General features: G+C 65.4%; 829 protein-coding genes, 4 tRNA genes, 3 pseudogenes and 1 riboswitch (2 of these 837 running past the window's edge). Of the genes and pseudogenes, 358 read left to right on the top strand and 478 right to left on the bottom strand.

Annotated features, from left to right (window positions below; translation table 11 throughout):
• The 4 genes in view from AB3147_RS15155 to AB3147_RS15170 are tightly spaced (at most 23 nt apart) and all read right to left on the bottom strand, a layout consistent with a single transcriptional unit that may run on beyond the window.
• Window positions 1-594, bottom strand: the 5' end (the start) of a protein-coding gene (locus AB3147_RS15155) for an ABC transporter substrate-binding protein (RefSeq protein ID WP_343737189.1). 597 nt of this gene lie to the left of the window's left edge; only the first 594 of its 1,191 coding nucleotides appear in the window; it begins with the start codon at window positions 592-594; its stop codon lies off the left edge, out of view.
• A 23-nt stretch (window positions 595-617) separates the two neighbouring features.
• Window positions 618-1,415: an ABC transporter ATP-binding protein gene (locus tag AB3147_RS15160; protein ID WP_367352310.1), complete on the bottom strand. Its 798-nt coding sequence runs from the start codon at window positions 1,413-1,415 to the stop codon at window positions 618-620.
• Entirely contained in the window at window positions 1,412-2,557 is a 1,146-nt protein-coding gene (locus AB3147_RS15165; RefSeq protein WP_367352311.1) for an acyl-CoA dehydrogenase family protein, read from the bottom strand. Before AB3147_RS15165 ends, AB3147_RS15160 begins: the two co-directional genes overlap by 4 nt.
• Window positions 2,554-3,111, bottom strand: coding sequence for a carboxymuconolactone decarboxylase family protein (locus AB3147_RS15170; RefSeq protein ID WP_175121313.1), 558 nt, complete (start codon window positions 3,109-3,111; stop codon window positions 2,554-2,556). The genes AB3147_RS15165 and AB3147_RS15170 overlap by 4 nt, the downstream gene beginning before the upstream one ends.
• Window positions 3,112-3,245: 134 nt before the next feature.
• Here AB3147_RS15170 and AB3147_RS15175 point away from each other — a divergent pair, with 134 nt between their 5' ends.
• Window positions 3,246-4,175 carry an AraC family transcriptional regulator gene (locus tag AB3147_RS15175; RefSeq protein ID WP_367352312.1) on the top strand — a complete coding sequence of 310 codons (930 nt, stop codon included), beginning with the start codon at window positions 3,246-3,248 and terminating at the stop codon, window positions 4,173-4,175.
• Window positions 4,176-4,212: 37 nt separating this feature from the next.
• Here the strand turns inward: AB3147_RS15175 and AB3147_RS15180 are convergent, their stop codons facing one another.
• Together AB3147_RS15180 and AB3147_RS15185 are read right to left on the bottom strand one after the other, a co-directional pair.
• The gene (locus tag AB3147_RS15180; RefSeq protein WP_367352313.1) at window positions 4,213-5,508 is read right to left on the bottom strand and encodes an O-acetylhomoserine aminocarboxypropyltransferase/cysteine synthase family protein; all 1,296 of its coding nucleotides are present in this window, start codon (window positions 5,506-5,508) and stop codon (window positions 4,213-4,215) included.
• A 36-nt stretch (window positions 5,509-5,544) separates the two neighbouring features.
• On the bottom strand, window positions 5,545-6,684 hold the full coding sequence (locus tag AB3147_RS15185) for an aminotransferase class V-fold PLP-dependent enzyme (protein WP_367352314.1): 1,140 nt from the start codon (window positions 6,682-6,684) through the stop codon (window positions 5,545-5,547).
• A gap of 168 nt (window positions 6,685-6,852) precedes the next feature.
• Between AB3147_RS15185 and AB3147_RS15190 the strand changes: the two genes are divergently transcribed.
• Together AB3147_RS15190 and AB3147_RS15195 are read left to right on the top strand one after the other, a co-directional pair.
• Window positions 6,853-7,875 carry an amino acid ABC transporter substrate-binding protein gene (locus tag AB3147_RS15190; protein WP_367352315.1) on the top strand — a complete coding sequence of 341 codons (1,023 nt, stop codon included), beginning with the start codon at window positions 6,853-6,855 and terminating at the stop codon, window positions 7,873-7,875.
• Between the two features lie 175 nt (window positions 7,876-8,050).
• Window positions 8,051-10,249, top strand: coding sequence for an ABC transporter permease subunit (locus AB3147_RS15195; RefSeq protein WP_367352316.1), 2,199 nt, complete (start codon window positions 8,051-8,053; stop codon window positions 10,247-10,249).
• A gap of 43 nt (window positions 10,250-10,292) precedes the next feature.
• Here AB3147_RS15195 and ubiT read toward each other — a convergent pair whose 3' ends face one another.
• The 15 genes from ubiT to AB3147_RS15270 form a co-directional block, all read right to left on the bottom strand.
• Window positions 10,293-10,760 (bottom strand): ubiquinone anaerobic biosynthesis accessory factor UbiT, encoded by a 468-nt coding sequence (ubiT, locus tag AB3147_RS15200; protein ID WP_239212702.1) that lies wholly within the window; start codon window positions 10,758-10,760, stop codon window positions 10,293-10,295.
• On the bottom strand, window positions 10,757-11,656 hold the full coding sequence (locus AB3147_RS15205; protein ID WP_438860979.1) for a U32 family peptidase: 900 nt from the start codon (window positions 11,654-11,656) through the stop codon (window positions 10,757-10,759). The genes ubiT and AB3147_RS15205 overlap by 4 nt, the downstream gene beginning before the upstream one ends.
• On the bottom strand, window positions 11,647-12,663 hold the full coding sequence (ubiU, locus tag AB3147_RS15210; RefSeq protein WP_105239174.1) for a ubiquinone anaerobic biosynthesis protein UbiU: 1,017 nt from the start codon (window positions 12,661-12,663) through the stop codon (window positions 11,647-11,649). Before ubiU ends, AB3147_RS15205 begins: the two co-directional genes overlap by 10 nt.
• 81 nt (window positions 12,664-12,744) lie before the next feature.
• Entirely contained in the window at window positions 12,745-13,407 is a 663-nt protein-coding gene (locus tag AB3147_RS15215) for a response regulator (RefSeq protein WP_175121305.1), read from the bottom strand.
• A 14-nt stretch (window positions 13,408-13,421) separates the two neighbouring features.
• Window positions 13,422-15,359 (bottom strand): type IV pili methyl-accepting chemotaxis transducer N-terminal domain-containing protein, encoded by a 1,938-nt coding sequence (locus AB3147_RS15220; protein WP_367352317.1) that lies wholly within the window; start codon window positions 15,357-15,359, stop codon window positions 13,422-13,424.
• Window positions 15,360-15,452: 93 nt separating this feature from the next.
• A complete protein-coding gene (gene mobB / locus AB3147_RS15225; RefSeq protein ID WP_367352318.1) occupies window positions 15,453-15,950 on the bottom strand; it encodes a molybdopterin-guanine dinucleotide biosynthesis protein B in 498 nt (165 codons plus the stop codon).
• Window positions 15,947-16,612 carry a carbonic anhydrase gene (locus tag AB3147_RS15230; protein WP_175121302.1) on the bottom strand — a complete coding sequence of 222 codons (666 nt, stop codon included), beginning with the start codon at window positions 16,610-16,612 and terminating at the stop codon, window positions 15,947-15,949. The genes mobB and AB3147_RS15230 overlap by 4 nt, the downstream gene beginning before the upstream one ends.
• A gap of 1 nt (window position 16,613) precedes the next feature.
• Entirely contained in the window at window positions 16,614-17,612 is a 999-nt protein-coding gene (moaA, locus tag AB3147_RS15235; RefSeq protein ID WP_175121301.1) for a GTP 3',8-cyclase MoaA, read from the bottom strand.
• A complete protein-coding gene (locus AB3147_RS15240; RefSeq protein ID WP_175183638.1) occupies window positions 17,609-18,370 on the bottom strand; it encodes a peptidylprolyl isomerase in 762 nt (253 codons plus the stop codon). The genes moaA and AB3147_RS15240 overlap by 4 nt, the downstream gene beginning before the upstream one ends.
• Before the next feature lie 22 nt (window positions 18,371-18,392).
• Entirely contained in the window at window positions 18,393-19,076 is a 684-nt protein-coding gene (narI, locus tag AB3147_RS15245) for a respiratory nitrate reductase subunit gamma (RefSeq protein ID WP_367352319.1), read from the bottom strand.
• A gap of 18 nt (window positions 19,077-19,094) precedes the next feature.
• Window positions 19,095-19,742: a nitrate reductase molybdenum cofactor assembly chaperone gene (narJ, locus tag AB3147_RS15250; protein WP_367352320.1), complete on the bottom strand. Its 648-nt coding sequence runs from the start codon at window positions 19,740-19,742 to the stop codon at window positions 19,095-19,097.
• Window positions 19,743-19,757: 15 nt separating this feature from the next.
• On the bottom strand, window positions 19,758-21,323 hold the full coding sequence (gene narH, locus AB3147_RS15255) for a nitrate reductase subunit beta (RefSeq protein ID WP_175121297.1): 1,566 nt from the start codon (window positions 21,321-21,323) through the stop codon (window positions 19,758-19,760).
• Window positions 21,320-25,063 (bottom strand): nitrate reductase subunit alpha, encoded by a 3,744-nt coding sequence (locus AB3147_RS15260; RefSeq protein WP_175136320.1) that lies wholly within the window; start codon window positions 25,061-25,063, stop codon window positions 21,320-21,322. The genes narH and AB3147_RS15260 overlap by 4 nt, the downstream gene beginning before the upstream one ends.
• A gap of 208 nt (window positions 25,064-25,271) precedes the next feature.
• On the bottom strand, window positions 25,272-26,657 hold the full coding sequence (locus AB3147_RS15265; protein ID WP_175136319.1) for a NarK family nitrate/nitrite MFS transporter: 1,386 nt from the start codon (window positions 26,655-26,657) through the stop codon (window positions 25,272-25,274).
• Between the two features lie 26 nt (window positions 26,658-26,683).
• Window positions 26,684-27,943 carry an MFS transporter gene (locus AB3147_RS15270; protein ID WP_367352321.1) on the bottom strand — a complete coding sequence of 420 codons (1,260 nt, stop codon included), beginning with the start codon at window positions 27,941-27,943 and terminating at the stop codon, window positions 26,684-26,686.
• A 242-nt stretch (window positions 27,944-28,185) separates the two neighbouring features.
• On the opposite strand from AB3147_RS15270, the gene AB3147_RS15275 reads away from it, so the two are divergent.
• The gene (locus AB3147_RS15275) at window positions 28,186-29,436 is read left to right on the top strand and encodes an NnrS family protein (RefSeq protein ID WP_367352322.1); all 1,251 of its coding nucleotides are present in this window, start codon (window positions 28,186-28,188) and stop codon (window positions 29,434-29,436) included.
• A gap of 6 nt (window positions 29,437-29,442) precedes the next feature.
• Here AB3147_RS15275 and AB3147_RS15280 read toward each other — a convergent pair whose 3' ends face one another.
• The gene (locus AB3147_RS15280) at window positions 29,443-30,399 is read right to left on the bottom strand and encodes a molecular chaperone DnaJ (RefSeq protein ID WP_367352323.1); all 957 of its coding nucleotides are present in this window, start codon (window positions 30,397-30,399) and stop codon (window positions 29,443-29,445) included.
• A 151-nt stretch (window positions 30,400-30,550) separates the two neighbouring features.
• On the opposite strand from AB3147_RS15280, the gene AB3147_RS15285 reads away from it, so the two are divergent.
• The 7 genes from AB3147_RS15285 (at window position 30,551) to AB3147_RS15315 (ending at window position 42,510) form a co-directional block, all read left to right on the top strand.
• Complete coding sequence (locus AB3147_RS15285) at window positions 30,551-31,738, top strand: efflux RND transporter periplasmic adaptor subunit (RefSeq protein ID WP_218344101.1); 1,188 nt, start codon at window positions 30,551-30,553, stop codon at window positions 31,736-31,738.
• Window positions 31,735-34,815, top strand: a complete 3,081-nt coding sequence (locus tag AB3147_RS15290) for a multidrug efflux RND transporter permease subunit (RefSeq protein WP_367352324.1) — start codon at window positions 31,735-31,737, stop codon at window positions 34,813-34,815. Before AB3147_RS15285 ends, AB3147_RS15290 begins: the two co-directional genes overlap by 4 nt.
• Window positions 34,812-37,874, top strand: a complete 3,063-nt coding sequence (locus AB3147_RS15295; RefSeq protein WP_367352325.1) for an efflux RND transporter permease subunit — start codon at window positions 34,812-34,814, stop codon at window positions 37,872-37,874. Before AB3147_RS15290 ends, AB3147_RS15295 begins: the two co-directional genes overlap by 4 nt.
• Before the next feature lie 265 nt (window positions 37,875-38,139).
• A complete protein-coding gene (locus AB3147_RS15300) occupies window positions 38,140-39,693 on the top strand; it encodes an efflux transporter outer membrane subunit (protein WP_367352326.1) in 1,554 nt (517 codons plus the stop codon).
• Window positions 39,686-40,894, top strand: coding sequence for an HlyD family secretion protein (locus AB3147_RS15305; RefSeq protein WP_255808822.1), 1,209 nt, complete (start codon window positions 39,686-39,688; stop codon window positions 40,892-40,894). The genes AB3147_RS15300 and AB3147_RS15305 overlap by 8 nt, the downstream gene beginning before the upstream one ends.
• The gene (locus AB3147_RS15310) at window positions 40,884-41,957 is read left to right on the top strand and encodes a DUF2955 domain-containing protein (RefSeq protein ID WP_367352327.1); all 1,074 of its coding nucleotides are present in this window, start codon (window positions 40,884-40,886) and stop codon (window positions 41,955-41,957) included. Before AB3147_RS15305 ends, AB3147_RS15310 begins: the two co-directional genes overlap by 11 nt.
• Window positions 41,958-42,012: 55 nt before the next feature.
• Window positions 42,013-42,510, top strand: coding sequence for a transporter suffix domain-containing protein (locus tag AB3147_RS15315; RefSeq protein WP_367352328.1), 498 nt, complete (start codon window positions 42,013-42,015; stop codon window positions 42,508-42,510).
• Window positions 42,511-42,519: 9 nt separating this feature from the next.
• Here the strand turns inward: AB3147_RS15315 and AB3147_RS15320 are convergent, their stop codons facing one another.
• On the bottom strand, window positions 42,520-43,446 hold the full coding sequence (locus AB3147_RS15320) for a LysR family transcriptional regulator (protein WP_175136309.1): 927 nt from the start codon (window positions 43,444-43,446) through the stop codon (window positions 42,520-42,522).
• Between the two features lie 113 nt (window positions 43,447-43,559).
• On the opposite strand from AB3147_RS15320, the gene AB3147_RS15325 reads away from it, so the two are divergent.
• Window positions 43,560-44,981: a M20 family metallopeptidase gene (locus AB3147_RS15325; protein ID WP_175121284.1), complete on the top strand. Its 1,422-nt coding sequence runs from the start codon at window positions 43,560-43,562 to the stop codon at window positions 44,979-44,981.
• Between the two features lie 17 nt (window positions 44,982-44,998).
• Window positions 44,999-45,967 carry a Bug family tripartite tricarboxylate transporter substrate binding protein gene (locus AB3147_RS15330; RefSeq protein ID WP_175121283.1) on the top strand — a complete coding sequence of 323 codons (969 nt, stop codon included), beginning with the start codon at window positions 44,999-45,001 and terminating at the stop codon, window positions 45,965-45,967.
• A 49-nt stretch (window positions 45,968-46,016) separates the two neighbouring features.
• Here AB3147_RS15330 and AB3147_RS15335 read toward each other — a convergent pair whose 3' ends face one another.
• The 3 genes from AB3147_RS15335 to AB3147_RS15345 all read right to left on the bottom strand — a co-directional run bounded on the left by AB3147_RS15335 (window position 46,017) and on the right by AB3147_RS15345 (window position 49,706).
• Window positions 46,017-46,595 carry a lipid-binding SYLF domain-containing protein gene (locus AB3147_RS15335; protein WP_175121282.1) on the bottom strand — a complete coding sequence of 193 codons (579 nt, stop codon included), beginning with the start codon at window positions 46,593-46,595 and terminating at the stop codon, window positions 46,017-46,019.
• Between the two features lie 117 nt (window positions 46,596-46,712).
• On the bottom strand, window positions 46,713-49,079 hold the full coding sequence (locus tag AB3147_RS15340; RefSeq protein ID WP_367352329.1) for a catalase: 2,367 nt from the start codon (window positions 49,077-49,079) through the stop codon (window positions 46,713-46,715).
• Window positions 49,080-49,091: 12 nt separating this feature from the next.
• Window positions 49,092-49,706 (bottom strand): hypothetical protein, encoded by a 615-nt coding sequence (locus AB3147_RS15345; RefSeq protein ID WP_175136306.1) that lies wholly within the window; start codon window positions 49,704-49,706, stop codon window positions 49,092-49,094.
• Between the two features lie 284 nt (window positions 49,707-49,990).
• Here AB3147_RS15345 and AB3147_RS15350 point away from each other — a divergent pair, with 284 nt between their 5' ends.
• The 4 genes from AB3147_RS15350 to AB3147_RS15365 all read left to right on the top strand — a co-directional run bounded on the left by AB3147_RS15350 (window position 49,991) and on the right by AB3147_RS15365 (window position 53,572).
• Entirely contained in the window at window positions 49,991-50,341 is a 351-nt protein-coding gene (locus AB3147_RS15350; RefSeq protein WP_175121279.1) for a DUF3325 domain-containing protein, read from the top strand.
• A gap of 166 nt (window positions 50,342-50,507) precedes the next feature.
• Entirely contained in the window at window positions 50,508-52,502 is a 1,995-nt protein-coding gene (locus AB3147_RS15355; RefSeq protein ID WP_367352330.1) for a ribonucleoside triphosphate reductase, read from the top strand.
• A gap of 94 nt (window positions 52,503-52,596) precedes the next feature.
• Window positions 52,597-52,779, top strand: coding sequence for an anaerobic ribonucleoside-triphosphate reductase (gene nrdD / locus AB3147_RS15360; RefSeq protein ID WP_175121277.1), 183 nt, complete (start codon window positions 52,597-52,599; stop codon window positions 52,777-52,779).
• Entirely contained in the window at window positions 52,745-53,572 is an 828-nt protein-coding gene (locus tag AB3147_RS15365; RefSeq protein ID WP_367352331.1) for an anaerobic ribonucleoside-triphosphate reductase activating protein, read from the top strand. Before nrdD ends, AB3147_RS15365 begins: the two co-directional genes overlap by 35 nt.
• On the opposite strand, the gene AB3147_RS15370 is transcribed toward AB3147_RS15365, so the two are convergent.
• Complete coding sequence (locus AB3147_RS15370; RefSeq protein ID WP_175136303.1) at window positions 53,563-54,981, bottom strand: aminotransferase-like domain-containing protein; 1,419 nt, start codon at window positions 54,979-54,981, stop codon at window positions 53,563-53,565. The two genes, AB3147_RS15365 and AB3147_RS15370, sit on opposite strands and share 10 nt — an antisense overlap.
• Window positions 54,982-55,111: 130 nt before the next feature.
• Here AB3147_RS15370 and AB3147_RS15375 point away from each other — a divergent pair, with 130 nt between their 5' ends.
• The 4 genes from AB3147_RS15375 (at window position 55,112) to AB3147_RS15390 (ending at window position 59,628) form a co-directional block, all read left to right on the top strand.
• The gene (locus tag AB3147_RS15375; protein ID WP_218344306.1) at window positions 55,112-56,401 is read left to right on the top strand and encodes a hydroxymethylglutaryl-CoA reductase, degradative; all 1,290 of its coding nucleotides are present in this window, start codon (window positions 55,112-55,114) and stop codon (window positions 56,399-56,401) included.
• 69 nt (window positions 56,402-56,470) lie between these two features.
• Complete coding sequence (locus AB3147_RS15380) at window positions 56,471-56,962, top strand: hypothetical protein (RefSeq protein ID WP_175121274.1); 492 nt, start codon at window positions 56,471-56,473, stop codon at window positions 56,960-56,962.
• Window positions 56,959-58,344, top strand: coding sequence for a tripartite tricarboxylate transporter permease (locus tag AB3147_RS15385; protein ID WP_175121273.1), 1,386 nt, complete (start codon window positions 56,959-56,961; stop codon window positions 58,342-58,344). Before AB3147_RS15380 ends, AB3147_RS15385 begins: the two co-directional genes overlap by 4 nt.
• 126 nt (window positions 58,345-58,470) lie before the next feature.
• Entirely contained in the window at window positions 58,471-59,628 is a 1,158-nt protein-coding gene (locus AB3147_RS15390) for an NAD(P)H-dependent flavin oxidoreductase (protein ID WP_218344115.1), read from the top strand.
• A 14-nt stretch (window positions 59,629-59,642) separates the two neighbouring features.
• On the opposite strand, the gene AB3147_RS15395 is transcribed toward AB3147_RS15390, so the two are convergent.
• Both AB3147_RS15395 and AB3147_RS15400 read right to left on the bottom strand, forming a co-directional pair.
• Window positions 59,643-60,311, bottom strand: coding sequence for an HAD family hydrolase (locus AB3147_RS15395; protein WP_218344116.1), 669 nt, complete (start codon window positions 60,309-60,311; stop codon window positions 59,643-59,645).
• Window positions 60,312-60,420: 109 nt separating this feature from the next.
• On the bottom strand, window positions 60,421-61,623 hold the full coding sequence (locus AB3147_RS15400; RefSeq protein WP_367352332.1) for an MFS transporter: 1,203 nt from the start codon (window positions 61,621-61,623) through the stop codon (window positions 60,421-60,423).
• A gap of 106 nt (window positions 61,624-61,729) precedes the next feature.
• Between AB3147_RS15400 and AB3147_RS15405 the strand changes: the two genes are divergently transcribed.
• Window positions 61,730-62,641 carry a LysR family transcriptional regulator gene (locus tag AB3147_RS15405; protein ID WP_286899527.1) on the top strand — a complete coding sequence of 304 codons (912 nt, stop codon included), beginning with the start codon at window positions 61,730-61,732 and terminating at the stop codon, window positions 62,639-62,641.
• Here AB3147_RS15405 and AB3147_RS15410 read toward each other — a convergent pair.
• Both AB3147_RS15410 and AB3147_RS15415 read right to left on the bottom strand, forming a co-directional pair.
• On the bottom strand, window positions 62,632-63,432 hold the full coding sequence (locus tag AB3147_RS15410; protein WP_367352333.1) for a DUF169 domain-containing protein: 801 nt from the start codon (window positions 63,430-63,432) through the stop codon (window positions 62,632-62,634). The two genes, AB3147_RS15405 and AB3147_RS15410, sit on opposite strands and share 10 nt — an antisense overlap.
• Window positions 63,433-63,510: 78 nt before the next feature.
• Complete coding sequence (locus tag AB3147_RS15415) at window positions 63,511-64,428, bottom strand: LysR substrate-binding domain-containing protein (RefSeq protein ID WP_367352334.1); 918 nt, start codon at window positions 64,426-64,428, stop codon at window positions 63,511-63,513.
• Window positions 64,429-64,585: 157 nt separating this feature from the next.
• Between AB3147_RS15415 and AB3147_RS15420 the strand changes: the two genes are divergently transcribed.
• Together AB3147_RS15420 and AB3147_RS15425 are read left to right on the top strand one after the other, a co-directional pair.
• Complete coding sequence (locus tag AB3147_RS15420) at window positions 64,586-65,335, top strand: SDR family oxidoreductase (RefSeq protein ID WP_175183661.1); 750 nt, start codon at window positions 64,586-64,588, stop codon at window positions 65,333-65,335.
• A gap of 43 nt (window positions 65,336-65,378) precedes the next feature.
• Window positions 65,379-66,188, top strand: coding sequence for a nucleotidyltransferase domain-containing protein (locus AB3147_RS15425; protein ID WP_175183662.1), 810 nt, complete (start codon window positions 65,379-65,381; stop codon window positions 66,186-66,188).
• A 72-nt stretch (window positions 66,189-66,260) separates the two neighbouring features.
• Here AB3147_RS15425 and AB3147_RS15430 read toward each other — a convergent pair whose 3' ends face one another.
• On the bottom strand, window positions 66,261-67,082 hold the full coding sequence (locus AB3147_RS15430; protein ID WP_367352335.1) for a HEAT repeat domain-containing protein: 822 nt from the start codon (window positions 67,080-67,082) through the stop codon (window positions 66,261-66,263).
• Window positions 67,079-67,594, bottom strand: coding sequence for a MarR family winged helix-turn-helix transcriptional regulator (locus AB3147_RS15435; RefSeq protein WP_367353545.1), 516 nt, complete (start codon window positions 67,592-67,594; stop codon window positions 67,079-67,081). The genes AB3147_RS15430 and AB3147_RS15435 overlap by 4 nt, the downstream gene beginning before the upstream one ends.
• Window positions 67,595-67,716: 122 nt before the next feature.
• Here AB3147_RS15435 and AB3147_RS15440 point away from each other — a divergent pair, with 122 nt between their 5' ends.
• Together AB3147_RS15440 and AB3147_RS15445 are read left to right on the top strand one after the other, a co-directional pair.
• Window positions 67,717-68,205 (top strand): DUF6882 domain-containing protein, encoded by a 489-nt coding sequence (locus AB3147_RS15440; RefSeq protein WP_286899534.1) that lies wholly within the window; start codon window positions 67,717-67,719, stop codon window positions 68,203-68,205.
• Window positions 68,202-68,885, top strand: coding sequence for a site-2 protease family protein (locus AB3147_RS15445; RefSeq protein WP_367352336.1), 684 nt, complete (start codon window positions 68,202-68,204; stop codon window positions 68,883-68,885). Before AB3147_RS15440 ends, AB3147_RS15445 begins: the two co-directional genes overlap by 4 nt.
• A gap of 113 nt (window positions 68,886-68,998) precedes the next feature.
• Here the strand turns inward: AB3147_RS15445 and AB3147_RS15450 are convergent, their stop codons facing one another.
• The 6 genes from AB3147_RS15450 to AB3147_RS15475 all read right to left on the bottom strand — a co-directional run bounded on the left by AB3147_RS15450 (window position 68,999) and on the right by AB3147_RS15475 (window position 77,043).
• Window positions 68,999-70,987 carry a TRAP transporter large permease gene (locus AB3147_RS15450; RefSeq protein WP_367352337.1) on the bottom strand — a complete coding sequence of 663 codons (1,989 nt, stop codon included), beginning with the start codon at window positions 70,985-70,987 and terminating at the stop codon, window positions 68,999-69,001.
• Window positions 70,984-71,607 (bottom strand): TRAP transporter small permease subunit, encoded by a 624-nt coding sequence (locus AB3147_RS15455; RefSeq protein ID WP_175136290.1) that lies wholly within the window; start codon window positions 71,605-71,607, stop codon window positions 70,984-70,986. Before AB3147_RS15455 ends, AB3147_RS15450 begins: the two co-directional genes overlap by 4 nt.
• A gap of 125 nt (window positions 71,608-71,732) precedes the next feature.
• Window positions 71,733-72,860 carry a TRAP transporter substrate-binding protein gene (locus tag AB3147_RS15460; protein ID WP_175121260.1) on the bottom strand — a complete coding sequence of 376 codons (1,128 nt, stop codon included), beginning with the start codon at window positions 72,858-72,860 and terminating at the stop codon, window positions 71,733-71,735.
• 267 nt (window positions 72,861-73,127) lie between these two features.
• The gene (locus AB3147_RS15465) at window positions 73,128-74,651 is read right to left on the bottom strand and encodes an amidase (protein ID WP_367352338.1); all 1,524 of its coding nucleotides are present in this window, start codon (window positions 74,649-74,651) and stop codon (window positions 73,128-73,130) included.
• Between the two features lie 12 nt (window positions 74,652-74,663).
• Window positions 74,664-75,644, bottom strand: a complete 981-nt coding sequence (locus AB3147_RS15470; RefSeq protein ID WP_175121258.1) for a Bug family tripartite tricarboxylate transporter substrate binding protein — start codon at window positions 75,642-75,644, stop codon at window positions 74,664-74,666.
• A gap of 49 nt (window positions 75,645-75,693) precedes the next feature.
• Window positions 75,694-77,043, bottom strand: coding sequence for a D-serine ammonia-lyase (locus AB3147_RS15475; RefSeq protein WP_367352339.1), 1,350 nt, complete (start codon window positions 77,041-77,043; stop codon window positions 75,694-75,696).
• Between the two features lie 120 nt (window positions 77,044-77,163).
• Here AB3147_RS15475 and AB3147_RS15480 point away from each other — a divergent pair, with 120 nt between their 5' ends.
• On the top strand, window positions 77,164-78,093 hold the full coding sequence (locus tag AB3147_RS15480; RefSeq protein WP_367352340.1) for a LysR family transcriptional regulator: 930 nt from the start codon (window positions 77,164-77,166) through the stop codon (window positions 78,091-78,093).
• An 85-nt stretch (window positions 78,094-78,178) separates the two neighbouring features.
• On the opposite strand, the gene fhuE is transcribed toward AB3147_RS15480, so the two are convergent.
• The 4 genes from fhuE to AB3147_RS15500 all read right to left on the bottom strand — a co-directional run bounded on the left by fhuE (window position 78,179) and on the right by AB3147_RS15500 (window position 83,047).
• A complete protein-coding gene (gene fhuE, locus AB3147_RS15485; protein ID WP_367352341.1) occupies window positions 78,179-80,374 on the bottom strand; it encodes a ferric-rhodotorulic acid/ferric-coprogen receptor FhuE in 2,196 nt (731 codons plus the stop codon).
• 103 nt (window positions 80,375-80,477) lie between these two features.
• Window positions 80,478-81,122, bottom strand: coding sequence for a Vgb family protein (locus AB3147_RS15490; protein WP_367352342.1), 645 nt, complete (start codon window positions 81,120-81,122; stop codon window positions 80,478-80,480).
• A 31-nt stretch (window positions 81,123-81,153) separates the two neighbouring features.
• Entirely contained in the window at window positions 81,154-82,383 is a 1,230-nt protein-coding gene (locus AB3147_RS15495) for a helix-turn-helix domain-containing protein (RefSeq protein ID WP_367352343.1), read from the bottom strand.
• Window positions 82,384-82,459: 76 nt separating this feature from the next.
• Window positions 82,460-83,047 (bottom strand): M23 family metallopeptidase, encoded by a 588-nt coding sequence (locus tag AB3147_RS15500; RefSeq protein WP_367352344.1) that lies wholly within the window; start codon window positions 83,045-83,047, stop codon window positions 82,460-82,462.
• A 188-nt stretch (window positions 83,048-83,235) separates the two neighbouring features.
• Here AB3147_RS15500 and AB3147_RS15505 point away from each other — a divergent pair, with 188 nt between their 5' ends.
• The 7 genes from AB3147_RS15505 to AB3147_RS15535 all read left to right on the top strand — a co-directional run bounded on the left by AB3147_RS15505 (window position 83,236) and on the right by AB3147_RS15535 (window position 91,228).
• Window positions 83,236-84,174 carry a DUF3348 domain-containing protein gene (locus AB3147_RS15505; protein ID WP_367352345.1) on the top strand — a complete coding sequence of 313 codons (939 nt, stop codon included), beginning with the start codon at window positions 83,236-83,238 and terminating at the stop codon, window positions 84,172-84,174.
• A 10-nt stretch (window positions 84,175-84,184) separates the two neighbouring features.
• The gene (locus AB3147_RS15510) at window positions 84,185-87,481 is read left to right on the top strand and encodes a DUF802 domain-containing protein (protein WP_367352346.1); all 3,297 of its coding nucleotides are present in this window, start codon (window positions 84,185-84,187) and stop codon (window positions 87,479-87,481) included.
• Window positions 87,478-88,128: an OmpA family protein gene (locus tag AB3147_RS15515; protein WP_175183673.1), complete on the top strand. Its 651-nt coding sequence runs from the start codon at window positions 87,478-87,480 to the stop codon at window positions 88,126-88,128. Before AB3147_RS15510 ends, AB3147_RS15515 begins: the two co-directional genes overlap by 4 nt.
• Window positions 88,118-88,801 (top strand): DUF2894 domain-containing protein, encoded by a 684-nt coding sequence (locus AB3147_RS15520; RefSeq protein WP_367352347.1) that lies wholly within the window; start codon window positions 88,118-88,120, stop codon window positions 88,799-88,801. Before AB3147_RS15515 ends, AB3147_RS15520 begins: the two co-directional genes overlap by 11 nt.
• A gap of 73 nt (window positions 88,802-88,874) precedes the next feature.
• Complete coding sequence (locus AB3147_RS15525; RefSeq protein WP_175121249.1) at window positions 88,875-89,120, top strand: ParD-like family protein; 246 nt, start codon at window positions 88,875-88,877, stop codon at window positions 89,118-89,120.
• On the top strand, window positions 89,121-89,912 hold the full coding sequence (map, locus tag AB3147_RS15530) for a type I methionyl aminopeptidase (protein ID WP_056318211.1): 792 nt from the start codon (window positions 89,121-89,123) through the stop codon (window positions 89,910-89,912).
• A 95-nt stretch (window positions 89,913-90,007) separates the two neighbouring features.
• On the top strand, window positions 90,008-91,228 hold the full coding sequence (locus AB3147_RS15535; RefSeq protein WP_367352348.1) for an MFS transporter: 1,221 nt from the start codon (window positions 90,008-90,010) through the stop codon (window positions 91,226-91,228).
• A gap of 2 nt (window positions 91,229-91,230) precedes the next feature.
• Here the strand turns inward: AB3147_RS15535 and AB3147_RS15540 are convergent, their stop codons facing one another.
• Window positions 91,231-92,355, bottom strand: coding sequence for a Bug family tripartite tricarboxylate transporter substrate binding protein (locus AB3147_RS15540; protein WP_246282769.1), 1,125 nt, complete (start codon window positions 92,353-92,355; stop codon window positions 91,231-91,233).
• A 143-nt stretch (window positions 92,356-92,498) separates the two neighbouring features.
• Here AB3147_RS15540 and AB3147_RS15545 point away from each other — a divergent pair, with 143 nt between their 5' ends.
• Window positions 92,499-93,485 carry a Bug family tripartite tricarboxylate transporter substrate binding protein gene (locus AB3147_RS15545; RefSeq protein WP_367352349.1) on the top strand — a complete coding sequence of 329 codons (987 nt, stop codon included), beginning with the start codon at window positions 92,499-92,501 and terminating at the stop codon, window positions 93,483-93,485.
• A gap of 9 nt (window positions 93,486-93,494) precedes the next feature.
• Window positions 93,495-94,280 (top strand): SDR family NAD(P)-dependent oxidoreductase, encoded by a 786-nt coding sequence (locus AB3147_RS15550; RefSeq protein WP_367352350.1) that lies wholly within the window; start codon window positions 93,495-93,497, stop codon window positions 94,278-94,280.
• A gap of 55 nt (window positions 94,281-94,335) precedes the next feature.
• Here the strand turns inward: AB3147_RS15550 and AB3147_RS15555 are convergent, their stop codons facing one another.
• Complete coding sequence (locus AB3147_RS15555) at window positions 94,336-95,007, bottom strand: GntR family transcriptional regulator (RefSeq protein WP_218344135.1); 672 nt, start codon at window positions 95,005-95,007, stop codon at window positions 94,336-94,338.
• A 137-nt stretch (window positions 95,008-95,144) separates the two neighbouring features.
• Between AB3147_RS15555 and AB3147_RS15560 the strand changes: the two genes are divergently transcribed.
• From AB3147_RS15560 to AB3147_RS15575, 4 genes are all read left to right on the top strand, one after another.
• Window positions 95,145-95,360 (top strand): rubredoxin, encoded by a 216-nt coding sequence (locus AB3147_RS15560; RefSeq protein WP_175121243.1) that lies wholly within the window; start codon window positions 95,145-95,147, stop codon window positions 95,358-95,360.
• A 20-nt stretch (window positions 95,361-95,380) separates the two neighbouring features.
• Complete coding sequence (locus AB3147_RS15565) at window positions 95,381-96,130, top strand: pirin family protein (protein ID WP_175121242.1); 750 nt, start codon at window positions 95,381-95,383, stop codon at window positions 96,128-96,130.
• An 85-nt stretch (window positions 96,131-96,215) separates the two neighbouring features.
• Window positions 96,216-96,791: a tautomerase family protein gene (locus AB3147_RS15570; protein ID WP_367352351.1), complete on the top strand. Its 576-nt coding sequence runs from the start codon at window positions 96,216-96,218 to the stop codon at window positions 96,789-96,791.
• Between the two features lie 103 nt (window positions 96,792-96,894).
• The gene (locus AB3147_RS15575) at window positions 96,895-97,923 is read left to right on the top strand and encodes an alpha/beta fold hydrolase (RefSeq protein ID WP_367352352.1); all 1,029 of its coding nucleotides are present in this window, start codon (window positions 96,895-96,897) and stop codon (window positions 97,921-97,923) included.
• Here AB3147_RS15575 and AB3147_RS15580 read toward each other — a convergent pair.
• The 6 genes from AB3147_RS15580 to AB3147_RS15605 all read right to left on the bottom strand — a co-directional run bounded on the left by AB3147_RS15580 (window position 97,880) and on the right by AB3147_RS15605 (window position 104,274).
• Entirely contained in the window at window positions 97,880-98,785 is a 906-nt protein-coding gene (locus AB3147_RS15580; protein ID WP_367352353.1) for an alpha/beta hydrolase, read from the bottom strand. The genes AB3147_RS15575 and AB3147_RS15580 overlap by 44 nt on opposite strands.
• Window positions 98,782-99,954, bottom strand: coding sequence for a glycosyltransferase family 4 protein (locus AB3147_RS15585; protein ID WP_367352354.1), 1,173 nt, complete (start codon window positions 99,952-99,954; stop codon window positions 98,782-98,784). Before AB3147_RS15585 ends, AB3147_RS15580 begins: the two co-directional genes overlap by 4 nt.
• Window positions 99,914-100,870: a glycosyltransferase family 9 protein gene (locus AB3147_RS15590; RefSeq protein ID WP_175121238.1), complete on the bottom strand. Its 957-nt coding sequence runs from the start codon at window positions 100,868-100,870 to the stop codon at window positions 99,914-99,916. Before AB3147_RS15590 ends, AB3147_RS15585 begins: the two co-directional genes overlap by 41 nt.
• 172 nt (window positions 100,871-101,042) lie before the next feature.
• Window positions 101,043-102,146: a serine hydrolase domain-containing protein gene (locus AB3147_RS15595; RefSeq protein ID WP_367352355.1), complete on the bottom strand. Its 1,104-nt coding sequence runs from the start codon at window positions 102,144-102,146 to the stop codon at window positions 101,043-101,045.
• Between the two features lie 126 nt (window positions 102,147-102,272).
• Window positions 102,273-103,580 (bottom strand): ATP-binding protein, encoded by a 1,308-nt coding sequence (locus tag AB3147_RS15600; RefSeq protein WP_218344140.1) that lies wholly within the window; start codon window positions 103,578-103,580, stop codon window positions 102,273-102,275.
• Window positions 103,573-104,274, bottom strand: coding sequence for a winged helix-turn-helix domain-containing protein (locus tag AB3147_RS15605; protein ID WP_367353546.1), 702 nt, complete (start codon window positions 104,272-104,274; stop codon window positions 103,573-103,575). Before AB3147_RS15605 ends, AB3147_RS15600 begins: the two co-directional genes overlap by 8 nt.
• A gap of 424 nt (window positions 104,275-104,698) precedes the next feature.
• On the opposite strand from AB3147_RS15605, the gene AB3147_RS15610 reads away from it, so the two are divergent.
• Window positions 104,699-104,995 (top strand): hypothetical protein, encoded by a 297-nt coding sequence (locus AB3147_RS15610; protein ID WP_239212621.1) that lies wholly within the window; start codon window positions 104,699-104,701, stop codon window positions 104,993-104,995.
• Window positions 104,996-105,098: 103 nt separating this feature from the next.
• Here the strand turns inward: AB3147_RS15610 and alaE are convergent, their stop codons facing one another.
• Window positions 105,099-105,560 carry an L-alanine exporter AlaE gene (gene alaE, locus AB3147_RS15615; RefSeq protein ID WP_367352356.1) on the bottom strand — a complete coding sequence of 154 codons (462 nt, stop codon included), beginning with the start codon at window positions 105,558-105,560 and terminating at the stop codon, window positions 105,099-105,101.
• A gap of 125 nt (window positions 105,561-105,685) precedes the next feature.
• Here alaE and AB3147_RS15620 point away from each other — a divergent pair, with 125 nt between their 5' ends.
• Entirely contained in the window at window positions 105,686-106,309 is a 624-nt protein-coding gene (locus AB3147_RS15620) for a glutathione S-transferase family protein (RefSeq protein WP_175121233.1), read from the top strand.
• Window positions 106,310-106,335: 26 nt separating this feature from the next.
• On the opposite strand, the gene sodC is transcribed toward AB3147_RS15620, so the two are convergent.
• The 4 genes from sodC to AB3147_RS15640 form a co-directional block, all read right to left on the bottom strand.
• Entirely contained in the window at window positions 106,336-106,860 is a 525-nt protein-coding gene (gene sodC, locus AB3147_RS15625; RefSeq protein WP_105239237.1) for a superoxide dismutase family protein, read from the bottom strand.
• A 170-nt stretch (window positions 106,861-107,030) separates the two neighbouring features.
• Complete coding sequence (locus tag AB3147_RS15630) at window positions 107,031-108,359, bottom strand: DUF445 domain-containing protein (RefSeq protein ID WP_239212619.1); 1,329 nt, start codon at window positions 108,357-108,359, stop codon at window positions 107,031-107,033.
• Between the two features lie 78 nt (window positions 108,360-108,437).
• Complete coding sequence (locus AB3147_RS15635) at window positions 108,438-109,670, bottom strand: AI-2E family transporter (RefSeq protein WP_175183689.1); 1,233 nt, start codon at window positions 109,668-109,670, stop codon at window positions 108,438-108,440.
• A 56-nt stretch (window positions 109,671-109,726) separates the two neighbouring features.
• The gene (locus tag AB3147_RS15640; protein WP_175121231.1) at window positions 109,727-110,659 is read right to left on the bottom strand and encodes a LysR family transcriptional regulator; all 933 of its coding nucleotides are present in this window, start codon (window positions 110,657-110,659) and stop codon (window positions 109,727-109,729) included.
• Between the two features lie 207 nt (window positions 110,660-110,866).
• Here AB3147_RS15640 and AB3147_RS15645 point away from each other — a divergent pair, with 207 nt between their 5' ends.
• From AB3147_RS15645 to AB3147_RS15675, 7 genes are all read left to right on the top strand, one after another.
• Window positions 110,867-112,987, top strand: a complete 2,121-nt coding sequence (locus tag AB3147_RS15645; RefSeq protein ID WP_367352357.1) for a 3-hydroxyacyl-CoA dehydrogenase NAD-binding domain-containing protein — start codon at window positions 110,867-110,869, stop codon at window positions 112,985-112,987.
• A 24-nt stretch (window positions 112,988-113,011) separates the two neighbouring features.
• Entirely contained in the window at window positions 113,012-114,193 is a 1,182-nt protein-coding gene (locus AB3147_RS15650; protein ID WP_367352358.1) for an acetyl-CoA C-acyltransferase, read from the top strand.
• A gap of 9 nt (window positions 114,194-114,202) precedes the next feature.
• Window positions 114,203-115,399: an acyl-CoA dehydrogenase family protein gene (locus AB3147_RS15655; RefSeq protein WP_367352359.1), complete on the top strand. Its 1,197-nt coding sequence runs from the start codon at window positions 114,203-114,205 to the stop codon at window positions 115,397-115,399.
• 9 nt (window positions 115,400-115,408) lie between these two features.
• Window positions 115,409-116,542, top strand: a complete 1,134-nt coding sequence (locus AB3147_RS15660; RefSeq protein WP_175136260.1) for an acyl-CoA dehydrogenase family protein — start codon at window positions 115,409-115,411, stop codon at window positions 116,540-116,542.
• Window positions 116,543-116,558: 16 nt separating this feature from the next.
• Window positions 116,559-118,487, top strand: coding sequence for an acyl-CoA synthetase (locus AB3147_RS15665; protein WP_367352360.1), 1,929 nt, complete (start codon window positions 116,559-116,561; stop codon window positions 118,485-118,487).
• 48 nt (window positions 118,488-118,535) lie between these two features.
• Window positions 118,536-119,519, top strand: a complete 984-nt coding sequence (locus tag AB3147_RS15670) for a tripartite tricarboxylate transporter substrate binding protein (protein ID WP_279971176.1) — start codon at window positions 118,536-118,538, stop codon at window positions 119,517-119,519.
• A 213-nt stretch (window positions 119,520-119,732) separates the two neighbouring features.
• On the top strand, window positions 119,733-120,419 hold the full coding sequence (locus tag AB3147_RS15675) for a GntR family transcriptional regulator (protein WP_218344152.1): 687 nt from the start codon (window positions 119,733-119,735) through the stop codon (window positions 120,417-120,419).
• Between the two features lie 69 nt (window positions 120,420-120,488).
• Here AB3147_RS15675 and AB3147_RS15680 read toward each other — a convergent pair whose 3' ends face one another.
• Window positions 120,489-121,361 (bottom strand): LysR family transcriptional regulator, encoded by an 873-nt coding sequence (locus tag AB3147_RS15680; RefSeq protein WP_218344153.1) that lies wholly within the window; start codon window positions 121,359-121,361, stop codon window positions 120,489-120,491.
• Window positions 121,362-121,499: 138 nt separating this feature from the next.
• Here AB3147_RS15680 and AB3147_RS15685 point away from each other — a divergent pair, with 138 nt between their 5' ends.
• Window positions 121,500-123,020, top strand: a complete 1,521-nt coding sequence (locus AB3147_RS15685) for an MFS transporter (protein WP_367352361.1) — start codon at window positions 121,500-121,502, stop codon at window positions 123,018-123,020.
• A 57-nt stretch (window positions 123,021-123,077) separates the two neighbouring features.
• Here AB3147_RS15685 and AB3147_RS15690 read toward each other — a convergent pair whose 3' ends face one another.
• From AB3147_RS15690 to AB3147_RS15705, 4 genes are all read right to left on the bottom strand, one after another.
• Window positions 123,078-124,361 carry a cystathionine gamma-synthase family protein gene (locus tag AB3147_RS15690; protein ID WP_175121220.1) on the bottom strand — a complete coding sequence of 428 codons (1,284 nt, stop codon included), beginning with the start codon at window positions 124,359-124,361 and terminating at the stop codon, window positions 123,078-123,080.
• Window positions 124,362-124,508: 147 nt separating this feature from the next.
• The gene (locus AB3147_RS15695) at window positions 124,509-125,498 is read right to left on the bottom strand and encodes a Bug family tripartite tricarboxylate transporter substrate binding protein (RefSeq protein WP_367352362.1); all 990 of its coding nucleotides are present in this window, start codon (window positions 125,496-125,498) and stop codon (window positions 124,509-124,511) included.
• Between the two features lie 105 nt (window positions 125,499-125,603).
• Window positions 125,604-126,023, bottom strand: a complete 420-nt coding sequence (locus tag AB3147_RS15700) for an aconitase X swivel domain-containing protein (RefSeq protein WP_367352363.1) — start codon at window positions 126,021-126,023, stop codon at window positions 125,604-125,606.
• A gap of 3 nt (window positions 126,024-126,026) precedes the next feature.
• A complete protein-coding gene (locus AB3147_RS15705; RefSeq protein ID WP_218344157.1) occupies window positions 126,027-127,268 on the bottom strand; it encodes an aconitase X in 1,242 nt (413 codons plus the stop codon).
• 130 nt (window positions 127,269-127,398) lie between these two features.
• Here AB3147_RS15705 and AB3147_RS15710 point away from each other — a divergent pair, with 130 nt between their 5' ends.
• Window positions 127,399-128,325: a LysR family transcriptional regulator gene (locus tag AB3147_RS15710; protein ID WP_367352364.1), complete on the top strand. Its 927-nt coding sequence runs from the start codon at window positions 127,399-127,401 to the stop codon at window positions 128,323-128,325.
• A 62-nt stretch (window positions 128,326-128,387) separates the two neighbouring features.
• Here AB3147_RS15710 and AB3147_RS15715 read toward each other — a convergent pair whose 3' ends face one another.
• Genes AB3147_RS15715 through AB3147_RS15725 form a run of 3 tightly spaced genes read right to left on the bottom strand, consistent with a single transcriptional unit; the run spans window position 128,388 to window position 131,053 of the window.
• Window positions 128,388-129,866 (bottom strand): aldehyde dehydrogenase, encoded by a 1,479-nt coding sequence (locus AB3147_RS15715; protein WP_367352365.1) that lies wholly within the window; start codon window positions 129,864-129,866, stop codon window positions 128,388-128,390.
• 51 nt (window positions 129,867-129,917) lie between these two features.
• Window positions 129,918-130,517, bottom strand: a complete 600-nt coding sequence (locus AB3147_RS15720) for a thiamine pyrophosphate-dependent enzyme (protein ID WP_367352366.1) — start codon at window positions 130,515-130,517, stop codon at window positions 129,918-129,920.
• Complete coding sequence (locus AB3147_RS15725) at window positions 130,517-131,053, bottom strand: phosphonopyruvate decarboxylase (protein ID WP_105239255.1); 537 nt, start codon at window positions 131,051-131,053, stop codon at window positions 130,517-130,519. Before AB3147_RS15725 ends, AB3147_RS15720 begins: the two co-directional genes overlap by 1 nt.
• Window positions 131,054-131,168: 115 nt before the next feature.
• Between AB3147_RS15725 and AB3147_RS15730 the strand changes: the two genes are divergently transcribed.
• From AB3147_RS15730 to AB3147_RS15745, 4 genes are all read left to right on the top strand, one after another.
• Window positions 131,169-132,101, top strand: a complete 933-nt coding sequence (locus AB3147_RS15730) for a LysR family transcriptional regulator (protein WP_367352367.1) — start codon at window positions 131,169-131,171, stop codon at window positions 132,099-132,101.
• Window positions 132,102-132,236: 135 nt separating this feature from the next.
• Window positions 132,237-132,932 carry an alpha/beta hydrolase gene (locus AB3147_RS15735; RefSeq protein ID WP_367352368.1) on the top strand — a complete coding sequence of 232 codons (696 nt, stop codon included), beginning with the start codon at window positions 132,237-132,239 and terminating at the stop codon, window positions 132,930-132,932.
• A 69-nt stretch (window positions 132,933-133,001) separates the two neighbouring features.
• On the top strand, window positions 133,002-133,970 hold the full coding sequence (locus tag AB3147_RS15740) for a Bug family tripartite tricarboxylate transporter substrate binding protein (protein WP_367352369.1): 969 nt from the start codon (window positions 133,002-133,004) through the stop codon (window positions 133,968-133,970).
• A gap of 38 nt (window positions 133,971-134,008) precedes the next feature.
• A complete protein-coding gene (locus tag AB3147_RS15745; RefSeq protein WP_367352370.1) occupies window positions 134,009-134,965 on the top strand; it encodes a tripartite tricarboxylate transporter substrate binding protein in 957 nt (318 codons plus the stop codon).
• A gap of 39 nt (window positions 134,966-135,004) precedes the next feature.
• On the opposite strand, the gene AB3147_RS15750 is transcribed toward AB3147_RS15745, so the two are convergent.
• Window positions 135,005-135,925, bottom strand: a complete 921-nt coding sequence (locus AB3147_RS15750; protein WP_367352371.1) for a LysR substrate-binding domain-containing protein — start codon at window positions 135,923-135,925, stop codon at window positions 135,005-135,007.
• 129 nt (window positions 135,926-136,054) lie between these two features.
• On the opposite strand from AB3147_RS15750, the gene AB3147_RS15755 reads away from it, so the two are divergent.
• The 11 genes from AB3147_RS15755 to AB3147_RS15805 all read left to right on the top strand — a co-directional run bounded on the left by AB3147_RS15755 (window position 136,055) and on the right by AB3147_RS15805 (window position 146,605).
• Window positions 136,055-136,714, top strand: coding sequence for an RraA family protein (locus AB3147_RS15755; RefSeq protein WP_367352372.1), 660 nt, complete (start codon window positions 136,055-136,057; stop codon window positions 136,712-136,714).
• A gap of 41 nt (window positions 136,715-136,755) precedes the next feature.
• On the top strand, window positions 136,756-137,436 hold the full coding sequence (locus AB3147_RS15760) for an RraA family protein (RefSeq protein ID WP_367352373.1): 681 nt from the start codon (window positions 136,756-136,758) through the stop codon (window positions 137,434-137,436).
• Between the two features lie 109 nt (window positions 137,437-137,545).
• A complete protein-coding gene (locus AB3147_RS15765) occupies window positions 137,546-138,421 on the top strand; it encodes an NAD(P)-binding domain-containing protein (RefSeq protein WP_367352374.1) in 876 nt (291 codons plus the stop codon).
• A gap of 58 nt (window positions 138,422-138,479) precedes the next feature.
• A complete protein-coding gene (locus AB3147_RS15770; protein ID WP_175183700.1) occupies window positions 138,480-139,445 on the top strand; it encodes a Bug family tripartite tricarboxylate transporter substrate binding protein in 966 nt (321 codons plus the stop codon).
• A gap of 36 nt (window positions 139,446-139,481) precedes the next feature.
• Window positions 139,482-140,153, top strand: a complete 672-nt coding sequence (locus AB3147_RS15775; protein WP_056561950.1) for an RraA family protein — start codon at window positions 139,482-139,484, stop codon at window positions 140,151-140,153.
• Between the two features lie 2 nt (window positions 140,154-140,155).
• Window positions 140,156-141,208, top strand: a complete 1,053-nt coding sequence (locus tag AB3147_RS15780; RefSeq protein ID WP_367352375.1) for an NAD(P)-dependent oxidoreductase — start codon at window positions 140,156-140,158, stop codon at window positions 141,206-141,208.
• A gap of 97 nt (window positions 141,209-141,305) precedes the next feature.
• Window positions 141,306-141,965 carry a GntR family transcriptional regulator gene (locus AB3147_RS15785; protein ID WP_175121215.1) on the top strand — a complete coding sequence of 220 codons (660 nt, stop codon included), beginning with the start codon at window positions 141,306-141,308 and terminating at the stop codon, window positions 141,963-141,965.
• A gap of 140 nt (window positions 141,966-142,105) precedes the next feature.
• Window positions 142,106-143,224 (top strand): porin, encoded by a 1,119-nt coding sequence (locus AB3147_RS15790; RefSeq protein ID WP_367352376.1) that lies wholly within the window; start codon window positions 142,106-142,108, stop codon window positions 143,222-143,224.
• Complete coding sequence (locus AB3147_RS15795; protein ID WP_367352377.1) at window positions 143,221-143,931, top strand: ABC transporter ATP-binding protein; 711 nt, start codon at window positions 143,221-143,223, stop codon at window positions 143,929-143,931. The genes AB3147_RS15790 and AB3147_RS15795 overlap by 4 nt, the downstream gene beginning before the upstream one ends.
• 42 nt (window positions 143,932-143,973) lie before the next feature.
• Entirely contained in the window at window positions 143,974-144,909 is a 936-nt protein-coding gene (locus tag AB3147_RS15800; protein WP_367352378.1) for an ABC transporter substrate-binding protein, read from the top strand.
• Between the two features lie 40 nt (window positions 144,910-144,949).
• Window positions 144,950-146,605: an ABC transporter permease gene (locus AB3147_RS15805; RefSeq protein ID WP_367352379.1), complete on the top strand. Its 1,656-nt coding sequence runs from the start codon at window positions 144,950-144,952 to the stop codon at window positions 146,603-146,605.
• A 24-nt stretch (window positions 146,606-146,629) separates the two neighbouring features.
• Here AB3147_RS15805 and AB3147_RS15810 read toward each other — a convergent pair whose 3' ends face one another.
• The 9 genes from AB3147_RS15810 to fes all read right to left on the bottom strand — a co-directional run bounded on the left by AB3147_RS15810 (window position 146,630) and on the right by fes (window position 158,590).
• Complete coding sequence (locus tag AB3147_RS15810) at window positions 146,630-147,643, bottom strand: response regulator (RefSeq protein ID WP_175183722.1); 1,014 nt, start codon at window positions 147,641-147,643, stop codon at window positions 146,630-146,632.
• Between the two features lie 33 nt (window positions 147,644-147,676).
• Window positions 147,677-148,687, bottom strand: coding sequence for a chemotaxis response regulator protein-glutamate methylesterase (locus AB3147_RS15815; protein ID WP_175121209.1), 1,011 nt, complete (start codon window positions 148,685-148,687; stop codon window positions 147,677-147,679).
• Window positions 148,684-151,014 (bottom strand): hybrid sensor histidine kinase/response regulator, encoded by a 2,331-nt coding sequence (locus AB3147_RS15820; RefSeq protein ID WP_367352380.1) that lies wholly within the window; start codon window positions 151,012-151,014, stop codon window positions 148,684-148,686. Before AB3147_RS15820 ends, AB3147_RS15815 begins: the two co-directional genes overlap by 4 nt.
• The gene (locus AB3147_RS15825) at window positions 151,011-151,673 is read right to left on the bottom strand and encodes a chemotaxis protein CheW (RefSeq protein ID WP_239212600.1); all 663 of its coding nucleotides are present in this window, start codon (window positions 151,671-151,673) and stop codon (window positions 151,011-151,013) included. Before AB3147_RS15825 ends, AB3147_RS15820 begins: the two co-directional genes overlap by 4 nt.
• Complete coding sequence (locus tag AB3147_RS15830; RefSeq protein WP_367352381.1) at window positions 151,666-152,961, bottom strand: CheR family methyltransferase; 1,296 nt, start codon at window positions 152,959-152,961, stop codon at window positions 151,666-151,668. Before AB3147_RS15830 ends, AB3147_RS15825 begins: the two co-directional genes overlap by 8 nt.
• A complete protein-coding gene (locus tag AB3147_RS15835; protein ID WP_367352382.1) occupies window positions 152,958-153,500 on the bottom strand; it encodes a chemotaxis protein CheW in 543 nt (180 codons plus the stop codon). The genes AB3147_RS15830 and AB3147_RS15835 overlap by 4 nt, the downstream gene beginning before the upstream one ends.
• A gap of 8 nt (window positions 153,501-153,508) precedes the next feature.
• The gene (locus AB3147_RS15840; RefSeq protein WP_175121204.1) at window positions 153,509-155,128 is read right to left on the bottom strand and encodes a methyl-accepting chemotaxis protein; all 1,620 of its coding nucleotides are present in this window, start codon (window positions 155,126-155,128) and stop codon (window positions 153,509-153,511) included.
• Window positions 155,129-155,439: 311 nt separating this feature from the next.
• Window positions 155,440-156,906, bottom strand: coding sequence for an amidase (locus tag AB3147_RS15845; protein WP_367352383.1), 1,467 nt, complete (start codon window positions 156,904-156,906; stop codon window positions 155,440-155,442).
• A 205-nt stretch (window positions 156,907-157,111) separates the two neighbouring features.
• On the bottom strand, window positions 157,112-158,590 hold the full coding sequence (gene fes, locus AB3147_RS15850) for an enterochelin esterase (RefSeq protein ID WP_367352384.1): 1,479 nt from the start codon (window positions 158,588-158,590) through the stop codon (window positions 157,112-157,114).
• Between the two features lie 301 nt (window positions 158,591-158,891).
• Between fes and AB3147_RS15855 the strand changes: the two genes are divergently transcribed.
• On the top strand, window positions 158,892-159,359 hold the full coding sequence (locus AB3147_RS15855; protein ID WP_254594844.1) for a group III truncated hemoglobin: 468 nt from the start codon (window positions 158,892-158,894) through the stop codon (window positions 159,357-159,359).
• 12 nt (window positions 159,360-159,371) lie between these two features.
• Here the strand turns inward: AB3147_RS15855 and AB3147_RS15860 are convergent, their stop codons facing one another.
• From AB3147_RS15860 to AB3147_RS15885, 6 genes are all read right to left on the bottom strand, one after another.
• Window positions 159,372-161,642 (bottom strand): ATP-dependent DNA helicase, encoded by a 2,271-nt coding sequence (locus tag AB3147_RS15860; protein WP_367352385.1) that lies wholly within the window; start codon window positions 161,640-161,642, stop codon window positions 159,372-159,374.
• Window positions 161,639-163,285: a VRR-NUC domain-containing protein gene (locus AB3147_RS15865; protein WP_367352386.1), complete on the bottom strand. Its 1,647-nt coding sequence runs from the start codon at window positions 163,283-163,285 to the stop codon at window positions 161,639-161,641. The genes AB3147_RS15860 and AB3147_RS15865 overlap by 4 nt, the downstream gene beginning before the upstream one ends.
• Window positions 163,286-163,322: 37 nt before the next feature.
• The gene (locus AB3147_RS15870) at window positions 163,323-163,463 is read right to left on the bottom strand and encodes a hypothetical protein (protein WP_367352387.1); all 141 of its coding nucleotides are present in this window, start codon (window positions 163,461-163,463) and stop codon (window positions 163,323-163,325) included.
• Window positions 163,464-163,554: 91 nt separating this feature from the next.
• Complete coding sequence (locus AB3147_RS15875; RefSeq protein WP_367352388.1) at window positions 163,555-164,874, bottom strand: cytochrome c; 1,320 nt, start codon at window positions 164,872-164,874, stop codon at window positions 163,555-163,557.
• Between the two features lie 12 nt (window positions 164,875-164,886).
• A complete protein-coding gene (locus tag AB3147_RS15880; protein WP_175121199.1) occupies window positions 164,887-166,662 on the bottom strand; it encodes a GMC family oxidoreductase in 1,776 nt (591 codons plus the stop codon).
• A gap of 3 nt (window positions 166,663-166,665) precedes the next feature.
• Window positions 166,666-167,379: a gluconate 2-dehydrogenase subunit 3 family protein gene (locus tag AB3147_RS15885; RefSeq protein ID WP_175121198.1), complete on the bottom strand. Its 714-nt coding sequence runs from the start codon at window positions 167,377-167,379 to the stop codon at window positions 166,666-166,668.
• Between the two features lie 342 nt (window positions 167,380-167,721).
• On the opposite strand from AB3147_RS15885, the gene AB3147_RS15890 reads away from it, so the two are divergent.
• Window positions 167,722-168,513 carry an APH(3')-II family aminoglycoside O-phosphotransferase gene (locus AB3147_RS15890; protein ID WP_367352389.1) on the top strand — a complete coding sequence of 264 codons (792 nt, stop codon included), beginning with the start codon at window positions 167,722-167,724 and terminating at the stop codon, window positions 168,511-168,513.
• A gap of 25 nt (window positions 168,514-168,538) precedes the next feature.
• Here the strand turns inward: AB3147_RS15890 and AB3147_RS15895 are convergent, their stop codons facing one another.
• Complete coding sequence (locus AB3147_RS15895) at window positions 168,539-169,183, bottom strand: TetR/AcrR family transcriptional regulator (protein WP_367352390.1); 645 nt, start codon at window positions 169,181-169,183, stop codon at window positions 168,539-168,541.
• Window positions 169,184-169,293: 110 nt separating this feature from the next.
• Between AB3147_RS15895 and AB3147_RS15900 the strand changes: the two genes are divergently transcribed.
• Window positions 169,294-170,349: an MBL fold metallo-hydrolase gene (locus AB3147_RS15900; protein ID WP_438860980.1), complete on the top strand. Its 1,056-nt coding sequence runs from the start codon at window positions 169,294-169,296 to the stop codon at window positions 170,347-170,349.
• Window positions 170,350-170,454: 105 nt separating this feature from the next.
• Window positions 170,455-172,068 carry an NAD(P)/FAD-dependent oxidoreductase gene (locus tag AB3147_RS15905; protein ID WP_367352392.1) on the top strand — a complete coding sequence of 538 codons (1,614 nt, stop codon included), beginning with the start codon at window positions 170,455-170,457 and terminating at the stop codon, window positions 172,066-172,068.
• 50 nt (window positions 172,069-172,118) lie between these two features.
• Here the strand turns inward: AB3147_RS15905 and AB3147_RS15910 are convergent, their stop codons facing one another.
• The 3 genes from AB3147_RS15910 to AB3147_RS15920 form a co-directional block, all read right to left on the bottom strand.
• Complete coding sequence (locus AB3147_RS15910) at window positions 172,119-174,821, bottom strand: AAA domain-containing protein (protein ID WP_367352393.1); 2,703 nt, start codon at window positions 174,819-174,821, stop codon at window positions 172,119-172,121.
• 58 nt (window positions 174,822-174,879) lie between these two features.
• Complete coding sequence (locus tag AB3147_RS15915) at window positions 174,880-175,500, bottom strand: imm11 family protein (protein WP_367353547.1); 621 nt, start codon at window positions 175,498-175,500, stop codon at window positions 174,880-174,882.
• A gap of 140 nt (window positions 175,501-175,640) precedes the next feature.
• Window positions 175,641-176,453 (bottom strand): SDR family NAD(P)-dependent oxidoreductase, encoded by an 813-nt coding sequence (locus AB3147_RS15920; RefSeq protein WP_367352394.1) that lies wholly within the window; start codon window positions 176,451-176,453, stop codon window positions 175,641-175,643.
• Window positions 176,454-176,663: 210 nt separating this feature from the next.
• Between AB3147_RS15920 and AB3147_RS15925 the strand changes: the two genes are divergently transcribed.
• Entirely contained in the window at window positions 176,664-177,461 is a 798-nt protein-coding gene (locus AB3147_RS15925; RefSeq protein WP_367352395.1) for an aminoglycoside adenylyltransferase family protein, read from the top strand.
• Between the two features lie 142 nt (window positions 177,462-177,603).
• On the opposite strand, the gene AB3147_RS15930 is transcribed toward AB3147_RS15925, so the two are convergent.
• Window positions 177,604-178,740, bottom strand: coding sequence for a hypothetical protein (locus tag AB3147_RS15930; protein ID WP_367352396.1), 1,137 nt, complete (start codon window positions 178,738-178,740; stop codon window positions 177,604-177,606).
• A gap of 341 nt (window positions 178,741-179,081) precedes the next feature.
• Between AB3147_RS15930 and AB3147_RS15935 the strand changes: the two genes are divergently transcribed.
• Entirely contained in the window at window positions 179,082-185,711 is a 6,630-nt protein-coding gene (locus AB3147_RS15935) for a DUF3320 domain-containing protein (protein WP_367352397.1), read from the top strand.
• A 228-nt stretch (window positions 185,712-185,939) separates the two neighbouring features.
• Here the strand turns inward: AB3147_RS15935 and guaA are convergent, their stop codons facing one another.
• Window positions 185,940-187,532: a glutamine-hydrolyzing GMP synthase gene (gene guaA / locus AB3147_RS15940; protein WP_175121190.1), complete on the bottom strand. Its 1,593-nt coding sequence runs from the start codon at window positions 187,530-187,532 to the stop codon at window positions 185,940-185,942.
• Window positions 187,533-187,632: 100 nt separating this feature from the next.
• The gene (gene guaB / locus AB3147_RS15945; RefSeq protein WP_175121189.1) at window positions 187,633-189,093 is read right to left on the bottom strand and encodes an IMP dehydrogenase; all 1,461 of its coding nucleotides are present in this window, start codon (window positions 189,091-189,093) and stop codon (window positions 187,633-187,635) included.
• 194 nt (window positions 189,094-189,287) lie between these two features.
• On the opposite strand from guaB, the gene AB3147_RS15950 reads away from it, so the two are divergent.
• The 4 genes from AB3147_RS15950 to AB3147_RS15965 all read left to right on the top strand — a co-directional run bounded on the left by AB3147_RS15950 (window position 189,288) and on the right by AB3147_RS15965 (window position 191,376).
• Window positions 189,288-189,908: a DUF2239 family protein gene (locus AB3147_RS15950; protein WP_218344185.1), complete on the top strand. Its 621-nt coding sequence runs from the start codon at window positions 189,288-189,290 to the stop codon at window positions 189,906-189,908.
• 131 nt (window positions 189,909-190,039) lie between these two features.
• Complete coding sequence (locus tag AB3147_RS15955; RefSeq protein ID WP_218344186.1) at window positions 190,040-190,249, top strand: hypothetical protein; 210 nt, start codon at window positions 190,040-190,042, stop codon at window positions 190,247-190,249.
• Window positions 190,250-190,374: 125 nt separating this feature from the next.
• Window positions 190,375-190,752: a DCC1-like thiol-disulfide oxidoreductase family protein gene (locus tag AB3147_RS15960; protein WP_056562054.1), complete on the top strand. Its 378-nt coding sequence runs from the start codon at window positions 190,375-190,377 to the stop codon at window positions 190,750-190,752.
• Window positions 190,753-190,875: 123 nt separating this feature from the next.
• Window positions 190,876-191,376 carry a hypothetical protein gene (locus AB3147_RS15965; protein WP_367352398.1) on the top strand — a complete coding sequence of 167 codons (501 nt, stop codon included), beginning with the start codon at window positions 190,876-190,878 and terminating at the stop codon, window positions 191,374-191,376.
• Here AB3147_RS15965 and AB3147_RS15970 read toward each other — a convergent pair.
• From AB3147_RS15970 to AB3147_RS15985, 4 genes are all read right to left on the bottom strand, one after another.
• Window positions 191,366-191,767 (bottom strand): Imm1 family immunity protein, encoded by a 402-nt coding sequence (locus AB3147_RS15970; protein WP_175136215.1) that lies wholly within the window; start codon window positions 191,765-191,767, stop codon window positions 191,366-191,368. The genes AB3147_RS15965 and AB3147_RS15970 overlap by 11 nt on opposite strands.
• A 130-nt stretch (window positions 191,768-191,897) precedes the next feature.
• Window positions 191,898-192,995 (bottom strand): extracellular catalytic domain type 1 short-chain-length polyhydroxyalkanoate depolymerase, encoded by a 1,098-nt coding sequence (locus AB3147_RS15975; protein ID WP_367352399.1) that lies wholly within the window; start codon window positions 192,993-192,995, stop codon window positions 191,898-191,900.
• 28 nt (window positions 192,996-193,023) lie between these two features.
• Window positions 193,024-193,446, bottom strand: a complete 423-nt coding sequence (locus tag AB3147_RS15980) for a CopG family transcriptional regulator (RefSeq protein ID WP_367352400.1) — start codon at window positions 193,444-193,446, stop codon at window positions 193,024-193,026.
• A gap of 246 nt (window positions 193,447-193,692) precedes the next feature.
• Window positions 193,693-194,604 carry a LysR family transcriptional regulator gene (locus AB3147_RS15985; RefSeq protein ID WP_175121181.1) on the bottom strand — a complete coding sequence of 304 codons (912 nt, stop codon included), beginning with the start codon at window positions 194,602-194,604 and terminating at the stop codon, window positions 193,693-193,695.
• Between the two features lie 176 nt (window positions 194,605-194,780).
• On the opposite strand from AB3147_RS15985, the gene AB3147_RS15990 reads away from it, so the two are divergent.
• Together AB3147_RS15990 and AB3147_RS15995 are read left to right on the top strand one after the other, a co-directional pair.
• The gene (locus AB3147_RS15990) at window positions 194,781-195,776 is read left to right on the top strand and encodes a Bug family tripartite tricarboxylate transporter substrate binding protein (RefSeq protein WP_175183743.1); all 996 of its coding nucleotides are present in this window, start codon (window positions 194,781-194,783) and stop codon (window positions 195,774-195,776) included.
• A gap of 57 nt (window positions 195,777-195,833) precedes the next feature.
• Window positions 195,834-196,799, top strand: coding sequence for a 2-hydroxyacid dehydrogenase (locus AB3147_RS15995; RefSeq protein WP_367352401.1), 966 nt, complete (start codon window positions 195,834-195,836; stop codon window positions 196,797-196,799).
• A 60-nt stretch (window positions 196,800-196,859) separates the two neighbouring features.
• Here the strand turns inward: AB3147_RS15995 and AB3147_RS16000 are convergent, their stop codons facing one another.
• Window positions 196,860-197,141: a hypothetical protein gene (locus tag AB3147_RS16000; protein ID WP_255595845.1), complete on the bottom strand. Its 282-nt coding sequence runs from the start codon at window positions 197,139-197,141 to the stop codon at window positions 196,860-196,862.
• Window positions 197,142-197,311: 170 nt separating this feature from the next.
• On the opposite strand from AB3147_RS16000, the gene AB3147_RS16005 reads away from it, so the two are divergent.
• The 14 genes from AB3147_RS16005 to AB3147_RS16070 all read left to right on the top strand — a co-directional run bounded on the left by AB3147_RS16005 (window position 197,312) and on the right by AB3147_RS16070 (window position 210,699).
• Complete coding sequence (locus tag AB3147_RS16005) at window positions 197,312-197,605, top strand: hypothetical protein (RefSeq protein ID WP_175136209.1); 294 nt, start codon at window positions 197,312-197,314, stop codon at window positions 197,603-197,605.
• A gap of 67 nt (window positions 197,606-197,672) precedes the next feature.
• Entirely contained in the window at window positions 197,673-197,975 is a 303-nt protein-coding gene (locus tag AB3147_RS16010; protein ID WP_367352402.1) for a hypothetical protein, read from the top strand.
• Between the two features lie 256 nt (window positions 197,976-198,231).
• Window positions 198,232-199,209, top strand: coding sequence for a LysR family transcriptional regulator (locus AB3147_RS16015; RefSeq protein ID WP_175136208.1), 978 nt, complete (start codon window positions 198,232-198,234; stop codon window positions 199,207-199,209).
• Window positions 199,206-200,681, top strand: coding sequence for a SidA/IucD/PvdA family monooxygenase (locus AB3147_RS16020; protein WP_367352403.1), 1,476 nt, complete (start codon window positions 199,206-199,208; stop codon window positions 200,679-200,681). The genes AB3147_RS16015 and AB3147_RS16020 overlap by 4 nt, the downstream gene beginning before the upstream one ends.
• Window positions 200,678-201,652: an ABC transporter permease gene (locus tag AB3147_RS16025; protein WP_056566643.1), complete on the top strand. Its 975-nt coding sequence runs from the start codon at window positions 200,678-200,680 to the stop codon at window positions 201,650-201,652. The genes AB3147_RS16020 and AB3147_RS16025 overlap by 4 nt, the downstream gene beginning before the upstream one ends.
• Complete coding sequence (locus AB3147_RS16030; protein WP_175136206.1) at window positions 201,649-202,566, top strand: ABC transporter permease; 918 nt, start codon at window positions 201,649-201,651, stop codon at window positions 202,564-202,566. Before AB3147_RS16025 ends, AB3147_RS16030 begins: the two co-directional genes overlap by 4 nt.
• Entirely contained in the window at window positions 202,563-203,576 is a 1,014-nt protein-coding gene (locus AB3147_RS16035) for an ABC transporter ATP-binding protein (RefSeq protein ID WP_175121173.1), read from the top strand. Before AB3147_RS16030 ends, AB3147_RS16035 begins: the two co-directional genes overlap by 4 nt.
• The gene (locus AB3147_RS16040) at window positions 203,573-204,592 is read left to right on the top strand and encodes an ABC transporter ATP-binding protein (protein ID WP_175136204.1); all 1,020 of its coding nucleotides are present in this window, start codon (window positions 203,573-203,575) and stop codon (window positions 204,590-204,592) included. Before AB3147_RS16035 ends, AB3147_RS16040 begins: the two co-directional genes overlap by 4 nt.
• A 74-nt stretch (window positions 204,593-204,666) precedes the next feature.
• Window positions 204,667-206,238, top strand: coding sequence for an ABC transporter substrate-binding protein (locus tag AB3147_RS16045; protein ID WP_367352404.1), 1,572 nt, complete (start codon window positions 204,667-204,669; stop codon window positions 206,236-206,238).
• 4 nt (window positions 206,239-206,242) lie between these two features.
• Window positions 206,243-207,577, top strand: a complete 1,335-nt coding sequence (locus AB3147_RS16050; protein ID WP_367352405.1) for an acyl-CoA thioester hydrolase/BAAT C-terminal domain-containing protein — start codon at window positions 206,243-206,245, stop codon at window positions 207,575-207,577.
• Window positions 207,578-207,601: 24 nt separating this feature from the next.
• A complete protein-coding gene (locus tag AB3147_RS16055; protein WP_367352406.1) occupies window positions 207,602-208,771 on the top strand; it encodes a CMD domain-containing protein in 1,170 nt (389 codons plus the stop codon).
• A 129-nt stretch (window positions 208,772-208,900) separates the two neighbouring features.
• Window positions 208,901-209,749: a class I SAM-dependent methyltransferase gene (locus AB3147_RS16060; protein ID WP_367352407.1), complete on the top strand. Its 849-nt coding sequence runs from the start codon at window positions 208,901-208,903 to the stop codon at window positions 209,747-209,749.
• 24 nt (window positions 209,750-209,773) lie between these two features.
• Entirely contained in the window at window positions 209,774-210,328 is a 555-nt protein-coding gene (locus AB3147_RS16065) for an SMI1/KNR4 family protein (RefSeq protein ID WP_367352408.1), read from the top strand.
• A gap of 38 nt (window positions 210,329-210,366) precedes the next feature.
• On the top strand, window positions 210,367-210,699 hold the full coding sequence (locus AB3147_RS16070; protein ID WP_367352409.1) for a hypothetical protein: 333 nt from the start codon (window positions 210,367-210,369) through the stop codon (window positions 210,697-210,699).
• A gap of 550 nt (window positions 210,700-211,249) precedes the next feature.
• Here the strand turns inward: AB3147_RS16070 and AB3147_RS16075 are convergent.
• Together AB3147_RS16075 and AB3147_RS16080 are read right to left on the bottom strand one after the other, a co-directional pair.
• Window positions 211,250-211,462, bottom strand: coding sequence for a hypothetical protein (locus AB3147_RS16075; RefSeq protein WP_175121166.1), 213 nt, complete (start codon window positions 211,460-211,462; stop codon window positions 211,250-211,252).
• A gap of 139 nt (window positions 211,463-211,601) precedes the next feature.
• Window positions 211,602-212,210, bottom strand: a complete 609-nt coding sequence (locus AB3147_RS16080) for a hypothetical protein (RefSeq protein WP_367352410.1) — start codon at window positions 212,208-212,210, stop codon at window positions 211,602-211,604.
• Window positions 212,211-212,377: 167 nt separating this feature from the next.
• On the opposite strand from AB3147_RS16080, the gene AB3147_RS16085 reads away from it, so the two are divergent.
• The gene (locus AB3147_RS16085) at window positions 212,378-214,267 is read left to right on the top strand and encodes an eCIS core domain-containing protein (RefSeq protein WP_367352411.1); all 1,890 of its coding nucleotides are present in this window, start codon (window positions 212,378-212,380) and stop codon (window positions 214,265-214,267) included.
• Window positions 214,268-214,312: 45 nt separating this feature from the next.
• Window positions 214,313-214,735 carry a hypothetical protein gene (locus AB3147_RS16090; protein WP_279972042.1) on the top strand — a complete coding sequence of 141 codons (423 nt, stop codon included), beginning with the start codon at window positions 214,313-214,315 and terminating at the stop codon, window positions 214,733-214,735.
• A 27-nt stretch (window positions 214,736-214,762) separates the two neighbouring features.
• Here the strand turns inward: AB3147_RS16090 and AB3147_RS16095 are convergent, their stop codons facing one another.
• Entirely contained in the window at window positions 214,763-215,791 is a 1,029-nt protein-coding gene (locus AB3147_RS16095; protein ID WP_218344206.1) for an NADP-dependent oxidoreductase, read from the bottom strand.
• Between the two features lie 112 nt (window positions 215,792-215,903).
• On the opposite strand from AB3147_RS16095, the gene AB3147_RS16100 reads away from it, so the two are divergent.
• The 3 genes from AB3147_RS16100 to AB3147_RS16110 all read left to right on the top strand — a co-directional run bounded on the left by AB3147_RS16100 (window position 215,904) and on the right by AB3147_RS16110 (window position 218,470).
• Window positions 215,904-216,803 (top strand): LysR family transcriptional regulator, encoded by a 900-nt coding sequence (locus tag AB3147_RS16100; protein ID WP_279972044.1) that lies wholly within the window; start codon window positions 215,904-215,906, stop codon window positions 216,801-216,803.
• A 204-nt stretch (window positions 216,804-217,007) separates the two neighbouring features.
• Window positions 217,008-217,751 (top strand): DUF899 family protein, encoded by a 744-nt coding sequence (locus tag AB3147_RS16105; RefSeq protein ID WP_438861022.1) that lies wholly within the window; start codon window positions 217,008-217,010, stop codon window positions 217,749-217,751.
• A gap of 140 nt (window positions 217,752-217,891) precedes the next feature.
• Complete coding sequence (locus AB3147_RS16110) at window positions 217,892-218,470, top strand: hypothetical protein (protein WP_367352413.1); 579 nt, start codon at window positions 217,892-217,894, stop codon at window positions 218,468-218,470.
• A gap of 3 nt (window positions 218,471-218,473) precedes the next feature.
• Here AB3147_RS16110 and AB3147_RS16115 read toward each other — a convergent pair whose 3' ends face one another.
• Window positions 218,474-219,520: a hypothetical protein gene (locus AB3147_RS16115; RefSeq protein ID WP_367352414.1), complete on the bottom strand. Its 1,047-nt coding sequence runs from the start codon at window positions 219,518-219,520 to the stop codon at window positions 218,474-218,476.
• A 214-nt stretch (window positions 219,521-219,734) separates the two neighbouring features.
• Between AB3147_RS16115 and AB3147_RS16120 the strand changes: the two genes are divergently transcribed.
• The 5 genes from AB3147_RS16120 (at window position 219,735) to AB3147_RS16140 (ending at window position 223,374) form a co-directional block, all read left to right on the top strand.
• Window positions 219,735-220,328, top strand: a complete 594-nt coding sequence (locus AB3147_RS16120; RefSeq protein WP_367352415.1) for a BPSL1445 family SYLF domain-containing lipoprotein — start codon at window positions 219,735-219,737, stop codon at window positions 220,326-220,328.
• A 57-nt stretch (window positions 220,329-220,385) separates the two neighbouring features.
• Window positions 220,386-220,868 carry a nucleoside deaminase gene (locus tag AB3147_RS16125; protein ID WP_367352416.1) on the top strand — a complete coding sequence of 161 codons (483 nt, stop codon included), beginning with the start codon at window positions 220,386-220,388 and terminating at the stop codon, window positions 220,866-220,868.
• Between the two features lie 194 nt (window positions 220,869-221,062).
• Window positions 221,063-221,710: a hypothetical protein gene (locus tag AB3147_RS16130; RefSeq protein ID WP_343737250.1), complete on the top strand. Its 648-nt coding sequence runs from the start codon at window positions 221,063-221,065 to the stop codon at window positions 221,708-221,710.
• Between the two features lie 22 nt (window positions 221,711-221,732).
• Window positions 221,733-222,215 (top strand): hypothetical protein, encoded by a 483-nt coding sequence (locus tag AB3147_RS16135; protein WP_175136193.1) that lies wholly within the window; start codon window positions 221,733-221,735, stop codon window positions 222,213-222,215.
• Between the two features lie 325 nt (window positions 222,216-222,540).
• On the top strand, window positions 222,541-223,374 hold the full coding sequence (locus tag AB3147_RS16140; protein ID WP_175183757.1) for a TetR/AcrR family transcriptional regulator: 834 nt from the start codon (window positions 222,541-222,543) through the stop codon (window positions 223,372-223,374).
• Here AB3147_RS16140 and AB3147_RS16145 read toward each other — a convergent pair.
• The 4 genes from AB3147_RS16145 to AB3147_RS16160 form a co-directional block, all read right to left on the bottom strand.
• Complete coding sequence (locus tag AB3147_RS16145) at window positions 223,318-224,163, bottom strand: enoyl-CoA hydratase/isomerase family protein (protein WP_367352417.1); 846 nt, start codon at window positions 224,161-224,163, stop codon at window positions 223,318-223,320. The two genes, AB3147_RS16140 and AB3147_RS16145, sit on opposite strands and share 57 nt — an antisense overlap.
• Before the next feature lie 69 nt (window positions 224,164-224,232).
• The gene (locus AB3147_RS16150) at window positions 224,233-224,997 is read right to left on the bottom strand and encodes an SDR family NAD(P)-dependent oxidoreductase (protein ID WP_367352418.1); all 765 of its coding nucleotides are present in this window, start codon (window positions 224,995-224,997) and stop codon (window positions 224,233-224,235) included.
• Window positions 224,994-226,640: an AMP-binding protein gene (locus AB3147_RS16155; protein WP_367352419.1), complete on the bottom strand. Its 1,647-nt coding sequence runs from the start codon at window positions 226,638-226,640 to the stop codon at window positions 224,994-224,996. Before AB3147_RS16155 ends, AB3147_RS16150 begins: the two co-directional genes overlap by 4 nt.
• A gap of 65 nt (window positions 226,641-226,705) precedes the next feature.
• Complete coding sequence (locus tag AB3147_RS16160; RefSeq protein ID WP_218344215.1) at window positions 226,706-228,364, bottom strand: MFS transporter; 1,659 nt, start codon at window positions 228,362-228,364, stop codon at window positions 226,706-226,708.
• Window positions 228,365-228,651: 287 nt separating this feature from the next.
• Here AB3147_RS16160 and AB3147_RS16165 point away from each other — a divergent pair, with 287 nt between their 5' ends.
• The gene (locus AB3147_RS16165; RefSeq protein ID WP_191575502.1) at window positions 228,652-229,953 is read left to right on the top strand and encodes a UDP-N-acetylglucosamine 1-carboxyvinyltransferase; all 1,302 of its coding nucleotides are present in this window, start codon (window positions 228,652-228,654) and stop codon (window positions 229,951-229,953) included.
• A gap of 208 nt (window positions 229,954-230,161) precedes the next feature.
• Here AB3147_RS16165 and AB3147_RS16170 read toward each other — a convergent pair whose 3' ends face one another.
• On the bottom strand, window positions 230,162-230,596 hold the full coding sequence (locus tag AB3147_RS16170; protein WP_367352420.1) for a cupin domain-containing protein: 435 nt from the start codon (window positions 230,594-230,596) through the stop codon (window positions 230,162-230,164).
• A 96-nt stretch (window positions 230,597-230,692) separates the two neighbouring features.
• Here AB3147_RS16170 and AB3147_RS16175 point away from each other — a divergent pair, with 96 nt between their 5' ends.
• Entirely contained in the window at window positions 230,693-231,157 is a 465-nt protein-coding gene (locus tag AB3147_RS16175) for a MarR family winged helix-turn-helix transcriptional regulator (protein WP_367352421.1), read from the top strand.
• Window positions 231,158-231,303: 146 nt separating this feature from the next.
• Window positions 231,304-231,888, top strand: coding sequence for a YceI family protein (locus tag AB3147_RS16180; protein WP_218344218.1), 585 nt, complete (start codon window positions 231,304-231,306; stop codon window positions 231,886-231,888).
• A 10-nt stretch (window positions 231,889-231,898) separates the two neighbouring features.
• Here AB3147_RS16180 and AB3147_RS16185 read toward each other — a convergent pair whose 3' ends face one another.
• The 5 genes from AB3147_RS16185 to AB3147_RS16205 all read right to left on the bottom strand — a co-directional run bounded on the left by AB3147_RS16185 (window position 231,899) and on the right by AB3147_RS16205 (window position 237,608).
• Complete coding sequence (locus tag AB3147_RS16185) at window positions 231,899-233,194, bottom strand: acyl-CoA thioester hydrolase/BAAT C-terminal domain-containing protein (RefSeq protein ID WP_367352422.1); 1,296 nt, start codon at window positions 233,192-233,194, stop codon at window positions 231,899-231,901.
• A 24-nt stretch (window positions 233,195-233,218) separates the two neighbouring features.
• Window positions 233,219-234,208 (bottom strand): Bug family tripartite tricarboxylate transporter substrate binding protein, encoded by a 990-nt coding sequence (locus tag AB3147_RS16190; protein ID WP_175136183.1) that lies wholly within the window; start codon window positions 234,206-234,208, stop codon window positions 233,219-233,221.
• Between the two features lie 316 nt (window positions 234,209-234,524).
• Window positions 234,525-235,082, bottom strand: a complete 558-nt coding sequence (locus tag AB3147_RS16195) for a DUF1415 domain-containing protein (protein ID WP_175121149.1) — start codon at window positions 235,080-235,082, stop codon at window positions 234,525-234,527.
• Between the two features lie 69 nt (window positions 235,083-235,151).
• The gene (locus tag AB3147_RS16200; protein WP_062841085.1) at window positions 235,152-236,624 is read right to left on the bottom strand and encodes a M20 family metallopeptidase; all 1,473 of its coding nucleotides are present in this window, start codon (window positions 236,622-236,624) and stop codon (window positions 235,152-235,154) included.
• A 66-nt stretch (window positions 236,625-236,690) separates the two neighbouring features.
• Window positions 236,691-237,608: a LysR family transcriptional regulator gene (locus tag AB3147_RS16205; protein ID WP_367352423.1), complete on the bottom strand. Its 918-nt coding sequence runs from the start codon at window positions 237,606-237,608 to the stop codon at window positions 236,691-236,693.
• A gap of 156 nt (window positions 237,609-237,764) precedes the next feature.
• On the opposite strand from AB3147_RS16205, the gene AB3147_RS16210 reads away from it, so the two are divergent.
• Entirely contained in the window at window positions 237,765-238,721 is a 957-nt protein-coding gene (locus tag AB3147_RS16210; protein WP_367352424.1) for an alpha/beta fold hydrolase, read from the top strand.
• A 19-nt stretch (window positions 238,722-238,740) separates the two neighbouring features.
• Entirely contained in the window at window positions 238,741-239,724 is a 984-nt protein-coding gene (locus tag AB3147_RS16215) for a Bug family tripartite tricarboxylate transporter substrate binding protein (RefSeq protein ID WP_175121146.1), read from the top strand.
• Window positions 239,725-239,826: 102 nt separating this feature from the next.
• Here AB3147_RS16215 and AB3147_RS16220 read toward each other — a convergent pair whose 3' ends face one another.
• A complete protein-coding gene (locus AB3147_RS16220) occupies window positions 239,827-241,458 on the bottom strand; it encodes a methyl-accepting chemotaxis protein (protein WP_175121145.1) in 1,632 nt (543 codons plus the stop codon).
• Between the two features lie 245 nt (window positions 241,459-241,703).
• Complete coding sequence (gene purL, locus AB3147_RS16225) at window positions 241,704-245,753, bottom strand: phosphoribosylformylglycinamidine synthase (protein WP_175136178.1); 4,050 nt, start codon at window positions 245,751-245,753, stop codon at window positions 241,704-241,706.
• A 358-nt stretch (window positions 245,754-246,111) separates the two neighbouring features.
• Here purL and AB3147_RS16230 point away from each other — a divergent pair, with 358 nt between their 5' ends.
• The 3 genes from AB3147_RS16230 (at window position 246,112) to AB3147_RS16240 (ending at window position 249,063) form a co-directional block, all read left to right on the top strand.
• Window positions 246,112-246,654, top strand: a complete 543-nt coding sequence (locus tag AB3147_RS16230; RefSeq protein WP_175136177.1) for a TRAP transporter small permease — start codon at window positions 246,112-246,114, stop codon at window positions 246,652-246,654.
• Window positions 246,651-247,949: a TRAP transporter large permease gene (locus tag AB3147_RS16235; protein ID WP_056562218.1), complete on the top strand. Its 1,299-nt coding sequence runs from the start codon at window positions 246,651-246,653 to the stop codon at window positions 247,947-247,949. The genes AB3147_RS16230 and AB3147_RS16235 overlap by 4 nt, the downstream gene beginning before the upstream one ends.
• Window positions 247,950-248,034: 85 nt before the next feature.
• Complete coding sequence (locus AB3147_RS16240; RefSeq protein WP_218344222.1) at window positions 248,035-249,063, top strand: DctP family TRAP transporter solute-binding subunit; 1,029 nt, start codon at window positions 248,035-248,037, stop codon at window positions 249,061-249,063.
• Window positions 249,064-249,215: 152 nt separating this feature from the next.
• On the opposite strand, the gene greB is transcribed toward AB3147_RS16240, so the two are convergent.
• The 3 genes from greB to AB3147_RS16255 all read right to left on the bottom strand — a co-directional run bounded on the left by greB (window position 249,216) and on the right by AB3147_RS16255 (window position 251,682).
• Window positions 249,216-249,767, bottom strand: coding sequence for a transcription elongation factor GreB (greB, locus tag AB3147_RS16245; protein ID WP_056319052.1), 552 nt, complete (start codon window positions 249,765-249,767; stop codon window positions 249,216-249,218).
• Between the two features lie 67 nt (window positions 249,768-249,834).
• A complete protein-coding gene (locus AB3147_RS16250; RefSeq protein ID WP_367352425.1) occupies window positions 249,835-250,680 on the bottom strand; it encodes a 3',5'-nucleoside bisphosphate phosphatase in 846 nt (281 codons plus the stop codon).
• A gap of 69 nt (window positions 250,681-250,749) precedes the next feature.
• Entirely contained in the window at window positions 250,750-251,682 is a 933-nt protein-coding gene (locus tag AB3147_RS16255; protein WP_438861023.1) for an alpha/beta fold hydrolase, read from the bottom strand.
• 296 nt (window positions 251,683-251,978) lie between these two features.
• On the opposite strand from AB3147_RS16255, the gene cfa reads away from it, so the two are divergent.
• Window positions 251,979-253,169, top strand: a complete 1,191-nt coding sequence (gene cfa / locus AB3147_RS16260) for a cyclopropane fatty acyl phospholipid synthase (protein WP_286937155.1) — start codon at window positions 251,979-251,981, stop codon at window positions 253,167-253,169.
• 69 nt (window positions 253,170-253,238) lie between these two features.
• On the opposite strand, the gene AB3147_RS16265 is transcribed toward cfa, so the two are convergent.
• Entirely contained in the window at window positions 253,239-254,861 is a 1,623-nt protein-coding gene (locus AB3147_RS16265) for a GMC family oxidoreductase (RefSeq protein ID WP_367352426.1), read from the bottom strand.
• Window positions 254,862-255,170: 309 nt separating this feature from the next.
• Here AB3147_RS16265 and AB3147_RS16270 point away from each other — a divergent pair, with 309 nt between their 5' ends.
• The 7 genes from AB3147_RS16270 to AB3147_RS16300 all read left to right on the top strand — a co-directional run bounded on the left by AB3147_RS16270 (window position 255,171) and on the right by AB3147_RS16300 (window position 264,032).
• Entirely contained in the window at window positions 255,171-256,061 is an 891-nt protein-coding gene (locus AB3147_RS16270) for a LysR family transcriptional regulator (RefSeq protein ID WP_367352427.1), read from the top strand.
• A gap of 350 nt (window positions 256,062-256,411) precedes the next feature.
• A complete protein-coding gene (gene nirB, locus AB3147_RS16275) occupies window positions 256,412-258,973 on the top strand; it encodes a nitrite reductase large subunit NirB (protein ID WP_175121136.1) in 2,562 nt (853 codons plus the stop codon).
• A complete protein-coding gene (nirD, locus tag AB3147_RS16280; RefSeq protein WP_367352428.1) occupies window positions 258,973-259,323 on the top strand; it encodes a nitrite reductase small subunit NirD in 351 nt (116 codons plus the stop codon). The genes nirB and nirD overlap by 1 nt, the downstream gene beginning before the upstream one ends.
• A gap of 49 nt (window positions 259,324-259,372) precedes the next feature.
• Complete coding sequence (locus AB3147_RS16285; RefSeq protein ID WP_056562246.1) at window positions 259,373-260,185, top strand: formate/nitrite transporter family protein; 813 nt, start codon at window positions 259,373-259,375, stop codon at window positions 260,183-260,185.
• 10 nt (window positions 260,186-260,195) lie between these two features.
• Entirely contained in the window at window positions 260,196-261,941 is a 1,746-nt protein-coding gene (locus AB3147_RS16290) for a protein kinase domain-containing protein (protein WP_367352429.1), read from the top strand.
• Between the two features lie 12 nt (window positions 261,942-261,953).
• Entirely contained in the window at window positions 261,954-262,730 is a 777-nt protein-coding gene (gene cobA / locus AB3147_RS16295; protein ID WP_175121133.1) for a uroporphyrinogen-III C-methyltransferase, read from the top strand.
• 39 nt (window positions 262,731-262,769) lie between these two features.
• Window positions 262,770-264,032, top strand: coding sequence for a nitrate- and nitrite sensing domain-containing protein (locus AB3147_RS16300; protein ID WP_367352430.1), 1,263 nt, complete (start codon window positions 262,770-262,772; stop codon window positions 264,030-264,032).
• 9 nt (window positions 264,033-264,041) lie between these two features.
• On the opposite strand, the gene AB3147_RS16305 is transcribed toward AB3147_RS16300, so the two are convergent.
• From AB3147_RS16305 to AB3147_RS16315, 3 genes are all read right to left on the bottom strand, one after another.
• Window positions 264,042-265,568, bottom strand: a complete 1,527-nt coding sequence (locus AB3147_RS16305; RefSeq protein WP_367352431.1) for an MFS transporter — start codon at window positions 265,566-265,568, stop codon at window positions 264,042-264,044.
• A gap of 63 nt (window positions 265,569-265,631) precedes the next feature.
• The gene (locus tag AB3147_RS16310) at window positions 265,632-266,087 is read right to left on the bottom strand and encodes a MarR family winged helix-turn-helix transcriptional regulator (RefSeq protein ID WP_239212519.1); all 456 of its coding nucleotides are present in this window, start codon (window positions 266,085-266,087) and stop codon (window positions 265,632-265,634) included.
• A gap of 100 nt (window positions 266,088-266,187) precedes the next feature.
• Window positions 266,188-268,305: a transcriptional regulator gene (locus AB3147_RS16315; RefSeq protein ID WP_367352432.1), complete on the bottom strand. Its 2,118-nt coding sequence runs from the start codon at window positions 268,303-268,305 to the stop codon at window positions 266,188-266,190.
• A gap of 161 nt (window positions 268,306-268,466) precedes the next feature.
• Between AB3147_RS16315 and AB3147_RS16320 the strand changes: the two genes are divergently transcribed.
• Window positions 268,467-269,315 (top strand): class I SAM-dependent methyltransferase, encoded by an 849-nt coding sequence (locus AB3147_RS16320; RefSeq protein WP_218344232.1) that lies wholly within the window; start codon window positions 268,467-268,469, stop codon window positions 269,313-269,315.
• Between the two features lie 207 nt (window positions 269,316-269,522).
• Here AB3147_RS16320 and AB3147_RS16325 read toward each other — a convergent pair whose 3' ends face one another.
• A complete protein-coding gene (locus AB3147_RS16325) occupies window positions 269,523-270,584 on the bottom strand; it encodes a LacI family DNA-binding transcriptional regulator (RefSeq protein WP_175121127.1) in 1,062 nt (353 codons plus the stop codon).
• 112 nt (window positions 270,585-270,696) lie between these two features.
• Here AB3147_RS16325 and AB3147_RS16330 point away from each other — a divergent pair, with 112 nt between their 5' ends.
• The 5 genes from AB3147_RS16330 to AB3147_RS16350 all read left to right on the top strand — a co-directional run bounded on the left by AB3147_RS16330 (window position 270,697) and on the right by AB3147_RS16350 (window position 276,895).
• On the top strand, window positions 270,697-271,719 hold the full coding sequence (locus tag AB3147_RS16330) for a TRAP transporter substrate-binding protein (RefSeq protein WP_105239374.1): 1,023 nt from the start codon (window positions 270,697-270,699) through the stop codon (window positions 271,717-271,719).
• An 11-nt stretch (window positions 271,720-271,730) separates the two neighbouring features.
• Entirely contained in the window at window positions 271,731-273,611 is a 1,881-nt protein-coding gene (locus AB3147_RS16335; protein ID WP_175121126.1) for a TRAP transporter large permease, read from the top strand.
• A 66-nt stretch (window positions 273,612-273,677) separates the two neighbouring features.
• A complete protein-coding gene (locus AB3147_RS16340; RefSeq protein ID WP_175121125.1) occupies window positions 273,678-274,217 on the top strand; it encodes a VOC family protein in 540 nt (179 codons plus the stop codon).
• A 24-nt stretch (window positions 274,218-274,241) separates the two neighbouring features.
• Complete coding sequence (locus AB3147_RS16345; protein WP_239212517.1) at window positions 274,242-275,519, top strand: ribulose-bisphosphate carboxylase large subunit family protein; 1,278 nt, start codon at window positions 274,242-274,244, stop codon at window positions 275,517-275,519.
• Window positions 275,516-276,895: a four-carbon acid sugar kinase family protein gene (locus AB3147_RS16350; RefSeq protein ID WP_367352433.1), complete on the top strand. Its 1,380-nt coding sequence runs from the start codon at window positions 275,516-275,518 to the stop codon at window positions 276,893-276,895. The genes AB3147_RS16345 and AB3147_RS16350 overlap by 4 nt, the downstream gene beginning before the upstream one ends.
• A gap of 17 nt (window positions 276,896-276,912) precedes the next feature.
• Here AB3147_RS16350 and AB3147_RS16355 read toward each other — a convergent pair whose 3' ends face one another.
• The 5 genes from AB3147_RS16355 to AB3147_RS16375 all read right to left on the bottom strand — a co-directional run bounded on the left by AB3147_RS16355 (window position 276,913) and on the right by AB3147_RS16375 (window position 281,937).
• Window positions 276,913-278,232 carry an MFS transporter gene (locus AB3147_RS16355; RefSeq protein WP_291386640.1) on the bottom strand — a complete coding sequence of 440 codons (1,320 nt, stop codon included), beginning with the start codon at window positions 278,230-278,232 and terminating at the stop codon, window positions 276,913-276,915.
• 43 nt (window positions 278,233-278,275) lie between these two features.
• A complete protein-coding gene (locus tag AB3147_RS16360; RefSeq protein ID WP_239212511.1) occupies window positions 278,276-278,749 on the bottom strand; it encodes a RidA family protein in 474 nt (157 codons plus the stop codon).
• Window positions 278,746-279,756, bottom strand: a complete 1,011-nt coding sequence (locus AB3147_RS16365; protein WP_367352434.1) for a DUF4392 domain-containing protein — start codon at window positions 279,754-279,756, stop codon at window positions 278,746-278,748. The genes AB3147_RS16360 and AB3147_RS16365 overlap by 4 nt, the downstream gene beginning before the upstream one ends.
• A gap of 63 nt (window positions 279,757-279,819) precedes the next feature.
• Window positions 279,820-280,818: a threonine ammonia-lyase gene (locus AB3147_RS16370; protein WP_367352435.1), complete on the bottom strand. Its 999-nt coding sequence runs from the start codon at window positions 280,816-280,818 to the stop codon at window positions 279,820-279,822.
• 198 nt (window positions 280,819-281,016) lie between these two features.
• A complete protein-coding gene (locus tag AB3147_RS16375) occupies window positions 281,017-281,937 on the bottom strand; it encodes a LysR family transcriptional regulator (protein ID WP_367352436.1) in 921 nt (306 codons plus the stop codon).
• A gap of 215 nt (window positions 281,938-282,152) precedes the next feature.
• Between AB3147_RS16375 and AB3147_RS16380 the strand changes: the two genes are divergently transcribed.
• The gene (locus tag AB3147_RS16380; protein ID WP_367352437.1) at window positions 282,153-282,560 is read left to right on the top strand and encodes a TonB family protein; all 408 of its coding nucleotides are present in this window, start codon (window positions 282,153-282,155) and stop codon (window positions 282,558-282,560) included.
• 116 nt (window positions 282,561-282,676) lie between these two features.
• Here the strand turns inward: AB3147_RS16380 and AB3147_RS16385 are convergent, their stop codons facing one another.
• On the bottom strand, window positions 282,677-285,112 hold the full coding sequence (locus AB3147_RS16385; protein WP_438861024.1) for a DNA internalization-related competence protein ComEC/Rec2: 2,436 nt from the start codon (window positions 285,110-285,112) through the stop codon (window positions 282,677-282,679).
• A gap of 211 nt (window positions 285,113-285,323) precedes the next feature.
• Here AB3147_RS16385 and AB3147_RS16390 point away from each other — a divergent pair, with 211 nt between their 5' ends.
• A complete protein-coding gene (locus tag AB3147_RS16390; protein WP_175138322.1) occupies window positions 285,324-285,773 on the top strand; it encodes a PA2169 family four-helix-bundle protein in 450 nt (149 codons plus the stop codon).
• Between the two features lie 249 nt (window positions 285,774-286,022).
• Here the strand turns inward: AB3147_RS16390 and AB3147_RS16395 are convergent, their stop codons facing one another.
• Window positions 286,023-286,658: a glycoside hydrolase family 19 protein gene (locus tag AB3147_RS16395; RefSeq protein ID WP_367352438.1), complete on the bottom strand. Its 636-nt coding sequence runs from the start codon at window positions 286,656-286,658 to the stop codon at window positions 286,023-286,025.
• 193 nt (window positions 286,659-286,851) lie between these two features.
• A riboswitch (TPP riboswitch) is annotated at window positions 286,852-286,984 on the top strand.
• 31 nt (window positions 286,985-287,015) lie between these two features.
• Here AB3147_RS16395 and thiM point away from each other — a divergent pair.
• A complete protein-coding gene (thiM, locus tag AB3147_RS16400; RefSeq protein WP_367352439.1) occupies window positions 287,016-287,831 on the top strand; it encodes a hydroxyethylthiazole kinase in 816 nt (271 codons plus the stop codon).
• A 74-nt stretch (window positions 287,832-287,905) separates the two neighbouring features.
• Window positions 287,906-290,026, top strand: a complete 2,121-nt coding sequence (locus AB3147_RS16405; RefSeq protein ID WP_367352440.1) for a 5'-nucleotidase C-terminal domain-containing protein — start codon at window positions 287,906-287,908, stop codon at window positions 290,024-290,026.
• A 42-nt stretch (window positions 290,027-290,068) separates the two neighbouring features.
• Here the strand turns inward: AB3147_RS16405 and AB3147_RS16410 are convergent, their stop codons facing one another.
• From AB3147_RS16410 to AB3147_RS16430, 5 genes are all read right to left on the bottom strand, one after another.
• Window positions 290,069-290,827 (bottom strand): iron ABC transporter ATP-binding protein, encoded by a 759-nt coding sequence (locus AB3147_RS16410; RefSeq protein WP_367352441.1) that lies wholly within the window; start codon window positions 290,825-290,827, stop codon window positions 290,069-290,071.
• Window positions 290,824-291,708, bottom strand: a complete 885-nt coding sequence (locus AB3147_RS16415) for an iron chelate uptake ABC transporter family permease subunit (protein ID WP_438861025.1) — start codon at window positions 291,706-291,708, stop codon at window positions 290,824-290,826. The genes AB3147_RS16410 and AB3147_RS16415 overlap by 4 nt, the downstream gene beginning before the upstream one ends.
• Window positions 291,709-291,802: 94 nt before the next feature.
• Window positions 291,803-292,795 (bottom strand): ABC transporter permease, encoded by a 993-nt coding sequence (locus AB3147_RS16420; protein WP_367352443.1) that lies wholly within the window; start codon window positions 292,793-292,795, stop codon window positions 291,803-291,805.
• A gap of 28 nt (window positions 292,796-292,823) precedes the next feature.
• Window positions 292,824-293,774: a siderophore ABC transporter substrate-binding protein gene (locus AB3147_RS16425; protein WP_175123375.1), complete on the bottom strand. Its 951-nt coding sequence runs from the start codon at window positions 293,772-293,774 to the stop codon at window positions 292,824-292,826.
• A 44-nt stretch (window positions 293,775-293,818) separates the two neighbouring features.
• Window positions 293,819-295,840 carry a ligand-gated channel protein gene (locus AB3147_RS16430; RefSeq protein ID WP_367352444.1) on the bottom strand — a complete coding sequence of 674 codons (2,022 nt, stop codon included), beginning with the start codon at window positions 295,838-295,840 and terminating at the stop codon, window positions 293,819-293,821.
• A 210-nt stretch (window positions 295,841-296,050) separates the two neighbouring features.
• On the opposite strand from AB3147_RS16430, the gene AB3147_RS16435 reads away from it, so the two are divergent.
• Window positions 296,051-296,764, top strand: coding sequence for a response regulator (locus AB3147_RS16435; RefSeq protein ID WP_367352445.1), 714 nt, complete (start codon window positions 296,051-296,053; stop codon window positions 296,762-296,764).
• Window positions 296,764-298,185 (top strand): sensor histidine kinase, encoded by a 1,422-nt coding sequence (locus AB3147_RS16440; protein ID WP_367352446.1) that lies wholly within the window; start codon window positions 296,764-296,766, stop codon window positions 298,183-298,185. Before AB3147_RS16435 ends, AB3147_RS16440 begins: the two co-directional genes overlap by 1 nt.
• Window positions 298,186-298,206: 21 nt before the next feature.
• Here the strand turns inward: AB3147_RS16440 and AB3147_RS16445 are convergent, their stop codons facing one another.
• The 4 genes from AB3147_RS16445 to AB3147_RS16460 form a co-directional block, all read right to left on the bottom strand.
• A complete protein-coding gene (locus tag AB3147_RS16445) occupies window positions 298,207-300,456 on the bottom strand; it encodes a TonB-dependent receptor domain-containing protein (protein WP_367352447.1) in 2,250 nt (749 codons plus the stop codon).
• 226 nt (window positions 300,457-300,682) lie between these two features.
• On the bottom strand, window positions 300,683-301,501 hold the full coding sequence (locus tag AB3147_RS16450; RefSeq protein ID WP_218344244.1) for a TatD family hydrolase: 819 nt from the start codon (window positions 301,499-301,501) through the stop codon (window positions 300,683-300,685).
• A gap of 80 nt (window positions 301,502-301,581) precedes the next feature.
• Window positions 301,582-302,295, bottom strand: a complete 714-nt coding sequence (locus AB3147_RS16455) for an ABC transporter ATP-binding protein (protein WP_279972135.1) — start codon at window positions 302,293-302,295, stop codon at window positions 301,582-301,584.
• Window positions 302,288-303,568 (bottom strand): lipoprotein-releasing ABC transporter permease subunit, encoded by a 1,281-nt coding sequence (locus AB3147_RS16460; protein ID WP_056318935.1) that lies wholly within the window; start codon window positions 303,566-303,568, stop codon window positions 302,288-302,290. Before AB3147_RS16460 ends, AB3147_RS16455 begins: the two co-directional genes overlap by 8 nt.
• A gap of 130 nt (window positions 303,569-303,698) precedes the next feature.
• Between AB3147_RS16460 and AB3147_RS16465 the strand changes: the two genes are divergently transcribed.
• Together AB3147_RS16465 and recJ are read left to right on the top strand one after the other, a co-directional pair.
• On the top strand, window positions 303,699-304,649 hold the full coding sequence (locus tag AB3147_RS16465; RefSeq protein ID WP_367352448.1) for a hypothetical protein: 951 nt from the start codon (window positions 303,699-303,701) through the stop codon (window positions 304,647-304,649).
• Window positions 304,631-306,331 carry a single-stranded-DNA-specific exonuclease RecJ gene (gene recJ / locus AB3147_RS16470; protein WP_175183798.1) on the top strand — a complete coding sequence of 567 codons (1,701 nt, stop codon included), beginning with the start codon at window positions 304,631-304,633 and terminating at the stop codon, window positions 306,329-306,331. Before AB3147_RS16465 ends, recJ begins: the two co-directional genes overlap by 19 nt.
• A 46-nt stretch (window positions 306,332-306,377) precedes the next feature.
• Here recJ and AB3147_RS16475 read toward each other — a convergent pair whose 3' ends face one another.
• Window positions 306,378-307,688, bottom strand: coding sequence for an MFS transporter (locus AB3147_RS16475; protein ID WP_313067347.1), 1,311 nt, complete (start codon window positions 307,686-307,688; stop codon window positions 306,378-306,380).
• A gap of 254 nt (window positions 307,689-307,942) precedes the next feature.
• On the opposite strand from AB3147_RS16475, the gene prfB reads away from it, so the two are divergent.
• The 4 genes from prfB (at window position 307,943) to AB3147_RS16495 (ending at window position 311,716) form a co-directional block, all read left to right on the top strand.
• Window positions 307,943-309,047, top strand: a protein-coding gene (gene prfB, locus AB3147_RS16480) for a peptide chain release factor 2 (RefSeq protein WP_175138336.1) whose coding sequence is annotated in 2 segments (ribosomal slippage) — window positions 307,943-308,023 and window positions 308,025-309,047 — 1,104 coding nt in all. Because the reading frame shifts where the segments join, the coding sequence is not laid out codon by codon here.
• Window positions 309,048-309,090: 43 nt separating this feature from the next.
• Entirely contained in the window at window positions 309,091-309,846 is a 756-nt protein-coding gene (locus AB3147_RS16485) for an SDR family oxidoreductase (protein ID WP_367352449.1), read from the top strand.
• A 10-nt stretch (window positions 309,847-309,856) separates the two neighbouring features.
• Window positions 309,857-311,380, top strand: a complete 1,524-nt coding sequence (gene lysS / locus AB3147_RS16490) for a lysine--tRNA ligase (protein ID WP_175123385.1) — start codon at window positions 309,857-309,859, stop codon at window positions 311,378-311,380.
• Between the two features lie 15 nt (window positions 311,381-311,395).
• Window positions 311,396-311,716, top strand: coding sequence for a preprotein translocase subunit TatB (locus AB3147_RS16495; RefSeq protein ID WP_175123386.1), 321 nt, complete (start codon window positions 311,396-311,398; stop codon window positions 311,714-311,716).
• Here AB3147_RS16495 and AB3147_RS16500 read toward each other — a convergent pair.
• From AB3147_RS16500 to AB3147_RS16535, 8 genes are all read right to left on the bottom strand, one after another.
• Window positions 311,700-312,350, bottom strand: a complete 651-nt coding sequence (locus AB3147_RS16500) for a TetR/AcrR family transcriptional regulator (protein ID WP_367352450.1) — start codon at window positions 312,348-312,350, stop codon at window positions 311,700-311,702. The two genes, AB3147_RS16495 and AB3147_RS16500, sit on opposite strands and share 17 nt — an antisense overlap.
• A gap of 6 nt (window positions 312,351-312,356) precedes the next feature.
• Window positions 312,357-313,505, bottom strand: coding sequence for a thiolase family protein (locus AB3147_RS16505; protein WP_367352451.1), 1,149 nt, complete (start codon window positions 313,503-313,505; stop codon window positions 312,357-312,359).
• Window positions 313,502-315,346, bottom strand: coding sequence for an AMP-dependent synthetase/ligase (locus AB3147_RS16510; RefSeq protein WP_367352452.1), 1,845 nt, complete (start codon window positions 315,344-315,346; stop codon window positions 313,502-313,504). The genes AB3147_RS16505 and AB3147_RS16510 overlap by 4 nt, the downstream gene beginning before the upstream one ends.
• Window positions 315,343-316,137 carry an ATP-binding cassette domain-containing protein gene (locus tag AB3147_RS16515; protein WP_438861026.1) on the bottom strand — a complete coding sequence of 265 codons (795 nt, stop codon included), beginning with the start codon at window positions 316,135-316,137 and terminating at the stop codon, window positions 315,343-315,345. The genes AB3147_RS16510 and AB3147_RS16515 overlap by 4 nt, the downstream gene beginning before the upstream one ends.
• 79 nt (window positions 316,138-316,216) lie before the next feature.
• Entirely contained in the window at window positions 316,217-317,398 is a 1,182-nt protein-coding gene (locus AB3147_RS16520) for an ABC transporter substrate-binding protein (RefSeq protein WP_239214060.1), read from the bottom strand.
• 52 nt (window positions 317,399-317,450) lie between these two features.
• Window positions 317,451-318,488, bottom strand: a complete 1,038-nt coding sequence (locus AB3147_RS16525) for a branched-chain amino acid ABC transporter permease (RefSeq protein WP_367352454.1) — start codon at window positions 318,486-318,488, stop codon at window positions 317,451-317,453.
• Between the two features lie 3 nt (window positions 318,489-318,491).
• Window positions 318,492-319,370, bottom strand: a complete 879-nt coding sequence (locus AB3147_RS16530; protein ID WP_175123392.1) for a branched-chain amino acid ABC transporter permease — start codon at window positions 319,368-319,370, stop codon at window positions 318,492-318,494.
• The gene (locus tag AB3147_RS16535) at window positions 319,370-320,194 is read right to left on the bottom strand and encodes an ABC transporter ATP-binding protein (RefSeq protein ID WP_175183803.1); all 825 of its coding nucleotides are present in this window, start codon (window positions 320,192-320,194) and stop codon (window positions 319,370-319,372) included. The genes AB3147_RS16530 and AB3147_RS16535 overlap by 1 nt, the downstream gene beginning before the upstream one ends.
• A 254-nt stretch (window positions 320,195-320,448) precedes the next feature.
• On the opposite strand from AB3147_RS16535, the gene AB3147_RS16540 reads away from it, so the two are divergent.
• Window positions 320,449-321,252 carry an enoyl-CoA hydratase/isomerase family protein gene (locus tag AB3147_RS16540; protein WP_367352455.1) on the top strand — a complete coding sequence of 268 codons (804 nt, stop codon included), beginning with the start codon at window positions 320,449-320,451 and terminating at the stop codon, window positions 321,250-321,252.
• 2 nt (window positions 321,253-321,254) lie between these two features.
• Here AB3147_RS16540 and AB3147_RS16545 read toward each other — a convergent pair whose 3' ends face one another.
• Genes AB3147_RS16545 through AB3147_RS16555 form a run of 3 tightly spaced genes read right to left on the bottom strand, consistent with a single transcriptional unit; the run spans window position 321,255 to window position 324,243 of the window.
• Complete coding sequence (locus AB3147_RS16545) at window positions 321,255-322,040, bottom strand: enoyl-CoA hydratase/isomerase family protein (RefSeq protein ID WP_367352456.1); 786 nt, start codon at window positions 322,038-322,040, stop codon at window positions 321,255-321,257.
• Window positions 322,037-323,248, bottom strand: coding sequence for a CaiB/BaiF CoA transferase family protein (locus AB3147_RS16550; protein WP_286937211.1), 1,212 nt, complete (start codon window positions 323,246-323,248; stop codon window positions 322,037-322,039). The genes AB3147_RS16545 and AB3147_RS16550 overlap by 4 nt, the downstream gene beginning before the upstream one ends.
• Window positions 323,249-323,268: 20 nt before the next feature.
• On the bottom strand, window positions 323,269-324,243 hold the full coding sequence (locus AB3147_RS16555) for a Bug family tripartite tricarboxylate transporter substrate binding protein (RefSeq protein ID WP_367352457.1): 975 nt from the start codon (window positions 324,241-324,243) through the stop codon (window positions 323,269-323,271).
• Between the two features lie 126 nt (window positions 324,244-324,369).
• Here AB3147_RS16555 and AB3147_RS16560 point away from each other — a divergent pair, with 126 nt between their 5' ends.
• A complete protein-coding gene (locus AB3147_RS16560) occupies window positions 324,370-325,311 on the top strand; it encodes a LysR family transcriptional regulator (RefSeq protein ID WP_367352458.1) in 942 nt (313 codons plus the stop codon).
• A 3-nt stretch (window positions 325,312-325,314) separates the two neighbouring features.
• On the opposite strand, the gene AB3147_RS16565 is transcribed toward AB3147_RS16560, so the two are convergent.
• Window positions 325,315-326,199 (bottom strand): methylglyoxal synthase, encoded by an 885-nt coding sequence (locus AB3147_RS16565; protein ID WP_175123398.1) that lies wholly within the window; start codon window positions 326,197-326,199, stop codon window positions 325,315-325,317.
• Between the two features lie 190 nt (window positions 326,200-326,389).
• On the opposite strand from AB3147_RS16565, the gene AB3147_RS16570 reads away from it, so the two are divergent.
• A protein-coding gene (locus AB3147_RS16570; protein ID WP_370633084.1) for an IS3 family transposase occupies window positions 326,390-327,735 on the top strand; the annotation gives its coding sequence in 2 pieces (ribosomal slippage) (window positions 326,390-326,854 and window positions 326,857-327,735; 1,344 coding nt in all).
• A 57-nt stretch (window positions 327,736-327,792) separates the two neighbouring features.
• Here the strand turns inward: AB3147_RS16570 and iscX are convergent.
• The 10 genes from iscX to uvrB all read right to left on the bottom strand — a co-directional run bounded on the left by iscX (window position 327,793) and on the right by uvrB (window position 336,324).
• The gene (gene iscX / locus AB3147_RS16575; protein ID WP_175123399.1) at window positions 327,793-327,987 is read right to left on the bottom strand and encodes a Fe-S cluster assembly protein IscX; all 195 of its coding nucleotides are present in this window, start codon (window positions 327,985-327,987) and stop codon (window positions 327,793-327,795) included.
• Entirely contained in the window at window positions 327,987-328,328 is a 342-nt protein-coding gene (gene fdx / locus AB3147_RS16580; protein WP_013394592.1) for an ISC system 2Fe-2S type ferredoxin, read from the bottom strand. The genes iscX and fdx overlap by 1 nt, the downstream gene beginning before the upstream one ends.
• Window positions 328,329-328,337: 9 nt before the next feature.
• Window positions 328,338-330,200, bottom strand: a complete 1,863-nt coding sequence (gene hscA, locus AB3147_RS16585) for a Fe-S protein assembly chaperone HscA (protein WP_218344766.1) — start codon at window positions 330,198-330,200, stop codon at window positions 328,338-328,340.
• Between the two features lie 72 nt (window positions 330,201-330,272).
• Entirely contained in the window at window positions 330,273-330,785 is a 513-nt protein-coding gene (hscB, locus tag AB3147_RS16590; protein WP_218344765.1) for a Fe-S protein assembly co-chaperone HscB, read from the bottom strand.
• A gap of 3 nt (window positions 330,786-330,788) precedes the next feature.
• Window positions 330,789-331,112, bottom strand: coding sequence for an iron-sulfur cluster assembly protein IscA (gene iscA, locus AB3147_RS16595; RefSeq protein WP_175123402.1), 324 nt, complete (start codon window positions 331,110-331,112; stop codon window positions 330,789-330,791).
• Window positions 331,113-331,114: 2 nt separating this feature from the next.
• On the bottom strand, window positions 331,115-331,519 hold the full coding sequence (gene iscU, locus AB3147_RS16600) for a Fe-S cluster assembly scaffold IscU (RefSeq protein ID WP_175123403.1): 405 nt from the start codon (window positions 331,517-331,519) through the stop codon (window positions 331,115-331,117).
• 33 nt (window positions 331,520-331,552) lie between these two features.
• Window positions 331,553-332,764 carry an IscS subfamily cysteine desulfurase gene (locus tag AB3147_RS16605; RefSeq protein ID WP_175123404.1) on the bottom strand — a complete coding sequence of 404 codons (1,212 nt, stop codon included), beginning with the start codon at window positions 332,762-332,764 and terminating at the stop codon, window positions 331,553-331,555.
• A gap of 18 nt (window positions 332,765-332,782) precedes the next feature.
• The gene (iscR, locus tag AB3147_RS16610) at window positions 332,783-333,322 is read right to left on the bottom strand and encodes a Fe-S cluster assembly transcriptional regulator IscR (RefSeq protein WP_056318865.1); all 540 of its coding nucleotides are present in this window, start codon (window positions 333,320-333,322) and stop codon (window positions 332,783-332,785) included.
• 192 nt (window positions 333,323-333,514) lie between these two features.
• On the bottom strand, window positions 333,515-334,006 hold the full coding sequence (locus tag AB3147_RS16615; protein WP_006386176.1) for a low molecular weight protein-tyrosine-phosphatase: 492 nt from the start codon (window positions 334,004-334,006) through the stop codon (window positions 333,515-333,517).
• Between the two features lie 251 nt (window positions 334,007-334,257).
• Window positions 334,258-336,324 (bottom strand): excinuclease ABC subunit UvrB, encoded by a 2,067-nt coding sequence (uvrB, locus tag AB3147_RS16620; protein WP_367352459.1) that lies wholly within the window; start codon window positions 336,322-336,324, stop codon window positions 334,258-334,260.
• 75 nt (window positions 336,325-336,399) lie between these two features.
• Between uvrB and AB3147_RS16625 the strand changes: the two genes are divergently transcribed.
• Window positions 336,400-337,599, top strand: a complete 1,200-nt coding sequence (locus AB3147_RS16625) for an amino acid aminotransferase (RefSeq protein WP_105239416.1) — start codon at window positions 336,400-336,402, stop codon at window positions 337,597-337,599.
• A 148-nt stretch (window positions 337,600-337,747) separates the two neighbouring features.
• A complete protein-coding gene (gene lexA, locus AB3147_RS16630) occupies window positions 337,748-338,398 on the top strand; it encodes a transcriptional repressor LexA (RefSeq protein WP_175123406.1) in 651 nt (216 codons plus the stop codon).
• A gap of 203 nt (window positions 338,399-338,601) precedes the next feature.
• Here lexA and lon read toward each other — a convergent pair whose 3' ends face one another.
• The 5 genes from lon to AB3147_RS16655 form a co-directional block, all read right to left on the bottom strand.
• On the bottom strand, window positions 338,602-341,052 hold the full coding sequence (gene lon, locus AB3147_RS16635; protein WP_175123407.1) for an endopeptidase La: 2,451 nt from the start codon (window positions 341,050-341,052) through the stop codon (window positions 338,602-338,604).
• A 257-nt stretch (window positions 341,053-341,309) separates the two neighbouring features.
• Window positions 341,310-342,608, bottom strand: a complete 1,299-nt coding sequence (gene clpX, locus AB3147_RS16640; RefSeq protein WP_056562435.1) for an ATP-dependent Clp protease ATP-binding subunit ClpX — start codon at window positions 342,606-342,608, stop codon at window positions 341,310-341,312.
• Between the two features lie 102 nt (window positions 342,609-342,710).
• Window positions 342,711-343,364: an ATP-dependent Clp endopeptidase proteolytic subunit ClpP gene (clpP, locus tag AB3147_RS16645; protein ID WP_175123408.1), complete on the bottom strand. Its 654-nt coding sequence runs from the start codon at window positions 343,362-343,364 to the stop codon at window positions 342,711-342,713.
• A gap of 4 nt (window positions 343,365-343,368) precedes the next feature.
• The gene (gene tig / locus AB3147_RS16650) at window positions 343,369-344,679 is read right to left on the bottom strand and encodes a trigger factor (RefSeq protein ID WP_367352460.1); all 1,311 of its coding nucleotides are present in this window, start codon (window positions 344,677-344,679) and stop codon (window positions 343,369-343,371) included.
• Between the two features lie 163 nt (window positions 344,680-344,842).
• On the bottom strand, window positions 344,843-345,598 hold the full coding sequence (locus AB3147_RS16655; protein WP_367352461.1) for a metalloprotease LoiP: 756 nt from the start codon (window positions 345,596-345,598) through the stop codon (window positions 344,843-344,845).
• Window positions 345,599-345,854: 256 nt separating this feature from the next.
• Here AB3147_RS16655 and AB3147_RS16660 point away from each other — a divergent pair, with 256 nt between their 5' ends.
• Complete coding sequence (locus tag AB3147_RS16660; RefSeq protein ID WP_175123411.1) at window positions 345,855-346,400, top strand: TIGR00645 family protein; 546 nt, start codon at window positions 345,855-345,857, stop codon at window positions 346,398-346,400.
• Between the two features lie 96 nt (window positions 346,401-346,496).
• Here AB3147_RS16660 and AB3147_RS16665 read toward each other — a convergent pair whose 3' ends face one another.
• The 5 genes from AB3147_RS16665 to AB3147_RS16685 form a co-directional block, all read right to left on the bottom strand.
• Window positions 346,497-346,703, bottom strand: coding sequence for a cold-shock protein (locus tag AB3147_RS16665; RefSeq protein ID WP_042794090.1), 207 nt, complete (start codon window positions 346,701-346,703; stop codon window positions 346,497-346,499).
• A 322-nt stretch (window positions 346,704-347,025) separates the two neighbouring features.
• Window positions 347,026-347,589 (bottom strand): DUF924 family protein, encoded by a 564-nt coding sequence (locus tag AB3147_RS16670; RefSeq protein ID WP_367352462.1) that lies wholly within the window; start codon window positions 347,587-347,589, stop codon window positions 347,026-347,028.
• Window positions 347,590-347,724: 135 nt separating this feature from the next.
• Window positions 347,725-347,928: a cold-shock protein gene (locus AB3147_RS16675; RefSeq protein WP_006220190.1), complete on the bottom strand. Its 204-nt coding sequence runs from the start codon at window positions 347,926-347,928 to the stop codon at window positions 347,725-347,727.
• A 371-nt stretch (window positions 347,929-348,299) separates the two neighbouring features.
• Window positions 348,300-348,620 (bottom strand): hypothetical protein, encoded by a 321-nt coding sequence (locus AB3147_RS16680; protein ID WP_175123413.1) that lies wholly within the window; start codon window positions 348,618-348,620, stop codon window positions 348,300-348,302.
• A 93-nt stretch (window positions 348,621-348,713) separates the two neighbouring features.
• The gene (locus tag AB3147_RS16685; RefSeq protein WP_367352463.1) at window positions 348,714-349,112 is read right to left on the bottom strand and encodes a hypothetical protein; all 399 of its coding nucleotides are present in this window, start codon (window positions 349,110-349,112) and stop codon (window positions 348,714-348,716) included.
• 123 nt (window positions 349,113-349,235) lie between these two features.
• On the opposite strand from AB3147_RS16685, the gene AB3147_RS16690 reads away from it, so the two are divergent.
• Window positions 349,236-349,535, top strand: a complete 300-nt coding sequence (locus AB3147_RS16690; RefSeq protein ID WP_191575872.1) for a DUF2513 domain-containing protein — start codon at window positions 349,236-349,238, stop codon at window positions 349,533-349,535.
• A gap of 25 nt (window positions 349,536-349,560) precedes the next feature.
• Here the strand turns inward: AB3147_RS16690 and AB3147_RS16695 are convergent, their stop codons facing one another.
• From AB3147_RS16695 to AB3147_RS16705, 3 genes are all read right to left on the bottom strand, one after another.
• Entirely contained in the window at window positions 349,561-349,866 is a 306-nt protein-coding gene (locus AB3147_RS16695) for a hypothetical protein (RefSeq protein ID WP_367352464.1), read from the bottom strand.
• Window positions 349,867-349,961: 95 nt separating this feature from the next.
• A complete protein-coding gene (locus AB3147_RS16700) occupies window positions 349,962-350,348 on the bottom strand; it encodes a RidA family protein (RefSeq protein WP_367352465.1) in 387 nt (128 codons plus the stop codon).
• A gap of 25 nt (window positions 350,349-350,373) precedes the next feature.
• Window positions 350,374-351,531 carry a DSD1 family PLP-dependent enzyme gene (locus AB3147_RS16705; RefSeq protein ID WP_367352466.1) on the bottom strand — a complete coding sequence of 386 codons (1,158 nt, stop codon included), beginning with the start codon at window positions 351,529-351,531 and terminating at the stop codon, window positions 350,374-350,376.
• 121 nt (window positions 351,532-351,652) lie between these two features.
• On the opposite strand from AB3147_RS16705, the gene AB3147_RS16710 reads away from it, so the two are divergent.
• Window positions 351,653-352,567 (top strand): LysR family transcriptional regulator, encoded by a 915-nt coding sequence (locus tag AB3147_RS16710; protein WP_367352467.1) that lies wholly within the window; start codon window positions 351,653-351,655, stop codon window positions 352,565-352,567.
• Window positions 352,568-352,594: 27 nt separating this feature from the next.
• Here the strand turns inward: AB3147_RS16710 and AB3147_RS16715 are convergent, their stop codons facing one another.
• On the bottom strand, window positions 352,595-352,993 hold the full coding sequence (locus tag AB3147_RS16715) for a RidA family protein (RefSeq protein WP_367353550.1): 399 nt from the start codon (window positions 352,991-352,993) through the stop codon (window positions 352,595-352,597).
• A 157-nt stretch (window positions 352,994-353,150) separates the two neighbouring features.
• Between AB3147_RS16715 and AB3147_RS16720 the strand changes: the two genes are divergently transcribed.
• The gene (locus AB3147_RS16720; protein ID WP_367352468.1) at window positions 353,151-353,459 is read left to right on the top strand and encodes a hypothetical protein; all 309 of its coding nucleotides are present in this window, start codon (window positions 353,151-353,153) and stop codon (window positions 353,457-353,459) included.
• Window positions 353,460-353,469: 10 nt separating this feature from the next.
• On the opposite strand, the gene AB3147_RS16725 is transcribed toward AB3147_RS16720, so the two are convergent.
• Together AB3147_RS16725 and AB3147_RS16730 are read right to left on the bottom strand one after the other, a co-directional pair.
• Window positions 353,470-353,727, bottom strand: coding sequence for a hypothetical protein (locus AB3147_RS16725; RefSeq protein WP_175123422.1), 258 nt, complete (start codon window positions 353,725-353,727; stop codon window positions 353,470-353,472).
• Between the two features lie 195 nt (window positions 353,728-353,922).
• Window positions 353,923-355,572, bottom strand: coding sequence for a PqiB family protein (locus AB3147_RS16730; protein WP_239214032.1), 1,650 nt, complete (start codon window positions 355,570-355,572; stop codon window positions 353,923-353,925).
• A gap of 161 nt (window positions 355,573-355,733) precedes the next feature.
• On the opposite strand from AB3147_RS16730, the gene AB3147_RS16735 reads away from it, so the two are divergent.
• Entirely contained in the window at window positions 355,734-356,219 is a 486-nt protein-coding gene (locus AB3147_RS16735) for a GNAT family N-acetyltransferase (RefSeq protein WP_175123424.1), read from the top strand.
• Window positions 356,220-356,233: 14 nt separating this feature from the next.
• Here AB3147_RS16735 and AB3147_RS16740 read toward each other — a convergent pair whose 3' ends face one another.
• The 3 genes from AB3147_RS16740 to aqpZ form a co-directional block, all read right to left on the bottom strand.
• Entirely contained in the window at window positions 356,234-356,542 is a 309-nt protein-coding gene (locus tag AB3147_RS16740) for a DUF3892 domain-containing protein (protein WP_175123425.1), read from the bottom strand.
• Between the two features lie 68 nt (window positions 356,543-356,610).
• Complete coding sequence (gene kdsA, locus AB3147_RS16745) at window positions 356,611-357,468, bottom strand: 3-deoxy-8-phosphooctulonate synthase (RefSeq protein WP_239214029.1); 858 nt, start codon at window positions 357,466-357,468, stop codon at window positions 356,611-356,613.
• Window positions 357,469-357,604: 136 nt separating this feature from the next.
• Window positions 357,605-358,318, bottom strand: a complete 714-nt coding sequence (aqpZ, locus tag AB3147_RS16750) for an aquaporin Z (RefSeq protein WP_175123427.1) — start codon at window positions 358,316-358,318, stop codon at window positions 357,605-357,607.
• Window positions 358,319-358,580: 262 nt separating this feature from the next.
• Here aqpZ and AB3147_RS16755 point away from each other — a divergent pair, with 262 nt between their 5' ends.
• Window positions 358,581-359,120 (top strand): hypothetical protein, encoded by a 540-nt coding sequence (locus tag AB3147_RS16755; protein ID WP_239214027.1) that lies wholly within the window; start codon window positions 358,581-358,583, stop codon window positions 359,118-359,120.
• 20 nt (window positions 359,121-359,140) lie between these two features.
• On the opposite strand, the gene AB3147_RS16760 is transcribed toward AB3147_RS16755, so the two are convergent.
• A complete protein-coding gene (locus AB3147_RS16760; RefSeq protein ID WP_367352469.1) occupies window positions 359,141-360,361 on the bottom strand; it encodes a diguanylate phosphodiesterase in 1,221 nt (406 codons plus the stop codon).
• A 531-nt stretch (window positions 360,362-360,892) separates the two neighbouring features.
• Between AB3147_RS16760 and AB3147_RS16765 the strand changes: the two genes are divergently transcribed.
• From AB3147_RS16765 to AB3147_RS16780, 4 genes are all read left to right on the top strand, one after another.
• On the top strand, window positions 360,893-361,639 hold the full coding sequence (locus tag AB3147_RS16765) for a DUF4145 domain-containing protein (protein WP_367352470.1): 747 nt from the start codon (window positions 360,893-360,895) through the stop codon (window positions 361,637-361,639).
• Between the two features lie 13 nt (window positions 361,640-361,652).
• Window positions 361,653-362,315, top strand: coding sequence for an SOS response-associated peptidase (locus AB3147_RS16770; RefSeq protein ID WP_367352471.1), 663 nt, complete (start codon window positions 361,653-361,655; stop codon window positions 362,313-362,315).
• 142 nt (window positions 362,316-362,457) lie between these two features.
• Entirely contained in the window at window positions 362,458-362,679 is a 222-nt protein-coding gene (locus AB3147_RS16775; protein WP_367352472.1) for a hypothetical protein, read from the top strand.
• A gap of 185 nt (window positions 362,680-362,864) precedes the next feature.
• Entirely contained in the window at window positions 362,865-363,395 is a 531-nt protein-coding gene (locus AB3147_RS16780; RefSeq protein ID WP_367352473.1) for a hypothetical protein, read from the top strand.
• On the opposite strand, the gene AB3147_RS16785 is transcribed toward AB3147_RS16780, so the two are convergent.
• From AB3147_RS16785 to AB3147_RS16800, 4 genes are all read right to left on the bottom strand, one after another.
• Window positions 363,375-363,944, bottom strand: a complete 570-nt coding sequence (locus AB3147_RS16785) for a DUF2514 domain-containing protein (RefSeq protein WP_367352474.1) — start codon at window positions 363,942-363,944, stop codon at window positions 363,375-363,377. The genes AB3147_RS16780 and AB3147_RS16785 overlap by 21 nt on opposite strands.
• The gene (locus AB3147_RS16790; protein WP_367352475.1) at window positions 363,941-364,468 is read right to left on the bottom strand and encodes a hypothetical protein; all 528 of its coding nucleotides are present in this window, start codon (window positions 364,466-364,468) and stop codon (window positions 363,941-363,943) included. Before AB3147_RS16790 ends, AB3147_RS16785 begins: the two co-directional genes overlap by 4 nt.
• Window positions 364,461-364,916 (bottom strand): hypothetical protein, encoded by a 456-nt coding sequence (locus AB3147_RS16795; protein WP_367352476.1) that lies wholly within the window; start codon window positions 364,914-364,916, stop codon window positions 364,461-364,463. Before AB3147_RS16795 ends, AB3147_RS16790 begins: the two co-directional genes overlap by 8 nt.
• 99 nt (window positions 364,917-365,015) lie before the next feature.
• Entirely contained in the window at window positions 365,016-365,810 is a 795-nt protein-coding gene (locus tag AB3147_RS16800) for a DNA adenine methylase (RefSeq protein WP_367352477.1), read from the bottom strand.
• A gap of 217 nt (window positions 365,811-366,027) precedes the next feature.
• Between AB3147_RS16800 and AB3147_RS16805 the strand changes: the two genes are divergently transcribed.
• On the top strand, window positions 366,028-367,050 hold the full coding sequence (locus AB3147_RS16805) for a tyrosine-type recombinase/integrase (RefSeq protein WP_367352478.1): 1,023 nt from the start codon (window positions 366,028-366,030) through the stop codon (window positions 367,048-367,050).
• Window positions 367,051-367,053: 3 nt separating this feature from the next.
• Here AB3147_RS16805 and AB3147_RS16810 read toward each other — a convergent pair whose 3' ends face one another.
• From AB3147_RS16810 to AB3147_RS16935, 26 genes are all read right to left on the bottom strand, one after another.
• A complete protein-coding gene (locus tag AB3147_RS16810) occupies window positions 367,054-367,410 on the bottom strand; it encodes a phage tail protein (protein WP_367352479.1) in 357 nt (118 codons plus the stop codon).
• A 337-nt stretch (window positions 367,411-367,747) separates the two neighbouring features.
• Entirely contained in the window at window positions 367,748-368,620 is an 873-nt protein-coding gene (locus AB3147_RS16815) for a phage tail protein (protein WP_367352480.1), read from the bottom strand.
• A 7-nt stretch (window positions 368,621-368,627) separates the two neighbouring features.
• A complete protein-coding gene (locus AB3147_RS16820) occupies window positions 368,628-369,224 on the bottom strand; it encodes a YmfQ family protein (protein ID WP_367352481.1) in 597 nt (198 codons plus the stop codon).
• Complete coding sequence (locus AB3147_RS16825; protein ID WP_367352482.1) at window positions 369,215-370,258, bottom strand: baseplate J/gp47 family protein; 1,044 nt, start codon at window positions 370,256-370,258, stop codon at window positions 369,215-369,217. The genes AB3147_RS16820 and AB3147_RS16825 overlap by 10 nt, the downstream gene beginning before the upstream one ends.
• Window positions 370,248-370,658 carry a phage GP46 family protein gene (locus tag AB3147_RS16830; RefSeq protein ID WP_367352483.1) on the bottom strand — a complete coding sequence of 137 codons (411 nt, stop codon included), beginning with the start codon at window positions 370,656-370,658 and terminating at the stop codon, window positions 370,248-370,250. The genes AB3147_RS16825 and AB3147_RS16830 overlap by 11 nt, the downstream gene beginning before the upstream one ends.
• The gene (locus AB3147_RS16835) at window positions 370,658-371,191 is read right to left on the bottom strand and encodes a phage baseplate assembly protein V (protein ID WP_367352484.1); all 534 of its coding nucleotides are present in this window, start codon (window positions 371,189-371,191) and stop codon (window positions 370,658-370,660) included. Before AB3147_RS16835 ends, AB3147_RS16830 begins: the two co-directional genes overlap by 1 nt.
• Window positions 371,192-371,193: 2 nt before the next feature.
• On the bottom strand, window positions 371,194-372,282 hold the full coding sequence (locus AB3147_RS16840; protein ID WP_367352485.1) for a phage baseplate assembly protein: 1,089 nt from the start codon (window positions 372,280-372,282) through the stop codon (window positions 371,194-371,196).
• A gap of 13 nt (window positions 372,283-372,295) precedes the next feature.
• The gene (locus tag AB3147_RS16845; protein ID WP_367352486.1) at window positions 372,296-373,618 is read right to left on the bottom strand and encodes a DNA circularization protein; all 1,323 of its coding nucleotides are present in this window, start codon (window positions 373,616-373,618) and stop codon (window positions 372,296-372,298) included.
• A 1-nt stretch (window position 373,619) separates the two neighbouring features.
• On the bottom strand, window positions 373,620-375,587 hold the full coding sequence (locus tag AB3147_RS16850; protein WP_367352487.1) for a phage tail tape measure protein: 1,968 nt from the start codon (window positions 375,585-375,587) through the stop codon (window positions 373,620-373,622).
• Window positions 375,588-375,688: 101 nt separating this feature from the next.
• Window positions 375,689-376,024, bottom strand: a complete 336-nt coding sequence (locus AB3147_RS16855) for a phage tail assembly protein (protein ID WP_088155650.1) — start codon at window positions 376,022-376,024, stop codon at window positions 375,689-375,691.
• The gene (locus AB3147_RS16860; RefSeq protein WP_312538115.1) at window positions 376,021-376,368 is read right to left on the bottom strand and encodes a phage tail tube protein; all 348 of its coding nucleotides are present in this window, start codon (window positions 376,366-376,368) and stop codon (window positions 376,021-376,023) included. The genes AB3147_RS16855 and AB3147_RS16860 overlap by 4 nt, the downstream gene beginning before the upstream one ends.
• Before the next feature lie 68 nt (window positions 376,369-376,436).
• Window positions 376,437-377,930, bottom strand: coding sequence for a phage tail sheath subtilisin-like domain-containing protein (locus tag AB3147_RS16865; RefSeq protein ID WP_367352488.1), 1,494 nt, complete (start codon window positions 377,928-377,930; stop codon window positions 376,437-376,439).
• Window positions 377,927-378,118 (bottom strand): DUF2635 domain-containing protein, encoded by a 192-nt coding sequence (locus tag AB3147_RS16870; protein ID WP_179216423.1) that lies wholly within the window; start codon window positions 378,116-378,118, stop codon window positions 377,927-377,929. Before AB3147_RS16870 ends, AB3147_RS16865 begins: the two co-directional genes overlap by 4 nt.
• Window positions 378,105-378,719 carry a phage tail terminator protein gene (locus tag AB3147_RS16875; RefSeq protein WP_438860982.1) on the bottom strand — a complete coding sequence of 205 codons (615 nt, stop codon included), beginning with the start codon at window positions 378,717-378,719 and terminating at the stop codon, window positions 378,105-378,107. Before AB3147_RS16875 ends, AB3147_RS16870 begins: the two co-directional genes overlap by 14 nt.
• A gap of 9 nt (window positions 378,720-378,728) precedes the next feature.
• Window positions 378,729-379,193 carry a hypothetical protein gene (locus AB3147_RS16880; protein ID WP_367352490.1) on the bottom strand — a complete coding sequence of 155 codons (465 nt, stop codon included), beginning with the start codon at window positions 379,191-379,193 and terminating at the stop codon, window positions 378,729-378,731.
• Window positions 379,186-379,518 carry a head-tail adaptor protein gene (locus tag AB3147_RS16885; protein ID WP_367352491.1) on the bottom strand — a complete coding sequence of 111 codons (333 nt, stop codon included), beginning with the start codon at window positions 379,516-379,518 and terminating at the stop codon, window positions 379,186-379,188. Before AB3147_RS16885 ends, AB3147_RS16880 begins: the two co-directional genes overlap by 8 nt.
• Window positions 379,519-379,827: a head-tail connector protein gene (locus tag AB3147_RS16890; RefSeq protein WP_367352492.1), complete on the bottom strand. Its 309-nt coding sequence runs from the start codon at window positions 379,825-379,827 to the stop codon at window positions 379,519-379,521. It abuts the gene before it with no gap.
• Window positions 379,811-380,068, bottom strand: coding sequence for a hypothetical protein (locus tag AB3147_RS16895; protein WP_143218558.1), 258 nt, complete (start codon window positions 380,066-380,068; stop codon window positions 379,811-379,813). The genes AB3147_RS16890 and AB3147_RS16895 overlap by 17 nt, the downstream gene beginning before the upstream one ends.
• A gap of 53 nt (window positions 380,069-380,121) precedes the next feature.
• Complete coding sequence (locus AB3147_RS16900; protein WP_367352493.1) at window positions 380,122-381,408, bottom strand: phage major capsid protein; 1,287 nt, start codon at window positions 381,406-381,408, stop codon at window positions 380,122-380,124.
• Between the two features lie 10 nt (window positions 381,409-381,418).
• On the bottom strand, window positions 381,419-382,105 hold the full coding sequence (locus AB3147_RS16905) for an HK97 family phage prohead protease (protein WP_367352494.1): 687 nt from the start codon (window positions 382,103-382,105) through the stop codon (window positions 381,419-381,421).
• Window positions 382,095-383,372: a phage portal protein gene (locus AB3147_RS16910; protein WP_367352495.1), complete on the bottom strand. Its 1,278-nt coding sequence runs from the start codon at window positions 383,370-383,372 to the stop codon at window positions 382,095-382,097. The genes AB3147_RS16905 and AB3147_RS16910 overlap by 11 nt, the downstream gene beginning before the upstream one ends.
• A gap of 11 nt (window positions 383,373-383,383) precedes the next feature.
• The gene (locus AB3147_RS16915; protein WP_367352496.1) at window positions 383,384-385,048 is read right to left on the bottom strand and encodes a terminase large subunit; all 1,665 of its coding nucleotides are present in this window, start codon (window positions 385,046-385,048) and stop codon (window positions 383,384-383,386) included.
• A gap of 50 nt (window positions 385,049-385,098) precedes the next feature.
• Window positions 385,099-385,584: a hypothetical protein gene (locus AB3147_RS16920; RefSeq protein WP_367352497.1), complete on the bottom strand. Its 486-nt coding sequence runs from the start codon at window positions 385,582-385,584 to the stop codon at window positions 385,099-385,101.
• Window positions 385,585-386,365: 781 nt separating this feature from the next.
• Window positions 386,366-386,836: a hypothetical protein gene (locus AB3147_RS16925; RefSeq protein ID WP_367352498.1), complete on the bottom strand. Its 471-nt coding sequence runs from the start codon at window positions 386,834-386,836 to the stop codon at window positions 386,366-386,368.
• Window positions 386,837-387,279: 443 nt separating this feature from the next.
• Window positions 387,280-387,786 carry a hypothetical protein gene (locus AB3147_RS16930; RefSeq protein WP_367352499.1) on the bottom strand — a complete coding sequence of 169 codons (507 nt, stop codon included), beginning with the start codon at window positions 387,784-387,786 and terminating at the stop codon, window positions 387,280-387,282.
• Window positions 387,787-388,761: 975 nt separating this feature from the next.
• Window positions 388,762-389,322, bottom strand: coding sequence for a phage regulatory CII family protein (locus AB3147_RS16935; protein WP_367352500.1), 561 nt, complete (start codon window positions 389,320-389,322; stop codon window positions 388,762-388,764).
• 202 nt (window positions 389,323-389,524) lie between these two features.
• Here AB3147_RS16935 and AB3147_RS16940 point away from each other — a divergent pair, with 202 nt between their 5' ends.
• Window positions 389,525-389,761: a hypothetical protein gene (locus tag AB3147_RS16940; protein WP_367352501.1), complete on the top strand. Its 237-nt coding sequence runs from the start codon at window positions 389,525-389,527 to the stop codon at window positions 389,759-389,761.
• On the opposite strand, the gene AB3147_RS16945 is transcribed toward AB3147_RS16940, so the two are convergent.
• The gene (locus AB3147_RS16945) at window positions 389,748-390,113 is read right to left on the bottom strand and encodes a YdaS family helix-turn-helix protein (RefSeq protein ID WP_367352502.1); all 366 of its coding nucleotides are present in this window, start codon (window positions 390,111-390,113) and stop codon (window positions 389,748-389,750) included. The two genes, AB3147_RS16940 and AB3147_RS16945, sit on opposite strands and share 14 nt — an antisense overlap.
• A gap of 45 nt (window positions 390,114-390,158) precedes the next feature.
• On the opposite strand from AB3147_RS16945, the gene AB3147_RS16950 reads away from it, so the two are divergent.
• The 11 genes from AB3147_RS16950 (at window position 390,159) to AB3147_RS17000 (ending at window position 395,940) form a co-directional block, all read left to right on the top strand.
• Window positions 390,159-390,515 (top strand): helix-turn-helix domain-containing protein, encoded by a 357-nt coding sequence (locus AB3147_RS16950; protein WP_367352503.1) that lies wholly within the window; start codon window positions 390,159-390,161, stop codon window positions 390,513-390,515.
• Between the two features lie 257 nt (window positions 390,516-390,772).
• Complete coding sequence (locus tag AB3147_RS16955) at window positions 390,773-391,087, top strand: hypothetical protein (protein WP_367352504.1); 315 nt, start codon at window positions 390,773-390,775, stop codon at window positions 391,085-391,087.
• 3 nt (window positions 391,088-391,090) lie between these two features.
• Window positions 391,091-391,414: a hypothetical protein gene (locus tag AB3147_RS16960; protein WP_367352505.1), complete on the top strand. Its 324-nt coding sequence runs from the start codon at window positions 391,091-391,093 to the stop codon at window positions 391,412-391,414.
• 82 nt (window positions 391,415-391,496) lie between these two features.
• Window positions 391,497-391,637, top strand: a complete 141-nt coding sequence (locus AB3147_RS16965; protein ID WP_367352506.1) for a hypothetical protein — start codon at window positions 391,497-391,499, stop codon at window positions 391,635-391,637.
• A gap of 13 nt (window positions 391,638-391,650) precedes the next feature.
• Window positions 391,651-392,190: a hypothetical protein gene (locus AB3147_RS16970; protein ID WP_367352507.1), complete on the top strand. Its 540-nt coding sequence runs from the start codon at window positions 391,651-391,653 to the stop codon at window positions 392,188-392,190.
• A complete protein-coding gene (locus AB3147_RS16975; RefSeq protein ID WP_367352508.1) occupies window positions 392,190-392,408 on the top strand; it encodes a hypothetical protein in 219 nt (72 codons plus the stop codon). Before AB3147_RS16970 ends, AB3147_RS16975 begins: the two co-directional genes overlap by 1 nt.
• Before the next feature lie 8 nt (window positions 392,409-392,416).
• On the top strand, window positions 392,417-394,459 hold the full coding sequence (locus tag AB3147_RS16980; protein WP_367352509.1) for a ParB/RepB/Spo0J family partition protein: 2,043 nt from the start codon (window positions 392,417-392,419) through the stop codon (window positions 394,457-394,459).
• Window positions 394,456-394,989, top strand: a complete 534-nt coding sequence (locus tag AB3147_RS16985; protein ID WP_367352510.1) for a hypothetical protein — start codon at window positions 394,456-394,458, stop codon at window positions 394,987-394,989. The genes AB3147_RS16980 and AB3147_RS16985 overlap by 4 nt, the downstream gene beginning before the upstream one ends.
• Window positions 394,990-395,034: 45 nt before the next feature.
• A complete protein-coding gene (locus tag AB3147_RS16990; RefSeq protein WP_367352511.1) occupies window positions 395,035-395,271 on the top strand; it encodes a hypothetical protein in 237 nt (78 codons plus the stop codon).
• A 2-nt stretch (window positions 395,272-395,273) separates the two neighbouring features.
• On the top strand, window positions 395,274-395,501 hold the full coding sequence (locus AB3147_RS16995) for a hypothetical protein (protein ID WP_367352512.1): 228 nt from the start codon (window positions 395,274-395,276) through the stop codon (window positions 395,499-395,501).
• Window positions 395,502-395,706: 205 nt separating this feature from the next.
• The gene (locus AB3147_RS17000; protein WP_367352513.1) at window positions 395,707-395,940 is read left to right on the top strand and encodes a CrpP-related protein; all 234 of its coding nucleotides are present in this window, start codon (window positions 395,707-395,709) and stop codon (window positions 395,938-395,940) included.
• A 6-nt stretch (window positions 395,941-395,946) separates the two neighbouring features.
• Here the strand turns inward: AB3147_RS17000 and AB3147_RS17005 are convergent, their stop codons facing one another.
• The gene (locus AB3147_RS17005) at window positions 395,947-396,930 is read right to left on the bottom strand and encodes a tyrosine-type recombinase/integrase (protein WP_367352514.1); all 984 of its coding nucleotides are present in this window, start codon (window positions 396,928-396,930) and stop codon (window positions 395,947-395,949) included.
• A gap of 411 nt (window positions 396,931-397,341) precedes the next feature.
• Here AB3147_RS17005 and AB3147_RS17010 point away from each other — a divergent pair, with 411 nt between their 5' ends.
• The 3 genes from AB3147_RS17010 to AB3147_RS17020 are packed head-to-tail and all read left to right on the top strand — an operon-like array spanning window position 397,342 to window position 398,915.
• Entirely contained in the window at window positions 397,342-397,881 is a 540-nt protein-coding gene (locus AB3147_RS17010) for a hypothetical protein (protein ID WP_367352515.1), read from the top strand.
• Window positions 397,882-397,891: 10 nt separating this feature from the next.
• Window positions 397,892-398,554 (top strand): SOS response-associated peptidase, encoded by a 663-nt coding sequence (locus AB3147_RS17015; protein WP_367352516.1) that lies wholly within the window; start codon window positions 397,892-397,894, stop codon window positions 398,552-398,554.
• 55 nt (window positions 398,555-398,609) lie between these two features.
• Complete coding sequence (locus tag AB3147_RS17020) at window positions 398,610-398,915, top strand: hypothetical protein (RefSeq protein ID WP_367352517.1); 306 nt, start codon at window positions 398,610-398,612, stop codon at window positions 398,913-398,915.
• A 40-nt stretch (window positions 398,916-398,955) separates the two neighbouring features.
• On the opposite strand, the gene AB3147_RS17025 is transcribed toward AB3147_RS17020, so the two are convergent.
• From AB3147_RS17025 to AB3147_RS17170, 30 genes are all read right to left on the bottom strand, one after another.
• A complete protein-coding gene (locus AB3147_RS17025; RefSeq protein ID WP_367352518.1) occupies window positions 398,956-399,501 on the bottom strand; it encodes a hypothetical protein in 546 nt (181 codons plus the stop codon).
• Window positions 399,491-400,519 (bottom strand): hypothetical protein, encoded by a 1,029-nt coding sequence (locus AB3147_RS17030; protein ID WP_367352519.1) that lies wholly within the window; start codon window positions 400,517-400,519, stop codon window positions 399,491-399,493. Before AB3147_RS17030 ends, AB3147_RS17025 begins: the two co-directional genes overlap by 11 nt.
• Window positions 400,520-400,667: 148 nt before the next feature.
• Entirely contained in the window at window positions 400,668-401,204 is a 537-nt protein-coding gene (locus AB3147_RS17035) for a DUF2514 family protein (RefSeq protein ID WP_367352520.1), read from the bottom strand.
• Window positions 401,183-401,677, bottom strand: coding sequence for a lysozyme (locus AB3147_RS17040; protein WP_367352521.1), 495 nt, complete (start codon window positions 401,675-401,677; stop codon window positions 401,183-401,185). The genes AB3147_RS17035 and AB3147_RS17040 overlap by 22 nt, the downstream gene beginning before the upstream one ends.
• Window positions 401,674-401,958, bottom strand: coding sequence for a hypothetical protein (locus AB3147_RS17045; protein WP_175122336.1), 285 nt, complete (start codon window positions 401,956-401,958; stop codon window positions 401,674-401,676). The genes AB3147_RS17040 and AB3147_RS17045 overlap by 4 nt, the downstream gene beginning before the upstream one ends.
• A 92-nt stretch (window positions 401,959-402,050) precedes the next feature.
• Window positions 402,051-402,719 (bottom strand): hypothetical protein, encoded by a 669-nt coding sequence (locus tag AB3147_RS17050; RefSeq protein WP_291384950.1) that lies wholly within the window; start codon window positions 402,717-402,719, stop codon window positions 402,051-402,053.
• The gene (locus AB3147_RS17055) at window positions 402,719-403,006 is read right to left on the bottom strand and encodes a hypothetical protein (RefSeq protein ID WP_367352522.1); all 288 of its coding nucleotides are present in this window, start codon (window positions 403,004-403,006) and stop codon (window positions 402,719-402,721) included. The genes AB3147_RS17050 and AB3147_RS17055 overlap by 1 nt, the downstream gene beginning before the upstream one ends.
• Before the next feature lie 2 nt (window positions 403,007-403,008).
• Window positions 403,009-406,200 (bottom strand): host specificity protein J, encoded by a 3,192-nt coding sequence (locus AB3147_RS17060; protein WP_367352523.1) that lies wholly within the window; start codon window positions 406,198-406,200, stop codon window positions 403,009-403,011.
• A gap of 8 nt (window positions 406,201-406,208) precedes the next feature.
• Window positions 406,209-406,811: a tail assembly protein gene (locus AB3147_RS17065; RefSeq protein ID WP_367352524.1), complete on the bottom strand. Its 603-nt coding sequence runs from the start codon at window positions 406,809-406,811 to the stop codon at window positions 406,209-406,211.
• Window positions 406,804-407,607, bottom strand: coding sequence for a C40 family peptidase (locus AB3147_RS17070; protein ID WP_367352525.1), 804 nt, complete (start codon window positions 407,605-407,607; stop codon window positions 406,804-406,806). Before AB3147_RS17070 ends, AB3147_RS17065 begins: the two co-directional genes overlap by 8 nt.
• Before the next feature lies 1 nt (window position 407,608).
• Window positions 407,609-408,355 (bottom strand): phage minor tail protein L, encoded by a 747-nt coding sequence (locus AB3147_RS17075; protein ID WP_367352526.1) that lies wholly within the window; start codon window positions 408,353-408,355, stop codon window positions 407,609-407,611.
• A 14-nt stretch (window positions 408,356-408,369) separates the two neighbouring features.
• The gene (locus tag AB3147_RS17080; protein WP_367352527.1) at window positions 408,370-410,403 is read right to left on the bottom strand and encodes a tail fiber domain-containing protein; all 2,034 of its coding nucleotides are present in this window, start codon (window positions 410,401-410,403) and stop codon (window positions 408,370-408,372) included.
• An 8-nt stretch (window positions 410,404-410,411) separates the two neighbouring features.
• Window positions 410,412-410,747 carry a phage tail protein gene (locus AB3147_RS17085; protein ID WP_367352528.1) on the bottom strand — a complete coding sequence of 112 codons (336 nt, stop codon included), beginning with the start codon at window positions 410,745-410,747 and terminating at the stop codon, window positions 410,412-410,414.
• Entirely contained in the window at window positions 410,747-413,548 is a 2,802-nt protein-coding gene (locus tag AB3147_RS17090) for a phage tail tape measure protein (RefSeq protein WP_367352529.1), read from the bottom strand. The genes AB3147_RS17085 and AB3147_RS17090 overlap by 1 nt, the downstream gene beginning before the upstream one ends.
• Before the next feature lie 2 nt (window positions 413,549-413,550).
• Window positions 413,551-413,805, bottom strand: a complete 255-nt coding sequence (locus tag AB3147_RS17095; protein WP_367352530.1) for a DUF1799 domain-containing protein — start codon at window positions 413,803-413,805, stop codon at window positions 413,551-413,553.
• 53 nt (window positions 413,806-413,858) lie between these two features.
• Window positions 413,859-414,170 carry a phage tail assembly chaperone gene (locus AB3147_RS17100; RefSeq protein WP_226848505.1) on the bottom strand — a complete coding sequence of 104 codons (312 nt, stop codon included), beginning with the start codon at window positions 414,168-414,170 and terminating at the stop codon, window positions 413,859-413,861.
• Entirely contained in the window at window positions 414,170-414,823 is a 654-nt protein-coding gene (locus AB3147_RS17105; protein ID WP_367352531.1) for a phage tail protein, read from the bottom strand. Before AB3147_RS17105 ends, AB3147_RS17100 begins: the two co-directional genes overlap by 1 nt.
• Window positions 414,824-414,884: 61 nt before the next feature.
• Window positions 414,885-415,244 carry a DUF3168 domain-containing protein gene (locus AB3147_RS17110; RefSeq protein WP_367352532.1) on the bottom strand — a complete coding sequence of 120 codons (360 nt, stop codon included), beginning with the start codon at window positions 415,242-415,244 and terminating at the stop codon, window positions 414,885-414,887.
• On the bottom strand, window positions 415,234-415,731 hold the full coding sequence (locus AB3147_RS17115; protein WP_367352533.1) for an HK97 gp10 family phage protein: 498 nt from the start codon (window positions 415,729-415,731) through the stop codon (window positions 415,234-415,236). The genes AB3147_RS17110 and AB3147_RS17115 overlap by 11 nt, the downstream gene beginning before the upstream one ends.
• Complete coding sequence (locus AB3147_RS17120; protein ID WP_226848501.1) at window positions 415,724-416,083, bottom strand: head-tail adaptor protein; 360 nt, start codon at window positions 416,081-416,083, stop codon at window positions 415,724-415,726. Before AB3147_RS17120 ends, AB3147_RS17115 begins: the two co-directional genes overlap by 8 nt.
• A complete protein-coding gene (locus AB3147_RS17125) occupies window positions 416,080-416,412 on the bottom strand; it encodes a head-tail connector protein (protein WP_223574997.1) in 333 nt (110 codons plus the stop codon). The genes AB3147_RS17120 and AB3147_RS17125 overlap by 4 nt, the downstream gene beginning before the upstream one ends.
• A complete protein-coding gene (locus tag AB3147_RS17130) occupies window positions 416,413-416,784 on the bottom strand; it encodes a hypothetical protein (protein ID WP_367352534.1) in 372 nt (123 codons plus the stop codon).
• Window positions 416,785-416,844: 60 nt separating this feature from the next.
• The gene (locus AB3147_RS17135; protein ID WP_367352535.1) at window positions 416,845-418,107 is read right to left on the bottom strand and encodes a phage major capsid protein; all 1,263 of its coding nucleotides are present in this window, start codon (window positions 418,105-418,107) and stop codon (window positions 416,845-416,847) included.
• A gap of 10 nt (window positions 418,108-418,117) precedes the next feature.
• Window positions 418,118-418,813, bottom strand: a complete 696-nt coding sequence (locus AB3147_RS17140; RefSeq protein ID WP_367352536.1) for an HK97 family phage prohead protease — start codon at window positions 418,811-418,813, stop codon at window positions 418,118-418,120.
• The gene (locus tag AB3147_RS17145; protein WP_367352537.1) at window positions 418,810-420,153 is read right to left on the bottom strand and encodes a phage portal protein; all 1,344 of its coding nucleotides are present in this window, start codon (window positions 420,151-420,153) and stop codon (window positions 418,810-418,812) included. The genes AB3147_RS17140 and AB3147_RS17145 overlap by 4 nt, the downstream gene beginning before the upstream one ends.
• Window positions 420,143-420,319 (bottom strand): hypothetical protein, encoded by a 177-nt coding sequence (locus AB3147_RS17150; RefSeq protein WP_191578589.1) that lies wholly within the window; start codon window positions 420,317-420,319, stop codon window positions 420,143-420,145. The genes AB3147_RS17145 and AB3147_RS17150 overlap by 11 nt, the downstream gene beginning before the upstream one ends.
• A 4-nt stretch (window positions 420,320-420,323) precedes the next feature.
• The gene (locus AB3147_RS17155; RefSeq protein WP_367352538.1) at window positions 420,324-422,021 is read right to left on the bottom strand and encodes a terminase large subunit; all 1,698 of its coding nucleotides are present in this window, start codon (window positions 422,019-422,021) and stop codon (window positions 420,324-420,326) included.
• 3 nt (window positions 422,022-422,024) lie between these two features.
• Entirely contained in the window at window positions 422,025-422,486 is a 462-nt protein-coding gene (locus AB3147_RS17160) for a terminase small subunit (protein WP_367352539.1), read from the bottom strand.
• A 227-nt stretch (window positions 422,487-422,713) separates the two neighbouring features.
• Window positions 422,714-422,881, bottom strand: coding sequence for a hypothetical protein (locus AB3147_RS17165; protein ID WP_367352540.1), 168 nt, complete (start codon window positions 422,879-422,881; stop codon window positions 422,714-422,716).
• Complete coding sequence (locus AB3147_RS17170) at window positions 422,881-423,213, bottom strand: HNH endonuclease signature motif containing protein (RefSeq protein WP_367352541.1); 333 nt, start codon at window positions 423,211-423,213, stop codon at window positions 422,881-422,883. Before AB3147_RS17170 ends, AB3147_RS17165 begins: the two co-directional genes overlap by 1 nt.
• A 184-nt stretch (window positions 423,214-423,397) precedes the next feature.
• Between AB3147_RS17170 and AB3147_RS17175 the strand changes: the two genes are divergently transcribed.
• Together AB3147_RS17175 and AB3147_RS28285 are read left to right on the top strand one after the other, a co-directional pair.
• A complete protein-coding gene (locus AB3147_RS17175) occupies window positions 423,398-423,664 on the top strand; it encodes a BrnT family toxin (RefSeq protein WP_367352542.1) in 267 nt (88 codons plus the stop codon).
• A complete protein-coding gene (locus tag AB3147_RS28285; RefSeq protein ID WP_438860983.1) occupies window positions 423,651-424,226 on the top strand; it encodes a BrnA antitoxin family protein in 576 nt (191 codons plus the stop codon). The genes AB3147_RS17175 and AB3147_RS28285 overlap by 14 nt, the downstream gene beginning before the upstream one ends.
• 148 nt (window positions 424,227-424,374) lie before the next feature.
• On the opposite strand, the gene AB3147_RS17185 is transcribed toward AB3147_RS28285, so the two are convergent.
• From AB3147_RS17185 to AB3147_RS17225, 9 genes are all read right to left on the bottom strand, one after another.
• A complete protein-coding gene (locus AB3147_RS17185; RefSeq protein ID WP_367352543.1) occupies window positions 424,375-425,022 on the bottom strand; it encodes a hypothetical protein in 648 nt (215 codons plus the stop codon).
• The gene (locus AB3147_RS17190; RefSeq protein WP_367352544.1) at window positions 425,022-425,444 is read right to left on the bottom strand and encodes a putative PDDEXK endonuclease; all 423 of its coding nucleotides are present in this window, start codon (window positions 425,442-425,444) and stop codon (window positions 425,022-425,024) included. Before AB3147_RS17190 ends, AB3147_RS17185 begins: the two co-directional genes overlap by 1 nt.
• On the bottom strand, window positions 425,441-426,199 hold the full coding sequence (locus tag AB3147_RS17195; protein WP_367352545.1) for a replication protein P: 759 nt from the start codon (window positions 426,197-426,199) through the stop codon (window positions 425,441-425,443). Before AB3147_RS17195 ends, AB3147_RS17190 begins: the two co-directional genes overlap by 4 nt.
• Entirely contained in the window at window positions 426,171-427,016 is an 846-nt protein-coding gene (locus AB3147_RS17200) for a helix-turn-helix domain-containing protein (protein WP_367352546.1), read from the bottom strand. Before AB3147_RS17200 ends, AB3147_RS17195 begins: the two co-directional genes overlap by 29 nt.
• Entirely contained in the window at window positions 427,013-427,489 is a 477-nt protein-coding gene (locus AB3147_RS17205) for a nuclease domain-containing protein (RefSeq protein WP_367352547.1), read from the bottom strand. The genes AB3147_RS17200 and AB3147_RS17205 overlap by 4 nt, the downstream gene beginning before the upstream one ends.
• Entirely contained in the window at window positions 427,480-427,785 is a 306-nt protein-coding gene (locus tag AB3147_RS17210; protein WP_367352548.1) for a hypothetical protein, read from the bottom strand. Before AB3147_RS17210 ends, AB3147_RS17205 begins: the two co-directional genes overlap by 10 nt.
• Complete coding sequence (locus AB3147_RS17215) at window positions 427,778-428,077, bottom strand: hypothetical protein (RefSeq protein WP_367352549.1); 300 nt, start codon at window positions 428,075-428,077, stop codon at window positions 427,778-427,780. Before AB3147_RS17215 ends, AB3147_RS17210 begins: the two co-directional genes overlap by 8 nt.
• Window positions 428,077-428,604: a hypothetical protein gene (locus AB3147_RS17220; protein WP_367352550.1), complete on the bottom strand. Its 528-nt coding sequence runs from the start codon at window positions 428,602-428,604 to the stop codon at window positions 428,077-428,079. The genes AB3147_RS17215 and AB3147_RS17220 overlap by 1 nt, the downstream gene beginning before the upstream one ends.
• A gap of 262 nt (window positions 428,605-428,866) precedes the next feature.
• Entirely contained in the window at window positions 428,867-429,172 is a 306-nt protein-coding gene (locus AB3147_RS17225) for a transcriptional regulator (protein WP_367352551.1), read from the bottom strand.
• Window positions 429,173-429,280: 108 nt separating this feature from the next.
• Here AB3147_RS17225 and AB3147_RS17230 point away from each other — a divergent pair, with 108 nt between their 5' ends.
• On the top strand, window positions 429,281-430,021 hold the full coding sequence (locus AB3147_RS17230; protein ID WP_367352552.1) for a S24 family peptidase: 741 nt from the start codon (window positions 429,281-429,283) through the stop codon (window positions 430,019-430,021).
• A 292-nt stretch (window positions 430,022-430,313) separates the two neighbouring features.
• On the opposite strand, the gene AB3147_RS17235 is transcribed toward AB3147_RS17230, so the two are convergent.
• Window positions 430,314-430,661, bottom strand: a complete 348-nt coding sequence (locus tag AB3147_RS17235) for a hypothetical protein (RefSeq protein WP_367352553.1) — start codon at window positions 430,659-430,661, stop codon at window positions 430,314-430,316.
• A 131-nt stretch (window positions 430,662-430,792) separates the two neighbouring features.
• Between AB3147_RS17235 and AB3147_RS17240 the strand changes: the two genes are divergently transcribed.
• The 10 genes from AB3147_RS17240 to AB3147_RS17285 all read left to right on the top strand — a co-directional run bounded on the left by AB3147_RS17240 (window position 430,793) and on the right by AB3147_RS17285 (window position 439,115).
• Window positions 430,793-431,500, top strand: a complete 708-nt coding sequence (locus AB3147_RS17240) for a hypothetical protein (RefSeq protein ID WP_367352554.1) — start codon at window positions 430,793-430,795, stop codon at window positions 431,498-431,500.
• Between the two features lie 1,097 nt (window positions 431,501-432,597).
• Window positions 432,598-432,723 (top strand): hypothetical protein, encoded by a 126-nt coding sequence (locus tag AB3147_RS17245; RefSeq protein WP_255452413.1) that lies wholly within the window; start codon window positions 432,598-432,600, stop codon window positions 432,721-432,723.
• Window positions 432,720-432,953, top strand: coding sequence for a hypothetical protein (locus AB3147_RS17250; RefSeq protein WP_367352555.1), 234 nt, complete (start codon window positions 432,720-432,722; stop codon window positions 432,951-432,953). The genes AB3147_RS17245 and AB3147_RS17250 overlap by 4 nt, the downstream gene beginning before the upstream one ends.
• Window positions 432,950-433,222, top strand: coding sequence for a hypothetical protein (locus AB3147_RS17255; protein ID WP_367352556.1), 273 nt, complete (start codon window positions 432,950-432,952; stop codon window positions 433,220-433,222). The genes AB3147_RS17250 and AB3147_RS17255 overlap by 4 nt, the downstream gene beginning before the upstream one ends.
• A gap of 37 nt (window positions 433,223-433,259) precedes the next feature.
• Window positions 433,260-434,156, top strand: a complete 897-nt coding sequence (locus AB3147_RS17260; protein ID WP_367352557.1) for a recombination-associated protein RdgC — start codon at window positions 433,260-433,262, stop codon at window positions 434,154-434,156.
• 14 nt (window positions 434,157-434,170) lie between these two features.
• Complete coding sequence (locus AB3147_RS17265) at window positions 434,171-435,169, top strand: ParB/RepB/Spo0J family partition protein (protein WP_367352558.1); 999 nt, start codon at window positions 434,171-434,173, stop codon at window positions 435,167-435,169.
• Window positions 435,166-435,702, top strand: coding sequence for a hypothetical protein (locus AB3147_RS17270; protein ID WP_367352559.1), 537 nt, complete (start codon window positions 435,166-435,168; stop codon window positions 435,700-435,702). The genes AB3147_RS17265 and AB3147_RS17270 overlap by 4 nt, the downstream gene beginning before the upstream one ends.
• On the top strand, window positions 435,702-437,114 hold the full coding sequence (locus AB3147_RS17275; protein ID WP_367352560.1) for a DNA cytosine methyltransferase: 1,413 nt from the start codon (window positions 435,702-435,704) through the stop codon (window positions 437,112-437,114). Before AB3147_RS17270 ends, AB3147_RS17275 begins: the two co-directional genes overlap by 1 nt.
• Window positions 437,111-437,677, top strand: coding sequence for a hypothetical protein (locus AB3147_RS17280; RefSeq protein WP_367352561.1), 567 nt, complete (start codon window positions 437,111-437,113; stop codon window positions 437,675-437,677). The genes AB3147_RS17275 and AB3147_RS17280 overlap by 4 nt, the downstream gene beginning before the upstream one ends.
• Before the next feature lie 196 nt (window positions 437,678-437,873).
• Window positions 437,874-439,115 (top strand): Arm DNA-binding domain-containing protein, encoded by a 1,242-nt coding sequence (locus tag AB3147_RS17285; protein ID WP_367352562.1) that lies wholly within the window; start codon window positions 437,874-437,876, stop codon window positions 439,113-439,115.
• A gap of 32 nt (window positions 439,116-439,147) precedes the next feature.
• Here AB3147_RS17285 and AB3147_RS17290 read toward each other — a convergent pair.
• A tRNA-Leu gene (locus AB3147_RS17290) sits at window positions 439,148-439,234 on the bottom strand.
• 47 nt (window positions 439,235-439,281) lie between these two features.
• On the opposite strand from AB3147_RS17290, the gene dapC reads away from it, so the two are divergent.
• From dapC to AB3147_RS17315, 5 genes are all read left to right on the top strand, one after another.
• Window positions 439,282-440,478 (top strand): succinyldiaminopimelate transaminase, encoded by a 1,197-nt coding sequence (gene dapC / locus AB3147_RS17295; protein WP_175123429.1) that lies wholly within the window; start codon window positions 439,282-439,284, stop codon window positions 440,476-440,478.
• A 24-nt stretch (window positions 440,479-440,502) separates the two neighbouring features.
• Window positions 440,503-441,324, top strand: a complete 822-nt coding sequence (gene dapD / locus AB3147_RS17300; protein WP_175123430.1) for a 2,3,4,5-tetrahydropyridine-2,6-dicarboxylate N-succinyltransferase — start codon at window positions 440,503-440,505, stop codon at window positions 441,322-441,324.
• Window positions 441,324-442,463, top strand: a complete 1,140-nt coding sequence (gene dapE, locus AB3147_RS17305) for a succinyl-diaminopimelate desuccinylase (protein ID WP_175123431.1) — start codon at window positions 441,324-441,326, stop codon at window positions 442,461-442,463. Before dapD ends, dapE begins: the two co-directional genes overlap by 1 nt.
• A 94-nt stretch (window positions 442,464-442,557) precedes the next feature.
• Window positions 442,558-443,463 (top strand): 50S ribosomal protein L3 N(5)-glutamine methyltransferase, encoded by a 906-nt coding sequence (gene prmB, locus AB3147_RS17310; RefSeq protein ID WP_175123432.1) that lies wholly within the window; start codon window positions 442,558-442,560, stop codon window positions 443,461-443,463.
• Window positions 443,460-445,394 carry an ABC-F family ATP-binding cassette domain-containing protein gene (locus AB3147_RS17315; RefSeq protein ID WP_367352563.1) on the top strand — a complete coding sequence of 645 codons (1,935 nt, stop codon included), beginning with the start codon at window positions 443,460-443,462 and terminating at the stop codon, window positions 445,392-445,394. Before prmB ends, AB3147_RS17315 begins: the two co-directional genes overlap by 4 nt.
• A gap of 92 nt (window positions 445,395-445,486) precedes the next feature.
• Here AB3147_RS17315 and AB3147_RS17320 read toward each other — a convergent pair whose 3' ends face one another.
• From AB3147_RS17320 to AB3147_RS17330, 3 genes are read right to left on the bottom strand one after another with little or no spacing between them, the layout of a single operon-like run.
• On the bottom strand, window positions 445,487-445,792 hold the full coding sequence (locus tag AB3147_RS17320; RefSeq protein ID WP_175123434.1) for a chorismate mutase: 306 nt from the start codon (window positions 445,790-445,792) through the stop codon (window positions 445,487-445,489).
• A 6-nt stretch (window positions 445,793-445,798) separates the two neighbouring features.
• The gene (locus tag AB3147_RS17325) at window positions 445,799-448,093 is read right to left on the bottom strand and encodes a UvrD-helicase domain-containing protein (protein WP_191575584.1); all 2,295 of its coding nucleotides are present in this window, start codon (window positions 448,091-448,093) and stop codon (window positions 445,799-445,801) included.
• A complete protein-coding gene (locus AB3147_RS17330) occupies window positions 448,090-449,226 on the bottom strand; it encodes a DesA family fatty acid desaturase (protein ID WP_370633069.1) in 1,137 nt (378 codons plus the stop codon). Before AB3147_RS17330 ends, AB3147_RS17325 begins: the two co-directional genes overlap by 4 nt.
• Here AB3147_RS17330 and AB3147_RS28290 point away from each other — a divergent pair.
• Complete coding sequence (locus AB3147_RS28290) at window positions 449,146-449,322, top strand: hypothetical protein (protein ID WP_370633070.1); 177 nt, start codon at window positions 449,146-449,148, stop codon at window positions 449,320-449,322. The two genes, AB3147_RS17330 and AB3147_RS28290, sit on opposite strands and share 81 nt — an antisense overlap.
• A gap of 340 nt (window positions 449,323-449,662) precedes the next feature.
• Window positions 449,663-450,043 carry a hypothetical protein gene (locus AB3147_RS17335; RefSeq protein ID WP_367352564.1) on the top strand — a complete coding sequence of 127 codons (381 nt, stop codon included), beginning with the start codon at window positions 449,663-449,665 and terminating at the stop codon, window positions 450,041-450,043.
• Here the strand turns inward: AB3147_RS17335 and AB3147_RS17340 are convergent.
• A complete protein-coding gene (locus tag AB3147_RS17340) occupies window positions 450,027-451,454 on the bottom strand; it encodes an RsmB/NOP family class I SAM-dependent RNA methyltransferase (RefSeq protein WP_367353551.1) in 1,428 nt (475 codons plus the stop codon). The two genes, AB3147_RS17335 and AB3147_RS17340, sit on opposite strands and share 17 nt — an antisense overlap.
• Window positions 451,455-452,643: 1,189 nt before the next feature.
• The gene (purN, locus tag AB3147_RS17345; RefSeq protein WP_175123438.1) at window positions 452,644-453,309 is read right to left on the bottom strand and encodes a phosphoribosylglycinamide formyltransferase; all 666 of its coding nucleotides are present in this window, start codon (window positions 453,307-453,309) and stop codon (window positions 452,644-452,646) included.
• Window positions 453,310-453,455: 146 nt separating this feature from the next.
• On the opposite strand from purN, the gene AB3147_RS17350 reads away from it, so the two are divergent.
• From AB3147_RS17350 to coaBC, 4 genes are all read left to right on the top strand, one after another.
• Window positions 453,456-454,421 (top strand): bifunctional riboflavin kinase/FAD synthetase, encoded by a 966-nt coding sequence (locus tag AB3147_RS17350; RefSeq protein ID WP_175123439.1) that lies wholly within the window; start codon window positions 453,456-453,458, stop codon window positions 454,419-454,421.
• On the top strand, window positions 454,411-457,278 hold the full coding sequence (gene ileS, locus AB3147_RS17355) for an isoleucine--tRNA ligase (RefSeq protein ID WP_175123440.1): 2,868 nt from the start codon (window positions 454,411-454,413) through the stop codon (window positions 457,276-457,278). The genes AB3147_RS17350 and ileS overlap by 11 nt, the downstream gene beginning before the upstream one ends.
• Before the next feature lie 2 nt (window positions 457,279-457,280).
• Entirely contained in the window at window positions 457,281-457,811 is a 531-nt protein-coding gene (gene lspA, locus AB3147_RS17360; RefSeq protein ID WP_218344749.1) for a signal peptidase II, read from the top strand.
• A gap of 278 nt (window positions 457,812-458,089) precedes the next feature.
• Window positions 458,090-459,286, top strand: a complete 1,197-nt coding sequence (gene coaBC, locus AB3147_RS17365; RefSeq protein ID WP_175123442.1) for a bifunctional phosphopantothenoylcysteine decarboxylase/phosphopantothenate--cysteine ligase CoaBC — start codon at window positions 458,090-458,092, stop codon at window positions 459,284-459,286.
• Window positions 459,287-459,416: 130 nt separating this feature from the next.
• Here coaBC and AB3147_RS17370 read toward each other — a convergent pair whose 3' ends face one another.
• The 6 genes from AB3147_RS17370 to AB3147_RS17395 all read right to left on the bottom strand — a co-directional run bounded on the left by AB3147_RS17370 (window position 459,417) and on the right by AB3147_RS17395 (window position 464,860).
• Window positions 459,417-460,406: a Bug family tripartite tricarboxylate transporter substrate binding protein gene (locus tag AB3147_RS17370; protein ID WP_175183823.1), complete on the bottom strand. Its 990-nt coding sequence runs from the start codon at window positions 460,404-460,406 to the stop codon at window positions 459,417-459,419.
• A 113-nt stretch (window positions 460,407-460,519) separates the two neighbouring features.
• Window positions 460,520-461,209, bottom strand: a complete 690-nt coding sequence (locus tag AB3147_RS17375; protein ID WP_367352565.1) for an AroM family protein — start codon at window positions 461,207-461,209, stop codon at window positions 460,520-460,522.
• Window positions 461,206-462,135, bottom strand: a complete 930-nt coding sequence (locus AB3147_RS17380) for a DUF1177 domain-containing protein (RefSeq protein WP_239214016.1) — start codon at window positions 462,133-462,135, stop codon at window positions 461,206-461,208. Before AB3147_RS17380 ends, AB3147_RS17375 begins: the two co-directional genes overlap by 4 nt.
• Window positions 462,132-462,836 carry a dipeptidase PepE gene (gene pepE / locus AB3147_RS17385; protein WP_367352566.1) on the bottom strand — a complete coding sequence of 235 codons (705 nt, stop codon included), beginning with the start codon at window positions 462,834-462,836 and terminating at the stop codon, window positions 462,132-462,134. Before pepE ends, AB3147_RS17380 begins: the two co-directional genes overlap by 4 nt.
• A gap of 68 nt (window positions 462,837-462,904) precedes the next feature.
• On the bottom strand, window positions 462,905-463,672 hold the full coding sequence (locus AB3147_RS17390) for an IclR family transcriptional regulator (RefSeq protein WP_175183825.1): 768 nt from the start codon (window positions 463,670-463,672) through the stop codon (window positions 462,905-462,907).
• 147 nt (window positions 463,673-463,819) lie between these two features.
• Entirely contained in the window at window positions 463,820-464,860 is a 1,041-nt protein-coding gene (locus AB3147_RS17395; RefSeq protein WP_218344743.1) for a metal-dependent hydrolase, read from the bottom strand.
• 106 nt (window positions 464,861-464,966) lie between these two features.
• Between AB3147_RS17395 and AB3147_RS17400 the strand changes: the two genes are divergently transcribed.
• The 4 genes from AB3147_RS17400 to AB3147_RS17415 all read left to right on the top strand — a co-directional run bounded on the left by AB3147_RS17400 (window position 464,967) and on the right by AB3147_RS17415 (window position 468,397).
• A complete protein-coding gene (locus tag AB3147_RS17400; protein WP_175123449.1) occupies window positions 464,967-465,605 on the top strand; it encodes a DedA family protein in 639 nt (212 codons plus the stop codon).
• Between the two features lie 13 nt (window positions 465,606-465,618).
• Window positions 465,619-466,170 (top strand): hypothetical protein, encoded by a 552-nt coding sequence (locus AB3147_RS17405; protein WP_367352567.1) that lies wholly within the window; start codon window positions 465,619-465,621, stop codon window positions 466,168-466,170.
• A gap of 91 nt (window positions 466,171-466,261) precedes the next feature.
• The gene (locus tag AB3147_RS17410; protein WP_367353552.1) at window positions 466,262-466,912 is read left to right on the top strand and encodes a dUTP diphosphatase; all 651 of its coding nucleotides are present in this window, start codon (window positions 466,262-466,264) and stop codon (window positions 466,910-466,912) included.
• A gap of 139 nt (window positions 466,913-467,051) precedes the next feature.
• Window positions 467,052-468,397, top strand: a protein-coding gene (locus AB3147_RS17415; protein WP_438860984.1) for an IS3 family transposase whose coding sequence is annotated in 2 segments (ribosomal slippage) — window positions 467,052-467,516 and window positions 467,519-468,397 — 1,344 coding nt in all. Because the reading frame shifts where the segments join, the coding sequence is not laid out codon by codon here.
• Window positions 468,398-468,463: 66 nt separating this feature from the next.
• Here the strand turns inward: AB3147_RS17415 and AB3147_RS17420 are convergent.
• The 6 genes from AB3147_RS17420 to AB3147_RS17445 form a co-directional block, all read right to left on the bottom strand.
• Window positions 468,464-469,576, bottom strand: a complete 1,113-nt coding sequence (locus AB3147_RS17420; protein ID WP_367352569.1) for an NADH:flavin oxidoreductase/NADH oxidase — start codon at window positions 469,574-469,576, stop codon at window positions 468,464-468,466.
• Between the two features lie 97 nt (window positions 469,577-469,673).
• A complete protein-coding gene (gene ehuA, locus AB3147_RS17425) occupies window positions 469,674-470,444 on the bottom strand; it encodes an ectoine/hydroxyectoine ABC transporter ATP-binding protein EhuA (protein WP_105239461.1) in 771 nt (256 codons plus the stop codon).
• A complete protein-coding gene (gene ehuD / locus AB3147_RS17430) occupies window positions 470,441-471,112 on the bottom strand; it encodes an ectoine/hydroxyectoine ABC transporter permease subunit EhuD (protein WP_175123452.1) in 672 nt (223 codons plus the stop codon). The genes ehuA and ehuD overlap by 4 nt, the downstream gene beginning before the upstream one ends.
• Complete coding sequence (ehuC, locus tag AB3147_RS17435; RefSeq protein ID WP_105239463.1) at window positions 471,109-471,762, bottom strand: ectoine/hydroxyectoine ABC transporter permease subunit EhuC; 654 nt, start codon at window positions 471,760-471,762, stop codon at window positions 471,109-471,111. Before ehuC ends, ehuD begins: the two co-directional genes overlap by 4 nt.
• Window positions 471,763-471,771: 9 nt before the next feature.
• Window positions 471,772-472,683, bottom strand: coding sequence for an ectoine/hydroxyectoine ABC transporter substrate-binding protein EhuB (gene ehuB / locus AB3147_RS17440; protein ID WP_175123454.1), 912 nt, complete (start codon window positions 472,681-472,683; stop codon window positions 471,772-471,774).
• 178 nt (window positions 472,684-472,861) lie between these two features.
• Entirely contained in the window at window positions 472,862-474,016 is a 1,155-nt protein-coding gene (locus tag AB3147_RS17445; protein ID WP_367352570.1) for an ABC transporter substrate-binding protein, read from the bottom strand.
• Between the two features lie 294 nt (window positions 474,017-474,310).
• On the opposite strand from AB3147_RS17445, the gene AB3147_RS17450 reads away from it, so the two are divergent.
• Both AB3147_RS17450 and AB3147_RS17455 read left to right on the top strand, forming a co-directional pair.
• Window positions 474,311-474,736: an OsmC family protein gene (locus tag AB3147_RS17450; RefSeq protein ID WP_056562575.1), complete on the top strand. Its 426-nt coding sequence runs from the start codon at window positions 474,311-474,313 to the stop codon at window positions 474,734-474,736.
• 129 nt (window positions 474,737-474,865) lie between these two features.
• Entirely contained in the window at window positions 474,866-476,155 is a 1,290-nt protein-coding gene (locus AB3147_RS17455) for an Nramp family divalent metal transporter (RefSeq protein WP_367352571.1), read from the top strand.
• Between the two features lie 78 nt (window positions 476,156-476,233).
• On the opposite strand, the gene AB3147_RS17460 is transcribed toward AB3147_RS17455, so the two are convergent.
• Both AB3147_RS17460 and AB3147_RS17465 read right to left on the bottom strand, forming a co-directional pair.
• Complete coding sequence (locus tag AB3147_RS17460; protein ID WP_105239468.1) at window positions 476,234-476,455, bottom strand: XRE family transcriptional regulator; 222 nt, start codon at window positions 476,453-476,455, stop codon at window positions 476,234-476,236.
• 171 nt (window positions 476,456-476,626) lie between these two features.
• Entirely contained in the window at window positions 476,627-477,259 is a 633-nt protein-coding gene (locus tag AB3147_RS17465; protein ID WP_254594134.1) for a TetR/AcrR family transcriptional regulator, read from the bottom strand.
• 127 nt (window positions 477,260-477,386) lie between these two features.
• Here AB3147_RS17465 and AB3147_RS17470 point away from each other — a divergent pair, with 127 nt between their 5' ends.
• The gene (locus AB3147_RS17470; protein ID WP_367352572.1) at window positions 477,387-478,670 is read left to right on the top strand and encodes an MFS transporter; all 1,284 of its coding nucleotides are present in this window, start codon (window positions 477,387-477,389) and stop codon (window positions 478,668-478,670) included.
• Window positions 478,671-478,705: 35 nt separating this feature from the next.
• On the opposite strand, the gene AB3147_RS17475 is transcribed toward AB3147_RS17470, so the two are convergent.
• A complete protein-coding gene (locus tag AB3147_RS17475) occupies window positions 478,706-479,410 on the bottom strand; it encodes a GntR family transcriptional regulator (RefSeq protein ID WP_239214008.1) in 705 nt (234 codons plus the stop codon).
• Window positions 479,411-479,538: 128 nt separating this feature from the next.
• Here AB3147_RS17475 and AB3147_RS17480 point away from each other — a divergent pair, with 128 nt between their 5' ends.
• The 3 genes from AB3147_RS17480 to AB3147_RS17490 all read left to right on the top strand — a co-directional run bounded on the left by AB3147_RS17480 (window position 479,539) and on the right by AB3147_RS17490 (window position 482,677).
• Complete coding sequence (locus AB3147_RS17480) at window positions 479,539-480,534, top strand: Bug family tripartite tricarboxylate transporter substrate binding protein (protein ID WP_367352573.1); 996 nt, start codon at window positions 479,539-479,541, stop codon at window positions 480,532-480,534.
• A 61-nt stretch (window positions 480,535-480,595) separates the two neighbouring features.
• Window positions 480,596-481,384 (top strand): enoyl-CoA hydratase/isomerase family protein, encoded by a 789-nt coding sequence (locus AB3147_RS17485; protein ID WP_218344735.1) that lies wholly within the window; start codon window positions 480,596-480,598, stop codon window positions 481,382-481,384.
• 21 nt (window positions 481,385-481,405) lie between these two features.
• The gene (locus AB3147_RS17490) at window positions 481,406-482,677 is read left to right on the top strand and encodes a CaiB/BaiF CoA transferase family protein (RefSeq protein WP_367352574.1); all 1,272 of its coding nucleotides are present in this window, start codon (window positions 481,406-481,408) and stop codon (window positions 482,675-482,677) included.
• A 45-nt stretch (window positions 482,678-482,722) separates the two neighbouring features.
• On the opposite strand, the gene AB3147_RS17495 is transcribed toward AB3147_RS17490, so the two are convergent.
• The 13 genes from AB3147_RS17495 to clpS all read right to left on the bottom strand — a co-directional run bounded on the left by AB3147_RS17495 (window position 482,723) and on the right by clpS (window position 505,822).
• Window positions 482,723-483,451: an ABC transporter ATP-binding protein gene (locus tag AB3147_RS17495; RefSeq protein WP_218344733.1), complete on the bottom strand. Its 729-nt coding sequence runs from the start codon at window positions 483,449-483,451 to the stop codon at window positions 482,723-482,725.
• Complete coding sequence (locus AB3147_RS17500; RefSeq protein ID WP_239214004.1) at window positions 483,448-484,251, bottom strand: ABC transporter ATP-binding protein; 804 nt, start codon at window positions 484,249-484,251, stop codon at window positions 483,448-483,450. Before AB3147_RS17500 ends, AB3147_RS17495 begins: the two co-directional genes overlap by 4 nt.
• Window positions 484,248-485,336, bottom strand: coding sequence for an ABC transporter permease subunit (locus tag AB3147_RS17505; RefSeq protein WP_175123463.1), 1,089 nt, complete (start codon window positions 485,334-485,336; stop codon window positions 484,248-484,250). Before AB3147_RS17505 ends, AB3147_RS17500 begins: the two co-directional genes overlap by 4 nt.
• On the bottom strand, window positions 485,333-486,262 hold the full coding sequence (locus tag AB3147_RS17510; protein WP_175138385.1) for a branched-chain amino acid ABC transporter permease: 930 nt from the start codon (window positions 486,260-486,262) through the stop codon (window positions 485,333-485,335). Before AB3147_RS17510 ends, AB3147_RS17505 begins: the two co-directional genes overlap by 4 nt.
• A gap of 181 nt (window positions 486,263-486,443) precedes the next feature.
• Window positions 486,444-487,589 carry a branched-chain amino acid ABC transporter substrate-binding protein gene (locus tag AB3147_RS17515; protein ID WP_367352575.1) on the bottom strand — a complete coding sequence of 382 codons (1,146 nt, stop codon included), beginning with the start codon at window positions 487,587-487,589 and terminating at the stop codon, window positions 486,444-486,446.
• 239 nt (window positions 487,590-487,828) lie between these two features.
• On the bottom strand, window positions 487,829-491,650 hold the full coding sequence (gene putA, locus AB3147_RS17520) for a trifunctional transcriptional regulator/proline dehydrogenase/L-glutamate gamma-semialdehyde dehydrogenase (protein WP_218344732.1): 3,822 nt from the start codon (window positions 491,648-491,650) through the stop codon (window positions 487,829-487,831).
• Between the two features lie 172 nt (window positions 491,651-491,822).
• Window positions 491,823-492,506: a PqiC family protein gene (locus tag AB3147_RS17525; RefSeq protein WP_218344731.1), complete on the bottom strand. Its 684-nt coding sequence runs from the start codon at window positions 492,504-492,506 to the stop codon at window positions 491,823-491,825.
• 6 nt (window positions 492,507-492,512) lie between these two features.
• Entirely contained in the window at window positions 492,513-494,177 is a 1,665-nt protein-coding gene (locus AB3147_RS17530; RefSeq protein ID WP_191575612.1) for a PqiB family protein, read from the bottom strand.
• 46 nt (window positions 494,178-494,223) lie between these two features.
• Window positions 494,224-495,540: a paraquat-inducible protein A gene (locus tag AB3147_RS17535; protein ID WP_191575613.1), complete on the bottom strand. Its 1,317-nt coding sequence runs from the start codon at window positions 495,538-495,540 to the stop codon at window positions 494,224-494,226.
• Window positions 495,540-497,852 carry an ATP-dependent Clp protease ATP-binding subunit ClpA gene (gene clpA, locus AB3147_RS17540; RefSeq protein WP_175138389.1) on the bottom strand — a complete coding sequence of 771 codons (2,313 nt, stop codon included), beginning with the start codon at window positions 497,850-497,852 and terminating at the stop codon, window positions 495,540-495,542. Before clpA ends, AB3147_RS17535 begins: the two co-directional genes overlap by 1 nt.
• A 55-nt stretch (window positions 497,853-497,907) precedes the next feature.
• Window positions 497,908-500,160 carry a penicillin-binding protein 1C gene (gene pbpC, locus AB3147_RS17545; RefSeq protein WP_438860985.1) on the bottom strand — a complete coding sequence of 751 codons (2,253 nt, stop codon included), beginning with the start codon at window positions 500,158-500,160 and terminating at the stop codon, window positions 497,908-497,910.
• A complete protein-coding gene (locus AB3147_RS17550) occupies window positions 500,115-505,337 on the bottom strand; it encodes an alpha-2-macroglobulin family protein (protein WP_438860986.1) in 5,223 nt (1,740 codons plus the stop codon). The genes pbpC and AB3147_RS17550 overlap by 46 nt, the downstream gene beginning before the upstream one ends.
• A gap of 170 nt (window positions 505,338-505,507) precedes the next feature.
• Window positions 505,508-505,822 (bottom strand): ATP-dependent Clp protease adapter ClpS, encoded by a 315-nt coding sequence (gene clpS, locus AB3147_RS17555; RefSeq protein WP_056562630.1) that lies wholly within the window; start codon window positions 505,820-505,822, stop codon window positions 505,508-505,510.
• A gap of 226 nt (window positions 505,823-506,048) precedes the next feature.
• Here clpS and AB3147_RS17560 point away from each other — a divergent pair, with 226 nt between their 5' ends.
• Complete coding sequence (locus AB3147_RS17560) at window positions 506,049-506,294, top strand: cold-shock protein (protein ID WP_006220277.1); 246 nt, start codon at window positions 506,049-506,051, stop codon at window positions 506,292-506,294.
• Between the two features lie 94 nt (window positions 506,295-506,388).
• Window positions 506,389-506,931 carry a DUF192 domain-containing protein gene (locus AB3147_RS17565; RefSeq protein ID WP_175123474.1) on the top strand — a complete coding sequence of 181 codons (543 nt, stop codon included), beginning with the start codon at window positions 506,389-506,391 and terminating at the stop codon, window positions 506,929-506,931.
• A gap of 105 nt (window positions 506,932-507,036) precedes the next feature.
• Here the strand turns inward: AB3147_RS17565 and pcaF are convergent, their stop codons facing one another.
• The 6 genes from pcaF to xseA form a co-directional block, all read right to left on the bottom strand.
• Window positions 507,037-508,242, bottom strand: coding sequence for a 3-oxoadipyl-CoA thiolase (pcaF, locus tag AB3147_RS17570; RefSeq protein ID WP_175123475.1), 1,206 nt, complete (start codon window positions 508,240-508,242; stop codon window positions 507,037-507,039).
• A 167-nt stretch (window positions 508,243-508,409) separates the two neighbouring features.
• Window positions 508,410-509,804: a chloride channel protein gene (locus AB3147_RS17575; protein ID WP_367352577.1), complete on the bottom strand. Its 1,395-nt coding sequence runs from the start codon at window positions 509,802-509,804 to the stop codon at window positions 508,410-508,412.
• A 142-nt stretch (window positions 509,805-509,946) separates the two neighbouring features.
• Window positions 509,947-511,653: a methyl-accepting chemotaxis protein gene (locus AB3147_RS17580; RefSeq protein ID WP_367352578.1), complete on the bottom strand. Its 1,707-nt coding sequence runs from the start codon at window positions 511,651-511,653 to the stop codon at window positions 509,947-509,949.
• 279 nt (window positions 511,654-511,932) lie between these two features.
• Window positions 511,933-512,511 (bottom strand): superoxide dismutase [Fe], encoded by a 579-nt coding sequence (sodB, locus tag AB3147_RS17585; RefSeq protein WP_056324270.1) that lies wholly within the window; start codon window positions 512,509-512,511, stop codon window positions 511,933-511,935.
• Between the two features lie 190 nt (window positions 512,512-512,701).
• Window positions 512,702-515,962, bottom strand: a complete 3,261-nt coding sequence (locus tag AB3147_RS17590) for an ankyrin repeat domain-containing protein (protein WP_367352579.1) — start codon at window positions 515,960-515,962, stop codon at window positions 512,702-512,704.
• Between the two features lie 79 nt (window positions 515,963-516,041).
• Entirely contained in the window at window positions 516,042-517,409 is a 1,368-nt protein-coding gene (xseA, locus tag AB3147_RS17595) for an exodeoxyribonuclease VII large subunit (RefSeq protein ID WP_175123479.1), read from the bottom strand.
• A 352-nt stretch (window positions 517,410-517,761) separates the two neighbouring features.
• On the opposite strand from xseA, the gene AB3147_RS17600 reads away from it, so the two are divergent.
• The 10 genes from AB3147_RS17600 to rpsT all read left to right on the top strand — a co-directional run bounded on the left by AB3147_RS17600 (window position 517,762) and on the right by rpsT (window position 526,008).
• The gene (locus tag AB3147_RS17600) at window positions 517,762-518,385 is read left to right on the top strand and encodes a MotA/TolQ/ExbB proton channel family protein (RefSeq protein WP_175138397.1); all 624 of its coding nucleotides are present in this window, start codon (window positions 517,762-517,764) and stop codon (window positions 518,383-518,385) included.
• Complete coding sequence (locus AB3147_RS17605) at window positions 518,382-518,795, top strand: ExbD/TolR family protein (protein ID WP_175123481.1); 414 nt, start codon at window positions 518,382-518,384, stop codon at window positions 518,793-518,795. Before AB3147_RS17600 ends, AB3147_RS17605 begins: the two co-directional genes overlap by 4 nt.
• A complete protein-coding gene (gene lpxK / locus AB3147_RS17610) occupies window positions 518,792-519,931 on the top strand; it encodes a tetraacyldisaccharide 4'-kinase (protein ID WP_367352580.1) in 1,140 nt (379 codons plus the stop codon). Before AB3147_RS17605 ends, lpxK begins: the two co-directional genes overlap by 4 nt.
• 69 nt (window positions 519,932-520,000) lie before the next feature.
• Window positions 520,001-520,183 (top strand): Trm112 family protein, encoded by a 183-nt coding sequence (locus tag AB3147_RS17615; RefSeq protein WP_175123483.1) that lies wholly within the window; start codon window positions 520,001-520,003, stop codon window positions 520,181-520,183.
• 10 nt (window positions 520,184-520,193) lie between these two features.
• Window positions 520,194-520,958 (top strand): 3-deoxy-manno-octulosonate cytidylyltransferase, encoded by a 765-nt coding sequence (gene kdsB / locus AB3147_RS17620; RefSeq protein WP_175123484.1) that lies wholly within the window; start codon window positions 520,194-520,196, stop codon window positions 520,956-520,958.
• 91 nt (window positions 520,959-521,049) lie between these two features.
• The gene (gene adk / locus AB3147_RS17625; RefSeq protein ID WP_367352581.1) at window positions 521,050-521,706 is read left to right on the top strand and encodes an adenylate kinase; all 657 of its coding nucleotides are present in this window, start codon (window positions 521,050-521,052) and stop codon (window positions 521,704-521,706) included.
• A 134-nt stretch (window positions 521,707-521,840) separates the two neighbouring features.
• Window positions 521,841-522,599 (top strand): 3-hydroxyacyl-CoA dehydrogenase, encoded by a 759-nt coding sequence (locus tag AB3147_RS17630; RefSeq protein WP_367352582.1) that lies wholly within the window; start codon window positions 521,841-521,843, stop codon window positions 522,597-522,599.
• Between the two features lie 132 nt (window positions 522,600-522,731).
• A complete protein-coding gene (gene murJ / locus AB3147_RS17635) occupies window positions 522,732-524,291 on the top strand; it encodes a murein biosynthesis integral membrane protein MurJ (RefSeq protein ID WP_367352583.1) in 1,560 nt (519 codons plus the stop codon).
• A gap of 196 nt (window positions 524,292-524,487) precedes the next feature.
• Complete coding sequence (locus tag AB3147_RS17640) at window positions 524,488-525,456, top strand: FecR domain-containing protein (protein WP_175123488.1); 969 nt, start codon at window positions 524,488-524,490, stop codon at window positions 525,454-525,456.
• Between the two features lie 288 nt (window positions 525,457-525,744).
• Window positions 525,745-526,008 carry a 30S ribosomal protein S20 gene (gene rpsT / locus AB3147_RS17645; protein WP_043542310.1) on the top strand — a complete coding sequence of 88 codons (264 nt, stop codon included), beginning with the start codon at window positions 525,745-525,747 and terminating at the stop codon, window positions 526,006-526,008.
• 197 nt (window positions 526,009-526,205) lie between these two features.
• Here rpsT and AB3147_RS17650 read toward each other — a convergent pair whose 3' ends face one another.
• Window positions 526,206-527,123: a LysR family transcriptional regulator gene (locus tag AB3147_RS17650; protein WP_367352584.1), complete on the bottom strand. Its 918-nt coding sequence runs from the start codon at window positions 527,121-527,123 to the stop codon at window positions 526,206-526,208.
• Between the two features lie 113 nt (window positions 527,124-527,236).
• On the opposite strand from AB3147_RS17650, the gene lysA reads away from it, so the two are divergent.
• Window positions 527,237-528,469, top strand: a complete 1,233-nt coding sequence (gene lysA / locus AB3147_RS17655) for a diaminopimelate decarboxylase (RefSeq protein WP_175138402.1) — start codon at window positions 527,237-527,239, stop codon at window positions 528,467-528,469.
• 108 nt (window positions 528,470-528,577) lie between these two features.
• Here lysA and garL read toward each other — a convergent pair whose 3' ends face one another.
• The 4 genes from garL to AB3147_RS17675 form a co-directional block, all read right to left on the bottom strand.
• A complete protein-coding gene (gene garL, locus AB3147_RS17660) occupies window positions 528,578-529,345 on the bottom strand; it encodes a 2-dehydro-3-deoxyglucarate aldolase (RefSeq protein ID WP_367352585.1) in 768 nt (255 codons plus the stop codon).
• A gap of 92 nt (window positions 529,346-529,437) precedes the next feature.
• Window positions 529,438-530,550: an Ldh family oxidoreductase gene (locus tag AB3147_RS17665; protein ID WP_367352586.1), complete on the bottom strand. Its 1,113-nt coding sequence runs from the start codon at window positions 530,548-530,550 to the stop codon at window positions 529,438-529,440.
• Between the two features lie 48 nt (window positions 530,551-530,598).
• The gene (locus AB3147_RS17670) at window positions 530,599-531,372 is read right to left on the bottom strand and encodes a FadR/GntR family transcriptional regulator (protein ID WP_370633056.1); all 774 of its coding nucleotides are present in this window, start codon (window positions 531,370-531,372) and stop codon (window positions 530,599-530,601) included.
• A gap of 114 nt (window positions 531,373-531,486) precedes the next feature.
• Window positions 531,487-532,416 carry a dihydrodipicolinate synthase family protein gene (locus AB3147_RS17675; protein ID WP_175123492.1) on the bottom strand — a complete coding sequence of 310 codons (930 nt, stop codon included), beginning with the start codon at window positions 532,414-532,416 and terminating at the stop codon, window positions 531,487-531,489.
• A gap of 234 nt (window positions 532,417-532,650) precedes the next feature.
• On the opposite strand from AB3147_RS17675, the gene AB3147_RS17680 reads away from it, so the two are divergent.
• The 3 genes from AB3147_RS17680 to AB3147_RS17690 all read left to right on the top strand — a co-directional run bounded on the left by AB3147_RS17680 (window position 532,651) and on the right by AB3147_RS17690 (window position 535,787).
• Window positions 532,651-533,652 carry a Bug family tripartite tricarboxylate transporter substrate binding protein gene (locus tag AB3147_RS17680; protein WP_175123493.1) on the top strand — a complete coding sequence of 334 codons (1,002 nt, stop codon included), beginning with the start codon at window positions 532,651-532,653 and terminating at the stop codon, window positions 533,650-533,652.
• Window positions 533,653-533,727: 75 nt separating this feature from the next.
• On the top strand, window positions 533,728-534,699 hold the full coding sequence (locus AB3147_RS17685) for a Bug family tripartite tricarboxylate transporter substrate binding protein (protein WP_175123494.1): 972 nt from the start codon (window positions 533,728-533,730) through the stop codon (window positions 534,697-534,699).
• A 131-nt stretch (window positions 534,700-534,830) separates the two neighbouring features.
• Complete coding sequence (locus tag AB3147_RS17690; protein ID WP_175138405.1) at window positions 534,831-535,787, top strand: 2-hydroxyacid dehydrogenase; 957 nt, start codon at window positions 534,831-534,833, stop codon at window positions 535,785-535,787.
• 154 nt (window positions 535,788-535,941) lie between these two features.
• Here AB3147_RS17690 and AB3147_RS17695 read toward each other — a convergent pair whose 3' ends face one another.
• The 3 genes from AB3147_RS17695 to radA all read right to left on the bottom strand — a co-directional run bounded on the left by AB3147_RS17695 (window position 535,942) and on the right by radA (window position 538,475).
• The gene (locus tag AB3147_RS17695; protein WP_175123496.1) at window positions 535,942-536,160 is read right to left on the bottom strand and encodes a hypothetical protein; all 219 of its coding nucleotides are present in this window, start codon (window positions 536,158-536,160) and stop codon (window positions 535,942-535,944) included.
• 145 nt (window positions 536,161-536,305) lie between these two features.
• Window positions 536,306-537,085, bottom strand: coding sequence for a sulfite exporter TauE/SafE family protein (locus tag AB3147_RS17700; RefSeq protein ID WP_175123497.1), 780 nt, complete (start codon window positions 537,083-537,085; stop codon window positions 536,306-536,308).
• 28 nt (window positions 537,086-537,113) lie between these two features.
• A complete protein-coding gene (gene radA, locus AB3147_RS17705) occupies window positions 537,114-538,475 on the bottom strand; it encodes a DNA repair protein RadA (RefSeq protein ID WP_175123498.1) in 1,362 nt (453 codons plus the stop codon).
• Between the two features lie 418 nt (window positions 538,476-538,893).
• Between radA and AB3147_RS17710 the strand changes: the two genes are divergently transcribed.
• The 3 genes from AB3147_RS17710 to hpaI all read left to right on the top strand — a co-directional run bounded on the left by AB3147_RS17710 (window position 538,894) and on the right by hpaI (window position 541,085).
• Window positions 538,894-539,595: a hypothetical protein gene (locus AB3147_RS17710; RefSeq protein WP_175138407.1), complete on the top strand. Its 702-nt coding sequence runs from the start codon at window positions 538,894-538,896 to the stop codon at window positions 539,593-539,595.
• Between the two features lie 187 nt (window positions 539,596-539,782).
• A complete protein-coding gene (hpaR, locus tag AB3147_RS17715) occupies window positions 539,783-540,244 on the top strand; it encodes a homoprotocatechuate degradation operon regulator HpaR (RefSeq protein ID WP_105239511.1) in 462 nt (153 codons plus the stop codon).
• A 40-nt stretch (window positions 540,245-540,284) separates the two neighbouring features.
• Window positions 540,285-541,085 carry a 4-hydroxy-2-oxoheptanedioate aldolase gene (hpaI, locus tag AB3147_RS17720; protein WP_175123500.1) on the top strand — a complete coding sequence of 267 codons (801 nt, stop codon included), beginning with the start codon at window positions 540,285-540,287 and terminating at the stop codon, window positions 541,083-541,085.
• 23 nt (window positions 541,086-541,108) lie between these two features.
• Here hpaI and AB3147_RS17725 read toward each other — a convergent pair.
• The 6 genes and pseudogenes from AB3147_RS17725 to alr form a co-directional block, all read right to left on the bottom strand.
• Window positions 541,109-542,311, bottom strand: a pseudogene (locus AB3147_RS17725) (PepSY-associated TM helix domain-containing protein); the annotation flags it as partial.
• A complete protein-coding gene (locus tag AB3147_RS17730) occupies window positions 542,257-544,683 on the bottom strand; it encodes a TonB-dependent siderophore receptor (protein ID WP_367352587.1) in 2,427 nt (808 codons plus the stop codon). The pseudogene AB3147_RS17725 and the gene AB3147_RS17730, both read right to left, overlap by 55 nt.
• An 87-nt stretch (window positions 544,684-544,770) precedes the next feature.
• Window positions 544,771-545,754, bottom strand: a complete 984-nt coding sequence (locus AB3147_RS17735; RefSeq protein WP_367352588.1) for a FecR domain-containing protein — start codon at window positions 545,752-545,754, stop codon at window positions 544,771-544,773.
• A complete protein-coding gene (locus AB3147_RS17740; RefSeq protein WP_239215806.1) occupies window positions 545,754-546,302 on the bottom strand; it encodes a sigma-70 family RNA polymerase sigma factor in 549 nt (182 codons plus the stop codon). Before AB3147_RS17740 ends, AB3147_RS17735 begins: the two co-directional genes overlap by 1 nt.
• A 125-nt stretch (window positions 546,303-546,427) precedes the next feature.
• Window positions 546,428-547,147, bottom strand: a complete 720-nt coding sequence (locus AB3147_RS17745) for an SDR family oxidoreductase (protein WP_175123506.1) — start codon at window positions 547,145-547,147, stop codon at window positions 546,428-546,430.
• 141 nt (window positions 547,148-547,288) lie between these two features.
• Window positions 547,289-548,416 carry an alanine racemase gene (gene alr, locus AB3147_RS17750; RefSeq protein ID WP_279972284.1) on the bottom strand — a complete coding sequence of 376 codons (1,128 nt, stop codon included), beginning with the start codon at window positions 548,414-548,416 and terminating at the stop codon, window positions 547,289-547,291.
• Between the two features lie 149 nt (window positions 548,417-548,565).
• Here alr and hpnC point away from each other — a divergent pair, with 149 nt between their 5' ends.
• From hpnC to hpnE, 3 genes are read left to right on the top strand one after another with little or no spacing between them, the layout of a single operon-like run.
• Complete coding sequence (hpnC, locus tag AB3147_RS17755; protein ID WP_367352589.1) at window positions 548,566-549,396, top strand: squalene synthase HpnC; 831 nt, start codon at window positions 548,566-548,568, stop codon at window positions 549,394-549,396.
• Between the two features lie 13 nt (window positions 549,397-549,409).
• Window positions 549,410-550,273, top strand: a complete 864-nt coding sequence (gene hpnD / locus AB3147_RS17760; protein WP_175123509.1) for a presqualene diphosphate synthase HpnD — start codon at window positions 549,410-549,412, stop codon at window positions 550,271-550,273.
• A complete protein-coding gene (gene hpnE / locus AB3147_RS17765; RefSeq protein WP_239215799.1) occupies window positions 550,270-551,592 on the top strand; it encodes a hydroxysqualene dehydroxylase HpnE in 1,323 nt (440 codons plus the stop codon). Before hpnD ends, hpnE begins: the two co-directional genes overlap by 4 nt.
• Window positions 551,593-551,633: 41 nt before the next feature.
• On the opposite strand, the gene AB3147_RS17770 is transcribed toward hpnE, so the two are convergent.
• The 5 genes from AB3147_RS17770 to AB3147_RS17790 all read right to left on the bottom strand — a co-directional run bounded on the left by AB3147_RS17770 (window position 551,634) and on the right by AB3147_RS17790 (window position 556,373).
• Window positions 551,634-552,092: a carboxymuconolactone decarboxylase family protein gene (locus AB3147_RS17770; RefSeq protein ID WP_175183867.1), complete on the bottom strand. Its 459-nt coding sequence runs from the start codon at window positions 552,090-552,092 to the stop codon at window positions 551,634-551,636.
• Between the two features lie 66 nt (window positions 552,093-552,158).
• Window positions 552,159-553,145: a Bug family tripartite tricarboxylate transporter substrate binding protein gene (locus tag AB3147_RS17775; RefSeq protein ID WP_191575648.1), complete on the bottom strand. Its 987-nt coding sequence runs from the start codon at window positions 553,143-553,145 to the stop codon at window positions 552,159-552,161.
• A gap of 65 nt (window positions 553,146-553,210) precedes the next feature.
• Window positions 553,211-554,215 (bottom strand): cyclase family protein, encoded by a 1,005-nt coding sequence (locus tag AB3147_RS17780; protein WP_313066360.1) that lies wholly within the window; start codon window positions 554,213-554,215, stop codon window positions 553,211-553,213.
• A 54-nt stretch (window positions 554,216-554,269) separates the two neighbouring features.
• Complete coding sequence (locus tag AB3147_RS17785) at window positions 554,270-555,478, bottom strand: CaiB/BaiF CoA transferase family protein (protein WP_367353554.1); 1,209 nt, start codon at window positions 555,476-555,478, stop codon at window positions 554,270-554,272.
• A 49-nt stretch (window positions 555,479-555,527) separates the two neighbouring features.
• On the bottom strand, window positions 555,528-556,373 hold the full coding sequence (locus AB3147_RS17790) for an HpcH/HpaI aldolase/citrate lyase family protein (protein WP_367352590.1): 846 nt from the start codon (window positions 556,371-556,373) through the stop codon (window positions 555,528-555,530).
• Between the two features lie 85 nt (window positions 556,374-556,458).
• Between AB3147_RS17790 and AB3147_RS17795 the strand changes: the two genes are divergently transcribed.
• The 3 genes from AB3147_RS17795 (at window position 556,459) to AB3147_RS17805 (ending at window position 559,217) form a co-directional block, all read left to right on the top strand.
• Window positions 556,459-557,352 carry a LysR family transcriptional regulator gene (locus tag AB3147_RS17795; RefSeq protein WP_175123515.1) on the top strand — a complete coding sequence of 298 codons (894 nt, stop codon included), beginning with the start codon at window positions 556,459-556,461 and terminating at the stop codon, window positions 557,350-557,352.
• Window positions 557,353-557,441: 89 nt separating this feature from the next.
• A complete protein-coding gene (locus AB3147_RS17800; RefSeq protein WP_367352591.1) occupies window positions 557,442-558,407 on the top strand; it encodes a Bug family tripartite tricarboxylate transporter substrate binding protein in 966 nt (321 codons plus the stop codon).
• A gap of 21 nt (window positions 558,408-558,428) precedes the next feature.
• Window positions 558,429-559,217: a GntR family transcriptional regulator gene (locus AB3147_RS17805; RefSeq protein WP_218344710.1), complete on the top strand. Its 789-nt coding sequence runs from the start codon at window positions 558,429-558,431 to the stop codon at window positions 559,215-559,217.
• Window positions 559,218-559,298: 81 nt separating this feature from the next.
• On the opposite strand, the gene AB3147_RS17810 is transcribed toward AB3147_RS17805, so the two are convergent.
• Both AB3147_RS17810 and AB3147_RS17815 read right to left on the bottom strand, forming a co-directional pair.
• Window positions 559,299-559,691, bottom strand: a complete 393-nt coding sequence (locus AB3147_RS17810) for a fluoride efflux transporter CrcB (protein ID WP_175123518.1) — start codon at window positions 559,689-559,691, stop codon at window positions 559,299-559,301.
• A gap of 5 nt (window positions 559,692-559,696) precedes the next feature.
• Complete coding sequence (locus AB3147_RS17815; protein ID WP_056562763.1) at window positions 559,697-560,251, bottom strand: HdeD family acid-resistance protein; 555 nt, start codon at window positions 560,249-560,251, stop codon at window positions 559,697-559,699.
• A 202-nt stretch (window positions 560,252-560,453) separates the two neighbouring features.
• Here AB3147_RS17815 and AB3147_RS17820 point away from each other — a divergent pair, with 202 nt between their 5' ends.
• The 5 genes from AB3147_RS17820 (at window position 560,454) to AB3147_RS17840 (ending at window position 564,901) form a co-directional block, all read left to right on the top strand.
• A complete protein-coding gene (locus tag AB3147_RS17820; RefSeq protein ID WP_367352592.1) occupies window positions 560,454-561,080 on the top strand; it encodes a PepSY-associated TM helix domain-containing protein in 627 nt (208 codons plus the stop codon).
• A 27-nt stretch (window positions 561,081-561,107) separates the two neighbouring features.
• The gene (locus tag AB3147_RS17825) at window positions 561,108-561,623 is read left to right on the top strand and encodes a DUF2271 domain-containing protein (RefSeq protein WP_367352593.1); all 516 of its coding nucleotides are present in this window, start codon (window positions 561,108-561,110) and stop codon (window positions 561,621-561,623) included.
• Window positions 561,624-561,685: 62 nt separating this feature from the next.
• A complete protein-coding gene (locus AB3147_RS17830; protein WP_367352594.1) occupies window positions 561,686-562,486 on the top strand; it encodes a DUF4198 domain-containing protein in 801 nt (266 codons plus the stop codon).
• A 15-nt stretch (window positions 562,487-562,501) separates the two neighbouring features.
• The gene (locus AB3147_RS17835) at window positions 562,502-563,518 is read left to right on the top strand and encodes an FAD:protein FMN transferase (RefSeq protein ID WP_438860987.1); all 1,017 of its coding nucleotides are present in this window, start codon (window positions 562,502-562,504) and stop codon (window positions 563,516-563,518) included.
• A 6-nt stretch (window positions 563,519-563,524) separates the two neighbouring features.
• The gene (locus tag AB3147_RS17840) at window positions 563,525-564,901 is read left to right on the top strand and encodes a flavodoxin domain-containing protein (RefSeq protein ID WP_438860988.1); all 1,377 of its coding nucleotides are present in this window, start codon (window positions 563,525-563,527) and stop codon (window positions 564,899-564,901) included.
• Between the two features lie 30 nt (window positions 564,902-564,931).
• On the opposite strand, the gene AB3147_RS17845 is transcribed toward AB3147_RS17840, so the two are convergent.
• Window positions 564,932-565,891 carry a tripartite tricarboxylate transporter substrate binding protein BugE gene (locus tag AB3147_RS17845; protein ID WP_175123523.1) on the bottom strand — a complete coding sequence of 320 codons (960 nt, stop codon included), beginning with the start codon at window positions 565,889-565,891 and terminating at the stop codon, window positions 564,932-564,934.
• 28 nt (window positions 565,892-565,919) lie between these two features.
• The gene (locus AB3147_RS17850; RefSeq protein ID WP_367352596.1) at window positions 565,920-567,377 is read right to left on the bottom strand and encodes an N-acyl-D-amino-acid deacylase family protein; all 1,458 of its coding nucleotides are present in this window, start codon (window positions 567,375-567,377) and stop codon (window positions 565,920-565,922) included.
• 89 nt (window positions 567,378-567,466) lie between these two features.
• Between AB3147_RS17850 and AB3147_RS17855 the strand changes: the two genes are divergently transcribed.
• Window positions 567,467-568,432, top strand: a complete 966-nt coding sequence (locus tag AB3147_RS17855) for a LysR family transcriptional regulator (protein ID WP_367352597.1) — start codon at window positions 567,467-567,469, stop codon at window positions 568,430-568,432.
• Window positions 568,433-568,483: 51 nt separating this feature from the next.
• Here the strand turns inward: AB3147_RS17855 and AB3147_RS17860 are convergent, their stop codons facing one another.
• From AB3147_RS17860 to AB3147_RS17870, 3 genes are read right to left on the bottom strand one after another with little or no spacing between them, the layout of a single operon-like run.
• A complete protein-coding gene (locus tag AB3147_RS17860; RefSeq protein WP_175138420.1) occupies window positions 568,484-568,930 on the bottom strand; it encodes an SRPBCC family protein in 447 nt (148 codons plus the stop codon).
• Window positions 568,931-568,987: 57 nt separating this feature from the next.
• On the bottom strand, window positions 568,988-569,818 hold the full coding sequence (locus AB3147_RS17865) for a phosphoenolpyruvate hydrolase family protein (protein WP_175123527.1): 831 nt from the start codon (window positions 569,816-569,818) through the stop codon (window positions 568,988-568,990).
• A 12-nt stretch (window positions 569,819-569,830) separates the two neighbouring features.
• Window positions 569,831-571,042 carry a Tm-1-like ATP-binding domain-containing protein gene (locus AB3147_RS17870; protein WP_367352598.1) on the bottom strand — a complete coding sequence of 404 codons (1,212 nt, stop codon included), beginning with the start codon at window positions 571,040-571,042 and terminating at the stop codon, window positions 569,831-569,833.
• 161 nt (window positions 571,043-571,203) lie between these two features.
• Between AB3147_RS17870 and AB3147_RS17875 the strand changes: the two genes are divergently transcribed.
• Entirely contained in the window at window positions 571,204-571,851 is a 648-nt protein-coding gene (locus AB3147_RS17875; RefSeq protein WP_239215820.1) for a TetR/AcrR family transcriptional regulator, read from the top strand.
• 136 nt (window positions 571,852-571,987) lie between these two features.
• The gene (locus AB3147_RS17880) at window positions 571,988-573,652 is read left to right on the top strand and encodes a CehA/McbA family metallohydrolase domain-containing protein (RefSeq protein ID WP_367352599.1); all 1,665 of its coding nucleotides are present in this window, start codon (window positions 571,988-571,990) and stop codon (window positions 573,650-573,652) included.
• A 112-nt stretch (window positions 573,653-573,764) separates the two neighbouring features.
• Here the strand turns inward: AB3147_RS17880 and clpB are convergent, their stop codons facing one another.
• A complete protein-coding gene (clpB, locus tag AB3147_RS17885; RefSeq protein WP_175123530.1) occupies window positions 573,765-576,371 on the bottom strand; it encodes an ATP-dependent chaperone ClpB in 2,607 nt (868 codons plus the stop codon).
• Window positions 576,372-576,509: 138 nt separating this feature from the next.
• Between clpB and AB3147_RS17890 the strand changes: the two genes are divergently transcribed.
• The 7 genes from AB3147_RS17890 (at window position 576,510) to AB3147_RS17920 (ending at window position 581,106) form a co-directional block, all read left to right on the top strand.
• Window positions 576,510-576,944 (top strand): gamma-glutamylcyclotransferase family protein, encoded by a 435-nt coding sequence (locus AB3147_RS17890; RefSeq protein WP_367352600.1) that lies wholly within the window; start codon window positions 576,510-576,512, stop codon window positions 576,942-576,944.
• A gap of 97 nt (window positions 576,945-577,041) precedes the next feature.
• A complete protein-coding gene (fnr, locus tag AB3147_RS17895; RefSeq protein WP_175123532.1) occupies window positions 577,042-577,770 on the top strand; it encodes a fumarate/nitrate reduction transcriptional regulator Fnr in 729 nt (242 codons plus the stop codon).
• Window positions 577,771-577,784: 14 nt separating this feature from the next.
• Complete coding sequence (locus AB3147_RS17900; RefSeq protein WP_239215773.1) at window positions 577,785-578,954, top strand: hypothetical protein; 1,170 nt, start codon at window positions 577,785-577,787, stop codon at window positions 578,952-578,954.
• A 75-nt stretch (window positions 578,955-579,029) separates the two neighbouring features.
• Window positions 579,030-579,467, top strand: coding sequence for an ArsR/SmtB family transcription factor (locus tag AB3147_RS17905; protein WP_175123534.1), 438 nt, complete (start codon window positions 579,030-579,032; stop codon window positions 579,465-579,467).
• Window positions 579,368-579,817, top strand: a complete 450-nt coding sequence (locus AB3147_RS17910; protein WP_367352601.1) for an SRPBCC family protein — start codon at window positions 579,368-579,370, stop codon at window positions 579,815-579,817. The genes AB3147_RS17905 and AB3147_RS17910 overlap by 100 nt, the downstream gene beginning before the upstream one ends.
• Window positions 579,818-579,896: 79 nt before the next feature.
• Complete coding sequence (locus AB3147_RS17915; protein WP_239215770.1) at window positions 579,897-580,598, top strand: DUF899 domain-containing protein; 702 nt, start codon at window positions 579,897-579,899, stop codon at window positions 580,596-580,598.
• Entirely contained in the window at window positions 580,549-581,106 is a 558-nt protein-coding gene (locus AB3147_RS17920) for a hypothetical protein (RefSeq protein ID WP_367352602.1), read from the top strand. The genes AB3147_RS17915 and AB3147_RS17920 overlap by 50 nt, the downstream gene beginning before the upstream one ends.
• Here AB3147_RS17920 and AB3147_RS17925 read toward each other — a convergent pair.
• From AB3147_RS17925 to AB3147_RS17955, 7 genes are all read right to left on the bottom strand, one after another.
• Window positions 581,087-581,419 (bottom strand): 2Fe-2S iron-sulfur cluster-binding protein, encoded by a 333-nt coding sequence (locus AB3147_RS17925; protein WP_367352603.1) that lies wholly within the window; start codon window positions 581,417-581,419, stop codon window positions 581,087-581,089. The genes AB3147_RS17920 and AB3147_RS17925 overlap by 20 nt on opposite strands.
• A 24-nt stretch (window positions 581,420-581,443) precedes the next feature.
• On the bottom strand, window positions 581,444-582,031 hold the full coding sequence (locus AB3147_RS17930; protein WP_367352604.1) for an NUDIX domain-containing protein: 588 nt from the start codon (window positions 582,029-582,031) through the stop codon (window positions 581,444-581,446).
• Between the two features lie 85 nt (window positions 582,032-582,116).
• Window positions 582,117-583,370 carry an Hsp70 family protein gene (locus AB3147_RS17935; RefSeq protein ID WP_367352605.1) on the bottom strand — a complete coding sequence of 418 codons (1,254 nt, stop codon included), beginning with the start codon at window positions 583,368-583,370 and terminating at the stop codon, window positions 582,117-582,119.
• A gap of 76 nt (window positions 583,371-583,446) precedes the next feature.
• A complete protein-coding gene (locus tag AB3147_RS17940) occupies window positions 583,447-583,770 on the bottom strand; it encodes a hypothetical protein (protein ID WP_175123541.1) in 324 nt (107 codons plus the stop codon).
• Window positions 583,771-583,910: 140 nt separating this feature from the next.
• Entirely contained in the window at window positions 583,911-584,135 is a 225-nt protein-coding gene (locus AB3147_RS17945) for a DUF3820 family protein (protein WP_175138444.1), read from the bottom strand.
• Window positions 584,136-584,140: 5 nt separating this feature from the next.
• The gene (locus AB3147_RS17950; protein ID WP_367352606.1) at window positions 584,141-584,689 is read right to left on the bottom strand and encodes a cysteine hydrolase family protein; all 549 of its coding nucleotides are present in this window, start codon (window positions 584,687-584,689) and stop codon (window positions 584,141-584,143) included.
• Between the two features lie 10 nt (window positions 584,690-584,699).
• Window positions 584,700-585,179, bottom strand: a complete 480-nt coding sequence (locus AB3147_RS17955; RefSeq protein WP_367352607.1) for an OsmC family protein — start codon at window positions 585,177-585,179, stop codon at window positions 584,700-584,702.
• A gap of 301 nt (window positions 585,180-585,480) precedes the next feature.
• Here AB3147_RS17955 and AB3147_RS17960 point away from each other — a divergent pair, with 301 nt between their 5' ends.
• Window positions 585,481-585,906 (top strand): copper resistance protein NlpE, encoded by a 426-nt coding sequence (locus AB3147_RS17960; RefSeq protein ID WP_175123544.1) that lies wholly within the window; start codon window positions 585,481-585,483, stop codon window positions 585,904-585,906.
• An 81-nt stretch (window positions 585,907-585,987) separates the two neighbouring features.
• Window positions 585,988-586,743 (top strand): ABC transporter substrate-binding protein, encoded by a 756-nt coding sequence (locus tag AB3147_RS17965; protein WP_367352608.1) that lies wholly within the window; start codon window positions 585,988-585,990, stop codon window positions 586,741-586,743.
• Window positions 586,744-586,815: 72 nt separating this feature from the next.
• On the opposite strand, the gene AB3147_RS17970 is transcribed toward AB3147_RS17965, so the two are convergent.
• The 3 genes from AB3147_RS17970 to AB3147_RS17980 all read right to left on the bottom strand — a co-directional run bounded on the left by AB3147_RS17970 (window position 586,816) and on the right by AB3147_RS17980 (window position 589,189).
• Window positions 586,816-587,148, bottom strand: coding sequence for a zinc ribbon domain-containing protein (locus AB3147_RS17970; RefSeq protein ID WP_175138432.1), 333 nt, complete (start codon window positions 587,146-587,148; stop codon window positions 586,816-586,818).
• A gap of 9 nt (window positions 587,149-587,157) precedes the next feature.
• Window positions 587,158-588,387 carry a formamidase gene (gene fmdA / locus AB3147_RS17975; RefSeq protein ID WP_175138433.1) on the bottom strand — a complete coding sequence of 410 codons (1,230 nt, stop codon included), beginning with the start codon at window positions 588,385-588,387 and terminating at the stop codon, window positions 587,158-587,160.
• Window positions 588,388-588,643: 256 nt separating this feature from the next.
• Window positions 588,644-589,189: a hypothetical protein gene (locus AB3147_RS17980; protein WP_367352609.1), complete on the bottom strand. Its 546-nt coding sequence runs from the start codon at window positions 589,187-589,189 to the stop codon at window positions 588,644-588,646.
• 24 nt (window positions 589,190-589,213) lie between these two features.
• On the opposite strand from AB3147_RS17980, the gene AB3147_RS17985 reads away from it, so the two are divergent.
• Window positions 589,214-589,582 carry a hypothetical protein gene (locus AB3147_RS17985; protein ID WP_367352610.1) on the top strand — a complete coding sequence of 123 codons (369 nt, stop codon included), beginning with the start codon at window positions 589,214-589,216 and terminating at the stop codon, window positions 589,580-589,582.
• Window positions 589,583-589,741: 159 nt separating this feature from the next.
• Here AB3147_RS17985 and AB3147_RS17990 read toward each other — a convergent pair whose 3' ends face one another.
• A complete protein-coding gene (locus tag AB3147_RS17990; RefSeq protein ID WP_367352611.1) occupies window positions 589,742-591,232 on the bottom strand; it encodes an aminotransferase class V-fold PLP-dependent enzyme in 1,491 nt (496 codons plus the stop codon).
• A gap of 108 nt (window positions 591,233-591,340) precedes the next feature.
• Here AB3147_RS17990 and AB3147_RS17995 point away from each other — a divergent pair, with 108 nt between their 5' ends.
• Together AB3147_RS17995 and AB3147_RS18000 are read left to right on the top strand one after the other, a co-directional pair.
• Complete coding sequence (locus AB3147_RS17995; RefSeq protein WP_255596037.1) at window positions 591,341-591,814, top strand: Lrp/AsnC family transcriptional regulator; 474 nt, start codon at window positions 591,341-591,343, stop codon at window positions 591,812-591,814.
• A 230-nt stretch (window positions 591,815-592,044) separates the two neighbouring features.
• Complete coding sequence (locus tag AB3147_RS18000) at window positions 592,045-593,706, top strand: ABC-F family ATP-binding cassette domain-containing protein (protein ID WP_218344693.1); 1,662 nt, start codon at window positions 592,045-592,047, stop codon at window positions 593,704-593,706.
• A 453-nt stretch (window positions 593,707-594,159) separates the two neighbouring features.
• Here AB3147_RS18000 and AB3147_RS18005 read toward each other — a convergent pair whose 3' ends face one another.
• The 11 genes from AB3147_RS18005 to AB3147_RS18055 form a co-directional block, all read right to left on the bottom strand.
• Complete coding sequence (locus AB3147_RS18005) at window positions 594,160-594,939, bottom strand: tetratricopeptide repeat protein (protein WP_367352612.1); 780 nt, start codon at window positions 594,937-594,939, stop codon at window positions 594,160-594,162.
• On the bottom strand, window positions 594,936-595,601 hold the full coding sequence (locus AB3147_RS18010; RefSeq protein ID WP_218344691.1) for a hypothetical protein: 666 nt from the start codon (window positions 595,599-595,601) through the stop codon (window positions 594,936-594,938). Before AB3147_RS18010 ends, AB3147_RS18005 begins: the two co-directional genes overlap by 4 nt.
• A gap of 232 nt (window positions 595,602-595,833) precedes the next feature.
• Entirely contained in the window at window positions 595,834-596,607 is a 774-nt protein-coding gene (locus AB3147_RS18015) for a hypothetical protein (protein WP_279975018.1), read from the bottom strand.
• A gap of 1,551 nt (window positions 596,608-598,158) precedes the next feature.
• Window positions 598,159-598,884, bottom strand: a complete 726-nt coding sequence (locus tag AB3147_RS18020) for a hemagglutinin repeat-containing protein (protein WP_367352613.1) — start codon at window positions 598,882-598,884, stop codon at window positions 598,159-598,161.
• A gap of 3 nt (window positions 598,885-598,887) precedes the next feature.
• On the bottom strand, window positions 598,888-599,160 hold the full coding sequence (locus tag AB3147_RS18025; RefSeq protein WP_279975019.1) for a colicin immunity domain-containing protein: 273 nt from the start codon (window positions 599,158-599,160) through the stop codon (window positions 598,888-598,890).
• Entirely contained in the window at window positions 599,157-600,146 is a 990-nt protein-coding gene (locus tag AB3147_RS18030) for a colicin D domain-containing protein (protein ID WP_367352614.1), read from the bottom strand. Before AB3147_RS18030 ends, AB3147_RS18025 begins: the two co-directional genes overlap by 4 nt.
• A 639-nt stretch (window positions 600,147-600,785) precedes the next feature.
• Window positions 600,786-601,556 carry a hypothetical protein gene (locus AB3147_RS18035; protein WP_367352615.1) on the bottom strand — a complete coding sequence of 257 codons (771 nt, stop codon included), beginning with the start codon at window positions 601,554-601,556 and terminating at the stop codon, window positions 600,786-600,788.
• A gap of 159 nt (window positions 601,557-601,715) precedes the next feature.
• Window positions 601,716-602,057, bottom strand: coding sequence for a hypothetical protein (locus tag AB3147_RS18040; protein WP_279975022.1), 342 nt, complete (start codon window positions 602,055-602,057; stop codon window positions 601,716-601,718).
• 71 nt (window positions 602,058-602,128) lie between these two features.
• Entirely contained in the window at window positions 602,129-602,566 is a 438-nt protein-coding gene (locus tag AB3147_RS18045; RefSeq protein WP_367352616.1) for a hypothetical protein, read from the bottom strand.
• Window positions 602,563-613,269 (bottom strand): hemagglutinin repeat-containing protein, encoded by a 10,707-nt coding sequence (locus tag AB3147_RS18050; RefSeq protein ID WP_367352617.1) that lies wholly within the window; start codon window positions 613,267-613,269, stop codon window positions 602,563-602,565. Before AB3147_RS18050 ends, AB3147_RS18045 begins: the two co-directional genes overlap by 4 nt.
• Before the next feature lie 46 nt (window positions 613,270-613,315).
• Entirely contained in the window at window positions 613,316-615,034 is a 1,719-nt protein-coding gene (locus AB3147_RS18055; protein ID WP_367352618.1) for a ShlB/FhaC/HecB family hemolysin secretion/activation protein, read from the bottom strand.
• Between the two features lie 391 nt (window positions 615,035-615,425).
• On the opposite strand from AB3147_RS18055, the gene AB3147_RS18060 reads away from it, so the two are divergent.
• The 7 genes from AB3147_RS18060 to AB3147_RS18090 all read left to right on the top strand — a co-directional run bounded on the left by AB3147_RS18060 (window position 615,426) and on the right by AB3147_RS18090 (window position 623,605).
• On the top strand, window positions 615,426-615,938 hold the full coding sequence (locus AB3147_RS18060; protein WP_054415947.1) for a winged helix DNA-binding protein: 513 nt from the start codon (window positions 615,426-615,428) through the stop codon (window positions 615,936-615,938).
• Between the two features lie 9 nt (window positions 615,939-615,947).
• On the top strand, window positions 615,948-617,801 hold the full coding sequence (locus AB3147_RS18065) for an ABC transporter ATP-binding protein (protein ID WP_367352619.1): 1,854 nt from the start codon (window positions 615,948-615,950) through the stop codon (window positions 617,799-617,801).
• A gap of 50 nt (window positions 617,802-617,851) precedes the next feature.
• On the top strand, window positions 617,852-619,378 hold the full coding sequence (locus AB3147_RS18070; RefSeq protein WP_367352620.1) for an ABC transporter substrate-binding protein: 1,527 nt from the start codon (window positions 617,852-617,854) through the stop codon (window positions 619,376-619,378).
• Between the two features lie 178 nt (window positions 619,379-619,556).
• Complete coding sequence (locus AB3147_RS18075) at window positions 619,557-620,480, top strand: ABC transporter permease (protein WP_175183897.1); 924 nt, start codon at window positions 619,557-619,559, stop codon at window positions 620,478-620,480.
• 5 nt (window positions 620,481-620,485) lie between these two features.
• Window positions 620,486-621,352 (top strand): ABC transporter permease, encoded by an 867-nt coding sequence (locus tag AB3147_RS18080; RefSeq protein ID WP_175123556.1) that lies wholly within the window; start codon window positions 620,486-620,488, stop codon window positions 621,350-621,352.
• 39 nt (window positions 621,353-621,391) lie between these two features.
• Window positions 621,392-623,131: a M14 family metallopeptidase gene (locus AB3147_RS18085; protein WP_367352621.1), complete on the top strand. Its 1,740-nt coding sequence runs from the start codon at window positions 621,392-621,394 to the stop codon at window positions 623,129-623,131.
• 36 nt (window positions 623,132-623,167) lie between these two features.
• Window positions 623,168-623,605 (top strand): acetyltransferase, encoded by a 438-nt coding sequence (locus AB3147_RS18090; protein ID WP_175123558.1) that lies wholly within the window; start codon window positions 623,168-623,170, stop codon window positions 623,603-623,605.
• Between the two features lie 10 nt (window positions 623,606-623,615).
• Here the strand turns inward: AB3147_RS18090 and AB3147_RS18095 are convergent, their stop codons facing one another.
• The 6 genes from AB3147_RS18095 to AB3147_RS18120 all read right to left on the bottom strand — a co-directional run bounded on the left by AB3147_RS18095 (window position 623,616) and on the right by AB3147_RS18120 (window position 628,880).
• Window positions 623,616-623,828, bottom strand: a complete 213-nt coding sequence (locus AB3147_RS18095; protein ID WP_175123559.1) for an oxidoreductase-like domain-containing protein — start codon at window positions 623,826-623,828, stop codon at window positions 623,616-623,618.
• A gap of 47 nt (window positions 623,829-623,875) precedes the next feature.
• Window positions 623,876-624,421: a GNAT family N-acetyltransferase gene (locus AB3147_RS18100; protein ID WP_175123560.1), complete on the bottom strand. Its 546-nt coding sequence runs from the start codon at window positions 624,419-624,421 to the stop codon at window positions 623,876-623,878.
• A gap of 223 nt (window positions 624,422-624,644) precedes the next feature.
• On the bottom strand, window positions 624,645-626,198 hold the full coding sequence (locus tag AB3147_RS18105) for a lytic murein transglycosylase (RefSeq protein ID WP_239216483.1): 1,554 nt from the start codon (window positions 626,196-626,198) through the stop codon (window positions 624,645-624,647).
• A gap of 74 nt (window positions 626,199-626,272) precedes the next feature.
• Window positions 626,273-627,631, bottom strand: a complete 1,359-nt coding sequence (locus AB3147_RS18110) for an MATE family efflux transporter (protein WP_367352622.1) — start codon at window positions 627,629-627,631, stop codon at window positions 626,273-626,275.
• A 78-nt stretch (window positions 627,632-627,709) separates the two neighbouring features.
• Window positions 627,710-628,075, bottom strand: a complete 366-nt coding sequence (locus AB3147_RS18115) for an SEL1-like repeat protein (protein ID WP_175183902.1) — start codon at window positions 628,073-628,075, stop codon at window positions 627,710-627,712.
• Between the two features lie 43 nt (window positions 628,076-628,118).
• Window positions 628,119-628,880, bottom strand: a complete 762-nt coding sequence (locus tag AB3147_RS18120; protein ID WP_367352623.1) for a hypothetical protein — start codon at window positions 628,878-628,880, stop codon at window positions 628,119-628,121.
• 124 nt (window positions 628,881-629,004) lie between these two features.
• Here AB3147_RS18120 and AB3147_RS18125 point away from each other — a divergent pair, with 124 nt between their 5' ends.
• From AB3147_RS18125 to AB3147_RS18160, 8 genes are all read left to right on the top strand, one after another.
• Window positions 629,005-629,940: a LysR family transcriptional regulator gene (locus tag AB3147_RS18125; protein ID WP_175123564.1), complete on the top strand. Its 936-nt coding sequence runs from the start codon at window positions 629,005-629,007 to the stop codon at window positions 629,938-629,940.
• A 48-nt stretch (window positions 629,941-629,988) separates the two neighbouring features.
• On the top strand, window positions 629,989-630,939 hold the full coding sequence (locus tag AB3147_RS18130; protein ID WP_367352624.1) for an adenosine deaminase: 951 nt from the start codon (window positions 629,989-629,991) through the stop codon (window positions 630,937-630,939).
• Between the two features lie 186 nt (window positions 630,940-631,125).
• Window positions 631,126-632,394, top strand: coding sequence for a carboxylesterase/lipase family protein (locus tag AB3147_RS18135; protein ID WP_367352625.1), 1,269 nt, complete (start codon window positions 631,126-631,128; stop codon window positions 632,392-632,394).
• 72 nt (window positions 632,395-632,466) lie between these two features.
• Window positions 632,467-633,414, top strand: coding sequence for a Bug family tripartite tricarboxylate transporter substrate binding protein (locus AB3147_RS18140; RefSeq protein WP_175123567.1), 948 nt, complete (start codon window positions 632,467-632,469; stop codon window positions 633,412-633,414).
• Window positions 633,415-633,529: 115 nt separating this feature from the next.
• Entirely contained in the window at window positions 633,530-634,918 is a 1,389-nt protein-coding gene (locus AB3147_RS18145; protein ID WP_367352626.1) for an amidohydrolase, read from the top strand.
• 205 nt (window positions 634,919-635,123) lie between these two features.
• Window positions 635,124-636,101: a Bug family tripartite tricarboxylate transporter substrate binding protein gene (locus AB3147_RS18150; RefSeq protein ID WP_367352627.1), complete on the top strand. Its 978-nt coding sequence runs from the start codon at window positions 635,124-635,126 to the stop codon at window positions 636,099-636,101.
• Complete coding sequence (locus AB3147_RS18155; protein ID WP_367352628.1) at window positions 636,098-637,069, top strand: BMP family lipoprotein; 972 nt, start codon at window positions 636,098-636,100, stop codon at window positions 637,067-637,069. Before AB3147_RS18150 ends, AB3147_RS18155 begins: the two co-directional genes overlap by 4 nt.
• Before the next feature lie 215 nt (window positions 637,070-637,284).
• Entirely contained in the window at window positions 637,285-638,088 is an 804-nt protein-coding gene (locus AB3147_RS18160; RefSeq protein ID WP_367352629.1) for an aspartate dehydrogenase, read from the top strand.
• A 61-nt stretch (window positions 638,089-638,149) separates the two neighbouring features.
• Here the strand turns inward: AB3147_RS18160 and AB3147_RS18165 are convergent, their stop codons facing one another.
• Both AB3147_RS18165 and AB3147_RS18170 read right to left on the bottom strand, forming a co-directional pair.
• A complete protein-coding gene (locus tag AB3147_RS18165; protein WP_367352630.1) occupies window positions 638,150-639,985 on the bottom strand; it encodes an ABC transporter ATP-binding protein/permease in 1,836 nt (611 codons plus the stop codon).
• Between the two features lie 132 nt (window positions 639,986-640,117).
• Window positions 640,118-641,005, bottom strand: a complete 888-nt coding sequence (locus AB3147_RS18170; RefSeq protein WP_175123573.1) for a LysR family transcriptional regulator — start codon at window positions 641,003-641,005, stop codon at window positions 640,118-640,120.
• A gap of 133 nt (window positions 641,006-641,138) precedes the next feature.
• Between AB3147_RS18170 and AB3147_RS18175 the strand changes: the two genes are divergently transcribed.
• The 5 genes from AB3147_RS18175 to AB3147_RS18195 all read left to right on the top strand — a co-directional run bounded on the left by AB3147_RS18175 (window position 641,139) and on the right by AB3147_RS18195 (window position 644,286).
• Window positions 641,139-641,975 carry an amidohydrolase family protein gene (locus AB3147_RS18175; RefSeq protein ID WP_367352631.1) on the top strand — a complete coding sequence of 279 codons (837 nt, stop codon included), beginning with the start codon at window positions 641,139-641,141 and terminating at the stop codon, window positions 641,973-641,975.
• A complete protein-coding gene (locus tag AB3147_RS18180; RefSeq protein ID WP_175123575.1) occupies window positions 641,972-642,961 on the top strand; it encodes a tripartite tricarboxylate transporter substrate binding protein in 990 nt (329 codons plus the stop codon). The genes AB3147_RS18175 and AB3147_RS18180 overlap by 4 nt, the downstream gene beginning before the upstream one ends.
• Window positions 642,962-643,163: 202 nt before the next feature.
• Window positions 643,164-643,547, top strand: a complete 384-nt coding sequence (locus AB3147_RS18185; RefSeq protein ID WP_175123576.1) for an RNA-binding S4 domain-containing protein — start codon at window positions 643,164-643,166, stop codon at window positions 643,545-643,547.
• Complete coding sequence (locus AB3147_RS18190) at window positions 643,547-643,909, top strand: translation initiation factor Sui1 (protein ID WP_175123577.1); 363 nt, start codon at window positions 643,547-643,549, stop codon at window positions 643,907-643,909. The genes AB3147_RS18185 and AB3147_RS18190 overlap by 1 nt, the downstream gene beginning before the upstream one ends.
• Window positions 643,910-643,935: 26 nt before the next feature.
• Window positions 643,936-644,286: a DOPA 4,5-dioxygenase family protein gene (locus AB3147_RS18195; protein WP_367352632.1), complete on the top strand. Its 351-nt coding sequence runs from the start codon at window positions 643,936-643,938 to the stop codon at window positions 644,284-644,286.
• Between the two features lie 4 nt (window positions 644,287-644,290).
• On the opposite strand, the gene ppk2 is transcribed toward AB3147_RS18195, so the two are convergent.
• The gene (gene ppk2, locus AB3147_RS18200) at window positions 644,291-645,487 is read right to left on the bottom strand and encodes a polyphosphate kinase 2 (protein ID WP_367352633.1); all 1,197 of its coding nucleotides are present in this window, start codon (window positions 645,485-645,487) and stop codon (window positions 644,291-644,293) included.
• Between the two features lie 142 nt (window positions 645,488-645,629).
• Between ppk2 and AB3147_RS18205 the strand changes: the two genes are divergently transcribed.
• Window positions 645,630-646,094 carry a hypothetical protein gene (locus AB3147_RS18205; RefSeq protein ID WP_239216470.1) on the top strand — a complete coding sequence of 155 codons (465 nt, stop codon included), beginning with the start codon at window positions 645,630-645,632 and terminating at the stop codon, window positions 646,092-646,094.
• 84 nt (window positions 646,095-646,178) lie between these two features.
• On the opposite strand, the gene AB3147_RS18210 is transcribed toward AB3147_RS18205, so the two are convergent.
• A complete protein-coding gene (locus AB3147_RS18210) occupies window positions 646,179-647,369 on the bottom strand; it encodes a trans-sulfuration enzyme family protein (RefSeq protein ID WP_367352634.1) in 1,191 nt (396 codons plus the stop codon).
• Between the two features lie 140 nt (window positions 647,370-647,509).
• Between AB3147_RS18210 and AB3147_RS18215 the strand changes: the two genes are divergently transcribed.
• Window positions 647,510-648,532, top strand: coding sequence for a hypothetical protein (locus AB3147_RS18215; RefSeq protein ID WP_367352635.1), 1,023 nt, complete (start codon window positions 647,510-647,512; stop codon window positions 648,530-648,532).
• A gap of 33 nt (window positions 648,533-648,565) precedes the next feature.
• On the opposite strand, the gene AB3147_RS18220 is transcribed toward AB3147_RS18215, so the two are convergent.
• From AB3147_RS18220 to AB3147_RS18235, 4 genes are all read right to left on the bottom strand, one after another.
• The gene (locus AB3147_RS18220) at window positions 648,566-649,222 is read right to left on the bottom strand and encodes a methionine ABC transporter permease (protein ID WP_175123583.1); all 657 of its coding nucleotides are present in this window, start codon (window positions 649,220-649,222) and stop codon (window positions 648,566-648,568) included.
• Window positions 649,203-650,306, bottom strand: a complete 1,104-nt coding sequence (locus AB3147_RS18225) for a methionine ABC transporter ATP-binding protein (RefSeq protein WP_367352636.1) — start codon at window positions 650,304-650,306, stop codon at window positions 649,203-649,205. The genes AB3147_RS18220 and AB3147_RS18225 overlap by 20 nt, the downstream gene beginning before the upstream one ends.
• 6 nt (window positions 650,307-650,312) lie before the next feature.
• A complete protein-coding gene (locus AB3147_RS18230) occupies window positions 650,313-651,074 on the bottom strand; it encodes a MetQ/NlpA family ABC transporter substrate-binding protein (protein ID WP_239213300.1) in 762 nt (253 codons plus the stop codon).
• 313 nt (window positions 651,075-651,387) lie between these two features.
• Complete coding sequence (locus tag AB3147_RS18235) at window positions 651,388-651,813, bottom strand: CopD family protein (RefSeq protein WP_239213286.1); 426 nt, start codon at window positions 651,811-651,813, stop codon at window positions 651,388-651,390.
• Here AB3147_RS18235 and AB3147_RS18240 point away from each other — a divergent pair.
• Complete coding sequence (locus AB3147_RS18240) at window positions 651,807-652,127, top strand: pentapeptide repeat-containing protein (RefSeq protein ID WP_367352637.1); 321 nt, start codon at window positions 651,807-651,809, stop codon at window positions 652,125-652,127. The two genes, AB3147_RS18235 and AB3147_RS18240, sit on opposite strands and share 7 nt — an antisense overlap.
• 205 nt (window positions 652,128-652,332) lie before the next feature.
• Here AB3147_RS18240 and AB3147_RS18245 read toward each other — a convergent pair.
• The 5 genes and pseudogenes from AB3147_RS18245 to AB3147_RS18265 form a co-directional block, all read right to left on the bottom strand.
• Window positions 652,333-652,839, bottom strand: a pseudogene (locus AB3147_RS18245) (DUF2242 domain-containing protein); the annotation flags it as partial.
• 302 nt (window positions 652,840-653,141) lie between these two features.
• The gene (gene blaAMZ / locus AB3147_RS18250) at window positions 653,142-654,332 is read right to left on the bottom strand and encodes an AMZ family class C beta-lactamase (RefSeq protein WP_367352638.1); all 1,191 of its coding nucleotides are present in this window, start codon (window positions 654,330-654,332) and stop codon (window positions 653,142-653,144) included.
• Window positions 654,333-654,488: 156 nt separating this feature from the next.
• Window positions 654,489-655,805, bottom strand: a complete 1,317-nt coding sequence (locus AB3147_RS18255) for a metal-dependent hydrolase family protein (protein WP_239213282.1) — start codon at window positions 655,803-655,805, stop codon at window positions 654,489-654,491.
• Between the two features lie 135 nt (window positions 655,806-655,940).
• Window positions 655,941-656,726, bottom strand: a complete 786-nt coding sequence (locus AB3147_RS18260; protein ID WP_367352639.1) for an alpha/beta fold hydrolase — start codon at window positions 656,724-656,726, stop codon at window positions 655,941-655,943.
• Window positions 656,723-657,601, bottom strand: coding sequence for a fumarylacetoacetate hydrolase family protein (locus AB3147_RS18265; protein ID WP_239213278.1), 879 nt, complete (start codon window positions 657,599-657,601; stop codon window positions 656,723-656,725). The genes AB3147_RS18260 and AB3147_RS18265 overlap by 4 nt, the downstream gene beginning before the upstream one ends.
• 264 nt (window positions 657,602-657,865) lie before the next feature.
• On the opposite strand from AB3147_RS18265, the gene AB3147_RS18270 reads away from it, so the two are divergent.
• Complete coding sequence (locus AB3147_RS18270) at window positions 657,866-658,720, top strand: helix-turn-helix domain-containing protein (protein WP_367352640.1); 855 nt, start codon at window positions 657,866-657,868, stop codon at window positions 658,718-658,720.
• Here AB3147_RS18270 and AB3147_RS18275 read toward each other — a convergent pair whose 3' ends face one another.
• Together AB3147_RS18275 and AB3147_RS18280 are read right to left on the bottom strand one after the other, a co-directional pair.
• Entirely contained in the window at window positions 658,721-659,401 is a 681-nt protein-coding gene (locus AB3147_RS18275) for an SMI1/KNR4 family protein (RefSeq protein WP_367352641.1), read from the bottom strand.
• Between the two features lie 16 nt (window positions 659,402-659,417).
• On the bottom strand, window positions 659,418-660,005 hold the full coding sequence (locus tag AB3147_RS18280) for an SUKH-4 family immunity protein (protein WP_367352642.1): 588 nt from the start codon (window positions 660,003-660,005) through the stop codon (window positions 659,418-659,420).
• A gap of 204 nt (window positions 660,006-660,209) precedes the next feature.
• On the opposite strand from AB3147_RS18280, the gene AB3147_RS18285 reads away from it, so the two are divergent.
• Window positions 660,210-660,644 carry a hypothetical protein gene (locus AB3147_RS18285; protein WP_367352643.1) on the top strand — a complete coding sequence of 145 codons (435 nt, stop codon included), beginning with the start codon at window positions 660,210-660,212 and terminating at the stop codon, window positions 660,642-660,644.
• 5 nt (window positions 660,645-660,649) lie between these two features.
• On the opposite strand, the gene AB3147_RS18290 is transcribed toward AB3147_RS18285, so the two are convergent.
• Window positions 660,650-662,272, bottom strand: a complete 1,623-nt coding sequence (locus AB3147_RS18290) for a methyl-accepting chemotaxis protein (RefSeq protein WP_367352644.1) — start codon at window positions 662,270-662,272, stop codon at window positions 660,650-660,652.
• Between the two features lie 188 nt (window positions 662,273-662,460).
• Complete coding sequence (locus AB3147_RS18295) at window positions 662,461-663,435, bottom strand: GlxA family transcriptional regulator (RefSeq protein WP_218344657.1); 975 nt, start codon at window positions 663,433-663,435, stop codon at window positions 662,461-662,463.
• A gap of 171 nt (window positions 663,436-663,606) precedes the next feature.
• Here AB3147_RS18295 and AB3147_RS18300 point away from each other — a divergent pair, with 171 nt between their 5' ends.
• Window positions 663,607-663,963, top strand: a complete 357-nt coding sequence (locus AB3147_RS18300; RefSeq protein WP_175123597.1) for a DUF1428 domain-containing protein — start codon at window positions 663,607-663,609, stop codon at window positions 663,961-663,963.
• Between the two features lie 67 nt (window positions 663,964-664,030).
• Window positions 664,031-664,528, top strand: a complete 498-nt coding sequence (locus AB3147_RS18305; RefSeq protein ID WP_175123598.1) for a VOC family protein — start codon at window positions 664,031-664,033, stop codon at window positions 664,526-664,528.
• 42 nt (window positions 664,529-664,570) lie between these two features.
• Here AB3147_RS18305 and AB3147_RS18310 read toward each other — a convergent pair whose 3' ends face one another.
• Entirely contained in the window at window positions 664,571-665,092 is a 522-nt protein-coding gene (locus tag AB3147_RS18310; RefSeq protein ID WP_175123599.1) for a DUF1993 domain-containing protein, read from the bottom strand.
• Between the two features lie 214 nt (window positions 665,093-665,306).
• On the bottom strand, window positions 665,307-666,368 hold the full coding sequence (locus AB3147_RS18315) for an extracellular catalytic domain type 1 short-chain-length polyhydroxyalkanoate depolymerase (protein ID WP_367352645.1): 1,062 nt from the start codon (window positions 666,366-666,368) through the stop codon (window positions 665,307-665,309).
• Window positions 666,369-666,840: 472 nt separating this feature from the next.
• On the opposite strand from AB3147_RS18315, the gene trhA reads away from it, so the two are divergent.
• Window positions 666,841-667,485: a PAQR family membrane homeostasis protein TrhA gene (trhA, locus tag AB3147_RS18320; RefSeq protein WP_175138118.1), complete on the top strand. Its 645-nt coding sequence runs from the start codon at window positions 666,841-666,843 to the stop codon at window positions 667,483-667,485.
• Between the two features lie 243 nt (window positions 667,486-667,728).
• The gene (locus AB3147_RS18325; protein WP_175123602.1) at window positions 667,729-668,127 is read left to right on the top strand and encodes a DUF4168 domain-containing protein; all 399 of its coding nucleotides are present in this window, start codon (window positions 667,729-667,731) and stop codon (window positions 668,125-668,127) included.
• A gap of 127 nt (window positions 668,128-668,254) precedes the next feature.
• Here AB3147_RS18325 and AB3147_RS18330 read toward each other — a convergent pair whose 3' ends face one another.
• The 11 genes from AB3147_RS18330 to AB3147_RS18380 form a co-directional block, all read right to left on the bottom strand.
• Entirely contained in the window at window positions 668,255-669,016 is a 762-nt protein-coding gene (locus tag AB3147_RS18330) for an ABC transporter permease (protein WP_191575731.1), read from the bottom strand.
• Window positions 669,013-669,936: an ABC transporter ATP-binding protein gene (locus AB3147_RS18335; RefSeq protein WP_175123604.1), complete on the bottom strand. Its 924-nt coding sequence runs from the start codon at window positions 669,934-669,936 to the stop codon at window positions 669,013-669,015. Before AB3147_RS18335 ends, AB3147_RS18330 begins: the two co-directional genes overlap by 4 nt.
• A gap of 103 nt (window positions 669,937-670,039) precedes the next feature.
• Window positions 670,040-670,276 (bottom strand): hypothetical protein, encoded by a 237-nt coding sequence (locus AB3147_RS18340; RefSeq protein ID WP_175138114.1) that lies wholly within the window; start codon window positions 670,274-670,276, stop codon window positions 670,040-670,042.
• A gap of 16 nt (window positions 670,277-670,292) precedes the next feature.
• Complete coding sequence (locus tag AB3147_RS18345) at window positions 670,293-670,565, bottom strand: nitrogen fixation protein FixH (protein ID WP_367352646.1); 273 nt, start codon at window positions 670,563-670,565, stop codon at window positions 670,293-670,295.
• 35 nt (window positions 670,566-670,600) lie between these two features.
• Window positions 670,601-672,091, bottom strand: a complete 1,491-nt coding sequence (gene ccoG, locus AB3147_RS18350; RefSeq protein ID WP_175123607.1) for a cytochrome c oxidase accessory protein CcoG — start codon at window positions 672,089-672,091, stop codon at window positions 670,601-670,603.
• 71 nt (window positions 672,092-672,162) lie between these two features.
• Window positions 672,163-673,128: a cytochrome-c oxidase, cbb3-type subunit III gene (ccoP, locus tag AB3147_RS18355; protein WP_175138112.1), complete on the bottom strand. Its 966-nt coding sequence runs from the start codon at window positions 673,126-673,128 to the stop codon at window positions 672,163-672,165.
• Window positions 673,125-673,301 (bottom strand): cbb3-type cytochrome oxidase subunit 3, encoded by a 177-nt coding sequence (locus AB3147_RS18360; RefSeq protein WP_056563017.1) that lies wholly within the window; start codon window positions 673,299-673,301, stop codon window positions 673,125-673,127. The genes ccoP and AB3147_RS18360 overlap by 4 nt, the downstream gene beginning before the upstream one ends.
• A 2-nt stretch (window positions 673,302-673,303) precedes the next feature.
• On the bottom strand, window positions 673,304-674,053 hold the full coding sequence (gene ccoO, locus AB3147_RS18365) for a cytochrome-c oxidase, cbb3-type subunit II (protein ID WP_367352647.1): 750 nt from the start codon (window positions 674,051-674,053) through the stop codon (window positions 673,304-673,306).
• Window positions 674,054-674,063: 10 nt separating this feature from the next.
• Window positions 674,064-675,551, bottom strand: a complete 1,488-nt coding sequence (ccoN, locus tag AB3147_RS18370; RefSeq protein WP_175123610.1) for a cytochrome-c oxidase, cbb3-type subunit I — start codon at window positions 675,549-675,551, stop codon at window positions 674,064-674,066.
• 215 nt (window positions 675,552-675,766) lie between these two features.
• Entirely contained in the window at window positions 675,767-675,928 is a 162-nt protein-coding gene (gene ccoS, locus AB3147_RS18375; protein ID WP_105239608.1) for a cbb3-type cytochrome oxidase assembly protein CcoS, read from the bottom strand.
• Window positions 675,925-676,902, bottom strand: a complete 978-nt coding sequence (locus AB3147_RS18380) for a P-type ATPase (RefSeq protein ID WP_175138111.1) — start codon at window positions 676,900-676,902, stop codon at window positions 675,925-675,927. Before AB3147_RS18380 ends, ccoS begins: the two co-directional genes overlap by 4 nt.
• Before the next feature lie 280 nt (window positions 676,903-677,182).
• On the opposite strand from AB3147_RS18380, the pseudogene bioD reads away from it, so the two are divergent.
• A pseudogene (gene bioD / locus AB3147_RS18385) lies at window positions 677,183-677,959 on the top strand (dethiobiotin synthase); the annotation flags it as partial.
• Between the two features lie 28 nt (window positions 677,960-677,987).
• Here the strand turns inward: bioD and AB3147_RS18390 are convergent.
• Complete coding sequence (locus tag AB3147_RS18390; RefSeq protein WP_367352648.1) at window positions 677,988-678,872, bottom strand: LysR substrate-binding domain-containing protein; 885 nt, start codon at window positions 678,870-678,872, stop codon at window positions 677,988-677,990.
• Window positions 678,873-678,979: 107 nt separating this feature from the next.
• Between AB3147_RS18390 and AB3147_RS18395 the strand changes: the two genes are divergently transcribed.
• From AB3147_RS18395 to AB3147_RS18410, 3 genes are all read left to right on the top strand, one after another.
• Complete coding sequence (locus AB3147_RS18395; RefSeq protein WP_239213262.1) at window positions 678,980-680,044, top strand: NAD(P)-dependent alcohol dehydrogenase; 1,065 nt, start codon at window positions 678,980-678,982, stop codon at window positions 680,042-680,044.
• A gap of 477 nt (window positions 680,045-680,521) precedes the next feature.
• The gene (locus AB3147_RS18405) at window positions 680,522-684,913 is read left to right on the top strand and encodes a hypothetical protein (RefSeq protein ID WP_438860990.1); all 4,392 of its coding nucleotides are present in this window, start codon (window positions 680,522-680,524) and stop codon (window positions 684,911-684,913) included.
• Between the two features lie 9 nt (window positions 684,914-684,922).
• Window positions 684,923-689,548, top strand: a complete 4,626-nt coding sequence (locus AB3147_RS18410; protein ID WP_367352649.1) for a hypothetical protein — start codon at window positions 684,923-684,925, stop codon at window positions 689,546-689,548.
• A 178-nt stretch (window positions 689,549-689,726) separates the two neighbouring features.
• Here AB3147_RS18410 and aceA read toward each other — a convergent pair whose 3' ends face one another.
• The gene (aceA, locus tag AB3147_RS18415; protein ID WP_175123617.1) at window positions 689,727-691,046 is read right to left on the bottom strand and encodes an isocitrate lyase; all 1,320 of its coding nucleotides are present in this window, start codon (window positions 691,044-691,046) and stop codon (window positions 689,727-689,729) included.
• Between the two features lie 321 nt (window positions 691,047-691,367).
• Here aceA and queF point away from each other — a divergent pair, with 321 nt between their 5' ends.
• On the top strand, window positions 691,368-692,192 hold the full coding sequence (gene queF / locus AB3147_RS18420; RefSeq protein ID WP_175123618.1) for an NADPH-dependent 7-cyano-7-deazaguanine reductase QueF: 825 nt from the start codon (window positions 691,368-691,370) through the stop codon (window positions 692,190-692,192).
• A 113-nt stretch (window positions 692,193-692,305) separates the two neighbouring features.
• Here queF and AB3147_RS18425 read toward each other — a convergent pair whose 3' ends face one another.
• The 13 genes from AB3147_RS18425 to AB3147_RS18485 all read right to left on the bottom strand — a co-directional run bounded on the left by AB3147_RS18425 (window position 692,306) and on the right by AB3147_RS18485 (window position 708,720).
• Window positions 692,306-693,307, bottom strand: a complete 1,002-nt coding sequence (locus AB3147_RS18425; protein WP_367352650.1) for a cytochrome-c peroxidase — start codon at window positions 693,305-693,307, stop codon at window positions 692,306-692,308.
• A gap of 173 nt (window positions 693,308-693,480) precedes the next feature.
• A complete protein-coding gene (locus AB3147_RS18430) occupies window positions 693,481-694,788 on the bottom strand; it encodes an MFS transporter (protein ID WP_367352651.1) in 1,308 nt (435 codons plus the stop codon).
• A gap of 245 nt (window positions 694,789-695,033) precedes the next feature.
• Window positions 695,034-695,606, bottom strand: coding sequence for a CDP-diacylglycerol--glycerol-3-phosphate 3-phosphatidyltransferase (gene pgsA, locus AB3147_RS18435; RefSeq protein ID WP_175123621.1), 573 nt, complete (start codon window positions 695,604-695,606; stop codon window positions 695,034-695,036).
• 277 nt (window positions 695,607-695,883) lie between these two features.
• Entirely contained in the window at window positions 695,884-697,710 is a 1,827-nt protein-coding gene (uvrC, locus tag AB3147_RS18440; protein WP_367352652.1) for an excinuclease ABC subunit UvrC, read from the bottom strand.
• The gene (nagZ, locus tag AB3147_RS18445) at window positions 697,673-698,731 is read right to left on the bottom strand and encodes a beta-N-acetylhexosaminidase (protein WP_367352653.1); all 1,059 of its coding nucleotides are present in this window, start codon (window positions 698,729-698,731) and stop codon (window positions 697,673-697,675) included. The genes uvrC and nagZ overlap by 38 nt, the downstream gene beginning before the upstream one ends.
• Window positions 698,732-698,791: 60 nt before the next feature.
• Window positions 698,792-699,226 (bottom strand): holo-ACP synthase, encoded by a 435-nt coding sequence (gene acpS / locus AB3147_RS18450; protein WP_438861027.1) that lies wholly within the window; start codon window positions 699,224-699,226, stop codon window positions 698,792-698,794.
• Window positions 699,227-699,264: 38 nt separating this feature from the next.
• Window positions 699,265-700,005 (bottom strand): pyridoxine 5'-phosphate synthase, encoded by a 741-nt coding sequence (pdxJ, locus tag AB3147_RS18455; protein WP_175138101.1) that lies wholly within the window; start codon window positions 700,003-700,005, stop codon window positions 699,265-699,267.
• Window positions 700,002-701,495 (bottom strand): efflux transporter outer membrane subunit, encoded by a 1,494-nt coding sequence (locus AB3147_RS18460; RefSeq protein ID WP_175123626.1) that lies wholly within the window; start codon window positions 701,493-701,495, stop codon window positions 700,002-700,004. The genes pdxJ and AB3147_RS18460 overlap by 4 nt, the downstream gene beginning before the upstream one ends.
• Entirely contained in the window at window positions 701,492-704,722 is a 3,231-nt protein-coding gene (locus tag AB3147_RS18465) for a multidrug efflux RND transporter permease subunit (protein WP_239213249.1), read from the bottom strand. The genes AB3147_RS18460 and AB3147_RS18465 overlap by 4 nt, the downstream gene beginning before the upstream one ends.
• A gap of 65 nt (window positions 704,723-704,787) precedes the next feature.
• Entirely contained in the window at window positions 704,788-706,098 is a 1,311-nt protein-coding gene (locus tag AB3147_RS18470; RefSeq protein ID WP_175123628.1) for an efflux RND transporter periplasmic adaptor subunit, read from the bottom strand.
• Between the two features lie 207 nt (window positions 706,099-706,305).
• Window positions 706,306-706,749 carry a helix-turn-helix domain-containing protein gene (locus AB3147_RS18475; RefSeq protein ID WP_239213247.1) on the bottom strand — a complete coding sequence of 148 codons (444 nt, stop codon included), beginning with the start codon at window positions 706,747-706,749 and terminating at the stop codon, window positions 706,306-706,308.
• Between the two features lie 167 nt (window positions 706,750-706,916).
• A complete protein-coding gene (locus AB3147_RS18480; protein ID WP_279974309.1) occupies window positions 706,917-708,113 on the bottom strand; it encodes a patatin-like phospholipase family protein in 1,197 nt (398 codons plus the stop codon).
• Between the two features lie 10 nt (window positions 708,114-708,123).
• Window positions 708,124-708,720 carry a DUF4136 domain-containing protein gene (locus AB3147_RS18485; RefSeq protein ID WP_191575751.1) on the bottom strand — a complete coding sequence of 199 codons (597 nt, stop codon included), beginning with the start codon at window positions 708,718-708,720 and terminating at the stop codon, window positions 708,124-708,126.
• Between the two features lie 270 nt (window positions 708,721-708,990).
• On the opposite strand from AB3147_RS18485, the gene AB3147_RS18490 reads away from it, so the two are divergent.
• Complete coding sequence (locus tag AB3147_RS18490; RefSeq protein WP_175123632.1) at window positions 708,991-709,785, top strand: TOBE domain-containing protein; 795 nt, start codon at window positions 708,991-708,993, stop codon at window positions 709,783-709,785.
• Window positions 709,786-709,853: 68 nt separating this feature from the next.
• Here AB3147_RS18490 and AB3147_RS18495 read toward each other — a convergent pair whose 3' ends face one another.
• The 8 genes from AB3147_RS18495 to AB3147_RS18530 all read right to left on the bottom strand — a co-directional run bounded on the left by AB3147_RS18495 (window position 709,854) and on the right by AB3147_RS18530 (window position 715,613).
• Window positions 709,854-710,540 (bottom strand): sulfate/molybdate ABC transporter ATP-binding protein, encoded by a 687-nt coding sequence (locus tag AB3147_RS18495; RefSeq protein ID WP_367352655.1) that lies wholly within the window; start codon window positions 710,538-710,540, stop codon window positions 709,854-709,856.
• Window positions 710,537-711,223 (bottom strand): molybdate ABC transporter permease subunit, encoded by a 687-nt coding sequence (modB, locus tag AB3147_RS18500; RefSeq protein WP_367352656.1) that lies wholly within the window; start codon window positions 711,221-711,223, stop codon window positions 710,537-710,539. The genes AB3147_RS18495 and modB overlap by 4 nt, the downstream gene beginning before the upstream one ends.
• A gap of 24 nt (window positions 711,224-711,247) precedes the next feature.
• Window positions 711,248-712,003: a molybdate ABC transporter substrate-binding protein gene (modA, locus tag AB3147_RS18505; protein ID WP_367352657.1), complete on the bottom strand. Its 756-nt coding sequence runs from the start codon at window positions 712,001-712,003 to the stop codon at window positions 711,248-711,250.
• 119 nt (window positions 712,004-712,122) lie between these two features.
• Window positions 712,123-712,473 carry an adenosylmethionine decarboxylase gene (gene speD, locus AB3147_RS18510; protein WP_175123636.1) on the bottom strand — a complete coding sequence of 117 codons (351 nt, stop codon included), beginning with the start codon at window positions 712,471-712,473 and terminating at the stop codon, window positions 712,123-712,125.
• The gene (locus tag AB3147_RS18515; RefSeq protein ID WP_367352658.1) at window positions 712,470-712,634 is read right to left on the bottom strand and encodes a hypothetical protein; all 165 of its coding nucleotides are present in this window, start codon (window positions 712,632-712,634) and stop codon (window positions 712,470-712,472) included. Before AB3147_RS18515 ends, speD begins: the two co-directional genes overlap by 4 nt.
• The gene (locus AB3147_RS18520; protein WP_367352659.1) at window positions 712,635-714,110 is read right to left on the bottom strand and encodes a DUF4178 domain-containing protein; all 1,476 of its coding nucleotides are present in this window, start codon (window positions 714,108-714,110) and stop codon (window positions 712,635-712,637) included.
• Between the two features lie 6 nt (window positions 714,111-714,116).
• The gene (locus tag AB3147_RS18525; RefSeq protein WP_367352660.1) at window positions 714,117-715,187 is read right to left on the bottom strand and encodes an SPFH domain-containing protein; all 1,071 of its coding nucleotides are present in this window, start codon (window positions 715,185-715,187) and stop codon (window positions 714,117-714,119) included.
• A 39-nt stretch (window positions 715,188-715,226) separates the two neighbouring features.
• Window positions 715,227-715,613, bottom strand: a complete 387-nt coding sequence (locus AB3147_RS18530) for a DUF350 domain-containing protein (protein WP_175123704.1) — start codon at window positions 715,611-715,613, stop codon at window positions 715,227-715,229.
• A gap of 90 nt (window positions 715,614-715,703) precedes the next feature.
• Here AB3147_RS18530 and AB3147_RS18535 point away from each other — a divergent pair, with 90 nt between their 5' ends.
• Genes AB3147_RS18535 through AB3147_RS18545 form a run of 3 tightly spaced genes read left to right on the top strand, consistent with a single transcriptional unit; the run spans window position 715,704 to window position 720,114 of the window.
• The gene (locus tag AB3147_RS18535) at window positions 715,704-717,215 is read left to right on the top strand and encodes a polyamine aminopropyltransferase (RefSeq protein ID WP_175123640.1); all 1,512 of its coding nucleotides are present in this window, start codon (window positions 715,704-715,706) and stop codon (window positions 717,213-717,215) included.
• Complete coding sequence (locus tag AB3147_RS18540; RefSeq protein ID WP_367352661.1) at window positions 717,215-718,858, top strand: NAD(P)-binding protein; 1,644 nt, start codon at window positions 717,215-717,217, stop codon at window positions 718,856-718,858. Before AB3147_RS18535 ends, AB3147_RS18540 begins: the two co-directional genes overlap by 1 nt.
• Window positions 718,859-718,866: 8 nt before the next feature.
• On the top strand, window positions 718,867-720,114 hold the full coding sequence (locus AB3147_RS18545) for an NAD(P)/FAD-dependent oxidoreductase (protein ID WP_367352662.1): 1,248 nt from the start codon (window positions 718,867-718,869) through the stop codon (window positions 720,112-720,114).
• A gap of 61 nt (window positions 720,115-720,175) precedes the next feature.
• Here the strand turns inward: AB3147_RS18545 and AB3147_RS18550 are convergent, their stop codons facing one another.
• From AB3147_RS18550 to AB3147_RS18560, 3 genes are all read right to left on the bottom strand, one after another.
• Window positions 720,176-720,970 (bottom strand): ABC transporter ATP-binding protein, encoded by a 795-nt coding sequence (locus AB3147_RS18550; RefSeq protein WP_175138088.1) that lies wholly within the window; start codon window positions 720,968-720,970, stop codon window positions 720,176-720,178.
• Between the two features lies 1 nt (window position 720,971).
• Window positions 720,972-721,862 carry an ABC transporter permease gene (locus tag AB3147_RS18555; RefSeq protein WP_056563113.1) on the bottom strand — a complete coding sequence of 297 codons (891 nt, stop codon included), beginning with the start codon at window positions 721,860-721,862 and terminating at the stop codon, window positions 720,972-720,974.
• 319 nt (window positions 721,863-722,181) lie between these two features.
• Window positions 722,182-723,153, bottom strand: a complete 972-nt coding sequence (locus AB3147_RS18560) for an ABC transporter substrate-binding protein (RefSeq protein ID WP_056563116.1) — start codon at window positions 723,151-723,153, stop codon at window positions 722,182-722,184.
• A 280-nt stretch (window positions 723,154-723,433) separates the two neighbouring features.
• Between AB3147_RS18560 and AB3147_RS18565 the strand changes: the two genes are divergently transcribed.
• On the top strand, window positions 723,434-724,390 hold the full coding sequence (locus tag AB3147_RS18565; RefSeq protein ID WP_175138087.1) for an aldo/keto reductase: 957 nt from the start codon (window positions 723,434-723,436) through the stop codon (window positions 724,388-724,390).
• 32 nt (window positions 724,391-724,422) lie between these two features.
• Here AB3147_RS18565 and AB3147_RS18570 read toward each other — a convergent pair whose 3' ends face one another.
• The 5 genes from AB3147_RS18570 to AB3147_RS18590 all read right to left on the bottom strand — a co-directional run bounded on the left by AB3147_RS18570 (window position 724,423) and on the right by AB3147_RS18590 (window position 730,023).
• The gene (locus AB3147_RS18570) at window positions 724,423-725,394 is read right to left on the bottom strand and encodes a Bug family tripartite tricarboxylate transporter substrate binding protein (RefSeq protein WP_175123645.1); all 972 of its coding nucleotides are present in this window, start codon (window positions 725,392-725,394) and stop codon (window positions 724,423-724,425) included.
• 201 nt (window positions 725,395-725,595) lie between these two features.
• Window positions 725,596-727,137: a malonate--CoA ligase gene (locus tag AB3147_RS18575; RefSeq protein ID WP_218344635.1), complete on the bottom strand. Its 1,542-nt coding sequence runs from the start codon at window positions 727,135-727,137 to the stop codon at window positions 725,596-725,598.
• A 4-nt stretch (window positions 727,138-727,141) separates the two neighbouring features.
• Window positions 727,142-727,951 (bottom strand): enoyl-CoA hydratase/isomerase family protein, encoded by an 810-nt coding sequence (locus tag AB3147_RS18580; RefSeq protein WP_367352663.1) that lies wholly within the window; start codon window positions 727,949-727,951, stop codon window positions 727,142-727,144.
• Window positions 727,952-728,003: 52 nt separating this feature from the next.
• Complete coding sequence (locus AB3147_RS18585; RefSeq protein ID WP_343738362.1) at window positions 728,004-729,320, bottom strand: malonyl-CoA decarboxylase domain-containing protein; 1,317 nt, start codon at window positions 729,318-729,320, stop codon at window positions 728,004-728,006.
• The gene (locus AB3147_RS18590) at window positions 729,271-730,023 is read right to left on the bottom strand and encodes a GntR family transcriptional regulator (protein WP_175123649.1); all 753 of its coding nucleotides are present in this window, start codon (window positions 730,021-730,023) and stop codon (window positions 729,271-729,273) included. Before AB3147_RS18590 ends, AB3147_RS18585 begins: the two co-directional genes overlap by 50 nt.
• A gap of 233 nt (window positions 730,024-730,256) precedes the next feature.
• On the opposite strand from AB3147_RS18590, the gene AB3147_RS18595 reads away from it, so the two are divergent.
• Both AB3147_RS18595 and AB3147_RS18600 read left to right on the top strand, forming a co-directional pair.
• Entirely contained in the window at window positions 730,257-730,538 is a 282-nt protein-coding gene (locus tag AB3147_RS18595; protein ID WP_191575764.1) for a type II toxin-antitoxin system Phd/YefM family antitoxin, read from the top strand.
• Window positions 730,535-730,861, top strand: a complete 327-nt coding sequence (locus AB3147_RS18600) for a type II toxin-antitoxin system RelE/ParE family toxin (protein WP_175138081.1) — start codon at window positions 730,535-730,537, stop codon at window positions 730,859-730,861. Before AB3147_RS18595 ends, AB3147_RS18600 begins: the two co-directional genes overlap by 4 nt.
• A 6-nt stretch (window positions 730,862-730,867) precedes the next feature.
• On the opposite strand, the gene AB3147_RS18605 is transcribed toward AB3147_RS18600, so the two are convergent.
• Genes AB3147_RS18605 through AB3147_RS18630 form a run of 6 tightly spaced genes read right to left on the bottom strand, consistent with a single transcriptional unit; the run spans window position 730,868 to window position 737,797 of the window.
• Window positions 730,868-731,638, bottom strand: coding sequence for a class I SAM-dependent methyltransferase (locus tag AB3147_RS18605; RefSeq protein ID WP_367352664.1), 771 nt, complete (start codon window positions 731,636-731,638; stop codon window positions 730,868-730,870).
• Between the two features lie 41 nt (window positions 731,639-731,679).
• On the bottom strand, window positions 731,680-732,699 hold the full coding sequence (locus AB3147_RS18610; RefSeq protein ID WP_367352665.1) for an acyl-CoA dehydrogenase family protein: 1,020 nt from the start codon (window positions 732,697-732,699) through the stop codon (window positions 731,680-731,682).
• Between the two features lie 6 nt (window positions 732,700-732,705).
• Entirely contained in the window at window positions 732,706-733,908 is a 1,203-nt protein-coding gene (locus tag AB3147_RS18615; protein ID WP_367352666.1) for an acyl-CoA dehydrogenase family protein, read from the bottom strand.
• A gap of 3 nt (window positions 733,909-733,911) precedes the next feature.
• A complete protein-coding gene (locus tag AB3147_RS18620) occupies window positions 733,912-734,880 on the bottom strand; it encodes a Bug family tripartite tricarboxylate transporter substrate binding protein (protein WP_175123652.1) in 969 nt (322 codons plus the stop codon).
• A gap of 32 nt (window positions 734,881-734,912) precedes the next feature.
• On the bottom strand, window positions 734,913-736,997 hold the full coding sequence (locus AB3147_RS18625; RefSeq protein WP_367352667.1) for an acetate--CoA ligase family protein: 2,085 nt from the start codon (window positions 736,995-736,997) through the stop codon (window positions 734,913-734,915).
• Window positions 736,994-737,797, bottom strand: coding sequence for an enoyl-CoA hydratase (locus AB3147_RS18630; RefSeq protein WP_175138156.1), 804 nt, complete (start codon window positions 737,795-737,797; stop codon window positions 736,994-736,996). Before AB3147_RS18630 ends, AB3147_RS18625 begins: the two co-directional genes overlap by 4 nt.
• A 149-nt stretch (window positions 737,798-737,946) precedes the next feature.
• Here AB3147_RS18630 and AB3147_RS18635 point away from each other — a divergent pair, with 149 nt between their 5' ends.
• Window positions 737,947-738,690, top strand: a complete 744-nt coding sequence (locus AB3147_RS18635; RefSeq protein ID WP_367352668.1) for an IclR family transcriptional regulator — start codon at window positions 737,947-737,949, stop codon at window positions 738,688-738,690.
• Window positions 738,691-738,747: 57 nt separating this feature from the next.
• Here AB3147_RS18635 and AB3147_RS18640 read toward each other — a convergent pair whose 3' ends face one another.
• From AB3147_RS18640 to AB3147_RS18655, 4 genes are all read right to left on the bottom strand, one after another.
• On the bottom strand, window positions 738,748-739,929 hold the full coding sequence (locus AB3147_RS18640; protein WP_367352669.1) for an acetyl-CoA C-acyltransferase family protein: 1,182 nt from the start codon (window positions 739,927-739,929) through the stop codon (window positions 738,748-738,750).
• A gap of 167 nt (window positions 739,930-740,096) precedes the next feature.
• The gene (locus AB3147_RS18645; RefSeq protein WP_367352670.1) at window positions 740,097-740,441 is read right to left on the bottom strand and encodes a helix-turn-helix domain-containing protein; all 345 of its coding nucleotides are present in this window, start codon (window positions 740,439-740,441) and stop codon (window positions 740,097-740,099) included.
• Window positions 740,431-746,472, bottom strand: coding sequence for a YadA-like family protein (locus AB3147_RS18650; RefSeq protein ID WP_367352671.1), 6,042 nt, complete (start codon window positions 746,470-746,472; stop codon window positions 740,431-740,433). Before AB3147_RS18650 ends, AB3147_RS18645 begins: the two co-directional genes overlap by 11 nt.
• Before the next feature lie 139 nt (window positions 746,473-746,611).
• Window positions 746,612-752,641, bottom strand: a complete 6,030-nt coding sequence (locus AB3147_RS18655) for a YadA-like family protein (protein ID WP_367352672.1) — start codon at window positions 752,639-752,641, stop codon at window positions 746,612-746,614.
• Window positions 752,642-753,282: 641 nt separating this feature from the next.
• On the opposite strand from AB3147_RS18655, the gene AB3147_RS18660 reads away from it, so the two are divergent.
• The 6 genes from AB3147_RS18660 to AB3147_RS18685 all read left to right on the top strand — a co-directional run bounded on the left by AB3147_RS18660 (window position 753,283) and on the right by AB3147_RS18685 (window position 760,673).
• Window positions 753,283-754,437 carry an EAL domain-containing protein gene (locus AB3147_RS18660; RefSeq protein ID WP_367352673.1) on the top strand — a complete coding sequence of 385 codons (1,155 nt, stop codon included), beginning with the start codon at window positions 753,283-753,285 and terminating at the stop codon, window positions 754,435-754,437.
• A 310-nt stretch (window positions 754,438-754,747) separates the two neighbouring features.
• Window positions 754,748-755,407 carry a response regulator gene (locus AB3147_RS18665; RefSeq protein ID WP_367352674.1) on the top strand — a complete coding sequence of 220 codons (660 nt, stop codon included), beginning with the start codon at window positions 754,748-754,750 and terminating at the stop codon, window positions 755,405-755,407.
• Window positions 755,408-755,409: 2 nt separating this feature from the next.
• On the top strand, window positions 755,410-757,821 hold the full coding sequence (locus tag AB3147_RS18670) for an ATP-binding protein (RefSeq protein ID WP_367352675.1): 2,412 nt from the start codon (window positions 755,410-755,412) through the stop codon (window positions 757,819-757,821).
• Window positions 757,822-757,941: 120 nt separating this feature from the next.
• Window positions 757,942-759,096, top strand: coding sequence for an acyl-CoA dehydrogenase family protein (locus AB3147_RS18675; RefSeq protein WP_218344627.1), 1,155 nt, complete (start codon window positions 757,942-757,944; stop codon window positions 759,094-759,096).
• 11 nt (window positions 759,097-759,107) lie between these two features.
• Window positions 759,108-760,112: an acyl-CoA dehydrogenase family protein gene (locus AB3147_RS18680; protein ID WP_367352676.1), complete on the top strand. Its 1,005-nt coding sequence runs from the start codon at window positions 759,108-759,110 to the stop codon at window positions 760,110-760,112.
• A 120-nt stretch (window positions 760,113-760,232) separates the two neighbouring features.
• Window positions 760,233-760,673 carry a CBS domain-containing protein gene (locus tag AB3147_RS18685; RefSeq protein WP_105239654.1) on the top strand — a complete coding sequence of 147 codons (441 nt, stop codon included), beginning with the start codon at window positions 760,233-760,235 and terminating at the stop codon, window positions 760,671-760,673.
• Between the two features lie 121 nt (window positions 760,674-760,794).
• Here AB3147_RS18685 and AB3147_RS18690 read toward each other — a convergent pair whose 3' ends face one another.
• Window positions 760,795-761,559, bottom strand: coding sequence for a TSUP family transporter (locus tag AB3147_RS18690; protein WP_367352677.1), 765 nt, complete (start codon window positions 761,557-761,559; stop codon window positions 760,795-760,797).
• 325 nt (window positions 761,560-761,884) lie between these two features.
• Here AB3147_RS18690 and AB3147_RS18695 point away from each other — a divergent pair, with 325 nt between their 5' ends.
• From AB3147_RS18695 to AB3147_RS18710, 4 genes are all read left to right on the top strand, one after another.
• Window positions 761,885-762,763, top strand: coding sequence for an FxLYD domain-containing protein (locus AB3147_RS18695; RefSeq protein ID WP_367352678.1), 879 nt, complete (start codon window positions 761,885-761,887; stop codon window positions 762,761-762,763).
• Complete coding sequence (locus AB3147_RS18700; protein WP_367352679.1) at window positions 762,753-763,640, top strand: FxLYD domain-containing protein; 888 nt, start codon at window positions 762,753-762,755, stop codon at window positions 763,638-763,640. The genes AB3147_RS18695 and AB3147_RS18700 overlap by 11 nt, the downstream gene beginning before the upstream one ends.
• 338 nt (window positions 763,641-763,978) lie before the next feature.
• Window positions 763,979-766,570 (top strand): bifunctional aconitate hydratase 2/2-methylisocitrate dehydratase, encoded by a 2,592-nt coding sequence (acnB, locus tag AB3147_RS18705; protein WP_218344622.1) that lies wholly within the window; start codon window positions 763,979-763,981, stop codon window positions 766,568-766,570.
• Window positions 766,571-766,776: 206 nt separating this feature from the next.
• On the top strand, window positions 766,777-767,373 hold the full coding sequence (locus tag AB3147_RS18710; RefSeq protein WP_056563184.1) for a transglycosylase SLT domain-containing protein: 597 nt from the start codon (window positions 766,777-766,779) through the stop codon (window positions 767,371-767,373).
• A gap of 173 nt (window positions 767,374-767,546) precedes the next feature.
• Here the strand turns inward: AB3147_RS18710 and AB3147_RS18715 are convergent, their stop codons facing one another.
• The gene (locus AB3147_RS18715; RefSeq protein WP_218344621.1) at window positions 767,547-769,778 is read right to left on the bottom strand and encodes a TonB-dependent receptor; all 2,232 of its coding nucleotides are present in this window, start codon (window positions 769,776-769,778) and stop codon (window positions 767,547-767,549) included.
• 163 nt (window positions 769,779-769,941) lie between these two features.
• Window positions 769,942-770,859 carry a pirin family protein gene (locus AB3147_RS18720; protein ID WP_367352680.1) on the bottom strand — a complete coding sequence of 306 codons (918 nt, stop codon included), beginning with the start codon at window positions 770,857-770,859 and terminating at the stop codon, window positions 769,942-769,944.
• A 151-nt stretch (window positions 770,860-771,010) separates the two neighbouring features.
• Between AB3147_RS18720 and AB3147_RS18725 the strand changes: the two genes are divergently transcribed.
• Together AB3147_RS18725 and acnA are read left to right on the top strand one after the other, a co-directional pair.
• Complete coding sequence (locus tag AB3147_RS18725; RefSeq protein ID WP_175123664.1) at window positions 771,011-771,919, top strand: LysR substrate-binding domain-containing protein; 909 nt, start codon at window positions 771,011-771,013, stop codon at window positions 771,917-771,919.
• 249 nt (window positions 771,920-772,168) lie between these two features.
• Window positions 772,169-774,874 carry an aconitate hydratase AcnA gene (acnA, locus tag AB3147_RS18730; RefSeq protein ID WP_175123665.1) on the top strand — a complete coding sequence of 902 codons (2,706 nt, stop codon included), beginning with the start codon at window positions 772,169-772,171 and terminating at the stop codon, window positions 774,872-774,874.
• Between the two features lie 153 nt (window positions 774,875-775,027).
• Here acnA and AB3147_RS18735 read toward each other — a convergent pair whose 3' ends face one another.
• Complete coding sequence (locus tag AB3147_RS18735) at window positions 775,028-775,801, bottom strand: DODA-type extradiol aromatic ring-opening family dioxygenase (protein WP_286899268.1); 774 nt, start codon at window positions 775,799-775,801, stop codon at window positions 775,028-775,030.
• Window positions 775,802-776,058: 257 nt separating this feature from the next.
• On the opposite strand from AB3147_RS18735, the gene AB3147_RS18740 reads away from it, so the two are divergent.
• The 3 genes from AB3147_RS18740 to efp all read left to right on the top strand — a co-directional run bounded on the left by AB3147_RS18740 (window position 776,059) and on the right by efp (window position 779,069).
• Window positions 776,059-777,261 (top strand): DUF2863 family protein, encoded by a 1,203-nt coding sequence (locus tag AB3147_RS18740; RefSeq protein ID WP_218344617.1) that lies wholly within the window; start codon window positions 776,059-776,061, stop codon window positions 777,259-777,261.
• A 7-nt stretch (window positions 777,262-777,268) separates the two neighbouring features.
• Window positions 777,269-778,381, top strand: coding sequence for an elongation factor P maturation arginine rhamnosyltransferase EarP (earP, locus tag AB3147_RS18745; RefSeq protein ID WP_367352681.1), 1,113 nt, complete (start codon window positions 777,269-777,271; stop codon window positions 778,379-778,381).
• Window positions 778,382-778,508: 127 nt separating this feature from the next.
• Window positions 778,509-779,069 carry an elongation factor P gene (gene efp, locus AB3147_RS18750; protein ID WP_006225610.1) on the top strand — a complete coding sequence of 187 codons (561 nt, stop codon included), beginning with the start codon at window positions 778,509-778,511 and terminating at the stop codon, window positions 779,067-779,069.
• 139 nt (window positions 779,070-779,208) lie between these two features.
• Here efp and AB3147_RS18755 read toward each other — a convergent pair whose 3' ends face one another.
• The 17 genes from AB3147_RS18755 to AB3147_RS18835 all read right to left on the bottom strand — a co-directional run bounded on the left by AB3147_RS18755 (window position 779,209) and on the right by AB3147_RS18835 (window position 795,209).
• The gene (locus tag AB3147_RS18755; RefSeq protein WP_367352682.1) at window positions 779,209-779,667 is read right to left on the bottom strand and encodes a DUF1178 family protein; all 459 of its coding nucleotides are present in this window, start codon (window positions 779,665-779,667) and stop codon (window positions 779,209-779,211) included.
• Between the two features lie 43 nt (window positions 779,668-779,710).
• The gene (locus AB3147_RS18760; protein WP_367352683.1) at window positions 779,711-780,415 is read right to left on the bottom strand and encodes a DUF2968 domain-containing protein; all 705 of its coding nucleotides are present in this window, start codon (window positions 780,413-780,415) and stop codon (window positions 779,711-779,713) included.
• Window positions 780,416-780,532: 117 nt separating this feature from the next.
• Window positions 780,533-781,924, bottom strand: coding sequence for a sigma 54-interacting transcriptional regulator (locus tag AB3147_RS18765; RefSeq protein WP_367352684.1), 1,392 nt, complete (start codon window positions 781,922-781,924; stop codon window positions 780,533-780,535).
• Window positions 781,925-781,973: 49 nt separating this feature from the next.
• On the bottom strand, window positions 781,974-784,016 hold the full coding sequence (locus AB3147_RS18770) for a pilus assembly protein TadG-related protein (protein ID WP_367352685.1): 2,043 nt from the start codon (window positions 784,014-784,016) through the stop codon (window positions 781,974-781,976).
• Window positions 784,017-784,118: 102 nt separating this feature from the next.
• Window positions 784,119-784,559 carry a DUF3613 domain-containing protein gene (locus AB3147_RS18775; protein ID WP_367352686.1) on the bottom strand — a complete coding sequence of 147 codons (441 nt, stop codon included), beginning with the start codon at window positions 784,557-784,559 and terminating at the stop codon, window positions 784,119-784,121.
• A gap of 22 nt (window positions 784,560-784,581) precedes the next feature.
• Window positions 784,582-785,430: a tetratricopeptide repeat protein gene (locus AB3147_RS18780; protein WP_175138155.1), complete on the bottom strand. Its 849-nt coding sequence runs from the start codon at window positions 785,428-785,430 to the stop codon at window positions 784,582-784,584.
• Window positions 785,431-785,441: 11 nt separating this feature from the next.
• Complete coding sequence (locus tag AB3147_RS18785; protein ID WP_367352687.1) at window positions 785,442-786,434, bottom strand: type II secretion system F family protein; 993 nt, start codon at window positions 786,432-786,434, stop codon at window positions 785,442-785,444.
• 13 nt (window positions 786,435-786,447) lie between these two features.
• Complete coding sequence (locus tag AB3147_RS18790) at window positions 786,448-787,371, bottom strand: type II secretion system F family protein (RefSeq protein ID WP_367352688.1); 924 nt, start codon at window positions 787,369-787,371, stop codon at window positions 786,448-786,450.
• Window positions 787,371-788,729, bottom strand: a complete 1,359-nt coding sequence (locus AB3147_RS18795; RefSeq protein WP_218344611.1) for a CpaF family protein — start codon at window positions 788,727-788,729, stop codon at window positions 787,371-787,373. The genes AB3147_RS18790 and AB3147_RS18795 overlap by 1 nt, the downstream gene beginning before the upstream one ends.
• A 50-nt stretch (window positions 788,730-788,779) precedes the next feature.
• Complete coding sequence (locus AB3147_RS18800) at window positions 788,780-790,096, bottom strand: pilus assembly protein CpaE (protein WP_175123677.1); 1,317 nt, start codon at window positions 790,094-790,096, stop codon at window positions 788,780-788,782.
• Window positions 790,093-791,454, bottom strand: coding sequence for a type II and III secretion system protein family protein (locus tag AB3147_RS18805; RefSeq protein WP_438860991.1), 1,362 nt, complete (start codon window positions 791,452-791,454; stop codon window positions 790,093-790,095). The genes AB3147_RS18800 and AB3147_RS18805 overlap by 4 nt, the downstream gene beginning before the upstream one ends.
• Window positions 791,455-791,518: 64 nt before the next feature.
• Window positions 791,519-792,493 carry a Flp pilus assembly protein CpaB gene (gene cpaB / locus AB3147_RS18810; RefSeq protein WP_367352690.1) on the bottom strand — a complete coding sequence of 325 codons (975 nt, stop codon included), beginning with the start codon at window positions 792,491-792,493 and terminating at the stop codon, window positions 791,519-791,521.
• Window positions 792,490-792,981, bottom strand: coding sequence for a TadE family protein (locus AB3147_RS18815; protein WP_367352691.1), 492 nt, complete (start codon window positions 792,979-792,981; stop codon window positions 792,490-792,492). The genes cpaB and AB3147_RS18815 overlap by 4 nt, the downstream gene beginning before the upstream one ends.
• Window position 792,982: 1 nt before the next feature.
• Window positions 792,983-793,444 carry a TadE/TadG family type IV pilus assembly protein gene (locus tag AB3147_RS18820; RefSeq protein WP_175123681.1) on the bottom strand — a complete coding sequence of 154 codons (462 nt, stop codon included), beginning with the start codon at window positions 793,442-793,444 and terminating at the stop codon, window positions 792,983-792,985.
• Complete coding sequence (locus AB3147_RS18825) at window positions 793,390-793,911, bottom strand: A24 family peptidase (RefSeq protein ID WP_367352692.1); 522 nt, start codon at window positions 793,909-793,911, stop codon at window positions 793,390-793,392. The genes AB3147_RS18820 and AB3147_RS18825 overlap by 55 nt, the downstream gene beginning before the upstream one ends.
• Window positions 793,912-794,044: 133 nt before the next feature.
• Complete coding sequence (locus AB3147_RS18830) at window positions 794,045-794,257, bottom strand: Flp family type IVb pilin (RefSeq protein WP_056563247.1); 213 nt, start codon at window positions 794,255-794,257, stop codon at window positions 794,045-794,047.
• A gap of 121 nt (window positions 794,258-794,378) precedes the next feature.
• Window positions 794,379-795,209: an MHYT domain-containing protein gene (locus tag AB3147_RS18835; protein ID WP_367352693.1), complete on the bottom strand. Its 831-nt coding sequence runs from the start codon at window positions 795,207-795,209 to the stop codon at window positions 794,379-794,381.
• A 549-nt stretch (window positions 795,210-795,758) separates the two neighbouring features.
• Here AB3147_RS18835 and AB3147_RS18840 point away from each other — a divergent pair.
• The 3 genes from AB3147_RS18840 to AB3147_RS18850 all read left to right on the top strand — a co-directional run bounded on the left by AB3147_RS18840 (window position 795,759) and on the right by AB3147_RS18850 (window position 800,066).
• Window positions 795,759-797,417 carry a ShlB/FhaC/HecB family hemolysin secretion/activation protein gene (locus AB3147_RS18840; protein WP_367353558.1) on the top strand — a complete coding sequence of 553 codons (1,659 nt, stop codon included), beginning with the start codon at window positions 795,759-795,761 and terminating at the stop codon, window positions 797,415-797,417.
• Window positions 797,418-797,786: 369 nt separating this feature from the next.
• Window positions 797,787-799,493 carry a collagen-like triple helix repeat-containing protein gene (locus tag AB3147_RS18845; RefSeq protein ID WP_367352694.1) on the top strand — a complete coding sequence of 569 codons (1,707 nt, stop codon included), beginning with the start codon at window positions 797,787-797,789 and terminating at the stop codon, window positions 799,491-799,493.
• A gap of 27 nt (window positions 799,494-799,520) precedes the next feature.
• Window positions 799,521-800,066 carry a MarR family winged helix-turn-helix transcriptional regulator gene (locus AB3147_RS18850; RefSeq protein ID WP_367352695.1) on the top strand — a complete coding sequence of 182 codons (546 nt, stop codon included), beginning with the start codon at window positions 799,521-799,523 and terminating at the stop codon, window positions 800,064-800,066.
• Window positions 800,067-800,160: 94 nt separating this feature from the next.
• Here the strand turns inward: AB3147_RS18850 and AB3147_RS18855 are convergent, their stop codons facing one another.
• From AB3147_RS18855 to AB3147_RS18885, 7 genes are all read right to left on the bottom strand, one after another.
• Window positions 800,161-801,852, bottom strand: a complete 1,692-nt coding sequence (locus AB3147_RS18855; RefSeq protein ID WP_367352696.1) for an ABC transporter ATP-binding protein — start codon at window positions 801,850-801,852, stop codon at window positions 800,161-800,163.
• Complete coding sequence (locus AB3147_RS18860) at window positions 801,849-803,360, bottom strand: ABC transporter permease (protein ID WP_367352697.1); 1,512 nt, start codon at window positions 803,358-803,360, stop codon at window positions 801,849-801,851. The genes AB3147_RS18855 and AB3147_RS18860 overlap by 4 nt, the downstream gene beginning before the upstream one ends.
• A 5-nt stretch (window positions 803,361-803,365) precedes the next feature.
• Window positions 803,366-804,343 (bottom strand): ABC transporter permease, encoded by a 978-nt coding sequence (locus AB3147_RS18865; protein WP_056563262.1) that lies wholly within the window; start codon window positions 804,341-804,343, stop codon window positions 803,366-803,368.
• The gene (locus tag AB3147_RS18870) at window positions 804,340-806,577 is read right to left on the bottom strand and encodes an ABC transporter substrate-binding protein (protein WP_367352698.1); all 2,238 of its coding nucleotides are present in this window, start codon (window positions 806,575-806,577) and stop codon (window positions 804,340-804,342) included. The genes AB3147_RS18865 and AB3147_RS18870 overlap by 4 nt, the downstream gene beginning before the upstream one ends.
• A gap of 179 nt (window positions 806,578-806,756) precedes the next feature.
• Window positions 806,757-807,437 carry a thermonuclease family protein gene (locus AB3147_RS18875; protein ID WP_218344600.1) on the bottom strand — a complete coding sequence of 227 codons (681 nt, stop codon included), beginning with the start codon at window positions 807,435-807,437 and terminating at the stop codon, window positions 806,757-806,759.
• 89 nt (window positions 807,438-807,526) lie between these two features.
• Complete coding sequence (locus tag AB3147_RS18880) at window positions 807,527-808,537, bottom strand: magnesium and cobalt transport protein CorA (RefSeq protein WP_175126147.1); 1,011 nt, start codon at window positions 808,535-808,537, stop codon at window positions 807,527-807,529.
• A gap of 84 nt (window positions 808,538-808,621) precedes the next feature.
• A complete protein-coding gene (locus AB3147_RS18885; protein ID WP_367352699.1) occupies window positions 808,622-810,751 on the bottom strand; it encodes an ATP-dependent helicase in 2,130 nt (709 codons plus the stop codon).
• 114 nt (window positions 810,752-810,865) lie between these two features.
• Here AB3147_RS18885 and AB3147_RS18890 point away from each other — a divergent pair, with 114 nt between their 5' ends.
• Window positions 810,866-811,780 (top strand): DUF72 domain-containing protein, encoded by a 915-nt coding sequence (locus tag AB3147_RS18890; RefSeq protein ID WP_175138047.1) that lies wholly within the window; start codon window positions 810,866-810,868, stop codon window positions 811,778-811,780.
• Window positions 811,781-811,786: 6 nt separating this feature from the next.
• Here the strand turns inward: AB3147_RS18890 and AB3147_RS18895 are convergent, their stop codons facing one another.
• Complete coding sequence (locus AB3147_RS18895) at window positions 811,787-813,298, bottom strand: MocR-like pyridoxine biosynthesis transcription factor PdxR (protein WP_367352700.1); 1,512 nt, start codon at window positions 813,296-813,298, stop codon at window positions 811,787-811,789.
• Between the two features lie 96 nt (window positions 813,299-813,394).
• Between AB3147_RS18895 and AB3147_RS18900 the strand changes: the two genes are divergently transcribed.
• From AB3147_RS18900 to AB3147_RS18910, 3 genes are all read left to right on the top strand, one after another.
• Window positions 813,395-814,657, top strand: a complete 1,263-nt coding sequence (locus tag AB3147_RS18900; protein ID WP_312996443.1) for a 4-aminobutyrate--2-oxoglutarate transaminase — start codon at window positions 813,395-813,397, stop codon at window positions 814,655-814,657.
• A gap of 143 nt (window positions 814,658-814,800) precedes the next feature.
• Window positions 814,801-816,270, top strand: coding sequence for an NAD-dependent succinate-semialdehyde dehydrogenase (locus tag AB3147_RS18905; RefSeq protein ID WP_175138046.1), 1,470 nt, complete (start codon window positions 814,801-814,803; stop codon window positions 816,268-816,270).
• 121 nt (window positions 816,271-816,391) lie between these two features.
• Window positions 816,392-817,246: an inositol monophosphatase family protein gene (locus AB3147_RS18910; protein WP_367352701.1), complete on the top strand. Its 855-nt coding sequence runs from the start codon at window positions 816,392-816,394 to the stop codon at window positions 817,244-817,246.
• Between the two features lie 161 nt (window positions 817,247-817,407).
• On the opposite strand, the gene AB3147_RS18915 is transcribed toward AB3147_RS18910, so the two are convergent.
• The 7 genes from AB3147_RS18915 to AB3147_RS18945 form a co-directional block, all read right to left on the bottom strand.
• Window positions 817,408-818,226 carry an NAD-dependent protein deacetylase gene (locus AB3147_RS18915; RefSeq protein WP_367352702.1) on the bottom strand — a complete coding sequence of 273 codons (819 nt, stop codon included), beginning with the start codon at window positions 818,224-818,226 and terminating at the stop codon, window positions 817,408-817,410.
• Window positions 818,227-818,283: 57 nt separating this feature from the next.
• Window positions 818,284-819,231, bottom strand: coding sequence for a serine O-acetyltransferase EpsC (gene epsC, locus AB3147_RS18920; RefSeq protein ID WP_175138044.1), 948 nt, complete (start codon window positions 819,229-819,231; stop codon window positions 818,284-818,286).
• Between the two features lie 182 nt (window positions 819,232-819,413).
• Complete coding sequence (gene galE, locus AB3147_RS18925) at window positions 819,414-820,478, bottom strand: UDP-glucose 4-epimerase GalE (RefSeq protein WP_367352703.1); 1,065 nt, start codon at window positions 820,476-820,478, stop codon at window positions 819,414-819,416.
• A gap of 12 nt (window positions 820,479-820,490) precedes the next feature.
• Window positions 820,491-822,158, bottom strand: a complete 1,668-nt coding sequence (pgi, locus tag AB3147_RS18930; RefSeq protein WP_218344597.1) for a glucose-6-phosphate isomerase — start codon at window positions 822,156-822,158, stop codon at window positions 820,491-820,493.
• Window positions 822,159-822,171: 13 nt separating this feature from the next.
• Window positions 822,172-823,569 carry a phosphomannomutase/phosphoglucomutase gene (locus AB3147_RS18935; RefSeq protein WP_175126157.1) on the bottom strand — a complete coding sequence of 466 codons (1,398 nt, stop codon included), beginning with the start codon at window positions 823,567-823,569 and terminating at the stop codon, window positions 822,172-822,174.
• A gap of 21 nt (window positions 823,570-823,590) precedes the next feature.
• Complete coding sequence (locus tag AB3147_RS18940; RefSeq protein WP_175126158.1) at window positions 823,591-825,852, bottom strand: GNVR domain-containing protein; 2,262 nt, start codon at window positions 825,850-825,852, stop codon at window positions 823,591-823,593.
• A gap of 65 nt (window positions 825,853-825,917) precedes the next feature.
• On the bottom strand, window positions 825,918-827,054 hold the full coding sequence (locus tag AB3147_RS18945; RefSeq protein WP_175126159.1) for a polysaccharide biosynthesis/export family protein: 1,137 nt from the start codon (window positions 827,052-827,054) through the stop codon (window positions 825,918-825,920).
• Between the two features lie 240 nt (window positions 827,055-827,294).
• On the opposite strand from AB3147_RS18945, the gene AB3147_RS18950 reads away from it, so the two are divergent.
• From AB3147_RS18950 to AB3147_RS19010, 13 genes are all read left to right on the top strand, one after another.
• Window positions 827,295-828,704 (top strand): undecaprenyl-phosphate glucose phosphotransferase, encoded by a 1,410-nt coding sequence (locus AB3147_RS18950; RefSeq protein ID WP_175126160.1) that lies wholly within the window; start codon window positions 827,295-827,297, stop codon window positions 828,702-828,704.
• Between the two features lie 46 nt (window positions 828,705-828,750).
• Window positions 828,751-829,203: a GDP-mannose mannosyl hydrolase gene (locus tag AB3147_RS18955; protein WP_175126173.1), complete on the top strand. Its 453-nt coding sequence runs from the start codon at window positions 828,751-828,753 to the stop codon at window positions 829,201-829,203.
• 5 nt (window positions 829,204-829,208) lie between these two features.
• On the top strand, window positions 829,209-830,639 hold the full coding sequence (locus AB3147_RS18960; RefSeq protein ID WP_175138038.1) for a mannose-1-phosphate guanylyltransferase/mannose-6-phosphate isomerase: 1,431 nt from the start codon (window positions 829,209-829,211) through the stop codon (window positions 830,637-830,639).
• Window positions 830,640-830,844: 205 nt separating this feature from the next.
• Entirely contained in the window at window positions 830,845-831,207 is a 363-nt protein-coding gene (locus AB3147_RS18965; RefSeq protein WP_175138037.1) for a VanZ family protein, read from the top strand.
• A gap of 10 nt (window positions 831,208-831,217) precedes the next feature.
• Window positions 831,218-832,327, top strand: a complete 1,110-nt coding sequence (gene gmd / locus AB3147_RS18970; RefSeq protein WP_175126163.1) for a GDP-mannose 4,6-dehydratase — start codon at window positions 831,218-831,220, stop codon at window positions 832,325-832,327.
• Window positions 832,328-832,333: 6 nt separating this feature from the next.
• Window positions 832,334-833,287 carry a GDP-L-fucose synthase family protein gene (locus AB3147_RS18975; RefSeq protein WP_105239707.1) on the top strand — a complete coding sequence of 318 codons (954 nt, stop codon included), beginning with the start codon at window positions 832,334-832,336 and terminating at the stop codon, window positions 833,285-833,287.
• 44 nt (window positions 833,288-833,331) lie between these two features.
• Window positions 833,332-834,636, top strand: a complete 1,305-nt coding sequence (locus tag AB3147_RS18980) for a lipopolysaccharide biosynthesis protein (protein ID WP_224776688.1) — start codon at window positions 833,332-833,334, stop codon at window positions 834,634-834,636.
• A 5-nt stretch (window positions 834,637-834,641) separates the two neighbouring features.
• Window positions 834,642-835,559 carry a glycosyltransferase family 2 protein gene (locus AB3147_RS18985; RefSeq protein WP_224776689.1) on the top strand — a complete coding sequence of 306 codons (918 nt, stop codon included), beginning with the start codon at window positions 834,642-834,644 and terminating at the stop codon, window positions 835,557-835,559.
• Between the two features lie 28 nt (window positions 835,560-835,587).
• Window positions 835,588-836,880 (top strand): O-antigen ligase family protein, encoded by a 1,293-nt coding sequence (locus AB3147_RS18990; RefSeq protein ID WP_175126166.1) that lies wholly within the window; start codon window positions 835,588-835,590, stop codon window positions 836,878-836,880.
• Window positions 836,873-838,003 carry a glycosyltransferase gene (locus tag AB3147_RS18995; RefSeq protein ID WP_239213174.1) on the top strand — a complete coding sequence of 377 codons (1,131 nt, stop codon included), beginning with the start codon at window positions 836,873-836,875 and terminating at the stop codon, window positions 838,001-838,003. Before AB3147_RS18990 ends, AB3147_RS18995 begins: the two co-directional genes overlap by 8 nt.
• 13 nt (window positions 838,004-838,016) lie before the next feature.
• The gene (locus tag AB3147_RS19000) at window positions 838,017-838,904 is read left to right on the top strand and encodes a glycosyltransferase family 2 protein (RefSeq protein WP_343737678.1); all 888 of its coding nucleotides are present in this window, start codon (window positions 838,017-838,019) and stop codon (window positions 838,902-838,904) included.
• Entirely contained in the window at window positions 838,901-839,461 is a 561-nt protein-coding gene (locus tag AB3147_RS19005) for a putative colanic acid biosynthesis acetyltransferase (protein ID WP_056563330.1), read from the top strand. Before AB3147_RS19000 ends, AB3147_RS19005 begins: the two co-directional genes overlap by 4 nt.
• Window positions 839,458-840,729 carry a glycosyltransferase WbuB gene (locus AB3147_RS19010; protein WP_367352704.1) on the top strand — a complete coding sequence of 424 codons (1,272 nt, stop codon included), beginning with the start codon at window positions 839,458-839,460 and terminating at the stop codon, window positions 840,727-840,729. Before AB3147_RS19005 ends, AB3147_RS19010 begins: the two co-directional genes overlap by 4 nt.
• 78 nt (window positions 840,730-840,807) lie before the next feature.
• On the opposite strand, the gene AB3147_RS19015 is transcribed toward AB3147_RS19010, so the two are convergent.
• The 4 genes from AB3147_RS19015 to AB3147_RS19030 all read right to left on the bottom strand — a co-directional run bounded on the left by AB3147_RS19015 (window position 840,808) and on the right by AB3147_RS19030 (window position 846,015).
• A complete protein-coding gene (locus tag AB3147_RS19015; protein WP_367352705.1) occupies window positions 840,808-841,704 on the bottom strand; it encodes a hypothetical protein in 897 nt (298 codons plus the stop codon).
• 371 nt (window positions 841,705-842,075) lie between these two features.
• Window positions 842,076-842,741 (bottom strand): response regulator transcription factor, encoded by a 666-nt coding sequence (locus AB3147_RS19020; protein WP_191575823.1) that lies wholly within the window; start codon window positions 842,739-842,741, stop codon window positions 842,076-842,078.
• Between the two features lie 355 nt (window positions 842,742-843,096).
• The gene (locus tag AB3147_RS19025; RefSeq protein WP_367352706.1) at window positions 843,097-843,846 is read right to left on the bottom strand and encodes a response regulator transcription factor; all 750 of its coding nucleotides are present in this window, start codon (window positions 843,844-843,846) and stop codon (window positions 843,097-843,099) included.
• Between the two features lie 564 nt (window positions 843,847-844,410).
• Entirely contained in the window at window positions 844,411-846,015 is a 1,605-nt protein-coding gene (locus AB3147_RS19030) for a glucosamine inositolphosphorylceramide transferase family protein (RefSeq protein ID WP_175126201.1), read from the bottom strand.
• Window positions 846,016-846,392: 377 nt separating this feature from the next.
• Here AB3147_RS19030 and AB3147_RS19035 point away from each other — a divergent pair, with 377 nt between their 5' ends.
• The 15 genes from AB3147_RS19035 (at window position 846,393) to AB3147_RS19105 (ending at window position 867,011) form a co-directional block, all read left to right on the top strand.
• A complete protein-coding gene (locus tag AB3147_RS19035) occupies window positions 846,393-847,076 on the top strand; it encodes a TetR/AcrR family transcriptional regulator (protein ID WP_239213168.1) in 684 nt (227 codons plus the stop codon).
• A 78-nt stretch (window positions 847,077-847,154) separates the two neighbouring features.
• Window positions 847,155-849,503, top strand: coding sequence for an acyl-CoA dehydrogenase (locus tag AB3147_RS19040; RefSeq protein ID WP_367352707.1), 2,349 nt, complete (start codon window positions 847,155-847,157; stop codon window positions 849,501-849,503).
• A gap of 12 nt (window positions 849,504-849,515) precedes the next feature.
• Window positions 849,516-850,808: an acetyl-CoA C-acetyltransferase gene (locus AB3147_RS19045; RefSeq protein ID WP_367352708.1), complete on the top strand. Its 1,293-nt coding sequence runs from the start codon at window positions 849,516-849,518 to the stop codon at window positions 850,806-850,808.
• Complete coding sequence (locus tag AB3147_RS19050; protein WP_367352709.1) at window positions 850,805-852,766, top strand: 3-hydroxyacyl-CoA dehydrogenase NAD-binding domain-containing protein; 1,962 nt, start codon at window positions 850,805-850,807, stop codon at window positions 852,764-852,766. Before AB3147_RS19045 ends, AB3147_RS19050 begins: the two co-directional genes overlap by 4 nt.
• Window positions 852,767-852,829: 63 nt before the next feature.
• A complete protein-coding gene (locus tag AB3147_RS19055; protein ID WP_175126198.1) occupies window positions 852,830-854,152 on the top strand; it encodes an OmpP1/FadL family transporter in 1,323 nt (440 codons plus the stop codon).
• 54 nt (window positions 854,153-854,206) lie between these two features.
• A complete protein-coding gene (locus AB3147_RS19060; protein ID WP_367352710.1) occupies window positions 854,207-856,597 on the top strand; it encodes a 3-hydroxyacyl-CoA dehydrogenase/enoyl-CoA hydratase family protein in 2,391 nt (796 codons plus the stop codon).
• A 16-nt stretch (window positions 856,598-856,613) separates the two neighbouring features.
• On the top strand, window positions 856,614-857,813 hold the full coding sequence (locus AB3147_RS19065; protein WP_367352711.1) for an acetyl-CoA C-acyltransferase: 1,200 nt from the start codon (window positions 856,614-856,616) through the stop codon (window positions 857,811-857,813).
• Between the two features lie 16 nt (window positions 857,814-857,829).
• The gene (locus AB3147_RS19070) at window positions 857,830-858,375 is read left to right on the top strand and encodes a DUF4442 domain-containing protein (protein WP_367352712.1); all 546 of its coding nucleotides are present in this window, start codon (window positions 857,830-857,832) and stop codon (window positions 858,373-858,375) included.
• A gap of 73 nt (window positions 858,376-858,448) precedes the next feature.
• Window positions 858,449-858,517: a chalcone isomerase family protein gene (locus tag AB3147_RS19075; protein ID WP_438861028.1), complete on the top strand. Its 69-nt coding sequence runs from the start codon at window positions 858,449-858,451 to the stop codon at window positions 858,515-858,517.
• A 29-nt stretch (window positions 858,518-858,546) separates the two neighbouring features.
• A complete protein-coding gene (locus tag AB3147_RS19080; protein WP_367352713.1) occupies window positions 858,547-860,274 on the top strand; it encodes an AMP-binding protein in 1,728 nt (575 codons plus the stop codon).
• Between the two features lie 281 nt (window positions 860,275-860,555).
• Window positions 860,556-862,673: a TonB-dependent siderophore receptor gene (locus tag AB3147_RS19085; protein ID WP_370633054.1), complete on the top strand. Its 2,118-nt coding sequence runs from the start codon at window positions 860,556-860,558 to the stop codon at window positions 862,671-862,673.
• A gap of 192 nt (window positions 862,674-862,865) precedes the next feature.
• Window positions 862,866-863,852 carry a 2-keto-3-deoxygluconate permease gene (locus AB3147_RS19090; RefSeq protein WP_255809193.1) on the top strand — a complete coding sequence of 329 codons (987 nt, stop codon included), beginning with the start codon at window positions 862,866-862,868 and terminating at the stop codon, window positions 863,850-863,852.
• Complete coding sequence (dtnK, locus tag AB3147_RS19095; protein WP_367352714.1) at window positions 863,849-865,066, top strand: D-threonate kinase; 1,218 nt, start codon at window positions 863,849-863,851, stop codon at window positions 865,064-865,066. The genes AB3147_RS19090 and dtnK overlap by 4 nt, the downstream gene beginning before the upstream one ends.
• Window positions 865,063-866,115 carry a 4-hydroxythreonine-4-phosphate dehydrogenase PdxA gene (gene pdxA / locus AB3147_RS19100; protein ID WP_056323631.1) on the top strand — a complete coding sequence of 351 codons (1,053 nt, stop codon included), beginning with the start codon at window positions 865,063-865,065 and terminating at the stop codon, window positions 866,113-866,115. The genes dtnK and pdxA overlap by 4 nt, the downstream gene beginning before the upstream one ends.
• Before the next feature lie 5 nt (window positions 866,116-866,120).
• Complete coding sequence (locus tag AB3147_RS19105) at window positions 866,121-867,011, top strand: GntR family transcriptional regulator (RefSeq protein WP_367352715.1); 891 nt, start codon at window positions 866,121-866,123, stop codon at window positions 867,009-867,011.
• 73 nt (window positions 867,012-867,084) lie between these two features.
• Here AB3147_RS19105 and AB3147_RS19110 read toward each other — a convergent pair whose 3' ends face one another.
• From AB3147_RS19110 to AB3147_RS19140, 7 genes are all read right to left on the bottom strand, one after another.
• Window positions 867,085-868,482, bottom strand: coding sequence for a 3-carboxy-cis,cis-muconate cycloisomerase (locus AB3147_RS19110; protein WP_367352716.1), 1,398 nt, complete (start codon window positions 868,480-868,482; stop codon window positions 867,085-867,087).
• Between the two features lie 25 nt (window positions 868,483-868,507).
• Entirely contained in the window at window positions 868,508-869,077 is a 570-nt protein-coding gene (pcaG, locus tag AB3147_RS19115; protein WP_367352717.1) for a protocatechuate 3,4-dioxygenase subunit alpha, read from the bottom strand.
• Window positions 869,078-869,080: 3 nt separating this feature from the next.
• Window positions 869,081-869,782: a protocatechuate 3,4-dioxygenase subunit beta gene (gene pcaH / locus AB3147_RS19120; RefSeq protein ID WP_175126187.1), complete on the bottom strand. Its 702-nt coding sequence runs from the start codon at window positions 869,780-869,782 to the stop codon at window positions 869,081-869,083.
• A gap of 68 nt (window positions 869,783-869,850) precedes the next feature.
• Window positions 869,851-871,131, bottom strand: a complete 1,281-nt coding sequence (locus AB3147_RS19125; RefSeq protein WP_175138018.1) for a TRAP transporter large permease subunit — start codon at window positions 871,129-871,131, stop codon at window positions 869,851-869,853.
• Window positions 871,128-871,694, bottom strand: coding sequence for a TRAP transporter small permease subunit (locus AB3147_RS19130; protein ID WP_438861029.1), 567 nt, complete (start codon window positions 871,692-871,694; stop codon window positions 871,128-871,130). The genes AB3147_RS19125 and AB3147_RS19130 overlap by 4 nt, the downstream gene beginning before the upstream one ends.
• 49 nt (window positions 871,695-871,743) lie before the next feature.
• On the bottom strand, window positions 871,744-872,187 hold the full coding sequence (locus AB3147_RS19135; RefSeq protein WP_056563405.1) for a type II 3-dehydroquinate dehydratase: 444 nt from the start codon (window positions 872,185-872,187) through the stop codon (window positions 871,744-871,746).
• 19 nt (window positions 872,188-872,206) lie between these two features.
• Window positions 872,207-873,214: a TRAP transporter substrate-binding protein gene (locus AB3147_RS19140; protein ID WP_175138016.1), complete on the bottom strand. Its 1,008-nt coding sequence runs from the start codon at window positions 873,212-873,214 to the stop codon at window positions 872,207-872,209.
• A gap of 127 nt (window positions 873,215-873,341) precedes the next feature.
• Here AB3147_RS19140 and AB3147_RS19145 point away from each other — a divergent pair, with 127 nt between their 5' ends.
• Window positions 873,342-874,169, top strand: coding sequence for an IclR family transcriptional regulator (locus AB3147_RS19145; protein WP_367352719.1), 828 nt, complete (start codon window positions 873,342-873,344; stop codon window positions 874,167-874,169).
• Here AB3147_RS19145 and AB3147_RS19150 read toward each other — a convergent pair.
• Window positions 874,166-874,999 (bottom strand): IclR family transcriptional regulator, encoded by an 834-nt coding sequence (locus tag AB3147_RS19150; protein ID WP_367352720.1) that lies wholly within the window; start codon window positions 874,997-874,999, stop codon window positions 874,166-874,168. The genes AB3147_RS19145 and AB3147_RS19150 overlap by 4 nt on opposite strands.
• Before the next feature lie 171 nt (window positions 875,000-875,170).
• Here AB3147_RS19150 and AB3147_RS19155 point away from each other — a divergent pair, with 171 nt between their 5' ends.
• Together AB3147_RS19155 and AB3147_RS19160 are read left to right on the top strand one after the other, a co-directional pair.
• The gene (locus AB3147_RS19155; RefSeq protein ID WP_367352721.1) at window positions 875,171-876,202 is read left to right on the top strand and encodes a TRAP transporter substrate-binding protein; all 1,032 of its coding nucleotides are present in this window, start codon (window positions 875,171-875,173) and stop codon (window positions 876,200-876,202) included.
• A 2-nt stretch (window positions 876,203-876,204) separates the two neighbouring features.
• Window positions 876,205-876,888 carry a hypothetical protein gene (locus AB3147_RS19160; RefSeq protein ID WP_367352722.1) on the top strand — a complete coding sequence of 228 codons (684 nt, stop codon included), beginning with the start codon at window positions 876,205-876,207 and terminating at the stop codon, window positions 876,886-876,888.
• Window positions 876,889-876,934: 46 nt separating this feature from the next.
• Here the strand turns inward: AB3147_RS19160 and gudD are convergent, their stop codons facing one another.
• Together gudD and AB3147_RS19170 are read right to left on the bottom strand one after the other, a co-directional pair.
• The gene (gene gudD / locus AB3147_RS19165; RefSeq protein ID WP_175126179.1) at window positions 876,935-878,281 is read right to left on the bottom strand and encodes a glucarate dehydratase; all 1,347 of its coding nucleotides are present in this window, start codon (window positions 878,279-878,281) and stop codon (window positions 876,935-876,937) included.
• A 46-nt stretch (window positions 878,282-878,327) separates the two neighbouring features.
• A complete protein-coding gene (locus AB3147_RS19170) occupies window positions 878,328-879,299 on the bottom strand; it encodes a tripartite tricarboxylate transporter substrate-binding protein (RefSeq protein ID WP_438860992.1) in 972 nt (323 codons plus the stop codon).
• Between the two features lie 215 nt (window positions 879,300-879,514).
• On the opposite strand from AB3147_RS19170, the gene AB3147_RS19175 reads away from it, so the two are divergent.
• The 6 genes from AB3147_RS19175 to AB3147_RS19200 all read left to right on the top strand — a co-directional run bounded on the left by AB3147_RS19175 (window position 879,515) and on the right by AB3147_RS19200 (window position 886,129).
• Window positions 879,515-880,540, top strand: a complete 1,026-nt coding sequence (locus AB3147_RS19175; RefSeq protein ID WP_279974418.1) for a LacI family DNA-binding transcriptional regulator — start codon at window positions 879,515-879,517, stop codon at window positions 880,538-880,540.
• 198 nt (window positions 880,541-880,738) lie between these two features.
• Entirely contained in the window at window positions 880,739-881,386 is a 648-nt protein-coding gene (locus AB3147_RS19180; RefSeq protein WP_367352723.1) for a DedA family protein, read from the top strand.
• A gap of 33 nt (window positions 881,387-881,419) precedes the next feature.
• Window positions 881,420-882,421, top strand: a complete 1,002-nt coding sequence (locus tag AB3147_RS19185) for a bestrophin family protein (protein WP_367352724.1) — start codon at window positions 881,420-881,422, stop codon at window positions 882,419-882,421.
• Between the two features lie 115 nt (window positions 882,422-882,536).
• The gene (locus AB3147_RS19190) at window positions 882,537-883,415 is read left to right on the top strand and encodes an RNA polymerase sigma-70 factor (RefSeq protein WP_367352725.1); all 879 of its coding nucleotides are present in this window, start codon (window positions 882,537-882,539) and stop codon (window positions 883,413-883,415) included.
• 1,135 nt (window positions 883,416-884,550) lie between these two features.
• Window positions 884,551-884,985 (top strand): cupin domain-containing protein, encoded by a 435-nt coding sequence (locus AB3147_RS19195; protein ID WP_367352726.1) that lies wholly within the window; start codon window positions 884,551-884,553, stop codon window positions 884,983-884,985.
• A 142-nt stretch (window positions 884,986-885,127) separates the two neighbouring features.
• Window positions 885,128-886,129 (top strand): LysR family transcriptional regulator, encoded by a 1,002-nt coding sequence (locus AB3147_RS19200; protein WP_218344575.1) that lies wholly within the window; start codon window positions 885,128-885,130, stop codon window positions 886,127-886,129.
• A gap of 11 nt (window positions 886,130-886,140) precedes the next feature.
• Here AB3147_RS19200 and AB3147_RS19205 read toward each other — a convergent pair whose 3' ends face one another.
• The 3 genes from AB3147_RS19205 to AB3147_RS19215 are packed head-to-tail and all read right to left on the bottom strand — an operon-like array spanning window position 886,141 to window position 887,900.
• A complete protein-coding gene (locus tag AB3147_RS19205; protein WP_175124209.1) occupies window positions 886,141-886,635 on the bottom strand; it encodes an Ohr family peroxiredoxin in 495 nt (164 codons plus the stop codon).
• 20 nt (window positions 886,636-886,655) lie between these two features.
• Window positions 886,656-887,411: an SDR family oxidoreductase gene (locus AB3147_RS19210; RefSeq protein WP_175124210.1), complete on the bottom strand. Its 756-nt coding sequence runs from the start codon at window positions 887,409-887,411 to the stop codon at window positions 886,656-886,658.
• Between the two features lie 9 nt (window positions 887,412-887,420).
• Window positions 887,421-887,900: a carboxymuconolactone decarboxylase family protein gene (locus AB3147_RS19215; RefSeq protein ID WP_056563450.1), complete on the bottom strand. Its 480-nt coding sequence runs from the start codon at window positions 887,898-887,900 to the stop codon at window positions 887,421-887,423.
• Between the two features lie 204 nt (window positions 887,901-888,104).
• On the opposite strand from AB3147_RS19215, the gene AB3147_RS19220 reads away from it, so the two are divergent.
• Entirely contained in the window at window positions 888,105-888,992 is an 888-nt protein-coding gene (locus AB3147_RS19220; RefSeq protein ID WP_367352727.1) for a LysR family transcriptional regulator, read from the top strand.
• A gap of 11 nt (window positions 888,993-889,003) precedes the next feature.
• On the opposite strand, the gene AB3147_RS19225 is transcribed toward AB3147_RS19220, so the two are convergent.
• Window positions 889,004-889,672: a FadR/GntR family transcriptional regulator gene (locus tag AB3147_RS19225; RefSeq protein ID WP_367352728.1), complete on the bottom strand. Its 669-nt coding sequence runs from the start codon at window positions 889,670-889,672 to the stop codon at window positions 889,004-889,006.
• 196 nt (window positions 889,673-889,868) lie between these two features.
• On the opposite strand from AB3147_RS19225, the gene AB3147_RS19230 reads away from it, so the two are divergent.
• On the top strand, window positions 889,869-890,738 hold the full coding sequence (locus AB3147_RS19230) for a fumarylacetoacetate hydrolase family protein (protein WP_279975933.1): 870 nt from the start codon (window positions 889,869-889,871) through the stop codon (window positions 890,736-890,738).
• A gap of 68 nt (window positions 890,739-890,806) precedes the next feature.
• A complete protein-coding gene (locus tag AB3147_RS19235) occupies window positions 890,807-891,790 on the top strand; it encodes a tripartite tricarboxylate transporter substrate binding protein (protein WP_175124215.1) in 984 nt (327 codons plus the stop codon).
• A 53-nt stretch (window positions 891,791-891,843) separates the two neighbouring features.
• On the opposite strand, the gene AB3147_RS19240 is transcribed toward AB3147_RS19235, so the two are convergent.
• Genes AB3147_RS19240 through AB3147_RS19260 form a run of 5 tightly spaced genes read right to left on the bottom strand, consistent with a single transcriptional unit; the run spans window position 891,844 to window position 896,866 of the window.
• On the bottom strand, window positions 891,844-893,349 hold the full coding sequence (locus tag AB3147_RS19240; RefSeq protein ID WP_367352729.1) for a class I adenylate-forming enzyme family protein: 1,506 nt from the start codon (window positions 893,347-893,349) through the stop codon (window positions 891,844-891,846).
• A 42-nt stretch (window positions 893,350-893,391) separates the two neighbouring features.
• The gene (locus AB3147_RS19245; RefSeq protein ID WP_239215732.1) at window positions 893,392-894,126 is read right to left on the bottom strand and encodes a CoA-transferase subunit beta; all 735 of its coding nucleotides are present in this window, start codon (window positions 894,124-894,126) and stop codon (window positions 893,392-893,394) included.
• The gene (locus tag AB3147_RS19250; RefSeq protein WP_367352730.1) at window positions 894,119-894,952 is read right to left on the bottom strand and encodes a CoA transferase subunit A; all 834 of its coding nucleotides are present in this window, start codon (window positions 894,950-894,952) and stop codon (window positions 894,119-894,121) included. Before AB3147_RS19250 ends, AB3147_RS19245 begins: the two co-directional genes overlap by 8 nt.
• A 28-nt stretch (window positions 894,953-894,980) precedes the next feature.
• Window positions 894,981-895,700 carry an enoyl-CoA hydratase/isomerase family protein gene (locus AB3147_RS19255; protein WP_367352731.1) on the bottom strand — a complete coding sequence of 240 codons (720 nt, stop codon included), beginning with the start codon at window positions 895,698-895,700 and terminating at the stop codon, window positions 894,981-894,983.
• Window positions 895,697-896,866 carry a CaiB/BaiF CoA transferase family protein gene (locus tag AB3147_RS19260; protein WP_239215730.1) on the bottom strand — a complete coding sequence of 390 codons (1,170 nt, stop codon included), beginning with the start codon at window positions 896,864-896,866 and terminating at the stop codon, window positions 895,697-895,699. Before AB3147_RS19260 ends, AB3147_RS19255 begins: the two co-directional genes overlap by 4 nt.
• A gap of 312 nt (window positions 896,867-897,178) precedes the next feature.
• On the opposite strand from AB3147_RS19260, the gene AB3147_RS19265 reads away from it, so the two are divergent.
• Complete coding sequence (locus AB3147_RS19265) at window positions 897,179-898,147, top strand: Bug family tripartite tricarboxylate transporter substrate binding protein (protein ID WP_175138592.1); 969 nt, start codon at window positions 897,179-897,181, stop codon at window positions 898,145-898,147.
• On the top strand, window positions 898,144-899,793 hold the full coding sequence (locus tag AB3147_RS19270) for an FAD/NAD(P)-binding protein (protein WP_367352732.1): 1,650 nt from the start codon (window positions 898,144-898,146) through the stop codon (window positions 899,791-899,793). Before AB3147_RS19265 ends, AB3147_RS19270 begins: the two co-directional genes overlap by 4 nt.
• Here the strand turns inward: AB3147_RS19270 and AB3147_RS19275 are convergent.
• Window positions 899,702-900,466 carry an IclR family transcriptional regulator gene (locus AB3147_RS19275; RefSeq protein WP_175124223.1) on the bottom strand — a complete coding sequence of 255 codons (765 nt, stop codon included), beginning with the start codon at window positions 900,464-900,466 and terminating at the stop codon, window positions 899,702-899,704. The genes AB3147_RS19270 and AB3147_RS19275 overlap by 92 nt on opposite strands.
• Window positions 900,467-900,547: 81 nt before the next feature.
• Window positions 900,548-901,162 carry a cysteine dioxygenase family protein gene (locus tag AB3147_RS19280; RefSeq protein WP_367352733.1) on the bottom strand — a complete coding sequence of 205 codons (615 nt, stop codon included), beginning with the start codon at window positions 901,160-901,162 and terminating at the stop codon, window positions 900,548-900,550.
• Between the two features lie 167 nt (window positions 901,163-901,329).
• On the opposite strand from AB3147_RS19280, the gene AB3147_RS19285 reads away from it, so the two are divergent.
• The 3 genes from AB3147_RS19285 to AB3147_RS19295 all read left to right on the top strand — a co-directional run bounded on the left by AB3147_RS19285 (window position 901,330) and on the right by AB3147_RS19295 (window position 903,164).
• Entirely contained in the window at window positions 901,330-902,118 is a 789-nt protein-coding gene (locus AB3147_RS19285; protein ID WP_367352734.1) for an SIR2 family NAD-dependent protein deacylase, read from the top strand.
• Window positions 902,119-902,216: 98 nt separating this feature from the next.
• The gene (locus tag AB3147_RS19290; RefSeq protein WP_367352735.1) at window positions 902,217-902,819 is read left to right on the top strand and encodes a helix-turn-helix domain-containing protein; all 603 of its coding nucleotides are present in this window, start codon (window positions 902,217-902,219) and stop codon (window positions 902,817-902,819) included.
• Window positions 902,820-902,915: 96 nt separating this feature from the next.
• Window positions 902,916-903,164: a hypothetical protein gene (locus AB3147_RS19295; protein WP_175124227.1), complete on the top strand. Its 249-nt coding sequence runs from the start codon at window positions 902,916-902,918 to the stop codon at window positions 903,162-903,164.
• 48 nt (window positions 903,165-903,212) lie between these two features.
• Here the strand turns inward: AB3147_RS19295 and AB3147_RS19300 are convergent, their stop codons facing one another.
• Window positions 903,213-904,097 carry a LysR family transcriptional regulator gene (locus tag AB3147_RS19300; protein ID WP_367352736.1) on the bottom strand — a complete coding sequence of 295 codons (885 nt, stop codon included), beginning with the start codon at window positions 904,095-904,097 and terminating at the stop codon, window positions 903,213-903,215.
• 128 nt (window positions 904,098-904,225) lie between these two features.
• On the opposite strand from AB3147_RS19300, the gene AB3147_RS19305 reads away from it, so the two are divergent.
• The gene (locus AB3147_RS19305) at window positions 904,226-904,822 is read left to right on the top strand and encodes a short chain dehydrogenase (protein WP_175124229.1); all 597 of its coding nucleotides are present in this window, start codon (window positions 904,226-904,228) and stop codon (window positions 904,820-904,822) included.
• A gap of 149 nt (window positions 904,823-904,971) precedes the next feature.
• On the opposite strand, the gene AB3147_RS19310 is transcribed toward AB3147_RS19305, so the two are convergent.
• Window positions 904,972-905,048: transfer RNA gene (locus tag AB3147_RS19310), tRNA-Arg, on the bottom strand.
• Between the two features lie 165 nt (window positions 905,049-905,213).
• Between AB3147_RS19310 and AB3147_RS19315 the strand changes: the two genes are divergently transcribed.
• Window positions 905,214-905,435 (top strand): DUF3079 domain-containing protein, encoded by a 222-nt coding sequence (locus AB3147_RS19315; RefSeq protein ID WP_175124230.1) that lies wholly within the window; start codon window positions 905,214-905,216, stop codon window positions 905,433-905,435.
• A 212-nt stretch (window positions 905,436-905,647) separates the two neighbouring features.
• On the opposite strand, the gene AB3147_RS19320 is transcribed toward AB3147_RS19315, so the two are convergent.
• Window positions 905,648-905,724, bottom strand: a tRNA-Arg gene (locus tag AB3147_RS19320).
• 161 nt (window positions 905,725-905,885) lie between these two features.
• Window positions 905,886-905,962: transfer RNA gene (locus AB3147_RS19325), tRNA-Arg, on the bottom strand.
• Window positions 905,963-906,179: 217 nt separating this feature from the next.
• On the opposite strand from AB3147_RS19325, the gene acpA reads away from it, so the two are divergent.
• Window positions 906,180-906,748: the start of an acid phosphatase gene (gene acpA / locus AB3147_RS19330; RefSeq protein WP_367352737.1), read on the top strand. Its footprint extends 1,171 nt past the window's final position; only the first 569 of its 1,740 coding nucleotides appear in the window; it begins with the start codon at window positions 906,180-906,182; its stop codon lies beyond the right edge, outside the window.

Genomic DNA, 906,748 nt, shown 5'->3' on the forward strand with positions numbered 1-906,748 from the left:
GCGCTGCTGCGCCAAAGCGGGCGGCATGTCCGCGGGCGCCATGACGACCAGGTTCACTTCATTGGCGGCCGGCGCGCCGTCCTTGCGCGCCACCGGCGTCAGCCCATTTTCGCGCAGCAGGTACTGCAGCATGACGTTGTGGATGGAATACCAGAACGGTATTGCCACCGTCTTGCCGCCCAGTTCCTTCACGCTGTTGACGGCGGGCGCGACGGTCAGGCCGGAGCCGCCAACGTGATTCCAGGCCACCACCTTGGCGGGCACCTTGCTGCCAAAGCGGGCCCACACCGTCATCGGCGACAGCAGATGCACCACGTTCACCTGACCGGAGATGAAGGCTTCGATCACCTGCGCCCAACTGCGCAGCAGCACGGGCTTTTCGGCCTTGACGCCCGCCTTGTCGAACAAGCCATTGTTATGCGCCACAAGCAGCGGCGCAGCGTCGGTGATGGGCAGGTAGCCGATGCGCACGGGCGCGTCCGGCTCGGACTGCGCACGGGCATTGAAGGCCGACAGCAAAGATGCGGCGCCGCCGGCGGTCAGCAGGGCCGAGAGTTTCAACCAGTCGCGACGCGACATGTGTTCAAGGCACATCAGAAAGCTCCTAGCGAGGTGGGTCAGGCAGGCACGGCAGCGCCGCGCGAGGTCCGCAGCGCGGCGCGCAGGCGGGTAAGGATCTCCAGGCGCAGCGCGCCCATTTCCGGCAGCAGATCGGCGCGCGGCTGGGGCAGATCCACCTGCCACACGCCCAGGATGCGCCCTGGCGTGCCGCCCAGCAGCACGATGCGGTCGGCCAGCAGCAGCGCTTCATCGATGTCATGCGTGATCAGGACGGCCGCCGTCTGGAAGTCGGCGACCACCTTGCGCAGCAGTTCCTGCATGTCGCCGCGCGTGACCTCGTCCAGCGCGCCAAAGGGTTCGTCCAGCAGCAGCACCGACGGCTGGCGCGCCAGGCATCGCGCCAGCGCCGTGCGCTGCGCCATGCCGCCCGACAATTGCGCCGGACGCAGATGCCGCGCATGGGCCAGTCCCACTTCGTCGATGGCCTGCGCCACGCGCGCGCGGCGCTGCGCATCCGTCAGCGCCGGCTGATGCTTGAATTCCAGTCCGAAGGAAACATTGCGTTCCAGCGACAGCCAGGGCAACAGGCTCGGATCCTGAAACGCCACCGCCACGCGCGGGTGCACGCCGGTGAGCGGCGCGCCTTCCATCAGCAGCGTCCCGGCGGTGGCGGGCTGCAGGCCGGCCAGGACGCGCAGCAGGCTGGATTTGCCCGCACCGCTGGCGCCCAGCACCGCGACCACTTCGCCGCGCGCCAGATCCAGGTCGACGCCGTCAAAGACGGCGCCGTCCGCGCCGGGGTAGCGCAGCGCCAGGCCCCGGGCCTGCAACACCGGCAGCGGCACCGCCGTCATGAGGCGGCCTGCGCGGCGAGCCGGGCCTGGCGCTTGGCCAGTTCGGTCTTCAACTGCACCAGGCTCGGCGTGACGATGGGCAGGAACGCCGCCTCGCGCCAGCGCCGCGCGAAGCCGGCGCCACCAGGCTTCAGGTAGGCCGCGCCGCCGCTGGCTTGCAGTTCAAGCTGCACCGCCGCGTTCGCCACTTCTGCAAGCGCAATGCGGATTTCGAACAAGGCCCACGGTTCGGCTACAAAACGCTGACTGCGCACGCCTGCGATCAGGCCGGCCGTCAATTCGTCGAGTTGCGCGGACAGGGCCTGCAACGGTTGGCCCAGGATCCCGCGCGACGCCTGGCCCTGCCCCGCTTGCCCGGCCGCCTGCAAGGCCCGGCGGGCGAGGCCAATTGACAGGCCGCATTGCAGGCCGGCGAACGCCGGACGCGCGCCCGGCAGATACTGCCGCGCGTCGGCGTGGATCAGCCATTCAGGACCGATGCGCACGCCGCTCACATCCAGCGCAGCAGTGTTGCTGGACTGCAGCGCCAGCAGCGACAGGTCCGCACTGCGTTCCAGTCCGGCAATATCGTGCGGCAGCGCGACAACCGCGGGCGTGCCGTCGGGCGCAGTGACGGCCGCCGCGACGAGAAAGCCCTGCGGCCGCAGATTCGTCACCCAGGGCATGCGGCCGTCCAGCGTCCACTGTCCGTCGACATCGCGTGCCGCGATCTGCAGCGACTCGATGCCGCTCAGGAACTTCATGGCGTTGGACAGCGCGGTGGCGCCCGCCAGTTCGCCGGCAAGCAACGGCGCGAGCCAGCGCTCGGCCAGCGCCGCATTGGGGCTGGTCAGCAGATACTCGATGAAGACGCGCTGGCCCCACGCGACGAACGCGCTGGCGACCGAGCGTTCAGCCACCTGCGACACCGCCTCGATCGCATCGCCGATATCGGTGCCGGCCAGGCCGCCCTGCGCCTCGGGCACGCCGATGCGGAACAGCCCCGCCGACGCCAGCCGCGGCAGCACCGTGGCGGCGTCAAGGCTGCCGTCGTCCAGCGCCTCGGCATGTTGCGTAAGCCAATCTTGCAGGTCCTGCGGCAGGATCGCGCCGCCGGCCAGGTCGGTCGCGTCAGAATGCCGGGTCGCGGTCCGCGCCGTCATTGCGCGCCGCTCCAGGCGTATTCGCTAAGTTGTTCGTTCAAGGGGGTCTGCGCCAGGTTGTTGGCAAAGTTGCAGATCGTGGCCAGGCCCACGCCCAGAATCACCTCGAGCGCATTGCCCTCGGTGAAGCCCGCATCGCGCAAGGCCTTGAGTTCCGCATCGTCGACGCGGCCGCGCGTGCGGATCACCGCTTGCGTAAATGCCGCCAGCGCCTGCAAGCGCGCGTCGGGCAGCGTGCCCTGCGCGCGCAGCGCGTCCACGACTTCGGGAGACAGCTTGGCCTTGTTGCGCGCCAGCGCGGTGTGGCCCGCCACGCAGAAAGTGCAGCCGTGCAGCGTGCCGGCAACCAGTTGCACGACCTCGCGCTCCTGCAGCGTCAGGCCGGCGCGCGCGTTGATCTGCGACAGCGTCTGGTAGGCCTCGAGCGCAGCAGGCGCGCTGGCCAGCACGCCCAGCAGGTTGGACAGATACCCTGCGCCCTTCTCGGCTGCGGCCAACGCCGCCTGGGTGGGTTCGGGCGCGCTTTGCGCGGTGTGCACGGTCAGACGGGCCATGAAGATCTCCATTGGACTATCGAATGAAAACACCATTTTGCGTGCAGCGCCCCGCAAGCGACAATGCACGAGGATCGCAACTTGATGCTAGATCTTATCGACTTTCAGCTATGCGCTTATAACCGAACTCCACCTTGACCCTCGATTCCGCCCTCACCGATCAAGCCGCCGTGGACGCCGTGCTGCTCTCCAGCCTGGAGGTGCAATCCAGTCTTTATCATCTGGGCCAATACTGCGGCAACTGGACCGCCAGCACCAGCGGGCGCGCCCGCGCCAGTTTTCACCTGATCCTGCACGGCCGTTGCCGCGCGGACATTGCATCGCGCCAGGAATCGCACACATTGGCGGCGGGCGACGGCATCTTCTTCCTGCGAGACATCGCCCATGTGTTGACGCCCCTGCAGCCGTCCGTCAGCACCGGCGCCGTGTGCGGCCCGATGCAACCGCTATCGCCACGTCAGCCTGACGGCACGGGCCTTGCCTGCGGGTTCTTCCAGTTTCGCCCGGGGCTCGCCGATTTGATGGCCGACACCCTGCCCGACTATCTGCTGCTGCGCGCGGACGACGACCGCTTTCGCGCCGCACGCGGTGTGTTCGACCTGATCCTGGACGAAACCGCAAGGGAGCCATCCGCCTCGCCCGTCGTGCTGGAGCGGCTGACGGACCTGCTGATCTTCTTCATGCTGCGCCACCTGGCGATTCAGGACCGCCAGGCGCATGGCCTTTTCGTGCTGGCGCGCGATCCGGCAATGGCCGGACTGCTGCAGGCGATATTGGCCGAACCCGCCGCGCCCTGGAGCATGCAGGACATGGCGGACCGCGTCCACATGTCCAAGGCCACCTTCCACCGCCGCTTCACGCTGCAAAGCGGCACCACGCCCGCGCAGCTATTGCAGTTGCTGCGCATGCGCGTGGCGCGGCGGCTGCTGGATCAGGGCATGGGCATCCAGGAGGCCGCCGAACGCGTGGGTTACCAGTCCCAGGCCGCCTTCAGCCGGGTGTTCCAGCGCACGGAAGGCATGGCGCCGTCCGCCTTGCGACGGCGCCGGCCCGCATCGGTCTGATCGGATTCCAGCCCGGTGCGGCCGTCGGCCCGCGCGCTTACACCTGTGCCAGCGCCTGTTCCAGATCGGCGATCAGGTCGTCGATGTGCTCGATGCCGATGGACAGACGCACGGTTTCCTCGCGCACGCCGGCCTTTTTCAGTTCCTCGGCGTTCAATTGGCGGTGCGTGGTGGATGCCGGGTGCGTTGCCAACGACTTGGAGTCGCCGATGTTGACGAGACGCGTGAAGAGCTGCAGCGCGTCCTGGAAGCGCGCGCCCGCGTCGCGGCCGCCCTTCACGCCGAACGTAAAGAGTCCCGGCACCTTGCCGCCCAGGTACTTCTTGGCCAGCGCATGGTCCGGATGATTCGGCAGGCCCGCGTAATTCACCCATTCCACCTTCGGGTGCTCGCGCAGGTAGCTGGCGATCTTGACTGCGTTTTCCACGATGCGGTCCACGCGCAGCGCCAGCGTCTCGATGCCTTGCAGGATCTGGAATGAATTGAACGGCGAGATCGCCGCGCCGGTGTTGCGCAGCGGCACCACGCGCGCACGGCCGATATACGCGGCGGGACCGAAGGCTTCGGTATAGACCACGCCGTGGTAGCTGACGTCCGGCTCGTTCAGGCGCTTGAAGCGGGCCTTGTGCTCGGCCCACGGGAACTTGCCCGAGTCGATGATGGCGCCGCCCAGGCTGGTGCCGTGTCCGCCCAGATACTTGGTCAGCGACTGCACCACGATGTCAGCGCCGTGCTCGATGGGGCGCAGCAGGTACGGCGACGGCACGGTGTTGTCGACGATCAGCGGCAGGCCGTGGCGATGCGCGATCTCGGCCAACGCGCCGATGTCGGTGATGTTGCCCAGCGGATTGCCGACCGACTCCGCGAAGATGGCCTTGGTGCGGTCGTCGATCTGCGCCTCGAAGGCGGCCAGATCGGTCGGGTCGGCGAAACGCGTGGTGATGCCGTATTGCGGCAGCGTGTGCGCGAACAGGTTGTAGGTGCCGCCGTACAACGTGCTGGACGAAATGATGTTGTCGCCCGCTTCGGCGATGGTGAGGATCGCGTACGTGACGGCGGCCTGGCCCGACGCCAGCGCCAACGCGGCGATGCCGCCTTCCAGGGCCGCCACGCGCTGCTCCAGCACGTCGGTGGTCGGATTCATGATGCGGGTGTAGATGTTGCCCGCGACCTTCAAATCGAAGAGGTCCGCGCCGTGCTGCGTGTCATCGAACGCATAGGCCACGGTCTGGTAGATGGGCACCGCCACCGCGCGTGTGGTCGGATCGGGGCGGTAGCCGCCATGAACGGCCACGGTTTCCAGGCGCCAGTTGGGCTTCTTCGCTTCAGTCATCAGTCTCTCCGGTCAATACGTGATTGAAAATTCAGATCAGGCCGCAAATGCGCGCGCGGCGCGCAGAATGCGTTCGATGTCTTCATGGTTGTTATAGGCGCCCACGGACAGGCGCACGTAACCATACTCCACGACGCTTGCCACGACACCGGCCTGCGTCAAATGCGCCAGCGCGGCCGCAGGATCCGCCACGCGCAGCGCCGTGGTGGTGCTGCGCACGTCATCGCCCGGCGGCGACACGACTTGCGCGCCCAAGCTGCGCAGTCCGTCGCTCAGCGCCTGCGACAGTTCCAGCACCCAGGGCTCGATGCGCTCGGGCCGCGCCTGTTCGATCAGGTCCAGCGCGCCCGCCCAGCCGGCGATGCCGGGATAGTTCAGGTTGCCGGTCTCCAGCCGCCGCGCGTCATTGGCGTCCGACACCGCGGTCTGCCATTGCAGGCCGGACTTGTCCAGCGTGGTCACGCCAGACGGACCGATGTAGAACGGGTCAAGCGCATTGAGCAGCCGCGGCGACACGTGCAGCAGCCCCACGCCAAGCGGACCCAGCATGCCCTTGTGCGCGCCGCACGCAAAGGCGTCGACGTGCCAGTCATCCACCTGGGCGCGCAGCAAGCCCGCGCCCTGGATGCCGTCCACGACAAGCCAGATACCGCGCTCCGCGCAGCGGCGCCCCAGTTCCTGGATGTCGGTGCGCAGCCCCGTGCCGTACTGCACCCACGACACCGCGATCAATCGCGTGCGCGCATCCACGTGCTGCCAGAGGTCATCGACCGTGAAGCGATGCGCGCGCGCCTGCGCCACGCGCACCTGTACGCCACGCCGGCGCAGATTGAGCCACGGCAAGGCGTTCGAGGGATGTTCCTGATCGTCGACGATGAAGTTGTCGCCCTCCTTCCAGGCCAGCCCCTGCGCGACCGTGTTCAACCCTTCGGTGGTGTTCTTGGTGAACGCCAGCCGGCGCGCGTCGCCGCCGATCAAACCGGCCAGCCGCACGCGCAGGGCGTCGGCATCGCGCAGCCATTGCGGCTTGTCGCTGCGCGCATGCGTGATGCTGTCGAAAAAGCCCGCCACTGCGGATGACACATGCGGCGACAAGGGGCTGGTGTACGCGATGTTGGCGTAAGCCTTATCGCGCGTGATGGGAAACAGCCGTCTGAATTCGTCCTGCCAAGCCATGCGCAACCTACTCCGCCAGACCATCTGGCATGCGGGCATTCTAGGTATATGACGCGCATCTGGATAAGGCTTAGTTTTCATATTGATATGAGTATTAAGTCGCTCGGCAAACTGCTACGCGCCCATAGAATTCGTGCCTCTCTTGCACACAACAATCATGGGAACAGCATGCGTTTGAATCATCTATTCAAGGCGGCGGGCATTGCCGCCGCGATGGCGCTTGCCGGCGCATCGCAGGCCGGCACGGTGGACACCATCAAGAAGCGCGGCGAACTGGTGTGCGGTGTCAGCCAGGGGTCGGCAGGGTTGTCGATTGCCGACAAGCAAGGCCGCTGGACCGGCCTTGACGCCGACCTGTGCCGCGCGCTGGCCGCCGCCGTGCTGGGCGATCCGGAAAAGACCCGCTTCGTGCCGCTGAGCTCGCAGCAACGCTTTCCGGCGCTGCAGTCCGGCGAGATCGACGTGCTGAACCGCAACACCACCATCACGTCGGGCCGCGACGCCGGGCTGGGCATCGCGTCGGCCGGCATCGTGTTCTACGACGGCCAAGGCTTCCTGGTGCCGCGCAAGCTGGGCGTCAAGAGCGCCACCGAACTGGAAGGCGCGCAGGTCTGCGTGCAGCCCGGCACGGTGAATGAACAGAACCTGGTCGACTATTTCAAGAAGAACAAGCTCAGCTATCGCCCGGTCGTCATCGAAAACCTGGTCGAGCTGGAGCAGGCCTTCTACGCCGGCCGCTGCGACGTGTATCTGTCGGACGCGTCCACCCTCGCCGCCAGCCGCGCCGCCCGCGCCAGCAAGCCCGACGACTTCGTCATCCTGCCCGAGCGCATCAACAAGTCGCCGCTCGGCCCCTTCGTACGCCAGGACGACCCGAACTGGGCCGCCATCGTGCGCTGGACGGTTAACGCGCTGGTCGCCGCGGAAGAGTTGGGCATCACCGCCCAGAATGCCGACAGCCAGGCGCAAAGCGCCGACGCACAGGTGCGCCGCCTGCTGGGCGTGGACCCCGGCATCGGCAAGAGCTTCGGCCTGGATGAAACGTGGGCCAGGCAGGCCATCAAGGCCGTGGGCAACTACGGCGAGGTGTGGGACCGCAACCTGGGCGCCGCCACGCCGCTCAAGCTGGAACGCGGCTTGAACGCGCAATGGAACAAGGGCGGTTTGTTGTATTCGCCGCCGTTTCAGTGATGCGTTGCGCTTGGTGGGAATCGCTTGGTGAAAATCGTTTGATGCGAATCGCTTAGTGCAGATCGCTCGAAGCAGATCGATTGATGCGCATCGTCTGATGCGCATTTCTCAATGAATCGCGGGCGGGCCACCGTGTCCGCCCTTCTTCTTTTTGATTGATGCCGCACGGCCCGCCATGACTGCCACCTCGCTTCCTTTCCCGTTGACTGCCCCGTGGCGCCGCTGGCTGCCTGCGCTGGCTTGGATCCTGGGATTGGGCGGCATGGCAGCCCTTCTGGTGCTGCACATCGAATCGGTGCAGGCCGCCCGCGGTATCCAGGGCGGATTCGGCTTTCTCTTTCAGCCGGCGGGGTTCCGTATCTCTGAGAGCCTGCTCAACGTCACGCCGGAAGATCCTTACTGGATGTCCCTGGCCGCGGGACTGGTCAATACGCTGACCGTCGCCTTCGTGGCAATACCGCTGGCCACTGTCCTGGGCGTGGGGCTGGGATTCCTGGGGTTGTCGTCAAACCCGCTGGCGGCCCGCGCTGCCGCCTTGGTCATCGCACCGCTGCGCAACACGCCGGTGCTGTTGCAGCTTTTCGTCTGGTATGGCTTGCTGCTGCGGCTGCCGGATCTGCGTCAAGCCTGGTCGCCGCTGCCTTCCGTGCTGCTGTCCAATCGCGGGTTGGCCTTGCCTGCCTTGCATGGGTGGCTGCCTTATGCGGGCGTGGCGGTTGCTGCGCTGGCGGTGGCCTGGTACGCCCGCCGCCGTTGGCGCAGCACCGCGTTGCCCGCTTCGTCTGCCGCAGCATTGGCCGCAGTATTGGCTGCAACACTGGCCGCCGCGACTATCACCTGGGCGCTGTTGCCCCCCATGCAGATCGACCTGCCCGTCAAGCGCGGGCTCGGTTTGCATGGCGGCTGGCAACCCAGCATCGAATTTGCCGCGTTGACCCTCGGTCTCGTCGTCTTTCACGCCGCCTACATCGCCGACATCGTGCGCGGCGCGATCCGTGCGGTTCCCGTGGGCCTGGTCGAAGCCGGCCAGGCTTTGGGCCTCACGCCCATCAAGGTGCTGCGGCTGGTGATCGCGCCCTACGCCACGCGCGTCGCATTGCCGCCCTACGCCAACCAATGCCTGGCGCTCATCAAGAACAGCACGCTCGCCATCGCAATCGGCTACCAGGAGCTGATGGCCGTCATCAACACGGCCATCACGCAAACCGGGCTGGCGCTGGAAGGCATTGCGCTTGCCGTAAGCATTTACCTGACGCTGGCGCTCTGCCTGGGCGGCGGGCTCTCCGCGTGGAACGCGCGCAATACGCGGCACGGCCCCGGCGACACGCACGGCGCGCGCCTGGGTGACCGTGCATTCCGGGATGGCGCTGTTCGTAAGGCCAGGACCCTTCGGCGCAAAGCGATGTCGGCCGTTCTGACGTTGCTGCTGGCCGCCGTGGCCTGGTCACTGCTCGATTGGGCGGTACTTCGAGCCGTGTGGTCAGGCGACCCGAAGACCTGCGCAAATGCGGCGGGCGCCTGCTGGGCCGCCGTGCGCGAGAACCTGCCGTTGTTGTTCTACGGCACCATGTCCGACGTGCACCGGGGGCCCGCGCTGATCGCGTCCCTGGCCCTTCTGGCCGCCATCGCTGTCGCCCTGGGCGCGCGTCGCGTACCGGCGCGCATGCGTATCGTCTTGTTGACCGCGCTGTCTGCCATTGCCGTGGCCGCGCTGACCGGCTGGCCGTGGGGCGGCGATTTCATCGGACCGCAACGCTGGGGAGGACTGCTCGTCACGTTGATCCTGGCGATCGCCGCGCTGGTGGCGGCCGTGCCGCTGGCTTTCGCGCTGGCCCTGCTTCGCCGGTCCGGCAGCCCCGCCGGTTCATTGGCCGCAGCCGGTCTGATCGAAGCGGTGCGCGGCGTGCCGCTGGTGACCCAGTTGCTGTTCGCATCGTTTGTGCTGCCCATGTTGCTTGGCGGCGGCGTCTCCAAATTCAGCATGGCGCTGGCGGTGCTGACGCTGCATACCGCGTGTGTGCTGGCCGAAGTGCTGCGCGGCGCGTTGCAGGCGATTCCGCCCGGCCAGATGATGGCCGCACGCGCCTTGGGCATGCGGCCCGCGCTGGCCTATGCCTGCGTGATCTGGCCGCAGGCCCGTCGCATCGCCGCGCCAGCCGCGCTAGGCGTCTTTGTCGGCGCGGTCAAGGACACATCGCTGGTCAGCATCATCGGCGTGTTCGACGTGCTGGGCGCGGCCAAGGCGGTGGTCGCGGGCACAGAATGGCGGCCCTATCACGTCGAGGTGTATCTGGCGGTGGCGCTGTTGTATCTGGCCGCCAGCCTGGCGCTGTCACGCGTAGCGCGCCGCATGGAGGGGCGCGCTGGAAAATGACGGGATGCCGAGCCGGGCAGAGAAACCGGCTCGGCAGAAAGGATCAGCCGCCCGCCCCGCTCCCGATCCCACCATGCACCGCGCTAATGCGCTGAAGCCATGCCGGCCGCGGCGCGGCATCAAGCCAGTTCTTGACGATCAATCCCAGTTCCGTATCGCCAGCGATACGCAGGCGACGCTGAAAGAACAAGGTATCGGCATCGGTTTCAGCGCGCATGAGCGCCAGAAAATCGGCCAGCTTCGCGCCAAGTTCCAGTTCAGCGGCGGCGGCTTGCGGCCCCTTGTTCCACAGCGGCCGGAAGGCGCCGTCGCGCACCACAAAGCTGCTGCGCAGCCCCAGGTCTTCGACGGTGATGGCAAAGGTGCGTCCGTTCAGTTCGGCGGGCGGTTCCAGCCACTTCAGGCGGCGGGCCAGTTCAAGTCCCGCGACAAAATGCAGGGACACGAAAGGTCCCGGCACGCGCTTGCCCAGCTTGGCCAGCATGGGCGGTAGAGTCAGGGGTGCGCTCATGCGGCGGCCTCCTGCAGGCCAATGCCGGCCTGCCCGTAGTAGTAACCATTGCAGCGGCCAATGCCCGCGGGCGGCGAAACCGCATCAGGTTTGACGCCGCGGCGCGTGGCGTCAAGCGCGGCGATCGCTTCGAGTGTGCCGGCCGATTGCGGGCTGACACGCAGGACGTCGACGCCCATGTCCGCCAATTCCGGCGCTTCGGCCAACAGGTCCAGGCATGCGGCCGATTGCACCTGGATGCCATTGATGCCAAGAAATTCGCGCGATTCGCGGGTGCGCATGTCCAGGCCATCAGGATGCTCGATACAGCGAAAGCCGCAGTCGTCCTTTTTCAAGCGGAAGTGCCGCGCCGTGAAGCAGCGCGCCGAAAACGCCAGCGCCATTCTGCCCCACACCATGACTTCGGCCTGCATGCCGGCGGGACGCTCGCGCAGCAGCCGTTCCAACGTAGGACCGTCCATTTCAAGCGGAGCGACAAAGCGCACGGCGCCGCGGTTCGCCAGCCAGGTCAGCGTGCCGCCGTGATAGGCATTGACGTGCGGGCCGGCAACAAAGCCGCGGCCGCTCAGATGGCGCACTGCGCCCAGTTCGCCGGCCTCGACCATGAAGTCCTGCTGTTCGCATAGCTTCTTCAAGGCGCTGGCCTCGGCGCCGGTCTCGATCAGCGTGCGGCCCGACAGCACCACGGTCTTGCCCACCGCGCGCAGATCACGCGCCAGTTCAAGCCAGTCGTCGGCGCGCAGCTCATGCCGCCGGCTACAGACCGTTTCGCCGATGTAGACGATGTCCGCCGGACTTTCGGCGACGGCGGCGTAGAAATCCATGGTGCGCTGGCGCGGCCAGTAGTACAGCAAGGGGCCGACGGAAATCTGAAAGGGGATTTGGGTCATTTCCATGGACGTTCGAAAGCGCCTTGTGTGACTTGTGAACCCTCGGCATGGCGCGCCAGCATGGCGTTCCATTCGGGGCGCGGAGAAAAGCGCGACGCGTCCGCATGCACGCTGTCCAGCGCGGCGCGCAGCGTGGACACCACCTGCGTGACATACGCCGGGCTGCGCTGGCGTCCTTCGATCTTGATGGCGGATACACCCATTTCGGCCAGCTTGGGCAACAGGCCGATGGCGTTCAGGCTGGTGGGTTCTTCCAGTGCGTGGTCGGCTTGGCCGTCCACTTCGAACCGGCCCTTGCACAGCGTGGGGTACGCGGCCGGTTCGCCGGGTTCGTAGCGGTCGATGAGAATGCCGGACAGGCGCGCATCCATGCGGCCGTCTTCTTCGACCCAGCGCACCGCGTGCGCGGGCGAACAGACGCCCTTGTTGTTGGGAGAGTCGCCAGTGGCGTATGACGACAGCAGGCAGCGGCCTTCGGCCATGACGCACAGGCTGCCAAAACCAAACACCTCGACCTCGACACTGACATTGGCGCAGATGCGCGCGATTTCCGTCAGTGTCAGCACACGCGGCAACACCACGCGGCGGATGCCGAACTGTTCCTTCATGAGTTCGATGGCGTCGGTGTGGGTAGCGGAGCCCTGCACCGACAGATGCAGGCGCAGGTCCGGATAGCGGTCGCTGGCGTAGGCCAGGAGGCCCGGATCGGCCATGATGACGGCGTCGGCGCCGAGGTCGTGGGCGGCATCGACGGCGGCTTGCCATTCGGCCATGCGGCCGGCCTGCACAAACGTATTGATGGCGAACAGCACGTGCCGGTTGTGGCGATGCGCCAGTTCGACGCCTGCGCGGATGTCGGCCTCGGTGAAATTGAGCCCGGCAAAGTTGCGGGCGTTGGTGGCGTTCTTGAGCCCGAGATAGACGGTGTCGGCGCCCGCTTCAATCGCCGCTTTCAAGGCGGCCAGACTGCCTGCCGGGGCCACGAGCTCTATGGGAGAGGTTCGAGTTTGCATGACGGCCAGTCTATGGGCCGCCCGTCCCCCGGGCCTTGTCGAAAATCAAACCGCGCGGCGCGCGCGGCGGCTTTTATAGGACTATTCCTCGGTGTACAGGCCGCGCTCGACCGCATACACCGCAACCTGCACGCGGCTGGTCAGATTGAGCTTTTTCAGCACGTTCTGCACATGGATCTTGACGGTGCTTTCGCTGACATCCAGTTCGCGCGCAATGACCTTGTTGCTGGCCCCGCGCGCCAGCCATTGCACGATCTGCGTTTCGCGTGCGGTAAGGCGGTGACGTTCCGCGGTGCCGGGTGGCGGCGGCGTCTGGCTGGCCTGTCCCCGGAACTGCTCGACCAGCTTGGCCGTCATGCTGTCCGCAATGACGGCTTCGCCGTTGGCGGCGCGCCGGATGGCGGACACCAAGGCGTCCGCGTCGATGTTCTTGACGAGGTAGCCGCGGGCGCCGTCGCGCAGCGCCTGTCCAAGCTCGTCGGCTTCTTCGGACACGGTCAGGATGATGACCGCGCACGTGGGCAGATCCTGCGTCAGGAGCTGCAGCGTTTCCAGCCCCGACAAGCCGGGCAGATTCAGGTCCAGCAGCACGACGTCGGGTTTGAGTTCCTTGGCGCGCTTCAGGCCTTCGACGCCGTCCCCGGCCTCGGCAACGACCTCGAAGTCGGGCTGGCGCTGCAGCAGCAGGCGGACACCGGAGCGGAACAGGGTGTGGTCGTCGATGAGCAGGATGCGGATGGTCATGATGGGCAAGGATGTCAGGCGGCCTGGCGCTCGGCGCCAGGCAAGGTGAGCGCCACGCGCGTGCCGGCGCCGGGCTGCGATTCGAGTTTTATCACGGCGCGCATACGAGCGGCGCGCTCGCGCATGATGTGCAGGCCAACGTGGGATTCGCCGCGCTCGGCGACGTCGGCGGGATCATACCCCTGCCCGTCGTCGGCAATCAGCAGAGTGAAATCCCGGCCGTTTTCCACGGCGATGCGTACGCGGCTGGCCTCGGAATGCTTGCGCACGTTGGACAGCGCTTCCTGCAGGATGAACAGCACCTGCAGTTGCTGCTCGGGCTGCAGCGGCGCGCCTTCGCCTTGGCTGAATGTCAGATCCGTGTCGATGGCGGTCTGGCGGCGGAAACGCGCCACCGTGTCTTCAATGGCCGCCTGCAGGTCGCCCTGCGACAGCTTGCTGCGGAAGTTGGTCAGGAGTTCGCGCACGTCCTGATAGCTTTCGTCTACGCCGGTGCGCAGCAGCGGCAGGATTTCGCTGACTTCTTCTTCGTCGCCGCGCTTGATGGCGGCATCGAGCATCTGCAATTGCAGGTTCAGGAAGTTCAGCCCTTGCGCCAGGCTGTCGTGCAGGCCCTGCGCCACCAGCCCGCGCTCTTGCACCACGGCCAACTGGCGCGCCTGCGCGCTGAGGCGGCGGTTGTCCAGCGCCACCCCCAGGTGCTGCCCCAGCGTTTCCAGCAGCTGCGACTCCGACGCCAGCAGGCGGCGCTGCGTGCGGAAATGCAGCGAATACGACCCCAGGACTTCGTCGCGCGTCACGATACGGAACACCGCCACGCTGGCAAAGCCGTCGCGCTGGCAGTTCAGATCCATGTCGGGCGGCGACTGGCGGAAGTCCTGGATGACGATGACGCCAGCCTGGCGGGTGGCGACGCCGCAATAGCAGTCGTCGACCTTCATGCAGTGTTCGGATTCGACCAGATCGTCGGACAGCCCCACCGACACCACGAGGTTGAGCTTTTCGTTGTTAGGGTCCAGCGCGCGGATGCTGCCGGCGTCCGCATCGAACTGCAGCATGACGCGGCGCAGAAAGCCATCGCACATGGCCTCGATTTCATTTGGCTGGTTCAGGAACGCGGCCATGTCGTAGAGCGCACCGATGTCGCGGTTCTGCGCGGCAAGCTGCGCCGTCTTCTGTTCCACCCGCTGTTCCAGGCTGGTGTACAGGTCTTGAAGCTCGTCAGCCATGCGGTTGTAGCCGCGCGCCAGTACGCCGAACTCGTCCTGGCTTTCCACCGGCAGGCGGGTGCTGAATTCGCGGTCGGCCATGCGCTGCAGGCCGTCGCGCAGGCGCAACACGGGTGAAATGATCCACAGATACAGCAGGTAGATCATGGCAAGCGTGCCCGCGCTGGCAATTGCCGCCAGCACGCCCTGCGACAGGCGCAGCGACGTGGTCTTGCCGGCGTTGTCCTGTTCGATCATGCGCACCAGCGTATCGGCGCGGGCCACGAACTCGGGCAGCGTTTCCAGGTAGCTTGACGCATCCGGCTGGCCGATGGAACGCAGGGCCGCCGGCTTCATGATGTCGCGCCAGTATGCAGCCACGTCGTGCCACTGGGCGCGGATGGCGTTGTCGTTGGGAATGAAAAGCGGCCGCGCGGGATTGCCCCGCGCCAGCCGCGCGATGGTCTCGTCCAGAATCGCGATCTGTTCCGTGGTGCGAACTTCGCGCCCGGCTTGCGGCCGCATCAGCTCGACGGCGACGCGGTTGGCCCGCATGCGCAGGCTGCCGGTATCGTTGATGGCCGCGCCCGCGCCTTCCAGTTGCCAGGACAACCACAGCGTCCAGCTGACCATGGACAGCACGACGATCAGCGCCAGCAGTGAACTTGCCACGATGCGCGTGGACAGGCGGTGCCGGGGCGATGGCAGCGCGTCGGGCTGGGCGGCGGTATCGGTGGACTTCATGAATGTCAGGGCTGGAAGCGCAGTTCGGGTGTCAGTGTAGTCGCTTCCCGCCAGCAATCCGGCGCACGCGTGCCCATTGCGTCACTCACGCGATCAACGCAGTCCAAGCGTGCGGCACAGAAAATCCGCCACCTGGGCAGGATCGTTCAGCGGCAGGCAGGGCAAGTCGATGTCCAGCGGCGCGTCGGTCACGACCGCCAGAAATGCAGGGTCTTCCGTGTGCAGGGGCGGTTTGCCCAACGCCGGGCGGTAGACCTCGATGCGCGGGATCGCGGCCTGCTTGAAGCCTTCGACCAACACCAGATCGGCGGGCGACAGGCGCGCCAGTTGCGCCTCCAGGGTGGGTTCCGGCGCGTCGCGCAGCTCGTGCACGATGGCATACCGGTACGGCGAAGCGATCATGACCTCCTGCGCGCCGGCGGTGCGGAATCGCGCGCTGTCCTTGCCCGGCGGCTCCATCCGGAAGTCGTGATGGCTGTGCTTGATGACGTTCACGCGCAGGCCGCGGGCGCCAAGCAGCGGCAGCATCGCTTCGATCAGGGTGGTTTTGCCGCTGCCGGAGCGGCCGGCGATACCGAATACAGGAGTCATACGAGGGCAGGTTCCGTCAGCAAGGGGCACACGATGGGCAAAAACGTGTCTGCCCGCGGGGAGTATGCCAGCAAAGCGCCCGCCACCAGGTCGAAGTACCAGCCATGCAGTGACAGGCTGCCCGCGTCGACCGCCCGCCTCACGAAAGGCAGGTCTTCAAGATTGCGAAGGGAAATCAGGATGGAAGCCTGTTCGCAGGCGCGCCGGCGCTCTTCTTTCGAGGCATCCGGCATCTGCCGCAGCACCTGCTCGCGCGCCGGTTCTGCGATGTCCATCCAGCGTCCCAGATAGTCGGTTTCACCGTCGCGGCGGATGCGCCGTTCCATCAGGGCGCGGATGCCGCCACATTGCGCGTGGCCCAGCACGATGATGCGGCTGACCTGCAATTGCTCGACGGCAAACTGGATGGCCGCCAGGACGCCCTGCAGGCCGCGGTCCTTGCTGCACGGCGGCACCAGATTCGCCACATTGCGCACGGTGAAGATGTCGCCGGGGTCACACCCCAGCAGCATGGCCGGATCCACCCGGGAATCGCAACAGCCGATCAACAGCGTGCTGGGATGCTGGCCGTCGCGCAGGTTGCGGTACAGCATTGGTGCGTCTTCGTAATATTGCTGCTGAAAGCGCTGGAAGCCGCCGACGAGTCGTTCAAGATCTTGCATATCAGCCTCCCGTTTGCGCCATGAAGCGCACGATGCGTTCGGGCCGGGCGTTGAAGTCATGGCGCTCCGGCTTGGCCGCGATGCCTACCCGGATGGCCTGGATGAGCTCGGCGTCGCTGGCGCCCGCGCGCAGCAGATGTCCGAGCGGCACCTGGTCTTCCTGGCCCAGGCACAGATATAAGGTGCCATCGACGCCCAGCCGCACGCGGTTGCAAGTGGCGCAGAAATGGCGCGACATGGGTGTGATGACGCCCAGCACCGGCGCGCCCTGCCCGCTTGTCCAGTAGCGCGCCGGGCCGTTGCGGGATTCGGACAACGACGGCACCAGGCCAGCATCGGCCGCAAGACGGGCGCCCATCGCGTTCAGATCGGTATGCGTATAGCCGCGACCGCATTCGCCCATGGGCATGGGTTCGATCAGCCGCAGCACGAAGCCCTGCTCCACGGCATACGACAGCAAGCGGCGGACTTCGGATTCCGGCGTGGCCGCATGCACCACGCTATTGAGCTTGATCGGCGAAAAGCCGGCTTGCCGCGCGGCCGCCAGCCCGGCCAGCACGGAATCCAGACAGTCGCGCCCGGTGATCTGCGAGAACGCCGCGGCGTCCAATGTATCCAGGCTGATGTTCAGGCGGCTCACGCCGGCCGCACGCAGCGACTGGGCATGGCGCACAAGCTGGGTGGCGTTGGTGGACACGGACAGGTCGCGCAGTCCGGGCATGGCGGCGATGGTGGCGGCCAGCCCGGCCACGCCCTTGCGCAGCAGCGGTTCGCCGCCGGTGAGTCTGACCTTGGCCACGCCCAGGCCCACGAACAACCCGACCAGCCGCGCCATTTCGTCGTGGGACATCCAGTTGGCCGGCGTCTCAAAGCCCTTGAAGTCCTTGGGCAGGCAATAGCTGCAACGCAGATCACAGCGATCGGTGACGGAGACGCGCAGGTAGTCGATGCGGCGGCCGAAGCCGTCCGCCAATACGGCAGGGGCTGGCTCGTCCATCATGCGGCGCTCCCGGCGAAGACCCGTTCGGGTTCGCCGTCGTCCAGGTCAATGCCGGAGATCTTGGCGCGCCCGACCAGCAGCTTGGTGTATTGCCGCCAGGCGGTGTCGCGGCTCATGGTGGTGAGCGCCGTCGCAATCTGCTTTGCGACGTGCTCGTAAGGCAAGAGGCGGCCTTCAACGCGGCGTGTGACGCGCACGATGTGCAGGCCATGCCGCGTTTGCAGCAACTGCGGCAGCAGCCCACCCGAGGGCAACGCAAACACCGCGCGTTCGAACTCGGGCACGGTGTCGCCGCGGCCGAGTTGACCCAGGTTGCCGCCCACCGCAGCGGACGGGCAATTGGACTGCTCGCGGGCAACCTCCGCGAACCGGGAGGGATCGGCCAGCAGCTCGGTCAGCACCACGTTGGCATGCGCCTTCAGCATGTCCAGGTTCACGTCGGGCGTGACCTGGAACAGGATGTGGTCGGCCTCGACCAGTTCACCCACCATGAAGCGCTCGGGGTGCATCTGATAAAAGCGCCGGCACGCCTGGTCGTCGGCTTCGGGCGCCGGCGCCTGGCTGGCGAGCAGCGCGCCGATCGCGCTTTCCTCGTCGGACACGTCCAGACCTTGCCGGCCGGCCTCGTCCAGCAGCACACGCCGCAGCACCAGGGCCGTGACGGCCTCGCGCATGGGATTGCCGGCCTCGGCGTGCAAGGGAAGTTCACGTTCCAGATCCGCGTCGTTCAGTTCGACGCCATTGACGATGACAGGCATGTTCGGCTCCTAAGACAGTGGATCAGCGCGGACGGACGAGTTGCCAGGCGCGGCCTAGGTAGCCGATCGACGCAAAGCCGCTCCAGACGTGCACCAGGCGGGTGAACGGGAAGATCACGAACAGCGTGAGACCCATGAACAGGTGCGCCTTGAAGAGCAGCGGCACGCCGGCGATGTAGCTGGCGGCGTCGCCCTGGAACGTGACGATGTGCTGCGCCCAGGTCATCAGGTGCACCATCATTTCGCCGTCCATGTGGCCAGCCGACAGCACGATCGTGGACAGGCCCAGCAGCAGGGTCACCAGGATCCAGAGCAGCAGGATCTTGTCGCCCGGGCGCGTGGCGTGTGCAATGCGCGGATCGGTCAGGCGACGGTGAATCAGGATGAGCAGGCCGATCAGGCACAGCCCGCCCATCACGCCGCCGGCCACCATGGCGACGGTCTGCTTGAGCGAGTGCGAGACGCCCAGCGTGTCCCACACGATGACGGGGGTCAACAGGCCGACAAGATGCCCGAAGAACAGGCCGATGATGCCGATGTGGAAAAGGATGTTGCCCAGCCGCAACTGGCCGCGGTGCAGCAGTTGCGAGCTGTCGGACTTCCAGGTGTATTGCTCGCGTTCAAAGCGCGCCAGGCTGCCGAGCAGGAAGATGGTCAGCGCGATGTACGGATAGATGCCGAAAAGAAACTGGTTCAGGGAGTTCATGATGCGTCGTCCTGGGCATTAATGAGTCGCGGCGGAACGGGGATGGAAGTGCACGGGCTGTGCGCCGCCCCCCGAGAACGGCCGCAGCAGCGGTTCCACGCCGTCCGGGCCGGCCCCGAAGGCCTCCATTGCCTCGTCCATGTCGCGCACCGGCGCCTCGGTCTGCACGCGCGGAATGACGCGGGACTGGGCGCGCAGCACGGCAAAGACGCAGGCATAGGAGCTTTCGCTCTTGGCCAGCCGTGCGCCGATGGCCGCCAGCACGTGGATGGCTTCGTCCAGCAATTCCTGGGCCTTGTCGGGGTCGATGACCCCCAGGAATTCCAGGAACAGAGGTACGTGGTCCGGCAGTTCGGACACCATCGGCTCGAAGCCGTGGGCGCGGTAGGTTTCCAGCAGATCCACCATGGCCTGGCCGCGATCGCGGCTTTCGCCGTGCACGTGCTCGAACAGGTGCAGCGAATGCGAGCGGTTGCGGTCAAAGGTGGCGACGTAGTTCTCTTGCAAGGGAATCAGGTCGTTGGAGGCCAGGTAGCTCACCAGGGGCTGCAGGGTTTCCTCGGCGTCCGGATAGGCCGCCAGGGCCTCTTCCAGTTCACCCAGGTAGTCCAGCAGCTCCGGCTCGGGGTAGCACAGCATGGCGGAAAGCAGTCGGTACAGGCTCATGATGTTTTCCTTTCCTCAGGCCGAAACGGCCTTCTTGCGCGACTTGGGCATCTCGATGAAGATCTCGCTGCCCTGCGGCTTGCGGCCGAACAGGGTGCCTTCCGACACGCCGCCCGAGCAGCCGTTGCCAAAGGTGAAGCCGCAACTTCCCTTCTCGTTGAAGCTGTCCTCAACCACTTCCTTGTGGCTGCTGGGGACGACGAAGCGGTCTTCGTAGTTGGCGATGGCCATGATGCGGTACATGTCCTGCACCGTTTCCTCGGTCAGGCCGACCTGATCGAGCAAGGCCGTGTCGCGTTCGCCGTGGACGGTCTCGGACCGCTTGAAGGCGCGCATGGCCAACATGCGTTCCAGGGCCTGCAGCACCGGCGCTTCCTTGCCAGCGGTCAGCAGGTTGGCCAGGTAGCGCACGGGGATGCGCAAGGTCGACACGTCCGGAATCATGCCGCTCTTGCCCACGGTGCGCTGGGGCATCTTGCCCGATTCAGCGGCCGTCTGGATGGGCGACAGCGGCGGGATGTACCAGACCATCGGCAGCGTGCGGTACTCCGGATGCAGCGGGAAGGCGACCTTCCATTCAACGGCCATCTTGTAGACGGGCGAGTTGCGCGCGGCTTCCAGCCACGATTCCGGGATGCCCTGCTCGCGCGCCGCGGCGATCACCTCGGGCGAATGCGGATCCAGGAACAGGTCGAGCTGCGACTGGTAGAGGTCCTGCTCGTTCGCGGTGGACGCGGCGTTCTCGATCTGGTCGGCGTCGTACAGCAGCACGCCCAGGTAGCGGATGCGGCCCACGCAGGTTTCCGAGCACACGGTCGGCTGGCCGGCCTCGATGCGCGGGTAGCAGAACGTGCACTTCTCGGCCTTGCCGCTGTTCCAGTTGTAGTAGATCTTCTTGTACGGGCAGCCCGAGATGCACATGCGCCAGCCGCGGCACTTGTCCTGGTCGACCAGGACGATGCCGTCGTCTTCGCGCTTGTAGATGGAGCCGGACGGGCAGCTGGCGACACAGGCCGGGTTCAGGCAGTGTTCGCACAGGCGCGGCAGGTACATCATGAAGGTGTTCTCGAAGGTCGAGTACATCTCCTTCTGCACGCCTTCAAACAGGGCGTCGCGGCTGCGCGAGCTGAATTCGCCGCCCAGGTCGTCTTCCCAGTTGGGGCCCCAATGGATCTTGTCCATCTTCTTGCCCGTCAGCACCGACACCGGACGCGCGGTGGGCGGCGTTTGCGACAGCGGCGCGTTCTTCAGGTGCTCGTAGTCGTAGGTGAACGGCTCGTAGTAGTCGTCGATGGCGGGCAGGTTCGGGTTGGCGAACAGGTTGGCCAGGATGCGCAGCTTGCCGCCTTGACGCGGTTCCAGCTTGCCGGCGGCCGTGCGGCTCCAGCCGCCCTTCCACTTTTCCTGGTTTTCCCATTCTTTCGGATAGCCGATGCCGGGCTTGGTTTCCACGTTGTTGAACCAGGCATACTCGACACCGTCGCGGCTGGTCCAGACGTTCTTGCAGGTGACCGAGCAAGTGTGGCAGCCAATGCACTTGTCCAGGTTCAGCACCATGCCGATTTGGGCGCGTATCCTCATGATTGCTTCTCTTCTTGTTGCAGTTCTTCGACGAGCGGGCCTTCCAGCCAGTCCACCTTCTTCATCTTGCGCACGACCACGAATTCGTCGCGGTTGGCGCCCACGGTGCCGTAGTAGTTGAAACCGTAGGCCTGCTGGGCGTAGCCGCCGATCATGTGCGTGGGCTTGAGCACCGTGCGCGTGACCGAGTTGTGGATGCCGCCGCGCTTGCCGCTGGTTTCAGCGCCCGGCACGTTCACGATCTTTTCCTGGGCGTGGTACATCAGGCACATGCCGACCGGCACGCGCTGGCTCACGACCACCCGGGCGGTCAGCGTGCCGTTGACGTTGAACACTTCGACCCAGTCGTTGTCGACCAGACCGGCCTGCTTGGCCTCGGCTTCGGACACCCACACGTGGGGGCCGCCGCGGCTCAGGGTCAGCATGCGCAGGTTGTCCGAATACGTGCTGTGGATGCCCCACTTCTGGTGCGGCGTGATCCAGTTCAGGACCAGTTCCTTTTCGCCGTTGGGGTACTTGCCCAGCATGGGCGCAACCGTCTTGGTGTCGATGGCGGGCTTGTACACGCACGAGCCTTCGCCAAAGTCCAGCATCCAGCGGTGATCCTGGTAGAACTGCTGGCGGCCCGTCAGGGTGCGCCATGGGATCAGTTCATGGACGTTGGTATAGCCGGCGTTGTAGCTGACCTCTTCGCTTTCCAGGCCAGACCAGGTGGGCGCCGAAATGATCTTGCGCGGCTGCGCCTGGATGTCGCGGAAGCGGATCTTGTCGTGCTCGCGGCCGACGGCAAGGTGCGTGTGGTCGCGTCCGGTGATTTTGCCCAGCGCTTCCCACGCCTTGACCGACACGTGGCCGTTGGTTTCCGGTGCGAAGGTCAGGATCATTTCAGCGGCATCGATGGCCGTGTCCAGACGCGGACGGCCCTGGCTGACGCCGGCTTCGGTGACGCTGTCGTTGATGCCGGCCAGCTCGTGGACCTCGTGCTGCGTGTTCCAGTTGATGCCCTTGCCGCCGTTGCCCAGCTTGTCCAGCAACGGACCCACCGACGTGAACTTGCGGTAGATGTCGTTGTAATCGCGTTCAACCACCGTCATGGACGGCGCGGTCTTGCCGGGGATCAGGTCGCATTCGCCCAGCTTCCAGTCCTTGGGTTCGAAGGCCTGGCCGAGTTCTCCCGGGGTGTCGTGCATCAGCGGGGTCAGCACCAGATCGCGGCGCTTGCCGAGGTACGGGCCGCCGATGTCGGTGAACTTCTTGGCGAGCAGCTTGTAGATTTCCCAGTCGGTCTTGCTTTCCCAGAGCGGCTGCACGGCTTCGCTGAGCGGGTGGATGAACGGGTGCATGTCGGACGTGTTGAGGTCGTCCTTTTCGTACCAGGTGGCCGTGGGCAGCACGATGTCGCCGTACAGGCACGTGGTGCTCATGCGGAAGTCCAGCACCGTCAGCAGGTCCAGCTTGCCTTCGGCCGCGTCTTCCTCGTAGGTGACTTCGGTGGGCTTGATGGCATCGCCTTCATCGCCGAACACCGCGTTCTGCGTGCCCAGCAGGTACTTCAGGAAATACTCGTGGCCCTTGCCGCTGGAGCCGAGGATGTTGGAGCGCCACACGAACATGTTGCGCGGGAAGTTGGCGGGATCGTCCGGATTTTCGCAGGACATGCGAAGGTCGCCCGACTTCATCTGTTCGACCGCGTGGGCGATGGGATCCTTGCCCAGGCTGTCGGCCTGCGCCACCACGTCCAGCGGATTGGTCCGCAGCTGCGGCGCCGACGGCAGCCAGCCCATGCGCTCGGCGCGGGCGTTCAGGTCGATCATGCTGAGTTCGCCGTACTTGGCGCGGTCGGCGGTGGGGCCGAGCACTTCCTGCACGTTCAGCTTTTCGTGGCGCCATTGGCTGGTGTGGGCGTAGAAGAACGAGGTGCCGTTCATCTGACGCGGCGGGCGGACCCAGTCCGCGGCGAACGCCAGGGGCGCCCAGCCGAACTGCGGACGCAGCTTTTCCTGGCCCACATAGTGCGCCCAGCCGCCGCCGCTCTTGCCGACGCAACCGCACATCATCAGCATGTTGATGATGCCGCGGTAGATCATGTCCATGTGGTACCAGTGGTTCAGGCCGGCGCCGACGATGACCATGGACTTGCCTTCGGTGTCGTGCGCGTTCTGGGCGAATTCGCGCGCCACCTGGATGACCTGCGCGCGCGGCACGCTGGTGTGCTTTTCCTGCCAGGCGGGCGTGTAGGGAACGTCGTCGTCGTACGAAGTTGCGACGTTGCCGCCGCCCAGGCCGCGATCAAGGCCGTAGTTGGCCATTTGCAGGTCATACACCGTGGCGACCAGCGCCTCGGTGCCGTCGGCCAGGCGGATGCGGCGGGCGGGCACGTTGCGCACGAGGAGTTCGTCGTGTTCGCTGCCGAAGTACGGGAAGCCCACGCCGACCACGTCGTCCGACTGGCCCAGGAGGGTCAGCGTCGGGACGATTTCGCGGCCCGAACCGCCGTCCTTGGATTCGAGGTTCCAGCGGCCAACCTTTTCACCGTCGTTGACGGCGCCCTCGCCCCAGCGGAAACCGATGCTGCCGTTGGGCGCGACCAGATCGCCGGTGGACTCGTCCAGGACCAGCGTCTTCCAGTCGGGGTTGTTCTGTTCGCCGAGCGCGTTGTCGAGCTGCGAGGCGCGCAGGAAGTGGTCAGGGGCGTAGAAGCCGTCGCGTTCCTTGAGCTGCACCAGCATCGGCATGTCGGTGTAGCGACGCACGTAGTCCGTGAAGTAGGCCGACTTGCCCGAGAGGTGGAATTCCTTGAGGATGACGTGGCCCATGGCCATGGCAAGCGCGGCGTCGGTGCCCTGCTTGGGCGCCAGCCAGATGTCGCCGAACTTGACCATTTCGCCGAAGTCGCTGGACACGGCCACGGTCTTGGTGCCCTTGTAGCGGACTTCGGTGTAGAAGTGCGCGTCGGGGGTGCGGGTCTGCGGGACGTTCGAGCCCCAGACCATCAGGTAGGTGGAGTTGTACCAGTCGGCCGATTCTGGCACGTCAGTTTGTTCGCCCCAGATCTGGGGGCTGGCGGGGGGAAGATCGCAGTACCAGTCGTAGAAGCTGAGGCAGGCGCCACCCAGGAGGCTCAGGTAGCGGGCGCCGGCGGCGTAACTGACCATCGACATGGCGGGAATCGGCGAGAAGCCGATCACGCGGTCGGGACCGTACTTCTTGATGGTGAGCGCGTTGGCGGCAGCAATGATTTCGGTGGCGGTGTCCCAATCGGCGCGGACAAAGCCGCCCAGGCCGCGTACCGACTTGTAGCGCTTGGCGCGCTTGGGATCCTGGCTGATCCATTCCCAGGCGGCGATGGGATCCATGGTCTTGCGGGCTTCGCGCCACATTTCGATCAGGCGGCCGCGGATCATGGGGTACTTCACGCGTTGCGCCGAGTACACATACCAGCTGTACGAGGCGCCGCGCGGACAGCCACGCGGCTCATGATTGGGCAGATCAGGACGGGTGCGGGGGTAGTCGGTCTGCTGGGTTTCCCAGGTGATCAGGCCGTTCTTGACATAGACCTTCCAGGAGCAGGAGCCGGTGCAGTTCACGCCGTGGGTGGAACGCACCACCTTGTCGTGCTGCCAGCGGGCGCGGTACGCGTTTTCCCACTTGCGGTCCTCGTTGACGGTTTCGCCGTGACCGTTCGCGAAGGTGGACTTCACCCGCGACATGAACTTCAACCGGTCCAGAAAATGACTCATTGTGTTTCTCCAAGAACGCCGGCCTGGCCGGCGCGTACTGCGATCAATGCTGATGAAGCAACTTTAGGACTGGGCTGTCTGGCGGACCATTCGCCGGTGGCACAACCCGGGTTCGGCAGAGTGACTAGTTATCCGCGTAGACCGAACTAGTCGCGCGCCGCCGGCCACACCGCGCGCAACGCGCTGACCGGCCGGCGTATCGGGCAGATCAGCACGGCACGGGCGCATTGCGGCGCGCGTAGAACCACCAGGTGATCAGCATGCAGGTGGCGTAGAAGCCGATGAAGCAAACCAGCGCGGTCTGGACGCTGCCGGTCATGTCGAGCGACGTGCCGAAGCTGCGCGGGATGAAAAAGCCGCCGTAGGCCCCGATGGCGCCGGAAAAGCCCAGCACGGCGGCCGATTCCTTGGCCGCTTCCGTCATGGCCTGCTTTTGCGCGGCCGGGCCCTTGCCCTGCGCGGCCTGCGTGCGCTCACGCAGGAAGATCACGGGGATCATGCGGAACGTCGAGCCGTTGCCCAGGCCCGTCAGCGCGAACAGCACGATGAACATGGCGAGGAACCCGTTGAAGTCGCCCAGGCGGCCTTCGCCAGGCAGGAACACCATGACGCCCGCCACCGCGGCGATCATGGCCGCGAAGGTGAAGAGCGTGACCCGGGCGCCGCCCAGCTTGTCGGAGATCCAGCCGCCCACGGGACGCGTCAGCGATCCGACCAGCGGTCCCAGGAAGGCGTATGCCATGGGATTGACCGTGGGAAACAGCGTCTTGGTCAGCATGGCGAAGCCCGCCGAGAAGCCGATGAACGACCCGAACGTGCCCACGTACAGCCAGCACATCAGCCAGTTGTGCTTGCGCTTGAAGATGACGGCCTGATCGGCGAACGAGGCGCGCGCGTCGGCGATGTCGTTCATGCCGAACCACGCGGCGATGGACGCCAGCGCGATGGGGATCACCCAGATGAAGCCCGCGTTCTGCAGCCACAGGTTCTGCTGGGTGCCATTGGCGTTGATGACCTGGGGTTCGCCGCCAGCGACGCCAAACACGCCCATCGTGATGACAACCGGCACCACGAACTGCACCAGCGACACGCCCAGGTTTCCGATGCCGGCATTCAGGCCCGTGGCCAGGCCCTTCTTTTCCTTGGGGAAGAAGAAGCTGATGTTGGCCATGCTGGAGCTGAAGTTGCCGCCGCCCAGGCCGCACAGCAGCGCCAGGATCAGGAGCGTGGGGAACGAGGTGGTCGGGTCGCGCAGCGCGAAGCCCATGCCCAGCGCCGGAATCAGCAGCGAGGCGGTGGAGATGGCTGTCCATTTGCGCCCGCCGAAGACGGGCACGAGGAACGAGTAGAAGATGCGCAGCGTGGCGCCCGACAGCGCGGGCAGCGCCGTCAGCCAGAACAGCTGGTTCTTGGACAGCATGAAGCCGGCGCGGTCCAGGTTGACCACGACCACGCTCCACAGCATCCAGATGCTGAACGCCAGCATCAGCGCCGGGATCGAGATCCACAGATTGCGGTTGGCGACACGCGCGCCGGTCTGTTTCCAGAAGCCGGGATTATCCGGCTCCCAGCGCGCAAGGACTTGAGTGGACATGAGATTCTCTCAGGATGGTTGGTGGGTCAGGCGGCTTGCTGCCGCGCGATGGCCGCGCTTTCGGGCCGGAAACTGAAGTGCATGAAGATGAGCGAGACGCAGACCGTGCCGTACAGCAGCATGAAGGCGCTGGAGCGGATGCCGGTCAGGTCGAGCAGGACGCCGAACATGATGGGAAGAATGAAGCCGCCCAGGCCGCCAGCCAGCCCGACGATGCCGGACACGGCGCCGATGTTGTCGCTGAACTCGTCAGAAATGAACTTGAAGACGGAGGCCTTGCCGATCGCCATGGCGATGCCGACGATGAACAGCAGGATGGTGAAGGTGACCGGACCGAGCGCGATGCCGAAGGAACGCGGGCCGCCGGCGGTCATGACGGTGAATTCGGTTTGCGGGTAGCTCAGCAGGAAGAACGCGACCCAGCACACCCACATCACCCACCACGTGGTCTTGTAGGCGCCGTAGCGGTCGGAGATCCAGCCGCCGACCGCGCGCAGCACGCCGCCGGGCAGCGAGAAACATGCGGCCAACAGCGCGGCCAGCTTCATGTCGAAGCCGTATTCGCCGATGTAGTACTTGGTCATCCACAGCGCCAGGGCAACGTAGCCGCCGAACACGACCGAGTAGTACTGGCAATAGCGCCAGACGCGCGGGTCCTTCAGCATGGCGAACTGGGCCGACAAGGATGCGCCGCCCGCAACGCGGTGCGAGGGATCGGACGACGAGAACATCCAGAACAGGATCGCGGTGACTAGCAGCGCCACGGCGTACACCTGCGGCACGATGACCCACGATCCGGCGGCCGCGGCGATCAGTGCGGGCGCCACGAATTTGGTGATGGCCGAACCCGAGTTGCCGGCGCCAAAGACGCCCATGGCCAGGCCCTGCTTGTTGCGCGGGAACCAGCGCGCCACGTAGGGCGTACCCACCGAGAACGAGCCGCCGGTCAGGCCGACGAACAGCGCCAGCACCAGGAACTGCCAGTATTCCGTGGCGTACGACAGCAGCCAGATCGGCACCACTGCCAGCAACATCAGCACGAAGAACACGGGACGGCCGCCGTAGCGGTCGGTCCAGATGCCCAGCGGCACGCGCACGAGGGAACCGGTCAGGACCGGCATGGCGGCCAGCAGGCCGAATTGCGTTTCAGACAGGCCGAGCTGGGTTTTTATGGGAATGCCCAGCACGGCGAAGATCATCCACACCGCGAAACAGATGGTGAAGGCAAACGTACTGGATATCAGGACCCGCATCGGCGCGCCGGCCGAGAATTGATGTGCTGCCATGGTTGGTCTCGCTTTTTGCTGACAAATGCGTATGTGGGTAGCCTAAGGAGGCCACCCTTCACTCACCATTCCCCAGCCGACCAAAGGGCCATTTCCGAAGTGCCTAGTCATGCGGGTGTTCCGGACAGCCTTGCGCTGGATCAAGCAGGCAAGTCGCGCCCGGATGCCGCCAGCAGTAATATGTATTTCAAATACACGTTCAAACCCGCAACGCGGCGCACCCTGCGCGCACTGGCTACATCATGAGCACCCTGCTTTCCATTGAAGAACCCGCAAAGAAGCCGCGCCCCGCACCGCCCGAATGGCGCGCTTTCACCGAGATGGGATTTCGCCCGCTGTACCTGGCGGGCTGTTTTTGGGCCCTGTTCTCCGTGCTGCTGTGGGTGCATGCGCCGGCGCGCCTGACCGGCGTGCTGAATGGCATGTTCTGGCACGCGCATGAAATGCTGTGGGGCTTTGTCGCCACCATTGCCGTGGGGTTTCTGCTGACGGCGGGCGCCAACTGGACGGGCAAGAATCCGCTGCGCGGCAACCCGCTGGCGGCCCTGTGCGGGTTATGGATCGTGGCGCGGGTGGGCTATCTGGTGCCGGGCCGCCCGGCATTCGCCGTTGCGGCGGCTGCCGATCTGCTCTTCTTTCTGTGGGCGGCTGGGGCGCTGGGACGCGCCGTCGCCGTGACACGCAACCAGCGCAACTATGGCGTTCCCTTGCTGCTGCTGGCGCTCGGCGCGACCAACGGGCTGTATCTGTGGGCGACGGTACAGGGCGATTACGTCACGTTGATGCGCTTTTTCAATGCCGGACTGCTGTCGATGGCCGTGCTGACGTTGCTGATCGCCCGGCGGGTCATGCCTTTCTTCGCCAAGCGCGCCGTCGCGGGCCTGGACATCCCTCCCCACACCAAGAGCGGCCATTGGCAGCTTGGGTTCGGCGTCATTGCCATCGCCTGCCTGCTGGCCGGGGTGCAGCAAGTGGCCGCGGCGGCGTTGGCGGCCAGCGGCGTGATCGCGCTGGTGCAGTGGGTGTCCTGGAAGCCGTGGGCCGTGCGGCGCGTGCCGCTTCTGTGGATTCTCTATGCCGGGTATCTGGGCCTGGGCATCGGGCTGCTGGTCGGCGCGGCGCAATTGGCGGGCTTCGTCGTCCGGCAGGCGTGGCCGGCGCACGTGATTGGCGTGGCAGGGTTTTCCGTGCTGATCCTGGGCATGGTGACGCGCACCGCGCTGGGCCACCTTGGCCGGCCGCTGCACACGGACCGCAGCATGGTCCTGAGCTACGCGCTGATGATCCTGGCGGCATTGCTGCGGCTGGCGGCGCTGTTGCCCACCGCCGCAACACTGGGACTGCTGCATGCGTCCGCCACCGCGTGGGCGCTGGCGCTGGGACTGTACCTGTGGCGGTTCTTCCCGATGATGATCCGGCCGCGCGCGGATGCGGCGGCCAAGCAGGCCGCGCCGGTCATGCGGGTGATGCCGGTGTCGCGGCCGAAAGGCTGAGACGCGTCAGGACCGATCTTCGCGCCGCTCCATCGCGGCCACTTCCCGGCGCATCGCCTTGATCCACGCCTTGAGCAGGGATTCATCCGAGAACTGCATGATCTCGTGCTCCAGTTCCTGGATGTACTCCTGGATGTCCTTGATGTCGTCGTCCAGTTCGCCCATTACCGTATCGGGTTCGAACGTGGCGAACACGTCCAGTTCGTAGCGCAGCTTGAAGCCTTCTTCGGCGAACTGAAGCTGGCTCAGCACTTCGTCCAGCTCGAGGATCAGCGACGCGTTGACAGAGTCCAGCTCATCGTCGGGAATGTCGCGGTCTCCCAGCAGGTCGATCATCGATTCATCGTTGGCCGTGGACTGCGCCAGGCGCACCTGCTCGGCCTCTTGCAAGGCCTGCCACGCGATGTCATTCGTCACGGCCGGAATCTTGACGACGCGCGCGTACTCCAGCAGTTCTTCCGCGTCCTCGTCGTCATACTGGTCCTGGATGATCTGCAGCAACTGCATGGGCGACATCGAGGCCAGATCGGCAACGTCCAGATCCAGCGCATCGGCGAGTTCCTGGCCCGCGCTTTCCGTCAGTTCGGCCAGGTTGGCGTCGTAATCCGACCCGCGGTGCTTCTTGTAAAGCGTCTTGAGGCGCGCGGTGTCGCAGCCGGCAGGCAGCTCGCTCTTGGTTGCCAGGACCAGCAGTTCTTCCGAAAACTCCGTGACCAGTTCAGAAACGAATTCGCGCTCGGCCTTGGACAGGCCCATTTCCTTGTACGCATGATCAAAGCACAGCACCAGCTTGTAACGAAGCTGGTTGAGCTTTTCTTCGAGGGGCCGCAGCGTCTCGGTGTATTTGCGCTGGTAATCGGCTTCGATCGACTGCCACTGCGCCAAGCGGTCGCGTTCGGACGCCAGCCGTTCCTGCAGGCGCTCGAATAATTCCCGCTGACTTTCGAAGGATTCTTTGCTCATGACCCACTCCTCTTGCAAACCGGGGTATTGAAAACAGCCGCCACTCTAAACGATACGCGCAAACCCTTCTTGAAACTCAGCATCAATAACGCTAATCATTATTATTAATATAGAATCTCGGCTGTCCGCTATCCCTTGCCTGGCAGCCCTGATGTCCCTGCGCTTCCTTGCGGGCCCCACCCCCTCACGCAAACGCCTGATCCTGATCGCGGCCGCCCTGGCGCTGGCCCTGCTGATCGGTGCGGCGGTCTGGCTGGCGGGCAATAAAGGCCCGGCCGCCCCTCCTCCCCCCAACTATGGGAAGCTTCCCGTCGCAGTAAGCGTCGCCGCCGCTCGCACTGGCCCGCTGCAGCGGGACCTGCATGCGTTGGGCACCATCACGCCGCTGGCTCAGGTGACCGTGCGCAGCCAAGTCGATGGCCAGTTGGTGAGACTGCACTACACCGAAGGCCAGGCGGTCTCGCAGGGTCAGTTGCTTGCCGAAATAGACCCCCGCCCCTTCCAGGCTGCGCTGGCGTCCGCCGAAGGCGAGCTGGCGCAAACGCAGGCGTTGCTGGACAACGCCGAAGCGGACCTGCGCCGCTATCGGAAGCTGGCGCGGCAGGAGGCCGTGGCCGGGCAGCAGCTCGATACCGCCGAGGCGCAGGTGCGGATGTACACCGCGCAGCGCCAGAAGAACCAGGCGCAGGTCGCCGACGCCCGCCGCCTGCTCAGTCTTACGCGTATCGTGGCGCCCCACGCCGGCCGCGTGGGCTTGCGGCGCGTGGATGCCGGCAACCACGTGCGCACGACAGACGCAGACGGGCTGACCACGCTGGTGCAGATGGCGCCCACGTCGGCCCTGTTCAGCATCTCGGAGACCCGCCTGGACATCCTGCGTCAGGCGCAGGCGAAGACGCCCGTGTTGCGCGTGCAGGCCTGGGACGCCGACGAGCGCCGCATTCTGGCCGAAGGCACGCTCGAAGCGCTGGACAACCGCATCCAGGCGGCCAGCGGCACGGTGCGGCTGCGCGCGCGCTTCGACAATGCCGACGAGTCGTTGTTTCCCAACCAGTTCGTGAACATCCGGCTGGCCGTCGTGCAGCAGGATGATGTCGTGACCATACCCACCGCCGCCGTGCAGTTCGGTTCTGAAGGATCGTTCGTCTTCGTCATCGGCGACGACAATCGCGCCACCCGCCGCGTGCTGGAACTGGGTCCGGCCAACGCGGGTCGCATCGTCGTGCTGGCGGGCCTGGCCGAGGACGAGCGCGTCGTGGTCGAGGGCGTGGACCGGCTGCATGACGGACGCGATGTGCAGATCGTGGAGCAGCACGATCAGGACAAGGAGCCCGCATGAGCCTGTCACGCCCCTTCATCTTGCGCCCGGTCGCCACATCATTCCTGATGATCGCCCTGCTGTTGTCGGGCATCCTGGCGTGGCGCCTGCTGCCCGTGGCCGCATTGCCTCAGGTCGACTATCCCATCATCCAGGTCACCACGCAGTATCCGGGCGCCAGTCCCAACGTGACGGCGCGCGCGGTGACCGCGCCGCTGGAACGGCGCTTCGGGCAGATACCGGGCTTAAAGCAGATGTCGTCCACCAGCGGCAGCGGCATCTCGGTCATCACCTTGCAGTTCGCACTGGACGTGTCGCTGGGCGTGGCCGAACAGGAAGTGCAGGCTGCCATCAGCTCCAGCGATTCGCTGCTGCCCAACGATCTGCCCACCCCGCCCGTGTACCGCAAGGTCAACCCTGCGGACGTGCCGATCCTGACGCTGGCCGTCACGTCGGACTCCTTGCCCCTGCCCAAGGTCTACGATCTGGTGGATACGCGGATGACGCAGCGGCTGTCGCAGCTGTCGGGCGTGGGCATGGTCAGCCTGGCCGGCGGGCAGCGCCCCGCCGTGCGCGTGCAGGTCAACCCGATGGCGCTGGCCGCGCGCGGCCTGCAGTTGTCGGACGTGCAGGAGGCGATTGCCAAGGCCAACTCCAATCAGCCTAAAGGCAGCTTTGATGGCCCCGTGCGGTCCGTCATCATGGACGCCAATGATCAATTGCAGAGCGCCGAGGAATACCGCGACCTGATCGTCGCCTGGAAGAATGGCGCGCCGGTGCGGCTGGGTCAGATCGCGACGGTGGAGGACGGCGCCGAAGACCGCTATCTGGCCGCGTGGGTGGACAAGCAGCCCGCGGTGCTGGTGAATATCCAGCGCCAGCCGGGCGCCAACGTCATTGCGGTGGCGGACCAGGTCAAGGCGCTGCTGCCGCAACTGACGGCCAGCCTGCCCGCCGCCGTGCAGGTGCGCATCCTGACCGATCGGACGGAGAGCATCCGCGCCTCGGTGCGCGGCGTGCAATGGGAGCTGGCCTTCGCCGTGGGGCTGGTCGTCCTGGTGACCTTTCTGTTCCTGCGCAACCTGCCCGCTACGCTGATCCCCAGCCTGGCCGTGCCGTTGTCCCTGATCGGCACGTTCGGCTTCATGTACCTGGCCGGTTTCTCCACCAACAACCTGACGTTGATGGCGCTGACCATTGGCGCGGGCTTCGTGGTGGATGACGCCATCGTCATGCTGGAGAACATTGCGCGCTACCGCGAACAAGGCCACAGCCCGATGGCGGCCGCGCTCAAGGGCGCGGGGCAGATCGGCTTCACGCTGGTGTCGCTGACGCTGTCGCTGATCGCGGTGCTAATTCCGCTGCTGTTCATGGAAGACGTGGTCGGCCGTTTGTTCCGCGAGTTCGCCATTACGTTGGCCGTCGCCATCCTGATCTCGCTGGCCGTTTCGCTGACGCTGACGCCCATGATGTGCGCGCGCCTGCTCCCGGCGCACGAGCCGTCGCGCCCCGGGTTGCTGGACCGCCTGCAAGTGCGCTACGCCGGCTGGCTGGACGTGACCCTGCGCCACCAGCGGCTGACGCTGCTGGCGATGGTGGCCACCGTGGTGCTGACCGGCCTGCTGTATCTGGCGGTGCCCAAGGGCTTCTTTCCAGCGCAGGACGGCGGCGTCCTGCAAGGCGTGACCCAATCCGCGCAGAGCACGTCGTTTGACGCCATGTCGCGTCGTCAGCAGGCGGTCGCGGAAAGCCTGCTGGCAGATCCCGACGTCGCCACCCTGTCGTCCTTCATCGGCATCGACGGCATGAACGCCACGCTGAACACGGGGCGTCTGCTGATCAATCTGAAGCCCTGGAACGAACGCAGCGCGCCGCTGGCGGACATCATGGCGCGGCTGGACGCGCGGGCGCGTGAGGTGAACGGCATCTCGCTTTACCTGCAACCCGTGCAGGAACTGAACATCGAAGACCGCGTCAGCCGCGGCCAATATCAGTTCAGCCTGACTTCGCCCGACAGCGCCCTGCTGACGCGCTGGACTACCGCGCTGATGCAGCGGCTTGCGCAGGCGCCCCAGCTTGCCGACGTGTCTTCCGACTTGCAGGGCGGCGGGCGCCAGGCCTATCTGGAAGTCTCGCGCGACGCCGCCGCGCGTTTGGGCGTCACGATGGACGACGTGGCACAGGCCCTGTACAACGCATTCGGCCAGCGTCAGGTCGCCACGCTGTTCACGCAATCCAACCAGTACCGTGTAGTGCTGGAGGTGGACCGGACAATGGCGACCAGCCCCGAGGCGCTGGAGCGCGTTCATCTGCAGACGGAAAGCGGGCAGGCCATTCCGCTGTCCGCGCTGGCCACGGTCAGTGAACGCGCCGCACCGCTGGCGGTGAACCACCTGTCGCAGTTCCCCGCGGTGAATCTGTCTTTCAACCTGCCGCCGGGCGGTTCGCTGGGCGAAGCCATCGCTGCCATCGAAGCGGCCAAGCAGGAAATCGGCATGCCCGAAAGCGTCGAGCTGCGGCTGCAAGGCGCGGCGTCGGCGTTCGAGGCGTCGCTGTCCAACACGTTGTGGCTGATGCTGGCCGCGGTGGTGACCATGTACCTGGTGCTGGGCATGCTGTACGAAAGCGCCATCCACCCGGTCACCATCCTGTCCACCCTGCCCTCGGCCACGGTCGGCGCGCTGCTGGCGCTGCTGATCACCGGCCGGCCGCTGGACCTGATTGCCGTGATCGGCATCATTCTGCTGATCGGGCTGGTCAAGAAGAACGGCATCATGATGGTCGACTTTGCGCTGGAGGCTGAGCGCACGCGCGGCCTTGACCCGCAAGCCGCCATCCGCGAGGCCGCGCTGCTGCGCCTGCGCCCCATCCTGATGACGACGCTGGCCGCACTGTTTGGCGCGCTGCCGTTGATGCTGGCGACCGGCTCCGGCGCCGAGCTGCGCCAGCCGCTGGGCTGGGTCATGGTTGGCGGGCTGCTGGTCAGCCAGGTGCTGACCCTGTTCACCACGCCGGCCGTGTACCTGTTCTTTCACCGGCTGGGCCACCGCCGCGCTGATGCCGCACCGGCGCCCAACGCCGAAGGCCCGGTGAAATGATCCGGGCGTTGCTGCACCGGCCGGTCGCCTGCATTTTTCTGGCGCTGGCGCTGACGCTGCTGGGCGCGGTGGCGTGGCGCCTGCTGCCGGTGGCGCCGTTGCCGCAGGTGGATTTTCCGACCATCGAAGTGCGCGCCGATCTGCCCGGCGCCAGCCCCGAAAGCATGGCCAGCACGGTCGCCGCGCCGCTGGAACGGGCGCTGGGCAGCATCGCGGGCGTCAGCTCGATGAGCTCGTCCAGCAACCAGGGTTCGACCCGCGTGCAACTCCAGTTTGAACTGGATCGCAACATCGACGAGGCCGCCCGCGACGTGCAGGCCGCCATCAACGCCGCGCGCGCCGAACTGCCCGCCGGCATGCCGGGCAATCCCAGCTATCGCAAGATCAATCCGTCGCAGGCGCCCATCATGGCGCTGGCGCTCAGTTCCGCCACGCGGCCAGCTGGTCAGCTTTACGACCTGGGTTCCACCGTGCTGGCGCAGAAGCTCTCGCAGATCAGCGGCGTGGGCGAGGTGACGATGGGCGGCAGTTCACTGCCGGCCGTGCGCGTCCAGGTCAATCCCAACGCGCTGGCGCACTACGGCGTGGCGCTGGACGACGTGCGCGAGGCAATTTCGAACGCCGCTCCGATGGGCCCGCAAGGGCAGCTCGATTCGGCCGGCCAGCGCTGGGAGGTCGGCACCCCCGAGCAGCCGCGCCGCGCGCAGGACTACGACAGTCTCATCGTGCGCTACCAGGATGGCGCCGTGATCCGGCTGTCGCAGGTGGCGCGCGTCAGCGATTCGGTCGAAAACCGCTACAGCAGCGGCTTTCACAACCGCAATCCGGCGGTGGTGCTGACCATCAGCCGGCAGCCGGGTTCTAACATCATCGAAACCATCGACGCCATCAACCAGGCCCTCCCGGGCCTGCGCCAGTTGATGCCCGCCGACGTGGACCTGACCGTCGCACTGGACCGCTCGCCGGGCATCAAGGCGACGCTGCGCGAAGCGCACATCACCCTGGCGCTGGCCGCCGGGCTGGTCATCCTGGTGGTGTGGCTGTTTCTGGGCAATGCGCGTGCCGCCGCGATCCCCAGCGTGGCGATTCCGGTCTGCCTGATCGCCACCTTTGCCGTCATGTACGCGTGGGGCTTTTCGCTGAACAACCTGTCGCTCATGGCGCTGATAGTGGCCGCCGGGCTGGTGGTGGACGACGCCATCGTCGTACTGGAGAACATCTCGCGCCATCTGGAGCGCGGCCTCACGCCGGTCAAGGCCGCGCTGCGCGGCGTGCGCGAGGTGGGCTTTACGCTGGTGGCCATGACCGTGGCACTGAGCGTCGTGTTCGTGTCGATCCTGTTCATGGGCGGTCTGGTGGAGCGGCTGTTCCGCGAATTTTCGATCACGCTGGTGGCCGCCACCGTCATCTCGCTGGTCGTGTCGGTGGCCATCATTCCGGCACTGTGCGCGCGCTGGCTGCGGCCCGTCAGCCATGTTGCAGCCAAGCCCTCGCGGATGCAGGCGGTGTTTGCCCGCATCCACGACTGGTATGGCGTGTCGCTGGCGCGCGTGCTTGGCCACGCGCGCCTGACGTTGCTGCTGCTGGCCGGCGTCGTCGGGCTGAACGTCTACCTGTATGTCCAGGCGCCCAAGGGATTTTTGCCGGTGCAGGACACCGGCCAGCTCATGGGCTTCGTGCGCGGCGACGACGGGTTCTCGTTTCAGGTCATGCAGCCCAAGATCGACCAGTACCGGCAACTTGTCCTCAAGCACCCGGCCGTCGATGACGTCATCGGCTACAACGGCGGCGGCCTGGGCATCAGCAATTCGCTGTTCCTCATCCGCTTGAAACCCGCCGCCGAACGCGAGGCGTCGTCCACCGAGGTCATCAACTGGATGCGCACGAACGCGCCGGCGGTGCCGGGCGGCATGTTCTTCCTGAACGTGGACCAGGACCTGCGCATGCCCGGCGGCTTCGGCAATTCCGGCGACCATGAACTGGCCATCATGGCCAGCGACGTGCCGGCGCTGCGGGAATGGTCGCGCAAGATCTCCAAGGCGATGCAGGAGATCCCCGAGCTGCGCGACGTCGACGCGCAAGGCGACGGCGCGACGCAGCAGGTCGTGATCGACATTGACCGCAGCGCGGCGCAGCGGCTGGGCGTCGACATGGACACCATCAGCAGCGTGCTGAGCAATTCGTTCAGCCAGCGGCAGGTCGCGACGCTGTACGACGCGATGAACCAGTATCGCGTCGTGCTGGAACTGGACCCGCGCTACACCGAAGACCCGGAAGTCCTGGAACAGGTGCACGTCGTGGCTGCCGATGGCAACCGCGTTCCGCTGACCGCGTTTGCCACCTACGACAACGGGCTGGTCAACGACCGTGTGTTTCACGATGGCCTGTTTGCAGCGGTGTGGGTCGGCTTCTCGCTGGCGCCCGGCGTGTCGCTGGAACAGGGGTTGGCCGCCATTGACGCGGCGACGGCCAAGCTGATGGTGCCGTCTTACATCCAGACCCGCCTGGGCGGCGATGCGCGCAACTTCCAGCAGAGCCTGCAGGACCAGCCCTGGCTGATCCTGGGGGTCCTGGTCGCCATCTACCTGGTGCTGGGCATCCTGTACGAAAGCGCGCTGCATCCGCTGACCATCCTGTCCACGCTGCCGTCGGCCGGCGTCGGGGCGCTGCTGGCGCTGCGGCTGGCCGGCATCGAGTTCACGCTGATCGCGCTGCTGGGGCTGTTCCTGCTGGTGGGCATCGTCATGAAGAACGCCATCCTCATGATCGACTTCGCCCTGAGTCTGGAGCGGCGCGAGAACCTGACGCCCGAGCAGGCCATCCACCGCGCCGCCATGCTGCGCCTGCGGCCCATTGTCATGACCAACCTGGCGGGTCTTCTGGGCGCCCTGCCCTTGGTGCTTGGAATGGGCGAAGGGTCGGAATTGCGCCGCCCGCTGGGTGTCGCCATTGTCGGCGGGTTGATGATCAGCCAGTTCCTGACGCTGTATACGACGCCGATCGTGTATCTGGCGCTGGAGCGGTTGCGCCGCCTGGGCTGGCGCCGCCGCACCGCCTGACCGGCGCGGCCTGCCGGGCCGCCCTCCGTATCTTCCCGCTAGCCGGAAAATAAAAAGCTCAATAGAATCGGTTGGCACGCTGACGCAAACCGCCCGATCCGGTCCGGCGCTTTTTCGCGCCGCCGGGAACGCGACTGCTGCCCGCGATGCCGGCGCGACCACACAAACACGTTGTCGCTACCGAGCTTTCCGGCGTTCGCGGTGCGGGCACCATCGGGCCGTCACCGGGGACTTGCAGTTTGGCCTCTGACAGACCTGGTGCCCAATGTGGCCGATGACTTGTTTGAATCGACTGCTGCTGACCGGCGTGCTTTGCCTGACCGGTTGCGTGCAAGTGGGACCCGACTTCGCGCCCCAGCGTGTCGACTGGTCCAGCCAATGGGACACGCCGGCGCTGCAACAGGCCACCGTGGAAGCCTCGCAGCCGGACGCCCGGCAGTGGTGGCGTATCTTTGACGACCCCGTTCTTGAATCCCTGATCGCCCAGGCCGACGCGCACAATCCCGGCGTGCAGGTGGCCGGCCTGCAGATCATGGAGGCGCGCGCCCAGCTTGGCATTGCCCGCAGCGGGCTGTATCCGCAATCGCAGGTCGTCGGCGCGGACGCGCTTTATCAGCATCGGTCATCGCGCTCCTCGGAAGGCAATCCGCGGCCCAGCAGCTTCTGGCAATACAGCGCGGGGTTCAACATCGGCTGGGAACTGGACTTCTGGGGCCGTTTCAGCCGCGCCATCGAATCCGCGGATGCCGCCTACTTCGCGGCCGAGGCCAACCGCGAAGACGTGCTGGTGCTGCTGCACGCGCAGGTCGCCGAAAGCTATTACGCGCTGCGCACGGCCGAAGCCCGGCTGCGCATCGCCCGCGACAATGCGGCCATCCAGAAGCGCAGCTACGAGATCACCGAGCGCCTTTTCCAAAGCGGCGAGACCGACGAACTGGACTTGCAGCAGGCGCGCACGCAATACCTTGGCACGCTCAGCACCATTCCGGAGTTCGAAAGCCAGATCGCGCGCACCCGCAACGCGCTGGCGGTGCTGGTCGGCAAGCCGCCGGGCCCGATGCCGGAGCTGCCCGACCTGGCGACACGGGAGGCCGTGATTCCGCTGATCGACCGGGCGGTGCTGCAGGACGTGCCGGCCAACCTGCTGCTGCGGCGACCGGACATCCGTGCCGCCGAGCTGCGGATTGCGGCGCAGTCCGCGCAGGTGGGCGTGGCCAAGGCGGATCTTTACCCTTCGTTGACGCTGCTGGGCAGCATCGCCTGGACCGCCACGTCGCTGGCCGGCACGTCCGGCGGCGCAGCCCTGCTTGCCGGCCCCAGCCTGACCTGGAACGTGTTCGACCACGGCCGGATCACCAACACGGTGCGCCTGCAGGACGCGCGGCTGCAGCAGCTTATCGTCATCTACCAGGACGCCGTGCGCCAGGCCGCGCGCGAGGCCGACGACGCCGCCACGGGACTGGTCAAGGCGCTGGAACGCGACGGGATCCTTTACGACTCGGCGCTGGCGGCCAAGCGCTCGTTGACGCTGGCCTCTGCGCTCTACCGCGAGGGCTATTCCGACTTTCAGCGGGTGCTGGATGCGCAGCGCGCGCTGGCAACGCAACAGGACACCTATCTGGTGAACCGGGGCAATGCCGTGCGCGACCTGATCGCCCTGTACAAGGCAGTGGGCGGCGGCTGGTACAGCGATCAGCCGGTCATCGATCCGGCCACGCAAGAACAGATGCAGCGGCGCACCAATTGGGGCGACCTGCTGTCCGAGGCCGGACGGCCCGCGCCGGCGCTTCCCAAGACCACGAGGCGATCCGATGACTAGTCCCAGGCCCGCGCCCCCGACGGCCAGCGCTGCGCCCGCGGCGAGCCCTGGCTCGCCTGCCCGCGATACGCCGGCACGCCCCGCGCCGTCCGAGCCGCCGCCCGCCCCGCCGGCCGCCCCACCGCCCCCCGCGGATCCCGCCAAAAAGGGGGTCCGCTGGGTCCTCGTCGTCATCGTCATCAGCCTGGTCTGGTATCTGCTGGCGGACCGCTACACGCCGTACACGCAGCAGGCGCGGGTGGAGGCCTTTGTGGTGCCCGTGGCGTCCGAAGTGGCGGGCCGGGTGACGCAGGTACATGTGCGCAACAACCAGGACGTGAAGTCGGGCGCCGTGCTGTTCGACATCGACCCGGAGCATTACCGGATTGCGCTCGACCGCGCCCGGGCCGATCTGGACGCCACGCGCCGGCAGATCGGCGCCAGCACCGCCGGCATCGATGCGGCGCAGGCGTCCCTGCGCGCGGCGCAAGCCAATGAAGTCCGCGCGCGCCAGGACAGCACCCGGCTCGAGCGCCTGTATCGCGACGACCAGGGCACGATATCGCTGCGCCGGCTGGAGATTGCGCGGGCCAATCTGGCGCAGGCGGTCAGCCAGGTGGCGGCCGCGCGTGCCGAGGTGCAGCGGGCGCGCGAACAGGAAGGCGGCAGCGAGGAAGACAACGCCAAGCTGCGCAGCGCCGCCGCCGCCGTGGAAAAGGCTGAACTGGACCTGGCCAACACGCAGGTGCGCGCCCCCGCTGCGGGCCTCGTCACCGACCTGCGGACCGACGCCGGCCAATTCGCCGCGGCGGGAAAGCCCGTGATGACGCTGATCGCCATTCACGACGTGTGGATCAACGCGGAAATGACCGAGAACAACCTGGGGCACGTCGACCCCGGCACGCCGGTCGCCATCATCCTGGACGCGCTGCCCGGGCAGGTGTTCGAGGGCCGCGTGCGCAGCGTGGGCTATGGCGTGAACGTCGGCACGCCCACGCAGCCCGGCAGCCTTCCCACAGTGCAGAACAGCCGCGACTGGCTGCGGCCCGCCCAACGCTTTCCGGTCGCCATCGACCTCGATCCCGGACAGCTTCCGTCCCTCCGCGGCATCCGGGTGGGCGGCCAGGCCGAAGTCATGGCGTTTCCCAACCCCGGCAATCCGCTCAACCCCCTGGGCCGCCTGTACCTGCGGCTGATGAGCTGGCTGTCCTATGCTTACTGACACGGCCCCCGCCCCTCGCGACCCCCGCGGCCAGCGCGCCCTGCGCCTGGGCGTGGGGACGGCGCTGTGCCTGGCCATCAGCTTCGGGCTGGACATGCCGATCCCGATGATCGCGCCGGTGCTCGGGGTGTTCCTGCTGGCGCAGATGAACCGGCCGCTTTCGTTGAAAGCCGGCCTGGGCCTGGCCCTGGTGGCGATGTTCACCACGGGCAGTGGGCTGTTGCTGATTCCGCTGCTTCGCTACTACCCGGCCGGCGGGGTGCTGATCGTCGGCCTGTGCCTGTTTCTGGCGTTTCGCCACGGGCTGCGCGGCGGCAATAATCTGGTGTCGACGTTCCTGATCATCGGCCTGACCATGATTTCCGCGGCAGGCACACTGGACTTCGGCCTGGCGGTAACGGTGATCGAGGCCCTGGTCAAAGCGCTGCTGCTGGCCGCCCTGGTGCTGGGCGTCTGCCACGCGCTGTTTCCCGAACCGCCTGGCCTGCCCGCGCCACCGCCCCCGCCTGTTTTGCCGGCCGCCGAGGCAAGCCGCATGGCCCTGCGCGCGGCGCTGGTCGTGCTGCCGGCCTTTCTGCTGGCCATGACCGATCCGCTGGGCTACATGCCCATCATCCTGAAGGCAGTCAGCCTGGGCCGCCAAAGCTGCGTCACGGCGGCGCATGGCGCGGCGCGCGAGATCCTGGGATCGACGCTGCTGGCCGGCGTGCTTGCGGTGGGGTTCTGGATCGCCCTGCGGCCCTTTCCCAGCCTGTGGATGTATTTCCTGTGGATGCTGCTGTTCGGACTGGTGATGGCCAGAAAGCTGTACCGGCTGAGTCCCACGCCGCATGCGCCCACCTTCTGGCTGAACACCCTGATCACGCTCATCATCCTGCTGGGCCAATCGGTGCAGGACAGCGTGGCGGGCAAGGACGTCTACACCGCCTTCGCCGTGCGCATGGGGCTGTTCATCGCCGTCACCCTGTATGCCTGCCTGATGCTGCAGTTGCTCGAACCCCGGCCGCGTGCGCCCCGCAAGCCGGGCGTATTTTCCTCACGCCGCCGGGTTACCGAAACTTGATTCACATGCCTTGAATCCCCTCGCCTCAAATTCCACCCCTTGCAAGGAGACCGCCATGAGTGTCCAAGACTTGCCAACCCAACCCGCGCCGGCCATGGGCTGGCGCTTCAAGTGCGGAATCGGAATTTTCATCCTGGCCTTCGCGCTCTGGTTCCTGATTCCCATCGGCGCCGCGATGGACATCCCCGGATCGCGCATCGCGGCACTGACCGGCGCCATCTTCATCGCCAACAAGGTGCTGCTCATCACCTGCATCGCCGTCATGGGCAAAGAGGGATTCCAGCAACTCAAGGCCATCATCGGCGGTCACTCGAAGAAGCTGGCGCCCGTGCAGAAGGTCGGCCCCGTGCGCCACGCCATCGGCATGGTGATGTTCGTCCTGCCGCTGCTGACGTCGATGCTGGAACCCTATGTTGACCAGATCTGGCCCGGTTTCCGGCCGCGGCTGTGGCAGGCGCAACTGCTGGGCGACGTCATGCTGGTGGCCAGCTTTTTCGTGCTGGGCGGCGATTTCTGGAACAAGCTGCGCGCACTGTTCGTGCGGTCGGTCTAGTCATCGCCGTCACGCGCCGCCCTTGTCCAGATCCGGCGCGCGCGGCGCCGCAGTGAGCCGCGCCGCCATGAATTCCAGAAACTCCTTGGCCAGCGGCGGCAAGGTGCGCCCTTGCAGCGTCACGGCCTGGATGCTGCGCTGGCGCATTTCCGGGTTGCTGAACGGCACTGCGGCCAGCGCGGTGCCCTGCGGATCCCCCATCAACGTCAGGTAGCCCGTCAGCGCCACGATCCGGCTGCCCGGCAGCATTGGCAGGAAGGCCGCCGAATTGTTGGACACGTAGGCCGGCTCGATATGCAAGCCGGCATTGGCGCACGCGGTATCGAAAAGCTGCCGTACGGTCGTGCCCTTATCGCCAACCGATACCGGCACGTCGGCCAGGTCACGCAAGCTGATCGCACGGCGCGCGGCAAGCGGATGCTGCCGGCACATCACCGCGTAAACCGGCGCGCGCGTCAGCAGTTCGGTCTTCAGGCGATCGTCCTGCGCCACCGTGTAGTGCAGCGCGATCTGGGACATTCCCTCGAGAATCCGGCGAATCACCTCCTCCGGCCGGTCCACCTGGAGATGAAAACGCGTCTCGGGCCGGACCTGCTTGAAGTCGGCCATGCATAGCGGCAGGAATCGGTGTGCGAATCCCTCGCTACAGGCCAGCCGGATCGTGACGTCGCCTAGCGCGCTGCGCCGCCGGATCTCCTTGGTGACGCGTTCGGCCTCCAGCGCGGCCGCCCGGGCGTATGCCGCGAGTTGAAGCCCGGCCTCGCTGAGCGCCATGCCGCGCGCCTGGCGTTCGAACAGCACGATGCCCAGGCTGTCTTCCAGCTTGGCGATCTGCCGGCTGACGGCGGATGCCGCCACGTGCAGGCTGGCCGCCGCGCCTGCGATCGAACCGCAGCGCGCGACTTCCAGGAAATATCTGAGGCCGAGGGAGATCATGGATGGCTCCTGGATGAGATGCCTTTATAGCAACGCAAAGGTGCGAAATATCTAATTGTGGCACGCGTAGAACCGTAATACTTTTGCTTTTCCGTACTGCCCCGAGAACCGCCATGACCCGCGAACAAGCCATTCTCCACGCGACAGAAGCGTATGACAGCGGCGTCCTTCAGGACACCCTCGCGCGCCGCATCGCGTACACCACCGAGAGCGAAGTCTCCACCCAGGGCCCGGCGCAGCATGCCTACCTGTCGATCGAACTGGTCCCGCGCCTGTCGGCACTAGGCTTTTCCTGTGAAGTGCATCGCAACCCTGCCGGGGTGGACCTGCCGATCCTGGTCGCACGCCGCATCGAAGCGGCCGAGTTGCCGACCGTCCTCATGTACGGTCATGGCGACGTGGTGCGAGGCAACGCCGCCAAATGGGACGCCGGCCGGGACCCCTGGCGCCTGCAGGTCGAAGGCGACCGCTGGTACGGGCGCGGCACGGCCGACAACAAGGGCCAGCACTCCATCAACCTTGAAGCGCTGTCGCGCGTCATTGCCGTCCGCGGCGGCGTGCTGGGGTTCAATACGATCTGGCTCATCGAAACCGGCGAAGAAGCGGGCTCGCCCGGCCTGGCCGCGTTCTGCAAGACGCACCGCAATCTTCTGGCCGCCGACGTCTTCATCGCCAGCGACGGGCCGCGCCTGAACGCCGCGCGGCCCACGCTGTTCATGGGCTCGCGCGGCGCGGTCAATTTCGAACTCAAGGTACGGGCTCGGGAACGCGGCTACCATTCCGGCAACTGGGGCGGACTGCTTTCCAACCCGGCCATCCGGCTTACACATGCGATCAGTTCGCTGGTGGACGCGAACGGCCGCATCGCCGTGCCCGGGTTGCGCCCCCCGCCCATCCCCGCTGCGGTCGCCTTGGCGCTGGCAGACCTGGAAGTCGGTGGTGGCGACGACGATCCGGACATCAACGACTGGTGGGGCGAACCCGGCTTGACCTCGCCGGAAAAGGTATTTGGCTGGAACAGTCTCGACGTCCTGACATTCGGCGCCGGCGACCCCGCCAAACCCGTGAACGCCATTCCTCCGGAAGCGTCGGCCTGGTGTCAGTTGCGCTTCGTGGTCGGCACCGACTGGCGTGCCCTGCAGGAACACGTGGTCGAACACCTGCATCAGGGCGGCTTCGACGACGTCGAGGTTCGTGTCGGCATGCAGGCGGGCGCGACGCGCCTGTCGCCCGACACCCCGTGGGTGCGCTGGGCCGCCGCCTCGCTGGAGCGCACCACCGGCAAACGGCCGGCCCTCTTGCCCAACCTGGGCGGCTCCCTGCCCAACGACATTTTTGCCGACCAACTTGGCCTTCCCACCCTGTGGGTGCCTCACTCCTACCCCGCTTGCGCGCAGCACGCGCCCAATGAACACCTGCTGGGCAGCGTCGCCCGGGAAGGCCTGGCCATCATGGCCGGCCTTTTCTGGGACCTCGGCACCCAGGGCGCCGACTTGCTCGAACAAGCCTGCTCCCAATCGTCCACCTACGCCTGATCCGACCGAGCCCCATCATGACCGCCAGACTTCGCACCGCCCTGTTGGCGTTGACACTTGCCGCCGCGAATGCCCACGCCGCGTATCCGGACCAGGCCATCAAGATCGTCGTCCCGTTCACGCCGGGCGGCGCCACCGACGCGGTGGCGCGCCTGCTCGCCACCAAGTTGACGGGCAAGCTGGGTCAGCCCGTCATCGTCGAGAACCGCCCCGGCGCCTCCACGCTTATCGGCGCCGAGGCCGTCGCCCGCGCAGCGCCCGACGGCTACACGCTCATGCTGTCGGGCAGCACCACGTACAGCGTCCTGCCCGCACTCAAACCCTCGCTGCCCTACGATCCCGTGCGCAGCTTCGAGCACATCGGCATCGTCGCCATGGCGCCCGTCGTGCTGCTGGCGCAAAACGCGCTGCCCGCGGCGACGCCACAACAGGCGGCCGAGCTCGCGCGACAGGAAAGCGCCAAGGGCGGACTGATGTACGGCACGTTCGGCTCCGGGTCCGCCCCCCACCTCACCGGCGAGATGTTCGCGCAGGCTGCTGGCGCCAAGATGACGCCAGTGCCGTACAAGGGAAGCGCGCAACTGATGACCGCGCTGATCGGCGGCGAGATCGCGCTGGCCGTCGATACGGTGTCGGCGTCCGCCGCCCACGTGCGCGCCGGCAAGATCCGCGCACTGGCCGTCACCGGCGAGCAACGCATGCCGCAATTGCCGGACGTGCCGACCTTCGCCGAAGCGGGCATGCCGGAGGTATCGTTCGTGGGCTGGTACGGATTGGTCGCGCCGGCGAACACGCCGACTCCGGTCATGCACACCTTGAACCGGGTAATGGCGGAAATCATGCAGGACACTCAGGTGCGCAAGCGCGTATCGGAACTGTCACTGAATCCGGTCTTCCTGCCAGGGCAGGCTTTCCGCGAGCAGATTGCGATAGAAATCGCCACTTTCAGCGCCATCGCCCAGCGTGCCGGCATAACGCTGGAATGACGGCCGGCGGGACGCCAACCGGGGTCCCGCCCCCATTTCTGCAAATGACTCAGTTCGGATCCATGCGGCTGATCTTCGATCCTTGCAGACCCATCCCCGCCATCAGGCCCTGCTCGCCAAACGGCACCGCGTACACGTCTTGCGTCAAGGTGGTGGTCGAGATGCTGGCGGCGTAGCCCTGATCCACCACGACCAGGCTGGGCCCCGCCCCCAGACTCCACCCGTCGCTCTGATCCAGGTACGCCAGTGCCGGCTCATTCATGAAGAACAGCGCGTACGAAAACTGCTGGGCGCCGGCCTGGAACCCGAAAGACAGTGCAGATATCGAATAAAACCCTTCGACCTGGCCGCGGCGGATCAATGCGCCCGAGCCGCGCTCGCCGCCGACCAGGAAGCCGCCCTTGATGATGTCGGGAAACACCAGCACCGCGACAGCCTGCTTGCCCAGTTCACGCATGCGCGGATCCTGGGAGTAAAGCTGCTCCAGCGCCGCCATCGCGTCGGCGCCGATCTCCGCCGCCGACGCGGCCCGCGCGGACGGTGAGACGCTGACCAGGGCGGAAAAAGTCAAAAGGCTGGCGCAGAGCCAGCCAAGGAACTTCACAGGCAACACGGACGCGCGATTCATACGGCCTCCCCGGTTAAGAAGGACGCACGCCGATTGCGCGCGTCCGACCTGCCGGCTCAGTATTCGCAGCCGCCCCGCACGTGTCAATGATCCGTTCTTACCCGTGCGGGCGCGTCCTCATACCTTCGGTGGCGTGGTCTCCCGCTCCGGATGGCGGTGTTTGCCCAGCGCCGCGATGAACGCCTGCGGATCTTCCCCGCCCAGCAGCAGACCGCCATCGTTCGGATCGGGATCGATGCCTGCGGCCACGTAGACCTGCACGCCGTCGCCGATACCCATCAGCGTCTTGCCGTGCCGGTAGGCATCCCGCAGGAACTCAAGCGCCCGACCGTCGGCAGCCAGGAGCGCCGCGGCATCCGCGCCGCCCGCCACCACGGCCCCGTCGAACACGCCGGACGGATGGTTGTCCAGCGACGCATCCGCATCGAACGCGCCGCCGTCGACGGTCTGGACGGGACCGATGCGCTGACCCACCAGCCGCACGACGGCGCCCGCCTGAATCAGCGCGTCGGCCACCGCGGATACGGTTTTGCCATCCACGCCTTCAGCCGCCAGGATGGCGACCTTGCGCGTAGCTATGCTGCCGTCGCCCGGCCGCGCGGTCAGGGACAACGATGGCGACACCTGCACCTCGGGCTTGGGCGGATTCTTTATGGCGCGCGGCAACGGGTCCGGCAGCGCCATGCCGAGCTGATCGGCCACCCCTTGGGCCAACTCGTCGGACACGTTGCGCAGGGACGCCACCATGCGCTGGCGGATCTGCGGCACGGTCACCTTGCTGAGCTCGAACGCGAAGGCATCGACGATGTGCTTGCGCTCCCAGGCGGTCTGGCTGTCGTAGAACAGCGTGGCCTGGTTGTAGTGCTCGGCAAACTTTTCGGGATGCCCGCGCAATTCATCGCTCGTCACCGGTTCCGGGAACGACACGAAGCCGTCCATGCCCGCCTGGAACGGGCAGCCGCCGGCCAGCGAATTGGGCTCATAGGCCACCCGGCCGCGATGGATGGCCTGGCGGTGCATGCCGTCGCGCTGGTTGTTGTGCACCGGCGCCAGCGGCGCGTTGATGGGAATCTCGTGGAAGTTCGGGCCGCCCAAACGCGAGATCTGCGTGTCGACGTAGGAATGGATGCGGCCAGCCAGCAGAGGGTCATTCGTGAAGTCCACGCCGGGCACCACGTGCGCGGCGCAGAACGCCACCTGCTCGGTCTCGGCAAAGAAGTTGTCGGGGTTGCGGTCCAGCACCATGCGGCCAATCGGCACGACCGGCACCAGTTCCTCGGGCACGATCTTGGTGGCGTCCAGCACGTCGAAGCTGAACCCTTCTGCCTGATCCTCGGTGAAGACCTGCACACCCAGTTCCCATTCGGGGCCATGGCCCGCGTCGATCGCTTCCCACAGATCGCGCCGGTGATAGTCCGGATCCGCGCCCGACACCTTGACCGCCTCGTTCCACACCTGCGAGTGCGTGCCCAGGATCGGGTTCCAGTGGAATTTCACCAGCCGCGATTCGCCCTGCGCGTTGACGAAGCGGAACGTGTGCACGCCAAAGCCCTGCATCATCCGGTAGCTGCGCGGAATGGCGCGGTCCGACATCGCCCACATCAGCATGTGCGTCGATTCGGGCATGAGGGACACGAAATCCCAGAAGGTGTCGTGCGCGGAAGCCGCCTGCGGCATGCCATGATGCGGTTCGGGCTTGACCGCGTGAACCAGGTCCGGGAACTTCATTGCGTCCTGGATGAAGAACACCGGCATATTGTTGCCGACCAGGTCCCAGTTGCCCTCGTCCGTGTAGAACTTCACGGCAAAGCCGCGCACGTCGCGCGCCGTATCCTTGGACCCGCGCTCGCCAGCCACGGTCGAAAAGCGCACGAAGACCGGGGTCCGCTTGCCGGCCTCGGCAAACAGCGACGCAGCGGTCAGGTCCGTCAGAGGCTTGTAGCACTCAAAGTAGCCGTGGGCAGCCGAGCCGCGCGCGTGCACGATGCGCTCGGGGATGCGCTCGTGGTCGAAATGCGTGATCTTTTCACGCAGGATGAAGTCCTTCAGCAGTGCCGGCCCGCGCAGCCCTGCTTTCAGCGAGTGCTGGTTGTCGCTGATGCGCACGCCCTGGTTGGTGGTCAGGGCTTGGCCGCCGCCATCCGCGCGCACACGGGGCAACGTACCGTCGTTCTGGTTCACGCCCGGCGTGGCGGCGTCGCCCGTCTTGTCCGAGACTTCCTTCTCGGACAGCGAGCTTGCGCCCACGGCGGGGTCCACCGTGCCCACGTGTGCGCCAGCGTAGGGACAGCGCGCGGCCTGCTCGCCGTACTCCGCTTCCTTGTTGGCGTTATGGGGGATGGCGCCTGTGGTGGCGCCCACGGCAGCCGCGCGCTGGAGCGCGGGGTGGGTCGGCTTGCCGGCGGGACCGGTGGCCGGACCGCTGTCGGTATTCATGTAGGCGGTGTCGAGCGCGCCGCCCTTTGCTGGCTTCTTGCTTGCCATGATTTTTTCTCCTTAATGGGTCAGCATCGTTTCGCGCGCCTGCTCGGCACGGGACGCACCAATGGCGGTTTCCACCTTCTTTACCTCTTCGGGCGGCGGCAGCACGGCCGGGAAGCCCAGCGACTCGATCCACAACTCGCGCGACCAGCCTTGCGTGTGATACAGGTGATGGTCCTCATCGGTAGCCACGGCGTCATAGGCCTGCTTCAGGATCTTGGCTTCTTCGCCCGATTGCTGCTCGGCAATCAGCCCGATCAGCGACCAGTTGGCGTGGTCCTTGGTCTCTGCCAGCACCACGCATTCGGTCGCCACCAGCTGAGCCGCGGCCGGGTCGCCGGCGTTGATGGCCATCTTCATCGCCCGAACCAGCGATTCGCCCAGGTGACGCACTACGTCGCGGCCCGGCGACTTGGCCTGCGGGTCCAGCTTCAGTTGTTCGAACACCGTCAGCAACACACGGCGATGGGTGCGGGTTTCTTCCAGATAGCCCAGCCATTCTTTCTTCAGGTCTTCATTGATGGCACAGCTGACCGCAGTCTCGTAAATGGCAAGGCCGCCGATCTCAGTTTCCAGCGCCTGGTACAGCAGCTCCTTGATCTGGCGGGCGTTTCCGGCTTTGCGTTTCATGGTTGGGCTCCTTGTCGTAGGTCATCAACGATGCGCACGGCGGGCGATCGCTTCCGATGGAGGCGCGAACACAGCAATTCGCGTTCCCGAGGCTGCGTCCGCCGAACCGCACAGGCGATTGCCGCCTTGAGAGCAGTGGCGGCCCGGAAGCTGTGCAGAAAATACAAAGCGCTCCAAAGCCGGACGCCGCGCCGATTCCCGTAGAATCGGGGGCATTACCCACAACAGCGCAAGGGCGTCGCGCCACCCGGCAGGCACAGCGACCCGCGCAACAAAGCAGCCGCATGACCATGAACGACCTCTGCGCCATCGCGATGGCCTTGCTGCTGACCTACGCCGGCATGGCTTGCCTGGCGCTCGCCACCCCCCGTCACTATCACCAGGTCTGGACGCGCAATCCGCACGCCGGCCACACGCGCGTCCTGCGCGGCGCCGGGGTCCTGTTGATGGGGCTGGCCATCCTTCCCTGCGTGGGCCTGTGGGGCGACGTGCTGGGGATGGTGGTCTGGCTGGGCTGGCTGTCCGCAGGCGCGCTGCTGTGGTTCGGCCTGCTGTCATGGGCCCCGCGGCCGGCCGCCGGCACGGCCGCGGTCGCGGTGGCGATTTCCCTGCTGGGCGTGAGCATCGGCTTCTGATCCGGCCGGGCCGGCCGCAGGCGCCGGGTGCGACCGATCGCCGCATTGCGCAAATTCACGACGGTTTTCGGCCATTTGATGCGGGTCAACCGGCATCCACATCCAGCGGTTCCAGCACCATATGTGGTGATAGAGTAGTCGCACTCCACTACATATGGTGCCAACAATGGAAATCCAACACATCCTCAAGCGCGACGGCCGCGTCGTTGCATTCGATAGCGAGAAGATCGCGCAAGCCATGGCGGCGGCGGGCCAAAGCACCGGGGAGTTGGACCTGCAAGGCGCACGCGCGCTGACCGGCACCGTCATCGCAAAGCTGGACGGCAACGTCTGCCCCGGCGTCGAAACCATCCAGAACCGCGTCGAAGACGTGCTGGTCCAGGCAGGCCACTGGCGCACGGCGCGCGCCTACATCGTCCACCGCGAGCAGCACGCCCGCCTGCGTTCGCTGCGCCATACGCTGGTCGACGTCGAAAGCGCCATGGAAGAGTATCTGGAACAGCGCGATTGGCGCGTCAACGCCAACGCCAATCAGGGCTACAGTCTGGGCGGCCTCATCCTGAACGTCGCCGGCAAGGTCACTGCCAACTATTGGCTGTCCAACGTCTTCACGCCGGAAGCCGGCCATGCCCACCGCGAAGGCGACATCCACATCCACGACCTGGACATGCTCAGCGGCTACTGCGCCGGCTGGTCGCTGCGCCAGTTGCTGACCGAAGGCTTCAACGGCATTCCCGGCAAGGTCGAATCCACGCCGCCCAAACACATGTCGGCCGCCATCGGCCAGATCGTCAACTTCCTGGGCACGCTGCAGAACGAATGGGCCGGCGCGCAGGCGTTCAGCTCGTTCGACACCTACATGGCGCCCTTCATCCGCCGCGACGCGATGACCTATGCGGACGTCAAGCAATCCATCCAGGAACTCATCTTCAACCTGAACGTGCCCAGCCGCTGGGGCACACAAACGCCCTTCACCAACCTCACGTTCGACTGGACCTGCCCGGCCGACCTGAAGGACCAGATCCCTTACGTGGGCGGCGAGGAAATGCCGTTTTCCTACGGCGACCTGCAGGCCGAGATGGACATGATCAACCGCGCGTACATCGAGGTCATGATGGCCGGCGACGCGAAGGGCCGCGTGTTCACGTTCCCCATTCCCACCTACAACATCACGCCCGATTTCGACTGGGACCATCCCAATACCGAGCGCCTCTTTGAAATGACGGCGCGCTACGGATTGCCGTACTTCCAGAACTTCCTGAACTCCGACCTGGAGCCGCACATGGTGCGCTCCATGTGCTGCCGCCTGCAGCTCGACCTGCGCGAACTCCTCAAGCGCGGCAACGGCCTGTTCGGTTCGGCCGAGCAGACCGGTTCGGTCGGCGTGGTGACTGTGAACTGCGCCCGTCTGGGCCATACCTGCCGCGGCGACGAAGCGCGGCTGATGGCGCGCCTGGACCACCTGCTGGCGCTGGGCCGCGACGTGCTGGAAACCAAGCGCAAGGTAGTGCAGCGCTACATCGACCAGGGCCTCTACCCCTACACCCGCCGCTACCTGGGCACGCTGCGCAATCACTTCAGCACGCTGGGCGTGAACGGCATCAACGAGATGATCCGCAACTTCACGGACGATGCCGAAGACGTGACCACGCCCGCCGGCCACGCCTTTGCGGTGCGCCTTCTGGACCGCGTGCGCCAGCGCATGACCGAATTCCAGGAAGAAACCGGCCACCTCTACAACCTTGAAGCCACGCCGGCCGAGGGCACCACGTACCGGTTCGCCCGCGAAGACCGCAAGCGCTACCCCGGCATCCTGCAAGCGGGCACGGACGCCCAGCCGTACTACACAAACTCCAGCCAGTTGCCGGTGGGCTACACAGACGATCCCTTCCACGCGCTGCAATTGCAGGAAACGCTGCAAAGCAAGTACACGGGCGGCACCGTGCTGCACCTGTACATGAACGAGGCCGTGTCCACCGCCGAGGCCTGCAAGCAGCTCGTTCGCCGCGCGCTCACCAATTTCCGCCTGCCGTACATCACGGTCACGCCCACTTTCTCCATCTGCCCGAATCACGGCTACCTGGCCGGGCACCACGAGTTCTGCCCCAAGTGCGACGCGGAACTGCTGGCCAAGCAATCGTCTTGCTGCACCCCGGCCTAGCGTTGCCGGAATCCGGGACGGTGCGCAAGCTACCGGCGCGCGCCGTCCTTTACCCGCCGGGCAAGCGTCCGGCATCACTTTCCGAGGAAAACCTATGCAAACCTTGACCGCTCCCGTCGCTGCGTCCGCTCCGGCTGTCCAACTGGACGACAGCCAGCGCGTGCGCTGCGAAGTCTGGACCCGGGTGATGGGCTACCACCGCCCGGTTTCTTCCTTCAACACCGGCAAACAGGGCGAATTCAATGAGCGCCGCTTCTTCGTCGAACGCAGTGCCTGAAGGCGGATCGCCCCAGGGCAACTCGCAGGCCGGCGGCGCCGGCCGGCCCGCCGCCCAGGCCATTCGCCTGCTGGCGGATCGGCCGGCCTATGCCGCACCGCCGCAGCCGGTTATCCAGCCCCTGCCCCGGCACTCGCCCGCCGTGGGCGGGCTGGTGCCTTTTTCCACCGTCGACTGGCCCGGCCAACTGGCCGCGGTCGTCTTCATTTCGGGCTGCCCGTGGCGCTGTCACTATTGCCACAACGTCGAACTCCAGACGCGCGCCGCCCGCTATGACTGGCGCGAGGTCCGCGCCTTCCTCGAAACCCGCAAGGGCCTCCTGGACGCCGTTGTGTTCTCAGGCGGCGAGCCGCTGAGCGAGCCGCGCCTGCCCGCCATGATCCGCGACGTCAAACGCATGGGCTACCGCGTGGGCCTGCACACCGCGGGCATCTACCCGCTACGGCTGGCCGACGTGCTGCGTCATCTGGACTGGGTGGGCATGGACATCAAGGCGGACGCCAAGGCTTACGACGACATCACGGGCCGGCGCGATTCCCAGCGACCGGCGCTGGCGTGCCTGACGCAGTTGCTGTCTGCAGGACTGGATTTCGAATGCCGCATCACGTGGCATCCCGACTGGCTGGACGAATCGCGGCTGATGGCGCTGGCGCGGGAACTGGCCCGCCGCGGCGTGCGCCAATTTGCGGTGCAGGCCGCGCGCGCCGCGCCCGGCGCACCCGTCGCGCGAGCGCTCAGCAACCAGGCGCAGGGCGAGCTGCGGCAGGCCTTTCAGGAATTCTCCTATCGCTGATCCAGATGCGCAGCCAGGGTGGCGTGGAAGCGCGGCGACACCACGGCGCCCACATTGCAGCGGGACCACGGCGACACCGCCGTGGGATCCACGCTGAACACGCGACCCGGCGCCATGATGACCTTCTCGGGCATCAGCGCCGCGGCCAGCGTCAGCGAATCCGCCACGCCGGGAAACGCAGACCACAGATACAACGAACTGGTCGGCCGCGTGAACACCTGCGCGCCCAGCGAATCCAGCACCTGCAACGCCTGGCCGGTCGCAGCTTCCAGCCGCTGCCGCAGACGCACCAGATGCCGCTCGTAATGGCCCTCGCGCAGCATCACGTCCACCATGCGCTCGCAATACTCAGAGCTGCTGACGTGCACCAGCGCCTTCAGATCGGCCAGGTCGCTTGCCAGCGCGGCGTTGCACGCGATGAAACCCACGCGCAACGCCGCCGAGAAAGACTTCGAGAAGCTACCGATGTAGATGGTGCGCTCAAGCTGATCCAGCGCCGACAGCCTGACCGACGACGTGGGCTTGAAGTCCGCCAGGGGGTCGTTTTCGACCACCATCAGGTTGTAGCGCTCTGACAGTTGCAGGATCTTATAGGCCTTGGCCGGCGACATGTCCGAGCCGGTGGGATTGTGCGCGATCGACTGCGTAAAGAAGAGGCGCGGCTTTTCGCGCTGCAGCAACGATTCCAGTGCAACGACGTCCGGCCCGTCAGGCAGGCGCGGCACGCCCAGCATTCGCACGCCGGCCAGCTTCAGCTTGCCAAAGAGCGGGTAGTAGCCGGGATTGTCCACCAGCACCGTCGACCCCGGCGGCAGGAAGTAGCGGATCACCAGATCCATTGCCTCGTTGGCGCCATGCGTCAGCACCAGTTGCGACGGCGCGGTGTTGATGCCCACGTCGCCCAGCTTGCGGACCAGGCTTTCGCGCAGCGGCGCATAGCCAAATCGGCTGCCGTAGCGGAACAGCGCGCCCAGCCCCGTGCGCACCACCTTCTGGTGATAGCGATCCATGCGCATGTCCGCCAGCCACTCCACCGGCGGAAAGCCGTCGCCCACGGCGACCGCATCCGGTTGGGTCTTGAGCTGTTCGCGCATCAGCCACACGATGTCCATCGCCCGGCTCAATTGCCCCGGCTCTTCGTCCGCGGCCGGGCGCGCGTGATCGACGTCCAGCACGTAAAAGCCCGAGCCACGCCGCGGTTCGACCAGCCCGCGCGCCACCAGCATTTCAAACGCCACCACGACTGTGTTCTTGGCGTAGCGGTGCAGTTGCGCCAGCTCGCGCAAGGACGGCAGCTTGTCGCCCGCGCGGTAGACGCCGTCGGCGATCTGCTGGCCGATCAGGTTGGCCAGGCTCTCGGCGATGGGCGCCGCGCGCTGCGGCCTGCCCGGCGAATTGGCGTCATCCACGTTGCGATCCCTGTCTTGTCGTTGCCAAAATTGGTGCAGTGCGATGGTACTGTTTGCCCAAACTGTACCTCTGAATAGCGGTACAGTTTACCTAGAATCAGGCCACTCGATTCTTATACGGAGACACGCCATCGTGGCCGATTCACGCCTGCCCAACTTCCGGGCCCTCACCCCCGCCCAACGCCTGGCCTTCATTGCCGACGCCGCCTCGCTCACCGATGAAGAGCGCCAAATGCTGGCCGAGCCCGGCGCGCTGAACCTGGCCCGCGCCGACGGCATGATCGAAAACGTCCTGGGGACGTTCGAGCTGCCGCTGGGCGTGGCGGGCAACTTCCAGGTCAATGGCCGCGACGTGCTCGTGCCGATGGCCGTGGAAGAGCCGTCCGTGGTAGCGGCCGCGTCTTTCATGGCCAAGCTGGCGCGCGAAGGCGGCGGCTTCGAGACGTCCAGCACCCGCCCGCTGATGCGCGCACAGGTGCAGGTCCTGGGCCTGACCGACCCGCATGGCGCGCGCCTTGCCCTGCTGCGCGAACGCGAACGCATCCTGACGCTGGCCAACAGCCGCGACAAGGTGCTGATCGAACTGGGCGGCGGCTGCCAGGACATCGAGGTCCACGTGTTCCCGGACACGCCGCGCGGCCCGATGATCGTGATGCACCTGATCGTCGACGTGCGCGACGCCATGGGCGCCAACACCGTCAACACCATGGCCGAGGCCGTGGCCCCGCTGGTCGAGGAAATTGTCGGCGGCTCGGTCCGCCTGCGTATCCTATCCAACCTGGCCGACCTGCGGCTGGCCCGCGCCCGAGTGCGCCTGACGCCGCAGACGCTGGACACCAGGGAGCGCAGCGGCGCCGAGATCATCGAAGGCGTGCTGGACGCGTACACGTTCGCCGCCATCGACCCGTACCGCGCCGCGACTCACAACAAGGGCATCATGAACGGCATCGACCCGGTCATCGTCGCCACCGGCAACGATTGGCGCGCGGTCGAGGCCGGCGCGCACGCCTACGCCGCCCGGTCGGGCCGCTACACGTCGCTGACCCACTGGGAAAAGGACACGTCGGGCGCACTGGTCGGCAGCATCGAGATGCCCATGCCCGTGGGCCTGGTCGGCGGCGCCACCAAGACCCATCCGCTGGCGCGGCTTGCGCTCAAGATCATGGACGTGCGCTCCGCGCAGGAGCTGGGCGAAGTCGCCGTGGCCGTCGGCCTGGCGCAGAATCTGGGCGCGCTGCGGGCGCTGGCCACCGAAGGCATCCAGCGCGGCCACATGGCGCTGCACGCCCGCAACATCGCGCTGGTGGCCGGCGCCACGGGCGCGGAGATCGACGAGGTCGCCAAGCGCATGGCCGCGGAAAAAGACGTCCGCACCGACCGCGCGCTGGCCTTGCTGGAGGAACTGCGCGCGTCCCGATAACCCGAACGGCGAGTACCCGAGGCGGCGCCGGTCACCCCGCGCGCCGTCCGATAAACACAGGAGAGAGACATGAAACAAAGCCCACAGGCGCCGTCCACGCGCCTGGCTGAAGTCTGGAGCGACACCGTGGATCTCAGGCATCTGGCCTGGGCCATCGGCATTGGGATCTCGGTCAGCGTGGCCGGCTTCTTTGCCGCCAGCCGCTGGCTGCGCGGCGTGGTGGCGTCACCCGAGCTCGCGCACGCATACGCGATGCTGGCCGGGCTGGCCGGCTGCGTGCTGGCTGGCGTGATCTGCGCCCGACTGTTCCCGCCCAAACGCGAGGTCGTCGAGCACAGCGCCACGCACGATCCTGCCTGGCGCGCCGAAGTGCTGGCCGAGCTGGCCGAACAGCCCGGCGGCCTGGGCACGCTGGCGGACCTGCCCGAGGCCGTGGTGCGCGAGCTGAAGGAACTGGACCTGTACGACCTGTTCGCGCAGCCGGCGGCGCCCGCCGTCTCTGCCGCTGCCGCCGATGTTGCCGCCCCCCGGCGCGGCGCCGCCAAGGAGGCCTTGGCATGAGCCCCGAACTGCTTGAACAAATCATGGTGGCCGCGGGCATGGGCCTGTTGGGCGCGGTCGTGTTTGCGGCCATCGGCCTGGTGTCCGGCACCGATGAAACCACGACGCTCGCGCCGCTGACGCTGCTGGTCGTGCTGCTGGGCGTGCCGCCCGCCGGCGTCTTCACGTTCTTTCTGGCGGGCGCGGTGGCCAAGCACATGACGCACGCCGTGCCGACCGCGCTGCTGGGCATCCCGGGCGACACGCTGGCCACGCCGCTGCTGCAGGACGCGAACATGCTGCGCAAGCTGGGCGTGCCGCACATTGCGCTGCGCAAGATGGTGTCCGGCGCCATCGTCGCCGCCTTTGTCGCGGTGCCGCTGGCGGTGCTGTTCGCCGTGCTGCTGGCGCCGTTCGGCGCCGCCATCACCAAGTCCGCCCCGTGGATCTTCCTGGCGGCCGCATTGCTGATCGCGTATTTTTCCGCGGGACGCTGGGCGGCGGTGGCGCTGCTGGTGCCGTTCGTCATGGTGATCATCGCGCTGCAAAGCCTGACGGCCAAGTACGGCGTCAAGCTCAGCATCAGCTACTTCCTGGGCATCGCCATCGGACCGCTGATCGCCGACCTGTTCACCGTGCTGTCGCCGCAAGGCCGCGGCAAGATGATGCGCGACAAGGTGCGCACGTTCTCGCTGGCGCCTGACGTAAAAGGCTGGTCGGGCTACTTTCCGAACCCGCTGAAAGTCATGGACCGGGTGCAGACGCGCTGGACGCTTGCCACCGCAGCCGTGTCCAGCGCCACCTTCGTGTTCAGCCCGGTCGCCATGACCGTCGTGCTGGGCGAACTGGTGGGCTCGCGCGTCAAGCACGCCTATCACCGGCTGACGACGGTGCTGAGCGCGCGCAACGGCGTGACCGAGGCCACCTACATCGCCGAGGCCCTGATTCCGCTGATCGCCTTCGGCCTGCCCCTGAGCCCCGTGGCGGCGGGACCGGCCGCGCCGCTCTTTAACGCGCCGCCGCGCTTCACGGTGGATTCGGCAACCGGCCAGACGCACAACCTGCACAACCTGCTGAACCATTGGGAATTCCTGGGTTACGGCATGCTGGCGGTGCTGCTGGCGGCAGTGGTGTCCTATCCCTTCGCCATGAACTTCGCGCGCCGCGCCGCGCTGTTCGTATCGCGCCGCGTCAGCCACGAGGCCATCATCGCCACGTTTGTCGGCCTGATCATCGTGATCAGCGTCTGGGAAGGCCAATTCCTGGGCCTGCTCGTCATCCTGACCATGGGCCTCATCGGCGGCCTGCTGTCGCGCCTGTTCGGCTTCAATACCGGCGTGCAGTTCATGGGCTACTACACCGCCGTGCTGTCCGTGCCGGCGATCATCAAGCTGCTGGGATAAAAACGTGACGGATGGGCGGGAGCTGTCTGGCCCCCGCCCATTGCCGCACCACTTGATCCTTCGCAAGGCGGCGCTCCCCACGTTGCTCTAGCCTCTGCTCTCTTGACCAGAGGAAAGACTCATATCATGACGTGGTTCAAATCACTCACCCTCGCCGGACGCGAGTTGCTGCCCATCGTGCAGGGCGGCATGGGCGTTGGCGTATCCGCCCATCGCCTGGCCGGCGCGGTTGCCAGCCAGAACGCCGTGGGCACCATTGCCAGCGTCGATTTGCGCCATCACCACGCCGATCTCGTGGAAAAAACCGAAAAATGCAATGACCGCGACACGATCGACACCGCCAACCGCGAGGCCCTGCATCGGGAGGTCCGCGCCGCGCTCGATACGGCGCAAGGGCGCGGCCTGGTGGCGGTAAACGTCATGAAAGCGGTGCGCGACCATCCCGCGCTGGTGCGCCAGGCCTGCGAAAGCGGCGCCGAGGCCATCGTCATGGGCGCCGGCCTGCCGCTCGACCTGCCTGAAATGACGGCCGACTTCCCCAAAGTGGCGCTGGTGCCCATTCTCTCCGAAGCGCGCGGCGTTGCAGCCGTGCTGAAGAAGTGGATGAAAAAGGGCCGTCTGGCCGACGCCGTCGTCATCGAACACCCGGGTTACGCGGGCGGCCACCTGGGCGCGGCACGAATCGACGACCTGCACAGCGAACGCTTCGATTTCAAAAAGGTGCTGGCCGATTGCCACGCCCTTTTCACTGAACTGCAACTGGGCCGTGACGCCCCCCGCCTGATCGTCGCGGGCGGCGTCGGCAGCCACGAACAGGTCCGCCACTGGCTCAGCAACGGCGCCGATGGCGTGCAGGTCGGCACCGCGTTCGCCGTCACCCACGAAGGCGACGCCCACGAAAACTTCAAGCGCGTCCTGATCGACGCCGACCCCGCCGAACTGGCGGAATTCACCAGCGTGGCCGGCCTGCCGGCACGTGCGGTCGCCACGCCGTGGCTGACGCGCTACCTTCGCCAGGAAGGCACGCTGCAAGCCAACACCCGTGCCGATCCGCGCCGCTGCAGCCAGCGTATGGACTGCCTGACGCAATGCGGCCTGCGCGACGGCATCGCCAAGTTCGGCCAATTCTGCATCGACCTGAAACTCGCGGCCGCGATGCGCGGCGAAGTCAGCCGCGGTCTTTTCTTCCGCGGCGCGTCCAAACTGCCGTTCGGCAATGCCATGCGTTCCGTGCGCGAACTGATGGATTACCTGCTGCACGGCGAGATGCCCGCCGCGGCTTAGGTCGGCAGCCCCTCTTAGATGATCTCCGGCAGCCGCCGCAGATCGTCGATCACTTCAAAGGCGCCCTCGTCCAGCAACCGCTGCCGCTGCTGCGGTCCGTTATGTGAGGCGCCCACAAACCCCACCGCCCTCATGCGCGCCGCACGGGCAGCGCGCACACCCGGCACGCTGTCCTCGACCACGACGCAATCCAGCACCGCGGCCCGCATCTGCCGCGCTGCGTACAGAAAAACGTCCGGCGCCGGCTTGCCCTTGGCCACCTGCGCCGTGCTGAACACATGCGGTGCAAACGTCTCCCATAAACCCACCATCTTGAGCGCGGCCTCCAGCTTGGCCGGCATGCTGCTGGACGCGACGCACAGGTCCAGCCCGCGTTCCTTCAATACATTCAGCGTCTCGTGCACGTGCGGCAAGGGGCGCAGTTCGGTGCGGAACGTGCGATCCAGCCGATCGGCATACTGGCGCGCGAAGCCTTCGGGCAGCGCGCAGGCGTGCTCGGCCTGCAACGTGCGCCACATGTCCGCATCCGGAATGCCGGCAAAGCGCAGCGCGGCCTCTTCGGGCGTGATGGCGATGCCGTGCTCGGCCAAGGCGCTGGATTGGGCGCGCGCGGCGATGATTTCGCTGTCGATCAGGACGCCATCGCAATCAAAAATGACGAGGCGCGGGGCGGGCGTGTGCATGTAACCTCCAACGTGTTCGGCCGCTCCATGATAGGCCAGCCCGGTTACAGCGAAGCGCCCGCCTCATGACCGGCACCGAGTGACCGACGGCGCGCGCTGCCAAGCCTTGTCAAAGATTGGTGCCCCCGACGCGCCTCAGGCGCCAGGCGACGGCCACACCCGCCAGTCCTGCCGCCGCCACGATGAACGACGCGGAGGACCAGCCAAAGCGGTCGATCGCGCCGCCCACCGCCACTGGTCCGATGACCTGCCCCAGATTGCTGCCCTGCATGACCAGCCCCACTGACGCCGCGGTCAACGCCGGACGTGGCGCCACCTGCGGCGCGGTGCCAAGCAGCGTCGCAGGGATCAGCCCGCCCACGGCCGAAAACAGCACGCACAGCAGAAAGGTGGTCATGGCCGGCAGCGCGGAACCGAAGATCAGCAGCGACACGCCCGCCATCACTGCGCTGGCGCAGGCGATCAACGTGGACCGCCGCCAGCCGCGTGCAAGCAGTACGCCCGCCCCCAGATTGCCCACCACGTTGGCGGCGCTGGCAATGGCGCTGTACAGCCCGGCCGCCGCCAGCGTCAGCCCCAGTTGCTCCATGAGCAGCACCGGCAGGAAGGTGAACAGCGCGAAGAACATCAGGCTGTAGAGCGTGAATGACAGCGCCAGCAACATCGGGCCGGCCGCGCCCATGGTGTCGACCGTGTCCTGTCGTAGCCCCTGCCACGACAGGGGCGAGCCGCGAGGCGTGGGCGGCGCCAGCACGGCGATGCTGGCAAGCGCCACGCCTGCAGCGATGCCCGCGCACCACCAATAGGCGTGCCAGTCGTCGAAGGCCTGCGAGGCGAGCATCGCGACTGCCATTCCGGCGGGCATGTAGCAGCTCCAGAGTGCAAAGGCGAAATCGCGGCTGCCGCCGGTGACGATGCGCTGCAGCGCGGCAGGCCCCGCCACCGTAATCATCAGGAAACCCAGTCCCTCGATCACCCGGGAGCCAAGCAGCACGCCATAGCCGGGCGCCAGCGCGCCCACCGCCGTGCCCGCCGCGGTCGCCGCCAGGCCCAGGATCAGCATGCGCCGGGCGCCAAAGCGCGCGATCACCCCGCCCGCCGCGATGCCGCCCACCATGCCCAATATCGAAAACACCGCCGTCAGCGTGCCAATGGACGCGAGGTCCAGCCCCATATCTTTGCGCAGCAGCGGCGCGGCGATGATGACCTTGCCCACCTGCAACGCCGCCACGACGCCCGCGCCCACGATGGCCAGCACCGCGCCCCAATGCGGGTGCCCGATGGCACGTTCCGCCCCTTCGACCTTGTCCATCCCACCCTCGCTTTCACCAAGATTCCGGCATCATGCCTCGCAAAACTGATTCCGCGAAGTGATAACCTTTCGACGATCTTGATCGAACAAATAGATCAACCTTCCCGTGATTGACGCGCTGACCCTGGACCAACTGCGTGTGTTCGCCGCCGTCGCAGATACCGGCAGCTTTCGCGCGGCCGCCCGCCGCTTGTCCCGTGTGCAGTCCGCCGTCAGCCACGCCATTGCCAACATGGAGGCGCAACTGGGCGTGCCGCTGTTCGACCGCACCGGCCATCGTCCCGTCATGACGCCGCAGGGCCAGGCGCTGCTTGCCAATGCCCGCGACATCCTGCTGCGGGTCGATGCGATGCGCGCCCGCGCGCAGGGTCTTGGCGAAGGCGTCGAGCTGGAGCTTTCGCTGGTGGTGGATACGCTCTTTCCGATCGAACGGGCTGGTGCGGCGCTGAACCACATGCGCGCGGCGTATCCCTCGGTGGCGATGCGTGTCTCGGTGCTGCCCTTGGGCGGACCGGTCGACGCGCTGTTGGCCGGCACGCACACATTGGGCATTCTTGCAGGCGAGCATTTCCGGCATCCGCGCATTGCGGTGCAGGCGCTTGGCGCCATCCAGATGGTGGCCGTGGTCGGCGCTTCGCATCCCCTGGCGCAGACTGCGCGCGCCGGCCGCGCGCTTACCGCGGCGGACCTGGCGGATCACCTTCAGATCGTGCAGTCCGATCCCTCGTCGCTGTCCGAGGGCCGCGACTTTGCCGTGCTGTCGCCGCAGACCTGCCGCGTCAGCGGCCAGGACACCAAGCACGCGCTGATCCTGTCCGGGCTCGGCTGGGGCCGGCTGCCGCTGTGGCAGGTCGAGCGCGACCTGGCCGAGGGCCGCCTGCTGCGCGTGCCCACCGCCAGCCTGGGCCGCGACAGCCAGATCACCACCGAAACGTATCTTGCGCACCGCATCGACCGGCCGCTGGGACCGGCCGCGCGCGCGCTGGCCGCGGCGCTGCACGCCGGCATTCACCCCTGAGCCTTGGGCGGCTGCGCGTAGCTCACCCCCATGCCGGCGCGCACGTCGTTCTGGATGCCATAGGGCGCGATGGGATAGCGCAGGCCATTGGCTGCCAGCGCCTTCATGCCCTCGATGGCAATCGGCAGATAGCGGGGAGGCAGCGCCATGAGCATTTCTTCGTCGGGCACGCCGCCATAGCGGCGCTCGGCGAAACAGGGCAAGGACAGGCAGGGCTCGCCGGTGGCAAGCGCCCTGCCCCAGGAATCCGCACAGGCGGTTTCCCCCACGACGCTCCAGTCAAAGCGCCGGTAGTTCTTCCATTGCAAGCCGTTGATCAGGATGATCATCTGACCCGGCGTGGCGTACACGAGGCAGATGTCCGGCGGATCCAGGCGCCCCGATGCCAGCGGCGACACGACCATGGCGCGGTACTTGTCCGCCGGCACACAGGTCAGCGCCTCCTGGCGCGCCCGGGCATCGGCTTCGGTCGCGTGCCAGACCCCCACATATTCCTTGCCGCGCTTCCATGCTTCGTCCTGCGGCCCCAGCCCGATGACCGCGCGGCATTGCGCGCCGACCAGATCGTCACCCGTAATGCCAACCGTCCAGCCCAGCCTTGCCGCCATGCCCACGATCTGGTCCGTGGTGTGCGTGGCCTTGGGCCGGCGCAGGCCCTTCACCCCCGCCATGTCGGCTTCGTGCTCGTAAAGCTTCATGCCGATGACGGTGGTCTTCAGCCGCAGCAGCCGGTTCAGGTCGTCGACCAGCGACGCCCAGTCGAGCGCGGTTTCCTGCCTTGTCTCTTCCATGTTCGTCCTTTGGACTCTTGTTTGCGGTCTGGCGCGCCGGAGGCCCGCGCTGCCGCACGCGGTCAAGACTACAACGCGTCAGGCGAACCCGTCGATGCCCCGCATCAGCGCCGCCGCCATGCGCGGCTGGCGCAACTGGTCCAGCCACCAGCGCAGCGCCCGCCCGTCGTGATCGCCGCGCCAGGCGAGATACAGCAGGTTGGGCTCGCGCGGCGTCTCGGTGGCCATCTCGACCAGTTCGCCTCGCGCCAGCAGCGAGGCCACGCGGTGGCGCGGCACCCAACCCACGCCGAGCCCTTCGCGTTGCGCCAGGATTTTGGCGCGCATGCTGGGCACGGCCAATGTCGCCTGCCCGCCGACCCTGCCGTACCCGCGCGCCGACGAGCCGCGCGCCGTGTCGGCGACGACGACGGCGCGATGTTGCTGGATCTGGTCCTGGCGCAACGGCCCTTTTGCCTTGGCCAGCGGATGGCGCGGTGATACGGCAAACAGCCATTCCATCTCGCCCAACGCCGCCCATTGCAGGTTCGGCATGGTCTGCGGCTCGTTGGTCGCGCCCACGATCAGGTCTGCCCGTCCCTCGCGCAGCGCTTCCCACGTGCCGCCCAGCACCTCGTGCGTGAAGCGCAGCCGGACACCCGAATCCAGCTTGTCGAAGGCCTGGATCAGCGGCGCCATCAGTTCGAATTCCAGGATCTCGTCGCTGACGATGTGCAGGCGGTCTTCCCAGCCGCTGGCCACCTGCCGCACGCGCTGCGTGAGCCGGCTGACATCCTGCGCCAGCCGCGCGGCTTCGTCCGCCAGCAATTGGCCGGCGGGCGTCAGTTGCAGCCGATACCCGCGTCGGTCGAACAAGAGGGCATCGAAGCGTTCCTCCAGTTGCCGCGCGGCGTGCGACACGGAAGACGGCGCCTTGCCCAGCCGGGCGGCCGCCCGGGACAGGCTGCCGCTATCGCGGATGGCTTCCAGCAGTGAGAGTTCATTGGCAGTCAGCATCGCGGGCTCAACATAGTGGGCTGCACCTCTGGGGATACACGTTCCGGGCCAAACATGTGCAATTTCTTCGAACGTGTTTGTGCGTCAGATCGTACGACAAACCACCGGGCCAGGCGCAACATGGCTACACCTCACCTCCACACCAAAGGAACCCGTCATGAACCGTTTTGAACAAAAGACCGTCCTGGTCACCGGTGGCACCAGCGGCATCGGCCTCGCTGCCGCCCAAGCCTTCGCCGCCGAAGGCGCCCGCGTCATCGTTACCGGACGCGACACCGCGGCGCTGGAAAAGACCCGCGTCACCCTGGGCGGCAACGCCTTGGCCATCCAGAACACCGCTGGCGCGCCCGGCGCGGCGGCGGCCCTGGCGGACGCATTGGCCTCGGCAGGCGTGCGCCTGGACGCCGTCTTCGTCAATGCAGGCATCGCCAAATTCGCCACGCTGGCCGACGCCACCGAAGACCTGTGGGACCAGACGTTCGACACCAACGTCAAGGGCGTGTTCTTCCAGTTGCAGGCGCTGGACCCCTTGCTCAACGCGGGCGCGTCCATCGTCCTCAACGGGTCCATCAATGCCCATATCGGCATGCCGGCGTCGTCGATCTACGCGGCCAGCAAGGCGGCGCTGATCTCGCTGGCGAAAACGCTGTCGGCCGAATGGCTGCCGCGTGGCGTCCGGGTCAACGTCGTCAGCCCCGGTCCGGTCACGACGCCGATCTACGGCAAGCTGGGCCTGGACGCCGACACGCTGGAGAAGACAGCCGCCAGCATCCAGTCGCAGATTCCGCTGGGCCGCTTCGGTACGCCGCAGGAAATCGCCGCGACCGTCCTGCATCTGGCTGCGCGCGAATCGGCCTTCATCGTTGGCACGGAGATCATTGCGGACGGCGGGATGAGCCAGCTTTGAGCCGGCGCCGGGCCGATGGCCGGGCGGTGCTAGGATGCGGGGCATGACTTCGATCCTGCACGCCCACCCCATCGACCCCGCCGTCCGCGAACGCGTGATGGCAACCCTGCAAGACATCGAGCAGCGCCACGACGTGCGCGTCCTGCTCGCCTGCGAATCCGGCAGCCGCGGCTGGGGCTTTGCCTCGCCCGACAGCGACTACGACGTGCGCTTTCTGTACGTGCACAAGCTGGACTGGTATTTGCGCGTGGCGCCGCAACGCGACGTGATCGAGCTGCCGATTGACGACGAACTGGACGTCTCGGGCTGGGAGCTGCGCAAATCCCTGCAACTCTTGCGCGGCTCGAACCCCACGCTTTTCGAGTGGCTGGATTCGCCCATCATCTATCGCCAGGACGACGCCGTCAGCGCGTGGCTGCGGCATTTCCGCAGCGCGTACTTCTCCAGCACCAAGGGGCGCTGGCACTACGTTGCCATGGCCGGTCGCAACTTCCGCGAATCGCTGCAGGGCGACACGGTTCGCCTGAAGAAGTATCTGTACGTCCTGCGCCCGGTGCTGGCCGCCCAATGGATCGACAGCGGCCGGGGCGTTCCGCCGATGCGCTTTGCCGATCTGGCCGACGTCATCATCACCGACGCCGCGTTGCGCGCCGAGATCAATGAACTGCTGGCCATCAAGATGGCGGCGGGCGAAGCCGAGCACGGTCCTCGCTTCCCGCTGATCCACGCGTATCTTGAATCGACCTTGGCCGAACTGGAAAAAGCGCCCTACTTCGACCGGCCCGACGGCCAGACCGAGACGCTGGACCGGTTTTTGTATGAGGTCGTCACGGGCGCGCCGCTGACGTATTGAGGGATTGCGCCCCGGGTCAGCGGATCCCGTTCCACTGATGAACCGGCGAAGGCGAACGGAACTTTGCGTCCGCTACGGCCCGATCGAACGCAATGCGCGCCTGCAGATCCGTGCGGTCGCGTCGCTGGGCGAACCCGCCGACCATCGGGCGCACACCTCACGCACCCACTGCGGCTGATCCTTGCTGGCGTCGTTGAGCCAGTTGGCCACCGAGTCCTGTACGTAAACGGACGGATCGGCCCGCAACGGCTCGAGCAGCGGCAGCGCGATGGCCGGATCGGCCTTTAGCGCCGCGATGTGCGTGCACCAGACGCCACGCGGGCGCAGCGATTCGCTGGCAAAACGCCGCACGCGCTCCGACGCATGCCGCGTCCAGGGCCGCAGGCATTTGACCGATGTTTCCAATTCCGCCGCCAATTTCGGCCGGACGGCCAGCCATGCCCATTCCCGCACACCGAAATGCGCATCGTCGGCCAACGGACGAATCAGGTCGAGCCGTTCTTGCACCGCCATCCCCGGTAACGCACCCACCATGAAGCACGCCCAGCCTCGGACGGTATCGGACGGATGCGATTGCAGTTCGGCGATGGCCTGCGGCCCCACGCTGTCCAGCAATATGCCGGCCGCCCGCGCCATCCGCCGGGAGATCCCTGCCGCCTGGTCTGCGCGCATCATTGCAAGGCCCTGAGCCCTTAGCTGGGGCACTGCCGCCTGCATCAGGATCGCGAAGTCCACCGCAAGGCATTCCGTCAGCGTGGCGGCCGGCGCGCCTGCATTCAATTGCGCCAGCCGAGCCGGTGCAATGTCCTTCACGCCTCGGCCTGGCGGTTTGTCCGCAACACGGAGACTTTTACTCGGCGCGGCTGGCCCCTCCTTGCTCGTCGTCTTGCTCATTCTTGACCTTCCTGCCTGGCAAGCCGGCCTGCATCCGTACCGCGCCACACTTTCGTCAGCAACCCGCCAAGCTGCCGTTGCTCCGCACCGGTCAGCCCGTCAAAGAGCGAACCGATCCATGCCGCGTGCTCCTTGAACAGTCTGCCCGCCATCGCCCTGCCCTTGGCGGTCAGCATCACGGCAATCTTGCGGCGATCCGCCTGCCCGCCCTGGCGCTCGACAAACCCGTCCCGCTCCAGCCCATCCACCAAGCCTGTGATCGTTGCGCGCGTCACGCCCGCACGTGTCGCCAGTTCATGCGGCGGCAACCCGTCTGGCTGGCCTTGCAATAGGAACAGCAGCACGAACTTGGCTTCAGACAACTGCTTGGGCGCCAGCCGCATTGCGCAATCCCGGTCGATGGCGCCGGCCAGCGCAAGCACCTGAAAACACAGGCGAACGCCGTCGGCAGACGGCAATTCCCGGCGGGCAACTTCTTCAAGCAAGGCGTGATGTTTGGGTTCCAGCATCATCGGAAATGGAGTATTCATATGTGGCCGTATAGTATGGCGGCTAATCGTTCCACGCAAATGTGCCGCACGGAGCCGGTATGATCGAGGGCTTTTCAACTTCGCCTCGCAAGGAACCCAGCAGCATGTCCGACACCACCAAGCCCTTCGACGTCCAGAACTTCATCGCCCAAAGCATGGAAGGCATGCAGGCCGCCACCACGGCGCATTGCGCGACCTGGCACCTGGACGAGGCCGAGCAATGGTCGGTGGACATGGATAGCGGCCTGATCGTGTTCCAGCTGCCGGGCGGCACCGTCGCGTCCGCGCCGGTGCAGATCATCGGCACGTCCAACAGCGAGGACGGCAGTTTCCTGTGGGGCTGGGACCATCCGTCCGTGCCGGCCGAGCTGGCCGAGCACGCGCAACTGGCGTTGGCATTCGGGCGTGCGCATGGACTGCCCGCTTACACCGAACGCAAGGTCGATTGCGACGACGCCCAGGCCTGGGAGTTCACTGCCGTCGCCATGCGGCTGGGTGAAGCCTCCGGCTCGTATCGCGCGCAGGCGTCGGAGACGGCGCATGTGTGGATGACATTCGGGAAAGTGTCGCTGTCGAAGGCGGAAAGCGAGTGACGGTGGCGTCAGGGGTCATCGGACTGTTGCTGGCCGTCGCGCTTTGCGCGCTGGTGCATGTGGCGGTGATGGCCTTCGCGGGACGTGCGCTGGGCGTGGCGCTGGATGAGCTGTCGTTCGGATTGGGGCCGCGGATGTTGCGACTGGGCAAGGTCAGCATCCGGCTGCTGCCTGTCGGCGGCGCGGTCCGCTTCCAGACGGCGGGCGACACGATGCCGGCGGATGACGCGGACATTCACCCGCAACACCTGGAAGCGCAGCCGCTTTGGGCGCAACTGATCATCGGCGCTTCCGGCTGCCTCGCGCTGATCGCGCTGGCGTGCGCGCTGCTCGGCGGCATGGCCGGTGTGCAGGCGCTGGCGGGTGGATTTGCGAACATCATCATCGGCGCGCTGTCGCCGCTGCACACCGCGCAGGCGCTGCTGGCGCGCGTGGATGCCGCCGCGCACGGTCTGCCATTTTCCACGTTGCTGGGCCTGACCGCCGCCACCACGGCAGCGCTGAACCTGCTGCCTTTGCCGGGCGCGAACGGCGGCTACCTGTTGGGCGCGCTGGGCAAAAGCGCCGGCTTGGGCAAGCATTGGCCGGCATCCGTTACGCAGATCCTGCTGCTGGCTTATGTGGCGCTGGCGGCGTCCTGGCTCGTCGCGGCCGTGGTGTATCTCAGCAATGGTGTCTGACACCCGAGTGATAGCAGGTGTCTGACACCCCGGCGAGATGGCCGTCGGATTGCGACGGCATCTCCTGGGTGTCAGACACCTTGTCCACCTTGCGACGTGCTCTCACCGGCGCCTTACCGATACAGCACCGTCGGCAGCCACATGCCGATCGCCGGGAACATGTACAGCAGGAAGATCGCGACCACCTGGATCCCCATGAACGGCATCATGCCCAGGAAGATCTGATTCAGCGTCACGTGCGGCGGCGACACGCCCTTCAAGTAGAACGCCGACATCGCAACCGGCGGGGACAGGAACGCGGTCTGCAGGTTCAGCGCGACCAGCAAGCCGAAGAACAGCGGATCGATGCCGAAGGTATTGAGCAGCGGCACGAAGATCGGCATGAAGATCACGATGATCTCGGTCCATTCCAGCGGCCAGCCGAGCAGGAAGATGATGATCTGCGCCAGCAGCAGGAACTGAATCTGCGTCAGACCCAGCGACAGCACCCATTCCTCGATGATGCGCTGGCCGCCCAGCAGCGCGAACGCCGCCGAGAAGATCGATGATCCCACGAACAGCCAGCACACCATGGCGCTGGTCTTGGCCGTCAGGAACACTGATTCGCGCAGCACCGGCAGATTCAGCCTGCGATACGCCAGCGCCAGCAACGCCCCGCCCATCGCGCCCATGGCGGCGGCCTCGCTGGGCGTGGCCAGGCCAAAGCCGATCGAACCAAGCACGGCCGCGATCATCACCGCCAGCGGAAAGAACGATGCCATCAGCATCTTGAAGATTTCCAGCCGCGCCCACGTCAGCGCGGCGTAGAACACCGCCAGCATCACTGCGCAGACGCCTGCAAAGATCCAGAAGCCGGTGGGCGCGGGCTTGCGGGCGTCGGCCGTGTCGGGGGCGGCCTGCTGTGCAGGTGCGGCCGCGCCTGCTGGCGGCTGCGCGGCGGGCGTGCCCGGCGGTTCGCTCAAGCCCGACGCGGCGGGCGCGCTACCCGGCGGTTCGGCAAGTTCATTGGACGGCGGTTCGGGCAGGTCATTGGACGGCGGCTCGGCCAAGCCGTCCGTGGGCGGTTCGCTCAACCCAGAGCCGGAATCGAAGCCGCCCGAGCCCAACTGCAGTTCGGCGGGAATCTCGTACTCCACAGCGGGCTTGGTCAGCGCATGATGCACCACCGCCAGCATCAGCACCGTGACCAACAACGGCGACAACGCCATCGCCATATTGCGCGTCAGATAGCCAAACGACACCGCGCTGTTGCGCCGGCCCTTGAACATGGCGGCCAGCATGCCCGATACGGCGCGCGTGTAGGGGCCCGCCGCCAGCGCGGCCGTGTCGGGCGACAGCGGCACGCCGCGTTCGCTCTCGGGCAGCGGCGGCGCCATGTCAGGACGCAGCTTGGCCACGATGATGACGTACACCATGTACAGAATCGCCAGCATGAGCCCGGGAAAGAGCGCACCGGCATACAACTGCACGACCGACACGCCCGTGGTGGCGCCGTACACGATCAGCATCACCGACGGCGGCAGCAGGATGCCCAAACAGCCGCCCGCCGTGATCGAACCGGCCGTCAGGCGCACGCTGTAACCCGCCTTCAGCATGGCCGGCATTGCCAGCAACCCCATCAGCGTGACCACCGCCCCCACAATGCCTGTCGCCGTGGCGAAGATGGCGCACGTCGCCAATGTGGCCACCGCCAGCGCGCCGGGCAGCCGCGCCAGCGCCAGATGCATCGACCGGAAGAGCTTTTCAATCAGGTTGGCGCGTTCGACCAGATAGCCCATGAACACGAACAGCGGAATCGAAATCAGCGAATCGTTCGTCATCGTGGCGTACGTGCGCTGCACCATCAGGTCCAGCGTCTGTCCGAGCGACCGCCCCGGATCCGAACTCTGCATGTAATACGCCAGGAACGTAAACAGCACGCCCATGCCCATCAGCGTGAACGCCGTGGGAAAGCCCAGCATGATCGCCACCACGATCAGGGCCAGCATCAGCAGCCCGATGTGGCCGGTGGTGAGGTTGTCCCACGGCGTCAAAAACGCGATCATTAGCAGCACCAGCGCGATGCACGACAGGCCGAACCACAATGCCTTGTGGATTTTCATCGCTGGGACTCCCCGGAGTTGACGTAACGATCGAGCTTGGCGATGTCTTCGTCCTTCACGTGCACCATCTCCTTGAGCTTGTCGACGTCCACTTCCTCGACGTCCTCTTCACGCGACGGCCACGCGCCCTGCTTCAGGCACAGGATGCAGCGCATGACCTCGGCCACGCCCTGCAACAGCAGCACTGCGCCGGCAGCGGGTATGAAGGCCTTGAATGGATAGATCGGCGGCCCGTTGGCCATCAGCGAGGAATGCTCGCGGATGGCGATGGAATAGCCGGCGTAGTACCAGCCCGCCCACACCAGGGCGATGACGCCCGGAAAGAAAAAGACGATGAAGAGCAGCAGGTCCAGCCCGGCCTGCACACGCGGCGGCAGGAATCCGTACAGGATGTCCCCGCGCACGTGCCCGTTCTTGGCCAGCGTATACGCCCCGGCCATCATGAACAGGATCCCGTAATACATCATCTGCAGGTCGAACGCCCAGGCGCTGGGCTGGTTCAGGATGTAGCGCGCCGCGACTTCCCAGCACACATGCAGCGTCAGCACCACGATCAGCCAGGCAAAGGTCTTGCCCACAAGGGTGGAGATGCTATCTATGAAACGTACGATTCGGATCATCGAAGGTCCTGGAGTCGGATCCGCTCAGGCCGCGGCAAACCTGCCGCCGGCGCGCACGGAACCTGGACGCATGGCGAAACCCCGCGCGCCGGCCAGGCGACGCGCGGGTGCGGCGCAGGACGGCGTCAGGCCGGCTTGGTGCTGCGCGAGAAGTAGTGGTTGTAGGCCATGCGGTAGTTGACGGTGGTGTCGCCGTGCCAGCGCCCCACCCGCTCCGCGAACGCCCGCTGCGATTCCAGCACCTTCTTGAACAGCGGATTCTCGGCCGACCGCTTGGCGATCATCTCGTCCCAGATCTTGAGCTGCTGCTGCAGGATCGCGTCCGGCGTCTTGTAGAACTTGACGTTGTGATCCTTCTGCAGCTTGATGTAGTCCTGCGAATAGCGGTTCGCCGCCTTCCAGGACATGTCCGCGCTGGACGCCTGCGCCGCGTAGCTCAGGATGTGCTTCAGGTGTTCCGGCAAGGCGTCGTACTTCGCCTTGTTGAACAGCACCTCGAATTGCTCCGCACTCTGGTGAAAGCTCTGCAGCATGCAGATCTTGGAGACGTCCTGGAATCCCAGCGCCAGGTCGGAAGACGCGTTGTTGAATTCCGCCCCGTCCAGCAGGCCGCGGTCCAGCGCCGGCACGATTTCCCCGCCGGGCAGCGCATTCACGGCCGCGCCCATCGCGGTGTACATGTCAATGGCCAGGCCCACGGTACGGAACTTCACGCCCTTGACGTCCTCGACCTTGGTGACCGGCCGCTTGAACCAACCGAACGGCTGCGTCGGCATCGGTCCGTACATCAAGGACTGCACGTTCACGTTCATGGCCTTCTGGATCTCGACCAGCAGCTCCTTGCCGCCGCCATATTCATGCCAGGCCAGCAGCATGTTGGCATCCATCCCGAAAGACGGACCGGACCCCCACAGCGCCACCGCCGTGTTCTTGCCGTACCAGTAGGCCACCACGCCGTGGCCGCCATCCAGCGTCCCGGCCGACACCGCATCCAGCAAGTCGAACGCCTTGACCACGGCGCCCGCGGGCAGCACTTCGATCTTCAACTGACCGCCGGCCATCTCGTTGACCTTGTTGGCGTAGTCGCGGGCGAATTCGTGGAAGATGTCGGTCGCGGGCCAGGTGCTCTGGAACCGGAAGGAAATGGGTGCGTTCTGCGCCTTGGCGATGGCGGGAAATCCTAGCGCCGCGACCCCTGCGGCGGCTGCGCCGGAGATGAATTTGCGGCGGCGGGGCTTTGTAACGTGTTGCATGGCTTGTTGTCTCCTGGGGTGGACTACATGGACCAGCGTGTTGTTACTACGGCTGCAAGGGTGTGGCACAGATTGGCTGCTGCGAGCCATCCGATGCCGGTTGATGCGTCTGATGCGCAACTTTGGAGTGATTAAACCTGCCTGACAAACGGCTGACAATCAGCTTTTAGTCAGGAATTACCCTAGAAAACGGACTAGCCTGAAATAGCAAAAGGCCAGCAGGCCGCGTGGCGCGGCGTGCTGGCCCGATGCGCTGAAAGGCGGGGGTTATACCGCCGACACGGAACCCGTCTCTCCCCCGCCCTGCAACTGTGGCGGCGACGTCACGATCGACGTCAACGCCGGCTCGGCAGGACGCAACGCAGCCAGATCCGGCCTTGGGCGCTGCAGCACGTCCGAGTCCGCAAACGCCTGCTCCATCGCCTGCGCCGCGGCCAGCACTTCACGGTCTGCGCGAAAGCGGCCCACGATCTGCAGCCCGAACGGCATGCCCTTGGCATCGCGCCCGCACGGCAGCGTCAGCGCCGGGTGCGTGGTCAGCGTGACCACATACGTCAGTGCCAGCCAGCGGTAGTAGTTCTCTTGCGCAACGCCGTTGATCTTGTCCGCGTACAGCTGCGTCCACGGGAACGGCGACACGGGCGTGGTGGGCGAAAGGATGAGGTCGTAGTCGTCGTAGGCGCGCTGAAAGCGCTTGATCAGGCGCGTCTGCTCGGCCTGCGCCCACGCGCAGTCCTTCAGGCTCATCGCCGCGCCCATTTCGAAATTGGCGCGGGTATTGGGGCCCAGGCTGGACGGATCCTTTTCGTAGGCGTCGCGCATGCCCGCCACGAAGGCTTCGGCGCGCAGCACGTCGAAGCACCGGTGGGCCTCGCCCACATCCAGGTCGATCGGATCGCAGGCGGCAAACAGATGCCGCATCGCGGCGATCTTTTCGCGGAAGGTGGCGCGGATGCCGTCGTCCACGTCGCACGCGCCGAAGTCTTCGGTGTAAGCCACGCGCAGCGAGCCCAGGTCCGCGACGCCGGGGTTCAGGAATTGCAGCGGGTCCAGCGGATAGCTGAGCGGATCGCCGGCATGCATGCCCGCGGACGCCGCCATCTGCAGGCAGGCGTCGGCCACCGTGCGGCCCATCGGCCCGACCACCGAAATCGGCGTCCAGCCCAGCGGCTTGCGCACGCTGGGCACGACGCCCGGCGACGGCCGGAATCCGACCACGCCGCATTTGGACGCGGGAATGCGGAGCGAGCCGCCGGTGTCCGAACCCGTGCAGACCGGCAGCATGTCGGCGGCCAACGCTGCGGCTGAGCCGCCCGACGAACCGCCTGCGTTCAGGTTCGGGTTGAAAGGATTGCCGGTCGCGCCCCACACCGTGTTGCGCGAGTTGGCGCCCGCGCCCATTTCGGGCACGTTGGTCTTGGCAGCGACGATGGCGCCGGCGCGGCGCAGGCGCGCCACCAGCTCGATGTCCTCGTCGGGCACGTGGCCGCGATACAAGGGCGAGCCGTACGTGGTCAGCACACCGGCGGTGGGTTCCAGATCCTTTACCCCCATCGGCAGGCCGTGCAACAGGCCCAGCGGCTCGCCCGCCATCACGGCGCGCTCGGCGGCGCGCGCTTCCGCCCTCGCCCGCTCATAGGCGGTGGCGGTCACCGCGTTGATGTACGGGTTCACGGCCTGGATGCGCGCGATGCAGGCCTCCAGCAATTCCACCGGCGAAAGCTGGCGGGCGCCGATCATGCGCCGCAGCTCGACCGCCGTCAGGGATACCAGGGTGTCGTCCAATGCCATCGTCGTCTTCCTTCAGTCGATCTTGATGTTGGCCCGCTGCGCCACTTCACGCATGACGGGCAGTTCCTGCTGGATCAGCGCCTCGCCTTCAGCGGCGCTGGCGAAGGCGGCTTCGAAGCCTTGCGCCTCCAGGCTCTTGACCACCTCGGGCGATTCGACGGTGGCCTTGAGCGCCTTCTCCAGCCGCGTCTTCACGTCGGCCGGCAGGCCACGCGGCGCGGCGACCATCAGCCACGTATCCATCGCGACCGACGGATAGCCCTGTTCCGCGAACGTGGGCACGTCGGGCAGGAAGGCGGAGCGCTTGGGCGCGGACACTGCCAGGACGCGCACCTTGCCCTGCTTGCTTTGCGGCAGGGCCGCGGCCACGGTGTCGACCGAGAACGGAATCTGTCCGCCGATCAGGTCAGTCATCGCGGGCGAGCTGCCCTTGTACGGCACATGCGTCATCTTCAGCTTGGCGGCCGAGGTAAAGGCCTCGCCCACGAAATGCGCGGTGGTGCCGGTGCCGAACGATCCGTAGGGCGGCTGATCGTGAGCGGGGTCCTTCACATAGGCCACGAACTCCTTCAAGTCCTTGACGGGCACCTTGGGGTTCGCAAGCAGCGCCAGGCCGGTGCGTCCGACAATGCCGATCGGCTCGAAGCTCTTGACCGGGTCGTACGGCAGGTTGGCTTGAATGGCCGGGTTGACCGTGAACGTCGTGCCCGAACTGACCAGCAGCGTGTAGCCGTCCGGCGCAGCCTTGGCGACGAAGCTGGCGCCGATCACCGTGCCAGCGCCCGCGCGGTTTTCCACCACGATCGTGCGCCCCAATTCCTGCCCCAGTTTCTGCGCCACCACGCGGCCCAGCACATCGGTAGCGCCACCCGGCGGGAAAGGCACGACCAGCGTAATCGGCCGGCTGGGGTAGGCGTCCTGGGCCACTGCGGGCGCGACGGCGCCGACGGTGCTGGCAAAAGCGAGGCTGACTGCAAGAAACGAGGTTTTCATGGCGGTGCTCGATGGGGAGGTGGTGGATAAACGGCGCGTCTGTCGGCGCCTAGTTGCCGGCCGCGAGCGAACGCCCGCGGCTCAGGAATCGGTCATATTCTTCGTCAGGCACGAACAGCCCGCCGGTGGTCCAGGCCAGGTGCGTGGCGCGCGGCAGATGCGCGGCAAGGCCGTGCGCGCGCAGCCATGCGCGGCCTGCGTCGGTGCCGCACAGATGGCGCGGACCGCTGAAACCCGCGGCCGCGGACGGTTCGATGCGCAGTCCTTCGCTGTCCTTCAGGCGCGCCAGGTCGGCGTAAAGCGTGTCGTCTTCAACGGTGTAGACGCCGCGCAGTTGCGCGCCGACCGCCGCGTACGCCAGCTCGGACGCCGTCGGAACCGCCAGGCCGTCGGCCTCGGTCACGTTCGTCAGGCCGACGTCGTACACCGACGCGGACGCGGACGCACCCGGCAGCTCGCCTTGGCCGGCCATCATGCGCACCAGGAAACACGGCGACTGCACCGGCTCGGCGAAGAAGCAATGCACGTGCGGGCCGTACAGCTGGGTCAGGCCGAAGGCGATCCCGCCCGGCGCCCCGCCCACGCCGCAAGGCAGGTAGACAAACAGCGGATGCTCCGCATCGACCCGCACGCCCGCCTCGATCAATTGGACGCGCAGGTGCAACGCGGCGGCGGCGTAGCCCATGAACAGGGACGCCGACCGCTCGTCGTCCACGAAATAGCCAAAAGGATCGGCTTCGACCTGCGCCCGGCCCGCGGCCACGGCCTTTTCGTAGTCGCCCGCGTGCTCCACGACCTCGACACCGCGCGCACGCAGACGCGCCTTCTTCCATTCCTTGGCATCGGCAGACATGTGCACGGCCGACCGGAACCCCAGCGCCGATGCAATCACGCCGATGGACAGGCCCAGGTTGCCCGTGGAACCCACGGCGACCTGATACCGGCCGAACACGGCGCGGGCTTCCGGACCGGCCAGCTTGCGGTAATCGTCGCCCGGCAGCAGCAACCCTTCGCGCAGCGCCAGCGATTCGGCAAATTCCAGCACTTCGTGAATGCCGCCGCGCGCCTTGATGGAGCCGGCCACCGGCAATGCGTGATCCGCCTTGATCCACAGCCGGCCGGCGTCCGGCGGCAGGCCGATCGGTACCTGCATGGCCGCGGCAGGGAGCAGCGGCGACTCGATCACGCCTCCCGTCTCGGCCAGCTCGGGAAACAGCTCAGCCAGCAGCGGCGCGAATCGCGTAAAGCGTTCCTGCGCCGACAGCACCTGATCCATCAGGAAATGCGCACCCGGTCCGCTTGCGGGCGCCGGCATGTCCGGGCCGGTCCACAGCACCGGCTTGGCCTGCCGCAGGGAATCCAGAACGGGGGATTGGGAGGGAGCGTCGGATTGAAACATGGCTGTGGTAGCGAATGGGAAGCGCAAATAATGCCCACATCCTAGAGGCGGCCAGCGCTTTGCAGCAATATCAATGGTTAGAATTCTTCTTTGCGTTTTCCGCAAACCTTGGAGCCGACCATGAACCCCCGCGTCCTGCAGGAGATTTCCCTGCGCTATTTCCTGGAAGTCGTGCGCACCGGCTCGGTCAGTGAAGCCGCCGGGCGGCTAAATGTGGCCCCCTCGGCCGTCAGCCGCCAGATTGCCCGCATCGAACGGGAACTTGGCACCTTGCTGTTCGAGCGCCGCGCGCGCGGCATGGTCCCCAACGCCGCCGGCGAACTCCTGGCCGCGCACGCCAAGCGCATGCAGCAGGACGTGGAACGGGTAGCGGGCGACATCCTGGCGCTACGCGGCCTGCGGCAGGGCCATGTGCGCATCGTCAGCACCGAGGGCTATGCGTCGGAGTTCGTGCCGGCGGCCATCGCGGCTTTCCGGCAGCACTACGCGGGCATCCGGTTTTCGCTGGACGTCTGCTCGCAGCAGGAGATCCCCCAGCGCATCCGGGACGGCTCGGCGGATATCGGCATCACCCTCAGCCTCACGTCGCAGCGCGACATCCGCGTGGAAGCGCGCGTGCCGGCGCCGGTGCGCGCGATCCTGGCGGCAGACCATCCGCTGGCCGACCGGCGCGAGATGGCGCTGGCGCAGCTGATCGCCTATCCCCTCGCCCTGCCCAGCCCCGATTCCACGTTGCGCCAGCTGATCGACATCAGTTGCAGCCGCCAGCAACTGCATTGCGAGGCGGCGTTCACCAGCCGCAGCATCGACGCGCTGGTCGGCTTTGCCAGCGCGGGCGGCGGCGTGGCCTTCTGTGGTGAACTGGCCATCCGCAACCGCCTGCAATGGGGAAAGATCGTCGCCGTGCCGCTACGCGACCGCGAAATGAACGAACGTCACTTCGAGGTGCAGACGCTGGCCGGACGCATCATGCCCGAGGCCGCCAAGGCGTTCATCGCCAGCATCGCGGAGGCCGCACGGGCAGCCTCCGGACCGGTCGGGCCGGCTTGAGACCGGGCCGGGCAATGCCGGGCCCGGGTAAGGCCGGGCCGCGTTAGGCCGGGCCGAGCAAGGCCGACCCGCATAACGCCCGCGATCAATACTGGTAGCGCATCGTCAGCATCGCGCTGCGTCCCGCGGCCCACGCGCCCTGGCTGTAGAAGCCGATCTGGCTGTAGTACTTGCGGTCGAACACGTTGTTCACGTTCAACTGCGCCGACAGGCTGCGGTTGAAGCGGTAGCGCGCCATCAGGTTGGTGATGGCGTAGCTGCCCTGGCTGACGCGTTCGTCGCCGTTCGGGCCGCTGGCGATGGTGTAGACATGGCTTTGCCAGTTCACGCCGCCGCCGATCGTGAGGCGGTTCCAGTCGCCCGGCAACTGATACGTCGTGAAGACGCGCACCAGGCTGCGCGGCTGGTCGGTCTGGATCGCGTTGCCCTCGCCGTCGCTGGCCGTCCAATGCGACCATCCGGCCGCCACGTTCCAGCCCGGCGTCACTTCACCCGACATTTCCAGGTCGAAGCCGCGGCTGCGCGTGCCTTGCGCGGCCGTGTAGGCCTGGTTGGTCGTGCCCGGCACTATCTGGCCCGGGTCGACCTGCGCCACGTTGTCCTGGTCGATCTGGAAGATCGCGGCGCTGGCGTTCAGACGGCCCTCCAGCCATTCGCCCTTGATGCCGGCCTCGTACGACTTGCCTTCCAGCGGATCCAACCAGTTGCCGTTGCGGTCCTGGTAGGTCTGCGGATTGAAGATGCCGGTGTAGCTGACGTATGCCGTGTAGGTGTCGTTGATGTCGTACAGCAGGCCGGCGTACGGCGTGAAGGCGTTCTTGTCGAACTCGGTGCGGCCTTCTCCGCCAAAGCCGATCGAGTTCGTCTTCCACGTGCTGTAGCGCCCGCCCACGATGAGCTTGAGCGGATCGGCCAGGTTCAGGCGCAACGCGCCGTACCAGCCGGTCTGGGTGGTGGTGTAGCGGTTGGCGATGATGGAATCGTTCCAGTCCGGTTCGGGATACGAGCCGTTCCAGTTCAGGAAGTTGCCGACCTCGGCCGCATCGATGGCGGACCGGTAGTTGAAATCGCCCTTCTGCCGGTTGAAGCTGGCGCCGACCACGGCTTCGTGGCGGCGGCCAAACAGCGTGAATGGACCGTTGGCCTTCAGGTCCAGCGCATTCTGTTTGCGGTCGCCCAGATACCAGGCGGGCGACGCGCCCATGCCCAGGCCGGTTCCGCGGTCCGGCCAGCCGTACAGATACAGCAGCTTGCCGTCCATTTCGTTCTTGGAATACGAGCCCACGGCCTGAACGCGCCAATCGTTGTCGAAGCGATGCTCCAGGCTGGCAAACGCGCCCTGCGTCGTGCTGCCCCACGAGGTCCACCGCGCGCCGGTATTCAGCGACCGGCGCCAGTCGGTCCGGCCGCCGTCGGCGTACCAGAGCGGAAAGCCGCCCCAACTGCTGCCCTGCGGCTCGTTGTCCTGGTAGTTGTAGCCCACGCTGAGCGTCGTGCGCGAGGTCAGGTCAGCGTCCACCACGCCGTAGAAGACCTTCTTCTTGTTCTGGTAGTAGTCCAGGAACGAATGGTTGTCCTGGTAGGCGGACACAATGCGGCCGCGCACAGTGCCTTCGGCATTGAGCGGCGTGGACAGGTCGGCCGTCACGCGATAGGTGTCCCAGTTGCCCACGCCCGCGCTCAGGTCCGCCTTGAACTCACGGCTGTCGGCGTGCTTGCGCACCAGGTTGATGGAGGCCGACGGATTGCCCGCGCCCGTCATCAGGCCCGTGGCGCCGCGCACGACCTCCACCCGGTCATAGATGATGGGGTCGACGGACGACTCGCCCGCCGCGTAGCCCACGTCGAATGCCGTGGGCACGCCGTCGTACATGTAATTGGTGATGCTGAAGCCGCGCGAATTGAACGTGTAGCGTTCGCTATCGAAGTTCTGCACCGAAATGCCCGGCGTGCTGCCCATGACGTCCGCCAGCGACCGCATGTCTTCGTCATCCATGCGCTGGCGCGTCATCACGGTGACCGACTGCGGCGTCTCGCGCAGCGACAGCGACAACCCGGTGCTGGCCGCCGTGGCGCGCGGCGTGTAGGACCCCGTCCCCTCGGTGGTGTTCGGATTGGCGTTCTCGCCCACCACTTGCACCGAAGGCAGCGTCGACACGTTGGCGTCCTGCGCGGCAACGGCCCCCGAGGCTAACGCCAGGAAAACCGCCGCCGACGTGCGGCGCAGCGTGAAACGTGGGTGAACGATGTGGCCGCGTCGGGCGCGTCTTTCTGCTTGCATTGGGCTTCCTACCGAGTGGGTCAAAAGGGTGACAAATCGGCAGGAAGTTTAAATGCAAATCCTTCTCATCTCCATCTGCTGTTGTTTTTTCCCATGCTTTGCGTCAATCCCGGGTCTTGCCCGGCCGCTGCACCGCGCGCACCTTGCCGCTCTCGCCCCCGCCGCAATAGAAGCGGGCGCCACCGTCGGATTCCAGCCCCGATACGCCAATGCCCGCGGGCATTTCGACGGCCTCCAGCACTTCGCCGGTGCGTGGTTCAAGCCGCCGCAATTCGCTTTCTTCGGCTTCCCACGTGCCGTGCCAGAGCTCGCCGTCCACCCACGTAACGCCCGTGACGTAGCGGTTGGAGTCGATGGTGCGCAACACTTTGCCGGTCTCGGGATCGACCTGGTGGATCTTGCGGTCGCGATAGGCGCCGACCCACAGGCTGCCTTCCGCCCAGGCCAGGCCGGACACGCCCTCGCCGCCGGGCGCCGGGATGGCGGACAGCACCTTGCCGCTTTGCGGATCGACCTTCTGGATCCGGCCATCGGCAATCTGATAGAGGTGCGTGCCGTCGAAGGCCGTGCCCGCATTCGCGGTGATGTCGAGCGAGCGCGACGTCTGTCCGGTGGCCGGGTCCAGGGCAACGAGGCTGTCGCCCGTGGCGAACCACACCTGCTTGCCGTCATAGGTCAGCCCATGGACGGCCTCGACGCCCGGGAACGGGCCATATTCACGGAGGATTTCGGCTTGTGATCGTTTCATGGTGGCTTCCTTTTGTAGGGGTGCTTCCATGCTACTGGGCGGGCAGAATCGCCGGGAGTAACAAGCTTGTCGTGAATCCAGGCACCGGCGGCAGCATCCAGCGCCGCGCGCGCCCCTGGCCGAAGGCCTGCACCCTGCCGGCCTCGGCCAGGGCCTCAAGCGCGCGCTGCACGGTGCGCTGGCTCGATCCGAGCACCAGCGCCAGCGCCGAACTCGACCAGCCCTCGCCGTCAGCCAGAAAGGCCAACAGCGCCCCCTGCTCCGGATCCGCTTCGTCGCCGGCCTGCGCCAGCACCGTAACGTCGCAAGCGCCCGCAGGCGCAAGCGCATAGCCGTGCCGAGTGGCGTGGACACCGGCCAACGGGCGGATCGCGGTGCGCAGGCGGCCCATCTCGACGCGCAGGCGCGCACGATGCGTCTCGTCAAAGTAGCGCGTGCGAAACGCCTGGGCGATCAGCGCGTCGCGCGTCACATCCTCGGGCCAGGCCTGCGCCAACGCCCGCGCCAGCGCAAACAGCACGGGACGGCCAGCCAGCGCGACAGCCGTTTGCCCACCCCGCACAGCGAACCGGCAGGCATCCACGACCAGCGTGCCGGACGCCAGCAAGGCCTCGACCTGGTCCAGCGACAACGTGCACTCGCCGTCGCGTCCGATACGCCGGGCGGCGGGCGCGTCCAATGCCTGCACCGCGTGGTCCACTTCCGCCATCAGCGCCGCAATTCCGGCCCGCTCCGCGCACTGTTCCGCGCGCGCCAGCGCTGCGCGAGCGGCGGCCGCCTGCTGGCGGCGTAGTGCGATGCCCGCGACGATCAGGTCCTGGATGGCCCGCGACGCCCAAGGCAGTGAGCCGGCATCCACCTGCGCGAGGGTGTGCTCCGCGTCTTCCAGCCGCCCCAGCAGCAACTGGCGGCGCGCCGTCAGATGACCGGCATGCGCCGCGTTGACCACGTCGCCGTGCGCCTGCAGCGTGGCGCGCGCCGTATCCAGCGCCTTGTCCGGGTGGCCCAGATCTCGCGAAGCCAGCGCGATCTCGGCTTCGGCAACCACGCAGCGGGCCCGCGCCACCGCTTGCCGCGGACCAAACCCACGGGCGGCGCTACGCAGCAGCGTCCTGGCGCGGGGCAGATCACCCAATTGCGCGAAGGCAATGCCGCGCAAGGCCAGCGCAGGCGCGTCGCTGCGCAGCGCCACCTGGTTCAACGCGCCCAGCGGGTCGCCTGCGGCCAACGCGCGCGCCGCCGTTTCAATCAGAAAGTCCATGGAAAGTGCGGCACTGCCTGCCCCGTTGTTCTGGCCTGGGCACCAATCTACACCGCGCAGCGGGCTGGTTGCAGGGCTATTGCGCGGACGATACGGGCAGAGATGAACCTTGCGTTGCGGGGGGAGCGGTCAACAGCGGATACGGGTTGAGCGCGCCGCCCCCTGCATAGATACCGTAATGCAGATGCGGCGGCGTGCCTTTGGCGTTGCCGGTATTGCCCACAAAGCCCAGCACGTCGCCCGGGGCAACGAGTTGGCCGCGACGGATATCCGCGTAGCCGTCCAGGTGCGCGTAATAGTGCATCTGCCGGCCCGGTCCCATCACCCAGACGACCTGCCCGCCCAGCGTGTTTTCGCCGATGCGCGTGACCACGCCTTCGGTCGCAGACACCACCGGCGTGCCGCGCTTGGCAAAAATATCGATGCCCTGATGCGTGCGCCCGCCCGACCGCGCCGCGCCCCAGGTATCGGCCAGCCGCCGGGGCGCAACGCCCTGCACCGGCACGGACAGCGACACGGGCGCGTCCTGCCAGGACAGCCGCGCCATGTGCCAGGGCGCGCGCGCCGCCTCCGGCAGACGCGGCCAGGCCCAGACCGCCAGGGCGGCCAACGCGGCCAGCATGAGAAGTCGTCGGGCAAATCGCCAGGGGGTGCGGGCATCCATGGAACGTTCGACGGCCATGCGGGCCCAGGGTTCCTGCTCGCTGGGCGGCGACACAGTATTGCAGCGCCTTGGACGCAGCGTCCGTGATGCGGCCCCGTTTTGTGACCCGGACGGCCGCCCGGACCGCCTGTACAGGCCCTCTCGGCCCGTCGCAGCGTGTAAACTCCCCCCTTTTTGACTCTGGTGGTATGTTGCAAGCCCCCCAGCGCACAGGTTTAAGCGGCCCGACGCTCATTCGCTTGCTGACTCGCCTGACGGACGCGGATGTCCAGCAGTCCAGGCAGTCGCTATCCGACCATCTGAGCCAATGGCTTGGCTGGACGGACGCGATCGCCCTGTCGGCGGCCTTGAATACAAGCCCGCCGGTCATTGCGCCCGGCGCCCGCCTGTTCAGCAGCGCCGAAGAACGCGAATGCGTGCGCGTGCGCACCACCCTGGCGGACGCCATCGCCAGTGACACGGCGGCCACGGCCGCCAAGCGGATTGCCCCGGTACCGGCGCCAGCCAAGAAACTGGCTGCCGTCCTGGCCGAGGACGAGTTCGATTACTCGAGTTTTCGCCAGCGGTATCTCTCGTTGCAGCACACGATGGAGACCAGCATTGGCAATCTGCGCAGCCGTCTGCGCGGGATGGTCGCGGCGCGCAATGGCGAATGGACGCGCCTGGCCGTGGTGGACGCGATCATGGACCGCGCGCTGCTGCCCAAGGAGCGGGCCCTGCTCGGCGCGATTCCGAAGCTGCTGCAGACGCACTTTGACCGGCTGCGCAAGGCCGAGGAAGCGGCGCTGGCTGCCGCAGAAGCCCAGGCTGCTGCCGAGGCGCAGGACGTGGCTGACGCCGACGCGCCGGCTGATATCGCGGCGGAGGCGGACGGCAATGCAAGGGCCGACGGCAATGCAAGGGCCGACGGCAATGCAAGGGCCGACGGCAATGCAAGGGCTGACGGCGATGCAGCGGTCGCAGCCCTTGACGCCGCGCCAGCCAACGCGGCGGCGCCCGTCCCGGCAATTACCGCGGGCGCCTGGCTGGACACGTTCCGCGCCGACATGCGCGCCGTGCTGCTGGCCGAATTGGATGTTCGTTTACAACCGGTCGAAGGGTTGCTTGCCGCCCTTCGCACCAGCTAATTAGGACACTATGTCCAAGACTCTGATCAATATCGTGGTTTTCCTGGCCGGACTGGCCGTTGTGGGCTGGATCGGCGCTGGTTACGCGGGAACGAACCCGCTGGCGCTGGCCGTGACGCTGCTGATCGGCGTCTGTTACCTGGCCGGCGCGCTCGAGCTGCTGCGCTACCAGCAGGCAACGACTGCCCTGTCACGCGCCGTGACGGACATCAAGGAAGCGCCCGGCAGCCTGGGCGCCTGGCTGGACAAGGTGCCGGCCGGCCTGCGCAACGCGGCGCGCCTGCGTATCGAAGGCGAGCGCGTGGGCCTGCCCGGCCCGACGCTGGCGCCCTACCTCGTCGGCCTGCTGGTGCTGCTGGGCATGCTGGGCACCTTCCTCGGCATGGTCGTCACGCTGCGCGGCACTGGCCTTGCGCTTGAAAGCTCCACCGATCTGGCCGCGATCCGCGCGTCGCTGGCCGCACCCGTCAAGGGCCTGGGCTTTGCGTTCGGCACCTCGATCGCTGGCGTCGCCGCGTCCGCCATGCTGGGCCTCCTGGCCGCACTGTGCCGCCGCGACCGCGTCCACGCCGCGCAACTGCTGGACACCCAGGCCGCGACCACGTTGCGCGTGTATTCGCAAAGCTACCAGCGCGAAGAATCCTTCAAGCTGCTCCAGCGCCAGGCTGAAGTGATGCAACGTCAGGCCGACGCGATGCCCGCCATCGTCGGCCAGCTGGAATCCATGATGAAGAGCATGGAACAGCAGAATCAGGCGCTGAACGAACGCCAGATCGCCAGTCAGACCGCCTTCCAGGGCAAGGCCGAAGCCGCCTACGCCCGCCTCGCATCCGTGATGGAACAGTCCATGAAGGACAGCGTGGCGCAAAGCGCGCGCTCCGCCGGCGAAGCGCTGCAGCCCGTCGTGCAAGCCACCATGGACAGCCTGTCGCGCGAAACCGCCACGCTGCAGGACACTGTCTCGCAGGCCGTGCGCCAGCAACTGGAAGGCCTGACCGCCGGCCTGCAAGCCGCGACGACCGACGTTGCCGGCATCTGGAGCCAGGCTGTGGCCGGCCAGCAGCGCGCCAGCGAGGCCATGGCCGAAGACCTGCGCGCCTCGCTCGACCGCTTCGCCCAGACCTTCGAGCAACGCTCGGCCAACCTGCTGGACAGCGTGTCGGCGCGCCTGGAAGCGTCGTCCGGCAACATGTCGCAAGCCTGGACCGACGCGCTGTCGCGCCAGCAGCAAGCCGGCGAAAAGCTGGCGGGCGACAACCTGCAGGCGCTCACCGCCGCGGCAGCCAGCTTCGAGCAGCATTCCGCATCGCTGCTGCGCACCCTGAACGCCTCGCACGCCGCGCTGCAAACGGATCTGGCCTCGCGCGATCAGCAGCGCCTGGCCGCCTGGACCGAAACGCTGGGCGCGATGGGCGCCACGCTGCGCCAGGAATGGGAGCAGTCTGGCGCGCAAGCCGCCGCCCGCCAACAGGAAATCAACGACACCTTGGCGCAGACCGTGCGCGACGTGGCCGAACAGGCCGCGGCGCAAGCTGCGCTGATGGAAGGCGTGTCGGCGCGCATAGAGGCCGCCGCCATCGGCGTGTCGGACCAATGGACCCGCGCCCTCGCCCGCCAGGAAGAATCCAGCGGCAAGCTGGCCGCGGGCAACCAGGCGGCGCTCGAAGCCGCCACGGCGGCCTTCGAACAGCACGCCGCCTCGCTGCTGCGCACGCTGGACCAATCGCACACCGAACTTCAGGCCGCCTTGGCCGCCCGCGACGAAGACCGCCTTGCCGTCTGGAGCAGTACGCTGGGCGCCATGACCGCCAAGCTGGGCCAGCAATGGGAACAGGCCGGCGCGAACACCGTGGCCCGTCAGCAGGAAATCAACGACGCACTGGCCGAGACCGCGCGCGGCATCACCGGCCAGACCGAGGCGCAGGCCCGCTTGCTGCAGGACGTGTCCTCTCGCCTGGAAACCGCGGCAGGCAGCGTCACGCAAGCCTGGCGCGACGCGCAAACGCGGCAGGAAGACCTGGGCAAGCAACTGGCCGCCGACAACCAGCGCGCGCTGGAAACCGCCGCGGCCACCTTTGGCCAGCATGCCGACGCGTTGCTGCGCACGCTGGATCAATCGCACGCCGACCTGCAAACCGCGCTGGCCTCGCGCGACGAGGAGCGTCTGGCCGCCTGGTCCGGTTCGCTGACGGCAATGGCCGCCAAGCTGGGCGAGGAATGGGAACAGGCCGGCACCCAGGCCGCCCTGCGCCAGCTCGAAATCAGCGACGCGCTCGCTCAGACCGCCCGCGACATCACTGCCCAGACGCAGCAGCAGGCCGCCCTGCTGGAAAGCGTGTCGACGCGCCTGGAAACGGCAGCCGGCGGCGTCACGCAGGCCTGGACCGATGCGCAGGCCCGCCAGGAAGAAACCGGCCAACAACTCGCCCGCGACAATCGCCAGGCGCTGGAAACCGCGTCCGCCGCCTTCGGCACGCAAGCCGCCGAGCTGCTTCAGACGCTGGAACAATCGCACACTGCCCTGCAAACGGCGCTGGCGGCCAACGACGAGGAACGCCTTACCGCCTGGACCGGCAAGCTGGCGGCCATGGCCGACGCGCTGCGTACCGAATGGCAGCAGGCCGGCGCGCAAGCTGCCGGTTTGCAGCAGGAAATCTGCGACACGCTGAGCCTGACCGCGCAGGACATCACTGCCCAGACGCAGGCCCACGCCAGCGAAACCATCGCCGAGATCGGCCGTCTGGTTCAAGCGGCTTCTGAAGCGCCCCGCGCCGCCGCCGAGGTCATCGGCGAACTGCGCCAGAAGCTGTCTGACAGCATGGTGCGCGACAACGACATGCTGCAGGAGCGCAACCGCCTGCTTGAAACGCTGAGCACGCTGCTGGACGCCGTCAACCATACCGCCGCCGAGCAGCGCACCGCCGTGGACGGGCTGGTCGCCTCGTCGGCCGACATGCTGGAACGCGTGGGCGCGCAGTTCACCGCGCAGGTCGAATCCGAAACCGGCAAGCTGTCCGACGTGGCGTCGCTGGTCACCAGCAGCGCCGTCGAAGTCGCCAGCCTGGGCGAATCCTTTGGCGCGGCAGTGCAGGCCTTCGGCGAATCGAACGACAAGCTTACGGCGCATCTGCAACGCATCGAAGCCGCGCTGGACAAGTCCATCGCGCGCGGCGACGAGCAGCTTTCCTACTACGTGGCGCAGGCCCGTGAGGTCGTCGACCTGAGCCTGATGTCGCAGAAGCAGATCATCGAGAACCTGCAGCAGCTGGCCGCCCAGCGCGCCACCGCCGGAGCGGAAACGGCATGAGCGAGGATATCGACGGCGGCGTGGAGGCAACGGCGCCCGCCTGGGCCGTCTTCGGCGACCTGATGTCCGTGCTGCTGGGCGCCTTCGTCCTCATCCTGGTCAGCGTCGTCGCGGTGCAGTTGCAGCTGTCGACGCAGCTGGAAGAAGAGGTCAAGCAGCGCCAGGAAGAAACCCATCGCCGCGAAACCCTGGAGCAGGCGCTGGCGGGCCCCCTGGCCGCCGGCCGCGTGACGCTCATCAACGGCCGCATCGGCATCAGCGGCAGCGTGCTGTTCGCGCTGAACTCCGACCAGCTCCAGCCCGAGGGCCGCGAGATCCTGAAAACCCTGATCGAGCCGCTGTCCGCCTACCTGAAGACCCACAACGAAATCCTGATGGTCAGCGGCTTTACCGACGACCAGCAGGTGCGCGAAGGCAACCGCCGCTTCGCGGACAACTGGGACCTTTCCGCCCAGCGCGCGCTCACGGTGACGCGCGCCCTGATCGACGAAGGCGTGCCGTCGTCAACGGTGTTTGCCGCGGCATTTGGCGCCGAGCAACCCGTGGCGTCGAACGCCGACGAGGAAGGCCGCGCCAAGAACCGCCGCGTGGAAATCACGCCCATCCCCAAGCCGTCCAACGAAGCGGGTAAGCCCGGTGAGCAGTGACGGCAGCCGCGCTGAGAGCCTGAATGCACGTGCGGTGCTGGACGCCTGGCGCGCCAGCGGCGCGGATCGCGTCAACCCGCTGCGCTTTCACCTGATCGACGCGCTGGACCGCCGCGCGGCCGCGTACGACGGCGCGGTGCGTCAGCGGCTGGACGAGCGGCTGGCGGGTCTGATCGCGGCGTATGAGGGGGAGTTGATCGGTGCGGAGGATGCGGCTGCGGATGCAGGCGCTGAGGCTGATGCAGAGACGCCGCAAGACGCCGTGTCGGGCGGACCGCTGGCCGAGTTGATCGCCTATCTTGGCTCCGACGATATCCGCGACCCGCTAGGCCTGCGCGCCGCCTACCCCGAGCTGCCGCTGCTCGATGAATTCCGCGCGCTCTGGTCCCGCTTCAGCGCCGACCGCCAGGTCCGCCAATCGCAGGAACGGGTCCACAAGAACGCCGGCCCGCTCAACTCGAACCAGCTCGTGCACCGCGCGCTGACCCTGATGCGCGAAATGTCGCCCGGTTACTTGCAGCAGTTCCTGTCGTACACCGACGCGCTGATGTGGATGGAACAGATGACCGCCGCGGCCGCCCCCGCACCGAAGGATGCGCCGCGCGCGGGCGCAGCCAAAAAGTCCACGCGCGCCAAGCCGCGCAAGGAAAGCAAGGAAAGCAAGGAAGCCTGAGGGCCGATTTGCACGCGGCCTCCCGCCGCAGTACGATACGTTCCATATACAAAACATATACGGAACATCCACTATGGGTATCGTCAAGATTTCCGAGCAGATGCATGAGAACCTGCGCGTCGCCAGCGGCGCTCTCAGCCGCTCGATCAATTCCCAGGCCGAACACTGGATGCGCATCGGCATGCTGTCCGAGCTCTATCCCGAACTGCGCCACGCCGACATCTGCCAACTGCTGATCCGCATCGACCAGGCAGAAGGCTTCACCATCGCCTCCCTCTCGCAAGGGTTGCCGCAACCCTTACAGCAGGAGGCCGCATAAATGGCCAAGAAGGTTTCCATCAAATCGGCCGCCGACATCGAAATGGCCCGCAAGGCGGGCGCCATGGCGGCCGAAGTGCTGCACATGATCGGCGAACACGTCCGTCCCGGCGTCACCACCGATGAGCTCGACCGCGTCTGTCACGACTACATCGTCAACGTGCTGAAAGCCACGCCCGCCAACGTCGGCTACCACGGCTTTCCCAAGACCATCTGCGCGTCGGTCAACCACGTCATCTGCCACGGCATCCCGTCGGCCAAGGTGCTCAAGAACGGCGACATCCTGAACATCGACGTGGCCGTCATCAAGGACGGCTGGTTTGGCGACACCAGCCGCATGTACTACGTCGGCCAGCCCAGTCCGCTTGCGCGCCGCCTGGTCAACACCACGTACGAAGCCATGCGCGCCGGCATCATGGCCGTCAAGCCCGGCGCCACGCTGGGCGACATCGGCCACGCCATCCAGACCGTCGCGCATCGCGAGCACTTCAGCATCGTGCGCGAATACTGCGGCCACGGCATCGGCCAGATCTATCACGACGACCCGCAGGTGCTGCACTACGGCCGCCCCGGCGAAGGCCTGGTGCTGCAGCCCGGGATGATGTTCACGATCGAGCCCATGATCAACGCCGGCAAGCCGCAGACCAAGCAACTCCCCGACGGCTGGACGGTCGTCACCAAGGACCGCTCGCTATCCGCGCAATGGGAGCATATGGTCGTCGTCACCGAGACCGGCTACGACGTGCTGACCACCTGGCCTGACGGCTTCGGCGACTACCCCCCGATTCCCTGATCGGGGCGCGTTCGAGCAAGGACCGGAGTGCAGGGCCGCAAGGGTACGATCATCATCGTGCCCTTGCCGTTTCCGCGGCGCCCGCCGCCCCGTCCATGCCCGCCCTGCCCTCCGCTTTCCGCCGCCTCGCGGCGTCGAACCTGGCCGCACAGTTCTCCGAGCAGATCGCGCTCGCCGCCGCGCCGCTGTATGCCGTGCTGGCCTTGGGCGCCACCGCCGCGCAGACCGGCTACCTGCAAACCGCGCAGACGCTGCCGTTCCTATTGCTGTCCCTGCCCGCCGGCGTGCTGGCCGACCGGATGTCGCGCCGCTCGCTGATGACCGCCGCCGAGACCGTGCGCGCGGCAAGCCTGATCGTACTGCTGGCGCTGTTGTGGTCCGGCGGCCTCAGCCTGCAATGGCTCGCCGCGCTGGGCTTCGCCGGGGCAGTGGGCACCGTCGCCTACAACGTGGCGGCGCCTGCGTTGGTGCCCAAGCTGGTTCCGCCTGGTGAACTCTCCAATGCCAACCGCTGGCTGGAACTGGCGCGCAGCGCCGCGTTTTCGGCCGGCCCTGCGGCGGGCGGCGCGCTCGTGGGGTGGATGGGCGCCTCCACCGCCTATGTGCTCGCGACCACACTGTCGCTGCTGGCCGCCGTCTTCCTGGCAGGCCTGCCGCAGGACGCGCCGAAGACGACACAACGCCGTCATCCGCTCACCGAATTGCGCGAAGGGGCGGCCTTCGTCGCCACCCATCCCCTGCTGCGTCCGGTCCTCCTGACCGCCCTCTTTTTCAATACCGCCTGGTTTGTCCTGCTGGCGATCTACGTCGCCTACGCCGTCGACCGCCTCGGCCTGTCCGCTGCGGGCGTGGGGATTACGCTGGGGGTCTACGGCGCGGGCATGCTGGCCGGCGCACTGGCCGCCCCGTGGCTCGCCCGCCGCCTGCCGTTCGGCGCGATGATTGGCGCGGGCCCGCTGTCCGCCTTGCTGGCCAGCTTCTTCCTCTTGTCGACGCTGGTCTATCCGTCAGGGGCATGGGCGGCGGTGGGGTTCTTTCTGTTCGGCGCCGGGCCGATCCTGTGGACCATCACCACCACCACGCTGCGTCAATCGGTGACGCCCAACGCCCTGCTGGGCCGCGTGTCGTCCGTCATCGTGACCGCCAACTTCGGCGCGCGGCCCATCGGCGCGTTGATCGGCGCGGCGCTGGCGGCGCGGTTTGGGGTGGAGGCGTGTCTTTGGGTGTCGACCCTGGGGTTTTTCATTCAGTTCGCCGTGCTGTTTACGTCCCCGGTACTGCGCTTGCGCCAGCAACCGGAAGCCGTGGCCTCCTGAAATCATTCCGCCTTGCGGGCCCGCGCGCTGGCTTCGAATTCCGCAGCCAGGCCCAGAAGCTCTTGCTTGTACTCGTCCAGACTCCCGCTGTATTCGTCCAGGTACAGATCGCGGCGCGCCTTATTCATTTCTTCAGACGCAACCGCCTGCCTGACGAATCCTGCCAGCCTGTCTCTCACCGGTTCAGGAATGCCCGTCCGCACGGCCACGCTGTAGCTGCTGTGAAATACCATGTCCGGCACGCCGAGTTCTGCGAACGTCTTCACGCTGGGCAGATGCGAGGTGCTTCCTGGCCGCCCGGTATACGCCAACACCTTGACGTGAGGATTGTCCTTGACGTTCTGCGTCGTGCCAATCGTGGTGAAGTAGCCGTCGATCTGCCCGCCCAGGATCGCCGTCAGGCCTTCCGCGCCGCCTTTGAAGGGAATGGGACGGTACTGCGTCTGAAGGCCTGATGCCAGTCGCGCGGCCAGCGTGGAATAAGTGCCCACGCCCAGGTCGGCGATGCCGATATCCAATTCGCGCTTTGCCCCCTTCAGGTCCTCGAGACGATTCCAGCCCCTGTCGGCTGGCACGATGAAGGCGTAACTGCTCTGACCTAACGGCGCAAGAATCTCGAAATCCGAAAACGCGTAGCCCGCGCCCGGCGTCGTCAATTTCGCGCTGTAGAACCCTTCGGCATGGACCAACAGCGTGTACCCGTCGGCCGGCCGGCCTTTCACCGCCGTGATGCCGATCGCCGAACCCGCGCCAGGCCGGTTTTCGACGACCACGGGCTGCCCCATGATCGTTCCCAACTGCTGGGCAAACGCGCGCGAGATCGCGTCGGTAGCCGCGCCCGGCGGATACGGCACCACGAGCCGCACCGGTTTCGTCGGATAGTCTGTTTGCGCCGTGGCGGAAAACGAACATAGTGCCGTCAGCACCGCGCTACCCAACAGCAATCGAAATGGCGGGCGGATCGACAGACGAATCGTCTGAAGAAATGGCAAGCGAAGCGGCGACCGGCGGCGAAGTGTGAAAGGCATGGCTGGCTCTTCATATGTTGACCCACAAAAAGTGTATAGAGCACCCATCCGTTGATTCAGCCACCATCCCGAAGAACTCTCCTGCAGAAAACGCAGCACTGCGTCATCGCCGTTGCCGACAACGGTGGCCGCGACTTCTTCGTTTCGCGCAGTTCTGAACTGCGGTTTCAGCTATAGCCAATCCGGTACGGCTACCTAGAATTTGAAAGCTCCAATAAATCAAAAATTATGGAGACGCTGCAATGACCCATCCTTTACCCACACGACGCGCCATCCTGCTCGGCGGCATGCTGATGGGCCTGGGTGTGAACGCTTTTGCCGCCCAAGGCGGGTGGCCGGAGCGCCCCGTCCGCCTTGTCGTCGCCGGCTCGTCCGGCGCGGGCGGCGACATCTTCGCGCGCCTGATCGCCGCGCCGCTTGCCAAGGCGCTGAACCAGCCGGTGGTCGTGGAAGCCAAGCCCGGCGCTAACGGCATGATTGCGTGCGACACGGTGGCAAAGGCGGCGCCAGACGGCTACACCCTGCTGTTCGCCCCCTCCTCCGCCATCCTGCTCAATCCAGTCGTGCTTCCCTCGCTGCCGTACGATCCGGAAAAAGACCTGCTCCCTATCGCCCAGGTCGGGGCCGCCGGAATCCTGCTGGTCGCCAATCCGACCACCGGCTTCAAGAACCTGGCCGACATGGTCGCGTACGCCAAGGCCAATCCTGGCAAACTCGCCTATGGTTCGTGGGGCACCGGCTCGTCCGGCAACCTGGCCATGGAAGGCATCAAGGCGCACTACGGCCTGGACATGCCGCACGTGCCCTACAAGCAGTTGGTTACCGAGAGCACCGACCTGATCGCCAACAACATCAGCGTCGGCTTCATGGACATCGCCTCGCCCATTCCCCACATGCGCAGCGGCAAGCTGGTCGCCCTGGGCCAGACCGGATCAAGGCGCTGGCCCGCGTCGATGGACGTCCCGACGCTGGGGGAACAAGGCTACAGATTTGAGGCGGACGGCTGGTACGGCGTCTTCGCCCCCGCCGGCACGCCGGCCGAGATCATCGACAAGCTCAACGCCGAGGTCTATCGCGCGCAGCACACGCCGGACGTGCGGGAAAAAATCGAAGGCCAGAACATGATCGTGCCGGCGGACATGTCTGCAAAGGAATTCGCAGCATCCATCAAACGCGACGCCGTCATCTGGCAAGGGTTGGCGAAAGTGGCCGACCTGAAGAACAAATAGGAAGCGCGCATGGACACGCCTTTCAAACTTCCTTTTTCCTCCGATGCCTTGCAGGACCGCGTGGCGGTGGTAACCGGCGCGACCGGCGGAATCGGTCTTGCCATTTGCGAGCACCTGCATGCGATGGGCGCCGCCGTCGTCCAGGTGGATGTCAACGCATGCCCTGCCGGCTCGGATGTCGATGGCCGCCTGAACGTGCGTTGTGATGTCTCCGATTCCGCCTCGGTTGAAGAAATGGCCAACCAGGTGCGAACCCGATTTGGGCGGTGCGACATACTGGTCAACAACGCCGCCGTCAGCGCGGCGCCGGTGGGACTGGAGGCGCTGCCGCTTGAACTTTGGGACCGCATCTTCCGCATCAATCTGCGCGGCGCGTTGCTGTGCGCGCAGGCCGTGTTTCCGTTGATGCGGGATCAACAGGGCGGCAGCATCATCAATGTGTCATCGATCTCCGCCCAGACGCCAACCCGGCTCGGCGCTTACGGCACGACCAAGGCGGCGCTGCAGGCACTGACGCGCCAGATGGCCGTGGAGTGGGGACCGCTGGGCATACGCGCGAATTCCATCAGCCCCGGCATGATACGCACGCCACTGTCCGAACCGCACTATCGAAATGAAGGTGTGCTGCACAAGCGCATTGCAAGCATTCCTGCTCGGCGGATCGGGCGGCCGGCGGACATTGGCGGCGCGGTCGCGTTTCTTGCCAGCGATGCGTCGTCGTATGTGAATGGACAGGATCTCGTGGTGGATGGAGGTTTCGTCAAGGCATCGTTGACGAATCTCTATGCGACGTGAGGCGGCGGCGGGAAGGCATTCCGCCAACCGCCGTGCACGGGGCGCCGGGCGCTGATCAGGCTCGGGCCCTCGCACTCCCCGCCGACACGTCCTGCAGCGCGGCCGTCAGCAGCGGCTTCCAGGATTCGATATGCCGGGTGATCAACGCGGCAATTGCCTCGGTCTGCCGCGTTTGCGCCAACTCGATCATTTCGTAGTGCTCCGACACGGACGCGCGCTGCCGCTCCAGACCCTCCGGCGAATTGATTCCATACAGGCGCATGTCGGCTCTCAGGTCCATGATCATTCGTGTCAGCAGCGGATTGTTCGCGCGCGACACCAACGCTTCATGGAACCGGCGGTCCGTTTCGATGTAATCGGCGACATTGCCTGCCTTGACGGCGGCGGCAACCGCATCGGCCAGCTCAATCAGCGGCGCCGCGTCGGTGAGACCCGCCCGCGCAACTGCGACGAGCGCCCCCGATTCGAGCATGATGCGCACGTCAAAATGGTTCTCCAGGTCCTTGGGCGTAGCCGCTTCCACACGGAACCCCCGATTGCGCAGCGGCGCGACCAGGCCCGTGCGGCTCAGCTCCAGCAATGCCTCGCGTACCGGGGTCGTGGACATCCCCATCTCGGTCGCCACTGCCGGCACGGAATAAATGGTGCCCGGCGCCGCTTCGCCCGACACGATGCGGGAGCGCAGTTGCGCCAGCACCATTTCCCGCAAATTGGTGACGCTTTCCATCGAGATCCCCTGGAAAAAATCGAACCGTCACTATATCAAATCCCTTGCAGTAGCGCGTGACGCGCTATATAAATGCGTCACGCGCTACCTGATGCGCTCGCCCCGGGCCGAGGCGAATTGGCCCAATGGAGACATCTATGGATGAACCTTTGAAGCGCCACGTCTGCCTTGGCTGTGGCTTTCTGTACGACGAAGCCCTGGGGCTGCCCGAACACGGCATTGCGCCAGGAACCCGATGGGCCGACATTCCCCACGATTGGGTCTGCCCCGACTGCGGCACCCCAAAGAGCCGGTTCGAAATGGTCGAACTTCCGTACGCCAGCGCCGAAGCCGCCGCGCACGCCCTCGTCTGAACGCCTGCCGAGAACTCATCATGAACAAAGACTTTGTGCTGCGCGCGCACGACCGCGGCTTTGAAAAATTTCTGTCGACGGGCGAAGCGTCCAGCTATATCGCCGGCCACCCCGAAGGCATGGTGACCCGCCATTCCAGCTTCAACTTTGGCGCTTACCAAAGCGGCATTCCCGGATTCGGCCGGATCCGCGTTTTTGGCGAAGAAGTATTCAGTGGCACCGGTAGCGGCTACAACATGCACCGCCACCATGACTTCATCATTTGCGCGTTCGTTCTGGCGGGCACGTTGACGCACGTGAACACGGTAGGCAACATCGATCAACTTGGACCGAATGACTTCTACGCCTTCTCTGCCGGCTCCGGCGGCAAGCATTCCGAATTGAATCTGGCCAGCACCGATATGCAAGTGCTGTATCTGTGGCTCTTGCCCGACCGCCTGCTGACGCCGCCCTCCTATACGCGCAGCCACTTCGATGCGAGCACGCGCCGCAACCAGCTTACGCAACTGGTGGGCAACGCCGACGGCGCCTTGCGAATCAGCCAGGACGTATCGGTTTCAAGGTTGGTGGCCGACCAGGCAATGCACCTGCAATACACGCCCAAATCAAATCGTCATGGCGTTTATGTGTTCATGCTGGACGGAGAGGCCAGTGTCGATGACATCACGCTGGCGCGCCGCGATAGCCGAGGCGTTTGGGGCGATCGCCCCATCACGATTCAGACGGACGGTGAAGGCGCCGATCTCCTCATTATTGAAACCATCCAGTAACGCCGTCCAGATCAACCTGCGTTGCAAGCGGCGCTTGTACTCACACGCCGCTTGCCCCCCGTCTGGGGGATGCGAGGAGAATGTCATGCCAGTGATTCAGCTGTATTACGCAAAGGGGATGCTCGACCCCGCCAGCAAGAACGAAACGGGCAAGCGGCTGACGGAGGTGCTGTTGACGATGGAAGGCGGCGCCCGCACCCCGGGCGGCTTGGCCTTCGCGTCGGTGCTGTTCACCGAAGTGCCCGCCGAAGACTGGTGGGTTGGCGGTAAGATCGACGACACGCCCATACGCACCCACGGCCGCCTGCTCGCCCGCGTCAGCATTCCTGAAGGCTACATGAGCCAGCAGCACAAGTCTGAGGTCCACGCGTCGGTACACGCAGCCATGATGGAAAGCCTGGGCGCCACGCGCCAAGACGGCAGCGGCGCATTGGTCATCATCGAGGAAGTGTCGGAAGGCAATTGGGGCGCGGGCGGACACACCATCAGCCTCGCCGCCATTGCAAACACCGTCGGGCTTGCCAAGGACGGCGAACGTTTCAAGTGGGTCGAAGCCTACTTCCAGGCCAAGGCCAGACAATATGCAGCGTCGCATTACCCGCCAGGAACCGGCGGCCTGCTGCCGGCACCGTCCGCCACCCCCGCGACGCAGGGAGAATGACGATGGCCTTCGAGTTCACCCCCTGCGGAACCCAGGCCCCATTTTTGCTGTCCCTGTTGTACAGCGCCGGCAGCGGGCCGGCGTCATAACAGGAGTCACATGAATGACACGATCCCAACATCTCCGGCTGAGCGTACTCTGCGCGGGCGTGGCGCTTGCCGGCAGCGCCATCGCGGCAGACGCCCCCAAGGTGCCGGACTACGGTCCTAACCTGGAGCGCTTTGAGTATCCGCACGAGGTCAAGCGGCTGGCGCTGGACGCGCAAGGCCAGAAGCTGTCGATGGCCTACATGGACGTCGCCGCCGCCAAGCCCAACGGCAAGACCGTCGTGCTCATGCACGGCAAGAATTTCTGCGGCGCCACCTGGGACGCCAGCATCGCCGCCCTGAGCCAGGCCGGATACCGCGTCGTCGTGCCCGACCAGATCGGCTTCTGCAAATCCGACAAGCCGCAGGCCTACCAGTTTTCGTTTCATCAACTGGCCGCCAACACCCACGCCCTGCTCGATCATTTGAAAATCGACCGCGCCAGCATCGTCGGCCACTCCATGGGCGGCATGCTCGCCGCGCGCTACGCGCTGATGTACGGCCCGCAAACCGACGCCCTGGTGCTCGTCAATCCCATCGGCCTCGAAGACTGGAAACAGAAAGGCGTGCCCTACCGCAGCATCGACGACTGGTATCAGCGCGAGCTCAAGGCCAACTTCGAGGGCATGAAGAAGTACCAGCTGGGCACCTACTACGCCGGCCAATGGCGCGACGACTACGACAAGTGGGTCCTCATGGCCGCCGGCATGCTGCAAGGCGAAGGCCGCGAACGTGTTGCGTGGAACCAGGCGCTGACCTACGACATGCTCTACACGCAGCCCGTCGTGCACGAGTTCGGTCAGATCGCCGTGCCCACCACGCTGCTCATCGGGGAAAAGGACAACACCGCCCCCGGCAAGGACGCCGCGGCGCCCGAGGTGGCAAAACAGCTCGGCAACTATCCTGAGCTGGGCCCGAAGGCGGCCAAGGCCATCCCGAATGCAAAGCTCGTCACGTGGCCGGAGCTTGGCCATTCCCCGCAGGTACAGGATCCGAAGCGGTTCAACGAAGCGTTGCTGAAGGCGCTGCCCGCGGCGAAGGGTTAAGGCATGTGTTGCTGACAAACGCCGCCACCCGCGAGACCACATCCCCGCATCCGCGGCCCATCGTGACCACGTGACGGCGATCTGTCAGCAACTGCAGCTGCACATTCGTGTTGCACGCCCTCTTCACGATCTTGAACGCGTCCGATGCGGGCGCAACGTCATCCTGCCGCGCATGAATGACAAGGCAGGGAGCGCGCAGCATGTCCAGGCGGCGCGATACCGAGGCCGCCAGTTTGCGCATCTCGGCAAGCGACCCCCAGGGGAGGCGCGGCAAGCCCGCCGCGCGCTCCCGGCGCAGAAGCGCCCGATGCCGGCCTATGCCCAGTGCCCTCGCGGCCACTAGCCGTAAGGCCACCCTCACCCGTTGCGGAACCGTCCGGCCGTCATGATGCAATACGGGCGACAGCGCCAGCACACCGGCCACGTGGAACGGACGTTCCTGCGCAAGGGCGAGCGCCAGCACGGCCCCCGTCGAAACGCCGCCGACGATCACGCGATCAACCCGGCTCGCCAGCACACCCGCGCCACGCCGCACGCTGGCCAACCAATCCAGCCACCCTGCGCCCGCCAGATCCTGCACAGAGCCGCAGTGCCCCGCCAGCTTGACCACGAGCACCGCGTAGCCGTACCGATTCAGCCCGCGCGCCAGCTCGTGCAGCTCGCTTGGCAGGCCGCCCACCCGATGAATCAGAAGGATGCCCGTGCGTCCGTGCTCGCCATGGCCCGCCAACAGATGCTCGCCGGCCATGGGTTCCAAAGGCTGCGGCGTTTCACCGTACGCCGGGATCGGGCCATCGGCCGGCCGCGCGCACCCCACCGGCCCACCTTCCGCCACCTTGCAGGTTGCGTCGACCACATTCATGCAGACGCCTCCTCGCACTTGTGGCCGTCAGAGGGCAAGCTGGCGCCCATGGCGCGTCGATACGCCGCGAGCGTGCGTAGCATCTGTTCGCCCAGGCGCAGGTGCGTATCCGCGAACGCCCGCGCATTGGCAACGATGGCGTGGGTACGCCAGGGCCGGTTTCGAATTTGCATGATGCAGTCGGCATAGCCCGCTATATCGCCGGGCGCAGCAAGCCAGCCTGTCTGGCCGGGCACGACGATCTCCGGCAATCCGCCCACATCGCTGGCAACGACAGGCCGGGCTGCGGCAAACGACTCGGGCACGATACGCGACCAGGCTTCCGTTGCGGATGGAACCAGCACGACATCCGCCGCGCGGATCATGTCAGGCACATCGGTGCGGTGACCGGCAAACACCACATAGTCCGAAATGCCAAGATCGATCGCCAGACGGTAAAGCGCATAGGCATAGGGTTGAGTGCGAGCGGTCGCCATGCCCACGACGAGCGCCACCGCCGGCACCCCTCGGATGCGCAGGCGTTGCACGACGTGAAGCAGATCAGCCTGCCCTTTTTCTGGCCGCAGCATCCCGATGGTGGCGACGACGTATGCGGCTCTGGGCGTGGGCACCCCGAGGGCGCGACGGATGTGCAGGCTGGCATCGAGCGCATCATTGGACGAAAAGAACTTGTCCGCGGCCCACTCCCCGACAACGCTGATCCTGTCTTCAGCGGCCAACCGGGCCGCCAGCAGCTCCTGTTTGCCGACTTCGCTGGTTGCGATGACGTGATCGCACCCAATCGCCCATTCCAGCCGGCGACGCAGGGAGGAACGCATAGGTTTGGCGAAGTGACGCGTCCGGACGACGGCGCACAGGTCACGGCAGAGCGCGGCGGTCTTCGCGTCGGCACGGCTGTGACTGTCGATGACCTCAATACGAAGGGATCGGATGGCCCGGCGAAGCGCCAAGACGGTCCGAATCGAGTACGCGGGATTGAAATCGATGTCTATGGTCGTCAGCTTGCGCTCGCGCGCGGCGTGGCTGACGGCACTGTTCGAGGGCGAGGCGATCGCGACTTCGTAGCCACGGTCGTGCAGCCAGCTAGCCTGCTCCAGCGTGCGGAACTCCAGGCCGCCGAGGCTGCGCTCAGCGAGCGTATGCAGAATGCGCATGATGATCCAGTACATCCAGGCAGGCGGGAAGCACTTCACCGGGCGTGATCGAGTTGATGCCGCTCTGGGGGTGCCGTGGAACGACGAACGCCGACCCGGGCCTTTGCCAGAACCACTCGGGATTCGCCTCGTTGAAGATGCCGACATAGGGCACACAAGCGCCCTGCGCGATATGCGAGGGACCGCAGTCATTGGCCACCACCAGGCGCGCGCGCAACATGATGGCGCTCAATTCCGAAATGGGCCGGCAATAGGCAATGGAAAAATCGGGCCGTTGCATCGCCTGCAGGGCTTCCCGCTCGGCGCTTTCCTGTTGCCCAAGCACGAACAGAAAGCGGGCGCCGGCGCCCAGCAGCGGCTTGAGCCTGTCGGCCAGCCTCACGTAGTTTGCAAGGCTCCAACGCTTGAAAGCGCCCGCGCCGCCCCCGGGGATCATCACCACGTCGGCGCCCAGCACCGAGTGCACATGTGGACGAGCGAGCATCTGGAAGCACGCGCGCGTCGCGCCTTGCAGGTCGAACGGCCGATATGCGGCCAGCACGCGCAGATTGGCCTGGCCGATGTATTCCGTGACGTCCTTGCGGTGGCAATGCGTCCAGGCCAGGTCGCTGATCCGGGCGTTGCGGAACCCCAAACGGATCGACGGCGGGCGCAGCAGGTTGACCACGCCGAAGCGCTCGCTGCTGTGATGCAGGCTGACGGACAGGCGCGTTTCTTTTCTCAGACTGCGCAGATAGTCGAAGAACGTAGCCGCGCGCACGAACTCATCGACCCAGGGCAACGCGCGGTAGAAGCTGCCCACATCGTCACGCGCGACCACCTTGATCCGGCGCGACGGCCACCATGTCTTGAGCTGATACAGCGTCGGCATGGCGACGATCTGGTCGCCAAGCTGCGGCTTGCTTCTGACATACACAACGATTTCCGACACCTGCGGCCTCCCTGCTGATTGCACGGCCGGTCGGCCGCTGGCGGGCAATGTATCGGCAGGTGGCCGGCATAATTCCGGCGTCCTTTGAACAATTGTGAAGAAGTTTGCACTGCCCTTCGAACAACTTCACAAGTTGTCCGCGGCACATTGCGATAGCCGCACCGGGCGGCGACTACATGCCATGCCTGGCCTGGCGCATCAGGCGCATCGTCAGCGTCGCAACCGAGCCGACCAGCGCCTCGCCCGAATCCGCATTGCTCATGACCATCACGGCAAGTCTGTCCTGCGGCGCAACGACCCACCGCGAGTGGAACGCTTCCGTCGCACCGCTATGGTCGCGTAGCGATGTCGCGCTAACCAATTCGTCGCCGCAGGGCGCGGCCAGCCATGACAAGGCAAGGCGGCAATCCAGATCCATGCTGCTAACGGCCACGGTTGCCAAACCCAGCAACGTCTGCGCGGATCGCTCGGACAGCACCTGCCCGGCCCCGGATCCGGCGCCGGCTCTGCCTTGCCCGAACAGCATGCTGGAAAAGCGCGCCATCTCGGACGCGCTCATCCACAGGCCATCTGCCGCCGCGTTAGGCTGTGGCGCTTCCGCCCAGGGCTGGCCGCGCCGGTAGCCGGCCGCCCGATGCCCCTTCATGCGCTCGTGCGGATGAAATCCCGCGCGCGGCATGTTCAGGGGTCGAAGAACGGTGCGCCTCACGTACGCGTCAAGCGGTTCTTGTGCCGCATGCGCCACCATGTCGCCCAGCAAGGCATACGCCATGTCGGCACGGGCTCGGCCCATCGTGTCTTCCAGCGTGGCCGGATGCACGTCCAGCAGCGTGCGGGCGGTGAACGGCGCAGCATCCATCCACTGCGCGGCGTCGCGGCGCGGTTCGAGGCGCCCGTACGTCAAGGCGTCGTCAGCCGGCCGGTCCAGCGACAGCAAGCCGTCGTCCGCGGCGCGAAGCACGGCCGCCGCCGTGACGACCTTGCTGATGGCGCCCACGCGATACAGCGTGTCGCCGGTCGCCCGTCGATGCCGTGCCGTGTCCGCGTACCCGAAACCCGTGCTCCAGACGATGCGCTGATCGTCCACGACCGCAATGGAGAGGCCGGGAACCTTGGACACGCCCATTTCGTAAGGGATGCGCTCGGTCAGGTAGTCGACCACCGCCGCATAGTCCCCTTTCTGAATCGTCGCGGGCGCGGCGGGTGGCAACCCCTGGCAACCGCCCACAGCGACGAAGAGCGATCCGATGGCAATCAGGCGGGCAAGCGAGAACATGGATGACGGCAACCCCGTGAAAGAGAAATGCCGAGATGCTATCGATGCGCCACCGCGCGATCCTTCCTGCTTTGTAGGGAGTTTGTGAAGATCTTTGCGCGTGCGTTGCGCGCGCGCCAGGTCGAGTCAGGCGGCATGCCAACGGATAACGAAGCGGGCGCCGCCCAGCGGACTGTCGGACACCAGCGCCTCGCCGTTGTGCCATCGGGCCACACGGCGCACGATGGCCAATCCCAGTCCCGTTCCTCCGGTGCCGCGCGCGCGGCTCTCGTCGAGCCGGATGAAGGGATCGAAAACCCGCTCACGATCCGCAGGCGGCACGCCGGGTCCGTCGTCATCCACCGTCAGCACGTAATGCAGAGGCTCTGGACTGGCCAGTCCAACCTGAACGTTTCCGCCGGCATGCCGGATGGCATTCTGCAGCAGGTTCAGCAACGCGCGCGTCATGTAACGCGGATGCAGCCGGACTTCGCCCGCATCACAGTGCGTCACCTCGCAATGCACACGCGCCCGCTCAGCCTCAAACGACGCGTGCTGCACAACGGAATCGAGCCAGCCGCGGGCATCCTGGGGCTGGAGCGGGATGTCGTCGCGCTTGTGCTCCAAGCGGGCGTACATCAGCAACTCCGATGCCATACTGTCCAGCTCGGCGACATCGTTCTTCATTTCCTCGACAAGACGCTTGCGCGCAGCGGCGTCGGCCTCTTGCTCGATCATGTCCAGTTCGAACGACAACCGGGCGATGGGCGTTCGCAGTTCGTGCGACACCGCGTTGGTCAGCTCGCGCTGATTGCTGATCAGCGCACTGATGCGATCGGCCATCTGGTTGAACGTGTCGCCCAGCCCACGGATGCTGGAAAACCGCGACAATTCGGCGCGCACACGCAGGTCGCCCTGTCCCATCCGTTGCGCGGCGGTCTTCAGCGCTTCCAGATCGCGCCAGACCGGCAGCGCCCACACCAGCATGAATCCACACAACATCACGCCCAGGGCGGCGTAGATGGCGACGATCACCCACGTGCCGACCAGCGGCTCGGGCGGCAGCTTGACCATCAGCCACTGCGCGCCCGGACCGGGTATGGCGGCCACGAAGCTCATCTGGTCGTCGCGCAGGAAGAATCCGCCGGCGTCGATGGTGCGGCGTTCCACATCGGTCAGCGCAAATTCCGCCGCGTTGTAGTCGGCCGGATTCAGGACCTGCAACGCCAAGCCGTAATGGGGCGCCAACGTGTTGCGCACGTAGTCGGGGCGCGCCTCGGGCGGCACATGGGCCAGTTCCTGCTTCAGGCTGTGCAGCTGACCGCGCACGGCTTCACGCGTGTAGTTGGTTGTCTCGGACTCAAAGAGATAGTTCGCCGCCCGGTCCACCACCTCGTTCGACAGCACGAACCCGATGGCCAGCACCACGAAAATGCGCAGGACGAACCTAAGCATTGCCCAGCTCGTGGACCTTGGGCGAGAACAGGTAGCCCTTGCCCCAAATGGTCTTGATGCGCGCCGGGTCACGCGGATCGTCGTCCAGCTTGCGGCGCAACTTGCTGATGCACACGTCCACGGTGCGATCGAGCCCGTTGAACTCGATGCCGCGCACGGCGTTGAGCAGATCGTCGCGCGTCAGCACTTGGCCGGCCTGGCTAGCCAACGCCCACAACATTTCAAATTCCAGCGTCGTCAGGTCGACCTCGGCGCCGGCCAGCACGACCGCGCGGGTCTGACGGTCGATCGACAACGGTCCGAACACCAGGAGTTCAGGCTGCAGTTCAGCCTGGTTGTGACGACGCATCAGGGCGCGGATCCGCGCCAGCAGAACACGCGGCTCCACGGGCTTGATGACGTAATCGTCTGCGCCGGATTCCAGACCCAGGATTTGATCCACGTCGTCTTCGCGGGCAGTCAGCATCAGGATCGGCGCAGACGAGAACGCCCGCAGATCCCGGCAGACCTGCAGGCCGTCTCGGCCAGGCAGCATCAGATCCAGAATGGTGATGGCCGGCTCGTGACGACGAAACGCATCCACCGCATGATCACCACGATACGCCTGAACAACATTGAATCCGTGTTGTTCCAGAAACTGCGCGATCAGGCGCGCCAGCTTCGCATCGTCTTCGACTAACAAGGCCTTGGTCATGGTGTGGAGACAGAGTTTCACGCACCGGCACAGTGCATTTTGGCGGCAAGCATACACCGAAAGAATTTCGGGTCGCGTGTGCGCTGTTGAGGGCAATGGGCGGAGCGGCATGCGCTGAACACCCCGCGCGCCGCAAACGTGGCGGGGCTTGCAGGCCATACATACCGTCAGAATTGTTACCGGTCGCCCGTGTACCTTTCTGATACATTGGCGCCTCAAAAATCATGAAAAAGCGAGGCCAGCCTCACCGCGCGGCAGCCGCCGTGCGTGAGACATGCACGCACAACGTCAAGCAACAACGTGCCGCGTTCAGGCGCCTCAGTCTCAATCGTCGATCTTCGGGGTAACAATCAAAATGAGAAAAATTGCACTGCTTGTGGTTTTGCCTGCGCTGCTCGCGGGTTGCACTTCCGCGCAGATGAGCATGATTACCGGCAAGCGGAACAAGACCTACAACGACGTCAATGCAGCATGGGTGGGCAGCACCGAAGAGCAACTGGTTTCCAAGTGGGGACCGCCCAAGAAGAGCTACACGCTTGAAAGCGGTGCAAGAATTATTTCGTACGAAGAAATCTGGGGCCCGATTTCGGCTTATCACGTGTGCGTCGAGAAGTTCATGATCGAAAAGGGCATCGTGACGAAGTGGGGTCTGTCGGGTTGCCCGGCGCGCATGACGGGCTCGATGCCGGCGGAAACGCCGATTCCGCAACCGACGATGTAAAACCCGCGTCGCAGATTCAATACCACCGACGCTCGAAGTACCCGGCACACTTCAAGTCCGGGTACTCGTCGAGCGGCAATCACGACAGGCCCAAGCGCACGGCTTACTCGTTAAGCGACATCGGCCGCGATCCTCCCGGCGGCAGGCCGAACACGCGCCTGATCGCATTCAAAAACGCGCCGTAAGGCCGGCCCAGCACCAGCATCATCACGGCCGCGCCCAATATCCCTCGCAACAGGCCCTCGCCCGATGCCCCGCTGATCGCGATGATCGCGGCGTAAATAGGCACCTGGAAAGTCATCAGCGCCACGCTATCCCAAAGCAGCCGGGACACGCGCGTGTCCTTCGCGCGCCGCATTATCCAATCGCGCCAGAGACCGTAAGGCCTACCTACCGGAATCATCAGCGCACCGCCGAACAGCCGCGCGTGGAACACCTGTTCCCACGTCATTCCCGCGATCCAGCGCTCATTGATGATGCCTGTCGTCGTAAAGAACAGGATCAGCGCAACGGTGTCGGCAATATAGGAGCGCGTGGATAGCGGCGAGGTGGTCTTGTCCGTCACGTGCCGTTCCCCCGGCATCTGTTCTGCCTGCCGGCGCCCGAATCTGTATATGGCGGCACGTTCCCCGGCCCGCTAGACTGCGACGACCTTCGACTCCGAAAAGCGCCCTGCCCGCGGTAGCCAACATGCTGAAAATATTGGGAAAAGCCTCGTCCATCAACGTGCGTAAAGTGCTGTGGACGTGCGCTGAACTGAATTTGCCGTTTGATCGCGAAGACTGGGGCAGCGGTTTCCGGCCCACGTCCGAACCGGAGTTTCTGGCGCGCAATCCCAATGCCATGGTGCCCGTGATCCAGGATGGCGATTTCGTGCTGTGGGAGTCGAACACCATCATCCGCTATCTGGCGGGCCAGTATCAGGGGCAACACCTGTATCCGGCCGAGCCGAAGCTGCGGGCGCGGGTGGACCAGTGGATGGATTGGCAGGCAACCGACTTGAACCGGTCCTGGAGCTACGCCTTCATGGCGTTGGCGCGGCAGTCGCCCGCGCACCGGGACGAGGCCGCCATCGAGGCGTCGTGCCGCGACTGGGCCCGGTTCATGGGGATTCTGGACCAGCGGCTGGCCGCCACCGGCGCTTATGTGGCCGGCGATGCATTCACGCTGGCCGACATTCCGGTGGGGCTGTCGGTGAACCGCTGGTTCGAGACGCCGTTCGAAAAGCCCGCGCTGCCAGCCGTGGCGGCGTACTACGACCGGCTGGCGCAGCGCGACGGCTACCGGCAGTACGGCCGCAACGGCACGGCTTGAGGAAAGCGCCCGCGGGCGCACTCCCCCTATTTCACGACGCCGCAAACGATACGTCCGCCTCCGCCGCCCAGCGGCTCGGGCTTGTCGCTGTAGTTGTCGCCGCCAGCGTGGATCATCAACGCCCGGCCCTTCACGTCAGCCAGCTTCAGGTGCGGCGCAAGCACGGTTTTCGTCGCGCTGCCATCGGCCGCGACGGTGAGGAACGGCAGGTCACCCTGATGTCCGTCGGTCGCCATCGGCCCCTTGTGCGCCTTGGTGCCCTTGGGATCCAGGTGCCCGCCCGCACCGCCGCCCGGCGCGGTCTTGCCGCTTACCGGGCCGGGCTCGCACGAGCCTTTCTCGTGCACATGAAAGCCGCGCTCGCCGGGCGGCAGGCCTTTGAGGTGGGGCGTGAATTGCAGCCCTTCCTTGGTGTCTTTCAGGGTGATGGTGCCGGCGCTCTTGCCGACGCCATCGGGCGTCAGGAACGACATCGAGACGTCTTCGGCCAGCGCCGCGCTGGACGCGCCCGCCAATGCCAGCGCCGTGACAAGCATCGAGAATTTCTTCATGAATTGCCTCCGGGAAAGATGCCCGCAAGCTGCGGGCGGCCATCGGTAAGGCGCGCCTCGCGCAGCCGGCGGCGCAGATGAAGATAGCACCGGGGCCGGGCGGTCCGCCAGAAAACTTCGTTCCTGATACAAGGTTGTGACACGGTGTGGGGAAAGGCCGAAGCCCCTGCCTAGCCGTTCACGATCAGGACCACCGCATGCAGCAGCACGCCGATCAGGCCGCCCACCAGCGTGCCGTTGAAGCGGATGTACTGAAGATCGCGCCCCACACTGAGTTCCAGTTCGTCGACCAGATGACGTTCGTCCCAGTTCTTGACGGTGCGCGAAATGTGCTCGGTGACGCCAACACGCAGCCGTCCCGTCAGACGCCGCGCGCCGCCCAGGATGTGGTTGTTGATGGCTTCTCGCAGGCCGGGGTCTTCGCCAAGCTTGCGCGCCAGCGCCAGCAGCGCGCTTTCCAGATGCGCGGCCAGCGCGGAATGTTCGTCCGCCAGGTCGCGCCGCAGCGCAGCATGGATGTCGTCCCACAGGCCTTGAACGTATTCCTGGACCTTGGGGTGGTCGATGGCGCGCTGCTTCAGGGCTTCGACCTGGCTGGCCAGCGCCGGGTCGGTCTTCAGGCGTTCGATGTAGTTCATCACCCACGCCTCGTAGTCGCGGCGCACGGGGTGGTCGGGCTCGGACAGCACGTCGCGCAGCTCTTCGACCAGCGCGCGCGCCAGGCGGTCGGCCAGGTTGTCGGCGATGTTGTCGACGGACTTGACCACGTCAACGGCGGCGATGATGCGCGGCCATTCCTTGCGGGCGAACTTCACGAGCAGGGTCGACGCGCGCTCCTTGACGTCTTCCTCGGCCAGGTAGCCGCCCAGGCGTTCCATCGCGGCGTCCAGCAGCTCCTGGTGCCGCCCGTCGCGGGTCAACAGGCCCAGCACCTCGCCGGCGGTGCCCGCCGCATCCCAGCGGCGCAGATTGCTGACGACGAATTCCTGGATGACACCGCGCACGGCCCGATCGTCCAGCAGGTCCAGCGTCTGCAGCGCCACGCGGCGGGCCCCATCGCTCAGGGCGTGCGCCTGCGCGGGCCGGGCCAGCCAGCGGCTCAGCCGCGCGGCGGGATCGAAGACGCGCAGCTTTTCAATGAGGGTGTCGGGGTCCAGGAAGTGATCGCGCACGAAGATCGCCAGGCTGTCGCCGATGCGGTCCTTGTTGCTGGGGATGATGGCGGTGTGCGGAATGGGCAGACCCATCGGCCGCCGGAAGAGCGCAACCACGGCGAACCAGTCGGCCAACGCGCCAACGGTGGCTGCCTCGCAAAACGCCCGCACCCAGGCCCACGCGCCCTGCCCGCCCATGACGTGACTGGTGATGAAACCGCTGACCATGGCGACCAGCAGCGCCAGCGCCCCGATCTTCATGCGGCGCAATTGCGCGCGCCGCGCATCGGCATCCAGTGCGGTGTGCGCGCCGGCGATTCGTTGGGGTTGGGTAGTGTCGGTCATGAAGGATCCGGTGATGCAAGCCCCGAGCATACCAATCGATGGCGGCCCGGCCATTTCACCCGGAAACCGCCATCGGCCCTACTCGCTCAGGAACTCCGACAACGCCTCCAACCCTTCGATATGATCGGCCACCACCTTCGCGATGAAGGCAATGGGCACGGACAACAGCGTTCCCCAGATGCCCCACAGCCACGTGAAAAGCAGCAGCAGGATGAACACGGCCACGGCGTTCATCCGTGCGATGCGGCCAGACATCCAGGTCGTGACGACGACGCCCATCAACAACGCAATGGCGACGGAACTCATGGAGATGGCCAGTGCGGGACCGAGCTCACCGAACTGCACCAGTCCCGCGACGCCAGTGCCGACCGCCGTCATCAGCGGGCCGAAGTACGGGATGATGTGCAGCGCGCCCGCCACCACCGCCCAGGTCGCAGCGTTTTCCAATCCCAGCAGGCGGAAGGCGCCCCATGACAGCAGCCCCAGCGCCACATTGGTCACCAGCATCATCGCCATGTACATGTGGATCGAGTTGTTGATCTGGTCCAGCATGTGCACGCTGATCTTCTTTTGCGACAACGTCTTGCCGGCCATCTTTACGAACTTGCGCTTGAACGCGTTGCCCGACAGCAGCAGGAAGAAAACCAGGAACACGCACATGGTGGCCTGCCCGACGAAGGTGGCCAGCCCCTTGGAGCCCCACAGCAGGATGTCGCTCAGCCCGCCGTCCGACTTGGCCACGACGACGCGACCGCCGGGCTTGGGCGCACCCGACTCCTGCAGGATGCTTGCTGCGTTGCGCAATTTTTCCATCAGGGAGCCGTCGCCGCTCAAGAGGCCGCCCAGCGTGCGGGACAGCTTGCTTGATATCTCGGGGAGCGCATTGATGATGTCGGCGACCTGGTCCTGCGTGACGTAGATGACGCCCACGATCCCGACGGCGATGGCCGACATCACGATGACGGTGCCCAGCGAGCGCGGCACGCGATATCGCTCCATCAAGGCGACGACGGGATCCAAGGTATAGGCGACCACAATCGCCATCACCACCGGAACGATGAATTCCTGCCCCGCCTTCAGGCCAAACAACACGGCAAGGACAGTCAGCGTCACCAGACAAAAGCCGCTGACGCGCACGAGCGGCGTGGGCGACGGCGGCTTGATGAGACCGGCGTCCTGCGCCGTGACTTTTTCCTCGGAAGGATCGGGCTTTGCCGCCGCCGGCTCGGCCTTTTTTTCGGCGGCCTCGGCCGCTACGGGTTCCGGGCCTTCCCTCTGCGGCGAAGTGACCACTGGCGTCGCGCTGTCCATCTTTCCCCTCACATCCGTTTTGCGAAGGCCGTCAGCAAGTTGCGTGCCCGGCAGGTTCAGCCGCTGCTGATTGCCAGCAGACCCGGCTCGCCCTCGTGCTGCCGCTGCGCCCGCTCCAGGATGAATTCAATGATCATTGCGAGCGCCCGCGGATGGTGGCGATTCGGCATGTACAGCATATACATGCCGCGCCCAAAAATGCTCAAGCGCCAGTCGGTCAGCGCGGGGACAAGCTCGCCGCGCGCAATGTCCTCGTGCACCACATAATCCGGCACCACGCCGACGCCCAGGCCCGCGCGGATGGCGTCGCGCAGGAAGGCATAGTTGCGGGAAATGACGGTGGGTTCCAGGACGACATGCTGGCGGGGCTGGCCGCCGTAGTACGCCGACAGGCGCAGCGGCCGGCCGATCACGGCGGCGCTGATGACGGGCGTGCCGGCCAGATCTTCGGGCCGCTGGGGAAGCCCGCGGCTTTCCGCGTAGTCCCTGGACGCACAGGCCACGTAGCGGACCTGGCCGAGTTCGCGCGCGACCAGATGCTGCGGCGGTTCGGACATGATGCGCACGGCAATGTCGACTTCGTCGCGCAGCAGGTCTTCGACGCTGTTTTCAAACAGCACGTCCAGCACGATGTCGGGATAGGTTTTCTTGAACTCAAGCAGCCAGGGCGTCATCACGAACTGCCCGTAGCCGCTGGGCACGCTCAGGCGCACCTTGCCCTGCGGTGTCTTGCCCAGTGTTTCGATCGATTCGCGCGCGGCTGCGAGCTCATCCTGGATGCTGCGCCCGTGCTTGTACAGCTTCAGGCCGATCTCGGTGGGTTCCACGCGCCGCGTCGTGCGCCGCACCAGCTGCATGCCGACCGAACGCTCCAATTGGCTCAGGTGATAGCTGACGTTGGCGCGCGTCATCTTCAGGCGGCGCGCGGCCTCGCTGAGATTGCCCGCGTCCAGGATTTCAACCAGCAGGGTGAGGGATTTGGTGTCCATGGCGGCGCTCCTTGCCGTGCATTGTCAAATTTTCTTGTCCGGAGTGTCAATTATCGATGTCATTGTCAAGACATCTTTGCTGCGGAAGAATAAAGCCATAAGAGACGGGCCACCCCTGGCCCGCCAAGGCTCCGTTCGCGCCAGGCGTCGGCGCACCGGCATGCCGGCGCGGCGCGCGAGCAGGAAGCATCATTGGAGACACTGTCCATGACAGACAGCGCAAGCACCGGCGCGGCCCAGACGCGCCGCTACGAAGACATTCTGGTCATCGTCATCGACCATCCCCCCGTGAATGCACTGAGCGCCGCCGTGCGTCGAGACTTGTCCGACGCCATCGCACAGGCGCAGACGGACGCGCGGGTCCGCGCGATTCTGCTGATGGGCGCTGGCAAGAACTTTATCGCGGGCGCGGACATCCGCGAGTTCGGCAAGCCGCCGCAACCGCCCCTGCTGCCCGACCTATGCAACCAGATCGAAGCCAGCGCCAAGCCGGTCGTCGCGGCGCTGCACGGCGCAACGCTGGGCGGCGGGCTGGAGATTGCCTTGGCGGCGCACTATCGCGTGGCGCTGGCCACTGCCAAGCTGGGCCTGCCCGAAGTGAACCTGGGCCTGTTGCCCGGCGCGGGCGGCACGCAGCGCGCGCCGCGCCTCATGGGCGCACAGGCCGCGCTGGACCTGATGCTGACCGGCAAGCACTTGCCCGCCGAAGCCGCCCTGGCTTCGGGGCTGGTCGACGCGCTGTCCACTGAGGAAGATCCGCTGGACGCAGGCCTTGCCTACACGCGCGAACTGCTGGCGCTGAACGCCGGCCCGCGCCGCACGCGTGATGCGGCCGAGGCCCTCGCAGACCGGCAAGCGCAACTGGCGGTGGTGGATGCCGCCGCCGAACGCGTCGCCGCTACCACCCGCGGCCTGTACTCGCCTGCAAAGATTGTCGACGCGGTGCGCGCAGCCATCGAACAGCCCTTCGACGAAGGCCTGCGCATCGAGCGCGCGCTCTTCCTGCAATGCCTGGACAGCCCGCAGCGCGCGGCTCTGGTCCACGCGTTCTTTGCCGAGCGCGAAACCGCGAAGATCCCCGAGCTGAAGGAAGCGCGCCCGCGTCGTCTTGAGCGCGTGGGCATCGTCGGCGGCGGCACCATGGGCGCGGGCATCGCCGTGGCGGTGCTGGATGCGGGGCTGCCGGTCGTGATGGTGGAACAGGACGAGGCCGCGCTGGCGCGGGGCCGGGCGCGCGTCGAACAGGTGTACGACCTGCTGGTCAAGAAAGGCCGGATCACCGCCGACGACCGCGCAGCGCGCATGGCGCGCTACACCGGAGCCACCAGCTATGACGCGCTGGGCGAGGCCGACCTCATCATCGAAGCCGTGTTCGAGGACATGGCCGTCAAGCAGGCCGTCTTCGCGCAACTGGATCGCGTTGCCAAGCCCGGCGCCGTGCTGGCCACCAACACCTCTTACCTGGATGTGGACCGCATCGCCGAAGCGACGCGCGGACCGGCCGACGTGCTGGGGCTGCACTTCTTCTCGCCGGCCAACATCATGAAGCTCATGGAGATCGTGGTCGGCCGCCACACCGCGCCGGACACCGTGGCAACCGGCTTCGAGCTGGCACGACGGCTGCGCAAGATTCCCGTGCGCGCGGGCGTGTGCGATGGCTTCATCGGCAACCGCATCCTGGCCGTGCACCGGCAGGCGGCGGACATGATGATGGAGGATGGCGCCTCGCCTTATGACATCGACGCCGCCGTGCGCGCGTTTGGCTATCCGATGGGTCCGTACCAGATGGCCGATCTGGCCGGCGGAGACATCGGCTGGGCGACGCGCAAACGCCGCGCCGCCACCCGCGACCCGGCGCTGCGCTACGTGCAGATTCCTGACCGCCTCTGCGAGCGCGGCTGGTTTGGTCAGAAGACCGGCCGCGGCTTTTATCTGTATCCCGACGGGGCGCGCCAGGGCACGCCGGACCCGGAAGTGCTTGCCATCATCGACGAAGAACGCCGACGCGCCGGTGTCACGCCGCGGCCGTTCACGCAGGAAGACATCCTGCGCCGCTACCTGGCCGCGATGGTCAACGAAGCGGCGAACGTGCTGCACCAGGGCATCGCGCTGCGACCGTCCGACATCGACGTCGTGTTCCTGTCCGGCTATGGCTTTCCGCGCCACCGCGGCGGCCCGATGCACTACGCCGACAGCGTGGGCCTGCAAAGCATTCTTGCCGACATCCGCAGTTATGCGAAGGAAGACCCCGCGTTCTGGAAGCCGTCGCCGCTGCTCGTGGAACTGGCCGAGTCCGGCCGCACCTTCGGCAGCCTGAACGCCGCCTGATCCGAATTCATCCTAGGAACCCTCATGCGTGAAGCCGTCATCGTTTCCACTGCCCGCACCCCCATCACCAAGGCGGGGCGCGGCGAATTCAACCTGATTGCCGGGCCCACGCTGGCCGCGCACGCCGTGCGCGCCGCCGTGGACCGCGCCGGCATCGACCCCGCGCTGATCGAAGACGCGTTCATCGGCTGCGGCTATCCGGAAGGCGCCACCGGGCGCAACATCGGCCGCCAGGCCGTGATCCGCGCGGAGCTGCCCGTCAGCGTCGGCGGCGCCACCATCAACCGCTATTGCGCATCCGGCCTGCAGGCGATCGCGTCGGCCGCGAGCCGCATCGTGATGGACGGCGCACCCGCCGTGATTGCGGGCGGCGTCGAGCTGGTGTCGCAGATCCGCACCCGCGACGATGGCGTCAGCGGCATGGACCCGTGGATCGTCGCCAACAAGCCCGAGCTCTATCTGCCCATGATCGAGACCGCCGACATCGTGGCTGCCCGCTACGGCATCAGCCGCGAGGCGCAGGACCGCTTTGCCGCGCAAAGCCAGGCGCGCACCGAGGCCGCGCAAGCCGCGGGCCGCTACCGCGAGGAAATCATTCCGGTCACCACCACCATGTCCGTCACGGACCGCGCCACCGGGGTGGTCACCGAACGCGAAGTGACGGTGGACAAGGACACCTGCAACCGTCCCGGCACGACTTACGAGGCGCTGGCCGGCCTGGCGCCCGTGCGCGGCGACGGCCAATTCGTCACGGCGGGCAATGCCTCGCAGTTGTCCGACGGCGCGGCCGCCTGCGTGCTGATGGAAGCGGCCGAGGCGCAGCGCGCCGGCATCCGTCCGCTGGGCGCCTTCCGCGGCCTTGCCATCGCCGGCTGCGAGCCGGACGAAATGGGCATCGGCCCGGTCTACGCGGTGCCCAAGCTGCTGGCGCGCCACGGCCTGAAAGTGCAGGACATCGACCTGTGGGAGCTGAACGAGGCCTTTGCCTCGCAGGCCCTGTATTGCCAGGAAAAGCTGGGCATCCCCATGGACCGCCTGAACGTGGACGGCGGTTCCATTGCGCTGGGTCACCCCTTCGGCGTCACCGGCGCGCGGCTGGCTGGCCATGTCCTGATCGAAGGCCGCCGCCGCGGCGCCCGCTATGCCGTCGTCACGATGTGCATTGGTGGCGGCATGGGCGCGGCCGGCCTGTTTGAAATCTACTGAGAGACCCGCATGGATCTGGAATTCACCCCCGAAGAAATCGCCTTCCGCGACGAAGTGCGCGCCTTTCTGGACGCCAGGCTGCCCCGGCGTCTGGCGGACAAGGTTGGCGAAGGCAAGCTGCTGACGCGTGACGACATGACCAAATGGCACGCGATCCTGAACGCGCAAGGCTGGCTGGCCACGCACTGGCCCGAGGAATACGGCGGCACCGGCTGGACGGCTGCGCAGAAGTACATTTTCGACAACGAATGCGCACTGGCCAACGCCCCGCGCATCGTGCCGTTCGGCCTGAGCATGCTGGGGCCCGTGCTGATCAAGTACGGCACCGAGGCGCAGCGCCGGTACTGGCTGCCGCGCATTCTCGACGGCTCGGACTGGTGGTGCCAGGGCTACTCCGAACCCGGCGCGGGCTCGGACCTGGCGTCGCTGAAAACCACCGCCGTGCGCGATGGCGACAGCTACGTCGTCAACGGCCAGAAGACGTGGACCACGCTGGGCCAGTACGCCAACATGATCTTCTGCCTGGTGCGAACCTCGCAGGAGGGCCGGCGCCAGGAAGGCATCAGCTTTCTCCTGATCGACATGAACAGCCCGGGCATCGAAGTGCGCCCCATCATCACGCTGGACGGTGAACACGAAGTCAATGAAGTGTTCTTCTCGGACGTGCGCGTGCCCGTCGAAAACCTGGTGGGCGAAGAGAACCGCGGCTGGACGTGCGCCAAATATCTGCTGACCTATGAGCGCACCAATATTGCGGGCGTGGGCCAGTCCACGGCCGCGCTGGAACGCCTGAAGGCCGTGGCCGCGCGGCAAAAGCGGCATGGCCGCCCGCTGACCGAAGACCCGGATTTTGCCGCGCGGCTGGCGCGCGTCGAGATCGAGCTGGCCAACATGCGCACGACCAACCTGCGCGTGGTCGCGGCCGTGGCCGGCGGCGGCGCGCCTGGCGCGGAGAGTTCGATGCTGAAGATCCGCGGCACCCAGATCCGCCAGGAGATCAGCGCCTTGAACCGCCGCGCCATGGGACCGTACGCACGCCCCTTTGTGCCCGAGGCGCTGCACGATGGCTACGATGCGCCGCCCATCGGCCCGGACGGCGCCAACAGCGCCGCAGCGCAGTACTTCAACAACCGCAAGCTGTCGATCTTCGGCGGCTCCAATGAAATCCAGAAGAACATCATCTCCAAGATGATCCTGGGACTGTAAGGGCTGGCCATGAATTTCGAACACACCGAAGACCGGCGCATGCTCTCGGACATGCTGCGCCGCTTTGTCGCCGAGCAATACGACTTTGCCACCCGCATGCGCCACGCCGAATCGCCGCAGGGGTACAGCCCTGAATTCTGGCATCGCTACGCAGAGCTGGGCGCCATCGGCGCGCTGTTCACCGAGGCGGACGGCGGGCTGGGCGGCGCGGGCTTTGACATCTCTGTCGTCTTTGAAGCGCTGGGCCGCGGCATGGTCGTGGAACCCTTCCTGGATGCGGTGATGGTGGGAAGCGCGATCGCATCAAAGGGCACGCCCCAACAGCGCGAGGCGCTGGAAGGCCTGATCGCCGGCAGCCTGACCGCCGCGCTGGCCCACGCCGAGCCGCAATCCGGCTACGACCTCAACCAGGTGCAGGCGCGTGCGCAACGCAGCGCCGACGGCTGGGTGCTCAATGGCGCCAAGGCCGTCGTCTACGCGGGCGAACACGCGGATCTATTCCTGGTGTCGGCGCGTACGTCGGGCGCTGATGACGATGAGGCCGGCATCAGCCTCTTTCTGGTGACCAGGGCCACGCCCGGCCTGAGCCTGCGGGGCTACGGACTGATCGACGGCGGGCGCGCCGCGGAGCTTGTGCTGGACAACGTGCAGCTTGGACCCGGCGCGTTGCTGGGCGAGGCGGACGCCGGTTACCCGCTGCTGGAGCGCGCCGTGGGACGCGGCATCCTGGCGCTGTGCGCGGAGGCCGTCGGCGCCATGGACTGCGCGCGCGACGCCACGCTGGAATACCTGCGCACGCGCCGCCAGTTTGGCGCACCGCTCGGCAGCTTCCAGGCCTTGCAGCATCGCATGGCCGACGTGCTGCTGGAGATCGAACAGGCGCGCTCGGCCGTCATCAACGCCGCCGCCGCCGTCGACCACCCCGACCGCGTCACACGCGAACGCGCGCTGTCGGCCGCCAAGGTCACCATCGGGCGCATCGGCACGCTGGTGGCCGAAGAATGCATCCAGCTGCATGGCGGCATCGGCATGACCTGGGAGTTGCCGCTGGCGCACTACGCCAAGCGCCTGGTCATGATCGACCATCAGTTGGGCGACGAAGACCACCACCTGCGCCGCTACATTGCGCTGGGGCAGGCATGAACGCGGACGCACGGCCATGATCGAATCCCGTTCCGCCACCCTCTCCCGCGCCTTCGCCGCGCCGTTCCCGGTGCGCACCGCAGAGGACGTCCAGCGGCTGCAGGCGCGGCCGCTGGAAGAAACGCTGACGGTGCAGAGCACCTACGAAATTTTCTGCAATTCCGCGGCCGCGTTCGGTGAACGGCGCGCGCTGACCTTCCTGCGCAGCGCGGATCCCGCCGACGACGCCATCAGCTGGACCTATCAGGACCTGCTGGCCGGCATCCACCAGACCGCCAACCTGCTGCACAGCCTGGGCATCCGGGAAGGCGACGCCGTGGGCGTGCTGCTGCCCGGCTGCCTGGAATACCACCTTGCCCTCTGGGGCGGCGAGGCGGCCGGCATCGTTCAACCGCTCAATCCGCTGCTCACCGAAGACAAGCTGGCATCGCTGATGAAGACGGCCGGCGCCAAGGCGCTGATCGCCTATGGATCCGACGTGGAGTGCGGCTCGTGGTCCAAGGCGCTGCGTCTGATGGAGCGCGTGCCGACCCTGAAGTCGCTGTTGCGCGTGGCGCCGTGGCATGAAGCCGAAGCGGACCGCCCCACGCTGCCAGACTTCGCGCTGGATTTCAATGCCGCGCGCGCGGCCCAGCCTTCCGACCGGCTGGTCAGCGAACGCGTCATCCGCGCCAGCGACGTGGCCGCCTATTTCCACACGGGCGGCACCACGGGCGCGCCCAAGCTGGCGATCCACACGCACGCCAATCAGGTGTTTTCCGCCTGGGCGGCCGTGCAACTGCAAAACGCAGGTCCCGGCGATGTGGTCATCAATGGCTATCCGCTGTTTCATGTGGCGGGCGTGCTGCCGGCATCGCTGGCGGCGTTGTCGTCCGGCGTCGAAACCGTCATTCCCACCACCCTGCTGCTGCGCAACCGCGACGTGCTGCGCAATTACTGGCGCCTTGTCGAAAAGCACCGCGCGACCTCCCTGCAGGGCGTGCCGACCATCCTGGCCGCGTTGGCGGAGGTGCCGCTGGCCGGCGCCGACATTTCATCGCTCCGTTACTGCCGCACCGGCGCCGCACCCCTGCCCGCCGAGCTGGCCGCGCGCTTCAAGCGCCTCTTCGGCCTGCACGTCAGCGAAAGCCTGGGCATGACCGAAATGGCGGGCATCACCTCGATCTCGCCCCCCGGCTGCGAATTCCCCGTCAACTGCGTGGGGTTCCCGCTGCCGTATGTGCAAATCCGCATCGTCAGCCTGGACATGCCCGCGGGCCAGCCCGCGCGCGATCTGCCGCCCGGCACGCCGGGCATGGTGCTGATCAAGGCGCCGAACGTCATCCCCGGTTTTCTGGACCCCGACGACACCGCACGCGCCTTCACCGAAGACGGCTGGCTCATCAGCGGCGACGTCGGCCTGATGGATGCCGAAGGCCGCCTGCATCTGCAGGGCCGCGCCAAGGATCTGATCATCCGCGGCGGCCACAACATCGACCCCAAGACCATCGAGGACGCGCTTGCCAGACACCCGGCGGTACAGCTTTGCGCGGCAGTCGGCGCCCCCGATGCCTACGCGGGCGAATTGCCCATCGCCTTCGTCACGCTGGCCGAAGGCAGCGAGGTGACCGAGGCGGAATTGGTGGCTTACGCCGCTGAGCACGTGGACGAAGGCCCCGCACGGCCCAAGCGGGTCGTCGTGCTGGAGACCATGCCGATGACCAACGTGGGCAAGATCTACAAACCCGATTTGCGCCGCTTGGCGACCGCCGTGTCGGTCGAGGCCGTGGTGGCGCGCACCCTGCAAGCGGCTGGCCGCGCGCAAGACGATCCCGTCTTCCGCGTGCTGGCCGATGCGCAACCGGATGTCGCCGTAGAAGCCGGCGCCGGTGCGCCCGCGCCGCTGAAAGCCCAGCTGCGCGAAGCGCTGTCCCGGCTGCCCGTCAAGGTCGACTTGCGCGACTGACCGGCCGCCCATAACAACCATCAGGCAAACCACCAGGAGACAAACAATATGAACCGACTTCCCCTGCGACGCGCTGTCCTTACCGCCCTGACGCTCACGCTGGCAAGCGCCGCGTTGCCCTTTTCGGCCAGCGCCCAGACGGACTTTCCCACCAAGCCCATTACCCTGATCGTGCCTTTCCCGGCCGGCGGTTCCACCGACCGCCACCTGCGGATCGTGGCGCAGGACGCCTCGAAACACCTGGGCCAGCCCGTCATCGTGGAAAACCGGCCAGGCGCCGGCGGCACGCTGGGCACCGCGACCATGGCCAAGACCGCCAAGCCGGACGGCTACACCATCGCGCTGTACACGCTGGCGATGCTGCGCATGCCCTACATGCAGAAAAGCAGCTGGGATCCGATCAACGATTTCACCTTCATCCTGGGCCTGTCGGGCTACACCTTCGGCTTCACGGTGCGCTCCGATTCGCCGTACAAGACCTTCAACGAATACATCGAAGCGGCGCGCAAGGCGCCCGGCAAGATCGATTACGGCTCCACCGGCATCGGCTCGTCGCCGCATTTGATCATCGAAGAGATCGCCATCAACGCCAACGTCAAGCTCAACCACGTGCCGTTCAAGGGCAACGCCGACATGCAGCAGGCGCTGCTGGGCGGCCATGTCATGGCGCAGAGCGACGCCACCGGCTGGGACCAGTTCGTCGATTCCGGCAAGATGCGCCTGCTGGTCACCTTTGGCGAAAAGCGCACCACGCGCTGGCCTGACGTGCCGACCGCGCAAGAGCTGGGCTACAAGGTTGTGTCCACGTCGCCGTATGGTCTGGCCGGTCCGAAGGGCATGGACCCGGCGGTCGTGAAGATCCTGCATGACGCGTTCAAGAAGGCGCTGTTCGACCAGGCCAGCATGGACGTCATGAAGCAGCTCAATCAGGAACCGGCCTACCGCAGCAGCGAGGACTACAAGGCCTGGGCGCAGGCCACCTTCGTCAAGGAAAAGGCATTGATCGAAAACCTGGGGCTGATGGCCAAGTAGCGGGCAAGCTGGCGGGACGAGCAAGTGGGACGGACGCCGGGAGGACAGGGGCAGGCCGGCAGGCGCTGGTGCCCCGGTCCCCGCGCAGCGCGCAGCCCCGCACCCTTAGCGTGCAGACAGATTTTGTATGCAAGAAATGTCTGCCGCCCCGGCCGCCTTTTGTTAGACTGGCTGCCCGACGATTTCCCGCTACCGGCAGCCCTGCCGCGCCTCATGAATCAGGACGTCCAGCCAGACCCCAGCGCCGACGACATCGCCCAGGAAGTGTCCGCCGCCATCGTGGCGCACAAGCTTCCGCCCGGCACCCGGCTGCGCGAGGAGGCCCTGGCCCGGGTCTACAAGGTCAGCCGCACCAAGATCCGCGCCGCGCTCCTGATGCTGTCCAAGGACAAGCTCATCAACATCGTTCCGGACAAGGGCGCCTTCGTCAGCAAGCCCGACGCGAACGAGGCGCGCGAGGTCTACGCCGTGCGCCGCATCCTGGAAGCGGCATTGGCCCGGGAATTCGTGGCCTGCGCCAAGACCGCCGACTTCCGCCGCATCGATGCGCATCTGGCCGAGGAACGCCGGGCCCTGGAAAGCGGCGACGTGCAGGCGAGAAACCGGTTGCTCAGCCAGTTCCACATCCTGCTTGCCGAAACCGTGGGCAACTCGGTGCTGACCGGCATGCTGCGCGAATTGTCGGCGCGCAGCGCGGTGATCACCGTGCTGTATCAAAGCTCTCACGACGCCAATTGCTCGTCGCGCGAGCATCACGCCTTCATCGAGGCGGCGCGCGCCGGCGACGCCGATCGCGCCTGCGCGCTGATGGACGAACATCTGGAGCACGTGCTGGCCGCGCTGGATTTCAGCGGTGACCGGCAGGCGGGCAGCGATCTGGTCGCCGCACTGCTGAGCTGAGACGCGGCTGAGCTGACGCGCTGCGGACCTGAGACGCGGCTGGCCTGACGCGCTTTCCGCTCCGCAGCGCTATCCCGCCCGCAGCAATTGCTCCATGCGCTGCTGAAGCCAGCGCTCCGTCTCGTTCAACACGGCCCCTTGCAGCCATAACGTCCGCACGGACAGCATCGGCAACGCCAGTTCCGCGCACGGCACCGGCGTCAGCGTGGTGCTGAAACTCTCGTATTCCGCGATATTCAGCGGCAGGATCGCAAAGCCCAGGCCGTCGGCCACCATGCCCGCGATGCTGTAGAAGCTGTCGGTGCGCCACACCGTGGGACTGAGCACCATGTCCTCCACGCCTTCCATCTGCATGACAAGCTGGCGGTGCCGCGCCAGGTCTTCGCGCGACACCTGCGGCAGCGCAGCCAGCGGATGGCCAGACGCCACGAAGATCCCTTGCGCCACGTTGCCCAGCGAACGGTGCGCAAAGTCGCTGCCGGGGTCGCCCCGGTCGAAGTGGAACGCGATGCTGGCCCGGCCCTGCCGCACGTAATCGGCGACCTCGGTAGCGGTGCCGTTCAACTGCGTCAGCTCAAGCGCCGGGAATCGCTCGGCCAGTTCCAGCGCCAGCGCGCCTAGCACCAGATACGGCAAGGCCTCGTCCAGCGCAATCGACAGTCGCGCCTCCTGGCCACCGGCAAACGCCAGCGCGCGCTGCGACAGCCCGCCCGCCTGCCGCAGCAGTTCTTTCGCTTCCCGCAGCATCACCTCGCCGGCCGGCGTCAGCACCGCATTGCGGCGCGACCGGTCAAAGAGTTCCACGCCCAGATCCGCCTCCAGCAGGCCCACCGCCGTACTGACCGCGGACTGGGCGCGGCCGATGCGGCGCGCCGCCGCCGAGAACGATCCGGCCTCAGCCGCCGCCACGAATTGCCGTAATTGGTCCAAGGTCCATTGCATGGTGACCTCCTTTCAATCCATCGATTTTATAGATGCAATCCAACTTTTTATGGCGGATATGTAGATGGATAATGCCAACCCGTGATCCCGAGCGCGCACGCCGCCCCCGGAATCACGGTCTTCAAAAGGAGTAGAACCATGCAGCGGACTCATTCGAACGCTGTTGCCGCGGCCACCCCCGGCCGCTGGCTGGTGCTGGCCATCGTGTCCAGCGCCTTGCTGCTGATCGTCGTCGACATGACGGTCCTGTACACCGCCCTGCCGCGGCTCACCCACGAACTGGGCGTCACCGCATCCGCCAAGCTGTGGATCGTGAACGTATACGCGTTGGTCGTGTCCGGCCTGTTGCTGGGCATGGGCACGCTGGGCGACCGGCTGGGCCACAAGCGCCTTTTCATGATGGGGCTGGCCGTATTCGGCGCGGCGTCGCTCGCCGCCGCCTATTCGCCCGGCGCGGTCGTCCTGATCGCGGCCCGCGCGCTGCTGGGTGTGGGCGCGGCGATGATGATGCCCGCCACGCTGTCCATCCTGCGCCTGGCGTTTGCCGACGAGCGCGAGCGCGCCGTGGCGATTGGCGTCTGGGCGTCGGTCGCCTCGGGCGGCGCCGCGCTCGGACCCGTCGTGGGCGGCCTGCTGCTGGAGCATTTCTGGTGGGGCTCGGTGTTTCTCATCAACGTCCCCATCGTGCTGCTGGCGCTGCCGCTGGCCTGGCGGTTCATCCCGGCAAGCCAGCCCGACGCATCGCGGCCGTGGGATCTGGTCGGCTCCTTGCAGGTGATGGCGGGCATGATCCTGTGTGCCTATGCGCTCAAGGAACTGGGCCGCGCGTCGCCGTCGTGGCTGCACGCCTTCGTGGCCTGCGCGGCGGGCGCCTCCATGCTGGCCGTTTTCGTGCGCCGTCAGCGGCGGCGGCCGTATCCGCTGATCGACTTCGCCCTCTTCCGCAACGCGTCCTTCAGTTCGGCCGTCGCCGCCGCGCTGTTTGCGGCCGCGGCGCTGCTGGGCATGGAGCTGGTGTTCAGCCAACGCCTGCAACTGGTGCTGGGCATGTCGCCGATCCAGTCCGCGCTGTTCATCCTGCCGCTGCCGCTGGCCGCCTTCGTCGCCGGGCCGCTCGCGGGTCTTCTGCTCGGGCGCGTGGGCAGCCGGCGCATGCTGTTCCTGTCGCTGCTGGTGTCAGGCGCGGGTATGGGCGGGTACCTCCTGACCTATGATGCGGCGGTCATCCCGCAGATGATCAGCCTGTGCGTGCTGGGACTGGGCATCGGCGCCACCATGACCGCCGCCTCCAGCACCATCATGCAAAGCGCCACGCCCGAGCGCGCCGGCCTGGCGGCGTCGATCGAGGAAGTCTCGTATGAGCTGGGCGGCGCGCTGGGCGTGACGCTGATGGGTTCGATCCTGTCGGGCGTGTATGCGCAGTCGCTGTCGGTGCCGGCGGGGGTGGCAGCGACCGGCGCGGCGCGCGACAGCCTGGACGAGGCGCTTGTCGTCGCCGAAACCCTGCCCGCCGAGTTGGCCGCCACGCTGACCGAGATGGCACGTGGCGCCTTCGAGACAGGCTACGCGGCGGTGATCGCCACCGCCACGATCATGCTGCTGGGCACCGCCGCCTTCGTGCTGCTGAACCGCGCCCGCCGGGCGGTTCAGCCGGGCTGAAATCCCGGGACGCGCCGGAAGCGGTCTGTCTACGTGCGGGCGCTCTGCCTGTACCGATCAGCCGTTGCGGAATGCGTGGTCCATGTCCGCGATCAGGTCTTCCTCGTGCTCCAGGCCGATCGACACCCGGATCAGGCCTTCGGACACGCCCGCGGCATCACGCTCCGCCGCGGGCACGCCGGAATGCGTGGTCGACGCCGGATGGCACACCAGCGTCTCCGTGCCGCCCAGGCTGACCGCCGAACGGAACAGATGCAGCGCATTGATGAAGCGGAAGGCGCGCTCGCGGCCGCCGTCCAGCACGAAGGCGAACGTCGAACCCGGCCCGGTGCATTGCCGCTTGTACACCTCCTGGTAGGCGCGATCGGCGATCAGTTCCGGATGGAATACCTGCACCTTTTCGTGCGGATTGCCCGCCAGCCATTCCGCCACGCGGGTTGCCGTGCGTGCCGCCTGCTTCATGCGCAGGACCACCGTTTCCATCGACCGCGTGATCATCCAGCAAGAATGCGGATCCAGTTGCGACCCGAAGGCGCTGCGGATCGCGCGCACCTTCTTGATGAGCTCCTTGCTGCCGGTGACCGCCCCCGCCACCAGATCGCTATGGCCGCCAACATACTTGGTCAGCGAATACACCGACAGATCCACCCCGTGCTCCGCCGGCTTCTGGAAGATCGGCCCGAGCAGCGTGTTGTCGCACACCGAGATCGGCCGGTAGCCGTGGCGCGTTTCAAACGCGTCCAGCTCGTTTTTCATGGCCTCGAAATCGAACAGCGCGTTGGTGGGATTGGCGGGCGTTTCGACATAGAAAAGCTTTACCGGCCCCTTGGCTGCGGCCTCTTCCAGCGCGGTGCGCATGTTGCGCGGCGACAGCCCGTCCGCCACGGGATGCGAACCCACGCCCCACTCCGGAAAGATCTTTCCGATCAGCGTCTCGGTGCCGCCATAGAGCGGCACGGACTGCACCAGCTGGTCGCCCGGCCGCAGAAACGCCATCAGCACTGCGCTGATCGCAGACATGCCACTGGAAGTGACGGCGGCATCCTGCGAACCGTCCAGCAGCGAGAGCCGGTCTTCCACGATTTCCAGGTTCGGATGGTTGAACCGGCTGTACACCAGCCCCGCCGTCTCGCCCTGCGGCAAGGGCTTGCGGCCCGACACCAAGTCAAAGAACGCCGCGCCGTCCTCGGCGGTGCGGAACGCGAAGGTGGACGTCAGAAACACCGGCGGCTTGACCGCCCCCTCGGACAGATAGGGATCGTAGCCATAGGACATCATCTGCGTCTCGGCATGCAAGGGGCGGCCGAAGATGTCCTTCTTGTGATAGCTCGAGTAAGTCATGGTGTGCCTCATTCTGGTGTTCCAGCCGACCGGGCGGGCGCGTCACGCATCTTCCAGACAATAACGCCGAGGCGCGAGGGAGATATTGCAGGTTGTGACGTGCGCGCCGGCAGCAGCCGAAGCATTTCCGAGAGGCGGCGCCCGGCCTCAGTCCACCGTTGCCCCAGATAGCTTCACCAGCTTGGCCCACTTGTCGATTTCCTGGTCCAGGAAGGCCTTGAACTCCGCAGGCGACTGGCTCGTGGGCGCGGAACCCTGATCCAGCAGCACCTTGCGGAACGCCGGGTCTTGCGTCACCGACTTCAGGGCCCGGGCGAGCCCATCGACGACGGCGGGCGGGGTGCCGGCCGGCACGAACACACCGTTCCACAGCGAGACGTCGAATCCAGGCAGCGCTTCACCCACCGCCGGCACATCGGGCAGGCGCGGCGAGCGCTCCGGGGTGGTCACGCCCAATGCGCGCAGCTTGCCGCTTTCCAGGTACGACAGCACTTCCACCAACGGTGAAAACACCGCCTGCACCTGGCCGCCCATCAGGTCCACGTTCGCCGGCGCCCCGCCCTTGTACGCCACATGGACCATGTCGCCCTTGGCCATCGCGTTGAACAGCGCGCCGGACAGATGCGAGGCCGACCCGTTGCCCGCGGAACCGTAGTTCACCGGCGCGTCCTTCTTCTGAACCAGCGTGATGAACTCCGTGAGCGACTTGGCCGGCACGTTGTTGTTCACGGTCAGCACGTTTGGAATGGACGCGATCTGCGACACGGGAATCAGGTCACGGCGCAGGTCAAAGCCCATGTTCTTGTACAGCGTCACGTTGGTGGCGATCGTGCTGGTGGCCAGCAGCAGCGTGTAGCCGTCGGGCGTGGCGCGCGCCGCCACGCTCGATCCCAGGTTGCTGCCCGCCCCCGCGCGGTTCTCCACGACCACCTGTTGCTTGAGTTGCCGGGACAGATGTTCGGCGAGCAGCCGCGCGGTCGCATCCGTGCTGCCGCCGGCCGCAAAAGGAACGATCATCGTGATGGCCTTGCGGGTCGGCCAGTCGGCGCCCGCGTCGGGCTGAGCCGCGTGCGCTGCCGGGGCGCCCGCGCCAAGACAGGCGCCCAAGGCAAGGGCGATGATTGCGCGTGAAGTCATGGTTGTCTCCTTGATTGGAATAAGCACGGCCGATCCGGGCGTCGCGTCGTCTGCGCAACTACCCGAAGGCCGGTGAAGGGTGCGGCTGACGCCGCGAGCGGACTGCTATTGCGGTGTGACCACGACGGTGCCCGCTTCGGCATCCACGTCCAGCCAATCGCCCGTGGCGATGGCCTTGGTCGGGTCTTCGTCCAGCCCGGCCACGACAGGAATGGCGCCGATGATCGCCCCGATCGTCGTGATCGGTTCCGGCGTCACCTGCACGAACGCCAGTGGCGCCGTTCCGCGCGAGACCATGTCGTAGATCTTGTAGGAGCCGCCGGTCGATCCCTTGCCGGTTAGAAACACAAGCACCTTGCCGGCGATGTTCACGCCTTCCAGTTCGTGCCCGGGTTCCGTGACGATGCCCGTCATGTTGTCGACGCCGCCGTTGAAGCTGATCGCCTCTGCCGTCACGACGGCCTGTCCGCTGGTCTTGCCCTTGACAATCTTGCGCCCGGTGAGGATGCGTTTGGCTTGGATCATGGCTTACCTCCAGACGCCGCTGACTGCGGCCTGCATGACGCGATCGAGATTGCCGTAATGGGTGGGCAGTCCGAACTGACCGGGGGCATAGAACGCCATCTTGGCGGAGTTGGTGGTCAACGTCCGATAGCCCTTCGCCGGCGCGATCACGCGGCTGCGCGCCAGGAATGGGCACGTTTCCCGCACGACCGTCCCGCCCGCGTCCTTGATCGTCTGGATGTACCCCATGCGCTCGGCCATGGCATACATGGCGCCGGCCGTGGTGACCCACAACGCGACCTCCGGGTGCACGCTTTTGCCTTCCAGCGCCTCGGCCACCTCGCGGATCTCCTGCACCGAGGCATTCGGACAGCCCACCAGAATCCAGTCCACGTGATCCGAGGGCTCCTTGTTCAGCGCCGCCTCGGCCTTCTTCTTTTCGGCGTCGTCAAACACCAGCACTTTTTCAGGCGCGTTGCCGCCGAAGGCCGCCTCAAGCGTGGGCGCTTCGGGCGTGACGCCGACCGCATGGAACATGCTCACCGCACCGGAAGCCGCCAACGCGGCGCTCAGCGCCTTCAACTGCTCCAGCGTAGGATCGGAAGGAATGCCCGTGAAGACCGGCGTGTCCTGCCCGGCGATGCGGCCGGCAAAGTAGCCCAACGTGCCGTAATCGGTCATGTCGTCGAGCGTGGTCTCGACCTTGACCAGCAGTTTTCCGTAGCGGTTCTCCGTCAGGTGAAATCCGTACTCCGGCGTGCGTCCGGTCAGCGCCGTTGCCAGGCCGCTGGGGCCCCCCTCACGATTTGTGCGCGCGCCGCACACCGAATTGGCGTACACCACGGCCGACGACTCGCCCCAGGCCATGTGCTCGCCGAAGCGCGGGCTGTTGCCGACCAGATAGGGAATACAGGTGTTGCAGGTGTTGGCGCCCATGCCGGCGTAGGCGTCCGTCAGGCGCGTCTGCAGCGCGCTGTCCGATTCGGGGATGCCGATCTCGCGCCACTGCACCGGGTCGACCGCCGTCGGGTTCGTCGTCACCCGGGTGACGAACGTGCCGCCCTGCCGCTTGATGTCTTCGACAAAACGCGTGCCGGCTTCCTCCGCGACGAGGACGGACGAACCCGCCATATGAACGTTGCTGACCTGCAGCAGGCGCTTGGCGCCAAAGCTCTCGCCTAACGCCACCAGGATTTCCATGGCCTTCTGCACGGCTGGTCCCTTGCCGCCCGTCAGCATCGCCGACTCTTCTTCCGTAAGAAACATATGTACGCCTCCAATGCGTTCGAATCCTCAGGCACAAATTCTGAGCGCGGCGTTAAATCAATAAAAGCGATAAATTGGAATCCGATCGGATTCCTGAATTCGATCTATTCTGGCCACGAAGGAGGCGCCGTTGATCACGTTCAAGCAACTCGAAGCCGTGTATTGGGTCGTCCAGCTTGGCGGCTTTGCACCAGCGGCCAACCGGCTGCACACGACGCAATCGGCCGTGTCCAAGCGCGTGCAGGAACTGGAAGCGCTCTTCGACACGCCGCTCTTTGACCGCACGTTGCGGACGGCCCGGCTGACGGAGAAAGGCGAAGAGATGTTCCTGCTGGCGAAACGGCTGCTGGAACAGCGCGATGCGGCGATCGAGCAGTTCCAGCGCCCGGACGTCATGGAGCGCCACGTTCGCATCGGCATCACGGAACTGACGGCCATGACCTGGTTGCCAAGACTGGTAAGCGCAATCCAGGCGCGCTATCCCCGGGTCATCATCGAGCCGCACGTCGATACCAGCGCCATCCTGCGCGACAAGCTCCTCGCCGACGAAGTGGACCTGATGATCGTGCCGGACGTCTTCGACGACCAGCGTTTCGTGTCGCGCCGGGTCGGGCAGGTCGTCAACTCATGGATGTGCAAGCCGGGGCTGGCGCCGCGGCGGCGCCTCAAGGTGCAGGACCTCGTCAAGCACCGGCTGCTGACGCAGGACGAGCGTTCCGGCACGGGCCAGCTCTACAACCGGTGGTTTCGTTCGGTGGGCGTGCAGCCCGAGCAGACCGTGCTGAGCAACAGCCTGGTGGCGTTGATCGGCCTGGCGATCTCAGGCATGGGCATCAGCTATCTGCCCAAGACCTTTCTGGCGCCCATGGTGGAGTCGGGCGCGCTGGAAATCTTGACGGTGACGCCCGCCCTGCCACCTGCCGCCTACGCGGCGGTCTTTCGCGGCGACCGTCCCAGCAACCTGATTTCAGCCATCGCGGCGCTGGCGCAGGAACAATGCGATTTCGGCAAGATCTTCCAGTCGGATGCACAGTCGACGCGCGGCGGCGGCGCGTAGCGCGGCGGCGGGCATCGAAGAAGCAGGCAGGCGAGCCACGGTCCGTGGCCGCCAATGCCAGTTCAACGCAGCACAAACGGGTTGCTGGCGGTCGCCCCGCTATTGAGCCAGACGCTCTTGACCTGCAGGAACTCCTTGACGGCGTCCATGCCGTTCTCGCGCCCCAGCCCCGAATCCTTGTAGCCGCCAAAGGGCGCCATGAAGCTGACCGCACGGTAGGTGTTCACCCATACCGTGCCGGCCTTCAAGCGCTCCGACATCCGAATGGCTCGGGCGATGTCCTGGGTCCACACCGCGGCGGCCAGTCCGAAGCGGACATCATTGGCGATCCGCAGCGCCTCGGCTTCGTCCTTGAAGCGGATGATGGACAGCACCGGCCCGAACACCTCTTCCTGGGCGATGCGCATGTCGTTGCGCACGTCGCCGAAGATGGTCGGTTCCACGAACCACCCCTTGCCGCATTCCGGCCGTTGCGCGGCCTTGCCGCCCAACAGCAGGGTTGCGCCCTCGTCCCGCGCGATGCGGATGTAATCCAGCACCTTCTGGTATTGGGGCGGCGTCGTGACGGGCCCGACCTGCGTGGCCGGATCCATTGGATCCCCCATGCGCGCGGCACCCGCCAGCGACAGCAGCTTTTCGACAAAGCGATCGTAGATGCTGTCCTGGAGCAACAGGCGCGAGCCCGCAATGCAGGTTTGCCCGCTTGCCGCGAAGATGCCCGAGATCGCGCCGAACACGGCCTGTTCCAGGTCCGCGTCCTCGAAGACGATGTTGGGTGACTTGCCGCCCAGTTCCAGCGAGGTGTGCTTTAGCAGACGCGCGGCCTGCTCGTTGATCAGGCGGCCGGTCTGGTCCGACCCGGTGAAGGTGACCTTTTGCACGAGCGGGTGCTGGACGAGCGCGGCCCCCACCTCCTGGCCATAGCCTGTCACCACGTTCATCACGCCCGGCGGAAACCCTGCCTCGTCGAACAGTTCCGCGAATTCCAGCGTGGAGGCGGACGTGAACTCCGACGGTTTCACGACCACCGTGCAGCCGGCTGCCAACGCCGGCGCAATCTTCCAGCCCAGCAGCAGCAAGGGCGAATTCCACGGCGTGATCGCCGCCACCACGCCCAGCGGTTCGTGACGCGTGTAGGTGAAATAGCCCTTCTTGTCCAAGGGCAGCGTCGACCCGTGGATCTTGTCCGCCAGGCCGCCGTAGTAGCGGAACCATTGCGGCAGGTACGTCAGCTGTCCCAGCATCTCGGCGTACAGCTTGCCGTTGTCCCGGACCTCCGTTGCCGCGAGTTTGCGTGCATCGCGTTCGATGAGATCAGCCAGTCGATACAGCAACCGGCCGCGTTCGGTGGCGGTCAGCTCTGCCCACGGTCCTTCCGAAAAAGCGAAATGGGCGGCCTGCACCGCCACATCGACGTCTTGCGCGGCCCCGCGCGCGACCCGCGCCCAGGCCTCGCCGGTATAGGGGTTCTGCGTCTCGAACCATTCGCCCGAGATCGCTGCGGCCGGCGCCCCCGCAATCCGCATTGAGTAAGTCTTCATCACAGCCTCCTGGCCTGAATGCAGCATGACAGCCCAAGGGGCTGCCGCTGCTCAGAACGTCGAAAATCCCAGGGCGGCCCGGAAGCGGTTCTTGACGTACACACCGTCGCGCGGCGGCAGCGCGCGCGGCGGTTCGTCCGGATTGATGAACACCTGGGCGAAGGCGACGCCACGGCGCGCCATCACGCGCTCGGCGACCTCGCCCGCCCTGCCCGTTTCTTTGACGGCAAACGCGTCCTTGATGCCAAACCCCTGCGCCACGGCCACCAGGTCTGTGCCCAGGCTGGTGTGGCTGCGCTGCATCCCGGTCTCGCCGAAGTGGCCGTTGTCCAGCACCACGATGGTCAGGTTCCTGGGCTGCTTGGCGCCGACGGTGCCCAGCGTGCCCACGCCCATCAACTGTTCGCCGTCGCCGGTGATGACAAGCACCGGCCGGTCGGGTTGCGCCAGCGCCAGGCCCAGCCCCAGCGCCGCGGCGCCGCCCATGGCGCCCCATAGATAAAAATTCTTGTCCCGGTCGCCCGCGGCATAGACGTCATAGGATGGCGAGCCCAGGCCCGAGACGATCAGCGCGTCCGGCGAAGCCGCGATCAGTTGCGACACGAAGGCGCGGCGGTCCACGGCGCCCGAAGCATTCAAGGTGGTCGACATCAGTTGCGCTCCCACTTCTTACGTCCAATCAAGGTTTGCGACAGCAGGACGGCCACCTGCTCGCCGGCCAGAAATGCGGAATCGGCAGCGGCACTGACGATCTCTCCGACCTCGTCGGGGTTCGACGCCCGCAGCACCGTGATGCCCATCAGTTCAAGCGCCTGCTGGGTGGTCTTGCCCATCGGCCCCTGCCACGGATTGAATTCCGCGTACTCGCCCCGCATCGTCACCAGCGTGAGGAAGGGAAAGTTGCAGCTGCGCAGCAGCGAGAACATGTTCACGCAATTGCCCACGCCGCTGCTTTGCATCAGCAGCGCGGCGCGCTGGCCGCCCAGCCACGCGCCGCTGACGACGGCGACGCCCTCTTCTTCGGTGGTCAGGACCACGTCGGTGATTTCCGGATCTAGTTGCGCCTGCCGGATGGCATAGGAATGGCCGGCGTCCGGCACGTAGGCGATCTGGCGGATGCCGCCGGCTTTCAGCGCGTCGAACGCGGCTTGCTGCCAGGCAGGGGCCTCGGTGGTAGTTGAAGTCATGAGTGGGTTTCCCGGTGGCTAAGTGCTGCGAGGTATCTTATGTCGCTATAGAATCGCCAACTAAATAGAATTTCGTGATGGAAATCATCACCCTTGCGCATACCCGGAGCCGCAGATGGATTTGAAGCAACTAAAGGCGTTCGTCACCGTGGCCGAGACCGGCAGCGTGACCAGCGCCGCCCGCTTGCTGAACATCGTGCAGCCGGCGGTTTCCCGGCAATTGAAGCTGCTGGAAGACGATATCGGCACGCCGCTCTTCACGCGCGGACGCCTCGGCATGGAACTGACCGACGCCGGCAAGACGCTCGAGGACTATGCGCGGCGTGCGCTGAACGAACTGGACCGCGCCCGCGCCGAGATCCGGCCGTCCAGCGGCACGGTGGGCGGCATCGTCACCGTGGGCCTCTTGCCCAGCACGGCAGACATGCTGTCCAGCGCGCTGCTGTCCGCCGTGGCGGCGCACTTCCCCGGCATCCGCCTGCGGCTGACGTCGGGGTATGCCGGGCACCTGCAGTCGTGGCTGGAGACCGGCGACGTTGACATCGCGCTGCTGTACGACTCCAAGCCGAATCCCGCGCTGAAGTTCCGCACCTTGCTGGAAGAGAGCCTGTGGTTCGTGGGACCGCCGGACAGCGGACTTGATACCCGCACGCCCGTTCGCATGGCCGACATCATCGGCCGGCCGCTTGTGCTGCCGGGCGCGCCGCATGGACTGCGGTCGCTGGTCGAGCAGGCTGCACGTACACAAGAGACCGAGTTGCACATCGTGGCCGAGACCAATGCGATGAGCGTGCAGAAGCGCCTGGTGCTGGACGGGCACGGCTACACCATCCTGCCGTCGATCGCCGTGGCCGACGACGTCGATCGCGCAATCCTGGCCGCTGCCCCGGTCGTGGATCCGCTGCTGGTGCGGCGCATCGTGCTGGCGCAACCCGCCACCCGCCCCATCGCCAATTCGGTGCATTGCGTCATGAACGAATTGATCCAATGCGCCCGCGATGCAGTGCGCAATGCACGCTGGCCTTCCGCTCGCTGGTTGGCCAAGTAGTCCCGTGGCCCGCCGGATAGATCGCGCGCCGGCCGGGCCATCTCCCGCCGTGATGAATTCCATCACGAAATTCTATTTATTCGGCCTTTTCATAACGGATTAATCTGGGACACCCGAAAGCGCTATCTGGCCGACATGTCCCACCTGATTGATATCGAACTCCCCGCCGGCGCAAGGACGGAAACACGGCTTATCCCCGGTCCGGCCGGTCCGCTGGAATTGCTGATTGACCGCCCCGCGACGTCGCGCGTTGGGGTGGCCATCATCACCCATCCACAACCGCTGTTGGGCGGCACGCCGCGCCACAAGATCCCGCACCGACTGGCGCACGGCGTCCGCGACGCCGGATGGCTTGCGATACGGCCCAGCTTTCGGGGCGTGGGCGCCAGCGCCGGCGTGTACGACCACGGTCTGGGCGAAGCCGACGACATACTTGCCGTCGTGCGTGCCGTGCGTGCCGAAGCCCCCGATACGCCGCTGGCGCTCATTGGCTTTTCGTTCGGCGCTTACGCCCTGGCCCACGCGATTCGCGCGCTGGCCGACCAGGACGCCGCGCCTGCCGCCTTCATCCTGGCCGGGCTGCCGGTTGGCGCCGTCGAGGCAGACCGGGTCTACGACACGCCCCCCTTGCCCGCCGACGTGGTGCTGATCCATGGCGAATCGGACACGCAGGCGCCCTTGGCGCCGCTGCTGGCGTGGGCACGGCCCACGTCTCATCCGATCATCGTCGTGCCGGGCGCGGACCACTTTTTCAGCCATTCGCAAGACCTGCTGCTGTCACTCGTCCTTGCGCATCTTCCCAAGGAGGCCGCCAAGGCTCGTACAGATTGATCGCGGCGCCTTTTCACACCTCCCCGACACGCCACCGAGCAAGAGGGAGGGTTCAACAAGGAGACAACCATGCGCTTTCCCATCAAGCGTTGGGCGTGCGGCGCCCTCGTATCCGCGTTCAGCGCGGCCGTCATGGCGGCCGCCCCGTATCCGGACAAACCGATACGCCTCATCGTGCCGTGGCCCGCGGGCGGCTCGGCGGACACCATTGGCCGCTCGCTGGGCGATGCCTTGGGCAAGCGCCTGAATGCGACGGTCGTGGTCGAAAACGTGGCGGGCGCTTCCGGCACCATCGCAACCACTCAATTCGCCCGCGCCGCGCCGGACGGCTACACCCTCCTGCTGGCCAGCAGCTCGGCCAACGTCTCGGCGCCCAATCTGTATGCCAAGGTGCATTTCGATCCGATCAAGGACTTCACGCCGATAGGTGAAGTCGCGCTGGTGCCCAGCGTGCTCATCGTCCCCGAGAACTCGCCGTTCAAGCGTCCGGCCGACATCGTGGCGGCGGCGCGCAAGCAACCCGGCAAACTGACCTACGGCTCCGGCGGCACCGGCAACTCGGGACATCTGTCGGGCGAACTGTTTCGCGCGATCAACAAGATCGAGGTCACGCATGTGCCGTACAAGGGCAACAACCCTGCCTTGACCGACCTGATGGGCGGACGGCTGGACTACATGTTCGACAACGGCGCGATCGGGCACATCCAGAGCCAGCGCGTCCGCGCGTTGGCGGTTGCCTCAGACGCCCGGCTCAAGGCCATCCCCGACGTGCCCACGTTCGAGGAACTGGGCATGGCCGGCATGCAATTGACCACCTGGTTCGGCCTGGCGGCGCCGGCAGGCACGCCCGCGCCCATCGTGGACAAGCTGAGCAGCGCCCTGAACGCCGTGATGTCCGATCCCGCCTATTCGCAACGGCTCATCGCCATGGGCGTGGAACTGCGTCAAAGCACGCCCGCAGCGTTCACGGCGTTCTGGGCGGAGGAACTGGACCGCTATCGCCAGCTCATCCAATCCGCAGGCATCCAGGTCAACTGACGCGCGAGGGCGCACGACAGCCATTCAAGGAGACAGGCATGAAGGCAAACGAATTTCAGCGGGTTCTCGTGGCCGGGGCGCTTGCCCTGGCGGCCAACGTGGCGCATGCCGCGTGGCCGGACGACCGTCCGATCGAACTGGTGGTGGGTTTCGCCCCCGGCGGCGGTACGGACGTGATGGCGCGGCTGGTGGCCCAGCACATGGAAAAGCGTTTGGGCGACAAGGCGCGGATCATCGTGATCAACAAGCCCGGCGCGGGCGGAGAAATCGCGGTGCGCTACGTGGCCGCCGCGAAGCCGGACGGCTACACGCTGGGCATGATCAACGCGCCCGGCTTCGTGTACCTGCCCGTCAGCAAGGGCGCGAAGTACAAGCCCGACGACGTCCGGCTCATCGCCCGTCTGGTCGACGACCCGCTGCTCTTCATCAAGCGCCGCGGATCCAGCGCGCCGGATGACCTGCCGGCGCTCGTCGCGAAGCTGAAGCAGTCGCCCGAATCGCTGTCGTTCGGTCATAGCGGCGACGGCACGACCGGACATCTGGCGCTGATGGACATGGAGCGCAGCCAGAACGTGCGAGGCACCAGCGTGCCGTTCAAGGGCGGCGGCGACATCCGCCTGGGGATCCTGGGCGATCACATCAACTACGGCCTGATCACCGTGAGCGAGGTGCCGGAACTCGCCGACCCGAAAGGCCCCTTCGAGGCCATCGCCATCGCCAGCGACAAGCGCCATAACGCCATCCCCACCGCGACGGAATCCGGGGTGCCGCTGCTGTATTCGTCCGAGCGCGGCATGGGCGGCCCGGCAACCTTGCCGGACGCCATTCGCGACAAGCTGGAACAGGCGCTCCAGGACACCCTCCAGGACCCCGCCTTCCTGGCGGCATCCGGGCGCGACGCGGCCGTGCTGGCCTTTCAGCCGGGCGAGGAATGGCGGGCCAGCCTGGCCCGGCAGACACGCGCCTTCGAGCAAGAAGCCGCCGCAAAAAAGTAGGCGGCCGACGCCGGGCAGCGCTTGCCGCGCCGCCTGGCATCACCCTTCCGGACGCCGCTTGCGATGCGTCTTTTCAAGCCACTGCACCGCCACCTCGACCAGCGGGTGAAAGCGCGCCGCATTCCACGCCAACGCGGCGGTAACCACCATGATCTTTTCCTTCAACGGCCGGATGACGACGTTCGCCGGCGCCAGCTTCTTCATGGACGCCGGCACCAGCGCCACGCCCTGGCCGCATCCCACATAGGCGACCTGCGAGGCCACCGACCGCACCTCGTGCAGCACGCGGGGCGTGAAGCCGTGGGCGCGGCAGATCGCGGTGAGCATGTCGAAATACACGGGGCTCACCTGCCGGGACGACATAACAAGCTGCTCCGCCGCCAACGACTGAAGACGCACGCGAGGCAGCGCCGCCAGCTTGTGGTCGTCAGGCAGCGCCACGGCCAGCCGGTCCTCGGTCAACGGCAGCGTCGAGATGCCCTCGCCGACGTCGCCATCGATGCGCACGAACGCCATGTCCAGTTCTCCCGACAGCAGCGCCGGCACCGCCTCGACACTGTCGATCTCCCGCACGAAGACCGTCAGGCTCGGGTGCGCCCGCTTCAGCTCATTGAGCAGCGGCGGAACGGTGTCCAGCATCGCCGAGGTGATCGCGCCCACATGCAGCACGCCCGACTGGCCCGACGCGACCTCCCGCACGACGCGCTCCAGGTGTTCGACCTGACCGGCAAACTGGCGCACCGCGGGCAGGATCGCCGCGCCCGCCGCCGACAACTGCGTACCCCGGCGCGAGCGTTCGAAGAGTTGGAGTTTCAGCGATTGTTCCAACACCTTGATCTGCTCGGTCAGCGGCGGCTGCGACATGCCCAGCCGCGCTGCCGCCCGTCCGAAATGCCGTTCCTCGGCCACCGCCAGAAACATCCACAGTTGCCGTATCAGCCTGAAGTCGATCGTGCTCATGCCCTGCCCTCGTTGCCGGTTGCGCGCTGCCGCGCTGATCCTGAAACCGTATCACAGAGATACTTGAAAACGAATTTATCTATCACGACGCGCTTCCCATAATGAAGCCTTCACTCAGGAGGTTTCCCCATGTCCCAAGCATCCACGCTCGACCGCCTTGCCTCGCTGGACACCAATACCGTCTCGGACGCCCTGGACTTTCTGGGACTGCCCGGCGCCACCTACGGCCTGCGGCCGCTGTGGGACTGCCCGAAGATCGTGGGCCGCGCCAGCACCATCCAACTGGGTCCCAAGACGGACGCCAAGCCGGCCGTGCATCTGATCTCTCCCGTCATCGACGCCGTGCAGACCGGCGACCGCGTGCTGGTCATCGCCGGCGGCGCCGAGGGCATTTCCTGCTGGGGCGACATTCTGGCCAATGCGGCGCGTGTCAAACACGTGCGAGGATCGGTCATCGACGGCCTGAGCCGCGACATCGAAGGCAGCGAATCGATCGGCTATCCCGTCTATGGACGCGGCGTCACCATGATCAGCGCCCGCAACCGCGTCATCCAGATCGATGCCGGCAAGCCCGTGCAGATGGCCGGCGTGACGGTGCATGAAGACGATTACGTCATCGCGGACCGGTGCGGCGCCGTGTTCGTGCTGGCCGCCCGAATCGATGAAGTGCTGGATCTTGCCGAACGCATTGCAAAGCGGCAGGACGGCATGGTCGCCGCCGTGCGCGCGGGCCGCTCGGTCGCCGAGGTCATGCACGACAAGGAATTCGAAGCCATCCACGCGAAGTGATCCAACGCGCCCTCGCTGCCCCACTCACCCAAGGAACGACGATGACAAACCCCAAGAGAGCCGCCGCACACGACCAGGAGCTGGTCGCCCTATTCGAAGGACTGGATACGCCGGGCGTGTCCGACGCCATGGACAAGCTGGGCCTGCACGGCCAGGCGCTTGGCATCATGCCGCTGGACAACTATGCCCGCCCGGTTGTCGGCCCCGCCTTCACGGTCAGGTACGTTCCTGCCGCGACGCCCGCCGGCACCGTTGGCGACTTCATCGACGAGGTCGCCGAAGGCGACATCGTGGTGATCGACAACGATGGCCGCACCGACTGCACGGTGTGGGGCGACATCATGACGCAATACGCCGGCCTGCGCGGCATCGCCGGCACCGTGATTGACGGCGTGTGCCGCGACGTGGGCAAGGCGCTGGGCGACGGCTATCCGGTTTTCAGCGCCGGCCGCTTCATGCGCACCGGCAAGGACCGGGTGGAGGTGGAGTCGGTCAACACCACCGTCGCGGTGGGGACCGTGCGCGTGGCCGCGCGTGACATCGTGGTGGCCGACGCCAACGGTGTGGTGATCGTTCCGCGCGAGCGCGCCCGTGAAGTGGCCGAGACCGCGCGCAAGATCGAAGCCGTGGAGGCCGCGATCCGCGAGCGGATCAGCCAGGGGGCGACCATCCGCGAAGCGCGCGCCGCGCTGGGCTATCACCTGCTGCAACGCAAGGCCTGATTGTTTTTTTAATGTACTTTGCACATGAAAAACCTAGGGTAAACACCTCCTTTCGCCCCATAAATTGCCGATCTATAAACACGTATTGTTTTTTTTATGTGTTTCTAAGATGAAAATCGCACTGATTGGATGCGGCGAGGTCGGCCACTGCTACACCCGTGCCTGGATCGCCGCAGGACATCGCATCGTCGGCATCTGCGACCTGCGCTCGGACGCGGAAATGGCGGATCGCGCCAAGGCCGCGGACGCGGCCTTGCATGCCGAACCGGGCGCCTGGCTGGCCGAGGCCGACGTCGTGGTCTCGGCCGTGTACGGCTACAGCGCGGCGGAAGTCGCCGCGCAGGCCTTTCCCCACATGCGCGCCGGCGCCGTCTACGCCGACTTCACCACGGCCAGCGCGCCCGACATGCAGAAGGCGGCCGCCGCCGCTGCCGCGAGCGCCATCCCGTTCATGGACGTGGCCATCATGGGCGCCATCGCCCTGCTCGCCGAAAAGACGCCACTGCTATGCGCCGGCGAGGGCGCGGCAGTGGTGACGGCGCTGGGCGAAAGCGCGGGCGCCACGGTCCGGATCATCGAAGGCAAGCCCGGCGACGCGGTGCGTTTGAAGCTCTTGCGCAGCATCATGACCAAAGGCATGGAAAGCCTGGCCGTCGAATGCCTGGTGGCGGCCGAGCGCATGGGTCTGCGCGAATCGCTGTACGAAGTGCTGGCCGACATCGACCGCACGCCGTTGACCGCGTTCATGGACTCGTTCGTGCGCTCGCACGTGCTGCATGCGCCGCGCCGGCTGGCCGAAGTGCGCGAAGCGCGCGACCAGTTGCAGGAAGCGGGCCTTGAGCCGCTGGTGCTTGATGGCGTCGAACAGCTCTTTGCGCGATCCACCCGTGGCATCGAGGCCGCGCGCGCCAAGGGCGAAGCCCCGGCGCCCGATACGGTCGAGGCGCGCCTGGCCTGGCTGACCACGCTGGCCCGCCAGTCCTGACACCCCCACCGCGCCACAGAGCGCGGACCGAATCTGCAAACACTTCGTGAGGAAGACAATGAAACTGTTCAAGAAACTGCTGGCCGCAACGCTCGTGCTGGGCTGCGCCGCCGCGCATGGCGCCGACCTGGGCAAGTCCCCCATCACCCTGATCTCGCCGTTTCCCCCCGGCGGCGGCACCGACACCCTGACGCGCATGATCGGCAGCGCCATCAGTCAGGACGCCGGCTGGAACATCGTCGTCGAGAACAAGCCCGGCGCCGGCGGCAACCTGGCGCTGGACGCCACGGCGCGCGCTCAACCCGACGGCCATACGCTGGTCATGGCGCAGACCGACAACATCGTGCTGAACCCCTGGCTCTACAGCAAGCTCAGCTACGACACCTTCAAAGACTTCAAGCCGGTCGGCCCCGTGGCGTCTTCGCCCAGCGTCTTCGTCGTGGTGCCCGATTCGCCGTTCAAGACCATCGCCGACGTCGTCAAGGCCGCGCAGGCGCGCCCCAACCAGGTTTCGCTCGGCATTCCCGGCATCGGCGGCACGGGCGACCTGACCGGCTACTTGTGGCGCAAGGCCGCCAACATGGAACTGATGCACGTGCCGTACCGCGGCTGGAGCCAGGCGTTCCCCGACCTGGCCAGCGGCCGGATCGACATCTACGTGGGCTCCGTCGCGTCGCTGCTGCCGCAGATCCGCGGCGGCAAGGTGCGCGCGCTGGGCGTCGTCGCGAGCGAGCGTTCGCCCGCCCTGCCCGACGTGCCGACCTTTCCTGAAAGCGGTTTTCCGACCATCAACCAGTCGATCTGGTGGGGCCTGATGGCCCCGGGCAAGACGCCCGATGACGTGATCGCCGCGCTGAACAGCGAGCTGCAGAAGGTGCAGTCCAACCCCGAACTGATCAAGAAGCTTGAAGACGCCGGCTACAGCGTGCTCAAGGGCTCGCCCGAAGACCTGGCGCGCCGCCACCGCACGGACCACGACGCCTTCGGCAAGGTCGTGCAGGAAGCCGGCATTCCCAAGCAGTGAACCCGATTTTTAGCTATTCCGCTATCAGGAGCAGTGATGACAGGTTTTGAAATCCACGCCCGCCAACGCGCGGTCAGCAAGGAACTGGTCGACAAATTCCGCCAGGTGCCGGTCGCCAACGTCAGCGACTGCATGTCGCGCATGACGGCCGGCGGCGCGCGCCTGCGGCCCATGCACGACGGCACGCCACTGGCCGGCCCGGCCCTCACCGTGCGCACGCGTCCTGGCGACAACCTGCTGGTGCACAAGGCGCTGAGCCTGGCGCAACCGGGCGACGTCATCGTGGTCGACGCCGGCGGCGATCTGACCAACGCGATCATCGGCGAGATCATGACGACCTACGCCGAGTCGCGCGGCATCGCGGGCATCATCATCAACGGCGCCATCCGCGACTGCGGCACCATCCGCCGCAGCGCGTTTCCCGTCTATGCGGCCGGCGTCACGCACCGCGGCCCGTACAAGGACGGCCCCGGCGAGATCAACTGCGTGGTCGCGCTGGACGGCATGACCATCGCCCCGGGCGATCTGATCCTGGGCGACGACGACGGGCTGCTTGCCGTGCCGTTCGATCAGGCGCAGGCCATTTTTGAGGCCGCAGCGGCAAAGCACGACGTGGAAACCAAGATGCTGGCGGACATTGCTGCGGGCACGCTGGATACGTCGTGGGTCGACGCCCGTCTGCGCGCGTTGGGTTGCACGGGAGTCTAGCCATGAGCGGTGCGGCACTCAGCAGGCCTCAGTTGCGCGTGGCGCGTCTGGATCTGTGGATCGATCCGGTGTTCGACGAGACCATTGCGCGGGACGGCACGCTGGACCTGCGCGTGCTGCCGGCCGGCGGCGACGCGGTGACGGCGGCCGGCCTGGCCGGCGCGCATGCATACCACGTCAGTGCGGCCAAGGACGAGGTGCCGGCACGCTGGCAAGTGTCGGCGGACCTGCTGGCCCAGTGTCCGCAATTGTTGTGCGTGTCGTCGGGCGGCGCGGGTTACGACACGGTGGACGTGGCCGCATGCACCCGCGCGGGCGTGGCGGTCGTCAACCAGGCCGGCGCCAATGCCGCATCGGTCGCAGAAATGACCTTTGCCCTGCTGCTGTCGCTGGTCAAGCGGCTGGGCGAATCGGAAGCCGCACTGCGCGCGGGCACCGCCGTCAGCCGCGAAGCCCTGATGGGTCACGAGATCGAAGGCCGCGTCATCGGCATCGTGGGCATCGGCGAGATCGGACGCAGGGTGGCGCGGATCGCAACGGGCTTCGGTATGAAGGTCATTGCGTACGACCCGCTGCTGACGGACGCACAGATCGCCGAACGCGGCGCCGCGCCCGTCTCGTTCGATGCGCTGCTGGAACAGGCAGACATCGTCAGCCTGCACTGCCCGCTGAACGCCGTCACGCGAGGGATGGTCGACGCCGCCGCCTTGCGCCGGATGAAGCGCGGCGCGCTGTTCGTCTCCACCGCACGCGGCGGCATCCATGAGGAAGACGCCCTGCTCGCGGCGCTGGAATCTGGTCATATTGCGGGTGCTGGCCTGGACGTCTGGCAGGTGGAACCGCCGCCTCCGCGCAGCGGCCTGTTGCAGCGGCCGGACGTGGCCGCCGCCTTCCACACGGGCGGCGTCACGCACGAAGGCCGCCGCAAGGTGGCGCAGGGTTCGGCCACGCAGATCCTGGACATGCTCGCCGGGCGCAAGCCGGCGCGTCTGCTCAATCCCGAGGTCTGGCCGCGCTTTCTGGCGCGTCTGGCGGAGCACGGGGTGAAGGTGTAGAACCCGCCTGCGCGGCGGCCAACGCCTCGGCGCCCATGGTCCCGCGCGCCGTTGTTATAGTCCCAGCTTCCAAATCCGAGAAGAGCCAAGCCGCGTCATGTCGAGCGCCAGTGATTACGTATACGGAGAGTTGCGCCGCCGCCTGATGGCCGGCTCGTTCCTGCCCGGCGAACCGCTGCGCGAGGAGCACATCGCCGCGCAGCTTTCCGTCAGCCGCACGCCCGTGCGCAACGCGATCGAACGCCTGATCGCGGACGGCCTGGTCACCCGCGAAGGCCGGCGCGGCGCGGTCGTGCTGGGCTGGCAGGACCGCGACATCGACGAGGCCTTCGAGCTGCGCATGCTGCTCGAACCCTATTCCGCCAAGGCCGCCGCCGAGCGCGCCACGCCCGAACAGATCGACGAACTGGACCGCATCAACCAGTGCATGCTCGACGCCGTGAACTCCGGCGCGCCCGATCATGTGGCCCAGGTCCAGCACTACAACAATCTGTTCCACCACGCCCTGCTCAACGCCGCGCAGTCCGCGCGGGTGCGGTCCCTGGTCGAGAACCTGCTGGACATGCCGATCATCATCGGCTCGTTCTACTTCTACGGCCGCGACGACATGCTGCGCAGCGTGGAACACCACCGCCAGATCATCGCCGCCATCCGCGCGCGCGATCCCGAATGCGCGGAGATCGCCGTGCGCTTTCATCTGGCGACGACCCATCTTCTGTTCCGGTCGCATCGCAAGGACGGCAAGACGGGCGGGTAGCCTGCGGCGGGATCATCGAAGGCCATTTGCCGCGACTCACCCGCGAGGCAGTGGCAAATGCATCGGGGCAGTGTCATCGACGTGTAGCAACCCGCCCCTAGAGTGTCGGCTCCGATTGAATCCCAAAGAGGACTCTCATTTTGAAATCGACACTCCGCATTGCGGCGGCTGGCGCCTGCCTGTCCGCTTTCTCCCTGGCAGCGCCCGCCGCGCTCGCCGCCACCGCCACCTCGGTCCAGCTTTATGGCCTGATCGACACCGGCCTGCAGTACCTCAGCAACGGTCCCGACGGCAACAGCAAGACGGGCATGAGCGCAGGCAATCTGAACGGTTCGCGTTGGGGTCTGAAGGGTTCCGAGGACCTGGGCGACGGCGTTTCCGCCATCTTCGTGCTTGAAAACGGCTTTGACTCCAGCAACGGCACCACGCTGCAAGGCGGACGGCTGTTCGGGCGCCAGGCCTACGTGGGCTTTTCCAGCAACTCGTGGGGCCGCCTGACGCTGGGGCGCCACAACACGCTGATGATCGAATGGATGAGCAAGTACAACCCGTTCGACAACGCCAACTTCTCGATCAAGCGGCCTGACGCCGCGTTCTCGGACCGTACCGACAACGCCGTCATGTATGTCGGCAAGCTGGGTCCCGTGTCCGTCGGCGGCTACTACAGCTTTGGCTGGAACAACGAACAGTCGTTCGATGACAGCAAGCTCGGACGCATGGTGGGCGGCGGTCTGCGCTACAAGTCGGGCGGTCTGGACGCCGCGGTGCTGTATCACTCGAAGAACGCTGACAAGCCCAAGACGGGCGCCAACAGCGGCAACCGCGAAGACCGCGTGGTCGCGGGCGCGTCGTACGACTTCGAGGACGTCAAGGTCTACGCCGGCTACCGCTGGCTGGACCAGAAGCTGACGCAGCGCAGCTACAAGAACAACATGACGTGGCTGGGCGCCAGCTACAAGCCGCAGGGCAACATGCGCCTGTCGGCTGCCGTCTACCACCTGAACGACTCGGTGTGCGACGACATGAACAATGCCGCCTGCCCCGCCGTACAGGCCGCCGGCACGGGCCAGAAGTCCACCATGATCGTGCTCGGCAATGAATACGATCTGTCCAAGCGCACCACGCTGTACGCGGTGGCGGCTTACGCCATCAACGACGACAAATCGTCCTTGAGCGTGGTCGGCGGCAAGTATGGCGCCAACGTCGAACCGGGCAAGAACCAGTTCGGCCTGAACCTCGGCATGCGGCATCGGTTTTGAACGCGCCCGCCTCCAATGCCGGCGGCACGGCCATCGCCGTGCGCGGCCTGCGGCATGCGTTCAACGGCCATACGGTGCTGGACGGCGTGGACCTGGACGTGTCTGCGGGCACGGTCCTGGCGCTGCTTGGGCCGTCCGGTTGCGGCAAGAGCACGCTGCTCAAGGCGCTGGCCGGCCTCTTGCGGCCGCAGCACGGCGACATCCGGTTCGGCGGCGCGGTGGTCAGCGGCGCGGGCCAGCACGAGCCGCCGGAGCGCCGGGGCCTGGGCATGGTGTTTCAGGACTACGCCCTCTGGCCGCACATGAGCGTGGCCAGCAACGTGGGCTTTCCGCTTGAAATGCGGGGCGTCTCGCGCCGCGAGCGCCCCGCGCTCGTGCGCGACGCCCTTGCCATGGTCGGCCTGCACGAACATGCCGAACGCCGCCCTGCCGACCTGTCCGGCGGCCAGCAGCAGCGCGTGGCGCTGGCGCGCGCCATTGTCGCCCGCCCGCGCGTGCTGCTGTTCGACGAACCCCTCTCCAACCTGGACCGGACGCTGCGCGAAACGCTATGCGCCGAGATCGGCGCGCTGCTGCGCCGCATCGGCACGACCGCCGTCTACGTCACCCACGACCACGAGGAAGCCCATGCGCTGGCGCACACGATCGCCCGCATGCAAAACGGCCGCATCGCCGAACTCGTGTCGGTCAACAAGGACTCTGCTTAAATGTCACTCGCACCTTCTTCCCAACTACTCGCAACGCTCTTCATGACGCTTTCTATCGGATTGGCCTCGGGCCAGGCCAAGGCGCTGACCGTCTACACCGCCGGACCGGGCGGCCTCATCAAGCAACTGGCAGCCGGCTTCCAGGACAAGACCGGCATCAAGGTGGACGTGTTCCAGGCCACCACGGGCAAGGTCATGGCGCGCCTGGAGGCCGAAGCGGCCAACCCGCGCGCCGACGTGCTGATCTCGGCCTCCTGGGACACCGCCCAGGACCTGGACCAGCGCGGCTGGCTGATGGCCTACGAAAGCCCGAACGCCGCGCAGGTGCCTGCGCGCTTCAAGGCGCCCACCTATGTCGCGCAAGGCATCTCGGCGCTGGGCATCGTCTGGAACACGAAGAGAGGCACGCCCGAACCGCGCGACTGGTCAGATCTGACCGCCCCCCAATTCAAGCAGTTGGTCACCATGCCGGATCCGGCCCTGTCAGGCGCGTCGCTCGACCTGCTGCTGGGTCTGCAAAACGCCCAGGGCGAGGCCGCGTGGAAGCTGTTCGAAACGCTGCGCGACAACGGCATGACCATCTCCGGCCCCAATGCCCAAGCGTTGACGCCAGTGCTGCAAGGCGCCAAGGCGGCGGTGTTCGGCGCGGTGGATTACGTGTCGTATGCCAGCGTCGCCAAGGGCGAATCGGTGAAGGTCATCTTCCCGTCCAGCGGCACCGCGATCGCTCCGCGTCCCATGATGATCCTGAAGACCGCGCGCCAGGCCGACGAGGCGCGCAAGTTCGTGGATTACGTGCTGTCCGAAGAAGGCCAGCGCGCCGTCGCGGACGCCTGGCTGATGCCCGCGCGTCAGGACGTGGCGGCCAAGCGGCCCGTGTTCAAGGACCTGGCCCTGCTTCCCGATACCGCCACCGAATCCGGCGCCAGCCGGGCCGAGGTGCTGACCCGCTTCGGCCGGATCTTCGGCCAACACTGACAGGCCGGGATGCCGGCCTGCCCGGCATCCGATCCCCTCCATGAAAAGCATCTATCTCCTGGCGGCCGCCACCCTGGCCGCCCTGGCGGTGCTCGTCGCCTTGCCCATGGCGTTCGTGGCGCTGCAAGCCGTGTTTCCCCATCTGGGCGAAGGTTCGCTACGCGATCCGTTCGGCGCCTGGCCTGCGACGCTGGGCAGTCCCGGCACGCTCAGCCTGATCGGCGGCACGCTGAAACTGGGCCTTGGCGTGGCGGCGGTCAGCGCGGCCATCGGCATTCCGCTTGGTGCCCTGCGCGGGCTTTTCCGCGTGCCGCTGGCGCGGATGTGGGACCTGCTGTTCCTGGTTCCCTTTCTGCTTCCGCCGTACATCGCCGCGTTGTCGTGGACGATGGCATTGCAGCCGCGCGGCTATCTGGAACAGCTGACGGGCTTCAATCTTGGCCCGCTGCTGTTTTCGCCGACCGGCGTGACGTTGGCCATGGGCCTGGCGATCTTTCCCGTCGTGTACTTCGCCGTCTCGCGCAGCATGGCGGCCACCGGCGCGCGGATGGCGGACGTGGCACGCGTATTCGGCGCGGGTCCGTGGCGCGCCTTCGTGCGCGTCACGCTGCCGCTGGCGCTGCCTGCCATTGCCGCCAGCCTGCTGCTTGCGTTCACGCTCGCCATCGAGGAGTACGGCGTACCCGCGGCGCTCGGCTCGCAATCGGGCGTTGCCGTGCTGACTACCGCCATCGAACGCCGGCTGGCCGACTGGCCCATCGACCTGCCCGGCGCATCGCTGCTGTCGCTGGTGCTGGTGGCGCTGGCCCTGACCGCCTACGCCGTCCAACGCGCCGCGCTGGCGGGCCGGGGTTTCGAAACCACGACGGGCAAGCCTGCGCCGCTGGCGCGCGTTGAACTCGGCCCATGGCGCGCCCCCGTGCTGCTGGGTTTTGCCACGGTGGCGTTGATTGCGGTGGCGGCGCCCCTGGCGTCGATGCTGGCTGCCGCGCTGACGCGCAACGTGTCGGGCGGCCTGTCGGCCGGCAATCTGACGCTAGCCAACTTTGCCGCGCTGTTCGATGCGCGTGGCGACGCGTGGGAAGCCTTGTCGACCAGCCTGTCGCTGGCGAGCGGGACCGCCTTGCTGGCGGGCGCGGTCGGCCTGCTGGCGGCGTGGTGCATCGCGGGGCGGCACGTTCGCGGGGCCGCGCTGATCGACGCGCTGGCTTTGTTGCCTGCGGCATTGCCCGGCGTGGTGGTCGGCGTCGGCCTGATCCTGGCGTGGAACCAGCCGTTCTGGCCGGCCACGCCTTACGGGACCTGGGGCATCCTGCTGCTGTCGTACACCTGCCTGCTTCTGCCCTACCCGGTGCGGTATGTCGGCGCGGCCTTGGCGCAGATCGGCGCCAACCTGGAAGCGGCGGCGCGGGTCCACGGCGCCAGCGCAGCGCGCGCGCTGCGGCGCATCGTCCTGCCGCTGGTGTTGCCCGGGCTGGCGGCGTCGATGCTGATGGTGTTTGCGGTGGCGTCCCGGGAATTGGTGACGTCGCTGCTGCTGGCGCCGGCCGGCGTGCAGACCGTGTCGATCTTCGTGTGGCGGCAGTTCGAGCAGGGATCAGTGGGAGAAGGCATGGCGATGGCCGCGGTGGCCGTTGCCGTCAGCCTGTTGCTGATGCTGGCCGCTTCCGGCATCAGCCGCCGCCAACCCCGCTAGCAGGCGGGGCGGCGGGCACGCGCATCAGAGCTGTCCGGGCACCACCCGGTTGCGCCCCTGCCGCTTTGCTTCATACAGGCCCCGGTCGGCGGCCTGGATCAGTTCGGTGCACGGCTGCCCCTCTTGCGGCACCGCCGTCGCCAGCCCGATGCTGACCGTCAGCCACGGGCCAAAGCCCGCGTCGCGCTGGGGAATCTGCATGGCTTCCACTGCGCGGCGCAGCTTTTCGGCCGCCAGCCGCGCGCTGCCGCCCGGCGTGCCCGGCAGCACCAGCGCAAACTCCTCGCCGCCAAAACGCGCCGCCAGGTCGGTGGAACGGTCGCAACTGGCGAAGATGGTGTTGGCCACGCGCTTGAGCGCTTCGTCGCCCGCAATGTGGCCATAGGTGTCGTTGTAGGACTTGAAGTGGTCCACGTCGATCATCAGCATGCTGATCTCGCGGCTGTCCCGTCCCGCGCGCTGCCATTCGGCATTCAGGTATTCATCGAAGTAACGCCGGTTGCCCAGACCAGTCAGGCCATCCGAGTTGGTCAGCCGGCGCAGCTCCATATTGCTTTCCAGCAGTTGCTGCTGGCTTTGGCGAAGCGCCTGATAGGCTTCGTCGCGCTGCACCAGCGCCATGTACGAACGCGAGTGGTAGCGGATGCGCGCGATCAGCTCGATGGAGTCCGGCAGCTTGACCAGGTAGTCGTTGGCGCCCGCCGCGAAGGCTGCGCTCTTGATGGCGGGATCTTCCTTGGTAGACAAGACAATGATGGGGATGTCGCGCGTGACGGGATGGGCGCGGTATTCGCGCACCAGGCTCAGGCCGTCCACGCCGGGCAGCACCAGATCCTGCAGGATGACCGTGGGCCGGGTCTGGATCGCCACGCTCAAGGCCTTGTAAGGGTCCGAGCAATAGTGAAAATCGATGTTGCCCTCGGGCACGAGCGCGCGCCGGATCGCTTCTCCAACCATGACCTGGTCGTCGACGAGCAACACCATCGCCCCATGCGAATTGAGATCCGCGGAGACCGTGTCGTCGGGGGATGGGAGCATAGTGAGTCCTTGATGCTAACGATGTCCCGCGGCTCAGGCGAAAGCCTGAATGACGCGGGACGCGATTTGTTCGAGCGGCCGGATTTCCACCGCGGCCTGCATGGCCGCGGCCGCCTTCGGCATGCCATAGACGGCGCTGGTGGCCTGGTCTTGTGCGATGGTCAGGCATCCACGCTCGCGCAGCGCCTTCAGGCCGCGCGCGCCATCCTGGCCCATGCCGGTCAGCAGCACGCCGACCGCGACGCCGCGCCAGTGCTGCGCGACGCTATGAAAGAAGACATCGATGGAGGGCCGATACAGGCTTTCGCGCGGGCAATCCGTGTACCGGAGGGTACCATCCTCCAGCAACGTCAGATGGTCATCCGTGCCCGCCAGCAGGATCTGGCCGGGCAAGGGCCGTTCGCCTTCGCGCGCCAGCCTGACCGGCAGCGGCACCTGATCATTGAGCCAGTCCGCCATACCCGCCGCAAACGACGCGTCCACGTGCTGCACCAGCACGATGCCGGCCGGAAAATCCAGGGGAATGTCGCGCAGCAGTTGGGCCAGCGTCGCCGGGCCGCCGGCGGACGCGCCCACCGCGAGCAGCCGGCGCGTGCTCGCGGGCGCCGCAGGCTTGCTGACCGGTGTCAATGCGGCACGATTGCCGTAACGGCCGATCAGCCAGCCGATGTTGCGGATCTTGCGCAGCAGCGGGGCCGCCGCCGTGCGCATGTCGGCGGCGCCGACCACCGGCGTGTCCACCGCATCCAACGCCCCGTGACCCATGGCGTCAAAAACGCGCGACGTATGGCCCGCCACGTCGGAGGTGACCACAACGATTGCGCAGGGGGTTTCGGCCATGATGCGGCGCGTGGCCTCGACGCCATCCATGACGGGCATGATGAGATCCATCAGCACGACATCGGGACGGTCGCGGGCGCATTGCTGGACGGCCTCCAGACCGTCGGACGCCGTCCAGGCGACCTCCAGGCCGGGTTCCAATGTAATGACTCGCCGCAGGACTTCGACGGCGAGGGGCATATCGTTGACGATCCCGATTCTCACGTCCGTGCCTTCCCGATGAGGTCTTCAACGGCGTCGAGCAGCGCATCATCATGGAAGCTGCCCTTGGCCAGATAGTAGTCCGCGCCGGCATCCAGCCCGCGCTGCCTGTCCTCTTCCCGGTCCTTGTACGACACCACCATGACGGGCAGGGTCTGCAGCCTGGGATCCGCCTTGATCCGCGACACCAGCTCGATACCGTCCATGCGCGGCATGTCGACGTCGGTCACGATCAGATCGAAGTCCTCGCTGCGGAGCATGTTCCAGCCATCCATGCCGTCCACGGCGACCGCCACATCGAAGCCGCGGTTCAACAGGAGCTTGCGCTCAAGCTCGCGAACCGTCAATGAATCATCCACCACCAGCACGCGCTTGCGGCGGCGCGTGGCCGCCGCGCCCGACCCGCTGTCGACCCGCGACAGCCGCCCGCCCTCGATCAGCTTCTGGACGGACACCAGCATGTCCTCGACGTCCAGGATCAGGAGCGGCGTGCCGTCATCCATGAGCGATCCCGCCATCACGTCCTGCACCTTGCCCAGGCGGGGATCCAGCGGCTGCACGACCAGCGTGCGCTCGCCCACGTAGCGGTCCACGGCAATGCCGTAGAGCCGGTCATGGTCGCCCACCACCACCACGGACAAGGTATCCGTGGCTGGCGCGGCCTCGCCGGCGCGCAGGATCTGGCGCGCCGACACCAGGCCGATCTGCCGGTCCTGGAACCGGAAATGCTGCTGGCCTTCGAGCTGCTCGATGTCCTGGGCGTCCACTTGCAACGCGTGGCTGACGTACGCCAGCGGAAACGCGTAGATCTCGTTCTGCACCTCGACCAGCAGACTGCGCACCACCGACAGCGACAGCGGCATCTCCAGCACAAAGCGCGTGCCCCGCCCCTGCTGCTGGTAGACCCGTACTGCGCCGCGCAACTGGCGCACCATCGTCTGGACCACGTCCAGCCCAACGCCGCGCCCGGATATCTCGGTCACCTCGTCGCGCGTGCTGAAACCCGACAGGAACAGGAATTCCAGCAACTCGGCTTCGCTCAGGCGCGACGCGGTCTCGGCATTGGTGAGCTTGCGTTCGACGACTTCTTCACGCAGGTGGTCCAGCGAAATGCCGGTGCCGTCGTCGGCCAGTTCGACCAGCAGCATGCCCGCCGAATGGCGCGCCGACAGCGTGATCAGGCCCTCGGCCGGCTTGCCCGCGCGTTCGCGGACGTCGGGCGCCTCGATGCCGTGATCCACGGCGTTGCGCAGCAGGTGCATGAGCGGCGCATCCAGCTTTTCGAGGATGTCCCGGTCCACCTGCGTGTTTTCGCCCTCGATTTCAAGGCGAACCTGCTTGCCCAGCGAACGGCCCAGATCGCGCACCATGCGCGGCATGCCGCCCACGCCGTCGCCAAAGGGCCGCATGCGGCAGGCGAGCGCGGTGTCATAAAGGCGCCGCGTCAGATGATTCATGCGCCAGCCGAATTCGTCGACTTCACTGGCGCGCTGCGTCAGCTCGCGCTGGCATTGTTCAAGGATGCGCTGGGCGTCGTCCAGTGCGGCCTGGCCGCGCGCGTCCAGTTCCTGATCGGCCAGCACGGCCCGCAGGCCGTCCAACGCGTGCGCCGCGCCCGTCTGCATCCGCCGCAGCCGCAGCATGGCCGTGCTGAAAGGCCCCACCCATTGCGATTCGACCAGGGTTTCGCTGGACAAGCCCAGCAGGCGGTTCAGCGTGTCGGCGGTCACGCGCAGCACCCGCTCGCCCTCGCCCACGCTGCCGTCCGAACTGCGGCGCGAGGGCACGGTGGCGGGTGCGGACGGCTTTGGGGCGGCAGCCGGCGCGGCGGCGGCAGGCTCGTCTTCGATCCGCACGATGGGCGGCAGGTAGTCCGACGGCCGCCCCGCGCGCGGGCCCGGCGCCGGCGGCGTGCCGGACGTGCTGGGCGCCTTGGAGGCGTTGGGCAGATTGGGCGCGCTGCTCAGCCGCGCCACCAGATCGCCGATCTCGGCGTCCAGTTCCACGCCCGGCGTCGCGACACGCTGCAGCAGGTCGGTGCCCAGCAGCAAGGCATCGATGTCGGCGGCTTGCAAAAGCAGACGGCCTTCCTGCGCGGCCACCAGGCAGTCCTCCATGGCATGCGCGATGCGCACCGCCGGATGCAGGTCCACGATGCGCGCCGCGCCCTTGAGCGAATGCGCGGCACGCATGCAGGCTTCAAGGTGCGGCGCGGACGTGGGGTTCTTTTCCAGGGCAAGCAGCCCGTCGTTCAAGACCTGCACCTGGGTGCGGGTCTCGATCTGGAACAGTTCGAGGAGCGAGGCGTCGCGCATCTGATCGGGATTCAAGCGAGGCTCCGTTCCAATGCCTGCATCAGCAGGGTTTCGTCCAGCACCCCGACGGCGCGGCCGCCGCAGCGCGCCACGCCGCGCGAATACTTCAGGCTTGCGCCCTGCACCGTCGACGGCAGCGGCTCCAGCGCCTCCAGGTCCACTTCGTGCATGCCTTCGACCTCGTCCACGGGCAGCACCACGGCGCGGCCCGCGCCGCCGAAAATCAGCATGCGGGCGGTGGCAGGACGCTCGCGCGCCTGCGGCGCCGCGGCATCCAGGCCCAACAGGCGCGGCAGCGACACGCACACCGTCAACGTGCCGCGCACGTTGGTCACGCCCAGCACCGCCGGATCGCGCCGGTGCGGCAGGCTGATGATGCCGCGCGTGCCGGCCACCTCGTCCAGCGACCGGGTCGGCAGGCCCATCCATTCGCGGTGCAGCCGGAACACCAGCAGCGAGGACAGATTGGCCGAATGCTGCGGCGGAGCGGCCTCGTCGGCCGCTTCCATCGCGGGCGGCAGACGGTCCAGGATACGCTTGGCCGCCGCGGCATACACCGGACAGTTGCGGCAATGCACATGCTCGGCAAGCTGCGGGCAGCTTTTGTCGCCGCGTATCCCGATGCGGTTCCAGCAGTCGTCCACGCCGGACAGGGCTTCGATCGCGTCAGTCACGTCGCGCCTCCCCGCGCGCCGCGCGCGCCTGCAGGCGGCGGGCGCCCTCGTGATCGCCATCCGACGCCACCAGCGCGGCCAGATGCAGCAACGCCTCGCGGTGGTTCGGGTCCAGATACAACGCCTTGCGGTAGGCGGCCTGCGCCTGCCGCGACTGCCCTTCCGCATCCAGCAGCAGACCTTGCAGATGCAGCGCGTCGGCGCTGGCGCCGTGGATATCGATGTGCGCCTGGCATTTCGCCATCGCATCGCGCACCCGGCCCAGATCGGCCAGCGCGGCGATCTCGCGCAGCGACGTCTGCGCGGCCTGCCCCGTTGCGGCGGCGGGCGGTGCGGATGGCGTATCGGCAATCGCCGCATGTGGCACCGGCAGCCGCGGCGCGGGCGTCTGCGCGACCGGGCGGCGCGGCGGCGTCCAGGCGTGAACGATGGGACCCTGGCCGGACAGCGGCGCGCGCGCGGCAGCCGGCATCTCTGCCGGCGCTGGCGCAGGCTTGGCGCGGAAGGCAAAGGACCGCGCGAGCGGCACGGCAGGCAGGCGGCGGCCGGTCAGGAGACTGGTCTCGGCCGGTCCCACGAACAGCACACCGTCATCGCGCGCAAACCGGCGCAGCACCTGCACTGCCCGTTCCTGCGTCGCCAGGTCGAAATAGATCAACAGGTTGCGGCAGAACACGAAGTCATACGGCGCAGCGCCCGCCAACAGGTTCGGATCAAACAGGTTGCCCGGCTGGAACCGGACCTGCCCGCGCACGCGCGCAGCCAATTGATGGCCGTCCGGCACCTCTGAAAAATGGCGATCGCGGAACGCCAGATCGCCTCCGCGAAACGAATTGCGGCCGTACACGGCGCGCTGGGCGAATTCCACCATGCGCACGCTGATGTCGATGGCATCCACATGAAACCGATGCGGCGGAACGCCCGCATCCAGCAGCGCCATGGCAATCGAATACGGTTCTTCGCCGCTGGAACACGGCACGCTCAGCACGCGCAACATGCGCCCTTCACAGCCAGGCGCGAACAACCGCTCGCGTGCCAGCGCCGCCATCGCATCCTGCGATTCCGGATACCGGAAGAACCAGGTCTCGGGCACGATCACGGCTTCGATCAACTGCTGCATTTCTTCAGGCCAGGCCTGCACGCGCATCAGATAGTCCTGCTCATCGTCCACGCCGGCCGCATGCATCCGGTGCCGCACCGCGCGCTCGACGGCCGCCTGGCCAATGGAGCCGCTGTCCAGTCCCATGCGGCGCTTGAGCAGCCCGCTGAATTCCTCGACCAGGCTCATGGCTGCGCCTCGGCTGCCGACGCGTTGCCGTCAGACGGAAACAGCAGCGCCCGCACGTAGGCGGGCAGCAGATCATTGACCGAAACGGCCTGCACCATGCCTTGCGCGTCGGTCAGGACCGGACCGAGATAACGCGCCTCGGCATTGTCCAGCGCATGCGGCTGAAACCCCGACGGATCGTAGTGGACGGTTTCGGTGGCCTGTTCCAGGATCAGCCCAAGCAGCCGCTCGGCGTCAGAGTGTTCCGGCCGGTATCGCACCAACGCCACGCGCGTGCTGGTGACGGCGGCGAACGTGTCCGCGCCGGCCAGCGCGCTCATGTCGAGGACCGGCACGGCAACGCCGCGGCGCTCCATCAAGCCCGCCACCCAATGCGGCGCACCCGGCACCTGCTTGAAGACGCGCAGCCCCAGCACTTCGGCAATATCCCCGGCGTCCAGCGCATAGCGATCCGCGCCAATTCTGAAAAGCAGGTACAGCCGGCGAGCGGAGCCGGCGTGGCTCGCGGCAGCGCGGGCGCGGACGGCAGGAGCAGTCATGGACGCGATCACACCTTGAAGCGCGACACGCCGCTGCGCAGGTCGTTGGCCACCAGTGTCAGCTCTTCAATCGCAAGGCTGGACTGCCGCAGCGACTCCACCGTCTGCTGGGCCGCGTCGCTGAGCTGCTGCAGGGCCTGGTTAATCTGCTCGGCCCCGGTGGCTTGCGCCTGCATGCCTTCGTTGACCATCTGCACGCGCGGCGCAAGCGTCTGCACCTGCTGGATGATCTGCGAGAGCTGGTCGCCCACCTGCTGCATGTCGGCCATGCCGCGGCGCACTTCCTCGGAAAACTTGTCCATGCCCATGACACCGGCCGACACCGACGACTGGATCTCGCGCACCATCTGCTCGATGTCGTAGGTCGCCACCGCGGTCTGGTCGGCAAGGCGGCGGATCTCGGTGGCCACCACCACGAAGCCGCGGCCGTACTCGCCCGCCTTCTCGGCCTCGATCGCCGCGTTCAGCGACAAGAGGTTGGTCTGATCGGCCACCTTCGTGATGGTCGTCACCACTTGCGTGATATTGCCGGCCTTTTCATTCAGCACCGCCAGCTTGGCGTTGACCGAGCCCGCCGCGCCCACCACGTTGCGCATGGTGTCTTCCATGCGCGCCAGGCCCACCTGACCGCTGCCGGCCAGCGTGGCGGTCTGCTCAGCCGCGCTGGAGACTTCGGTCATGGTGCGCACCAGCTCGCGGGAGGTAGCCGAGATCTCGCGCGACGTTGCGCCGATTTCGGTGGTGGTGGCGGCGACTTCCGACGCGGTGGCCTGCTGCTGTTTGGACGTGGCGGCAATTTCGGTCACCGACGTGGCCACCTGCACGGCCGAGCGCTGCGTCCGGCCGACCAGGCCGGTCAGCTCGTCGACCATGCCGTTGAAGCCGGTCTCGATGGCGTTGAATTCGTCGTTGCGCGCCAGCTTCAGCCGCCGCGTCAGGTCGCCTCCGCCCGTCGCTTCCAGCGTCTTCACGATGTCGTGCATGGGGTTGGCAATGGCGCGCATCAGCAGGTAGCCGCACACGATGGACGCGGCAATCGCCATCAGCAGAGACACCAGCATTCCGGTCTCAGCCGACTCCACGGATTTCTGGATGCTCACCGCAGCATCATCCGCCTGCTTCTTGTTTTCGATCACCATCCTGGCCAGGATGTCGCGTCCCCGGTAGAACGACGGCCGCAACTCGGTCAGGATCCGCGTCTGCGCCCGCGCCGGATCCGCCAGCAGGGCCGGCGTCAGGATGTCGGCGCGGATGCGCTTGTACTCCAGCAATTCCTTCTGGAAGTCGTCGAACATCTGCTGGTCGTCCTGCCGGGCGATGGTGCGCCGGTAGAAGTCGATGTGTTCTTCAAGCTGCTGGTCGTTGCGCGGCAGGGCTTCCAGCGCGGCGCGGCGCTCGGCCTCGGTCGGCGCATTGAAGGCGTCCTGCACGACGACGAAGCCGGCGAACCATGCTGCCCGGATCGACGTGCTGTAGTAGATGCCCGGCACGGCGTCGGTGTTGATCATCTGGGCTTCCGCTTCGACATCCAGAAGCCGCCGGTAGTCCACCACCACCATCAACGTCATGATGGCAAGAATGGCCAGAAAACTGGCCATGATTCTTTGGCGGAGCGTCACATTCTTCATACCGGGAGACCTTTGTACTGTATCGACTCGTCGACGCCCTGCCGGGACGCCCCTGGGTATTTCCCCGCCGGCAATCAGCGCATTCCTGCTCGAATGTGGGAAATTTCGACAATTATTACAAAGGTGCCGCATCACAGCCACGAAAAACGCAGGAAAACGCAAAACATGGCTAGCTTGTCGGGAAAATGCAAAGTTCTATTACATAAAATCAAGCGGTCTTTGTTAGCGGTGGTCCGCCGGCGGATGAACCGGCGATGCTGCCGGAGCGGCCGGCAGGTCAGCCGGCGAAGGTTGCAGACGCGGCAGGCGGGTCAGCCCGCAGCCTCCCACAGCGCAACCGGCGGCCGATCCTGCACCCAATCGCGCGCCTTTTCGTACGCATGGGCCAGTTGCAGCACGGCAAGGTCGCCGCGCGGCGGACCGATAAGCTGCATGCCCATCGGCAGCCCTTCGGCGTTAAAGCCCACGGGCACGCTAATGACCGGGCAACCGGCCAGCGTCCACGGCGTGACGGTCTCCATCCAACGGTGATACGTATCCATCGGCCGGCCCGCGATCTCCTTGGGCCAATCCAGGTTCACGTCGAACGGAAACACCTGCGCTGACGGCACCGCCAGGAAGTCGACGTCTTCAAACATGCGCAGCACCGTCTGATACCACGCGCTGCGTTCCTCGGTCGCCTGATAGATCTGGCGGGCGGTCAAGCCCTCCAGTCCCTCGACCTCCCAGATCAGCGCGGGCTTGACCAGCTTGCGCGTCTCGGGATTGTTGACCAGGGCATGGAACTGCCCGCCCACCATCAGGTGGCGGTGCGCCAGCCAGATACGCCATAGCCGGTCGCCCGCAAAAGGCACCTGGTAGTCATCGACCTGGCAGCCCGCGGTCTCCAGATCCTTCAAGGCCGCTTCGCAGAGATCCAGGATGCCGGGTTCCATCGCCAGGTAGCCGCCCCAATCGCCCAGCCAGCCCACGCGCTTGCCGGACAAGTCCGCATCCAGCGGCTGCGCGTATTGCGCCGGATCGTCCGTCAGCGACAGCGGCGCGCGCTTGTCGTGGCCGGCGATCACCGACAGCAGCAAGGCCACGTCGCGCGGCGTGCGCCCCATGGGGCCTTCGTAGGAAAGCTGCTTCAGGAAGACTTCGGGCGACGGACCGGACGGCACACGCCCGGCCGACGGGCGCATGCCATACACATTGCAGAACGCGGCGGGATTGCGCAACGAGCCGCCGAAGTCGCTGCCGTCGGCCACGGGCAGCATGCGCGCCGCCAGCGCCGCCGCCGCGCCGCCGCTGCTGCCGCCGGCGGTCTTGGTGGCGTCATACGGATTGCCCGTGGCGCCATAAACCTTGTTGTAGGTGTGCGAGCCCAGGCCGAATTCCGGCACATTGCTGCGGCCGATGAAGATCGCGCCGGCGGCGCGCATGCGCTCGACCAGAATCGAATCGTGCGCCGTCACCACGTCCTTGTAGACCAGCGACCCCATCGACGTGACCATGCCCCGCACGGCGGTCAGGTCCTTGGGGGCCTGCGGCATGCCGTGCAGCCATCCCTGCCACTGTCCCGCGGCCAACTGCGCATCCCGCGCATCGGCCTCGCGCAGCAGCTCGTCGCTATCGCGGCGCGCGACGATGGCGTTCAGCTTGGGATTGACCCGGTCGATATGCGCCAGGTACGCCTGCATCACTTCACGGCAGGACACCCGGCGGCTGCGGATGGCATCCGACAGCGCGTGCGCGGGCATAGCGACGATGTCATTGAGCGGGGCGGGGATAGGCATGGGCGTTCGTCTCCTTGGCGCGCGCCGCGGATCCGCCGGGCGCATATTGTCATTGGGCGCAGCGCGGCGGCCAGCCGCGCGCATCGCGACAATACTACGCAAATCGGCGGCCCCGCGCGCAGGAAGCGAAGGCTGCCGCGCGCCGTGGACACCGGCAGGGCAACGGCAGGACGACGGCAGCATGCCGCGCCGCCCGGCGCCCCGTCTACTGCCGCGCCAGACCGTTCTTGCCGATCAATTCCAGCAATCCGTCCGACAAGGTTCCGCGCCAGCTCAGGTAATCGTGGCCACCCGCCACCTCGCGATGGGTCACGAGATAACCCTTGGCTCGCAGCACGTCGCGCAGATGGCGGTTGGTCTCCAGAATGCCGGGCTGGCCGCCGCGCCCCGATTCAAACAGGCCCGCGCCCAGGAAAAACCGCACCGGCAGCGTGCGCACCGCCACGAATTGCCGCGTCAGCCACTGGTCTTCCTCGCCGGGCGGCGACCACCAGTACGAGCCGGACTGGCTCAGCACATTGCCGAAGACTTCGGGATGACGCAACGCCGCATACGACGACGCCAGGCCACCATAACTTGACCCGCCAATCACCGTGCGTGCCGCGGGCGCTGCAATGCCCTGCTTGCGCGCCCACGGCATGAGCTCGCGCGCCAGGAAGTCGGCGAAATCCGGATTGGGCGGCAACTCGCGGCCGCGCGAGTCTGCGGTGGGGTTGTCGATCAGCACGGCCGCAGTCGGGGGAATGACGCCGGCCGCGATCATGTTGTCCAGGATGGTGGGCGTAGGCACGCGCCCCAGATAGGCGCCCGCGTCGAACAGCACCAGCACGTGGTTGTCCGGGCCAGCGGGCTTCCAGCCCGCCGGCCGGTACAGATGAATCGTGCGCGTATTGCCCAGGATGTCGCTACGCAGTTCCAGCGCCTCGACACTGCCGGCGGGCACGCCCGCGCGCGGCTCGACCCACGGCTGCGGCGGCGCGTCCGCCAGTTCCAGCACCGAATAGGTCTGGAACGCGTCGATGCCGCGTTCGGGATAGACCTTGGGATTGTTGGGGTCGGCCTGCGCCGTGGCGAGAATCGCGCGCCGCCGCGCCCTGCCAGTCCCCGGCAGTTCCGGCACATCGGGCGCCAGCCGGTACGACAGGCGCGCCGTCTTGGGCACCAGGAAGCTCACGTACCAGACGTCGGAATCGCCCAGCCGCGACAGCTGCGCGTGGTCCGTTGACGGACCGCCGAAGAGGCGCACGTTACGTTCCGCGCCCTGCCACAGGAAGGTCACACGGTCGTGCGTGGCGTTTGCCGGCTCGATCAGCGGCGTGCCCTGCCGCTTCATCTCTTCCCAGAACGTGGCCGTCGTGCCGCCCTGCGACAACGTCTGGGCCAGCGCGGCCAGGCGCGGGCTGTCCAGCGTGGGCGCCGGCGCATGCTGTTCGGCCAGCGGCAGGCGTTCGGTCACGGACCATTCATACGCACCCTGCCCCTGCGCCCGTACGGTATAGACGCCATCGGCCGGCCCCACCAGCATCAGCACGCCGGCCGGCTTTTCGCGGTCGCTCAGGCGGCGGACATGGCGCCCTTGCGGGTCCAGCAGATCCAGCGTCACGCCGCTGTCCGCCGACCACGTTCCCGCCACGAATTCACCCTTTTGCATGGGGAGCGGCTTGTCGGCATGGCCCTGCGGCATGACCGCGCCTTGCGCTGACTGTGCAACCGCCACGCCCGGCGCTGTCGCAGCTAGCGCAGCCGTTAATGCCGCTTTCAACGCAACGGCCATTGCCGTCGAAGTCAGGCCATTGCGCCGCCCGTTCATCTGTCGCATATCCATCCGCCTTAATAAGAATGGATATCATTATTGCCGAAAACGGATCCCGATCCCGTCCGAGCACGCGTCCGAATAAATTACGCCGCGCCGCTTGAGCCATATCAACCCGCGTGCTTCCACCCTCGCCCTAAGATCGCCTCCTGCCCCCCGCCCGGAGACCATCTTGACCACGCACGACATCGCCACCGATACCGCCCCCGCCGACATCTGCACCGAAGCCGAAATCCAGGACCTGGTCCATACCTTCTACGCCAAGGCGCGCGCCGACGAAGCGCTCGGGCCCATCTTCAACGGCATGGTCCACGACTGGGACGAACACCTGGCCACGCTCTCGGACTTCTGGTCAGCCGTTATCCTGGGCACGCGGCGGTTCACCGGCATGCCCATGCCCAAACACGCGGCGATGCCCAACCTGAAAGCCGAGCTTTTCGAACGCTGGCTGGTCCTCTTTGGCGAGACCACCGACGCCCTGCCGAATCGCGCCCTGGCCGATGCCGCGCAGGAAATGGCCAAGCGCATGGCGCGCAGCCTCTGGTACGGCTATCAGTTGTCGCGCGATCCCAACCAGCCGCTGACCGAACTCCGCTCGCCGGCGCATCCCGAACCACATCCCGAAGCGCGCCCCGCCTAGCGGCTCGCGCGATCAGTCCACCCGCCACCACCCCGGCAACAGCCCGCGCACCTTGGCGCGCCGATAGCGGTCATCGATGAGGTGCACGGTGCCCTCATCGTGTTCGGTGCGGATGACCCGGCCCGCCGCCTGCACCACCTTTTGCATGCCCGGGTACAGATACGTATAGTCGTACCCGTTCTCTTCGCCATAACGCATGTCCATGGCGCGCTTCATGTTTTCATTCACGGGGTTGACCTGCGGCAGTCCCAGCGTGGCGATGAACGCGCCGATCAGCCGCTTGCCCGGCAGGTCCACGCCTTCCGAGAATGCGCCGCCCAGCACCGCGAATCCCACGCCCTGCCCCGTTTCGGTAAACCGCGCCAGAAAGGCCGCCCGCCCTGGCTCGTCCATGCCGGGCGTCTGCAGCCAGATCGGCACTTGCGGATGGCGCTCCCGCATCAGATCCGTCACGCGCTTCAGATAGTCAAAGCTGCTCAGAAAGCCCAAGTAATTTCCCGGCCGCTCGTCGTACTGGCGCGCGATCAGGTCCGCGATGGGCGCCAGCGAACGCTCGCGATCGCGAAAGCGCGTGGATACGTTGCCCACCACGCGCACGGCCAGCTGCCCCGCCTGAAACGGCGCGGCCACGTCGATCCAGGGCGCGTCCTTGGGCAGCCCCAGCGTGTCCCGGTAGAACTGCTGCGGACTGAGCGTGCCGGAAAACAGCACCGTCGCATGCGCCGTCGCGTAGCGCGCCGCCAGATACGGCGCGGGAATCACATTGCGCACGCACAGCGTCGACGGCGGCGTCTTGGCGCTGCTGACACCCGCCTCGCCCAGCGTCACGTCAAACAGCGCGTGGGAGCCGAACTGTTCCGCCAGCCGCATGAAATGCAGTGCCTCGAAATAGAACCCCAGCAAGGGATCATCCTGCGCCAGCGGCGTCTGCCCGATGAACTCGGTGATGGCCGCCACCGCCTTTTGTACTGCCGTCAGCACGCCGGCTGGCGCCGCGTCGTATGCCTGATAGCGTTCCGTCTGCTTTTTGTTCAGCGCGTTCCACGACCGGTGCAGCCCGTCCAGCGGCTTTTTAAGCGCCTTGGGCGCCGCATACCGCGCGGCGGTCAGCCGGTTCTGGTCAAGCTCGCCCGTGTACATGCGGCGCGCGCGGTCAACCAGGTTGTGCGCCTCGTCGACCAGCACGGCCACCTTCCACTGATGCGCCTGCGTCAGCGCATGCAGCATGGCCGTGGCGTCGTAGTAATAGTTGTAGTCGCCCACCACCACGTCGCTCCAGCGGATCAGCTCTTGCGACAGGTAATACGGACACACCTCGTGTTCCAGCGCGATGGCGCGCACGGTAGGCGCGTCCAGCCGCGTGTGTTCAACCGCTGCGGCGCGGGCCTGCGGCAGACGGTCGTAGAAGCCGCGCGCCAGCGGGCAGGAATCGCCGTGGCAGGCCAGATCCGGATGCACGCAGCTCTTGTCACGCGCTTGCATATCCAGAATCCGCAAGCCTGGCTTGGCGGGCTGCGCATTGATGGTTTCCAGCGCCTCGACCGCCAGACCGCGGCCCGATCCTTTGGCCGCCAAAAAAAACACCTTGTCCAGGCCCGTACCCGGACTGGCCTTGAGCAGCGGAAATATCGTGCCCAGCGTCTTGCCGATGCCCGTAGGAGCCTGCGCCATCAGACAGCGGCCATCGCGCGCCGTGCGGTAGACGGCCACCGCCAGATCGCGCTGCCCGGCTCGGAACTCGCCATGCGGAAATGCCAGCGCCTCAAGCGCCGCATCGCGCGCCTGCCGGTGCGCCAGTTCCGTCTTGGCCCACGCCAGAAACCGTTCGCATTGCAATTGGAAGAACGCAGCCAAGTCCGCAGCCTCGTGCGTTTCCACCAGCACGGTTTCTTCCTCGGTCGCGACGTTGTAGTACACCAGCGCCACCCGCACGTTCGCCAGGCCGCGCGCCTGGCACAGCAGATGGCCGTACACCTTTGCCTGCGCCCAATGCACCACGCGGTGATTCTCGCGCACGCTGTCGAACTGCCCGCGGTAGGTCTTGATCTCTTCGAGCTGATTGGCCGCCGGGTCGTAGCCGTCGGCCCGCCCGCGCACCAGCAGATCGCCAAACACGCCGGACAAAGACACTTCGGTTTCGTAGTCCGGCCCGCGCCGCCCTGTCACTGCCGCGTGCCCCGCCATGCCTTCCAGGCCGCTGGGCGCAGGGGTAAAGCGCAGGTCAAGATCGCCGGCCCGCGCCGTGAACTCGCACAACGCCCGCACTGCCACCGCGTAGCTCATGCGGCCTCCTGCAACCAGCTCACGTGGCATACGCGCACCGGCATGCCGTGCGCCACGCAGTACTGGAGCCAGCGGATCTGGTTGTCCTGCAGCTTGTCGCCGGGTCCCTTCACCTCGATCAGTTCATAACGGCGCTCGGCCGGCCAAAACCGCACCAGGTCCGGCAGACCGGTCCGGTTGCCCTTCACGTCGCGCAACAGGCGCGTAAAGAACAGCTTCAGATGCGCAGCCGGCAGGCAGTCCAGCGCCTGCGCCAGCAAGGTTTCGGACAAGGCGCCCCAGAACACGAACGGCGACTGCAAACCCGCCTTGTCAGCGTACCGCTGCAGAATGACGTCGCGATAGGCGGGCGTATCCAGCTGCGCCAAACAGGCCGCGAAGTGCGCCTGCCGCCGCGCGTGGAAATCGGGTGCTTCCAGGTCGGCGGGCCCGCGTTGAAAAGGATGAAAGAACGCCCCTGGCAACGGCGCGAACACGGCCGGCCAGCACAGCAAACCGAACAGCGAATTGATCAGCGCGTTCTCGACGTAATGCACCGGCGCGTCGGCGTGATGCAGGTGATCGCGCGTCACGTACTCGACCGAGGACGGATGCGCCGGGCGGACCAGCGCCAATTCCGTGCGCGGCAGGATGGGCGCTGCCGCACGCGCCGCCGCGCCCTGCCCCAGCCCGCGACGCAGCCGCGGCATCATGCGCGCTACGCGTTGGCTTTCCTCTTCGCTTTCGGGCGCGTTCGCCGCCGTCATGGCCAGCGCCATCGCGTCTTCAAACCGCTGCATCCGCTCATACACCCGGATGCGACGATGCCGCGCGCCGGGATAGCCGCAGGCCGCGTACACGCGCTGGGCGGCTTCCCAATCCTGCGCGCGCTCGCAGGCTTGTCCGATGCGCAGCAACACCTTGGCGCGGCGCTTTTCCAGCCAGGCGTTGCCACTGATGCAATCCTCTGCCGCGCGCAGCAGGTCGTCCACGGCCACGCCGTCGTCCAGCGCCTGCCTGCACGCATGCAATGCGAGATAACAGTCCACGTCCGCCCGCGTCTGAAACGCCCGCGACGCCGCATCGAACGGCACGGTCTCGTATTGGAATACGCCCAGGTCCGCCAGCACGAACTCCGACCAATCCTGATGCAGATTGCCGAAAAACATAAGGCGCAGCCGTTCGCAGCGGTCCGCCACCATCACGCGCCAGACGGCTTCCAAGGAATCAGGCGCCCAGCCGCAGAACGGCCGGGCGTCGGGCATGTCCGCCCGCAGCGTCGCCAGCATGTCGGACTTGCGCAGGCCCGGCCTGGCTGCCGCCTGCGATGCGAACACACGGCACAGTTCGGGCTTGGTCAATAATGCAAACAGTTCATCCAGCGACATCGGCGCCCGCGTGTCCAGCCACCCTAGCGCTTCCAACGCCGCGGCCGCCTCTTCGACGGCCGGGATCTCTTCGTACACCAGCCGGCTGGCCCGAAACCACGGCCCGCGCCGCATCAGCATGCGTACCATCAAGGCCTGCGACGCCTGCGGCAACGCCGCGAAATCCGCCAGAAAGCGGCAATCGTCATCGTCCAGCAGGTCGGCGTAGCGGTCCGAGACCCACGCCAGCGCGCGCTGGAAATTGTGCAGATAGTAGTAACGGTGGGCGGGCAACATCGGCGGCGGCCGGACGGACTGTTTATTTATCCAGTAATCATAGCAGGCCGGCCTGTCCGGATTCTGTCGAAGCGTGACGCACGATGGTCAGCCCCTCTTCTTCTTCGGGCTCCACGAAATACGCCGTGATGGCGTCGTACCCGGCGTCGCTGGTGAGCCCCGCAAGAAACCCGCGCATGAAAAACGGCGCCGGAAAGCCTCAAGCCCTCCGGCGCCGTTTGCCATCCCGCCGGCAAAGCGGCGGGACCGTCGATCATGACATCGTCACATCACTGCGCGCGCACCGGCTGCGGGGCCGCGCCGATGTCCTTACGCACCTTGGCCACGTCGGACGCGCTGACTGCCGCGCCCTTGTTGCCCCAGCTCGACCGCACGAAGCTCACCACGTCGGCGACTTCCTTGTCGGTCATGCGCCAGTCAAAGCCCGGCATCGCGTACGCGGTCGGGGCCGACGCCGTGCCCGGCATCTGCGCGCCCTTGAGCACGATGTGAATCAACGAGGCCGGATCGGCCGAGTTGACCGTCGAGCTCAACGCGAGCTGCGGGAAGGTCTCGGTATAGCCCTTGCCCGTGCTGCGATGGCAAGCCGCGCAGTTGTTCAGGAAGGCCATGGCGCCGTCGCTCTTGTCCTTGCCGGTACGCAGCGCCTGGGCCACGGACTCGTCATAGGCCAGCGGTTTGGTGGCGTCCTTGTTCACCGGCGGCAGACTCTTCAGATACACCGCGATGGCGTTCAGGTCGTCGTCGGTCAGGTGCTGCGTGCTTTCCTCGACCACTTGCGCCATGCCGCCGAACGCCGCCGAATGCCCGTTGCGTCCGGACTTCAGGAAGGCCGTAATGTCTTCCTTGCTCCAGGCGCCCAGACCGTCGGTTGTGTCGCCGCGCAGGTTCTTGGCCAGCCAGCCTTCGACCACGCCGCCCGACAGGAAGGCCGAGCCGTCCGCGTCCGTCAGCGCCTTTTCCTGCAACGCCACGCCGCGCGGCGTGTGGCAGGTGCTGCAATGGCCCAGGCCTTCAACGAGGTACTGGCCGCGCAGCAGCGCCTGCTTGTCCGCGCCGCTCGTGTTCACCGTGACAGGCGCCGTCGCCACATCCGGCGCGAACATCCAGCGCCACACCGTCAACGGCCAGCGCATCGACATCGGCCAGACGATGTCGGTGTCCTTGTTTTCCTGCTTCACCGGCTCGACGCCGTGCATGAAGTAGGCATACAGGGCCTTCACATCCTCCGGCGTGACCTTGGCGTACGCGGTGTACGGCATGGCCGGGTAAAGCGAATGTCCGTCCTTGGCCACGCCGTGGCGCACGGCCCGGTCGAAGTCCTCGTACGAATAATTGCCGATACCCGTTTCCTTATCCGGCGTGATGTTCGTCGAATAGATCATGCCCAGCGGCGAATCGATGCCCAGACCGCCGGCAAAGGGCTTGCCGCCCGAGGCCGTATGGCAGGCGATACAGTCGCCGGCGCGCGACAGGTACTCGCCCTGCTTGATCATCTGCGCGTCGGTCGATGCGGGCGTGCCGTCGGCCGCGAACGCGGCGCTGGCAACGAGGGCCGAGACGGCCGCAACAATGGTGTGCTTGATCATTGTTCCGTCTCCTTAAGCCTGGACCAGCGGGCCGGGGTTCTTCAGGTACTGCTCGCGGATCGCCTGTGCCGCCCAGTAGGCCAGCGCGCCGACCAGGCCGGTCGGGTTGTAGCCCATGTTCTGCGGGAACACGCAGGCGCCCATCACGAACACGTTCGGCACGTCCCAGCTCTGCAGGTACTTGTTGACCACGCTTTCCTTGGGGTTCGAGCCCATGATGGCGCCGCCCGTGTTGTGCGTGCTCTGGTAGACGCGCGTGTCGTAGCGCGCGCCCTTCTTACGCACGGCCACGAAGTGCTTTTCAGGATTCATGGCCTTGGCCACGGTCTCCATGCGCTTGCCCATGTAACCCAGCATGTCGAACTCGTTGTCGTGCCAGTCGAACGTCATGCGCAAGAGCGGCTGGCCGTAAGCGTCCTTATAGGTCGGATCGAGCGACAGGTAGGCATCGCGGTACGACATCACCGAACCGGAAATGCCGATCGTCATGAAGCGCTGATACGCATCCTGCACGCCCGCCTTCCAGGCCGTGCCCCACGTCGGGGTGCCCGGCGTCGTCGGCGTCTGCTTGATCGGACGGCCACCGTAGCGCACGTGGCGGATGCTGGCGCCGCCCACAAAGCCCAGCGGGCCGTGGTCGAACTGGTCGCCGTTCAAGTCGTCCATGCCCACGCCGCCGGCGCCGGTGCCGACAAACGGGTTCAGCTGCGTGCCCTTGGGCAGCAGCACGTTGACCGCGCCGTTCATCTGGTAGGCGTAGTTCTTGCCAACCACGCCTTCGTTGGTCTTCGGGTCATACGGCTTGCCGATACCCGACAGCAGCAGCAGACGCACGTTGTGCATCTGGTAAGCCGACAGGATCACCAGATCGGCAGGCTGATCGACCTCGTTGCCGTCTGCGTCGATGTACGTCACGCCAACGGCCTTCTTGCCGGTCGAATCCAGATTGACCTTGATGACCTGCGAACGCGTGCGCAGCTCGAAGTTCGGCTTCTTCAGCAGCACCGGCAGAATCGTGGTCTGCGGCGAGGCCTTCGAATACATGTAGCAGCCGTAGTTCTCGCAGAAGCCACAGAAATTGCAGGGGCCAAGGCGCACGCCGTACGGGTTGGTGTACGGACCCGACGCGTTGGCCGCGGGCGTGGGATACGGGTTGAAGCCGACTTCGCGCGCGGCCTTCTCGAACAGCGAAGCGCCGTAGGTCGTGGCCAGCGGCGGCAGCGGGAATTCCTTGCTGCGCTTGCCTTCCAGCGGATTGCCGCCTTCGACGATCTTGCCGTTCAGGTTGCCGGCCTTGCCCGACGTGCCGCACACGTATTCGAACTTCGAGAAGTACGGTTCCAGTTCGTCGTAGGTCACGCCGAAGTCCTGGATCGTCATGCCTTCCGGAATGAACTTCTTGCCGTAGCGCGTTTCATAGCGCGTGCGCAGTTCCAGTTCTTCGGGCAGCACACGGTAGTGCATGCCGTTCCAGTGAAAGCCCGCGCCGCCCACGCCCGTGCCCAGCAGGAACGAGCCGTTCTGGCGGTACGGCACGGCCACGTCATCCACGCCGTGGCGGATCGTCACGGTTTCCTTGGACAGGTCCTGGAACAGATAACCGCGCACCGAATACTTCAGCTCGTCGATCACCTTGGGGTATTCGGCGTCCTTCGGCGTATCCTGCATGCCACCGCGCTCCAGCGCCAGCACCTGCAGCCCCGCTTCGGTCAGTTCCTGACCCAGGATCGCGCCGGTCCAGCCGAATCCGACCAGCACCGCATCAACTTTGTCTTTCTTGATCGCCATGATTTAACCCTTCTCCCCAGAGATCGACACGGGGCCATAGGGATACTTCACGTTGGGCTGGTCGACCCAGTCCATGAAATCGGCGCGCGCGCCGGGAAAGCCCACCATCTTCCAGCCCACCATGTTCTTGTTGCCGCCGTAGATCGGGTCGGCAAAGAAACCTTCCTTGGTGTTGGCCAAGAGGAAACTGAAGAACGTCTTGGACGGCACGGATTCGAATGCGATCTTGCCCGACTGCAGGTCCTTCAGGATCTGTTCCTGCAAGGCCTTGTCGAGTTCGGCGTAGGCCTTGCCGTGCGTCTTCACGCACCAGGCATCACAGGCCTCGATGCCATTGCGATAGACCTGGCGGGGATTCTGATCGAGCTGGTAACCCAGTTCCGGCACCTGATCGGTGTGGAACGGCCCGTCCATGTACCACAGCTTGCCGTGGCCAAAGGGCGTTTCCATCTGACGGTCGATGAACTCGGGCACACCGGCCACGATGGCGCCAGGGCCGTACTCGTCGGCGGGAATCAGGTGATCCACCGCGGCAACGATGAAGGCCCATTCGGCCTTGGTGAAATAGGTGGGCTCGTAGGGCTTGGCCGCTTTTGCGGCGTTGCCGTCGGCGGCGTTGGTACAGCCGACGGTCAGGCCGCCGATCGCCAGCGTCGACGCTGGCACAATGGCCATCGTTTGCAAAAACCGCCGGCGCGGTTGTGCGTCATCAGTCATGGACATCTCCGTGAATACTCCAAGTTGTCCTAGCGCGCTACCGAACATGAAACCTGGAAACACGAACTGCCCGAGCTAGTGACAACACGCTCTTTTCTTGCTCAAAATCAACACTGCTCTTTGAAAAGGGACGTAAGAGCAGGTGCCGGCATTATGCGCTTCTGATCTGCTCATTCGACCGTATCAGATGGAATTTCTTGACGTGGGAAAGTCTTTTGCATTAAGGACAACGTAAGAACCTTGGAAATGCCGCGCTTTCTGACAGCAAGGTGAACGAAAAGCCTTGATTCATGCGGCCCGCAGACGCGTGATGTACCGCGCGCAATCCCTGAAATGAACCCCATGCACGCTCAATACAGCATTCACGACAGCCTTCCGTTGCAGTGGCAACCGCGCCTTGCCGGAGCGCGCCTCGAGCAGCAATCCATCGGTGAGTCGCGCGCGGACGTCTATCGCATTCGCAGCGCAAATCAGCCTGATCGCTATCTGAAATCCGAGCACACGGGCACGCTGCCCGAACTGCCAGACGAAATCGAGCGCCTGCAATGGATGGCCGCGCACGGCCTGCCGTGCCCCACCGTGATCGACGCGGCCGCCACACCCACGCGGCACTGGCTGCTGATGAGCGCCGTAGCTGGCCAGGATCTGGCCAGCGCGGGTCTGCCGCCTGCGCAGGTGATCGCCATCATGGCCGATGCGCTGCATCGTCTGCACTGCATTCCCATCGACCAATGCCCTTTCGATCACACCCTTGAACGGCGTATCGCCGAGGCCAGACGGACGCTGGACGCCGGCCTGGTGGACGAATCGGATTTCGATGACGAGAGAATTGGACGCACCGCCGAAGACGCGTTTGCGGAACTCCTTGCGACGCGGCCCACCACGCACGATCTCGTCGTGGCGCACGGCGATGCGTGCCTGCCCAACTTCATGGCTGATGGCGGCGTATTCACCGGCTACATCGACTGCGGCCGCCTTGGCGTCAGCGACCGCCACCAGGACCTTGCATTGGCCGCGCGCAGCATCGAACGCAATCTGGGACGCGAGTGGATCGAGCCGTTCTTTCGCAGCTATGGCGTCGAACCGGATGACCGCCGTCTTGCGTTTTACTGCCTGCTCGACGAGTTCTTCTAAGAGTTAGGCGCGCACGCGCGGCGGGCTACGCGCCTCGGCCGTAATACCCCAAAAACATCCCAACCGCTGAATCCGCCACGCGCTCGCGCTCCGCCTTTTTCAACGGTGGTTGCCCCAGCGTGACCTGCGGCCAGAACGCAAAGCCCTTGACCAGTCCCTCGAGCTGATGGCCCGCAAATACGGGATCCACCTCGGCCAGGCGACCATCGGCAATCGCCGCCTGAATCCACGCCGTCACCCCGCTGCCCTTCTCGTCCATCCGGCACACGATGTCCTGCGCGCGGTCCGGCGAATGAATGATCTCCGCCATGGCGACCCGCGCCAGATCAATGAAGCTGGCGTCGCCCAGCAACTCCAGTTTCTGCATCAACAACAGTCGCAATTGCTGCGCCAGCGGAAGATCGGGCCGGTAGGCCATGTCGACGCTGGCCGCGCTGCTGGCCCACAACTGCTCCAGCATCAGCGCGAACAGCGCCTCCTTGCTCGGGAAATGGTTGTAGACCGTGCGCTTGGACACGCCAGCAGCCTGAGCGATGCGGTCCATGCTGGTGGCCTCGAACCCCGCAATGCGGAATTCCTCCACCGCCGCGCGCACGATGTCCTCGCGCTTGCGGTCGGTCAGGCGTTTGGGCGGGCGTTCCTTGGCGGAATCGGGAGCTTTCGTCGACATGGGCGAAATTCTACACCGGACGGTGTACTTTTCTGATTTTGGAAACTACACTGTGCAGTGTAATTTTTGGCGCGAGCGGTTTGCCGCCGTCGCGCCATTTTTCGAATCTCATGGGAACACCCGCCGTGACCGTCCTCTCCGCCTGCAACCGCCGCGCCTTGCCGCTTTATCCGCAATCCCCCCAACAGCGCGACGGACGTTTCAGCAATCCGCGACCGCGCCCCGCCATGGGCTTCTGGAAAGGCCTCAAACTCGCCTGGACCGTCCTCTTCGCCAAGCCAAGCGGCACGGTTCCCGACATCGCCATCCCCCTGCGCGCGCTGGACCGCGCAGCCCTGGAAGCCGCCCCCGACCGTAGCCTTTACCGGCTTGGACATTCCACCATCCTCATGAAACTGCGCGGCCGCTTCTGGCTGACCGACCCCGTCTTCTCCGAACGCGCTTCACCCGTGCAATGGGCCGGCCCCGCCCGCTTTCATGCGCCGCCCATCAGCATCGACGACCTGCCTCCGATCGCAGGCGTCATCCTGTCCCACAACCATTACGACCACCTCGACCGCGCCGCCATCGCACAGCTTGCGAGCAAGACCGCGCACTTCATCGCGCCGCTGGGGGTCGGCGACCAACTGGTAGCCTGGGGCATCGACCCCGCCCGCGTCGAGCAATTGGACTGGTGGCAGTCCACTGAGGTCGACGGCCTGCGACTGACCGCCACGCCCGCCCAGCACTTCTCCGGCCGCGGTCTCACCGACAGCGACCGCAGCCTGTGGGCCTCGTGGGTCATCCAGGACGCCGACCTGCGCGTCTTCTTCAGCGGCGACACCGGCTACTTCGACGGCTTCAAGGCCATCGGCGACGCTTACGGCCCCTTCGACCTGACCCTCATGGAAACCGGCGCGTACGACACGCGCTGGGCCTTCGTCCACATGCAGCCTGAAGAAACCCTGCAGGCACACCTGGACCTGCGCGGCCGCTGGCTGCTGCCGATTCACAACGGCACCTTCGACCTGGCCATGCACCCGTGGGAACAGCCGTTCGAGCGCATCACGGCATTGGCACGGGACCATGGCGTCGATCTGGCCACACCGGTCATGGGAGAGCGCGTCGATATCGGGGCGCCGCAAGCGGGAACGGCTTGGTGGCGCGCCGGGCAGGCGCAGCGGTAAAAACGGGCCGGCCCGGTTGCGCAAGCCGGGCTTACCCACGGCGGCCGTCCAGTACAATCCGCGTTTGGCGACGTTGTGATCGCCCCCCCTGTCTGGACCCCAAGCATGTTGCGTCTGTCTGAAATCAAGCTGCCGTTGAACCACACGCCCGAGGACCTGCCCGCGGCAATCCTCAAGAAACTGGGCATTCCGGCCAGCGACCTGAACGGCTTCACCATCTTCCTGCGCAGCTACGATGCGCGCAAAAAGCACAACATCCTGCTCATCTACGCGCTGGATGTCGACGTCGCCGACGAAGCCGCGATCCTCAAACGCTTTCATGACGACCGCAACGTCAAGCCGTCTCCGGACACCGAATACAAATTCGTCGCCCAGGCGCCCGCCACCCTCACCAAGCGCCCCATCGTCATCGGCACCGGCCCCTGTGGCCTCTTTGCCGGCCTCGTGCTGGCGCAGATGGGCTTCAAGCCCATCATCCTGGAACGCGGCAAGGCCGTGCGCGAGCGCACCAAGGACACCTGGGGTCTGTGGCGCAAGCGCATCCTGAATCCGGACTCCAATGTCCAGTTCGGCGAAGGCGGCGCCGGCACGTTTTCGGACGGCAAGCTGTATAGCCAGATCAAAGACCCCAAGCACTACGGTGAAAAGGTCTTGAAGGAATTCGTTTTGGCCGGCGCGCCCGAGGAAATCCTCTACGTCAGCAAGCCCCACATCGGCACATTCCGCCTGGTCGGCATGGTCGAAGTCATGCGCGACACCATCACCAAGCTGGGCGGCGAAGTCCGCTTCTCCAGCCGGGTTGAAACGCTGCACCGCGAAAACGGCAAGGTCACCGGCGTCACGCTGGCAAACGGCGAACACATCGAAGCCGACCACGTCGTCCTCGCCATCGGCCACAGCGCGCGCGACACTTTCCAGATGTTGCTCGACCAGGGCGTATTCATGGAAGCCAAGCCCTTCTCCATCGGCTTCCGGATCGAACATCCGCAGTCCCTCATCGACCGGGCGCGCTTCGGCCCCAATGCTGGCCACCCGATCCTGGGCGCCGCCGACTACAAGCTGGTGCACCACGCCAGCAACGGCCGCTCCGTCTACAGCTTCTGCATGTGCCCCGGCGGCACGGTCGTCGCGGCCACGTCTGAACCCAACCGCGTCGTCACCAACGGCATGAGCCAGTACTCGCGCAACGAACGCAACGCCAACGCGGGCATCGTTGTGGGGATTTCGCCTGAGGTCGACTATCCGGAGCATGTGCTGGCCGGTGTCGACTTCCAGCGCAAGTGGGAATCGCAGGCTTTCGAGCTGGGCGGCCGCAACTACAGCGCGCCGGGTCAGCTGGTGGGGGATTTTCTGGAAGGCAAGGCCTCGACGGAGTTCGGCGCGGTGCAGCCGTCCTACACGCCCGGCGTCCACCTGACCGACCTGGCCACCGCCCTCCCCGACTTCGCCATCACCGCCATTCGCGAGGCATTGCCGGCGTTCGACAAGACGATCAAGGGCTTCAACATGCCCGATGCGGTGCTGACAGGCGTAGAAACGCGGACGTCGTCGCCGATTCGTATCAAGCGGGATAACGAGACGCTGGAGAGCATCAACACGCAGGGCTTGTTTCCCGCGGGTGAAGGCGCGGGTTATGCGGGCGGGATTCTGTCGGCGGGTGTGGACGGGATCAAGATTGCCGAGGCTGTGGCGCTGAGCATTATGGGGCGGGGGGGTTAAGTCGCGACCAAACCGCCAGCCGGCCCCCGGGCCGGCTACCCTACCCTGACTTACGCAGCCTCGCGCATCGCCCAGGGCAAGAGAAACTGTCCAATCCGTTCTTCGATGCGGCTCTCCACGGTCTTGAGCCGCAGCACGGCAACGCCGCTTTTTTCCAAAATGCTGTCCTTCAACGCATCCCGCTCCGATTGCTCGAGCGTGCCATGCGTCCCGCCGTCGACTTCGATCACGCCGACCGGCGCTTTCCCCACCCTGAAATAAATCACGAAATCGCAGCTTGCGCCCTGTCGCATGAACTCGCGTTCGCGGGCCGTCAGGCCTGGATTGGACATCGCCGCGACTTGATTCAGCGGGACCTGCGAATGGCACATCAGCGCCGCGCAGGCTGGTTCAGACAGCGCGTCCCGCAGCAACGCAGCCACGATACGCTCGGACCGGTATGCCGAATCTTTCAGCTGCAAGCGAGAGGCAAGCCGATCAAGCGACTTGTCGTATTCGCTATATAACAAGTCAAAGGCCGACACCACGGGCGCGCGCAGGATCTGCTTTTCGTCTGCGTAGTACTCCATATAGCGGATCAATGCAGCAATCGGACCATTCCCAGCCGTAAAGACATCGTCTCCCGTCACCAATGTGAACCGCTTCTTGGCACGCGACACCGCCACATTGACCATGCGCGCATCGTCAACAAAATTGATCCGCTTTTCGTTCTCGCGCTTTTTATCAAGCACTGTGGAAAAGACGATCTCGTCGCACTCCCGACCTTGAAACTTGTGTACGGTGTCTCGCACAAAATCGCTGGGCAGATGCGATCCGGACAAGACAACCTGGGCTCTGAACGGTGCGATGAACCCTCTTCCTTCATCCTGCCACGCGCCATCCGAGCTCGGCGCTTCCAGGGACGCCATCATGGAATCCAGTTCGCGAAGATTGGTATTTCCGCGCGAATGGTTTCCCTTGGCGGTAACGACAAGCCTTAACGCCCCGTCGCTTGCGTCGCTGTTCATCGGTATGAGTTCGTTGCCGTAAAACTGCTGATTGCAGAACTGGATGATTCTGGAATGACAGCGATAGTGTTCCTTCAGCAGCGTCCTGGGCAACGCCCCCTTGAACACATCAATGGCCGAATTCAGAAAGCTGTGCTTCTCGCAGTCGTAAGCGGCCGCGGGAGCTGCTACTGCAACACCCGACGGGATGTGCGCGAGCTGTTTGCTGTCGCCAACGATGACGGCGTTCTTCGCGCATCCCAGCGCCAAGATTCCCGGCACGATGTCTTGCTGGGAGGCCTCATCAATGATGACGTAGTCAAGGACCGCGCCCGACTCGATGGAATTGACGATTGAATGCGTGCTGCTGGTAAGGATCGGAAAGCGCTTGAGAAAGGCGTCGAAGTGGCGGCGGTACGTATCCGGTTCAAAAGGCGCAGTGTCTTGCACCTGCCGATGAAGATGCGCTTTCAGATATGTCATCGACCCCGTGGTCATGTCCTTTAGCAGCGCATCGAAGTTTCCGCCGGCCAATACGGCTTCGCAGGCGGCCAACTCCGCGTTCTTCTCGTTGAGCAAGCGGTCGTAATACCGCATCTGCAAGTCGTGGACGGCTGCGCGACGCAGTTCACCGTTCCCAAAGGCTTTGACGCGAATTATCTTGAAGTGCACAAACAGGTCAAACCGATTTCTTAACCCGATGCGCCCGTCGCCGAGGTGCCTCAGATAGGCCATCAGATCCGCCATCTTCTGCGCAGACAGCTTGAGTTTACGCAGGGATTCGACGCGCTGGCTTGGATTTTCTTCCTGCCATTGCTTCAGGTAACGCTGCTCCACCGACACCTCGTCGATTTCCGCCCTGAGCCTTGCCGCGGCGTTGTGCGCGGCCAGGAACTGCTTTAGCTGCGCGAGCGTCTTCTGCAACGACTCCATGTTTGGCGGCAACGCTGGCTCCCCCGCCGGTACCGCAGGCTGAGCCGCAAAAAAATCCTCTCGGTTCTGTTTGCTTCCAAGGCAAGCCACCAGATAGTCCAGCCCGCACTTTCCGAGCTTTTCAAAGACGTTTCCCACGGCCGAATTGTTGTTGGAAAGGATGGCTACCGTTTGGCCTCGCAAAAGGATATTCGCGATGATATTGAGGATGGTCTGCGTCTTGCCCGTTCCCGGCGGCCCTTCGATCACACTTACCTGCGCTTCAAACGCGCGGTTCACTGCCGCCAACTGGCTTTCATTGACGCCAAAGGGAAAGATCAGGTCGCCTGCAGGCTGTTGCCGCGCATTCTGCCCCGTGCAGTAGGCATGCAAAGCAGTGTCTCCGCGAGGCGGCAATCGACCCAGCTGCCGGGTCACATTCGCCGCAACGATCTTCTGGTCCCCGATTGCCGCGTCCTCGCGGCCAGTTGCCACCGAAACGAAATACTGGAATACGTCACCGCCGTGCAACGGGGCCTGAGGAACGAGTTCGATGTCCGCAAGCTTCTCCACATAAATTCTGGAAGCGCCTGCGTACTCGATGGCGACATATTTCTCACCGTAGACCATCGCCCTCTCGACAGGCTTGGCCACGGCGCTTCCCTTCTTCATGCGCAGCACGTCGTTCAACTCACGAGTCGGCTCGACCCGGCAATCGCTGATGGGGCGGCTAAAGGACTTGCCCGAGGGAAAATGGCACGTCAGCACCAGGTTCTGGTGCTTGTCGCTCCAGTGGAGTGTCCAATCGCGGATCTGCCGCGTTTTATCTTCGCCAAGAACGAATACCGATGCCATAGCTTTGCTACCCGACACTCCAAGCCAATTGCCGATTTAACAACGCCGATCTGAATGATCACAAATCCGCCGCGTCCCGCAGCCGCACGCCATCCAAATCCGCGGCACACAGCGCGTCATACATCTCCCGGTCGACCACCGGGTCGATCGACATCAGCGTCTGGCGGAATATGTGCGCATTGCCGACGCGCTCGTCTCGAAATACGAGATTGGCGCCGCCCACGACGCTGTAATACAGCTCGTCTTCACCGGTCAGGAAATTCCGGTCGTACTTTTTCTTGACCCGCGACGCGTCCACATCCAGCGCGTCGAGCGTGCGCATCACATTACAAAAATAGTATTGCGGCCCCGGCGAGCCGTCGGCCTGCGTATAGTCGCAAGCACTGAACACAAAGGCCTCAGGATCGACCGACTCGAAGACCTGCCTCAACGGCTCCGAGACGATCCAGATGCCGCACCACTGCTCGAATTGCCGAAGCGCTCCGCCTTCTTCCGGCACATGGACGATGTGCGGCCGTTCGCAGTATTGCAAAGGATCGCCGTCGGGCGCTTCCATCGTGTACATGCCGGGCCGAATCAGCTTTTCCTCGTTGGCGATTACCAGGCCCGGGCCAATGCCATCGCTCCAGAGGCTTGCGCTAAGGACGAAGTATTTTCCCTTCTGCGATTCAAACGTCATCACGTGAGCATTCTCCGGGGCAAGCCTCGCGCGTCTGAACGGCCAGGCATTGGAAGTCGGTAGCGGCATACCGGCCAGTCAGGCCGGCATGCGAGGGAACTCAAGGCTCACAATCGTAACGCCAACAAGCGCCACCGCGATTATGCAGACGGCCGCGTCTGCGTCAGCCCCGTGGGCGGCCCGTCGATCGCCGTCCATCCCGCATCCACCGCCAGGCTGCTGCCCGAAATGTAGCTCGCGGCATCCGACGCCAGAAACGCCACCGCAGCGCCCACCTCGGAAGGCTGGCCCCAGCGGTTCAATACCGTGTGGCCGGCGTAGGTGTTGTAGATCTCGGGACGTTCCTTCAGCGGCTCGGTCAGACGGGTCTCGATGATGCTCGGCATCACCGCATTGACGCGCACGCCGTAGCTGCCGACCTCGGCCGCAAACGCCTTGACCATCTGCTCGATGCCCGCCTTGGTGGCGGCATAGATGCCAAGCCCCGGTTCGATCGTCACGGCGCGCATCGACGAACACAGGATCAGGCTGCCCGCGCCCTGCTTCATCATCGGCCGGCCGAAGTGGCGCATGAAGTGAAACGCGCCGCGCAGGTTCAGGTTCACGACCTGGTCGAACTCTTCTTCCGTGTAATCAACGATCAGCTTGCGGATGTTCAGCGCCGGCGTCGCCACCGCAATGTCTATCCTCTTTCGCTCGCCCAAAACGCTGGCGGCCAATTGCGCGATGGAATCGCCGCTGGCGGCATCGGTCTGCATCCAGTTGGCCGCACCGCCGCCGTCGATGATCTGCTGCGCCGTGGTCTGCGCGCCTCCCTCGTCGCGGTCCGCGCACATCACATAGGCGCCCATCGCGCCCAGCGCGTGCGCCGACGCTTGACCGATGCCGGACGCCGCGCCCAGCACGACGGCGATCTTGCCTTGAAGACTGAAAAGTTGGGGATAGTTGGTCATGAAACTTCGGGAAGGACTGTTATAGGAACGGACTGGCTCGTTGCGACCAACGAACTGCTCTGGAGGGATACGGAATCGTCGTTGCGGCCATCGGACTGCCGAAGGATACGGATCGCTCGACGCGCTCGTCCGACAGCGCGAGATGGATACGGACCGCTCACCCGGGTCAACCGTCTACCGAACGAGTGGACGCTTGGCTATTATCCTTGCATGACCCAAGCCCCGCCTATCGCAATCGCACCGCAGATCGATGACGCCAGACGGCTCATCGAACGCCAGCTCGGAACGCGCCTCGTCGCCATCCATCTGTTCGGCTCCGCCGTCGACGGCGGTCTGCAAGCTCATAGCGATATCGACTTGCTCGTCACCGTTACCGAGCCGCCCGATGCGGCCACGCTCCGGACCTTGGCGATGCAACTGCTGACGGTCTCCGCGCCGCCTGGCCAGTCGCCCAGTTTGCGCGCGCTCGAAGTCACCGTGATGACGCTTCGGGATGCCGTGCCGTGGCGCCACCCGGCCCGCCGAGAACTTCAGTTTGGCGAATGGCTGCGCCAGGATTTGCTGGCGGGCATCGTGGAGCCGCCCATGCTGGACCACGACCTCGCCATCGTTCTGACCAAGGTGTTGGGCCACAGCATCCCGGTCGTCGGACCGCCCGCAAATCAGATCTTTGACGCCGTTCCGCGCCAAGATCTGACGCGCGCTCTGCTGGATACCGTCGCCCAATGGAACCAGCCGGAAGACTGGGCTGGCGACGAGCGAAACATCATCCTGGCGCTGGCACGTATCTGGTATACGGCGGTTTCTGGGGAGATCGCATCAAAGTCGGACGCGGCAACGTGGCTGCTGGAGCGGATCGAACCTGTGTATCGACCGGTTCTCAGCCACGCACTGGCGATTTATCTCGGGCAAGCGCAGGACGATTTGGCGCATCGGCATGCGGCTGAAACCGAGGCGTTCATCATTTACGCACGTGGAGCCATCGAGGGTCTTTGTGACGCCCATTGATGGCGAACCGGCGGATGGCATTCATTGCACGGCACGTTGACAGCCGGTGCTAGCGACACGGCATGCCGCCTGTGCCAACCACTCCGTGCACGGATCGCCGAATCTGCAGATCAAGTCGCAGATTCGGCAAGCGGCTAGCTACTTACTGCGACGTACCAATCTGCAGAACGGAAGCGTCGCGCTGCATGTAGCGGTTCATGATCTGGCTAAGAATCGGATTGCCCGCATTCTCAGCCTTTGCCGCGGTCAAGGTGACGACCGCCGCGCACAGTTTGCCAGCCTGGACGGTACGTCCCTTCACATCAGCTTGAACAGTAGCGGCCATGCCCTGCTTCCACGCAGCGCCAACACCATCGACCGCCTGCTGGGCGCCAGCGCAATCTGCGTAGGACAGAGAAATCACAACGGCAGGCACATCCTTGACCTGCACGTCCGCAATGATGCCCGCAAAATAAGGCGGAATGCCGCGCCCGCTAGCTGCCGCGGCGGCTTGAAGCTTCTGCTTCGCGCTTTCCAGATCGCCGGGCGAACCCGACAACACCTTGGCCGGGTCAACACCCTGCAACCCGAATACGGACGAGATGACAGCCGCCTGCACGATCCGGCCGCCATCCGAAGGCACCGCATCCTTCAACCCGGTCACAGCCGCACCAACAATCTCGCTGTCCGCAACGGACGGCGCGGTCTGGGACAGCGTCTTCATTCCCGTCGGCCCTGCCGCCTGCACCAACGCCGTATCAAGCGGCAAGACAAACGTCGGCATGCCCATCGTGCCCCGCCATGGCTGCTGCCCCGTGGCTTTGGTCATATCGGGCTTATTGGGCTCGCCGTTTGCCAAAAGACCGGCCACATCGCCGTCGACTGGCTTGAACCCGGCTTGCTTCAGGCGATCGGCAAACTTTGCAGCGGATGGTTTGTCCTTCAGCCCCCAGTAGGTGACATTGCTGGGAGACTGACCGAAGCCGGCGAAATAGGATAACTCGTCGAACGGGATATGCGCGTTGGCGGACCATTTGTCCAGACCGAAGCCGATGGACTGTAGCGGAGTGATCGCCTGCGAGATGGACAACCGGCGCATGGCGTCGGCGGAGGGACCGGCCTTTTCAAGGTCGCGCCAGGCTTGCACGTCGAGGAAGGATATTTGTATCGCTTCAGGGGCGCTCAAAACCACCTGCGGTACTTGCTTCAAGGCATGCTGTAAGGTTTGAGTGCTGTCCTGCGCAGCCACCGATGCCCCCCAAACCGTCATCAAGCCAAGTGCAAGTGCCCTCAAGCGCATCCGATATCTCCAGTTGGTTGTTAACTAAATGAGATCGGGCAGTATATCAATGGTCAGTCACCATTTAAGCAACCCGCCATGAATGCATTGCGCTTCGTCGCAACCTACGATTCGAGCGGGGTGGCGACCGATACTAAGGGGACGGAAGCCGTGGAAAGAAAGGCATCCTAAATATAAGTAATTATTAGCAACTATTGAGATCGCCGAAAAATCTATGTGACTCGCGTAGTTAACGCTGCCGTGAGTCCCTCATTTTCAGTTTCTTAACGAATGAAGCTAATATGCCTGCGAGTTAGTAACAGCTCGCAATGCTGTTACTGAAGATCGTTACGGGGAGCTCTATGGACGAGACACAACTGGCGGGTTCGGAGAGTGCGCCCGAACTTAAGATCGACGTCACTCTGATCGCCAAGCTAAATCTGGCGGATTTTCAGAATGCGGTCCCTCTCCTGCGGGATCTCTCGCTTATCAACGAGACAGAAACGACGTATGAGCAGGTGGAGCTGGTACTTAGTTCGGATCCGCCTTTTATCAAGCCGCGCCGGTGGCGCATCGACGCGCTGGCAGCGGGTTCGCGATATCCCATCCGCGATCTCGACTTGAGTCTGGACGGCGGATTACTAGCCCGTCTGACCGAAGCCGAGACGGCGACGGTTTCACTGGCATTGCAACCCCTAGGCGGGAATGCCTCCACTCCAGTCCTGACGCAACGAGCTGTCCAGCTGGAATTGCTGCCACGTAATCAATGGGGCGGCATTTCGCACCTGCCCGACTTGGTCGCCGCATTTGTCCAACCAAACGACCCGGCCATAGATCGACTGCTCAAGCGCACAGCGGATGTGCTACGCAAGAACGATCGAAATCCCGCATTGGACGGCTATGCAGGAGGAGCGAAGCGGGCTTGGGAACTGGCCTCGGCAGTATGGGGCGCAGTGGCGAGCATGCAACTCGACTACGCCCTGCCTCCAGCCAGTTTCGAACGGTCGGGCCAGAAGGTACGTAGTCCTGGCCAAATTGAAAGCTCGGGTCTAGGAACCTGCTTCGACCTCGCGCTGCTGTTCTGCGCGGCGCTCGAGCAAGCGGGTCTGAACCCCCTGCTCATCTTCACCGACGGTCATGCATTTGCTGGTGTGTGGCTGCAGCCTGAGGAGTTTTCGGCCACGGTAGTCGACGATGTGACTGCCCTGCGCAAGCGCCTCCGGCTCAAGGAACTGGTCCTCTTCGAAACGACGCTGATTACCCAGCGCCCCATCGTTCCCTTCAGCTACGCCACGGAACGTGGCACTCAGCAGGTAGACGAATCTCAAGATGCGCGGTTCCGATTGGCTGTGGACATTCGTCGGGCACGATTGCAGCGCATCAAGCCCCTGGCCAGTGCGGAAGCGGCAATTGCTACGACGTCGGAAAGCGAAGTATCGCCGTCTACACCAGTGCTGCCAAAGTTTGAAGACGCGCCAGACCTTCCCGACAGCGCCCCGGCCAATGCAGAAGATGTCAGCCAGATTGATCCCAAAGACCGGCTGCTTCGCTGGCAACGCAAGCTGCTAGACCTCTCGCTTCGCAATAATCTGCTCAACTTCAAGAGTGGTAGGAAGGCGCTTAGGCTGGAGGCGCCAGATGCCGGCGCGCTGGAAGACCTGCTGGCCAGCGGCCAGCCCTTAAAGCTACGCCCACGCCCGGATTTGATGGACGGCATCGATCCACGTGATCAAGCCATCTACGAAGCACGCGAACGTGAAAACGTGCGGCGCGCACACGCACTCGAAGCCCTGCAAAAACGCGAAGTTTTCGTAAGCGTTCCAGAAATCGAGCTTGATGCACGCCTAACCGATCTGTTCCGCGGCGCACGCACAACGTTGCAGGAAGGTGGCGCCAACACGCTTTATCTCGCCCTCGGCTTCCTGTCCTGGACACGCGAGGACCGAGACGGTCAGCGCTACCGCGCTCCCTTGATCCTAGTTCCAGTCAGTCTACAGCGCAAAAGTGCTCGATCGGGATTCACACTTACGTTGCACGACGATGAGCCTCGCTTCAATCCGACCTTGATCGAGATGTTGCGGCAGGACTTCGAACTGAGCCTGGGCACGTTAGAAGGTGAACTACCGCGGGACGATACCGGTCTGGACGTCGCTGCCGTTTGGAAAGCAGTCGGCCAAGCCATCAAGGACATCAAAGGCTGGGAAGTAACCGAGGACGTGGTGCTGTCCATGTTCTCTTTCGCCAAGTATCTGATGTGGAAAGACCTGGCTGAACACAGTGAAAAATTGCGCGAGAATCCGGTCGTTCGCCACCTGCTAGACACCCCACGCGATGCCTATCCGTCCGGCGTTCCGTTCCCGCAAGTACGTGAACTGGACAAGAATTTCGATCCCAAACAAGTTTTCTGCCCCTTGCCTGCGGACTCCTCGCAGTTGTCGGCAGTGCTGGCCGCATCGCAAGGCAAGGACTTTGTCCTGATTGGCCCGCCAGGCACCGGCAAGAGTCAGACCATTGCCAACCTGATCGCTCAGTCCCTGGCGCAGGGGCGGCGCGTGCTTTTTGTGTCCGAGAAGATTGCGGCGCTTGACGTCGTATACCGGCGCCTGCGCGAAGTCGGCTTGGGCGAGTTCTGCTTGGAATTGCACTCGAGCAAAGCTCGCAAGCTCGACGTACTAGCACAGTTGCAATCTGCCTGGTCCAGCAGCGCACACGCCAATGCAGAGCAATGGCAGGCCGAAGCGCAAAAACTCAAGCAGCTGCGCGATGCGCTAAATATTTATGTGGAACGTCTCCACCAGCGTCGCCGCAATGGTCTAACCCTGTTCGACGCCATCGGCACTGTCAGCGAGGGAAGCGGTATCCCGCCCTTCGCGCTCGCCTGGCCCTCCGCTGATCAGCACGACCATGCAGGCCTCGAGCAGTTGCGCAATGCCGTAGAACGTCTGGAAGTCAATGCACAAGCCATTGGCCATGCTGCGTTGGCGCAGCACCCCTTGGCCCTGGTTGGCAACGGAGACTGGTCGCCCACATGGCAACAGCATTTGATCGCTGCGGCACGTGACGTGCTTCCTGCCGCCCAGGCAGCCATAGAATCTGCCCAGGCGTTTGTCCAAGCCATCGGCCTGCCCTCGCCGGCATTGACGCCCGAAACCTGCGACGCATTGCTTATCCTCGCCGAACGCCTGCCGTCCGCCGCAGGACACGATTGGCGCTTCGTCCTACGCCCCGATGCCCGTTCCCTAAGCCAACGCCTGGAGGAAGGCGCGTCATTGGTGCGCCAACACAAGGCGTTGAACAATCAGCTTTCCACACCGTGGCCCAACTCCGTGCTGAGCGCCTGCACCGACGGACTAACGCTGCTCAGCGAGCATCGTCAGACTCATGCCGAGCTCGGCGCGCCCTGGCCTGAAAGTACTACCGTTCAGCTCAACCACGGATTGGATCTGCTATGCCAACTTGGCGAACACCAAGCAGCGCTTTCCGTTTCCTATGGCAAAACGATCGATCAGCTCGACGTCAACCAATTGCAGCAGATGTGGGAACAGGCCGAGCAGGCAGTCTGGCCCAAGTCTTGGCTGATCAAGCGCAAGGTCACCGCGCAGTTGACCAGCGCCGCCGCAGCCTCCTCGCAACCCGATGTCGCCAACGATTTGCGGCGATGGAATGCCATACGCGCCTTGCAGCAGCAGATCCAAGCCATCGATCCAGGCCAACAGTGTTCTGACGTTTGGGCGGGTTTGGAGACAATCGAGGACAAGGTGCGCGTGTCTCTGCGATGGCAAGCCGCCCTGTCAGCCGTACGCCAAGGCCAGACTTGGGAAGACGACAATTTTGACGCGATCGCCAATGGTCAGTGTGGGGCGATCCTGCAGGCCGATCTGCAACGTGCACGGCGCCTGCGCCATCTCGACCAGAGCATTGCTGCACATGCATCGCTGGCACCGGCGACCGACAACCTCTGGGCAGGCCATGACACCCATGTCGACCGCCTGCATGCCGCACTCGACTTCCTGAGCGATTGGCGAAACCATGCCCACCAAGGCGCATTGGGCGACCATACCCTGGTGGAAGAAGGCGCATGCGGTTCCACGCTGGCGGGCGACTACCAGACGCTTCGACAGCGTACCGACACAGAACAGGCGCTGGCCACCCTGGATGACTTGCGCGAGTCCACCGCAGGCTTGTGGAAAGGTCTCGTCACTAACCTCGCTCACCTTGAGCGGGCCTGCCAGCTTCGGGAGGATCTAGCTGCCGTGCTGACCCGCTTGGCCAACACACCCGAACAGATCATTGCCTGCAAGACTCCTCTGCTTGCGCTATTGGGCGATGCCAACGCGTTGCTGGAGCCAGGCGGCCGCATCGCGCTGTCCGGGGCTCAGTTTCTGGAGAAATGGAAGCAACTGCTGCCGCGGCGCGAGGCGCTCGCGATAACCGGACATTTTGCAGAGACCTGCCAGACGCAGTGGCAGTCCATGTCCCTCGACGGACTGATCGAGCAAAGCCAGGCTATCGTACGAGCCGAACACGGACTTCGCAGTTGGTGCGCATGGCTTCACGCGCGCGAGCAAGCACTGACACTCGGCCTGTCCTCCCTGGCGCACGGCATCGAGCAGGGCCAGGTTGCTCCGGGCCAGGCACGTCGAACCTTTGAGACTAACTACGCACGCTGGTGGCTCAACGCCGTGGTAGACCACGAACCGATCATTCGCGGATTTGTCAGCGCCGAGCACGAACAGCGTATCCGCGACTTCCGTGAAATCGACGAGCGCTTCACTGCTCTGACCCGAGACTGGTTACGAGCCCGTCTATGCGCCGATCTGCCATCGCAGGACAACGTCAGCCGGAACTCCGAATGGGGACTGCTCCGCCATGAAATGGGCAAGAAGCGCGCTCACCTTCCCTTGCGCGAACTGATGGCCCAGATTCCCGGGGCGCTTACCAAACTTACGCCCTGCCTGCTGATGAGTCCTTTGTCCATAGCGCAGTATCTTCAGGCCGGAGCCAATGCGTTCGACCTAGTGATCTTCGACGAAGCTTCACAGATCCCAGTCTGGGACGCGATTGGCGCCATCGCTCGCGGCCGCCAGGTGGTCATGGTCGGCGACCCCAAGCAGCTTCCGCCGACCTCCTTCTTCGACCGCGCGGAATCGGGGTTGGATGACGAAGACGTCGAGGCCGACCTCGAAAGCATTCTCGACGAGTGCATCGGCGCCAACCTGCCGACACGGAATCTAAACTGGCACTACCGTTCCCGACATGAAAGCCTGATCGCGTTCTCCAACCATGCCTACTACGACGGCGGACTGGTCACCTTTCCGTCCCCCGTCACCAACGATCGCGCGGTCAGCTTGCAATTGATATCGGGAGCCTATCAAAAGGGAGGCACCCGGACCAACCCCGCAGAAGCGAAGGCGCTGGTCGCCGACGTCGTGGCGCGCCTGACAACACCTGGTTTTCGCGAAAGTGGATTGACGATCGGCGTCGTCACCTTCAACTCCGAGCAACAGAAGCTGATTGAGGACCTGCTCGACGACGCACGACGCAAGGATCCACGCCTGGAATCCTACTTCGCGGATGACGAGCTGGAGCCGCTGTTCATCAAGAATCTGGAGAGTGTGCAGGGCGACGAACGCGATCTCATCTATTTCTCCGTCACCTACGGCCCGGATCCCGCAGGCCAATTGGCCATGAACTTCGGTCCGCTCAACCGTCAGGGCGGCGAGCGTCGGCTGAATGTAGCCATTACCCGCGCACGGCACGAATTGCGCGTGTTCGCCAGTTTCCGCGGCGAGCAAATGGATTTGGCACGCACCCAGGCCATCGGAGTGCGCGATCTCAAGCATTTCTTGGAATTCGCCGAACGCGGCGCCCGCGCGCTGGCTGAGGCCAACCGCGGCAGCGTGGGCGGGTTCGACAGTCCCTTCGAACAAGCCGTAGCCACCGCTCTCTCTCAGCGAGGTTGGCGCGTTGAGTCACAAATCGGCGCATCATCTTTCCGAGTTGACCTTGGGATCGTCGATCCTGACGCGCCTGGACGTTACCTCGCGGGCGTCGAATGTGACGGTGCCACATACCATCGCAGCGCAACAGCGCGTGATCGCGACAAATTGCGCGAGCAAGTCTTGCGGGGTCTGGGATGGGAGATTGTGCGGGTCTGGTCCACCGACTGGTGGGTAGATCCACGCGGCACGCTCGACAAAGTGGATGCCCGTCTGCAAGACATGCTCAAAGCTCAGCGCGAGCACCGTGCCGAAGAGGCAGAACGCCAAGCCGAGTCTGAGCGGCTAGCGCAAGCGGCGATCGCGCAAGCCATGGCTTCTACAAAGTCGGATGACGAGTCGGAAGCTCCAGTCCAAGTGGTACAACCGAACGCCCCCGCACTCCCGACGTCGGCGCCTCCGCAGGAAGTTGAGGAAGTTTTTGCCCGCCAGATATCTGCATCGCCGGCTCATGTCGATACCGCCGAAACAGCGCCATCGAAGATATCTCTATATCAAATTACCGATCCTTCTGACGCAGTCACGGGAGTTGATGCCAATCGCTTTTTTGACGAAGACTACACCAGCATCCTGACGGCCATGATAGCTCACGTCGTCGATCATGAAGGCCCTGTTCTCGACGCGCTGTTGGCGCGCCGCATTGCCCGCGCGCACGGCTGGCTGCGTACCGGCGGACGCATCCGAGAACGCGTTTTCCGAATAGCACGTGCCCGCTATCAGACTACCGATGAAGAAGTTGGCACGTTCTACTGGCCCGAGCATCTAGACACCGCAGCGGAGCCTCCATTTCGTGCGCCTGTCGACGAGGACAGCGTGCGTGCGGCCGACGAGATCAGTATTCCGGAACTGGCTTCGCTCGCCCGCGCCGTGATCGCACAAGGGTCTGAAGGTGAAGCCACGTATCACGCGATGGCGCGAAAGCTGGGCCTCCAGCAGCTGCGAGCCTCCAGCCGACTGCGTTTGGAACAAGCCGTGCATTCGACAGCTCCATAGCGGCCGCATGGCGGGGACCCGCCGCTGTCGCGAATACGGTAGCGGTATCGGATGGGTGACGGTAACGCAAAGCGCTGCCGTCACGTGAATTTCATCTCGGTCAGAAGCTATGGTTTTTGAGTTTTCCACGCGACAGTCTGTCAGACAACGCCAAGAAGAATGCCCGCGTTTAAGCGGGCTTTCGGCGTAATGCTTACTGCTTGATGCCGGTCTGTGCCGGCCGCAGGATCACTCCCACTCAATCGTCGCCGGCGGCTTGCTAGACACGTCGTACACCACCCGATTGATCCCGCGCACTTCGTTGATAATCCGCGAAGAAACGCGAGCCAACAACGGATGCGGCAGCGGCGCCCAATCAGCAGTCATGAAGTCAAACGTCTGCACCGCACGCAGCGCCACGACATACTCATAAGTACGCCCGTCGCCCATCACCCCCACCGACTTCACCGGCAGGAAAACCGCAAACGCCTGCGAGGTCAGCTCGTACCAAGTCAGACCACTAGCCTCGTCCTTGGTATTACGCAGCTCTTCAATAAAGATCGCGTCGGCACGGCGCAGCAGTTCGGCATATTCATGCTTCACTTCGCCCAGAATCCGCACGCCCAGCCCCGGACCCGGGAACGGATGGCGGTAGACCATCTGCGGCGGCAGACCCAGCGCGACGCCCAGTTCGCGGACTTCGTCCTTGAACAGTTCGCGCAGGGGCTCCAGCAGTTGCAGGTTCAGCGTGTCCGGCAGGCCGCCCACGTTGTGGTGCGACTTGATCGACGTGGCCTTGCCCGTCTTCGCGCCAGCGGATTCGATGACGTCGGGGTAGATCGTGCCCTGAGCCAGCCACTTGGCGCTCTTCTGCTTGCCAGCTTGTTCCTGGAAGACTTCGACGAATTCGCGGCCGATGATCTTGCGCTTGGCTTCGGGGTCGGCGACGCCGGCCAGTTTGCCCATGAATTGCGCGGTGGCGTCGACGTGAATGATCTTCACGCCCATGTTTTCGGCGAAGGTCTGCATGACCTGCTTGCCTTCGTCCAGACGCAGCAGGCCGTGGTCGACGAAAACGCAGGTGAGCTGGTCGCCGATGGCCTTGTGAATCAGTGCAGCGGCAACCGAGGAGTCCACGCCGCCGGACAGGCCCAGAATGACCTCGTCGGTGCCGACCTGTTCGCGGATGCGGGCGACGGCTTCGGAGACGTAGTCGGGCATGTTCCAGTCGCCCGTGCATTCGCAGATTTCGTTCACAAAGCGGGCCAGCATGGCCTTGCCCTGAACGGTGTGCGTGACTTCGGGGTGGAACTGGACGGCGTAGAAGCGGCGGTCTTCGTCGGCCATGCCGGCGATGGGGCAGGAAGGCGTGGAGGCCATCAGCTTGAAGCCGGGGGGCAGTTCGGTGACCTTGTCGCCGTGGCTCATCCAGACCTTGAGCATGCCGTGGCCTTCGGGCGTGCTGAAGTCTTCCAGGCCTTCCAGCAGCTTGGTGTGACCGTGAGCGCGGACTTCGGCGTAGCCGAATTCGCGGTGGTCGGAGAAGCTGACCACGCCGCCCAGTTGCTGCGCCATGGACTGCATGCCGTAGCAGATGCCCAGCACGGGAACGCCCAGCTCGAACACGGCGTGCGGCACGCGCATGGAGCCCTCTTCGTAGGCCGAAGCGTGGCTGCCGGACAGGATGATGCCCTTCAGACCCTGCGCCTGCTGTTCGCGCACGAAGGCGTCGTCGACGTCGCCAGGGTGGACTTCGGAATAGACGCCGGCTTCGCGGACGCGGCGGGCGATCAGCTGGGTGACTTGCGAACCGTAGTCGAGGATAAGAATGCGCTGGTGCATGGAGACTCTACCCGTTGGAAATAAAACCGCACCGGCAGACCCGCTGTTCTTTGCGGATCTGCCGGTGCGTGATGCATGACATTGTAGTTGACTGTGCGGATCAGTCGGCGCGGTAGTTGGGCGCTTCCTTGGTGATCTGCACGTCGTGCACGTGGGACTCGCGCACGCCCGCGGAGGTGATCTCCACGAACTCGGTCTTGGTGCGCATGTCGTCGATGGTGGCGGCGCCGCAGTAGCCCATGGAGGCGCGGATGCCGCCGACCAGTTGGTAAATGATGGCGAGCACGCTGCCCTTGTAGGGGACGCGGCCTTCGATGCCTTCGGGGACCAGCTTGTCGGCGTTGTTGGCCGGGTCCTGGAAGTAACGGTCGGCCGAACCTTCCGTCATGGCGCCCAGGCTGCCCATGCCGCGGTACGACTTGTACGACCGGCCCTGGAACAGCACGACTTCGCCGGGGGCTTCTTCGGTGCCGGCGAACATGCCGCCCATCATGCATGCGAATGCGCCGGCGGCCAGCGCCTTGGCGACGTCGCCCGAGTAGCGGATGCCGCCGTCGGCGATGAGCGGAACGCCCGTGCCTTCCAGCGCCTTGGCCACTTCGGAGATGGCGTGGATTTGCGGCACGCCGACGCCGGCCACGATACGCGTGGTGCAGATGGAGCCCGGGCCGATGCCGACCTTGACGCCGTCGGCGCCGTGCTCGACCAGCGCGCGCGCGGCGGCTGCGGTGGCGATGTTGCCGCCGATGACTTCAACCTTGGGGTAGTTCTGCTTGACCCAGCGCACGCCTTCGAGCACGCCCTTGGAGTGGCCGTGCGCGGTGTCGACGATGAGAACGTCGACGCCAGCGGCGACCAGCTTTTCAACGCGTTCTTCGGTGTTGCCGCCTACGCCCACCGCCGCGCCAACGCGCAATTGGCCTTGGGCGTCCTTGCTGGCCATCGGGTGTTCGGTGTTCTTGACGATGTCCTTGACGGTGGCCAAGCCACGCAGTTCAAAGCCGTCGTTCACGATCAGCACGCGTTCCAGACGGTGCTTGTGCATCAGGGCCTGCGCTTCGTCGAGCGTGGCGCCTTCCTTCATGGTGACCAGGCGTTCCTGCGGCGTCATGATGTTGCGCAGGGGCTGATCCAGGTTTTCTTCGAAGCGCAGATCGCGGTTGGTGACGATACCGACCAGCTTGCGGCCTTCAACGACCGGCAGGCCCGAGATGCCATGCTGGCGCTGCAACGCAATGGCGTCGCGCACTTTCATCTGGGGGGTGACGGTGACCGGATCGATCACGATGCCGAATTCGTGGCGCTTGACGCGAGCCACTTCACGCGCTTGGGCGTCGGCGGAGAGATTCTTGTGGATGATCCCGATGCCGCCTTCTTGCGCCATGGCGATGGCCAGACGCGATTCGGTGACGGTGTCCATGGCGGCGGACACGAGGGGGATGTTCAGGCTGATGTTGCGAGTCAGGCGCGTGGCCAGGGAGGTGTCGCGCGGCAACACCTCGGAATACGCAGGCACCAACAACACATCGTCGAAGGTGAGCGCTTTTTGAACGAGACGCATGGGTAACTCCGGGCGCAAAGCGAGATTATACGCCGTCGGCATGTTTTGACTAGGTGTTGACCCTAGGTTGGGATGGATATTTATGACACTGCCTAACGACGTGGTTCACGCGCCTTAGCGTTTTATCCGGATTCTATTGACAGCTGTTTTTACCCGGGCAATAATCCTCCCCATCAAATTACCCGGATATAAATATGCCTTCCCCCCTCCCCGATTCCCACACCGCCTTCGAAGGCCATCGGATGCTGGCGGCCGGCGCCCTCGCCGACGTGGCGCTGGCCGTCAGGCAGGCGCTGAACGCGCGCCGCAACGACGCGGTGCTGGTTTTCGAGGACACGACCGGCAAGCAGATCGACCTCGACCTTCGCGGCGACGACGCGCAGATCGTCGCCCGCCATACGCCAACGGACGTTGTTGCCCCCGCGATTGACGACGCGCAACCCGGCGACACCCCGCGAGGCCGAGGCCGGCCGAAGCTCGGCGTAGTGCCCCGCGAAGTGACCTTGTTGCCTCGCCATTGGGATTGGCTAAGCGCCCAACCCGGCGGCGCGTCGGTGGCGCTGCGCAAGCTGGTGGAGCAAGCCCGCCGCGACAACGAGGCGCAGGATGCGCGGCGCCAACGCCAGGAAGCCGCCTACCGGTTCATGTCGAGCCTGGCCGGCGACCTGCCGGGTTTCGAGGATGCGACGCGTGCGCTCTATGCCGATGACCGCGATGCGTACGCCCGGCACGTCGCACAGTGGCCGAAGGATGTGCGCCGCTATGCGGCAGAACTGGCGTGGGGCGCACACGAAGGGTCTTCCGAAAGCGCTTGATCCCGGCACGGGTCCGCGCCGCGCTACGGCAAGACTTGCCAAGCTGTTGCAATTGAAGCCTGGAGAATCGCGGACCGCGGGCGTAACGTGAAAACGCGGCATATGCCGCGTTGCCTTTGCAGGTGCGCACCATGACGCCCACGACTTCCCGCCCCGATCCCCACCAAGCGGCCCCGGCTGCCGCGCCCGACACACATGCGCCGCCGCACGCGGAAAAAGAGCGCGCAAAGTCCGATCACCAGCACGAAGAAGCCCGGCGCAAGGCGCTGGTCGGTTCCCAGCACAAGGAGAACACGCGCGCCGTTGCGGCGCCGCGCTATCACGGACATCGGGGCGGCTGAAGGCGCCGGTTCCCGCGCTTGCCGGCCGCGCCCATTTCGACAGCGCGCTCGTCGGCAACGCGCCCCGCGGACCGCTCGAACGGGTTTTTGCGGTATGTTTCTGCAACCCCCGACGGATCCCGACGATGCAGTCCGACGAAAACTACCTTCTCTATGACGGCGATTGCCCCTTCTGCTCGAACTACGTGCGGATGATGCGGCTGCGCAAGGCCGCTGGGCCTATCGCCATGCTGAACATGCGCGACCATCCCGATCTGGCCGCGCACCATCGCGCGCAAGGCTATGACTTGAACCAGGGGATGCTGTTGCACCTGGATGGCCGCGACTACTGGGGCGCGGACGCGATCCACCGGCTGGCCTTGCTCAGCACGGGCAGCGATGTGTTCAATCGCCTGAACGCCACCATATTCAGCAACGCGTGCCTGTCCAAGGCGCTCTATCCTTTCATGCGCACCGGCCGCAGCCTGACGCTGACGTTGCTGGGCAAGAAAAAGATGCCTTGACACGCTTGCGGCGCAATTTCCGCACAATGCTGACGGCCAGGCGCACGCCTGCGGAACGCTCGTCCGCAAGTAGCAGGCCGGCCACCCGCAAGCCTATACACCCTGACAAACGGAACTGACCTGATGATCTATTTCTTTGGCGCCCTGCTTCTCGCGTCTACGCTGGCCGCTGCCGTCTACCGCCGCATGCAGCGCAGACCCGAGGACTCCGGCCGCGCCATGTCGCGCGACATGCTGTCGGGCGCCGCGATCTTCGCGTTCATGGGACCGGCCGTCGCCATAGTGCCCATCGCTGTGACCATGTCGATCGGCGCCCAGGATCCGGAACTGCTCCTGTTCGGTCTCTATGGGCTGCCGTGGGCGTATCTGTTTGGCGGTGTGCCGGCGCTCTTTTGCGGGATGACGGCGGGCGCGCTCAAGCCGGTCGCGCCGTCCTGGCTGGCCGTCCTGCGCATGGGGCTCATTGGCGCGGCGTATGCCTTTGTCTTTTTGCTGACGTTCGGCAGCCGCGACAGATCGTTGGCAGCGCTGGGATTTCCGCTGTTCATGGGCGCCCTGCCCGCCGGAGTCGCCGGTCTGCTGTGCGCGCGGGTTTTCTACGGCAAGCCGGTGACTATTCGCTAGCCCAATTCAAATCCGGCGACGCGGCGCCGTGCGCATGAAAGTACAACAGCGCGGACGCCGCCTTGGAACGGTCCACGCACTGGTACTGCGGATAACTGCCTGATTGGCCACCCGCCACCAGGTCCTGGTCGTGATCTTCGGATTTGGCGGGGTCGATCAGCGTGTGGATTCGCGTGTCGCCGCCGGAGGAGATGAACACGACATAGGCGCCATCACCGCCGCCGATCGACATGACCGTGTCGTCATCAATCACGAAGGCGGTCGAACTGAAGACCGCGCCATCCAGCCTGTCCAGGGCGGCGAGCAGGTCGCCCTCGGTCGGGGATTCATGCGCGCGGGTCTGTTCCTGGTCGCCTTGACGCATTTCTTCGATGATTCTGACGATTTTCACGGTGCTCCATTCGCCGGCTAGCGGCGCGTTGAGGGGTGGATGCATGCAAGGAACATGCAAGGGGAATCACGGCCGATACTACATTGGCCGCGATCCAAGCCGCCATTGACCACGCTGGAACGCTAGCGAATCACTGAGCGCGCGACGTGCGCGCGAAGAAGAATCGCAGCATCTCGGCCGTCGCATCCGGACCGGTCCGATCCGTGTAGGACCCTTGATCCGATCCGCCTGCCCAGGCATGGCCGGCGCCGTGGACATCCCAGCGTTCGGCGACGATGTTGCCCGCCGCATCGCGGTATACATGCTGCGTGCTGTCGCGCTTGCTGCCCGCGCCCCCCACGCGAACGGTTTCGACACGCGCGTTGGGCCCCACGCTGGCCGCGATCACGTTGCCGGCATTGGCGGGATTGACGGTGGCGTCGCGATCGCCATGAAACACGATGACCGGCACGCCGTTGCCGGCGGGTGCGGCGGGTTTCAGGCCCACGCCCTTCATGGCGGACAGCGCCGAAGGCAGGTCCGTCGCCGCGCCCGCGGCCAACCCCGAATGCACACCTGCCGCCGCATACAGTTCGGGATAAGCGCCCGCCAGAATCGCTGCCATCGCCCCGCCCGCCGACAGTCCCGCGACATACACGCGCGTGGGATCAATGTTGTGGGCGGCGATCACCTCGCGCGTCATGCCCGCAAGGATGGACGGCTCGCCCCGGCCTGGCTGCTGATGGTTGTGCTTGAACCAGTTCCAGCACTTCTGCGGATTGGCGTCGCTCGATTGCACGGGGTACAGCACATGAAAGCCCTGCTCGCGCGCGGCCGCATTCATGGCGGTGCCCGCCGCGAAATCGTCGGCATCCTGCGTGCAGCCGTGCAGCATGACGACCAGCGGGCGCGGGGCGCCATCCGGGTTGGGCGGCACATACAGCTTGTAGCCGCGCTGCCCGGACGAATTGCGGAATGACCCCGCCGTGAACGTATCGCCCGCGGCGGCAGGTTTTGGGGCGGATTGGGCAGCGTCGCCGGAAACGTGCGGCGCCGCGCTGGAAGCTTGGGCGGAATCCGGAACTTCCCAAGCCTCCACGTCGATGACGTCGGCATCGTCCTGCCGGGCAGGCGCGGCAGCCAGGCCGTTTCGCAGGGCAGCCTGGATGGCGGCAGTTGCCGCCGTCAGATCGCCGGCCTGGGTGAGTTGGGTAGCCCGGTGCATGAGGTGCTGAAAATCAGGGTGCATGGCGTGACCTTTTTTTGCGCCGCGAGGGTCAGCGGATGCGCTGACGCAGGGCGGCTTTGACGGCGGGGCTGGCATGTAGCGCCCCCAGTACCGTCAGGGATTCGATCGTGGCGAGCGCAAGCGCGGGCGTGACGTCGGAGGCAATGGTTGCCAGGCCCAGCACCCGGATCTGAAGCATTTCGCCCGCGGTCTGGACCGCGAGCAAATCCTGGGCGGTGTAGTGCTGGATGCCCAGCACCAGCGTCTTGCGGCTGACGGCCTGGCGCACGGCGTCGCCGTGGGTGGCAAGTTGATTGCGGATGGCCGTGCGGATGAGGTCCGTGCGGTTGGCGTAGAACCCTTCCTGGACGAGCAAATCAATCTGGCCCAGGTCGACATAACCCAGGTTGATGGTGATTTTTTCGTCCGCAGGCTTGGGCGTGGAGGCGAGTTGAGAGGTGCGAGGCGGCATGGATCGAATAATAGACCATCCACTTGGATGGTCTATGGATGTTTCAACTTGATATATCCACGAATGGACAACCCAGGGAATGGACACCCCCAGGATTACGGCGACACCCGCAACTTGCTCATTGTGGAATTCGGCAAGGACTGGGCCGCCCGCCGGACGACAAGATCGAACACCGGTTGGCCAGCCACGTCGGCGCGCCGTTGTCCGCGCCGAACCGCCCCAAGCGCCGCTAGATAGAAGTCTGGCTCACGCCTGTCCGGGGCTTCCGACAGTTTCCGGGCTGTTTCGCTTGGCCACGCGCTGCAGAAATGCATCCAGCGCCGGATTATCGTGCTGCGCGTGCCAGGCAAGGTACATGTCCGCGTAGAGATCGCGCTGGCCAATCGGCCGGAACACGACACCTTCAAACCGCAGCTCGCGGGCGGAATCCGGCACGAGGCCCACGCCCAGCCCGGCTCGCACCAGCGCCAGCAAGGTATGCGTCTGCCCGGCGCGCTGCACATACTGCGGCTGCACGTCCGCCAGGCCGAAAGCGCCCACGATGCGGTCGTAGAAATACTTGCCTTCGCGGGGCGAATACAGCACGAATGGCTGCCCCTGCAGCAACCGCAGGGGCACGATGGCGTGCTCGCACAAGGGCGAATCGGCGGGCAGCGCCAGCACCAGCGGTTCACGCTCGAGCAGGCGCGACTCGATGCCTGCCTGTTGCGGCACGCTGCGCGCCAGGATGGCGTCCAGCTCGTGGGCCAGCAGCAGGCGGCTCAGCTCGGTCGTCACGGTTTCGCGCAACTGGATCTCCACGCCCGGCAGCAGCTTGCGCGCCTGCACGATAAGCGACGGCATCAGGCGATACGAAGCCACGGCCGTGAAGCCCAGCCTGATGTGGCCGGCTTCGCCGCCGGACGTGCGGCGCGCGGTGGCGGCGGCCTGCGCCGAAAACTCAAGCAAATGGCGTGCATCGCGCAGAAAGCGCCGGCCGGCGGCGCTAAGCACCACCTGCCGGCTGTTGCGCTCGAACAGGGTCACGCCCAGGTCCTGCTCCAGCAGCTGGATCTGGCGCGAGAGCGGAGGTTGCGTCATGCACAGGCGCTCGGCGGCGCGGCCGAAGTGCAATTCTTCGGCAACCGCAATGAAGCACTCGAGCTGGCGGAATTCCATCGATTCAATCCTTGAATTGATTGATGCTATTTATAGCTCGAACGGCTATCCATGGACAGGCATCCCTATACTCGGCTGCAGGGCTGGATTCCGGCCCGCGAAGCATCAGGATGCCTTACCCGCAGCACCATTTTTTTGCGGCCTCGCCGCCATCAACGCCATAAAAGAGAAAATCCATGGAGACAAAGAACACCGCCCGGATTCGCGTCCGGCTCCTCGCCGCGGCGCTGGCCCTGGCTGCTACCGCCGCCTTGCCGCACGCGGCCAGCGCCGCAGGGTATCCGGAACGCCCGATCAATCTGATCGTCCCCTTCTCACCCGGCGGCGGCACCGACATCTCGGCGCGCCTGCTGGCCGCGGCCCTGGGTGAAAAATTCTCGTCGTCGGTGGTGGTGGACAACCGCCCGGGCGCCGGCGGCCAGATCGCCGCCGACCTGGTGGCCCGTTCGCAGCCCGATGGCTACACGCTGCTGTTCGCAAACTCGGGCATGCTGGCGATCAACCCCTGGATCTACAAGCTGCATTCCGACCCGGTGAAGGCGTTTGCGCCCGTGTCGCTGTTTTCGGACCTGCCGTTCGTGCTGGTGGTGCCTGCCAGTCTGCCGGCCAAGAACGTCGCGGAGCTGGTGACGCTGACCAAGTCCCAGCCCGGCAAGCACACCTTTGCCAGCTCGGGCACGGGCGGCGCGCCCCACCTGTCCGGCGAGATCTTCCAGGAAGCCACCGGCGTGGATCTGGTGCACGTGCCCTACAAGGGCGGCGGCCCGGCGATGACCGATCTGATGGCCGGACGCGTCGACATGCTGTTCGCGTCAGTCCTGGAGACCATGCCGTATGTCACGGCCGGCAAGCTGCGCGCGCTGGCCGTGACCGGCGCGACTCGCTCGCCCGCGATGCCGGACGTGCCCACCATCGACGAAGCCGGCGTCAAGAACGCGCAGAGCGGCTCGTGGACGGCGGTACTGGCGCCGGCCGGCACGCCGCAGGCCGTGATCGACAAGCTGTCCGAGGCGATCCGCGCCGTGGCGGCCGATCCCGCGGTCAAAGCCAAGCTCGAATCGCAGGGCGCCGTCGCCCACGGATCTACACCCAAGGAGCTGCAGGATCTGGCCGCTAGCGAGCGCGAACGCTATGGGCAGATAATCAAGTCCCGCAACATCCAGACCAACTGATTCCGGTCCCGGCCCGCCTCGGCGGGCCTTTCCTTCTTACCTATATAAGCCGTATCCATGACTGCATCCCTTCCCGCCTCCGCCGCCGATCTGCTGATGGTCGGTCCCCTGCTGCCTGAACTGGTGGCCGACCTGGAATCGCGCTACCGCGTTCATCGCCTCTGGGAGGCCCAGGACAAGGCGGCGCTGCTGCGCGAACATGGCGCCGCCATCCGCGGCATCGCCACCAGTGGCCGCTTCGGCGCGACAAAGGAATTGATCGACGCCCTTCCCGCTCTGGAAGGCATCTTCAGTTTTGGCGTCGGGTACGACACCATCGACATCGCGGCGGCCAAGGCGCGCAACGTCGTGGTCACCAACACGCCGGGCGTGCTGGACGCCTGCGTGGCCGATACCGCGCTGGCCCTGATGCTGGCCGTCTCGCGCCGCATCGCGGAAGCCGACCGCTTCGTGCGCGCCGGCCGCTGGCCCACCGAAGGATTCGGCCTGGGTTCGCGCATGACCGGCAAACGCTGCGGCATCGTCGGCCTGGGCAACATCGGCCTGCAGATCGCCCGCCGCGCGCAGGCCTTCGACATGGAGATCCTGTACACCAACCGCAAACCGCGCCCCGACGCGCCCGAGGGCTACCGTTATTGCCCGGACATCCTCGAGCTCGCCGCGCAATGCGACTTCCTGGTGCTGGCCGTGCCGGGCGGCGGCGCGACGCGCCACATGGTGAACGCACAGGTGCTGGACGCCCTGGGTCCGGACGGCTGGCTGATCAATATTGCGCGCGGCACGGTGGTCGACGAAGCCGCACTGGTAGCGGCGCTGCAGAACAAACGCATTGCCGGCGCCGGCCTGGACGTGTTCGAACACGAACCGGCCACGCCCCCGGAACTGAACGCCATGGACAACGTGGTGATGCTGCCGCACATTGCCAGCGGCACCCACGAAACACGCCGCGCGATGGCGGACCTGATGCGCGCAAGTCTGGATTCGTGGTTCCGCGAAGGCCAGGTGCATACGCGCGTGGTGTAACGCGCAACTGCTGACTTCTGAGGCTTGCGCGGCCTGCCGGGTTGACCGGCAGGCCATTTTTCAGGCGGCTTCCACCGCCGGCGGATCGATGGACCGTTGCGGGGCGGGCAAGGTGCGATCACAAAGTGCCCAACCCGATGCCGGGTTGCGCCGGTCGTGCAGATAATCCCAATTGGCGCCGCATTCGCCGCACGTGAATGCCTCGTGCGTGACGCCGCGTTGCGCCAGGGGCAACGAGCGGACATGGCCCAGGCTGATCAGGTTTTTATGCCCCGGCGCCCCCGCCTGATCCACGGTGATGGCCGCGCATTGGCCGCACAGCATCGCTCCACTCCCTTTCATTTTGCTTTCACGGAATGGTACGGACGACGGAGCTCCAAAGGCTCAACAATTCTCACATTCTGTATTGCGGAGTTACCCGTTCCCACGAAGCGGGCGCCATTGCTGTAAACACCGACGCCTGCCTTTCATCCCGGCGGACTATACTGGATAAATAAACAGTATTTTCCGCCATGCCGTTCAAAAACCCCCTTTCCCACGCCGACCTGCGGTGCATCCGCGAGCGTCAGCCCTGGAACCCCGATGTGATCACCCTGCTTTGGGAGGTCAAGCGGCTGCGTTCGATCTTGCTGCGCGCCTATCAGCTATCCGGCGACTTCAAGCGCCCGGCCGGCATCACCGGCGAGCTCTACGACGATTTCATACGCGACCTGCACCGCGAACCCTGCGTGCTGGAGCGCGACGACATGAAAGACGCGCTGCTGGAACCTTCCAACCGGTTGCGCAAGGGGATGGCTCCCAGATAGCGCTGGAGCGCAGACGGGCGCGGGAGTATCGTCAAAGGCGCATCTTGGCCCAGAACGGAGATGTCCCATGTCTGACCATTCGCAAGCAGAACTGGAAAACGGCGCGTCGCAACAGGGCAACCTCGTGCAATTCCTGCTGTGGATTGCGGCGCGTCCTCGCACCTACGCAGAGACCATGGAAGCGTGGCGTACCCACTGCCCCAGGCTGTCGGCCTGGGAAGACGCCACGGCGAATGGCCTGATCGACATGACGCAGGAGCAAAGCACCGTGAAAGGCGAAGCCGTCCTGGTGCTGACGGAAAAAGGCCGTGCGCTCCTGGCCTCCCATGCGCCGGTTCAGGGCGCGCAAGCCGGACCCGACGGGTCCTAGCGCTTCTCCCCGGCCCACCCCATTTCCATCGCTGGAATCGCGCCTGCGCGGCGCTGAATCGTCCTTCAGCGGCTGCGCCTTCTCTTGGCGCGCCGGACCGGGCCCACCTCCGGACTTACCCTAAGTCCTTGAAATAACTCGCGGTAATTAAAAATGCGCGGTCATTCGCATCTAGGGAATTTACTTATGCCTTTTTAGTATTTGTAGGGTGCATACTCGAGCGGCCAGAATTCGTCCTTGGCATAAATCAAGACCAATGGAACTCCGTCAACTCGAGGCCTTTGCGGCCGTCATGTCCACCGGCAGCGTCACCGCGGCCGGACGGCTGCTGGGACGCTCGCAGCCGGCGATCAGCCGGTTGTTGCAGGAACTGGAGGCCGAAATCGGCTATCCCCTGTTCGCGCGCAGCGGTCCCCGCGTGACGCCGACCGAACAGGGGTTCCTGCTGTATGACGACGTTGAACGCGCACTGACCAGCCTGCAGCAGATCCGCGGCCGGGCCGATGAAATCGCGCGCGGCCAGGCGCAGCCGCTCCTGGTGACCGCCACGTCCGCCCTCGCCGCCGGTCTGGTGCCCGCTGCCCTCAAACGCATCGAAGACCGCCTCGGCGCCGCACGCGTGCAGTTGCGCAGCGCCTCGCCGGAACGCGTGGTGCACGCCGTGCTGTCGGGCGCCGCGCAACTGGGCGTGACCAGCCTGCCGCTGGAACACCGCGGCCTGACCGTGCACTGGATTGCCCAGGCGCCTTGCGTCGTCGCCCTGCCCGAAGACGATCCTGTGGCGCAGCATGCCGTGGTGCCGGTGTCGGCCCTTGCCGGCCGCCGTCTCATCACCATGGCCAATCCCTATCGCCTGCGCCGCCGTCTGGACGCGGCCCTCTCGCACAACGTACAGGCGCTGGGCACCATCGAAACCAATTCGTCCGTCAATGCCCTGGCCGCCGTCCGCGCCGGGCTTGGCGTGTCGGTGCTGGAACCCGTGACTGCCTACGGCTCGCCGGTGGCGGGCGTGGCGATCCGGCCCATCGACCTGGATATCCCCTTCTTTTTTGGGGTCATCACCCCGCAGTCGCAAACGCTGACGCCGGCCTGCCAGGCCATGGCGGACGCGCTGGCCGAAGCTGCCGCAGCCCTGCTGCCGGGCTTTGTGCTGCACGACGCCTGCGAGCATTCGGCGCTGTTGCAGTCGATCTACGGCGATGACGCCCCTGTTATGGAAACACCCGCATCATGAATCTGCCCATTGCCACCCCGCCGCAAGGCCTGCCCGCCCTGGAGGCGCGCCTTCGGCAAGATCTGTCCTGGCTGGAACTGCCCGCCAAGAACTGGGTGACGCCCCGGCTGGTCGATGGCCAGCAGGTGCTGGACGTGGCCATCGTCGGCGGCGGCATGGGCGGTCTTGCGGCGGCCGCGTCGTTGAAGCATCTGGGCATCGACGCGCCGATTTTCGATCAGGCGCCCGAAGGCTTCGAAGGCCCGTGGGCCACGACGGCCCGCATGGAGACGCTGCGCTCGCCCAAGCAACTGACCGGTCCCGCACTCGGCCTGCCCGCCCTGACCTTCCGCGCCTGGTTCGAAGCGCAATTCGGCCTGGACGCATGGGAAGCGCTGGACAAGATCCCGCGCCTGCAATGGATGGACTACCTGCGCTGGTACCGCCGCGTGCTGAACCTGGACGTGCGCAACGAACACCGCATCCTGTCCGTGCAGCCGCGCGCCGACAAGCTGGTGGAACTGGACATCCAGTCGCCCGCCGGGCGCAGCACCGTCCTGGCCCGCCGTGTCGTGCTGGCCACTGGCCGCGACGGCCTGGGCGGCGCCTATGTGCCTGACTTTGCAAAGAAACTGCCGCGCGACCGTTGGGCGCATTCGTCCGACGTGATGGACTACAACACGCTGGCCGGCAAGCGCGTCGGCGTCGTGGGCGCGGGCGCATCCGCCATGGACAGCGCGGCGACCGCGCTGGAAGCCGGCGCGGCCAGCGTCGACCTGCTGATCCGCCGCAACGACATCCCCCGCATCAACAAGGGCAAGGGCGCGGGCAATCCCGGCCTGACCCACGGCCACCTGACGCTGCCCGACGAATGGAAGTGGAAGATCCGCCACTACATCAACGCCGCGCAAGTGCCGCCCCCGCGCGGCAGCACGCTGCGCGTGTCGCGCCACCCGAACGCCTTCTTCAACCTGGGCTGTGGCGTGCTGGACCTGGCGCTGATCGATGACGATATCCACGTCACCACGCCCAAGGGCGTGTTCGTGCTGGACTTCCTGATCTTCTCCACGGGCTTCCGAATCGACTGGACCGTGCGCCCGGAATTCGCGCCTCTCGCGCCTCACGTGCGCGCCTGGGGCGACCGCTACACGCCACCCGCCGGCGAGGAAGACCAGGAACTGCATGATTCGCCCGACCTGGGCCCCGTCTTCGAACTGCAGGAAAAAGTGCCCGGCGCCTGCCCCGGCCTGGATCGCGTGCACTGCTTCTCGTACCCCGCCGCGCTGACGCAAGGCACGATCTCGGGCGACATCCCCGCCATCAGCGAAGGCGCCAAGCGCCTGGCGCAAGGCATCGCAGGTCTGTTCTACCGCGAAGACGTGGCCACGCACTACGCCAACATGGAAGCGTTTGCTGAGCCCGAAGTGTTAGGCGATGAATGGACCCCAGCCCCGGCGCCGGCGACCGCTTCGCAGGCGGAGACCGCGCAATGACCGCATGGCTGCTACGCCGCGTGGCGCAAGCCGCCGTGGTCGTGTTCCTGATGACGCTCATCGTCTTCGTGGGGCTGCACGCCATCGGCAACCCCGTGGACATCCTGATCGGCCAGGACGTGGACCAAGTCGACCGCGCACGCATCATCGCCGAACTCGGCCTGGACAAGCCCCTGTGGCAGCAGTACCTGGCCTTCCTGAATGGCGCGCTGCATGGCAACCTGGGCAACAGTTTCGTCTACAACATTCCGGCGATCGAACTGGTGATCCAGCGCCTGCCGGCCACGCTTGAATTGGCGATCACCGCCCTGTCGTTTGCCGTCATCGTCGGCCTGCCGCTGGGCCTGTTCGCCGGCCTGTACCCCGACAGCCGCGCGTCCAAGATGATCATGGCAGGCAGCATCGTCGGCTTCTCGCTGCCCACGTTCTGGGTGGCGCTGATGCTCATCATGGCATTCAGCGTGTCGCTCGGCTGGCTGCCGGCCAGCGGCCGCGGCCAGACGGTGGAGTTCCTGGGCTTCCAGTGGTCGTGGCTGACGGCCGACGGCTGGCGCCACCTGATTCTGCCGGCGTTCAACCTGTCGCTCTTCAAGATCTCGCTGGTCATCCGCCTGACCCGCGCCGGCGTGCGCGACGTGATGCCGCTGGACTTCGTGAAGTTCGCGCGCGCCAAGGGCCTGTCGCCGTTCCGCGTGGTCTGTGTGCACGTGCTGCGCAACACCATGATCCCGCTGGTGACGGTGCTGGGTCTTGAACTGGGTTCGACCATCGCCTTTGCCGTCATCACCGAAAGCATCTTTGCCTGGCCCGGCGCCGGCAAGCTGATCCTGGACAGCCTGAACGCGCTGGACCGCCCCGTGATCGTGGCCTACCTGATCGTGGTGGTGTGCCTGTTCGTGACGCTGAACCTGATCGTCGACATTCTGTACAAAGTGCTGGACCCCCGGGTGCGGCTGGAGGCCACGGCATGAGTTCCGTATCCAATACCGCGCAGGCGCCTGCCCTGCGCCGCGAGTCGCCGTGGCGCCGCAACCTGACCGAGTTCCTGTCGTCCAAGACGGCGGTGCTGGGCCTGGTAGTGGCCACGCTGCTGATCCTGGCTGCCGTGCTGGCGCCCTGGATCTCGCCGCAGAACCCGTATGACCTGCTGCAGATCGACGTGCTGGACTCGCGCCTGCCGCCCGGCACCATGAACGGCCTGGAGACCTTTCACTACTGGCTGGGCACCGACGGCCAGGGCCGCGACCTGTTGTCCGGCATCCTGTACGGCCTGCGCATCAGCCTGATGGTGGGCGTGGGCTCGGCGCTGATCGCCGGCATCATCGGCACGCTGCTGGGTCTGTTGGCCGCCTACGCCGGCGGCAAGGTCGACGCCTTCATCATGCGTCTCGTGGACCTGATCCTGTCGTTCCCGTCGATCCTGGTGGCCATGATGATCCTGGCCTATCTGGGCAAGGGCGTGGGCAACGTGGTGCTGACGCTCGTGATCCTGGAATGGGCCTACTACGCCCGCACCGCGCGCGGCCAGGCCCTGGTCGAACGCCGCCGCGAATACGTCGAAGCCGCCCGCTGCCTGGACATTCCCAACTGGCGGATCATGTTGAAGCACATCCTGCCCAACTGCCTGCCGCCGCTGATCGTCATCGGCACGCTGCAGATCGCGCGCGCCATCACGCTGGAAGCCACGCTGAGCTTTCTGGGCCTGGGCGTGCCGGTGACCGAACCGTCGCTGGGCCTGCTGATTTCCAACGGCTTTCAATACATGCTGTCCGGCGAATACTGGATCAGCTTCTACCCCGGCATCGCGCTGCTCATCACCATCGTGGCGATCAACCTGGTGGGCGACCGCCTGCGCGACGTGCTGAACCCGAGGACCCACAAATGACCGACCGCACCGCCTCGGCTGGCGCGCCGGCCACGCTTGAAGTGCGCAACCTGCGCACGCAGTTCCATACCCGCGCGGGCGTGCTGCCCGCAGTGGATGGCGTCTCTTTTAAGCTGGAACGCGGCAAGATTCTGGGCCTGGTCGGCGAATCCGGCTCGGGCAAGTCCGTGACGGGCTTCTCCATCATGGGTCTGGTCGATGCGCCGGGCCGCATCGCCGGCGGCGAGGTCCTGTTCCAGGGCCGCGACCTGACCAAGCTGGCGCCGCGCGAGCTGCGCAAGTTGCAGGGCAACCGCATCGCGATGATCTTCCAGGATCCGATGATGACGCTGAATCCCGTGCTGCGGGTGGACGTGCAGATGATCGAGACCGTGCGCGCCCATAACAAGATGAGCAAGGCCGAGGCCCGCATCCTGGCGCGCGACACGCTGGGCATGATGGGCATTCCCAGCCCCGAGGAACGCCTGCTGGCCTACCCGCATCAACTGTCCGGCGGCATGCGCCAGCGCGTGGCCATTGCCATTGCCATGCTGCACCGCCCGGATCTCATCATTGCCGACGAACCCACCACCGCGCTGGACGTCACCATCCAGGCGCAGATCCTGTCCGAAGTGCAGAAGCTCGCGCAGCAGCACGGCACCAGCCTCATCTGGATCACGCACGATCTTTCCGTGGTAGCCGGCCTGGCCGACGACGTGGCCGTCATGTATGCCGGCCGCATCGTCGAACACGGCAAGGTCGACGACGTGCTGGACCGTCCGCAGCACCCGTACACCGTGGGCCTGATCGACAGCCTGCCCAGCAACAACCAGCGCGGGCAGCGCCTGCGCCAGATTCCCGGCATGACGCCGAACCTGCTGCACCTGCCGGCCGGCTGTGCGTTCGCGGCGCGTTGCGCGCGCGCCACCGCCGCCTGCGGCCAGCAACCCGGCATTACCCAAGCCTTACCCGACCACGACGTGCGTTGCTTCCATCCTTCCATTCAGATCCACCGCGAGGTGGCGGCATGAGCGCAACCGCCAACGCCCCCACCCCGCTGATCGACCTGCGCCAGGTCAGCAAGCGCTTCGGTGAACGCAAGATCGGCGCCGCCGGCCGCGCGATGCAATCGCTGGGCCTGTCCAAGCCGCCCGCCATCACGCGTGCCGTGGACCATGTCGATCTCATCGTGAACCCCGGCGAAGTCGTCGGCCTGGTCGGCGAATCCGGCTGCGGCAAGTCCACGCTGGGCCGCATCGCGGCCGGCCTGCTCACGCCGTCGGGCGGCGAGGTCCGCATCAACGGCGTGCGCCCGGCCGACATGAACGCGGCCGAAGCCCACGCCGCGCGCCTGAAGGTGCAGATGATCTTCCAGGACCCCTATGCCAGCCTCAACCCGCGCCTGCGCGTGGACGAGATCGTCGGCGAAGCGGCGCGCATTCATGGCCTGGTCGGCAACGGCGACTTCGACGACTACGTCAGCGCGCAACTCGAGCGCGCGGGCCTGGACCCCGCCCTGCGCCAGCGCTATCCGCACCAGTTCAGCGGCGGCCAGCGCCAACGCATCGGCATTGCCCGCGCGCTGGCCGTGCAGCCGTCCATGCTGGTCTGCGACGAGGCCGTGGCCGCGCTGGATGTGTCGATCCAGGCGCAGATCCTGAACCTGTTCATGGACCTGCGCGAAGAGCTGAACCTGACGTATCTCTTCATCAGCCATGACCTGGGCGTGGTCGAACACCTGTCCGACCGCGTCGTCATCATGTACCTGGGCCGCGTCGTGGAAACGGCGACGGTGGAAGAAGTCTTCCAGCGTCCCAACCACCCGTACACCCAGGCGCTGCTGGCCGAGATTCCCACCCTGAAGTCGCGCCACAAGACCTTTACCGCGATCAAGGGCGAGATCCCCAGCCCGCTCAACCCGCCTACCGGCTGCCATTTCCATCCGCGATGTCCGCACGCGATGCCGCGCTGCAAGACCGAGGTTCCCACATTGAAGGGAATCGCCATCAACCACCTGAGCGCCTGTCACCTGAACGACATGGCCTGACGATCAATGACTGCGGCACGACCGCCGCGGTCAATGGACCCACTCCGTTCCCCCTCTACCAAGGATCCCGGACAATGAAACGCCTGATTCTCTCGACCCTCACCGCCGCCATCCTGGGCGCCTCGGCCGCGGCCTCCGCCGACAACCTGTCGATCGGTTTTGCCGACCCGCTGTCGTCGCTGGACCCGCAGTTGAACAACCACGCCGGCGACCGCTCGGTGGCCCTGCACTTCTGGGACCTCCTGATCGAGAACAAGTGGAACAAGCTGCAGCCGGGTCTGGCCGTGAGCTGGAAGCCGCTGGACAACACCACCTGGGAATTCAAGCTGCGTGAAGGCGTCAAGTGGCAGGACGGCACGCCGTTCACGGCCGACGACCTGATCTACTCCTACACCCGCGCCCGCGGCGTGCCCGGCAGCGTCGCCACCTACGCCGGCTACCTGCGCACCATCGACACGATGACCGCCAAGGATCCGCTGACGCTCATCGTCAAGACCAAGGCCCCGAACCCCGACCTGCCCCTGAACCTGGCGTCCATCCACGTCGTCAGCAAGCACGTCGGCGAAAAGTCGTCGACCGAAGACTACAACTCGGGCAAGGCCGTCGTCGGCACCGGTCCCTACAAGTTCGTGTCCTACACCCCCGGCGACCGCGTCCTGATGGAACGCAACGACGCCTACTGGGGCGACAAGCAGATCTGGGAAAAGGTCAACTACCGCTACATCAACAACGCCGCCGCCCGCACCGCCGCCCTCTTGGCCGGCGACGTGGACGTGATCGACAAGGTCTCGGTGTCCGACCTGGCCAAGCTGCAAAAGGCCTCGAACATCTCGGTCTACCCGTACGACGGCCTGCGCGTCATGCTGCTGCAACCCAGCTTCAACCCCGCGCCCAACCAGTACATCACCGACAACAACGGCAAGCCGCTGGACAAGAACCCGCTCCTGGACGTGCGCGTGCGCCAGGCGCTGAACCTGGCCATCAATCGCAAGGCCATCGCCGACCGCATCCTGCAAGGCGCCGCCACCGAAGCCAACCAGTGGATGCCCAAGGGCACCTTCGGCTACAACCCCGAAATCAAGGACATCCCGAACGACCTCGCGCAAGCCAAGAAGCTGCTGGCTGAAGCGGGCTTCCCGGATGGCTTCAAGCTGACCATGCACGTCCCCAACGACCGCTACCCGCAAGGCCCGGAAACGGCCCAGGCGGTCGCGCAGTTCTGGACCCGCGTGGGCGTGAAGACCCAGGTGGAAGTCGTGCCGTGGGCTGTGTACTCGGGCCGCGCCAACAAGAACGAATTCGCCGTCAGCATGTTGGCGTGGGGCAACGGCACGGGTGAAGCCAGCTACGCGCTGGTCAACATCCTGGCCACGGTCGACGCCAAGAAGGGCCTGGGCGCGTCCAACTGGGGTCACTACAGCAACGCCAAGGTCGACACCGCGCTGGAGCAATCCACCTCGGAATTCGACGTGGCCAAGCGTGAAGCCATCCTGCGCGACTCGGTCAAGCTCGTGTCCGATGACGTCGGCATCATCCCGCTGTTCCACTACAAGAACATCTGGGCAACCAAGAAGGGCCTGAAGGTCACGCCGATGACCAGCGACCGCACGGCCGCCATGATGGTCACCAAGGTTTCGGACAAGTAAAGCCATGGCGCCGACCCTGACCATCACCCCCGCGGACGCCCTCATCGACGTCCCGCGCCAGATCCGCGTCGAACACGTGGCGCCCGGCGCGACCGTCGAGATCACCGCCCTCACCGGCCGCAACGGCGTGGTCTGGCAAGCCCAGGCCGCCTACACGGCGGGCGAGGACGGCGTGGTTGACCTGACCCGCGAAGCGCCCGATTCCGGCGACTACACCGGCTTGTCCCCGATGGGGCTGATCTGGGCGCAGTCCCCCGAGGACGGCAAGAGCCGTGAATACTTCAACCACCCGGTGACCGACGCGTTGGTCACCGACGTGGTGGCTCGCGTGGAAGGCGCCGAAGCGCGCGCCAGCTTCACGCAACGCCTGGCGTCCGACGGCGTCACGCGCGTCGAGGTCCGCGAGGAAGGTCTGGTCGGCACCCTGTACCTACCCGCCGGCAGCGCGCCGGGATCGCATCCCGCCGTCATGATCCTGAACGGGTCCGGCGGCGGCATCAATGAACCGCGCGCCGCCCTGTACGCCTCGCGCGGCTACGCCGCCTTTGCGCTGGCGTACTTCAAGGCGCCCGGCCTGTCGGACTACATCTCCAACACCCCGCTCGAATACTTCCAGACCGGACTGCGCTGGCTGCGCAAGAAGGTCCGGCCCAAGCACGACTTCGTCGCCATCAGCGGCCAGTCGCGCGGCGGCGAACTGGTGCTGCTGTTGGGCGCCACCTTCCCCAAGGAAGTGTCGGCGGTCGTGGCCTACGTGCCCGGCGCTGTCGTGCACAGCGGCCAGAACGCCTGCGACCCCAAGATCGGCCGCGAAGGCCCGACGTGGCTGCTGGGCGGCAAGCCCGTTCCCCACGTCTGGGAAAACAACCGTACCGCCACGTGGGCCCCGTTCGATGAAGGCCCCGCGCCGCATCGCCACGAAAAGGCCATCCTGACCGCGCTGCAAGACCCCGACGCCGTCGCCCGCGCCCGCATCCGCGTGGAAGACATCGAAGGCCCGGTCATGCTGCTGTCCGGCACCGACGACGGCTCGTGGCCGTCCAGCCTGTATTCGAAGATGGTGCAGGACAAGCTGGTCGAGGTGCAGCACCCGTACCCGGTCAAGTGGCTGGATTACGAGAACGGCGGCCACTCGATCCTGTTCCCCTACGTGCCCACCACGCAGCTTGTGTATGCCCACCCGGTGTCGGGCAAGATCAGCACCAGCGGCGGCAACCCCAAGGACAACGCCCGCGCCGACCAGGAATCCTGGGAAGGCGTGACGTCGTTCCTGGATGCGGCGGTGAAGGCCAAGGGTGCGGCGGCTGCGACTGCGGTCGACAAGCGCAACGCCGGTTGAAAGAAACTTTAGGAGAATTCCTCAATGGCACAACAACCCATCGTCTACGACATCAACAAAGACCTTGTCGACCAGCTCGTGGGCCTGACGCCCGGCACGCAGACCTTTGACGTGCGCCACAAGCGCGACAAGGTCGCCGCCGCCACGCAAGGCAGCTACGACGCCCTGTTCGACCCGGCCCTGCCCGGCCTGTCGCTGGCCGACCGGCTGCTGGTCGCGCTGTATGCCACGCGCATCACGCCGTCGCCGCTGCTGGCTGCGCACTATCGCGCCCGCGCCGTGGAAGCCGGCGCCGCGGCAGCGGACATCGCCGTCGCCGAATCGGGCAAGCCGGCTGACGCCGCCAACCCGCAACTGGCCGCCGTGCTGGAATTCACGCGCAAGCTGATTGAAAAGCCTGTCGAAGGCGACGAGGCGGCGCTGAAGACGCTGCCGGCGGCGGGGGTTTCGACGCCCGCTGTAGTCACCCTGTCGCAGCTGATCGCCTTCCTGTCGTATCAGACGCGTCTGGTGGCGGGGTTGGTGGCGATGAAAGCCGCTGAGGGTCAAGGCGCCGGTTCTGCTGCCGCGGAAGCGACTGCCGTCATCAACCCCGGCAACACCGAACCCGGCGACGTCATCAAGGCCCACGGTTTCACGAACGAAGTCCTGGAGTGGAAGGCCTGGCTCGACGTCGTCAACGTCGACACCGCCACGCCAGAACAGATCGCCGTCCTGGAAGAAAGCCACCCCAAGGCCAAGGTCTCGGACTACTACCTGTTCCTGGTTCACCAGCCGGAAATCCTGCGCCAACGCTCCACGGCCTTCAACGCCATCATGTATGCCCCGGGCGGCATGTCGCGCGCCGAACGCGAGCTGGGCGCCACCGTGGTGTCGCGCGTCAACGGCTGCGTGTACTGCGCGTCGGTGCATGCGCAGCGGTTCGAGCAACTGGCCAAGCGCAATGACGTGATTGGGCAGGTGTTCGAGGATCCGATCACGGCTGGCACGACCAAGCGTGAACAGGCTATTGGCAAGTTCTCGATTCAAATCACCGAAGCGCAGGCTGACGTGAACGCGGCCAGCATCCAGGCGCTGAAGGACGTTGGATTGAATGAAGGCGAGATCCTGGATCTGCTGCATTCGGACGCGATCTTTGCGTGGGCGAATCGGTTGATGCTGAATCTGGGTGAGCCTGTCCTCGTGACGGTCTGAGGCGCTCCCTTGACCTGCGTGTCTGGCGCCGGCGCTCAGGAAGAGCCGGAGTCAAACACGCAGAGAGGTAAAATGCCTCTTTCCGCACCTCTACGCGCCCCGCCCCAGCGGGGCGCTTTGCCTTTCCCCATGTCCGAAAAAACCCACGACATCCGCCCCGGCCAGTCGATCGAACTGCTCAAGGCTCTGCACATCCTGACCCGCGACGGCAAGATGAACCAGGACAGCCGCCGCAAGCTCAAGCAGGTCTACCACCTGTTCCAGTTCATCGAGCCGCTGCTCAAGGACGTCCAAGCGCAACGCGGCGCCGTCACGCTGGCCGACCACGGCGCGGGCAAGTCGTATCTCGGTTTCATCCTGTACGACCTGTTCTTCAAGGATCAGCCCGAGGCGCTGAAGAACGGCTCGCACATCTTCGGCATCGAAACGCGGGAAGAACTGGTGAAGTCGTCGGAGGAACTGGCCAAGCGGCTGGGCTTTGGCGGCATGTCGTTTCTGAACCTCTCGGTTGCAGAATCGATCACCTCGAACAAGCTTCCCGCATCGATCGACGTCGTTACCGCCCTGCACGCCTGCAATACCGCCACCGACGACGCAATTCATTTTGCGTTGGAGAAGAAGGCCAAATACATCGTGGTCGTGCCGTGCTGCCAGGCGGAAGTGGCTTCGGTGCTGCGGAGAAACAAGGCAAAAGCGCTGGCCGATCCGCTGGCAGAGATCTGGCGGCATCCGCTGCACACGCGGGAGTTCGGTAGCCAGATTACGAATGTGCTGCGGTGCCTGCAGCTCGAAGCCCATGGGTATCAGGTCAGCGTGACCGAACTGGTCGGCTGGGAACACTCGATGAAGAATGAGCTGATCATTGCGCAACACAAGAATCTGCCGACTCGCAAGCCGGCTGAGCGGTTGACCGAGATGTTGGACAGGATCGGCCTGCAGGAACTGAAAGATCGATTTTTCTTGCCGCAAGCTGCGTAACACGCAAAAGGACCACCAGCGGCGATGAATTTTTCCCACTACCTTGATCGGGTTCGAGCGGTATGCGACGCGCACGGTCACGCGCTAAACCTCAACCCGGGCGCGGCGGAATCGGTCCTGGAAGCGGTAGAGGCGGAACTTGGCTTCCTTATCGCTGCGGACGCCCGGCAGGCTTGGCTTCGTGCCAATGGGGCCGAGCGCGATGTGCCGGTGTTCATGCAGCCGGGCTATTTGACGGCTTACGATTTTCTGCCGTTGGAAAAGGCGATTGCGGCACGAGCGCGTATGGCAGACCGAGCGCCGCGATATGTCGGATACGCTGAACCGGAGCCGCGAGATGCGCGCATCAGGGACGGCTGGTTTCACCAGGGCTGGCTGCCCTTCGCCAGTTTCGGCGGCGCAACACTGCTGATGATGATCGACCACTCGCCCACCGAGGCTGGCACACCGGGGCAGATCATCGCCTTCACCCATGACCCGGACCAGATCACCTGGGTGGCGCCGAGCTTTGAGGCGCTATTGATGGGGTCGATTGCCGAGATCGAAGCCGATCCGGAGGAGTTTCTGGGGGAGTATTAAGCAGTATCTATGAGCCCCGACGAGACAGAGCGCGCGAAATGCTGATGATCCTTATCTTTCCCCTTGTATTCGTGGGCGTCCTGACGATCTGGCTGGCTTGTGTGGTGAAGGGACGCTCGGTCAAAAGAGCGCCGCCTGCGCTTACCGTTACCCTCTTCGCGTTAGTACTTTGCTATGCCATGGGATTGATACTGATAGCACTTGACCCATGGTTTGACGACAACGGCGTACCGGAATTCATCTCCTGGAAATATCGTTGGGCATGGGCGGCGTCGATCGCAGGCTGGCTCGCAATTGTTGTCTTGCCTGCGATGCTCGGACTTCGGGCAGTCTTCCTTTCGCGTGCTCGGAAGCAGTTTCCGCTTGCATGAATGCCACCGGGTTCAAGTTTGAGAGGATGCAAAAGAAAGGCCGTGACTTGCGCCACGGCCCCAGGCATCGGCTAACTGCGTCACCCTACCTATGCCCCAACTTTTAACGCCATTTAGCCGCCGCTGCTTTATCCAGATTACTCGCCGCAGACCATCATGAGATCTGAAGCTGCCGTCCTACAGCGAGCGCTCGCTGGGAACGGAATATGGATTTATCAGCGGTTCCACCTGCAGCACATCGCATGCTGCAGGCGTATGAAACCACCGCGGCAATCATTACGGAAATAAGACTACTTCGAATCTTTTGGGAAACTTGGCTGACTGGCCGTGATGAATGATCGGCTCCGGTAGATAAAACGCCGAGCGCGTTATTCAGAATGAGAGCATTTTGAAATTCTGCCCAGCACCACGCTGACCGGGCGCTGGGCATTCTATCGGGGCGAGACGTCAGGTATTCGACGATCCCGGCCGCGTCGCGTTCAAGTACCCGCGCAGCTGCACCGCGGCGGGATCAGGACGCCTTTCCCAATTCAGACAAGCCGCGGCCGCGTCAGTCTCCTGAGCTTCGACGCAAGCGATCGGAAGACTGTTTATTCAACCGTTTGGCTTCGTCTTCCGCGTAATCTTCCTCGCCCGATTCGTACTGGCCTTCATAGCCGCAGCTGCTGCGAAGCAATCCGCACTCGCCCACGACCGAGCAGCCCGAACTCATGGCGGCAAGAAACAACACAACACCGTAGCGGCTTAACGTTTGAATCGACATATCGCTCCTTGGGAATGGGTCTGGCATTCGTCACACATAGGATGCCATTGTGCAGGGGCGAAGATGTGTCGGCAGGCGCGCTGCGGCGTTTCGAATTGTCTCTGGCTGTAGGCTGACGATTGTCCACGCCCCTGCGCAGTCATAGATGCCGATGGCTGCAGCCCATGACCTGACCCGTCAGTTCGCCGATCAAGCCCGCCAATCCTTCCGCACTCTCACGATCCAGTCCTCCGCATTGCACCACCCGGAATCCCATCGCCAGGCTGTAATGCCAATCGAGTTCAAGGATGCGATAACTGCGTCCGCTTTCCTCGCATTGCCATTGGACGGCCGGGTTCTCGTAGGCTTCGCCGATGAAGTCGATGTGCGACTCGGCGGGCATCGGCATGGCGGGTTCGTTTGATCCCGGCACGCTCGGCGCGAAAAGATTTTCGCCGACCATGACGCGGGGATTCGGCCCATCGAAGGCCAGCAACATGAGCGGAAAGTGTCTGGGATCGGCGTCGTAATCCTCTCTGACAGCATCGCTCAGGTAGGGTCTGGCCGCCGGGCCGAGGCAGTATTGGACGCTGCGCCATGACGCGTCATCTCCGTCGAAACCGTCGTCGTTGTTGGCGCGGTAGGGAATGGCGCCGCCATGCGCCGGCAGGACATAACCCCCTTCCAGCAGCCGCGCTTCCAACGCGGGCCAATTGGGTGGCGGCAGATGGAAGTCACGGGGGAAAATGAACTGATGGTGTTCAGACATGGGCGGAATCCGAAAGCCGTGAGGGTTTGGCGATGTCAGTTAATGACGGGCGCGTACTGAAACGGTGATGCTGGAGTATTACAGAAATAGGTGCCGGACCAAACCCGCCCGTATTCAGCCGCCCCGCAAAGGAGGACAATAATCGCCGGAACGAACGGAGCGAATCCATGCGCGCTTTCGTGCAGAAGCCCAAGGCGGCGGTTCACAAAGTGCCGGCCGCAAGCCGCAAACGAGACGCGGCGGATAAGCGTGCAGCGTCGCGCACGCCGCCAGATGAGGCTGCGCGCGATACGAAACTTCAGCGGTGGCGTCCGGTTCACGCGGTCACCACGATATCCGTGCATCCCCCCGGCACGCACCTTGAGATCAGCCATCCCGGCGACGCGTCAGAGCAGGAAGCGCATCGCATGTCCGAACGCGTGATGCGCATGCCGCAGTCTCAAGACGATCAGGCGCACGGCGCCGTGCCGTCCACCTTGCAACCCACACCGGTTCCACCGCCTCCGCTTTTGCGGCCGCCTGACCCGCACAACGCCGCATCGCTCGATGACGTTCCCGGCCTGCGCGACGTGCTATCCATGCAAGGCCGTCCCCTCGACGCCCATACCCGCGCCTTCATGGAGTTTCGTTTCCAGCGCGACTTCAGCCACGTCCAGCTGCATTCCGATGCGCTGGCGACTGATTCTGCAAGGGCCGTTGAAGCCCGCGCCTATACCGTCGGCCATCACATCGTTCTGAACGCGGGTCAGTACGCGCCGGGCACGACCGCAGGCCGAGCGCTGCTGGCGCATGAGCTGGCGCACGTGGTTCAGCAATCGTCGATGAGCACGCACGGCGCCCGTCTTCTCCAGCGCGACGCAAGCGGTCCGACCTATGGCAATCTGCCCAGGGATCTGCCGGCGCCGGGATCGTCGGGCGAAGTCGTCCGGCTCAGGAACGTCAACGGCACGTGGAAGGAGGTCGGCACAAAGTACGTCCGCACGGCGCGCGGCAACTATGACTTTGTAGTGAAAGACGGCGAGATCTTCGCCGTCAAGTCGAAGAGGACGGTCGGCGGCGGATATGGTCACACCGAAGCGGCGCGCGGCGAACGCGTCAACTGGGCGGGCCAGGTGGATTTCGAGAGCGGCAAGGTCAAGACCTGGAACGATGGTACGGGTCACTATCGATCCTTATCGACCATGCGCGACCCCGCCGTGCGAGCCGGGCTACCCGACGAAAAGTTCGTTCAGCACCCGGATAACGTGGGACGCCCCCGGCCAAGAGGGTCCCTGCCCCAACTCCCCGTCGAACAACCCGCCACCAAACCCCGCATTCCCGGCGAACAGCCCAAGGTCCCCGCCGGCCCGCCTCGGATGGAGGAATTTGAACAACGCTTCGGCAAGAAAGCTGCGTCCGCGCCCGCCACCACCGCCGCCCTGGCCGAAGAAGCCGGATCGGTCCTGAAAGTCCAAGGCCGCGCGGCCTCAGCGTTGAGCAAGATCGGCAGCGCCGCCGGCTGGGTGGCGGACTTCCTGATGCCCGGCCCGCAGGACGCGATCATGCTGATGGTGCAATTTGCGATGACCTACGCCGAGGCGCAGGAAGCGGCGCGCGCGGAAGGGATGCGCACGGGCTTCGGCCACGGTCTTAGCGCTGGATTGCTGCGGTTAAGCCGAAGCTGGATCCGCGACAACCTGGCGCCCAGGGTCATCAGCCGCAGCGTCGCGAGCGAGGTGGCGGCTACCACCGGGTATCGGGAAAAAGGCATGGTCCAGGGCCTGGTGGCGGGCATCTCGTTTGCCGAGCGGCTCAATGCGGATCAGCGCAAGGCCCTGCTGAAAGAAGCGACGCGTGCCATGCGGGCCAAGGGCGATGACGTGACGTTACGCGCACGCTGGGAGCGTGGCTACACCGCCAACGACATCATCGACCTGTCCGTCGCACTGGCGCCGCGAATCGACGAAATCCTGGAGGAGGCGCGCAAGAACGAGGAACTGCGCCAGGCGGCCGAGGAGTGGGAAAAGCTGAAGAAGTATGGGCCGCTTCTGCCACTGGTGCCGTTGTTCGAGCAGTAGCCGCTGTGGCATAGTCGCTGTGCCCTGCCCGACCGCTTCTTATCCATGCGCAACTCGCCCGATCCCTTCGCCCCACCTCGCAAACAGCGTGCTGCAAAATCCAATTCGCTGCTGTGGATTCTTGAGCCGCTCGAAAGCGACGCAAGCTTCACGCATCGCAAGATGTTCGGCGCCGACGCCGCGTATCTGGACGGCTTGCTGTATCTGATCGTCGCCGATCGGGAGGACCCGTGGAATGGGGTCATGGTCTGCACGTCGCAGGAACGTCATGCGGCGTTGCTGGCGGACATTCCCGACCTCTTGCCGCATCCGGTGCTGGGAAAGTGGCTGTACTTGCCGCAGTCGAGCGAGTCCTTCGAATCGACTGCGGCAACGCTGGCGGCATTGGCCGTGGCGCGCGATCCGCGCCTGGGGGTGGCGCCCAAGCCGAAGGCGCGGCGCAGCAAGGCGCGCACGATCGGCCAATAGGCCGCCTGAACGCCAGACGCCGGTGCGTCAGTCCCCCACCCGCACCACCAGCTTCCCGAAGTTCTTGCCTTCGAGCAGACCGATCAGCGCTTCGGGCGCATTTTCAAGGCCCTCGACCACATCCTCGCGCCACCGCAGCTTGCCCTCGCGGATCCACTGCCCGGCCACGTTCAGGAACTCGTCTTCCTGTTCCTTCGGGAAATCGAACACGATGAACCCCTTCATGGTGATACGCCGCGAAAGGATCTCGCGCATGGTGGCGGGCAGGCGGTCGGGACCGCTCCGGTCGGCGGGGCCGTCGTTGTAGTTGGCGATCAGGCCGCACACCGGCACGCGGGCGAAGTCGTTCAGCAGCGGCAGCACGGCATCCCACACATGGCCGCTGACGTTCTCAAAGTACACGTCGATGCCGTCGGGGCAGGCTTCGGCCAGCTTCTGCGCAAAGTCCGGCGCATGGTGGTCCACGACCACGTCAAAGCCCAGCTCTTCCTTCACAAAGGCGCACTTCTCAGGCCCGCCCGCGATGCCCACGACGCGCGCGCCCTTGATGCGTGCAATCTGGCCGACGACCGAACCCACCGCGCCGCTCGCGGCTGCGACGACGACGGTTTCACCTGGCTTGGGCTGGCCGATGTTCAGCAGCCCGACATAGGCCGTCAGCCCGGGCATGCCCAGCACGCCCAGCGCGGTCGAGGGCGGCGCGTTCGCGGGATCGAGCCGGCGCAGGCCGGTACCGTCGGACAGCGCGTAGCGTTGCCAACCGGCAGACGACAGAACGATGTCGCCTTCGCGCCAGTCGGGATGGCGCGACGTATGAACACGGGCAACGGTGCCGCCGACCATCACATCGCCGATTTCCATGGGCGTGGCGTAGGATTTTTCGTCGCTGACGCGCCAGCGCATGTAGGGATCGAGCGACAGGGTCTGGACTTCCAGCAGCACCTGGCCGTCGGCCGGTTCGGGAACAGGCACGCGTTCGACGCGGAAATCGGTGGCTTTGGGGCGGCCGACGGGCCGGGAGGCGAGGACGACGCGCAGGTTTTGGGGGTGTGTCATGGTGGATGGTTCCTTGAGTTGAGTCGGACATTTCGCGACAAGGGTCATCCTAGGCACGCGGCAGGGTTACAGCTAGACTGATATCTCGTAAACCAGATTTCAGGTATTGATAATGTCAGCCGATTTCGACCCCGCCCTGCTCCGCACCTTTGTCGCCGTCTGCCGATACGGCAGCCTGAGCCGCGCAGCGGACCAATCCGGCCGCGCGCAATCGGCGCTCAGTACGCAGATCCGCCGTCTGGAGGAAATGGTGGGCAAGCGGCTGCTGCATCGAACCGGCCGCGGCATGGCGCCCACCACCGAGGGCGAGGTGCTGCTCAGTTACGCCAACCGCATCCTCGCGCTGGGCGAGGCGGCCGCAGCGCGGCTGCGCGAGCGCGCGGTGGCCGGCAGCGTTCGCATCGGGCTGTCCGAGGACGTGGCGGTGGCCGCCTTGCCGGCGGCGCTGGGCCGGTTGCGGCGCTCGTGTCCCAATCTGCATCTGGACGTTGTCATCGACGACGGCGAGCGGCTTGCCGCGCGTTGGCAGGACGGCACGCTGGATGTGGCCGTGGGCGCCTGCGTGGGCTTTGTCGATGAACCCATCGAGTCCTGGACCGTGGATCTGCATTGGGTTTGCGGCATCGACGAAACCCTGGACCCGGACCAGCCGCTGGACGTGATCGTCTATGCCGAACCGTGCTCCTGGCGCCGGCTGGCATTCGATGCGCTGACGGCGTCGGGGCGGGATTTTCGGGTGTCGCTGACCAGTCACAACGTGGGCGCCACGATCGCGGCTGTCGAGAACGGCCTGGGCGTGGCCTTGCTGACGACCGAGTGTCTGCGGCCCGACACCATGCGCGTGATTTCCATCGGCGATGAAGGCGCGTTGCCGCTGAGCGCGCAATTTGGCCTGTACGCGGCGCATCGTCTGAACGAAAGCGGCCAGGCCGCCGTGTCGCTGTTGCGCGAAAGCCTGCGGGGATGGACGGCACAGGCCATGCCGCGGGAGGCGGCGCTCATCACCGCCTGACGCAGAACGAACGGATCGCGCAAATCGTGCGGCACCAGTCTGGCGAAGTTTCGCGCCAGATTTGTTACTCCTATACCGCCCTTCCCGGTGCCACACTGTTCCCATTCCCCCCGCCCGAACAGAGCGCACGGTAACTAAAGACACCAGGAGGATCACCCCATGACCACACCCCCCGCCTCCGCAGGCAACGGCGCCCGCGCCGCCATGCAGACGCCCCCGGTCGTATCCGCTGAAGACTGGGAAGCCGCCCGCCAACAACTGCTCATCAAGGAAAAGGCCCACACCCGCGCCCGCGACGCGCTGGCTGCCGAGCGCCGCCGCATGCCCTGGACGGCGGTGGACAAGGAATACGTCTTTGATGGCCCGTCCGGCAAGGTCACGCTGCGCGACCTGTTCGACGGCCGCCGGCAACTCATCGTCTACCGAGCGTTTCACGAGCCGGGCGTATTCGGCTGGCCGGACCACGCATGCCGAGGCTGTTCGATGGTCGCGGACCAGGTTGCGCATCTGGCACACCTGAACGCCCGCGACACGACGCTGGTCTTCGTGTCCCGCGCGCCGCAGGAGGACATTGAACGGCTGAAGGCGCGCATGGGCTGGACGATGCCGTGGTTCACGCTGACCGACAGCTTCGATGCGGACTTCGGCGTGGACGAATGGCACGGCACCAACGTGTTCTTTCGCGACGGCGACCGCATTTATCGCACTTACTTCCTGAACAACCGTGGCGACGAGCAGATGGGCGGCACGTGGAACTACCTGGACATCACGCCGCTGGGACGGCAGGAGACCTGGGAGGATTCCCCCGCGGGCTATCCGCAGACGCCGCCGTACAAGTGGTGGAACTGGCACGACAGCTATGTGCAGGATGCGCCGCCGGATCAGAAGTGGGTCGAGGTGTCCGACGCCGGCGAGAAGGCGTTCCGGAATCACTGCGATCCGAAGTAGGAAGGCGTCGCAGCAGCGCGCGTGATTCAACGCTTGCTTCAGCGCCTGTTTAAAATCAGCGCTCGCAAATTCTGCAGCGCGCGTCATGAAAATCGACCAAGGCCTCAACAACCGCCGTCCGCGTTCCCGAGTCAGCCAGCATGAGCAGTGAGCTGGCTGACTGGAAACGCGCCCTCCTGCCTTGCCGACTTCCCGCAATTGCCGCGCTGGTGCTCGTCGGTATCGCCATCTACTGCTTCAACGCGGCAAAAGACGTCCGTCTGCCCTATGACCCCGCGAAGCTGAACACGATCAGCCTGCGGGTGGACAAGGTGGCAAGCTGCGACACCAGGGCGAAGATTCGCGGGCGGTGGGAGCACTATGGCGCGCTCTGCGTGTATTCAGGCAACTACCCCTACATGGTGTTCAAGTTCTATGAAGCGACCTACAAAGTTCCGTATACCGAGGGAGAGCAAGTAGAGTTTGCGGTGCAGGAAAACGATGCGCAGCTTGCCGACAGCACGATTGCGCTTCAGTACAACATGGCAATTCCCGTCCGGGTTTATGGCGTGCGCAAGAACGGTGAAACGCTGGTCGATGCAAAGCTGGTGCACGACGCGAACTACGCGCGCAAGATGAAGTTCAACATGAACGGGTGGATCGCGCTGATTCTCGCGGCCGGCGCAGCGGTCATCACGTTCAAGCGGGCCCGGAAGATCCTGAACGAATCGATGTGGTGAATCTCAAGCGCGCTCGCTTTCACGCCTGAGCACGCGGGTCCAGGCCTGCAGCAACATGACCGCGTCCTCGTCGGACACATACTGCGGCGCGGCGCGCGCCATTGCAGCAAACAGCAGCGCATCGCAAGCCGCTTGCCACATCGGCTTCAACACCTGTTCGGTCTCGCCGTCTTCCTCGATCAAGGTAAACGCGTTGCCGCCGTCCAGTTGCTCGGCGCGCTGCCGCAGTTGGCTGTGGATCAGCAGAAAGCCGGAGTGAACCGGCGACCGGGCTTTGTCGCCCCGGCGCGTGGCGGCCAGCGCGCCGCGCCAATTGCTTTCTTCATCCGCAGCCGGCTCGCCGTCCTCTTGCGACCAGCGCATCCACGCGCGGCTGTACGCCATCCAGGCGTTCTCCGGCAGGTTGTCGGCCAGCGCCTGCGCCTCGCTGCGCGACAGCGTATTGATCTGCGCGATGATCTCCAGCACCGCCTCGCCCTTCGGGCCGAACAGCACCGACAACGGCAACGCTTCCAGCAATTCGATGGCACTGGCGCGCCAGTAGCCCGGCTCCGCAACCAGATCGGACATATCACTCTGCTTCACGACACGCACGCGCCAAAGCTTTCCGGGCCAGCGGCTGCCGATGACGATGGAGTCAAGCGACTGGTCCACCACGATCCACGGCGGAACAGGCTTTATCAACGCCACGCGGTCCGCCGTCCGCATCAGCTTGAATGCGGGGTCGGGCAGGTCGAACCAGTACCCGACAGGCATCGCTTGCCGCACGGCCGTCAGACCCGCGTCGGTCACGTCGCCGCCGCAATGCCGGCACACGCGCGCCTCACGCAAAATACGCTCGCCGCAATGCAGGCATTCGATATGCGTCGAAAGGAGCGGCTGGCTGGCAAGCGGCGACCGGTTGGGAATGCGCTTGAGGAAAATGCCCGCGACCGGCGCACTGATCAGGCCGGCAAGCAAGGCCCACCCAATGCCATTGCGCCCGCGACGCTTGGCCATGAAGCCGACCACGATCGCGAGTGCGATCCAGAGAAAGATGATGAGGAGCATGGCGCGATGTTAAACCGAGGGGATTCGGTCTTGCGCTGAGTGGATTCGACGCCGGCAGAACCGGGCACCGTAAGCGCGCGCGACCGACCCGGAAGCAAACACTTTTTCACCCCGAACGACCTACACCCGTCGCCTCCTCGCGCGAGCCGGGGTAATCTCCAGCCAGGAGATGATTTGATGTACCTCGTTGGTCACCCACAAAAAGGAAGCGCAAATGCTTGATATCACTTCGAAATTCCGCAGGACTGCCGTCGCCGCCGTCACGTTGGGCATGGCAGGTTATCTTTTTGCGGGCTGCACCACGACGGATTCGCGCGCTACGGCCACCGCCGCCGAAAAGCGTCAGGAACTGGATGCCGCCACGGCGGCCACGCTGTCCAAGCTGTATGAATCCTCGCCGCAATCACGGCAGCTGCTGGAACGCGCTCGGGGCGTCCTGGTGTTTCCGGCGGTGCTGAGCGCCAGCTTCATCGTGGGCGCCCAGCATGGGACAGGCGTGCTGCAGGTCAGCGGTCAGGACAAGGGCTACTACAGCATTACGGGCGGCTCCATCGGCTTTCAGGCGGGCGCGCAGTCCAAGGCGATGGTGCTGCTTTTCATGACGGACGACGCGCTGGCCAAGTTCCGCGCCAGCAGCGGCTGGACCATCGGCGCGGACGCCACCGTCGCCGTGGCCAACGTGGGTGTCAACGGCAGCATCGATTCCAACACCGCGCAGCAACCCATCGTCGGCTTCGTGATGAACAACGGCGGCCTGATGGCGGGCGTGTCGGTGGATGGCAGCAAGATTTCGCCGCTGCTGCTGTAGCGACTGCGCCGGCGCGGGAGGTCCGCGCCGGCCTCGATTTTGACAAGGAGATCACGCGTGATTACCGAAGAGGACAAGAAGCACCTGGCACGCTGCGTCGAGCTGGCCCGACAGGCGCTCGATGCGGGCGACCAGCCGTTTGGATCGGTGCTGGTGTCGGGCGACGGGCGGGTGCTGTTTGAAGACCACAACCACATCTCCAGCGGCGACCGTACGCGGCATCCGGAATTCGAGATTGCCCGATGGGCTGCCAACAATGTGCCGGAAGCAGAGCGTGCGGCCTGCACGGTGTACACCTCCGGCGAGCACTGTTCGATGTGTTCCGCAGCGCACGGCTGGGTGGGACTTGGCCGAATCGTCTACGCCGTGTCGTCGGCCCAGTACGCCGAGTGGATGCGCGGTTGGGGTGTGCCACCTTCGGCCGTGCGGCCTCTGCCCATCTACGAAGTCGTCGACGGCATCCAGGCTGAAGGGCCCGTGCCGGAGTTCGTCGAACAGGTCCGGGCACTGCATGAAGAGAATGTGCGGCGCAGGGCGTGAACACCTTCAGATCACGGCAGGGTGAAGCATTCTGTTTTCCGCCTAACGAATGGATACAGCTACGGTAAACCCCGCAATTATTTGCGCGCACGGGCGTGATAAGTTGGCGCCCGTGCCGTAATCGGGGTCAGGGTCGACGACCGGTCCCATCAAGACGAAAGACGGCGCATCCCTCTCCTCTCTTGATACAGACCATGCAAACTCACGTTGCCCGCGCCTCGGGAATCAAACGCAAGTCCGGAACGCTGCTTCTCGCGCTGGGCCTGGCCTTCGCCTCTGCCGCCGCCTTCGCGCAGAAGGATCCTGGCGCAGCCATCCTCCCCCCGCGCGCCAATTCGGGCAACCAGGCGCCGGCCCCGCAGCAGGCTCCGGCTCAACAGGCCCCGATGCAGCAGGCGCCCGCGCAACGCGCGCCCGCTCAACAAGCGCCCGCACAGCAGGCGCCGGCCGGCGGCGCCCTGGCGCCCGTGCAAAAAACCCAGATCAACGACCAGGCCGCCTACGAACGGCTCCTGAACAACAGCGGCGTCACGCTGCAATGGCTGTGGTCCGCCAAGCGCGGCAAGATGAACGCGATCGACGACAACGACGTGGTGCGCCTGGAAGGCACGCAGGCCAACCATGAAGGCACCTTGAAGGTCAAAGGCGAGGTCGTCTCCATTGGCCGCGACAGCTTCGTGCTGCGCGGCACGATCCTCATCCTGGACGCGCCGGACAAGGGCCGCCGCTGCGAACGCACCGGCGACTACGAGTTCAAGGCGACCGGAAAGCGCAAGTACTGGCGCCTGCAGCAGATGGAAGCGTGCGGCGGCCTGACCGATTACGTCGACATCTACTACTGACCTTTCAGAAGCGACCCGCCCCATGCCTCCTACCGCGATCAAATGGCTCGTCAGCATCGTCTTCGGATTGTTGATCGGTAGCGCCAGCTTTGGCATCACCAATCCACTGTTGTTGGCGGTGTTCGGCGTATATCCGAGCGCGGGGGCAGGCGCTGACCCACTGGATTCGGCTTTGCTGGATCGGGTCGCAATGGCCAGCGTGGTTCTTTATGTCCTGGTGGCCGTCGTGTCGGCCGTGGCGCTGGCGCGCATTGCCAACCTGCGCCGTCTGTTCGGCTGGGGATGCGCGACGCTGGGCGTGATGTTGCTGCTAACTGCCGCGATTGCCATGCTGCAGATCGATCCCGCGATGCACACCGGCGGCGGCCCCGGCGCGCGGGATGCCAATACGGCGCTGTTCTTCACCCTGTTGATCTTTGGCCTGCCGTACATCGGCGGCGGTCTGGTGCTGACGATCGGCGGCGCGGTGCTGATTCGGAAGAATCGGGACAAGCCGGCCGCCTGAACGCGCCCGACACCGCTTAAAGCACCGGCAGCTTCAACCACCTGCGCTTGCGTTAACTCATCCACGAACGTTTCGTCCATGCTTGCCAGTGCAGCCCGATCCAGGCTGTTTTGGTCGACCACGCCCCGTCGGTCCGTTCCAGATCCCGGGTCGCGCAGCGTCCTCGGCCACGATGACGTCCAACTGGTCGGCGTGATCCATCAGGGGATCGCCACGCGACGCTCGGAACAGCGCTACAACGCGCCCCCCGGACTCCCTATCGGCGCGTAAATTGTGCAAGAATTGGAATCCTTTTTTTGTGATTTACACAGGGAGCGCGTAACCAATGGCTGATGAGCGGCATTCCGCTGTTGGAGGTCGGATCAGTATCTATCGCCGGCCGAACAGCAGATTCTGGCAATGCCAAGGCACGTTTGACGGCAAGAGCCAGCGCGTCAGCACCAAGACTGACGATCTAACCCAGGCCCGGCATTTTGCGGAGAACTGGTATCTGGCCAAGACAGACGACGCATCCATTGCGGTGGGACAAACCACGGCCTCGCGCACGAATCCCCGCGCCGACCGGCCGACCTACAACTTGCCACAGCACGACAAGCGTGCGCGATTTCTGGCGGCCGCCATTGATCTGGTCGCAAGCGTGGGGTTTCGCGAAACACAGGTCAACGCCATCGCTGAGCGCGCGGGTATGTCGCCGGCGACGCTATACCGATACTTCAAGTCGCGCGAAAGCCTGCTGGTCGAGGTCGTAGCGCACGTTTCGCAGCACGAGGTCAATGTCGTGGCCGGCGTTGCGATGGGCGACGACACCCCGGCAAATCTGTTGAAGGAGTGCGCGTACACCTTCGGCAGCCGCGCCATCCGCGCCAAGCAGCTGGGCTATGCCTTGGTCGCGGAGCCTGTCGATTCGGCCATCGAGATCGAGCGGCTCAAGTACCGCAGCAAACTGATGCGCGTGTTCGAAACGATCATCGAGCGCGGCATCCGTGGCGGGGAGTTTGCCGACCAGAACCCGGAAGTCTCGTCGGCGTGCATTGTCGGATCGCTGTTTGAAGCGCTGGTGGGTCCGCTTGCGCGTAACAACGACGTTCATGACCGGCTGCGCCTAGATCGCGTCAGGGACATTGCGGATTTTTGCGTGCGGGGCGTTTCGCGGCGATGACGAGTGCGTGCGGCCGACGAACTGCGCCAGTCCCGTCTGCATGACCGGCGTACCGGCGTGCAGCTCAAGTGTCCTTATTTCGTTTTCCAACGCGTCCGCCTTGCCAAGCGTGTAAGACGCGACGAGCAACGACTTGGCCCTCGCAAGGGTGTCCCTATGCGCGACGGACATCTCTTGCGCAAGCGCGAGGGCGGAATGCGTCAAATCCTCTGCGGGTACGACGGAATGCAGAATGCCCCAGTCCACCGCCTGCGTTGCCGTGATGGATTGGCCCGACAGGATCATCCACTTGGCTCTTTGCACACCGATGGTCCTCGGCAGACGGACGCTGCTTCCCCCGCCTGGCAGCAACTCGCGCAAGGCGTGCGCATCGCCAATGGTGGCGTCTTGCGACGCGATCACTGCGTCGCAGCACAGCAACAACTCCAGTCCCCCCGCCCGCACGGCGCCGTGAGCCATGCCCACGACAGGCAGCCGGGAGGTCTCGAATCGCCGGCATACCTCGCGGAACCGGTCCAGCAGGGTACGGACAGCCGTGCGTCCGCCTTCCAGCAGCTCACCGAGATCGGCGCCCGCGCAGAAATTGCGACCGGCTCCGGAGAATATGATCGCCTTTACGTCCGGCGCCGACTCTGCCGCCTCGATTGCGGCCAGCACCTCATCCAGCAGACCGGAACTGACAGCATTTGCCTTTTCGGGCCGGTTCAGCGTGATCCACGCCATGCCAGCCTGCACGATGCAAATGGGCGTCAGCCGCTGCCCCGTGCCATTCAATCCTGCGTCGCTCATCACATCACCTTGGTTTCTCATCGGCATTCACATTGCGGCGGCTCTGCGCCCCGCGCTCGCGTCGGCTCGTCATGGCGCAAACCGGGTTCCGCCGTCAAGCCGATAGCACGTCCCATTGACGTACGGATTGGCGAGAATGGACTGCACCATGGCAGCAAACTCCGCCGGCAGGCCGCAGCGCTTCGGAAAGAGAAAGCCTTTCTCCATGGCTTCCATCCCCTTTTGCGGCACGTTCATCGTGAGCTCGGTCCCGAAAACGCCTGGTGCGATAGCCATGCAGCGGATCCCATACTCGGCCAGGTCACGCGCGATCGGCAGCGTCATTCCGGCGATCGCGGCCTTGCTGGCGCTGTAGGCGGCTTGTCCTTTCAGTCCGTCGAAAGCGGCGATCGAACTGGTGTTGACGATCACGCCGCGCTGCCCGTCGGCGTCAGGGGGGTTATGGATCATCCTTTCAGCCGCCAGTCGCAAAACGTTGAATGATCCCGTCAGGTTGATGGCCAGGACCCGGTTCCAGACGTCCAGGTCGTGTGCCACGCCACGCGAGACCGTTTTGGCGGCCGACGGCACGCCCGCACAATTGACAACGAACCGAAGGTCTCCGAAAGCTGCCGCGCCGGCGTCCACGCAGGCTTTCACCTCCTGCGCATCGCACACGTCGGCGCGAAGGGCCACATGCTTGCCGGGTAATTCCGATCGCGTGCGTTCCAGCCCGTCGTCGTTCATATCGAGCAGGACAAGCCTGGCGCCGTGCCTGGCCAACAATTCCGCGGTCGCCCGCCCCAGTCCGGAGGCCGCGCCGGTCACAATTCCAGCCGCGCCAGCAATGTTCATGCCTTTACCTCCACACTGCCGCGCAGCTCGTTGCGCAGCACGAATCGTTGGGTTTTTCCGGACGGGGTCTTGGGCAGTTCGTCGCGGTAGTGAATGCGGCGCGGATAAGCGTGCGCCGCGTAATCGGCGCGCACCTTCTGCCTGAGGGCCTCGGACAGTTCTTCGGTGGCGACGTAGCCGTGGTTCAGCACCACGACGGCTTCGAGGACCTCACCCCTGATCGCGTCGGGAACCGCAACGACCGCCACGTCCCGCACCGCCGGATGCGAGGCGATGACAGACTCCACATCGAAGGGGCCGATGCGATAGCCCGCCATGATGATCACGTCATCATCCCGTGACGAAAAGCGGAAGTAGCCCTCGCCGTCATACGAGGCCAAATCTCCCGTCAAATACCATCGCCCGCAGGGCGTCAGCCGGTCAGCGTTCTTTTCAGGAGTGCGGGCATAGCCGTCAAACCACGCCAACGGACTGTCGGAGAGCCGCGCGGCCAGCAGCCCGGACTGGTTTGGACCCAACTCTTCATGCGTCGCCGGGTCGATGACCGTCATGTCCCAGCCCGGCAGCGCGCGACCCATGGAGCCCGGCTTGATCGGCATTGCAAGGTCGGGATGATGATGATTGTTAAGCAGCATCCCGGCTTCGGTCTGCCCGAAGTGATCATGCACCTGCGCGCCCAGACCAGCTGGCGCCCACAGATTCACGTCCGGCGTAAGCGGCTCACCCGCGCTGGATGCGCAACGCAAAGCGACATGTCCATCCGGCACGCCATGCGCCTTCAGGCTGCGGTACACCGTGGGCGCCGCGGTGAAGTTGGTGACGCCTTGGCGCGTGAGGACAGCCAAGGTCCCCTCGGGCGTGAACTTCTCGACGTGCATGATGGACTCCACGCCCGTCGACAGCGAAACCAACACGCCAAAATAAAGGCCATAAGCCCAGCCCGGATCGGCTGCATTCCAGAAGATATCGTCCGAAACGAGTCCAAGACCAAATTCCCCATAGGCCTGAAAGCCCGCGACTGCCCGCAGCGGCACCACGACGCCCTTGGGCTTGCCCGTGGTACCGGACGTGTAGACCTCAATGACGGCCCCACCGCCCGACGTGACGTGGGCGGGGAAGTCGGCTTCGCCGCTCATCTCGATGTCGGCAAGGGTCAGCTCACTATCCGTCGCGCCCCCCGCCACGGCCAGCGACAGCCCGGGAAGCTCGCCAACCAACGCATCGAGCTTAGGCTTCTGAGCCGCGTCGCAAACCACCAGCTTTGTCCCGCTGCTTGCCAGCCGCATCTCAATGGCCGGCTTGGCAAACGCCGTGAAGAGCGGCACATACACCGCGCCCAGCCGCCAGATGGCAAGCAGCGTGACGAGATAATCCTCTCCCTTGGACATCAGCGACGCAATGCGATCGCCGACGCCGTAACCACGCTTTTTCAAGCCCGACGCGAGCCTTTCGGAGCGCTCGCGCAGTTGGCCATAGGTGAGGATCACTGCTTCGCCATTGCTTGTGACGATGCGATAGGCGATGGCCTTCGGATCGTGGCGGTCGCAAAGCAGATAACTCGCGCACGCGTTCTCGCCTCCGTAGGCGTCGATAAGGCTCGCAAGCCGTTGTCTTATCGCCGGGCTGTATTCCCCTGCCTTCATGGTTGTCTCCTGTCGTATGTCTTTTCATGCGTGCGCCAAAAGCCAGGCGCGCGCGGCCACCTATATCACCCGCGTGAGATGTCGGTCCCTTTGGTTTCGCGCGCAAAGATCAGGCTGAGCACTGTGCAGGCCACCGCAATGCCGACCGGGTAATACAAACCCGCGTAGATGTTTCCGGTGGCCGCCACGATCGCGAATGCGGTCGCCGGCAGAAAGCCGCCGAACCACGCTGCGCTCAGGTGATACGGAAACGACATGGCGGTGTAGCGGATGCGCGACGGGAACATCTCCAGTAGCGACGTCGTGGACGGTGCAAAGGTGATGGTGCCGAAGCTGAGGAGCACCATCAGCAGCAAAACAATGACCGGCGCATTGACGTCCTGCGGGTTGGCCGTGCCAAGCGGATAACCTTTGTCGACCAACGCTGCGCGCAACTCGGCATCGAACCGCTGCTTCTCTTGCGCCGCGTTCGGCGCATCCGCCTGATACGACACGATCACCTTATCGCCCACCCGAATCTCGGCAAGGGCCGTGTTCGCACTGGCAAGGCTCGTGTAGTTCAGCCCGAGCCCCGTCATGGCGTTGGTTGCTACGTCGCAGGACGATGTGAATTTTTTCGTGCCCAGCAGGTTGAACTGGACGGAGCAATCCGCGGGGTTGGACGCGACAGAGATGGGCGCGGCGCGTTGGGCGCGTTCCAGCGCGGGGTTGGCAAAGTGCGTCAGCCCTTGAAAGATCGGAATGGTCAATACCGCCGCGAGCACGTAGCCGCCGATGTAGACCGGGCGTCTGCCAATACGGTCCGAAAGATTGGCAAAGACGATGTAGAGCGGCGCCGTGAGCAGCGTCGCAACGATCAACATGAAGTTCGCCGTCAGCGTTTCGACCTTGAGCACCTTGGTCAGGAAGAACAGCGAATAAAACTGCCCCGTGTACCAAAGCACTGCTTGCGCGGGCAGGATGCACAATGCACCGATCAGAATGAGGCGCACGTTTTTCCAGGTGCCGAACGTTTCGGCAAGGGGAGACTTCGACGCCCGGCCTTCGGCCTTCATCTTCTTGAATTCGGGAGACTCGTCCAACTTCAGTCGGATCCACAACGAGATCAGAAGCAGCGCGATGGAAATGATGAACGGAATCCGCCAGCCCCACGCGCCGAACGCTTCCTGCCCCATCGTGAGCCGAAGCGGAATGATGACGGCCACGGCAAGCAGGAAGCCAACCGCCGCCGTCAGGATCACCCATGCCGTCCAGGTTGCGCGTTTGTTCGCTGGGGCATGTTCGGCCACATAAATCATCGCACCGCCGAATTCCCCCCCCAGTGCCAGACCCTGGATCATGCGCATCACGACAAAGCCTATGGGAGCGATGAGGCCGGCGGTCTCATACGAGGGCAGCACGCCGATCAGGAACGTCGAACCACCCATCAGTACGATGGTGACCAGAAACGTGTACTTGCGTCCCACCAAGTCGCCCAACCGGCCAAAGACGATGGCGCCGAACGGACGAAGCATGAATCCCGCCGCGAACCCCAGCAGCGTGAAGATGAATCCCGCCGTGGGATTCACGCCAGAAAAGAACACGCGGGCGATCTCTGCCGCCAGCAGCCCGATCAAAAAGAAATCGTAGAACTCGAACACCGTGCCCAGGGATGCAGCGACGATGACGCGCTTGTCCCTTTTTGACATGGACGATGAACGCGGTGCAGTTGCGGTAGCTTCCATTTCCCCTCCTCCTGTGTGAAGGCCTTCATCTGTTAATGCTGAGGATTCACCTTTATTGCGGAGCGGATTCGCCGTGCGAACGCACTTCCGCTTTATGTGCAGGAATAATATTTTCAATTATCGTATTTGTCCATATATGTGAAAACCCTCATATCGTGGCGACGCTCGGAAGCACGCGGGGTGCGTATCCTCAAGCGGCACGGCCCAGCCGGCCCCGAGCGGTCTGGACGTTCGCCAGTACAATCCCCGCGCTCTCCCCTATTTCTTTCCCGGCAGTCCCCATCCCCATGTCCAACCTCATCGTCCACGGCGGCACGCCTTTGCGCGGCCGCGTCGTCCCTTCGGCCAATAAGAACGCGGTGCTGCCGATCCTGTGCGCCACGCTGCTGACCGATCAGCCGTTGACATTGCATGGGGTGCCGGATATCACCGATGTGCGCAAGATCCTGGACATCTTTCGCACACTGGGCAGTGACGTCCGGCTGGACGATGCGACGCGCACGCTGGCGCTGCATCACAAGAACACCGTCTTCGATGCGGCAAACCACCGGCTGCCCGAGGAGATGCGTTCGTCGATCATGCTGGTGCCGCCGCTGCTGGCGCGCTTTGGCGTGGCGCGGCTGGAGGACAACGTCAAGGGATGCACGCTGGGGGTGCGCGAGATCGATCCCCACGTGGACATCTTCCGATCATTCGGCGGCCAGGTGGAACGCGCCAGCGGGTCACTGCTGGTGCGCGCGAGCGGTCCGCTCAAGCCCACGCATCATTGGCTGGACTATGCGTCCGTGACCACGACCGAGAACTTCGTGTTGTGCGCGGCCGCGGCAGAAGGCGAGTCGTCGTTGACCAATGCAGCGTCCGAGCCGCACGTGCAGGAGTTCTGCCGGTTCATGGCAATGATGGGCGCCGATATCGACGGCATCGGCACGTCGCGGCTGGTGGTGCGCGGCGGCAAGCGTCTGGGCGGCGGCGAGTTCACGTTTGAAGAAGATTTCCACGAGATCACGACCTTCCTCGCGCTGGGCGCGATCACGGGTGGCGACGTGGTGGTGCGCAATCGCACGCCGGGCAATTTTCCGCTTATCGACCGCACGTTCGCCAAGTTCGGCGTGCGAATCGAGCACAAGGACGGCTGGTCCCGCGCGCTGCGCGACGGGCCTTTGAAGGTGCAGACGCCGTTCACCAGCAATGTGCTGACCAAGGTCGAGGCGGCGCCCTGGCCTTACTTTCCGGTGGACCTGTTGCCGATTTTCATTGCGCTGGGCGTGTGCGCCGAGGGCAATGCGATGTTCTGGAACAAGGTCTATGACGGTGCGCTGGGCTGGACGGGCGAGCTGTCCAAATTTGGTGCGCACGTGTTCTCGTCGGACCCGCACCGCGTGGTGACGTTTGGCGGCAATCCGCTGACGCCGGGCGTGGTCGAAAGCCCCTACATCATCCGCGTGGCGATCGCGCTGTTCATGGTGGCCAGCAGCATCAAGGGACGTTCGGAGATTCGCAACGCCACGCCGATCCGACGCGCCCATCCGAGCTTTGTCGAGAACCTGCGCAGCCTGGGCGTGCAGGTCGAGTGGGCGAACGACGAGTAAGCCGAGGATTCATCAGCCGAAGCTGTAGCGACTGAGGCGATAGCGACCGTAGCGATAGCGACCAAAGCTGAAGCAATCGAAGCTGAAGCGATCGAAGTCGAATCAACCGAAATAAGGGCGTCCTGGCGACGCCCCTTTTTGCGCGCTCACTGGCCGCCTTCGGATGCCGGCGATGCGGCCCGGAACGCTGCGCCGATCACGCGCGCGGTCAACCTGCCGCCGCCACAGCAGGCGCCGATGCCGGCGCCGGCGCGATCGGCGTCAGGCCGAACCGCTTCATCGTCTCCATCATCCGAGCCTTGTCCGGCGGCCCGCCGCCGTTGATCAGCGCCGCCATCTCGCGGAAGTAATCCGCGCTGATTTCCGGCGTGTTGATCACCAGCGCCTTGGCCATGACCGCGTGCGGGTTGCTGAACGCATGGGCCACACCGGTCGGCGTGGTCATCGAATCGCCGGGACGAAGGTCGCGCGTTTCTGCGCCGACGGTAAAGCGCAGCGTGCCTTCAAGCACGTAGATCAATTCCTCGTTGTCGTGGCTGTGCGGCGGCGGCACGTTCGAGCCCGGCGGCACACACAATTCAAACGCCCCCATGCGGTTGCCCCGCCCGCTTGGCTGGAGATAGCGGATTTCCAGTTGGCCCACGCGGATCACTTCTTCTTCATCGAATGCTTGCGCTACGTTCATGGCATACTCCCGTGTAAAGTTACTTTACGTTCCAGTGTACAAATTTTTTACGCCATGTCCAGCAGAAAAAATAGCGCCGCATCCGAACCGCAAACCGGCCTGCCGATGATCGGTTCCTTGCTGCGGCTGCCTCGCGAGCACGTGGTCGCGCGCATGTTGTCCGCCGTCAACGCGCAGGGATTTGACGTGTCATTGACCGAACTGGGCGTCTTCATGTATCCCGGCCCGCACGGCCGGCGGCCAATCGAGCTGGCCCGCCAATGCAACATGTCGCGCCAGGCGATGAACTACGTGCTGGCCGAACTGGAGCGGCGCGGCTATCTGCTGCGCCGGCCCGGCGCCACATCGAATTCCACCGAATTGCAGCTCACCGCCCGCGGTCAGGAGATGTACGTGCTGATGCGCCGATGCGTGGCGGCCGTTGAATTGGAATGGAAAGCGCACCTGGGTGAACAGCGCTTCAACGCCCTGCGTGAGACCTTGCAGGATCTGTCGGCATGGCTGGGCAAAGTGGATTGATGCCATCGGACGGTGCGCCGCGCAGCGCCCCGGATTTTTGATTTACGCCGCACTGCTGACACAGAACTGAATGTTATTGTCTTGTCTTTCCGGCACGCAGGCGACCCGTCGCCGGCGTGCTTGAACGCCATCCACAAGGAGCCGCAATGAAGTTGATCCCGTCCCTGTTGCTGGGCGCAAGTGCGCTGTCGATGACCTTCGCCGCGACCGCTGCGCCGGTCACGTATGACCTTGATCCCTCGCACACGTACCCCAGTTTCGAGGCCGATCACTTTGGCGGCCTGTCGACCTGGCGGGGCAAGTTCAACCAGTCCAGCGGCGTGGTCGTGCTGGACCGCGCGGCGCGCACCGGCACCCTGGAAGTCACCGTGGACATCAAGTCGGTGGACTTCGGCCACGACGAAATGAACCAGCACGCGATCGCGCCGGATATCTTCGACGCAGCCAAGTACCCCACCGCCACGTTCAAGGGCAAGTTCACCAAGTTCGACGGCGACAAGCCGGAGGAAGCCACGGGCGACCTGACGCTGCGCGGCGTCACGCGCCAGGTGAAGCTCGATATCGACGACTTCAAATGCATCGATCATCCGATGGTCAAGCGCGAGGTCTGCGGCGCCGATGCTTCCACCGAGTTCAGCCGCAAGGATTTCGGCATGAACTTCGGGCTGGACATGGGCTTCAAGCCCGAGGTCAAGCTGAAGATCCAGGTCGAGGCCATCCGCCGGCAATAAGGCTCGCGCCCTACCCTTGCCCGCCTCGCGCTTGCGCCAGAAAGTCCAGCACCGCGCGATACGACCCTTCGTTCCCAGCCGCGTTGGCGGACGGCGTGCCGCCCGCATCCAGCAGCAGTCCGGACATCGCGTGCGGCTTGTTGATCAGCGTGGCCGGCAGGCAGGGATAGTGGACATGGTGGCCCGCCCCGGCGCAAACGTAGTGGTTCGTGGGCAGATCAAACGCCTGCCGCTGCCTCACCACCATTTCGGAATACGCGGTGCTGGGCCAGAAGCCGTCGTCGGACGCGCTGACCAGCATGACCGGTCCGGGGTAGTTTTCGACGGGAATGCGCGCGCGCTCGAAGGCCGAAGCATCGCGCGTGGCGCTCAGGAATGCCAGGGTCTGGCGATACGGCGGCTCGGAGGCATAGGCGGCGTTCCAGTCGGCCGTGGCGTTGTCTTGCCACAGGTGCGGCAAGGGCTCGCCATGCCGGGTCCAGACCTGGGCATCGCGGCCCGTGCCCGGCGCGCCGGCGCTGACCACGCCGTGCATCACGGGCGACGGCACGTAGGCCACGACCGCGCTGACCAGGTCGGGGAAATGCGAGGCAACAAGCAACGATGTCTCGCCGCCCCGGCTGATGCCCGACACCGCCACGAAGCCGTCGCGCGGCTGCAGCGATTTGCGGACCCATTTCAGGGCGGCTTCGAAGTATTCGAGCGGCATGTCGTTCAAGTACTTCGGACGGCCGTCGTAGTTGAAGATCGCCAACGCCAGGCATTGATAGCCGCGAGCGGCAAACAGCGCGGCGCGGGGCGCGTTGACGCCACCCGACGAGCCGTTCATGTAGACCACGACGGGATGCGGGCCGGGTCCGGCCGGCACGAATAGTTCGCCGGACAGCGACATGCCGTCCACCTCTTCGCGCACGGACCGGTGCGTGACACCGTCCGCCAGGAAGTCCTGCACCAAAGTGGCCTCTGCCGACAGCGCGCCATTCGTGGCGTGAAGGTGCACGGTCAGCGCATCGGTGCTGTCGGGCGGAAACACCACGCGGTCCATGTCCTGGCACACCATGGACCAGACGATGCCCATGGCCGACGGCTCGGCGTACGAGCCGGACACGGGGCTATCGCGCCGCAAGTCCAGGCGTCCGTCGTGGCCGGCCACGAACACGGCCTCCGAGCGCCACGCCGCGCCGCACATGTGCATGCTGGCCGTGACGGTGATAAAGGCATAAGCCGGAAAGCCTTCGATGCGGATGTCGCGCTCGACGTCGATCAGCGCGCGTTCGGGCGTTACGGTGATACGGGGCTGTGTCACTGTCGTCTCCTTGCCGTCGCGGCCTTATGCCTTCAGGTCGGTCTTGGGCACGCCGTTGGCCTTGATGACCTGCGCCCACATGGCGGATTCGTCGGCGATGACCTTGTCCAGATCTGCGGACGACGTGAACTCCACGGCCACGCCCTGCTCCGCGAATTGTTGCACCAGGCTGGGATCGCGCGTGCCTTCGCGCACGGCGTGCTCCAGCGTCTTCACGACGTCGGCGGGCATGGCGGCGGGGCCGGAGATCATCATGCGGGTGTAGAGCTCGAAGTCGTCGACGCCCGCTTCCTTCATCGTCGGCACATCGGGCAGGCTGGACAGCCGCTTGTCCGCAGTGACGGCCAGCACCTTCAGCTTGCCGGACTTGATGTTGGGCAGCGCCGAGGTCGGAAAGTCGAACGTGCTTTGCACGGTGCCCGCCATCAGGTCCAGCAGCGCCGGACCGCTGCCCTTGTAGGGCACGTCCTGGAATTGCGTCCCGGTCTTCGACTGGAAATGCAGCAGCGCCAGATGATTGATGACGCCGCGGCCGGCATGCGCGCAGGTGATGTCGTTGGGCTTCTTCTTGGCCAGGTCAATGAACTCCTGCACGGTGTTCACGCCCAGGTCGGGATGCACGATCAGCAGCATGGGCGATTTGCCCATGGATCCCAATTGCTTGAAGTCCGATGGCTGGTACGGCAGATTGTTGTAGAGCAAGGGGTTGAGAATCATGCCGTTGGTGCCGGCAAAGCCCAGCGTGTAGCCGTCGGGCTCGGCCCGCGCCACTGCGACGGTGGCGATGATGGCCTGCCCGCCGGGGCGGTTTTCAACGACGACGTTCTGCTTGAGCGTCTTGCCCATGCGGTCGGCCAGCGCGCGCGCGGCAATGTCGGTCAGCCCGCCGGGCGCAAAGCCCACCAGCAGACGCACGGGACGCGTCGGAAAGGCGTTCTGCTGGGCCCAGGCCGGGCGCGAGATCAACGGCAAGGCGGCGAGCGCGCCCAGGGCATGACGGCGGGTGAATCGCATACGGCTCTCCAGACAAAGGCAAAGGCCAACGCGCGGCCGACGGGGGCCGCGAGGCAAGACAATGAAAAGGGGAAGGACGTACAGGCCGCCGCCGATCGGCGACGGTCACAATGATCGTATGTTGTATGCAATACAACCGACGGGCTATCTAGGGATATCCCGGTAACTGCCTGGGTGATGGACGCGATACGGGGCCCGATGCGGGACCCGATGCCGAACCCGATGCGGGGACTTGATGTGGGCCGAGTCGCGGCCCGATCAAGGCCCGATCAAGGCCCGATCAAGGCCTGATCAAGGCCCGATCAAGACCCGCCGATCAGGCCTTCGTCATCAGCTTTTTCCACCCTTCCAGCCCGAGCTTGTTCATCGTGTCGATGTTCTTCTCGTAAATCTCGGCGGCATCCGGGAACGACTCCACCGCGCGGTCGATGCTGTCTTCACGCAATAGATGCAGGATGGGATACGGCGAGCGGTTGGTGTAGTTCTCGATGTCGTCCGGCTGCGTGTCGGCGAACTGGAATTGCGGATGAAAGGTGGCGACTTGCAGTTCGCCCACCAGACGCATGCGCTTGAGCAGGCGGTCGGACAGGTCTTCGAAGTCGTTGAACTCCATGAAGTCGTCCAGCGCGTCGGGGATGATGAGCAGCGTGGTGTCGATCTTGTCGGGGTCGGTTTCGGCCAGCAGCGCCAGCTCGTCCTGCAGGTCGGTCAGCACGCCCTCGGCGTCGGTGGCGTCGCTGACGGCAAAGCGGATCTGGTCCTTGACCTGCACCGCCTTGGCGAAGGGACAGAGGTTCAGGCCGATCACCGCCTGGTTCAGCCAGTGGCGGGTTTCTGCGACCACGTTGGCGTAGGCGTCGGAAGTGGAAATCATGGAATCAGTCCTGGAAATAGAAAGAGCGCAAGGCCGAAGGCCCCGCGCTCTGCATGGCAAGCGTGCAGGTCAAGCGGCCGGCATGGCGGCCATGGTCTGAGCCACGGCGGCGGTGAGCTTCTTGCCGTACGGCACGTGCAGGAATTCGTTGGGGCCGTGCGCGTTGGACTTGGGACCCAGCACGCCGCACACCATGAACTGCGCCTGCGGGAAGCCCTTTTGCAGGATGCTCATCAGCGGAATCGTGCCGCCCTGGCCGATGTAGCCGCAAGGCGCGCCGTAGTACTGCTGCGAAGCGGCGTCCAGGGCCTGCGTCAGCCACGGCACCGTGGCGGGCGCATTCCAGCCGGTGGCGGCGCCTTCGTTGGCCTTGAAGATGACCTTGGCGTTGTAGGGCGCGTCGGCTTCGAGCAGTTCCTTGATTTCCTGCGAGGCGGCCACCGCGTCCACCAGCGGCGGCAGACGCAGCGACAGCTTGAAGGCGGTGCGCGGGCGCAGCACGTTGCCGGCGCTGGACAGCGGCGGCAAGCCTTCGGCGCCGGTCACGGACAACGTGGGGCGCCACGTGCGGTTCAGCAGCGCCTGTTCAGGTTCAGTGGTCATGGGCAGCACGAAGCCGCCGTCGGCGCCGCAGCTCCAGGGGAAACGGCGCCACACTTCGTCGCCCAGGATGCGCGCAGTGGCGCTGACCTGTTCGATGCGTTCGGCGGGGATTTCGCAGTGCAGGCTTTGCGGCAGCAGGCGGCCGGTGCCGCTGTCTTCCAGGCGGTCCAGCAAGTGACGCAGAATGCGGAACGAGGACGGCACGACGCCGCTGGAGTCGCCGGAATGGACGCCTTCGTCCAGGACCTGGACTTCCAGCGTGCCGGACACCATGCCGCGCAGCGACGTGGTCATCCAGAGCTGGTCGTAGTTGCCGGCGCCGGAATCCAGGCACACCACCAGGGCCACGTTGCCCAGGCGATCGCGCAGCGCGTCGACGTAGGGCAACAGGTCGTAGCTGCCGGATTCTTCACAGGTCTCGACGATGCCGACGCAGCGCGGACGCGGGATGCCTTGCTTGTCCAGCGCCATGATGGCGGTCAGCGAAGCGTACACGGCGTAGCCGTCGTCGGCGCCGCCGCGGCCGTAGAGCTTGCCGTCTTCGTACTTGGGCGTCCACGGACCGAGTCCGGCGCGCCAGCCCGAGAATTCAGGTTGCTTGTCCAGGTGGCCGTAGAGCAACACGGTGTCGCCGTTGTCGCTGCGGGTGGCGGGCGCGTCAAAGAAGATGACGGGCGTGCGGCCCGGCAGGCGCACCACTTCCAGCTTCAGGCCGGAGACCTTCTGCGCTTCGACCCACTGCGCCGCATCGCGCACCACGCGCTCGATGAACGCGTTCTTTTCCCAGTCGGCGTCAAAGGCCGGGCTCTTGGCGGGAATGGCGATGTAGTCGGTCAGCGCGGGGATGATCTCGTTGTCCCACTTGTCGTCCACGAAGTCCTGGAGGGCTTTGGGATCAAGGGTGGGCGGCAATGCGTCTTCGGGGATGCGTGCGTTCATGGCGCTGGCTTCCTGTGTGCGGGAAAGGGGCAAACCGCTATTTTATGCCTGCGCGGGCAAACGGCGTTATTTGGCTGCGTAAGCCTCGATGCGGCTCCACACCTCGCGGGCCAGGGGCTTGGTGTTGCCGACCGACTGGTACAGGCGGATTTCCATATGGATGTCGTTGCGGGCGCCGTCGGCGCGGACCAGCCGGCCGTCACGCAGGTCGGGTTCGACGAGCGTGTGCGGCAGCCAGGCCAGGCCGAAACCCTGGCGCGCCATGGCGTGCAGCGCGTCGGCCAGGTCGGACTCGTAGGTGGTTTGCAGCAGCGGCACCTCGCACAGGCCGCGCAGTTTGTCGTGCAGGATGCGACCCAGCGACATGCTGTCGGCGTAGGCCAGGAAAGGCACGGGCGGGTCGGACGCCAGCTTGGGCACCGCGTACCGGGGGTGACGGCCGCCGGGCGCCACGGGCGCGCTCACGGCCACCAGCTTGTCGGCGCCCACGCGCCGGCAACGGTAATTGGGATTGTCGATCTTGGCGTACAGCGGTTCGTGGGCATGGCACAAAAGGAAATCGACCTCGCCATCCCCCAGCATATCCACGCCGTAATTCAGCGTCGTGGTGATCACCTTCAACTGAAACGCGGGCAGGCTGCGCTGCACGCCGGCCATCAGCCCCGGCAGCACCGAGTGCGCCAGCGTCTTGCCTGATGCGATGGTGATCTTGCGGGCGCGTTCCTGTTCGGGCTTCTGCAGTGCTTCGCGCGTCTCGTGCAGGATGTCCAGCACGTCGATGGCGGCGGCCAGCACGCTGCGGCCGGCGGCGTTCAGCGTGGACACCTGGTGGCCGCGTTCGACCAGCGGCACACCCGCCCAATCCTCAAGCGCCTTGATGCGGCGCCCGAACGCCGGGTGCGTCACGTTGCGCGACTCCGCGGCCTGAAACAGGTTGCGCGACTTCGACAGCGCGACGAAGTCTTCCAGCCATTTGATGTCCATGCGTCTTCTCCTGCCCCGCCCCATGTCTGTCCGGGGCTGGATGCGTGTTGGCCAGCGGCTCATCGGCTGTGCCTTCTCGGCACAACGAGTGCGCATTTTGCACAAGACAGAAACACCTTGCAACTAATATCCCCGCATCCACTCCTGGAAAACCCTATGTCCGACATCCCTGTCCAGCTCAAGTCCATCCGCAGCCATTACCTGGGCGGCGTCGAAGTCGTGGCCGGCGGACTGCCGATGCAGCAGCAAAAGGTGGTTGGCAATGCGTCGCCCCGGCTCATCGACATGAACGGCGGCTACAGCGTCGGCCAGTTGTATGTCCAGGAGTACCGCCTCGCGCAGCCGACGCGGCCTTACCCCGTCCTGCTATGGCATGGCGGCGGCATGACCGGCGCGCAATGGGAAAGCACGCCGGATGGCCGCGACGGCTGGTTGTGGCGCCTGCTGCAGGCCGGCTACGACGTCTTCGTGTCCGACGCGCCGGAACGCGGCCGCGCCTCGTGGGCGATGTTTCCCGAGGTCTACGATTCGGCCCCCATCTTCCGATCCAAGGAAGAAGCGTGGCGGCTGTTCCGCATCGGCCCGGCCTCGGGCTATGCGCCGGCCGGCGAACCGCGCCAGGCGTATCCGGGACAGCAGTTTCCCGTCGAGGCGTTCGACACCTTTTCCAAACAGTTCGTCCCGCGCTGGCTGACGCACGGCGACATGGCGCTGGACGCCTATCGCGCGCTGCTCGACTTCGTGGGCCCTTGCATCCTGGTCGGCCATAGCCAGGGCGGCGGCTTTGTCACGCAGCTGGCGCAGGAATATGCCGCGACCGTGCGCGCCGTCGTGGCCGTCGAACCCACCGGCACCCCGGCCCAGGCCTCCTGTCAGTTGCCCCCGCAACTGCTGGTCTGGGGCGATCACTTCACCGCGGACGACACCTGGCAGCGCTATCGCGCCCAGACGGACGCCTATTGGAACGCCCTGCGCGCGGCCGGACAACGCGCCGACGTGCTGGACCTGCCCGCTGCCGGCATCGCCGGCAACTCGCATTTCTGCATGCTGGATCGCAACAGCGACCACCTTGCCGGATTGATCGTCGATTGGCTCGATCGCAGCCTCGACTAACCTTCTCGTGGAGATACAGATGACCCTGAAGAAAACCACCATCGCCCTGGCGCTCCTGACCGGCGCCACGCTGGCGGCCGGCGCTTCGGCCCAGCAGTCCGACTACCCGAGCAAGCCCATCCGCATGATCGTGCCGTTCGCCCCGGGCGGCACCGCCGACATCATCGGCCGCGTCTTCGCCGCGCAACTGGGCACCGAACTCGGCGTCACGGTGGTGGTCGAGAACAAGGCCGGCGCAGGCGGTTCGATCGGCACGCGCTACGTCGCCGACGCCGCACCCGACGGCTACACCATCCTGCTGGCCTCCTCCAGCACCCACGGCACGAACCCCGCCGTCTACAAGAACCTGACGTACGACGCATCGCAGGATTTCACGGCCATCACGCAACTGGTCACCGTGCCCGGCGTGCTGAGCGTCACCAAGGACTTCCCCGCCGCCGACCTGAACGCGCTGATCGCGCAATCGAAGGCCAATCCGGACAAGTACACGTACGCGTCGTCCGGCGCGGGCGGCCTGGGTAACCTGGCGATGGAACTGATGAAGTCGATGACGGGTTCGCACCTGATGCACATCGCCTACCGCGGCGCGGGCCCCGCTTTCACCGACGTGATCAGCGGCCAGGTGTCGATGATCTGGGAACCGGTGCCGGCCTCGCTGCCCTACATCAAGAGCGGCCAGATCCGCCCGATCGCCATCGCCGCCGACGTGCGTTCGCCGGAACTGCCCGACACGCCGACCTTCAAGGAAGCCGGCCTGACGCGCTACGAAGCCAACGCGTGGAACGGCCTGCTGGCCCCGAAGAACCTGCCGGAAGCCGTGAAGACCAAGCTGCACGACGCCTCGGTCAAGGCGCTGAACACGCCGGAAGTGAAGGCCAAGATGGCCAGCCTGGGCGGCACCGTGGTGGCCGGTTCGTCGGACGCCTTCCAGCAAGTGATCGCCAGCGACGTGAAGAAGTGGAAGAACGTCGCCAACGACGCCAAGATCCAGCTCGACCAGTAATGCGAAAGGCCCCGGCGCGTCATGCGTCGGGGCCTTGCGTGGTACATGCAAGCCGGCCTTCGGGGCCGGCTTTTTATTGGCGCGTAACTTTGGCGGGCGGAATCAGGCGCCGATGAGCGCCGGTTCAGCGCCGCGGTTGTCCAGCGCGGGAGCTTCAGCGTCGATCACCCGGCCGGATTGCAGCTTGAACACCGCAACCGCGTCGCGCAGGCGCTGGGCCTGCGTTTCCAGCGATGCCGCCGAGGCCGCGGCCTCTTCGACCAGCGCCGCGTTCTGCTGCGTCACGCTGTCCATCTGCGACACGGCCTGGTTCACCTGCTCGATGCCCTGCGACTGCTCCTCGGACGCGCTGGAGATCTCGTTGATGATGTCCGCCACGCGGCGCACCGACGTCACGATCTCCTGCATGGTGGCGCCGGCGGCCTCCACCTGGTCCGAACCCACCGAGACCTTCTGCACGGAGTCGTCGATCAGGCCCTTGATCTCCTTGGCGGCGGCGGCGCTGCGCTGCGCCAGCGCGCGCACTTCGCTGGCCACCACGGCGAAACCCTTGCCCTGCTCGCCCGCGCGCGCGGCCTCGACCGCGGCGTTCAGCGCCAGGATGTTGGTCTGGAAGGCAATGCCGTCGATCACGCCGACGATGTCGGAGATGCGATGCGAGCTGTCGGCAATGCCGCGCATCGTGCCGACCACGTCGCCGACCGCCTGGCCGCCGCGCGTGGCGACTTCCGATGCCGCCATCGCCAGTTGCGCCGCGCTGCGCGAGCTGTCGGCATTGTTCTTCACGGTGGAGGACAGTTCGTCCATGCTGGCGGCGGTTTCTTCCAGCGACGCGGCCTGCTGCTCGGTGCGCGAGGACAGGTCGATGTTGCCGGCGGCGATCTCGCGCGAGCCGGTGTGGATCTCTTCCACGCCCAGGCGGACGGCCGACACCGTGCGCGCCAGGCTGTCCTGCATGCGCTTGACGGCGCCGTACAGGACGCCGATCTCGTTGTTGCCGCGCTGCTCGATGCGGTTGGTCAGGTCGCCGCTGGCGATGCGGTCGAACAGGCGCCCGGCTTCATGCAACGGACGGAAGACGGCGCGGCCGAAGACCACATACAGGCCCACGACCAGTGCGGCCACCACGACCAGCAGACAGATCAGGAAGACGATCGCGGTATTGATGCGCGCGGCGGAATCGCGCGCCACGCGCTGGCCGACTTCGTCGGCGAAGTCCACATATTGCTGGTTGGCCTGGGTGAACTTGGTGCCCAGCGGGCTGACCTTTTCCTGATTGATGCGGCCGGCCTCCTTGGCGTCGCCGGCGCGAATGGCGGCGATCATCGGGCCGATGGCCTCGCGCACGTAGACGTCGTAGGCGGCCAGCGCCGCCTCGAACAGAGGCTTGCCCTGCGGCGACGTTTCCGGCAGCTTGCGCGCGGCTTCGATCTGACCGGTGGCCTTAGTGACGTAGCTGTCCATGCGCTGCATGTTGCTGGCCGTCGTGTCCAGGCTCTTGCCTTCGAGCAGCGCGCTATGCGCCGCGAGCAGCACCACGCGGGCGCGCAGCAGGTCCGACGCCGCGTCGTCCAGCGAATTGGCGCGGACCAGGTTGGTGTCCAGCATCACCTCGATCGAGGTGCGGTTGGAGGTCAGTTGCTGGTAGACCGCGATGCCAGTCACCAGAAAGAGTGCAAAGAAGACGGCCAAGGCGGTCGTCAGGATTGCGCGGATACTTAAATTCTTGAACATTGAAAGCCACTCCGGGGGTTGCGTAACGCTTTCCCCTTAACGGCGCAATGCAATGAAAAGTTAAATATTTCACCGGGTTACATGCGTTGAGCGAACCGCGTGGCGGACAGCTTGTGCGCCTGCCGCCAGAGCCCCCCCTTCGGCAGCGGGATCTCGCCGCCGCGGCAAGGCCGTCAACGCAAAACCGCCGCGGACGAGCCGCGGCGGTTTCGGTGGCCAGGGGTTCGGGGCTTAGCCCGAAACGCTTACTTCAGCCAGGCGCGCGCGTTGCGGAAGATGCGCATCCACGGGCTGAACGCACCGCCCGAGTCCGCATTGCCCCACTTCTCGGGCGCCCACGACATCATGACGTTGCGGGTCACGCGTTCCGGGTGCGGCATCATCACCGTGAAGCGGCCGTCGGCCGTGGTGACCGAGGTCAGGCCGCCCGGGCTGCCGTTCGGGTTGAACGGATAGGCTTCGGTGGCTTGGCCATAGTTGTCGATGAAGCGCGCGCCGGCCAGCACGCGGCTGGCGTCGCCCTGCTGCGAGAAGTCGGCAAAGCCTTCGCCATGGGCCACGGCGACCGGCACGCGGGCGCCTTCCATGCCGGCAAAGAAGATGGACGGCGACTTGGCGATTTCCACCATCGACAGACGGGCTTCGTACTTTTCGGACTGGTTGCGCGTGAAGCGCGGCCAGTGCTCGGCGCCCGGGATCATGGGCGCCAGCGCGGCCATCATCTGGCAGCCGTTGCACACACCCAGCGCGAAGGTATCGGGACGCGCGAAGTACGCGGCGAACTGATCCGACAGCTTGCTATTGAAGCGGATGGTGCGCGCCCAGCCTTCGCCGGCGCCCAGCACGTCGCCGTAGCTGAAGCCGCCGACGGCGACCAGGCCCTGCATCTGGGCCAGGTCCAGGCGACCGGACAGAAGGTCGGTCATGTGGACGTCGATGGCCTCGAAGCCCGAGGTATCGAAGGCCCAGGCCATTTCGACCTGGCTGTTGCAGCCCTGCTCGCGCAGGATGGCCACGCGCGGACGCTTGCCGGTATTGATGAACGGCGCGGCCACGTCCTCTTGCGGGTCGAAGGCCACGGTCGGGCTCATGCCCGGATCCTTGGTGTCGTTCCAGACGTCCAGTTCAGCCTGGGCGCACGCGGGATTGTCGCGGCGCGCCATGATGCGGTGCGAGACTTCGGACCATGCGCGGCCAAGATCGGCGCGCGGCTGGCCCCAGACCTTGCGGCCGTCGCGGTAGAACTCGACTTCGTCGGCGCCGTTCAGGCCGCCGATGACGTGCGAGTGGGCCGACAGGCCCGCGCCGCGCAGCACCTGCATGACGGCGTCGCGCTGCGAAGCCGGCACCTGGATGACGGCACCCGCTTCTTCCGAGAACAAGGCCTTGAGCGTCAGTTCGTCGCGCTGCACCGCGACCTGTTCCGGACGGATCTTGTAGTCGCCCCAATCGGCCGACTGCGGATCGAAGGTCAGCATGTCCAGGTTGACCGAGATGCCGGTACGGCCAGCGAAGGCCATTTCGACCAGCGTGGCGAACAGGCCGCCATCGGAACGGTCGTGATAGGACAGGATGGTGCCGGCTTCGGCCAGCGTGCGGATGGTGACGAAGAAGGCGCGCAGGTCTTGCGGCGCGTCGATGTCCGGCACGGTCTGGCCGACCTGGTTGTAGGTCTGCGCCAGGATCGAGCCGCCCATGCGGTGACGGCCGCGGCCCAAGTCGATCAGGATCAGGACGCTGTCGCCGGCGTCGGTGCGCAGTTGCGGCGTCAGGCTGGCGCGGACATCAGCAACGGGTGCGAACGCCGTGATGATCAGCGACACGGGCGCCACGACCTGGCGCTGCTCGCCATCCTGTTCCCAGGAGGTCTTCATGGACAGCGAGTCCTTGCCGACCGGGATGGACAGGCCGGTGGCCTGGCACAACTCGCTGACGGCGGACACGGTGTCGTACAGCGCGGCGTCTTGCCCGGCCACGCCGCAGGCGGCCATCCAGTTGGCCGACAGCTTGATGTCTTCAAGGCGCGCCACGTCGGCGGCGGCCAGGTTGGTCAGGGCTTCGGCCACGGCCATGCGGCCCGAGGCCGGGGCGTCCAGCATGGCGATGGGGGTGCGTTCGCCCATCGACATGGCTTCGCCGCGGAAGCCTTCGTAGTCGGCCAGCGTGACGGCGCAGTCGGCGACAGGCACTTGCCACGGACCGACCATCTGGTCGCGGCTGGACAGACCGCCAACGGTGCGGTCGCCGATGGTGATGAGGAAGGACTTGTTGGCCACGGTGGGGTGGCGCAGCACGCGGTAGGCGGCTTCGGTCAGGTCGATGCCGGCCAGATCCAGCGGCTCGGACACGCCGGGCAGGCGGGTGACGTCGCGCGTCATGCGCGGCGGCTTGCCCAGGATGACGTCGATGGGCACGTCCACGGGGCGCACTTCGGCATCGCCTTGCGGGCGGATCGTGTCCAGGCCGGGCAGGCCTTCGCCGTCCACCACGCGCAGCTGGCGCTCTTCGGTGGCCACGCCCACCACCGCGTACGGGCAGCGTTCGCGGCGGGCGATGGCGTCAAAGCGTTCGAGGTCTTGCGGGAGGATCGACAGGACGTAGCGTTCCTGCGATTCGTTGCTCCAGATTTCGGCGGGCGACAGGCCCGATTCTTCGAGAGGCACGCGCTTCAGGTCAAAGATGGCGCCGCGGCCGGCGTCGTTGACCAGTTCGGGGAATGCGTTGGACAGGCCGCCCGCGCCCACGTCGTGGATCGCGATGATGGGGTTGTTTTCGGCCTGTTGCCAGCAGCGGTCGATGACCTCTTGGGCGCGGCGTTCGATTTCGGGGTTGCCGCGCTGGACGGAGTCGAAGTCCAGTTCAGCCGAGTTGCTGCCCATGCTGATGCTGGAGGCGGCGCCGCCGCCCATGCCGATGCGGAAGCCCGGGCCGCCCAATTGGATCAGCAGCGCGCCGGGGGGAATCACATCCTTGTGCGTGAGGCCGGCGTCGATGCTGCCCAGGCCGCCCGCGATCATGATGGGCTTGTGATAGCCCCAGCGCGTGCCGCCGGCGGTCTGCTCGAACGAGCGGAAATAACCCAGCAGGTTGGGACGGCCGAATTCGTTGTTGAACGCGGCGCCGCCGATGGGGCCGTCGATCATGATGGACAGCGGCGAAGCGATGCGGTCCGGCAGGCCGTGGTGGTCGGCTTCCCAGGGTTGCAGTGCGTCGTCAAAGCGCAGGTGCGACACGGTGAAGCCCGTGAGGCCCGCCTTGGGCTTGGAGCCGCGGCCGGTGGCGCCTTCGTCGCGGATTTCGCCGCCGTTGCCGGTGGACGCACCGGGGAACGGGGCGATGGCGGTCGGGTGGTTGTGCGTTTCCACCTTCATGAGCGTATGCACGGTGGTGTCGCGGCGGATGTACTTGGCGCTGTCGGCGCCCTGGCCTGCCAGGCCCGGCACGCCGGCCTGGAAGCGCTGCGCAGGGCCGCCTTCCATGATGGCGGCGTTGTCCGAGTACGCGACGACGGTGCCTTGCGGCTGCGCCTTGTGCGTGGCGCGGATCATGCCGAACAGCGTGTTGGGCTGCGACTGGCCGTCGATGACCCATTCGGCGTTGAAGATCTTGTGGCGGCAGTGTTCGCTGTTGGCCTGCGCGAACATCATCAGCTCGACGTCGGTGGGATCGCGGCCCAGGTCGGTGAAGGACTTGGCCAGGTATTCGATCTCGTCGTCGGACAGGGCCAGGCCCAGCGTGGTGTTGGCTTCGACCAGCGCATCGGCGCCGCGCGTCTGGACGTCGACCGTGCGCATGGGCTTGCCGGCCAGCGGCTGGAACAGCGCTTGGCCGTCGAAGCTGGCGTCCACCACGGTTTCGGTCATGCGGTCGTGCAGGCAGTCGGCCGCGCGCGCCAGCATGGCTTCGTCGAGCGACTTGGCGCCGAGCAGGCCGCGTTCGGGCGTAATGACATAGCGCACGCCGCGTTCAATGCGATGCACCGACGACAGGCCGCAGTTGTGGGCGATGTCCGTGGCCTTGCTGGCCCAGGGGGAGATCGTGCCGAGGCGCGGGATGACCAGCAGCGAGACGCTCTTGGCGGGCGCGTCACCCGTGGCGGGCGTACCGTAGTCGAGCAGTTGCGACAGTTGCTGCTGCTGTTCGGCCGTCAGGGCGGCGTCGGTGCTGACGAAGTGCTCGTAGCGGGCGGATATGTCGGCCACCGGCAGGCCGGCTTCCTTCAATTGCGCCAGAAGGCGATCACGTCGAAAGGAGGACAGGACGGAGGAACCAGGCAGATGCTGAACTAGGGACACGATGCGGGCGCCGTATAAAGAGGGTGCAAAGCAGGGATTTTACCCGTTTAAGGGGTTTTCCCGGAGCCGAAGTTCGTGGCGCGTTCCAGCGGTCCGATTTGGCCATTGTTACAAAAGAATTCCGCACACCGCGCACTGGCATGGTGCAAAGCAATATCGCCGGCGCCACGGGACGGAAGGCGGCCCTTTTGCCCTCCCGGCGGCGTTCCCGCCCCGCCACGTTGATGCGGCGCAGCATGTTGCTTCGACCCCGCATTGCGGGAAAACACGAAGACCTGGCCCGGCAGCGCAACGGTAGGATGCAGCGACCCTTCCAACAAGAAAAGCGCCTTTCGGCGCCCGCTGGCCGCCGCCTCACATGTCCCGCCCCGAAGCCCCCGCCGAGCCCGTAGAACCGATCATCCCCGTAGAAGCAGATCCCGCCGTGAAGGTGCCGCTGGCCGTCGAGGACTGGCTGGCCGTGATCCTGCTGGCGACGTTGGCCATCATCACTTTCCTGAATGTGCTGGTGCGCTACTTCACCGATCAGTCGTTCGCCTGGACGGAAGAGATTTCCGTGTTCCTCTTGATCGTGCTGACGATGGCCGGCGGCAGTGTGGCGTTCGTGCGCAATCATCACATCCGCATCGAGATCCTGGCGGACTCGGGCTCGCCGCGCCGCCAGCGCATCATGGCGCTGATCTCGAACGGCTGCGTGCTGGGATTCTTCGTGCTGCTGACCGTGCTGTCGGTCAAACTGGTTTACGACGAATACATCTACGAGGAAACCTCGCCGGCCATCGGCGTGCCGACCTGGTGGTATTCGATCTGGCTGCCGGTCATGGCCGCCGCGATTTCGCTGCGCACGCTCGGCACGCTGCGCCGCCTCGTGCGCGCGCCGGGCCAGGAAGCCCAGCGATGATCGCCGCCATCCTCTTTACCGTCTTCATCGTCCTGATGATCATCGGCGTGCCCGTTGGGGTGGCGCTGGGCATTGGCGGCACGGTGGCGATCGTGCTGACCAACCTGGATACGCCCTGGTATGGCCTGCTGACGGTGCCGCAGAACTTCTATGCCGGGCTGGCGAAGTACCCGCTGCTCGCGATTCCGATGTTCGTGCTGGTGGGTTCCATCTTCGACCGCTCGGGCGTGGCCAAGCGGCTGGTGGACTTTGCGATTGCCATCGTCGGACGCGGTCCGGGCATGCTGCCGCTGGTGTCGATTGCGGTGGCCATGTTTCTGGGCGGCATCTCGGGCTCGGGACCGGCCTGCGCCGCGGCCGTGGGCGCGGTGATGATCACCGCAATGTCGCGCGCCGGCTATCCGGGATCGTTCTCGGCGTCCGTGGTGGCCGCCGGCGCCGCCACCGACATCCTGATCCCGCCGTCCGTGGCCTTCATCATCTATTCCGTGCTGGTGCCGGGCGCGTCGGTGCCCGCGCTGTTTGCGGCCGGCATGATCCCAGGCATCCTGGCTGGCTTTGCGCTGATCATTCCGGCCGTGTGGCTGAGCCGCAAGTACAAGATGGGTGCGTTGGAAGCGCACCTGCCCCGCCCGCCGTTCTGGAAGAGCCTGCGCGAGGCGTCGTGGGGCCTGGCCGCGCCGGTGCTGATTTTGGGCGGCATGCGGATGGGCTGGTTCACGCCGACCGAGGCTGCCGTCGTCGCGGTGTTCTATGGCCTGTTCGTCGGCGGCTTCATCCACCGCACCATCAAGTTCCGCGACCTCTACAAAATCCTGCGCGAAGCCGCCGAGCTGTCCGCCGTGATCATGCTGGTGGTGACGCTGGCCGGGATCTTTGCGTGGGCCCTGTCGACGCTGAGCGTGATCGACCCGATCACGCATGCCATCGTCAATTCCGGCCTCGGCGAATGGGGCGTGCTGGCGCTGCTGATCCTGCTGCTGATGACCGTGGGCATGTTCCTGGACGGCATCTCGATCTTTCTGATTTTCGTGCCGCTGCTCATGCCGATCGCCAATGCCTACGGCTGGGATCCGGTGTGGTTTGGCGTGATCCTGACCTTGAAGGTGGCGCTGGGCCAGTTCACCCCGCCGCTGGCCGTGAACCTGATGGTGTCGTGCCGCATCGCGCGCGTGCCGATGGAATCGACCGTGCGCTGGGTGGTGTGGCTGCTGGGCGCGATGTTCATGGTGCTGGTCGCGGTGCTGGTGTTTCCCGAACTGGCGCTGTGGCTGCCGCGCAAACTGGGTTATTGAGAGAGGCTGGACGGGGCCGGCCCGGCAAGGGTTCCCGGCCATGGATGACAACAACAGAAAGACTCGCAGAGAGAGGAGACGCAACATGAAATTCCGCAACCTGATCGGCGCGGCGCTGTGCGCGGCAGCCGTGGTGGGCATGGCGCCCGTGCATGCGCAGAACTACAAGCCCGAGTACAAGCTCTCCATCGTCGTGGGCACCACGTTCCCGTGGGGCCAGGGCGCCGAGATCTGGTCGAACCTGGTGCGCGAGCGCACCGAAGGCCGCATCAACATCAAGGTCTACCCCGGCACCTCGCTGGTCCAGGGCGACCAGACCCGCGAGTTCACGGCGATCCGCCAGGGCGTGATCGACATGGCCGTGGGCTCGACCATCAACTGGTCGCCGCAGGTCAAGCAGCTGAACCTGTTCTCCCTGCCCTTCCTGATGCCCGACTACGCCGCCATCGACGCGCTGGTGCAAGGCGACGTGGGCAAGGACATGTTCAAGCTCATCGAAAAGGCCGGCGTGGTGCCGCTGGCCTGGGGCGAAAACGGCTACCGCCAGGTCAGCAATTCCAAGCGTGAGATCAAGCGGCCCGAGGACATGAAGGGCATGAAGCTGCGCGTGGTCGGGTCGCCGCTGTACATCGACACGTTCACCGCACTGGGCGCCAATCCCACGCAGATGAGCTGGGCGGACGCGCAGCCCGCGCTGGCCAGCGGCGCGGTCGACGGCCAGGAGAATCCGCTGTCGATCTACACGGGCTCCAAGCTCTACACCGTGGGTCAGAAGTACCTGACGCTGTGGAACTACGTGGCCGATCCGCTGATCTTCGTGGTCAACCGCGAAGTCTGGAATTCCTGGTCGGAAAAGGATCGCGACATCGTGCGCCAGGCCGCGCTGGACGCCGGCAAGCAGCAGATCGTGATCGCGCGCAAGGGCGTCACGCCCGAAGACCCGTCGCTGCTCAAGGAAATCGCCGGCCACGGCGTGACGGTGACGACGCTGTCGCAGGCCGATCACGACGCGTTCGTGAAGGCCACCAAGCCGGTCTATGAAAAGTGGAAGAAGCAGATCGGCGAGGACCTGGTCAACAAGGCCGAAAAGTCGATCGCAGAACGCAAGAAGTAACCCGCAAGAAGCAAACCGCGAAAGTTTCGCAGCAAGCCCCAGGGGAACCGGCGGCGCAAGCCGCCAACCGAGGCAGGGACGCTAGAATCCCGCCCACCAAACGGGCGCCGGCCACAACCGGCGCCCGTTATCTTTTTGGGCGTCTGACTTCCCTATTCCGGATAGCTGACTTCCAGAATATCCAGCTCATCGATGCCAGCCGGCGTGCGCAGCACCACCGTGTCGCCTTCCCGCGCCTTGATCAGCGCCCGCGCCACCGGCGAGATCCAGCTGATCTTGCCGGCCAGGGGTTCGGCCTCGTCCACGCCGACGATGGTGACGGTGTGTTCCTCGCCGGCCTTGTCCACGTAGACCACCGTGGCGCCAAAGAACGCCTGGTCGCGGTTGGGTTGGGCCTTGGGGTCCACGACTTCGGCAATATCCAGCCGCTTGGTCAGGAACCGCATGCGGCGGTCGATCTCGCGCAGGCGCTTCTTGCCGTAAAGGTAGTCGCCGTTTTCCGAGCGGTCGCCGTTGGACGCGGCCCACGACACCACCTGCACGACGGCCGGACGTTCCACGTTCATAAGCTGGGTCAGTTCGCCACGCAGGCGCTCGTAACCCTCGGGCGTCATGTAGTTCTTGGTGCCGGCCGGCAACGCTTGGGCCTGCGGCAGATCGTCGTCGTCCTCGTGGTCGGACTCTTTAACAAAGGCTTTATTCATGGCGGTTGCATCGCGATGGCGCGATCACTGTCGAAGCTTTCGGAATGAGCGGCGCGGGCCGCCCGCGTCAGAACCAGTCGTGCCAGACCGGCTTCAGGTCGGATGGCAGCGGCGGCAGTTGGCCCAGGTCCATCCGGCTTTCCTTGGGACTGTGGAAGTCCGAGCCGCGCGAGGCCAGAAAGCCGTAGCGGCGCGCCACCTCGGCATACTGGCGGGCTTCTTCCACGGTATGGCTGCCCGTGTTGACCTCGATGCCCACGCCACCCAATTGCAGGAATTCGTCGAACAGCGCGGCAAACTGCAGGGGCGTGTACTTGTAGCGGCCCGGGTGGGCGATGACGGCCTGGCCGCCCGCGCCGCGGATCCAGCCCACGGCGTCGGCCAGCGTGGCCCATTGCATGGGCACATGGCCGGGGCAGTCGTCGCCCAGATGCTTGTTGAAAACGGTTTGCACGTCGGGGCAATAACCGGCTTGCACCAGGTATCGCGCAAAGTGCGTGCGGCTGATCAGTTCGGGATTGCCGGCAAACGGCAGCGCGCCTTCGTAGGCGCCGGGCATGCCCATGTCTGCCAGGCGGTCGCCGATGCGCTTGGCGCGGGCCGCGCGTCCCGAGCGGGTCTTGCGCAGGCCTTCGACCAGCGCCGCGTTGGTGTGATCAAACCGCAGGCCGACGATATGCACGGTCAGGCCGGCCCAGGTGACGGAGACTTCGACGCCGGTGGCAAAGCGCATGCCCAGCTCTTCTGCCGCGGCGGAAGCTTCGGCGATGCCGCCCACCTCGTCGTGATCGGTCAGTGCCCAGACATCGACGCCATTGGCGAACGCCCGCTGCGCCACGTCCCGGGGCGCGAGCGCGCCGTCCGAAACGGTGGAATGGCAATGCAGGTCGATGTTCAGGGTGGGCGATTTCATGCGGCTATTGTAGAGAAGGCCCGGCGGCACGCCTAGCGCGGTGCCGTCCCCACATTGCCGCCTGGCCGTTCAGGCCAGCAGAAACTCCGCCACCGGGTTCACCTGATCGTCCGCGATCAGCGTGGGCGCGTGTCCCACGCCCGCCACCTCAAGCGCCTGTGCACGCGGATTGCGCTGGCGCATTTCGTCGACGGTGGCGCGCGTCAGCAGGTCCGACAGTTCGCCGCGCACAATCAGGATCGGGCAGTCCAGCGCGTCATACGACCGCCACAGGATCTGCTCGCCCGCCGCCAGTTCTTCGGGCGTCTGGGCCGCCAGCGCCTGGGCGATGGCCAGGTCGTAGTGCTTGACCCACTTGCCTCCCTGCGCCGGGTACAGGTATTTGGCCAGCTCGGCCCATTGGGCGTCGGTATGCGGACCGAAGGTTTCCGAATTGGCGCGCATCGTCGCCACGGCCTCTTCGAAGGTGGCGAATTCACCAGGCGCGCCCACGTACTGGCCGATGCGCGACAGGGCGCCGTTTTCCAGACGCGGGCCCACGTCGTTGAGCACCAGTTTGTCCAGGCGCAGCCCCTGGTCAGGCGGCAGCATGCCGGCATGCGGGCGCATTGCCAGCATGGCCTTGGCGAACGCGGCGGCGCCTGACAACGCCATGCCGATCAACCCGCCCATCGACGTGCCGACCCACGACAGGCTGGCCGGGCGCAGGCGCGCGATAAGCGTCACCATGTCGGACACGTATTGGGGCACGGTGTAGAACGCCGGATTGACCAGCCAATCCGACCGGCCGCGGCCGACCACGTCGGGGCAGACCACGCGGTACGTGCCCGCCAGCCGGCGCGCCAGCGCATCAAAGTCGCGCCCGCTGCGGGTCAGACCGTGCACGCAGAGCAGCACGCGGTCATTGGCGGGATCGCCCCATTCCCAATAGGCCATGCGATGCAGGCCCGCCGGGCTGGCGCACGTGACGAATTCCAAACGGGGTTCCAGGCTGGCATCCACTTCGATAGGCTCCACGATCGGCGCGCGCCGGCACGGCCGCGCCACTTTGGCCGCTATCTTATCGGTTATGCAACGCCGGTGCGGCCTGCTCTGGACTATCCCGGCGGTCGTGGCTACGATCCTTGCATTCTCCGAGCGTCCGTCCTTCGCCCGCTTTCCGCCCGGCCCGCCGCGCATTGCCGTTGGCTATGGGCCCGATGCAATCATTAAATTGGAGTTGCATACCTTTCAAGGCGCACAGTAAAAAGCTTCAGGCATTGCCAGATCAGTCATCCCAAAATTGATATGGAGTCCGTATGCAGCAAAGCAGTCCCATCACTCCGCTGACCGAGCAGCCTGCCGGTCAACCCAGCGTCATTCCCCCTCCCCCCGCCCCCCCGAAAATCCTGCAGGACCTGATGGCGCGCGCCGACGTGCAAATCAACGGTTCGCGGCCCTGGGACATGCAGGTGCATGACAAGCATATGTACGAGCGGGTGTTCGCCAGCTGGTCGTTGGGGCTGGGCGAGTCGTACATGGACGGCGAGTGGGACTGCGACCAATTGGACGAGCTCTTCACCCGCCTGCTGCGTGCAGACATGGGATCGGCGGCGCTGGGCGTGGCGCGCATCAAGCTGATTGCCGAGCACCTGCGCCACAAGCTGTTCAATCTTCAGTCCAAGCATCGGGCGTTTGAAGTCGGTGAGCAGCATTATGACGCCGGCAACGACGTGTTCGAGGCGATGCTGGACAGCCGGATGATCTACTCCTGCGCGTATTGGGAACACGCCCAGACGCTGGAGGAGGCGCAGGTCGCCAAGCTGGACATGATCTGCCGCAAGCTGCAACTGAAGGAAGGCGAGACGCTGCTGGACATCGGCTGCGGCTGGGGCGGACTGGCCAAGTTCGCGGCCGAGCGCTACGGCGTCAAGGTCACGGGCGTGACCGTATCCAAGGAGCAACTGGCCCTGGCGCAGGAACGCGTCAAAGGCCTGCCCGTGGAGCTGCTGCTGCAGGACTACCGCGATCTGCAAGGCCGCTTCGACAAGGTGGTGTCGGTCGGGATGTTCGAGCACGTCGGGCCGAAGAACTACGACACGTACTTCACCAACGTGCAGCGGCTGATGGCGCCCGAAGGCATTTTCCTGCTGCACACCATCGGTATCGCGGCCACCAGCCAGAGCACCGATCCGTGGATCGACCGCTACGTGTTTCCCAACGGCAAGCTGCCGTCGGCGCGCGAAATCGCGACGGCCGTCGAAGGCCGGTTCATCGTCGAGGACTGGCACAACTTCGGGGCAGACTACGATCGCACGCTGATGGCATGGTGGGACCGCTTCGAGCAGGCCTGGCCCACGCTGGAGTCGCGCTACGGCACCCGCTTCTACCGGATGTGGAAGTACTACCTGATGTGCTGCGCGGGCTTTTTCCGGTCGCGCGAAGGGCAGCTTTGGCAGGTGATCCTGACGCATCCGCAGCGTCAGGAGACGTACCGGTCGCTGCGTTAGACCCGCCGTATTCGCGCGTGTCCAGGCAAGCCGCCCCTGACCGGGCGGCTTGTTGTCATTGGCGGACGGCTATCGCGCCGCCCCCGCCTCTTCCCGGATCATGTCCGCCGCGCGCTCCGCAATCATGATCGTCGGCGAATTGGTGTTGCCCGAGGTGATGCGCGGCATGATCGACGCGTCGGCGATGCGCAGGCCTTGCAGCCCATGCACGCGCAGCCGCGCGTCCACCACCGCGCCGCTGTCGGCGTCCCGGCCCATCGCGCAGGTGCCCACCGGGTGGAAGATGGTGGTGCCGATCTTGCCCGCCGCCTGGCGCAATTCTTCTTCGGTCTGGAATGCCGGTCCCGGCAGCCATTCGTCCGGCCGGTATCGCTGCAAGGCGGGCGCGGCGGCAATGCGGCGCACCAGGCGAATGGAATCGGCAGCCACGCGCAGGTCGTCGCCGGTGCTCAGGTAGTTGGGGCGGATGAGGGGGGCTTCGCTGCCCTTCTGCCCCGCCGGTCCTTGCGCGTGCACGCTGCCGCGCGACGTGGGGCGCAGGTTGCAGACACTGGCGGTGAAGGCGTCGAAACCATGCAGGGGTTCGCCGAACGCCCCCAACGACAGCGGCTGCACGTGGAATTCGACGTTGGCGCGGTCCTGGCCGGGATCGGATTTGGCGAACAGGCCCAATTGCGACGGCGCCATGCTCATCGGACCGCTGCGGCTCACCAGATACTCCAGCCCGATGCCCGCCCTGCCCAGCCACGTGGACGCGATACGGTTCAGCGTCTTGACGCCGTTCACCTTGATGATGACGCGCAATTGCAGATGGTCCTGCAGGTTCTCGCCCACGCCGGGCAAGGCGTGGCGCAGCGTGATGCCGGCTTCGCGCAGGCGCGCGGGCTCGCCGATGCCGGAGACTTCCAGAAGGTGCGGCGAGTTCACCGCGCCGGCCGCCAGCACCACTTCGCGCCGCGCGCGCAACGACGTCGCGCGGCCGTTCTGGTTGACGCGCACGCCGACGCAGTGCTTTTCATCGAATTCAAGCTGTTCGGCCAGCGCGCCAGTCATCACATGCAGGTTCGGGCGCTTGCGCACCGGCCGCAGAAACGCTTTGGACGTATTCCAGCGCCAGCCGCTGCGCTGGTTGACCTCGAAATAGCCGCTGCCGAAGTTGTCGCCGCGGTTGAAATCCTGCACGCGCGGGATGCCTTCCTGTTCGGCCGCCGAAGCGAAGGCTTCCAGGATGTCCCACCGCAGGCGCTGCGACTCCACGCGCCATTCGCCGCCCGCGCCGTGGAATTCATCAGCGCCCCGGTGATAGTCCTCGCTGCGCTTGAAGACCGGCAACACCTGATCCCAGCTCCAGGCCGCGTCGCCCGACAGCGCGGCCCAGTCCTCATAGTCCTGCTTCTGGCCCCGCATGTAGATCATGCCGTTGATGGACGAACATCCGCCCAGCACGCGGCCGCGCGGATAGATAAGCGAGCGCCCGCCCAGCCCCGGCTCTTCAGCGGTTCGGTACATCCAGTCCGTACGCGGGTTGCCGATGCAGTGCAGGTAACCGACGGGGATGTGAATCCAGTGATAGTTGTCGCGCCCGCCGGCTTCCAGCAACAGCACCTGCACGGCAGGGTCGCGGCTCAGGCGGTTGGCCAGCACGCAGCCGGCCGAACCCGCGCCCACGATGATGTAGTCGTATGTCTCCATAAGCTCTTCTTATCAAGTCGCGGATCCGAATCGGACGCCGGCACGGTGAGCCGCCCCGGCTACGACGTTGGACGCGCGCCGGGAATCTGGCAAGACTCTGGCGCAGGACGGGGCGGCTGTCCAATGAAATGTTGAAAAGGGGGTTATTAGCGTCTCTAATAATGCTCGGCAGTTTCCACGCTTGGTCGGGTGCGGGTGGGTGTCAGACACCCCTGATTTTGTAGGACTGAATGAGGTGTCTGACACCACCGGTTTTGTAGGACGAAATGAGGTGTCTGACACCCTCCAACGCGATTTCCGGGAGCATTCATGGACCTGAAGCACATCCGCACGTTTGCCGCCGTCGCGCGCGAAGGTAATTTGACGCGCGCGGCCGAGCATCTGCATCTGACGCAGCCTGCGCTCAGCCTGCAGCTCAAAAATTTTCAGGAGTCGCTGGACCTGACGCTTTTTGCGCGGACGGCGCAAGGGTTGGCGCCTAACGCGGATGGACGGGCGCTGTTGCCGTCGGCGCAGCGGGTGCTGGATGCGCTGGACGACTTTCAGCGCGCTATCGGCGCGTTGCGCGATACCGTTCAGGGCGAATTGCGCATCGGGACGATCCTGGACCCGGAATTCCTGCGGCTAGGTGCCACGCTGCAGTATCTGGTCGAGCACTACCCGAAGATCCGCCCCACCCTGCGGCACGGCATGTCGGGATCGGTGGGCCGGCAAGTGCGCGCCGGAGAATTGGACGTGGGGTTCTTTCTGGGGCCACACGCCCGGGACGGCAGCCAGCCCTCCGGCCTGAACGCCCAACCGCTTGCTTCCTTTTCCTATTACGTCGGCGCCCCGAAAAGCTGGAGCGCGCAGGTCGCGGGCCGGGGCTGGGCGGAAATCGCGGCGCTGCCGTGGATCTGGACCCCGCCAGATTCAGTTCACCACCGCCTGCTGTCCGACAAGTTCGACGCCCTGGGCATTACGCCGCACGCGGTGGCCGAGGTGGATCAAGAGGCTTCGATGCTGGATCTGGTGCGCTCGGGCGTGGGCCTGTCCCTCGCGCGCGACGCCATCGCGCTGCGCGAATCGCAATCCAGCGGCCTGCAACTCGTGAAAGGCCTGTCAATCCAGGCGGAGCTGTCCTTCATCACCCAGGCGGCGCGGCGCGACGATCCGCTCGTCGCTGCCGCCTTTGCCGCGGTGCAGGCGGCATTCGCCTGATTTGGCTGTCGGCCGCCGCACGTCCCGACGGCCATTCATGCTGCGCTGCGCCAAACGGGTGCAGGGCGCACACGGATATGCACCGATACGAAGCATGCGCGCGGATCCGCGCGGATCGGCCGCTGCACCTCATCGCGGCTTCGCACCGCCCTCCTTCCCTATGAATCGCAAGGGAATTTCCCCCGACACATCGCGCCTCGACATACCTGGCATGGACTTTGCTTAATTGCCTATGTGCGGGTGCAAACCCGGCAAGACAACGTGAGCAGTACCGGCAATGGCGCCCCGACCGAAAGGTCCAGGGCGCCGTTTGTCTTTTGAAACCGAAAATCCAAGCCTGGGGAAATCCCATGAATGCAGCGGCCACTTCCGATTCCTTGCAGACGCTGATTGTCATCGGCAACGGCATGGTGGGCCATCATTGCGTCGAGCAATTGATCGCCCGCGGCGCCCTCGAGCGCTATCGCATCACCATCTTTGGCGAAGAAACCCGCCGCGCCTATGACCGCGTCCATCTGTCCGAGTACCTGAACGGGCGCGACGCCGAGTCGATGGCGCTGGGCGAGGCCTCGCTGTATGAGCAGGACGGCGTGACGCTGCGCCTGGGCGAGCCCGTGCTGGACATCGACAGCCACGCCCGGGAAGTCATCACCGCCAATGGCCGCTTCGCCTACGACAAGCTGGTGCTGGCGACGGGCTCCTATCCCTTCGTGCCGCCCATCGCGGGCGCCGAGGGCAATTCGCGCCTGGTGTATCGCAGCATCGACGACCTGGACCTGATCCGCGAAGCCGCCAGCGGCGCGCGGCGCGGCGTGGTTGTCGGCGGCGGGCTCTTGGGGCTGGAAGCGGCCAACGCGCTCAAGTCGCTGAATCTGGAAGCGCACGTGGTCGAGTTCGCGCCGCGCCTGATGCCGGTGCAATTGGACGAGGCCGGCGGCGCGGCGCTGAAGGCGCGCATCGAGGCGCTGGGCGTGGGCGTGCACCTGTCGCGCGCCACGCAGGACATCAAGCCGGGCACGCAATACCGCTACCGCATGCGCTTTGCCGAAGGCGCCCCGCTGGAAACCGACCTGATCGTGTTCTCGGCAGGGATCCGCCCGCAGGTGTTCCTGGCGCGCAAGGCCGGGCTGGCGCTGGCCGAGCGCGGCGGCGTCGCCATCGACGACCGCTGCCGCAGCAGCGATGAACACATCTACGCCATCGGCGAATGCGCGTCGTGGAACGGAACCGTCTTCGGCTTGGTCGCCCCCGGCTATCAGATGGCCCGCATTGTCGCCGCCGAACTGTGCGGCGCGCCGGAACAGGCGTTTTCGGGCGCCGACATGTCCACGAAGCTCAAGCTGTTGGGCGTGGACGTGGGGTCGATTGGCGACGCGCACGGGGCCACGCCCGGCTCGCGCAGCTACCGTTTCATCGATGAGGCCGGCTCCAGCTACCGCCGCCTGGTGATCTCCGAGGACGGCAAGCGTGTCCTGGGCGCGGTACTGGTGGGCGACAACAGCTACTACGACACGCTGCTGCAATACGCGCAGAACGGCATCGCACCGCCCGCCGATCCGTCCAGCCTGATCCTGCCGCAAGGCCAGGCCGCGCCGCTGCTGGGCGTGGACGCCCTGCCCGCCACCGCCACGATCTGCTCCTGCCACAACGTCAGCAAGGGCGCCGTCTGCGACGCCATCGACGGCGGCTGTACGGACCTGGCGGGCGTCAAGGCCTGCACCAAGGCGGCCTCGGGCTGCGGCGGCTGCGCGGGCCTGCTCAAGCAGGTGGTCGAACACGAACTGGCCAGCCGCGGTGTCGTGGTGGACAAGAGCCTGTGCGAGCACTTTGCCTACACCCGCCAGGAGCTGTACGCGATCGTGCGCGTGAGCGGCGCCGAGACCTTCGAAGAAATCCTGGCCAGCCACGGCCGTGGTCACGTCGGCTGCGAGATCTGCAAGCCCGCCATCGGCTCGATCCTGGCGTCCTGCTGGAACCGGCCCATCCAGGACCCGCACCTGGTGCCGCTGCAGGACACCAACGACACCTTCATGGCCAACATGCAGAAAAACGGCACCTATTCGGTGGTGCCGCGCATGCCGGCCGGCGAAGTCACGCCGGACGGCCTGATCGCCGTCGGCATGGTCGCCAAGAAATACAACCTGTACGTCAAGGTGACGGGCGGCCAGCGCATCGACCTGTTCGGCGCGCAACTACACGAGCTGCCCGGCATCTGGTCGGAACTCATCGCCGCCGGCTTCGAGACGGGCCACGCCTACGGCAAGTCCACCCGCACCGTGAAGTCCTGCGTCGGCAGCACCTGGTGCCGCTTCGGCGTGCAGGACAGCGTGAAGATGGCGCTGGACATCGAGCACCGCTACAAGGGCCTGCGCGCCCCGCACAAGCTGAAGTTCGCCGTGTCCGGCTGCACCCGCGAATGCGCCGAGGCGCAAAGCAAGGACATCGGCGTCATCGCCACCGAGAACGGCTGGAACCTGTACGTGTGCGGCAACGGCGGCATGCGTCCGCGCCATGCCGAGCTCTTTGCCACCGACCTGGACGACGCCACCCTCATCCGCTACATCGACCGCCTCTTGATGTTCTACATCCGCACGGCCGACAAGCTGCAGCGCACGTCGGTGTGGCGCGAGTCGCTGGAAGGCGGCCTGGACTACTTGAAGGCGGTCGTGATCGACGACAGCCTGGGCCTGGGCGCCGAGCTTGAAGCGCAGATGCAACTGGTGGTGGACCGCTACGAATGCGAATGGGCCAACGCCCTCAGCGACCCCGAAAAGCTCAAGCGCTTCCGCACCTTCGTCAACGACAGCCAGGGCGACCCCGACATCCAGTTCGTTCAGGAACGCGGCCAGCCCCGTCCGGCCCCGGCGCGCGCCGTCCAGCGCGTCATCCCGATTGCCGAGGAGATCGTCTGATGGCCGCCCTGCCCAACACCTCCCCCGCCTGGCGCCACGCGTGCAACCGCCAGGACCTCGTCGCCAACTCCGGCGTCGTCGCCCTGGTCGACGGCGCGCAAGTCGCGCTGTTCTACCTGCCCGACGCCGAGGGTCAGACCTTGTACGCCGTGTCGAACCGCGACCCGAAGTCCGGCGCCAACGTCATCGGCCGTGGAATCGTGGGCCAGCTGGCCGGCGACCTGGTGGTGGCGTCTCCGCTCTACAAGCAGCACTTCCGGCTGGCGGACGGCAGCTGCGTGCAATTTCCCGAGCAGCGCCTGCAGACCTGGCAGGTGCGCTTGAACGGCGACGCGGTCGAAATCGCCTGACGGCCGCCGCAAACGTATTCATCACATCAGCACAGCAACAGGAAACATTATGTCCTATCTCGCTCCCTCCGAGTTCGTCACCAAGATGGTGGATGCCGGCGAATCGAAGCTCTACATGGCAACCCGCGACGTCCTGATCCGCGCCTTCATGGCCGGCGCCATCCTCGCGATTGCCGCAGTATTCGCCGTCACCGTCACGGTGCAGACCGGCTCGCCCATCCTGGGCGCCGCGCTCTTTCCCGTCGGGTTCTGCATCCTGTACCTGATGGGCTTCGACCTCCTGACGGGCGTATTCGTGCTGACCCCGCTGGCGCTCTTTGACAAGCGGCCCGGCGTGACGATGGGCGGCATCCTCAAGCACTGGGGCAAGGTCTTCGTGGGCAACTTCCTGGGCGCGCTGACCGTCGCCGTGCTGATGGCCATCGTCTTCACGTACGGCTTTTCGGTGCCGCCCAACAAGGTCGGCCAGGTCATCTCGCACATCGGCGAAGACCGCACGCTGGGCTACAAGGAATACGGTGCAGGCGGCATGCTGACCATCTTCATCCGCGGCGTGCTGTGCAACTGGATGGTGTCGCTGGGCGTCGTGGGCGCCATGATCTCGACCACCGTCAGCGGCAAGGTCATCGCCATGTGGATGCCCGTCATGCTGTTCTTCGCGATGGGCTTCGAGCACTCCATCGTCAACATGTTTCTGTTCCCGTCGGCCATGATCATGGGCGGCAATTTCTCGATCATGGACTACATGATCTGGAACGAAATCCCGGTGGTGCTGGGCAACCTGATCGGCGGCATCTCGCTGACGGGCCTGACGCTCTACACCACGCACATGAAGACCGCGCCCAAGCGCCGCTTCAACTGATCGCGTCGGCATGGACGGCTACTCCCCCGGCGCGCCCGCCGCCTCGCTGAAAGTGGCGGTGGGACAGCACACCGATCCCGGCGTCAAGTCCGTCAACCAGGACTTCCACGGGCTGTGCGTGCCGGGCGAGCCGCTGCTGGGCGCCAAGGGCATCGCCATCGCGCTGGCCGACGGCATCAGCAGCAGCAACGTCAGCCACATCGCCAGCGAGACGGCGGTGGCCAGCTTTCTGGAAGACTATTACTGCACGCCCGAGACCTGGTCCGTGAAGAAGTCGGCTCAGAAGGTGCTCAGCGCGGCCAACGCCTGGCTGCATTCGCAAAGCCGCCAGCGCCATGGGCAGGACCAGGACAGCGGCTACGTCTGCACGCTGACCGTGATGGTGCTCAAGGGCGCCACCGCGCACATCCTGCATATCGGCGACGCGCGCATCTATCGCCTGCGGGATGGCGCGATCGAGCAGCTGACCGAGGATCACCGCGTCTGGGTCGCGCACGACAAAAGTTACCTGGGCCGCGCGCTGGGCCTGGCGCCGCATCTGGAAATCGACTATCACACCCAGGCCGTGGAACCGGGCGACGTGTTCCTGCTGGCGACCGATGGCGTGTACGAGCATGTCGGCGACGACGATCTGCGCGAGGCCGTGGCCGCCAACGCCAGCGATCTGGACGCCGCCGCGCGCGCATTGGTCGCGCTGGCGCTTGCCCGCGGCAGCGACGACAACCTGACCATGCAAATAGTGCGCGTCGACGCCCTGCCCGCGCGCCAGGCCGCTGAGATGGCGCAGTATTCCGGCAGCCTGCCCTGTCCGCCGTTGCTGGACGTGGCTCAGACGTTCGAAGGCTTTCGCATCACGGACGAGCTGCGCGCCAGCAGCCGCAGCCACGTTTACCTGGCCGAAGACCTCGACAGCGGCGACACCGTCGTCATCAAGATCCCGTCCTTGGACCTGCGGCACGACCCCGCCTATCTGGAACGCCTTTTGACCGAGGAATGGCTGGCGCGCCGCATCGACAGCCGCCACGTCGTGCGCGCCTGGCCGCGCACGCGGCAGCGCCGCTCGCTCTACACCGTCAGCGAGTACATCGAAGGGCGCACGCTGACGCAATGGATGGCGGCCAATCCGCGTCCGGCGCTGGAACCGACAATCGCCATCATCGAGCAGATCGCACGCGGCCTGCAGGCGTTTCACCGGCTGGAGATCGTGCATCAGGATCTGCGGCCGGACAACATTCTGATCACGCCCGACGGCACGGCAAAGATCATCGATCTGGGCTCGGCCCGGACGGCCGGCATCCAGGAACTGGGCGCCGATGGCGACGACGCCATGCCGGTGCTGGGCACCGCCCAATATGCGGCGCCCGAGTACTTCCTGGGCGAAGCCGGCACGGCGCGGTCCGACATCTATTCGCTGGCCGCGATCCTGTACCAGATGCTGTCCGGCCGCCTGCCGTATGGCGCCGATGTCGCGCGATCGCGCAGCCGCGCCGCGCAACTACGGCTGACCTACGTGTCGGTGCTGGACCGGGAACGCGAAATCCCGGCGTGGATCGACAGCGTGCTCAGCCGGGCCCTGCATCCCGACCCGCAGCACCGCACGCCCGAGCTGTCCGAATTCACGCACGCGCTGCGCAATCCGCCCGACGTGCGCGGCGGCGAACGCCTGCCCCTCTTGGAACGCAATCCGGTGGCTTTCTGGAAAGGCCTGTGCCTGATCCTGGCCATCGTGATCGTGATCCAGGCCCTGACCTCCTGAAACGAGACGACCATGCCCGCCACGAATCCCACCGTGTCCCTGATCGGCGCCGGCCCCGGCGATCCCGAGCTGCTGACCTTGAAAGCCGTCAAGGCGCTTGCCCGGGCCGACGTGGTCCTGGTCGACGACCTGGTCAACCCCGAGATCCTGCAGCACTGCCCCAACGCCCGCATCGTGCGCGTGGGCAAGCGCGGGGGCTGCCGCTCCACGCCGCAGGACTTCATCCAGCGCCTGATGCTTCGCTACGCCCGTCAGGGCCTGCGCGTGGCGCGGCTTAAGGGTGGCGATCCCTGCATCTTTGGCCGTGGCGGCGAGGAAGCGCAGTGGCTCAGCGACCACGGCGTCGCCTGCGAAATCGTAAACGGCATCACCGCCGGGCTGGCCGCGGCAACGTCGGCCGGGATCCCGCTGACGCAGCGTGGCATGGCCCAGGGCGTTACACTCATCACCGCGCATTCGCAGGACGGCGCAACGCCCGACTGGTCCGGCTTGGCACGCAGCGGCACGACGCTCGTGGTCTACATGGGCGTGGCAAAGGTTCACGACATGACCGCCCAGTTGCTGGCTGCCGGCATGGCGCCGGACACGCCGGTAGCGATGATCGAGCGCGCGTCGCTTCCCGGCCAGCGGGTCTGTCCGTCGACGCTGGCCAGCATGGCGTCCGATGCCCAGACCTTCCGGTTGCGCAGCCCTGCCGTGCTGGTCATCGGCGAAGTCGCCGCCTGCCGGATGTTCGGCGTGCTGGACGACGCGGGCGGCGTGCTTGCGCCGCAACGCCGGACGGCCTGATTTCCGCGAACACGCGCCTCACCCCGCACAGAGATACCGATGGCCGAACGCCACATGCCGCCGCCGCTGCGCTTCCTGCTCGCCGCCCGCCGTAGCGAGCTTCAGGGACTGGAAGTCCTGGCCGCCACCTGCGACCTGGTGCTGCGCATCAGCGCGTTGGTGCACGCGCTGCAAAAGGAGCGCGGCTACTCCAACCTGACCCTGTGCAGCGCCGCGGACCGGCTGCAGCCGGTGCTGGCCGGCCTGTCGAGCGACGCGCAGGCCGTGGAAGCCGGCGTACGCACATTTCTAGATGGGCTGGAATCCGACCCCGCGGCCGGCAGCGGCCGGGCACGCCTGCTCAATTGCATCGCCTACGCCCTCTTCCGGCTGGACGAGCTGCCGGCCTTGCGCCGCGAGGTCCGCGACCGGCGCGTGGCGGTGGAAGACGCCGATACCCGATTCACCCAGGTGATCGGCAGCCTGCTTGCAGTGGTCTTCGAAGCCGCCGACTCTTCACTCGATCCGGATGTCACGCGCCTGTTGGTGGCGCTGCTGAATTTCATGCAAGGCAAGGAACTGAGCGGCCAGGAGCGCGCCTGCGGCGTCATGGGCTTTACAGCCGGCTGGTTCGACGACGCCCGCAAGGCGCGCATGCTGGGCCTCGCGGCCAACCAGGCCCGCAGCTTCGGCGTCTACTCGCAGTATGTGCAGGGCGCGCCACTGCAGGCGTGGGACCAGATCCAGCAGCAGGCGCAACCCGTGCAACGCATGCGCGACATGGCGCAGCACACGTCGGACGCGCAGCGCGTCGACAGCGGCCTGGCCGAGCTGTGGTTCGACCTGTGTACGGCGCGCATCGACGCCATGCGCAACGTTGAAACCCAATTGGCGCAGGAACTGGCGCAGCAGTGCGCCCGGCGCATCGCCGACACCCGCCAGGAACTGGACGACCGCCGCCTCCTGCTCAGCCGCTACACCGATCATGCCAGCGGCCGCGTCCCCAGCATGGTGTTCAGCGTGCAGAGCCGCATCCTGGACGTGCCGCCCGAGGACGGCGTGGGCGGCGAGCTGGAACGGTCGATTCTGGACATGATGCGCGAGCAGACGCTGCGCATGCAGCAGGCCGACGATGCGCTGACCAGCGTGCGTGGCGCGCTGGACGACAGGAAGCGCATCGACCGCGCCAAGCTGCTGTTGATCAGCCGCTACGGCCTGACCGAGCAGACGGCGCATGAACGCCTGCAACGCGCGGCGATGGACGGCGGCCTGTCGCTGGCGGACGTGGCGCGGCAGATCATCGCGCAGTTGGGCGGCAACTGAACCCTGCTCCTAGCGGAACACGCGCTGCACCAGGCTGACTACGGCCGCTGCCAGCGCCACGCCCGCCACGATTCGGAAATGATCCAGGCTGGCCAGCAGCACCGACTGCTGGTCCACCAGTTGCGCGATCTGCGCCGTGGCAAGCTGCCGCGCCTGTGCAGGCCCCGCCGCCGCGCTGAAATAGGCGGTCAGCTGCACCATCGCCGCCTCGAACTGCGCGTTGCCGGTCGCAATGCTTTCCCGCAGCACCGTGTAGTGCCGCAACGTGAACCACTGCTGCCCGATGGTGGCCAACATGATCCCCAGCGCCTGGCCGACCTGCGCCAGCATGTTCTTGACCTGCTGCGCATGGGCGAACACCGCCGGGTCGCCCGTCAGGCCGGTAAAGGTCTGCATCGCGGTCGTCGGCATGAGCGTCATGATGAACATGCCGTAGCAGGCCAGCGCGGGAAACACGTCGGTCCACATGTTGGCCGTGGGCGTCAGGCGCGACATCCACACCCCGAACACCGCCAGCGCCAGGAAGCCGGTCACGAAAAACTTGCGCGGCGAAGGCCACCGCGGCAGCAATTGCGACATCACGGCCCAGGTCAGCACGCCCGCCCCCAATCCCAGCGCGAAGAATTTGCCCGCGGTGACCCAGGCCTGCCCGAGCGCACGCTGCAGCATCACCGGCACCAGGTAGCCGTTGGCGCCAAGCATCACGTAGCAGACCGTGAAAAGCGCCAGTCCGCAGAGGAACCGCGCTTCGTTCATGCCGCCCAGCCGGAGCAGCGGCGCGCCGTTGCGCGTTTCCGACCACACGAAGTAACCCAGCGCGGCCACCCCCGCCGCAGCCGACAGCGCCAGGAGGCTGCCGTGGCTGAAGAAGTCGTAATAGGCGCGCTGCAACGCATGCAGCACCAGGAAGCTGCCCGCCCCCAGCGCGGCGATCGGCAGCAGGCGCACGTTGCCGGCCAGGACCGATCCCGCCTCGCGCCCCGGCATCGCCAGCAGGACGGGCGCCATTGCCAGCACCGACAGCGCCGCGATCAGCCAGAACATCAACGGCCAGCCATCGTGCTCGACCGCCATCGCGGCCAGCCAGGGCGCCAGCGCGGTCCCCAGGCACAGACCGGTCGCCAAGGCCTTGATGCCCAGGAAGCGCGCAGGGCTGGGTGGAATCAGGTTGACGGTCAGCCGGGACGAAGTAAGCATCGCTGCGCAGCCCAGCGCCATCAACACGCGCCCCAACAGGAATTGCGCCGGGTCCTGTGCCAGCGCGCAGACCGCCGCGCCCATGCCCGCGGCGGCCAGCGAGGCCAGCAGGTAGGCGCGCAAGCCCAGCCGATGCGTAAGCCAGCCCTGCAACGCGATCATCATGACCGCCACGCAGGCGTAGATGAGCGCGATGTGGGTGTATTCCTCGGGGCTGGCGCCGATTTCTCCCATGATGGGCGCTGCGCCAAAGGTGGCCATGCCGTTCTGCAGGAAGTCGATGAACGTCAGCGCGCCGATGACGAGGAGCAGCGGGACGGAAGGCTTAGGGTGGGACATGGTTCACAGCCCAGGCTGTATATGCCTAGGCAGATAAATGGATAAAAAAAAACGCCCGGCAAATTACGCCGGCCGCGCGTTGATCAGGATCCGGGATAGCAGCTTGTGCAGCACTTGCGCCTCTGCCTCGGAAAAGCCGTCCAGCAGCCGGCGAAACGCCACTTCGGTGGCTTGGCGCGCCTGCGGAAAAGCCGCCTTGCCCTGTTCGGTCAGCTCGATCAGCGAACTGCGGCGGTCGGCTTCGTTTTCGACCCGGCGAATGAAGCCCTTGGCCACGATCCGATCCAGCAGTCGGGTCATGGCGCCCGAGTCATAGGACAGCACCCGGCAGAAGTCGCTGAGCGTGCGTCCCCACCCCTTGACGATGCAATTGAGCACGACGTACTGCTGCACGGTGATCTGCAACGGGGCCAGATCGCGGTCCAGTGCGTCCAGAATGCCGTTGCGCACCGACGTCACCAGGAATCCCAGTTCGCCGGTGCACAGTTCGTCCAGCACAGAAGGAGTTGCGTTGCTCATGATGGGCCCGGCGCGCCGCCGTCGATATCAATGACGGGATATTAGCTGCCTAGGCAGCTACCTAGCAAGCGGAATCTGGCGAAGCGTGGCGAATGCTGCACTATCCGATTCCGATCCGCCGCGCGCCCTCGCGGAACAGCGCCTGCGTGTCGGGCTCCAGCCGGAATGACGCCAGGAAGTCGTCGACCCGGTAGGTCGCCTGCGCCTTGCGGATGGCGGGCAGAAACCCCAGCGCCTCGTCAGTTCGGCCGGCCAGCGACAGGCAGCAGGCGGCAATCGCCAGGATGTGCACGTGCGCGTTGGGGCGCGCGGCGGCCTTGATCGCCCATCCGGCCGCCTCCTCGATCCGGCCCAGCCGCACCAGCGCCAGTGCGCGCACGGCCAGCATGCCGAACAGCAGCGGATCGAAAGGGCTCAGGTGGCGCGAGTGATCGGATGCGCCGATGGCGGCTTGCGCATCGCCCATCTGGCAGTCGACAAAGCCCAGCGTGTAATGGCCCAGCGCGAAGTTCGGGCTGAGGTCCACGGCGATCCGCAGTTCACTGACCGACTGATCCTGGCTGCCGCGCAGCCACAGCGCCCGCCCCATCGCCCAATGCGCCGCCGGATCGCGGTCATCGGCGATCAGGCTCTGGCCGGCGGTTTCGAACGCCCGATCGATGGCATCGCCCTGCTCGTCCCAACGCTGGAACGCGGTCTGCCAATGCGTGAACGACAAGCCCGCATAGGCCCGCGAAAATGTCGGATCCAGCCGCACCGCCATCTCGAAGAAATGCCGGGCCTGCTCATTGTCGGTACGGTTGAACCGGTACATATGCCACAGGCCGCGGTGATGCGCCTGCCACGCGTCCAGCGAATTGGGCGGCGTCAGGATCGCGCGGTTGCGCTCCGCCGCCTCGATCTCGATGTCGACAGACGCCACGATCCGGTTGCCGATCTCGTCCAGCGCCAGCAAGGCGTCATCGAACGGGTGATCCAGGACATCGGCCCAGACGATCCGCGCCGTGCGGGAATCGACCAGTTGCACGTCCACGGCAAGTCGCTGACCGTGGCGCCGCAGCGAGCCGCTGACGACATAATCCACGTTGAGCGTGCGGCCCGCTTCCTCCGGTCCGACGCTGCGCTGATCCAGCGCAAACACGGTGCCCTGCGCAATGACGAACAGGCTGCGCAGCTTTGCCAGCCGCGCGATAACGTCAAAGACCAGGCCGTCCGCCAATCCGCCCCGTACACCGGCCTGCGCGGACCGGTCCACGAACGGCATGACCGCGATGGATGCCCGTCCGCGCCGGTCCGGCGGGAGCTCGGAAAGGCGGGAAAGCAGATCCGCTTCAGGCAGCGGCTGGAACGGCGGGTCGGCCGTGATCTGCGCGCCTGTCTCGGCCGTGATCGTCGCCCCCGCCTCTCCAGGCCGCGGCGCCACCGCAAAAGCCGGATCCAGCGCTTGACCCAAGCCCTGCCCCAACGTCTGCACGCCGCCCGCCCGCCGGGCGCGCACGTCACGCCACGCCTCGCGCAGCAGCCGCCCATCCAGCCCCTCGGCCTCAAACGCGCGCACGGCCGCAGCCAGATGTTCCTCGCCCTCGCGCCACTGCCCGCGCAGGCCCAGCGCGTCCAGCATCAATTCATGCGCCTGCGCATCGAACGGCGCCAATTGCAGCCACTTGTCCAGGCAGGCGAAGCGTTCTTCCGCGCCCGCCGGCAGGCTTGCGGCCTGGTGCGCCAGCACGGCCGCATGGCAGGCGCGCAGGCGCCGCCGCTGCGCGGTCTGCCAACTATGGAAGAACGGACTGCGGCCGATCTCAAGCCCTTCCAGGAAATCGCCCTGGAACAGCGCCAACAGGGCGCGCAGCCTGTCGGGACCCGCCTTGTCGATGCCGTCCTGCATCGCCGCGCCGATGTCCAGGACATCCACGCGGCAATCGGACAGGTCGAGGCGCACCGCGTCCTGCACCGTCTCGACCCGGCGGCGGCCCGGCTCATCCAGCAGGCCGCGCGCCTTGCTCAGGCACCAGCGCAGCTCGCCGCGCGGATCGTTCGGAATATCCCACAGCAATTCGCACAGGTGCGCCCGCATCACGGCGTTCGGGGCCAACGCCAGGTAGGCGATCAGCGCCCGCAGCTTGCGCGACGGCGGCAACGCCAGCGGCGCGCCCCCGCGGCTGATCGCCAGCGGTCCCAGCATGCGCACGTGGATGCCCGCGCCGGTCGAATCCACGGCAGATTCCACGCCCGCTACCACGCTCGCCTCCACGCCTGGTTTTTATCGTTGTTTCCGGGGCGCACGGCACGCGAATTCCTTCTCGGCGCTGGTTGCACTACCCCGGCGCGCTGGCAATGGATGCTGTCGCGCACCCCACGCAATAACGGAGAGTCACCATGTCCATTTCCTCCCTTGCCACCAGTGACGTGCGCGAAACCGCACAGCCCGACCTGGCCGCCTTGAAGACCCGCCAGCAGGGCACCTGGTCCTCCGGGGACTACGCCGTCGTCGGCACCACGCTGCAGATCGTAGGAGAACAGCTTTGCGAAGCCCTTGATGTCCGCGCCGGGCAGAAGGTGCTGGACGTTGCCGCCGGCAACGGCAATGCCACGCTGGCCGCCGCCCGCCGCTGGTGCGACGTCACGTCGACCGACTACGTGCCCGCGCTGCTTAGCCGCGGCCGCGAGCGCGCCGCCGCAGAACGCCTGAAGATCGAATTCCAGGAGGCCGACGCCGAGGCGCTGCCCTTCCCCGACGCCGCGTTCGACGTCGTCATGTCGACCTTCGGGGTGATGTTCACGGCAGACCAGGACAAGGCCGCGTCCGAGCTGATGCGCGTGTGCAAGCACGGCGGCAAGATCGGCCTGGCCAACTGGACGCCCGACGGCTTCATCGGCCAGATCTTCAAGACCATCGGCAAGCACCTGCCCCCGCCCGCCGGCGTCAAGTCGCCCGCGCTGTGGGGAACCAAGGCGCGCATCGAAGAGATGTTCGGATCGCAAGCCGCGTCGATTCAGTGCGAACCGCGCCACTTCGTGTTCCGCTACCGCTCGCCCGAGCACTGGATGCAGGTTTTCAAGACCTACTACGGCCCGCTGCTCAAGGCCTTCGGCGCGCTGGAACCCGCGGCGCAGACGGCGCTGACCGCCGATATCACCGCGCAGATCGAACGCTTCAACCGCTCCGGCGATTCGGCGGTCGTGGTGCCCAGCGAGTACATGGAAATCGTGATCACCCGCCGGTGATCGCGCGGCAGACCCCGCCTCGCAAGCGGCGGGATCGGCCTGGCGGTCGGCTGTGTGGTCCATGGCGCAGCGCCTTCACGGCCGTCCGCCGGCAAGCGCCGGGCAACCGTTGTAGAGGAACCATCCGTTGAAGTAGGCAGCGGCGTGCCCCGCCGCTGCCGCACTGGGTGCGAGCCCATAGCCGAAATAATACGCCCGCCCCTACCCCTACGGCAGGTTCTCCCGGAATATCACCTGGCTGCGCGCCAATTCCACCCCATTCATCGCGCTGCGCTTATCCCGCAGATTGCTGAAAATGCGCACGCAGCTCATCAGCGCTTCCATCGGGCTTTGCGTGATCACGGCGTCCATCGTGCCGTCGATCAGCAGCGAACGCGTGTCGGGCGTCAGTCCATGCCCGATGAAAACAACCCGGTGCTGCTGCCCTGCTTCTTTCAGCGCGCGGGCCACACCATCTGACGCGCCGCCGATGTTGTAAATCCCGGCAAGCTGCGGATACTGCTCCAGCAACTGCCGCGTCTGTTCGTAGTTGCGCTGCGCGTCGTCATAGCCTTCGCGCAAGTCCACCACCTGCATGGCTTGGAATTGTTCGGCGTAGAGCTGCAGAAATCCGCTTTCCCGCTCTTCATGGGCGCGGTAATGCCGCGACCCCGCGATCAGCGCCACATGCGCCGCGCGCATCCCGATAAAGCGCGCGATCAGATAGCCGGCCGTGCGCCCGGCGGCCCGATTGTCCAACCCCACGTAAGCCGTGCGCGCACTGTTGGCGATGTCGGAGATCAGCGTCACCGTCGGCACGCCCTGCTGCGCCAGCGCATTCACGGCCTCGCGCACCACGGGGTGCTCCAGCGCCATGAACGCAATTCCGTCGGCCCGCTTGCCATGTTTGGCCAGCGCCTGCGCCAGCGCATCGGGATTGAAGCTTTCCACGTACTCGACATGGCACTTGGCATTTAACGGCGCAAAGTGCTCGTGCGCAAAGTTGACGGTATCGCCCAGCATGCGCAGATAGCGATTGCTGCCGCGCGGCAGCAGGAACACCAGCCGCATCGGCTCGGGCGCGGGGGCCGCGTACGCCTCTTCGTCCGGCAGGTAATCCAGTTCGATGGCGGCCTTGAAGACCTTTTGCGCCGTGGCCGGGCGCACGCCAGGCCGGCGATTGAGCACGCGATCGGCCGTGGCCGTCGACACGCCCGCGCGGGCAGCCACGTCCGCCAGCTTGGCGAGTCCACGAGAGGAGGCGCTTCTATTCACATCAAAAACCATCATGAATAAGATTTGACGATGATAGCGCCTATTCACTATTGTCCACAGTGCCGCAGGGCTAAGGCGGTTTTGTGGCACATCAAAAAACATCATAAGCAAGACAACGGAGACAACCATGAAGCTGCTTACTCGCCGCAGTGCCCTGCGCCGCCTTTGCGCGGTTCCCGCCCTCGCCGTCGCCGGCACCGGCTTTCCGCTGATCGCCCGCGCCGCCGATTACTCGCTCAAGTACGGCAACAACCTGCCGGTGACGCATCCGCTGAACATCCGCGCCCAGGAAGCGGCCGAACGCATCCTCAAGGAAAGCAACGGCCGCGTCGACATCAAGATCTTCCCGAACAACCAGCTGGGCGGCGACACCGACATGCTGGCCCAGGTGCGTTCCGGCGGCATCGACTTCTTCACGCCGTCCGCCCTGGTGATCGCCACGCTGGTGCCGGTGGCCGCCATCAACGCCGTCGGCTTCGCGTTCAAGGACTACGACCAGGTCTGGAACGCCATGGACGGCGCGCTGGGCGCCCACGTGCGCGCCGCCATCGCGCAGCGCAAGCTCTACGCCTTTGAAAAGATGTGGGACAACGGCTTCCGCCAGACCACCAGCAGCAAGGGTCCGGTCAATACGGCCGCCGACATGGACGGCCTGAAGATCCGCGTGCCGGTGAGCTCGCTGCCGATCTCCATGTTCAAGGGCCTGGGCGCCGCGCCCGCCAGCCTGCAGTTCAGCGAGGTCTACTCGTCGCTGCAGACCAAGGTGGTGGACGCGCAGGAAAACCCCCTGCCCATCATCCAGGTCGCCAAACTGTACGAAGTGCAGAAGTACTGCTCGCTGACCAAGCACATCTGGGACGGCTACTGGTTCATCGCCAACGGCCGCATGTGGGAAGGCCTGCCCGCCGACCTGAAGACGGTGGTGGCGCGCGGCATCAACGAAGCCGGCCTGGCCCAGCGCGAAGACATCAAGAAGCTCAACGCCTCGGTGCAGGCAGACCTGGAATCCAAGGGCCTGGTGTTCAACCAGCCGTCCGCCGACAGCTTCCGCGAACAACTGCGCACCGCGGGCTTCTACAAGGAATGGCAAGGCCGGTTCGGCAATGAGGCCTGGGGCCTCCTGGAGCAGTCCGTCGGCAAGCTGGCCTGAGGTCGCGCGCCATGTCCTCCCTGTCCGCTCCCCACGCCGCGGCGCCCGCGCTGCCGGCCAATCCCCTGCGCCGGGCGGCCGGCGCGCTCGACAGCGTGTTGGGCACCGTGGTCGAACACGTTGCCGCAGCCATCGTGCTGGTCGAGATCCTCGTCCTGTTTGCGGGCGTGGTGGCGCGCTACGCGTTCCACAGCCCGCTGGTCTGGTCCGATGAACTGGCGTCGATCCTGTTCCTCTGGCTGTCCATGCTGGGCGCCGTCGTGGCGTTGCGGCGCGGCGAGCACATGCGCATGACGGCGCTGGTGAACAACGTCAGCCCGGCGCGTCGCGCGCAGCTTGAAACCGCAGCGCTTGCGGCGTCGCTGGCGTTCCTGGTGCTGATCCTGGCGCCCGCCATCGAGTACGCGCATGAAGAACACTTCATCATCACGCCGGCGCTGGAACTGAGCAACGCGTGGCGTGCCTCGGCAATTCCGGTTGGCATGGGCCTGATGGGCGTCATTGCGCTGCTGCGCCTCTTGCGCACGCAGCCGCTGCCGCAGGTGGCGATGGCGCTGGCGGGCGTGGCGGCGGTCGTCGGCCTGTTCTGGCTGGCGCAGCCCCTGTTCTCCGGACTGGGCAAGCTGAACCTGGTGATCTTCTTCGTGGGCATCGTCGCCGCAACCGTGTTTTCGGGCGTGCCGATCGCATTCTCGTTCGCGCTGGCCACCTTCTCGTACCTGGCGCTGACCACCAACACGCCGATGGTCGTCATGGTAGGCCGGCTGGACGAAGGCATGTCGCACCTGATGCTGCTCGCGGTGCCGCTCTTCATCTTCCTGGGCTCGCTGATCGAAATGACCGGAATGGCGCGCGCCATGATCCAGTTCCTGGCCAGCCTGCTCGGCCACGTGCGCGGCGGACTGTCCTACGTGCTGATCGGCGCCATGTATCTGGTGTCCGGCATCTCGGGCTCGAAGATCGCCGACATGGCGGCCATCGCGCCCGTGCTGTTCCCCGAAATGAAAAAGCGCGGCGCCAAGCCCGGCGATCTGGTCGCCTTGCTGTCCGCCACCGGCGCGCAGACCGAGACGATTCCGCCGTCCATCGTGCTCATCACCATCGGGTCGGTGACGGGCGTGTCGATCGCCGCGCTGTTTACGGGAGGCCTGCTGCCCGCCGTCGTGCTGGGCCTGGCTCTGTGCGGCGTCGTCTGGTGGCGCTACCGCAAAGAAGACCTGAGCCTCGTCCAGCGCTTCACCTTCAAGGAGATCGGCCGGTTCTTCATGATCGCGCTGCCCGCCGTGGCCCTGCCGTTCGTGATCCGCGCCGCCGTCGTCGAAGGCGTGGCCACCGCCACCGAGGTCTCCACCATCGGCATCGTGTACTCCGTCGTCGTGGGCCTTGTGATCTACCGCTGCTTCGACTGGGCGCGTGTCAAGCCCATGCTGATCGAAACTGCCTCCCTGTCCGGCGCCATCATGCTGATCGTGGGCTGCGCCACCGCCATGGCGTGGGCGTTGACGCAATCGGGCTTCTCGGGCGATCTGGCCAAGCTGATGGCGGGCATGCCCGGCGGCAGCTACGGCTTCCTGGCCGTCTCCATCGTGGCCTTCATCATCCTGGGCAGCGTGCTGGAAGGCATCCCCGCCATCGTGCTGTTCGGCCCGCTGCTGTTCCCGATCGCGGTGCAGGCCGGCGTGCATGAAGTCCATTACGCGATGGTCGTGATCTTCGCCATGGGCATCGGCCTGTTCGCACCGCCCTTCGGTGTCGGCTACTACGGCGCCTGCGCCATCAGCCGCGTCGATCCCAACGAAGGCATCCGCCCGATCTGGGGCTATATCGGCGCGCTGCTGATCGGCCTGATCGTCGTCGCCGCCTTCCCCTGGTTCTCCATCGGTTTCCTGTGACGCGGCGCGGCCCCTTGCGGGCCGCGCCCTTCCCGTCTCTCAGCCACCCTTTTATAAAGATCCAACATGAGTCGTTTCCTGGGCGAGATCCGCCAACTCGGTTATGTCGTGCACGACATCGAAGCCGCCATGGACTACTGGAGCACCAAGCTCGGCGTGGGTCCCTGGTACTACAACCCGCGCGTGCCCATCGTCAATTACCAATACGACGGCAAGGGCTATGAACCGCACAACTCCGTCGCCCTGGCCAACTCCGGCTACGTGCAGGTCGAACTGATCCAGACCCGCAACGACGTGCCCTCCATGTACCGAGACTTCCTGCAAGCCGGCCGCACCGGCCTGCAGCACGTCGCCTACTGGACCGAAAGCTACGACGCCGACCTGGAACGCCTGTTGGCGCAAGGCTTCAAGCCCAAGATGAGCGGTGAAGTCGGCGAAAAAGGCCGCTTCATCTACTTCGACACCGAATACCACCCCGGCACCGTCATCGAGCTCTCGGAAGTGGCCGGCCCCAAAGGCCGCCTCTTCGACCTGATCCGCGAAAGCTCGGTGAACTGGGACGGCAAGGACCCCGTCCGCGCCTTCCCCGACCTGAGCCGCCTCTGATACACCCCTGCCGCACACGCCACCATGAATTCCCAATCGTTTACCGCCACCTACCTGATTGAGACCCCCGTCGACCCCGCCAAGGTTGCGGAGGTCATGGCCGGCGAGCAGTCCTGCGGCACCTTCACGCGCGTGCAGGGCGAAACGGACGAACTGCGCGCCCGCGCCCGCGCCCGGATCGAATCCATCGAAACGCTGGAAACGGTCGACACGCCCAGCCTGCCCAATGCGTATCTCGCGCGCCAACCGGGTGGCATGCCGGGCAAATTCCAGCGCGCGCGGATTCGCATCGCGTTTCCCGTCGCCAACGTGGGCGCCAACCTGCCCACGCTGGCCGCCACCGTCGGCGGCAATCTGTACGACCTGGGCGAAGTCACCGGCCTCCGGCTCGAAAGCATGGAGCTGCCCGCCAACTACCGCGCGCAATTCGACCTGCCCCAGGTCGGCATCGCCGGCACCCGCGCGCTGACCGGCGTGGACAAGGGTCCGCTGGTCGGCACCATCATCAAGCCAAACGTCGGCCTCTCGCCCGAGCAGACCGCGCACCTGGTGGCGCAGCTTTGCGCGGCCGGCGTGGACTTCATCAAGGACGACGAGGTGTGCGCCAACCCGGCCCACGCCCCGCTCGCCCAGCGCGTCGCCGCCGTGATGGCCGTAGTGCGCGCGCACCGCGAACGCACCGGCCGCAACGTGATGGTTGCGTTCAACATCACCGATGAAACCGACGCCATGCGCCGCCACGCCGAACTGATCGAACGCGAAGGCGGCACCTGCGTCATGGCCAGCCTGAACTGGTGCGGCTATTCGGCTATCCAGACCCTGCGCCGCAGCACGCCGCTGGCGTTGCATGGTCATCGCAATGGGTTCGGCGCGCTATCGCGCCATCCGCTGCTGGGCATGGGATTCCAGGCGTATCAGACGCTGTGGCGGCTGGCCGGTGTGGACCACATGCACGTGCATGGGTTGCAAGGCAAGTTTTCGCAGGAAGACAGCGAAGTCGTGGACTCGGCGCGCGATTGCCTGGCGTCGCTGACCCCGGGAATCGACGACGCCGTCATGCCTGCTTTCTCGTCGGGTCAGTGGGCCGGGACCGTGCCCGCGACCTGGGCGGCCGTGCGCAGCGACGATCTGCTGTTCATGTCGGGCGGGGGCATTCTGGCGCATCCGGATGGTCCGGCGGCTGGGGTGCAGAGCATTCGTCAGGCGTGGCACGCCGTGCGGGACAACCAGCAGCTGGAAGACTACGCCCGCAACGCGCCTGAGTTGCAGCGCGCGCTGGAGTTTTTTGGAAGCCGCGCATGATTGGCGGCACCGCGCCTCAGGTGTGCTGGTATGGCGACGACTTCACCGGCGCCACTGACACGCTCGCGGAGGTCGCCCGGGCGGGCCTGCGCAGCCTGCTGTTTTTGGGCGTGCCTTCTTCTTCGCAACTGGAACGTGCCGGGCCGTTGGATGCCATCGGCATCGCGGGCGCCGCGCGTGGGATGGCCCCGGCGGAGATGGTCGAGGAACTGCGCGCGGTTGGCGCGTTCATGGCAAGCACCGGCGCGCGCGTGCTGCATTACAAGTGCTGTTCCACCTTCGACAGCGCGCCGCACGTCGGCAGCATCGGGGTGGCGGTGCGGGAGCTGCGCCGGCATTTTGCGAACCCCATCGTGCCGATCGTTGGCGGGCAGCCCAGCATTGGCCGGTATTGCAGCTTTGGAAACCTGTTTGCGCGCGCGGGGTCTGCGCCGGAGATTCATCGCATCGATCGCCATCCCGTGATGAGCGTGCATCCCGTCACGCCGATGCACGAGGCGGATTTGCGGCGGCATCTGGAGGCGCAGGGGTTGGAGGGCGTGCGGTCGGTGCCGCATGTTGCTTATCCCCCGATTGCGAAATTGGCAGTGAACGCGGGCGCCGACCCCGCCGTGAATTCCGGTACGAACATCGCCGAGCTCGATGGGTGGATCGATCAGGTCATGGAAAACGCGGACGGACCGCTGCTCCTGGATCTGGTGGACGAATCGCAGCTCGCCGTGATCGGCCGCCTGATTCAACGCGAGGCAGCCCGCGCCCCGCTCGTGGCCGTCGGCCCGAGCAGCGTGCAGCAAGCCCTGGCCCGCGTCCGGCCCGCCGGACAAGCCCCCGCTACACAACCGGCCCCGCTCGGCCCGTCGGACGGCCCGGTGCTGGTCGTCGCGGGCAGCCTGTCGCCCGTCACCGCGCGACAGATCGCTGCGTGCGAAAGCTATACGCGCCAACCGCTGCAAGTCGTGCGGCTGCTGGCTGATGCCGGCTATGCCGCGCAACAGATCGCGTTGGCCGCCGCGACATTGGCCGAAGGCCGCAACGTCCTGGTGTATACCGACAGGCCTGCCGGCTCGGTCAGCGCGGACCAGACCGCCGCAACAGCCCGCGCCACCGCCAGCCTCGTCGCGGACATCGTGCGCGCCAGCGCAAAGACCGGTCATCGGCTGAACCGCATTGGCATCGCGGGCGGAGACACTTCAAGCCAGGCGACGCTTGCCTTGGGATTGTGGGGGTTGGCGTTTCGCTGCGTGCTGGCGCCGGGGGTGACGGTCAGCGTTGCACGCAGCGACGACCCCGTGATCGACGGAATTGAACTGATGCTCAAGGGCGGGCAAATGGGCGGGGATCGCTTGTTTGATGCGTTGGCCGCAGGCAATGCGTGAGCGGCCAATGCATCGGATCAACGGTTCACCAGCTTCTTGGGCAGCGTCAACGTAAGGGCCGCACCGATCATCGCCACGCAGGCGATAAATATCACGCCATTATCGGTGCTGCCTGTGACATCCTTGACGACGCCGACGACATACGGGCTGACAAATCCGCCCAGTCCGCCAAAGCAGTTGATCAGTGCCACGCCCGCTGCCATGCCGACGCCCGAAAGAAACAGTCCGGGAATCGTGAACAGCATGGACGTCGTGCTGTAGGCGCCAACCGCGGCGATCGTCAGCGACAGAAGCGCCAGCCCCATCGACCCATGGAACCAGACACTGCCAATCAAGCCGACGCACACGCAGGTGAACGGTCCAACCAGATGCCAGCGGCGCTCGCGCATGCGATCAGAACTACGGCCGATCAGATACATCACCACGAAAGCCGCGGTGAACGGCACTGCGGTGTAAAGACCCACGTGCATGACGTCCCCCACGTTCAGCTGCTGCACAAGCGTGGGTAGCCAGAACGACACGCCGTAAGAGCAGATGGCCGAGCAGAAGCAGATGCTGGTCATCTTCCACACCCGCCGATCTTTCAGCGTGGCCGCGAGCGACACGGTGGACTTGTCGTGACGCGTGAGCTCGCGCTCGGCCTGGAGTTCGCCTTCCACCAGCTCGCGCTCGCCCTGGGTAAGCCACGGGGCAACCGCGGGGCTGTCGGCCAGGTATTTCAGGCACAACAGGCCGAGGATCAGCGACGGCACGGCTTCGATAAGGAACATCCATTGCCAGCCAGCCAACGAGTGCGCTCCGTGGCCCCATTCGATGATGGCGCCGGAAAGCGGCGCGCCGATCATGCCTGACAACGGCACCGCCCCCACAAAAAGCGCCACCATCTTCGCTCGCTTGTTTGCGGGAAACCAATAGGTCAGATACAGGATCACGCCAGGATAGAAGCCGGCTTCGGCCGCGCCCAGCAGGAAGCGCAACACGTAGAACTGCGTCGGCGTCTCGACAAAGGCAAAGCAGGCCGAAATGATGCCCCACAGAATCATGATGCGGGAAATCGTCCGCTTGGCGCCGATGCGCATCATCAGCAGATTGCTGGGCACCTCGAAGATCAGATACCCGATAAAGAACAGTCCCGCGCCCAAGCCATAAACGGCATCGCTGAAGCCCAGGTCGTTCAGCATGTGCAGCTTGGCAAAGCCGATATTGATGCGGTCCAGATACGCCGCCACGTAGCACAACATGAGAAACGGCATGATGTGCAGCGCCACCTTGCGGTAGACGGCATTCCGGTCCGGCGCATTTCCCGCGTAGGCGGGCTGAGTCAGAGTTGCTTGCACGGATTTTCCCCTTGCGGATGTCAGGCGGACGCCCCGCCCTGACTTATGGTTTGAGTTGGAATATGGCTTCGACTTCCACCGCCATGCCCGACGGCAACGACGAAGCGCCGGTGGCGATGCGCGCATGCAGGCCGCGCTCGCCCAGGACAGCGGTCAGCAGATCCGAAGCGCCGTCCAGCACCTTTGAATGCGCATCAAAGTCCTCGGCGCAATTGACCACACCGGCCAGCCGCACCGAGCCGGCGACGCGCGCCAGATCGTCCCCGCAGGCCTGAGCGAGATGGCCGAGCACATTGAGCGCGCACAGCGCCGCAGCATCGCGGCCTTGCTCGACGCTCAGATCGCGCCCCACGCGGCCCGAGAACTCCAGCACGCCGTTGCGCCGCGGCGCTTGTCCCGCGACGAACAGCAAGTCTCCGGCGCGCACGGCCGGAACGTAGCTGCCGCGCGGCGGATTGACGGTTGGCAATGCAAGTCCTAGTTCGGCCAGCCGGCCGGAGATGGTGGTTGCGCTCATTTCAGTTGCCTCCAGTCGCCCTGATGCCCCTGCCAGTTGATCGAATGACCCAGCGCACGCATCACACTGCCACGCAGTGCGCGAACCATCCCTGCGTACTCCTGCATGGCAATGCCGTCGTGCGCCGGTTCGGGCGCCATGAACATGCCGTCCACCCCGCCGCTGGCGACGCACAGCTCGGTGCTCCGGGTTTCCAGTTCAGGTTCGTGGAACACCACCGGGTTTTCTAGCAAGGCGGCAAGTGCCGCCACCACGCCCGTTGCACCAAAATTGGAGATGTTCGACACCACGAGCCAGTCGGCAGCCGTGACAGCGGCGACCCCGCCCCGTCCCGGCGTGCCGGTATCCGCGGCCTTGGGTGAAAACCGCGGCAAATCCTCGGCAATCACGCCCATGCCCAATTCGTTGCCACCGTCACCGATGCCGATGAACGGGATCTGTGCCGCCTGGATTTTCTCGAACAGATAGTCCAGATTGGCGACCAACCCATCCAGCGGGCGACCGCCCAACCCGTGGTACAGGCCCTTGGCATTTTTTCCGGGCCGCTCGATTGCGATCGCGGCGCAGGGACGCGTTATTGTCACCAGCGCGTCGCAAACCGCGTGGGCGCCGCGATCGTCCTTGGGGACCGTCTTGATATACACCGGCCGCAAGAAATCGAAGGGCTTGATGACGCCATCTTCCGGAAACGGCATCGGCGCCAGGCCCGCGCCGCGGCAGGTGGCGATCATCATCTCTTCCCAGTCTGCGTCGATGACGATGACGGTCTCGCGACGCAACCCCAGGAAGAAGGCCCGGGCCATCAGCGCGGCACCGATCGGGCCATCGGTTTCGGGCGCACCGCCGCCTTCCGGAAAACCTGTCGCAATCAGGATCGGGCCGGCGCTTTCCTGGGCGGCCTTCTGCAACCGCTCGGCAGCGCCCATGCACGCATATCCAGGCTGTCGCGTCTGCAGCGCCTCGTAGAGATTGCCGATCAGTCCCACGCCGGTGTAGTCGACGCGCATGAAGTCGTCGATGGTGCGTGCAACGCGGTGATATGTCTTGGATTCGGAATTCAGCATGATAGGTCAGGCGTTCAACGCCTCGATGAACACAGGGGTATCGACGTTGCCGCCGCTCAGTACGACGACAACGGTCTTGCCCGCAACGTCAATTTTTCCCGCCAGCACGGCGGCAAGTGGCACGGCGCCGCCCGGCTCCACCACCAGGCGCAGGTGCTGATACGCGGCTTTCATTGCACGCCTGACCTCGTCGTCGGTGACGACAAGGCTGCCGGAAAGCAGATCCAGGTTGATCGGAAAGGTCAGCTTGCCCGGCTTCACCACCTGCAGTGCGTCGCAGATTGACTTGGCGCCGGGCGCATTGCTTTCAGGCTGGCCGGATGCCAGCGATCGCGCCAGTTCGTCAAAGCCCGCAGGCTCACCGGCATACACAGCCGTTTCGGGCGACAGCGACTTGACGGCCGTCGCCACGCCAGCAACCAGACCGCCGCCGCTGGACGCCGCAATCACGATGTCCAGCGACGCGCCCATGTCGCGGGCTTGCTCGACGATTTCCAGGCCGACGGTGCCTTGTCCGGCCATGATGTGGGGGTCGTCATAGGGCGGGACGATTACTGCGCCGGTCCTGCCTGCGATTTCCGCGCCAATTGCTTCGCGGTCGTCCTTCTGGCGGTCGTACAGCACCACCTCCGCACCATTCGCGCGTGCGCCCTCAATCTTGGCGCGGGGCGCGTCGGCCGGCATGATGATCGACGCCGAAATGCCTAACGTGCGTGCCACCAACGACGTGGCCAGCGCATGGTTGCCGGATGAAAAGGCCACCACGCCTGCTCGCTTTTCTGCGTCGCTCAGTTGCAGCAACCGATTGACCGCGCCGCGGAACTTGAAGGCGCCGGCGTTTTGCAAGGATTCGGCTTTGACCAACACCCGCGCCCCCGTCAATGCATTGAGCGATGCGCTCTCCAGCAAAGGGGTACGCACGATGTGGGAACGAATGCGTTCGTGTGCTTGCTGCACGTCACCAAGCGTGATGGCAAAGGCGGATGTGGGATCTGCGGTATTCAAGGCTGCTCCTGGCTGAATGGGATTTTGCGCACCCATTACATCCCGGTCGTTTCATAACAACCAATCCTATCTTTGGATAGAAATCAATAAGGCAGCCTTATGGATCGCAGTTTTCCCAGGCGCGTGGACTTTCAGCGGGCGCACCAAGCCCGCGGTTATCAGGGAAACCACTAATACGTTGACGAGGTGAAAGAACTGCTACGGGCGGCCTTTTTTCCGCCCACGCGGATTGCCATCGGATGAAGCGCGCGCAATTTCGCCGGCAAGCTCGGACAACGCCTCTTTCGTCTGTTGGTCACTGCCTGGCGCATAAGCCACGGCAAATGACAGATCACGCAGTTGCATCTGCGCCCGCCGAACCTTTAACCGCCCCTGCGCCACTTCTTTCGCTACCGCCAAACGCGGGACGACGCATACGCCATAGCCGTCCTCTGCCATGCGAACGATGGTGGATAGGGACCAGTTGGTGAAGATCCGAGGCGCGCCATGCTCGGGGGTGGTCAGTTCCCGATGCAGAAACGTATACGGGTAGGTCCGCTTGGGGAAAGTGATCAGAGGATGTCGCGCTACCTCGCTATTCGACAAAGGTTCTTTCCCCACTTTCAGCGAAGGCGCCGAAAGAAAGTTGAGTTCGTAGCTGCAAAGCGGCTTTTCAATCAGCACATCGTCATTCAAAGGCCCGAGCAGGAAGGCCATGTCCAACTCGCCCGACTTCAAGTTTTCGCGCAGGGTGGGCGTGATATCCACGACAAAATCGATGATCACATTGGGATAGCGTTTGCGGCATTGCTCCAGGAACTCCACCAGCCAGGTATGAACGATGGTTTCCGCAACGCCCAAGCGAATGACTCCGCTGATCGCCTGCTCTTCGGCGACCTTCAGCATCATTTCCGAATGCAGCGCCATGAAACGCTCGGCGTACCCATACAGGACGCGGCCCTTCGCGGTGAGCTTTACCGCGCGAGACGTCCGGTCCAACGCCTTGATACCCAGTTCCTTCTCCAACGCCGCAATGCGTTGTGAGACTGCTGGCTGAGTGGTGTGCAGCTTTGCCGCAGCTTTGTTGAAGCTGCTGAAGTTGACCACCCAGTAAAAGACCTCAAGGCTTTTGAAATTCATTTGGATTTTGCGTCAGCGGGAGAGTTCGGCGGCGCCGATTCGACGGCTATTGTGCAGCCCGCGGCACGAGCACAGGCGCATGGCTCGAATTTTATATTCCCGGGTGTCTGGCACCCTGGTGATGCCGGGCAACGGCCAGGCGCTTGCCAGCGCGTTATGCTCCATGGCGGAAGATCCCGCTTTTCGCCGGATCCGGTCAAACAGGAGCCCGCGCAATGAATTGGCGAGTCCGCGCGGCCAGCATGGCTGCCCTTTTGCTTTGCCTTGCAGCGCCTGCCTCGGCGCAATCGCCGGCCACTCAGGCCGAATGGCAAAAGGCTGTCAGTCAAAAGATCCTGCGCGGCATCAGGCTCCCGGCGGCTACCCGCGAGATGAGCTCTCCTGTGGTGCTCAAGGTTCGAATCGCCGTCCTTCGCGACGGGGCGATCGACACGGTCGAGTTGGTGGAATCTTCGGGCAGCGCCGCCGTGGATGAGGCGACGCTCGGCATGATCCGGCGCAACGGCACGTTACTGCCCTTCTCTGCCGACATGGCAGAAGACCGGAAGGACCTGACGCTGCCCATCCGGTTTCATTTCAATGGCGACGCGCCACCAGGATTCCCCGCCACACGAACCCGGTAGCATCGACTCTTCGCTTGCGGCCCGCCGACTCTTCCGATGTGGGGCGCATCAATGCTTGCCGCGTCGCGGCGCACTCGGTGCATGGCGAATGCCCTGACGACCTTTGCATGCGATATCTACCTGCCGTACCAGTACCGCTTCGCCGATTCCCGCTGGCCCCACACAGTCAACCCCCGCGGCGTCGCTTCCGCCATCACCGCCCCGTCCTTGTCGCTGCGCCAGAACCTTCCGCCAGCCCGCATCCACCGCAACTCCACCGCCCGCGCCGGATGCTTGAATCGATTCAGGTGCCCGGCCTGCGCGATGACGTGTTTGGCCTGCGCCGCCGCCACCAATTCACGGCTCGACGATGACGACGAACCGTGATGCGGCGCCAGGACGACGTCGGCATTCGCGAGCCCTTGCTCGACCAGCGCCCGCTCCTGCGCCACACCAACATCTCCCGTCAGCAACAGCGAATGCTCCTTGCCGTCCACGCGCAGCACACAACTGTCGGCATTGCGGTCATCCGCCTTTCCTGTGCGTTCTGACGGCCCCGGATGCAGGAAGGTGAATACCACCCCATCGGCCTCCCAGCGCCCTCCCCGTTCGCACCGCACCATCTCATCGGGCAAGACCGGCTGCGCGTTGCCCACGTCCGGCCACATGCGGGCGTCCCGCCGCACGTAGGCCGGCAGATCGAAAGACGTATAACTGCGCGCTACCGGCACCGCCGCCAGCACCGCACGCGTGCCGCCAACATGATCCATATCCGCGTGCGACAGCACTAGCACGTCCAGCCGTCCGATCCCCCGGGACTGCAGGAATGGCGCGACCACCCGTTCGCCCGCATCGCTGCCGCCATAGCTGCGCGGCCCGGCGTCAAACAGCAGCGATTGATTGGCCGTCTCCACCAGGATCGCGCTGCCCTGCCCTACGTCCATCGCGCTCATGCGCCAGTAGCCGGGTTCGGGCTTGTCCGGCCGCCAGAACAGCAACGGCAACATGCAGACCCATCCCAGATGACGCCCCGGCCACCCGCGTGCCTGCAACGCCCACGCCATGCCCGCGACCGCCAGCAGCAGCCACATCCACCCAGCGGCCGCAACCGGCACGCTGGCCCAGCTTGCGTTGCCCACCCACGCCACGGGCACCATGGTGAGGTCGAAAGCGTCCAGTCCTGCCTGCCCCGCCCACGCCGCCAACGTCTCGGCACCCGGCAGGCACGACAGCGCCGCGCACAGCAACGCCAGCGGCGTCACGATAAAGGTCACAACGGGTATGGCCACGGCATTGGCCAAAGGCGAGCCCAGCGACACCTGATGCACCAGATATGCCAGCAACGGCATCAGCCCAATCGTCACCAGCAATTGCACGCGCACGGCCTGCCCCAACCGCGTCGCGCAGCGCGCGCGCCAGCCGGCGTCGACATCAATCGGCGCGGCTGCGATGCGCAAGAGCACCGCCACCGCGCCGAACGACAACCAGAAGCCCGCTGCCATTGGCGCCCACGGGTCCAGCGCCACGACGGCGGCCGCTGCACAAGCCAGCACACGGCCGCCCGACAACGGCAGCCGAGACAACGCCGCCGCCAGCACCACTAGCAACATGAAGAACGTGCGGCGCGCCGGCACGCCCCACCCCGCAAGCAGGCAATACAACAGCGCAACCAACGCGGCCACCGCCCCGCCGGCGATGCGGGCCGGCATGCGCTCCGCCATTCCCACTCCCCGCCAGCGCAGACGTCGCCACAGCGCCGACGCGAGCAGACCGCCAATGCCCGCAATCGATGTCACATGCATGCCGCTGATCGACACAAGATGCGTGATGCCGCTGCGGTTGAATATCCGCCAGTCGTCGCGCGACACACCAGCCTGATCGCCAATTGCCAACGCAATCAGCACCGGCGCATAACGATGCGCGCCCAGCGCCGCACGCATGCCTTCGCGCACGTGATGCCGCGCACGTTCAATTGCGACGCCGGGCGACGCCCAAGGCCGGTCGTCCAGCAACACAGGTTGTCCACGCACGGTGCCGGTTGCCCGCACGCCGCTGGCAAACATGCGCCCTTCCGTGTCGGGTCCGGCCGGGTTGAGCAGGCCATGTGGTCTGCGCAGCACCAGCGCCATCCGCCAGACCTGCCCCGGCAGCACCTGCGGCACACGTTGGTTGGCGCCGGCGCCCGCCTGCCAGGTGACCTGGATCCGATTCGGGATGCCCGATCGTGCCGGCTCAGCCAGTTCGGCCAGAAAGCGCTGACGCTGCGCGTCGCCGTCTGGCAACGCCACCACGCGCAAGACTAGACGCGACACCTCATCCTGGTGAACGTCCGCCAGCGCATCGTCAAGGCGATGCTGTGCTTGCAGCGCGGCATTCAGCACGCCCGCCAACAACCCCGCCATCACCGCTGCCCCGGTCGCCGTGAGGGGACGCGTTGCCCCCGCCGTGAACAAAAGCGCCCCTGCACAACCGCATGCGAGGATCCACAGCGCGTACGCCGGCGGCAGGGCAGGCAGAATCTGCACCCACGCAGCGCCCGCCACGAATGCCAGACAGAATGATCGCCCGTTGATGTCGGCCTCCCGAAAGCCCACAGCTTAGGGGGGACAGATACGCAGCTGATCGCGCAGTGAACGCACTTGTCCACCGCGGCTGACCGCAAGGATTGCGCCGAGACCCTTACCCCGCTGATTGCGCCGCACCCCACCCAGGCACGCCACTTGCTGAGTCTCCAATTCCCAGGCGGCCTGCGCCGCCTGTTCCTTCCAAACCAAGGAGACCAACATGGCTGAACATGTAATCAAGGTGCTGAACAATCTGATCGAAACGTCGAAGAACGGCGAAAAGGGCTTTGCCGCGGCGGCTGAAGATGCGAAGGCGCCCGAGATGCAGGAGCTGTTCCGCAACCGTTCGCGCGACTGCGCGGCCGGCGCCACGGAGTTGCAAACCCTGGTGACCCAACTGGGCGGCGAGCCCGAGGACAGCGGCACGGTGGCCGGCGCCATGCATCGTGGCTGGACGAACATCAAGGCGGCGGTATCCAGCCGCACCGATCTGACGCTGCTCGAGGAATGCGAGAAAGGCGAGGACGTGGCCAAGGCGGACTACGAAAAGGCGCTCAAGGAAACGCTGCCTGACAACGTGCGCGCTGTTGTCGAACGCCAATATCAGGGCGTGCTGCGCAACCACGACCAGATCCGTGATCTGCGCAATCGTTTCCGCGCCGCGACGTAAGCACCTCAAGCTGCAATACGCGTGGTATTGAAGCCGCCCGCCCGCCGCACCCTGCGCCGGGCGGGCGTTGTATTGCATGGCTTCGGCTACGTAAGCAGGCCGGACTAATAATGCGCCGGCGCATGACGTGCAATTTCTTCAATGCGTCCGCAAACCCTAGTCACGCTGGCCATACGTGATCTGACGATTCCGGATGTCCCAACTGCCGCCGAACAAGGCTGTCCCAAGCGCCGGCGCGGACCAGCACCTTCACCGCATCAGCTCCGCATAAACCTGCTTGAACAACGCGAAACGATCCTTCAGACCCACCAGCCCGCCATTGATCCGCCGTGTGATCCTGGCGAAATCCTCCAGGTCATCGTCGTGCGTACGGTCGTCCGCCAACTCATTCAGCCCGCGCGACTGCCAATACCACCCGGCGCTCAGCGCAGCCCATTTCGGATCGGACAGCAACTCGGGCGTCTCAAGCAAATTGACGCCCATGGCGTCGCCGGCCGAGTCGTAATTGCTGCGCCCCGTCAGCTGGATGATGCCCCTGCCCCGATACCGGAAGCCGTCGTTGCTTTGCGCATCGCCATTGCCCATCCGGTTCGCATACACCAGATTCGCCAGTCCTTGCGGATTGTTCACATACGGCATGGCCGACGCCTCATCGGGAAATCGCTTTGGCCACACCTTGGTCAACCGCGCGGCAGTTGAGTAATTGAGGTTTTCCTCGATCCGGTTGTACTGGCCCGACTCATCCCCCGTTTGTGCCAGAAAGCTGGCGATGCGATCCGGCGTTTCGATTTCGTATTTCTGAAATGCGGGAGCCAATGCGTCGGCCCACGCAGCGGGGGCTTTGCAGTTGGGAAAAATGCGTTGGAGTTGTTCTGCACTCAGCATGGCGGTCACCTGCTTGCATAGGGAGTCATGGCGCCCCGCCGATATCGTCGCGTGTGCGTTCATCAAGGCGATCAGAGGCGGGTCAATGATTGTGAACCAGGCATAGCACCCGCCAATACCTCAAATTGAGTATGCAAAGCGATCCGGCACGAATTGGCCGCTTGACACCTCCCCGGTTCCGCCGGGAACATACGCCATCCACCCGGGGAGCTTCGCCAAGAAGCTGAGAATCCGTTGGCCTGCCATCACCATGGCAGGCGATGCACGGCGACCCGTCGAACCTGATCCAGATAACGCTGGCGTAGGGATGGTGCGTGTGCCTTCGCATGCGCGTCCCACGCCCCGAGACCGCCCGGCATGACGCATCCCGACCTGCATTCCCTCGCCCACCAGTCTCAGGACCTGCTCGCCGCCGTCCGCCGCGACGCGCCGCTGGTGCAGTGCCTGACCAATTTCGTCTCCATGAACTACGCGGCCAATGCGGTGCTCGCCATCGGCGCATCGCCTGCCATGGTGCATGCCGAGGAAGAAGCGCCCGAGTTCGCCCGCTTTGCCGGCGCGGTGGTCATCAACATCGGCACGCTGTCTTCGCCCTGGCTGCGCAGCATGCTGTTGACCGCGCAAGCTGCGGCAGAAGCCGGCACCCCCTGGGTCCTGGATCCCGTGGCGCATCACGCCACCGCCTTTCGCCGCGATGCCATCCAACAACTGCTGGACCTTGAACCCGCCATCATCCGGGGCAACGCATCCGAGATCATCGCCTTGGCCGGCGGCCACAGCGCCGGCAAGGGCGTGGACGCCCGCGACGCCGTGGCGCAGGCCGAGCAGTCAGCCCACGACATCGCCGCGCGCCGCAAAACCGTGGTGGCGGTCACCGGCGAAGCCGATTACGTCACGGACGGCACGCGCGCGGTACGTATTGCGGGCGGGTCGCCGCTGATGCCCCGCGTGACGGCCACCGGCTGCGCGCTCAGCGCGGTGGTCGGGGCCTTTGCCGCCGTATCGAAGGACGATCCTTATGTGGCGGCGATGGCCGCCCTGTCGTGCTTTGGCATCGCAGGCGAGCGCGCCGCGGTGCACGCCGACGGGCCGGGTTCTTTCGCCTGGCGGTTCCTGGATGCGCTGGCGGCGCTGGACGCGGATTGCCTGACTCTCGAATCCCCGCTTCGTTGATTTGACCCCGTGCATGTCACGGGTAGGTCATACACCGTCCCCAAAATTCCTCCCTTCAACACGGAGGAAAGACGGTGAAGCCAAACCTACGCAAGATCTTTGCAGTGACCGCCAGCTTTGCGCTGGTGGCCGGCCTGTCCGCCTGCGGCGGCGATGACGATGACGACGACACCACCGCGCCCGAGACCCCGCCGCAGGCCAGCGTGCCCCAAGGCACGACGCTGGACCTCGCGATTCTGGGCACGACCGACCTGCACGCCAATGTGCTGGGTTACGACTACTACAAGCTTGCCGAAGACAAGAGCTACGGCATGGACCGCACGGCCACGCTGATCGCCAATGCGCGCAAGCAGTATCCGAACACGCTGCTGCTGGACAACGGCGATACGGTGCAGGGCACGGCGCTGTCGGACTACCAGGCGCTGGTGTCGCCGGTGCAGTGTTCCGACATGATCGCGATCTACAAGCAGATGAAGCTGCTGTCGTACGACGCGGCCACGATGGGCAATCACGAGTTCAACTACGGCCTGCCCTATCTGTCGCAGATCACCAATGTGGACTTCGGTCTGGCCGGCATCACCAAGGGCACTGCGCAGACCAACCCGGCGGGCGCCAAGGATTGCGCGGCGCCGGCGTTCCCGTTCGTGTCGGCCAACGTCGTCTCGGCGGCCTCCAAGCAGCCGATCTTCAAGCCTTATGTGCTGCTTGAAAAGACCTTCACCGCCACCGACAGCGCGGGCAAGTCCATCGACGTGCCGCTCAAGGTGGGCGTGATCGGCTTCGCACCGCCGCCCATCATGCAGTGGGACAAGGCGAATCTGGAAGGCCACGTGGAAGTCACGGGCTGGAAGGAGACCGCAGCGCGCTACGTGCCGGAAATGAAGGCCGCGGGCGCGGACCTGGTGGTGGCGCTGGCGCACGGCGGCATCGACCTGGCCACGCCCTACAGCCCCGACATGGAAAACGGCGCGGGCTATCTCAGCCAGGTGCCCGGCATCGACGCGCTCATCACGGGCCACCAGCATCTGCTGTTCCCCGACACGAACGAGAAATCGCAGTTCGCGGGGCAACCCGGTGTCGAGCTGGCAAAGGGCCTGATCAATGGCGTGCCGACCGTGCAGGCCGGCCAGTGGGGCAACAACCTCGGCCAGATCACGCTGAAGCTCGCGTATGACCAGGGCTGGAAGGTGCAGAAGGAGGCGACGCAGGTGCAGCGCATCTCCACTCGCCTGACCGCGCAAAGCGGATCCACGCCGGCGACCTACGTGGCGCCCGACGCGGCCGCACAGCAGCTGGTTCAAGCCGAGCACGCCGCGACGATCGACTACGTGAAGACGCCGATCGGCCAGAGCCAGTTCGACATGGCCACGTACTACGCGTTGGCCGGCGACGTGTCCGCGCTGCAGATCGTCAACATGGCGCAGATCGATTACCTGACGGACTACATCGCCAAGAACAGCCCGTCGTACGCGGGCCTGCCGATCCTGTCGGCCGCCGCGCCGTTCAAGGGCGGGCGCAACGGTCCCGGCGACTTCACGTATGTGAAGCAAGGCAACGTCGCGATCAACAACGCGGCCGACCTGTACCTGTACCCCAACACGCTGCAAGTCGTGCGGGTCAGCGGCGACATAGTGCGCCAATGGCTGGAAAAGACGGCCGAGCAGTTCAAGCAGATCGACCCCGCACAGGTCGCACCGCAGGATCTGATCGACACCGGCTTTCCGACGTTCAACTTCGACGTGCTGTATGCGGCCGGCAATGCGCTGCAGTATGAAATCGACGTGACCAAGCCGAAGGGCTCGCGCATCACGGCGCTGACGTACAACGGCGCACCGCTGGATCTGAATGCGCAATTCCTGGTGGTGACCAACAACTACCGCGCCAGCGGTGGCGGCGACTTCCCCGGTCTGGCCGGCGGCAAGGGCGACATCGTGCTGCAGGCGCCGGACGCCAGCCGCGACGTGTTGATCAGCTACATCAAGAAGAACCCCACGCTCGACCTGGCCACCTACGGCCTGGACCGCAGCTGGCGTTTCGCGCAGGTCAGTTCGCTGGCCGGACCGGTGGTGTTTTCGTCGGTGCCGGGCACGCTGGCGATGGCCACGGCGCATGATGTGACCAACGTGTCGGTGTTTGATGCCACGCCCGATCCCGTGACGCAGCTGTCGCGTTACGCGATCGATCTGACGCAGTAAGCGGTTCGATCCGGCGGGCGCCCTGTAGTGGGGCGCCCCGCCTCAGCGGTAGTACACGCAGATGCGCTTGCCGCCGATCTCATGCACGTCGATCGGCAGTTCGTACAGATCGCTCAGCACGTCGGACCGGATCAATTCCGCCGGCGTGCCGTGCCGGGCGATCCGCCCCTGCCGCATTGCCACGATGCGGTCCGCGTAGCTGGACGCAAAGTTGATGTCGTGCAGCACCAGCACCACCGTCTTGCCCAGTTCATCGGCCGCGCGCCGCAAGGTGCCCATCATGGCGACGGCATGCTTCATGTCCAGGCTGTTCAAGGGCTCGTCCAGCAGCACGTAGCGCGTGTCCTGGCACAGCACCATCGCCACGAACGCCCGCTGGCGCTGGCCGCCGGACATCTCATCCAGATAGCGGTCCGCCAGCGGCTCCAGGTTCAGGTACGCAATGGCCTGATCGATGTGGACCTTGTCATCCATCGTCAGCCGCCCGCCCGTGTGGGGGTAGCGGCCGAACGCCACCAGGTCTTTCACCGCCAGCCGCAGCGGCAGGTGGTTGTCCTGGCGCAGGATGGCCAGGCGCCGCGCCAGTTCCCGGCTGTCGGCACGCGTGACGTCCAGGCCTTCCACCAGCACGCGTCCCGCGCTCATCGGCAGCAGCCGGCTCACCATCGACAGCAACGTCGACTTGCCCGCCCCGTTCGGCCCGATGATGGCGGTGACGCCGCCGGCCGGCAGGTCCAGGCTGACATCGTCGATCACGACGGTGTCGCCGTATTGTTTGCTGACGTTCTGGATTTCTATCATCGGCGCCCCCTGCGCAAGATCAGGACGAGGAACATCACGCCGCCCACGAATTCAATTACAACGCTCACCGTGGTGTTCAGCCCCAGCACGCGCTCCAGCAGCGTCTGGCCGCCCACCAGGAAAATGACGCTGAGCAACGTCGCGGCCGGCACGGTGTAGCGGTGCCTGTCCGAACCCATCGCTTGGTACGCCAGGTTGCTGACCAGCAAACCGAAGAACGTCACAGGACCGACCAGCGCCGTCGACACGGACACCAGCACCGCAATCGCCGCCAACGTCACCATCAGCGTGCGGCGATAGTTCACGCCCAGGTTCAATGCCATGTCGCGGCCCAGCGCCAGCACGTCGTAGCGCAGGCGCATGCGCCAGACGAAAAGCGACGCGGCGCAGACTGCCCCGAAAGCGATTGGCAGCAACTCCACGCGCACCGAATTGAAGCTGGCGAACATGCGGTCCTGCAGCACCAGGAACTCATTCGGATCGATCAACCGCACGACGAAACTCGACAGGCTGCGAAACAGCAGTCCGAAGATGATGCCCACCAGCATCATCAAATGCAGGCTGCGCACAGCGTCGGAGAACAGCCAGCGGAACAGCAGGCACGCGAACGCCGTCATCGCGCACACTTCCAGCAGGAATGCGGCGACAGGATGATTGGCAGTCGCCGCCGCCTGCCCGAAGCCGAACACCACCACGGCCTGGATCAGCAGATACAGGGCGTCGAAGCCCATGATGGCGGGCGTAAGGATCCGGTTGTGCGTGATGGTCTGGAACAGCACGGACGACACCGCCACCGCATACGCCACCAGCAGCATGGCCAGCAGCTTGCCGCCGCGGAACGGAATGACGAACGACCACTGGCCATTTGCGCCCAGCGTCATGAAGGCGACGATGCAGAGCAGCGCCCCAGCGCCCAGCGCGGCGAGACGCCACGTCTGCGGCGGGCGTGCGGCCACGCGAGAAAGCGAAGAGACTTCAGCCAAGGCGGTTCCTCCGCGTGCGCAGCAGCCACAGGAACAGGATGCTGCCCAGCACGCCCACCACAGTGCCGATAGGAATCTCGTAAGGGTGGATGACCAGCCGGCCGATGATGTCGCAGGCCAGCACGAACACGCCGCCCAGCAATGCCACCCACGGAATGGCGCGTCGCATGTTGTCGCCCAGCACCAGGCTGACGGCATTGGGCACGATGAGGCCCAGGAACGGAATGCTGCCGGCCGTCACCACTACCACGGCCGAGATGGCGGAAACGATCAACAGGCCGACCAGCGTCAGCCGCGCATGGTTCAGTCCCAGGTTGGACGCGAACTCGCGGCCCATGCCCGCCACCGTATAACGGTCGGCGGCGGCATACGCGGCGCACGCCAGCGCAAAGCCGATCCACAGCAGTTCATACCTGCCGCGCAGCACACCGGAGAAGTCGCCGGTGGTCCACGCATGCAGGGACTGCAACAGGTCGAAGCGGTACGCCATGAAGGTGGTGACCGCCTGGATCACGCCGCCCAGGATCAATCCGATCAGCGGCACGATGAATGGCGTGCGCAGCGGCACGCGGCGCAATAGCGCCAGAAACAGCAAGGTGCCCGCCAGCGCAAAACCCGTGGCCGTCAGCATCTTGCCGATGACGGACGTATTTGGCGCCAGCAAGGTGACGACCAGGATGCCGAGAGTGGCGGATTCGACGGTGCCGGCCGTCGTGGGCTCAACAAACCGGTTGCGCACCAGCATCTGCATGATGAGACCGGCGACGGCCAGCGCAGTGCCTGCCAGCAGCAGCGCAAGGGTGCGCGGGACGCGGCTGACCAGCAGCAGCCGCCACGCGCGCTCGCCCTCTTCGCCGCCGTTCCATAGCGCGGCCCAATGCATCTGGCCCGCGCCCAGGCTGATGCTGGCCACGCACAACAGCAGCAACACCACCACCACGGCCGTCAGGCCACCCCACCCGCTGATTGCGCGCCGCCAGTTCACCGGCAGCCCTTCCCGTCTTGCATGCTGCTTACTTTCCTTGCGACAGCGCCGCGGCGATCTGATCCACGTTCTGCTGCATGGCCGTCAGGCCCGCGCTGCCGAGCAGATACCAGTTGAAGCCGTTCAGGTAGACCACGCGCTGGTTCTTCCACGCCTTGGTGGGACGCACCAGTTCGTTGTCCAGCATGCGCTGCGCCGACACGCCTTCACGGCCGATGGCGGCGTCGCGGTCGATGACGAACAGCCAGTCCGGATCGGTCTGGGCAATGAACTCGAACGAAATCGCCTGGCCGTGGTTGGACACGTTCAGGCCCGTCGCGGCGGGCTTCACGCCAAAGGCGTCGTGAATCACGCCAAAGCGCGAGCCCGGACCGTAGGCGCTCATCTTGCCGCCGGTCGTCAGCACGATCAACGCGGTGCCGGCGTTGGCGGCCTTGCCTTTCAGCGACGCGATGGACGCGTCCAGCGCGGCCAGCTTCTCCTTGGCCACGCCTTCTTTGCCGTAAAGCGCGGCCAGCGTTTCGGTGTTGCGCCGGACGCTGCCGACCAGATCCTTGGCGTCGACCGTCAGGTCCACGGTCGGTGCGATCTTGGACAGCTCGTCGTACTTGGGCGCGGAGCGGCCGGCCACGAAGATGACTTGCGGCGCAGCGGCGTGGATGACTTCGTAGTTCGGCTCGAACATCGTGCCCGCCTTCAGATACCGCTTGTCGGCGAACTGGCTGAGCTGCGGCGGCAGCTTGGCGGCGCTGGGCACGCCGATGGGGTCCACGCCGAGCGTGTGCAGGGTGTCCAGCACGGCCAGATCCAGCACGATCGTCTTGGACGGATTGGCCGGCACGGCGGTTTCGCCGCGTGCGTGCTTGACCGGCGTGGTGGACTGCGCGGCGCTCACGGCGGCCGCGGCGCTCAGTGCCAGCGCCACGCCGGCCCGGGTTGCCCAGCGGCGGGCGGCGCCCGCCTGTTTTCCATTGTTCATGCAAACCTCTCTGTGGTGGGACGCCAACGGCGCCCCGTCATAATTCAGAACTTCACGCCCACGCCCAGCCAGTAACGGCGGCCGTCTTCGACGTAGCCGAAGTCGTCGTAGGCGACCTGCTTGTCGAACAGGTTGTAGATGCCGGCATACACCGACACGGTCTTGTTGACGGCGTACGAACCCCCCAGGTCCACGAACGTGTAGGACGGCGCGACCAGCGCGTCCGACGACGGGCCCGTGGTGGGCTGGCTTTCGCGGCCGCGGAAGTTCACGCGCGCCCACGCCTGCAGCGCGTCGGACGGCTGCCAATTGACCGTGGTCGTGAACAGATGCTTGGGCAACTGATTCAGCGGCTCGCCCTTGTACTGGCCGGACTTCTGCTCGGACTTCGTGAACGTATAGCTGCTGGTCATCGACCAGTCGGCCGCCAGCGGCAGCTTCAGGCTGGCTTCCACGCCGCGCGACACGGCCTTGTCCACGTTCATGTACGTGGTGGGATCCGAACCGAATTGATTGGGACCGTCCGTGCACTGCGTCAAGGGGCAAGCCACGCGGGTGATCTTGTCCTTGAAGTCGTTGTTGAACAGCGTGACGCCGGCGCTCATGCCTTCGCCGTCGTCATACAGCAGGCCAATTTCCTGGGTCACCGACTTTTCGGGCGTCAGGTCCGGGTTGCCGTACATGTTCCCGCCGCGGCTGGTCTGGCCCCAGCCGGCCACGGTCTGGCGCAGGTCCGGCGCGCGGAAACCGGTGGACACGCCGCCTTTCAGCGTCCAGCGTTCGGCCATGTGCCACACGCCGTACAGGCGGGGGCTGAAGTGGCTGCCGAAATTCTCGTCCTCGTCCATGCGCAGGCCGGTCGTGACGGCAAAGCTTTCGGTCAGGCGCCATTCGTCCTCGGCGAACAGTGCCCACTGATAGCGGTCCACCTTGCTCGGGCCGTTGGGCAACTGGTTGCCATTCTGGTCATGCAGACGCTGGCTGAGGTAGCTGCCGCCCAACGTCAGCATGTGCGAACCCAGGGGGAGCGACCAGCTCGTCTGCAGGTCCAGATTCTTGATCTTCATCTGGCGCGAGCGGTTGTCGAACTCTTCCTGCTGCACATAGCTGTCGGACACGCCCCAACCCCAGCGGCCGGTGTGCGACAACGCCCACTTGCTGCTGCGGTAATCGGTTTCGGACGACGCCGGGCAACCCGTGCGCGGGCACGCCGTGCCAGGCGGCAGCGGCTCGACCGTCTTGCCCAGGGTGTCCTGGAACTTCTGACGCATCGTGGTCGCTTCCAGCACGATGTCGTGATCGCGGTTGGGCGTAAGCGCCAGCTTTGCGGTCACGCTTTCGGCGTTGCGCTTGCGGTAGCCGTTGTAGATGTTGTCTTCGTCGCGCTGCGTGGCCTGGCCGTAGATCTGCAGACCCAGCAGGTCGTTCTTGATCGGCCCGGCCAGGTAGAAGTTGCCCTGGTAGATGTCGCCTGACTTGCTGCTCTCCTGGATCGTCGTATCCATGCGGATTTCGCCGTGCCATTCGTCGGGGACTTTGCGCGTGATGATGTTGATCACCCCGCCCATGGCGTCAGACCCGTACAGCGACGACATCGGACCGCGCACCACTTCAATGCGCTCGATGGCCGACAGCGGCGGCGTCCAGCCGCCCTCCACGCCCGTGGAGTCCGAGTTGGTGCGGGTTTCGCGCGAGCTCTGGCGCTTGCCGTCGATCAGGATCAACGTGTACTTCGGCCCCATGCCGCGCAGGCTGATGTCCTGGCGATCGCCACCGCCCGTGACGATGACGCCCGGCACTTCCACCAGCGCGTCGTTCAAGTCGCGGTAGAACTTCTTGTCCAGATCTTCACGCGTGATGACGCTGATCGAGGCCGGCGCATCCTGGATGCGTTGCTCGAAACCGCTGGCCGTAACGACCACCGTGTCCATCGTCGTGGTGGCGTCCGCGGCCTGCGCCCAGACGGCGGACGGCCCCAGGCCGAAACCCGCGGCGCACAAGGCGGCGGCCAGTTGCGTGCGCGACGCGGTGATGCGCTGGCCGGCGGCCAGATCTTTCCTGCTCATGATTCCAACTTCTCCCGTCCCCGGTTTGCACTGCGCCCCACGCGCCGCACTACCCGGCTCCCACTTATTAATGAAAACCATTCTCATATTAGAATTGGGGCTTGCAGCACGCCGCAACACGCTTTCCGCAACTTTTATCTTCTTTGCACTTCTTGACACTCCGGCGCGCAGCGTTCGGCCAAACTGCCGGATGCTCGACGCCCAACACGCATGCCTTTCACTCATTCAGCGGTGGCGCGCCGCATCCTGCTGATCGACGACGACGTCGAGCTGGCGCAGATGCTGCGCGAATACCTGGAACCCCATCAATGCCAGCTGACGCTGGCGCATACCGGCTCGCAAGGCTTGTCCTTGCTGGCGCAGGACGATTTCGACCTGGTGCTGCTTGATCTGATGCTGCCCGACGGCAATGGGCTGGACCTGCTCAAGCACTATCGCCAGCGCTCTCGCCGCCCGGTCATCATGTTCACCGCGCACGGCGGCGAGACCGACCGCGTGCTGGGTCTGGAGTTCGGCGCCGACGATTACCTGGCCAAGCCCTTCAGCCCGCGTGAACTCAAGGCCCGCGTCACGGCCGTGCTGCGCCGCTTTGAAGAAACGCCCGTCCCTGCCGGTCCTTCGCTGAGCCTGGGCGCCCTGTCGCTGGACCCGGCCACCGGCCGCGCGCGCATGGGCGCCGACGAAGTGATGCTGACCGGCGCCGAACAGCGCATCCTGGAAATCCTGATGCGCACGCCCGGCCAGGTGATCGCGCGCGACCAGATCGGCCTGTACGCGCTGGGCCGAGCCCCCGACCGCTACGACCGCAGCATCGACACGCACATCAGCAGCCTGCGCAAGAAGCTGCGCCTGGATCAACACGCCGACACGCTGTCCATCCGCAATCTGCGCGGCTTGGGCTACGTGCTGGCGGGCGCTGCGTGATGACGTTGCTGCCCGCCCGTTCGCTCTTCTGGCGCGCGTTCCTGACGTTCTGGGGCGCCATGGCGGTCATCCTGGTCTGCGGCATGGTGCTGACGGCGTCGGTGGCCTGGTACCGCTTCAATTCGCTGGATGGCCTGAATCCCGGCAACCTCACGCGCGACGCCGCGCAGGTCGCGCGCACGCAGGGCGCAGAAGGCCTGGAACGTTGGGTCCGCGCCATGGACGACAACTATTCGGCACTGAAGATCTACGTCCTGGACGCGCAGGACCAGGAGATCCTGGGCCGGCGCCTGCCCACGCGCCTGTATGACTGGCTGGTGGCGTACCGCGCCGCGTCTGACCGGTCGCCGCAGTCCGACTATGTGCCGGCCGATCCCGCGGGCGAACGCGTGTCGTGGTGGGAGCCGCAGATCCTGATCCTGCCGGACGGCTCGGAACTGCTGATGCTGTTCCTGCCGTTCGATTCGTCGCGCTGGGAGGTGCTGGCGCTGTCGCCCGTCGCGCTGGCGCTGCTGCTGTTCGCGCTGGCGGTGACTGCGCCCTTCTGCTGGGCATTGACGCGCCACATCACCGCGCCGCTGGCGCAATTGCGCGAGACCACGCACGCCTTGGCGGCTGGGCAACTGGATACACAAACACCGCCGAAGCTCGCCACGCGCCAGGACGAACTTGGCCTGCTGGCGCGCGACTTCAACGCGATGGCCGTGCGTCTGAAAGCGCTGGTCGATACGCGCGAACAACTGCTGCACAACGTGGCGCATGAACTCCGGTCACCGCTTGCGCGCCTGCGCCTGGCTTCCGAACTGGCGCGGCGCAACGACGAACGCCGGGATCTGCAGCTTGACCGCATCGAACGCGAATGCGAGCGGCTGGACGCCCTGGTGGGCAACACGCTGCGGCTTGCCCGCGTGGGTGCGTTGCCCGTGCCGACCGATCCGCTGGACCTGTCGGACGTGGTGGCCGGCGTCGTGGACGATGCCCGCTATGAGGCCGAGGGGCGGCATCTGCAGATCGATTGGGACACGCCCGCGCCGATCCTCATCGCCGGCGACCGCGCCAGCCTGGCCAGCGCCATCGAGAACGTGCTGCGCAACGCCCTGCGCTTTGCGCCTGCGCACAGCGTCATCCGTGTGCGGCTTCTGACGAGCGCCAGCGAAGCCAGCCTGGAGATCGAAGACCGCGGCCCGGGTGTCGCCACGCAGGAGCTGGCCTCGCTTTTCGAGCCGTTCTATCGCGCGGGCTCTGCCAGCGCCGCCAACACGCCAGGCGGCGGCGCGGGACTGGGTCTATCCATCGCGCAGGCCGCGATCGCCGCGCACAAAGGATCGATATCGGCCCGCAACGTCGCCCCGCACGGCTTGAGCGTGCGCATGGATCTGCCGCTGTTATCCGCCGCCGTGGCGCGTCCCGTTTCGGGTTGACGCCACGGACAGCGCCCTGCATCAGAACGTGATGTTCGCCGACATCCACAGCCGGCGGCCTTCCAGTACCTGCCGGTACGAATTGCTCCAGCTGGCGTTGGCCGCGGGCGCCGTCGCGCCGGTCTTGGCCGGACCGTAGTCCACGAAGTTCTTGTCGAACAGATTCAGCACCGAGGCCGACAACGTCACGTTCTTGCTGACCACGTACGAGCCGCCCAAGCTGGCCAGCCAGTACGGGCTGTAGAACACCTGCTTCTTCTCCCAGTTCATGTCGTTGAACTGACCCGCGCGGTATTCGCCGCGGACCCAGGTGTTGAACTGATCGTTGATGCGCCAGTTCAACCCCAGATTCACCGCGTGTCGCGGCTGCGAACCCAGGGGCTGGCCGCGCCGGGCGCCGGAGGTGACCTCGCTGGCGGTCAGCGTATAGTTGCCATTGAAAGACAGCCCCGCGTACAGCGGAATCCGGCCGCCGAGTTCAAAGCCCTGGATGGTGGCCGAGTCGATGTTCACGCGTTGCGAGAAGTTGGCCACGGGCACGCCGTTGCGTTCCCACACGCCCAGATCCAGGCAGCCCGGCGCGGGGCCGCCCGCCGCCAGGCAATTGGGCACGCTCTGGCTGTCGATCTTGTCCTTGAACTTGGTGTGAAAGGCGGTCAGGTTGCCGGACAGCCCTTCGCCATCGTCAAACAACACGCCCAATTCCGACGAGGTGCTGGTTTCCGGCTTGAGCTGCGCATTGCCCAGCAGCGGCATGGTGCCTTGCGCGCCCAGGCCGATGATGCCGTCGGTCATCAGGTTGATATCGGGCGTCTTGTAGCCCTTGCTGACGCCGCCTTTGAACGTCCACGTGGGCGTGGCATTCCAGACCAGGTAGCCGCGCGGACTCCACTTGCCGCCGAACTGCTCGTTGCGGTCGTAACGCACGCCGGCGGTCAGCGCCACGCTATCCACGATGCGCCATTCGTCTTCCGCAAACAGCGCCCACTGGTACTGCCGCAGGTTCAGCGGCGCCGACACCAGCGTGTCCTTGAACTGCTGTTCGCGCCACTGGCCGCCCAAGGTCAGGTTGTGGCGGTTATCGAACAACGGCATCGTCCACTTGGTGTCGAACACCCAGTTGTCGTATTCCAGGTCGCGGCTGGCCCCGTCGGTGGGTTGGCGCGGCGTGCTCATCGGATTCGTGCGGCCGATGGTCTCGGTGGTGTCGTAGACCAGGCTGGTGTCCGAACTGACCGAACTGCCGTAGCGGCCCAGATGCGTCAACGCATAGCGCTGCCGGTTGAATTTCATTTCGGGCTCGTAGCCGCCGCCCTGGCGATTCGGCGCCACGGCGGCGTTCAACGTGCCAAGCTCCCCGTTGCTGTTGTCGAAGGTCTGCCAGTTGCTGTCCACGTCGAACAGGATGTCGTGGTTGCGGTTTGGCGTCAGCGACAGGCGCAGGCCCACGTTCTGCTGTGTGCTGTCGCCCAGCCCACTGAAACTCGCCAGGTCGCCGGTGTAGTGGCCGCTGTCGTAGTCGGCTTGGGTGGCGGGATAGCTGCCGGTCGCGCTCAGGCGCCGGTAATGGCCGCCGCGCAGGCTAAGGCCAAACTTGTCGGTCTTCAAGGGGCCGCTCAGGTAGAAGCCCGCGCCGTAGGTGTTGCCGAAGCGGTTGTCGCCCTGCAGCGTGCCGTCCAGCGTCAGTTGGCCCGTCCATTCGCGAGCGACCTTGCGCGTGATGATGTTGATGACGCCGCCCATTGCGTCCGAGCCGTACAGCGTGGACATCGGGCCTCGCACCACTTCGATGCGCTCGATGGCGGCCATCGGCGGAATGAAGTTGGTGTCGACGTCGCCGAAGCCATTGGCGCGCGCCCCCGAACTGTTCTGGTTCATGCGCTTGCCGTCCACAAGCACTAGCGTGTAGTCGCTGGGCATGCCGCGGATGCTGATGTTCATGCCGCCCGCCTTGCCGCCGCGCTCCACCGACACGCCCTCCACGTCGCGCACCGCGTCGGCCAGGTTATGGAAAGGCCGCGCTTCCAGCTGTTCGCGCGTGATGACCGAAATGGACGCGGGCGCGTTGCGGATCTCTTGCTCAAACCCAGACGCTGTGACCACGACGGTGTCCAGTTGCGTCACGCCCATCGTGTCTTCCAGCCCGGCCGTGCCGGTCTGCGCCTGAGCGCCGGCAGCGGCAAGCGCCAGCGCGATGGGCAAAAGACGGAATCGCGCGCCGGGTGTTGAAGCGGCCCGCGCAGAGCCGTTAAAGCGTTTCTGAGTCGACATGGGAATCAAATAAAAAAGCCGCCCGATCAGGGCGGCCGCGCTGTGCGCTGATTGACGTGCTTAGGGACGCCAATGATAGGTATTCCCATTACCCCAACTCAATGCCACGAAGGCGTTTTCGAAGAATCGTTAGAAGCGTTGAATGGCATTTCGGACGGGTCCGACGGACGCAGCAATCGCGCACGACAACGTCGGCATCGTGCGCACATCGCCGAATGCCGAAAGCTCAGTCCGCGTCGGCCAGAATTGCTGCCGGCAACCTCGGCAACACCCGCATCGCGTTCGCGGTGGTGGCGTGCGCCACCTGCGCTGGCGTGATGCCGCGCAGATCCGCCAGCACCTGCGCAATGCGCGCCAGTTCGCCGGGACGATTGCGCCGATCGGGTTCATGCAGCCAGGCGGGCGGAATGTCCGGTGCATCGGTCTCCAGCACCAGATGCTCCAGCCCCACGTCCACCGCGTGACGGCGAATCTGCAGCGCCCGCTCGAACGTCATCGCGCCGCCCATTCCCAGGGCAAAGCCATGGTCGATGAAGGCCTGCGCCTGCTGCGCGCTGCCATTGAACGCATGCGCGATGCCGCCGATGCGCGGATGGCGGCGCAGGTACTTCAGCAGGATGTCCTGGGATTTACGCACGTGCAGCAGCACGGGCAGGCCAAACTCGACGGCCATGTCCAGTTGCGCAGCGTAGAACCGTTCCTGACGTTCGCGCGGCGGGCCGGACGCGATCTCCGGCACGAAGAAGTCCAGCCCGATTTCGCCGATGGCGACAAAGCGCGGATCGCCCAGGGATTCCTTGATGGTCTGTCGCAGCACGTCCAGATCGCCGTCGTCGGCACGCGCGACGTACAGCGGGTGGATGCCCAGCGCATACGCGCCGCCGGCGATGCTGGCGGCCAGGTCGCGCACGACCGCGAAATTGGCGCGCTCGATGGCAGGGATCACGATGGCCTGGACGTCCGCATGGGCGGCGTGGTCCGCGACCTCGGTGCGATCGGCATCGAATTCAGCGGCGTCCAGATGGCAATGGGTGTCGATGAGCATGGGCGTGTCCTCCTTATGCGGATTATCCGCCCCGCGGCCGTCGCGCGGACCCGCGCTGACGGCTTTCGCTGCGGACCGGGCTAGCCTGACACCAGGCGGCCGTTTTCCATCAGCAACTGACGGTCGGCGCGGGCGGCAAGCTCGGGATCGTGGGTGACGATCGCAAATGCCGTGCCCGACTCCTGGTTCACCCGCGTCAGCAGTTCGAACATGTTGTGGGCAGTGTGCCGGTCCAGGTTGCCCGTGGGCTCGTCCGCCAGCACGCACACCGGCCGCGTCACCAGCGCACGCGCCAGCGCCACGCGCTGCCGTTCGCCGCCGGACAATTGGCCGGGAAAGTGCCCTTCCCGGGCGGAAAGGCCGACCAATCCGAGCACTTCTCGTGCCGCCTCGCGGGCCTTGTCGCGGTTCTCGCGGCGCACGATCAGCGGCATCGCCACGTTGTCCAGCGCCGAAAACTCGGCCAGCAGGTGGTGGAACTGGTAGACGAAGCCCAGGCTGCGGTTGCGCACCGCGCTTTTCTTGGACTCGGACAGCCCGATGCCCACCTGGCCGTCAACCGATACCGAGCCGCTGGTCGGGACGTCGAGCAGCCCCAGAATGTGCAGCAAGGTGCTTTTGCCGGACCCCGACGCGCCCACGATGGCGACCATCTCGCCGCGCGCGACGGACAGGCTGACATTGCTGAGCACTTCGATCCGGGCGGGGCCTTCGTCGTAGACCTTGACGATGTTTTCGGCCTGCAGCGCCGGCGTCGTGCCGGACTGCGGTTTCTGCGTCGGGGTATCAATCATGGCGCAGCACCTGTGCGGGTTGCAGGCGCGAGGCACGCCAGCTCGGATACAAGGTCGCCAGCAGCGACAGCACCAGCGAGGTCACGCCGATGGTGACGATGTCGCCCACTTGCGGATCGGACGGCAGCGCGCTGATGAAGTAGATTTCGCGCGGCAGGAAATGCACGCCCAGCATGCGTTCGATGAACGGCACGATCACGTCCACGTTGTAGGCAATGGCGATGCCGCCGGCCACGCCCAGCAAGGTGCCGATCACGCCGATCAGCGCGCCTTGCACCAGGAAGATGCGGGCCACTTCGCCGGGACCCGCGCCCAGCGTGCGAAGGATGGCGATGTCGGATTGCTTGTCCTTGACGGCCATGACCAGCGAGGACAGCAGGTTGAAGGCCGCCACGGCCACTATCAGCGCCAGGATCAGGAACATCATGCGCTTTTCGGTCTGCACCGCGGCGAACCACGTGCGGTTGTTGCGCGACCAGTCGCTGGCCATGACGTACGGCGGCAGGACGTTGCGCAGTTCGGCCGCCACTTCGGGGGCTTTTTGCATGTCGGCAATGCGCAGACGCACGCCGGCGGTGCCGCTTTCGCGGAAGACGCGCGCCGCATCTTCGTTGTCCACGAACGCCAGCGAAGAATCGTATTCGTAGTGGCCCGACGAGAACACGCCCACCACGGTGAACTGGCGCATGCGCGGGGCAAACCCGGCCGGGCTGATCGAGCCCTGCGGCGCCATCATCAGCAGCGTGTCGCCGACCTTGACGCCCATGCCGTCGGCCAGCTCGTTGCCCAGCACGACGCCGAAGCCGCCGGGTTTCAGGTCGGTCAGCTTGCCCGACACCATCTGGCGCGGCAGGTCCGACACGTTGCCCTCGGTGGCGGGGTCGATGCCCCGCACCTGCACGCCACGCAGCGCCTGCCCCCGGACCAGCATGCCCTGCGCTGCCACGAAGGGCGCGCCGGCCTTGACCTCGGGATTGCGCTCGGCGGCGGTGGCGAACTGCTGCCACTGCTCAAGCACCCGTTCGGGCGATGCGCCGGGAAGATAGAGTTCGATGTGCGGCAGCACCGACAACATGCGGTCGCGCACTTCTTTCTGGAACCCGTTCATCACGGACAGCACCACGATCAGGGCGGCGACGCCCAGCGCGATGCCTGCCATGGAACTGGCGGCGATGAAGGAGATGAAGCGATCGCGGCGGCCGCGTCGCTGGCGGATCCGGGCAAGCCCCGCATAGCGGGCGCCGATCCATAGTTCGTAGGGTATTTTCAGCACGTGCGCATTATTGCATTAACCGCCCGTAAATCGCCCCGCGGATGTGCGGATCCTAGACCAGGCGTGACAACGTATGGCAGTTGGCCGCGGCGCTAAGTTCCCCATCCCGGCGCGGACTACAATCGCCGCCATGCTGATCGTCATTCCGGGCGCCTTGCCCGCCCTTCCCGTCGCCGCCGAACTGGCCAAGCTTCTGCCCGAGCGCGCGCCCACCCTGCACGGCTGGCTACAGGCTGCGACCGCTCGTCCCCAGGCCTACGACCTGCGCGCCCACGGTTGCACCGCCTTCGAATCGTGGCAGCTGGAGCGCGCCGGGTATGCGCCCGAACCTGGCCTGCTGCAAAGCGCCGGGCTCGGCCCGCTGCTGGCCGGGCAACAATCCCACACACTGGCTGACGAACCCGTCTGGCTTTGCGAACTGGTCCACCTTGCGCTGGGCGCGGATCAGGCGTCGCTGCTGGATCCGGATTCGATGGACCTGACCGAATCGGAAACGGCCGCCCTGCTCGACACTGCGCGCCCTATCTTCGAAGGCACCGGATTCTCGGTCGAGCCGCTGTCGCCGCAGCGCTGGCGCCTGCGCCTGCCGGCGGACCTGCGCCCCCAGACCGCCAGTCCGTTGGCCGTGGCCGGAAAGCGCCTGAACGACTGGTGGCGCCAGGATGCCGAAACGCGCCCGTGGCGGCGCCTGCTGAACGAAATCCAGATGGCGTGGCACGAACACCCGGTCAACGACGTCCGGGCCGCCCGCGGCCTGCCACCCGTCAACGCGCTGTGGCTGTATGGCGGCGGCACGCCCTGGACGGCGGCGCCCGCCGGCCCGGCGCAAGTGTTGACGCAACTGGACGCGCCGCAACGCGCCGGCGACTGGGCCGCGTGGCTCGACGCGCTGACCGAACTCGATACGCAGCATCTGCGTCCGCTGGCCGCCGCCAAAGGCCTGCCCGCCACGCCGGTGCAACTGCTGCTGCTGGGCGATGACCGCAAAGTCGCCCTTGACCTGAAACCGCGCGGGGGCTTGCTTGGCTTGCTGCCCGCGCCCAAGAAGAACTGGAGCGCCTGGTGGTCTCACCCCGCTTAACCATCCGTCCGGCCGACCTGGCCGCCTGCCACGTCCTCGAATCCTCCGGCATCCACCCCCTGCTGGCCCGCCTGTGGGCCGCGCGCGGCGTGACGCATCCGGACCAGACCCGCCTCGCCTGGCCGTCCTTGCTGCCGCCGGCTGGATTGACCCATTCGGCCCACGCGGCCGCCGTCCTGGCCGACGCCATCCAGGCCGGCAAAAAGCTGCTGATCGTGGCCGACTACGATTGCGACGGCGCCACCGCCTGCGCCGTCGGCCTGCGCGCGCTGTCCGCAATGGGCGCCGACGTCGACTTCCTGGTGCCTAATCGTTTCGAGACCGGTTACGGCCTTTCCCCGGCCGTGGTCGAACTGGCCTGCCGCCACCGCGCGGGCAAGCCCGACATCATCATCACGGTCGACAACGGCATCGCCAGCGTCGACGGCGTGGCCGCGGCCAATGACGCCGGCATCGGCGTGGTCATCACCGATCACCACCTGCCCGGCGACACCCTGCCGGACGCGCTGGCCATCGTGAACCCCAACCAGCCCGGCTGCGGCTTTCCGTCCAAGAACCTGGCCGGCGTGGGCGTCATCTTCTACATGATGCTGGCGCTTCGCGCCGAACTGCGCCGCCGCGGCGTCTACGCGCCGGACGGCGGACCGCGCCTGGACGCGCTGTCCGACCTGGTTGCGCTGGGCACGGTGGCCGACGTCGTCAAACTGGACGCCAACAATCGCCTCCTGGTCACGCAGGGCCTGCAGCGCATGCGCAGCGGCCGTCTGCAACCTGGGCTGCGCGCGCTCTTTGCCGTCGCCGGCCGCGAGCCGCGCAGCGCCAATGGCTTCGACCTGGGCTTTGCGCTCGGACCGCGCATCAACGCCGCGGGCCGCCTGGCGGACATGAGCCTGGGCATCGCCTGCCTGACCACGGACGACGAGGCGCAGGCGCTGGAGATGGCGCGCGAGCTGGACAACATCAACCGCGAACGCCGCACGATCGAAGCCGAGATGCGCGAGCAGGCGCTGGCCGCCATGGAAGCGCCCGATGCCACCGCCGGCGCCACCGTCTGCGTGTTCGACCCGGGCTGGCACCAGGGCGTCGTGGGGCTGGTCGCCTCACGCCTGAAAGAGAAATTCTGGCGCCCCACCCTCGCCTTCGCGCCGGCCGGCGACGACGAGATTCGCGGCTCCGGCCGATCGATCCCGGACGTGCACCTGCGCGATGCGCTGGACCTCGTATCCAAGCGCCATCCCAACCTGATCCGCAAGTTCGGCGGCCACGCCATGGCGGCCGGCCTGACGCTGGGCAAGTCCGATTTCCCGGCCTTCGCCCCCGCCTTCGACGCCGCCGTGCGCGAGCTGACCGGACGCGATTCCTTCGAGCCCGTCATCGAAACCGACGGCTCGCTGGAAACCGGCTACGCCAACGCCGACGTGGCCGGGATGCTGCAACAGCAGGTCTGGGGCGCAGGCTTCGCCGCCCCCCTGTTCCTGGACGAGTTTGTCGTGCGCAACCAGCGTCTGGTCGGCGAAAAGCACCTGAAGCTGTCCCTGGAACGCGGCCACCAACGTTTCGACGCCATCTGGTTCGGCCACGACCAGTCCCTGCCGGAACACATCCAGGCGGCGTACCGCCTGGAACAGAACGTCTGGAATGGGATGGTGTCGGTGCAGCTGGTGATCGAACACGCCGGATAATGCGCGACGGTGTCTGACACCCATCAGACACCGTCCGCCAGCGGTCTTATTTATTCACCAGCTTCGCCGGCTGCGCCAGCGCCACCAGCGCACCCACCACCAGGCAGCCGGCCAGCATGTACAGCCCGGTATTCGTCGTCCCGGTCAGATCCTTCAGCCAGCCCACCAGATACGGGCTGACAAAGCCGGCCAGGTTCCCCACCGAATTGATCAGCGCAATCCCCGCGGCGGCGGCCGTGCCGCCCAGTAGCGCCGTCGGCAGGCTCCAGAACAGCGGCAGCACCGTGCAGATGCCGATGTTGGCCACCGTCAGCGCCAGAATCGCCAGCACGGTGTTACCGCTCCACACCGCCGACAGGAACAGCCCCACCGCGCCGAACAGCGCCGGCAAGGCCACGTGCCAGCGGCGCTCGCGCTGCCGGTCGGAATTGCGCGAGATCAGGATCATGCCGATCACGGCGAACAGGTTGGGCACCGCCGTCAGCAGGCCAATCGCCAGCGGGCTCTGCACCCCGGTGTTCTTGATGAGGCTCGGCATCCAGAACCCCACGCCGTACAGGCCCATCACGAACGAAAAATAGATCAGCGCCATCGCCCACACGCGCGGCTTGGTCAGCGCGGCGCGGATCGGCGGATCCTCCTTCTGCTGCTCCTCGGCTGCGATATTGCGGATCAGCACGGCCTTTTCATTGGCCGTCAGCCACTTGGCCTTGTTGATGCGGTCGTCCAGATAGATCAGCACCAGCACGCCGATCACCACTGACGGAATCCCCTCCAGCAGGAACAGCCATTGCCAGCCCGACAGGCCGTGGTCACCGTGAAAGGTCGCCATGATCCATCCCGAGATCGGGCCGCCGATCAGGCCGGACATGGGCACCGCGGTCATGAAGAACGTCGTGATGCGGCCGCGCCGGGCGGCCGGATACCAGTAAGTCAGGTACAGGATGATGCCGGGAAAGAACCCGGCCTCGGCCGCGCCCAGCAGAAAGCGCAGCAGATAGAACATATGCACGCTGGTCACGAACATCATGCAAGCCGAAATGATGCCCCACGTGATCATGATCCGGGCGATCCAGATCCGCGCCCCCACCTTGTGCAGGATGATGTTGCTGGGAATCTCGAAGATGAAATAGCCGATGAAGAAAATCCCGGCACCCAGCCCGTACACCGTCTCGCTGAACTGCAGTTCCTGCAGCATCTGCAGCTTGGCGAACCCCACGTTGACGCGGTCCAGGTACGCCACCACATAGCAGACCACCAACAGCGGCACCAGCCGCCAGCCCACCTTGCGGTAGATCCGGTCCTCTTCGCTGGCGTCAAGCGCCGGCGAGACCCCGGGGGTCATCGTGTTTTCCATCTCTGTCTCCATTCCTCTGGCGGGATAGGCCGGCGCGGGGCCGGCGTTTTCGGGGTCGGCGGTTCCAAACGGGGACATCGCAGCCACCCGCCAAGGCTAGAGCCGTCGGGTTGACAAAAAACTGAACAACTTGGAACCGCGCCGCCGGGCGGCCGAAATCGGGCCCGTCCTCCATCTGCCGCCGTGCGCCCGCGCAGTCGGTCCAACCACGGTAAAATGCCAGGTTTCGCACAAAAGTCATCACAGGATCAATCATGGAAGCCGAACGTCAGAACCAGCTCGCAGCCCGCCTCGCCGACTACGCGGAGCGCGAACAGGCTCTACGGAGGTATCTTTGACTACGATGCCAAAGCTGAACGCCTCCAGGTCGTAAACGCCGAACTCGAAGACCCGGCCGTCTGGAACGACCCCAAGCACGCCCAGGACCTGGGCCGTGAAAAGAAATCGCTCGAGGACGTGGTGGAAACACTGACGAGCCTGGGCGCCGGCGTGGCCGATTCCCAGGAACTCTTCGAAATGGCCGCCGCCGACGATGACGGCGACACCCTCGAAGCGATCGAACTGGACGCCAACGCCTTCCAGGAAAAGCTCGAAGCCCTGGAATTCCGCCGCATGTTCTCCAATCCGGCCGATCCCCTGAACTGCTTCCTGGACATCCAGGCGGGCGCGGGCGGCACGGAAGCGCAGGACTGGGCGTCGATGCTGCTACGCCAGTACCTCAAGTACGCCGAACGCAAGGGCTTCAAGGCCGAGATCCTTGAAGAATCCGACGGTGAAGTCGCGGGCATCAAGTCGGCCACGATCAAGATCGAAGGCGACTACGCCTTCGGCTACCTGCGCACCGAAACCGGCGTGCATCGCCTGGTCCGCAAGAGCCCCTTCGACTCGTCGGGCGGCCGCCACACGTCGTTCGCCAGCGTTTTCGTGTACCCGGAAGTCGACGATTCCTTCGAAGTCGAAGTGAACCCCGCCGACCTGCGCGTCGACACCTACCGCGCCTCGGGCGCGGGCGGCCAGCACATCAACAAGACCGACTCGGCCGTGCGTCTGACGCACATCCCCACCGGCATCGTCGTGCAGTGCCAGAACGACCGTTCGCAGCACCGCAACCGCGCCGAAGCCATGCAGATGCTGAAGTCCAAGCTCTACGAACTGGAAATGCGCAACCGCATGGCCGAGCAGCAGAAGCTGGAAGACTCCAAGACCGACGTGGGCTGGGGCCATCAGATCCGTTCGTACGTGCTGGACCAGAGCCGCATCAAGGACCTGCGCACGAACGTCGAAATCTCCAACACGCAGAAGGTGCTGGACGGCGACCTGGATCCCTTCATCCAGGCCAGCCTGAAGCAAAACGTCTAAGTTCCGCGATTCTTCACGCTTTCACGCACCCAGAGGTCCACGAATGTCCGACACCATTGCAATTCTCACCGGCGCCTCGCGCGGCATCGGCGCCGCCATGGCGCGCGGCCTGGTCAAACCCGGCACCCGCCTCATCACGCTGGCGCGCCGCGAAGACCCCGAGCTCGCCGCCCACGCGCGCTCGCAGGATGTGCAGCTGGAACAACTGTCCGTGGACCTCTCGGACCTGAAAGCGGCCGAATCCGCGGCTGAACGCATCTGCGCCACGCTCCCGCGCGACGCCAAGCGCTATCTGCTGATCAACAACGCTGGCACGGTGCATCCCGTGGCGCGCACCGACGAACTCACCGACGGCGCGGCCATCACCGCCGCCTTCAACCTGAACGTCACCGCCGTCATGCTGCTCACGGCGCGCTTCCTCGCCGCCGTCGCCGACATCAAGGCCGACCGCCGCGTGCTGAACATCTCCTCCGGCGCGGGCCGCAACCCGAACGCGGGCTGGGGCGTGTACTGCGCCACCAAGGCCGCGCTCGACATGCACGCCCGCGTCGTCAAGCAGGAACAAGGCGCCGACGGCGCGCGCATCGTCGCGCTGGCCCCCGGCATCGTCGACACCGACATGCAGGCTGCCATCCGCGCCAGCTCCGTCGAAAGCTTCCCCGCGCTGGCCAAGTTCCAGGACTTCCATGCCACCGGCAAGCTGTCCTCGCCCGCCAACGTAGCCTCCCGCATCCTCGCCTACCTGGATCGCGAAGATTTCGGCACGACCGAAATCGACGACATCCGCAATTACGACTGATCCCCCGACCATGACCGACCACTCGACCACTCCGGCTCCCGCCCAGGATGAAAACCGCTTGATCGCCGAACGGCGCGCCAAGCTGGCCAAACTGCGCGAAACCGGGGTCGCGTACCCCAACGATTTCGTCCCGGACGCCCGCGCCGCGGCCCTGCATGACAAGTACGACGGCGAGGAGCAGGAAGCCCTGGCCGCCGCCGCCGTCACCGTCAAGGTCGCCGGCCGCATGATGCTCAAGCGCGTCATGGGCAAGGCCAGCTTCGCCACGCTGCAGGACAGCACTGGCCGCATCCAGATCTACCTGGACCGCGGCACGCTCGGCGAAGACGTCTACGCCGCGTTCAAGCAATGGGACATCGGCGACATCATCGCGATCGAAGGGTCGGTCTTCAAGACCAACAAGGGCGAACTCTCGGTGCACGCCGCGTCCGCGCGCCTCCTGTCCAAGTCGCTGCGTCCGCTGCCCGACAAGTTCCACGGCGTCGCCGACCAGGAACTGCGCTACCGCCAGCGCTATGTCGACCTCATCATGACCGACGCCACGCGCCGCACGTTTGAAGCGCGCAGCAAGGCCGTGGGCAGCATCCGCCAGTTCATGCTGAACGCGGGCTTCCTCGAAGTCGAAACGCCCATGCTGCACCCGATCCCGGGCGGCGCGGCGGCCAAGCCCTTCGTCACGCATCACAATGCGCTGGACATGGAAATGTTCCTGCGCATCGCGCCCGAGCTCTACCTCAAGCGCCTGATCGTCGGCGGCTTCGAACGCGTGTTCGAAGTCAACCGCAACTTCCGCAACGAAGGCGTCAGCCCGCGTCACAACCCCGAATTCACGATGATGGAGTTCTACGCAGCCTTCGCGGACTACCGCTGGCTCATGGACTTCACCGAAGAACTGATCCGCCAGGCCGCCATCTCGGCCAGCGGCAGCGCCGTCCTGACCTACCAGGAACGCGAGCTGGACCTGTCCAAGCCCTTCGACCGCCTGACCATCTGCGAAGCCATCCTCAAGTACGCCGACGGCTACACGCAGGCCCAGCTGGATGACCCGGCCTTCGTGCGCGCCGAACTGAAGAAGCTGGGCGCGGACGCCGACGGCCCCGTGCTGTCGCGCGCCGGCCTGGGTGCGCTGCAACTGGCGCTGTTCGAAGAGACCGCCGAAGCCAAGCTCTGGAACCCCACCTACATCATCGACTACCCGGTCGAAGTCTCGCCGCTGGCGCGCGCCTCCGATACCCGTGAAGGCATCACCGAGCGCTTCGAACTCTTCATGACCGGCCGCGAAATCGCCAACGGCTTCTCGGAGTTGAACGACCCCGAAGACCAGGCCGAACGCTTCCGCTCGCAGGTCGAAGCCAAGGACGCCGGCGACGAGGAAGCCATGTTCTATGACGCGGACTACATCCGCGCCCTGGAATACGGCATGCCCCCGACGGGTGGTTGCGGTATCGGCATCGACCGCCTGGTCATGCTGCTGACCGACAGCCCCAGCATCCGCGACGTCATCCTCTTCCCGCACCTGCGCCGTGAAGACTGATCCCCTGAGCGCATCATGATCTTCAAGATCCTGATGCTGCTGCTGGTCGTGGCGGGGCTGGTCTACTGGATCAAGCAACCCCGCCGCATCCAGCCGGGCGCGCCCTACCGGACCATCCCCGCGCGGCGGCCGGTATTCATCGTCCTGTGCGTCGCCACCGCCATCTCGCTGATCGCGGCCATTCTGACCGCCTTGCTCTGGATGGGCGGCGTGGCAGGCGGCGTCACCGGCGGCGGCTATCACGGCGAAGCCGATTTCCTGCTGCCGGTTGCGGCCTCGCTGCTGGCCTTGTCGGTGGCCTGCGCCGTCGGCGCATTCCTCAAGCGGCGGGGTTAGGGTCCACGGGCCACCTGCCCGCACCCGCCGGCAACGCCGGCAATGACGCCTGCAGCATGGCGTCGATGAACGCGGCGGGCGCCAGCCTGCCGCCCGGCTTGTACCACTGCACCGTCAAGTTCATTGCGCCCAGCACGCATCGCTTGATGACGCGTGCGTCCCCCTGCAGCAATCCCGCCTCCACCGCCCCCGCGACCACCGACTGCCACATCGCCTCGTAGCGATCGCTCAGCCCCTTCACGGCCGCCTGACTGGTCGCGGACAGGCTGCGCCATTCGTACACCAGTGCGTTCATCGCGTCCCCGCCCGCGCCGTGCAGCATGCTCCACATGTGCACGCGAAACAGCGCCGCCAGGCGGTCCTCCGGCTCAACATAGCTGGCCAGCGCCTTGCCGCCCAGGTCGATCACTTCCTGGATGCCGTTGTTCATGACGGCGACCAGGATCTCCTCCTTGCTGCGAAAGTGATGGAACAGGCTGCCCGATTGCAGCCCCACGGCCTTGGCCAGTTCGCGCACCGTCGTGCGCTCGTAGCCATGCTTGCTGAAAAGCCGGCCGGCGGCCAGGACCAGTTCCCGCCGCCGCTCGGTCTCCGCGCCATCATCCCGCGGCGCGGCGGTCCCGGTCTTGTCCATGGCGCCTCAAACCCTCTGGATGATGGTCGCGGTCGCCATGCCGTGGCCGATGCACATGAGCTGCATGCCCAGCTCGCCTTCGGTCGCCTCCAGTCCCGCCAGCATCTTGGCCATCAAACCCGCGCCCGTGGCGCCCAGCGGATGGCCATGCGCGATCGCGCCGCCCCACGGATTCACACGCGCCAGGTCGGCGCCCATTTCGCGCTGCCAGGCCAGCACCACGCTCGCAAAGGCCTCGTTGATCTCGATCCAGTCGATGTCCTCCAGCGCCAGGCCCGCGCGCGACAGCGCCTGCCGCGCCGCCGGGATCACACCCGTCAGCTGCATCACGGGATCCGACCCCACCACGACACGCGCCAGGAATCGCGCCCGCGGCCGCAAGCCATCGGCCAGGGCCGTATCCTTGTCAGCCAGCAGCACCGCCGCTGCGCCGTCGGCGAGCTGGCTCGCATTGGCCGCGGTGACGCCCCCCTGACCCGGCGGCCGCAACGCCGGCGCCATGGCCGCCATGCGGACCGCGTCCGTGGTCTCGCGGATGCCCTCGTCGCGCGGCGCCGGCGTGCCGGGCAGCAACTCCGCATGAAGTCCGGCGCTGGCAGCCGCCCAGGCACGCGCGTGACTCTCCCGCGCCCATTGGTCCATCTCGGCCTGCGACAGTCCCCAATGGCTGGCAATACGTTCCGCGCTCTCTATCTGGTGAATCAGCGGATACCGCGCCAGCAGCGCCGGGTTCAGCGATTCAAAGCCGCGGAATTCCGTCTGGCCCAGCGTCACGTCCAGGAACATGGGCACGCGGCTCATACTCTCGACGCCGCCCGCGACCACGTAGCGCATGTCGCCCGCGGCGATGGCCTGCGCACCGAAATGCACGGCCTGCTGGCTGGACCCGCACATGCGGTTAAGCGCCACGCCCGGCACGCTCTCCGGCAGCCCGGCCAACATGGCCGCCAGCCGACCGATGTTGGCGCCCTGCTCCCCCGCCTGGCTGACGCATCCGGCGATCAGGTCCTCGACCTTGTCGCCGGGCAGCGCCGCGCGCGCCAGCAGTCCCTGCACGGTCTCGGCCAGCAGCGCGTCCGGCCGCGTCTGCGCCCACCATCCGCCGCGCCGCCCGAACGGCGTGCGCACGGCTTCCAGGATCACGGCTTGATTCATGCCGTCGTCTCCTCAACGTAGAGCGTTTCAATTTCGTTGGCGTACGCGCGGTAGATGCTGGCGCGCCGCACCTTCATCGTCGCCGTCACCTCGCCGTCGTCGTGGTCCAGTTCCTTGGTCAGCAGATGAAAGCGCTTGATCTGCGAGACCGGCGCCAACCCGGCGTTGGCGCGCGCGACCTCCTGCTGCACCAGCTCGCGCACTTGCGGGCATTCGGCCAGCGACCGGAAATGCGTGAATGCGATGCGCCGCGATTCGGCCCACTTGCCCACCGTGTCGAACTCCAGCTGGATCAGCGCGGACACGTACTTCCTGCCGTCGGCGATGACGATGCATTCCTTGACGTACGGGCTGCCCTTGACCGCGTTCTCGATTTCGGACGGCGTGAGGTTTTTGCCGCCTGCGGTGATCATGATGTCCTTGAGCCGGTCCACGATGCGCACGCGCCCGGCCTCCTCGGCCACGACATCGCCCGTGTGCAACCAGCCGTCGCGCACGGTGTCGGCCGTCGCTTCAGGGTTCTTGTAATAACCCTGGAACACCATGTCGCCGCGCACCAGGAGTTCACCGGCCTCACCGATGCGCCATTCCACGCCGAGGATCGGCTCGCCCACCGTGCCCACCTTCACGCGGTCCGGATGCTGGCCAAAGATCATCCCGGTCGACTCCGTCAGGCCGTACACCTCGACCAGCGGCACGCCCAGTGTGCGAAAGTAGCGCACCACGTCCGGCGGGATCGGCGCCGCGCCCGTCATCGCCACCCGCACGCGCCGCAGCCCGATGAAATTCTGCAAGGCGCGCAGCACCAGCCAATACCACATCCAGTGCGTCAGCCGCTCGCCCAGCCGGTACTGCGCGGGGGACTTTTCCAGGAACGGCGCGCATTGCGCCAGCGCGCGGCCGTACAGCCACCGCTGCACCGCGCCGGCCTCCTGCATCTTGATCGAAATTGCGGCGTGCAGCTTTTCCCAGATGCGCGGCACACCCAGGAAAATCGTCGGCGCGACTTCGCGCAGGTCTTCCTGCACGGTGCGCAGCGACTCGCCAAAATTCACCTGCGAGCCCAAATAGATGGGCACGAACGTGGACAACATCTGCTCGGCGACGTGACACAGCGGCAGGTACGACAGGTGCACGCTGGACGCATCCATCGACAGGCGATCGGCAATGCCGGGCGCCACGCCGCGCATGTTGCGATAGCTCAGCATCGCGCCCTTCGGCTTGCCGGTCGATCCAGACGTGTAGATCATCAACCCGGTGTCGTCCAGTTGCTGTCCGTCCAGCATCGTGTTCAGCGCGGTCAGTTCCACCGCCTCGCGCTGGCCGCCATCGGCCTCGACCTCGGCGAAGGTCACGATGCGCGCCCGATCCGCGTCGGAATACGAACGCAACCCCTTGGTCTCGATCACCACAATGCGGCGCAGATGGGGCAGCCTGTCCGCCACCTGCAGCACCTTGTCCGTCTGCTCCTGGTCCTCGCACACCACCAGTTCGACATCCGCATGCGCCAGCACGTAGCCCATTTCCTCGGCCGGGCTGGTGGAATAGACGCCCACCGCCACGCCGCCCGCCGCGCAGGCGCCCATCTGCGTCAGCAGCCATTCCACCCGGTTGTCCGAGACGATGGCAACCCGCCCGCCCACGCTAAGCCCCAGCGCGCGCAGTCCCAGGCCGACGTGGCAGGCGCGCTGCCAGTACTGATCCCACGTCATGGGCTTCCAGATACCGAAGTCCTTTTGCCGGATCGCTACCAAGGACGGCTGACGGCGCGCCTGCTCGCGCAGCATCTGCGGCAGCGTCAGCGGCGGCCAGCCGCCCGGATCGGTATGCGCGTCCTTCATGACAGCCAGCGCTTGCGGCGCTTGTAATGCTTGATGTCCCGAAAGCCCCGGGCCTCGCCCGAGCCGCCGATGCCCAGATAGAACTCGCGCACGTCGGGATCCGCCGCCAGCTTGTCCGCGGAACCGTCGATCACCACCTTGCCGGTCTCCATGATGTAGCCGTAATGCGCCACTGCCAGCGCCACGGACGCGTTCTGCTCCACCAGCAGCATCGACACCCCCTGTTCGCTATTGATGCGCGCGATGATCGAAAAGATGCTTTCGACCAGCATCGGCGACAGTCCCAGCGACGGCTCGTCCAGCAGCATCAGCGTCGGCTGGGCGATCAGCGCGCGGCCGATCGCCAGCATCTGCTGCTCGCCGCCGGACAGATAACCCGCCAGCCCGCGCCGCCGTTCGAACAGCCGCGGGAAATAGCCGTAGACCAGATCGAAGTCCGCGCGTGCCGCCTTCCGTCCGGTCAGCGCATACGTCGCCGCCACCAGGTTCTCTTCCACCGTCAGGTCCTCGAACACGCGCCGCCCTTCCATCACGTGCGCCAGGCCCGATCGCACCAGGTTCTGCGGCTTGATGCCCGCCGTGTCGCCGCCGCCGAACACGATCTGGCCGCGCACCAGCTCGCCGTCCTCCAGGTCCAGCAGGCCGGAGACGGCCTTCAGCGTGGTGGACTTGCCGGCCCCGTTGCTGCCCAGGAGCGCCACGATGCTGCCGGCCGGCACCGACAGGGACAAGCCGCGCAGCACCTGCACCGCCTTGTTGTAGACGACCTCGATGTTGTTGATGTCGAGCACCGCCTTGGGCGGCGCCGTGGCGGTCACGCCCGCTCGCACCTCTGGTCCCCGCGCGTCATGTCCCGGATTCACGGCTGCCTCACTTGAGCACGATCCAGTCGGACGCCGGCACCATCTGCTTCTGCTTGACGTCCGCGCGGTAGATCCGGCCCACGGGTATCGAGTTGCCCTTGATGGTGATCGGCACGCCGATCAGCCCGCCCGTATCGAAGTCCTTGATGCCATCCAGCGACGCCTTCATGTTGGCCGCGGTCAGTTCCTTGCCGGCATCCAGCGTACGCTTGGCGACCTCGGAGAACAGCATGGCGGCCAGAAAGCCCTGCATGTAGCCCGTGCTTTGGTACTGCGGCCGCATCTCGCGGATCTTCTTGAGCATCGGCGCGTCGGCCGCCTGGTCGTAGTAATAGCGGTACGGCATCACACCCATGAAGCCTTCGGCATCCTCGCCCATCTGCATCACGGTCGAGTTGTCCATCGTCCAGAATGTGCCCATGTAGCGCGTCTTCAGCCCCATGCGCTTGCCCTGCCCCACGAACTCGGGAATCGGCGCCAGCACGTAGCCATGGAAGATGGTGAAGTCCGGATCCGCGCGGCGCAGCTTGATGACTTCTGTCGACACGTCCACGCTGCCCGGCGGCGTCATGATTTCGGTCGCCACCTTCAGGCCCAGCTTCTCGGCTACCGCGCGCGAACTGGCAATCGGGTCGCGGCCGAACTCCGTGTCCGAATACACAAACGCCACCTTGGCGCCCGGCTGCTCCTTGGCGATGTAGCGCAGCAGGATGCCGAACATCTCGGTGTAATCCGGCCCCAGCATGAACTGGGCGGGATACTTGGCCGGGTCGTTGAGTTCGGTCGCAAAGGACGCGCCCGTCATCAGGATGTCGCCCGTTCGGTTCAGCTCGGCGTTGATGGTCTTGGAAAAGCCCGTCGAATCGCCGTAGTAGAAATTCACCTTGTTCTGGCTGGTGATCTTCTTGAACGCCGCCACCGACGCGTCCACCTTGTACGCGGTGTCCTCCGGCACGTAACGCAGCTTGCGGCCCTTGATGCCGCCCTGGTCGTTGATGATCTTCACGTAGTCCGTGATCCCGGCGTGGATGCCCTGCCCGGCAAAGGCGAACACGCCGCTCAGCGGGATCGAGCCGCCCAGCACCAGATCCTCGGCCGCCTGCGCGGCGGGCGACGCCGCCAGTGCCGCCGCCAGGCCCAACGGGGCCAACAATCTCGATAAACCGCTGCCTATCCGGATGCGCTTCATGGTTTGTCTCCTGGGTCTTATAGGTGGCCGCCGTCACGCCGCACGCATCGCGCTACGTGCGAAATGGCCATAGGTGAAAGAATCGGCGCACGCGCCGCCAGATTTCCGCGAGCCCGTGCGGCTCGAAGATCAGGAAGCCCACGATCAGCAGGCCGAAAACAATGGTGCGCACCGGCGATATCAGCCGCAGTGCGTCGCCGCCCACCGGCAGCCAGCCGACAACCAGCTTCAGGAACTCGGGCACCATCGTCATGAAGATGGCGCCCAGGATGGATCCCAGAATCGAGCCCATGCCGCCCACGATGATGGCCGCCAGAAAGAAGATCGACATGATGAGCGGAAAGCTCTCGGGCGTGACCACGCGGAAAAAGTAGGCCCACAGGCCCCCCGCCACGCCGGCGTAGAACGAGGACAGTCCGAAGGAAAGCAGTTTGTAGCGCAAGAGCCGGATGCCCAGCACCTCGGCGGAAATGTCACGGTCGCGAATCGCAATGAACGCCCGGCCGATGCGCGTGCGGAACAGATTGGCCGCGCCCAGCACCATCAGCACCGTCACCGGCACGATCAGCCAATAGATCTTGAACGAGGTGTCCAGGTCCATGCCCAGGATGCGAGCCGGCGGCACCTGCAGGCCGCTTGTGCCGCCGGTGAATTGCCAGTTTGCAAAGATGAAATGCGCGATGAAGGACGCGGCGATCGTGGAAATCGCCAGGTACAGTCCTTTCACCCGCAACGAGGGTATGCCGACCAGCAGCCCGCCCAGCATTGCCACGATGCCGCCGGCCAGCAGGTTGACGAGAACCGGCGTGCCCAGGTGCAGCTCCATCACCGCCACGGTGTACGCGCCCAGGCCCATGAACGCCGCCTGCCCCAGGCTGACCAGCCCCGTATAGCCGGTCAGGATGTTCAGCCCCGTCGCGCTGGCGATGTTGATGGCGACCAGGCAAGCCAGATACAGCCAATAGGCGTTCGCCATAAAGGGAAACAGCACCAGCGAGGCCGCCAGCAGCGCCAGCCACACGTGCTGCGTGCGCGTGTCAAAAAGCGCCTCGTCGGCCAGGTAAGTCTGCTTGGCAGTCGCGATGCGCATGGATCAAAGCCTCTCGATTTCACGGGTGCCGAACAAGCCATAGGGCCTTGCCATCAGCACGACCACCAGCACGACGAACGTGGCCAGCAGCTTGTACTCGCCCCCCAGATACGCGCCGGCCCACGCTTCCAGCAGGCCGATGAAGATGCCGCCAACCAGCGCGCCGGCAACGCTGTCCAGGCCGCCCACGATCACCACCACCAGCACCGACAGCCCGAACACGCCCATCGACGACGAAATGCCGCCGATCGCGCCCACAATCACGCCTGACACCGCGGCAATGGCGCCCGCCGTCACCCACGCCAGCGAAAACACGCGCGGCACGTTGATGCCCATCGCATAGGCCGCGCCCTGATCCGACGCGGTCGCGCGCAGCGCCACGCCGCCGCGCCAGTAGCGGAACACCACCAGCACCAGCAGCGCCAGCACCACCGCCACCCAGAAGCCGTAGAACACCTTGGGCGCCACGAACGCCTCGCCCACCATGACGGGCGCGCGCGGCATGAACTCCGGCAGGCGCCGCTGGTCAGCCGTCCAGATGAGTTCGACCGCGCCGACCAGAATCGATGCGAGGCCCACAGTGATCATGAAGACGGAGATCGGCGATTCGCCCAGCATCGGCCGTATCGTCAGGCGCTCGACGACAGCGCCCAGCGCGCCGGACACGACGACCGCGCCGACGATGGCCAGCCAGATCGGCCACTCCATGCCCGTTGCAAACGCATAGAACACGTAGGCGCCCAGCATCAGGAACTCGCCGATGGCGATGTTGACCACGCGGGTCGCCTTGTACACGATCACGAACGCCAGCGCGGCCAGGGCATACAGGCCGCCGCTGCCCAGCCCGGCCAGCGACACCTCCAGCAGGAACAGCCAGTCCATCAGGCGGCCTCCCGCAACCGCCGGCGCAGATCGCCCACGTCGCCCGCGCCCAGATACGCCTTGATGACCTCGGGATTGGCCTGCACCTCTCCCGGCGTGCCATGGGCGATCACCTGCCCAAAGTTCAGCACCACGACGTGATCCGACAGGTCCATCACCATGCCCATGTCGTGCTCCACCATCAGCACGGTCACGCCCCATTCGGAGCGCGCATCCAGGATGAAGCGCGCCATGTCGTCCGTCTCTTCGCGGTTCATGCCGGCAACCGGCTCGTCCAGCATCAGCACCTTCGGTTGCATCGCCAGCGCCCGCGCCAGCTCCACCCGCTTTTGCAGCCCATACGACAGCGCCGCGACCGGCGCGTGGCGGATATGGTCGATCTCCAGGAAGTCGATGATGCGTTCTTCGATGTCCGCCCGCAGCGCCATTTCCTCGCGGCGCGCGCGGCCCAGGTAGAACAGCGCATCCAGCACGTTGGTGCGCAGATGCGCGTGGCGGCCCAGCTTGATGTTGTCCAGCACCGTCATACCGCGGAACAACGCAATGTTCTGGAAGCTGCGCGCCAGCCCAAGCCTGGCGCGTTCCGGCGCATGCACGCGCGTGATGTCGCGGCCCTCGAAGCGAATGCGTCCGGCGGCCGGTTTGTAGAACCCGGAGATCGTGTTGAACAGCGAGGTCTTGCCGGCGCCGTTCGGGCCGATGACCGTGGTGATGGAGCCGGGCGCGACGCGAAAGCCCACATTGGTGAGCGCCTTCACCCCGCCGAACGCCAGCGTCACCCCCTCGGCCTCCAGCAACGCAGGCCTGTCGGACTGATCCACCATTTGTCTCCCCGCTTTTGATGCGAAGTTTTTTTGCCGCCTGTGGCGGGCATTTTTTACGACGGTGAACCTGGCGACCCTGCGAGGCAGGTGATGCAACGAACCTGTCTTTACCTTCGCCAGTACAGCGCCGGAAAATCGTTCTATGCGTTACGCTAAGCGTGCTCAAACCCCAACCAAGCAAGCGCTCGGTTCAGACCATAGCATCGCGGTTTTTTGATCGACAGTTGGTATTTACCCGACAACGGAGACACGCCATGACCCAGGAACTACCGGAGTTCCAGACGCTGTTGCTGGAGACCGACGGCGCCCTCGCCACCCTGACGCTGAACCGCGCGGACGCGCTCAACGCCATCGATGTCGCCATGGCCCGCGACCTGCTGCGGGCCGCGCAGTGGCTCGAAACGCGCGACGCCGTGAAGGTCGTGCTGTTGCGCGGCGTGGGCAAGGCCTTCTGCGCGGGCGGCGACATCAGCATGTTCACGGGCGACACCGCAACGGTGCGCGCCACGCTGTCGGATCTCTTCACGCCGCTCAATGATTTCGTCGCGCGCATTCCGCGCATGGACAAGGTCTGGCTCGCGCAGGTGCACGGCGTGGCGGCGGGCGCAGGCCTGTCACTGGTGCTGGCTTGCGATCTGGCCATCGCCGAAGCCGGCGCGCGCTTCATGACGGCCTACCTGAAGCTGGGCGCCACGCCCGATGCCGGCATGACGCACGGTCTCATCCGCGCCGCCGGCCCGAAGCGCGCGCTTGATCTTCTGTTGCGGCACGACGCGTTCACCGCTGACGAGGCGCAGGCGTCGGGCATCATCACGCGCACCGCGCCGGCCGGTGAACTGGCGGCTGCGGCGCAGGCTTATGCGCAGGATCTCGCCCGCCACGCACCGCACGGCATCGCAGGCGCCAAGGCATTGCTGCGCAGCGCCGCGCACGCGCCGCTGGAAACGCAGCTTGCCGAAGAGACCGCACGCTTTCTGCAGTCGGCCGCACGGGCGGACTTCGCGGAGGGCGTCGCGGCGTTCCGCGAAAAGCGCCCTCCCCGTTTCACCGGCCAGTAGCGCTAGCGCGCGTCGGCTACGCTGGCCCAGTCGGGCGCGCGCTTCTGCACAAAGGCGCTCAAGCCTTCGTGCGCTTCCGGCGTGGCAGCGGCGCTGCAGAACACCTCCACCGCCGTCGCCACCCGGCGCCGGTACTCGTTGTCGTTGCTGTACACGAATGCACGCCGTCCCATCGCCAGGACTTCCGGGGGCTTGGCGGCCAGCGACCGCGCGAGCGCGCGCGCTTGATCCAGCAGCTCGGCCTCCGGCGCCACGCGCGTCACCAGACCCATCGCGTGCGCCTCGTGCGCGTCGAAGGTGCGGCCGGTGAACAGCAGATCGAACGCTCGGTGCTTGCCCACGATGGCCGGCAGATGCACGTAATGAATGGCGGGCAGCACACCCACGTCGATCTCCGGATAACCGAACGTCGCGGTGTCGGCGGCTACGATCATGTCGCTGGAAATCGCCACGGTCATGCCGCCGCCGCGCACCGCGCCCGACACGACGGATATCGACGCCTTGGTCAGATTGAACTGCGCGTCATACAGCTTGATGTAGAGCCGCGTCAGCAACTCGCGCACGCGCGCCGGCGTGCTTTGCAGCAGCTGCTTCATATCCAGCCCCGCGCAGAATCGGCCCGGCAGACCGCTTGCCAGCAGCACCGCGCGCACGGACGGATCCGCATTGGCCTCGTCCAGCGCGCCGATCAGCGCGTCCAGCACGTCCACGTCCAGCGCGTTGACGGGCGCATGGCACAGATGAATTTCCGCAATGCCGTCGCGGACCTCATAACGCAAGGGACTCATATCGCATCTCCGTGGGCGGCGTGTTGCTGCACGCTGCCAGTTGCCAGCATCGTTGCGACCTCCGATTCGTCAAAGCCCAGTTCCGCAAGGATCTCGCGACTGTGCTCGCCCAGCATCGGCGCGGGCCGCGCAGCGACGCGCGGCTGCCGTCCGAAGCGCACAGGCAGGCCTACGTTGCGAACCTCGCCCAGGACCGGATGCTGGCTCGTCACGATCAGCTCACGCGACGCGACCTGCGGATGCGCCAGCGCCTGGTCCAACGTGTGAATGGCGGAACAAGCAATGCCCGCCGGCTTGAGCACGTCCAGCCATTGCGCCACCGTGCGCGTCTCGATGCACGACTGCACCAGGGCAACCGTCGCATCAAAGTTGCGGACACGTTCGGCATTGGTCGCAAACGCCGGCGCATCCACATAATCCTGCAGCCCCGCCGCCGCGCAGAAACGCCGCCACTGCGCGTCGTTGCCCACCCCCAGCATCAGATCGCCATCGGATGCGCGAAAGGCCTGGTAAGGACACATGGCCGGATGCCCGGTGCCCATGCGGCGCGGCACCTTGCCCGTGCGCCAATAATTCTGCGCCATGTAGGACATCAGGCCCAACGACGTATCCAGCAGCGACACGTCAAGATACTGCCCCTTACCCGTCTGGCCGCGCTCCAGCAGCGCCGCCAGAATCCCGCTCAACGCGAACGATCCGGTACCCAGATCCACCGGCGAAAAGCTCGCACGCGCAAAATTGCCGCCCGGATCGCCCATCGTGCTGATCATGCCGCTGAAGGCTTGCAGCATGACGTCGTAGCCGGGCTCCTCGCCCATCGGGCCCTCACGGCCATAGCCCGAGATCTCGCAATACACGAGGCGCGGGTTGATGCCAGCGAGCGTCTCGTAATCCACGCCCAGCCGCGCGGCGGTCTTGCCGCCAAAGCCCTGCAGTACGACGTCGGCCTGCGCGGCCAGGCGATGCACCACCGCCCGCCCCGCCTCGGACTTCAAGTCCACCGCCAGGCTGCGCTTGTTGTGATTGACGGCCAGAAAGGTCGCGGATTGGCCTGCATCCTGCGGCAGCCACGCCCGCGTATCGTCGCCGGTGCCCACCGGTTCGACCTTGATCACGCGCGCGCCCAGCTCGCCCAGATACTGCCCGCACAGCGGTCCCGCCAGCACCTTGCTCAGGTCCAGGACCGTGATGTTCTTCAATGGAGTCATGCGATGCCCGCCTGCCGTGTTCACTGTTCCGCCTTCAGCCCGATGGTGTTCGCGGCCTGCGTCCACTGCGCGGTTTCCTGCTTGAAGAAGTCATCCAGCTTGGCCGGCGCCACCTGAAAGGCCTCGGCCCCGCGCTCCTGCATCGCTTTGCGGTACGCGTCGCTGCCCACCACCTTGGCGACCGCGGCGCGCAGCTTCTGCACGACGTCGTCCGGCGTGCCCGCGGGCGTCTGCAACGAGAACCAGAACTTCAAATCCAGACTGGGGTAGCCCGCTTCCTTCAAGGTGGGCACGTTCGGCAGCAACGGCGATCGTTCGGCGGACGTAATGGCCAGCGCCTTCAACCGGCCGCCTTGCACCTGCCCGATGCTGGTGGACATGCTGTCGAACAGAAAGTCGACCTGCCCGCCGATCACATCGGTCACGGCATTGGCGCTGCCCTTGTAGGCCACACCCACAGCCTGAAAATTGGCCAGCTTCTGCAGCGACGCGCCGTACACGTGCGGCGAGCTGCCAGGACCGAACGTCGCGTAGCTCAGGCCGTGCGGCGCGCTGCGCCCGCGCTCGACCAGCTCGGCCAGCGTGTTGACGGGCGTGCGCTCGGGGTTCACCACCAGCAGGTTCGGCATCGCGCCCGTCGTGCCGACCGGCACATAATCCTTCAGCGGATGCATCTTGGCGCTGGGATACATCAGCGGATTGATGGCCTGCATGGCCACCGTGTTGTGCATCAGCGTGTAGCCATCGGCCGGACCATTGAGCACGCTCTGGTAGCCCACGTTGCCGCTCGCGCCCGGCTTGTTCTGCACGATGACCTGCTGGCCCAGTTCACGCGCCAGCGGCTCGGCCACCAGACGCGCGATGAAATCCGTTGGCCCGCCCGCTGAAAACGGCACCACCAGCGTGATGGGCTTGGAGGGCCACGCTTCCGCAAACGCGGGCGCGGACAGCGCCGAACAAGCGAGGCAGGCGGCAAACAGTTTGTTGAGCGTCATGATGTCTCCTGTGGTTCTTCTTGGATGACGCCCATTATCGGAAGCGGATTGCTATATTAGAAATACCGTTTAAATATGCGGGCCATAACAAAAAAATGATGGCCCGCCTTTTTCTTGGGATCCTTCATGTCCATGTCCATACGCGCGATGCAATGCTTTGTCGCGGTGGTGTCAACGGGTTCGATCAGCCGCGCCGCCACGGCGCTGCATGTGGCCCAGCCTGCGCTCAGTTTGCAGATCCGCAATCTTGAAGAAGACCTGGGCGTCGTCCTGCTGCAACGCAGCGCCCGCGGCGTCACGCCCACCGCGGCGGGCACGCGCCTGTTGGCGCACGCGCGTGAAATCCTCGGCCGCATCGACGCGGCGCGTGCCGATGTGCGTGAAGACGTCAACGCGCCGCGTGGCACGGTGTCGCTGGCCATGTCGATGTCCATGGCCAAGCTGCTGACGGTGCCGCTGCTGCGGTTCAGCCTCGCCCACTGGCCGGGCGTCTACTTGAAGATCATCGAGTCCAGCACGGGCTACATCCCCGGCTTCGTCAGCTCGGGCCATGCCGATCTGGGGCTGACATTCAGCGATGAAGCGTCCGTCGATCTGCGTTTCCAGCATCTGATCGACGAGGAGCTGGTGGTCGTGTCACCGCCCCAGGCAAAACGCGGCAAACGCGCATCATCAGAGCTGGCTGCGCTGCCGACCATCAGCCTGCGCGCCCTGTCCGCGTTGCCTTTGGTGCTGCCGGGCAATCCGCACAGCCTGCGACGCTTACTGGATCAATATCAGCAGCGCGAACAGGTTGAATTCCGCGTCATTGCCGAAGCCAACGCCATCCCGCAGCTGATCGAGCTGGCGCAGGCCGGCGTCGCCCATACGATCCTGTCGTTTGAAGCCGTACGCCAGGAGGCCGAGCGCGGCCTCGTGCAATTGCGGCGGATCAGCCGGCCCCGTCTGACCCGCCCGGTATTCCTGTGCCGTTCCGACGTGCTGCCGCTGTCGCTGGCGGCCGCAGCCGTCGCGGACCGCGTCGCCCGCATCATCACCGATGCAAAGCCTGCCGCGGCGCGCGCGTAGCGCTCAGACGATCCGCTTTTCGACCGCTTGCGCCCAGCGGCGCGCGACCGTGGGCGACGTGGCGCAGGTGGCGGACTCAGTGACGACGCGCACCGCGCGTTCCAGCAGCTGGATATCGGCCTCGTGCTGGCGTGCGACGTGGGGGTCTTCAAAGAAGATGACGCGCTGGCATTGGTGCTCAAGCACCAGCTCCGCAATCTGCGCATCGCCGCCCAGCGGGCCGCTCAGGTAGCGATGCACCCACGGCGTGTCCTTGGGCCAGCCGCGCGACCACGCCAGCTCATTGAGCCGGCCGCCGGTTGTGCCGGTGGCCACGCGCCGGGCAAAGCGCGACAGCACATCGAAATGCTCGCTGGCAAACGCCACCATCTCGTCCTTGAGCGCGTCGTGGGCAATCATCGCCAGCGTCTGACCCGAGAAATTGAAATGGCGCGACACGGATGCATCCGGCGCCAGCCCGGCGTGTATGCGTTCGACCTCCATCCATTCGATGGCGCCCGCCAGCGTCGAAATGAACGGACGGCCATGCGTGATGCACTGCCGCTTGAGCGCCAGCGCTTCGGGAAAAATCGACGACGGGTCAACGGGATCGATCAGGTAGATCGCGCCATCAAACGGCGCCTGGCCGTCACGACCTTCGGTCACGCGCGCCACCAGCTTCATCAGGCCGCCCTCGCGGCCGTACGGGTAACGGATCAGACCGGGATAACCCTGCAGCATGCCCTCGCGCACGATCGCATCATGGGTGCGCCCCACCGTGTGCAACTGCACGCCCAGCTCGCGGATGGTGGACGAACACGCACGCAGCCAGGTGAACAGGGCAGCGTCGGGGGTTTCATGGTGCAAACGATTGGCGGCCAGGCCAAAACGCAATTGGGCAGCGGGCATCGGTGGACTCGGCTGGAAAGGACAAACAAACGGATCCCCGATAATACCGTGGCGCGCGCGACGCGAGCATGTCATGCGCGAGACCGCGCCCGACGCTGCCCGCAGCCTGGCCGCTTCGCCCAAAAAAAACGCTCCCTACTGAACTGACCCCCGAAAGTTGGACATTGATCCAACCTTCGGGGGTTTTTACATGGCGAAGTACGAAGAGCAATTCAAGATCAAAGTGGTGCAGGCGTACCTGCAAGGCACGGACGGCTTCAAATCGGTGGCGCGCCGATACGAAGTGCCGCACTCGATGGTGCGGCGCTGGGTCGGGAGTTTTCGAGCGCATGGCGTTAACGGGTTGCGCAGGCAATCTGGCTCGTATAGCGCGGCCTTCAAACAATCGGTGCTGATCAAGATCCGGCGCGAAGGTCTATCGGACACGCAGGCAGCGGTGTTGCTGGGGATTCGTCATACAGGGCACATTACGAAATGGCGCGCCCAGTATGATGCTGGGGGTATAGAGGCGCTGGCGCGCAAGCGCCGAGGAGCAAGCATGCCGCATAAGTACCCCCCAGAGCCGGTGTCCAAGGACATGACCAAGGAAGAACTCGAGCAAGAGCTGGCCTATCTGCGCGCGGAGAACGATTACCTAAAAAAAATGAAGGCCTTGATCGAAGCGGAGAAGACCCGGGCGCTGGTTGGAAAGCGCAAGTGGTCCAAGGATTAAGGCCCAAGCATCCGCTGGCACTACTGCTACGCGTAGCCAAGCTGTCGCGCAGCACGTTTTATTACCACCTGAAGTCGTTCGGAGCCGTGGACCCGTACACCGAGCTCAAGCAGCGCATCAGCGCGGTTTATGCCCGTCACAAGGGCCGCTACGGCTACCGCCGCATTACCGCGGTCTTGCGCCAGGCCGGTGAGCTAGTGAACCACAAGACCGTGCAGAAGCTGATGCAGGCGCTAGGCTTGAAGTCGCTGGTGCGCGCCAAGAAGTACCGGTCCTACCGAGGCCAATCGCACCACGTGGCGGCCAACGTGTTGGCGCGCGACTTCGAGGCGGCGCGTCCGAACCAGAAGTGGGTCACCGATGTGACCGAGTTCAACGTGCGTGGCGAGAAACTGTACCTGTCGCCGGTGATGGACCTGTACAACGGCGAGATCGTGGCCTACGAGACCAGCCGCCGGCCGGTGTTCAGGCTCGTGGGCAGCATGCTGAAGAAGGCGCTGGCGCGGCTGCTGCCGACGGAGCGTCCAGTGCTGCACTCCGATCAGGGCTGGCAGTACCAGCAGCAGAGCTACAGGCGGATGCTGGTAGATAGATCGGTGACGCAAAGCATGTCACGCAAGGGAAACTGCCTGGACAATGCCGCTATGGAAAGCTTCTTCGGCACGCTCAAGGCTGAGTTCTTCCACTTGAATCGCTTCGAAAGCATCGAGCAGTTGCAAGCCGGCATCCGACAGTACATCCGTTACTACAATCATGATCGCATCAAGCTCAAGCTAAAAGGCCTGAGCCCGGTGCAATACCGAGCTCAGGCCTTCGGGCTTTAGCTGACCGTCCAACTTCTGGGGGTCAGTTCATACAGGGAGCGTCTTGTGCAGCCACGATCAGTCGGCTTCTTCGATCCAGGCCATCTGAATGGCCTCCAGGATCTTCTCGCCGCTGTGGGCGGGATCGTCGCTGAAGCCCGGCAAGGCCATGACCCATTCGCGCAACTGCGTAAAACGCAGCACCTTCGGGTCCACGTCAGGGTGCGCGTCGTACAGCGCAGCCGCAATCTCGTAGGTGTCGGTCCACTTCATCAATGGCCCTCTTTGGCGTGATTGATCGTGTACTTGGGAATCTCGACCGTCAGGTCGGCATCGGTCACCAGGGCCTGGCACGACAGACGCGACGTGGGGGTCAGGCCCCAAGCCTTGTCCAGCAGGTCTTCCTCGTCGTCCGTGGCGTCTTCCAGCGAAGAATAACCCTGCTTGACCACCACATGACAGGTCGTGCAGGCGCACGACAGTTCGCAGGCGTGCTCGATATCGATGTGGTTATCCAGCAGCACGCGGCAGATCGACACGCCCTTGGGCGCATCTTCGATCACCGCGCCTTCGGGACAGTAGTCGGGATGGGGCAATACAGTCAGTTTCGGCATAACTTCTTATCAGGCGATTTCGTCTAGTTTGCGGCCGGCCAACGCGGCGCGGATGCTGCGGTCCATGCGGCGCGCGGCAAAGTCGTCGGTCGCGGCGGACAGGGCCTGCACGGCTTGGGTGACGGTGACCACGTCCTGCGCCTGCTGCGCCGCGATCGCGGCGTCCAGGCACTCGTCCACCCGCTTGCGTTCTTCCGGCTCGAGCAGGTCGCCGTCAACGGCCAGCGCCGCCTGCACCGATTCCACCAACTGGCGCGCGTCAACCTGCTGCTCGCGCAACATGCGCGCCTTGGCATCCGTGTCGGCCTGCGCCACGCTATCGGCCAACATCTGCGCGATCTCGTCGTCGGACAGACCGTAAGACGGCTTGACGGACACCATTGCCTCGACGCCCTGGCTCTGCTCGCGCGCCGTGACGCTGAGCAGGCCATCCGCGTCGACCTGGAAGGTCACGCGGATACGTGCGGCGCCCGCCACCATCGGCGGAATGCCGCGCAGTTCAAAGCGCGCCAGTGAACGGGAATCCGCCACCAGGTCGCGCTCGCCCTGCACCACGTGGATGCTCATGGCCGTCTGGCCGTCCTTGAACGTCGTGAATTCCTGCGCGCGCGCCACAGGGATGGTGCTGTTGCGCGGAATGATGCGTTCGACCAGGCCGCCCATCGTTTCCAGGCCCAGCGACAGCGGAATCACGTCCAGCAGCAGCCAGTCTTCGCCCGGCGCCCGGTTGCCCGCCAACAGATTGGCCTGCAGCGCGGCGCCCAGCGCCACGACCTGATCCGGATCCAGATCGGTCAGCGGTTCCGTGCCGAACACCTTGGCCACCGCGGCGCGCACGACAGGCATGCGCGTCGCACCGCCCACCATCACCACGCCGCGCACGTCGGCCGGCTTGAGCGCCGCATCGCGCAGCGCGCGGCGCGCCGTGTCCAGCGTGCGCTCGATCAGCGGCTGGGCCAGCGATTCAAATTCATCACGGGTAAGCGTCAGATCGACGTCGCGTCCGCCCGACAGCGTCAGCTTCAGGCTCGTCACGTCGGCGTCCGACAGCGTTTCACGCGCGGCGCGCGCGGCCATCAGTAAACCGCGGCGCTCGGCGGGCGACAGTTCGCCCAAGCCCAGCTTCGCCACGGCATGATCCGCGATCCGGACATCGAAGTCGTCGCCGCCAAGCGCCGTATCGCCGCCCGTGGAAATCACTTCGAACACACCCTGCGTCAGGCGCAGGATGGAAATATCGAACGTGCCGCCGCCCAGGTCATAAACCGCGTAGACACCCTCGGCGGCATTGTCCAGCCCGTAGGCAATGGCGGCCGCGGTCGGTTCATTCAACAGACGCAGCACGTTCAGGCCCGCCAGGCGCGCGGCATCGCGCGTGGCCTGACGCTGCGCGTCGTCAAAATACGCGGGCACGGTAATGACCGCGCCCACCAGCTCGTCGCCCAGCACGTCTTCGGCACGCTGGCGCAGCACTGCCAGGATCTGCGCGGACACCTCTACCGGGCTCAGATCGCCCTGCGCCGTGCGGATCCGGACCATGCCGGGTGCATCGACAAACTCATAAGGCGCGCGCGTTGCCTGCGCCTCTTCCAGCGACCGGCCCATGAAACGCTTCACGGACACAACCGTGTTCAGGGGATCTTCGGCCTGCTGGGCCAGCGGCTCGCGGCCCGTCGCGACCTTGCCGCCGGGGAAATAGCGCACCGCCGACGGCAGCAAGGCATGGCCTTGCGCATCGGGCAGCACTTCAGCCACGCTGCTGCGCACGGCAGCGACCAGCGAATTGGTGGTGCCCAGGTCAATCCCGACCGCCAGCTTGCGCTGGTGCGGCGCGGGCGACTCACCGGGCTCGGAAATCTGCAATAAGGCCATGATTCTGTTTTTCTGGTCAGTAGGCCGCGCCGGACAGGCGCCCTTGACGGGAACGCCCCAGCGCGCCGTTGGCTATCCCGCGGGCTGCACGTGGGCCAGCTCCTGCGCCAGCTTTTCCACGAACATCCATTCCCGCACCTTGCGCCCGGCCGCCGCGTAATCGCGTTCGTCATCCAGAAGGCGCGTCAGCGTGGCGCGCATCTCGGCACGCGCCTCGTCCAGTTCGGCTTGCAACGCGTTCAGAACGTTGGCGTCGTCGCGCCCGTCATCCAGCATCTCGCGCCAGGTCATCTGCTGCATCAGGAAAGCGCCGTCCATGGACGTGTTGCTTTCGGTCTGCAGGTCCACGCCGGCCTGCTCGCACAGGTAGCGGGCCCGCAGCAGCGGATCCTTCAATTCGCGATAGGCCTCGTTGGCCCGTGCCGCCCATTGCATCGCCACGCGGCGTTCCGCGGGGCTGGCCGTGGCAAAACGGTCGGGGTGCACCTTCGCGGCGACGGTGCGCCAGGCGTGCTCAAGCGCCTGGCCGTCCAGGTCGAATCGTGCCGGCAAGCCAAACAGGCTGAAGTGATCGTCACCAGCCAAGACTTACACCGTGAACGACTCGCCGCAGCCGCAGGTCGCCTTCTCGTTGGGGTTGCGGAACTTGAAGCCTTCGTTCAGGCCCTCGCGGGCGTAGTCCAGCTCCGTGCCATCGAGATACGACAGGCTCTTGGGGTCAATGAAGACCTTCACGCCAAAGCTCTCGAAGACGACATCTTCCGCCTCGACCGCGTCGACATACTCCAACTTGTAGGCCATGCCGGAGCAGCCCGTCGTCCTAACGCCGAGCCGCAAGCCGATACCCTTTCCGCGCTTCTGCAAGTAGCGGCCGATGTGGGTGGCAGCCTGTTGGGTCAGGGTAACGGACATGATCAGCCCGCCACAGCTTCGGCGGTGGCCGAATGCTTTTCTTTGTAGTTCTGCACCGCGGCCTTGATCGCGTCTTCGGCCAGGATGGAACAGTGCACCTTCACCGGCGGCAGCGCCAGTTCTTCGGCGATCTGCGTGTTGCGGATGTTCATGGCTTGGTCCAGCGTCTTGCCCTTGACCCATTCGGTCACGAGCGAGCTGGAGGCGATGGCCGAGCCACAGCCGTAGGTCTTGAAGCGCGCGTCTTCAATAACGCCAGCTTCGTTCACCTTGATCTGCAGCTTCATCACGTCGCCACAGGCCGGCGCGCCGACCATGCCGGTGCCCACCGAGTCGTCCGACTTGTCGAACGAACCGACGTTGCGGGGGTTTTCGTAGTGATCCAGAACTTTGGTGCTGTAAGACATGTTAATTCTCCACGTATATCAAGGCGCGGGCGCTTAGTGCGCGGCCCACTGCACGGTGTTCAAGTCGATGCCTTCCTTGGCCATTTCCCAAAGCGGCGACATATCGCGCAGCTTGCCAACCCGGCTCTTGATCAGTTCGACCGCAAAGTCCACTTCCTTCTCGGTCGTGAAACGACCCAGCGTGAAGCGGATCGAGCTGTGCGCCAGTTCATCGTTGCGGCCCAGGGCGCGCAGCACGTACGAAGGCTCCAGGCTGGCCGAGGTGCAGGCCGAACCGCTGGAAACCGCAAGCTCCTTGATCGCCATGATCAGGGACTCGCCTTCGACGTAGTTGAAGCTCACGTTCAGGTTGTGCGGCACGCGCTGGTCCATGTCGCCGTTCAGGTAGACCTCTTCGATCTCCGACAGGCCATTCCACAGGCGATCACGCAGCATGCGGATGCGCTCGTTCTCGGTGCCCATTTCTTCGCGCGCCAGGCGGAAGGCTTCGCCCATGCCGACGATCTGGTGCGTGGCCAGCGTGCCCGAGCGGAAACCGCGCTCATGACCGCCGCCATGCATCTGCGCTTCGATACGGATACGCGGCTTGCGGCGCACGTACAACGCACCAATGCCCTTGGGGCCGTAAGTCTTGTGGGCCGAGAACGACATCAGGTCGACCTTGAGCTTTTGCAGGTCGATTTCCACCTTGCCGGTCGCCTGAGCGGCGTCAACGTGGAAAATGATGCCCTTTTCGCGGCAGATTTCACCCAGCGTTTCCACGTCCTGGATCACGCCGATTTCGTTGTTCACCATCATCACGGACACCAGCACGGTGTCGGGACGCAGCGCAGCCTTGAAGACATCCAGGTCGATCAGGCCATTGTCCTTGACGTTCAGGTAGGTGACTTCGAAGCCCTGGCGCTCCAGCTCACGACAGGTGTCCAGAACCGCCTTGTGTTCGGTCTTGACCGTGATGATGTGCTTGCCGCGCTCGGCATAGAAGTTTGCCGCGCCCTTGATGGCGAGGTTGTTGGATTCGGTGGCGCCGGAGGTCCAGACGATTTCGCGCGGGTCGGCATTGACCAGCTTGGCGACTTGTTCGCGGGCGCGTTCGACGGCCTCTTCGGATTCCCAGCCAAACGCATGGCTGCGCGACGCCGGGTTGCCGAAGTTTTCGTACAGCCACGGCACCATGGCATCAACAACGCGGGGATCGACAGGCGTCGTGGCCGAATAATCCAGATAGATCGGACGGGTGGTCATTTCTACAACTCCTACTTCTTATACGGTGGCGTTGGCAGCAACAGTGGTGGTCGGGGCGTTGGCGGCGGTTGCGCCTCCCACCCGGTTCACGCGCACTGCGCAGGCCTGCGCTTGATTGGTCGCTTCCTGCAATTGGCGCACACGCTGCTGGTCGACGAGATCCTGCAGGGACACCGAATCCAGGTAATCCACCATCTTGCGATTCAACGTAGCCCAGAGTTCATGCGTCATGCACTTGCCGGGCTTGCCGTCGTTGCCGCTCGTACAGTCCCGCTTGCCGCCACAGCTCGTGGCGTCCAGCGGTTCGTCGACGGCGAAGATGATGTCTGCAACAGTCACGTTGCGCGCCAGGCGCGCAAGCGAATAACCGCCGCCCGGGCCGCGGACGCTGTCCACGAGCTCGTGACGACGGAGTTTTCCGAAGAGCTGTTCCAGATACGAAAGCGAAATGTTCTGACGCTGGCTGATGGCCGCAAGAGTGACCGGGCCGCTATGCTGCCGCATAGCCAAGTCGATCATGGCAGTCACGGCGAAACGCCCTTTGGTAGTTAGCCGCATGGTGAATTCCCTGTGATTCCGGCAGTGGCCGCCAGCGAATCCAGCGGTCAATACCCGAGTAATTGGCTCAAGTATAGCCTATTCCCGACTAATTTGGTATGGCTCCCGGCTACAAAAAACCGCGCATCTGCGCGGTTTTTTACTGCCTTCTGCCCTGAGAGCCGCTCTGCGAGCGACTCTGCAACCGGCCGATCAGGCAGCCTGGTACTGGGTAGCGCGCTTGCGGACCAGTTCGAGAACACCCTGACAGGCATCTTCGAGGTAGTCCAGGACTTTGCCGAAACCGTCGGCGCCACCGTAGTACGGATCGGGCACGGTGGCTTCTTCGAACTCATTGGCAAAGCGCATCAGGAGCATCAGCTTGTGCTGGTACGCCTTGGGGCATTGCTGCTGCATGGCGGACAGATTGTCCCAGTCCATGGCGAGGATAAGATCGAAGTCACGGAAGTCTTCCGCGGTGACCTGACGCGCCTCGCAGTGAGTGATCTCGTAGCCGCGCTTACGTGCCGCAGCCTGCGCCCGGGCATCAGGCGCCTCGCCGATATGAAACGCGTGCGTGCCCGCGGAGTCGATGCGCACAACATCGCCCAAACCCGCGTCATTCACCAAATGGCGAAACACGCCCTCTGCGCTCGGCGAGCGACAGATATTGCCCATGCAAACGAAAAGTACCTTGGTCATCATGGAAGCAAGTGTGCGGGAAAACCCGAGATAAGGCAAGCTTTTTTTGCACCTGCGCAATTGACGTAGCGCAAATTAATGGGGCACATAATCCCAAAGAAATCATGGAGTTGCAAGCTTGTATTCAGGTAACCCATGAGACGCAACGCGTGCAAAATTCCGGAATGGTTACACCATGATGGCAGCGCACCACTTTTGCGCATTTTCAGCTTACCGTAAGCGAACAGACATGAATTGAAACATTTGGCCCTGCCCTACACCGCCCCGTCCAGCAGCACACGCTGCTTGAGGGCATTGAGCGAGTCTCGGGCGGCAGCAGCCTGTTCGAATTCGAGATTGCGGGCGTGGTCCATCATCAGCTTTTCCAGTCGCTTGATCTCGCGCGCCAGGGCCTTCTCATCCTTCAACAATTCCGCGGGAACTGCCGCTTCCAGCGTGTCGTGTTGGGCAGGGGCCACGATACCGTCGATCAATTCACGCACCGCCTTGTGCACGCCGCGCGCAGTGATGCCGTTGTCGACGTTGAATTGAAGCTGCTTCGTGCGCCGGCGGGCAGTCTCGTCCATGGCGCGTTTCATCGAATCCGTGATGCGGTCGGCATAGAGAATTGCGTGACCGTTCAGGTTGCGGGCCGCGCGGCCGATGGTCTGAATGAGGCTGCGCTCTGAGCGCAGGAAGCCCTCCTTGTCGGCATCCAGGATGGCCACCAGCGACACCTCCGGAATATCCAGCCCCTCGCGCAGCAGGTTGATCCCCACCAGGACGTCGAACGTGCCCAAGCGCAGGTCCCGCAGGATTTCGACGCGCTCGACCGTGTCGATGTCCGAGTGCAGGTAGCGCACTTTCACGCCGTGCTCGCTCAGGAAGTCCGTCAGGTCTTCGGCCATCCGCTTGGTCAGCGTCGTGACCAGCACGCGGTCGCCTTGAGAAACTCGCGCCTTGATCTGGCCCAGCAGGTCGTCCACCTGCGTGCGAGCGGGCAACACCTGGACGATAGGATCGACAAGGCCCGTGGGACGCACCACTTGCTCCACGACGTTGTCCGCGTGCTCCTGTTCGTACGCGGCAGGCGTTGCCGACACGAATACGCACTGGCGCATCCGCGTCTCGAACTCCTCGAGCTTGAGCGGACGGTTGTCCAGCGCCGACGGCAGGCGGAAACCGTACTGCACCAGCGTTTCCTTGCGGGACCGGTCGCCGCGGTACATGGCGCTGAGCTGGCCGATCGTGACGTGGCTCTCGTCGATGAACATCAGCGCGTCGGACGGCAGGTAATCAATCAGGGTCGGTGGCGGGTCTCCCGGCGCGGCGCCTGACAAATGACGCGAGTAGTTCTCGATGCCCTTGCAGAACCCAAGCTCCTGCAGCATTTCCAGATCGAAGCGGGTGCGTTGCTCAAGACGCTGAGCCTCGACCAGGTGGCCATCGTCGACGAACCGCTTGACGCGTTCGCGCAGCTCTTCCTTGATGGTTTCGATGGCGCGCAGCACGGTGTCGCGCGGCGTCACATAATGCGAGCCGGGATAGACGGTGAAGCGCGGCAGCTTCTGGCGGATGCGACCCGTCAGCGGATCGAACAGTTCGAGCGTTTCGATTTCGTCATCGAACAACGTCACGCGCAACGCGAGCTCGGCGCTTTCTGCCGGGAAAATGTCGATGGTCTCGCCGCGCACGCGGAAGACCCCACGCGTGAACTCGGCGTCATTACGGGTGTACTGCATGGCGACCAGGCGCGCGAGGATCTCGCGTCGGGCGATCTGGTCGCCCGCGCGAAGGATCAACACCATCGCGTGATAGTCGCCCGGGTTGCCGATACCGTAGATGCACGACACCGTGCCCACGATGATCGTGTCGCGCCGTTCGAGCAGGCTTTTGGTGGCCGACAGCCGCATCTGCTCGATGTGTTCGTTGATGGACGAGTCTTTTTCAATGAACAGGTCGCGCGTCGGCACATAGGCCTCGGGCTGGTAGTAATCGTAGTAAGAAACGAAATACTCCACCGCGTTCTTCGGGAAGAACTCGCGCATTTCGGCGTAGAGCTGCGCGGCCAATGTCTTGTTGGGCGCAAGGACCAGCGCCGGGCGGCCCATGCGCGCGATCACGTTGGCCATGGTGTAGGTTTTGCCTGACCCGGTCACGCCCAGAAGCGTCTGGTACATGAGGCCGTCTTCGACACCCTGCGTCAGCCCTGCGATGGCCGTGGGCTGGTCCCCCGCCGGCGGATAGGGTTGATAGAGGTGAAACGGGCTGTCAGGGAAATCGACGAATCCCGGACCTGCGGCGGGAACCCCCGCGCTCGGGTCTATTGCGCTCTTAGGCATGCTAGACTGTTCCAGGGTAAACCCCCCATTATCCACAGCACTTCGTACTGCGTCCACCCACCTCATCAGAGTCCCATGAGCACCCTATTCGATTCCGTCGAGCTCGCGCCGCGCGACCCCATTCTTGGCCTGAACGAACAATACAACGCGGACACCCGCCCCGGTAAAGTGAACCTGGGCGTGGGCGTGTATTACGATGATCAGGGACGGATCCCGCTCCTGGGCGCAGTGCGCAAGGCCGAAACCGCCCGCATCGAAGCCGCCGCCGCTCGCGGCTATCTGCCGATCGAAGGCATCGCCGGCTACAACGCCGGTGCTCAGGCGCTGCTGCTGGGCAAGGATTCCGCGCTGGCTGCCGCTGGTCGCGTGCTGACCACGCAAGCACTGGGCGGCACTGGCGCTCTGAAGATCGGCGCCGATTTCCTGCGCCAATTGCTGCCGGGCTCCAAGGTCCTGATCAGCGACCCCAGCTGGGAAAACCACCGCGCCCTGTTCGAACGCGCCGGTTTTGAAGTCGGCACCTATGCCTACTACGACGCCACCACCCGCGGCCTGAACTTCGAAGCCATGCTGGCCGACCTGAAGGCCGCGCCCGCCAAGACCGTCGTCGTGCTGCATGCGTGCTGCCACAACCCAACGGGCGCGGATCCCACCCCCGACCAGTGGAAGCAGATCGCCGCTGTCGTCAAGGAAAACAACCTGGTCCCGTTCCTGGACATCGCCTACCAAGGGTTTGGCGACGGCCTGACGGAAGACGCCTCGGTCGTGCGCCTGTTCGCGGACCTGGACATGACCATGTTCATCAGCTCGTCGTTCTCGAAGTCGTTCTCGCTGTACGGCGAGCGCGTCGGCGCGCTGACCGTCGTGGCCGGCAGCAAGGACGAAGCCACGCGCGTGCTGAGCCAGCTCAAGCGTGTCATCCGCACCAACTACTCCAACCCGCCCACGCACGGCGGCACGGTGGTCTCCACGGTGCTGAACACGCCCGAGCTGTTCGCCCTCTGGGAAGAAGAACTGGCCGGCATGCGTGATCGCATCCGCCTGATGCGCGCGCAACTGGTCGACAAGATCAAAGAGCACGGCGGCAAGCAGGACTTCAGCTTCGTGCTGAAGCAGCGCGGCATGTTCTCGTACTCGGGCCTCTCCGCCGCTCAGGTGGACCGTCTGCGTGAAGAACATGGCGTCTACGCCGTGTCCAGCGGACGCATCTGCGTGGCCGCATTGAACAGCGGCAACATCGACAAGGTGGCAGCCGGCATCGCAGCTGTGCTGTAAATCACCAGGCGGCCCAAGCCGTCTTCAGCCAGAAACGGGACCTGCGGGTCCCGTTTTTGCTGGCTTCGAGACCGGCTTGCTTTTTTGCGCTGCGTCCCCCAGAATGGCGCTGTATATATGTACAGTCCGCTCGCACCGGATCATCGCCATGGCCAGCAAACTCACGGATCGCCAACAACAAATCCTGGACCTCATCAGGCAAACGGTCACGCGCACCGGCTTTCCGCCGACGCGTGCCGAGATCGCCCAGGCCCTGGGTTTTCGCTCTCCCAACGCCGCCGAAGACCACCTCAAGGCGTTGGCACGCAAGGGCGCCATCGAGCTCACGGCCGGCGCCTCGCGGGGCATCCGTCTGAAGGACGCCGCCACCGCGCCCGCCCAGGCCTCACTCCCCATCCCTGCCCTCGCCCAGCTTCTCTTGCCGCTGGTCGGCCGTGTTGCGGCGGGTAGCCCGATTCTTGCGGCCGAGCATGTCGAACGCGAAGTCGGCGTGGACCCCAGCCTCTTTGCCCAGGCGCCCGATTATCTGCTCAAAGTCCGCGGCATGAGCATGCGCGACGCAGGCATCCTTGAAGGCGATCTGCTGGCTGTCAAAAAGGCATCTGAAGCCCGCAATGGCCAGATCGTGGTGGCTCGTATCGGCGACGATGTCACGGTCAAGCGCCTTCAACGCCAGAACGGCCATATCGAGCTCCTGCCTGAAAATCCCGACTTCGAAACCATCGTGGTCAAGGCCGATCAGGAATTCGCGCTGGAAGGCATTGCGGTGGGTCTTATCCGCACGCAAGCGCTGCACTAAGCCGGGGACCTTGTCCTGCACATAGCCAAGCCCTGCAGGCGGCTTACGCCGCCTACGCCATACCTCGCTACCGGTATGCCACATCCAAAAGAAAACCCCGCTCACTGAGCGGGGTTTTTTGCTTTGGGGCGGTCCGTAAGACTTTAGACACCCTTGGGCTTCGGGCGCCCTCTTTCGAGAGCGCCCTGGCGTTCAAGACGCCATCAGTGCTTCATGACCGGGTCGGTAGAGCCGGGTTCAGCCGGCTTGGCAACCAGGGGCTCCTTGACGGCTTCTTCCTCGGCCAACGGCTCCGGCAGACGCTCCAAGGCCAGTTCCAGCACCTTGTCGATCCAACGCACCGGCACGATCTCGAGGTGGTTCTTGACGTTGTCCGGGATCTCCGCCAAATCCTTGACGTTTTCTTCCGGAATCAGAACCGTCTTGATACCGCCACGGTGAGCCGCGAGCAGCTTTTCCTTCAGGCCGCCGATCGGCAGCACTTCGCCGCGCAGCGTGATCTCGCCCGTCATGGCGACGTCGGCGCGCACCGGGATGCGCGACAGGGCCGACACCATGGCCGTGGTGATCGCGATACCCGCGGACGGACCGTCCTTGGGCGTCGCACCTTCCGGCACGTGCACGTGCATGTCGTGCTTTTCGAAGACGCTGTCGGCAAAGCCCAGGCGGCGAGCCCGCGAACGCACAACGGTGCGCGCCGCTTCGACCGATTCCTTCATCACGTCGCCGAGCGAACCCGTACGTTGGATGACGCCCTTGCCGGGCATGTCCGCGACTTCGATCGTCAGCAGGTCGCCGCCGACTTCCGTCCACGCCAGGCCGGTCACCTGACCGATCTGGTTTTCCTTTTCGGCCATGCCAAACGCGTAGCGGCGCACACCGAGGTAATCGCTGAGGTTGTCGGCCGTGACGTTGACCGCCTTGACCTCGAGCGTCTTGCCCTCAGCCTTGGCGCGATCGCTTTGGGTCAGCAATTGCTTGATGACCTTGCGGCAGATCTTGCCCACTTCGCGCTCGAGCGCACGGACACCGGCTTCGCGGGTGTAGTAACGCACGATATCGCGCAGCGCGCTGTCGTCGACAGTCAGCTCGGTATCCTTCACGCCGTTGTTCTTCATCAGCTTGGGCAGCAGATGGTCGCGGGCGATGTGGATCTTTTCTTCCTCGGTGTAACCCGACAGGCGGATCACTTCCATACGATCCAGCAGGGCCGGCGGAATGTTCAGCGTGTTGCTGGTCGCCACGAACATGACGTCGGAGAGATCGAAGTCGACCTCGATGTAGTGGTCCTGGAATGTGTGGTTCTGTTCCGGGTCCAGCACTTCGAGCAAGGCCGACGAGGGATCGCCGCGGAAATCCATGCCCAGCTTGTCGATTTCATCAAGCAGGAACAGCGGATTGCGCACGCCAACCTTCGACATGTTCTGCACGATCTTGCCGGGCATCGAGCCGATGTACGTACGACGGTGACCGCGGATCTCGGCTTCGTCGCGCACGCCGCCCAGGGCCATACGCACGAACTTGCGGTTCGTGGCCTTGGCGATCGACTGACCAAGCGAGGTTTTACCGACGCCCGGAGGGCCGACCAGGCACAGGATCGGCGCCTTCACCTTGTCCACGCGCTGTTGCACGGCAAGATATTCGAGGATCCGTTCCTTGACCTTTTCGAGACCGTAGTGGTCGTTGTCCAGCACCGTCTCGGCGTTGCTGATCGAGTTGTTGATCTTGCTCTTCTTTCTCCAGGGGAGATTGATGAGCGTGTCGATATAGTTGCGCACCACAGTGGCTTCGGCCGACATGGGCGACATGAGCTTGAGCTTCTTGAGCTCGGCATCGGCTTTCTTGCGCGCCTCTTTGGGCATGTGGGCAGCGATGATCTTCTTTTCAAGCTCTTCGATGTCCGCGCCCTCTTCGCCTTCGCCCAACTCTTTCTGAATGGCCTTGACCTGCTCATTCAGGTAGTAGTCGCGCTGGCTCTTTTCCATCTGCTTCTTCACGCGGCCACGAATCCGCTTCTCGACCTGGAGGATGTCGATTTCGGTTTCGAGTTGCGTGAGCAAGCCTTCGAGGCGTTCGGAGGTGCCGGTGATCTCGAGCATCTTCTGCTTCTGCTCGAGCTTCAGGGGAAGATGCGCGGCGATCGTGTCGGCCAGGCGGCCAGCATCGTCGATGCCAGCCAGCGAGGTCAGGATCTCCGGGGGGATCTTCTTGTTGAGCTTTACGTACTGCTCGAACTGCGCAACGATGGCGCGGCGCAAGGCTTCTGTTTCGGAGCCCTGCATGGCGTCCGGTTCGATAGGCGACACCTGGCAGGTGAAGTGCGAATCGGCGTCTTCGATGGTGTTGATGCGCGCGCGCTGCGTGCCTTCAACCAGCACCTTCACGGTGCCGTCGGGCAGCTTGAGCATTTGCAGGATGCCGGCGACGCAGCCAATTTCGTATACGTCTTCAGGCGTGGGGTCATCTTTGCCGGCGGACTTTTGAGCCACCAGCATGATGCTTTTGCCCGCTTCCATCGCGACCTCGAGCGCGCGGATGGAGCGCGGACGGCCGACGAACAGCGGGATGACCATATGCGGGAACACTACGACGTCGCGCAGCGGCAGCAGGGGAAGGTCGATCGGGTCGGAAGGCAGGGTCTGGCTGGCAGACATATGAGGTTCCTCGGTATGACTCGGCGTATGGGGACGGGAACCCGGGTAATACCCGAGCAAACTCGTCAATTACGTCTGTTATGGGAACAATAGCCGAAAATTCAAGATCTCGGCCGCCTGGATCACCAAAAGGCCCCAAAAAGGCCCTGGAACCGTCTTCAGTATGCGGCCATGGCGGCCGGCTGAAAAGCGTGATCGTGGATGGAGAAGCGCCCTAGGCAAAAAAACCCGTTACGAGAACGGGCTTTTTTGAAATATCAGGCGGCGGCGTCGCGGACTTCTCCGCGCTCCGGCTTCTCTGGCGCGGCGTTTTCATCCGCGTAGATCAGCAAGGGCTTGCCCTCGCCTTCGATGGCGTTTTCGTCGAGCACCACACGCTTGACGTTGCCCTGCGACGGCAGGTCGTACATGGTGTCGAGTAGCGCCTGCTCGATGATGGAGCGCAGACCGCGAGCACCCGTCTTGCGACGCAGCGCCTTGCGGGCGATGGCCTTCAGTGCGGCGGGGCGCACGTCGAGCTCGGCGCCTTCCATGGCAAACAGCTTCTGGAATTGCTTGAGCAGGGCGTTCTTGGGTTCGGTCAGAATCTGGACCAGCGCGGCTTCGTCCAGCTCGTCCAGCGTGGCGACCACGGGCAGACGGCCGACCAATTCGGGGATGAGACCGAACTTGATGAGGTCTTCGGGCTCGACTTCGGAGAACAGTTCACCGACGCCGCGCTCGGACTTGGCGCGCACGGACGCCGAGAAACCGATACCGGACTTTTCAGTGCGGTCGCGGATGACCTTTTCCAGTCCGTCGAAGGCGCCGCCCACGATGAACAGGATGTTGGTCGTGTCGACCTGCACGAAATCCTGGTTGGGGTGCTTGCGCCCGCCCTGCGGGGGCACCGACGCCACCGTGCCTTCGATCAGCTTCAGCAAGGCCTGCTGCACGCCCTCGCCCGACACGTCGCGGGTGATGGACGGGTTGTCGGACTTGCGCGAAATCTTGTCGATCTCGTCGATGTAGATGATGGCGCGCTGGGCTTTTTCGACTTCATAGTTGCAGTTCTGCAGCAACTTCTGAATGATGTTTTCGACGTCTTCACCCACATAACCGGCTTCGGTCAGCGTGGTGGCGTCGGCCATGACGAAGGGCACGTTCAGCATGCGAGCCAGCGTCTGGGCCAGGAGCGTCTTGCCGGAGCCGGTGGGCCCGATCAGCATGATGTTGCTCTTGGAGAGTTCGACTTCGTCGCCCTTGATTTCGCCGTGGCGAATGCGCTTGTAGTGGTTGTAGACGGCCACGGCCAGCATGCGCTTGGGCGACGATTGCCCAATGACGTACTGGTCGAGGAAAGTCTTGATTTCAGCCGGAGTGGGCAGCTCGGAACGAATCGCCGCGCGCGCGGTGGCCTGCGCCTCTTCGCGGATGATGTCGTTGCACAGATCTATGCATTCATCGCAGATGAATACCGACGGACCCGCGATCAGCTTGCGGACTTCGTGCTGGCTTTTATTGCAAAACGAGCAATGCAGCACCTTAGCGTCTGCCGATCCCTTTTTTTCAGGCATATTTCTTTCGTATCTCAGGTAAAGATGCGCCAGGCCGGGTAAATGGCCTAGCGCATGCGCTTACTCAAACATGATGGCAGCGGGTCTGGTTCAACCGGGAAGTCAGCCTTCGGACCGGGAGGCCATGACCTTGTCCACCAGGCCATACGATACCGCATCTTCGGCCGACATGAAGTTGTCACGTTCCGTGTCCAGTTCGATGCGCTCCATGCTCTGTCCGGTGTTGTTGGACAGGATGCGGTTGAGGCGCTCGCGCAGGTCCAGGATTTCGCGGGCCTGGATCTGGATGTCGGAAGCCTGGCCCTGGGCGCCGCCCGAGGGCTGGTGAATCATGATGCGCGAGTTGGGCAGGGTGAAACGCTTGCCCTTCTTGCCAGCCGCCAGCAGGAACGCGCCCATGCTGGCCGCGAGGCCGGTGCACAGGGTGGACACGTCCGGTTTGACGAACTGCATGGTGTCAAAAATGGCCATTCCCGCGTACACCGACCCGCCGGGCGAGTTGATGTACAGGGAAATGTCCTTGTCAGGATTCTCCGATTCCAGGAACAGCAACTGAGCCACGACCAGGTTGGCCGTGGCGTCGTTCACCGGACCCACCAGGAAAATGAGCCGTTCGCGGAGCAGACGCGAATAGATGTCGTAGGCGCGCTCGCCGCGCCCCGACTGCTCGATCACCATGGGAATGTAGCCCAGGCCGGTGGGGGTCACCGAAGACCCGCCATTCATTGCCGCATAGAAATCGGTGAATCTCTGCATAGTGTTACGCCATCCCCATCAACTGATCGAAAGCCACCTTTTCGTCGGTGACCTTGGCCTTTTCCAGAACATGCGCGACGACGTTGTCTTCGAGCACGATAGCCTCGATTTCAGCACGACGCTGGCGGTCTGCCAGGTAATAGCTGACAACCTGGGCGGGTTGTTCGTAGTTCTGGGCGAACTCTTCGATGCGTGCGCGCACCTGTTCCGGCTTGGCTTGCAGCTGAGCTTGCTTGACCAGTTCGGACACCAGCAGGCCAAGGCGGACGCGGCGCTCGGATTCGGTCGAGAAAGCCTCGGCCGGGATCGGCACGGATTCGGCGTTGGGCACGCCGCGCTGCTTCAGTTCTTCGCGGGCAGCGGCGATACGGCCTTGCACGTCGTTGTCGATCAGGGCCTTCGGCACGTCGAACTTGCCGGCTTCGACCAGGGCGTCCATGACGCTGGCCTTGGTGCGGCCTTGCGAACGGACCTTGACTTCGCGCTCGATGTTGCTGCGGATGTCGGCCTTGAGCTTTTCGACGTCGCCTTCCGCTTGGCCGAGCGACTTGGCGAATTCGCCGTTCAGTTCGGGCAGGACGCCTTCAGCCACTTCCTTGATGGTGATGGTGAATTCGGCGGTCTTGCCGGCGACTTCAACGCCTTGGTAGTCATCCGGGAACTTGAGCTGGAAAACCTTGGTTTCGCCAGCCTTCAGGCCGCGGGCGGCTTCTTCGAATTCCGGCAGCATGCGGCCTTGGCCGAGCACGAACGGGAAGTCTTCGGCCTTGCCGCCTTCGAACGGCACGCCGTCGATGGCGCCGGCGAAGTCGAGGGTGACGCGGTCGCCGTCGGCGCTGGCGCGGCCTTCACGGGCTTCGAACGTGGCGCGTTGCTTACGCAGCACGTCCAGCGTCTGCTGGACTTCCGCGTCGGTGACGGCGGTTTCGTAGCGGGTGACGGCCAGTTCGGACAGGTCCGGCACGGCGACTTCGGGGTAGACCTCGAACGTGGCGGTGAACGCCAGCGTGTCGTCGGAAACGCCTTCCGTCTTGGGCTCGAGGTTCGGGGCGCCGGCAACGCGCAACTTGGCGCCGTCGATGGCTTGTTCAAAGGCACGGCCAACTTGGCTATTGATCACGTCGTAGCGGATGCTGGGGCCATGGCTGCGCTCGAGCATGGCGAGCGGCGCCTTGCCCGGACGGAAGCCGGGGACCTTGGCGGTCCGAGCCACGCGCTTCAATTGCGCCTGGACTTCCTTTTCGACGTCGGCCACCGAGACGGCCAGATCAACACGGCGCTCCAGGCCGGAGAGGGTTTCAACCACAGGCTGCATTAAAAGACCTATTTTCCGAGAGATGAGATTACGGGCGGATAAACGCGGCATTTTACCGGAACTTCCGGAACCCTGACGCAAAGGGGCGCGAGCCCCGGATTTGCCCGGATGCTCGCGCCCCGTTTATCGCCCAAAAAGCGAGGACGGACGCCTAGCCGAGAGGTTACTTGGCCTTGGCGATGCGGTCTTCGATGTGTTGTGCACGCTTGGCCGAGGACGGGTGGGAGCTCATCATATCGCTCTTGCCGCCGTCCAGCTCGGCCAGCTTCTGGAACGCGGTCACGAGGCCACGCGTATTCTGTTTCTTGGACTGCAGCAGGTCGAACGAATAATCGTCCGCCGCACTTTCCTGCGATTGCGAGAACTGCGCATTGATGAACTTCTCGGTCAGGTCGCCCAGTTGCGAGGAGCTCAACTGAGCCACCGTCGCGCCGCCAGCCGCGCCCGCCGCATCACGCGCAGCCGACACCGTGTAGGCGGTCTGCATCGCCTTCTTGGTGTGGCCCAGCGCCACGTGACCGATTTCGTGGCCGACCACGCCCATCACTTCGTCGTCCGTCATCATGTCCATGAGACCGCTATACACGCGGATGCAGCCGTTGGCCATTGCCCACGCGTTGACGTCCTTGGTGACATAGACCTTGTAGCTGGCCTTCTGGCCATTGACCGTGCTGCCCAGCGCCTTGGCGATCTTCTGCAGACGGGCGTCGTACTTGCTGCCCGGCGCGGCGGTCTTTTCCTGCGAATCGCTTTGCGCGCACGCCTTGTCCGACAGGGTCTTGATCTCGGCATCGCTCAGCGTGGCCGCCTGGACGACCTTGGCGCCGGCGCCGACGAGCCCACCGATGTCCAACGCATGTGCGGCCGAGTAAGGGGCGAGCGCAACGGCCAACGCGGCGACGGTGTAGCGGATCTTCATGGGAACAAACTCCTATTGACTTGTTCTATGCAAACGAGGCGGCAATTCTATATACGCCCACAGCTTTCGAAGCATTCCGGCACAGAGTTTCGCAAATGCGATTTTCTCTTACCAAATAGCCGAGCAATTCGAAGGCTGCCATGCTAAGCATCGCGAGGCCCTTTTAAAGCCGGTCAAAAGAGATGTCCGCTGTCCCATGGCGTTGATAGAATTGCCGCCGCGCTTTTTTCCGCAAACCCAACGGCTCGCACCCAACATGATCCCGAATCCCCCTCCCCGCCTAGGCCTGCTTCCCAGCCTCATCTTCAGTTCGCGCTGGCTGCAGCTACCGCTATACCTGGGCCTCATCGTCGCGCAGGGCGTCTACGTGATGCTGTTCCTCAAGGAACTCTGGCATTTGGTCACCCACGCCACCAGCTTCGGCGAAATGGAAATCATGCTGATCGTGCTGGGACTGATCGACGTGGTCATGATCTCCAACCTGCTGGTGATGGTCATCGTGGGCGGCTACGAGACGTTCGTGTCGCGCCTGCGCCTGCAGAACCATCCGGACCAGCCGGAGTGGCTTAGCCACGTCAATGCCAGCGTGCTGAAAGTGAAGCTTGCGATGGCCATCATCGGCATCTCGTCGATCCACCTGCTGCGCACCTTCATCGAAGCCGGCACCATCGGCACGCCGAACGCGCGCTTCACCGAAGCCGGCGTGATGTGGCAGACCATCATCCACGCCATCTTCATCCTGTCGGCGCTGGGGATCGCCTTGGTCGACAAGCTGTCGACCGGCAGCTCAGCCAAGCACTAAGCCAAGCCAGGACAAAAAAAGCCCCCACGCGCAAAACGTGGGGGCTTTTTTATGGATAGAACACCGGGTCAGAACCCGGAGCACTACCCAAGAAGCTCAGGCCGCGACCTTGATGTTCTTGGCGCTGGGACCCTTGGGGCCGGTACCAACGTCGAAAGTGACCCGCTGGTTTTCTTGTAGCGACTTATAGCCTTCGCTACGGATTTCGGAGTAGTGAGCGAAAAGATCCTTGCTGCCGTCGTCGGGCATGATGAAGCCATAACCCTTTTCGGCGTTGAACCACTTGACGATGCCGGTTGCCATGGGATGTCCTTGACCTAAAAAGCGATTGCTCGCGGGACGCCAGATCTTCAAGGATGGGAGAGGATAGCAACCGCGGCACCACTGACGGCGACCAAGGAGAACGCAGACCGCGTCGCTTGAGAATCTCGCTGAAACCAGTTTATTGGTGAACCCGGAAAAACGTCAAATGTCCGAAAGGGCTGGATTCGCGCCCCGAAAAGCCCGCTACACCCGCTAAAGAGCGCAAGCCGGCCCCCACGGCACGCTCAACATTTTCAACTTGCCACGTACCGATACACGTGGACACTGCGCCATTTTGAAAGCTCTGTGCGTGCCGCGCGCCCTACCCTGCGAAACCACCCGATTCCAGGAACTCGCGTTCGGCCTGGGTCGTCTGCCGTGCCAATGCCGCGTTCCGGTGCGGGAAGCGCCCGAACCGCTTGATGATGTCGCGATGCAGGACGGCCCATCGCACGGCTTCCGCGCCCAGCGGCTCCATCAACGCGATGGCCCGATTCTGCGCCGCCAGGTTCTCGGCGTGTTCGAACGGCATGTAGAAAAACTGGCGCAGCGAGGCGTCGACCGCAAGATCATGGCCCGCCGCGATGGCGCGTTCGGCAAAATGCAGCGCCAACGCGTCAGTGGCGAACATATGCCCGGTATCGCGGTAGGCGTTGCGAGGAAACTGGTCCAACAGGATCATCAACGCGATCGCGCCGGCGGGTTCGTCCAGCCAGGCATCGAGCCGGCGGGAAGCGGCCGCCATATGAGCGTCTTCGAAGCGCGCCCGAAAGGCCGCATCGAACTGGGCGCTTTTGCTGAACCACTGCGAGGGACCCGCGTCCAGCCAGAATACGACTACATCGTCGGGTTGCAGGGCGAACGGCTTTGGCGGTGTGGTGGTCATGGCGGCGATGGCTCGGGGGATTTGGACGCGCTGCCGCCGCCGAAGCGTTGGCCGCGAGGAGAATCGGCCGTCAAGGATACCGCGCAGAAAACAAAAAAGGCCCCGCGAGGGGCCTTCTTGAGAAAACTCAGATCCTTACAGGACTTGAATCTTCGTGGCTTGCGGGCCCTTGGGGCCATTGGCCGTCACAAAGCTGACGCGCTGGTTCTCTTCCAGAGACTTGAAGCCCGAGCCCTGAATTTCGGAGAAGTGAGCGAAGAGGTCCTTGCCGCCCGCTTCCGGGGTGATGAAGCCATAACCCTTTTCCGAATTGAACCACTTAACGACGCCGGTTTCCATACTGTATTTCCTAGAGATAATGGGCAAATGCCCGGAGGTCACGAATCAATCAAGGAGGGGACAGTAGAACAATAACGCTGAGCCGGAAAAGGCACGGCACTGATCGAAAATCGCAACGCTTGTGATCGTGTGCCGACACTATCGTTATGTTCCCCTCACAAGTCAACATAATCCTAAAAAATACGTGCCAATAATGCAACAAAGAGAAACTGCGCAGTTATTTCGCACGTTTTTAAAGGGTAAACGAGTCCCTGCATTGGTGTTAACACCAATACATCATAAAAAAACAAACAAGGCTTATATAAATGCCATCAAAAGCGCGTACGACCTGCAATACGCCGTTTGGATGACACTATGGTTTGCCGTCAGGCTTACTCGTCGATAGGTAAACCCAACAAGTCGAGCGCCGCGCCAAAAGCATCGGGACCCGAGCAAAGGAAAACCGCCACGTCGCCGGGATTCATATTTTCCAGCACTTGGTCGATCTGTTCTTGCGCATTATCAACATTGTCGACATTGGCGGCGTGTATGTCCGCTCCTGCATCGACTTTTTCGCGCGGCACGATGTCTGCGATCGCATTGAGATCATCTATGCCCATCACGACATAGACGCTGATGCTTTCGCCATCCAGCGTGGTGTGCAGCTCGACGCCGCCCGCTACGTCGGCAACGTGCCGACTGAGTATTTCCATTTCCATCTTCCTTGATTTGCGGGCTGAGCCCGCCAGGGCGCTGCACCATGCAGGTGCTCACGCACGCCCAGGCGCGACTATAACAGCCTTAGGCTAACGTTTCTTGGACAGGGGCCCCAGAGACTGGCGGGCGGCCCCGGACGTGGCCGCCACGCTACGGCAGCGCACCCCGGCTTCGGCCAACACGCGGGCCAGCGGCTTTTGTGCAGCCAGGAAGGCGGTCTTCTCGTCACCGGCCAGCTTGCACAGGAAAAGCTGGGCCTGGAGCTGCGTGCGGCGGGCCTTACGGTTGTCGGCCTCTTTGGCGAGCCATTCGCCCACCCAGGCGGCGGCGGCCTCGGCGTCGCCATGCTGCTTGACGTGGCCGAGCAGGTCGTAGACGGTCACGCCGTCGATGCGCTCATCCTCGCCGCGCGAGAGGAACAGCTTGGCGGACTGGCCCGTGTAGCCGGGGACGACCGCCAGGCAATCCCGTTCTGCGGGTTTTTTCATGGTGTTTTCGAATGTGGTTTAGCAAGAACCCCGGACTGTAACGCAGGCGCGCGCACAGTCCTATTGCTGCAGCCGAAGTCTGCTATCGTCGGCGTGTTCTTTTACCCCTACATGGTGAACAACATGCAACGCGATTTCGACTTGGTCGTCACGATTCTGGGCGCCCTGCGCGACGCCCCCGGCCCCAACCTCAGCACGCACGACATCAAGAACGCCGCGCTGGCGCCGCATCCCGAAGAGCAAGGCCTGCAGGTCATCGCGCATCACCTGGACCTGCTGGAAGACGCTGGCTTGGTCAAGCAGGTCAGCGAGACTTCGGCGAACGCCGGTGCGACGCGCTGGCGCATTACCTGGAAGGGTTACGACGCCCTCGAGCAGGATGAGGACGACGAAGAGGATGAGGACTTCGACGCGGAAGAATGAAAGGCCCGGCCGGCCGCTCTGCGCGTCATTGGCGCAACGATTGAGGCATTTGCTGTTGTTGACGGTGTAGCCGGATACGCCGCGTCAGCAGCGCCGCCGCGGTGCCGATCACCAGACTGAACATGAAGGCGGCGATGGACAGCATCGCCGCCAGTTCATCGAACCCGCCCTGGCGCGCCAGCAGCAGCACCACCGCGAAGATTGCCGCCGCCCACCCCAGCAAGCCGATCACCAGTTGCTTGACGGACTGCAGGCGGCCGCACAAGGCGCCGCCGGCAAGTGCGGCGGCCACCGTGGCAGCCATGGACCAGAACAGATACTCGTAGTGCATGTGGACGGTCTCCGCCAAGGGCATTGAGGCGCTCGCATTATAGGCGCCGCCTGTTTGCCGGCCTCTCGCGTCTGTCCTTGCCCCTCAGAACCCGGTCAGCCCACCGCCACGACACTGATTTCCACCAGCGCGCCGTAATGGAGTTCGCGCGTGGGCACGATGGCGCGCGCGGGGCGGTGGCTGCCAAAGCACGCTTCGTACACCGCGTTGACCTCATCCCACAGACTGACGTCCGGGATGTAAACGGTGACGTTGACCACGGACGATACCGACGAGCCTGCGGCTTCGAGAATGGCCCGCACGCTGCGCAGCGCTTCCCTTGTCTGGCCGGCCGCGTCCGCCGCCAGCACGGGGCGCACTCCGGGTCCGGCCGGCGGCAAAAAACCCAACTGCCCCGATACGAAGACGAAGCCGTTGGCGCGAACCGCCTGGGAATAATGCCCGGCCGGCGGCGTGGCATCGGGCGTTTGAATGAAGTCCATGCCGAAATCCTTTTTGATGCGCGGCTCACCAGCCACGGAAGCGTTCCCAGCGTGCCACCACGCCCGGCTCGCCGGGGCGCACGACCTCGTAGGCGTCGTGCTGCGCGCACGTCGCGCAGGCGTGATTCGGGACAATGCGCAGTTTGGCGCCGATGGGCAGGTCCGGCAGGACCGCGTTGCTGCCAGGGCGCACCTTGATGATCCCCTGCTCCTGGTTGGTTTCGGCCAGCAGCACGTCCGGATAGACCTTGCCGTCCACATCGCACACCAGCCCGTACAACTGATCCACCGGCTGCTTGGCGGTGCCACGATCCCGCGACATGGCCATCCATCCCGCGTCGACCAGAATCCAGCCCTTCTCGGGCTGATGGCCGATGACGGTGGTCAGCACCGTCGCAGCGATGTCGTCCACGCTGCACACGCCCAACCCGGCCATGACCAAGTCGAAGAAGACGTACACGCCGGCGCGGACTTCCGTCACGCCATCCAGATTGCGCGCAAAATGCGCGGTGGGCGTGGAGCCGACGCTGACGACCGGGCACGGCAGGCCCGCGCCGCGGATCGCCTTTGCGCAGCTCACGGCGGCCCAGCGTTCCTGTTCGGCCATGTCCGCAATCGCCTCGACGCTGCGGCAGCCATAGGATTCGCCCGCGTGCGTCATGACGCCGCGCAGGCACGCGCCGTCTTCGTGCAACACGCGCGCGATTGCCAGCAGTTGGTCCGTGTCCTTGGGCTGCACGCCGGCACGGTGGCCGTCGCAATCGATCTCGATGAGCGCCGGGATGGGATCGCCGGCAGCCTTGGCACGCGCCGACACCGCGCGCGCGGCCTCGATGCTGTCGACGACAACGGTCAGGTCGACGCCGCGCTGTCGCAAAGCCAGCACGCGGTTGAGCTTCGACGGCGACACGCCCACCGCATACAGCAGATCCGTGACGCCAGCGGCGGCGAACTGTTCGGCCTCCTGCAAGGTCGAGACGGCGGCTGGCCCTTGCGGCGTCGTCATCAGCCGGCGGGCGACCTCGATGGACTTGGGCGTTTTCAGATGGGGCCGCAAACGGACGCCGTGGCCGGCCATCAGGGCGTTCAGCCGCGCGATATTGCGCATCATGCGCGTTTCATCGAGCAGCAGACAGGGCGTTTCCAGGGCATCCAGCGTGGATACGACGGTTTCCAGGGTCATGGCAATCTCTTTGCGAGTGAGCGGCAGGCAGGACGGGCCTGCGGGAATCAGCACGCAGTATGGCGCGGAAGGCGCTTACCTTGTTTAATGGCAACTTAATATCCCATTAAGCCGTAACTGAATGATTGCCACTGACGACCTGCGCTTTTTCCTGAGCCTTTCGACCGCCGGCTCGCTTGCGCAAGCAGCGCGCGCGCTGGACGTAACGCCACCCGCGATCACGCAGCGCCTGAACGCGCTGGAAAAGCGGCTGGGCGTACGGCTGGTCAATCGGCCGGCCCGAGGCATCGCGCTGACCGAAGAAGGCCGTCTGTTGGCCATGCGGGCCGCGCAGATCTGCAATGACCTGACCTTGCTGGCCGACGAACTTGCGGGACGCCGCGGCGTCGTGGCGGGACACCTGCGGGTGGTTGCACCGCTGGGCTTCGGGCAACGTTACATCGCCGGATTGGTCGCGGATTTCCGGTCGCGCAGCGAAGACGTCACGGCCAGTCTGACATTGTCGGACGGCCCTCCCCGGCTGGCGTCGGATAACTGGGACGTGATGATTCATATCGGCGAGTTGCGCGACTCCACGCTGGTCGCCTACCCGCTGGCGCCCAACCGGCGCATCCTGTGCGCATCGCCCGCCTACCTGGCGCGCCGTGGCTCGCCGACCACGCCGGAGGACCTGCGCAACCACGACTGCATCGCCTTGCGCGAAAACGACGAGGACGTGACGCTGTGGCGGTTCAGGCGTGCCCGCGGCGCGGGGGTCGCCGTGCGCATCGCGCCCGTCATGTCGTGCAATGCCGGCGCGACGGCGTTGGAATGGGCGCGGGCTGGACACGGCATCATTGCGCGGTCGGAATGGGACGTGACCGCGCACACGCGCACGGGTGAACTCGTGCCGTTGCTGGCGGGTTGGAATCTGCCCGACGCGAATGTCGTGGCGTTGGTGAAGTCCCGGCAGGAGTTGTCCGCGCGCACGGCGGGATTTCTGGCGTCCCTGCGCGCAGCTTTTGCCCAGCCGCCATGGCGCGAGGCGTCAGCCTAGCAGGAATGGAAAGCCGCAACCCGCTGCTCAGTCGAGCATCGCTTCCGCTTCGATCTCGATCAACCATTCCGGCAGCGACAGCCCGCTGACGATGATCCAGGAAGAAGGCGGCGGATCGACCTTGAAGCGGTCCCGCAACGCCTGCGCCACGACTTCCTGTTCGGTGCTCACCGAATCGCAGATGTAGATGCGCAGCATGATGACCTGCGACAGTTTGCCGCCGGCCGCCGCCAGCACGCGCTCGATGTTGTCCAGCGCGGCCTCGGTTTGCACCTGAAGCCCCGGACCGACCGTCTTCTCATTGGCGTCCACGCCGACCTGGCCGGACAGCAGCATACGGCGCTGCCCGGTCACGATAACCGCCTGACTGAATCCATACTGCACAGAATTGAATACCGTATCGGGATTGACGACGATTCGGGACATGTGGATCTCCTGAGCAAGACGGCGCTGGGCGGCCGGCCATTCTATCAACCGGTCATACGTCAGGACTCGGGCGCTGCGTTGAATCGACCAAACGCGGTATGGATGCTCGGCACGGCGTTTGCTACGCTGGCTCATCTGTTCAGCCAGGGTGGTGGCCATGAGCGATAAGATTCGAGTGCTGTGCATTCAACCCGCTTCTGCATCCGCGCGTTTCGCGTTCTTGTTGATCGCGCTGAAGTGGTCGGTGGGCGCAACCCCCCGGCCGTCGCGGCTGCAGATCGGGCCGCATGACCTGGCGCCAGAAGGCTCGGAAGGCGCGTTCTGGCAGTTTGCGCTTCGTCACGCTTTTTCAAGTCAATCCATTCTGGTCACCCGAGGCGACCACTGGGATGTGGCGGCATCGGTGGACGGCGACGAGGTCCGCGCGTTTGGCAGGACCTTTGCCTTGAGGCAGTGCCTTTTTTGAAGCGCGCCCCTCAGGCGTCTGCAGGCGCCTTGCGGTGATAGGCAGCCAGTTCCTCGGCCGTCCAGCGCTGGCGCGCCTCGTCCTGACAGCAGGTCCGATACACCAGCGCGCCCACGTCCAGAAAGCGCTTCACATCGGCTTCCGTGAGCTTTCCCTGCACCTGCATAAGGCAGTCCGCAAGGGTTGACAGCACGCCGTCCCACCCGTCGAATCTGCCCGGCGACACCGGCAACGTAATCATGCGCGCCATCATTTCACTATGGTCCATGCTGAGTCTCCGCTCTGACGGGGAACCGCTCGGTCCGCAACCCACCGGCGCCCCGGCGTCATACAGCAAGTCGCGTTCCCGATGGAAACCGGTGTCAGACACCAAAGGTGGCCGCCGGCACTTTGATGCGGCAGGCGGTCCGGGGTATTGGACACCTGCGGGTTAGGAAACTCGATGCAAGGCTGCTTACGCCCATTACCGGGCCGTCGATCGACCCGTCACCGGATCCGGCGCGCGCCCTCGCAGCAGTGACCCCGGGTGAGCCTGCAGGTAGTCTGCCAACTCCCGTAGCGACCTCGCCGTGCGCGCCAGTTCCTGCAGCAATGCGCTCGTGTTGACGGGCAGGCCGGCATCGGGGCTGAGCAGCCCACCGACGGCGGCGAGCGACCGGCTTGCCTGACGCAACGTCGCGGTCGCCTCGGGCGCAAGCTGTGTGTCCAGCCGCTTCACCAGCTTGGATGTGCCCTGCAGCAGGTTATTGAGTTCAGCGCCCAGACCTTCAAAGGGAATCCTGTCCAGCTTGGTCAGGATGCTGTTGATCTGCAGCTGCAACTGGTCCAGATTGTTCGGCACCGTGGGAATGAAAGGCGCCTCCTCCATCTTGAACGTCACGGGCTCGGCGTCCGGGAAGACCGCAAAGGCGACATACAACTGGCCTGTCAGGAGATTGCCGATGCGCAATTGCGCCCGTAATCCCTGGTCGATCAAGGCCGCCATCAGCTTGCCGCTGGGATGCGTGACCGTAGAGCCCGAAAACTCCTTGATCTCTTCAAACGTTTTGGCGCCCAGCCGTTCCGGATAGAGGGTGGCATCCACCAGGGCATAGAACTGCTGCGTGGTGCGATCGAGTTCCAGTCCGATGGCATCCACCTGTCCGACCGACGCGCCAAACGCGTCAATGGGCGCGCCCACGGACAGTCCGCGCACCGATTGGTCGAACCGCATGCGGATGCGCAGCGGCGTGCCGTCCGGCTGCGCGCGCGCCGCAGTCTCTGAGGGATAGATGACGAACGCGGCGTCCGGCTTGGCTGCGGTGTGTAAACGGGTCTCAACCGAGTCGAAGGCGACGCCGCCCACGATCACCGACACCAACGACTGAGACCGCACTTGCAGCCCGCCTGCGTCCACCGAGAAGTCCACCCCGCTGGCGTTCCAGAAACGCGTGCCTTCGTTGACGAAGGCGTCGTTGGGCGCATCGACAAACACCTGGATATCGACGCCCTGGCCGGTGGCATCCAGGCGATAGCTCACCACCTGCCCTACCGCGATGCGCCGGAAATAGACAGGCGATCCGATGTCCAGCGAACCGAGGTCGTGGCCCTTGAGGGTGAAGCGCTTGCCCGGCCTGTCCTGCGTCACCTCGGGCGGGACTTCCAGACCGACGAAAGCGAACTTGGTCGCCTTGCGCGGATCGCTGTCGCCATTACGGCCGGCGGGATCCAGGCCAATGTAGGCGCCGGACAGCAACGTGTTCAGGCCTGAAACGCCACTGAGCGTCAGGCGCGGCCGCACCACCCAGAACACGGTGCCCTCCTGCAGGAGCCCGGCCGCGTCCTTGTTGAGCTGCACCGTCGCAATCACGCCGGTCCGGTCCTCGTTGAGCGCCACGCGCTGGACGGTGCCGACGTTGACTTCCTTGTAGCGCACCTGTGTCTTGCCGGCCTCCAGCCCTTCCGCCGTCTGGAAGCTGATCGTGGCCTCGGGCCCTGCGTCCATCCAGACCTTCAGCACCAGCAGCAGGCCACCCAGCGCCGCAACAATAGGCACCAGCCAGATCCAGGAAAACCGCCGTCTGCGGCCGGCGGGCGGCGGCTTGTGTGCGACAGCAGGAGCAGTCTCGGGCATTGAAGGCATCCTTCGTGAGCACGCGTCTGGACTCTGGGTGCAATCCCGATAAAGCGTCGCGCCGGGCGGTCCGCCGCGCAACAAGGGTATTCCCCACGTTCCGGCCTGCCCGCTGCGCCAATAGCGAGTAGGATAGCCATCCCAACAAACAGGAAAGATCCGTGAATATCGAAATTCGTCCTGCCGCACCGTCGGACGCGGCCCAGATCCATGCCTTCATTACCGAACTGGCCGTCTATGAACGCGCTGCGCACGAGGTGATCGCCAGCGCCGACGACGTCGAACGCACCTTGTTTGCCGAAGGCGCCCCCGCCCGGGCGTTGATGTGCCTGCTGGACGGCAAGGCCATAGGCTACGCCGTCTATTTCTACAGCTACTCCACCTGGCTCGGAAAAAACGGCATCTATCTCGAGGACCTGTACGTCACGCCCGAGCACCGTGGAATCGGCGCGGGACGCGACCTGCTGCGCCATCTGGCACGCGAGGCCGTGGCGAACGGCTGCGGACGGCTCGAGTGGAGTGTGCTGGACTGGAATCAGCCCGCCATCGACTTCTATCAATCCATCGGCGCGCTGCCGCAGGATGAGTGGGTGCGCTATCGGATGGCCGGCGACGCGTTGGTCAACTTTGCCGAGGGCCGCCGCTAGGGCAGCCGCACCGGTTAGAACTCCGGCAGGTCGAACAGCGTGTGCAAGGTGGAACTGGGCACCGGCACCGATGCAAGGTGTTCACGCCCGCCGGCGTCCACCAGCACACGCACCGCGCGCGAAGCGACGGTGAGGCCGTCGACACTGATCGCGGTCTCGACCTCGGCGCCTTCCTTGATGAGTTCAATGACTTCGGCGGCTGCGGCCGTCGTGGGCTCCGAGATCCAGCCGGGAACGCCGCGCACGGCCTGCCCCCAGCGCACGTAGGCGATATGGCCACTTCCGGCCTCTTTGCGCACGGCGACGATCACATACAAAGACATCCAGGCCTCCCTAACGTTTGGCCTGGATCGTATAACAGCTTGGCGGCCGTGTGATGACCGCGCGCGCGTCAGGGTTCGATGTCGATCGGCGCAAAGGACTTCACCAGGTCGTCGAGCTGCTTGAGTTGCGTCAGGAAGGGCTCGAGCTTGTCCAGCGGCAACGCGCTGGGGCCATCGCATTTCGCGTTCTTGGGATCGGGGTGGGCTTCCAGGAAAAGGCCCGCCAGCCCGACCGCCATGCCGGCGCGCGCCAGGTCTGCGACCTGTTCACGACGACCGCCGGATGCCGCGTCCAGCGACGAACGCTGCTGCAGCGCGTGGGTGACGTCGAAGATCAGCGGGCGGTTGCTGGACACCTTTTTCATGACGCCGAAACCCAGCATGTCGACGACCAGATTGTCGTAGCCAAAGCTGGTGCCGCGATCACACAGAATCAGCTTGTCGTTGCCGGCCTCGGTGAACTTCTCGACGATGTTCAGCATCTGCGCGGGGCTGAGGAACTGCGGCTTCTTGATGTTGACCACGCGCTGCGTCTTGGCAAGCGCGACGACCAGATCGGTCTGGCGCGCCAGAAAGGCCGGCAGTTGCAGGATATCGGCAACTTCGGCCACCGGCGCCGCCTGCCACGGTTCGTGGACGTCGGTGATGACCGGCACACCGAATTCCTTTTTCACGGCTTCGAAGATCTTCATGCCTTCTTCGAGGCCTGGGCCGCGGTACGAATGGATGGACGAGCGATTGGCCTTGTCGAACGACGCCTTGAATACGTAGGGAATGCCCAGTTTGCGGGTGACGCGTTGGTATTCCTCGCACGCGCGCAGCGCCAGATCCTTGGATTCCAGCACATTAATGCCGCCGAACAGCACGAAGGGCCGGTCGTTCGCGCAGGCGATCGAGGGGGAGATAACGACTTCTGGGGCGGTCATGATGGGCGATCCTGTAAAGGTGAAGCAGGTGATAGTGCGTAATGTACAACCTGCTTCCTCGCGCCATCATCTGACCGGCCCCATTTTCAGCTCACAGGGGCTCTGAAGTGATCCCTCGCGCCGCGTTTCCGCCCTGTCAGGCGCGTTCGATCGCCGGGTCGCTGACCAGCCGGTAGGCCACCGCGCCGATGACCGCGCCGACGATAGGCGCCAGCCAGAACAGCCACAACTGTTCCAACGCCCAGCCACCCACGAACAGCGCCGGTCCGGTCGAGCGTGCCGGGTTCACCGACGTGTTGGTGACCGGGATGCTGATGAGGTGAATAAGGGTCAGCGCAAAGCCGATGGGAATGGCCGCAAAGCCGGCCGGCGCCCGCCTGCTGGTGGCGCCGAGAATCACGAAGATAAAGCCGGCCGTCAGCACCACTTCGGTCACCATCGCGGCCAGCAGCGTGTACTTGCCCGGTGAATAGGCGCCATAGCCATTGGCGGCGAAGTGGCTGGCCCTCAGGTCGAAACCCAGCTTGCCGTTGGCGATGCAGGCCAGGACTGCCGCAGCGGCGATGGCGCCCAGGACCTGAACGATGACGTACGGCAGGATTTCTCGGGCGGGGAAGCGTCCGCCGGCCACCAGGCCGACTGTGACAGCAGGATTGAAGTGCCCGCCAGATATGTGGCCCACAGCGAAGACCATCGTCAGGACGGTCAGGCCGAACGCCAGCGCAACGCCCGCGAATCCGATGCCCAGTTGGGGAAAACCGGCGGCAAGCACCGCCGCGCCGCAACCGCCCAGCACCAGCCAGAAGGTGCCGAAGAACTCTGCGCCGCAACGCTTGGGTAGTGAATACATGTCCATCCCTCAGTAACGAAAGCCCTAAGGTATCGGCAAGCGCGCGAGGCAATATTCAAGAATCGAAAATCTTGACGATTCTTGTACGCCGGCACGTCAGGCGTGACGCTGCTCGACAACATAGCCGGGGCGCACGCCGCTTGGGATCGTTCGGATGGCGGATGGGACTGCATTCGCTGGCTGAGTTGGCGAGCGCGATTTCGTTGGCGGAAACAAACAGCGGATGCTAATTTCAGCGGGACGCCTTCGCCGGAGGATCACCGTGAAACTGCTGCTCGCCTTTGTTCCCTTCATCACCTTTGCGCTGTTGGAGCACCGGGTCGGCACCCACGCCGCGCTCGTGGCCGCCACGGCCGTTTCCGCCCTGCTGGTCATCCGGGACCGGTTCGTTCTTCACGTTTCGCCCAAGACACTCGAGGTCGGATCGCTGATCCTGTTCGGGGCGCTTGCCTTCGCGACCCGCTTCCCGGCGTTCAGTCCGTCGCTGTTGAGCGTTCGGCTGCTGGTGGACGCGGGGCTGCTGGCCATCGTGCTGGGTTCGATCTTTGCCGGCCGCCCCTTCACGCTTCAGTACGCGATGGAACGGGTGACGCCCGAAGTGGCCGCCCGCCCGGCGTTCCGGCGCACCGCGGAACGGATCGCGTGGGCTTGGGCAGGCGCGTTCGTCGTCATCGTGCTGGCGGATCTGGCGATGATGTACGTGCCGGCTTTCACCACCACCGTGGGCACGGTGGTCATCCTGGCGGCGCTTGGCGCAGCGGCCCGGTTCACGGCGTGGTTGCCCAAAGCGGGCAGGCGGTAAAGTGCGCTGTCTGAGCCGAATCAGTCCAGCCGGACGCGTTCAGGCCACTGCACTTCAGGAACGGCATTGAGCGCTGGTTTGGCAAACAGATAGCCCTGGAACCGTTCGATTCCAGCAGCCTGCAACCAGCACCACTCCTCGATCCGCTCCACGCCTTCGGCGACGGGCGTGATGCCCATTGCGCTGCACGTGCGGGCAATGCCGCAGACGATTGCCTGGCGCGGTCCGTCCTGATGAATGTTCTGAATGAGCTGCCGGTCGATCTTGAGCTTGTCCGGCTGAAACTCGGCCAGCAGCGACAGGCCCGCATAGCCAGCCCCGAAATCATCGATCGCAACGCCGATGCCGGCGCGGCGCAGCCGTTCGATCGCATCCCTGAAGGCGCGCGGCCGCTCGATCGCTTCCTGTTCGGTGATTTCGACGATCACATGCTGTGGCAACAGCGCGCACGCCGCAATCTGATCCACCAGGCGGTCGACCGCGGCCGGATCTTCAATCAACGACATGGGCAACAGATTGACCGACAGCTTTACATCGGTCAGGCCCAGCCGCCGCGCCAGCTCGAATGCCGAGGCCTTGGATTCCAGATCCACGCGATAACGGTCCGCGGGATCCAGGCTGGCGAACAACTGTTCCGGCGATCCGCCCGATTGACCGCGGATCAGGAATTCAAGGGAGGTTATCTCACGCCGCAGGGGATCGACGATGGGTTGCAGCGCAAAGGGATATGGCCGCGCAGGCGCTGCGGGATCTTCATGCGCCAACCGAACACCGCTGGCCGCAAACCGCCAGTTGGCCGCGTCGTCGCCTTCGACGATATGGTCCGTGCCATGCGCATCGGCATACCAGCCAAGAATCTTTACCACCCGGTCGTCACCGCCCGGCCAGCGCGTCGGCTTTTTCATCTTGGCCAGAATGCGCGCGGAAACCTGTTGGGGATCGAGCGCTCGCAGGTCAAGCAGCGCCATCGCATCCCCTCCAAACCGGCGGGTAGGCCCGTGATCCTGCATGAGCAGCACGACGTTCTTGTGGGCATCGTCGCGCCGGATGGCATCGAATATCAGGTTGACCGCCTCGTCGGGGCCTTCCAGCAACTGGACGAAATGAACGCCGTCAAAGAGCAATATGCCGGTCACCTGCAGGGCGGCGTTGCGAGCTCGGGCGGGCGTCAGCAGGTCGGTCAGATCCTGCGCGTTCATCGAAGTGACAGCACGGCTGCGGTATATCAGTGTCGATAGCATGGCGTGCTCTATGCAAACGGGTCGGACGGGGAAAGGCTCGCGGCAAGGCTAATGTTCAAGCGAGCAGGCGTGATCTGTGCGGAATCTGTTCGATCGGGCCGTCACTGCGGCACGTCGATGGATCGGCGGTCAACGCGGCGCATGAATCGCTGCCGACGGACTGCGTGGATGGGGCCACGGCTTAATGGCGCCACTGGGTGCCACTGTCGCCTGGGAATTCCAGAGTGGGTCTGGACGAATCGGCCTGAAAAGCTCAGGGAAACCGGCGGGTAACCGGACACTTTCCACGAACTGAAGCGGGCTTGGCCTGACCGCCCAATCATTCAGGAAATGATAGGTTTAAAACCTAAATCATTGAAATCATGGGGGGATTTGGTGGTGCGAAGGAGGGGACTCGGAAAGCGTTTATTTTAGCCCCTTCGGAAAGATTTTGGGGCCAGCTTGGGGCCAAAACTGTCATCTCCAGTTCTTTCCCGACTCGAATCAGCAATGGTATTCTCGGAGCGATTACAAAGCGTAACCGGACGAGATATGGACCTATTCAATGCAACCTCTCCTTTTCAATGGAAGTGCCCCGTATGTGCGCATGCAGTCATCATTGGCGATAGTTCTTTCCAAAGACAGGACATTGTGCTGACCACGGAAAAGTCGCCCGAAGGCCAACGCGCGATTATAGGTGGCATGCTCATCCACTGTCCTAATGGTACTTGTGGCAGCAATTTTGTTGCGGTGCGCGCGTCATGGGGGCAACGGAAACTGGTCAACAGCGTCTTTAGAGTTGTTCACACGCAACCGATCGGAATTGGCACATTCGTGTTTGCCCCTGCGACTCCCGAGCCGCTTTCGCCGACAGTCCCACAATTCGTCAAGGACGACTACAACGAAGCGTACCTCATTCGCTCACTCAGTCCAAAAGCCTCGGCTACGTTGTCCCGACGCGCTCTGCAAGGCATGCTAAGAGATCGCTGGCATGTAGCAGAGAAGACACTGCACGCGGAGCTTGTCGCGGTAAAGGATCGTTGCGATTCCGATCTCTATGACGCGATGATGGCTCTGAAGGCCATAGGCAACATCGGAGCCCATCCCGAAAAGGATGCCGACGCGATGTTGGATATAGATGACGACGAGGCTGACGAGCTTCTGCAGCTGCTAAAACTGCTCGATGACGAATGGTACGTCGCACGCGCACGGCGCGCCAAAACGATCGCCGCTGTAGTTGAGATGAAAGACAGAAAGGAGCTCGCGAAAGGGGCCCCGCATCCTGCTGCGAATGCCTGACATGTAGGACGACATGTGTAGCCACTACCAAACGCTGAAAGACGCCGAGCTGCTGCTAAAGAAGTTTGGCGTCACCCGGCCAGGCGTGCTTGGCAAGTACGACATGTGGCCGCGGTATCAGGGCGTGTTCGTCCGCCGACCGCCAGAGCATGACGCCGGCGACGAAGCGGTACCCGACATCGAAGCCGTCACGGGTCGATGGGGCTTGATCTCTGGATCGAGCCGCCCGGAAGCGCTGGCTGGCGCCGAGAAGCTGTCCACCTTCAACGCGCGCGACGACCGCGTCGCCAACGCCTTCACCTTCCGCAATGCCTGGCGCCGGGCGCAGCACTGCATCATCCCTGCCGATGCGATCTTCGAACCCGACTGGCGATCCGGCAAGGCCGTAGCAACGCGCTTCACCCGGGCCGACGGTGCGCCGCTGGGCATCGCTGGCCTGTGGGACCGTTACCGTGACGCGACAGGTGCGTGGAGGGAGAGCTTCACGATGCTCACCATCAACGCCGATCAGGACCCGCTGTTTCGCGACTACCACCAACCCAACAAGGAAAAGCGCATGGTGGTAATCCTGCCCGAGGGCGCGTACGGAGACTGGCTTACCGCTAGCGCCCAACAAAGCCCGGATTTCCTTGTGCCCTTCCCCTCTGAAAAGCTGGTCGCTGTACCGGTGAGCTGACCCCGTTTCTACTGCCTTATACTGTACAGATATACAGTATTATCGCAGCAGAACCATGCATTGCTCCGTCGTACGCACTCACTACCTCGGCCAAAGGCGCCGAGACAATGACCCCGCGCCAGCCGTCACCGGCACCGTGCGGATGTACTCGATCACTCGGCAAGACATGCGCCGTCAAGTGCGGGTGATGACCATGGACGGATTGGCCAAGTTTGGCGCGACGGAGAAGGGCCCCATCCCCGACCTGCTTGAGCCGGAGCTACTAACCTTTTGTTCGGACAGAGGAATGATGGTCTGCGGCTTCGAGGAGATCGACGGTCGACGCTACTACCAGGGGTGGTGGATGCAGTGGATGACAGGGTAAATTCAGAGCCGCCCCAAGTCACACCGCGACACGGCCTTCAGGATAGAAAGCCAAAAGCGCTATGATGCCCGCCGTTATGGGCACTTAGACGGCACAGGGAGGGCTCGATGCAAGTCAATAGCGAAGCGGAGGCCCGAACTGTGGGCCGGCGGTGGGCTTATGAGCATGGGCACGACCTTGATCGAATGTCCGAATTCGCAGCGGCTGTGTTTCAGGAAGCCAAGGAGCCAGCGCTACCTCATCACTTCATGGTCGACCAACTAAAACGCTTTGTCGACGCGGGCGCGGGTGTGCATGAGCAATGGCGCGACTATGGGGCTCAAGAGTGGAAGTTGCGAGACGACTGGATACTGGAAACCGTTAAACATTTGGCGATCGTCAACATAGCCGGACTGGCCGGCGCCACCGCGCTCTATGGTGCCGATAAGGGCTTCGCTCTCAAGATTTCCATCGGGTCATTTGGCATTGGCTTACTCCTCGCACTCATCGACCTGTTCACCAACGCGAAAGCGCATTACTTGAACGGACTCCGCGCAAATAAATACCGCCTTGAGGCGAAGACAGCAAAGTCGTGGAGTGAGCTGACCGCCGCAGCCACAGCCAAATGGACAAGCGACGCCGGGGACCGATGCACAGAGTGCGCTGAAGTCGCCGGCGTCATGTCCGCGATATTTGCTATCGCGGGTATGGTTTCCCTAGTCTGGCACCTGACCTAGATCCCCGTATCGCAATACGTCATACGCGCGCTCGCATGTCAGTCCTGCGATCCGGGCACGGTCCGCAACAGCCGCAAGTTCTGTAGCTCGGACGCTAACGCGGCCGAGCATGAAGGCGAGCAAGTCGACGGCAGAGGATCCTGCCGCGCTTCCGACGGCAGCGGAGGGATCGCGATCGACTGCGGCGCGAGCCAGCGTGTTGGCGTGGACGAGCAGCCGGCTATGCTCAGAACGAGCGTGGGCAGCATCAGCAACCGCAAGAGCGGCTTGTTTCGTTGCATCATCACGAGCTTTCTCCACGGCAGCTACGCGCCGCCTTTCTTCCGTTCGGGCCGCTTCAACTGCAGCGACAGTGGCTTGTGCTTGTTTCGCAAGCTCGTGTGCATGCGCTTTCGTCACCCTGGCCAGCTTCACGTCACCACGCCAGCCCTGGACGGTCCAGGCGCCCCCCCCAGCCGCCAATGCGCCAGCAGCCAACCCTGCGCCCACCGCAACTGCATACCCTTTCCAGCCGGTCAGGCTGACGAGAGTGTTTCTGAAGAGGCTCATCCGACCACCTCATCCATCGCCAGCGCATAGTTGCGACCCCACTTGGCGCGGAGCGCAGCTCGCTGCGCAGGCGTGCCTCGCGCATAAGCACCCGGCCGCCAAGTACGCAAGTACAGAGCCCAAGCATCCTCCTCGGCCCCGACCTTCGGCAAGGGCAGCGGATCCGTCCAGAGCAGCAAACGAGCCAACGCCGCAGCGAGCACGTCGTCATTCTCGATCGCATACCATATGTCGCGGTTCGTGGGAACCACTTCACGCGCGCTGTATAGCTGCGCGGCAATGTCCTTAGTCGCGGCATGCGTCCGGACTCCCTTCACCATGCCCCCACCCTCCTCCCCTTGCCAAAAGCTCTTGGCCGGCCCCACAGGCCTCGGCGGGCTGCCGACGAGCTGCCGGCGTTTCGTGAATCGGCTCTCCTGCAGGCCGATGGCCAGGAGCATGATGCGCGCGGCCGGGGTATCCATGTTCGCGGGCAGAAGCTGCAGCGCGGGAATGACCGCCCTTTCTAAAATGGCATTAAGCATCGTGCTTGCCCCCCTGCTCTGCTTGAACTCCGAGCACCTTACGGCGGATCTCGACCGCCCAATCGACCAGGTCCTGGCTCTGCAGCTTTGCGGTCAGTCGCAGATACGCGCCGAGCACCCACCACGCGGGCAGGCCCGCAAGCAGCATGCACGGCCCCAACACATAAAACATCGCGAGCAAGCCGTCCTCGCCCAGGCCGGTACGCACGGCCATCCAATGCGCAGCGTCCATCAAGCTCGGCATCCACGAGATCGCCGCCATCGCGAGCAGCGGACCGAACAAGAACGAGCTGACGACCGTGCACGCAGTGCGCGCTACAAATTCCCTCGGCGTTTTCGGCGGCATCAGCAACATGCCAATCAGCGCTGCCATCGCCGCCGGCACGCCAAACGCCAGGGCAATTTTTATGGCGGCAAACCCGCCCAATCCTGCGGAACTTGGTTCCATCTCGGTACTGCTCCTAGTGAGGGTCCGCATTGCTGCCTCCCGTATTTGGTTCGAGAAAAAACCCGCAATCGCGGGTCACGTGGTGTATGTGCGCGGTCATCAAAACAACCCCGCTGGCTCGGACTGGACGTCCCAGCTGAAGATGATGACTTCGGAGCGCTCCACTCCGCCTGCGCCGCCCACCGTGTATCGCAGCTTCGTCGATTCGATTCGGAAGTTCGAGAAAGCCTCCCGAATGTCGGGATGGTCGTTCAGCGTCACGATCGCCTTTCCCTTCAGCTTTCCCAGCCGCTCAGCCAGGTCGACATACTGTTCGAAACCAAACTCAACGCCATATCCTTCCGTCTGCCAATACGGCGGATCAATGAAGAAAAAGGTGTGCTCGCGGTCGTACATCTCCATGCACCGTTGCCATGGCAGGTGCTCGATGTATGCGTTCGCGAGGCGCAGGTGTGCCTGCGACAGCGTCTCCTCAAGTCGTAGGAGATTCAGGCCGGGAGGCGCTGTTGTGGCCGTACCAAAGCTCCGGCCGTCGACCTTCGCGCCGAATGAAAGCTGCTGCAGGTAGTAGAACCGCGCCGCCGCCTGGATGTCAGTCAGCGTCTCCGGCCTGGTCATCTGCATCCAACTGAAAATCTGACGACTGCTGAGCGCCCACTTGAACTGTCGGACAAACTCCTCCAAGTGGTTCTGCACCACGCGGTACAGCCTAATCAAGTCGCCGTTTATGTCGTTGAGAACCTCCGTATCGGCCGGCGTCGGCCGCAGGAAAAAGAGCGCAGCGCCGCCCGCGAACGGTTCGACGTAGCAGCTATGCCTCGGAAAATAGGGAATCAGCTTCTTTGCAAGACGTCGCTTGCCCCCAATCCAGGGGATGATCGGCTGAGAATGCATGCAAACCTCAAATCTGGTAGCCTCTGCCCCGCTCATGCATGAGTGAAGGGCCTCGGCCGGCTTGCAGGCTACGACTGCTGGCGGGTACCGGCTCGACGTGTTAGCGCACGCCGGGCCGGTGCCCTTCTTAACTGCTTGGCCCCTAGGTGATCGAATGCGGTTCTGATCCACCTCCTTATCAAATTGCGCTCAATCGGCGACACTCGTGGCTTTTGCCATGAAACCTTGGTCCCGCCGTCAGCCCCGCCGAAAGCCTGCCCCCACCCTCGCAGACGCACTCACGCGCTACCTGGCCGAGGTTTCATCCACCAAGAAGGGGCACGCGGCAGAGCAGTCCATCGCTCGCGTCTGGCGTGCTACGCGCATCGCCATCCGCCCGGTCGACCGGATCCGCAGCTCAGACCTAACCGAGCTGCGCGACGAATGGCTTAAGGATCGCGCGCCGGCGACCGTGGTGCGTCGCATGGCCTTCCTGTCTCACGTCTTCACCGTTATCCGCAAAGACTGGGGGTTTGACCAATTGGCGAACCCCGTCCAACTTGTGCGGCGACCGGCGGTCGACGACGCGCGCGACCGCCGTCTCTTTGATCGCATCACATTGCGGGGCGTCTCCGATGAGGACTGTCCGCGAAAAGAACTTGAATGGATCATTCGCGCGACCAGGTCGGCCGAGTTGCCGACCATCCTGATCGTCGCCAAAGAAACCGGCATGCGCCGGTCTGAGGTCGTCGGCATCCATCGCGAGCGCCTCGACCTGATGCACGGCGTCGTACATCTACCTCACACGAAGAACGGACGTTCCCGCGACGTACCTCTGACGCCGAGAGCGCGTGAAGCTCTTCGGCGCTGGGTCACAGCCAAGCCCATGCGAGGGCGCATCTTCACAATGCAGCCCGGGTCGGTCACGCGCGCGTTTATTCGCGCACGTCGCCGAGCTCGCCTGCGATACGAAGCGATGTGCCGACACTATGGACGTCGCCCGAACGCAGCCTACTTCCGAGACCTGCGATTTCACGACCTGCGCCACGAAGGCACGTCGCAGCTTGCAACCGTGTTTCAGATTCACGAGCTGGCAAAGGTCAACGGGAACGTCGACACCCGCATGCTGTTGCGCTACTACCATCCGCACGGCCGAGAACTCGCGCATAAGCTGACGCACAGCCCACTGGGCCGGCGTCAGCTCGAAGAAATGCGCCGCGAACGCGAGCTCGAGCTCGAAGCGATGCCTTTGGCCGCGTAGCACTTAGGACTCGGGCGAGGCCTCGGCGACGGGGCGCGCCGGCTCCACCGTAGTAAGCCATACCGGCAGTTCACCCCAACCGGGATAACTGAGCTTTCCGCTTGAACCCTCGAGCTCGGAACCTACAGAGTACGAGTCGCCGGTCTCCACCACCCACAGCTGCGTGTTGCGATAGTCGTCGACCAGCGTCCAGGCGTCGCCCACCCGGCGCGGCCATTTCCCCGCCAGCGGCGTCGGAGGGGCGTCCTCATATGCACCGTATGGGACATTGAAGGCCCCGGGCGTAAGAGCGAGCTCGTTCGCGATCGACTTGTACATGAACAGGCCGTGATCGTCGGTTTGAAATACGTCTTTCTGCATACTGATTTCTCCTAAAGAAATGTAATTTGCACTGCAAATGCGAGGGCATTGGGATCCATACAATCCGACGAGATCAGGCGGCAACAGCCGACGTTCGATGCGTCGATCAGCGGCACGTCCCCTTGGAGCGTTAGACGGGCCGCTTTGGACGTTAATACCGCATCCTCTGGTAGTACCGGCACGACGAACATCGGTATGCGAGTCACAACCGCGAACGTCAACAACATTGGCGCAGGCTGGGACGGCGTAGGCGCCTACGGTCTGCGCGTTACGCCCTTCGGCGGAGCAGAGACACGCCCCGTCAACGTCGCTTTCCTTCCGAGAATCCACGCGTAGCCTATGCGTGAATTCTGGGGTGAAACGCGACGTTCTGCGTCCTGACCATGGCGGACATGCTGACGGTAGTAGTCGTGGTGTATCCGCCCGTCGTGATGGTAGTAATCAGCGCGGGATAACGCGACAGGTCAGCGCGCTCCGCACCGATTGAGGAGACCGAGTTCGGGTTCGCGCAACCGATGGCAGTCACTCCCTCGCCGTCCCCGGTGAAGGGGTCGTAGGTTGTCAGAGTTCCACGCTGCCAACTTCCGAGTGCTCTTGCATTTGCAGTGTCAGCGTCAGTTCCGCTAAAACGGCGGAACATATCGCGCAAATCCGGCAACCGAAAATTGGTACTGTCGACGTCGACGAAGTAATGCGCGCCCCGGTTCGCGGTCCATACCGCCTGCGTCACAACCAGGCCGTTTTCCTGCGCGTAGCCCCACAAGCCCGGGTATGCCGACTTCCTGACCACGCCGCCTACCGCGTCGACTTCGCTGGGCAACGGCGTGACGGTATGTCCGTCCAAGGGCCGACCGCACAGCGGAGACCGATAGCCGGTGTACGCCGCCGATGTGGACCAGATCCACACCTCAGCGCATTCGGCCACCACGATCGGTCCTACATTCTGCGTCGGCAGAGCGCTGATGGGATACACCAACGGCCGGCCCTTCACGGCCAGCCCGACAAGGCTGTTGATGGCCTTGAGCAACTGGCCGTTGTCCGACTCGCTGGGCAGGAGCTCCGCCGCCGCAATCACGGTCAGCATCTCGTCCGTTACCGCATTGCCCCACTCAGCCGGAATCAATGACCCCGCGCGGCCGGCGATCGGGTCCTCGTTAACAAACCGACCCGCAACCAATCCCACACCGGGGACACTCTTCGGATAATCCATCGTTACCTCACTGATATTCGAAAATGACGTGCGTGTGTGCGGGCCGGTAGCGCCGCACAATGCACTCAATGATGTTGTTCGGGTTCGCGCCGAAGCGCTCGCCCCACTGCGTGACGCCAAACCGCGCCCCGCCAGCTCGGCGGGCGCCGAGGTGGAACTTCCACAGGAACTGCTGCCGCCGCGTGCCAAAACGCGCCTGGCCAAAGATCGACCGGCCGAACCGCGGCGCCCTGAATTCCTCTATCCAGGCGTCCGGATAACCCAGCTTGCGTGCGATTTCTACGAAGTAAAGCGGGTCTTGCCGGCCCACCTCTCCGAAGCGCCTTACGACCTCCGCCCGGCGCTCGGCGAACCCGCCCTCCGCGCCGAGGCACGGATCAGGCAGACCGAGCACCCGTTCCCAATCCTGCAAGAGCGCGCGCACGCCGGACGGCACCATCTCGCCGAGCAGATCCACCGCGCGCGCATCGACGCGCGAAAACTCTCTCGCGAGGGCTCGTAGAACCGCGATCAGCTCGGGCACCGCTTCGTCGTCCCAAGCCGGGCCCGGCGGCAGCAAGGCGAGGAGCTGCGAGCTGTAATCCTGTTCAGATCTCACAGCCATTCAACACCCCCGAACGTTGGCAACTGATGCTCCGCCGGCACCACGTCCGCCGCCGGAGCCACGAGGCGGTGATCCTCTTCGCCCGGCGTTGCGCTGATCGCCTCCCCGATATGCGTCCAGAGAAGCCGTTGCCCTAAGTCCGCCTCTCTCAGATGCAGATCGCGGAGCGCCGCCTCCACCCTTGCGCGAAGCATCGCGCTATCCGGCGTCAGCGAGATCCGATACTGGACCGGTAGCGGCTGCGGGGCGAGGACATACACCTCCGCAGTAACCGGCCGCTTGGCCTCCAAGTGCGCCTGCACGGCGTCGATCGCCTCCGAGCCCGGTATTGGGTCGGCATCGTTGTCCCGTACGAAGAACACCGCGACAGTGCCTAGCCCCAGATGATTGCCACGCGCCCATGCCCGTGTGACACCCGGCACCTCCATAGCCCAGCTTTCGTAGTCCTCCTCATCGCCGCCGTGCGGCACGCGTCGAAAGTCCGCAATCACACGAGCCCGCCACGCCTCGAGACGCTCCTCGTCGGTCCCGGCCGTCAGCCCACCGACCCCGACCTCGCCCTGGTCTTGGACCCCGACATTCGGCGACACCAAGGACAGCGGTAGCCCGGCCGGCGCGTTACCGGCCACACCGGCCACCACGGCACGGACGGGTACGGTTTCCCGATCGGACCCGAATACGACAGTCTGCGTCGTGCGGTACTGGCGACCATCCTGCGCCTGGAGCAGCGCGCCGGCGTCGAGCACCGAATGGACCGCACCCCGCATGACCACACCGCCAGCAGCGCTCGAGGCCGGCGTCCTCGGTACCACCTTCATCGCCGCCCAGCGCGCAAGGACGTCCTCGTCGCAAGTGTCAGGCAGGATCTGCCGAGACAGCCATCCCAGGAATCCGTAGAGCCCGTATGTCGCCCCTGCATGGCAACGGGATAGAACCTGTTGATCGGAACGGCGCAGTGCCGTGTCAGCAAGCGCGGTCAAATCGCTTTCCGTGCGAGTGACCAAGACCGGTAGCGAAGGAATTTCAAAAGGCATTTGTTATCACCTGCCATATATCGTTGAAGTCCGCGAGCAGCTCCCTCGCACCATCGGCATGCACTCCGACGACGCGCATCGCCAGTCGCTCTCGCCCCTGACGCTCCACTTCGATCTCAACCCGCGTCAAGATTCCGTCGTCGATCATCCACTGCAGGGACTCGTGCGCATACGCGATTGCGTCCAGGCGCGTCTGCTCCGTCAGCGTGCGGCGCCGAAGCAGCCACAAGCGCGACCCGATGCGATCGTCAGTGATCGCCGGAAAGGAGTCACCCCACCATCCCTGCAGGTCCGCGTCGTCGACCGGGTCGCTATCCAGTGCCCGCCGCCAAGTGAATAGGCTGATAACGACCGCCCGGCCGAGCGGGGTAGTCACCCCGGTTACGTATCGAATGTCCATCAGACCGGCCCCCCGCTCGTGCCAGAGCCAGGCTGCACGTCCCTATGCCGATGGCCCTGGACGCTGGTCTGGCCGGCGACAATGTCCTGTTCGGCCTTGATGCCTCCCGATGCCGAAACAACCCCTGCATTCAGCACGATGCCTTCTGGCGCGTTCAGCTCGCAGCGCTTGGCGTTCAATCGGAAGACCTCCGTAGTGACCTCGACGGTCCGTCCGCGTTTTAGAACAACCGAATCGCCTTCGTCTGAATAAATGGCGACCTCGCCGGCCTCGAGCCCAACGACCCTGTACCTCCGATCGGCCGCACAGATAACGACGCCGTGCGATCGGTCTCCGCCGATAAACGCGACCACAGTCTCCGCACCAGGGTGCGGGTGAGATGTCCATCCGTACGGTTCAAAGTGCTCGACGTCGCCCTTTACCTCTCCCGCAGTAAGCCGCACCTGGATAGCCTGCAGCTTGCGCCCAGCATCCACCACGGCCACCACACCACGGGCCACAACATTGCGCACCGCATTACCCAAGGCGCTCATGACTATTCCTCCCAATCTTCGGGCAACAGGTACTCGAAGGCGTCGCCGCCTTTACCCTTCTTGCGCTTTCTTCCCTTCTTGTGCGTGGGCTCCGGGACATACCCCTCTGGCGGCGCCAGGGTCATACGCGACACCATTCCGCCATCCCCGAGCACATAGGAAACTTCGACGACGAGCATGTCGCGATCGAAGCCAATCAGATCGTCCCGCACCCTCGCGACGAGGTTTGGCCGCCACAGCGAGCCATCGCTCTGACGCCAACCCTGGACCACATACGAAACTTTCAGCGCCCGACTCAGCCGGTAATCCCGCTCCCACTCGACGCGGCGCTGCGCCAGCGCAGGCGTGAGCTGCCCGCTCGGATTTACCTTGAGCATCCGGCGGCGCTCGACACGTCCGTCGGTCACGCGAGCGGACACTTCAGAGGCGGCAGCCGCGAACTCGTCATCAGATCCTGACCGCTGTCCGACGCACCGGTACTCGGAGTACAAGTTCGCGAAGTCGAGCGCGGCGTCACCCTCCTTGATGTTTTGGCCCAGGATCAGGGCATCGGCCGCCCGTCCTTCACTGCCTGGCCGAGCCATCACCAACCGGCCGCGCCCGTCATCGGTCGCGAACAGCTCAGACAAACTGAGAAGCCGGTCGATCGACTCGAACACCGTTTCCGTCGGCTCGACGCTATGGTCCGCGACCACGGCGCCGTCGCGAATCTCATCGACCACCGCGACACCGTACGAGCCGGCCAGCGCTCGCACGATCTCCGCCACGGACTGACCGCGCCATTGCCCCGGCTTTTCGTCCACCGTGCAATCAATCAAATCCGCCGTGAGAGACCGCCCCGTAACGGATACGGTCACCTCCGTAGCGGAATACCGGATCGGCGTCGCAAAGACATAGCCGGTTAGCACCAGATCTCGCCCGATCCTGACCTCACAGCGCGCTCCCTGTCGTATTCGCACCGGCTGCTCAGCACTTCCCGGCCACCGCCACGTAACGGACAGCGAGAAGTCCCGCGCGAGCCGTTCAATGCCGGCGCCGATCTGTATCTCCTTCCATCCGTTGTAGTCCTGGCCATCGACCGTCAGCGTCACTACGTTTTCTGGATCAACCTGTTCCGCCACGTCCACCCCCAATCAGCATAAGTTCGCGCGCGGGTAAAAACCCCGGATGCTGGACACGGTTGCGCGTCACGATTTCGCCCGCACGCGTCGCGTCGGCGTATTCCCGGTACGCCAGGACGAGCCCGGGCATAACCGCGACCGGCGAATAACTCTTCAGCCGCAGCCCCTTTAAACCGACTGCATCCAGATGACGGCCTGCGGCCTGGCGGGCGGTCGCGAGCGCTTCGTAATGCTCGGGCGGCGCCTCCAGGGCGGCGCTCCAGATCGCTGCCTTCAACTCATCCCGTACGCTCCGCACGTCATCCACGACCGGTAGGTCGCGCGCCTGGTCGCCGAGCATCGTCTCCGCCACCTCGAGGCCGTTGCTTGCATCGACCAGCACGGCCTGTTGCTTTGCCGAGTCGACTGCAACCATCGCAGACGGGCGCCTCGGCGGGCTACCTGTCGGAAGGACCGACACATCGCGCACAGCGTCCACTATCAACGCATCACGGGTCAGATCCACAATCCCGCCCACCAGCGCGGCGGTCACCGGCTCATTGGAGCGGTTTACGCCGGCTAGGCCGCGAGCCGCATCGCTCTTGCCGAAAACGCCCTGCAGGGAGATCAGGCCGCCGCCCTTCGCAGAACTGCCAAAGCCGCCGAACTCCCTCGGAACTTCGTTCACGAGCGAGAACAGCATCGCGGCAAACTTATCGGGCGCCGTCACAATGTCCGAGTAAACCTGCTGGACCGTCTGAAAGGCGGATCGCAACGGCGACGTCGTCCGGTCGAGGAAGCCGCGTACCTCGCTCAGCGCTCCGAGGGCAACCTTGGATTGGGCCTTAGCCATATCAAGCGCGCTCGTGACGTCCGAGAATCGCGACAGTGCAGACGTCTGCACGCCGGACGCGGCCAGGTCGGCGCGTACCGCCGAGTTAGCCGTGCCCACCGGGAAAGCGGTCGCGGCACCCTTGATGAATTCCAGATCGAAGCGGACCACGCCGCCCTCAGACTCCGAGTGCGAAACGTCGACGCTCGTGCAGACCACTTCCACACGCCCATACCAGGGATGCACGAGCTCCCCGGCGCCAGGATCCTCCAGCACCTTCAGCAGCGCATCTCGCTGAGTGAAGCAATCAGGTCCTGCCACCCACGCAACCATATTGTAGTTGCGAGTTGCGAGGCCCATGTCTTCGACCATCGGTACATCCCGCTTCGGGTACTCGTGGAGCACCGTGCGTCTACCGCGCCGACCGCTGTCCGCGTCGACAAGAAACGGCACCCCGCGAAAGGACGCCTTTTGCTTTTCTTCTTTCCAGCCCATATCAGCCCACCTCACCCAGCGTTCGATAACCGACGGATGGGCTCACGCTCAGGCCGGATTGATTGGTCTTCACGCTTTCCACCCGCATACCCTGCGGTGCGCCGTCGAAACGAATGCGCAAGTCCCCGTCCAGCTTGGCCGGTTGAACAGCACCGGCAGAAGACGCCAAGCCGGCGCCGCCGCCGCTATCACGAGCAGCCTCATACGCCGCCATGCTCTCGCCTATCCCGCGTCCCACCAGCCCGCCTGCAGCTGGCCCTGCCACGTCGGCGCCTGCTGGCGGAGCGGCGGGCTTTGAATCTCCACCGCCGAACACCCCGCCGACCTTGTCTTTGAGCCATTGCAGGCCTCCCGTAATCGGCTCGATGTAAGCCTTGACGCGCTCCCATAAGTTCTTAAACCAATCCACGAGCGGCTCCCAGTTCTTCATTACCAGGCCGAGCGGCGTTGCGTTCAGAAAGGCCCCTTTCAGACCCTCCCAAGCCACCGAGGCGCCCGCAACGACTGCCGTCCAGATCCCGTCAAAGAATCCCGTCACCGTTGACCAGACGCCCTGTATTCCCTGCCATGCGGCATTGCCCCAGTTTTCGATACTCCCCCACAGCTCGCGAAACCACGGACCAACCGTGGACCAATTGGCGAGCAGGAAGCCCGCCGCCAACGCCATCCCCCGAACGACCATGCCCAGCGGGCTCATCGCGACAACGGCGTTGAGCGCCTTCATGGCAAACGCTGCGCCGACCATCGCCACGCGGATCGCACCGAAGGCCAGCGCAGCACCCAAGACACCCTTGACGAGCCAAGGATTCAGTTGGATCAGACCGGTCACCCGATCAATCATCGGACCTGCCGCACCGATAAAGCCGTTGATGGGCGGCAGGAGCGTCGAGCCGATGGCGTTCCCAAGCGCAACAGCTCGGTTCTGCAGGAGCTGGATGTTGTTGGCCGTCGTCGCTGCTCGCGCCTCGTACTCTTTGTTCATCGAGCCGGCATACTCCGTCTCGGCAGCGACGTTGGCGAGGTTGCGCTTGAGCAGGTCCAGGTTGTTCAGCATCGGGGCAATCGCGCCGATGGATTCACGCCCGAACAGTGACTGCAGCACGGAGGCCTGCTTCGTCTTATCGACCTTACTGATCGCGGTCAGGATGCGCACGATCGTTCCCTGCGCGTCCTTCTGCATGTCGACGGCGACCTTCTTTGCATCCATGCGCAGCGCCTTGAACACCTGCTGCTGTTGCTTGGTTGCGGAGGCGCCCGAGGTGAGTGTAAGCATGAAATTTTTCATGCCGGTCGCTGCGACCTCCTCCTGCACGCCCATGCCGGCCAACGTCGCGCCCATCGCCGCAATTTGCCCAGACGCCAGCCCTGCAACCTCACCGAGCGGACCAATGCGAGTCACAATCGAGGAGATCTGCTTCGCGGAGGCTGGCCCGTTGTTGCTGAGATAGTTGATCTTGTCAGCCAGCGCCACGACCTCGTCCTGCGTCATGCGGAACGAGGTGCGCCACTTCGCCATCATGTCGCCCGATTCCTCAGCAGTGCTGTCGAATGCAACCCCCATCTTGACCGCGTCCTCCGCGAACCGGGTCAGCTCACCCCTCGCGAGGCCGGCCTGCCCGCCCGCAGCCACAATTGCAGCGATATCTTTCGCTGCCATGGGCAGCCGCGTTGACATGCGGATGACGTCTTGGCCCATCTCCTTAAACTGCGTCGGCGTGTCGAAGTCGACGACCTTGCGCACGTCGGCCATGGCCGATTCAAACTCGATCGCCGCCTTCGCGCCCGCGATGAACGGTGCCGCAAAGGCACCGCCTTGCGCGATATCACCCAGGCTAAAGCCCTTCGCGAGACTGCTCGATTCGAGCGTCTTGCGAAACCCAGCCACGCTCTTTCGTGCGCCAGCAAGTGTGGGCGACAGCTTGTCGACGCCCGTAATCAACGCCTTTAGCTGGAACTTTTCTCCGGCCATGTGTTATCCCTCCTGCTGCCCTCGCGACTGCGCGATTCGATCGCACTCCTGCGCCTGCTCGAACAGCAGCTCGAGCGGGCGGGACATGGTCACTTCCGGGTCTATCCGCCAGAAGTACGCGACGTTGTAGACGAGGCGCCGGAGCTCGCCGTAGTCTGCGACTCCGAACCCAAGAAAAAACCAGCCACCTTCCAGGCCAACGCGTTGAAGTCGGTCAGCTCAAGCTGATCGACAGCGCCAAGCGGGATGCCGGCCATACGCACGATGTACTTGGACGCCGCGTCCGCGTCGATGCGCACCGACTCATCGGTCGCAACGTGGTACGGGAGCGCCTTAACGGCGCGAGCGTCAGCCGGTGTCAACTTACGCAGCGTGAGAGTCGTCAGCTCTTCGTTGTGGGCCTTGATCGGGCTGGACAGCGGGTATTCTTCCGTCATTGCCAGACTCCTTTCACGCCGTCGAACTGCAGCTGCACCTTGCCGTCATCGCCGGTGGATACCGGTTCGCCCACCTGGTAGGCCTCCGACAGAACATACGTACGCCCGTTCTTGAATTCGCAGGTCACGGTCATGCTCGTCGCGTCCTGCAGCTTCTTCAACGAAAGCGCCGGCGTATGCAGCGCATCGACCTTCAGGTAAGGGATTCGATCCGTTTCCGAGTAATACCCCGGGCGCAGACTTTCGCGCGTGACGTCCGTGGTCGGCGCTTCCGCCGCGCCTGTTACTTCAATCTGCTCCCCGTCCACTTTGAAATAGACGGTGCCGGCAACCTTTTGCCCCATGACTTAACTCCTTTCTCGAATGAAAAAGGCCCGCACGTGGCGGGCCTTCTGCTTGGTACTGCCTGCGGTTACGACGCGTCGGGATACTGCTGTCGGAACTGATTGAGCAGCGCCACGACGCGCAGCTGGTTGACGTAGTCTGGCGGGAACAGGATGTTGACGCGGTTCGGATTCTGAGCGTCGCGCTCGACGATCAGATGCTCCTGAAACGCTTCCATGTTCTCCACGATCCCCTCGCGCTCGAGCGCGCTGTACGCCGCGATCAACTCGTTGCGAATGATGCTGGGTGTCACGATGGCCTGGCCGGCACCAAATCGGGTGCCGTCGTTCGCGAGCTTGTGCCGACCGTACTTGCTCGTGATACGCCCCTTCAGGAAGCGGATGATGTACGCCGACTGGTGCATCGTCTCGCTGTCGAGGTAGGAATCATCCGGCTGTCCGTACGCGTTGCGCTGATAGGTCGTGACCGCCCGCTCGATCCGTACGCCGTCCACCGTGCAATACGACGTCGCAATCCCGGACCACAGGAGCGATTGCCGCTCGACCAGCAAGTACCGCTTACCCTCAGCGGGCGGCGCGATACCGGTCAGCTCGCCAGTCTGCGTCGGACGCGCGGGATCAGCGGAGATGAATACCGCCTGCCGAGCCGCGTATGCCGCGCCGACTTTCCATGCCGGTGCAGACGTCTGCACTTCGAACCCATGAACCGTGTGATGCTGGTCATTGCGCGTGCGGCCTTCCGTGACCAACTCCCCCACCGTCCCACGCCGAGCTGTGTAGACATGGCCGTACAACATCTTGCTCCACGACCAGCGACCGCTGCTGTCATCCATCCACGCCTTGAACGCATCGAGCGAGGCGGTGTCGGTGAAGGTGTGATAGATGAACTCGAACTCCGCGTCCCCCACCTTTGCGAGCAGGTCTTCCATGTCAGGCACGCCGGCGCCGCCAGTGAGCTGGGTGATATCGAGAACCAGGCCGCTCGGCGTTCGCTCACCGCCGGCGCTGCCGCGAAGATTCACGCCGAGGCGAACGTCGTTTCCGAGCAAGCCCTTGAAGGTCGCAGTCAGCGTGACCTCCGAGCTGGTCTCGGGCAACGCAGCCGCCCGCACGCTCAGACCCTTGTCGTTTACTGCGGCGGCGATCGCGCTACCGACCGCTGCCGCAGTCATGCCGCTGGCGACCGTGATCTGGACGCGGTCGTCGCCGACGTAGAAGCTCAGCACCCCTGCTTCCGTCGCCACGCCCGACACAACCACCTTGCCGGCCGCAGCAGTGCCCGCAGCAAGTTTGACCGGCAGGATCCAGACCTCCCCCATCGGATCGCTGCGGCGCCACGCCGAATAGGCTTGCGCGAGCGGGGATCCGACACCGGCCAGGGCGCGGACTTCGCTATCCTGGCTGGCAAGCACGAGCTCGGCAGGTGCTGCGGAGCTGTCGTTGGCGGGCGCCATGATGAGGCGGCGCAGCTGGGTCGACCCGCTGTTCGCCTGGGAGTTGTCCATCTCCGCGTAGAACAACGGTACGCGCAGATCACCCGGGATCGAATTAAAGGAGATCATTTCGTGCTGCCCCCTGCCTTCTTGACCGACCCCTGCTCGGCGACGGTCACGTCCTTGTCTTCGATGCGACGGATCCAGTACGGATCGCGCACCACCTTGCGCCCTTCGCTGGGCAACACATCGCCGCGCGCGGGATCCGGCACAGTCCGGCCAGGCGCGGGCACCACGTGAATTTCAGGTTTCGCCATGTGGCAACTCCATTCTTGCTTCGTGTTCAATCCGGCCGTCAGGGCCGGGCTTCTTGAGGTTCGGATCGGCCATCGGGTCAATCGCATCCAGGCGCAGCGTGCCCCCGGCGAATGCCGGCAGCCGGTCCCGTTCGTACTCTTCCCATGTTTCGGCGGGCTTTCCGGGTGAGTCGTCATACGCAGCGCGACCGAGCGTGAAGCCGGCAGAGAAGGAAAATCGGTAGACGCAGCGCGAGCGGTCCAACCGCACCAGATCGCCGCCGTTGTAGATCAGACCTTCGTACTCGTCGTCAGGCTCCCACCCTGCCAACGCGAGGAGTAGTTGCCGCCGAATCTCATGCAGCAGATCGGCGTCCCCGAACCCTTGCTCGTCTTGGGTTTTCAGGACCACGACCACGTCGATCGAATCCCGGATCTCCTGAAGATACGAAGTCTGCGACTGCGTGTCGGCAGCGTCGTCATCGGTCTGGATGACGTATGCCGCCGGCGGCTTCATGTGAGCCGATCCCATCACCACTTCCGTGTCCAGCCCTCCGGCTACGCGCCCCTCAAACGCAGGCACGTACCGCCTTATGTGCTCGACCACCGGAGATATCCGCATTTCGCCTCCCTACTTGAGTGCTTGAGCCAGCGCCGCCGAGAGCACCGACCGGATGTTGCCCGCCTGCTCTTCCAGGGCATCCGTCATGTAGTTTCCGCGCGGCTTGATGCGCCACTTTCCGTTTTTGACTTGAGCGTGGCGGTCCTTGCGCCGGGGCTTGCCCGTCACCCCGTAGAACAGATATGCGGGGTAGAAGTCTTCGCCCATTGCCGGCGTCTTGAATGGCGCCACACGCACGAAAAAGCCGGACCGACTTACCTTGGCAGAGATGCTGCGCGCCAGCGTTCCACGCCGGCCAGCCGGATAGTCTTGAAGCGCTGCGCCTTTCCGGATCCTCTTGCGAGCGGCGATCTGCACGAGCCGACCCACGCGCCTAAACCCCTTCCGCACCTCCTTGCGATCAAAGTCCAGGCGCCTGTAGCTATCCCAACCGTCCACGTGTAAGGCGGCGCGAACTCCGGCGACCTTAGCCATGGCCCAACAGCTCCACCTCGAAGACGGTAAAGTCGCGGCCGCCTTTAAGCGGTGCGCTTCGCTCGACTCGATAGGTAGAGCCCCTGTGTACGATTTGAAAGTCGCGCTCTACGCCTTCCAGAAAGCGCACCACAACCCGATGCGTCACCTTCGCGTCGATCTGCATGCCAGCCAGATAGGCAGCCGTCCCGACCGGCGTGATCTTCGCCCAGCGATCAAACGAAGCGGGGAATTCATCTGCCAACCCACCGCCCGCAGCGGGCATGTGCCGCAGCCTGCGAAAAGTCACCCTCTTGTCTAGTTCGCCTGCCTCGGGATAGTCCATCTACACCCCCATGTCGATGCGATAAGGAGTGAGCAGCGCCAATACAGCGCGACTGTTCACATCCGGAGAGCTGCCCTTCGGCCCGTAAAGGGCCTCCACTTGCAGGAGGATCGCGGCAGCGACAGCGTCGGGGCACGTCACAACCTCAACGCCCTGGTCGTTGAGCGCAGTCCACGGCACCGGCCGCCCCAAGGTCTGCGCCACACTACCGATCGCCGCAGCTAATAGGCGGGTGAGAATGCGGTCCAGATCCGTCCCGTCGATTCGGAGGTGCTCCTTGACTTCGTTGAGATCAGGAACTCCCGCCATTGCGCGCCCCTCCGCGGCTCTTGTTCTGCGGCACGGGCGCTTGCTTGTCTGCGTGCGCCTGAGCACGTTTCGGCAGCGCCTGACCGGCCTCGAGCTTTTTGCGGCCGGGCTCCACCTCGTCCACCAAGCCAGCGAGTTGAAGCGCCTTGAAGCGCCGCGTGTCGAGATCCTCCAGCACTGACCCTCGGCGCACCAGGCCCTCGGTTTCGTTCTCGAACGTACTGAGTGCGATAGCTTTCATCGTTGCTGCGGCGGCCCAGCCGCCGCCCTCCATGTTGTGACGTTGATTCCGGATTACTCGCCCGAGGGCGGCGCGACCGCCGTCGACGGGAACGTGCCATGCACGAACGAGGCGGGCCGGTACACAGCCAATGCAGCGCGCTCCTCGGCGCGGATGGTGAGCATGTTCTTGATGAAGTTGTCGCGGTCCTCTGCCGAGATCTCGACGGTGGCATCCTCACGATCGAACAGCTGCGCGCCGGCGTTGAACGCCCCGACGAGAAAGTCGCCCGGCGCCATTGCCATGGATTCCACGACCGGATATCCCCACAGGTTCTTTCCGTTGTAGAGAGTCGGATTCGACCAGATGTAATTGCCGTTCTTGTCCTTGGTGAGCTCGATCGCCTCCCACTCCTCCGGGTGCATGATGATGGCGCTGGGACGGTACAGCGACAGTCGCACCTGCAGCAGCGCATGGCGCACCACGTCGATCATGGTGTCGCCATCCTTGTTGCGCGCCACCTGGTAGGCCGCAGCTTGAGGGATGATCCCCAGCATGTTGGCGCCGGTACCGTCGCCCAGCAGGATCTGCTGCTCTTCCTTGAGCTGCAGGCCGTACAGCATGCGCATGTCGATATAGGACTGCAGCTGCGGAGCATCATCGAGGATCTGCTTGCTGGCCGGGATCCAGTGGGCAATCGTCTTCACGCCAGCATTCGCGAGCTCGAACGTGATATCGCTCTCGGGCTTCTGTGCGCCCTCGGCCACCGGTGCGGCATTGTTGGTGAACACATCCTCACGCACGTACTCGACGGAGTTGCTGGTCGTGCGACCCGGCAGGAGCAGGTCACGGACGACCAGCTCGCGCAGCGGTGCGACCACTACGCCAGGCAGACGGTCCGCCGGGACCATGACGCCTGCGGACGTAACTGCGCTCGTGACCGCCTTGACAGCGATTCGACCGGACCGAGCGGCGCGGCCTTCGGCAACGCTCTTGTAGCCATCGGACTCGGCGACGACCTCACCCCAGGTCTTGACCCGGGGCTGTTCGGCGGCGCCGCGACGGGCCATCTTCTGTTCCAGATCGAACAGACGTTGCTGCACTTCAAGACCTTCGGTGGCGATCTTCTCGAGAGCGCTCTTGGTCTCGGCCGAGATCTGGCCCAGCGACTTGATCTCTTCGCCGGCCTTTTCAGCGAACTTCTTGATCGTCTCGTCGCGCTTGGCGAGGTCCTCGAGCAGGCTCTTGATCTCGAGGCGCTCGGGATCATTGCCAGCGCCGCCGCTCTTGCGAGCCATTTCGCCCATCGCGCCGGCCACCGCGCCCATCAGCGCGCCTTGTTCAGACAGATTGGATTGCATAGTTTTCCCTTCAAAGTTGGGGGAGAGTGAAGTTGCGCAGCTGCTCGGCGAGCGGCTGCAGGTCCGTCACAAGCCCGCCCTCGGACTCGCTCCGGAGCAGATGCTTGAATCCGTGGCTTGCGATGGCCACGGCCTGGGACTTGGAGAATCCTGCCTCGCGCAGGAGTCGCTCAAATCCCGGAAGATCAGGCAGGGTGCCTTGACTGAGTGCAAACTTGACCGCGTCGACGCGCGACTCTTCGTTCGCCGGAAACGTGACGAGACTGACCTCGACCAGCTCGAGCTGCTTGAGCCGGCGGACGCCCGCCTTCTGGTCAAATGAGTCGTCGCGCACGTAGTAGCCGATGGAGAGCCCAGACACGGCGCCGGCCCGCAGGAGCGCGTACGCTTCCTTGGCCTGCTGGACTTCGTCCTTGAGCAGACGGCCCTCGACCCAGAGGCCGTGGCTGTCTTCCTTCATGGTCGTGTAAACACCGATCGGCTGGCCGCTGCGGTGCTGCCACAGCACGGGCACGGCACGACCTTTGGCTGCGATCGTCGCGAGTGTCTCGGTGAAGGCGCCGCGCTCGACCACTTCGCCGTAGCTGTCGACCACATCAAACACGCTGCCGTAGCCAGAAAAAAGGCCGTCATCACTGACGGCCTTGATTTCGAGATTGAAGTCCCTGATCTTCAAGGACGCGTTTTTACGTTTCATCGTGAATTTCCTGTTTGGGTCTCCCCAGCCAATCAAGCAGCGCCTCGCGCGCCTTTCCCTCCGTCGCGTCCCCCTTCCCGATCTGATCGACCGGCACCAAGTTCGCCTGTATGAAATGACGGTCACCACCTTCGTACGGCTCACCATCCTCCAGTTCGATGATCTCGTTCGGGCTGAGATAGGCGTTTTGCAGGCCGGACGAATACAGCGCCGCACGGCCCTTCGCATCCGCGCGCAGCAACGCCTGCAAACTGAATTTGACGTAGTACCGGTCCCGCTCATTGGCAGGAAAGAGGCCGTTGAGCGCCTGTTCAATCTTGATAATCAGCGGGTTAAGCCCGGTGACTTTCCAGCCCATCAGCAGTTGCTCAACACCCGAGCCCCACATCGTTTGACCTTGGGCGGCGTGCCCGATCAGCACCGGCGGCACATTGCACATCCACCGGCACAACTGCTCAATGGAGAAGGCCCGGCTCTGCAGGAGCTGTGCGTCCTCGGGATTCATGGCGACCGGCGCGTACTTCATGCCGGCCTCAAGCACGAGCGTTCGCCCCGACTCCGAACCGCTGGCGACCTGAGTGACGACGCTCTCACGCACCTCCTCGCGGTTCGACTTGGTGAGGACCTGGTCCGTGGTCACATATCCGGATGGGCGCAAACCGTTTTTGAATATAGTGGCGGCCGTTTCCTCCTGCGCCATTGCCGCGCCCAGCGTATGACGCGCGTAAGAGATCGGAGATAGCCCCATCCGGCCGTCGAGGGTAAAGCCCTTCAGGTGCAGGATCTCGAGCTCGCTGTATTCGAACCGATGACCATTCTGATCGACATAAACGAACAGCATCGATCCGTCGCGCTGCAGCTTCGGCGCCATGCGCTCCGGCCGCAACGGCTCGAGGGCGATGATTTTGCTGGCGCCATTGCGCACGATCAGCGCGTAAGCGTTTCCCCAAAGCAGAATGGACGTCAGCAACGACTCCCAGAAGTCCGCCGCCGTCATGTCTGCATTGGGCGCAGCCGCAATGACCTTATGCAACCAATGTTCGCTCGCGCTTCGCCGCCGGCCCTCCTTCTTTTCATACACCGACAACGGAAGCGTTGCCACCAGTTGCGAGATCAGCTTCACGCACGCCCAGACAACGTCGAGCTGCAGCGCCGTCTGGGCAGATACGCTCTTGCCTGAGTAGTTCGTCGTGGATGCGTAGTAACGCCAGAATCCGGGGTGGCGGAGGCTTATTACCCTCCCCAGCCAAGATGCGGCGGCCTTCATTGAGATTTTCATCAGAACACGATCGGGTTGCGCAGGAAGTCAGACAGGTCCTGCTGGTTGTGCGCACTCGCGCGTGATAGAGCCATGACGACCGCAACAATCGGGTCGATCCGGCCTTTCTGCTTGGACCGCTTCTTGTCCGGACGGAAGTTGCCATTGGAGTCGTAGAGAAGTGCGACGTTGCCCGCCGCCCACCGCAGCACCGGATTGCCCCCGTGGATCAGACGCCCGCTGTACACCAACTCCTCGAGCTTCTTGGACCCGGGATACATCCCATGCGTGTTTTGCGGCACCTCAACTAAGTTGATCCCCTCATCCGCAAGCTCATTGGTCAGATGCGTCGAGTTCCACGTGTCGTACGCCAGCTCAGCTAGGTCAAAGGTCTGCGCTGCCCACAACACCTGTTCCTGCATGGGCCGGTAGTCGACCACCTCACCCTCAGTCACCACCAGGGAGCCGCCCGCCTCCCATTTCCCGTAAGGCGCGGCGTCGGCTTTGGACTGCTCCTCGACCTTGGACCTCGGGCAGTACGTCCACACCAGCACGTACCATCGCGGATCATCGTCAGTCGGCGGGAACACCAAAGCGAACGACGTGAGATCTCGCGTGGATGAGAGGTCCAAGCCGCCGAAGCACCTCCGGCCCCGCAGCTGCTCAATCGTCACAGCGGCTGCGCCTCGGTCCCACTGGATCAGGTCGAGCCAACCTTCGGCGTCGTTGCACCAGAGGTTCAGATCCTTCGTCTTGAAGTTGGCAAGCGCCGATGGCAGCGCCTTCGCCTTGCGCGCCATGTCCCGCATATAGTCAATCGTCTTTGACCGACCCAGGCCAGGATTCGCCTTTACCCACACCTCCTCATCAAAAGGGTCGTCGCCGGCGTCAAGCGTATAGACATAGCCGAAAAAGCTGTCATCCTCCCGCTCGCCTCGAAGCACCGAGATAAGGTACGAACGCACCTCTGTGCAAATGCCGTCGAGGATAAAGCCCGCCGTCGTGATCGCGGACAGCAATGGCTGCTCGCGCGCGCCGAATCCTGACTCGAGCACGTCCCACTGCTCCCGCGATCGCTGCGCGTGCAGCTCGTCGTACAGCACCGCTGAAGGGTTAAAGCCGTCCTGGGCGTCCGCGTTGCTGGCTATTGGCTTGAACACGGACGCGCCCGCTTCGATGCGCTCTTGATTTTGCCCCTCGAAGATTCGAAACGAGCGTTTCACGCCCGCCGACTTCCTCGCCCAACGACGGAAGTTTTCGAAGGCAGGCCGAAATACCGTCATGGCCTGCTCTCGCGTCGTCGCGACAGCGTAAACCTCTGCGCCTGGCTCCCCATCCATCATGAACAGGTAGGCACCCTGCGGTGCCTTCCATGTCGACTTGCCGTTCTTGCGTGCGACCTCCTCATAGGCGCGGGTGAATCGTCGGCGCCCGGTTCCGCTCCTGCGCCAACCGTACAGCACGGCAGTCCAAAATCTCTGCCACGGGTCCAGCAGGATGGGCTGGCCTGCGAGCCGCCCCTTCACATGAACGAAGTACTTCTCTATGTACTCGATCATGTGCCAGCCGTGAGCAGCGCTGAAGTACAAGCCCCGCTTTGCAGACGTCTGCAAATCCCGGTAGTGCCGCTCCACGGCCAGCATCACCAACTCGCCAACAACCAGCTCCCCGCGCAGGACCGGCACGCCATACTCGCGGTCCCAGGTCTCCCAGCTGTCCTCGGGAGGGACGAGCTTTAGGCGGCGCTTGGGCGGCTTCGGCCGTGCTCGACGAGATCGCCGAACAGATCGTCCTGGCCGCCCTCCCCGATCTTGCTCTCCTTGAGCCGCGCCTCGACTTGAGACATTACCGTCATACATGCTTCAGGCAGATCCCGTTTGAGTTGCTCGGCGTTCTTACGCTCGTTGTAGCTGTGCGGGAGTTCGTAGCGATTTCCGTTTTCGGAGATCGCATATCGGCCTTCCTTCTCACACAGCGCCCGGTCCGACACCCATGCGCGAATGCACTCGACCAGCAGCGTGAGCTGCATGCCCGCTGCGGTGATATCCCGCTTGCTGGCGATGAGCTGGTCGCACAACCAGATGTAGATGCGCCGCCAATCGGCGTCGACTTCCATTGAGGGAGGCGGCATCGGCAGGTCGACGTTGAACTTCGGTGAGCGCCAGACCTTGGACCCTCCCCCGCCTTGAATGACCCCCAAGGGAGGCTTTGATTGATCCATCGTGACTCCAATTGTTGATGAGGGGCCACGCGAAGCGTCTGATCTGCTTTCGATGCGTCAGAGGGGCTGCTATTTCACCCCTCCCCCCCTTTTCCGAACCTTTCCCATAAAAATGCAGCTGGGCGCTCGGTCCCGACGCAAATCGCCGCGACTTTTGCCCCCCCTACCCCTCCCGGATCGCCCCGTGCAGACGTCTGCACCCCACTCGCCTACCCGACTCGCCTCCGGTTGCCGAACGCGCCGTCCTCGCGCGCTGTCTTGCGCGAGTGACACCGCCAGCACAGCGGCTGCCAGTTGGCGCGGTCCCAGAACAGAGCGCGCGCCGTTGCGATGCGGTCCGCATCTTCCGAGGCCAGCGCCTCCGCCAGCCGGTGCGGCACGATGTGGTCAGTAACCTCTGCGGCAGTCACCCGGCCCCGAGCGGAGCATTCACAACACAACGGGTTTTTTCGCAGAAAGCCCTGGCTGGTCTTCGCCCAGCGATAACCGTACCCCCGGCTGGCGGCGCTTCCCCGCTCGCGGTCTTTCTCGCGCGCGGCTTCCTGCTGGGCTGGCGCATGGCGCTCGCAGTAGCCGCCGCCGCGCACAAGCGATGCACACCCCGGATGCAGGCAGGGACGAGGACGAGCTACAGGCATGGAAGCACCAAAAGAAAAGGCCCGGCGTGAGGGCCGGGCCTTGATGGTGGAGCGTTTATGACGCAAGCTCCGCAGGAATGTAGCGAATTATCCCGATTTGGGTATACGTCATTTAATTCTGTTTGTTACTCGGCCGAAGCCGCTTACTTCACTGTCAGCATCACGGGAGTCAACTGAGCAATGAATGTGTCGAAGTAAAAGGCCTTAGTGAATGGCCTGTCCCCAGCATTCTCCCAGAGGTGTTTCGCATCGCGAACGGCGTCCGACGTGGTCACGTATTCAGGCTGAATCGAACGCATGAGGGCTATGGTTGCGCACAGCATGTCCTGCAGCGCGCTCTCATTGCGATCCAATGCGGTCACCTCGATCTGCCGAATCTGCTGTCCATCAGCGAGAACTCGCACTTCAAGCTCAGCGGAATTTTTGAACTGGTAGAGCCAACCGCCTGCCCCAGCCTTGCCCGCAGAGAGCTTCGCCCCGGCACACTGCGGAACTTCTTTCACATACGCCCGGAGCCCGCTCTCAAACTTAGACTTCGTCAGCTCAATTGCATGGGCGCCAAACGGAAACAGGCTTGCACCGGCAACCACAGCGAAGGCCCAAATTCTCCTCATCTCTATCCCCTGAAATTCTGGTTCAGAGGCGAGTATACAAATGCCGGTGAAGCCCGGTCAGGCCGCCGCCCCTCGCCGCGTGGGACCGGTTGTGGGAACCCGGCTGCGACGCAATTCGAGCCACTGCGCGATCGCCTCGTCCGCAGCGCGCAGGCGCCGGCACAATGTCATTCGCGAAATTTTGAGCCTTTTCGCAGCCGCCTCGAGGGTGCCATCGTTCATATGCCAATCCGCGACGGCGTGCTTTAACTCCATAGGAAGCCGCGACACGGCGTCGTCTGTAACGGAGCATTCAATTGAGTCTACCGGCACCCACGGCCTGTATCCGTCGCTCACCCATTCCAACGACGCTAGTGGACTCGACCCGCAGCCCGTGGATCCTGTTCTCAACCATATGGCCCAGGAATCCAAGCGTGCGCGAATTTCGGGAATCCGCGCGGTGGTCATTTGCCACCACCGAACCTGTCGCACTCGACCAGGGCCTGCTGAATGCGCGCTCGATACTGCTCAGTCGATTCGCCAGGGCGAGCGGACCCCACCCCGACCTCGCGCCCCTTTTGATCCATCAGCACATGGGACGTCCACCAGGCTGGGCCGCGTGTCGCCGGCGCGCTTTTCTGCGGCTCTGGAAGGTCGATCTCGTCTTCCCACCGCGCACCGTTTAGCCAAGTCGCCGCATGTGGAATGAAGTGCGCAGCGACTCGCGTCGCGTTCCAGAATCGCACATGCTTCGGCACGGCCTCGAGCGCCGCTTGCCGCTGTCGGGCGTTTAGCTTGGACCATGCCCGTTCCGCGTCTTTCTTGGACACCTTCCTCGGCCACAGCGACCAGAACGCCGCGAAGTCCAAGGCTTCCGCTGCGGAAGTTCGGCCCGCACTCGCGGAATTTTCTTGCATGCTCAGAATAAATGCTGTCATGTAATATCTCAGCAGGTGTGAGGTTTCGGTCATTGCTTCGTTGGTGAGATGGGTGCGAATGGGCAGAGCTCCCCCTACCCGCCTGTGGATAACAGGAGCAATGCCCACCCTTGCATTTGCCTCGCCGGAGCCGACGGTATGCATCAGGGCGCCCTGGCGGATGTACGCCCCAGGACTTGGCCAGACTGTCAGCACCCGTACAGGCACTCCTACCCGCGCTCTAGCCTTTCGCACCCACGCTGCCCCTTGGGATCGGTTTGGGGCACTGCACCGAGGGATAACCGCGTATTCAGCCTCTTCGTCCCTCGGCTGGAGCCGCTCAGGGCGGCTGACTTTGCTTTTTGATGTGCATGACTTCTCCATGTCGCCAGAAAGGCTGGCGGGCAGGGTCCGGGCGCCCGTGGGCGTCCAGTCTTGACGGGTGGTTTCGCGGGAGCGCAACAAGGTAGGCGTGCGAACGACCGTCGACCGTCTCGACAACAATGATCAAATCGTGGTCGGGCAGGCGTCGGCATGCGCCCTCGAAGTCGACGAGGCGCATAAGCTCATCACGGCTGTAATTGCGTGTTCCGCAGTGGTAGTACCGCAACGGACCGGGCGGTCCGCGCCCCAGAGGCGGAGGGTCGCGTGCCTGCGCGCGCGGCTCACTCTGCGGCCTAACTTCTAGCCGCGTGGTGCGGGCCTGCACAGGCGCGTTGCCGAATAGATCCCGCGTCATCTCCAAACTCCGGCCAGGTCGACATAGTCGGCCCGCATAGCAGCTTGCGGTAACGCATAGCGAGCCACAGGCCGTCTACAGCGGTCGTTGCGCCGCGAGTCGAGCATGACAATCCGCCCGGAAACACACAGGCGATAGCAGACATGCCGGAGCTCGGCAATGGTCAGGGAGGTGGAAGCCGAGAGAGCTGCCATCGAAAGCGGCCCGCTCGCCAGCGCGTCAAGCACAGCACGTGCCGAAGGACCCATGGGGCGCGCCATCTTCATTGTGGTCCGCGAGTGGCTGCGCATCTAGTCATCACCACGACCCTCAATCGTCCGCAGCGTTGAACCTTCGTCAGCCGCTCGTTCCACGTTACGGAGGAGGCGTAGCAGGATTTGGATCTCTGCATACGCGTGCTCGCGAATATCCTCAGCCTCTCGCTGGGAGATGCGCCTATCTGCAATGGCCTTTCCAAGGACACCGGCGACAAGCCCCCCCTGCTCGGCCAGCTTGAAGCCCTTTTCCATGATGGCGGTGATCTCGCACGGCCACCTGCCCGCCGATGGCGGCGCATCCAGCTCGATGGCCACAAGGTTGAACCTGGTACAAAGTGCCTTCAGCCAGTCGAGTGCGTACTCGTCGGCGGCGCGATCTCGGAGCAGATACTCGGTTATCAGCTCAGCGTCCTCAATCGGCATACGCTCACTCGGTGTGGTGCCGTCTAGCCGCTTGTAAAGCGTCTTAGCCGCGATCTTGCGATCGCGATTCCCAGCTGCCCACACGCAAAATCCCTGGACGCCGTCTGACGCGCGCCGCAGGGCGTTGTAGAGAGCTCCGCGCCAATGGCCGTTGCTGTGTCGCTTAGTCATGGCGCTTCCCGCTAACCGACACAAACCGACGCCGGCGGAATGACGGCACATCGTCCGAAGGGACAGCGCCAGCGAACCGCCATAGGTGGATGGCGGGCGGACGCCCACTCACCCGAAAATCAACCTTTTTTCTCGTATCCGGCGCTGATGGGCCCGCGTACTCTTCATCCCACAGCCTTACACGCAGCGAGGGAGACACGAAGTGACCAGCACCTTTAGAAGCAGCATGGATGCGGCGGAGCAACCGAACGACTACGCCGCCATTGAGCGCCAGTTGCGTAACCGGCTGCGGCTCGCTCAACGCATCGTGGTGGAGGAGACTGGCAGCAGTGCCGCTGAAATAGTGGCGACGGTCTTCGAGCAGCTCTGCTTTCGATACGACGAAACTACAAGCCACGGGGATTCCACGCCAAACGGAGACAGGGTCAAGGCGCATTGATCGCCTCTTCGCGTCGCACACCGCGTTGTGGAGCGGCTTCGAACAGTTCGCGTTGAGCAACCGCCCCGCCGCACCCTCGGCAAGCGGTGCCTCGAACGACGGACCAGTCCACATCAGGGCACGTGTCCTCACATCGAGCCTGTCCACCGGACAACTGCTCAATCACGACGGCTCGCTTCGCCGGCACGTAGCCGTTTTCGATCCAGCCATACACGGAGATTCGACTGATGCCGAACGCCGCAGCGACGCGCAAAACGCCGCCCGCTTGATCTATCGCGCACCTCACGCGCGCCACGCGCTCGTCCTTTGGATCCACAGAATGCCCCTTTCTTTGTAAGGTGATGCACGACATTCTATGTCAACCAATACCTCTCAAGCAAATGTTAGGCTTTCCCTTATGACTTTGGGGAACCGAATCCGCCAGTGCCGGACTGCTCGCGGCCTGACTCTTCAGCAGGTTGGCGACACGTTTGGCATCAGCCGCACGTCCGTTTCAGGATGGGAGCGGGATCTCGCACGCCCCGACATAGAAAAGCTCGTCGAGCTGGCCCGCTTACTCGGCACCAGCACCGATTTCCTGCTCGTGGGGAGAAACCCGGGCACCGCCGCCAATCAGGACACATGGCCCTTTACGCGCGTTAGCCTCGAGGAATTCGAGGCACTGCCTGCTTCCGAACGGCTTATCATCGAGGGCTATATCCTCCGTGCGGTGGAGGACCACCGCAATAAAAGCCGCGCCCGTTCGGCAGCCTGAACCGCGCCCGCGACCACATCTGCGCATCGTCGGGCCCGACTTTGACCCTGCTAGTAACTAAACGAAGGCGGAAGCAAGCGTTTGCATGCTGGGTCACGTGAGCGCGGCCTCAGCGCACGCGCGCTTAACCGTAGACCGCCAAGCCCTCCCACCCGAGGGCTTTTGTTTGCGCTGAATGTAGTGTGATTCTTGACAGTACGTAAGTTGATAACTTACTCTCCGTGTCGTGCAGTGCTTAACACAACCGGAGCATAAGCGTGAACCCCTTCAACGCCCCTGACGTCCCGATTTCTGCCGAGTGGTTGGCAAGCGAATTCGCAGTCGAGATCCGCTCGTACCTTTTCCTGGTCCAGCGCCATTGCCTGGCCTGCCGCCTGGTCGGCAGCATCCCCCACACCTTTCGCGACTCAGAAACCCAGGCATACCTGTCTGCTCTGGTCGAATTCGCTGCGCGCGTCCTCCCGGCCGCCAGTCTCCGCGATATCGAATGCGCAGCCCTTGGCGCTCACCACGAAGCCCGGTTTCTGCTCCGCCGTACGTGGGCAGCAGTCAACGAACGCCGGAGGGGCTGAGCCATGGGCACCAAGATCAAAGCAACCGCCTGCCTCTCACTCGCCGCAGCCGCCGTTGTTACTGGCATTGCTGCCCTGTTCTCGCTCGCGCAGATCACGGTCACCAACGACGAGCGCTTGCTCAAGGCGGACGACGACCGGCGCGAGCGCATGATCGCTCGCGCATGCGAACCGAGGGGCAAGCTCTACCGCGAGCCCAGCTCCGGATCCTACGCCTGCGTCTTCACCAATCCCGACGGGGAATCGCTCATTCAAAACCTCCCTGACGCGCCCTATCTGGATGCGTGGGAGCCGGCGACTCCTGGCGCATACGTCGCACGCAGGTGATCCCATGCGATCGCAACCGTCCCGGGAAGACCTCCTCCTTGCCCTGCGCGAGGCCAACTGCCATCTCGACCTTGAGACGGCCATGTCTATCCCCGCCCTTGCGATCGCCCTGACCAACACGGCGGAATCGTTGGCCCGCCGCAGAGCTGCCCCCATCAGGGACAGGCTCAAGCGCTACGTCGGCAAGGCCGACTGGCGCTCCCTCGCCGCCAATGACGACTAGAACCGGATCAATCATGACTACCTCACTCTCCGAGAAGATTCTGCAGGCGCTCGCTCAGCACGGTCGCCTCAACACTCGCCAACTCGCAGCAAAGATCAGTTCCGACACGAAGAAGACGACGCAACTGGTGAGCTTTATGCGCACCAGCAAGAAGCTCAAGACCGACGGCGAGATCGACGGGCTCGCGGCCTACAGCCTTACCGACCTCGGCCAGTCCATGATCCGGCTCGACAGCCCGGCACTGGCATCGAGCCCGCGCTCGATCGACGACCTCGCAGATGCTCAGATGCGTCCGCCCAAGGTCGCAACCAGCAAGCAGCAGCCGATCGAACCCACGCCTTCCAGCCCCGCGCAACCGGAACGCGTCGCGGAGACATGGACGCAAAGCACGCGCCCTCCGATGCATCCCGGCCGGGCGAAGGCGATGAAGTTCGGCCTGCTCAGCACTGGCGAATTTCTCATTCTGATCGACGAGCAGCCGATCACCATCCCTGCCGCGGACGTGCCCCTCATGCGCGCGCAACTCAATGCTGCACCGGCCGGGATCGCTTAATGAACGCCCGCCCGATCGAAATGCGCGCACAGGCAAAGCGCCAGATCTCCGCTGCACGTGCCTTTATCTCTTCCCTGCAGACCCTCGCGCTGCGCTCCGGCGCTGCCGCCCATGACCGCGACGAGCTCGCCCAGCAGCTGCGGCGCCTGGAAGCAGAGACCGAGGGACTCGCCCGCATCGTCTACACCGGCGCCGTGCCGGATAACCACCAAGCCTAGGACACACCATGACCGCCGAAACCACCGTCGCTGTTGCCACCGAGACTGCGCAATCCGCCGATTGGGAACTCACGGAAGATTCGCCCCGCGAGTATGTCGAGGCCGTGTATTCGCGCGACGACGTCATCCCGTCCAAGACCAACCCGCGCAAGCGCTTCGATCAGGAGGCACTGCAGGAGCTCGCGGGCAGCCTCCGTAAGCACGGCATCCTGCAACCGATCCTCTGCCGCGCCCACCCCAGCGAGCCCGGCAAGCTGGAGCTCATCGCGGGGGAGCGCCGCTGGCGCGCGGCAGGAATAGCCAAGCTGGCACAGGTGCCGGTCCGCATCATCGTCGTCGACGACCTCGAAATGCTTGAACTGCAGGTGATTGAAAACCTGCAGCGTCAGGACCTGCACCCGATTGAAGAAGCGGAGAGCTACGAGGCTTTGCTCGCGGCGAACAAGGACAACCCCGAGTACGGCGTTAACGAAATGGCGCTGCGCCTCAAAAAGTCCCGCGCCTATATCTACGCCCGCCTGAAGCTGTGCGACTTGCAGCCGGAGGCACGCACCGCGTTCTACGAGGATAAGGTCAGCGCATCTGTTGCGCTGCTCGTCGCGCGTATCCCGGTTCGTGAGCTCCAGCTCAAAGCACTTGAGGAAGTCATCACGGGCGAAGTCGAGGACTACTACTCGCGGACCAATGGTCCTATGTCCGCCCGCCAAGCTGCCGAGCACATTCAAGAAAACTACATGCTCGAACTGAAACGTGCGGTGTTCCCCATCGCGCAGGCCGACCTTGTTGCGACGGCCGGGCCTTGCACCACGTGCATCAAGCGCACGGGAGCGCAGCCTGAATTGTTCTCGGATGTAGAAAGTGCAGACGTCTGCACGGACCCTTCCTGCTTCGACCAAAAGAAGCAGGCACACGTCGCAAAGCTGGCTGAAGCCGCTAAGCAGGCCGGGCAGAAGGTCATCCAGGGGAAGGAGGCGGAGAAGATTTTCCCGGGAGAGCACTCCCAGCCACGCGGCTTTGTTAAGCCGGAGCACAGCTCCTGGCAGCACAGCACCGGGGGCAAGTCATACGTCGAACTCCTGGGCGATGACATGCCTCCGACGGTCATGGTCGAGAATCCGCACAGCGGCGAGCTGATTGCGATGGTTCCCGAGAAGGCGGTTTTCAAGGCACTTGCGGAGAAGGGCATCAAATCTGGCGCGGACGAACGTCGGGAACGGGCGAAGAAGGAAGAAGACAAGGCCAAGCTCGAGCGGAACTCACGCCGCGTGACGCTTGAGAGCATTCACGAGGCTGTCACCGAGCGCATCAACGCCGGCGAGACGCTCCAACATGACGATCTGCTCATGATCGCCCAGGCGTCGATGACTCGTCTATGGCACGACCACCGCCCGACCGTGTGCAAGCTGTGGGGATGGGATGCAAAGGACCATCAAGCGGTTCGTGCAGCAATCGACGGTATGTCAGCCGGCGAGCTTGGCCTACTCCTGATGGAAATTGCGATCGCGCCAGAGCTGGCCGTCAACTCCTACTCCACGAATGAACCGACCTATCTTGTCGCCACGGCGGAGCGATACGGCGTCGACGCGAACGCGGCCAAGAAGGAACTCCGTGCTGCCGCGCGGGCGAAGGGTAAGCCCAAGTCGCCGAAGACTGAGAAGCCTGCGACCAAGAAAGAAGCGCCGAAGCCGAACCAGGCCGAAAAGACGGCAACTGAACAGAGCGACGCCGCAGCGCCGACGACAGCAGGCAGGCGCGCAAAGAACACTACCCCGCGCACCAAGAAATCCTCGCCGGCCCCAACCGTTGGTGACACCACGACGGATCAGATGGAAGCACAGCCGGACGTCAGCACTACCGCCACCGCTGCGGGCGAGCAATCGGCCAAGCCGGCGAAAACCTCCGCTAAGCGCTCGCGCAAGGCGACCACGTCGCCGCCGTCCAGTGACGACAAACCGCAAGGTGCTGCCGGGGAGCCGGGCATCGCAGCCTATGACGACAGCCACTGGCCCTATCCGAAAAATGAATTTAAACGAATGGGAGACGAATCTTGAACCGCGAACGCTTCCTCGCCACCAATTGGGTCCTGTTGCTTGCAGCGCTTGTTTGGTTCGCCTGCGCCATCGTCGCGATCATTGCCGGAAATCCCCTCCACGCCTCCATAGCCGTAGCGGCCATGATCGGCGCAAGCGCGTTGGCATGGCACGCTTGGCACCAGCAAATGCCCGGCTCCGATGGCTGCGACGTGATCCCGCCCGCAATCGCTATCCACGCGGCGCCGGTGCAGCGGGATGAAGATGGCTACTGGACCCACCCGAGCATGCCCCAGTTCGAGGAAACCGAGGCAGCAAAGGGCAGCGCTTGGCTTGCCGCGACGGGCCTGGAAACGCACGTTGCGTACTTGGAGGATGAGGAACTCGACCATCCCGCAGCCGCACGGTACTGGGGAGACGAAGGATCTCCGGACGTCAGCGACTGGGAACCGCCCAGACCTGAGGGATACGGCTGGTTTGTGCTGTCGATCCATGACACCGAAGACTGGGGCCCGATCTGCGCCTGGGCACGTCACAAGGAGACAACATGAACGATCTGAAGATCGCCAGCCAGGCCGTCACACGAGAGCAAACCCATGGCTAATGCGACCGATGTGTCGATCCCTTTCACCCATCCGGCCGGGTACGAAGCCGTGCTCAAGCTTGAGCATGGGGAACGAGATGTAGCAGCGTACTTGTCAATCATCGCCGTCGACGTCGGCCTGTACGCCTCCGCGCGCCTTGAAGTGGAAGCCTTGCGTCGTCTGGTTGACGGATCGCTCGACGCGATAGATGCGATCGAGCGCAATCGCCGCCTTAAGCTAGGGGGTTAGGAATGGTCACGCTGCATGAGGACCAACTGCGCGAGCTACTCGAGGAGGCTGCTCGACGCGGCGCACACACGGCGTTTGAGGAGCTGACGCTGTACCACTTGAAGGACGCCTGCGCCAGACTCGGGATGAGCTACAACACTCTGAAGAAGCGGATTTGCGAGGGTAAGATCCGCAGCATCGACGGGCGCATTACTGGCGCCGAAATCAGACGGTACCTTTCGTTGGACTAGCGCTAGCTCGGCCGAAGCCAAGCCCCCGCAATGGCTCAAAACCCGTCGGCGTGGGGCGTACTCGAGGACACCTGGGAGGCGGCCGGGGGACGGAGCGACGGCCGGCGGGTGCGCCTGCATCTGCGTCCCGGTGTCCCGGCACTATTGCCACAATGTCGCCTCCCGACGCATACTTGTGGCTCCAACGTTGGTGGAGGTGTCTGCCATGTATGAAGACATCCAAAGACGGGGTGCTATCGCCGCGCGCCAGGGCAAAACCCTTCTTGACTGCCCATTCTTCGTAGCAAACGCAATGCCTAGCCACACCGGAGAGCCCATAGACGAATGGCATGCACGGGTCGACGCATGGGAATCCGGATGGCGACAGGCTACCTGGGAGCGAGCTGCAAGACGGCCGATCAAGGAGCATCTGTGGGTCAGATTGCCGCCAGATAGCTGAATCACTTTATCCCAGGCGAGCGGCAATGCTGGACGCGTGCGGATTGTAGTAAACCATGGCCATCTTTGGATCGGTCCAGCCGAACATTTTGCACAGGTCAAGCACGTCGATCTTCTTGGAGATCATCGTTGCTGCAGTATGTCGAGTGTCATGGAAAGTGAAGCCGTCTAACTCGGCCCGCTTGCGGTATTTTCGGAACAGCGCATCCAAGGAAGCAGCGCGGACACCAAACACCAGCTCATCATCCCATCCCCTCATCCGCGCCAGAATCGCCAGCGCTCGGGTCGACAAGGGTACATCGCGAGGCCGATCGCTTTTCGTGTCAGGCAAATGAGCATGCTGATCATGCACGTTTGCCCAGGTGAGCCCGCATAACTCCCCGGCCCGCATGCCGGTGCGAAGTGCTAACAGCATGCAGTTGGCCACGGCTTGGCCCATACTCGCAACACGCGCGCGCCGGCTATAGCCCATCGTGCGCAGCATGGCCCGCACCTCCGACATACTGATGACGCGATCGCGGTGTTTTCCCTTCGAAGGCTTGCGGATCCCTCGGCACGGGTTGACGTCGACCCACTCCCACTCGAGACGTGCGGCTTCGAACACGGACGCTAGCAAACTGAGCTCGCGAAGCACGGACGAGGGACCGATTTTCTTCGACCGAGCATCTCGGAATGCGGCTACGTGTTGGGAGGTCACCTTAGAAATTGGCAAATTCAGCGGCAGAAGGTAGCTCTCGAACGCCGCCAGGCGGACCTGTTCCCACCTCTCCCCCTTCCGGTGGGGAGATACCTCATCGCTGTATTTGCGCAACGCTTCGCGCAGCGTATGTAGATCGCCGGCGGGCTTCGTAGCGTGGTCGCGTATCTCCGCCTCCCGCCGCGCCGCCCACTCGACCGCCTCGCGTCGTGTTGGGAAGGTATCGCTGTCGCGAACACCGGCTAATTTAATTTGAGCGCGATAGCCTTTTGCGGTCTTCTGGATGCTTGCCATTTGGGGCCAGGAGCGGGGCCGGGATGGGGCCGATGACTGCGAATTCTTGCTTTTTGGCAGTCAACCGATCACCCACCCACCCCGCCAAACCGTTGATTTGAAAGGCTTTGATGATAGCCTATCAACGGTTTTCAATAAGTTGGTGCGAAGGAGGGGACTCGAACCCCTACTAGAGTCAATGTTTGTGCGGCTTTCCGGTCGAATGTTGGCGTCAGGCTGTCATTGTACGCGGAAAGCCCTCTTTGAATGCCGCTCACAAGACAGGCCCGCACACCGTTGCGGGCCTTTTTATTTGGCCTCCACTGGATGGACCATCAGCGGTCCCAGATTGTTCCACTCGTTGCGGGTGACCCTTCCTTGTTCACCAAGGGCTACGCTATAACGGAGCTTCCCAGATGAAGGGTCCGGCCCATGGCGACTTACACCCACAGCCCTACGAAACGCTTTTTTGAACACCTTCCGCCGAACGGCGACCTTGAGTTGACGTTGCTGAAGTGTCATCTTCTCGTAGAGGAAGTGTTGATTGCGCTCATTGAGTCTAGGTTTCTAAAGCCGGAACGCCTTGAATTAGGAACCACGCCCTTCTCTACCAAAGCAATGTTGGCGCGCGCCGCCTTTCCCGGTGAAGACGATCCCTGGATTTGGGGTGCGGTCAACCTGCTTAACAAGGCCAGGGTCTCGCTCGCCCATGGGCTACAGGTAGACAAGACGGCGAACCTCATAAATAAGTTCATCGAACACGTCGAGAGCGCACAGCACTACCCTCTTGGAAACCCTGAAGGCCCTGGATTTGGGCGATTTCATTGGGCGGCGTTCGAAGTTTTCACTCACCTTGTGATCGTTGGCGGTGTCGCCGAACCCACTCGCAATTTAAACCGGTTGGCAGCGGCTCTACTCGCTTACCCACCTCTCGATACGTCAAAACAACCATACGTCGCCCCCGCGCCGTGAAAGTGCAGACATGTGCAGTCACTACCAAACACTGAAAGACGCCGAGCTGCTGCTCAAGCGGTTCGGCGTGACCAGGCCGGGCGTCCTCAGCAAGTACGACATGTGGCCGCGCTACCACGGCGTATTCGTACGCCGGCCGCCGGAGCATGACGCCGGCGACGAGGCCGTGCCCGGTGTGGAATCCGTGGTCGGGCGTTGGGGGCTGATCAGCGCAATGACCAAAGCCGACGGCCTGGACAAAGCGGGCAAACTATCGACGTTCAACGCACGCAGCGAGACGGCCCCGAAGTCCTTCACCTTTAGCAACGCCTGGCGCCGCGCCCAGCACTGCATAATCCCTGCCGATGCCATCTTTGAACCCGACTGGCGATCCGGGAAGGCTGTCGCCACCCGCTTCGCCCGAGCCGACGGCGCGCCCCTGGGCGTTGCGGGCCTCTGGGATCGCTACCGCGATGCGGCCGGCCAGTGGCAGGAGAGCTACACGATGCTCACCATCAACGCCGACCAGGATCCGCTCTTCCGAGACTACCACCAGCCCAACAAAGAAAAACGCATGGTGGTGATCCTTCCCGAGGGCGCTTACGGTGACTGGCTGACCGCGGGCGCCGATCAAAGCCGCGACTTCCTCATCCCCTTCCCTTCCGACAAGCTGGTCGCGACACCGGAGACCTGACCCCAATTCTGCTGCAATATACTGTATATCCATACAGCCATGTCGCAGCAGAATCATGCTTTGCTCAGTCGTCAGAACCCATTACCTCGGGCAGAAGCGCCGAGACAACGACCCCGCGCCCGCGGTCAGCGGCACCGTGCGGATGTACTCCATCACGCGCGAGGACATGCGTCGCCAGGTACGGGTGATGACCATGGACGGCTTGGCGAAGTTCGGCGCGACCGCGAAAGGTCCCATTCCCGATCTGCTTGAGCCAGAGCTCCTCACGTTCTGTTCTGAACGCGGCATGATGGTCTGCGGCTTCGAAGAGATCGACGGCCGGCGCTACTACCAAGGCTGGTGGATGCGCTGGACTCGCTGACCAACCGTGACACCGTCAAAGCACACTTCGAAAAAAGACACTAAGGCTTTTGATGATGGCTACCGTAGCTCTTCGAAATCTCCTCTTGCGCGATCTCTTTCGAAACTTGGTTTAGCAGGAACTCGACGGGCATGATGGCTATGAACACGATGACAACCTGCCAGATGGTGAGCATCATCAAGAAAGCAAACGAAATACCTCTAAAGAATTCCAAACGCTCTAGGACGAACGGCATCTGCTTAAAGACCGGGGCCAAAACGCCGACCATGAGGACTATCATCAGGATGAAGGTAGAGCTCACCGCAGGGGTGAGCAAAAGCAGCAGCTTTGCACTTGACCCCTTTGTCTCAGCAGGAGCTCCAAACGACAACTTGAGCCGTTCGGGATAGATGATTGCGAGCCACGCTCCGACAACGGCAAAAATTATCGCCGCAGTGTTCCTTAGCGCTTCGTATAGAGGCCATTGATTGACAAAGGGCACTGATTGACCGAACTGGAAGCCCAGAACCACCAACGCCACCGTCGCGCCCGCGCCAAGCGTCAGAACACCGTTTCGCAAAAGGATCCGCTTCTTGTCACCCATCATGATCCAGTGTTTTAAAAAGGTCGCGCCGCCGGGCGGCCAATTCGCGGCCGATCTCCCCGAGATCGTACACGCCGCCCTGAGCGTCCGGTAGATCGAATGTGGGGGAGTCGCCAGCGACCGCCCTGCCTACCCAATGGGTGGTACTCATGTCCCCAGCCAATTGAAATCCTAAATCGTCCCAGGCTGAAACAGCATCTGCTTCGAGTTCGGCCTCGATCATTGCATCAAGCTCGTCGGCCGACGGCGTGAAATCTAGCTCTAACTTCACGCGTCGGTGATCAACCAGTTGATGGTCCCGTCGAGCACCTCTGAACCAAGCAAATAGCCCCTGAGCAACTTGGCGCTCCTGCGCGTTGGCCGCCTCCAAGTGTCCGGTTCGGATCACTCGCACAATCTGCTCCCGATGTCGTCGGATGTAATTTATAGGGCCCGGCTTAACGAAAGGACTAAGCCGAAACATCGGCCGGACCTTCAAAATGTCGCCTCGTTTGTCCAAAGCGCGATAACCCACGACTCCCCTCTCGGCTTCCGAAACGACATACCCGCTCTCCGTTTCCAAAAATCGCTCAACGTAGCCGCGCATAGCATCCTTTCCCGTTGCGCGGGTCTCAATCCGGACCGTAGCCACTACATCATGTTCGGGGACAACCCAAAAATACGTCGCGAATCCTGGGATCGTGTCTTCCTGGATCTCATTGAGATGGATCTGTGGACGGTCACCAACCACTGAGTTCATGCTAATCGACGGAATTTTCCCCTCCGCGTCCGGAACGCGGTTCCACGTCGCGAACACCCAATCTCGTCCAACCTGCTCGATACCGAGGAGATAGACCGGGAGATCCTCTTCCCCACGCCTATCGACTAAGCGCGTGAGAGAAAAGCGCTTACCGCGCCCCCATTGACGCAATGCCTCGAACGTCTCGTTGAGATCACCCAGCACCCTGTTCCGACGTCCCCAGGGGTAAAAGCCGGCCTGCTCAACTCGGTGGAACACTACGGAAACCTTTTTTGCGCCCATGGATTAGTTCGTCTGGTGATGGATGTAACGTCATCCTACAACATCCTCCATTTGACTAACTCTCGGCTCGAGGAAGCGCGCGCAATAACTGTATATTTATACAGCTATTTGACTGGCGAGTATATCGAACTTCACAAGTTCCTTTCTACTAGTGAACTGCGCCGGGCCTTCGCACTTCGTCGTAGGATCGTTCGCAGGTCAGCCCGGCGATGCGGGCACGGTCGGCAATTCCCGCAAGTTTCTCAGCTCGTTCGCTAACGCGTCCGAGCATGTAGGCGAGCAGATCGACGGCGTCGGCCCCTGCCGGGCTTCCGTCGGTAAAGGTGGAATCGCGACCTGCTGCGGCGCTAGCCAGCGCGTCGGCGCGCTCGAGCAGCCTGCGGCGCTCATCACGAGCGCGAGCAGCATCCCCAGCCGCAGCAGCGGCCAATTTCTGAGCATCATCTCGTTGTTTCTCCACGGCAGCAGTACGCCGTTTCTCTTCCGTCCTCGCCGCTTCGACGGCGGTGACCGTGGCCTGAGCTTGGCTAACCCACGCCTTGGCGTGATCACGCTCAATTTCGGCAATCTGTGCGCCGTAGCGCCATCCCTGCGCCGTCCAGGCGCCGCCGCCCGCGAGCAACGCGCCAACGACCACCGCCGCGGTGTAGCCCTTCCACCCCGTCATTCCTGCAAGCAAACCCATCTGTTTGCCTCCCTTCGCGTGACGAGGCCGGGCAGCGTCACCAGCGCGCCGTTCTGGCGCCCCTTGACCCACCGGTTAAGCTCCGCACATCCGCCAACGTAATCGCGCGCGTTGAACTTGCGCCGCATGGTCGACGATGCCAGGTTGCCGGCGCCCAGGTTGTAGGTGAAGTCGATCAGTGCAGCGCGCTGCCAGGCGTTCAGCGGGACCTTGATCAGGCGTCGCACCGCGGCGTCCGCCTCAGCCAGGTCGGCGTCGCGCCAGGCATCGCACTCCGCATCCGTGTAGATCCGCTTCGGGTCGATGTCCGGCCCCGTGTGTCCGTCGCATACAGTCAGCACCCCGACGGGGTCAATGTACGGCTTGCCGCGCACCTTGCCCGGTTCGAAGTGCGCGACCAGAACGCCGGCGATGGCGATCGCGCCGGCGCTGCCCGCCGCCAGCAGCTTCCGTTTCAGGCTGTCCAAGATCATTTGATTCCCCTCCATGCTGAATAGGCCGTGATGATTGCCGTGCCCAACCCCACGATGTAGGCCAGGGGCTTTGCCACTCTGCCAAGTCCCTGCAGCACCTTGAACCCACCAGACAGCGCCTGGAACGTGTCAACGATGTCCTGTGTGTTCTGCCGGATCGTCTCGATCGAGGATGTGTTCCGGGCGGTTGCTTCTGCATTGCTTGCCATGTCCTGCTCCATCTGCACGACGCGAGCGTGCAGCGACTTTATGAAGGCGTCCGACAGATGTTCGTCAGCCATAGGACTTCCTTTGAAGCGACAACATCGCGTCTCCTTGAGACGAAAAAAATGCCCGCACATGGCGGGCTGAATATGAATACGATGGGTAGCGGCTATTGCCACCCTGTCACGTCAATCACGGCGATGTCGTTCTCCTCCGCATCACTCACGAAGCGCGTGTTGAAGAGCGGCGCCCATCCGTAGAATGCGCCAACCTGATCCTGCATCTTGGAATAGACGCCGGTGCTGCGTGCGGCGTAATTCTCGCCCCACAGCACAGAACTCCAGCCGCCCCCTGGCACGGGATAGCACTGATACCCGCGCCGGTTGAACGACGGACAGTAGGCCCATTTGCGCGCTGGTAGGCCGCCCACCTCCATGCCGTCGATGTAGCCGCTCCCCGTGCCGTCTGAGTTCCAATATCGGGGGATGCGCAGGTTGCCGTAAACGTTCATCGGCCTGGCGGTACTCATGAAGATGTGCCGGCCGTCCTGCGCCCATATGTCCATCGGGCCGCCTGTGACCCATGGCCAATCGAATATGTAGTATTCGACGGCCACCCCCACAAACGTCACGGTGAATGTGCCGTTCCCGTTGTTCAGCAGGCTCCGCATTGTTGCGAAGCCGCCTCCGGTGGGCACGAAGAAAACCACAGGCCGTACAGCAGCGAACGAAAACGCACCGCTGGCAGTGCCCATGTACCGCAGGAACATGTTGACGTTGCGACTATCGCAAAGCAGGTTTCCGGCTTGATCCCACAGCTCGAATGCAGCATCCGCCATCACTTCACCCCCCACAGCACCAGCATGTTTGCCCGCTGCGTGTTGGGCTCCGTGACAAACGACCAGGAGATAACTGCGCCGCTTCGCTTGATAGTCGGATAGTTGGTTCCACCGCTTGCCGCGGTGGCCAGAAACCACGAGTTTCCAGTGTCAGCGAGCTGCGGAATGCTAACGCTCCCGCTACTCGTGCCGGTGTAAAACTCGCCAAGCTGGCGGGCAATCCGCATTCCTGCGCTGAACAGCAGGACTCCAGAGGGGGACCACAATTCAAGGGGCATGACTGCCATGTCTACGACCCTCCAAAGCGCGCGCCGAGGACGCCATTGGGGTAGTAGTACCGCATGCCCCGGTTGTTGATCTCCGTCCGCGATCCGTCCGCCTCCGTGCCGTTGAACGACATAAGGCCGGAGCGCATGTTCAGGTTGAACACGGGCACACCGCTGGGATTGAGAGCATCGGAGCTGAGGTTGTCCTTGAGGTTGAGGGCCCCAATGGTGGCGCGGCCGATGATTGCCTCGTTCATGAACACCTGCCCGCCCTGCACCACAAAAGGCGCCTTCACGGATCCGGTGGATTCGTCCAGGATGGCCACGCGCGCCGCAGCCAGCAGAATCTGCGACGTGATGACGCCCTGGTTGTTCTCGACGCCCACGCCGATGCCGGCGAGGTACGGCACACCGCCCACCGTGAGCTGGGTTTTGATCGTGTACATGGCCGCCAGGGAATTTACGATGGCGTCGATCTGCACCTGAGCATCGCCGGCTTCGTCAATCCGATCCAGCAGCGCCTGGGCGAGCTGGGTTTCGGTGATCTGGCCGGTGAGATATTCCAGGATCTCGTCCGCGCTGTTGCTGGACGTGCCAATGACGCCCGGATTGCCCACGGGGAAAAAGTCTCCTGGGATGCCGGTGCGATCCACCAGCCGGGCCCAAAAATAAAGTCGCTTGCCGGCAGACAGCCCCATCAGGTCATGGGTGTTTTGCGGGAACGCGAACTCGCCCATCTTGATCGCGCTGCCCTGGTTCTGCGATTCCGAATACCAGATTTCCGTCCGCTCGATGATGTAGTTGCCGGCCGGAAAACCCCAATTGAGCCGGATGCCGAACACCATCCCTTGGGCGGTCAGGTGCGTCACCTGCGGCGGCGGAAGGACGTTGCCCTCCAAGTCGGTGGACGCGGACATTCCCCATGCAGAAGGGATGTTCGCTGCGTTGATGGCGCGCACCCGCGCGAGGTATCGGCCGGTGCTGATGCCCCGGATCTCGACGGACGCGGACGCCGTGCGCCCCGCCTCAATCCAGTCCGAACTGTTACGCCGCCACTGGACTTGATACTCCACCGCGTCCTGCACCTTGTCCCAAGTGATGAGGGCGTTGTGGGTTGCAATCGTCTGATCGAGCGTCGAATAGGATGACAACGCCACGTTCTGCGGCGCCGGCATGACCATGGGCGGTATGACCGTGATCGGCGGATTCTCCAGACGCGTGCCATAGTCCACGGCGTCGTACTTGCCCGGGACGTGCTGCACGGCCGTGATCGTGGCATTGAGGACGTTTTCCCGCGTGATGCTCACCACGCGGAAAAGCTGGGTTGAAAGCTCCTCAGACTCGATAGTCCACACTGCCTCAGCCTCCGGGATCTCGGTAAAGGGCTGGGTGACTGTAATTTCCAGGGTTGCGCCCTGGATCCCGATCATGTCGGCGGTGATCTCGGTGCTATCAGCAGTCCATATCGTCTGGTCTGCCGTAATCATCGTGCCCACCGCGCCCTGGATGATCCTGGTTTGCGTGAGCCCGTTGGGCATGTTCAGGATCAGGCGATCTCCGGACCGCACCCCCACGGCCAGATCCACCACGATGGTGGTAGCAGTTGCGGAATGAATCCGACCGCCGATACGGCGCCCGGCGCGATTCTTGTCCGCGATGCGTATGACGGAGCCAGGTTTCACAACGGCCTGCTCCAGCCCCACGCCGAACGTCACGCCCTGCGTTTCGCGCTGCGACGAGACGAGAGCCCACTTTCCGGCGCGCACGGCCTGGCCGCGGGACGTGCAGCCGAACGCCGTCATCTGGTACATGCGAACGCCATAGCGGGAAATCGCATCCCGGTCTTCCACCGCCTCCATCTTGGCGATGCCCTGATTGCTGCTGTCGTTCCAGGACACCTGCACCACCGTGTACCGAGTTCGGCGCGGGCTGCCGGCGTAGCCGAACCGACCATCCAGCACATTCGCATTGGTGAAGTTGTAGACGGGGTCCGAAGGAATGTCGGCGGACGCGGCAATGGAGCCATTCATCTCGTAGACGATTCCGCGGAACACGCTGGCCAGATCCGACATTACGCGGTAGGCGTCCGCCGCCTGTTGGATGTACACGTTGCAGGTGAACCGAGGCTCCATGCCGCCGAAGCCGTCGGGCACCTGCTCATCGCAATATTGGGAGACGGGGTAGAGCTGCCATTTGGCCATGGACAGCCGCGCGGGATCCAAGAACGCGCCGGCGCCATAGCGCTGATTCGTCACCATGTCATACCAGATCCACACCGGGTTATTGGTCCACGCCTGCTTAAACGTCCCATCCCAAACGCCGGTATAGGTCCGCGTCTCCGGATCGTAGTTGCTGGGCACTGCGATGACGCGGCCGCGGAATCGGTACGCGCGTGTGGGAATCGCCGAAAACTGGCTGGCATCAATTTGGATGCCGACCGCGGCGGACATCGGCATGCGCAGCTTCGCATCCAGCACGTTGGTGATGGATTGGATCCAGGTGGCGTTTGTTAGCGTATCCGTGGCGGAGTCGATGGAGAGCCGGCGCACGCGAACAACCCACCCCGTCTGCGCGCCCTGCGGCAAGTCAATGCGGTGGGTCCGCGCGTAGGTCTGCGTCGTCTTCCCATCGAATGCCGACACGACAACCTCCTGGAACGGCCCGCCATCGGTCTGCAGGTCAATGGCGTAATCCACGCGCGCTCCCCCGCGGTCCCCATTGCCGGTATCCACCTGGAGGAGCCCCCTCACCTCCAGCGTGATGCGGATGGCCGACAGCGAGCGATCCGTGACCGTCTGGACCCAGGGGACGCCATACTTCAGTTCGACGCCCAGACCGGTAGTGCTCTCTGCGGCCGGGAAACCCTGGATGTAGTCCTGCGCCTGCGTGCCGTTTCGAAAATCCACGCGGACGCCCTGGAAGTTGAGCGAACCGTCTTCGTTCTCTATGGGCGTTCCATCCAGGTAGATGCTGCGCAGGATGGAGTTCAGGCCCGTCACAGGGCCCACGATGGGCCCCTCGCTGATCAGGTCCAGGACCTTGGCGTAAGAGATGCTGTGCAGGCTGTCAGGAGCCTCCACGGGAGAGCGAGCGCCGCCCCCGCCCTTGCCGCCCTTGCGGCCGACAATCGTGATCCCGCCTTGGCGTGCAATGTGGCGCATGGGCCCATCAATAGAAAACCCGCCGGCTTCGGCGGGTGAAAGTAGACGTTGCATTGTTGCCTCTACGCTTGGTCTTCGGCATAGATGCCGGCGGAAACTACCGCGCTCCCCGCCCAGCATTCACCGTAATGGAGAGGTACGCAGTTCCCTTGCGCGGTGGTGTTGACCGCACCATTGAAGTTGTAGGACGCGCCGTTGTTGGGACTATCCTTGGTCGAAAGCCCGGTCTGCGTGGGGCTCAGCATCTGGATAGCCCCACCCAACCCAATGACGGCGCCCATTTTCATAAGCGAAGTCCCGAAGGCGGCCATCGTGCCCGAACTGAGTACGTTGATCACTGCGCCCACTGCCACCATGGCCGCGCCTAAGATGGTCTGAAACACGCCCCCGCGCTTCGCCCCCTGAATGACAGGCGCGAATCGGATTTCCTCACCGTCAGCGGGCGCGTGCTGAAGGTCCTGCTCCGCGATGTTGCGCCGGCCCAGAAACACCGCGTATCGAACGCCGCGGCTGCCGGAGGAGATCATCTCCTTCTCGAATCCCGGAAGAATCGCGCAAAGAGCCTGCACAGCCTCAGCCGCACTTCGCACGGCGAGGCGGTGAACCCGACCAAACCGCGCGCCCAGCAGGCCGTAAAGCCGGATAGTGCAGATCCGGTCATCCATTCGGCGCCTCCCGATGTCGCAGTAGCAGGCGCGTGATCTCTTGCCAGTAGCCGCCATACACCTCGCGAGTGGATAGCCGGCCGTACAGGTGATGGAGCATGGTCCCCTGCATAGGGAACAGGTCCGGGCGCTCGGAAAGCCGGCCGTCGCCCAGGTAGACGGCGCCGTGGTTGGTCCGCTTGGCCAGGTGATTCATGAGGATCACGTCCCCACGCCGCACGGCTTCGCCCGGGGCCAGCGGCCGGAAACCCGCGGAGGCGAAGTTATCCAGGTAGATCTCCTCCTCGCCCTCCCACCAGCCATCGGCGCGGTGGAAATCAGGAATGGATATCCCCATTTCCCTCGCAAGAAAGTCGCGGATCACGCTGTAGCAGTCCAGGACGCCGTGATGAAACGTGCGCCCCAGCAGCGGCGCTTGATAACCCGCGGGGGAAAACGCCTCGATGGCGAGCGCTTGGGGCGCGTCCTGACCAATGTCCTTGCGCACCTCTACGATGTACCAGGGTATCGCCCCTACCCGCTCGGCCATGGTTTCGCAGGCCACGAGATCCGCCTCCGATGGGAAGGCCGTGTTATCCGGGTGCGAATGGACAAAGGCCACCACCGCGCCCATATCCTCAGCTGCTGCCCAATCGTCCGGGCGCGTTACGAAGCCGGCATCCGGCGCATCGGCCACGTTCTGGCCGCGCACATAGATTTCGCGGCCGTCCGAATGGGACACGACGAAGCCAACACATTCCGCGGGATACGCCTCCTCGGCGTGACGGCGCATGGCTGAGAAAGTTGCTTTCTTCATGCTATCGAACCCGATCAGCAGCGGGGAACCCGCCAAAGTTGATGACCGCCGCCACCGGCTCCACGCCCTGCTCTGCGCCGAAACGGAGCTGACACGAGCGCACCAGGCCGGCGCAGTTGTCCTGGTCAGGGCTGGACACGGGTCGGTCCTGGCCGTCGAAATATGCGGACCCCGTGTACTGGCAGTACGGGCCGCGATAACCACCTATCCATTTCCACGGGCAGATGGTCGCCACGATCTGGCGCCCTGGTAGCTGGCGCCCATCGAACGCCAGGCCCGTCGCAAGTTCGAACTCAACCACCTCCGGCGTTTCGTTCAGCTTCTGCTCGACCAGCCACACCTCAAGCGGCAACTCCTCGCCGGGGTCATAGTTCGGGTTGCCGTCCGGAAAGTTCGCCGGGTCGAGATACTTGGCAAGCGTCTCGCGCACGGTCAGCACGCAGCCCACCAGATCGTCCATGGCAATGCACAGCGACGAGATCACGCCGGCCACGGGCTCGCCGTTCTCATCCTCGCCGATGTTGCCCACTGAGAGAGTCGGCGACGGCTGTGACGTTTCGCCAGTGCGTTGAAAGTCGCGGGCTTCCAACGCCCAGGGCGTGTACTCCTGTCCCTTCCAGAAGATCGGGCCGCTTTGGTTGTGGTTGTGAAAGCGGAGAATGGGCCCGCCCTGGTTGCTGGTGTCCAGCTCGAACAGACGTACCGAATCGCCCGGCTCCAGTTTCTGGATGTCGGTGATGATGCTCATGACGGGATTTCCTTCTAGTATGCGGAGCCGCCGGCGGCCTCCAGCGCTTCCAGGCGCTGCGTCAGGCGGTCAATCTGGCCCTGCTTGGCGTCCAGCTGGCGCTGCTGCTCCTGAATGGCGGCGATCAGATCGGGAACCAGCTTCGAGTAATCCACACCCTGCGGCATGATCTGCGACTCAAACCCCGGCATTTCCAGCATGGCGTCCTTTTCGCCACTCACCGCATTGGGGTGGGTCTCGGCCAGCTCATGCGCAAGCACGCCCCGATCCTCACGGCCGTCTGCATTCCAGGTGAATTCCCGAACCCTCACCTGCATAAGCCGCGCGATTGCCGCCCATCCGTCCGAGTCTCCCGTAACGGTCTTGAGCCGGTAATCCGACGATGTGTTGTAGACGGTGGCGCTGCCAGACGTGGTGATGCTGCCCACCACAGTGCCGCCCGAATTCTGAAAGGCAATAGCCGCCGCGCCGTCAGCACGCGGGCACATCAGTTGCCCCCATTGCGTACCGCCGCCCGCGTATGCAACGCGGCATTGCGCCTGCGCCGCTACCGCTGTCGGATGTACGCCAAGAGTCCACGATCCATCCTGATAGACTCGCCCGGCCTCGGAGAGTGCGGACTGGAATCGTAGGTAGGTTGGAGCGGGGCCGCTGCCGTGCCGGCTGAACGTAATTTCAGCGATGCCGGAACCCACGCCCGCCGCCAAAAATCCGCTATTCGCATCAGCGGCGGTACGGCAGATAACGTAAGCACTCGACCCACCAGCCGGCGGCACAATCGGGACGTAGGTAACAGTGGTTGACGCCTGACCCTGCCGAAAACTCATGGTGGTTGAGGCATGCACTCCATCGAAATTTCCGAGGATGAACCGGCCGCCGGGCATGAGGTTGAGCGTGGTTCCATCCCACAGTGCCTCAGTGACCGGAGGCAGGCGGTTAGCGGGCAGGCGACCCGTAGCGGCGTCAAACACCGCTACCTCTTGCCAGGATCCCCAGGTGCCGGCCGTGCCAAAGCGAATGCGGACAAAACGCCGAATCACGCCGCCGGTGCCGTTGCGAGTGGTATAGGTCTGCGTGACTTGCAGGTTCCCCGCTCCGGCGGCCTCCACCTGCAATGTCCCGGCAAGCATCACCGGCCAATTGAGGGCTGCTGTAGCCTGGGCGTCCGAATTGAGGTAATAAAAACCCGGGAACACCGCCACATTCGCGTCTGTGCCTGCGGTCAGAACAGACGAAAACGCATGCGGCTGCACCAGCCGCCCATTGCCGTCCAGCGTGGCCACGCCATTAAGCGCGCCCAGCAGCGAGGAGCGGACAACCTCGTCCCATGCCGACCACGCGCCGCCGACCAGCGAGCGGAAAAACTGCCGGTTTCCGTTGCTGCCGATATACACCTGATTGACGTTCGTACCGGCAGGAGCGCCGGCGGCCGCTTCGCAATAGACTAGGAGCCAGCCCGAGTTTGCAATGGGAAAGTTCGCTCCGCCGGCTGCCGTGGAGGACGCTGAGATTGCCCACATGCCCCGGTTGGCGTAATTGTTCAAATCCGCGCCCGCCTCGACGCGGCCCAGGTATGGCAGCGAGTTGCCGGCCGTGTGGACCTCTTGCCACGGCGACCACGACGCATTGATGGAAAAGCGCCAATACTGGCGAGTCCCGCTGGTTGGCGACACGCTGCCTGTGGACGCCACCGTGTAGCGCTGGAGAGCCTGCCCGGATGTCCCGGTGCCGACCACCTCAAGCAGCCCGCCCGTGGCCTGCGGATAGTTCGTGCCCGCCTGCGCGCCAGCGGTGGACGCTTGGCGATAGCTTCCGGGCGTCTGGTACGTGTTCAGGTCGTGCGCTGTCGTCGGTAGCGTCTGCACCGCCGGAGCCTGCGCAGGGAGAAGCCGGCCATCCGCGCCCAGGGCAGCAATGCCGCTCGGCGCGCCGATGGCGGCTGCAACGGTGTCTACGTTCTTGTTGACCTTGATAAAGGCGTCCCGGAGCGGGTCTCCGGTACCATCATTGGGGCCAGAGCCCACGTTCACTTTTACGAGCGAATCCACAGTTCCCTCTACGGTTTGAATACTTGCTGGAAGGTGGCGGACACTCGGTAAACGTCCCCGCCTATGTGGGCAAGGTTGAAACTCGGCGCCTCGTACAGCCCTTCTTCGCCGAGCGGAGGAGTCCAGAAGAACGATCGAACGCCGGCATGCCTGCGCAAAAACGTGGCCACGGCTTGCATTTCCTGCCTGCTGCCTGCGAACGTGAGCGGCCAGGACTGGACCTCAGTATTGATACCGTCACCGACCACCTGGCGATAGCCGTCTCCGAACTGCGCGGTCAGCCGTCTGAATGTGACGCTGCCGGTAGGCTCGCCCGTGGCCCGCCATGTAAATCGCTCAGTCATCAGGACCTCCCATTCCTCGCATTCCAAGCCGCTCCGCCCTGCCGATGCGAACGATCCACCACGCGCTGCGCGACTACTTCCATCTGCCTGAGCATTTCGCGCCCGAGGGCATCGTCCTGGCCGGACTCGCGTGACTCGCGCCCGCCGTCGCTAAAAATCACTTGGTTGGTGATCTGGTAGTTGGCCCCGCCGCCACCAAAGCCGCCAGTCGCGCTGTTCTTCAGAGGCGTGACGTAGCCACCGTTCTCACCGCTCATCAGATAGGTTTGGCCGCCTTCGGTGTACAACTCAGGACCTAACTCCCTGACGCGGTAGAGCGAATTCGCCGCGGTCGGGCCACCAGATGCGCGGGCGCCGGCCACCGCTGCCCAACTGCCGGTCATGCCCTCGGTACTACCGACAGCCGCCATGCCGGAGCCCTGATACCCGGCGCCGGCCGTAATGCCGCCCACCACCGCCCCCGCAGCCGCGCTAAAGACGCTCCCTAGCAGGCCCGCCGCGGTCTGACGTGTCGCGATACGTGCCATATCAGCGATGACCGACGTGGCGAAGTCCTTGAACGACAGCTTGCCGGTAGACGCGAACCTCACGATCGCGTCTTCCATCCCCCGGAAAGCATTGGAGAACAAGGTCTTCGTCTGGCCGGCGACGTTGGCGGCGGAGTCCAGATAGTTGTCCAGCGCAGAAGTGGCCCCGTTCTTCCAATTGCCCTGCGCATCCCGCACCTGGTCGAAGTACTGCTGCTGCATCGACATGCGAAGATTTAGGTGTTCCTGCAGGAGCGCGGTCTGGCTTTGGTAGGTCTCCTGCGAGATCTGACCCGACGCCATCGAGCGGTCAAACTGCGACTGCTGGCGCTGGTAGTCCCGCAAGATTGCCTGACGTGCCCGAAGCTCCTCCTGCGCGCGGTCACCCAGCCCCACGCCGGCCACTTGGTCGGCGTACTGCTGCTGCTCCAGGTCTCGCGTCGCGGCCAGGCTGGCGCGCAGGGCTTCGATCTTGGCAGTCTCCTGCTTAGTGCGTAGCTCCTTCTCTGCGGCGACATTCAGATCAAGCTGGCGGCGCAGCAGGTCCTGCTGAGCGAGCAGGCTCTTTTGATCCGCCGTCAGGACCTTCTTGTCCTTCAGGTCTGCAATCTGCTGCTCGAACTCGGCCCGCTTCTGGCCCCAGCTGGCCAGCTTGCCTTCGCTGGTGATCTGAGCCCGAAGAGAGGCCTCCGCCTCGCGAAACTGCTGCAAGAGCTTGGCCGCGGCGTCTTCCGTGTACGCCTTAACCGCCGGGTCCTTGTACTTGTCGTTGATCTGGTCGATCAGCTTCTTCTGTGTCTCAAGGGACGCCCCGGTGATATCGGCGTCCTTCTTGACCTGGGCAATCTCGCGTTCGCGCTTTTGCCGGTTGGTCTCGGTCTCCTTGGCCAGAGACGACAGGCGGGCCGCAGCGGCGATCTTCTCGGCCTCCTGGCGCTTCTGCAGGCCCACAATCGCCGCCTCATCGGCCTGCTGCTGAAGCATTGCCGCTTCAGCGGTCAGGCGGCGGCTCTCTTGCTCCAGCGGGCGGGCGCGCCGGCGGCCTCCGCGTCCGCCGTCTCCGAAGAACGCTTGCGATTCGTCCGTCTGCGGAGTCGCATTCGCCCGCATCTGCACCAGTTCGGCATTGACGGCGCGCAGCTTGTTGGTGAGGTCGTCAAAGCTGGGGGCACGCCCCAGGCTTTTCATCGCCTCCCAGGCGCTGCTGGCGCCTTGCTTGACAGCATCCCACGCCGTCTCCAGCGCCCCCAGATTCTCCCGCACTGCCGCGGCTTGCTGCTTCACGGCGTCCGCATATGTACGTTGCGCCAGCGCCGCCGCTTCCTGGCTGCGCCCCTGCCGCTCCAGGCTTGCGATCTGCTGACAGATCTCCAGCGTAAGGAAGTGCTGCTGCTCGTTCAGTGCGGCGATTGCCTCCGCCGGCTTGCCGCGCAGCGTTTCGAACTCCTTCACCGTGTCGGCAATGGCCTTTCCTGTGGTGCGGTTCATCGCAACCGCCGATTCTCCGACCACCGCGAAGTTCTGCCCGGCAATCTTGCCCGAAGCCGCGATCAGGTTGAGCGCATCTACGGCCTTCCCGCGAGACCCCGCCACGTCCGCGATGCGCGTGGCCAGGTTGGACATACCGGCGGCAGTCTGCCCGGCTGCGTTGCCGCTCAGAATCAGAGTGTCGGTGAATTCTTGCTGCTCGCCCTTGCCCGAAGCGAGAGCGGTAGAAAAGACGGCGACCGCCGTGGCGGCGACTGTCCATGGGTTCACCAGACCCATGATCGTGGAGCCCAAGGCACGCGCAGCCGGCACGATGCCGCCGAACATATCCTTCAACTGGCCGCCCTGCTGCAGCAACACCGTAAGGGGCTGCTGGCCGCCCTGCAACGAAACCACAATGTCCGTGAGCTGCGCCGGCACGCCGCGAAGCGCTGCAGCCTGCTGTGCAGCGCTCACCCCATACTGATTCATCTGCTTGGTGGCGCCGGCTGCGGCCGCCCCCGTCGCCGACAGTTTGGTCTTGAGTTCGTCCAGAATCGACGTGGGCACACCGCGCAGGGCAGCGTTGTAAAGGATCTGCTCCTTGCGCGTCATGCCGATGGTGTTGGCCTGGTTCACCAGGGCGTCAATACGGCGGCGCTCAGCGGCTGCCAGCTTCGTATAGTCCGCCTGCGCGGACTGAGACATGTCGCTGGTACCGCGCTTGGCCGAAGCAATCGCGGCGTCGAATTGCGAGGTATCTACGACGATGTCTAGCCGCGCAGTGCCAATGCTTTCCTGTGCCATGTTCAACTCTTATGGAAGATTTCCAGGGCCGCCCGCTCGATGATCCGGAGAACGTCCATGATTTCCTGCTGCTCCGCCCTGGGAAGCTCTTGACGGTCCAGGTCGTGATACAGGACCGCGTAATCCAGCCCTATCGGCCCTCCCGCCCCCACACGCCACTGCGTGTAGTTGCGCGTGAACAGGTTGAACGCCGGCACGTGCTCCTGCCAGAGTTCGGCGCAAGGCCGGGGAAAATCGCTGAGCTTTAACCCGGCCATCGCTAACGTTGCGGCTGATGGCGGCTCCCAAAGGAACGCCGCCACAGCCTCGGTCAGTTTTTTTTGCGCTCGACCCGGATGGCGTCGTTGAAAGCGCTCGCGATCGCCAGATCGGCGCCGGGCTGATGCTCGCAGAGCAAGTCGATCGACTCCTTGCTCACGGCCATGTCGGCGTCCCACTTTTCGATCAGCAGGAGAAGCAGGTCGGCGGTCGAAATTTCATCGGCCGCCAATTGCTTCATCAACGCGTCGTACTCCTTGCCGGTCATGTGGCGGTACGTGACGTTCAGTTGCTGCTCGCGCCCCTGGCCGACGATGGTGATGCTGGCGTCGATGGTCGGGTTGGATTTGATCTTGAACGTCATTACGCGGCCTCGTAGCGGATGGGATCGGCGATGAGGGAGAAAACCGCCGTGTTCTGAAGGTTCTCATTCACTTGGCCGACGGGGACCTTGTTGAACGAGGGATAGGCGTAGTAGAAGAGCGTCGAGCCGTTGGGCAGCACGCCGCGCACGACGACGGGCTCGCGCAAGCGGTCCGCCTCGATCAGCGCCGCATACCAAGGCTTGTCCGGGTCGTAGTCCAGCGAGACCGTCATTGTCATCGCGTTCTTGAACGTCGGCTTCTGGCGCTGGCGGCTGGTCGGATCTTCGACGTACTGATAGTTGAAGAACTGCTGATCGCCGCCGGCCATCACCACGTCGCGCACCTGGTCCAGATCCACCCAGGAACTGACTTTCTGATAGGAGCCAGCGCCCCCGCCTGCCGGGAACAGGACGGCGCTCGTGGTGTCCACGCCTTCCAGCTCGAAGCTGTCGGCGTCTGCATTGGCGCTGCGCGCCACGGTCTCGCTCAGATTGGTCCACGCCGATTTCAGAACCAGGATGGAGCCGTCTTCCGGCGGGGCAACCGCGGAGGCAACGGCCGGATTCGCATTGGAGATGGCCGAGATGGCGGCGGCCGCGGCGAGCGCCGTCGAGATGGAATACCGCGTGCCGTTGATGAAGATGGAAGACATTTGTGTTCCTCAAATGAAAAACCCGGCGCGCGGCCGGGTTCGATGTAGAAGCGGGGGAAAGTCAGGAGGGAAGGAACCAGATACCGAAGTCCTGGCGGGTGCCGTACTTCTTTATGGCCTCTTCGTAGAGGCTGGTGGGCGAGCCATACGGCTCAACAGCAGGAAAGTCGCTTTCACACAAGGCGGTGCCGATCTGGTCCGCGATGTCACTTGCCTGCGCCCGCGTGGCGGCCCATACGAAGACCTGCACGCGCTGATGCCGCTTCTCGCGGCGTTTGCGCTCCACGTACCACTGTTCTTGCCCGCCGGCGCCTTGGTAGACGATGAGCGGGAACACGGGCTTGTCGGGCGTGACATCCGCATAAATGCGATCTTCGACCAGCACGCCCAGCAGAGCTTTCAACTGCGCCTCAAGCGTCATCACTCACCTCCTGCCCCGCGAGAAGCTCGGGCAAGCGTTGCCGCCCGCGCTGAATCATTGCTGCCTGCGCACGTGCCGACGCAGCCTCATACGCCGGCCGCAGGAACGGATAGGCAGGCACCCACTTGGGCGTTGCAAGCTTGCGGCGCTTGTCGGTCACATAGGTTCCGTCGGCCTTCTTGATCACCGGATAGATCTGCCAGTGTCCAAACTCCACCAGGTGGCCGTGCGGCGCCTTACGCTTGTTCCAGGTGACGGCGTACTGGACTTCCTGCTCTGTCGAATACCGCTCCCGGAACGCAAGGTAGATGGCGGCGCCCAGAACGCCGTTGTGCGTGTTCACCCGCGCCTTGGCCTCATCTCGCAGCACCTCGCCACCAGCAACGGCCATTGAACGCGCCAGGCTGACCCGTGCGGGTCCCAGCAAACGATCAAGGCCCGCAGACCAGCCGGAGGTGTCAAACGTCGCCTGCAGCCCCTTAGCCATCGCCGCCACCCTGTTCGCAGATCACGTCCGTCCATTCGCGGCCCGCCAGATCCATGCGAACGTTCTTGATGTCGAATGGGTCGCCAACCGGGACACCGTCCTCGAGTTCGAGCAGGCGCATCCCCTGGTCAAGCCCGCGGCGAAAGCGGATCCGGAAGCTATAGGCGTTGATCGATGCCCCCACGTTCTCCTGGTTGCGCGTGATGGAACCCATCCCGGTCTGGCCGCGAGGGTCCGCCCACACGGTGGCCACTTCCACCCATGCGCCATTTGGCTGGCCCGCGTCATCCGTTCCGGTCTCGCGGCGTTCGATTCGCACGAGGCGCCGCAGACTTCCAGCAGCGATGCTCATACGCCCAACCCCACTCGGTTAGGCTGCAGCAGCGCCTGGGCGCCGACCGGCAGCGTGCGAGAGTCGGGGCCTTCCTCGCGGTTTCGGTACAAGCTGCCGGCGATCAGTAGCACGGCGGCACGGATTGCAGGGGTCACCACCATCGGATCGTCGCCCGCAGATCCCGCCAGGACTGCCGCAGCCAGCGCGTCCGCAGTCGGGTACACGCGGCGATTCAGATACGCCTGCGCGTTCTCTTCCGCAGTCGATCCGTAGACCTCGAGCAGAGGATCATCCGTAGAGTCCGCGCGGCAATGCGAGCGCAGCAGTTCGATGGTGACCAGTTCCATTCATGCCCCCGTGGACGAGATGGCCGCTTGGATCGCCTCCAGGACCGACTTGCGCGCCTTGCCGGACTGCTCAGCAGCCAGAAGCGACGGCAGCAGGGCCGGATCAGCGATTTCCGCGAGTGCCCCGATGATCTCGGGCGCGTTCTGCGACAGCAAGGCAGTGTGATCTGCTGCCGGCGGTTCGCCCGCCCCCTTGTTCTGCGGCGGCGGGTTCATCTTGTTCTGCGGCGCCGGCGCGGCCTTGTCTCCCACCTCAGCGATCAGGCCGAGCCGAAGCAGTTCTCGCGCGCGTTCGCCCGACACATCAATCGGGCGCCCGCGTCGCTGGTATTCGCTCCCGTTGAGGAAGCCTTTGCGTGCGATAAACGACATGACTTGCTCCTATTGAGCGGGCCGCGGCTGGGCCCGACCCGCTCATCTGCTGGCGCCGCCTTACGGCGTGGTGTCGGCAAACTCGCCGTGGACGAACGACTCGGGGCGGTAGACCGCCATTGCCAAGCGTTCTTCGGCGCGGATCGTCACCATGTTCTTGCGGAAGTTGTCGCTGTCTTCCGTCGAGACTTCCACGGCGGCGTCTTCACGGTCGAACACCTGGGCGGCGATGTTGAAGGCGCCGACCAGGAATTCACCTTCGGGCACGGCGGTCGTGTCCACAACCGGCAGCTTCCAGAGGCGCGGCACGCCACCTTCCACCACGTTGACCCAGATGTAGCGGCCTTGCTCGTCCTTCTGGAGTTCGATGTCGGCCCAGTCCACGGGGTTGAGCACGATGCCGCTGGCGCGGTATTCGGCGATGCGGACCTGCAGGATCGCGCGGCGCAACAGGTCGATCTTGGTGTCGCCGGCCTGGCGCAGCGATTCGTTGAACGGCGTAGCCTGCGGGATCAGGCCCAGCAGGTTCTGACCGGTGCCGTCGCCGGCAAGGATCTGGTTTTCCTCGACGTACTTCAGGCCGAAGATCGCGCGACCGTTGATGTAGCTCTGCAGCAGCGGGATATCGGCCAGAACCTGCTTGGAAGCCAGGAACCAGTGAGCGATCGTCTTGACCGTCGTGGTCTTCAGCTCGAAGGACAGGTCCGATTGCGGCTTGAGCGCCGTTTCGGCCACGGGAGCCGCCATGTTCTGGAAGCCCGACTCCTGCACGAACTCGACCGAGTTCGAACCGGTACGGCCCGGCATGATCAGGTCACGGATGGTGAAGGGGCGATCCGGGCCCGAGATGATGCCAGGCACGCGCGTCGGCTGAATCGCGGCGCCCACGCCACCGGTGCCCGTGGTCGAGCTGGTGATGCTGGTGACCGCCTTGACGTTCATGCGAGCGATGCCGCGGCCCTTCGCAGCCAGGCCGGTGAAGTCGTCGGACTCGGTGAACTGCTCGCCGATGGACTTTTCGGCCTGGTCGTCATTGGCGGCGCCGCGGCGGGCGAGCTTCTGTTCGACCTCGACCAGACGTTCCGTCAGAGCGATGCCGCTCTTCGACAGAGTTTCCAGGATGTTCTTGGTGTCGTCCAGGACCTTGCCATGTTCCTTGATTTCGGCCGACGCCTTTTCGGCGAACGCTTTGATTTCGTCGTCGCGCTCGTTCAGCGCCTTGACCAAACCCTTCAGTTCGAGGGTGTCATCCAGACGCCCTGCGTTGTCGGCGGACTTGCGGCCGAATTCGTGCTTGTGTGCCAGATTGGTATAGCGGCCCATTTGTGTACCTTTAAAAAGTCGGGAGTTGAAGCCGGCCGATCTGCTTGATCAGTCCAGCGGTTGCTTCTTTCGCCTCGCCCCCGGACTCGCTCCGGTCAAGCAGGTGTTTCAGGCCACGGTTGGCGATCACCGCGGACTGAGATTTCGAGAAGCCTGCCTCGCGCAGGAACCGCTCAAAATCGGGGAGGTCCGGCATGCCCCCGTGGGCGATCCGGGCCTTGATTGCGTCAACGCGTGCTTCCTCGTTCGCCGGCGCCGTCACGATGGAGATTTCCACCAGATCCAGGCGCTTGAGCGTGCGGATGCGCGTCTTCTCGTCGTAGCTGTCCTCGCGCACGTAGTAGCCGATGGACAGGCCCGTGATCGCGCGCGTCTTCATGCCGCGGTATGCGGTCTTGGCGTAGGTAGCGTCATCGAGCCAAAGCTGACCGGTGCCGTGCAGCCCGTGATCGTCTTCCTTCAACTGGTCGATGTCCCAGTTGCCGATGGGTTCGCCGCTGCGGTGCTGCCATAGCACCGGAAACGTTCGCCCCTTCGCGCGCGTTTGCTCGATGCTGTCCGTGAACGCGCCCGGGGCGACCACCTCGTTGTACGAATCGACGACGCCAAAGACCGAGCCGTAGCCGGAAAAAAGGCCGTCATCCTGGACGGCCTTCACGTCGTAATCGAACGAGCGGATGTGCATCGCTGCGTCTTTGCGCTTCATGTCTTGTCCTCAAATGTCGGAAGGCCCAGCCAGGCAGAGATCGCGGACTTGGCTTGTTCCGCGCCGGCTGTCTCGCCGAGCTTGTCGATCGGCAGCAGGTTGGATTGCACGGTCAACACGTCGGCATTGCCGCCGCGCGCCGGCAGGTTCTCCTTTAGCCGGCAGTCATCGCGCGTGTAGATGCCGTTCTGCGTCATCACGGAATAGAACGCCGCGCGCGCCGCACTGTCGGCCCGCAGCAGGCCTTCGACGTTGAACTTGGCGAAGTACTGCGGCCGTTCTGCCGGCGCCAGCAGGGATTTGCGTATGGACTGCTCGATTCGCGTCAGCCAAGGCCGGAGCGAGAACGACAGGAACGCGATCATCTGTTGTTCGATCCCCGTTCCCCAGCTACTTGATTTCTCGGTGTGCCCGACCATCCAGGGCGGCACGCGGAACCAGCGGCAGATCTCCTCGACGTTGAACGCGCGGGTGGCGAGCAGTTGCGCATCCTCGGGGTTCATGGGCACCTGCTGGTACTTCATGCCAGCCTCGAGCACCATCGTTTTGCCCGAGTTCATCGCGCCAGCGAACTTGGCCGACAGGCTGTCGCCCAGCTGTGTGCGCTGGTCCGGGTTCAGGATCTTGTCCGTGGAGAGGACGCCTCCCACATTCAACCCATTGGCGAAGATCTTCGCGCTTGCCTCGTCAGCCGCCAGGGAAGCCCCGATCACGTTGGCGCCGTACCGGATCGTCGACATGCCCAACAAGCCGTCCAGGCTGAAAGCGGCGATATGCCACATTCGCTCCTCGGGAATCACCCGATGCGTGCCGTCTATGTCGTTGTATCGGTATTCAATCGATCCATCGGCCAGCCGCCGGACCTGCATCCGCCACGGATAGAGCAGATCGATTGCAATGACCCGCCTCTTGCTCATTCGCTTCTCGGCGAAGGAGTTGCCCCACAGCAGTAAGCAAGCAACCAGCACTTCCCAGAACTGCACCGACGTCATATCGGCGTTGGGCTGGTGGCGCAAAAGCGCATACAGCTCCATGTTCGTCGCCTCAACCGCTTCGCGCCCTTCCCTGCGGTACAAATCGAATGGCAGCGTGGCGATTGTCTCCGCCAGGAGCCTGACGCAACTCCAAACGGCCGACAGCGTCAGCGCCGACTGAGCCGTCACCGCCTTGCCGCTGGCAGATCCTCCGCCGCCCCACGCGGCCCAGAATGACGTGTCCGTCAGTCCAAACTTGCGTCCGATCCAGTCGCTTACGCTCGATTTCACGCCGTCCGGCGCCGCCGACCTGACAGCGGGAGCAATGCTGCGGGCCAAAACCTTCGAAAACGAGCTATTGGCCATGCGTCACCCCTCGGATGCCGCGAAGCAGGTAGATCGCTACAACAAAAGTCACGACCGCCCCGCTGATGAGGCACCAACCAGGGCCGGCCAGCAGGTAAACACCGCCGGCGAGCATGGCAACGCCTGCCAGGAGCAAGAGCACCAGCAGAATGATTGCTGCCTTCATAGATTTATCCGATAACGATAGGGTTTGCGAAGAACCCGTCCAGGCTCTGAAGCCCTCGTGGCTCCGGGTTGAGCGCCAGAAGAAACACGGCATCAAAGAGCGCCATGAGCGGGTCGATTTTTGCGGTGCCGGAAACCTGCTTGTTGATGGCGAGCGCGTTGCCCTGCTGGACGGTCCTCGCATTGCCAACGCACCAAGCCATCAGCGGGCGTCCCCCGTGCAGCATTTCCCGCCCCGCGACCTTGCGCTCAGTTGTCTTGATAGCGCCGTTCAGGCGCCAGCCTTGCGAAATGGCGGTGATCTCTTCCAATGTGAAATCCCGGCCGGGGCTGGTCAGCTCGTCCACGATGTCGCCGATTCCAGATCCGTCCACGCCGATGCACAGCTTTTCCGGAAGAAGACCGCGATCGCGCACGCGACAAACGATGTCAGCCACCTCGGCAACGTCGTCACCGGGGCGCTCGACAATCCGCAGGTCGCCCTGTTTCTCGAAGTCCTGCAGCGCTGGTGCAATCTCGGCTCTGCGTTCTAGGACAATCTTGTGCGCCCAGGCGCGCCCCCAGTGCAGCCAGCGGCGCGTACCCGTTTCGCGACCGACCAGGGCGAAGCCCAGCAAGTCGTCCAAGCCCCCCCCGTCGATGCCGACCACGACCACTTCGCAGCGGTCGAGAAACTCATCCAGGTCTGCCAAGGCTGGATCACCTTGAGCCAGCCAAAAGTCGGCGCCGGCCCAGCGGTCTGATCGTAAGTTCAGCCCGATCTGCACATTCAGGTGCTTAGCCAGAAACTTCTGGCTGGACCCGTCGGTTTTGCCGAGGTTCTTCTTGAGTTCGTCTTGCAACCACTCCGCGCTGACAGAGCGGCCAAGATTCGGATTGGTGATGTAGAAGTTCTCCGGCAGCTGGTAGGCCTTCGCCTTTACCATTTCATCCGGGAATTCGTACAGAACCCCCAGCGTCTTCCGATCCTCGATCTTCCCGTCGCGGACATCGCGCCAGTAGTCGAGTTTCTCCTTGAACACCCCAGCTGGCGGATCATCGCTCTGCGTGGTCAGGTAGATCACCCATCCCTCATCACGAGAGACCTGGCCGCCCAACGCCTCCATGAACATCGCTGCGGCATTCGCTCGTTTGCCGAACACCCACAGCTCGTCCACCAGCACGCGGCCGGACTTCTTGCCCGATACCGTGTCGGTGTCAGCAGCAACGACCTTCAGGCTGTTGCGCGTCACGCGGTGCGTAATGGTTCGGATGTGTTCCTGGATGTGGAACATGTCCGACAGCTCTTCATCCGCGCGAATCATGCTCGCTGCGGGCTTGAAGCTGTTGTCGGCGACCTCTTTTGTCGGAGCCAGGATCAGGTGTTCCTCTTCCTCGCGCCAGCACATGACAAGGGCCGTCAGCATGATGCCGGCCGCAATGGTGGACTTCGTGTTCTTTTTGCTGATGAGCAGTCCGTACTCGCGGATCAACTGCTTCCCCGTTGCCGCCTCATACCCGCCGAAGATGGCGCGCACAAAGGCAAACACCCATTCTTCGCTGCACTCGCCAAAAGTGGGTTTACCGGGCAGGTCGACAACGCGCAATTGCTTAAAGATGTTCAGCGCGTATTCGGCCTGGTCTGCAAAGATGGGCGCCGGAATGATCGAACGGCGTTCGCGCAAGCGTGCCGCCCAATCCGGGCATGCGGTTGTCCAGGACATGGATTAATCCTTCCCCACCACTCGCAGATGGGTGGGCGGTGGCGGCGGAGCAAATCGTCCGCCGCTTGCCGCCTTGTCCGCTGCTTGTTTCCTCGCGTCCTTTTTTCCTTGTTCCCCCATCTTTCCATGTACGTACGGGACCCAAGCCTTTGCGGCCTCCACGCGCAGCTTCATGTCCTGCTCGGGATCGTTTGCGACTGCCTTGAGAAATTCCAGGGGATCGGAGTACAGCTTGCCCAGATCCGGGAGCGAAACCTCCTTCCCTGCGGCTGCGGCATCTTCCTTCAGTTTGTTAACCTGGTTAACACGGCCCAGGGCTTCCTGGACGTCCTTGTCTTTCATCAGCCGGGACGCTGCAACGGCCGCCCCTTTTTCGCTGTAGCCCGCATGGATAGCGGCTTTAGCACCGGACAGGCCCGACTGCAACGCCTGCACAAAGCGGCGCTTTTTGTCGGTTAATGCCATTAACAATCTCGGTTAACAAATCCGGTTGAGGGGAAATTTTCTGCGCATGAGGGAACAGGTGGTTTCCAGTGTCGAGCCGCCCCAGACTTTCGACCCGCCCCCCCTGCCAGCCGCCCGACCACCGGCCGCCGCCCCTCTGCCGATGCCCCAGGGAGCCGCGCAGAGGCCCTGCAGAATGCCACGACGGACCGGGCGCGCCTCGGACTCGGCCTCGATGCAGAGGCGCCCTACGGCTTTCTGCTGGCGTGGACGGACAAACCGCGCCTGATCCAACGTTCCACCTTCGTCATGTCCGGCGTTGCGCCGGTCAGGCCTTCCGCGATGACGACGCCGACCAAGTACCAGCGCACCCACCACGCCACGCGAATGGAAAGCGTGACCGTGATCTGTGCCATTACGTCCGGCTCCTGTATCCCATGTCCTGCCGCGTCTTGGCGTCATGGCATCCGACCTTGCGGCCGTGCGCATCGCGCAAGACGCACAACACTTGCGAGTTCTCGTCGGTGTCGGCTCCACCATCGTTCAGGCTGACTTTGTGGTCCAGCTCGAACCCATACGGGTACACGGTCAGCGCGCCGCAGTGGGCGCAGTGTGGGTCAGCAGACCAGACGCGCAACCGGCGGTCTTGTAGCTTGCGACCCGTCATCCGCTTGGCGCTAACCGTGGGCGCAGCGGCCAGCCTGGGACCGGCCATTGCGAGGCGCGGCTTGAGTGTCGTGAGTTTCATGCCAACTCCCTCTGAGATCTAGGCCGGTGATATCCGCTACACACCCGTTCGACAGCGATGAGCGAACCTCGCACGCCATCCGATCCCGAGCCACCAAAAGACCCTAAACGGGGGGCATCAACACAAGTAAATGTATGTACAAAAAGTCCTTGCACACGCGACTTATTGTGCATACAATAACTGCATGGACATCACATTCGACCCCGCTAAAGACCTGAGCAACCAGCGTAAACATGGCGTTTCGCTCGCCGAGGCCAAAGGATTCGAATGGGATGACGCCCTAGTGCGCGAAGACATGCGCCGCGAGTACGGTGAGCGGCGCATGATCGCGCTGGGCTATATCGACGTGCGTCTGTACTGCGTCGTGTACGTGGACCGCAGTAACGAACGGCGCATCATCAGCCTGCGCAAGGCAAATTCGAGAGAGGTGAACCTTTATGCCGAAGCTTAAGCCGGGGACCATGGTCCCCACCCCCGAAGAAGACCAGGTCATCAACCGCGGCATCGCCGCCGACCCGGACACCTATGAACTTGGCTCCGCCGATCTGAAGCAGATGAAGAAGATCGGCAGGCCGAAGGCTGAGGTCACGAAGGAGCGCATCACCATCCGCCTGTCGCCCGACGTTCTGACATCAGCCAAACAGGAGGGCGACGGTTGGCAAACTCGCATGGACCAGAAATTGCGGGTCGTGTACAAGCCGCTGATCGCATACATCGGCGGCTCCATGGACGGCCTTCAACTGCACGTGGCCGGTTTCCCCCAAACCGCCATGGTTCAGTATCGGAACAGCGAAGATTTCCCGACGGATCCGATGCGGCGTGAAGAGTACGTGCGCAAATCTATCAGCCGGAAAGTTGGCGACCGCGAAGAAACCCGCGATTTTTTCGTGCTCAAGGGCATGAAAGCTAGCGAAGCGGCACGGCTGGCGAAAACGCGCCCCCTGCTGTGGCTTGACGAAGAATTGCAGGTTCACGAGGAAGACGGCGTGGCTGTCGTTCATGTCGATTTCTAGCACGGTGCCTGCTTTACCAGCCGCTCCCTTGGGCATCCGTGAACAAAAAACCCGCCAGCTGTCGCTTGGCGGGTTTCGGTGTACGCACTTATTCAAAGTGACTAAACAGGGTGGACTTTAGCAGAGAAAATTCAACCTTGCAACATGTTCAGTCGCATAGCCCCTTTGCCGACAGCAGATCGGCTGCGTACTCCATCGCCAGCGCTTCAACACCCTTCTGCCCCGCGCCACGCTCGCCCCCCTTCTGCTTGGTTGTCCGCGTGCCGTATAGCCAGAGCTTGATCTTTCCGTTGTGGTTCGTGGCGGTGGCCGCGCTCACCTGGGCGTGCGCCGCTGCCTCGGACAGCTTCACGTCTTTGCCGAAGTACCGCGCCACGATTGCGTCGCGCAGCACTCGCGGCGTGGGGTGAGATGAGAGTGCGCCACACACCGCAGCGTCGGAAATCTCGCGCACGGCTGCCAACCAGTCATGGCGATCCACTGTGCCCTGGCAGCACTTGCAGCGGTCTGACCGGGGCGCGAAGCGCGCGACGAGAATTGCACGGTAAAGGCGCGGCAGCTTTTCAAGCGCGCTGAAGATGTACGCCGCTTGTCCTGCGCCGTCGGTGCCGCCCAGCCCTTTTCCGGCCGCACCGCCCGGCGTCTCGGCCATACGCGCCATCATAGGTTTGTCGTACACCTGGTCCGTATGGTTGTAGGCGAACGTCAGCGCCGCATGGGCCGTCTTGAAAAGTCGGCTCTGCTGCTCTTCATAGGTCGCAGTCGAGGGGACGCGAGAAAGAGTCAAGGTAGTCATCAGATAATCCCCGGGGAATAAGTCACTTTCGCGGGCAGCATTTCCCGCATCCATTGCATAGCTGCTTCCCATCCCAGGGTGACGGTGTGCCGCCCCCGGACAGGAAAAATCTTCGGGTTCACGTCGTGCGCATCGACCATCACCGCTTCGCCGCGCGCCCCCGTCTGTCTGTAGATCAGCACCGGCACGCCCGCTGCCCCCGCCTGCTCCATGGCCTGACGCCACCAGGCAGGAAGGCAAAGCACGTTTGCGTGCTTGCATTCGATGCTGATACGCGCGAAGGCCGGTTCGTCGGCCACCACGTCGCTATCGCCGGCCTGATTGCGCACGCGACGGCGCCAGGTCGTTCCGGTCGCTTCCGTAAGCAGGTTGGCCACCTTGCGTTCATACAAGGCGCCTTTAGTTCTCTGCATCGCACTCATGCCCCGCCCCCGGCGTCCATCGGCGCGCCCAATGCGGCCTGCGCCATGCTCAGCACCGCCAGGGACGGCACCCGCCCGCCTTTCCGCTGTGCCTCGGCCAGGATGCGCTTTGCCCAGCGGCGCGGATCGCGGCCAGAGTCGTTCAAGATCGCGCCCGCGCCTATCGCCTTCAGTGCCTTCGCCGCCTCTTCGGGCGTGGCTTGCGTGGCCCCGGGAGCAGGCAGAGCAACGGCCGGCGCGGGGATGGCAGCCCATTCGCTTCGACTCAGTTCCTCCGAAAGCGCACGCTCCCAGCGGGACTGCATGACCGAATAGCCGCAGTTCAGCAGGTCATGCGACCCGACGCGTACAGCCGCCCAGTACACCGCCGGATGAGTCCATCGCCCCATTTCCCCACGGCGGCGCGCGGTCATCCCTGCAACGGCGTCGTGAAACGCGTTTTCCGGGATCAGGCCCGGCCGGCACGCCCGGATGAACTCGCCCACTGCGGGCGGCCAGTCGGGGAACATGCGGCGGCACGTGCGCAGCCCTTCGGCCACTTCCTGCGGCGTCACGCGATCTTCGTCCAGCGCCTCGGCCCACGCGGTCTTCCAGTTCTCGATACTCTGCATGTCCGGGAAGTCCTTCACCCAGCGCCCCCCGTACGTGCCCGAGAGCCGATTCCACAGGTGATCGATGAGGGAAATGCCTTCCAGCTTCGCCAGCGGCACGGCCCAGCCGGTCCGCTCACTCGTCGATTGTGCGACCATCGTCATAGTCGGAGCCTCCATGGGTGCGATTGCGGTTTACGTAGTCGGTCGGGTTGAACTTGCCGGGACGCTGGGCGCCCCCTGATGCCGTACCGCTGGGGGCGAACAGGCCTTGCCAGCTTTTGCCGATGGCGTTTTCGATGACCGCGGCGGGCGTGTGCCCCTGCTGGCGAAAGGTCGCCAGGTCCTTGACCTGCTGCCGTGCTGCTTCCTCGGTCAGTGGTTTGCGCAACTGCACGCGGTGGCGTACCCAGCGCTCCCACAGTTCCGAGTCCAACCAGGCGGGCAACTCCACACGCATCGGATCGAATCCAGACGAGCGCTTGCGCGCGGGTGACGGTTCTTGACGGTTCTTCTTTTGGTTCTTGACGGTTATATGCGGGTGCAACCCACTGCACCCTTTCACGTCGTCGTTTGCACCCTTTGCGCCGTCAGTTGCACCCTTTGTGCTGCCGTTTGCACCCTTTTCCGTGCCATCCGAAAAGGGTGCAATTTTTTCGTCTGCCCCTTTTTCGTCTTTCTTTGCGGGTGGAATTGCTTCTCCCCCGGCAAGCCACTCCGGCGAAATCCGATACTCCGAAGCTTGGCTGCGCCCACCGTTCCCAGAGTTCACAGCAATCAGCCAGCCGGCTTCGCGCATGCTCTTCAGTTGATACTGCACCGCGCGGACGGACTGGCGGGTCTTGACGGCCAAGGTCTCCACATAGGGAAAAATGTGCGTCCCGTCATCGTGCGCGTGGTCCGCCAGGGCAAGAGCAAGCAGCAACTCGCCCCCTCCGTTGCGGTAGCGCTCGAACACAGCGCCGAATACCTTTGCGCTCATTGCGCACCTCCATACAAAAGTTGATACCCGCGCTCCGCCTCTTCGGGCCACTTGCCCATAGCGATGATTCGCAAGCGCGTAAGGCGCAAGCCGGGGATGAAATAGGTGAGCTTCTGTTCCAGCGGTGCCGGCGATTGGTCTATGAACCAGTGGCAAGCGCCGCAGCCGAACGCAATGGCCCAGTCGTGCGCCTTGATGCCCTTTCCCTTGCCGTCGCGCAGCAGGTTGGAATGGCAGGCCACAGTGGTATCCGTGCCGCCCTGGCAGTACCTGGGCACGCGCAGCAAGCATTCCTCGCCTTTGGCAAGGTCCAGCAGCGACTGATTGCGATACACGGTCTTGGGCGGTTTCTTGCCCTTCTTGCGTGCCTTCATGGCCGCACGTGGTGGAGGCATCGGCGTTGCGCGCATCATCGGCGCACCACGCTTCAGCGGTGTCTTCTGCTTGAGGGGCGTCTTGCGTGTCAGCGACATTCCGCCCCCGCCTGCTTCTTGACGCGCCACCACGACGGAAACTTCCAGCCGTTCATGTGCCGCGTGACCAATCCGGCGCGTACTGCGTCGAACAGGAACGAATCGACGGCGCAGGCGGCAGCGTCGGCCCGGGACGTGCTCGGCCACGGGTCTACGGGCTTCAGAGCAGACTCTACAAGGGCGCGGAGCGATCCCAATTCAACACGACCGCGCGTGTCGATGATGGCCTGCTTGACCTGCTCCACCGTCTCAGGCGGCACGCGGTAGCCCCGGAACATATGCAGGCAGTCAGCCATAGATACCGCTCCACTTCACGAACGGCTTGCGCACGGCCTCATGGAACAGATTGGCCGCCTGGGCGTTGTGGTCCAGCTGGGCGCGGCTGGTGATGCCGCAGATGTCGCGGACGTACTGCGCCGCGTGCTGGCTCGCCGACACGCCGTCAGGGGCGGCGCCGATGCGGGAAACGACCCACCGCTGGAATTTCGCGCCGTTGCACATCATTGCAGCCGCGCGCGACAGCGCCGCCCCCTTGCGCTCCGTGGACGGCACACGCGGCCGTACAGCCGCCCCCGAAGTTCCGCGCATCAGCATGCCGCCCTCGCCTTATCCTGGGCGGCGCGGACAACATTGCGCTTGAGGCGTTGCGCCTTTTCAATGATCTTGTCGCACTCGATCATGATGGCGGCCGAATCATCGTCGCAGATACTGCCGTCGGCCACCGCCTCAACGGCCACCGCGGACAAGCGCCCATTCAGGCTGGACATCTCCAAAACCTTCGTGCGCACCGCCTCCACTTCATCGGCATGACGCGGAGCCGGCGGCAAGATGCTGGCGGCAACGCCGTAGCGCACGTTCAACGCCATCAGCCAGTCACGCGCGTGCTGCGCCCCCTCGGCCTTCTCCATCATCCATTCAGTCGATAGCTCGATCAGGTCCAAGGACATAGACTGGCCTTTGACCCGGCGCATCTTGGCTCGCAGCGTTTCGGGATGAATCGACACGCCTCGGCGGCTCGCCAGGAACATCGCCAGTTCCTCAACGCCCCCGGGGGTCTTCGTCACGCCGATGTACAGGGCATCATGCGGGTCAATCGGGTTGTATTTGCAGGTCATAGGGTCGTACCTTGAAATGCTGTGCGTATCAGGGTTTTGCTATTGCTCCGCTGCCCCTAAGATGCGCAGCATGAAAAGCAATCTTCAAACGTCCAAGGGTCCGATCTGGACCTTATCGATAGGCTTAGGCGACGCAGGCTCCGGCGCCGGTGGGTCTGTTGATTCGTGCGGATCATTGAAGAACCATGCCGCTTCGCCAGCCGCCAACTGGCGACTCGCCAAGCGCGCTCCGAAGGTGGCGGGCGCAACTCCGCGCGCGAAATCAGGCATGGTCCGGCCCCTCCATCTCAATGCCGCCCTCGTCCTCTGCGTCCGACTCATACGGCTGGCCGATCAGCTCGGGCCAAATTTCGCGCCAGTCATCGGGCCGCAATTCCTGCCGCCGGACTTTCCTGCCAAGAGCCAGTTCGATTCGTGAGCAGTACAGCTCCGGAATCTGCTTGTCCCGGCTCAGCCAATTCTTGATGCGTTGGGCCGATACGCCTATGAGTGAAGCGAGCGCAGCCTGGGAGCCGGCAACGCGGCAAGCGCGTCGTAAGGCGGGACGGTGGTCAGATTTCTTTTGCATTGGGCTCTTGTGCGACCGAAAGAGGAAAGCCCAAAGGTAAACGATTGTTGGAAATTGGTCAACGCTCGTTTATGGAAAATATAAACAATAGTTGATAAGGTGCGGGCCATGGCAATGGGCAACAACATCCGATTTCTCCGCTTGGCGCGGGGGCTCTCCCACGACTCTCTCGGCGAACTAGCTGGCACGAGCGGGCAGACCATCGTTCAATTGGAAAAGCGCGACAGTAAGAAGTCGGCTTACGCAGCCGCAATCGCGCGAGCGTTCAATCTTTCGCTCGAAGAACTGCAAGACGCTGAAATCGATGGATTGGACGCTGCGAAACGCGTGCTTGAGCAGGCAGATAGCCGCGCCCTCAATCCATTCGTGTATAGCCCCACTCTCCCCAGCCCCCCCTTGTCCGTTCAAGAACCGCAGCCCGAATACATAGGTCGGCGCCCTCCAACCAGGCTGTTGCCTGTTGTTGGTACGGCGCGACTCGGCGAGAACGGTTATTACGAACAATTGGCCTATCCGGCCGGGCATGGAGATGGATACGTGGAACACTCATCATCGGACCCTGACGCATACGTGCTTCAGGTGAGGGGCGACAGCATGGCCCCCGCGATCCGAAATCGTTGGTATGTGGCCGTTGAGCCGAACAGCGCCATCACTCCTGGCGAGTACGTTGCTGTGCAACTGAAAGACGGCAGGAAGATGGTGAAAGAGCTGCTCCTGCGCGACAAGGATGGCGGCGTAGAACTCATGTCTGTGAACGGGGGCACGCGCCTCAGCTTCCACCGGGACCAGATCGAATGCATTCAGGCAATCGGTGCTGTGATTCCGCCGAGCAAGCACCGCGAACACTAGCTCGCGCCCGCACGAAATAAACCCGCCCTCCACGGCGGGTTTTTTTTCGCCCTAAACAAACTTTTGATTGAAAGCACAAACAGTTGTTGACTAGCCCCGAACACGTGTTTACTATTCAAACCAACAAGTGTTTACCGCTCTTTAACAACTGAGGCCGCCCGCCCCCGCGAGGGAGGACGGGCGAAACAGGACAACCAACCAGGTGCCATCGCGCCCCCCGGTCCCTGTGTGCTTGGGCTTCCACAGCCAGGCAACGCCCAGCCGGGCGTGGCGACGATAACCCCGGCAAGCTTTACTTCTGCGAGGTCCTGTCCTTGGCCCTCTGGTAGCAGGCTCTGTACACCTCGTTTTCAAAGTCCCTAATCGCACGCTCTTTTGCCTCTTCAGAGGAATACCTGGGATCTTCAAAGGCCCATTCCACCAATGTTCTGCCGAACTCTCCATCGTCCGCCCTGCCCGGCTTCGAAAAGACGTCCATCAGCTCTGACATAGGCATGCCCGCCTGACGAGCCTGCATCACAGTTTTCCCCAGACTGGCCGAGACCGAGCATGCCTTCCGGTCCTCGGCGCTGACCGAAGCGCCGAACACGGTCGAAGTAGCAGCCAAAGCCACTGCCGCTGAAATCAGTCTTAAGTACACATCCGCTCCCCAAAGTTGCATTCATGCGGGAGTGTAACCAGCCGCTGCAAAGCGGGTTTCGGCCAGCGCTGCGAGTCAGCGCTTACCGAAGCATTCCCCCCATCCAGCGCATGCCCGCGCAAAGGAATCCCATGGAACTGAAAGTCAGTATCGACCTGGAAGCAGTTGTCGCCCAGGCAGTCGCCCCCGAAAAGCTCCAGCCCATCCTGGACAAGCACATCACCGAAGCGATCACCAGCGCCATCAGAGACGCAACGGGCTATCGCAGCAAGTTCAGAGAGGCCGTTGAAGTGCAGTTGGTGGAGGCGATGCCTCACGGGCTCCGTCTCGATGACGTGGCGAAGTTCCAGCAAGTGCTGAACGCGGCGCTTCAATCGGCAGTACACGGGCAAAACTCAGAAGCTGTGTGCGCAGCCCTCGCCGAAGCAGCGAAAGCCGCCCTCCCGGAAGTGCCTCCCGTCGTCAAGATGTCGGAACTGATGACCGCCGCACGCGAAGGCATGCTTTATTCCGATGAGCGGAAGGCCTTTTACGCCCATTTCGAACAATCAAGTTCCGGCGGCGGCTGGCTGTACCTGGACGAAAACGAAAAGCCCGGCAAGGGCTACGGTCTTGACGGTGGAAAGTACAGCGCGAAGTACCACCTCGCATTTCAAAAGGACGGCAGCGTCTATGCCTTGCGACTCGGCGAGCAACAGATCACACCAGCGAGCCGGCCGGACGTCATCAGCTATTTCGACGCAATGCTCATGTCCATGTACGTCGGCCGCACCCGCCTGGAACTGGACATGTCCCCCGATGATGTGGAGTCGGCCGCTTCCGAGCAGTACGACGACTGATCCCCGCGGGTCGAATGCGGCGCACTCTAAGAATCTCGGCGAACGCGGCAAGGCTCCAAACGTACCGGGTGCGGGCAGTCACCATGTGACTGTAGGTCCCAACCGATGCCAACCATGCACTTGCCCGCCAGTATCTCAAGAGACTTGGGACGGTCTATCACCCGTCCCACGCGCACTCTCGTTCGCGGGTTAGCCGCGTTCAAGTTGGTGCTTCCTGGCGTTTGCGTTCTAGGTTCCCTTTAGGCTGGCGCTCATCCGTGATAGCGAATGCGCTGGATAGGGAAGTCCAAAAATTGGGTCAAGAAGGCCTCCTTTTTGGGTCCCAAGTGAACCCTGATCGCTTTTTTAACCGTAGTGCCAATGGCGGTCAATCGCCCCTGTCTCTATCCACCACCACCGGAGCAATGCCATGCTCGAAGCACTCGTACGCATCATCGAAGAACTGATCGACGTCTTTAACTTCGGTAGCTCGATCAATAAGTAGCCGACGTACCAACGAGATTGCCTTTCTGTTTCAACAAACGTTCGCCACGGGCCAGCGACAACTTGAAGAACTATTTCTCGTGCGGGCCGCCGGTCAGCGCAATTAGGTACTGCTGCAACCGCGTGTCGTGTTTATCAATCTCTAGCCTCAATATGTCGGGATTCGGCGGAGCTGCACGCATTTCATAAACGTAATGATTAAGCCGGGCGGGCGCTTGGGCTTCCTTCAGCTGTTGGGCTAGCCCAGCCCTCCGCGCACTAGACAGAGTTTGGAAGGAGCGGAGTACGCGGTCTTGCGCCTCCGTGGGCATTTCTTCGACGACCGACTGCAGGAGAGCGAAAAGTAGCTCAATTTGGCAATCGATATCTATATCTCGGCTAGTTCGCACAAGAGTCTCCGCTAAATCAAGTTTCGTTGAGAGCTGGCAACGTAACACAGACGCGAATTTTGCAGCAGCAGGGGATATCAAGGCGCTGCCGCTTTCCTCCAAAGCGGATTCCGAACGTGTGCCGGCGCCGAGACGCCACCGGCGCTGAAAGTGACTTTCAGGATCTACCCGGGCTTCCGACCCGCTTCCCCGAGCTGACCACCGCGCAACTCTGCGCAGATCCCCATGACCTTGACAGAAACCCTCGCCTGGGGCCTGGGCCTGCTCGCGTTCGCGCGGCTGGTGCTGGCACCGCTCGGCGACTACCTCTCCCGCCGCCACGCCGCGGCAGATCCCTGGAACCCGACATGAACACCATCAGCGCAAGCGCGCCCCAGGTGCGCCATCGCCACCCCATCACTATCAAGCAGGCGGCCCGCAAGCTGGGCGCCCTGATCGCTCCCCGCGACCACGCCGGCAAGGGCAACTGGAACGACGACGCGGATATCCCGCTGTGGGCATGGCCCGCCAGCTGGGCGCTGGCCGCGTTCTTCCTCTTCGGCCCGACGGTCCTGGGCTGGTTGCTGCGGGCGGTCACATGAACGGGATCGACTTCATTCTGAGGGATCGAACCGGCTGGACACCGTCGGTCCCGGCGCCCCGCCGCCGGTTGCGCTGGGCCACGCCGAAGCGCGAAGCCATGCGACCCGAGGAAGTCGCGTTCATCAAGGGCGCGAAGGGCCGCCTTACCGCGAAGGAGCTGGGCGATTGCTGCGGCGTTTCTGCGCAGACCATCAGCAACATTTGGAGCGGTCGCTGCCCTGCCGTTCCTGTCCTCCGCCCCATCCCCGTCCGGCCGAAGCGCAAGTAGCCGCTGCCGCACTCAAACCCAATCGAAGGTCGCACCTATGTGGTTCAGAAATCTGAAGATTTACCGCCTGTCCGCTCCCCTTTCCGACTATGCAGAACAGCTGCAGGCGGGCCTCAAGCGCCACGCGTTCCAGTCCGGCAACAACCTCGAAATGCAGTCCATCGGCTGGATCGCACCACGCGAAGGCGGCGAGCTCGCCCACCCCGTGGCCGGCCGGTTCCTGCTCACCATGCGAGCCGAGAAGAAGCTGCTGCCCGGCACCGTGATCAACCAAGTCGCCAAGGCCCGCGCCCAGGAAATCGAAGAGCAGCAAGGCTACAAGCCCGGCCGCAAGCAGATGAAGGAAATTAAGGAACGCGCCATGGATGAACTCCTGCCGCGCGCCTTCAGTATCTACCGCGATACCCGCGTGTGGATCGATCCGGTGGGCCGCTGGCTGGTGATCGACACCGCCTCATCGGCTAAGGCAGACGAGGTCATAGGCCTGCTGGCGAAGACGGTTGACCCCATGCCGTTGGAAAACCTGTACGTCGCGCAGTCGCCCGCCTCTGCAATGACGGGTTGGCTGGCCGAGGACGAAGCGCCGTCCAACTTCACCATCGACCAGGACACCGAGCTGCGCTCGTCTGGCACGAGCGGCGCGGCGGTCCGCTACCTCAAGCATTCCATCGACGCGGAGGACGCGCGCCGGCACATCCAGTCCGGCAAGCAATGCACCCGCCTCGCCATGACCTGGGCCGACCGCATTTCGTTCGTTCTGACCGAAAGCCTCGATATCCGCCGTGTCTCGCCACTGGACGTGCTGAAGGAAGGCACGGACTACGCGCAGAACGATGACGAGAAGTTCGACTCCGACATGGTTCTTATGACCGGCGAGCTCGCCAAAATGCTTGCCGAGCTGGTGGAAGCGCTCGGCGGCGAGATGAAATTCTGATTCCTGGAGACCCCATGACCGAATCCACCGCCCCCGTTTCCTTCCGGCAGAAGATCCTCTCGAAAGAAATCAAGCGCGCCCACGCAATGCAGGTTCGGTATGAGGATCTGCATATCGAGCCCGGTTTCAACCTGCGCACCCCTATCGAACTTTTGGACGGCGAAGAGCGCGAACAGGCCGAGGCTGACGACGAGGCGCTGTTTCAACACATCATGTCGGGCGGCAAGATTCCGCCGCTTGAAGTCCGCCCCCGGCCCGCGGGTGGCGTGTGGCTGGTAGACGGCCACCGTCGCCATGCTCAGATCGGCCGAGCGATTGCCGCTGGCGCGCCACTGCACGACAAGGACGGCGATGTCTGGATCGACGTGGCCGCATTCGAAGGCAACGACGCCGACCGCACCGCCCGCGTCATCAGCAGCGCTCAGGGCCGGCACCTGACCCCGCTCGAAACCGCCTTCGGCTACGCCAAGCTGGCGGGCTTCAAATGGGACAACGAACGCATCAGCCGCCTGGAACACGTGTCGCCCCAATGGGTCGGCAAGATGATCGCGCTGGCCCACGCCAACAGCGATGTGCATGCCCTGGTGCGGTCCGGCGCGGTAAAGGCGTCCACCGCCATCGAAGCAGTTGCCAAGTATGGCGAAGGTGCTGGCGCCTTCCTGCAAGGCGAGTTTGAGAAAGCCAAGGCTTCCGGCAAGTCCCGCGTGACGCCCAGCACCATCCACGGCCGCGCTCTGCCGCGCAAGGTGCTCTCCCCGCTCATCAGCGGCGTGGACACGTTCATGCAGGGCCTCGACGCCAACCAGCGCGCAACCCTTCTGGACATCCAAGAAGGCCGCGTAGCCGCCGAAACCATCACCATCCCCGCCGCCGCCCTGCTCGACCTGTTCCAGGCGCATGGAGCGGTCGAAACTGTCCGCGCCAAGCAGGCGGAGAAGCAACGCCGTCAGGCCGAGGCCGCGGCAACCGCCAGCCAAGCCGAAATCCCCACCGCAGAGGATGCCCACGCATGAACGCCCCCGACAACCTTGACGACCTGGACGACGTCGACCTGGCCGCCCTCTCGACCCGCGTCCTCCATGACATCGTCGCCAAGATGACCCCGGAAGACCGCCAGCGCTATCGCGACGCCCTCGACGCCGCGGACGCGCCCCTCCGCAGTTTCCTGGGCGCCGCCCTGGGTACGCCTGACACGTCGCCTTCCGCCCCCGGCCAAAAATGCGCAATCTGCCGCGGCGCATTCTCCGGCATGTCTTGGGACACGCTCTGCCCTTCGTGCTGGGAAGCGAACCTCAGGAAGGATTCGGCCGCACGCCGTGCCCGCGTCGGCAGTGATACACGGAAGCCGGATTTCGCCCGTGCTGAGCAGGTCATGCAGGATTACGTGGCCGGCTATGAAATGTGCGGTGAAGATCAGGGCGGCAGGGACGCCATCCATACGCCCACAGAAGGCGAGCGTGCGCTGATCATTGACGCGATCCGCGGTCTGATGGCCGAACCGGAGTTCGTCGCCGCGCTTTCCGACCCTCAGCAGCAGGAGGGGTGATGCGGTTCCTCAGCGTGTGCAGCGGCATCGAGGCAGCAAGCGTGGCGTGGAACCCGCTGGGATGGAAGGCCGTCGCCTTCAGCGAAATCGAACCCTTCCCCTGCGCCGTCCTCGCCCACCACTACCCCGACACGCCCAACTGGGGCGATATGACCAAGTACAAGGAATGGCCTGATGTCGCAATTGACCTTCTTTGCGGAGGAACCCCCTGCCAATCCTTCAGCGTTGCAGGACTTCGAAAGGGACTGGATGACCCGCGTGGCAACCTCATGCTTACCTTTGGTGCCATTGCTGCAAAGTACCGCCCCAAATGGCTGGTATGGGAGAACGTCCCCGGTGTCTTGTCGAGCAACAAAGGCAAGGATTTTGGAACCTTCCTCGGGATGCTGGGCGAACTCGGGTATGGGTTCGCCTACCGAGTTCTTGACGCTCAGTTCTTTGGAGTACCCCAGCGACGCCGTCGTGTGTTCGTTGTCGGATGTCTTGGAGACTGGCGTAGTGCCGCAGCGGTACTTTTTGAGCGCCACGGCTTGTCGGGGGATCCTGCGCCGGGCAGAAAAACGCGGCAAGGCCTTGCCCCAACCCTTAGCGCACGCACTAAAGGCGGTGGCGGGCTCGGAACCGACTTCGATTGCGACGGCGGATTAATCGCCCGTTGCTTGACGCGCGGATCAGGCGGCGGTCAGAGGTATGACGCTGAGAGCGAGACGCTGATCGCCCACACGCTGCTTGGAAAACCCAACAGTTCGCACGCAGCAGACCAAGACACGTACATAGCCCACAGCTTGCGCGGCGAAGGCTTTGATGCGCGCGAAGATGGCACGGGTCGTGGCACGTGTCGTGGCACACCTTTGGTCCCGGTGGCATTTGCGCAGAACCAGCGCGACGAAGTGCGGTTGATGAACGTGGCTGGAGCTCTTGCTGCCGAACCGGGCGCCAAACAGCAGACCTACGTTGCAACACCGACGATCGGCTTCGACTGCAAGTCCAGCGGGCAGAACGGCTTCGGCATCGGGCTGGAGGTGGCCGGGACGCAGCGCGCGATGTCACACGCAGACAGCCACACCAACGGAGGCGGCCATCAAGCGGTCGCATACAGCACTAAGCTGCACACCACGCAGAGCAATCAGGCCGGCAAGGTCTACCAGGAATACACCGCCGGACTTGACCGGAACAGCCCGCCACCAGCGCTGCTCACCGCAATGCAGGTCCGGCGCCTGACGCCCGAAGAATGCGAAGCGCTACAAGCATACCCGCGCAATTACACCCGCATTGGCTGGCGCGGCAAGCCGCCACAAGATTGCCCAGACGGCCCTCGCTACAAAGCGCTTGGCAATTCCTGGTGCGTGACCAACGTGCGATGGATCGGCGAACGGATTGATCGCGTGAATCAAATCATGGAGGCAGCATGACCACCAACACCCCCGCCCCGGCGCAGGAGGCCGTCCAAGCCCTGCGCGACCTGCGCCTAGGCGTAGAAATGGACCGCCACAATCTGGACGACGGCGACATCAAGATCCGCGCCCTTGATGCCGCTATCGAAGCGCTGTCTAAGCTGCGCGCCACTGTAGCCGCGCCCGAGGGTAACGCTGACGCGTGGCTCACCCTGGACGAAGAGGACAGCCCGTGCATGCTTTTCTTCCGCAAGGAGGAAGCGCGGACCTATTGCAACCCGGACGAAGAACCGATTGCTCTGGTCCGCGCGGACAGACCACGCCCCCAAGATACCGGCGGAGCTGTGCGCATTCCATTTCCGACACACCTTCGCAAGATGTGGTCGGGCGGCGAGGTGCAAGCCTGGCTGGACGAGCATCAGGGCGTGACCGCCCCCAAGCCCAGCGCCAAGGGCAGCTTGGAGCGCTACGGGAAGTGGCTAGCGGCGCAGGCCAGCGAGGCGCAATGTTCCTGCCCCAGCGGCGACGGCTCCCTAAGCTGGCCGTGCGCGAAACACCCGCAGGCAACGCATCATGAATGAAGCATTACCGCATCGAATGCACCATTAAAGGAGCACTAATGGCAAGGTTCGTGACCATTGAAAAGGCGGCCGAGCTTACCGGATACTCTCCCGATGCGATCCGCTCCAAGAAGCGCGACGGCATCTGGCGGGAAGGACACGAATGGGTGGAAGCCCCAGACGGCCGAATTCTCATCGACATGGAAGGATATGAAAAATGGGTAGAGACGGACGGGGTGTTAAAGCCGCCTCGGAAAGCAGCATCGAAATCACGTTTCAATACAAGGGCCGTCGGTGCCGTGAGCGTATCCCGCTCAAGCCCACTCCCGCTAACCTGAAGCGCGCCGAGCAGCACCGCGCCGCCATCCTGCATGCCATAGCGACCGGAGTTTTCGACTACGCCGCTACCTTTCCGAACAGCCAACGCGCCGGAGTGTTCGCGGAAAGCCCGGCGCAGGTCTTGTCAGTGGAAAAGTACCTGGAGGGCTGGTTGGACGTGCGCAAGCCTACGCTCAAATCCAGCACATACCAGGGATATCGCAGCATCGTCGACGGGCAGCTAATCCCTCAGTTCGGGGCCTGCATGCTAGCCGGCCTCAAATGGCAGGCGATCAAAGCATGGTTGGCAGGTCTCGGCGGCGACAAGCCTGTCACCAACAAGAGACTGACGAACATCCAAAGCTGCCTGCGCTCAGCCCTCAACGATGCAGTTGAAGACGAGGTATTGGCCGAGAATTGCATGCGCGGGCGCCACTACCGCCGCCAAGAGCAGCCAGCGGAGGAAGGGGAAGACGATGATGTGGACCCATTCACCCCGGAAGAACAGGCGGCCATTCTTGCGAAACTCCCTGACCAGACGCGCAACTATGCGCGCTTCGCTTTGTGGACTGGGCTCCGACCAAGCGAACAGATCGCGTTGAATTGGTCCGATATCGACTTCGCCCGTGGTGTCATCCTGGTTCGCAAGGCGATCACCCGAGCGGCGAAGGGCGTTGCCGAAGTGCCCAAAACGAGGTCCAGTCGGCGAGAGGTGAAGCTGCTGGCGCCGGCCTTGCAGGCGATCAATGATCAGAAGGCGCACACATGGGTCGGAGCCGAACCGCATGGAGAGATTTTCCGCAATCCGGGCACCGGTGAACGGTGGTCTAGCAGCCAAGGGGTTCAGAAGATATGGGCCACGGCTCTCAAGCGCGCCTGCGTGCGCTACCGTCGCCCCTATCAGATGCGACACACGTTCGCCAGCATGATGCTGTCTGCGGGGGAACATCCGATGTGGGTCGCGCAGCAGATGGGGCACAAAGACTGGGCCATGATCATCCGCGTTTACGGAAAGTGGATGCCGTCTGCGGATCCGGATGCCGGCGGCAAGGCGGTCGATCTGTTTGGCGAAAAGCTGGCATTAAGCCGTCATTCCGTAGCCAAAACAGCCCCAAAAAGCCCCAAAACAATGACAGGCTAAAAACCTAAATAATTGATTTTATTGGGGTTTAGTGGTGCGAAGGAGGGGACTCGAACCCCTACACCTGTTACGGCGTCAGGACCTAAACCTGGTGCGTCTACCAATTTCGCCACCTTCGCAATAGGCCAAGCCCGCTATTGTAGCTTGCTTGTTAAAATCTTGCGTCATGAATCCGCGCCTCGATGCCCTACACCCCTACCCGTTCGAAAAACTGCGGGCTTTGCTGGCCTCCGCCAGCTCGCAACCGGACGGTATTGCGCCCATCAACCTGTCGATCGGCGAGCCCAAACACGCCGCGCCGGAGCGCGTCGCGCAAGCCATCCGCGACAGCATGGCCGGGCTGTCGGTCTACCCCTCCACGAAGGGCGATCCGGCATTGCGCCGCGCGATTTCCGAATGGCTGGCGCGCCGCTACAGCATCCCGGCGCCTGATGCCGACACGCAGGTGCTGCCGGCACTCGGATCGCGCGAGGCGCTGTTTGCATTCACCCAGACCGTGATCGATCCGTCGGCAGGTTCGGTGGTGATCTGCCCCAATCCGTTCTATCAGATCTACGAAGGCGCCACGCTGCTGGCGGGCGCAACGCCCTACTTCGTCAACGCCGATCCGGTGCGCAATTTCGGCAGCGACTGGAACCAGGTGCCGGACGACATCTGGAAGAAGACGCGCCTGGTGTTCGTGTGTTCGCCGGGCAATCCCGCGGGCAACGTGATGTCGCTGGAAGAATGGAAAACCCTGTTCGAATTGTCCGACCGCTACGGCTTCGTGATTGCGTCGGACGAGTGTTATTCCGAGATCTACCTGGACGAAGGCGATCCCCCGCTGGGCGGTTTGCAGGCGGCGCGCCGCCTGGGCCGGGACGACTACCGCAATCTGGTGGCGTTTTCCAGCCTGTCCAAGCGCTCCAACGTGCCGGGTTTGCGCTCCGGGTTCGTGGCCGGCGATGCCGCGCTGATCGGCCGTTTTCTGCTGTATCGCACGTATCATGGCAGTGCGATGAGCCCGATCGTGTCCGCGGCCAGTATTGCCGCGTGGACGGACGAGACCCACGTGAAGGAAAACCGGCGCCAGTACCGCGAGAAATTCGATGCGGTCGTGCCCATCCTGCAGAAGGTGCTGGATGTGTCACGGCCGCAAGCTTCGTTTTATCTGTGGGCGGCAACGCCCGGTTCGGATACGGCGTTCGTGCGCGACCTCTATGGCCGCACCGGTGTTACCGTGCTGCCGGGCAGTTTCCTGGCGCGCGAGGCCCATGGCTTCAATCCGGGCCAGGGACGCATCCGCATCGCCCTGGTGGCGCCTTTGGCCGACTGCGTGCAGGCGGCCGAGCGCATCGCCCATTTTGTACATACCTCTGTTTGACCAACCTTTAAAAGCTGAGCCGATATGACTCTCGACCTGCAGACCACCATTGAACAAGCCTGGGAAAACCGGACCAACCTGTCGCCCGTCGACGCCAGCGCCGAAGTGCGCGAAGCCGTCGAGCACACCATCGACGGTCTGGATCTGGGCCGCCTGCGCGTGGCCGAGAAGATCAATGACGACTGGGTCGTGCACCAGTGGATCAAAAAGGCCGTGCTGCTGTCGTTCCGTCTGAACGAGAACGCCATCATGGGCCAGGCGCCCCTGCAGTTCTACGACAAGGTGCCGCTCAAGTTTTCGGAATTCGGCGACAACGCGTTCAAGCAAGGCGGCTACCGCGTGGTGCCGCCGGCCGTCGCCCGCCGCGGCTCGTTCATTGGTCGCAACGTGGTGCTGATGCCCTCGTACGTGAACATCGGCGCCTACGTTGACGAAGGCACCATGGTCGACACGTGGGCCACCGTCGGTTCGTGCGCCCAGATCGGCAAGAACGTCCACCTGTCGGGCGGCGTCGGCATCGGCGGCGTGCTCGAGCCCCTGCAGGCCAACCCCACCATCATCGAAGACAACTGCTTCATCGGCGCGCGCTCCGAAGTCGTGGAAGGCGTCGTGGTCGAAGAGAACTCGGTGCTGGCCATGGGCGTGTTCCTGTCGCAAAGCACCAAGATCTATGACCGCGCCACCGGCAAGATCACGTACGGCCGCGTGCCGTCCGGCTCGGTCGTGGTGCCCGGTTCGCTGCCGTCGGCTGACGGTTCGCACAGCCTGGCCTGCGCCGTGATCGTCAAGCGTGTCGATGCGCAGACCCGCGCCAAGACCAGCATCAACGATCTGCTGAGGGCTTGATGAGCAATTCGGCCGTACTGGATCTGGTCAAGGACCTGATCGCCCGTCCCTCGGTGACGCCCGCGGACGAAGACTGCCAGGCGGCGCTTGCCGCCCGGCTCGAACGCATCGGCTTCACCTGCGAGACCATCGCGCAGGGCGGCGTGACCAATCTGTGGGCCCGGCGCGGCAGCGCCGCCCCGCTGACGGTCTTTGCCGGCCACACCGACGTGGTGCCCCCGGGCCCGCGCGAAAAGTGGAACAGCGATCCCTTCGTTCCTACCGAACGCGATGGCTGGCTGTATGGCCGCGGCGCGGCCGACATGAAAAGCTCGATCGCCGCCTTTGTGGTGGCGGCCGAGGAGTTCGTGGCGGCCCATCCGGACCATGGCGGCTCGATCGCGCTGCTGATCACGTCCGACGAGGAAGGCCCGTCCATCGATGGCACCGCCATCGTCTGCGACGCTTTGAAAGCGCGCGGCGAGCAGCTGGATTACTGCATCGTCGGCGAGCCTACGTCGGGCGACGTGCTGGGCGACACCTGCAAGAACGGCCGCCGCGGCTCGTTGTCGGGCAAGCTCACGGTCAAGGGCATCCAGGGCCACGTGGCCTACCCGCATCTGGCGCGCAACCCCGTGCACCAGCTTGCGCCCGCGCTGGCCGACATCGTGAACATCGAATGGGACCAGGGCAATGAGTACTTCCCGCCCACGACGTTCCAGGTGTCGAATCTGAACTCCGGTACGGGCGCCACGAACGTTGTGCCGGGCGAGGCAGTGGCGTTGTTCAACTTCCGCTTCTCGACCGCCAGCACGCCGGAAAGCCTGAAGCAGCGGGTTCATGCCGTGCTGGACAAGCATGGCCTGGAATACGACCTGGAGTGGGAACTGGGCGGCGAGCCGTTCCTGACCCCGCGCGGATCGTTGACGGATGCACTGGTCAAGGCGATCCATGCCGAAACCGGCGTGACCGCCGAGCTGTCGACCACGGGCGGCACGTCGGATGGCCGCTTCATCGCCAAGATCTGCCCGCAGGTCATCGAGTTCGGTCCCGGCAACGCCACGATCCACAAGGTGAACGAGCGCATCGAGGTCGCCTCGCTGGAACCGCTCAAGAACATCTATCGGCGCACGCTGGAAAACCTGCTGTTGCCCGCATGATGCAGCGCCGGCGGGATGCAAGTCCCGCCGCGCGATCTTTTTAGCCCCCCTCCCGGGGGCGTTTTTCCGTTTTCCCCCTGGGGCGGTGAATTGAATGCCTGATACGAACGCAACCTCCCGCGAAGAACTGCAGACCGTGCGCGACCTGATCCGCTACGGCGTGTCGCGCCTGAATGGCGCCCAGGTCTCGCTGGGACACGGCAGCGACAATGCCTGGGACGAGGCGGTCTACCTGACACTGCACGCGCTGCACCTGCCGCTGGACACGCTGGATCCGTTCCTGGATGCCCGAGTGGTGCGCGAAGAGCGCGAGCGCGTCCTCGACCTGCTGGACCGCCGCGTGACCGAGCGCGTGCCCGCCGCCTACCTGACCAACGAAGCGTGGCTTCGCGGCCATCGGTTCTACGTCGACAAGCGGGTCATCGTGCCGCGCTCGCCCATCGCCGAGCTGTTGGACCAGGGGCTGTCGCCGTGGGTGCAGGATGCGCTGGCGGTCGAGAACGTGCTGGACATGTGCACCGGCTCGGGCTGCCTGGCGATCCTGTCGGCGCTGGCCTTTCCCTACGCGCACGTGGACGCCGTGGATGTTTCCGCCGACGCGCTGGAAGTCGCCCGCCGCAACGTCGACGACTACGGGCTTTCCGATCGCCTGGACCTGCACGCCAGCAATCTCTTCGACAACCTGCCCGCGCGCGAATACGACGTGATCGTCTGCAATCCGCCCTACGTGAACAGCGGTTCGATGCGCGCCCTGCCCCAGGAGTATCTGCACGAACCGCAACTGGCGCTGGCCGGCGGCGACGACGGCATGGACCTCGTGCGCCGCATCCTGGACGCCGCGCCACGCTACCTGTCGGAAAACGGCGTGCTGGTGCTGGAAATCGGCCACGAGCGCGATTTCTTCGAGGCCGCCTTCCCGCAGCTTTCGCCCGTCTGGCTGGACACCGAGGAAGCCTCGGACCAGCTTCTGCTGCTTACCCGCGAGCAACTGAGCCTGTGATACGCGCCTCTGGATTGACCCTGCGCCGCGGCACGAAAGTGCTGCTGGACGGCGCCGAATTCGTTGTAAACCCCGGTGAACGGGTCGGCATCGTAGGCAAGAACGGCGCGGGCAAGTCCTCGCTGTTCGCGCTGCTGACCGGCGCGCTGGACCTGGACGCCGGCACCTTGTCGCTGCCCGCCGGCTGGCGCATCGCCAGCGTGGAGCAGGAACTTCACGCCGACGACCGCCCTGCCCGCGAGTTCGTCATCGACGGCGACACGCACCTGCGCGCGTTGCAGGCGCAGCGCGCGACGCTGTCCGACGACCAGGGCACGCAGATCGCGGAAGTGGAAGCCGCGTTGGTGGAAGCCGGCGCCTGGAGCGCCTCCTCGCGCGCCGAGCAACTGCTGGCCGGCTTGGGCTTCAAGCCTGCCGAATGGACGCAGCCCGTCGAGAGCTTTTCCGGCGGCTGGCGCATGCGTCTAGCGCTGGCCCGCGCGCTGATGGCTCCGTCCGAATTGCTGCTGCTGGACGAGCCCACCAACCACTTGGACCTGGACGCCATGTTGTGGCTGGAGAAGTGGCTCGGCGCCTACGAAGGCACCGTCATGCTGATCTCCCATGACACCGAATTCCTGGATGCCGTCGCGCGGTCCATTCTGCATTTCGACCATGCCAAGCTGACGCGGTATCGCGGCGGTTATGGCGACTTCCTGACGCAACGCGCCGAGCGCCTGCGTCAATCCAACATTGCCTATGAGCGCCAGACGCGCGAGACGGCCCGGCTGCAAGGCTTCATCGACCGCTTCAAGGCCAAGGCCTCCAAGGCCAAGCAGGCGCAGAGCCGCGTGAAGGCGCTGGCGCGCATGCAGGTGCTGGCGCCGCTGCAGGCCGAAGCGGGCATCGACATCCGCATTCCGTCACCCGAACAGGTGCCCGATCCGCTGATGACGCTGGAACACCTGTCCGCGGGCTACACGGACGCCGAAGGCAACGCGGTGCCCATCCTGCGCGACGTGACGCTGATGGTGCGCGCCGGCAGCCGCGTGGGCGTGTTGGGCGCCAACGGGGCAGGCAAGAGCACGCTGATCAAGACCCTGGCCGAAGAGATCCCCGTGCAGGCGGGCGAGCGTCGCGCCTCGCGTGGCCTGGCTATCGGGTATTTCCACCAGCACCAGCTGGACATGCTGGACGTGGACAGCACGCCGATCGCGCACCTGGCCCGCCTTGCGCCCGAGGCGCGCGAGCAGGAGCTGCGCAATTACCTTGGGGGGTTCGGGTTTTCGGGCGACACGGTCACCAGCAAGGTCGGCCCGATGTCGGGCGGCGAAAAGGCGCGGCTGGCGCTGTCGCTGATCGTCTGGCAAAAGCCCAACCTGCTGCTGCTGGACGAACCCAGCAACCACTTGGACGTGGAGACGCGCGAGGCCCTGGCCACCGCGCTGGCGGACTTCGGCGGCAGCATGCTGCTGGTGTCGCACGACCGGCACCTCTTGCGGACTACGGTGGACAGCTTCTGGATCGTGGCGGACGGTGCGGTGCGCGAGTTCGACGGCGACCTTGAGGACTACCGCGACTGGCTGGCCGCGCGCAACGCGGACGAGCGGGCCGAGGCGCGTGAAAACGCTGAAAGCAGCGGCGAGCCTGTCGTGGATCGCAAGGCGCAACGCCGCGCCGAGGCCGAACAGCGGCAACGCCTGTCTGCACTGCGCAAGCCGCTGGAGTCCAAGCTGGCCAAGGTCGAAACCGAGATGGAAAAGCTGCGCGGCAAATTGGCCGCCCTGGATGCGGTGATCGCCGATCCGGACCTGTATTCCGACGCACGTCGCGCCGAACGTCAGAAGGTCATGGCGGAACATGGCGAACACGGCAAGCGGATGGGGGAACTGGAAGAGCAGTGGCTTGAGCTGCAAGGCTCGCTGGAAGAGATAGACCAGAGCGAAGCCTGATCCAAATGAAATCGGCCCCAATCCGGGGCCGATTTCTTTGGGCTTGAGCGTGCCGCGCGCTTGCGTGGGAAGCGCTGGGCGCGCGCCTGCCGTTACGAGTACGGACGCTCGCGCAGGCGGGTATGGTTGTCGATTACCGTGTCGATGACTTCGCGCAGGATGGTTTCAGCCAGATCGGGCGGAACGCCCGCTTCCAGCGCCAAACGGCGGATGCGCTCGACCTGCTGGGCTTCGCGCTTGGGATCGACCAGGTCCATGCCGTGGTTGGTCTTGAGTTCGCCGATCATGTCGGTGCAACGGAATCGCACGCCAAGCAGCAACATGATCTGCTGATCGATCTCGTCGACTTCGGCGCGCAGGGCCGCCAGCTCGGCTTTGGGGGAATCGTTGGTAGCCATATGTAGTCAACCCTGAACAATGTCGAGCTTGGCGATGCCCAGCGCCAACGTTTTGGCGCCTACGTCGCGGAAGTGGATTTCCGCCTGTGCGTCCTGACCCGCGCCGCTCAGACCGATGATGGTGCCGTCGCCGAAACGCGCGTGACGGACGCCCTGACCCACACGATACTGCTTGTCGCCCACCGTGACGCCGGTTGCGACGCCACGGGGTTGACGCGGCGCAATGGTGTTGGTCGGCTTGCGGCCGAAGGCATCGCCCCGGTTGCCGCCACCCCAGCCCGCGCCCGTGGCGCTGATCGGCGCCAGTCCAGCCTTGGGCGTCAGCCACTTCAGATGCTGCTCGGGAATTTCGTCCAGGAAGCGCGAGCGCATCGCATAGCGCGTCTGGCCATGCAGCATCCGGCTTTGCGCCAGGCTGATGTACAGGCGCTGGCGCGCGCGGGTGATCGCCACATACATCAGGCGGCGTTCTTCTTCGAGGCCGGCGGGCTCGAGGATGCTGTTCTCGTGCGGGAACAGTCCTTCCTCCAGACCGGTGATAAACACGGCGTCGAACTCCAGGCCCTTCGCGGCATGCACCGTCATGAGCTGGACGGCGTCCTGGCCTTGTTGGGCCTGGTTGTCGCCGGCCTCGAGCGCCGCATGTGACAGGAACGCGGCCAGCGGCGTCAGGTTGTCTCCCGCAACCGCCGGCGCGTCCACCACGCCCGGCATGAGCGTCGACGACGTGTCTTGATCGGGCACCACGCCGGCGGGCATGCCGTCGTAGTTTTCCTCGGACGCGAACACGGCCGCGGCCGTGATCAGTTCGTTCAGGTTCTCCAGCCGCTCGGCGCCTTCGCGCTCGGCCTTGTAGTGCGCATTCAGGCCACTGGCTTCGAGCATGTGCTCGACCATTTCGGGCAGCGGCAGCTCGCGCGTTTCTTCGATCAGACGATGAATCAGTTGCGCAAACTGCGCCAGATTCGAACCGCCCTTGCCGCCGACCAGCGCCACCGCGCCATACAGGCTGGTGTCATGCTGCCGGGCGGCGTCGGCCAACTGCTCGAGCGTGCGCGCCCCGATGCCGCGCGTCGGGAAGTTGACCACCCGCATCCACGACGTGTCGTCGTGCGGATTGGCCATTAGGCGCAGGTAGGCGAGCGCGTGCTTGATTTCCTGGCGTTCAAAGAAGCGCAGGCCGCCGTAGACCTTGTACGGAATGCCGGCGGAAAAGATGGCGTGTTCGATGACGCGCGACTGCGCGTTGCTGCGATACAGCACGGCGATTTCGCGGCGGTCGCTGCCTTCGTGGATGAGCGAACGGATTTCGTCCACGATCCACTGCGCTTCCATGCCATCGGACGGCTGTTCGATGACGCGGACCGGCTCGCCTTCGCCCTGGTCGGTCCAGAGATTCTTGCCCAGGCGGCCCGAGTTGTGACCGATGAGCGCGTTGGCCGAATCCAGGATGTGACCGTAGGACCGGTAGTTCTGCTCCAGGCGGATGACGGTGCCATGCGCGTAGTCGCGCTCGAAGTCGGCCATGTTGCCGACGTTCGCGCCGCGGAACGCGTAGATGGACTGGTCGTCGTCGCCCACGGCAAAAATGGCCGCGCCGCCGCCGGCCAACAGGCGCAGCCACTTGTACTGCAGCGTGTTGGTGTCCTGGAACTCGTCGACCAGGATATGACGGAAGCGGCGCTGATAGTGTTCGCGTACGGGCGCGTTGCGCGACAGCAGCTCGTAGGCACGCAGCAGCAGCTCGGCGAAGTCGACCACGCCTTCGCGCTGGCACTGGGCTTCGTAGAGCTGGTAGATCTCGATCAGGCGGCGGCGATGGGCGTCGTAGGCTTCGACGTCCGGCGGACGCAGGCCCTCTTCCTTGGCGCCGTTGATGAAGCGCTGCACATCGCGGGGCGGGTACTTTTCGTCGTCGACGCCGTTGGCCTTCATTAGGCGCTTGATGGCCGCAAGCTGGTCCGTGACGTCGAGGATCTGAAAGCTCTGGGGCAGACCGGCGTCGCGATGATGCGCGCGCAGCATGCGGTTGCACAGGCCGTGGAACGTGCCGATCCAGAGGCCGCGCGTATCGATCGGCAGGATCGCCGACATGCGCGCCAGCATCTCGCGGGCGGCCTTGTTGGTGAACGTAACCGCCAGCAGCCCAAAAGGCGAAGCCTGGCCGGTTTGAATCAGCCAGGCCATGCGGGTGGTGAGCACCCGGGTCTTCCCGCTGCCCGCCCCGGCCAAGACCAGGGCGTGCTGCGGTTCTAACGTTACTGCGGCGCGTTGTTCAGGATTTAGCTTCTCTAGCATCATGCCGCGTAGCGGCGCAGATGTTGAGCGAACTGCTCAAGCCCAGCGATGCCGCTTTGCTGGGCGCGCTGGCACCAGGCCTGCAGGTCGTGAAGAAGCTGTTCGCTGCTGGCGCTGGAGCTTTCCCAGATGCGGCCGAGTTCGCGGCGCATCTGCACCAGCGTCGACAGCGACTTGTTCTGGGCGATGGCCTTGTCCACGGCAGCCAGTTGCTCGGGCTGCAGGATATCTTCGTTGCGATGGATGGCGCGACGCACGCTGTGCAGCTTGGTGTAGCCGCATTCGGCGTTGCCTTCCTGACGCGAAGCCTTCAGCTTGGCGAGTTCTTCGCGGGCGGCGCTCTTGATCACGTCCGCATAGCGGGCCATGACTTCGTAGCGGTGCGTGATCACGCCTTGCAGCGTGCGCAGGTCGATGCCCGTGCGGGAGTCGTCCAGCTTGAGCTTGGGCGCAACCTTTTTGATCTTGGCCAGGCCAAAGAACTTCAGGATGTTGATGTAGCACCAGCCGATGTCGAACTCGTACCACTTGGCCGAAAACTTGGCCGACGTGCCGTGAGCGTGGTGGTTGTTGTGCAGCTCTTCGCCGCCGATCACGATGCCCCACGGGAACACGTTGGTGCTGGTGTCCGGGCTGTTGTAGTTGCGGTAGCCCCAGAAGTGGCCGATGCCGTTGACGACGCCGGCGGCCCAGAAGGGAATCCAGGCCATCTGGACAGCCCAGACCGTGACGCCGATCGCGCCGAACAGGGCGACGTCGATGGCGAGCATGGTCAGCACGCCCCACAGGCTGTGCTTGCTGTAGACGTTGCGCTCGAGCCAGTCGTCAGGCGTGCCGTGGCCGAACTTGGCCATGGTTTCCTTGTTGTTCGATTCTTCGCGGTACAGCTCGGCGCCGCGGAACAGAACCTTCCAGATGCCGAACAGCATGGGCGAGTGCGGGTCACCTTCCTTTTCGCATTTGGCGTGATGCTTGCGGTGAATAGCCACCCATTCCTTGGTGACCATACCGGTCGTCATCCAGAGCCAGAAGCGGAAGAAGTGCATGACAGCCGGATGGAGATCCAGACCGCGGTGCGCTTGGCTGCGATGGAGAAAAACCGTGACCGCAACAATCGTGATGTGCGTCACGACCAAAGTGAAAACGACGATCTGCCACCAAGTCGCTTGGGTCAGGCCGCCGGCAATGAAGGAGAGGATGTAATCCATAAAGCTGTTATGAGCCTCGCATGAGAAGGTGGCTGAAAGTTTAGCGTACCTTAGCCGTCTGATGACAATCTAGTTTCAAAATAGTTATTGAGAGAAATCAAGGACTAAGGCGCGGTTTTGAGCCAAAAAGCCGCCCTGCGAGCGCTTTGAGCGCGCGCAGAGGCTTTACTTGTGCGGTTGCGGCGGCTTTACCCAGAGGGGGACGGCCTGAAAATCGCAGTCGCACCGGGTTTTGGCACCATTTGGCGTTTAAAGTTCCAGTCAGGCAAACCCGCAGTCTTGAAGGCGCCACGATACCGGGGCACACTGCACCCCGTTCCGCCCGCCCACTGTCTCTTTTCTCCCACGAATGTCGCCCACCACAATGCGTCACCGTTTTTTAACCGTCTTGGCCGCGCTCGGTGTGGCGATATCCGCCCCGGCTTCAGCGCAAACGCTCAAGTCTGGGGACGTCGCCGTCCTGGCTTCCTACTATGAGATCCGCGGGTCGGACTGCCTGGCGCTGCGGGCGCCGCGCGTGTCGATCACCCAGATGCCGACGCTGGGCAAGGCCACCATCCAGCAGACACGCGGGCAGTCCAATAATTCCGGGCGCTGCGCGTACAAATCGGTGCCGGTGGCGCAGATTGTCTACCAGGCCGACCAGCCGGGTTCCGATACCCTGTCCTGGGAAGTGAAGTACCAGAACAAGACCATCGGAACCCGCCGCTACAGCGCAACGGTGGGCGTTACGCCGGGTCCTTGACCGCGGTTTCCGTTTCTTTGACGTCAGAAGCTTTTACTTCGGCTTCCTCGACGGCGGTTTCCTCGGCAGTATCGGTCTGAGCGTCGGCGCCCGCTTGGGCTTCGGCCTCAGCGCCATCGGCCGCGTCGATCTGGTCGTCCTCGTCGGCGAGGTTGGCTTCAGCAGCCTCGGCGGCATCCGTCCCGGCGCCCTTCTTCTTGCGTTCGAACACAGCGGCAAAGAAGCCGTCGGTGCCGTGCAGATCCGGACGCAGTTGCACGTACGGGCCTTCCAGTTTCAGGGACTCGCAACGGGCGCCCAGGATTTCGGCGGCATCCACACGTTCGAAGTCCGGATGGCTGGCCAGGAAGCGGTCAGCCTGGACTTCGTTTTCCTCGGCCAGCAGGCTGCACGTGGCGTAGACCAGGCGGCCGCCGGGCGCAACGCAGCGCGCGGCGCTGTTCAGGATGCGTTCCTGGAGCTGCCCCAGTTCCGCCAGCGCCTCGGGGTGCTGGCGCCACTTCAGGTCCGGATTGCGGCGCAGGGTGCCGATGCCGCTGCAAGGCGCGTCGACCAGCACGCGCTGGGCTTTGCCGGCCAGGCGCTTCACACGGGCGTCGTTCTCGTTGTCGATCACCACCGGGACCACATTCGAGAGGCCGCTACGGGCAAAGCGCGGCTTGGCGCGCGCCAGGCGGGCCGCCGAGACGTCGAAGGCGTACAGCCGGCCGGTCGACCGCATCAGTGCGCCCAGCAGCAGCGTCTTGCCGCCGGCGCCTGCGCAGAAATCGATGATCATTTCGCCACGGCGCGGGGCGACCAGCAGGGCCAGCAGCTGGCTGCCTTCGTCCTGGACCTCGATGCTGCCGTTTTCGAACTGGGGCCACCGGTTGATGGCGGGGCGGCCTTCCATCCGGATGCCCCAGGGCGAAAACGGCATGGCCGTGGGCTCATACCGGCCCGCGCCTTGTTGCAGTTCCGCCAGCATGGCGTCGCGCTCGGCCTTGAGCGGGTTCACGCGCAGGTCCAGGCTGGCCTGGCGGTTCAGGGCTTCCACCAGCGTTTCGGGGCTTTCCATGGCGCTCAGGCGCTCGTCCAGCCAGTCGGGGATGCTGCCGCGCACGGCACGGGGCAAGGTCGCGACGTCGATACGCGTCACGCGCTGCAGCCACTCTGCCTCGGCGGCGTCCATGCCCTCCTGCAGGAACTCGGCGCCCAGGGTCGCGTTCAGGCCCAGGATGGCAAGACGGCGCGACGCGGGGCCGACACCGCTTTCGCCGTACTGGCGGTAGCGGCGCAGGTGGCGTAGCACGTCATACACGGCCTCGGCGACTTCGGAACGGTCGCGCGCGCCCAGGTTCGGGTGATGGCGTAGCCAGTGCGAGAGCGCGGCGTCGGCCGGATAGGTCCATTGCAGGATTTCGCCCAGCACGCGCTGCACCTGATCGATGCGGATGGCCGCGTGCGACAGGCGGGGTCGATTGGACTGGGGCTTTTGCGGGGCGTGATCGCGCTCGCCGCCACGCGAGTCGCCGCGCTGGCCGCCGAAGGAGGAGCGGGCATCCGAACGTCCCTGCTCTTCGCGACGGTCCTGGCCGTACGGATTGCGTTCACCGCCTCGGCTTTCGCTGCGATCCTGTACATACGAACCGCGTTCGCCGCCACGGGCACCGCCGCGATCTTGTCCATAGGAGCCGCGACCTTCGCCTCGCTGGCCGCCGAACGACGAGCGCGAGTCCGGGCGTCCCTGACCTTCACGGCGGTCCTGGCTGTAAGAACTGCGTTCGCCGCCACGGCCTTCGCCGCGATCCTGGCCGAAGGAGCCGCGACCTTCGCCGCGCTGGCCACCGAACGACGAGCGCGAGTCCGCGCGTCCCTGACCTTCACGGCGGTCCTGGCTGTACGAACCGCGTTCGCCGCCACGGCTTTCGCCGCGATCCTGGCCGAAGGAGCCGCGACCTTCGCCGCGCTGGCCGCCGAACGACGAGCGCGAGTCCGGGCGCCCCTGACCTCCACGGCGATCCTGGCTGTACGACCCGCGTTCGCCGCCACGGCCTTCGCCGCGATCCTGACCAAAGGAGCCCCGGCCTTCGCCACGCTGGCCGCCGAACGACGAGCGGGAGTCCGGGCGTCCCTGGCCTTCACGGCGGTCCTGGCTGTACGAACCGCGCTCGCTGCCTCGGCCTTCGCCGCGATCCTGTCCATAGGAACCACGCCCTTCGCCACGCTGACCGCCAAACGACGAACGCGAATCCGGGCGTCCCTGCCCTTCGCGGCGGTCCTGGCTGTACGAACCGCGTTCGCTGCCGCGCCCTTCATTGCGCTGTCCGCCAAACGACGAGCGGGAGTCGGGGCGGCCCCGGCCCTCGCCGCGGTCCTGGCCATAGCCGCCGCGATCGCTCGTGCGCTCGTCGCGCGCGCGGTCGCCGGATTCGGCCCGGTCACGCGGCGCCGGTTTGCGGGCGTCGCCCTTGGGACGCGAGAAAAAAGACCGGCCGTCGCGGCCTTCCGAGGCGGCGCCGAAGGAGCCGGCCGGGCGGGAACGCGGGGATTGGGGTTTAGTCATGGTGTATTCCAGTAGGGCGGAAGCGTTCCGCCCGAAAAATGCTTTTCAGGGCCGTTCAAGCGGCCGGCGACCAGGAAAAAAGGCGCACGGGGTCGCCCTGGACGGCCACGCGGTGATCGTTTGTCAGGGTAACCCGGCCTTCGGCAAGCCAGCGAACGGCAGCCGGAAAGGCCTGGTGCTCGACGGCCAGCACGCGCTCGGCCAGCAATTCAGGCGTGTCGCCCGCCAGGACCGGCACGCAGCCCTGGGCGATGATGGGCCCGTGGTCCAGCACCGGGGTGACGAAATGCACCGTGCAGCCATGCACGCGCACGCCGGTGGCCAGCGCCTGCGCATGGGTGTGCAGGCCGGGGAATGCGGGCAGCAGCGAGGGGTGGATGTTGACCAGACGGCCGGCGTAATGATTGACGAAGCCGGGCGTCAGCACGCGCATGAACCCGGCCAGGATGACGTAGTCGGGCGCATAGCGATCGATTTCGGCGGCCAGCGCGGTATCGAAGGCTTCGCGGCTGGCGTAGTCCTTGTGATACAGGGCCGCTGTGGGAATGCCCTGCGCGGCGGCCCATTCGAGGCCGCCGGCGTCGGGACGGCTGGCGATCACGGCGGCGATTTCCGCCGGCCAGTGTTCGTCGCGGCAGGCCTCGGCCAGCGCCTGCATGTTGCTGCCCCGCCCCGAGATCAGGATGACGAGGCGGCGCTTAATAGAAGAAGTTTCCGGCAAGATGAACAATTCCAAGGGAAAACGGGCGGTTCCGGTCCCGAAATCAGGCGCGCGCCCTGCGCACGCCGTGCCCGCAAAGGCGGCTGAGCACCCCCTGCGGGCGGGATACGAACAAACCCGTAATCCAAAATTGTAAACTCTCGCTCGTGAAACCATCGCTGCGCATCTACCGATCCCTGCCCCCGCCCGAACGGCGCGCCCCTTGCGCGCTGACAATCGGCAATTTCGACGGCGTCCATCGCGGGCACCAGGCCATGCTTGCCCGCGTCTGCCAGGTGGCCCGCGAACGCGGGCTGACGCCGGCCGTGATGACGTTCGAGCCGCACCCGCGGGAGTATTTCGCCACCCTCAACCAGCGTCCGGAACTGGCGCCGACCCGCATTTCGGGGTTGCGCGACAAGCTGGCCGCGCTGGCGCGCTACGGCATATCGCAGGTCGTGGTCGAGCGGTTCAATGCCCGGCTGGCTGAAATGTCGGCCAACGCCTTCATCGAGCACCTTCTGGTGCAGGGCCTGCAGACCAAATGGCTGCTCGTGGGCGAAGATTTTCGCTTCGGGCACAAGCGCAGCGGCGATATCGACCTGCTGCGCGAAGCCGGCATGGTGCATGGCTTCGAGGTCCAGACGCTGGCGGACGTGACCGACCGTCAAGGTCACCGCATTTCCAGTTCCGAGGTGCGCACCGCGCTGGCCGTGGGCGACCTGGAACGCGCGCGCCATCTGCTGGGCCACCCGTTCCATATCAGCGGGCACGTGATCCACGGCCAGAAGCTCGGCCGCACGCTGGGCTATCCCACCATGAACCTGCGTGTGGCCGAACGATGCGCCGCGCGGTCGGGCATCTACGTGGTGCAGGTTCATGGGCTGGCCGACCGCGCACTTCCGGCGGTGGCGAGCCTGGGCGTGCGCCCGACGGTCGAGGACCGCGGCAGAGTGCTGCTTGAGTCACACCTGCTCGACGAGTCCGTCAACGCTTACGGTAAACTCGTACGCGTTGAATTCCTGCAAAAGCTGCGGGACGAAGAAAAATTTCCTGATCTCCCTTCCCTGACTGCCGCCATCGCCGAAGACGCGCGAAACGCGCGCGCCTATTTTGCCGTTCATGGACTATAAAAAGACCCTCAACCTGCCCGATACCCCCTTCCCCATGCGGGGCGACCTCGCCAAGCGCGAGCCCGCCTGGATTGCGCAATGGGAGGAAAACCACGTCTACCAGGCGATCCGTGCGGCCAGCCGCGGCCGGCCGCGCTTCGTGCTGCATGACGGCCCGCCCTATGCGAACGGCGACATCCACATCGGCCACGCGGTCAACAAGATCCTGAAGGACATCATCGTCAAGAGCCGCAACATGGCCGGCTATGACGCGCACTACGTGCCGGGCTGGGACTGCCACGGCATGCCCATCGAGATCCAGATCGAAAAGAAGTACGGAAAGCACCTGCCCGTGGCGGAAGTGCAGTCCAAGGCCCGCGCCTACGCCCTCGAACAGATCGATCGCCAGCGCAAGGACTTCAAGCGCCTGGGCGTGCTGGGCGAGTGGGATCGTCCGTACATGACGATGAACTACAGCAACGAGGCCGACGAGATCCGTGCGCTGGGCCGCATCCTGGACAAGGGCTACGTGTTCCGTGGCCTGAAGCCGGTGAACTGGTGTTTTGACTGTGGCTCGGCGCTGGCCGAGGCTGAAGTCGAATACGCGGATCGCGTGGATCCCGCCGTCGACGTCGCGTTCCCGTTCGCCGACCACAAGCGGCTGGCCCAAGCCTTCGGCCTGGATTCGGTGGACGACGGCGCCATCGTGATCTGGACGACCACGCCCTGGACCATTCCGTCCAACCAGGCGCTGAACGTCCATCCCGAAATTGAATACGCGCTGGTGCGGGTCACTTCGGCTGCCACGCCCAAGTTCGGTCCCCTGCTGCTCATCGCCAAGGAACGCGTCGAAGCCTGCCTGAAATCGTGGGACCTCGAAGGCGAAGTCATCGCGACGGCGCCCGGCGAGGCCCTGTCAGGCATCGAGTTCCGACATCCGCTGGCGCAGTTCAACGCCGCCTACGATCGCAAGGCGCCCGTGTACCTGGGCGACTACGTGACGGCAGACTCCGGCACCGGCGTGGTGCACTCGGCGCCGGCTTACGGTATCGAAGACTTTGTGTCGTGCAAGGAGCACGGCATGAAGGACACCGACTTCATCAGCCCGGTGATGGGCGACGGCAAGTACGTGGACAGCCTGGCGCTTTTTGGCGGCCTGTCGATCTGGGACGCAAACCCCAAGATCGTCGAAGCGCTCAAGGAAGCCGGCGCGCTGATGCACGTCGAAAAGCACAAGCACAGCTATATGCACTGCTGGCGCCACAAGACGCCGATCATCTACCGCGCGACCAGCCAATGGTTCGCGGGCATGGATGTCGCGCCCAAGGACGGCAGCCCGACCCTGCGCGAATCGGCGCTGGCCGGCATCGACGCCACGGCGTTTTACCCCGCCTGGGGCCGCGCCCGTCTGCATGCCATGATCGCCAACCGTCCGGACTGGACCCTGTCGCGCCAGCGCCAGTGGGGCGTCCCGATGGCGTTCTTCGTGCACAAGGAAACCGGCGAACTGCATCCGCGCACGTCCGAATTGCTGGAACAGGTGGCGCAGCGCGTCGAACAGGGCGGCATCGAGGCCTGGCAGGCGCTCGATCCCCGCGAGCTTCTCGGCGACGAAGCCGACCAGTACGAAAAGAACCGCGACACGCTGGACGTATGGTTCGACTCGGGCAGCACGCACGCCACGGTGCTGGGCGGCAAGGACGGCGAATTCGCCGGTTCGCATGGCGCTGAACTCGCCTGGCCCGCCGACCTCTACCTGGAAGGCTCGGACCAGCATCGCGGCTGGTTCCATTCGTCGCTCCTGACCGGCTGCATGCTGTACGGCCAGCCGCCCTACAAGGCCCTGCTGACGCACGGCTTCGTGGTGGACGGCCAGGGCCGGAAGATGAGCAAGTCGGTTGGCAACGTGATTGCCCCGCAGAAGGTCTCCGATTCCCTGGGCGCCGAAATCCTGCGCCTGTGGGTGGCCTCCACCGACTACTCGGGTGAGCTGTCGATCTCGGACGAGATCCTCAAGCGTGTGGTGGAAGGCTATCGCCGCATCCGCAACACCCTGCGCTTCCTGTTGGCCAACCTGGCCGACTTCGACGCCGTGTCGCAATCGGTGCCTTACGGCGAACTCTTCGAGATCGACCGCTACGCGCTGGCCATGACGGCGCAGATGCAGTCGGAAGTACAGGCCAACTACGAACGCTACGATTTCCATCCGGCCGTCTCGCGGTTGCAGACGTTCTGCTCGGAAGACCTGGGCGCGTTCTACCTGGACATCCTGAAAGATCGCCTCTACACGTCGGCCCCCGACAGCCGCGCCCGCCGCTCGGCGCAGACGGCCCTGCTGGACATCACGCAGACGCTGCTCAAGCTGATGGCGCCCATCCTGTCGTTCACGGCGGAAGAGGCCTGGAAGGAACTGGTTGCCTCCGCCCTGAAGAACCAGGCCGACGCAGCCCGCGCCACGATCTTCACCGAGGTCTATCACGTGCTGCCGCCGTTTGCGGACGCCGATGCCCTGACCGCCAAGTGGACGCGCCTGCGCGCCATCCGCGCCGAGGTCCAGCGCAAGCTGGAAGAAGTGCGTACGGCGGGCGATATCGGTTCGTCGCTGCAGGCCGAAGTCGACCTGTACGCCAACGGCGAAGACCAGCAACTGCTGGCCAGCCTGGGCGACGACCTGCGCTTCGTCCTGATCGTCTCGCGCGCCGCGGTGCACGCGGGCGAAGGTGACACCCGCATCGAGGTCACGCCGTCGGCCCACAAGAAGTGCGAACGTTGCTGGCACTGGCGTCTTGACGTCGGCCAGGACGCCGATCATCCCGAGATCTGCGGCCGCTGCGTGTCCAACCTGTTCGGCTCGGGCGAAGCCCGCGACAAGGCTTGAACATGGCCCGCCCCGCCGAACCCGGAGTGACGGGCACCGCCCCCGCCCGCGCCGCGCCCGCACGCGTGGGTGGCTGGCTGGCGCTGGCGTTGCTGATCATCGTGCTGGACCAGTTGACGAAGGTCTACTTCAACACGTCATTCCAGTACGGCGAGCGCGTCAACATCCTGCCCTTCTTCGACTTCACGCTGGTGTTCAACCGCGGCGCCGCCTTCAGCTTCCTCGCTTCCGAAGAAGGCTGGCAGCGCTGGCTGTTCACCGGCCTCGGTGTCGTGGCGGCGGTGGTCATCGTGTGGATGCTGCGCCGCACGCACGGCCAACCGCGTTTCAGCCTGGCGCTCACGCTCATCCTGGGCGGCGCCATCGGCAACGTCATCGACCGCGTGGTGTATGGCCACGTGGTGGACTTTCTGCTCTTCTACTGGAACGACTGGCAGTTCCCCGCTTTCAACATTGCGGACGTCGGTATCACCTGCGGCGCCGTGCTGCTGGTGCTGGACGAACTGCTTCGTGCCCGCAAGCCGCAAGCGTGACGAGACAAGGGGGGGGGCAACGCCCCCCCCTTTTTTCACCGCCTTTTTGCAGTGCCTCTTTGCAACGCCTTTTCGAAGCGCCTGTTTGCGCCCCCATTCAGCGGCCCTCTTTGCGCCCCTTTCTGCTTTCGTCAGGCCTACCCCATGCTGCGCCTTCCGCGGCTTTCGTCCGGTTTGATGCCCCCTCTAATGCATGACGAACGGCGCATTGCGGCAATGCAGAATAAAATCCCTCTCACTTCCACGATTACGCGGCGCTAACCCGCCGCCCCGTCCTCATGCTCGATCTCGCCCGCAAACGCATCGTCCTCGGTCTGACCGGGGGCATCGCCTGCTACAAAATCGCCGAGCTGGTGCGGCGCATGACCGAACAAGGCGCCACGGTGGACGTGGTGATGACCGAGGCGGCCACGCACTTCATCACGCCGGTCACCATGCAGGCACTGTCGGGCCGACCCGTGTTCGTGGACGCCTGGGATGCGCGCGTGCCCAACAACATGGCGCACATCGACCTGACGCGCGGGGCGGACGCCGTGTTGATCGCGCCCGCCAGCGCCGACTTCATGGCCAAGGTGGCACACGGCATGGCCGACGACCTGTTGTCCACGCTGTGCGTGGCCCGCGCCTGTCCGCTGCTGGTGGCGCCCGCCATGAACCGCGAAATGTGGGCTAACCCCGCTACGCAGCGCAACGTCGAAACCCTGCGCGGAGACGGCGTCACCGTGCTGGGCCCCTCGGCGGGCGAACAGGCCTGCGGCGAAACCGGCGACGGCCGGATGCTCGAAGCCCATGAGATCCTGACCGACCTGATCGCCTTCTTCCAGCCCAAGCTCTTGGCCGGCCGCCACGTGCTGCTGACCGCAGGCCCCACCTCTGAACCCGTGGACCCGGTGCGTGTGCTGAGCAACCGGTCTTCCGGCAAGACGGGCTATGCACTGGCGCGCGCCGCCCGCGAGGCCGGCGCCCGCGTCACCCTCATCACCGGTGCCACATTCCTGCCCATCCCGCGAGGCGTAACCGCCCTGCCCGTCACCACCGCGCGCCAGATGCACGACGCCGTGATGGCCAGTGTGGGCGATGCCGATATCTTCATCGCCGTCGCCGCCGTGGCCGATTGGCGCGTCAAGAACGTCAGCACGCAGAAGCTGAAGAAAACCAGCGAAGGCGGCGGCGCGCCGCTGATGGAATTCGAACCCAATCCGGACATCCTGGCCGAAGTGGCCAAGCTCGAAAATGGCCCCTGGTGCGTGGGCTTTGCCGCCGAAACGGAAAAGCTGGCCGAGCACGCCGAAGCCAAGCGCACGCGCAAAGGCATCCCGCTGCTGGTCGGCAATCTGGCGCACAAGGTCATGGACGCCGACACCACCGAACTGGTGCTGTTCGACGCGCAAGGCACACACCCGCTGCCCGCCGGCAACAAGCTGGATGCCGCGCGCCGTCTCATCGCGGAGATCGCGGCGCGCATGCCGGCCTGACGCGGTGGCGCATTGCCGCGCGTCATGCTCCGACAAGCCGCCGCCTCTTCTCCGGCGCTCCAATAAAAAACGCCAGGCCCTCTCGGGTCTGGCGTTTTGCTTTGCAGCGGTTCAAGCCGCTTGCGGCGCCTTACTGCTCCAGGCTGATGTTCGCGGCCTTGACGATGTCCGCCCATTGCTTGCGGTCGTTTTCAAGAAACTCGCTGAACTTCTCGGGCGTCATGCCGGTGACGGGCTCCGAACCCAGGCCGGCCATCTTCTCGATCAGCGCGGGTTGCTTCAGCACGTCCTGCAGTGCGGCGTAATAGGCGGCCAGCACGTCGGCGGGCAGACCGGCGGGCGCGAACACGCCTTGCCACGTCGGCATGTCAAAGCCCTTCAGGCCTTGCTCGTCCAGCGTCGGCACGTTGGGCAATTGCGCGGCGCGCTTGATCGACGCTACCGCAATTGCCTTGACCTTGCCTTGCGACGCCAACGGCGCAGCGGTCGAGATGTTGTCCATCGTCATGGCGATGTGGCCGCCGAGCAGGTCGGTGATCACGGGCGCGGCGCCGCGGTAGGCGGCGTGCGGCACCTTGACGCCCAGCTTGTACAGCATGGTCTCGGCGATCAGGTGGTTGGAGATGCCGACGCCCGCGGTGCCGTACGTGGCCGTCGGCGTCTTCTGGAAATATTCCTTCAGTTCGGCCAGGTTGTTGGCCGGCACGTCCTTGTTCACGATGACCACATTGGGCTGCACTGCGGCCAGCGTGATGGGCGTGAAGTCGGCGGGCTTGTAGTTCGTGCCCTTGGGATTCAGGACATGGGTGATGGCCATGGAACCGGCCGCGGCGATACCGATGGTGTAGCCGTCGGCGGGCGCCTGGCTCAGGCGGTACGCCATGATGTTGCCGCCGGCGCCGGCCAGGTTCTCGACGACGACCGGTTGGCCCAGGCGGGCCGACAGCGGCTCGGCCAGCAGGCGGGCCAGCGTATCGGCCGAACCGCCCGGCGCGAAGCCCACGAGCAGGCGCACGGGTTTGGCGGGCTTCCAGGCGTCGGCGGCATACGCCGAAGTGGCCGACAGCGCGGCGACGGCGAATAGAGCGCCAGCGGCGCGGTGCAAGGTACGGCTGATCATAAAAAAACTCCCAACGATTGATTGACGAAGTCGGCTTCGTCTCCTCTCGCCGCTCGCCCGGACCGGCCGCGCGAACCTGTGCGGCCGGAACTTCGGGATTGCGTCCGGCGGCGTTATTCCAGTATTTGTGCCAGGGCCTGCGCGACCAGGCGGTTGGACAACAGCACGGGGCGGCCCGATGCCTGCGCCACGGCTTGGCGCATGGACTGCGCGTAGCCCATGCAGTGCATGACGATCAGATCGCACGACGCCAGCTCGCGTCCGGCGGACTCGAAGTTGCGGGCGGCCTGCTGCGCGTCGGCCTCGTACGGCGACGCGTGCACGACCTGCGTTTCGCATTCCAGCGGCACGGCCATATGAAAAGCGTCGACCTGCGCTTCCAGCGGAACCACCAGCCCGACCTTGCGGCAATGCTGCGCCAGGCCCGCGACCAGGTGATCCACGACCTGCTGCGGCTCGACCACCAGGGTGCGCATCGGCGCGATGGCCGTGCCGGTGCACAGCGGAACCAGGATGTCGTAGCCCTGGCCGTCCGCCTGGCGCATCACGTCGGCCAAGCGCGCCTCGGCAGCGGCTGCGTCCAGTTCGATCTGGGAACCGTCGCGCATGCGCGTGGCGAAGCGGTATTCGCGCGGTCGCGGCGCCAGCGCGGCCAAAGCGGCGGCGTCCAGGCCATCGAGCGCGCCGAACTCATCGATGCGCACATGGGCGCCGAGCACGGGCGCCATCTCCGGCACCACGTCGCTACGCGGCGATTGACCGATGGTGAAGAACGCGACGCGGCGCGGTGTGAGGGCGCTCATTGCGCGGCTCCGTCTTCGCGGCCGACCGTCTGCAGGTGCGCCATCGAACCGTAGCGGGCCTGCAGCGCGCCCCACTCGGCGTCGTCGAAGAAGGTCATGGCGCGCTGCCCGTAGAGCTTGGCGACCTCGATGCAAAAGCGCATGGCGACGTCGGCATCCACGGCGTTGGTGACGCCCGTGGCGCAACCCGGCACGGTGGTCTGCGCCGTCAAGGCCACGCCGACGACCGGCGCGTCCGTGACGATGGCCGGCTGCATCAGGGAGTTCACGTGCCACAACCCGTTTTCGTAGGGCGTGATGTCCTGCGTGGTCAAGGGCAGCGTCACCGGCAGTTCGCCGCTGACCCAACCCATGACGTCGAGCATGGTCTCGGGAATGCGCAGCAGGTAGCCCTGCTTGGCGACCGGCGTGAGCGCCACGCCGCGCTTGTTGACCAGGCGGTTGCCGCGCGTCGTGTCCACCGACAGGATCGCGTCCATGCGCGGATCCACTTCGTGCGACATCATCTCGCGCATGGGGAACGGCGACCGCATCATCGGCACCGGATGATGCGGGCGCGTGCCGGCGCGCGGGCAGATGTGGGTGCGGATGCGCACCGTGCCGGGCAGCACGTCGCCCTGCTTCGCCATCGCCATCAGCTTGAGCGCGGCGGCAATCGCCACGACCGCACCGTCGCTGTCGGACACCAGGCCCGTCACCGCGGGGCGCGCACCGATGCCGCCCAGCCGGCCGACGATGCCCAATTGCGGAGCCGAATCATCCAGGCCGGGAATGACAATGGACAGGAAATCCGTGGCCAAGCCATCACGCGCAAGAGGCGTGACCTCGACTTCGCAATTGCCCGCGTCTCGTAGCACCCGTGCCACGGATTCGCCCGTGACGTGCGCGGACGACAGCAATTCGATGGCGTCGATCACCTGCTTCATGCCGGGATCTCCACCGGGCCGGGACGGAACATGCGCGGTTCTTCGCGGCCCAGGAAGAGCGGCGCGTCGTACGGGCCAACCAGCGCGATCTTGGCGCCGCGCACGCGCAGGCCTGCGCCTTCGGGCAGGCCCAGCACCGGCATGGCCGGATTCAGCGTGCAGAACTCGGCAAGGCGCTGGGCGCGCGTTTCGCCGCGGTGGCCGGGAGGATGCGCGTTGGTGTAGTGCGGATTGATCTGGAAGGACACCAGCCCCAGCGCGTCGAAGCCTTTCGGGTCGGTGATGGGCATGTCGTTCGTCGTGCAGATGGTGGGGCACGTCAGGTTGGAACCCGCGCTCCAGCCCAGGTAGGCCGCGCCCTCGCGCACGCGGCGCGCCACGACGTCGAGCAGGCCCTGGCGGCGCAATTCGCCCAGCAGGTTGAACGTGTTGCCGCCGCCCACGATGATGACGGATGCGCCTTCCAGTGCCGCGACCGGATCCTGCGCGGTGTGCAGGCCCTGGATGGCCAGGCCCGTGTCGGCCAATGCCGACGTGACCAGCGCCGTGTAGTCGTCCCAGTTGCGCGTGACCCCCGCGAACGGCACGAACACGGCCGGCGCGCCTTGCGGCAGGGATTCGATCAGTTCGCGGATGTCGGCCATGGCGTGCACCAGATAGCCGGCGTCGCTGCTGGAATTGCTGAGGAGCAGAAGGTTCATGAATGAAGTCCGATAGATGATGGTTCTGGTTGCGGCGGCGGCGAGGCCGCCACAAGGCATTCAGTAGGTCAGTTCAGCCAGTAGGGATCGTTGAGCTCGCGCCCAAGCGCACCGACGTGCTGCAGCACGGATTCGCGCAGCACCGCCACGCGCGCGGCATCAGCCTGGAACGAGACAAACGACAGGCAAAGGCCGCGCAGTTCGCCGGTGGCGGGGTCCCGCACGGCCGCCGCGACGGCGCCGATGCCCGGCATAGCCTGGTCGATCGCCACGCCGCAGTGGTCCGCGCGCGTCTGCGCCACCAACGCGGCCAGGTCGCCGACGGTGGCTGGACAGTCTCGTCCTTCCATCGGCAGCGACTGGGCGGGATCGGCGCCATACAGGGTCTGGAATTCGGTGTCGGTCAGCCGCGACAGCAGCGCGCGGCCCATCGCCGTGCCCGACGCGGCGCGGCGCGATCCGGGCGGCGACAGCACCTGCACGGGGTGCGAGCCATTCAGCCGTTGCAGCACGACGGTCTCGCGCTGATTCAGCGTGGACAGATACGCCGTGAGTCCGCTGTCGTCCGACAGCCGGGCCAGGACGGCGCGGCAGGCCTCGTCCAGCGGCGTGGCGGCCATACCGGCACGCACGGCCTGCGCGAGCAGCGCGCCAGGCCGATAGCGGCGCGTGGCGGCGTCCTGATCGAGCATGCCGTAGTTCTGCATCTGGTTCAGCAGACGCGAAGCCGTGCTTTTGGGCATGGCCAGCCTAGCGGCGACCTCGGTAAAGCTCAGTTCCGCCGCGCCCTCTGCGTACAGCGACAGCACGCGTTGAACACCGTCAAGAATACTCATGCATGTTCCATTTAACGGAACCGAAGTTCCTTATTAGCGAACAAGAATAATGCAAGCAGCGGAAACAGGTCAATACGGCCGCGCAAGAAAAAAGGCTCCTGGGTCGCGGGAGCCTTGTTCGTGCGAGCCGTCAGCCCGACTTTCAGCCTACTGCTTCGTCAGCTCGGACCACTCGGCCAGCGGCAGCGGCGGTTGCGCATGCAGGATGCGACCCAGCACCAGCTTCATCTCATTCCAGCCGCCGCGGCTGGTCGGCCAGACGGACGGCGTAACCGCGCGCCACGTGCCATCCGTCGCACGCTCCGCCATCTTGAACCGGAAGGTGTAGTGACCCGCCATGCCCATGCGCAGGTCCGACACGACCAGCGCATCGCCGATCACGTCATACCGCAGCCAGTCATCCGTAAACCAACGCAGCCGTTCGTGCAGCGGCTCGCCCGCCAGCACGCGTCCGGCGTCCAGATTGAGCGGCAAACGCACCCATTCCGGCGGATCGCGGTCGAACAGGCTGCTGACCGATTCGTAATAGTCGCCATCGCCGGTCTTGGCAAACACCCGCCACACCAAGGTGTTGAACGGCATGGGGACCGCGCGCAATTGCGTCACCGTAACGCCTTGTTCCTGCATGGCGTCCCGCACGCGATGCTCGGCCGCCATGCGGCCAGCCAGCCCGAAACCAAGGTATAGCGTGCTGAAGACCAGCGCCCCCACCATGAAGCGGCGCGCGTTGCGGGTCATTCCGACCGCGATGGCAAACAGGACACCCAACAGCAGCGGCACGGTGTAGACCGGATCGATGATGAACACGGTCGACCAGCTTTCCGGCGTGAGGGCCAGCGGCCAGAACAACTGGGTGCCATAGACGGTGAACGCATCCAGGATGGGATGCGTCACCAGCACCAGCCATATCGTCAGGAACAGCCTTCGCCCGCCGTAGGGCGCATTGGGCCAATACTTGCGTATCAGCCAGGCCAGCAGCATCGCCAGGCCGGTCAGCACGAAAACGGAATGCGAGAAGCCGCGGTGATAGGTCATGAGCGACACCGGGTCCGGGTAGCTCATCAAGACATCCAGATCCGGCAAGGTGGCCAGAGCCGCGCCATAGATGAGGGCGCGTCTGCCCTGCACGCGCCCCAGCATGGCGCCTTGAATGCTGGCGCCCAGCACCGCTTGTGTAACTGAATCCATGTTTCTCCAACGTCGAGCGTTCCGCCAAATGGCCTAGCCGCCTCACGGCCGGCCGCGCAGGCGTTAACATACCCGATTGCGTTCAGCTAATTTTCAACTTTGCATCATGGATGAATACATCACCCAGATCGGCCAGTTCATCGAAGCCAACCAGGCTTGGGCCGGGCCGATCACCTTCCTGCTCACGCTGGGCGAGTCCATGGTACTCCTGGGACTTTTCATTCCCGCGACCGCCCTGATGCTGCTGACGGGCGGCCTGATCGGCGCCGGCACGCTCGCGCCCTGGGGCGTGATCGCCTGGGGCATCGCCGGCGCGATCGTGGGCGACGCGCTCTCTTACTATCTGGGCCGCTGGGCGGGACCCAGCGTGCTGCGGCGCTGGCCGCTCAAGCAGCAGCGCACCGGCGTGGCACGGGCTCGGCTGTTCTTCTACCGCTACGGCTTTGCGTCGGTGCTGATCGGCCGCTTTCTGGGCCCCATCCGCTCCACCATTCCCACGGTGGCGGGCGTGATGGGCATGGCGCATGGCCGCTTCCAGCTGGCCAACGTGCTGTCGGCAGTGCTGTGGATGCCGCTGATGCTGGCGCCCGGCTACATCACCGCGCGCAGCCTGGGCACGGCGCAGAATGCGCAGCAGATCGCCATGATGATCGGCGCGGGGCTCTCGGTTTTGCTAGGATGCGGGCTTCTCCTCGCCATGGTGCGCAAGCGCCGCCAACCGGTGCGCGCGCGGCGGGGCAATTGATCCGGAGAGCGTCATGGCCATCGATGCCGAGCCCAAGAACGGCGATTTCGCGCGCTATATCAAAGAGTTGACCAACGCGAAAGGCGCCTCGCCGGGCCGCATCGCCAGCCGGCGCGAAACGCGCAGGCAGACGGCGCCGGTTGCCGTGCCGATGCCCGTGGCCGTCCCGCCCTCCCCGACGCCCGGTTCGCTGTCCGACGCGCCTTGGGGCAATACCGCGTCGCCAACCCCGCGTGCGCGTTCGGCATCCGAAGCGCCCCTGGCGACGTTCCCGGGCCAGCCCGACGAGGCCAACATCACGCTCGCCCGGCAGGCGCGGTCACGCAAGATCGGCGCCGTGCTGACGGTGGCCGGCATCATGGCAGGCTGGGCCGCGGCCAACATCGCTTTCCGCGCGTTTCACAGCCCCCGGTTTGAACTGGACGAACTGATGCCCGCCGTGTTCCTGGCCTTCTTTGCCTTCATGCTGTTCAAGGCGGCCAGCAGCGCGCGCAACCCGCGCAAGTCGCCGCTGAACAAGCTGCCGCCCCTGACGCCGTCGTCATACCGCAAAGACGGCGCCTGACACGCTGCGGCTTGGCTGGTTGGCGTTGGTGCTAACATTTCCGGCCATTGAACCAGCCCCTCCCGGAGTGAAAGTGAACAACGTAGTCGGATTGAACCAGGCCCAGGCGGCCACGATGCTGAAGCTGCAAGGCCATCTGAACAGCATGATCAATCCGGACTGGGTCAACGGCGGCGCTCGCTTCCTGCGCGCCGCGTTCGTCGAATCTGCCGAAGCCCTGGAGCACTACGGCTGGAAGTGGTGGAAGAAGCAGACCATCGACCTGCCGCAGGTCCAGATGGAACTGGTCGACATCCTGCACTTCTATCTGTCGCACACCATTGTCCAGTCGGCTGGCGACGTCGAAGCCGCCGCACGCGCGCTGGTCGCCGACCTGGCCTCACCCGCCCGCGTCGAGCTGGACGGCAAGGCTTACGCCCTGGACGCGCTGAACGTGCCGGAACTGCTTGAGCTGATCGGCGGACTGGCCGTGTGCGGACGCGCCAGCTTCAAGGTCCTGGAGCAGACGATGACCGCCTGCGAGATGACCTGGAACGACGCCTACACGCAATACGTGTCCAAGAACGTGTTGAACATCTTCCGCCAGCAGCACGGCTACAAGGAAGGCACCTACATCAAGATCTGGAACGGCGAGGAAGACAACGTCGTGCTGGCGCGCCTGCTGTCGCAGCAGGATCCCGCCAGCGCGGACTTTGCCGACGTGTTGCATCGCGAGCTGGAAGCCGCATACGCCAAGCTGTAGGCGGCGTGGCCGATGACGGCCGGCGCTGCTCGCAAACCGTTGGCGCGAAAAGCTGCCCGCAGAATTCTGACGAAAAAAACGCCGCGATTGAACTGCCCCCCGAAAGTTGGACATCAATCCAACCTTCGGGGGTTTTTACATGGCGAAGTACGAAGAGCAGTTCAAGATCAAAGTGGTGCAGGCGTACCTGCAAGGCACGGACGGATTCAAATCGGTGGCGCGCCGATACGAAGTGCCGCACTCAATGGTGCGGCGCTGGGTCGGGAGTTTTCGAGCGCATGGCGTTAACGGGTTGCGCAGGCAATCTGGCTCGTATAGCGCGGCCTTCAAACAATCGGTGCTGATCAAGATCCGGCGCGAAGGTCTATCGGACACGCAGGCAGCGGTGTTGCTGGGGATTCGTCATACAGGGCACATTACGAAATGGCGCGCCCAGTATGATGCTGGGGGTATAGAGGCGCTGGCGCGCAAGCGCCGAGGAGCAAGCATGCCGCATAAGTACCCCTCAGAGCCGGTGTCCAAGGACATGACCAAGGAAGAACTCGAGCAAGAGCTGGCCTATCTGCGCGCGGAGAACGATTACCTAAAAAAAATGAAGGCCTTGATCGAAGCGGAGAAGACCCGGGCGCTGGTTGGAAAGCGCAAGTGGTCCAAGGATTAAGGCCCAAGCATCCGCTGGCACTACTGCTACGCGTAGCCAAGCTGTCGCGCAGCACGTTTTATTACCACCTGAAGTCGTTCGGAGCCGTGGACCCGTACACCGAGCTCAAGCAGCGCATCAGCGCGGTTTATGCCCGTCACAAGGGCCGCTACGGCTACCGCCGCATTACGGCGGTCTTGCGCCAGGCCGGTGAGCTAGTGAACCACAAGACCGTGCAGAAGCTGATGCAGGCGCTAGGCTTGAAGTCGCTGGTGCGCGCCAAGAAGTACCGGTCCTACCGAGGCCAATCGCACCACGTGGCGGCCAACGTGTTGGCGCGCGACTTCGAGGCGGCGCGTCCGAACCAGAAGTGGGTCACCGATGTGACCGAGTTCAACGTACGTGGCGAGAAACTGTACCTGTCGCCGGTGATGGACCTGTACAACGGCGAGATCGTGGCCTACGAGACCAGCCGCCGGCCGGTGTTCAAGCTCGTGGGCAGCATGCTGAAGAAGGCGCTGGCGCGGCTGCTGCCGACGGAGCGTCCAGTGCTGCACTCCGATCAGGGCTGGCAGTACCAGCAGCAGAACTACAGGCGGATGCTGGTAGATAGATCGGTGACGCAAAGCATGTCACGCAAGGGAAACTGCCTGGACAATGCCGCTATGGAAAGCTTCTTCGGCACGCTCAAGGCTGAGTTCTTCCACTTGAATCGCTTCGAAAGCATCGAGCAGTTGCAAGCCGGCATCCGACAGTACATCCGTTACTACAATCACGATCGCATCAAGCTCAAGCTAAAAGGCCTGAGCCCGGTGCAATACCGAGCTCAGGCCTTCGGGCTTTAGCTGACCGTCCAACTTCTGGGGGTCAGTTCAGATCGCGGCGTTTTTTCATTGACCTTGCCTGGCAGCCTATCGCTGTCCGAAGCGCGTCTCGCCAAACAGCGCCTTCAGCTCACGCGGCTGCGACCGCCAGTATTGCTTCGGCGCGCTGACCTGGCCGTCCAGTTCGGCCGCCGCATGCCACGGCCAGCGCGGGTCGTAGAGCATGCCGCGCGCGAGCGCGACCATGTCTGCCTTGCCCTGCGCCAGGATGTCCTCGGCCTGCTGGGCCTCGGTGATCAATCCCACCGTGATGGTCGGCATGCCGATCCGGCGCTTGATCTCTTCGGCGAACGGGACCTGGTAATTCGGCCCCACCGGAATCTTCTGCTGCGGCGACACGCCGCCGCTGGACACGTCGATGAATTCACAGCCGCGCGCCTTCAGCGCCTCGGCGAACACCAGGGTCTGCTCAAGGTCCCAGCCGCCCTCCACCCAGTCCGTCGCCGATACGCGCACGCCCAGCGCCACGGAAGGCGGCGTGATGTCGCGCAGGGCCTGGAAGATTTCCAGCGGAAAGCGCATGCGGTTTTCCAGCGATCCCCCGTACGCGTCGTCGCGCCGATTCGATAGCGGCGACAGGAACTGATGCAGCAGATAACCGTGCGCGGCGTGCACCTCGATGGCATCGAAACCCAGGCGCAGCGCGCGGTGGGCACTGTCGACAAACGCATTGCGGACGCGCTCAAGACCCGCTTCGTCCAGTGCATGCGGCGCGGGCTCGTGCGCGTTGTGCGGCACAGCCGACGGCGCCCAGCCCAGCCAGCCGCCGTCGCTTTCGGGCACCAGTTGCCCGCCGTTCCAGGGCGCATCGCTGGATGCCTTGCGGCCGGCGTGTCCCAATTGGATGCCCAGTTTGATCGGCGAGTAGCGGCGCACGGCGGCGACCACCTTGCCCAGTGCGGCTTCGGTTTCGTCGGACCACAGGCCCAGGTCTCCCGGCGAGATGCGGCCATCGGCCTCGACCGCGGTGGCTTCGGTAAACAGGAGCGCCGCGCCCGATAGCGCCAGATGTCCCAGGTGAATCATGTGCCAGTCGGTGGCACGGCCCTCTTCCGCCGAGTATTCGCACATGGGCGCGATGACGATGCGGTTGGGCAGTTCGACGTTGCCGATTGACGTGGGGCTGAACAGATGGCTCATGCTAGGGGGCTCCGGGAGCGTTGGACGACACAGCATAGCGCCCGGACATGCAAACGCCCCCAAATCCCAACGCCCCCGGCAGGGTTTAAGCGCGCGCCTACTGCCCTTCGATCACGGAATCCAGGAACTGGCGCGTGCGCGCCTCCTTGGGCTGGCTGAACAGCACCGACGATTCGGCGTCTTCGACGATGTTGCCCTGGTCAAAGAACAGCGTGCGGTCCGAGCTGCGTTCGGCGAACTTCATCTGGTGCGTGACGATGATCATCGTCATGCTGCGGCGGGCGGACAGGTCGCGCAGGATCTGCAGGATGCCGCCGACCAGCTCCGGATCCAGCGCGGATGTGACCTCATCGAAGAGCATGACCTGCGGACACATCGCCAGCGCGCGCGCGATGCCGACGCGCTGCTTCTGCCCGCCCGACAGTTGCGCCGGATAGACGTCCAGCTTGTCGCCCAGCCCCACCATCTCAAGGTATTCGACGGCGCGATCGCGCGCCTGGTCGCGCGGCATGCCCAGCACGTGAAGCGGCGCCTCCATGGCGTTGCCCAGCGCCGTCATGTGCGGGAACAGGTTGAAATGCTGGAACACCATGCCGATCTTGCCGCGCACGTTGCGCAGGTGTTCGGAGTTGACGCCCGCGGGGCGGCCCTGCGCATCGGTCCACATGGGTTCGCCGTCGATCTCGATCTCGCCGCTCGTGGGCGGGTCCAGCGTCATCAGCACGCGCAGCAACGTGGATTTGCCCGAGCCCGACGGCCCGATGACGGCCACCGTCTGCCCCGCCGGAATCTCGAGATTGATGCCGCGCAGGACTTCCACGTCTCCAAAACGCTTGTGCAGATTCTTGATGCTTACGCTGGCGCTCATCGCTTTCCTCCAAATCGTTGCAGGCGAGCCTCCAGGCCGCGCACGCCCCAGGCCGCGACCAGGCTCAGCGCCAGGAACAGCAGGCCCACCAGGGTCAGGGGTTCGGTGTACCGGAACGTCGCCGATCCGATCATCTTGCTTTGCTGCAGCAGTTCGACCACCGTGATGGCCGACAGCAGCGGGGTGTCTTTGAACATGGCCACCAGGTAGTTGCCCAGCGCGGGCACCACGGGCGGAATCGCCTGCGGCAGCACCACGCCCACCGTCGTGCGCCAGCGCGACATGTTCAATGCCGTGGCGGCTTCCCATTGGCCGCGCGGCACGGCCTCGATGCCGGCGCGGTAGACCTCGGCGCAATAGGTGGCATAGTGCAACCCCAGCGCCACGATCCCCGTCATCAGCGGCGACATCTGCGCCCCCGTCAGCGGCAGGACATAGAACAGGAAGTACATCTGCACCAGCAGCGGCGTGCTGCGCACGAACTCGATGAAGAACGCCGTGGGCAGCGACACGATGCGCAGCTTCGATCGGCGAAGCATCGCAAGCACCAGGCCCAACGTGACCGCCACCAGCATGCCGAGCACGGTGGCCTGGATGGTGATGACGAGCGCCGAACCCAGCGTGGGCAGGATTTCCAGTGCGAAAGACCAGTCGAATATTGGTGTCATCGGACTCGGACCCTCCGCTCAAGCAGGCGCACGCCCGCGGTGATCAGCAGCGCCACGCCGAAGTACATCAGCAGCATCAGCGTGAAGATCTCGGTCGTGCGCAGCGTTTCGCTGCGCAGCAACTGCCCGCGGAAGGTCAGGTCGGTGATGGTGATCAGCGACACCAGCGCGGTGTTCTTCAACAGCTCGATGAGCAGGTTGCCCGCCGGCGGCAACATGGCGGGCACCGCTTGCGGCAGCACGATGCGCTGCATGATCTGGCGGCGCGTCAGGTTAAGCGCCACGCCCGCTTCACGCTGCCCGGGCGGAACGGCCCGGATGGCGCCGCGCACCACTTCCGCGCCGTACGCGCCCGCGTTCAGCGCCAGCACCACGATGCCGACCAGCATGGCCGGCAGTTGCACGCCAAACAGCGGCAGCACGAAGTAGAACCAGAAGAGCTGCACCAGGGCGGACGTGCCGCGAAAGACCTCGACGTACACCGACGCCGTCCACCGCACCGGCCGCAGGGAAGACAGCCGCCCGATCCCGGACAGCAGCGCAAGCGGCACCGCCAGGACCACCGCGCCCGCCATGATCTGGAGCGTGACGGCCAGCCCCTCGAGCAGGGGCGGCACCAGCTCGGCGATATGTTCAGACATCAGCTGCATCGGCGCCCCTTACTGTCCGCTGCAGAGCTTGTCCGCGGTCACCCCTTGGGGCAGTTCGTCGGCGGTAAAGCCGAAAGGCGCCACAAGCTGCTTGTGCTCGTCGGTGCCGATGAACTTGGCCAGTTCGGCGTTGAAGGCATCCGCGAAGGCCTTGTCGTCCGTGCGGAAGGCATAGGCGCCGTAGCCGCGCACGCCCTTGCCGTCGATGACCGGATCGGTGAACGGATCGGCCTTCTCCAGCCCGCTGCCCTCCTGCGTCTTGCCCATCAGGTCGTTGACGGTGAGCGCGGTGGCGGCATAGGCATCGGCGCGGCCCGCCTGCACGCCGGACAACGCACTGACGGCATCCGGGAACACGACCACCTGGCCGGCCGGAATCTTGACCTTTTCGGCGTACTCGCCCTCGATCGCGCCAACCACGACGCCCAGCTTGGCGTCCGGATTCTTGAGCACGTCTTCGTAGCTGTGGAGGTTCTTGGGATTGCCCTGCTTGACCAGGAACGCTTCGCCAACGCCATACGTCGGGTTGGAAAACGCGACCTGCTGGCAGCGGCTGGGTGTGACGTACATGCCGGCCGCGATGATATCGAAGCGCTTGGCGGCCAGGCCGGGGATCAGCGATCCGAACTCGGTCAGGACGCCTTCGACTTCGTTGATGCCCATGCGCTTGAGCACCACGCGAGCAATCTCCACGGATTCCCCGGTGACCTTGGCCTCTTTGCTATCCATGTACGCGAACGGCGCCTCATTGGCATAGCCGATGCGGATCTTGCCCGCTGCCTTCGCCGCTTCCAGGGTGCTGGCGTTACTGGCGGTCTCGCCGCCGCCGGCCGCGGACTTGTCGCCGCCCGAGTCCGAACATGCGGCAAGCACGCCCAGGCTCAGGGCCAGCAACAGTCGTCTGGATTGGATGAGGGTCATGAATTATTTCTCCCGAATTTATTTCTAGGTGCATGGCTTCACTAAAAATAATACGCTAAGAAATGATTCGGACACGAATGATATAGGCATGAAAAAGCAGGCCTAAGCCTGCTTTTGTCGTCCGTTGCCCTATGGAGCGTTAGAACACGTTACGAACGGTACAGAGATATGGCACCAATTATTCTGCGTACGAAAAACGCCCGTTTTTGACCGTGCCCATCACGCGGGCGCGCTCGTCGAAGCCCTGGTGATTGTCCTTGGTGATGTTCAGGACGCCATTGGGCACGACCAGATCGCGGGTGTTTTCCAGCGCGTCTCGCAGCGCCAGGCGGAATTCCGGCGTGCCGGGCTTGGCGCCGGTTTTCAAGGCGCGCGACACGGCCGAGTCCAGCAGCATCCAGGCGCCGTAGGCATCACCGGCGAACTGCGTCAGCGTGTTCGGGCCGTATTGCTGTTCATACTTGTCGGCAAATTCCACGGCCACCTTCTTGACCGGATTGGAATCGGGCAGCTCGCGCGCCACGACGCCCGGGCCCGTGGGGAACAACGTCCCTTCCACGTCCTTGCCGCCCACCTGCAGGAACTCGAGTGTGCCGATGCCGTGCGTCTGGTAGACAGCGCCGGTGAAACCGCGCTCCAGCAGCGTCTTTTGCGGCAGCGCCGCGGGCGTGCCGGAGCCGGCAATCAGCACCGCGTCGGGCTTGGCGGCAATGACCTTGAGCACCTGCCCGACGACCGAGGCGTCGGTGCGCTGGAAACGTTCCTGCGCCACGATCTTCAGGTCCGAGCCGGCGGCGGCCGAAAACTCTTTCCACCAGCTATCGCCGTAGGAATCCGCAAAGCCGATGAAGGCCACGTTCTTCAGGCCTTTTTTCTTCATGTCCTCGACCAGCACGGTCGCCATGAGCGAGTCGTTCTGCGGCATCTTGAAGGCCCAGGTGCGCTTGGGATCCGACTGCGGCTCGACGATGACGCTGGACGCCGCCAACGCAATCATCGGCGTCTTGGTCTCGGCCAGCACGTCCAGTCCGGCCAATGCAGACGCCGTAATGTTGGGGCCGACGATGGCGTCTACCTTGTCTTCGGACGTCAGCTTGCGCATGTTCTTGACCGCGCGGCTCACGTCAGTGCTGTCGTCCAGCACCACGTAACGAGCAGGCTCGCCGCCCAGCGTGTTGGGCCACAGCCGGATCGCGTTGTTGGTCTGGATGCCGATGGCGGCGGCGGGGCCCGTGGTGGACACGTCCACGCCGATCACGATTTCGGCTTGAGCGGACAGGACGGGAACAGCCAGCGCGACAGCGCAGGCGTAGCGGGCAAGGATGCGAGGCATGACTACGGCTCTTGGGTAGGAGTGAAGGAGATGCCGCTATTTTGCCTGATGCGCTCACGCGGGCTCTTGATGTTGGCGGCCCATCTCAATCGGGCGGGCGCGCGACAGGCACGCGTGGCCGACCTGCCGTTACATCGGCTTGCCGTTGCGTACCGGCGTTTTCCGCGCCGGGCGGGGTGACGGGCCGTATCATCGACGGTGCCGCCTGAGGCAAGGCGCGCCGTCCGCGAGACGGCGCCTCTCACCCACCCCGGACGCGCCGCGCACGGCCGCGTTCCCACACAGGAGTCCTGTATGAAGAAAACCGCATCCGCCGCCTGGTCGGGCGATCTGAAGACTGGCAAAGGCACGATTTCCACGCAGAGCGGCGCGCTCAAGAGCCAACCCTACGGTTTCAATACCCGCTTCGGCGACACGCCGGGCACCAACCCCGAAGAACTGCTGGGCGCGGCGCACGCCGGCTGCTTCACCATGGCGCTGTCCAACATTCTTTCCGAAGCCGGCCTGGTCGCGGACAGCCTGGACACCAAGGCCGAAGTCACGCTGGACAAGCTCGACGATGGGTTTGCCATCACCGCCGTCCATCTGACCGTCGAGGCGGTCATTCCGGGCGCCTCCGCCGAGGCCTTCGAGGACGCCGCGCGCAAGGCCGAAAAGGGCTGCCCGGTTTCCAAGGTGCTGAACGCCAAGATCTCGATGGACGCCAAGCTCAAGTCCTGATCAGCGCGGGCGATCCGGCCTCTGAACCGGGGCCGGATCATTGGCGCGCCCTATTCCGGGCGTGGTCAAAATCAATTGGACGATGCAAAGTCGCTTCCGGACAATGAGAACCATTCTCAGGAGCGACGCATGACCGGATTCATCTACGCGATTTCAGGCGGCAATGCCGCCCTGGCGCAGGACGCGCGGACTTCCGCCAACCTGCGCCGCATGGTCGGGTCCGGCATTCTCGTGGCCGTCGGCTACATCGACCCGGGCAACTGGGCCACCGACATCGCCGGCGGCAGCGGCTTCGGCTATGGGCTGTTGATGGTCGTCATCACATCGGCCTTTCTGGCACTGGGCTTTCAAGTGCTGGTGTCGCGTCTGGCGCTGGCAACCGGCCAGGATCTGGCCACCCTCACCGCCCGCCATCTGTCGCCCCGTCTGGCCAAAGCCGCCTGGCTGGCCGGCGAGGCCGCCATCCTGGCCACCGCGCTGGCCGAACTGATTGGCGGCGCGATTGCACTGCGGCTGCTGTTCAATCTGCCGCTCATCGCAGGGGTTGCCGTCACGGGCATCGGCACCTTCGCCGTGCTGGCCATGACGCGTGGCAATGCCGATCGGCACGAACGCGTGATCGCCCTGCTCTTGTCCGTGGTGGCGCTGTCGTTCATATTTTTGCTGTTCAAGGCCAATCCGGCCTGGACAGAAGTGGCGCATGGCGTGAGCGAGACCGGCAAGGCACTGCGCGATCCGCAAGGTTTCCTGATTGCGCTGGGGATTCTTGGCGCGACCCTTATGCCGCACAACCTTTACCTGCATTCCGGCACGCTGGCGCAACGGGCGCAAGGCTTGCCCCAGCAGGCGCGCGGCATGGCGATGCGCGTGGCGCGCAACGACACCATCGTGTCCTTGGGCGTGGCGATGCTGATCAACGCGGCGATCATGATCGTCGCTGCGGCGTCGCTGTCCGGTTCCGGGATGGTGGTGTCCAGCCTGGACGACGCCCACGCGGTGATCGGCCATACGTTAGGGATCGGCGCAGCGGTGGTGTTCGCCGTGGCCTTGTATGCCGCCGGACAAAGCTCCACCATCACGGGCGTGCTGGCTGGCCGCATCCTGTCGCAGGGCTTCCAGGTGGGCAGCAACTGGTCGGACCGGCGCCGTGCGTTGATGACGCGCGTGGTGGCAGGCGCCGCCGCCGTGGGCCTGCTTGCGTTCACGGGTGGCAAGGATCCGGACGGATTGCTGGTGCTCAGCCAGGTCATCCTGAGCCTGGCGTTGCCCTTCGCCCTGGGACCGCTGGTGGTGCTGGCATGCCGCAAACGCCTGATGGGCGCCTATGTGCTGCGGGGCGCCTGGGCCTGGGCCGCGATCGGGGCAACCGTGGGCATCATCGTGCTGGACGGCTACCTGCTGCTTGATCTCGTCGCCTGAAAGGGCCACACCGCCCTCTGCGGCGGACACAAAAAAAACGCCAGCGATCAAAGCTGGCGTTTTTTCTGGCGGGGTACTTCAGTGGTAGGCGGAGACTACCGGATGCTGACGACGGCCGGCGTCCATATTGTGCAGGACCTCGCCGACGGCACCGCCCAGTGCGGCCATGCGCAGCTTCAGGCGCAACCAGCGCGAGCCTGCGTGGGGGCCGGACAGGGTTTCCGCCTTGATGGCCTCGCGGATCAGGGACCGCTCCAGCGCATCCGACATACGGGCATTTTTCAACGCGGTATCGCTCATGATTCTCTCCTTGAGAAAAGCGATGTGGAACAACGTGAAGCCATCTTAGATCCACGTATGCTGCGTTGCAATAAAAATCACAAACATTTTTTTCGGCGTTGCGCAATGGGGACAAACACCACCAAAACGGTGCGCGCCGCACAGGGTTACGCACCGCTTTTGTGCGATGACCTAGCCCGTCCGGCGGGGCAGATGCGCCTGGATCAGCTTGTCGGCCATCGCCGCCACCCTGCCCGCCGGTCCGCCTTCACCAAAAAGCTGGCTTGAGACGAACGCGCCCTCGATCAACAGCAGCAATCCGTCTGCCAACGCTTCCGGGTCCTCCGCCCCCATCCCGGCAGCCATGGCGTTCAGCCGGCGGCGCAGTTCGCGCTTGTGTTCCACGGCGACGGCGCGGGCGGGATGCTCCGATTCCGGGTACTCGACGGCCGCGTTCGTCAGCCCGCAACCCCGATAGCCGTTCTGCACCGCGCGGCCGGCCATGCCGGTCAGATAGTCGAGCAACTGGGCGCGCGGGTCGCCCGGATGCGCGGCGCAGGCGGCGTCAAAGCGTGCCCAGAATTCGGCGTCGTAGTCGCGCAGGTACGCAGCGGCCAGTTCGTCCTTCGAGGAAAAGCTGCGGTACAGGCTGGGCTTGGTCACGCCCGCCTGGGTGACGATGGCGTCCACACCCACCGCGCGGATGCCGTCGCGGTAGAACATCTCGCGAGCGGTCTTGCGGATGCGGTCGGCCGCCAGAAGCGGCTTGGACGCGGATTTGCCGGCCTTGCCGGTGGCGGCGGCGGAAGGGGTCTTGCTGGCCATACAGGGGCTCCTTTTTTGCGGAACGACACGCACGGCCGCTCCGGAAACAGGGTCGCCAAAAAACGCTTGACGATGTTACTGACCGGTACGTACTATTCGCGAACCTTAATACGTACCGGTCAGTAACATGAGTATAGCCCAGCCTCCCTTTCCCTTCCGCCGCGCCGGCCAGAAGTATGCGTTCGTGGTCGTCGGCGTGATCTTTCTGTCACTGCTGGTCGCGGCCGGCTTGCGGTCTTCGCCCAGTGTGCTGCTGGTGCCGCTGGAAGAGACGTTCGGATGGAGCCGAAGCTCCATTTCGTTTGCCGCGGCGCTGGGCATTTTTCTGTACGGATTGGTGGGCCCGTTCGCGGCCGCCGCGATGGAACGCTTTGGGCTGCGGCGCGTGCTGATCACCGCGCTGATCCTGATGTCGGCGTCCAGCGCCGTCAGTGCCTATATGACCGAGCCCTGGCATTTGATCATGACCTGGGGCGTGTTCTCGGGCCTGAGTTCGGGCGCCGTGGCGATCGTGATGGGCGCCACCGTGGTCAACCGCTGGTTCGTCAAGCACCGCGGGCTGATGATGGGCCTGCTGACCGCCAGCGCCGCCACCGGCACGCTTGTGTTTCTGCCCGTGCTGGCCGCGCTGGCCTCGTCGGGCGATTGGACGCGCGTGGTCTGGACGGTGGCGGGCGCCGCAGCCGCGCTGGTGCCATTGGCCTGGTGGCTGGTGCCCGACCGTCCGTCCAGCGTGGGCCTCGTGCCGTTCGGCAGCGATCCGCACGCACCGCCCGCGCCCGCCGCGCCGCGCACCGGCATGGTGGCCGCCACGTTCGGCACGCTGGCCCGGGCGGCCAAGACCCGCACGTTCTGGTATCTGTTCGCCACGTTTTTCGTGTGCGGCTTCACGACGAACGGCTTGGTCGGCACGCACCTGATCGCGCTTTGCGGCGACCACGGCATGCCCGAGGTGCAGGCGGCCGGACTGCTGGCCATGATGGGCATCTTTGACCTGCTCGGCACCACGGCATCCGGGTGGCTGACCGACCGCTACGACCCGCGCAAGCTGCTGTTCGTTTACTACGCCTTGCGCGGCCTGTCGCTCATGTACCTGCCCTACTCCGATTTCTCGTTCTACAGCCTGTCGATCTTCGCGATCTTCTTCGGCCTTGACTGGATCGCCACGGTGCCGCCGACGCTGCGCCTGACGACGGAAGCGTTCGGCGAACGCGACGCGTCGATCGTCTTCGGGTGGATCGTGGCGGGTCACCAGATGGGCGCGGCCAGCGCCGCCTGGATGGCGGGCGCGCTGCGCGAGGCACAGGGCAACTACCTGATGGCTTTCGTGGTGTCAGGCGCGACGGGCATCATCGCCGCCGTGCTTGCCTTGATGATCGGCCGAAAGCGCGTGCTCGTGCAGCCCGCCTGATTCCCAACCGCATGGCGGCGCAGGCCGCCATGCCGTCAGGCCACGCCGTTCCCGGACCGGCCGCGCAGGTTGTAGGCTTTCTTGCCGCCGACATGCTTGCGAATCAGCGCTTCGGCGCGTTCGCCATCGCGCGCCAACAGTGCCCGCACGAAGGCCTCGTGGTCGGCCACCGCCGTCGTCCATTCATCCAGGTCGAAATTGGACTTGTAGCGCAGCGCCTGCACCTGCAGGTTCAACCGATCGTAGGAATGCGACAACGCCGGATTGTGCGCGGCGCGGTTGATTGCGATGTGCGTGCCCATGCTGGCCGCGAAATACGCGCGGATATCGCGTTTCTCATAGTTTTCAAGCATCTGCGCATGCAGACGCGCGATCTGGGCGAGCTCCGCCTCGGACGCGCGCTCGGCGGCGCTGCGCACCGCCAGCCCCTCCAGCACCGACAACACGTCGAAGATGTTTTCGATGTCTTCGGCTGACAGCTCGATCACCATCGCCCCGCGCTTGGGCTGCAAGGTCACCAGGCCATCCGAGGCCAGCATCCGGTACGCCTCGCGTAGCGGCGTGCGGGAAATCTTCAGTTGATCGCACAGATCCCGTTCGTTCAGCCAGGTGCCCGGCTTCAGGGTGCCATCGATGATCAATTGGCGTAGCCGTTCCGCCACGACCGCCGGCAAGGTGGGATGGTGGATGGCCAAATCGGGGACGGACACGTCGGCAATCAGGGGTTCAGGGTTAGCCATGGGTTGTTCATGCTCGCGACTTCGACTATTTTTGTATCTGGTATACCAAACACCAACGGCATACCAACCTGACCCAAATCATAGAGCAAGCAGCCCCTGGGCAGGATTCATCCACCAAAGGAGACCCTATGAAAAAGCATGCTCGCGCCTGGATCGGCGTATTGACGCTGTCCGCCGGACTGTCGGCCGTCACCCCCGCCCTGGCGCAGGACTACTCGAAATGGCCGGAACGTCCGATTCGCCTGGTCGTCGGTTTCGTTCCCGGCGGCGGCACCGACGTGTCGGCCCGGATTCTGTCGGCACGGCTCTCCTCCCTGCTCGGCCAGCAGGTCGTGGTCGAGAACAAGCCGGGCGCCTCCGGCCTGATCGCGGCCGATTACGTGGTGAAGGCCGACCCGGACGGCTACACGCTGCTCCTGGCCAACATGCAATCCACTGTCGCGGCCCCCTATGTCGTGCAGTCCAACATCGACCCCAACAAGGATTTCACGGCGGTGCGGTACATCGGATCCGTGCCCAACGTACTGGTCGTAAACCCCACCAAGCATGCCTACACCACCGTGCAGAATCTGGTGGACGACGCCCGGGCCAAGCCCAAGCAACTGCTGTACGCCTCATCCGGCATGGGAAGTCCGCAGCACCTGAGCGCCGCACGGTTTTCGCAGATTGCCGGCGTGTCCATGGAGCACGTGCCCTACAAAGGCAGCGGTCAGGCCATGACCGACCTGCTCGGCGGCAACGTCGACCTGAACTTCGACACGCTGCCCGGCGCAATCAACCAGATCCAGGCGGGCAAGCTGCGTCCGCTGGCCGTGACCAGCCCCGAACGCAGCAAGCGGCTGCCCGACGTGCCGACGCTGGCCGAATCCGGCATCAAGGGTCTGGACGTCGTGCAGTGGTACGCCGTCCTCGCGCCTGCCCAACTGCCCCGTCCGATCATGGACAAGCTGGATCGGGCACTCGCCCAGACGCTCGCGGACCCCGAGATCGCCGCCAAGTTGGCCGATCAGGGCATGGACCTGGGCGGCGGCCCGCAAACCCCCGCGGCCTTCGCGTCCTACGTGCGGGATGAATGGAGCAAGTACGGCAAGCTCACCGCGAGCCTGGGCCTGAAGAAGCAATAAGCCTCGACGCTGAACCCGATCCATCCGGCGGGGACCGCCCCGCGCAAGCAAAAGGAACCTCATGACTGCTACCGCTACCCCCATCCTGCTCGAGCGCAACGGCGACATCGCGACCGTGGTGCTGAACCGGCCCGAAAAGCTCAACGCGTTCACCATCGACAGTTGGCGGCTGCTGGGCGACACGTTTCTCGAACTGGACCGCGACGACGGCGTGCGCTGCGTGCTGCTGCGCGGCGCGGGTGAGAAGGCGTTTTCGCCCGGCAACGACATCGGCGAATTCGAGACCGCGCGCAGCAACAAGCGCCAGGCGGTGGAATACGGCGCCGTCATGCGCCGCACGATCGAGGCGATCGGCGGCTGCCGTCACCCCGTGGTCGCGCAGATCCACGGCATCTGCGTGGGCGGCGGGCTGGAGATCGCCAGCCTGGCCGACCTGCGCATCTGCGGCGAAAGCTCGCGGTTCGGCGTGCCCATCAAGAATCTGGGTCTCGTGATGTCGTACTCGGAGCTGGCCCCGCTGGTTCGGCTGGTCGGTCCGACCGTCGCGCTGCAGGTCTTGCTGGAAGGCAACATCTTCGACGCCGCCGAAGCCTTGCGCCTGGGCGTCGTCTCGCGCGTGGTCGCGGACGACAAGGTGGCCGACGAGGCGCAGGCGGCCGCACGCCGGATCGCCGATGGCGCGCCGCTGGTGGCCCGCTGGCACAAGAAGTTCGTGCGCAATCTGGTGCAGGGCAAGACGCTGACGGACGCCGACCGCGACGAGGCTTTCGACTGCTTCGACACCGAAGACTTCCGCGCGGGCTATCGCGCCTTCCTGGCCAAGGCCAAGCCGCAATTTACCGGCCGCTGAACGAGAGATCGAGGAATACGCATGCACAACGACACCCGCGGCTCCGGCCGCCCGCCCTTCCCTGGTTCTGATGCCCCCGCCGGCGCGCTGGCCGGCATGCGCGTCATCGAGCTGTCCCAGATCATGGCTGGCCCCACCTGCGGCATGATGCTGGCCGACTTGGGGGCCGACGTCATCAAGGTCGAAAAGATCGACGGTGGCGACGATTCGCGCCAGTATCGCGACCCGCAGATCAACGGCATCTCGGCGCCATACCTGATGCTCAACCGCAACAAGCGCGCCATCGCGCTGGACCTCAAACATCCGGAAGGCAAGAAGGTCCTGTTGCGCATGATCCGCGACGCCGACGTGGTGACCGAGAACTTCCGCAAGGGCACGATGGAGAAGCTGGGCCTGGGCTACGAGACGCTGCGCAAGGAGAACCCGGGCCTGATCTATTGCGCCGTGTCCGGCTACGGCACGACCGGCCCCTTTGCGGATAAAGGCGGCTTCGATCTCGTGGCGCAGGGGTTTTCAGGCTTGATGGCCATCACCGGTGAGCCTGGCGGCCCGCCGCTGCGCACCGGCAATTCGGTGGCCGACATCAACGCGGGCCTGCTGGCGGCCTTCGGCGTGCTGGCCGCGTACCAGCACAAGCAACGCACCGGCGAAGGCCAGATCGTGGAAACTTCGTTGCTGGAAGCCAGCCTGCAGCAGCTCTACTGGCACGCCGCCATCTATTTCGGCAGCGGCGTCTCGCCCGGTCCCACGGGATCGGCGCATGTGCTGAGCGCGCCGTACCAGGCGTTTCCCACGCGCACGGACTGGATCATCATCGGCGGCGCCAATGAAAAGAACTGGCAGCGCATCGCGCAGGCGCTGGACCGGCCCGAGTGGGCGGAAGATCCGCGCTTTGCCCGCAATCGCGACCGCATGCAGAACCGCGATGAATTGGTGGAGGAAATCTCCGCCATCCTGAAGACCCGTGATGCGCAGGAATGGCTGGACATCTTCGACGACGCGGGTGTTCCGGCGGGCCCCGTGCACTCGATCGCGCAGGCGTTATCGCACCCGCAGACGCTGGCGCGTGAAATGGTGGTGGAACAGGATCATCCGGTGGCCGGCAAGGTCCGCACCGTGGGGATGCCCGTGAAACTGTCCGCCACGCCCGCCCGCTACCATCGCGCCGCGCCGCGGCTGGGCGAGGACTCCATCGCGATCCTGGGGGAATTCGGCTACGGCAAGGAAGAGATCGACGCGCTGATCGGCGCCGGGGTGGTCGCGGCCGTGGACCGTGAACCGGTGCAGGCCTGAAGCAGAAAGAACGCAAGGCGGCAAGACCGCCTTGCGTCCGCCTGATTACTCCACTTCGCCCAGGTACGCCGCGCGCACCTTGGGATCGTGCAGCATGTCGCGCGCGGGGCCGGACAAGGTGATCTCGCCCGACTCCATCACGTAGCCGCGATGGCTGTTTTCCAGGGCCAGGCGCGCGTTCTGCTCGATGAGCAGAATGGTGACGCCTTCGCTGGCGATGGTGCGAACCACTTCGAACACCTTTTCCACCATCAAGGGCGCCAAGCCCATCGACGGCTCGTCCAGCAGCAGCAGCTTGGGACGGGCGATCATCGCGCGTCCCATCGCCACCATCTGCTGCTCGCCGCCCGACAGCGTGCCGGCGGCCTGCTTGCGGCGTTCGGCCAGACGCGGGAACAAGGTGAAGACGCGATCCGTGTCCTGGCGGATCTGGGCCGCGTCGCGGCGGATGTAGCCGCCCATCGCCAGATTTTCTTCGATCGTCAGCTGCCCGAAAATGCCGCGGCCTTCGGGCACCATGACGAGACCCTTGCGGACCAGCTCATGCGACTTCTGGCCGCCGATGGATTGCCCGGCGTAGACGACTTCGCCGCCGGCCAGCGGCACCAGTCCGCAGATGGCGCGCAGCGTCGTGCTCTTGCCCGCGCCGTTGGCGCCGATCAGGCAGACCAGTTCGCCTTCGTCCACGCGCAGGTCGATGCCGCGCACTGCACGGATGCCGCCGTAGGACACTTGCAGGCCCCGCAGCTCGAGCAGGGGTTGGGATGCCGTCATGTTGCCTGGCCCTCGTTGTGGATGAGCGGATCCTGCGCGGCGCCCGCGCCCAGATACGCTTCAATGACCTTGGGATCGCGCTGCACCTGGGCGGGTTTGCCCATCGCCAGCACTTTCCCGTACTCCAGCACCAGCACGCGATCGCACAGGCCCATGACGAGCTTCATGTCGTGTTCGATCAGCAGCACGGTGACACCGTCCGCGCGGATCTTTTCGACCAGCTTGCGCAGCACTACCGTTTCCGAGGCATTCATGCCCGCGGCCGGTTCGTCCAGCGCCAGCAACTTGGGATCCGTCGCCAGCGCACGCGCGATCTCCAGGCGCCGCTGGTCGCCATACGGCAGCGACCGCGCGACGTCGTTGGCGCGATGGCCGATGCCGACGTAGTCCAGCAGTTCCTGAGCGCGCGCCTCGATGGCGGCCTCTTCGGCACGCGTTGCGCGCGTGCGCAGCACCGCGCCCAGCACGCCGGCGCGGGTGCGCATGTGGCGGCCGATCATCACGTTTTCGATCGCGCTCAGGTTGGCGAACAGGCGGATGTTCTGGAAGGTGCGCGCCAGGCCCGCGTAGGCGACCTCGTGCGGCTTCTTGCCCGCCATGGATTCGCCGTTGAACGTGCAGGTGCCTTCCTCTGGGATGTAGAGGCCGGTCAGCACGTTGAACAGCGTGGTTTTGCCCGCGCCGTTCGGGCCGATCAGGCCGTAGATCTCGCCCTGTTCGATATCGAAACTGACGCCCGACAAGGCCTGCAGGCCGCCAAAGCGCTTGCCCAGTCCCTGGGCTTGCAGCAGTTTGCTCATGCCGCGCCTCCTTGCGTCTTGGTCGCCAGTTCGCGCTTGCGCACCGCCGACGGCCAAAGGCCCGCCGGACGGAACAGCATCACGCACACCATGGCCAGGCCGAACAGCAGCATGCGGATGCCTTCCGGATCCAGCACCACGGCGCCGAACAGCATGTGCTGCACGGGCTCCACGACGGCGCGCAGAAACTCCGGCAACGCAGCCAGGATCAGCGCGCCCAGGATGACGCCCGGAATGTGGCCCATGCCGCCCAGCACCACCATGCACAGGATCGAAATGGACTCCATGAGCGAGAAGCTTTCGGGGCTGACGAAACCTTGCATCGACGCGAACAGCGCGCCGGCCACGCCACCGAACGATGCGCCCATCGCGAAGGCCAGCAGCTTGATGTTGCGGGTGTTGATGCCCATCGCCTTGGCGGCGATTTCATCTTCGCGAATGGCTTCCCACGCACGGCCGATGCGGGAATTCTGCAGGCGCACGCAGACCACGATGATGATGAGCGTCAGCGCGAGCAGCAGGTAGTAGTACTTTTCCGGCCCGGTGAAGCGGATGCCCAGCAGGTTCTGGGTACGCCCAAACGCAAACTCGCCAACCTTGAACGTGTCGATGCGGTTGATGCCCTGTGGCCCGTTGGTGATGTTGATGGGCGCGTTCAGGTTGTTCAGGAAGATGCGGATGATCTCGCCGAACCCTAACGTGACGATGGCCAGGTAGTCGCCTCGCAACTTCAATGTCGGCGCCCCCAACAGCACGCCGAACAGGCATGCCACCGCCAGCGCGATCGGCAGGATCGCCCAGAACGGCAGGTGCAGCCCGAAATGCGGCGACGCAAGCAATGCCCAGGTGTAGGCGCCCACCGCGTAGAACGCGATGTAGCCCAGGTCCAGCAGACCCGCAAAGCCGACCACGATGTTCAGGCCCAACGCCAACATCACGTACAGCAGCGCAAAGTTCAGGATGCGAACCCAGCTTTGGCCGGCCATGCCGATCACGAACGGCAGTACCGCGAGCACGACGCCGATCAGCGCGATGCCGATCAGCGTGCGGGTGGAGAACCCGCTTTTCTTCAGATGCGTGCTCATGCGCGATCCCCCACCCGTTCACCCAGCAGACCCGAGGGACGGAAGATCAGGACCAGCACCAGCACGAAGAACGCGAACACGTCCTGGTAATGGCTGCCCAGGAAGCCGCCCGTCAGGTCGCCGATGTAGCCCGCGCCCAGCGACTCGATGATGCCCAGCAGCAGACCGCCAGCCATCGCGCCCACCAGATTGCCGATGCCGCCCAGCACCGCGGCGGTGAAGGCCTTCAGGCCCAGCATGAAGCCCATCGTGTATTGCGACACGCCGTAATACGTGGCGACCATCATGCCGGCCACGGCTGCGAGCGCCGAGCCGATCAGGAAGGCGGCCGAGATCACGGTATTGATGTTCACGCCCATCAGACCCGCAACCTCGCGGTTCTGCGCGGTGGCGCGCATCGCGGTGCCGAGGCGGGTCTTGTGCACGACCGCCAGCAGTCCGCCCATGATCAGCGCCGCAATCACCACGATGGCGATCTGCAGCGAACTCATGCGCGCGCCGCCAAACTCGAACACTTGCGGCGACAGCACCTGCGGGAAGTTCAGGTAGTTGCGGCCCCAGGCCATCATCGCGACGTTCTGCAGGATGATGGACACGCCGATCGCGGTGATCAGCGCTGCCAGACGCGGCGCGCGGCGCAGCGGCCGGTAGGCCACGCGTTCGGCCGTCCAGCCCACCGCCATGCACAGCGGGACGGAGACCAGCAGGCCGACGCCGAGCACCACGAAGGCCGAGGCGCCGGGATCGCCGCCCACCAGCGTGATGGCGACCGTGGTGGCCGCCATTGCGCCAATCATGACGACGTCGCCATGCGCGAAGTTGATCAGCCCGATGATGCCGTACACCATGGTGTAGCCAAGGGCGACCAGGGCGTACACGCTGCCGAGCGTGACGCCGTTAATCAGTTGTTGAATGAAGATATCCATAGGGGCCGCTGAATAAGCCTGGAAGAATCGCGCGGGGCGGCCAGGGCGCAAAGGCCTGGCCGCGCGTCGCGCGCCGCTGCGCCGGACGGCGCGTGCGGAAAAGAGCGGGCGGAACGTGGCGCGCGGCTAGCGGCGCGCGGCTAGCGGCGCGCGGCCAGCTCCGCCCTGGTTTCAAGCCGGCTTAGTTAGCCTGGCTGACCATCGTTTCAACCATCTCCCACTTGCCGTTCTTGACTTCGTAGATGGTGACCGAGATTTCCTTCAGATCGCCCTTGTCGTCGTAGGAAATGTGCTCGCTCGTCGCGCCCTTGCGGTTCAGCTTGGCCAGCTTGGGCAGGTACTTTTCGGGGTCGGCGGAACCGGCCTCTTCGATGGCCGTGATCATGTTCCAGGCGCCGTCGTAGGCGTAAGGCGCGTACACGCCGGGGGCCTTCTTGAAGCGGGCCTGGTATTTCTGATCGAAGTCCTTGCCCGCGGCCATCTTGTCCAGCGGCACGCCGGCCAGCGAGGCATAGGTGCCGTCGGCGGCGTCGCCCGCCAGCTTGATGAAGGTGTCGCTACGCGTCATTTCGCCGGACACCAGCGGGGCCTTCAGGCCCAGCGTGGCGAGCTGGCGCTTCATCGGGCCGGACTGGGCGTCCAGGCCGCCGTAGAAGATGGCGTCAGGCGCGGAACCCTTGATGTTGGTCAGGATGGCCGTGAAGTCGTTGGCCTTGTCGGTGGTGTATTCGCGGCGCACGACCTGGCCGCCGGCGGCCTTGACGGCCTTCTCGACTTCGTCCGCCAGACCCTGGCCGTAGGCGGTGCGGTCATCGATGATCGCGACCTTCTTGGCCTTCAGGTTCTGCACGATGAACTTGCCGACCGCGGCGCCCTGCTGGGTGTCGCTGGTCATCATGCGGAACGTGGTTTCGTAGCCCTGCTTGGTGTATTCGGGCGAGGTCGCCATGGCGATCTGCGGCAGGCCGGCTTCGTGGTAGACGCGCGACGCGGGAATCGTGGTGCCCGAGTTGAAGTGACCCAGGATGCCCACGACGTCCTGGTCGACGAGTTGCTGGGCGACCTGCACGCCCACGCGCGGATCAGCCTGGTCGTCGCGCGAAACCAGCACGAACTTGGCCGTCTCGCCATCAATCTTGATGCCCTTCTTGTTCGCTTCTTCGAGGGCCAGGTTCAGGCCATTCTGCATGTCCTCGCCGTAGTGCGATTGCGGACCGGTCAGCGGGGCTGCGAAGCCGAACTTGACGTCGGCGGCCTGCGCGGCGGCCGTCATGCCGGCGGCGGCGATGCTTGCAGCGAGAAGCTTCAAAGTGGTGCGGAACTTCATGGGGAATCCTCCGAAATATCGGACTAAGGCCTTGTTATACCTGAGCTTTTAGCCAGGCTTTTGGTTTTTTACTACCGCGGGCCCAGTGATATCCGGGTCCCGCGCATGCATTTTCTGCAGAGCCTGAATGCCGGATTGCGGCAGCCAGACCAGAGGTGCGACCGGATTTTCGTTCCAGTGCAACCTAGCCCGATATTGGAGATAACCCTCAGTTTGCTGAGGGTTACCCCTGGTCACGCTTAACCGATGGTCATGAGGCTGGCGTTGCCGCCCGCGGCCGCCGTGTTGACGCTGACGGAACGCTCGGTCAGGAGGCGTTCAGGCACGTAGCTGGCGCCCGCCGCCAAGGCGTCGGAGGTCAGGCCGTGCACCGCCAGGATGGGACCCGGACGCCGCGCGATGCGCTGGTTCAGCGCCTTGAGCGCGTCGCCGTCGCCTTCGAACAGCACGGCCTGGTAGTCGGCCTCGTCCACGTCAGCATCCGACAGGATGCCGGCCTGGCCCTGCTGATCGGCATCCAGCGTCGCCAGCAGCGCCTGCGCGGCCGGCGTGTCCGCAAACCACGCGTGGTTGCCGGTCAGACGGGCCACGGACCATTGCGCCCGCGCGCCGGCCTCGGTGGCGGCCACGCAGTACACGGCGCCTCGCGGCTCGACCATATAGGTGTTGGTCTCGCCCGTCGGGCCGGGCAGCGCGATGCGCTGCGGCAGCGGCGCCGCGGCGTCCAGCGCCGGCGGCAGGCCTGCGGGGCGCGTACCCAGCAGGCGGTACATGTACAACGGACCGCCCGCCTTCGGACCCGTGCCCGACAGCGCTTCGCCGCCGAACGGCTGCACGCCCACCACGGCGCCCACGATGTTGCGGTTGACGTAGACGTTGCCGGCGTGGACCTGGCCCGTCACGTGCGCGATGGTCTCGTCGATACGCGTGTGCACGCCAAACGTCAGTCCGTAACCCGTGCCGTTGACGGCGTCGAGCAGCGCGTCGAGTTCGTCGCGTTTGTAGCGCACCACGTGCAGCACCGGCCCGAAGACTTCACGGGTCAGCTCGCTGACGTTGTCGATTTCGATGATGGTCGGCGGCACGAAGGTGCCGTGGCGGCATTCGCCGTTCAGTTCGACCTGGTCGACGCGATGACCGGCCGTGCGCATGGACTCGATGTGACGCTGGATGCCGTTGCGGGCCTCGGTGTCGATCACGGGACCCACGTCAACCGACAGGCGATCCGGATTGCCGACGGCCAGCTCGCGCATCGCGCCGCGCAGCATCGTCAGCACGTGATCCGCGTTGTCTTCCTGCACGCACAGCACGCGCAGCGCCGAGCAACGCTGGCCGGCCGAATCGAAGGCCGAACTGAGCACGTCGAACACAACCTGCTCGGACAAGGCCGACGAATCCACCACCATGGCGTTCTGGCCACCGGTTTCTGCGATCAGCGGGATGGTGTGGCCGTTATCGTCCAGGCGGTCGGCCAGGGTGCGCGCGATGATGCGGGCGACGTCGGTCGAACCCGTGAACATCACGCCGCGTACACCAGGATTGGCCACCAGTTGCGCACCGATGGTTTCGCCGCGGCCCGGCAGCAGCTGCACGGCGCCGGCGGGCACGCCGGCCGCGCGCAGGATGGCCACGGCTTGCGCCGCGATCAGCGGCGTCTGCTCGGCCGGCTTGGCCAGCACGGTGTTGCCCGCCGCCAGCGCGGCCGCCACTTGACCGGTGAAGATCGCCAGCGGGAAGTTCCACGGGCTGATGCACAGCACGGTGCCCAGCGGACGGTGCGTGTCGTTGCTGAATTCCTGCTCGGCCTGGTCGGCGTAGTAGCGCAGGAAGTCCACGGCCTCGCGCACTTCCGCGATGGCGTTCGGCAGCGATTTGCCGGCTTCGCGCACGATGAGGCCCAGCAGGGTCTGCATCTGCTCTTCCAGCAATTGCGCCGCGCGGCGCAAGCACTGCGCGCGCTCCGCAACCGGCGTGGACTGCCAGATCGGCGCGGCATTGGCGGCGGCGCGCAGGGCGACTTCGGCGTCGGCCGAATCGGCTTCGATGACATGGCCGACCACATCGCGCAGATTGGCCGGGTTGCGCACTTCGATTGCCTTGGCGGCATCCCAGTGTTCACCGCCTTCGCCCAACATGGGACCGGCGCGCCACGGCGTGCCGGCGCTGGCCAGGAGCGCCGCCGACAGCGAGCCCAGGCGATGTTCGTTGCTGAGGTCCAGACCCGCCGAGTTGGCACGGGCGCCGTCCTGCGGATTGCCGTAAAGCTCGCGCGGCAGCGGAATCTTCTCGTGCGGGGCGCCCAGCGGCGTGATGCGCGAGGCGGCTTCCACCGGGTCGGCAACCAGCGTTTCGACCGGGATGGTCTCATCGCCGATCAGGTTCACGAACGAGGTGTTGGCGCCGTTTTCCAGCAGGCGGCGCACCAGGTACGCCAGCAGCGTTTCGTGCGTGCCCACCGGCGCGTAGATGCGGCACGGACGGTTGAGCTTGCCCTGGGTCAGCGGGCCGACCACTTCTTCGTACAGCGGCTCGCCCATGCCGTGCAGGCACTGGAACTCGTATTGACCGGGGTAGTAGTTCTGGCCGGCAAGCTGGTAGATCGCTGCCAGCGTGTAGGCGTTGTGCGTGGCGAATTGCGGATACACGGCTTCGGGCGCGGCCAGCAGCTTGCGGGCGCAGGCAATGTACGCCACGTCCGTGTACAACTTGCGGGTGTAGACCGGATAGCCTTCCAGGCCGTCGACCTGGGCGCGCTTGATTTCGCTATCCCAGTACGCGCCCTTCACCAGTCGCACCATCACGCGATGGCGGCTGCGGCGGGCCAGGTCGATCACGTAATCGATGACGAACGGCGCGCGCTTCTGGTAAGCCTGGATGACGAAGCCGATGCCGCTCCAGCCTTCGAGTTCAGGCGTGAAGCACAGCGCTTCCAGCAGGTCCAGCGAGATCTCCAGGCGGTCGGCTTCTTCGGCGTCGATGTTCAGGCCGATGTCGTAGCTGCGCGCCAGGATGGTCAGCGCCTTCACGCGCGGCAGCAGTTCCGCCATGACGCGCTCGCGCTGGGCACGCGAATAACGCGGATGCAGGGCGGACAGCTTGATCGAGATCCCGGGGCCTTCGTAGATGCCGCGGCCCGCAGCGGCCTTGCCGATCGCGTGGATGGCCTGCTCATACGAGGCGTAGTAGCGCTCGGCGTCTTCCGCCGTGGTCGCCGCTTCGCCGAGCATGTCGTACGAATAGCGGAAACCGCGCGATTCCATCTTGCGGTTGTTGGCCAGGGCTTCGGAAATCGTCTGACCGGACACGAACTGTTCGCCCATCATGCGCATGGCCATGTTCACGCCCTTGCGCACCAGCGGCTCACCGCCCTTGCCGATCAGGCGCGTCAGCGCCTTGGACAGCGACTGCTCGCTGCTCACGGCCACCAGCTTGCCCGTGATCATCAGACCCCAGGTGGCCGCGTTGACGAACAGCGACTGCGAACCCCCCATATGCGACTTCCAGTCGCCGCGGGCGACCTTATCGCGGATCAGCGCGTCTCGCGTGGCGCGGTCGGGAATGCGCAGCAGCGCTTCGGCCAGGCACATCAGCGCCACGCCTTCCTGGCTGGACAGCGAGAATTCCTGGATCAGGCCTTCGACCCCGCCACCGGTGCGCTTGCCGCGCAGCTTCTTGACCAGGCCGGCCGCCATCGCGTGCACCTTTTCCAGGTTGGGCACGCGGGCCTGGCCCAGCAGCAGCGGCACGCACTCGGGTTCGGGGCGGCGATAGGCCGCCGTGATGGCGGCGCGCAGCACGGATTGCGGCTGCACGTCCTGGCCGAATTCGTAGAACGGCGGCGTGGGTGCGGCATGGGATTCGGCCGCATCCTCTTCGCCCGCGGCATCCGCGCTCAGGTGGGACATCTCGGCGGGCAGATGGCCGCGCTCGATCTTGTCCAGATAGGACAGGATCGCCTGCTTATGCAGCCAGTGCGGCGTGCAGTTGAGCTTGGTGGCGGCGGCTTTCAGGCGGTCGCGGAGTGCGTCGTCGACTTTGACGCCGAGGGTCGTGCTGGCCATAAGAGATTGCTTCCTGTCGCATGGCAAAGGTGTAACTGGGCCCGGACGGGACCCAGTATGGGTAGGACCGTATGCTAGACAGGTTGCAACCGCGTTTGTATTAAGGTTAACCCTAGGTTGAACCCAGTTAACCGCTTGAGATCGCGAGGTTTATCCGGGAAATCCGGAAGGATCATTCCTTCAGCGCGGAACATCCCATCATCTGGACCGAGCCGGAACCCGCCGGATTCTGGCCGCGAATGGCAGCCGCCATGACGCCCGCCAGGCTCACCACCGCGCGCTGCTGCGCCGCGATCAGGCTGCCGACGGCCTCGTCCGGCACGTTTTCGGTGACGACGCTGCGGCACAAGAGGCCCCTGCCCTTGGTGTCGACGGGCCGTACCCGCCAGGTGGCGTCCAGTTGCGCCATGCTGCCCGACACCATCTCGAAGCGTTGCACGTCGGTCTGGACGCGCCAGATCGGCGCCCCCGGACCCGGCTTGACCATCTGCACGTCGAGTGCGCCAAGGTCACGCTTGAGCGCATCGGACAAGGCATTGCGCAACTCGTCGCCCAGCGGCGAACTCCAGCGTTCGGAATACAAGGCAGAAATGCTGCCGTCGCCGGTGCGGACCATCAACTGCGGCTGGTCGGCTTGCGTGGACAGCGTGACGGGCTGCACCTCGATCAGGAACGAGGCGGAACCCGGTGCCGCGGCGGGCGCACCCGACCGCTCGGGCGTCTGCAGCGTGTAGTAGTGGACGGGCGGCGACGACCCGCACGCGGCCAGCGCGCCGGACAGCGCCAGCACGGTCAGCGCGGCGCGGGCGCGTTTGCTGCGGGACGGGGTTGCGGAGCAAGAGAGTCGGCTTTTCATGAGCGTCTAGTTCCTGACTGGGCCGGCGCCCGGGATGGGGTCTTCGCCTCTGCCGCGCAGCAGGGCTTCGGGATTCGATTGCAGGAAGTCGGCCAGCGCGCGCAGCGAACGCGCCGCGCGGCTCAGTTCCTGCATCGCCCGTTCGGTATTGACCGGCAGCGAGGCGTCAGAGGCCAGCAGCGAATTGATGTTCGCCATCGAGTCCTTGGCTGCCTTGAGCGCCTTCTGGGCTTCGGGCGCCACCTGCTTGTCCAGACGATTCATCAGCTTGGACGTGCTGGCCAGCGTGGCGCGCAGGTCCTCGCCGATCTTGTCGAACGGAATCTTCTCGATCTTGGTGACGATGTTGGTGACCTGCTGCTGGAGCTGATCCAGGTTGCCCGGCACCGTCGGGATGATCGCCGGTTCCGACATCTCGAATTCAACCGGCTTGGCGTTCGGCACGTTGTCCAGCACCACGTAGAGCTGGCCGGTCAGCAGGTTGGCCGTGCGCAGTTGCGCGCGCAGGCCATGCTTGATCATCACGCCCAGCAAGCGGCCGCCTGCCACGTCGCCTTCCTTGATCGCTCGTTCGCGGACTTCTTCGTAGACGCGGCCCAGCCGTTCCGGATACAGGGTGGCGTCCACCAGCGAATAGAAGCGCTTGGTGGCGGGATCGAAGTCCAGCGTGATCTGCGTGACGTCGCCCAGCGTGATGCCGTTGAAGTCGATCGGCGCCCCCACGGTCAGCCCGCGGATCGACTGGTCAAAGCGCATGCGGATCGGGAAGGCCTCGCCGTCAGGGTTGGCCTTGGCTGCGGCCTCGGTGGCGTACAGGTCGAACTCGGTGTCGGCCTTGGCCGCCGCATCGCCGTCGCGGGCGTTCTGCACGGTTGCGAACGCCACGCCGCCCACCGCCATCGAGACGAGCGACTGCGTGCGCACCTTCAGGCCATCGGCATTGACGCTGAAGTCCACGCCGCTGGCGTTCCAGAAGCGGGTGCCGTTGGTGACGAATTTGTCGTTGGGCGCATCGACGAACACCTCGACATTCACGGCGCTGCCGTTCTCGTCCAGGGCGTAACCGATCACGCGGCCCACGTTGATGCGGCGGTAATAGACGGGCGAGCCGATATCCAGAGAGCCCAGGTCCGAGGCCTTGAGCATGAAGCGCTTGCCCGCGCGGTCGTGGGTCACGGCGGGCGGGGTTTCCAGACCTTCAAAAGACAGCTTCGTGGCGCGGTTGCTGTTGTCCTTGCCCTCTTCCGCGTCCACGCCGATATAGGCGCCCGACAGCAGAGTGCCCAGGCCCGACACGCCGCTTACGTCCAGCCGCGGCCGCACCACCCAGAAGTTGGTGCCTTCGCGCGCCAGGTCGGAGACCTGCTTGGAGAGCTCGGCTTTCACGACCACCTTGCTGCGGTCGGCATTGAAGCCGATGGACTTGACCGTGCCGATGTTCACGTCCTTGTAGCGAAGCTGGGTCTTGCCCACTTCCAGGCCTTCGGCAGTGTTGAAAGAAATGGAAATGTCGGGTCCGGCCTGCATCCAGGTCCGCACGACCAGCGACAGGCCCATCAATGCGGCCACGACAGGGACCAGCCAGATCCAGGAGATCCGGCTCTTCTTCTTGCGCGAGATCGCGGGCGACGCGAATTTCTCTTCACCAGATCCGGGGGCTTGCTCGGACATCTACTTTTTCCTTTTCTGAGCGGAAAACAACGGCGGGAGGCCTTTCCTAGCCCACTTGCTTGCCGGAGACGGACGCCGGCGCATGCCGGCCCTCCACCGGCGCTGATTCGATTTCGGTCTGACCTTCAAGGTCCCAGCTACGACGCAGGTCGAAGCTCATGGCAGCCAGCATAGTCAGGATGACAACCACGCCGAATGCGGCGGCGCCGGCACCGGCGCTGATTTCCATCAAGCCCTGAAAGTCGGCCAGGGCCGCCAGCAATATAACGACAAATACATCCAGCATGGACCACTGGCCAATGAATTCAACCATCTGATACAACCGCGTACGCGCCCCCAGATTGGTTGTGCTACGCCATTGCTCAGTCAGCAGCAGCAAGATAAGTGCCAGCAGCTTGGTCAGCGGCACCGCCACACTGGCGATGAACACGATCAGCGCAATGTCCCACGAGCCCATCTGCCAGAGTTCCACCACGCCACCCAGAATGGTGTGCGCGCTGTCGCCCAGCAGCGAATTGACGTTCATGACCGGCAGCACATTAGCAGGGATGTAGAAGACGACGGCCGCAAGCAGCAGCGCCCAGGTGCGCGCCACATGGTCGGGCTTGCGGTAATGCACCACCGCGTCGCAGCGCACGCAGTGATGATGCGCCTCGGGGTCGGCGTCCTTCGGCAGCGCCTGCACCTGGCCGCAGACGTGGCACCCGGTCAACACGACGTCGGGCCCGGCTTCGGGCACATGCACGGGCACCACGCCGACGGATTCGGCATACCGCCACAGCACATGGGGCGACAGTTTGCCGAGCATCGTCAGCAGCACAGTCAGGATGCCAAACGCTGCCAGACCGATGCCGGGCGCCACCGCGGCCATCCCGGCCAGTTTCACGACCGCAACCAGCACGCCAAGCAGGAAAACCGGCACCATGCACCACGGCCGCAGCACACCCAAAAGACGCATGGCGGCGTGGAAATCCGCAGGCTCGCGGCCCCGCGACAGCGGACCCAGCACCCACAGCAGCACGATCAGTTGCAACAGAGGCAGCGCGAAGCCCGCCAGGCCGGTCATGATGGAGACGACCCAATGGCCCTGACGCCAGGTAATGGAGATGGAATCCAGCAGGGAAGCTTCTTGGACCATGCCCTGCACGGACATCGAAGCGACCGGGTAGGCGTTGGCCACCCCGAAGACGATCAGGGCAGTGATGGCGAGCGCCAGCCAATTGGACAAAGTAAGCCCGCTGTAGCGCCAGAGCACGGCGCCGCAGCGGGCACAATTGGCGGTCTCGCCAGGTTCAAGCTGATGTCGGCGATAGATGCTTGCGCAATGTTCGCATTCGATCAGCGGCTGGCGGTCCGCGGTCATCAGTCGACGAGTTCGACTTCCTGCTTATCCGGCGCGTCCGACGAAGGCGGCTTGCCGCTATCGTCAAAGTCCAGCGTAACCTTGCCCGACTCGTCCAGATCCACCGTGACCGAACCGCCGTCGACCAGCTTGCCGAACAGCAGCTCGTCGGCCAGCGCGCGCCGGATGGTGTCCTGAATAAGACGTTGCATGGGACGCGCGCCCATGAGCGGATCGAACCCCTCCTTGGCAAGGTGTTCACGCAGGCGCGTGGTGAATACGGCCTCCACGCGGCGCTCGTGCAACTGGTCTTCAAGCTGCATGAGGAACTTGTCCACCACGCGCATGATGACCTCGTGGTCCAGCGCGGCAAAGGGAATGATCGCGTCCAGGCGGTTGCGGAATTCGGGCGTGAACATGCGGCGGATTTCCGCCATTTCGTCGCCGACCATCCGCGAGTTCGCAAAACCGATCGACGGACGGTTCAAGGTCTCGGCGCCCGCGTTGGTCGTCATGATGAGGATGACGTTGCGGAAGTCTGCCTTGCGGCCGTTGTTGTCGGTCAGCGTGCCGTGGTCCATGACCTGCAGCAGGATGTTGAACACATCCGGGTGCGCCTTTTCGATTTCGTCGAGCAGCAGCACGCAATGCGGCTGCTTGGTGATTGCCTCGGTAAGCAGGCCGCCCTGGTCGAAACCCACGTATCCGGGCGGCGCGCCGATCAGGCGCGATACCGCGTGGCGCTCCATGTATTCGGACATGTCGAAGCGCAGCAGTTCGACACCCAGCGTGAACGCCAGCTGGCGTGCAACTTCGGTCTTGCCGACGCCCGTGGGGCCGGACAACAGGAAGGCGCCGATCGGCTTTTCCGGCTTGCCCAGGCCCGAGCGCGCCATCTTGATGGCGGCCGACAGCGCGTCGATGGCGCCGTCCTGGCCGAACACCACCGTCTTCAAGTCGCGGTCCAGCGTGGCGAGCTTGCTGCGGTCGTCGTTGGAGACGGACTGCGGCGGAATGCGCGCGATCTTGGAAACGATGTTTTCGATATCGACCTTGCCGATCACCTTCTTCTGGCGCGAACGCGGCAACAGGCGTTGCGCGGCGCCGGCCTCGTCGATCACGTCGATGGCCTTATCGGGCAGGTGGCGATCATTGATGAAGCGCGCCGACAGCTCGGCGGCAGCCGACAGCGCCGCGGCCGAATAGCGCACGCTGTGGTGCTCTTCGAAGCGGCTTTTCAGGCCCCGCAGGATCTGCACGGTCTGTTCGATGCTGGGCTCGGGCACGTCGATCTTCTGGAACCGGCGCGACAGCGCGTGATCCTTTTCGAAGACGCCGCGGTATTCGGTGTAGGTGGTGGCGCCGATGCACTTGAGCTGCCCCGACGACAACGCCGGCTTGAGCAGGTTGGAGGCATCCAGCGTACCGCCCGACGCCGAACCGGCGCCGATCAGCGTGTGGATTTCGTCGATGAACAGGATCGCGTCGGGGTTGCCGCGGATCTGCTTGAGCACGCCTTTCAGACGCTGTTCGAAATCGCCGCGGTACTTGGTGCCGGCCAGCAGCGCGCCCATGTCCAGCGAATAGACCTGAGCGGCCTGCAGGACTTCGGGCACTTCGCCGCGCGTAATGCGCCAGGCCAGGCCTTCCGCGATGGCGGTCTTGCCAACGCCGGCCTCGCCCACCAGCAGCGGGTTGTTCTTGCGGCGGCGGCACAGCACCTGGATGACGCGCTCGACTTCGTGCTCGCGGCCGATCAGGGGATCGATGCGGCCGGCCAGCGCGGCGGCGTTCAGGTCGGTGGCGTACTGATCCAGCGGCGACTGACGCGAGTCGCCCTGCTCTTCACCATTGGGCTGTTGCTCTTTCTGCACGGCGGCGGACTCCACCTGCGGCTGTTTGGTAATGCCATGGGACAGGAAATTGACCACGTCCAGGCGTGTGACGCCCTGCTGTTGCAGGTAGTACACGGCGTGCGAGTCCTTTTCGCCAAAAATGGCCACCAGCACGTTCGCGCCCGTCACAGGCTTCTTGCCCGTGCCACCGGCGGAAACGTGCATGATCGCGCGCTGAATGACGCGCTGGAAACCCAACGTGGGTTGCGTGTCGACTTCGGCGCCGCTGGGGATCACCGGGGTGTTTTCCGATACGAACTGGCGCAGGTTGCGACGCAGGTCGTCCAGGTTGGCCGCGCAGGCGCGCAGGACCTCGACCGCCGAAGCGTTGTCGAGCAACGCCAACAGCAGGTGCTCGACGGTAATAAATTCGTGCCGGGCCGAACGGGCCTCGACGAAAGCCATATGCAGGCTGACTTCAAGCTCTTGAGAAATCACGCTTCCTCCGTAACGCATCGAAGCGGGCTAATACACGATTCATATTCTATGCCGATCATGGCGTAACGCCAGCGATTTCAAAAACCACGCTGTCGTGCCGGCCATGTGTATCCATGACGGTTAGCGTATACCGGCCGTCGTGCGCCAGCACCAAATTAAACGGATGACCCGCGGCGCCATGACTTGCGACACGACCATCGAGCATCCACCAGACTTCGCCTTCAGCGCCCTGGACGTCGACGTCCAGCGCAACTTGCCGCATGCCGGGCACGGGCCGCAGCACCGAGCCGTTGGCCACACCCCCGAGCCGAAGCGGTCCCTGGGTGGCATCGGCATAGCCGGCAAACGAGGGCGGCGCCGTTTCATTGAGCATCCAGGCCGCCCGCTGTTCGGGACACGCGCCCGAGGGCTCGCTGCCCAGCCTGTAACCCAAGGGCCAGCATGTCACCACCGCCTGCACCGTTTCGGGCCTGACGCGGACCTGCTGGGCGCCTTCCGGCAATGCCGCCACGATATCCTGCAGTAGCGGCGCCGCCACAATCGCCCCAAAAAATCCTGGATTCGGCGTACCGTCGGGCCTGCCGACCCATACGCCGATCGTCCATCTGTCGGTCACGCCGACCGCCCAGGCATCCCGGAATCCGAAACTGGTCCCGGTTTTCCAGGCCAGTTGCCGGCCGGGGTTGCCCGACTGGTAAAACGGCCGGTCCGGGTGTCCACCGCCTTCGAGGATGTCCCGGACGATCCAGGCCGCGCCAGGACTCATCATACGGGACTCGACAACCGGCTGCTCCGCCGTCAAGCGGGGCCGCCCCGAGATGCCGTCCCGGGCCAGCGCACGATACGCGCCGACCAGTTCTTCCAATGTGGTGCCACCCCCGCCCAAAATCAAGCTCAGATTTGGCTCGGCGCCCGCGGGCATTCGTAACTTCACGCCGCCCGTCAGCATAACCGAGGCAAAACTGGCCGGTCCGACCCGGTCCAGCAGGTCCACCGCAGGCACGTTGAGCGACCGCTGCAACGCCTGCGCCACGCTGATCGGCCCGGCGAAGGCCGCCTGGAAATTCCCGGGTGCGTAGCCGCCGAACGACATGGGCGCGTCGATCAGCAGGCTTTCCGAATGGATCAGTCCCTCGTCCAGGGCCTGGGCATACAGAAACGGCTTGAGCGTCGACCCCGGCGATCGCACGCCGCGCACCATGTCCACATGCGAGTACCGGGAATCGTCGGAAAAATCTGCCGACCCGGCGTAAGCCTTGACCTCCAGGGAATCGTTATCCATCACAAGCACGGCCATCGACACCTTGGGCGGAAGGTTATCGACCCGGTCCAGCAACATTTGTTCCACCGACGCCTGCATGTCCGCATCCAGCGTTGAGGTGACCAGCGGTGGCCGACCGCCCGCGCGGCGCGCGCCGCCCGCTTCCAGCAGCAGGCGCTGCGCCGCCAGGGGCGCCAGCCAGCGCGCCCGCAACGGCGGCGCGATGACGGTTTCTATCTTGGCGTCAGCCACCTCGGCCGGAGTCCAGCGGCCGAGTTCGGCCATGCGATCCAGCACCTTGTCGCGGGCGGCCTGCGCGGACTCGGGGTGACGGTCGGGACGCAGCCGTGACGGGGCCTGCGGCAAGGCGGTCAGCATCGCCGCTTCTGCCGGGCCCAGGTCGCGGGCCGGCTTGCCCAGCCACAGCCGCGAGCCCATCTCGACGCCCTCGACGATGCCGCCCATCGGCGCGTGGGTCAGATAAAGGGAAAGGATCTCGTCCTTGCTGTAGTGCATTTCCAGCTGCACGGCGCGCCACGCCTGCCGCAGCTTGGCCGACATCGTGCGCGACGGCTTGCCCGCCAGTTGCGGATCGATCAGCCGCGCCACCTGCATGGTCAGCGTGGAGCCGCCGGACACGATGCGGCGGTTGGTGGCCCACTGCCAGCCCGCACGCGCGAGCGCCACGGGGTTCACCCCGGGGTGCCAGTAGAACCAGCGGTCCTCGTAGGTGAGCAGCGTCTCCAGGTAGCGGGGCGAAACCTGATCGGGCTGGACCGGATAGCGCCAGATGCCGTCTCGGCTGGGATAGTTGCGCAGCGGCGTGCCATCGGCGGCGACGACAACCGCCGCCCCGCCCGAATCGATGGGAGGCAGCGGATACAGACGGTCGAGCGCGAATAACAACGCGGCCAGCGCAGACAACGCGCTGGCCGCGAAGATGCCGCGCCGCCGCCAGCGGCGGGCGCGCGATGCGCCCGACTGGCAAGCAGCGGCGGCGTTCAAGGACGCTTGGCGCCGCGATCGCGGATTTCGACCGTGCTCCATTGCTCACCCACGCCGCGGATTTCGGGGCGGTACATGTCCTCGGCCACCGTCGACGGCACCGCGTAGCGGCCCGGCGTCACGACGCGCACCAGATAGAACACGTCCACCTTGCCACGGCCCAGCGACACCGCGGCGACGTAGCGGTCGTCGCGGAACTCGCGATGCTTGATGTTGGAATCCGACATGGCGTCGGCCACGCGGCGCCCGCCGATCTTCCAGTCCTGCATTTCCGGGCTCTGCGACAGGTTGAGGTTTTCGACTTCGAAGCCTGCCGGCACGCGGTCAACCAGCAGACCATCGGGGATGTTCTGGTTGGCGCTGGCCTGGACCCACACCACCAGCATGTCGCCGGTCTGCAGGGTGCCGCCGTCCCACGGGCGGCCGTCCGGACGGTACCAGCCACGCTTGAGCTGGATGATGTCGTTGCGCGGCGCGGGCGTCGCGGTCGGGCTGCCCTGGATGTCGTATTCGACAAACAGCGATTGGCTGCCCGTGTTCTGCAACTGCGTGCCCGCCAGATCCGCGGCCGACAGCGACACGGTCTGGTCGCTCTTGCCGCCCGTCAGCGGCTTGCGCTCGCCATTGACGGTCAGCACCGCTTCCCACGGCGTGTTCTTGTTGCCGCCCGCGGCGCGCGCGGCCAGCAGCAAAGCCATCTGCTCCTGCGTGGACAGATACGAACGGTTGCCCAGGCGGCTGGAGAGCTGATTCAGCAGGTTCTCGCTGCGTTCGTGGCGCAGCTCGTATTGCGAGACCAGCGCGTAGGACAACGCGTAGTCGCGCACGCTGCTGCCGTAGTCGCCCATCCATTCGTCGTAGTAGGCGCTGCTGCGGTTGTTGATGTTGATGCCATAGGTGCGCGTCATGGCCAGGTCAAGCGCCTGCTTCATGCGCCCTTCGTCGCCCATCAGTTTGAACGCGGCGGCCAGTTGCACCAGCGGCAGCGGCGAGCGCGCGCGCTCCTGATAGTTGTCGAACAGCTGACGCACGGTCGACAACGGCGCCTTCTTGTCGCGCGCCAGCACCAGCGCGGCGGTGGCCAAGCCGGCAAAGCGGCGATGGTCTTCGCGCAGCACGTTGGCGTCGCTGCTGTCGATGCGGTTGGCCTCGACGTTGCGGCGCAGGTTGGCCGACCACGTGCCGAATGCGCCGGCGCTCTGCTGCACCTGCTCCAGCAGCCACGTCCGCGAACGATCCAGCGACGCCTCGGGCACATCGAAGCCACGATCGCGTGCGTCCTGCATGAAGCCCACGGCGTAGGCCGTCAGCCACACGTCGCGCGAGGACGCGCCGCTCCAGAGGTTGTACGAACCGACCGAGTTGCGCATGCCCGACAGGCGACTGATGGCGCCGGCGACCTTGGCGGCGCGTTCGGCCTCGGTGCGCGGCTTCAGGCCGAACTGCTTGGCGGCGTCTTCATCCAGCATCACCCACGGCATGGCCGCGCTGATGGTCTGCTCGGTGCATCCATACGGATAGTTGAGCAGGTCCTCGACCAGACGGTTGACGTTGAACGGCGGACGATTGGACACGGTCAGGCTGACGGTCGTCGAGTCCGGGTAATAGGAAGCGACCCACGACGCCTGCGCCGGTTGCGACTCGCCCGGATTCAGGCGCAGACGCCGCACCTGGCGCTCCGGCGCATGCGCGGGCTGCACCTGCAGCACGGACTCGCGCACGATGCGGATCGGCTTGGCGCCGCCCTGCCCGTCCACGGTCAGACGCATCAGGCCCAGGCCGTACGAACCGGTGGTGGTCGCCGTGAACCGCAGCGTCGTGCGCTGCTTGTCTTTCAACGTGACCGTGCGCACGCCGTCGACGATGGCCAGCGGATCCAGGGCCTCGAGCTTGACCGAGATCTTCTGTTCGGCGCCGCTCATGTTGGTAACGTCCAGCGCAATGGCGGCCTGGTCGCCCGGCGTGATGAAACGCGGGGTGTTCAGTTCCGCCACGATGGGCGCTGCCACGACCATTTCGGCGTCGGTGCTGCCGTAGTTGTCTGGCGTGAACGCGACGGCCATCAGGCGCAGCGTGCCATTGAAGTCCGGCAGGTCCAGCGGGATGTCCGCTTCGCCCTGCGCGTTGAGCGCAACCGGTCCTGAGAACAGATCCACCAGCTTGACCTTCTTGGGCAGGCTCTTGCTGTCGCCGCGCATCGCGGCGTCGCCGCCCCACTTCAGCTTGCCCTTCGTGCCGTCCATCTTCTCGATGAGCTTGCCGTACATGTCCAGCAACTCGGGCGCGTAGCGGTGCTTGCCGAAGAAGTAATCCAGCGGATCGGGCGTGGCGTACTGGTTGATGTTGAGAATGCCCACGTCGACCGCGGACAGCGTCACCATCGCCTGCTTGCCCTGCGCGCCATCGACCTTGACGCGCACGGTCGTCTTGGTCTCCGGCACGGCCTTGGGCGCGGCGGTGAGCTTGACGTCCAGCTTGCGGTCGGCGCTGGCGATCGGCAGGAACGCCAGGCCCAGCGCGCGGGCCGGCGTGACGCGGTCGCCTTCGCTGCCGGGGCGGAACACCGCCGCGGCCACGTACAGGTCGTGACGCTTCCATTCCTTGTCGACCGGAATCTCGACCTCGGTGCCCGTTGCCTTCACGGCCACCCACTTGGACCACAGCATGCGGTCGCCTTCGACGGTGATGAGCGCCTGGCCATCATGCGGCGGCGTCAGCGTCAGCTTGACGGTGTCGCCCGGCTTGGCGGGCACGCCTTCCAGCTTCATCTGCACGCGGTCGGGACGGTTGCCCATGGCATCGGCGTCCTGCGCGTTCCAGCCGGCATAGAAGCGATAGCGCATCGTTTCGCCGGTTTCCGGATCCGTGATTTCCAGACGGTAGCGGCCCCACTTGACCGGCACGGTCAGCTGGGTGCGATCGTTCAGCGCGATTTCGCGCGAGTCGACCAGTTCTTCGGTTTCGGTATAGCCGCTGTTCCAGCCGCGCTGGTCGTCGAATCGCCAGTAGTACTGACGCTCTTCGCGGAACAGACGCATCTGCGCCTGCGCGAGCGGTTCGATCTTGCCTTGCGCGTTGGCGCGGATGACTTCGAAACCGGCCGGCGCGTTCTCGCGGGCCACGTCGCTGTCGAACTGCGGACGGACGGCGATCAGCTTGTCGGCGGGCCAGACGGTGCGTTCGATGGAGCGGACCACCGGGCGGCCGCCGGATTCCAGCAGGCTGGCGGACACTCGGACCTTCATGGGCGAATGCGTGCCGGCGGCGTTCGGGTTCACGTCGAGCTGCGCGCGGCCCTTGTCGTCCAGCGCGGATTCCGGCAGTTCACCGAAGCTGCGGCGCGTATCGTCGGCCACGTCGCCAAAGATGAAGCCGGGCCATTGCTGGGCCAGCGCAAAACGATCACGTTTGACCTGGAAGGTGGCCAGCAGACGGTTGCCGGCAGCCGGCGCGCCATACAGGTAGTCGCCCTGCACATCGACGGTCAGCTCCTCGTCGGGGGACAACACGTCCTGGCCCGAGGTCAGCGCCATCTTCATGCGTTCGGGCAGGAACTCTTCGACCTGGAACTTCCACGAGGCATCCGGCGCGCGCGAGGACGGATCGACGCGCAGTTCCAGCAGCCACGTGCCGGTCTGGGCATCCAGCGGCAGATCGATCGCGCGTTCGACGTAACCGGGCAGATCCTTCTGCGGTTGCCACAGCGCGGTCTGCATCGTGCGGCCATCCGGACGCTTGATGGTGGCAGTCAGCGGCGACGGCGTCAGCACGCGGCCGTCGAGGTCGCGCGGCAGCACCGATACGTGGAAGGTTTCGCCGGGGCGATACAGGTTGCGGCCGGCGTAGACGAACAGATTGTTGGCGCGCGACGCATGGCCGCCCGTATCGAATTCGGACAGATCCAGGGCCGGTTCGCCCAGCGCCAGCACGGTCATTTCCTTGTCGCGCGAGGCGCGGATGACGCGGGCATTGGCAAAGCTGCCGTCAAAGCGGACATGGCCCTGCGCATCGGCGGCCGCCTTGGCCAGCGGCTTGCCGGCGCCGTCCACCAGTTCAAACACCGCGCCGGAAATGGCCTGGCCGGACTTCAGCGACACCGAATACGCTTCGATGCGGTCGCTGTAGCGGCGGGCGTGCAGCCCGATGTCGCTGACGTAGAAATAGGTGACCTGGTACTCATAGCGGAAACGGCCAGGTTGGCTCATGACCGCAACGTAGATGCCCGGCTCCTGCAGTTCTTTGATGCCCTCGACGGGCAGGAACGTGACGTGACGGCGGTTCGGCTTGTCGTCGGTGACGAAGCGGCCCTGATAGACGCTGGTCGTCAGCGAATTCAGCCGGTCCAGGTCCCAGTTGCTGACCGAGCCCTTCAGGCTGCGGTTACCGGCGTAGCGCCAGTCGTTCTCGTCATAGTTGCCGTCGTCCTCGTCTTCCGAGGCGGCCGGCGTGCGGCCCACGCCCAGCACGGTGTCGAAGAGTTCGGGCACGCGGTCGGGGGACACGCGCAGGAACTGCACGTCAACCTCGGGCACATTGACCGTGGCCACCGGCAGACCGCCGTTCTGGCCGGCGGGCAGCACGACGCCGCGGCTGGCGAAGTAAAACGACGGCGGCATGGCCTGCGTGCTGACTTCGCAATGCGAAGCCTCGGTCAGCGCGACCTTTTCGCCCGCGCCTGGCAGGCCCGAGCGAACCGTGATCGCGTAGGAGCGCTGCGGCTGCACATACGGGAAGTACACCACGCGCGGGTTGTCGCCGACGACCCAGTTGCCCTTGAGGATCTTGCCCTTGGGCGCGGAATCGCCAGGACGCACCGAGGCCGGCTGCTGGCCCGGCGCGGCGGCCGATTCGCTGTCCTCGTCGGCCTTGCCGGCCGTCGAACCCGTATCGGTCACCTGAAGGAAAGCGTCCAGATTGCTCTTGGCATCCACCGGCTGCGTGAAGGTCACGGCCAGCGACAAGGCATCGTTGTATTGGCGGGGTTGGCAATTCAAGGCCGCGAAGGGATCCGCAGCACCCACGGTTGCGGTGGCAGGCAGTGCTGGCGCCGCGTTGTTCGCCGCCTGCGGAGCCGCGGCTGTCGCTGTCTGCGCCGCCGGAACCGCTGCCGGACTTGCCGGCTGCTGCCCCTTGCCCATCCACCAGCCCGCGCCAATTGCGCCGGCCACCACCGCGATCCCGGCTACAGCCAGCCAGGTCTTGTTGAACTTTCCACTCACGGCGAAACCTCCCCGCCCACTAGAACGCAACGCTCCTTAGCGGCGGAGCTGCCGACCCGCATGTGCCGCGCGCTTCCCGTTACGCGGCAAAACCGTTCATCCCTGTGCCCGGGATGCAACCGGCAGCACAACGCCGCCATTGCTGGCGGCGCCATTGTGTTTTGTCGAGATCAAACCGGTTCCATCACGCACTGCAGCGGGTGTTGACGCGCCCGCGCATACTGACCGACCTGCGCGATCCGTGTGGCGGCGAGGTCACGGGGGTAAACCCCGCAGACGCCTCGGCCTTCGTGATGCACTTGCAGCATGATGCGCGTCGCCTCTTCCTGGTTTTTATTGAAGAATTTCTGCAGCACTTTCACGACGAACTCCATCGGGGTGTAGTCGTCATTAAGCAGCAACACCTGGTACATCGGCGGCGGCGCAGTACGTGCCGGCGCCTTCTCGACGACCAAGTCATGCTGGGAATCCAAGGTAGAACTCATAGGGCGGGTATTCTATTTAAACTGGGGACGGCAACCACTCAACTTACTGAAAATTACACGCAGAAATACGTAGTATCCATACTTGACTAGGTCAAGAAAAGCGGCGCATTATCCACGCATTCTGGGGTTTTCAATTTACCGAAAATCTGCCAGGAAGCCGGAGGGGGGACAGGGGTCTAGACCACAATGCCCTTCTGTCAACATACGATTCAATGAGGCAGGCCGCATGTCTGATACGACCGCAACCGCCGTCCAAGGGGACAATCCCAAATCGACGGGCACCGTCAAATGGTTCAACGATGCAAAGGGGTTTGGCTTCATTACGCCCGACGATGGCGGTGAAGATCTGTTCGCCCACTTCTCGTCCATCCAGATGAATGGTTTTAAAACCCTGAAAGAAGGCCAGAAAGTGGCCTTCGAGATTATCCAGGGGCCTAAAGGAAAACAGGCGCTCAATATTACGGCTGCCTGAGTTACCCTTTAAAGCGCAACGGTAAGGTTGCGCCATTATCCAGGCGGGGCTTTCGGGCCCCGCCTTGTTATTTTTCTTAATACTCCGCCGGGCCATGCTGAAGATTGCCGTTTTGTTTCCCATTGTTCGTACGCTGTTCAAAACCACCTTCACCAAGGCATCGTCAGCGGCAAACGCGGGCGGCCGCAAGGCGCCGGTGATCGCCGCCGCCGCCATCGCGATCGCAGCCGCCCTGCCCCTGCCCGCCAGCGCCCAGCAACAGACCGGCCCGCAGCCGCGTCTGCCCACGACGCAATTGTCGGCCGGAATCCATATTATCCGCGCAGAAGTTGCAAACACGGACGCCACGCGGCGCGACGGTCTGATGTTCCGCAGGGAGCTGCCGGGCAACGACGGCATGCTGTTCGTCTTCGACCAGCCGGACGTGCAGTGCTTCTGGATGCGCAACACGCTGCTGCCCCTGTCGATTGCCTTTATCGCCGACGACGGCACGATCGTCAACATTGAAGACATGGCGCCGCAGACCGAAGACCCGCATTGCGCAAAGAAGCCGGTGCGCTACGCGCTGGAAATGGCGCAAGGGTGGTTCGGCAAGCACGGCATCACTGCTGGGAAAAAGCTCGACGGCCTGCCCTGACGCCTTCGGGCAGACCGCCCCAGCAGGTAATGACAAAGGGAGCCCGAGGGCTCCCTTGTTGTTTGCCGGACAGCGCGACGCGCGCCGCCGGCCGTACCACGCGCCTTACACGCGTTCGATGATCAGCGCGATGCCTTGGCCGACGCCGATGCACATCGTGCACAGCGCATAGCGGCCGCCGGTGCGATGCAGCTGGTTGATGGCCGTGGTGGCCAGACGCGCGCCGCTGGCGCCCAGCGGGTGGCCCAGGGCGATCGCGCCGCCGTTGGGGTTCACGCGCGGATCGTTGTCGGCGATGCCAAGCTGGCGCAGCACGGCCAGGCCTTGCGCGGCGAACGCTTCGTTCAGTTCGATCACGTCCATCTGATCCAGCGTCAGGCCGGTCTGAGCCAGCACCTTCTGCGTGGCGGGCGCCGGACCGATGCCCATGATGCGCGGCGCGACGCCGGCGGTCGCCATGCCGACGACGCGGGCACGCGGGGTCAGGCCGTGGCGGGCGGCAGCCTTTTCATCGGCCAGCAGCAACGCGGCGGCGCCGTCGTTCACGCCCGACGCGTTGCCGGCCGTGACGCTGCCGCCTTCGCGGACCACGCCCTTGAGCTTGGCCAGCGATTCCAGCGACGTTTCACGCGGGTGCTCGTCCTTGGAGACGATGATCGGGTCACCCTTTTTCTGGGCGATCGACACGGGCACGATCTCGGCGTCGAAGAATCCTTCCTTCTGGGCGCGCGCGGTCTTTTCCTGGCTGGCCAGCGCGAACAGATCCTGGTCGGCGCGGCTGATGTTGAAATCGTCGGCGACGTTTTCGGCGGTCTCGGGCATCGAGTCCACGCCGTACTGTGCCTTCATCAGCTTGTTGATGAAACGCCAGCCGATGGTGGTGTCATAGATGGCGGCGCTGCGCGAGAAGGCGCTGTCGGCCTTGCCCATGACGAACGGGGCGCGGCTCATGCTTTCCACGCCGCCGGCCAGCATCAGGCCGGCTTCTCCGGCGCGGATGGCGCGCGCGGCGGTGCCGATGGCGTCCAGACCCGAGCCGCACAAACGGTTGACCGTGGCGCCGGGCACTTCGACCGGCAGGCCGGCCAACAGCGTGGCCATGCGGGCCACGTTGCGGTTGTCTTCGCCCGCCTGGTTGGCGCAACCCATGATGGCGTCGTCGAGTTCTTCCCAGCGCACGCCAGGATTGCGCGCCGCCAGCGCCTTGATGGCTACGGCAGCCAGATCGTCGGGCCGCACGGAAGCCAGCGCACCGCCGTAGCGGCCGAAGGGGGTACGAATCGCATCACAGATAAAGGCATTCACGGTCATGGGAAGCTCGAAGTGAAGTGAAAGAACTCGGGATCGGACGATGTTAACGCAGCGGTTTCGCGCCAAGTTGGTGCGTTACCCGGATGTCCGCAGAACGGACAGTGTCCAGTAGACGTTCACATTGGACCGGCGCGCGCGTGCACGGAACCGGGCCGCCATGCCCGGGATCAGTGCGCGCCGGCCTTGGCCGCGCGGCCCGCGTCGACGATGGCCTGACGGCGGAAACGGCCGGCCGCCAGGTGGTAGAACGGTTGCGGGCAGAACTGGCGCGACACGCCCGAAGCCAGCAACGACCCGACCAGCAGCCAGAACAGCATCGGCTGGCTGCCCGTCATTTCCATCACCACGACGCTCGCCGTCAAGGGCGCCTGGGTAGCGGCCGCCAGAAAGGCCGCCATGGACAGCAGCACCAGCACGCGCTGGTCGACGCCCTCGCCTGCCAACTCCCAGATGTGATGGCCGATGCCCGCGCCCGTGGTCAGCGCCGGCGTGAAGATGCCGCCGGGAATGCCCGCCCAATAGGACGCGACGGTGGCCGCCAGCTTGGCCAGGCCAAAGCCGTCCGGCACCGCGTCCTTGCCGTTGAGCAGGTCAGCCGCGACGGCGTAGCCGGTGCCGTACACGCTGCCCGCGGTGCACAGGCCGATCACCGCCAGCGCCAGGCCCATGATGAACGCCGTCCAGATCGGATGCATCCGGATCCACGCGCGCCACGACTGCGGCGCCGCGCCGATCGGGCCCTTGCCCAGCAGGCGGGCGAAGATGCCGCCCAGCGCGCCGTTGAGGGCGCCGCAGATGACGATCCACATCACCATGTTCTGCGACAGGGGCGCGCCGGCAAAGACGCCGAAATAAGGATTGTTGCCTTCCACCGCCACCACCAGGAAGCCGGCGGCCAGCACGCCGATCAGCACCAGCCGCTGCCAGCGCAGCACGGTGCCGCGCCCCAGTTCCTCGATGGCGAAGATGACGCCGGCCAGCGGCGCGTTGAAGGCCGCCGCCAGGCCGCCGGCGGCGCCCGCTGCGATCAGCTCGTTGGCGTGAAAGCCGCGCAGCTGCAAACCGCGGCGTTTCCAGAAATCGCCCCACGCCAGCATCAGCGCCGCGCCGACCTGCACGGAAGGACCCTCGCGGCCGATCGACGCGCCGCACAGCATGCCGAAGAACGCCAGCGGTATCTTCCAAAGGCTTTGGGCCAGCGACACCAGGCTGTTCTGGCTGGGACCTGGCGGCAGCGACAAGGCGCCGATGACTTGCGGAATGCCGCTGCCGGAAGCGTTGGGCGCGAAACGCAGCGTGAGCCAGCGCAGCGCGGCCAGCCCAAACGGCATGACCAGCAACGCCAGCCAGCCGTTGTAGGCGACCCACTGGCGGTTCCAGGCCAGCGCCTTGTCGGCCAGATAGGCAAAGCCCAGCGACATGAGCGCCACCAACGCGGCGCCGCCGAGCAACAGCCCGAGCTGCACGCTCTTCCTGGACAGACGGTTGATCTGGCGCACCTTGCGGCGCGCCAGCCGGCGTGTTCGGGCGATGACGCGACGGACGGGGTCGGGCAGACTCATGGACGGGGACAGGGCGGCGTGGGGAGGTTGCCAACCTTACCATCCCATCCTGACCCGTAGCCGAAAGAATGCAGCGTTGCGCACGCGCAAGCGCGGACGGGAACGGCCGGTCAACGGCCGTCCATCACCACGCGGCAAGGCTTCAGAACGACGACCATTCGTCCTGCGAAGCGCCTGCCAGCGCGGGCCGGGCCTGCGACGCACGGGCTGCCGGCGCGGCGGGCATGCGCACCGCCACGCGTTCGGCCGGCAGCAGCCGGGCTTGCGCCTGAACCGCAGATCCACTGCCTGCATCCACCTTGAAGCGGCGCACTTCCTGCGCCAGACGCGTGGCCTGCTCCTGCATGCTGGCCGCGGCGGCCGCGGCTTCCTCGACCAGGGCGGCGTTCTGCTGGGTCACCGTGTCCATCTGCGAGACGGCCTGGTTCACCTGCCCGATGCCGGTCGATTGCTCTTCCGATGCGCCCGAGATCTCGCGCACCAGCGTCGCGACCTGGCGCACGCTGTCCACCACTTCGCGCATCGTGCGTCCGGCCTCGTCGACCTGACGCGAGCCGCCTTCGACGCGCGTCACGGATTCGTCGATCAGGGCCTTGATTTCCTTTGCAGCCACAGCGGAACGCTGGGCCAGCGTGCGCACCTCGCCCGCCACGACCGCGAAGCCGCGGCCCTGCTCGCCCGCGCGCGCCGCTTCCACGGCGGCATTGAGCGCGAGGATGTTGGTCTGGAACGCGATGCCGTCGATCACGCCCGTGATGTCGGCGATGCGGCGCGAACTGTCCGAGATCGCGCTCATGGTCTGCACCACGCCCTCGACCACCTCGCCGCCGCGCACGGCGACGTTCGACGCCTGGCTGACCAGGCGGTCGGCCTCGCTGGCGTTGTTGGCGTTCTGCTGCACCGTGCTGGTCAGCTCTTCCATCGAGGCCGCGGTTTCTTCGAGCGAGGAGGCCTGCTCTTCCGTGCGTTGCGACAGATCGGCGTTGCCCTGCGCGATCTGCGACGACGCCGAGGCGATGTTTTCACAGCCGTCACGCACGTCCTTGACGATACGGGCCAGGCTTTCGTTCATGGCCTTGAGCGCGCCCATCAGGTCGCCGGTCTCGTCGCGCGTGACCACGCGGATATCGGCGGTCAGGTCGCCGGCAGCCACCTGGCGTGCGGCCGATACGGCCTCGGTCAGCGGGCGAACGATGCCGCGCGTCACCAGCCATCCCAACAGCATGCCAACCGCTACGCCCGCGATCGCCAGGGCGATCATGATGGCGCGAACCGTGTTGTAAAGCGCCGTGCCTTCCGCCACCGAGCGCTCGGCGGCCTTTTCCTTGCTGATGGCCAGATTGGTCATCAGGTCATCGAGCTTCTGCGACGAGGCGATGACGCGCTTTTCGGCCTCGGCCACGCGCGGATCGGTCTGCGTCATGGGCTGCGACTTGGCCGCATCGAAGAATGCGGCCGCCTCGCGCTTCCACACCTGTTCGGTTTCGCCGAACTGCGCGAGCAGGTGCTTGGTCTGTTCTTCGTAGAAATTGGCGGCTGCCTTCTCGCGCAGCACGTCCATGTTCTTGACCGCGTCGTCAAACTGCTTGCGCAGCGCCAGACGCTCCTGGTCGGTCGACGCCCCCAGATACGCATTGCGCGCACGACCTGCGTAGATCAGATTGATGTTGGCTTCCTTCAGATCCGAAATGCCGCGCAATTCGGTGTCGTAAAGCCTGTCATTCATTTCATTGATACGCGACAGCCCCCATACGCCGAAGGCCCCGATCGCACCGCCTATCACCGCCACCAGCAAAAACGCCCCTGTCAGGCGAGCGCCGATGCGCATCCCCGAAAATAACCGCAACATGCTTCCCTTCCCTGTGTGTGCCCCGGCTTGTGGCGGCTTTGCCGCAGCCATGCGCTTCGGGGTGCAAGCGCTGACCGGGGAGGAACGATATCGACGTTTGGGCTAGGGCTTACCCTGAGAAAAAGCCAGTTCAGGCGTCAGTTCCGTGTAATGAACGCGACTGTCGACAGGGTTTTCTAAACTGACTTTTTGCTGAACAAAAGAAAACCCCTCGCCGGGGCGAGGGGTCGTGTTTCCAGGCATGCGGCGCTAAGACCGCATGCGTGCCGGAACCGCCGATCAGGCGAAGTTCTTGGCAGCGAAATCCCAGTTCGCCAGGGCCCAGAAGTTTTCCAGGTACTTGGGACGCGCGTTACGGTAGTCGATGTAGTACGCGTGTTCCCAGACATCACAGGTGAGCAGCGGCTTGTCGGCCGTCGTGAGCGGGGTGGCGGCGTTGCTGGTGTTGACGATGTCAACCGAACCGTCGGCCTTCTTGACCAGCCAGGTCCAGCCCGAACCGAAGTTGCCGGCAGCCGACTTGTTGAAGGCTTCCTTGAAGGCGTCGAAGCTGCCCCACTTGGCGTTGATGGCGTCTGCCAGCGCGCCCGTCGGTGCGCCGCCGGCCTTGGGAGCCAGGCTGTTCCAGTAGAACGTGTGGTTCCAGACCTGGGCTGCGTTGTTGAAGATGCCGCCCGAGGACTTCTTCACGATGTCTTCCAGCGACAGCGTTTCGAATTCCGTACCCGGGATCAGGTTGTTCAGATTCGTGACGTACGTCTGGTGATGCTTGCCGTAGTGGAACTCCAGCGTTTCCTTGGAGATGTGCGGCGCCAGAGCGTCAAGTTCGTAAGGCAGGGGGGGAAGAGTATGTGCCATGTGATGGTTCCTTCTGTTGAGAGCACGATCAAGCCGGTCAATTGTATCGGCAACTCCTGAGGATACCGTGTTAACCCCGCGCTGGCGCGGGGTTAACGGGCACATGCTTATGACCGCGCGTTGTTGCGCCCGCGCGCGGCGGCGCGCACGGCGTGACCGCATGGCCTCACCACATGGCGTCACCATGGCGTCACTTCACGTAACGCAGCTCCTGCCCGTTGCCGGTTTCGACCAGCGCGCCGTCCTTATCCATGGCCAGGACCTTGTGCAGCGGCGCGCTGGCCGCGTCATCGGGCACGTCGACGTCGATGCGCACGGCCCGCGTGGCGGCGTCGATGCGGGCCACGTCCACCTCGTGCCAACGTCCACCAGACGGCGCCGGCACGAAGACGGCCAGCGCCTTCAACGCGCCTGCCGCGATGGGCACGGAGACGCCGTCCGCCCCTTCCGATTGGCGCGGCCCGCCGCCGTAGTCCTGATCGGCCGATGACACCGCCACGTCGATATTGACCGGGCGGCCGCGGTGATACACGCGCACCGTCAGCATGCCGGCCTTGGCCGGCCTGGTGTCCGCGCGCACGTTCGCGATGGCGGAGTACGGCCGCAGCGGCGGCGTGTCCAGGAACACTTGCTTGCCGTCGCTGCGCCAGGCGCCCCGCGCGTTGATGTCGACAGCGCCATAGCTCAGGAAGTATTCGAAGCTGCCGTCTTCCAGAAGCAGCAATTCGCTGCCGACTTCCCGCACGCCGCGAAGGTAGTAATGGCCCGGAATGCGCACGGCTTCCGAAGACTTGCTGGCGGCTTTGGATCCCACGCGCCGGCCTTGCGCGGGCGGCGGCGCGCAGTCCGCCCGCAGCGTGATGCCCGCATCCTGCAGGACGCGCGCAAAGGCCGGATCGGATTGGCAGGCAAGCGCCGTGCGGAACGACTGGCCCGGCGGCGCCACCGCCGCGTCAAAGCGCGCGTGGTGCTGCGCCAATAAGGACAGCATGGCGGGCTGGCCGGTTTCAAGTGCGATCCACGCAGGACCGCGGCCCGAGCCGTCGCCGGCATCAGGGCTGGCGCCGGCGTCGAGCAACGCTTGGGCGAGGTCCCGGCGTCCCAGCCGGATGGCGGCGTTCAGGGGCGTATCGCCGTCGGGCAGCGGCGCATCCAGATCGGTGCCCGACGCCTTCAACAGACGCAATACCTGCACCACAGTGTCATGCCGCGCGGTGACCAGCTCCCGGCTATGCAGCAGCATCGACACGATGCGATCGGGCAAGGCACGTCCATCCCGCGCGCATGACGATGGCTGACCGGTGAAACCGGCCGCATGCAGTGCTGCAAAGTAGCCAGGCTTGTCGATCAGCACGAACTCCCCGTTGTCTGGCATGCACGCTTGCGCAACCGACTGGCGGTTCGCCGCGCTCACGCGGCGCACCGTTTCCATGTCGCCGGACGCCACGGCGGCGTTAAGCAGTGCGTACGGGTTGGGCGCGACCGGCAGCCGCGGGTCGTCCAACCGCGCGCCGGCGGGCAGCAGCCGATCCAGCATGGCGGTGTCCTGACGACCGATCAGCCAATACAAAGCGCTCTCGCCGTCCGGCGCGATGGCGGCGGGGTCCGCACCCTTGGCCAGCAATGCATCGACGACCGCCACCTGGCCCGAGGTCGCCGCCAGGAGTAGCGGCGGCGTGCCGCGCGGATCGTCCAGGCTTGGCGGCCAGGCATTGCGGCCGGCCCCGTCCCCGGACGCTTTATCGTCCGCCGTTACCGCGGGGTCCACGTACGGATTCACCGGCACGCCCGCCTCGATCAGCATCAAGGCCAGCGCCGTATCGCGGCTTTCGAGCGCCTGGCGAATGGCGCTTGCGTCCAGCGTCTTCATATCGAAACCGGCGTCCGCGAACATGCGCAGCACTGCCGCGCCCTGCCCGCCCGGCTGCCGCAGCAGTTGCGCGACAGGCGAGTCGGCGGGGTTCTGCAGCGCCGCGCGCAGCGCGTCGGGTTTCATCGCCGCCAACAGGGTGCGCAGCAGCGCGGTGTCTCCGGCCCGCACCGCAACCTCCAGCGCCGACCGGCGGTCATAGCCTTCGCGCCGCAAGCCCGGATCGGCGCCCCCGGCCAGCAGCGCCTTCACGACGCCGGAATTGCCGGCTTCGACGGCATCGGCCAGCGGCGTGTTGCCATACGGTTCCGCGGGATCGCCGTCGACCGGCGCACCGAGGGCCAGGAGGCGCTGCACGGTCTGCGTGTCGCCGCGCTGGGCCGCCAGGTTCATGATCGGCCGGTTGCCCATCTGGGGCTTGGCGAATATCAGGCCGCCCGAGCCCACTTGCGGGCCGCGTTGCGCGAAGGGCATGCCCGCGCGCAGCAAATGTTCGGCGATTGCGGGGTGTCCGCCTTCGACCGCTGCTTGCGCCGCATCCAGCCACACGTCACGGTCGCCGGTTTCTCCGTACGCCGTGGCCGGGATCGTGCGAGGGCCCTCCTCCATCAGGTACGACACGGCCTGCGCATCGCCTTCGTAGGCGGCGAACGCCAGGGCGGTCAGTTCCTCTTCATAGGCAGGCCGGCTGCCCGTGGCGGTCAGCGCTCGCAGCGCCTCTGCACCTTCCGTCAGTTCCACCAGGGGCAACCACGCAAGGAAGTCCGCCGCGGGCCGCGTCTTGCCCTGTCCGTCCTTCAAGACACTTGACGCTGCGGTATCGGCGTCGAGCGCCGCATACGGGCGGCTGGCGCCGGCACCGAACAGGGCCACCACCATGCGCGTCAGGCTCTTGCGGTCGACGAGGCGCGGCAGGTAGGTCTGGCGCACTGCGAATTCGAAATCGCGGTGCAGCAGGAATTCCAGCGGGGTGTTGTTCTGGTCACCCCGCTGGTCGGGGTTGGCGCCCGCGGCCAGCAACGCCTCCATGATGGCCGGCGTGCCGTACAACAGCGCCAGGTGGAGCGGTGGCCGGCGCGATTCGTACGTGATGTCGTTCAGGTCCGGCTTGGTGGCCAGCAGCGCGGCCAGCATGCGCGCGCGGGCCGGCAGGCCGGCCTCGTGCGCCTGGCGCAACCGCGCCGCGTCTTCCGGCGTCATGTCCCAATACACGTACTGCGACCGCAGATCACGTGGCGGCATCACCAAGGCGTGCAGCAAGGGGACGCCGTCACGGGCATAGTCGCCGGGCCGTTCGACCTGCGCCAGCGCGCCCAGGAATGCCGCCTCGTCGTTGCGGCCGACTGCTGCGAACAGGGCCTCAGTCTCCGGCGTATCGGCGCTTTTGTATTCGCGGTACGGCGACGTGCAGTTGCAATCGGCGGCTGCGGCTGAGGGTGGTGTGACTGAGGGTGCGGTGGCTGATGCCGCTGCGGGGGAAACGGCTGCGTTTTCCGCGTAGGCCACGGAGCCCACCCCGGTCGCCCATATCGCCGCGGCCAGTCCGGTGGCCGCCCATTTCAGATTTCTGTCGTGGAACATCCTGCCGCCATGATTCGGGTGGAGAGGATTTGCGTGCGATCGCGCCGCGCGCCGTCCCCTGTCGGGGCTCGCGGAAAAACTAGCTTGGGTCGCGCGTGGAACGCGTGGATTGCACCTGGACCTGCGCCCCGCCCTGCGCGAAGCTCAGGTCGAGCGGCTGGCCCGCCGACAGCGCGGCCGCGTCACGAACAATGCGGCCCTCCGCGTCGCGGGCGATCGCGTAACCGCGCGCCAGCGTATTGCCCGGATCCAGGGCGCGCAGTTGCGCCGAGGCGGCGGCAAGGCGATTACGCCGCTGCACCAGCAGGCGGGCATGGGCCTGCCCCAGTTGACGCACGGCGCCCGCCAGACGTTCGGCGGCCCTGCCCGTATCCGGCACGCGATGGCTAAGGCGCTGCGCCAGCAGATTGACGCGCGCGGCGCGCCGGCCTTGCGGCGCGGACCAGGCCGACGCCAGTCGGTATTGCAGGCTGTTCAAGCGCTCGCGCTGGTGTTGCAGGCGTTGTGCCGGGGACACCAACTGCGCGGTGGCGCGGTCCAGGCGCTGCGCTGCCCGCTCCAGCCGGCGCTGCTGGCCGCGCACCATGGTTTGCAGTGTCTGCATGACGCGGCCCAGCAATTCGGCGCGCGGCGCGCAGGCCAGTTCGGCCGCGGCGGTGGGCGTGGGCGCCCGCAGGTCGGACACGAAGTCCACGATGGTGAAGTCGGTTTCGTGACCCACGCCGCTGATGACGGGAATCTCACTGACCGCCACCTGGCGCGCCAGGTCTTCGTCGTTGAAGCTCCAGAGGTCTTCGATGCTGCCGCCGCCCCGCACCAGCAGGAGCGTATCGACCTCGGCCCGCTCGTTGGCCAGACGCAACTGCGCGGCCAGCTTGTTGGCGGCATCCGCCCCCTGAACCGGGGCCGGATAGATGATGACCGGCACCTGCGGCGCCCGCCGGGCCAGGGCCGACAGCACGTCGCGCAGCGCTGCCGCATGCAGCGAGGTGATCACCCCGATCGCGCGGGGCAGACGGACGGGCTCGCGCTTGCGGGCCGGATCGAACAGCCCCTCGGAGGCCAGTTGCTCTTTGAGGCGCAAAAAAGCCTCGTACAGATTCCCTAATCCTGCCCGCCGCATGGCGTCAGCCTGGAGCTGATAGTCGCCCCGCGGTTCGTACAGGGAAACGCGCGCCCGGATCTCGACCTGGTCGCCCGCCCGGGGCACGAAGCCCACGGCGCTAGCGCGGCTGCGGAACATGACGGCCCGCACGGAGGCCCGGCTGTCCTTGAGCGTGAAGTACCAATGCCCGGACGCCGCCTGCGTGAAGTTGGAAATCTCGCCGCGAACCCACAGCGCCGGGATGCTGCGTTCCAGCAACTGCCCCACTGCTTGGTTTAGCTGGGCAACTGTAAGGATTTCCCGCGCAAATGCGTTGTTTGTGACTGGGAGCTCAATTGTCATGGGGCTTTCCGATGCGAACCTGTCCACAGGGCAGGCGGAGCGGGGCGCAATGATACCGCGTTCGCAGAAATTTGCACGAACTGCCCAGAAAGCCAGCAAATTCGGTGCAAGTCATTGATTTATAAGGGCTTATATAGGACACGGCAGTGCGCGCATTTGAAGCAAACAAGCGCAAGCCCCGTGCCCATAAGCCTTCCGGCTGAGTTCTACACAGAATTATCCACAGATTCTGTGGATAATTCGGGTCTTCCCCTGCCTTGCCACATACGCGCCGCACCGTTACAGTTTCGGCTTATTCAGATGCCACTGTGCGCCGCTTGCGGCGCCTTCGGCTCCTCAGGAGTTGACCGCTTTGCTTTCCATTCTGCGCGAGGCCGGCTGGCCCATCTGGCCCCTGCTGGCGACATCCGTGCTGGGCCTGGCGCTGATCTTCGAGCGCTTTTTGTCCCTGCGCCGAAACCTGGTGATGCCGCGCGGCCTGAACGAGCAGGTCGCCGAAATGCTGCGCAATCACCAGGACACGCCAGACTCGATCCACCGGCTGGAACGCAATTCGCCGCTGGGCCGCGTGCTGGCCGAAGTGATGCGCCACCGCCACTTGCCGCGCGAAGAATTGCGCAACGTGGTCGAAGACACTGGCCGCGCCGTCGCGCATGATCTCAGCCGCTACATTTCCGCCATCGGCACCATCGCCGTCGTCGCCCCGCTGATGGGCCTGTTCGGCACGGTCGTCGGCATGATCGAAATCTTCGGCTCCTACACGCCCGGCGGCGGCGACCCCGCCCAACTGGCGCGCGGCATTTCGATCGCGCTCTACAACACCGGTTTCGGCATTCTGATCGCCATTCCCGCCATGATTGCGCACCGCTATCTGCGCGGCCGCGTGGACGGCTACCTCAACGCCATGGAACAGGCTGCATCGCGCCTGATCCGTGCCCTTGCGCCGGCGCGCGCCTCCCGCGAGGCCCGCCCATGAATTTCCGCGGTTCCCGGGGCGACCGCGATGAGCTGGACATCAACCTGATTCCGCTCATCGACGTCCTGCTGGTCATCCTCATCTTTCTGGCGGCCACCACGTCGTTCACCCGGTTCACGCAGTTGAAGGTGACGTTGCCCCAGGCATCGTCCGAACAGGACACGCCGCCCGCGCTGGAAGTCGCGGTCAGCCAGGATGGCCGCTACGCCCTGAACGGGACCCTGATCGACGTCTCCACGCCGCCCGAAATCGCCGACGCCCTGCGCCAGGCCGCGGCCGGCAAGACCGAGCCGCTCGTCATCATCAATGCCGACGCCCAGGCCACCCACCAGTCCGTGATCAACATCATGGAAGCCGCGCGCCTTGCCGGCATCGGCCGCGTCAATTTCGCCGCCCAGACCAACCGTTGAAAACCCGACGCGCATCACTGCTGGCCCGCCAATGGCAGCGCGGCGGCTGGCTGTCCACCGCCCTGCGCCCGCTGTCCGCGCTGACCGCCTGGGCGGTCGAGCGCAAGCGCGCGCGCTACGCCAGCGGCGCCAAGGTGTCCTACCGGCCGCCCGTGCCCGTGGTCGTGATCGGCAATATCTTCGTGGGCGGCACAGGCAAGACGCCCATGGTGATCGCCACCGTCGAGAACCTGCGGGCCCGCGGCTACACGCCCGGTGTGGTCAGCCGGGGTTATGGCGTCAAGGTCGGTCCCCATCCGCGGGTGGGGCTGGGCGACCTGGAAGCCGCTCGATTCGGCGACGAACCCGCGCTGATCGCGCGCGCCACCGGCGCCCCCGTGTGCATCCACCCCAAGCGCGCCCTCGCCGCCCAGGTGTTGCTGCAGGCGCATCCGAAGGTCGATGTCATCGTCTCGGACGACGGCCTGCAACATCTGGCGTTAGCACGGGACATCGAAATCGTGGTGCAGGACCAGCGCGGCGTGGGCAACCGGCGCCTGCTGCCCGCCGGCCCGCTGCGCGAACCCGCCAGCCGTCTGGCCGACGTGGACGCCGTGGTCACGAATATCGGCACGCCCGGCGCCTCGACTGCAGTGTCTGACACCGTTGAGGCGCCTTCGCAGCATGACGGCCGCCTCCCAACGGTGGCAGACACCCGGCCGCGCCATATCCAGATGTGGCTCGAACCCAGCCTGGCGCGCCATATCGGGGGACAGGCCACGCAGCCGCTGTCCGCCTTTGCCGGCCAGCCCCGCATCGCGGCCGCAGCCGGCATCGGCAATCCGGAGCGCTTTTTCACCACGCTGCGATCAGCCGGCATCACGCTGTCCGCAACGCTTCCCCTGCCCGATCACCACGACTACGCTACGTCACCCTTCCAGGCGCTGGACGCCGACATCATCCTGGTGACCGCTAAGGACGCCATCAAATGCGGCGCCTTGAACGATCCCCGCTTGTGGGAAGTGCCGGTGCAAGCCGCGTTCTCCGACCCAAGGCTCTTTGATTGGCTGGCCGACGCGCTGCGCGCTTGCAAAGAGCGCCCGGGTCGTGAGCAGAACGGTGCAAGCGAAAACCGGGGCCGCAGCCCAACGGCGTAACAGGCCGCTTGCCGCAACCCCGACGCGCCGCACGCTGCCCGGCGGCAAAACTGTTTTAGAATCGCGGTCATGGAATCCCGCCTTCTCGACATCCTCGTTTGCCCCTTGTGCAAGGGCCGCCTCGAACACGACCGGCAGCAGGCCGAACTGGTCTGCCGTGCGGACCGGCTGGCCTTCCCGCTGCGCGACGGCATTCCGGTCATGCTGGAATCCGAGGCCCGCGCGCTGGACGACACCGCCGCCCCTCGCTGAACGCCGCATCGTGAGCTTCATCGCCATCATCCCGGCACGCACCGCGTCGACCCGGTTGCCCGACAAGCCGCTGGCCGACATCGCCGGCAAGCCCATGGTCGTGCGCACCGCCGACCGTGCTGCCCTGTCCCGCGCCTCGCAGATCTTCATCGCCACCGATGACGGGCGCGTGCAGCAGGCGGCGCAGGCGCACGGCTTGCGCGCCCTGATGACCCGTGGCGATCACCCCACCGGCACCGACCGGTTGGCCGAAGCGGTCGAGCAGCTTGGCCTGCCCGACGACGCCATCGTGGTGAACGTGCAGGGCGACGAGCCCCTGATCGAACCCGAACTCATCGACGCGGTGGCGGCCAAGCTGCAAGCGTATCCGCAGGCTGACATCGCCACCTGTGCCTGCCCCCTGGCCGACGCCGAGGCGCTGTTCAATCCCAACGTCGTCAAGCTGGTCTGCGCCGCGGACGACCGCGCGCTGTATTTTTCGCGCGCCCCCATTCCCTGGGCGCGGGACGCGCTGGCCGGCGGCGAACGTGTGCTGGCGCAGGGGCTGCCTGCCTGGCATCACATCGGCCTGTACGCCTACCGCGCGTCGTTCCTGCGCCGCTTCCCGACCCTGCCGCAAGGCGCGCTGGAACGCTTCGAATCGCTGGAGCAATTGCGAGCCATGGAACACGGCCACGTCATCGTCGTCCATCGGGCGTCGACGCCTCCTGCAGGTGGGGTAGATACCCCGGCCGATCTCGAGCGCGTCCGCTTGATCTACAGCAATCAGATATAAGGGTTATTTCCCATGGCGCAGCCCCGCATTGGCTGCTGCGTTGCGGCATAATCCCCCGGATCACAAAAAATAAACCCCTTCAGGAGCACTCATGCGTCTCATCTTGCTCGGACCCCCCGGCGCCGGCAAAGGCACCCAGGCCGCGTTTCTAACGCAGCACTTCGGCATTCCCCAGATTTCCACCGGCGACATGCTGCGCGCCGCGGTGAAGGCGGGCACCCCGCTGGGTATTGAAGCCAAGAAGGTCATGGACGCCGGCGGCCTGGTTTCCGACGAGATCATCATCGGCCTGGTGCAAGACCGCCTGACGCAGCCCGACTGCGCCAACGGTTACCTGTTCGACGGTTTTCCCCGCACCATCCCGCAGGCCGACGCGCTCAAGAGCGCCGGCGTCAAGCTGGACTACGTCGTGGAAATCGCCGTCCCCGAAGAAGACATCATCGAACGCATGAGCGGACGCCGCGTGCACCAGCCCAGCGGCCGCAGCTACCACGTGCGCTTCAACCCGCCCAAGACCGAAGGCAAGGACGACGTCACCGGCGAAGACCTCGTCCAGCGTGACGACGACCGCGAGGAAACCGTGCGCCACCGCCTGTCGGTGTACCGCGAGCAGACGCGGCCCCTGGTCGACTACTACTCGGCCTGGGCGCAGCAAGATTCCGTTGCTGCCCCGAAGTACCGCAAGATCTCGGGCGTGGGCGCCGTCGACGAAATCAAGTCGCGCCTTTTCGAAGCCGTTCAAAGCTGATCGGCGTCTCGATGGCCCAAAGGCCTTCGGCGCCGGCCGGACGCAGCGCGTCCCGGCCCAGGCCCGAAGGCCTTGTTGCATCCGGCGCCCGGCGCGCCGCCTTCCTTCCCTTGAACTGATCTGGTGGTACACACATGGAAATCGCGAACAAGGTATTCATCGTTACCGGCGGCGCATCCGGCCTGGGCGCCGGCACCGCCCGCATGCTGGTCGAACATGGCGCCCAGGTCGTCATTGCCGACCTGCAGGACGAGCCGGGCGAAGCCCTCGCCAAGGAACTCGGCCAGCGCTACGTGCACTGCGACGTGACGCAGGAAGCCGACGGCAAGAAGGTCGTGGCCGCCGCGCTGGAACTGGGCTCGCTGTTTGGTCTGGTCAACTGCGCGGGTGTGGCTCCCGCCGCCAAGATCGTCGGCAAGAATGGCGCACACCCGCTGGAACTCTTTCAGAAGGTCGTGTCGATCAACCTGATCGGCAGCTTCAACATGATGCGTCTGGCCGCCGAGGCCATGAGCGCCAATACGCCCGAGCCCACCGGCGAACGCGGCGTGATGATCAACACGGCATCCGTCGCTGCCTTTGACGGCCAGATCGGCCAGGCGGCCTATGCCGCGTCCAAGGCAGGCGTTGCGGGCATGACGCTGCCGATCGCGCGCGACCTGTCCAAGACCGGCATCCGCTGCATGACCATCGCCCCGGGCATCTTCGGCACCCCGATGATCTTCGGCATGCCGCAGGAAGTGCAGGACTCGCTGGCCGCCAGCATCCCCTTCCCCGCGCGCCTGGGCCGCCCGGAAGACTACGCCAAGCTGGTCCACAGCATCATCACCAACGACATGCTGAACGGCGAAACCATCCGTCTCGACGGCGCCATCCGCATGCCGCCGAAGTAACTCAGCTTCATGGCCGGTCCGTACGGGCCGGTCCAAAGGGGCCGGCCTTGCAATGCCGGCCCTGCAGATGGCCGGCATTCCGTCCCCATCAACGCGGCGATCCGGCCCGCTTTTCACTTCAGTAGTCCACCCATGAGCCTGTTCCGTTCGGCGGCCACGGTCAGCAGTTTCACCTTGCTGTCCCGCATTTCCGGCCTGATCCGCGACATCCTGGTGGCCCGCGCGTTTGGCGCCGGCCCTATTACCGACGCCTTCTGGGTCGCTTTCCGCATTCCCAATCTGCTGCGCCGCCTGTTCGCCGAGGGCGCCTTCGCCCAGGCCTTCGTCCCCATCCTGGGCGCCGCGCGCAACAACCGCTCCGAAGAAGAAGTCCGCACACTGCTGGACCGCGTGGCCCTGCTGTTGACCGCCGCCTTGATGCTGGTCACGCTGATCGGCATCGTCGCGGCGCCCTGGGTGGTGTCCGCCATGGCCAGCGGCCTGCGGGGTGCGGCGCGCGACACCGAATTCGGCGCGGCGGTCTGGATGACGCGGATGATGTTCCCGTACATCCTCTGCATGTCGCTGATCGCCTTCGCGTCCGGCGTGCTCAATACGTGGCGGCGCTTTGCAGTGCCCGCTTTCACGCCCGTGCTGCTGAACCTGTCCATGATCGGCGCCTGCATCTGGCTTGCGCCGCGCATGGACGTCCCGGTCTACGCGCTGGCCGTCGGCGTCATGATCGGCGGGGTGCTGCAATTGGCCGTGCAATGGATGGCCCTGGCGCGCCTGGGCCTGACGCCACGTTTTTCGCTGCGCTTTGGGCAGGCCTGGGCCGATCCGACCGTGCAGCGCATCCTCAAGCAGATGGCGCCCGCCACGCTGGGCGTGTCGGTGGCGCAGATCTCGCTCTTGATCAACACCAATATCGCGACGTGGCTCACGCCGGGCAGCGTGACGTGGCTGTCGTTCGCCGACCGCCTCATGGAATTTCCCACGGCGCTGCTGGGCGTGGCGCTGGGCACCGTCCTGCTGCCCAGCCTGTCCGCGGCGCATGCCCGCGACGACCACGGCGGCTACAGCGCGCTGCTCGACTGGGGCCTGCGCCTGGTACTGCTGCTGGGGCTGCCCGCGGCGGTGGGCATGGCAATGCTGTCGGACGGCCTTGTCGCCACGCTGTTTCATTACGGCGCCTTCAGCGCCCAGGACGTGCTGCAGACGCGCCTGGCCGTCATCTCCTACTCTGCCGGGCTGATTGGCCTGCTGGCGGTCAAGATCCTGGCCCCCGGCTTCTATGCCAAGCAGGACATCCGCACGCCCGTGAAGATTGCCATCGCCGTGCTGGTGGTGACGCAGCTGCTGAACGTGATGCTGGTGCCGACGCTGGCCCACGCGGGGCTCGCCTTGGCCATTGGCCTGGGCGCCTGCCTGAACGCGCTGGCGCTCCTGATCGGGCTGCGGCGGCGGGGCGTGTACATGCCGGGTGCCGGCTGGACTGCGTTTGCCCTGCGCCTGGTGCCCGCGCTGGCCGGGCTGGCGGCGCTGCTCTGGTATGCGGACACACGGATCGACTGGATCTCGCTGCAAACGCACTCCGGCCAGCGTGTCCTCTTGCTGGCCGGCGTGCTGGCGGCAAGCGGCGTGGTGTACTTCGGAATGTTGTTACTGTTTGGATTTCGCCCCAGGGACTTCGGACGACGCCCGAAGCAGTAATTCCGCCTGTTCGGGCTACATTGCCTTCAAAAAGCCGGCCAAACGCCGGCTTTTCGCATTAATTTCTTCAAGAATTGACAACCACCCCGTAATCTTTGGTAAAAAACCTTTATGATTTAAAAATTGCCACTGAGAGGACCCCCTGTAGGCCCCTGCCTGCGGGAAGCATGAATTGAAGTACGCCCAAGGACAACCCATGGCGGACCAGGTGATCAATTGGCTGCTGCTGCTGCGCTCCGGCAAGGCAACGGCCCAAGACTACAACGACTTCCTGGCTTGGCGAGCGGCTGACCCTGTCCATGAAAACGCCTGGCAGCAACTGACGGGCACCCTGGCAGGATCGTCGTTTGGCCGGCTTGGCGACGCCTATGCCACCGGCAGTGGCGACGCCGCGGCCGCTGCCCAGTCGCTGATCCCGCCCCCACCCGCCGCCATCGTGCCGCCCCGCCGCCGTTTTCTGACTGGCGCGCTTGCGCTCGCCAGCACCGGCGCGGCCGCTGCCTATGTCGGCAATGCGTTCTACCCGCTGAACAACGTTGCCGCCGACGCGGCCACCGCAACGGGCGAGCGCCGCCGCTACCTGCTGTCGGACGGCAGCCAGCTTTTGCTCGACGCGCGCAGCCGCGTCAACCTGGACTTCACGCCTGCGTATCGTCAGGTCCGTCTGCTGGATGGCGCCGTGACGGTGTCGGTCGCACCCGATTCCCGCCGTCCTTTCCTGGTGCAGACTGCCCAGGGCACGGTCCGCGCGCTCGGCACCCGCTACATGGTGCGCCAGCAGGCGCAGCGTACGGTCGTCGTGGTGCACGAACACGAAGTCGAAGTCGAGACCATGTCCGGGGCGCACGGCACCATTCGCGCCGGCACCGGTGCCCGCTTCGACAATGCCCGCATGGACACGCCGCGCGCCGAGCTCATGGCCGAAGCCGCTTGGGAATCGGGCTGGGTTGAGGCCCGTGGCCGTCCCCTGGGCGAAGTCATCGCGGCGCTGCGCCCCTATCGCAGCGGCACCTTGCGCGTGTCCATGGCCGCAGGCGGCTTGCCCGTGTCCGGCCATTTTCCGTTGGACGACACCGACGCCGCGCTGGACAGCCTGCAAGACCAGATGCCCATCCAGGTGCGCCGTTTCACGCCCTGGTTCGTCTCCATCAACGTCGCCGCCTGACAACGTCCGCCCCGAAGGTATGCCGGGCGGCGCGGTTTCCGTTGTATACTCGACACCTAGTTTTTATCCAGTGGTTTGTCCATTGGTTTTATCGATAGGCGCCGCGAATTTTCCTCATGTTTTCAAGAGGATCTGACGCAAGGGTTCTCCAACCCGGGAATTCTTCCCAGCAGCGCCCTCCCGCCCGGTTGACGGGCGCTCCATCGGTTAAAGCGACATTAAAAGCTTGCATTCCCCACGGGGCTTGCTACAATGTTCGACTTTGCCGAATTCAACTTACAAAGCAACATGGCCAATACCGCCCAAGCCCGCAAGCGCGCTCGCCAATCCGTTGAGCGCAACAAGCACAATTCCAGCCTGCGCTCGATGCTGCGCACCGCCATCAAGCGCGTTCGCCAATCCATCGCCGCTGGCGACAAGGCTGCGGCTGGCGAAGTGTTCCAGAAGGCCACCAGCGTGATCGATCGCGTGGCTGACAAGAACATCATCCACAAGAACAAGGCCGCTCGCCACAAGAGCCGCCTGGCTGCCGCCATCAAGGCGCTGGCCTAAGCCATTCTGCCGCCCTTTTCTTCCGGGGCGACACGAATACGGCAAATAAAGAAGGATGCCCACGGGCATCCTTTTTTGTTGTCTGCGCCGATTGACTGAACGGTTCGCTGAGCGGTTCGCTGCGCCCCCCAAGGTCCAGAACCTGCGCTCAGCCTGCCTACCGGGCCGCCCCCCTCTCGGGCTTGCCCTCCCCCGCTTCATGCGGATTCTGCTGCCGCCAGCCTGCCCTTGATGGCTGCCGCGGCGTCTCGCAGCGATTCCATGAACGCGCCGACCAGCGGATTACCGGGACGGTGTTCAGGAAACACCACATTCACGCGGAACGGAAACGACCGTGTCAGCGGCCGAATGTGCAGCCCTCGTCCCACGAAGTCCAGCGCGGTCAGCGGATTGACGATCGCCAGGCCCAGTCCTTGCCGCACGAATGTGCAAACCGACACCGCAGTAGGCGTTTCCACAATGGAGCGGGGCAAGACGCCCGCCTGGGCGAACGCTTCGTCGATCTGGACGCGGTAGGGATCGCTGGCGGACAGACTGACGAAGGAATGCCCTTCAAAATCCGCCAGCTCGACCGCCGCGCGCGCCAGCAGCGGATGGCCGTCAGGCAGCACGCAGACCTCGTCAACCTGCACCAGCAATTCCAGCCGGGTGCCGGCGGGCGCGGCATCGTGTTCGGTCAAGCCAAGGTCATAGCGCTGTGCTGTCAGCCACTCTTCGAGCAGCGGAGACTCCTGGGTTTCGACTGACAGACTCACACCGGGGTGTTGGCCATGAAAACGCTGAAACGCATCAGGCAGTATCGAATGCGAAAACGCCGGCAGGGTGATCACCGACAGCTGCCCTTCGCGAAACGCCCGCAGACGGGCCGCGGCGGACGCCACGCGCTCAAGACCGGCGTAGGACTGCCGCACCTCTTCAAAGAGCGCCAACGCCGGCATCGTGGCCCGCAGGCGCCCCGCAATCCGTTCGAAGAGAGCGAAACCGATCGTTTGCTCCATCCGAGCCAGTTCGCGGCTGACGGTGGGCTGCGACGTGTTGAGCAGATCGGCGGCCTTCGTCACGCTGCCTGCGATCATCACCGCGCGGAAGACTTCGATATGCCGATGCGTGAGCATCGCGCCCCCCATATCAGGAATGAATCGGTGTCGAAAATCAAAGCATTTTACTGGATGGACCAACGCAGGCATCATGCCGCCTTCGCTTCACTTCCCACAGGGTTCCTTTCATCATGACCTTCGATCCGCGCCAGCTCACCCAACTTGCCGCCGAACACGGCACGCCGCTTTGGGTGTACGACGCCGCCGTCATCCGCGAACGCATCGCCCAACTGCGCCGCTTCGACACGATCCGCTACGCGCAGAAGGCGTGCTCGAACCTGCACATCCTGCGCCTGATGCGCGCGCAAGGTGTGGTGGTGGATGCGGTGTCCCTGGGCGAGATCGAAAGAAGCCTGGCCGCCGGTTTCGACCCGCGCAGCGAACCGGAAGGCATCGTCTTCACGGCCGACCTGATCGACCACGCCACGCTGGCTACCGCGCTCAAGCACGGCATCACGGTCAACGCCGGGTCGCTGGACATGCTGTCGCGTGTCGGCCAGGCGTCACCGGGCCATCGCGTCTGGTTGCGCATCAACCCGGGCTTTGGCCACGGCCATAGCAACAAGACCAACACCGGCGGCCCGCAAAGCAAGCACGGCATCTGGATCGACGATGTGGCCGAGGCGATCTCCATCGTGCGCCGCCACGGCCTGAAGCTGGTGGGCGTGCACATGCACATCGGTTCGGGCGTGGACTACGGCCATCTTTCCAGCGTGTGCGACGCCATGGTGGACGTGGTGAAGTCGCTGGATCACGACATCGAAGCTATTTCGGCGGGCGGCGGGCTGTCTATCCCCTACCGTGACGGCGAGCCGCGCATCGACTGCGATCACTACTTCGAGCAATGGGATGCCGCGCGTCAGCGCATTGCCCAGTATCTGGGTCATGAGATCCGCCTGGAGATCGAACCCGGCCGCTTCCTGATCGCCGAGTCCGGCGTGCTGGTCGCCGAAGTGCATTCGATCAACCGGCGTCCCGAGCGCGACTTCGCGCTGGTTGACGCCGGCTTCAACGATCTGATGCGCCCGGCCATGTATGGCAGCTATCACCGGATCTCGGTGCATGCGCCGGACGGCAGCGACCCGCAGGACGCGCCGCAGACGCGCATCGCGGTGGCCGGCCCGCTGTGCGAATCGGGCGACGTATTCACGCAGAACGAAGGCGGCGTCATGACCGACCAGTTGCTGCCTCGTCCGCGCATCGGCGACTTCATGGTCTTTCACAACGCAGGTGCTTACGGTTCGTCGATGTCCTCGAACTACAACAGCCGACCGCTCGCACCGGAGGTCCTGCTGGACCAGGGCGAGGCACGCCTGATCCGGCGCCGCCAGACCGTGGCCGAGCTGCTCGCGCTGGAAGAGTAAGCCGCCTGTAAATGCAGACGGCGCCGGACAGTTTGCCTGTCCGGCGCCGGCGTAGCGGTTTCGCTCGCAACGGCCAGCGCCCCCACGGGGGCCTGGCGCATCAAGACATCAGGTCGGGAACGCCTCGCGCAATGCGAAGGTCGCCTGCTTGAATACGCCCAGGTCGGTCCCCACGGCCACGAAGTGCATCCCCATGTCCAGATAACGGCGCGCGTCGGCATGCACGGGCGCCAGAATGCCCACCGCCTTGCCTTGCGCAGTCACGCGCTGATGCAGGTGGCGGATCGCCTCCTGCACCTCGGGGTGGCCGGGGTTGCCAATATGACCCAATCCCGCAGCAAGGTCCGACGGGCCAATGAACACGCCGTCCACGCCTTCGACGGCGGCGATCTCGTCCACCGCCTCGATGCCCGGACGGCTTTCGATCTGCAGCAGCACGCAGATGTTGTCGTTGATGGTGTGCAGATAGTCCGGCACCGTGCCGTAGCGGTTGCTGCGCATCGCGCCCGCCACGCCGCGAATGCCTTGCGGCGGGTAGCGCGTGGCGGCCACCGCGCGGCGCGCATCTTCTTCGGATTCGATGAAGGGAATCAAGAGGTTATAGAAGCCGATATCCAGCAGGCGCTTGATCTCGACCGGATCATTCCAGGACGGACGCCCCACGGCCGCGCTGGCGCTGCCCTGCAGGGCCTGGAGCTGCTGCAGGAACATCGGCACCTCGTTGGGCGAGTGTTCGCCATCCAGAAGCAGCCAGTCGAAATCCGCCAGGCCGACGAGTTCGGCGGTGATGTGGCTGGACATGCACATCCAGAATCCGATGAGCCGCTCGCGGGCCAGGATGCGTTGCCGGAAGCGATTGGGAAGAGGTGAATTCATTGCTGACCTCATGTCTTGAAAAGTGAACTTGGAATCCGATGGCCACGGGACCGCAAAGCGCCCCGGGCTTCTTGCGCGCGGGCCACGACCGGTCAGGCGGGATCCAGCAGATACGGCGTGCCAGCGCGCTCGCAGATGCCGCGCAGGCGTTCGGCCAGCGCTGCGGGAATCGGGATGCCCTCGCGCAGCCGGCGCATGCGCTCGGCCGCTTCGGGCTCGCCCGCCACCAGCACGGGTTCGGCGGGATCGGCGGGCGGCGTGTCGTGCATGGCGTCGATCATGTCGTCCATGTCGGTTTCGAACGACCCGGCCGCGCGGAAGGCGTCGGGGTTGAGCGCCAGGAAGAAATGTCCGACGTCGTCGGGCTCGCCGGGGCCGCGCGTACCCGCACGCCGCGCAGCGAACGCGCTGCCGCTGAGCGTGCCGCCCAGGATCTGCGCCATCATCGCCAGGCCATAGCCTTTGTGGCTGCTCATGGCGGTGGTGCCGCCCAACGGCGTGAGGCCGCCCTCGGGGCGCTTGAAGATGTACTGCATGGCCGCATCCGCGTCCGTGACCGGCGCGCCCTGCCCGTCCACCGCCCAGCCCGGCGGCAGCGGCTTGTCCAGGAAGTCGTAGACCTTGACCTTGTTGGCCGCGACGGTCGTCGTCGCCATGTCGAGCACGAAGGGTTCGTTGTAGGCGGCGGGCGCACCGAACGCGATGGGATTGGTGCCCAGCATCGGCATCGCGCCGCGCGTGGGCACCATGATGACGCCGTTGGCGCTGCTGGTGACCAGTCCCACCACGCCGCGCTCGACGGCGATGCGCGCATAGACGCCGGCCGCGCCGAAGTGGTGCGAGTTGCAGACCGAGACAGCGCCCACGCCGTGTTCCAGCGCCTTGTCCACGGCCAGGTTCATGGCCTGCGCGGCGACCGGATAGCCCAGGCCGCCCATGCCGTCGATCAGCGCGCTGGCGCCGCCGTCGCGCACCACGCGGGCCCGTGCGTCCAGCCGCAACGTGCCGGCGCGCCATTTGTCCTCATAGGCGGGCAGCATGGAGATGCCATGCGAATCGATGCCCAGTAGGTCCGTGCGCGCCATCAGGCCCGCGGTGATGTGGGCAAGGTCTTCGGCCATGCCCCATGCCATCAGCACCTGCAGGATCTGTTCTCGCACCTGCTCCACCGGCACGGCCGTGGCGTTTGCTCCGTTCCCTGACACTGTCTGTCTCCTGTCGTCTTGTAGGTGTGGCGGGCGTCGGCAGCGGGGTCAGTCCCGGTCGCGGTCGACCAGTCTGTGCCGCGCCTGACCCAGATGGAATTGCATGGCGACGCGCGCGCGTTCGCCGTCCTGTTCGCGGATGGCGTCCAGGATGGTGGCATGTTCGTCCACAACGCGCTGCGCGCGCTGGCGCGAGCCGGTGCGCGTCAGGTTGAGCGTCAGGCGCATGAATCCGCTGATGGACTCATGGATGCTTTCCAGCACGCCCAGATAGAAGTCGTTGCCGCTGGCCTCGGCAATGCTGGCATGAAAGGCCAGATCCGCTTCGGCGGACACCTGTCCCTTTGCCAGCGTGTCGGCAAACGCGGCGTGAGCGTCGGCAATCTTTCCAAGCTGATCGTCGGTGCGCCGCAGCGCCGCCAGACGCGCGGCATCGCCCTCCAGCGCCACACGCACCTCCTGGGCGCGCAGATAGGCGCTGACATTCTGCACATCGTTGAAGGCCTTCAGGCGCGGCGCAGGCTGGTGGCTGACAAACGTACCCAGGCCCTGGTGCGCGGTGATGAGGCCGTCGGCGCGCAGGCGCAGCAAGGCTTCGCGCACGACGGGCCGCGACACGCCGAAGCGTTCGGAGATTTCGTTTTCGGACGGCAGCTTGTCGCCAACGTTCAGTCCGCCGGACACGATCTGTTCGAAGATCTGCCCGTAAAGCTGGTCCGCCAGCCGCACCCGGTGCCCGCGTTCCAGCACCGGCGCGGCGGGCGCTTGTGCCTCGTCGGGCGCGTGCGGCGTGGATGAGGGGGATGCTTTGGGTCGAGCCACGGAAACTCCTGGTAGTAGGGCCTGTCCTCGCGCGGAGAACAGGCCCTGAAAGACTGCTGCGATGCGCGGACGGCGCTCATCGTAACCGCATTGCGTCCGCTGCGCCGCACGCGGTCATGCCGTGGCGGTTTCGCGATCCCAGGCGGCCAGCGCGCGCGCCACGGGCGCTACGCGTTCGCGTTCGGTGCTGGAGATGCCGGTCAGGAGCGGCAGCATCGGGCCCATGTCCGCCACGCCCGACAGCGTCACAGCATCGTGCAGCACGCGAATGGGGCTGATGCCGTCGCGGCAGTCTTCCAGGCCCATGTACTGCTCACGCACGGCTTCGGCTTCGTCGAAGCGGCCTTCTTGCAAGAGATGCAGGAGGCGCATCGAACCGCGCGGCGCCACGCAGACGGATCCGGACGTAAAGCTCTTCAGGCCGAATTCGCGGTAGTGGACAATGGCCGGGCGCTCGCCGATGCCGCTGACGACCCAGCGCGAATCCACGGCTTGCAGCAGCGCGGACAGGTAGGCGTCCTCGGACGGGTTGTCGCGCACGACGGCGTACTTGAAGGCGACGAGACGGCCTTCCTCGATCAGACGTGCCGCGGTTTCCGGGGCCAGGTAGTCGGCCGACTTGATGTAGACCACCGCAGGCTTGCCCAGCGCATCCGTGAAGCGGCGCACGCCGTCGGCCAGCCCGGCGTCGGTATAGGGGAAGGACATGGGCAGCAGCATCGCGGTCGGAAAGGCGCGCGATCGCAGGATGGCGGCCTGGTCCATCATCTTGCCGTAGTCGGGCCCCACCGAGGGCAGGATCCAGGTGTCCGGACCCGCCAGGCTTGCCAGCATGTCCACGATGCGTGCATATTCGCTCACACCCACGTTGTAGAAGTTGGCGTTGCCGCCATACATGACGTTGCGCACGCCGCCCGCTTCCAGGTGGCCGAGCAGCGTCTTGTTGGCCGCTTCGTTCAGCGAGAGATCGGCGTTGCGGGCCAGCGGCGGCACGGCGATGACCGAGCGCTGCAGATCCTGGGCGGTGACCGGGGTGGTTTTCATGGAAGGGGCTCCTGGCGGGTGGGTTGTCAGTGCGGTTGTCAGATAAGTAAGGTGAAAAAAGTATACTTGGTTGACAAGCTATAGCTCAATACCTATATTTGTTTTACAAGTAGTTCGGCAGCACACAGTCGCATGAGGCGCGGGCCGCATGCGGCTTTGAGCTCCCGGCTCGCCGGGAGCGGAATACCCCCAGAAACGATGCGCGGCCACGCGCACACCGAGGAGACGAATTCCATGCATGCAGCCCCTGTGCGAGGCCGGTTTATTGCGGCCGCCCTGCTGACGGCCACCGCCTTTGCCCTGCCGGCCTCGCCGGCCTTCGCGGACTACCCCGAACGCGAAGTCAAGATCATCGTGCCCTTCCCCGCCGGCGGCACTGCCGACATCGCCGCGCGCGTCGTGGCGGCCGAATTGGGCAAGAGCTGGAACAAGCCCGTGGTGGTCGACAACAAGGCGGGCGCCGGCGGCAATGTCGGCTCGGCCGAAGCCGCGCGCGCCACGCCCGACGGCTATACCTTCCTGATGGGCACGGTCAGCACCCACGCCATCAATCAGTCCGTGTACGCCAAGCTGCCCTATGACCCGGTCAAGGACTTCGTGCCGGTGACGCTGGTGATCCCGGTGCCCAACATCCTGGAGGTCAACCCCAAGTTCGCCGACAAGCACGGCATCCGCAACGTGGCGGACCTGATCAAATACCTGAAGGCCAATCCCGACAGCGTCAACATGGCGTCCACGGGCAACGGCACGTCCACGCATCTGTCGGGCGAACTCTTCCAGAGCATGACCGGCACGCGCATGACGCACGTGCCCTACAAGGGCAGCAGTCCCGCCCTCACCGACGTGATGGCCGGGCAGGCGGACCTGATCTTCGACAATCTCCCCTCGTCCATGGGCTTCATCAAGGCCGGCAAACTGCGCCCGCTGGCCGTGACGACCGCCAACCGTTCCCCCGCCCTGCCCGACGTGCCCACGATGGCTGAAGCCGGCGTGAAGGGCTACGAGGCCTCGAGCTGGTTCGGTCTGCTGGCGCCGGCCGGCACGCCGCCCGCCATCGTGGAAAAGGTCCAGCGCGACGTGGCGGCGGCCTTGCAGCAGGAGCCCGTGCGCGCACAGCTTCAGGCGCAAGGCGCGACCCCATCAGGCAACACGCCCGCCCAGTTCAAGCAGTTCATGGCCCAGGAAACCGTCAAGTGGGCCGACGTTGTGAAGAAATCCGGCGCCAAGGTCGACTGACCCTGCGCCGATCCGGGGCCCGTCCGCAACGCGTGAGCGGCGGGCTCTTCATCATCACGCGAACCAGGAGACACCATGAACAAACTGATCAGCGCCGTACTCGCGGCGGGCGCCGTTGTGCTTGGGTCGCCGGCGGCCCTTGCCGCCGGTTACCCGGAAAAGCCCGTCACCATGATCGTGCCCTTCGTGCCAGGCGGATCTTCCGACATCACCGGGCGCTCGGTCACGCCGGCGCTGGCGAAGATCCTGGGGCAGACCTTCGTCGTCGAGAACAAGCCGGGCGCAAACAGCGCGATCGGCGCGCAGGCGCTGGCCCGCTCCACGCCAGACGGCTACACCATGATGGTCGGATCCATCGGCACCTTCGCCATCAACGAAGCCCTGTACAAGAACCTGTCGTACAACCCCAGCAAGGACTTCACCTACCTGACGCAAGCGGTGCGCAACCCCAACGTGCTGGTCGCGGCGACGTCGTTCCCGGCCAGCACCGTGGCCGAACTGGTCGACTACGCCAAGAAGAATCCGAACCGCGTGTCTTACGCCTCGTCCGGCACGGGATCGTCGGACCACCTGTCGGCCGTGCTGTTCCGGCAGCGCACGCAGAGCACCGGCGTCGACGTGCCGTACAAGGGCGGCGGCGCCGCCATCGCGGACCTGATCGGCGGCCAGGTCAACGTGTCCTTCCAGAATCTGGGCGCGGTGCAGAACCACATCAAGGCGGGCAAGCTGAAGGCGCTGGCCATCACGGGCGACACGCGCGCGACCGACCTGCCCGACGTGCCGACGCTGGCCGAGGCCGGCATCAAGGATATGGTCGTGTATTCCTGGCAGGGCTTTGCCGTGCCCAAGGGTACGCCGCAGCCGGTCGTCGACAAGCTGGCCGAGGCCTTGCGCACCGCGCTGCGCGAACCGCAGACGCAGAAGACGCTGCAAGGCCTGGGCTTTGAAGTGGTCGCCAACACGCCGCAGCAGTTCGCGGAGTTCCAGCAGGCCGAGGTCAAGCGCTGGAAGGACGTGATCCAGAAAGCCAACATCCAGCTCGAGTAAAGCGACGGGATGCCCGAAGGCGGGCATCTTTTGTCCGCGGCCCGTCCCGATCCCGCGGATGCGGGGCGGGCCCGCGGTCTTGCGCATGAATCAAGTAGCATGAACCCTTCGCCACCCAACCGTACGACAACATGACCACCAAGCAACGCATCATCCAGGTCGGCTCGCTGGCCGGCTCTCCCTCCGCCAACAAGCGCCTGGCCGACGGCTATGACGTCATCGAATTGTGGAAGTATCCGGATCGCAAGGCGGCGCTTGCCGAACATGGCAAGGGCGTCACCGCCGTCGTCACGTCCGCGAATTTCGGCGCCAATGCCGAACTCATCAACGCGCTGCCGGACCTGAAGGCCATCTGCAGTTGGGGCGTGGGCTACGAGACGATCGATGTCGACGCCGCGCGCAAGCGTGGCGTGCTGGTCAGCAATACGCCGGACGTGTTGACGGATTGCGTGGCCGATCTGGCCTGGGGCCTGTTGATCGCAGGCGCGCGCCGCATGGGCCAGGGCGAACGCTTCGTGCGTGCCGGCCAATGGGGTCAGGTGCACGGCAGCATTCCGCTGGGGCTGCGCGTCAGCGGCAAGAAACTGGGCATCGTGGGTCTGGGCCGCATCGGCGAAGCCATCGCCAAGCGCGGTACGGGCTTTGACATGGACGTGCGCTATCACAACCGCAGAAAGCGCGACGACGTCGATTACGGCTACGAGGCCTCGCTGACGGACCTGGCCAAGTGGGCCGATTTCCTGATCGTGGCGACCGTTGGCGGACCGAGCACGCGCCACCTGGTGAACCGCGAAGTGCTCGAGGCGTTGGGACCCAAGGGCATCATCGTCAACATTGCACGCGGGCCGGTCATCGACGAGACGGCGCTGGTCGCCGCGCTTGAAGACGGCAAGCTGGGCTGCGCCGCGCTCGACGTCTTCGAGCACGAGCCCAAGGTGCCGGAAGCACTGATAAAGAGCGACAAGGCCGTGCTGCTGCCGCACATCGGCAGCGCCACCGAAGAAACGCGTCTGGCAATGGAAGACATGATGCTGGAGAACCTGCAGTCGTTCTTCGAGAACGGCCGCGTGATCACGCCGGTGGAATAAGCGAATGCGGCCGCCGCCGGCACGGCGCGCGGCTTGAAGCAGAAATGAAAAAGCCTCTCGGCGCCCATACCGAGAGGCTTTCGACTTTCCGGCCCCCGCGTGTCCGGTCAGTCTTTGTCGCGCAAAGGAACGTGGGCGTCGCCGCCCGGCGCGGTTACTTGGTCGGCGTCGTGGCGCCGGACTTGTGGTTGGTCGCTGCGCCTGCTGAATGCTTGGCGGACGACTTGTCAGCCTTGTGATGCTTGTGATGCGCCTGGGTCTTGGTGTCGCCGGTCTTGCTGGCGCCAGCCGCGAACGCCGACGGCGCGGCAGCGAGGCCAAGGCACAGGGCCGAAGTGGAAAGAAACGCAGCAATGCGGGAGTGAGTCGTCATGTAAGTACTCCTGGTTGGTGAAGGGCAGACGCCCTTTTCCGTTACGGGGCGGCACGATGCCGCTAGGCCCGTATGCGGTTGGAAGCTTGCCCAACCAGAAGGTTCAACGCCGAACCACAATTTTTCGGTCTCTCAAGATTTGTTGCTAGCCCTCAAACGCCAACAACGCCACCGTCGCAAACAGCATCAGCGCAAAGCAAGCTCTCAGCTTGCGTTCAGGAAGCCGGTACGCAAGCCGCACGCCGATGGGCACGAAGATGAGGCTGCCGATCGCGAGCGGCGCGCCGACCATCCAGTTGGCCTGCCCTGCCCACGTGTAGGTGACGAGCGCGATCATCGAGCCCGGAATCACCATGCTGAGCGCGAGCGCTTGCGCGGCGGTCTGCGGCAGGCGAAAGACCGATGTGATGATGGGAACGGCCAGCACCGCGCCGCCCACGCCGAAGAACCCGCCAAGCGTGCCGCACAGCATGCCCAGCACGCTGGCGCGCCGCGGCGTGAAGACGGGCGTGGCGCGTGTCGGCCGCGGTGCGTGGTGGGCCGCCGGGCGCGAGGCGCGCCACGTCTGCCAGACGTAGAACAGCGCTATGAAGAACAGGAACACCGCGAAGCTCTGACGCAGCAAGGTCGAGTCGATGCCCAGCGCCATCTGCGCGCCCACCCACGTGAACACCACGGCGCCCGCCGCACCGGCCAACGCGACGCGCTTGTCGATGCGCGTCTGCTGGTTGTATTTGCGCACGGCCATCATGATGGTCGGCAAGACCATGATGAGCGCCGTGCCCTGCGCGAGCTGCTGCGACATGCCCATCAGCAGGACCAGGGCCGGAATGGCGATCAGCCCGCCCCCGATGCCCAGCACGCCGCCCATGAAACCGATCATGCAGCCGGCGGCCAGGCATGCGGCGATGACGAACAGACTCACGTATTGCTCCAACCAACGACGCCACGCATCAGCGCAGCTTTTCCAGTGCCGCGTCCAGCCGGTCCACCGCCCAGATCTCCAGGCCCTCGATGGGCTGGCGCGGCGCGTTGGCCTTGGGGATGAGGGCCACCGAAAAGCCGAGCTTGGCGGCTTCGCGCAGACGCTCCTGCCCGCGCGGGGCGGGACGGATCTCGCCGGCCAGACCGACTTCGCCGAACGCGATCAGACCGCGCGGCAGCGGCCGGTCGCGCAGCGAAGACATGATGGCCAGCAGCACCGGCAGGTCGGCCGCGGGTTCGGTGATGCGCACGCCGCCCACCGCGTTGACGAACACGTCCTGGTCGAAGGTGGACACGCCCGCATGCCGGTGCAGCACGGCCAGCAGCATGGCAAGCCGGTTGCCTTCCAGGCCGACCGTCAGGCGGCGCGGATTGGGCGCATGGGAACTGTCGACGAGCGCCTGGATTTCGACCAGCAACGGGCGTGTGCCTTCCTGCGTGGCCATGACGCACGAGCCCGCGACCTGCTGTTCGTGTTGAGACAGGAACAAGGCGGACGGATTGGCCACGCCGCGCAGGCCGCGGTCGGTCATGGCGAACACGCCCAGTTCGTTGACGGCGCCAAAGCGGTTCTTGAACGCGCGCACCAGGCGGAACGACGAATGCGTGTCGCCCTCGAAATACAGCACGGTATCCACGATGTGTTCCAGCACGCGCGGGCCGGCCAGCGCGCCGTCTTTGGTGACATGGCCGATCATGACGATCGCGATGCCCGTCTGCTTGGCCAGCCGCGTCAGTTGCGCGGCACATTCGCGCACCTGCGAGACCGAGCCCGGCGCCGCGGTGAGTTCGCCGCTGTACAGCGTCTGGATCGAGTCGATGACGGCAACCGACGGCTTCTGTTCCGACACCGCGGCCTGGATGGCTTCAAGGCGGATTTCGGCCAGCAAATTGACGTTGCCGGTTTGCAGGCCAAGCCGGCGCGCGCGCAGCGCGACCTGTTCGGCGGACTCTTCGCCCGTGACGTACAGCACGTTGGTGGACTCTGACAGCGAAGCCAGCGCCTGCAATAGCAGCGTCGACTTGCCGATGCCGGGGTCGCCGCCGATCAGCACCACCGCGCCGGCCACCAGGCCGCCACCGAGCACGCGGTCGAATTCGTCCAGGCCGGTGGGCGTGCGCGGGGTTTCGCGGGCCTCGATTTCGGACAGGCTGCGCACCGGGCTGGACGAGGCCAGCGGCGCATAACGATGGGCAGCGGCCGCGGGCGCGGACGATTCCACCGTTTCTTCAAGCGTGTTCCACGCGTTGCAATGCGGGCATTTTCCCTGCCACTTGGGGGTGGTGCCGCCGCAATCGGCGCACACATATACGGTTCGGGTTTTTGCCATGCGCGAAAGTGTACCCGGCAACCTGCGGGCGCTGCGCCAGTACCGAGATCGTTTTGGCACACCGATTGCGCACGGGCGAAAGGCATTTCTTTCAGACAGCTTTCACAAACCGCCCAGCGCAGTGGTTACATGATGCAAACAGAAGAAATTTCCTGCCCGATCCGTTTCAAATCGCGCATAATCGCCAGGTGCAGCGCATATTGTCGAACCGTCCCGACCGGACGGCATACTCCACGACGGACGTCCTTGCGACGCACTGCGTGGGGAATCGCGGCGCAATCACTCGCGGCCTTTCACGAGACCGCTCAAACCGGAACATGACCCCAGCACGACCAGACGCCGGACCACCGGCGCGGCGCTCGCAAAGGTCGAACGCGGATACGCTGTGCCACCCGGCGTATGTGCGAGGAGTACGCGCATGAGCATTACTTATCGCCCCCCTTTTGACGAAGACGATGAACGGGATCTGCGCGCCCTGTACCGCAAGCCGGGTCCCGGCGCCAATCCGGAACTGGATGCCGCGGTACGACGCAGATGGCACCCCGGCCATAGCTGGCATCCCGGTTGGGGCGCCGCCGCCTGCGCCGTGATGGTCGCAGGCCTGTTTGCATGGACCGACATGCGCGAGGCCATCGAGGACACCGAGCCTCAGATGCAACTGGTGGCTGTACAGGAAAGCGACGCCGCGCAGACTGCGCCTTCCGCGTCCGCCGCGCCGGCCAGCGATCCGTCGCCTCTGCGCCGCGTCGTCGCCCTGCAACAGGAACCAGCCGTCCCGGCACAGCCGGCGGTGTCGCAGCCTGCATCGACCCAACCCGTATCGACCCATCCTGCAGCGGCGCAATCCGCCGCGGCCGCAGCACCCGCCGAGCCCGCGGCCCCTGAAACGGCTGCGCAGGAATCCGCGCAAGCAGCCGCGCAGGAGGCCCCGGCGCAAGCACAGCAGGTTGCAGCCTTTACCGAGCAGGACATCGAGGCGCGCGTGGCCCAGATCCGCGGCCTGATCGTGGACGACCGTGAAGAAGACGCCGTGCAGGCATTGCGCGAGCTGCAGCGGGGCGCGCCCGATTTTGCCCTGCCTGACGACCTGCAGGAACTGTCCCGCCAGAACCCGGCGTGACGTCCGGGACTGGCCCTCGCCAGTCCCAATGCGGCCTTGGCTTTGCCTCCTGACTGCGGCCTGACTGCGCCGCTGGTCCGCCCCCCTGACCTGCCCCTGCCCCGGCCCGCCGCCGCGCCGGGGCAGGCCGCGTTCAGGCCTGAATAGTTGAGCATTTTTTGGGCGGCTTCTTGCTAACATAGCCGCCATGAGTCCGAGCTTCCACCACCGCAATCTTCCCCATTTGCTGCTCTACGCGCGCGAAACGCTGATGGCGCATTTCCGCCCCATCCTGCACGCAGCCGGCGTCACCGAACAGCAATGGCGGGTCTTGCGCACGCTGAGCGAGGTAGGCTCGCTGGAACCCAATCAGATCGCCCGGGCCTGTCAGATCCTGAGCCCCAGCCTCACGCGCATGCTGGCCGGCATGGAAGAGCAAGGGCTCATCAAGCGCACGCGGTCCAGCGCCGACCAGCGCCGCCAGGAAATCTCCCTGACCGCCAAAAGCAACAAGCTCATCGACCGCATGCGGCCCCAGGTCGACGCGAAGTACCAGGAAATCGAAGAAAGGATCGGCAAGGAATTGCTGGAGCGCCTGTACACCGATGTGGACGCCATGGTCGACCTCATCAAGCGCGACGGCCCCACCCGCGATGCCGGTACGCCCTGAACGTCAATCCCCTCTCCTCCCTCCACGCGATCCCCAGTCCATGGACCTCCTGACCAATACGTTCAAGCAAGCCCTGCGCGACGGCAAACCCCAGATCGGCCTGTGGGCCGGCCTGGCCAGCGCCTACACCTCGGAAATCCTTGCGGGCGCCGGGTTCGACTGGCTGCTGATCGACGGCGAGCACGCGCCCAATACGCTCGACTCCACCCTCGCCCAATTGCAGTCCGTGGCGGCGTATCCGGTTGCCCCCGTGGTGCGTCCGGCCTGGAATGACCCCGTCCAGATCAAGCAGATCCTGGACACCGGCGCGCAGACCGTGCTGGTGCCCATGATCCAATCGGCACAGGAAGCGGCCGCCGCGGTTGCTGCCGTGCGCTATCCGCCGCAGGGCATCCGCGGCGTGGGCAGTGCGCTGGCGCGCGCGTCGCGCTGGAATCGCATTCCCAACTACCTTGAACGCGCCAACGACCAGATGTGCGTGCTGGTGCAGATCGAAACCCCGGACGGCATCGCGGCGCTTGACGAGATCCTGGCCGTGGACGGCGTGGATGGTGTCTTTATCGGACCCGCCGACCTGTCGGCCAGCATGGGCTACCTGGGCCAGCCGGAGCATCCCGTGGTCGAGAAGACCATCGACGATGCCATCGCGCGCATTGTGCGGTCCGGCAAGGCGGCAGGCATCCTGCACAGCGGCGTGACGCAGGCCAAGCATTACCTGTCCTTGGGCGCGACCTTCGTGGCGGTGGGCGTGGACGCCGTACTGCTGGCGCGCGCGGCCGAGGCGCTGGCCGGCGAGTTCAAGGAACTGGCCGCCGTCGGCGCAAGCAAGGGTCCGTACTGACGTGCGCGGCGGCGCGTCCACCACAGCCAGACCCCGGTCACGCTTAGCGCCAGCGTAACCACGCCGACCAGCGCCACCGTCAGTTGCAACGGCCAGCCCCAGAACGCCGCCATGTGCAGGCTGGTCAGCCAATGCTTGGCGGTATCGCCGGCGGCCCTGCCCGTTGGAAGATGGCTGCCCACGAGCTGCCCATTCACCGCATTGAACACGACCGACGTCGCGCCGCTGCGCGTGCGCAGATCCCGGCTGCTGCGCACGCTGTAGCGATACAGCTTGCGGCGCGCATCCAGCGCCAGCCAGTGTTCGCCGAGCACGACGAAGCCTTCGCGGGCAGCCAGTTCCGCCATCAGCCGCCGCCCGGCGTCGCGGGCCTGCGCGGGCGGCATCGGGTCACCGGCCGCCACGGCCGCGCCGCGCCGGGGATCGGCCTGATAGCTCAGACCGGCACGCATCACCGGATCGTAAATGGAGGGCAGGTTCAGCGCGACGCTGCTCCATGCCATCAGCGTCAGCGCTGCCCATAGCCACAGCCCGCCGGCACGATGCAGATCGTAGTTGCGCTTATGCGGACCACCCTGCCAGCGGATGCGCCAGGCGGGTGCCCAGCGCTGCCACGCGGAGGACGCCGGCTTGCGCGCTCGGGGCCGGGCAGGCAGCGTGAGCCACGCGCCGACGAATCCGTCCAGCGTCCACGCCAAGGCGACGATGCCGAGCAACAGCTCGCCGATGCCCTCGAACAGCAGGGCCGTGTGGATCCGATGCAGGAACGGCATCAGGTTGCGCAGCCCTTCCCGCAGATCGCCCCAGCGGCGCTGGCCCAGGATGGCGCCGGAGTACGGGTCGACGAAGACCTCGTGCAGCACCGGCGCGCCCGCGCCTTCCTCGTGCAGCCAGACCGGGAACGGCACGCTGCGGCCGTCCTGACCGCCGAGCGGCGTGGCGGGCATCGCCGCGGCTGGCGCGAGCCGGGCGACGTGTTCCCGCAGGGTCAACGCGTCCAGCCGCGTGGCATCCGCCGAAGGCGGCGCCACGCGATGCAAGGCCGGCGCGGTGGCGGCGTCCAGCGTGTCATACCACGCCAGCGGGATGCCGGTCAGCGCCACCAGGCAAAGAAAGCCGGCCAGCACCAGGCCGGTCCAGCGATGCAGCCGCAGCAGCGCGGCGCGCACGTTCACCAGCGGTAGCTCACCGTGCCGATGATGCGGCGCGGCTCGCCGTAGTCGCACACGCCGCCGTAGCAGATCGACGGAATGTAGGTCTTGTCCGTCAGGTTGGTGACGTTGAGCGCGTAGAGCCACGGGCCGCTTTCATAACTGACGCGCGCATCGATCAGCGTGTAGCCGGCGCCGCCGAGCGAACCGCTGGACGGCCGGTCGGGACGCGCCGAGACATAGCGCACGCCGGCGCCGGCCTTGAGTCCCATCAGCACCCACTCCGACAGGTTCACATCGGTCCACAGGGAAGCAGCGTGCAGAGGCGTGTTGAAGCGCTCGCCCTCTTCGCCCGGCAGATTGCTCTTGACCACGCGGGCGTCGGTGTAGGTGTAGGCGGCAATCACATCGATTTGCGGCGTGACGCGTGCGCGCGCCTCGAGCTCCAGGCCGCGCGAGCGCACCTTGCCGGTCTGCACCAGAAAGGTCGGATCCACCGGATCCGGCGTGAGCACGTTCTTGCGCTCCAGGTTGAACAGCGCCGCGCTCAGCATGATGTCTTGTCCGGCGGGCTGATATCGGATGCCGACTTCGTACTGCGTCCCGCGGCTGGGCTCGAAGGCGCCTTCGGTGCGGTCGCGCCCGCTGGTGGGTTCGAACGACTGGCTGAAGCTGACGTACGGCGCCAGGCCATTGTCCGCCAGATACACCACGCCGGCGCGGCCGGTGAAGGCGGTGTCCTTGTCGTTCGAATTGGTGGACGGCGCGTGCAAGGCGCGGTTCTCGGCGCGCACGTTGTCATACCGTCCACCCAGCAGCACCACCACCTTGTCCGCAATCTTCAACTGATCCTGAAGGTAGATGCCAAGGCGATGCTCGGTGTTGCGGCGCTGCTGCCAGGGCAGGACCACGACATCGCCGGGCATGTACACCGGATCGAAGACGTCGATGGGCCGCAGATTGCCGCGCAGGCGGTCGCTGTTGTAGGTGGAGCGTGTGTAATCGAAGCCCGCAAGAATCGTCTGCGTCACGGGCCCCGTTTCAAATCGCTTTTCGATGTTGGTATCGATCGTCTGCACCGTGGTGCGGTCATCGAAACCGCGTGCCGAACGCGCCACCCTGCGCTGCGTCGCGGCGTCCACGTCGCCTTGCAGCAGCACGTAGCGCATCGTCAGGTCCGCGTCGTAGTAGCGCATCGACTGGCGGAATTTCAGCGTGTCATTGAACGCATGTTCGATCAGCACGGCCAACGACGTCGATTCGACATCGAAGCGGTTGTTGTTGGGCTCACCCAGAAAGCGCGAACGCGGAACCTGTCCGTTCGGGTTGGTCCAGAGCGAGCCGGTGACCGGCACCTCCGTCGGATTGATCGTCTTGCTGCGCTGATAGTTGGCCAGCAGCGTGACCGAGGTGGCCGCTGACGGACGCCACGTCAACGCGGGCGCGATGTAGGTGCGATCGTCGGCGCTGTAGTCGATGAATTGCTTGCTCTCGCGGAACAGGCCGGTCAGGCGATAGGACCACACCCCGGCCTCATCGATCGGACCGCCGATGTCCGCCGACACCTGACGGCGGTCGAAACTGCCGCCGTCCAGATTGATCTCGCCCATTGTTTCGCCGGGCGGACGCTTCGTCACGGTGTTGACGATGCCACCCGGCGCTGCGGCGCCATACAGCACGGATGACGGTCCGCGCAGCACTTCCACCCGCTCCAGTCCGTACGGCTCCTGCTTGCCGTTGTACTGATTGATCATGTAGCGCATGCCGTCGCGGTAATAGCTGCCGGTCTGCGGGTTGGCTTCGAAGCCGCGGATGCTCATCGTGTCTTCGAACATCGAGCTCTTGGCGACGATGCCGGGCATGATGCCGGGCGTATAGCCCAGCGCCTGCTGCAGGTTCTGCGCCTTCTGATCGCTGATCTGCGCGGCGCTCACCACCGAGATCGACTGCGGCGTTTCGATGATCGGCGTATCGGTCTTGGTGGCCGTGGCGCTGTTCGTGGCGGCGATGCCCAGCACCGGGCCATCCGGGCGTTCGATCTGGGCGGTCACCGCAATCGGCTCCAGCAGCGTCACGTCCTGGCGGCCTTGCCGCAGGACGAAGCCGCCATCGGGCAGACGTTCCGCCACGAGACCAGTACCGGTCAGCAACGCGGCCATCCCGGCCTCGGGCGTATACCGGCCGCGCACGCCGGGGCTCTGCCGGCCGCTGCTCAGATCGCCGTGGCCGCTGACGAAGAGGCCGGCTTCGGCGGAAAACAGGTTGAGCACCTGGCTCAACGGACCGGCCGGGATGTCGTAGTCGCGGACCTGCGTCTGGACAGACTGCGCGTACACGACGCCCAGGGGCGCCGCGCCGCTCAGCATCACGCCGATGGCAAGCGCCAGCGGGGCGATGCGCGCGCGGCGGCTCGGAAGGTTGGGGAAAACAGTGAGGGGGTTGGTCATGCCACGAATCCGCGATATGGGTGTTGAATTGCCCATAGGCCGGATGAGCGCGGCAAAAGCGGCAAACTATTTTGTAACAGCGAGGGTTCAGCGGGCTTGGAGGGTCGTCCACCACGGCAGCGGCTGGCTGATGCGCACGGGCAGTGCCTGGCTCAGCAGGCGCAGCGCGCGATCGCTGTCATGCAGCGGAAACGTGCCCGTCACGGGCAGCGCCGCCACGTCATCGGCATAACCGAGATGCCCGCGGCGGTAACGCGCAAGTTCCGCGACCACCTGCGCCAACGGCGCCTCCTCGAACTGCACGATGCCGCGTGTCCAGTTGTGGTCGTCGGCCCGCAGCGCTGCCGGCGCATCCATGCCTTGCGATCCGCCACGCATCCGCATGCCGGCATCGACCCGAATCCCGGCGGGCGGCGCCCCCGCAAAATGCGCCTGCACCGCCCCCTCCAGCACGGCGAGCGTGGTTTCGCCGTCAAGGCTGCGCACGTTGAACCGCGTACCCAGCGCCTGCAACCGCCCTTGTGGCGTGTCCACCACGAAGGTGCGCCCGGGGTCGGGCGCGGTGGCGATCATGATCTCGCCGCGCAGCAGCACCAGGCGGCGCTGGTCGCGGGTGTAGTCGACCTTCACTGCGGTATCGGTATTGAGTTGGATCAGCGTGCCGTCGGCAAGCCGGATTTCTTTCGATCCGCCCACCGGCGTGACCAGGTCCGCCTGCCAGACCGCCCAGGTTCGACGGCCGGCTGGCGACTGCGCAATGCCCAGGCCCAGCAATCCCGTCGCGCCTGCAATCAGCGCAACCGTCAGCAGCCGGCGGCGCTCGCGCCGGCCCTGCGCGGCGGCATTAAGGCTGGCCAGGCTGGCCTCACGTCCCATCGGCTGGGCGACCAGCGCATCGAACTGCGCGCCCACATCCTCGACGCGTTGCCACGCCCGGCGATGCGCGTTGTCGGCGTCCATCCACGCCTGCCAGCGTGCGCGCTCCTGCTCGCTGGCCGCCCCCGAGCTCAGCAGCGCATACCACTGCGCGGCAGCCTCAAGAATGCGCGGATCGACGGCGGCGGCGCCCATCAACGTCCAGCCTCTTCGCCATACACACCAGCGGGTTGCAGGTCGGTATCGAGCAAAAAGCACAGCATGGCCTGCGCGATGTCGTTGCGCACCGTCCGCTCGGACACGCGCAGCTCTGCCGCAATGGCGGGATGCGTCATGCCGTGGATGCGGTGCATCAGGAAAGCGGCGCGCGCGCGCACGCCCAGGCGATGCAGTTTGCGGTCGATCTCGACCAGCGCCTGGAGCGCCTGGACTTGCACTTCGGGGGATGGGTGGGTGATCTCGGGACGCGCGGCCAGCGTTTCGGCCCAGGCCAGTTCAATGTCCCGGCGCCGCCAGAAATCGATCAGCAGACCGCGCGCGATGGTGGTCAGGAATGCCCGAGGCTCGCGCACGTCCGCGATGGCGTGCCGGCGCACCAGCAAGGTCAGAAAGGTGTCCTGGGTCAGGTCGGCGGCCTGGTGATTGTCCTGAAGACGGCGATTCAGCCAATTCTGCAACCAGCCGCAATGCGCGGTGTACAGGGCGGAAAGCGATGCGCCAACTGCGTGCTCTCGGTCCGACACGGCGAGCATCCAAAATGGAAATGATAGTTATTATTATACAAGCCCGGCTGAACGCCGCCATGCTTGCGCCAGCCAAAAAAAACGCACCCCGTGGGGTGCGTTGTTCACACTTGCAGCGGCGATATTCAGGAGCGGCCAGCCAGGCTGCCGCCGCCGTCCACGCCCAGCACCTGTCCGGTGATGAAACCGGCGTCGTCCGACAGCAGGAAGGCGATGGCCGCGGCCACTTCGGCCGGGGTGCCCAGGCGCTTCATGGGCACGGAAGCCAGCGCGCGCTTTTCGTTGTCGCTGCCGGCGGGCCGGGTGGCGCGGAACATTTCGGTTTCGATGGGACCCGGCGCGACCGCGTTGGCGGTGACGCCGTATTCGGCCAATTCCAGCGCCCACGTTCGGGTGCAACCCACCAGCGCGCTCTTGGCGGCGGAATACGCCGTGCGGTCCAGCGCGCCGTGGATGGAGCGGCTGACCACGTTGACGATGCGGCCGGCGCGGCGCACCTTCATGGATTCGATGAAGGCCTGCGTGACCTGCACCGCCACGCGCACGTTCAGGTCCAGCACGTTATACAGGGTGGCCAGATCGATCTCGCCCAGCGGCTGGGGCGACACGATGCCGACATTATTGACAACGGCGTCGACCGGGAATTTTTCGCGGATTTCGCGCAGGACCTCTTCGGTGCGGCCGGCGTCGGCCAGATCACAGGCGTACAGGTAGCCCGGGAAATCGACGTCGGTCGTGTTGCGCGCGATACCAACCACGTGACAGCCCATGTCGGACAACCGCTGAGTAAGCGCCCAGCCTATGCCTTTGGTGGCGCCCGTAATGAGCACGCATTTGTCCTTCATGGATTGAAACCTCGCAGTCTGTTTTCTTGGTCAAAAACGGGCGCCTGAGCGCCCGGTTTCCAAAGTAGACACCATCCGGCGCCGCGTGTCTTGTAATTTGCGTAGCAATTCTTGCCCCCTGGACGCCGTGGCGCGGGGGGATCAGACGTCCCGGGTGACCGGCACGCGCGGCGCCAGGGCGCACAGCAGTTCATAGCCGATGGTTCCGGCCGCGCTGGCGACTTCGTCCACCGAGGGGCCGTCTTCGCCCCATAGCGACACGGGCGAACCGACGCCGGCGGACGGCACGGGCCCCAGATCCACGACCAGCATGTCCATGGACACCCGTCCCAACAGCTGAGTCCGGATACCCGCCACCACGACCGGGGTGCCGGTGGAGGCGTGACGCGGATAGCCGTCGGCGTAGCCGCAGGCCACGATGCCGATGCGCATGGCGCGTTCGGCTCGGAACAGTGCGCCGTAGCCGACGGAGTCGCCGGCCTTGATTTCCTGGACCCCAATGATTTCCGAGCGGAGCGACATGGCGGGCTTCAGGCCGAAAGAGGACGCTTCGGCATCCGCGAAAGGCGACGCGCCGTAGAGGCAGATGCCCGGCCGCACCCAATGCGCCTGGCTTTCGGAGCCGACGGCGATATCGGCAAAGCGCAGGGCGGCGGCCGAGTTGCACACGCTGATCGCGCCGGGCAGCTTATGCGTCACCGAATTGAAGACGCTGAGCTGTTCGTTCACGCCTTGCGGACCATCCGCGCAGGCAAAGTGGGTCATCTTGCCGACCGAGCCCAGCGTGCCCTGCTGTTGCAGCAGCGCGGCGCGCTCGTAGGCGGCGGGAAACGCCGCCGGGCTGAACCCCAGCCGGTTCATGCCGCTGTTGAGTTTGAGCATGATGTCCACGCGCCGGGACAGGCGGGCTCGGGCCAGCATGTCGAGCTGGTCGCGGTGGTGGACCGTGCTGCTGAGATGGTAGCGGTCGACGATGTCGAGGTCGGACGGGTTGAAGAAGCCTTCCAGCAGCAGGATCGGCCCGCCCCAGCCGGCCTCGCGGCAACGCACGGCTTCTTCGAGGTCCAGCATGGCCAGGCCCTGCGCCTTGGAAAAGCCCGCCACCGCCTGCTCGATACCGTGGCCGTAGGCGTTGGCCTTGATGACGGCCCAGATCGACGGCGGCAGCCCGGCGGCCGCGGCGGCGGTCTGGTCCAGGTGGCGGCGCACGGTGGCCAGATTGTGCGCAAGGGCGGAAACGGAAACGGTGGCGGATATTGGGCGCGGCATGGTGTGGGATCCTGTGGCGTCCAAGTCTAACTGATCGCCGCCCCCGGCGGCTGCGCGCCGGATCAAGCGCGGGCGACTACTCTAAAATGAGACCGTTTTCCGCTTTACGCCGTCTTTGCAGGTCCATTCCTGCCCACTGGCCTCTTTTTATGTCCATCGATCACTACGAGAACTTTCCCGTTGCCTCGCTGCTGTTGCCGCGCAGGCTGCGCGGCGCCGTGACCGATATCTACCGGTTCGCCCGCGCCGCGGACGACATTGCCGACGAAGGCAGCGCGACCGACGAGGAGCGCCTGGCCCAGCTCGCCACGTTCCGCACCGAGCTGCACCGCATCGGCGCCGAACCCGGCACGCCCCCGGCGCCCGGCCTGCCGCCCCTGTCCGACATCTTCGGGCCGCTGGCGCAGACGATCGCCCGCCACCAGTTGCCGATCACGCCGTTCTACGACCTCCTGTCCGCCTTCGAGCAGGACCTGACGGTCAAGCGCTACGAGGACTACACCACCCTCATGGATTACTGCAGCCGCTCGGCCAACCCGGTCGGGCGCCTGATGCTGCACCTGTTCGATGCCAGCGCGCCGCAGAACATCACCGAGTCCGACGCCATCTGCACCGGCCTGCAGCAGGTGAACTTCTGGCAGGACGTGCGGGTGGACTGGCACAAGCACCGCGTCTACCTGCCGCAGGAAGACCTGCGCCGCCACGGCGTGTCGGATGAAGACCTGGCCGCCTGCCGGCTTACGCCGGCGTGGCGCGAGCTGATGGCCTTCCAGGTTGACCGCACACGCGCGCTGCTACACTTCGGCGCTCCGCTGGCGCGCCGCCTGCCGGGCCGCATCGGCCTGGAGTTGCGCCTGGTGGTGCAAGGCGGGCTGCGCGTCCTGGAGCGGATCGAGGCGAGCGGCTACGATGTATTCATGAATCGCCCCGAATTGGGCGCCAAAGACTGGGCCATCATGTTGTGGCGCTCCATCAAGTAACAGGCCGTGCCTAATGACCCCTGACGAGTATTGCCAGGAAAAAGCCGCCAAAAGCGGCTCCAGCTTCTACTACTCCTTCCTGTTCCTGCCTCCCGAGCGCCGGCGCGCCATCACGGCCCTGTATGCGTACTGCCGCGAAGTCGACGACGTGGTCGACGAATGCACCGATCCGTCGCTGGCGCGCATCAAGCTCGCCTGGTGGCGCACGCAGATCGACCAGATGTTCGACGGCAAGCCCGACCATCCCGTCACGCGCGCGTTGCAGCCGCACCTGGAAAGCTGTTCGATCACCCGCGCCCGGCTGCTGGCCGTGATCGACGGCATGGAAATGGACCTGGACCAGACCCGTTATCTGGACTGGCCCGGCCTGCGCAAGTATTGCTGGCACGCGGCCGGCGTCGTGGGCGAGCTGTCCGCCGGCGTGTTCGGCTATTCCGATCCCAAGACGCTGGTCTACGCCGAAAAGCTGGGCCTGGCGTTCCAGATGACCAACATCATCCGCGACGTGGGCGACGACGCCCGCCGCGGCCGCATCTATATCCCGGTCAACGACATGCAGCAGTTCGAGGTCAAGGCCTCGGACATCCTGAATGGCGAGTATTCCGACCGCTTCAGCGCGCTGATGAAGTTCCAGGCCGACCGCGCCCGCGAACTCTACCGCGAGGCGATGAGCAACCTGCCCGAGGCCGACCGCCGCGCGCAGCGTCCGGGACTCATGATGGCCGCCATCTACCATGCGCTGCTCGACGAGATCGAGCGCGACAACTGGCAGGTGCTGCACCAGCGCATTTCGCTCACCCCGTTGCGCAAACTCTGGCTCGCCTGGAAAACCTGGGTGGGCGGCGGACGCGGCCTGGTCCGCCGGTTGGCCCGGTGAAGGCGGCGGTCATTGGCGCAGGCTGGGCCGGCTTGGCGGCCAGCGTCGCCCTGCGGGAAGCCGGCGCCAAGGTCACGGTGTTCGAGGCCGGGCACACCCCCGGCGGCCGCGCGCGGCGCGTGTTCCATGGCGATTTTGAAGCACCGCTCGACAACGGCCAGCATCTCTTGTGCGGCGCCTACAAGGAAACCCTGGCGCTGATGCGCCGCGTGGGCCGCAACCCCGACGCCCTGCTGATGCGGCGCCCCTTGCGGCTGGCAAGCCTGGACGGCCGCTTCAACCTGTCCGCCCCGCGCCTGCCGGCGCCGCTGCACATGGCCATGGCCGTCCTGCGCGCACGTGGCCTGTCTTGGTCCGACCGGCTTGCGATGCTGCGCCTGATGCGCGGCTTGAAGACCATGTCCTGGTCGCCCCCGCGCGACTGGACCGTGCTGCAGTTGCTGCACTATCACGCGCAATCCGATGTGCTGATCCGGCAGATGTGGGAACCGCTTTGCCTGGCCGCGTTGAACACGCCGATCGCCACCGCCAGCGCGGTGCTGTTCGCCCGCGTGCTGCGCGATAGCCTGGCCGGCGCGCGTGAAGACAGCGATCTGCTGCTGCCATGCACGGACCTGTCGGCGCTATGGCCGGACGCCGCCGCGCGACAGGTCACCATGCGCTATGGCAGCACGGTGCGCCAGCTGCATCCGTCCGCCGACGGCATCGACATCAACCAGGAACGTTTTGACGCGGCCGTGCTGGCCGTGCCGCCCACCTTCGCCGCGCGTCTCCTGGATGGTCCGCTGCGCGAGGCCGGCGCCACGGGGCTGCTTGATGCGCTCAAGGCCTTCGACTATCTGCCCATCGCCACGCTGAACATACGGCTGGCTGGCCCGTGGCGGCTGCCCGAGCCAATGATGATGCTGCGCGAGGATGCGGCCCGCGGCCATGCCGGCCAGTGGCTGTTCGACCGCGCCCAGCTCGCGGGCGACACCAAGGCCGGGGAACTGGCGGTGGTGGCCAGCGCTGCCATCGGCATGAGCGAACGCAACCGGCGGCAAACCATTGAAGCCCTGATCGATCAGGTGGCCGAACAGGCAGCCGCGCATCCGCTGCGGCTGCCGCCGATGCCCGAGGTGGCAGCGGCTGAACTGTTCATTGAAAAGCGCGCGACGTTTGCCGCGGTGCCGGGCCTGACCCGCCCGCTGAATACGACGCCGTGGCCCACGCTGGCATTGGCGGGCGACTGGACCGATACCGGCTATCCCGGCGTGCTGGAAGGCGCGGTGCGCAGCGGCCTGCAGGCGGCTCGCGTGCTGAATCCCCGCGCGGACTGAACAGCGTCAGGCGGGCATGCCGCCCGCCTGACGCAGACCGGTCAAGCCGGCTTTGTCCCGAACAGGTCGGCCTGGCGCGGGTCTGCCGCGGCGAGCTCATAGCCGATCTGTCCCGCGACCTCGCGCAGGATGTTCTGCGCAAGATTGAAGGCCGTGTTGGCCGCCGGCACGCCCGCGTAGATCGCGTTCTGCAGCAGCACTTCCTTGAGTTCGTCGGGTGTCAGGCGCGAGGCGTCCTGCGCCGTCAATGCGGCGCGCACGTGCAGTTCAAATTCTTCCCAGCGGCCCAGTGACAACGTCACCGCCAGCACCATCATGCGGCGCGCCTTGTGCGGCAGTCCGGGGCGGCTCCAGATATCGTGCCAGGCATAACGCGTGATCATGTTCTGGTAGTCGGCGGTGAACGTGGTGGCGCGATCCAGCGAACGCTGCACCCATTCATCGCCCAGCACGGCGCGGCGGTTTTCCAGGCCGCGCTCGAAATCGTCTTCCCGGCTCATCTGGTCAATCTCCATTCGGATCGGGGGCTGGCGCGTGCAAACGTTGCCGCGCCCGCCCCCGGATGATCAATTCACCTGGATGTTATTGGTTTTCACGACCTCGGCCCAGCGGGTCTGTTCCGCGTCGACAAACTTGGCGAAGTCCGTGGCGCTGCTGCCGACCGGCGTCAGGCCCAGCTTGGCGAGCTTCTCGCGGGTATCGGGACGCGCCAGCGCCTTTTGCACGAGGTCCTGCAGCTTGGCCACCACTTCAGGGCTGGCGCCGGCCGGCAGGAAGAAGCCGTTCCACTCGACCACGTTGAAGTTCTTGATGCCGGCTTCACCCACGGTCGCCACGTTGGGCAGTTCGGGCATGCGCTGCGACGACGAGACCGCCAGCGCCTTCAGCTTGCCGCCGGTGACGTAGTTCAGGCTGGACGCGGCGTTGGCAAAGTACACGTCGACCTGACCGCCCATGACGTCCACGATGGCCGGTGCGCCACCCTTGTAGGGCACGTGCACCATATCCAGATTCGCATCCTTCTTGAGCAGCTCGGCGGCCATCTGGGCCAGGCTGCCCGGTCCATACGACGCGAACGTCAGGCGGCCGGGCTTGGCGCGCGCGGCATCGATGAAGTCCTGCAGGTTGTTGAAGCTGGAACCGGGCGCGGCCACCAGGATGTTGGGCACGCTGACGGCCTGCGAGACCGGAACGAAGTCCTTCTTGGCGTCATAGGGCAGCTTGCGCAGCACCGGATTGATCGAGAAGGACGACGCGTCGTACAGCACGGTGTAGCCGTCGGGCTTGGCCCGCGCCACGAACGCCGCGCCGATGGAACCGCTGGCGCCGCCCTTGTTCTCGATCACGACGCTCTGGCCGGCGACTTCGCCCATGCCTTGCGCGATGATGCGCGCGGCGTTGTCCGCGCCGCCGCCGGCGGAATACGGCACCACCACGGTGATGGGCTGCTCGGGGTAGCCGGCTGCGTGCGCGGCGCCAAATGCGGTGGCCAGACCGATGGCGGCGGCCAGCGGACGAATTGCGGCCAGGGCCGTGCGACGGGTTTTCTTCATGTGTGCTCCTCGGGTCTCCCCTGCGGGGATGTTCGATCGGTCAAGGGTCGTGGCGCGAGCCGTCGTCAGACGGTCGCGATGGGGTTGACCGGCGCGCCGACCAGACCGGGCACGTACATGGGCGCCGCGGTCAGGAAAAAGGCATGCCGGCCGTGCTGGCGCAACCATTGCGCCAGCGGGGTCAGGTGCCAGAGCTCGCCCAAGGGCAGGCCCAGCTTGAACAGACATTGCTCGTGCAGGGGCAGCAGCGCGCCCTTGCCCGAGTCCAGGTGATGGTTGCGCAGTTCGACCGCGTGGTTGTCGGCGGCGATGGCCGCGATCCGGCTGTCCTTGATCCACGCCAGGAGATCCGCGTCGGCGCCGTTCAGCACGCAGCAGCTCGTCCTGAGCCGCTCCTGCTCGTCGTCGCCCAGTGTCAGCGCCAGGTCGGCCAGCCCGGTGTGCAGGCACAGCACGTCGCCCGGCCGGACTTCCACGCCATCGGCGCGCATCACGTCCATCAGCTCGCGGTGGGACACCTTGCGCTGCGCATCACCGAAATGGGCGCGCAGATCCACCAAGACGCCGCGCCCCTGGATGCCGTGGCGCGCCATCGGCGCGATGGACAGGTCGCGGGTGCCGGTAAAGCCCTCAGTGGCGGGCTCGCTGACGGCGAAGCCGTTGTAGCCGGTGGGCTGCGGCTGGCCGGTGCCGTGGGCGTCGTACATCGACCCCACGTGCCCCAGCGCGTCCCATTGCGTGGAATATTGCGGCGACAGCGTGACGCGGTCGTCGCTGATGACATCGGTGGCGCCCGGCACGTCGCGGTCCAGCGGATAGCGGTAGACCGGCACCCCGTTCTTTTCGGCGGGCTGGATCACCGGGCCCTTGCGGCGCGGATTCAGCACCGGCGCGCGCGGCACGGTCAGCGGCAGGCTCAGCGAAAACGAGATCCCGGTGCGGATTTCGGCCACTGCGGCCAGCCGCGCCTGGGCGTCCAGGTGGTTGAGGGTGCCCAGCTGGTCATCGTGTCCGAAATCGCCCCAGTTCGATCCGTCCGGGCGGCGCACATAGCGTTGCGCTTGATTCATGATTCCTGTCTCCTAGCCCTTTTGCCGGACGATGCTTATCTTGGTTGTTACTGCTTATTGCACCACGGAGGTGTGCAGCAATTGGTCGATTTCGCTCGTTGTGTATCCCAGGGCGGACAGAATGGTGCGACTGTGTTCACCCAGACCCGGCGCGGCGCGCACGGCGCCGGCATTGTCTTCGTCTTGCGCGGCGGCTCCGCCAAACTGCGCCCATTGCGCCAGACCGAGGTAATTGCCCGCCTTCTCGCTGTGATACGGGCGCATGAATCCCATCGCCTCCACCTGCGGGTGGTCGAACATGTCCTCGACCGGCCGCACCTCCGCGCAAGGCACGCTCTGGCCGAAGCGCTCGGCCCATTCACGGGCCGATGCGCGCGCCAGGGCCTCGCGCACCAGCGGGATCAGCACCGCTGCCTGCGCCGCGCGCTTTTTCACGGTGTCGTAGTCGGGATGGTCCGCCAGATCCTGCAGGTCCAGGTGATCGCACAGCGCACGCCAGAAATGCGGCGTGTTGGCCGAGATGTAGAGATGACCTTCGCGCGTGGGATGGATGCCCGTGATGCCCCCCGAACGCATGTCGCGTTCGATGCGGCGCGGCTCGCCTTCGGCCCAGACCAGGCGGGCGGACTGCATGGCCAGCGCGCTGCCCAGCAGCGACACTTCGATGGCCTGCCCGCGCCCGGTCTTTTCGCGCTGATAGAGCGCGGCGGACACGCTGTTGGAGATCAGCGCGGCGCCGTAGTAGTCGACCACCGATCCGTACAGCACCTCGGGCGGGCCGTCGGGCTTGGCCTGCGCCGCGCACATGCCGGTCATGGACTGCAGCACCTGGTCGTAGCCCGCGTGGCGCGCCATCGGACCGGCCGCGCCGTAGCCCGTCATGGCGCAATAGATCAGGCGCGGGTTGATGGCGGCCAGCGTGGCAAAGTCGATGCGCAGGCGCTCCGGCACGCCGGGGCGGAAATTGTGGACCAGCACATCAGCCTCGCGCACCAGCCTGACCAGCACCTCGTAACCCGCTTCGTCTTTCAGATTGAGGCACAGGCCTCGCTTGTTGCGGTTGATGCCCAGAAAGGCGCGGCTCTCGGCCGGCAGCGTCGACGGGTACTTGCGCAGGTTGTCGCCTTCGGGCGGCTCGACCTTGATCACGTCGGCGCCCATGTCGCCCAGCAAGGCGCAGCCGTACGGACCCGCGATGTAGGCGCTGAGGTCCAGCACCTTGACGCCGGCCAGCGGCAACTGAGCGGAGGTTTCAATTTCCATCATGCAATTCATCCGATAAAAAGCTCGGCCGCGATTCGCGCGGGCCGTTTCAGGCGGCGCGTCCTGCGGCCAGCAGGACGTCGCGGGCGCGCCGCACGAAGGGCGCGTCGATCATCTTGCCGTCCAGCAGAAAAGCGCCCACCCCTTCATGCGCCTCGCTTGCGGCGACGATCCGTTCGGCCGTATCGATCTCTTCGGCACTGAATCCGAAGACCTCGTTGGCGATGGCGATCTGGCTGGGATGCACGCAGGATTTGCCCAGGAAACCCAGCGAGCGCGCCAGTTGCGCCTCGGCCTGGAAGCCCTCGCCGTCGCGCACGCGGGCATAGGCGGCGTCCATGGCGTACTTGCCCGCGGAACCGGCGCCCAGCCGCAACGCCAGCATCACCGCGCGCAGGGTCTCGGGCTGGTAACGGTCGATGCCCAGGGGTTCGAACAGGTCGGCCAGCCCCAATTGCAGGCCTGCCACGCGCGGGTGCGCCGCCGCCAGCTCGGCCGCGCGGGCCAGCGCCAGCGGCGTTTCAACGGTGACCAGCAGCTCGCCCTCGAAACCGGCCTGGCCGGCGCGATCCGCGGCCTCGCGCAGCGCGTCGGCGGACTCGACCTTGGGCAGATTCAGCATGTCGATCGGCGATCGTCCCAGCGCGTCCAGGTCGTCCGCGAAATAAGGGGTGTCCGACGCATTGACGCGAACGATAATTTTCTTGGGATGTTGAGCCTGCGCCGTTTGAAAGGCGGGCGACCCGAGCCAGCTGGCCAGCTCGGCACGCGCGGCCGCCTTGCGAGGCGGCGCGACCGCGTCCTCCAGATCGAAGGACAGCGCATCGGCAGCGCTGGCCATGGCTTTGTCGAATAGTTCCGGGCGTGACGCCGGCACGAAAAGCTTGCTTCTCATTGTGGTCTCCTGGCCGCATTGTGACCGCGCTGCACGCCGCCAGGGGAAAGCCGCCATACGATAAGAAGATAGAATCCCTATCATCATGAACACCGACTTTCTTCACACGCTGTCCGCCGTGGCGCAGCACGGCTCCATGGCCGAGGCCGCCCGCCGCCTGGGACTGACACACGGCGCCGTCGCCCAGCAGCTACGCAAGCTGGAACAGGAGCTGGGCGTACCGCTGGTCGCGCGCGCCGGCCGCACCGTGCACCTCACGGCCAAGGCAATCGAACTGATCGGACCGATGCGCGAGGTCCTGGAGCGGATCGAAAAGATCCGCTACCTGGCGCGGTCGGGCGAGATGATGGGCGAGCTTCGGCTGGGCGCCGGCAACACCGCGCTGAACTCCATGGTGCCGGCCATTCTTGAACATCTGGTCGGACGCCATCCGCTGATCAGCGTGGAGATCCAGCCCGGCCACAGCGCCCGCTTCTATCCGGCCATTGAAAGCGGCGAACTCGATGCGGCCATCGCGCTGGAAGCGCCCTATCCGCTGTCCAAAAGCCTGGGCTGGCAGTTGCTGCGCGAAGAACCTTATGTGCTGGCGGCGGCCCCGCGCCACGCCGGCCGTCATCCGCACAGCCTGCTCACCGCGGAGCCGTTCATCCGTTACCAGCGCAACGACTGGAGCGGGCGGCATGTCGACGAGTATCTGCGCCGCGTCGGCATCACGCCGCGGGACCGGTTCGAGCTGAACGCGATCGAATCGATTGCGGTCATGGTGAGCCGGGATCTGGGCGTGGCGATCCTGCCCCGGTCCACCAACGGCACGATCGAACGGCTGGGTCTGCTCGCCCTGCCGCTGCCCGCGCACTGCGAACCGCGCCGCTTCGGACTGATCTGGTCGCGCGTGTCGCCGCGGCTGGCGTTGATCCAGGCGTTCCGGGACATCGCCATCGTGGAGTACGCGAAGGCGGCAGGCGCGCCGGACAATTGACGCCTTTCTACGGGGAAACGATCTGGCGTGCCCGGGAGCGTCTTCCTATACTTGTATTGTCCTCAATACAACATATCAGGAGACAACTCATGCCGGGACTTCATCGGATCGCCGCGGGCTGCGCGCTGCTGGCGGCGTTTGCCATGCCAACCGCCCCCGCCTTCGCGCAGGCAGACGCCATCAGGCTGGTCGTCGGCGCACCGCCGGGCGGCACCACCGACACCGTGGCGCGCAGCATCGCGCAGCACATGACAGTGGACTTGAAGCGCCCCGTCGTGGTCGAGAACAAGCCGGGCGCGGGCGGCAACATCGCCGCCGACTACGTCGCCAAGAGCAATCCCGACGGCAACACCTTGCTGGTCACCTTCACCAGCTTTTCCATCAACGCCACGCTGTACCGGAACCTGCCTTTCGACCCCGTGGCCGATTTCACGCCGATCAGCATGCTGGCCAACGTGCCCAGCGTGCTGGTCGTGCGCAAGGATTTCCCGGCGCGCACCATGCCGGAGTTCGTCTCGCTGGTCAAAGCCAGCCCCGGCAAGCACACGATGGCGCTGGGCGCGATCGGGTCGTCGCTGCACATGGCGGGTGAACGCATGAAGATGATGGCGGGCCTGGACATCCTGAACGTGCCGTACAAGGGCACGGCGCCGGCCATCACCGACCTGCTGGGCGGCCAGGTGGACATGATGTTCGCCAGTTCGCTGAACGCGCTGCCGCACATCAAGAGCGGCGCGCTGCGGGCGCTGGGGGTGACCAGTCCGCAGGCGCTGCCGCAGTTTCCCGGCGTGCCGCCCATCGGCGATACCATCAAGGGTTTCGAATCGAACGCGTGGTTCGCGCTGTTTGGTCCGGCCAAGATGCCGGCCGACAAGCTGGCGGCCCTGAACGCCGCGGCGCGCAAGGCGGTCGACACGCCATCGTTCCGCAAGCTGCTCGAAGGCGAGGCCGCCAGCGCGGTCAGCAGCAGCCCCGAGGAACTGGGCGTCTTCGTGCGCGAGGACATCGCGCGCTATGCCGAGATCGTCAAGTTCACCGGCGCGACCGTCGACTGAACGTCAACCAGGAGCCCCACCGTGCCCGACAGTCCGCTGCCGCTTTATCACAAGGTCTATCTGCTGCTGAAGCAACGGCTCGAAGCCGGCGGGTTCGCCACGGACAGGGCGATGCCCGGCGAAAACGCGCTGGCCGCCGAATACGGCGTGTCCCGCCTGACGATACGGCGCTCGCTCGATGCGCTGGCGGCCGATGGCCTCATCGAGCGGCGGCAGGGGCGCGGCACGTTCGCGGCCCCGCCGGCGCAGTTTCCGGGCCCGCAGCACGGTGCGGGTATCGACGCGCTGATGGCGCACCTGGCCCGCATGGGCATGCACACGCAGGTGCGCCTGCTGGAACTGGAAACCGCGCCCGCCCCGCCGCCAGTGGCGGCGCGCCTGGAACTGCCGCCCGGCGCACCCGTGCAGCGCGCCGTGCGCGTGCGCAGCCACGAAGGCCAGCCGTTTTCCTACTTGACCACGTTTGTGCCGGATGACATCGGCCAACGCATCCGCCGTCAGGATCTGGACGCCAAACCGCTCTTGGCCATCTTCCGCGATCTGGGCGTGCGCGTGGCGCGGGCCGAACAGTCGATTTCAGCCGTGCTGGCCGAGCCCGGCATCGCCGAATTGCTGGAGGTGCCGGTGGGGTCGGCCCTGCTCAGCTTGCACCGTGTGGTGCGCGACGAGTCCGGGCGGCCGGTAGAGTGGTTGCATGCCCGCTATCGGCCAGACCGCTACGAATACCGCATGAACATGCAGGCGCACGACATGCCCGGCCAGCCGACGTGGCTGCCCGCGGCGGTCGCCACGCGTGCTGACGGGGCCTGATCGGCGCCGCACGCGCAAGACATCAATGGCGGCGGCACGCCCGCAGCTTCAATCGCCACTTAGGCACATGCGACAACGTGCCTAGCGCAGCAGACTGACCGTGGCCAGCCCCGCCGCCGTCAACGCCAGCGACCCGGCCAGACTGAACCCGGCATAGCCCAGCGCGCTGACATATGCGCCACGCTCCAGCATCGCGACGGTCTCGGCCGAGAAGGTCGAGAACGTGGTCAGCCCGCCCATGAAACCGGTGATGGCCCCAAGCCGCACCCAGGCGGGCCACTCGGGATGCCCGGCCACCAGCGCCAGCACCACGCCCACCAGATATCCGCCCGCCAGATTGACCGCCAGCGTGCCCCACGGCCACGAGCCCGCATTCAGCCACAGACCGACCAGCCAGCGGGACCACGCGCCAAGGATCGCGCCCAGGCCCACGGCCAGGAAATTCAGGGGAACCAGCGTTTGATAGGCGGACATGGAGGTCAGACGGTGCCGTGTTGTTTGAGACGCAGGGAAAAGACCAGCAGCAGTATGCCGAAGAACACGGCATAGATCCCGATCACCCACACCAGCGCCAGCGCACCCGCGCCCGGCTGCATGACCAGCATGGCGCCGAAGGCCACCGACACCAGCCCGGAAAGGCCCAGCAGCCATTCGTTGCGGATGGCCTTGCGAAAGCGCACGGCGGCGATGATCTGGAACACGCCCGCCACGATCGCCCAGATCGCGATGATGTAGAGCAGGATCAGCGCGGTCAGCCCCGGCCAGAGAAAGGTGACGATACCCGCCGCCACGCCCAGCAGGCCCACGATGATCAGCGCCCATAGCGGTTTGCCGTTGTCGCGGATGCGGAATCCGGCGATCAGCGCCAGCACCCCGTCCACCAGCGCGAAAGCGCCCCACACCAGCACCAGCGCCGACAAGGTGATGGCCGGCATGAACATGGCCATGAACCCGAACAGGATGGCGACGACGCCGCGAAGCGCCACCCATCCCCAATGACGACCGATTTGATCCACGACTTGCTGTTGCAGCATGACGACCTCCGGTGTTTGCAAAGGGTGGCCTATCTTAGTCCCGCTGGTCGGCCGGCGCACCCGTTCAGCCTGCATTCAGCTTCGGCAAACAAGGCGCTTTCCGCCGAAATCGATTGAAATTTCCGTGCGCGAAAAGGCCTCGCTTTTTTAAGAGTAATTCTCATTAAATGCTAGAATCCGGCCGCTTCCTGCCCGACATTCCATGGACACCCAACCCGCTCCCCGCCGCCGCGCCTACTGGCTCAAGACACTGCATCAGTGGCACTGGATCAGTTCTGCGCTTTGCCTGCTGGGCATGCTGTTGTTCGCGGTGACGGGGCTGACGCTGAACAACGCGTCACACATCGAATCGAAGGCCGTGGTGACCAGCCGCGAGGCCCATCTGCCCGAAGCCCAACTCCAGCAGCTTGCCGCCGCGCCCGCGGAAAAAAAGGCGCCCTTGCCCGCCTCGGTCGCCGCCTGGCTGGACGAGACGCTGGACGCCTCGACGGCCGGCAAGACGGCCGAGTGGTCCCCCGACGAGGTCTACCTGTCGCTGCCCCGCGCGGGCGGCGATGCCTGGCTGTCCATCGACCGCGCCAGCGGCGATATCGAATACGAACGTACTGACCGCGGCTGGATCTCGTACCTGAACGACCTGCACAAGGGCCGCAACACGGGTCTGGCCTGGAGCTGGTTCCTGGACATCTTCGCCGTCGCCTGTCTGGTGTTCTCGCTGACCGGACTGGTGCTGCTCAAGATGCACGCCGGCAACCGCAGCGCAACCTGGCCCATGGTGGGGCTGGGCGTTGTGATTCCGCTGGTGCTGGCGCTGCTTTTCATCCACTGATTCCATCGATACGCCCTGGAGATTTCCATGCGCAAGTTGCTGTTGCCGGCGCTGCTCGCCGGCCTGATCGCCCGAACGGCCCACGCCGCAGACATCGGCCTGTCCATCGAGGTGCCGCGCCTGGACGTGGCCGAATACCACCGCCCGTACGTGGCGATCTGGATCGAGAACCCCGACCAGAGCGTGGCCACCGACCTGGCGGTCTGGTACGACGTGGCCAAGAAGAACAACGAAGGCACCGAGTGGCTCAAAGACATGCGCCAGTGGTGGCGCCGCAGCGGCCGCAATCAGCAGTTCCCCGTGGACGGCGTCAGCGGCGCCACCAAGCCCGTGGGCAAGCACGCGCTGTCGTTCGACGCGGCCAGCAAGCCGCTCGCGCAGCTAAAGCCCGGCCAGTACGCGGTGGTGGTCGAAGCCGCGCGGGAAGTGGGCGGCCGCGAACTGGTGCGCATCCCCTTCCAATGGCCGCCGCAAAAGCCCGAGCAACTGAGCGCGCGCGGCGAACACGAACTGGGCGCCATCGCGCTCGACCTCAAACCCTGACCGGCCTCGTGACCAGCCCCTTTAGCAACGCAAGCAACGCAAGAAACGCAAGGAACGCAACGATGAAATCCGCCGCCAAACTGGCCGCCGCCCTGGCGCTGTGCCTGCCCTTTGCCGCTCACGCCCATGACGTCTGGATCGTGCCGTCCTCGACGGTGCTGTCGGGCACCGACAGCTGGATCACCGTGGACGCCGCGGTCGGCAACGACAAGTTCTACTTCAACCACGCGCCGCTGCGCCTGGACGGCCTGACCGTCACCGCGCCGGACGGCAATGCCGCCGAAGCCGAGAACATCAACCGCGGCAAGCTGCGCAGCACGTTCGACCTGCAGTTGAAACAAGCCGGCACCTACCGCGTTGCCGTGGTCAACGACGGCGTGTTCGCGCGCTGGAAGGAAGACGGCAAGAACAAGCGCTACTTCGGCAAGGTGGAAGGCATGGCGCAGGCCGTGCCGGCCAAGGCCGACGAGCTTGAAGTCTCGCAAAGCCTGGGCCGGGTCGAGACCTTCGTCACCGCCGGCAAGCCCTCGGCCGTCAAGCCCGTGGGCCGTGGCCTGGAGCTGGCGCCCGTGACGCACCCGAACGACCTCTTCACGGACGAAGCGGCCACGTTCCAGATGCTGCTGGACGGCAAGCCCGCCGCCGACCTGGAGGTAAACGTCGTGCCCGGCGGCAGCCGCTATCGCGACAAGGTCGGCGAAATCCAGATCAAGACCGACAAGGACGGCAAGTTCTCGGTGAAGTGGCCGCAGCCTGGCCTGTACTGGATCGAAGCCGGCCTGGAAGACGCCAAGGTCACCGTGCCGCAGGCCAAGAAGCGCCGCCTGTCGTACGCCGGCACCGTCGAAGTGCTGCAACCGTAAGGCACAGGCGCGCGCGTGGCGACCTCTCCTTCCTTCGCACCGCGCAACGCGGCGGCCCCGGCCGTTCGCGTCGCCTATGGCGCAATGCCAGCGCGCCCGGCCGCGTTGGCCGGCGCCACCATGGGCACCACCTGGTCCGCGCGCCTGGCGCTGCCGGCGGGCGTGACCGAAGCGTCAGCGCGGCAAGGCATCCAGGCCGCGCTGGACCAGGTCGTCGCGCAAATGAGCACCTGGGAAGCAGACTCGGACATCACCCGCTACAACCGCGCCGAGTCCGGCTGGCAGACGCTGCCGCCCGATTTTTTCCATGTGCTGCATCATGCGCTGATGCTGGCCGAGGACAGCGGCGGCGCCTACGACCCCACCGTCGGGCCGCTGGTCAATGCCTGGGGTTTCGGGCCGCACCAGCGCGCCTTTGAACCGCCCTCTCCGGCCGCCATCCAGACCGCGCTTGATCGTTGCGGCTGGCGGCGCGTGCCGCTGGACCAAGACCGCCGCGCGGCCTGGCAGCCCGGCGGCGTCTATCTGGACCTGTCGTCGATCGCCAAGGGGTACGGCGTGGACCGCGCGGCGATGGCGCTCGATGCCTTGGGCATCACCGATTACCTGGTCGAAGTCGGCGGCGAGTTGCGCGCCCGCGGCAAGCGTCCCGACGGACAATCCTGGCGCGTGGCCATCGAAGTCCCCGACGCCAGCGATGACCATGCGCTGGCCTTGCCGCTGCACAACTGCAGCATCGCCACGTCGGGCGACTACCGGCGCCACGCCGGCGACGGCGATGCGCGCTACGCCCACACGATCGACCCCCGCACCGGCCACCCGGTACGCAACGCGGTCGCATCGGTAACCGTGCTGCACCCCGTCTGCATGCAGGCCGACGCGCTGGCCACCGTGCTGACGGTGCTGGGCGAAGCCGAGGGGCTGGCCTATGCGCGCCGCCATGCCCTCGCCGCGCTGTTCATCGTGCGCAGCGAAGACGCCTGGCGCGTCGTCGCCACCCCGCAGTTTGAAGCCCTGGCCCTGGCCACCTGAATGCCCATGTTGCACACCCGATTGATCGCGGCAACGTGCGTGGTGCTGACCTGGCTGCTGCTGTGCCTGTGGGCCTGGCAACGCGCCCGCCGCCAGCATGCGCAACACGCGCTGGCGCTGCAGGCGCTGAGCGCACCCGCGCCCGAAGACGCGGTGCTGGTGGCCTACGCCAGCCAGACCGGCTATGCCGAGTCGCTGGCCATGCAAACTGCGGAATCTCTGCGCGCCGGCGGTCTGACCGTGCGCGTCGCCTCGCTGGACCAACTGGACCTTCAACGCCTGGCCGCCTGCCGGCGCATGCTGTTTGTCGTCAGCACCTACGGCGAGGGCGATCCGCCCGATGCGGCCGCGGCGTTTGCCGGCCAGATGCAGCAGACGCCACAGGGCGCCGCGCTGGCCGGCGCGCAATATGCCGTCCTGGCGCTCGGCGACAGCGAGTACGCGCAGTTCTGCGGCTTTGGCCACCGGTTGAACGACTGGCTGCACGCGCAAGGCGCGACGCCGTTGTTCGATCTGGTCGAGGTCGACAACGACGACGCGGCCGCGCTACGCCACTGGCAGCATCATCTGGGCCTGCTGGCCGGCCGCAGCGATTTGCCCGATTGGGAAGCGCCCGTCTACGACACTTGGCGCCTGGCGAGCCGGACACTGCTGAATCCCGGCAGCCAGGGCGGCCCTTGCTATCTGCTGACGTTGTCGCCGCCGCCCGAGAGCACGACAGCATGGCAGGCGGGCGACATCGCCGAAATCGGCCCCCGGCGCGAACGCGGCGGCGCGCTGGAGGCGCATCGTGAATACTCCATCGCTTCGCTGCCCGCTGACGGCGCCATTCAGTTGCTGGTGCGCCAGATGCAAGGCGCCGACGGCGTGCTGGGTCTGGGCAGCGGCTGGCTCACGCACATTGCGCAGACTGGCGACGAGATCGCCTTGCGTGTACGCACGAACCGAAATTTCCACCCGCCGGCTGACGACCGCCCGCTGATTCTGATCGGCAACGGCACCGGCCTTGCGGGCCTGCGCGCGCTGATCAAAGCGCGCCGCGCTGCCGGCCACCGCCGCAACTGGCTGGTCTTCGGCGAGCGCAACGCCGCTTGCGACGGGTTCTGCCGCGATGAGATCGACGCGTGGCGGCAAGACGGCACATTGGAACGCGTGGATGCGGTGTTTTCCCGCGACCAGCCCGAGCGCCGCTATGTGCAGCACTGCCTGCGCGACCAGGCGGACGCCGTGCGCGCCTGGGTGGATGCCGGCGCCGCCGTATATGTCTGCGGCAGCCTGCAAGGCATGGCGGGTGGCGTGGATGCCGCGCTGCAGGACATCCTGGGCGCGGACCGCCTGCAAGCCCTGCAGCATACGGGCCGCTACCGGCGCGACGTGTATTGACGACGCACGCGGCCCGCGTTTCCCGAGTCCCTACTGCAGCTTGATCTGCGCCCGCTCGATCACCGTCTTCCAGCGATCGCGTTCGGTGCTGATCTGCTCACCAAACTGCGCCGGCGTGTTGCCCAGCGGGAACGCGCCGGTCTCTTCCATCTTTGCCGCGGTCGCCGGATCGCGCACCGCACGCGCAAAGGCATCGGCCAGCTTGTCGCGCACGTCGGCCGGCATGTTGGCCGGCCCCACCACGCCGTACCAGGCGGTCACGTCGTAATCCTTGTAGCCCTGCTCGGCAAAGGTCGGCACGTCGGGCAGTCGCGGATTGCGCGCCGTTCCGGTAATCGCCAGGGGTTTCAGGTGATTGCTCTTGACGTACGGCAGCGACGACGGAAAGTTGTCGAAGATCACCGGCACCACGCCGCCCACCGTGTCGGTCAGCGCCGGCGCCGAACCACGATAGGAAATGCTGTTCATCTTGCCGCCGATGATCTGCAGGAACCAGATCATGCCCAGGTCGTTCACGCCGCCTGCACCCGCGTTCGCGTAGCCGTCCTTGCCCGGATTGGCGCGCACGTGGGTCACGAACTCGGCCAGCGTCTTGGCCGGGAAGTTCGGATTCACGCTCAGGATGTTGGGGCTGGTCACCAGGTTGCTGATGGGCGTGAAGTCCTTGACCGGGTCATAGGCCAGGTTGGGAAACAGGTGCGGCGCCGTGCCGTGCGTGCTGACGGTGGCCAGGCCCACGGTGTAGCCGTCCGGCTTGGCGCGCGCGGTGGCCGTCATGCCGATGGTGCCCGACGCGCCCGTGCGGTTCTCTACGACAATCTGCTGGCCCAGAATTTCGCCTGCCTTGGCCGCGGCCACGCGGCCGACGATGTCCGTGGGACCGCCCGCCGGGAACGGCACGATCAGCGTGATGGGGCGGTCGGGAAAGGCGGCGTGAGCGGCCGGCAGCGCGGCGGCCAGCGCCAGGGCGGCGCAAGTCTTGCGGATCATGATGTTGGGTCTCCTGGTACGGCTGTTGTTATGGAAGGGTTTGGGCCGCGGCCTGATCGCGGCGAAGAATGCGGCCGGGCCGCGGGGTGTCTGCCGTGGCCGGAAAAACCGGCGTGCCATTGACCAGCACGTGCTCCACGCCGGCAGACGCGAGCGTCGGCGCTTCCCAGGTGGCGCGATCGATCACCGTATCGGCATCGAACACCACAATGTCCGCCCACGCGCCCACGGCAATCCGGCCACGGTCCGCCAGCCCGAAGACGCGGGCCGGCAGCGCGGTCATCTTGGCCACCGCCGCCTCCAGCGTGACAAGCTGCGCCTCGCGCACGTAGCGCCCCAGCACGCGCGTGAAACTGCCCCACAGCCGGGGATGCGGATGCGCGTCATTGGGCAGGCCATCGGACCCGACCATGCAGCATTCGTGCTGAAAGATGCGGCGGACCTCGTTCTCGTCCATCGCGAAATAGATCGCCCCGGCCGGGCACAGGCGTTCGGCCGCCGTGGTCTTGTCGCAGCCCCAGCGCGCCGCAATGTCGCTCAGGTACTCGCCGTTGCATTCGGGGTGCGGCGTCGACCACGTGATGCGGATGTCGTCGATGGTGTCGGCGCGCTCCGGGATCAGGATGGTGGAGCTGCCGGGATACGGGTAGATATCCAGCGCCACGTCCACGCCCTCGGCGCGGGCACGGTCGATGTTGGCCAGCGTGGCGACGCTTTTGCCCCAGTTGCGCGGCATCATGCACTTGTGATGCGACAGCACGGTCGCGCAGCCGGTGTTGCGGCCGATGGCCAGCACCTCGTCGACGGCCGCCTCGACCGCGTCGCCCTCATTGCGGATGTGGCTGGTATGCATCGCGCCGCGCGCCGCCGCCACGCGGGCCAGCCCTTCCAGTTCGGGCGGCTGCGCCACCCCTCCGGGTTGATACGCCAGACCGGTACTGAAGCCCACGGCGCCCGCGTCCAGCGCGTCGGCCAGCATCTGCTGCATGGCGGCTTGTTCGTCGGGCGTGGGCTGAGCAGTCGGATCGCGCATTGCGGCAAGACGCAGGTTCGCGTGGCCCACCAGCGCGGCCACATTGATGACCGGCTGACGCTCGCGCAGCTCGTCGAAGTAGTGCGTCATGCTGGCAAAGAGCGGCGTCTCGCCCAGCAGCGCCAGCGCCGCCGCGGTGTTGCCCGGCAGCGGTGCGGGCGCACCGCTGACGCCGCAATTGCCCACGACAACCGAGGTGATGCCCTGGCTCGTCTTCCACGCCAGATCGGGCTTTTCCACGAACATCAGGTCGTCGTGACCGTGCACATCGATGAAGCCGGGCGCCACGATCTTGCCCGCGACGTTCACGCGCGTGGCCGCGGGCACCTTCGACAGGTCCCCGATCGCCGCAATGCGTTCGCCCGCCACGCCCACATCGGCGCGCCTGCGCGGACCGCCTAGCCCGTCGATGAGCCAGCCGCCTTCGATGATCAGATCCAAAGTCTCCTGCATGGTGTTCCTGCCTTGGTGAAGGACCTAGTATCGTCCGCGCGATCAATCTGGAAAAATTGTTTTTATTGATCCATCTATCGCGTTTTGAAATGCATCGCCTGCCCAAGCACGTCACCTTGAAGCACCTGACCGCCTTTGTGGCGGTAGCCCAGGAGTCCAGCTTCACGCATGCCGCCAAACGCCTGTTCCAGACGCAGTCGTCCGTCACCAGCCTGGTGCGCCAGCTTGAAGACGCGCTGGGCACCCAGCTCTTTGCGCGCACCAGCCGGCGCGTGCTGCTGACGCCGGCCGGCGAGGAATTCCTGCCGCGCGTCATGCGGCTGCTGGCGGATTTTGATGGCGTGATCGAAGACGTGGTGCGTTTTGGCGCGCTGGAACGCGGCCGGGTGGGCGTGGCGGCCGCGCCGTCGGCCATCACGCAGCTCATCGCGCCCGCCGCCGCCGTGTTCGCGGCGCAGTATCCGGCGGTGCGGCTTTATCTCAGCGACGACAACTCCGGCCGCATCCAACGCAAAGTGGCCGCGCGCGAGGTCGATTTCGGGCTGACCAGCCGCTGGGCCGACGCCCCCGGCCTGCAGTTCGACGCCTTGCTCGAAGACCGCTTCGGCGTGCTCTACCGCCAGGACGACACCACGCTGCGCCCGGGGCGCGACGGCGCCATGCGCTGGTCCGACCTGACCGGCCGCAAGCTGGTTGGGGTGGTGGATGAAACGGGCATCATGGCCCTGCTGCGCGCCCGCGCCGACCTGCCCATCGAGGCGGCGGCGCCGTTCTATGAAGCATCGAGCACCACGTCGCAGGCCGCGCTGGTCAAGGCAGGCATGGGCGTCGCGCTGCTGCCGGCGCTGGCCGCGCAACGCGTGATGGAGCCGGGGCTGGCCTACGCGCTGCTGGCCCGGCCCACGGTGGTGCGCACGCTATGCATCATCCGCAATAAGGAATATCCACTGAGCCCGGCCGCGCAGGCGTTGATCGCATCGATCCACGACTACCTGCGCACGGCCCAACTGCCCGCAGGCTGCCGCCGCCTGTCCGCCACACGGTGGAAGCACTAGGTGCGCGGGTGTCACCCGCGTGCTGACCGGCGCCGCCCCTGCGATCGGGTATCAGACACCCGCGCGCAGCTTTTCGTCCAACGCGGCCAATCCCGCCGCGAACACGTTCTGCCCGACCGCCGCAGCCACATCGTTCAACGCTGCCCCCTCGACGCGGAAATCGGCCCACCATTGCACCAGCGTGCCGCCGCCCTCGGTGACCGGATGCAGCGACACCCCCGCGACATAATCGCGCATCGGAAGATCCGTCTCGATGATCGAATACCGCAGCTCGGTATTGGGATCGTCCAGCATCAAAAGCTGCTCCCGCACGAAACCGGAAGGCTTGAGCGTCAGATGCCGCACCGAGCCCACGGCGTCATGGCGGCCGCCCGCTTCCAGCCGGCTCTCTGCGACGCCGGGATGCCAGCCTGCCAGGCCGTTGAAATCCCGGAACAGCGGCCAGACCTTGTTCAATGGCGCGTGGACGACAGCGGTGATGTGTACGGTATGCGGCATACGGGCTCCGTTAAACGCAATGCGTGTCGAATAAGCCGAAAACTGCGGCGATGGGGATCAGAAGGTCAGGTTCTTGAATTCACGCGTGGCGGCCGTCAGGGCCTGTTCGGTCGGCAGGCGTTCCATCGAGCTGGCGCCATAGAAGCCGTGGCAATGCTTGCACGCGCGCAGCACGTGGGCCGCATCGTCGGGCGTCGCGATCGGGCCGCCGTGGCACAGCACGATGATATCCGGGCGCACCGCCAGCGCGGCCTCGGCAATACGGTCGATGGCGCCCACGCAATCATCCAGCGTCAGCGCCGTTTCAGCGCCAATGGACCCGCCGGTGGTCAGCCCCATGTGCGCCACGATGATGTCCGCGCCTGCGCGGGCCATGGCGACGGCGTCGTCCTCGTTGAAGACGTACGGCGTCGTCAGCATGCCCTTTTGATGCGCCAGACGGATCATGTCGACTTCCAGCGCATAGCCCATGCCGGTCTCTTCAAGATTGGCGCGGAAGTTGCCGTCGATGAGGCCGACAGTGGGAAAGTTCTGCACGCCGGCAAAGCCCTGCCGTTTCAGGTCGTCCAGGAACACGTCGAAGTCGCAGAACGGATCGGTGCCGTTCACGCCGGCCAGCACCGGCGTCTTCTTGACCACCGGCAGCACTTCGCGGCCCATGTCCACGACGATCTCGTTCGCGTTGCCGTAGGCCAGCAGGCCCGCGAGCGAGCCGCGGCCCGCCATGCGGTAGCGGCCCGAGTTGTAGATCACGATGAGGTCGATGCCGCCCGCTTCCTCGCACTTGGCCGACAGCCCGGTGCCCGCGCCCCCGCCCACGATGGGCGTGCGCGCGCGCACCATGGCGCGAAACTTGTCCAGCAGTTCGTTACGGTCAAAACGCGGCATGGCGGCAGTCCTTCAATGTCCGGCAATTTCAAGAAAGTGGTCGACCGCCGTCCTGGCGAACAGCGGATCGTTGATGTGGCAAGGCACGCGGATCAGGCGGCGGTCCGCCGTCTGCCGCAGGTTGGCCTCCAGCGCGGCAAACAGCGCCGCGTCGGCCTCGGGATCCCAGAACGCCTGGCCCGGCGCATCCAGCGCGGACACGCCGCCCTCGGGAATCAGGAAGCGCACCGGGCCGTCGCAACGGTTCAGCCGGTCGGCGATCCATTCGCCCTGCCGCGTGTTTTCCTCTGCGGTCGTGCGCATCAGCGTGACCTGCGGGTTGTGGGGATAGAAGCGTCGGGCGCGGTAGCGTTCGGGCACGGTGTCCATCGCGCCGAAGTTCACCATGTCCAGCGCGCCGCACGACCCGACATAGGGCGCGCCCGTGCGCGCCACCGCGCCAAAGCGGTCATCGGTGCAGGCCAGCACGCCGCCGAACAGCAGGTCGCAGACCTCAGTCGTGGTCAGGTCCAGCACACCGGCAAGCAGGCGGCTGTCCAGCAGCTTTTCCATCGACTGCCCGCCCGTGCCAGTGGCATGGAACACCAGGCAATCAAACTGCGACTCCAGGAGCGGCGTGACTTGCTGCACGCAGGCCGTGGTGACGCCGAACATGGTGATGCCCACCGCCGGCCGGCCATCGTCAGCCGCCGCGGCCGACGACTGGCGGAACGCGCCGCCGATCGCGCCGGCCGCATTGGCCAGCACGCGGCGCGAGATGCGGTTCAGGCCCGCCACGTCGGTCACGGAATACATCATCGCGATGTCCGACGGCCCCACATACGGCGCGACATTGCCGGACGCCATCGTGGACACCATCACCTTGGGCGTGCCGATGGGCAGCGCGCGCATGGCCGGCGTGATGAGCGCCGTGCCACCCGAGCCGCCCAGGCCCAGCAGCGCGCCGATTTCCGCGTTACCGGCGGCGTAGCGCTCGAACGCAAGAGCCATGGCCGCAATCGCCGTGCCCCGGTCGCCCGTGAAGACCGCCGCGGCGCCGTCCGGGTGGCTGCGCGCGACCTCTTGCGCCGAGACCTGCGCGGCGCTGGGCGCGCCCGAGGTCGAGACATCCACCGACACCACGTCCAGCCCCTCGCGCCGGAGCAGATCCGCCACGTAGTCGGCCTCGTGGCCCTTGGTGTCGTAGGTCGCGGCGACAAAGACCCGCTGCTTGGTATGCGTCATGACTCCTCCGCGGGCGGCTACACTGCGTGCGCGCCTCGATATGTGAGGCCAAAGGCCCGTAGAATCCAGAAATGAGACGAAAGAATCATACTGAGACACCTGTCTCACGTCAATCCGAATCCCCCGCCCGCAAGGCGTCCTCGGCAGCGGCCGGCACGAAGCTGATCGCCCCCGCCAGCCCGCAGGCAGCCGCCAGCGGCGAACCTCCGCACGGGCCGCGCGCCCGGATGCGCAAGACCCTGCTCGACGCCGCCCAGCAATTGATGGCGCAAGGCGTCACGCCCTCGGTCGCCGAGCTGGCCGAACACGCGCAAGTCTCGCGCGCCACCGCCTACCGCTACTTTCCCAGTCAGAGCGCGCTGATCGCCGCCGTGGTGGACGAAAGCCTGGGCCCCATCCTCGCGTGGAATTCCGATGCGCCCGACGCGGCGGCGCGCGTCGACGAGCTGTTGCGCTTTGCGTATCCGCGGCTGGCGGCGCACGAGGCGCCGCTGCGCGCTGCCATTCAGGTGTCGCTGCAACAGCATGCGCAGGCCAGCGCCGGCAAGGCCGGCGCCGAGCCCCAACTGGTGCGCGGCCACCGCGTCGACATCCTCAGGCGCGCCATCGCACCCCTGGCCGCCGACCTGACACCGGCGCAGCAGGACCGCGTCGCGCAGGCGCTGTCGCTGGTATACGGCACCGAGGTGTTCCTGGTGCTCAAGGACATCTGGAAGCTCGACCTGCCCGAGGTCACCGATGTGGTGCGCTGGACCGCGAACGCCATCATCACGCAGGCGCTGGCCGAAGGCCGAGCCGCAAAAAAATAGCTGCTGAAGACAACGCCAGGCGCACGGAAAACGACATCCGGCGCGCCACTGTCATTCCCACGTCATTCCCCGCCCGCATAGTTGCGCGCTTTGCGGCATGCGCGTTGCATGCCGACATGACGTTGGAGTGTTGTAGATGCAGTTCGAAGTATCCCGCCTGCGGCGAGCCCTCATGCCCTTGTCGCTGGCTTGCGTGACCCTGCTGAGCGCTTGCGGTGGCAGCGATGACGATGACGAGGTGGTCACCCCTGAGCCGACGCCGCCCGTCGTGACCGACCCGACGCCGCCCGCAGAGCAACCCAAGCCGGTCGAAACGGGTGCGTGGTCCACGGGCGATCTGCACGTGCACACGTTCCAGTCGGACGACGCGCAGGTCAGCCTGGAAAGCGCGCTGGATCAGGCGTTCGACCGCTACAAGCTGGACTGGGCCGCCATCTCGAACCATCTGCGCCTGTCCGCCCGCGACCATACCGGCGTCAACCTGCCCGGCGGATCGATCCCGTTCTCGCAAGGCATGGCGCAGTACGAAGTGCCCTACATCAAGCAGGCGCAGGCCGCGGGCCGCTACGCCGGCAAGATCATCTTCTCGTCGTTCGAATGGGACATGCCGACGCATGACCACGTGAACATCGGCATCGGCTACAACGATCCGCAGTCGCCCAAGTCGCTGGAGGCCGTGGCCGAGTTCGAGTACCTGTTCACCAACCGTGATCCCAACCTGTTCGACCCGCTGCTGGTCTCGCGCCTGTCCGGCGAAACGCGCGCGTTCACCACGCACGCCGACTCGCTGGCCGCGCTGAAGTGGCTGCGCGACAAGTACCCCGACAGCTACATGCTGCTGAACCACCCGTCGCGCTACGCGGGCAAGTACACGATCGCCCAGCTGCGCGAGATGAACGACCTGGCCCCGAGCGTCTTCTTCGCGATCGAAGGCATGGTCGGCAACCAGATGGAGCCGGACCGTGGCGGCTACGCCACCGCCTACACCAACGCCTTCCTGCCCAACCGCACCTATGGCGGCGCCGATTACCTGGTCGCGCACCTGGGCGGCACGTGGGACGCGCTGCTGGGCGAAGGCCGACGCATCTGGAACGTGGCCGATTCGGACTACCACTTCCGCACGAGCCAGGGTCTGTACAGCAGCGGCTACGCGCCCGGCGAATACTCGAAGACGTACGTCTGGAAGGACGGCGACGACATGGCGGCCGTGGTCACGGGCCTGAAAAGCGGCCGCATGTTCGGTGTCTTCGGCGACCTGATCGACGCGCTGGACTTCCAGGCCAAGGGCGCGGCCGGCGCCGTGCACATGGGCGGCGAACTGCAGGCGGCCAAGGGTGAAACCGTCGAGGTCACGATCCGCTTCCGCAGCCCCGAGCGCAACAACTACGAGTACCCGATCGAAAGCGGCAACCCCACCTACGTCAAGCCCACCGTCAACCACGTGGACCTGATCGTCGGCGACGTGACCGAACGCGCCGCACCCGGCACCCCGGAATACGACGCCGACACCAACCCCACGACGCGCGTGCTGGCCCGCTTCACCAAGGCCGACTGGAAGGTCGACGAAGATGGCTACAACGTCATCACGACCACGATCAAAGCCGACAAGAGCCAATACCTGCGCCTGCGCGGCACCAATCTTGGCGTGGACGTGGCAGGCGAAACCGCAGCGGGCGAACCGCTGCCGGACGCCAAGGTCGATTTTGCCGACAACGCGGCGCGCTTCAACGCCATCAACGCCCGCAACTACAACGATCTGTGGTTCTATTCGAACCCGGTGTTCGTGACGGTCGCGAAGTGATGTGATTGCCCAGCGCCGCGCCGATCTGTTCGGAGCGGCGGCGCTGCGGCGCTACGGCGCAGACAAAAAAATGCCCGGCTACGCGCCGGGCATTTTGCTTATTGCAGCGCGATCACTGCAACGTGCGGGTGAAGACGAACTGGCCATCCTGCCAATCCACCGGGACCACGTCGCGCGGACCGAACCTGCCTTCCAGGATCAGGCGCGCCACCGGGTTCTCGATCTGCTGCTGGATCGCACGCTTCAAGGGGCGCGCGCCAAACACCGGATCGAAGCCGGAGCGGGCCAGTTCGGCCAGGGCCGGTTCCGTCACCTCCAGCCGCATCTCCTGCTTTTCCAGGCGCTCGCCCAGACGGCGAAGCTGGATGCGGGCGATGGACTCGATGTGCTGCGCTTCCAGGCCATGGAACACCACCACTTCGTCGATGCGGTTCAGGAATTCGGGCCGCAGCGTCTGCTTCAGTTCATCCCACACCACTTCCTTGACCACGTCGTACGGCTGGCCAGCCAGCGTCTGGATATGGTGCGAACCCAGGTTCGACGTCATGACGATCACCGTGTTGCGGAAGTCGACGGTGCGGCCCTGGCCATCGGTCAGGCGGCCGTCGTCCAGCACTTGCAGCAGCACGTTGAACACGTCCGGGTGCGCCTTTTCGACTTCATCGAGCAGCACCACGCTGTAGGGCTTGCGCCGCACGGCCTCGGTCAGATAGCCGCCCTCTTCGTAGCCCACGTATCCGGGCGGCGCGCCGATCAGCCGCGCCACCGAATGCTTCTCCATGAACTCGCTCATGTCGATGCGGATCATGTGCTCTTCAGAGTCGAACAGGAACTCAGCCAGCGCGCGCGTCAGCTCGGTCTTGCCCACGCCGGTGGGGCCCAGGAACAGGAACGAGCCATACGGCCGCGCCGGATCCGCCAGCCCCGCACGCGAACGGCGGATGGCGTCGGATACGAGGCGCACGGCCTCGTCCTGACCCACCACGCGCTTGTGCAGGAACTCTTCCATGTGCAGCAGCTTTTCGCGTTCGCCCTGCATCATCTTCGACACCGGAATGCCGGTGGCGCGCGACACGACTTCGGCGATTTCCTCGGCGCCGACACGCGTGCGCAACAGGCGCGGACGCGATTCGTCGCCTTCGGCGTTTTCGGCGGCCTCGGCAGCGCCCACCTCGGCGGCCTTCAGACGTGCCTCAAGATCCGGCAGCTTGCCGTATTGCAGCTCGGCCAGCTTGTCGAATTGGCCCTTGCGCTGCAGTTCCGCCATTTCGGCGCGGACGCTGTCGATCTCTTCCTTGATGGCTTGCGTGCCTTGCACCGCGGCCTTCTCGGCCTTCCAGATTTCCTCGAAGTCGTTGTACTCGCGCTGCAGCTTTTGCAGCTCGTCCTCGATGACGCCCAGGCGGCGCTTGGAGGCGTCGTCCGTTTCCTTCTTGACGGCCTCGCGCTCGATCTTGAGCTGGATGATGCGGCGGTCCAGCTTGTCCATCACTTCCGGCTTGGAGTCGATTTCCATGCGGATGCGCGCACCGGCTTCGTCGATCAGGTCGATGGCCTTGTCGGGCAGGAAGCGGTCGGTGATGTAGCGATGCGACAGCTCGGCGGCCGCGACGATGGCCGGGTCGGTGATCTCGACGCCGTGGTGGATTTCGTAGCGCTCCTGCAAGCCGCGCAGGATGGCGATGGTGGATTCCACGTCGGGCTCGTCGACCAGCACCTTCTGGAAGCGCCGCTCAAGCGCCGCGTCCTTCTCGATGTACTTGCGGTATTCGTCCAGCGTGGTGGCGCCGATGCAATGCAGCTCGCCGCGCGCGAGCGCCGGCTTGAGCATGTTGCCCGCATCCATCGCGCCTTCGGCCTTGCCCGCACCCACCATGGTGTGCAGCTCGTCGATGAACACGATGTTGCGGCCGTCGTCCTGGCCCAGCTCTTTCAGCACGGCCTTCAGGCGCTCTTCGAACTCGCCGCGGAACTTGGCGCCCGCCAGCAGCGCCGCCAGGTCCAGCGACAGCACGCGCTTGCCGCGCAGGGTCTCGGGCACTTCGTCGTTGACGATGCGCTGCGCCAGGCCTTCGACGATGGCGGTCTTGCCGACGCCGGGTTCGCCGATCAGCACGGGGTTGTTCTTGGTCCGGCGCTGCAGGATCTGGATGGTGCGGCGGATTTCGTCGTCGCGGCCGATGACCGGATCCAGCTTGCCCTGGCGGGCGCGCTCGGTCAGGTCCAGCGTGTACTTGGAAAGGGCCTCGCGGTTGGCTTCGCCTTCCGCGCCCGACACGTTCTCGCCGCCGCGCACGGCGTCGATCGCCGCTTCCAGGGCCTTTTTCTGCAGGCCCGCGTCGCGCAGAATGCGGCCGGCTTCACCCTTGTCGTCGGCCAGCGCGAGCAGGAAGAGTTCGCTGGCGATATAGGTGTCACCGCGGCGGGAGGCTTCCTTGTCGGTACGGGTCAGCACGCCCTGCAGGTCGCGGCCCACCTGCACGTTGTCTTCGCCCTGCACCTGCGGCAAGCCCTTCAGGGCGGACTCCAGGGCCGGGCCCAGTCGGTTGACCGCCACGCCGGCACGCGCCAGCAAACTGCCCGCGCCGCTGTCGGAATCCGACAACAGGGCGGACAGCACGTGGACAGGTTCGATGTAGGGGTGGTCGTTGCGGGCGGCCAGACTTTGGGCGTCTGCCAACGCTTGTTGAAACTTGGTCGTCAGTTTGTCGAATCGCATAATGGTCGTATTGGCTTGTGGGGAGCCTGACCGATCCGTGCCGGCTGGCTCGATAACCTGAATATGTGGCCGGGTGAGACAATTTCAACACCCGGCGCCTCTCATGGTCTTCTTCGACGTGCACCAGCAAACAGAGCAATGAGCATATACGTTTTTGTGTACGGCACCCTACGGGCCGGCGAAATCAACGACCTCGCCCGGGCGGCCGCAGCGCGCGGTTTGCCGGCCGCCAGCCACGTCGGCGCGGCCAGCGTGCCCGGCATGCTGGTCGATTTTGGCGACTGGCCCGGGCTCATCCCCGTGCAGGACGGCCGGCGCGTGCGCGGCGACGTTTTCCAGGTGGAACCGGCGTTGATCGCCCTGATGGACGAGATCGAAGAATACCAGCCCGGCAAGCCCTGCTGCTTCGTGCGCCGCACGGTTACCGCCCGTCTGGAAGGCGCCGGCCCGACCAGTCTGCTGCCCTGCGAGTACTATCCGATCGACCCCGCGTTTCGGGCCGCGGCGGTCGATATCGCCGGGGAAGACTGGATTGCTCATCGCCTTTCCAGAACAAAGCAGGACGCCCGGTAAGACACCCGTAGTAACAACGGACTACAATAGACGCCTGTCTCGTGCTTCACACCCGTTCCGGCGCCCGCCGTGCAATGGGCACTCTAAAGGTCATCGTATGCAAAAACGGGTCCCCATTGCCCCTGATGCCGCCCACTGTTCCACGTGCATGCTGGGTCACGTCTGCGTTCCCGTGGGCATGGCAGCCGCCGAAGTCGAAAAGCTGGACGAACTGGTCAAAGAGCGCGTCCGCGTGGAAAAAGGCAAGACGCTCTTTTCGCTGGATCATCCGCTCGACGCCGTCTACGGCGTGCGCTTCGGCAGCTTGAAAACGCAACTTGAAGACGCCACCGGCCAGATCCAGATCACCGGCTTCCATCTGCCCGGCGAGATCGTCGGCATGGACGGCATGCTGGATGGCAAGCACGTGTCGGCCGCCGTGGCGCTCGAAGATTCCGAGGTCTGCGTCATCCGCCTGAACGAAGTCGATCGCGTCGCGTCGCACCTGCCGTCGCTGCAACAGCAATTCCGCCGCCTCATGAGCCGCGAGATCACCCGCTCGCACCAGATGCTGGCGTCGCTGGGCTCCATGCGGTCGGAACAGCGCCTGGCCGCATTCCTGTTGAACCTCTCGCAGCGCTATGCGTCGCTGGGCTACTCGTCCACCGAGTTCGTGCTGCGCATGAGCCGCGAAGAAATCGGCAACTATCTGGGCCTGACGCTGGAAACGGTCAGCCGTCTGTTCTCGCGCTTTGCCCGCGACGGCCTCATCAAGATCAACCAGCGCGAAGTCCGCATCCTGGACCTGCCCGCGCTCAAGCAACTGCTGGGACTCGAAAGCTGCTGAGGGGTCGCCGCGCCATGCGCCGCGCGCCTGCCACATCCCTGACCCGCACGGCGCTGGCGGCCTCGCTCGCCCTGGCCACCCTGCTGGCTTGCGGCGCTGCGCATGCGCAGACGCCGCTGCCCGACCCCTACGACTACGACGAAGCCACGCCCGTGCCCAAGCGCGCGGCGCCGCTGCGCTGGCAGGCGGTTGAATTGGGCCGCCCCGGAAACCGGTACAAGATGCCGGTCTACGCCAACCGGGATCTGGCCAAGGACGACCTGCGCGGCATCAAGCAAGTGCTCATCGTCATCCACGGCGTCAAGCGCGACGCCGACAACTACTACGAAACCGCCGCCGCGCTGGTCGCCGCCGACCCGGCGCGCGCCGGCGACACGCTGGTGCTGGCCCCGCGGTTTTCCGGCTCGATCGACTCGGGCTTCGCGGGCATGGCCGCCTGGCGCAAGGCCAGCTGGGAAGACGGCCAGGAAAGCGTCCAGGCCACGGGCCGGCCCGCCCCCGTCACCTCGTTCCAGGTTCTGGACGACCTGCTGCGCAGCCTGGACGACCGCAAGCGCCTGCCGTCGCTCGCCGGCCTGGTGCTTGCCGGCCATTCGGCCGGCGCGCAGTTAGTGCACCGGTATGCCGTGCTGAACAACGTGGACGGGGTGTTGCGCCGCGACGGCCTGACCCTGCGGTACGTGGTCGCCAACCCCTCTTCCTACCTGTACCTGACCAACGAACGGCCACGCGCCGACGGCAAAGGCTACGCGCCCTACGAGCGCGGCATCTGCCCCACCTACAACCAGTACAAGTACGGCACGGACAAGCTGCCCGCCTACGCCGGCGAATCCGACGATTCCCGCCTCTTCGTGCGCTACGCGGCGCGCGATGTGGTCTACCTGCTGGGCGGCGCGGACAACAACCCGGAGCACCGGCTGCTGGACAAAGCCTGCGGCGCCGAAGCCCAGGGCGCCACCCGGCTCGCGCGCGGCACCGGCTATGTCCAGTACGAGCACGTGCTGGCCGCCCGAGGCTCCAAGCCCGTCCCCCTGCGTCACAGCGCCTTCGAAGTCGGCGGCGTGGGCCACGACGGCAAGCGCATGTTCGGCTCGGTCTGCGGCGTGCGAGCGCTGCTGGGCGGCGACGCCCCGGCCAGCAACACCGCCGCGGCCTGCGACATCATCAAGCCGCGCGGCAAGTAACGCGCTTCACCCCTAGGGAAAGTCCGAAGCCATCGCGCTTGACACGCGCTGGTGGCAGACCTAAAACTTAACCTTATGGTTAAGTTAAATGATGATGCTCTCGATGCCATCTTCTCCGCGCTGGCGGATGGCACGCGCCGCCGGGTGCTGGCGGACCTGGAACAGGGCTCGGCCTCGGTCAGCACGCTGGCCCGACCCCACGCCATGTCCCTGCCCGCCTTTATGAAACACCTGCGGGTGCTGGAAGAGGCCGGCCTCATCGCGCGCGCCAAGGACGGGCGGGTCGTGCGCTGCACGTTGTCTCCCGAACCCATGCGCGCCGCCGCCGGCTGGCTGGCACGGTACGAAAGGTTCTGGACCGGCCAACTGGATTCGCTGGCGCGATATCTCTATCACGAAGAGGAAATCCACCCATGGAAAACCGAATCTCCCCCCTCGAGCTGCGGCTCCAGCGCCGCTTCGACTCCCCCGTCGAACGCGTCTGGCGAGCCTGGACCGACCCGCAAGCGCTGATGCGCTGGTTCGGCCCGGCGGGCACGCAACGCGTGTTGCTGGCCGAAACCGATGTGCGGGTGGGCGGCGCTTATGAAGTCGGCTTCATCACCGCAGACGGCGGGGAACACTACGCCAGCGGCCGCTACCAGGAAGTCGCGCTGCATCGCCGTCTGGTGTTCACCTGGGCATGGCGCGACACGCCGCAGGAAACCTCACTGATCACGCTGGACTTCACCTCGGCAGACGGGGGCACCGAGCTTGCCTTCCTGCAGACACCGTTCGTCGACGAGCCCACCCGCGACGGCCACGAGAATGGCTGGTCCGGCGCCATGGACCGGCTGGCGGACCACCTGGCCGGCAAGGCCTGAACCTGGCGCCCCGGACCTGTCCGCCGGATCCGAACTTGACCCCCGGGTCCAAGCGCCCGGCACGCAAAGGAGACGCACGATGCAAACCGATCATCCCGTCGTATCCCGCCCCCAATGGACCGTTGCCCGCGAGGCGCTGTTGCGGCGCGAAAAGGAACTGACCCACGCCTCGGACGCCCTGGCCCGCGACCGCATGGCGCTGCCGTGGGTGCGAGTGGACAAGCCCTACGCCTTTGAAGGCGCGCACGGCATGCAAGGTCTGGATGCCCTGTTCCAAGGCAGGCGCCAGCTCATCGTCTATCACTTCATGTTCAGTCCGGACTGGGAGGACGGGTGCGTGGGCTGCTCGCTCCTGGCCGATCACCTGGACAGCGCGCTCATGCACCTGCGGCACCACGACGTGACGGTGGTGGCTGTCTCGCGCGCGCCGTATGCCCGCCTGGCCGCCTTCCAGGCCCGCATGGGCTGGCAGTTTGACTGGTACTCGTCAGCGGACAGCGATTTCAATTTCGACTTCGAAGCCTCCGTGCCGCAGGCGGATGGCGCCGTCGAGGAACGTCCAGGGGCCAGCGCGTTCTTCCGTGATCCCGACGGCGAAATCTTTCACACCTACTCGGCCTTCGAACGCGGCGTGGAGCGCCTGGCGGGGGCCTACAACTACCTCGACATCGCGCCGCTGGGCCGCAACGAAAACGGCCCGTACTTCGATGTTCGCGACTGGGTGCGCCACCATGACCGATACGGCGACACCCCGCGCCAAGCCTGCCACGACCACCGCTAGGCCGCGGGCCACGGCCGGCATGGCTGGCCTGTGGCTGGCGTGCCTGGCGGCCATGGGCGCCGGACTGATTGTGGACACGTGGCGCACGCCCGCCGCGCTGTTGGCCAGCGAGTGCGGTGCGCCGGGAACGCTGGCGCAACTGGCATGGCGGCACGTCGAGCTGATGCCGGCCAGCTCGGCCGCGATGGCGCTGGCGGCGCTGCTGCCCTGGTCCCAGCTGTCCGGGACTCGATGGCCCTGGGTTCAATTGCTTTGGTCCCGCGTGCCTCAGACCCGATGGCTCTGGCTGCGGCTGCAAGCCGGCGAACCGCCGCTGGCAAGCCGGGTGCTCTGCCTGGTCCTCATGGCGATCGGTATGGTGCTGGGCGCGCGCCTGGGCGTTCAGACAGCGCAGGCGCTGGGCGCTGCGCCGTTTTGGGGAATGGTGCTGGGCATGGCGGCAGGAATGGCCGCAGGCATGGCGGCGACCCTGTTGCCGGTCGCCGCGGTCAGCGCCTGGCGCCGGTAAGCGGGCGAACCGCGGGCGGCGCCGTCTCGATCAACGCAGCGCCGGGGGCCTGGATTTCCAGCGCCGACGTCGCCTGGGCCACGCACGGCAGGATCCAGCCCTCTTCCTTTTCGTCGCGCGACAGGCCGGGCCATTCGATGCCGTACACGATCGATCCTTCCAGCATCAGGCACATGCAGGCGCGGCAGGTGCCATTGCGGCACGAACTGGGCAGCTTGATGCCCGCAGCCTGCGCCGCCAACAGCACGGACGTGCCGGCCGGCGCGTCAAAGCGCAGGCCCGAGGGCTGGACGAGAACCGGGTGCGAGCACATCGTCGTCAGACTGCCCGACGCCGCTCAGGCGACGTTGTCCTGCCAGTCCAGCTTCCAGGCGCCGGACAGCACATTCTGCATCCACAGTACGCAGGTCAGCGTCTTGGCGTCGGTGACCTCGCCCTGGCTGCACGCCGCCAGCAGCTCCTCGGGCTGCTTGCTGATGACATCCAGAAATTCATCCTGGTCGAGCTGGCGCTCGCCTGCCCGCAGGCCACGCGCAAAGAAGATGTGAATGATTTCAGTGGAATAGGCGATGGCCAGATGCAGGGCGCCCGCGTGGGCCCATTGGCCGGCGGTGTAGCCCGTTTCCTCCAGCAGTTCCCGCTTGGCGCACACCAGCGGATCCTCGCCCGGATCCAGCTTGCCCGCGGGAAATTCCGTCATCACGCGGCCGACGGGATATCGGAACTGCCGCTCGAGCAGCACCCGGCCATCGTCGAGCAGCGGAATCACCACCACCGCCCCCGGGTGCACCACGTACTCGCGGATACCGGTATGGCCGTTGGGCAGGCTGACGGTATCGCGGCGGATCTTCAGGAAGCTGCCGTCATACGGGGCCTCGCTTTGGAGGAGCGTTTCGACGAGATGGGTATCGGCGGGTCGGGTCATGAGGACGTCTGGATCGGAAACTGAGAGGGGCGGCGAGCCGTTGCCGGCTCGCCTGGCAGCTTACCACCGCCCCGCCGGCGGCCGGTCAGCCGAACTTGCGCGCGGCATCCAGCGCAAGACCCGCGCCGATGCTGCCGAACAGGTCACCTTCCACGCTGCGCGCCTCGGGCACCAGCCGGGACACGCTTTCGCGCAGGCGCGGCACACGGCTTGAGCCGCCCGTGAAGAACACGGTATCCACGTCCGCCGTCGACACGCCCGCATCGCGCAGCAACTGGCCCACGGTGGTCTCGACCTTGTCGATCAAGCGTCCCACGCTCGCGTCGAACGAGGGGCGCGTCACCTCGACACCCAGATCCGGCGCGATGCGCGACAAGTCGATGCGCGCGGCGGGCGCCTCGGACAGCGCGATCTTGGCTTCTTCCACCTGCACCGCCACCCAGTGTCCCGCACGCTCCTTCACCAGGTTCAGCAGCAAATCGATCTTCTGGCGGTCGCCGGCCTCGGCGCGGATATAGGCAAAATGCTCGGCCGCCTTGCGCGTGTAGGCCTGGTTGATGGTGTGCCAGCAGGCCAGGTTGCCGTATTGCGTCGACGGCACGTCCTTGCCGCTGCGCAACTGGCTGCCCAGGCCCAGCAGCGGCATCACGTGCGCCAGGCTCAATTGCTTGTCAAAATCCACCCCGCCGATATGCACGCCGCCGTAGGCCAGGATGTCGTCGCGGCGGTCCGGCTTGGCCGCGCGGTCCGGCCCCAGCCGGATCAGCGAAAAGTCCGACGTCCCCCCGCCGATGTCGATCACCAGCACCAGTTCCTCGCGGCTGATCTGCGATTCATAGTGGAAGGCGGCGGCCATCGGCTCGAACTGGAACTCGATGTCGGTAAACCCGACGTTGCGCGCGATCTCTTCCAGCGTGTCCTGCGCCGTCTTGTCGGACGCGGGATGGTCATCCACGAAAAACACCGGACGGCCCAGCACGGCACGGGTAAAGCCGCGCCCGGCGGCGGTCTCGGCGCGCGCCTTCAATTCAGCGATGAAGCGCGTAAGCAGGACACGGAAAGGGATGGAACGGCCCTGCACTTCCGTCGAGCCGTCGATGAGCGAGCTGCCCAAGAGGCTTTTCATCGAGCGCATCAGGCGCCCGTCGTAGCCCGCCAGGTAGTCGGAGATGGCCGCGCGGCCATAGCTGACCTCGGCGTCCTCGTCGTGAAAGAAGATGGCCGACGGCAAGGTGGTCTTGCCGTCCTCCAGCGCGAGGAGCGCGTGTTGGTCGGGACGGCTCCAGCCGACGGTGGAATTGGAGGTGCCGAAGTCGACGCCGCAGGCGGTGGAAATCATGGGAATTCAGGCGCTTAGAGCAAAACGGCGCACAAGTGTACCCGCTCTGGCTCCGGCCCTGGATTCCCCTGGGGGCTTATTGCTGCTGGCGGCGCTGTTCCAGTTCGCGCAGGCATTGCTCGACGCCGGCCTGCATTTGCGCATTCGACGTGGCTGCGCGGTCCGACACCGTACGGCAGCGCTGGAATTCGGCCTGGCTTTGGGGCGTGTCGCGGATCGGCGCGGGCGGCGGGGCTTCGGGCGTCACGGTCATGCGCAGCGTCGAGGGTGGCGACAGGCTGCCCTGGGCCGAGGGAAACTGCATCTCCTGCGTGGCGCCGGGCGCGACGTTCTGAGCCTGGGCAGCGCCCGCCGCGCACAAGGCGGCAAACAGGAAAGCGGATACGTGTTTTTTGTTCATGGCGACCTCGGTTAGATGAGTCAGCGCCCGGGCCGAGGGCCGGGCGCACCGCCTAATCGTATCCCCGGTGGATGGCAGGCGTCGTGCCAAGACGCAACATCATCCCCGCCAGTTGTTTCCTGCGGTTTCCGCGGCGGGTCTCAGGATGCGCGCCGGGTCTTGCGCAGCGGATCCAGCAGCGATGACAAGCCGTTGTGATCCAGTTCGTGCATCAAGGCCAGCAAGCGGCCCAGCTCTCCCGGCGGAAAGCCCTTGCGCGCGAACCACGCCAGATACGGTCCGGGCAGGTCGGCGATCAACCTGCCCTTGTACTTGCCAAACGGCATGTCGCGCGTCACCAGCAGCGCCAGCAGTTCGGGATCCATCACATTCATCGCGACGCACCGCCGGTAAAGAGATCAGCGGCCGCCACAGCGGCGATCTTCACACCGAAGCTGGAAATGGCCGGCAACGTGGCGTTGTGATGCGCCCGGATCTGGCCGCCGTCCGCATGAGGCTTGTCGTGCGTGGTATGCGCGTCGGCCGCCAGCGTGACCGCCAGCCCCAACCCCGCCGCCCGCCGCACGGTCGTGTCCACGCAGAACTCTGTGGCGTACCCGCACACCACCAGATGCGTAACGCCCCGCTCCGCCAACACCTGCCCCAATTCCGTTCGCAGAAACGAATCAGGTGTCGTCTTGCGGACACGGAAGTCGTCGGCGGCCGGCGCGAGGCGCGTATCCAGGTCCCACCCCGGCTCTCCATGCGCCAGTTCGGACCCGGGACTTTCATGCTGGACGTAAACGACCGGCGCAGCGGCCGCACGGGCACGTTCGGCCAACGCATTGATGCGGGCCAGCACCTGCGCGGCCTCGAAGGGCGGCGGCGAGGTTTCGAACAACGCGCGTTGCACGTCGATCACGATCAGGGCGGATGTCATGGGAATGGCGTCAGGTGGAGGACTGGATCACAATGCGCGGCTCGCACCGTACCGGAAAATTCACCGAATTGGCAATGAAGCAGAAGTGGTGCGCGCGTTCGTGCAGCTGTTCCGCCAGCGCGGCGTCGTCACCCGCGCCGATGGTGACCTGGGGCCGCAACGTGACCGATGCAAACGCGCCGCCGCGTTCGGGATCTTCCTGCATGACGCCTTCGGCCTCGTCCCGATAGGCCTGCACGGTCACTCCTTCCACCGCGCACAGGTGCAGATACCAGAGCTTGTGACACGCCGATAGCGAGGCCACCAGCATGTCTTCGGGATTCCAGCGCGAAGCATCGCCACGGAAGGCGGGGTCCGACGATCCCGGCACGTCGGGCTTGCCCGCGGCCTGGATGACGTGGTCGCGGGAATAGGCCGCGTAGCCGGCCGTACCGGCGCCGGTGTTGCCGGTCCATTCGACGGTAACGCTGTAGTGATGTTGGCCTTTCATGCTGTAGTCCTGTTGCCTTGTGGTTCCGTTGCCTGGTGGTTCTGTTGCCTCGTGGTTCTGTTGCCTTGCGCCTGGCGGCCCTGTCGCCTTGTGCCGCTATCGCTGCGCCGGCAGCCTAATGCCGCCTCACGCGCAAGGAAGGCCGAGCTTAGCGCACGCCTGGCCGCGTCGGTTGGATGTTTATGACACGCATCGGCCTTACATCCCGTTTCAGCATGGGCCCGTTACTGTCCGTATCGTGAGGACGCGTCTGGCCATCTGAGATCAGCCAATAAGCCAGTCCGTCACACAGGAGCTCGCCATGATGAAAACCACCCTGACCTGCACCCTGAGTCTTGCGCTGCTCGCCGGCTGCGCCCCGTCAAAGCCCATCACCGCCCGATCGGTGCCGGTAGACCACCACACCTCCCGCGACTCCCTGGACTGGCCCGGCAGCTACGAAGGCACCCTGCCCTGCGCCGACTGCCCCGGCATCCGCGCCCGCCTGACGCTGATGAAGGATGGCCGCTACGAAAAGCTGACCCAGTACCTGGACCGCCAGCCGCAGCCCGAGATCGTGACGGGCACCTTCAGTTGGGAGTCTGACGGCAGCACGATCCGGCTGGACGCCGCAGGCGATAGCCAGCGTTACTTCGTCGGCGAGAACCAGGTAACGATGCTCTACCGTGACGGCACGCGCCCCACCGGCCCGCTCGCGGCGCATTACGTGCTGCGCCGCGTGCAATAAGCCATCGCGCCGCCGCCAGCTTTGGGGCTATCCTCTGGCATCGACCGCGCCCGGCGGCGCGTTTCATCCAGCAAGGAAGCCATGAAGACCGATCACGAAATGCTGTCTGCCTTCGCCCCGACGGGCGCGCTGCGCGCGTCCATCAACCTGGGCAATCCCATCCTCGCCAACACCGATCCCGCCACCGGCCAGCCTGGTGGCGTGTCGGTGGACCTGGCCACTGAACTCGCGCGCCGGCTCGACGTGAAGCTGGAACTGGTGGTCTTCAAGTCCGCCGGCGAATCCGTCAATGCCGTCGCCGCCGAACAGGCCGACGTAGGCTTTTTCGCGATCGACCCGCTGCGCGGCGAACAGATCGCCTTCACCGCGCCGTATGTCGTTATCGAAGGCGCTTACCTGGTGCGCCAGGACTCGCCCATCGTCAACAAGGACGAGGTCGACCGCGCCGGCCACCGCGTCGTGGTCGGCAAGGGCAGCGCCTATGACCTGTACCTGACGCGCGAACTCAAGCAGGCCGAGATCTTTCGCGCCCCTACCTCGCCCGCCGTCGTCGACACCTTCGTGCAGGAAAACATGGAGGTCGCCGCGGGCGTCAAGCAACAGCTCGAAGCCGACGGGCAGCGTCTGGGCGGGCTGCGCCTTCTGGACGGTCACTTCATGCTGATCCGCCAGGCCATGGGCGTGCCCAAGAGCCGCGGCGCCAAGGCCAGCGCCTACCTGGCCGCCTACGTGGAAGCCATGAAGAAATCCGGCTTTGTCGCCGAAGCGCTGGCGCGCCACAAGATCCAGGGCGCCGCCGTGGCGCCGCTGGAACCGGCGGCGCAGGCCCAGGCCTAGGCTGCCTCGCGACAACCTGCCGCACCGCAGGCCGGGCGCCTTCATGCAGAGGCACCCGGGCCGCAGCGTGCGTTAGTGGCTGATCATCCAGGGCCGCGCGCCCGCGAATGACTTTGCGCCATCTCGCGATGTGCGCGTTCTTCCCCGCGAACGCCCACTGCCGCAACACCCGCAGTTCATGCCGTGCCCCGCCCGCGTGCTGCGCGGCTCATTGGCGCTGCGCTCGTTCGCCGCGTGCGCCCGGTTCATGGCCGAGGACAGCGCCGACACCGCTGGGGCACCGCCCACAATGCGGTCCGACAACGCCCCGCACTGCGGGCAGGCCGCCGGATCCCGCCACTGCGCCAACCGCCGCAGCGCGGCAAAAGCGCCGCAATCCGCGCACGCATAGTCATACATCGGCATCGTCGTCTCCTACAGATCGCGCGACAGCGGCATGTCCACATCGCCCTTGATGTGCTTGACGGGACCGCTCGCGGACGGCTGGATGTCGAAGTCGAAGATCTCGGTGGGCAGCCAGAGCGTGGCGCACGAATTGGGAATGTCCACCACGCCGCTGATGTGCCCCTGCACCGGCGCGCACCCCAGCAGCGAATAAGCCTGCGCGCCCGAATAGCCGAACTTCTTCAGGTATTCGATGGCGTTCAGGCACGCCTGCCGGTAGGCCACATTCACGTCCAGATAATGCTGCTTGCCCGCTTCATCGACGGAAATTCCCTCGAAGATCAGAAAGTCCTTATAGGCCGGCGTGATCGGACTGGGCTTGAAGATGGGGTTGCGGATCGCATACTTGTCCATGCCGCCCTTGATCAGCGATACGCGCATGTGCACCCAGCCGGCCATTTCGATGGCGCCGCAAAACGTGATCTCGCCATCGCCCTGCGAAAAATGCAGATCCCCCACCGACAGGCCGCCGCCCTTCACATACACCGGAAAGAACACCCGCGCCCCGCGCGACAAATCCTTGATGTCGCAATTGCCGCCATGCTCGCGCGGCGGAACCGTGCGCGCCCCCTCGCCCGCTGCGCGGTCGCGGTCGGCGCCCTGCAAGGCCCCCATGTGCGCGGTCTTGGGTGCTGGCGGATTGGCCAGCGGCGGCACGCGATCTGGATTGGTATCGATCAGGGCCTGCTCGCGCCGGTTCCATTCGTCCAGCAGCTTTCTGTCAGGCAGGCAGCCGATCAGCCCAGGATGGATCAGGCCCGCGAAATTGACGCCAGGGATGTGCCGGGACGACGTGAACATGCCGTGAAAGTCCCAGATCGATTTCTGCGCGTGCGGAAAATGATCGGTCAGAAAGCCGCCGCCATTGTTGCGGCTGAAAAATCCGTTGAATCCCCACAGACTGTCCGGCTTGGCGCCGATATCCAGCAGATCAACCACCAGCAGATCGCCCGGCTCTGCACCCTCCACCCCCACGGGCCCGGACAGAAAATGCACGGTCGACAAATCCACGTCCCTCACGTCATCGGCACTGTCGTCATTCTTGATCGCGCCGCCCGTCCAGTCATAGGTTTCCAAAATGAAATCGTCCCCGGGCTTCACCCACACCGCCATCGGAATATCCGGATGCCAGCGGTTGTGGATCTGCTTGTTTTCGTAGGGGGATTGTTCCAGATCGACACTGATAAGCGTGTTTGTCATTCTCTTTCATCTCCGTCGTCAAGCGTTGATAAAACAGAAGGGGTGACCGCTGGCTGTCTGAATAGAAGCAGCAACTCAGGCTTCGAGAGCCATTGATCTGTTAAGGACGGTAGGACAGATTTTCAGAGCGGTAAACTGGCTTTTTGCACAGTGACTGATGCCTGTGCCGCAGCTGCGTTGCGCAGCCCGCCGAGTATTACGCCGTAGGCAGGGTCCCATACGCGCCACGCGTCGTATGGGACCCGCCGATCACGCTTCAGCCCTGCAGAAGAATTCCCAGCCGGCTATTCCACGTGTCGCCATAACCCTTGCCAGCAACAGGAATGCGGATCAATGGCCGCTTCAGGTCGTTGGTGGAAAAGTCGAAGTGCACGTTCAGGAACGACAGGTTTCCGCTGCCCGACTTTTCAGTCCATTTGAGCTGCCACTTGCGGATGTATGAAAAGTCCAGAACTTCGCCCGGATCCTTCGCGCCATCCACCATGCACAGTTTCTGGCTTTGGGGGTCGAACGCGATGACGACCTTCTTGTCCTTGTCGCTCAGAATCAATTCGCTGTCGACACTGTCTTCCGGAAACGCCGTGCCCAACCGTTGATTGTGGTCGCGAAACTTCGCCAACAATGCCTTGTGGCGCTTCTGCTGACGACGCACCGCCCAGGCGATCACTGCAACGATCGTCAGGACAATGGAAATGAAATTGAACATGGTGCTGGCCCCCTGATGGCCGATAAATGCTGTAACGGCGTTAACGGCCGCAAAGGCAAGAAACTTTAGCCAGCAGTTATGATGCAAGCCATTCATTGCGCTCCACGAAGGTTCTTCCGCATGGCCGTCTTGCACCGCCCGTCCCTCGCCGCTGTTCTCATCATCGCCGCGTGCGCCAGCGCGCCCGCATTTGCCGACGACGGCTGCATCGCACGCGTCGATGCCGAGCTGGCCCGCATCAAACAGGCTCAGGACGTCCAACGCACGCGCGAGGCCTCAAATAATCTGGAACTGAATCGGGAGCTGTGCCAGGGCCGGCTGGACCTGCTGGACGCGCGCTTTGCCTTAAGCGACGACTTCGAGGCGTGCCGCCGCGACGGCGTGCAGTTTTCGGATCAGGTCACGCGCACGTTGACGGGCGCGTCTGAAGATCTTAGCGGCATGAAAGCCTCGTGGATCCGGACCTGCGGGCTGCACATGAAGGACTGATGACGGTATTGAAATACCGGCCGGGCATTGCGCCCGCGTTCTCATTCCCGTCGGCGGATACCGGTGCGATTCGCGCCATCGCTGCCGCCGTGTCCTGAAAAGACATCGCGATCGTGGCCGATCCAGCGGCCTCAATCGCGATCATCAACTACCTGGTTCCTATGCCGCCTGCTGGGCGGCATCGCGCGGAAAGAAAATCGCGCGGCTGGGATCAAAGCCATACAGGGACTCGTACTCCGGCGCGTCGGCCGCCAACGCAAGCACCGACTCCAGAATGAAATCCGCCTTCGCGTCCGACAGCAGCGCACTGAAGTTCAACCGCACAAAGCCGGGCTTCTCGATCTCGCGGCCCTCGAGAATGGCCTGCCGCATCTGCAGCGACTGCGCGTCGTCGATATCCAGCAGACGATGCACGTAAGGCCCCGCACACGCGCATCCGCCGCGCGCCTGAATCCCGAAGCGATCGCTCAGCATGCGCGTCACCAGTTGCTGATGCACAAACCCGCCCTTGCCGTCGCGCACCCGGAACGAAAAGATCGGCAGCCGGTTCGCCGTCAGCGAGCCCAGCAGCTCCAGACGCTCCGCGCCCTTCCAGGCCGCTAGCGCGCGCTGCACGAAGTGTGCATGGCGCTGCTGCATGAACTCGGCGCCCAGCGCTTCCTTCACCAGCACCACCAGCGCGGCGCGGATATCGCCCACCACATTCGGCGTACCCGCTTCTTCGCGCGATTCCAGACTGCCGCTGTAATCATGACCAACGGGCGATACGAACTTCACCGTGCCGCCACCCGGCCAGGTCGGTGTCGTGTCCAGCACCGCATCGCGACGCACGATCAGCACGCCCGAGGAGCCCGGGCCGCCGATGAACTTGTGCGGTGAAAACACGATGGCGTCGATCTGCGCATCGCTCGCAGGCGACATCCGGATGGGCAGGTACGGCGCGCCGCCCGCATAGTCCCACAGCATCTTCGCCCCGGCAGCCTTCACGCGCCGCGTGATGCCTTCCACATCCGCCACGATGCCCGTCACATTCGACGCCGCCGACAGCGCGCAGACGACCAGCGTCTCTTTCGGCGCATCCAGCGCCAGCGCCAACTGCGCCAGATCGGGCCCGCCTTCGCGGCTTTCTGCCAGCTCGACAATGTCAGCGCCGCATTCGCGCCAAGGCAGGATGTTCGAATGATGCTCGTACGGCCCGATGATGACCCGAACCTTCCGGCCGGCAGCCACGGCCGCCTTTACGCCGAACAGATTCACAAGCCGGTTGATCCCCGCCGTTGCGCCCGACCCCGAGAAAATCACCGCATGCTCATCGCCGGCGCCGCAGCATCGCGCAATGGCTGCGCGCGCCTCGCGCCGCAGCCGCGTAATGAAGCCCCCGCAGAACGAAGCCTCGGTGTGCGAATTGGCGTAATACGGCAGCACCTGTTCAAGCACAAAGCGTTCGACCTGCATCAGCGCCCGGCCCGACGCGACGTAGTCCGCGTAAACCAGAGGCTTCGAACCAAAAGGCCCGTCAATGCAGGCATCCTTGCCGATAAGCCCGTCGGCAAGCGCCGCCGGGATATCAGAAGTCTTCAGGCTGTCTTGGAACTGCTGCAACGGCGAAGCCGAGACGCGTACGGGCGCCTCGGCAAAAGGCATATTCATGGCGAGAGGGATCCGAAAAGTACGCAAATATCATACGATGGATGCCTTGATGAAACATCACCGTTTTTTTGCCATAAGCACGTGAAAACGGGTCATATGATCGAATCCATGGAAAAAATCGACAAGCTTGATCTAAGCATCATCTCTTGCCTGCAAAAAGACGGCGCGCTCTCGCAACGCGAGCTTGCCGACAGGGTCGGCTTGTCGCAGAACGCCTGCTGGCGCCGGCTTCAACGATTGAACGCCTGCGGCATCATCCGCGGCACCCGGGCCGAAGTCAGCCTGGTTGCGCTGGGTCTGGACCTCACTGTCTTCGTCATGATCCGCACCAGCCACCACGCCAAGGCCTGGGCCGATGGATTCCGAAAGCACGTCGAGCGTCTGCCCGAGGTCACGGAGTTCTATCGCATCGGCGGCGACTGGGACTATCTGATCAAAGTCGTGTGCCGCGGCATGGTCGGGTACGACCGGTTCTATCAGAAGCTGATCACGGACTTTGAGCTGTCCACGGTGACGGGGTTCTTCAGCATGGAAGCGATCATCGAAAACCGGCCGCCGGATCTGCGAATGCTGGAGGATTGAGGCGCGCGCGCGGGGTATCGATGGCGTTGCGTTCTGGTCGCTGGATTTCCTCGGCCTCGCTTTGAAATACACTGCTCGCGATGCGCCTAGGAACTTTCCTTTGGCACATTGCTCGAACCAACCTCATTCCCTCATCGCGGAGACCCGTCCGGCCATGACCCTCTAAGCCCTCCCCCAGATCACCGCTTGCGCTGCGCGCAACGCGTCTTATCGAATCCGGAGAGCTTCATATGGCCCAGTCTTCCCGCGCGCTCGCACCAGCGCATTCCCAGCCGCAATCCTCGGCGCCTTTCCTCAGCCTGCGTCACGTCAGCCACGCGCTGCCGGATGGACGCATCCTGCTCAACGACGTCAGCCACGACTTTGACGGCAGCAACCGCTATGGCCTTATCGGCCGCAACGGTGCGGGCAAATCCGTGCTGCTGCGTTTGGCGAACGGCGCTATGGAAACGCAATCCGGCCGAATTGTCCGCAGCGGCCGCATCGCCTACGTGCCTCAAGAACAACCGCGAACCGACGGCACCACATTGGCGGACATCGCAGGCATTGTGCTGATTCTGCGGGCCTTGTCCAGCATCGAAGCCGGCAGCACTTGCCAGTCAGACTTCGATCTGACCGACGGCCATTGGCGCATCCGCGATGAATGGACCCGCATGCTCGCCGACGCCGGCTTGCCCGCGTGGCAGCCCGATCACCCCGCCTCGATTGCCAGTGGCGGCGAGCTCACTCGCGTCGCGCTCGCTGGCGCCCTGATGCAGACCCCCGATGCCTTGCTGCTGGACGAACCCAGCAATCACCTGGACGCAGGCGCCCGCCGCTGGCTCATGGACCAGATCGACGCCTGGCGCGGCGGCTTGATCGTCGTCAGCCATGACAGAACGCTGCTGGACGCCATGTCCTGCATCGTCGAACTGGATCGCGGCACCCTCTCCGTGCATTCCGGCAACTACACAGCCTACCGTGACCATCGGGACCGTCTGAACGCCGCGCACGAAGCGTCTCTCGCTCACGCACGCAACGAACGCACTGCGACCCTGCGCACGCTGCGCCAACAGCACGACGCCCAACAACAACGTAACGCCCGCGACGCCCGCAAGGCCCGGGATGCGAACCAGGCGCCGATTCTGCTGGGGATGAAGAAGGCGAATGCCGAAGCTCATGCGGGCCGAGAGAACGTGCGGCGGCAGGACACCGTTGCCGCGTTGGACGATGCGGTAAGGCAGGCTGCTGCACAGATCGATCAATCGGCAGGCATTGCGCTCGCGCTGCCCGAAACTGCCGTGCCGCCGGGTCGCCGCGTTCTGCATCTGGAGCATGCGAAACCGCCCTATCCAGCGGACGTATGTGCGCTGACGATGACGCTGTCTGGCCCGTTCCGGTTGGCCATTCGCGGGCCGAACGGGTGCGGCAAGAGTACGTTGCTGTCTATGCTGGCTGGGGAGTTGGCTCCGCACGCGGGTGTATGCGACGTCCGTGTGCCGACGGCCATGCTGGATCAGCGGGCGTCCGTTATTCCGGAAGACAAATCGCTGCTGGAGACGCTGCAGGTGCTGGGCGCCACGTTAGCGGAAGGCGAGCTTCGCAGTCGATTGGCGTTGCTGGGCCTAGGGCCTGAGCTGGTCAATGCGCCCGCAGCGACATTGAGCGGCGGGGAGCGCCTCAAGGCGGCGCTGGCGTGCGCGTTGTGGCGGAAGACGCCTGCGCAGTTGCTATTGCTGGATGAGCCGACGAATCATCTGGATATTGAGTCGGCGGAGGCGATGGAGAAGGCGCTGCGAGCGTATCCCGGGGCGATGGTCGTGGTGTCGCATGATGAGGCGTTTTTGGAAGGGATTGCGCCTACGCATGAAATGGTTTGGGGGATCCAAGGCTGGCGGGTGACTGCGGAATGACGCATCGGCCGATGACGGATCCGTTAGAACCGATGGCCCCGATATGAGCGGGGTGAGGTTGCACTTACTCGCCACGCCTGACATCCCGAGAACAGACGCCAAACCCTCAATTGGAAGAGGAACGATTCAGACGCCACGAGTGGTACGAAAAGAATTGCTCAGGCGAGCGCGTATCAAACGAGTTCGCCTTGTGCGACTTCCTTTGCAGCACGTTTGACTACAGATCTGGTTTTGCCATGGCCCGGTAGCATCGAACACCTCAACGACGGTGAAGAACTCTTCTTAGTCGCAGCGGAAGGTGTCGATGCGTTCGTCCTTGTCCTCGCGGAGTTATCGAATGGACGCAGCAGCCAGAATAAAATCGACCGTCGGGACGTTCTTAACCTTCGAAAAAAGGCCGAGAGCATCTCATTCGCAGAAAACGGCTCGGAACAAGTCGCTCGACGACATCGATTAATCCTGCTTTACCTGAGACGGGGAAGCTTCAGGATACTTCGTCGATAATTCGGTGAACGGCGGCTCCTGAAAAACCTTTTGGTCACGCTCGCGCGCATCTGGTTTGGACTCCCTGATCAACGAGCGAACTTTGTCGACATCCGCCCGCGCCATTTCCGTCTGCTTCATCCGGTCGTAAGCGAGACCACGATAGGCATATGCCCATACATAGTCCGGTTGGTATCTCATGCCCTCAGAAAGCGCTTCTGCGGCACTCGACCAGTGCTGCAGCGCAATGAGCGAGCGTCCGAGATGGTAATAACTCGGCATGCCGGGGGTAGTGCCCTTTCCTCTAAGACCCATGTTGTTTTGGAGCATTGTCCGAAGCAACTCGACCGCCCGTTCCGGTTGTCCATCCTCCCGATAATCGCTGGCAAGTGAGATGATGTCCCAGCCCGTGCGGGAAGGCATCAAGCGCATTGATTCCTCACGGTCTGCGATGGCACGGGTGTAGTCCTTCTTTTGCGCGTGGGCAGCGGCACGCATTTGCAGCGACATCGCCCGAAATTTTGTCGGCGCGTCGGGCCAGCCCGAAAGACAATCGGACAGCAGCCGTATGACCTGGTCCGGATCCTCGAATCCTTCGCCGTCCTTGGTCAATTTAATGTTGCTTGTTTGCATGCAGGTGCGAGCGTGGCTAGTCGGTGAGCCTTCCGCTAAAGCCACCCTCGGCGTGACGGCGCATACCGAAAATAGAGCCAGGGGGACAACCAAGGTTGCTAAGTTGAGGAGTTTCATTGCGGATACTCGGCGTTGGTCAGGTCGGGACGCAACACTTGGAGCAAAGCTGGCGTCACCGAACCCTGAAGCGTGCAAAAGACGTTCGTTTGGTTGGCGGTGCCACTCTCAAGGAAAAGTACGCGCTCGACGCTTCCATTTGCAGTCACCGTACCAGTCCCAGTGTTATTCGGCCGCCATGAATCTACCGGATCGCCAATCCTACGAATTTCAGCACGAGCCCAGGTATTTCCCGCATCGACGAGTTTCTCCGACGTAGGCAGAACGCTATTTATTTTCTTGGCTACCGCGTTGAGGCTACCCTCCGCGCGGAACCCCCAGAATACGAAACCGCCAAAGTCGATATCATAGGACACTTCGTCGTGCCATGCGATAAGACGTAGCCCGTCAATAATGATTGGCTCGCTAAAGACCTGATCCCGCCCCTTTTCAGCAAGCGGATTTTCCACCGCGATGGTCGCAGCCTTTCCGCGAGTTTTTACCTTTACGCCTGTTCCTAACAAATTAGGATTTTCCTTTAGCGCATTAAAAAGCGAAGCATCGCACCTCGCGAACAGACGGAGCGCCTCAGTTGGCGACACGTGGGAATTAGTTGCCGCAGAAGCTAAGTCGGTAGTAAACAGAAGAGTCGAGGCAAGCAGTGTCGATACAAGTCTGAACATTGAAAATTCTCTTAAATTAATTATTTAATTGGTCCTGCATTAAGAGGTCACTAGCTTCCCATCTTGGCCATCCCACATCAACCCAGCAGTTCGTAAAAACCTCCAGCTCTTCTCGCAAAGACGAAAGTGTTATCTTGGCAAGAGCCAAGCCTTACGGCCTTTGTGATCGCTTGACGACTGTCGGGTACGACGACCTACAGCCTTCAGGCATTCAACCAGACAGTTGCGGTTTCTACTGAGGAAATTGAAAAGTGGGAGTTTTGTAAACGTGATCTGCAGAATTACCAGGCCTAAAAAATATATTGTCATCCAAATGATTCTTTACACGGTCTCGCACAGCATCCACCTCGGCATAGCGATCGTGCAAATCAAATAGGGATTCGGTAAGTTGAATATATACCGTTTCCGGCCCCAATTGCTCCACTCGGTATGCTGGTGCCGATAACAGTTTTTCCAGGCCGAAAAGGTTGACGTATGCCGGACCAAATATCTGAGCCCAAAGAATGTCCGGAAGTTTCTTAGACAAGGTGTGGGTAAAGACATGAATATTCCCCGCTGTTGGCGCGAACCCATTTTCGAATCCGACCATTTTGTACTCGGCCGCAACGCTATCGCAAAATGCATACTGCACACCGAACCGAACCGCTAGATGTTGAAGATAGCGAATTAACGCATCCACAGATTTTTGCGTTTCAGCTTTCACGTACATACCATGATTGGCAGACTGAGGTCCGCGCAACGGGTATGTTCTTTTTTTAAAACCACCCCACCCTTTTGGAGTGGACTTGCGTTTCCACATTATTGAATTTTCGGTATCGCCCAAGAGGTTGCGCACCTCCGCCATTGTTAGCTGCAGATTAATTGGCTCCACGAACCCCCAGCGTTCAGGACGAAATTCGGGCAAGTTTTCTAAAAAATCCTCAATAAGTCCGGAGAAAGCATCTGCATCCGCGAAGGAAGGCGTCAACAAAGCCGAACAATCGACATCTATAAAACGGGTTTTCATTTTAGATTTCCTGAGCTTGCTAGCCCATGTTGGAAAGCCATCGCTAGCATCTTCCACCAATTCAAGCATACCAGGCCGCAATGAGGAACCCGAATACTGCGGAACTGGCCCATAAATAAATCCAGTGCCGACGAAAACGCATTTCCCGCCGACCCTCCCCGCCCGCCAAAAGCCACTCCCTACCCGTTTCGGGTAGCACCTTCTGGATTGTGTTTACCTTGAAATAGTGCGCCCTGGATGCATTCTCCATGTGATACGAAAAGTAGTGACGTCACGAGTTTGCTCCCATGGGCAAACGTGTCCTATTTACCGTCACGTTTTCGCACGCTCTAAATTTCGTGACGGCCGCGGGGTCGTATTCTTTTGGCAAGTACGAACTTTTCGGAGCACACCCAGCCACAAGACCGGACAGAACAATCATCGCCAACTTTGTTTTAATTGCCGACCGACATTTCATACGCCACCTTTCATCGCAAACATTAGTAGAATCGTGTTCGCAAAAAACCATCCGCACTTGCGGTGTGCCTCACTTCCCGTACGCATCCCTTGGCGCGGCAAAGCGCAACGCCCCAATCTTTTCGCACTGATACGGGTACTCTTCAGTACACCGCTGTAACATAGTTCGGGCCAACTTGTTCGCAATGCTTGCTGCAATGTTCTGCGCTGCCTTAGAAGGACCTCGATTGGAAAATTCGCGCAGTGATATCTGGTATGTGTCTTCGGCAAGGCCCCGATACCCCCGGTCTCTGCGTCGTACAGTCGAATGTTGACGCCAACGCTGGGCGGGTACTGTTGATATCCGGCGAATCCGTTGGGTTCCCCAACGGCCACAACATACTTTGCGCCGTTAATTGCAGCGTCTTCTTTCATTGTGCTCGGCCTAGCCGTTTTCGGGTCCGACTTGCGGGTCCTAATCGTCGCCGCAATTCCCGCTGCATCCATTGCGCTTGGAAGTACGTTGTTCAACGCTGTGCATACCGCCTCGCCTGCATAAGCCGCTGGATAGGCTGTTCTCGCACCCAATATGCCAACCCCGTCGATTTTCTTTTTGAAATCGCAATCCGACGTATAAATCAACACTGGGCTGATTTTCTCTTCCGGCGCTGGATTCGAGGTTAAAGCTGCAGGCGGCGAACCCATAATGAATGAGCAGCCAGACCAGAAAGAGCGAATAAAGCAATCACAGCAAAAGTCTTCGATTTACTAAACATTGCAAGCCCATCTTAAAATTAACACCGCGGCGTGTTCAAAACAATTACCCAAGCAGAATTAATCATCGCAACCCCTAGGGAATTAACAGCCCGACGTGCGATTTACATAAGTTTAATAATGCACCGCAGCATAAAGCTATAAGTGCCGCATACCCCACCTCTAATTCCGGAAGCCTGTACATCAGCCACACCAACAAGACTGCAGTGGTGAACAATGTCGATTTCAGCCAAAACGCAAATTTTTCCCATTTTCCCGCCTTCTCCGGCCGTCCAAGCACGAGCCACGCTACAAACATTGACACCAATCCGAGCAAGACGATTCCAACACCCGTAGTCATATTTATTGTCCACCTACCCTTTTTACTAAATTCGACAAACCCCACCGACGATTCAAAACAGGATCAAAGAGTGGATCCACAGACGCTCCAAGTGAGGTGCCATTACCAATTGGAATTGCAATTTGCTTACCCGCGAATACGGGGGCATCCTTCCCGCCACCGCTGCCGCTATCGGACACGCCGATGCCGACCGTCCAGCCGCTGTTCTTGTTGGTTGAGGTGTCGGTCGAAGTCTGCGCCTGGCCAAGAAGGTGCAGGTCGTCGGTCGTGGCCAGCAGGACGTTCTCGCCGGTGACCTCGCTTCCCACGATCGACAAATTCCCGGAACAGGCGACATTCTTTTCGCCCAAGACAACGATGGAGACATTGCCGCGGCCATGATGGAAGATCCAAACGCGGTGTCTTGCGTGCGTTTGCTCCCGCTGACGGACTTGCTGGAGCTCACGCTGATCTGGATCTGTGCGCTGGCGGCCTCCGTCTGTGCGGTCGTAGCCTCTTCGCTCTTCGCCGCGTCCATCGTTCGGTTTGTCTGCACCGCCTGGTATACGGCCTGCCCGACCTTGACGGCTGCGAGACGCCCGCTCTTGGCTTCTCCAGCCTGTTGAAGCGTGCCGTGAATCTGTTGAGCCGCGCCCAGCATGCCGCCGGCCACGCTGATCTTGATTCCCGATTTCTGACGATTGAGAATGATTTGCGGCACTCCGCCTACACACCGGCCCCTTTTGCACCAATTAATCAGCGGCTATATTTGTCAGCAACCTCGCGACTTCAGATTTAAGCATTTCATCGTCAAGCTCATACTCTGCCCGTGACTCATCTGGTTCGTACATATCCGCGGCACAAAAAATACTAGACAAACACTCGTTGAGCTCAGGTTCATCAAGCTGAAGAAGCCTCCTATCTCGCTCAATTTTCCAAAGTTCAACATATGCCACAGAAAAAATCTCGGCTGTCAACCTTCCCGCCACATACGACCTTGCAAACTCCAAAATAGTCAGGCTCATCGAAGCACTCCATTTTTAATAAAATTTTCAAACTGCTGAGTGCCGGGCGAGAGCTTAAATCCTGTCACAAAATTCCCGGACGAGTCCAGCACGACAGCGTTGTTAGTCGTCGAATTAAAGAATACTTTAGAGTCTTTTACAAATCCGTATGTACCTTGTTGAGTCGTGGAATCAGAAGCCATTTGAGCTTTGATCGCAGATTCATACTGAGCAAGCGTTTCAGGATTTTTCTTTGTAGTCATCACGCCAAAATCAGATGCATGCTTGAATTTTTTATCGAGCCGTTTCTGGGTAACATTAGTCAAGGCCTCAGCAACACCATTACCTTTTGCTCCCTTAATCATGCCAGCAACGGCGCTACCCACCAGCACAGCCCTTTCGGCCACCTCCGGACTCACGCCATATCGCTTTTGGAGATCAGCGGCAATTTCAGTGTGAATAACTATGCTAGCTGCTTCGGCGTTCTGCATGAAATAAACGCCCAAGTCCCCCTTGAGAGCATCTGGAATGTCCATGCCGAGCAGTTTGTCTAACTGCTTTCGGTACTCGGTAGACTGCTCAACAAACTCGCCAAAACGTTCCCTGCAGGCGGTCGGATCGTCGGCACATACAGCTATCATGACTTCCCGAGTCTCCATGCTGAGCTCGCGAAACTTTTGCTGTACCTGATCACAATTGCCGATCGCTTCGCAGACAGACGCTTCTGCTTCAAATTGCTTAAGCTGGGACAGAGTTAGAGCGTTATTCGTCAACTCAGTCACCGCAGCAATAGTGCTCGTGGAGGGGTCCACAGAAATTGCTTCGGACATACCAGCCACAATACTGGCAATCAAGTTTCCCCGTGCTTCTCGTTCCTCCGACGACAGATCATCTCCCGAAGCCGCGCTTATCAGTTTGGCCAGCACTGAACTTGCCGCAGCTCCCATGGCACCAGCGGCATGGCACCAGCGGCACAATTTCCGCTGCTTGCCGAGGCTCCCGCGCACGCCACAACTCCATGCAGAAGGGCGCGCGCCGCATCAGAACCTGCCCCAGAGCCCATGGAATCGGCGAGCCTCTTCACCTGCGACACGCCCAAACTCTGGAGATAATTCACAGCTGCAGCTTGCACGAAGCCGGCACCGCTACCTGTCACATTACCGCTTGCCGCCGCCGAGATTGCCCCAACAATGCGGCGACAAGTACCAGACGGTCCCCACTCTCTCTAAGGCGTTATTACGTCGTCCCATCGGGGTCCAATGATCGTCAGCCGTTTCGTTTCAAACTACTGCACCATTAGTCCCCAATCCCGCCATTGTGCCCGCAGGCAGCACATGGCGTTCTTGCCCCCTATGGAATTAGGCTTTGCCCTTTGAGGGCACTTCATTTTTGATCGATTTGATCGTTAGCGTCTATCTCGGCATGCGTCGCAGAATCGCGTTAACACCAGCCACAGGTTGACCGCGCGCATTGATACTGCAAATCCTCTTTCCTTTCACTTCGAACATAACCTCCAGCCCTTCCCGCAAGGACGAAAGGCTTAACTCGGCAAGAGCCAAGCCCTGCGCCCTTTGTGAACGCGTGACGACTGTCGGGTACGACAACCTATAGACTTGAGGCATTCGGCCAGACAGTTGCGCTCCCTACTAAGGAAATTGAAAAGTGGGAATTTTGTAGACGTGATCTGCGGAATTACAAGGCTTGAAGAATATATTGTCGTCCAAATGATTTTTTACACGGTCTCGCACAGCATCAACCTCAGCATAGCGATCATGCGAATCAAATAGAGATTCGGTAAGTTGAATATATACCGTTTCCGGCCCCAGTTGCTCCACTCGGTATGCTGGTGCCGACATTAGTTTTTTCAGGCCGAAAAGTTTGACGTATGCCGGACCAAGTATCTGAGCCCAAAGAATGTCCGGAAGCGTCTTAGACAAGGTGTGGGTGAAGACGTAAATATTTCCCGCGGATGGTGCGAACCCGTTCTTGAATCCGATCATTTTGTACTCGGCCGCAACGCTATCGCAAAATGCATACTCCACGCCAAACCGAACCGCTAGATGTTGAAGATAGCGAATTAACGCATCCACAGATTTTTGCGTGTCAACTTTCACGTACATACCATGATTGGCAGACTGAGGTCCGCGCAACGGGTATGTTCTCTTTTTAAAACACCCCCATCCTTTGGGAGCGGACTTGCGTTTCCACATTATGGTATTTTCGGTATCACCTAGAAGGGTGCGCACCTCCGCCATTGTTAGTTGAAGATTTATTGGTTCCACAAACCCCCAATGTCCAGGACGAAATTCGGGCAAGTTTTCCCAAAAATCCTCGATAAGTTCGGAGAAAGCATCTGCGCCCGCGAAGGAAGGCGTGAACAAAGCCGAACAATCAACATCTATAAAGCGACCTTTCATCTAAGTTTTCCAGTTTCTGTACACCACCTCAGCATGGCACCCTCAGCTTATTCTTAACCTTATGTCCGCCCGCTATTGATAATCAACAACACGCAAGCCCCTCCCAATAATGCCGATTGCGGCATTTCTCGCGGCGCGAGCCTGCGAATCGAGAATATTTTAATGATTACCTGAAAGATCTAGGGCAACCAACAACATGATCTTTTGCAGGCGATAACGAAGCGACTTTTCATATTCTTTTACGCTAGTGACTTGGAAGTCCACCAGCTCGCCAGTGGGCCTTAACACTTCAAGGTAGACCACATCAGTACCGTTGACCAAGATCGTGTAGAAGTCCTCACTTTGATCAGGAGTCCAACCCAGTGCGAAAGCGCTGTCGATTCGACCTAACCTATTCTCCAAATTAGAGAAAATGCTATTTCCTGGCTCCCTGAACTCCTCCCACGATCTGCGGAGCTGCTGTCGGAAAGACTGTTCGGTGAGGCTTCCAATTAGTTTCATTTAATGAGTTCTGGAGTGGTACCGCAGCGCCTCTTCGGCATCCAGAGAACGCCAAACAAACTCCCTTTGCCTCAGAGCGATTTATAAAAATTCAACACGGATTTGCGACTCACACTCCACTGAGAAATAGCTGCCCCGTCCTCGTTGACTTCTGACCGAGCAGCAACATACCTATTAATGGAGTTGGGGTCAAATTCGCCGTGCAATTCGCTTAAAAACAGAACACTATTCTGCACATATGCAACCTCCCCCTCAAAATAAATGGCCCAGTAGAATACAAAATTTGACGAGGCCGGATTATGCATTGATGTGATTAATGCGCAACACCCCCAACCCGAAAAACCTTCAGCTAAAGATTTCTTCCAATTTTCCAAATAATCATTTCTAGACCAGAAATCAGCAGAAGCAAAAAAATCTTCTGAATAATCATCGATTTCTACCTTACCTCTCAGGACGGGCCCGCCAAACTCCGTCGAAGTCTCATGCTGAAGGAAAATTCCGAAACTCATTTTTTCACCCAATTTAGTTCTTTGTCATAAGTGCCAATTCTATTACCACGCCGATCAAACATCTTCCAACCTTCCGACACGTTATGGCCATCAACATCAGGCGTTATATAATTTTTCCCATTCCAAAAAACCGGTTGCCCGTGTGAGTTAAACGGTGCTTTTGGGGGAGAAATTCTCTGCCCGTAACCTAAGTTCTCTGCTTTCTGCTGTAGGTCTTTGCCAACGCTAAAGATCGGCTCAACTACGATAGGCCCGTCGTTGGGCGTATTGACTAGTTCTCCACCCTCTTCCAACCTATCTCGCCCAGGTATTACAGCCGGTTTTTCCGGATCTGCCGGTAACACCGGGATTTCAGGGCCATATTTCCCTTCATCCGGAATTGAAGGAGGCAGAGCAGTCACATGCACCACGCTCCCCGGCTTTCCAGGCAGCGCCGCCTCCTTTCCAGCAATGTCGCTCACAAGTTCTGCTGCCCAATTACCCAAAGCTCCGGCGGCAATGCCCGACACTGCGGCGGTAACCACGTAGGTGACGCCATCCTTCGTTTGCATCCAAAGAGTTGTCGACTTCTCCGACACTACAGTGACGACTCGCTGGCAACTCGTCGTTGTCGCACACTTAGCTGCCGCCGCAGCTGCAACCGGCGCCAAGAACCCCCAGTTCTGTGATGTCTCCAGCGTGGCGGCCATCCCGGCCGTTGCTGCATCACCGCCTGCTGCAGCCGCTATGCCCGCTACTAAGCTGGTGACCATATTGCGCCGAGCTTCGACTTGCTCAGGCGTAAGGCCCTCCGCCGAACCCATCAGGCTATTCAGGATGCTTCCCGCCCCCGCGCCCAATGCGCCGGATGCGCAAGCGGCACCCTTTCCTGCAGCACCCGCACATCCCAAGATACCGTGCAGAGCCGCGCGCGCTCCCTCGGCCTCGTTGCCGGTACCCAGCAGGTCGGCGATCTGTTTCACCTGCGATGCCGCCATGCCCTGGAGATAGTTGACTGCGGCCGATTGGACAAATGCGCTGGTGGAACCCGTCACATTCGCGCCGGCGGCTCCCGACAACGCCACCAAGATCAGCCCATACTTGCCACCGGCACTCCAGTCCTGCGCATGCTGCAACTGATCCAGAAGCGACGTCATCTGCGCAGCATCAATTGCCTTGCCGTTCTTAACCGCATCGGTTAAGGCCTTTTCCGCCGCTTGCTTTTCCTTCGCACGATTCGTCAAAAACTGCCCCATCTGCCGCTGGGCTTCTGACGCGATCTCAAACCCTGCTTCGATCTTCTCCTTATCAAAGATCGGCTTAAGCGCATTCAAGGTATCCGATGTATCTCGGTTCAAAGACGCAATCGTCTCCGCGGCCGTCTTTCCGGTCAGCGCGACCTGCCCCGCCTCATCACGAATAACGATCGTGCCGCCACTGATGCCGCTTTGCGTTGTTGAACTGCTGTTGCCGCTGGCTGCGACCACGATCGGTGTGCCCATTCCAAAGCCGCTACTGCCCGTGGAAATGGACGTGCCCGCATCTTTGCTCGCGCCGCCGGCGACCTCGCCGCCCTTGGTTGTGCCCAGGCCTGAATCGCCCGCTTTAGCGCCGCCAAACCCGAACCCGCCTCCGATCGAGACCTGGCTGCCGCTGTAGCGCGCCGTATTCTTGAGATCTTCGGTGACCAACGTCCCAGTCGTCAGTTTGTTGAGACCGTCGGCGACCGCCTTGTCGCTGCTGGCGATGACGCTGCCGATGAGCGTGGTGTTGTTCTTGACGTCGATCAGGAAGCCGCCGTCGCCCGCCCACAAGCCCGTCTGCTCCGTCACGGTCTTGAAGTTGCTGTTCATCTTGCCCGTGCTGGCGTTGGCCGAGACGCTGCTCGAGCCCGCGCAGTACGGAGGGATGCACAGCGTCAGGCCGAAGCCCGCGCTCTTGTTCTTGGAGTCGTATTTGCTGCTGTCCTGCAAGCTCTCCAGCAACAGATTGCCGCCAACCGACGCGATGATCTGGTCGGCCTTGCCGGAGGCGCCTTTAAGCGTTGTGTCGCCGCCGGACTGGATCGCCAAGACCTTTCCTGCGGTGACGTTGGTGTTGGTCCAGCTTTCGTCCTTGCCGTTGGCGTTGCCTCTTCCCACGGACGCACCCAATTCGAGCGTGAAGCCGTTTTGCTGCCCGCCAGTTGTGTAGCCGATACCGACGCTCGCGCTGCTGCTCTTGCTGGTGGTCTTTTGCTCGAAGGCGTTGCGCGCGGCTTCCAGCACGATGTCGCCTTCGGCTTTAAGCACCGCGTTGTTGCCGGCCGACAGCGTAGAGCCGGTGACAGTGATGTCCGAGTCCTTGCCCGCGCCTTGCGCAACGATGGTCAGGTCCTTGCCTGCGGCGACGGTCGACCCGAAAGCGTTTGATGCGTTGCGATCGGTCGTGCTGCTGCTCTTGCTGGTGCCCAGGCTGAGTTTGATGCTGACGCCGCCAACCTTGTCGATTTGGTTGGAGGAGCCCGGCTTGGCGGCTTCAGCCGCAGCGGCCGCCTTGGAAGACGCTTGCACCGCGTCGCAGGCATTGACTGCCGCCAATCCTGTGGTGACTCCCGCCAGGCCCTGCATGACGGCGTTGTCTGACTTGCCCGCCGCATCGGCCATGCGCACGCCAGTCTGCACGGCGCTGACGATAGGGTTGCTCGCCGTGAGCGTCAGCCCCGACTGCTTGATCTCATGGAATTCGCGCTCCTGGGTCGTATCCAACGCCGCGCCGATGTTGACTTCCTTGCCGATCAGCGTGATGTCGCCTTGGCGCGCGATGACGTTGCTGCCGGTGATGTTCAGCGCGTTGCCGGCGTTGATCAGGACATCGCCTTCTACGCTGCCGACGGTGCTGGCGTTGTGGAAGACTTTTTTGCTGTCCAGCGAGTCGGTCTGTTTGCTGGTGCCAAAGCTGAACCCGCCCATGGCGCCAAAGCCGGACTTCTTGACCATCTTGTAGTCGTAGCTGTCCTGGGCATTTTGGCCGGGCAGGATGTTGACGTCGCGCTCGGCCGACATCACCAGGTCCTTCTGCGCGCCGACATTCGAGCCCGATACGTTCAAGTCGCGGCCCGCCATCAGTACGGCGGTATCGCCGGTGAAGGTGGTGGCCAGGGATTGCTCCCAGTCGCGGGCCGTCTTGGTGTGCGTCGTCTTCGACGACATGAACCCTTTGGTTTTGTAATAGGTCTCGTCGTACGCCGAGCCGGTCTGCACGCCCGCCGTCAGGTTGATATCCCGACCCGCCCCAACGGCAAGCTGTTCGCCTGCCGTGACATCCGCGGCGCGGGCATTGACGTCCTGCCCTGCGATCAGCGTAAGGTTGCCGTCTGCCGCGATGGATGAACCGACTTCCGAGCTGGTGCTCAGGTCGTGCCGGTTCTTCTTGTTGCGGACCAGCGATTCGCCATGGCTTTCCTGCAGCGCGGCCAGGTTGATGTCGCGGCCTGCTTGCAAGCGCGCATCTTCCGTGGCCGTGACTTGTGCTGCCGTCAGGTTGATGTCGCGGCCGGCTTGCAGGCTGAGGTCGCCGGCGTCTACGCGGGAGACGCCCGAGACGTAGGAACCCCAGGTGGCGCCATTGTTTTCGGACGCGGACGTGGAAGTCAGCGCGATGTCGCGGCCGGCCGACAGGGCAACGTTGTCGCCCTTGATGAGCGAGACCAGATTGGTCAGGTCTTCGCGCGCGGCGAGGTCGACGATGGCGCCCTGGATCAAGCCGCCAGCCTGGTTGACGATGTTGGAGGCAGTCATGACGGTGGCGTCGCGGGCGCCGATGGTGCCGCTGTTGGTGATGTCGCCGTCGGCGGCGAGTTTGACGTCGCGGCCGGCCATGAGGGTGCCGTCGCCCTGCAGGTCGCCTTCGCGCACCAGGAGGTAGACCTGCGGGACCAGCACCGTCTCGGTGGTGCCGTCGGGCAGTGTGACGGTCTGCTCGACGAGCCAGACGAGGTCGGTGGTGAGTTGGCGTTGCTGCGCTTCGGTCAGCGCGGCACCGAGCTTGATGCCGTTGTTCAGCGCGAACTGCGCGCCGTTGGCGAGCAGCTGCTTGTACTGGCTGTCGTTGTCGCCAAAGCCTTCCAGGAAGCGCTGGCCAGTGGTGGCCAGGATTTGGTCAGCGACGAGCTTTTGTTCGTAGAAGCCGTCGCCCAGGCGACGGGGCTCACCGGACGGGGTCAGAAATTTGGCGCCGGCGGGGATCAGGGCGTTCAGGCCGCCGGGAGTGTTGCCCAGGCCTGTATTGATGGCGCCGGATGCGCCGGCGTTGCCGACGGGCGCGCCGGGTTGTCGCAGAAGCCCGAACAGGTAGTCGCTGGAGACGGACTCGCGGTTGCCGATGAAGCGCGGATCGGTCGCGACGACGTAGGGTGCACCGGGCGTGCCGTTGACGGCGAACAGTTGGCTGTCGGGGATCGTTGCCGGGTTGGAGACAGTCCGCACGACGTTGCCGCCAGGCAGACCGAGGCTGGCGATCAGGACCGGGCCGGTTGCGGTGGCGCCGTTGGCGCCGGGCGCCGCGCCGCTGAGGGAGACCGACACGTTGCCGCCGGACGTGCCGACTGGCAGCTCGATGGATTCGGCGGTCAGGGTGCGGTTGTAGGGCTCGGAGTATTCTTTGCGGTCGCTGTCTCGAGGCTGGGTGACCGTGGCGGTGCCGATGCGTGTGATGATCCGCTGGCCGCCAGCGCCGATATTGTTGATGGCGGGGCCGCTAACCGACAGCGTGCCGCCCGCCGCGATCTGGCTCTTATCGTTGGTGACGGTACCAATAAGCGTCATCGCGCCGCCGGACAGGATCTTGCCGGGATCGGAGGAGACGGTACGGGTTTCGGTGATGGTCTCTTCGACTTCGTAGTATGTGAAGGTGCCGACCAAACGGCTATTGAAGTCTGCGTTGAACTCCCGGATGCGAGCGTCCAGCAGGTCATGCCTGCCCTTGTCTCGCGCAATAGCGGCGTCACGCTCCGGCGGAGACACCATCTCGCAGAGGGCCCCCCGGCAGACTTCGACCATTGGAGGGATATTTCCTTCGGGTGGGGGCACGCCAAAAACGGACCATATCCGATCCCCTGCCACGTAACGTGTGGTCCCCACGCAGTCCTCGGAGGCAATTCCCGCCATGAGACATTCGCGCAGATTTGCGACACGCGCCGGAGCAATGGGCGCATCCACACCCGCTTTCCCCTTGTACGACGGCGCATAATCGAACGGAGGACCATATTGGGATGGGGGGTACTTTGTCGAAGGCAACAGGAATCTGCGTTCGGGGTCGTCATCTAGCCACGCCGGCGCATTACCGCATGTGGGCGTCACTTGATCGCAGAACCAGTTGGTCTCCATGTCGTACATGTCGGTCGTGCCAGCCGGCGTCACATACAACTTGGGGACCTTCTGAACCGGCACCACTTCGCTGGCGTAATTCGTATTGATGTTCTGCACCGAAGCCGCAGAAATCACGGCATTGCCCGCCGCCTCGATCGTGGCCGATGCATTGACGAGCGAAGCCGCCTGCCCGACAGCCTTGCCATTCGCATCCAGCGCGCCGCCGATGCGCAGATCCGCGCCGGCATAAACCAAACCGTGCTCTTTGTTCACGAGCGACCCGACGCCGATATCCAGATCACCACGCGACGCAATCACCGCGCCGCCGCCCGGCCCCGAACCGTTGACCAGTTCTCCAGCGCGGATGGCTATGGCGTTGCCATAAATGCGGCCGAAATTGTCGACCCGGCCTGCGTTGATGGTGGTCGTGCCGCCGTCGATGAGGCCGGAGTTGGTCAGCCCGTTGGTGACGTTGATGGTGTTGTTGCGTCCGGCCAGCAGTTCACCGCTGGCCTGGTTGTTGAGCGAGTTGGCCGTGATGGATAGGTCGCGGCCGGCGCTGACGGTGGCGCTGTTGTCCATGTTGCCGCCCACCGACATCGTCAGGTCGCGGCCCGCGGCGATGTCGCCGGTCTGGTTGAGCGAACCGGTGTAGGTGAACGCGAGATCCTGCGCGGATTGCAGCAGGCCCAGGCCTTGCAGCGCCTGGATCGTGACGGCGAGGCGTTCGCCCGCCAACACCTTCCCCTGGGCGTTCTTCAGCACCGCCGCCTTGACCGTCGCGTAGCGCCCGGCCGCGATTTCGCCGCCGGTGTTGTCGAGCTCTCCGGTGTCGAGGGTCAGGTCTTGGCTGGCGCTGATGGAGCCGGCCTGGTTGTTGATCCCGCCCGCAACGATGGTGGCGGTTTTGGCGAGCACGCCTTTGGGCGGTGCTCCGGCTGCGGTCAGCGTGGCGTGGTTGTCCAGGCTGGCGGCGTTCAGGGTCAGGGTGTCGTCGGCCTGGATCAGGCCGCCTTGATTGTTGACGGCGCCGGTCGCGACGAGGGTCACGTTCGAACCCGCGAGCGTGCCGCCGGCATTGCCGATGCGCGCGGCGTCGATGCGGGTGTCGCCCGCGGCGGCGATCAGGCCGTTGATGTTGTCGAGTTCACCGCCCAGTTTCAGCGTGGCGTCGCCCGCGGAGGTCAGCTTGCCGTCTTGGTTGCGCAGGTTGACGGCGTCGATGTCGAGGCTGCCGCCGTGCAGCACCGCGTTGCGCGTGGTGATGTCTCCGGGCGAGGAAAGCGCGAGCGTGGCGATGTCTCCCGGCGATGTCAGCGCGAGCTTGCCGATGGACGACAGGTTGCCGTCGGACAGGTCCATGCCGCCTGCCGTCAGCGTCATGTTCTTGCCGGCCGCGCTGATGCCGGGGTGGGTGATAAAGGCTGCGGTGAGTTTGACGCTGCCGGGCAGGCTGAGCGTGCCATCATCGCCGACGCCGGCGATTAAGCGGCCGCTGTTAGTCAGCGCGCCAGGCGCCGTGGCGTTGACGTCGCCGCCCGCAAGCACGGAGCCGGTGTTGTTCAGACCGGTGTCTGACACCAGATTGGCGACGCCGACCGCGGAAATGACGCCTGCGTTCTGCAGCAGACCACCGGATTGCAGGTCGATGTTTGCGGCGGATTGGATGCGGCCATCGGCCGTTGTGGTCAACGCACCTTTGGCGTCGACGGTGACATTGCCGGCCTGGGAGGCGGCGATGCCGCCGAGCGTGGCATCGGTGCCAGCGCGCAGCGTCATCCCTTGGCCGGCGGCAGCGGAACCCATTGCTTTCAGAGCGCCGCCTGCGGAGGCGGTCAATGCCGCGCCGGCCTGTTGGGTCGACGCGGCGCCCATGACGAGGTCGCCGCGCAGCGCGTTGAGCGTCAGGTCGCCCTGCAATGCGGCGACGGTGCCGTCGATGGTCATGCCGTCGCCCGCGGTGAGCGTCTGCGCGACTCCGGCCAGCATGCTGCCGGCGGCAAGCAACGTGCCTTGCGCGGTGGACGTGAGCGTGCCGGCAGCCTGTGCCAAACCTGCTGCGCCAACGGCGACGTTGCGGCCGGTAAGCGTGAGGTTCGCGTCGCTGGCGGTCGTGCCGTCCACGCGTGCATCGCGCGCGGCGGCCAGCATCATGTCGCCGACCGACGCCAGTGCGCCGGCAGCGGCCAGGTCGCGTTGGGCTTGCGCGGTAAATGTGCCTGCGGCCTGCACCTGGCCGCCTTGCTTGACGGACACGTCGCGGCCGGTGAGCAGCAGGTTGCCCGTGCCCGCCTCGCCGAGTGCGGCGGCGGTGCCGCCAAGACGGGCATCACCTATGGCCGCGAGTGTCAGGCCGCCGCCCGCGACGATGGCGCCGTCGGACGCCAGGTCGCCGCCGGATGCCGCAGTCAGGTTCTGTGCGGCTTGCATGCGTCCGGTGGCGCCGACTCGCAATTGTCCGCCCGCGCCGGCCGTCAGGTCACCCACAAGCGCCGCGACCGTGCCGTCAATGCCGACATTCCGCGCGGCTGAGAGGCTCGCGGGCGTGCCCGCTGTGACGAGGCCGGTCACGAAGAGATCGCGGCCCGCCTCGGCCCGCAGCATGCCGCCTGCGCCTGCCGCCGATTGGGCGGTGCCGACGCTTGCCGCCGATTGGGCGGTGCCGACGCCTGCCGCCGATTGCGCGGTACCTGCACCTGTCGCCGATTGCGCGGTGCCTGCACCTGTCGCCGATTGCGCGGTGCCTGCACCTGTCGCCGATTGCGCAGTGCCTGCACCTGCCGCCGATTGCGCAGTGCCTGCACCTGCCGCCGATTGCGCAGTGCCTGCACCTGCCGCCGATTGCGCGGTACCGGCCGTGCCTGCGACGCGCAGGTCCTGGCCCGCGCCCAGATGCAGATTCGCGCTGCCCTGCGCGAGTCCGTCCTGGCCTACCGTCAGGTCACCGCCCGCGTCGGCGCGGAGCGTGCCGTTGGCGACCGTCTTGCCGTTCAGTTGGGCGTCGGTTCCGGCGGAAAGCTGGACGTCGGTTTCACCAGAGATGGTGCCGTTTGCGATCAGCTTGCCGCCCGCCTGGCCAGTGAGTTGCTGCGCGGACTGCAGGACGCTGTCCTTGCCGAGCATCATGTCGCCGCCGCTGACGGCTTTCAACGTGCCGGCGTCGGCCAGCACCGTGCCGTCCACGCGCAGAATGCCTTGTGTGTTGAGCTGCGCGGAATGCCCTGCGATCAATGCGCCCGCGAGCGACGCCTCGCCAGCCGCGATTGTGACCGAGCCGTCCGCTTGATTGCGCGATGCGGACGACGCCGTCAGGGTCTTGCCCGCCTGCAGCCGCAGATTGCCGGTGGCGAGCGTTGCGCCGTCGAGCTGGACGTTGCGCGCGGCCTGCAGCGACAGGTCTTTCAGGGAGGTGACCTCGCCCGTGCTTTGCAGATCGCCGCCGGCGTTTAGGGCAACGTTACCGGCCGCCGCCACCTGGGCTTTCGAACCGATGGAGACGTGGCCTCCTGCCGAGATACTCATGTTGCCGGACGCGGCCGAGACCGTGCCGTCGACCGCCAATGTTTCGCCTGCCGTGAGCGTGGTGTCGCCGTTGGCGCGGAGCGTGCCGGCCAGCGCCAAGTCGCCGCCTGCCTTTGCTGCCACCGCGCCTTCGGCGTCCCACTGCGCGGGCGCGTCGATGCGCAGGTCGCGCGTGGCGTCGATGGCGATGCGGCCGGTGGACGATCCCTTGCCCGTCACCCGCGCGTCGCGCCCCGCCATCAACGAGACGTCGCCGCGCGCGCCAACCAGGCCGCCAAGGCTGAGATCCGCGCCCGCGTGGATCTGGGCGGGTCCGCCCGATTGCAGTTGCGCGGTCGCGCCTGCTGTCAGATCGCCGGCAGCCTGTGCGTGCAGTGCGCCGACTGCGGTGACCTGTCCGGGTAGCACGACGTCACGTCCGGCCTTCAACGCAATGGCGCCTTTGGCCGTGACCAGACCGCTGGCGTTCGTGCCGGCCTGCGCCGCGCCGCTTGCGGCGTTCGACGCGCCGCCTTCCGTACCCGCGCCGCCGCCAGCGGCAGCATTGGAGCCGCCTGAATTGGAACCGCCCGAATTCGAACCGCCCGAATTCGAACCAACCTCATTCAAACCGCCCGAGCCAGCGCCGCCCGAATTGCCCCCACCTTCCGTACCCAATCCACCTGTGGGCGGTGTGCCGCCGGGCGGCGTATCCCCCCCGATCCACAGATCGCGTCCGGACTCAACCCGCACATCCCGCCCGCCCATCAGCAGCGAACCGCCCAGCGCCAAATCCTGACCCGCCGCGACACGCAGCGCACCTTGCGTCTGCAATGCCCCTTGCGCGGCCACCTTCACATCGCCCGCCGCATTCACATCAACCGAACCGCCCGCCCCCACGACGCCCGTGATCCCAACATCCCGGCCGGCCACAAGTGCCACGTTGCCTGCGGCCTGCACCGCGCCGTCCACCGCCACATCGCGCCCCGACCCCAGCCGCAGATCGCGTCCGGCCTGCATAGCCGCGCTGGGTGCGATGCGCACGTCGCCGGATGCGCTGACTTCCAAGTCGCCGGTAAGCGCAATCAGGTCGCCGCCCACGTTCACGCCGACGCCCGCCTCGGTGCCGATCAACCGGATGCTGTTGGCGTACATGCCGCCCAGCGCCGCCGTGTCCAGCGCCACGACGGGCGCAGGGCTTTCACCAGCGCGGGCCGTCGCGTTACCTGTCCCATAATCGACGAGCGCCGCGCCTGCCGTGACGTTGAGCCGGTCGGCCCACACGCCGGCGTTGATCTCCAGCGTGCGGGCGATGAGGTCTACCTGGCTGGCGGCGGTGCCGTTCAGCCCCTCGCCTTCGACGCGCAGCTTGCCACCGGCAACGTCCAGCGCGATGTTGCCGTCAGGGCCGACGTGCGGGCGGCCCGTGGTCAGCGTGGCGCGGTCCGCGTTCAGGAAGCCGCAGCCATCGCAGGTGATGCCTGCCGGGTTGGCGACGATGACGTTGGCGCGGTTGCCGGCGACTTCCAGCGTGCCCATCAGTTGCGACGGGTTGGCCGCGGTGACTTGATTCAGGATGGTGGTGGCGCGCTGGTTGCCCAGCATGACGTTGCCGGCTACCTGGCCGGCCAATTGCGTCTGGCTGGCGCCACCGCTGTTGTTCAGCACCACGCCCGACGGCCCCACGTTGAACTGCGTGTAGCGGTTGTTGGAGACCCCCCCGGCGGACGGCGGCGCGATGTTCACGACGGGCACGCCGTTGCTGACGCCCACGATCGGTTTCTGCCCGGGCACGCGCTTGTCCACCGAAATCGGCAGCGTCTGCGCCAGCACGGGCGTCCAGACTTGCGTGAAGACGATGGACCAGACGATCAACGAACGAAGCTTGGACATCATGCGTACCTGACGGGGAACAGCGGATTCAGAACTCGAGCATCAAGGCCATCGCGATGACGGTCGATGCGGTGTCGAGAGTTTCGGGTTTCTTGAGCGGCCAGCCCGCGGATAGGTCGTAGCTGGCGTTGACGTTCGGGATGGAGAACTGTCCGCGCAGACCGGCGACGGCGCCGACCAGCGTTCGGCCCGACAGATAGGCGGCGGAGGGGCCGCCCACTCGGCCGACGTCGATGCCGGCATAGAGCTGCTGTCCGGGTAACCCGGTCAGCGCGTCAAGGTTGAACGACAGATCGTTGCGCAGCGTCCAGCCGTCTTCGGCAGCGAGCGTCATCTGGCCGTCAAAGCCGCGCACGGCGTAACGGTTTCCGATCGTGAAATAGTCGGCGGGCACGACGGCTGTTTTGGCGTGCTGGATCTGCCAGTTGGCGTGATAGGCCAGGGAGTGCTCGGCGATCTGGAACGGCAGATACAGCCCCGCATTGCCGGTGAGGATGGTGCTGCGCCCATTCCAGTCAGGATCGCCGTAGACGTAGCCGGGTGCGTCGGAAAACTGCGGCAGCGTGCCACGCACGCCGCCGCCAATGTCGAGCACCGCGCGCCCGGCGTAGTGGCGATGCCCGTAGGCGATTGCGTACCCGGTGACGTCGCGGCGCTGAACGTCGATGGCCACATCGTTCAGGGTGCTGTCGGCGCGCTTGCGCAGCATGGTGAACGACAGGTTGCCCTTGTAGGCGGTGCCGCGATACGGCACAACCGACGCGCCCGCCTGGATCTGCCTGGTGGTGCCGCCATAGACGATGGGTTCTTCGAAGCCCGCAACCGTCTGGCGGTACGTGGATTTGCTGGCGCCCGCGAAGACGGTCCAGTAGCCAAACGGCAGGCTGTAGTTGACGGAGGCCGCGCGTGTGTTGGAGTCGGCGTCGCGCCAGTGCGCATTGCTGTTCCACGAGACCGACAGCTGGTCGTACAGGAACAGCGGGGAATCCAGCGTCAGGCCGGCATTGATCTGGTATTTGCCGACGGTGTCCATGCCGCCGTTGTCGCCGCCCAGATAGCCATGCCAGCGCTTGCCCGTGCCGGGCTTGATGAGGATGTCGGAGTCGCCCAGTTCAGGCCCCGGCGCGATGTCGATGGCGGCGTCGGCCTGGCTGCCGAGACGGCGGATGTTCTCAAGCGCCTGGTCCAGGTCGCGTTGGTTCAGTTCGCCGCCCGGGCCGGTGGGCAGCGCCGTGCGCCACCAGCCAATGGCGTCCTGGCTCTGGACGGCTGAGATGCGGCCCGGCAGATACTTCAACGTCAACGTCCCGGCCGCCAGCGACTGCTCAGGTACGACGACGCGCGCGGTGACAAGGCCGTCGTCGATCAGTAAGCCGATCAGGTGTTCCTGCAGCGCCCGCAGCCCGCGGCCGCCGATGCATTCGCCCAGGACGGCCGCCGTGGCGCTGGCCAGGCGTTCTGAAGGTTCTGCGCCCTCCCAGATCACTTCCCGAATGGCAAAGCAGGGCGTTTCAGCGGGCAGGACCAGGCCACGCGCGGGATCGGCAGACGGCGCCGACAGCACGTCGGGCCGCTCGGCTGCGCGGGTGCGTTGCGCGTCGATTTCCTGCTCTTGCCGGCGCTGGATTTCGGCGGCGCGCTGGGCCGCTTCGGGCGCCGATTGGGCCGATGCTGACCCTGCGGACGCCAGCGCGATGATCGCCGCCAATATCAACCCTGCCTGCTGAAAGTGCTGCGATCCGCTCATACGACTGGACGCCAACGGCCATCCGCCGAGCGTCATCTCCTGATATCCGAATTGGGTGGTGATTTTGCCGATCAATACGTTTTATGACAATGTATATCTATTGTTTCAGCATTGATTTTGGCGTCCAAGCCACTTGGTTGTTGTACGTAAGGCTCACGTTGCCAGCATTTATTGATATTTCTCAGAAGCGGAACTCGCTTCCGTAACAAAACGAGATCGAAATCGAACCCACGCGTTTACATCAAGCGCCTTTGTAATTCGCGGCAAGGACCGCACAAATCAGAGAAATCCGAAAGCTCAGACCGGGTTAACCCGAATGCACCCATATCAACAAATCGTCAATAATTCACCAACGTTTTGTCGCCGATCCGTCCCTTTGCCTGACTCACCCATGCCTGTATCCGTCCGGGACGCCATCGTTTCGTCTTCCCACCTCGCCTCGTCCGCTCCTGAGCTGTCCGAGGTCGAATTCGGCCTGATCATCGCGTCGCATGCGTTCAATCGCTGGATGGTGCGTTGCATGGCCTGCGCGGGACTGCCCGAACTCACGTCGCTGGACATCCTGGTGCTCAACCACGTGTTCCATCGGGGCCGGGGCAAGAAACTGGCGGACATCTGCTTCACCCTGAATGTCGAAGACACCCATCTGGTGAACTACTCGCTCAAGAAGCTGGAGCGTCTGGGCGTCGTTCAAAGCGCCAAGACCGGCAAGGAAGTGATCTACACCACGACCGACGCCGGCGCGGCCGCGATCCAGCGCTACGCCGAGGTGCGCGAGCAGTGCCTCGTCAAGCCGTTCATCGACTCCCCAGCCGCAGACGACGCCAGCCATCAGTTGGCCAACACCCTGCGCGCCCTCTCGGGCCTGTACGACCAGGCTGCCCGCGCCGCCACCTCGCTGTGAGAATCCACGTTGTCTAGCACCACCGCTTCTTCTTCCGCTCCGCTGCTGTCCGTGCGCGGCGTCTCGGTCGACTTCAATACCGACACCGGCGGCTTTCGCGCCGTCGACAACCTGGATTTCGACGTGCGGCCCGGCCGCACGCTGGCGATCGTGGGCGAGTCCGGTTCGGGCAAGTCCGTCACGTCGATGGCGATCATGCGCCTGACCGATTACAACGGCGGGCGCATTTCGACCGGCCAGATCCTGTTCCGTGACGGCGACGATCGCGAGGTCGATCTGACCCAGGCCAGCGACGAACAGATGCGGGCGATTCGCGGCAACGACATCGCGATGATCTTCCAGGAGCCGATGACGTCGTTGAACCCGGTGTTCACGATCGGCGACCAGATCGTCGAAGCCATCATGCTGCACCAGCAGCTGTCACGCTCCGCGGCGCGCCAGTCCGCACGCAAACTGCTGGAAAAGGTGCGCCTGCCCGACGCCGAACAACTGCTGGACCGTTATCCGCACCAGTTGTCCGGCGGCATGCGCCAGCGCGTGATGATTGCGATGGCGCTGTCGTGCCAGCCGCGTCTGTTGATTGCCGACGAGCCGACGACGGCGCTGGACGTCACCATCCAGGCGCAGATCCTGAACACCATCCGCGAGTTGCAACGCGACCTGGGCACGGCCGTGATCTTCATCACCCACGACATGGGCGTGGTGGCCGAGATGGCCGACGATGTGGTCGTGATGCTGCGCGGCAAGAAGGTCGAGCAAGGCACCGTTCAAGACATCTTCAACAAGCCCAAGCATCCGTACACGCGCGCGCTGCTGGCCGCCGTGCCGCGTCTGGGCAGCCTGACTGGCCGCGACCTGCCGCTGCGCACGCCGCAGACCGTGCTGGAAGGCGACACGCTGCGCGAGGTGGGCGAGACCCGCGAGCAGGACACGGCCAGCTACGACGAACCCGTGCTGCGCGTGGACAAGCTGACCACGCGTTTTGACGTGGGCCACAACCTGTTCGGCCGCGTGACGCACCGCGTGCATGCGGTGGAGCAGGTCAGCTTTGACGTCTACCCCGGCGAGACCCTGGCGCTGGTGGGCGAATCCGGCAGCGGCAAGTCCACCATCGGCAAGACCTTGCAGCAGCTGGTGGCGCCGACGTCCGGTGCGGTTCGCTACAACGGGCAGGATATTTTTTCGATGGACAGCGCGGGCCGGCAGCGCCTGCGCCAGGAAATCCAGTACATCTTCCAGGATCCGTATGCGTCGCTGGATCCGCGCAAGACCGTGGCCTTCAGCATCGCCGAACCGATCCGCACGCACGGCCTGCTGACCGGCGAAGACGCCATCGCGCGCCGCGTGGGCGAGCTGCTGGAACAGGTGGGACTGAAGCCCGAACACGCCACGCGCTATCCCCATGAATTCTCGGGCGGCCAGCGCCAGCGGGTGTGCATCGCGCGCGCATTGGCCAGCAATCCCAAATTGATCATTGCGGACGAATCGGTGTCGGCGCTGGACGTGTCGATCCAGGCGCAGATCCTGAACCTGCTGATGGATCTGCAAAAGGATCGCGGGCTGTCGTATCTGTTCATCACGCACGACATGGCGGTGGTGGAAAAGGTCAGCCACCGGGTCGCGGTGCTGTACCTGGGCCAGATCGTCGAGCTGGGCACGCGCCGCCAGATCTTTGAATCGCCGCAGCATGCCTACACGCGCAAGCTGCTGGCTGCGGTCCCGGTGGCCGAGCCCGGCCGCCACATCGACACGTCCCTGATCGAAGGCGAGATCCCCAGCCCGGTGCGCCGGGTTGGCGATGAGCCTGCCATCGTTCCCCTCTTCGAGTTCGCGCCCGGCCATCAGGTCGCCCGCGCCGCCTGAACCTCTTTCATCCGTCGGTCCGACCCGATTTCCCGTCCCTGGAGGCGACCATGCAATTCCTTCGCACCACCCTCTCCGCCACCGCGCTGACCCTGGCCCTCGCCGCCGCGCTGCCCATTTCGACGGCGCAGGCCGCCGGCACCCTGAACGTGGCCATCAACCAGGATCCGGGCAGCTGGGATCCGATCGACACCTTCGTGACGTTCTGGGGATCGGTCGGCAGCAATCTGTATGACGGCCTGACCATGCGCGGTGCAGACCTCAAGCTGCAGCCGGGTCTTGCCACCAGCTGGGAATACCTGGACGACAACAAGCGTCTGCGCTTCAAGCTGCGCGAAGGCGTCAAGTTCCACAACGGCGAGCCCTTTAACGCCGAAGCCGTCAAGTTCACCTTCGAGCGCCTGCTGGGCGCGGAAGGCGCCAAGGGCCCGCAGAAGTCGAACTACGACTCGATCGGCGAGGTCAAGGTGGTGGACGAGTATACGGTCGACTTCATCCTGAAGCAGCCGGATCCGGTGCTGCTGACCAAGCTGGCAGGCTACGGCGCGATGATCGTGCCGCCCAAGTACATCACCGAGAAAGGCGAAGACAACTTCAACACGCACCCGGTCGGCACGGGCCCGTTCAAGTTCGACAGCTACCAGCCCAAGGTCAACGTGACGCTGGCGCGTAACGATGACTACTGGGGCGGCAAGCCGAAGCTGGACAAGGTCGTGTACCGCTTCATCGGCGAACCCGGCACGCAGGTCGCCGAGCTGCAGGCAGGCCGCATCGACATCGCCACGCTGATCCCGCTGGGCCTGATCGAGACGGTGAAGAAGTCCGGCAATGCCGACGTGATCTCCACCGGCGGTCCGGTGGCCTTCGCGCTGCGCTACAACACCAAGAACGGCATCACGCAGCACCGCGACGTGCGCCGTGCGCTGATCATGGCGGTCGATCGCGATGCCATCGTCAAGCAGCTGCTGCTGGGCCAGGCCAAGACGATCGCCAGCTTCCAGGGCCCGCAGTCGTTTGGCTTCAACCCCGAGCAAAAGCCCCTGCCCTTCAATCCCGCCGAAGCCAAGAAGCTGCTGGCCGCCGCCGGCGTGAAGCCGGGCGCCACGGTGCAGATCGACGTGCGCGGCAGCGATTCGAACTTCCGCGAAGTCGCGCAGGCCGTGTCGGGCTACCTGCAGGGCGTGGGCGTGCGCGCCACCATCAAGCCGTATGAAACCGGCGTGCTGCTCAACGACATCATCCCCGGCGGCAAGACCGGCGAAATGTGGCAGAACCAATGGGGCGGCTGGACTTACGACTACGACAACACCGCGTACCTGATGTACCACTCGGGCCAGAAGTGGAATCCGTACGACAACGACCCCAAGCTGAACGCCATGCTGGAAGCGCAGCGCACGGTCTATGACGTGAAGAAGCGCGAAGGCATGCTGCAGGAGATCGCCGCGTACGTGGCCGATCAGGCGCTGGAATTGCCGCTGTACAGCCTGAACACGATCGTGGGCGTGAACAAGCGCGTGAAGAACCTGGAAGTCCCCGGCGACATCCGCTTCCGTTTCGTCGAAACCGCCATTGAGTAAGTCCCCGAATAGTAAGTCCCCCCCGAGCGCTTCGCGCTTCCCCCAGGGGCATGCCTGCGGACCGGCGGAGCCCGGATCCGCGGCATCCCGCTGGGATGTGCTCCGTTGAGGCATCGGTGCGAATCGATGCCGCGTTAACACCCTTTTCCCGCACCGGTGCAAGCCGGGGCGGCGCCTTATGACCGGATTTCTCATCAAACGCGTGTTGCAGGCCGTCTTCGTGATCGTGGCCGTGACGCTGCTTGTTTCTTATGCCGTGCGCCTAACCGGCGACCCTGCTCTGATGCTGAGCCAGGGGTCGGGCAGCGTGACCGAACAGGACCTGGCCAACATCCGGCAGGCGCTCGGGTTGAACCGGCCGTTCCACGAACAATATCTGTCGTATATGCAGGGGCTGCTGCATGGCGATTTCGGGCGCAGCTTCATGGGCGGCACGCCGGTCGCCAAGCTGATCGGCGATGCGCTGCCCGCGACGCTGATGCTGGCGTTCACGTCGCTCCTCGTGTCCATCCTGATTTCGCTGCCGCTGGGCATCCAGGCGGCGATCAAGCGCGGCAAGGCGACCGACCAGGCCATCCGCATCTTGTCGCTGGTGGGCCTGTCCTTCCCCAATTTCTGGCTGGCGCTGATGCTGGTGCTGCTGCTGTCGATTACTTTCCCGCTGCTGCCGCCGTCCGGCTGGAGCGGGCCGGCCAGCCTGGTGCTGCCGTCGCTGACCATGGCGATCATTCTCAGCGCCACCAATATCCGGCTGGTGCGCACGACGATGCTGGAGACGCTCTCGGCGCAATACATCATGGTGGCGCGCAGCAAGGGCCTGAAAGAACGCATCGTGCTGTACAAGCATGCGCTGCGCAATTGCGCCATTCCGCTGATCACGTATCTGGGCCTGCAATTCGGCGGCCTGATCGGCGGCATCGTCGTGATTGAGATGGTCTTCAACTGGCCCGGGCTGGGCACGCTGGCCTTCGACGCCATTTCCGGCCGCGACTATCCCGTGCTGCAAGGCACCGTCACGGTGCTGGCCACCGTCATCGTCCTGGTCAACCTGATCGTCGACATCGCCTACGGCATTGTCGATCCCCGTATTCGCACGCGCTGAGCATCATGCAGACAACCACTTCCCCCGCCGCCCCCAAGGCCATGAAGCCGCGCAGCCGCTACCGCTCGCTGGAATTCGTGCTGGGCGCGCTTCTGACCGGCGTCATGGTCCTGCTGGTGCTGGCATCCGGCTGGCTGTTTCCGGACGGCGGCGAATCGATGGACCTGGCCGCCCGCCTGATGGCCCCGTTCTCGTCGGCCGCCCATCCCTTCGGCACCGATCCGCTGGGCCGCGATGTACTGGCCCGCGTGATCGTCGGCGGCAAGATTTCGCTGCTGGTGGGTTTTGCCTCGGTGCTGGGCGGCGCGCTGCTGGGCATCGTGATGGGTCTCATCGCCGGGTACTACCGCGGCTTCTGGGACATGATCGTGATGCGCTTTGCCGACGTGCAGCTGGCGCTGCCCTTCATCCTGGTGGCAATCACGTTCATCGCCATCCTGGGCGGCGGGCTGTTCAACGTCATCTTCTTCATGATCGTGTCGCAATGGGTGCAGTACGCTCGCCTGGTGCGGGCGCAGGTGCTGGCGTTGCGCGAGCGCGAGTTCGTGCTGGCCGCGCGCGCCTTCGGGGTGCGCGACCTGGCGATGATCCGCCACCACATCGTGCCCAACCTGCTGGGTCCGCTGGTGATCCTGATGACGCTGAACGTGGCCAACAACATCCTGCTGGAAAGCAGCCTGACCTTTCTGGGCCTGGGCGTGGATCCCATGATCCCGAGCTGGGGCGGTATGCTTGCCGACGGCCGCACGTACATGCAGACGGCCTGGTGGGTCAGCGTGTTTCCCGGGCTGGCCATCATGCTGACGGTGCTGGGCCTGAACCTGCTGGGCGACTGGCTGCGCGACCGCCTGGACCCGACCGGCAAGGTCTGAAGAATCGATCCGCGCCACGGGCCGGAAGGAATGTTGAGTATGTCGTTGCTGGACAAGAGTTTCGATCGCACGCTGGACGCCTGGACACACGCCTACATGGCGCCGGCATGGCGTGGCGCTGTCGTGGAAGGCTGGGTGTTCGAAGGCGTGGACGCCCGGCGCGCCGCGCAGGCCAAGCTTGAGCAGGCGGGCGTGACGGCGCGCTTTCGCAGCGCGTACAAACCGCTCGTGCACTATTTCCTTGAAGAGGTGGATCGCGAGGGCCTGGTCTCGGCCGAGATCCGCTATCCGCTGCACGAACACGCGCAGGCCAAGCGCTTCACGCTGGAGGCCTACCCGCTCGTGGCGTTGCTGAAAGACGTGCGCGTGACGATGCTGCCCGGCGCCGACGACCTGCACTACGACGTGCGCCTGGCGTATGCCGACGGGCGCACGCTCGCCACCCGCGTGTTCGCGCCGAACCAGCTTGGGCATGCGCCGGACGGCACGCCGGAGCTGTCGCCTACCGGCTGGCTGCGCGTGCAGGACGCCAGCGGCGCCGTGCAGACCGATGCCGCGCAGGCCACCGAGTACCAGTTGCTCTTTCGCAGCATCCTGGACACGGTTCGCAACCACACGTGGGGTGCGCACGAGCCGTATTTCGACCGGCTGGAAATCCGCGTGGATCTGCCCGGCATCGACTTCGCCCTGCCGGTGGACGAGGAAATCGTCAGCACGTTCGAAGCGCTGCACGAGGACATCTACTTCTCGCTGCTGGAGCACTTCCAGCAGCATTCCGGCCGCCCCTCCGGCGACCGCGGCCTGCAACCCGGCCAGATCATTCCCGACATCCGCCGCCACGACGGCGCGCCGCGCGTGCAGATCTCGGTGGAGCCCTTCGCCCCGGTCGCTCCTGTGACGCCGGCCGCGCTTCCCGGTCCGCTGGCGCAAGCCCGAGAGCCGTTGTCGGCCGCGCAGATCGCCGGCTGCATGGCGGCCTTTGGCGGCGACACCTTCCAAGCCGTGTCACGTCAAGGCCGACCCGTGTTGGGCACCTATGTGCGCGGGTCGGGCCCGGCCGTCTTCATTTCCGGCGCGCAGCATGCCAACGAAACCTCTGGTGTCGTGGGCGCCTTGCGTGCGGCCGAGGCGTTGGCCGCACGCGGCGACGCGCATTTCGCATTGATTGCCTCCGAGAACCCGGACGGCTATGCGCTCTTTAACCGGCTGCGCGAGCACCACCCGCGCCACATGCTGCACGCGTCGCGCTACAGCGCGCTGGGCGACGACATCGCTTACCGCGAACGCGCGCCGTTCTTCGAACGGGACGGCCGTCACCAGGCGCATGCGATCAGCGGCGCGCAGTTGCATATCAACCTGCATGGCTATCCCGCGCACGAATGGACGCGTCCGCTGTCGGGTTACCTGCCGCGCCACTTCGAGCTGTGGACCATTCCCAAGGGGTTCTTCCTGGTCCTGCGCCATCATCCGGGATGGGCCGACCGCGCTCATCGGTTGATCGAAGGCGTCACCGCGCGGCTGGCGCGCAACGTGCCGGGCCTGGTGGAGTTCAACTCGCGGCAGTTGGAACTCTTTCACGCCCATGCGCTCGAAAAGGGGTTTGACGTGCTCAACGGCATCCCTGTGCAGGTCACGGAGACCGATCGCGAGGAACTACCCATGGCGCTGATTTCGGAGTTTCCGGATGAAACGGTCTACGGAGACCGATTCGTTTTCGCGCATACTGTGCAGATGGAAACCGTCCTGGCAGCCACGGACCTGTATCGCGCCGGGCTTTAGCGGCTTACCGGTGTCTGACACCCAAGCAACAAGAAAATGAAAATCCGAGAACGCAACCACGGCGACGATCTGGCCCTGGTGGACATCTGGCTCCGTTCGGTGCGCGCCACCCACACTTTTCTGACTGAAAAGGAAATCCAGGCCATGTACCCGCAGGTGCTGAACACGTACCTGCCGTCCGTCAGGGTCTGGGTCTGTGAGGACGATGCCGGCGAAGTGGCCGGCTTCATGGGTCTGACCGGCAACAAGGTCGAGATGCTGTTCGTGGATGCCAACAAGCGAGGCAAAGGCGCTGGCCGCCGCCTGCTGAATTTTGCGCGATCGCTGCACGGCACGCTGCTGGTGGACGTGAACGAGCAGAATCCGCAGGCGCATGGCTTCTACAAGCACTACGGATTTCAGGACGTGGGCCGCTCGGCCTACGACGACTCGGGCCGTCCCTTTCCCATCATTCACATGAAGCTTGCCGGCTGAAGCATCCGCTTCAGTTGCCGTGCGCCTCGTGCCGCGCGCGCCATGCCTTCAGCGCTTCGCGGTAGCGGTCCATCGCTTCGTCGTAAAGGTCATAGACGCAGGGAATGCACCCGCTGTTGCAGCATTCGTCAGGCGCGGGACGCTCGGGCGGAACAGGCGGCGGGTCGTCGTTGGATGTTGCGGCGGGGCTCGACTTGCCGCCAGTCGGTTTCTTCGTGCTCATCGCGTCATGTTAGCGCCGCGCACCCAGCTCGGGCACGTCGCGCGCGCTCACACGCCTTCCCGCTTGCGCCAGTCCGCGCGGCGGATTTCGTAGCAGACCTTGGGCTCCGGCGCGTCGCCGGTCATGCCGACATAACGCAACCCGGTCTTTTCCATGACGCGTTGCGACGCCAGGTTTGAACGCAGCGCCACGGCGCCCAGCACGTCGACGGGCAACAGCCGAAACCCCAGCCCGATCAGCGCACGCGAAATCTCCGGCGCGAAACCCTTGCCCCAGCAGTCGGGATGCAAGGCATAGGCCAGTTCAACGCTGGCCCGCCCCGGCGCAGTGGACACCTTCAACCCCGCGCGGCCCGCGGGCCGGCCCGTGTCGCGGTCTTGCAGCACATACATGCCATAGCCATGCTCGGTCCAGTGGACGATGTTCTGTGCCACGTAGCGCCGGCTGGCCGCCGCATCGCGCGTGCCTCCCATGGACTGCATCAGGTCGGCATTGGCGTGCATTTCGATCATGAACGGCAAATGCGCCTGGGACATCCGGCTGGCGGACAGGCGCAGGGTCTGGAAATCGTCGGGAAACTCGGCGGACGGCATGGGAGTCGGAGGCGATGGCGGACGAAGTTCGGGGACGGGCTGGCCGTCCGGATGACGGACCCGCCGATCATACCGGCCGGCACGGTCTTGCACACTTGCGCCTAACCCTCACCCGCGCTGCAGCCCCACGAGACTCCAAAGGAAAACCGCAGCGTGCTCGCAGAGGCCGGCCAAGGCCGCAGCGGATTCGCCGCGGCCCGCCGCTGCGCCATCGGCGCCCCGCTTATTGCTCGGGATACGCACGCATGGCGGCGGGCTGTTCCGCCACCAGCGCGTCCAGGATACGCTTGCCCACCCGGCCGTCCTGCGGCAGGTTCAGGCGCGCCTGCTCTGCCCGCACGGCATCGCGCGTCTTGCCGCCCGGGATGCCGTCGGCCACCCCGATGTCATGGCCGCGGCCATAAAGCTGCTTCTGCAGTTCCTTGATCTGCGCGCGGGACAGGCCGGGATCGTCGGTCGGCCATGCGGTCACCAGCGCCGGGCCGCCTTGCAGGCGGTTCAGCAACAGCGACACGGCCAGGCCATAGCGGCGCGACTGGTTGTAGTGCAGGATGGCGTCGAAATTGACCGTGGCCAGGAACACCGGTCCGCGCGCGCCGGTCGGCGCAAACAGGTACGCCTGCTGGTCGTTGCCCGAAGGCAGCTTCAACACCGAGCCGTCTCCTTGCTTGACGCCGGCCTGCGCCCATTGGGCGATCGTGCGGCGGTCCTTGGACCCCACGTACTCGGCGTCGGGCTCGGGCGGGATCGCGGCGGCCAGCTCGGCCGGCACGCGCACTTCCACGACGGCGGGCAACCCATGCGTCCATTGGGCGCGGCGCTTGCGCAGATGGTTTGCCGTGGAGGCCAGCGCGTCGGGCAGCGAGTTGTAGAGGTCGATGCGGCCATCGCCATCGCCGTCGGCAGCCAGTTCGTAGAACGAAGTCGGAATGAACTGGGTCATGCCGAACGCGCCGCTCCAGGATCCGACGAACTTGTCGGCGGGCACGGTGCCGTCGCGCAAGAGGCGCACGGACGCGTAGGCGTTCTTTTCCCAGAGCGGCTTGTTCTCGGTGCAGGCGCGCGTCAGCCAGGCATTGAGGACATCGGTCTTGCCGACCTGGCGGCCGTAGTTGGTTTCGATGCCGAAGATGGCGACCAGCGTGGCGGGATCAACCTGGTACTGCTGGCTGATGGCGCCAAGCTCCTTGCCGTATTTGGAGAGCACGGCCTTGCCGTCCTGCACGCGCTCGTCGTCGACCGTCTTGGCGATGTAGTCCCACCAGCTTTCGCGGCCCTCGGGCTGACCCTTGGCCGACGCGACGGTCGTGGGCAGCAGCGTGGCGTTGGCCGTGTACTTGTCCCAGTCGGCGACGGTCAGGCCGTTGGCCGTGGCGCCCTTGCGCAGCTTGTCGATGCAGGCCTTGGTGTCGAGCTCGGTCGGGACGATGACGGTCGGCGCGGCGGCAGCGGCGGGCGCGGCAGACGCAGCAGGTGCAGCCGGAGCAGCGGCAGCAGCAGGCGCGGCAGACGGAGCCGGCGCGGCGGCGGGGGCCACAGAAGCGGCGGGTGCCGCAGCGGGCGCGGCATGCGCGGCCGGCGCCGGCGTGTCGTCAAAGCTGCGTTTGGGTTTGAGCACGGGCTGTTGCTGTTCCGGCGCGGGCGTCTGGACACGCGATCCTGTGGCCGATCCGGGCGACTGCGCCTGCGCGGCGCTGGCGGCAGCGGCGGTCAGTGCCGCGGCCAGCAGCACGCGGGAAAGGCTGTCGATTCGAGGACGGGAGAAACTCTGGCGCATGGCTTTCCTGAAAAATCGAAGTCAGCCGGGATCGTACCGCGACCAGCCGCCGAAATCGAACGCGCCCCCCCCTGCTAGGCCGCCGCGCCGTGCTGGAATCCCGCCGGTGGCGCGCGCAGCACGCGCCGGCAAAGCCACATCGCAATCAGGCTGAAAATCGCAAAGCCGCCCATCTGCCCCAGCATCACGCCCTCGGGCCCGCCCAGGTGCGCGCCCAGCCACACGAAGGGTATGGTGCCCACCGTGGCGCGCAGCCAGCCGATAGCGGTGGAATACGTGGCGTATCCCAGGTTGTTGAACACCGAGATCGCGACGAAGAACAGGCTGTTCAGCGCCCACGCAAAGCTGCCGACACGGCAGAAGAAGACGATCAGGTCGCGCCCGGGCCCCGTGACCCTGAAGACATCCGGCATCCACGGCGCCAGCACTGCCAGCACGACGGCCGCCGAGAACCCATACAGCAACGCCCAGCGCGTCGTAAGCGCCACGGTGGCCTTCACGCGGTCCCAGTGGCCGGCCCCCAGGTTCTGCCCGAGGATCGGGCCGATGGCGCCGGGCAGCACGAAGAACAGCGAATAGGCCAGTTGCAGCAGCCGGTCGACCACCGTGGCGCCCGCCAGCACGCTGGGACCGAAGCTGGAATAGGTAGAGACGGTAAAGATGACCGCCGCCGGCGTGGCCAGGGTGGTCAGCGCCGCAGGCAAGGCGATGTTGCCGATGGCGCCCAGGTGCTCGCGTAGTTCCCGCGCGAGCGGCCAGGTCACCAGCCGGTGCTTGCAAAACACCAGCCAGGCGCCCAGCACCACGGTGGCGACGCGCCCCACCCCGCCGGCCCAGGCAATGCCCTCCATGCCGCCGTCCAGCACGAAGATGACGATGGGGTCGAGCACGGCGACCGTGCCGGTGCCGGCCAGCAGCACCCACATCGACTGCCGACCCTGGCCGGCCGCGCGCAGCAGATTCGACAGCATCATTCCGATACCCATGACCACCGCGAACGGCGTGGTGATGAGGACATACGACAGCAAATGGTCGCGCACGTCTTCGGCCAGGCCAATGGCGGCGGTGAACGGGCCGATCGCCGCCAGAAACATCGCGCCCGCCGCCACCGCGGCGGCGGCCATCAGGATCAGCGACGCGCCCGCAAGCGTGCGCGCCCGGCCGGCGTCCTGGGCGCCAAGCGCACGCGAGACCAGCGCCGCGCCGCCCACCGTGACGCCGATGCAGACGGACGTGATGGTGAATTGCGTCATGGACCCGAAGCCCACCGCGCCCAATACGGCTTCGTCCTCGAGCGTGCCCAGGTAAAGCAGCGACAGGAACTCCACGGCGAAGACGGCCAGCATGCTGGCCCAGCCGGTCAGGATCATCTCGAGCACGTGCCCGCCGAGCGGGCCGGTCACGAAGCGGGCGTGGGATGCGGGTGCGTTCAAGGCATGTCTGCCATTGCGCGACGAGGCGTGAGCGGCATTACTGGCGTGGGGCCATTGCGCGGCGTTGTTTGCGTGCCGTTATTGCGCAGCCTGCGGCGCGTCGCGCAATTGCGCCAGGCGCTGCACCGCCAGTTCATAACCCTGGGCCGCGGCGGCCTCGTACCAGCGCAACGCTTCCTTCATGTCGAAGTGCTCCATGACGAGGCCCTGCATGTATTGGGCGCCCGGCTCGCCGCGCTGCGCCGCAGCCAGCATCGCCCGTTCGGCCATGCCGTCCTGGCGCGGCGATTCGCCATAGATGTGGGCATTGCCGCCCTCGATGGTGCCGCCCAGCTCGCGCAGCGAGGGCGGGGTTTGTATGAACAACTGGCGCCAGAACAGCGCGACCAGCACCACGAATAGCGCAAAAAAGAAGGTCCAGGTAAAAAGCCGTTTGGCGGTCATGTTTTTCTCGGTCTCGATGAAGGCAGGCTCGCGCCCGCGGAATTCAGGGATGATCGTTGGCGGGCGCAAACCAGTATTGGAACAAATCGCCGCGATTGGTGTACCAGGGCAGCAGCATTCCGATGCTGTCGGACTCGCGTTGCACCGTCAGCAGCAGCCCGCCTGCGTCCTTGCGCAGAACGGCAACGTGGCGCCGCACGCCCATGGATTCATGCTGGCGCCAGTCATGCCGCACGCTGATCCATAGCCGGCCTTGCGTGCACCCGGCAGCGCGCCAGATGGCGTTGCCGGGGCGCATGGGTTCGCCGCCCGAGGCCATGGAGCTGGCGCCGTCGTCGTGGCCGGCAAGCAACGCGGCCTCGCGCGCACCTTGCCCATCGTGCGTCTCGATCTGCCAACCGCGCGCATCAGCCACGAACGAAACGGTCGAGCGGGGTGACGGCTTCCACGCCGGAAGCGGCGCATCGCGCATGCCCGGCAGGTCCAAGGGGTAAAGCAAAAATCCACGCAGGTCTTCGAGCAGGACAGCGTCGGCATCGCCCGCGCGGCGTTCGCCCTGGGCGCGATAAGTGCCGGTCAGGTCGGGACATTGCGCCGGATCCGACGGCAACAGGACTTGCGTGTTGTCTTTGAAGGCCGGCCACCTCACGGCGACCTCGTCCACGCGCGACGCGGTGCAGCCGGCCAGCGCCGCGGCCAGCAAGGTGATCGTTGCGAGGACGCCGGCGCGTTTAGCGTTAGGCCAGCCTTCACGCTGGGTGACGCATTGCGCGGCACACCAGCCGCCCCGCTCCTTCAAAGTCAATGCCGCTCTCCCGTTGCAAGCCGAAGCCCATGCAGGCGTCGAACTATATCCCGAATCCCGCACTGCGTTGCCAAGCGCCCGGCACGGGAGAATAATCGGCAAATCGCTTCCGCTCCCCTGCGCCATGACACCGTTCCGAGGCAAACTTCGCATCCGGCACCTGGAGATCGTGCTGACCGTCTCCGAATTGGGCAACCTGTCCAAGGCGGCGGCGCAGTTGCACAGCACGCAATCGGGCCTGTCCCGCGCGATCGCCGAGATCGAGGAGCTGGTGGGTGCGCGGCTGTTCGAGCGCACGGCAAAGGGCACGACCTGCACGCCGCTGGGCGACGCCATGTGCCGCCACGCGCGGCAGTTGCTGACCGGTTTTCGCAAGGCCGAGGTCGACCTGGCTGCCGTCTCGCGCGGTGAAGAAGGCAGCCTGACCGTGGGCTGCTTTTCCATGTTTGCGGGCTGGCCGGTGGCGCAGGCCGCGCGCGACTACCGCGAGGCGCATCCGCGCATCACGCTCACCATCGAGATCGGCACGCACGAGCGGCTGATCGAGGACCTGGACGCCGGCGCGCTGGACGTATTGATCAGCCGTTTCTCGTCCACCGTGAATCCGGAGATCTACCGGTCGACCACCCTGCTGGAGGATCCGGTGGTGCTGGCCTGCGCCACGCACCATCCGCTGACGCGCCTGCCGCAGGCCACGCTGGCCGATTACGTGGCCTATCCGTGGATCACCGCCCTGCCCGGCAGCCGCATCCGCGGCGAGCTGGAATTGTCCCTGCGCCAGGCCGGTCTGGCGATTCCGGATATGATCGGCGTCCTGTCGCTGGAATTCGGCCGCGAATTACTCGTGGACGGACACTACCTGTGGATGCTGCCCGGCAGCGTCGCAGCCGTCCGGCAGGCGCGCGGCGAACTCGCCGTGCTGCCGGCCCGTCCCGCCCTGCGCAGGTCGCCCCTTGCCGCCATCTGGCGCCGCGACCGCCCCAGCACCCGTCAGGCGCGCGCCTTCGCCGCCCAGCTCGAACGCACCATCCAGGCCGATGGCATCGCGCTGGCCGCATGAACCGCGCGCCGCATCCCGAACACGCACCTCATTCATACCGGAGCACCCATGTACGACTGGCTCAACGCATTGCCCAAGGCGGAATTGCACCTGCATCTGGAGGGCACGCTCGAACCCGAGCTGCTCTTCAAGCTGGCGCAGCGCAACGGCGTGGCGCTGCCCTGGCCCGATATCGACGCCCTGCGCGGCGCCTACAACTACAACAACCTGCAGGAATTCCTGGACCTGTACTACATGGGCGCGGACGTCCTGCGCACCGAGCAGGACTTCTACGACCTGACGTGGGCCTACCTGCTCAAATGCCACGAGCAGAACGTGGTGCACACCGAACCCTTCTTCGATCCGCAGACCCACACCGACCGCGGCGTGCCGTTTGAAACCGTGCTGAATGGCATCAGCCAGGCGCTGGCTGACGGCCGCAAGCAACTGGGCGTGACCAGCGGGCTGATCCTCAGCTTTCTGCGCCACCTGCCCGAAGAACAGGCGATGCGTACGCTGGAGCAGGCATTGCCGTATCGCGACGCCTTCATCGCCGTGGGCCTGGACAGCAGCGAGCAAGGCTTTCCGCCGCGCCTCTTCCAGCGGGTGTTCGACCGTGCGCGCGCCGAAGGCCTGCCGGCCGTGGCGCATGCGGGCGAGGAAGGCCCGCCCGAGTACATCTGGGAGGCGCTGGATCTGCTGAAGGTGCTGCGTATCGACCACGGCGTGCGCGCCGCCGAAGATCCCAAATTGATCGCGCGCCTGATCGACGAGCAGATTCCGCTGACCGTCTGTCCGCTGTCCAACACCCGGCTGCGCGTGTTCGATCACATGCGCGAGCACAACATCCTGTCGCTGCTGGATGCCGGGGTGAAGGTCACGGTCAACTCCGACGATCCCGCCTACTTCGGCGGCTATGTCACCGAGAATTTCCAAGCGCTCCACGAACACCTGGGCATGACGCGTGAACAGGCGCAAGCGCTGGCGGACAACAGCCTGGACGCACGCATCGCCAGATAGCGGACGGTTCCGATGGCGGGATCCGGGTCGCCACGGTCCGGACAGCCCCCATCCAGCCATGCGTGTTGCGCATGGCTATGTTCAAAACCGGAATGCCCGGCGCGGCACTTTCCTCCCTACCATTAGTCCGGCGGCAGCACAGATTGCCGCCGCTGGACGATGAACAACGATACAAGGGGCAGGAATATGAGTGAACGCGTAAAGGCGGCGCTGCGCACTGGCACGCTGGTTGGCGTGCGCGACGGCGGCGTGTGCCGCTATGGCGCCATTCCGTATGCGCAGGCGCCCGTGGGCGAACTGCGCTTTGCACCGCCGCAACCGGCGGACATTCGCGGCGAATTCGACGCTACGGGTACCGGCCCCGTCCCGCCGCAGTTGCCCTCGCGCCTGCGCGGCGCCATGGGCGATTTCGACGCCGAACAATCCGAAGACTGCCTGCACCTGACGGTCTGGACGCCGGCCGCGGACGGCAAGCGCCGCCCCGTGGTCGTCTGGCTGCACGGCGGCGCCTGGCAAAGCGGCGGCGGCGCGCTGGACTGGTACGACGGCGCCCGCCTGGCCGAACGCGGCAACGTAGTGGTCGTGGCCGTCAACTACCGGCTGGCCGCGCTGGGCTGGCTGTACGTGCCCGGGCAAACGGCCAACGTCGGCTTGCTGGATCAGGAACTGGCGATCGACTGGGTGCTGGACCACATCCAGGATCTGGGCGGCGATCCGGCGCGCATCACAGTCATGGGCCAATCGGCAGGCGCCTCGTCGATCTGCGCCGTGCTGGCGCGCCAGCCGCGCTTCTCCCGCGCCATCCTGCAAAGCGCCGCGCTGGGCCGCGGCTTTCGCAGCGCCCAGCAGGCCGACGCGCTGGGACAGGTCTTTCTGCGCGCGGCCGGCGCCGACTCGCTTTCGACGGCGCGCGAGCTGCCGGTGTCCGCGTTGCTGGCGGCGCAGCAAGCGCCCGAGGTCGTGCAGGCCCTGCGGGCCGAAGGCAGCAGCCGCAGCCTGTTCTCGCCGGTGCTGGACGGCCAGGTGCTGCCGAAAGAGATCGCCCCGGCGCTCTTGACCGCCGCGGGCCGCGCGGACGTACTGGTCTGCTACACGCGCGACGAAATGGCCGCGTTCCCGGACCACGGCACCGACGCCGCCAGCCAGGAGATGGGCGACGCCGTCTTCGGCGCGCCCTCCCGGCTTTGGGCCCGGCAGGCCGTGGCCCAAGGCCGCAACGCCTGGCTGGCGCGCTTTGATGTCGCGCCGACGGACAGCTTCGGCGCCTGCCACTGCATTGAATTGCCGTTCGTGTTCGACACGCTGCAGGCATTTGCCGACGCCCCGATGCTGGCAGGACTACCTGCCGCGCAGGGCGAGCAACTGGCGCGCCAGACGCAGACCGCATGGCTGGCGTTCATCCACGGCGATGCGCCGGATTGGCCGCAAGCGCCACACATGCAGATCCTGGCCTGAGCCCGCTACGCCACACGACAGGCGCCGGCCTTGCCGCCGCGCCCCGCATACCAACAACACAAGGGGAATTCCATGTTCAAGCAAACCTTCCTGGCGCTGGCGCTTGCCCTGCCGCTTGCCGCCACCGCCGCCTATCCCGACAAGCCGGTCAAGATCATCGTGTCCAATCCGCCCGGCGGTCCGGTCGACGTCATGCTGCGCGTCCTCGCCAGCAAACTCGGCGCGGCCTGGGGCCAGCCCGTGGTCGTGGAAAACAAGCCGGGCGCCTCGGGCATCATCAGCACCGGCGCACTGGTCAAGTCCGCGCCAGACGGCTACACGCTCGGCATGGTCGTCGCGTCGTCCGTGACCATCGTGCCGTTTGCGGTGGACAGCCTGCCGTTCGACACGCAAAAGGACTTGCAGCCCATCTCGCTGGTGGCGCGCACGCCGTTCATCTTCATCGTGCCCAAGGACAGTCCCCTCAAGACCTGGGAAGACTTCGTGCGCGAAAGCAAGACGCGAAACTTGAGCGTGGGCTCGTTCTCGATCGGCACCGCGTTTCACCTGGTCTGGGAACAGACGGCGCGGCGCGCCGGCATCAAGGCGCTGTACGTGCCGTCATCCTCGTCGGGAAAAACGCAGAATGACCTGATCGGCGGGCAGCTCGACGTGGGCCTGGACGCCCCGTCCAGCTCGAAAGGCCTGATCGACAGCGGACGGCTGCGGGCGTTGGCAATCACCAGTCCGCAACGCTTTGGCGGCCTGCCCGACACGCCCACGTTGAAGGAGTCGGGACTGGACTACGCACCGCAGCCGTGGATCGGCCTCATGGGACCGGCCGGCATCCCCAAGGACCGCGTCGCGCAGATCCAGAAGGCGGTGACCGACATCCTGAAAGACCCTGCGATGAAAGCGCAGATGGAAACGCTGGGCATGATTCCGATCGGCAGTTCGCCCGAGGAACTGGCGGCCACCATCGAGGCCGATCGCGCCGAAATGGGACCGCTGATCAAGGAACTGGGCATCAAGCTGCAGTAGCGCCGGCGCGCGGTAAATTCCGCGCAACGTAAGCACTGGAAACAGGACCCCTTGCGCTGGGGCCCTCGGGTAAGATCCTTGTCAATAACAAGTTAACTACCCTGAGGAGGAGAGCATGCCGCAACGCAATTCCCTGTTCCGTCTGGCGCCCTTGGCGCTGGCCGCCCACCTGATCTTTTCCGGCCCGGCGGCCGCGCAAGGCGCACCCGGCACGCAAGGCACGGTGCAACCCGCCGCCAACCCCGCGCTGGCCGCGCAGATTGACGAACGCGCCAAGGCCATCGAAGACAAGCTTATCGCGTGGCGCCGCGACATCCATCAGCATCCGGAGCTCGGCAACCAGGAACACCGCACGTCCAAACTGGTCGCCGATCATCTGCGCGCGCTGGGCATGGACGTGAAGACCGGCGTTGCGGGCACCGGCGTGGTCGCGGCCCTCAAGGGCGGCAAGCCGGGGCCCGTGGTGGCGCTGCGCGCGGACATGGACGCCCTGCCCGTCAAAGAACAGGTAGACGTGCCGTTCGCGTCCAAGGCCAAGGGCACGTACCTCGGCAAGGAAGTCGACGTCATGCACGCGTGCGGCCACGATGCGCACACGGCGATCCTGATGGCGGCCGCCGAAGTGCTGGCCGGCATGAAGGACGAGCTGCCCGGCACGGTCAAGTTCATCTTCCAGCCCGCCGAGGAAAGCCCCGCGGACTTCGAGCCCGACGGCAAGAAGGTCTGGGGCGCGAAGATGATGGTGCAGGAAGGCGTGCTGGACAATCCCAAGGTCGACGCGATCTTCGGTCTGCACGTGTCCAGCGCTTACCCGGCCGGCTGGCTGGCATGGCGCGCAGGTCCCGCAATGGCCGCCGCCGACCAGTTCTGGATCGACGTGACCGGCAAGCAGACGCACGGCGCGCGCCCGTGGTCCGGGATCGACCCCATCGTGGTCAGCTCGCAGATCATCCTGGGTTTGCAGACCATTCCCAGCCGACAGATCAACAGCATGCTGGAACCGGCGGTGATCACGGTGGGCGCCATCCACGGCGGCAACCGCATGAACATCGTGCCCGACAGCGTTGCGATGACCGGCACCATCCGGACATACGACGAAGGCATGAAGAAGGACATCCATCAACGCATCGCGCGCACCGCGGACATGATCGCGCAAAGCGCGGGCGCCAAGGCGGACGTGCGAGTCGTCGAGCTTTACAACGCCACCGTCAATCCGCCGGCGCTGGCCGAGCAGATGGGTCCCACGCTGCGGCGCGTGGCGGGCGAAGGCAACTATGGCTTGCAACCCAAGTCGACGGCGTCCGAGGACTTTTCGTTCTATCAGGAGAAGGTGCCCGGCATGTTCTTCTACCTGGGCGTAACGCCCAAGGGAACGGATGTCGACAAGGCCGCACCGAACCATTCGCCGCGCTTTCACGTTGACGAGTCGGGGCTCATCAACGGCGTGCGCGCGCTGTCGAACCTGACGGTCGACTACATGGCGAGCGCGCGCAAGGGCAGTTGATCGTTCTTGCCCGGATCGCCGATGCACGCGCCGCGTCCATCGCGGAACGTGCATCGGCAACGGTGGCGACAGGCTTCACGCCTGCTATCGCTTCGGCTACCAGGACGGCATAAGCAAACGGCTACAAATTCTTTGTCAGCCGCCGCCCCGCTTCTTACAGTGTGCGCCTTTGCCGCCATGCGGCCGCACGACAGAAGCTTTCGCCATGCCGATCTCCCGACGCAAATTCCTGCTTGCCAGCACGCTGGCGCTGCCGCTGGCTCGGCCTCGCCTGGCGCGCGCGTCAGACTGGCCCGCGCGTCCCATCCGTCTTGTCGTCACGTTTCCGCCCGGTGGCGCAAGCGACATCGCCGCGCGCATCATTGCGCCCGTGCTGGCCGAACGGCTGGGTCAGTCCATCGTCATCGAAAACAAGCCGGGCGCGGGCTCGACCATCGGCGCAAACCTTGTCGCACAGTCGCCCGCCGACGGCTACACGTTGCTGATGTCGAACTCGGCGCCCCTGTCGATCTCGCCGGCGCTGATGCCGCAAGGCGGGTACGACGCGCTGGCAAGCTTCCGCCATGTCGCCTACCTGGGCGCAGTGCCCACGGTGTTTGTCGTGCACCCGTCCGTGCCGGTGTCCAGCCTTGCCGAGCTGACCGCCTGGATCAAGGCGCAGGACCAGCCGGTGCAATACGGCAGCGGCGGGCTGGCGTCCGTGGGGCAGATCGTGGGCGAGCTGTATTCGCGGCAGACGGGCGCGCCGCTGCAGCACATCCCGTACAAGGGCTCCGGCGCCATGCGCAACGACCTGCTGGGCGGACAGATCCGCGTGGCGGTGGATGCCCTGCCGCAGAACCTGCCCTTCCTGCGTTCAGGGCAACTGCGTCTGTTGGCCGTCACCACGCAGCAGCGCGTGCCGCAGGCGCCCAGCATCGCTTCAGTGGGCGAACTGGGCTATCCGGGCCTGGTCGCGGAAAACTTCATCGGACTCTCCGCCCCCGCGGGCCTGCCCGACGCGGTCGCCGTGCGGCTGCACGCGGAGGTCGGATCCGTGCTGGACAATCCGGACATTCGGGCCAAGCTCGAGGGCCAGGGCTTCGTGCTGGCGCAGAAGACGCCGGCGGAGTTCACCGATTTCGTGCGCCGGCAGGCCGATAGCTGGGGGCCGGTGGTGCGCGCGACGGGAGCCAGCCTGTGAGCGCCCGCCGTCTGCTCGTGCTGTTCGGCTTTCCCGGCCGCGGCGGCTTCAACGAGGCGGCATTGCAGGGCGCCGAGCGCGCGGCGCGTGCGGGCCATGCGCTGCACGAGGAATGGGTCGCGGCCACTGATCCGGCCGCGCGTGCCGAGCGCCTTGCGCAGTTGTGCAACGGCAACCCGGATCTGGTGATCGTGCACGGCGGCCAGGGCGACGTGCCCGTGGCCGAGGTGGCGCCGCATTTTCCGCGCATGCAGTTCGCCATCACCCAAGGCAGTCATACGGCGGCCAACGTCGCGAGCTATGAGATTCTGCAGGAGCATTCCGCGTTTCTTGCCGGGATTCTGGCCGGCTTGCGGGCGGAGGGAGACGGCGCGGGCGGCCTGGTCGCGGATGGCCGCCCCGCGGGTGGCCGCCCCGCGGATGGCCGCCCCGCACACCTCTCCGGCGAGCGCGTCCGGCCCGGTCTGAAGGGCCGCGCCGCCTTTGCCGACGGCGTGCGCCGCGTGACAGGCCGGGATCCGCTCACGGGTTTTTGCGGCAATCAGCACGACCCCGACCTGGGTGAGGCCTGGACACGTGCGCTCGCCGCACAACGCGCCCGCGTGCTGTTCGCGATGATGGATGGCGGCCGCGACGGCGTCACGCGCGCCTGCCGCGAGGCCGGCATCTGGCAGATCGGCAACGTGCTGGATTGGGTAGCCCGCGATCCGGAGGTCTATCTGGCATCGGCGCTGGCGGACTCCGGCCTGTGCGTGGAGCGAGCAACCGCGGACCACGCCGCGGGCGCGCTGGCCGTGGGACGCATCACGCGTTTTGGCCTGGAGGCTGCGGCCTCGTTGCGGCTCGTGCTTGGCGCAGACGTCACTGCCTACGAGCGGCGCGAGCTGGACGCCTGGTCTGGGCGCCTGGCGTCCGGCGAGATCGAGATTGCCAGCCACTACGACGGCGAGGAATTCGCGCTGTCGTAGATGCCCTCGCAGCGACACCGCGCCGGCAACATGTGGCGCGTTGCGGGCGACGTGACCCACGGCCCTGCGCACACGTCTTCCCAGCCTTGCGGGCATCCCGCATTGACGCCTCGCGATGCCGTGGCTACAGTGGCCGGCAGTCTTGCGGCATGGCCTTTGCGCCGCATTCCCGAACCGCCCGCGGTCCCGCCGTTGGCCCAACACTCCGGATACCCATGAACAGCTTCCGCGTCGGCATCGCCGGCTTCGGCGCCATCGGCCAGGCCGTGGCGCAATCCCTGGATGCGGGCCTGCCCGGCCTGACCCTCGCCGCCGTCGCGGTGCGCGATCCCAACGCCCCGCCCGCCTTCGACTGGAAGAACGGCACGCCCACCTTCACCACTATCGACGGGCTTGCCGAGCACTGCGACGTGGTCGTGGAATGCGCGCCCGCTGCCGTGTTCCGCGACATCGCCGAACCCGTGCTGCGTGCCGGCAAGAAGATGGTGGTGCTCAGTTCGGGCGCGTTGCTGCGCCACGAAGACCTGATCGGCATCGCGGGCCAGCATGGTGGCCAGGTCATCGTGCCGTCGGGCGCCATTCTTGGACTGGACGCCATCACCGCCGCCGCGGAAGGCGTCATCCACTCGGTCACGATGATCACCCGCAAACCGGTGCGCGGCCTGCTTGGCGCGCCCTACCTTACCGAAAACAACATCGACATCGAAGGCATCACCGAACCGCGCCTGATCTTCCGCGGCTCGCCGCGCGAGGCCGCCGTGGGCTTTCCGGCCAACCTCAACGTGGCCGTCAGCGTGTCGCTGGCGGGCATCGGCCCGGACCGCACCACGCTGGAAATCTGGGCAGATCCCTCACTCGAACGCAACGTGCATCGCGTCGAGGTCGTGTCGGATTCCGCCTCGTTCTCGGTGGAAATCCAGAACATTCCTTCCGCCAATCCGAAGACCGGGCGCATCACCGCGCAAAGCGTGATCGCCGCGTTGCGCAAGCTGACGGGTCCGCTGCGCGTAGGGACCTGATTTTCGACAAGACGTGCAAAAGGCCGCTACGTGCGGTCTTTTGCATCTGCAGCGCAGTCCCTCAGGCCGCCGCCCTGCGCAACGCCTCGCCGAGGTGCGACACCGGCATCGGGCCGACCTTCCAACGGCCCGTTCCATCCAGATCCAGCCGCTGCGTATGGAAAGCATCCAGCGTGCTGCGATGGCCCACGCTGACCAGCATGCTGTCCGGCAACGCGTCGCGCAGCAGGCTGTACAGCATGTGTTCCAGTCCTTCGTCCGTGGCCGAAGTGGCCTCGTCCAGAAACACCAGCGCCGGCCGGTTGTACAGCACGCGCGCAAACGCGATGCGCTGCTGCTCGCCCAGCGACAACACGCGCGACCAGTCGTGCACCTCGTCGAGCCGGCTGGCCAGATGCGCCAGGTTGACCTGCCTGAGCGCGTCGGCCAGACGCGCGTCGTCGGCCGGCTGCGCCAGTCCCGGATACGCCACCGCGCCTCGCAGGTCGCCCAGCGGCAGATAAGGCCGCTGCGACAGGAACAACGCAGACTCGCCTTGCGGCCGCCGCACCTCGCCGCTGGCATACGGCCACAGGCCCGCCAGCGCGCGCAGCAAGGTCGTTTTGCCGCTACCCGACGGCCCCTTGATCAGCAGGGCCTGACCGGGGTGCAGGCGCAGGTTCAGGCTTTCCAGGAGACGCGCGCCATCCGGGCGCGAGACGTCCAGGCCTTCGATCTGCAGGCCGTCCGGCAGGGCTTGCGTCTGCACCTGTGGCAGCGCGCGGGCGGCCTCGTTGGCGTCCAGGAATCCGTTCAGACGATCCAGCGTGGCGCGGTACTGCGCGAAGGTGTCGTACGAACTGCGAAAGAACGACAGCGATTCCTGGACCTGCCCGAACGCCTGCGACGTCTGCATGACATCGCCCAGTTTGATTGCCCCGCTGAAGAAACGCGGCGCCTGCAGGATGAACGGAAACACCACTGCGATCTGGCTGACCGACAGGTTGAAGCCGTCGAACTTCAAGCCCCGGTACACGCGCTGCCAGAGATTGGCGATGTAGGAGGTGAAGCGGGTCCACAGGGTCGCGCACTCGACTTCCTCGCCCTGGTAGAACGCGACGTTCTCGGCGTTCTCGCGCAGGCGCACCAGCGCATAACGGAAGTTGGCGGTCAGACGCTCGGACAGGAAGTTCAGCTTGATGAGCGGACGCCCGATCTTGAAGGCCAGCCACGTGGCGACGATGACGTACAGATACACCACGAACACCATGGCGCGCGGGATTTCGACGCCGCCGAGTGTCAACGGACCCGACAACCCCCACAGGATCGACGTGAAGGCCACCAGCGACACAATCGCGCTCAGCGCGCCGATGGCCAGCGTGCGCGAGCCCGTCACGAACTGCGCGATGTCCTGCTCGATCCGCTGGTCAGGATTGTCGACGGGTTCGGCCAGGAAGTGTCCGCGGTAGTAGGCGCCCGCGCCCAGCCAGTCGCGCGTCAGCCGATCATTCAGCCAGACGCGCCAATGGATGTCGAAGGCCTGCCCCACATAGCTGTCGGCCAGGCTGCGCACCACATGCACCGTGGCGAGCACGGCGAAAATGCCCAGAAAGTGCCAGAAGACGGCCTGATCCAGCGCCTGCAGGGCGCTGTAGAAGCCGTTGTACCAAAACGAGAACAGCACGGTCATGCGCACTGCGAACATCGCCAGGAACAGCAGCAGCGCCAGCGTCAGCATCGGACGCCAACTGCGGCGCGGCGTGAGATACGGCCAGGCCAGCCGCCAGAATTTGCGGCCCCAGACGGTGGTGCGGGTCAGGACGAGCGTGACGAGCGCCAGCGCGACGGCGGAGATGCCGAATGCGCGCACGAGCCACAGGGCGCTTTCCGCGAGTTGCTGCTGCCAATTCAGATCCATGAGCCCGGAACCTCGCAAAGAAGTTCCTGGTTAGACGGCGGGATCGACGGCAGTTCCGGCAAAAACGCGGTTTTAAGCCTCGCTTAAGCCTGATTGAAGGACGTTGAAGGGCCGTTGAAAGACGTGACGCTCTTATTCGGATCTGAGATCCAGATTGGCGAACAGATCCGCCAGCGTCGGCACGCTGCGCGCCGGCCAGATCGCGCTCAAGTCGAAGCTGGGGAGACGCTCGCCATCGCGCACCTCGCAAAAGCGGACGCCTCGAAATCCCATGGACCGGATCCAGCTGGGCAGCAAGGCCACGCCGCAACCGCCCGCCACGCACGACAGCACCGTCAGCGTGAGGCTGGCCTCCTGGTTCACGTGCGCATCGTGGCCGCCCTTGCGCATGGCATCCAGGATGGCCGCATAAAATGCCGGCAGTTGCGTCTGCGGGTACATCACCAGGCCGGCCTGCGCGATCTGCGCCATCGACACCTGGCCGTCGGCATCGACCTCGAATTCGTCGGGCACGGCGGCCACCAGCCGGTCGCGCAACAACTGGCGCTCGCGCATGCGGCCGCCGACGGCGACGGGCGTGTGCATCAGGCCGATGTCGATGTCGCCGGTCTGCAAAGCCTCGGCCTGTTGGGCATTGCTCATTTCACGCAGGATGATGCGCACGCCGGGCGCCTGCTTGCGCATCTGTCGCAGCGCGCGGGGCAAGGTGTCAAAGAGCGCCGAGGACACCAGCCCGACCGTCAACTGGCCCGCGCTGCCCCGCCCGATCTCCCTGGCGCGCCGGGCCGCCGCGTCAATGCGGGCGACGCTGGCGCGCACGTCCTCCAGGATGGCCTGCGCGGCGGGCGTGGGCGTCGTGCCCTGTCGCGACCGCTCGAACAGGCGCACGCCCAGGTCTTTCTCCATGCGCGTCAACGCCTGGCTCAGCGCCGGCTGCGCGATGCCCAGCCAGTCCGAGGCGCGGCTCACGCTGCCGTGGTCAACCACTGCCAGGAAGTACCGCAGATGCCGGGTTTCCATATCGTTCCAATATATTTAATGCGCCTTTCCAGAATGGAAAACTATACCCCGACTTCCTAGAATCCCGACTTACAGAACACTACATAGCGCGTCGCCGTTCCGAGAGAGCGGTGCGCCGCATGAGGAGACCGCTTTGCCCCCGCCGATTCCAGGCGCCGCCGTCGACACCCACGCCCACGTGTTTCACCAAGGCCTCGCCTTGGCCAACACGCGCCGTCACACGCCCGACTACGACGCCACGCTGGCCGAGTACCTGGGGCTGCTGGACGCGCACGGTTTGACCCACGGCGTCCTGGTGCAGCCCAGTTTCCTGGGCACGGACAACAGCCATCTGGTCGAGGCGCTGCGTGGCGCCCCCGCCCGCCTGCGCGGCGTGGCCGTCGTGGCGCAGGATGCCAGCGAATCCGAACTGCAGGCCCTGGCCGACGCCGGCGTGGTCGGCATCCGTCTGAACCTTTTCGGCCTGGACGCGCCCGCGCTGCAGACGCCGGCGTGGCAGGTGCTGCTGGCCCGCGTCAATGCCCTGAACTGGCACGTTGAAGTGCACTTGCAAGCCGCGCGCCTGGACGGCGTGTTGCCGGCCTTGCTGGCGGCCGGCTGCCGCATCGTGGTCGACCATTTCGGCCGCCCGGATCCCGCGCTCGGCGTCCTGGACGCAGGCTTCCAATACCTGCTGCGCCAGGCGGACAGCGGCCGGATCTGGGTCAAGCTGGCCGCGCCGTACCGCAACTGGGCGGCGCCGGCCTGCGCCGCGGCCGGCCGTCTGGCCACGCAGCAATTGCTGGACGCCTACACCCCTGAACGCCTGATGTGGGGCAGCGACTGGCCCCATACCGAACATCGCCACCTGGCGTCCTATCCCGCCGCGACGCAGTGGCTGGACGCCTGGATCGACGACCCCGCGCAACGGCGCACCGTACTCGCCGACACGCCGTTGCGGCTATTCCAATTCCAAGGAGACGCTCCATGACCCCTCTGTTCAAACGCCTGGCGCACCGTAGCGCGCTGTTCGCCGCCGCCGGCCTGCTGGCTGGCGCTGCTGGCGCCGCGCACGCCGCCTACCCCGAACGCGCCGTCACGCTGGTCGTGACCTACCCGCCCGGCGGCACCGTGGACGTGGTCGCCCGCCTGATCGGCCCGAAGCTCGCGGCTGAACTCGGCCAGCCCGTCGTCATTGAAAACCGCGGCGGCGCCGGCGGCATGATCGGCGGCGCCGTCGTCGCCAAGGCCCAGCCCGACGGCTACACGCTGATGCTGGACGCTTCCAACCACGCGCAGAACCCCGCGCTGCACAGCAAGATGCAGTTCGACACGCTGTCGGCCTTCGCGCCCGTGTCGCTGCTGCTGCGCGTGCCCAACGTGCTGGTCGTGACGCCGTCGTATGAAGTGAAGTCGGTCGGCGACCTGATCAAGCTCGGTCAGCCCGATGCCAAGGAGCCGGTGTACTTCGCGTCGGCCGGCCCCGGCTCCGCCCAGCACCTGGCGGGTGAACTGTTCAACCTGCTGGCCAAGACGCAGTTGCAGCACGTCGCGTACAAGGGCGGCGGCCCGGCCATGATCGACGTGATGTCGGGCCAGGTCCCCGTCATGTTCGCGAGCATGGGCTCGGCCTGGCAGCACGTGAAGAACGGCAAGCTGCGCGCCGTGGCCGTCGGCGGGCTGGAACGCTCCAAGACCGCGCCCGAATTGCCCACCATCGCCGAGTCGGGCGTGCCGGGCTACGAGACCTACGAATGGAACGCCGTGTTCGCCCCGGCCGGCACGCCGCCCGCCATCGTCGAGCAAGTCTCGCAGGCGTTGGCCAAGGTGCTGAAGGATCCTACGATTGCCGAGCAGCTTGCCGGCATCGGCGCCGAGCCCATCGGCTCCACGCCCGCCGAACTGGACACGTTCCGCCGCGCCGAAATCGAGAAGTGGCAGCGCGTCGTGAAGGAAGCTGGATTGAAGCTGGATTGAGTACTGCCGGGCCCCACGGCCCGGACACCGCGTAGCCGGTTTGCGGCGCTCTTCGGGGCGCCGCTTTTTTTGCCCTGCGCGGTCGCAATTGGGCAACGGTTGGCGACGCGCGCGCGGGTGCATGCCATGCCCGCCGGCGCTTCCGGTCTCCGGGCGGCGCTATCATGACGCCTTGACCAGCTTCACCGCAGGAACCCGCAGGATGGACAAGATCCGGCTCGACAAATGGCTTTGGGCGGCGCGCTTCTACAAGACGCGCAGCCTGGCTTCGGATGAAATCGGCAAGGGCCGCGTGTTCGTGAACGGACAGCCCGCCAAGCCCGCGCGCGAGGTCGGCGCGGGCGACGTGATCACGGTACGCAAGGAAGACCCCGCCGTGCAGGTGCGCGTCGTGGCCGTCAGCGGCGTGCGCGGGCCTGCCCCGGTTGCGCGCCAACTGTACGAAGAGACGCCCGAAAGCGTGGCCGCCCGCGAACGCGCCGCCGAAATGCGCCGACTCGCGCCGGAGCCGGCACTGGGCATCGAAGCGGGGCGCCCCACCAAGCGTGACCGCCGTCTCATCGACCAGATACGGGGCAAATCCTGATGAAGCGCGCCGCAACCGGCGGGCTGGTGTATTCCACCGAAACCGGGCGCATGTGCCCGCAATGCCGTCAGCCCGTCGCGCAATGTCAATGCAAGGCGGCGGCCGCGAAAGTCCCGGCAGGTGACGGCGTGGCGCGCGTCTCGCGTGAAACCAAGGGGCGCGGCGGCAAGAGCGTGACGCTGGTGCGCGGACTGGCGCTGGCGCCCGACGCCTTGAACGCGCTGGGCAAGCAGCTGCGGACCGCGTGCGGTTCGGGCGGCACCGTCAAGGACGGCGTGATCGAGGTGCAGGGCGACCACTGCGACCGCATCCTCGAGGCGCTGACGAAGCAGGGCCACCGCGCCAAGCGCGCGGGCGGCTGAACCGTATCAGGTATCAGGACAGAACAATGGAAATTTCCGTGACGGACGTCGCGAGCTGGCATGCCCATGTGTACTTCGACACGGCAAGCCGCGACACCGCGTTCGCCCTGCGCGAACGGATTGTCGCGACGTTTGACGGCAAGATGGACATGGGGCGCTTCCATGAGCGCCCCGTGGGCCCGCATCCGCAATGGAGCTACCAGATTGCCTTTGACCCGCAGCACCTGGCCGAGATCGCAACGTGGCTTACGCTGAACCACGGCGCGCTGGATGTTTTCATGCACCCGAACACCGGCCATTCGCTGCGCGACCACCGCGACTGCGCGGTGTGGATCGGACGCAGCCACGTATTGAACCTGGCTGCGCTGGGCGGCTGAAGCCTTACAGCGCCCGGCCCACGATCAGCGAGTCGATCGCCATATGCGGGTCGTCGCTCTTGCCCTCGTAAGGCAGGCGGCTCAGCACATAACGCATGGCGTTCAGACGGGCGCGCTTCTTGCAGTCGGACTTGACCACGATCCACGGCGCGTCGGCGGTGTCGGTGTGGGCAAACATGGCTTCCTTGGCGCGCGTGTAGTCGTCCCACTTGTCCAGCGACGCCAGATCGACCGGGCTCAGCTTCCATTGCTTGAGCGGATGCACCTTGCGTTGCTGGAAGCGGCTGCGCTGTTCTTCCTGGCTGACCGAAAACCACAGCTTGATCAGCGTGATGCCGCTGCTGACCAGATGGCGCTCGAAATCTGGCGTCTGGCGCAGGAACGCCAGGTATTCGTCCTGCGAGCAAAAGCCCATCACGCGTTCGACGCCGGCGCGGTTGTACCAGGAGCGATCGAACATGACGATCTCGCCGGCGGTCGGCAGGTGTTGCACGTAACGCTGGAAGTACCACTGGCCCTTTTCGGTATCGGACGGCTTTTCCAGTGCGACCACGCGCGCGCCGCGCGGATTCAGGTGTTCCATCATGCGCTTGATCGTGCCGCCCTTGCCCGCGGCGTCGCGCCCCTCGAACAGGATCACGACGCGCTGGCCGGTGGCCTTGACCCACGCCTGCAGCTTCAGCAGTTCGACCTGCAGCTTGTACTTCTGCTTTTCGTAATTGCGCCGCAGCATGCGGTGACGATACGGGTAGACGCCCTCGCGCCAATCTCCCGCCAGCTCGTCGTCGGGATTGCGGCGCGCGCCCGGGGTCTGACGGTTGGCCTCCAGCAGCGCACGATGCACCGCCTGCGCGTCGTCGGGCGACAGCGCGTCGATGACGGTGCGCAGCGCCGCGTGCGCCTCGCCCGGATTGCCGATGGTGTAGCGGCTGGCGATATCGGCCAGCACCGCCGCGGTCTCCTGCCGCGCCGCGTCCTGCCGCGCGGCCACGCGCTTGCGCAATTCAAGGGCCGGTTCAACGGCGGGGTCGATGGCTGCCCCTGCAACGCCGGCCGGCTTCGCTACACCCTTGGCGGCGCGCGTGACGGGCGCGCGGCGCGTGCTTGCCGTACGCTTGGCGGCGCCTTGGCCGCTGCTGGACCGCTTGGAGGGCGCCGGCGGGGCGTCTTGATCGGGGGCTGGCGATGTCTTGTCGGTCATTGGTCCTGTCCTTGCTGCGCAAACGTCAAACCCTAACGTGCGCCACGGCACGCCGCGTTGATGGGGATCAACGGTTGTAACATTTTTTCACGAACCCGGCCCCATTACACTGCACGTCCCTCATCCCCTCATTCGCGACGCCATGTGGTCACGCATCAAGCGATGGTTTGCCGGTCCGCCACCGGCCGAAGATCCCTTGCAGGAAATCGTGCGCTTTGATGACGCCGGCCTCACGCGGTCGGGCGAGCTGGCACGCGCCATGGGACTGCAGCAGTTCTGGCCCTGGCGCGACGTGCACGAGTTCGGCTTCGCGTTCACCCAGGCGATCTATCCGGATCCCTGGTTTGGCGACTACATGGAAAGCCTGTGGTTCGTTCGCGTGGCCAACGAAGACGGCGGGCTGATGCGGATGGAGTTCGACGAGCGCGTGCTGGATATCAACGACTTGCCGCCCGCCCTGCTTCGCAACATGCCGGGACTCGACATGGACGTGCTGCGGGCGGGACTGGCGACCGCCGCGCGGGGGCTGCGCCATTACGAAGGCGAAGGCGAATGGGTGGCATGGCGGCGCGACGTTTCCGAGGAACAGCCGTCATCGCCGGCCTGATCGCCGCCCCCTCGACGTCGTGATTGCCGCCCTTTGCGTCTCGTTGATCGCTCCCCTCGACGGCAGATCCGATGCCCGGCCCGGCTACACGCGATCCAGCCCCTGCTTGAGATCCGCCAAAATATCCGCCGGCGTTTCCAGCCCGACCGACAGCCGCAGCAGGCCTTCCGACAGCCCATAGCGTTCGCGGTCCTCGGCCGAGTAGCTGGCATGCGTCATCGACGCCGGATGCTGGATCAGCGTCTCGGGATCGCCCAGGCTGACCGCGATGCGCGCCAGCTTCAGGCTGTTCAGCAGCGTCTTTCCCGCCGCAAGGCCGCCCTTCAGCTCAAAAGCCACCAGCCCGCCGCCCGCCGCCTGCTGGCGCTGCGCAATGTCGGCGCCCGCCGTGCCGGACAGGCCCGGATAGAACACGTCGGCCACCGCCGGATGCTCGCGCAGCAGCTTGGCCACCTTCAGCGCGGACTCGCTATGGCGCTGCACCCGCAGCTCCAGCGTCTTGATCCCGCGCAGCACCAGGAACGCCGTGAACGGCGACAGCGTCGCGCCCGTGAAATAGCGCAGGCCTTGCAGCCGGATGGCGTCGATGTGCTGCTTGCGGCCCACCACCGCGCCCGCCAGCAGGTCGCCGTGCCCGCCCAGGTACTTGGTGGCCGAATGCAGCACGATGTCCGCACCGTGCTCAAGCGGCCGCTGCAGCACCGGCGTGGCGAAGGTGTTGTCGACGATGGTCAGCAGCCCCTTGCCACGCGCGATGGCCGAGATGGCCGCAATGTCCACCAGGCGCAGATTCGGGTTGGCGGGGGTCTCGAAGTACACCGCCCGGGTCTTGGGGCCGATGGCCGCGGCCACGGACTGCGGCTGGGTGAAATCCGCGAATACGGCGCGCACGCCGAATCGGGACAGCCCCTGCGTGAACAGCGTGAAGGCCGTGCCGTAGACGATCTGGTCGACCACGATCTCGTCCCCGCTTTTCAGCAGCGAGAACAGGGTGGCCGAAATGGCCGCCATGCCCGACGCCGTGACCAGGCCGGCCTCGGCGCCTTCCAGCGATGCCAGCCGCTCTTCCAGCAGCGCCTGCGTCGGATTCCGCGTCCGGCCGTAGACATAGCCTTGGGCCTCGCCGAGCCGGATCCGGTCGAAGGCCTCGATGCTGTCCTGCGTGTAGGTGGACGTCAGATACAGCGGCGGCGACAGCGCGCCCTGTTCGTCCAGCGGGTCGTAGCCCAGGTGGATGGCGCGGGTCGCAAATCCCTGCTGCGCGTGGTCGGTCATGGTGTTCACTCCTGTCATGGGTGGGTGCAGGGGCGCATCGCGCCTGCCTGGAAATCGGAAATTGCCGCCAGCCCGCGGCATTGACGGGGCCGAAGCGAGTCTTTACAGTCAAACGCCGTATCCCCGTTTTCGTGCGCGACATGAACGACCCGCAAGCGCCCGCCACGGCCGCCGGCCCGGCGGTTCCCCCCGCGACACCGCCCCAACCCGGCTGGCTGCTCAAGGCCGCCACCTGTCTGGTCTATTCCGGGGTGCTGGCGTGGGCGGTCTACAGCAGCCGGCCCGCCACCATGCTGGACGTGGCCAAGCTGGCCTTCGGCGGGGCCATCCTGCTGGGCCTCCTGCCGTTTGTCGTCCTGGGGGTCTTTTCGATCTGGAAGCGCTTTCGCACGCCGCGCAACCGCTTGCGCATCATGCTGGGCACGGGGGTATTTCTGCTGGCCGCCGTGGCCGGGCCGCTTGCCGAACGCAACCACGACAACCGCCAGCGCGACATTGCCAACACCGAAATCCGCAAAGCCATCGACGCGCTGCGCCTGCAGGCCGGCGGCGGCAGTGGCGCGCCCGAAGACGTGCCCGCCATCGACCCCTCGCCCAAAGCCACCGGCCCGTACGGCGAAATGGAACGGGCCATGAAGACCATCGCGGGCAAACGGCTGGCGCAGCATCGCGCCTACCTGCAGGAACTCAAGGAAATCGGCCTGCCCAAGCTGTTCGACGCCCGGCGGCTGGCGCGCGACTCGGGCCTGATCGAAAGCCGCCTGATCCTGGAACAGGCCGAAAAGCTCGTGCCGGGGTACCGCGAACAAAGCATGGAAGTGCTGAACGGCATGCCGGCGCTGGTGCGTTCGCTGACCATCGCAGAGCCGGAAAAGGACAAGATCCTGAAAGCGCTGCAGGACTCGCGGACGGCCAGCACCGAAAAGCTGGCGCGCGTCTGGGACCTGGAAACGCAGATCCTGCACGAGTTCGGGATGATGATCACGCTGCTCGATGACAACCGGCAGTTCTGGTACGCGGACCGCGACGAGCTGATGTTCGGCCGCGACGCCGACCTGGCGCGCTTTCATCAGCATCAGGACGCCGTCAACCGGCTGGCCGGCGAGCAGGAGAAGCTGGCGACGCAGTCCCTGGCCGCCATGCCGCAAGCGCCGTTGCGCTGAACCGGATGATGTCTCGCGCGCGGCTCGCATCGTTCACCGCTTGTGGTCGGCGCGGCGCGACAGCCACTCGCCGGTGAACTGCACGATCGACACCAGCGCGATCAGGATGACGATCACCTCGAACATCACCCGGGTCTCGTAGCGCTCGTAGCCATAGCGGATCGCCAGGTCGCCCAGGCCGCCCGCCCCCACCGCGCCCGCCATCGCCGACGCGTTGATCATGGCGATGACGCTGACCGTCATGCCGCCGATGATGCCCGGCAGCGCCTCGGGCAGCAGCACGTGCCGCACGATGTGCCAGCGCCGGCAGCCCATTGCGCGCGCCGCCTCGACCAGACCGGGGTCCACGTCGTTCAGGCTGACCTGCGCAATGCGCGCAAAGAACGGAATCAGGTTGGCCGACAGCGGCACGATCGCGGCCCATGTGCCCAGCGTCGTGCCGACCAGAAAGCGCGTAAACGGCAGCATCGCCACCAGCAGGATGATGAACGGGATGGCGCGGAACGTGTTCACCGTGATCGACAGCGCCTTGTTGAACCGCGGACGCGGGTAGAGATTGCCGGGCGCCGTGATGGTCAGAACCACGGCCAGCGCCAGTCCGGTCGCGATGGCGATGGCGGCGGAAATGCTCACCATCGTCAGGGTCTGCAGGAATGCCTGCAGGTACTTGTCAAGCATCGGTAGCGACATAGCCCAGCACCTTGATCTGATCGGCCACCAGCGCGGCGCGCGCGGCCTCTTCCTGTAGCGCGTGCGCGGGCACGGACACCAGCAGACTGCCCTGCGCATGGCCGCGCAGCCGGTCCAGTCCGCCGTGCAGCAGCGTGGCGCCCGGCCCCATTGCCGCCAGCGCCTGAAGCGACACGCCCTCCGGCCGGTCCTGTCCGGTGAAGCGCAGGCGCAGCACCGCGACGCCGGGGCGTCCTTGCAGATCCGGCACCAGCTTGGCCGCCAGGTCCGCGGGCAGGTCGTGCTGCAACGGCCGCAGCAGGGCGCGCGTGGCGTCGGCCTGCGGGTTGCCGAACACGCGCCACACTTCGCCCAGTTCGACGTTGCGGCCGCCGTCCAGCACCAGCACGTTGTGGCAGACCTCGCGGATCACGGCCATGTCGTGCGTGATCAGCACGACAGTCAGGCCCAGCTTGCGGTTGATGTCCAGCAGCAGGCCCAGGATCGACTGCGTGGTTTCGGGATCGAGCGCGGAGGTCGCCTCGTCGCACAGCAGGATCTCGGGCTCGTGGACCAGCGCCCGCGCAATGCCCACGCGCTGCTTCTGGCCGCCGGACAGCTTTGACGGATACACGTTGGCCTTGTCCCGCAGGCCCACCATCTCAAGCAGCGCTTCGACCCGCGCCCGCGCGGCGGCGGGCTTCACGCCGGCCACGCGTAGCGGCAGCGCGACGTTCTCGGCCACCGTCTTGGCGGACAACAGATTGAAGTGCTGGAAGATCATGCCGATCCGGCGGCGCAGGCCGACGAGCGCATCCTCGTCCAGGCTGCCCACGTCCACGCCGTCCACCCGCACACGGCCGGCGCTGGGACGTTCCAGCATGTTGATCGAGCGCAGCAGCGTCGACTTGCCTGCGCCGCTGCGGCCGATGATGCCGAACACCTCGCCGCGCGCGATCGAGAACGACACGTCCGACAGCGCCGCGACGGGGCCCGCGGGCCCATGATATTGCTTTTGCAGGCCCTCGAACACGATGTGCGCGTCGCGCCCCGGCGATGGCGCTGCGCCGGCCGCGTCCGCGGCCAGGGAAAGTTCGCGTTGCATCTTGGCTTAGAAGACCGGAATCACCGAACCTTCGAACTTGGTCAGGATGAACTGGCGAACCTCTTCCGAGTGATACGCCTTGACCAGCGCGGGCACCCACGGCGCGTCCTTGTCCTTCTCGCGCACGACGATGATGTTCACGTATGGATTGTTTTCTTTCTTCTCGACCGCGATGCCGTCGCGCGTGGCGATCAGCCCGGCCTGGTACGCGAAGCTGTTGACGATGGCCGCGGTGTCCACGTCGGGCAGCGAACGCGCCAGCACGACCGATGCGCTTTCCACGAAGTTGAGCTTCTTGGGATTGGACGTCACATCGGCCAGCGTGGCGGTGCCGGTGGCCGGGTCGAAACCGTCTTTCAGCGTGATCAGGCCCTGGTCGCGCAGGATGACCAGCGCGCGCGTCTGGTTGCTGGGGTCATTGGGAATGCCGACCTTCGCGCCCTCCGGCAAGTCCTTGAGCGACTTGTATTTCTTCGAATAGAACGCGATGGGCGAGATCAGCGTGTTCGCGACCGGCACCAGCTTGTAGCCGCGCTGTTTGATCTGGTCGTTCAGGAAGGGAATGTGCTGGAAGGCGTTGGCTTCCAGGTCGCCGTTGTTCAGCGCTTCGTTCGGGCTGGCGGTGCCGGTGATGACGACGGGCTCGACGGCCAGGCCGTTTTTCTTGGCCACCTGCGTCACCACTTCCCAGATCTGCTCGTCCACGCCGCCGCGCACACCCACCTTGAGCGGCTTCGGGTCTGCCGAGAACGCCGGGCCGTGGAACATGGCGGCCGAGGCCAGCACGGCGCCCAAGAGGCGCTTGAACAGCGGCGTCCATGCCATGCGCGATTGCTGCGCGCCTTGGGAAACGCCTGCATCCGCGGAAGCCCCGGCGGCAAGAATACGGATAGTCATGATGGAATCGCCTCTAAGTCAACGCAGTTATGAGAGAGACGATTCTAGGGACGGGGCTTATGCGCGCGAACGAATAGTTGGTTGAGTCGTTATTACGGGGTTTTTTGGATATGGCGCGTTGGCATATGGCGCGCCGGCGCGGTGCCGAACGCGCAATCAGGCCGGGTCGATCAGGCCGGGTCGATCAGAACGGCTTGACCACGGCCAGCGTCACGATGGCCGTCGCCGCCAGCACGACATAAGGCGCCTGCAGATCGATCAGGGGCGGCCGCTTGCCGCTGCCGCCGGCCATGCGCCGCAGCGATGCGCTTTGCATGCCGAGCAACCCCGACAGGCTCAGCGCAAAGGCCACCTTGATCCAGATCCAGTTCATCGCGAACCACCCGAACGTCATGGCCAGGTGCAGGCCGATGAGCCAGGTGATGACCATGGCCGGCGTGGTGACGTAGAGCGTCCAGCGGCGCAGCGCGTGGAGCATCTTGCGTTCCTTCGGCGCGTCTTCGCCTTCCTGCGGCTGCGAGGTCAGAAGAAACAGGGCAACGAAGAGCGAGCCGCAAAGCCAAGCGACCGCGGCCGCGACGTGGGCCATTTTGAGGAGTTGATATGTCATGCGCGGCATTATCGCCGCTCGCCGGAAGACCCGTGCGGCGCGTGCGCGCAGGCAGTTTGCGATACGGCAAACCGGGCGGCGGTCGATGCGCCAGGGTGTGGGGCGTTAGTTGCCGGACTGCGGCGCGGGCGGCGTGGCGGGTGCGGCGGGCGAACCCGTATCGGGCGTCGCTGCCGCGGGCGCTTTTTCCGTGGCCGATCCGGCAGCCGGCGCCCCTTGGACAGGCGAACCTGCGGCAGGCGAACCTGCGGCAGGCGATCCTGCGGCAGGCGACCCTGCGGCAGGCGACCCTGCGGCGGGCGCTCCCCCCGTAGGCGTCTTCGCAGGCGCTGCATCGCCAGCCGGGGCCGGCTTGTCACCGCCAGCCTCCGTCGGATTCAACGTATCCGCCGGCGCATTCGGCGCCACCACCGGGTCTGCAGGCGCGGGCGCCGGGGCGGACTTGGGCGCGGCGCCCTTCGTCCGCACGGGCGGCTCATGCGGCGCGGCAGCCGCCTGGGCATCCGGCAGGAACCGCTGCAGCAACTGGAAGAACCCGTCATAGAACTTGGGCCGCGTCACCGTCTGGCTGGCGGTCTTGACCAGCGAATCGTCGCTGCCCCCAAACGGCATGGACACCTGGCCCAACACGCTGACGCCCACGCTGGCCGAGTTGCCGGTGCGTTTGATTGAATAGCGGTCCTGCACGGCATTCGCAAATACGGTGGTGCGGTCGCTCGCACCGCCGTCCGATGCACATTCGACGTTGAAGCTGATCTGGGTATGCTGCCCGTCCTCGCCCTCGAAGTTCTTGTGGCCGGTGACGCGAGACGGCTCGTACTTGTCGATGAGATAGCCCTGGCTGAGCAAGGCGCGCCGGCCCGCGTCGCACGCGGCGCTGCTGGCCGCCGGAACGCTGCGCGAATAAGTATCCGTTTGCGCGAAGTCCTCGCGCTCGTAGACGGGCTTGGGGGAAGAGCATCCGGCCAGGACGGCCGTCAGGGTGGCAAACAACGGAAAACCGATACGGCGGGTGACGCGAGGCATGAGAGGTCCGGCGTGGGGCGACGACCTGCATTATCGGACAAGAAATCCGTTTATTTATTGGGGACAGGATACGCCGGAGATATGTTGAAACAGGTTCGAGCGGTCCGTCATGACCGCCAAAGCGGTTCCTCCTGCGTGCCGGCGGGCGCATCCCGTACCGGCACACGTCGTAATTCGTATCGAAATCGGCGCGCCATTCCATGGCCCGCGCGCAACACCCTTCGCAACGCGTCAGTGCACACGTTCCTGAACCATGCCGATGCGCCGCGGGCCTGCTGCCGGCGTGCGGCGCAAACCCGCAATCAACGCGCGGCGCGGGCCGAGGACGGCTGCTCGTCCAGCTCGCCCAGGATTTCCGCCGCCAAGCGCACACGCGCCTCGTTCGGATAGTTGCGATTGGCCAGAATGACGATGCCCAACTTGCGCGCGGGCACAAACGCCACATAGGCGCCAAAGCCGTTGGTCGAGCCCGTCTTATTGATCCAACTCTCGGCCAGCGGCGCCAACGGCGGTTGCAGCGCCTGGGCCGGATGGCTCTGGCTGTTCAGCGTGCCGGCGTTGGCCGTCAGCAGCGTGTCCAGCGCCACCGGATACGGAAACTGTTCCCACGCCATGTCCTGCGTCATGCCGCCCACCTGGTAATAGCCGACGTGGGTGTCGGCGAGCGCGCGGCGGATGTCCTTGTCCAGCACGTCCATGTCCATGCTGGCTTCAACGTAGCGCAGCATGTCGCGCGCGCTGGACTTGACGCCATAGGCCTCGGCCGCGAGCACGCCGGGATTCACGCGCACCGGCGCGCCCTGCTTGTTGTAGCCCTGCGCATAGCGCGACATCTTGGCGGCGGGCACGTTGATGTACGTGCTGGACAGACCCAGCTTCGGAAAAAGGTCCTTTTCCATCGCCTGCGCGAACGGCTGCTTCATGCTGGCGGCGGCCACGACGCCCAGCATGCCGATGCTGGGGTTGGCATACGTCCGATACGTGCCCGGCGCGTGTTCGGGCTTCCATGCCTTCAGATATTGCATCAGTTGCGCGTTGTCGCGCACGTCGTCGGGCACCTGCAACGGGAAGCCGCCCGTGGTGTGCGTGGCCAGGTTCACCAGCGTCAGCTTGGCGAACGCGGTGCCGGCAAGCTCAGGCACGAACCGCGCCGGGCTGTCGGTCAGCGTCAGCAGCCCCTTGGCCTGCGCGTAGGTGGCGAGCGTCGCGGTGAAGGTCTTGCTGATCGACCCCAGCTCGAAGAGCGTGTCCCGAGTGACCGCGCGCCGCGTTTCCAGCGATTCGACGCCGTAGGTATAGAAGCGCTGGCGGCCCTGATGCGTGACGGCGATCACCATGCCCGCGATGTCGTGCTGCCGCATGACCGCGCGGGCCGCCTCGTTCACGACGCTGTCGATGTAGGGCAATTCGGAGCGGCCGAGGGCGGGACCGGACACGGCGGTAAGAAGGCCGGCGCAAATCAGGCCGGCGCAGAGGTGTCTACGGGTATTCATGCAGCGTTCTCAGGGAGGGGGGACAAACGAGCCGGCAGGACGGGCCGCGCGGCGATGCCGAATCGTACCGCGACGCGCGTCCGACGAGGCGCATTTTTCCCTCCCTGCCGTGGCCTCAGGGCCTGGCGCAGGCGCGCCTTCGCCCTGCGCCCTGCGTCAGGCTAAGGCCGGCTCCGCGCGCAGCGGCTGAGCCGCATTCCCGATCCCCGTGCCGTCCTGCACCGTGCCGACTATGTCTTTGCAGACTTTCCCCTCCTTCATCACCAGAACGATCCGCGCGGGATCTACCAGCAGCGACAGATCGTGCAGCGGGTTGCCGTCCACCATGACGACGTCGGCCAGATACCCCGCCCGCAGCATCCCCAGCTCGTCAGGCCGCTGCATGATTTGCCCGCCCAGCCGCGTGGCCGCGACCAGCGCCTCGACCGGCGTCATGCCGATGTAGTCAACGAAGTATTGGAGGTCGTTGGCATTCGTGCCGTGCGGCATCCAGGCGAATCCGTAGTCGCCGCCCGGCAGGATGCGTATGCCGCGCTTGTGCATCTTGCGCAGGCTCTCCGCGGCGATTTCCAGCTCGCGCTTGTAGCCCATGCTTTCGGCTATGGCGGGCGTGATGCCGTAGTCGGACGCATGATAAGCGGTACGGACCAGCCAGCCGATGCCCGGCGCGACGAAATGCTTGTCCTTGTTGGCCTCCAGCATGTCCAGCGCTTCGTCGTCCGCGAAGCTGGCGTGATACACCATTTCGATGCCGTGGCGCACGCATTGCTTGACCGATTCGCTGGACCGCGCGTGGGCCGCGATCCGCTTGCCGTACCGCTTGGCCTCCGACGCCAGCATGGCGATCTCGTCTTCCGCGAAGGGCGACATTTCGGCCGGCAGGCCGGCGATGTATTCGCCCGACAGATTGATCTTCAGATGGTCGACGCCGTACTTGATGAACGTCCGGACCGAGCGGCGAATCTCTTCGGGACCGCTGCAGACGCTGCCAAAGCTCAGCTCCTCGAAGTGCATGTGCGGCAAGGTGTTGTCGCCCAGCGCGCCGATGGTCGTGATCTCCTGGCTGCCAGCCAGGTAGCGCGGCCCCGGGCACTCGCCGGCCTCGATCGCGTTGCGCAGCACCACGTCCAGCCGCGGCTTGGCCGCCGCCGCGCCAATGGCGGACGTCCACCCCATTTCCAGATAGCGCTTGGCCACGCGGACACACCAGAGGATGTGCTCCTCGGGCGGCATGAACTGAATAGCCGCCAGCGTGGGCTGGTCATTCCACGAGAAATGCGTGTGCGCCTCAGTCATGCCCGGCATCAGGAACCGGCCTTTGCCATCGATGACGCGGGCGCCGTCCCGGTTGACGCGTTCGGGCTGGCGCGCCACCTCGGCGATGCGGCCGCCGTCGATGAGTATCTCTCCGTCAAAGACGTCGTCGCCGCTTCCGTCAAAGATGACGGCATTGGTAATTGCGATTTTGGACATGCGTAGTCTCCTCCTGGCCCGCGCAGGGCCGGAATTTTTTTATGAAAAGTGTTGATGCGAAATCGGTGCTGCGGATCGATGCTGCGAAGCCGGTGCTGCGGACCAGGTACGGCGAGCCTGGCAGTCAGCCGCGCCTCACCGGACCAGGCCCGAATGAAACGCCTGGAACGCTTCGATGCAGGCACCCGGCTGCTCAAACGTGGTCCAGTGCCCGCAGTCCGGCACGATGGTGCAGCGGCTGCCCGGGATACGCCCTGCCATCACCTGCACGTGCGCTGGCGGCGCCACGCCGTCCTCTTCCCCCGTCACCAACAGCACCGGCACGTCCAGGCGTTCAAGATCGGCAGACTTCGCGTCGGCCAGCGCTTCGCAGCTTTGCGCATACCCGTCCGGCGGCTGCCGCATCACGCTTTCGCGGACCAGGGCCAGCACCGCCGGCAGATCCGCCTTGGTGCGGCGGCTGGTGGCGCCTTTGACGATGGCATCGGCGATCTCCTGCATGGCAGGCGCGCCCTGCCGGGCCAGCGCCGCGCGTGCCCGGATGCCCGGCCTCCCCGCCTCCGGCGGTTCGGCCAGCGGCCCGAACAGCACCAGCGACCGGACCCGGGCCGGTTCCTTCAACGCCAGATGCTGCGCGACGATGGTCCCCAACGAATGCGCCGCAACGTGCACCGCGCCGCAGTCCAGCGCTTTCAGCACCGCGACCAGCGCATCGACATAGCCCGCGATGGACAGTTCGCCATCCGGCAAAGGCGACCTGGCGCTGCCGGGCAGATCCGGGCGGATGACGCGATACCCCGTCAACGCGCCCATCAGCGGCGTCCAGGTGTTGGACGAGCCGCCCAGCCCGTGGATGCACAGCAATGCGGGCCCGTCGCCGTCGACTTCCACCGTCAGGCCATTGATCGTCGTTGTCGTCATGACGCCTTCTCCACGAATTCGTTCTCGATGCTGCCCAGCCCTTCGACCTCCACGCGCACCACGTCGCCGGTTGCCAGATACCGGGGCGGCGTCATGCCCATGCCGACACCCGCCGGCGTCCCGGTGGCAATCACGTCGCCCGGGTACAGCGTGATGCCGCGCGAGATCGTTTCGATCAAAGCCGGGATGTCGAAGATCATGTTTTCCGTGGGACCGTCCTGCCGGAGTTCGCCGTTGACCCAGCAGCGCACGCGCGTTCTCGTCCCATCGAACGCATCCGCGGTGACGATCCACGGCCCCATCGGACAGAAGGTATCAAACGACTTGCCCATGTCCCATTGCTGGTGCCGCATCTGCACGTCGCGGGCGGTGACGTCGTTGATGACGGTGTAGCCGAAGACGTGATCCATGGCGGCGCCGCGCGCGATGTTCTTGCCCGTCTTGCCGATGACCACGCCCAGCTCGGCCTCGTAGTCGATCTGCGCGGACACGCCGACCGGCAGCAGGACCTGCGCACGCGGCCCCACCACGCATTCCGGCACCTTGGTGAAGACGATGGGCCACGATTCCGGATTGGCGTCGTTGTCCTTGAAGACGGACGCAGACAACTCCTTTGCATGCGCGTGGTAGTTGCGCCCCACGCACCAGACGTTGCGCCGAGGCCGGGGCAGCGGCGCCCGCAGGTCGACGTCGGACAGGCGCAGCGGCGCCAACGTGCCGGGCAGCGGGCGGCCCGCCGTCAACAGGTCGATCACGGCCTGCGCGCCGAGCTGCCTACCCGCGTCGTCAAGCGCCAGCGGCGCGACCGTCAGGCCGTCGTCCGAGACCAGGCCGACGCCGGGCTCTCCATTCATCAAGTAACTTGCAATGCGCACCGCAGTCTCCTTCGTGCTTCGGAAAATCGGCGAGCGGTTCATGCCTCGCCGTCAGCACGACTTTAGGAGCGCCGGCGTGGCCGCGCTTATCGTTCGGTGCGGGAACTTATCGCAGAGTCAGATGGCGTGATAGGTGTATACACCTAGAGCCCGGCAATGCCCGAAACCACGCCCATAAAATTCCCGCAGAAGGCCCCGGCGGACAGGTGGCCCCGGCGAGGCGAGCGCGCGCTCATCGCCCGATCAGAAACTGGGAGACAGATCATGCAAGAGACTTACGCCTTGCACGAAGGCGCGTTCGGCCGCGCGGTCGTGCTGGAGCTGCGCGGGGATTTGATTGCGCATGCGCATGCGGAAGTGCAGCTTGCCCTGTGGCTGGGCGGCGCAAGAGCCGAGGCGCACGTCGGCTCGAAACTGGTGCCTTACAGCGAACACCTGGCGTTGGGCACCAACACCTACGAATCCCATGACGCCCGCCTGCTCGACCGCTCGGGTCCGGCCGTCTTCCTTGTCCTGTACATCGCCAAGCCCTGGCTGGACGAGCGCCGCGCCGCCACCGGCCGCCCGTTTCATTTCACCGCGCCCGGCGTGCCAATCGATCCGGCCGTGCGCCAGGGCTGTTGGAGCCTGCTGGACAAGATCGTCGCGCCGCAGGACCATCCGCGCGCCGACATCGACGCCGAGGTCGAAGCGCTGCTGCAGGCGGCGATCGAATCGTCCTCCCAGGCCAGGCGCCCGCCCGGCGCGGCCTCCCGCCCGCAGACGCTGGACCGGCGGCTTCGCACTGCCATCCTGTACATGCGCGAAAACGTCCACGAACCGGTTGCCGTGGAAGATATCGCCAGCAAGGTGGGGCTGTCGCGAGGCCACTTCTTTGCGCTCTTCCGGGACCAGCTCAACACCACGCCGCAGGTGTTCTGGAGCGCGGTGCGCGTGGAGGAAGCCGTGCGCAGGCTGGTCCAGCAGGAACAGCCGCTGACCTCGGTGGCGATGGACCTGGGGTTTTCGACGCCCGGCAACTTCTCGCGGTTCTTTCGCGATCACATGGGCGTGTCGCCGTCGCGCTTCCGGCGCGCGGCCTCCGGGTCTGCGCCGAATCTGCTGACGGGGATTCCCTGACTACGCTTCTCCGCACTCCCAACGCGGAACCACCTCGAAAGGCGCATCCTCGGCCGGCGGCAACAGCGCCAATGCCGCGTCCACGGACGCCTCACTGATCCAAACCGTCGCCCCGGCCGCCGGCGCTGGCGGGGCATCCGCCATCAACCGGTCCAGTTCAGCCTGCATCACCGGCGGCAGGTATTCCTTCAATGCGTTGATGTTCGCCCCGACACAAGCCACCGCCTCGGCCGCCGTGAAGCCATCCTCGACAAGATGCCCCACGTCCGCTGCGCTACGCACCAGCGCGTCGAACACGAACGCCTCGAATGACGCCCACTCCACGCGCGCATCGCCGCTGTCATGCCAGACGAGCGCAACGCCCACGCCGCCGCCCGCCGTGGGCGTCAGGCAATAGGCATCGCCCGCGCCGGACTCTGCAAACGGCAGAAAGCGCCTGCCGTGCTGATAACCCGGATTGAGCCATTCCTCGGCGGTTTCCCGCGCCTGATGCGCATCGATCCACTCCAGGTCATCCATGCAGGACAGCACGGGCCGCGCGGCCAGCGTATTGCCCTCCCAGTCGGCGCGCCACACTGCGCTGTCCTCGCCATAGCCGGTGCGCCCGGCGTCGATCAGCCGGGCCAGCATCCCGGGCAATGCCACGCCGCAATCCTCGGCCAGTTCGGCAAACGTTGCCATTCGTCTTTTTCCTTCGTCAGAACTCAAGCACATCCAGAAAGCACTCGGCCTCGACGGGGTCGCCCAGCACAATGGTCAGCGCCTGCAACGCACGCGCCCGATGCTCGGGCCTGATTTCCCAGTCATCGTTGCGCAGGTCTTCGTCGGCCTCCAGGCAGACGACGGCCACCGCGGCCAGCGCGGCCGCGAACGTCGGCAGATCGGGCGCCACCACGGCGGCGTCCCATGCGCCCGTGCCGTGCATGGCGTAGAGAATCTCGCCGGTCCCGGTGTCCAGGATGAAGGGGTCCGCGTTCTGGTCGGCAATCACCAGCCAGTTGTCCTGCCATTCTGCAACGCGTTCGCCGTTCGAAGCGTCCCAGCGATAGCCGGCCTGCCGTTCCCACAGCTTGTAGAGCGGCGGAAAGCTGATGTTGGTTTCGGAAAGCGTGATGCCGACCGGTCCCACGTTCTGGTGATAGGTGGCGCCCCACGGCCCCACCTGTTCGTAGAAGTCGGCGAGCACCTGTGGCAGCGCAATGTCGCCCTGCCACGCGTTGCGCGGCTGCGGGCGCAGTTCGCCAAACCGGGCGAACTGCGCCCGGAGGGATTCAAAGGAATTCATGTTGATGCGTATCTGGACAACGAATTAGCGATAAATCTTGCCGCGCCGTCAGCGCGGACGGTAGCGCGGGTGGTAGCAACTGAACTTCGCACGCGGCGCCAGACCGCATTTTGCTACATTTGAACGCCCTGCTCCGAGGCGACGCACGATTGAAGCGCCACAGGGCGGCGGCAGAAGAAAACCGCTTTCGACCACGGACAATCCATGCGCCTACCGTTTGCAGTTTCCGCCTTAACCTTTGCCGCACTCCTCGCCGGCTCCGGCGCTCACGCGCAGCAATGGTTCGACGTGCCGCCGCGTCCCGATCACCCCAACGTCTCGATCCGGATCGGGAGCCTGCCCAACACACAGCAAGCGTCGGGCAACGCCCGGGGCAGGATGGAACTGCGCTACACCGCTGCGCAGACCATTCCGGGCGCGGACAAACAGCCCGTGCGCTATGACCGTTCGGTGACCGAGGTGCTGTTCGATTGCCGCCGGTCGCAGGTCGGCTTCTTGCCGGCCACCAGCTACTTCCTGAACGACACCCTGGTCACCACCATCAAGGACGAGACACTGGACGAAAGCCAGGTTCAGTTCGTGCGCTTTGCGCAAGGCAGCCCGCAGATGAAGGCGTTGCAGGCCGCCTGCGGAAAATAGCGGCGCTAAGCAAGCATCAACGTGCCCGGGGCGCGAGTGGGATCTTGCTCCGGTCCGCGCCGCGTGGCGTCTTCGGACAACCGGAACACGCCCACCGCCCGCACCAGCTCGCGTGCCTGGTCCTGCATCGAGCCGGCGGCCGCGGCGGCTTCCTCGACCAGCGCCGCGTTCTGCTGCGTCACCTCGTCCATCTGCGCCACGGCAAGGTTCACCTGATCGATACCGCTGGCCTGCTCGTGCGACGCGGCGGCGATCTCGCCCATGATGTCCGTCACGTGCTGCACGGCGGTGACGATCTCTTGCATGGTAGCGCCCGCGCCCTCGGCCTGACGCGCGCCCGCGCCCACCTTGCCGGCGGAATCCTCGATCAAGGCCTTGATCTCGCGCGCGGCCTGCGCGCAGCGCTGCGCCAGCGAGCGGACTTCGCCCGCCACCACGGCAAAGCCCTTGCCCTCCTCGCCCGCACGGGCCGCTTCGACCGCCGCGTTGAGCGCAAGGATGTTGGTCTGGAACGCGATGCCGTCGATCACCGACACGATGTCGGAAATCTTGTGCGAGCTGGCCGAGATCTCCTGCATGGTGCCGACCACCGCGGACACCGCCGCCCCGCCGCGCAGCGCGATTTCCGATGCGCTGGCTGCAAGGTGGTTGGCCTGGCGCGCGTTATCCGCGTTCTGCTTCACGGTCGAGGCCAGCTCCTCCATCGACGCCGCGGTTTGCTCAAGCGATGCCGCCTGTTCTTCGGTGCGGCTTGAGAGATCGGCGTTGCCCGCCGCGATCTGGCTCGAGGCGCTGGAAATCGTTTCCGACCCGTGCCGGATCGCACGGACGGCGCCCGCCAGCCGCTCCTGCATGTCCTGCAAGGCGTGAAGCAGGCGCCCGGTCTCATCGCGGGAGCCCGCTTCGATCCGCTGGCCCAGGTCGCCGCCCGCCACGGTTTCGGCGGCCTTGACCGCACGCGCCAGCGGACGGGTGATCGACCGGCTGACCCGCCACGCGAGCAACGCGCCCAAGGCGAGCGCCAGGCCGGCCAGGCCCACGTTCAGGCGCTCGGCTTCCTGGATGACGGCCTGGCTTGCAATGCCTGCCTCGTCCATGTCGGCCGACTGTTCCCGGGACAACGCGATGATGTGATCCTGCAGGCTGTCCAGAATGGGCAACGTCTCTTGCAGCATGCGCTGGCGGGCGCCGTCGCGATCAGCGCTCCTGAGCAGGGCGCCCACCGACTGGAAGGACTTCACGTAGCGGCCCCGAGCCTCTTCCAGCGTACGCAGCCGGGCGCTGGCATCGGCCGTCGCCATCAATGGCCGCAGGGTGGCCAGGGCGTCGTCGATGCGTTTACGGTTGGCCTCGATCTGCTGGAACAGCGTGTCCATCGCGGCCGGGTCGGCATTGACGATCAGTTCCAGATTGACGCGGGCGTTGGCGCGCGTCGTGACGTCGACCACCGAGATCGCGTTGGCCTTCACCCAGGTTTCCTGCGTGATGGCGCGGTTGATGTTGCCGATGCGTGTCAATTCAAAATGCGACACGCCGGCCAGGGCCAGCAGCAGGGCCAGCACGACGCCGAAGCCCAGGCCCAGTTTGGTGCCGATGGAGAGATTGCCGAAATGGGTGCGGAGCTTCATAGGGGGGCCTCAGGGAAAACCCCAGTCTATGTTTCCCGACACATTTCGCAAACATTTGCGCGCGGCGTTGTTTGCGATTCCACAAAGACAACGAAGATAAGGCATGGCGCAGCAACACTGCTGAAACAAGCTTGACGTCGGCCCGCGTGCGGCAGGGTTCAAGCGGAGTTTGCCGCGCAATCGCGGTGCTATTGATACCGCTCGCGATATCCCACGGGCGACATGCCGCAGTATTTGTTGAAGATGTCGCGGAAGGCCTTGGTGTCGTTGTAGCCGACTTCGTACATGACTTCGGCGACGCTCTTGCGCGAGCTTTCCAGCCGCTGTTTGGCGGCTTCGACGCGAACACGCTGCACGTATTCGACGATGCTGTTGCCGGTGGCCTGGCGGAAGCGCCGCTCCAGCGTGCGGCGGCCCAGTGCGTGGCGGCCGGCCAGTTCCTCGACGGTGATCTTTTCCTGGTAGCGGCCTTCAATGTATTCCTGCACCGCCCGCACGATCTCGTCCGCGTGCGACTTCTGACCCATGAAGACGGAGAACGGCAACTGGCTTTGGCGGCTCCAGTCCAGCTGGAAGTACTTGGCGCACCAGATCGCGGTATCGCGGTCGGTGTACTTCTCGATCAGGTGCAGCACGAGATGCGCGGCCGAAAATGCGCCGCCGCTCGTATAAACGCCGTTTTCTGCCATGACGACGCGATCGCTGGTCCATCGCACCGTCGGAAAAAGGCTGGCGTACAGGTTTTGCGCAACCCAGTGCACCACCGCCTGCTGCCCGTCGAGCACGCCGCCCGCGGCGAGCAGCGCGGCGCCCATGCACAGGCTGGCGACCTCGCCGCCTTCGCGGTGATGGCGCGACAGCCATTCGATGAGTTCGCGGTTGGACAGGACCGCGTCCGATACCGAACCCAGAAGCGGCGGCGCAATGCAGATATGGATGTCGGTGGCGTCGGCCAGCACCATGTCGGCCTGCACCTTGATGCGTCCGTCGTCCAGGCTGACCTCGCGCGTCAGCGCAAGCGTGCGCACATGGAACCGCGGCTCGCGGCCGTGCGCGCGCAGGTATTCGTTGGCCACCATGAAGCCGTGGCGCGCGGTTTCCAGGGACGCAATATTGGTCCCCTTGGGCAGCAGGAACGCGACGTTTTTCATGTTGCCAAGCATACGCCTGCAGGCTGACGCAATCCACCCGCAAGATTGTCGCAATTGCCTATCTGAAAGCCGCGCGGATCCCGATAAAGTGGTTCCTGCCGATCCAGGAATCCGGACGGCGGCCGGAACGGATTGCGGACGTGCCGGCCCAAACCAGAACAACACGGACGTGAGGAGTGATCGATGGACAAGTACATAGACGGTTTCCTGCTGTGCGTACCCAAGGCCAACCTGGAGACGTACAAGAAAATGGCCACGCACGCCGAGGGCATCTGGCGCGAGCACGGCGCGCTGGACTACCGCGAAGGCGTGGCTGATGACATCGACGGAGAAGGCTTCGCGTCGTTCAGCGCGGCAGCCGGCGCGCGCGAAGGCGAAGTCGTGGTCTTTGCGTGGATCCTGTACCCCAGCAAGGAAGCGCGCAACAGCATCAACGCCAAGGTGATGTCCGATCCGCGCCTGGCGGAAATGTGCTGCGAGGGCGTGTTCGACGTCAAGCGCATGTGCTGGGGCGGCTTTGCCACGCTGGTCGGCAACTAGCGCGCGCGGCCACGCCCCGAGCGCAACCATTCAACCCGCAGCCGTTCAATAAACCTGGAGACACATCATGGCCACCAAAGCAGCCAAGCCCATTCCCGACGGCATGCACACGCTGACGCCGCATATCATTTGCGAGGGCGCCTCCGACGCCCTCGCCTTCTACAAGAAAGCCTTCAATGCCGAGGAGCTGATGCGGCTGCCCGGACCCAACGGCAAGATCATGCACGCGGCCATCCGGATCGGCGATTCGGTCCTGATGCTGATGGATGATTTTCCGGAATGGGGCAGCCTGGGACCGAAGGCGCTCAAGGGCACGCCCGCGGTGCTGCATTTGTATGTGACCGACGCAGACGCCGCGATCCAGCAGGCGGTCGCGGCGGGCGCGCAAGTCACGATGCCCGCTGCCGACATGTTCTGGGGCGACCGCTACGGGCAGGTGGTGGACCCATTCGGCCACCGCTGGTCCATCGCCACGCACATGCAGGACCTCACGCCCGAAGAGATCCAGCAGAACATGGCGAAGATGGGGCCGATGGATGGCTGCGGGGACCCGTCAAAAAAATGAGGCTGTGGCGCGACGCGGGCGACACCGCGTCGCCTGGTTTCATCAGGGGGCCAGTTGCGGGTACGGTCCCAGAAAATCCAGCTTGCCGATCGGCACGCCGGCCTGGCGCAGGATGCCGTAGGCGGTGGTCACGTGGAAGTAGAAGTTGGGCAGCGCGAACGTCAGCAGATACTCGTCGCCCTGGAATTCAGGCTTGAAGTTGCCAAAGCTAAGCGTGATGCGGCGGCCTTCGGCGCCGTCGACCTGCTCGGGCTTGACGCTTTCCAGATACGCGATCGTGTCCGCGACGCGCTGCTGCAATTGCGCAAGCGTGGTCTCGGTGTCGGCGAATTTCGGGGCGTCGCCTTGCGACAGCCGCTGTGCCGCGAACTTGGACGCATCGCTGGCACGTTGCACTTGGCCCGACAGCGGATACATGTCGGGCGCGAGGCGCGCGTTAACGAGTTCCGCAGGGTCGATGCCGGTGGCTTGCGCATGCGCGGCAGCCTTTTCCAGCAGCGCGGCCAGCACGTTCAGGCCGCGGATGAAGACAGGCACGGACGCCTGGTACATGGACAGGGGCATATCGACGATTTCCGTAAAAATGGGGTTGGCGAAGGGTGTCAACGGGCGCCAGGCGCTTTGAGATTGCAGCGATGTTACGCCGCCACGGAGTCGCCCGGACGCCGGTGGCGGCGACAACATCATTCTGGATGCCCGGACAATGGCGCACCGCAGCCGCCCAGCTGCCTGCCGCTCACCGCCAGCCACCGGCCAAAGTCTGTGATGCCGGTGGCCGTCATTGCGCAGCGGCAATCGCGCCCGCACGCCGCTGACTCTGAAAGAACCGCCACACCAGCGCGGAGGCATCGGGACCGCTGCGCGCGTGATACCGGATGGCAGGATCCCCGCCACTCCAGGCATGTTCAAGCCGCGTGATCTCGCACAGCCGCAGCACCGTCTTGCGGCCGCGCAGCACATCCACCCGGCGGTACGCTTTTTCGGTGCCCAACCCCAGCACGCGCTCGATCGGCAACGCGTGCGGATCGGCGGCATTCAGGTTGCGGAACTGTTCGAACAACTGCCTGGCATTGCGCGGCGCCACGGCCGGATCAAGCTGGCCGTGCAGGATCAGTGCCGGCATGCCCAGGTCGAAAACGGCGGGGTCCGCCACGGCTTGCACCAGCGGCGCCAACGGCTTGATACTGCCGCGCCGCATCGTGCTCAGGCCATTGCCCGCGTTATGCGCGTCGCCCACGACCGGCCCCGAGTGCATGGCCACCGCGGCGATCAGGCTTGGATGACGCAGGGCGACCAGGGCCGCCATCCCCGCCCCTGCCGACAGGCCCGCCACGTAGACGCGTTCGGGGTCCAGACCGTGGCGCACGACTTCCGACCGGATCAGGGCCGCGATCAGATCAGCCTCGGCCCCGCCATGATCGTCGTCCGGCTGAAACCAGCGCCAGCAGCGCTGCACCTGACGCGCCAGGGATTGCTGCGGATACAGCACCATGAAATCCCCGGCGTCCGCCCACTGGTTCATGCGCGATCCACGCGCGAAAGCCTCGGCTGTCTGTCGGCATCCGTGCAGCATCACGACCAGCGGCATGCCGGCGGCTGTGGCACTTACGGAAGCGGGGGTGTAGCGGGCAAAGGCCAGCCGGCGGCCGGTCTTGTCCGTGAACTGGCGGGAGGCTTCCCAGCGGCCGGCGCCAAGCGACGCCGCCTCGGGCGCCGCTGCCCTGCCCGCGCCCGCCGTCCCGCCCGGCCGCGCCGTCTTGACCGCCCGCCCCGCCGTGGAGCCGGCGGCCGTCTTGCGCGCCGGCGTGGCGCGCTTGCGGGCTGGTTTGGGGGCCGCCATGCGCATTGCCGTGCGCTGGAGGCGGGTGATCTTTTTTGCCGCTTTGAAAAACAGACTGCTGAAACTGCGCGCCATTGTTAGGGCCTGTTCGGAAGTTCCTGTTTGCCGCGCCGCCCGGGGTGCCGGGGTTGGCAGCGCCGGACGGCGGTCGCCGCGGCTACGCCGCTCCGCAAGGCGGATGCCTGTCGTCTGATGCGCACGCGTGGACGGGCGGAAAGGACGCCCCAACCGAAAGACCTGGAGCCGGATTCATTGAGTGCTTCCCCTAAGAGTGTCGATCACGGCAGCGCCTGGCGCGGCCGACGTGCAAGCCCGGAGTGAAGAACATGCGACGCCTCTTTGGGCGGTTCGTTCGCGGGACGAATGTATCACAGCGTAACGACGTTGCGATCGGTCAAGCCTACTCGACGCGCGCCTTGAGCGCGCATGCCAAAAAGCCTAAGGTGGAAAACTTGTCATCAACAGGCTCCCCATGTTTCCCAACGACCGACCCCAGACCCTGGGCGAAGAAATCGCCAACAGCATCAGCCACGGCCTGGGCGCCGTGGGCGCGCTGGCCGGCACGCCGCTCCTGATTGCCGCCGCCGTGCGCCAGGGCGATGCCGCCTTCATCGCTGGCGCCGCCGTGTTTGCCGCGTCAATGTGCCTGCTGTACCTCGCGTCCGCCATCTATCACGCCCTGCCCCGCTGCCGCGCCAAGCAGATCTTCAATGTGCTGGACCACTCGGCCATCTACCTGCTCATCGCGGGCACCTACACCCCGTTCGCGCTGGGCGCGCTGCGTGGCCCTTGGGGGTGGACCCTCTTCGGACTGGTGTGGGGCCTGGCGCTGCTGGGCGTGGGCCTGAAGGCCAGCAAGCGGCTCAACCGGCCCGCGCTATCCACGGGCCTGTATCTGGCGATGGGCTGGATCGTCGTTATCGCGGTCAAACCCTTGCTTGAACTGGTGCCGACCGGCGGCCTGTGGTGGCTGGTGGCTGGCGGCCTCGCCTACACCGGCGGTGTGGTCTTCTTTGTGTTCGACAACCGCTGGCGCTACAGCCATTTCATCTGGCATCTGTTCGTGCTGGCCGGCACCGTCTGCCATTTCTTCGCGGTGTTCTGGTACGCGGCGTAAGCCCGCAAAGGCGCCCGATCCGCTTCCGAAGGACAAACCTAAGGACACATCGCGGCCAGCAGCGACTACGAAACCGCGCAAAACGTTTCGAGCGCACGGGGCCGGCGTCCCCCGGGGCTGCCCCCGCACCGCGCGTCGGGGATCTCGTGGTCTGCCGACACAGGAAAACACATCGCGAAACTTGTCCCACGGCGGTCCGGCTGGTCATCATGGTCGGACTTTCAACCGGAACAAGGAGTTTTGATGCAGCGTTCCAAATATGCATTCCTATCCGCCGCCATTCTGACGACGGCGCTGTCCGGTGCCCCTGCCCTGGCTCAACAGGCCGCCCAGGCTCCGGCGCAGACGCAAGCTCAGCCGGGCATGGCGCCCGCCGTGCAGAAGCCGACGGATCAGCAATTGCAGAAATTCGCTTCGGCGTCGCAGAAGATCTCTGGCGTCGTTGACGAATACCGTCCGAAGGTCGAAGCCGCCAAGACCGACGACGCCAAGCAGAAGGTCGTCAAGGAAGCGGACGAAAAAATGGTCAAGCTGGTCCGCGCGGACGGGCTGTCGGTCGAGGAATTCAACGGCATCGGCCAGGCCGTGCAGCAGGATCCCCAGCTTCGTGATCGCCTGATGAAGATGCAGCCGGCGCGGTAAGCCCGGGCGCTGACGGGCACGCAGTCACGCCGCCCACGACGGCCGCCTCGTAAAGACAAGGCGCCGCATGTCCTGAACGGAAATGCGGCGCCTTGCGCATTTTGCGCGGCCTGACGCTGCTGTTGTATCAGGTCTTCAGGCGGTAGCCCGTCTTGAAAATCCACCGCACGCCGATCAGGCATGCAACCAGGAAGGCCAGCGTCATGCCCACGCTGACGCCGATGCTGACGTCCGCCACGCCAAAGAACGCCCAGCGGAAACCGCTGACCAGGTAGACCACCGGATTGAACAGCGTGACGGTCTGCCAGAACGGCGGCAGCATGTTGATCGAATAGAACGTGCCGCCCAGAAAGGTAAGCGGCGTGATGATCATCAACGGAATGATCTGCAGCTTTTCAAACCCGTCGGCCCAGATCCCGATGATGAAACCGAACAGGCTGAACGTGACGGCGGTCAGCACCAGGAACGACAGCATCCAGAACGGATGGGCCACGTCGAACGTCACGAACAGGCGCGCGGTGGCCAGCATGATGAGGCCCAGGATGATGGACTTGCTGGCAGCTGCCCCCACATACCCCGCCAGGATTTCCACGTAGGAAATGGGCGCCGAATGGATTTCGTAGATCGTGCCTGAAAAGCGCGGCATGTAGATGCCGAACGAGGCGTTGGCCACGCTCTGCGTCAGCAGCGACAGCATGATCATGCCGGGCACGATGAACGCGCCGTAGCTCACGCCGTCAATCTCGACCATGTGCGAACCGATGGCGGAGCCGAACACGACGAAGTAAAGAGACGTTGAAATCACCGGCGACAGCACGCTTTGCATCAGCGTGCGCCAGGCGCGGGCCATTTCGAAAAGGTAGATGGCGCGGATGGCGTAGAAGTTCATGATTGACCGTGCACCAGGCTGACAAAGATGTCCTCGAGCGAGCTTTCCGAGGTGTTCAAATCTGCAAATTCGATCTGCAGGCGGCTCAGGTCCTGCAGCAGACGCGAAATATCGCCGCCGCGCTCGTTGTCGTAGGTATAGACGAGCTTGTAGCCGTCGGGCGAAAGCTCAAGCTGGTAGGCGTCCAGCGCTGTCGGGATGCCGGGCAGCGGCGCCTTCAGTGTCAGCGCAAGCTGGCGTTTGCCCAGCTTGGCCATCAGCGCATTCTTTTCCTCGACCAGGATGATTTCGCCCTTGCGGATCACGCCGATGCGGTCCGCCATTTCCTGGGCTTCTTCGATGTAGTGCGTGGTGAGGATGATGGTGACGCCGCTTTCGCGCAGCCGTCGCACCATTTCCCACATGCCGCGCCGCAATTCGACGTCGACACCCGCGGTGGGTTCGTCCAGGAACAGGATGGCCGGTTCGTGCGACAGCGCCTTGGCGATCATGACGCGCCGCTTCATGCCGCCGGACAGCGCCATGATGCGGCTGTCCTTCTTGTCCCACAGCGACAATTCGCGCAAGACCTTTTCGATATAGGCGGGGTCCGCCGGCTTGCCGAACAGGCCGCGGCTGAAGGTGACCGTGTTCCAGACGCTTTCGAAGGCGTCCGTGGAGATTTCCTGTGGCACCAAACCGATCTTGGACCGGGCGGCGCGGAAATCGGACACGATGTCGTGGCCGTCAGCCAGCACCGTGCCATGGGTGGGATTGACGATGCCGCAGATGATGCTGATCAGCGTCGTCTTGCCCGCGCCGTTCGGCCCGAGCAACGCGAAGATTTCGCCGCGCTGGATGTCCAGACTGACATTTTTGAGCGCCTGGAATCCCGACGCATATTGCTTGGATAAGCCTTGTACTGAAATGACTGGCTGCACGCGAGCCCCCAACTTGACCATAGCCGGAGGATTTTACCCGTCGCGCGGCCCGCGCTTGTTCAACCTGGCGGAACGGTGTGTTTTCTTTTTGGGAACACTGGAACTAGAAGTCGTCGTCTTCTTCAACCTTGGGCATCAGGTACGCCGTCAGCGCGCTGGACAGGCCGGCCATCACCCACAAGACAAAGAACGACACCGTATAGAAGCCCATTCTGCCGGTTGGGACATAGCCGAAAATGGCCACGTCCAGCGGGTCGATCAGGGCGAAGATCAGTGCGCTACCCGCAGCGGCCGCCATGAACGACGGCCACAGGATCCACATCAAAGATCGCAATCCCATGCGTGAACTCCCCCGATCAAGGTTTGGCGGCTGCAGAGCCGGCGGGCGTCGATGCCGGGCTCGCGGTCGCGCCGGACGCCGTTTGTTCAATGACCAGACCGCGTTTGACCACACCCTCCTGGATGGGCTGGCTGGCGAATTGGGTCATTGCGAAGTAGATCGTGATGAAGCAGCCGACCATGGCGGCGAACGGACCCGCCATCAGGATCCACGGCCAGGGCTCGCGGTACCAGGGCTTGGCGGGATGCGCCGCGTCGGCGGCGTCAACGGTGATTTGTGCAGCGTTCATGAAGATTCCTTTTGGTGACCAGGGCGGTGTCTGCCCTACTCGGGCACGTAGAAACTGGCAGCCTCGTCGGTTTCAACCTGCCGGTTCTCGCCATCCTGCCCCTTGGCGCGCAGCGTGATGGGATGGGCGCCGGGCGCTGCGCCCGCCGGGGCGCGGATGACCATCGGCACCAGTTTGTTGGCGGCGGGTTCGACCTCGACCACGTCCGATCCCTGTTGGCCCGCCAGCACCGCCAGGTCGGGCATGCCTTCGGCCGTCAGGCGCAGCCGCATGGGCGCGTCCGACGTGTTGATGATCTGCAGGCGATACACGTTTTCGATCATGCCCCCTGCCACCTCGCGGCCCAGCACGCCGCGGTCGCGGATCACATCGACGCGCAGCGGGTTGCGGACCACCAGCGAGACGACGAAGGCGATCGCCAGCAACAGGATCAACGTGCCGTAGATCAGGACGCGGGGCCGCAGCAGATGCGACCGCGCGCTCTTCGTGGACAGACCATCCAGCATGGCGCGCTCGGACGTGTAGCGGATAAGGCCCGGCTCGTATTGCATCTTGTCCATCACCTGGTCACAGGCGTCGATGCAGGCCCCGCACCCGATGCACATGTACTGCAGGCCATCGCGGATATCGATGCCGGTCGGGCAGACCTGCACGCAGAGACTGCAATCGACGCAGTCGCCCAGCCCCTTCGCCTTGTGGTCCACCTTGCGCGAGCGGCCGCCACGCGGATCGCCGCGGCGCTTGTCGTAGGTGACGACGAAGGTGTCCGGGTCGACCATCACGCTCTGGAAGCGGGCGTACGGGCACATGTATTTGCACACCGATTCGCGCATGAAGCCGGCGTTGCCCCAGGTGGCGAAACCGTAGAACAGCATCCAGAACCACTGCCAGGGTCCGAGCTGCAGCGCGAAGAGTTCGTGGCCGAGCTCGCGGATGGGCGCGAAGTAGCCGATGAACGTAGAGCCGGTCCACCAGGCCAACGCGATCCACAGGAAGTGCTTGGTGAACTTCAGGCGGAACTTGCGCCAGCTCCAGGGGGATTCGTCCAGCCGGATGCGCGCGATGCGGTCGCCTTCGACCTTGCGCTCGATCCACATGAAGATTTCGGTGTAGACGGTCTGGGGACAGGCGTAGCCGCAGAACAGGCGCCCGGCCACCGCGGTGAAGAGAAACAGCGCCAATGCCGAAATGACCAGCAGCACGGCAAGGTACACGACGTCCTGCGGCCAAAGCACCAGGCCGAAGATGTAAAACTTGCGCGCGCCCAGGTCGAACAGCACCGCCTGGCGGCCGTTCCATTCCAGCCAGGGCAAGCCGTAGAAGATGATCTGCGTGATAAAGACGAACGCGATACGCCAGCGGGCAAAGATGCCACTGACGGATCGCGGATAGATCTTGCTGCGCACCCCCGCCAACGTCTGCTCCAGGGTCTCCTGGCCAGGACGCGGCGGCCGCGTATGCGGCCGCCAGGGCGGCGGGTCACCGCCAGGCGAACTGCTGACGCTTGCGGTTGACCCATCTTCCATTTGCTGCTCCGTGCTTGTAAGTGCTTAGTGATATGGGAGGCCGCGCGGCCTCCCATTTACGTGCTGCCGGTTCACTGCTTGGCAGTGCTGCCCTCGGCCGGCGCGGCAGCGGTCTGCGTAGACGCGTCGGGCTTGTTGGACAGTCCCCAGACCCACGCAGTCAGGATCTTGATCTGCTCGGGACTCAGGATGTGTTCGTGCGCCGGCATGCGGTTGTCGCGGCCATCAAGAATGGTCTTGACGATGCTGGCTTCCGAACTGCCGTAGAGCCACACGTCGTCCGTCAGGTTCGGCGCGCCGACAAGCTGGTTGCCCTTGCCATCGACACCGTGACAGGCGACGCAGAAGTTGGCGAATTCGCGCTTGCCGCGGAACACGCGGACCGGATCGGCGGTCAGGCCAGACAGCGAACGCACGTATTGCGCGATGTCGCCGGCCATCTTGGGATCGATCGAAGCCTTCCAGGGCGGCATGATGCCGTGGCGGCCTTCTTTGATGGTCTGCATGATGGCTTCGGGCGAACCGCCGTGCAGCCAGTCGCCGTCCGTCAGGTTGGGAAAGCTGGGCGCACCCTTGGCGTCGGAGCCGTGGCACTGCGCGCAGGTGTTCAGGAAGAGACGCTGGCCGATTTCACGGGCGCCCGGATCCTGCGCAATCTGCGGCACCGTCATGGTCTCGAAGCGCGCATAGATGGGACGCACGGCTTCAGCCATCTTGGCCTGCTGCTGCGCCACTTCGTCGGCGCTGCTGTAGCCCAGCTTGCCCTTGTATTCGCCCAGGCCCGGCATCAGGAAGAGGTATCCCAGTGCAAAGGCGCAGGCCAGCAGGTACATCCACGTCCACCAGGTGGGGACCGGGTTGTTGAGTTCGGTCAGGTCGCCGTCCCAGACGTGCCCGGTGTCCTCGACCTGGCCGCTGGCCGGCTTGGCGGTGAGCCAGCGGCGTTGCGTGTACAGCAGCCACACGCACCACACCACCCCGCCCACGGCGACGATCGAGATGAAATACCCCCAGAAGCCATTGACGAAATCGCTCATGACCGATTCGCTCCATCTTGTTGTGCCTGCCCGAATTCATCGGGCAGTGCGAACGGCAGCATGGCCGATTCGCGGTTGGCGCCCTGGCGGCCGCGCGAGCAGGCCCACCAGACGATGCCGAAAAAGGTTGCCATCGAGATGGCGGTGACGATTGCGCTCAGGTAGCCGACCATGATCAGCCTCCCGTGGCCGCTTGCGCGGCGGGTTGGACGGCGGGTTGCACGGCGGATTGGGCAGCGGGTTGCTGAGCCTTTCTGGCCGCTTCCGCCTTGGCCTCTTCGGCCTGCTTGGCAAGCTGCGCCTTGCGCACGCCGACACCCAGGCCTTGCAGATAGGCCACCAGCGCGTCTTCTTCCGTCTTGCCTTCGATTGCCTTGGGCGCGGCGGCGATTTCCTCGTCGGTGTAAGGCACGCCCAGGGCACGCAGGGCACGCATGCGCTGGTCGACGTTCTGGCCGGTGATGACCGTCTTTTCCAGCCACGGATAGGCGGGCATGTTGGATTCGGGCACGACCTTGCGCGGATCGCGCAAGTGGATGCGGTGCCAGTCGTCGGAGTAGCGCTCGCCGACGCGCGCCAGGTCCGGACCCGTGCGCTTGGAGCCCCACAGGAACGGGTGATCGAACACCGATTCGGACGCCAGCGAGTACGACCCGTAGCGCTGGACTTCAGCGGCGAGCACGCGCACCTGCTGCGAGTGGCAGCCCACGCAGCCTTCGCGGATGTAGACGTCGCGGCCCATCAGCCGCAGCGGGCTGTAGGGTTCGACGCCCGCCACGGGCTGGGTGGTGCTGTGCTGGAAGAACAGCGGGATGATTTGCACCAGGCCTGCGAAGGAGACCACCAGGATGCTGGCGATGATCATCCAGCCGATGTTCTTCTCGAGGGTCTGATGAGAAAAGAAGCCGTGATTCTTGTTGGCCATGATGTCCTCGTCAAACAGTGGCCGGCACGGCGGTCGCGGGGACCGACGGACGGGCGGCATGGGGATCGTCTTGCGGAATGGCGGGATTGACCGCGGTCGCGCCGCTCACCGTCTTCCATACGTTCCAGGCCATGACGAACACACCGCACAAGAACAGGGTTCCACCCAGCAAACGGATCAGGTAGTACGGAACGCGCGTCTTCAGTTCTTCGACGAAGCTGTAGACCAGGGTGCCGTCCGGCGCCGTGTCGCGCCACATCAGGCCCTGCTGCACGCCGGCGATCCACATGGCGGCGATGTACAGCACCACGCCGATGGTCGCGATCCAGAAGTGCAGTTCGATGGCCTTGACGCTGTACATCTTTTCGCGGCCATAGAGGCGCGGGATCAGGTAGTAGAGCGAGCCGAACGAAATCATGGCGACCCAGCCCAGCGCGCCGGAGTGCACGTGGCCGATGGTCCAGTCCGTGTAGTGCGACAGCGCGTTCACGGTGCGGATCGACATCATCGAGCCTTCGAACGTGGACATGCCGTAGAACGACAGCGCGGTGACCATGAACTTCAGGATCGGGTCGGTGCGCAGCTTGTACCAGGCGCCCTGCAGGGTCATGATGCCGTTGATCATGCCGCCCCAGGAAGGCGCCAGCAGGATCAGCGAGAAGGTCATGCCCAGCGACTGGGTCCAGTCGGGCAGCGAGGTATACAGCAGATGGTGCGGGCCCGCCCACATGTACGTGAAGGCCAGCGCCCAGAAGTGGACGATGGACAGGCGGTAAGAGTAGATGGGACGGCCGGCCTGCTTGGGCACGAAGTAATACATCATGCCCAGGAAGCTGGTGGTCAGGAAGAAGCCCACCGCGTTGTGGCCGTACCACCACTGCACCATGGCGTCCTGCACGCCCGCGTAGGCGGAGTAGGACTTCCACATCGACACCGGCATTTCAATGTTGTTGAAAATGTGCAGGATGGCGATGGTGAGGATGTACGAGCCGAAGAACCAGTTGGCCACATAGATGTGCTTGGACCGGCGCTTGATGATGGTGCCGAAGAACACGATGGCGTAGGCGACCCAGACCAGCGTAATCAGGATGTCGATGGGCCATTCGAGTTCGGCGTATTCCTTGCTGCTGGTAAAACCCATGGGCAAGGTGATGGCGGCTGCGACGATGACGACCTGCCAGCCCCAGAACGTGAAGGCGGCGAGCTTGTCGCAGAAGAGGCGCGCCTGACAGGTGCGCTGGACGACGTAATAGGACGTCGCGAAAAGTGCGCTGCCGCCGAAGGCGAAGATCACGGCGTTGGTGTGCAGCGGGCGCAGGCGGCCGTAGCTGAGCCATGCGGTGTCGAAATTCAATTGAGGCCAAATTAGCTGAGCGGCCAGAAAAACACCGACAGCCATGCCGACAATGCCCCAGACCACGGTCATGATGGCGAACTGCCGCACGACCTTGTAGTTGAAGGTATCGGACTTGCTTGCGATTGCGGGGCAATCGTTCATCACCCATCCCCTAAAGTAACAAGAACTTCCAGGCTTCGATGATGGGACTAGTCACTCAAGGAGGCGTTGATTTGGATCAACCGGGTTGCGACGCCTTGGACATCGCTGCATAACCGCAACGCTATTAGGGGTATCGGGCCGTGAAAAGACCTGGCCGATGCGCTGCGGCGGGGTCCGCAGAGGCGCATCGGCGGCGGTAATTTTCGCCGCGGCGATCAGCGGCGGCCGGCGGCGCCGCTGTCGTCGTCGCGCAGGATGGCCGTGCCGGCGCTGTCGGTGTCGTCGTACTGACCGTTGAAGACGGCCCACCACAGCGACACGCCGATCGCCAGCACGAAAAGCAGCGACAGCGGCAGTAGCAGGTAGAGGATGGTCATGGCGCGGCTCCCAGTGCGGCGCCAGCGGCCAGACGGCCCGACCAGTCGCGGCGGCACAGGCGCCAGGAGTTGTAGGCCACGGCCAGCGACGACACCAGCATGGTGATGGCGGCAAGCCAGGGCGTGACCCAGCCCACCAGGGCCAGCGGCGTCATCAGCAGATGCCAGACGAGCGAGCCGTAAAGATTCTGCCGCGCCTTGCGCCGGGCTTCGGCAAGCAGCGCGTCAAGCGCGGCCTCGGGCATGTCGGGATGCGCCGCCAGCGCGCTGTGCGCGGAAGCCATGGCGGTGGGAACGGCCATGGACATGGCACAGGGACAGCTCATGACCAGCAGCGCCACCATGACGGGAATGCTGTGGGCGGGATCGATGTAGGCCCAGCCCGCCGCGGCGGCCAATGCCAGCGCGACCTGCACCATGACGAAACGCGACGCCACGCGGTCGGCGCGCGTGCCGAGCAACAGGCGCTGGTCTTCGACGCGGGCGTGGCGGCGGCCGGCGGAACCCGCGCCGCCGAAGGATTGGCGGGCGCACAGTTCCAGATAGCGCGCGGTCAGCAGGAACGCGACGAACATCGTGACCGAGTCGAAGTAGACTTCGCCCCGCCCCGTATACGTGGCGTGGACGCTGGGGATGAAGGCGGCGATGATGCCGAGCGCCACCGGCACATCCATGCCGGCGCGGCCCTGCCGCAGATTGGCGCCCGCGTGGCGCCAGATAGGCCATGCCGAATACAGGACGACGGGCACGGTCAGCGCGAAGCTGGCCCAGTTCATGAGGACGATGGCCCAGTCCAGGGTTTCCAGCGCGTCGGCGGGCATGGATTCATGGCGCAGATAGCCGGGCCAGGCGAACATCATGACCTGCATCATTGCCAGCCAGGCCAGCGACAGACGCACCAGCGCATGGCGGCGTTGCTGGCGGTCGGCATCGGGCAGGCTGGCCGGGACGGCGAAAATCGATTTGGCACGCATGTTGCCGATGGTAGTCAGGCCTGTCCCCGACCGCCTTGATCTGAATCAAGACGCCAAAGACGATTTGCCACTGCCCCGCCGCCGCGCCGCCTCCCCGCCTCGCCTCCCCGCCTCGCCTCCCCGCCTCGCCTCCCCGCCTCGCCTCGCCTCGCCGCCTCCCCATCATGCCGCCCGCCCATCCTCCGGCACTGATCTATGTGACGGGTGGCGCGCGGACGGGGCAACTGATAAAACGGTGCTCTGGCCGCTGCGGTTGTCCATTGCGCTGCCGCAGCCGCCTCCCCTTCGCCCGCGGCACGTCCGCAGGTTCCGGCGCTGTCCGGCCGCGCTCGACCAACATGGGGCCGTGGTGTCCATTCACCTGGCTTGCGGTATGCAGAAGACATCGACGCGGCGCCCCGTCGGGGTTTTTGTAACCGGCACCGATACTGGTATCGGCAAGACGCTGGTGTCGGCCATCCTCACCCGCGCCTGGAACGCCGACTACTGGAAACCCGTGCAGACGGGTGTCGCCGAGGATCCGGGCGATACCGACACCGTGGCCCAGCTGGCGCAGTTGCCGCCCCACCGCCTGCATTTACCTGCCTACGTCCTCCAGGCGCCGCTATCGCCATGGGCGGCAGCCACGCTGGAAGAGACCGTGGTCGATGCCACCAGCATCGTGCCGCCCCCGACACGCGCGCCGCTGATCGTGGAAGGCGCGGGCGGCCTGTACGTGCCGATCGACGATACGCACATGATGATCGACCTGATCGCGCGCTTGGGCATGCCGGTGGTGTTGGCGGCGCGCAGCGGACTGGGCACCATCAACCACACCTTGCTCAGCCTCGCGGCGCTGCAGCGGCGCGGCATTCCGGTGCTTGGCGTGGTCATGAGCGGACCGCCCTCCGCGGGCAACAAGGAAGCCATCGAACGCTTTGGCGGCGTGCGGGTGCTGGCCGAGATACCGCCGCTGCCGCGTGTGGACGCTGCCGCGGTCGACGAACTAGCCAAGGGCATTGCGCCGCTGACCGAATGTCTGGCGTCGCTGTACGGCGCCGAGGCCGAAGCGAACTAGCCGGGCCAGCGGCTTCGTGCGCGGCGCGTCACTGCCGCGCCATGTCGATGAACGCCCGCAGCGCGGATGACACACGGCGTTGGCGGGGGTAATACAACATGAATCCGGGGATCGTCGGGCACCAGTCCTCCAGCAGCCGCACCAGCTTGCCGGATGCCAACAGTCCGGCAACGTAGTTTTCCGGCACGTAGCCGATGCCGATGCCGTCGGCGGCCGCCCGCACCTCGGCATGCACGTCGCTCAGGGCCAGACGCCCCGGCACGTCGAACTCCAGCACCTCGCCGTCCCGCTTGAATTCCCACTTGAAGTACCGGCCACTGGGGAAACGATAGCGGACGCATTCGTGCCTCATCAGGTCAGCCGGATGCCGGGGCGGCTCGCGCTCCCGCAGGTAATCCGGCGAGGCCACCACCACGGAACGCAGCGCCGGGCCGATGGGAACGGCCACCATGTCCTCGGGCACCGCTTCGAGCAGACGCACACCTGCGTCGAAGCCGGACTTCACGATGTCGACAAAGCTGTCGTCTTCGCCGATCTCCAGGCGGATGTCCGGGTAGGCGGCCAGGAACTGAGCCGCCATCGGCATCAGCAGCAGGTACGACGCCGCGCGCGACGTATTGATGCGCAGCGTGCCGGAGGCGGAGCCGCGAAAGTGGTTCATTTCGTCCAGCGCATCGTCCAGACCGTGCAGTACCGGCTGCAGGCGCTCGGCCAGGCGGTGGCCGGCTTCGGTCAGGGCGACGCTGCGCGTGGTCCGGTTGAACAGGTTCACGCCCAACCGCTCTTCGAGGTTGCGGATGGCATAGCTGACCGCCGACGTGGACAGGCTGAGCTCTTCGGCCGCTTTGCGGAAACTGCCCAGGCGGGCCACCGCGGAGAACGCGGCAAGGTGGGACAGGTTGTCGAGCGCCATGATTGTGCAAATTTGCTCAATAAATCATGCCGAAATTCTAGCTTGAACCGCAAAGCAGCCCGGGATTATTGTGAACGCCTGCTCAATAAACATCCCAAGAGGCCGTCATGATCCAAGCCCAAGGCTACGCCGCCCACAGCGCCGACACCCCGCTCGTCCCCTTCAGCTTCACGCGCCGTGAACCCGGCGATGACGATGTGCTGATCGACATCCTGTATAGCGGCATCTGCCACTCCGACCTGCACCAGGCGCGCGGCGACTGGGGCAATTCCATGTACCCCATGGTGCCCGGCCACGAGATCATCGGCCGCGTCGCACAAGTGGGCAAGAACGTGTCGAAGTTCAAGGTGGGCGATTACGCCGGCGTGGGTTGCATGGTGGACTCGTGCCGCCATTGCAAGGCATGCCAACTGAACCTTGAACAGTACTGCGAGGAAAACGCCACGCTGACCTACAACGACAAGGAACGCGGCAGCGAACAGCTGACGTTTGGCGGGTATTCCGATCGCATCGTGGTCCGCGAGCATTTTGTCGTGAAGGTGTCCGACAAGCTCGACCTGAAGGCCGTCGCGCCGCTGCTGTGCGCCGGCATCACCACCTACTCTCCGCTGCGCCACTGGAAGGTCGGCCCCGGCAAGAAGGTGGGCGTCATCGGTCTGGGCGGCCTGGGCCACATGGGCGTCAAGTTTGCACACGCGATGGGCGCTCACGTGGTGATGATCACGACGTCTGCCGACAAGGCGCGCGACGCCAAGCGTCTGGGCGCGGATGAAGTGCTGGTGTCGCGCGATGCCGACGCCATGGCGGCGCACGCCGGCACGTTCGACTTTCTGTTGAACACCGTTCCCGTCAGCCACGACGTCAATCCCTACATGGCGCTGCTGGCGCTGGACGGCACCATGGCGCTGGTGGGCGCATTGACGCCGCTGGATCCTATCCCCGGCGCCAACCTCATCATGGGCCGCAAGTCGCTGGCGGGCTCGGCGATCGGCGGCATGGAAGAGACCCAGGAGATGATGGACTTCTGCGCCGAACACAACATCGTCAGCGATGTCGAGATGGTGCCGATACAGGCCGTCAACGAGGCCTACGAGCGGCTGGTGAAGAACGACGTCAAATACCGCTTCGTGATCGACATGGCTTCGCTGAAGGAAGAACGCGCCGCCGCGTAGGTCAGCACACACGCAAGGCAAAGCGGGGCCGGGTTCGTTACGGATGCAAACAAAAAAAAGCGGACCCGGATTCACGTCGTCAATCGGGATGGCGGCCAACCTGCGCGCCGCAGACCTACACCGCATCGCTTAGGACAAAAGGTTGAGAATTCACTTCAACCGTTCCTCTGGCCTCATCCTTCCTACAACCTTCGTTCACATCCATCCGGCTTTTCCGGCCGTTGCTGCGGTCGCTCGTGGAATCGCGTGCGGGCGCAGCCGGGGCACGCGCGGCCTCCCGTCACGACATTGACGGCAGACGCGGCGGGCGGATAGATTTTCGCCACTTGCACCGTTCGATTCAGATCGGGCAAATCAAGCAGTCCGACATTCAAGCAGTTCGCTGTGCGCAGTTCGATTCGCAGGTAGCTGGACCATCGCCCGTACACGGGCATGGGCAGGGATTTGTTTCCCGGGTTCCTTGTTTGGAGAACTGGCATGGCCACGAAAAAGCCTCGTCCGGCCGCGAAGACCGACACCGTGAAACGCCGCGAACCTGCGGCAGGCGGACCTGCGGCAGGCGAACCTGCGGCAGGCGGACCTGCGGCAGGCGAACCTGCGGCAGGCGGCCCGGCGGCGGGCAAACCTGCAACGGGCGGACCCGCCGCAGGCGGACCAAGGGTGGTGATCGATGGCGGCGTTGTCCGCATCCCGCCCATCCTTCCCCTCTTTCCGCCCGATCACAACCGCAACTTCTTCGACGGCTCGCGGCCCGGCCATCCGGTATTGCGCGCCGACGATCTGCTGGCCTTGCGCATCGAACTGCGCAACCTGACCATCACGCCGGGACAGCCGCCGCGGCTGCAAAAAACCGCCAGCGGCGCCGCGACGTTGATCCTGCACTTTCCGCCGCAGTCCATCGCCGAGGAAACGTTCTTCGAGACTGCGGCCGCCGGCACGAAGAACCCCGACCCGCCGCGTCCCGGCACGCCCGCCAAGCCCGAGCCGTCCGGCGGCGGCGCCGAGCCGCCGACCGGCCCGCCGGTGCGCGCCCGCATCGCCAACGAGTCCCGGCTGGCCTTTACCGTGCCGGACGGCTTTGACGTGCCGTACACGCTGGAAGGCGTGCTGCAGGCCGTCGAGTCGCTGCCGTTGGCCGTACCCGCCAACGCACGGCCGCCCACGGCCAAGGCGCCGCGCCCCCCGCTTCGCTGGCACGACCTGCTGGAGATCGGTTTTGACAAGCGCGTGGCCAAGCTGCCCCCGGCGCAGCGCGCGGCGCTGTCGAGCTTTGCCTTGCGCAACGCGCGCATCGCCATGCAGCCCGACGCCCCCGGCGCCAATCTGCTGCTGCGGCAGGCAAGCGGCAGTCCGGGACTGCGGGCCTACCGCCTGCCGGCCGTCCGGACCGACGTACCGCCGCTGCGCGCCGGCGACATCGCCATCCCCGTGCCGCGTGGGCCGCGCCCCGCGCCGCCAACGGCGCAGCAGACGGCGATTGAACTGCCGTGGCGGCTGATCCTCAGCCCATATGCACAGGAGCGCTGGCGCCACGCGAAATCCCCCGCCACGTCAGCAGCCACGCTGCATACGGAGCTGTGGCACTCGCGGCTGCTGGCGCCGGCGTCGTCCGATCCCGACGTCGAACCGCCGCAGGCCGACGCCCAGCGCACCGTGCGCGCGGTCTGGGCATTGGGCGGCGAAGGCACCACGAAGCCCATGCAATCGGCCTTTCCCGTGCCGGCCAGCACGTATCTGCCCGCCCCCGGCATCAGCCCCTTCCGCATGCCGATGGACGACTTCGACCGGTTCCAGATCGCGCATCTGTCTTCCAACTTCTCGGTCGCCAATTACGCGCCGCAGGCCATCGGCACGAACCTGCTGATGCTGTCCGCGCTGGGCGCGTGGCTGGACTCGCGCGGCAACTGGGATGCGCCCGGGCTGTCGCTGGAAGAATGGACGCATCGCGGCGCGATGGGCCGGGACCACTATGTGCGCGTGGTCTACAAAGGCCTGCTGTTTCCGTTCGGCCATCGCGTCTCGCTCATCAAGGTCAGCGAACGCAAGTTCCATCGCGATCGCAGCGGCAATCCGGCGTACCTGCGCCAACGCCTTTTCATCGTCGTGCGCGAGCGCGAAAAAGTCTTTGCGCATCCCGACTACGTGACGCGCGATCCGGCGGGCAACACCGTATTCCTGCACCGTCAGATGCCGTTGACCAGCGTGCGCATCCTGACCTCGTCCACGCCCAACCTGGATTCGCCGCTGGCATCGCCCGGCGGCGTCTTGGGCCAACTGCTGTTCTGGCCCTACGTGGGCGGGGCACCGTTCCGCTTCGCCTGCGCAGCCACGGACATCGACGGCCGCGTCATGCAGTTCGACCTGCCCATGATCTTCATGGACGGCGGCGAGGCCTGCCCGCGCAAGCAATCCGGGCAATGGCTGACGCCCATGTTCGACAAGGCGGAGGACTTTGCCGAAACCGCCCGGACCGCGTGGCGAAACGCCCCGCTGTCGCAGCGCAGCGCGCCCATGAACCAGCAGCAGGTAACGCTGGCGCCCAGCCAGAAGGCGGGCGACACCGCTGCGCAGGCCGACTCGCTGGAATTCGACGCGGTCGTCGACAAGGGCAACGTCCAATTGCGGGCCTACAGCGACGACCTGACCGGCCCCGTCTTCTATCCGTACATCCGGCGCGCCGCCATCCGCATCGCCGCTCTGGCCAAGCTGACCGGCGGCGCAAAGAACAGCACGCTGACATGGAATCCGTATTACCTGGCGCACGGCTTTGACGGCAATGCCGGACAGGTGTTCGGCGACATCGATGCGGAGCCCGGCTACCAGGGCGGCGCGTCCCTGGACTTCTCGGCGCAGGGCGACCGCTCGGGCGGCTTCGTGCAGCCGAATCTGCGGCCCACGGCGCTGTCGCGGCTGGCGGGCCCGATCAGCGGCAAGGCCGACGACTTCATCGCCGGGCGCATGATCGGCGCCGACGTGTTCCCCGCGTCGGGCGGCGGGCTGCCGTTGCCGCTGTTGTTTGGCTGCATTCCGCTGGGCGACGTGATCCAGGTCGTGGAGGACGTGGCCGGGCAGGCGGACAAGGTGCCGCGCTTCGTGGCCGAGGCCTGCTCGCAGCTCGAAAGCCTGGTGAACGACGCGGGCCGGCTGTACGGGCTGGTGGCGGGCATGGTGCAGGAACCGGGCCGCATCGCGCAAGGCGCCCTCACCGCGCTGGACGACACGTTGGACGACCTGCAGGCGCAGGCCGAGGCGTACGCGCAACCCCTGGTGCAGAACGCGCGCGACCAGGTGGACGCGCTGGCGGCGGCGGCCACGGCGATCAGCGCGCAGGTGGCGCAGCTGGCCGGCATGTCGTTCGACACGGCGCCCGCCCTGCCCGGCCTGCCAGCGGCGTTGACCGCGGCGCAAGGCGCCATCACCAACTTGCGGGGCGCGGCGGACGCCAAGGTCGGCGGCGTCTCGCTGCCGTCGGGTCTGCGCCAGTCGCTGCTGGAAGCGGCACGGACAGCCGAGATCCTGGTCAACGGCCTGGGCGTCGTGCCCGTGCTGCTGACGCAAGGCAAGACGCTGTACGACGCGCTGGATGCGCTGGTCGGGCAGCCCGATCAACTGGGCGCGATCTTCTCGGACCCCACGGTGCTCAAGCCCCGGCTGCAGGCCGTCTCCGCGGCGGTGCAGCCGCTGTCCGACACGATTGCCGCATCCGTACTGCTGGACGGCGCGCCGCGCCAATTGCTGACCACCGCGCTGCGCGCCGTGAAAACCGCCATGGACGCGGTGCTGGCCAGCGCCGAGCTGCTGGAGATGCTGACCGGCGACGAATTGACACTGCGCTTTGACTGGAACCCCGCGATCAAGAGCTGGTCGCTGGTCGCGGGCGAACCGCCGCTCTTTCGCGCCAATGACCCGCAGGGCTTTCGCGTGGCCGTGGAAGCCAAGGTGCGCAAGAACGGCCAGAGCGCGCCCAAGCTGTCGGTGACGTGTTCGCTCAAGAGCTTTGACCTGGTGCTGATCGCGCCGGCCAGCTTTCTGGAACTGAATTTCGAGAAGATCGAGTTTCGCGTGGACACCGCGTCCAAGATGAACGTGGACGTGCTGCTGACGGGCATCAAGTTCGTCGGGCCGCTGTCGTTCGTGGAAACGCTGCGCGACCTGATTCCGCTGGACGGCTTCTCCGATCCGCCGCATCTGGACATCACGCCGCAAGGCATCGACGCAGGCTACAACGTGGCGCTGCCGGCCATCGCCATCGGCGTGTTCAACCTGTCCAACCTGAGCCTGGGCGCGGGCTTCACGGTGCCCTTCATCGGCCAGCCGCTGTCGGTGCGCTTCAACTTCTGCACACGCGAGCAGCCCTTCAACCTGTCCGTCTGCATGTTCGGCGGCGGGGGCTTTTTCGGCATCACTCTGGATCCGAAGGGCGTGCAGATCATGGAGGCGGCGTTCGAGTTCGGCGCCAGCGTGTCCGTGAACCTGGGCGTGGCCTCGGGCGGCGTGCACGTCATGGCGGGCATCTATTTCCGCATGGAGCAGACCGCGTGCTCGCTGACCGGCTATTTCCGCATGGGCGGATACGTCAGCGTGCTGGGCCTGATCAGCGTGTCGATCGAGCTGTACCTGGAGATGCGCTACGAGTTCGAAAGCGGCAAGTGCGCCGGACGCGCCACGCTGACGATCGAAATCGAGATCTTCATGTTTTCCAAGACCGTGGAGATCAGTTGCGAGCGCAAGTTCGCGGGCGCCAACGGCGACCCGGGATTCCGCGACCTGATGGGCCCGCGTCCCGACCTGCCGCTGGACGAGGAACTGGCGCTCATCGACGACGACAGCCGCTACGCCTGGCGCGAATACGCCGAAGCCTTTGCCTGAGGACTGCCCATGCCCAAGCAAACCATCCTGTGGACCGTCATTCCCAACGGCCGCGTGCCGGACGGTGAATTCGCCGGCCGTCTGCGCGTGTCCATCGTGGCGTCGCCCCGGCTCACGCCGCAGGCCGCCGACGAGCAGCGGCTGGATGCCTACGCGGACTGGGTGGACTGGCCCGCCACGCTTGCCCGCGCGCGCTTCACGCTGAACGCCGATGGCGAGGATATCCCGCTGGAAACGCTGCCGCAGGCCGATTCGCAGCTCTGGACGCGGCTCCTGCCGCCCGCAACGCCCGTGGCGGGCTTTGTGTTCCGCGACATGAGCCGCGTGAACCTGTTTTCGTTTTCCGTCGCCAGCGTACTGAGCCTGACGCGCGAGCATTATGGAAACCTGGCGCTCAACGCCACCACCACGCACCCGACGCTGCTGCCATGGCGCAACGCGCATCCCGGGTTGCGCGGCCTGCTGGAAGCCTGCGGCACCCGGACCGAACACGTGCGCGGCGACGGCCGCGAGCGCGTCGAACAGCTGGTGCCGGGCCTGGACCGGTTCTTCGGCGATCGCGAAGGCGGCATCGACCGCGCGCTGCGCGGACAGGTCTATGGCGAGCACAGCGTGTATCCCGGCAAGACCACTGCCCCTGGCGGCGAGGCCGATGGCAAGCCGCAGGCCGGCCCCACGTTTGCGCTGCGCGCCATGCCGGGCCGGTGGCAGGACCCGGCGCATCAAGGCGTGGACCAGAGCCTGATGGCGAGCTGGCGCTCGCAGGGCGAGTACACGCTCTTCATGGCCAACCGCTTCTATCGCCGCGATCCGCCCACTGCCGCCCAGCGCGCGATCCGGCGGCCCGACGGCAAGAACGTACCGCCTCCGCCCAAGCAGCCCGAGATGGATTTCCACGCCATCGTGGCCTCGTATGGCGATTACCCGGCGCTGATGCGGCGGCTGGGGCTGGTGATCGACTGCGTGCTGCCTGCCGATTCGCCGCTGGACAAGCGGATTGCCGCCGGGCAGCAAGCCCAGGGCCGAATCTTTTTGGTGCCCCGCTGGGACGGCGGACAGGCCGAAGGTGGCGCCTTTCCCGCGACGGCCTGGCGGGGCGATGCCGAGCGCTTCACGACGCGGCCGCGCAGCCCCGACCATGAGCGCGGCATGCTGCGGCTGCGCAGCGCCGACGACCGGTGGAATCTTACTGAGCCGCGCAATCCGCTGTTCGACGTCTACCAGCTGGATCCGGACGGGGCGGCGCTCAAGACGGTGGACTTCGTCCTGACGGCCCAGAACCTGATCGGCCGCAGCCTGAAGCACGGCGCCGACGGCGAGGTGACCTACAGCACCGGAGACAAGCAGCCGGTGGCGGCGCTGCGTTCCGGCGGCCTGGGCATTTCTCGCCGCGACCGTGCGCGCGAAGTCGCGCAGAATGCGGCCTCGGCGGCGCTCAAGAATGCGGCGCTGGAGGGTGCCCCCGGCAGCATGCTGCTCTACACGGAAGACCTGCTGCGCGGCTACCGTATCGACGTCCAGCCCTACCCGGCCAATGACCCGCAAAAGTGGCAATCGCTCTGTCATCGCCACGGCGTGTACCGCTGCACCGACGGCGGCCCGGACCTGGATCTGCCGGATGACGAAGGCTACGTCAAAGGCGCGGCCGCCACCGGCGGCGGGCAGCCCGACGATCAATACCTGCACGAATCGCTGTTCCGCTGGACGGGCTGGAGCCTTGTCGCCCCGCGCCCCGGGCGCACGCTGCGCGACCAGACGGACCCGGCAAGCGGCGTGCAGGGCGAACGGCCCGAGGACGTGCAGGACACGGTCACGGACAAGGGCAACGGCCTGGCGGTGACCTTCAGCGCGGTCAAGGGCAGCCTGCCGCGGCTGCGCTACGGCATGCCCTACCGGCTGCGTGCGCGTCTGGTCGACCTGGCGGGCAACAGCCTGTCGCCGGACGATCCGTCGCTGGAAAAGGACGACAACGTCACGCAGCCGGTGACCTATTGGCGCTTCGAACCCGTGGACCCGCCCGCGCTGGTGCATCGCACGCGGACCAGCGAAGGCGAATCGCTGGAACGCCTGGTGATCCGCAGCAACCGCGGTCAGGATCCGCAGGTCTATCTGGCCAGCCCGGATTTCCTGGCGTCGGTGACCACCACCGATTTCACCTACAGTCCGGTCAACGAACGGCATGTGGTGCCACCGAAAGCCGCCCAGCTGCAATGCGAAACGCATGGCCTGTTCGACAGCATGTTCGGCACCGCGGATGGCATCAAGAAGGCGTACGAGATTTCGGCGCGCGACATCGGCACGCTGTTCGACAAACTGCCCGGTTCGCAGGTGGAGCTGATTACCCCGCAAGCGCTTGCCGAGGTCGCCCGGACGGACCAGGTGCCGCCGCAGCAGCCCAGCGCCGAGGAACCCACGGGCCAGCGCCTGGCCGCGGGCCAATACGTGATCCACGGCGAGGCGCAGGTCCGCACGCCCTATCTGCCCGACGCGGCCGCCTGGGGCATCTGCCTGCGCGCGCAACCCGGCTACAGCCTGCCGGGCGTCACGGGACCGGCATTACTGGGTGAAGGCGTCGCCGTGCTGGCCACGCCGTCCGCCGGTGAACTGGTGCTGCTGGTCACCTATGCGGGCCAATGGCCCGACACGCAGGGCTTGCGCATTGCGCTGGCCGAACGCCCCGCGACCCTGACCGATCCGCCCTGCTCCGAAAGCTATCCGGACGACGGCATGCCCAAGTGGGACAAGGACAACCGGATCCTGACGTTCTTCCTGCCCAAGGGCATGATTGCGCGGCTGCGCTACTCCAGCTTCGTGCACCACGGCCTGCTCAACACGTTCGGCCTGCCGGAATGGACCGGCACCGACGCCGGCCGCAAGACCCTGCAGACCGCCGCCATCCTGGGCAATTGCTGGATGCTGACGCCGTACCGCCCGCTCGTGCTAGTGCATGCCACCCAGCAGCCCGTCTGCGACCCGCTCCTGCTGCTGCCCGGCCAACCGCAGCGCGAATCCGGCGCGGCGCATGTCGATCTGGAAGCGCGCGTGCGGCTGCACGGGCCGACGACCGGCAAGATCGAGATCGAGGCCGACTGGCACGAATGGGAAGACGATCCGGCGCGGCCGCGTCCAAGACGGCTCGACGGTCACGGCGTGCTGGCCGAAATGCCGCTGGCCGAAAACTATCCCAACCTCTTCAGCCTGAGCCACATCATCGCGGAACAGTCGTTCAACGGCACACGCCAGCGCGCGCCGGGCAACCGCCACGAATTCGGCGATACGCGCTTCCGGCTGATCCGGTACCGGCTGCGCGCCACCACGCGGTTCCGCGAGTACCTGCCGCCCGCGCTCTACGACCAGACGGACAAGGTGACCGTGTTGGGGCCCATCGCGCAGGGGCCGCTGGTGCAGGAAGGCGCCCCGGACGACCCCGGCGCACCCGTGCTGGCGCAGGCCGGCGAGGCGCCCAACACCATCGTGCCGGCCAGCGCACCGCCCGATGCGCCGCGCCTCATGTACGTGCTGCCCACCTTCCGCTGGCAGCAGACCGCCGGCGACGGCACGCTGGACATCACGCGCCTGGGCAACGGGCTGCGCGTGTGGCTGGAGCGCCCGTGGTTCTCGTCGGGCGACGGCGAACTGTTGGGCGTGGTGATCTACGGTGAAAACAAGAACTTCACCGACGTGCCCGACGCCTTGACGCCGCTGGTCACGCAGTGGGGCATGGATCCGCTGTGGGACGCGCCGCTGCCCAAGCACCGCACCCGCGCCGCCGACTTTCCGGCGCGCGTCATCGACGAGGACGTGCCGTTGCAGGAAATGCCCGGCCAGCGCGTGCGCGTGGTCGGTCACCGCGTGCGATGGGACGACGAGCGTGCGCGCTGGTACTGCGACATCGAGCTGGACCCGGGCCGCAGCTATATGCCGTTTGCGCGGCTGGCGCTGGCGCGGTATCAACCCAACGCGATCGACAGCGCCAAGCTCTCGCGCGTCGTGCTGGCCGAGTTCTCGCAGGTGCTGCCGCGCCGCCGTGCCGTCTTCACCCGCCAGCGCGGCCGGCTGGCGTTCACGCTGCGCGGCGTCGTCCCGGCGCACGGGCCGATGCAATTCCCGATGGAGTCCGAGTATCTGGACATCTCGTTCATCCCCGGCCCCGGCCAGACCGGCGAAACCGGCCGCAACCGGGTCGAGCTCGTGCTGCAGACCCGCGACCCGGCGCTCGACACCGACCTGGCGTGGACCGATGCCAACGTGCTGGCCTCCAGCCTGCTCAGTCCAGCCAGCGGGGGCATCGCGCAGACGATCAGTCCGGCGGTCACCGATGTGGCGCGCCGGTTGACCCCGCGCGACGTGTCGTTGCACGAGGCGCCGGCCCGGCTCGGCGAGATCGTTGCCGGTCCGGTGGTGCGTTTTCCGCCGGTGTTCGAAGGCCCCGTCCTGGGCGAGCTGCTGGACCCCGTCATCTGGAGCGCGGGCGTCCCCCTGCCCGAGCTTGGCGGCAAACCGGCACGGGTCGCGGTGCGCGAGTACGAGCGCTATTACACCGACAGCACCGTGCCCGAGCAGCGCGCGGGCGCCGTCCGGCAGCGGCGCGTGGTGGAGGAGCGGCTGGTGTATTCGGCCGTGTTCGATCTGTGAGTTCGATTTGTGAGTTCGATCTGTAATGCGGCGGCGCGGACGGGTGGTGCGGGCAAAAAAAGAGGGTGCCCGCAGGCACCCTTGAATCCACCCTACAACAGCACCTGCAACTACACACCTGCGCGCGGCGTCCGGCATCCCATGCGGGAACCGGGCGCCGCCGGCCGACACCGCCGCGTTATGCGGCCTTCTGCGTCTTGCCGTGTTCGAACTGCGCTTCTTCGGTCGAGCCGGTCAGCGCGGTCGTGGACGACTTGCCGCCCTCGATCGTCTGCGTCACGGCGTCGAAGTAGCCCGTACCCACTTCGCGCTGGTGCTTCACGGCGGTGAAGCCCATTTCGGCAGCGGCGAATTCCTTCTGCTGCAGTTCCACGAAGGCGCTCATCTGGCGGCGGGCGTAGCCGTGGGCCAGCTCGAACATGCCGTAGTTCAGCGCGTGGAAACCGGCCAGCGTGATGAACTGGAACTTGTAGCCCATGGCGCCCAGCTCACGCTGGAACTTGGCGATGGTGCCGTCGTCCAGGTTCTTCTTCCAGTTGAAGGACGGCGAGCAGTTGTAGGCCAGCAGCTTGCCCGGGAACTGGCGATGGATGGCGTCCGCGAACTTGCGGGCGTATTCCAGGTTGGGCGTGGACGTTTCGCACCAGATCAGGTCGGCGTACGGCGCGTAGGCCAGGCCGCGGGAAATGGCCTGATCGATGCCGGCGCGGGTGCGGAAGAAGCCTTCCACCGTGCGATCGCCCGTGATGAAGGGACGGTCGTTTTCGTCGACGTCGCTGGTCACCAGGTCGGCGGCGTCGGCGTCGGTGCGCGCCAGCAGCAGCGTGGGCGTGCCCATCGTGTCGGCGGCCAGGCGGGCCGACACCAGCTTGGCCACGGCTTCGCGGGTCGGCACCAGCACCTTGCCGCCCATGTGGCCGCACTTCTTCACGGAAGCCAGTTGATCCTCGAAGTGGACACCCGACGCGCCGGCCTCGATCATGGCCTTCATCAGTTCATACGCGTTGAGCACGCCGCCAAAGCCGGCCTCGGCGTCCGCCACGATGGGCGCGAAGAAATCGATGTAGCCCTCGTCGCCGGGGTTCTTGCCTTCCATCCACTGAATCTGGTCGCAGCGCGTCAGCGAATTGTTGATGCGGCGAACCACTTGCGGCACGGAGTTGGCGGGGTAAAGCGACTGGTCGGGATACATTTCGCCGGCCAGGTTGGCGTCGCCGGCGACCTGCCAGCCCGAAAGATAGATGGCCTTCAGGCCGGCCTTGACCTGCTGCATGGCCTGGTTGCCGGTCAGGGCGCCCAGCGAATTGACGAACGGCTCGCTGTGCAGGAGCTCCCAAAGACGCGTGGCGCCGCGGCGGGCAAGCGTGTGTTCGACGCTGATCGAGCCACGCAGGCGGATGACGTCTTCGGCGCTGTAGTCGCGCTTGATGCCCTGCCAGCGGCTGTTTTCGGCCCAATCTTTCTGAAGATTGCGGATTTCGGTTTCGCGATTGCTCATTGTGATGCTCCTGGTCAGTGATAAGAGACTTCAAAAGATTCGCGTCTGGCTTTGCGTGAATCGATGGGAGAAAGTCTATGCCTGTGCTGCGGAGCAATGTGACGCCGGGTCTTATACAAGAGGAAAAATCTTAGTCAGATAAATCAATGGGTTACAGACGGGATTTTGTATAATGAAACGCCATTGTCGTTTGTGAAATGCCGTCCCGCTGCTGCGCAGCACGCACTTTCACATCCCGAGAATTACGTTTCACATTGCGGAAAATCGGCCGCTTTTTAAGCGCCTACAATGCCGCCATTCCCCGTTCTATTTGTCTCTGCTATGACCCTGTCTCACGGCCCGCTTGGGCAGAGCGTGGCCTACGCCTCGCAATACGATCCCTCGCTGCTGTTTCCCATTGCGCGTTCGCACAACCGCGCAGCGCTCAATCTGACCGCCGGCAACCTGCCTTTCACGGGCGTGGACCTGTGGAACGCCTATGAGCTGTCGTGGCTGGATGCCAAGGGCAAGCCGCGGGTGGCGATGGCGACGTTTTCGGTGCCGGCCGACAGCCCCAACATCATCGAATCCAAGTCGTTCAAGCTGTACCTGAATTCGTTCAACCAGACCCGCCTGGTCAATTCGGCAGCCCTGCGCGGCCGGCTGGAACGCGACCTGAGCGCAGCCGCGGGCGCGCCGGTCGGCCTGGACTTCTTCCTGCCGCAGCGGTTTTCCGAGCTGCAGATGGGCGAGCTGGACGGCATCTATATAGACAAGCTGGATATCGAGATCGACACCTACGAGCCCGCGCCCGAACTGCTGCGTACCCGGGCGGGCGATGTGGTCGAAGAAACGCTGGCGTCGCGCCTGTTGAAGTCGAACTGCCCGGTGACGGGCCAGCCCGATTGGGCGACGGTGCAGATCCGCTACCGGGGCAAGCCGATCGATCGCGAATCCCTGCTGCGGTATGTGGTGTCGTTCCGCCAGCACGCGGAGTTCCACGAGCACTGCGTCGAGCGCATCTTCAGCGACATCATGCAGGCCTGCGGGCCGGAGCAGTTGACGGTGTATGCGCGGTATACCCGGCGCGGCGGGCTGGACATCAATCCGTGGCGCAGCAACTTTGAAGCGGCGCCGCCCGCGGACGTGCGCACGGTTCGGCAGTAAGCATTCCAGCAAGCAGATACGCGCCGATATCGGTTATCGATAGCCGGCGCTTACCGCAAACGGCCTTCCCGGGAACTGACCCGGGAAGGCCGTTTTGTTTCACCGTTGTCGCATCACTTCACGAACGGTTCGGGCCGCGGCGTATCGTCTTCGGACGGCGGCAGGAACGGGTACTGAATGACCGGCTGGTCGCCCGTCAGCGTCTTCAGGAACGCGACGATCTGGCCGTTTTCCTCGGCCGTGAACGTGCGGCTCAGTTGGAGGCGGCCCATCACGTCGACGGCCTGCGTCAGCGTCGCCGCTTCGCCGTCGTGGAAGTACGGATAGGTCAGCGCCACGTTGCGCAGCGTCGGCACCTTGAAGTTGAAGCGGTCCGCGTCCTTGCCAGTGACCGCGGCGCGGCCTTCGGCCTTGTTCTCGGTGACGTAGGGCGTGACCAGACCCATCTTCTGGAACGAGTTGCCGCCCACCGCCACGCCGTTGTGGCAGGCCACGCAGCCGCTGTTCTTGAAGAGCTCATAGCCCGCCAGCTCGCGCACCGTCAGCGCGTTCTTGTCGCCCTTGAGCCATTGGTCGAAGCGCGAATTCGGCGTGACCAGCGTTTCTTCAAACGCGGCCAGCGCGCTGGTGACCTCGTCAATGGTGATCTTGTCCTTGCCGAAGACTTGTTTGAATTCGGCGCGGTAACCGGGGATGGAATTGAGCACCTGTACCGCCAGCTCGTGCGTGGAGGCCATTTCCATCGGGTTTTCGATCGGGCCGCCGGCTTGCTCGCGCAGGTCCTTCGCGCGGCCGTCCCAGAATTGGGCAATGTTCAGGCTGGAATTGAGCACGGTGGGCGAGTTGATGCCGCCCTGCTGCCACTTGTGTCCGATGGAGGCCTTCAGGTTGTCCGAACCGCCCATGGCCAGGTTGTGGCACGAATTACAGGAGATTGCGCCGGAGCGCGACAGTCGGGGATCGAAGAAGAGCTTCTTGCCCAGCTCGACCTTGGCCGGCTCTTTGATGACCGCCGGTTCGATGGGCTGGATGGGCTCTTGCGATGCGCTCCAGACCTGCCCTGCCCACAGTCCGAGTACCAGCCCCGCAGCCAGCAACGTTGTTTTCTTTCTCATTTGCTTCTCCTGTGAATAACCAGACCAACCATGTGGTTATTACAGCGAGGAAGCCATGCCGTGACCTTGCGAGGCGTCAATCGGCGCCGGCCGGCGCCAGAGGCCGAAACCGGAGCTTGACGGCGCGCAACGTGGCGTCGGCGCCGTCAAGGCGGATCAAGGGTGTCCAGCGGTCAGGGGCGAGCGGCGGCCACCGCGGCGGGCGGTTCGGCGCGGCGCGCCTGCACCGCGATCCACTGCGCCAGGAAGGCGGCCACGGCGAACGCCACGCCCGCGCCCACCCACGGCCCCTGCCGCAAGCCGGCGTCCAGCAGCAGACCGAAGGCCAGCGGCCCCAGGGCCGAGCCGACGTCCATCCCCGAATACACCAGGCCGTACACCGACCCCGTCGAACCCTTGGGCGTCACGCGGCGGATCAGCATGTCGCGCGACGGCGCGGCCACGCCCGAGCAGAAGCCCGCCAGCCCCACGACCGGCGCAGCCAGCACGGCGGGCACAAGGCCCAGCGCCAGCACGACCAGCGTCAGACCGGCCAGGATGAGCGCGACCATGACGGTGCGCTCGGTACGCGGATTGGCCGACACCAGGAAGCCGCCCGCCGCCATGCCGACGGCCGAGGCGACCATGTAACCGGACAGCGCCGAGCTGGCCGTGACCTTGGACAGGTCGTACAGCTGACCCAGCAGCGGAATCGTGTAGTTCTGCACCGACGACAGCGCGATGGACGTGCAGGCAAAGAAGAGGAATGCGCCCCAGAGCGCGGGCTTGGCCAGCAGCGCCGACAGCGTCGCCAGCACGCCCTCTTGCGGCTTGGCGGCGGGCTTGGGCGCAATTCCCGCGTCCTTGGCGTCGCCGCCCGCGTCCACGGGGGACGGGCCGCCCAGCAGGTTGCGGCCCAGCACCGTCAACAGCAGCACCAGCGCCACGAGGCCGGCGGCGCTGTAAGCCGCGACGCGCCAGTTGGCGAGCAGCGTGATGGTGGTGATGAACACGGGCGTCAGCGCCCAACCCAGGTTGCCGGTCAGCCCGTGCGTGGAGAAGGCGTGACCCAGCCGCGGCGCGGTGATGCGGTGGTTGATGATGGAGTAGTCCGCCGGGTGGAACACCGAATTGCCGATGCCGCCCACGACGGCCGCGGCCATCAGCATGACGTAGCCCGTGGCTGAGCCGATCAGCACGCCAGACAGCACGAAGCAGGCCAGCCCGAACCACAACACGGGACGCGCGCCGATGCGGTCGACCACGAAGCCCGACGATGCCTGGCCGATGCCGGACACCACGTAGAACGTGGACACCAGGAGGCCCAGCCGCGCGAAGTCCAGTCCGAATTCCTGGCCCAGCGCGACGTACAGCGACGGCAGGACCAGCTGGAAGAAGTGGGACGAGGCATGCGCCACGCCGATGAGCAGGATGATTTTCCAGTCGCGACGGCGTACGTCGGCGTCCGAGAGCGAGGGGGTGGCGGCGGTAGCGGTGTTCATTGCACAAGGCCGCGCATGGGCGGCAGGTTGCGGGCCGCCTTGGGCGGATCGCGGGTTGTCTCCGGCGTCGCGCAGACTTGTGTCCGGGCGACGTATTCATGGCGATTGCGGCGCGCGTGCCGTGCCGGATCGAGCCGGCGTATCGCTCTTGAAGTGACACGGCGGCCGTCTTGCGCGAGCCGGGCCGCCGTGCGGTGTTGCAACTGCACCGGGCCGGCTGTTGCGCAGCCGGCCCGGCAAATCGGTCACATGGCCTTTTCGCGAATCGCGGGCCAGGCGCGCTGCAGGTAATACAGCATCGACCAGACCGTCAGCACCGCGGCCACGATGATCAGGATGTCACCCAGCAGCTTGGTGTTGATGCCGTAGATGGACTGGTTATACAGCAGGCACGGAATTGCGATCATCTGCGCGGCGGTCTTGAACTTGCCCAAGCGGTGCACGGCCACGCTGGCGCTGGCGCCGATCTTGGCCATCCATTCGCGCAGCGCGGAAATGGTGATTTCGCGGCCGATGATGATGAGGGAGATGAAGGCATCGACGCGGCTCAGGTCGAGCAGCACGATGAGGGCGGCGCAGACCATCAGCTTGTCGGCGACGGGATCCAGGAAGGCGCCAAATGCCGATGTCTGGTTCCAGCGCCGGGCGAGCCAGCCGTCAAACCAGTCGGTCAGCGCGGCAATGATGAATGCCCATGCCGCCAGCGTGTCGCGCATGGGAACAGACATCCAGCTTTCGGGCAGATAAAACAGCCCGACCACCAGCGGAATCATGGCGATACGCAGCCACGTCAGAATAATGGGAACGTTAATTGGCATAGTGTCCGTATCCTAACAGAGGGCGGTCCCCCCCGAAGCGCCTTTGGCGCCTCCCCCAGGGGCGCCGCAGCGGACCGGCGGAGCCGGATCCGCGCGGCCCGGATTGCTCGTCGGGGCGGGTGGTTGAAATTTGGGGGCGGGTTGATGAGGGAGGTTTGGATTGGAGCGTTCGCCCTGGCGCGTCGTCGAGCTTATCGGCGAGGCTGAACGCTCTGGCGTCTTGTTGGCCGGCGGCGAGGGTGACACAAGTTCGTGACATCTGGGCGATTCCGGGGCGTCAGCGCAGCGCCTCGTAGATGCGGATTGCCAGGTCTTGCGAGATGCCGTCCACCGATGCCAGGTCCTCGACGCTGGCGCGGGCGACGCCGGAGAAGCCGCCGAAGCGGGCCAGGAGGCGTTGGCGGCGGCGGGCGCCTACGCCTTCGATTTCTTCCAGGCGTGAGACGTTGCGCGTCTTGGCGCGGCGGGCGCGCATGCCGGTGATCGCGAAGCGGTGGGCTTCGTCGCGCACCTGGGCGATCAGCATCAGGGCGGCGGATTCGCCGCCTAGCGCGACGGGCGGGCGGCCGTCGGCGAAGACCAGGGTTTCCAGGCCGACCTTGCGCCCTTCTCCTTTTGCCACGCCGACCAGCGTCTGGATGTCCAGGCCCAGTTCCGCGAAGACCTTGCGTGCGACCTCGACCTGGCCCTTGCCGCCGTCGATCAGGACGAGGCCCGGCATCTGCGCGTCGCCGTCGGCGACCTTGGCAAAGCGGCGGGTCAGCACCTGGCGCATCGCGGCGTAGTCGTCGCCGGGCGTGATGCCGGCGATGTTGTAGCGGCGGTACAGCGAGGGCTGCATGTCGTGGTGTTCAAACACCACACAGGACGCCTGGGTGGCTTCGCCGGCAGTGTGGCTGATGTCGAAGCATTCGATGCGCAGGGCGTCCAGCGCGGCTTCGTCCGTGTCCAGATCCAGGGCTTCGGCCAGCGCCAGTGTTCGGGCGGCGCGGGCGCCGGATTCGGTCAGCGCGCGGGCGAGCGCCATCTCGGCGTTCTTGGAGGCCTGTTCCAGCCAGGACCGGCGAGTGCCTTGCGGACGCGTCAGCACGCGGGACGGCCGGCCGCCGGATTGCTCGACCAGCAGCGTAATCAGCTCAGGATCGGGCAAGGTATGCGAACAGACCAGGATGGGGGGCATCGCGTTGTCGGTGTAATGCTGGGCCACGAACGCTTCCAGCACCTGCGGCGCGGCCTCGCCCTCGGCGTGCGACGGAAAGAACGGCTTGTCGCCCAGATGGCGGCCGCCGCGCACCATGGCCAGGTTCACGCAGACCTTGCCGCCGGCGATGGCCACCGCAATGATGTCGGTGTCCTCGCCGCTGACGTTTTCCATGGTCTGCTGATGCAGCACGCGCGCCAGCGACCCCATCTGGTCGCGCAGCGCCGCGGCTTCCTCGAAGCGCAGTTCCATCGAGGCCTGCAGCATGCGGGCCTCGATCTCGCCCATGACGTCCTTGGCCTCGCCGTTCAGAAAGCGCACGGCGCGATGCACGTCGCGGTCGTATTCGGCCGCCTCGATCGCACCGACGCACGGCGCGGAGCAGCGCCCGATCTGATGCAGCAGACAGGGGCGCGAGCGGTTGGCGAAGACGCTGTCTTCGCAGGTGCGCAGGCGAAACACCTTCTGCAGGATCTGGATGGTTTCGCGCACCGCCCAGGCGTTGGGGAACGGGCCGAAGAATTGTCCGCGCTTGTTGGTGGCGCCGCGGTAATACGCGATGCGCGGCCATTCATGCCCGGTGATGTGCAGGTATGGATAGGACTTGTCGTCGCGAAACAGGATGTTGTAGCGCGGCTTCAGGCTCTTGATGAGGTTGTTTTCCAGGATCAGCGCTTCGGCTTCCGAGCGCGTCACCGTGACCTCAAGCCGCGCCACCTTCGCCACCATCTGGGCGATGCGCGGGCTGGACAGCGTCTTCTGGAAATACGACGAGACGCGCTTCTTCAGGTCGCGCGCCTTGCCGACATACATGACCTCGCCGGCCGCATCCAGGTGCCGGTAGACACCCGGCAGATGCGGCAGGTCAGACAGGAATGATTTGAGATTGAAGTCGTCGGGCATTCTGGTAACGGCTTTCGGCTTGCAGGGTGTCCCAATCGGGCGCATCGAAACGCGGCATCAGGCGCCGGATGCGCGCCACGGACTCGGGCGCATGGTCGAATTCCAGGCGCGCCAGCAGGTCGTCGGCCAGGTCCGGGCGGTTGCACACCAGCACCATGTCGCAGCCGGCGCGCAGCGCGGCGTTGGCGCGGTCCAGGATGTCGCCCGCGACCGAGGCGCCTTCCATCGTCAGGTCGTCCGAGAACACGACGCCATCGTAGCCCAGGCGCTTGCGCAGGATGTCCTGCACCCAGCGCTTGGAAAAACCGGCGGGATGCTTGTCCACCTTGGGGTAGATGACGTGCGCGGGCATGACGGACGGCAGCACGGCGTCGCCCAGCCATGCATAGGGCGCGGCGTCGTCCTTCAGGATTTCATCGAGCGTGCGCGGATCGACCGGGATCTCGTGGTGCGAGTCGGCGGCCACGTAACCGTGACCGGGGAAGTGCTTGCCGCAGGACGACATGCCGGCCAGGGACAGGCCCTGAACCAGGGCGCGCGACAGCATCGTCACCACGCGGGGATCGTGGTGGAAGGCGCGGTTGCCGATCACCTTGCTGACGCCGTAGTCCAGGTCTAGGACCGGGGTGAAGCTCATGTCCACGCCGCAGGCGCGCAGCTCGGCGGCCAGGACGTAACCGGCCTCGGTCGCCAGGCGCATGGCCTGCAGGGGATCGGTGTCCCACAGTTCGCCCAGCGCGCGCATCGGGGGCAAGGGCGTGAAGCCGTCCTCGCGGAAGCGCTGCACGCGGCCGCCTTCGTGATCCACCAGGATCAGCAGCGGCTCCTTGCGGGCCTTGTGGATCTGGCGCGTCAACGCGGTGAGCTGGGCGCGGTTATCGAAATTGCGGGCAAATAGGATGACGCCGCCCACCAGCGGGTGGCGCAGGCGCTTCTTTTCCGCCTTGGTGAGCGAATATCCCGCCACATCGACCATCACGGGGCCGGGGGGCAGGACCGCCTTGGATTTTTTCTTGGCCATGGAGGCTGTCCTTGTAACTTGGGTGCGGCAAGCCGGCGGGGATGGCCCCGAGTGAAGGGCTTAGGGCTTGCGCTCGACCACCACATACGCGGCGGCCATGTCGGATTCATCGGTAATGGAAACGTGGGCCGCGCCAAACCGGGCAGCGTACCAGCTCAGCAGTTCGGGTGCGATCACCAGCACGGGGCGGCCGCCCGGCGCGTTCAGTGTCTGCACGCGCCGCCACGTCATCGGCATGCGCATGCCCAGCCCGATCGCCTTGGAAAACGCTTCCTTGGCGGCAAAGCGCGTCGCCAGAAAGCGCAGCCCGCGCACCGGGTCGCGGGCGCGGCGGGCGTGGAATTTCAGGAGTTCCTCGGGGCCGAGGATCTTTTCGGCAAACCGGTCGCCGTGGCGGGCGAGCGCGCGCTCGATGCGGTAGATGCGCAGAAGGTCCATGCCGATGCCGGCAATGGCGCCGGCGGGCGTGGCGGAAGAAGAGTCGGACATCGGCATCGCCTGGCTAGCGGTCAAAACGCGTCATCGGCCCGCGTTCAAAGCCCGCGCAGCGCGTGCAGGCGCGCCTGCACCATCAGCGCCTTCATATCGCGCACGGCCTTTTCCCAGCCGTCGAAGATAGCCTGCGCGACGATGGCGTGGCCGATGTTGAGTTCGGAAATGCCGTCCAGCGCGGCCACCGGCTTGACGTTGCCATAGTGCAGGCCATGACCGGCGTTCACGCGCAGTCCGTGGCGCAGCCCTTCGGCCACGGCCAGGCGGATGCGTTGCAGTTCCGCTTCGGCGGCTTCGCCCTCGGCTTCGGCGTAGGCGCCGGTGTGCAGTTCGATGACGGGTGCGCCGGCCTTGGCGGCAGCGGCAATCTGGACCGGGTCCGGATCGATGAACAGCGACACGCGGATGCCGGCTTCGGCCAGCAGCGCCACGGCGTCGGATACGGGGCCAAAGGCGCCGGCCACTTCCAGCCCGCCTTCGGTCGTGAGCTCGGTGCGCTTTTCGGGCACCAGGCAGACGTCGCTGGGCTTGACCGCGCAGGCGATCTCCAGCATTTCCGGCGTGACCGCGCATTCCAGGTTCATGCGGGTGCGCAGTTGCGGGCGGATCGCGTAAACGTCGGCGTCCTGGATGTGGCGCCGGTCTTCGCGCAGATGCAGCGTGATCAGGTCGGCGCCAGCATCTTCGGCGCGCAGCGCCGCGGCGATCGGGTCGGGATAAGCCGTATGGCGCTGCTGCCGCAGCGTGGCGACGTGATCAATATTTACACCGAGTTCTATCATTGCACTTTCGTTGTTTCTTCCCAGCCGCCGCCCAGCGCCTTGTACAGCTCCACGCGGTTGATCAGCGCGGCCAGGCCGGTTTGCACGAGCGACAGCTGGGCGTTGAAAAAGTCCACCTGCGCGGTCTGCACCTGCAGGTAGCTGTCGATACCGTTGGTATAACGCAAATTCGACAACTCCAGCGTCCGCGCCGACGAATCCTGCAGCGCGCGCTGGGCGTCGAGCTGCGCCCCGTAGGTGGCCTCGCCCGCCAGCGCGTCCGACACTTCGCGGAACGCCTGCTGGATGGTCTGTTCGTACTGCGCGACCGCGATATTGTCGCGCGCCTTGGCCAGGCTCAGTCCCTCGCGGATGCTGCCGCCGGCAAATAGCGGCGTCGTGATCGACGGCGAGAAGCTCCAGTAGCCCTGCCCGCCCTTGAAGAGGTCGCCCAGCGACGGACTGGCCACGCCCAAGAGGCCGGTCAGCGAGATGGTCGGGAAAAACGCCGCGCGCGCCGCGCCGATGTTGGCATTGGCGGACAGCAACTGGTTTTCGGCGGCCGCGATGTCGGGACGGCGTTCCAGCAGGTCGGACGGCAGGCCGGACGGCACCGTGGCCAGCAACTGGTCGCGGCCGAACGTGGCCGGCGGGGGCAGCGTGTCGGGCAGCGGCGTGCCCACCACCAGCACCAGCGCATTCATGGCTTGCGACCGGGCGCGGGCCAGTTGCGCCAGGTCGGCGGAGGCCGTGTCCAGCAGCGATTTCGACTGGTTCAGGTCCAGTTCGGACGCGACGCCGCCATCGAAGCGGCGTTTGACCAGGTCATAGGATTCCTGGCGCGAGGCCAGCGTGCGCTGCGTCAGTTCCAGCTGGACCTCGGCCGCGCGCAGATTGAAATACGACTGCGCGACGGATCCGACCAGCGTGATGTGCACGCTTTTTTGTGCCTGTTCCGTCGACAGGTACTGCTGGTACGCGGCTTCGGACAGGTTGCGCAGGCGGCCGAACAGGTCGATTTCGAAGGTCGTCAGACCAATCCCGGCCTGGTACGAACTGCTGATGGAACTGGAATCGGGGCCGCCGGCCCGCATGTTGGCCGGCAGATGCTGACGCTGGCCCTGGATGCCGGCGCCGATGCTGGGCCACTGCGCGCCGCGCTGGATGCCGTACTGCGCCCTGGCTTCTTCGACACGCTGGACCGCGACACGCAGGTCGCGATTGTTGACCAGCGACAGTTCGATCAACGCCTGCAGGCGCGGGTCGCGGAAAAATTCGCGCCAGCCCAGGTCCGCGGCGGGCGTGCCGGCTTGCGGCATCACGTCGGCGGCGGGCTGCGAGCCCAGCGTGGTGGCGCGCGTATACGCGCCGTACTGCACCTTGGGCTGGTCGGGCCACGCCGGGCTGACCGGCGCGTCGGGACGCTTGTAATCGGGAGCCAGCGAGCAGCCGGCCAACGCCACCGCCACAAAGGCGGACAAGGCGGTCTGTCTGAACATCAGGGCTTTCATTCCTTGCCCTCCTGGCCACCAGTGGGTTGTGCGGGCTGCGGCGTTCCGGGCAAGGACGCCTTTTCGGCCTCCGCCTTCTTGGCAGCCTGTTCTTCCTCGAAGAGACGCTTTTCGGCGCCCAACAGGCGCGGGCGGGTCTTGAAGAGACCCAGCACCACCACGAAGAACGTCGGCACGAAGATCACGGCGAACGGCGTGGCGGCCAGCATGCCACCCAGCACGCCCAGGCCCACTGCGCGCTGGCTGGCCGCACCGGCGCCGGTGGCCATCGCCAGCGGGATCACGCCCAGGATGAACGCCAGCGACGTCATCAGAATCGGACGGAAACGCAGTCGCGCCGCCTCGACCGCGGATTCATAAAGACCCATGCCGCGGGCGTACTGGTCCTTGGCGAACTCCACGATAAGAATGGCGTTCTTGGCCGCCAAGCCGATCACGGTCACCATCCCGACCTGGAAGTACACGTCGTTGGACATGCCCAGCGCGCTGACCAGCGCCACCGCGCCCAGCATGCCCAGCGGTACCACCAGCATGACGGAAATGGGGATGGCCCAGCTTTCGTACAGCGCGGCCAGCACCAGGAACACGACCAGCAGCGACAGGCCCATCAGGATCGGGGCCTGGTTGCCGGCCTGCAATTCCTGGTAGGACAGCCCCGTCCACTCGTAGCCGAAGCCTTGCGGCAACTGGGCGACCAGACGCTGCATTTCTTCCATGGCCTGGCCGGTGGAGTAGCCCGGCGCCGAGGCGCCGCCGATACGCATGGACTCGTAGCTGTTGTAGCGCACGACCTGCACCGGCCCCTGAACCCATTCCGCCGACACGAACGTCGACAGCGGCACCATCCCGCCCTGCCCGTTGCGCGCGTTCAGCTTGAGCACGTCGGACAACTGCATGCGGTACGGCGCATCGGCCTGGACCCAGATGTTCTGCATCCGGCCCATGTTGGGGAACTTGCTGAGATACGCCGAGCCGACGGCGGTGGAAATGAGCGAGGCGGCTTCATTGAAGTCCACGCCCAACGCGGCCGCCTTGTCGCGGTCGATGTTCAGCGTGAGCTGCGTGCCCGCCGACAGGCCCGTGATGCGGACCTGCGACAGGATCGGGCTCTTCATGGCCTCGCCCATCAGCTGGGCGGTGGCCGCGGCCAGCGCCTCGGTGCCGGCCGCGCCGCGGTCCTGCAGGCGCAGGTCGAAGCCCGTGGCGTTGCCCAGCGACGAAATGGCCGGCGGCACCAGCGTGAACACCTGCGCATCATGGATGCCCATGAGCTGCTTCTCGAAGGCGGTGAAAGCAATGGCGCCGGCGGAATCCTGGCGCTCCTTGCGGTCCTTGAAGTCCTTGAGCGTGGTGAACGCAATGGCGGCGTTCAGGCCGTTGCCGTTGAAGCTGTAGCCCTGCACGGCGATGATGTTCTCGACGGCGGGAATGCTCTGGAAGTATTTTTCGACCTGCTCGATGACCTCGACCGTGCGATTGGCGCTGGCGCCGGTGGGCAGCTCGATGTTGCTGACCACATAGCCCTGGTCTTCCTCGGGCAGGAACGACGACGGCAGACGCAGGTACAGCCAGCCCAGCAAGAGGACCAGCACCAGGAACACCAGCATCATCCGGCCGCCCTTGTGCAGGATGCGCGACACCCAGTTCTGGTAGCCGTGGGTGGTGGCGTCGAACTTGCGGTTGAACCAGCCGAAGAAACCCTTCTTGTCCTCGTGATGGCCCTTGGCCACCGGCTTGAGGATGGTGGCGCACAGCGCCGGCGTGAAGGTCAGCGCCAGCAGTGCCGAGAAGAAGATGGACACGGCCATTGCCACCGAGAACTGACGGTAGATCACGCCCACCGACCCGCTCATGAAGGCCAGCGGCAGGAACACTGTCACCAGCACCAGCGTGATCCCGATGATGGCGCCGCTGATCTGCGGCATGGCCTTCTTGGTGGCCTCTTTGGGCGGCAAACCCTCGGTCGCCATGATCCGTTCAACGTTCTCGACGACCACGATGGCATCGTCCACCAGAATCCCGATGGCAAGCACCATCGCGAACATGGTCAGCACGTTGATCGAGAACCCAAGCGCCAGCATCACCGCGAACGCTCCCAGCATGGCCACCGGAACGACCAGCGCCGGGATCAGCGTGTAGCGCACGTTCTGCAGGAACAGATACATGACCAGGAACACCAGCACCATGGCTTCAGCCAGCGTGTGCAGCACCTGTTCGATGGACACCTTGACGTAGGGCGCGGTGTCGTACGGCACCGAGTACTGGATGTTGTCCGGGAAGTACTTGGACAGCTCCTGCATCTGGTTGCGCACGCCTTGCGCCGTGGCCAGCGCGTTGGCGTTGGGCGACAGCACAATGGCGAAGGCGGCTGTCGGCTTGCCGTTCAGGCGGGCGCCGAACTGGTAGTTGTCGGCGCCGACCTCGATGCGGGCGACGTCGCGCAGCAGCACCTTGGAGCCGTCGGTATTGGCGCGCAGGACGATCCGGCCGAAGCCGTCGACCGTGCTGAGCTGGCCGTTGGCCGTGACCGTGGCAGTGATGCGCTGCGAATCCGGATTGGGCGGCGCGCCGATGCTGCCGCCGGAAATCAGCACGTTCTGGCCGGCGATGGCGTTGTTGACCTCTGACATGCTGAGGTTGAAACCCACGAGCTTGGCCGGGTCCACCCAGATGCGCATCGCGCGCGGCGCGGCAAAGAGCTGGAACTGGCCCACGCCCGGCACCCGGGACACCGGGTTCTTCACGTTGCGGGTGATGTAGTCGGCCAGGGCCGTCTGGTCCAGCGTGCCGTCCGTGGACGACAGCGTCACAATCATCAGAAAGCCGGTGCTGGTCTGCTCATACTGCAGGCCCTGCTGCTGCACGGCGGCGGGCAACTGGGCGATCACGTTGGACACGCGGTTCTGCACGTCCACCTGTGCCAGGTCGGGATTGGTGCCGGGCGCAAACGTGGCGGTGATGGTCGACGTGCCGTAGGAATCGCTGACCGACTCGTAATAGATCAGGCCCTTGGCGCCGTTGAGCTGGTCTTCGATGATGCTGGTGACCGACTCGGCTACTTCCGGGGCGGACGCGCCCGGGTAGGTGGCCGTGATCGTGATGGCGGGCGGCGCCACATCGGGGTACTGCGCGACCGGCATGTTCGGGATGGCCAACACCCCTGCCAGCAGAATGAAAAGGGCGACTACCCAGGCGAAGATTGGTCGATCGATAAAAAATTGCGGCATGTGGGCTGACTCTGAAAGCGATGCTCACCAAAGAGGAACGCGGCGCTTGCTGCGCCGCGTGCCGCTTACGATTTCTGGCCTGCGGCCTTGTCCTGCTGGGCAGGTTCGGCCGGCTTGGCGCCGGGCTGCGGGGCGGATTCGGCGGGCTTGGCGGCGGGGGCTGCACCGGGGGCTGCGGCACCCTCAGCGGGCTTGGCGCCAGGCTGCGCGGCTGGCGCGCCGCCCTGTGCGGGCGCCCCGCCCTGTTTCCATTGGCTGACCTGCACCGGCGCGCCGGGACGGATCTTCTGGAAGCCCTCGACCACCACCACGTCGCCGGCCTTCAGGCCGCTGGTGATCAACCAGTTGTTCTGGAAGGCGCCACCGGTGGTGACCGGCGACTGCGCAATCTTGTTGTCGCGCACCAGCATCAGGCTCTGCTTGCCGTCGGCCGTGCGTTGCAGCGCCTGCTGGGGAACCATCAGGGCAACGTCGTCAAAGCCCTGCTCCAGCCGGACGCGCACATACATGCCGGGCAGCAGGATGCCGTCGGGATTGGGGACTTCGGCCCGCAGGTTCACCTGGCCCGTGCTGGGATCCACGGTGATGCCCGTGAACAGCAGCTTGCCGGGGTGATCGTATTCGGAGCCGTCTTCGAGCACGACGGTGGCGCGGGCCGCGTCCTTGCCCACCTGCTGCAGCCGGCCGCTGGCAAAGGCGCGGCGCAGCGCGGCCAGGTCGGCGGTGGACTGCGTGAAGTCGACGTAGATGGGGTCCAGCTGCTGCACCGTGGCCATCTGCGTGGCGGAGGTGGATTCGACCAGCGCGCCTTCGGTGACCAGCGGCTTGCCGATGCGGCCGGTGATCGGCGAGGTGACGTCCGTGTAGCTCAGGTTGATCGCGGCGTTGTCCTGCGCGGCCTTGGCGGCGGCGACGGTGGCGTCGGCCTGGCGGAAGGATGCCACGGCGTTGTCATATTCCTGCTTGCTGACGGCGTTGGCCTTGACCAGCGGGGCGTAGCGGTCGGCCAGCAGCTTGGCGCTGAACAGGTTGGCCTGCGCCTGCTTCAACTGCGCCGTTGCCTGATCGTAGGCGGCCTTGTAGGGCGCCGGATCGATCTTGAACAGCAGCTGGTTTTCTTTCACATCGCCGCCCTGCTCGAACGTGATGCGCTGCACGATGCCGGTGACACGGGCGCGGATCTGCGCGTCGCGCACGGCGTCCACGCGGCCGGGCAGTTCAGAGACGATGGGTGCGCGCTGCGGCTGCACGGTGACGACGCTGACCTGGGGCATGCCAGGATTCATCTGGGGCTTTTCACCACAACCCGCCAATATCAGCGCGAGGACGCCACCGGAAACAGCCAGACCCGAAAATCGTTTAGGCGAAAACCGCATTGAAACCCCCGCGTAGCGTAATGAATCGCGTCGTGAAATCGCGTCAGGAACCGCAGCAATCCGAACGTGCCAGGAGGCAGCGATCAAATCATGACCAAGCGTCACCAACGACACGTGAATAGCCCAGTAATGTAACTCAGATATTGGGGAAATCACGTACTTTCGGGCAGTTCGGGGGAACTTTCGGGAGTAATTCCGCAACAATTTTTAGCCGGTGGCGAGCTCCCGCAGATTGCCCAGGAATGCGTAGCCCACGCCATGCACCGTGTGCAGCGGCAGCCGTGCGCCCGCAAGGCGGACCTTGGTGCGAAGCCGGCAGATAGCGACGTTGAGCGACCGCATGTTCATGCCGCCCCGCAAGGATTTCACTTCGCTGCGGGCCAGTTCGCGGCGCGGGTTCTTCAACAGGCACGCAAAGCAGGCGCGCTCGACCTCGGTGAGATCCAGCCGCACGCCGTTGGGCAGTTGCAGCGTCCAGCCCCAATAGAGCAGGCTCCACCAGCCGTCGACGGGTTCGTGCGCCTGGCTGGAAGACCACGGGCCGGAAGCATTAACACCGGCAGCAACGCCAGCCGTCATGCCAGGCGCAACGCTGGCAGAAACGCCGGCGTGAACGGAAGCGATACCGGGATCAGGAAAGGGAGCGTTCAAGGCGGATCTCCACCAGGACGGCCGGTGGCACGCTTTGGGGCGGCCCGTCCCGGAACAAGGTTGCGGTTTGTCCCGGAAGGCTACCCTCACGGCGGGGTTCTGCGCCCGTCGCCGCTCATCTATCAGACCAATCCGACTTTTACGCCGCCGGATGATCCCGCCGCCAGCTACGAATGATGGGTGCCGTTGCGATGAATGTCGTGCGTGACGAAGCAGCTGTCCTGCGTCGGACGGGCCAGGATGCCCGGCTTTTCAAGCGTGCGGCGGATGTCCGTCAATCCCGACTCCCAGTGCTCGCGCATGGCTTCGGTGCCGAACTCGTAGTCCTTGGAGTACCGCTCGCGGTGCTTGGCCTCGTAGATGAGGTTGATGATGTTGGTGGCCGGCGTGTGCGAAAGCTTGCGGATGTCGGCCAGGTCCGGCGCGTCGCGTTCGCTTTCCGGCAGGCGCTCAAGCAGCCGCTGCAGCCCGTGCCGCAGTTTCAGCACGCGCCGCAACTGATCGGTGACCAGACGGGTGCGGCTGGAATACTGGATATCCTTTTGCCGCTCGGCCACCTCTTCGAGCGACGTGGGCAGTTCGCCGCGCGCCGGCCAGAGGTCGACCTGGAACGCGAGCGTGTCACGCATGTTTTCGGTGGTCAGCACTTGCGCCAGCGGCGTGTTGGAGACCACGCCGCCGTCCCAATAGTGCTCGCCGCCGATCTCCACCGACGGGAACCCCGGCGGCAAGGCGCCCGAGGCCATGACGTGCTCGGGCCCCAGCGTGTGATGCAGGGTGTCGAAATACGCGAAGTTGCCCGAGCGCACGTTCACGGCGCCGAAGCTGGCCCGCACCGCGCCGCTGTTGAGCAGCTTGAAATCCACGAACTGGCGCAGGGTGTCGGCCAGCGGCGTGGTGTCGTAGAAGCTGGTGGAAGCGGCGCCGCGGCCCCGCACCAGATAGGGCGGCGGAAAGCGCGGCTTAAAGAAACCGGGCTGGCCGGTCAACAGGGCCTGCATTGCCGAGACCTGCCCGTTCATCGCGGGCGAGCCAAAGCCAAACGGCTGGCCCTCGAACATGCGGGTGAAGGCATCACCCCAGGGCAACGAGGCAAAACCGGTAGGCCGGCAGATACTTTCCCAGAAGCCGCGCAGCCGGTCGACCCGCTCGTCTTCCGGGGATCCTGCGATGATGGCGGCGTTGATCGACCCGATGGAAATGCCGGAAATCCAGTTGGGCCGGATGCCGGCTTCGTGCAGGCCCTGGTACACCCCCGCCTGGTAGGAACCGAGCGCGCCGCCGCCCTGCAGCACGAGCGCGACGGTATCGTAGGGCGGCGTATCGCCGGTGTCTTCAGCCAGGGCCTTGCGGCGAGCGGTCATGCGGCGTCCTCTATCGCTTGGTCTTGTCCGGCACCTGCGGCGTGCCGACACCGGCGCGGAACGGGTATTTGGCGAAGACCTCCGCCACCACCTTGTCCACGTTCTCCGCCGAACCCGCGCTGTCGGGATTCTGGACCTCGCCCACGGCGACGCCCTCCCAGACCAGTTGCCGCCGCCGCGCATCCACCAGGTCGACGCTCAGCGTGCCTTCGGTGTATTGGTAGACGTCGTCGCCCCAGCCGTAGCCGGGCCAGCCGCCGTAGAAACCGGTGCGATACCCGTAATACGGGCCCATGGGCGCGAAGCCGGGCGTGACTTCGGTCTGCTGCTGGAGCTTCGCGCCGAAATTCAGAAGCAGATCGGGATTGGTGGCGCTGTAGGTATAGCCGCGCATTTCCATCTGGCCGCGGGCCGCGCTCTTGAGCCGTTCGGTCAGCAGCGTGTTGTAGCCGGCCTTGTCCGTCCCCAGCGGAGACATGTAGCCGAACGTCTGGTACTGCGCAAAATTTGCCTGGTGGTCGTAATCGCTCTTGACCGTTGGGCCTGAGGCGCAGGCCGCCAGTAATGCCGTCATGGAACCCGCCGTCAGCAATTTCAACGCTTTCATGTCGATCTCTCCGTGAGTTCAAGGCGACCACATAGTGCCGCGAAGCCATCAAAGTTTCAACAGAATCTCATTCGCAACCACCAAAATTCCAGGCAAGATCACGCGATGCCGCGCGTGCCGCCAGATTGGGGGTGCCTGTTCACCGGCGCGTCCGGACTGCCGTGGCCGTGCAGGACGACTTCCACGCCGCGCAGGACCACTTCCCCAACGCCCCGCGCGCCGGGTCCATTACACTTCCGGTCGCTTCCGGCCATCCCTACAGACACGCCCATGCTTGAACTCGACGGCTCCATTTGGTTTCGCTCCGGCGCCCAGACCTGGGGCGGCAAGAACCGCATTGATCTGCTGGCGCAGATCGACGCGACCGGATCGATCACGGCGGCGGCGCGCGCCGTGGGCATGAGCTACAAGGGCGCGTGGGACGCCATCGACGCCATGAACAACCTGGCCGGCGAACCGCTGGTGCTGCGTGCGGCGGGCGGCAAGGGCGGCGGCGGCACGCAGCTGACTGACCGGGCGCGCCGCCTGATCACGACCTTCCGGGCGCTTGAAGTCGAACATCGCAAGTTCATGGACAACCTGACGCGCGCGGGGCTGGATGCCAGCGGCGACATCGACCTGATGAGGCGTTTCATGCTCAAGACCAGCGCACGCAACAAGTTTCTGGGCACCGTCATCGAGATCCGCGAAGGCGCCGTCAACGATGAAGTGGTGCTGCGCATCGCCGGCGGCCACACGGTCACGGCCACCATCACCCGCGAAAGCACCAAAGAGCTGGGCCTTGCGCCCGGCAAGGAAGCCATCGCGCTGGTCAAGGCGTCGTCGGTCATCGTCGGCGCGCCGGGGCCTGGTCTGCGCCTGTCGGCGCGCAACCAGTTGCAGGGGCGCATTACTGATCTGCGCCCGGGCGCCGTCAACAGCGAAATCCTGATTGCCATGGACGGCGGCGCCACGCTGGCGGCCATCGTCACGAACGAGAGCGCCGCAGACCTGAAGCTGGATGTCGGCGCCGAGGCGGTGGCGATCTTCAAGGCGTCCAGCGTGATTCTCGGCGTGCTGGACTGACTTCTGCAGTCGCGGCGGCCTTCACCCAAGTCCGGGCGTCAGGTGGATCAGGCCTTTCACCATGTTGATTACAGCCCCACGTTCTCGTCGTGGCGCCCCACCCTGCCCTCGCGCACCTCGAACACCTCGTCGGCCAGGGCCTCCACGTCCGCGGGATCGTGCGTGATCAGCAGCATCGGCACATCCAGTTGCCGCTGCAACGCATCCAGTTCCTGCCGCATCTTGCCGCGCAACTGCGAGTCCAGCGCGGAAAACGGTTCGTCCAGCAGCAGGATGTCGGGCTGCAGCATCAGCGCCCGCGCCAGCGCGACGCGCTGCTTCTGCCCGCCCGAAATCTCGTTGGGATAGCTGCCGACGATGGCGCCCAGTTCAAAAGCGTCGACCCAGCGCTGCGCCTCGCGCGTCACCTCGCGGCGTGGCGGATTGAGCCAACCGCCGCGCAGGCCGAATGCGATGTTCTGCGCCACGGTCAGATGGGGAAACAGCGCGTAGTCCTGGAACAGGTACGCCACGCGGCGCGATCGCGCCGGCAGGTTCATGCCCGACTCGCTGTCGAACAGCACCCGTCCATTGATGACGATGCGCCCGGCGTCGGGGCGCAGCAATCCGGCCACGGCCCGCAAGGTCAGGCTCTTGCCCGCGCCCGAGGGCCCGAACAGCGCGATGCGTTTGGCGGCCGACCTGAACTGCACGTCGAGTTCAAATTTGCGGTCGCCCGACACCATATGCTTGCGCACGGCAAGGTCGATACTCATCGCCCGCCTCCGTTGCGCTGGCCAGCGCCGATGGGCACCAGCTTGCCGGCGACCAGCAGCACGACGATGCAGGTGATGGATGTGACCAGCACCAGCATGTTGGCGGTGGCGTCATCGCCCGCCTGCACCGCTTCATAGATGGCGACCGACAGCGTCTGCGTGCGGCCCGGCAGGTTGCCGGCGATCATCAGCGTGGCGCCGAATTCGCCCAGCGCCCGCGCAAACGCCAGCAGCACACCGGCCGCGATGCCGCGGGCAGCCAGCGGCAAGGTGACACGAAAGAACACGCCCGCCTCGCCCACGCCCAGCACGCGTGCCGCGTTTTCAAGCTGGCCATCCACGTTTTCAAACGCGGCCCGCGCCGACTTGAACACAAGCGGAAAAGCCACCACCGACGCTGCGATCACGGCGCCCTGCCACGTGAAGACCAGCTCGATATTCCAGCGCGCCAGCGTCTCGCCAATGATGCCGCGCCGGCCCAGCAGCACAAGCAGGTAGTAACCCAGCACGGTCGGCGGCAGCACCAGCGGCAGCGTGAGGATGGCGTCCAGCAGGTCGCGGCCGGGCCAGCGCCAGCGCGACAGGCCGTACGCCGCAGCCGTGCCGGCCACGGTCGCCAAAAGCGTCGCCCAACCGGCCACTTTCAGGGAAAGCAGCAGCGGGACCCAGACCGGATCACTCATCGATACCTACGATTCAACAAAGACTCAGGGCTTCTGAAAGCCGAAACGCGACAGTATCGCCTGCCCGGCGGGCGACATGACATAGGCCACGAAGCTCTCGGCCTCCTTGGCCGCGGCCTCGCGCGTGGTCAACGCAATGGGATAGGTCACGGGCGTGGTCGACGGCACGCGCACGGCGACATTGACCTTGCCCGGCATGATGGCCGCGTCGGTCGCGAACACGAAGCCCGCATCGACCTCGCCGCGCGCCACGTAGTCCAGGCTTTGGCGCACGTTCTGCGCCAGCACGCTCTTGGCCTGCACGGCGTCCCACAGACCCTCGGCCTGCAGCGCGGCCTGCGTATAGCGGCCGACCGGCACCGAGGCCGGATTGCCGTAAGCAATGCGCTTGACCTCGTCGCGCTCCAGGTCCTTGAGCGATTTGATGCCCGCCTTGCTGTCGGTCGGAACGATCAGCACGATCTGGTTGGCCGCGAAGTCCACGCGGGTGGCGGGCTTGACGGCCTTTTCCTCGACCGCCTTGTCCATCGCCTTCTGGTCGGCGGACGCGAATACATCCGCGGGCGCGCCCTTCACGATCTGCTGCAAGAGCACGTCGGAGGCGCCGAAGTTCAGGACCACCTTTGTGCCGGCATGTTCCTTTTCAAAGCCCTGCGCCACTTCCTTGAAGGCATTGGTCAGGCTGGCGGCGGCCGACACCACGATTTCTCCGGCGCTGGCATTGGCGCTCCAGGCGGCGAACGCCACGGTCAGCGCCACGAGCGGGCGTTTGTGCAACATGTATTTCTCCTGTGGATGGCGGCGGGTCAGGATCGAAATATATCCAGGTATATAACGGTCGTCAATTTCGCTTGCCACAGGGGTTTATGAAATATCAAGGGAGACGCCGGGCGGCGGAATCAGCCGCGGTCGACAGTGGTGACGTGCACGGACTCGGGCGCCAGCGCGACGCGCAGAAAGTCCAACGCGGTTTCGGGCCGGGCCGCGCCGCACATGAAGATGTCCAGGGCCGCGAAGCAGTGCTCCGGCCAGGAATGGATGCTGATATGGGATTCGCTGAGCAGGATCACGCCGGTTACCCCCGCCCCTTCCCCGAAATGATGGAAATGGGTGCTCAGCACCTGCGCCCCGGCCGCGCGCGCCGCCGCGGTCATGTGCCGTTCCAGCGCCTGCGCGTCGGTCAGGAGGTCTGGCGCCACGCCGCGGAAGTCCGCCAGCACGTGCCGGCCGGGTGTCCCGTACACGGTCACTTGTGGGATCCGCCCGAGGACCAGCCCGAGCCGCCCGAGGAGCTGCTGCCCCAACTGCTGCTACTGCTGCCGCCGGAGATGCGCGTGCCCGGCGCACTGGCGCTGGTGGTGGCCAGCACGACCACCATCGCGTACATGGCATACAACAACTTGCCCTTCATCTATTCGTCCTCGCCTGTCAGCATGTCGGCCAGCATGGCCGGTAGCCAGAGAAACACCATCCCGATCAGAACCGGAATGAAGCGGCCGGCAAAAATATTGTTGAAGTTCAGGAACACCATCGCGATCAGCGCGCCCTTGGCCCATTTGCGATAGCCGCCCCCGCCCTTGGCCGACGCCACCCGCATCGCCTTCTGGCGATTGAGCTCCGGGCGGTCGAACCACTGGGCCAGTTGCGCCGGCGACACCGGCGCCGACGCCGACCAGCCCAGTTCCTTGTCGGCCAGTTCGCGGGTCAGCTTCAACGTGCCTACCTGGTAATCCGTGATCTGCGTGCTGTCGCCCACCTTGACGCGCCAGTTGAACGCGCCTAGCGCCATTTCAACGCGCGAGGTGTAGTCGTACAGCTTCTGGTACACCCGGTTGCGCCAGCGCACGCTGGTGGCGTTGTTGTGGCTGGGCCAGGTGTCGCAGACGTGCACGCGTTCCCAACCCTCGTCGGACTCCACCAGCCAGACGAACCCCTTGGCCGGGTTGAACAGCAGGTATTCCATCCAGCTTGAAGGTTCTTCGGGATCGGGATCGGCGCACTTCATCATGCCGATCAGCGTGAAGTCGGCGCCTTCCATCTTGGCGACCGAGCCCAGCGGCAACGTGGCGCGGATCTTCTGCACCTTGCGCGCCTTTTCGATGACCTCGGCGGTGGGGCCCGAGCAGTCGACGGCGGCGGCGCACGACGGGCAGACGACATTCGTGGCCATGGCGGCCACGAAGGAGATCGGCGCGCCGCAGTTCGGGCAGTCCAGCGCCTTGATCTGGCCGCGGAAGCGTCCCGCGGTTTCCTCGACCTGTTCTTTGGTGCGCAACGAGCCCGCCTGCATGGCGGACAGGTCGAACGCCTTGCCGATATAAAGTTCGGGCTGCGGACCGTCGGAGAAATCCAGCGTCAGGAACGCGTCCAGGCTGCGGTAGTCGGCCACCTTGGCCTGCCAGCCGTCGCCCGGCACGAAGGGCAGCTCGCCCTGCGCGCCGCCTGCCTGGCTGGTGCGCACGTCCGCCGCCACGAAGCGCTGGCCGTCGAGCTTCAGTTCGTCGCCGGGCGAGATGCTGTCGAACGCCGGCATCTCCTGCACGGACTTGACCTTGCGCCGCCGCGTGACGGCATACTGGCCCGAGGCGTCCGACAGCCAGCCGTCGGACGCGTCATCGAACCACACGTACCACTCGTTCCAGAAACCCTCGTCAAAGCGCATCTGGATGCGGCCGATGACGTCAAAGCGCTTGCCGTCATAGGTGCCCGTCGCGCCCAGGCACAGCGGCGAATAGTCCTCAAGGACGTCGGCCGCCTCGCCGATGCGCCTGACCGACTCGGCATCCTTGAGCAAGGTGCTGCGGCAGGCGCCGCAGACCGCCATGACGGAGGCCGCGGACGTGAACTTGACTGGGGCGCCGCACTGCGGACACAGAACCTGCTGCATGGGGCCTTAGCTGGTGAGTTTCTTCAGCACCTCGGCCTTGGCCGAGTCGTAGTCCGCCGCCGTGATGAGGCCCTTGTCCAGCAGGTCTTTCAATTGCTGCAGGCGCTGCACCGGATCGGCCTGCGCGGGCTGAGCGGCGGGTTGTTGCGTCGGCTGCTGCGGCTGCTGCGGCTGCTGTTGGGCCGGCTGCTGTGGGGCCGGCTGCTGCGGCTGGCCCTGAGATACGCCCAGTCCCTGCGCCATCGTCTGGCCCAGCGCCGCGCCGGCCGCCAGGCCCGCGCCGATGCCCGCAATGCCGCCTTCGTTCTGCGCGGCCAGCGGAATCGACGTCGCCGTCTGATACTGCGTGAACTTGCCCAGGTCGCCGGCCATGCCCATCGAGATCCGGGTGTCGAGCGCCTTTTGCAGCTCTTCAGGCAACGACACGTTCTCGACCGTGAAGTTGTCCAGCTTGACGCCGTAGCGGTCGAACACGGGCGCGAGCTGTTCGGCGATGCTCTGCGACATCAGGCCCTGGTTGCCGGCGATGTCCAGGAACGGCACCTTGGAACTGCCCAGGGCGGTCGTCATGGCGGCCACGACCATATTGCGCAGTTGCGCTTCAAGGTCGTCCACCGTGTACACGTCGCGCGTGCCGCTGATTTCGCGGTAGAACTTGCCGGGATCGGATATCTGGTACGAATACACGCCAAACGCACGCAGACGCACCATGCCGAATTCGCTGTCGCGCAACGTCACCGGCTGCGCCGTGCCCCAGCGCCGGCCCAACTGCAGGCGGGTGCTGAAGAAGATGACGTCCGACTTGAAGGGCGACTCGAACAGCTTGTCCCAGTTCTTCAGGTAGGTCAGGATCGGCAGCGTCTGCGTCGTCAGCTTGTACATGCCGGGGCCGAACACGTCGGCCACCTTGCCTTCGTTGACGAACACCGCCATCTGCGATTCCCGCACGGTCAGGCTGGCGCCGTACTGGATTTCGAAATCCTGCATCGGATGGCGCCAGGCGAGCACGCCGTCGCGATCCTCGTTCCATTGCAGGATGTCGATGAACTGCTTGCGAATGAATGAACCGAGACTCATGGAAAGTCCTCCTGTGTCAGATCGGAGAGTGCGCGCCGCTCAGGTCAGGCAGGCGGCGTTGACGATGCCGGCCGACAGCGAAATCGCGCCGATCAGGCCGCCCATGGCGATGTTGTTTTCGGCGATGGCGTCGGTCATGCCGCGTATGGCCTTGGACACCACCGCGTAGACGACGATCTGCACGATCATCGCCGCCACGCCCCAGACCACGAACATGACGAAGCTGGCGTGGACCGCGATGCTGGAACACAGGGTCAGGCTGAAGCCGACCAGCGCGCCGCCATAGGACAGGGCGGCGGCAATGTTGCCCTCGCGGATGAGGTCGAATTCCTTGTAGTGCGTGATGGCCGTGTAGACCGCCGTAAAAACGCCCAGCATGACAAGCGCCGAGACGATATAGATCAGATAGGTCACCGCCGGATGCATTGCTTCTCCCATTGCCAGCCTCCCAATTGCGCGCAGTATATACGTCGCGTTCGATATACTGCGAACGCATTTTTTGGCTCGGACACTCCCATGCGCGACCGCGTTCTCATTCTCTCGGTATTGATCGTTGCGTCCTGCGGGTTGGGCTACGAGCTCATCAGCAGCGCGCTCGCCAGCTATTTGCTTGGGGATTCGATCCTTCAGTTCTCTTCCGTGATCGGGTGCTATCTCTTCGCGATGGGCATCGGTTCATGGTTGTCAAAATATGTAAGAGACGAAGACGTTCTGAATCGCTTCATCGACGTCGAGCTGCTGGTGGCGTTGTTGGGCGGCGTGTCGGCCGCAGTCCTGTTCCTGGTGTTCGCGTGGCTGTCCGCGCCCTTTCGCGCGGCGCTGTATGTCGGCGTCTTCATCATCGGACTGATGGTCGGCATGGAGATCCCGCTGGTGATGCGGGTCTTCAACCAGCGCAAGGCCGAATTCCGCGAAATCGTCAGCCGCGTGCTGACCTTCGACTACCTGGGCGCGCTGGCCGTGTCGCTGGTGTTCCCATTGCTGCTGGCGCCCAAGCTGGGGCTGCTGCGCACCAGCTTCCTGTTCGGCATCCTGAACGCCAGCGTCGCGCTGTGGACCACTTGGCTGTTCCGCGCCGAAGTCACCCGCCCCGGCGAAAAAGCCGTGCGCGCCGGCGTGGTGCTGGGGATTCTGGGCCTGGGATTCGTCTATTCCGGCAGCATGACCGCCTGGGCCGAAAAAGGCCTGTATGGCGACGACATCATCCACGCCGAGACCACGCAGTATCAGCGCCTGGCCGTGACGCGCTGGCACGACGACCTGCGCCTGTACATCAACGGCAACCTGCAGTTCTCGTCGCGCGACGAGCACCGGTATCACGAATCGCTGGTGCATCCCGGCCTGCAGGTGCTGCCGTGGGCGCGCAACGTGCTGGTGCTGGGCGGCGGCGACGGCCTGGCCGTGCGCGAGATCCTGAAATACAAGAACGTCGAGCACGTCACGCTGGTGGATCTGGATCCGGCCATGACGAATCTGTTTTCGCGATCGGACCCGCTGGTTGCGCTGAACGCGGGCGCGCTCAAGGACCCGCGCGTCACCGTCATCAATGACGACGCGGGGCGGTGGCTGGAGACACACGCCGAGGTCTACGACTTCATCGTGGTGGACTTTCCCGATCCGTCCAACTTCGGTTTGGGACGGCTGTATTCCGTGCCGGTCTATCACCTGATGGCGCGGCACCTGGCGGAAAACGGCTACATGGTCGTGCAGTCCACCTCGCCCTACTTCGCGCCGCGTTCGTTCTGGAGCGTGGACGCAACCCTGAAGGAAGCGGGCCTGAACACCTGGCCGTATCACACCTACGTGCCGTCGTTCGGCGACTGGGGTTTCATCCTGGCCAGCAAGCGGCGCGACTACGCGCCACCCGAAAAAATCACCGTGCCCACGCGCTATCTGGACGCCGTCACCGTGCGCGAGCTCTTTCATTTTCCCGCCGACATGCCGGCGCTGGCCATGCCGCCGAACCGCCTGAACGAACAATCGCTCGTGCGCTACTTCGACGAGGACTGGCGCAAGGTCATCCGCTGATGCGGCGCCGCAGCTTCCTGTTGGGCGCTGCCACGGCCGCCGCGGCGGGCTCGGTCGGCTATTGGCGCGCGCGCGTCGTCGAGACGACGCCCGACGTGCACTTTCCCGGCATGCAAGCCGGCCACGCGCTGCGCGACAAGGCCGCCCTGCCGCAGCCGTCGGCCACGCGGCAGCATGAAGTCGCAATCCTGGGCGCCGGCGTGGCGGGTCTTTCCTGCGCGTGGAAACTGGCCCGCGAAGGGTTCACCGATTTTGTCGTGGTGCAGGGCCCCGAGTTCGCGGGCAACGCCGCGGCGGGCGTGCGCGATGGCCTGGACTATCCGCTGGGCGCGCACTACCTGCCCTTGCCCTCGCTGGCGTCTACCCACGTGCGTGAAATGCTGGCCGACTTCGGCATCATCGAGCGCGGCGCGGGCGACGCGCGTCCCTACTACGACGAAGCCGTCCTGGTGCATTCCCCGCAGGAAAGACTGCTGCGCAACGGGCGCTGGGAAGAACACCTGCTGCCGATGACGGACGTGCCGGATGCCGACGCCGCCCAGCACCAGCGCTTTCTGGCGCTGGTCGATCAGCTGCGCACACAGGTCGGCAGCGACGGCCGCAAGGTGTTCTGCATTCCGCTCGACCTGTCGTCGCGCGATCCGGCGTGGCGCGCGCTGGACGCGCTGACGTTCAAGGACTGGCTGGCGCGTGAAGGCTATACCTCGCCCGCGCTGCATTGGTATCTGAACTACTGCTGCCGGGACGACTACGGCGCGGGAATCGAGGTCGTCTCCGCGTGGGCGGGGCTGCATTACTTTGCCAGCCGCGACGGCCATGCCGCCAATGCCGGCGAAGGCGCTGTGCTGACCTGGCCGGGCGGGCTGGCGACGCTGGCCGAACGGATGCGCGCGGCCATCACGCAAAAGCTCGGCCACGCAGACTGGCTGCTGCCGGGCACGGCGGTGCGTATCGAAGAACTGGCCGCCGGCCCGCGCGTCCTGTGCGTCGAAGATTCTGCGCACGGCGCGCCTCGCGCCTATGCCGTGCAGACGCGCCGCACCGTCTGCGCCATGCCGCTGTTTGTGGCGCAGCGCCTGCTGCCGGACATCCGCGCGTACGGCTACGACCCGGCCACGCATGCCGCGCCGCACGCGGCCTGGATGGTGTCGAACTTCGTCATGGAGGGCTATCCCCTGGAATCGCCCGGCGAGCCCCTGTCGTGGGACAACGTCGTCTACGAAGGCCAGGCGCTGGGCTACGTCGTATCCACCCATCAATTGCTGCGCGTGGCGCGCGCGCCCCGCAGCGTCTTCACCGCCTATCACGCGCTGAGCGGCCAGACGCCGCAGGCCGCGCGCGATTGGCTGACGCGCGCCAGCCCGCAAGACCTGCGCGACGTGGCCGCGGTGGATCTGGTGGCGGCGTATGGCAAGGAGTTCTGGCGCAATGCGCGCCAGTTGGAGATCACGGTGCGTGGCCACGCCATGGCTACGCCGGTGTGCGGCTACCTGTCCAATCCGGGCCTGGCTGCCCTGCGTGCGGTGGACGGTCCGGTGCTGTTCGCGCACGCCGACCTGTCGGGGTATTCGGTTTTTGAAGAAGCCTCATGGTGGGGCGTGACGGCAGCAGCGCGTATTCTGGGCGGCCATCGACAAGGATGAGACAAGACATGGGTAATCACGTCATCGTGCTGGGCGCCGGCATCATCGGCGTCTGCTGCGCGCTGGAACTGCAGCGGCGTGGCATGTCGGTCACGCTTGTGGATCGGCAGGCGCCCGGGATGGAAACGTCGATGGGCAACGCCGGGGGGCTGGCCCGCAGTTCACTGATGCCGTTCAATCACCCTGGCCTCTGGGGACAACTGCCGCGTCTCTTGAAGAACGACACCGTCCAGTTCCGATACCGCTGGCCCTACCTGGCGTCGAACCTGGGCTGGGCAGCGCGATTCCTCATGAGCGCGCGGCCTTCCGTCTTCCAGGAGACTGCCCGCGCGTTGGACGGCCTGATCCGGCTGTCCGCGCCCCAACACCTGAAGCTGCTGGATGAAAGCGGCGCGCGCCACCGGCTGCGCGACACCGGCTGGATCTTCCTGTACCGCACGGCGGCGGCCTGGAACGCGGGCGCATTGGCGCGCCGCACCTTCGCGCAGTACGACGTGCCGACCCGCGAACTGAACCCTGCGGAACTTGCCGAGGTCGAACCCGCCCTGTCGCCGATCTTTCACCGCGCATTGTGGATTCAGGGTTCGTATTCGGTGGATGATCCGCACGAGGTCGTCGCCGCGTACGCCCGCCTGTTCCAGCGCGAGGGCGGCACGTTCAAGCGGATGGACGCCGCCGCCATCCGCCGCGACGGCAATGGTTGGGCGGTGCAAGGGACAAGCGCATCGGAATCGGTGTCGGCCGACCGGCTGGTCGTCGCGCTGGGGCCGTGGTCCAAGGCGTTGCTCAAGACCACCGGTATCGACCTGCCCATGGCGTTCGAACGCGGGTATCACATGCACTACAGCGGCCGCGAGGGCGCGCGCGTCACGCGGCCGGTTTACGACACCGGCGGCGGCTACGTGCTGTCGCCCATGGCGCGCGGGCTGCGCCTGTCGACGGGCGTCGAGCTGAACGCTTGCGAGGTGCCCGCGCGTCCCGAGCAGCTGGATCTCGCGGAACAGCGCGCCCGCGAGGCCTTCCCGCTGGGCGACCGGCTGGACGCCGCCGCCTGGCTGGGCCGCCGCCCCACCCTGCCCGACAGCCGCCCGATGATCGGCGAAGCGCCGCGCCATCCCGGCCTGTGGCTGGCGCTGGGGCACCAGCACATCGGCTTCAGCACCGCGCCGGGCACGGCAAAGGTGCTGGCGGAACTGATGCTGGACGGCGCCGCCGCATCTCGACACGCGGCCTTCCGGCCCGGCCGGTTCATCTAGGCAAACGCGGTCCTTGAAGGACCGCGTTGTTGACCGCGCTATTTACCGCGCCTTTTCGTCTTCAGCCCAGCAAAAGCGCATCGTCCGACAGCTTCTCGCCCCGCACCCGCTCGAACATGGCCAGCAGGTCCGGCACGTCCATGCCGCGGCGCTCGTCGCCGGACACGTCCAGCACGACCTGGCCCTGGTGCAGCATGACGGTGCGGTCGCCTACATCCAGCGCCTGGCGCATGCTGTGCGTGACCATCATGGTGGTGAGCTTGTTTTCCGCCACGATGCGCGCCGTCAGTTGCAGCACGAAGTCCGCAGTGCGCGGGTCGAGCGCGGCGGTGTGCTCATCCAGCAGCAGGATGCGCGAGGGTTGCAGCGCCGCCATCAGCAGGCTGACCGCCTGGCGCTGGCCGCCGGACAACAGGCCGATGCGGTCGGTCAGGCGGTTTTCCAGGCCCAGACCCAGCGTGGCAAGGCGCTCGCGAAAGCCCGCTTTCATCGAGGCCTTTACGGCGCGGCTGTAGCCGCGCGAGGCGCCGCGCATCTGCGCCAGCGCCATGTTTTCCTCGATGGTCAGGTCTTCGCAGGTGCCCGCCATCGGGTCCTGGAACACGCGGGCCACGCTGCCGGCGCGCGCCCACACGGGCTTGCGCGTCACGTCCACACCATTGATGTCGATGCGTCCCGAATCGATGGGCAGGTCGCCCGACACGGCATTCAGGAACGTGGACTTGCCCGCGCCGTTGGAACCGATCACGGTAACGAATTGGCCCGACGGGATTTCCAGCGTGAGGCCGCGCAGGGCGCGGGTCTCGATGGGCGTACCCGCGTTGAAGGTGATTTTCAGGTCTTTTGCGGACAACATATCAGCGCCCCTTCTTGCCGACCAGGCGGCGCTTGAGCATGGGGATGACCAGGGCGATCGTGACGAGCACCGCGGTGACGAGGTTCAGGTCCTGCGCCTTCAGGCCGATGAAATCGCTGTTGAGCGCCAGGGCGATGAAGAAGCGGTAGACGATGGCGCCGATGATGACGGCCAGCGTGGCCAGCACCAGCTTGCGCGACGGCAGGATGCTTTCGCCGACGATCACCGCGGCCAGGCCGATCACGATGGTGCCGATGCCCATCGAGATGTCCGAACCGCCCTGCGTCTGCGCGAACAGCGCGCCGGCCAGTGCAACCAGCGCGTTCGACAGCGCCATGCCGCCCAGGATCATGCGGCCGGTGTTCACGCCTTGCGCGCGGGCCATGCGGCCGTTGGAACCGGTGGCGCGCACGGCCAGGCCGGTTTGCGTCGCGAAGAACCAGTCCAGCGCCAGCTTGCAGAGAATGACGATGACGATCAGCAGCAGCGGGCGGGCGACATAGTCGGAAATCCACGCAGGCTGCAGGATCGTGAAGACGGTGGGTTCGGTGATCAGCGGCACGTTGGGCTTGCCCATGATGCGCAGGTTGATCGAATACAACGCGATCATCATCAGGATGCTGGCGAGCAGATCCATGATCTTGAGCTTGACGTTCAGCCAGCCGGTGACCAGCCCGGCGGCCGCGCCGGCGATGGTGGCGATGATGGTCGCGGAAAACGGATCGGTGCCCGAGGCGATCAGCGTCGCACAGACTGCGCCGCCAAGCGGAAAGCTGCCGTCCACGGTCAGGTCCGGAAAGCGCAGCAGGCGAAAGGAGATGAACACGCCCAAGGCCACCAGACTGAAGATCAAGCCGATCTCCAGCGCGCCTAACAACGAGAACAATGACATGGGTCAGATCCAATCAAGATAAGAAACGAGCATATTAAAGAAGTGAAACGTACGATTTCTTGCGTTCGCGGGTCAGTTTTACCCGAGCTTTCGCAATGAACGTTTCCCGGCATGGATTTTCTCTCGTTTCCCGCCCGCGTGCCTACACGCCGGCGCTGCCAGCGAAAGCACGAGACCTGTCAAGGAAGCAACAACGCCGGGCCGCGAGCATCTTGTGAACGCTGCCGCCCTGTGGAACATCGGGTAAGCACACCACGAAAAACGCAAGAAAAACCCCGCGCACGCCGGATAAGCATGGCGGGGCCGATTTCGCGCCGTATTATTTCACGACCACCGCGGCGGACTTGATCAGCGCCTCGGGCAGGGTCACGCCCTGCTTGGCGGCCGCGCCCGGATTCACGTACAGCTCGAGCTTGGAGCTGGTTTCAGACGGAATCGCGCCGGGCTTCTCGCCCTTCAGGATGCGCACGACGACCTTGCCGGTCTGCACGCCCAGGTCGCGGTAGTTGATGCCCAGGGCGGCAATGCCGCCGCGCTTGACGCTGTCGGTATCCGACGCGATCAGCGGGATCTTGGCGTCGTTGCCCACCTTGACCAGCGATTCGTACGCCGACACGACGTTGTTGTCGGTGTTGGTGTAGATGACGTCGACCTTGCCGATCAGGCTGCGGGCGGCGGACGCCACGTCCACCGAGCGCGGGGCGGCGGCTTCGACCAGGCTCATGCCCGACTTGGGCAGGATTTCCTGGAGTTTCTTGACGACGACGACCGAGTTGGCCTCGCCCGGGTTGTAGACGATGCCGACGCGCTTGGCGTTGGGCAGGATCTTCTTGATGAGTTCAACCTGCTTGTCCAGCGCCAGCAGGTCCGACACGCCGGTCACGTTGGTGCCCGAGGCGTCCATGCTGGACACGAGTTGCGCGGCAACCGGATCGGTCACGGCGGAATACACCACCGGCACGTCCTTGGTGGCGGCCACGACGGCCTGCGCCGACGGCGTGGCGATCGCGACGATGGCATCCGGGCGGTCGCCGACGAACTTGCGGGCGATCTGCGCGGCCGTGCCGTTGTTGCCTTGCGCGCTTTGATACTGCCACTTCAGGTTCTTGCCCGGCTCGTAGCCGGCTTGCTTGAGGGCGTCTTGCACCCCGTCACGCACGGCGTCCAGCGCCGGATGCTCGACGATGGCGGTCACCGCGACGGACTTTTGCTGCGCGGCGACCGGTGCGGCGATAGCCATCGCCAGCGCCATCGCGCCAACCGTCAGAAAATGTTTTTTTCCGATCAGCATATGTTTGCTCCTTGAACCCTGGGTGTTGCTTGTTGAATTTGCCGGTTTCTTCATGGCGGGCGCGGGTTTTTGATCCGTTTGTCCTGCCACAAAGCCGTATAGTCTAACGTGCCGTCCACCAAATGGACTTGGGGGGAATCCCTGTAATGGTGCATCCATACAGGCGCGCCCCGACCCGGGGCATCGGCCCCCGGTGCGACGGCGTGAATATACTGACAACCGCCGGGCAAACGCCGTTCATCCCGTTCCGCGTGCCCGCCGACGGCATCCCGAGGCCACCATGATTAAACGCGCATTGGGCCGATCCGGCCTGCAGGTTCCCCCGCTCACTTTCGGCGGCAACGTCTTCGGCTGGACCGTCGACGAGGCCGGCACCTTTTCTTTGCTGGATGCGCTGGTGGACGCCGGCCTGAATTTCATCGACACGGCCGACATGTACTCGCGCTGGGTTCCCGGCAACCAGGGTGGCGAATCCGAAACCCTGATCGGCAAGTGGCTCAAGCGATCGGGCAAGCGCGACCAGGTGCTGATCGCCACCAAGGTCGGCATGGAGATGGGTCCGGGCCAGAAAGGCCTGTCGCCCGCCTACATCCGGCGCTCCTTGGACGCATCGCTGGCGCGCCTGCAGACGGACTACGTGGACCTGTACCAATCGCACCAGGACGACCCGGACACGCCGCTGACCGACACGCTGGCCGAATACGCCAAGCACATCGAAGCCGGCAAGGTGCGCGCGATCGGCGCGTCCAACTACACGGCGGTGCGGCTGTCGGAAGCCCTGATCGCCAGCGAGCGGCACAGCCTGCCGCGCTACGAAAGCATCCAGCCCGAGTACAACCTGTACACCCGCGAACCCTTCGAATCCGGTCTGCAAAGCCTGGTGAAGACCCAGCAGATGGGCACGATCAATTACTTCGCGCTGGCAAGCGGGTTTCTCAGCGGCAAGTATCGCGGTCCCGAAGATGCAGGCAAGAGCGCGCGCGGCAAGAAGATCGTGGATACGTATCTGAATGATCGTGGCTACCGCATCCTGAAGGCGCTGGACGAGGTGGCCGAGGACGCCGGCTGCACGCCCGCACAGGCCGCGCTGGCCTGGCAGATCGCGCAGCCGGGCATTACGTCGCCCATCGTCAGCGCCACCTCTCTCGCCCAGCTGGACGAACTGGTCAAGGCCGCCAGCCTGACGCTGACGCGCGACCAGCTGGCCCGGCTGAGCCAGGCCAGCGATTGGCGCTGAAGTTGCTTAGTTCAGCCGCTTAGTCCAACCGCTTAGTCCAACGTTACGCCGGAGTCCTTGACGACCTTGGCCCAGCGCTGGACTTCGCTGTCGACGAACTTGCCGAACTCGGCGCCGGTCAGCGTGGGCACGCCCGTGCCGTTGCCCGCCCAGGTCTCCTTCAGCTTGGGCGTGTTGAGCGCCTTCGTGATCTCGGCGGCCATTCTTTCCGTGGCTTCCTTCGGCGTGCCCGCGGGCGCCCAGATCGCATACCAGGTCGACACCACGTAGTTCGGCACGCCGGCTTCGGCAGCCGTGGGCACGTCGGGCAGGGATTGCGAACGCTCCGTGGCGGCCACCGCCAGCGGCTTGATCGCGCCGGCGCGGATGTGCCCGGCCGACGAGCCCAGCCCATCAAACGCCAGATCCACCTGACCGCCAATCAGCGCCGACAGCATGGGACCCGCGCCCTGATACGGCACGTCCACCAGCTTGACCCCCGTCTGCATCGCGAACAGCTCGCCGGCCAGGTGGTGCGTGCTGCCCTTGCCTGCCGTGCCGAAGTTGATTTCGCCGGGGCGTTTCTTTGCGTAATCGATGAACTCCTGCAAGGTCTTTACCGGCAGCTTGCTTGCGTTGATGACGACGACCTGCGGCGGCTGCGCCACCAGGGCGACCGGCACGAAATCCTTCTGAATGTTGTAGCTCAGGCTCTTGTACAGGGAAGGCGCCAGCGCATGGTGCGCGCCGCCCATGAAGAACGTGTAGCCGTCGGGCTTGGCCTTGGCCGCCACGCCGGCGCCCACGGTGCCGCCCGCGCCGCCCTTGTTGTCGATGACCACCGTCTGGCCAAGCTGCGTGGTGAGCTGCGCGGCCAGCGGACGGGCGAACGTGTCCGTGCCGCCGCCGGCGGGAAACGGAACGATCAGCGTGATGGGGCGTTCGGGCCATTGCGCGGCGGCAACGCCGCCGAAACCCAGGGCTGCCACGGCGAACACGGCCGCGGCGGTGGTGCGATAAGTCATTTTGTCTCCTCTTGCTGCATCGGGGTACGGCGCCTGTTTTCTGGCGTCTCGTCGCTGAGATATTTTTTTCTTCTGAATGCGGCGGGCAGGTCTTATCGGGGCATTGGATGGGGATGCTTCTCCTTGGCTGCTGTAAATGAACGCGGTGAAAGAATTCGGTGATAAAAAAGCCGGCCCCACGGGGACCGGCTTCGGTATGGACTACAGCGCCTTGTAGGTGTCGCGCAGCACGTTCTTCTGAACCTTGCCCATCGTATTGCGCGGCAGTTGGTCGATGATATGAACGCGCTTGGGCACCTTGAAGTTGGCGATGCGGCTCTTCAACTCGGCTTGCATGGCGGAGGCGTCCAGCGTCGCGCCGTCCTTGGGCACCACCACCGCCACGACGGCCTCGCCGAAGTCCGGATGCGGCACGCCGATCACCGCCGACTCCGACACGCCCGGCATGTCGTCGATGAGCGTCTCGATCTCCTTGGGGTACACGTTGTAGCCGCCGGAGATGATCAGGTCCTTGCTGCGGCCGACGATCGACAGATAGTCGGCCGGCGCCGTGCGGCCGGCGGACTCGCCGCCCCAGCGGCCCACGTCGCCGGTCTTGAACCAGCCGTCGTCGGTGAATTCTTCGCGCGTCTTTTCCGGCATGCGCCAGTAGCCCGAGAACACGTTGGGACCGCGCACCTGCACGTTGCCGATCTCGCCCGGTGCGAGCGGCTTGCCGGCGTCGTCGACCACCCGGACATCCACACCCGGCAAGGCGCGGCCGACGGTGCCCGCCAGGCGCTCGCCCAGCGCGGCGTCGTACGGATTGGAGGTCAGCATAACGGTTTCGCTCATGCCGTAGCGCTCAAGAATGGGATGGCCGCTGCGTTCCTTGAAGTCGGAGAACGTTTCGGCCAGCAGGGGCGCGGAGCCCGAGATGAACAGGCGCATGTTGGCGCAGACGTCCCGATTGAAGCGCGGATCGGCCAGCAGACGCACATAGTAGGTCGGCACGCCCATCATCACGGTGCTTTGCGGCAGATAGTGCAGCGCCTGGTCGGCGTCCAGCTTGGGCAGCCAGATCATCCGGGCGCCCGCCAGCAGCGCGCCGTGCGACGCGACGAACAGGCCGTGCACGTGGAAGATCGGCAGCATGTGCAGCAGCACGTCGTCCTCGCGCCAGCCCCAGTATTCGTGCAGGGTGCGCGCGTTGGCCGCCAGATTGCCGTGAGAGAGCATCGCGCCCTTGCTGCGGCCCGTGGTGCCCGACGTGTACAGGATGGCGGCCAGGTCGTCCGGCTTGCTTTCAACGGTCTTGAACGTCTGCGACAGGCCGCCGGCCGCGTCCAGCAGCGTGCCGGTGCGGTCCTCGTCCAGCGTGTAGACGTGCGGGCAGTTGGCCTTGTCGGCGGCGCGCTTGACCCAGTCCAGGTTCTTGCTGGCGCAGACCACGACGGACGGCTCGGCGTTGCCCAGGAAGTATTCGATTTCGGATTCGCGGTACGCGGTGTTCAGCGGCAGGTACACGAGGCCGGCGCGCAGCGTGGCCAGGTACAGCAGCAGCGCCTCGGGCGACTTTTCGACCTGCACGGCGACGCGCGCGCCGTCGGGCAGGTTCAGCGATTGCAGCAGGTTCGCCAGGCACGCGGTCGCGCGGTCGATGTCGTCCCAGGTGTATTGGAGGTCGGGCGTTTCCAGCGCGACTTTGCTGCGGTCTTTGGGAAAGCCGCCTTGCAGGACAGCGTATAGGTTGGCGTTGCTCACCTGTCTAGTCTCCGGTAAAGGAAGGGTCTTCGCCGGCCAGGAAGGCGCGCACGCCCTCTCTGTGGTCCCGGCTTTCGGCATAGGAGAAATAATCGCGATACTCGTCCTCGGTCAAGGCGGCGCCGGTGGCGAGCCTGGCGGACAAGCGTTTGTTGATGCGGGCGGCCAGCGGCGCGCCCTGGGCGATGCGGTCGGCGCTGCGGCGGGCGGACGTGGCCACGTCGCCGTCGTCGACGATGCGGGTCAAGAGACCCAGGTCTTTGGCTTCGGCGGCGCCGAACACCCGGCCTTCCAGCAGAATGGCCAGCGTGGCGGCCCTGCCCGCCAGCGCCAGCAGGCCGCGCATTTCGTCCGGGGCCATCGGAAAACCCAGGCGATTGATCGGCACGCCGAAGCGGGCCGACGCGCCGGCGATGCGCAGGTCGCACTGGCAGGCGATTTCCAGCCCGCCGCCGACGCACACGCCGTCGATCTGGGCGATGACCGGTTGCGGGCATCCGGCCACGGCGCGCAGGGCGGGCGCCAGGATCTCGCGGTGATAGCGCTGCACGCCGGCCATGTCGGCGCGTTCGGCGGGGAACTCGCGGATGTCGGCGCCGGCGGCGAAGTTGCCGCCCTCGCCACGCACGATCACGCAGCGCACGGCGTCATCCTGCGCGATGCGCGTGAAGACATCGCGCAGTTCGCGCCACATGCCCACCGTGATCGCATTCAGGCGTCCCGGGTGCGACAGCGTCACCCAGGCCAGATGCCCGTCGCGATCGAGCCGCACACTGCCTTGGCCTTGGCTCTGGCCTGCCACGTTCTCCGTCATGTCCCCTGCCCTTGTTGTGATTGTCAGGAACCCGCCGCCGTGTTTCCGGCGGTCAGGCCACGCGCCCCACGCCGCGGCTGATCTGCGGCTTGCCCTCGTTCAGGCGCTGAAGGTTGGTGTCCAGTTCGTCAAGGTCATACAGGTAATTGACCATCATGGCGCACGACTGCTTGAGCCCCTTGGGCGAGGTGTCCGCCGCCCAGTTCAGGCGTTCGATGCGCGCGCCGTTGCCCAGATGAAAGCGCGCCACGGGATCGACCGGCAGACCGTTCTTCATCGACTGCAGATAGCAGGCCGCCAGCCGGAAGCCGGCGCGCTTGACCACGTCGGGCGCCTTGCCCTGCGCGGCCTTGGCCAGACGCGCGACCCAGCGCTGCCCGTCCGGCACGCCTTCACGCTGGCGGTCCTTGGCACGCGTCTTGTCTTCGCGCACGATCGCCTCGACGGCCTGCGCGTCCTGCTTGCCCAGCCAATCGGTAAAGCCCGGAATCGGCGACAAGGTGGCAAAGGCCTTCAGCTTGGGCAGTTCTTCCAGCAGCTGCTCGACCACGCGCTTGAGCAGGAAATTGCCGAAGCTGATGCCCTTGAGGCCCGGTTGCGTGTTCGAGATGGAGTAGAAGATCGCCCAGCGCGCCCTGTCCAGGTCCTGCGGCGGCAGCGTGCTGTCCAGCAGCACCTGCACGTTGTCGGCCATCTGGCTGGCAAAGGCCACTTCCACGAAGATCAGCGGCACGCCCGGCATCTGCGGATGAAAGTACGCATAGCAGCGGCGGTCGGGCGCCACGCGGTGGCGCAGGTCGTCCCAGGACTTGATCTCGTGGACGGCCTCGTAAAGGATCAGCTTTTCCAGCAGCGACGCGGGCGAATCCCAGGTCAGCGGACGCAGTTCAAGCAGACCCACGTCGAACCACGCAGACAGGAGGCCTTCCAATTCCTTGTCCAGCGACTGGATGCCCGATACCTGCTTGCGCCAGCGCAGCATGTCCGCGCGCAGTTCCACCAGAAAGCGCAGGCCTTGCGGCTGGGCGTTGAAGCGCTTGAAGAGGCGCACCCCCTCGCCGCCATCGCCCGCATAGGTGGCGCGGATCTGCGCCAGCGCGGCCAGCATCAGGCGGCGATCCTTGCCGTCGGCGGCGGCGTATTGCTCGCACCAGCGGCGCGCCAGCTTGTTGGCGGCCACGTCGGTCAGGCGCGCCTCGAACAGGCGGCGGACTTCGGATTCGCTGGGCAGGCGCCCGCGCTCCCACAGCCGGCCCAGCCGCGTGATCAGGCTGGCGCTTTCGGCCGCGGCGGCGGCATCGACCAGATCGGCCTCGGGCTCAGGCGTGCGTGCGCCGCGCGCGGGCGCGAGATTGGCGGGTGCGGACATGGGCGGGCTCCTCGATGACGATGGGATCGGACGGCGCCGCGTCGGCGGCGTCTTCGTTGCTAAGGACGCGCAGCGCTTCAAGCTGGCGCATCAGATGGGTGTGCGCCAGCGCCTGCGCGGCGTCGGAATCATGGGCCTTCAGGGCCTCGAAGATGGCAAGGTGTTCGGCGCAGGATTGCTCGATGCGGCCGGGCCGCGACAGGCTGCGATGGCGCGACAGGCTCAGCACCTTGCGCAGATTGCCCACCATGTCGGACAGCCATTGGTTGCCGGCCAGCGCCTGGACGGCTTCGTGAATGAGGTAATTGGTCTTGTAGTAGGCGTCGATGCGGCCCGCCTTCGCATGGCCGGCCAGCGCGGCGTGCAGCGGTTCCAGTTCGGCCAACTGCGCGTCGGTGGCCTTGCGCGCGGCCTCGAAGGCGCAGCGCCCTTCCAGCATGGCCATCAGCGGGAAAATGTCTTCCAGGTCCTGGGCGGACAGTTCGTTGACGAAGCAGCCCCGGCGGGGTTCCAGCCGGACCAGCCCTTCGGTGGCCAGCACTTTCAACGCTTCGCGCAGCGGCGTGCGAGAAATGCCCATTTCGCCAGCCAGGCGGAGTTCATCGATCCATTCGCCGTTACGCAGCGACCGCGCATGGATCATGCCGCGCAGGCGGTCCGCGACTTCCAGATACAGGGCTTGCCGGACGATGGGTAGGGTCATGGGCAGACGGCGGGGAAATGCCGTAATTCATAATTATGAATAAGCCGATGATAGACCCGGGTTTGGCGAAAGGTAAAGCCGGGGCGGGTTGGGAGCTTCCCTAATAAGAAGGGGCTGCGACGTCGGACGGCATAGTTATGGACACGGACCACGATCCCGAAAGCTGGTCGGAAATAGGACTGAATTACGACTAAACTTAGTCCGATCAAGCCTATGATTTGGGAGTCCTACCCATGAAATACTCCACTCAAGTGAAGCCGATCTCATACCTCAAGAGTCACGCCGCCGAGATCGTGACCACGCTGACCGAAACCCGCGAACCCATGCTGATCACCCAGAACGGAGAGGCCAAACTCGTCGTCATGGACGTACGAAGCTTCGAGGAGCAGGAGCAAGCCATGGCCCTGCTTCAACTGCTTGCGGGCGGCCGCAAAGACATCGAAGAAGGACGCGTCATTCCGGCGGCGGATGTATTCGCGCAGATTGAAGCGATGGATCGGGACGATTCCGAATGAGTCGAACGGTGGTCTTTTTGCAGACAGCCGCAGATGATCTCCAGGAGATACGCCGCTACATCAGAAAGAACTTCTCGCAGCAGGTCTGGCTCGATTCATACGCCCGGATCAACAAAGCCATTCTGAATCTCGAACAATTCCCGTACGCGGGGCACCCCCTCCCGGAGCTGCCTGCCACCCACTTCATGCAAATAGTCGCGGTCAAAAATCGGGTCATTTATGAAGTTGTTGCAGACAAGGTATATATCCACCTCATCTGCGATAGCCGGCAGGACTTCAAGATCAAACTCGCCCGCCGGCCGCTCAGGACGCTGCGCTTCTGAATCGCTTCAAAAATGCAGTACCCCGTCTACTGCATGCCGCGTCAACGAGCGCGCCCAGCGGCGAGCAGGCAGCCCGTACTTGCCTTCCACGACCTCGGCGCGCGTCAGCAGTTCCGCCGGAGTAATTGCCAGGCTCGGGCCGGAAAACGCCAGAACGATCTGGTTTCCGGCCTCGACTTCGGCCAGCAGCACGATGCGGTCGTCGAAGGCCTTGGACAGGTTGTCGATGTTCTTGCCGAAGCTTTCGTGCCGGCCGAACAGGTTCACCGCGAGGATGCCGACTTCGCCCAGCACGCGGCGGCAGTCGCGGTAGAACTTCACGCTGTCGCGTACCGGGCCCTCGGCGGCGGCGTCGTACAGGTCCACCATCAGCACCGGGCAGCGTCCGGCGTTCAGCGGATCGGCCACCCACGCGCCGGCGTCGGCGTGCTCGACCTGCAAGCGGTTCGCCCCGGGCAGGCGGAAGAACATGTGGCAGGCGGCGGTGACGCGCGGATTCCATTCCACGGCCAGCAGCGGGCCGCGCGTGTGCTTGGCGCAGAAGCGCGCCAGCGACCCGGCGCCCAGGCCCAGCATGCCGATGGCCTCTTCCTTCGGCGGCTCCAGGAACAGCAGCCAGGCCATCATCTGCGCGGTGTATTCCAGCACCAGATCGGCGGGGCTCTTGATGTTCATCGCGCCCTGCACCCATTCGGTGTTGAAGTGCAGATAGCGGACGCCGTCGGCTTCGGAAAGCGTCGGCTGGTCGAGTTCGGAGGGGAAGTTGGATTTGTACATGGGCGCGATTGTAGGCCGGCCGCCCCTCCCCCGGCCGCCGATTACGCCGCCGCTTCCCAGATGCGCTCGAGCAGGTCCGGGCCGGACACTTCGGCCTCCAGGCTGGCCGACAGCCGCAGGACGCGCTTCAGGTACAGATGCGCATCGCACTCCCAGGTCACGCCCAGCGCACCATGCGTCTGGATCGCGTTCTGGGTGGCGCGGCGGCTGGCTTCCACGGCCAGCAGCGGCGCGAACAGGCAATCGGTTGCCGCTGACGCCGCACGGTCATCGAGGGCCGTTGCCGCCGCCCAGCCCGCGAGTCGTGCATCGTCCAGCGCCATCCAGTCCTCGGCCAGCCGATGCTTGATCGCCTGATTGGCGCCGATAGGGCGGCCGAACTGCTGGCGCTCGCGGGCGTACCCCGCTGCCATGTCCAGCGCCGCCGAGGCCGCACCCAACATTTCCGCCGACCGCAACAGGCGCAGACGCGTGCGCAGCAGATGCCACGTGCCCGGCTTGACCTGGACATCGGTGCTTTCCAGGACCGCGGGATGCGCCGCCACCCCGACCGGCATGGTCGGATCCAATCCCCCCACGCCCGCCACAGGCGACAGCAGATCCAGACGCACGGACGCCGGACCGGCCTCGCGCACGGCAAGCGCGCGCACGCCCTCGCCGGCGCCTTCGATGAAGACCGACCCGTCGGGGCGCAGTGCCGCATCGGCGTACCAGGTATCGCCGGCCATCATGTCGCCGGCCCATTGCGCGATAGCCCCACCCGCCTCGCACAACGTCGGCAGCATCACCATGTTGGATACGAGCGGCAGGCTCAGCAGATGGCGCCCCGCTTCCTCGGCGACGATCCAGGCCTCGCGCATGCCCAAGCCGAGTCCGCCTTGTGCCTCGGGCGCCAGCAAGGCGGGCCAGCCCTGATCGGCCAGATCGCGCCACAGCGCCTGGCGGGCCGGCGCATCTTGATGACAAGCGCCGCGCGCCACGGCCACCGGATGGCGCTGCGACAGGAAACGGTGCGCGGCGTCGCGCAGCATGCGCTGGTCTTCACTCAGATGCAGATTCATTTACGGTCAGCCCTTGGCCAGGCCGAGCATCTGCTCGGCGATGATGTTGCGCTGGATCTCGGAGGTGCCGGCCAGGATGGTTTCGGCCCGCGACCATAGATAGGCGTGCGTCAGCGACGCCGCGCGGGTGTCGGCTGCGTCCACGCCGAGGCAGGCGTCCTCGCCCAGTAGTTGCATGGACAGTTCGAGCAGTCGCTGGTGCGCCTCGCTCCAGTGGATCTTGGTGGACGATCCTTCCGGTCCGGGCGGATCACCCCGCGTCGCGGCGGCCAGCGCGCGCTGCGATTTCAGCGCCAGCACGTGACTGTCGGCCGCCAGCCGCGCCCAGCGGTGGCGCACCGATGCCGATGACGCCGGCACGCGGCCCTGCTTGTCCGCCTGCAGCGCCAGCGCGCGCACCTGACGCAGCTCCTGCGAGAAACGCACGAGTCGCGGGATGAAATACGTGCCGCGCTCGAAGCTTGCGGCCGCCATCGCGATGCGCCAGCCCTGGTTCAATCCGCCCAGCAGCGCGTCCTGCGGCACGAACACGTCCTCGAAAAAGACCTCGCAGAACTCAGCTTCGCCCGTGAGCTGGCGGATGGGTTCGACCCGCACGCCGGGACTGCGCATATCCACGAGCAGAAAGCTCAGGCCTTTGTGCCTGGACGCGCCCGGATCGGTGCGCGCCAGCACGAAGCACCACTGCGCCCGGTCCGCAAACGAGGTCCAGATCTTGTGGCCGTTCACGCGGAAGCCGCCCGGCGCCGGTTCCGCCCGCGTACGCACGGCGGCCAGGTCGGACCCGGCGCCCGGCTCTGAATATCCCTGGCACCACACCTCGCGGTTCAACAGGATGCCGGGCAGGAAGCGCTGCTTTTGCGCCTCGGACCCGAAATGCAGCAGGGTGGGCGCCAGGATGCCGTGGCCGATCAGGTTCACGCCCAGCGGCGCGCCGCAACGCGCGTGCTCTTCATGGAAGACCGCCTGGCGCGACAGCGGCAACGCCTTGCCGCCGTATGCCGCCGGCCAGCCCAGCCCGGACCAGCCGTTTGCGCACAGCGTGTCTTCCCAGGCGCGCCGGTAGTCCAGGTTGCGCGGGTCGGCCCCGCCGGGCCAGGACCGTGCAAACGCTGCGTAGGCCGTGTCGAGCCAGCCCCGAAGCGTCTGCCGGAACGCCTCGTCGTCCAGCGCCGCGCTGTCGGGCACGGCGGTTTGCTGCATCGTCATGCCTCACTCCAGCCGGATGTTCGAGTCGCGCGCCACCTTGGCCCAGGTCGCGACGTCTTTCTGGATGAACGCGCCGAAGGCTTTGGGATCACTGCCGATGATGTCCAGCCCCAGCCCCTCGAACTGCTTCTTCACGTCGGGCTGCTGCAGGATCTGCGCCAGGTTCTGGTAGAGCTTGTCGATCACGGGCTGCGGCGTGCGCGCGGGCGCGACCAGACCCAGCCACGGCATGGCCGAATAGCCCGGCAGGCCGGACGCATCCACCGTGGGCAACTCGGGCAATGACGCCGAAGGCTTGGCCGTCGTGACCGCCAGCGCGCGCAGCTTGCCGTCCTTGACGAAGGGGCCCGACGAGGCCCACGCATCGAACATCACCTGCAGACGCCCCGCAACCAGGTCGTTGAGCGCGGGCGCGCTGCCCTTGTAGGGAATGTGCGCCATCTGCACGCCGGCCATGCTGTTGAAGAGTTCGGCCTCCAGGTGGGTTGAACTGCCCGTGCCGACGGAGCCGTAGCTCACCTTGCCCGGATTGGCCTTCAGGTAGGCGATCAGCTCGCCGACATTCTTGGCCGGCACCGACGGGTGGACACCCAGCACGTGAACCACCGACGCGACTTGCGTGATCGGAGCGAAGTCCTTCACCGGGTCGTAGTTGACCTTGGTGTAGATGCTGGGCGCGATGCCCAGCGACGACGCGGCCATCAGCAGCGTGTAACCGTCGGGCTCGGCGCGGGACACGTAATCGGACGCGATCATGGTGCCGCCGCCCGGCTTGTTTTCCACGATCACCGGCTGGCCTAGCTTTCCGCTCAACTTCTCGGCCAGCAGACGGCTCATGATGTCGGTCGCGCCGCCGGGCGAGAACGGCACCACGATACGCACGGGGCGCGCGGGGTAGTTGTCCTGGGCTTGCGCGACGCTCGTGGCGCCGATGCAGGCCAGTGCGACGCCGGCCAATATTGTCTTGATCATGCTTGTCTCCTCCTGAGGAATGCGCAGACGCGCTACGGGGTTGCGGGCAGGATCAGCGCGTCCAGCACCGCAACGCCCTGTCCCGCCTCTTTGATCAGCAAGGGATTCACTTCTATTTGCGCCACATGCGCGGGAGCGGCAAGCAAGGCGTTGCCCACGGCCACGATGCTCCTGCACGCCGCCGCCAGATCGCCCCGGGGCTTGCCCCGGAAACCGTCCAGCAGCGCAAACGCCTTGAGCTCCTGCAACATCTGCAAGGCGATGTCCTCGTCCACCGGCAGGAGCCGGTGGCTGGTGTCCTGGTAGATCTCGGTCAGCACCCCGCCCAGGCCCACCGTCAGCACGGGGCCGAAGACCGGATCGCGCGTGGCGCCAACGATGATCTCCGCCACACCGCGCTCCATCTTCTGGACCATGACGCCGTCGATACGCGCATTGGGCTGCGCGCGCGTCACCGCCTGCGTCACGGTGGCATGGGCGACGCGCACCGCCTCGTCGTCCGCAAGGTTCAGCGCGACGCCGCCCGCTTCGGTCTTGTGCGCGATGTCGGGGCTCAGGATCTTCAGGGCGACGGGATAGCCTGCAATGCGCGCATCGCGCACGGCCTCGTCCGCACTGCGCGCCACCGCGGTGGCAGCCTGGGGCAGACCGAATGCGGCCACGAAGGCGCGAGCGTCCGCTTCGTTGCATGGCAGAGCCGGCGCGCTGGCCATCTCCAATGCGGGCGCCGCCGCCTGCCGCCGGGCCGTGCGCGCGTCACACCACAGCAAATATGGCGCCAGCGCCGCGACGGCCAGCCCCAGATCCTCGAACACCGCGACTTCCGCCTCGCGCAGCGCGGCACGGCTTTGCGCGAGGCCCGTATCGATGGCGACGAACAACCGCGGGTGCTCCCGGGACGCTTCGGCCAACGCGTCGGCCATGCGGTCCAGCATGTAGCCGGGCGCATATACGACCACGGCATCAATGGCGTCCGACGTGCCCAGCGCTTGCAGCACGGTGCGCACAAAGGCGGGATCGTTGACCACGTTGCCGGTCACGTCCACCGGATTCCCCACCATGCCGTAATCCGGAATGCCGCCGCGCAGCACCTCCTGCAGATCCGGCGGCAGGTCTGGCAGCTCCAGCCCCGCACCGATGAACTTGTCGGCCAGGATGGCCCCCAGCGCCCCCGACATCGTCAGCACCGCCACGCGCTTGCCGGCCGTGCGGTGGCGCAGCGTCGCCAGACTGGCCAGATGCGCCATCTGCGCGAAGTCCGTGGCCTCGATGACGTTCAACTGGCGAAAGGCAGCCGCATACACGCGGCGATCGCCGGCCAGCGCCGACGTGTGCGACTGCACGGCCCGCGCGCCCTTGTCGGTGGCGCCTGCCTTCAAGGCAATCAGCAGCTTGCCCTGGCGTTCCAGCTCGCGGCACGCGCGCACGAAGCGGCCGCCATCGCGCAACTGTTCGATGTAGCCGAGCACGATTTCCGTCTGCGGGTCCGCCGCCAGGTATTCCAGGTACTGCGAAAAATCCAGGCAGGCCTCGTTGCCGGTGTTGATGAAGTGCGAGAACGGCAGCCCCAGCCGGCGCGCGATCGCATACACCGCCGCGCACACGTTGCCGCTTTGGGTCAGCAGACTGACCGAGCCCGGTCCCTCCTGCGCCGGCGCGGTCTTGAAGACCGACGCGAAGGCGGTATGCGCCTGCGTGTTCAGGTTTGCGAAGCCCATGCAATTCGGGCCCGCGACCGCCATGCCGCTTTCCGACACGAAGGCCTCCAGTTCGTCCTGCAAACGCGCGCCCTCGCCGCCCGCCTCGGCAAAGCCCGCGGCATACACGATGGCCGCGGGGATGCCCCTGGCATGGCAGCGCCGCAGCATGGGCGTGACGTCGGCCGCGGCGATGGCCAGCACCGCCAGGTCCACCGGCTCGGGCACGGCTTCAATGTCGGGCCAGCACCGCAGGCCGAAGACCTCCTGGTATTTCGGGTTGACGGGATAGATGCCGCCCGAAAAGCCAAAGCGCGTCAGCAGTTCCAGCGGCATGCCGCCAATGCGGCCCGGGTTGGCGCTGGCGCCGATCATGGCGATCGAGCGCGGATTCAGCAGCGGTTCAAGGCGTGAAGTCATGCGGCTTCGCCTTTCTTGTTGCGCTGGATGGCCTGCGCCAGGCCGCGCTCGCGCACCGCCTGGAATTCCTCGCTCAGGTGCGACAACTGATGCGTGTCGAAGTGCGCCGACAGCGCCGTGCGAAAGCCCTGCGCGTCCGCCGTGCGGTTCAGCGACCGCTTGATCAGGCGCAGTCCGAACGGCGGCGCCTGCGCGATGCGCTGGGCCAGCGCCAGCGTGGCGGCATCCAGTTCGGCTTCGGGCACCACCCGGTTCACCATGCCGATGCGCAATGCCTCCTGCGCATCGACCTTCTCGCCGGTGTAGAGCATTTCCTTGGCCTTGCGCAGCCCCATGACCCAGGGATGAATCAGCACCTCGGTGGCGGCCGCGGCCAGGGTGTGCCCGACCGGGTCCGAGAAGTACGCCGTGTCCGAACACACCACCAGGTCGCACATGTTGGCGATCATGAATCCGCCCGCCACGCACGCGCCCTGCACCTGCGCCACGGTGGGCTTGGGGAAGTCCCAGATGCGCAGGCAATACCCGTAGTAGCGGCGGGACTCGTAATCCCAGCGTTCCTCGACCGTGAAGTCGGCGCGCTTGGCCTGGGCTTCCTTCAGGTCATGCCCGGCCGAGAAATGCGCGCCGCGACCGGCCAGGATGACCACCCGCACCGCATCGTCCTGCTCGGCGCGCGAGAGGGCGTCATCCAGTTCATCCAGCATCTGCTGGCTCTGGGCATTGCGCGCGGATTCGCGGGCCAGACTGATGCGGCATACCGCGTCGTGCCGTTCGACGGCCAGGGTGGCGTATTCCATGGTCTCCTCGTCCTTGTCATGCCGCGCCGTCGGATGCAGCGCGATCTCCATGCATTGAATTAACGCACCGCAAATCCTAAAATACAAAATATTCGAACCATTTTTCCCACAATATGAACAACCTAGGATCCACCGGCGGCACGCAGAGCATGCGTCGCGCGCTCGGCCTGTTGCGCGTGCTGGCGCAGCACCAGGAAGACGGCATCGACCTGCAGGGCGTCATGGCCGCCACCGGCCTGGAGCGTTCCACGGCGCACCGCCTCCTCAGTTGCCTGCTGGAAGAACAGTTCGCCGAACGCGACCGCGCCACCCGCCGTTATCGGCTGGGCGTGGATTCGATGCAACTGGGGTTTGCCGCGTTGCGGCGCACGCCTTTGCTGGACGCCCTGCGCCCGTTCGCGCAGAAGCTGGCACGCCTGTCTGGCGACACCGTGTTCCTGGTGATCCGCCAGGGCGACTACGCGCTATGTTTGCTGCGCGAGGCCGGCTCATTTCCGGTCAAGGTGTTCACTATCGACCAGGGGGAACGGCGGCTCTTGGGCGTGGGCGCAGGCGGCCTGGCGCTGATGGCGGCCCTGCCGGACGACGAGATCGCCGCGCTGTACGCAAGGCATGCGGCCAGCTACGCGCAGATCCGCGTCTCCAGCACCGCGCTGATGAAGGCGGTCAGGCAGACGCGCAATGCGGGATATTCCGAGATCGTAGATACCATCACGCCCGGCGTGTCGGGTGTGGGCGTGGCGTTTCCCGTGTCGGAGCTGACCTGGGTGGCGTTCAGTTTTGGGGCGATCAGCAGCCGGCTCGACGCGCCGCGGCGGGCGCAGATGGGCACAATGCTTCATGCCGAATGCCAGGCGTGGGCTCAGGACTATCTGGGCCACAACGCCCAATGAAAAACCCGCGAGGATCCGGCGCAGCCGGAACTTCGCGGGCTTGCCGAGCCGAACGAATCAGATCCGTTCGAAGATCGCGGCGATGCCCTGCCCGCCGCCGATGCACATGGTCACGAGCGCATAGCGTCCGCCCACGCGCTGCAGTTCATGCAGGGCCTTGGTGGTGATGATGGCGCCGGTCGCGCCGATCGGGTGGCCCAGGCCGATCCCGCTGCCGTTGGGGTTCACCTTGGCGGCGTCCAGCTTCAGTTCGCGCGACACCGCGCACGCCTGCGCGGCGAACGCCTCGTTGGCCTCGATGACGTCCAGCTGATCGACCGTCAGGCCAGCCCGCTTGAGCGCCGCCTGCGTCGCCGGCACCGGGCCGATGCCCATGATGTTGGGGTCCACGCCCGCATGCGCGTAGGCCACCAGACGCGCCAGCGGCTTGACGCCGCGCTTGGCCGCGACAGACGCGTTCATCAGCACCAGCGCGCCCGCGCCGTCGTTCAACCCGGACGCATTGCCCGCCGTGACGGTGCCGTTTTCCTTCTGGAACACCGGCTTGAGCGTCGCCAGGCTGTCGGCCGTGACGTCGCGGCGCACGTGCTCATCAGTGTCGAACACGATCTCGCCTTTGCGCGACTTGATCTTCACGGGCACGATCTGGTCGCGGAAGTAGCCCGCATCGATCGCGGCGGCGGCGCGGCGGTGCGATTCCGCGGCCGTGGCGTCCTGGTCCTGCCGGTTGATGCCGAACTTGGCGGCCACGTTTTCCGCCGTGACGCCCATGTGCATCTTGCCGAAGGGGTCGGACAGCGCGCCGGTCATCATGTCCAGCATGACGCTGTCGCCCATGCGCGCACCCCAGCGCTGGGCCGGGGCGATGTACGGCGCGCGGCTCATGCTTTCGGCGCCGGCGCCCACGGCAATGTCGGCATCGCCCAGCATGATGGTTTGCGCCGCGGACACGATGGCCTGCAGGCCCGAACCGCACAGGCGGTTGACGTTGAACGCGGGCGTTTCCTTGGAGATGCCGGCATTCATGGCGGCCACGCGCGACAGGTACATGTCGCGCGGCTCGGTGTTGATCACGTGTCCAACGGCGACATGGCCGACTTCGTCGCCCGAGACGCCTGCGCGTTCCAGCGCGGCCCGGATGATGGTGGCGCCCAGATCGCAGGGGGGCACATCCTTGAGCGCGCCGCCGAAATCTCCAATGGCGGTGCGGACGGCCGAAGCGACGATGACTTCATTCATGGTGTTTCCTCCTTGTAGTGCGTTGTGGTTCGTGCGTTGTGGGTCGCGCGATGCGGTCCATGAAGTGCGTTCCATCATACTGCCGGGCCGCAATCTCCTGTCTCATCCTTGCGACGTGCGCGCGGCGTTCCGCCGCAATGGCAACGCGCACCACCAAGACCCTCTCTCTAGTCCAGCAGCAGCAATTCCACAGCAGGCTGCAGCCAACACCCGAGATCCACCGTGCCGTCTTCGATGAGTTCGTACGACGCCAAGTGCACGCCCAGGCGTCTGGCGACCTCGGCTCTGGAATAACCGGCCCAATGCCGCCAGGCGCGCAAACATGTCCAGCCATGCGCACTCATCAGCGCCTGGATCACGGCGGAGGGCGCGCGCTGTCCGCCCCGTTCGAGGATCCACATGGACAAGCGGGCCGAGGTGTTCAAACTGTCCGTGTCGGCCAGCGGATCCGCCCCGACCGTGGCGAACCCGGTCCCATCCGGACCGCCACGGCGTACCCACCTACCATTCATACCCCACTCCCACGGCGGCGCCAATGTTGCCGTCCGTTGTGCTGGAGCTGGAAGCCCGGTAAGCCCACGCGCCATTGTGCGAGCGTCCCGACAACCCCATCGCGATGGCGGACTGGCCGCTGTACAGCGCCGTTCCCAGAGAGAACATGGACTTGCCCGGCGTGGACGTGGCCGGAAGCGTCGCCATGGCCATGGCCGACGCGATGCCCGCGTTGGTCTCGCTGCGAAGTTGCCCTATTTGGCTGTCGGTATAGCGGTTGGCCTGTTCCAGCGCGCGGCCGGCCTCCTGCCGCGAGATCCCGGTTGCCTGGCGCAGGTTCACCGCGTCGGTGTCGTGCGTGGCCGGCGCAACGTGGGTGATCTGGCGTTCGGCGCCAGCCGAACCCACCGACACGGTGTTGGCACGGGTGGCTTGCGCGCCCTCGCCGATCGCCACGCTGCCCGGCGCCGATGCCGTGGCGTTCGCGCCGACCGCCGTGCTTCCCGCGGCCTGCGCTTTCGCGCCGGCACCGATCGCGCTGCTGTCCGCGCCCTGGGCGGTGGCGCCCGAGCCGGTCGCGAGACTGTGGGCGCCCGTTGCCTGGGCATTTGCGCCCACCGCGACCGCGCCGCTGCCCGGCGTAACGACTGCGCGGTCGCTGCCATCGCCCCGGCTGTCAACCGCGATACCCGCGGCCTGCTTGTCCAGCCGGTTGATGCGCTCGGTCACCGCGTTCATCTGCCCGCCCGTCACCGCATCGGAGCTGCCGGCCTGAATGCGGCCGTCCTGCACGCCTGTGACTTGACGAGTCCCTTCCGTGCCGGACACGTCCAGGGTCTTGCCACCGCGATCCGCCGCCAGCGATACCGCATTGCTGGACGGGTCGTGCCGCGTCAGGCCCACATTGCCGCTGTCAACCAGATCCGCCAACGCACCCAGCGCCACGCCTTGCTGGCCCGTCAACGCCTCAAGGCTGCCCACCGCCTGGCTGTTCTTGAGCAGATCCCGGTTCACCGTGAACAACTGCGACCCCACCACCGCTTCCGTACTGGTTCCGCTGACCTCCCCCGCCTTCACACCGGACAGCGTGCGTGCGCCCGATACGCCATCCAGCGTGACGCGCGTGCCGTCCGCCGGTTTCGCAACAGTGATGTCGCGCGTTACGGCGTCCTGCTGAACCAGGCCCAACTGGCCCGCGTTCAACTGGTCTCGCATCGTGGACACCTCCGCACCCACCCTGTTCACGTTGTCGTTCACCGCCACCACGCTGCCGTCGATCGTCTTGATGGCGTCGGAGACATTGCCCGCCGCAGCGGATTGGGGGGAACCACCGCTTCCGGAACCGATGGCCGTCACCGCGAACGCCGGCGCCTGCACCGTGCCATCGGCGCGCACGGCGGCGCCGCCGCCCAGCACCTCCGCCAGCGACTGGCCGGCCGCCCGCGCCGCCTGGTCGATGCGACCAGCCACGGTCTCGCCGTCCCCGATCCCCGCCAGTCTGGCATTGGCGGCGTCCGCCGCTCGTTGCGCGTTCGTGGCCGCCCCTTGCGCCGTTTGCGCGGTCTGTTGCGCCTGCGTCGCCGCGCCCTGCGCGATATTGGCGCTTCGCTGCGCCGTCGCCGCCTCGGACTGCGCCGTGTCCGCAACCTGCGCCACCGTATCGAGCTGGCCCTTGTTCACGGCATCGGTGGCGGCCTGGCCCGCCGCCACGTTCACGATGCGGTTGGACGCGGTGGCGCCGCGCGCCGCGCTGAACGCTCCCGCCTGCTCATCCCACAGCAGGCTGTCACCACGCAGGTCGCTTAAATCTTGCGTCAAGCCGCTCATCCTGGTGTCCTGCGCCAGCACGCGATCGTTCACCTTGATGACGTTGGCGTCGATGGCCGCCATCGCATCACCCACATTGTTGGCCGACTGCCCTTGCGCGGCCACCTGCCCGTCCGCCCCAATTTGACTGACGCCGTACGCGGGTGCGCTTGCCTTGCCGTCCGCGCCGACCGAGGAGCCGCCGCCCAGCGCGTCCGCCAGCGACTGGCCCGCCGCGCGCCCCGCAGCCTGCGTCGCGGCCTGGGCCGCCTGCGCGATGTGTCCGGCAACGGTCTCGCCGTCGCCGATGCCCGCCAGCTTGGCATTGGCCGCGTCCGCCGACTGTTGCGCACCGGCGGCCGTCCCTTGCGCCGCGTCGGCCGTGCGCTGCGCACCGGTCGCCGTTTCTTGTGCGGCCGTGGCCGCCTGCCGCGCACCGGTGGCCGTGTCTTGCGCCGCATCGGCCGTGCGCTGCGCGGCAACGGCCGCCCCTTGAGCGGCCGACGCGGTCTGCGCCACGCCGTCAAGCTGGCCCTTGTTCACCGCATCGTTGGCGTTCACGCCGTCGGCCACACCCGTCAGCGTACGGCTCGCCGGCGCCATGACGACGTTTCCGCCCGCGTCCAGCACCGGGTTGCCATTCGCATCGCGCTGCGGGGCGCTGCCCGCCAGATTGATCGTCATGGCCGCCGAGGCCGCGCCCACCTGCAACTGGCCGTCGCGCTCCTGCAGCAGCCCCGCGCCCTGCGACCGCAGATCCGCCACTGCCTGATCCAGCTGTTCCTTGTTCACCGCGTCCGTCGCCGCCTGGCCCGCCGCCAGGTTCACGATCCGGTTGGGTGCATCCGCGCCATGGGCCGCGCTGAACGCGCCCGCCCCCTGGTCCCACAGCAGACTGTCGCCACGCAGGTCGCTCAGGTCCTGCGTCAGGCGGCTCACCGTGCTGTCCTGCGCCCGCACGCGCTCGTTCACCTTGATGACGTTGGCATCGATAGCCGCCACCGCATCGCCCACGTTGGTCGCCGTCTGGACTTGTGCGGCCACCTGGCCGTCGGCGCCGATCTGGCTCACGCCGTAGGCTGGCGCGGCGGGCTTGCCATCCGCCCCCACCGTGGACCCGCCGCCCAGCGCGTCGGCCAGCGTCTGGGCGGTTGCCCGGCCCACCACCTCCGCCGCGTCCCGTGCAGCCTGTTCGATACGCCCGGCCACGGTCTCGCCGTCGCGGATGCCAGCCAGCTTCGCATTGGCCACGTCTGCCGCTTGCCGCGCACCGTCAGCGGCAACCTGCGCCGCATCTGCCGTGCGCTGCGCGCCGGCCGCCGCATCTTGCGCGGTCATGGCCGCCTGCTGGGCGCCGGTCGCCGTGCCTTGCGCGGCATCGGCCGCCTGCCGCGCCTGCGAAGCTGTCGCTTGCGCGGCCTGAGCCGTTTGCTGGGCGCCGATCGCCGTGTCTTGCGCTGCCCCGGCAGTCTGTTGCGCCTGCGTCGCCGTTGTCTGGGCGCCTTGCGCCACCTGTTGCGCACCCAGCGCCGTGTCCTGCGCCGCTTGTGCGGTCTCCCGGGCGTCGGCTGCCGCGCTCTGTGCGGCGGTAGCCGTCTGCTGGGCGCTGGCGGCCGTGGTTTGCGCCGCCACTGCCGCGCTTTGCGCGTTTTCTGCGGTCTGCTGCGCATCACTCGCCGCTCGCGCCACCGTATCGAGCTGGCCTTTGTTCACCGCGTCGGAAGCCGCCACGCCCGCCGCCACGTTCACGATGCGGTTCGGCGCCGCGGCGTCGTGCGCGGCGCTGAACGCCTGCGCGCCTTCATCCCACAGCAGGCTGTCGCTGCGCAGGTCGCTCAGGTCTTGCGTCAAGCCCCCAATCTTCGTGTCTTGCGCCCGCACCCGATCGTTCACCTTGATGACGTTGGCGTCGATGGCGGCCAGCGCGTCACCCACGTTGGTGGCCGTCTGGCGTTGCGCCGCCACTTGCCCCTCGTTCCCGATCTGGCTCACGCCATAGGCCGGCGCGCCCGCTTTGCCGTCCGCGCCCACCGTGGAACCGCCGCCGAGCGCGTCCGCCAGTGACTGGCCCGCTGCCCGGCCCGCCGCATCGGTCGCCGCCTGCGCGGCCTGCGCGATGCGCCCCGCCACGGTCTCGCTGTCGCCGATGCCCGTCAACTTGGCATTGGCCGTGTCTGCCGATTGTTGCGCGCCGGCAGCGGCAACTTGCGCCGCGTCGGCGGTGCGTTGCGCACCGGTCGCCGTATCCTGCGCGGCCGCGGCCGCCTGCCGGGCCCCGATGGAGGCGCCTTGCGCCGCGTCGGCCGTCTGCTGCGCAGCTGCGGCTGCGCGCTGCGCCCCCGCGGCGGTCTGGGCCACGCCATCGAGCTGTCCCTTGTTGACCGCATCATTGGCACTCGCGCCGTCAGCCACGCCCGTCAACGTTCGATTCGCAGGCACCATGACCGCGTTGCCGCCGGCGTCCAGCACCGGGTTGCCTTGCGCATCGCGCTGCGGCGTCGCGCCGGCCAGATTGACCGTCGTGGCCGCCGAACCCGTGCCCACCTGCAACTGGCCGTCGCGCTCCCGCAGCAGGCCTTCGCCCTGCGTCTTCAATGCCGACACCGCCTGATCCAATTGCCCCTTGTTCACCGCATCGGAGGCCGCCTCGCCTGCCGCAAGGTTCACGATCCGGTTCTGCGCGCCCGAATCATTCGTCGCGTTGTATACGCCTTGCCCCGGATCCCACTGCAAGCTGTTGCGCCTGACGTCGTCGATGCGGCCGGCCACCGTCTCATCGGGGCCAAATCCCTGCAGTTGGCGGGCGGCAGCGTCGGCCTTGGCGTTCGCGTCCTCGGCGATCTGTGAAACGTCCTGCAGCGCCGCCGCATGACTCGCGAGGCTCCGATCCATCGCGTTGACCGCGCCCATCAGTGTCGTCGGCTGCGACTGCCCGGCGCCCGTGCTCGACAGCGCCAGCGTGGGCAAGACGATCCGGCCTTGGCCGTCGACGGACGCTCCTCCGCCGATCGCCTGCGCCACCGATTGGGTCGCTGCGGCCTGGCTGGCCCGCGTCGCGGCCACGTCGGTGATGTTCCTGTCGACCAGGTCCGCAAGCCTGTGGTCCACGACGCCCAGTTCATTGATGGCGTCATAGGCGGCGAACAGCTGCGATCCGTTCACCGCGTCCGTGCTTTGCGCGCTGACGACGCCCGGCGCCACATTGATGATCTGGCGAGTCAGGAGGGAGCCATCCGCTTGCGGGCCCCCGACGCTCACGACGCCTTGCAAATAGCTGGAATCAATCGTGTAGGTCTTGCCATTGAGCACCACCGGAGCCGGTGCCTGGACCGCCCGCGTGCTCGAGCCGCTACCTAGAGCGACGGACAGATTGTGGGACGCCGTGGCGCCCGTTCCGATCGCTACGCTGTCAGCGTTCCGGGCCTTCGCGCCGAACCCGGCCGCGAAGGCATTGTTGGCGGACGCCTCCGCCGTGTGGCCCAATGCCAGCGAACCATCAGCGGTCGCCTGCGCCATTGCACCCAACGCGGTGGATCGATCGCCGGAAGACACGGAATCCGCGCCCACCGCCACCGTGTAAAAGCCGGTGGCGGCCGCGTTGTTTCCAACTGCCGTAGCGGCCTCCGATCCCGTGGCCCTCGCACCGGTGCCGACACTCACGCTCAAACGTGTCGATTGGGCGCCATTGCCAATCGAAAGCCCCTCCGGGGCGGCTTGGGTAGTGGCGTCGCCAATCCGCTGGCCCGTCGTGTGATCTCCCAGCTTGAGATAACCGCCATTGATGTACAACTCGCCGCCAAGCGTCAGTGACGTGGCGCCCGTACCGGCGACGCCGCTGGGACGATAGAACAGCACATGATCTTTTTGGTTCGGCGCATTGGCGTTGCAACGCGCGTTCGAATCGGAAAAGTTGATGCTTCCTGGTGTTTGCTGATTTCCGGACGTGGTGGGCGCGGTGATGCTGACGCAATTGCCCGTGGCTTCCGCATTGATGTGTATGCCGTTGGCGGCATGCGCGGACGTGCCCGCCATCAGGACGACGCTGGACGCGCCCAGCAAAGTTAGGCCCATGCCCTTGCGGCGCTTCAACCCCAACACGCGGCACGCCAGGCGCAGCATCGCACTGACGCGTTTGCGCAGCGAACGGCTTGGGGCTTGCGCGGCCAGACCGGCGCCGGCCTGACGCGCGCCCGCGCATGGGGAGTAGGCGCCGAACATATCGGCCGCAATGGAGTTGGTCTTCACAATACGCTCACTTGCTGATTCAAATTCATCATGATCAGAACTCTATCGGCAGCGATCTCGGGCCGAAATCGGACTGCTCCTAAATCTGGAATCGCCCGGCGACGGCAGCGTCTGTCTCCGGGCTTAAGCGGACCGGCTGCTACCACGCATAGGTCAGGCCGATGGACGCGCCGGTCTGGCCGCCCGTCGTGCCGGAGAGCGAAGCCCGGTATACCCAGGTGCCGCTTCCCGAACGCGCGGACACCCCCAGCGCGACAGCGGATTGGCTGTCGTACGTGGCGGCGCCGAGCGCGAACATGGACTTGCCCGGCGTGGCCGTGGACGGCAGGGTCGCCATGGCCATGGCCGATGCGATGCCCGCGTTGTTGTCGCGGCGCAGCTGCGACACGCGGCTGTCGGTATGGCGCTTGGCCTGCGCGCGAGCCTGGTTGGCGTCCCGCCGCGAGAGGTCGATCGCCTGGCGCAGGTTCACCGCGTCCGCGCCGTAGGTGGCCGGGGCAACGTGCGTGATCTGGCGTCCGGCGCCAGCCGATCCCACCGATACGGTGTTGGCGCGCGTGGCCTGCGCGCCCTGGCCGATCGCCACGCTGCCCGCGGCCGACGCCTTGGCGTTCGCGCCCACCGCCGTGCTGGCCGGAGCTTGCGCCTGAGCGCCAGCGCCCATCGCGCTGCCATCCGCGCCCCGGGCTGTGGCGCCCGAGCCGGTCGCGATGCTATTGGCGCCCGTGGCCTGGGCATTTGCGCCCATCGCGACCCCACGGCTGCCCGGCCTGACTACCGCGCGGTCGCTGCCGTCGCCCCGGCTGTCGACTGCGACGCTGGCGCCCCGCACGTCCAGCCGGTTGATGCGCTCGGTCACCGCATTCATCTGCCCGCCCGTCACCGCATCGGTGCTGCCGGCCTGGATGCGGCCGTCCTGCAAGCCCGTGACTTGACGCGTGCCGTCCTTGCCGGACACGTCCACGGTGTCGCCACCTCGGTCTGCGGCCAGCGACACTGTATTGCTCGACGGGTCATGCCGCGTGAGACCCACATTGCCGCTGTCGACCAGCGCCGACAGCGAGCCCAGCGCCGCGCCCTGCTGGCTGGTCAGCGCCTCCAGGCTGCCCACCGCATGGCTGTTCTTGAGCAGGTCCTGGTTCACCGTGAACAGCTGCGAACCCACCACCGCTTCCGTGCTGGTTCCGCTGATTTCGCCCGCCTTCACGCCGGACAGCGTGCGCGCGCCTGACGCACCTTCCAGCGTGATGCGCGTGCCGTCCGTCTGTTTGGCAACCGTAATGTCGTGCGTGACAGGGTCCTGCTGCACCAGGCCCAACTGGCCCGCGTTCAGCTGGTCGCGCATCGTTAACGCATCCGCACCCACTCTGTTGACGTTGTCGTTCACCGCCGCCACGCTGCCGTCGATCGTCTTGATGGCATCGGCGACATTGCCCGCTGGCGAGGGCTGAGCGTTTGCGCCGCCGGCGGACCCGATGGCCGTCACGGCTAACACCGGTCCCTGCACCGTGCCGTCGTCGCGAACCGCTGCGCCGCCGCCCAGCGCGTCCGCCAGCGACTGACCGGCGGCCCGCGCCGCTTCATCAATGCGACCGGCCACGGTCTCGCCATCGCCGATGCCGGCCAGCTTGGCGTTTGCGTCGCCCGCCGAGTGCTGTGCGCCGCGGGCAGTGCGTTGCGCGGCCTCGGCGCCTCGTTGGCCGTCGATTGCAATGCCTTGTGCGGCTTCGGCGACCTGTTGCGCATCCGCCGCCACCGCCTGGGCCTCGTCGGCAGTCAGCGTCACCGTGTCGAGCTGGCCCTTGTTCACCGCGTCCGTTGCCGCCTGACCCGGAGCCACGTTCACGATCCGGTTGGGCGCATCCGCGCCGTGGGCCGCGCTGAATGCCTGCGCGCCCTCGTCCCAAAGCAGGCTGTCGCTGCGCAAATCGCTCAGGTCCTGGGTCAGGCCCCCTACCTTGGCATCCTGCGCCAGCACGCGGTCGTTCACCTTGATGACGTTGGCGTCGATAGCCGCCAGCGCGTCGCCAACGTTATTTGCCGTCTGGTCTTGCGCGGCGATCCGGCCGTCCGCATCGAACTGGCTGATGGCATAGGCTGGCGCGCTGGGCTTGCCGTCTGCGCCCAACACGGACCCGCCACCCAGCGCGTCCGCCAGCGATTGGCCCGCTGCCCGGCCAGCCGCTTCCGTCGCGGCGTGCGCAGCCTGCTCGATGCGCCCGGCCACCGTCTCTCCGTCGCCGATGCCCACCAACTTTGCATTGGCCGCATTGGCCGCTTGTTGCGCGCCGCTCGCCGCACCTTGCGCCGTGGCGGCCGACTGCTGCGCAATGGATGCCGCATTTTGCGCGGCCGTGGCTGACTGCTGCGCGCCGGTGGCCGTGACGTGCGCGGCGTCGGCCCTCTGCTGTGCCGTGACAGCAGCGTCCTGCGCGGCCGAGGCGGTTTGCGCCACCCCGTCGAGTTGCCCCTTGTTCACGGCATCATTGCCGTTCACGCCGTCAGCCACACCCGTCACCGTCCGGTTTACCGGCGCCATGACCGGATTGCCGCCGGCATCCAGCACCGGATTGCCATCCGCATCGCGCTCGGGCGTGCCGCCCGCCAGATTGACGGTCTTGGCCGTCGAATCCGCGCCTGCCAGCAACTGGCCGTCGCGCTCCTGCAGCAAGCCCGCGCCCTGCGCCTTCAGATCCGCCACCGCCTGGTCCAACTGCCCCTTGTTCACCGCGTCCGTTGCCGCCTGGCCCGCCGCCAGGTTCACGATCCGGTTGGGCGCATCCGCGCCGTGGGCCGCGCTGAACGCGCCGGCGCCCTGGTCCCACCGCAGGCTGTCGCTGCGCAGATCGGCAAGGTCTTGCGTCAGCCCGGCCGCCTGCGCTTCCTGCGCGAGCACACGATCGTTCACCTTGATGACGTTGGCGTCGAGGGCGGACAGCGCATCGCCGACATTGGTGGCCGTCTGAGCTTGGGCGGCCACTTGGCCGTCGGTCCCGATTTGGCTCACGCCATAGGCTGGTGCGCCCGGCGTGCCGTCCGCGCCCACCGTGGCCCCGCCGCCCAGCGCGTCGGCCAGTGACTGGCCCGCTGCCCGGCCCGCCGCATCGGCCGCGTCCCGGGCAGCCTGCGCGATGCGCCCGGCCACCGTCTCGCCGTCGCCGATACCCGCCAGCTTCGCATTGGCCGCATCCGCCGCTTGCTGAGCGCCGGCGGCGGCAACTTGCGCCGCACCGGCCGTCCCCTGCGCACGGGTTGCCGCGGCTTGCGCAGCCGTGGCTGCCTGCTGGGCGCCCGTCGCCGTGCCTTGCGCCGCGTCAGCCACCTGCCGGGCTCCCGTTGCGGCGCTTTGCGCCGCATCGGCCGCCTGCCGGGCGTCCACCGCCGCAGCCCGGCCAGCCTGTGCAGCCTGCTGCGCGCCGGTCGCCGCGCGCTCAGACGACAACGCGGCCTGTCGCGCGCCCGCAGCCGTTACCTGCGCCGCCTCCGCGGCAAGCCGCGCTCCCGATACCGTGTCGCGGGCCGCCCGAGCCGCCTGATCGGCAGCGCTGGCCACGCCCTGGGCGGCTTCTGCTGCCGTCCCGGCGCCCGACGCGGCATCCTGCGCGGCGGTCACTGCCTGCGTCACGTTCTCGAGTTGACCCTTGTTCACCGCGTCCGTTGCCGCCTGGCCGGCCGCCACGTTCACGATCCGGTTGGGCGCATCCCCGCCGTGGGCCGCGCTGAATGCGCCGGCCTGCTCGTTCCACTGCAAGCTGTCGCTGCGCAGGTCACTCAGGTCCTGCGTCAGGCCATTCACTTTGGCGTCCTGCGCCAGCACGCGGTCATTCACCTTGATGACGTTGGCGTCGAGGGCGGACAGCGCATCGCCCACGTTGGTGGCCGTCTGGCTTTGCGCAGCCACTTGGCCGTCCGCGCCGATCTGGCTCACGCCATAGGCGGGCGCGCCCAGCTTGCCGTCAGCGCCCATCGTCGCTCCACCGCCCAGCGCGTCCGCCAGCGACTGGCCGGCAGCCCGGCCCGCCGCATCCGTCGCAGCCTGGGCCGCCTGCGCGATGCGCCCAGCCACGGTTTCGTTGTCACCAATGCCCGCCAGCTTGGCATCGGCCGCGCCTGCCGATTGCTGCGCGCCGGCAGCCGCAATCTGCGCGGCATCGGCCGACCGTTGCGCGGCAGTCGCCGCGCCTTGCGCAGCGGTGGCCACTGGCTGCGCGCCAGCAGCTGCGTCTTGCGCCGCATCGGCCGCACGCTGCGCGGCCGTAGCCGCAGCCTGCGCGACGGTGACGGCCTGCGCCACGCCGTCAAGCTGCCTCTTGTTTGCCACGTCATGGACATTCACGCCGTCGGCCACGCCCGTCAACGTCCGGTTCACCGGCGTCATGACCGGATTGCCGCCAGCGTCCAACACCGGATTGCCCTGCGCATCGCGCTGCGGCGTGTTGCCGGCCAGATTGACCGTCGTGGCCGCCGAGCCCGCGCCCACCTGCAACTGGCCGTCACGTTCGCGCAGCAGGCCCTCGCCATGCGCCTTCAGATCCGCCGCGGCGCGGTCCAGTTGACCCTTGTTCACCGCGTCCGTCGCCGCCTGGCCCGCCGCCAGGCTCGCGATCCGGTGCTGCGCGCCGGTGCCGTTCGTCGCGTTGTAGACGCCTTGCGCCGCATCCCACGCCAACGTGTTCCGCTTCACGTCGTCAATACGCGCCGCGACGGTCTCGCCAGGCCCAATGCCCCGCAACTGGTCCTCGGCAACACTCGTCTTACCGTGGGCGTCAAACGCCTGATCGAACACCTCGCCCAACCTGACGTCTTCGGTCTTCAAGCGGCGATCGACGGCGACGAGCGAGCCGACCACGGTGGCTGCCTGTCCCTGGCCCTCGCCCTGGCCGCCTGCCTGCTGGTTGGGCATGACAATCAGGCCATCGGCGCCCACGGACGCGCCGCCGCCGATCGCCTGCGCCGTCGAGGCCGTCATGGCTGCCTGGCCTGCGCGCGCCGCCCTCAAGCCCGCCGCGTTATCGTCCAAGGCAGTCTGCTGCCGCCGGTCCGACGTCCCCAGCACATTAATGGCGTCATAGCCCGCGAAGAGTTGCGCGCCAGTCACCGCGTCACGGCTTTGCGCATTCACCATGCCGTGCGCCACATTGACGAATTGCCGGTTTCGAAAGGCGGTTCCCGCACTGACAACACCGGCAAGCCCGGTGCTATCGAAGCTGTAGGACACGCCATTGAGGACCACCGGTTGCGCCGTCTGGTAGTCACTCGTCCCCGATCCAGCGCCTAACGCGACGGATTGGCTGTGGGAAACGGCAGCTTCCATACCCAACGCCACGCTGTCCGTCTGCCTCGAAACGGTCGCCCGGCCCAATGCCAACGAGCGGGTCCCGGGTGACTGCGAAAATCGGCCCGCGGCCGTGGAACTTTCCCCTACCGCAACAGCGCTGGGCCCCAGGACGGTCATGTAATGGGTGTTGGACAGGCGGGTTGGCGCGTCCAGGACAGACACCCGGGATGCCGTGCCGACGATCGTGGAATAGTTACCGGCAGCGGTTGTCTTGTTGCCGAGCGCCGTCGCTGCCACCATCCCCGTGGCCCTGGCCAGACTGCCCAGACCGAGCCCGCCCCCCTGCGCGATGGCGCCATCGCCAATCGCCAGACCCAACGCGGCAGCCGTGGTGTTGACGTTGCCGATGCGTTGGCCCGTCGTCGCATCGCCCAATTTAATGAACCCGCCATTCACGGCCAGTTCCCCGCCGAGCATCAGCGACGTCGCCCCCACTCCGCTGACGGTCGAGGGACGGTAGAACAACACGGAGTCCCGTTGGCCGGTATAGCCCGAATTGCAGGCTTCTGAGGTATCTCGCGTATTGAACTCGGCCCGCATGTGCTCGGCATTGGACACGGGGAAGAACCACGGCCGCGGGTCATTGATGCCGACGCAGGGGCCGGCCGCGCTTGCGTTGATGTGTATGCCGTTTGCCGCATGCGCGGGCGTGCCCGACATCAAGACCACCGAGGCCGCACCCAGCAATGCCAAGCCCGAACCTTTGCGGCGCTTGATGCCCAGCACGCGGCAGGCCAGGCGCAGCATCGCGCTGACGCGCCTGCGCAGCGAACGGCTGCAAGCCTGCGCCGCCATGCCGGCGCGGGACTGCAGCGCAACGCTGTTGTCCAAGGAAACGCCAGGAACGGCGGCCGCAATCGAATGGGTCTTCACAATACGCTCACTTGCTGGTTCATGTACGCACAGCCCTGTGATTCAACGGGCTGGATGGGGAATTTCCGCGTGACGATGCCCAGCGCGGGTCTGGAAGCTGCTCTCTGCCATCGTTATTCGAAGGGACGCGATGCAACGGGATGCATGTTGCGGGCCGTGGAGTCGGCAGGTGCGCCCGGTTGCCGGGCGCGCGTCGAACGAGGAGACATCATGGCCAGGACTTTATCGGCGTCGGTTTCCCGCCGAAATCGGACTGCTCCGAAAAAGACCGTGCGCTTTCAAAGCATCCCTATGCCTGCGATCTTCGCGATCTTCTCGCGCCTTGCCATCGCATTTAGTCCTACTCCGATACCCGGCTCGAAATCGCATTGCTACATTTTTCGGACAGAAAAACGAACTCGAGATATGAAGTGAGCACAAGCGACACCCCCGCACCCGCGCCCTTCCCCCGCGCCCGGCCGCTGATTCTGGCGCGGGAGGGGCCATTCGCCGTGCGGATGGGAAAGGCGCTGGACAGCATCGGTACCCATCGGCCGGTGCGCGCGGCCACCCTGCACGCGGCCGCCAGCCTGGTCCGTAGCCAGGACATTGACGTTGTCGTGGCCGAGATCCATTCCGGATTCAGCGACGGCCTGAAGCTGCCAAGCATGTTGAAAACGCTGAGCACGGCGGGTCACGACAGGCGGATTCCGCATGTGCTGTGGGCCGGCGATGAGGCCCCGAGCGCGCGGGCCGCCTTACACAAAGCCGGCAACGCGTTGCCCGGCCATCAGCGCGGCGGGCATGACCAGTTTTGCGGCATATCGCTGGCGTCGCTGGAATCCCATGCGCGCCTGGCTCGCGAATGGGGCATTCAAGTGGGCATCGCCACCGACTCGCGGACGGAGGCCTTGCGCGCCTATCTTGGGCAACTGCTTGCCGCGCCCATTCGTGGCTTGTCGCTGGAACATGCCGACGTCCCACTGCCGTCCGAAGAAGACGTGATTGCCGCCTTGACCTCCGGCAATGGGTTGCGCGTGGTCATCCAGCCGCAGTTCGATCTCCGGGACGGGACGATGGTGGGCGGCGAGGTCCTGATTCGCTGGCGCCACGCAAAACTGGGCGACGTGCCACCGGCCGTTCTCCTGCCCATCGTGAACCGGCTGGGTCTGGACCTGCTGCTGTTCAGCTATATCAAACGCCGCGCAATCGAAACCTTGCATGCGCTCGACAAGGCGGGGCTGGCCCTGACGCTGGCGGTGAATGCGTCTCCCAACACGATTTGCGCGCCCGGACTGCCGGAAATCCTGGCAATGAAGATGGCACGCGCGGGACTACCGGCCAGCCGGCTGATCATCGAACTGACCGAGGAATCGCCTGCCTATGACGCGCTGTGCCTTTCGGCATCCATTACGGCTTTGCGCGCAAATGGGTTCCAGGTATCGCTGGACGATTTTGGCGCCGGCACCGCCACCTTGGCTTTGCTTTCGCAGATGCCGTTCGACGAACTCAAGATCGATGGCTCATTGGTCCGATCCGCGCTTCCCGCCTCCCGATCGCGGGAAATCATCGCCGGCATCGTGGACCTGGCGCGCTCGTTCGACCTGCGCCTGGTTGCTGAAGGGATTGAAGACCCCTCCACGATCGACCAGCTCTACGGCTTGGGTTGCCATGTCGGGCAGGGCTACGCCCTCGCCCGGCCGATGGAAACGTCAGACTTCCTGCAGCTCGCCGCCGTGAAGCGGCGCTCCGTCGCGCCCGGCGGGTCCGACTAGCCCGCGGTGCGCCGGCCAAGCGTCTTTGCCTTTCTTGACATTTCCGCCCCCGCCTCTAGGAGCAGTCTGATATTCAGCCATGCTCCCCATTCCTATAATTTTTTCGTTATCAACCCCGACCCGATGCAGGTCGGCCAGGAAGTGACGCCGGAGCATAGGGCAATTGCAATCGTCGGCGCAGCCTATAAAAAGGGCCGCACCACGCCAAAAAGATTACAAACAATTGCCATTCATGACGATGCAGTGTTATCAATAGGAATAGTCCTAAAACGCTGATCATCCTGGTGTTTCTCCTGGTCCCTGGCCCCCTATGAAGCGCTTGCGTATCGCCTTACTTGACGACCACCCGGTTGTACGGCACGGACTTGTCACTCACCTGCTGGCGGAACCCGACATTGAACTGGTGGGCGCCTACGAGACAAGCCGCGAGCTCATGCGCGGCATGGCGCAACTGCCGGCCGACGTGCTGCTGCTGGACTTTTCGCTCGGCCGAGACGAAGTCGATGGCGTCTCGCTGATTCGTGCGCTACGAGCCAAGTTTCCCGATTGCCGCATTCTTGTTCTGTCGGCCCATCATGAGTCGGCCACCGTCGCGCTGTCACTGCGGGTCGGCGCGCGGGGCTTCATGGGCAAGGAAGAGGATATGGGAGACCTGATGAAGGCCATCCGCACCGTGGCTTCTGGGGCCATCTACCTGAGCGCGGACATGTCCTATCAGGTTGCCGACGCCACCACCTCGTCTGACCAGCCAAACCACGAGGTCGCGGAAGATGCGCTGCGGCAAGCGTCGCTATCTGCACGCGAACAGGAAGTGATCCGATGCTTTCTGGAGGGCATGACGGTGTCCGAGATTGCTGAAAAATTTCATCGCAGCATCAAGACGATCAGTTCGCAAAAGGCGGCCGCATTCAGAAAACTGGGCGTGACGTCCGATAACGGCTTGTTCAAGATTCGCCAGACATTAGACTGACCATGTACGCCGGGGTGCTCCTGCGCATCGTCCTGATCGCCGCTCTCGGCCTGACGGCGGGGTGGGCGCACGCCCAATCAAACCCAACCGGCTTGGCGCTGACTGACGAAGAACGCGCCTGGATTGCCAGGAATCCCGTGCTCAGCGTGAGCGTTCTGGACAATCTGGATCCCATCGAATACTTGCGGGGTAACCGCGCGGAAGGGCTGTCGGCGGGGTTTCTTAACGAAATCTCGCGCAAGACCGGACTGAAGTTCACGTTCCGTCAGGCGCCCACCCGGCAGGAACGGGTGGACCTGCTTCGCCGCGGAGAAGTCGATGTGATTTCGGCGATGCGCGTCAACGGCGAAGTGGCTGCGATGCCGGGCATGTTGCACACGGCCCCCTATCACGTCAGCGCCGGCATCATCATCACGCGCACGAATAAACCCTTTGTGATCGAAGCGGATCAACTGAACGGCATGACCGTGACCCTGCCCGTCCTGTCCCTGTACGCGGAAGAATTGAAACGGAAAGCGCCCAACGTGAATCTGATCGTCGGCGGCTCCGCACGAACGATGCTGCAGCAAGTGCTGGACGGGGAAGCCGACGCGGCGGTGGGTACAGAGGCCTATCTCGTTCCGTATCTGTACCGCGAGTATCGAGGACAGCTTCAGATTTCAGGCGTCTTGCCCGCCATGACGACCGAAATCGGCATGACCGTTCGCGACGATCAGCCTGTATTGCATTCGATCCTGCAAAAGGCGTTGGCTGCGATCACGCCGGCCGAGCTCCGGCAATTGCACGATGAATGGCTCGGCATCCACCTAAAGGAAGAGCCGACGCTCGTCAATCTCGTCGAAGACTATCCGCATGAACTGGTTTTGGTGGGTGTCGTGCTTCTCCTGCTCTCCGCGGTGGCCGTGCAGATGCATCGCACACGACAACGGGCCGAACGCAATGAACGCGAAAAGACGATGTTCCTGGCGGTGATGAGCCACGAAATCCGTTCCCCCATGAATTCCGTGCTGGCCGCCGTGGAGCTGCTGCGCAATACGCCATTGGGCGAGCAGCAGCGGCATTATGCCGATCTCGCGAATAATGGCGCGCAATCGCTTTTGGCGTTGATTGACGACGTGCTGGACGTCACAAAACTGGAGGCGGGCCAGCTCAAGCTCGAGCTGGATCCCGTGGATATCTCGGCGCTGGTGCGCAATACCGTCGAACTGCATCAACTTCGCGCGCGGGAACGGCATTTGTCCCTGAGTTATCAAGGCGACCCCGATCCTCCCTTGCTCATGCTGGACGATGCGCGGCTCGGGCAGGTTCTGCATAACCTCGTCTCCAATGCCATCAAATTCACCGAGACGGGCGGCGTCACGGTGCGATATTCCGTGTCCGAGAGCGCGATTCCCAAGCATGTCGCGTTGGTGATTTCCGTCAGTGACACGGGCATCGGGATTTCCGACGAGGCGCAACTCAAGCTGTTCCAACCTTACGCGCAGGTGACCCGCACCTACCGGCGATCCGGCGGAACGGGACTGGGGCTTGCGATCAGCCGGGATCTGGTCACGCTGATGCAGGGGCGGATTTCCCTGCGCAGTACGGTCGGAGAGGGAACGACGTTCGAGATTCATCTTCCGGTGCTGCTGGCGCCCAAAGGCGCCGCGATTCAAACCGAAGCGGCACAGCCAGTGCCTAACGGTGCGAAGCCGGCGAGCGGGCTGCGCGTGCTGGTCGTGGAAGACACCGCGGCGAATCAGGCGGTGTTGCAGGCACAGCTGGAAAGTTTCGGCTGCACCGCCGTGATCGCGCAGAACGGCACGCAGGCGCTCGACTGCTTTTCCCAAGGCACTTACGATGTGGTGTTGATGGATTGCGATCTGCCGGACTGCGACGGCTACACGCTGACCGCTGATTTTCGAAAAATGGAAGAAGCTGCGGGGCAGGCGCATTGCCCCATCATCGCGATATCCGCTTCAACCGGAAGTGAACACGTCGCGAGATGTTTTGACGCGGGCATGGACGGGATACTGAGCAAGCCCATCCGGTCAGGGAAGCTGCAGGACACGATCGAGTTGTGGTGCGGGGTAGTCCTGGAAAAAATTGTTCCGCCCACCGGGAGCAACGTGGGCCTGAGCATGGAGCAAGTCATTGAAAGCCTGAGGCAGGACGTATTCGCGATCCTTGAATCGGCGGCATTGCGCGACACCGACGCCACGCTCAGGGCCACGCACCGGCTCCGCGGCGCGGCCCTCGCGGTGGAATGGACTGAGGTCGCGCAGGCGGTCGATGCCATCGCTGCTCTGTTGGAGGCGGAGCTTGATTGGAGCGATCCGCAGTTGTCCGATGCCCTGCACGATCTGGTGAACCGTTTTTCGCGGTCTCACGCGCTTCCTGAAGCAGTGGAGGAGGAGCCTCGGATTCTCGTCTGACGTTTCGATAAGAATCACATATCGCAAACCCGCAAAATAATATTGGACAGCTATCAGCGCATTCCCGGATAGTGGCCGTCGGCGCCTGTCGCGGCGCCCTTGCCTGACCCGGAGCGACTGATGATCGACACGCTGGAACTCACTGCCATTCCTCCCGAGGATGAAGCTTTGCGCACCGAGGTGCGCGCCTTCCTGGCCGATGCGCTGGACGGCCTGGAGCCGGATGAGCGCGCCCGTTCATGGATGGGTTTTGACGCGGGCTTCAGCCGCCAGCTTGCCGAACGCGGCTGGCTGGGCCTGACGCTGCCGCGCGAATACGGCGGCGCGGCGCGCGGCCACTTTGCGCGATTCGTGTTGTCCGAAGAATTGCTGGGCGCGGGCGCGCCGGTGTCGGCGCACTGGATTGCCGACCGCCAGAGCGCGCCGCTCATCCTGAAATACGGCACGCCAGCGCAAAAGGACTTTTATCTGCCGCGCATCTGCGCCGCGCAGGCCTTCTTCTGCATCGGCATGAGCGAGCCGGGCTCCGGCTCGGACCTGGCAAGCATCCGCACCCGAGCCGAACCCTTCGCTGGCGGCTGGCGGCTGAACGGCAACAAGATCTGGACGACGAACGCGCACCGTTCGCACTACATGATTGCGCTGGTTCGCACGTCCGGCACCGCGGACGACCGGCATCAGGGGCTGTCGCAGGTGATCGTGGACCTGTCGTTGCCCGGCGTGTCGGTGCGCCCGATCGAAGACCTGGCGGGCGATGCGCACTTTTCGGAAGTCTTCTTCGACAACGTCGAATTGCCCGACGAGGCGCTGATCGGCGAAGAAGGCGGCGGCTGGGCCCAGGTAAATGCGGAACTGGCCTTCGAGCGCAGCGGCCCCGAGCGCCTGTACTCCAGCATCGCCCTGCTGGAGTGCTGGCTGGCGCATTGCCGCGATGGCGGTGGCGATGCCGATGCCGCCAGCCGGACAGCGCTGGGCAGCATCCTGTCGCAGATGGCGGTGCTGCGCGCGATGTCGCTGGCCGTGGCCGGCAAGCTGGCGGCGGGCCTGAGCCCCGCCACGGAGGCGTCGCTGGTCAAGGATCTGGGCACCGAGCTTGAACAGGCGATTCCGCGCCTGATCGGCGATACGCTGGGCAGGCACCCCGACCGCCCCGTGCCGCTGCCACTGCTGCGCACGCTGGCCTATCTGGAACAGGTCGCGCCGACGTTCTCGCTGCGCGGCGGCACCCGCGAAATCCTGCGCGGCATCATTGCCCGCGGCCTTGGCCTTCGATAAGGACGACCGTCATGGACAACATTTTTGGCGACGCCGCCGAACGCCTTTTTGCCCAGACCTGCACCCCGGATGTGATCCGGCGCATGGAGCGGGGCCAGCCGTCCGGTGACGCGTGGCAGGCCTGCGAGGATGCGGGATTCGCGGATGCGCTGGTGCGGGAAGATCATGGCGGCGCGGGCCTGGGCCTGGCCGATGTGCTGCCCGTCGTGCTGGCGGCGGGGCGCCATCTGTGCCCCTACCCCCTTGCTCATACGCTGCTGGCGCGCGCGTGGCTGAGCCGCGTGCAGCGGCCGCAGGCGGCGGGGGCCATCGCGCTTGCACCGGGCGGCCTTGCCATCGACGGCGGGCGTATCGCGGGCGTGAGCGTAGCGTGGGCGCGCAGCGCTGACTACGTGCTGGCCGGCATTGATGGCCAGACCTGGCTGCTGCCCATGCAGGCGGCGCGCGTCGAATCCAACGGGGTGCACGGCAGCCTGGACGGCGGCGTTTCCTGCGCGCTGTCCGACGCCGAACGCCTCGACGGTCCGGCGCCGCTGGATACGATGGCGGCCGCCGCCTACGCGGGGTTGATCGCCGGCGCCATGGATCGCGTGCTGGCGATGACGCTGGACTATGCAAACCAGCGCGCGCAGTTCGGCAAGCCCATCGGGCGCTTTCAGGCCGTGCAGCAGCAGATCAGCGAGATGGCCGAACACGTGTGGGCCGCGCGCATGGCGGCGCAACTGGCCTTTCAGGGCGATGACGGCCTGCCCCGTCCGCTGCTCGCCGCGCTGGGCAAGGCCCGCGCCAGCCTGGCCGTGCCGCGTGTGGCCGACATCGCGCACGCGGTGCACGGCGCCATTGGCGTCACCGAGGAGTACGACCTGCAGTTGTATACGCGCAGGCTGCGCGAATGGCGGCTCGCGGCGGGATCGGAATCGCATTGGCATTACCGCATCGGGGCTGACGCCCTCAGCAGCCGCAGCGACGCGCTGACCTATCTGCGTACGGCGTTGTACGGCAAGGAAACGGCATGAAGGCCGATCCGCGCCAGCGATTCGCGTCAAAAACACGATGTAACGCGCCCTGCTTGCGGCAATGCCGCAGGCAGGCTTAGGATGGTGCTTCGATCCTCACCACCGATTCGGGAGCACATCGTGAAGACAGTTGCTGAGCTTCTCAGGGAAAAGGCCAATCACGCCGTCGTAACGGTTTCGCCGGATTCGTCGGTCTTCGACGCGATCAAGACGATGGCCGACCGCAGCATCGGGGCGGTGGTGGTGGTGGAGGGCGACGTGGTGCTGGGCATGCTGACCGAACGCGACTACGCGCGCAAGATCGTGCTGCAGGACCGGTCGTCGCGCACGACCAAGGTGCGCGACATCATGACGGACTCGGTGTATTACGTCAGCCCCACCGACACGCGGGAACACTGTATGGCCATGATGACCGAACGGCATTTTCGCCATCTGCCGGTCATCGACAACGACAAGCTGATCGGATTGCTGTCCATCGGCGACCTGGTCAAGGACGTGATGAGCGAGCAGAAATTCATCATTCATGAACTCGAGCGCTACATCACGGGGGAGCGTGGCTGACGGGAGAGTGAGGCCGGCGGTATCTCGCCGGCTGCGCCCGATGGGCCTCGCTTAGCCGGCAGCGCGTAGCCGGCAGCACCTAGCCGGCCGCACCTAGCCGGCCGCGCCTAACCGGCCGTACCTAGCCGGCCGCCAATATCCTCGTCGCCGGCACGATGAGCCCCAACCCGGCTGCCAGCAGCAGCACGAACACCATCCGCTTGACCTTCTTCATCGAATTCTCGGTGCTGTAGCGGCGCGCAAACCACGTCACGCCGATCACGACCGGCAGCGCTTGCACGCTCAACCAGAACGACGACACCATGAACGCGCCCTGCCCGGTCACGAGCGCCAGGCGCACCGTGGCGTTCAGCGAGAAGAGAATCAGCAGGCTGTTGCGGATGGTGGCCAACGGCAGCGGCTGGCGGTACAGGTGATAGACCATGGGCGGACCGGCGCTGGAAAACAGGCCGCCCAGCACGCCCGAAACGCCACCGAAAAATACGCTGGAAGTGCGGGACGACAACTGCGCCAGCGGCTGGGTTCGCGTCACGAGCAAAATGGCGCACGCCAGGATGGTGACGCCCAGCAGCAATTGCAGCAACACCGCCATGGACCCGCTGATCCACGTCAGCGCGGCCACGCCCACCCCGACGCCGGCCAGGCTGCTGACCGCGGCGGGGGTCAGCAGCGACCAGTTCACCTGCGGCCTGGCGCGCAGCAACGTGACGCCCGCATTGACCAGGGACAGCACGCTGACCACGTTGGCCACCTCGGACACCGAGGCAAGCTGGAACACGCCCGACAGGCCCAGCAGCACCAGGCCGAACGCAAAGCCCGTCATCGTCTGGGCATAGGTGGCAAGCGCCACGCAGGCCAGAAAAAGCAGATGTTGATAGATGCTCATACAGGAGAGCCAGACCTCGGCTCTGCCCGGCTGCGCGCCAATTGGGGCGGCATGAGAGCGGATCGACGGGAAACGGCAGCGTAATAGTTGATGTGACAACGATTTTTCGCCGGGGATGATAGCACCGGGTTCGGCACGCATTCCGGCCCCGATATCGCCGATTCCACACATATGGTCACAAACTGATGCGCTCATGCACCCCGGGTGCGGCCGACGGCCGCTATCCTTGCCGCCCGGTAAGCCCTTCACGCCGATCCCGCCGCGCCGTCCCGGATCGCGGCGCGCGGCCGGACCGCCTGCGTAGCGCAAAAGACGCCCAGCGAGAATGACGCCCAAACAGACCACTATCAACACGGTGACGCTGACCTGCTCCACGTGCGGCAGCGCCAGTTTCACCAAGCTGGACACCAACGAATACCAGTGCAGCCACTGCCATGCGGTGACGCTGGTCGAAGACAACGTCGCGCAGCGGCTGGAAAAGATCCTGCGCAACATCCAGCAGCCCAAGCCTGCGCCCATCAAGCCCGCCGCCATCGCGGCGATCTCGGCGGCGATCCTTGCCGCCGTCGTCATTCCGCTGGTCGTCTCATCGCTGGGTTCGCGCCCGTCGCCCCTGCCCGCCCGCATTGTCGAACCGCCCATCGACGCCTCGCTGGTCAAGCTGACGGACGTGCAGGAGATCAAGACGCGCGGGCGCAACGAGCTGGTCATGATCGTGCGCAACGAGACCGGCCGGAAGATCGACGTGCCGCGCGTGACGGCATCGTTCTTCCAGGGCGACCTGTCGCTGTCCACCGTGTCGGGCTCGGCGCCCGCGCGCTCGCTGGAACCGGGGGAGTACACGCCGCTGAAGATATCGTTGCCGTCCAAGGCGTACAGCCGCTACGACTTGCAGGTCGGCACGCCGTCGCCCGCGCGCGGCAAGAACAACGACGTGGCTGCCAGCCGCGTTCAGCTTGTGCGCAATGACGGCAATTACCGTCTGGTCGGCCTGATCCGCAACCAGGGCACCAACCCTGCCAGCAGCACGCAGATCACCGTCATGCTCTACGGCGCGGACGGCGGCCTGATCGGCACGGGCAACGGCTACGCGACCGCCAGCCCGCTGGCCCCCGACGCGCTGACGTCCTTCGACGTGCGCTGCGAAATGCTGCGCGATGGCGAGGTCGCCTCCTACGATTACATGGTGCAAAGTGAAAGCTGATCCCTCCTCCTCCCGGCGCCTGTCGCGGCCGGCCCTGGCAGGGCTGGCGCTGATCCTGTTTGGCGCGGGCGGGTATGCCGCGTGGAAATACACCGCGCTGGGATCCGCCAGTCCTCCCCCGGCGCAGGCCGTGGCCAAATCCGCCGAGCCCGAGGCCAAGCCGCCCGTCAGCCGCATCGTGCGCGTCAGCCCGGCCAACACGCGGGTCATCGACCACGTCCGTCTGACCACCGAAGAACTGCTGGACCCGGATTTCGCCCTGTTTGAAGCCGGGGCGTTGAAGCTGTCCGCACCTCGCCGGCTGCTGGACGAAATCGAACGCCCGGTGCTGTATGCCGAACTGGTCAACACCAGCGACCAGTTCGTAGCGCTGTCGCCCCGGGCGGAAATCGCGGTGTTCGACGGGTCGCGTCCGCTCGAGCTGCGCCAGGCCTGGAGCCTGCCGACGCATCTGTACCCTGGCGAGCGCGTGCCCGTGGCGCTGACCGGGCGCGTCGAACGCTTTACGGAAGTGAAAACCAACTGGCTGCCCGCCAAACGCGCTGCCCTGCCCGGCCCGCGTCCGCAGTTGGCCGTGACGGTGGAAAACACCGAAGCCGCCATCGGCACCGGCACGCTGAACTTTACCTACCGCTTCCGTTACAAGTACGTGACGGTGCACGGCCGGGTGCGCAACGACAGCAGCAGCGAGGTCGAAAAGGTGCGCGTGTGGGTCAGCCTGTATGACGCGCAGGATCAGCTCACGGGCGCCACGTTCCAGGAACTGCGGGTGCCGCGGCTGCCGCCGGGCGACAGTGCGCCGTTCCAGGTGGACGTCAAGCAATACGGCGGCAACTTTGCCCGCGTCGGCGTGGTGTACGACGCCACGGCGCCCTGATCGGCTGGCGGTGGGCTTTTTTACCGAAGCGGCCCACGGGGCCGCTTTTTCTTTGCGGGGCGCCTGGGCCATTGTCGTCCAGGCGCCCCCACCTCCCCACCCCGCTGCCGCGTGCCCGACTCCTGCCGCACGACTCCTGCCGCACGACTCCAGCCGCCCGAGGCCCGCAGCCGACGACCAACGTCGGACGCCCGTCGCCCGGCCAAGGCGTCGCCACCGAACAACAGCTATCGACTCAAGTCTTATATAAGATATAAGACATTTGCTACCGGCCCCCACTTGCTTCTACAATTCCGGCCGACAACCCTTCTTCCAACCCGACTTTGAGCAGGCCTCACATGCTGGATACTTACCGCCAACACGTCGCCGAACGCGCGGCTCTGGGGATTCCCCCGCTGCCCCTTACGGCCAAACAAACCGCTGAACTGATCGAACTGCTGAAGAACCCGCCCGCTGGCGAGGAGCAGAACCTGGTCGAGCTGCTGACGCATCGCGTGCCGGCCGGCGTGGACGATGCCGCCAAGGTCAAGGCCTCCTACCTGGCCGCCGTGGCGCTGGGCAAGGAAGCTTGTGCGCTGATCAGCCGTGCCAAGGCGACTGAACTGCTGGGCACGATGCTCGGCGGCTACAACATTGGCCCGCTGGTCGACCTGCTGGATGATGCGGAAATCGGCACCATCGCCGCCGATGCGCTCAAGAAGACCCTGTTGATGTTCGACGCCTTCCACGACGTGAAGGAAAAGGCCGACAAGGGCAACGCCAACGCCAAGTCCGTGCTGCAAAGCTGGGCCGACGCCGAATGGTTCACCAGCCGTCCGGAACTGCCGGAAAGCCTGACCATCACGGTCTTCAAGGTCCCTGGCGAAACCAACACCGACGACCTGTCGCCCGCCCCTGACGCCACCACGCGTCCCGACATCCCGATGCACGCCCTGGCGATGCTCAAGAACAAGCGCGACGGCGCTGCGTTCGAACCGGAAGAAGACGGCAAGCGCGGCCCGGTCAAGTTCATCGAATCCCTGAAGGAAAAGGGCCACCTGGTTGCCTACGTGGGCGACGTGGTCGGCACGGGATCGTCGCGCAAGTCGGCCACCAACTCGGTGCTGTGGTTCACGGGCGAAGACATCCCCTTCGTGCCGAACAAGCGCTTTGGCGGCGTGTGCCTGGGCAACAAGATCGCCCCGATCTTCTACAACACGATGGAAGACGCTGGCGCCCTGCCGATCGAACTCGACGTTTCCAAGATGGAAATGGGCGACGTGGTCGAACTGCGCCCCTACGACGGCAAGGCCATCAAGAACGGTGAAGTCATCGCCGAATTCGAGGTCAAGTCCGACGTGCTGTTCGACGAAGTGCGCGCCGGCGGCCGCATTCCGCTGATCATCGGCCGCGGCCTGACCGCGAAGGCCCGCGAAGCGCTGGGTCTGGCGCCCTCGACGCTGTTCCGCCTGCCCAAGGATCCGGTCGACTCCGGCCGCGGCTACACGCTGGCCCAGAAGATGGTCGGCCGCGCCTGCGGCCTGCCGGAAGGCAAGGGTATCCGCCCGGGCACCTACTGCGAACCGAAGATGACCTCGGTCGGCAGCCAGGACACCACCGGCCCGATGACCCGCGACGAACTGAAGGACCTGGCCTGCCTGGGCTTCTCGTCCGACCTGGTGATGCAGTCGTTCTGCCACACCGCCGCCTACCCCAAGCCCGTCGACGTCAAGACGCACCACACGCTGCCTGAGTTCATCAGCACGCGCGGCGGCGTGTCGCTGCGTCCCGGCGACGGCGTGATCCACTCGTGGCTGAACCGCATGCTGCTGCCCGACACCGTCGGCACCGGCGGCGACTCGCACACCCGCTTCCCCATCGGCATCTCGTTCCCCGCCGGCTCGGGCCTGGTGGCCTTTGCCGCCGCCACCGGCGTCATGCCGCTGGACATGCCGGAATCGGTGCTGGTCCGCTTCAAGGGCAAGCTGCAACCCGGCGTCACGCTCCGCGATCTGGTCAACGCCATCCCGCTGTACGCCATCAAGCAAGGCCTGCTGACGGTTGCCAAGCAAGGCAAGAAGAACATCTTCTCCGGCCGCATCCTCGAAATCGAAGGCCTGCCCGACCTGAAGGTCGAACAAGCCTTTGAACTGTCGGACGCCTCGGCCGAACGCTCGGCCGCCGGTTGCTCGGTGTTCCTGAACAAGGAACCGATCATCGAGTACATCAACAGCAACATCGTGATGCTCAAGTGGATGATCGCCAACGGCTACGAAGACGAGCGCACGCTGGGCCGCCGCATCAAGGCCATGGAAGCCTGGCTGGCCGATCCCAAGCTGCTGGAGCCGGACGCCGACGCCGAATACGCCGCGGTCATCGAGATCGACCTGGCCGACGTGCATGAGCCCATCGTTGCCTGCCCGAACGACCCCGACGACGTCAAGACGCTGTCGGAAGTCGCCGGCGCCAAGATCGACGAAGTGTTCATCGGCAGTTGCATGACCAACATCGGCCACTTCCGCGCAGCGTCCAAGCTGCTCGAAGGCAAGCGCGACATTCCGGTCAAGCTGTGGGTCGCTCCCCCGACCAAGATGGACGCCACGCAGCTGACCGAGGAAGGCCACTACGGCGTGTTCGGCACCGCCGGCGCCCGCACCGAAATGCCGGGCTGCTCGCTGTGCATGGGCAACCAGGCGCAGGTCCGCGAAGGCGCCACGGTCATGTCGACCAGCACCCGCAACTTCCCGAACCGCCTGGGCAAGAACACGAACGTGTACCTGGGTTCGGCCGAACTGGCCGCCATCTGCTCGAAGCTTGGCCGCATCCCGACCAAGGACGAGTACATGGCCGACATGGGCGTCATCAACAAGAGCGGCGACCAAATCTACCAGTACCTGAACTTCGACAAGATCGCCGACTACAAGGACGTGGCGGACGTGATCGAGGTCTGATCCCGACTCCCCTGCCAGGCCTCGCGGCCTGAACAACGGCCCCGTGCAATCGCCCGGGGCCGTTTTTTTTGCCTTTATCCGGGCAATTCGGATCGGCGCGCAGCCTGTATAACGAAACGTTTCAATACAATCCAGGCATGCCGGTGAGACGTCGGCCGCCAACGCCGGGAAAGCCCCGGCGCATTTTTCCTGGAGGAAGCCTGCCAATGATCCGGCTATTGCCGCCGACGCTGTTGCTGACGCTAGCCGGCTGCGCCACCGCGCCGCCCTCGAATCCCGACAACATCTGCGCCATCTTCCGAGAGAAACCGGAATGGCACGACGCGGCGCTGGACGTGCAGAAGAAATGGGGCGCCCCGGTGCCGGTGCCCATCGCGATGATGTACCAGGAGTCTTCCTTCAAGCACGACGCTTTGCCGCCGCGCTATTACTTTCTGGGCTTCATCCCGTGGGGCCGCGTCAGTTCCGCCTATGGGTATGCGCAGGCCAAGGACGAAACCTGGGCCGACTACAAGCGCGAAGCGGGCGGCTGGACGTCCAGCCGGGACAATTTTGCCGATGCGCTCGACTTCATGGGCTGGTACATGAGCAAGACGCAGCGCATCAACGGCATCTCGAAGTGGGATGCGTATGGGCAGTACCTGAACTATCACGAAGGCTGGACCGGATACCGCAACCGTAGTTATGACCGCAAGGCGTGGTTGAAAACCGTGTCGCAGAAAGTGCAGGCGCGCGCCGAGAAATTTACCGCGCAGTACAAGAGCTGCGAGTCGAGCCTGTCGCGGGGCGGATGGTTCTGGTAAGGCGGCGCCTGTCGGGTGTCTGACACCCCGCAGAGACGGCGGTACAGGCTGAGGATCGTCTCCCGAGGGTGTCAGACACCGTTTTGCACTTGCGCGGCGACAGGTCAAAAAAAATCCCCCGGGCCGCGAGGCTTTCGGGGGATTTTTTAGGTACGGGCATCAGCCCGCAGCGATCAGAAGTCCATGCTGGCCGACAGCGAGAACGTGCGCGGGCCGCCCAGGACGAGGTAGCCGTTGCCCGGGTAACCGCCCACCGACGACCAGTAGTTGCGATTGGCGATGTTGTCGACGCGGGCGCGCAGCGTCACGACGTGGCCGTCGACGTCCATCATGTAGCGCAGGCCGGCGTCAAAGCGCGTCCAGCCGGGAACCTTGAGCGTGTTGGCGTCATCGGCATACGACGAGCCGGTGTAGACCACGCGGCCATCGATGGCCAGGCCTTCCACGCCCGGGATGTCCCATTCCACGCCCATGTTGGCCTGGAAGCGCGGCACGCCGATCACGCGGTTGCCGTTCAGCGAGGCGGTGCCGGTCTTGACCTGCTTGGCATCCAGCCAGGTCAGGCCGCCAAGGAGACGCACGCTGCGCACGGGCTCGCCGAAGACGGTCAGTTCGACGCCTTGGTGGCGGTCTTCGCCCGAGTTGGTCAGCTCGTTGCTGGCGTTGTAGGCCGCGCGCGGCTTGTCGGTCGAGAAGAACGCCAGGCCGCCACCGAGGCTCTCGCCTTCATACTTCACGCCCACTTCCTTCTGCTTGGACACGAAGGGCGGCAGGCTCTGGCCCACGTTCGGCACCGGACGGCCGCCAGCGGTCGCAGGCGCGGTCGGGCCCGCTACCAGGGCTTCGATGTAGTTGGCATACAGCGAAACGCTCGGCGCCACCTTGAACACCAGACCGAAGGCCGGCGAATTGTGGCTGGCGTCGTAGGCGCCGCTTTCCGCGCCGGTGTTGTAGGCGTAGTCACGTTGCGACATGCGCTGATGACGGATGCCGGCGGTGAACAGCACCTTGTCGTCAAGGAAGGACATCGTGTCGCCGATGGCATAGCTGCTCAGGCGGGTACGGCCCTGCAACGCGGGGTTGTCCAGGTCGTTGCCGCGCAGCGCGCCGGCACTGAATGCAGGCTTGTCGTATGAGATGGGATCGTAGATGTTCGTGGGGAACGTGTTGCGGAAGTCCATCACGTACGCGTTCTTCTTCTTCAGGTCGAACCACGAGGCCGACACGACGAATTCGTGACCAACGGGACCGGTGCGCAACTTGCCGCGCAGGCCGATTTCTCCCGTGTTGACGCTGTCTTCGCGGGTGTTGTCGAAGCGGTAGAAGTTGCCAGCGCCGGTGCTGCCATTGGTGAGCGTGATGTTGCCGAGCGAATTGGCTTCGTCGCTACGGCGCATGCCGAACGCGCCGTACGCGGTCAGCTTGTCGCTGAAGTCATGTTCGGCGCGCAACGTGCCGAAGACGTCGCGCTCGTTGGAATAGGTCCACGGCTGCGCGTAGTTCGAGCTGGCGTCCGGCGCATCGGGCACGGTCGTGACCCCGGCGCCCAGCGTCACGTTGGGACGCGGACGCTTGAGCTTGTTTTCCTGCCAGCCGATGTCGGCGGACAGGCGCGTGTCGGCCGACCGCCAGTCCAGGCCCAGCGAAACGACGCTGGTGCGGCTGTGCTCGTCATCGATCGCCGTGTCGCCGCTGCGTTGTGCGGCGTTCAGACGGATGCCGGTGCTGTCATCCGGGCCGAAGCGGCGCGCGATGTCGGTGGAAAGCTGGAATTGGCCGCCGCTGGAAACGCCCGTGGTGACGCGCGTCAGCGGTTCGTTCGGCGCGCGCTTGGGCACCAGGTTGATCACGCCGCCGATGCCGCCGCCGCCGGGCGTCGCGCCGGTCAGAAAGGCGGTTGCGCCGCGCAGCACTTCCACGCGCTCGAACAGCTCGGTGGCGATGTATTGGCGGGGAAGCAGGCTGTAGAGGCCGTTGTAGGCCACATCATCCGAGCTCAGGATGAAGCCGCGAATGAAGTACGACTCCTGGAAATTGCCGAAGCCGCGCGCCACGCGCACGCCCGAGTCATTCTGCAGCACATCGCCCACGCTCTTCGCCTGACGATCCTGGATCAGCTCATTCGTGTAGCTGGTCACGCTGAACGGCGTGTTCATGAAATCCTCGGTGCCGAGGATGCCGACACGGCCGCCGCGGGCCACCTGGCCGCCCGCGAACGGCGCCGACAGGCCGCCGGCGGACGCGTCAGCGCTCGCCTCGACCCGGATGGCGTCCATCGAGGTCACGGGACCGCTGGTCGTGGCGGGCTGGGTCGTCTGGGGGGCTGTCTGGGGCGCGGTCTGGGCGTGGACGGCGCCAAAGCACGGCAGCGCGGCGGCCATGCAAGCGAGAGTTCTGATTTTCATATGGGGACGCTGGTGGTGCGGAAACAAGCTCCGCGGTGCGGTGGGGAGATCCGCTTGAGAGATCTGACGCGCTAGATGTTACCAAAAGAGAATCGTTCTCATTGCGTCCCTCAAGAAGAATCCGTGTCCAACGTTGCGGTTGAACAACAGATTCCGTCCTAAATCAGCAGATGCTCAATGCATCTTCCGCCGCCGGGCTCTCCACGGCGTCGTATGCCGTCAGCGCCTCGGCAAGGGCCGCATCGACAGCCGGCGTGATGCCGGCGCCCTGCTTCGACGCCGCCACGACGGCGGGGCCGGCCACCAGCACAAAATGAACGGGCACCTTGCCTGCCATCAGCAGCAGCACGCCTTCTTCACCATCCGGCGTGGCGCTGGCGGCAGCGGCGGAACCGGCGGGCAACACCGCAAAGTCCGGATCGCCCCCCGCCACCTTGGGCAGCGGCGGCCCGCCCTTGCTGCGGTGCCGGGCGCGCACGCCCAGGTCGCCCTGCACCGCATAGAACCAGGCATTCCAGCCAGGCGGCATGGGCAGGAGCGTCGTCGCGCCCGGCCGCAGCCAGCCGTCCAGGATCAGCAGCGGTTCGGGCGTGCACAAGGGCGATTCAAGACCGGCATAGCTGCCCGCCACCACGCGGACCTTGCCCGAGGGGGTCTGGATGACCGGCATGTCCGCAGCGCGCAGCAACGACGTAGACGGCGGCAGGGACTTCAGATGCGCCGGGTGGTCGATGAAGATCTGCAGCCCGTGCAGCGTGGCATCGCCTGCCGGCCGTTGCGCGTGCACGATGCCTCGCCCGGCTTGTGTCCACTGCAGGTCGCCCGCGCGGATTTCGCGATTGTTCTCGATGCCTTCCAGGCTCTGCATGACGCCCGTACTGTCTTCCAGCAGCAGCGTCGCGGCGCTGACGCCGGCGTGCGTATGTGGCTCAAACGTGGGACCCGTCATGACGAAGTGGTCCACCAGCACCACGGGCGACATGCACCCCGAAAAATCGGTATGGCGGAACTGACGGATGGTGCAGGCGTCGCCCAGGTAGCGGCTGGATCCGGCGATGACGGCGCTGAGATGAAGAGTCAAAAAGTGCTGCCTTGCTGTTTGCTGAACATGTATTGCGGCGACAGCTTATGAGGTCGGCCCGCCGGACAGTAGGGGCCAATTTCAGGAATAATTGTCCCGGCTGTCAGGACAATGCCATCAAATTTTCGAATTTCTCCTATTAAAACGCTGTATGCCTAACTACGTTCATCGCCTTGAAGACCTGCTGCTTTTCAGTGAAGTAGTCGAAAAAGGTGGCTTCTCGGCGGCCGCACGTGTGTTGAATATGCAACGTTCCAAGCTCAGCCGCCGGGTTGCGGAGCTTGAAGCGCGCCTGGGCGTGCGGCTGCTTCAACGCAATACGCGCCGTGTGTCGCTGACGCCGATGGGCGAACAGATACATGCCCACGCCCAGGCGCTGGCCCGCGAGGCGCGCAGCGTCTTCGATCTGGCTGCGTCGATGGGCGACGCGCCGGCCGGCATGCTGCGCATCACCGCGCCGGCGCCGCTCGCGACGCGGGTGTTGGGCGGGCTGGTCGCCCGCTTCTGCGCGGACCATCCGCGCGTGCGGGTGCTGCTGGATACCCGCGACCAGATCATCGATCTGGTCGGTGAAGGCTACGACCTGGCGTTCCGCGCCCAGGCGTCTTCGCTCACGGATGCCAAGCTCAATGCGCTGGAAATTGCCCCTGTGCCGCTGGCGCTGGTGTGCAGCCCTGCGATGGCCAGATCCGCACCGCGCCACCCGCGAGACCTGGCCGCCCTGCCCCTGCTGGCCCACGGCACGCAGGACGGCCCGCACACCTGGCGGCTGACCGGGCCAGCGGGCGAGATGGAATCGGTGGAGTTCCAGCCGCGCAGCCTGAGCAGCAATATGGACACGCTGCGCGCAATGGCCGGCGCGGGGCTGGGCGTGGCGCTGGTCCCGCGCTATCTGTGCGGCCCTGAACTCGACCAGGGCGGTCTGGCGCATATCCTACCCAGCTGGTCGGCGGCGCCCGCGCGGATCTACGCCGTCATGCCCGCGCGCTGCGGTGAGCCGCTGGCGTTGAAACGATTTCTTGAATACGTGGCCGCGGAGCTGCCGGCGCGCCTGATCTAAGGGCCATTCTTGCGCGCGCAGGGTCTTGCAGGCTTGGCGCGCGTCCGCCAAAGTAAGGGTTTCGCCGAATCCGGACCGGTCTGGGTCGATAAAGGGCCGGAACTTTGACGCGTCGCCCAGGTCTTATATAAGATATAAGACATAAACCAAGATATAGACCCTCGGCAAACTTGTCCAAGAGACAATGACAAACCTGCCGAAACGCCTGAAAATGCCGCCTTCAGCCTGGGCAAAACCACGGAGTCCATCATGCCGCACAACACCCTAGACACACTCAAGAATTTCAAGATCGGCAACAAGTCCTGTCAGTTCTACTCGCTGCCGGCGCTGGGCAAATCGCTCGGCATCGACGTGCAGCGGCTGCCGGTCTCCATCCGCATCGTGCTGGAATCCGTGCTGCGCAACTGCGATGGCAAGAAAGTCACCGAAGAACACGTGCGGCAGCTCGCCAACTGGCAGGCCAACGCCAAGCGCGAAGATGAAATTCCCTTTGTGGTCGCCCGGGTCGTGCTGCAGGACTTCACCGGCGTGCCGCTCTTGGCCGACATCGCGGCCATGCGCTCGGTTGCCGACAAGATGGGCAAGAGCCCCAAGAGCATCGAACCCCTGGTGCCCGTGGACCTGGTGGTGGACCACTCGGTCATGATCGACTACTTCGGCACCAAGAACGCGCTGGACCTGAACATGAAGCTGGAGTTCAAGCGCAACCAGGAGCGCTACCAGTTCATGAAGTGGGGCATGCAGGCGTTCGACACCTTCGGCGTCGTGCCGCCGGGCTTCGGCATCGTCCACCAGGTCAACCTGGAATACCTGGCGCGCGGTGTGCACCAAGACAAAAAGAACAACGTCTTCTACCCCGATTCGCTGGTGGGCACCGACAGCCACACCACCATGATCAACGGCATCGGCGTGGTCGGCTGGGGCGTGGGCGGCATCGAAGCCGAAGCCGGCATGCTGGGCCAGCCCGTGTACTTCCTGACGCCCGATGTGGTGGGTGTCGAGCTCAAGGGCCAACTGCGCGGCGGCGTCACTGCCACCGACCTGGTGCTGACCATCACCGAAATGCTGCGCCGTGAAAAGGTGGTGGGCAAGTTCGTCGAATTCTGCGGCGAAGGCACCGCCAGCCTGACCGTGGCCGAACGCGCCACCATCGGCAACATGGCGCCCGAGTACGGCGCCACCATGGGCTTCTTCCCGGTCGACGAACGCACCATCGACTACTTCCGCGGCACCGGCCGCACCGAAGAGGAAATCGCTGCCTTCGAGGCCTATTTCAAGGCGCAGAAGATGTTCGGCGTTCCCGCGGCCCAGGACATCAATTTCACCAAGCTGTTGACGCTGGACCTGTCCACCGTCGCCCCGTCGCTGGCTGGCCCCAAGCGTCCGCAGGACCGCATCGAGATCGGCAACGTCAAGAACACGTTCATCGACCTGTTCTCCAAGCCGGTCGCCGAAAACGGCTTCAACCAGCCCGCCGAAAAGCTGGATCAGACCTTCACCACCAGCACCGGCACCAAGGTTAAGAACGGCGACATCCTGATCGCCGCCATCACGTCCTGCACCAACACGTCCAACCCCAGCGTGCTGCTGGCGGCGGGCCTGTTGGCCAAGAAGGCCGTGGAAGCCGGCCTGACGGTGCCCAAGCACATCAAGACCTCGCTGGCCCCCGGATCGCGCGTGGTCACCGAATACCTGACCAAGACGGGCCTCTTGCCCTACCTGGAAAAGCTGGGCTTCGACGTGGCGGCCTACGGCTGCACGACCTGCATCGGCAACGCCGGCGACCTGACGGCTGACTTGAACGAAGCCATCACCAGCAACGACCTCGTTTGCTCGGCAGTGCTCTCAGGCAACCGCAACTTCGAGGCGCGCATCCACCCGAACATCAAGGCCAACTTCCTGGCTTCGCCGCCGCTGGTCGTGGCCTACGCCCTGGCCGGCACCGTCACGCGCGACCTGATGACCGAGCCCGTGGGCCGCGGCAAGAATGGCGACGTGTGGCTGGGCAACATCTGGCCGACCACCGAGGAAATCGACGCACTGCTGAAGTACGCGCTGGACCCCGAGGCCTTCGAGGCCAACTACGGCCAGGTCAAGAGCAACCCCGGCAAGCTGTGGGAAAACATCAAGGGCGTCACGGGCGATACCTACAACTGGCCCGACTCCACGTACATCGCCGAACCGCCCTTCTTCGAAGGTTTCGGCATGACGCCGGGCGCGATGCCCACGGTCAAGGGCGCGCGCGCGCTGGGCGTCTTCGGCGACTCGGTCACCACCGACCACATCTCGCCCGCCGGCTCCATCAAGGAAAGCTCGCCCGCCGGCAAGTGGCTGAAGGAAAACGGCGTCATGAAGGCCGACTTCAACAGCTACGGTTCGCGCCGCGGCAACCATGAAATCATGATGCGCGGCACCTTCGCCAACGTGCGCATCAAGAACCTCATGATTCCCGCGCTGCCGGACGGCAGCCGCTTCGAAGGCGGCGAAACCCTGTTCCAGCCCACCGGCGAACAGATGTCGATCTACGACGCCGCCATGAAGTACGTCGCGGCCGGCACGCCCACCGTGGTGTTCGGCGGCGAAGAATACGGCACCGGCTCGTCGCGCGACTGGGCCGCCAAGGGCACCCAGCTGCTCGGGGTCAAGGCGGTCATCACGCGCAGCTTCGAGCGCATCCACCGCAGCAACCTGGTGGGGATGGGCGTGCTGCCCCTGCAGTTCAAGGGCAACGACAGCGTGCAGTCGCTGGGAATCACCGGCGAAGAAACGTACGACATCTCGGGCCTGGAAAACGGCATCAAGCCGATGCAGGACGTGACGTTGACGATCACGCGCAAGGACGGTTCGAAGCAGGATGTGACCGTGCTGCTGCGTATCGACACCCCGATCGAGGTCGATTATTACCAGCACGGCGGGATCCTGCCGTTTGTGTTGCGCCAGCTGCTTGCTGCCTGATCGGCGACGGTCGCAGCTTAGTAAATACGCCCCGGGACCTTGCGGTTCCGGGGCGTTTTTCATGGGCGGCAGAGGTGTCTGACCCCCTCCAGAGATGTCTTCGGCTTGCCGCCGTTTCTCAACGGGTGTCAGACACCGGGTAACGGCGCGGGCTTAATCAAACTGATAGGCGTCCATCGCCAACGCCGCATACGACACTTCGTCATTCAGCCGCCGCGCCTTCGTGCCGCCCGCGCCCAATGCCACATACAGCGGCATCAGATGATCGTCATGCGGATGCGCCTGCATCGCGCCAGGCGCCTGCGCCTGCCAATCCAGCAGCGCAGGCACGTCGTGATGCGCCAGCTTGTCCGCGTACCACGCCTGAAAGCCCGGTACATAGTCGGCCGCCGGCGCGTTCTGCGGCATGCGGACGTGGCGCAGGTTGTGCGTCAGCGACCCCGAACCGATGATCAGGATGTCTTCGTCGCGCAGGCGCGCCAGCGCGCGGCCCAGTTCCATCTGTCCCGCCGCGTCGCGCCCCATGTCCAGTGACAGTTGCACAACCGGCACATCCACATCCGGGTACAGATAACGCAGCGGCACCCAGGCCCCGTGGTCCAACGGGCGCCGCGGATCACGATCGGCGGCGATGCCCGATTCGGCCAGCAGCGCCTGCACGCGCGCGGCCAGTTCGGGCGACCCGGGCGCGGCGTACTGCAGCGCGTAAAGCTCCTGCGGGAAGCCGCCGAAGTCGTGCCAGGCGACCTGCTGATCGCGGGTCGAGAGCGCCAGCCCCTCGCCCATCCAGTGCGGCGAAACGACCAGGATGCCGCGCGGCTTGCGGCCCTGCGCGGCGCTCCAGTCCGCTAGTGCGGGGCCGGTGCGGCCGGGCTCGACGGCGAGCATGGGAGAACCGTGGGATACGAAAAGCGTAGGCCAACGCATGGCTGTGCCTCCAGAAACAATAACGATGCCGCCATTGTCGGCCGATTCAAACGAGCAATAAACCCCCGGCCTCGGGATAATCTGTTGCCCGATAAGCATCAATGAAGATCGTGCGCGCTTGGGAAGTCTGCCGTGGTCACGCCCCTACCGGACCGCGGCGGGGTCAGTCAGGTCGGCGCGCAATGGGCCGTCACCCCGCCGAGGGTGCCGGGCGTTAAACTACGTCGTTACACACTGAATGGACGTTCCCCGAAGTTATGGCCCGATCCCGCAGCCAATCCGCTCCCCGCATGACCCGTGACGCTACCCGGCTGGTCGCGCTTGCCCAGGCGCTGAACCGCTCGGGCAGCCGCGTCGAAGACGTCTTCTGGGAGACCCAGCTTGGCGAAGCGATCCCGAAGCTGCTCAAGGCTGGCCAGGACGCCCCGCTCGAAGCGGCGCTGGACCACCTTGCCCAAAGCGACGTGGGCGCCTACGAGGTTCTGATCGAACAGGCCGAAACCCTGTCCGAATCGATGAAGATCGAGAAAAGCGGCGTTCGCTACGACATCCTGCTGATCGTCGCGCCCATCGTCGCCTGGACCCGCTACGCCATTCCCACCGGCCCCATTTCGGCCAGCGCGCAGCAAGCCCTGCTGGCCCAGCTTCACGGGCATGTCCTGTCGAGCAATGCGCGCACCACATTGATGCCGCTGCTGGTCAGCGTGGACCAGATGCCGCGCACGTTCTCCGAGACCTGGCAATGGCTGCAACGCCTGGGCTCGCAGGCGCTGGGCGCCGAGACCACCAAGCCGGCGCTGAACACCGACACCGAAACCGCGAACATGCTGGCCGACACGCGCTACATCGTCGGCACGGTCGCCGTGCCCGAAGGCGAGCCGATCTTCCGCTGGCAGGAAAAGCTGGGCGATGCCGACGCCAGCCGTGATGCCTGCCTGGCGCAATGGGCCGCGCAAGCGCAGCCCACGCTGGCCGCGCTGCTGCCGGGGTGCGGTTTCGAGGCCCTGCTGCCCGACGCCTACTACGTCAGCAACCGCGAAGCCGACCGTCAGGTGCGCCCGCTGTCGCTGCGCGCGGCGGTCAGCTGGCTGGAAGGCGCCGTCAACCTTGAAGCCTCGCAGCTCCGGGCCGTGGTGGCCGGCTGCGGCGAAGGCCGCATCGACGAATACCGCATCGGCTTTACCGCACGTAGTAGCAACGACGTGTATTACGGCTGCGTGTGGCCGCTGTACGGCCGCGAGGAAGACCTCGTCATGGACGAAGGCCAGCCCGACGTGGTCGACGAAATCGCGGCACTGCTGAAGGAATACGGGGTCACCGACGTCCGCCGCATCCCCGGCGTGCTGCCGCCCGAGTACTGCGAGGACTGCGGCGCGCCCTACTTCCCGAATCCCCTGGGCGAACTGGTGCACGCCGAACTGCCGGAGGACGCCGAGGCCGCCCCCGCCCAGTTCCACTAGGCCAGCCATGCAAGCGGACATTTTCTGCCGGGTCGTCGACAACTACGGCGATATCGGCGTCTGCTGGCGCCTTGCGCGCCAGCTCGCGCGCGATTTCCAGTGGGATGTCCGCCTGTGGGTCGATGATCTGGCCAGCTTCTCGCACATCCAGCCCGGCATCTCGGCCGACGCCGCGCGCCAGCAGTTGTCGGGCGTCGACATCGTGCATTGGTCCGATGCACCCGACGCCACGCTGCAGGCGCGCGACGTCGTGATCGAGGCGTTCGCGTGCGATCCGCCCGAGGCCTTCGTCGCGTCCATGCGCCGCCGCCACCCCGTCTGGATCAACCTGGAATATCTGAGCGCCGAAGCGTGGGTCGAAAGCTGCCACGGGCTGCCGTCACAGCGGCCGGACGGCCTGGTGAAGCACTTCTTTTTTCCGGGCTTTACGCCGGCCACGGGCGGCCTGCTGCGCGAACCGGCCCTGGCCGTGGAGCGCGAAGCGCTGCAGGGCTCGGCGGACATGCGGGACGCCTTCCTGCGGTCGGCCGGCGTGCCGGACGATGCCCTGGCGCTGCGGCGTAGTGGCGCGCGCACCGTGTCCCTGTTTTGCTATCCGTCGGCGCCGGTGGCCGAACTGGCCCAGGCCCTGGCGGCCGACACGCGCCCCACCCTGCTGCTGGCGCCGCAGGGCGTCGCGCCCGCGCTGGAAGCGGCCTGCCAGTCGGCTGGCGCGCCGCGCGTCGTCCGGTTGCCTTTTCTGGCGCAGCCCGATTACGACCGCCTGCTGTGGTGCGCGGACCTCAATTTCGTGCGTGGCGAGGATTCCTTCGTGCGGGCCGCCTGGGCCGCCCGGCCGCTGGTCTGGCAGATCTATCCCCAGGACGAAAACGTCCATCTTGAAAAGCTGGAAGCCTGGCTGGCGCGCTATCCGGCCCCCGAAACGGCGCATGCGCTGATCCGTGCCTGGAACGAGTCCGAACCCGGCCGCACGGCCCCGGCCGTCAGCGCCGCGCTGGCGCCCGACGCCTGGCGCGCGTGGTCCGACGCAGCCCTAGCCTGGAACGCCAGCCAGTCGGCCCTGCCCGGCCTGGCCGAAAATCTGGCCACGTTTTGCGCAGAGTTGGCCAAGAAACGTTAGAATAGAGAGTTTTCTGAGTTGCCCTGAATCTGTCGGGCCTCAACTATGACGCCTCCCGGGGTGTGCAAAGCCTCACGCGGCTTATGCAAGCACGGCGAGTGCACCCATCACCCCCGGAGTTTTATCGATGAAAACCGCTCAGGAATTGCGAGTCGGAAACGTGGTCATGGTCGGCAAGGATCCCCTCGTGGTCCAGAAGGCCGAATACAACAAGTCTGGCCGTAACGCCGCCGTGGTCAAGCTGAAGTTCAAGAACCTCTTGACCGCCTCGGCCAGCGAATCGGTCTACAAGGCCGACGAAAAGTTCGAAGTCGTTCAACTGGATCGCAAGGAATGCACGTATTCCTACTTCGGCGACCCGATGTACGTCTTCATGGACGAAGAGTACAACCAGTACGAAATCGAAGCCGAAAGCATGGGCGACGCGCTCAACTACCTGGAAGAAGCGATGCCCGTGGAAGTGGTCTTCTACGACGGCCGCGCCATCTCGGTTGAACTGCCCACCACGCTCGTGCGCGAAATCACCTACACCGAACCCGCCGTCCGTGGCGATACCTCGGGCAAGGTGACCAAGCCGGCCAAGATCAACACCGGCTACGAACTGAACGTGCCGCTGTTCTGCGCCATCGGCGACAAGATCGAAATCGACACCCGCACCAACGAATACCGCAGCCGCGTCAACAACTGATCCGGCCCAGCGCAAAAAAGCCAGACCTATTTCGGTCTGGCTTTTTTTTGGGCGGTGGGTGGCAAGGTGTTTGACACCCTTTGAGACGCTGCTTCAAACTGCAGATCATCTAGCCAGGAGAGCCGGACACCTCAGCCCGCTATTGCAATCGTTCGTCGTCCAGAAAATCCGGGACCGCCATGACTTCGATGCCGTCCTCGGCCAGGGCTTCGCGTTCTTCCACCGTGGCGGTGCCGCGGATGGGGCGGTCGTCGGCGTCGCCTTCGTGGATGCGGCGCGCTTCTTCGGCGAAGCGGGGGCCGACGTTTTCGGTGCTGCGCACCAGCGCACGAACCTGGCGCAGGACGGCGGCCTGCAGGGCCGCCATCTTTTCCGCGTCGGACGCGCCGGCCGGCACGAGCGGCTGGGCCGCGGGCGCGTGCAGGTGGGCAACATTCAAACGCGGAGCGGACAGGCGCTTGGTGATGGTGGCCGACCCGCAGACGGGGCACGTGACAAGGCCGCGCGCTTGCTGCGCGTCGTAGTCTTCGTGCGACCCGAACCACCCTTCAAAGATGTGGTCGTGGTCGCACTGGAGGTCAAAAACTTTCAGAGCCATGGCGTCTATATGGGGTGCAACGCCCAGAGTACAAGAAGGCGTGCTACTTGGCCCGGGTTTGCGCTGCCGGATTGCCGACCTGTGCCTGTTGCGCCTGCAAGGCGTCGATCTGGCGCTGCAGGTCGCGCAGTTGCTCGCGCACGTCCTTCTGCTGTTCGGCCAGCGCCGTGGCTTCCTCGCGCGATTGCTGCTGACGCGCCGCGACCTGCTCTTCCTGCTGCACCCGCACGGTGCGGTCAGCTTGCAGCGCGCTCAGTTCGGCGCTGCGGCTGGCCAGCAATTTTTCGGCATGCGCGTTTTCGGCCTGCATCTTGATGCGCTTGATGTCCACTTCGGCGAGCTCGGCGGACTGCGCAACGAACGCACGGTACGTGGCTTCGGCCTGCTTGTCGGACTTGGTCTTGATCACACGCCAGAAGTCTTTCTGCTGGAACAACGCGACGTAATAAGTCAGGTCATCGGGCTTGAACAACAGGCTGGCGCCGTAGGTGCCGTTATAGGCCGTGCGCAGCTCCGACACCTGGCGGTTCTGGATCAGGCTTTGCAGCTCCGACACCGTGGAGGCCGGACGCGCAGCCGGCGGCGGCGCGGGAGGTGTCACGGGCGTGGAGGCGGCCTGCGTGTCCTCGACCTGTTTAACCGTGGGCCGGGGCGGTTCCGGCTGCGCGCTGGCGCAAGCGGCCAGACTTGTCAGGACCGAGCCCAACAACGCCACGCGGGTGGCGCCACGGATAAATTGGACGTTCATATTCACCCCAAAAAAACGGTTGCGGAACTATATCAATTTATTTCTGCCGACAGAGCAACGCTCGTCTGATTCGGCTTCGAAACTGTGGCCCCGTACGGGCCATTCCCTATTGCGGGTTCAAGTCGTCTCGGCAAGGCCGTCGGCCGATTCGTTCTGCGCGGCGCCCAAGTGCAGCTTGCGCATCTTTTCCCATAGCACCTTGCGGCTGATGCCGAGCGTGTGCGCGGTGTCCTGACGGCGCCAGCCATTGGCTTCCAGCGCCGCGAGCACGCGTTCGCGTTCGGCGCGTTCGGCATCGGTGAAGCTGGCGGGATCGAATCGCACAGCCGCCGTGCCGGCCAGCCGAAGCGGTTCGGCCAATTGATCGAAGATGCGCTCGATGCGCGGCTGGTCCCAGGCCTGAAACTGTCGCCGCACGATGGCGACGCGCTCGGCCACGTTGGACAGTTCGCGCACGTTGCCCTCGTAGCGCGTGCGCGCCACGCGGTCCAGCAGCCATGGCGGGGGCTCGTCCTGCACGCCCTGGCTCAGCAGCAAGGCGCGAAAGATCGCCGCCTTCTCGTGCGGACCGCGCTGCTCCAGATTGGGAATGCGCAGCTCGATGACCGCCAGCCGGTAATACAGATCCGCGCGGAATTCGCCCTGCCCCACCAGCATCCGAAGATCCTTGTTGGTGGCGGCAACCAGACGAAAGTCCACCGGCACCTCCGCCGTTGAACCCAGCCGCGTCACCGTGTTCTGTTCCAGCACCCGCAACAGCTTGACCTGCTGGTACAGCGGCAGATCGCCGATCTCGTCCAGGAACAGCGTGCCGCCGTGCGCCTGCTCGAAATAGCCTTTGTGCGCACCGATTGCACCTGTGAACGCGCCCTTCGCGTGGCCAAAGAAATGCGCTTCGAAGAGGCCTTCGGGGATGGCGCCGCAATTGACCGCCACGAACGGACCCGCGCGCCATGCGGTCTCGTCATGCAGCAGGCGCGCGATACGCTCCTTGCCCACGCCGGTTTCGCCGTGGATCAGCACGTTGCTGCGGCAGTCCGCGTAGACCTCGGCTTCGGCCAGCAGGTCCTGCATGGCCGCGGATACTGCGATCAGCGGCTGCTCGCGCCGGGGCGCCGCGCGGTCCAGCTGGTTCAGCGCGCCCAGCAATTCCGTCAGAAGCTTGCGCAGGTCCGCGCTGGTAAAGGACAACGGCAGCGTGTACGAGTACTCCGGCGGGTAGAAGCGCGGATCGCGCCCTCGCGCCTCCGCCGCCACCCAGATGACCGGCATGCCTTGCGCCGCCAGCCAGTCGTAGCCGCCGAAGCGCTTGTCGCCCATCACGGACACGGACACCAGCGCCACCGCGCGCCGCGACACGTCGCGCGGCGGCGGGAACGCCGTGCCGGCGTCAGCCCGGATCAGCGACACGTCCATGCCGGCCAGACAGCGTTCGGCGCGGCTGGCGATGTCGGAGGCGCCTTCCCAGACGTACACGTCAAAATCTTCGCGCGCGAAATTCTCGCTCATCGCTTGGCCCATGCGAGGGGGAAGGAAATGGAATTCAGGAGCGTTGTCATCAGTACACCAGGCGGGGTTTGCCGCAATCCACGGATATCAGGGCGACGTCGGTCTGGCCCACGCTCAGGCCCAGCACGTCGAGCAATTGCTGCAGCGCCACGGACAGCGAGCTGAGCAAGGGGTCCAGCAGCACCATGACGACCGACAGCACGCCTCCGACCTGGCCGCTGCCGTTCAGGGCGAGCGTGCCGACCGCGTTGACCCGGCACTGCCGGATCGCATCCGGCGTCAGCGCCAGCGCGCACGTCACATCGCTGATGGGCGCCAGCAGCAGCGAGTTCAGAATGCCGCCCACCAGTTGCAGCGTGCCGCCCAGCACCCCGGTCAGGCCGCCGGTGGTCAGGCGCGCGCTCAACTGGTCCATCGCGGTCTTGGACCACTGCATGTCGTTGACCACCTTGGAGATCGTCTTGCCCGCGTTGTTCTTGTCGCCGCCCACCAACTGGGTCGCCAGGTCCTTGCGCTGCGCTTCGGTCAATGGCGTGCCGGTGTTGAAGAGGTCGCCCAGGATGCCGCCGATCAGCGCGTCCGTGAGGTTGGCGGCCAGCTTGGACAGGTTTACGTTCGTGGCGTTGATGGTGGCCGTGGCGTTGGGCGATGGCGGCTCGGTCAGCGTGACCGAAACGGGCGCCGTCGAACTGAACACCGGCAGCGTTACCCGCGCCGTGAGCGGCAGGATGCCCAGCACGTTCAGGACCTGATGGCGGCCGATTGCGGTGAACGCGCTCGGTTCGCAGCGATTGGTAAGCGACTGGAAGTTTGCGGCGCTGCTGTCCGTGGCCGACGTCATGCCGGGAAAGCGCCCCAGGCAGACGCTGGCTGCGGCCGACGTTACGTCGATCACCGCCTGGTTTTCCTGCAGCGGCGCCTCGCACAGCTTGCGCAGCGTGCCCGTCGATTGCGCCACGTCGATGATGATGGGCAGGTCCACCTTGGTGTTCAGGGTGTTGGCCAGCAAGGGGCCGACCAGCGGAATGTTGGTGGTGTTGACGCGCAGATAGACGCGAATCCCGGCGCTGATCGCCTGCGTGCCCACGCCGCCCACGCCCACGGACGGCGGCTCGACGATGCGAACACGTGCGTCCAGGCCAAGCAAGGGCACACTCAGTCCCAGATTGATCAGGTTGCTGCCGTTGGCGATGACCAAGGCGGTTTCCAGGATGTTGAGCGCGTTAACCTCGGCCTGCAACGCGGCGCTGGCGTCGCCGCCCGCGACGTGCAGATCCAGCACACCGCCGTCGCCCAGCAGTTTCACCGGCAGGTTCAGCGGCATCACGGCCAAGACGGTGTTGATGGCGTTGCGCAGCAGCGCCACGTCGGCGGTGGCCGTTGCCTGTTTGTCTATGACGCTGAGCGTCGCGTTCAGCAACTGGCCCAGCGTCAGGGTGTTGAGCGCGGCCAATTGTTCGGGCGTGCCCACGCCGGCCACGGCCGACAGCGGCAGGCCCAGCGCTTCCAGCAGACCGGCCGGCGTGATGTTGACGTTGGCCAGCCCCGCGGCATCCAGCACGTCCAGTTGCGACGGCGAAGCACCCGCCGTCGCCAACAGCTGCGACAGCAACCCGCCGCGCTCCAGCCGCAGGAGGCGCGATCCCACCGTGAAGGCGGCCACCGGCGGCGTGCGGGTCGCCACCGCCGCGGCCGACGCCGTGACGCCGTCCACGCCGGGAACCAGATTGGCCAGCTGCTTGCGCACCGCCACCCGCACCGCGTTGTAGGCCTGCCCGCCCGCCGCGTCGAACACGTGCATGCCGCTGGCGTCGAACCGCGCCGGATCCCACACCTTGCACTCCACCGTCAGGTCGGCGGCCGTGAACGTGTCAAGAATGTCGGGCAGATTGGCCAGGGCGGATGCGCGGCCTGCGGCGGCGGCGCGCGTGCAGTCCGCGCTGGCGCCCAGACTCAGGACCTGCACCGCCGACAACGCGGCCAGATCCGCCGCCTTCTGCATCTCGCGCTTCATGTAGGCCCCGTAGCCCAACTGCAGCACGCCCAGCAACACCACCGCCACCAGCACCGCGAACACGGCGGCGACGGTCATGCTGCCGCGTTGCCGCGGCGGCGGAGGGAAACGTTGATGGCCGGCTGACATGCGCTTGCGACTCCGTCTGGGCATGCGGCGGGAGCGCCCCGCCGAGGGGAGCTATTGGACGTTGGGGATTTCCACGTTCCGGTCGAACCACACGGGAATGGGCTGCTTGAAGCTTTCCACGTAGCGGTTCCACGCGGCCGTGGAGACCGGCCCCAGCACGGGCAACGCATTGCCGGCCCGCCGTCCGTCGGCCTGCGCGGCAAGCAGCCCGCGCGTCACGTCGCCGAAGGCCTCCGGCGCGGCGGGGGCCGAAGAAGCGGCCGATGCCGTCGTCGCCGTTGCCGCAGTTGGCGCCGGCGGCATCGGCGTCTGCACCTGCTGCACCACCGGCCTGTCCGGCATGGCGTCCGGCACGGCTGCGCCCGGCGCAGCGGCGCCCGGCGCAGCGGACATGCCGCCCGTCAACGGCGCATTCGTCTGCGCGTGTGCCGCAGAAGGCGCCATCGCGGCGCAGGCCAGCATCAAAAGCGCGTGCGGAAGGGAACGGATCATGGCGGATTTCCTGAACATTGGGTTAACGCACGATGGGACCATTGCCCAGCCCGTCCATCAGCGGGCTCATCCTGGGCAGCACAACCTGTTCGCCGCTGGACACCCGGGTGGCCGACGCGGAAGACGCGCTGGGCGCCGGCGCCAACTGGCCACGAATCTCGGCGGCCATGCGCAGCACCTGCCCACGCGCCTCCTCGCCCAGTTGCGCGCGCGCCATCACCTGCTGCGCGCGCAGCGCATCGCCCTCGACCAGCAGCAGCACCGCCAGATTCGCCAGCACCTTGCCGCTATCGGGCGTCAACTCGGCCGCCTGCCCCAGCGGCACGCGCGCGCCCGCCGGATCGCCCGCCCGCAGCCGCGCATAGCCCAGGTCGCCGAGGATCCGCGCGTCCATGGGCGACTGCCGGGCCGCCCGCCCCAGGTAGTCCGCCGCCTGGTCGAACTGCCCGCGCCCGCCGGCGATGAGGCCCAGGCCATGCCAGCCCTCGGCCGCCTGATCGGTGGTGGTCAGCGCGCGGTAGGCCGCTTCGCTTAACGCGGTCTGGCCGGTCTGGCGCAGCGCCTCGGCGCGCAGGACGGCCACGCGCGGATCATTGCCGAACTTCTGCTGAAAGCCATCGATATACGCCAGCGACGCGAAGTAGCGGTCCTGCCGCTGCGCCTCGACGATCAGGGACAGCATCAGCTCCGGCTCCTTGGGCCGCCGCTTGTTCTCGGCCTCGTCCTCCTGCTGCCGCATCAGCGCCTGCTCCTGCTGCTGTTGCTGGATCAGTTGCCAGGCGGATTCCGCCTTGTTGGTCTGGCATCCGGCAAGACCCGCGCCAATGACCAGCACCGTGACCACAAGCCCCCAGCGCGACCGGTTTTCCATTCTTCCGTCCATCACATCCCTCCCATGCGCGACAAGCCGCGCAACACCGCGATAAACCCCGCGCCGCCCGTCACGATCAACAGGGCGGGCAGCAGCGTCACGATCATGACGCCGGTCATCTTGACCGTGGTCTTGCCCACCTTCTCTTTCAGCTCCAGGCGCCGCTTGTCCCGCAGGCGCTCGCCGAAGCGGTTCAGCGGCTCCTGCACGGCGCCTCCGTGCTGATCCACCTGCGCGATCAGGCGGCAGATGGCGGACAGGTCGTCGTTGTCAAAACCCGTGGCCATGCGGGCCAGCGATTGTTCGCGCGTGCGCCCGCGCACATACAGTTCCGAAGCCAGCCGCAATTCCGAAGCCAGCACGGGCAGCACCTGGCCGAACTCCTTGACCAGCACCTGCAGGCTCTGGTCGATCGACAAGCCGACGCCCTGCAAGAGACGCAACAGGTCGATCAGCAAAGGCAGCTCGTCGGCGGCCTGACGGCGGCGGCGCGCCAGGCGGCGCTGCACGATCCACTTGGGCAGCATGTAGCCGATGGCAAACGCCACGAATCCCGCGACAAACGCGCGCAACGGCATCTGCGGCAACTGCTTGTGCCAGTCCAGCAGAATCACAGCCACCGGCAAGAGCAGCGCCAGGCCAAACCTGACCAGCACGAAGCGCGAACGCGCGGTGCCGGGCTGGGAGTAGCCAGCCAGGTCGACCAGCTTGCGGTCTTCGGCGGCCAGCAGCGCGTCGGCGAGGCGGCCTTCGCTCAGGCGCTTGCCGAACGTATCGGCCACACGCGCCGCCGCGGCCAGCCTGCCGCGTCTTTCTTCTCTAGGCGCCGCGGATGCCGCTGCGCCTTCCCGCGCCGCCAGCGCCTGATCCACCACCTGGCGGCTGCGATCCTGGCTGCGCAGACGCCGCGCCATGCCCAGGCCCAGCACCACCAGACCCGCCGCCACCAGCATCAGCGCCATCGCCAGCACGGTGTTCGCGTTCAAGGATTGGAGGGTGTCCATGCGCCGCCTCCCCTCAGATGGCCTTGGCCATGCGATACAGCCAATAGCAGCCGCCGATCTGCAGGCAGACCGCGGTCAGCAGCATCTTGAAGCCCTGCGGGTCTTCCCACAGGCCCATGAACAGGTTGTTGTTGGCGACGATGATGAAGCCGGCCACGCCCACGGGCAGCAGCGCCAGGATCCAGGCGGACAGCCGGACCTCTGCCGAGCTTGCCGTCAGCTCATTGCGTGCCTGGGCGACATCGCGTATGAAGGCCGCCATGCGCTCCAGCACCTGATCGCTGCGCCCGCCAAAGCGCATCGCCAGCGACACCACCGCCGCCACCATGTACAGCTCCTTCAGCCCGTACATGCGGGACACGTGCGCCAGCGCCGCGTCCAGTTCTTTCGAGCTGCTCAGGCTGGCGGCCGTCTCCACCACTTCGCGCAGCGGCTCATCGGTGGCGGCCGCCGCCGTGCGGAATGCCGCGGCGATGCTGTTGCCGATGGTCAAGAGGCGCACGATGTTGTCCAGGAACGCGGGCAACTGCGAAATCATCCGGCGCTGACGCTTGTCGGCCCTCAGCCATAGCAGGAAGTACGCAAACACGGCCAGCAGCAGGAACGTCACAGCGCCCGACAGCGGTCCCAGAAAGGCCCACGCCAGCACCCCGCCCGCGACGACAGGCAGCGCGATGCGCAGGTAAAGGCCGACGCTTTGCCGCAGGCCGGCCAGCCGCAGCAGACGGTCCCAGCCGGCGTGGCCGCTGCGGAACTCGCGCGCGTTCTCGGCAAAGGGCGCGTCTCCCGCCGTCTCTTCGCGGCCGCGCGCCAACTGGCTATCCAGAAACGCGGAACTGGCGGCCCGGCGCGCGCTGCGGTCGGCGTGGCGCCACAGCAGCACCGCGCCCACGGCCAGCACCGCCGCCAGACTCAACAGCGCCATCACGTCCTGCATCAGCGCCTCCGGCTCCAGAAGCCGCCGCCGCCATCGCGGTCGTCCGGCGCGTTGTCGTTGGCGCGCGCCTCGTTGCGCAGCTTGGCCAGCTTGGGCGTATGGGGATGGATGCCCAGCCAGTTCCACCGATCCCGTTCCTCCCCATCCGGCGTCGCAAACGGGTCGTGGCGGTATAGCTCCTGCGTGGAGATGACGTTGTCGCCCATGCCGGTGATCTCGGTCACCGACAGCACGCGGCGCTTGCCGTTGGACAGGCGGCCGATCTGCACAATGAAATCCAGCGCGCTGGCAATCTGGCGCCGCAGACTGTCCTCGCTGCCCTGGAATCCGGCAAAGCCGGCCAGCATCTCGATCCGGTACAGGCATTCGCGCGGCGAGTTCGCGTGAATGGTCGCCATCGACCCTTCGTGGCCCGTGTTCATGGCCTGCAACATGTCCATGACCTCGGCCCCGCGCACTTCGCCCACTACCACGCGGTCCGGCCGCATCCGCAGGCTGTTGCGGATGAGTTCGCGGATGGTGACTGCGCCGCTGCCGTCAAAGCCGCCCTGGCGCGATTCCAGCCGCACCACGTGCGGATGGTTGAGCGACAGTTCCGCGGTGTCCTCCACCGTCACCACGCGTTCGTTCTCAGGGATGAAGAACGCCAGCGCGTTCAGCAGCGACGTCTTGCCCGAGCTGGTGCCGCCGGACACCAGGATGTTGCAGCGGTTCTTCACGGCCTCGTTCAGCAGCCGGTAGATCGCTTCGTCGAAGGTGCCCAGCGTCAGCAAGTCCGCCGGCTTCAGCGGGTCCTGCCGGAACTTGCGGATCGACACCATGGGACCGTCCACCGCCAGCGGCTCGATCACCACGTTCAGCCGGCCGCCGTCGGGCAGGCGCGCATCCACCATCGGGCTGGACTCGTCCAGCCGGCGGCCGATGGGCGCCAGGATTCGGCGCACGATGCGCAGCACATGCTGGTTGTCGGTAAAGCGCAGCGACTCGCGGGCCAGCACGCCGCGGCGCGAGACAAAGACGTTGTCGTAGCCGTTGATCAGGATGTCTTCCACGGCCGGATCCGCGAGCAGGTCTTCCAGCGGCCCCAGGCCCGCCAGCTCCTTGGTCAGCGCCTCCGCGATGGCGCGCATTTCGCTTTCGTTGATCGCGACGCGGCGCATCCGCACGAAGCTCGCGACCTCGATGTCCACGAATTCCTGAATGGCCGATCGCGCCCACCGGCCGAATTCCGCACCCAGTTCCTCGATGCGGGACAGCAGATGCTCGTAGGCCGCCGTCTTCACTTCCTGGTAGCGGTCTGACGTCGAGAAGCCTTTGTCGCCGTCGCCGCCGAACTCTATCGTCGCTGTCATGATCATGTCGGATTCCGTAACCGTCCGTCTGTTTCGCCGTCAGGCGCTGTTGGCCTTCAGCCGATCACCATGCGGCGATGCACGCCGGGCAGCCAGGTCGCCAGCCAGCTTGCGTGCCCGCCGGGCGAGGTTTCCTCGGCGCACAGGCGTTCGGCCAGCGTCTGCACCGCGCGCACGTAGACGTCGCGCTCGGCCTCTTCGTGCAGCAGATGGCCGCGGTTGGTGCACACCATCAGCGGCAACGTGCGGTCCGGCAGCGTGCCCACGAGTTCCAGGTTGAAGCGCTCAGAAATCTGCTTGGCCGTCATGCCGTAGCGCTCGTCATAGCGGTTGACGATGAGGCCAAGGGTGGAACGGTCCACGTGTAGTTGCTCCAGCTCCTGCAGCAGCCCGGCCAGCGACACCAGCGCGCCCACGCTCTGGTCGGTCACGATCCAGTTCAGCTGCGAGTTGCGCGCCAGGCCCGACACGAACTCGGCATTGGTGAAGCCGCCCGCGTCGGCCACGACCACCGAGAAATGCTGGCGCATGCGTTCAAACACCAGCAGCGAATCCGACTGCGACACCTCGCGCATCTGCCCCAGATCGCGCGGCAGCGACAGCACGCTCAGGCCATTGGCCGTGTGCGCCATCGCCGACCCGAGCAGCGTGGAATCCAGGCGGCGCAGATTGCGCGCCGCTTCGGCGAAATCGAAGTCGCCACCGATGTTCAGGTACAGCTGGCAATCGCCTACCGGCCAGCCCAGGTCCATCAGCGCCACGCGGCTGGACAACGGCAGCGGCTCGCCCGGCGGTTGGGAAGCCTTGGCGGCGCGCTGGTTGTGCGCCAGCTTCAGGCGGTCCTGCACCATGCCCGCCAGATGGACGGACAAGGTGCTGGTGCCCACGCCGGGACGCGCGCCCATCAGCACGACGCTGCGGCGCGTGCCGTCCGTGCGCCCGCCCGACGGCCGGTCGAGCACGCGCAGCACCACTTCCCGAACTTCCTGCGGCGCCACGGACGGATCGACGAAATCAACCGCGCCCGCACGCAGCGCGGCGATCGCGCCCTCAGGCTGGCTGACGTAGCCGACCGCCACGCGCGGCAGCGTTGGCGCGATGCGCGCCAGAAGGCGCGCCAGTTCGGCGGACTTGAACAGCTTGCCGGGTTCGTCGTCGCTCAGTGAGAAATCCAGGAACACCACCTGCGGCGCCAACTCGGTCAGGCGCCGCGCCAGTTCCTCGATGCGCGGCGACTCCTGGGTCAGCACGCCCAGGTCACCCAACGCCATTCCCAATTGCGCGGCGATCGCACTGCCCTGAGAACAAAACAGGAACCGCGTGCCGTTCTGCAGGCCCACTCCTTCGCTGGCATGTGTCTTCATATTGGTCACCGTGAGAATCCCGGCATCTGTTGGCCGCTTGCCGGGCCGGTCAGGTAATAACCCCAGGCATTGAACGCCGTGTCGGTCTGCTCCTGCCGCGCGCCCGGCAGCGGCAGGGCCACGCCGCGCGCGATCGGGCGCACCAGGCGCGGCGTCACGACGATGACCAGTTCGGTGTCTTCCTGGGAATAGTCGACGCTGCGAAAGAACGCGCCGATGATGGGCAGGTCGCCCAGCATCGGCACCTTGTTGACCATCGCTTTCGTCTGGCGCGACACCAGGCCGCTGATCACGAAGCTTTCGCCATCGCCCAGTTCGACCATCGTGTCGGCGCGCCGTGTGCGCAGCGCCGGAATGATAGTGCTGGTGTCTTCGCTGGTGTTGATGGCGATGCCGTTGGTGTAGTCGAGCTCGCTGGCCTCGGGCGCCACCTTCAGCGCAATGCGGTCGCGCGACAGCACGGTGGGCGTGACGGTCAGGCCGATGCCGAAGGGCTTGAAGGTTACGTTGACGGTTCCCAGTCCGCCGGCCTGCGGAATCGGCAGCTCGCCGCCCGCCAGGAAGCTGGCGCTCTGCCCTGTCAGCGCGACAAGCGTCGGTTCGGCCAGTACACGCGCCATGCCGTTGGTCTGCAAGAGGCGCAGGCGCGCCGCAAAGTTGTTGGAGTCATAGAACAGCGAGAACCCGGACGCCAGCGCGCCGCCCAGGCTGGCGGGCATGGTGGAGCTGCCGCCGCTCCAGGGGCCGTTGCTGGCCGTGAAGCTGATGCCGGCCGCCTTCATCACCGAACGCGATACTTCCACGACCTTCACTTCCACCTGCACGACGCCGCCCGTGCCGGCGGTGGACAGGTCCACCACATTCTTGTCGCCGCCCCCGGCGGCGGCCGCCATGGTGGCCGAGGCGATCTGCCCGAGCGGCGATTCGGCGTGGCCCGACACGACCGCGTGGCCGTCCGCGATGTCCACGTTGGCGCCGCCGCCCAACCCACGGCTGGCCAGTGCGCCCTGCACGCCGCTACCGACGCGCACGGTCCATACCTGCGGCGCGGCATTGCCGCCCGTCCAGACCTGCAGCCGCGTGGTGCCGGGCTTCTTGCCGTACAGCAGCACGGCGCCCGCGCGGTTGCCGGTAGCCGGCAGCACCTTCACATCCGCCACGTCCGGATCGCCGATGGCGATGCGCGACGGCGCGCCGTGGTCGAGCATGACGGTCTGCTGCTCTCTGACCGCCATTGAAATATCACGGGCCGGCGCGTTTGCGCCGGTCGCTGGGGCCGCGGTTTGTGCCAGGCTGATTCCTTCGTGTGTCATTGCCGCGGCGGCCGACAGAAGGCAGATCATGGTAGTGCGCTGAAGTTTCTTCATAGTGCCGGATCTGATGATGGGATTCTTCGGCTGCGGGCCGCGCCTGGTGCGCCCGCCGCCCCGTTCAGTAGCGCACGTGCTCGGATTTGTCTCCTCGAATGATTTCCACCGTCCGGCCGCCGCCGGTCCCTTGGGGCCGGGCTGCCGGCCGGGCTGCGGGACCACGCGCGGCGGGCGCCAGAGCGGCGGCCGTGCTGCCATCGAGCTGTACCAAACTTTCGCCCGCGAAGGCGCGGTTCGGGCCCGTCAGCAGCGACTCGCGCTGCGCGGGTGTCAGATCCGCCCGCACCGGCAACACCGTGCCGCGCGGGGCGAACAGGGCCACATCCGGCATGCTGTCGTCGCCCACGGGCCGCAGGGCCAGCTGCAGGCGGCCCGCGCGGCTGGCCAGCATCAATTCGTTCACGCGATCCACCGGCACCGCCAGCACCGCGGTGCGCGCCGGCTGGCCAGGACCGCCTTGCTGCAAGGCAGGCTTCTCGTCCGGTCCTTCCACCGTGGCCTGGCCATAGGCCAGCACGCGCACCTGCGACTGCAACAGGCGCGCCTGGCCCGAGGCGACTTCGGGGCTTTTCTCGATCATGAAGAACACGTCCACCATGTCGCCCGGGACAATGCGGTTGCCGCCGCCGACAACCTCGTCCACCGCGATGGCGACGGCGCGCTCGCCCGTCTTGAGCTGGCGCGCCAGCCCCTGCGTCAGCAGGCTGGGCACGATCGGATCGCCCACGGCAATGTCCACTCTTGTCACCGCGCCATCCAGCGGCGCGATGTCGGCAAAGCCGCCGGACAACGCAGCCTGCCACTGCACCACCGTCAGCATGCGTGCGCTGTCGATGCGTGAACCGGCCGGGATCGCCTCGCGCGCCACAACCACCGGATACAGCTTGACCGGCTCGGCCGGCGCAACAGCCACCGGCGCCGGCGCCACGGTGGCCGCCGGGCGCGGCGGCGCCGACGCCAGACGCCAGGCCACGAACGCAAGCGCGACGCCCGCCACCAGCAACAATCCCGCGACGATCTTGCTCAGACTGCTCATGGCGTCCCCTGCGATATCTGCACGACAGCCTGCGAATGCAGCCTGCTTGGAATCCAGTTGCGGTTTGCGCCCGGCAAGGCGGTGACCAGGCCACGCACGGTCTCCAGCAGCGGCCAGGTCTGCGTGTTGTAGGTCATGGCGACGGTGGCGCAGTCGGCCTGCGCCCCGCCTGCCCCGCTCCACGCGCACGGCGCGCGCGTAGCGCTGCACAGCACCGCCGATCCGGCGGAAAACGTTCGCATTGCCGCCACGCAGGCGATGGCCGGCACGTCGGACTGGCCGCTGAACCGCGCATGGACGGCGGCGCGCGCGCCGTCAGCGGCGGCGGCGGCCAATTGCTGCTGCATCCAGAACAGCGCACCGAATCCGACCACGCCGCAGATGAAGAGCAGCAGCACCGTGAGCGTCAGCGAAAACTCCAGCGCCGCGATGCCGCGCTGGCGCGCGCGGGTCTTGATGCGGTTGAGGGTTTGCGGCGTCGCGCACATGTCAGCTACCCCCGCCCAGAGCGTCGCCCAGATGCACCGTGGCACGGGCGCTCAGCACGCTGGAAGCCGGCATCAGCGCCGTGTTCAAAAATGGCACGGCCGGCAGGAGCGGATGGGCGCCGTACGCGTACGACACGTTGACTTCGACCTGATCCTGCGCCAGCGGCAAGCCGCTGCACGCGCCGCCGGCCGCGCTGGTCAGGGCGCCCGCACTGCCGCAGACCGCAACCTGTACGGGTCCGGCGGACATGGCGCTGATCCACGCCGCCTGCGACAGCGCCGATTCTCGTCCCGCTTCCGCCCGCGCCGAGAGCGACGCGGTGCCCGGCTGCCACTGCAGGATCTTGCGCGCGCCGTCCTGCGCGGCGAGCGTCACGGAATGCTGCGCGGCGACCACCAGGGAATACGTCAGGATCCCGTAGAACACCAGGAAGAACACCACGAATACCAGGGCGAATTCCACGGAATAAGCGCCGCGCTGAAGGCGGCCAGGCCCACATATGCGGCATAGGGAATCTGGCGCGCGCGGTTGCTCAGTGCCCAGACGCCCGACACGGCCAGATACAGCAAGCTGTGCAGACCGGCCAGCACGCTGGCCAGCACCAGTGTCACCATCAGCGGCGCAAAGCCCAGCAGCAATCCGAGCACGGCAATGGCCTTGATATCGCCGGCCCCCATCAGACGCCAGCGCCACAGCGGCAGGAAAAGCGCCGCCGTCAGAAATCCGGCCAGCGTCGGCAGCCATCCGCTCCAACGCGGCGGATAGGCCCAGCCGGGCGCCAGCAAGGCCGCCAGCAGCCAAAGCAATTGGGCCGCGAATCCCACGACGATCAGCCGGTTGGGGACGCGGCGATGACGCAGATCGCCGTGGATCAGCGCCAGAATCCAGCATGTGAACAACAGCCACCACAGCAGCACCCCTGGATACAAGGCTAGACCTTCCAAAAATCCGGTAACACGACAGGCGCGCCATGGCGGACGCTGCCCCCATCAATCAAACAAGGCCGGGTTGCGGCGTCGCGCTGCGGTGGCCGGACCACCGCAGCGCGATTCCGCTTGCACCTCAGCCGGCGCCGCCAGCCGGCGGCGTGGTGCCGGTACCTGCCTTGGCGTTGTCCAGCTTGGTGCCAAGGTCCTCGAACATGCCTTTCAAGGAACCGGTAAAGGCGCCCACCGCCACAATGAGGGCCACCGCCACCATGCCTGCGATCAGCCCGTACTCCAGGGCGGTGATGCCGTCTTCGTCATTCCAGAACTGCGCAAGTGTTGCTTTCATAACAAGCTCCATGAGCATCGATTGACGACCGAGGCCGTTGTTGCGTGAACAGAACCAGCCCCTTCAAATCCTGAACCGCCCGCACGCCACTGCACTGCCGCGGCGGGGACCCAGGGACCTGCTAACCCGGCCCAGGTGAGGCGCCGGGAGATCTGTGCGGCGCCTCAGCAGGCGCCGATTCAATGATCGAGTCGATGCGCTGCGCCATGCGCGCGCGAAAGCGTTGGGAAGCCCGCTGTAAATGCCAGCGCATGAGCAGCAAGGTGATGATGGACAAAGCGAATGCGATATACGGCAGCATGGCGCCCCCGATATACCCGCCGGCGGCGTCATTGGCGACGGTGCAGATAACCGCGCCGGCGGCCGCGCCCGTGTAATGCATGCCGCATACCGCGACGGCCATCAATATGGCGGCGCCGATGCGCTGGCGTTCATTCTGCGTATTGAATGCAAGCCAGAGTGCGGCGGTGGCCGCAATGACGGCAATCAGCACCGACAAGACCACCAGGGGAAGATTCCAGAGCAGAACCGCCGGCATGCGCGCGGCACTCATACCGACATAATGCATGGATGCCACGCCGAAGCCTGCGGCGCACCCGCCGATCAGGCACCGGATAAACGTGAATCGGTCGCGGCCGACATACCAGAAGGACCAACCGGAAAACCCGGCGGCAACCAGAAAGCTGAGTAGGGTCAGCCCCATCTGATAACCGACTTCAAACGGCAGGTTCTGTGCCAGCATGCCGATGAAATGCATGCTCCAGATACCCACGCCGCCCATCGCCACCGCGCCGATGACGACATAGCCGAGGCGGATCTCGCCGTCCTGCGTTTCGGCGCGGATGCCCGCCGCCGCCAGCAGGGCGACGTACGAGCCCAGGGCCGCGATCAGGAACGACAGCGCAACCAGGCCGCTATCGAAGGAGAGCGGGACGATGTCGCCCGGGCTCATGAAAGCTCCTTGTGTGGTGACCGGCAGCGGTTATGTGCGGCCGGCGGGTAATTGCAGTGCATCTCGCAGTAATTCCCAGCCATATGAATCTCCGGGAGGGTCCACACATTTTGCGTATTTTTGATACGTGACCTCAGTTTATATATTGCCAAATCATACGCATCAGGGTTTTCACTGAATTTCGCAATGTTGCGACACACCAGTTGTAACGGATACTCCCAACTTCGAGGGAATCGTATAAAAAACACCCCAATCTCGCCTATCTTTCAACCAACGAATTAATGGGGACATCGGGATAATTGAGCGCGGAAGACATATTGCACGTCGTACAACCGCAGTTTGAAATCGATTGTCATTGTTCAGACAATACTGGCACCATATAAACGGCGTTAATCGAAACTTTCCATTACTGGTGACGCAACCCCTATTCCACTCGACACGCGATCTTTATCGGCTCGGCATTCACATGAGCAAGCAGAAATGAAAGATAAAAAAGGCACACGAGTGAAAATTCAGGGCGGGCCATTGGCCCTTGCCCTCTTTTGCCTGATGGCAACGGCCTCGCCCTCTCGAGCGGAGGGACCGTTACGAGGCAATCCGGTGGATGCCCTGCCAAGGCCGGAACGTCCGCCATCGGCAAGGCAGCCGCCGCCGGTGGTCCAGACCGCCACCCCGGAGCAACTGGCCTTGCAGGCCCGGCTGGCGCAACGGATCGTGCCGCGTAACTTCGACGTCACCGGGGTGCGCGCCATTCCGTTCGAGGAAGTGTCCGCAATACTCGCCCCGCTGGCGGGCAAGGAAATCAGCCTGGGCGAACTGGTCGCTCAGGTGGACAAGATCACGCAGCTCTACCGCGACAAGGGCTATCCCCTGTCATTTGCGCTGGTGCAGAACCAGACGTTCGCAAATGGCCTGGTCGTCGTGACGGTGGTCGAAGGCTATATCGCCAATGTTCGGATCGACGGCGACATCGGCAATGCGCAGGACCGCCTTGAAGCGCTGGCCGCGCCGATGCTCGCGGAACGGCCGCTCAGCCAGGTCACGCTAGAGCGCCAGCTGAACCTCATGCGTACCGTGCCAGGCGTCAGGTTCACGCCCAGCCTGGACCTGCCCCGCCGCGCAGACGGCGCCACCGAATTGTCGCTGACGGCCAGCCGCCAGCCCGTCAACCTTAGCGGCGACATTGCGGACCTGGGCACCGGCATGCAACCCGTGGTGAATGTCACGACGAATAGCCTGACGCCATTGGGCGAACAAGTGAAGCTCACTGCGGCAGTGCCCTTCAATACCGATGACGTCAAATACGTGTCCGGCGAAATCCGGGTGCCGATCGGCGCGGATGGCCTGTCGGTCAAGGTTGACGGTTATTACTACGATGCTCGCCCGCAGGACGACGCGATCGAGCTGCTGGGTTTTGATCGGCGAGTCAAAAACGACCGTATCGGCGTCGGCGTCAGTTATCCGTTCCTGTTGAACAACCGGCGTTCGCTGACCGGGACATTGGGGGTATATGCCGCCAATTCCAAGGACCGGTACGAAGCCCGCGATTCCGACCGGTGGTTGCAGCAAGACGCGCAGGTGCGCGCCGCGACGGCCGAGATGCGCTATATCCAGGTTTCAGAAACCAAAGCGACGGACGTCACGCTGACGGCCGCCAAGGGGTTTGACGCCGCAGGCGCAAAAAAGGATATCTCGACCAACTACGGTTATTCCGCGACGCCACGGCTGGATCTGGACTTCACGCGCTACAACCTGAATGCCCGGCAGACATTCGCGCTGCCCCACCAGTTCGGACTCGTGTTCTCCGGCGCGGGGCAGTATTCCAGCAATATCCTGCCCTCTTCCGAGCAGATCTCCTTTGGCAGCTGGCGGTTTGCCATGGGTTATCCGCAGGGCGAGCAAAGCGGGGACAAAGGCGTCGGCGTGTCGGCCGAAATCAATCGCCGCTTCGGCGTGGGCTGGACATACCTTTCCAGCGTGCAGCCCTACGCCTTGGTCGACTACGCGCGCACCTGGTACAACAACAAGGACCTGCAGACGCTGAATAACCGGCACCTGTCATCCGTAGCGCTGGGCGTGCGGATCACCGACGACAAGCATTATCTTTTCGACTTCAACGTGGCCAAGCCGGTGGGATCGGCCACCGTCAATAACGACCGTGACCTGCGTTTCAACGCCAATTATTCGCTCTTCTGGGACGCGCTATAACTGCCGAACCCTGCCCCGCGCGGTTGTGCCAATGGTTTAAAGACGCCCGTTTCGACGGGCGTTTTTAATGCGGGAAAGGCGCCGATGTTACGTAACGCGCGACGTAACGTCGGCCGTAACGTTACGGCCGATGACCGGCTTTCCGTAACAGTCGCAGGGTCGCCGACATCCCAAAACAACGATTATCAGGAACCAGGGAAAAACCCTTAAAGCTCTGGATATGGGCCTGATAACAAAGGGGATTTTTAGGTACAGCATTACCGAAACTGGTGTTTTGCGTCGGTTCTGAAAAATCTTGGCATGGTTTGTGCATCAGGAAGCGTACCGGGTTGTTTCAGGACCCGATTCTTCCAGCCAAAGGAGTTCGTCATGCAGATCCATTCCGAAAAGCGCCGCCTCCATCGCGTCCTCTCCGCCACCGTCCTGGCCACCGCGCTTGTAGGCGCACTGAGCGCCTGCGGAGGAAACGGCGGCAGCGGGAAGAAAACCGCAGGCCTCCCAGGAACCGATATCCCGACCAACCCCGGCGGAGGCGGCCTGGATCCCGGCCTGAACCCCGGCGGGGGCACGAACCCCGGGGGAGGCACCAACCCGGGCGGCGGTACGAACCCCGGCGGGGGCACCAACCCCGGTGGGGGCACCAACCCGGGAGGCGGCACCAATCCCGGCGGTGGCGGCACCGACCCCGGCACCAACCCGCCCCGCGTCATCGGCGTGCTGGAAACGACGCTGGGCAACACCGGCGGCGCAGTCGACAACGCCCTGCCTCTGAACCTGGACTCGACCCTTGGCGGCGTGGGCAAGGCGCTGGATCCCACCATCAAGCCGGTCGCGGACACCGTGGTCGGGCTGACGCAGCAGGTGGGCGCCACAACCGGCCTGGGCCAGCCCCTGGACGGCATCGTCAGGCAGGTGGGAGGCGCGGTCAGCGACCTCGGCACGGACGTCAAGGGCGCGGGCCTGCCCGGCGGCTTGTCGGTTGGCGTGGGCGGGCTGGTGGATGGTTTGGGCAAGACAGTGGCCAGCACCGGCGGCCTGCTGCATGCGGACGCGAACAATCCCAATCCCCTGACGACGGTGCTGGGCAATGCCACCGGCGCGGTGGGCGCGCTGACCGGCCCGCTGGCTGGCCAGGGCGGTCTGCTGCAACCGATTACCCAGGTCGTGGCTGGCGTGACGGGCGGAGTGCTCAACGGCCCGACCACGCCGCTGCTCGAGCCCGCGCTGGGCAATGTCGGCAAGACCGTCGACAACGTGCTGCCGCTGGGCCTGCAGACGACACTGGCAGGCGTGGGCGGCGCGCTCGACCCCACCGCCAGCCCGTTGGCCGCCAACGTGGTGGGCCTGACTCAGCAAGTGGGCGACACGACGAAGCTGGGCGCACCGGTCGCCAACCTGTTGACCAGCCTGGGCGGCACGGTCACGAATCTGGGCGGCTCGTTGCCGGGTGCTGCACCCGGCTTGAACGGCGTGCTGCAAGGACTGGGCGGAGCCGTCGCCAGCGCAGGCGGATTGGTCCATGCCACGCCGGGCAACGCGAATCCGCTGGGCTCGACGCTGGCCAACGCCACGGGCGCGGTTGCGTCGCTGACGGGAGGCCTGGGCGGCGTGACCGGCGACGCCAATGGCGCGGGTGGCTTGCTGGCGCCCGTGACGGGACTGCTGGGCGGTGTGACGGGCGCCCTGAATGGCGCGGCGGGCGGCGCGGCGGGTGGCGGTCTGCTGGGTGGGGTGACCGGCGGACTGACTGGTGGCGCCGGCGCCACCGCCGGTGCGGGCGCCTCGGCTGGTGCAGGCGCCTCGGCCGGCACGAACGGCGGCGGCCTGCTGGGTGGGCTGCTGGGTGGCGTGAACGTCGCGGCGGGTGCGGGCGCGGGCGCGGGCGCAGGTGTCACCACCGGCGCGCCGGCCAGCTCGGGAGGATCGGGCGGAACGACGGGTGGCGCAACCAACGGCGGCCTGCTCGGCGGTCTGCTGGTGGGGGTGACGGGCGCCACGACAGGTGGCACGACGGGCGGTGCGCCCAACGGCGGCTTGCTCGGCGGGTTGCTCGGCGGCCTGGCCGGCAAGAAGTAATCCCCCTAATCGCCAGGAAACCACATCATGCTGCAACAACAGACCTACCATCACCACGAGCCCATGACCGGCATGGTCGAGCCATCAAAGAGCAGCCGGCGGTCCGGGATGCTGGACGAGATCGGCCTGCTGCTCGGCCGGCAGTTTGCCGCCTACAACACCGCCTGCCAATCGGCCTTGGCCGAGAAGCTGGGCACGACGGTGGCGGACCTGAAGGCCCTGGAGCTGGTCATGGCGTTCGATGCCCTGCCCACGGGGCATCTGGCGCGGTTGATGGGCATCAGTTCGGGTGGCGCCACCGCGCTCATCAACCGGCTGGAAGCGGCCGGCTATGTGGAACGCGGCCGCCACCCGCTTGACCGCCGGATCATCGTGATCCGGCCGGTCGAGGCTCAGTGCCGGGTGCTCGCGCAGGAGCGGCAGTGGATCGCCGAAACCATTGCGATGACGTCATGCAACTTCGACACCGCGGACCTGGAGGCCGTGCACGGTTTCCTGACGCGTTGCGGCCGCGGCGTGAAGCGCGACACGCTGGACTGGCTGGAGACGGGCGGCGCGCATCAGCCTGGGTAGGCGGCGGCAGGGCCTAAACCCTGCTGCCGCTTCAACCGGATCCGGCCACATCGGCCGGATCCGGCTTCAACCCATTCACGCGGCATTAGACGGATCAATCCGCGTCAGGCGGCCCGAAGTGCAGACGCGGCACCGCGGCCAGCAGCCGGCGCGTGACTTCCTGGCGCGGCGCCAGCAAGACCGATTCGGCCTGACCCAGCTCGACGATGCGGCCCTTGTCCATGACGGCGATACGGTCCGCCAGATACTCGACCACGCCGAAGTTGTGGGTGATGAAGAGATACGCGATGCCCAGATCGGCCTGCAATTCGCGCAGCAGATCCAGAATCTGCGCCTGCACCGACACATCCAGCGCCGACGTGGGCTCGTCGCAGATCAGCACCTTGGGTTCGACCGCCAGCGCGCGCGCGATGGCGATCCGCTGGCGCTGTCCGCCCGAGAATTCATGCGGATAGCGCGTCAGCGTGTTGGCGGGCAGCCCGACGCGCTCGATGAGCTGCGCGGCGTGCTTTTCGCGGTCCTGCCGGCTCATGCCGCGCTTGAGCGACGCCAGTCCCTCGTCCAGGATCTCGCCGATGCGCATGCGCGGATCCAGCGATGCGTACGGGTCCTGGAACACGATCTGGATGTCCTGCCGCAGCCGCTGCAGCTGGCGGCGGTCGGCCGTCAGCAGGTCGTGACCTTGCAGCATGGCGCGGCCCGAGATGCGCGCGCCGTCGATCAGCCGCAGCAAGGCCTTGCCGGTGGTGGTCTTGCCGCAGCCGGATTCGCCCAGCAGCGCCAGCGTTTCGCCCGCGCGCAGCGTGAAGGTCACGCCGTCCACGGCCTTGACCCACGACACGATGCGGCGCAGCGGCCCCTTGCGTACCGGGTAATGGACTTTCAGATCCTGCACATCCAGCACCACGCCTGCCGTGCGATCCGGCCCGGCCTGCTGGCGCTGCTGCGCGGCCACGGCGCGGCCCTGTTCGGTCAGCGGCACGCCACGCTTATCGAAGGTGGGGATCGCTTCGAAGAGCTGCTTGGCATACGGATGGCGCGGCGCGCGGAAGAATTCCTCGGCGCTGGCGCTTTCGACGATCTCGCCGCTGCGCATCAATGCGACGTGATGCGCCACGTTCTTGACCACGGCCAGGTCGTGCGTGATCAGGAGGACGGCCATGCCCATTTCCTGCTGGATGCTGGCCAGAAGGTCCAGCACCTGCGCCTGCACCGTCACGTCCAGCGCGGTGGTCGGCTCGTCGGCGATCAGGAGAACGGGCTCGGCCGCCAGCGCGATGGCGATCATGACGCGCTGCTTCTGGCCACCGGAAAACTGGAACGGATAGTCGTCGATGCGGCGGTCGGGATCGGGAATGCCGACCCGGCGCAGCCAGTCGATGGCCCGCGCGCGCGCTGCGGCTCCGCGCAGCGGCGTGTGCGCGGTCAGCGTCTCGATGATCTGGTCGCCCACGCGCATGACCGGATTCAGGCTGGTGGACGGTTCCTGGAAGATGATGCCGATGCGCCCGCCGCGCACGCCGCGCATGGCGCTTTCCGGCAGGCGGTTCAGGTCTTCGCCGTCCAGGTCGATCTGCCCGCCCACGATACGTCCGGCGTCCGGCAACAGCCGCAACAGCGCCAGCGCCGTCATGCTCTTGCCGCAGCCCGATTCGCCCACCAGCGCGAAGGTCTCGCGCTGCGAGATCGCCAGTTGCAGGCGCTTGACCGCATGCGTCATGCCGCTTTCGCCCGCGACGTCGACGTCCAGGCCGTTTACGGTCAGCAAGGGAGTGTCGTAGCTCATGGCGCCTCCCCGGTCTTGGAGGCGCGGCCGTCCGCCGCCAGCATGGCTTCCGGACGGCGGCCAAGAAAGCCGAGGCGCGCCAGGCGGCTGGGCTTGTAGCGCCGCGTGCGCGGGTCGAAGGCGTCGCGCACCGCATCCGCAAACAGGTTGGCCGCCAGCACCAGCGCCAGCATGAAAAGGAAAGCGGTCATGAGGTTCCACCAGATCATGGGGTCGCGCGACATTTCCAGCCGCGCGCCGTCGATCATCGAGCCGAAGGAATTCATGCTGGGATCCACGCCGATGCCCAGGTAGGACAGCACGGCCTCGTAAAGCACCAGACCCGAGAATTCCAGCACCACGGTGATCAGCACCAGATGGGCCACGTTGGGCAGCAGGTGGCGCGTCATGATGCGCCAGTGCGACACGCCGAAGGCGCGCGCGGCCTGCACGTATTCCAGCTCGCGCAGCTTGAGCGTTTCGGCGCGCAGCAGGCGGCACAGCCCTGCCCAGCCGGTCAGGCCCAGGATCATGCACAACAGGAACAGCCGCAGGTCGGCGCGTGCCGCCGAGGTGTTGAAGAGGTCGGAATGGTTGTCGATGTACACCTGCATCATCAGCGCGCACGCGGCCACCAGCAGCACGCCGGGAATCGAGGTGATGGTGGTGTACAGGTACTGGATGGCATCGTCGACCTTGCCCTTGAAGTACCCGGCCGCGATCCCAAAAATGATCGCCGGCGGCAGCATCGCCAGCGTGGTGAGGCTGCCGATGACGAGCGCGGTGCGGATGCTTTTCAGCGCCTGCCACAGCACGTCGTTGCCGATGCGGTCGGTGCCCAGCGCGTGATAGCCGGTGGACAGCCCCGCCAGCGCCCCCACCGTCAGGCACAACAGGGCGAAGGTGATCGTCATGGCGCGCCAGGGAATGTCGGCGCGGCCGGCCAGCAATTCCTCTGCGGCATGGGACGCCGAACCGGTGGCGCGCGTCAGGCAGGCAAACAGCAGGACCGCGCCGGCCAGCGCAACGGCCAGCCCCGCGGCAAGTCCCCATCCCAGCCGCATCGCGATATCGCCGCCGCGCTCTTTCTCGGGATCGGTCAGGTGCAGCGCCGCCCCGCGAAGCCGCGGAAAATCGCGCACCGGCTTATCGTCGACCAGCATGGTCTCTTTGGTGAACTGATGCGCGGCCAGCGGCTCGGAATAGGTTTTTTCGGGGCGCGTGAGCACGGTGCCGGCCAACAGGCCATCCAGCGCCGACCGCACCGCGGGCGCGTAGACCGGCGGTGCGTCGGCGGCGGCGCCCGGTGCCGGCGGCAGCAGCGGACGATAGTGGACGGAATCCAGCAGGCCGACCACCGAAAAGGCAACCAGGATGACGGCCGAACACATGGCGGGCGTATCGCGCGCGACACGCGCCCAAGTGGCGCGCAGGTTCGGACTGCGGCGCACGTGCCAGACGTAGGCCAGCGCGCCGGCCACCATCAGCCACAGCGCGATATCGGTCCAGAGAAAGACGAACTTGGGCATGGCGGCTACTCGAAACGCACGCGGGGATCGGCCAGCGTGTAGGAAATGTCGGCCAGGATCAGCCCCACGATGTAAAGCGCGGCGCCCAGGAACACCATCGCGCGCACGATGGAGAAGTCCTGGGCATTGATGGCGTCGATGGTGTAGCTGCCCAGCCCCGGAATGCCGAAGAACGATTCGGCGATCAGGCTGCCCATGAAGAGCAGCGGCAGCGCGGCGACCGTGCTGGTCAGGATGGGCAGCATGGCGTTGCGCAGCACGTGGCGGAACAGCACGACGCGTTCGGCCAGGCCCTTTGAGCGCGCGGTACGCACGTAATCCTTGCCGATCTCTTCAAGAAACAGGGTGCGGTAGAAGCGCGCTTCGGGCCCCAGCCGCGACACGATCGCCACCAGCACCGGCAGCGCCAGGAACTTGATCACGTCCAGTCCGCCCGAATAGCCCGAGAACGGCACCAGCCGCAGCAGCTTCGCGAACAGCCACTGCCCCGCGATGATGTAGAACAGGCTTGATATCGACAGCAGCATCACGCACAGCACGACGCCCCAGAAGTCCAGCCGCGTGGCGCGGAAATACACCAGCGTCAGCGAGAACACGATGCTGGCGAACAACCCCAGAAAGAACGTGGGCACCGCCAGCGCCAGGCTGGGCCCCATGCGCGTCTTGATCTCGCGGCCGATGTCGCGGCCGCCATCCGACGCGCCAAAATCCATCACCAGCAGCGGCACCGAACGCCGGTAGAACACCGTGTCCGTGAGTTGCGCCGTGCCCTGGGCCTCGGCATTGAAAAACAGCGGCTTATCGTAGCCGCGTTCGGCCTTCCATTTCTCCACCGCGTCCTGGCTGACGCGCTGGCCGCCGATGGCCAGCCGCGCCATGTCGTCGGGCGTGTTCACCGCGAAGAACAGGATGAAGGTAAAGAGATTGACGCCGATCAGAATCAGCACGCCGTACAACAGCCGGCGGATGACATAGCCGATCATGATTGATGCTCCTTGCGTTCGGGCGGCACAAACGCCGTCTGGCGTTCACGCCGCTTGAGCGCCACATACGAAGGCCAGATCGCCAGCGCCAGCAGCAGGATGAAGACGCCGACGGGCCACCAGATGGGCGAATTCCATTCGTCGATCTTCTGCTGCCGCAGTGCCGGGTCGATCTTCATGTACTGCAGCGTGTTGCGCACCATCTGCGTGGGCTTGGCGTTGCCGACCCACTGCTGATAGGCCCCGCCCGACATCGGGAAGTAGCCGAACATCCATGGCGCATCGCGCTGGACGACGGCGATCATATCGGCGATCAGCGCGGCCTTCTCGGGGCCGTCATCCAGGAATTTCATCTGCTCGAACAGCTTGTCGAACTCGGGGCTGGCATAGTTGGCCGCGTTTTCACCGCCGCCCTTGGCTTTGGCATTGGGGCCATACAGCAGGAAGAGGAAGTTCTCGGCGTCGGGGTAGTCGGCATTCCAGCCCCACAGGAAGATCTGCGCGGCGCCGCGCAGCATCTTGTCCTGGAAGCGGTTGTAGTCGGTGGCGCGCACGTCGAGCTGCACGCCAATCTTGGCCAGCTGGCGCCGCATCCAGTCGGACTGCGGGTTGGAGCCGCCGCCGGACATGGAATCGAAGTACAGCACCAGCGGTGCGCCCGTCTGCGCGTTGCGGCCGTCCGGGTAGCCGGCCTCGGCCAGCAGCCGCTTGGCCACGTCGATGGACTTGCGCACGGGCTTGCCGTCCACCAGGTCATACACGACGGGATTGATGCCTTCGGGCGGATCGCGGTAGCCCAGCACGCCAGGCGGCACCGGGCCATAGGCCACAGACGCCTGGCTGTTCTCGAACACCGCCACGTACTCTTCCCAGTCGAAGGCGATACTGATGGCCTGGCGCAGCTTGCGGTTGCGTTCCTGCTGCTCGGGCGTGTCGCCCTTGCCCACCACCGGATCCAGCCAGTTGAAACCCATGTACCAGTTGGCGGTCTCGACCGTGGTCGGCAGCTTGATGCCGTGCTCTTGATACTTGCGCGCCTTGTCCTGGCTGTCGCCGGCCGCCACCAGCATGGCCACGCCGTATTCGCCGCGCTCGATCTGCGGCACGTCGTAATAGCCCTGCATGAACTTGCCGGTCAGCGGAATGGCTTCCTTTTCGACGCTGAACTCGGCGCGGTCGATGAAGGGCGTGGGCTTGCCGCAGTCGGCCAGAAGACCCGCGGCCCTGTCGCCGGGTTCGCCTTCGCAGGGATAGGGCTCGCCGTGGTAATTGGGATTGCGGCCCAGCACGTGGCGGCGGTTTTGCAGCGATTCGACCAGCATGTACGGGCCGGTGCCCACCGGCCAGGTGTTCAGCGACAGGTCGTGGGCGGCCATGCCGGGCTGGTTGTAGAACCGGTCCGCTTCCCAGGGGATGGGCGCGGTGAAGGTCATGGCCAGCCAATACTTGAACTGCGGATACTTGCCGTCGACGCGGATCCGCAGCGTGTGGGCATCCAGCGCCTCGACGCCCTTGAAGCCGTCGTCCTCGCGCAGGTCCAGCCAGGGCGACGCGCCCGCGCCGCCGGGCACGTCGCGCCGCAGCTCCTGGTCGCGCTTGCGCAGCCGGTCGCCGTAGTCTTTGAGGCCCTGCACGTGTTCGGCCATCAGCGAATAGATGGGCGACACCACGCGCGGACTGGCCAGGCGCCGGAACGCATAGACGTAGTCGTCGGCGGTGAGCTCGCGGGTGCCCGTCAGCGGGAAATCGGGAATGTAGAACTTGTCGTCGAGTTCGCCGGGCGCCAGCGGAAAGTAGGCGTAGCTGCCGTCCGGCTTGCGGGCGAAGGCCGGATGCGGCGCGAAGCGGATGCCCGGCCGGATCTTGATGTCGTAGATGCTTTGCGCGATCTGGTCGCCCGGCGCGTCCGCAGGCAGCGTGTTGCCGTCCTTGTCCAGGTACACCGGCGGATCGATCGACGCGGCCGCGCGCGGGATCAGCTCGTAGGGCCGCTTCAGGTAGTGATACCCGTACAGCGGCTCATAGATGTTGTAGGTATATGGCGTTTCGTCGCCGGAATAGGAACTGGCCGGGTCCAGGTACTTCGGGGAGCGTTTGACGAACGCGGAATACAGCGTGTTCTGGCTTTCGGCGCCGGATGGATAGGGGCTGTTGATGGGGCTTTCTTGCGAGCAGCCCGCCAACGCCAGCGACAGCAGCATGGCCGACGCCCAGAGCCGCTTCAGTACACCCATGGAAACCTTCCCTTCGTTTCGTAGCGACAGAGGATAGCAAAAGGGGGGCCGGGGAAATACCCCGGCATGCCCTTAGAGGCGCTACGGGCGGATCGGGCCGGCGCGCGCCGGGGCGCCGGCTGGGCGGCTGGATGAAGGTGAGAAGCCCGGATGACGGCGAAGCACCCCGTTGGCGGAGGTCAGTTGCACTGGCGCTGGCGCCAGCAGTCATAGCGCCATTTCCAGGGCTGCATGGGGTCCGGCCTCGCCCACAGCCCGCGCCCCGCCGCCTTGGCCTGGCGCTGCAGATCCGGCATGGCCTTGTCGCGCAGGTAATCGCCCTTGCGGGCCGTGTAGGCCCAGGCGTAGCCAGCCTCGACCTGCACGCGATTGGCGGAGCGGCCATCGTCCAGGATCAGCGCGCAGACATCGCGGCCATATTGATCCTGCTCGTAGCACTGCGCGGTGAGCGTCTTGCCGGCCACCAGTCCAGCCAGATGCTTGCGCGCCGCTTCGGCGTCTGGCTGGCCGGGCTGATCCGTGCCATGGCCCTCTTCCGGCGCGTCGATGCTGTCCATCCGGATGCGCCGCTGCCCGTCAGGCGCCCGTAGCGTCACGGTATCGCCGTCCGCCACATTCACGATCGTGCCCGTCAACGTGTAGCTTCCTTGCGGCACACCGCCCGCAGGCGCCGTGGCGGACGGTTTACCGCCCGCCGGCGCTGTCCCCGAGGGCTTGCCGGTTGCCGTCGGCCCCGGGCGCTGCGGCGCGGAAACCTGCGGCGAAAGCCAGTTCACGATGGCACCCGCCGCCGCCAGAACCAGGGCGACGACAAGGGCGGTCAGCTTGCTGCCGCCGCGAAAGGGGGATTTGCCACGCACCGGCGGAACTCCAGAGGGAAAACGACAGCGAGTTTGCCACAAGGGAGCTCGCTGTAGACGCCTGGTTGATGTCGTCTGACACCCCGGGATTACAACCAGCCCGACTTCCGGAACCGCCAATACAGCACCGAACACACGGACGCGATGACGCCCAGCGTGACCGGATAGCCCCATGGGGATTTCAGTTCCGGCATGAACTCGAAGTTCATGCCATAAATGCCGGCGATCGCGGTGGGCACGGCCAGGATGGCGGCCCAGGACGCAAGTTTGCGGGTGGTGTCGTTCTGCGCCGCCTGCCCGATCATCAGGCTGGCTTCAAAGGCGAACGCCAGCGACTCGCGCAGCGAATTGAAAAGCTCATCCACGCGCAGCACGCGATCCGCCACTTCGCCAAAGTAAGGCCGCGCATGCTCGTCCACCGCAGACATTTCGACGCGCGCCAGCCGGCGGCAGATCTCGGCCAGCGGCGACACCACGGTATGGATGCGCAAGAGATCCCGGCGCTGCCGGTACAGCCTGCGGATGTCCGAGTCCTTGGCGCCTCGGATCAGCAGCTTCTGTTCGGCGCCTTCGACGACGCTTTCGATCTTGACGGCCGCCGCCACGTAGCGATCCACCAGCCAGTCCAGCAGCTCGGAGGCCACGTAGTCGCTGCCGCGTTTGAGCAGGTCCGGCGAGGCTTCCAGGCGCTCGCGCAGCGGACTGTGCCCGGCGGTGGCGCCGCGCCGCACGGTGACCAGGAAGCCGTCGCCGATGAGGAACTGCGTCTCGCCGAAGATGGGCCGCTCGGCTTCGACTTCGACCGTCACGGCGACGATGAGAATCATGTTGCCGTAGTCGATGATCTTGGGACGCCGGTGGGCTTCCAGCATCTCTTCCTGGTTCTTGTCGCACGCGCCAAGCTCGCGCGACACCTTGGCAAGCGTCTCCGGACTGGGGTTGCGCAACCCGATCCACAGCATGCTCTGGCCCTGACGCTGGGCAACGTACTGGCCGGCCTCTTCGATAGGGACCTCGCGGTCCCGCCGTCCGTTCACGTAGGCGATCGATGCCACGACCTCGCCCTTGGGCGCGTCGGCGGCTTGCTCTTCAGTAGACATAGACATCCTCGGACAAATCGATCCCTGCGGTGCAGCGTGTGATTATCGGCCGATGATAGCCCAGCCTCCGGGCGGGCCGACGCCTTAGAACAGGTTGCGCACCCGCTTGGCCACGTCGATGCGCGGCGCCTGCGGCTCGCGCGGCTCGGCCCGTCCGGGCGGCAGATCGGGCAGCTTGGGCAGGTGGTCAAAGAGCGGCAGCATGGCGTTGGTGATGAACCGCGTGCGCGAGCCGTACACGTGGCGATCGCCCATCCCCGTCTGCTGATGCACGTAGAAGCGCTGTGGCACGACAAGCTGCAGCCGTTCCTTGGCCCGCGTCATGGCCACATACAGCAGCCGGCGCTCTTCCTCGATCTCTTCGGCCGTGCCCGTGCTCATGTCGGACGGGATGCAGCCGTCCACCACGTTCAGCACGTAGACCGCCTTCCACTCCTGGCCTTTCGCGGAATGGATCGTGGACAGGATCATGTAATCCTCGTCGCGCAGCGGCGCGCCGGATTCGTCGCTGGTGGCGTCGGGCGGATCCAGCGTCAGTTCTGTCAGGAAGCGCTCGCGTGTCGGATAGCCCGACGCAATGCGAACAAGCTGGTCGAGATCTGTCTTGCGCACGCGCGCATCGTCGTACAGGCGCTCGAGCTGGCCGCTATACCAGCGCAGCGCCAGGTCCACGTCGGCCGGCCACTTCAGCGTGGGGTCGCACAGCGCGGCGTACGTGTCGGCGAAGGCGCCCCACTCTTCCTGCGCCGCCGCGCCCGGCTTGAACTCGCGCAGCGTGCGCAGCGGCTCGGTGGACGCGGACATCGCGTCCATCAGCTTGCCCGCCGTGGCGGGGCCGATGCCCGGCATCAGCTGCGCGACGCGGAATCCCGCCATGCGGCCGCGCGGGTTCTCGGCCCAGCGCAGGATCGACAGCAGGTCCTTGACGTGCGCCGCTTCCAGAAAGCGCAACCCGCCGAACTTGACGAAGGGGATGTTGCGGCGAGTCAGCTCCAGTTCAAGCGCGGCGCTGTGGCTGGCGGTGCGAAACAGCGCCGCCTGCGACTTGAGCGTTGCACCGCCCTCACGCTGCGCCAGCACCTGGTCGGCCACCCAACGCGCCTGCCCGGCTTCGTCGCTGACCGTGACCAGCTCGGGCAATTGCGACGACTTGCGGTCGGTCCACAGGTCCTTGGCATAACGTTCGGTCGCCTGCGCGATCACGGCGTTGGAGGCGGTCAGGATGGGTTGCGAGGACCGGTAGTTGCGGTCCAGCGTGATGACCCGCGCGGGCGCGGGAAACAGGTTGGGAAAGTCCAGGATGTTGCGCACGGTGGCGGCGCGGAACGAGTAGATGGATTGCGCGTCGTCGCCCACCACCGTAAGGCCGCGGCCGTCGGGCTTCATGGCCAGCAGGATGGCCGACTGCAGCCGGTTGGTGTCCTGGTATTCGTCCACCAGCACATGATCGAAGCGCGCGCCGACATCCGCTGCAATCTCCGCGTCCGACATCATTTCGGACCAGTACAGCAGCAGATCGTCGTAGTCCAGCACCTGCTGGTCCTGCTTGGCCGCGACATACGCGCGGAACAGGTTCTTGAGCTCGTCTTCCCATTGCGCGCACCACGGAAACGACGTCTTGAGCACATCGCCCACCGGCGTCTGGCTGTTCACCACGCGCGAGTAGATCGCCAGGCACGTGCCCTTGAGCGGAAAGCGGGATTTGGTGGAGGACAGGCCCAGCTCGTGCCGCACCATGCCCATCAGGTCCTCGGCGTCGCCGCGGTCATGGATGGTGAAGGCTTCGGACAGGCCGATGCGCAGCGCGCAATCGCGCAACAGGCGCGCGCCGATCGCATGGAAGGTGCCCGCCCACGGCAGCGACGGCGCCTGCTGCGATGAACGCAGGTTCATCACCCGCTGCAGCACCGACCCCACGCGCCGCTCCATTTCCAGCGCCGCGCGGCGCGAAAACGTGAGCAACAGCATGCGCTGCGGGTCCGCCCCGTTCAGAATCAGATGCGCCACGCGGTGCGCGAGCGTATTGGTCTTGCCGGACCCCGCGCCCGCAATCACCAGCAGCGGGCCGTCGTTGCCGGGCGCGCCGGCCACACCGAATTCGGCGGCCTCGCGCTGCGCGGGATTCAGGTCGGCCAGCGGATCGGGCCGCTCGGCCGGACGGGCGGCGGTCTGGAGGGTGTCGGGCGTGCGGGGAGTCTGATCTTGGTCTGGCATGTCGCGGAGCCGCAGCGCTGCGGCCGCAAAAAAGGAAGGAGCCAAGGCTGGCTCCGGGTGAACACTGTATATTTATACAGAATTTTTTGACTTCCGTCTGAACCGCCCGGCGCCATGCCCGATTTTCCCCGTATCCTGACCGGCACCGCCTCCTGGACCGACCCCACCCTGCTGGCCTGCGGTCGCTTCTTCCCGTCCGATGCACGCAGCGCCGAATCGCGGCTGCGGTTCTATGCGTCGCGCTTTTCGCTGGCCGAGGTCGACTCCAGCTTCTACGCGATGCCCACGCCGGACAACGCCTACCTGTGGTCCACCCGGACGCCGGACGATTTCGTCTTCAACATCAAGGCGTTCCGGCTATTTACCGGCCACCAGACGCCGCTCACCGCCCTGCCCGGCGACATCCGGCGCGAACTGGCGGACTGGCCGGAGCCCATCATCTACCACGACCGCATGCCGGGCGAGCTGCGCGACGAGCTCTGGCGGCGCTACCAGCTGGCCATCGAGCCCCTGCGGATGGCGGACAAGCTGGGCGCGGTGCATTTCCAGTTTCCGCCTTGGGTACGGCGCGACGCACGCGGCATGGCACGCGTGGCGGACTGCGCGCGGCGGATGGAGGAACATCTGGTGTCGGTGGAATTCCGCCACCACAGCTGGTTCGAAACCCCGTCGGCCACGGCGGACACGCTGGCCTTCGAACGGGATCTGGGTGTCGTGCACACGGTTGTCGACGCGCCGCAAGGGTTCGAGAACACCGTGCCCGCGGTTTGGGAAAGCACCCATCCGGAGCTGACGCTGTTGCGCCTGCACGGTCGCAATGCGGCCAAGTGGAACGCGTCGGGGCCGGCGTCGTCGGGGCGGTTTCAGTACGAATATTCGGAAGCGGAACTGGCCGAACTGGTCGCACGTTTCACGCGGCTGGCCTCGCAATCGGCGCAGGCGCATGCAGTGTTCAACACCAACTTCGAAGACCAGGGCATGCGCAACGCGGCGGCCTTCGCGTCGGCGTTGCAACTGCCGGGCCTGTGACGGGGGTCAGACACCCGCCTTCGCACTCGTCCTTACCGCCGGCCGCGCCACCTCCGCCAAGCTCTCCAGCAGCACTTCAAATTTGCGCGCGATGTCGTGCTCCGGCACACAGGCATATCCCAGCAGCAGCCCCGGCCGACGCCCTTCCTCGTTCACGTAATACCGCGACAGCGCGCGCGTGAGCACGCCCTTGCTGCGCGCCACCTCAACGACGCGCAGGTCGTCCATGTCCGCGGGCAGCGTCAGCACCAGATGCAAGCCCGCCATGCTGGCATCGCGATGCAGCCAGTCCGGACCCAGCCGGCGCTCGATCAGGTTGACCAGCATGGCGCGTCGGCGGCCGTACAGCATGCGCATGCGGCGGATGTGCGCCGCGTAATGGCCTTCGGAAATGAACGTGGCCAGCGCCGCGTGCGTCATCAGATGCCCTTCGCGGTACAGCTCCGCATGCGCCGCCTGAAAAGCCGCCGTCAGCGTCTTGGGCAGCACCAGATAGCCCACGCGCAGGCCCGGATACAGCGTCTTGCTGAAGGTCCCCATGTAGATCACCGGCGCGTCGGACTCCAAACCGAGCAGCGACGCGATCGGCCGGCCGGAAAAGCGGAACTCGCTGTCATAGTCGTCTTCGATGATCCAGCTGCCGCACTGCCGCGCCACCGCCAGCAACTGCCGCCGGCGTGCCAGCGACATCACGGGTCCCAGCGGATACTGATGCGACGGCGTGACAAAGATGAATCGCGGCGGCGTGTCCACGGCGTCAGGCACACGCATGCCTTCTTCATCCACCGGCAGATGCACGGTGCGCAGGCCGTTGGCTTGCAGGATGGTGCGCGCGCCCCAATAGCCCGGGTCTTCGACCCACGCCGTTTCACCGGCCTCACCCAGGATGCGCGTGGTCAGGTCGATGGCCTGATGCGAACCCTCGGTAATGATGATCTGCTCGGGATCGCAGTCGATGGACCGCGTCAGCGCCAGATGCTGCGCCAGCGCCTCGCGCAGCGCGGGCAGGCCGCCGCCATACGAATACGTCAGCAGATCCGGCGCGGGATTGCGCCACAGCGCGCTGAAGATGCGGCCGAACTTCTTGTGCGGGAATTCGGTCAGGTCCGGCACACCCGGCATGAACGCGCCCCATTGGTAAGGCGATGCCGACACGCCATCCACGATGGCCGCGCCGCGCGGAGACAGCGCCGGACGCGACGGCGCCTGCTGCGCCTGCCGCGCGCGGCGGCCGCTGGCCAGGTAAGAGTCCGGCACCGAGGCATTGACGAAGGTGCCGTTGCCCTGCCGGCTGCGCGTGTAGCCCTCGGCCAGCAGCTGGCTGTAGACGTGAACGACGGTGTTGCGGGCAATGCCCAGTTCGGCCGCCAGGTCCCGGGTGGCGGGCAGGCGCGAGTCCGCGGCAATGGATCCATCCAGGATGGCTTCACGGATGCCGCGATAGAGCCGCTTGTTCATGGGCTCGCTGGCGCCGTCGGCCAGGCGCAGCAGCAGCAAGTCACCGACGATGGACCGCAATTGGTTCTACCTGATTTATCAAAGTGGTTCCCACAAGTGGGGCCATCGTAGCATTAAATAAGTGTTTTACCGCCCATCACTCTCATCGAGACCGAGATGAAGAATCAGGATCTGAATACCCGCCGTTCCCTGGCCACGCCGCGCGGCGTCGGCGTCATGTGCGACTTCTACGCCGTGCGCGCGGAAAATGCCACGCTGTGGGATGCCGAAGGCAAGGAATACATCGATTTCGCAGGCGGCATCGCCGTCCTGAACACGGGCCACCTGCACCCGAAGGTCAAGGCCGCGGTCGCCGCGCAACTCGACAACTTCACGCACACGGCCTATCAGATCGTGCCGTACGAAGGCTACATCTCGCTGGCCGAGCGCATCAACCGTCTCGCCCCCATCGACGGCCTGAAGAAGACCGCCTTCTTCACGACCGGCGTCGAAGCCGTCGAGAACGCCGTGAAGATCGCGCGCTCGTCCACCGGCCGCTCGGGTGTCATCGCCTTCTCGGGTTCTTTCCATGGCCGCACGATGCTGGGCATGGCGCTGACCGGCAAGGTCGCCCCCTACAAGCTGTCGTTCGGCCCCATGCCGGGCGACATCTATCACGTGCCGTTCCCCAACGCCACGCAGTCCATCAGCGTGGCCGATTCGCTCAAGGCGCTGGACCTGCTGTTCAAGGTCGACATCGATCCGAAGCGCGTCGCAGCCATCATCATCGAGCCGGTGCAAGGTGAAGGCGGCTTCAACATCACGCCGCCTGAACTCATGACCGCGCTGCGCAAGGTCTGCGACGAACACGGCATCCTGCTGATCGCCGACGAAGTCCAGACGGGCTTTGGCCGCACCGGCAAGCTGTTCGCGATGGAACACCACAGCGTGCAGGCTGACATCATCACCATGGCCAAGAGCCTGGGCGGCGGCTTCCCGATCTCGGGCATCGTCGGACGCGCCGACGTCATGGACGGCCCCGCCGCGGGCGGCCTGGGCGGCACGTACGCCGGCAATCCGCTGGCCGTCGCCGCAGCGCACGCCGTGCTGGACGTCATCGCCGAAGAAAAGCTGTGCGAACGCGCCGCCCAACTGGGCGAAAAGCTGCGCGCGCATCTGGAAGGCCTGCGCGCCAAGGTGCCGGGCATCGCCGACGTGCGCGGCCTGGGCTCGATGGTCGCGCTGGAACTGAACGACGCGGCCGGCAAGCCCGACGCTGAAGCGGTCAAGCGCGTGCAGCAGCGCGCGCTCGACGCCGGCCTGATTTTGCTAAGCTGCGGTGTATACGGAAACGTCCTGCGCTTCCTGTATCCCTTGACCATTCCCGACGCCCAGTTCGCACGCGCGCTGGACATCCTGTCCGAGGCGCTTGCCGCTTGAGACAAAGGCCCTGAATAACCGGTTATTCGGCTGGCAGGAACAACGATTGCGGGCGTAGCAGGCAGGCGGCTTGATGAACAGGCCGCACGCCCGCCACGCCCGCAATCGCTTGGCCCGCCGCACCCATCAAGGAGACTTCCAACATGACAGCACTGTCCCATCCCCTCGCCCGTCCCGACCTGCTGCGCGACGCCTGCTACATCGACGGCAAGTGGGTCGGCGCCGGCGAAGGCGCATCGATCCCCGTCGACAATCCGTCCACCGGCAAGACCATCGTGTCGGTGCCCAAGCTGGGCCGCAAGGAAACCGAGCAGGCCATCGCCAGCGCACAGGCCGCGCTGCCCGCGTGGGCCGCCAAGACGGGCAAGGAACGCGCCGCGATCCTGCTGAAGTGGGCGCAGCTGATGATGCAGCACCAGAAAGACCTGGCCGCCATCATGACGTCCGAACAGGGCAAGCCGGTCACCGAAGCCGCGGGCGAAATCGCCTACGCCGCGTCGTTCCTGGAATGGTTTGCCGAAGAAGCCAAGCGCATCGACGGCGACATCCTGCAAAGCCCCAAGGCCGGCCAGCGCCTGATGGCGCTCAAGCAGCCCATCGGCGTCACCGCTGCGATCACGCCGTGGAACTTCCCGGCCGCCATGATCACCCGCAAGGTCGGCCCCGCGCTGGCCGCCGGCTGCACCATGGTCGTCAAGCCCGCGCAACAGACGCCGCTGACCGCGCTGGCGCTGGCCGTGCTGGCCGAAGAAGCCGGCGTGCCGGCAGGCGTGTTCCACGTCATCACGGGCAGCTCGCGCGACATCGGCGCGGCCCTGTGCGAAAGCGACGTGGTGCGCAAGCTGAGCTTCACCGGTTCCACCGAAGTCGGCCGCACGCTGATGGAGCAATGCGCGCCCACCATCAAGAAGCTGTCGCTCGAACTGGGCGGCAACGCGCCCTTCATCGTGTTCGACGACGCCGACCTGGACCGCGCGGTCGACGGCATCCTGGCATCGAAGTACCGCAACGCCGGCCAGACCTGCGTGTGCGCCAACCGCATCTACGTGCAGGCCGGCGTGTACGAGGAAGTGGCCAAGCGCCTGGTCGACAAGGTCAACGCCATGAAGGTCGGCGACGGCTTTGAAGACGGCGTGACGCAAGGTCCGCTGATCGACAAGAACGCCATTGAAAAGGTGCAGGAGCACATCGCCGACGCCACGGCCAACGGCGCCAAGGTCATCGCCGGCGGCAAGCCCCACGCCAAGGGCGGCACGTTCTTCGAACCGACCGTCGTGCGCGACGTGACGCAATCGATGCGCTTTGCCAGCGAGGAAACCTTCGGTCCCGTCGCACCGCTGTTCCGCTTCGATTCGGAAGACGAAGTCATCGGCATGGCCAACGACACCATCTTCGGCCTGGCCGCCTACTTTTTCACGCGCGACTACGCCCGCATCTGGCGCGTGTCCGAAGCGCTGGAATACGGCATCGTCGGCATCAACACCGGCCTCATCTCCAACGAAGTCGGCCCCTTCGGCGGCGTCAAGCAATCCGGCCTGGGCCGCGAAGGCTCTAAGTACGGCATCGAAGAGTACCTGGAGATCAAGTACCTCTGCGTCGACCTCGGCGCGTGAAGTCCGGCGCGCGCGGCGTCCTGCCGCGCGCGCCTGTCGTCCGCGTGGCCGATGTATGCGCCACGTTCACTCGGATACCATCCAGGCATGTTAGATTTGCGCGTTCCCTGGACGAGTCCGTATGAGCAGAACTTTCACCCTTGAGGACACCCGCAAGCTGGCGGCCATCCTGGCGGAAACCGCGCAGACCGAGGTCATGCCGCGGTTTCGCAACCTGCCCGAAGGCGCCGTGCGCGGCAAGACCTCGCCGCGCGATCTGGTCACCGACGCCGACGAAGCCGCCGAACGCCTCATCGCCGCGCGCCTGTCCAAGCTGCATCCGGGCGCCGTACTGATCGGCGAGGAAGCCTCGGCGCGCAATCCCGCCCTTTTGAACATGCTGGTCGACGCCGACCTCGCCTTTCTGATCGATCCCATCGACGGCACGCGCAACTACGTGGCGGGCCTGCCGCTGTTCGGAATGATGATCGCGGCCTGCCATCGCGGCGACGTGATTGCGGGCGTGATCTACGATCCGGTCAGCCGCGACAGCGCGCTGGCCGTGCGCGGCGAAGGCGCCTGGCTCGAATTCGAAAACGGCAAGCGGCTGCCGCTGGCCGTCGCCAGCCCCGCGCCCCCCGAGGACATGGACGGCCTGATCTCCACCGGCGCCCTGCCCGAGCCGCTGCGCACGACCGTCAACGGCAACCTGTCGCGCCTGGGCAGCACGGCCTCGCTGCGCTGCGCAGCGCATGAATACCGCATGATCGCCGCCGGCCATTGCCACGTCGCGCTGTACAACCAGTTGACGGCGTGGGATCACGCTGCCGGCTGGCTGCTCCATCGGGAAGCCGGTGGCTATGCGGCGCATTTTGACGGCTCCCCCTACAAGCCCACGCATCGCACGGGCGGCCTGCTCTACGCACCCGACGCGGGAAGCTGGCACGCGGCGCGCAAGGCGCTGCTGGGGGACGCATTGGAAGGCATCGAGACTTGACAACACCGGCCGGGACCACCCCAAAAAACTGGGGTTATCCCTAGGAGTTATCCCCAGTTCCTGTGGACAACCCTATGGAAAGGTCTGTAACCGGCCGAAAAAATCGTTGCCGGGCAAGCACTTGCTTAGACCGGTCAAAAACCGGCCGCCCCCGCTTCTTTCTAAAGCGCTTCCAGCGCCAGCGCGATGGGTCGTTCCACTTTCAGGGTCAACAGGCTGTCCGCGCGGGTGCGTCCCAGGTTGATGGCGGCAATGGGTAGCCCGGCTCGCGAGGCTGCCGTCACGAAGCGATAGCCGGAATACACCATCAGGGACGAGCCCACCACCAGCACCGCGTCGGCGCTCTCAAGGGCGGCATTGGCCCGCTCGACGCGCTCGCGCGGCACGGTCTCGCCGAAGAACACCACATCGGGCTTGACGATGCCGCCGCAGCGCGGACACGGCGGCACCGTGAACCGCGAAAAATCGTAGCCGTCCAGATCGGCGTCGCCGTCGGGCGCGTCGCTGGCTTCAAGCTGCACCCAGTCCGGGTTCAGCGCGTGCAATTTTTCCTGCCAATCGTGGCGGCCGCCGCGCCAGTCGCAGTTCATGCAGCGCACGGCATCCAGGCGTCCGTGCAGGTCCACGACATCGCGGCTGCCCGCGGCTTCGTGCAGGCCGTCCACGTTCTGCGTCACCAGAATGGCGACGTGACCGCGATCCTGCAGTCGCGCCAGCGCTAGATGCGACGCGTTCGGCCTGACGTGTCCAAAGCGGCGCCAGCCCACCATGCTGCGCGCCCAATATCGCGACCGCGAAAGCTCAGCGCCCATGAACGTTTGCAGCGTCATGGGCGGCTGGCGTTTCCATTCGCCTTCGGTGTCGCGGTAGTCCGGAATGCCGGAATCGGTGCTGACCCCGGCCCCGGTCAGGACGAAGAGCCGCGGATGGCGGTCGATGAAGCCGCGCAACGCGGCCAGCTCCGGAAGTGCAGTATCCAATCCTCGCTCCTTGCGTCCCGCCACCGCGCGGCAATCAGGCCGCGCGGCCCGCCGCGTTCATCCGCCCAGCCCGCAATCGGGCATGTCGCTGACCAGGCTGGCCTGCGTCACGTTGCTGCCGGGCGGCACGCTGCGCGTGAGCCAGACGTTGCCGCCGATGGTCGAGCCCTTGCCGATGGTGACGCGGCCCAGGATCGTGGCGCCGGCGTAGATCACGACGTCGTCCTCGATCAGGGGATGGCGGGCCAGGCCTTTCTTGAGTTCGCCGTTTTCGCCGGGCGGGAAGCGCTTGGCGCCCAGCGTGACCATCTGGTAGAGCCGAACGCGGTCGCCGATGATGGCGGTTTCGCCGATCACGACGCCCGTGCCGTGGTCAATGAAAAAGCTGCGGCCGATGGTCGCGCCCGGGTGGATGTCGATGCCGGTGTCGGCATGGGCGATCTCGGCCACGATGCGCGCCAGCATCGGCACGCCCAGCCGGTACAGCACGTTGGCGAGGCGGTGATGGATCATGGCCGCGACACCCGGATAGCACAGCAGGACCTCGTCCACGTTGTGCGCCGCCGGGTCGCCCTGGTAGGCCGCCATCACGTCCAGATCGAGCGCGGCGCGCACGGCCGGCAGCTCGGCGCCGAAACGGCGCACGATCTCGGTGGCGCGCTGCTGCGTATCCGCCTGCTGGGCCGGATCATGCCGGCCTTCGTATTGCAGCTCCAGACAGACCTGATGCAAGAGCGCATCGAGCGCGGCGCCGATGGTGTGGCCGACGTAGAAGTCTTCGACCTCTTCGCGCAAGTCGATGGGCCCCAGGCGCATGGGGAACAAGGCGCCACAGAGGTCCTTGATGATCTGGCGCAGGCTTTCCTGCGAAGGGAATTCACGCAGGCCGGCGTCGTCGCGCAGGCGGCCGCGCGGACCGCGCCACGCAACGCGCGCATCGCGCAGTCCGGACACGATGCCGTCCAGGTTCCAGTGCGCCGTGGGGAAATAGCTGGGGCCGCTCATTGCCGGACTCCGGACAGGGAGCCGGCGCGTGCGGCAGAAGGATGGATAACGAACATGGGTTTGCCTCGCTGACGATGCGAAGCCCCCCGCGCAATGCCCCGGGGAATGCTGCTTCGCAATAATTCCGTCAACTGTAACCGCTCCGGCGTATGCGCCGGAAGTCCTCCGACACGGCGTTGGGGTTATGCCGCGGCCGGGACCAACCCCGGCTCCGCCTCATACCCTTGCGGGTTGCCCTGCTGCCAGCGCCAGCCGTCCGCGCACATGGCTTCCACATCGTGCGTGCTGCGCCAGCCCAGCAGCGTCGCCGCCAGATCGGGGTTGGCCCACATGCGCTCGACGTCGCCCGCGCGCCGCGGCAGGATGCGCAGCGGGATCGTGCAGCCGTTGACGCGTTCGAACGCCCGCACCAGTTCCATGACGCTGGTGCCCTGCCCCGTGCCCAGGTTGACCGCCACGAAGCCGGGATGGCTGTCCGCATAGGTCAGCGCCTGCACGTGGCCGCGCGCCAGATCCATGACGTGCAGATAGTCGCGCACGCCGGTGCCGTCCGGCGTGTCGTAGTCGTCGCCGAAGACGCGCAGAAATGGTTGGCGCCCCACCGCCACCTGCGTGATGAACGGAAAAAGGTTGTTGGGCAGGTCGCGCGGACTCTCTCCGATCAGTCCGCTGGGATGCGCACCGATCGGATTGAAGTAGCGCAGCGTGACGGCGCTGAATGCGGGATCCGCCACGCACACGTCGCGCAGCATCTCCTCGACCATCAGCTTGGTGCGGCCGTACGGATTGGCCGGCGCCAGCGGATGGGCCTCGGTAAACGGCAGATACTGCGGTTCGCCATACACCGTTGCCGACGAACTGAAGACCAGCCGCGACACGCCCGTCTCGCGCATGGCGCGCAACAGGACAAGCGACCCCTGCACGTTGTTGTCGTAGTACTTGAGCGGGTCAGCCACCGACTCACCCACGGCCTTGCAGCCGGCCAGATGCAGCACGGACTGCACGGGCGAGCCCCGCGCCGCCGCATCCGCCAGCACGGCCGCGACCAGGCCGCGCGAGCGGATGTCGCCTTCGATCAGCGGTATCGGCGCACCGCAAAGCTGTTCAACCCGGCGAACAGCCTCTCGGCTGCCGTTGCTGAGGTTGTCCAGCACGATCGGCCGCAGGCCGGCGGCGATCATCGCCACCAGCGTATGCGTACCGATGTAGCCGGCGCCGCCCGTCACCAACACTTGCGTGTCCGGCATGTCCATGCTCCGTCAGAGGTGGGCCGTCATGCCGGGCACCCACGCATGGCGGGGACGCGGGGCCTGCGCATGGCTGCGGTAGCGGTCGATCCAGTACGACGTGGAAGCGTCATGCCCCCAGTCGACCACGCCCGCCGACACCGGCACCGCCAGCTCGCGCTCGATGCCGCTGGCCAGCCGCTTGCCCAGTTCCACGCCGTACTGGTCGAAGGGGTTGATGCCCCACACCACGCTCTGCACGAACACCTTGTGCTCGTACAGGGCCAGCAGTGCGCCCAGGCCTCGCGGATCGAGCTGACGCAGCACGATCAGCGTCGACGGCCGTCCGCCCGGATGCACCATGTGCTGCGCCAGCGACAGCGCACGCTCCTGGTTGTCGATGTGAGCGACGTCCAGCAGCGCCTGCTCCAGGCTCTTGCCGCGCATCAGCGCCTGGCGCTGCGCCAGGCAGTTGGCCAGCAGCATGCGATGCGCATCGGGGCTGTCCGCGTGCCCTTGCAGGCTGGCGATGAAGTCCACCGGCGCGCCTTCCTCGCTTTGATGCAGCCACTGGAAGAAGGTGTGCTGGCCGTCCGTGCCCGGCATGCCCCAGATGATGGGCGCCGTCGGCACGCCGACCGCGGCGCCGTCGCCGGCGACCCGCTTGCCCAGCGACTCCATTTCGAGCTGCTGCAGATAGGTCACCAGGTGCAGCAGGCGCCCGCTATAGGCCGCCACATTCAGCGAGTTGAATCCCAGCACGCTGCAATTGACCAGGCCGGCCAGTGCCAGTTGCACCGGCGCGTTGGACGCAAACGGCGTCTGCAGGAAATGCTGGTCCATGGCCTCGGCGCCCGCCCGCATCCCGATCAGCACGTCCAAGCCCACCGTCAGTGCGATCGACAGGCCGGCCACCGACCAGACGGAATAGCGTCCGCCCACCCAGTCGCACATCTTGAAGACCTGGCTGGACGGCACGCCCAGCGCGCGCGCGGCCGGCGCATTGGCGGTCACGGCCGCCAGATGGTCGGACACATCGGCCACGCCGCCCTGCTTGAGCCAGGCGATGGCGGCGCGAGCGTTGTGCAGCGTTTCCGACGTGGTAAAGGATTTGGAAGAAATGACGACCAGCGTGCGGCGCGGGTCCAGCCCGGCCACGGCGTCATGGAAGGCATGGCCGCAAATGTTGGACACGAAGCGGATCTGCCGGCGCTGCTGCGGTCCGCCGAATGCCTGCACGGCCAGGCGCGGACCCCAGTCGCTGCCGCCGATGCCAATATGCAGGACGGTGGAGAAGTCCGCCGTCTGGTCCACGCGCCGCACGAAGTCGGTCATGCGCGAATACTCGCAGACGGAATCCGCGTCCTGCCCTTCCGGCTGCTCGCGGGTGCGCCCGGCGCGCAGCGCGGTATGCCATGCCGCCCGGTTTTCAGTCCAGTTGACCGGTTCCCCGGCAAACAGCGCGCGGCGCGCCTCTTCCAAGCCGCGCGCCTGCAGCAGCGCCTGTCCCGCGCCGTCCAGCGACGCCGACTGGCGTTGCATGGTCAAGTCCACGCACAATCCTGCCGCTTCGATCACCTTGAGCGCACTGGCGTCCAGTTCAGCGTTTTGCGCAGCCTGCGCGAAAGCCACCCACTCCGGGCTGTTTGCCAGTCCGGAGTCTGCCCTTAACGCCTCAATCGCCTGTTGAGCCTTTCCCATCGCGTGATGCTCCTTAGAACGGTAAACGAATGTGAGGTGCAATGCGCCTGAACGCCTTGCGAAAATCCTCCTCGATACGAGCCAGCGCGGCCACGTTGTCTCCTTCGAACCGGAGTACCACCGTCGGTGTGGTGTTGGACGGTCGCGCAAGGCCGAAGCCATCCGCGTAGTCCACACGGATCCCGTCGAGCTCGTTGATGGACACTGCGCCGGGGAATTCCCCTTGGTCGCGCAGCGCCTGCACCAGCTCGACGCCTTCCGTGGTCTCCAGTTTCAATTCGGGGGTGGCGCAGGACTGGGGCAAGCTTTCCAGCAATGCCGAGGGGTCCGGCGCCGACGAGAGGATCTCCAGCAGGCGGGCGGCGGCGTAGATGCCGTCGTCAAAGCCGTACCAGCGCTCCTTGAAGAAAATGTGGCCGCTCATCTCCCCAGCAAGTAGCGCTCCCGACTCGCGCATCTTGGCTTTGATAAGGGAATGCCCTGTCTTCCACATGGTCGCCTTGCCGCCCGCCTCGGTGATGGCGCGGGCCACATGGCGGCTGCATTTGACGTCGTAGATGATCTCGGCGCCCGGGTTGCGCGCCAGCACGTCGCGGGCGAACAGGATCAGCTGGCGGTCCGGCCAGATGATCTGTCCCGATTTTGTGACGACGCCCAGCCGGTCGCCGTCGCCGTCGAACGCCAGTCCGACCTCGCAGTCCGAATAGCGCAGGCAGTAGATAAGGTCCTGCAGATTGTGGGGGTCGGCCGGATCGGGGTGATGCCCCGGAAAGGATCCATCCACCTCGCAGAACAGCTCCGTCACCTCGCAGCCCAGCGCCCGGAACAGCGCCGGCGCCACCGCGCCCGCAACCCCGCTGCCGCAGTCGATGGCGATCTTCATGGGCCGCGCCATGCGGATGTCGCCCACGAGGCGCGCCGCGTAGCAGGGCGTGATCTGCATCTGGGTGCGGCCGCCGGGCGTGGGCGCCGAATCGATCGGCTGGCGCATCGCGTCGCGCAGCGCGGTCAGGCCGTCGCCGTACAGCGAGCCGCCTTCCATCACGATCTTGAAGCCGTTGTGCGTGGGCGGGTTGTGGCTGCCCGTCACCGCGATGCCGGTCCCGGTGTCCATCAGCCGGGCCGTGAAATACACCATGGGCGTGGTCGCCATGCCGATGTCGATCACGTGCATGCCCGCCGAGCGCAGGCCGGCCTGCAGCGCCGCGGACAGCTCGACACTGCTCAGCCTGCCGTCGCGCCCCACCACGATCGACCGCACCCCCTGTGCGTGCGCCTTGGCGCCCACCGCCATCCCGAGGCTGTGGGCAAACCTGGCATCCAGCTCGTCCGGGACCGTTCCCCGTATGTCATAGGCCTTGAAAACCGCATCCAGAATTTGCGGCGTGTCCCAGCCAAAAGTTCCGTGCATGCCAGTTTCTCCGTGTGGCGTTCACTTGGGACCGTTCTGTTTGAAATCACCGTAGTACGCCGCACGGGAGTAGCGATAACCACCGTACTTGGACCGGAACCCGAAACGTTCCGGCAGCAGCTTGAGACCGTTGAAGACCACGCCATCGACCGGCGCGCCCGCCTGGATCAGGCGCTTGGCCGTTTCGCGGATCTCGCCGACCGTATTCATGCCCGACCGCACCACCACCATGACTGCCGCGGCATGCGTACCGACCACGGCGGCGTCCGGCGACGACAGCACGGGCGCCGTGTCCAGGATCACCATGTCGTACTGCGTGGCCAGCTCACGCAGGGTCTCGCCGAACACCGGCGAGGCCAGCAGCTCCGACGGATCGAACGTCACGGCGCCCGTGGCGATGAAGTCCACGCCTTCGGACACGCTGTGCTTGCGGACGCGGCTGAGCGGGATCGTGCCGGTCAGCACTTCGAACAGGCCATCTTCCTTCGGCACGCCGAAATAGCGGTTGAGCTGGCCCTTGCGGAAGTCGGCATCGATCAGCAGCACGCGCTTGCCGACGCCGCCCTGGATGAAGGCAAAGTTTGCAGACAGGAAGGATTTACCCACACCCGCGACCGGACCGGTGAACATGACCATGTTGTTGGCGGACTGGCGCAGCGAGGCCTGCAGCACGTTGCGGAAGGATCGCAAACTCTCGATCGGTGGCGAGTTGCCCTGGCTCTGCGCCAGGAGCGCAGGCACGGTGGCGTTCTTGCGCCGGCTGCGGCGCCACAGCTTGTCCTGCACGTCGCTGTACGGAATGGCGGCCAGCACCGGCAGGCCGGTATGGCGCTCGACGTCTTCCGGCTCCGACAGGCCGCCGAACAAGGCGTTGCGCACGAACGCGCACAGCATGGCGAAGATCAGACCGGCTGCGGTGGCCACGCCGATGATGATCGCGCCCTTCGGACGCACGGGCTTGTCAGGCTGCACGGCGGCATCCAGGATGCGCACGTTGCCCACCTTGCCGGCGCGGATCAGCTTGAGCTGCTGCGTGTTGTTCAAGAGCGCCGTGTAGAGCTCGGTGTTGACGCGCACGTCGCGCACCAGGCGCACCACGTCCTGTTCCAGATCCGGCAGTTGCTTGATGTTGTTGCCCAGGCGGTTGACGTCGCCCGTCAGCGATGCGATCTGACGGTCGATGCCCACGATGCTCGGGTGCGTCGGCGCAAAGCGCGTGATCAGTTCCTGGCGCTTCTGGCGCAGTTCCATCACGCGGGTCTGGGCGTCGACCGACTGCCCGAGGATCAGCTTCGCTTCTTCGCTCAGGTCGATCGTGCCGCGCTTGTTGCGCAGCTGGTTGTACTTGGTTTCCGCTGCATCAAGCTCGGCCTTCAGTTGCGGCAGCTGCTGCTCCAGGAACACCAGCGACTTCTCGGCCTGCGCGGACTTGCGGTTCACGTTCTGCTGCACGTATTCCTGGCCGATCTGGTTCAGCACCGCGGTGGTCAGCGCCGGATCGTTGCCCTCCAGCGTGACGCCGATGACGCCCGACGTGCGGCCGCGCTCAAAGATGCCCAAGCGCGATTGCACATCCTCGATGGCCGCCAGGCGCGAGCTGCGCGACACCGTGAACTCGGTGCCGGGACGGCCCGACAGCGCGTCGACGTGCACGTCCATCGCGCCGCCACCCGGCAACAGGAAGCGCTCGGGCTTGCCCACCGTGCCGGTGAACGTGGCGCCGGTCAGCTTGTCGCTGAGCGTGTAGCGGCCCTCGCCCAGCGTGGTCAGCCGGAACGGCTTGCCCAGCCACTCGTTGGGCACGTCCAGTTGCGAGATTGCAATGGACTCGCCGCCCCACGCATAGCCCCCGCGCGGCAGGCTGGACGGATACGGCAGGCTTTCGTAGCGCTGCGCCAGCCACTCGCCCACCACGGGGAAGTAGCGCGGCTTCGCATGGATGTAGAGCAGGAACTTGTCGACGGCGGGACCGACGACCATGCGCGAGCGCAGCACTTCCATTTCGCCCGACGTTTCCGCCTTGGTGTCGAACATGGATGAGACATCGCCCAGCAGGCTGCGCGCCTGTCCGTTCGGGAGCTCCTCCTCCACCTGCACGATGATGTCAGCCGAATAGACCGACGGCGTCACCATCACATAGGCGAGCGCGCCGAGAAACGCGAACATGGTGATCGCAATGATCATCCAGCGGTTGGAAAAAATGGCGTCCACGTGGGACGACAACGGGGTTTCCTGCTGACGGGCCGGTACTGACGGCTCGAACGATTCGATGGGCAACGACATGCAGCTCTCCAGGAGAGGGCGCCGCCGCGGTTGCGGCGCCCCCAAAGGCGGGGTTTTGAGGCGGACTAATCGATGGACCTGACGGTCTGTACGGTCTGCGCGCTCGGGAAGAGGTTGCTGATGAAGCGGTTCCACCGCACCAGGCCCGCCGAATCCACGAACACGACATCCTTGGGTTGCAATTCGAACTTGGCGCCCACCGCCAGTGCCTGCGGCGATGCGGCGTTCAGGTGATACACCAAAGGCTTTGCCTCCTCCGTGGCGCGCACGACGAAAATCTGCGAGGTGTCGGCCGTGATCTGGTTGGGCCCGCCAGCAAGACCCAATGCTTCGGTCAGCGACAAGCGTCCATCACGCATGACGGAAGCCCCGGGGATGAACACCTCACCCATCACGAACACCTTGCTATCCTCGCGCGGCGTGACTCTCACGATGTCCCCTGCCTTGAGCATGACCTGGTTCAGGTCCTGGCCGCGCTCGATCAGCGCGGGAAGGTTCACGCGAGTACGCTTGCCATCGCGGATCACATAAACCGCACTGCGGTCTCCGGTTGGCAGGATGCCTCCGGCCCTGTTGAGCGCTTCCAACAGGGTCATGGGCACATCATTGATCGCAACCGTACCCGGCGTGGTTACCTCGCCATCGACGAAGATGCGCTTGCTGCGGAATCCCAGAACGCGTACGGTGATCTGCGGGTCCTGTATGTACTTGCCCGAACTATTGACTATGAGATTGCGCGCCTGAAGTTCAGTCAACCCCGCCACTTTCAGCAGTCCCGTATACGGAAACTGGATATATCCAGCGGATGAGACCGTATAGCCCGGAATGCCCGAGGCGGTATCCCCAATAGCTAATTCCGTTGCCCCTGATCCGATGGCGTAGGTTTGCGTCGGAAGCACGAGCTCGGGGTGATCCCACACGACGATCGAGAGGATGTCTCCCGGTCCGATGAGGTAGGGCGCGGGCTTGCCGATGAGGTGACCGATGCCTTCGTTATCGATCAGCGCTTCACGTGCGCGCTGCTCTTCAAGAACGAGGGACGGCGTGATCTGTTTGATGACCGCCTTGGAGTTCGGGTCCAGCGGATCCGCGAGCTGATTGGCGTTGAACGTCATACCGGGTGATAGGGCGCAAGCGCCTAGCGAGGACACGAGCGCGATAGCGGCTATGGCTCGGCTCATCGTTCCGAAAAATGTAGTCATGGCGAATCCACTGTGAATGACTTCGTTGCCTGGAAAGGAGCCCGATGCGTAACGGGTTGCGACATTCCACACGCTTTTCCTAAGCCCGCACATTCGACGGATGCCCTAAGCCTTCTCCTACACCGTTTGGAGGTTTCGGGTGAGTTGCGCACTCAATAAGATTTTGTCGGTAGCCACATGCTTTGCGGCACTGCACAGTTTTTGCATTGCGCAAGGCGTTTCCCCGAACAGGAGTGCGCGATGGACCCGTCCCAAACGGACACGTCGGCAAGGTTCAGTGGGGCAAGCTATCTATATCGCTTGCTCGACGCCGCGATCGTCATCACCTGCGGCCTGACTGCCACCGGCTTGAAGTTCTCGGAAGATGCTTTCACGGATCCTCCGCAGATTCATTTGTTCCTGATCTATCTGTGCGGCCTGGGCGTCATAGCGCTCTTCCCGGCCTTCCGCCTGTATGTGTCGTGGCGGGGACGCCTGCTCACCGATCTGGTGGTGCGCAGCCTTGCCGCGTGGGCCACCGTGTTTGCGTTGGGCATCTTCGTCAGTTTTCTCATGCACCAGACCGGCGCGATATCCCGCTTATGGGCTGCAACCTGGTTCGGCATGACGGCGCTGGCGCTGGCCGGCGTGCGCATCGCCGTCTATGCGGTGCTGGGCGCGGCGCGCGATCGCGGCATGGACAAGAAGCGGGTGCTGCTCGTGGGCTTTGGCGCGCTGGGCCACGACATGTGGCGCCGCGTGGAAAAGTACCGCGAGGCCGGCTATCAGATATCGGGGATCTACGCCGAACCGCATGAGATCCTGCCGCCGCAAGTCCGCCGTCTGCACGACCTGGACAACCTGACCGACTTCGTTCGTGAGAACAAGGTTCGCGAGATATGGATCGTGCTGCCGATGGAAGCCGGCCAGGAGCTGCGCGAAGTGCTCTATCACCTGCGCAACGACCTGGTGGATATCCGCTGGATTCCCGATGTGATGTCCATCCAGCTGCTGGGCCATCGCATCGGCGAGTTCCTGGGACTGCCCGCGATTCAACTGAACAGCCTGCCCGCCGCCGGCGTGCGCGGCTGGGCCAAGGAAGCCTTCGATCGCAGCTTCGCGCTGTGCGCGCTGATCGGCCTGGCGCCCGTCATGCTGACCGTGGCCATGCTGATCAAGCTGACGTCGCGCGGCCCCGTGTTCTTCACGCAACCCCGCCTCGGCGTGGACGGCAAGGTGTTCCACGTCTACAAGTTCCGCACCATGACCGTGCACCAGGAGCACGGCGTGGTCACCCAGGCCACGCGCAACGACAACCGTGTCACGCGCATCGGCGGCTTCCTGCGCCGCACCAGCCTGGACGAGCTGCCGCAGTTCCTGAACGTGCTGATGGGCGACATGTCGGTGGTGGGCCCGCGCCCGCACGCGCTGGAGCACAACGAAATGTACAAGGACCTGGTGCAGCGCTACATGATGCGCCACCGCGTCAAGCCCGGCATCACCGGCTGGGCGCAGGTCAACGGCTTCCGCGGCCAGACCGACACGCTGCGCAAGATGAGCGACCGCGTCGAACACGACATCTATTACATCCAGCATTGGACGTTCAGAATGGACCTGCTGATCATCGCGCGCACCGCGATTTCGGGATGGACGGGCCGCAATGTCTACTGAACCGTTGGGATGGCCCGTGCGTGAAGCGCCGGGGCCTCGTGGCGGCATGCTTGGCCGCTCGGACTTCCGCCAGGCCGTGGAAATGCTGCCCCTGGTGTCGATCGATCTCCTGCTGCGCGATGGCGCCGGCAACTACCTGACCGGGCTGCGGGCCAATCCGCCCGCCCAGGGCGCGTGGTTCGTGCCGGGTGGCCGGATCCGCAAGAACGAGTCGCTGCGCCACGCGCTGCGCCGCATCGTCCACGACGAGCTGGGCCTGTCGTTGCCCGACCTCGAGTGGACGCCGCGCGGCGTGTACGAACACTTCTACGGCACCAATTTCGCGGGTGAGGCGGGACGCTCCACCCACTACGTCGTCCTCGCGTATGAGGCCGAGCTTTCTCTGGATACCGCAAGCCTTCCCCTGTCCCAGCACAGCGGCTATCGCTGGCTGCCGCGGGAAGTGATCGCCGCCGATCCCGGCGTGCATCCGTACACCCAGGCCTACTTCAAGGAGTGAGAGCCATGACCAACCCCCGTCCTCCGTACCGGGCAGTGATTCTTTGCGGTGGTTCAGGCTCGCGCCTGTGGCCGCTGTCGCGCGAACTGTTGCCGAAGCAGTTCATCCGTTTGACCGATGACCGCAGCCTTCTGCAGAACACCCTGCGACGGCTGGAGTCGGCGGGCGCGCAAGAGCGGCCCATCCTGGTCTGCAATGAGGCGCATCGCTACATCGCAGCGGAGCAGGCTGATGAGCTGGGCATCAAGGACGTCGAGGTCATCCTGGAGCCGTATGCGCGCAACACCGCGCCGGCCATCGCTGCCGCCACGCTGCGGGCCATGCAGGATGGGGAGGATCCCATCATGCTCATCATGCCGTCGGACCACGTGCTGGAAGACGGCGAGGTGCTCAGCGCAGCGTTTGCCCAGGCGTACGACGCGGCCCGCCAAGGCGCACTGGTGACGTTCGGCATCAAGCCGACCGCGCCGCTCAGCGGCTACGGGTACATCCAGGCGGACGAGCCCGGCGCCATGGCCCCGGCGCGCCGTGTGCGCCGGTTCGTGGAAAAACCGTCGCCCGAGGTCGCCCAGCGCTTCATCGACGACGGCGGTTACTACTGGAACAGCGGCATGTTTGCCTTCCAGGCGTCGGTCTTCCTGGCCGAGCTGGGCCGGCTGGCGCCCAAGATCCTCGCGCAGGCGCAGTCGGCCGTGGCGACGGGGCATGGCGACAACGGCCTTTTCCATCTGGACGGCCCGGCGTTCGAGGCATGCCCCAGCGATTCGATGGACTACGCCATCATGGAGCGCACCGACAGCGCGGTGGTCATCCCGCTGGCCGCCTCGTGGAGCGACGTGGGTGCGTGGGATGCCGTATGGGGCATCGCCCAGAAGTCGGTGGAAGGCAACTCCACCACGGGCGACGTCATGGTGGAGGATTCGCGCAACTGCCTCATCCATTCGACCAGCCGGCTGGTGGCCTCGGTGGGCCTGGACGACATCGTGGTCATCGAGACGGCCGACGCGGTCCTGGTGGCGCACAAGTCGCGCTCGCAGGACGTCAAGCGCCTGGTCGAGGTCTTCAAGTCGCAGCACCGCAGCGAGCTGAACCATCACCGCGAGGTCCAGCGGCCGTGGGGGTCGTACGACTCGGTCGGCCAGGGGCCGCGATACCAGGTCAAGCGCATCACCGTGAAGCCGGGCGCGCGGTTGTCGTCGCAGATGCATCACCACCGCGCCGAGCACTGGATCGTGGTGTCGGGTACGGCGCGCATCTACAACGGCGACAAGCAGTACCTGCTGACCGAGAACCAGTCGACCTACATCCCGCTGGGCGAGATCCACAGCTTGGAGAACCCGGGGAAGATTCCGCTGGAAATCATCGAGGTGCAGTCGGGGGCTTATTTGGGCGAAGACGACATCGTGCGTTTCCAGGACATCTACGGCCGTGTTTAGGGAGCCCCCACGCCGCACACGCTCCGCGCGCTTGCTGCCCCCCGAGGGGGCCGTCTTCGCCTTGGGGCGGCCCGGCGGCGAAGATAAGCCCCCACGCGGCGCACGCTCCGCGCGCTTGCTGCCCCCCGAGGGGGCCGTCTTCGCCTTGGGGCGGCCCGGCGGCGAAGAGCCTCCTCCGGAGCGGGTTCCCTTTTGGCGCCCGGGCATGGCCAAGATCTGCCTGCCCGTGGCGGCCCTCTTTTTCATCGTTCTGATCACGGTGGGCAACCTGCCCGGGCTGGCGGCGGACATGTCCGATGCCTTTGGCGACAAGCGGCTGCATCTGGCCGCCTACGCCTTCCTGACCGGGCTGATCTACGTATCGGTCAACCGGCGCCCGGCGCTGGTGGCCATGCTGGCGGTTACCGCATTGGGAGTGGTGGACGAATCCATCCAGTCCCTTTTTCCCTACCGAGAGGCTGAACTCTTAGACCTTTTGGCCGATATCTCAGCGGCTGGTGCAACAGTAATCTCTTTGCACATTGGTAACGCAGCCATCGGCTCCTTTCGTGCAGTCACTAAGTCTTAAGGACACAACCATGCCAAAACGGGCACTGATTACCGGCGTAACTGGCCAAGACGGGGCCTATCTGGCGGAGCTTCTGCTGGCCAAGGGCTATGAGGTCCACGGCATCAAGCGGCGCGCTTCGCTGTTCAACACCGCGCGGATCGACCATCTGTACCAGGACCCGCACGACCAGCCCCGCAATTTCGTCCTGCACCACGGCGACATGACGGACTCGTGCAGCCTCATCCGCATCGTCCAGTCGGTGCAGCCTGACGAGATCTACAACCTGGCCGCGCAAAGCCACGTGGGCGTCTCGTTCGAGGAACCGGAATACACGGCCAACGCCGACGGCCTGGGCACCCTGCGCCTCCTGGAAGCCATCCGCATCCTGAAGCTGGAAAACAAGTCGCGCTTCTACCAGGCGTCGACGTCCGAGCTGTACGGCCTGGTGCAGGAAACGCCGCAGAAGGAAACCACCCCCTTCTACCCGCGCAGCCCCTACGCCGCCGCCAAGCTCTACGCCTACTGGATCAGCGTGAACTACCGCGAAGCCTATGGCATGTACGCCTGCAACGGCATCCTGTTCAACCACGAATCGCCCAAGCGCGGCGAAACGTTCGTGACGCGCAAGATCACCCGCGGACTGGCGCGCATCGTGCTGGGGCTGCAGGAATGCCTGTACCTGGGCAACCTGTCCGCCCTGCGCGATTGGGGCCACGCTCGCGACTACGTCGAAATGCAGTGGCTGATGCTGCAGCAGGACACGCCCGAAGACTACGTCATCGCGACGGGCATGCAGTACAGCGTGCGCGAGTTCATCAACACCGCCGCGCGCGAACTGGGCATCCTGCTGGCGTGGGAAGGCGAAGGCCTGGAAGAGACGGCGACCGTGCTGTTCTCGCCGGTGCACGACGTCAAGGCGGGCCAGGTGATCGTGCGCGTCGATCCGCGCTACTTCCGTCCGACCGAGGTCGAAACCCTGCTGGGCGATCCGACCAAGGCCCGCGAGAAGCTCGGCTGGTCGCCCCGCACCACGTTCGCGCAGCTCGTCAAGGAAATGGTCGAGGCGGACCTGAAGGACGCGCGGCGCGATGCGCTGGTCGAACAGAACGGCTACGAAATCTACGCCTACAAGGAGTAGCCCGCCATGACGAACCTGGACCAACGCGTTTTCGTCGCCGGCCACCGCGGGATGGTGGGCGCGGCGATCACCCGCGAACTGCACCGGCGCGGCTACGAGAACGTGCTGACCCGCAGCCGCGCGGAACTGGACCTGGAAAACCAGAACCAGGTGCACCGCTTCTTTTCGACCACGCCGGTCGACGTGGTGTACCTGGCCGCCGCCAAGGTGGGCGGCATCCTGGCCAACCAGACGCATCCGGTGGATTTTCTGTACAAGAACCTGATGATCCAGTGCAACGTGATCCGCGCCGCGTATGCGGCCGGGGTGCGCAAGCTGCTGTTTCTGGGTTCGTCATGCATCTACCCGCGCGAGGCGCCGCAGCCCATCCGCGAGGACGCGCTGCTGACCGGTCCGCTGGAATCCACCAACGAACCGTACGCCATCGCCAAGATCGCCGGCCTGAAGCTGTGCGAGGCCTATCAGCGGGAGCACGGCGCGCGCTTCATCTGCGCCATGCCCACCAACCTCTACGGCCCGCACGACAACTACGACCTGCACAGCAGCCATGTGCTGCCGGCCCTGATCCGCAAGTTCCACGAGGGCCGCGAGGCCAACGCGGAAAGCGTGACGATCTGGGGCACCGGGTCGCCGCTGCGCGAGTTCCTGTACGTGGACGACCTGGCGCAGGCCAGCGTCATGCTGATGGAGCATCCGGACGCCGAGGGCATCTACAACATCGGCGCCGGCCAGGACATCTCCATCGCGGACCTGGCGCGGCTGGTGGCGCGCGTGATCGGCTACGAGGGCAAGATCGTCTACGACACCTCCAAGCCCGACGGCACGCCGCGCAAGCTGATGGACTCGTCGCGCGTGCAGGCGCTGGGCTGGCGGCCGGAGATCTCTCTGACGCATGGCATCACGCTGGCCTACGGCCATTTCCTGCGCGAGCGCACGCAACAGGCGCTGCCGGTGGCCTGACGGCCGCGCCAGCATGACAGACAGGGTTACCGATGCTTGGATTCGTGAAGAAACACATCGCCGGCAATGCCTCCTTCTGGGGGCTGGTGGAGTACGGCATCGGTCCCGTCGCGGCGCTGGTGGCGCTGCCGATCCTGTTTCGCCAGCTCGGCACGGTCGGCTTCGGCCAGTATTCGATGATCATCGCGCTGGCCGGCTTCGGCAACGCGGCCAACCTGGGCGCGGCGGTGACTGCGACCAAGCTGGTGTCCGAGAGCGCGCACGAACCCGGCGGCGCCTATCGCGCGGCCGGCGTCAGCATGTCGCTGATCGGCTGTGCGCTGGCCGTGGTGACCCTGGCTGCCGTGCTGCTGTGGGGCGTGGTGGGATTGGGCTGGCCAGAAGCCACATTCGGCGGCGTGGCGGTGACGATGCTGGCCATGCCGGCGCTCGCCATCTATCTCACGCAGCAGTATGACCAGCTCTTTTCCGGCTGCCTGAAGGGGCGCGAGGACTTTCGCGCCACCGCGCTGTGCGAGGTCTTCAGCCGCACGGGCACGATGGCGCTCGCGTGCGCGGCCGCCTGGTACACCGCCTCGCCCACGTGGACGGGACTGGCGCAGGCGCTGGGCCTCCTGATCGCGGGCAGCGTCAAGATGCGCGTGTTCTCGCGCGCCTACGACCGCTACATCGTGCGGCCCGTGCGCGATCGCGGCGCCATGATGGCCGCCTTCCGGTTCTCGCGCTGGTCGTGGCTGAACAGCCTGAGCGCGCTGGCCTTCGGCTCGGTCGACCGCGTGCTGGTCGGCAGCCTGATGGGGCCGGCGGCGCTGGCGATCTACACCGTGGGCGTGCAAGTGGGCCAGATCATCCACACCGCGTCCGTCGCCATCTTCCAGAAGGCCATGCCGCGCGTGACCCGCCTGTCGGTCTCGCCGCCCTACCCGGGCGCGGCCGAACGCGAGATCCGCCGCATGATGCTGTGGAACCTGGCGCTGTCGGCCGGCGCCACGCTGGCCGTGCTGGCGGTCAGCCGGCCGCTCTTGAACGTGCTGCTGGGCGACAACGTCGCCAGCGGCCATCTGGGCACATTCCAATTGCTGATCGTGGCGTCGGGCCTCTTGTCCCTGAACGCTGCGGCGCATTTCTCCCTGCTGGGGCTCGGCAACTCCCGCGCCGTCGCGATCCTGAACGGATTGGGCGGCCTGGCAATGCTGTGCGTCATGGCGGGACTGGTTCACGTGGCGGGGGAACACGCCGCAGCCTGGGGCCGCATGGCCTACGCGGCGATCACGCTGGCCGGCGTGGCCCTCGCCATCCGTCAATCCCGCCCCGAGTTTCCGGGCGCCATGCCTGCGGCCACCCGATAACCAACATGCTGAGGTCTTACATGCGCAAGCGCCACAACGAGTATTCACGCCAGCTCATCGACTTCGTCCGCGAGCTCCGTCCGCCAGCGCCCATCGCCAGCGGCCTGCTGCCCAAGGTGACGATCGTGACGCCCTCGTTCAACCAGGCCAAGTTCCTGGAGCGCACCATCCTGTCCGTGCTGAACCAGGGGTATCCGCGGCTGGAATACATCATCATCGACGGCGGCTCCACGGATGGCAGCGTGGACATCATCAAGAAGTACGAGCGCTACCTGTCCTACTGGGAAAGCACACCGGACCGCGGCCAGTCGCACGCGATCAACAAGGGCTTCGAACGCGCCACGGGCGATTACGTCGGTTGGCAGAACTCGGATGACCTGTATTTTCCGGGCGCGCTGCGCAAGCTAGGTACGGCCGCCGCCAAGGGCCGCGCGCCGATCGTCAGCGGCAACCTGTTCGTGGCGGATGCCAACAACCACATCTTCCGCAAAATCCACTACACGCCCGTCAACCGCGGCACGCTGACGGTGGTGAAGGCCTCGATCCCGAACCAGTCGGCCATCTTCCGCCGCGATCTGCTGCGCAAGTACGGCCTGCTGCAGGAAAGCATGCGTTACTGCATGGACCTGGAGCTGTGGAGCCGGCTGCTGCGCGAAGGCAAGAACCTGATCGTGCCGGACGCGCTGGGCGTCTACACCGCCCACGACGAGACCAAGACGGCACTGATGCAGGACGTGCTGCTGGAAGAGCGCGAACAGATCGTCAGCCGCATCCGGCGTACCGAACCGGGTCTGGGCAAGCTGTTCGAACTGTCCTGCCGCGCCTCGAAAGTCGCCGCGCACGCACGCCAGGGCGATCTGACGTATCTGCTCGAGAAGCTGACCACCAAGATCTTCGGACGCGACGATTGGGCCGCGCACTAGGCCGGACCGACACTGATACGGAACTGCAATGACTACGCGCCGGCTTTCCACCCTGCACCTCCTGGGCCTGTTCGTCTTCACCGCGCTGGCGCTGAACGACGACAGGTTCGTCATCGGGGTGGGGAGCTTCAAGCTCTCGCCCTTCGACCTGCTGTTCGTGGCCATGCTGGGCGTCAAGGCGCTCCGGCTGGCCGACCCGGGCGCGTACGCGTTCCCGCGCGGCGCGCTGGGGGTGCTGCTGGGCATCCAGGCGATCTCGGTGATCTATCTGCTGGTGGTGTCGAGCCATCACCCCGGCATCGAGACCGGCGACGTCGCGCGCGACCTGCGCATCGTCTTCTACTTCCTTTGCACGCCGTTCCTTTGCTACAAGGACATCGACAGTCCGCACGCCTATGCGATCCTGCAGAAGTACATCGTTGCGGCGAGCCTGGCGGTTGCCACGTTGATGCTGGTGGAACAGGCGGCCGGCTTCAGCGTCGCCAATCCCCTGCGCAACGTGCGGCTGGGCGTGTGGGCGATCCCGATGGGCGTGGTATCACTGCTGTACTTTCGCCGCACGCTGAACGTATCGGGCCCCAAGGCCTACATGTTGACGCTGTACATGGTGATGGCGCTGGTGTTCTCGCTGAACCGCAGCCAGTACCTCCAGCTGGCGATCTCCGTCATCATCGCCGTGCTGCTGGCCGGCAGCGCCGACATCCGGCGCCGCGCCGTGATGATCTTCGCGCCCGCGGCCGTGGCCGGGGTGCTGATCTTCGGCGCCATCGGCTATCTGGACGTGCTGACCGATCGGATCTTCAGCGTCGAGCGCCTGGACGAAGACTCCAGCTACGGCGCGCGCGTCCAGGAGATGGAGGGCCAGATGCAGTTCTTCGCGGAAAGCCCCGTGTTCGGCAAGGGCGCGGGCTTTCGCAGCTGGGTGATGGGCGAAAACGGCTTCGAGCTGAGCACGTTCGCGCACAACTCATGGGCCTTCTACCTGATGAAGTTCGGCGTGGTCGGCACGATCATGATCATGTTGCCGCCACTATTGATCCTGCTGTTCTCGCTCTTTCGGCGCTACGCCCATCCCGGGCTGGAGATGCACCGGCGATATCTGCTCGCCACCGCGCCCATCTACATCTTCATCGACTCGATGTCCGGCGGTCTGGCCTATGCGCCCAAGACCGCGTTTACCGGCTTCCTGCTGTGCTATTGCCTGTCTCTGATGCGCAATGCACAGATCATGCCCGTGCCTCGCCAAGAATCTCCCGCTCCCAGCCCTCGCCCGGATATCGTGCGCCGGGCGCCACCCACGCGAGTAATACCCCATGTCTGATGTCTTGTTTGTCGCACCGGACTTGCATGGCGGCGTCGGAAGATGCGTCGCCTTCATTGTGGATGCGTTGCCGGAACAGGGGGTGGACTCCGCCCTGTTCCTGCTGCGTTCGCGCAATCGCGAGTATCCCATCGCCAATCCCAAGGTCACCCGCGCATTTCCGATCATCGAGTCCCCAACCAAGCTGCGGCTGGCGCTGCCCGTGGCGTTCTTCAAGCTGCTGCAGCACATCCGCCGCGAAAAGCCCGCCATCGTCTGCTCGCACGGACTGTTGTGCAACATGCTGGTCGTGCTGGCCAGAAAGATCCTGCGCGGAAACTTCCGAACCGTGGCCTTCGAGCACAGCAGCCCGGCCATCCACTACGGCGCATCGAAAATGCGCCGTCTGAAGTGCTGGCTGGTCAGCCAGACTTACCGGCGCCATGACGCCGTGGTGGGCGTGTCGCGCGGCGTGAAGGAAGACCTGGTCAGCATGTTCCCGCCGCTGCGCGGCAAGGTCCACACCATCTACAACGGCGTGCCGCTGGACAACGTGCGCCGGCAAGGCGCGCAACCCAAGCTGAACGACGGTGGCGAGTCGCCCTATCACGTGGTGGCCGTGGGCCGGCTCGAGGCGGTGAAGGACTATGCCACCTTGATCGACGCAGCCGCGCTGCTGGACGACCCGCGTATCGCATTCACGATCCTGGGCGAAGGCTCCGAGCACGCCGCCCTGCAAAAGCGCATCGACGACAGGCCATCGCGCACGCAGGTCACGTTGGCGGGCCATATCGACAACCCCTTTCCGGTCATCGCCGGCGCCGGCGCCTTTGCGCTCACCTCCGTGCGCGAGAGCTTCGGCAACGTGCTGGTGGAGGCCCTGTGCCTGGGCGTGCCCGTGATCTCCACGGACTGCCCGCATGGTCCGGCCGAGATCCTGGACGCCGGCCGCTACGGGCTGCTGGTGCCGGTTGGCGACGCCGAGGCGCTGGCCGAGGCGGTGCGGCGCCTGGCCTACGACGGCGAGATGCGCGAGAAGCTGGCGGCCCAGGGCCCCGAGCGCGCGGACGCCTTTTCCCTTGAGCGGCACTGCCGCAACGTCATCGATCTCTTCCGCCCGCTCATGCAGCGCGGAACGCCCTGAACAGGACAGCATCATGCAGAAGATACCGGTATCCGTCGTGGTGATGACGAAGAACGAGGAACGCAACATCGCGAAGTGCCTGAAGGGGCTGGTGGAGTTCGACGAGGTCTTCGTCGTCGACTCCAACAGCACGGACGCGACCTGCTCGATCGCCACGGCGATGGGCGCGCACGTGTCGAACTTCAATTGGGACGGCAAGTATCCGAAGAAAAAGCAGTGGTGCCTGGAGCAGCTTCCTTTTTCGCACCCCGTCGTCCTGTATGTCGACGCCGACGAAGAGATGACGCCGGGCCTCGCCACCGAGATCCGCGAGGTGCTGCCGCGCTTTGCGGCCGGCGCGGGCGGCGCCTTTGTGCCGTTCGACTACGTGTTCTGCGGCAAGAAGCTCGAACACGGCCACCGCGTCTACAAGCTGGCGCTGCTGGCGCGCGACCGCTCGCGCTTCCTGGACTACGACGACCTGGACGTCGCCAACATGTGGGAAGTCGAGGGCCACTACCAGCCGCAGGTCCAGGGCGAAACGTTCGCGCTGCGCCAGCGCATGGTGCACAACGACCACGATTCGCTCTATCACTACTTCGACAAGCACAACCGCTATTCGGACTGGGAAGCGAACCTGCGGACCAAGGGCCTGATGAACGACCCGCGCGAAGCCAATGTGGGCGGACGCGCGCTGCTCAAGAAAATCTTCCAGGCCATGCCGTTCAAGGCGCCCATCTCGTTTCTGCATTCCTACGTCTTCAAGCTGGGCTTCCTGGACGGCAAGGCGGGCTATGACTACGCCGTCGCACGCGCCATGTACTACTGGCAGATCCGCATCAAGACCGAAGAAATCCTGAAGGCGCGCCGGGCCAGCGAGGCGGCGTCGCAGCGCGATGCCGTTGCGGGAGCGGCCAAATGAGCACCTTGCAACGCCTGGACCAGTTCGCGCTGGCGCCGGGTCAGCGCGGGCGTTCGGCGCTGACCGTGCAGTTGTGGTGGATGGTGCAAGGCACGCTCTTTCGCTGGTCGCCGCAGGTGGCCTACGGCTTTCGCCGCTGGCTGCTGCGCTGCTTCGGGGCGCGCGTGGGCCACAAGGTGCTGATCCGGCCCACGGCCACGGTCACCTACCCCTGGAAGGTCGAGATCGGCGATTACGCCTGGATCGGCGACGACGCGGTGATCTACAGCCTGGGTCCGATTCATATCGGCGCGCACGCCGTGGTGTCCCAGCGCAGCTATCTGTGCGCGGCGGACCACGACGCCGGCCGGCCCGACTTCCCGCTGCGTGAACGCGCCGTGCGCGTCGAAGACGGCGCGTGGGTGGCGACCGACGTGTTCGTCGGACCGGGCGTGACGATCGCGCGCGAGGCGGTCATCGGCGCACGCAGCTCGGTGTTCCGCAACATGCCTGCCGCAATGGTCTGCCACGGCAACCCGTGCCGCCCCATCCGGCCCCGCACCGCCACGCCAACATGAAAATACTCATCTATGGCATCAACTACGCGCCCGAACTGACCGGCACCGGCAAGTACACCGCCGAACTGGCCGAATGGCTGGCCGCGTGCGGGCACGAAGTCAGTGTGGTCACCGCCCCGCCCTACTACCCGCAATGGAAGGTGCACGAGGGCTACCGCGGCTCGCGCTATGCCAAGGAAACGCGCCGCGGCGTGACCGTGCGACGCGCGCCCTTGTGGGTGCCCGAAAGACCTGGCGGCGCCAAGCGCCTGGTGCACCTGGCAAGCTTCGCGCTGTCCAGCCTGCCGTCCCTGCTGCGCGCCGCAATGCGCCGCCCGGACATCATCCTGGTCGTCGAACCCGCCCTCTTCTGCGCCCCGGCCGCATGGCTGACCGCGCGCCTGACCGGCGCGCGTGCCTGGCTGCACATCCAGGACTTCGAGGTCGACGCGGCGTTTGAACTGGGGCTGCTGAAGGGCGGCGCCTTGCGATCGATGGTCAAGCGCGCCGAGCGCTGGTTGATGCGCCGGTTTGACCGCGTGTCGACGATTTCAAACCGGATGCTGGATCTGGCGCTTTCCAAAGGCATCGATCCCGCCCGTGCGGTGCTGCTGCCCAACTGGATCGATGTCAACGCCATCACGCCGCTGGCCGAAGGCGGCGATTACCGTGCGCAGCTCGGCATTCCGGATAACGCCATCGTTGCGTTGTATTCGGGGAACATGGGCGGCAAGCAGGGTCTGCAGATTCTGGCGGACGTGGCGCGGCGTCTCAACCGCGAGGACCGCCTGTGGTTTTTGTTCTGCGGCCAGGGCCCGGAACGCGCGGCGCTGGAGGAAAAATGCCGCGGCCTGACGCGCGTCATCTTTCTGGATCTGCAGCCTGCGGAACGCTTGGGCGCGCTGCTGGGCACTGCGGATATCCACCTCCTGCCCCAACGCGCCGGCGCCGCCGACCTGGTGATGCCTTCAAAACTGACCGGCATGCTGGCCAGCGGCCGCCCGGTGGTCTGCGGCGCGGCGCGCGGTACGGAGCTGGCCAGTGTGGTTTCGCGGTGCGGGCTGCTGACACCGCCCGAGGATGCCGTGGCGATGGCCGAAGCGGTGCGCAAGCTCAGCTATAACGCGCAAATCCGCGAAACTTTGGGCGCGGCGGCACGGCAGTATGCGATGGCGCATCTGCATGTGGACGCCGTGCTAGGTGCGGCGGAGCGGGAGTTTATGGCGATTGCGAAGAGCAAGGGCCGCGGAGCGCCGGCGGGGACGCGGGCGAGTGAGGGGGATGTTTGAAGGGGGGGCCGGAATGGGCGCATGCATGGCGGGCGCGGAACAGCATGGACAGCGTCGCCTTGCTTAGCCACTCCCTGATTAGGCGGTAGAAAAACCACACCGTCGATTGTTCTCTTCCGGAAATTCAATCTCCGGATACTGGAGAATGATCAGATGCGGCAGGGCCATGGACGGCATGAACACGAGCAGAATCGCCAAATCCACCCAGATCATCAGCGGCGACCATCGCCGCCACTTCCTTGCGGTGAAGGACCTAATTATCCAATGTCCACCGTAGCGCAGGAGTACGTCTCTCGGGCTTTGAGGGAGCGAAACAATCTTTGGTGGGGGCAGGCCTTCAACCTTAGCCATATAACGATTGAGCCAAGCCCAGATATGGTCTGGATAAATCTTCTCGTTAGACATGATGGGTATCTTGACCAATTGAGGTGCAGGCAAGTTGCGGGTGTAGCCCACAAGGTAAAGATAAGGTTGCGCTTGACCTGTTGACCAGCAAATGCCCTGCAACTGATCCCAGTCAGGTTCCCATATTTCATCCGGGCTTTCTTCGGGATAGGGGACGTAGTAGGCGCAGCGGCTACGGCGGTCGAACCGAACTTTCGAGCACCGGTATCGGAAGCGCGGTCCCAAGACACAAAAAAGAAAAAACACCATAAGCCCTATGGCCGGAAGGCCTAGAACGGCCAGCCAAATAAACCCGAACCCATTGTCAACGCCTGCGATCACTGCAGAAAAGAATACGAGCAGTCCAATAAGCGTGAAAACTTGAAGCATCAAGCTATGACCTTCGGATTTCAGCGAATCGGAGATGACCTCGATGCAATGCTCGTTGATCCGCGTCGCCTCTATGGCGGCGGGATCCTTCGGGTCTGGCACCAGAGGCAACAACGTGCTCGCGAAGCGAAAGATCCGCCATTTTTTCTGGATTTCTCTAAACGACGGGCGCGGCTGCCGGATTTGCTTGCTGGTTCGCATTACTTGGGCTGTCAGGCGATTGAGGAGGAGATGCGAGGATGGCGGTGCCGGCCTTGCGCAGGTGTTGGCGGGTGGGACGCCATTGAACGGGTCGTCTCGCCCGGCCATTACGTCACGCCAACTCAGGGTTGGCTATCAGACACGTATGATTCTGAAGTGCATCAGCTGAGCACTCGATCGGGTTCGCAAGACGTTCGCTTTGGTGGTGGCCGGGTTTCGCCACGCGCCGTTGTAATGCTCAGTGGCACAGCATCCGATGACGCAACGCTCAACGAACGACTTTTATTGCGATAACTTTCACGCGCCCAAAAAAAGCAGGGCCCGTGCAGGCAGCATCGCCACCCGCACAGGCCCTGACTCGCGTCATCACATCAACCCGCTTCGCCCTTCCCGGGCGCGGGCTGCCCATTCGAGCTTCGCACCAACCCCATCTGCACCGCAATGTACGCGGCCTCGGCCTGGTTGCGCGCATTGAGCTTCCAGTACAGCGTGCGCGCATGGCTCTTGACGGTGGCGACCGAGATGCCGACCTGCTGGCCGATCTCGCGCATCGTCTTACCCTGCACAAGGAGCTGCAGGATTTCCTCCTGCCGCTGCGTAAGTTCACGCAGCTCCTGCACGGACGCGTGTGTCGTGCTGGGCGGCCTGCCTGCGGGTTGGGGATAGCATTCGCCGCCTGCGATCACCAGGCTGACGGCCGCGGCCAGTGCATCGGGGCTGGACGCCTTGGGCAGATAGCCCGCGACGCCGGCGCGCGCACACGCGGCCATGACGCTCTGGTCCATCGCCGAATACAGCACCAGCACCAGCCGGGGCATGAAGAACGCCATCGCCTGGGAAAGAAGCCCGATGTCCTGCTCCGCAGTGCCGCTGCAACCGACCACCAGCAACTCCACTGGCTTGTTGATCGAGCTGGACATATTGAGAAGGTGAGCTGGCGAGATGGCCAGGATATCGTCGGCGTTGCGCACACGTTCCAGCACATGCTGAATTGCGACACGAAGCAGAGCGTAGTCTTCGATCAGTACGGTTGTCATCCCGGGAAGAACCTTGTGACGCATGGCCCATTACGGCTCCCATGACGCTGGCGCGACGCCGCGCAAGGCGCGGGTTCACGCGCGTCGCCAGGTTCAAGGGAATCCTGTCCGCAGCCTTGGGATTGCAGTGGCGAGACTAAGTGATTCGCCCTATCAATCCATGCTTGCGGACACAACTCATGCTATCAGCGGCTACGTTCGCTGAATCTCGTTCAGGAGGATGATTGGTGGCGGAAAGCGAGGTGACAGCAACCCGAACACCTGCTTTCTATGCCTTAGCCGTATTGGCTATGCGCAACCCCGGCAGCGTTGGAACTGGGCGTTCCTGCTGCCGGGCAGGCAGCGCAAACCTGACTCAACCGAGCTTGCGCCCATAGATCTGCCCGGCATCCACTTCGCGCCCTTTCGGTTCATGCCATTCCAAGGTCGCACCGCGTTGCAGCGCCGCGTAAACGGCTTCGCCCTTGTTCTTGACATGCAGGCGTTGATACAGCGTGCACGCGTGCGTCTTGGCCGTCGCCACCGAGATGTTCAACATCCGGCTGACGGTCTTGATGGGATAACCCCGTGCAAGCAGCACCAGCACTTCGTACTGGCGCGGCGTGATCTGCAGGAGCTGTGCCCCCGCGCTCACGGGCATGGTGCCCTTCGAGCCGGCTTCTTCCGCGTCCCGCGACGGCAAGGCGCATACGGTGGAGGCCGGAGCCTGCAGCGCCTGTTCGCTGGGGAAGCATTGCCCGCCCGCCATCACCAGGCGGATGGCGGCCTCGAGGATCTCGACCGAGGCCGTTTTCATCAGGCAACCGTACACGCTGGCGCCAGGCAGGCCTTGCACCGGCATGGGCAAGGGCATGACGTCCGTCAAAAGCAGAATCCGCTTGGGCGTCAGAACGCGCTGAATCTCGTGCAACGCGCTCCATGCTTCATCGGTATCCACTGGCAAACCATAGATCAGAAGATCGGCGCCCGCGTGCACGCCGTCGGCCTTGGACACGTCCGCAAGGCCCATCCCCTCGATCTCCCACACATCATCCAACTTGCTAAGAATCTGCCACAAACCCAACCGCAGTAGCGGATGAGCTTCAATCAGGACCATCTTGGCCATGGTGTCCTCCCGGTTTTTCGACGGGCCTAGAAGGGATCTTCGCTGTGCTGAAGACTATTTTTTATCCAGCCCTGCGGGGGTGGTCCGCATATCCCGGAATATCTAATGAAGCTGAACCGGGACGTTTGGGCTGGGCGACTTTGGTAGCCAACATAACGGATGGCATGGAACCCATCTTATGGTTCGGATTTGTCAAAATCAAGACGTTTCAGGGCGATATAATCCGACAAAATCAGAAATCAATCGTTAGCCTTAATCACGTTCCTAAATATGGATGAGAAGTTCATCTCGTCCTTTTCGCCGCTAGGGTTTTCACCAGCGGCGACGGGCTTCGGGGACGTGTCTCCCTCTATGAAACGGCCCGTCAGGGCGGCCCGCACAGGCGCTCTGGCCCTTGTTACAGACGAAAAAAAGCCGCGTCGGGACATCAGCCGGACGCGGCGTCGAATAGCCGGTGGAAGAGGGAAACCTGTCAACTTGTATCCGCAGACACATCAAGCCCGTGAACAGTCCCTGTATTCGAAATAACGGTAACATTTTTTATTTACACGCCCGCAGGCGGATTTACTCCATATAGGCGAAGTCAAATACCGTGTGCCCCCCCTGATGATGCCAATGGTGCATTGAAGCATGGCGTTTTCTCAGGAAGTTTGCGTAGTGGATTTCGCCGTCGGTTTCGACATAGGTGGAAGGCGTCAATTCCTCGATCTGGTTGAGCGAGACACCCTTGCCGTAGTGACAGAAGCCCTGGTACTGCGCGCACCGGATCACGTCTCCTCCAGGCGAGACAACGATTCCGGCGTTGCGGGCGCGCATCGGGTTGCGCACGATCGGGTTGCAAGCGTGCGGCGTCCAGGTCGTGGAACGTGGCGAATCGGAGAAGAACGCGAACAGCTCGTCGCAATGGCTCTGCCCGTCCGTCCGGTCGATATTTGTTAATAGCCACCAGTATTCGCCGTGTTTAAAAATAATGGTATCCACGGCCGAAATATTGGTCATCAGATTAACGTCAAGCTCCCATTTCAGCGGAAATTCAGTGCATTTCCACAGTTCAATACTGCGATTTCCGCACGTTTCAGGAACCATGTACGTCACGCCTTCGTGTTCAAAAATGTACGGAAACGAAAGGTGATAGGGCAGGTTCAGCGCAGTGCCCAGCAGCCGGAAAGCCCCGTCGGAGTAGGTCGCGACCGAGATCGTGCCCTTGCGGGACGTAAAATCGTAGTCCTCGAAAAATATATATGGTTTTTTATCGTGCGTATAAACGAAAGGGTCGGCGAAAAACCGGCCCTTTGGCGGCTGCAATACCATGGCTTCGGAGACCACGGCCTGCTGGCGCGCAGACGGAAACATACCGATCCGCCAGCGGACATTGCGTTTCATGATGCGGCGCACAACGAGATCGGACATTAACCAAGCCTGGCGCGCAATATATGCAGCGCTATCCCACTCAGCCGGATCGGCCCGGCGCGGGCCGCTCATGATCTGCATGGCGGGCGGGGCGACGCCCGGGCGGTCATGGGCCAGCGCCTGCAAGGCGTCGTAGACCATGAAGTTTCCCAAACTGAATGCGCGCGCCTGATTCTTCAGCCAGAACACTTCCGTATTGAAGCTGCGCTGGTCCAGAAGCTCGTCGTCTTCCTGCCTGGCGCCCACGCGCCAGAGTTTCACGGTGGTGTGATCCTCGCGCTGAAAGACCTCCCAGAAACCCGCATATCGGCTTGTCGCCACCGCAATATCGGAATAGCTCAACTGCCAGACGCCCAGCCGCGACCAACTGGCGAGCTGCGCCCGTGTGGCCGGCGACGCACCCAGCGTGATGACCAGGTCCAGCCCCAACGCCTGGACCTCGGCGCGCGCGTGCGGATCCTCGTCCCCCGGCGCCAGCGGGATCACCGACGCGCCCGCCTCCTGCAGGCCATCGCGCATGTCGCGGCAGGCCAGCATGTCCCGCTGCTTCTGCGGCAGCAGCTTGCCTTCCAGGCGCGACAGCGAGCCAAACAGTGCCTTCACGCTCAGCCTGGGCGCGGTATCGGCGGCTTCGCCGTTCATCACCAGCAGTGCCGTCAGGTCGAAATCCTGGCTATGGAGTAACCACTCAACCATCTCGTGCATCCAGCCGGGTTGCTCATACCCGTCAACCAGCAGTCCCACCTTGTACGTCTTCATTTCTCGTGCTCCTGTATCAGGGCGATTGGCCTGCCGCGCCGTGACTGCGCGGGTGCCTCGCCCGGCACACACCCGGGGCAATGCGTTCATGTTCTCGCGCTGATACTGCGGGGTTTTGGGCGTGCGTTCCAGAGCACATTCATCCTAGGGCCGGTGTCCGAGGCCGATCGGCCAAAACTCAACCTGGCGGACATGTCGCGCCTCATTCTTCTTTCCGGCGGGTCTCGTCCTTACGCCCGATGCGAAGCGCACGTGCCGCAAAACCGACATATCACGCGCGCATGGTTAGGGGTAAACCCTATTGGGGATAGCAGAGGCTCGCCTCTCATCCCTGCCTCCCGCATAATGCTTTGAAACAAACGTTTGAATTCAACCTTATGCAAGAAATCCGCGCCACGTCCACCAGAGAAACCATCCTCGACACCGCCGAGTCCCTGTTCGCGCAACAGGGACACGAAGCGACGTCGATGCGCCAGATCACGGGCGCGGCCGGTGTGAATCTCGCTTCGGTGAACTATCACTTCGGCTCGAAAGAGTCACTCGTGCAGGCGGTGCTCAAACGCCGCCTGGAAGTGCTGAATCGCGAGCGCATGCGCCTTCTGGACGAACTCGAGGCGCAATCCGGCGGCAAGCCCCTGAAGCCCTCCCAGATCGTGGACGCGTTCTTCGGCACCCTCCTGCGTCTGGCCGCCGATCCGGCGCAGGCCGGCAGCACCTTCCTGCCGCTACTGGAGCGCACGATGACCGACCCCACGGATTTCATCCGCGCGTTGTTTGCCGAGGAATATGCCGACGTGCTCGCGCGCTACCGCAACGCGCTGTTCGCCGCCCTGCCCGACGTGCCGCGCGCCGAGATCATCTGGCGCTTCCAGTTCATGCTGGGCGCGACGTCGTACGCCATCATGGGCACCGACCTGCTGCGCTCGGTCACCGGTCTGGCCGGCGACGAGGCGGAACAGCCCAACGACCGCGAGCTGCTCTTGCCGCGCCTGATGAGTTTCCTGCTGGGCGGGCTGCGCTCGCCCCTGCCGCACTTGAATGCAAGCCCCGGAGGCGCCTGACCGCCTTCCACCGCAACAGGCCGGCGAGCCGCCTTCGGTCACCGCCAGGCAACTGAAGAACAACGAGGAGACAAGAAAATGTACGCAGTCATCGTCGCGCTGGTTGTCATTGCGCTCCTGGCCGCCGTGTTGCTGGGCGTGCGCCCCATCCGGCGGGCGCTGCTGTCCGCGCCGATCTTCAACCTGTACCGCAAGGTGCTGCCGCAGATGTCCGACACCGAGCGCGATGCGCTCGAGGCCGGCACGGTCTGGTGGGAAGGCGAACTTTTTCGCGGCCGTCCCGACTGGAGCCGCCTGCTGGCGTATCCGCGCCCCCGCCTGACCGACGAAGAGCAGCGCTTCCTGGACAACCAGGCCGAAGCCGCCTGCCGCATGGTCAATGACTGGAACGTCACGCAAGAGCGCTTCGACCTGCCCGCCGACGTCTGGAACTACCTGAAGTTCGAGGGTTTCCTCGGCATGATCATTCCCAAGCAATACGGCGGCCTCGCGTTTTCCGCGTACGCCCACTCCGAAATCGTGACCAAGCTGTCCACGCGGTCCTCCGCGCTGGCCGTGTCGGTCATGGTGCCGAATTCGCTCGGTCCCGCCGAATTGCTGCTGCATTACGGCACCGAAGAGCAAAAGAACCATTACCTGCCGCGTCTTGCGCGCGGCGAAGAGGTGCCGGCCTTCGCGCTGACCAGCCCGTGGGCAGGCTCGGACGCCGCAGCCATCCCCGACAGCGGCATCGTCTGCAAGGGCGAATGGCAGGGCCGCGAAGTCATCGGCATGCGCGTCACCTGGGACAAGCGCTACATCACGCTGGCGCCCGTCTGCACGCTGCTGGGCCTGGCGTTCCGCCTGTACGATCCGGACGGGCTGCTGGGCGGCAAGAAAGACCTGGGCATCACGTGCGCGCTCGTGCCGCATGATCACCCCGGCGTGGACACCGGCCGCCGCCACTTCCCGCTGAACGCCATGTTCATGAACGGCCCGACGCGCGGCAACGACGTCTTCATGCCGCTGGACTTCATCATCGGCGGTCCCGCCATGGCCGGCCAGGGCTGGCGCATGCTGATGGAATGCCTGGCCGCGGGGCGCTCGATCTCGCTGCCCTCTTCCAACACCGGCATGTCCAAGTTGACGGCGCGCGCAGTGGGCGGCTATGCCCGCGTGCGCAGCCAGTTCCGCATGCCGGTCGGCAAGTTCGAAGGCGTCGAAGAGGCGCTGGCCCGCATCGGCGGCAACACCTACATGATGGACGCCGCGCGCACCATGACGGCGGGCGCGGTGGACCTGGGCGAGAAACCCTCGGTCGTGTCGGCCATCGTGAAGTACCACGTCACCGAACGCGCGCGCCAGGTCGTCAACGACGGCATGGACGTGATCGGCGGCAAGGGCATCTGCCTGGGACCGTCCAATTTCCTGGGCCGCGCCTACCAGCAGATACCCATCGGGATCACCGTGGAAGGCGCCAACATCCTGACGCGCAGCCTGATCATCTTCGGCCAGGGCGCAATCCGCTGCCATCCTTATGTGCTGGCGGAAATGCAGGCCGCGCAATCGCCGGACCTCAAGCAGGGCCTGGATGATTTCGATGCCGCGTTCTGGGGCCACGCCCGCTTCGTGGCGCGCAACACGCTGCGGGCGCTGGGCACATCGCTGACCGGCGCGCGCTTTGTGGCCGTCAACGCCGACGTCGCACCGGACATGAAGCGCTACTACCAGCTCCTGGGCCGCTACTCGGCCGCCTTTGCACTGCTGGCCGACACGTCGATGCTGGTGCTGGGCGGCAGCCTGAAGCGCCGCGAGCGTCTGTCGGCGCGGCTGGGCGATGTGCTGTCGCAGATGTACCTGATCAGCGCGACGCTCAAGCGCTTCGAGGACGAAGGCCGCCAGAAGGCCGACGCGCCGCTGGCGCACTGGTCGATCCAGGATGCGCTGTGCAAGTTGCAGGAGGCCTTTGACGGCGTGCTGGACAACTTCCCGAATCGCGCTGTCGCGTGGATCATCCGCCGCATCGTGTTCCCGTGGGGCCACAGCCAGATCCCGCCGTCCGACCAGCTTGGCCAGGACGTGGCCCGGCTGCTGATCAGCCCCAGCGCAACGCGCGACCGCCTGACGGCAGGCTGCCACCTGCCCGATACCGCGGACGAACCCGTGGGCGCGATCGAGCAGGCGCTGGCCGCCACGCTGGAGGCCGAGCCCATCGAGGCCAAGATCCGCGAGATCGAAAAACGCGGCGTGCTGGACGGCAATCCGCAAGCCAACGTGCGCGACATCGCCGACGCGGCGGTCACCATCGGCGCGATCACCGCCGAAGAGTATGCGGTCGTCAAACGCCGCAACCGCTTGCGCGATACCGTCGTCAAAGTGGATGATTTCCCCTTTGACCTCGGCGCCGCCGACGCAGACCGGCCCACGGCCGATCGCAAGGTCGCCTGAGGGAGGAAGCGGATGGCATTCAAACCGGTTTACGTCGTCGATGGTTCACGCACGCCTTTCCTGAAGGCCCGCACGGGTCCGGGACCCTTCTCCGCCGGGGATCTGGCAGTACAGGCCGGCCGCGCCTTGCTGCTGCGCCAACCCTACGCGCCCACGGATCTGGACGAGGTCATCGTCGGCTGCGCCGCGCCCTCGCCCGACGAAGTCAACATCGGCCGCGTGATCTCGCTGCGGCTGGGCTGCGGCGACCGGGTGCCGGGGTGGACCGTCATGCGCAACTGCGCGTCGGGCATGCAGGCGTTGGACTCCGCCATCGCCAACATCCAGAACGGCCGTTCGCACCTGGTGCTGGCCGGCGGCACCGATGCGCTGTCGCGCGCGCCGGTGCTGTTTTCGGACGGCATGGTGCGTTGGCTGTCGCGCTGGTATGCTGCGCGCGGCCTAGGCGCCAAGCTCAAGGCGCTGGGCGGCTTCAGGCCGAAACACCTGGCGCCCGTCATCGGATTGCTCAAGGGGCTGACGGACCCGGTGGTGGGACTGTCGATGGGACAGACCGCCGAAAACGTCGCCACGCTCTTTCACATCGACCGCGCCGCGATGGACGCCTATGCGGCGCGCAGCCACCAGCGCGCGCTCGCGGCGCGCGCGGCCGGCATGCCCGAGATCACGCCGCTCATCGACACGCAGGGCAAGCTGCATCCCCACGATGACGGCGTGCGCGACGACTCCACGCCGGACAAGCTGGCCAAGCTCAAGCCCGTGTTCGACAAGCCCTGGGGCAACATCACCGCAGGCAACAGCTCGCAGGTCACCGACGGCGCCGCGATGCTGGTGCTGGCCTCGGAAGAGGCCGTGCAGAAATGGAACCTGCGCCCGCTGGGCCGCATCATCGATACGCAATGGGCCGGGCTGGATCCCGCGATCATGGGACTGGGCCCCGTGCATGCCGCCACGCCGATCCTGCAGCGCCACGGCCTGGGCTTGAATGACCTGGACTTGTGGGAGATCAACGAGGCCTTCGCGGCGCAGGTGCTAGGCTGCCTGGCCGCGTGGCGGGACGAGGCCTACTGCCAGCAGAATTTCGGCACACCTGCCTGGGGCGACCTGGACCCCTCACGGCTCAACGTCGACGGCGGCGCCATCGCCATCGGCCACCCGGTGGGCGCATCCGGCGCCCGCATCATGCTGCATCTGCTGCACGCGCTCAAGCGCCGCGGCGCCCGGCGCGGCATGGCGGCCATCTGCATCGGCGGCGGTCAAGGCGGCGCGATGCTGGTCGAAACCCTGGACGAGGACCGCCCATGACGACACTGGACACGCTTTCCCACTGGCGCCTGGACCGCGACCCCGACGGGCTCGCCTGGCTGACCTTCGACCGCGCGGGCAGCGCGGTCAACGCGCTGTCGGCCGACACGATGGCCGAGCTCTCCGTGGTGCTGGACGCGCTGGACGCCGATCCGCCCAAAGGCCTCATCATCCAATCCGGCAAGGCCACGGGCTTCATCGTGGGCGCCGACGTCAACGAATTCGCCACGCTGGACACGCCTGAGCAGGCGCGCGGGCTGGTGTCGCGCGGCTGGAACCTCATGAATCGCCTGGCCGGCGTGCGCTATCCCACGCTGGCGCTGATCCAGGGTCATTGCCTGGGCGGCGGCCTTGAATTGGCACTGGCCTGCCGCTACCGGCTGGTGGCCGATCAGCCCGGCGCCTCGCTGGCGCTGCCTGAAGTCATGCTGGGCATCTTCCCCGGCTGGGGCGGCATGCTGCGCCTGCCGCAGGTGATCGGCGCGCCCGCCGCGCTGGACATGATGCTGACCGGCCGCGGCGCCGATGCGCGCCGCGCGGCCTCGCTGGGGCTGGTCGACGCGCGTGTTCCGCCGCGGCTGCTGCTTGCAGCGGCGCGCCAGACCGTGCTGTCTCGCAAGCCTGCCCGGCGCGCGCGCGGTTTGGGCGGACTGCTGAACCGCTGGCCGTTCAAGGCCATCGTCGCCAACCGCGCCCGCAAGCAGATCGCGGCCAAGGATCCGCTCGGCCACTACCCGGCTGCGCCGGCCATTGTGGAGATCTGGGAAAAACATGGGGGCAATGCGCTGAAGGCGCCCGACCTCATCGACCGCATCATTTCGTCCGGCACCGCGCGCAACCTGCTGCGCGTGTTCCGCCTGCAGGAGCGCCTGAAGGCCAATGGCAAGCAGCCCGGCGTCGCGCCGGCCCGTCACGTCCATGTGGTGGGTGCGGGCGTGATGGGCGGCGACATCGCCGCCTGGTGCGCGCTCAAGGGCATGACCGTCACGCTGCAGGACCAGGAGATGTCGCGCATCGCGCCCGCCATCAAGCGCGCCGCCGAACTCTACGCGCGCCGCCTGAAGGATCCGCGCCTGGCGCGCGCCGCGTTCGACCGGCTGGTCCCGGATCCGGCGGGTGGCGGCGTGCCGCTGGCGGACGTCATCATCGAAGCCATCAGCGAGCAGCCCGATGCCAAGCGCGCGCTGTACCGGTCGCTGGAGCCGCGCATGAAGCCCGACGCGCTGCTGGCCACCAACACGTCCAGCCTGTCGCTCGAAACGCTCCGCGAGGGCCTGGCCCGTCCGGATCGTCTGGTCGGCATCCACTTCTTCAACCCTGTGGCCAAGATGCCGCTGGTGGAAGTCGTGCACGCGGACGATGGCGACCCCGCCATAGAAGCCCGCGCCTGCGCCTTTGTCGGCCAGATCGACAAGCTGGCGCTGCCGGTCAAGAGCGCGCCCGGCTTTCTCGTCAACGCGGTGCTGGCGCCCTACATGCTGCAGGCCATGCGCAGCGTGGACGACGGCGTCGCGCCGGAAACCGTGGACGCCGCCATGGTGGCCTTTGGCATGCCGATGGGACCGCTGGAACTGGCGGACACCGTGGGCCTGGACATCGCGCGGGACGCTGGCGCGCAGCTTGCCGACGGCGCGGCGCCGCCGCGATGCCTGGCAGACCGTCTGGCCCGCAACGAACTCGGCAAGAAAAGCGGCAAGGGCTTTTACACCTGGCGCGACGGCAAGCCGGTCAAGCAACGCGACCCCGCCGCCGCCCCGGCAGGCCTGGCGCAGCGCCTGATCCAGCCGCTGATCGACGCCACGCGGCAACGCGTGTCCAGCGGCATCGTGGCCGACGCCGACCTGGCCGACGCGGGCGTGATTTTTGGAACGGGCTTCGCGCCTTTCACGGGCGGCCCCTTGCATTACGAAGACGGCAGCACCCAGCAGCACCGCAGCACAGCGGCTCGCGCCGAATAGACCGGCAGCAACAGGCCGGCAGTGGTAGAGAGAGACACACATTCAACTCGAGGAGTCAGTACCATGCGCAGACGTCCATTGTCCCTGAGCACCCTGTCGGCCATCCTGGTCGGCCTGGGCGCATCCGCAACGTCCTACGCTGCCGGCTTTCAGCTCTTGGAGCAGAACGCCAGCGGCCTGGGCAACGCGTATGCCGGCTCGGCGGCAAACCCGGAGAATGCCAGCATCATGTATTTCAACCCGGCAGGCTTGACCTATCTGCCAGGGCTCAATTTCTCCGGCGGGGTAAACCTGATCAAACCGTCGTTCAAGTTTTCGGACAACGGAAACAGCCGCAATCCCAGCGTGCCCGGTATTCCCGGATCAGGCTTGAACGGTTCGGTTCCCACCGGCGGCAATGGCGGGGACGCGGGCCACCTGGGCGTCGTGCCCAACATTTATGCCTCCTGGCAACTGAACGAGCAGTGGTACATCGGCCTGGGCGTCGGCGCTCCTTTCGGCCTGATGACCGAATACGACGACGGTTGGGTCGGCCAGTACCACTCGAACAAGTTCGACATCAAGACCATCAACGTCAACCCGTCCATCGCCTACAAGGTCAACGAGAAGTTTTCGATGGGCTTTGGCGTGAACTGGCAGCACATCGATGCGACCTACAAGAAAAAGACCGTCGTGCCCATCGCCGGCCTGCCGCTGGCCACGAATGGCGACGCGGACCTGAATCTGAAGGGTGACGCGTGGGGCTGGAACGTCGGCTTCATGCTGCAACCCACCGAAGACACGCGCATCGGCTTGTCTTACCGTTCGAAGATCAAGCACTCGGCCAAGGGCGACACCGACATCGACAACATCGGCCCCACCGGCCAATCCGTGTCGTTTGACGCCAAGGCCAACGTCGACCTGCCCGACTCGCTGATCCTGAGCGCCACGCACCAGCTCAACGAAAAGTGGGAACTGCTGGGCGACGTGTCCTGGACGGGCTGGAGCAGCATTCCGGAGCTCAAGATCAAGAACTCGGGCCCGGGCGCGCGCGACGACGAGCTGCCGCTCAACTTCCGCGACACCTGGCGCGTCGCCGTGGGCGCGAACTACAAGTTCGCCCCGGCCTGGAAGTGGAAGTTCGGCCTGGCCTTCGACCAATCGCCGGTGCACGATGCCGCCGACCGTCCCACTTCCCTGCCCGACAACGACCGCTACTGGTTCTCGACCGGCGTGCAATGGGCCGCCACGAAGTCCACCACGATCGACGTCGGCTACACGTACCTGTACCTGCGCAAGACGGACATCGACACCACGTCCGGCAGCCAGGCCACCAAGGGCCGCGTCGCGGGCACCTACGACAGCAGCGGCCACATCTTCGGCCTGCAGCTCTCGTCCCGCTTCTAGCCGTGAACGGGCGGACGGCCGCGCGCCGTCCGCCCGCCTTTTCAGGAGACTCCCTTGAGCAAGTTCGTCGTCAAACACGTCGCCGTGCTGGGTGCCGGCGTCATGGGCGCGCAGATCGCCGCCCACCTGGCCAATGCCGGCGTGCCGGTCACGCTGTTCGACCTGGCCGCCCGCGAAGGCGACCGCAACGGCACCGTCAAGAAGGCGCTGGCCGGTCTCAAGAAGCTGGAACCCGCGCCGCTGGCCGGCGCATCACGCCTGGCGCTCATCACGCCCGCCAACTACGATGACGACCTGGAGCGCCTGCAAGGCTGCGACCTCATCATCGAAGCCATCGCCGAGCGCATGGACTGGAAGACGGCGCTGTACGAGCGCATTGCCTCGCATGTCGCGCCCGGCGCCATCGTCGCCTCCAACACCTCCGGCCTGTCCATCGACGCGCTGGCCAACGCGCTGCCCGCCGGGCTGCGCGACCGCTTCTGCGGCATCCATTTCTTCAATCCGCCGCGCTACATGCGCCTGGTGGAAATCATCGCGACGTCACACACGCAGCCGGCCGTGCTGGACCAGCTGGAAACCTGGCTGACGTCTGCGCTGGGCAAGGGCGTGATCCGCGCGCTGGACACCCCGAACTTCGTGGCCAACCGCATCGGCGTGTTCTCGATCCTGGCCGCCATGCACCACACCGCGCGCCTGGGTCTGGCCTTCGACGAAGTCGACGCGCTGACCGGCCCCAAGATCGGCCGCCCCAAGAGCGCCACGTACCGCACCGCCGACGTGGTCGGGCTGGACACGCTGGCCCACGTCGTGGGCACGATGGAAAAGAACCTGCCCGACGATCCGTGGCATCAGTATTTCGCGCTGCCGGAATGGCTGTCGGCGCTGATATCCAAGGGCGCGCTCGGCCAGAAAAGCGGCGCCGGCGTCTATCGCAAGCAGGGCCGCGAGATCCAGGTGCTGGATCTGAAAAAGCAGGATTACGCTCCCGGCACCGGCAAGCTGGCCGACGAGGTGGCGGCGTTGCTCAAGGAACGCGATCCGGCCAAGCGCTTTGCCGCGCTGCGCGCCAGCGACCATCCGCAGGCGCAATTCCTGTGGAGCCTGTTCCGCGACATCTTCCACTACAGCGCCGTGCAGCTTGAGCACGTGGCCGACAACGCGCGCGATCTGGACCTGGCCATGCGTTGGGGCTTTGGCTGGTCGCAAGGCCCGTTTGAAACGTGGCAGGCCGCCGGCTGGCAGGCGATTGCCGCCGCCGTGGCCGAGGACATCGCCGCCGGCCGCGCCATGAGCAACACGCCCCTGCCCGCCTGGGTGCTGGAGTCCAACCGCCAGGGCGTGCATGCGCCGGAAGGCTCGTATTCCGCGCGCACCGGCAAGCTGCATCCGCGCTCGACGTTGCCCGTGTACGCGCGCCAGCTGTTCCCGGAGCGCGTCGTAGGCGAAGCCCCCGACGACCGGGGCGTCACCGTCTGGGAAAACGAAGGCGTGCGCCTGTGGAACCTGCCGCAGGTCGACGCCGGCATCGCCATCCTGTCCGTCACGTCCCGCAACCACACGCTGGGCGCGGAAGTGCTGGGAGGCGTGCTGCAGGCGGTGGCCAAGGCCGAACGCGAATTCGACGGCCTGGTCATCTGGCACGACGCGCCGTTTGCCGTGGGCGCCAACCTGCAGCAGGTGGTCGAAGCCTGCGCGGCGGGCCAATGGGAGATGCTGGAAGCCACGGTCGAAAAATTCCAGCGCGCGTCGCAGTCGTTCAAGTACGCGCAGATTCCGACGGTGGCCGCCGTGCAGGGCATGGCGCTGGGCGGCGGCTGCGAATTCCTGATGCACGCCTCGCACCGCGTGCTGGCGCTCGAAAGCTACATCGGCCTCGTCGAAGCGGGCGTGGGCCTGATCCCGGCGGGTGGCGGCAGCAAGGAATTTGCCGCGCGCGCTGCGGCGCTGGCGGCCAAGACGGCCACGCCCGGCGAGGTCTTTCCGTATCTGCAGCCGGTCTTCCAGACCATTGCCATGGCCCAGGTCGCCAAGAGCGGACTGGAAGCCATCGACGCCGGGTTCGCGCGCGAGCACGACATCGTGCTGTTCCATCCCGGCGAACTGCTCTACGTGGCCATCGGCCAGGCGCGCGCCGCGGCGCAGGCCGGGTACACCCCGCCCGCGCGGTTGCAGAACGTGCCGGTGGCCGGCCGCAACGGCATCGCCAACTTCGAGATGGTGCTGGTCAACATGCGTGAAGGCGGCATGATCAGCGCGCACGATTACCGCGTGGCACGTAGCGCGGCGGTCGCGCTGTGCGGCGGCGAGGTCGAGACCGGCACGAAGGTCGACGAGGAATGGTTGTTGGCCGTGGAGCGCAAGGAGTTCGTGGCGCTCTTGCGCACGCCGGAAACGCAGGCGCGCATCCGCCACACCCTGGAAACCGGCAAACCACTACGGAACTAGCCCAAAGGAAATGGATATGAGCACGCAGATCCAAGACGCCTACATCGTCGCCGCGACGCGCTTGCCGGTGGGCAAGCGCAATGGCGCCTACGTCACCACCCGCCCCGATGACATGCTGGCCGCCGCACTGAATGGCGCGTTGGCGCAGGTGCCAGGGTTGGACGCAGCCCGCATCGAGGACGTCATCGCCGGCTGCGCAATGCCGGAGGCCGAACAGGGCATGAATGTGGCCCGCATCAGCCTGCTGCTGGCGGGGCTGCCGCAAAGCGTGGCGGGCGTCACCGTCAATCGCTTCTGCGCGTCCGGCTTGCAGGCCGTGGCGGACGCCGCCGCCCGCATCCGCATGGGCGAGGCCGACATCATGATCGGCGCGGGCACCGAATCCATGAGCGCCATGCCGCAGATCATGGGCAACAAGGTGTCCATGAATCCGGAAATCTTTGCCCATGACGAGAACGTCGGCATGGCGTTCGGCATGGGGCTGACCGGCGAGAAGGTCGCCGAGCGCTGGAAGGTGTCGCGCGAAGACCAGGACGCCTTTGCGCTGGCGTCGCACCAGAAGGCGTGCGCAGCCATCGCTGCCGGCCACTTTCGCGCCGAGACCACGCCTTATGAAGTGGTCACGCATCTGCCGGACGGCGCCAGCGGCGCGGTGCGCGTGGCGCGCCGGCTTATCGAGCTCGACGAAGGCCCGCGCCCGGACAGCAGCCTGGAAGCGCTGGCCCGCTTGAAGCCCGTGTTCTCCACGCGCGGCAGCGTCACGGCCGGCAACAGCTCGCAGATGTCCGATGGCGCGGCGGCCGTGATCCTGGTGTCCGACCGCATCCTGCGCGAATTCAACCTCAGCCCGCTCGCCCGCTTTGTGGGCTTTGCCGTGGCCGGCGTGCCGCCTGAGGTCATGGGCATCGGTCCGGTCGCCGCCATTCCCAAGGTGCTGGATCGCGCCGGCATCAAGCAGGACGCGCTGGACTGGATCGAGCTCAACGAAGCCTTTGCGGCGCAGTCGCTGGCCGTGATCCGCGAGCTGAAGCTGGACCCGGCCAGGGTCAACCCGCTGGGCGGGGCCATTGCGCTGGGCCACCCGCTGGGCGCCACCGGCGCGATCCGCACCGCCACGATCACGCACGGACTGCGCCGCACCGGCGGCAAGTACGGGCTGGTGACGATGTGCATCGGCACCGGCATGGGCGCCGCCGGCCTGTTCGAGGCCCTGTAAGCAGGCGGCGGACAGCGTGAAGCCCTACTGGTTCAAGAACCTGTCGCCCGAGTGGCGCGCGCGGCTGATGCGGGTGGGCTTCAACCTGCATCCGGCGTTTCGCGCCACCGGCGGCCGCGTGTTGCACGTGTCGCCGGACTTCCAGCACATCCGCATCAAGCTGCCGCTCTTGCGCCGCACGCGCAATATCGTGGGGTCGATGTACGGCGGCTCACTGTTCGCGGTGACGGACGGCGCGCATCCGACCATGCTGATGTCGGCGCTGGGCGCCGATCACATCGTGTGGGACAAGGCGGCATCGATCCGCTTTCGCAAGCCGGCCTACACCACGCTGTACGTGGATTTCCGGCTGCCGCCGGGCGAGATCGCCGAAATCCGGCGCCTGCTTGCCTCGCATCACGAAACGACCCGCACCTACACGGTCGAATTGAAGGACAAGGACGACGTCGTGTACGCCGTCGTGGAACGCACGATCTACATCGCAGACAAGAAGTTCTACAAACAGAAGAACACTGGAGGTGACCAATGCGTTTCAACCCCGGAGGGCGCGCCGCTGCCCTGAGTCTGATCCTTGCCGCCAGCCTGGCGGGCGCGCCGGCCCACGCTGACGTCGACGTCGCCGGCGTGCGCGTGCCCTGCTGCGCGTCTGGCTGGGCGACAGCCCCGCGCAGGCTTCCCTGAAGAAAGCCCTGTTGGGCAACTAGGGCCTTGCGCCCCAACGGAACCGCAAGACATGGAACGAATCTGGCACAAGAGCTATCCCTACGGTGTGCCCGCCGAGATCGAGACCGACGGCGAGACAACGCTGGTGACGATCATCGAGGAAAGCTTCCGGCGCTTTCCGGACAAGACGGCCTACATCAGCATGGGCAAGTCGATCACCTATGCCGAACTGGACGCGCTGACGCGCCGCTTTGCCGCATGGCTGCACGCCCAGGGCCTTGCGCGCGGCGACCGCGTCGCGCTGATGATGCCCAACCTGCTGCAATACCCGGTCTGCCTGTTCGGCGCCCTGCGGGCCGGCTGCATCGTGGTCAACTGCAATCCGCTCTACACCGCGCGCGAACTGGAACACCAGCTGGCCGACGCCGGCGCGCGCGCCATCGTGGTCGCGGACAACTTCGCGGCCACGTTGCAAAAGGCCTTGCCCGGCACGCAGGTCGAGCACGTGGTGGTCACCTCCATCGGAGAAATGCTGGGCCCGATCAAGGGTCGCCTGGTGGACTTCGCGGTCCGGCGCGTCAAGCGCATGGTGCCCGCGTGGTCGCTGCCCGGCTCGCACAAGCTGGGCGACGTACTGAGTGCGGCGCGCGACCTACCCTACACCGACATGCGGCTCTCGCCTGCCGACCTGGCGTTCCTGCAGTACACGGGCGGCACGACCGGCGTGGCCAAGGCCGCCATGCTGTCGCACGGCAACATGGTCGCCAACGTGAGCCAGGCCTACGCGTGGGTAAGACCCCTGGTGAAAGACGGCGAGGAATGCATCGTTACGGCCCTGCCGCTGTATCACATCTTCGCGCTGACGGCGAACTGCCTGACCTTCATGAAGCTGGGCGCGAGCAACCTTCTCATCGTCAATCCGCGCGACATCCCCGGGCTGATCAAGGAAATGGGCAAGGTGCCGATCTCGGCCTTCACGGGCGTCAACACGCTCTTTAACGCGCTGCTCAACCACCCCGATTTCGCCCACCTGGATTTTTCGCGCCTGCGGCTCACCATGGGCGGCGGCATGGCGGTGCAGCGGTCGGTGGCGGACCGGTGGCGCGCGGCGACCGGCGTATCGATCGCCCAGGCCTACGGCCTGACTGAAACGTCGCCCGCCGTCACCATCAATCCGCTGGACACCAAGATCTTCAATGGATCCATCGGATTGCCCGTGCCCTCCACGGATCTGTCGATCCGCGACGACGCGGGCCGCGAACTGGGCATCGGCGAAAACGGCGAAATCTGCGTGCGCGGTCCGCAGGTCACGCGGGGCTACTGGAACCGGCCGGACGAGACGGCGCTCGTCATGTACCCGGACGGCTTCCTGCGCACGGGCGACGTCGGTTATGTCGACGAGACCGGCTACGTGTATCTGGTCGATCGCAAGAAGGACATGATCCTGGTGTCCGGCTTCAACGTGTACCCGAACGAGGTCGAGGACGTGGCCGCGTTGCATCCTGGTGTACGCGAGGTAGCGGCTGTCGGCGTGCCGGACGAACGCTCCGGCGAGGCGGTCAAGCTGTTCGTGATCCGCAAGGACCCCACGCTGGACGCGGAAACGCTGATCGCGCATTGCCGCAGCCAGTTGACCGGCTACAAGGTGCCGCGCCACATCGAGTTCCGCGACGACCTGCCGCGCACCAACGTGGGCAAGATTCTGCGGCGCGAACTGCGTCCCGACGCGCCGGCGCCTGCCGCCACGCCCGCCGCCAACCCTCCGGCCCCCGCGAATCAGGCGACCCGCCAGGACTGATCGGCGCACCGCCGACCGCACCCCGTTTTTGCGCGTGCAACACTGTCGCGCGCCGCCAACAGCGGCCGCGGCAGCGTCCCGCATCAAGCCGCGCTTCAACCTAATGAATTCACAGGGGATTTCTGTGGAAGCCCTGCCACGCTGGAGCGCCGCAGGGCTTTTTTACATCTTCCCGCGACGCGCGCTATTGGCTGAGCACATCGCCACAATTGATAATTATTATCGTTGTCATTTCTATACGTAACTGGCCGCACCCAACCGACGCCAGTGGGGAGATCCTCTTGAAGCACCACCACACCCCCGCCGCCCCGCGCGCGCGGCTGCACACCCGTGTTCCCGCCGCCGCCGCGCTGGCCGCCTGCCTGGGCGCGGGCGCCGCGCATGCGCAGCCCGAACAGCCCGCCACCCTGCCCGCCGTGCAGGTGCTGGGCACCGGCGAAACCGCCACCGGTCCCGTCGACGGCTACGTAGCCCGTCGCAGCGCCACCGGCACCAAGACCGACACGCCATTGTCCGAAACACCCCAGGCCATCACCGTGATCCCGCGCGAGCAGATCATCGACCAGGGTTCGCAGAACGTGCAGGACACGATGAACTACGCAGCCGGCGTGCGGCCCAACGCCTACGGCGTGGACAACCGCGGCGACTACGTGCGTGTGCGCGGCGTGGAGCCCGTGCAGTACCTGGACGGCCTGCGCCAGTTCTTCAGCTTCAACAACCCGCGCACCGAGGTCTATGGCCTGGAACGCGTGGAGGTGCTGCGCGGCCCGTCGTCGATGCTGTACGGACAGGGCAGCACGGGCGGCATCGTCAACCTGGTCAGCAAGCGCCCGCAGGCCGAGCAGCAGGGTGAAATCGGCGTGCAGCTGGGCAACTTCAACCGCCGCGAGATCCAGGCCGACATCACCGGCCCGCTGACCGAGGACGGCCAGTGGCTGTATCGCGTGGTGGCGCTGGGCCGCGACAGCGACACGCAGGTGCAGTATGCGCAGGACGATCGGATGTTCCTCGCGCCGTCGCTCACGTGGCAACCCAGCGCAGCCACGTCGCTGACGCTGCAGGCCTCCTGGCAGAAGGACCGCTCCGGCACGACGCAGTCGTTCCTGCCCTGGAGCGGCACCGTGGATCACAATCCCAACGGCCGCATTCCGACGCGCCGTTTTGCCAGCGAACCGGGCTTTGACACCTACGACACCGAGCAATTCAACGTCGGCTGGCTGTTCGAACACAAGTTCAACGACACCTGGAAGGTCCGCCAGAGCTTCCGCAACACGGTCAGCAGCGTGGACTACAAATCGCTGTACCCGAACGTGTATGGCGACCGCCGCGGCGATTCCTATATCGACCCCGAGCAGACCACCGTCGACCGCTACTACTACATCAACAAGCCGCGCATGCGCACGCTGCTGGCCGACCAGAACCTGGAAGGCAAGCTGAACTGGGGCCGCACGCAGCACACCGTCATCGTCGGCATGGACTACACACGGTATCGCGAAACCAGCCAATCGGACAGCGGGCTGGGATCGCCGCTGAATCTGTACCACCCGGTGTATGGCAACGCGCCCGACTACACGCTCAGCGACTCGCCCAAGCAGCGCCAGCAGCAACTGGGCTTCTATGCGCAGGACCAGATCACGTTCGACAAGAACTGGATCCTGCTGGCAGGCATCCGCCGCGATCGCGTCGAAAGCACGGCCGAGGGCCAGGACAAGGAAACCGATCAGGCCACGACCAAGCGCTTCGGCCTGATGTACGCGGCCGACAACGGCTGGTCGCCGTACGTGAGCTACAGCGAGTCCTTCACCCCCATCGCGGGCGCGGACTTCTACGACCAGCGCTGGAAACCCATGCGCGGCAAACAGTGGGAACTGGGCTTGAAATACATGCCCCCGGGCGCCGACCTGGAATTCACGGCGGCGGCGTACGACCTGCGCGAAAGCAACCGCCAGACCAACGATCCGGACAATCCCAACAACCAGATCCAGGCGGGCAAGACGCGTACACGCGGCGTCGAACTGGAGATGCGCGGGCGCGTCACGCAAAACGTCGACGTGATCGCCAACTACATCTATACCGACATCGATCCGCAGCTTGAAGGCATGCCCAAGCACATGGTGTCGCTGTGGAGCAAGTACCGCTTCGCGATCGCGGGCCAGCCCGGCTTCGCGGTCGGCGCTGGCACGCGCTTCCTGTCCAAGTTCCGCGACGGCGGCGCGCCGGAGACGCCATCCGTGACGCTGTTCGACGCGATGGTCAGCTACACCAACGGACCATGGCGCTATGCGCTCAACGTCAACAACATCGCGGACCGCACGTATGAAGTGGTCTGCCTGGACCGTGGCGACTGCTTCTACGGTGCGCGCCGCACAGTCATGTTGAGCGGCGCCTACCGCTTCTGACGACAAAACCGTCCCCATATCCGGGACGGCAATTGGGGTCAACCTGTACGTACATGCTGTACGTACAGGTGTACACTACGATTTTTTCACCCGTCCGACAGACGCGCGCATGAACGTCTGCAACCCAGAAAAATCGTCCTGGAGACCTCGATAGTGTCGACCGCAACTACCCGCTCGCCCTTTTTTGGCACGATGCAGAAAATCCCTGGTGGATTGATGCTGGTGCCGCTGATCCTGGGTTCCCTGATCGGCACCTTCGCCCCTGATGCGCTCGCCATCGGCGGCTTCACCACCGCCCTCTTCAAGAACAGCGCGCTGCCGCTGATCGCGCTGCTGATCTTCGCGACCGGCACGCACGTCAACGCCCGCACCGGCGGCCCGATCCTGGCCACGGCCGGCACCATCCTGCTGATGAAGACGCTGGTGCCCGCCACGCTCATCATCATCCTCGGCAGCTACGTCGGTCTGGACGGTCTGTGGGGCGTGTCGATCCTGGCCATGCTGGCCGCGTTCGACAACAGCAACGGCGGCCTGTGGCTGGCCTACACCGGCCAATACGGCGATGCCCGCGACCGCGGCGCCTACGTCGCCAGCGCGGTCAACGACGGCCCCTTCTTCAGCCTGCTGTTCCTGGGCGCGTCCGGCTTGGCCGACATCCCGATGATCGCCTTGGTCGCTGCACTGGTGCCCTTCCTGCTGGGCGTCGTCGTCGGCAACCTGGACCCCAAGTGGCGCGACGTGCTCAAGCCCGTGCCCAACATCGTCATTCCGTTCTTCGCCTTTGCGCTGGGCACCGGCATCGATCTGGGCGCCGTGGTTGGCGGCGGCATCAGCGGCCTGATCCTGGGCCTGATCATCAGCCCGATCACGGGCGGCCTGGTCTACCTGGGCTACCGCATGATCCTGCGCCGCGGCGGCAAGAGCGGCCTGGGCTTCGCAGCCGGCACCACCGCCGGCAACGCCATCGCCACTCCCGCCGTGGTCGCGGCAGCCGACCCCAACTTCCAGCAGTACGTGTCCACCGCCACCGCGCAGGTCGCCGCATGCGTGCTGATCAGTTCCATTCTGGCCCCGGTGCTGGCATCCTGGTTCCTCAAGCGCGCCGGTGAACTGAAGTCCGAGGACGCCGACGCCACCGTCGCCCCGCCCCTGACCGAAGCCCGCGGAGAGGCCCTGTGAAACCCACCATCGCCATCGTTGCCGACGACCTGACCGGATCCGGCGACACCGCCGTGCAATTCGTGCGCGCCGGCTGGTGCACGCACCTGTCGATTGGCGGCTCGGACGAGGCCCTGTCCGGGCCCGCCCACGACGGCGTCGAGGTGCTGGCCGTCACGACCAACAGCCGCGCGCTTAGCGCGGCCGATGCGGCCGAGGTCATCCGCGGCAACGTACGTCAGTTGCGCGATGCCGGCGTGACCCGCCTGTACAAGAAAGTGGATTCGACGCTGCGCGGCGCATTCAAGGCCGAGATCGACGCGGCGCGCGACGCCTGGGGCGATGACGCGATCGCGGTGGTCTGCCCCGCCTTTCCGGCGACGGGCCGCACCGTCGAGCAAGGCATTCTGTATGTGAATGGGAAGCCGGTCACCGAAACCTCGGCCGCGACCGATCCGGTCACCCCCGTGACCGAAAGCCACATCCCCACCCTGCTCGGCTGCGCCCACGTCGCGCCGCTGGCGGAAGACACGCCGGAAACGCTGGCCGCGCGCATCGCGCACGCGGGCGGCGCCGTGGTGGTGGACGCGGCCACCGATGCCGACCTGGAACGGCTGGCGCGCGCCGTCGGCCTGCTGGGCGAGCGCGCCCTGCCCGTGGGCGCGGGCGGCCTGGCCGTCCCGCTGGCCCGCGTTTGGGCGGGCGCCGACCAGACCGCCCCCGTTGTCGTCGTGGTGACCTCGCAGCACAGCGCCGCACGCGGCCAGGCTGCCGCATTGCAGGCTGCGGGCGCCGACACCTGGCGCCCGTCGCTCGAACAACTGGCTGACGACGCGCAGTGGCAGGCCTGGAGCCAACCGCTCCTGCAGGCGCACGCGCAGGCCCCGCTGGAGGCCGGCACCATTCTGCTGCTGGCCCCCGAAGGCCAACGCGCCGGCCTGGATTCCGACAAGGTCGCCGACCGCCTCGGCAGCCTTGCCGCGCAATTGATCGCCGCCTCGCGCGCGGCAGGTGTCGTCGCCACCGGCGGCGACGGCGCGCGCAGCGTGCTGGTGGCCCTGCAGGCCAACGGCATTGCGTTGGTGGATGAAGTAATGGGCGGCGTGCCTCTGGGCACGCTGACCGGAGGCACGGCCGCTGGCCTGCCCGTGGTGACCAAGGCTGGCGGCTTTGGCACCGAAGACGTACTGGTTCGCGCGGTGCGCGCGATCCGCGACAGGAGATTCAAGCGATGACACAAACCCCTCCCGCAAAGCTGCCCCTCTTGGCCGTGACCTTGGGCGACGTAGCGGGCATCGGGCCGGAAATCACGGCCAAGATGCTCATGGGCCATGACGAACTGCGCCAGAAGGCACGCCTTTTCGTCGTTGGCGACGCAGACGTCATGGCCAATGCCGTGCGCAATCTGGGCGCCGACCCCGCCATCGTGCGCAAGATCGAACGTCCGGCCGACGCGACCAACACCCCCGGCTTGATCGAAGTGCTGCAGGCCGGCCCGTCGCTCGCGCACGTCAAGCTGGGCGAGATCAGCGCCGACGCCGGCGACGGCTCGGTGCGCTTTGTCACCACGGCCTGCGCCCTGGCGCGCGCCGGCGAGATCGACGGCATCGTCACCGCCCCGCTGAACAAGGCCGCGATGCACGCCGCCGGCCACAAGTGGCCCGGCCACACCGAACTGCTGGCGCATGAGTTCGGCGTCAAGACCTTCTCGCTGGTGCTGTCGGCCGGCGACCTCTACATCTTCCACGCCACGACGCACGTGTCGCTGCGCCAGGCCATCGAAGACGTGAACCCTGCCCGCATGCGCGCTGTCCTGCGCCTGGCCGGCTCGTTCGCCACGGCCTTGGGCCGCGCCGACGAACCCGTCGCCGTCGCGGGCCTGAACCCGCACGCCGGCGAAAACGGCATCTTCGGCAGCGAAGACGCCGACATCCTGGCGCCCGCCGTGGCCGAAGCCAACGCCGCGGGCATCCTCGCCGCCGGCCCCATCCCAGCCGACGCGCTGTTCCCGCAGGCCGTGCGCGGCAAATGGAAGTTCGTGATCGCCTGTTACCACGACCAGGGCCACGCGCCCTTCAAGTCCGTGTACGGCGATGACGGCGTCAACATCACCGTCGGCCTGCCCGTCGTGCGCGTGTCCGTCGACCACGGCACCGCCTTCGACATCGCCGGCAAGGGCATCGCGCGCGAAGACAGCCTGATCCTGGCCGCCGAGCGCGCCGCGCATCTGGCCCCGGGCTGGACGCATGTATGGGAAACTGCGCGGGCACAAACCGGAGGTTGATTCCCATGGCGCCCGCCACGCACGACGCATTGCCCGATCTTGACCGCGCGGGAGACATCCCGCTGCACGCCCAGGTGGCGTCGCGGTTGCGCGGATACATCCGCACGAACAAGCTCGCGGCGGGCGCCGTGCTGCCCAGCGAGGCCGCGCTGTGCGACCGCTTCGGCGTGGCGCGCAGCGTGGTGCGCCAGGCCCTCGCAGCACTTGCCGCCGAAGGCCTCATTCAACGCGAGACCGGCCGCCCCGCCACCGTGGCGGCGCCGCAGGAGCACCGCCGCCTGGTGCAGCGGTCCACCGGTCTGTACGAACAGTTTGCCCAGTCGGGCGTTGCGCTGCGCACGCGCGTGCTGGCGCTGGGCCCGGCCGAGCCGCCCGCCGAGGTTGCCGAGTTCTTCGGCACCACCCGCCTCCTGATGCTCGAACGCCTGCGCCACGTGGCCGAAGCGCCGCTGGCCTACGTGCGCACGTGGCTGCCCGCCGACGCGGTGCCCGGCCTGCGCGCCGAACACCTGGCCGACGCCTCCCTGCACGGCGTGCTGACGCGGCAGTTCGGTCTGCGCCCCGGCGCCGGCCGCAACCAGATCCGCGCGGTCGCGGCCGACAGCGCGCTGGCGGCCCTGCTGGACACGCAGGCCGGCACGCCGTTATTGATGCTGCAGGGCCAGGGCATGGACCAGCACGGCAAGCCGCTGGAATGGTTCACCACCTGGCACCGCGCCGAACAGCTGGTGTTCGACGTGGACGTCAGCATGGGACAGGAAAGCGTGCAACCCCGGCTGCATGAAACCGCGCCTGAGCCGCAGGCGCCGGTCAACGGACAGGACCCGCTGGCGCGCGCGCAGGCGCTGGTGGCGGAGTTATCGGCGGAATTGGCGCGACTGCGCGGGCAGTCCTGAATCACAACGCAACGCGCGCGATGCGGTTTTCAGCGTTCTGAACCGCTGCGATGCGCAGGCGCGTCAAGGCGCTTCAAGCCGCCTTCGCGCCGCTCCCGCTCGCCTTCCAGGCCGCCAACACGCTGTCGCAGATCGCCGGCGCCTCGCCCACATAATTCGCCGGATTGCCAAGACGATCGAGGTCATCGTCACTGAGCATTCCCCGCGTCGCGGCATCGCTTTCCAACGCTTCGCGCAGCGCATCCCTGAGCGAAAGCCCGTTCGCAACAGCATCGCGCGACGCGCGTTCCACCAGCGCATGGGCGGGCAGACGGCCGAGCCGGGCGCCCAGTGCCAGCATGTAGGCCTCGCCCAGAATGAGGCCATCGGTCAGCGCAAGATTCTTTGCCATGCGGTCCGGACACACCTGCAGCCCATCCAGCACGCTGCCCAAATGGCGCAACGCCCCACCCGTCAGCGCGGCAATCTGGGGCAGCACATCCCATTCGGCCTGCCAGCCGCCCAGCGCGCGTTCATGTTCCTGGATCATTCCCGACAGCATCGTCGACACCAGCGGCGGCACGCGTATTGCGGCGGCCAGGATGGCCGCGCAGCCCACGGGATTGCGCTTGTGCGGCATGGTGCTCGACCCGCCTCGCCCCGGGCCCGATGGCTCGCTCACTTCGCCGACCTCGGATTGCGCCATCAGCGACAGGTCCCGCGCAATCTTGCCCATCGTGCCGGTCAGCACCCCCAGCGACGCGGCCAGGCTGGCAAGCCGGTCGCGGTGCGTGTGCCATGGCATCGCAGCCGCGCCCAGGCCCAGCTCGGCGGCCAGCGCCTGCACCACCTCGTTTGCCGACGGTCCCAGGCTGGCCAGCGTGCCCGCGGCGCCGCCGAATTGCAGCAGCGCCATCTGTGACGTGTCCTGCCGCACGCGCAGCCGGCTACGTTCCAGCGCCTCCAACCAGCCCGCCGTCTTGGCGCCGAATGTCGTGGGCAGCGCATGCTGCAGCCACGTGCGTCCGACCATGATGGTGTTGCGATGCGCGCGGGTCAGCCGCGCACACGCCAGCGAGGCGCACTCCAGCCCCGCGTCCAGCCTGGCCGCCGCCTGAAGCATCTGCAGGACAAGCGCGGTGTCCAGAATGTCCTGGCTGGTCGCGCCCCAATGCACGTAGCGGGCGGCTTCGGCATCCACGCGCGCGACGGCCGCGGTCAGTTGCTTGACGAAGGGGATGGCGATGTTGCCCGCCGCCACCGCAGCCCTGGCAATGCCGTCCACGTCCAGCAGGTCGCGGATTTCGCCACCCCGGCAGACCTCATTGATGGCGGTTGCGGCACTTGGGGGAATGACGCCGCATTGCGCCTGCGCGCGCGCCAGGGCCGCCTCCACGGCAAGCATCTGGCCGAGGGTCGCCGCACCCGAAAACAGCGACAGGATCGCGTCATCCGAATAGATGGATTCGGTCAGCCCGGAAAGGTTGCTCATCGTGTAGACCTTGTCGCACACCGGCTCAGATGTCGAAGAACACGGTTTCTTCCGAACCCTGCAGGACGATGTTCCAGCGCAAAACGCCCGCCTCCGCCGCTGTTGCCACCAGCGTGCCGCGCCGGTGTGCGGGCACTTTGGCCAGGATCCAGTCCTGCTCGTTGGCGCCGGGCTCATCCGGAAAGTACATCCGCGTCGACAAATGCTTGAGCAGGCCGCGCATGAAGACGGACACCACCAGATGCGGCGCCTGCATCTGTCCGTCCGGGCCGGGCACACAGCCCGGCTTGATCGTGGTGAAACGAAAGCCGCCGTCCGGCTGCGTCGCCACACGGCCAAAGCCGCCGAAGCCCGGGCTGCCCTCGTCATGCCGGGGGTCGTCCGGATGCCCGTACACACCGCGCGCATCGGCCTGCCATATCTCGACCATGCCGTCCGGCACGGGATTGCCCTCGCCATCGATTACGCGTCCTTCTATGACGACGGGCGCCGCGCCCAGGTCGCCGCACCCTGCCGTCAGATCGTCACGGTTCAACCCGGACAGCCCGATGTGCAGGTAGGGACCGACAGTCTGTGAACTGGTGGGATAGAGCATGCGTTACTCCATGGGCGTGGCGTTGCGGCCGCGCAGGACGATGTCGAAGCGATAGCCCAGCGCGTACTCGGGCACGGTGGTCTCCCAATCCAGCGCAGCGATCAGCCGGTTGCGCGCCTTGGCGTCTGGCACGCACTGGAAGATGGGATCGAACTCCAGCAGCGGGTCGCCGGGGAAATACATCTGGGTGACCAGACGCGTGGCATAGGCTCGGCCAAACAGCGAAAAGTGAATGTGCTGCGGACGCCATCCGTTGTAATGGTTGCCCCACGGATACGCCCCCGGCCGGATCGTCTTGAACTGGTAGCGCCCCTGCGCGTCCGTGACGGTTCGCCCTTCGCCGCTGAAGTTCGGATCCAGCGGCGCATCGTGCTGATCGCGTTTGTGCAGATAGCGGCCCGCGGCATTGGCCTGCCAGATCTCGATCAGCGCGTCCGGCACCGGCCGGCCGTTCTCGTCCAGCACCCGGCCGGACACGATGATGCGCTCGCCGATCGCTTCCGCCGTGGAGACGCGGGTCAGGTCGTTATCGCCCTGTTTGACGAACGCCGCACCAAACATCGGCCCCGTGACCTCCGAAAGCGTCTGCGGCACGACGATCAGCGGTTCGTTCGGCGAGCGCAAACGCGTGGATCCATACGGATCGAAACGGTAGCCCGGCTGGGTGTCCCAGAAGGGGCGCCGGTATTGAGCAAGATCGGACATCGCGAAAAATCTCCAATGAATCGAGCTTCAGGTTGCGCCGGCGAGCGGCGCGGGAGGTGCGTTGGCGCCTACCCGCCAAACCATCGCGCGGGAATGATCACCAGGGCCGGAAAGGCCACCATCAGGAACATGACGAGAAACTCGGCGGCCATGAACGGCAGGACGCCGCGCGTCACGTCGTCCATCTTCATCTTCCCCACGCCGGCCACCACATTGAGCACGGTGCCCACGGGCGGCGTGACCAGCCCGATCGAGTTGTTGATGATGAACAGCACGCCGAAATACACCGGATCGATGCCCGCCGCGCGCACCACCGGCATCAGCACGGGCGTCAGGATCAGGATGGTCGGCGTCATGTCCATGGCCGTGCCCACCACCATCACCAGCACCATGATCGCGGCCATCAGCAGGATCTTGTTGCCCATGAAAGGCTGCAACATGTCCACGACCTTGGACGGCAGATCGGCCACGGTGATCAGCCACGCGCTGACCATGGCGGCGGCAATCAGGAACATGACGATGGCGCTGGTCTTGGCTGCCGACACGAACACTGCGTAGAGCTGATTGAGTTTGAGTTCGCGGTACACCAGCGTCGACACCAGCAGCGCGTAGGTCGCAGCGACGACCGCGGCTTCGGTCGGCGTGAAGACGCCCATCCGCAGCCCAACCAGGATGATCACCGGCAGCATGAGCGCCCAGATCGCCTTGCGGAACGCGGTGGCAATTTCCTGCGGAGACTTGCGCGGCGGAGGCACGATCTTTTCGCGCCGGACCAGAAACGCCCACGTCAGCCACAACGCCCCACCGATCATCAGACCGGGCGCGATCGCCGCCATGAACAGTTTGGAAATGGACACATTGGCCGCCACGCCGAAGATGACCAGGCCGATGCTGGGCGGAATGACCGGACCGATCACACCTGTCGCGGCAATCAGGCCGCCCGCGGTCTGCTTCTTGTGGCCGGCGCTGACCATCATCGGCAGAAGCAGCGCCGTCAACGCGGCGGCGTCCGCCACAGCCGATCCCGACAGCGCCGACAGCAGGCAGCCCGCCATGATCGTGACGTAGCCAAGCCCGCCCTTCACGTGCCCGACCAGCGCCAGCGCAAGATCGACGATTCGGCGCGACAGGCCGCCCACGTTCATGATTTCGCCGGCCAGCATGAAGAACGGCACCGCCAGCAGCGGGAAGCTGTCCGCCCCGCCAATGACGTTCTGCGCGAGTATCTGCGCGTCGAAGATGTCCAGATGCCACATGAGCGCCACGCCGCTGGCCAGCAGTGCAAAGGCGATCGGCACACCCAGCGCCATGACCCCCAGCAGCGATCCGATGAACACGGCGATCGTCATGCGCTTCTCCCGGGCGCGCCGTTGCCGGCATCCTCGAGAATCTGCTTGAGCTGCACCGCCTCTTCGGATTCCTGGACCATGATCAGATCCTGGTCCTGCAGCTTGCCGGCGAGCACGCGGTACAGATCCATGGCAATGATCAGGCCCGCCATCACCGAGAACACCAATCCGGCCACGTAGACAATGGCCATCGGCAAGCCGCTCACGGGCGCGCTGACGTCCGCATTGATCACCGCCTGATCCCAGCTTCCCTTGAACATGAGGCTCACGATGTAAAGCATCAGGATCTGTCCCGCGACGAGGCAGATCTTCTTGCCCGCCGTGGGCAGCTTGGCCACGACCATGTCCATGCCCAGGTGGCCGCGCTCTTTCAGGGCGATGACCGCCCCTAGAAACGTCAGCCAGATGAACATCCAGCGCGACAGCTCTTCCGACAGCGTGATGCCGGAGTTAAAGCCGTAACGCGCCACGACATTGCCGAAGACCAGCACCACCATCGCCGCCAGCAGCAAGGCGATGGCGAACTCCAGCACACGGCAGACCGCGCCGATGAATCTGTCTATGACGACCATGGCCAGCCTCCTTGCGGCGTCGGATGCGCGGGCGCCGGGCTCATGCCTTGGCGTCCTGCAAAAGCCCGACCAGGCCACGCAGCGCCGTCAGGTAGGACTGGGGGCCCAACCCTTGCACCGTGCCGCGCACCGCCGGCGAAATGATTGAATGCGCGCGCCAGGTCTCACGGGCGGCGATGTTCGACATGTGCACCTCCAGCGTGGGAAACGGCATGGCCTTGATGGCATCGTGCAGCGGCACGCCGTGCTGGGTCAGCCCGGCGGGGTTCACCAAGGCGCCCTGGGCGGAGTCGATGTTCTCGTGCAGAAAGTCGATCAACGCGCCCTCATGGTTCGATTGCAGCGTCGACAACTGGACGCCCAATTCCGCGGCCAGCGCCGCCAGGCGGTCGTTGATCTCCGCAAGCGTCGTGGTTCCGTAGATGTGCGGCTCGCGGCGGCCGAACAGGTTGAGGTTGGGGCCGTGCAGGACAAGGATCTTCATGATGGGATGCCGGTGCGGGTTACTTGCGGATTCGGGCGAGTTCGTCGTTGTAGAGCTTGACGATCGCCGGGTCGTAGCTGCTGGTGAAGTGCTCGATCACCGGCTTGACCACCTGCTGCATGCGCGCCTTTTCGCCCGGTTCGATCGTGTTGAACTGGATGCCCTTGGCCTGCAATTCCGTCACCGCCTTCTGCGCGGCGGCCCGGCTGACTTGGCGCTGGTACCCGCGCGCTTCAGTAGCTGCCTCTTGCAGGATCTTCTGCTCGGCGGGCGACAGCTTGTCCCAGAACTTCTTGCTGACCAGCACGATGTTCGCGGCATATACGTGGTTGGTCGCGCTGACGTACTTCTGCACTTCGTAGAACTTGTTGGAAAGGATCACCGAATAGGGATTTTCCTGGCCGTCGACCGCTCGCGATTCCAGCGCCCCATACAGCTCTGCAAAGGGCATCGGCACGGGATTGGCCTTGAACGCCTTGAACGTATCGAGGAAGACGGGGTTAGGAATCACGCGGATCTTCAGTCCCGCCAGATCCTCCGGCTTGCCGATGGCATGCTTGGAGTTCGTGACGTTGCGAAAGCCCAGATCCCAGAAGCCCAGCGCGACCAGACCTTTTTCGGGCAGCTTGGCTATCAGCGCCTGCCCCAGCGGGCCGTCCAGCAGCGCGTCCGCCTGGCCGAAGTCGGTCACGGAAAACGGCAGATCGATCAGCCCGAACTCTTTGACGATGCCCGCCAGCGACGTGGAGGCCGGCGCGGACATCTCCTGCACGCCGCCCTGCAGCCCGGACTGTTGCTGCATTTCATTGCCAAGCTGCGAGGCGGGAAACTCCTTCACCTTCAGCTTGCCGCCGCTCTTGGCCGCCACCAGTTCCGTGAACTTCTGCACCCCGGCGCTCACCGGATGATCCGTGTTGTTCAGGTGGCCAAAGCGTATCGTGCGCTCCTGGATGTCCTGCGCGGCGGCCGTCATGGCGCTGGCGCACAGGGCCGCCGTCAATGCAATGCGGAAAAGGCTGGTCTTCATCGTTGTCTCCGGTGTTATTTGGAATTTTTTCGATGTCTGGCAAGACTCGGTAGTGGAATGTAATTCCGAGTGGAATAGTTTTCCACCTAGGGTTATCATCCATCACCCCACTACTTGTTGAGATGACATGGCCGGAGTCCTCGAACGCGCGCTCGCCGTCATGGAGTACCTGTCCTCCAGACCCGAAGGCGTGCCCCTCGCTTCTCTTGCGCAGCAATTGGACATTCCGCAGAGCGCCGCACATCGCCTGCTGACAGACCTTTGCCGCTGCGGCTATGTGCGCCAGATCCGGGATCACGGCGATTACGCGCTGACGGCACGGGTCGCTTCGATCGGGTTGAGCTATCTGGCGGCGACCGGCATCGTCGACATCGCCCAGCCGCTGGTAGATCGCCTGGCGGACATCTCAGGCGAACTGGTGCGGCTGGCCATCGTGGACAACGAAGAGCGGCTGACCTGGGTTGCGAAGGCGCAGGGCGCGCGTCACGGTCTGCGCTACGACCCGGAGATGGGATCCGAAGCCAGGCTGTCGTGCAGCGCCTCCGGCCACGCGTGGATGCTGACGATGACCGACGAACGCGCGCTGGACCTGGTCTCGCGCCAGGGTTTCGGTTCGCCGGAGGAATACGGTCCCAATGCCCCCACCACCATCGCCGCGCTGACGAAGATGCTTCAGGCCGGCCGCAAGCGCGGCTACGCGATGATCAACGAAGTGTTCGCGCCGGGCATGACCGCGATGGCTGCGCCTGTGCAGCGCAAGGGCGAAGCGGCCATCGGCGTGTTGAGTATCGCCGGCCCGGCGATGCGCCTGACGGAAGCGCGGATGGAAGCGCTGGGTCCCGACCTGCTGGCCGCCGCGCAGGAACTGGCGCTGGCCAGCCTGGCATCGCCGATGTTCAGGACGCGCTTTCCGATGCAGGGCCGCAACGCCGGAGACGATGCTTCCGCGGATTAAGCCGTCGGCAGATCTTCACCCTGCGCAGGACCATTTCCCCAGGTGCCCACGCGCGCCGATCGCAGCAGCGGCGAGGCGTCCCCCGCCTGCGCCAGCTCGCTTGCCGCGCGCAGCAGCGCCGGCCCGAATTTCTCCATGGCTTTAACGGTCAAGCGTTGCGACGGACCGGCCACCACCAGGATGCCGGTGCTTTGATGCCCGGGACGGCGGATGGGAGCCGCCATCGCGCTCATGCCGGCCGCGTAGACGTCCTGCAGAATGCTGTAGCCGCGCCGCCGATGCGCGTCCAGGCTGGCGAGCAACGCGCGGATCGACGTGGGGGCATTCGGCCCGAAATCCCGCGGTTTTCCCAGCCCCTGTTCGGTGACGTAGGCAATGGCCTGGTCTTCGGGCAATGTCATCAACCACGCGTGGCCGGCCGCGCTGCACGACAGGCGCAGGTCGATGCCCATGTCCGGGTCGTACAGCAGCCCGGATTTTGCGCCTTGCGCCTTGGCCACCAGCGTCAGACGCTTGCCGTCGACAATGGCCAGTCGCACGAGTTCACCGGTTGCCGCGGCAAAACGGTCGATAACCGGTTGCGCGATGTCGATCACGCCGGACCGGCTCAGGAAACTCAAACCCATCGACGCCAGCTTGGTCGTCAATGCGTATTCGCCCCGCACCGACGTCTGCCGGACGTAGCCGAACTTCATGAGTTCGTGCAGGGTCCGGTGACATCCGCTGCGCAGTTGATGCAGGTCGTCCGCAATGTCGGCGAGGTTCGCGCCGTTCGGATGGGCAGCCAGGTATTCAAGCAACGCCAGTGTTTTTTCGATTGCCCCGCTCATCGCGCTCTCCGGTTGACCGCCCATGAATTGTTCAATTTTTGAATTCGATCAAATTTTGAACGGCATTCAAAATTATGCCCTATGCTCGCAGCCGGGTATTCACACGATGACCCGCCGCCGAAGCTGCATCAACCGGACCTTTGCCAACGACAACCGAAGAAGGTGCTTGTGATGAATTCAAAGAAAACGTGCTTGCGCATCGCCGTGAATGCGGCAGCGACCGTCCTGGCCTGCCTTGCCGTGGCGGGAACCGCAGCCGCGCAGGACATCAAGGCGCGCACGATGAAGTTCGCTTTCAGCCTGGCTGCGGACCATCCGCTGGGACAGGGCGCGCAGAAATTTGCCGATCTGGTCGCCGAGAAAAGCGGCGGCAAGATGAAGGTGTCGATCTACGCCAATGCGGTGTTGGGCGGGGACCCGCAGAACCTGTCGGCGGTTCGCGGCGGCACGCTGGACTTCACCTCGATGGCGACGGGCCTTCTGGCCGGCATCGACAAGCGATTCATGGTCTTTGACCTGCCGTTCCTGTTCAACGACGCACGCGAGGCGTACGCGGTTTCGGACGGACCCGTTGCCCAGCGCCTCTTGAATGGCCTGTCCGATCACGGCCTGATCGGCCTGGGCATCTGGGACCTGGGCTTTCGCAACATGACCAACAGCAAGCGCCCGATCGCGCAGGCGCAGGACCTGCAAGGCCTGAAGATGCGCGTCATCGCCGCCCCCGTCTACATCGACATGTTCAAGACGCTGGGCGCCAACCCGGTGCCGATGACGTTCGGAGAGGTCTACGGCGCGCTGGAGTCCAAGGCCATCGACGGCCAGGACAATCCGGTGGGCGTGATCCTGTCCGCCAAGTTTGCCGAAGTGCAGAAATACCTGTCGTTGACGCGCCATATCTACACGGGCATGCCATTCCTGATGAGCCGCAAGACGTGGGACAGCATGTCGGAGGCCGAGCGCAAGATCATCCTGGAAGCGGCCGCCGAGGCCAAGGCGGAAGAACGGCGGATCTCGCAGGCCAAGGAAGCGGTGGCCATCGACGATCTGCGCAAGGTCATGCAGGTCAACACCTTGACGCCTGAAGCGGTCGAGCGCCTGCGCGGCGCAGTCAAACCGGTGGTGGACAAGTTCGCGGGCGAAATCGGACCCGACGTCATGCAGCAGGTCACCGCGGAACTTGCCGCGTTGCGGGCCAAGAACTGATCATGGCCATGCTCGGAAAGGCCGCGATCGCAATGTGGTGGGACATTGCGCCGGCTTGGCGCGCGGAGTTCGAAGACTGGCATACCCATGAGCACTTCCCGGAGCGCATGGGCGTTCCCGGGTTTCTGCGCGGCACGCGATGGACCAGCGCCCAGGGCGGGGAAGGATTCTTCGTGCTGTACGAGCTGGAGGCCTACGAAACGCTGGTCTCCCCCGGCTACCTCCAGCGGCTCAACGCCCCCACGCCGTGGTCCACGAAGCTCATGCCGCAGCACCGCAACATGATCCGCAGCCAATGCCGCGTGGTCGAGAGCGTCGGCGGCGGCTTGGCCAGATATGCCCTGACGATTCGCCTGTCCCCCTTGCCGGGGTCGGAGGAGGCGCTACGTGCGTATCTGTTGGCGCATGCGGCGGCCGCGGCGGTGCAGCCGGGATTGTCAGGCGCGCATCTGATCGTGACGGACACGCCGGCAATGAACGCCACCACGGAACAGAAAATACGCGGCGGGAAAGACCGCGCGGCCGACTGGATCTACGTCGTCAATGGTTATGCGATCAACGCGGTGACCGCCTGCGACGGCGACATTCTGAACTCGGCCCAGATGCGCGCGATGACGGGTGGTGGCCCGGCGTGGTCAGACGTCTATTGCCTGTCCCACACACTGGAGCGTGCGGGGGCAAGGTAATTCCCTGCCCCGCGCCCTGCCTTTTCACCGGTCGGCGCGATGCCGATCAGCGCACCATGCAAGGCCGCTTGTTGTCGAACTTCCACCCAGGCACCAGATACTGCATCGCCGTGGCGTCGTCGCGCGCGCCCAGGCCGTGCTGCAGATAAAGCTGATGGGCGCGCTCGATCGCGTCCATGTCCAGCTCGATGCCCAGCCCGCCGGTCTGCGGCAGCTCGACATAACCGTTGCGGATTTGGAGCGGGTTGCGGGTCAGGTGCTGGCCGTCCTGCCAGATCCAGTGCGTGTCGATCGCGGTGACGCGGCCCGGCGCGGCGGCGCCCACATGCGTGAACATCGCCAGCGACACGTCGAAGTGATTGTTGGAATGCGAGCCCCACGTCAGGCCGAACGCCTGGCAGGTTTGCGCCACGCGCACCGAGCCCTGCAGAGTCCAGAAATGCGGGTCGGCCAGCGGGATGTCGACCGATTGCAGCGACAGCGCATGCGCCATCTCGCGCCAGTCGGTAGCCACCATGTTGGTGGCGGTGGGCAGGCCGGTGGCGCGGCGGAATTCGGCCATGACCTCGCGGCCGGAAAACACGCCTTCGGCGCCGCACGGGTCTTCCGCATAAGCCATCACGCCATGCAGGTCGCGGCACAGCCGCACCGCGTCCTTGAGCAGCCAGCCGCCGTTCGGGTCGAGCGTGACGCGCGCGTCGGGAAAGCGCTCGTGCAAGGCGCGGATGGCTTCGACCTCTTCTTCGCCGCGCAGCACGCCGCCCTTGAGCTTGAAGTCCTGGAAGCCGTAGCGTTCGTGGGCCGCCTCGGCCAGCCGGACGATGGCCTCGGGCGTCATCGCCTTTTCGTGCCGCACGCGCAGCCAGCCTTCGGCGTCGGGCGCCGTCTGGTAAGGCAACGGCGTTTGTGCTGAGTCGCCCACGTAGAACAGATAGCCCAGCATCTGCACGGACGTGCGCTGCACGCCCTCGCCCAGCAGCGCTGCGACAGGCACGCCCAGGTGTTGCCCCAGCAAGTCCAGCAAGGCCGATTCCACCGCCGTCACGGCATGGATCGCCACGCGCAGGTCGAAGGTCTGGGCGCCGCGGCCGGCGCTGTCCAGCCCAGCGAAGGCCTGGCGCATCTGATTCAGCGTGTGCTGATAGTTGCCGATGGAGCTGCCCGCGATCAGGGCGCGTGCGTCCTCCAGCGTGGTGCGGATCTTTTCGCCGCCGGGGACTTCGCCCACGCCGGTGTTGCCCGCGCTGTCGGTCAGGATGACCAGGTTGCGCGTGAAGTAAGGGGCGTGAGCGCCGCTCAGGTTGAGCAGCATGGAGTCCTGGCCGGCCACCGGCACGACGCGCATGCCGGTGATCGTGGGCGTCTGGGAGGCTTGGGATGCGTGAAGAGTCATGATTGCTTCTTGAAAAAGCCCGGCCGCCACGGCCGGGCGCGTTGCGTCATTGCACGGAGATGCCGCCGGTCTCGATGACCTGCTTCCAGCGGGCGCTTTCCTGCTGCTGGAACTTGGTGAAGGCTTCGGGCGAGTTGGCGACGACCTCCAGGCCGATGTCGGTGAAGGGCTTGCTGATCGCCGGATCCTTCAGGGCGGCGGTCAGGGCGGCGGACAGCTTGTCGCGCACGTCCGCGGGCAGGTTCTTGGGGGCCACGACGGCCTGCCAGGCGTAGACGTCGACGCCCGGCACCGATGCTTCGGCAAACGTGGGCACGTCGGGCAGCACCGGCGAACGCTTGGAACCCGTGACGGCGATGGCCTTGAGCTTACCGGACTTGATATGCGGCAGCACGGCGTTCACATTCTGGAACGACATCTCAACCTGGTTGCCAAGCAGATCGGAAATGGCCGGCGCGCCGCCCTTGTAGGGCACATGCAGGCCCTTGGTGCCGGTCTTTTGCCAGAAGAGTTCGGCGGTCAGGTGATCGGACGACCCCGCGCCCGACGTCGCGAAGCTGATCGCGCCCGGCTTTTCCTTCAGCAGCGCCAGCACGTCCTGCACGCTGTTGATCTTGGAGGCGAGCTGCGGGCTGACCACCAGCACATTGGGGGTCTGCACGGCCACCGTCAGGTACGTGAAGTCCTTGGCCGGATCGTAGGTGATGCCCTTCATCAGGTGCGGGGCCACCACCAGCGGGGCCAGCGACGTAACCATCAGGGTGTAGCCGTCCGGCGCGGCGCGGGCCACCTGCGAGGCGCCGATCGTGCCGGTGGCGCCGGCCTTGTTTTCCACGACGAAGGATTGCTTGAGCTGTTCACCCAGCTTGTTGGCCAGCGCGCGCGCCACCGAATCGGTCGCGCCGCCGGGCGGGAACGGCACGACGACGGTGACGGCCTTGTCTGGCCAGGCGTGCGCCACGCCGGCTGCGGCCATCAGGGTCAAACCAACAATCCACTTGCGCGCGTTGCTCGTCATTACTGTCTCCGGTATAGGTTCTTTTATGGACGTTAACGTTAACATTTCCTTTGTTAACGTTAACATCACGGCCTTTTTAGAATATTTCTTCGCCCTCTCCGGCTACTATCCGGACAAACCCTAACTGCCTCCGGCCCGCAAGACCGGCGTCTGCAGGTAGGCTTGACCCCAGTTTCACGTCCGTTCCTGTTCCCCTTTCGATGCGCCCGTCCCGAATGCCGTCCGCCGATTCGCCTTCCCGCTCCCCGGAGCGCGCCAACGTCACCGTGCGCGAGGTGGCGCAGGCGGCCGGGGTGTCCATGATCACCGTGTCGCGCGCCATCAACACGCCGCAGCAGGTTTCCCCGGCCACGCTCGACAAGGTCAATGCCGCGATCCAGGCGCTGGGCTACGTGCCCAACCTGATGGCCGGCAGCCTGCGCCTGTCACGCAGCAACCTGGTCATGGTGCTGGTGCCCTCGATCACAGGCTCGCTTTTCGGCGGCATGCTCACGGCGTTGACGCGGTCGCTCGAGGCCAAGGGCTTCCAGCTCATGGTGGGCCAAAGCGGCTACGACTCACCGCGCGAGGACGCCCTGCTGCGCGCCATCATCGGGCGCCGACCCGACGGCATCGTGCTGACGGGCGTGATGCATTCGCCGCAAGGCCGGCAATTGCTTAAAGCATCCGGCATCCCCATCGTCGAAACGTGGGACGCCACGGACGCGCCCATCGATATGCTGCTCAGCCTGTCGCATGACGCGATCGGGGCCGCGGTCAGCCACTACCTGCGCGACGCCGGCAAGACGCGGCAGGCGGTGCTTAGCGGCGACGACCACCGCGCCCGGCTGCGCGCCGAAAGCCTGGTCCGCGCCGCCGTCGATTCGGGCCTGCCCGAACCGCTGGTGCACTACATGCCCGCGCCGACGACGCACGCGCAAGGCCGCGAAGGCCTGCGCGCCTTGCAGCGTTCTGGCCAGGGCATCGACGCGGTGTTCTGCAGTTCGGACATGATGGCCGCTGGCGTCCTGACGGAGGCCGCGGCGCAAGGGCTGGAGGTGCCGCGGCAATTGGCCGTGATGGGCTTTGGCGACATGGAGATCGCCGCGTCGATGTCCCCTGCCATCACGTCCGTGCACGTGGATGGGGCCGCCATCGGCGCGCAGGCGGCCGAGATGATCGGCCTGCGCGCGAACGGCCAGCGTCCCGCGCAATCGGTGGTGGAAATCGGCTTTCGCATCGTGACCCGCGACAGCGCATAAATCTGGCCCGCAGCATCCCCGCAGCGCATTGTTGTCGCCCGGACAACACCGTGCGTCCCTGCGCGGGTCTACCGCGCCGCGAGCGCCACCTCTAGGATCTGTCCTGACCGGCCACGCACCGCGGCGCGGCGATTCCAGGAGATCCCCACATGTCCACGCCCGCCATCGCGCCCCACCGCAATACGCAGGGAGCGCCGCATGCTGCCGCATGAATGGATCGCGCAATACGGCGTGCTGGCCGTGTTCCTGAACGTGCTGGGCGCATCGCTCGGCCTGCCCCTTCCCGTCATGCCCACGCTCATCGCCGTGGGCGCCAGCCAGGCGGCAACGGCCGGCGCAGCGGGCCACGTCGCCTTGCCGCTGGCAGTCGTGCTGGCCGCTGCGGTGCTGGCGGGCGTGCTGGCGGACCTGCTCTGGTTCCGCGGCGGCCGACGCTACGGGCCGCGCACGCTGCACACCGTGTGCAACCTGTCGCTCTCGCGCGAGGCCTGCATCAGCAGGACCGAGCGCTTCTTCAATCGTTGGGGCGTGCGCCTGTTGATCGTCGCGCGCTTCATGCCCGGTCTGTCGATGGTGGCCGTGCCGCTGTGCGGCGCAAGCGGCACGCGCCTGCGGTCGTTCGTCTGGCACGACTGCGCGGGCCTGGCGTTGTGGGCCGCGGCGGGGCTGGTGCTGGGCGCGGTATTTTCCGCGCGGGTGGAAGCGTTGTTGGCAGCACTGAGCGCGCTGGGCGGCCGCGCGTCAGTCGTAGCCATCGCGGCGGCGGTGCTTTTCCTGGCGTATCGCTATGCCCGACGCGCGCGGGGCGTGAAAGCGGCGCGCCAGGCCGACCCGACCGCTCCTTGAACGGACGTCTGAAGGCAATCAGGAATCGACATCATGCACCTCGGAAAATCCTATCGCCTGTGCGAATTCGTGGTCTGGACGCGCCGGACCATCTATATCCTCGCCGCCCTCAGCCTTGTGCCCGTGCTGCTGTACCAGGTGGCTGGCATGAAATGGCTGACGCTGCCTTTGTCGGTGGTGACGCTGTTGGGCACCGCGACCACGTTCGTCGTGGGCTTCAAGAATGTGCAGACGTACACGCGCACGGTGGAGGCGCAGAAGATCTGGATGGGCATCGTCAGCGCCAGCCGCGCGTGGGGCATGCTGTGCGGCCACTATGCGGGTGACGCCGGGCGCGCCGCAGGGCTGGTCGACCGGCATCTGGCGTGGCTGACGGCCCTGCGTTATCAGCTTCGCGCGCCCCGGGTCTGGGAGTCCATGCAGAACCGGCCGAATGCGGAATACGGCAAGCGCTACGTGATCCCCGAGCGCCGCATGCCGCTTGATTCCGCGCTGGCCCGTTACCTGCCCGAAGCGGAAATCTCAGCCTTGGCGACGGCCGACAACAAGGCGGTGCAACTGCTGGATGGGCAAGCCCGCGCGGCCAGGCAACTGCTGGACGAGGGCGCGATCACGGCGTCGGAATACGCTGACCTGAACGGGCGACTGCGCGACCTGCTCGACCTGCAAGGGCAGGCCGAACGCATCAAGGATTTTCCGTATCCGCGCCAGTACGCGATCATCAACACGCTTTTCGTGCGCGCGTTCTGCGTGGCGCTGCCTTTTGGCCTGACCGCGCAGTTCGACCTGATCGGCGACGCTGCGGGCGGCTTCATGCAGGGCCAGATGGCGTGGCTGGCCGCGCCCTTCAGCGTCATCATTTCGTGGATCTACACCTCGCTGGAACAGGTGGGGCAGAGCACCGAAAATCCGTTCGAAGGCAATGCCAACGACGTGCCGATCAGTCAGTTGAGCACGATGGTGGAACGGGACCTGAGGCAGATGCGCGGCGCCACGGCGCTGCCGCCGCTGTGTACGAATGACATCGTGCTGTAGCTCTCGCGGCTCAAAATGGGAGACCGCCATGGACGTCCCGCGCGCTTGTCGCAGGCAGGCCCCTGCGGCAAAATACCTGCCTCCCTCCCCCCTCGTCCCGGCGCTGGCCCTCTCCATGACCGACTCTGTCGCCCTCTTCGACCAGCACCGTTCCCGCCTTTACGCCATCGCCTACCGGATGCTGGGCGCCGTGGCCGAGGCCGAAGACGTGGTGCAGGAAGCCTGGCTGCGGTGGCATGGCGCGGACCGCGCCTGCATCCAGAACCCGGAGGCCTGGCTCGTCACTGCCACGACGCGCCTGTCCATCGACCGCCTGCGCGCCGCCAAGGCCGAGCGCGAAAACTACGTGGGCGTCTGGCTACCCGAGCCGATTCTGATGGCCGCGCCGTCGACGCCGGAGCAGATCCACGAGATGGCGGACGACGTTTCGGTGGCGTTTCTGTTCATGCTGGAACGACTGTCGCCAGATGCTCGCGCGGCGTTTCTGATGCGCGATGTGTTCGACGCGGACTACGAAGACATCGCACAAACGCTGGACAAGAACCCCGCTGCCGTCCGCCAGATGGTGCGGCGGGCGCGGCAGCAACTGCGCCAGGGCGCACCGCGCGAATCGGTGCCACGCGCAACGCTGCAGCGTCTGTTGCAGGCGTTTGCCGACGCGATGCAGCGCAGTGATTTCAACGGGCTGCTTGCGTTGCTGAGCGACGACGCCGAACTCATCGGCGACGGCGGCGACAAGGTGACGGCGTTTGCCAGCCTGGTGGGCGGCAAGCGACTGGCGCAGCTGTTTTATGCGGGCAAGCGTCGCTATCGCGATGCGCTGGACGTCGAGGTGGTGCAGGTGAACGGGCAATGGACCTTGTTGCGCTTCATCGATGGCGAGCTGGAATCCGTGCAGTCTTACGAGACCGATGGCGAGCGGTTGACGCGGGTGCTGGTGCAACGGAATCCGGATAAGCTGGCTCGTATTGCTGCGGAGCTCAAGTGTTCCTGATCGGCGCGATTTGCGGGTTTTCGGAGTTGTTGGTTGCGTGGTGTCTGGCTGGAGTTTGGGGCGCGGTTGAGTTCTTTAGACGCCCGGCGCGGCGTGGGCCTGGGGTGGGCGGGGCTCCGATTGCGGTCCGGAGCCTTCGCTCCGGACTCCCCCTTCGTCATCTTCGTCCGCCTTCGGCTCCCTTCAGATTCCCTCGGGCGCATCTAAACGCCCCGCCCACCCCAGGCCCACGCCACACCGGGCTCGAGTTGCCTGAGCTTTACGGGCGCCGGGGCGACTTGAGTTCTTGAGGTTCTTGCACGAACTTGTGCGGAAGACGAGCGTCTTGCGGGGCCCGCCCCCGGGCGGCCGCGCGGGCGGCCTTCGTGGGCTTACGCGGCGTCTTGCGTCGTGACGATGACGCTTCGCGTATAGCTGCTTCTGCGTCAGGTGCCTGACACCCTGGCGGGATTTGCGTCATACCAAGTTCATCTCCCAAGGGTGTCAGACACCGGCAGCGGCAGACGCTCTCGCGACTTCAAGCGGCGCCACCCTTGATCGTCAATTGAACTCAAGTGCCCGATGGGCGGCGCGCGTACGGGTCGGCAGGTTGTGGCTGGCGGTCGACGCGCCGCCCATCATCGCCCCTCCCCCGTGACGAAGGCCCAATAGCAAACCAACTACCCCCAGCGCGAAGCGCACACCGCCACGACGCCCCACCGACCCAATGCCGGGTTGCCGCCGTCCGGGCGGCAGCAACCCGGCGGCCCCGCAGATCTCCTTCCCTGACCACAGGTCTTGTAGCGCCCCAAACCAAAGACCCTCGTAGCACGGCGTCGTGGTCACCGGGGAGGCGAGCGCCGTCGATGCGCCCGAGGGAATCTGAAGGCAGTCGCCGAAGGCGACAACGAAGATGACGAAGGGGGAGTCCGGAGCGAAGGCTCCGGACCGCAATCGTGGGCGATCGCCTCCCCGGTGACCACGGCGTCGGGCGACCTACGGAAGCCACTGCGTCGGGCGACCCGCTGCGCCCTAAACCTCGGCCGACCTACAAACGTTGGTGCATACCAGGCAACACCGTGATCCCCTGAACGGACCTACCGCCCCGCCCCCCACGCTCCTACGATAAGACCCATCACCCCACCAAGGACAAACCATGTCAAAGCTCACGAAATTCGTCTTGCCCTTCATCGCCACAGCGACGTTACTCAGCCAGCCCACCCAAGCCGCCTCCCATCACGCCCAAACCACCCCCAAGCCAACCGACCCCATCGTCACCGAAGTAATGACAAAGGCCCTGCCCGACATCCCCGGCAAGGAAGCCCTGATGCTCGTCGTCGACTACCCGCCCGGCGGCGCTGACCCCGTCCACCGCCACGACGCCTCCGCCTTCGTCTACGTCCTGGAAGGCACGATCGTCATGCAGGTCAAGGGCGGCAAGGAAGTCACGCTCAAGCCCGGCCAGACCTTCTATGAAGGCCCCGACGACATCCACACCGTCGGCCGCAACGCCAGCCAGACCGAGCCGGCCAAGTTCGTGGTCGTCCTCATCAAGAAGCAAGGCGCGCCCGCTCTGACACCAGTCAAATAGGGACGCCGGGCGGACCCCGCCCTTCAGAACGCCTGCAGGCCTTCCCAAAGCGGAAGGCCTTCTTTTTTTTGCGCCCCATGTCACAAGATTGCGGCGCGCGCCGTCTTAGCTGTAGGATCAACCCACTTGCGGCGCCGCCACCATGTCGACACCCTACCCTCCCTCCTCCGACACCCCTTCGAACGGACCGGATTCCCTGGCCGACAGCTTTGCCACCAGCTATGCCGGTGTCATGGCTTTCATTGCCGTCGCCGCCGAGGGCAACTTTGCCAAGGCGGGCGACCGGCTCGGTATCGGCCGCTCTGCAGTCAGCCGCAGCGTCCAGAAACTCGAAGACCAGCTTGGCACCCGCCTCTTCGTGCGCACCACGCGCAGCACCTCGCTCACGCCCGAGGGCCAGCGTTTTTACGAACAATGCCACCCCGGCGTCGAGCGCATCATCCAGGCCCTGGACGACATGCGCGATCTGCGCGAAGGCCCGCCGTCGGGCCAGCTTCGGGTGTGCGCCACCGTGGGTTTCGGCCGCAAGGTCGTTGCCCCGCTGCTCATGGGGTTTCGTGAGGCCAATCCCGGCATCTCGGTCGAGCTGCTGCTGGACGACGGCCCCACCGACTTCACCACCGACCGGGTCGACGTCTCCTTCCGCAACGGCCGCATGGAAGACAGCCAGGTGATCGCCAAAAAGATCATCCCGATGCAGATGATGCTGTGCGCCTCGCCCGCCTATGCCGCCGCGCACGGCCTGCCCAGCAGCGTCGACGACATCGCCGACCATGCCTGCGTGAACTTCAAGCTGGCGTCGGGCCGCGTTTTCGAGTGGGAATTCAAGGTGGCCGGCCAGCTCCGCAAGGTGGCGCCACCGGGCATGCTGACGTTCAACGATGCCGATCTGGTGCTGCAATCGGTGCTGGATGGTCACGGCATTGCGCAGATGGCCGCTTACCAGGTCTGCGACCACCTGCGCGCCGGCACGCTGGTCGCCTGCCTGCCGCAATATGCGCCCGAGGACCGCGGCCATTACCTGTGTTTCCTGAGCCGCCAGCACTTGCCGGCGCGCATGCGCGTGTTCATCGATTACATGACCGAACACATCCGCGCAATGGACCTGCAGATATTGGACAGCCTGCTGGCGAAGCAGGCGTGAAGAAAGACGCGCTACTGCGTCAGCGCGACCACGCTTTCAATGCCGCCCTGCGCCATCTTGGAATACGGACAGAGGCGTTCCGTATTGCGCACCAGTTCTTCGGCAAGGGCCTTCTCCAGGCCGGGCAGGTGGATGTTGACATCCGCGGTCAGCGCAAACAAGCCATCGACCGGATCTCGCCCGAACGAAATGGTGGCTGTGACCGAGGCTTCGGGAATCGACAGGCCCGACCGCTCGGCCAGCATGCTCAGCGCGCCGTGGAAACACGCCGCATAGCCGGCGGCAAACAGCTGTTCGGGGTTAGTGCCCCCGCCCGTGCCGCCCAGCTCCACCGGCAGCCGCAATTCCACGATCAGTTCGCCATCGTCCGAGATGGCAATGCCTGAGGCGCGCCCGTGCGCGGCCTCCCCGCCGCGCACCGTCACGCTGGTGGTGTACAGGGGACGGAAGTCGCCGCCCCGGTACTTGTCCAGGAGGCTTTGGGGAGGAGGCCGCAGTTTGCTCATGTGGGTCCTTGTGCCCGCCGCTACTTTCTTGCGCCCGAACGGCTGAACCAGGTTTCGAAGTCGATCTTGCCCAGGCGGGGGCCGGATCCCGGCACCAGCGTGTCGTCGTCGAGCAGCGCGCCAAAGTAGCGCACGCCGGCGTCCGCCTGCACGGTGCGAGTGTCCCCGATTCTACCCATGTAGCGTTGCGCCAGTTCCGACAGCCTGACCTTTTCGGGACCGGCGATCTCCACGATGCCGTTCACGGGCGCGCCCAGCGTGGCGTCGGCCATGGCGAGCGCCACGTCGTCGGACGCGATGGGCTGCACGTAGGCGGACGACAGCCGCACTTCCTCGCCCTGCGTGCCGGACTGCACGATGCCGCCCAGGAACTCGAAGAACTGGGTGCTATGGACGATGGTGTACGGAATGCCCGCCGCCTCGATCAGGTCTTCCTGCGCGATCTTGCCGCGGAAGTAACCGCTTTCGGCCAGGCGGCGGGTGCCGACGACCGACAGCGCGACGTGATGACGCACGCCGGCGCGCTTCTCGGCGGCCAGCAGGTTGCGGCCCGAGGTCTGGAAGAATTCCAGCACGGCCTTGTCTTCGAAGGACGGCGAGTTGGCGACGTCGACCACCACGTCAACGCCGGCCAGGGCCGCATCCAGGCCTTCGCCCGTGATGGTGTTCACGCCGGTCGCGGGCGAAGCGGCGATGGCCTCATGACCGCGTTCCGTAAGCAGCTTGACAAGCTTGGAGCCGATCAGGCCCGTGCCGCCGATGACGAGGATTTTCATGATCGTTCCTTAGTTGAATTGGGCCTTGTCCAGCCCATATGCCTTGTCGGCGGAGCCCGGCACCGTCTGGAAGCCCACGTTCAGGCGGTTCCAGCCGTTGATGGCCATGATGGCAAAGCTGAGGTCCGAGATTTCCTTTTCGGACAGTTCACCGCGCACGCGCTCGTACACCTCGGTCGGCACGCCGTGCACGCCCAGCGTGGTCAGCGCTTCGGTCCAGGCCAGGCATGCACGTTCGCGCGCCGAGAACTGGTTCGATTCGCGCCAGATGGCGACGTGATGCAGGCGCAGTTCGCGTTCGCCCGCAATCTTGGCCTGCTTGATGTGCATGTCCAGGCAGAAGGCGCAGCCATTGATCTGCGAGGCGCGAATGTCGACCAGGGTCAGGATGGACTCCTCGATCGCGCCGGCCTTGGCCAGCATGCTGAATTCGACAAATTTCTTGAACAGTTCGGGCGACTGGGCAAAGGCGTTGAGACGTTGGCTCATGGTGACTCCTGGGTGGGTTGGGCGCTGCCCCGATGGGGTTATCGGGTTTTGCGCTGGCTTGTTCGACGCCCAAATCGTAGGCCGGCGCGCAGCGCGGCAGTAGCCCCGGCGCAGGGACCACGATGTTGCCGCAATGACAACAATCGCCCCGCGCGATCACCCCGAAAATACCCAGGCAATCAAGGCTCGCGCCCGGAAATCATCATGAACAGAAACGTTATCTCGATGCAGGACATCCATTACTTCGTGGAAGTCGCCAAGCGCGGCAAGCTGTCCGCCACCGCCGCCGAACTCGGCCTGCCCGTGGCTACGCTGTCCCGGCGCTTGACACAGCTTGAGCAGACGCTGGGGTACAAGCTGCTGAACCGCACCACCCGCAGCGTCAGTCTGACCGCGATCGGCCAGCAGTATTTCGACCAATGCGCGACGCATGTCCAAGCCGCCCTGTCCGCGCACGAAAGCATCCATTCCGGCCTTAACCATCTGGCCGGAACCCTGCGCGTGTCGGTGATGCCGGGACTGACCATGATCCTGCCGGCGGTGCTGAAGGAACTGCGCGAAACCTATCCGCAGATCTCCTTCGAGGTGGAGCTAGGCTCGGCCGGCGCCGCCCGCAGCGGCCATCCCTTCGACCTGATGCTGCGCACGGGAGAGCTCGAGGATTCCGCGCTGATCCAGAAGCACGTGGCGCAGGTGCAATGGATTCTCGTGGCGGCCCGCAGCTATCTGGACCGCTTCGGCCGCCCGACCTGCCCGGAAGACCTGGGCCTGCACGAGCGCATCGTCACGGGCGGCCTGCCGGACTGGACGCTGGGCGAAGGCGACAGCCTGCTGAATGTTCGCGGACCGACCCACATCGGCACCAACAGTGCGGCGCTGGGCGTGCAGCTGGCCACCGCGGGACTGGGGATCGCCTGGATGCCCAGCCATCAGGCGCTGTCGCAAACGCTGCGGGAACTGGCGCTGGAACAGATCCTGCCCGATTGGAAACTGCCGCCCGCCACCATCTACGCCCTATCCGACAACCGCGTGACGCCGGCGCGGGCCAAGGTGTTTCTGGATACGCTGCAACGGCATTTGCGGGTGAATTAGGCCCTGCCCGCCTACCCCAGCAGATTCTCCCTGACGTGCACCAGATGCCGCCGCACGGCCGCCATGGCGCGGTCCGCGTCGCGGTCGTGCAGCGCCTCGACGATCTCGCGGTGCTCGACCTGATATGCCGCGCGCCGCTCGGGCGTCAGGCTCTTGCGCTTGAGTGCGCCCCACGTCGCCTGCGAGCGCGCCGCGGTCATCAGCGCAAACACCTTTTCGATGAAGAGGTTGTGCGTGGCCGTGGCCATCAGTTCGTGCAGTTTCGCGTCCCAGACTTCGAATTGTTCAAAGCTGGCCGCGGCCTCCGCTTCATCACAGGCGTTCTGCATTGCGGCGAAGTCCGCCGGCGTGCCGTGCTGCACGACCAGCGCCGCGATGGCCGGCTCCAGCACCAGCCGCGCCGCCATCAGTTCGGCCGGACTGGTGGACAGCACCTCGCCGCGCAGCAGCGCCTCGGTCTGCGCCAGCGCCGAGGGCGGGTTGGCGTAGGTGCCGCTGCCCACGCGCTGCGAAATCAGGCCCTCTTCCTTCAATTGCGTCAGCGTTCGGCGCACGGTTGACCGGCTGATGCCGAATTGCTCGCTTAACGCGCGTTCAGTCGGCAGGCGGTGGCCCGGCGCCCATTCGCCCGACTGCAGGCTTTCGATGATGACCGCCCGCATGGCGGAGGCTTTGTCCATGGATGTCCCCGGATGATGACGCCGGAAATGATACCAAAACAGACCAATAAATTCTCTTTCCACTGCGGAAAAACGAATTCGCCTGCGCAGAGTTTTGGTTTATCCTGCCCAACACCAGCAATTGGGCCAGACAATCGGCCAATTGGTATTTTTTGGTATGTCATCACGGGCGGCCCCGACCGCCGTAGGAGTAAGCATGAAAATCGCGGTATTTCGAATCAACGGCGAGCGGCGCGTGGGCGTGGTGTCGGACGATGGCGGCACGGTCACCGCGCTGGATTTCCCGCCCCAACTTGCGGCAGCCGGCGCGCTGACGGCGGTGCAATGGCTGGCCGAGGGCCGCGCCCTACCCGCGCAAACGGGTCCGGCCTATCGCTGGGATCAGGTCGAGCACGAAGCGCCCCTGCCCGCGCAGCCGCGCAACCTGTTCTGCGTCGGCCGCAACTACCACGCGCATGCCAAGGAACTGCGCGATTCCGTGTTCAAGGACAACGACGCCAATCCGGAATCCTGGCCCATCGTTTTCACCAAGGTGCCGCAGACCGTGGTCGGCCCCTGGTCCGACGTGACGCTGCCCACCGGCATTTCCGACAAGATCGACTACGAGGCCGAACTGGCCGTCGTCATCGGCAAAGGCGGCCGCAACATTTCGCGCGCCGAAGCCATGAGCCACGTCATTGCCTACACCGTCGTCAATGACGTCACCGCGCGCGACGTGCAGATGCGCCACCAGCAGTGGGACCTGGGCAAGTCGTTCGATACCTTCTGCCCCATGGGTCCGTGGCTGGTCACCGCCGACGAACTGGACGGCCGCCAGACGCGCGTGCGCTGCTGGGTCAATGGCGAACTGCGCCAGGACGGCAACACGGAAGACCTGATCTTCGACATCCCCACGCTGATCGAGACCTGCTCGCGCGGCATCACTCTGTACCCCGGCGACGTCATCGCCACCGGCACGCCCGCGGGCGTGGGCCAGGGCCTGAACCCGCCGCAGTTCCTCAAGCACGGAGACGTCGTCCGGATCGAAATCGACGGCATTGGACGCATCGAAAACCGATTCGTCTGACGCCCGCGTAAACGAGCGCCGGTCACAAGAAACCGGCGCCGCGCAGCAAAAAACCTAAGGAGTGAGACATGAACCTGCGCTGCAAGCATGTAGCCAGACGGGCGGCCGCGGCCGCCTTGCTATGCCTCGGGGCCACGGCCGCGACGGCCGCCGGGTATCCCGAGCGGCCCGTCACGATGGTGGTGCCCTTCCCGCCCGGCGGCGTCGCGGACACCATCGCCCGGCCGCTGGCGCAGGCCCTGGGCGACAAGCTGGGCCAGCCCATCGTCATCGAAAACAAGGGCGGCGCGGGCGGCGCCATCGGCATTGGCCAGGCGGGCCGCGCCAAGCCCGACGGCTACACGCTGTTGCTGAGCCTGTCGTCGATCTCCATCCTGCCCGCCGCAGACCGCCTGCTGGAACGCAAGCCGGCCTATCAACTCGACCAGTTCGTGCCGATCGCCCGCATCACGGCCGATCCGACAGTGCTGGTCGTGCGCGCGGATGCGCCATACAAGACGCTGGACGAGTTCATCGACGCCGCTAAAAAACAGGGCGGCAAGCTGAGCTACGGCAGTTCGGGCATCTACGGCACGATGCACGTGCCGATGGAAATGCTGCAGAACGCCGCGGGCGTCAAGATGATGCACGTGCCGTTCACGGGCGCAGGTCCCGCGGTGCAGGCGCTCGTCGGCGGCCAGGTCGACGCGCTGGCAACCGGTCCGTCCAGCGTCATGCAGCTGATCCAGGCTGGTCGCGTGCGGCCGCTGGCGCATTGGGGCGACGGCAAGCTGGACAGCCTGCCCGACGTGCCGTCGCTGACGTCCAAGGGCTACGACGCCAGCTTCGTGCAGTGGTCTGGCGTCTTCGCGCTGGCCGGCACCCCGCCCGCCGTCATCGACAAGCTGCGCCAGGCCGTCAAGCAGATTGCGGCCGACCCGGCCGTGCAGGCGCGCATTGCGGGCACCGGCAGCCCGATGCAGTACCTGGACGCGCCGGCATTCGACGACTACTGGAAAAAGGATTCGGCCTCGTTGGAAGTGGCCGTCAAGCGGATCGGCAAGGTCGAATGACTGACGCTTGAGCCATGCACACGCAAGGGGGGCATCGCGCCCCCCTTTCGCATTTACTGCACCGTCTCCCGCGCCGCCGCCTGGCGCGCCAGCGCCTTGCGGTCCACCTTGCCCACCGCGTTCTCGGGCAGCCGGTCGATCCAGCAGACGTCGCGCGGCACATAGATCCGGCCCAGCCGCGCCAGCACCTCGGCCTGTATCGCGGCCGCATCCGGCGCGGTTTCGCCATTGCGTTGCACGAAGATCACCGGCGTCTCGCCCAGGTCATCGTCCGGCGCCCCCACCACGCAGCAGGCCGCGATGCCCGGCATTCCGGTGACCACGCCTTCGATCAGCGCGGGCGAGATGTTCTCGCCGCCCCGGATGATCACGTCCTTGATGCGGCCGGTGATGGTCAGGTAGCCCTGCGCGTCAAAGCGGCCCAGGTCGCCGGTGCGCAGCAGCCGGGGCGCGCCCGCGTCCGCGCTGTCCACACCCAGATAGCCCAGCATCAGGCTGTCGCCCGCGATGCAGATCTCTCCTTCCGCGCCGGCCGGCGCCACGCTGCCATCGGGCAAGCGCAGGGTTACGTCCTGTCCTTGCAGCACCGTCCCGACCGATCCCACGCGCCGCGCATCGGGCGGATTCATCGTGGACGTGCAGGTGGCCTCAGATAGCCCATAAGACACGACGAGCGGACACCCAAGAAAGGCTTCGATCCGCCGATGCAAGGCCTCGGTGATGGGCGCCGATCCGCACCGCGCAAAACGCAGCACGGCGAGGCTGTCCGGATCGAACGTCAGTTCCAGCATGCGCGCATACATCGTCGGCACGCCGGTGATGATCGTGGGCCTGAAAGCGTCCAGCAGACCGGGCATGTCCTGCGCGCGGAACCGGCCGGCCAGCGCCACACTGGCGCCGGCCAACAGCGGCGTGAAGATCTGGTTGTTCAGCGCGTTGGTGTGATGCAGCGGCATGACGTGCAGCAGGCGATCCGAAGGCGTCAGCCCCGTGTGCGCCAGCACGCCGCGCGCGTTGTTGACCAGGCCTTGATGGGAAAGCAGCACACCCTTCGGATTGCCCGTGCTGCCCGACGTGAAGAGCAGCAGCCCCGGCGCCTGCGGCGCAATGTCCGCGCCCGCCCAGTCCGGCGTATTCGACGCCACATTCGACGCCACCTTAGCGGCATCCAGCACGCGAGCTTCCGGCAGGCCGCAGGCGCTGGCCGTGGCGGCGTTGTCGGCATCCGCCAGCATCCACGTCAAGCCCACCGCCACCACGCGCCGCGCGGTTTCCTCGACCGACAGCCGCGGCTCGAGCGGACACGGACAAGCGCCCGCCGCCATGACGCCCAATAGGGAAACCACCTGCGCCAGCGAGCGCTCCATCGCCACGCCGACGTAATCGCCCGGCGCGACGCCGGCGGCGCGCAGGCCACCCGCCGCCTGTCCCACGCGGCGGCGCAGGTCCGCGTAGCTGACCGTTTCCTCGGCGGTCACCAGCGCAGGGCGCGCTGCCCATTCCGGCTGGTCCCACAAGCGCGCAAACGCCGCCACGATCGTGGCATCGGCAATCGTCATGATTACTCCCCCCTGTACCGGGCTCGTTGATGCGTGGCGCTGTCAGCGCAATGCGACGGCGGCGTCGCGTTCGAACTGTCCGTCGGCATCCAGCTCGCGCAAGGCGCGCGCTTCCTGCTCGGTCGCCGGTTCGGTCGGGCCCGCGCCGCTGGCGTCGAACTCGAAGCCGGTGCGTTCGCGTACTTCAGACAGGCTGGACTCCGGATGCCACGACTGCAGGGCCAGCCGGCCGTCGCGCTTGATGAACACCGCAATCGGCGTCACCACGCCATGAAAGCCGCCCCACGACGTCATGAAGTCCAGCTTGGGCACGAACGTGCGGCGCGAATGCTCGGTGCGCCAGGTGCAGGCGCGCTTGGCCGTGGGCAGCATCACCGCCCCGCCGCCCCCGCCGGGCAGCCGAACCTTGGGTTCATGCCAGTCGCCGATGCACGAGTTGTTGGCGCAGCCCGCGCCGTCAATCTGCGCGGCGCCCAGAAAGGTCAGGTCCATGCGGCCGCGCGTGCACAGGTCGTAGAAATCTTCGTTGGAAAAGATCGACGCGGTGTGCTCGGCCAGCACCGGATCCGAACTGGACAACGGAATGTGCGACGGCCGCGGGTTCACGCCGCCCGCCACGTTGATGTACACGAAGTCCCAGTCGTACGCGCGCTTGGCCAGCAGGCACGCCAGCATCGGCATGGTGGAATTCACGCCGCTGAAGGTGATTTCGTCAGGACGGATGAATCGCGCCAGATTGGTGACGATGTACGAAAAGCCCGACCATTGCTCAGCCATGATTTCCCTCCCGCGCTTCGGGCGCCGCGGCCATATGCGCGCGCAGATCGCTGTTCTTGTCCATGTAGGTTTCCACCGCCGGATAGTCGATGGCGTAATCGGGCCAGCACGAACCCGGCCACGCGCCCTGCGGCACGACCGCGAAGGCTTGCACCATGAAATACGGCACCAGCGTGGACTCGGGCTGCGCCTCGAACACGGCGCTGTCCACCTGCTTTTCGGCCACGACCAGCACGCTGCCCGCGGCGCGCGACATGATGCGGTCCCAGTGCGCCGTGCCCTGCACGCGCACGTTGCCCAGCGCATCCACTTCGGATGCCTGGATCACGGCGAAGTCCGGCCGGATCGCGGGCACCACCCAGGTCTTCTCGCCGCTGCCGTACGGATCATCCAGGCGTTTCCAGCCGTTCAGCTCCGGCAACCCGCTGCCATGCAGACCGCCGCAAGGCTGGAACGGCACGCCAAACGCGGCCGCGCGCAGCCCGGCCGTCAGGCTGGCGCAAGCGTGTTCCTCAAGTTCGATCTCGTGGCGCTCCACGGCGCGCCGATACCACGGCGCCAGCCCGAAGTTGCCTTCCATCGCGACGATGCCCGCGCGTACGCGGCGCAGCACGCCCGCGCGGCACAGGATGTCCACGTCATAGCCCGGCGACTGCTTGATCAGTTCAAGATCGCGCTTTTCCTGGCGGATCAGTTCGCGCACGAAGGCGAACGGTCCGCGATGCAGAAAGCTGCCGCCCAGCGCGATGGATGCCCCGTTGGGCACCAGCGCCGCCAGTTCCTGCAGGCTGCACTGCTTGTTCTTCTGGTTGAATCCTGAAGCCATTGTCTTCCTCCTGCTTGATGGGATGCGCCTAGCGCGCCTGCAGATACGCCGCCACGCGGTCCTTCAGGCCGGGCGCCGCCGCCGAACGCACCAGCCGCGCCAGATCCGTGTCCGGCGTCTCCTGCGACAGGGCCGCGTAGAGCTGCGTGCGGCTGGCGTCGGTCAGCGCGCTCGCCGTTTCCAGCGCGGCTTCGCTGATCTGCGGCCATTCCTGCGGCGTGGCCAATCGGCTGACGAAGCCATCGCGCAACGCGTCTTCGGCGTTGAAGGTGGCGGCCTGTTCAAGAATCGTGCGCGCGCGCTCCGCGCCCACCAGCGACGCGAAACGCCGCGTGCCCAGCACCAGGCCAAACTTCAACCCGGGCATGCGGAACGTCGCATCCGGCGCGCTGATGCGCCATTTGCAGGCGCCGAACACGTCCACGCCCGCGCCGAAATTGCGCCCATGCGCCAGCGCCACGGTCAGGCACGGCGAGGCCGCCAGCCGCTGCAGCAGCGTCTCGATCCGCACGAAGCGCAGCAGCAGATCGCCTTCGCTCTGCGTCTGCCAATCGCCAAAGTCAAAGCCCGCGCTAAAGTTCTTGCCCTCGCCTTGCAACACGATGACCTGGGCACGTGCGCCCTCGGCCTCGTCCAGCGCGGCGATCAGCGCCTCAACCAGGTCGGCCGACAGCGCATTCATCTTTTCGGGGCGCGCCAGCGTCAGCACGTGGCGCGGCCCTTGCTGGTCGATACGCAGGACGCTCATTGCTTGCCTCCCTTGGCAGACACGCGCAGCGGTCCCAGCACCTCGTCGTTGTGCTCGCCCAGCGCGGGCGGCCGGCGGCGCAGCGCCGTGGTCTCGCCGTCAAACCGCACCGGCAGGCCAAACGTGCGGGTCTGCACGCCATTGGGCAGCTCCAGCGCCTGCACCCAGCCCATGTGCTCGACCTGCGGATCGGCCAGCACCTCCGAATACGTGTTGATCGGCGCGCACGGTACGCCGGCCGCGCGAAAGCGTGCCAGCCAGTCCTGTGCTTCGTGCTCAGCGAAGATCGCTTCCAGAATGTCGCGCAGCGCCGTCTGATTGCGAGCGCGGGCGCTGGTATCGGTAAAGCGCGGATCGCCCAGCAGGTCTTCACGCCCCACCGTCGCGCACACGGCCTTCCACAACGCCTGGTTGCCCGCGGCCATGCCGAAGTATCCGTTCTTGCAGCGAAACGCCTGATACGGCGCATTGCGCGGATGGGCCGACCCCAGCTTGACCGGATCCTTGCCGCTGCCGAAGAACTCGGACGTCTGCAAGGCGGCGATGCCCAGCGTGGCGCCCAGCATCGGCACGTCGATGTGCGTGCCCTGCCCGCTGGCCTGCGCCGCGCGCAGCGCCGATGCGATGGCGAACGCGCCGTACAGTCCCGCGGAAAAGTCCGCCAGCGGCACGCCGCATTTGACCGGTTCGCCGCCGGGCTCGCCGGTGACGCTCATGATGCCGCTCATGGCCTGGATGGTCAGGTCAAAGCCGCCTTCCTGCGCGCGCGGTCCCGACTGGCCATACGCCGAGATCGAGCAGTACACCAGCCGGGGATTGGCCTCGCGCAGTTGCACGTAGCCCAGGCCCAGCCGCTCCATCACGCCCGGCCGGTTGTTTTCGATGAGCACGTCGGCGCGCAACGCCAATTCGCGCGCCAAGGCCAGATCGCCGGGGTCCTTCAGGTTCAACGTCACCGACCGCTTGTTGCGGTTGAGCGAGGCGAAGTTCTCGCTGTAGCCGTCCGAGATGGGCGGCCAGCTGCGCAGCGTATCGCCGCCTTCCGGGTTCTCCACCTTGATCACGTCCGCGCCCATGTCCGCCAACAACATGCCGCAAAAGGGTCCCGCCGCGACGTTGCAAATCTCCAGCACCGTAATGCCGGCTAGCGCCGAACTGGGTGTCATGTCTGACCTCTCGTTATGAAAATTCAATATTTGGGATGCGGAAAACAGTATAAGACGCGGCCTTCAACGATGGCATCATCCAGACGCGCCGCCCGGGAAAGCCGCTGGTGTCCGGGCGAATCCTAGTGCAATCCCTAGGTGCCGCGGTTAATTGTTGACCAGCATAGCACCGTGTGGAATTCTAGGTAAACCATTTATTGAAACGTCAATCCTAATATTTAGGATTCACAAAAGAGGACTGCAGCGACCCCGGCACCCCGCAATCGCGAACCGCCTCTGTCGCATGCTGGCCCGTCCACCGAGGAGACTTGCATGAGACTGTCGTGGCGTATTGCCCTGGCCAGCACGGTGCTGGCGCTGTCGGCCAACCCCGCATCGGCCGACAACTGGCCGACCAAACCCGTCCGCATGGTGGTGCCGTTTCCGCCGGGCGGCGCAACCGATGCGGCCGCGCGCATCTATGCGCAGCATCTGGGAGACTTCCTGGGACAGAGCGTGGTCGTCGAGAACAAGGCCGGCGCGGGCGGTGAGATCGGCGCCGAATTTGTCGCCAAGTCCGCAGGCGACGGCTACACCCTGCTGATGGGCGCAGTCGGCAGCCATGCCATCCACGCCGCCATGCCCGACAAGCCGGGCTACGACTTCGGCACGGCATTCGTTGGCGTGTCCATGGCCACCAGCATGCCGATGGCGGTGGCCGTGAACAGCAGCAAGATTCCAGCCAAGAACGTGCAGGAACTCATCGCTCTGGCCAAGAGCAAACCCGGATCTATCACCTTCGGGTCAGCCGGACCCGGCACTTCGCAGCACATGGCCGGCGAGCTCTTCCAGGCGGTCACCGGCACGCGGCTCATGCACGTGCCTTACCGCGGCAGCGGTCCCGCCATTACGGATCTTCTGGGCGGCCAGATCGACATGGTGATCGAAACCCTGCCTGCGCTGCTGCCGCAGGTCGCCAGCGGCAAGATCCGGCTGCTGGGCGTCACGACGGCCAAGCGCGCCACCGCGTTGCCCGACCTGCCGACGCTGGCGGAACAGGGGGTGAAGGATTATTCGGTTGCCACCACGTATGCCCTGCTTGCGCCGGCAGGCACCCCGCCCGCGGTCGTGGACAGGCTGTCGGACGGCATGCAAAAGGCCGCGGCGATGGAATCCGTGCAGCAGGCCGCGCTGAAGCTGGGCGCCGACGCCATCGCCACCTCGCCCGCCGACACCAGCCGGATGCTCAAGCAGGAAGTCGCGCGCTGGGCCGACGTGGTGCGTCTGTCGGCGGCGAAATGACGCGCGCCACCGCACTGGCCCAGCCGGCCACCTCCGAACTCGCCATTGTCGGCGGCGGCTCGGTTGGCGTCAGCTTCCTGTATCAGTTCCTGTTGGCGCTGCAAGCCGCGCCGGCCGTGCGCCCGCCGACGGTCCATCTCTTCGAACCGCAGGCCGACCCCGGTCCGGGCGGCGCGTACCAGGACGACCTGCGCAGCAACCTGCTCAACATTCCCGCAGGCAACATGTCCGCGCGCGCCGACCATCGGCTGGACTTCGTCGACTGGCTGCGCGAACAGGATGCGGACTGGCTGCACGGCTACGGCGTCACGGCCATCGACCCTGCCGACTTCCTGCCGCGTCCGCTGTTCGGCGCCTACATGCGCGCGGTTTACGAGCGCTGCCGCCGGCTAGCCGAAACGCTGGGCGTGACGCTGGCGCATGTGCCTGACCGCGTGCACCTGGTGGTCCCGCAGCCTGATGGCCGTGTGCACGTCCAGTCCGATCATGGCGTGCCGATCGCGGCGCGCCACGTCGTGTTGTGCAACGGCAACCTGCCTTCGCAGGCGTTTCCTGCGCTGGATGGCGTGGCAGGCTACTTCAACAGCCCGTATCCGGTGTCGGCGCTGGCACAAGCCATCGCGCCCGATGCGTCCGTGTGCGTCGTCGGCACCAGCCTGAGCGCCGTGGACGCCGTGGCTGCATTGCAGCAGGCCGGACACCGCGGCCCCATTCTGTGCGTCTCGCGCAACGGGCGGCTGCCATCGGTGCGCAGTCCGCACAACCGTGCGCCCGGCACGCTGCAACAGCTGAGCGCCGACGGCGCGCTCCAACTGGCGGCTCGGCACGGCGGCGCGCTGACGCTGGACGTCATCTGGCAGGCGCTGCGGGACGAGGTGATGGCGTTGCACGGCTCGCTGGACGACGATGATGTGTTGGGCATCGACGGCGACGCGCGTGCCGCCTTGGATGATGAAATCCGCCGGTCGGCCACGGCGCCGCGTCCGTGGCAGGCGGTGGCCGCCGCCACCAATGGGGCGGTGGACCGGATCTGGCATCTGCTGCCTGACACCGAACGGCGCCGCTTCCAGTCGACTTGGCGTTCGCTATGGATGGCTCGGCGCGCGACCTTCCCGATGCGCAACGCCTTGAAGTTGCAGGCATTGTTCGGCGCCAAGCAGCTTCACGTTGCCGCCGGCTTTGCCGGCTGCGATCACGATCCGGCCACCGGCCTGTTCCGCACACGGCTGCACACGGCAGGTGCGCACGTCGAACACTCAAGCCAGTATCTGATCAATGCCACGAGTTTTTCCGTGGACGCGCAGCGCACGGCCGATCCGCTGGTGTCCCAGTTGCTGCGCGACGGTCACGCGCAGGCCGATCCGCATGGCGGCCTGGCGCTGGACTACGGCACCGGCTGCCTGAAGAACGCCGGTGGCCACATCGTGGCGGGCGTCTCGGTGCTGGGCAGCCTGGCAGGCGGCACGTACTTCTGGACCACGTCCATGGACGTAAATGCCCGGCTGGCGCGCGATCAGGCCGAACGGATCGCGGCCACCCTGCGCGCCGCGCCCGCTACTGATCCAGAAATCCCCGGCGATATCCCATCCCCTGAGAGATGGACTGCGCACAGGCCGCCACATCCGGCGCAAGCTGCTTCATCCTAGCGGCGCTCAGACGATCCAGCGGCCCGGAGATGCCGACCGCGGCCACGGGCTGGTCCAGGCTGTTGAACACGGTCACGGCCAGCCCGCCCACCCCCTCACGCCATTCGCCGCGATTGATCGCGTAGCCGGCACGCGCGATTCTACGCAGTTCGTCTTTCAAGAGCGGCATGGACACGATGGTGGACGGCGTGTGCCGCACCATCTGCTCCGCGTAGCGTTCGACGTAGCCTTCGGGCTGGTAGGCCAGAAGCGCCTTGCCGGTCGCCACCGCGTAAGCGGGCGCGCGGCCGCCCACCATGGAGTACGCGCGAATGGGCTGCGGGCTGTCGATCTTGTCCACGTACACCACGTCAAAGCCGTCCAGCACCGACAGGTGCACGGTCTCGCCGGTCTGGTCCGCCAGCGTGCGCATGTAGGGCGCGGCCAGCTTGCGCACGTCCAGTTGCGCCAACTGCCTCGCCGCCAGTTCAAACAGGCGCACGGCCCCGCGGTATCCGCCGCCGTCGTCATCCTTGATGACATAGCCGGCGTGAATCAGCGTCTGCAGGGTGCGATGCGTATTGCTGCGGGTCAGGCCCACGCGCGCGGCCAGCGCGTCGATGGTGCGCGGCGGATTGTCCACATCGGTCACCGCTTCCAGCACCATCAGCCCTTTAAGCAGCGTCTTGTCCATTCGTGATTTTTCCTAATATTTAGGACGGGAACATAGCACGAGACACGCCGCGGGAACAGCGGATTTGCCGCAATGCCCGCGCTAGGCCAGCGTGGCGCGGACAGCGGTAGAGCGGTCCCACAAATTGGGCAGGGTGGGCGACGAATAGCCCGAGACGAACGGCTTGGCGACGCCGGTGACCGGGTCGTACACATGGCGCGACACGGCGCCGATGTTGCCGCCGTACAGATGCACGCTGATGGAGACGCGGTCGGGATACGCGTTGGACACCCGGTGGATGTCGCCCTCGGCCGGCGACAGGCGCTCCACATCGCCGGGCCGCAGCGTCGTGGGCTCGCCCGCCATGGCCAAACGCCCGTCGACGTCTCGCGTGAACCGCTGATTGATCTCCGAGCCGCGCAGCATGCCGACATAGCCCCAGACCTCGTGATCGTGCACGGGCGTCAACTGGCCGGGTCCCCAGACGAAGCTCACCAGCGAGAAGCGCTCCAGCGGATCGCAGTGCAGCAGGTACTGCTGATAGAACTGCGGGTGCGGGGCGGTACAGGCTTCGGGCAGCCAATCGTCGTGGCTCACCAGGTCCGAGAACGCTGCCTCAAGTTCGGGGCTCTGCTCCAGCGCCTGCGGCGTGGCCAGCCGCGTCGCGGTGGCGATAAAGCGGCGCAGCCGTTCCAGGCCGGTGGTCGATTCAGGCATTGCAGGTCTCCAGGCGGGATCAAATCCCAGAATGAAAAAAGAGTATCCACGATTCAGGACGGCGACGCACGCGTCTGCCGCTTCCGGCTCGGCCGAACATCAAGCAACCACGCTTGACATCCCCGTGGCGGCGCGTGCAGCGTATCGGACTGTCTGCAAGGTTGGAAATGAAAAACACGCATCACGATATTCCGCCCCCGCTGGCGCAAGCGCTGCGCGACGCGCGCCGCGTCGTCGTCTTCACGGGCGCAGGGGTCTCCGCGGAAAGCGGCATCGCCACGTTCCGCGACGCCTTGACCGGACTCTGGTCGCGCTTTGACGCACAGGCGCTGGCCACGCCCGAAGCCTTTCAAGCGCATCCCGACATCGTCTGGGGCTGGTACGAATGGCGGCGCGCGCAGGTCCTGCGCGCTTCGCCCAACGCCGCACACCATGCCATCGCGACGCTCGCCCGCCATGTCCCCCAACTGACCGTCATCACGCAGAACGTGGACGACCTGCACGAGCGCGCGGGTAGCCGCGATGTCACGCATTTGCACGGCAGCCTGCATGCGCCGCGCTGTTCGCGCTGCGGCGCCCCCCAGTCCTTTGCCACGGAAACGCCGGAAGAACCCGATGCCGGCCGCCGCATCCCGCCGCCTGCCTGCACGGCTTGCGGCGCCCCGGTGCGGCCGGGCGTCGTCTGGTTCGGCGAAAGCCTGCCCGCGCAGGTCTGGCGCGACGCCACCCTTGCCGTGCAACAGTGCGACCTGCTGTTCAGCATCGGCACCTCGTCGCTCGTGTACCCCGCCGCAGAACTGCCTCAGTTGGCCATCGCAGGCGGCGCCGCGGTCGTGCAGGTCAACCCGGCCGCGACGCCCCTGGACGGCCTGGCCCACCACAACCTGCGCGGCGCCGCGGCCGAAATGATGCCCAAGGTGCTTGCCGCAGCGAGGTTTGGTGAGGATCCGCCGTAACCGGATCACACGTCTATGACACTTGCGCCACACTCGCGGGGAAACCCTCACTTTCACCATTACAACCGCGCTATACAGTGGTGTAATGAGCTTCGCTTGTGGAGATGATCATTCCGTTTTCCTGGAGACTTCCTGACGTCTTCGTACGTTCGCCGGACGGTGTGCTGCACCGTGTGGTGCGTCACGCCACGACCACGGAAACCATCGCCCTGCTTGAAGGCATGCCAAGCAATACCCATCTGGATTGCGAATGCAAGCTCGATAACGGCGAAACGCTGTGCTGGGTGGGCAACGACGAATACCGCCAGTTGAATGGCGGCGCCGTCTTTCTCGCCGTCACCGCGCACACCACACCTCGAGGCGAGTCGCGGCACAGCGTCTCCGCCCCGAGCAATGAAAAGCCGGCCACCGCGCCGCGTGCCTCTCGCAAGACATTTGCGGGGGCTCAAGCGCGCCTGCCGCCAGCTGTAGTCAGTCTAAAAACCGGCAACGATTGGAGCCTGATCCGCGCCTGGCGCGAGCACCTGAACATCAGCACTGCTGACATGGCTGCCCGGCTTGGCGTCGATCACTCCATCTATATCGATTTGGAACGGCCCCGCCCGCGGCCCAGGCAGGTCATTCTTGACCGCGTGTCCGAAGCCCTCGGCGTTTCGCCGGAACAACTCGATGATTCATTGTTAGGAGGACAGTTTCATTAGCGCAGCGCGCGACGGCATTGCCCCGCGCCCGCGCCATGAATTGTTCAAACGACTTTGGCGCCGACACCTGACGGCCCGCGCATGGAGGTATTGAATATGCTCGGCACCGCAAGACGATTGACCGACGTGCTCGCCACATCGCCGGATGGCACGTTGTATCGCATTGAACGCTTCGTTTCCGATCCTGGCGCGTATTCCGCGCTGGGCACGCCACGCTTCGATCCAAAGACGCACTGCGTCTGCCGCACCAGTTCCGGTGAAAAGGTTGCGTGGCTGGGCGGCCAGACCTACCAGCTTCTCAAAAGCGGCACATCCCTGACCGCAGTGGACCGACGACGCGCCTGACGGCCGCCGCCAAAGCATTCCACGACAGCCCGCCCCGACAGCCCGCCACTACCGCCCGAAACGCGTCACGACAAAATCCACGAATGTCGTGAGTTTCGGCGGAGCCTGGCGGTCCTTCGCATACAGCAGCGTGATGGGCCGGGCCACCGGCCAGTAAGGCTGCAGGATAGGCACCAGGCGGCCGGCGCGCACGTCGTCGGCCAGCAGCAGCTCCGGCTGCAGCACGATGCCAAAGCCCGCCAGCGCGGCCTGCCGGAGCGCCTGCCCGTTGTTCGACACGAACCGCCCCGTCGGATACCCCATTTCTCCGCCCTCGTCCGTGCCAAGCCGCCAGCCGGTGCGCCGGCTCCAATGCGAGAAATCCAGGCACTGATGCCGGGACAGATCGCCCGGCACGGCCGGGGTGCCGTAACGCGCCAGATACGCGGGCGCCGCGCAGATGATCATCTGGTAAAGGCCGATGCGGCGCGCCACCAGGCCGGAATCCGCAGGCTCGCCGATGCGCAGCGCCACATCGAAACGCGACGCCACCACGTCCTCCACCATGTCGCTCAGCGACAGCTCCACGCTGACGTCCGGGTAGATCGACAGGTACTCGGCGATCGCCGGCGCCAGCGCAAAGGATCCGAACGATACGGACGAGGTGATGCGCAGATGCCCGCGCGGCGCCGAGCGCAGCGCTTCGGCCCCCTGCTCTGCGTCGTTGATATCGGCAAGGATTGTCTTGCAGCGCGCGAAGTAAGCCTGGCCCGCCTCGGTCAGACTCTGGCGCCGCGTCGTGCGGTTCATCAGCCGCAGCCCCAGCCGGTTTTCCAGGCCTTTGACATGCTTGGCCGCCATCGCAGGCGACATATCCAGCTGCGCTGCTGCGGCAGACAGGCTGCCCAGTTCCACCACCGCCACAAAGACTTCCATGCTGAGCAGGCGATCCATGGATTACACACTCCGAGTGTTGACTGATCCAACAATTCTAGGATTTTTCGGGCGGAATACGGCGCGCAGAATGCGTCCATGCGTCGGCGTCCTGCCGGCGCGCTTTATCGGCATTCCCGGAGAACCTCATGAAGATCATCCTCATCGGCGCAAGCGGCACCCTCGGAAGCGCGATCGCCCGCGAGCTGGGCCAGCGGCACGACATCATCACGGTGGGCAAGACCCGCGGCCAGTATCAGGTCGACGTGACCCGCAGCGACAGCATTCGCGACCTGTTTGAACGCGTGGGCAAGGTAGACGCGATCGTTTCCGCTACCGGCAGCCTGCATTTCGGGCCGCTTGCCGAGATGACGGCGGATCAGTTCAAGATCGGCCTGCATGACAAGCTGCTGGGCCAGGTCGACCTGGCGCTGATCGGCCAGCACTACGTCAACGCGGGCGGCTCGATCACGCTGACCAGCGGCATCCTGAGCGACGAACCCATCCGCTTTGGCGCCAATGCCGCCGCCGTGAACAGCGCCATCGACGGTTTCGTGCGTGGTGCAGCGGTAGAACTGCAAGGCGTCCGTATCAACGCAGTCAGCCCCACGGTCTTGGAAGAATCGCTGGACAACTATGGTCCGTACTTCCAGGGTTTCGAAGCGGCGCCGGCCAGCCGTGTCGCGCTGGCCTACAGCCGCAGCGTCGAAGGCGCGCAGACGGGGCGGGTATATCGCGTGTGGTGATGGCGGGCATAGCATAGCTGCTGCCAAGAATGCGCAAAATCTGCGGCGAAAAAAAAGCGGCTTGATGAATTCATCAAGCCGCTTTTCGCGTACGCATTGCTGCGTCTTTCTGGTTGAAACCATGCTGTGAAGCATGACCTCGAATAAGTTGGCGCGCCCGGCAGGATTCGAACCTACGACCCCCTGGTTCGTAGCCAGGTACTCTATCCAGCTGAGCTACGGGCGCCCCGAAAGAGGCGTGTTTATAACACGAAAGAATCGTGCCATGCAAATCGACCCCGTTTAATGGCGTACTGGCACAGACAGCGCCCCGGCCTTTGCGGCATGTCAATGAAACACACGGCCAGGCAGCAGTACGCTGAGTTCAACAAGAACACATCAGGCAGACAGCATGGCCAAGAAATTTCCCCTGCACCCCAAACATCCCGAACGCATCTGCTGGGGTTGCGACCGATACTGCTCCACCGACTCCATGGCCTGTGGCAACGGCTCGGGCCGCACCATGCACCCGGCGGAATCGCTCGGCGAAGATTGGTATCTATTCGGAGATTGGGGCTTCGATGAAGCGGACGACAAGCCGCAATCGAAAGAAAAGGAAGAGGCTGCGCATTGATGCGATGGGGCGGTATTGGATGTATCGATGGGATGCGCAGTTATTTGATGCGCATCGGTGTGATGCCCCACCTATTGATGCCCACCTATTGATGCCCACCGATTTACGCCTCACCAATTTGACGCACAAAACAAAAAGGCCTTCGATTCAAGATCAAAGGCCTTTTCATTTTCTTTGCCGCTTTTACATCGCGGTGTTTATACCGTGAAGTTTGGCGCGCCCGGCAGGATTCGAACCTACGACCCCCTGGTTCGTAGCCAGGTACTCTATCCAGCTGAGCTACGGGCGCTCCGGCAAAGAGGCAAAATTATATCAGAATAATCGTGCCATGTTTGTAGTGCAGTAAAACTTATCGCAGAACTTCTTGCGGCAACTTGTACTTCACTACGCTTGCTTTTTACTTCCTTTCCGGCAGGTCTGCGTAAAACGCAAACAACCCAAAAAAGAACTTGGCGCGCCCGGCAGGATTCGAACCTACGACCCCCTGGTTCGTAGCCAGGTACTCTATCCAGCTGAGCTACGGGCGCTTGAAAAAGCAAGCCTTGAATAATAGCGTTGTTTCACGCGTTGCGCAAGTCGGAAGGCGCGCAGATGGCTGCGTACAGCTTCCCGACAGCGGATGGTCACATCGATAGAACGTTGTCTCTTTAGCCTAGCGGCCGTTAACGATGCCGGCTGTCATCCGGCGATCTTCGTGACGCAATGACAGTGCGCCACGTCATCCGCAAGCTCAAGAGACCTTTCATGTCCGACAAAGACAAAAGCACTGGAGAACCTTCCCAGGACGCCCCCAGCACGACGCCGGTGCGCGCCACGCGCCGCGGCTTTCTGACCGGCATTGCCGCACTCGGCGCGAGCGCAGCCGCGATGGGCGCGCTGTCCGGATGCTCCAACGACGACGACGATGACAGTCCTGCGGCGCCCGCCCCAGCGCCTGCGCCCGAACCCACGCCCGCCCCTGCTCCTGACCTCACCACGCAGCTGCGCGACAACGTCAAAACGCTGGTGGTGATCTTTGCCGAGAACCGCAGCTTCAACAATCTGTTCGCCAACTTCCCCGGCGTGGAAAAGCCGCTGTCCGCGCTGACGCCGGCCGACTACACGCAGCTCGATCGCGACGGCACGCCGCTGCCCGTGCTGCCGCCGGTCTGGAACGGCATGGTGCCGACGTCGCAGCAGGCCAACCACATTACTTATCAGGTGGATCAGGCCGCGGCCTACATGAATAACCTGCCCAACGCGCCCTTCGCGTTGCAGGGACCGCAAGGCGAGCCGCTGCCGCAAGGGGTGGTGACGCGCGACCTCTGGCACGT

The organism is Achromobacter animicus (assembly GCF_040775605.1).
Classification (GTDB): Bacteria; Pseudomonadota; Gammaproteobacteria; order Burkholderiales; family Burkholderiaceae_B; genus Achromobacter; species Achromobacter animicus.

What these genes read in the sequence shown, in the direction of transcription:
- AB3147_RS15160 (WP_367352310.1), bottom strand. Translation starts at nt 1,415, where the DNA reads ATGACGGCGGTGCCGCTGCCGGTGTTGCAGGCCCGGGGCCTGGCGCTG.
- AB3147_RS15165 (WP_367352311.1), bottom strand. Translation starts at nt 2,557, where the DNA reads ATGACGGCGCGGACCGCGACCCGGCATTCTGACGCGACCGACCTGGCC.
- AB3147_RS15170 (WP_175121313.1), bottom strand. Translation starts at nt 3,111, where the DNA reads ATGGCCCGTCTGACCGTGCACACCGCGCAAAGCGCGCCCGAACCCACC.
- AB3147_RS15180 (WP_367352313.1), bottom strand. Translation starts at nt 5,508, where the DNA reads ATGACTGAAGCGAAGAAGCCCAACTGGCGCCTGGAAACCGTGGCCGTT.
- AB3147_RS15185 (WP_367352314.1), bottom strand. Translation starts at nt 6,684, where the DNA reads ATGGCTTGGCAGGACGAATTCAGACGGCTGTTTCCCATCACGCGCGAT.
- AB3147_RS15190 (WP_367352315.1), top strand. Translation starts at nt 6,853, where the DNA reads ATGCGTTTGAATCATCTATTCAAGGCGGCGGGCATTGCCGCCGCGATG.
- AB3147_RS15195 (WP_367352316.1), top strand. Translation starts at nt 8,051, where the DNA reads ATGACTGCCACCTCGCTTCCTTTCCCGTTGACTGCCCCGTGGCGCCGC.
- ubiT (WP_239212702.1), bottom strand. Translation starts at nt 10,760, where the DNA reads ATGAGCGCACCCCTGACTCTACCGCCCATGCTGGCCAAGCTGGGCAAG.
- AB3147_RS15205 (WP_438860979.1), bottom strand. Translation starts at nt 11,656, where the DNA reads ATGGAAATGACCCAAATCCCCTTTCAGATTTCCGTCGGCCCCTTGCTG.
- ubiU (WP_105239174.1), bottom strand. Translation starts at nt 12,663, where the DNA reads ATGCAAACTCGAACCTCTCCCATAGAGCTCGTGGCCCCGGCAGGCAGT.
- AB3147_RS15215 (WP_175121305.1), bottom strand. Translation starts at nt 13,407, where the DNA reads ATGACCATCCGCATCCTGCTCATCGACGACCACACCCTGTTCCGCTCC.
- AB3147_RS15220 (WP_367352317.1), bottom strand. Translation starts at nt 15,359, where the DNA reads ATGAAGTCCACCGATACCGCCGCCCAGCCCGACGCGCTGCCATCGCCC.
- mobB (WP_367352318.1), bottom strand. Translation starts at nt 15,950, where the DNA reads ATGACTCCTGTATTCGGTATCGCCGGCCGCTCCGGCAGCGGCAAAACC.
- AB3147_RS15230 (WP_175121302.1), bottom strand. Translation starts at nt 16,612, where the DNA reads ATGCAAGATCTTGAACGACTCGTCGGCGGCTTCCAGCGCTTTCAGCAG.
- moaA (WP_175121301.1), bottom strand. Translation starts at nt 17,612, where the DNA reads ATGATGGACGAGCCAGCCCCTGCCGTATTGGCGGACGGCTTCGGCCGC.
- AB3147_RS15240 (WP_175183638.1), bottom strand. Translation starts at nt 18,370, where the DNA reads ATGCCTGTCATCGTCAATGGCGTCGAACTGAACGACGCGGATCTGGAA.
- narI (WP_367352319.1), bottom strand. Translation starts at nt 19,076, where the DNA reads ATGAACTCCCTGAACCAGTTTCTTTTCGGCATCTATCCGTACATCGCG.
- narJ (WP_367352320.1), bottom strand. Translation starts at nt 19,742, where the DNA reads ATGAGCCTGTACCGACTGCTTTCCGCCATGCTGTGCTACCCCGAGCCG.
- narH (WP_175121297.1), bottom strand. Translation starts at nt 21,323, where the DNA reads ATGAGGATACGCGCCCAAATCGGCATGGTGCTGAACCTGGACAAGTGC.
- AB3147_RS15260 (WP_175136320.1), bottom strand. Translation starts at nt 25,063, where the DNA reads ATGAGTCATTTTCTGGACCGGTTGAAGTTCATGTCGCGGGTGAAGTCC.
- AB3147_RS15265 (WP_175136319.1), bottom strand. Translation starts at nt 26,657, where the DNA reads ATGTCCACTCAAGTCCTTGCGCGCTGGGAGCCGGATAATCCCGGCTTC.
- AB3147_RS15270 (WP_367352321.1), bottom strand. Translation starts at nt 27,943, where the DNA reads ATGGCAGCACATCAATTCTCGGCCGGCGCGCCGATGCGGGTCCTGATA.
- AB3147_RS15275 (WP_367352322.1), top strand. Translation starts at nt 28,186, where the DNA reads ATGAGCACCCTGCTTTCCATTGAAGAACCCGCAAAGAAGCCGCGCCCC.
- AB3147_RS15280 (WP_367352323.1), bottom strand. Translation starts at nt 30,399, where the DNA reads ATGAGCAAAGAATCCTTCGAAAGTCAGCGGGAATTATTCGAGCGCCTG.
- AB3147_RS15285 (WP_218344101.1), top strand. Translation starts at nt 30,551, where the DNA reads ATGTCCCTGCGCTTCCTTGCGGGCCCCACCCCCTCACGCAAACGCCTG.
- AB3147_RS15290 (WP_367352324.1), top strand. Translation starts at nt 31,735, where the DNA reads ATGAGCCTGTCACGCCCCTTCATCTTGCGCCCGGTCGCCACATCATTC.
- AB3147_RS15295 (WP_367352325.1), top strand. Translation starts at nt 34,812, where the DNA reads ATGATCCGGGCGTTGCTGCACCGGCCGGTCGCCTGCATTTTTCTGGCG.
- AB3147_RS15300 (WP_367352326.1), top strand. Translation starts at nt 38,140, where the DNA reads ATGTGGCCGATGACTTGTTTGAATCGACTGCTGCTGACCGGCGTGCTT.
- AB3147_RS15305 (WP_255808822.1), top strand. Translation starts at nt 39,686, where the DNA reads ATGACTAGTCCCAGGCCCGCGCCCCCGACGGCCAGCGCTGCGCCCGCG.
- AB3147_RS15310 (WP_367352327.1), top strand. Translation starts at nt 40,884, where the DNA reads ATGCTTACTGACACGGCCCCCGCCCCTCGCGACCCCCGCGGCCAGCGC.
- AB3147_RS15315 (WP_367352328.1), top strand. Translation starts at nt 42,013, where the DNA reads ATGAGTGTCCAAGACTTGCCAACCCAACCCGCGCCGGCCATGGGCTGG.
- AB3147_RS15320 (WP_175136309.1), bottom strand. Translation starts at nt 43,446, where the DNA reads ATGATCTCCCTCGGCCTCAGATATTTCCTGGAAGTCGCGCGCTGCGGT.
- AB3147_RS15325 (WP_175121284.1), top strand. Translation starts at nt 43,560, where the DNA reads ATGACCCGCGAACAAGCCATTCTCCACGCGACAGAAGCGTATGACAGC.
- AB3147_RS15330 (WP_175121283.1), top strand. Translation starts at nt 44,999, where the DNA reads ATGACCGCCAGACTTCGCACCGCCCTGTTGGCGTTGACACTTGCCGCC.
- AB3147_RS15335 (WP_175121282.1), bottom strand. Translation starts at nt 46,595, where the DNA reads ATGAATCGCGCGTCCGTGTTGCCTGTGAAGTTCCTTGGCTGGCTCTGC.
- AB3147_RS15340 (WP_367352329.1), bottom strand. Translation starts at nt 49,079, where the DNA reads ATGGCAAGCAAGAAGCCAGCAAAGGGCGGCGCGCTCGACACCGCCTAC.
- AB3147_RS15345 (WP_175136306.1), bottom strand. Translation starts at nt 49,706, where the DNA reads ATGAAACGCAAAGCCGGAAACGCCCGCCAGATCAAGGAGCTGCTGTAC.
- AB3147_RS15350 (WP_175121279.1), top strand. Translation starts at nt 49,991, where the DNA reads ATGACCATGAACGACCTCTGCGCCATCGCGATGGCCTTGCTGCTGACC.
- AB3147_RS15355 (WP_367352330.1), top strand. Translation starts at nt 50,508, where the DNA reads ATGGAAATCCAACACATCCTCAAGCGCGACGGCCGCGTCGTTGCATTC.
- nrdD (WP_175121277.1), top strand. Translation starts at nt 52,597, where the DNA reads ATGCAAACCTTGACCGCTCCCGTCGCTGCGTCCGCTCCGGCTGTCCAA.
- AB3147_RS15365 (WP_367352331.1), top strand. Translation starts at nt 52,745, where the DNA reads ATGAGCGCCGCTTCTTCGTCGAACGCAGTGCCTGAAGGCGGATCGCCC.
- AB3147_RS15380 (WP_175121274.1), top strand. Translation starts at nt 56,471, where the DNA reads ATGAAACAAAGCCCACAGGCGCCGTCCACGCGCCTGGCTGAAGTCTGG.
- AB3147_RS15385 (WP_175121273.1), top strand. Translation starts at nt 56,959, where the DNA reads ATGAGCCCCGAACTGCTTGAACAAATCATGGTGGCCGCGGGCATGGGC.
- AB3147_RS15390 (WP_218344115.1), top strand. Translation starts at nt 58,471, where the DNA reads ATGACGTGGTTCAAATCACTCACCCTCGCCGGACGCGAGTTGCTGCCC.
- AB3147_RS15395 (WP_218344116.1), bottom strand. Translation starts at nt 60,311, where the DNA reads ATGCACACGCCCGCCCCGCGCCTCGTCATTTTTGATTGCGATGGCGTC.
- AB3147_RS15400 (WP_367352332.1), bottom strand. Translation starts at nt 61,623, where the DNA reads ATGGACAAGGTCGAAGGGGCGGAACGTGCCATCGGGCACCCGCATTGG.
- AB3147_RS15410 (WP_367352333.1), bottom strand. Translation starts at nt 63,432, where the DNA reads ATGGAAGAGACAAGGCAGGAAACCGCGCTCGACTGGGCGTCGCTGGTC.
- AB3147_RS15415 (WP_367352334.1), bottom strand. Translation starts at nt 64,428, where the DNA reads ATGCTGACTGCCAATGAACTCTCACTGCTGGAAGCCATCCGCGATAGC.
- AB3147_RS15420 (WP_175183661.1), top strand. Translation starts at nt 64,586, where the DNA reads ATGAACCGTTTTGAACAAAAGACCGTCCTGGTCACCGGTGGCACCAGC.
- AB3147_RS15425 (WP_175183662.1), top strand. Translation starts at nt 65,379, where the DNA reads ATGACTTCGATCCTGCACGCCCACCCCATCGACCCCGCCGTCCGCGAA.
- AB3147_RS15430 (WP_367352335.1), bottom strand. Translation starts at nt 67,082, where the DNA reads ATGAGCAAGACGACGAGCAAGGAGGGGCCAGCCGCGCCGAGTAAAAGT.
- AB3147_RS15435 (WP_367353545.1), bottom strand. Translation starts at nt 67,594, where the DNA reads ATGATGCTGGAACCCAAACATCACGCCTTGCTTGAAGAAGTTGCCCGC.
- AB3147_RS15440 (WP_286899534.1), top strand. Translation starts at nt 67,717, where the DNA reads ATGTCCGACACCACCAAGCCCTTCGACGTCCAGAACTTCATCGCCCAA.
- AB3147_RS15450 (WP_367352337.1), bottom strand. Translation starts at nt 70,987, where the DNA reads ATGAAAATCCACAAGGCATTGTGGTTCGGCCTGTCGTGCATCGCGCTG.
- AB3147_RS15455 (WP_175136290.1), bottom strand. Translation starts at nt 71,607, where the DNA reads ATGATCCGAATCGTACGTTTCATAGATAGCATCTCCACCCTTGTGGGC.
- AB3147_RS15460 (WP_175121260.1), bottom strand. Translation starts at nt 72,860, where the DNA reads ATGCAACACGTTACAAAGCCCCGCCGCCGCAAATTCATCTCCGGCGCA.
- AB3147_RS15465 (WP_367352338.1), bottom strand. Translation starts at nt 74,651, where the DNA reads ATGGCATTGGACGACACCCTGGTATCCCTGACGGCGGTCGAGCTGCGG.
- AB3147_RS15470 (WP_175121258.1), bottom strand. Translation starts at nt 75,644, where the DNA reads ATGAAAACCTCGTTTCTTGCAGTCAGCCTCGCTTTTGCCAGCACCGTC.
- AB3147_RS15475 (WP_367352339.1), bottom strand. Translation starts at nt 77,043, where the DNA reads ATGTTTCAATCCGACGCTCCCTCCCAATCCCCCGTTCTGGATTCCCTG.
- AB3147_RS15480 (WP_367352340.1), top strand. Translation starts at nt 77,164, where the DNA reads ATGAACCCCCGCGTCCTGCAGGAGATTTCCCTGCGCTATTTCCTGGAA.
- fhuE (WP_367352341.1), bottom strand. Translation starts at nt 80,374, where the DNA reads ATGCAAGCAGAAAGACGCGCCCGACGCGGCCACATCGTTCACCCACGT.
- AB3147_RS15490 (WP_367352342.1), bottom strand. Translation starts at nt 81,122, where the DNA reads ATGAAACGATCACAAGCCGAAATCCTCCGTGAATATGGCCCGTTCCCG.
- AB3147_RS15495 (WP_367352343.1), bottom strand. Translation starts at nt 82,383, where the DNA reads ATGGACTTTCTGATTGAAACGGCGGCGCGCGCGTTGGCCGCAGGCGAC.
- AB3147_RS15500 (WP_367352344.1), bottom strand. Translation starts at nt 83,047, where the DNA reads ATGGATGCCCGCACCCCCTGGCGATTTGCCCGACGACTTCTCATGCTG.
- AB3147_RS15505 (WP_367352345.1), top strand. Translation starts at nt 83,236, where the DNA reads ATGTTGCAAGCCCCCCAGCGCACAGGTTTAAGCGGCCCGACGCTCATT.
- AB3147_RS15510 (WP_367352346.1), top strand. Translation starts at nt 84,185, where the DNA reads ATGTCCAAGACTCTGATCAATATCGTGGTTTTCCTGGCCGGACTGGCC.
- AB3147_RS15515 (WP_175183673.1), top strand. Translation starts at nt 87,478, where the DNA reads ATGAGCGAGGATATCGACGGCGGCGTGGAGGCAACGGCGCCCGCCTGG.
- AB3147_RS15525 (WP_175121249.1), top strand. Translation starts at nt 88,875, where the DNA reads ATGGGTATCGTCAAGATTTCCGAGCAGATGCATGAGAACCTGCGCGTC.
- map (WP_056318211.1), top strand. Translation starts at nt 89,121, where the DNA reads ATGGCCAAGAAGGTTTCCATCAAATCGGCCGCCGACATCGAAATGGCC.
- AB3147_RS15535 (WP_367352348.1), top strand. Translation starts at nt 90,008, where the DNA reads ATGCCCGCCCTGCCCTCCGCTTTCCGCCGCCTCGCGGCGTCGAACCTG.
- AB3147_RS15545 (WP_367352349.1), top strand. Translation starts at nt 92,499, where the DNA reads ATGACCCATCCTTTACCCACACGACGCGCCATCCTGCTCGGCGGCATG.
- AB3147_RS15550 (WP_367352350.1), top strand. Translation starts at nt 93,495, where the DNA reads ATGGACACGCCTTTCAAACTTCCTTTTTCCTCCGATGCCTTGCAGGAC.
- AB3147_RS15555 (WP_218344135.1), bottom strand. Translation starts at nt 95,007, where the DNA reads ATGGAAAGCGTCACCAATTTGCGGGAAATGGTGCTGGCGCAACTGCGC.
- AB3147_RS15560 (WP_175121243.1), top strand. Translation starts at nt 95,145, where the DNA reads ATGGATGAACCTTTGAAGCGCCACGTCTGCCTTGGCTGTGGCTTTCTG.
- AB3147_RS15565 (WP_175121242.1), top strand. Translation starts at nt 95,381, where the DNA reads ATGAACAAAGACTTTGTGCTGCGCGCGCACGACCGCGGCTTTGAAAAA.
- AB3147_RS15570 (WP_367352351.1), top strand. Translation starts at nt 96,216, where the DNA reads ATGCCAGTGATTCAGCTGTATTACGCAAAGGGGATGCTCGACCCCGCC.
- AB3147_RS15575 (WP_367352352.1), top strand. Translation starts at nt 96,895, where the DNA reads ATGACACGATCCCAACATCTCCGGCTGAGCGTACTCTGCGCGGGCGTG.
- AB3147_RS15580 (WP_367352353.1), bottom strand. Translation starts at nt 98,785, where the DNA reads ATGAATGTGGTCGACGCAACCTGCAAGGTGGCGGAAGGTGGGCCGGTG.
- AB3147_RS15585 (WP_367352354.1), bottom strand. Translation starts at nt 99,954, where the DNA reads ATGTACTGGATCATCATGCGCATTCTGCATACGCTCGCTGAGCGCAGC.
- AB3147_RS15595 (WP_367352355.1), bottom strand. Translation starts at nt 102,146, where the DNA reads ATGTTCTCGCTTGCCCGCCTGATTGCCATCGGATCGCTCTTCGTCGCT.
- AB3147_RS15600 (WP_218344140.1), bottom strand. Translation starts at nt 103,580, where the DNA reads ATGCTTAGGTTCGTCCTGCGCATTTTCGTGGTGCTGGCCATCGGGTTC.
- AB3147_RS15605 (WP_367353546.1), bottom strand. Translation starts at nt 104,274, where the DNA reads ATGACCAAGGCCTTGTTAGTCGAAGACGATGCGAAGCTGGCGCGCCTG.
- AB3147_RS15610 (WP_239212621.1), top strand. Translation starts at nt 104,699, where the DNA reads ATGATTACCGGCAAGCGGAACAAGACCTACAACGACGTCAATGCAGCA.
- AB3147_RS15620 (WP_175121233.1), top strand. Translation starts at nt 105,686, where the DNA reads ATGCTGAAAATATTGGGAAAAGCCTCGTCCATCAACGTGCGTAAAGTG.
- sodC (WP_105239237.1), bottom strand. Translation starts at nt 106,860, where the DNA reads ATGAAGAAATTCTCGATGCTTGTCACGGCGCTGGCATTGGCGGGCGCG.
- AB3147_RS15630 (WP_239212619.1), bottom strand. Translation starts at nt 108,359, where the DNA reads ATGACCGACACTACCCAACCCCAACGAATCGCCGGCGCGCACACCGCA.
- AB3147_RS15635 (WP_175183689.1), bottom strand. Translation starts at nt 109,670, where the DNA reads ATGGACAGCGCGACGCCAGTGGTCACTTCGCCGCAGAGGGAAGGCCCG.
- AB3147_RS15640 (WP_175121231.1), bottom strand. Translation starts at nt 110,659, where the DNA reads ATGGACACCAAATCCCTCACCCTGCTGGTTGAAATCCTGGACGCGGGC.
- AB3147_RS15645 (WP_367352357.1), top strand. Translation starts at nt 110,867, where the DNA reads ATGACAGACAGCGCAAGCACCGGCGCGGCCCAGACGCGCCGCTACGAA.
- AB3147_RS15650 (WP_367352358.1), top strand. Translation starts at nt 113,012, where the DNA reads ATGCGTGAAGCCGTCATCGTTTCCACTGCCCGCACCCCCATCACCAAG.
- AB3147_RS15655 (WP_367352359.1), top strand. Translation starts at nt 114,203, where the DNA reads ATGGATCTGGAATTCACCCCCGAAGAAATCGCCTTCCGCGACGAAGTG.
- AB3147_RS15660 (WP_175136260.1), top strand. Translation starts at nt 115,409, where the DNA reads ATGAATTTCGAACACACCGAAGACCGGCGCATGCTCTCGGACATGCTG.
- AB3147_RS15665 (WP_367352360.1), top strand. Translation starts at nt 116,559, where the DNA reads ATGATCGAATCCCGTTCCGCCACCCTCTCCCGCGCCTTCGCCGCGCCG.
- AB3147_RS15670 (WP_279971176.1), top strand. Translation starts at nt 118,536, where the DNA reads ATGAACCGACTTCCCCTGCGACGCGCTGTCCTTACCGCCCTGACGCTC.
- AB3147_RS15675 (WP_218344152.1), top strand. Translation starts at nt 119,733, where the DNA reads ATGAATCAGGACGTCCAGCCAGACCCCAGCGCCGACGACATCGCCCAG.
- AB3147_RS15680 (WP_218344153.1), bottom strand. Translation starts at nt 121,361, where the DNA reads ATGCAATGGACCTTGGACCAATTACGGCAATTCGTGGCGGCGGCTGAG.
- AB3147_RS15685 (WP_367352361.1), top strand. Translation starts at nt 121,500, where the DNA reads ATGCAGCGGACTCATTCGAACGCTGTTGCCGCGGCCACCCCCGGCCGC.
- AB3147_RS15690 (WP_175121220.1), bottom strand. Translation starts at nt 124,361, where the DNA reads ATGACTTACTCGAGCTATCACAAGAAGGACATCTTCGGCCGCCCCTTG.
- AB3147_RS15695 (WP_367352362.1), bottom strand. Translation starts at nt 125,498, where the DNA reads ATGACTTCACGCGCAATCATCGCCCTTGCCTTGGGCGCCTGTCTTGGC.
- AB3147_RS15700 (WP_367352363.1), bottom strand. Translation starts at nt 126,023, where the DNA reads ATGATCCAAGCCAAACGCATCCTCACCGGGCGCAAGATTGTCAAGGGC.
- AB3147_RS15705 (WP_218344157.1), bottom strand. Translation starts at nt 127,268, where the DNA reads ATGTTTCTTACGGAAGAAGAGTCGGCGATGCTGACGGGCGGCAAGGGA.
- AB3147_RS15715 (WP_367352365.1), bottom strand. Translation starts at nt 129,866, where the DNA reads ATGAAGACTTACTCAATGCGGATTGCGGGGGCGCCGGCCGCAGCGATC.
- AB3147_RS15720 (WP_367352366.1), bottom strand. Translation starts at nt 130,517, where the DNA reads ATGTCGACCACCTTGAATGCTTCGGGCGCCGTGGACCGCCGCGCCTTC.
- AB3147_RS15725 (WP_105239255.1), bottom strand. Translation starts at nt 131,053, where the DNA reads ATGACTTCAACTACCACCGAGGCCCCTGCCTGGCAGCAAGCCGCGTTC.
- AB3147_RS15730 (WP_367352367.1), top strand. Translation starts at nt 131,169, where the DNA reads ATGGATTTGAAGCAACTAAAGGCGTTCGTCACCGTGGCCGAGACCGGC.
- AB3147_RS15735 (WP_367352368.1), top strand. Translation starts at nt 132,237, where the DNA reads ATGTCCCACCTGATTGATATCGAACTCCCCGCCGGCGCAAGGACGGAA.
- AB3147_RS15740 (WP_367352369.1), top strand. Translation starts at nt 133,002, where the DNA reads ATGCGCTTTCCCATCAAGCGTTGGGCGTGCGGCGCCCTCGTATCCGCG.
- AB3147_RS15745 (WP_367352370.1), top strand. Translation starts at nt 134,009, where the DNA reads ATGAAGGCAAACGAATTTCAGCGGGTTCTCGTGGCCGGGGCGCTTGCC.
- AB3147_RS15750 (WP_367352371.1), bottom strand. Translation starts at nt 135,925, where the DNA reads ATGAGCACGATCGACTTCAGGCTGATACGGCAACTGTGGATGTTTCTG.
- AB3147_RS15755 (WP_367352372.1), top strand. Translation starts at nt 136,055, where the DNA reads ATGTCCCAAGCATCCACGCTCGACCGCCTTGCCTCGCTGGACACCAAT.
- AB3147_RS15760 (WP_367352373.1), top strand. Translation starts at nt 136,756, where the DNA reads ATGACAAACCCCAAGAGAGCCGCCGCACACGACCAGGAGCTGGTCGCC.
- AB3147_RS15765 (WP_367352374.1), top strand. Translation starts at nt 137,546, where the DNA reads ATGAAAATCGCACTGATTGGATGCGGCGAGGTCGGCCACTGCTACACC.
- AB3147_RS15770 (WP_175183700.1), top strand. Translation starts at nt 138,480, where the DNA reads ATGAAACTGTTCAAGAAACTGCTGGCCGCAACGCTCGTGCTGGGCTGC.
- AB3147_RS15775 (WP_056561950.1), top strand. Translation starts at nt 139,482, where the DNA reads ATGACAGGTTTTGAAATCCACGCCCGCCAACGCGCGGTCAGCAAGGAA.
- AB3147_RS15780 (WP_367352375.1), top strand. Translation starts at nt 140,156, where the DNA reads ATGAGCGGTGCGGCACTCAGCAGGCCTCAGTTGCGCGTGGCGCGTCTG.
- AB3147_RS15785 (WP_175121215.1), top strand. Translation starts at nt 141,306, where the DNA reads ATGTCGAGCGCCAGTGATTACGTATACGGAGAGTTGCGCCGCCGCCTG.
- AB3147_RS15800 (WP_367352378.1), top strand. Translation starts at nt 143,974, where the DNA reads ATGACGCTTTCTATCGGATTGGCCTCGGGCCAGGCCAAGGCGCTGACC.
- AB3147_RS15805 (WP_367352379.1), top strand. Translation starts at nt 144,950, where the DNA reads ATGAAAAGCATCTATCTCCTGGCGGCCGCCACCCTGGCCGCCCTGGCG.
- AB3147_RS15810 (WP_175183722.1), bottom strand. Translation starts at nt 147,643, where the DNA reads ATGCTCCCATCCCCCGACGACACGGTCTCCGCGGATCTCAATTCGCAT.
- AB3147_RS15830 (WP_367352381.1), bottom strand. Translation starts at nt 152,961, where the DNA reads ATGAGCCTGGTCGAGGAATTCAGCGGGCTGCTCAAGCGCCGCATGGGA.
- AB3147_RS15835 (WP_367352382.1), bottom strand. Translation starts at nt 153,500, where the DNA reads ATGACTGCTCCTGCCGTCCGCGCCCGCGCTGCCGCGAGCCACGCCGGC.
- AB3147_RS15840 (WP_175121204.1), bottom strand. Translation starts at nt 155,128, where the DNA reads ATGAAGAATGTGACGCTCCGCCAAAGAATCATGGCCAGTTTTCTGGCC.
- AB3147_RS15845 (WP_367352383.1), bottom strand. Translation starts at nt 156,906, where the DNA reads ATGCCTATCCCCGCCCCGCTCAATGACATCGTCGCTATGCCCGCGCAC.
- fes (WP_367352384.1), bottom strand. Translation starts at nt 158,590, where the DNA reads ATGCCGCAGGGCCATGCCGACAAGCCGCTCCCCATGCAAAAGGGTGAA.
- AB3147_RS15860 (WP_367352385.1), bottom strand. Translation starts at nt 161,642, where the DNA reads ATGAGCTACGCGGTGGCAGTGCGGGCGTTGTGCGAGTTCACGGCGCGG.
- AB3147_RS15865 (WP_367352386.1), bottom strand. Translation starts at nt 163,285, where the DNA reads ATGTTGCCCGCCCACCGTTACTACTATCTGCACAATTTCCAGCGCGCG.
- AB3147_RS15870 (WP_367352387.1), bottom strand. Translation starts at nt 163,463, where the DNA reads ATGCGCGGGTTTCTTGCGGGGCTCACCAGCGACGCCGGGTACGACGCC.
- AB3147_RS15875 (WP_367352388.1), bottom strand. Translation starts at nt 164,874, where the DNA reads ATGATCAAGCACACCATTGTTGCGGCCGTCTCGGCCCTCGTTGCCAGC.
- AB3147_RS15880 (WP_175121199.1), bottom strand. Translation starts at nt 166,662, where the DNA reads ATGGCGATCAAGAAAGACAAAGTTGATGCGGTGCTGGTCGGATTCGGC.
- AB3147_RS15885 (WP_175121198.1), bottom strand. Translation starts at nt 167,379, where the DNA reads ATGACTGATGACGCACAACCGCGCCGGCGGTTTTTGCAAACGATGGCC.
- AB3147_RS15890 (WP_367352389.1), top strand. Translation starts at nt 167,722, where the DNA reads ATGCACGCTCAATACAGCATTCACGACAGCCTTCCGTTGCAGTGGCAA.
- AB3147_RS15895 (WP_367352390.1), bottom strand. Translation starts at nt 169,183, where the DNA reads ATGTCGACGAAAGCTCCCGATTCCGCCAAGGAACGCCCGCCCAAACGC.
- AB3147_RS15900 (WP_438860980.1), top strand. Translation starts at nt 169,294, where the DNA reads ATGGGAACACCCGCCGTGACCGTCCTCTCCGCCTGCAACCGCCGCGCC.
- AB3147_RS15905 (WP_367352392.1), top strand. Translation starts at nt 170,455, where the DNA reads ATGTTGCGTCTGTCTGAAATCAAGCTGCCGTTGAACCACACGCCCGAG.
- AB3147_RS15910 (WP_367352393.1), bottom strand. Translation starts at nt 174,821, where the DNA reads ATGGCATCGGTATTCGTTCTTGGCGAAGATAAAACGCGGCAGATCCGC.
- AB3147_RS15915 (WP_367353547.1), bottom strand. Translation starts at nt 175,500, where the DNA reads ATGACGTTTGAATCGCAGAAGGGAAAATACTTCGTCCTTAGCGCAAGC.
- AB3147_RS15920 (WP_367352394.1), bottom strand. Translation starts at nt 176,453, where the DNA reads ATGACCAACTATCCCCAACTTTTCAGTCTTCAAGGCAAGATCGCCGTC.
- AB3147_RS15925 (WP_367352395.1), top strand. Translation starts at nt 176,664, where the DNA reads ATGACCCAAGCCCCGCCTATCGCAATCGCACCGCAGATCGATGACGCC.
- AB3147_RS15930 (WP_367352396.1), bottom strand. Translation starts at nt 178,740, where the DNA reads ATGCGCTTGAGGGCACTTGCACTTGGCTTGATGACGGTTTGGGGGGCA.
- AB3147_RS15935 (WP_367352397.1), top strand. Translation starts at nt 179,082, where the DNA reads ATGGACGAGACACAACTGGCGGGTTCGGAGAGTGCGCCCGAACTTAAG.
- guaA (WP_175121190.1), bottom strand. Translation starts at nt 187,532, where the DNA reads ATGCACCAGCGCATTCTTATCCTCGACTACGGTTCGCAAGTCACCCAG.
- guaB (WP_175121189.1), bottom strand. Translation starts at nt 189,093, where the DNA reads ATGCGTCTCGTTCAAAAAGCGCTCACCTTCGACGATGTGTTGTTGGTG.
- AB3147_RS15950 (WP_218344185.1), top strand. Translation starts at nt 189,288, where the DNA reads ATGCCTTCCCCCCTCCCCGATTCCCACACCGCCTTCGAAGGCCATCGG.
- AB3147_RS15955 (WP_218344186.1), top strand. Translation starts at nt 190,040, where the DNA reads ATGACGCCCACGACTTCCCGCCCCGATCCCCACCAAGCGGCCCCGGCT.
- AB3147_RS15960 (WP_056562054.1), top strand. Translation starts at nt 190,375, where the DNA reads ATGCAGTCCGACGAAAACTACCTTCTCTATGACGGCGATTGCCCCTTC.
- AB3147_RS15965 (WP_367352398.1), top strand. Translation starts at nt 190,876, where the DNA reads ATGATCTATTTCTTTGGCGCCCTGCTTCTCGCGTCTACGCTGGCCGCT.
- AB3147_RS15975 (WP_367352399.1), bottom strand. Translation starts at nt 192,995, where the DNA reads ATGCACCCTGATTTTCAGCACCTCATGCACCGGGCTACCCAACTCACC.
- AB3147_RS15980 (WP_367352400.1), bottom strand. Translation starts at nt 193,446, where the DNA reads ATGCCGCCTCGCACCTCTCAACTCGCCTCCACGCCCAAGCCTGCGGAC.
- AB3147_RS15985 (WP_175121181.1), bottom strand. Translation starts at nt 194,604, where the DNA reads ATGGAATTCCGCCAGCTCGAGTGCTTCATTGCGGTTGCCGAAGAATTG.
- AB3147_RS15990 (WP_175183743.1), top strand. Translation starts at nt 194,781, where the DNA reads ATGGAGACAAAGAACACCGCCCGGATTCGCGTCCGGCTCCTCGCCGCG.
- AB3147_RS15995 (WP_367352401.1), top strand. Translation starts at nt 195,834, where the DNA reads ATGACTGCATCCCTTCCCGCCTCCGCCGCCGATCTGCTGATGGTCGGT.
- AB3147_RS16000 (WP_255595845.1), bottom strand. Translation starts at nt 197,141, where the DNA reads ATGAAAGGGAGTGGAGCGATGCTGTGCGGCCAATGCGCGGCCATCACC.
- AB3147_RS16005 (WP_175136209.1), top strand. Translation starts at nt 197,312, where the DNA reads ATGCCGTTCAAAAACCCCCTTTCCCACGCCGACCTGCGGTGCATCCGC.
- AB3147_RS16010 (WP_367352402.1), top strand. Translation starts at nt 197,673, where the DNA reads ATGTCTGACCATTCGCAAGCAGAACTGGAAAACGGCGCGTCGCAACAG.
- AB3147_RS16015 (WP_175136208.1), top strand. Translation starts at nt 198,232, where the DNA reads ATGGAACTCCGTCAACTCGAGGCCTTTGCGGCCGTCATGTCCACCGGC.
- AB3147_RS16020 (WP_367352403.1), top strand. Translation starts at nt 199,206, where the DNA reads ATGAATCTGCCCATTGCCACCCCGCCGCAAGGCCTGCCCGCCCTGGAG.
- AB3147_RS16025 (WP_056566643.1), top strand. Translation starts at nt 200,678, where the DNA reads ATGACCGCATGGCTGCTACGCCGCGTGGCGCAAGCCGCCGTGGTCGTG.
- AB3147_RS16030 (WP_175136206.1), top strand. Translation starts at nt 201,649, where the DNA reads ATGAGTTCCGTATCCAATACCGCGCAGGCGCCTGCCCTGCGCCGCGAG.
- AB3147_RS16035 (WP_175121173.1), top strand. Translation starts at nt 202,563, where the DNA reads ATGACCGACCGCACCGCCTCGGCTGGCGCGCCGGCCACGCTTGAAGTG.
- AB3147_RS16040 (WP_175136204.1), top strand. Translation starts at nt 203,573, where the DNA reads ATGAGCGCAACCGCCAACGCCCCCACCCCGCTGATCGACCTGCGCCAG.
- AB3147_RS16045 (WP_367352404.1), top strand. Translation starts at nt 204,667, where the DNA reads ATGAAACGCCTGATTCTCTCGACCCTCACCGCCGCCATCCTGGGCGCC.
- AB3147_RS16050 (WP_367352405.1), top strand. Translation starts at nt 206,243, where the DNA reads ATGGCGCCGACCCTGACCATCACCCCCGCGGACGCCCTCATCGACGTC.
- AB3147_RS16055 (WP_367352406.1), top strand. Translation starts at nt 207,602, where the DNA reads ATGGCACAACAACCCATCGTCTACGACATCAACAAAGACCTTGTCGAC.
- AB3147_RS16060 (WP_367352407.1), top strand. Translation starts at nt 208,901, where the DNA reads ATGTCCGAAAAAACCCACGACATCCGCCCCGGCCAGTCGATCGAACTG.
- AB3147_RS16065 (WP_367352408.1), top strand. Translation starts at nt 209,774, where the DNA reads ATGAATTTTTCCCACTACCTTGATCGGGTTCGAGCGGTATGCGACGCG.
- AB3147_RS16070 (WP_367352409.1), top strand. Translation starts at nt 210,367, where the DNA reads ATGCTGATGATCCTTATCTTTCCCCTTGTATTCGTGGGCGTCCTGACG.
- AB3147_RS16075 (WP_175121166.1), bottom strand. Translation starts at nt 211,462, where the DNA reads ATGTCGATTCAAACGTTAAGCCGCTACGGTGTTGTGTTGTTTCTTGCC.
- AB3147_RS16080 (WP_367352410.1), bottom strand. Translation starts at nt 212,210, where the DNA reads ATGTCTGAACACCATCAGTTCATTTTCCCCCGTGACTTCCATCTGCCG.
- AB3147_RS16085 (WP_367352411.1), top strand. Translation starts at nt 212,378, where the DNA reads ATGCGCGCTTTCGTGCAGAAGCCCAAGGCGGCGGTTCACAAAGTGCCG.
- AB3147_RS16090 (WP_279972042.1), top strand. Translation starts at nt 214,313, where the DNA reads ATGCGCAACTCGCCCGATCCCTTCGCCCCACCTCGCAAACAGCGTGCT.
- AB3147_RS16095 (WP_218344206.1), bottom strand. Translation starts at nt 215,791, where the DNA reads ATGACACACCCCCAAAACCTGCGCGTCGTCCTCGCCTCCCGGCCCGTC.
- AB3147_RS16100 (WP_279972044.1), top strand. Translation starts at nt 215,904, where the DNA reads ATGTCAGCCGATTTCGACCCCGCCCTGCTCCGCACCTTTGTCGCCGTC.
- AB3147_RS16105 (WP_438861022.1), top strand. Translation starts at nt 217,008, where the DNA reads ATGCAGACGCCCCCGGTCGTATCCGCTGAAGACTGGGAAGCCGCCCGC.
- AB3147_RS16110 (WP_367352413.1), top strand. Translation starts at nt 217,892, where the DNA reads ATGAGCAGTGAGCTGGCTGACTGGAAACGCGCCCTCCTGCCTTGCCGA.
- AB3147_RS16115 (WP_367352414.1), bottom strand. Translation starts at nt 219,520, where the DNA reads ATGCTCCTCATCATCTTTCTCTGGATCGCACTCGCGATCGTGGTCGGC.
- AB3147_RS16120 (WP_367352415.1), top strand. Translation starts at nt 219,735, where the DNA reads ATGCTTGATATCACTTCGAAATTCCGCAGGACTGCCGTCGCCGCCGTC.
- AB3147_RS16130 (WP_343737250.1), top strand. Translation starts at nt 221,063, where the DNA reads ATGCAAACTCACGTTGCCCGCGCCTCGGGAATCAAACGCAAGTCCGGA.
- AB3147_RS16135 (WP_175136193.1), top strand. Translation starts at nt 221,733, where the DNA reads ATGCCTCCTACCGCGATCAAATGGCTCGTCAGCATCGTCTTCGGATTG.
- AB3147_RS16140 (WP_175183757.1), top strand. Translation starts at nt 222,541, where the DNA reads ATGGCTGATGAGCGGCATTCCGCTGTTGGAGGTCGGATCAGTATCTAT.
- AB3147_RS16145 (WP_367352417.1), bottom strand. Translation starts at nt 224,163, where the DNA reads ATGAGCGACGCAGGATTGAATGGCACGGGGCAGCGGCTGACGCCCATT.
- AB3147_RS16150 (WP_367352418.1), bottom strand. Translation starts at nt 224,997, where the DNA reads ATGAACATTGCTGGCGCGGCTGGAATTGTGACCGGCGCGGCCTCCGGA.
- AB3147_RS16155 (WP_367352419.1), bottom strand. Translation starts at nt 226,640, where the DNA reads ATGAAGGCAGGGGAATACAGCCCGGCGATAAGACAACGGCTTGCGAGC.
- AB3147_RS16160 (WP_218344215.1), bottom strand. Translation starts at nt 228,364, where the DNA reads ATGGAAGCTACCGCAACTGCACCGCGTTCATCGTCCATGTCAAAAAGG.
- AB3147_RS16165 (WP_191575502.1), top strand. Translation starts at nt 228,652, where the DNA reads ATGTCCAACCTCATCGTCCACGGCGGCACGCCTTTGCGCGGCCGCGTC.
- AB3147_RS16175 (WP_367352421.1), top strand. Translation starts at nt 230,693, where the DNA reads ATGTCCAGCAGAAAAAATAGCGCCGCATCCGAACCGCAAACCGGCCTG.
- AB3147_RS16180 (WP_218344218.1), top strand. Translation starts at nt 231,304, where the DNA reads ATGAAGTTGATCCCGTCCCTGTTGCTGGGCGCAAGTGCGCTGTCGATG.
- AB3147_RS16190 (WP_175136183.1), bottom strand. Translation starts at nt 234,208, where the DNA reads ATGCGATTCACCCGCCGTCATGCCCTGGGCGCGCTCGCCGCCTTGCCG.
- AB3147_RS16195 (WP_175121149.1), bottom strand. Translation starts at nt 235,082, where the DNA reads ATGATTTCCACTTCCGACGCCTACGCCAACGTGGTCGCAGAAACCCGC.
- AB3147_RS16200 (WP_062841085.1), bottom strand. Translation starts at nt 236,624, where the DNA reads ATGAACGCACGCATCCCCGAAGACGCATTGCCGCCCACCCTTGATCCC.
- AB3147_RS16205 (WP_367352423.1), bottom strand. Translation starts at nt 237,608, where the DNA reads ATGGACATCAAATGGCTGGAAGACTTCGTCGCGCTGTCGAAGTCGCGC.
- AB3147_RS16210 (WP_367352424.1), top strand. Translation starts at nt 237,765, where the DNA reads ATGTCCGACATCCCTGTCCAGCTCAAGTCCATCCGCAGCCATTACCTG.
- AB3147_RS16215 (WP_175121146.1), top strand. Translation starts at nt 238,741, where the DNA reads ATGACCCTGAAGAAAACCACCATCGCCCTGGCGCTCCTGACCGGCGCC.
- AB3147_RS16220 (WP_175121145.1), bottom strand. Translation starts at nt 241,458, where the DNA reads ATGTTCAAGAATTTAAGTATCCGCGCAATCCTGACGACCGCCTTGGCC.
- AB3147_RS16230 (WP_175136177.1), top strand. Translation starts at nt 246,112, where the DNA reads ATGTCCCGCCCCGAAGCCCCCGCCGAGCCCGTAGAACCGATCATCCCC.
- AB3147_RS16235 (WP_056562218.1), top strand. Translation starts at nt 246,651, where the DNA reads ATGATCGCCGCCATCCTCTTTACCGTCTTCATCGTCCTGATGATCATC.
- AB3147_RS16240 (WP_218344222.1), top strand. Translation starts at nt 248,035, where the DNA reads ATGAAATTCCGCAACCTGATCGGCGCGGCGCTGTGCGCGGCAGCCGTG.
- greB (WP_056319052.1), bottom strand. Translation starts at nt 249,767, where the DNA reads ATGAATAAAGCCTTTGTTAAAGAGTCCGACCACGAGGACGACGACGAT.
- AB3147_RS16250 (WP_367352425.1), bottom strand. Translation starts at nt 250,680, where the DNA reads ATGAAATCGCCCACCCTGAACATCGACCTGCATTGCCATTCCACCGTT.
- cfa (WP_286937155.1), top strand. Translation starts at nt 251,979, where the DNA reads ATGCAGCAAAGCAGTCCCATCACTCCGCTGACCGAGCAGCCTGCCGGT.
- AB3147_RS16265 (WP_367352426.1), bottom strand. Translation starts at nt 254,861, where the DNA reads ATGGAGACATACGACTACATCATCGTGGGCGCGGGTTCGGCCGGCTGC.
- AB3147_RS16270 (WP_367352427.1), top strand. Translation starts at nt 255,171, where the DNA reads ATGGACCTGAAGCACATCCGCACGTTTGCCGCCGTCGCGCGCGAAGGT.
- nirB (WP_175121136.1), top strand. Translation starts at nt 256,412, where the DNA reads ATGAATGCAGCGGCCACTTCCGATTCCTTGCAGACGCTGATTGTCATC.
- nirD (WP_367352428.1), top strand. Translation starts at nt 258,973, where the DNA reads ATGGCCGCCCTGCCCAACACCTCCCCCGCCTGGCGCCACGCGTGCAAC.
- AB3147_RS16285 (WP_056562246.1), top strand. Translation starts at nt 259,373, where the DNA reads ATGTCCTATCTCGCTCCCTCCGAGTTCGTCACCAAGATGGTGGATGCC.
- AB3147_RS16290 (WP_367352429.1), top strand. Translation starts at nt 260,196, where the DNA reads ATGGACGGCTACTCCCCCGGCGCGCCCGCCGCCTCGCTGAAAGTGGCG.
- cobA (WP_175121133.1), top strand. Translation starts at nt 261,954, where the DNA reads ATGCCCGCCACGAATCCCACCGTGTCCCTGATCGGCGCCGGCCCCGGC.
- AB3147_RS16300 (WP_367352430.1), top strand. Translation starts at nt 262,770, where the DNA reads ATGGCCGAACGCCACATGCCGCCGCCGCTGCGCTTCCTGCTCGCCGCC.
- AB3147_RS16305 (WP_367352431.1), bottom strand. Translation starts at nt 265,568, where the DNA reads ATGTCCCACCCTAAGCCTTCCGTCCCGCTGCTCCTCGTCATCGGCGCG.
- AB3147_RS16310 (WP_239212519.1), bottom strand. Translation starts at nt 266,087, where the DNA reads ATGAGCAACGCAACTCCTTCTGTGCTGGACGAACTGTGCACCGGCGAA.
- AB3147_RS16320 (WP_218344232.1), top strand. Translation starts at nt 268,467, where the DNA reads ATGTCCATTTCCTCCCTTGCCACCAGTGACGTGCGCGAAACCGCACAG.
- AB3147_RS16325 (WP_175121127.1), bottom strand. Translation starts at nt 270,584, where the DNA reads ATGATGGTTTTTGATGTGAATAGAAGCGCCTCCTCTCGTGGACTCGCC.
- AB3147_RS16330 (WP_105239374.1), top strand. Translation starts at nt 270,697, where the DNA reads ATGAAGCTGCTTACTCGCCGCAGTGCCCTGCGCCGCCTTTGCGCGGTT.
- AB3147_RS16335 (WP_175121126.1), top strand. Translation starts at nt 271,731, where the DNA reads ATGTCCTCCCTGTCCGCTCCCCACGCCGCGGCGCCCGCGCTGCCGGCC.
- AB3147_RS16340 (WP_175121125.1), top strand. Translation starts at nt 273,678, where the DNA reads ATGAGTCGTTTCCTGGGCGAGATCCGCCAACTCGGTTATGTCGTGCAC.
- AB3147_RS16345 (WP_239212517.1), top strand. Translation starts at nt 274,242, where the DNA reads ATGAATTCCCAATCGTTTACCGCCACCTACCTGATTGAGACCCCCGTC.
- AB3147_RS16350 (WP_367352433.1), top strand. Translation starts at nt 275,516, where the DNA reads ATGATTGGCGGCACCGCGCCTCAGGTGTGCTGGTATGGCGACGACTTC.
- AB3147_RS16360 (WP_239212511.1), bottom strand. Translation starts at nt 278,749, where the DNA reads ATGAGCGCAACCACCATCTCCGGCCGGCTGGCCGAACTAGGACTTGCA.
- AB3147_RS16365 (WP_367352434.1), bottom strand. Translation starts at nt 279,756, where the DNA reads ATGCGCGTCGACTACACCGGCGTGGGACTGATCGGCAATCTCTACGAG.
- AB3147_RS16375 (WP_367352436.1), bottom strand. Translation starts at nt 281,937, where the DNA reads ATGAATTTCAAAAGCCTTGAGGTCTTTTACTGGGTGGTCAACTTCAGC.
- AB3147_RS16380 (WP_367352437.1), top strand. Translation starts at nt 282,153, where the DNA reads ATGAATTGGCGAGTCCGCGCGGCCAGCATGGCTGCCCTTTTGCTTTGC.
- AB3147_RS16390 (WP_175138322.1), top strand. Translation starts at nt 285,324, where the DNA reads ATGGCTGAACATGTAATCAAGGTGCTGAACAATCTGATCGAAACGTCG.
- AB3147_RS16395 (WP_367352438.1), bottom strand. Translation starts at nt 286,658, where the DNA reads ATGCTGAGTGCAGAACAACTCCAACGCATTTTTCCCAACTGCAAAGCC.
- thiM (WP_367352439.1), top strand. Translation starts at nt 287,016, where the DNA reads ATGACGCATCCCGACCTGCATTCCCTCGCCCACCAGTCTCAGGACCTG.
- AB3147_RS16410 (WP_367352441.1), bottom strand. Translation starts at nt 290,827, where the DNA reads ATGATAGAAATCCAGAACGTCAGCAAACAATACGGCGACACCGTCGTG.
- AB3147_RS16415 (WP_438861025.1), bottom strand. Translation starts at nt 291,708, where the DNA reads ATGACGCTGGGCGCAAATGGCCAGTGGTCGTTCGTCATTCCGTTCCGC.
- AB3147_RS16425 (WP_175123375.1), bottom strand. Translation starts at nt 293,774, where the DNA reads ATGAACAATGGAAAACAGGCGGGCGCCGCCCGCCGCTGGGCAACCCGG.
- AB3147_RS16430 (WP_367352444.1), bottom strand. Translation starts at nt 295,840, where the DNA reads ATGAGCAGGAAAGATCTGGCCGCCGGCCAGCGCATCACCGCGTCGCGC.
- AB3147_RS16435 (WP_367352445.1), top strand. Translation starts at nt 296,051, where the DNA reads ATGCCTTTCACTCATTCAGCGGTGGCGCGCCGCATCCTGCTGATCGAC.
- AB3147_RS16440 (WP_367352446.1), top strand. Translation starts at nt 296,764, where the DNA reads ATGACGTTGCTGCCCGCCCGTTCGCTCTTCTGGCGCGCGTTCCTGACG.
- AB3147_RS16445 (WP_367352447.1), bottom strand. Translation starts at nt 300,456, where the DNA reads ATGTCGACTCAGAAACGCTTTAACGGCTCTGCGCGGGCCGCTTCAACA.
- AB3147_RS16450 (WP_218344244.1), bottom strand. Translation starts at nt 301,501, where the DNA reads ATGCTCATCGACACCCATTGCCATCTGGACGCCGCTGAATTCGATGCC.
- AB3147_RS16455 (WP_279972135.1), bottom strand. Translation starts at nt 302,295, where the DNA reads ATGATTGATACCCCGACGCAGAAACCGCAGTCCGGCACGACGCCGGCG.
- AB3147_RS16465 (WP_367352448.1), top strand. Translation starts at nt 303,699, where the DNA reads ATGCTGATCGTCATTCCGGGCGCCTTGCCCGCCCTTCCCGTCGCCGCC.
- AB3147_RS16475 (WP_313067347.1), bottom strand. Translation starts at nt 307,688, where the DNA reads ATGGAAAACACGATGACCCCCGGGGTCTCGCCGGCGCTTGACGCCAGC.
- AB3147_RS16485 (WP_367352449.1), top strand. Translation starts at nt 309,091, where the DNA reads ATGTCCGACACCATTGCAATTCTCACCGGCGCCTCGCGCGGCATCGGC.
- lysS (WP_175123385.1), top strand. Translation starts at nt 309,857, where the DNA reads ATGACCGACCACTCGACCACTCCGGCTCCCGCCCAGGATGAAAACCGC.
- AB3147_RS16495 (WP_175123386.1), top strand. Translation starts at nt 311,396, where the DNA reads ATGATCTTCAAGATCCTGATGCTGCTGCTGGTCGTGGCGGGGCTGGTC.
- AB3147_RS16500 (WP_367352450.1), bottom strand. Translation starts at nt 312,350, where the DNA reads ATGGACAAGACCGGGACCGCCGCGCCGCGGGATGATGGCGCGGAGACC.
- AB3147_RS16505 (WP_367352451.1), bottom strand. Translation starts at nt 313,505, where the DNA reads ATGAATCAAGCCGTGATCCTGGAAGCCGTGCGCACGCCGTTCGGGCGG.
- AB3147_RS16510 (WP_367352452.1), bottom strand. Translation starts at nt 315,346, where the DNA reads ATGAAGGACGCGCATACCGATCCGGGCGGCTGGCCGCCGCTGACGCTG.
- AB3147_RS16520 (WP_239214060.1), bottom strand. Translation starts at nt 317,398, where the DNA reads ATGAAGCGCATCCGGATAGGCAGCGGTTTATCGAGATTGTTGGCCCCG.
- AB3147_RS16525 (WP_367352454.1), bottom strand. Translation starts at nt 318,488, where the DNA reads ATGCGCATCGCGACTGCCAAGCAGACTTACCTGGCCGACGAGGCGCTT.
- AB3147_RS16530 (WP_175123392.1), bottom strand. Translation starts at nt 319,370, where the DNA reads ATGGACTGGCTGTTCCTGCTGGAGGTGTCGCTGGCCGGGCTGGGCAGC.
- AB3147_RS16535 (WP_175183803.1), bottom strand. Translation starts at nt 320,194, where the DNA reads ATGGTGGATCAGTCCGACAGGCCTGCGTTGCTGGAGGCCGAGGGGGTG.
- AB3147_RS16540 (WP_367352455.1), top strand. Translation starts at nt 320,449, where the DNA reads ATGACCCAGGAACTACCGGAGTTCCAGACGCTGTTGCTGGAGACCGAC.
- AB3147_RS16545 (WP_367352456.1), bottom strand. Translation starts at nt 322,040, where the DNA reads ATGAGTCCCTTGCGTTATGAGGTCCGCGACGGCATTGCGGAAATTCAT.
- AB3147_RS16550 (WP_286937211.1), bottom strand. Translation starts at nt 323,248, where the DNA reads ATGACTCCATTGAAGAACATCACGGTCCTGGACCTGAGCAAGGTGCTG.
- AB3147_RS16555 (WP_367352457.1), bottom strand. Translation starts at nt 324,243, where the DNA reads ATGACGCTCAACAAACTGTTTGCCGCCTGCCTCGCTTGTTCGGCGCTG.
- AB3147_RS16560 (WP_367352458.1), top strand. Translation starts at nt 324,370, where the DNA reads ATGTCCATGTCCATACGCGCGATGCAATGCTTTGTCGCGGTGGTGTCA.
- AB3147_RS16565 (WP_175123398.1), bottom strand. Translation starts at nt 326,199, where the DNA reads ATGCCCGCTGCCCAATTGCGTTTTGGCCTGGCCGCCAATCGTTTGCAC.
- iscX (WP_175123399.1), bottom strand. Translation starts at nt 327,987, where the DNA reads ATGAAGTGGACCGACACCTACGAGATTGCGGCTGCGCTGTACGACGCG.
- fdx (WP_013394592.1), bottom strand. Translation starts at nt 328,328, where the DNA reads ATGCCGAAACTGACTGTATTGCCCCATCCCGACTACTGTCCCGAAGGC.
- hscA (WP_218344766.1), bottom strand. Translation starts at nt 330,200, where the DNA reads ATGGCCTTATTGCAGATTTCCGAGCCCGGTGAGTCGCCCGCGCCGCAC.
- iscA (WP_175123402.1), bottom strand. Translation starts at nt 331,112, where the DNA reads ATGTCCGTTACCCTGACCCAACAGGCTGCCACCCACATCGGCCGCTAC.
- iscU (WP_175123403.1), bottom strand. Translation starts at nt 331,519, where the DNA reads ATGTCTTACAGCACCAAAGTTCTGGATCACTACGAAAACCCCCGCAAC.
- AB3147_RS16605 (WP_175123404.1), bottom strand. Translation starts at nt 332,764, where the DNA reads ATGACCACCCGTCCGATCTATCTGGATTATTCGGCCACGACGCCTGTC.
- iscR (WP_056318865.1), bottom strand. Translation starts at nt 333,322, where the DNA reads ATGCGGCTAACTACCAAAGGGCGTTTCGCCGTGACTGCCATGATCGAC.
- AB3147_RS16615 (WP_006386176.1), bottom strand. Translation starts at nt 334,006, where the DNA reads ATGATGACCAAGGTACTTTTCGTTTGCATGGGCAATATCTGTCGCTCG.
- uvrB (WP_367352459.1), bottom strand. Translation starts at nt 336,324, where the DNA reads ATGCCTAAGAGCGCAATAGACCCGAGCGCGGGGGTTCCCGCCGCAGGT.
- AB3147_RS16625 (WP_105239416.1), top strand. Translation starts at nt 336,400, where the DNA reads ATGAGCACCCTATTCGATTCCGTCGAGCTCGCGCCGCGCGACCCCATT.
- lexA (WP_175123406.1), top strand. Translation starts at nt 337,748, where the DNA reads ATGGCCAGCAAACTCACGGATCGCCAACAACAAATCCTGGACCTCATC.
- lon (WP_175123407.1), bottom strand. Translation starts at nt 341,052, where the DNA reads ATGTCTGCCAGCCAGACCCTGCCTTCCGACCCGATCGACCTTCCCCTG.
- clpX (WP_056562435.1), bottom strand. Translation starts at nt 342,608, where the DNA reads ATGCCTGAAAAAAAGGGATCGGCAGACGCTAAGGTGCTGCATTGCTCG.
- clpP (WP_175123408.1), bottom strand. Translation starts at nt 343,364, where the DNA reads ATGCAGAGATTCACCGATTTCTATGCGGCAATGAATGGCGGGTCTTCG.
- tig (WP_367352460.1), bottom strand. Translation starts at nt 344,679, where the DNA reads ATGCAGCCTGTGGTTGAAACCCTCTCCGGCCTGGAGCGCCGTGTTGAT.
- AB3147_RS16655 (WP_367352461.1), bottom strand. Translation starts at nt 345,598, where the DNA reads ATGAAGATCCGCTACACCGTCGCCGCGTTGGCCGTTGCGCTCGCCCCT.
- AB3147_RS16660 (WP_175123411.1), top strand. Translation starts at nt 345,855, where the DNA reads ATGATCCCGAATCCCCCTCCCCGCCTAGGCCTGCTTCCCAGCCTCATC.
- AB3147_RS16665 (WP_042794090.1), bottom strand. Translation starts at nt 346,703, where the DNA reads ATGGCAACCGGCATCGTCAAGTGGTTCAACGCCGAAAAGGGTTATGGC.
- AB3147_RS16670 (WP_367352462.1), bottom strand. Translation starts at nt 347,589, where the DNA reads ATGACCACCACACCGCCAAAGCCGTTCGCCCTGCAACCCGACGATGTA.
- AB3147_RS16675 (WP_006220190.1), bottom strand. Translation starts at nt 347,928, where the DNA reads ATGGAAACCGGCGTCGTTAAGTGGTTCAATTCGGAAAAGGGTTATGGC.
- AB3147_RS16680 (WP_175123413.1), bottom strand. Translation starts at nt 348,620, where the DNA reads ATGGAAATACTCAGTCGGCACGTTGCCGACGTAGCGGGCGGCGTCGAG.
- AB3147_RS16685 (WP_367352463.1), bottom strand. Translation starts at nt 349,112, where the DNA reads ATGAAAAAACCCGCAGAACGGGATTGCCTGGCGGTCGTCCCCGGCTAC.
- AB3147_RS16690 (WP_191575872.1), top strand. Translation starts at nt 349,236, where the DNA reads ATGCAACGCGATTTCGACTTGGTCGTCACGATTCTGGGCGCCCTGCGC.
- AB3147_RS16695 (WP_367352464.1), bottom strand. Translation starts at nt 349,866, where the DNA reads ATGCACTACGAGTATCTGTTCTGGTCCATGGCTGCCACGGTGGCCGCC.
- AB3147_RS16700 (WP_367352465.1), bottom strand. Translation starts at nt 350,348, where the DNA reads ATGGACTTCATTCAAACGCCCGATGCCACGCCGCCGGCCGGGCATTAT.
- AB3147_RS16705 (WP_367352466.1), bottom strand. Translation starts at nt 351,531, where the DNA reads ATGACCCTGGAAACCGTCGTATCCACGCTGGATGCCCTGGAAACGCCC.
- AB3147_RS16710 (WP_367352467.1), top strand. Translation starts at nt 351,653, where the DNA reads ATGATTGCCACTGACGACCTGCGCTTTTTCCTGAGCCTTTCGACCGCC.
- AB3147_RS16715 (WP_367353550.1), bottom strand. Translation starts at nt 352,993, where the DNA reads ATGTCCCGAATCGTCGTCAATCCCGATACGGTATTCAATTCTGTGCAG.
- AB3147_RS16720 (WP_367352468.1), top strand. Translation starts at nt 353,151, where the DNA reads ATGAGCGATAAGATTCGAGTGCTGTGCATTCAACCCGCTTCTGCATCC.
- AB3147_RS16725 (WP_175123422.1), bottom strand. Translation starts at nt 353,727, where the DNA reads ATGGACCATAGTGAAATGATGGCGCGCATGATTACGTTGCCGGTGTCG.
- AB3147_RS16730 (WP_239214032.1), bottom strand. Translation starts at nt 355,572, where the DNA reads ATGCCCGAGACTGCTCCTGCTGTCGCACACAAGCCGCCGCCCGCCGGC.
- AB3147_RS16740 (WP_175123425.1), bottom strand. Translation starts at nt 356,542, where the DNA reads ATGTCTTTGTATGTGATCGTCGCCGTGCGCAAAGAGGCCGGAAGTGGC.
- kdsA (WP_239214029.1), bottom strand. Translation starts at nt 357,468, where the DNA reads ATGACCGCCCCAGAAGTCGTTATCTCCCCCTCGATCGCCTGCGCGAAC.
- aqpZ (WP_175123427.1), bottom strand. Translation starts at nt 358,318, where the DNA reads ATGTATTCACTACCCAAGCGTTGCGGCGCAGAGTTCTTCGGCACCTTC.
- AB3147_RS16760 (WP_367352469.1), bottom strand. Translation starts at nt 360,361, where the DNA reads ATGCTATCGACACTGATATACCGCAGCCGTGCTGTCACTTCGATGAAC.
- AB3147_RS16765 (WP_367352470.1), top strand. Translation starts at nt 360,893, where the DNA reads ATGGACCTATTCAATGCAACCTCTCCTTTTCAATGGAAGTGCCCCGTA.
- AB3147_RS16770 (WP_367352471.1), top strand. Translation starts at nt 361,653, where the DNA reads ATGTGTAGCCACTACCAAACGCTGAAAGACGCCGAGCTGCTGCTAAAG.
- AB3147_RS16775 (WP_367352472.1), top strand. Translation starts at nt 362,458, where the DNA reads ATGTACTCGATCACTCGGCAAGACATGCGCCGTCAAGTGCGGGTGATG.
- AB3147_RS16780 (WP_367352473.1), top strand. Translation starts at nt 362,865, where the DNA reads ATGTCCGAATTCGCAGCGGCTGTGTTTCAGGAAGCCAAGGAGCCAGCG.
- AB3147_RS16785 (WP_367352474.1), bottom strand. Translation starts at nt 363,944, where the DNA reads ATGAGCCTCTTCAGAAACACTCTCGTCAGCCTGACCGGCTGGAAAGGG.
- AB3147_RS16790 (WP_367352475.1), bottom strand. Translation starts at nt 364,468, where the DNA reads ATGCTTAATGCCATTTTAGAAAGGGCGGTCATTCCCGCGCTGCAGCTT.
- AB3147_RS16795 (WP_367352476.1), bottom strand. Translation starts at nt 364,916, where the DNA reads ATGGAACCAAGTTCCGCAGGATTGGGCGGGTTTGCCGCCATAAAAATT.
- AB3147_RS16800 (WP_367352477.1), bottom strand. Translation starts at nt 365,810, where the DNA reads ATGCATTCTCAGCCGATCATCCCCTGGATTGGGGGCAAGCGACGTCTT.
- AB3147_RS16805 (WP_367352478.1), top strand. Translation starts at nt 366,028, where the DNA reads ATGAAACCTTGGTCCCGCCGTCAGCCCCGCCGAAAGCCTGCCCCCACC.
- AB3147_RS16810 (WP_367352479.1), bottom strand. Translation starts at nt 367,410, where the DNA reads ATGCAGAAAGACGTATTTCAAACCGACGATCACGGCCTGTTCATGTAC.
- AB3147_RS16815 (WP_367352480.1), bottom strand. Translation starts at nt 368,620, where the DNA reads ATGGATTATCCGAAGAGTGTCCCCGGTGTGGGATTGGTTGCGGGTCGG.
- AB3147_RS16820 (WP_367352481.1), bottom strand. Translation starts at nt 369,224, where the DNA reads ATGGCTGTGAGATCTGAACAGGATTACAGCTCGCAGCTCCTCGCCTTG.
- AB3147_RS16825 (WP_367352482.1), bottom strand. Translation starts at nt 370,258, where the DNA reads ATGCCTTTTGAAATTCCTTCGCTACCGGTCTTGGTCACTCGCACGGAA.
- AB3147_RS16830 (WP_367352483.1), bottom strand. Translation starts at nt 370,658, where the DNA reads ATGGACATTCGATACGTAACCGGGGTGACTACCCCGCTCGGCCGGGCG.
- AB3147_RS16835 (WP_367352484.1), bottom strand. Translation starts at nt 371,191, where the DNA reads ATGAGCGCCTTGGGTAATGCGGTGCGCAATGTTGTGGCCCGTGGTGTG.
- AB3147_RS16845 (WP_367352486.1), bottom strand. Translation starts at nt 373,618, where the DNA reads ATGGGCTGGAAAGAAGAAAAGCAAAAGGCGTCCTTTCGCGGGGTGCCG.
- AB3147_RS16850 (WP_367352487.1), bottom strand. Translation starts at nt 375,587, where the DNA reads ATGGCCGGAGAAAAGTTCCAGCTAAAGGCGTTGATTACGGGCGTCGAC.
- AB3147_RS16855 (WP_088155650.1), bottom strand. Translation starts at nt 376,024, where the DNA reads ATGACGGAAGAATACCCGCTGTCCAGCCCGATCAAGGCCCACAACGAA.
- AB3147_RS16860 (WP_312538115.1), bottom strand. Translation starts at nt 376,368, where the DNA reads ATGGGGCAAAAGGTTGCCGGCACCGTCTATTTCAAAGTGGACGGGGAG.
- AB3147_RS16865 (WP_367352488.1), bottom strand. Translation starts at nt 377,930, where the DNA reads ATGATCTCCTTTAATTCGATCCCGGGTGATCTGCGCGTACCGTTGTTC.
- AB3147_RS16870 (WP_179216423.1), bottom strand. Translation starts at nt 378,118, where the DNA reads ATGGCGAAACCTGAAATTCACGTGGTGCCCGCGCCTGGCCGGACTGTG.
- AB3147_RS16875 (WP_438860982.1), bottom strand. Translation starts at nt 378,719, where the DNA reads ATGCGGATATCTCCGGTGGTCGAGCACATAAGGCGGTACGTGCCTGCG.
- AB3147_RS16880 (WP_367352490.1), bottom strand. Translation starts at nt 379,193, where the DNA reads ATGGCTAAGGTCGCCGGAGTTCGCGCCGCCTTACACGTGGACGGTTGG.
- AB3147_RS16885 (WP_367352491.1), bottom strand. Translation starts at nt 379,518, where the DNA reads ATGGACTATCCCGAGGCAGGCGAACTAGACAAGAGGGTGACTTTTCGC.
- AB3147_RS16890 (WP_367352492.1), bottom strand. Translation starts at nt 379,827, where the DNA reads ATGGCGGGAGTTCCTGATCTCAACGAAGTCAAGGAGCACCTCCGAATC.
- AB3147_RS16895 (WP_143218558.1), bottom strand. Translation starts at nt 380,068, where the DNA reads ATGAAAGCTATCGCACTCAGTACGTTCGAGAACGAAACCGAGGGCCTG.
- AB3147_RS16900 (WP_367352493.1), bottom strand. Translation starts at nt 381,408, where the DNA reads ATGCAATCCAATCTGTCTGAACAAGGCGCGCTGATGGGCGCGGTGGCC.
- AB3147_RS16905 (WP_367352494.1), bottom strand. Translation starts at nt 382,105, where the DNA reads ATGAAACGTAAAAACGCGTCCTTGAAGATCAGGGACTTCAATCTCGAA.
- AB3147_RS16910 (WP_367352495.1), bottom strand. Translation starts at nt 383,372, where the DNA reads ATGAAGGCCGCCGCATCTTGGCTGGGGAGGGTAATAAGCCTCCGCCAC.
- AB3147_RS16920 (WP_367352497.1), bottom strand. Translation starts at nt 385,584, where the DNA reads ATGGATCAATCAAAGCCTCCCTTGGGGGTCATTCAAGGCGGGGGAGGG.
- AB3147_RS16925 (WP_367352498.1), bottom strand. Translation starts at nt 386,836, where the DNA reads ATGAGGAGAATTTGGGCCTTCGCTGTGGTTGCCGGTGCAAGCCTGTTT.
- AB3147_RS16930 (WP_367352499.1), bottom strand. Translation starts at nt 387,786, where the DNA reads ATGACCGAAACCTCACACCTGCTGAGATATTACATGACAGCATTTATT.
- AB3147_RS16935 (WP_367352500.1), bottom strand. Translation starts at nt 389,322, where the DNA reads ATGACTAAGCGACACAGCAACGGCCATTGGCGCGGAGCTCTCTACAAC.
- AB3147_RS16945 (WP_367352502.1), bottom strand. Translation starts at nt 390,113, where the DNA reads ATGTCGTGCATCACCTTACAAAGAAAGGGGCATTCTGTGGATCCAAAG.
- AB3147_RS16950 (WP_367352503.1), top strand. Translation starts at nt 390,159, where the DNA reads ATGACTTTGGGGAACCGAATCCGCCAGTGCCGGACTGCTCGCGGCCTG.
- AB3147_RS16960 (WP_367352505.1), top strand. Translation starts at nt 391,091, where the DNA reads ATGGGCACCAAGATCAAAGCAACCGCCTGCCTCTCACTCGCCGCAGCC.
- AB3147_RS16965 (WP_367352506.1), top strand. Translation starts at nt 391,497, where the DNA reads ATGTCTATCCCCGCCCTTGCGATCGCCCTGACCAACACGGCGGAATCG.
- AB3147_RS16970 (WP_367352507.1), top strand. Translation starts at nt 391,651, where the DNA reads ATGACTACCTCACTCTCCGAGAAGATTCTGCAGGCGCTCGCTCAGCAC.
- AB3147_RS16975 (WP_367352508.1), top strand. Translation starts at nt 392,190, where the DNA reads ATGAACGCCCGCCCGATCGAAATGCGCGCACAGGCAAAGCGCCAGATC.
- AB3147_RS16980 (WP_367352509.1), top strand. Translation starts at nt 392,417, where the DNA reads ATGACCGCCGAAACCACCGTCGCTGTTGCCACCGAGACTGCGCAATCC.
- AB3147_RS16990 (WP_367352511.1), top strand. Translation starts at nt 395,035, where the DNA reads ATGGCTAATGCGACCGATGTGTCGATCCCTTTCACCCATCCGGCCGGG.
- AB3147_RS16995 (WP_367352512.1), top strand. Translation starts at nt 395,274, where the DNA reads ATGGTCACGCTGCATGAGGACCAACTGCGCGAGCTACTCGAGGAGGCT.
- AB3147_RS17000 (WP_367352513.1), top strand. Translation starts at nt 395,707, where the DNA reads ATGTATGAAGACATCCAAAGACGGGGTGCTATCGCCGCGCGCCAGGGC.
- AB3147_RS17005 (WP_367352514.1), bottom strand. Translation starts at nt 396,930, where the DNA reads ATGGCAAGCATCCAGAAGACCGCAAAAGGCTATCGCGCTCAAATTAAA.
- AB3147_RS17010 (WP_367352515.1), top strand. Translation starts at nt 397,342, where the DNA reads ATGGCGACTTACACCCACAGCCCTACGAAACGCTTTTTTGAACACCTT.
- AB3147_RS17015 (WP_367352516.1), top strand. Translation starts at nt 397,892, where the DNA reads ATGTGCAGTCACTACCAAACACTGAAAGACGCCGAGCTGCTGCTCAAG.
- AB3147_RS17020 (WP_367352517.1), top strand. Translation starts at nt 398,610, where the DNA reads ATGCTTTGCTCAGTCGTCAGAACCCATTACCTCGGGCAGAAGCGCCGA.
- AB3147_RS17025 (WP_367352518.1), bottom strand. Translation starts at nt 399,501, where the DNA reads ATGATGGGTGACAAGAAGCGGATCCTTTTGCGAAACGGTGTTCTGACG.
- AB3147_RS17030 (WP_367352519.1), bottom strand. Translation starts at nt 400,519, where the DNA reads ATGGGCGCAAAAAAGGTTTCCGTAGTGTTCCACCGAGTTGAGCAGGCC.
- AB3147_RS17035 (WP_367352520.1), bottom strand. Translation starts at nt 401,204, where the DNA reads ATGGGTTTGCTTGCAGGAATGACGGGGTGGAAGGGCTACACCGCGGCG.
- AB3147_RS17040 (WP_367352521.1), bottom strand. Translation starts at nt 401,677, where the DNA reads ATGATCTTGGACAGCCTGAAACGGAAGCTGCTGGCGGCGGGCAGCGCC.
- AB3147_RS17045 (WP_175122336.1), bottom strand. Translation starts at nt 401,958, where the DNA reads ATGGCTGACGAACATCTGTCGGACGCCTTCATAAAGTCGCTGCACGCT.
- AB3147_RS17050 (WP_291384950.1), bottom strand. Translation starts at nt 402,719, where the DNA reads ATGGCGGATGCTGCATTCGAGCTGTGGGATCAAGCCGGAAACCTGCTT.
- AB3147_RS17055 (WP_367352522.1), bottom strand. Translation starts at nt 403,006, where the DNA reads ATGGCAGTCATGCCCCTTGAATTGTGGTCCCCCTCTGGAGTCCTGCTG.
- AB3147_RS17060 (WP_367352523.1), bottom strand. Translation starts at nt 406,200, where the DNA reads ATGCAACGTCTACTTTCACCCGCCGAAGCCGGCGGGTTTTCTATTGAT.
- AB3147_RS17065 (WP_367352524.1), bottom strand. Translation starts at nt 406,811, where the DNA reads ATGGATGACCGGATCTGCACTATCCGGCTTTACGGCCTGCTGGGCGCG.
- AB3147_RS17070 (WP_367352525.1), bottom strand. Translation starts at nt 407,607, where the DNA reads ATGAAGAAAGCAACTTTCTCAGCCATGCGCCGTCACGCCGAGGAGGCG.
- AB3147_RS17075 (WP_367352526.1), bottom strand. Translation starts at nt 408,355, where the DNA reads ATGAGCATCATCACCGACATCCAGAAACTGGAGCCGGGCGATTCGGTA.
- AB3147_RS17085 (WP_367352528.1), bottom strand. Translation starts at nt 410,747, where the DNA reads ATGACTGAGCGATTTACATGGCGGGCCACGGGCGAGCCTACCGGCAGC.
- AB3147_RS17090 (WP_367352529.1), bottom strand. Translation starts at nt 413,548, where the DNA reads ATGGCACAGGAAAGCATTGGCACTGCGCGGCTAGACATCGTCGTAGAT.
- AB3147_RS17095 (WP_367352530.1), bottom strand. Translation starts at nt 413,805, where the DNA reads ATGGCCGGGTTAAAGCTCAGCGATTTTCCCCGGCCTTGCGCCGAACTC.
- AB3147_RS17100 (WP_226848505.1), bottom strand. Translation starts at nt 414,170, where the DNA reads ATGACGTTCAAGATCAAATCCAACCCGACCATCGACGCCAGCATCACC.
- AB3147_RS17105 (WP_367352531.1), bottom strand. Translation starts at nt 414,823, where the DNA reads ATGTCTTCCATCTTCATCAACGGCACGCGGTATTCCATCTCGACGGCG.
- AB3147_RS17110 (WP_367352532.1), bottom strand. Translation starts at nt 415,244, where the DNA reads ATGACGCTTGAGGCGCAGTTGAAAGCTCTGCTGGGCGTGCTGGTCGAA.
- AB3147_RS17115 (WP_367352533.1), bottom strand. Translation starts at nt 415,731, where the DNA reads ATGGCTAAGGGGCTGCAGGCGACGTTTGACACCTCCGGCTGGTCTGCG.
- AB3147_RS17120 (WP_226848501.1), bottom strand. Translation starts at nt 416,083, where the DNA reads ATGAGCATCGCTGCTGGAAGTCTGCGGCGCCTCGTGCGAATCGAACGC.
- AB3147_RS17125 (WP_223574997.1), bottom strand. Translation starts at nt 416,412, where the DNA reads ATGGAACTGGTCACCATCGAACTGCTGCGCTCGCATTGCCGCGCGGAC.
- AB3147_RS17130 (WP_367352534.1), bottom strand. Translation starts at nt 416,784, where the DNA reads ATGTCGTTTATCGCACGCAAAGGCTTCCTCAACGGGAGCGAATACCAG.
- AB3147_RS17135 (WP_367352535.1), bottom strand. Translation starts at nt 418,107, where the DNA reads ATGGGCCGCTATACCAATCTGGCACACAAGCACGAATTCGGCCGCAAG.
- AB3147_RS17140 (WP_367352536.1), bottom strand. Translation starts at nt 418,813, where the DNA reads ATGAAGCGCAAAGACGCAGCGATGCACATCCGCTCGTTCGATTACGAC.
- AB3147_RS17145 (WP_367352537.1), bottom strand. Translation starts at nt 420,153, where the DNA reads ATGGCCAATAGCTCGTTTTCGAAGGTTTTGGCCCGCAGCATTGCTCCC.
- AB3147_RS17150 (WP_191578589.1), bottom strand. Translation starts at nt 420,319, where the DNA reads ATGAAGGCAGCAATCATTCTGCTGGTGCTCTTGCTCCTGGCAGGCGTT.
- AB3147_RS17155 (WP_367352538.1), bottom strand. Translation starts at nt 422,021, where the DNA reads ATGTCCTGGACAACCGCATGCCCGGATTGGGCGGCACGCTTGCGCGAA.
- AB3147_RS17160 (WP_367352539.1), bottom strand. Translation starts at nt 422,486, where the DNA reads ATGGCATTAACCGACAAAAAGCGCCGCTTTGTGCAGGCGTTGCAGTCG.
- AB3147_RS17165 (WP_367352540.1), bottom strand. Translation starts at nt 422,881, where the DNA reads ATGGCACAGATCACGGTCACGCTTTCCATTCGCGTGGCGTGGTGGGTG.
- AB3147_RS17170 (WP_367352541.1), bottom strand. Translation starts at nt 423,213, where the DNA reads ATGAAACTCACGACACTCAAGCCGCGCCTCGCAATGGCCGGTCCCAGG.
- AB3147_RS17175 (WP_367352542.1), top strand. Translation starts at nt 423,398, where the DNA reads ATGGACATCACATTCGACCCCGCTAAAGACCTGAGCAACCAGCGTAAA.
- AB3147_RS28285 (WP_438860983.1), top strand. Translation starts at nt 423,651, where the DNA reads ATGCCGAAGCTTAAGCCGGGGACCATGGTCCCCACCCCCGAAGAAGAC.
- AB3147_RS17185 (WP_367352543.1), bottom strand. Translation starts at nt 425,022, where the DNA reads ATGACTACCTTGACTCTTTCTCGCGTCCCCTCGACTGCGACCTATGAA.
- AB3147_RS17190 (WP_367352544.1), bottom strand. Translation starts at nt 425,444, where the DNA reads ATGAGTGCGATGCAGAGAACTAAAGGCGCCTTGTATGAACGCAAGGTG.
- AB3147_RS17195 (WP_367352545.1), bottom strand. Translation starts at nt 426,199, where the DNA reads ATGACGATGGTCGCACAATCGACGAGTGAGCGGACCGGCTGGGCCGTG.
- AB3147_RS17200 (WP_367352546.1), bottom strand. Translation starts at nt 427,016, where the DNA reads ATGAGCGCAAAGGTATTCGGCGCTGTGTTCGAGCGCTACCGCAACGGA.
- AB3147_RS17205 (WP_367352547.1), bottom strand. Translation starts at nt 427,489, where the DNA reads ATGTCGCTGACACGCAAGACGCCCCTCAAGCAGAAGACACCGCTGAAG.
- AB3147_RS17210 (WP_367352548.1), bottom strand. Translation starts at nt 427,785, where the DNA reads ATGGCTGACTGCCTGCATATGTTCCGGGGCTACCGCGTGCCGCCTGAG.
- AB3147_RS17215 (WP_367352549.1), bottom strand. Translation starts at nt 428,077, where the DNA reads ATGCGCGGAACTTCGGGGGCGGCTGTACGGCCGCGTGTGCCGTCCACG.
- AB3147_RS17220 (WP_367352550.1), bottom strand. Translation starts at nt 428,604, where the DNA reads ATGACCTGCAAATACAACCCGATTGACCCGCATGATGCCCTGTACATC.
- AB3147_RS17225 (WP_367352551.1), bottom strand. Translation starts at nt 429,172, where the DNA reads ATGCAAAAGAAATCTGACCACCGTCCCGCCTTACGACGCGCTTGCCGC.
- AB3147_RS17230 (WP_367352552.1), top strand. Translation starts at nt 429,281, where the DNA reads ATGGCAATGGGCAACAACATCCGATTTCTCCGCTTGGCGCGGGGGCTC.
- AB3147_RS17240 (WP_367352554.1), top strand. Translation starts at nt 430,793, where the DNA reads ATGGAACTGAAAGTCAGTATCGACCTGGAAGCAGTTGTCGCCCAGGCA.
- AB3147_RS17245 (WP_255452413.1), top strand. Translation starts at nt 432,598, where the DNA reads ATGACCTTGACAGAAACCCTCGCCTGGGGCCTGGGCCTGCTCGCGTTC.
- AB3147_RS17250 (WP_367352555.1), top strand. Translation starts at nt 432,720, where the DNA reads ATGAACACCATCAGCGCAAGCGCGCCCCAGGTGCGCCATCGCCACCCC.
- AB3147_RS17255 (WP_367352556.1), top strand. Translation starts at nt 432,950, where the DNA reads ATGAACGGGATCGACTTCATTCTGAGGGATCGAACCGGCTGGACACCG.
- AB3147_RS17260 (WP_367352557.1), top strand. Translation starts at nt 433,260, where the DNA reads ATGTGGTTCAGAAATCTGAAGATTTACCGCCTGTCCGCTCCCCTTTCC.
- AB3147_RS17265 (WP_367352558.1), top strand. Translation starts at nt 434,171, where the DNA reads ATGACCGAATCCACCGCCCCCGTTTCCTTCCGGCAGAAGATCCTCTCG.
- AB3147_RS17270 (WP_367352559.1), top strand. Translation starts at nt 435,166, where the DNA reads ATGAACGCCCCCGACAACCTTGACGACCTGGACGACGTCGACCTGGCC.
- AB3147_RS17275 (WP_367352560.1), top strand. Translation starts at nt 435,702, where the DNA reads ATGCGGTTCCTCAGCGTGTGCAGCGGCATCGAGGCAGCAAGCGTGGCG.
- AB3147_RS17280 (WP_367352561.1), top strand. Translation starts at nt 437,111, where the DNA reads ATGACCACCAACACCCCCGCCCCGGCGCAGGAGGCCGTCCAAGCCCTG.
- AB3147_RS17285 (WP_367352562.1), top strand. Translation starts at nt 437,874, where the DNA reads ATGGGTAGAGACGGACGGGGTGTTAAAGCCGCCTCGGAAAGCAGCATC.
- dapC (WP_175123429.1), top strand. Translation starts at nt 439,282, where the DNA reads ATGAATCCGCGCCTCGATGCCCTACACCCCTACCCGTTCGAAAAACTG.
- dapD (WP_175123430.1), top strand. Translation starts at nt 440,503, where the DNA reads ATGACTCTCGACCTGCAGACCACCATTGAACAAGCCTGGGAAAACCGG.
- dapE (WP_175123431.1), top strand. Translation starts at nt 441,324, where the DNA reads ATGAGCAATTCGGCCGTACTGGATCTGGTCAAGGACCTGATCGCCCGT.
- prmB (WP_175123432.1), top strand. Translation starts at nt 442,558, where the DNA reads ATGCCTGATACGAACGCAACCTCCCGCGAAGAACTGCAGACCGTGCGC.
- AB3147_RS17320 (WP_175123434.1), bottom strand. Translation starts at nt 445,792, where the DNA reads ATGGCTACCAACGATTCCCCCAAAGCCGAGCTGGCGGCCCTGCGCGCC.
- AB3147_RS17325 (WP_191575584.1), bottom strand. Translation starts at nt 448,093, where the DNA reads ATGATGCTAGAGAAGCTAAATCCTGAACAACGCGCCGCAGTAACGTTA.
- AB3147_RS28290 (WP_370633070.1), top strand. Translation starts at nt 449,146, where the DNA reads ATGGAGATCCAGACCGCGGTGCGCTTGGCTGCGATGGAGAAAAACCGT.
- AB3147_RS17335 (WP_367352564.1), top strand. Translation starts at nt 449,663, where the DNA reads ATGCGTCACCGTTTTTTAACCGTCTTGGCCGCGCTCGGTGTGGCGATA.
- ileS (WP_175123440.1), top strand. Translation starts at nt 454,411, where the DNA reads ATGGACTATAAAAAGACCCTCAACCTGCCCGATACCCCCTTCCCCATG.
- lspA (WP_218344749.1), top strand. Translation starts at nt 457,281, where the DNA reads ATGGCCCGCCCCGCCGAACCCGGAGTGACGGGCACCGCCCCCGCCCGC.
- coaBC (WP_175123442.1), top strand. Translation starts at nt 458,090, where the DNA reads ATGCTCGATCTCGCCCGCAAACGCATCGTCCTCGGTCTGACCGGGGGC.
- AB3147_RS17370 (WP_175183823.1), bottom strand. Translation starts at nt 460,406, where the DNA reads ATGATCAGCCGTACCTTGCACCGCGCCGCTGGCGCTCTATTCGCCGTC.
- AB3147_RS17375 (WP_367352565.1), bottom strand. Translation starts at nt 461,209, where the DNA reads ATGAGCGCCCTCACACCGCGCCGCGTCGCGTTCTTCACCATCGGTCAA.
- AB3147_RS17380 (WP_239214016.1), bottom strand. Translation starts at nt 462,135, where the DNA reads ATGAAGCAGGTGATCGACGCCATCGAATTGCTGTCGTCCGCGCACGTC.
- pepE (WP_367352566.1), bottom strand. Translation starts at nt 462,836, where the DNA reads ATGAACCTTCTGCTCCTCAGCAATTCCAGCAGCGACGCCGGCTATCTG.
- AB3147_RS17390 (WP_175183825.1), bottom strand. Translation starts at nt 463,672, where the DNA reads ATGAGTATTCTTGACGGTGTTCAACGCGTGCTGTCGCTGTACGCAGAG.
- AB3147_RS17395 (WP_218344743.1), bottom strand. Translation starts at nt 464,860, where the DNA reads ATGGATTCAGTTACACAAGCGGTGCTGGGCGCCAGCATTCAAGGCGCC.
- AB3147_RS17400 (WP_175123449.1), top strand. Translation starts at nt 464,967, where the DNA reads ATGGATGAATACATCACCCAGATCGGCCAGTTCATCGAAGCCAACCAG.
- AB3147_RS17405 (WP_367352567.1), top strand. Translation starts at nt 465,619, where the DNA reads ATGGCCATCGATGCCGAGCCCAAGAACGGCGATTTCGCGCGCTATATC.
- AB3147_RS17420 (WP_367352569.1), bottom strand. Translation starts at nt 469,576, where the DNA reads ATGAGCCATCTGTTCAGCCCCACGTCAATCGGCAACGTCGAACTGCCC.
- ehuA (WP_105239461.1), bottom strand. Translation starts at nt 470,444, where the DNA reads ATGAGCGCCAGCGTAAGCATCAAGAATCTGCACAAGCGTTTTGGAGAC.
- ehuD (WP_175123452.1), bottom strand. Translation starts at nt 471,112, where the DNA reads ATGACACCAATATTCGACTGGTCTTTCGCACTGGAAATCCTGCCCACG.
- ehuC (WP_105239463.1), bottom strand. Translation starts at nt 471,762, where the DNA reads ATGCAGCTGATGTCTGAACATATCGCCGAGCTGGTGCCGCCCCTGCTC.
- ehuB (WP_175123454.1), bottom strand. Translation starts at nt 472,683, where the DNA reads ATGACCCTCATCCAATCCAGACGACTGTTGCTGGCCCTGAGCCTGGGC.
- AB3147_RS17445 (WP_367352570.1), bottom strand. Translation starts at nt 474,016, where the DNA reads ATGCCTCGCATCCTTGCCCGCTACGCCTGCGCTGTCGCGCTGGCTGTT.
- AB3147_RS17450 (WP_056562575.1), top strand. Translation starts at nt 474,311, where the DNA reads ATGAAGAAAACCGCATCCGCCGCCTGGTCGGGCGATCTGAAGACTGGC.
- AB3147_RS17455 (WP_367352571.1), top strand. Translation starts at nt 474,866, where the DNA reads ATGACCGGATTCATCTACGCGATTTCAGGCGGCAATGCCGCCCTGGCG.
- AB3147_RS17460 (WP_105239468.1), bottom strand. Translation starts at nt 476,455, where the DNA reads ATGAGCGATACCGCGTTGAAAAATGCCCGTATGTCGGATGCGCTGGAG.
- AB3147_RS17465 (WP_254594134.1), bottom strand. Translation starts at nt 477,259, where the DNA reads ATGGCCAGCAAGACCCCTTCCGCCGCCGCCACCGGCAAGGCCGGCAAA.
- AB3147_RS17470 (WP_367352572.1), top strand. Translation starts at nt 477,387, where the DNA reads ATGAGTATAGCCCAGCCTCCCTTTCCCTTCCGCCGCGCCGGCCAGAAG.
- AB3147_RS17475 (WP_239214008.1), bottom strand. Translation starts at nt 479,410, where the DNA reads ATGGCTAACCCTGAACCCCTGATTGCCGACGTGTCCGTCCCCGATTTG.
- AB3147_RS17480 (WP_367352573.1), top strand. Translation starts at nt 479,539, where the DNA reads ATGAAAAAGCATGCTCGCGCCTGGATCGGCGTATTGACGCTGTCCGCC.
- AB3147_RS17485 (WP_218344735.1), top strand. Translation starts at nt 480,596, where the DNA reads ATGACTGCTACCGCTACCCCCATCCTGCTCGAGCGCAACGGCGACATC.
- AB3147_RS17490 (WP_367352574.1), top strand. Translation starts at nt 481,406, where the DNA reads ATGCACAACGACACCCGCGGCTCCGGCCGCCCGCCCTTCCCTGGTTCT.
- AB3147_RS17495 (WP_218344733.1), bottom strand. Translation starts at nt 483,451, where the DNA reads ATGACGGCATCCCAACCCCTGCTCGAGCTGCGGGGCCTGCAAGTGTCC.
- AB3147_RS17500 (WP_239214004.1), bottom strand. Translation starts at nt 484,251, where the DNA reads ATGAGCAAACTGCTGCAAGCCCAGGGACTGGGCAAGCGCTTTGGCGGC.
- AB3147_RS17505 (WP_175123463.1), bottom strand. Translation starts at nt 485,336, where the DNA reads ATGAGCACGCATCTGAAGAAAAGCGGGTTCTCCACCCGCACGCTGATC.
- AB3147_RS17510 (WP_175138385.1), bottom strand. Translation starts at nt 486,262, where the DNA reads ATGGATATCTTCATTCAACAACTGATTAACGGCGTCACGCTCGGCAGC.
- AB3147_RS17515 (WP_367352575.1), bottom strand. Translation starts at nt 487,589, where the DNA reads ATGAAGTTCCGCACCACTTTGAAGCTTCTCGCTGCAAGCATCGCCGCC.
- putA (WP_218344732.1), bottom strand. Translation starts at nt 491,650, where the DNA reads ATGGCCAGCACGACCCTCGGCGTCAAAGTCGACGACGCACTCCGCGAC.
- AB3147_RS17525 (WP_218344731.1), bottom strand. Translation starts at nt 492,506, where the DNA reads ATGAAAAGCCGACTCTCTTGCTCCGCAACCCCGTCCCGCAGCAAACGC.
- AB3147_RS17530 (WP_191575612.1), bottom strand. Translation starts at nt 494,177, where the DNA reads ATGTCCGAGCAAGCCCCCGGATCTGGTGAAGAGAAATTCGCGTCGCCC.
- AB3147_RS17535 (WP_191575613.1), bottom strand. Translation starts at nt 495,540, where the DNA reads ATGACCGCGGACCGCCAGCCGCTGATCGAATGCGAACATTGCGCAAGC.
- pbpC (WP_438860985.1), bottom strand. Translation starts at nt 500,160, where the DNA reads ATGGAGCACGGTCGAAATCCGCGATCGCGGCGCCAAGCGTCCTTGAAC.
- clpS (WP_056562630.1), bottom strand. Translation starts at nt 505,822, where the DNA reads ATGAGTTCTACCTTGGATTCCCAGCATGACTTGGTCGTCGAGAAGGCG.
- AB3147_RS17560 (WP_006220277.1), top strand. Translation starts at nt 506,049, where the DNA reads ATGTCTGATACGACCGCAACCGCCGTCCAAGGGGACAATCCCAAATCG.
- AB3147_RS17565 (WP_175123474.1), top strand. Translation starts at nt 506,389, where the DNA reads ATGCTGAAGATTGCCGTTTTGTTTCCCATTGTTCGTACGCTGTTCAAA.
- pcaF (WP_175123475.1), bottom strand. Translation starts at nt 508,242, where the DNA reads ATGACCGTGAATGCCTTTATCTGTGATGCGATTCGTACCCCCTTCGGC.
- AB3147_RS17575 (WP_367352577.1), bottom strand. Translation starts at nt 509,804, where the DNA reads ATGAGTCTGCCCGACCCCGTCCGTCGCGTCATCGCCCGAACACGCCGG.
- AB3147_RS17580 (WP_367352578.1), bottom strand. Translation starts at nt 511,653, where the DNA reads ATGTTGCGGTTATTTTCGGGGATGCGCATCGGCGCTCGCCTGACAGGG.
- sodB (WP_056324270.1), bottom strand. Translation starts at nt 512,511, where the DNA reads ATGGCACATACTCTTCCCCCCCTGCCTTACGAACTTGACGCTCTGGCG.
- AB3147_RS17590 (WP_367352579.1), bottom strand. Translation starts at nt 515,962, where the DNA reads ATGTTCCACGACAGAAATCTGAAATGGGCGGCCACCGGACTGGCCGCG.
- xseA (WP_175123479.1), bottom strand. Translation starts at nt 517,409, where the DNA reads ATGACAATTGAGCTCCCAGTCACAAACAACGCATTTGCGCGGGAAATC.
- AB3147_RS17605 (WP_175123481.1), top strand. Translation starts at nt 518,382, where the DNA reads ATGAATTTCCGCGGTTCCCGGGGCGACCGCGATGAGCTGGACATCAAC.
- AB3147_RS17615 (WP_175123483.1), top strand. Translation starts at nt 520,001, where the DNA reads ATGGAATCCCGCCTTCTCGACATCCTCGTTTGCCCCTTGTGCAAGGGC.
- adk (WP_367352581.1), top strand. Translation starts at nt 521,050, where the DNA reads ATGCGTCTCATCTTGCTCGGACCCCCCGGCGCCGGCAAAGGCACCCAG.
- AB3147_RS17630 (WP_367352582.1), top strand. Translation starts at nt 521,841, where the DNA reads ATGGAAATCGCGAACAAGGTATTCATCGTTACCGGCGGCGCATCCGGC.
- murJ (WP_367352583.1), top strand. Translation starts at nt 522,732, where the DNA reads ATGAGCCTGTTCCGTTCGGCGGCCACGGTCAGCAGTTTCACCTTGCTG.
- AB3147_RS17640 (WP_175123488.1), top strand. Translation starts at nt 524,488, where the DNA reads ATGGCGGACCAGGTGATCAATTGGCTGCTGCTGCTGCGCTCCGGCAAG.
- rpsT (WP_043542310.1), top strand. Translation starts at nt 525,745, where the DNA reads ATGGCCAATACCGCCCAAGCCCGCAAGCGCGCTCGCCAATCCGTTGAG.
- AB3147_RS17650 (WP_367352584.1), bottom strand. Translation starts at nt 527,123, where the DNA reads ATGCTCACGCATCGGCATATCGAAGTCTTCCGCGCGGTGATGATCGCA.
- lysA (WP_175138402.1), top strand. Translation starts at nt 527,237, where the DNA reads ATGACCTTCGATCCGCGCCAGCTCACCCAACTTGCCGCCGAACACGGC.
- garL (WP_367352585.1), bottom strand. Translation starts at nt 529,345, where the DNA reads ATGAATTCACCTCTTCCCAATCGCTTCCGGCAACGCATCCTGGCCCGC.
- AB3147_RS17675 (WP_175123492.1), bottom strand. Translation starts at nt 532,416, where the DNA reads ATGAAAACCACCCCGGTCACCGCCCAGGATCTGCAGCGCTCGGTCATC.
- AB3147_RS17680 (WP_175123493.1), top strand. Translation starts at nt 532,651, where the DNA reads ATGCATGCAGCCCCTGTGCGAGGCCGGTTTATTGCGGCCGCCCTGCTG.
- AB3147_RS17685 (WP_175123494.1), top strand. Translation starts at nt 533,728, where the DNA reads ATGAACAAACTGATCAGCGCCGTACTCGCGGCGGGCGCCGTTGTGCTT.
- AB3147_RS17690 (WP_175138405.1), top strand. Translation starts at nt 534,831, where the DNA reads ATGACCACCAAGCAACGCATCATCCAGGTCGGCTCGCTGGCCGGCTCT.
- AB3147_RS17695 (WP_175123496.1), bottom strand. Translation starts at nt 536,160, where the DNA reads ATGACGACTCACTCCCGCATTGCTGCGTTTCTTTCCACTTCGGCCCTG.
- radA (WP_175123498.1), bottom strand. Translation starts at nt 538,475, where the DNA reads ATGGCAAAAACCCGAACCGTATATGTGTGCGCCGATTGCGGCGGCACC.
- AB3147_RS17710 (WP_175138407.1), top strand. Translation starts at nt 538,894, where the DNA reads ATGAGCATTACTTATCGCCCCCCTTTTGACGAAGACGATGAACGGGAT.
- hpaR (WP_105239511.1), top strand. Translation starts at nt 539,783, where the DNA reads ATGAGTCCGAGCTTCCACCACCGCAATCTTCCCCATTTGCTGCTCTAC.
- hpaI (WP_175123500.1), top strand. Translation starts at nt 540,285, where the DNA reads ATGGACCTCCTGACCAATACGTTCAAGCAAGCCCTGCGCGACGGCAAA.
- AB3147_RS17730 (WP_367352587.1), bottom strand. Translation starts at nt 544,683, where the DNA reads ATGACCAACCCCCTCACTGTTTTCCCCAACCTTCCGAGCCGCCGCGCG.
- AB3147_RS17735 (WP_367352588.1), bottom strand. Translation starts at nt 545,754, where the DNA reads ATGGGCGCCGCCGCCGTCGATCCGCGCATTCTTGAGGCTGCCGCGCAG.
- AB3147_RS17745 (WP_175123506.1), bottom strand. Translation starts at nt 547,147, where the DNA reads ATGAAGGACAAATGCGTGCTCATTACGGGCGCCACCAAAGGCATAGGC.
- alr (WP_279972284.1), bottom strand. Translation starts at nt 548,416, where the DNA reads ATGCCGCGCCCAATATCCGCCACCGTTTCCGTTTCCGCCCTTGCGCAC.
- hpnC (WP_367352589.1), top strand. Translation starts at nt 548,566, where the DNA reads ATGTCCATCGATCACTACGAGAACTTTCCCGTTGCCTCGCTGCTGTTG.
- hpnD (WP_175123509.1), top strand. Translation starts at nt 549,410, where the DNA reads ATGACCCCTGACGAGTATTGCCAGGAAAAAGCCGCCAAAAGCGGCTCC.
- AB3147_RS17770 (WP_175183867.1), bottom strand. Translation starts at nt 552,092, where the DNA reads ATGAGCCGGGAAGACGATTTCGAGCGCGGCCTGGAAAACCGCCGCGCC.
- AB3147_RS17775 (WP_191575648.1), bottom strand. Translation starts at nt 553,145, where the DNA reads ATGAAGAAAACCCGTCGCACGGCCCTGGCCGCAATTCGTCCGCTGGCC.
- AB3147_RS17780 (WP_313066360.1), bottom strand. Translation starts at nt 554,215, where the DNA reads ATGAATCAAGCGCAACGCTATGTGCGCCGCCCGGACGGATCGAACTGG.
- AB3147_RS17785 (WP_367353554.1), bottom strand. Translation starts at nt 555,478, where the DNA reads ATGGAAATTGAAACCTCCGCTCAGTTGCCGCTGGCCGGCGTCAAGGTG.
- AB3147_RS17790 (WP_367352590.1), bottom strand. Translation starts at nt 556,373, where the DNA reads ATGAGAAGCAAGCTTTTCGTGCCGGCGTCACGCCCGGAACTATTCGAC.
- AB3147_RS17795 (WP_175123515.1), top strand. Translation starts at nt 556,459, where the DNA reads ATGAACACCGACTTTCTTCACACGCTGTCCGCCGTGGCGCAGCACGGC.
- AB3147_RS17800 (WP_367352591.1), top strand. Translation starts at nt 557,442, where the DNA reads ATGCCGGGACTTCATCGGATCGCCGCGGGCTGCGCGCTGCTGGCGGCG.
- AB3147_RS17810 (WP_175123518.1), bottom strand. Translation starts at nt 559,691, where the DNA reads ATGTCCGCCTATCAAACGCTGGTTCCCCTGAATTTCCTGGCCGTGGGC.
- AB3147_RS17815 (WP_056562763.1), bottom strand. Translation starts at nt 560,251, where the DNA reads ATGCTGCAACAGCAAGTCGTGGATCAAATCGGTCGTCATTGGGGATGG.
- AB3147_RS17820 (WP_367352592.1), top strand. Translation starts at nt 560,454, where the DNA reads ATGGACACCCAACCCGCTCCCCGCCGCCGCGCCTACTGGCTCAAGACA.
- AB3147_RS17825 (WP_367352593.1), top strand. Translation starts at nt 561,108, where the DNA reads ATGCGCAAGTTGCTGTTGCCGGCGCTGCTCGCCGGCCTGATCGCCCGA.
- AB3147_RS17830 (WP_367352594.1), top strand. Translation starts at nt 561,686, where the DNA reads ATGAAATCCGCCGCCAAACTGGCCGCCGCCCTGGCGCTGTGCCTGCCC.
- AB3147_RS17840 (WP_438860988.1), top strand. Translation starts at nt 563,525, where the DNA reads ATGTTGCACACCCGATTGATCGCGGCAACGTGCGTGGTGCTGACCTGG.
- AB3147_RS17845 (WP_175123523.1), bottom strand. Translation starts at nt 565,891, where the DNA reads ATGATCCGCAAGACTTGCGCCGCCCTGGCGCTGGCCGCCGCGCTGCCG.
- AB3147_RS17850 (WP_367352596.1), bottom strand. Translation starts at nt 567,377, where the DNA reads ATGCAGGAGACTTTGGATCTGATCATCGAAGGCGGCTGGCTCATCGAC.
- AB3147_RS17855 (WP_367352597.1), top strand. Translation starts at nt 567,467, where the DNA reads ATGCATCGCCTGCCCAAGCACGTCACCTTGAAGCACCTGACCGCCTTT.
- AB3147_RS17860 (WP_175138420.1), bottom strand. Translation starts at nt 568,930, where the DNA reads ATGCCGCATACCGTACACATCACCGCTGTCGTCCACGCGCCATTGAAC.
- AB3147_RS17865 (WP_175123527.1), bottom strand. Translation starts at nt 569,818, where the DNA reads ATGCCGCGTTTTGACCGTAACGAACTGCTGGACAAGTTTCGCGCCATG.
- AB3147_RS17870 (WP_367352598.1), bottom strand. Translation starts at nt 571,042, where the DNA reads ATGACGCATACCAAGCAGCGGGTCTTTGTCGCCGCGACCTACGACACC.
- AB3147_RS17880 (WP_367352599.1), top strand. Translation starts at nt 571,988, where the DNA reads ATGCAGTTCGAAGTATCCCGCCTGCGGCGAGCCCTCATGCCCTTGTCG.
- clpB (WP_175123530.1), bottom strand. Translation starts at nt 576,371, where the DNA reads ATGCGATTCGACAAACTGACGACCAAGTTTCAACAAGCGTTGGCAGAC.
- AB3147_RS17890 (WP_367352600.1), top strand. Translation starts at nt 576,510, where the DNA reads ATGAGCATATACGTTTTTGTGTACGGCACCCTACGGGCCGGCGAAATC.
- fnr (WP_175123532.1), top strand. Translation starts at nt 577,042, where the DNA reads ATGCAAAAACGGGTCCCCATTGCCCCTGATGCCGCCCACTGTTCCACG.
- AB3147_RS17900 (WP_239215773.1), top strand. Translation starts at nt 577,785, where the DNA reads ATGCGCCGCGCGCCTGCCACATCCCTGACCCGCACGGCGCTGGCGGCC.
- AB3147_RS17905 (WP_175123534.1), top strand. Translation starts at nt 579,030, where the DNA reads ATGGTTAAGTTAAATGATGATGCTCTCGATGCCATCTTCTCCGCGCTG.
- AB3147_RS17910 (WP_367352601.1), top strand. Translation starts at nt 579,368, where the DNA reads ATGGAAAACCGAATCTCCCCCCTCGAGCTGCGGCTCCAGCGCCGCTTC.
- AB3147_RS17915 (WP_239215770.1), top strand. Translation starts at nt 579,897, where the DNA reads ATGCAAACCGATCATCCCGTCGTATCCCGCCCCCAATGGACCGTTGCC.
- AB3147_RS17920 (WP_367352602.1), top strand. Translation starts at nt 580,549, where the DNA reads ATGACCGATACGGCGACACCCCGCGCCAAGCCTGCCACGACCACCGCT.
- AB3147_RS17925 (WP_367352603.1), bottom strand. Translation starts at nt 581,419, where the DNA reads ATGTGCTCGCACCCGGTTCTCGTCCAGCCCTCGGGCCTGCGCTTTGAC.
- AB3147_RS17930 (WP_367352604.1), bottom strand. Translation starts at nt 582,031, where the DNA reads ATGACCCGACCCGCCGATACCCATCTCGTCGAAACGCTCCTCCAAAGC.
- AB3147_RS17935 (WP_367352605.1), bottom strand. Translation starts at nt 583,370, where the DNA reads ATGATTTCCACCGCCTGCGGCGTCGACTTCGGCACCTCCAATTCCACC.
- AB3147_RS17940 (WP_175123541.1), bottom strand. Translation starts at nt 583,770, where the DNA reads ATGAACAAAAAACACGTATCCGCTTTCCTGTTTGCCGCCTTGTGCGCG.
- AB3147_RS17945 (WP_175138444.1), bottom strand. Translation starts at nt 584,135, where the DNA reads ATGGATCCCGAACTGCTGGCGCTGCTGGTGACGCGCGACATGCCGTTT.
- AB3147_RS17950 (WP_367352606.1), bottom strand. Translation starts at nt 584,689, where the DNA reads ATGACATCCGCCCTGATCGTGATCGACGTGCAACGCGCGTTGTTCGAA.
- AB3147_RS17955 (WP_367352607.1), bottom strand. Translation starts at nt 585,179, where the DNA reads ATGAAAGGCCAACATCACTACAGCGTTACCGTCGAATGGACCGGCAAC.
- AB3147_RS17960 (WP_175123544.1), top strand. Translation starts at nt 585,481, where the DNA reads ATGATGAAAACCACCCTGACCTGCACCCTGAGTCTTGCGCTGCTCGCC.
- AB3147_RS17965 (WP_367352608.1), top strand. Translation starts at nt 585,988, where the DNA reads ATGAAGACCGATCACGAAATGCTGTCTGCCTTCGCCCCGACGGGCGCG.
- AB3147_RS17970 (WP_175138432.1), bottom strand. Translation starts at nt 587,148, where the DNA reads ATGCCGATGTATGACTATGCGTGCGCGGATTGCGGCGCTTTTGCCGCG.
- fmdA (WP_175138433.1), bottom strand. Translation starts at nt 588,387, where the DNA reads ATGACAAACACGCTTATCAGTGTCGATCTGGAACAATCCCCCTACGAA.
- AB3147_RS17980 (WP_367352609.1), bottom strand. Translation starts at nt 589,189, where the DNA reads ATGAATGGCTTGCATCATAACTGCTGGCTAAAGTTTCTTGCCTTTGCG.
- AB3147_RS17985 (WP_367352610.1), top strand. Translation starts at nt 589,214, where the DNA reads ATGGCCGTCTTGCACCGCCCGTCCCTCGCCGCTGTTCTCATCATCGCC.
- AB3147_RS17990 (WP_367352611.1), bottom strand. Translation starts at nt 591,232, where the DNA reads ATGAATATGCCTTTTGCCGAGGCGCCCGTACGCGTCTCGGCTTCGCCG.
- AB3147_RS17995 (WP_255596037.1), top strand. Translation starts at nt 591,341, where the DNA reads ATGGAAAAAATCGACAAGCTTGATCTAAGCATCATCTCTTGCCTGCAA.
- AB3147_RS18000 (WP_218344693.1), top strand. Translation starts at nt 592,045, where the DNA reads ATGGCCCAGTCTTCCCGCGCGCTCGCACCAGCGCATTCCCAGCCGCAA.
- AB3147_RS18005 (WP_367352612.1), bottom strand. Translation starts at nt 594,939, where the DNA reads ATGAAACTCCTCAACTTAGCAACCTTGGTTGTCCCCCTGGCTCTATTT.
- AB3147_RS18010 (WP_218344691.1), bottom strand. Translation starts at nt 595,601, where the DNA reads ATGTTCAGACTTGTATCGACACTGCTTGCCTCGACTCTTCTGTTTACT.
- AB3147_RS18015 (WP_279975018.1), bottom strand. Translation starts at nt 596,607, where the DNA reads ATGAAAACCCGTTTTATAGATGTCGATTGTTCGGCTTTGTTGACGCCT.
- AB3147_RS18025 (WP_279975019.1), bottom strand. Translation starts at nt 599,160, where the DNA reads ATGAGCCTGACTATTTTGGAGTTTGCAAGGTCGTATGTGGCGGGAAGG.
- AB3147_RS18035 (WP_367352615.1), bottom strand. Translation starts at nt 601,556, where the DNA reads ATGAAAGGTCGCTTTATAGATGTTGATTGTTCGGCTTTGTTCACGCCT.
- AB3147_RS18040 (WP_279975022.1), bottom strand. Translation starts at nt 602,057, where the DNA reads ATGAAACTAATTGGAAGCCTCACCGAACAGTCTTTCCGACAGCAGCTC.
- AB3147_RS18045 (WP_367352616.1), bottom strand. Translation starts at nt 602,566, where the DNA reads ATGAGTTTCGGAATTTTCCTTCAGCATGAGACTTCGACGGAGTTTGGC.
- AB3147_RS18055 (WP_367352618.1), bottom strand. Translation starts at nt 615,034, where the DNA reads ATGAGCGGATCGCAGCACTTTCAGCAGGCAGGGTTGATATTGGCGGCG.
- AB3147_RS18060 (WP_054415947.1), top strand. Translation starts at nt 615,426, where the DNA reads ATGCCTGTATCCGTCCGGGACGCCATCGTTTCGTCTTCCCACCTCGCC.
- AB3147_RS18070 (WP_367352620.1), top strand. Translation starts at nt 617,852, where the DNA reads ATGCAATTCCTTCGCACCACCCTCTCCGCCACCGCGCTGACCCTGGCC.
- AB3147_RS18075 (WP_175183897.1), top strand. Translation starts at nt 619,557, where the DNA reads ATGACCGGATTTCTCATCAAACGCGTGTTGCAGGCCGTCTTCGTGATC.
- AB3147_RS18080 (WP_175123556.1), top strand. Translation starts at nt 620,486, where the DNA reads ATGCAGACAACCACTTCCCCCGCCGCCCCCAAGGCCATGAAGCCGCGC.
- AB3147_RS18085 (WP_367352621.1), top strand. Translation starts at nt 621,392, where the DNA reads ATGTCGTTGCTGGACAAGAGTTTCGATCGCACGCTGGACGCCTGGACA.
- AB3147_RS18090 (WP_175123558.1), top strand. Translation starts at nt 623,168, where the DNA reads ATGAAAATCCGAGAACGCAACCACGGCGACGATCTGGCCCTGGTGGAC.
- AB3147_RS18095 (WP_175123559.1), bottom strand. Translation starts at nt 623,828, where the DNA reads ATGAGCACGAAGAAACCGACTGGCGGCAAGTCGAGCCCCGCCGCAACA.
- AB3147_RS18100 (WP_175123560.1), bottom strand. Translation starts at nt 624,421, where the DNA reads ATGCCGTCCGCCGAGTTTCCCGACGATTTCCAGACCCTGCGCCTGTCC.
- AB3147_RS18105 (WP_239216483.1), bottom strand. Translation starts at nt 626,198, where the DNA reads ATGCGCCAGAGTTTCTCCCGTCCTCGAATCGACAGCCTTTCCCGCGTG.
- AB3147_RS18115 (WP_175183902.1), bottom strand. Translation starts at nt 628,075, where the DNA reads ATGACCGCCAAACGGCTTTTTACCTGGACCTTCTTTTTTGCGCTATTC.
- AB3147_RS18125 (WP_175123564.1), top strand. Translation starts at nt 629,005, where the DNA reads ATGACACCGTTCCGAGGCAAACTTCGCATCCGGCACCTGGAGATCGTG.
- AB3147_RS18130 (WP_367352624.1), top strand. Translation starts at nt 629,989, where the DNA reads ATGTACGACTGGCTCAACGCATTGCCCAAGGCGGAATTGCACCTGCAT.
- AB3147_RS18135 (WP_367352625.1), top strand. Translation starts at nt 631,126, where the DNA reads ATGAGTGAACGCGTAAAGGCGGCGCTGCGCACTGGCACGCTGGTTGGC.
- AB3147_RS18140 (WP_175123567.1), top strand. Translation starts at nt 632,467, where the DNA reads ATGTTCAAGCAAACCTTCCTGGCGCTGGCGCTTGCCCTGCCGCTTGCC.
- AB3147_RS18145 (WP_367352626.1), top strand. Translation starts at nt 633,530, where the DNA reads ATGCCGCAACGCAATTCCCTGTTCCGTCTGGCGCCCTTGGCGCTGGCC.
- AB3147_RS18150 (WP_367352627.1), top strand. Translation starts at nt 635,124, where the DNA reads ATGCCGATCTCCCGACGCAAATTCCTGCTTGCCAGCACGCTGGCGCTG.
- AB3147_RS18160 (WP_367352629.1), top strand. Translation starts at nt 637,285, where the DNA reads ATGAACAGCTTCCGCGTCGGCATCGCCGGCTTCGGCGCCATCGGCCAG.
- AB3147_RS18165 (WP_367352630.1), bottom strand. Translation starts at nt 639,985, where the DNA reads ATGGATCTGAATTGGCAGCAGCAACTCGCGGAAAGCGCCCTGTGGCTC.
- AB3147_RS18170 (WP_175123573.1), bottom strand. Translation starts at nt 641,005, where the DNA reads ATGGAAACCCGGCATCTGCGGTACTTCCTGGCAGTGGTTGACCACGGC.
- AB3147_RS18180 (WP_175123575.1), top strand. Translation starts at nt 641,972, where the DNA reads ATGACCCCTCTGTTCAAACGCCTGGCGCACCGTAGCGCGCTGTTCGCC.
- AB3147_RS18185 (WP_175123576.1), top strand. Translation starts at nt 643,164, where the DNA reads ATGGACAAGATCCGGCTCGACAAATGGCTTTGGGCGGCGCGCTTCTAC.
- AB3147_RS18190 (WP_175123577.1), top strand. Translation starts at nt 643,547, where the DNA reads ATGAAGCGCGCCGCAACCGGCGGGCTGGTGTATTCCACCGAAACCGGG.
- AB3147_RS18195 (WP_367352632.1), top strand. Translation starts at nt 643,936, where the DNA reads ATGGAAATTTCCGTGACGGACGTCGCGAGCTGGCATGCCCATGTGTAC.
- ppk2 (WP_367352633.1), bottom strand. Translation starts at nt 645,487, where the DNA reads ATGACCGACAAGACATCGCCAGCCCCCGATCAAGACGCCCCGCCGGCG.
- AB3147_RS18205 (WP_239216470.1), top strand. Translation starts at nt 645,630, where the DNA reads ATGTGGTCACGCATCAAGCGATGGTTTGCCGGTCCGCCACCGGCCGAA.
- AB3147_RS18210 (WP_367352634.1), bottom strand. Translation starts at nt 647,369, where the DNA reads ATGACCGACCACGCGCAGCAGGGATTTGCGACCCGCGCCATCCACCTG.
- AB3147_RS18215 (WP_367352635.1), top strand. Translation starts at nt 647,510, where the DNA reads ATGAACGACCCGCAAGCGCCCGCCACGGCCGCCGGCCCGGCGGTTCCC.
- AB3147_RS18220 (WP_175123583.1), bottom strand. Translation starts at nt 649,222, where the DNA reads ATGTCGCTACCGATGCTTGACAAGTACCTGCAGGCATTCCTGCAGACC.
- AB3147_RS18225 (WP_367352636.1), bottom strand. Translation starts at nt 650,306, where the DNA reads ATGCAACGCGAACTTTCCCTGGCCGCGGACGCGGCCGGCGCAGCGCCA.
- AB3147_RS18230 (WP_239213300.1), bottom strand. Translation starts at nt 651,074, where the DNA reads ATGTTCCACGGCCCGGCGTTCTCGGCAGACCCGAAGCCGCTCAAGGTG.
- AB3147_RS18240 (WP_367352637.1), top strand. Translation starts at nt 651,807, where the DNA reads ATGTCATGCGCGGCATTATCGCCGCTCGCCGGAAGACCCGTGCGGCGC.
- AB3147_RS18235 (WP_239213286.1), bottom strand. Translation starts at nt 651,813, where the DNA reads ATGACATATCAACTCCTCAAAATGGCCCACGTCGCGGCCGCGGTCGCT.
- blaAMZ (WP_367352638.1), bottom strand. Translation starts at nt 654,332, where the DNA reads ATGAATACCCGTAGACACCTCTGCGCCGGCCTGATTTGCGCCGGCCTT.
- AB3147_RS18255 (WP_239213282.1), bottom strand. Translation starts at nt 655,805, where the DNA reads ATGTCCAAAATCGCAATTACCAATGCCGTCATCTTTGACGGAAGCGGC.
- AB3147_RS18260 (WP_367352639.1), bottom strand. Translation starts at nt 656,726, where the DNA reads ATGACGACAACGACGATCAATGGCCTGACGGTGGAAGTCGACGGCGAC.
- AB3147_RS18270 (WP_367352640.1), top strand. Translation starts at nt 657,866, where the DNA reads ATGCAAGAGACTTACGCCTTGCACGAAGGCGCGTTCGGCCGCGCGGTC.
- AB3147_RS18275 (WP_367352641.1), bottom strand. Translation starts at nt 659,401, where the DNA reads ATGGCAACGTTTGCCGAACTGGCCGAGGATTGCGGCGTGGCATTGCCC.
- AB3147_RS18280 (WP_367352642.1), bottom strand. Translation starts at nt 660,005, where the DNA reads ATGAATTCCTTTGAATCCCTCCGGGCGCAGTTCGCCCGGTTTGGCGAA.
- AB3147_RS18285 (WP_367352643.1), top strand. Translation starts at nt 660,210, where the DNA reads ATGCGCCTACCGTTTGCAGTTTCCGCCTTAACCTTTGCCGCACTCCTC.
- AB3147_RS18290 (WP_367352644.1), bottom strand. Translation starts at nt 662,272, where the DNA reads ATGAAGCTCCGCACCCATTTCGGCAATCTCTCCATCGGCACCAAACTG.
- AB3147_RS18295 (WP_218344657.1), bottom strand. Translation starts at nt 663,435, where the DNA reads ATGCTTGGCAACATGAAAAACGTCGCGTTCCTGCTGCCCAAGGGGACC.
- AB3147_RS18300 (WP_175123597.1), top strand. Translation starts at nt 663,607, where the DNA reads ATGGACAAGTACATAGACGGTTTCCTGCTGTGCGTACCCAAGGCCAAC.
- AB3147_RS18305 (WP_175123598.1), top strand. Translation starts at nt 664,031, where the DNA reads ATGGCCACCAAAGCAGCCAAGCCCATTCCCGACGGCATGCACACGCTG.
- AB3147_RS18310 (WP_175123599.1), bottom strand. Translation starts at nt 665,092, where the DNA reads ATGCCCCTGTCCATGTACCAGGCGTCCGTGCCTGTCTTCATCCGCGGC.
- AB3147_RS18315 (WP_367352645.1), bottom strand. Translation starts at nt 666,368, where the DNA reads ATGGCGGCCCCCAAACCAGCCCGCAAGCGCGCCACGCCGGCGCGCAAG.
- trhA (WP_175138118.1), top strand. Translation starts at nt 666,841, where the DNA reads ATGTTTCCCAACGACCGACCCCAGACCCTGGGCGAAGAAATCGCCAAC.
- AB3147_RS18325 (WP_175123602.1), top strand. Translation starts at nt 667,729, where the DNA reads ATGCAGCGTTCCAAATATGCATTCCTATCCGCCGCCATTCTGACGACG.
- AB3147_RS18330 (WP_191575731.1), bottom strand. Translation starts at nt 669,016, where the DNA reads ATGAACTTCTACGCCATCCGCGCCATCTACCTTTTCGAAATGGCCCGC.
- AB3147_RS18340 (WP_175138114.1), bottom strand. Translation starts at nt 670,276, where the DNA reads ATGGGATTGCGATCTTTGATGTGGATCCTGTGGCCGTCGTTCATGGCG.
- AB3147_RS18345 (WP_367352646.1), bottom strand. Translation starts at nt 670,565, where the DNA reads ATGAACGCTGCACAAATCACCGTTGACGCCGCCGACGCGGCGCATCCC.
- ccoG (WP_175123607.1), bottom strand. Translation starts at nt 672,091, where the DNA reads ATGGAAGATGGGTCAACCGCAAGCGTCAGCAGTTCGCCTGGCGGTGAC.
- ccoP (WP_175138112.1), bottom strand. Translation starts at nt 673,128, where the DNA reads ATGAGCGATTTCGTCAATGGCTTCTGGGGGTATTTCATCTCGATCGTC.
- AB3147_RS18360 (WP_056563017.1), bottom strand. Translation starts at nt 673,301, where the DNA reads ATGGTCGGCTACCTGAGCGCAATCGTCACCGCCATCTCGATGGCAACC.
- ccoO (WP_367352647.1), bottom strand. Translation starts at nt 674,053, where the DNA reads ATGGCCAACAAGAATCACGGCTTCTTTTCTCATCAGACCCTCGAGAAG.
- ccoN (WP_175123610.1), bottom strand. Translation starts at nt 675,551, where the DNA reads ATGAACGATTGCCCCGCAATCGCAAGCAAGTCCGATACCTTCAACTAC.
- ccoS (WP_105239608.1), bottom strand. Translation starts at nt 675,928, where the DNA reads ATGACCATCCTCTACCTGCTACTGCCGCTGTCGCTGCTTTTCGTGCTG.
- AB3147_RS18380 (WP_175138111.1), bottom strand. Translation starts at nt 676,902, where the DNA reads ATGCGTGCCAAATCGATTTTCGCCGTCCCGGCCAGCCTGCCCGATGCC.
- AB3147_RS18390 (WP_367352648.1), bottom strand. Translation starts at nt 678,872, where the DNA reads ATGGCGCTCGACAACCTGTCCCACCTTGCCGCGTTCTCCGCGGTGGCC.
- AB3147_RS18395 (WP_239213262.1), top strand. Translation starts at nt 678,980, where the DNA reads ATGATCCAAGCCCAAGGCTACGCCGCCCACAGCGCCGACACCCCGCTC.
- AB3147_RS18405 (WP_438860990.1), top strand. Translation starts at nt 680,522, where the DNA reads ATGGCCACGAAAAAGCCTCGTCCGGCCGCGAAGACCGACACCGTGAAA.
- AB3147_RS18410 (WP_367352649.1), top strand. Translation starts at nt 684,923, where the DNA reads ATGCCCAAGCAAACCATCCTGTGGACCGTCATTCCCAACGGCCGCGTG.
- aceA (WP_175123617.1), bottom strand. Translation starts at nt 691,046, where the DNA reads ATGAGCAATCGCGAAACCGAAATCCGCAATCTTCAGAAAGATTGGGCC.
- queF (WP_175123618.1), top strand. Translation starts at nt 691,368, where the DNA reads ATGACCCTGTCTCACGGCCCGCTTGGGCAGAGCGTGGCCTACGCCTCG.
- AB3147_RS18425 (WP_367352650.1), bottom strand. Translation starts at nt 693,307, where the DNA reads ATGAGAAAGAAAACAACGTTGCTGGCTGCGGGGCTGGTACTCGGACTG.
- AB3147_RS18430 (WP_367352651.1), bottom strand. Translation starts at nt 694,788, where the DNA reads ATGAACACCGCTACCGCCGCCACCCCCTCGCTCTCGGACGCCGACGTA.
- pgsA (WP_175123621.1), bottom strand. Translation starts at nt 695,606, where the DNA reads ATGCCAATTAACGTTCCCATTATTCTGACGTGGCTGCGTATCGCCATG.
- uvrC (WP_367352652.1), bottom strand. Translation starts at nt 697,710, where the DNA reads ATGCCCGACGACTTCAATCTCAAATCATTCCTGTCTGACCTGCCGCAT.
- nagZ (WP_367352653.1), bottom strand. Translation starts at nt 698,731, where the DNA reads ATGGCCAAGAAAAAATCCAAGGCGGTCCTGCCCCCCGGCCCCGTGATG.
- acpS (WP_438861027.1), bottom strand. Translation starts at nt 699,226, where the DNA reads ATGCCGATGTCCGACTCTTCTTCCGCCACGCCCGCCGGCGCCATTGCC.
- pdxJ (WP_175138101.1), bottom strand. Translation starts at nt 700,005, where the DNA reads ATGATAGAACTCGGTGTAAATATTGATCACGTCGCCACGCTGCGGCAG.
- AB3147_RS18460 (WP_175123626.1), bottom strand. Translation starts at nt 701,495, where the DNA reads ATGAAAGCCCTGATGTTCAGACAGACCGCCTTGTCCGCCTTTGTGGCG.
- AB3147_RS18465 (WP_239213249.1), bottom strand. Translation starts at nt 704,722, where the DNA reads ATGCCGCAATTTTTTATCGATCGACCAATCTTCGCCTGGGTAGTCGCC.
- AB3147_RS18470 (WP_175123628.1), bottom strand. Translation starts at nt 706,098, where the DNA reads ATGCGGTTTTCGCCTAAACGATTTTCGGGTCTGGCTGTTTCCGGTGGC.
- AB3147_RS18480 (WP_279974309.1), bottom strand. Translation starts at nt 708,113, where the DNA reads ATGACCGCTCGCCGCAAGGCCCTGGCTGAAGACACCGGCGATACGCCG.
- AB3147_RS18485 (WP_191575751.1), bottom strand. Translation starts at nt 708,720, where the DNA reads ATGAAAGCGTTGAAATTGCTGACGGCGGGTTCCATGACGGCATTACTG.
- AB3147_RS18490 (WP_175123632.1), top strand. Translation starts at nt 708,991, where the DNA reads ATGCTTGAACTCGACGGCTCCATTTGGTTTCGCTCCGGCGCCCAGACC.
- AB3147_RS18495 (WP_367352655.1), bottom strand. Translation starts at nt 710,540, where the DNA reads ATGAGTATCGACCTTGCCGTGCGCAAGCATATGGTGTCGGGCGACCGC.
- modB (WP_367352656.1), bottom strand. Translation starts at nt 711,223, where the DNA reads ATGAGTGATCCGGTCTGGGTCCCGCTGCTGCTTTCCCTGAAAGTGGCC.
- modA (WP_367352657.1), bottom strand. Translation starts at nt 712,003, where the DNA reads ATGTTGCACAAACGCCCGCTCGTGGCGCTGACCGTGGCGTTCGCCGCC.
- AB3147_RS18515 (WP_367352658.1), bottom strand. Translation starts at nt 712,634, where the DNA reads ATGAAGGGCAAGTTGTTGTATGCCATGTACGCGATGGTGGTCGTGCTG.
- AB3147_RS18520 (WP_367352659.1), bottom strand. Translation starts at nt 714,110, where the DNA reads ATGCAGCAGGTTCTGTGTCCGCAGTGCGGCGCCCCAGTCAAGTTCACG.
- AB3147_RS18525 (WP_367352660.1), bottom strand. Translation starts at nt 715,187, where the DNA reads ATGAGTCTCGGTTCATTCATTCGCAAGCAGTTCATCGACATCCTGCAA.
- AB3147_RS18530 (WP_175123704.1), bottom strand. Translation starts at nt 715,613, where the DNA reads ATGCATCCGGCGGTGACCTATCTGATCTATATCGTCTCGGCGCTTGTC.
- AB3147_RS18535 (WP_175123640.1), top strand. Translation starts at nt 715,704, where the DNA reads ATGCGCGACCGCGTTCTCATTCTCTCGGTATTGATCGTTGCGTCCTGC.
- AB3147_RS18540 (WP_367352661.1), top strand. Translation starts at nt 717,215, where the DNA reads ATGCGGCGCCGCAGCTTCCTGTTGGGCGCTGCCACGGCCGCCGCGGCG.
- AB3147_RS18545 (WP_367352662.1), top strand. Translation starts at nt 718,867, where the DNA reads ATGGGTAATCACGTCATCGTGCTGGGCGCCGGCATCATCGGCGTCTGC.
- AB3147_RS18550 (WP_175138088.1), bottom strand. Translation starts at nt 720,970, where the DNA reads ATGTTGTCCGCAAAAGACCTGAAAATCACCTTCAACGCGGGTACGCCC.
- AB3147_RS18555 (WP_056563113.1), bottom strand. Translation starts at nt 721,862, where the DNA reads ATGTCATTGTTCTCGTTGTTAGGCGCGCTGGAGATCGGCTTGATCTTC.
- AB3147_RS18560 (WP_056563116.1), bottom strand. Translation starts at nt 723,153, where the DNA reads ATGCTGATCGGAAAAAAACATTTTCTGACGGTTGGCGCGATGGCGCTG.
- AB3147_RS18565 (WP_175138087.1), top strand. Translation starts at nt 723,434, where the DNA reads ATGATTAAACGCGCATTGGGCCGATCCGGCCTGCAGGTTCCCCCGCTC.
- AB3147_RS18570 (WP_175123645.1), bottom strand. Translation starts at nt 725,394, where the DNA reads ATGACTTATCGCACCACCGCCGCGGCCGTGTTCGCCGTGGCAGCCCTG.
- AB3147_RS18580 (WP_367352663.1), bottom strand. Translation starts at nt 727,951, where the DNA reads ATGACGGAGAACGTGGCAGGCCAGAGCCAAGGCCAAGGCAGTGTGCGG.
- AB3147_RS18585 (WP_343738362.1), bottom strand. Translation starts at nt 729,320, where the DNA reads ATGTCCGCACCCGCCAATCTCGCGCCCGCGCGCGGCGCACGCACGCCT.
- AB3147_RS18590 (WP_175123649.1), bottom strand. Translation starts at nt 730,023, where the DNA reads ATGACCCTACCCATCGTCCGGCAAGCCCTGTATCTGGAAGTCGCGGAC.
- AB3147_RS18595 (WP_191575764.1), top strand. Translation starts at nt 730,257, where the DNA reads ATGAAATACTCCACTCAAGTGAAGCCGATCTCATACCTCAAGAGTCAC.
- AB3147_RS18600 (WP_175138081.1), top strand. Translation starts at nt 730,535, where the DNA reads ATGAGTCGAACGGTGGTCTTTTTGCAGACAGCCGCAGATGATCTCCAG.
- AB3147_RS18605 (WP_367352664.1), bottom strand. Translation starts at nt 731,638, where the DNA reads ATGTACAAATCCAACTTCCCCTCCGAACTCGACCAGCCGACGCTTTCC.
- AB3147_RS18610 (WP_367352665.1), bottom strand. Translation starts at nt 732,699, where the DNA reads ATGAATCTGCATCTGAGTGAAGACCAGCGCATGCTGCGCGACGCCGCG.
- AB3147_RS18615 (WP_367352666.1), bottom strand. Translation starts at nt 733,908, where the DNA reads ATGACGATGCAGCAAACCGCCGTGCCCGACAGCGCGGCGCTGGACGAC.
- AB3147_RS18620 (WP_175123652.1), bottom strand. Translation starts at nt 734,880, where the DNA reads ATGATCAAGACAATATTGGCCGGCGTCGCACTGGCCTGCATCGGCGCC.
- AB3147_RS18625 (WP_367352667.1), bottom strand. Translation starts at nt 736,997, where the DNA reads ATGACTTCACGCCTTGAACCGCTGCTGAATCCGCGCTCGATCGCCATG.
- AB3147_RS18630 (WP_175138156.1), bottom strand. Translation starts at nt 737,797, where the DNA reads ATGGAATACGCCACCCTGGCCGTCGAACGGCACGACGCGGTATGCCGC.
- AB3147_RS18635 (WP_367352668.1), top strand. Translation starts at nt 737,947, where the DNA reads ATGCGTCGCGCGCTCGGCCTGTTGCGCGTGCTGGCGCAGCACCAGGAA.
- AB3147_RS18640 (WP_367352669.1), bottom strand. Translation starts at nt 739,929, where the DNA reads ATGAATGAAGTCATCGTCGCTTCGGCCGTCCGCACCGCCATTGGAGAT.
- AB3147_RS18645 (WP_367352670.1), bottom strand. Translation starts at nt 740,441, where the DNA reads ATGAATGGTAGGTGGGTACGCCGTGGCGGTCCGGATGGGACCGGGTTC.
- AB3147_RS18665 (WP_367352674.1), top strand. Translation starts at nt 754,748, where the DNA reads ATGAAGCGCTTGCGTATCGCCTTACTTGACGACCACCCGGTTGTACGG.
- AB3147_RS18670 (WP_367352675.1), top strand. Translation starts at nt 755,410, where the DNA reads ATGTACGCCGGGGTGCTCCTGCGCATCGTCCTGATCGCCGCTCTCGGC.
- AB3147_RS18675 (WP_218344627.1), top strand. Translation starts at nt 757,942, where the DNA reads ATGATCGACACGCTGGAACTCACTGCCATTCCTCCCGAGGATGAAGCT.
- AB3147_RS18680 (WP_367352676.1), top strand. Translation starts at nt 759,108, where the DNA reads ATGGACAACATTTTTGGCGACGCCGCCGAACGCCTTTTTGCCCAGACC.
- AB3147_RS18690 (WP_367352677.1), bottom strand. Translation starts at nt 761,559, where the DNA reads ATGAGCATCTATCAACATCTGCTTTTTCTGGCCTGCGTGGCGCTTGCC.
- AB3147_RS18695 (WP_367352678.1), top strand. Translation starts at nt 761,885, where the DNA reads ATGACGCCCAAACAGACCACTATCAACACGGTGACGCTGACCTGCTCC.
- acnB (WP_218344622.1), top strand. Translation starts at nt 763,979, where the DNA reads ATGCTGGATACTTACCGCCAACACGTCGCCGAACGCGCGGCTCTGGGG.
- AB3147_RS18710 (WP_056563184.1), top strand. Translation starts at nt 766,777, where the DNA reads ATGATCCGGCTATTGCCGCCGACGCTGTTGCTGACGCTAGCCGGCTGC.
- AB3147_RS18715 (WP_218344621.1), bottom strand. Translation starts at nt 769,778, where the DNA reads ATGAAAATCAGAACTCTCGCTTGCATGGCCGCCGCGCTGCCGTGCTTT.
- AB3147_RS18725 (WP_175123664.1), top strand. Translation starts at nt 771,011, where the DNA reads ATGCCTAACTACGTTCATCGCCTTGAAGACCTGCTGCTTTTCAGTGAA.
- acnA (WP_175123665.1), top strand. Translation starts at nt 772,169, where the DNA reads ATGCCGCACAACACCCTAGACACACTCAAGAATTTCAAGATCGGCAAC.
- AB3147_RS18735 (WP_286899268.1), bottom strand. Translation starts at nt 775,801, where the DNA reads ATGCGTTGGCCTACGCTTTTCGTATCCCACGGTTCTCCCATGCTCGCC.
- AB3147_RS18740 (WP_218344617.1), top strand. Translation starts at nt 776,059, where the DNA reads ATGGCCCGATCCCGCAGCCAATCCGCTCCCCGCATGACCCGTGACGCT.
- earP (WP_367352681.1), top strand. Translation starts at nt 777,269, where the DNA reads ATGCAAGCGGACATTTTCTGCCGGGTCGTCGACAACTACGGCGATATC.
- efp (WP_006225610.1), top strand. Translation starts at nt 778,509, where the DNA reads ATGAAAACCGCTCAGGAATTGCGAGTCGGAAACGTGGTCATGGTCGGC.
- AB3147_RS18755 (WP_367352682.1), bottom strand. Translation starts at nt 779,667, where the DNA reads ATGGCTCTGAAAGTTTTTGACCTCCAGTGCGACCACGACCACATCTTT.
- AB3147_RS18760 (WP_367352683.1), bottom strand. Translation starts at nt 780,415, where the DNA reads ATGAACGTCCAATTTATCCGTGGCGCCACCCGCGTGGCGTTGTTGGGC.
- AB3147_RS18765 (WP_367352684.1), bottom strand. Translation starts at nt 781,924, where the DNA reads ATGAGCGAGAATTTCGCGCGCGAAGATTTTGACGTGTACGTCTGGGAA.
- AB3147_RS18770 (WP_367352685.1), bottom strand. Translation starts at nt 784,016, where the DNA reads ATGACCGTCGCCGCCGTGTTCGCGGTGCTGGTGGCGGTGGTGTTGCTG.
- AB3147_RS18775 (WP_367352686.1), bottom strand. Translation starts at nt 784,559, where the DNA reads ATGATCCGTTCCCTTCCGCACGCGCTTTTGATGCTGGCCTGCGCCGCG.
- AB3147_RS18780 (WP_175138155.1), bottom strand. Translation starts at nt 785,430, where the DNA reads ATGGAAAACCGGTCGCGCTGGGGGCTTGTGGTCACGGTGCTGGTCATT.
- AB3147_RS18785 (WP_367352687.1), bottom strand. Translation starts at nt 786,434, where the DNA reads ATGGACACCCTCCAATCCTTGAACGCGAACACCGTGCTGGCGATGGCG.
- AB3147_RS18790 (WP_367352688.1), bottom strand. Translation starts at nt 787,371, where the DNA reads ATGCAGGACGTGATGGCGCTGTTGAGTCTGGCGGCGGTGCTGGCCGTG.
- AB3147_RS18795 (WP_218344611.1), bottom strand. Translation starts at nt 788,729, where the DNA reads ATGATCATGACAGCGACGATAGAGTTCGGCGGCGACGGCGACAAAGGC.
- AB3147_RS18805 (WP_438860991.1), bottom strand. Translation starts at nt 791,454, where the DNA reads ATGAAGAAACTTCAGCGCACTACCATGATCTGCCTTCTGTCGGCCGCC.
- cpaB (WP_367352690.1), bottom strand. Translation starts at nt 792,493, where the DNA reads ATGAGCAGTCTGAGCAAGATCGTCGCGGGATTGTTGCTGGTGGCGGGC.
- AB3147_RS18815 (WP_367352691.1), bottom strand. Translation starts at nt 792,981, where the DNA reads ATGTGCGCGACGCCGCAAACCCTCAACCGCATCAAGACCCGCGCGCGC.
- AB3147_RS18830 (WP_056563247.1), bottom strand. Translation starts at nt 794,257, where the DNA reads ATGAAAGCAACACTTGCGCAGTTCTGGAATGACGAAGACGGCATCACC.
- AB3147_RS18835 (WP_367352693.1), bottom strand. Translation starts at nt 795,209, where the DNA reads ATGAGCCCGGGCGACATCGTCCCGCTCTCCTTCGATAGCGGCCTGGTT.
- AB3147_RS18840 (WP_367353558.1), top strand. Translation starts at nt 795,759, where the DNA reads ATGGCAACGGCCTCGCCCTCTCGAGCGGAGGGACCGTTACGAGGCAAT.
- AB3147_RS18845 (WP_367352694.1), top strand. Translation starts at nt 797,787, where the DNA reads ATGCAGATCCATTCCGAAAAGCGCCGCCTCCATCGCGTCCTCTCCGCC.
- AB3147_RS18850 (WP_367352695.1), top strand. Translation starts at nt 799,521, where the DNA reads ATGCTGCAACAACAGACCTACCATCACCACGAGCCCATGACCGGCATG.
- AB3147_RS18855 (WP_367352696.1), bottom strand. Translation starts at nt 801,852, where the DNA reads ATGAGCTACGACACTCCCTTGCTGACCGTAAACGGCCTGGACGTCGAC.
- AB3147_RS18860 (WP_367352697.1), bottom strand. Translation starts at nt 803,360, where the DNA reads ATGCCCAAGTTCGTCTTTCTCTGGACCGATATCGCGCTGTGGCTGATG.
- AB3147_RS18865 (WP_056563262.1), bottom strand. Translation starts at nt 804,343, where the DNA reads ATGATCGGCTATGTCATCCGCCGGCTGTTGTACGGCGTGCTGATTCTG.
- AB3147_RS18870 (WP_367352698.1), bottom strand. Translation starts at nt 806,577, where the DNA reads ATGGGTGTACTGAAGCGGCTCTGGGCGTCGGCCATGCTGCTGTCGCTG.
- AB3147_RS18880 (WP_175126147.1), bottom strand. Translation starts at nt 808,537, where the DNA reads ATGTCTACTGAAGAGCAAGCCGCCGACGCGCCCAAGGGCGAGGTCGTG.
- AB3147_RS18885 (WP_367352699.1), bottom strand. Translation starts at nt 810,751, where the DNA reads ATGCCAGACCAAGATCAGACTCCCCGCACGCCCGACACCCTCCAGACC.
- AB3147_RS18890 (WP_175138047.1), top strand. Translation starts at nt 810,866, where the DNA reads ATGCCCGATTTTCCCCGTATCCTGACCGGCACCGCCTCCTGGACCGAC.
- AB3147_RS18900 (WP_312996443.1), top strand. Translation starts at nt 813,395, where the DNA reads ATGAAGAATCAGGATCTGAATACCCGCCGTTCCCTGGCCACGCCGCGC.
- AB3147_RS18905 (WP_175138046.1), top strand. Translation starts at nt 814,801, where the DNA reads ATGACAGCACTGTCCCATCCCCTCGCCCGTCCCGACCTGCTGCGCGAC.
- AB3147_RS18910 (WP_367352701.1), top strand. Translation starts at nt 816,392, where the DNA reads ATGAGCAGAACTTTCACCCTTGAGGACACCCGCAAGCTGGCGGCCATC.
- epsC (WP_175138044.1), bottom strand. Translation starts at nt 819,231, where the DNA reads ATGAGCGGCCCCAGCTATTTCCCCACGGCGCACTGGAACCTGGACGGC.
- galE (WP_367352703.1), bottom strand. Translation starts at nt 820,478, where the DNA reads ATGCCGGACACGCAAGTGTTGGTGACGGGCGGCGCCGGCTACATCGGT.
- pgi (WP_218344597.1), bottom strand. Translation starts at nt 822,158, where the DNA reads ATGGGAAAGGCTCAACAGGCGATTGAGGCGTTAAGGGCAGACTCCGGA.
- AB3147_RS18935 (WP_175126157.1), bottom strand. Translation starts at nt 823,569, where the DNA reads ATGCACGGAACTTTTGGCTGGGACACGCCGCAAATTCTGGATGCGGTT.
- AB3147_RS18940 (WP_175126158.1), bottom strand. Translation starts at nt 825,852, where the DNA reads ATGTCGTTGCCCATCGAATCGTTCGAGCCGTCAGTACCGGCCCGTCAG.
- AB3147_RS18945 (WP_175126159.1), bottom strand. Translation starts at nt 827,054, where the DNA reads ATGACTACATTTTTCGGAACGATGAGCCGAGCCATAGCCGCTATCGCG.
- AB3147_RS18950 (WP_175126160.1), top strand. Translation starts at nt 827,295, where the DNA reads ATGGACCCGTCCCAAACGGACACGTCGGCAAGGTTCAGTGGGGCAAGC.
- AB3147_RS18955 (WP_175126173.1), top strand. Translation starts at nt 828,751, where the DNA reads ATGCTTGGCCGCTCGGACTTCCGCCAGGCCGTGGAAATGCTGCCCCTG.
- AB3147_RS18960 (WP_175138038.1), top strand. Translation starts at nt 829,209, where the DNA reads ATGACCAACCCCCGTCCTCCGTACCGGGCAGTGATTCTTTGCGGTGGT.
- AB3147_RS18965 (WP_175138037.1), top strand. Translation starts at nt 830,845, where the DNA reads ATGGCCAAGATCTGCCTGCCCGTGGCGGCCCTCTTTTTCATCGTTCTG.
- gmd (WP_175126163.1), top strand. Translation starts at nt 831,218, where the DNA reads ATGCCAAAACGGGCACTGATTACCGGCGTAACTGGCCAAGACGGGGCC.
- AB3147_RS18975 (WP_105239707.1), top strand. Translation starts at nt 832,334, where the DNA reads ATGACGAACCTGGACCAACGCGTTTTCGTCGCCGGCCACCGCGGGATG.
- AB3147_RS18985 (WP_224776689.1), top strand. Translation starts at nt 834,642, where the DNA reads ATGCTGAGGTCTTACATGCGCAAGCGCCACAACGAGTATTCACGCCAG.
- AB3147_RS18990 (WP_175126166.1), top strand. Translation starts at nt 835,588, where the DNA reads ATGACTACGCGCCGGCTTTCCACCCTGCACCTCCTGGGCCTGTTCGTC.
- AB3147_RS18995 (WP_239213174.1), top strand. Translation starts at nt 836,873, where the DNA reads ATGTCTGATGTCTTGTTTGTCGCACCGGACTTGCATGGCGGCGTCGGA.
- AB3147_RS19000 (WP_343737678.1), top strand. Translation starts at nt 838,017, where the DNA reads ATGCAGAAGATACCGGTATCCGTCGTGGTGATGACGAAGAACGAGGAA.
- AB3147_RS19005 (WP_056563330.1), top strand. Translation starts at nt 838,901, where the DNA reads ATGAGCACCTTGCAACGCCTGGACCAGTTCGCGCTGGCGCCGGGTCAG.
- AB3147_RS19010 (WP_367352704.1), top strand. Translation starts at nt 839,458, where the DNA reads ATGAAAATACTCATCTATGGCATCAACTACGCGCCCGAACTGACCGGC.
- AB3147_RS19015 (WP_367352705.1), bottom strand. Translation starts at nt 841,704, where the DNA reads ATGCGAACCAGCAAGCAAATCCGGCAGCCGCGCCCGTCGTTTAGAGAA.
- AB3147_RS19020 (WP_191575823.1), bottom strand. Translation starts at nt 842,741, where the DNA reads ATGACAACCGTACTGATCGAAGACTACGCTCTGCTTCGTGTCGCAATT.
- AB3147_RS19025 (WP_367352706.1), bottom strand. Translation starts at nt 843,846, where the DNA reads ATGGCCAAGATGGTCCTGATTGAAGCTCATCCGCTACTGCGGTTGGGT.
- AB3147_RS19030 (WP_175126201.1), bottom strand. Translation starts at nt 846,015, where the DNA reads ATGAAGACGTACAAGGTGGGACTGCTGGTTGACGGGTATGAGCAACCC.
- AB3147_RS19035 (WP_239213168.1), top strand. Translation starts at nt 846,393, where the DNA reads ATGCAAGAAATCCGCGCCACGTCCACCAGAGAAACCATCCTCGACACC.
- AB3147_RS19040 (WP_367352707.1), top strand. Translation starts at nt 847,155, where the DNA reads ATGTACGCAGTCATCGTCGCGCTGGTTGTCATTGCGCTCCTGGCCGCC.
- AB3147_RS19045 (WP_367352708.1), top strand. Translation starts at nt 849,516, where the DNA reads ATGGCATTCAAACCGGTTTACGTCGTCGATGGTTCACGCACGCCTTTC.
- AB3147_RS19050 (WP_367352709.1), top strand. Translation starts at nt 850,805, where the DNA reads ATGACGACACTGGACACGCTTTCCCACTGGCGCCTGGACCGCGACCCC.
- AB3147_RS19055 (WP_175126198.1), top strand. Translation starts at nt 852,830, where the DNA reads ATGCGCAGACGTCCATTGTCCCTGAGCACCCTGTCGGCCATCCTGGTC.
- AB3147_RS19065 (WP_367352711.1), top strand. Translation starts at nt 856,614, where the DNA reads ATGAGCACGCAGATCCAAGACGCCTACATCGTCGCCGCGACGCGCTTG.
- AB3147_RS19080 (WP_367352713.1), top strand. Translation starts at nt 858,547, where the DNA reads ATGGAACGAATCTGGCACAAGAGCTATCCCTACGGTGTGCCCGCCGAG.
- AB3147_RS19090 (WP_255809193.1), top strand. Translation starts at nt 862,866, where the DNA reads ATGCAGAAAATCCCTGGTGGATTGATGCTGGTGCCGCTGATCCTGGGT.
- pdxA (WP_056323631.1), top strand. Translation starts at nt 865,063, where the DNA reads ATGACACAAACCCCTCCCGCAAAGCTGCCCCTCTTGGCCGTGACCTTG.
- AB3147_RS19105 (WP_367352715.1), top strand. Translation starts at nt 866,121, where the DNA reads ATGGCGCCCGCCACGCACGACGCATTGCCCGATCTTGACCGCGCGGGA.
- AB3147_RS19110 (WP_367352716.1), bottom strand. Translation starts at nt 868,482, where the DNA reads ATGAGCAACCTTTCCGGGCTGACCGAATCCATCTATTCGGATGACGCG.
- pcaG (WP_367352717.1), bottom strand. Translation starts at nt 869,077, where the DNA reads ATGCTCTATCCCACCAGTTCACAGACTGTCGGTCCCTACCTGCACATC.
- pcaH (WP_175126187.1), bottom strand. Translation starts at nt 869,782, where the DNA reads ATGTCCGATCTTGCTCAATACCGGCGCCCCTTCTGGGACACCCAGCCG.
- AB3147_RS19125 (WP_175138018.1), bottom strand. Translation starts at nt 871,131, where the DNA reads ATGACGATCGCCGTGTTCATCGGATCGCTGCTGGGGGTCATGGCGCTG.
- AB3147_RS19135 (WP_056563405.1), bottom strand. Translation starts at nt 872,187, where the DNA reads ATGAAGATCCTTGTCCTGCACGGCCCCAACCTCAACCTGTTCGGCCGC.
- AB3147_RS19140 (WP_175138016.1), bottom strand. Translation starts at nt 873,214, where the DNA reads ATGAAGACCAGCCTTTTCCGCATTGCATTGACGGCGGCCCTGTGCGCC.
- AB3147_RS19145 (WP_367352719.1), top strand. Translation starts at nt 873,342, where the DNA reads ATGGCCGGAGTCCTCGAACGCGCGCTCGCCGTCATGGAGTACCTGTCC.
- AB3147_RS19150 (WP_367352720.1), bottom strand. Translation starts at nt 874,999, where the DNA reads ATGAGCGGGGCAATCGAAAAAACACTGGCGTTGCTTGAATACCTGGCT.
- AB3147_RS19155 (WP_367352721.1), top strand. Translation starts at nt 875,171, where the DNA reads ATGAATTCAAAGAAAACGTGCTTGCGCATCGCCGTGAATGCGGCAGCG.
- AB3147_RS19160 (WP_367352722.1), top strand. Translation starts at nt 876,205, where the DNA reads ATGGCCATGCTCGGAAAGGCCGCGATCGCAATGTGGTGGGACATTGCG.
- gudD (WP_175126179.1), bottom strand. Translation starts at nt 878,281, where the DNA reads ATGACTCTTCACGCATCCCAAGCCTCCCAGACGCCCACGATCACCGGC.
- AB3147_RS19170 (WP_438860992.1), bottom strand. Translation starts at nt 879,299, where the DNA reads ATGACGAGCAACGCGCGCAAGTGGATTGTTGGTTTGACCCTGATGGCC.
- AB3147_RS19175 (WP_279974418.1), top strand. Translation starts at nt 879,515, where the DNA reads ATGCCGTCCGCCGATTCGCCTTCCCGCTCCCCGGAGCGCGCCAACGTC.
- AB3147_RS19180 (WP_367352723.1), top strand. Translation starts at nt 880,739, where the DNA reads ATGCTGCCGCATGAATGGATCGCGCAATACGGCGTGCTGGCCGTGTTC.
- AB3147_RS19185 (WP_367352724.1), top strand. Translation starts at nt 881,420, where the DNA reads ATGCACCTCGGAAAATCCTATCGCCTGTGCGAATTCGTGGTCTGGACG.
- AB3147_RS19190 (WP_367352725.1), top strand. Translation starts at nt 882,537, where the DNA reads ATGACCGACTCTGTCGCCCTCTTCGACCAGCACCGTTCCCGCCTTTAC.
- AB3147_RS19195 (WP_367352726.1), top strand. Translation starts at nt 884,551, where the DNA reads ATGTCAAAGCTCACGAAATTCGTCTTGCCCTTCATCGCCACAGCGACG.
- AB3147_RS19200 (WP_218344575.1), top strand. Translation starts at nt 885,128, where the DNA reads ATGTCGACACCCTACCCTCCCTCCTCCGACACCCCTTCGAACGGACCG.
- AB3147_RS19205 (WP_175124209.1), bottom strand. Translation starts at nt 886,635, where the DNA reads ATGAGCAAACTGCGGCCTCCTCCCCAAAGCCTCCTGGACAAGTACCGG.
- AB3147_RS19210 (WP_175124210.1), bottom strand. Translation starts at nt 887,411, where the DNA reads ATGAAAATCCTCGTCATCGGCGGCACGGGCCTGATCGGCTCCAAGCTT.
- AB3147_RS19215 (WP_056563450.1), bottom strand. Translation starts at nt 887,900, where the DNA reads ATGAGCCAACGTCTCAACGCCTTTGCCCAGTCGCCCGAACTGTTCAAG.
- AB3147_RS19220 (WP_367352727.1), top strand. Translation starts at nt 888,105, where the DNA reads ATGAACAGAAACGTTATCTCGATGCAGGACATCCATTACTTCGTGGAA.
- AB3147_RS19225 (WP_367352728.1), bottom strand. Translation starts at nt 889,672, where the DNA reads ATGGACAAAGCCTCCGCCATGCGGGCGGTCATCATCGAAAGCCTGCAG.
- AB3147_RS19230 (WP_279975933.1), top strand. Translation starts at nt 889,869, where the DNA reads ATGAAAATCGCGGTATTTCGAATCAACGGCGAGCGGCGCGTGGGCGTG.
- AB3147_RS19235 (WP_175124215.1), top strand. Translation starts at nt 890,807, where the DNA reads ATGAACCTGCGCTGCAAGCATGTAGCCAGACGGGCGGCCGCGGCCGCC.
- AB3147_RS19240 (WP_367352729.1), bottom strand. Translation starts at nt 893,349, where the DNA reads ATGACGATTGCCGATGCCACGATCGTGGCGGCGTTTGCGCGCTTGTGG.
- AB3147_RS19245 (WP_239215732.1), bottom strand. Translation starts at nt 894,126, where the DNA reads ATGGCTGAGCAATGGTCGGGCTTTTCGTACATCGTCACCAATCTGGCG.
- AB3147_RS19250 (WP_367352730.1), bottom strand. Translation starts at nt 894,952, where the DNA reads ATGGCTTCAGGATTCAACCAGAAGAACAAGCAGTGCAGCCTGCAGGAA.
- AB3147_RS19255 (WP_367352731.1), bottom strand. Translation starts at nt 895,700, where the DNA reads ATGAGCGTCCTGCGTATCGACCAGCAAGGGCCGCGCCACGTGCTGACG.
- AB3147_RS19260 (WP_239215730.1), bottom strand. Translation starts at nt 896,866, where the DNA reads ATGACACCCAGTTCGGCGCTAGCCGGCATTACGGTGCTGGAGATTTGC.
- AB3147_RS19265 (WP_175138592.1), top strand. Translation starts at nt 897,179, where the DNA reads ATGAGACTGTCGTGGCGTATTGCCCTGGCCAGCACGGTGCTGGCGCTG.
- AB3147_RS19270 (WP_367352732.1), top strand. Translation starts at nt 898,144, where the DNA reads ATGACGCGCGCCACCGCACTGGCCCAGCCGGCCACCTCCGAACTCGCC.
- AB3147_RS19275 (WP_175124223.1), bottom strand. Translation starts at nt 900,466, where the DNA reads ATGGACAAGACGCTGCTTAAAGGGCTGATGGTGCTGGAAGCGGTGACC.
- AB3147_RS19280 (WP_367352733.1), bottom strand. Translation starts at nt 901,162, where the DNA reads ATGCCTGAATCGACCACCGGCCTGGAACGGCTGCGCCGCTTTATCGCC.
- AB3147_RS19285 (WP_367352734.1), top strand. Translation starts at nt 901,330, where the DNA reads ATGAAAAACACGCATCACGATATTCCGCCCCCGCTGGCGCAAGCGCTG.
- AB3147_RS19295 (WP_175124227.1), top strand. Translation starts at nt 902,916, where the DNA reads ATGCTCGGCACCGCAAGACGATTGACCGACGTGCTCGCCACATCGCCG.
- AB3147_RS19300 (WP_367352736.1), bottom strand. Translation starts at nt 904,097, where the DNA reads ATGGATCGCCTGCTCAGCATGGAAGTCTTTGTGGCGGTGGTGGAACTG.
- AB3147_RS19305 (WP_175124229.1), top strand. Translation starts at nt 904,226, where the DNA reads ATGAAGATCATCCTCATCGGCGCAAGCGGCACCCTCGGAAGCGCGATC.
- AB3147_RS19315 (WP_175124230.1), top strand. Translation starts at nt 905,214, where the DNA reads ATGGCCAAGAAATTTCCCCTGCACCCCAAACATCCCGAACGCATCTGC.